Raw genomic sequence first — 717741 nt, forward strand, 5'->3', positions numbered from 1 at the left:
GCGCGACGGCTTCGCACCCGGCCAGCAGACCGTCGAGGTCGAGCGAGGCAAGCGGCTGGCTGATCTCGTCGAGCGCGCGGCGCCCCTGGTAGCCGACGACGAGCCGCGGCTCGCCCGGTCCGGCCACAACCTCGGTGCCGAGCACTTTCAAGCTGTACGAGACGTCGCTCGCGGGCATTGATCTCTCCGGAATCGCCTGGACGAAATCGCCATCCGATCTTTCCGGATCATACAACATCCTGTCTTGGCGGCAATGCGGCAGCGACGCACGCCGGACTTCGAAGCGCGCGGGAGCCAAGCTGACGCCGATGTTTCGGGCGGCATCAAGACGATGGCCGACCGGGTACGGGATCGGGCGCTGAGCGAGATCGGAGCGGCAGGCCCGGACGGGTACAGGATGCGATCATCGCACGTGCTTCATGCCTGATGCCGTAGCCAATGACGGTCGAACACGCCGACAATCGAGCGAAAACTGGCTTCCGAAACCTGGCACGGCCCGGCGCTTCCGTCCTCGTCGAGGAACTGCCACAGTTCGCGATCGAGCGACCGGCCGTCGCCATCCAGCCCGATGCCCAGCGCTCTCAGGTCTTCGACGAGCGATTCCGAGGGTTGGAAATAACCTCCCCATCCGTCCGGCGGCGTTGCCGAACTGGGCAACCGGATCAAAATGATGCGCGCGGCCGAGGGAAGCGGCTCCGGGCCGATGATCGTCGTGCCGCACATATAGCCGGCAAGCACGCTGCCCGGCGGCGATGGCAGGAAAAGGCTGAGGAAGAATTGCGCGTCGCCGCCGGCTTCCCGCAGGTGTATGTAGAGCCCGCGTTTCGCGAGCGTGACGGCTCCCGTCATGACGAAGGAGCCGGTCGGCAAAGCTTCGGTATAGGTGGCGCTCATGCCGTGCGTCCGCGTGTCCATTTTCATGGATACCGTGCTGCGGATGAGCTGGCCGCGATAATACGGGGACAGTGCCTTGGAGTAGCAGGCGTAGGACCCGGACAGTGTCGCATCCGTGCCCTGGTCGACAAGATGGGGCGACGAAATCTGCGCGCCCATCCGACGCTCCAGCTCCGACCGGTCGATGCCGTGGCGCTCGCAGATTGCCTCGGCAAACCCGTCCAGATCGCTTTGCGCGACCCACGCGCCGGGACGGTTCAGGTCGAGGACCCTCGCCCAGTCTTCGTAGACGCTGAGCTGGCGCGGCTGCGAACGGCCTTGCAGCCATTTGTCGGCACGCCCGAGATCGAACGAGGTTTCCGGGTTGGCCCGGCGAAATGCGGCGGCCAGATCCTTGCGCGAAACTGCGCCAAGCAGCGCTGCGGTTATCCGCAACTTCTCGGCAATATGCTGCGCCATTCGTCCCCCGAAGCCAGGCCCACACCAGGATATTTCCGCCAAAAATCCAAAGATTTCCAGGAAATTTCCGCCCGGAAAACCTGTCGGTGACGACCCTCTGATATTACGCTTCCCGACGAGGGGTAACAGCGGATTCGACCTCCGGCAAGTGCCTTGGAACTCGTTCCCGAACGCCAGACATCGGCTTCGGAGGCGCGAGGCATGTGCGAAATCGAGAATCCGAGCCGTGCGGAGGAAGTCGAAAAGCGCGACGCGCAGCAGGCCGCACGATGGAAGGAAAAGAAGATGTTGCGTACCGGACTTGTGCTCGCAATCCTCGTGTCCGCCTCGGCCGCGACCGCAGCGGAGGGCGTCTCGGTCAAGGAAGGACTGCGCATCGCCACGATCGGCGGCTGCCACGATTGCCACACCGAAGGTTTTGCCGAGAGCGGCGGCCAGGTCGACCCGGCAAAGGCGCTGATGGGCAGCCATGTCGGCTTCCAGGGGCCGTGGGGCACGACCTATCCCGCCAACATCCGCCTTGTCCTGTCCAGGATGAGTGAGGACGAATTCGTCAGCTACGGCCACGAGGTCAAGACGCGGCCGCCGATGCCGTGGTTCGGCCTGCATGCGATGACCGACAACGAGTTGCGGTCGATCTATCAATACGTCAAGTCGCTCGGGGCGCCGGGCGAGCCTGCGCCGGACTATGTGAAACCCGGCGAAGCGCCCAAGACCCCCTTCATCGTCTTCGCTCCGCCGCAGATGCCGGCGAACTAGGCGGCGGCCGCCTGTGTCAGCCGCAGCCATGCCATCGCCTGCCCTCCCGCCCCGAGTGGGAGGCAGGGGAAACCGGCGCCTTCGAGCGAAGCCAAAGGACAGGCGCAGGGTCTTCTGGCGTCTTCGGCCCGGCCGGGTTCTGTTCGCGGACAATGCCCCAGGCGTCGGCTTGACGATCGCGATCGACGGGTATTCAACCGCAATTCATCTCCCGCGGCGGCGGGAATCAGGGGCAGTGGGGTAATGCAGCAGTTTAACCAGTTGTGGGCGGCGCGCAGGCGCGCCCTTCTCTCCGGCTCGGCTTTCGCCGGCGTGTTGCTAGCCGGCGTCGCGGGCCAGCCGGCGCTAGCGGCCTGCACCTTTTCGGACGCCAATACGTTTTCCTGCGGCTCCACGGTGACAGGGCCAGCGGACGTCATGATCAATGCCACCAGCGAGGCGACCACGGGCACGATCGAAGCCGGCGCGACAATCAGCGGATTGGGGTTGGGTATCGTGGCAGGCCCGGGTGGTTCCCTCAATATTATCAATAACGGCGCAGTGACCGGATCCATCATAGGCCTGACTATTGGGTCTGTTGCAGGCAACATCACCTATTCGGGCAATGGTAGCGCCAGCGGTGGCCTTGCGGCCGCAGGCCTCAGCATTTTCGCCGGGCCCGGCACCATCGCGGTCGGCACGGCCGACACGCCCGTCATACCGAACTTTTCCGGATTTGCCGGTCTTGCGACCGTTTCGTCCACAGCGACGTCGATCTTCCTGAATGGCGGCAGCCTCTCCAGCCTTGGCGCCTATGGCTTGCAGATGCAGGGTGGAGACGTGTCGGCCACGCTGACGGGTGGTACGACCATCGCGAATGCCGGCACGGCAGGGACCGGCTATGGCATTTTTTCGTCGTCCGTCGCCGGTCCGACGAGCATCGCATCGGACGCGAATATCGGTGGTGCCGGAAGCTCTTTCGCTTACGGCATCATGTCTGAGGGAGACGACAGTATAGCTCTGTCGCAAACCGGCGGGACGATCCATGCGGCTACGGCAGGATTGGCTGCGATCAGCACAGGGGACGACGCTGTTTCGGTTGATACCGCAGCGGGCAGTTCGATTTCCATGGACGATTGGCACGTCGGCGCGGGTATCCGGGTCAGCACCCAGGCGGCCGCGGTCAATGTCAGGGCGGCCGGTACGATCAGCAACACGCAGGCCGGGATCATGGTCGACAGCGTTACCGGGGCGGTCAACGTCACGGCCGCCGGCACGATCAGCGGAACGCAGTTCGGGATTGGAGCTCAAAGCGCTGGCTTGGTTAACGTCGCGGTTCCCGGCGCAATCAGTGCATTGGGAGCAGGCGTCCTGGCGGTGGGCGATAATATCACAGTTGCGGTGGACGGGGAAATCACTGCCGGTGCTGTTGGTATCTTGGCCGGCGGCGGAGGTACCCACGATGCGCAGATCTCGGTGGGCAGCGGCGCGACGGTACAAGGCACGAGTTTGGCCGGCGTATGGGTTAGTGCTAACAACAGTCGCATCGACAACAGCGGCACGATCGTCGGTGGGATCATGTCCGGCGGCGGCAGCACAACGGTCAACAATGCCGGCAGCATCACTGGTACGAGCGGCATTGCGGTGTATCTTGTCGGCGGCGCCAACAACACCTTCGTCATGAGCGGGCCGAACGCGACGTTGACCGGCCAGGCCATAGGCAGCGGCACGGACACTTTCCGCTTCGCCGGCACTGGCAGCAACACCTTCGATGTCGGCCAGATCGATGCGGGCTGGACGCTTCTCGACAAGGTCGGCTCGTCCAACTGGTCGCTTACCGGCACGTCGACCTACGCGGGACCGGTTACCGTCAACGGCGGCACGCTGTCGGTGAACGGCGATCTCACCTCGGCTTCAAGCATCTCGGTCAATACGGGCGGCGCGCTCGGCGGCAACGGCACGGTCGGCAACACCGCGATCAGCGGCGGCACGCTGGCGCCCGGTAATTCGGTCGGCACGCTGACAGTCAACGGAAATCTGACATTCAACGGCAGCTCGAACTACCTGACCGAGGTGACGCGCGCCGGTGCAGACAAGACCATCGTCACCGGCACCGCCAATCTCGACGGCAAGGTCGTAGTGAAGCCGCTGGCGCATATCGGAAAGACGACGACCTATACGATCATGACGGCGGGTACCGAAAACGGCGCCTTCTCCGGCGTGGATTTCCTTACCGTGAACAATTTTGCAAGGAACCCACAACTGACCTATGCCGGCAACGATGTGCTGCTGACGCTCGATCCCGGCCTGTTATCGCCGGCGCTGGTGGGCAACGTCACGCCCAACCAGAAGGGCGTCGCGGCAGGGATCGACAGCGCGATCGTTGGCGGCGTTGTCTTGCCGGACAGCTTCGACGCGCTGTTCGCGCTGTCGGGTGGTCCTCTGCGCGCTGCGCTGTCGCAGCTCTCGGGCGAGATCCACGCCTCGGCCAGGACGGTGCTGGTCGAGGACAGCCGCTTCCTGCGCGATGCCGTCAACGAGCGCATCCGCGCTGCCTTCGCCGGCGTCGGCGCGGCGGCCTCGCCGGTGCTGGCCTATGGCGAGACGGGAACGGATGGTACTGCGACGGCGGCCTTCAGCCACGCGCTGGCGCCGGCCGATACGGCAAGCGTGGCGGCATGGGGCTCGGTCTTCGGCTCCTGGGGCTCGACCGACGGCGACGGCAATGCCGCCGGGCTCGACCGCTCCGCCGGCGGCTTCTTCACCGGCATCGACGGACTGGTGGCGGAGAACGTCCGCCTCGGCATCATGACCGGCTACAGCCATGCGAGCTTCGACGTCGACGGCCGCGCCTCTTCCGGCTCCAGCGACAGCTATCACCTCGGCCTCTATGGCGGCACTGAGATGGGCGCGCTCGGCCTGCGCTCGGGCCTCGCCTACAGCTGGCACGACATTTCGACGGCCCGCTCGGTCGCCTTCCCCGGCTTTGCCGACAGCCTGAGCACCGACTACGACGCCGGCACCTTCCAGGCCTTCGGCGAGGCGGGCTACCGCATCGACACGGCGAGCGCCTCGTTCGAGCCGTTCGCCAACCTTGCCTATGTCAGCCTGCACACCGACGGCTTTGCCGAGAAAGGCGGTGCGGCCGCCCTCACCGGCACCAGCCAGACCACCGGCACCACCTTCACCACACTGGGCGTCCGTGCCTCGACCGGCTTCCACCTCGGCGGCATGACGGCCACCGCGCGCGGCATGGTCGGCTGGCGGCATGCCTTCGGCGACACCACGCCGCTGGCCACACCAGCCTTCGCCTTTGCCGCTGCAAACAGCTTCGCCATCGCCGGCGCCCCGATCGCGAAGGATGCCGCGGTGCTCGAAGCCGGGCTCGACTTCGCCGTCTCCGAAAGGGCCACGCTCGGCCTCTCCTACACCGGACAGTTCGGCGCGCATGCTACCGACAATGGCGCGAAAGCCAATCTCAGCGTCAGGTTCTGAGGACTACACGGCCGGCTGGTGCGAGGCCGGCCGGCTGCTTAAACCCGGCCCCCTCTCCAGCAACGCTATCATCTGGCTTCGGGAGAACCGCATCCTGTAGCGGTACTGCGAGTTATCGTAGATACCGCTGGCGCAGAAAATCAACTCGACATCGTCGCCGTCGCCACGAACCTCCAGTTCATGCAGCGACTGTTCCAGGATCGTCTTTTCGCTGCCCTGCCGCTTCGCCGGGCCCACTTTCAGATACATCGCACCCTCCGTCGATACTTTTGCGATCGAGCGAAAGCGATGGTTGAAGTGGCTGGAGATATGGTCGCCCAAAGCCGTCATCCAAACGCAGTCGCATTGGATTCAGGCCCAGGCCGGATGAACTGCCTCGCCCCCACAGCGAGGCCCACGTACATCTGGGCAGCGAAAATTCTAGCATTGCGCGCCGAAGCGCGTCAACGCTACCCGCCCCGCCGAAAGCTTCCGTGCCGTGGGCCGGCACGTCCGGCACCGTTGCGGATACGGCAGGCCCGTCCCGCGTTGGCCCTCACCTGCCCGGCGCGATTAGCCTGGCGCTGCGGGCTGCCTTGACGAAGGCGCGGCGGCAGCGGCTACCCGATTGCCAGCCATCGAGCGCATCCCGGCATGTGCGAAGCGCCCTGCGATAGGCGCGGCCATGGGTCGAACGGTCGGGCCAGCCGTCCTGCATCGCTTCGATGGCTTCATAGGCACTGTCGACCTTGCGTTGCCCTGTGGGTCTCAGGTTGAGAACGACAGGGTGAGAGAACAATACGTCTTCCAACACGCCCTCCTCATCAAGAACCGGCGAGATGAAGACGACGGACTCGCGCCCGTCGCCTTCGCGCCGATCTCTACAATTTCGCCTCTTGAAGCCGGGCCGAGAGCTTTTGCCGGTCCTCGGCCGATTTCAACCGGATCGTCATCGCCTCGCTCTTGACCGGGACTTGCGGAGGCAGGCTGATCGGAACCTCCGGGGCGTGCTGCTCGGCCCACTGCTTGAAACGAGGCAACTTGTTCGGGCCGTTGATCGGGAAGGTGAAGCTGTATCTGAAGGTCATCGTGACAGTCCAAAGGCTTGGCGCGCGGAAACAGGCGCACGCAAACGGCGCCACGATCCTGGACACGCAGGGATTTCGAGTTGGGGGTATCGCTCCTGATCCTGGCGCCGCTCTTGCTCTCGCAGGTAGTGACGCCAGGCTATCAGCCTATCAGAAGGCAGCCTTTGAAGAATATGGAGCGCTGTTGCATGCCGCCTGTGTCGGCCAAAGCGCTTGAAAAGTCAAACCGGAGGCGACCGGCATCGCCCGTAGACGACGGCCGGCCGAGTCCGGCCGATTGCGGAGCGCGTCAGTTGTCATCGGAGTTCAGGGCGCCGAGCAGGCGCCGGATATCACCGAAGCGGGCGATGCTGCCGAAAACCAGCGCTGCCACCGCGACGAAAAAGACGGAAACCGAAGCCATGGTCGGCGTATAGCCATAACGCAGCGCGTTGAAGATCTTGATCGGCAGCGTCTCGGTGGTGAAGCCGATGGTCATGTAGGCGATGATGTATTCATTCAGCGACAGCACGAAGGCGAAGGCGTAGCCGGAGATCAGATAAGGCAGGATCAGCGGCAGGACGACGGTGCGCGCGACCGTGCGATCGTCGGCGCCCATGGTGGCGGCAGCCTCGACCAGCGATCGGTCGATGGAAGCAAAGCCCAGCGACAGCGTCACCAGCGGCAGCGTGACGAAGAAGATCGCGTGGCTGACGATGGCCGTGAAGAACTGGCCGAACAGGCCGAGCGTCGCCCAGAAGGACAGGAAGCCGAGCGCGGTGATGACCGGTGGCAGGATGAAGGGCGCCAGCCCCAGCACCTGGAAGACGTTTGCCCAGGGCGCGATGCGCCGCCACAGGAACCAGGCGAGCGGCAGCGCGATGAGCACGGCGAGCGCCGCCGAGAAGACGGCCAGCGTCAGCGAATGGACAAGTGCGGCCCGCCATTCCGGGTCGGTGAAGATCTGCGCGTACCAGGCGAGAGAAAAGCCGCGCGGCGGGAAGGTCAGGTCCTGCTTCTCGTTGACCGAGACGCCCGCGACGACGATCAGCGGCGCCGCAAGGAACAGCGCGACGGCGAGGAAATAGAGACGGCGCAGCGCGTTCATGCGGCGTTCTCCCGGCGACCGACGAGCAGGGTAAGGCCGACAAGCGACAGCGAGATCAGCACGAGGAACACCGCCATCGCCGCGGCGAAAGGCATGTTCGACTGGTAGATCGCCTGGTCGGTTATCAGCACCGACAGCGTCCAGTGCCGCGGCCGGCCGAGGATCTGCGGCAAAAGGTAGGAGCCGAGCGCGAAGACGAACACCATGATCAGCGTCGCCACGATGGTATTGCGCAAGGCCGGCACCACCACATTGAAGAAGGCGCGCACCGGCGAGGCGCCGAGCGTCCGCGCGGCCTCGGTCATCGTCGGGTCGAGCCGCACCAGCGCGGGATAGAGCACCAGGATCGTGTAGGGCAGCGCCTGGTAGACCATGCCGGTCAGCACAGCGCCGAAGGTCGGCAGCAGCGCCACGGGCTCGCTCATCAGGCCGACGGCGACGAAGAGGTTGGTGATGCCGGCGGTGCGCGAGAACAGCGTCGACCAGGCGAAGCCGATGATGACCTCCGACAGCGACAGCACCGAGAGCAGCCCGACCAGCCACAGGGTCTGCACCCTGCGCGGCCGTTTGGTCAGCAGGTAGGTGAACGGAAAGGCGACGACGATGCAGCACGCCGCCACCGTCACCGCCAGCATCAGCGAGAAGCCGAGCACCTCGCCGAAGAACGCGGAGAGGAAGCGGGCATAGTTGTCGAAGACGAAATCCGGTTTGTAGAAGCCGGCGGGGTCGCGCTTGAAGAACGACACCGCGATCATGATCGAGAACGGCACGACGAAGAAGACGGTGAGCATCAGCGCCGGGAAAGCCAGCGGCGCGTAGTCGGCCGCGCTTCTGGGCGGCTCGCGTCTCACGACTTCACCACCACGCAGCTTTCGGCCGGCAGGAGGACGCCGACCTTTTGCCCGACCTGCACGTCCGGCCGCTCGCGCGGCGTGGCCACCGCCGTGATGGTCGTGCCTGCGGCCTCGACGAAGGTCTCGATCGTGCCGCCGAGGTCGCGCACGAACGTCACCGTGCCGTCGAGCGTGCCCTTGCCGGGCGCCGTCAACCGCACGTCTTCCGGGCGGATCGAGATCGTCGCCTTCGTCATGCCCGACGGACAGGCCAGTTCGGGGACGGCCGCCCCCAGCACGGTCGAGCGGCCAGCGCCGTCCGCCTCGACCGGAAGCAGGTTGGTGATGCCGATGAAGTCGGCGACGAAGGCGTCGGCCGGCTTGCGATAGATCTCGATCGGCGGCGCCGCCTGCAGGATTTTTCCCTTCCCCATGACGACGACGAGGTCAGCCATGGTCATGGCCTCACGCTGGTCGTGGGTGACGACGATGGTTGTGATGCCGAGCCGCTGCTGCAGTTGCCGCAACTCCACCTGCATGGCCTCGCGCAGCTTGGCGTCGAGCGCCGACAGAGGTTCGTCCAGCAGGAACAGCTTCGGCGACAGCGCCAGCGCCCGGGCGATCGCCACGCGCTGCCGCTGGCCGCCGGAAAGCTTCGTCACCGGCCGGTCGGCGAAGCCGGACAGGTGGATCATGTAAAGCAGGTCCTCGACCCGCTTGCGCTGATCCTGCTTCGAGGCGCCGCGAATGCGCAGCGCATAGGCGATGTTGTCGCCGACGGTCAGATGCGGGAACAGCGCCAGCGACTGGAACACCATGCCGAGGTTGCGCTTGTGCGTCGGCAGAGTCGTGATGTCGTCGCCGTCGAGCACGATGGCGCCGGCGCTCGGTTCTTCCAGCCCGGCGATCATGCGAAGCAGCGTGGTCTTGCCGCAGCCGGATGGCCCGAGGAGGCACACGAACGTGCCGTGCGGGACGGCGAGCGTGACGTCGTCGACGGCCGCGAAGTCACCGAAGCGTTTCGTTATCGCATTGATGGACAGGCCGGACATGAAGGATCTTTCTCCGTATGCCGGTTCGTTGGGCGGGTGAAACTGCTTGCCCTCTCCTCGCGAACGGGAGAGATGCCCGGCAGGACAGTGAGGGGCGGCGCTTAGCTGTGAAAGTTTAGCTCTGCCCCTCATACGGCCCTTCGGGCCACCTTCTCCACGTGAACGGGGAGAAGGAAAAAGAGGCTCACCCGACGATCAGTTCGGTCCACTTCTGGTTAATCTCGTCGGCCTTCGAGGTGTAGAGGTCGTAGCGCGGGATGATCGGCTCGATATCCGACGAGACCGCCGCGAACTCCTTCTCGTTGAGGTCGAGCACCTCCTTTTTCAGCGTCGGCTGCGTACCGACCTTGCGCGACATCAGGCTTTGGATCGACGGCTGGCTCATATAGTCGATGAAGGCATGCGCTTCGTCGACCTTCTTCGAGGCGCGCGACAGGCACCAGTTGCCGGAATCCTGGATGCCGCCCTCCTTCGGGAAGGTCGAGCGGACATGGAAGCCATCGGCGATCGCGAGACCCGTCACGTCGTGATAATACTGGCCCATCGGGATTTCGCCCGACTTCAGCGCCTGTTCGAACTGCGCCTCGTCGCGATACCAGAGCCGGACGTTCGGCTTCACCTCGGCGAGCTTGGCGAAAGCCTTGTCCAACCCATCGGCGGTGCTGAGCGCGTCGGTGCCGCCGAAGAAGGTCTTGGCCGTCACTTCCAAAAGGAAGGAGTTGGAGGCGAGCGCCAGCAGGCCGAGCTTGTCCTTCTTGTCGTCTTCCCAAAGCGCTGCCCAGGACGTCGGCGCTTCCTTGAACACATCGGTGTTGGAAACCAGCGTGATCCACCACGCCACCGCCCCGATGCCGGCGACGCGACCGTCCGGATACTTGTTGATGAAACGCGGCAGCAGGTCGCCGTAGTGCTTGAATTTCGAAGTATCGAGCGGCGTCCACAATTCCGTCGCCTGGCCCTTCAGCGTCGTCGTCTGCGACATCATGGAGAGGTCGGCGGGCGCCTGCCCGGCCTTGGCGGCCTGCTCGAGCTGCACCAGCCAGGCTTCGCCGGTCGGCTCGGCCACCGACTCCACGGCGATGCCCGTCGCCTTTGTGAAGTCGGGGAAGATGTGGCTGTCGAACGATTTCTTGAAATAGCCGCCGTAGACGCCGACCTTGAGCGACTTGTCCTGCGCGCGCAGCACCGCCGGCATGGCGAGCGTGCCGGCTGCGGCGATGCCGGCGCCGAGCACGGTGCGCCGGCTGAGCGACGTTTCCATCAGTTTCTTCATCGGCGTTCTCCTTCCCTCTCCGGGCTTGGCCCGGGTTCCCGTTTGATCTTATGCTTTTTCGTTCACGCAGTCTTGCCCTTCAAGGCCGGGCTGAACACCATCAGGCTGAGAATCTCGAACAGCATCTGGGCGCCGGCATGGGCCGTGTTGGTCGTCGCATCGTATTGCGGCGCCACCTCCACCACGTCGCCGCCGACGAAGTTCAGCCCCTTGAGGCCGCGCAGGATTTCCAGCGCCTCGCGCGTCGTCAGTCCGCCGATCTCCGGCGTGCCGGTGCCGGGCGCGAAGGCCGGGTCCAGGCTGTCGATGTCGAAGGACAGGTAGGTCGGCCCGTCGCCGACGATCTTTTTCGCCTTCTCGATGACGGCCGGAATGCCGAGGCCGGAAATCTCCTCGGCATGGATGACCGTCATGCCGGACTCGTAGGAGAACTCCCACAGATATTCCGACGAGCCGCGAATGCCGATCTGGATGGTGCGGGTCGGATCGAGCACGCCGTCGAGCACCGCGTTGCGGAACGGCCCGCCGTGGTGGAACTTGGTGAGGTCGTAGGCGCCACCGGTGTCGCAATGCGCGTCGATGTGGATCATGCCCACGGCGCGCTTCTTGCCGACGGCCTTGAGGATCGGATGGGTGATCGAATGGTCGCCGCCGACTGACAAGGGTACCACGCCGGCATCAACCACCTGGTTCAGCCGCTTCTCGATATCCTCATGGCTGAGCTCCAGCCGGTAACGGCTGCGGAACGGCACGTCGCCGATGTCGGCGACCTTCAGTTCGTAGGTCGGCGCGCAGTCGAGCACATGGTTGTAGGGGCCGATGCGCTCGATGGCGCGGACGGCGCGCGGCCCGAAGCGGGAGCCGGTGCGGTTGGTGACGCCGAGGTCCATCGGCACGCCGATCATCGCCACCTGCAGATCGCCGAAATCCGGGTTCTCGGCCGCGATCTCGCGATAGGGCGCGGCAAGGAACGTCGGGATGCCGGAATAGGGCGCGACGCGCGTGCCACTCTTGGTGAAGATCTTGTCGGCGACGCGGCGGAACTTCGGATCGAACAACTCGCCACCGTGGCTCTCGCCATACTTGGCGCGCAAGGCATCCAGCTTCGACTGATTGAAACCCATCTCTGTTCCTCCGTGCGGGACTGCCGCCGCCGGATGCCGGTGCGCGCAAGGCTTCTGATGCCTGTAGTCCCGTCTTTATGCTTGTTGGCAGGGATTTTCGGCGCGCGGGAATAGAAAAGCAATTGATATTGTTATAGCTTCCCATGTGAGAAAACCTCACATATCAGCCAGGAACCGCCGATGACCAAGCGCCTGCCGCCGCTCAATCCGCTGCGTGCGTTCGAGGCGACCGCCCGGCATGGCTCGCTGAGCAAGGCGGCGGCTGAACTGAACGTCACGCACGGCGCCGTCAGCCACCAGATCAAGGCGCTCGAACAGTCGCTCGGGATCAAGCTGTTCGAGCGCGCCGGCCTGCGGCTGAAGACGACGCCGCATGGCGCCGAACTGCTGCCCGCCGTTTCGTCGGCCTTCGACGGCATCGCCGCCGCCACGCAGCGGCTGACCCGCCCGGCATCGAGCGGCGCGCTGTCGCTGTCCTGCGTGCCCGCGCTGCTGTCGCTGTGGCTGATCCCGCGGCTCGGCGACTTCATGGCGCAATATCCCGACATCCGCCTGCGGCTGACCGCGTCGAACGATCCGGCCAACATCCGCTCGCCGGAACTCGACCTGTGCCTGCTCTACGGCGACGGCAGCTGGAGCGACTGCTGGATGCGAAAGTGGTCCGGACTGGAACTGTTCCCCGTCGTCAGCCCGACCCTGGTCAACAACCAGCCGCTGCGCACCATCCGCGACCTTGCCGACCATGTGCTTCTGCATGGCGACGACGGCCGCGAATGGCACACCTGGCTGACCGCCGCCGACGCGCTCGACCTGGAACGGGGCCGGCGGCACCGCTTCGACGACGCGCACCTGTCGATCGGTGCGGCGCTCCACGGGCACGGCGTGGCGCTGGGCGACTCGGTGACGGCAAGCGACCTGCTGGCGCGCGGGCAACTGGTGGCGCCGTTCGGATTGTCCGTCCCGGCGGTCTACGATTTCTACATCGCCTGTCGCAACGAGATGCGGGCGGCCCCGATCGTGCAAGTCTTTACCGAATGGCTTTTCGCCGAAAAGGCCAAATCCTCAGGACGGCTGGCAAACCCCGTGACCTCACGCATCGGCACGCGGCGCAGGCGCCAGCCGGAAAGGGATGGCGCGACTGGGGGCTGATGCTCACCCCAGCTTCAGCGGTTTGCCGGCCGCAAAGAAACCTTTCCACGGATCGTCGCCCGCCAGGCGCTTCAGCGTCGTCTTGTCGCCGATCGGAAAGGCGTTGGGCGGCAGGCCGTCCTCGATTTCCGTCCATGTCACCGGCATGGAAACGGTCGCGCCCTTCTTAGCGCGCGAGGAATAGGGCGCGACCGTGGTCGAGCCACGGCCGTTGCGCAGGTAGTCGATGAAGATACGCCCCGTGCGCGCCTTCTTCGACAGCGTCGCCGTATAGCGGTCCGGCTCGGCCTGCTCCATGGCGCGGGCGAAATCATGGGCGAAACCCTTCACCGCATCCCATTTGGCCTTCGGCTTCAGCGGCACCATCACATGATAGCCCTTGCCGCCCGATGTCTTGACGAAGACCGGCAGCGACAGTTCCTTCAGCTTGTCCCGGATATCGAGCGCCGCCTGCCGCACCCTATCGACCGCAACGCCCTCGTCGGGATCGAGGTCGAAGACGATCTGGTCGGGCGTGTCGATCTTGTCCACGGTGCAGCCCCAGACATGGATTTCCACCACGCCCATCTGCACCAGCGCCGCGATGCCGTCGAAATCCTTCACATAGAGGATTTCCTCATTGTCTTCGGGGTCCTTCGACTTGAAGATTTTTTCGCTCATGCCGGCCGAGGCGTGCTTCTGGAAGAAGCGCGGGCCGCCGACGCCGTCTGGCGCGCGCACCAGCGCCAGCGGCCGGTTGACGACGAAAGGCTCCATGCGCGGCCAGACAAGGTCGTAGTGTTCAAGCAGGGCCTGCTTCGACACCTTCTCCTCGGGCCACAGGAGCTTGTCGGGGTGGGTAAGCTTTATCCCTGTCTTCACGACGGATTTCCCCTTCCCTCTCGGAGCCGCGTCCCTGGCGGTTGAAGCGCCCTGCCCGGCCTTATCCTTGCCGGAGACCGCCTTCGGCTCTTCCTGCACGACCTCTTCGGCCGGCTTGTCCTCGCGCAGTCCCTGGAACGAGGCGTGGCGGATGATACGATCGGCCGTCCAGGAACGGAACTCCACTTCCGCGACAAGCTCGGGTTCGACCCAGACCAGCCCCTTGCCGCCCGGCACCTTGGCGTCGAAGGGCGATTTTTTCGCCTTCAGCGCGTCGAGCTTCTTCTTGAGATCGTCGCCGGCCTTGGCCGAAAACCCGGTGCCGACGCGGCCGGCATAGCGCAGCCGGTCGCCCTCGTGATAGCCCACGAGCAGCGAGCGCAGGCCGCGCCCGGTCTTTTCGGAAGGCAGATAGCCGCCGATGACGAATTCCTGGCGTTGGGTGCATTTCGACTTGATCCAGACGCCGGTGCGACCGGAGCGGTACGGCGCGTCGGCGCGCTTGGAGACGACGCCTTCCAGCCCCATGCGGCAGGCATGCTTCAGCATGACCTTGCCCGGCTCGACGAAATGGTCGGAAAACCGCACCGGGCCGTCGTCGCCCAGCAGCTCCAGCAACTCACGCAAGCGCTCCTTGCGCTCGACCAGTGGCTCGTCGCGCAGGTCCTCGCCGTCCAGCCGCAAGAAGTCGAAGACGTAGTAGATCATGCGGTCCGTCCGGTCGGCCGACAGGTCGGCCTGCAACAGCGAAAACGACGAGACGCCATCACCGCCAAGAACGACGATCTCGCCGTCGATTATGGCGTCCGCGCATTTGAGACGGGCAAGAGCCGCAGGGATTTCACCGCCGAAGCGTTCGGTCCAGTCCAGTCCTTTACGTGTGAGCAGGCGGATTTCGGTGCCGGCGATTGCAGCCTGCATCCGATAGCCGTCGAACTTCACCTCGTGCAGCCATTCCTTGCCCGACGGGGCGTCGCGCTCCAGCGTCGCCAGCGCAGGCTCGACAAATTGCAGCCGCGATGCCGCTTCTCGCGCCGCCTTGCCCGCCGCCGGCTTGTTGGAATGCCAGACCTGCGGCTTCTTTCCCTTGGCTGCCCTGCCCTCGCCCACCTCCTCGACGGTAAGGCCGGACTTCACCGATTCCGGCCGCTCCTTCAGGATATCCTCGCCGGGCCGCGCCGCCGCGTCGTCGGACTTGATCAGCAGCCAGTTGTCCTTCTTCTCGCCCGCACGCGGCTTCAGGCGCACCAGATGCCACTTGCCGGAAAGCTTCTCGCCTTGCAGTTCGAAGTCGATATGGCCTTTCTTCATGCCGGCGGCCGGATCGTGCTCGGGCACCCAGGTGCCCTCGTCCCAGACGATCACCGAGCCGCCGCCATACTCGCCTTTCGAGATCGTGCCCTCGAAGGGCGCATAGTCGATCGGATGATCCTCGACATGGACCGCCAGCCGCTTCTCGTGCGGGTCGAGACTGGGGCCGCGCGTGACCGCCCAGCTCCACAGTACGCCGCCGTGCTCGAGGCGCAGGTCGTAATGCAGGCGCGTCGCGGCATGCTTGTGGATGACGAAGATGCCGCCCTCGCCCGCCTTTGCCTGGCGGCGCGGCGCCTTGCCGGCCGGTTCGGCGGTCTTCGAGAAATCGCGCTTGGCGCGATATTTTTCCAGGGCTTGCTCGGCCATGGCCCGCTCTCAAGCCGATTTCCGCTTCGGTTTCGCCTTCGGCTCCGGCGCCTTCTTGCTTGATGCCCTGGTCGCCTTGACCGGGGCCGCCTCGGCGTCGTTGTCGGCGGCGAGGCTCTTCTTCAGGGCATCGAACAGGTTGACCACGTTGGACGGTTTGCTTGCCGCCTTGGCCTTGGGCGCCTTGCGGCCGGCCTTCTTGGCGCGGATCAGTTCGATCAGCGCTTCCTCGTATTTGTCGTCGAACCCGGACGGATCGAATTTCGTCGCCTTCTTGTCGATGATATGCTGGGCAAGCTCGATCATCTCCTTGTCGATCTTGACCGCCTTGATCTCGTCGAACACCGTATCGGGCTGGCGCACCGTGCTGTCGTAGCGCAGCGTGGTCAGCACCATGCCCTTGCCGAGCGGCTCGATGACCACGGGGCGTTCACGGCGATAGAGCACGATGCGGGCAAGCCCCGCCTTCTTCTTCGCCGCCATCGCCTCGCGGATGACGGCGAAGGCATCCTCGGACACCTTGTCGGCCGGCGACAGATAATAGGGTGTGTCGAGATAAATCTGCTGGATCGAAGCCTTGTCGACGAAGCCGTCGAGGGCGAGCATGTTGGAGGATTCGACCTGCACGGCCTCGATCTCGTCGTCCTCGATGTGGACGTAGTCGCCGTTCTCGACCTCGTAGCCCTTGATCTCGTCCTCGTCCTCCACCGGCTTGCCGGTTTCGGCATCGACATAGATGCGCTTCACGCGGTTCCCGGTTCTGCGGTTGATGACGTGGAAGGAAACCTTCTCGGCATGGGTGACCACATTGGTCAGTTCCACCGCACAGGTAACCAGCGACAGTTTGAGATAACCCTTCCAGGCCGGGCGCGGGGCCATATCCGTCTCCTTGCAGCGGAATGGAGCGGAACGGACAAACGCCATTCCAGTTCCATCGCGCATCGAAGAGCGAACATCCGTCCGCCGCCGGAAGGCGGCGGAATTGCCCGGTCCCGTTTCGGAAGACGCCTGAACCTCGGTTCAGCCGAGCACGGCCTTCACCGCCTCGGCAGTCTTGGCAACGACCGTATCCGCTTCCTCGCGCGTCAGGCAGAGCGGCGGGGCGAAGCCGAGGATGTCGCCCTGCGGCATGGCGCGGCCGATAACGCCGCGTTCTGCCAAGGCCGCCGCCACCTGCGGGCCGATCTTCTTTGCGGCGTCGAAGAACTTGCGGTCGTCCTTGTCCTCGACGAACTCCACCGCCGCCAGCATGCCCTCGCCGCGCACGTCGCCGACATTTTTATGCCCTGCGACCGCGTCAGTCAGGCCCTTGCGGAAATAGGCGCCGGTTTCGCCGGCGTTCTTCACAAGGTCCAGCTCATCGATCAGTTCGAGATTGGCGACACCGGCCGCCGCACAGATCGGATGTGCCGAATAGGTCCAGCCATGGCCGATGGGGCCGAGCTTGTCGGAACCCTCGACCAGCACCTTCCACACCTTGTCGCCGACGATGACGCCCGACAGGGGCGCATAGGCAGAGGTCAGCCCCTTGGCGATGGTGATGAGGTCCGGCTGGATGCCGTAGTGGTCGGAGCCGAACATGGAGCCCAGCCGGCCGAATCCGGTCACCACCTCGTCGGCAACGAGCAGGATGTCGTATTTCTTCAGCACCGCCTGGATTTTCTGCCAGTAGCCCTTCGGCGGCGGCACGATGCCGCCGGTGCCCAGCACCGGCTCGCCGATGAAGGCGGCGATGGTTTCCGGCCCCTGCGCGACGATCAGCTTTTCGAGCTGGTCGGCGCAGAACAGCGCAAACTGCTCCTCCGACAGCGAGCGGTCCTCGCGGCGGTAGTAATAGGGCGCTTCCGTGTGCAGGATCGGCGCGCGCGGCAGGTCGAAGGCGTTGTGGAAGCCGGCCAGTCCGGTCAGCGAGCCGGTCATGACGCCGGAGCCGTGATAGCCGCGCCAGCGCGAGATGATCTTCTTCTTCTCGGGGCGGCCAAGCACGTTGTTGTAGTACCAGATCAGCTTGATGTTGGTCTCATTGGCGTCAGAGCCGGACAGGCCGTAATAGACCCTGGACATGCCCTTCGGCGCCCGGTCGATGATCATCTTCGACAACCGGATCGACGCTTCCGTGCCGTGGCCGACATAGGCGTGATAGTAGGCGAGGTTCCTGGCCTGTTCGGCAATGGCGTCGGCGATCTTCTGGCGACCGTAGCCGACATTGACGCAATAGAGGCCGGCGAAGGCGTCGAGGCTCTTCTTGCCGTTCGTGTCCCAGATGGTCGCGCCCTCGCCGCCTGCCATGACCCGGTTCGGCATCTCGCCGCGCGCATGCATGCCCATATGGGTCGAGGGGTGGAAGAAGTGGTCGCGATCCCAGGCGGCGAGTTCGTTGGATTGTTCGAGCATCGTTTTCTCCTTTTTTTCGCCGCCCGGCTCACGCCAGGTCGAGGCACACATATTTGAGGTCGGTGAAGGCCTCTAAGCCGTGGCGCGAGCCCTCGCGGCCGAGACCCGACTGCTTGACGCCGCCGAAGGGGATCGGCGCGCCGGTGATCTTCACCCGGTTGACGGCCACCATGCCGTATTCCAGCGCATTCGCCAAACGCCGCTGGCGCGCGCCGTTCCCGGTGACGACATAGGCGACCAGCCCGTATTCGGTATCGTTGGCGCGGGCAATGACCTCGTCCTCACTGTCGAAAGGCGCGACCGCGGCGACCGGCCCGAAGGTTTCCTCATGCATGATGAGCGCATCGTCCGGCACGTCGGCCAGCAGCGTGGGCAGGTAGAACAGCGAGCCGGGCGCCTGCCGCTTGCCACCGGCAAGCAGCCGCGCACCGCGCGCCTGCGCATCGGCGACCTGCTCCTCGACTTTTTTCACGGCGCGCTCGTGCATCAGCGGGCCGATCTCCGTGCCTTCCATCAAACCGTTACCGACCTTCAGCGCCTCGATGCGGGCGGCATAGGCGGCACAGAAAGCGGCATAGACACCGCGCTGCACATAGATGCGGTTGGCGGCGAGGCAATCCTGCCCTGAGGTCGCGAACTTGGCGTCGACGGCGATCCTAACCGCCCTGTCGAGATCGGCGTCGTCGAAGACGACCAGCGGCGCATGGCCACCCAGTTCCATGACGAGGCGCTTCATCGTCGGCGCGCATTTTTGCGCGATCATTCGGCCGATTTCGGTCGAGCCGGTAAAGCTCATGGCGCGCACGCGGGTGTCCTCGCATAGGCGCCCGACAATGGTGGCGGCGTCCCCGGTGACGATATTGAAGACGCCTGCCGGCAGCCCGGCCCGCTCGCCGAGTTCGGCCAGCGCCAGCGCCGAAAGCGGCGTCTCGGAAGAAGGATGCGCGACAATGGTGCAGCCGGCGGCAAGTGCTGCGGCCGCCTTGCGCGTCAGCATGGCCGACGGAAAATTCCACGGCGTGACGACGCCGACGACACCGAGCGGCTCGCGCCGCACGATCATTTCCGCGCCGGGCAGATGGCTGGTGACGCCCTCGGCGTTCACCCGCTTGGCCTCTTCCGCGTACCACTCGACGAAGGAGGCGGCGTAGTCGATCTCGCCACGCGATTCGGCGAGCGGTTTTCCCTGCTCCAGCGTCATCAGCAACGCGAGGTCTTCCTTTGCCGCGACGATGAGATCGAACCAGTTGCGCAGCATTTTCGAGCGTTCCTGTGGCCGCAGCGCCTTCCAGGCCGGAAAGGCTCGTGACCCCGCGTCGATTGCCTTGCCGGTCTGGCCGGCATCGAGCGAAGCGACGAAGGCGACGGTCGTGCCGGAGGCTGGATCGGTGACTTCGAAAGAGCCGGCGGAAGCACCTGCGGTCCAGTGCCCGTCGACATAGGCGAGTTCGCGATAAAGCCGGCGGTCGGCAAGCCGGTCGAGCGCGTCGTGGCGCAACGAGCGGGCGAAATGGGCGTGGGCGGACATGGCGTGGCTCCTGATCCGCCACAATCCTAGTCGCCGTAAATCGAGAAAGAGCCTATTCGAGCCTCCACCAATAGAGAGATTCTCTACAGGCGGGTCGAAGCCAGAACGATTTCTCCGTCGCGCCTCAAGGCCGATCGCCGACCAGTTCCGCCACCGGCAGCACCGCCTCCTCCTTCACCGTCTTGGTGACGATGTAGGTGAAGTAGCGGTCGATGCCGATCTCGCGCTCCAGCAACGAATCGACGAGCCGCTGGTAAGCGTCGATGTCGCGCGCCATCACCTTGAGCAGATAGTCGACACCCCCGCCGACCGACCAGCAGGCGACGATCTCGGGCGTCTCGCGCACCACCCGCTCGAAGCGGTCGAAATCCGCCTGCCGGTGGTTGGCCAGCGTCACCTCCATCAACACGGTCGCGACCGGCGCCAGCAGGCGCACCGCCACCTTGCCGTGATAGCCCGAGATGATGCCCGCCTTCTCCAGCCGGGCGAGCCGCATCCAGCATGGCGTCGGCGACAGCCCGACCGTCTCGGCAAGCTTCAGCTTGGTGATGCGGCCGTCGCGCTGGATGGCGTCGAGGATTTTGAGGTCGATGGCGTCGAGTTTCGGTGCGGTCATGGGCGTCGCTTTTCGGTGCGCCAGCACCATGAGGGCGCATGATTTCGATTGTCAATTGCACTGATTTCGATCTCTAATAAGTCATGACATTATGGCAGCCAGATCCGGCGCTCATCCGCCGTCCCGCCTACCTCTCGCTGGCCGACCAGTTCGCCCGCGCCATCCACGACGGCAGGCTGGCGAATGGTGCCCGGCTGCCGACGCACCGGGCGCTGGCGGATGCGCTGAAACTGTCGGTGCAGACGGTGTCGCGCGCCTATGAGGAACTGATCCGGCGCGGCCTGGTGTCGGGCGAGATCGGCCGCGGTTCCTTCGTGCAGACGCAGCGCCGCGAGCCGGAGCCGCCCTACCTGCCCGAACGGCCGGGCGAGGTGATCGACCTGTCGATCCTGAAGCCGGCCTGCGAGACGATGCACCACGAGCGGCTGAAACAGGCGCTGGCCTGGCTGGCGGAGGCGCTGCCGGCAAGCTCGGCGCTGTCCTTCCGGCCGAATATGGTGTTCCCGCGCCACCGCGCCGTGGCGACGGAATGGCTGGTGGCCTGCGGGCTGGAAGCCTCGCCGCAGAATGTCACGCTGACCAACGGCGCCACAGCCGGCATGACGGTGGCGCTGATGAGCGTGGCACCGCCTGGCTCCACAGTCGCCACCGAGGCCATCGGCCACCACACGCTGGTGCCGCTGGCGCGCTATCTCGGTTTCCACCTCGAAGGCCTGCCGATCGACGACGACGGGCTGATCCCGGAAGCACTGGACGAAGCCTGCCGGCTGGCCGACATCCGCGCGGTCTTCGTGCAGCCGTCGGTCATCAACCCGACGGCGACGCTGATGGGCTCGGTGCGGCGCGCGCAGCTGGCGGAAGTGGCGCGGCGGCACGACATCGCCATCATCGAGAACGACGTGCTCGGCCCACTGGTTGAGGATCGCGCGCCGCCGCTCGCCTATTTCGCGCCAGAACGCACGCTCTACGTCACCTCATTTTCCAAGATCACCGTGCCCGGCCTGCGCGTCGGCTATCTCGTCGCGCCCGACCGCTACGCCGCCGCGGTCGCCAACCGGCACCTGGTTTCCAACTGGATGGCGACGCCCATGGTGGCCGAGATCGCCACCAAATGGGTGACCGACGGCACGGCGATGGACCTGGTGCGCTGGCAGCGCGACGCCTTGCGCCGCAGGCATGAAATCGCCGGCGAAGCCTTGCAGGGCGTCGCCTATCGCACCTGCCGGGACGCCCTGCACATCTGGCTGCGACTGCCGGACGACCGCTCCGAGGAAGCCTTCGTCGCCCAGGCCCGGCTGCGCGGCGTGGCGATCGCCCCCGGCGCTTCATTCCGCATCGCCGAGACGCCCTGGAAGCCCGCAGTGCGCATCTCGCTCGGCTCGACGACGGAGGGCGAATTGCAGGCAGGTCTCGGCGTGGTGACGAAGCTCCTGCTCGGCGATCCGGAGCATCTTCTGCTCGCGATCTAGGCGCTTGCAGCCGCAAAATTGTGCGGAATCAGAAAAATTGTCATGATTTTATTTTCTCAATTGACATGATTTCTGACCTTCCCCATCGTTAGGGACAAAGCTTCTCCAGGACGGGGGAACGCATTGTCCGCGCCCATCATCAAGATCGATTCCATCGCCAAGAGTTTCGGCGCCTTCAAGGTGCTGGACGGCCTGTCGATGCAGGTCATGCCCGGCGAGAAGCTGGCGCTCATCGGCCCCTCCGGCTCGGGCAAGACGACGATCCTGCGCATCCTGATGACACTGGAGCGCATCGACGGCGGCCACATCCAGATCGACGGCGAGCACCTCTACCATATGGAGCGCAACGGCCAGCTCCTGCCGGCGGACGAGCGGCACCTGACGCGGATGCGGCAGAAGATCGGCATGGTCTTCCAGCTCTTCAACCTGTTTCCGCACAAATGCGTGCTCGACAACGTCACGCTGGCACCGATGCTGACCAAGGGCACGCCGCGCGCCGCCGCCGAGAAGCGGGCGATGGAACTGCTCGACATGGTGGGCATGGCGGACAAGGCGAAGAACATGCCGGCGCAGCTTTCCGGCGGGCAGAAGCAGCGCGTGGCGATCGCCCGCGCGCTGGCGCTGTCGCCCAAGATCATGCTGTTCGACGAGGTCACCTCCGCGCTCGACCCCGAACTGGTCGAGGAAGTGCTCAACGTCATGCGCAAGCTCGCCGCCGAGACGGACATGACCATGCTGCTGGTGACGCATGAGATGGGCTTCGCGCACGATTTCGCCGACCGGGTGCTGTTCTTCGATCGCGGCCGGATCGTCGAGGAAGGCAAACCCGACGAGATTTTCCGTCATCCCAAGCAGGAACGCACGCAGGCCTTCCTGAAGAAGATCATCGCGGCCGGACACCGGGTCTGACCGCTTTGCCGGGCGCATGTGCCGCCCAAACAAACCAAGAAGACCAATGGAGCTGGGAACGATGAAAAGATTTGCAACATGGGCCGGCGTCGCCGGCCTCGCCGTGGCAGCGACGCTCGCCGCCACCACGCCGGGATCGGCAGACGACAGCAAGCTGGAACAACTGAAGGAACAGGGTTTCGCGCGGCTCGCCATCGCCAACGAGCCGCCCTATACGGCCGTCGCCGCCGACGGCAAGGTGTCGGGCGCCGCGCCCGACGTCGCCCGTGAGGTTTTCAAGCGGCTCGGCGTCGCCGACGTCGTGGCGTCGATCTCCGAATACGGCGCGATGATCCCCGGCCTGCAGGCGGGCCGCTTCGACGTCGTCACCGCCGGCCTGTTCATGAAGCCGGAGCGCTGCGCGGCGGTCGCCTATTCGGAGCCGGTGCTGTGCGATGCCGAGGCCATGCTGGTCAAGAAGGGCAATCCGAAGGGCTTCAAGAGCTACGAGGACGTCGCCAAGGACACGTCGGCGACCATCGGCGCGCCCGGCGGCGGCACCGAGGAGAAGCTGGCGCTCAACGCCGGCGTGCCGCGCGACCGCGTCATCGTCGTGCCCGACGGCCAGAGCGGCCTGAAGATGGTGCAGGACGGACGCATCGACGCCTATTCGCTGCCGGTGCTCTCGATCAACGACCTGATGAAGAAGGCCAACGACCCGAACCTAGAGGTCATCGCGCCGGTGCAGGGCGCCCCCGTCTATTGCGACGGCGCCGCCTTCAACAAGAAGGACACGGCGCTGCGCGACGCCTTCAACGTCGAGCTGGCGAAGATGAAGGAATCCGGCGACTTCGCCAAGATCATCGAGCCCTATGGCTTCTCGGCGGCGGCGGCGATGTCGACGACCACCGAAAAGCTCTGCTCGGCGAAATAAGCGCCCTCTTCCTTCTCCCCTGTTTACGGGGGTGAGGAACGATCCACGAAGTGGACGAAAGTCCCTGAATGGGCTTTTCGAGCAACGAACGCCCGGAGCCGTAGCGAAGGGCTGGGCCGGCAGACAGATGGGGGGCGGCGCAAGCTTTCCGAAGTCGGCTCTGCCCCTCATCCGTCACTTCGTGACACCTTCTCCCCGTGAACGGGGAGAAGGAAGAATCCTCCACCGCAACCGGAAATCCCATGACCGACTGGTCCGGCTATCTCTACCTGATCCTGCAAGGCGCGCTCGTCACCGTGGAACTCACGCTGATGGGCTCGGTGCTGGCGCTGATCATGGCCTTCGTCGCCGGGCTGGGACGCCTGTCGCGTTTCTTCGCTGTGCGCGCGCTGGCAACGGCCTATATCGAATTCTTCCGCGGCACCTCGATCTTTGTCCAGCTTTTCTGGGTCTATTTCGTGCTGCCGCTGGCCGGCTTCGAGCTGACGCCGCTGCAGGCCGGCGTGCTCGGGCTGGGGCTTAACGTCGGCGCCTATGGTGCCGAAGTGGTGCGCGGCGCGGTGCAGTCGATCGGCAAGGAGCAATACGAAGCCTGCGTGGCGCTCAACCTCGGCCGCTGGCAGGGCATGCGCCACGTCATCCTGCCGCAAGCACTGTTGTTGATGCTGCCGACCTTCGGCAACAACGCCATCGAACTGCTCAAGGCGACCTCCGTCGTCTCGCTGATCTCGCTGGCCGACATGACCTTCCAGGCCAACATCGTGCGCTCGCAGACCGGCAACACCATGCTGCCCTTCGCCACCATCCTCATCCTCTACTTCGCGATGGCGTCGGCGATCTCGTGGGGCGTGCGCACGCTGGAGCGGCGCATGGCGCGCGGCCTCGACGGCGTCAGGACCTGAGGGGGCGGCGATGGAATGGGATTGGGACTTCGTCTGGCAGATCCTTCCGACCCTGATCCAGGGCGTCAAGATCACCATCCTCGCCACCTTGCTCGGCTCGGTGCTCGCCGCCGTCGTCGGCCTTGCGATCGCGCTGTTGCGCCGCTCGCCCAACCGGCTCGTCTCGGGGCCGGTGGGCTTTTTCGCCGAATTCATCCGCGGCACGCCACTGCTCGTGCAACTCTACTTCATCTTCTACGTCCTGCCCGACATCGGCATCCTTCTGCCGCCGCTGGTGGCCGGCGTCATAGGACTTGGCCTGCACTACGGCACCTACGCGGCAGAGGTCTATCGCGCCGGCATCGACAACGTGCCGCGCGGTCAGTGGGAGGCGGCCAAGGCCTGCAACCTCAGCGCCCGGCAGACCTGGACGCACATCATCCTGCCGCAGGCCATCCCGCCGATGATACCGGCGCTCGCCAACTATTTCGTCGCCATGTTCAAGGAAACGCCGCTGCTTTCGGCCATCACCGTGCTGGAACTGATGAACCAGGCGAAACTGGTCGCCAACTCCTACTACCGGTATGTCGAGCCGATGACGCTGGTCGGCGTCTTCTTCCTCATCATCAGCCTGTTCTCGGTCATCCTGCTGCGTTGGCTGGAACGCCGTTACGGAAGGATCGAGCGGTAAAGCAATGTCCGACATCCATCTCCACGCCGAGCGTCCACCGCTCGATCCGCGTCCGCTGAAAAAACGCGTCGGCCTCGTCATCCTGGCCACCGACCACACCAGCGAGGTGGACTTCCGCCGCATGGTCGCGAGCGAAACCATCGGGGTCTATGGCGCCCGCATCCCCTACGCTAATCCGACCACGCCGGAAAACCTGAGGAAAATGCAGCCGGCTCTGACGGCAGGAGCCGCGCTGATCCTGCCCGGCGAGCCGCTCGACGCGATCTGCTATTCCTGCACCTCGGCCTCGGTGGTAATCGGCGATGCCGAGATCGAAGCCGCGATCCAGGCGGCCAAGCCGGCTGTTCCGGTGGTGACGCCGCCGATGGCCGCGATACGCGGCCTGCGCGCCTTGGGGGCAAAGCGTATTTCCATCCTGACGCCCTACACGGTGGAAACCAGCCGGCCGATGGCAGCCTATTTCGCCGGCCACGGCTTCGACATCGCCTCCTTCACCTGCCTCGGCTTCGAGGATGACCGCGAGATGGCCCGCATCCGGCCGGCAGCACTTGTCGATCTCGCCCGCGAGGCGACCCATCCGGAGGCGGAAGCGCTGTTCATCTCCTGCACCGCGCTGCGTTCCACGCTTGTGGCAGCCGACATCGAACGCGTCATCGGCCGGCCGGTCGTCACCTCCAACCAGGCGAGCGCCTGGAATTGCCTCAGGCTGTGCGGCGACGACACCGCCCATCCCGAATGGGGCCGGCTGATGACGCTGCCGCTTGGGCTCGCGTGATCCCATGGGCACGGCATTCGTCACCCTTGCCGACATCGAGGCCGCGCGGGCGCGCATCGCCGCCGACATCGTCGTGACCCCGACGGTCGACTCGCCTTCGCTCAGCGAAAAATTCAGCGTGCCGGTCCGGCTCAAGCTGGAGCATCGGCAAACGACCGGCTCCTTCAAGCTGCGCGGCGCCTCGAACGCGGTCGCGCTGCTGTCGACCGGCACGCGCGGCGTCACCGCCGCCTCCACCGGCAATCACGGCAGGGCGCTGTCGCTGGCGGCCAAGCGGCGCGGCATTCCCGCCGTCATCTGCATGTCGAAACTGGTGCCGGAAAACAAGCTGGCGGAAATCCGCCGGCTGGGCGCCGAAGCGCGCATCGTGGGGGCGAGCCAGGACGAAGCACAGGTCGAGGCCGAGCGGCTTGTCGCGGAAGACGGGTTTTCGATGATCCCGCCCTTCGACCATCCCGCGACCGTCGCCGGACAGGGAACGCTGGGCGCCGAGATCGTCGAACAGACGCCGGACGTTGAAACCCTGCTGATCCAGGTTTCCGGCGGCGGGCTTGCTGCTGGCGTCGCCATGGCGGTGAAGACGCTGCGCCCGAATGTCCGCGTCATCGGTGTCTCGATGGCGCGGGGAGCTGCGATGAAGGCCAGTCTCGACGCCGGCCGGCCGATCGAGGTTGAGGAGAGGGAGACGTTGGCGGATTCGCTCGGCGGCGGCATCGGCCTCGACAATCGACTGACCTTCGCCATGTGCCGCGACCTGCTGGATGACCTCGTGCTTCTCAGCGAAGACGAGATCGCCGCCGGCGTCCGCCACGCTTACGAACAGGAGCAAGAAATCGCCGAGGGCGCCGGCGCGGTCGGGATCGCCGCGCTGCTGGCCGGCAAGGTCAGGCCGAAAGGCCCGACGGTGGCGGTGCTGTCGGGCCGCAACATCGCCATGGACCTGCATCGCGCCATCGTCTGCGGCACGTGGCGCGACGCACGGGAGCGCGCGGCATGACGCGCATGACCATCCTCACGGAAGCGGACCTGCGCAAGATCGTCAGGCTCGACCTCGACGCCGTCGCCTGCGTCGAAAACGCCTTCCGGGCGCTGGCGACCCTGCCGGTCGCCATGCCGCCGATCCTCAGGCTCGACATTCCCGAGCACAATGGCGAAGTGGATGTGAAGACGGCCTATGTGCCCGGCATCGACGGCTTCGCCATCAAGATCAGCCCCGGCTTCTTCGACAATCCCAAGATCGGCCTGCCCTCGACCAACGGCATGATGGTGCTGCTTTCGGCGAAAACCGGGCTGGTCGAGGCGCTACTGCTCGACAACGGCTACCTGACGGACGTGCGCACAGCAGCCGCCGGCGCGGTCGCCGCGAAACATCTAGCGCGGCCGGACGCGACAGTCGCGACGATCTTCGGCGCCGGCATGCAGGCGCGTCTTCAACTGGAGGCCCTGAAGCTGGTGCGGCCGATAGAAGGCGCGTGCATCTGGGCGCGCGATCGGCTCAAGGCCGAGCGGACGGCGGCGGAGCTGCGCGAAAAGCTGGGCATCGCGGTGCGCGCCGAGACCGACGCCGCCAGGGCCGTCACGGGCGCGGACATCATCGTGACGACCACGCCCTCGACCGAGCCGCTGATCCATGCCGGCTTCGTCACCGCCGGCCAGCACATCACCGCCATGGGCTCCGACGCCGAGCACAAGAACGAGATCGCGCCGGCGATCCTCAAGCTGGCCGACCTCTATGTCGCCGACAGCGCAAAACAGACACGGCGGCTCGGCGAACTGCACCACGCCATCGACGCAGGCCTGATCTCCGCCGATGCAGACGTCGCCGAACTCGGCGCCGTCATTGCCGGCAAGCGACACGGCCGGCGCGACGCCTCCGACATCACCGTCGCCGATCTCACCGGCACCGGCGTGCAGGACACCGCCATCGCCGCACTGGCGCGCGACCGCGCGAAGGCAGCCGGCGCGGGGGCTGTTTTCGAAAGCTGACAACGGGCGGGGAGCCCGGACAACGAGGAAAAGACTGCGACATGCAACCCAATCTGAAATTCACGCGCGAGGAATATGCGGAGCGCCTCGCCAAGACCCGGCGGGCCATGGAGGCCAAAGGCGTCGACGTGCTGGTCTGTTCCGATCCGTCGAACATGGCGTGGCTGACCGGCTATGATGGGTGGTCGTTCTACGTGCACCAGGCCGTCATCGTGCCGCCGGACGGCGAGCCGATCTGGTACGGGCGCGGGCAGGACGCCAACGGCGCCAAGCGCACCGCCTATCTCGCCCACGACAACATCGTCGGCTACGCAGACCACTACGTGCAGTCGACCGAGCGCCATCCGATGGATTTTCTCTCCACCGTGCTGACCGAGCGCGGGCTTGGCGACAAACGCATCGGCGTCGAGATGGACAATTACTGGTTCTCGGCCAAGGCGTTCGCGTCGCTGCAGCAGTACCTGCCCAACGCGCGCTTCGTCGACGCCACCGCGCTGGTCAACTGGCAGCGCGCGGTGAAGAGCCCGACCGAGATCGACTACATGCGCAAGGCCGCGCGCATCGTCGAGGCCATGCATGCCCGCATCGTCGACAAGATAGAGGTCGGCATGAGGAAGTGCGACCTCGTCGCCGAGATCTACGATGCCGGCACGCGCGGCGTCGACGGGATAGGCGGCGATTATCCGGCCATCGTGCCGCTGCTGCCGTCCGGGGTGGATGCCTCGGCGCCGCACCTGACTTGGGACGACAGGCCGATGAAGGCCGGCGAAGGCACCTTCTTCGAGATCGCCGGCTGCTACAATCGCTATCACTGCCCGCTGTCGCGCACGGTCTTCCTCGGCAAGCCGACGCAAGCGTTCCTCGATGCCGAGAAGGCGACGCTGGAGGGCATGGAGGCAGGGCTGGCCGCGGCCAAGCCCGGCAACACCTGCGAGGACATCGCCAACGCCTTCTTCGCGGTGCTGAAGAAGTACGGCATCGTCAAGGACAACCGCACCGGCTACCCGATCGGCATTTCCTATCCGCCGGACTGGGGCGAGCGCACCATGAGCCTGCGCCCCGGCGACCGCACCGAGCTGAAGCCCGGCATGACCTTCCATTTCATGACAGGCCTGTGGCTGGAGACGATGGGGCTGGAGATCACCGAGTCGATCCTCATCACCGAGACCGGCGTGGAATGCCTGGCCAACGTGCCGCGCAAGCTGGTGGTGAAGGACTAGCCTGCCATGCCGAGACCCTCTCCCATCTCCCCCACCGTCGATTTCGACCGCGACGGCGTGCAGCACGGCTTCCTGCGCCTGCCCTACAGCCGCGACGATTCCGCCTGGGGTTCGGTGATGATCCCGATCTGCGTCATCAAAAACGGCAAGGGGCAGACCGCCCTGCTGACCGGCGCCAACCACGGCGACGAGTACGAAGGGCCGCTGGCGCTCTACGAACTCGCCCGCACGCTGGAGCCAAAACATGTTTCCGGCACCGTCATCATCGTGCCGGCGATGAACTATCCGGCCTTCCGCGCCGGCACGCGCACCTCGCCGATCGACAAGGGCAACATGAACCGGGCCTTTCCGGGCCGGCCTGACGGCACGGTGACGGAGAAGATCGCCGACTATTTCCAGCGGGAGCTGCTGCCCCGCGCCGATATCGTATTCGACTTTCATTCGGGCGGCCGCACGCTCGATTTCGTGCCGTTCTGCGCGGCGCACATTCTCCCCGACAAGGATCAGGAGGCGAAAGCGTTCGCGGCGGTGGAGGCGTTCTCGGCGCCCTATTCGGTCAGGATGCTGGAGATCGACGCGGTCGGCATGTACGACACCGCCGCCGAGGAGATGGGCAAGGTCTTCGTCACCACCGAACTCGGCGGCGGCGGCACGTCTCGCGCCGAGACGGTGCGCATCGCCCGGCGCGGCATCCTGAATGTGCTGCGCCACGCCGGCATCGTAGATGGTGTGGATGAGAGGACTCGAACCTGCTGGCTCGACATGCCGGGCGGCGACTGCTTCTCCTTCGCCGAGGAGGACGGCATGATCGAGACCATGGTCGATCTCGGCGAACCGGTGAAGAAGGGCGCCGTCATCGCGCGCATCCACGGCACGGGCCGCACTGGTCTCGCGCCGCAAGATATCCGCTCGCGCATGGACGGGCTGCTGGCGGCGCGGCATTTTCCCGGTCTGGTCAAGGCCGGCGATTGCGTGGCCGTTGTCGCGATCGAGGTCGGCTGAAAATCCCTACAAGCGGCCGATCATGACACGCGGCACGGCGGCTCGTTTCGTCAGCGCACCGCGGCCCTGTTGGAGACCTTCGACAGGATGGCCAGCACGATCAGCGTTCCGACGCCGAGGATGGTGGCCATCGTCGCCGCGTCGAAGATCGCGCCGCGGTCGGAGAGCGCGAAGATGCGGACGGGCAGCGTCACCCAGCCCGGCGGGTAGATCATCACCGTTGCCCCGAGTTCACCCATCGAGAGCGCGAAGGACAGACTGAAGGCGGCGACCAGATAGGGCAGGAGCAGCGGCAGCGTCACCCGGCGCAGCCGGTAGAAGGGCCGTGCGCCGAGGCTCTCGGCCACCTGCTCGCAATCGATCGGAATCCGCGCCAGCCCGGCCGTGACGTTGCCGTAGGTGAAGGCCGAGATCAGCACGAAATGCGCGATCAGCACGATCCAGGTGGTGCCGTTGAGCAGGAAGGGCGGCTGGCTGAAAGCGACCAGCAGGGCAAGACCGACCGAGACCGACGGCACGGCGCTGGGAATGAAGAACAAAAGGTCGAGCACCCGCTTCGGCATGGCCTTGAAGTTGCGCAACGCAAGTGCTGCCCAGGTGCCGCACACCAGCGCCGCGCCGCTGGCGATCACGCCGGTCAAGAGGCTCGCCTTCAGCGCATCGAAGGAATCGGTGCGGAACGCCTTGGCGTAGTGGGTGAGCGTCATGTTGGAAGGCAGGATGTCGTTCCACTGGCCGCTGAAGGAGGCGAGCACGATCACGCCGATCGGCAACCCGTAGATAATCAGGAACAGCGGCACCGCGACCGCCCAGGTAGCGATGCGCCAGGGTTTAGACCAGACCAGCACGACGGCCTCCGAAATGTGCGATCGCCAGCCGGTAGAGCGAGTAGAGGCCGAGCGAGAGGACGACGTTGACCACGGCGATGACGCAGGCGGTCGTGTAATCGAATTCCTGGATCGCCTTGGAATAGATCAGCAGCGGCAAAGTGATGACGTCCTTGGCGCCGATGAACAGCACGATGCCGAATTCGTTGACGGTAAGCAGCAGGCACAGGCTCCCGCCCGCCACCAGCGCCGGCAGCGATGCCGGCAGGATGATCTGCCGCACGATGCGCAGCGGCCTGGCTCCCAGGCTCGAAGCCACCTCGATCTGCGCCTGGTCGATGGTCGAGAAGGTGGCCAGCAGCGGGCGCATGATGAAGGGTGTGTAGACGGTCATCTCCGCCAGGATCACGCCCCATTGCGAATAGAGGAAGTCGATCGGCGGCAGGTCGAGGCTGAAGACGTGCATCAGCGTTTCGTTGAGCAGGCCGGCCGAGCCGTAGATGAAGGTGAAGGCGAGCGTGACGAGGAATGTCGGCAGCGCGATCACCGTATCGATCAGCCGGCCAGCCATCTTGGCGCCGGGAAACGGCACGAAGGCGATGATCAGCGAAAGAATAAAACCCAGTACGAGGCAGCCCGCCGTCGCGCTGACGGCAATGACGATGGTGTGGTAGAGGCCGTCGAGGAACCGGCTCGACATCAGAACCTGCTCGAAGGTCGCGAGCGACGGCGCATCCTCGCCGAACGAGGCCCGCACGATCAGGCCGAGCGGGTAGAAGAACAGCACCGCCAGGATTAGCAGCGGCGGCGCGATCCAAAGGCTGTCCAGTCTGAGCCGCGGCGCGGGAGCGGCGGCGATCGCCGCCTCAGCCATGGCTCGCATCCTCCGGCACCAGCGTCACTTCGGCGGCATCGAAATGTACCGCGATCCTCTCGCCGATGCGCGGCGGATTGGCCATCGGCGCCGACGTCATACGAACCGTCTCACCACCGGCGTCGAAGGTGATGTTGTGCACGTCGCCCTGCCACTGCACGCTGAGCACGGTTCCCGAAATCGAATTCGGCTCCGATGCGCGCGAGAACCGGAAATCGTGCGGCCTGACGCAGACCAGGCAATCGCTTCCCCTGGCCAGCCCATGGTGGTTGCGCGCCGACAGCGTCACGTCGCCGAAGCGGACCTTCGCCATCTGCTCGTCGAGCGGCTGCACGTCGGTAACCGGAAGCAGGTTGGCCCGGCCGAGGAATTCCGCGGCGAAGCGGTTCGGCGGATGGCGGAACAGCGATTGCGATCCGCCGAAGGCCTTGAGCTTGCCGTCGCGCATGATGCCGATGTGGTTGGCCAGCGTCAGCGCCTCGCTCTGGTCATGGGTGACGTAGAGCACGGTCAGGTTCGGCAGGTCGCGATGCAGCTTGGCCAGCTCATCCAGCATCGAACGACGGATCTGCGCGTCGAGCGCCGACAGCGGCTCGTCGAGAAGCAGCACCTGCGGTTTCGGCGCCAGCGCCCTGGCAATCGCCACGCGCTGCTGCTGGCCGCCGGACAGTTCGCGCGGATAGCGCTTGGCATAGGTCGACATGCCGACCATGGCCAGGCATTCGGGCACCCGCTTCCTGATGACGTCTTCTGCAGCGCCATGGGCGCGCAGGCCGAAGGCGACGTTTTCCTCGACCCGCATGTGCGGGAACAGTGCGTAGTTCTGCACCACCATGCCGATCTTGCGGTCGTAGGGCGCCAGATGGGTGACATCGCGGTCGCCGATCAGGATGCGCCCGCCGGAGGGACGCACGAACCCTGCGACAGCGCGCAGGGCCGTGGTCTTGCCCGATCCGGAAGGGCCGATCAGGGCGACGATCTCGCCCGGATTGACGGTCAGGGTGAACGAATGAAGCACGGTCAGTGCGCCATAGGTGACCGAGACGTTCTCGAAGCCGATCCTGCTGCCGTCCGATGCAGCGGGAGCGGCGGACGCCACGAAAGGCTTCGCGATGTGCGGCGTCCGTTCCATGACCGTCACCTGGGACATCAGTTGCCCGAGATCGCCTGATTGTAGGCTGCCACGTCGTCCTTGAGGCTGTCCAGCACCTTGGCCCAGTCCGGCGACCATATTTCTACTCCCTCCAGCATGGCGTTCAGGTTCTTGAAATTGTCGTCGTCCGGCTTGACGTCGGTGCGGACGGGAAAGCCCTTGGCGACGGAGCTGATGTCCTTCTGCGCGTCGGCGGACAGCAGGAAATCGACCAGCTTCTTGCCGTTCTCGGTGTTCGGCCCGCCATTGACCAGGGCGATGTAGTAAGGCAGCGCGAACGCCGTCTTCTTGCCGTCAGGCCCGGCGGGGAAGAAAATCTTGATGTTCGGGTTGTCGGTCGACTGCGCCGTGTTCATCTGCATGTCGCCGTTGGCGACGTAGAGCTCGCCCTTGTTGACCAGCGCCGTCAGCTTGCCGGTCGAGGCCGACGGGCCGAGATTGTTAGCCTGCAACTTCTTCAGGAAGTCGAGGCCCTTTTCCTTCGAACCGAAGGCATGGAAGGCCTGCAGCATCATCGCAGTGCCGTCGCCGGCCTGGCCGGGCGTCGAATATTGCAGCTTCTGCTTGAACTTCGGGTCGAGAAGATCCTCGTAGGTGGCGGGAGCCTCCTTCAGCACCTCGGTGTTGTAGATGAAGTTCGGATAGTTGTTGACCATCGCGTAGTAGCGGCCGTCGGCATCCTTGTCGCGCGCGTCGATCTTGTCGGCGCCGTCGGGCGTATAGGCGGCCAGAAGACCGTCGGCGGCGGCCTTCTGCATGAAGGGCGGCAGCGTCACCAGCACGTCGGCCTGGGTGTTGGACTTTTCCTTCGCCAGCCGGTCGACGACGCCGCTGGAGCCGGCCTCTACGAACTGGATCTTGATGCCGGTTTTCTCGGTGAAGGCCGCGAACTGGTCCCCGTACCAGCTCGGGTCGCCGTCATGCAGGCCGTCGGCACTGTAGAGGGTGACGACCCCCTCGTCGGCAAGTGCCGGAAGGGCTGTAGCCGCCAGCAGGATTGCGGCCAAGGCGAATTTCGTTTTCATGATCTCTCCTTTGCTTGACGCTTTAAAGTGTTCCGAAGGCGGTTCTTATTGTTGTCAGCCGCACTGTTCGCGCGGCCGGTGGCCATCCTCGGCGGTTAATGTGTTGGGGTGGCATCGATAAGTAAAATCTATTTATTTTATGAAGGAGAAAGTTTTGCTTATGACGCCGCTCTTCAACGGATGACCGTATCCTCCGGCCGGCCAAAGGCCGTCCGCCTATCGATTTGTGCAGGCACGATGGCACCGGTCCATGGCACGCGCATGACAGATTGATGTTGGCGGATCATTCCGGGGCGGCGCTGTGAAAACGTCGGCTCAGCCGAAAACGACGCCTGCAGTCTGCGCCGTAAGGCGCGGGTCGCGCGAGCGCACCGTCACCGGGCGGCCGTCGAGGATCTCGAAACAGCGGGCCAGCGTGTCCTCCTCCAGCCGCTGCATCGCCTCGTGCGTGAAGAAGGTGAGGTGCGGAAACAGGATGACGTTGTCGCGGCCGAACAGCGCGCTCATCGGATGGCCGGATTTCTTCAGCGGCTCCACCGAATAGACATCCAGCCCGACGCCGCCGACGCGGCCGGCGACCACCGCCTCGACCAGCGCCGCCTCGTCGACGATGGCGCCGCGCGAGACGTTGACGAGGACGGCTGACGGCTTCAGGCAGGCGAGTTCGGCCTTGCCGATCAGGCCGCGCGTTTCGTCGTTGAGCACGCAATGGATCGAGATGAAATCGCTGGCGGCGAGCATCGCCTTGAGGTCGGACACCGGCTCCACGCCGATCGCCCGCAACTCATCGGGATCGCTGTGGGGGCTATAGGCCAGCACCCTCGCGCGGAACCCCTGCCCCGCCATGCGCGCCATCGAGCGGCCGATCTTGCCGCAGCCGACCAGCCCGATCGTCGAGCCCGCAATGTCGCGCCCCAGCCAGCACTGTTCCGGCCAGACCCAGCCGTCCCGCTCCATCGCCCGGCCGATTTCCGGCAGGCGTCTGGCAAGCGCGATCATCAGCGCGAAGGCGCCCTCCGCCACCGTCTCCTCGGCATATTCGGGCACGTTGACGACCGGAATGCCGCGCCGGATCGCCGCCGGAATGTCGATGGCGTCGATGCCGACGCCGTATTTGACGATCCCTTTCAGTTTCGGCGCCGCCGCGATCACCCTTTCGCTGACCGGCGTGTAGCACATGAGCAGAAGATCGGCGTCGGCGACCGCCCGGCAGAGCTCGGCTTCCGGGATACCGTCCGGCAGGGTGACGAGGTCGACGCCCCGCGCCCGCAGCCCGGCGTCAATACCGGGGCATTCCAGTTCGGCGTCGGTGCGGACGGCTTTCATGAGAGGCAACCGCCGACAGGCGTCTTGGCGAAATTCGGCGCGTTTGACCCCCCACCCCTAACCCCTCCCCGCAAGGGGGAGGGGAACTTGGGCCGCGGCAGCTTCCCCTCCCCCTTGAGGGGAGGGGTTAGGGGTGGGGGTAAACTCATCAAAGCCATTGCAAGCTCAATTCACCCCGCCAGCACCGCGTCCTCGACGATGGTCAGCGCCCGGTCGAGATCCTCGCGTGCAATCACCATTGGCGGCGATAGCGTCAGCACGCTGCCGGCGCTGATCTTGAACGACAGACCCTTCTCCAGGCAGCGGTAGTAGATGCGCTCGGCCAGCGCGTGGTTCGGCTTGAAGGTTTCCTTATCCTCGACGATCTCGACGCCGAACATCAGCCCCCTGCCCCGCACATCGCCGACGAAAGGCGAGCGCGCCATCAGGTCCCGCATCCGGTCCATTGCCCAGTTTCCCAACTCGGCGGCGCGCTCGGCCAGTCCCTCCTCGCGCACGATGGCGATGGTGGTCAGCGCGGCCCGCGTCGTCACCGGGTTCTTCTCATGCGTGTAGTGGCCGATGGCGTAGTCGCCCGCCACGTCGAGGTCGCGCCGCGCGACGACGGCCGCGATCGGCAATATGCCGCCGCCGAGCGCCTTGCCCATGACGATGATGTCGGGCGTCACGCCGTCATGCTCGGAAGCGAAGAACTTGCCGGTCTTGCCGAGCCCGGTCGGGATCTCGTCGAAGATCAACAGCGTGCCGTGGCGGTCGCAGGCCTCGCGCACCGCTTTCCAGAAGCCCGGTGCCGGCACCAGCGGCGTCGCCCGCATCGGCTCGGCAACGACGGCGGCGAAATCGCCCTCGCGGCCGAGCACGTAGGAAATCATATTCGCGCAGGCCCGCGCCGACTCTTCCAGCGAATTGGTACCGTAGGGGCAGTTGTGCGGCGCCCACGGCGCGACATGTTCGGTGCCGGACAGCAGCGGCCCGGCGATGCCGGAGCGGAACGTCGCCTCGCCGCCGACGCTCGACGCTCCGAACCCGGCGCCGTGGAAGGCATCCCAGAAGGACAGCGTCTTGAAGCGGCCGGTGGCGGCGCGCGCCACCTTCAGCGCCACCTCGATGGCGTCGGAGCCGCCGGTGGTGAACAACACTTTGCCGAGGTCGCCGGGCGCCAATTTTCCGAGCGTCTCGGCCAGTTCCACCGCCGGCTCGCAGGTGAAGCGGCGCGGCGAAAACGGCAGGTCGTCCATCTGCCGGCGGATCGCCTCTTTCAGGCGCGGATGGCCGTAGCCGATGTGGTGCACGCTGTTGCCATGGAAATCCATGTAGCGGCGGCCGGCCGTGTCTTCGATCCAGATGCCCTCGGCCTTGGTGATGGCGGTCACGCAGGGGCTGGAGAGGCTCTGGTGCAGGAAGGCGGCGGCATCGCGGTCGAGCAGCGCCCTTGTCGCCGCATCTGCCTGCTTCGCGTTCCAGACGCCGCGCGCGGCGGAACTGTTGGACTCGCCTTCGGTGTGGACGATGACCGGCTGCGGACGCGCCATGAAAACCTCCCGGAACCTCAAGTGAAAACGCAAACGAGGGAGCCGTGGCGGCTCCCTCGGGACATCGCGATGCGTATGGCTTTCAACTGACCCATGGCAGCGAGAATGTCTTGACGTTGGTGTAGGATTTCATCGCTTCGATGACGCCTTCCTTGTAGCCGTTGCCGCTGTCCTTGATGCCGCCGAACGGGCTCATCTCGATGCGGTAGCCGGGCACTTCCCAGATGTTGACGGTGCCCACTTTAAGGCCGGCGATGTATTTCTGCATGCGGCGGAAGTCGTTGGTGCAGACGCCCGAGGAAAGGCCGAAGGCGGTGGAGTTGGAGAGCTTAATCAGCGCGTCGTCGTCGTCGGGGGCGCGTACGATCGGCACGATCGGGCCGAAGGTCTCTTCCATCACCAGTTCGGATTGATGCGGCACGCGGTCGACCACGATGGGGGGCAGCAGCGCGCCCTGCCGGCCGGGATTGTAGAGGATGTCGGCGCCTTGCTCGGCCGCCATCAGGACGCGCTTCTCGAACAGTGCGGCCGCCTTCTCGTGCACGACGGTGCCGAGCTGGGTGGCCGGATCGCGCGGGTCGCCGAACTTGATCGCCTTCGCCCGCTCCAGCACCATGGGGACGAACCGGTCGGCGACCTTCTCCTGCACCAGGATGCGCTTGACCGCCGTGCAGCGCTGGCCGGAGTTCTTGGTAGCCCCCGCAACCGCGAGGTCGGCTGCTTTTGCCAGGTCGTCGTCGGAGAGGTCGTTCAAAATGATCAGCGGATCGTTGCCGCCGAGCTCCAGCACCTGGCGCCTGTAGCCGGCCTTCTGCGCGATCATCTTGCCGACCGGCACGCCGCCGGTGAAGGTGATGAGGTCGATATTCTCGTTGGTGATCATCTCGTCGCCGATGTCGCCCGGCCAGCCGGTGACAACCGACAGCATCTCCGGCGGCAGGCCGGCCTCATAGAGCACGTCGGCCAGCATCAGCGCCGTCATCGGCGTCAGTTCCGTCGGCTTCACCACCACGCAATTGTTGGTGGCGATGGCCGGCGCCACCTTGTGCGAGACCATGTTGAGCGGATGGTTGAACGGGGTGATCGCCGAGATCGCCTTCAGCGGCTCGCGGATGGTGAAGATCTTGCGCTGCTTGCCGTGCGGGGTCAGGTCGCAGGAAAAAATTTCGCCGTCGTCATGGATGACCATCTGGCCGGCCAGCGTGAAGACGTCGAAGGCGCGGCCCACCTCGTAGAGCGAATCCTGCTTGGAGATGCCGAGCTCCAGCGTGATCAGGTCCGACAGTTCCTCCTTGCGGCCATTGAGCAGTTCGGCGGTCTTGAGCAGGATGCGCTGCCGCTCGTAGCGGGTCAGCTTCGGCTGATAGTTCGCCGCGATCTCGAAAGCCTTGCGTGCGTGTCCGGCATTGCCCGCCGGCACGGTGCCGATCACCGTGTCGTTCCACGGATAGCGCACTTCCAACACCGTCTCGGCGTCCACCTTCTTGCCGGCGATGCGCATCGGCTCGTGGCGGACTTTGATCGAAGGGTCGAGTTTGGTCATGATCTTTGTTCCGTTCGTGCTGCCGTGCGTCCTTCGAGGCTCGCCCGCCCGGCTCTCTCTTTCTTACTTCAGCGCCTTGCGGGCTCGCACCTCAGGATGAGGACCGACGGCGCTCTTTGTTCCTATTCCTGACCGACAGAGCCGTGTGGCAGGGGCGCAAACCTTCCTCATCCGCGATGCTGGCCTCCGCCAGCGGCAAGGCGCCGACCTCCCTCATCCTGAGGTGCGAGCGAAGCGAGCCTCGAAGGACGCACATCCTCACCCCACCTGCGCCGCAGCCATCACCGCGTAGTGGAAGGCGTCGAAGTTCCTCAAGGCCGGCTCGTTCGGCAGGTCCTTCATCACCCGGTTGACGATGAACGGCACGGTCTGCTCGGTCAGCCCGCCATGCGAGCGCAGCGGCTCGTTGAGTGCGGCCAGGTTGTGCCGGTGCTCGGAAGTGCCGATCGTCTTGTTCTCGCCCGAGATCAGGATGATGTCGCCCATGCGGTCTTCCGGCAGTTCGAAGCGGGCGCAGCCTTCCTCGCGACCGAGCACCAGCGTGATGCCCTCCACCTGACGGAGCCTTGCCATCACCGCCTCGCGGTCGGCGCCTTTCGGCAGGTAGGCGGTGGCGAAGGAACCCAGCGCGCCGTGGTGGACGACATAGGGGTCGGTGATCGGCAGGATGACGCGGGCCGCGTCCTTGCCCAGCCACTCGTCCAGCAAGTCCTGCACATAGACGACATTGGGGGAACCGTCGGCATGGTGCTTCGGCTTCATGCCGTGGTCGGCCGTCACCACGATCGCCGCGCCCAGCGCGTCGAGCTGCGCGAGATACTTGTCGAACATCTCGTAGAAGGCGTTCGCTTGGCTTACGCCCGGCGCGTATTTGTGCTGCACGTAGTCGGTGGTGGTGAGGTACATCACGTCGGGCCGGAACTCCTTCAGCAATTGCACGCCGGCGGCGAAGACGAATTCCGAAAGCTCGGCCGAATAGACCTCCGGTACGGCCAAGCCGAAGTGCTCGGAAGCATTGTCGATGCCGTGCTCCTTCTTCGTCGTGGTGTCCGATTTCTCGGCCGAGAAGCACAGCGCCCGCCCGTCGTCGAACTTCAGCCCCTTACCGAGCAGCGCGCGCAGCTTGTCCTTGGCGGTGACGACCGCGACCTTGGCACCCGCATCGTAGAAGCCCTGGAAGACGGTCGGTGCGCGCAAAAACTTCGGATCGTTCATCATCACCTCCTCGCCCGTCGCCGGGTCGTAGAGGTAGTTGCCGCAGATGCCGTGCACCGCCGGCGGGCGCCCCGTCGCGATCGACAGGTTGTTGGGGTTGGTGAAGGACGGGATCACCGAATGGGCGAACCGCACCGTGCCCTTTTCCTTGATCTTCACCAAAGCCGGCATCAGCCCGGCCTTGATCGCCTCGTCCAGATAGGCCGGCTCGCAACCGTCAAGGCAGATCGCGATCGCCGGCACGCGCGGCCACGCATAGCTGCGGCCGTTCACCGACACGGATACGGGTGACATATGGTTCATGGGCGTCGGTCCTCGGATTGAAAAAGCCGCGTCAAGCGGCGAAGTTTGGCGGTGAAACTCAGGCGGCAAGCTTTGCGCGTTCGGCGATGGCAGTGGCGGGCGGGGCGGCGGTGTCGACGCCCATCTCGTCGAGCGACTGTCTCGCCGCCTCGACGACGCGGCGCATGACATGTTCGTCCATGCGGCCGATGCAGCCGACGCGGAAGGAATCCACCACCGTGAGCTTGCCCGGATAGATGATGAAACCCTTGTCCTTCATGAGTTCGTAGAAACGGTTGAAGACGAACTTCTCATGCGCGGGGCAAAAGAATGTGACGATGATCGGCGACAGCCAGCGGTCGGACAACAGCGTTTCGAAGCCGAGTTCGCGCATGCCCGCCACCATCACGTCGCGGTTCCTGGTATAGCGCGCGCCGCGACCGGCGACGCCGCCTTCCGCCTCATGCATCTTCAGCGCCTCGAGGAAAGCAGCGACGACATGCGTCGGCGGCGTGAAGCGCCACTGGCCGGTCTTCTCCATCGCCGCCCACTGCGCATGCACGTCGAGCGACAGCGAATGGCTGTTACCCTTGGCCGCCTCCAGCGCGCTTTTTTTGGCGATGACGAAGCCGAAGCCCGGCACGCCCTCGATGCACTTGTTGGCCGACGACACCATCGCCTCATAACCGATGTCGTTGACGTCGAGCGGCACGGCGCCGAAAGCGCTCATCGAATCGACCAGCAGCTTGCGACCCTTCGCCTTCACCACCTCGGCGATCTCGGGAACGGGGTTGAGGATGCCGGAGCTCGTCTCGCAATGGATGGCGAGAACATGGGTAATAGTGGGATCGGCGTCGAGCGCCGCTCCAACCTCGTCGCCGCGCGGCGGCAGGTAGTCGCCCTTGTCGATCAGCGTGTGCGCCCGGCCGAGATACTTCATCGTCTGCGCTGCGCGCAGGCCGTAGGCGCCGTTGGCCAGCACCAGCACCTTGCCGTCCTTCGGCACGAAGGAACCGAGCATCGCCTCGACGCAATAGGAGCCGGAGCCTTGCAGCGGCACGCAGTCGTATTCGCTTTTCCTGTCGCCTGTCAGCGCCAGCAGGCGGCGGCGCATGTCGGCGGTCATGGCACGGAAATCGCCGTCCCACGAACCCCAGTCCTTCAGCATCGCCTGCTTGACCGAATAGGCGGTCGTCAGCGGTCCGGGAGTGAGCAGATAAGGCTCGCCGAGTGCCGGAGGCTCGAAACCTTGTGCTGTTGCCGTGTCGGCCATGGCCGGAACGCCTCCCGTCGCTGCTTGTTGCTCGCAGCCTTATAGGCGCCGGACAATGTATTTGAAAAATCGTTATTTTGTATCTATCAATAAGCTGTATCTATCCAAGAGGATGCCGCGATGCGCTATGTCCAACTGCGCGCCTTTCACTACGTCGCCATTTCTGGCGGCTTCTCCCGCGCCGCGGAAGAGCTCTTCCTGACCCAGCCGGCCATCTCCGACCAGGTGCGCAAGCTGGAGGAGGAATACGACATCCTGCTTTTCAACCGGCAGCGCAAGCAGGTGACGCTGACGCCGGCCGGCGAGAAGCTGCTGGCGATCACCCGCCGCATGTTCGACACCGAGAGCCAGGCGCTGGAACTGCTTTCCGAATCGCGGGCGCTGCGCGCCGGCACGCTGCGCATCGTCGCCGACGCGGCGCATCACCTGCTGCATATCCTCGGCGAATTCCGCAAGAAATATCCCGGCGTCAAGGTGACCATGCGGGCCGGCAACACCGAGACGGTCATCACCAGCCTGTTCAGCTACGACGCCGACATCGGCGTGCTCGGCGAAATCCCGACCGGCCGCGAATTCGAGATCGTCCGGCTGAACTCCACGCCGATCGTCGCCTTCGCAGCGGCCGGCCATCCGGCGACGAAGCGCGACAGCCTGTCCTTCGCCGAACTCGCTGCCCTGCCGCTGGTCATGCGCGAGCGCGGCTCGCGCACCCGCAAGAAACTGGAGCAAGGGGCGGCGGCGGCCGGCGTCGAGCTGAAATTCGCCATCGAGGCGGAAGGCCGGGAGGCGGTGCGCGAGATCGTCGCCGCCGGCGCCGGCATCGGCTTCGTATCTGAGGCGGAATTCGGCAACGACACGCGGCTCGCCAAGATCCCTATCGACGGTCCGCCGATGCTGATGGACGAGGCGCTGGTGTGCCTGACCGAACGCAGCCAGGCCAAGACCATGCGCGCCTTCCTCGACATCGCGCGCGCGATGTCGGCGCAGCCCGCGTAAGAGGCCGGCAGTTCCTTCGGCTTACAGCTTTTTCGGCCAGGTATCGGCGAGCCGGTAGCCGGCAGGCCACGGGTCGCCGGGATCGAGCGTCACCTGATGCGTGCCGGTGATCCATGCGCGGCCGGAAATCTCCGGCACGATGGCGGGCTTTCCGGCCACGGTCGTTTCGCGCGCGATGCGGCACTCGAAGGTGGAGCCGATGATCGAATGGCCGTTGAAACGCTGGCCGGCCTTCATCAGCCCGCGCGCGTGCAGCACCGCCATGCGCGCCGAGCAGCCGGTTCCCGTCGGCGAACGATCCAGCTTGGCCGGCTGGATGACGACCGTGTTGCGGCCGTGCAGGACGCCGTCGCGCTCCTCCACCGGAAGCGTCAGCTGGCAGAAAGAGATGTGATCCCATTCGGGGTTGTCGGGATGCGAGAAGCCGAGCTGCTCGTTGGCGGCGCGGGTGATCCTGATGCCGGTCTCGGCCAGTTCGCGCGCCTCGTCCGGCACCACCGCAAAGCCGAGCGACCGGGCGTCGGCGAGAACGAAGCTGTCGCCGCCATAGGCGGTGTCGACGGTCAGCGTGCCGAGCCCCTCGACCTCCAGTTTCGCGTCCAGCCTGTCGGCGAAGGACGGCACGTTTGTGACGGTGATGCGCTCGGCCTTGCCGTTGCGGCATGAAGCGACGACCTCGACCAGCCCGCCCGGCGCTTCCAACACCATGCGGGTTTCAGGTTCCCGCATCGGCACGATGCCGCTATCGAGCAGCACGGTGGACACGCAGATGGAGTTGGAGCCGGACATCGGCGGCGTGTCTTCCGGCTCCATGATGATGAACCCCATGGCGGCGCGCGGGTCCTTCGGCGGAACAAGCAGGTTGATGTGGCGAAAGACGCCGCCGCGCGGCTCGTTCAGCACGAAGTCGCGCAGCGCCTTGTCCCTGGCGATGAAATTGCGCTGCTCCCACAGCGTTTCGCCCGGCGGCGGCGCGACGCCGCCGACGATGACGTCGCCGACTTCACCCTCGGCATGGCAGGATACGATGTGGATGACCTTGCTCGTACGCATGGGCTTTCCTCACGCCTTCCGGCAACTCGCGCCTTTCATTTCAAAGCAGTTCGCGGATCGACGACAGCAGCCTGTCGATCTGCTCCGGCGTATGTTCGGAGAACACCGCCAGCCGCATCGCCGGCACGTCGGGCGCGTCCGAATAGCTGGACGCGCCGGCGACCCTGACCACGATGTCGCGCTCGTTCAGCCCGACGCGGATGCGCTCGAGATCGACGTTACCCTGCACCGAAACGATGGGCACAGGTGTGTCCGGAATGGCGAAGCCCAGGTCGCGCAGGCCGGCGCGCATATGCCTGACGTTGCGCTTGAGGTTGGCGCGCATCGCCGGCGTCGTCTCCAGCAACCGCAGCGAGGCGACCGCGGCCCCGGCTGCGGCCGGCGGCGGTGGCGAGGCGCCGCGCATGATCATGGCCTTGTCCTCGATCTTCGCCGCCAGCGCCGCGCTTGCCGGCACGATGCCGCCCAGCGCGCCGAAGGCCTTGCTCAGCGTGCCGGCGAAATGGTTGCCGTCGGTGCCGTCGAGCCCGGCTTCCTGCATCGAACCGCGTCCGCTCGCGCCCAGCACGCCGACGCCGTGCGAATCGTCGACGGCGAGCAGCGCGCCCTCGTAAGGCGCCATGGCCTTCCGGTATTCGGCAAGCGGCGCCAGCGCGCCGGTCGACGGAAAGACGCCGTCGCTCACCACCACCGGGCGCTGCCCGGCCTTGACGTGGCGGGCCAGTTCCTCGGCCAGGCTGTTCGCATCGAGATGGTGGAAGGGATGCACGGGCTTGCCCAGTGTCGGGATCGCGTCGCGCGAACTGTAATGGGTGGCGGCGTCGATGAAGATCAGGTCGAAATCGTCCTGCATGCCCTGCAAGAGCACCATCGGCCCGGTATAGCCGGAGATCGTCAGCACCACGTCCTCGGTGCCGAACCAGCGGCAGAGGCTCTCCCGCAAGTCGTCGTAGACCTGCATGCGGGCGAGCGTGCCCGGCCCGAGCCCGAAAGCCTTCGTTGCCGCGCACGCCGCCTCGATCACCGCCGGATGCCCGTGCAGGCAGAAATAGCTGGTGCCGCAGAAGTAATCGACCTCGCGGCCGTCGATCCGCATGCGCGCGCCGAGCGGCGTTTCCATCGTGACCGGTGTGGCCATTCTCAAAAATCCTCCGATGGTCCGGGCAGGACCTACGCTTGTGCCCACGCAGGCAGCTCCGCCGCGCGATGGCAGCGCACCTGATGACCGCTTTCCCGCCACGGCGCCAGCGCCTGCGGCTTCTCGCAACCGGCCGCCTTGAAGGCGCAACGCTCACGGAAGAAGCAGCCCTCGGGCAAATTGACGTTGCTCGGCAGATCGACCGCAGCAGGCGCTGCGATCTCAGTGTCCGCGCTCAATTTCGGCACGGCGCCGATCAGCGTGCGGGTATAGGGATGGCGCGGATTGTCGAGCACTTCGGCCGCCGTTCCAAGCTCCACCACCTGCCCGAGATACATCACCGCCACGCGGTCGGCGATATGGCGCACGACGGCGACGTTGTGCGAGATGAACAGGTAGGTGAGCCCGAGGCTGGCCTGCAACTCCATCAGGATGTTGAGTACCTGCGCCTGCACGGAGACGTCGAGCGCCGAGGTCGGCTCGTCCAGCACCACCAGCTTCGGATGCAGCGCAAGCGCGCGGGCGATGGCGATGCGCTGGCGCTGGCCGCCGGAGAATTCATGCGGATAACGGCCGATCTGGTCAGCCCGCAATCCCACCTGCCGCATCAGTTCCTCGGCGCGCGCCTTGAGCTTGCGCGACGACCGCTCGCCGGCGACGTAGAGCGGCTCGGTGATGAGCCGCCACACCGGCATGCGCGGATCGAGCGAGGATTGCGGGTCCTGGAAGACGACCTGGAAATTGCGCCGCACCGTACGCAGCGCGGCCGTGTCGAGGGAAGCCAGATCGACGCCGTCGAAAGTGATGCGGCCGGCGCTGGGCTTTTGCAGCGCCATCACCACCTCGGCCAGCGTCGATTTCCCGCAGCCCGACTCGCCGACGATGCCGAGCGTCTCGCCGGCGCGGATCTCCAGATCGACGCCGTTGAGGGCATGCACCATCGCCTTTGGACGGCCGAGCCAGGAGCGGCCGAGCGGAAAACCGACCTCAACGCCCTCCAGCCGGACCAATGCCTCGCTCGTTGCCTCGCTTGTCGCGATCGAAGCCGAGGTCGAACGCGCCGGTGTCGGCGGCGCGATCTCTCCGGCGAACCAGCAGGCGGCGCGGTGCCCGGCCTCGCCCGGCGAAACGAAAGGCGGCGTCTCGGTGCAGCGTGCCACGGCATGGGCGCAGCGCCAGCGGAAGGCGCAGCCCTTGATCTCGGTGAGCAGTGCCGGCACCGTACCGGGAATCGCGGCCAGCGGCTGCTTCGGTTCGGCCAGTTCCGGCAGCGAGCGCAGCAGCGCCTGCGTGTAGGGATGCAGCGGATGCGCCAGCAAATCGGCTGTCCGCCCCTCTTCCACCATGCGCCCCGCATACATGACGTAGACGCGGTCGCAGAGCTGGCGCACCACGGCCAGATCGTGGGTGATGAACAGCACGGCCGTGCCGCGCGCCCGCGCCCGTTCGCGGATCAGCGCCAGCACCTGCGCCTGCACGGTCACGTCGAGCGCCGTCGTCGGCTCGTCGCAGATCAGCACCGAGGGGTTGCAGGAAAACGCCATGGCGATCAGCACGCGCTGGCGCATGCCGCCCGACAGTTCGAACGGGTAGTTGCGCATCACGCGCGCCGCGTCCGGAACCTGCATCTCGCCGAGCAGGGCTGCGGCGCGCTTTTTCGCCTCCGCTTCGCTGATCGCCTCGTGCTGGCGGATGACCTGAACGATCTGCTTGCCGATGCGGATGGTCGGGTTGAGGGCCGACATCGGCTCCTGGAAGATCATCGAGGCGTCCTTGCCGCGTATGTCCTCCAGCGCACGCTCGCCGATGGCCAGCATGTCGTGGCCGAGCAGCGAGAGGCTGCCGCCGGTGAAGCGCGCCATGCCGGGCGGCAGAAGCCGGATGACGGACATCGCCGTCACCGACTTGCCGGATCCGGATTCGCCCACCAGCCCGACGATCTCGCCGGGGCGCACGTCGAGCGTGACGCCCGACAGCGCCCGCACGTCGCCGTGGTAGGTCGGGAAGACGAGGCTCAGGTCGTCGACCGAGACGATGCTATCGGTGCCGGCCTGCATCAGCGTCCCCTCATCCTCGGGTCGAACATGTCGCGCAGGCCGTCGCCGAGCAGGTTGAAGCCGACGGCGGTGATCAGGATCGCCAGGCCGGGGAACGTCGGATACCACCACTGGTCGAGCAGGTAATCGCGTCCGGTGGCGACCATGGCGCCCCATTCGGCGGTCGGCTGCTGGGCGCCCAGCCCGATGAAGCTCAGCGCCGATGCCGTCAGGATCGCCAGACCGATGTCCAGCGTCGCCTGCACGATGATCGGCGCCATGGCGTTCGGCATGATGTGGCGGCGCATGATCTGCACGCGCGGCGCGCCGAAGCTCATCGCCGCCTTGACATAGGGTTTCGAGCGCAGGCTGAGCGCCTGCCCGCGCGCCAGCCGCACATAGAAGGGAATGCGCACGACCGCGATCGCCAGCATTGCGTTGATGAGGTTGGGACCCAGTGCTGCCGCCAGCGCCATCGCCATGACGAAGGACGGGAACGACAGCACCACGTCCATGAAGCGCATGATGAGCGTGTCGATGCGCCCGCCGACAAGGCCGGAAAAGGCGCCGATGACCGTTCCGAACACCATCGATATGGCGACGATCGCCAGGCCGACGGTGACGGAGGTGCGCGCGCCCCAGAGCACGCGCGAGAAGATGTCGCGTCCGACCTCGTCGGTGCCGAAGAAATGCGCCAGGCTGGGCGCCGCCAACCGGTGCAGGAGGTCGAGCTTGTCGGGATTGTAGGGCGCGATCCATGGCGCCGCGACCATGATGAACAGCACGACCACGATGATGCCGAGGCCGACCATCGTCAGCGGACTGCGGCGCAGCTGATACCAGAGATAGCCGACGCCGGAACTGGACCTCGCCGGCGCCGTGCCCTCGGCCTCCGCGCTTTCGAGACTCATCAGCTCACCTCCCGTATCTGCGGGTCGAGCCACATATAGACGAGGTCCACTGACAGGTTGAGCAGCACATAGGCGGTCGAGGCGACGACGGTGAAACCCATGATGGCGGGGAAATCGAGCGCGGTGATCGACTGGACGACGTAGTTGCCCATGCCGGGCCACGCGAACACCGTTTCGGTCAGCACCGCGCCGTAAAGCAGGTCGCCGAAGGCAAGGCCGATCATCGTCACCGACGGGATCAGCGCGTTGCGCAGCGCATGACCGAACAGCACCGTGCGGCGCGGCAGGCCGCTGGCGCGCGCCGTGCGCACATAGTCCTCCTGCAGTACTTCAAGCATGGCCGAGCGGATCTGCCTGGTGACGATGCCGAGATGGACGAAACCCAGCGTCAGCGCCGGCAGGATGAGATGAATCAGCGAGCTGCGCAGCGCCGGCCAATTGAATGTCAGCAGGGAATCGACGGTGTAGAAACCGGTAATCGTCGTCGGCGGCGCGATGCCACTGGCGAGCCGGCCGGAGCCCGGCAGGATTCCCAGCCTTCCGTAGAAGACGTAGATCAGCAGAAGCCCCAGCCAGAAGGCCGGCGTCGAGATACCGGTGACCGAGATCGTACGCGATATCTGGTCGATCCATCGGTCCTTCGCCACCGCCGAGAGCACGCCGAGCGGAATGCCCACCGCGACCGCGAAGATGAGGGCTGCCAGCGCCAGCTCGATGGTCGCCGGGAAGAAGCGCTTGATGTCGTCGATGACCGGGCGCTGGGTGCGGATGGAAATGCCGAAATCGCCCTGCGCCACCTGGCCGATATAGGTGACGTACTGCCGCCACAGCGGCTGGTCGAGGCCGAGCTGGCGGCGCATGTTCTCGACGATCTCGTTCGTCGCCCTGTCGCCCGCCATCATGCGCGCCGGATCGCCGGGGATCATGTGCGAGATGACGAAGGTGACGACCGTCACCCCGAACACGACGAAGACCAGAAAGATCAGGCGCCGCCTGATGATGCTGAGGAAGGACACCGGTTACTCACCCTGAACGATCGCTCTCCGCCGCTGCACGGCAGCGGCGGAGCGTGGCTGGTGGCCGAGACGCAAGCGCCTCGCCGTCCTTCACTGTCCCTTCGACATCGAATCGAAGTTGAAGATCTGCACCAGCATGGGGTTGTAGACGTAGCCCTTGACGTTGTCGCGCATGGCGAACTGGTAGTTGCGCTGGAACAGGAGGATGTAGGGCGCCTCCTCCACCGTGATCTTCTGTGCCTCCTGGTAAAGCGCCTCGCGCTCCTTCTGGTCGGTGCCGGCCGCCGCCTTGCGGATCAGCTCGTCGACCTTGGGATTGGAGTAGAAGGCGCGGTCGCCCGGCAGGCCCTTCAGTTTCGAATCGAACCAGAAGTTCATGAACATCGACGGATCGCCGTAGTCCGGCGACCAGTTGCCGGCGGCGATGTCGAAATCGCCGGTGTTCAGCTTGTCGCGCATGGTCGGATAGGCGAAATCCTGCAGCTTCACCTTGACGCCGATATCGGCGAGGTTCTGCTGCAGCACGAGGCCGATCTGCTCCCAGGCCGGGTCGGTCTTGGCGTAGAGGTAGTTGAACGACAGGTCGGAGACGCCGGCTTCCTTCAGCAGGTCCTTGGCCTTCTGCGGGTCGTAGGAATACTGCATGACCGTATCGTCATGCCCCCACAGGCCCTTCGGGATCGGCCCGCGCATCTGCTCGGCCTGGCCCAGCATGATGCCGTCGATGATGCCCTTGTAGTCGATGGCGTAGGACAGCGCCTGGCGCACCTTGACGTTGTCGAGCGGCGGCTTCTCGTTGTTCAGGTAGAGATAGGTCACGTAGAGGCTGGGCTCGTCGACGACCTTGATCCCTTCCTTGCCCTTCAGCGCCTGGAGCTGGTCGATCGGAATATCCTCGGCGATGTCGACATCGCCGTTCTCAAGCTGGAGCCGGCGCGCCGACGCTTCCTTGATGATCTTGATGTCGATTTCCTTGAACTTCAGCTCGCTGCCGCTCCACTTGGGATTGGGCTCCATGACGATGCGCTGGCCCTTTTCCCAGCTCTTCACCTGATAGGGACCGGAGCCCATCGTGTGGTCGGCGAGATAGCCCTGGCCGAGATCGTCGCCGGTCGCCTTGTCCATCACCGCCGGATTGACGATGGAGCCGCCGCTGGTCGCCAGCGTCGACAGGAATGGCGCGAACGGCTCCTTCAGGGTGAACTTCACTGTGTGCGGATCGACGGCTTCCACCGACTTGATCGCCTCGAACGAGCCCATCGGCCCCTTGCCGATCTTGATCACGCGGTCGAAGCTGAACTTCACCGCCTCGGCGTCCACCGGCTTGCCGTCGGCGAAGGTGTGGCCGTCGCCGAGCGTGAAGGTCCAGGTCAGCATGTCGGCGCTGGTCGTCCACGACTTGGCGACTTCCGGCGCGATGTCGGTCGAGCCGCCGTTGAAACGGACCAGCCGCTCATAGGCCGGATAGCTCGCGGTCCAGGAATTGTTGGTGACGGTGACGGCGGGGTCGATGTTGTCCGGATCGCCGGACTTGCCGATCGTCAGCACATCGTCTGCGGCCGAGGCCGGCATGGTAACCGCGAAAGCGGCGATCGCCGACAGAAGCAGGCCACCGCCCAACGATGTCGCCCAGTTTCGATGTTTTTTCATTATGTTACCCCTGTTCCCTGATTCTCTTTGTCAAGCGGCCCATGCCAAGGCTGCGCTATCCTTTCCGTCAACGGAATGGCTGTCAATGCAGCACTTGTCCCTCTCTCGGCAATTTCTTGCGCCAAGGCGACGGCGACGGACCGCAGCGTTCAGGCACCGACGAGGTGGTCGCCCAGGAAGAGCTGCGCGGCACTTCGCGCCTCGGCCTGGACGAATTCGGCCAGGGCGCGGATGCGCGGCGCCGCCGACAGGTCGCGGTGGCTGACGCACCAGTAGTCGCGTTCCAGAAGGATGTCGCGCGTCAGCACCGGCACCAGTTCGTCGAACCCCGCCGCCATGAAGTGCGGCAGCACGCACAGGCCGACGCCCTTCAGCGTGGCGCGAAGCTGCGCATGGATGGAGGAACTCTGGTAGCTGGCGCGCAGGCCCGGCAAAATCTCCCGGTGATAGTCGAGGCCGGGCGTGAAGATCATGTCCTCGATGTAGCCGATCATGCGATGCGCCAGCAGGTCCTCGCGCTTCTCGATCGGCGGGTGGCTGTCCAGATAGCTGCGCGTGCCGTAGACGAACAGGCGATACGTCGTGATCTTCTCGTAGTGGTAGAAGTCGGTGCGCGGCGAGGTCAGCGTGATCGACATATCCGCCTCGCGCCGCGACAGCGACACGATCTGCTGGATGGTGACGAGTTCGATCGACAGGTTGGCATGCGCTTCGGCGAAGCGCGGCAGCCGATCGGCGAGGAAATAGGAGCCGAACCCCTCCAGCGTCGACAGCCGCAGCACGCCCGTCACCTGCGAGGCGCCGCTGGCCGCCTCGTTGCGGAAATTGGCGGCTTCGCGTTCGATCTGCTCGGCCGACTGCACCAGCCGCTCGCCGACGGCGGTGAGCATGTAACCGCGCGGATTGCGTTCGAACAGTTTTGCCGACAGCGCCTGCTCCAGCCGGTCGATGCGGCGCGACACGGTGGCGTGGTTGGTGCGCAACTGGCGCGCGGCGCTCGCCAGCTGGCCGTTGCGCGCCACGGCCAGGAAGAATTGCAGGTCGTCCCAGGTGAAGCGGCGCATCAGGCGGCGCTCCCAGCATCGATGGACATGCCGTTTCCCTCCAAAGCCATCCGTGCATTTTTGTACGGAAGTTGTACAAAAATAACTGTTCTCGTGTCGGCGGGTCAATGTTACGCTTCGCCCGCGTGCACATTTCGGCGCGATCTTGATCGTGTGAATTTGCACCGGGGCCGCGGAGGAGCGGTCGGCAATGAAGAAAACGCGGACGGCCTTGTTGGAGCCGTCGCAGTCAGTCTCCGTTCGGCAAGGCTGACCACCAGGGAGGAATCGACAGTGAAGTTGTTGCATCTTGTTTCGGCGGCCCTTCTGGCCGCCACCGTGATCCCCGCAGCCGCCGCCGAAATCTCGGACGGCAAGGTCAAGATCGGCATCCTGAACGACCAGTCGGGCGTCTATGCCGACTTCGGCGGCAAGTGGTCGGTCGAGGCCGCCAAGATGGCGGTCGAGGATTTCGGCGGCAAGGTCCAGGGCGCTCCGATCGAGGTCATCGACGCCGACCACCAGAACAAGCCCGACATCGCCTCCAACATCGCCCGCCAGTGGTACGACACCGAACAGGTGGACGCCATCATGGAACTGACCACCTCGTCGGTGGCGCTGGCCGTGCAGGGCATCTCGAAGGAAAAGAAGAAGATCGACATCGTCACCGGCGCGGCGACCACCGACCTCACCGGCAAGTCCTGCTCGCCCTACGGCTTCCACTGGGCCTACGACACCCACAGCCAGGCCGTCGGCACCGGCGGCGCGCTGGTCGCCCAGGGCGGCGACAGCTGGTACTTCATCACCGTCGACTATGCCTTCGGCCATTCGCTGGAAGAGCAGACCGCCAACTTCGTCAAGGAAAAGGGCGGCAAGGTCCTGGGCTCCGTGCGCTATCCGCTCGGCGCCACCGACTATTCGTCCTTCCTTCTGCAGGCGCAGTCTTCCGGCGCCAAGATCGTCGGCCTCGCCAACGCCGGCCTCGACACGTCCAACTCGATCAAGCAGGCCGCCGATTTCGGCATCGTTTCGGGCGGACAGCGCCTCGCGGCCCTGCTGTTCACGCTGGCGGAAGTGCACGGGCTCGGCCTCCAGGCCGCGCAGGGCGTGGTGCTGACCGAGGGCTGGTACTGGGACCAGAACGACAAGAACCGCGAATTCGCCGAGCGCTTCTTCAAGCGCACCAACCGCATGCCGAACATGATCCAGGTCGGCACCTATTCGGCGGTGCTGCAATACCTGAAGGCGATCGACAAGGCCGGCACCGACGAGACGGAAGCCGTGGCCAAGCAGTTGCATGAGATGCCGGTGAACGACATCTTCACCGAGAACGGCAAGGTGCAGGCGGACGGCAACATGGTGCACGACATGTACCTGTTCCAGGTCAAGAAGCCGGAAGAGAGCAAGAAGGACTGGGATTACTACACCTATCTCGCCACCATTCCCGGCGACGAGGCCTTCCTGCCTGCCGACAAGAGCGGCTGCCCGCTCTCCGCCAAGTGAGTGCAGCGGCTGCCGTGACTGCGGCGCCTGAAAAGACCGATGCCGAGCCGCGAGTGGTGCTGTCCGCCCGCGGCCTGCGCAAGGAGTTCGCCGGCTTCGTCGCCGTCGGCGGCGTCGATCTGGACGTGCATCACGGCAAGATCCACGCCCTGATCGGCCCCAACGGAGCCGGCAAGACCACAGTCTTCAACCTTCTGACCAAGTTCCTCCCGCCTACCGGCGGCAGGATCGAACTGCTCGGCCAGGACATCACCCGCACGCCGCCTGCCAAGGTGGCGCGCATGGGGCTGGTGCGGTCGTTCCAGATCTCGGCGATCTTCCCGCACCTGTCGGTGCTCGACAATGTGCGCGTCGCCCTGCAACGGCCGAACGGGCTCGCCACCCAGTTCTGGCGGCCGGCCGGCGCGCTCGACGTGCTGACGCCCCGCGCTTTCGAATTGCTGGAAACCGTCGGGCTGGCCGAAGCCGCACACCGGCTGGCCGGCGACCTTTCCTATGGCCGCAAGCGCGTGCTGGAGATCGCCACCACGCTCGCGCTCGACCCCAAGGTGCTTCTGCTCGACGAGCCGATGGCCGGCATGGGCCATGAGGATGTCGCGGTGGTGGCCGGCCTCATCCGCTCGCTCGCCGCCGACCGCGCCATCCTGATGGTCGAACACAATCTCGACGTGGTGGCCGAACTCTGCGACTGGATCACGGTCCTGCAGGCCGGCAAAATCCTCGCCGCCGGCGACTACGCGACGGTCAGCACCGACGAACGCGTCCGGGTCGCCTATATGGGGACCGAAGATGAGTGAGCCGCTTCTGTCTGTGCGCGGCCTCAACGCCTGGTACGGCGAAGGCCATGCCCTGCACGGCGTCGACCTCGACGTCTTCCCCGGAGAAACCGTGACCCTGCTCGGCCGCAACGGCGTCGGCAAGACGACGACGCTGCGCGCCATCATGGGCCTGATCCGCAAGCGCACCGGCACGGCGACATTCGACGGCCGCGACCTGATGCGTATGCCGCTGCATCACGTGGCACGCGCCGGCATCGGCTTCGTGCCGGAGGAGCGCGGCATCTTCTCCACGCTCTCGGTCGAGGAAAACCTCAACCTGCCGCCCGTGGTCGCGCCCGGCGGCATGAGCCCGGACGAGATCTTCGAACTATTCCCCAACCTGAAGGCGCGGCGCAACAGCCAGGGAACGAAGCTTTCCGGCGGCGAACAGCAGATGCTGGCGATGGCGCGCATGCTGCGCACCGGCGTCAGGATGCTTTTGCTCGACGAGCCGACGGAAGGGTTGGCGCCCGTCATCGTGCAGCGCATCGGCGAGGTACTGGCCGAACTCAAGGCGCGCGGCATGACGATCCTGCTGGTGGAACAGAACTTCCGTTTCGCCCGCCGCATCGCCGACCGCTTCTACCTGATGGAGCACGGCAAGATTACCGCCGGCTTCCCGGTCGCCGAACTGGACGAGCGCATGGCGCTGCTGCATGACGTTCTGGGGGTCTAGATTATGACCATGATCTTCGGAATCCCGGTTCAGGCATTCCTCGGCCAGCTTCTGGTGGGGCTGATCAACGGCTCCTTCTACGCCATGCTGAGCCTTGGCCTCGCCGTTATCTTCGGCATGCTCAAGATCATCAACTTCGCGCATGGCGCGCAGTATATGTTCGGCGCCTTCGTCGGCTTCCTGCTTCTGCAATGGCTGAACATAGGCTATTGGCCGGCGCTCATCCTGGCGCCGCTGGTCGTCGGCGTCGTCGGCATGGCGATCGAGCGCACGATGCTGTCCAGGCTCTACAGCCTCGACCCGCTCTACGGGCTGTTGTTCACCTTCGGCCTCGCCCTCGTCATCGAGGGCGTCTTCCGCTACTACTACGGCGTTTCCGGCCAGCCGTATGCGGCGCCGCAAGCGCTTGCGGGCGGCACCAATCTCGGCTTCATGTTCCTGCCCAACTACCGCGGCTGGGTGGTGTTCTCGTCGCTGGTCATCTGCCTCGGCACCTGGCTCGCCATCGAGAAGACGAGGCTCGGCGCCTATCTGCGCGCCGCCACCGAGAACCCGAAGCTGGTGCAGGCCTTCGGCGTCAACGTACCGGTACTTTTGACCCTCACCTACGGCCTCGGTTCCGCGCTCGCCGGGCTGGCCGGCATCCTCGCGGCCCCGGTCTACCAGGTGAGCCCGCTGATGGGCTCCGACCTCATCATCGTCGTCTTTGCCGTGGTCGTCGTCGGCGGCATGGGCTCGATCCTCGGCGCCATCGTCACCGGCTATGTGCTCGGCCTCGCCGAAGGCCTGACCAAGGTCTTCTATCCGGAAGCCTCCAACATCGTCATCTTCGTCATCATGGCAGTGGTGCTGCTCATCCGCCCTGCGGGCCTGTTCGGAAGGGATGCCTGACATGGCCGAGCTCTCTACCCGACCGACCGAGGCGAAATCGACGGCTCGGCTGGAATGGCTGCTGGTGGCGCTCGGCATCGCAGGACTTCTGGCCGCACCCTTCTTCTTCTACCCGATCTTCCTGATGAAGATCATGTGCTTCGCGCTGTTCGCCTGCGCCTTCAACCTTCTGCTCGGCTACACAGGGCTGCTCTCCTTCGGCCATGCCGCCTTCTTCGGCGGCGCGGCCTATTTCTGCGCCCACACCGTCAAGGTCTGGGGCGTGACGCCGGAGGTCGGCATCCTGATCGGCACGGCGGGTGCGGCCGTGCTCGGCCTCGTCATGGGCTTCTTCGCCATCCGCCGCCAGGGCATCTATTTCGCCATGATCACGCTCGCGCTGGCGCAGATGTTCTTCTTCTTCTGCGTGCAGGCGCCCTTCACCAACGGCGAGGACGGTATCCAGAACGTGCCGCGCGGCTTCCTGCTCGGCCTGCTCGATCTCGGCCGACCGCTCAACATCTACTACACCGTGCTCGGTGTCTTCCTGATCGGCGTTTTCGCCATCTGGCGCATCGTCAATTCGCCCTTCGGCATGGTCCTGCGCTCGATCCGCGAGAACGAGAACCGCGCCACCTCGCTCGGCTACTCGGTCGCCAACTACAAGCTCGCCGCCTTCGTCATGTCGGCCGCCCTTGCCGGGCTCGCCGGCGCGACCAAGGCCATCGTCTTCCAGTTCGCCACGCTGACCGACGTCACCTGGCAGATGTCGGGCGAGGTGATCCTGATGACGCTGCTCGGAGGCATCGGCACCATGGTCGGCCCGATGGTCGGCGCCGGGCTGGTGGTGACCTTGCAGAACACGCTGGCGACGTCGGGCTTTCCCGTCACCATCGCCACCGGCGCCATCTTCATGATCTGCGTGCTTCTGTTCCGGCGCGGTATCGTCGGCGAAATCTACGCGAAGCTGCCGGGCATCAAGAAATAAGCCGCAAGGAACTGGGGCGCAAAGACCTGAAATGGACGAGTTCGACTATGTGATCGTCGGCGCCGGCACGGCCGGCTGCCTGCTGGCCAATCGCCTGTCGGCCGATGCGAACGCCACCGTGCTCCTGCTGGAGGCCGGCGGACGCGACAACTACCACTGGATCCACATTCCCGTCGGCTATCTCTACTGCATCTCCAACCCGCGCACCGACTGGTGCTTTTCGACCGAGAAGGAAGCCGGCCTGAACGACCGCGCCCTCGCCTATCCCCGCGGCAAAGTTCTGGGCGGCTGCTCGTCCATCAACGGCATGATCTACATGCGCGGCCAGGCGCGCGACTACGACCGCTGGCGGCAGATGGGCTGCACGGGATGGGGTTGGGACGACGTGCTGCCCTTCTTCCGCAAGTCGGAGGACTATTATGCCGGGGCCGACGAATTCCACGGCGCCGGCGGCGAATGGCGCGTCGAGGAAATGCGGCTGCACTGGGATATCCTCGATGCCTTCCGCGCCGCCGCCGAGGCGGCCGGCATTCCCCGCACCGCCGATTTCAACCGCGGCGACAACGAGGGCTCGTCCTACTTCAAGGTCAACCAGCGTCACGGCGTCCGGGTCAATTCCGCCAAGGCTTTTCTCCACCCGGTCGCGGCACGCAAAAACCTGAAGGTGGAAACCGGCGCGCAAGTCGCCCGCCTCATGCTGGAAGACGGCGAAGCGCGCGGCGTCGAATTCATGCAAGGCAACGCCCGGCGCACGGTCCGCGCCCGTCGCGAGGTGATCCTCGCCGCTGGCTCCGTCGGCTCGCCGCATGTGCTGGAACTGTCCGGCATCGGCTCAGGATCGGCGCTGCAGCAGGCCGGCATTCCCGTCGCCGTCGAGCGCAGCCAGGTCGGCGAGAACCTGCAGGATCACCTGCAGCTCAGGCTCGCCTACAAGGTCTCCGGCATCCGCACGCTGAACGAGCAGGCGAGCCGCCTGTTCGGCAAGATGGCGATCGGGCTGGAATATCTCCTGAAGCGCTCCGGGCCGATGGCGATGGCGCCGAGCCAGCTCGGCATCTTCACCCGCTCCGCACCCCATTTCGAGACCCCGAACCTGCAGTTCCACGTCCAGCCGCTCAGCCTCGACAAGTTCGGCGACGCGGTGCATCCCTTCCCCGCCTTCACCGCCTCGGTCTGCAACCTGCGCCCCGAAAGCCGCGGCTCCATCCACGCCACTTCGGCCGATTTCCGCCGCCAGCCGGCGATCCGGCCGAATTACCTCGCCGCCGAAGCCGACCGCATGGTCGCGGCCGACGCCATCCGGCTGACGCGCCGCATCGCGAGCCAAGCGCCGCTCCAGCCCTACAGGCCGCAGGAATTCAAGCCGGGGCCGGACTACCAGAGCGAGGAGGAGCTGGTGCGCGCGGCCGGCGAGATCGGCACCACCATCTTTCACCCGGTCGGCACCTGCCGCATGGGCGCCGACCCGGACTCCGTCGTCGACGAGAGGCTGCGTGTGCGCGGCGTCGGAAAACTGCGCATCGCCGACGCCTCGATCATGCCCACTATTACCTCCGGCAACACCAACACGCCGACCCTGATGATCGCGGAAAAGGCAGCCAGCCTGATCCTGTCGAACTAGGACAGCGCCTCCGGGGAAGGTTTCGCGCCGTATCCAGAACATCGACAATCGTTTGCGTAAAGCTGGCCCTCCCCTGCCGGGCCGAATCGTGATGCGTTGCGGCACGTTTGAAGAGAGAAAACCGCGTGAGCACCGACGACATTTCCGCATTCGCAACGGCAGCCGAACTGGGCCGCGCCCTGGCCTCCGGCGCCACCACCGCCGAGGCCGTCACGCGACGCGCGCTCGACCGCATCGCCGCCCATGACGGCGCCCTTCATTCCTTCGTCGTCACCCTCCCGGAAGCCGCGATCGAGGCGGCAAAGGAATCCGACGAGCGGCGCCGGCGGGGCAAGGCGAAAGGCCCGCTCGACGGCGTGCCCTTCGCCGCCAAGGATCTTTTCCACGTCGCCGGCCAGCCGACACGCGCCGGCTCCCTCGCCCTCGACGCAAAAGCGCAGACCGCAACCGCCAACGCCGTGACGCGGCTGGCCGACGCCGGCATGGTGCTGGTCGGCAAGGTGCACACCGTCGAGTTCGCCTTCGGTAGCTGGGGCACCAACCCGGTCGCCGGCACGCCGCTCAACCCGCGCGATCCGGCCGTGCCGCGCGCGCCGGGCGGCTCCTCCAGCGGCTCGGGCGTCGCGGTCGCAGCGGGGCTGGTGCCGGCGGCGCTCGGCACCGACACCGGCGGCTCGGTCCGCAATCCGGCCGGCATGTGCGGCGTCGTCGGCCTGAAAACCACGGTCGGCCGCGTCGGGCGCGGCGGCCTGCTGGCGCTGGCCACCTCCTTCGACAGCGTCGGCCCGCTCGTCCGCTCTGTGGAGGACGCCGCCCTGCTGTTCGAGGCGCTATCCGGCCGCGATCCGGACGATCCCGCGACCTTCGGCGTTCCGCCGGTCCGGCTCGACACGCTCGAACAGGGCGTCGCCGGCTTGCGCCTGCGCGTTCCGGCTGCAAGCGACCTCGCCAGTGTCCAGCCCGCAGTCATGGAGCGCTTCCGGGCAGCCCTTGCCGATCTCGAGGCGCTCGGCGCCGTCATCGAGGAGCGGCCGATGCCGCAAGCGCCGGAGGCCTATATGGCGCTCACCGGCGATCTGATGGCGGCGGAAGCCTGGCACAATCTCGGGCGCTATGTCGATGTCGAGAACAGCGTCGTCGATCCGGCCATCCGTGCGCGCGTGCTGAAGGGCCGCGCCATCGATGCCGCGCGTTATCAGCAACTTCTGGAGGATCGCCGCGCCGCGCAGGTCGCGTTCGCCCGCTATCTCGATGGCGCCGGCGCCATGCTGACGCCGACCTCGCCGATCCTGCCGCCGCCGGTCGCCGAGATCGACGAGGCGACGACGCCGCTCGGCACCTTCACCCGCTTCGTCAACCTGATGGACGCGGCGGCCCTCAGCGTCCCGGTCGGCCTGATGGGAGATGGCCTGCCGACGGCCTTGCAGATCGTCGTGCCGCGCTTCGAGGAGGCGATGGCGCTGCGCATCGGCCGGGCGCTGGAACGCAAGCGCGGCGGCCTGTTCCAGCCGCCTGCCGGCTACGACGCGCCCTGAGCCGTGTCTTCGTCCGCATCGCTCGCCCCGAACTGCGGCACTTCCGGATTGCGCTCGCTGCGGTCGCGGTAGAGCGCGGAGCGTCCGAGCATCATCAGCGTCACCGGCGTCGTCACCGTGACGAAGATGCCGATCAGGATTTCGTGCAGCACCAGCCGTTCCGATGCGGCGGTGAAGATGATCATCGAGGCCAGCACCATGCCGGCGGCGCCCCAGCTGGTGCCGAGCGTCGGCGCGTGGATGCGCTGATAGAAGGTCGGCAGCCGGACCAGCCCGATGGTGCCGAGCAGGGCCAAGCCAGCTCCCAGAACCAGGAAGAACGCAGCGAGGATCGCCGCCCACAGCGGCACGTCGGCGAGATGGACGCTCATTCGATCACCTCGCCGCGCATCAGGAACTTCGCCAGCGACACGGTGGCGACGAAGCCCAACATGCCGATGATCAACGCAGCCTCGAAATAGATGGTGCGCCCCGTGCGGATGCCGAAGGCGAGCAGTTGCAGCATGGCGCAGACATAGAGCGCGTCCAAGGAAAGGATACGGTCCTGCGCGCGCGGGCCGGCGATCATGCGCCAGGTGCACAGGCACATGGCCATCGCCAGCGCGATCTGGGCGAACCATACGGCGGCGAGGATGATGGTCTCGCTCATTCGAATATCTCCATCAGCAGCCGCTCGTAGCGTTCGGCGATCAGCTGGCGCCAATGCGCCTCGTCCACGAGATCGAATACATGGACCAGCACCTCGTTGCGGGCCGCGTCATAGTCGATCCAGGCGGTGCCCGGCGTGCTGGTGACGATGATGGACAGGATTGCCAGCGCCGACGGGCTGCGGGTGGTGAGCGGCACCGTGACGAAGCCGGCCTTTCGCGCGCTGCCCAATCCCAGCAGGATGCCCGCCACCGCGATGTTGGATCGCACGATGTCGTAGAGCACGATGCCGAAAAGCTCGGGGATAGCCAGCCAGCGGCGGATCGTCGGGCTCGTCTCACCAAGCGCGGCCAGCGCATGCGAAGCGCCCGTCGCGACGCCGGCGGCGAGCACCACCTGCCCCGGAGAGACGCCGGAAAGCAGCAGCCACATGAGAGCCAAGGCAAGCGTCAGAAGCGGATAGGGCAGCAGCCACCTCATGGATGCGCCTCCGCGAAAGGCGGAACGCGCTCGGCGCCCAGAACAGCGTCGAGATAGCGGACCTGATGATGCAGGTCGTCGGCCGTCGCCAGGAAGAGGTTCATCGCCGGCCCGGCCGCCAGCACCAGTGCGATGAGCAGCCCCAGCAGATAGAGGATCGGCGCCGTCTCGGTGACGGTGATGCGCGGCAGGAAGGGTTCAACCGGCGCCCAGAAGACGCGGATGCCGGCACGCGACAGCGCCACCAGCGACACCACCCCGGACGCGATCAGAAGCACGGCCAGCGTGCCGCGCATGAAGTTCGAGGCAGCCGGCACCGAAGCCTCCGGCCCCAGCAGCGCCGTCAGGATGGCGAACTTGGCGAGGAAGCCCGGCAGTGGCGGCAGGCCGATCAGCACCATGGCGAGCAGGCAGAAGCCGATGCCGAGGATCGCCACGGCGCCCGGCATGGTGCGGCCGACCTCGGCCTCTTCCTCCTCCATGTCCTCCTCGCCCTCGCCATAGGCTTCCATGGTGACGGCAAGCACGCTGGAGGCGGCGTCCTGTTCGCGCTCGATCAATTCGACGACGAGGAAGAAGGCGCCGACCGCCAGCGTCGAGCTCAGCATGTAGAACAGCGCGCCGGCCGTCACCGCGGATTGCGACATGCCGAAGGCGGCAAGCAGCGTGCCGGACGACATCAGCACGAAATAGCCGGCCGCCCGCTTCAGCGACTGCGAGGCGAGGATACCGATGGAAGCGAACACCAGCGTCGCCACCCCGCCGATGAAGATGACCAGCGAGCCAAAGGCGATACCCTCGTTGGGCACCAGCAGCGCCAGCCGCAGAAGCGCGTAGACGCCGACCTTGCTCAGGATGGCAAAGACCGCCGCGACCGGCCCGGCGGCGGCCGAATAGGCGGGCACCAGCCACAGGCCGAGCGGCCACATGCCGGCCTTGATGAGGAAGGCGAGCCCCAGCATCGCCAGGCCCACATGCAGCGCCGGCAGCGCAAAGCCCTGCATCGACTCGGCCCGAAGCGCGATCTCGGCCATGTTCAGGCTGCCGGCGGCGCTGAACACCATGGCGATGCCGATCAGGAAGATCAGCGAGGCGACGAGGTTGACGACGATGTAGTTGAGTCCGCCGCGCACGCGCAGCGCCCCGCCGCCGTGCAGCGCGAGGCCGTAGGACGCCGCCAGCATCACCTCGAAGAAGACGAACAGGTTGAACAGGTCGCCGGTCAGGAAGGCGCCGTTGAGGCCGACCAGCAGGAACTGGAACAGCGAGTGGAAATGCGGCCCGACCTTCTCCCAGCGCTGCGTCGCGAAGATCATCGCCGGCAGCGCCAGCAATGCCGTCAGCAGCAGCATGACCGCCGCCAGGCGGTCCGCCACCAGGGAGATGGCGATGGGAGCCGGCCAGTTGCCGACCAGATAGACGAGGCTGGCGGCGTGGCCGCCGCCGTGGACGGTGTTGAGCAGCGCGGTGGCGATGCTGATCAGCGCCAGGATGGAGACCAGCGACAGCGCCGTCTTCAGCCTGCGCTCCCGGTCCTCGAAGAAAAGCATCAGCGCGCCGGTGACCAGCGGGATGAGGATCGGCGCGACGACGAGATGGGCCGGCTCGACCATGTCAGCCCTCCCGCCCGTCGACGTGGTCGGTGCCGGTCATGCCGCGCGAGACGATCAGCACGACGAGGAACAGCGCCGTGGTGGCGAAGCTGATGACGATGGCCGTCAGCACCAGCGCCTGCGGCACCGGATCGATATAGGCCGTCACGTCGACCGGGGCGGAGCCGTCGAGCACGGGCGGCGCATTCACGCGCAGCCTCCCCATGCTGAAGATGAACAGGTTGACGGCGTAGGATAAGAGCGCCAGCCCGATGACCAGCTGGTACGTGCGCGGGCGCAGGATCAGCCAGACGCCCGAGGCCGAAAGGACGCCGATGGCGGCGGCGATGACCAGTTCCATCAGGCACCCTCCCCTTCGGCCGGCTTTCGGGGCCGCGCACGAATGCGTAGCGATTGGTGGGCGATGGCGATCAGCATCAGCACGGTCGCGCCGACGACGAGGCTGAAGACGCCGAGATCGAACAGCATCGCAGACGCCGTCGGCATCTTCCCGATGTAGGGGATCGGCGTGTACTGGAAATAGGACGTCAGGAAGGGATAACCGAAGGCCAGCGAACCGAGGCCGGTGGCCACCGAGGTCAGCAGGCCGACGCCGATCCAGCGCACCGGCAGGATGCGCAGCCGCTCCTCGACCCAGCGCGCGCCGCCGGCCAGGTATTGCAACAGGAAGCCGGTCGCCATGGCGATGCCCGCCGCGAAGCCGCCGCCCGGCTGGTCATGCCCGCGCAGCAGCAGGTAGACGGCCAGCACCACGATCACCGGGAACATCCAGCGCATGATGATCGACGGTACCAGAAGATAGTCCTTCAGCGTTTCGCCGACCTCGCGGTCGCGGCGCACCGAATCGAACTCGTCCTGCTCGCGCTGCTGGTAGGGCGCCTCGGCATTGTCCTCGGCCGGCCTGAAACGGCGAAGCAGCGCGAACACGGTGAGCGCGACGATCGCCAGCACGACGATCTCGAACATCGTGTCGAAGCCGCGGAAGTCGACCAGGATGACGTTGACGACGTTGGTGCCGCCGGCCTCGGCGTAGGAATGCTTCAGGTAGAAATCGCCGACCGAAGGCGGGCGCGGCGTCAGCATGGCGAAATAGGCGAGCGCGGCGATGCCGAAGCCCGCCACCAGCGCGATGGCGAAATCGCGGTGCCGCCTCAGCCGCGTCGCCGTGTCGATGGCCTCGGCCACCGCCTTGTCGCGCTTCGGCAGCCAGCGCAGGCCGAGCAGGATGAGCACCGTGGTGACGATCTCGACCAGCAGCTGCGTGACGGCGAGGTCGGGCGCCGACAGCCAGACGAAGGACAGGCAGGTGACCAGCCCGGTTCCGCTCATCAGGATGAGGGCCGCGAGCCGCTGGTACTTGGCCATGATCGCCGCCGAGACGGCGCAGACCCCGCCGATGGCCCACAGCGAGCCGAGCACAGGGTCCAGCCCATGCACGGTCAGGCGTGGCATCAGGTTGCCCTCGCCCCACATCGCCCAGAAGCCGGCAAGGATCGCCGCCACGACGATCAGCCGCACCTGCGGCTGCAAGCGTCTCGTCGCAACGACGGCCTCGATGGCGCGCGCCCAGCGCCAGCTCACCGTGACGAGGATGCGCTCGAAGATGCGCTGACCCTTGAAGCGGCGGAAGAACGGCGCCCCCTCCTCGCTGCTGGCGAGATAGCGGTGCAGCGCCGCATAGAGCGCCAGCCCGGCGACCAGCGCGATCATGCTCATGATGAGCGGCGTGGTGAAGCCGTGCCAGACGACGAGGCTGTAGGCCGGCGTGCGGTCACCGAGGACAGCGGTCACCGCCGTGTCGAGGAAGGGACCGATGCTCACCGCCGGGATGACGCCGACGACGACGCAGGCGATGACCAGGAGCGCGACCGGCAGGCGCATCAGCAGCGGCGGTTCGTGCGGCTCCTGCGGCAGGTCGACCGGCTTCGGGCCGAAGAACACAGTGTAGATGAAGCGGGCCGAATAGGTCACGGCGAAGGCGCCGGCGAGCGTCGCGATATAGGGCGCGGCGCTGTCGAGCAGCGAGGCCCGATGCTGTTCCAGCGCCTCGGCGAAGAACATCTCCTTGGACAGGAATCCGTTGAGCAGCGGCACGCCGCCCATCGCCGCGCTCGCCACCATGGCGAGCGTCGCGGTGATCGGCATGAAGGAGAACAGGCCGGAAAGCTTGCGCATGTCGCGCGTGCCCGCCTCGTGGTCGATGATGCCGGCGGCCATGAACAGCGACGCCTTGAAGGTGGCGTGGTTGGCCATGTGGAAGATCGCCGCCACCGCCGCCAGCGGGCTGCCGAAGGAGAGCAGCGAGGTAATCAGGCCGAGATGGCTGATGGTCGAATAGGCGAGCAGGCCTTTCAGGTCCTGCTGGAAGATGGCGAAATAGGCGCCGAGCAGGAGCGTCGCCAGCCCGGCGATCCCCACCAGGTTGAACCATTCCGGCGTGCCCGACAGCACCGGCCAGAAGCGCGTCAAGAGGAAGACGCCGGCCTTCACCATCGTCGCCGAATGCAGATAGGCCGAAACCGGCGTCGGCGCCGCCATCGCGTTGGGCAGCCAGAAATGGAAGGGAAACTGCGCGCTCTTGGTCAGCGCGCCGGCCAGCACCAGCAGCAGCACCGGAACATAGAGCGGGTTGGACCGGATCGCGTCGCCCGAGGCCAGCACGACGTCGAGGTCGTAGCTGCCGACGATGTGGCCGATGAGGATCAGGCCGACCAGCAGGCAGAGCCCGCCCGTGCCGGTAAGGGTAAGTGCCATGCGGGCGCCGTCGCGAGCGTTCTGGTTATGGTGCCAGTAGCCGATCAGCAGGAAGGAAAAGACGCTGGTCAGTTCCCAGAAGACGGCCAGCAGGATCAGGTTGCCGGCGATGACCAAGCCCTGCATGGCGCCCATGAAGGCAAGCAGGAAGGCATAGAAACGCGCCACCGGGTCCTTCGGCGACATGTAGTAGCGGGCGTAGACGACGACGAGCAGGCCGATGCCGGTGATCAGCATGGAGAACATCCAGGCGAAGCCGTCCATGCGCAGCGTGAAGGAAAGGCCGAGCGCCGGTATCCATTCGATCGTCTGCTTGACGACGCCGCCACCGGTGACATGCGGATAGAAGGAGGCGGCCACGACGAAGGCGGCAAGCGCGACCAGCCCCGAAAGCCAGGCTTCGGCGTTGCGCGCCATCGGCGTCATGAGCGCGGCCAGAAGGGAGCCGAGGAAGGGCAGGACGATCAGCACCGCCAACAGGTTGCCGTCCCGCATGCTCTATCCGCCCTCGCCTATTCGATGCGTCGTCTCGCCTCCGCAGCCGGCGCGCCCGAAGCAGGCATGCCGACAACACTCATCCTGGTTTCCTAACCGCAGCCCGCGCCCATGACAACAAGGCAAAGGTGCGAAAAGACGCCTCAGAGCCCGTTCGGGAATTCGCTCCGGCGAGCCATATGGCGGTGGTTTCGAGAACCGTAGCGCAGCGGACATTGGGTCCGTGAGCAACGGAAGCGCAGAAAACGCCGTCAGATGACCGCCGGAGTAGAATTTCCAAACGGCTCTCAGCGTTCTTCGCGGCGGAACGGCTTCAGCAACGCCGACGGCGCCACCGCGTTGCGCGACATGAAGGCCATGGCGACGATGGTGAGCACGAAGGGCAGCATCAGGAAGGCTTCATAGGGGATATGACCGAGCCCCGCCGCCTGCAAGCGAAGCTGCAGGGCGTCGACGAAGGCGAAAAGCAGCGCCGCTCCCGCCGAGCGCCACGGGTCCCAGCGGCCGAACACCACCAGTGCGATCGCCACCCAGCCGCGCCCGGAAACGACGCCGAAGGTGAAGGCGTTGAACTGCGCCATGACAAGGAAGGAACCGGCCAGCCCCATCAGCGCGCCGCCCAGCACGACGGCCTGGAACCGCGTCGCCATCACCGACACGCCGGCCGAATCGGCGGCGCGCGGGTTCTCGCCCACCATGCGCACCGAAAGTCCCCATGGCGTGCGGTAAAGGATGAAGGCGGCGAGCGGAATGGCGAGGATCGCCATGTAGACCAGCGTGAACTGGTTGAAGACCGCCGGCCCGAGCACCGGAATGTCGGACAGGATCGGGATCGGCACCGGCTGGAAGCCCTTGATGCTCGGCGGCACCGACTGCTGGCCGAAGACCAGCCGGTAGAGGAAATAAGCGAGGCCGGAGGAAAACAGCGTAACCCCGATGCCGCAGACATGCTGCGACAGGCCGAGCACGACGGTGAAAAGCGCATGCAGCGCGCCCATCAGCGCGCCGGCCGCGACCGCCGCCAGCACGCCGACCCACAGGCTGCCGGAGAAATAGGCGCCGGTGAAGCCGGCCATGGCGGCGAGCAGCATGATACCCTCGATGCCGAGGTTGAGCACGCCCGCGCGCTCAGAGAACATCTCGCCCAGCGTCGCGAAGGCGAGCGGCGTGGCGATGCGGATGATGGCGGCGAGGAAGCCGACCTGGAAGACCTGTTCCAGCACCGCGCTCATGCGCTCCTCCGGATGCGATAGGCGGTGAACAGCAGCGCCACCAGCATGGCGAGCAGCGCCGTGCCCTGGATGACGTCGCTGAGGAAGGCCGGCACGCCGGTGGCGCGCGACATCGCCTCCGCGCCGGTCATGACCGCGGCGAGGAAGATGGCGACCGGCACGACGCCGAGCGGGTTGAGTCTTGCCAGCATGGCGATGACGATGCCGGAATAGCCGTAGCCCGGCGAAATGTCGCTCATCACCTGGAAGTGCACGCCGCCGACCTCGCCGACGCCGGCCAGGCCCGCCAGCGCGCCGGACAGCAGCGCCGCGATAACGATGACACGCTGCACGTCGATGCCGCCGTAGCGCGCCGCCTCCGGGTTCTCGCCGGTGACGCGGATGCGGAAGCCGAGAACCGTGCGCGACATCAGTAGCCAGACCAGAGGTGCCGCCAGCACCGCCACCAGCACGCCGAGATGCAGCCGCGTGCCTTCGATCAGTACCGGCAGGCCGGCCGAATCCTCGATCGGCGGCGAGATCGGATAGCCGCTGAAGGGGTCTTTCCACGGCCCCTCGATCAGCGCCATCAGAATATAGAAGACGATCGAATTGAGCAGCAGCGAACTGACCACGTCGTCGACCTTCAGCCTGACGCGCAGCAGCGCCGGGATGAGCGCCACTGCGGCACCGGCCGCCGCGCCGGCAATCGCCATCAAAAGCATGGCGAGCGGGCCGGGCATCGGGATGGCGCCGACGAAGCAGCTTGCCATCGCGCCGGCAAGAAGCTGGCCCTCGGCGCCGATGTTCCAGAACTTGGCGCGAAAGGCCAGCGTCACCGCAAGGCCGGTGAAAATCATCGGGGCGGCGCGCACCAAGGTCTCGGTGATCGCGTAGCTGTCGCCGAGCGAAGCCTTGAACATCACCCCATAGGCGTCCGCCACGCCGGCACCCGCCAGCACGATCAGGCCGCTGCACAGGACGAGCGTGACCGCGATGGCGACCAGCGGCATGGTCAGGTTCAGCCATGCCGGCGTCCTTTGCCGGGCTTCCAGACGCAGCATCAGGCGCTCCCCCCTGCCCCGCTCATCAGCATGCCCAGCCGCGAAACACTGGCCTCGGCTGAATCGAGAACGCCGACGATGCGACCCTCATACATGACGGCGATGCGGTCGCTGAGCGCCAGCAGTTCCTCCAGGTCCTCGCTGACGACGACGATGCCGCAGCGCCTGGCCCTGAGCGTCAGGAATTTCTCGTGCACGAAGCGCGCCGCGCCGATGTCGAGGCCGCGCGTCGGCTGCGCGGCGATCAGCACCTTCGGGTCGAAGGCAAGCTCGCGCGCCAGCAGCGCCTTTTGCAGATTGCCGCCCGAAAGCGCGCCGGCGCGGACCATCGGCCCCGGACAGCGGATGTCGAAAGCCTCGATCTGCTCCTCGGCGAAGGCGACGATGGCGCCGGGTTTCAGCAGCCCCCTGGCTGAGAAGGCTTCCGTGCCGATGCGCGGCAACACCATGGAATCGGCGAGCGGCAGGTTGGTTACCAGCCCGGTGGTCATCCGGTCCTCGGGGATGCGGCCGAGGCCGAGCGCCTGCACCTCGCGCGGCGTAAAGGCCGCGACACGCTTTCCGGCGATCTCCATCGTGCCGGACTGCGGCTTCAGCATGCCGGAAACGACATCGGCGAGCGCCCGCTGGCCGTTGCCCGAAACGCCGGCGATGCCGACGATCTCGCCTTCGCGCACGGCAAGCGTGACGGCGCGCAGCGGCATGCCGCCATGGCCGGCTGTCGACACGGCATCGAGCGACAGCACGACTTCGCCCGGCACGGAAGGGCCACGTTCAGGCGGCACGATCTCGTGGCCGCACATCAATTGCGCCATCTCCAGCGCCGTCGTCTCGGCCGGCACGTCGACACGCCCGGCAACGCGACCGTGCCTGAGCACGACGCAGCGATGGGTGAGCGCGCGCACCTCGTTCAGCTTGTGCGAAATGAAGATGATGCCGAGCCCTTGTGCCGCCATCGCCCGCAGCGCGGAAAAAAGCCCGTCCACCTCGCTCGGCGCCAGCACCGCCGTCGGTTCGTCGAGGATCAGCAGCCGCGCGCGGCGAAACAGCGCCTTGATGATTTCCAGCCGCTGCTGTTCGCCGATGGAGAGCGCGGACACCGGCTGGTCGGGATCGAGGCGCAGGCCGTAACTGCGGGCGATCTCGTCCAGTCTTGCCAGCGCGCCGGCGCGGTCCAGCCGGCCGCCCTTGCCGGGAATGCCGATCAACAGGTTTTCCAGAACCGTGAGCCGCGAGGCGAGATGGAAATGCTGGTGCACCATGCCAATGCCGGCCGCCAGCGCATCGGCCGAATTGCGGATGCTCACCGGCTTGCCATTCACAAGGATTTCGCCAGCGTCCGGCTGGTAGGCGCCGAACAGTATGTTCATCAGCGTCGTCTTGCCGGCGCCGTTCTCGCCCAGCAGGCCGAGGATTTCACCCGGCGCGACGGCAAGGTCGACGCCCTCGTTGGCCTTCACCGGGCCGAAGCTCTTGGAGATGCCGCGCATCTCGATGAGGGGAATAGGTGTGGTCACGGGGAGTCCAAGTTGGAAGCCGAACGTTCGGGCAGCCCCCTTCTCCCCGTTTACGGGGAGAAGATGCCGGCAGGCAGATGAGGGGCGGTACAAGCGGTCCGAGGTTCGCGCCGCCCCTCATCCGGCCCTTCGGGCCACCTTCTCCCCGTGAACGGGGAGAAGGAGGAACGGTGCCTAATCCGAGGTCGGCGTATTTTCATCCACATCGACGCGGAACATGCCTTCCAGGATCTCGGCCTTCTTCTTCTCGACCATGTCCTTGACGTCCGCCGGCAGCTTCTCGTCGAACTTGTGATAGGGCGCCAGCGACGAGCCGCCCTTGGCCATGCGCGAAAAGTCGCCGTAGTCCTGTGCAGTAAAGACGCCGGCCTTGACCAGCTTCACCGCCTGCTCGACGGTCGGATACATGTCCCACACCGGCCCGGTGATGACGGTGTCCGGCGCCAGGCTCGACTGGTCGGACATGTTCGAAATGGCGAACACGCCCTTTTCCTGCGCCGCCTCGATGACGCCGAAGCGCTCTGCGTAGATGACGTCGACACCGGCGTCGATCTGCGCGATGGCCGCCTCCTTGGCCTTCGGCGGGTCGAAGAACGAGCCGATGAAGGTGACCTTGCGCTTGACGTCCTTGTTGACCTCCCGCGCGCCGGCAAAGAAGGCGTTGACCAGCCGGTTGACCTCGGGAATGCCCATCGCCGCGACCGCGCCGACCGTGCCCGACTTCGACATCTTGCCGGCGATCATGCCCGACAGGTAGGCCGGCTCATGGATCCAGTTGTCGAAGACGCCGAAATTCGGCTCGGCCGGCCCGGCGCCCGAACCGAACAGGAAGGCGGTCTTGGGAAACTGCTTGGCCGTGCGGCGCGATTCGCGCTCGGCCGCGAAGGCGTCGCCCATGATCAGCTGCGCCCCGCCCTGTGCATATTCGCGCATGACGCGGCCGAAATCGGCGGTCTGCACCTTCTCAGACCATTTGTATTCGATGCCGAGCTCCTTCTCGGCCTTCTGCAGCGCGACGTGGATCTGGTGGTCCCACGGCTCCTCGATCGGCGTGGCGAAGATCGCCGCCACCTTCACCTTCTCGTCGGCGGCAAACGCCCAGCGCGGCAGAACCAGCGCCGCCATGCCGGCGGCGCCCAGCCCCAGCACCTCGCGCCGCGACAATCCGGCCGGCAGCGCCTTGCCCCTCATCCTATTGTCCATCGTTCGACCCTCTTTTGGATTCGCGGCGCGTCCTTCTGCGGGGCCGCCGGGCGACTATGGATCGCGGCTAAAGTTTTGTCCACATGGTCAAAAACCATGCTTTGCGAGTCCAGTTTGGCCGGGTCCGGCGTCTAAGCTGCTTCGGTGCCGAGATAGAGCCGGTGCAGTTCGTCCGGCGTCCTGGCCAGCGCCTTGCACGCGCCGTCGTAGACGATGCGGCCGCGCCGCATGACATAGGCGCGGTCGCCGATCGACAGCGCAAGGGCCGCGAACTGCTCGACCAGCAGGACGGCCAGCCCCTCGTCGGCAAGCCGCCGCACCGCGTTCATCAGCCGCGTGACGATGACCGGCGCAAGCCCCGCCGACATCTCGTCGATGAGCAGCACCTTCGGCCGCGTCAGCAGGGCGCGCGCGATGACCAGCATCTGCTGCTCGCCGCCAGACAAAAGGCCAGCCCGCACCGCGCGGCGCTGCACCAGCTCGGGAAAAAGGTCGTAGGCCTGTGCCATTTCCGCCTCCCGGCTGAGGCCCACTTTAAGATTTTCCTCCGTCGTCAACTGGCGAAAGACCGTGCGCCCCTGCTCCACATGCGCCAGTCCCTCGCGCGAGCGCAGGCCCGGCCTTGCCTTCTGGATTTCCCGTCCGTTCAGCTCGATCCTGCCGCCGGCGACCGGGATGATCCCCGACAGCCCTTCCAGCAGCGTCGTCTTGCCGGCGCCGTTGGCACCCAGCAGCACGCTGATCGCCCCGCTTTCGGCGACCAGGCTCACCTGCGAAACCACCGGCAATTCGGCACGATTGACCGAAAGATCGGAAACGACGAGCCTGCTCATGCCGCCACGCTCTCTTCCTCGATGCCGAGATAGGCCTTCTTGACCACCGGCTCGCCGAGCACTTTCGACGGCGGGCCGGAGGCGATGACCTTGCCGAAGTCCAGCACCGTGATTTCGGAACAGACGGAGCGCACGAGGTCCATGTCGTGCTCGACCAGCAGCACGGCCGAGCCGAACAGTTTTGGAATCTCAGCGATCCGCTGGCCGAGCCGCACCGACTCCTCATGCGACTGCCCCGCTGCCGGCTCGTCCAGCAGCACCACCGCCGGTCGCGCGGCGACGACGCCGGCGACATCCAGCAGGCGCCGCGTGCCGGCATCGACCGTCGTCACCGGCACCTCCGGGTCGGGACAATCGAGCCAGTCGAGGACGGCCCTGATTTCGCTCTCCGTTAGTCCCTTCGCCGCGAGGTTCAGATAGCCGCCGACCGTCAGTTCCGGCGCGATGCGGTTGGTCTGCCAGGTGCGACGCACGCCGGCGCGGGCGCGCAGATGCGCCGGCCGGCCCTCCAGCGCCACGCCGGCCAGCTTCACACTACCCTCGTAGTGATGCAGGAAACCCGCCACCGCGTCGATAAAAGTGGATTTGCCGGCGCCGTTGGGGCCGATCAGCCCGGCCACGGTGCCGGCCGGAACCTTCAGGTTGACGTGGTCCAGCGCCACCACCGAGCCGTAGCGGACGCTAAGGTTGTCGATCTCCAGTGCCACCGATGCCGCATGGGCGGCCGGTGACGGCAGGCTGGCCCCGGTCGTTTCCACGGTCTTGGTCCGCCGCGCCGGCCTGAGCTTGCGGGCCAGCCGACGGAACGTCTCACTCATCGTCTCGCCGGTCGACAGCGCCTGGGTTGCGCCGATGGCGAACAGCACGTTGCCGATGTCCTGCGGCAGGTCGAAGCGGCGCAGGATTTCCGGAAACATCACCACCAGCAAGCCGCCGATGATGGCGCCTTCGGCGAAATGCGCGCCGGTCATCACCGCCACCGCATAGAGGCTGAGCGAGGCCATCATGGAAAAATTCTCCGCCACCAGCGTGCCGAGATAACCGGCGAGCAACCCGCCGGAAATGCCGGCGATAAAGGCCGAGATGGCGAAGGCCGACAGTTTCGAGGCGGCGATGCTCACGCCATGCGCGGCGGCCGCGCGTTCCGAATGCCGCACCGCCAGCCACGAGGCGCCGAGCCGCGAACGCGCGAGGAATTCCAGCGCCACCGCGATGACGGCATAGACGATCAGCACGAAGACGAAATAGCCGCCGTCGCTGTCGAACAGCGCCGGGCGCGGCACTTGCAGGAAGGTCGTCTGCCCCGGATAGGTGATGGTCGCGAGGATGGTATCGAAGGCGGTGGCGAAGGACAGCGTGACGATGGCGAGGTTGATGCCGCGCAGTCTCAGCGCGGGAAGACCGATGGCGACGCCGAACGGCACCGCCGCCAGCCCGCCGAGCAGGATCCACACAGTGAGCCCGCCCGGCGCTTCCGCCAGATTGAGATAGCCGACCGTCCAGGCGCCGACACCGGCGAACGACATCTGGCAGAGCGCGATCATGCCGGTGCGGCCGGCCACCAGCCCGAGGCTTTGCAGCGCCACACCGGTGATCAGCACCGAAGTGGCGAGGAACACCCAGTAGGACGGCAACAGGCCGACGACCGCCGCGCCGCCAACGGCAAGGGCGGCGACGAGCGCCAGCGAGGCTCTGAGGCTAGCGCGCGTCATCCCAGCGGGCCTCCCTCTGCGACCACAGCAGCACGGCGAGCACCACCAGGAAGGGGATGGCGCTGCGGTACTGGCTGATCGAATCCACCGTGCTCGCCATGCCTTCGATGACGCCGAGCAGGATGCCGCCGGCCAGCGTCAGCCAGAAGCTGCGGAACAGGCCGACAAGGGCGGCCGCCAGCGCCGGCACCACCAGCAGGCTGAGCGTCATGAAATTGGGTGAGCGCTGCGGCGCGATGATCATCAGCGCGAAGGTGGTGAAGGCGCCCGTCAGCCCCCACACCAGCAGCGACAGCAGTTGCACCTTGACGCCGAGCAGTTCGGCCGCCATCGGCCGGTCCGACAGCGCCCTGAGATGCAGGCCGACGTGCGTGCGGTTCAGGAACAGGTCGGACAGCACGGTGAACAGCACCGCCAGCCCGATCGTCAGCACCGAGGCGAAGGTCACTTCCACGCCGGCCATGCGGAAGGCCGAGCCGGGGAAAAGCTCCGGCATCACATGCGGGTGCTGCCCGCCGGTCAGCCGCAAGCCTACGGCGATCAGCCCGACCAGCAGCGCGACCGTGACGGCCGCCTTGGTCGAGGCGCTGGATTCGGCGAACCAGCGGGTCATGATAGTGCCGATGGCGACGCCGACGAAGGTGCCGACGAGAATACCGGCGAATACCGAGGGCCAGGTCGGATAGCCCGCCTCCGTCAGCGCGATCAGCGCGAAAGTCCCTGCCGTGCCGATCGCAGCACCGGTGAAATTGACCACCGAAACCAGCCGGTAGGTGAAGACGGCACAGACGCCGAGGAGAGCGTATGTGCCTCCTGCCGTCAGTCCCGCCACCGCGGATGTAAGCAATGCGTCCATGACCCGTCCTGTGAGAAAAAGCGGGCGGCGGACGCTGCCGCCACCCGAGGAGGAACCGGGGAACCTATTTGGCGTCGGGCAGATGCACCCAGTCCTTCGTCTCGACCGTCCACTTGCCCTTGTCGAGCTTCATCACCTTGGTCGCGCGCATCGGTGAATGCGTCTTGGCCTCGCCGAACACATAGGGCGAACCGGCGAGCGGATTGGAGATCGGCTGCATCTTCAGCAGAGCCGCGTTGACGCTGTCGCGCGTCACTTCGCCGTCGATGCCGCCGACGACCTTGAGAAACATCTGCGCGGCGAGATAACCGCCCTGCGAGAAGGCGGTGAGCGGCCGGTTCGCCTTCTTCATGTCGGCGATCCATTCGGCATTCGCCGCCGAGTCCGTCTCGGTGTAGGGCTCCCACTCGGTGCCGGCATAGATCGGCTGCGGCGAGTCGGCCAGCGCCTTCGCGACCTGCTCGGTGTAGCCGGGGGCGAGGAACAGCCAGTTGATGCCGGTGATCTTCTGCGCGTCGACCGTCTTGATGAGCTGCACCACCTGCGGCTCGACCTGGTTGGTCAGCACCGTGTCGCAACCGGCGTCGTGCGCCTTGATGACATAGGGCGTCAGATCGCCCTGGAACGGCAGGGTGAGATCGAGCAGATGGATCTTCTGGCCGGAGATATTCTCCCAGTCCTCGATGCCTTTCTTGTAGGCTTCCTGCGTGCCGCCGATGATGATGAAGAATGCGCAGAGCTTCTTGGCCTTGAGCACGTTGGTGGCGTAGTAGCCCATCGCCGTCGTCAGCGTGAACGGACCGACATTGACCGGCGCGATGTTGGGCGAGGAGAAGCAGGCGGCGTCCACGCCGAGGCCCTGGATGGAACGGATGTCCTTGCGGGCATAGGTGGCGGCGTTGACGGCGCAGTCGAGCAGGCTGGCCGAGCCGACCAGCGCCACCGCTTCCTTGTTGTCGATCAGGTCGCGCGCCGCCTGCGCCGCCACGGCCGGGTCCGCCTTGTCGTCGGCGATGGTGTAGTCGATCTTGCAGCCGTTGATGCCGCCGGCGGCATTGACCGCGTCGAAGGCGGCCTGCGTCGCCTTCGGCACCTCGCTGAAGTCGGCCGGACCGGTGATGGTCGAGACGGCGCCGACCTTGATGGCGCCGCCGCTGCAGATCGGGCCGGCGGCCGAGGCGGTCCCCGCCATCGCGCCGAGGCCAAGGGCGGCGAGCGACGCCGCAAGAAGGCTTGATTTCCATGTCATGTCGCACTCTCCCATTGCTTTTCTGCCCTCAAGCCGCCGACCGGGCCGGCGGATCGATGCTGCCGGCCCCGATGCCGGCGAATTTCACCAGCGTCGTCGCGATCATCTCGCGCGCGATGCCGCGCACGATGAACACCAGCCGCGTGCGGCGATCGGCGGACGGCCATGCATCCAGCCGCACCGGCGGATGGAACACATGCTGCACGCCATGCAGCACCATCGGCCGCGCCGGGTCGTCGGCGCGGCAGACCAGCCCCTTCATGCGCAGCATGTCCTCGCCCTTCAGCATGGCGACGTAGTCCAGCCAGCGCGCGAAGGATGCCCACTCCACCGGCTCGTCGATGACGAAGCTGTAGGAACAGATGCCGTGGTCGTGCGCGTGATGATGATGGTGGGAATGATCGTGGTCGCAGTCCGGCCCGCAATCATGGCCGGCATGGCCATGCTCATGCATCAGCCCATGCACCGGCAATACGGCCGCTTTTTCCAGCCAGGCTGCCAGCCGCTCCCGCTTACCGGTCTCATCCCCGGCCAGCGCGTCCAGCGCCTCGAAATCCGCCTCGCCGTTGCTGGCGATGCCGCGGCTGGCGGTCGGCGCCAGCACATCGAGTCGCCGTCCGAGCGCCTCCACCGTTTCCGGCGAAGCGAGGTCCGTCTTGGTGACGAGCAGATGGTCGACGACGGCGACCTGCTTTGCCGCTTCGGCATGACGCCCCAGCGTCGCGAGCCCATTCATCGCATCGACGGTGGTGACGACACCGCCAACGCGGAATCGCGCCGCAAGCTCCGGCTCGGCGATCAGCGTGTGCAGGATCGGCGCCGGATCGGCCAGCCCCGTCGTCTCGATGACGACACGGCGCAACGGCGGCGTCTCGCCTGCGCGGCTCCTGCGCTCCAGTTCCTTCAGCGTCTCGACCAGATCGCCGCGCACGGTGCAGCAGACGCAACCGTTGTCGAGCAGCGTGAACTGCTCTTCGCTCGCCTCGATCAGCAGGTGGTCGAGCCCGACTTCGCCGAACTCGTTGACGATCACCGCCGCCCCCGCCATGGCGGGGCGGCGCAGCAGCCGGTTGAGCAGGGTCGTCTTGCCGCTGCCGAGAAACCCGGTCAGCACCGTGACAGGGATTTTGACGGCATCAGCCTCGCTCATAGACCTGCCTCCCCTCGAACCATGTCGAAAGCACCTTGGTGTCGGCGATCTCGTCGGACAGCACCTCCAGCACGTTGCGCTCGAGCACGATGAAATCGGCCGACTTGCCGATCTCCAGCGAGCCGATGGTGCCGTCGAGGCCCATCACGCGAGCGGAATTGATGGTGAAGATTTCTAGCACCGTGGCGATATCCAGTGCTTGCTCCGGCCACAGCGATTCGCCGGCGAAATCGCCGGATGGGTTCTGCCGCGTCACCAGCCCTTCCATGCCGTTCCACGGGTCGGGATTGGGGATGACCGGCCAGTCGGAGCCACCGGCCATCAGCGTGCCGGCAGCGAGCAGGTCGCGGTTCGGCCAGAAGCGCGTCGCGCGCTCCACGCCCATCGTCTGCTTGTGGCCTTCGAGGAAGGCGGTCGGATACCAGATGAAGGGCGACAGGTCCGCCGCCACGCCGAGTTCGGCGAAACGCTTGATATCGCCCGGCGCGATGTAGCTGGCATGGGCGATGTGGTGGGTAAGCTTCGTCGGTCCGTTGAAGGAGCGCACCACGTCGATGGCGTCCAGCGCCTGCGTGACGGCCGCATCGCCGGCGCAGTGGATTTTCACCGACAGGCCGAGCTTTTCGCAGCGACCGACCCAGCGCACCAGTTCCGGCACACTGGCCAGCGTCGTGCCGCGGAAGCAGCAGCCGAACACCGGGTCCGGCGTATAGGGTTCGTGGAAGGCGGCGGTGCGGGCGCCCGGCACGCCGTCGAGGAACACCTTGGTGAAGTCCGGCCTGACATGGGCGCTGCGGAACGTCTCGCGCAGCGCGAAAAGCTCCTCGCCGGCGATGCCGAACATGAAGGAGGGTTCCGTCACCGGCATGGCCGCACTCGCCCAGGCGGTCAGTTCGCCGCGATCGTCCAGCCCCTTCAGCGCCGCCATCACCGGCTGCATGGCCGCCGCGTCGAGGAAGGCGGTGACGCCGTGCTCGTTCAGCGTGGCGATGGAATGCGCCATAGCCGCGCGGTCCATCTCGTCAGTGTAATGGCCGGACGAGACGATGGCGCGTTCGATCATGCCGGAAGCCGATTCGATCATCAGCCCGGTCAGCGCGCCGGTTTTCGGGTCACGACCGAAGCTGCCCTGTTCCGGGTCGGCATTGGCGGCGGTCACACCGGCGAGCCGCATCGCCGCCGTATTGACCCAGCGGTTGTGATAGGTGTCGTCGCGCAGCAGCACCGGCCGGCCGAGGCTCGCCTCGTCGAGCAGGCGAAGCGACTCCTCGGTGTTGATCGTGGCGATCAGGTCGCTGCCCCATTGCGCGCCGATCACCCACTTGCCTTCCGCCGTCTTCTCGGCCGCCGCGCGCACCTTCTGCAAAATGCTGTCGCGGCGCTCCATGTTGGAGATGCGCAGCTCGAACAGCGCCGCCTGCCCGCCCATCATCATGTGGGTGTGAACATCGACGATGCCCGGCATCGCCATGCGGCCCTCGAGGTCGAGCACGCGAGTTCCCTCGCCGACGAGCGGGCGCACCGCCGCCTCGTCGCCCACCGCGATGATGCGCCCGCCGCGCACGGCGAAGGCGTTCGCCCAGGAGCGCGCGCTGTCGACCGTATAGACACGGCCGTTCAGCACCACGAGATCGGCGGCGGCTGGCGTGCTGGACATGCTCGAACTCCTCCCTCGATCTTCCGGTTTGTGCGGCGCTCCTCCTGCGCCGTCACACCGCCCTGTTCTGTGTCGGCGGCCTGCCGCCGCCGTCCGCCACCAGCACCGCGCCGGTGACGAAGGATGCCTCGTCCGACGCCAGGAACAGGCAGCACGATGCGATTTCGGCCGGCTCGGCCACGCGCCTCAGCGCAATGCGCTTCGTCAGCGCGGCGAACTCGGCCTCGGGCGTCGAACCGTTGCGGGCTGCCGACTCGCGCATCTCCTGTTCGCTCATCGGCGTGCGCACCCAGCCCGGCGCCACCGCGTTGGCGCGGATGCCGTCCGGCCCGTGCGCGAAGGCGAGGCTGCGGGTGTAGGAGACGAGTGCGGCCTTGCTGGCCGAATAGGCGGCGTTCTGCGCGGCGGCATTGAAGGCGCCGACCGAGGCGATGTTGACGATCGCCCCGCCCTGCCGCTTGAGCAGAGGCAGAGCCGCGCGGCACACCTTCATCGCGCCGGTGACGTTGACGGCGAAGCTGCGCTCCCAGTCCTCGTCGGACACGCTTTCAGGCTCGTCCTCGATCATCAGCCCGGCGGCGTTGACGACGATATCCAGCCGCCCGCCGCAGGCTTCGACGGCGGCAGTGACGTCAACACCCTCGGAAACGTCGCCATGGGCGGCGATCCCGCCGCAAACCGCGGCCGCTTCGGCGAGCTTCGGACCGCCGTGGCCGAATAGCACGACCGCCGCGCCCTCGCGTGCGAACAGTTCTGCCGTTGCGCGCCCCATACCGGTCGCAGCCCCCGTCACCAGCGCCGTGCGCCCTGCAAGCCGGCCGCTCATGCCTGCCCCCACTGGTTTTCGACGGCAAAGCCCGTCTCGGGAAGCACCAGCCCGCCGTCCACGACGATGGTCTGGCCGGTGACGTACTTGGCCTGTTCGGAGGCGAGGTAGAGCATGGCGAAGGCGATATCGTCGGCCTCGCCGAAATGGCCGACGGGAATGAAGCGGCCGATCTTCGCCATCGTCTCCGGCCGGCTCATCGTGCCGCGCCCCGGCTTCTCGACAAAACCCGGCTCGACGCCGTTGACGGTGATGCCGTCGCGCGCGAGCTCGAAGGCGGCGCCCCGGATGAAGGCGTTGACGCCGGCCTTGGCCGCCGAATAGTGGACGCCGCCACCCATCGCCTGCCGCGAAGACACCGACGAAGTGACGAGGATGCGGCCGAAGCGGTTGGCGCGCATGACGGGCGCAGCCGCCTGCGCCAGCCAGAAGCAGGCCTTCAGGTTGAGCGCCAGTGCCTCCTCCAGCCTGTCCTCGTCCATCTCGTCGATGGTCGCCCACGGACAGCCGCCGGCATTGTGGACGACGATATCGAGTTTTTCTCTGTCACCCGCCACGTCCTTCACCAGCCGGGTGAGATCGCTTCGGCCAAGTCCGGGGAGCGGCACTGTCCGCGCCGACAGACCACGCGCGCGCAAGTCCTCGGCCAGAGCCTCGGCGACATCCAGCGTACGGTTGGCGATGACGACGGAAGCGCCTGCCTCGGCCAGCCGCGTGGCGATGGCGGCGCCGATGCCGCGTCCGCCACCGGTCACCAGCGCCGCCCTGCCGGAAAGATCGAAGGGCTTCGCCATCGCTCAGACCACGCCCGCTTCGCGCACCAGATCGATGAAGCGCGAGAACACTTGCGTGTGGCGGTCCACGTCTGCGGCCGACGTCGCCGGGCACATCAGGAACATGGTGTGGAACGGCGTCACCAATATGCCCTCGTTCATGTAGAAGGCGTGCAGCAGCGTCTCCAGATCGCCGCGCCGGCTGGCGATCACCTCGGCGCCGTTCTTCGGCGGCCGCGGCATGAACATGATTTCCGCGCGCGCGCCGGTCTGCGTGACGTGCCAGGGCAGTTGATGCGTCTCGATGACATGGCGCGCGGCGTCCGCCAGTCGCGAAGCGTTGGCGATCATCGTCTCGAAATTGGCCGGCGTCAGCACATGCTCCAGAACCGCGCGCATGGTCGCCACCGTCAGCGCGTTGCCGGCCAGCGTGCCGCCGATGCCAAGATGCGCCGATTGCCGGACGCGCGGATCGACCTTCGGCACGATTTTCCACAGCCGCTCGGCCACCGCCTGCGAGGTGCCGAAGATGCCGGCCGGAATGCCGCCGGCGATCGCCTTGCCGGCCACCAGCATGTCCGGCTCCAGCCCGTGCAGCGCCGTATAACCGCCGGGACCGCTGGAGATGGTGTGCGTCTCGTCGATGATCAGCAGCGTGCCGGTGCGCCGGGTGATTTCGCGCAGCGCCGCGTGAAAGCCGTCGGCAACCGGGATCATGCCGAAATTCGTCATCAGCGGCTCGGTCAGCACGCAGGCGACGTCCTCGTCCGCCAGCGCCCGCTCCAGCGCCTCGACGTCGTTGAACTCCACCACCTTGGAGACGGCGGCGTGGTTCACGCCGTTGGGGTGGATCATGTTGCGCAGGCCGACCTTGCCGTCGCGGATCTCGACATGCGCCTCCTCGACGCCGCCATGGTAGCAGCCGGAGAAGACCAGCACCTTCGGCCGGCCGGTGATCATGCGGGCGATGCGGATGGCGCCGCGGTTGGCGTCGGTCGCCGAGGTCGTCAGCGTCCAGTAAGGCAGGCCGAAGCGGCGCGAGAGCTCGGCCCCCACCCAGAGGCTGTCCTCGGTCGGCAGCATCATGGTGGTGCCGCGCCGAAGCTGCCGCACCGCCGCCTCGGTCACCGCCTCCGGCGCGTGGCCGCACATGCCTCCGGTGTCGCCCAGCGCGAAATCGACATAGGCGTTGCCGTCGACGTCGAGGATATGGGCGCCTTTCGCCTCGGCCGCATAGACGGGAAACCCGCCGGCCCAGCGCCGCATCCAGTGCGATGGCCCGCCGTAGAGGAAATGCGCCTGCCCTTTCCGCCAGTCCTCGAACGAGCGCGGATGGGTCCGCCGGAAGCGCTCCTGCTCGCGATCGATCAGCCAATCGATCGTCTCCGGCACGGACTGCTGCATGGCACTTGCCGTCAACGCTTCCTCCCACGGATGACGGAAACAGTCACAAATTAAAGGTTCACTATTTGAACCACTATTTTGTATAGTACATCAGACTGACGGCGACGAGGATCGCTGTCAAGTTAATTCACACGCGAACTATCTCGCGAAATCGAATGGAGGCGCTGGAGTGAGCACCGTCGGCAAGGCAGCCTCGCTGCTGGAACTGTTCACCATGGCCGAGCCGGAGATCGGCCTGTCGGAACTCGCACGCCGGGCCGGCCTCGACAAGGCGACGGCGCGGCGCCTGCTGGTGGCGCTGGCGGCGCATCGGCTGATCGAGCAGGAGCCGGCAAGCCGGCGCTATCGGCTGGGCGCCGGCCTGTCGCGGCTGGCCCGCATCCGCGACGCCAACTTCCCCTTCGCCCGCATCGCCGCACCCGTGATGAAGGACCTGGCAGCCGCGACCGGCGAGACCGCGCACCTCTCCGAATTCAGTGGCGGCGCGCTGCTGACCGTGCATGTCGAACTGTCGGCGAAGGCCAATCGCGTCAACGTCAACGCCGGCCAGATCCTGCCGCTGCACGGCACCGCGTCCGGCCTCGCCTTCCTCGCCTTCTCCCGTTCAGCCGTAACGGAAGCTTATCTCGACAAGCCGCTGGAAAGATTCACCACTCACACGCTGACGGATCGCGCCAACCTCGCCGATCAGGTCCGGCTGGCGGCTGAGCGCGGCTATTCGCGCAGCGCTCAAGGATACGAGGACGGCGTGCACAGCATCGCCGCCCCCATCCTCGGCGCCGACGGCCACGCCCTCGGCGCGCTGTCCATCGCCTCGCCGCTGTCGCGCGTCGACGACGCCACGGCGGCCGTGCAGGCAGGCGCGGTCATGGCCGCCGCGCGCGAGATCGCCGCCCGCCTCACCGGCGAACCGCTGCCGGCGCCCTGACGGTCTTTCAGCTTTCGAAGTCGCCGAACACGTCCTGCAGGCGGGTCAGCCGGTCGACGCGCTGGTTCACCTTGTCGCCGAGCTCGACGATGACGTGGGAGATCATCAGGTCCATCAGCGACACGGTGATGGCCGCCCCGTCCCACAGCGGCCCGCGCGCGCCCGGCATGACCAGCGCGACGTCGGAAACGTCCTGCGCCCACACGCAGGCGTCGTCGGTCAACAGGACGACCTTGACGCCCGCCGCGCGCGCCTCCTCCGCCAGCGGCCGGGCCTTGTTGGCGAAACGGCGCACGTCGAACAGGAACAGGCAGCGGTTCTCGACGCTGCCGTCCAGCACCTCGACATAGGTGCCGTTCAGCCCGTCGACGAACTCGACGCGCGGCCGCGCGTAGGAAAGCTGGCTGGCGAAATACTGCGCCACGCCGCGCACGTTCTGGTAGGCGGCGATGAAAACCTCCTCGGCGCCGATCAAAAGGTCGATCGCCTGGTTCCACTGCGGCGACATGGTGATCTCGTAGATATGGCCGAGATCGTCGATCTGCTGCTGGATGAGCGCCGCGATCAGCTTGCCCTCGCGCGCGTCCCGGCGCAGCCGCTCGAAATTGCCCTTGACCTGCCAGCCGGTGCGATGGGCGCTCTGGCGCATCTCGCGCTTCAGTTCGTCGAGGCCGCCATAGCCGAGGCGGCGCAGATAACGGCCGACCGTCATCTGGCTGACGCCGACGCTCTGGGCGATCGACTTCGCCGTCTCGAACGGCAGCTCGGCCAGGTTGCGCTCGATATAGTTGGCGATCAGCACGTCGGATTTGGTCTGCCGGGCGTCGGGAGACTTCAGTTTCGCCGCAATGTCTCTCGCCATCTGCCGTATCCTTCGGCGGCGCGGCCGGTTTCAAAGAGGCCCCGGCCGCGCCGTCAGGTTGAAGTTGTTATTGCGCCGTCTTGATCGTCGTCCACATGCGGTCATACTTGCGGATATCGGCGCCGAGATCGACGAAGATCTGCAGCCGCTTCATGACGTCCTGCGGCGGGTTGATCTCCTGCGAGTTCTTGATCTTCTCGGGCTCCAGCGCGCGCGCCGGCACGTTCGGCGTGCCGTTGGTCTGCTGGGCGATGTTGAGCGCCGCCACTTCCGGCCGCGTGTAGAACTCCAGGAATTTCTTGGCGTTTTCCTTGTTCGGCGCCGTCTTCAAAACGCAGATGTCCTCCTGGTACATCGTCGCGCCCTCTTCGGGAATGACATAGCCGAGCGTCTTCGGGTCCTGGAACACGTCGATCATCGCGCCGACGAAATAATGGGCGGCGGCGATGTCGCCCGCCCACACCATCGGCCGGCTCTCATAGGTGAAGGCCGCCACGTAGGGCTTCATGTCGATGATGGTCTGCGCGGCCTGCTTCAGGTCCTCCGGATCGGTGGAATTGACCGACTTGCCGTTGAGGATCAGGCCGACGCCCAGCACCTCACGCATGTCGTCGAGCAGGGCGAACTTCAGGTTCTTGGCCTTCACCGTCTCGATCAGGTCCTTCCAGCCGGTGATGTCCTTGCCGAGCACCTTGCGGTTGTAGCCGATGCCCACCGTGCCCCATGCATAGGGCAGGCAGTATTCGCCCTTGGGGTCGGTCTTGGCCCGCAGGAACTGCGGATCGATGTTCTTGAAGCCCTCGTACTGGTTGATGTCGGTCTTCTCCAGCAGGTCCAGGTTGGCCATGATGTCCTGCATGTAGACGGACGGGAAGACGATGTCGTAGCCGGTGTCGCCGGTGCGCACCTTGGCCAGCATCTCGTCGTTGGACGAATAGGTGTCCAGCTTGACCTTGATGCCCGTCTCGGTCTCGAACTTCTTCAGCACCTCGGGATTTATGTATTCGCCCCAGTTGTAGATGTTGAGCTGCCCCTCCGCGCTGGCCGGTGCCGTAAACAGCCCCACCGCCGCGGTCAGCGCCGTGGCGCAGACGATGCCCGTCAGCCGACGCACCACGGCCCGACGCGTCGGCCCCTCGCGCGCCGGTACCGTGAATCCGGTCCCGTAATCCTTTTTCATAGTCGCTCCTCCGCTAGGGTCGGGATCGCCGCAACGTCCTCCGCCGGCACCCCGCCCGTCGACGGGATGCACCCCGTCCATTGACATTCACATGTTAATGATATCAAGGTAACGAAAATAAACAACAGATATCAGAATAACATTCTGCAAGTGGGGATCGCATGGGAGCACACATCGTTCAGCTCGAACGGGCGACGAAGGCCTTTGCGCTGCCCGAAGGCGGAACCATCACGGCGCTGCACGGCATCGACCTCGACGTCGAGCGCAACGAGTTCCTCACCCTGCTCGGCCCCTCCGGCTGCGGCAAGACCACGCTGCTCCACGCCATCTCCGGTTTCGTCCAGCTCGACGCCGGCAAGGTGCGCATCGACGGCGACGACGTCAGCGACCGCCCGCCCCACCGGCGGCCCGTCAACACCGTGTTCCAGAACTACGCGCTGTTCCCGCACATGAACGTCGGCAACAATGTCGGCTATGCGCTGGACATAGCCGGCACCGAACGCAAGGAGCGCAACCAGCGTGTCGGCGCCGCACTTGAACTGGTCGGTCTGGCGGGGCTGGAGAACCGCCTGCCGCGCCAGATCTCCGGCGGTCAGCAGCAGCGCGTGGCGCTGGCGCGGGCCATCATAGCGCGCCCGAAGCTGCTCCTGCTCGACGAGCCGCTGTCCGCGCTGGACCGCAACCTGCGCCAGGCCATGCAGATCGAACTGAAGACCCTGCAGGCCGAACTCGGCATCTCCTTCATTTTCGTCACGCACGACCAGGAGGAAGCGCTGACCATGTCCGACCGGCTGGCGGTGCTCAACAAGGGCGTGATCCAGCAGATCGACACCCCGCGCACCGTCTACGACCGGCCGACCAACGCCTTCGTCGCAAGCTTCATCGGCGCCTCCAACCTGTTCGAGGGCACGGCGGCGCGCAGCGGTGGCAACACCCTGGTCGCGACCGCCGACGGGCTGCGGATCGAGGCGGCCTGCTCGGGCGGCTGGAAACCGGGCGACGGCGCGGCCGCCACGGCGCTGATCCGGCCCGAACAGTTTTCGCTGGTCGGCGCAGGCGCGAAAGGGCCGACGATCGGGATCGACATCGAGCAGGTCGTCTTCACCGGCCTCAACTTCCAGATCCACGGCCACACGCCGTCCGGCCGCAAGATCGTCGCCATCATCGCAGCCGTCCGCCAGGCGGACGTCGCATCGGCCGAGGCCGACGGCAAGGCGAGGCTCGGCTACGATCCGGCCGCCGTCCACCTCCTGCCCGCCGACGGCACGCCGGCAGCAGCGGAGTTGGCGGCATGAGCGCGTCCACCCTGCGCGGCCGCCGGCGCAGCCAACTCGGCATCCTGCTCGGCCCGGCGACGGCCTTCCTGGGCATCTTCTTCCTGTGCCCGCTCCTCATCATGCTGGTCTACTCCTTCCTGGAGCCCGGCCTCTACGGCGGCGCCGAATGGGCGTTCTATCCCGACAACTACGGCCGCATCCTCGGCTTCGCCAATCCCGACTTCGAGATCTACGACCCCGTCTACATCGCCATTTTCCTGCGCTCGCTGAAGATAGCGCTCATCACCGTCGCCGCCACGCTGCTGGTCTGCTACCCGGCCGCCTTCCAGATCAGCCGCCTGCCCGACCGCTGGAAGAATTTCGCGCTCTTCCTCATCACCCTGCCCTTCTTCGCCAGCCTGATCGTGCGGTTGTTCATCTGGGTGCTGATCCTGAAGAAGACCGGCTTCGCCAACATGGTGCTGACCGGCCTGCACATCGTCTCGCATCCACTGGAACTGATCTACACCGAAGGCGCCATCATCGTCGGCATGGTCTACGTCTTCATCCCCTTCATGTTCCTGCCGGTCTATGCCAGCGTCGAGAAGCTCGACTGGTCGCTGGTGCGCGCCTCGCAGGACCTCGGCGCCAACGGCTTCCAGACCTTCTGGCGGGTCATCTTCCCGCTGACGCTGCCCGGCGTCGTCGGCGGCTCGATCATCGTCTTCATCCCGGCGCTCGGCAATTTCATCGTGCCGGCCGTGCTCGGCGGCGCCAAGGTGATGATGCTCGGCAACCTGATCGAGCAGCAGTTCCTCGGCGCCCGCAACTGGCCGTTCGGCGCGGCGCTCGCCATGCTGGTCATGGCGGCGGTGCTGGCGATCCTGTTCTTCTACATCCGTTTCGAGGCGCGTCGCGGCGACGACGCGCCCGTGCTGCGCTGAGGTCCGCCCATGGGTTCGCTCCGCAATGTCGGCGTCGTCGGCCTGTTCGGCTACACGATCCTGTTCTTCACCTTCATCTACCTGCCGATCGTGCTGATCGTCGCCTATTCGTTCAATTCGGACCCGATCAACATGATGAACTGGTCCGGCTTCACCTTCGACTGGTACCGCCAGATCTTCGGGCTCAAGAACACGGTTTCGGAAAACGCCCTCTATATCGAATCGACCGAGCAGCTTCTCAACGCGCTGCGTAACAGCCTGACGGTGGCCGCCTTCACCACCACGATCGCCACGGTGCTCGGCACCGCCACCGCGCTCGGCCTCTACCGCTTCAACTTCCTCGGCAAGAAGTTCTACCGGGTGCTTTTGTTCGCGCCGATGCTGATGCCCGACATCGTGCTCGGCATCGCATTGCTGATCTTCTTCGTCGGCGCCGGCGTCTCATTGGGGCTGAAGACGATCATCATCGGCCAGTGCAGCTTCCTCGTCTCCTACGTCTTCATCGTCGTCTCGGCACGGCTCGCCGGCATGGACCGCTCGCTGGAGAACGCCTCGGCCGATCTCGGCGCCGACGAATGGACGACGTTCCGCCGCATCATCCTGCCGCAGGCGATGCCCGGCGTCATCGGCGGCGCGCTGCTCGCCTTCATCATCTCGATGGACGACCTCGTCATCACCTACTTCATCTCCGGCGTCGATACCCAGACGCTGCCGATCTTCATCTTCGGCATGCTCAGGCGTGGCATCAAGCCGGAGATCAACGCCATCGCCACGCTGATGCTTTTGTTTTCATTCGCCGTCGCCTCGCTCGGCCTCTATTTCCGCTCACGGCGCGGTTGAAAGGATCTTCATGACCGACCAGACGCAACCGATCCGTGCCCGCGACCTCGGGCTGGATTTTTCCGGCACGACCGGCGCCCTGAACGCCATCACCGACGTGCCCGGCGTCGCTGTCGGCCTGCGCACCATCATCGAGACCGAACCACGACCCGGCCGCGAAAAGCTCGTGCGCACCGGCGTCACCGCGATCCTGCCGCATGCCGACGCCCCTTCGCCCCGGCCCGTCTTTGCCGGCATCAACCGCTTCAACGGCAATGGCGAGATGACCGGCAGCCACTGGATCGAGGACGGCGGCTATTTCGTCGGCCCGGTGCTGATCACCAACACCCACGCCGTCGGCATGGCGCACCACGCCGCCGTCAAATGGATGCTCGGCCGCTATCCCGAAACCTATGGCGCCGACAAACCGCTGTGGCTGATGCCGGTGGTGGCCGAGACCTATGACGGCCTGCTCAACGACATCAACGCCCAGCCGGTCGGCGAGACAGACGTGCTGGCTGCCCTGGACAATGCGGCCGGCGGGCCGGTGGCCGAGGGCAACACCGGCGGCGGCACCGGCATGATCGCCTACGAGTTCAAAGGCGGCACAGGCACCGCCTCGCGACGGGTCGAGATCGACGGCCGCGCCGGCACCGTCGGCGTTCTCGTGCAGGCCAATTTCGGCATCCGCGACTGGCTGACCGTGCTCGGCGCGCCGGTCGGCCGGCACCTGCGCGAGAACCTCCTGTCCGGCAAGACGGGCGAGCGCGGCTCCATCATCGTCGTCATCGCCACCGACCTGCCGCTCCTGCCCCATCAGTTGAAGCGGTTGGCGCGGCGCGGCGGGCTTGGCATCGGACGCACCGGCACGATGGGCGGCAACGGCTCGGGCGACATCTTCCTCGCCTTCTCGGTCGCCAATGCACGGGACCTGCCGCATCAGGCGCCGGGTTTCGCCAATCTGGAAATGCTCAACGACGAGCGGATCGACCAGGTCTACGAGGCCGCCGTGCAGGCGGTCGAGGAAGCCGTGCTGAACGCCATGGTCGCCGCCAGGCCTATGGGCGGCAGCAAATGGGACCGGGCGCATGTCGCGGCCATCGATCATGCCGAACTTGTCGAGGTGCTCGGCCGCTACGGCAGACTGCGGACCGAATAAAGGGCCGCGGTCATTGCCGCGGCAATGATTAGCGTGTTAACTTCCCCTCCGGTACATTGCCTGTGTACCGCTATTGTCAGCCAGGCCCGCGTCAAGACGGACAGCCGATAGGAGGAGACCATGCAGGTTGCTGCCCGGCATGTGGACGTCGCCGACGGCGACGCTTTCCTGTCCGCATCGCGGATGCTGTTCGGCCCGATCACCCAGCGCTTCGCCCGGGGAACGGCGCCGTCGATCCCGGAGCTCGTGTCGGTACGGCTCGGCGTGTGCCGGCTGTCGGAAATCCGCGCCATGTCGCATCTGGTGGTGAACGACCGCGCCTTCCGGCGCAGCTTCGATCCCGATTCGATCAAGATCCTGATGCAGCGCTCCGGCCACAGCCGCTTCGAGCAGCAGTCGCATTCGGTCGATCTCCAGCCGCAATCGGCGATCATCTACGACCCGGTGCGCAACTATTCGCTACAGAACCTGTCGCGCGTCGACCAGCTCATCCTGCAGGTGCCGCGCTCCACCTTCGGCGACGACATATTGGCCCGCCTTGCCCGGCCGGTCCCGCTGCCGGCCGGCGACGACAGCCTCACCCACATCGTCTCCGGCCTCATGCAGATGGCCATCGGCGAAGCCCACCGCATGGACGAGGCAAGCTGCCAGCGCGTCGGCGAAAGCCTGATCCAGCTCGTCAACGGCCTGATCCGCGGCAAGCCGGCCACGCCCGAATTCCGCCCCTCGCCGCTCGAAGCCCTGCGCGAGCGCATCGTCGCCTATATCGACGCCAATCTTGGCCGCAGCACTCTGTCGGCCGAAGACATCGCCCGCCACATGGGCTGCTCGCGCCGCTACCTGCACCGCGCCTTCGAGGGCGAGGACATGACGCTGGAGCGGCTGATCTGGGACCGGCGGCTGGAGCGCAGTCGCGAGGACCTTTTGTCGGCCGCCAGAAGCAGCGCCTCGATCTCCGAGATCGCCTTCGCCTGCGGCTTCAATTCCAGCGCCCACTTCTCGCGCGCCTTCAAGAGCAAGTTCGGCACCGCCCCCCGCGCCCTGCGCGAAACGGTCAGGACGCCGCTGCACTGATCGGAACTATCCCCGCCGTACCAGCCCCGGCAGGCCGAAGCCGATGCGCGCCAGCCCCTTGGGCAGGAACAGCATCGCCAGGATGATCGCCAGCCCCGACACCACCGGGTGGTAGTCCGGCACGACGATGCGCGCGAGATCGAAGACCGCATACATGACGAAGGCGCCAAGAACTGGTCCCATCAGCGTGCCGGTGCCGCCCACCACCGTCATCATCAGCGGCAGGAGCATCCAGTCGAGGTCGAAGACGGAATCCGGCCCGACATGAAAGATGTAGTAGGTGTAGAGGCTGCCGGCGACGCCGGAAATGAAGGCGCTGCTGGCGAAGGCGGCGATCTTGACCTTCAGCGTGTCGATGCCGTTGGCCGAGGCAGCCATCTCGTCGTCGCGCACGGCGATCAGCGCCAGCCCGTAGCGCGAGCGCATCAGGAGACCGATGGCAATGGTGACGGCGACCACCAGGCCGAGTCCCGTCCAGTAGTGCGGCAGCAAGGTGTCGAAGGTGCTCGACGGCGCCACGATGCCGAAGGCGCCGCCGGTGAAGTCGCCGCCGTTGACGAACAGCACCTTGACGATCTCGCCGAAGCCGAGCGTGCCGAGCGCGAAATAATCACCACGCAATTTCGACAGCAACGGCCAGCCGACCAGCGCCGCGCCCACGGCCGCGACCAGCCCGGCGATGGCCATCGTCACCGGGTCGAAATAATAGATGCGCGGATGGCTCTCATAGAGCGATCCCCAAAGGTAGTTGCCGCTCCACAGGATCGCCGTCGCATAGGCGCCGAGGCCGAAGAAGGCGTGGTTGCCGAGGCTGATCTGGCCGCCGAAGCCGGCGATCAGGTTCCAGGCCTGCGACAGGATCGCATAGATGAAGACGAAGAACAGGAAGCTGAAGGCATAGCTGTCGATCGCCCCCGGCCAGAACGGCAGCAGCCCCAGCGCGGCGGCAATGACGGCCCATATCCACATGCTCGCGCGCATCGTCATGCCTTCTTGTAGGGCCGGCCGAACAGGCCTTCGGGCTTGAACATCAGGACAGCCAAAAAGACGCCGTAGGCGACCGCATTCGTCCAGCTGCCGCCGACGAAGAACTGCACGTAAGCTTCGATCAGGCCGAGGATGATGCCGCCGGCCAGCGCGCCGGCGACGCTGCCGATGCCGCCGAGTGCCAGCGCCACCAGCGCCTTCAGGCTGAAGATGAAGCCGGCGAACGGATTGAACGGGAAAGTGGTGGCGACCGCCACGCCCGCCGCCCCGGCAAGCGCAATGCCGACGGCGAAGGCGATGGCGTTGACCCGGTGCGGACTGATTCCCATCAGGCTCGCCGCCGTCATGTCTTCCGACGCCGCGCGCACCGCCTTGCCGACCAGCGTCTTGCGCAGGAACAGCATCACCAGCCCGGTGCCGGCCAATGCAATGAGGAAACCCATGGTGCGGGTGAACGAGGTGCGGATGCCGAGGATATGGATGCCGCTCGCCGTATAGCTGGTGACGACGCCGGCCGTGTTGCCGCCCCAGATCACCGTCATCAGATTCTCGGCCAGGAACATCAGGCCGACGGCGATCAGCAGCGAGATGTTGCGGTCTTCCTCGACCGCCGCCTTGCGGAACAGGCCCTGGTAGATCAGCCAGCCGGCGGCGAGCCCGACCGGCACGACGATGACCAGCGACAGGAACGGGTCGATGCCGAAGCTCTGGAACAGGGCGCGCACGAAATAGGCGGCGAGGATGATCATCGCCCCCTGCGCCAGAAAGATCAGCCGCATGGTGCCGAAGATGAGACTGAGGCCCACCGCCGCGACGCCGTACATGGCGCCGCCCAGCGCACCGTTGAGGGAGAGTTGCAGGAATATCTGTGGCGGCGGGAAGTCGAACATCGTCACAGCTCCAGCACGCCCATATAGGCTTTTTGGATTTCGGGATCGGCGATCAGCTCAGCACCCGTGCCCTGCATGGCGATCTCGCCGGTCTTCAGCACGAAGGCGTAATCGGCGATCTTCAGCGCCTGGTGGATGTTCTGCTCGACCAGAAGGATGGTCACGCCCTGCCCGTGCAGCGTCTCGATCAGGAAAAACATCTGCTGCACCACCAGCGGGCTCAGGCCGATGGACGGCTCGTCGAGGATCAGCAGCTTCGGGTCCGACATGGTGGCGCGCGCGATCGCCAGCATCTGCTGCTCGCCGCCCGACAGCGATCCCGCCTTCTGGCCGGCGCGCTCCTTCAGGCGCGGGAACAGCGCATAGGCCTTGTCCAGCGCCTGCCGCATGTTCGCCCGCGCCTTCGGCTGGAACGCGCCGAGTTCGAGGTTCTCCAGCACCGTCATTTGCCTGAACAGGCCGCGCCCTTCAGGCACATGGGCGATGCCCATGCAGGCGATCGCCTCCGGCGCCAGTCCCGCCAGCGAGATTCCGTCGAGCCGGATCGCGCCGCGCCGCATCGGCAACAGGCCGGAAATCGCGCGCAGCATCGTCGTCTTGCCGGCCCCGTTGGCGCCGACGAGGGCGACTACCGAACCCGCCTCGACATGGATCGACACGCCCCACAGGGCGCGCACGTCGCCATAGGCGACTTCGAGATCGGAAACCTCAAGCAGCCGGTTCGCCAAGATAGGCCTCTATGACTTTGCGGTTGGCGACGACTTCGGCGGGCGTTGCGTCGGCGATCTTGACGCCATGGTCGAGCACGACGACACGGTCGCAGACCTTCATGATGGCGTCGACCTTGTGCTCCACCCACAGGATGGCGATGCCGCGTTCCTGACGCGTGCGGCGGATGACGTCGACCATCTGCCGGATTTCCGTCGGGTTGAGGCCGGCCATCGGCTCGTCGAGCAGAAGCAGCGCCGGCTGCGAGGCCACCGCACGCGCGATCTCCAGCAATCGCCGGTCCGACAGCGTCATATGGCGGGCGGGCATGTCGCGCCTTGCCGAAAGCCCGACGAGATCCAGCGCTTCGTCGGCTGCCTGCGCCGCGTTCTGCGTCCGCCCGCCGGCGCCGTAGACGGCGCCGACCATGACGTTCTCGCGCGCCGTCGTCGTCAGGAAAGTGCGCACGAGCTGGAACGTGCGGGCGATGCCCAGCCGGCAGATCCTGTGCGGCGCGACGCCGGTGACGTCCTTGCCCAGAAAACGGACCTTGCCGCGCGTCGGCGCATAGATCGCCGTCATCACGTTGAACAGCGTCGACTTGCCGGCGCCGTTCGGGCCGATCAGGCCGACCAGTTCGGCCCGCGCCACGGCAAGGTCGATGCCATCGAGCACGACAAGGCCGCCGAAGCGCATCTGGATGGATTCGAGACTGAGGATCGTCTCGCTCTGCTGCATCGTCGCTTCCTGTCCCGAAATCCCGGCCTCTGCGCCACCCGTCCGGCTACGATGGCCTTTGCGGAAACGGCGCCTCTCCCCTCGTTGGAGAGGCGCCGCCCCTCCGATCAGCGCTTGTCCCAGGCCGGAGCCGGCTTGTAGGTCCAGTCGCCGTTCGGATAGATGAGTTGGTGGCGGCCCTGCCACCATTGCGTGGCGACCGAGGGAATGAGCGCGAAGCCGGTTTCGTCGAACTTCAGGTCGCCGACGACCGTGTCCTTGAACTCCTTGTTTAAGATCGCGTCGTGCACCTTGTCGGCGTCGGTCGAGCCGGCCCGCTCGATCGCCTGGAACAGAACCTGGGCGTTGGCATAGAAGGCGCCGACCGTGACGGAATCCTTCTTGAATTCCTTGTCGTAGCGTTCGCCAAGCTCCTTCGCGCCCTTGTAGGGGAAGCTCTCCGACCAGAAGCCATCCGTCAGCACATAGTCGGAATCCGCTCCCAGCGCGTCGTGGAACTCACCCGTCCAGGTGCCCTTCCAGCCGTGGAAATAGGGAACCGAGAAGCCCAGTTCCTTCATCTGCCGGATCAGCGTGATGGTGTCGGCCGGCGAGCCGAAGACCAGCATGGCATCGACATTCGCCGCCTGCAGCTTGGTGATGAGCGCCGAATCGTCGGTCGCGCCGATGGCCCACGGATCGTTGACGGCGAACTTGTAGCCGTACTTCTCCGCCGCCGCGACGAAACCGGCGCCGAAGCCCTTGCCGTCCGGCGAATCCTCCGTCACCAGCGCCGGGTTCTTCGGCCGCTGCTCCGGCGGCAGCTTCTGCCAGATCTCGAACGGCACTTCCGAACCCGGACCCGGATGGAAGAAGAACAGCGCCGAATATTTCAGCTTCAGCGGCTGCCACTCGAACGGAAAGCAGGTCGTGATCATGTAGAACTTCTTGTACTTCTCCGCCACGATCGCGCCGGCGATGTTCATCGGTCCCGAATGCGTCGACAGAAGGATGTCGACCTTCTGCACCTTGATCAGGTTTTCCAGCGCCGCGGCGACCTTGCTTTCCGAGCTTTCGTCGTCGGCCACCACCAGCTTGACCGGCAGCTTCTTGCCGTCGATCTCGATGCCGCCTGCCTTGTTGATGTCGGCGACCGCCTGCTGGTAGGCCCATTCCTGTTCCTTGCCGTCGCCGGCCAGCGGTCCCGTCAGCGAGATCGGCGCGCCGACGACGATTTCGCCGTCTCCCGCCACCGCAACCGTGATGCCGCCGAGCGTCAACGCACTCGACAGCGCCAGCCCGGCCAGAATTCCCTTCAGCGTAGTGTGCATGCCTTCCTCCCATTGATCGTCCCGGCCGGGACGGCACCGCCGCCACGCCGTTTATCGCCGCCTCAGCGCATCGCCTCGGCAACCAGTTTGGTGTCGGTGAACTGTTCGAAGCGCACGACCTTGCCGTCCTTGAGGTCCCAGACATGGACGACGCGCGCCGACATCGCCTTGCCGGTCTTGCGATAGGTGCCCGAATAGGTGCCGATGCCGACGACCGTGTCGCCGCCGTCGACCAGCCGCTCCAGCTTGAAGGTGTAGCCGTCCCAGTCCTCGCCGAGGCGCTTGAAGACGCCCTCGATGATTGCCGGCGCACCGACATAGGTGCCGGCGCAGGGAAACCCCACCATCTCGGTCCAGGCGGTGGCAGGCGTGATCGGCGCCATCATCGCCGCCATGTCGTGCGCGTCGGAGCCGGCGTAATGCGCCTTGATCGTCTCGTAGTTCTTGCCCATGCGCTTTGCCCACGCCGGTCAGACCGGCGCGGCCCCCTTGTCGTAGGTGGTGGTGGATTTCTTCTCGATGAAGGCGCCGGCCGGCTTGTTCTCGACGGTGCCGGTGCTGGTGACGCCGAGGAACTTCCCCGTCGAGCGCATCGTCTGCCAATTGTAGAAGAACAGCGAGGCGACCGGGATGATGAACTCGCGAAAACCGAACACGTACTGGCCTTCGTCGAACTTCCAGGTCGTGGCGAGGTCGACGTCGCCATGGCCGCGCTGCACGCCGACGAGGTTCTGCCAGGCATAGCGCTGCGACGACAGATAGATGTGCTCGTAGAGATGGTTCGGACTGTAGCGGTAATGCGCGGTGAGCCCGATCAGGTCGCGCGTCGGTCCCGGCTCGATGCCGCCAAGCACCGGCGCATCGCCCAGCACCCCCGCCGACCAGACCTGCGCGACGCGTGGCTCGCCCGGCTCCTCGGCGGCTTCGCGCACCCGCTCGCGCACCGACATGACACGCCCGGTGCGGGTGTTGACGACGAAGGCCTCGTCCTCGGTCAGACGTGCGGCGAAGGTCATGTTGATGAAGAAGGTGCCGGGCGCCACTTCCAGCGCCTCGTACCAGTCGGCGCCCGCGTCGGTCCCTTCGCTCCACGCCACCGTGTTTGCGGCGGTGAAGGCGAGGTCGACGGTGCGCCCGGTGTTGAGCGAAATCTTGAACGTCCGCCCGACGAGCGCCGCCGTGTTGGGCAGCCTGTTGGTGGCGATGCCTGCGGCGAAATCGTCGAAGTGCTTCCAGTCCTTCGGCCTGCTCTGATCGGTCATCGGGAACGCTCCTGCACGGGGATTAGTCGACAAAGGCCAGGGTGGGCAGGTCGACGACGGAGGCGCCGCCGTCGACGGTGAGGATCGAGCCGTTCATCATCGCCGCCTCGTCGGAGGCTGCGAAGCAGATGACGTTGGAAACCTCCTCTGGCGTCGCCGGGCGGCCGAGCGGCACGTCCTTCGTCACCAGTCGGTAAGCCTCCTCCACCGATGTCAGTTCATGCTTGGCGACGATCACGCCCATCTGTTCGTCGGCCATGGCGGTCGAAACCCAGCCTGGGCAGACGATGTTGGTGCGCACGCCCTGCCGGCCGTAGTCGCGCGCCAGCGATTTGCCGAGGCCGATGCAGGCGTGTTTCATCGTCACGTAGCCGGCCGCTTGCGGCCCGGCGAACAGGCCGGCGATCGAGGCGACGACGACGATCGAACCCTTGCGCGAAATCAGGTCCGGCAGGCATTCGCGCGCGGTGACGAAGGCGGTGTCGAGGTTGAGCCTTGTGGCCAGCGCCCAGGTCTCGTCGCTCATCGAGATGGTCGGCCCGACGCCGTGGCCGCCGGCATTGGCGAGCAGGATGTCGACCGGCCCGTAGCGGTCGTGCACCTTTTCCAGCGCCGCGCGGACCGAGACGGCGTCGGCGGCATCGCCCTCGACGATCAGCCCGCCGGTGTCTTTCGCCACCGCCTCCAGCGGCTCGCGCCGGCGACCCATCAGGACGACGTTCGCACCTTCCGAGGCCATGCGTCGCGCCACGGCAGCACCGATGCCGGTGCCACCGCCGGTGATGAAGGCCGTCTTACCGGAAAATCTCATGATTCCTCCAGATGCCGGGTCCGCCGACCTCATGGCGGCAATGTGCGCCGCCCCGTTCGTCCCGTCTTGTCCGAGCGGGAACTTTGTTTTGACTGAGCGCGCACTCGCCCCCGCCGACGGTTGAACCCTCCCGACCACGCTCCTAACGCTTTGAGACAAGCGGCAGCGAGCCGCCGAGGAGGTTTCCCATGAACGAAAGAGCCGTGCCGCCGATCAGCGCCGCCGCAGCCGCCTTCCTGTCGCGGCCGCATCGCCCCTTCGTCGGCGGCCGCTTCATCGATGGCAGCGGCGACGGCCTGCCGGTGGACGATTCCGCCACCGGCGAGATCGTGGCGCGGGTTCCCGAAAGCGGCGCGGCGATCGTCGACCGGGCGGTGAAGGCCGCGCGCGCCGCGCTCGAAGGGCCGTGGGGCCAGATGCACGGCGTCGAGCGCGAGCGGCTGATGCTCAAGCTTGCCGACGCCGTCGAGGCCGACATCGACCTGCTCGGCGAGATCGAGAGCATCGAGAACGGCAAGTCGATCGGCGTCGCGAAAATGCTGTCGGCCGGCGGCTCGGCCAACTGGCTGCGCTACTATGCCGGCTGGGCGACCAAGATCGAGGGCGCGACGATGGACGTGGCGATCCCGATGCCGCCCGGCGCCAAGCACCACGCCATGACCGTCATGGAGCCGGTCGGCGTCGTCGGCGCCATCGTGCCGTGGAACTTCCCGCTGATGATCGGCGTATGGAAGATCGCGCCTGCGCTCGCCGCCGGCTGCACCATCGTGCTCAAGCCGCCGCAGGAAACGCCGCTCGGCCTGCTGCGCCTTGCCGAATTGGTCGAGCAGGTCGGCTTTCCGCCGGGCGTCGTCAACATCGTGCCCGGCTCCGGCGCCGTCACCGGCGAGGCGCTGATCAACCACCCCGGCATCGACAAGCTGACCTTCACCGGCTCCACCGTGGTCGGCAAGCGCGTCGGCCACGCCGCCGTCGAGCGCGTCGCCCGCTTCACGCTGGAACTCGGCTCGAAGTCGCCGATGATCCTGTTGTCCGACATGGAGGACGGCATCGAGCCGCTGGTCGCGGGGCTCGGCATGTTCTTCAACCAGGGCCAGGTCTGCACCTCGGCCTCGCGCATCCTGATCGAGAAATCCATCTACGACCGCACGCTTTCGCGCCTTGCCGAGATCGCCGATTCCATGACGCTCGGCGCCGGCCGCGACGAGGCCGCCCAGATCAACCCCGTCGTCTCGGCCAGGCATCGGCAAAGCGTGCTGGGCTATCTCGACCGCGCGCTGGAAGCCGGCGGCGAGCGCGTCAGCGGCGCCCGCGCGGTGCCCGCAAAAGGCCACTACATCGCCCCCACCATCCTGCACAACGTCAGGCCCGATTCCGAGATCGTGCGCGAGGAGGTGTTCGGCCCGGTCGTCGCGGCGATGCCGGTGGCCGACCTCGACGAGGCGATCCGGCTCGCCAACGACACGCGCTACGGCCTCTCCGCCTCGGTGTGGACGCGCGACCTCGGCAAGGCGATGACCGCCGTCCATGGCCTGAAGGCCGGCACGGTCTGGGTCAATTCGCACAACACGCTCGACCCGGCCGCCCCCTTCGGCGGCTTCAAGCAGTCCGGCATCGGCCGCGAGCACGGCAAGGCGGCGCTCGACAGCTACCTGGAGACCAAGACCGTCATCATGAGATACGCCTGAGCCGATGGAGGACGCGCGTTACGACTACATCGTCGCCGGCGCCGGATCGGCCGGCTGCACCGTCGCCAACCGCCTCGTCAACGCCGGCAAGCGCGTGCTGCTGGTCGAGGCCGGCCCGCGCGACGACGACAGGTTCATCCACATGCCGGCGACTTTCGCCAGGGTCATCGGCACGAACCGCAGCTTCATCTACGAATCCGAACCCGAGGCCAGCGTCGGCGGGCGGCGCCTGCCGATCCCGCAGGGTCGCACGCTGGGCGGCGGCTCGTCGATCAACGCCATGCTCTACATTCGCGGCCAGCGCGAGGACTATGACGGCTGGCGCGACCTCGGCTGCCCCGGCTGGGGCTGGGACGAGGTGCTGCCCGTCTTCAGGCGACTGGAGCGCAACGAGAGGCTGGACGGCCCGCTGCACGGCACGACAGGCCCCCTTCCCGTCTCCGATCCGCGCCATCGCCACCCGCTGTCGCTCGCCTATGTCAAGGCGGCGCAACAGGCCGGCTACCGCTACAATGACGACTTCAACGGCGAGCGGCAGGAAGGCGTCGGCTTCTATCAGACGACGACGGCGAACGGCGTGCGCCAGTCGGCGGCGACCGTGTTCCTGAAACCGCTCATCGGCAATCCCAATCTCACCCTCGTCACCGACGCGCAGGTGGGCGCCGTCAGGCTGGAAAACGGCGCCGCGCGCGGCCTTTCCTACACCGCCGACGGCCGCACCGTGCAGGCCTCGGCGAAGGAAGAAGTGATCCTGGCGGCCGGCGCGCTGGCGACGCCGAAGATCATGATGCTGTCCGGCCTCGGTCCGGCGGCGCATCTGGCAGCGCTCGGCATCCCGGTCGTCCGCGACATGCCGGGCGTCGGCCGCGACCTGCAGGACCATGTCGCGACGCCCGTCTACGCGGCAACGAAGCTGCCGGTCTCGCTGCTCGGCCAGGACAAGGGCCTGAAGGCGCTGCGCCACGGCCTGCAATACATGCTGTTCGGCACCGGCCTTCTCACCTCCAACGTTGTCGAGAGCGGCGGCTTCTTCGACACCGACGGCGACGGTCGCCCCGATATCCAGTTTCATGTCCTGCCGGTGATGATCGAGAATGCCGTGCACGGCTCAGTCGAGCAACACGGCATGGAACTGAACCCCTGCGTTCTGCGGCCGAAGTCGCGCGGCAAGGTGGAACTGCGCTCGCGCGATCCGAACGAGCCGATCCGCTTCACCACCGGCTTCCTGTCGCAACCGGACGATCTCGAACGGCTCGTTGCGGGCGTGAAGGTCGCGCGAAAGATCCTGCGCCAGCCGGCTTTGCAAGCGGTAATCCGGCAGGAACTGAAACCGGGCGCGGCCGACGACCTGCCCGAACAGGCGATCGTCGACCACATCATGCAGACGGCCAAGACGGTCTACCACCCGGTTGGCACCTGCCGCATGGGCACGGACGAAGGGGCGGTGGTGGATCCGCACTTGCGCGTCCGCGGCGTGCCCCGCCTTCGCATCTGCGACGCGTCGATCATGCCCCGTCTGACCAGCGGCAACACCAACGCCCCGACGATCATGATCGCCGACCGTTGCGCGGAGTTTGTCCTCGGGCGGTAGCCATCCTTTGCCGTTGCAAGACGGCTTTCCGTTCCTTCGTCATCCCAAGGCGGGTGCGTGCGCTGCTGCATCTCCTTCGTCTTCCTATGGCGGAGCAGGCCGACCGTCGTGACCATAGGATCCATGCCTGAACGGCTTGGCCGCATGAGACGGTGGGGAAAGCGTATCGTTCTGCGCCGCCTCGCATAGCATCAATGTTCCGGCATGGATCCCCGGGTCGCGCCCTTCGCTACACTCGGGCTTGCCCGAGGATGACGATGCGGAGGGGCTTCGCAAAAAATCTCCCGAAACTTATCCACCTCTCCCGCACCCGCTCCATACTTGGCGGCAGCTTCCCGCGCGGGAACACCGGTCATGACGGTGATTGCGTGGCGGGGAGCCGGCGCCTCCGGTGGCTGCTCAACGTAAGCAACCGCCCGGGGAGGTTCCGTCCTAGGGTTCCCCTGGGGGTAATACGGCCCCCGCGCGCTGGACGAGCGCTTTAAACTTCGGCCGGTGGCGGCGCAAATGCCTTCATCGTGTGCCGTGGCGAAGCGGAACGGACGGGAACAGAAATCGCCGGACGGCGGTCTTCGGGTCGCAGTTAGTAAAAATTCGGCAGCGTTCCGACGACCGCCGTCTTCCCAACCTCAAGCCATCAAGGTCCGCTCTTTGACAATGGCCAGACGGAAGAGATTCCGGGCGTGGCGAGGACGAAGCGCGCCTCCCCTCACCCCAGCGAAATCCACGCCGTCTTCAAATCCGTGTACTTGTCGAACGCATGCAGCGACTTGTCTCTTCCGAAGCCGGACTGGCCGAAGCCGCCGAGCGGCACGGTCAGGTCGGCGCCGCCATAGGTGTTGACGTGGACGACGCCGGCACGGATCGCTCGCACCATGCGGTGCGCGGTGGCAAGGTTGGCGGTCCACACCGCCGAGGCCAGCCCGTAGACGGTTGCGTTGGCCAGTTGCACCGCTTCCGCCTCGTCCTCGAAGCGCGACACCGCCAGCACCGGGCCGAACACCTCTTCCCGCGCCAGCCGCATCGAAGGCGTCACGCCGTCGAAAATCGTCGGCTCCATATAGAAGCCGCCCGTCTCCTCCAGCACGCGCCGCCCGCCGGCGACGAGCCGCGCGCCCTCGCGTTCGGCATCCGCGACATGGCCGAGATCCTTGGAAAGCTGCTCGGCGCTGGTGACGGCGCCAGCATCGGTGCCGAGGTCGAGCGGATCGCCGACCTTCATCTTTTTCGTGACAGTGACGAGCTTGTCCATGAAGGCGTCGTAGACGGATGCCTGCACCAAGAGCCGTGAGCCGGCCACGCAGACCTGGCCGGAATTGCGAAAAATGCCGAAGGCCGAGACCTTCGCCGCCTTGTCGAGGTCCGGCGCGTCGGCGAAGACGATGTTGGGCGACTTGCCGCCGAGTTCGAGGTGCACGCGCTTGAGGTTCGAGCGGGCCGAATATTCGAGCAGCCGCCGGCCGACAGCACCCGAGCCGGTGAAGGCCAGCGCATCGACATCCATGTTGAGGCCGAGCGCTTCGCCGGTGACGGCACCGCGCCCGGTGACGATATTGAAGACGCCTTCCGGCACGCCGGCCTCGGCGGCGAGTTCACCGAGCCTGAGCAGCGTCAGCGACGCGGCCTCCGCCGGTTTCAGCACCACCGAATTGCCGGCGGCGAGCGCCGGCGCAACCTTCCAGGCGCCGATCATCATCGGAAAATTCCATGGCACGATTGCCCCCACCACGCCGAGCGGCTCGCGGTGGACGAGGCCGAGCACGTCCGGCGCGGTCGGCGCGATCTCGCCATATACCTTGTCGATGGCCTCGGCGTAGTAGCGGAAGGTTCCGGCGGCCGACAGCGGCTCGGCCTTGTAGGCCATGCCGATCTCGGTGCCGTTGTCGCGCACGCCGAGCACAGCGAGTTCCAGCGCGTTCTTCTCGATCAGGTCCGCCAGTTTCAGCAGCACCTTCTTGCGCTGCGCGGGCGCGGCGCACGACCACCCGCCTTTCTCGAACGCAGCGCGGGCGACGGCCACGGCACGGTCGACATCCTCGGCACCGGCATCGGCGATGCTGCCGATGACGCGGCCGTCGATCGGGCTGACGACATCGAGCGCCCCACCGTCGACCGCCTGCACGCGACGTCCGCCGATCCACAATTGCTGGTCGCCGACAGGCAGGGTGCGCAGGCGGTCGATAGCGGACTGGTCCAAGATGATCTCCGTCAGAATTGCTGGCTGCCGAGGCGGGCGAAGGCTGCGGCATCGCGCCCCTTCAGCGCAACCGCCAGAAGATAGCCGACGATCGCCGCGATCAGCACCAGCGACGGCAGGAACCAGCCGAGCACGCCGGACGCGCCCGACAGATTGCCGAAATTGGTGACGATCTGGAAGATGATGAACAGAAGCGCAAGCCCCGCCAGCGTCGGCAGCACCCTGGACTTCAGCGCGTTCGGCTCCAGCGACGGGTTGCGCGCGAAGAACGCCACCACCGAGGCCGAGGTAAGCGCCATCAGCACGATGATGCCCAGCGTGCCGACATTGGTGAGCCAGGAGAACAACGCCAGCACCGGGTCCTGCCCGGTGGCTGCGAACAGCGCGATCACCACGACGGCGATGGCGGTCTGCACCAGCGAGCCGACATGCGGGCTCTGGAAGCGCGGATGCGTGACGCCGAGCGCTTCCGGCAGCAGCTTCTCGCGGCCGGCGACGTAGAAGTAGCGGGCAACGCCGTTATGGAAAGCGGTGACACCGGCAAACAGCGAGGACACGAACAGGATGCTCATGAGCTGGGTGAGCAGCGGCCCGACATAGCGGTCAGAGAGGCCGAACAGGAAGGTCGTCGGGTCCTGCAGCCCCTGTAGCGTCGGCACCAGCTTGTCGATGCCGGCGCCGTTCGCCATCAGCCAACTGGTGAACATGTAGAACAGGCCAATGATGAGAACGGAAATGTAGGTTGCACGCGGCACCGTGCGCGCCGGCTCGCGTGCCTCTTCCGAATAGATGGTCGTCGCCTCGAAGCCGATGAAGGCGGCGAAGCAGAACAGCAGTCCGATGGCCGGCGAGCCGGACAGCATCTGCGTCGGCGTGAAGGGCGCCAGGCTGAGCCCCGCGTCGCCGCCCTTGAACAGGATCGCCGCGTCGACGACGAGCACCACCAGATATTCGAGCAGCACCAGCACCGTCAGGATCTTCGCCGACAGGTCGACACGGCGGTAGCCGAGCACCCCGACCAGCGCGATGCCGACGAAGCACCACACCCACCATGGCAGGTTGATGCCCCAGCCGGCGAACACGCCGGACGTCGCCGCGCCGAACAGGCCGAACACCCCGATCTGCATGCAGTTGTAGCTGAGGATGGCGATCAGCGCCGCGGCACCGCCGGGGTTCCCGCCCAGTCCCCGCGCCGTATAAGCGTAGAAGGCGCCGGCATTCGCCACATGCCGCGCCATTGCGACGTAGCCGACGGCGAAGACCAGCAGCAGGAGAGTGACGAGCAGGAACGTGCCGGGAATGCCGGCGCCGTTGCCCATCAGCATGGAAAGCGGCACACCGCCGGCCACCGCCGTCAGCGGCGCCGCCGCCGACACCACCAGGAACGTCACCGCGCCAACGCCAAGGCTGTTGCGGCGCAGCCGGTTCGCTTCGCCCGTCGCAGGCGCTGTCTTGTCCGTATCGATCGTCGTCATGTCTGCCTCCCTCCCGCCAGGCGCCTCGCGCCGGATCCGAGCATTCCCTGTGCCGCCACGCGGTTCTCGCGTCGTTTCATTATTTTCAACGGCATTTCGCATATAGACTTGCAAAGGAACGCCGAACCTGTCAAGTTAATTCGCGCGTTAAGTAGTTTGGGAGGAGCGCAGGGATGAGCACGGTGGGCAAAGCCGTGTCGCTGCTGGATGTGCTGGGCAGCGGCGGCGCCGAGATGGCGCTGGCCGACATCGCCCGCGCCGCCGACTTCGACAAGGCAACGACGCGCCGGCTGTTGGTCGCCCTCATCGACAACGGCCTGGTCGAACAGGACGGCGGCACCCGTCTCTATCGGCTGGGGGCCGGTATCGCGCGGCTGGCGCTGATGCGCGAGGCACATTTCCCCTTCCTGCGCACCGGCGCACCGGTGGTCGAACGGCTCGCCGCCGCGACCGGCGAGACGGCGCACCTGTCCGAGCATTCCAGGCGCGGCCTCGTCTCCGTCCATGTGGTGGAATCCGCCAGGGCCAACCGCATCTTCGTGCCGCTGGGCGAGCAGCTGCCGCTGCACGCCACCGCTTCCGGCATCGCCTTCCTCGCCTTTGCCGAGCCACGGGTGCGCGCAGCCGCGATGACCGGCGGCTTCGAGATCTACACGCCGCACACCATCGTCGATCCGGCCTCGCTGGCGAGCCACGTCGAAGACGCCCGCCGGCGCGGCTACTCCATCGGCTCGCAGGGCTTCGAGGAGGGTGTGGACAGCGCCGCCGCACCCATCCTCAACGCGGCCGGCCTGTCGATCGGCGCCATCGCGCTCGCCGCCCCGCGCTCGCGTGTCACCCGTGGCGACCTCGACCGCTACGGCATGCTGGTGGCTGCGGCCGGTCGCGAGATCGGCGAGCGGCTCTATGGCGGCGCCGCGACCCCGCAGCTCAAACAGGCATGACGACGGAGGCCAAGGGCTTGAAGAACGAACCCCGGATCCTGATGATCGGCACCGGCGACACCAAGGCCGACGAATTGCTGTTCATGCGCGAACGCATCGAAGCCGTCGGCGGTCGCGCCGTCATGATGGACGTTTCCGTGCTGGGCGATCCGCCCTATGTGCCCGACCATGACAGGCACGCCGTGGCCGCCTCGGCCGGAACCACGATCCAGGCGATCGCCGCCAGCGGCGACGAGAACACCGCCATGACGCTGATGGCGAAAGGCGCCGCGAACCTCGCACGCTCACTGCACGAACGCGGTGCAGTCGACGGCATGATCGCGCTCGGCGGCACCATGGGCACGGACCTTGCGCTGGACGTGGCGCTTGCGCTGCCGCTGGGCGTGCCGAAGTTCGTCGTCTCCACCATCGCCTATTCGCATCTGGTGCCGCCCGAGCGCATCGCCGGCGACCTGATGATGATCCTGTGGGCAGGCGGCCTCTACGGCCTGAACGGCGCCTGCAAGGCCGTGCTGTCGCAGGCTTGCGGCGCGGTCGTCGGCGCAGCAAAGGCCGCTGTCGTCCCGCCGGCCGACCGGCCGGTGATCGGCATGAGCTCGCTGGGCAAGAGCTGCCTCGCCTACATGGTGACGCTGAAGCCGGAACTGGAGCGGCGCGGCTACGAGGTCGTCGTCTTCCACACCACCGGCATGGGCGGCCGTGCGCTGGAAGCGATCGCCGCCCAGCGCGGCTTTGCCGCCGTCTTCGACCTGTCCTTGCAGGAACTCGCCAATCACCATGCAGGCTCGGTCGTCAGCTCCGGCGCCGACCGACTGGAGAACGCCGGCCGTGCCGGCATCCCGCAGATCGTCGCGCCCGGTGCCGTCGACATGGTGGATTTCCCGACCTGGCAGCCGGTGCCGCCGCGCTTCGCCGAGCGCCCCTACCACGCCCACAACCGCCTGCTCGCTTCCGTCACCTCCGACGGGCCGACGCGCCGTGAGATCGCCCGTGCCATCGGCGCCAAGCTGGCGGGGGCCACCGCGCCCACCGCCTTCATCCTGCCCGCCGGCGGCATCCAGCAATGGGACCAGCAGGGCGAACCGCTCCACGAACCCGATGCGCTCGCCGCCTTCGTCGAGGAGATGCGCGCCGCCGTGCCCGCTTCCGTCGAGATGCACGAGGTCGCTGGCCACATCAACGATCCCGCCTTTGCCGCAAAGGCGCTGGAGATCTTCGATCGTTGGGTCGCCGAAGGCATCGTTGCGCCGGGTGTTCGCAAGGGCGAGGCGGCTGCATGAGCGCGCATCCAAAGGCCCTCGTTCTCGACTTCGGCGGCGTGGTGACGAAGACGCTGTTCGAAACGCATGCCCTAACCGAACGGGCGCTCGGGCTGAGAGCCGGAACGCTTGCATGGCGTGGGCCGTTCGACCCCGCCAACGACCCGCTTTGGCGTTCCATGCAGGCCGACGAAATCAGCGAACGCGACTATTGGAAAACGCGCACGCGCGAAGTCGGCGCGCTGGTCGGCGAGGACTGGGCGGACATGTCCACCTTCGTGCGCCGGGCGCGCGGCGCCGAACCGGAAGCCGTGGTGCGGCCCGAAGCCGACCGCGCCATCCGCGCCGCTAACGCCGCCGGCGTCCGTCTCGCCATCCTGTCCAACGAGCTCGACCTGTTCTACGGCGCCGATTTCCGTGAGCGCCTGCCACTGCTGTCCCTCTTCGAGACGATTGTCGACGCCACCTATACCGGCGTCCTCAAGCCCGACGCCCGCGCCTACCAGTCGGTCGGCGACGCGCTCGGCCTGCCGATCGAGGATTGCGTCTTCGTCGACGACCAGAAACGTAACATCGACGGCGCACTGGCCGCCGGCATGCGCGCGGTATGGTTCGACGTGGCGCAACCCGCCAAATCCTATGCCGAGGCTCTCGGCCATTTCGGCATCGCCTTGCCTTGAGCTGTTGAGATGAGAGCCTCTAAAGAGTTTTTCCTTTTTGGACCCCCACCCCTAACCCCTCCCCGCAAGGGGGAGGGGGACCACGTCTGCGCTTTCTCGACTGACCTTTTGAAGGTGAGCATCGGAAGGCGCTGCCGCAGAGTCCCCCTCCCCCTTGAGGGGAGGGGCTAGGGGTGGGGGTTCTTCCCTCGCCAAAACTTCGGAGCACGTCCATGCGCGACACCAATTTCCTCGTCGAAAACAACGCCAAGCCGATCTGGCACCCGATGGCGCATCCGGCGGAGATGCGTGGCAATCCGCCGAAGGTCATCATGAAGGGCGAAGGCGCCGAGGTGACCGATATCGAAGGCCGTACCGTGCTCGACGCCGTCGGCGGGCTCTGGAACGTCAACCTCGGCTACAGCTGCGACCCGATCAAGAAAGCCATCGCCGACCAGCTGTCCGCCCTGCCCTATTATTCCGGCTTTCGCGGCACCTCGACCGGCCCCTCCATCGAACTCGCCTACGAGTTGACGCAATGGTTCGAACCGGAAGGCATGGTGCGCGCCTTCTTCACCTCGGGCGGCTCCGATTCGGTGGAAACCGCGCTCAGGCTCTCGCGCCAGTACTGGAAGATCCGCGGCCAGGCCGACCGGACGAAGTTCCTGGCTTTGAAGAAAGGCTACCACGGCACCCATTTCGGCGGCGCCTCCGTCAACGGCAACGCCAATTTCCGCCGTAACTACGAGCCGCTGCTGCCCGGCGTCTTCCACACGCCGGCGCCGTGGACTTACCGCAACCCGTTCGATGAATCCGATCCGGTCAGGCTGGCGCAGCTTTGCGCCCGTGCCATCGAGGAGGAGATCGCCTTCCAGGGCGCCGACACCATCGCCGCCTTCATCATGGAACCGGTGCTGGGCGCCGGCGGCGTCATCGTGCCGCCGGAAACCTTCATGCCGCTGGTGCGCGCCATCTGCGACCGCCACGACATCCTCCTGATCGCCGACGAGGTGGTGACCGCCTTCGGCCGCACCGGCGCCTGGTCGGGCTCCAGGCTTTGGGGCGTGAAGCCGGATTTCATGACCATCGCCAAGGCGATCACCTCCGGCTATTTCTCGCTGGGTGCGACGCTGATCTCTCAGAAGGTCGCCGACGTGTTCGAGGCCGACAAGACCAGCTTCGGCGCCATCGGCCACGGCTACACCTATTCCGGCCACCCGGTCGGCTGCGCGGCGGGCATCGCGGCACTGGCCGAGACGAAGCGGCTGAAACTCAACGAGAACGCCGCCGCGCGCGGCGCCGAACTGGCGAAGGCGCTGGAAGACCTGAAGGCGAGGCACCACCTTGTCGGCGACATGCGCAGCAAGGGCCTGATGGCGGGGATCGAGCTGGTGGCCGACCGCGCGACGAAGAAGCCGGCCGACAAGAAGACGATGGGCAAGGTCGCCGACGCCGCCTACGAAGCCGGCGTCATGCTGCGCGTGTCGGGCAACATGATCATCCTGTCGCCGCCGCTGGTCATCACGGCAAAGGACGTGGCCAGGATCGCTGAAGGGCTGGACGCGGGGTTGCGGGCGGCGGGGTAAACTGACGCTGCATCTCCGGACATTTCGAACTGGCGATGCCGCCCCCTCACCTGGCTGCCGCCATCCTCTCCCCGTAAACGGGGCGAGGAGCTCCATCATCACCGGTTTCGCCAACCTCCCCCCGTTGCACGTCGGGCAGTGAGGCAGAGGCAGTTCTCCTCTCCCCGTTCACGGGGAGAGGATGGCGGCAGCCAGGTGAGGGGCAGCGCCATCGTTGCTAATCGCGCGTCGGCAACGCCAGATTCTGCCGCCTCCATGCCGCTGGCGACGAGCCGGTCGCCTGCCGGAAGAAGCGCGAGAAATAGGCCGGATCGTTGAAGCCGCAATCGTAGGCGATGTCCTCCACCGCGCGCACGGTGAACAGCAGAAGCCGCTTGGCCTCGACCAGCCGGCGCTCGCCGACCGCCTGCCTGACGCCGACGCCCAGCACCTCGCGCGCGGCCTTGTCGACCAGATGGCGCGTACTGCCGAGTTCGGCGACGTAGCGCTCGACCGGCCAGTCGTCGCGGAAATGCCGGTCGATCAGCCGCCGCAGCCGTCCCGCCAGCGCCACCTGCACCGGCAGCGCGATCGTCTGCCGTTCCGAGGCGAGCCGCGCGATGCCCGACAGCGCCACCGCGATCATGGAGGGCAGGATTTTCTCCATGCCGGGCAGAGCATCGTGATACTCCGACTGGATCGCGCGCACCGCCTGTTCGAGCTTGCCCCACAGCATCGCCTCGCCATGGCCGGAAACGAAGACGGGTTGGTCCAGCGCAAGCAGCGACTGGCCGGAGATCGCCGCCAGCGCGTCCTCCGCCACCGAGACGACGATAGCGTCCGTTCCCGGTTCTATGGTGAAGCCGTGGACGATGCCGGCCGGCACAAAGCTCACCGTCGGCGCCGAAAAAGTCCATGTCTCGTCCTCAATGGCATAGACACCCGAACCGCCGGTCCAGAAGGTGATCTGCGCCATCTGGGGATGCCGATGCGCCGCCACCTGACCCCGGTGGATGCTTTCGCGCTGACGAACTGTCTCGACATGGACGAAGCCGACGGCAAACCGGCGCGCGGGCACGCCGTAGACGAAGAACTCGGGAATGACGTCGCGATCCATGGCGCCCGAAAAAATCCAAGCGGTTTTGTCCTTTCCTCCATAAACCAGCATGGCGTCAGGCGCTACTCTTCACTCCGTTCAGGGAGGAACACGATGCGATCGGAAGATTTTCGCGCCGACACTAGGCGCCCGTTCACCGGGGCCGAATATCTCGAAAGCCTGCGCGACGGCCGCGAGGTCTATATCAACGGCGAGCGCATCGCCGACGTCACCACCCATCCGGCCATGCGCAACGCCGTGCGCTCGCTGGCCCGCCTCTACGACGCGCTGCACGACCCCGCCCAGCAGGACGTGCTGACCGCGCCCACCGATACCGGCTCGGGCGGCTACACGCACAAATACTTCCGCGTCGCCCATTCGGTGGACGATCTCGTCGCCCAGCAGGGCGCGATCGGCCACTGGTCGCGCATGACCTATGGCTGGATGGGCCGAACCGCCGATTACAAGGCCGCCCTAATGAACACGCTCGGTGCCAACGCCGACTGGTACGGCCCGTTCAAGGACAACGCCCGCGCCTGGCACAAACGGGCGCAGGAAGCGGTCCTGTTCATGAACCACGCCATCGTCAACCCGCCGATCGACCGCCACAAGCCGGCCGAGCAGGTGAAGGACGTGTTCGTCCACATCACCAAGGAGAACGACGCCGGCATCTGGGTGTCCGGCGCTAAGGTAGTGGCGACGTCGTCGGCGCTCACCCACTACAATTTCCTGGCGCAAAGCTCGGCCACCGTGACGGAAGACCCGTCGCTGTCGGTGATGTTCATCGTGCCGATGAACGCGCCGGGCATAAAGATGTTCTGCCGCGTCTCCTACGAGCAAACCGCCAATACCGTCGGCCATCCGTTCGACTATCCGCTGTCGTCGCGCTTCGACGAGAACGACGCCATCCTCGTGCTCGACAACGTCTTCATTCCCTGGGAGGACGTACTGGTTCTGCGCGATGCGCAGAAGATCCTGTCGTTCCACCCGGCCTCGGGCTTCATGCACGGCTACTGCTTCCAGGGCTGCACGCGCTTTTCCGTGAAGCTGGATTTCCTCGCCGGTCTGCTCGCCAAGGCATTGCGCGCCACCGGCGGCGACGCTTTCCGCGGTAACCAGGCGGCACTGGGCGAGATCATCGCGCTGCGCCATATGTTCTGGAGTTTCTCCAACGCCATGGCGCGCAACCCGATCCCGTGGGCGAACGGCGCCGTGCTGCCGAACCTGGAATCGGCGCTCGCCTACCGCACCTTCATGTCGGAAGCCTATCCGCGTGTCATCGACACGGTGCGCAAGGTGGTCGCCTCAGGCCTGATCTACCTGCCCTCCTCGGCGAAGGATTTCTCCAATCCCGACATCGACCGCTATCTGGCGCAATATGTGCGCGGCTCCAACGACATGGGCCATGTCGAGCGCATCAAGATCATGAAGCTCCTGTGGGACGCCACCGGCACCGAGTTCGGCGGCCGTCACGCGCTCTACGAGCTGAACTATGCCGGCGCGCCGGAAGAGGTGCGCCTGCAGGTGCTGAAGGGCGCCGAGCGCGGCGGCCGCATGAAGGAGATGGAAGCGCTGGTCGACACCTGCATGGCCGACTACGACGAGCACGGCTGGACCGGCGACACCTGGCTGCCGCCGCTTGAGCAAGGCCAGCGCTGAGGGAGGCCGCCATGCAGGCGCAGGTTTCCAGGCTGGAATTCCGGGACGCCATGGCAAGGGTCTGTGCCCCGGTCAACATCGTCACCACGGACGGCCCGTCCGGGCGCGGCGGCTTCACGGCGACCGCCATGTGTTCCGTCTCGGACGATCCGCCGACGCTGCTTGTGTGCATGAACGAACGTTCGGCGCAGACCGGCCTGTTCCTCGCCAACCGCCGCTTCTGCGTCAACGTGCTGACGCAGGCGCACCAGCATCTGGCAGCGAAATTCGCCGGGGCGGTCAGGGACATGGGCGAGCGCTACGGCGCCGCCCGCTGGCAGGTGATGGCGTCCGGCCAGCCGGCGCTGTCCGACGCCATCGTCTCCTTCGACTGCGTTACCGAGGCGGTGAACCGGGTCGGCACGCACAATGTCCTGTTCGGCCGGGTGGTGGATATTCGCCATGGCTCGGAGGAAGCGGCGCTGCTTTATGTCGGCCGTAACTACATGCAACCAATCGCGCTGGGCTCATTCGGCGGGTGAGGAGCAGGTCGCATCGCAGGGACCGCAAAGGTGTATCGTTCGCGCCGCCCCTCATCCGGCTGCCGCCACCTTCTCCCCGTGGAAAACGGGGAGAAGGGATAAGCGGCGACGTTGGCGCCCCCCTCTCCCCGTCCTTGACGGGGAGAGGGTAAGGGTGAGGGGCAGCGTCGCCGTGACCGGGCGAAACTCAGTTCTCCCCATTCTGCGATTGGATCAGCCCGTCCAGCATGTCGAGCAGCTTTTCGTGCTGTTCCACCCCGAACCGCTGCTCGATGGCATCGTAGATGGCGATGCGCTCCGGGGCCAGTTCCTCGATCAGCGCCAGCCCGGCCGGGCTGATGGCGAGCCGTGTGCGGCGGCCGTCGTCCTTGACGCGGCTGCGGGTTATGAACTTGCGTTCCTCCATCGCCTTGATGATACGCGTCAGGCTGGGCGGCAGGATGGAAGCCTGGTTGGCGAGTTCGGTCGCCTCCAGCGGCCCGGCCTCCGCCAGCATGCGCAGGACCCGCCACTGCTGCTCGGTGATGTCGTGGCGCGCCAGCATCGGCCGGAAATGCGCCATGATGACCTCGCGGGCGCGAAGCAGCGCCATCGGCAGCGAACGACGTGTGCTGGGCGGTAGCAAGGTTCCCTCCGGGCAATGATGGTCCCCAAAAGGGAACCGAATACCGGACACGCTATATCCGACACGCGCCGCAAGCGGCAATCCTGCGCGCGCCATCCTCTTAACGAGAGAAGAACCTTGACAGTCGCGCGTCAAGATGTAATTCACACGTTAACTAAGAACGGCAGCGATGCCGCGAGGAGGAAGCCTTGCCGCATATGACGATCGAATATTCGGCCAATCTCGACGCCTCGGTCGACATGGGCGAATTGTGCACGCTCGTTTCCCGTACCATCCTCGACACCGGGCTGTTCGAGCCCGGCGCGGTGCGCGTGCGCGCCTTCCGCGCCGAAGCTTATGCGATCGCCGACCGCCTGCCTCAGAACGGCTTCATCGACATGAACTTCCGTATCGGCAAGGGCCGCAGCGCGGAGGAGAAGAAGCGCGCCGGCGAGGCGATCTTCGCAGCCGTCACCGACCATCTGGCGAACCTTTTCGCCACGCCGCATTTCGCGCTTTCGCTGGAGATCCGCGAGATCGACGCGGAGCTTTCCTGGAAGAAGAACGCCATCCACCCGCGCCTGCGGGACAAGTGACGGAGGCCATCGTGACCGCACTCGACGACAATCTGAAGAAGGCAGAAGCCTATCTCGAGCGCTTCCGTAGGGACGGCGTGCTCAACCAGATCGGCGGCGAAGCAGCGCCGGCATCCGACGGCACGACCTTCGAGACCATCTCGCCCATCGACCTGAAGCCGATCGCGAAAGTCGCGCACGGCAAGCCCAAGGACATCGACCGCGCCGCGCGAGCCGCCAAGGCAGCCTTCCGCGACTGGGCCGCGATGCCCGGCGACTCGCGCAAGAAACTGCTGCACAAAATCGCCGACGCCATCGTCGCCCGCGCCGAGGAGATCGCCTTCGTCGAGTGCATGGACACCGGCCAGGCGCTGAAGTTCATGGCCAAGGCAGCCCTTCGCGGCGCCGAGAACTTCCGCTTCTACGCCGACCGCGCGCCCTCAGCGCGCGACGGCCGCACCCTCTACGGACCGGGCCAGGTCAACATGACGACGCGCGCGCCCATCGGCCCGGTCGGCGTCATCACGCCGTGGAACACGCCCTTCATGCTGTCCACCTGGAAAATCGCGCCGGCGCTCGCCGCCGGCTGCACGGTCGTCCACAAGCCGGCTGAGTTCTCGCCGCTGACCGCGCGCCTGCTGGTCGAGATCGCCGAGGAGGCCGGCCTGCCCAAGGGCGTGTGGAACCTCGTCAACGGCATGGGCGAGGACGCCGGCAAGGCGCTGACCGAGCATCCCGACATCAAGGCGATCGGCTTCGTCGGCGAGAGCCGCACCGGCTCGATGATCATGAAGCAGGGCGCCGAAACACTGAAGCGCGTGCATTTCGAACTCGGCGGCAAGAACCCGGTGATCGTCTTCGCCGACGCCGACCTGGAACGCGCTGCCGACGCCGCCGTCTTCATGATCTATTCGCTGAACGGCGAGCGCTGCACCTCCTCCTCGCGCCTGCTGGTCGAGGCTTCCGTATACGACAAGTTCACCGCGCTGGTGGCCGAAAAGGCCAGGCGCATCAAGGTCGGCCACCCGCTCGACCCGGCCACTGTTGTCGGCCCGCTGATCCATCCGGTGCACGAGAAGAAGGTTCTCGAATACATTTCCATCGGCAAGGCCGAGGGCGCCACCGTCGCCGCCGGCGGCGAGAAGGTCCAGGGTCCGGGCGGCGGCTGCTATGTCGGGCCGACGCTGTTTACCGGCGCCAACAACGCCATGCGCATCGCCCGCGAGGAGATTTTTGGGCCGGTGCTGACCGCTATTCCCTTCAAGGACGAGGCCGAAGCGCTGGAGATCGCCAACGACACGACCTATGGCCTGACCGGCTATCTGTGGACCGCCGACGTGACGCGCGCGCTGCGCTTCACCGACGCGCTGGAAGCCGGCATGATCTGGGTCAACTCCGAGAACGTGCGCCACCTGCCGACGCCGTTCGGCGGGGTGAAGAATTCCGGCATCGGCCGCGACGGCGGCGACTGGTCCTTCGACTTCTACATGGAGACGAAGAACATCGCCTTCGCTACCGGGGCGCACGCCATCGCCAAGCTCGGCGGCTGACGCCGCACCTGAGTTGCTAGGGATTTCGAGGGAGGAACCATGCCGCTGCCGAAACACAATCTCTACCCGCCCTTCAACATCGTGCGGCTCTCCCATGTCGAACTGATCGTCACCGATCTCGCCAGGAGCCGCGCCTTCTACGTCGACACGCTGGGCCTTCAGGTGACCGACGAGACGAAGGACGCCATCTATCTGCGGGCGCTGGAGGAGCGCGGCCATCATTGCATCGTCCTGAAGAAGGGGGACAAGGCTGAAGCGCGCGACCTCGGCTTCAAGGTCTATTCGGAAGAAGACCTCGACCGAGCCGAAGCCTTCTTCAAGGCGAAGGACCTGCCGCTGGAATGGGTCGAACGGCCCTACCAGTCGCGCACCTTCCGCACGCGCGACCCGCACGGCATCCCGCTGGAATTCTATTCGAAGATGGACCGCCTGCCGCCGATCCACCAGAAATACGCGCTCTACCATGGCGTGAAGCCGCTGCGCATCGACCACTTCAACTGCTTCTCGCCCAATGTCGACGAGTCGGCGGCCTTCTACGCCGAGATCGGCTTCCGCGTGACGGAATACACCGAGGACGAGGCGACGAAGCGGCTGTGGGCGGCCTGGCTGCACCGCAAGGGCGGCGTGCACGACATGGCCTTCACCAACGGCAAGGGCCCGCGCCTGCACCATGTCGCCTTCTGGGTGCCGACACCGCTCAACATCATCGACCTGCTCGATCTGATGGCGACCACCGGCTACATTTCCAACATCGAGCGCGGTCCCGGCCGCCACGGCATCTCCAATGCCTTCTTCCTCTACATCCGCGATCCGGACGGCCACCGCATCGAGATCTACTGCTCGGACTACCAAACCGTCGATCCCGACCTCGAACCGATCCGCTGGGACCTGAAGGACCCGCAGCGCCAGACGCTGTGGGGTGCGCCGGCGCCGCGAAGCTGGTTCGAGGAAGGCAGTGTGTTTGCAGGCGTGGAACCACGCGCGTCCGACCTCGCCGCAACGCCGATCGTCGCGCCGTGAGCGGAGTGGCAGCATGACCCTACGCCTCGCCACCTTCACCGCCGTCGGCCGGACCCGCTACGGCGCCGTCACCGAAAAGGGCGTGGTCGACTTGTCGGCCCGTCACGGCGCGAAATGGCCAACGTTGCGCGAGGTGATCGAGGCTGGCGCGCTCGTTCGCCTCGGTGAGGAAGCCGCCGCCTTGTCTCCGGACTTCGCTGAGGCCGACATCGCCTACGAAATCCCGGTGCCGGCGCCGGAAAAGATCATCTGCGTCGGCGTCAACTTCCCCGACCGCAACGAGGAGTACAAGGACGGACAGTCAGCGCAATCCAATCCGTCGCTGTTCATCCGCTTCCCGCGCTCCTTCGTCGGCCATGGACAAAACCTCGTGCGCCCGCCGGAGTCGCCGCAACTGGACTATGAGGGCGAGATCGTCATCGTCATCGGCAAGCCCGGCCGGCGCATCGCCGAGAAGGATGCGCTCGGCCACATCGCAGCCCTTTCGCTGTGCAACGAAGGCACCATCCGCGACTGGGTCCGGCACGCCAAGTTCAACGTGACCCAGGGCAAGAACTTCGACCGAACCGGCGCAATAGGCCCCTGGCTGGTGCCGTTCGCCGACGAGACGCAGATCGCCGACATCAAGCTCACCACGCGCGTCAACGGCGAAGTCCGCCAGCAGGACCGCACCGGCCGCATGATCTTCTCCTTCCGCAAGATCATCGCCTACGTCTCCACCTTCACCACGCTGGTTCCGGGCGACGTCATCGTCACCGGCACGCCGACCGGCGCCGGCGCCCGGCTGGACCCGCCGGTCTGGCTGAAACCGGGCGACGTCGTCGAGGTCGAGGCCGACGGGATCGGCGTGTTGAGGAACGGCGTGATGGATGAGGCAACGGCATGAGCCCCGACCAGATCGAGGACGCTGCGCACCGCCTGTTCGAAGCCGAGCGCGAGCGCAAGCAGATCCGCCTGCTCAGCCTCGACTTCCCCGGCGCCACCATGGATGACGCCTATGCCGTCCAGGCCGCCCTCGTGAAGCGCAAGCAGGCGAGCGGGCTGAAGCGCATCGGCTGGAAGATCGGCCTGACCTCGAAGGCCATGCAATCTGCGCTCAACATCGACATCCCGGATTCCGGCATCCTGTTCGACGACATGGTGTTCGCCGACGGCGGCACGGTGCCCGCCGGTCGCTTCATCCAGCCGCGCGTCGAAGCCGAGATCGCTTTCGTCATGAAAGCGCCGCTGAAGGGGCCGGACGTGTCGATCGACGACGTGCTCGACGCCACCGACTACGTGACGCCTTCACTGGAAATCCTCGACACCCGCATCGAGCGGATGAACAGGGAAACCGGCAAGATCCGCACATTCTTCGACACCATTTCCGACAACGCCGCCAATGCTGGCCTTGTCACCGGCGGCCGCAGGCTCGGCGCGCGCGAGACCGACCTGCGCTGGATGGGCGCCATCGTCACCCGCAACGGCGAGGTCGAGGAGACCGGACTCGGCGCCGGCGTGCTCGACCACCCGGCGCGCGGCATCGTCTGGCTGGCGGAACGCCTGCACACCTACGGCATGGAGATCGGCGCCGGCGAAGTGGTGCTGTCCGGCTCCTTCGTGCGCCCCGTCGAAACGCGCCCCGGCGACCGCATCGCCGCCGATTTCGGCCCGCACGGCAAGGTCTCCATCAACTTCGCATAGCCTCGGTCTACTCCGCCGCCCGGCCCGACACCTGGTCGACGAGGATGCGGAAGAAGATGTGCGGCGAATGGTCGGAAACCGGCGGCAGGACCGGTTTCAGCGCGCCCGGCTCCCACCAGTCCGGATAGTGGCTGAGCAGCGACCAGGCGCGTTCGCGCTGCTGCTTGAAGCCGATCCGGTCCGGCAGTTCCTCGTAGCGCCCCTCGACCACGACGCTCTTCCACTGCCGGTTCGGGCCGTGCTCCTCGACCACCACCGAGACGAGCGGATTGGCGCGCATGAAGTCGATCTTCTGGCCCGGCATCGAAAAGGCGTAGAGATAGCCGTCGTCGCGGACGAAATAGAGCGGCACGACATAGGGCCGATCGTCCCTGGCGCAGGCGATCCGACACAGCCGATGCTCATCCAGCACCTTCGTGCACTCCAGCCTCGACATGGTCCTGATCTGCATGACACCCTCCTTGGCTTGTGGACAGTCATGATCCGGGCTTCGCGCGGGGATGCCCGGCGGCCTTCATTGCCGCCAGCACATCCGCGTCACTCAACTGCCCGAAATCGTGGTAGAAATCGCCCAGCGCGTGGAAATGCGCCGGGCTGGACAGGCATACGACCACATCGGCTTCCCGTCGCAGATCATCCACCGTGGCGGCGGGCGCCACCGGCAACGCGGCGACCACGGCGGCGACTGAGCGGCGTTTGAGCGCGCGGATCGCCACCTTCATGGAGGTTCCCGTCGCTGCGCCGTCATCGATCAGGATTGCGGTCTTGCCTGCGACCGGAACGGGCCGGCGGTTGCCGAGATAGACGGCGCGCCGACGCGCAAGCTCCGGTCGCTCGCGCGCCACCAGCGCGGCCAGACTGTCGTCGCTCAGCCGGCAGGCTTCGATCACCTCGCGGTTGAGCACGATATCGGGCGGCTCGCCATCGACGATCGCCGCGGCAGCCAGTTCCGCATTGCCGGGAACGCCGACCTTGCGCACGATCACCAGATCGAGCGGTGCCGCCAGCACTCCGGCGACCTCGGCCGCCACCGGCACACCGCCGCGCGGCAGCGCCAGCGCGACCGGATCGCGCAGGTTCAACTTCGCAAGCGCGGCGGCGAGTTTCCGGCCGGCCTCCCTGCGATCCTCGAACATGGCTCACTCCGTCGGCGCGCCGCCTGCAAAGCGACGAGGCAGATGCCGGCACGCCCTGCCTCTCAACGCGATGCGGGCCGGTCCGCTCCATCGCGCCGCAAAGTCTCCGCCTGCAACGGCACGCTTTCGTCCAAGATTATCGCACCCGGCCCTCCGCCAACTTGATGCGGATCAAGCTCCTGCGCGAGGCCCGATGCGCCGTTGTCGCACCCACCGTGGCGGAACGCCGCGCGACACAAGGGGCGCGCCAGGCGACTTGCCCAATATTCCGATAGCGCTATCTTCGTCGCCGACGTTTCGCCGTACGATCAGCATCGGGACCAAGCCATGGAACTCGATCCGCTTCTTCTGTCGCGTCTGCAATTCGCATGGGTGATCGCCTGGCATATATTGCTGCCGGCCTTCACCGTGGGGCTGGCCTCCTACATCGCCGTGCTGGAAGGGCTGAACTTCTTCACAGGGCGCGACATCTACCTGCGCATATCCTCCTTCTGGATCAAGATCTTCTCCGTGTCCTTCGGCATGGGCGTCGTCTCCGGCATCGTCATGCCCTTCCAGTTCGGCACCAACTGGAGCCGCTATTCCGACGCCACCGCCAATGTGCTTTCGCCGCTGTTCGCCTATGAGGGGCTGACCGCCTTCTTCCTCGAAGCGGCCTTCCTCGGCGTGCTCCTGTTCGGCCGCAAGCTGGTGCCGCGCTGGGCGCACTTCGTCGCCGCGCTGATGGTGGCCTTCGGCACGCTGCTCTCCTCCTTCTGGATCCTGTCGGCCAACAGCTGGATGCAGACGCCGGCCGGCTACGACCTGATCGACGGCCGTTTCTTCCCGCGGAACTGGATGGAGATTGTCTTCAATCCCTCCTTCCCTTACCGGCTCGGCCACACCGTCGTCGGCTTCTACGTCACCACCGCCTTCGTGGTCGTCGGCGTCGCCGCCTGGCTGATCCGCCGCGGCCGCTTCGTCGCCGAGGGCTCGCGCATGCTGTCGATGACGCTGTGGCTGCTCACCGTGCTGGTGCCGGCGCAGATCCTGCTCGGCGACCTGCACGGCCTCAACACGCTTCACTACCAGCCGGCCAAGCTCGCCGCCATCGAGGCGCACTGGGACACCGAAAGCCGCGCGCCGCTCAACCTCTTCGCCATCCCCGACGAAGAGAACGAGACGAACCGCTACGTCATCCAGGTGCCGCTGCTGGGCAGCCTCATCCTCGCGCACGACATCAACGGCGAGATCCGCGGGCTGAAGGACTTCCCGCGCGACCAGCGCCCGCCGGTGGCCATCCCCTTCTTCTCCTTCCGCATCATGGTCGGCATCGGCGTGCTGATGCTGGTGATGGTGGCGGCGAGCTGGTGGCTGCGCTGGAAGGGCACGCTGTTCACCACAGGCTGGTATCTGCGCGCCTGCCAGTGGATCGCGCCGCTGGGTTTCGTCGCAGTGCTCGCCGGCTGGACGACGACCGAAGTCGGCCGCCAGCCATGGACCGTCTACGGCCTGCTGAGGACCGCCGATTCCGTCTCGCCATCGCTGACCGGCACCGACGTGCTGATTTCGCTGGCCGGCTACATGGTCGCCTATCTGGTCATCTTTCCCGCCGGCCTCTTCATCATGGCGCGCTTCGTCAGGAAGGGACCGGACGAAGCGGACGACGAAATCGAAGAGATCGAGAGCGGCCGGCCAGGCCTGCCGGTCAGGGCGCTGCCGCGCGAAGAAGGAGCGAACCGGTCATGACCCCGCTGGCTCTCGACTTCGTGCCGCTGTGGACGCTCATCCTCGGCCTCGGCGTCTGCTTCTACGTCGTGCTCGACGGCTTCGACCTCGGCGTCGGCATCCTGTTCGGCTTCGCTCCGGACACGGATTCGCGCAACATGGTCATGAATTCCATCGCGCCGATCTGGGACGGCAACGAGACATGGCTCGTGCTGGGCGGACTGGCGCTGCTGGCGGCCTTCCCGCTCGCCTTCGCCATCATCATCCCGGCCGTCTATTTCCCGATCCTGGTCATGCTCCTGGCGCTGGTCTTCCGCGGCGTCGCCTTCGAGTTCCGCTTCCGCGACGCCGCCCACAAGACCTTCTGGGACCACGGCTTCGCCTGGGGCTCGACCATCGCCACCTTCGCGCAAGGGCTGGTGCTGGGCGCCTTCATCCAGGGCTTCGAGGTGGACGGACGCCATTTCGCCGGCTCGTCATGGGATTTCCTCACCCCCTTCTCCATCCTGACCGGGCTGGCGCTGATCGCCGGCTACGGCCTGCTCGGCGCCGGCTGGCTGATCCTCAAGACCGAAGGCGCGTTGCAGGACTGGGCAAGGCGGCTGGGCAAGTGGTGCTTCGTCGGCGTGCTGGCTGCCGTCGCCATCGTCAGCATCTGGACGCCGGTGATGGACGCCGACATCGCCGCGCGCTGGTTCACCTGGCCGAACATCCTTTATCTCGCGCCGGTCCCGATCGTGACGGCGCTGCTGGCGCTGGTGGAATGGCGCGCGCTGAACAGCAAGGCGGAGGCCCTCCCCTTCGTCGCCGCCATCGGCCTGTTCCTGCTCTCCTACCTCGGCATCGCCATCAGCCTGTGGCCGATGATCGTGCCGCACCGCTACACGCTGTGGGAAGCCGCCTCGGCCGACAACACGCAGGCCTTCCTGGCCGTCGGCACGCTGTTCCTGCTGCCCGTCATCCTCATGTATACGGGCTGGTCCTACTGGGTGTTCCGCGGCAAGGTGCGCGCCGACATCGGTTATCATTGAGGCTGGGGACCGAAGCCGTCTTCCTCGATGCCGGCGGCCACGCCGGCCTTGTCGCGGGCGAAGGCGAGCCATTGCCCCAGCAGGCCGCTATCCTCCTTCGAGAACGTCGCGCGATGTTTCAGCGCCTCGAACGTATCGTCCGGATGGCAGCGGTCGTAGGCCTCCCGCGCGATTGCCTCGATGTGGTTTTCGACAGGCTGGTGCGAGGTCATCGTCCCCATCTCCACGATTTGATCCGTTCACGCCGGGGCGCGGTTCGGCTGGCGGGCCTTCAGCTTCGGGCTGACCAGCATGCCGCCGTAAAGCGCAGCGTAGCCGAGGAACGCCGCCGCCCAAAGCCCTGCCGAGGCATGGATGAGCATGTCTCGTCCGGGATCGAAGGCGGCAAGGATGCGCAACAGCGCGGCAAGCACGACGCAGGCGTAGATAGCCACCGTGCCGCCGCTCGCCTTCAGGTCGCGGCCGGTATGGCCGAGCGTGGCGCGCGTCATCACCGCCAGCGTCATCGAACCGATGGCGCCGACACCGAAGGCATGGACGGCGGCCGCCTCCGGCACGCTGTCCGGCGCCAGCGCGGCGCAACCGGCAAGCAGCAGCCCGAGCGGCACGAAGGCATAAGCGACATGCAGCACCAGAACCAGCGGGTCGCGCGTGGTGCGGTATCCGGCCCAGCGGGCGAGCCGGGCGGCGTTGAACGTTGCTGCCGCCACCAGCACGACCCCGGTGCCGGTCCGCTCCGGCACGAAAGCCCACGCCGCCAGCGCCAGCGCCGAGATGGTGATCGCCACCGCATCGAAGCGGCCGAAGGGCGTGGGCAGCCGGCCCGGATTCTCGCGCGCCAGCCAGTTGCGCGTGAAGCTCGGGATGATGCGCCCGCCGATCACCATGATGAGCACGATGGCAGCGCCGATGCCGAGGCGGCGGGCGAGATCGGACGCACCGAGCGCATGCGCCTCGACATGAAAGACGACATTGGCGGCGAACAGCACGCTGACCGGCGCCAGCACCTTCAAGTTACGCCAGTTGCGCCCGGCGACGATCTCGATGGCGGCGGCTGCAGCCACAGCCAACAAGAAGGCGCAGTCGACGACGGCGGCCGGCAGCCAGCCCAAGGAGCCGGAGAAGAACACGGCCATCCGTCCGGCCAGCCACAACAGCACCAGCAAAAGCAGCGGCGTGCCCTGCACCGGCAGGCGGCCGGTCCAGTTGGGGATGGCAGTGAGCAGGAAGCCGGTGACGACCGCCGTCAGGTAGCCGAACAGCATCTCATGGATATGCCAGTCCACTGGCGCGAAGGCGCTTTGCGTATCGAGGTCGCCGTAGAACAGCGGCAGCCAGAACAGGATGGCGCCGCCCGCCTGCAACGAGGCCAGCAGGAAGAACGGCCTGAAACCATAGGAGAGAACCGCCGGATAATTGCCCGGCCGGGTGCGCGGGATAGCCATGTCACGGCGCCGCCTGTTCGAGGTGCTGCGGCGGCACGCGCGAACCGAAATCGCGCGGCATCAGCGCGATATCCGCCAGCGTGTAGCGGTCCAGCGTGGCGTGGAAGGAGGCCATGGCGTCGTTCAGCATGCGCGGCAGCTTGCAGCGCTGGGTAATCACGCACTGGTTGCCGGTGGCGAAACATTCGACCAGCGCGAAGTCCGGTTCCGTCAGACGGATGACGTCGCCGATGCAGATATCCTGCGGCGCCCGCCCGAGCGTCAGCCCGCCGGAGCGGCCGCGCACCGATTTCAGGAATCCGGCGCGCGTCAGCGTGTTCGCCACCTTGTTGAGATGCGTCTTCGACACGCCGAAGACGCGCGCCGCCTCCTCGATGGTGATGAGCCGGTCGCCCGCCGAGGCGGCGTACATCAGCATGCGCAGCGCATAGTCGGAAAAATTGGTCAGCCGCATCGAACCGGGCTCCGCTCTACAGGGACTCGGCCAGGATCGGCCGCACGTCCATCGTATCCTCGCCCCGATTGAAGGCGATGGCGAGCCGGAAACTGTGGGCGATGCGCAGCGCCCGCTCGAAGAACAGCGCCGCCACCGGCGGCGGACAAAGCTGTTCGACGGTCGCCTTGAACAGCGTCAGCCAGCGCCGGAAATGCTCCTCGCCGATGCCCGGCAGGGCAAGGTGCGGCGGCAGCGGCCGGCCCTGGTAGCGCGAGGTGCGCAAAAGCGTCGCCGACCAGAAGTCGCACATCTTGGCCAGATGATGCGGCCATTCCTCGTCAGCGATCGCACCGTTGAAGATCGGGCCGAGCAGTTCGTCGGCCCGGATCTTGTCATAGAAGCCGTACACGACGTCGCGGACCATCCGCTCGTCCAGCATGCTGGGAAGCGGCACGCCGTCAACGACGATCACCCGCTTGTCTACCACGTTCATAGTCTTCTCCTGCCGGTCAATCCGAGGTTGCGCCGCGCCTCGTCGTTCATCATGTCGGGCGTCCATTTCGGCTCATAGGTCATGAACACCTCGACGCGGCTGATGGCGGGAACGCCCCGCGCCGCCTCCCGCACCGCCTCCTCGAGGTAGCCGGACGCGGGACAGCCGCGCGTCGTCGTCGTCATCTGGATCAGCGCCACGCCGCCGTCGGCGATCGCGACGTCGTAGATCAGCCCGAGGTCGACGACGTTCTCGCCGAGTTCCGGGTCGATGACCATGCCGAGCGCCCGGCGGACAGCTTCCGCCAGCGCCCCTGTCGGCGTCGTCGCCGCCTGCCCGCTCATGACGGCGCCTGCCCGCCGCGGCGGATGACGATGCGATAATGCCCTTCCGGTTCCGTCGAGCCATGCCACGAATGGCCGCGTGCGCGCAATTCGTTGAACAGGAACAGCGGTTCGCGCGGCAGAAGTGCTGCAAGCGTCTGACCGGGCGCCAATGCCTCGATGCCCTCCAGCGTGCGCGTCATCGGTTCGGGCGGATCGAGGTCGCGGTTGTCGAGTTCCACGTCGGGCCGGGGCCAGCCGCGCGGATCGTCGGCGGTGGCGACGGCTTCCGGCTCAGGTGCCGCCGCGCCGACCGGCGTGAAGATAACCTCCCAGTCGCCGCCGCCGATCTCGCGCGCCGCCGCCTCGAAGCCGCGCGCGCCGAGCACCTGGAACAGCGGCAGCGGCTTGAAGGTCGCCAGCAGGCGCAGGCTCTGGCCAGGTGCCAGCGCGCCGACCGCTTCCATGATGGCGCTGAACGGTTCGCTGCCGTCACGCAGGATGGGGCGGACGTCGAGGTCCAGATAGGATGCGCTCATGTCGATCTCCTTGGTCGTCTCAGCGTTGCGCGGCGAAGAACAGATGCGGACGCACCGTGCCCTCCGGCAGGCGCTTCTCCCGCGCGACGTTGAACAGCCGGCGCGCCAGCACCAGTTCCAGGCCGATGGCCGCCGTCGCGGCCAGCATCGCCACCGCCGCCAGCCTGAACAGGTCTGGCCTGCCGGTCAGAAGAGCCGCCATGCCGCCCAGGACGGCGGCGAAGTAGAGGATGAACCACGGCCCGTCGCGGCGCTCGACGACGAGGTCCTGCACCCTGGGCGTCGGCTTGCGGCCCATCACCGGGCCGTAGCATTCCAGCCAGGTAAGGAACGGCACGATCTTGTAGAGCTGCGACAGGCCGAGCCCGCCCAGCCAACCGTAGGCGGCGAGGAAAACCAGCACGCCAAGATGGTGGACGGCCTCGCCCATGACGGTCATCGCGACGGCCAGGATGGCCATCAGGTAGAGGCAGGCGAAGGCACCGACCGCCGAGCGGCTGTTCAACTCGATCGCCCGCCGCTTGCGGCGGCGATAGAAGAAAAGGAGGTCGGCGCCGTAGCATGCCAGCGCAACGCAGCCGAGCAGTCCGGCGACTACGAGGGATGCATCCGAGCCGGATAAGGCGCGTTCGGCCGGAGCGACGAAGATCGCCAGGAAAAGGGCGACGCTGCCGCTCCACCAGGCAAGCCGCGTCGTCGCCCGCTCCGTCTCCGGCGCCAGCATGAACATCGGCAGCAGCCGGTAGCTGACGCCGACGGCGGTGAAGGTCAGCCAGCCGCCGAAACCGGCGACGGCGTGCGCCGGCAGGCCCCATCCCGCCACATCGGTCGTCGGCAGCAGGCCGGCGAAGGTCAGCGCGAAGACCGCGCCGAGCAGCACAGCCGCCGCGAGGCAGGCGAGGCCGACGGCGACGAAACGCGCCGGCATCGGCAGGCCGGTGCGCCGGGCGCTCCACAGCGTACGCGCGAGCGCCGTCGCCACCAGACCGAACCCGGCCGCGAGCAGCACCGCGGCGCAGCCGAGCACGGGAAAGCCGATCTCGACGACCCCCGACAGGGACAGGAAGCCGGCCAGCAGGCAGGCGAGCCCGGCAAGCAGGCAAAGCAACGCCGGGAGAACCAGGCACCGCCCCTGCAAGGGTTGGCCGACCAGCACAGGAACGAACTGGAACAGCGCTCCGCACATCAGAAGGCTGAGCCAGCCGATCGCCGTGACATGCACCAGCACCAGCGTCTCGGGCGCCTCGACCGCCACGGCGGGAAAGCCGTAGCCGCATGCCATCAGCGCCTCGGCGACGATCAGGAAGCCGAACGCGGCGGCGAAATACGCCATCGTCCAGCGCGAGAGCGCGGCGCCGTTCACGATCGCCTCCCCTGCTCTTGCATGACGTCCTTCATCGCGCGATCCATCCAATTCCGGATGGACCTTTTCAGCCAAAAGATATATTGTCAATCTATGTTTAAAGGCGCCTTGTCGCAACGTTGCGATGGATCAAAGAGCCCGATGATACTGGCATGTGACGAGCAGGGAGACTTCCTCCTCGACCCCGTTTTGCTCGGTGCGAAGCTGGCGCTGGACGAGCGGGAACTGCGCCGCCGCATGCGCCTCGGCCAGATCACCAGCCAGGTCGAGATCGGCATCGGCGACGACGAAGGACTGCGACGGCTGACAGTGCGCAACGGCCGCTCGGTCTGGCGCGCCATCGTCGATGCCGGGAACAACCTCGTCAGCGAGGAGCGCCTCGATCTCTGAGGTCAGGATCGGATTCCCGCCGCCCCTCGCCCTCCTCGTCGTCGATCAGGATACGTTCGGCCGCCCCGTCGAGATCCTCGTACTGGCCGCTTTTCAGCGACCACAGGAAGGCGCCGAGCGCCGCCGCCCCCAGAAGCAGCGCGATCGGGATCAGGAAGACGAGGCTGCTCATCTCACGCCGCGCAGGGCAAGGCGCGGCCTCGCAAGCAAGCCGCGCAGGGCAAGGCGCTCACTTAATCGCCTTGTAGCTGTGCCATGTCGCATGGCCGAGCAGTGGAAAGACGACGATCAGCCCGAGCAGACCGGTCACGACGCCGAGAAGGGAAAGCACCAGGACGATGACGCCCCAGGCGATCATCACCGGCAGGTTGCGGAACACCATCGAGATGGACGTGCCCATGGCCGTGAAGGCGTCGACATCCTGGTCGAGCAGCATCGGCACCGAGAAGGTGCTGATGGCGAAGGAGAAGGCCGCGAACAGCCCGCCGACGACCGAGCCGACCAGAAGCATCGCCCAGCCGGTCGGCGTGGTGAACAGCATCTGCGCCACATGGTCGAGCCCCGGGAAGGGCCGCAGGCCGAAGAACAGCGCATAGACGATGACGGCCGCACGCATCCACAACAACATCAGCAGCGTCAGGATGACGCCGATGAACAGCACCTGCCCGCCCGCTTTCGCTTTGACGAACAGCATGCTGGACAGGCTGAACGGCCTGCCCGCCTCGATGGCCTGGCTTTTCGCATAGAGGCCGATGGCGATCAGCGGCCCCATCACCATGAAGCCGGCGAGCGCGGGGAACAGGATGTAGTCCAGCCCGAACGCAAACAGCCCCCACACGATCACCAGAGAGACGAGGAAAACCGCGACCCCATAGGCCAGGCTCGGCCCCGGCCGGTCGAGCAGGTCGCGCCAGCCGGCGCCGAGCCAGTCGAACGCCGCCGTCCACGGCAGATGGCGCCGGCGCTGCTCGGCCAGCGGAACGATCCTCTCGCTTTGCTCGACATGCGTCATGACCGCCTCCCCTTCAACATGCCGAATCCGCCGCGCGCAAGGCGCCGCTTGCCATCCCCGCTGCCTTCGCATGCGGCACGCAATCCGGCTGCGAGGTGAAGGCGACATAGATGAAATGCGCGTTGGCGGCGACGAAGACCGCCATGACCGCCGCCGCGATGGAAATCGCGATCAGCCGCCAGTTGCGGCGGACGGGCGCAGCACCTCCTGCCAGACCGGCGCTCAATTTTCCGCTCCCTTGAGCGTATGGACGTAGAGCGTCAGGATCTTGATATCGAGCGGCGATAGCTTGGCGCCCCAGTTCGGCATGTGACCCTGCCGCCCGGAATAGACGGTAGAGAAGACGCTCTGCACGTCGCTGCCATAGAGCCAGTTGGCGTCGGTGAGGTCGGGCGCGCCGACGTCTTTGTTGCCCTTGGCGTCCTCGCCGTGGCAGGCGACGCAGTTGTCAGCGAACACTTGCCTGCCCTTGTCGAGGCGCGCCGCGTCGCCATCGGCCGGCTGGAGGCCGGACAGCGAGCGCACATAGGCGACCACGTCCGCGACCTCATCGGCCGGCAAGATGCCGTCGCGGCCGAAAGCCATCATCTGTGAGGTGCGGGTGTCGTCGTTGGTGGAATTGATGCCGACGCGGATCGTCTCCTCGATCGCTTCCGGCTCGCCGCCCCACAGCCACGCCTTGGCCGCGAGGTCGGGGAAGCCCGGCCCGCCGGTGGCGTTGACGCCATGACAGGCGGCGCACTTGTCAACGAACAGCGTGCGGCCGGTTTCCGTCACCAAGTGCATCAGCGCCGGATCGGCCTCGATGTCGGCATAGGACTTGTCCAGCACCTGCGCCGTCCAGACAGAACGCGCTTCCGTGGCCCGTTCGACCTGCTCGGTCACGGTCACGCGCTGGTCGATGCCGAGCAGGCCCTTGCTGTAGGTCCAGATCAGCGGCCAGGTCGGATAGAGGAACCAGCAGATGACGGAAACCAGGAAAGCCGCGCCGAGGAAGAAGAAAACGACCCTCGGAATCGGCGTCTCCAGTTCCTCGATGCCGTTCCATTCATGGCCGGTGGTCACGCGTCCGGTGACGGGGTCTTGCTTGCCGAGATTCATCGTCATGCCTCCGGCCCCAGTGACTTGCCCCCAAGGGGCCTGTCCCCAAGCGGCCTGTCATCATCGTCGAGCACGCTCATCTTGGCGTGGGTGAAAGCCTTGCGGTTGCCGGGCCAGTAGGCATAGGCGACCACGCACAGCGAAAAGCCGACGAGGTAGAACAGCCCCCAGCTCTTGGAAAAGGCGACGACGGCGTCGTGGGCGATCTCCATGGCGCTACTCCCCTGCCTCTGCCGCCGCCGACTGCTTGTAGGGCGCCTCGGTCAAACGGCCGAGGATCTGCAGGTAGGCGACCAGCGCATCCATCTCGGTGACGCGGGCGGGATCGCCGTCGAAGGCCCGGACCTGCGTTGCGGCGCCATAGCGCTCGCTGACGCCCGAAGCGGCATCGGTATCGGGCGTCGCCTGGCCGTAGGCGTCGCGCGTGGCGTTGTCGACCATCTCCTGCGTATAGGGCACGCCGACATCCTGCTGTGCTGTCAGATGCGCGCCGAGATCGTCTATGCGCAAGTCGTTGCGCGCCAGCCAGCCGTATTTGGGCATGACTGATTCCGGCACCACGTCGCGCGGGTTGATGAGATGGCGCACATGCCAGGCGTCGGAATACTTGTCGCCGATGCGGGCAAGGTCCGGCCCGGTGCGCTTCGAGCCCCACAGCATCGGGTGGTCGTATTTGGATTCGACCGCCAGCGAATACGGCCCGTAGCGCTCGACCTCGTCGCGCAGCGTGCGGATCATCTGCGAATGGCAGGCATAGCAGCCCTCGCGGATGTAGATGTTGCGGCCCGCCAGCTCCAGCGGCGTATAGACACGCATGTCGGGCGCCTCCTCGACCGTCTGGTGGATGGTGAACAGCGGCGCGATCTCGACCAGGCCGCCGATCGACGCCACGGCGACGATGGCGACGACGAAGCCGATGGCGTTACGCTCGATCTTGCGGTGGAAGAATTCCGGCATGATTATTCTCCCGCCTGCATGGCGCCACTGCCGGCCGCGATTGGCACGTCGGCACCCGTCTCGCCCGCCGCCGCCTCGGCATGGGCGGCGCGGATCGTCATCCACACATTGTAGGTTCCCACCACCGCACCCGACAGGAACAGCAGGCCGCCGAAGGCACGCGCGATGTAGTAGGGGTGCATCGCCACCATCGAGTCGATGAAGGAATAGGCGAGCGTGCCGCCGTCATTGTAGGTGCGCCACATCAGGCCCTGGATGATGCCCGAGTTCCACATGGCGAAGACGTAGACGATGGTGCCCGCCAGCGCCAACCAGAAGTGGACCTCGACCAGCCTCGACGAATACATCGCCTGGCGCTTCCACATCCACGGCACCAGCGCGTAGATCGAGCCGAAGGTGATCATCGCCACCCAGCCCAGCGCACCCGCATGGACGTGCCCGACGGTCCAGTCGGTATAGTGGGAGAGCGAGTTGACCGGCCGGATCGCCATGAACGAGCCCTCGAAGGTGGACAGGCCGTAGAACACCGCCGCCACCATCATGAAGCGCAGCGTGGCATCGTCGCGCACCTTGTGCCAGGCGCCGTTCAGCGTCGCCAGCGCGTTGCCCGCCGAAGCCCAGGACGGCACCAGGAGCATGATCGAGAAGGTCATGCCGAGCGTCTGCACCCATTGCGGCAGTGCCGTGTAGTGCAGGTGGTGCGAACCCGCCCACATGTAGAGGAAGGTGATGCCCCAGAACGAGATGATCGACAGCCGGTAGGAGAAGATCGGCCGCCCCGCCCGCTTCGGCAGGTAGTAGTACATCATGCCGAGGAAGCCGGAAGTGAGGAAGAAGGCGACCGCGTTATGGCCGTACCACCACTCCGTCATCGCGTCCTGCACGCCGGAGAACAGCGAATAGCTCTTGGCATGCGCGAAGGAGACCGGCACGGCCAGGTTGTTGACGATGTGGAGCACCGCCACGACCAGGATGAAGGCCATGTAGTACCAGTTGGCGACGTAGATATGCGGCTCCTTGCGGCGCGCCAGCGTGCGCAGGTAGAGCAGGAAATAGGCCACCCAAACGATGACCAGCCAGATATCGGCGTACCATTCCGGCTCGGCATATTCCTTCGACTGGGTGACGCCCATCAGGTAGCCGCTGGCCGCCACGATGCAGAACAGGTTGTAGCCGATCAGCACGAACCACGGCGTGAACTGGTCCGGCAGGCGCGCCCGAGACGTGCGCTGCAGGACGTGGAAGGAGGTGGCGATCAGCGCGTTGCCGCCGAAGCCGAAGATGACGCCGGACGTATGCACGGGCCTGAGCCGCCCGAAGCTCGCCCAGGCGGCATCGAAGGTCAGGTCCGGCCAGGCAAGCAGTGCCGCTACCCATACGCCGACGGCCATGCCGATGACCGCCCAGATCATGGTGAGTACGACGCCGACCTTGGTCGGGTCGTCGTAGTAGCGCGAGAGCCGGCTCTCGTCCGGCTCGGGCGCGTAATAGCCCGACATCACAGCGAAGCCGAGGCCGACGGAGAAAATCATGACGATGAAGCCCTGCGCGCCCATCGGGTCGCCACGCCCGGCCGCGGCCATCGCCAGGCCGATCAGCGAAAGGGCCAGCAGCACCACAAGGGCGACCTGCCGCTCCGTGACCGTCAATCCCGAAACAAATCTGACCATTGGCGTTCCCCTCGGTCCGTCAGGCAGCTTGCAGGCCGATGCCGGGCAGTGGCATCGACGCGGATTCAACGGAAACGATACCCGGCAGCGACTGTTTGTCCAGCCGCAGGCGGGCCGCGGACCCGGCGGCGCGGAGCGTTTCCGTTGCTAAAAGATACATTCTAAATACCATTTTCATCATATCTCATGTCAATCGCAGCGGCGCCGGACATTCGGCCGCATGCCGCACGGAAGCTGTGGCCGCACCCTTGCGAACGCCCGCCCGCCTCGTGTTCAGCCGCAGCGCATTGGCGATCACCAGCAGCGACGAACCGGACATGGCGGCAGCCGCGATGAGCGGCGTGACGTAGCCCAGTATGGCGATCGGCACGGCGATCAGGTTGTAGACGATGGCCAGCGCGATGTTCTGACGGATCAACTGGCCGGCGCGGCGCGCCACGCCGATAGCCAGCGGCACCGCTTCCAGGCTCTCGCGCAGGAAGACGAAATCGGCGGCGTTGCGGCCGATATCGGCGGCGGTCGCCGGCGCCATCGAGACATGCGCGGCCGCCAGCGCCGGAGCGTCGTTCAGCCCGTCGCCGACCATCAGCACCTTGTGCCCCTGTCCCGCCAGTTCGCCGATGCGGGCGACCTTGCCGGCCGGCAGCAGGCCGGCGCGGACATCGCCGATCCCGACACGCTCGGCGACGGGCCGGCAGTTGCGCGCGCTGTCGCCCGACAGGATCGCCAGCGCCTTGCCCGCCGCGCGCAGCATGGCCGCCGTCGCCGCAGCACCCGGCCGCAATTCGTCTTCCGTTTCGAAGACGGCCTTCAGCCTGCCGTCCAGCGCAAGCACCGTCCCCTCGCTGTCTCCGCCGCCGGCCAGCGCCCATTCGGCACGGCCCAGCCGCCAGATTTCGCCGCCGCGCCGGCCTTCCAGCCCGCAGCCGGGAATTTCGCGCACGTCGTCCAGAGTGGCCGTCCGCGACGACGCCGCGGCGATGGCTTGCGAGACGGGATGGCGCGAGCCGGCGGCGAGCCCGGCCGCGATCTCCAGCAGGTGGGGCGAAATCGCCGCCCGGTTGACGAGGCGCGGCCGGCCGAGCGTCAGCGTGCCGGTCTTGTCGAAGACGACCGTGTCGATCTCGTCCAGCCGCTCCATCGCGCCGCCGTCCTTGACCATGATGCCGTTCTCGAACAGCCGGCGCGCCGCCACCACCTGCACGATCGGCACGGCAAGGCCGAGCGCGCAGGGGCAGGTTATGATGAGAACGGCGATGGCAATGGTCATCGCCTTGCGCCAGTCGCCGTCCACCGCCATCCAGCCGAGGAAGGTCGCCAGCGCCGTCAGGTGGACGACCGGCGCGTAGAGCGACGACACGCGCTCGGCGATGCGCCGGTAGCGGGCGCGGCCGCCCTCGGCCGCCTCCATCAGGCGTGTCATCTCGGCGAGGAAGGAATCGCTGGCGGCCCTCAGCGCCACCAGCGTCAGCGGCCCGGTCAGGTTGAGCGTGCCGGCGCGCACCTCGTCGCCGTCGCCGACCGGTTGCGGCGCGCCCTCGCCGCTGACCAGCGAGTAGTCGAGGTCGGAGGTGCCGGCAACGACGGCCGAGTCCACCGGAATACGCTCGCCGGCGGCGACCAGCAGGCGGCTTCCCGGAACGATTTCGGCGACCGGCCGATAGCTGCGTGTGCCGTCGGCGTCGAGTACCACGGCGCCCTGCGGCGCCAGCCGCGACAGGCCGAGCACCGCCGCGCGCGCACGGTTGCGCATGACATGGTCGAGCGTGCGGCCGATCAGAAGGAAGAACAGCAGCGTCACGGACGCATCGAAATAGGCGTGCTCGCCGTGATTGATCGTCTCGTAGAGGCTCATCGCATAGGCGAGCGTCACGCCGATGGCGATCGGCACGTCCATGTTCATGCGGCCGTGGCGGAGCGCGTTCCAGGCCGAGCGGTAGTAGACGCGGCCGGAAAAGATCAGCGCCGGCAGGGCGATGAAGGCCGATATCCAGTGGAAGATGTCGCGCATGGAGGCATCGGCGCCCGACCACACCGACACCGACAACAGCATGATATTGGAGGCGGCGAAGCCCGCCACGGCCGTGGCGACGATGAGCGAGGACAAGGTGCCGTCCCTTTGCGCCGCCCCCTCATCGAACAGATGCGCCGGGTAGCCGATGTCGGCCAGCGCCTCGGCGATCGGCGGCGGCGTCTCGCCTCGCCAGCGCACGCTGACACGCTTGGTCGAGAGATTGACCCGCGCTGCCGTCACCCCGGCAAGCCCGGCCAGCCGCCGCTCGACGGTGCGGATGCAGGCGGCGCAATGGACGGTGGGGACCGAGAGTTCGACCTGATAGGCACCGTCGCCGAGGGCGCGCGCGCAAAGTGCGATCTCGCGCGCCGACGGTGACGTTCCCTCAATGTCGAGCGCCGCTTCGGTTCCCGGCGCGCAGCAGCTCATGGGCCACTCCGTTGCTGACGACGACGCCAGGCCTCTGCCTGCCGCGCCGCCTCCCTTTGCGATTCCCGTGAATCGAAGGTGGTTTCGTCCCCCTTTAGCCGCAGGCGGGCATCGCCTCTTTGATCCAGATCAAACTGGCGTCGCACAGAAAGGATACCCATGGACGGCATTGAGCGTGGAAGACCGCTCAGGCTCCGGCCAGGTCCACAAGCCTTCCCATGTCGAGCAATTCGACCCGGCGGCCCTTGACGCTGATGAGCCCATCCCGGTCGAGCCGGGTGAATTGGCGGCTCACCGTCTCGATCGTCAGGCCGAGGAAATCGCCGATATCGGCTCTCGTCAACGGCAGGTCGAACGCCCCGGCCGGCGCGCCTTCCCCGTCCAGTGTCGGATCGATGTTGCGAGCGATCAGGAGCAGGAAGCTGGCGACCTTCTCGGCCGCCGTCTTGCGGCCGACGGTCATCATCCACCCCCGCGCCTCGTCGAGTTCGCGCAAGGCCTGCATGAGCAGCCGGCGTTCGAGGCCGGGCGTGGCCTCGATCAGCCTTTGGATCGTGCGGCGGGGAAACGAGCAAAGCGATACCGGCGTCGCCGCCTCGACCCCGATGGCGCTCTCCTCGCTGAACGGCCGGCCGAGAAAGTCCGGCGCGAATTGCAGGCCGACGATCTGCTGGCGCCCGTCGGGTAGGCTCTTGGTCAGCTTGACGACGCCCGAAAGGATGTTCGCATAGTTGTCGATCGGTTCGGCGTCGCCGATCAGTTCGGCGCCTTCCTCCAGCACATGCTTGGTCGACGCCCTGGCCAGCTCGACAAGCTGGATCGGCTCCAGCGCGCCGCAGATGCCGCGATGGCGGGCCTCGCACGATACGCACAGCACCGGGATGCCGCTGGTATGGATGTCCTGACGCACCGGTCTCGTTTTCCACTTGTTCCGCCGCTGCCTATCACGACCGACAACCATGATCGCCGTGTCAGTTTGTCCAACACGCGCCTGTCAGGCAATCCCGTTCGCCTTCCGGCCGCGACCGAGGTCCCGCCGGACGCAGATTTCCGGGTTGCCGCCGGCACCTGCCTGCGGCGATGGCGCCGGTTGAAGGCAGCACGCACCGATCCTAGAAAGACGCGATCCGTGACCCATGGAGCGGCCATGCCCATCCTGACGCGACGCACCCTTCTCAAGGCCTCGGCCGCCGCTGCCGGCGGCTTCGGGCTCGGCGCGATGGGCAATATGGTGAGCGCGGCGCTGGCCGTGCCGGACCCCGAAATCCTCAGGACGACGAAGACAACGGCGCGGCTGACTGAGGCCGAACCGACCCGCGACGTCCTGACCTACGGCGAGGCCGGCATGCCGCCTGTCCTGCACATGACCAAGGGAAAACCCTTCGCGGCGCGGCTGGTCAACGGCCTCGACGAACCGACCACCATCCACTGGCACGGCATGCGCGTGCCCAACAAGATGGACGGCGTCCCCTTCATGGTGCAGCCCTATGTCTACACCGGCGATCATTTCGACTATGCCTTCACGCCGCCGGACGCCGGCACCTTCTGGTATCACCCGCACTGCAACACGCTGGAGCAGATGGGCCACGGCCTGACCGGCGTGATCGTGGTGGAGAACCCCGACGATCCGCGCTTCGACGCCGAGGTTGTGCTCAACCTGCGCGACTGGCGGCTCGGCGGCGACGGCCAGTTCATCGCCCAGTTCCGGCCGCGCGACGCCGCCCGTTCCGGCACCTACGGCACGGTGCGCACCGCCAACTGGCAGATGGAGCCGCAATACGACGCCCCGGCCGGCGGCCTGGTGCGGCTCAGAATCGCCGTCACCGACGTCACCCGTATCCATGCGCTCACGCTGGAGGGAGCGGCCGCCGACGTCATCGCCATCGACGGCAACCCGGTGCCGCAGCGTTTCGCGCTCGACATGGTGCGGATCGGGCCGGGCCAGCGGCTCGACCTTGCCGTGCGCATGCCGGACGAGGAAGGCGCCGTCGTCACGCTGAGGGATGTGCGGGGCACGAAGAAGGCTGCGCTGGCGACGCTGCGCGCCACCGGTTCCTCGCTGAAGCATGAACTGCGCGACCTCGCGGCGCTCGCGCCCAACCCGGTCCCCGCTCCCGATGTCGCAGCGGCTACCCATATCCCGCTTGCGCTCAGCGCCACGGCGGAGAATGTCGCGGCAAACAGCATCTGCGGCTCGCTGGGCTACAGCTTCTGGGCGATCAACAAGGTGCCGTGGCCGGGTGACACGTCGGACCCGACCGCACCCTTGGCCGAACTCAAGCTCGGCAAGAGCTATGTCTTCGACATGGAGAACCTGACGCCGCACGCCCATCCGATCCACCTGCACGGCATGAGCTTCACCGTGCTGTCGTCCTCGGCCGGGCCGGTGATGCCGCTGGTGTCGGACACCTACCTTCTCCAGCCGGACGAGAAGGTGCAGCTCGGCTTCGTCGCCGACAATCCGGGCGACTGGCTGCTGCACTGCCACATCATCGAGCACCAGAAGACGGGCATGACCAGCTACGTCCGCGTCGCCTGAGGCGACGCTATTTCACCGGGGCGTAAGCGACCGCCTCGATCTCGACCTTGATATCGAGCATCAGGCGCGATTCCACCGTGGTGCGGGCCGGCGGCTCCTTGGCGAAGAAGGAGCCATAGACCTTGTTCATGCCCGAAAAGTCGCGCGCATCCTCGATCCAGACCGTGGTCTTGACCACGTCGTCCATGGTCGCACCCGCCAGCGCCAGCGCCGCCTTGACGTTTTCCAGCACCTGCCGTGTCTGCGGCTCGATGCCGCCGTCGACGATGCCGCCGTCCGGCCTCACCGGTACCTGGCCGGAAACGTAGACCAAATCGCCGGCCCGGACGGCGGGCGACAGCGGCACATGGGAAGCCCCGAAAACCTGCTTGCGCGACATGACGAAATCTCCTGTTCTGATGATGCGAGGGGCCATAGCGCGACGAGCACCGGCGGTCCAGCGATTGCCGTCGTCCCCCTGGACCAAAAGTTCTTGAAACCTGCGCCGCATCGGATACGCCGCTAGCATGCTCAAACTCGCCGAGTCGCGACCGACCATCCGGGTGACCGAAATGACCGACAGACCGAAAACCATCGACGAGATCGACACACCCGCCGTGCTGATCGACCTCGACCGCGCCGAGAAGAACATCGCCCGCGCACAGGCCGCGGCCGACGCCGCCGGCGTGAAGCTCAGGCCGCACATCAAGACGCACAAATTGCCCTTCTTCGCGAAAAAGCAGGTCGAGGCGGGCGCGGCAGGCATCACCTGCCAGAAGATCGGCGAGGCCGAGGTGATGGCCGACGCCGGCCTGACCGACATCTTCCTCCCCTACAACATCCTCGGCCGGCAGAAGCTCGAACGGCTGAAGGCGCTGCATGGCCGCGTCACACTCTCCGTCACCGCCGACAGCGCGACCACGATCGAGGGGCTGGCCGGGACGTTCCGCGATGCCGCCCGTCCGCTCAAGGTGCTGATCGAATGCGATACTGGCGGCGGCCGCTGCGGCGTCCAGTCGAAGGAAGAGGCACTCGCGCTGGCGAGGCAGATCGACGCCGCGCCCGGCCTTTTCTTCGGCGGGCTGATGACCTTTCCCGCCCCCGGCAAGGCAGCGCAGGCCGAAGCCTGGCTCGCCGCCACGCGCGACCTGCTGGCCGCGAACGGCCTCGCCTGCGAGACGATCACCAGCGGCGGCACACCCGACATGTGGCGCAAGCCGGAAGGCCAGGTCGTCACCGAATACAGGCCGGGCACCTACATCTACATGGACCGCTACCAGATCGCGAAGGGCGCGGCGACACTGGACGATTGCGCCGCCACCGTGCTCGCCACCGTGGTCAGCCGGCCGACGGCCACCCGCGCCATCCTCGACGCCGGCTCCAAGGCGCTGACCAGCGACACGCTCGGCCTGCCGGACTATGCCGAACTGGTCGGCGAGGCGGGCGCCAGGGTAATCGGCTTGTCGGAGGAGCACGGCAAGGTGGAACTGCCGGCGGCAAGCGGGCTCAAGGTCGGCGACCGCGTGCGGGTGCTGCCCGACCATATCTGCCCGGTCATCAATCTTTACGATCAGGTCTACCTGATCTCGGGCGACCGGGTGGTCGACATCCTGCCCGTCGCCGCGCGCGGGAAACTCACCTGAAGCGAAACGTCATGACCGCGCAGAACCCCTTCCCGGACGATCCCGACCGCGCCTTCATCTGGGACATGTTGATGCCGCGCGATTTCGAAGCTTTCGCCGCGCAGGACTGGGGCATGGTGTCCGGCGATTTCGACGCGGACCGCTTCCTCGGCATCCACGCCCACAACTCGCCGAACCAGGACGACTGGGACGCCGCCTTCCCAACGCTCGACGCCTATCGTGACGAATGGCTGCGGCAGGCGGCGGATTCGGCGAAGATCGCCTATGGCGAACCCCTGGTCCCTGCCCTGCTCAGGGCGGTGTCGATGGACCGCATCGACATCAACGGCGACGTCGCCGTCGCGCACAAGAAGTTCGATGGCACGGTGAAACTCGCCGATGGCAGCAGTGACCGGCTCAACTGGCAGACGCTCTATTTCTGCCGCAAGAGCGACCGCTGGCGCATCACCGGCTTCATCGGCTACATGAAGCACCGCTGACGGGACCGGCCCGCCAGCGGCAGAAAAAAACAACGCCTTACGGCGCGACGGTGATTTTCCCCTTCATGTTGGGGTGGAAACGGCAGTAATAATCCACCGTGTCCTTGGCCGTCATGACGCGGCTCGCCGTCTTCTTCGGCGGGATCATCACTTCCCAGCCGCCCTTGACGGTGGCGGTGTGGGCAAGCGCATCCTTGTTCACCCACTCCACCGTGTCGCCGGCCTTGACGCTGATTTCGGCCGGCGAGAAGACCAGCTTGTCGATCGTCACCGTGATCGTCTCGGCGGAGGCCGAGGCCACGCCGGCGGCAAACAGGACAGCCGCCGCCGGCAAAAGCCATGCGAAGCGCATCGCCGCCTCCTACTTCAGCCCGGCCGCGACGTGCTCGGCATGCATCTCATGGCCCTGGAAGATCTTCAGGCCGGTTTCCAAGAGGCTTTTCAGCTCGGCGTTTTGGGCCGACGGGATCAGCAGCGTCTCCAGCGCGCCGTCGACCTGCTTGTGATAGGCGACCTCGTTGTCGATATAGGCCTTGTCGAAGGCGGCGCCCTTGAGCTTCTTCAGCTTGGCGCGCTCCGCCTTGGCCGCCTTGGTCAGCGCCTTGGAGGTGTCGTTGTCCTCGGGCGTGACTTTCAGCTTCTTGACCAGGTCGAGCGCCTGCTTGTTGACCGCTTCATGGTCGCGCAGCATGTCCTTGGCGAAGTCGACGACCGCCTTGGTCTTCGACTTGGAGACGGCGAGCTTGGCCGCCTCGATGTCGATGACGCCGGCGGTGTAGGCGATGTGGGCGATCTGCGGATCGGTCGGCTTGTCGGCGGCGTCGGCGAAGGTCGGCGCGGCGAGAACGCCCAGCATCGCTAGGGCGGCGAACGGACGAATGAACATGGAACCTCCTTGCCCGGACGCGGGGGCGCCGGGCCTGTTTGCTTGACATCGATTGGATGCGGCAGGCAGCCGAAGGTTCCCGAAAAATCAGCGCCTTCGATCAGCTTCCTGAATCAGCGCTTTCGAGGCCGAGGCGCTGCATGACGACATCCTTCAGGCGATCGCAACGGCGGCCGGCGAAGGGGAAGGCGTTCATCAGCACCGGGCCGATCTGTGCGTCCAGTTCCTTGCGCACCATCTGGCGGGCACGATAGAGCCGCGTCTTCACCGTCTCCGGCTTGATGCCGAGCAGTTCGGCCGTCTCCTCCATGCTCAAGCCCTCGATGACGCGGGCGACGAACACGGCCCGGAAGGTGGCGGGCAGATGGTCGGTGGCCTCTTCGACCAGGTGCAGGATCTGTCGTTGCGCCATGGTCCGCTCCGGATCGTCGCTGGCATTGCCGGGAAACTGGATGATTTCGGCCTGGGCCGCTTCGAGGTTCGTCACCTTGCCTTCGCGCTTTTGCTTGCGCAGCCGGCCGAGCGCCTCGTTTATGACGATGCGCGACAGCCAAGTCGAAAGGGCGGACTCGCCGCGAAAGCTGTCGAGGCTGCGGAAGGCGTGCACATAGGCCTCCTGCACGACGTCCTCCGCCTCGCTGGCACGGCCGACGATGCCGCGCGCCAGCCGGTAGAGCCGCTGATTGTAGCGCGTCATGATGGCGCGGAAGGCGTGCCCGTCCCGCGCCAATGCATGCGCGACGAGTTCCGCGTCGCTGGCGGCCTCAAGTGGGATCGGTCTGGTATTCAGCGCAGGCATCGCAGCCTCCTTGTCCGCCGCTTGGATGCCGGCGGCGAGGAAAGGTTCCCTGCGCCTACGTTACGCCTGGAAAATCCGCCGCGCGAGCCCGTTTGCGGGCCGGCACGGCGGAGGCTATGGCCGCCGTGTCAGTCGATGTCGAAGGACACGCCCTGCGCCAGCGGCAGCGCGGTGGAATAGTTCACCGTGTTGGTGGCGCGGCGCATATAGGCCTTCCAGGCGTCGGAGCCGGACTCGCGGCCGCCGCCGGTTTCCTTCTCGCCGCCGAAGGCGCCGCCGATCTCCGCACCCGAGGTGCCGATGTTGACGTTGGCGATGCCGCAGTCCGAGCCTTCCGCCGACAGGAAGCGTTCCGATTCCATGATATCGCGCGTGAAGATCGACGACGACAGGCCGGCGCCGACCGCGTTGTGCAGGTCAAGAGCCTCGTCGAAGTCCTTGTATTTCATCACGTAAAGGATGGGCGCGAAGGTCTCTTCCGTCACCGGCGAAACCTGCTTCGGCATCTCCACCAGTGCCGGATGGACGTAGAAGGCATCCGGGTGGCCGTTCTCGACGCGGGCGCCGCCGGTCACCTTGCCGCCATGCGCCTCAGCTTCCTTAAGCGCCTTCTGCATGCCGTCGAAGGCCACCTTGTCGATCAGCGGCCCGACCAGCGCCTTGCCTTCCAGCGGATTGCCGACCGACACGCTCTCATAAGCCTTCTTCAGGCGCGGCACGAGCTGGTCGTAAACACTCTCGTGGACGATCAGGCGGCGCAGCGTCGTGCAGCGCTGGCCGGCCGTGCCCATCGCGCCGAAGGCGATCGCGCGCAGCGCCATGTCAAGGTCGGCGGTCGGCGTGACGATGCCGGCATTGTTGCCGCCGAGTTCCAGCACCGCGCGGGCGAAGCGCTTGGCGAGCCGCGGGCCGACTTCCCTGCCCATGCGCGTCGAGCCGGTCGCCGACACCAGCGGCACTTTCTCATGGTCGACCAGCACCTCGCCGACGGCGCGGTCGCCAATCAGAACCTTGAGCAGGTCCTTCGGCGCATCGGCGCCGAAGCGCTTGACGGCGCGGGCGAAGATCGCCTCGCAGGCAAGCGCGGTCAGCGGCGTCTTTTCCGACGGCTTCCACACCACCGAGTCGCCGCACACCAGGGCCAGAGCCGAATTCCACGACCACACCGCGACGGGGAAGTTGAAAGCCGAAATCACGCCGATGACGCCGAGCGGATGCCAGGTTTCCATCATGCGGTGGCCGGGGCGCTCGGTGGCGATGGTCAGGCCGTACAACTGGCGCGACAGGCCGACGGCGAAATCGCAGATGTCGATCATCTCCTGCACTTCGCCGAGCCCCTCGGACGGGATCTTGCCGACCTCGATCGACACCAGCCGGCCGAGCTCAGTCTTGTGGGCGCGCAGTTCCTCGCCGAGCAGCCGCACCAGTTCGCCGCGCTTCGGGCCGGGCACCAGCCGCCAAGCCTTGAAGGCCTCGTGCGCGGCGTCGATCGCCTTGCCGGCTTCGGCCGCCGACATCTGCTTCAGCGAGGCGATCACCTCGCCCGTCACCGGGCTCCTGACCTTGAGATCGCCACCCGAAAGCACCGCCTTGTCGACGCCGAGCTTGCCAAGCAGGTCCGCCGTTTCGTTCGCAACCGTCATTGTCTCGTCCTCTTTGGATTAGGCTGGCGCGCGCAAGCGCCGTTGGGCGTGCCAATACAAGTTTCCGGTGCAGCGCGCCACCCCCGGCTTGTTGAGCCAGAGGGCGGCTGGCGCACGTCCTCCTCGCCACGCTGCCTTTCGGCCCTGGCCATTGAGTCGGGAGGCGGGGCGCGAAGCCGTGCCTTCCTGGAGTTATATACGTGGCGCGGTCATCGCGCCCCGCCCGGTGTGTTTGACGTCCAGTCGACCTTCATACACCCAGTCCGTCGTACCGCAATGCGGCTTCGGACGTGTGCGCGTCATTCTCCGCTCCCCCTTGGACTCGCGTTTCCGCCGGGGTCGGGCCTGTCGGACGCTCCCCGGCATCCGGGAACCGATCCCCGTCCGCCAAGGCCACCGCCGTCTCCGCCTGATACCCGGTGCGCACCAGGTCCCGCCAGAAACAGTGGAGCAAGTATGAGACGGGTCCGAAAGAGGTGGATAGATTTCGTGAAAGATTTTTCGCGAAGGTAACAACCGGCACTTCGTCATCCTATGGCGAAGGGGAGCAAAACTCCTCTTCTCCTTTTGCGGGAGAAGGGGGATCGACGCTCAGCGCAGAGACGGATGAGGTTGTTGCACGAAGCACCGTCGGCCCTTGTTCGAGAACCGCGCCTCGGCTTACCACGCTTCGCCCTCACCTGCCTGCTGGCATCTTCTCCCCGTTCTTCACGGAAAGAGGAGCGCGGCTTTTATCCCGACGCGCCGCTCTGCGCATCGCGGTCCGGGCATCTTCGTTCGCGGGTTTCTGCAGGGAACGGGCAATGCGGCCGCAATTGAGGAATTCCGGAAGCAGCCCATCGCCGCGCTCGGCGGCGTGGACGTGCAAGGCTCGAAGCAGCGACATCATCGTGATGACCTCCATGATCTGGAGATCGAAGTGTCCCGCCGGACGGGCGGCACCGCCACGCGTTTCCAGCCAACCATTACCGGCTCAATGCATGGCCGCGCTTGCTGGCTTGCCGCCGCTCGCACCGCTCAACCGGTCGAGATGCATGCGGATATGCGCGGCTTCCGCCGCAGTGTTGGCGAGCGCGATGGCGCGGTCGAAGGCTTCGCGCGCCTCGGCATTGCGGCCAAGTTGCATCAAGAGGCCGCCGCGCAGGCCGTGAAAGTGAAAATAGCCGGCCAGCCGCTCTTCGAGCGGCTCGACCATGGCAAGCGCCGCCTCAGGCCCCCTTACCTTTGAAACGGCAACGGCCCGGTTGAGGGTGATGACCGGCGACGGCTGCATCTGTTCCAGCAACCCGTAGAGCAGGTCGATCTCCTGCCAGTCGGTGTCCTCGGCCTTCGCCGCACGCGCATGCAACGCGGCAATCGCCGCCTGCACCTGGTAGGGACCGGGCTTGCCGTGCCGCAGCGCCTTGTCGACCAGCGCCAGACCTTCGGCGATCATCTTGGCGTGCCACAGCGAACGATCCTGATCCTCCAGAAGCACGATCTCGCCGTTGGCGTCGAAGCGTGCCGGCGTACGCGCATGCTGCAACAGCATCAGCGCCGTCAGCCCCATGATCTCCGGTTCGGTCTGGAACAGGCGCAGGAGCAGCCGCGCCAGTCGGATCGCCTCGTCGGCGAGCGGCGCGCGCGCCTCCACCTCGCCGCTGGCGGCCGAATAGCCCTCGTTGAAGACGAGGTAGATCATCGCCGCCACCGCCGCCAGGCGCTCCGACCGCTCGACCGGTCCCGGCGTCTCGAACGGCACGCCGGCCGCGGCGATGCGCGCCTTGGCGCGGGTGATGCGCTGCTCCATGGCGCTCTCGCCGACCAGGAAGGCGCGGGCGATCTGCTTCACCGAAAGGCCCGAGACGATGCGCAGCGCCAGCGCGATCTGCTGCGTCGCCGGCAGGTCCGGATGGCAGCAGGTGAACAGAAGCCTGAGGATGTCGTCGCGGTAATGCGCACCGTCCAGCCGCTCGGCCATGTCGGCCTCGGCGTCTTCGAGATCGGAGAGCTTGTCTTCTTCCGGCAGCGGCGCCTGCTTCGCCCGCTTGCGCACCTGGTCGATGCCGCTGTTGCGACCGACGAAGATCAGCCAGGCGGCCGGATCGCGCGGCGGTCCGTTCTTCGGCCAGTTCTTCAATGCCCTGAGGCAGGCGTCCTGGAAGGCTTCCTCGGCCGCGTCGAGGTCGCGAAAATAGCGCAGCAATGCGGCCACCGCCTGCGGGCGGGCGGCGCTGAGGGCGGAAGCGATCCAGTTCGGGTCGGTCATGCGACGATATTTGTCCGGTTGAAGCGGCCTACCGGCCTGATTTCGTAGGAACCGCCGGACGGATTGACCGCCGACAACTCCCTGGCGAACTCGATCGCCTCGTCGAGATGATCGCATTCGAGCGTGTAGAAGCCGAGGAACTGTTCCTTGGTCTCGGCGAAGGGACCGTCGATGACGACCTGCTCGCCCTTCGCTCGCTTGAGCGTCGTCGCCGCCGTGGTGGGTAACAGCCGTGCCACCGGGCCGAGCTTGCCGGCGCGCGCATATTTTTCCTGCACAACGGCGAGATCGGCCATGACTTTCTCGTCCTGCTCCTTGCTCCAGGCGCAGACGACGTCTTCGGAAGCGTAACAGAGGATGGCGTAAAGCATGGTTCGTCCTTGTCTCGTGTCAAAGGACGAAAAGGGTAGGCCGAAGCCGACAGCCCGTCGATAAAAAATCTTGGGCGACTTGGCGACCTTAGCCGCCGCGCGCTTTCAGCCAGCGCAGCACCAGCGCTTCCTCTTCGTCGAGGCCTTTGATACCGCGCTTGCCCCTGTTGGCCTGCGTCATGCCCTCGAGCAGGTCGCCTTCCAGCCAGGCCTCGGTGACGGCGGGGTGGATGTAGCATTGCCGGCAGATGGAGCGGGTGTTGCCCAGCCGCCCGGCGACCTTGTCAATGATGCCGTTCAACACCCGCTTCTGCGCGGTCTTGCTGTCGGGCCGCTCTGTCTGCGCCAGCAGCGAGGCGGCATGGATGGTGCCGCCCCATGTGCGGAAGTGCTTGGCGCTGAAGCCGTTGCCGGCCGCCTCGCGGATGTAGCGGTTGACGTCCTGCGAGCGCACCGGATGGCGGGCGCCGGCCTCGTCGAGATACTGGAACAGCTTCTGGCCGGGAATGTCCTGCGCGCCGCGCACGACGCGGGCGATGCGCCGGTCGACGAGCTTGAGCCTCCATTCCTTGCCCGACTTGCCCTTGAAGGCAAAGCGCAGGCTGGAGCCGGCGATGGTGACATGGCGATCGCGCAGGGTGGTGAGGCCGAAGCTCTTGTTGTCGCGCGCGTAGGCGACATTGCCGACCCGGATCATCGTGTTGTCGAGCAGCCAGACGACGGACGCCACCACCCGTTCGACGGGAAGACCGCGGCGGCTGAGATCGGCATCGATCCGGCCGCGCAGCCGGGGCAGCGCCTCGGCAAAGGCGGTCAGGCTGGAATATTTCTGGCCATCGCGCTCGGCCGCCCAGTCCGGATGATAGCGGTACTGCTTGCGGCCCTTGTCGTCCCGTCCCGTCGCCTGGATATGGCCGTTGGGATCAGGGGCGATCCAGACGTCGGTCCAGGCCGGCGGAATGGCGAGCGCGCGGATGCGCTGGACCGTCTTGCCTTCCTTCAGGGGATTGCCGTGCGGATCGACGTAATAAAAACGCTTCGGCGCGCCCTTGCGGCGAATGCCGGGCTCCCCGTCGCTGACATAGGTGAGCTGCGCACGCTCGGCGGCGGCGACGGGGTCATCCTCGCCGCTCTCGTTGGGTTTCGTCTTGTCCAGCATGCACGCTCCACGGTGTGGCCCGTGAATACGCGCTGGGTGGCGGAAGGGTTCCGCTTCTTTCTTCTCCCTGTTCACGGGGAGAAGATGTCACGAAGTGACAGATGAGGGGCAGCACGTGGCTGGCGACGTTCGCGCCGCCCCTCACCTGCCTGCCGGCATCCTGCCCTGCCGAGCGTTCGTCATTCGAAAAGCCAAGCAATTGGCTTTTCGTGGCCTACGGCCACCATTCCTCACCCCCGTAAACGGGGCGAGGAAACTTAGAAAAACGCCTGCAGTCCGGTCTGCGCGCGGCCGAGGATCAGCGCGTGCACGTCGTGTGCGCCCTCGTAGGTGTTGACCGTCTCCAGGTTCTGCGCGTGGCGCATGACGTGGTAGCCGATCTGGATGCCATTGCCGCCGTGCATGTCGCGCGCCTGGCGGGCGATGTCGAGCGCCTTGCCACAGTTGTTGCGCTTGACGATGGAGATCATTTCCGGCGCCATCTTGCCCTCGTCCATCAGTCGGCCGACGCGCAAGGAGCCCTGAAGGCCAAGCGCGATGTCGGTCTGCATGTCGGCGAGCTTCTTCTGGTAGAGCTGCGTGCCGGCGAGCGGCTTGCCGAACTGCTTGCGGTCGAGGCCATATTGCCGGGCGCGATGCCAGCAGTCCTCGGCCGCGCCCAGCGCGCCCCAGGAAATGCCGTAGCGGGCGCGGTTCAAACAGCCGAATGGACCGCCGAGACCCTTGACGTTGGGCAACAGCGCATCCTCGCCGACCTCGACGTTCTCCAGAACGATCTCGCCGGTGATCGACGCGCGGAGGCTCAACTTGCCCTCGATCTTCGGCGCGGAAAGCCCCTTCATGCCCTTCTCGAGCACGAAACCGCGGATGACGTCCTTGCCGTCATCGCCTTTCACCTTGGCCCACACGACGAAGACGTCGGCGATCGGGGCGTTGGAGATCCACATCTTCGAGCCGTTGAGGCGGTAGCCGGAAGCGGTCTTTTCGGCGCGCGTCTTCATGCCGCCCGGATCGGAACCGGCGTCCGGCTCGGTCAGGCCGAAGCAGCCGATCCATTCGCCAGAAGCCAGCTTCGGCAGGTATTTCTTGCGCTGCTCCTCTGAGCCGTAGGCGTGGATCGGATACATGACCAGCGAGGACTGCACGCTCATCATCGAGCGATAGCCGGAATCCACCCGCTCGACCTCGCGCGCGATCAGCCCGTAGGTGACGTAGTTGGAGCCCAGCCCGCCATACTCCTCCGGCACGGTGACGCCGAGCAGGCCAGCCTCGCCCATCTCGCGAAAAATCGCCGGATCGGTCTTTTCCTCCAGATAGGCCTGCTCGACGCGGGGGCTGAGCTTGTCGGCGGCAAAGGCTGCGGCAGCGTCGCGGATCATCCGCTCGTCTTCCGAAAGCTGGTCTTCCAGCAGGAAAGGATCGTCCCAAACGAACGCGTTCTTGTCGCCGGCCATGTCTCGTTTTTCTCCAGTCGATGACTTTGCCGGCCTTATCGGGCCGAAACCGGCAAAAATCAAACGAATTTGGCCGTGGACCAGCCTTTCTCCCACAGGCGGCATCGCCCGGCAGGCGCCGGCGGCCGACATGGCGCAGGCGCCTGAGTCGCCGCGCACGGACTCCGAAACGCAATTCTGTCAATTCCCGTTTGCCCCTGGATTCGTCTGCGGTTAGATTACAGCCGAATCAGCCGTTCCTCGGGGGCACGGCGAACCATCGAAAGTCTGATGTTCCGGAGCTCATCCGGTGCAAGGCGCGAACGGTTTCGCGTTGCCCCTCACGGATTCGGCGGGTCGGACGCTGTCTGGCGTCTTGTGCGTTTCTGCGAGAGTTCCTTCGCGACAGTGATGCGTTTTGGGTCTGATGCCGGTGTTCCGGTGCCGGGCATGAGGATCGATTCGGCCGCACGATAAAATGAAATGACCGCCACAGCCGCGCAGCCCTCCTTCGACGACGTTCCGATGCGCCTCTCGTCCCGAGGCGACCTCACCGCCTTTCTCACGCAGCTTGCCGCCGGGATCGGCGCCGATTCCTATATGCTGGTCGCCGTCGTCCACGACCAGGCCCGCTCCGATGCCCGCATCGTGGCCTCCAACTGGGTCTTCGATGCCATCGAGCTGATCGGCAAGCGCATCATCGCCACCCTGGCCCAGGGCCTGTTCACCGCCGCGCCGGGCATCCGGCCACAGCCGCTGGTCGCCGCCGGGGCTCCCGACACCGGCGGCCTGCTGAGCGGCGAGGAGGTCCGGTTGCTCGACGTGTTCGGCCATGTCGAGCTCTATTCGCTCAGGCTCGACGTCGGCCGCCAGCGGCTGTTCGCGCTTTTCTCCTCGGCTGAACCCGGCCACATCGACCGCAGCGCCCTGATGCGCGGGCAGATGCAGTGCTGCTATGCGCTGTCCCAGGTTCCGCAGCTTCTCGCCGCCGCCACCACGCAGGACCCGCTGTCGGACCGCGAGCGCGAATGCCTGTTCTGGGTCTCGGAAGGCAAGACCACGGACGAAGTGGCGCTGATCCTCGGCGTCTCGTCCAACACCGTCAACAGCTACATCACCCACGCCATCCAGAAGTTCTCCGCGTCCAACCGCGCGATGGCGATCGCAACCGCGATCAGGAGCGGCATCATTTGAAACGCATCGAGGCCAGAGCGGCCGCCGAGGCCCTGTTCGACCGAAGCCACAGCCCGTTCGGCGCCTTCAGCCTCGGGTCGGAGACGCACCACGCCGTCACCATGCCCGACGCCGTGCGCCGCTGCCGCTGGATCGCCGTCGACATCAACGCCACCGCCTTCGCGCTGTTCTTTTCCGGCCCTTCGGCTGAACGGGCCCGTCTGGTGCCCTGTTTCGACAGCGACTACCCATCGGTGGCGACGACCACCAAGCTGATATCGGGGGCCAACAGCGAAGACGTCGTGCGCCATGCCCGCGTCTCCACGGCCCCGCTATGGTGGGCCGACGACGCGGTGGCCGGCGCCGCCGCCAGGTTTGCCCACCTGCCATGGGTCGAGCGCATCGCGCCGCTGGCACCAGGCAGCGCCGGCATCGCCTTCCCGGTCCATGCCGAGCGCGGCCAATGTGGCCTCGTCGTCTTTCTCGGCACCGCCATGACCCTGCCGCAGCACGCGCTCTATGAAATCCACGCCCGCTGTTTCGCGCTGTTCGATGCGGTGGCACGCATGCGGCCGGGCGAGGCCGGACGGATCGGGTCGATCACCAAGCGCGAACTGGAATGCCTGAAGCTGACGGCCAACGGCTACACCAGCGAGGAGATCGCCCGGCTGCTGAAATTGTCGGTGCACACCGCCAACCAGTACCTCACCCAGTCGGCGCAGAAGCTCAACGCCGTCAGCCGAACGCAGGCGGTGGCCAAGGCGCTCAGGCTGGGTCTGATCGAGTGAATGGTGAATGGTGAATGTTCGGATGCCCGGATCAGCCCCGGGCACGAGCCGAACATTCCGCTCCATTCACCATTTTACCATTCACCATTCACCGATTCCCTCTTGCGAATGCGCGCATTCTCCAGCACCGCCGCCAGAAGCCGCGTGTTCTGCTCGGGGTCCTCGTCCGGGTCCTTGAAGGCGACGTAGTTCAGCACGACCGATGCGTCGTGCTCGGTCAGCGTCAGCTGGAAATAGACGGTGACGCCCGGCGGCCTCAGTTCCAGGTCGAGCACGATGCGCGGCGCGCCGCCCCAGTCGACATAGGCCTCGCCGCCATGGCCGAGCCTGAGCGTTCCGGGCATGAAGAAGAGTTCGGCGGCGGAATCGACGAGGTCCGACAGGCAGGCGAAATGTTCCAGCCGGATGAAGGCGATGTAGTCGGCAACGTCGATCAGCCTCAGCTCGCGAACCACCTGGTCGATGGCGTGGGCGACGACGATCTCGCGGGAACTGGCATGCGGCTGTCGGTTCATGAAATCCGTTTCGGCTCGGGTTTCTTCGCGTAGACGATCCGCACCAACTCGGCCACTGCCTGGTAGAATTGCGGTGGAATGACGCTATCAACCGAAACTTGCTTGTACATGGAGCGGGCGAGCGCGACGTCCTCGAAAACCGGAATGCCGTTCTCCTCGGCGATCTCGCGGATCTTCAGCGCGACGAGGTCCTGGCCCTTGGCGACCACCAGCGGCGCCGAGTTCTCCTCGCGCACATAGCGCAGCGCGATCGCGTAGTGCGTCGGATTGGCGATCACCAGCGTCGCCTTCGGAACCGCTGTCATCATGCGCCTGCGCGCCCGGTCGCGCGCCACCGAGCGGATGCGCGACTTCACGATCGGATCGCCTTCGGACTGCTTCAGCTCGTCCTTGACCTCCTGCTTGCTCATGCGCATGTCGCGCCGCCAGCTGAAGCGCGACCATACCAGGTCGGCGGCGGCGATCGCTGCCATCACCAGCACGACGGCGACAAGGATATCGACGGTGATCGAGCGGATGACCTTGGTGAACTCGAACGGATTGGTGATCATGCCCGAAAGCAGCCGGCGCGGGTCCTGCGCCACGGTGAAGGCGAGCACCGCCGAGACGAAGGCGAGCTTGGCCAGCGACTTCAGGAACTCGACCCAGCCCTGCACGCCGAACATGCGCTTCCAGCCCTGGGCGAGCGAGATGCGCGACAGTTGCGGCCGGATGCGCTCGCCGACGAACTGCGGCAGGTTCTGGAACACCGAGGCGCCGACGCCGGCGACGACCAGCAGCACCAGGAGGATCGCCAACGGCCGACCCACCTCGATCAGCACGACCTTGTAGAGCGCGATGACATCGGTTTCGGTGTCCATCGGCCAGGCTTCCGGCTTCTCCAGGAACATCGACAGGAACATGCCGAGATCGGCCACGGCCTCGCGGGCGTAGAAGACCGCGTAGATCAGGATGGCGACGAAGGAAGCGAGCAGCGCAGTTTCGCGCGAGTTGGGCAGTTTGCCCTGCTCGATCGTATCGCGGACCTTCTTCTCGGTCGCTTCCTCGGTTTTGGAGTCCTTGTCGGCCCCATCGGCCATGGCGCGCGCAGCCTTTCAGAGGGCGTCAGGCGGCGTCGGCGCTCGGCTGCGCCGACGGCAGCTCGAAGACACCTTCGCGTGCCAGGCGGATGGTGGTGGCGGCGACCAGCTTGCGCGCCCGCGCGATCTCGGCCGCCGGAATGCCGTCCGCCGGCTGTCCAAGCTCGGACTCGATCATCCGGCGCGAGCGTGCGCCGATCGCCGACAGAACGGCTTCGGCAAGGTCGGGCGCGGCCCCGCGCAGCGCCAGCGTCACCACTTCGCTCGACAGGCCGTCGAAGATCGACACGCGCGCCTTCTGCGTCAAAAGCGGAATGTCGTCGAAGGAGAAGATGCGCGCCTTGACCGCCTCGAGGTCCGGCGTGCCGGCTTCCTCCAGGTCCTTCATCATCTCGTCGAGCTGCGGCTTGTCGAGCTCGTTGAGCAGGCTGGCCACCCTCGCCTGCCCGGCCGAGGTGTCCTTGACCGAGGTCTCGGCAAGCACGCGTGCCCGCAACTGGTCGGTAACGAGTTTTTCGGCCGCTTCCGGCACGGTGGCCATCGTCACCATGCGCTTGATGATTTCCGAGCGCAGCGGCTTTTCAAGCGTCAGCAGCACGGCGGCGGACGCTTGCGGCGCCAGCTTCGACAGCACCATCGCCGAGGTCTGCGCATGCTCGCCGGCGAGGAAGGCACCGAGCCGCGCGGGGTCGAGCTTCTCCAGTTCCGGCCAGATCGGCGGCGGTCCGTCCGGCGAAGCCTCCGGCTGCTTGCCGTTCATGATGGCGCTGACTTCCTCGGGCGACAGCGATTCGTTGAGGATCGAATCCATCTTGTCGGCAGAATCGAGCAGGCCGGCGCCTTCGGTGAACTCCGCCTCGAATTCGGCGACGATGCGTTCCAGGTCTGCCTGCGGGATGGTGCGCAGGAGACGCGCGGCCTCGATCAGGCTTTTCAGTTCCTCCTGCTTGAAGAACTTCAGCAGCCGGCCCGCCGAAACCTTGCCCATCGCCACCAGGATGGCGGCTGCCTTCTGCGGACGGGTCAGCGTAAGCGGCTGCGTGGTCATGGCCTTGCCCCGCGATCTGCCCAGCGATCTGCTTTGTCACCGTCAACGGCGAACGGCATCCTCAGGCTCCCTTGGCCCCGGCGATGATCTCCGTCAGCCGGATGCCGAAGCGCGACGGATCGTTCTCCAGTACGGTGATCTCGCCGCGCGCGATCTTGCGGCCGTTCACCACCACGTCGACCGGCTCGCCGATGCGCCGGTCGAGCGCAACCGTGGAGCCCTTCTGCAGGGCCATCAGCTCCGACACCGGCATTTCGGTCGAGCCCAGCACGATCTGCACGTCGACGGGAATGTTCATGATGACGTTGGGATTGCCGCCGGCGGCAGGGCGGGAAGCGGCCTCGGGACGCTGCTGCTCCTCCTGAAGGACGCCGCGCAGTTCCTCGATGGCGCGGTTGAGCTGGTCGTCCGAAGCGTCGGCTTCCGGCTCGGCGGCGTTGCTGCTGGTGTTCATCCGTCTTCTCCCGCGGGGCTCAATCCGGCATGAGCCCATCGATGAAGTCCTGACCGGCATCGTAGGGATGCCTGATTCGGACCGTGTAATTCTGCCCGAGTTTGCCGAACTCGCATACGAACAGCGTCTTGTTGCGGGCCGTCAGCCGGGCGCTCGTCTGCGCCGTCTCGTCCAGTTCGATCACCTGTCCCGGTACGAGTGCGGCGATCTCGCCGAGCGTGAGGCGCGCCAGCGGCATCGTCGCTTCCAGGCTCACCGCTGAGCGCATGACCTCCTCGGAAAAGCGCTGGCGCCAGTCCGGCCCGGTGCCGTCCCCGGCAGGCATGCCGGCATCGCCGCGATGCTTGAGCAGCACACGCTGCGGCATCGTCAGCGCCACCGTGCCGCGCGAGGCGGCGGTGGCAAGCGAAAAGACGACGCGCACCGCCGGCCCGTCGCGCAGAAGGTGCCTGCTCATGTCCTGCCCGGTCATCGCCATCGGCACCGGCAGCTTGAACTCGAAGGCGCGCGGCCCCGAACCGTTGACCGCGCGCGCGATCTGCTCGAACACCGAGGTCGCCACCTCGATCTCCAGCGGCGACAGGTCGCGCGCGATGGGTGCCGCGGGGTCGCCGGCGTCGCCGCCGAACAGGAGGCTCACCACCACCGCCACGGCGTCGTTGTCGATGGTCAGCACCAGCGCGTCGGGCGAGGACGTGGAGGCGGCGATCGTCATGGCATGGTTTGTCACGCCCGGCCGCGCCTGCGCCATCCTGATCAGCGCCACGTCGGCCACCTCGACCGAGACCGGCACACCGAGGCTTTCGCCCAGGCCCGTGACGATGGCCGGCACGGCGCGCTCGGCAAGCGCGCGGGCGGCGGCGGCCACCTGGTCCGGTTCGCCGGTATCGCCGACGAGGCGCTCGACGATGAAGGCGCGCATCTCGGCCGGGCTTGCCGCGGCGCTCATGGCGTGTCTGGCCTTGCTGCCCCGGCCATCGCTCAGGCGGCCTTCCGCTCGGCGCCGCCGTTCATGGTGCTTTGCTCGACCGCGTCGATGGAAGGCCGGTCATAGGCCGAGATCGTCTTGCGGCCGAACTCGATGGCCACCTGCGGCAGCGCGCCGTTCATGTAGGCAAGCAGCGTCTGCTTGACGATGACGTAGAGGCGATTGCGCTTGTCGCGCACCGACTTGACCTTGGCGGCGATCGGGCCGACCACGCAGTACGACATGAAGATGCCGAGGAAGGTGCCGACCAGCGCCGCACCGATCAGGCCGCCAAGGATTTCCGGCGACTGATCCAGCGCCCCCATCGCCTTCACCACGCCGAGCACCGCCGCCACGATGCCGATGGCCGGGAAGCCGTCGCCCATGGCGACGAGCGCATGGTAGGACTTCATCTTGTCGTGCTTGATGGTGTGGATTTCCTCGTCCATCAGCGCCTCGATCTCATGCGGGCGCGCGTTGCCGATGATGATGATGCGGCAATAGTCGCAGATGAAGTACATCAGGTCGAGGTTGGCCATCACCGTCGGGAAGGCCTGGAAGATCGCCGATTCTTCCGGATTGTCGATATGGGCCTCGACCTCGCTGCGCGACTTCGACTTCAGTTCGCGCATCAGCGAATGCAGCACGCCCAGCGTTTCCAGATATTCCCGCTCCTTCGGCACCGATTGCTTGAAGGCCTCGATGACGGCCTTGCCGGTGTCCTTCACCGTCTTCATCGGGTTGGCGATCAGGAAGGCGCCGAAAGCCGCGCCGATGATGATGACGGCTTCCCACGGCTGCACCAGCACGTGGACATGCCCGCCCATCGCCATGAAGCCGCCGAGCACGCAGCCGAGCGTCACCACAAATCCGATCAGAATGCCCACGGCCGGTCCTTCCGCATCTCACACCGCAACAGGGATAGGCCGCGTGCCTTGTGTGAAGCTTGAATTGCGTGAGGCTTGAATCGTGTGCGGGCGCGATTCAGTTTCGCGCAAGGAACCCGGCTTATGATGGGCGACCGCTGCTGCCGGAGGCATCATGCTGAGCACGTATCTGAGCTATCGGCTCATTGCCCAGGACATTCCCAAGTCCATCGACCGCGTCGAGAAGCAGCCGGCCGTGGACCGCGAGACGAAATACTACCTGGACAACATCGGCAAGGTGACGTCGGTCGACGACTTCGTCAACGACTACCGCCTCTTCAACTACGCCATGAAGGCCTACGGCCTCAGCGACATGACCTACGCCAAGGCGTTCATGGTCAAGGCGCTGAAGGAAGGCGTCAGCGATCCCGACAGCTTCGCCAACAAGCTGACCGACAAGCGCTACGCCGAATTCGTCAAGGCGTTCAACTTCCAGAAGCTGGGCGGCACCGCCACCACATACAATCCGGCACAGCAGGGCGTCGCCCAGAACTACGCCCTGCAGGTGGAACTCAATTCGACCCAGCTCGATCTCGACCGGGCCCGCGCGGAAACGGCGAACTACGTCGCCCATATCGGCGACGTCAAATCGATCGACGACCTGATGGCCGACAAGCGCCTGCTAACCTACGCGATGGCTTCCTTCGGGCTCGACCCCGCCAAGGAACCGCCGGAGACGGTGCGCCAGATGCTCGAGGGCGGCGTCAGCGATCCCAACAGCCCGGCCAACAAGCTCGCCGACAAGCGCTACGCCAATTTCGTCGCCGCCTTCGATTTCGTCCAATACGGCGACCAGACGACCCAGCGCGCGGCGGTGCAGCAGGCGCCGAAAACCTATCTGCCGAACACCGGCGTCACCCCGCTCACCCAGAACACGTCCGCCATGCAGGCCGAGGTGGACTATTACAACGCCAACATCGGCAAGGTGAAATCCATCGTCGACCTGCTCGGCAACAAGCGCCTGCTGAATTTCGCGATGACCGCCTTCGGGCTCGATGCCAAGACGGAATCGCCTTCGAAAATCCGCGACATGCTGGCGGGCGGCGTCAGCGATCCGGCTAGCCCCGCCAACCAGCTTTCCGACAAGCGCTACGCCGCTTTCGTCGCCGCCTTCGACTTTTCCCAGTACGGTGCGGCCACCGCCACCCGCGACGCCGTCACGCAGACGACGCCGGCGTACTATCTCCAGAGCGCCGACCCCGAGAACGCCTATTTCCGCGCCAACATCGGCAACGTGAAGACGGCGAACGACCTGCTGCTCGACAAGCGCCTGCTGACCTACGCCATGGGCGCCTACGGCCTCGACGCCAGCAAGGAACCGGCGACCAGGGTTCGCGACATGCTGCTCGGCGGCGTCACCGATCCGAATAGCCCGGCCAATCAGTCGAGCGACAAGCGCTATGCGGCCTTCGTCGCGGCCTTCGACTTCGCGCAGTATGGAACCGCGACGACGTCGCGCCCGGAAGCGACCGAGCAGACCGAGCGCTATCATCTGGAGAACGCCAATCCGGAAACCGCCTATTTCCGGGCGAACATCGGCAAGGTGCGGTCGGCGAAGGACCTGATGTCCGATCCGCGGCTGCTCGCCTACGCCATGGCCGCCTATGGGCTGGATGCCTCGATCGAGGATCCGGAGACGGTGAAGCGGTTCCTGACCGGCGGAGCCGGCGATCCCGACAGCATCTCCAACCTCCTTCTCGGCGCGAAATACGAAGGCTACGCCGCCTTGGCCAAGGCCTTCGACTTTCACACCTACGGCACGCAGACGACCTCCCGCCCCGAAGTCCTCGACGCCACGCCGACGCACTACACGACGATGGACGGGTTCGGCCTGGTCAAGCCGGGAGCGGCCTATGTGCAGGGGGAAACGGACTACTATCTCGCCAACGTCACCAAGCTGAAGTCGATCGACGACCTGATGGCCGACAAGCGCCTGCTGAACTATGCGCTGTCGGCGTTCGGGCTGGACCCGCAGAAAGAGGACCCGGCGCGCATCCGCGCGCTGCTCGAAGGCGGCATCCGCGATCCAGAAAGCCCGGCCAACAAGCTCGACAACAAGGCCTACGCCGCCTTTGTCGCCGCCTTCAATTTCGAGCAGTATGGCGAGGATGCCACCACCTATGTCGCCGCCGGGCAGGTCACCGTCGACAAGTACATGCGCCAGACGCTGGAGGAGGATGCCGGCCAGACCAACGAAGGCGTGCGGCTGGCGCTGTATTTCCAGCGCAAGGCGCCCGGCCTGACCGATTGGTATCAGGTGCTGGCCGACAAGGCGCTGTCGCAGGTCGCGCGCATCGCCTTCGGCATGCCCGATTCCTTCGCCAGCGCCGATATCGACAAGCAGGTGAAGCTGTTCGAGCAGAAGTTCGACATCGCCGACTTCGCCGACGCCGGCAAGCTCGACAAGTTCATGACCCGCTTCACCACCATGTACGAGATCCAGAACCCGTCATCGACGGCGACCACCTCGGTCGGCGTGCTGTTTTCGCAACCGACCACGATCGGCGTCTCCACCGACCTGATGATGGCCATGCAGCAGATGAAGTATTGACCATGCAGGACAGCCTTTACGTCTCGCTTTCCTCCCAGATCGCCCTGCAGAAGCGGCTGGACACCATTGCCGACAACGTCGCCAACGCCTCCACCGTCGGCTTTCGCGCAACCGGCGTGAAGTTCCAGGACGTCGTCACCGGCGCCGGCCAGAAGTCGGTGGCCTTCACCTCGCCCGGCAACACCTACCTGTCGGGCGTCAACGGCGCGTTGAGCGAAACGGGCAACCCCTTCGATTTCGCCATTCAGGGCGACGCCTGGTTCGCGCTGCAGACGCCGGCCGGCACGGTGATGACGCGCGACGGCCGCTTCTCGATGGGCCAGAACGGCGAGTTGCTGTCTATCGAGGGTTATCCGGTGCTCGATGCAGGCGGCGCGCCGCTGCAACTCGATCCGCGCGGCGGCCCGCCGACCGTCGGCAAGGACGGTTCGCTGCGCCAGGGCGAGCAGCTTGCCGGCGCCATCGGCCTGTTCAACTTCCAGCCAGGCGAGAACTTCGTGCGCTTCGGCAATTCGGGCGTCGTGCCGCCGGGCGAGCCGGAACCGATCGTCGACAGGATCGATGTCGGCGTGGCGCAGGGCTTCGTCGAGCAATCCAACGTCAACCCGGTGCTGGAGATGACCCGTCTCATCCAGGTGCAGCGCGCCTTCGAGAACGTCGCGGCGCTTGTGCGCCAGACCGGCTCCACGACCGAGGACGCCATCCAGACGCTCGGTTCCAAGTAGCGCCGCCGCATGTCGCCGCCCGCGCCCCTCCCGATCCGCGCCGACGACCGGCCGCAGCAACAGGCGCCGGAAACGCGACTGGCGCTGCTGGAGCGGCTGTGGCACCGCTTCGAAAGCGACGACGCCGTGCTGCGCCGGGGCGGCCGCGTCAGCGAGGTTTCCGCCACCCACTATCATGTGCGCGGCCTGTCCGACATCGCCCGGCTGGGCGACGTGGTCGAGCAGCGCAGCCGCTTCGGCGCGCGGCTCGGCGAGATCGTTCGCATCGGCCGCGACGAAGTCGTCGTCGCTCCTTTCGAGAGGAGCGCCGACGCGGGCATCGGCGATGCCGTGTTCCGGCGCGGCCCGCTGGCGATCACCCCGCATCCTTCCTGGCGCGGCCGCGCCATCGACGCCCTGGCGCGCGCCATCGACGGCGGCCCGCCGCTGGTCAGGGGTGTTGATCGGGGCGGCCCCGCCCACGCGACGCCCGGCGCCATGGCCCGCCAGCGCGTCGGCACGCCGTTCATGACCGGCGTGCGCGCCATCGACATCTTCACGCCGCTCTGCTTCGGCCAGCGCATGGGCATCTTCGCCGGCTCCGGCGTCGGCAAGTCGACCTTGCTTGCCATGCTCGCCGGCGCCGACGCCTTCGATACCGTGGTCGTGGCGCTGGTCGGCGAGCGCGGCCGCGAGGTGCGCGAATTCCTCGAGGACACCATCGGCGAGCAGGCCATGGCCAAGACCGTCGCCGTGGTCGCCACCAGCGACGAGAGCGCCATGATGCGCCGCCGCGCGCCCGACACCGCGATGCGCGTTGCCGAGCATTTTCGCGACCAGGGCCACCGCGTGCTGCTGGTTCTGGATTCCATCACCCGCTTCGCCCACGCGCTGCGCGAGGTGGCGACCGGCACCGGCGAGCCGCCGGTGGCGCGCGGTTATCCGGCCTCCGTCTTCACCGACCTGCCGAAGCTGCTGGAGCGGGCGGGACCGGGGCTGGAAGGCGCAGGCTCCATCACCGCCATCATCTCGGTTCTGGTCGACGGCGACGACCATAACGATCCGGTCGCCGATTCGGTGCGCGGCATCCTCGACGGCCATGTGGTTCTGGACCGCGCCATCGCCGAACAGGGGCGCTATCCGCCGGTCAATCCGCTGTCCTCCATTTCGCGCCTCGCCGGCAAGGCATGGTCGCCGGACCAGCGCGCGCTGGTGGCGCGGCTGAAGGCGATGATCTCGCGCTTCGAGGACACCCGCGACATCCGCCTGCTCGGCGCCTATCAGGGCGGTGCCGACCCCGAGCTGGACATGGCCGTGCGCCAGGTGCCGCTGATCTACGAAGCGCTGATGCAGTCGCCCAAGGACCGCCCTTCGGCCGAGCCCTTCGCCGATCTCGCCCGCCACCTGAAGGTCAAGCAGAATGCAGACGCGCCAGACTGAGTTGGCGCACTTCGAGCTGATGCTGCGGGAGCAGTTGGCGCGCACCGAGGCGGCCGAGCGGCCACGGCGATCGCGGTTTTCGCCACTCGGCTCCCTTGCGGCATGGCTGCCCAACGCAAGAGACGTGTTCCTGCCCATATTTGCGCGGATGCGCCCGGCCGGCCGGCCTCGCCGCCCGGAGCCGGCCGAAGAGCAGGAGCGCGCATTGGCGGCGTTGTTTGCGCCGACCGGCGCTTCCGCCGCGCGCGCCGAACCGGCTTTCACACCACCGCGGGAAACCCGCCGTTTACCAAATCTAAGCGGGAGCGATGCTAGCAATCGTTCCATGAAAGAAGCTCCCGAGCGCAACTGGGGCACGCCGCCGGCAGTCCAGTTCCCCATGCCGGTCAAGAAGAAAGACCACCGCGGCGATCTCGTCATCGCCGGGCTCGGCGTGGCGCTGGGCCTCGTTTGCGCGCTGTTCCCCTGGTACATCTTCTTCAATCAGGATCAGTTCGGCGTGCAGGCCATCCGCTTCGGCGGCAGAGGCGGCAATGCCGGCCGCGCGACGGTCGAGGCCAGACAAGGCGCCGGCAGCACGCCGGTCGTCGATCAGGAAATCCCCGACAGCGCGCTCGACCTGTTCTCCACCGGCACGTTGCAGCCGAAGCCCGAGAGCGCCGACACTGCGCCCGACCTTGACCAGCAGCCCTTTCCCTCCGACGCGGCGAAGTTCCGCCTCGTCCACATCGCCAACGGCCGCGCCATGATCGAGGACGACGCCGGTCTGTGGGTCGTCCAGCAAGGCTCGGTCCTGCCCGATTCCAGCACCGTGAAGTCGATCGAGCAGCGCAAGGGCCGCTGGGTTCTGGTCACCAGCACCGACAGGGTGATCGAGATCTCGAAATAGCGAAGCCGGAGCGCAGCCCCCCGCGCAAGGCCCGCGCAAGACTGGCGCACTAATCTCCGGAAACCTGCCCGGAGTAGCGCATGGAGCCCGTCAACCTTTTCAACCTCGCATCGCGGCAAGCCGAGTGGCTGGCCGTGCGCCAGTCCGCTGTCGCCGGCAACATCGCCAACGCCAATACGCCCGGCTACACCGCCAACGACGTCGAGCCGTTCCAGAAGGTGCTCGACCACACGGCCGTGACGCTGAGCGCGACGCAGAGCGGCCACCTCGGCTTCGGCGCCAGCGAGGCCGCCTTCTCGGTCAAGCCGCAGGCCTATACCGGCGCGATCATGCCGTCCAAGAACACCGTCGTCATGGAGGAAGAGCTGATGAAGGCCGGCGAGGTGCGCCGCTCCTTCGAGCTCAACACGGCCATCGTCAAGGCCTTCCACACCATGATGATCATGGCGACGAAGGGCTGACGCGCGATGGACGCTTTGACGGCAGCCCTAAAGGTCGCGGCGTCGGGTCTCGGCGCCCAGTCTGAGCGCCTGCGCGTCGTCTCCGAAAACCTCGCCAACGCCCAGTCCACCGGCACCACGCCCGGCGCCGATCCCTATCGCCGCAAGACCATATCCTTCGCCGCCGAGCTGGACCGCGCTTCCGGCGGCAGCCTCGTCGAGGTCAATTCGATCGACCGCGACCCCTCGCCCTTCCCCGTCGAGTTCCAGCCCGGCAACGAGGCGGCCGACGACAAGGGCTACGTCAAGATGCCGAACGTCAACGTGCTGATCGAGATGGCCGACATGACCGAGGCCAACCGCTCCTACGAGGCCAACCTGCAGGTCATCAAGCAGGCGCGCGACCTGATCTCCATGACCATCGACCTGATGAGGAACCAGTGATGATCGGCGGCATCGGTGCCATCCACCTTCGGCCCCCGGTCGGCAACTCCGATGCCGACACCGGCCTCCTGTCCAATGCGGCCACGCCGGCCGCTGGCGCCGGCGCATCCTTCGCCGAAGCCCTGTCGCGGGCCGCCTCGAACACCGTCGACACGCTGAAAGGCGCCGAGCAGGTATCGATCCAGGCGCTCAAGGGCGATGCCGACACCCGCCAGGTCGCCGACGCCGTCATGAGCGCCCAGCAGGCTTTGCAGGCCGCGGTCGCCATCCGCGACAAGATCGTCTCCGCCTATCTCGACATCAGCCGCATGAGTATCTGAGGACGGCCCCATGAAAGCGCTCGCCATCGCCGCCACCGGCATGAACGCCCAGCAGACCAATCTGGAAGTCATCGCCAACAACATCGCCAACATCAACACGACCGGCTACAAGCGCGCCCGCGCCGAGTTCTCCGACCTGCTCTATCAGGTCGACCGCACGCAGGGCGTGCCCAACCGCGCCAACGGCTCGATCGTTCCCGAAGGCGTCTCCATCGGCCTCGGCGTCAAGACCAGCGCCGTGCGCAACGTCCATATCCAGGGCGAGCTGACCAGCACCGGCAACAACTACGACCTCGCGCTGACCGGCAAGGGCTGGTTCCAGATCGAGGGCGCCGACGGCAACCCGCTCTACACCCGCTCCGGCGCCTTCAACACCAATGCGACCGGCCAGCTGGTGACGGTCGACGGCGCCGCCGTCATCCCGGCCATCACCGTGCCGGCCGACGCCGTCGAGGTCATCGTCAACAAGACCGGCCAGGTCTTCGCCCGCATCGACGGCCAGAACGACCTGCAGGACCTCGGCCAGCTCACCCTCGCCACCTTCGCCAACGAGGCCGGCCTGGCGCCGCTCGGCGACAACTTGTTCCAGGAGACGGTGGCCTCGGGCGCGGCCAATGTCGGCGTGCCGGGCGATCCGGGCTATGCCACCGTCGAACAGGGCTACCTGGAGAATTCCAACGTCGATCCGGTCAAGGAGATCACCGAGCTGATTTCGGCGCAGCGCGCCTACGAGATGAATTCCAAGGTTATTCAGGCGGCCGACGAAATGGCCGCCGTCGTCTCCAAGAACATCAGGTGACGGTGATGGCGGCACGCATCCTCGTTCCGGTCCTGCGCTCGATGGCGCTCGCCCTGGCGCTTTGCGCCGGCGCGGCGCCGGCCGCAGCCGACGAGGTCGTGCTGATCCCCAGCCGCGTCATCTATCCGGGCGAGACGATCGGCCTTGCCGCGCTGAAGGAAGTGACGCTGGCGCCCGGACGCCACAAGCCGGACGCCGTCGCCACCACCGCGCCCGAACTCGACGGCAAGGTCGCCAAGCGCACGCTGTTGCCCGGCCGCTACATCCCCTTAAGCGCGCTGCGCGAGGCATGGCTGGTCGAGCAGGGCGCCTCCGTGCAGGTCTATTTCATCGCCGGGCCCCTCACCATCTCGACCACCGCCGTCACCTTGCAGCCGGGCGCCGCCGGCGACCTCGTCAAGGTCCGCAACGTCGACAGCGGCAAGGTGCTGTCCGGCACGGTGATGGCCGACGGCACCGTCCAGGTCGGCGCCTCATGAAGGGCATCCTCGCCATCGCCGTCGCGGCCTTGCTGGCGGTCCAGCCGTCGCTGGCCGACGGGCTGAACGCCAGGCAGAAGCGCGCGCTGGTCGCCAAGGAGGGACCGGGGGCGCTCGGGCAGGACTATGATCCGGCAACGGCGGCGCGCATGTTCAAGGTGTCGGCGACGCCCAGCCAGCTGCCGCCCGGGCAGGTCGCCGCGCGCATCAAGGACATCGCCCAGCTCCAGAGCGCGCGCGACAACCAGCTCGTCGGCTATGGTCTCGTCATCGGACTCTCGGGAACCGGCGACAGCCTGCGCAACTCGCCTTTCACCGAACAGTCAATCCGCGCCATGCTGCAGAACCTCGGCATCGCCACCGAAGGCGGCCAGGCGCGCGCGAAAAACGTCGCCGCCGTCATCGTCACCGCCAACATGCCGCCCTTCGTCCAGTCCGGTGCCCGCATCGACATCAACGTCTCCTCCATGGGCGACGCCACCTCGCTGCAGGGCGGTACGCTCATCATGACGCCGCTGAAAGCCGCCGACGGCCAGATCTATGCCGTCGGCCAGGGCTCCGTCATCGTCTCCGGCTTCACCGCGCAGGGCCAGGCCGAGCAGCTCACGCAAGGCGTGCCGACAGCCGGCCGCGTCCCCAACGGCGCCATCGTCGAGCGCGCGGTGGATGCCGAGTTCGACGACCAGACGGTGCTGACGCTGCAACTGCGCAACCCGGACTTTTCCACCGCCATCCGCATTGCCGACGCCATCAACGATTACACTGGCCAGCGCTTCGGAATGCGCGTCGCGGCCGAACGCGACGCCCGCACCGTCTCGGTGAAGAAGCCGAAGGGCGTTTCGGCGGCACGCTTCTATGCCGAGGTCGAGAACCTCGTGGTCGAGTCCGACACGCCGGCAAGGGTCGTCGTCGATTCGCGCACCGGCACCATCGTCATCGGCAACCAGGTCAGGATCTCACGCGTGGCGATCAGCCACGGCACGCTGACGGTGCGCATCACCGAGGCGCCGCGCGTCGTCCAGCCGGAGCCCTTCTCTCGGGGCGAGACGGCGGTCGAACCCAACACCGTCATCGAGGCCAATCAGCCCGACGCGCGTGTCGCCCTTCTCGACGGACCGGACCTGGAAACGCTGGTCTCCGGACTGAACCGCCTGGGCGTCAAGCCCGACGGCATCATCGCCATTCTGCAAGGCATCAAGTCGGCCGGCGCCCTGCAAGCCGACCTGATCCTCCAATAGGTCGCGCCGATGCTGCAACGTCTCCTCCCGCCTCTCCGTCGCTTCAACACTCTGCACGCCTTGTGCGGCATCGCCGTCGGCCTTGTATTGCTCGGCGCCCCGGCGTCGGCCACCGAGCCGGTGCGCCAGGTTCTGCCGGGCGCGCCCGCCGCCCCGGCGCCGCAGGCTCTCCAGCGCGAAACCGCCGCACCCGCGCCGGCGGCGGCCGGTTCGCTGGCGGCGAAGACCCCCGAGCAAAGCGACGTCGAGCGCTTCTGCTCCAACATCGCCGACGCCGCGCGCGACCGCCGCTACTCCCTCCAGGCGGCCGAGCTCAAGAAATTGCAGGACGATGTCGACGCCCGCATCAAGGCGCTGGAGGCGAAGCGCTCGGAATACGAGCTGTGGCTGAAGCGCCGCGAGGTCTTCCTCGCCCGCGCCGAGGAAGGCGTCGTCAAGATCTACGGCGACATGAAGCCGGACGCCGCCGCCGAGCGGCTGGCCGCCGTCAAGCCGGAACTGGCCGCCGCGATCCTGATGAAGCTGGATTCGCGCAAGGCCGGCGTCATTCTCAACGAAATGGAAACGAAGGCCGCCGCCACCCTCACCGGGGTGATGGCCAGCGCGGCCCGCAGGGTAGACCCGTCATGATGCGCAAATACGTCCTCCTGGCTGGCGCGATCCTGCTTTCCGGCTGCGCCTCCGATCTCAGGGAGGTCAACAAGGAGCCGGCGCTGTCGCCGGTCGGCGCCGGCATCGACGGCGGCACCGTGTCGACCTACCGCTATCCCGAAACGCCGTCGGCGCCGGTCAAGAAGTTCTCGCTGTGGGACGATCGCCAGAGCCGGCTGTTCACCGACCCGCGCGCGCTGCGCGCAGGCGACATCCTGACCGTCAAGATCAAGATCAACGACCGCGCCAAGTTCAAGAACCAGAACGACCGCAGCCGCACCGCCAACCGCTCGCTCGGCTTCGGCGTCGATCTCGGCTGGGATGGCTGGAGCACGTCCGGCAAGGGCAAGGGCAGCCTCGATTCCAAGACAGAGACCAATGCCGACGGCGCCATCGAGCGGTCGGAAAATCTCGAACTCAACGTCGCCGCCATCGTTACCGACGTGCTGCCCAACGGCAACCTGATGATCAAGGGCTCGCAGGAGGTGCGCGTCAACGCCGAGATGCGCGTGCTGACCATCGCCGGCATGGTGCGCCCGGCCGATATCGGCGCGGCCAACACGATCTCCTACGAGCGCATCGCCGAGGCGCGCATCTCCTATGGCGGCCGCGGCCGCATCACCGAGGTCCAGCAGCCGGCCTACGGCCAGCAGGTGCTGGACCAGGTGCTGCCCTTCTAGGCCGGTCCCCTATGGCGAACGCGGAACAGATAGAGGCGCCGAAGGGACCGTCCCTCATCGTCCAGCTCGCCATGCTGGCGGCGATGACCGTCGCCGCCCTCGGCGTCGGCTGGATGTCGGGCAGCTACCTGAAAAGCTCGGAAGCGCCGCCGAAACCCGCCAGGCTGGACCATAGCGCCAAGACCGAGGAAGCGCCGGCGGAAGAAAAGCCCGTTGCCGGCGCCCCGGTGCTGGTCCAGCTCCCGCAGATCACCACCAACCTCGCCGCCCCCGCCGACGTGTGGGTGCGCATGGACCTGTCGGTGGTCTACGACGCGCCGCAGCCGCCTCAGATGACGGAGGCGATCCACCAGGACCTGCTCGCCTATCTGCGCACCTTGAAGATGTACCAGGTCGAAGGCGCCAGCGGCTACCAGCATCTCAAGGCAGACTTGCAGGAACGCGCCGCCATCCGCAGCGACGGCCACGCCAAGGACGTCCTCATCAGGACGCTTCTGTTCGAATGAAAAAGCCGCTGTTCGCATTCCTGGCGCTGCTGGCGCTCACCGGCGCCGCCGCCGCCCAGCAGATCGATCTCGGCGGCATCGGTCAGGCCAACGGCGAGACCGTCGGCTACATCATCCAGATGTTCGGGCTCATCAGCGTGCTTTCGGTCGCGCCGGGCCTGCTCATCATGGTGACGAGCTTCACCCGCTTCGTCATCGCCTTTTCGATCCTGCGCGCCGGCATCGGCCTGCAATCGACGCCGGCCAACCTGATCTTGATCTCGCTGTCGCTGTTCATGACGTTCTACGTCATGGCGCCGACCTTCGACCAGGCATGGAACACCGGCGTCAGGCCGCTGATGGACAACCAGATCAGCCAGACAGAGGCGCTGGAGAAGATTTCCGACCCGTTCCGCACCTTCATGCTGCGCAACGTCCGCGACAAGGACTTCGACCTGTTCGCCGACCTTGCGCGCGAGCGCGGTCAGCAGGTGTCGCGCGAGACGGTCGACCTGCGCATCCTGGTCCCCGCCTTCATGATCTCCGAAATCCGCCGCGGCTTCGAGATCGGCTTCCTGATCGTGCTGCCCTTCCTCGTCATCGACCTGATCGTCGCCACCATCACCATGGCCATGGGCATGATGATGCTGCCGCCGACAGTGGTGTCGCTGCCCTTCAAGATCCTGTTCTTCGTGCTGATCGACGGCTGGAACCTTTTGATCGGCTCGCTGGTGCGGTCGTTCAACTAGGGCTATTGGCGGCCGGAAAAAGCGTCCGGCGTCGCCCGGACACGGCCAAGCGGATAGCTCTCAAGCCGCTCCCGGATAGGACAACAGTACGTGAGCACCGGAGCACAGTCGGACGCCGTTTGCAGCCCGGCCTCACGGAATTTTCAAAAAGGCTCTCAAGCCGCCCCCGGATAGGACAGCCGCCAGTCGGTCGGCCGCCCCGACGTGCTCGCCTTCTCTGCCCAGGTCGCGATGACGTTCCAGTCGAACAGGACGGATTTGGCGACGCCGATCGGATCGTCGGCATCCAGCGGCAGGAACCGGGTCGCCGGATGCCACGGCACGCCGTCGGTGCCGAGCTGGATCTGCGATCCGCTTTGCCCGAACAGGACGGTGGGGACGCCCAGGCCCGCCGCGAGCTCCAGCGTCGCGGTGCCGGCGGTCACGACAAGGTCGCAGGCTCCCGTCAGATAGGATGCCGACACGAGGTCGTTCATCTGGTCGATGGCCGGGAAATCGTAGATGGGCAGGCCCATTTCGCGCATCGCTGCGACTTCCTCGCGGCATTCGTCATATTGCAGGCAGACGAACTTCGTCGTGCCGAGCAGCTTCAGCGGCGCGAGGAACTCCGCCTTCACGTATTGCTGGTTGCGCTGCACGTTGCGGTTGGACGAGCGCCAGCACAGGCCGATGACCGGCTGATGCGGCGCGACGTTCATGTCGGCGCGCAGCCGTTGCTCGATCTCGCCGTCGCGCTTGAGCCACGGCCGGCTTTTCGCCTGCATCGCCGCTGCGGTCGGCCGGAAATGGCGGGCCAGCGAACCGATCGGAACCTCGAAGTCGAAGCCCGCATAGTCTTTCGGCTTGCGCGCGTCGGGTCCCAGGTCGGGCCGCACTTCGATGTCGGGGAAAGATATGCGGAAAAGCGCCGCGAGCTTCGGCGCGCATTCGAGGGTGATACGGGCGCCGGTGGCGATCAGGTCCGGCAGGATGCTGGCAAAACGGATTTCATCGCCGATGCCCTGTTCGCGCCACACCAGCACTCGCTTTCCGGCGAGGGCTTCCCCTTGCCAGCGCGGTATGGCGAAGGCCCGGCGCTCCGAGGGAAAATCCGGCCAGTCCCAGCGTACCTCGTAGTTGTCGAAGGCTTCGGGCAGTTCGCCCGCCTCCAGTTGCTGGATCGCGAGATTCCACCGCGCCAGGATGTGCGACGGCTCCTTCTCGAGAACCGATTTCTGGATGGCGATCGCCTTTTGGAGATTGCCGAGCCGGGCATGGATGACGCCCGTGGCGGACATGATGGAAGCCTGGTATCTGGTGCCCCGCGCCAGCAGCGCCTCGGCTTCCCGCAGCGCCTCATGCAGGAAACCCGCCGAGGTCAGGCAGTCGATCCAGGCACGATCGACCACCACCATCTCGTCCTCGGTGGAGACGAGGGCGCGGATGCGCTGGTAGTTGTTGACGACATATTCGTAGTTGGCCGCCTTGGACGCGGCGACCAGGCGATAGCACCACAAAAGCGACGGCGGATTGTCCAGCAGGGCGAGTCCCTCGTCGAAGAGCGCCTCGGAAGCCTTGAAGCGGCGCGCGTCCAGGGCCTCGACAGCCTGCTTGAGGAGACGCCCGGCCCTCTTGATCGCCTTGCGGTCCAGCGCGGAAGCAGCCTGATCGATCGATGGCATGGGCGCGGCCCCTGCCCCGCCAGCGGCCAGCGCCCGCACCAGCGCGTCCGCGCCGCGCACATTGTCCGCCGCGAAAGGGTGGGCACCTCCTGGCGGCTCGCTTTTGCGGGCGTTCGTTGCTGACGGCATCCACGTCTCCAATGCGCCTGTGCCCATCCGGCACCCGGACGCCATCGTAAGTCGCATGGGTTGCGCGAGGCTTTCGCCGGAAGGCGACGTTTCACCTTCCGTTAACCATAAAGCTTAGCTCTTTTTCAGGGAGTGCCTGCCATTGTCCCGGCAATGGCGGGTGGTCGCTGGATCGACCATAGGCATGATGCCGTACCGTCATACCGGTCGAGCCGGTATGCCAAAAAAATCCATATAGTAAGGTACGTGTACTCATGTCGAGCATCAACACGAACGCGTCTGCGCTCACCGCACTGCAGAGCCTGAACGCGACCAACAAGGCACTCGAGACCACGCAGTCGCGCATTTCGACCGGCTTCCGCGTTTCTTCGGCGTCCGACAACGCCGCCTACTGGTCGATCGCCACCACCATGCGCTCCGACAACAAGGCCAACTCCGTCCTCCAGGACGCTCTCGGCCTCGGCGCCGGTAAGATCGACACCGCCTATACGGCAATCAATTCGGCCATCGACGTGGTCGACCAGATCAAGGAAAAGGTCCTGCTGGCCAAGACTTCCAGCACCGACGACCGCGCCAAGATCCAGTCGGAAATCACCGCGCTGCAGGACCAGCTCAAGGACAATATCGGCGGCGCCAGCTATGCCGGCTCCAACCTGCTGAAGACGGATTCTTCGGTCGCCGGCACCAAGCTGACGGTCATGACGTCCTACAACCGCGACTCGACGGGCAAGGTCTCGACCGGCACCATCGATGTCACCAACGACAGCACCCGCCTGATCGACAGCCGCAGCACCGCGGCTTCCAGGACCGGCATCCTCGACAAGCAGTTCGCCGTCGGCGCGGCCACGGCGACCAAGTCGTCGATCCTTGACCTCAAGGTCACGGGCACCGGTTCCGCCGGTACGAGCACCGCCTTCGACAACATGCTGACCGGCATCGAAACGGCGCTCAAGGGCATGGCCACCGGTGCTGCGACCCTCGGTGCAGCCAAGGCCCGCATCGATCTCCAGAAGGACTTCGTCTCGAAGCTCTCCGACTCGATCGATCGCGGCGTCGGCCAGCTCGTCGATGCCGACATGAACAAGGAATCGACCCGCCTGCAGGCCCTCCAAGTGCAGCAGCAGCTCGGCATCCAGGCGCTGTCGATCGCCAACTCGAACACGCAGCAGATCCTGTCGCTGTTCCGCTAAGGCTGGCGCCGGCGACAGCCGGCAACATCAGGCCGAAAGGGCCGCGCTTCCCCGGGAAGCGCGGCCTTTTTCCTTTCCGCTATCGTCTCACATCCCTTTAATCGGCTGTTAACCATGACGGGCTAGTTATGGTTAACCGATCGTATCCGTCGCGCCCCGGCCCGGCGGAATGTCCGAGGAAAGGGTGGCCCGTGGCAAGCATCATGACGAACGCCTCTGCGATGACGGCATTGCAGAGCCTCAATGCGACCAACAAGCAGCTTGAGCAGACGCAGAGCCGTATCTCCACCGGCTTTCGCGTCTCGACCGCGTCCGACAACGCCGCCTACTGGTCGATCGCCACCACCATGCGCTCCGACAACAAGGCGAATTCGGTCGTGCAGGATGCGCTGGGCCTCGGCGCCGGCAAGGTCGATACCGCCTATACGGCGATGAATTCCGCCATCGACGTCATCGACGACATCAAGGCCAAGGTCCTGCTGGCCAAGACCTCGAGCGCCGAGGACCGTGCCAAGATCCAGAGCGAGATAAAGTCCTATCAGGACCAGCTCAGGGATTCGATCGGCGGCGCGACCTATGCAGGTGCCAACCTGCTGCAGACCGATTCGGCCTCCACCGATACGACGCTGCAGGTCATCTCCTCCTACAACCGCGACTCGACCGGCGCCGTCGTCACCGGCTCCATCGACATCGCCTACAAGAACATCCGCCTGATCGACGCCAACGCAACCGCCAGCACGGGTATCCTCGACAAGGCCGGCTCGGCGTCCAGCGTATCGTTGCTCGATATCAGCCTGTCGGCGACCGGCATGTCCGCCATCACCGGCACCGGCGACGTCGCCAAGTTCGACAACCTCCTGACCGACATCGAAAAGGTGCTGGGCAAGATGACGGCCGCGGCTTCCGAACTCGGCGCCGCCAAGTCGCGCATCGACATGCAGAAGGATTTCGTCTCCAAGCTGATGGACTCCATCGACCGAGGCGTGGGCCAGCTCGTCGACGCCGACATGAACAAGGAATCGACCAAGCTCCAGGCGCTTCAGGTGCAGCAACAGCTCGGCATCCAGGCGCTTTCCATCGCCAACACCAACTCGCAGAACATCCTCGCGCTGTTCAAGGGTTGACGCCGGCACCGACAAACTTTCGCAAGGGCCGCGGCTTTCGCGGCCCTTTTCCTTTGCGCGGTACCGTTCAAGCCGCGCGCCCGGCCCATAATTTTCGCACAAGCTTCGCGCCTTAGGCTGAAGGCAGGGCAATCATGCCGGGAGCAGAGCTGCCGTGCCGGAGCAGATCAAGACCATCATCGCCAACCTGCAAGGGTTCGGTACGAAACGGCTGGCCATCATGGGCGCCATCGCCGCGCTGGTGATCGCCGTCGTCGGCATCGCCTCGGTCTATCTGAACCGGCCCGCCTACGAGACGCTCTATGTCGGTCTCGACCGGGCCGATGTGAACCAGATCGGCATGGTGCTCGGCGAAGCCGGCATCGCCTTCGACGTCGGCTCCGACGGCACCAGCGTGCTGGTCGCCGCCGGCAACACCGCGCAGGCGCGCATGCTGCTTGCCGAAAAGGGCCTGCCGACCAGTGCCAACGCCGGCTACGAACTTTTCGACAATGTCGGCTCGCTCGGCCTCACCTCCTTCATGCAGCAGGTCACCCGCGTGCGCGCGCTGGAGGGCGAGATCGCCCGCACCATCCAGTCGCTGCAGGGCATCAAGGCGGCGCGCGTTCACATCGTCATGTCGGAGCGCGCCAATTTCCGCCGCGACGAGCAGCAGCCGTCCGCCTCCGTGGTCATCCGCTACGCCGGCACCGACGCCACCAAGACGGCCATGTCGATCCGCCACCTGGTCGCGGCCGCCGTGCCGGCGCTGTCGGCCGACAAGGTGACGGTGCTGGATTCGACCGGCAACCTCCTGGCCGCCGGCGACGACCCGTCCAACACGAGTGCGGCCCGCTCGCTCGGCGTCGAGCAGACCGTCGAGACACAGATCGAGGACAATATCCGCCGCGCCCTCAGCCCCTATCTCGGCCCCGACAATTTCCGCGCTTCGGTGAAGGCCGACGTCAACACCGACACGCGCCAGACCGAGGAGACGATCTACGATCCGAACTCGCGCGTCGAACGCTCCGTGCAGACGGTGAAGTCGAACGAGAACAGCAACCAGAAGCAGGCTTCCACCCCGACCACAGTCGAGCAGAACCTGCCCGAGACGCAGGCCGCCAGCACGGACGGCCCGCAGTCCAGCTCGCAGAACGACCGCAAGGAAGAGATCGCCAACTACGAGATCAGCTCCAAGAAGATCGCCACCGTCTCCAACGGCTACAGCGTCGACAAGATGTCGATCGCCGTGGTGGTCAACCAGCAGCGGCTGAAGGATATCCTCGGCAAGGACGCGACGCCCGAGCAGATCGCCCAGCGCGTCGCCGACATCCAGAAGATGGTCGCTTCCGCCACCGGCTTCGACGAAAAACGCGGCGACATCATTGACGTCTCGGCCGTCGAGTTCATCGACGGGCTCGACGGCGTGCCGCTCGAACAGCCGGGCATCATGGAGCGCATCGGCCACTACACCGGCACGCTCATCAACGCCGCCGCCTTCGTGGTCGTCGTCTTCCTGCTCGCCTTCTTCGGCCTGCGGCCAATGGCGGCGGCACTGACCGCCAGGCCCGCGGCGCTGGCCGGCCCGAGCTTCGAAGAGGTGCAGCGCTCGCTGCCGACGCCCGATCCGGCGGTCGCCGGCGCCATAGCCGGCCCGGAAACCGCAGGCGCGCGTCCCGCCGTGCAGACCCCGCTCGACGACCTGCGCCAGAAGCTCAGGCCCGCGCCGCAGGAGCGGCTGGCCCGCATGGTCGACCTGAATGAGGAACGCACGGCGCAGATCCTGCGCAAATGGGCCGCGCAAGAGGCGACGGCCTGATGCGCTCGGCCGCCCTGTTCGACCTTCTGCCCGACTTCGGCACGAGACCCGAACCCGCTGAAGCGGCGGCGAAACCCGTCGAGCAGCCAGCGCCCGAGGCCGTTCCCGAGCCGGACATGGGCACGATCATCGCCGAGGCGGTAGCACGGGCCGAGCAGGAAGCCGAGGCGCGGCTTGTTGCCGCCCATCAGGCGGAACTGACAGCGCAGCTGGAGGCCAAGCAGGCGGAAACCGACGCCTTCCTGCAAACGCTGGGCGGCGACATCGGCGCCGCCGTCGCCGCTCGCATCGACCTCATGCAGGCGGCTGTCACCGATCTCGTCGCCGATCAGGTCGCGCGCGTCGTCGGCGGCCTGCTGGGCGAGGATTTGCAGAAACGGTCGCTCGCCGCGCTCGCCAATGCCGTGCGAGAGGCGATCGGTGACGCGGATGCGGTGCGCATCCGCGTCAGCGGCCCCTCCTCGCTCTACGAGACGCTGAAGACCGCGCTCGGCGAGCGCGCGGCGAACCTCGACTTCACCGACGCTCCCGGCTTCGACCTCACCGTCGCCATCGACGACGCCGTCTTCGAGACGCGCATGGCCGAATGGTCCGCCGCATTGTCCGAGGTGCTGTCATGAGCATGGCCGGGGCGGCTGAGGAGAAGCACGAGATCATCATCGTGCGGCGCGGTCACGACGATGACGACGAGGGTCATCACGGCGGCGTCTGGAAGATCGCCTTCGCCGACTTCATGACGGCGATGATGTGCTTCTTCCTGGTCATGTGGCTGATCAACGCCGCCAACGAGCAGACCAAGGCCGCCGTCGCCTCCTATTTCAACCCGATCAAGCTGATCGACCGCAATTCCAGCCGCAAGGGACTGGAGGACCTGGGCAACGGCCCCTCCCCGGTCGGGATGACCGCGCGTAATCCCATCCCCGACGCCGACAAGAACGGCAAGAGTGGCAAGGACGGCACGGCTCCCCAGGACAATGACGAGGGGCAGAAGGAAGAAAGCAAGAAGTCCGACCAACAGCTGTTCGCCGATCCCTATGCGGTGCTGGCCGAAATCGCCTCCGACACCGGCATTATGCAGAACGTCAGCAAGAAGGGCGACGGCGGCGCGCAGGAGGCAGGCCCCGCCTCCGGCGCCGACGGTGGCCAGTCCTACCGCGATCCGTTCTCGCCCGACTTCTGGTCGCAGCAGGAAACGACACCCGCCGCCGAGGCGAGCGCCGCCCGTGCCAGGATCGACGGCGAACCGGCCAAACCCGGCGACAGGATAGCCGAAGTCGCCGTTCCCGAAATCAAAGCGGTGGCGCCCGCAGCCCAGCCTGAAAAGGCACCGGCGCAGCCTTCGCAGATGACTCAAGCCGGGAAAGCGCAACAGGTTGCGGCGAACGCACCGAAAGAGACCAGGCCGGCCGGCGCATCGGCAGACAGGATCGAGGCAGACAGCGGCCCCACCGCCGCCAAGCCGACCGAGAGCGGGCCGGCCAAAACCGAAGCGGCGAAACCGGACGGGATCGAGGTGCCGAAAGGTCCGTCCGCCGCCGCGCTGCGCGCAGCCGCCGAGGTCAGCCGGGAAATCGCCGATACCTTCAAGCTGAACGACAAGATGCTGAACGGCATTTCCGTCGAGGCCACCGACAAGGGCGTCGCCATCTCGATCACCGACCAGCTCGATTTCGGCATGTTCGAGATCGGTTCGGCCGTACCCAGCCGCGACCTTGTGCTGGCGATGGACAAGATCGGCCGCATCGTCAACGCGCAGAAAGGTTCGGTCTCCATCGAGGGGCATACCGACGCCCGCCCCTTCCATTCGGCCACCTACGACAACTGGCGCCTGTCGACCGCGCGCGCGCATGCTGCTTATTACATGTTGGTGCGCGGCGGCGTCGACGAAGGCCGCATCTCCGAAGTGGCCGGCTTCGCCGACCGCCGGCCGAAGGATAAGGCCGACCCTTATGCCGCCGTGAACCGCCGCATCGAGATCATCCTGGAGACGGCAGGATGAGACGGATCGCGGGGCTTTGCCGCGCCGCCGGCTTCCTGCTGACCATGGCCGCGGGCACCGGTGCCGGCCACGCCACGGAGACGCTGGCGCCCTACCAGATGGTGCGCTCGCTGCAACTGGTGCAGGATCGTATCGCGTCCGGCGACCAGGCGGCGCTGCCGATGCAGGCCAAGCTGCTCGAGCTGACCGACGCGCGCCTGCGCAAGCTGAGCGCCGAGGACCTGAAGGACCCGAAGAACCTGCGCGCGCTTCTGGTCTACGGCATGAGCGGCGGCAATCCCGCGACCGTCAAGGCGGCGACCGCGCATATCGAGATGGATGCCGGCATGCAGGCGATCTCCACCGGCATCCTCGCCTATCTCGGCGGCCGTCCCGCCGACGCCATCGAGGCGCTGAAGCCGGTCGACCCGATGACGCTGCCGAGCGATCTCGGCGCCTTCGTCGCCCTGGTGAAGGGCTCGCTGCTCGCCGGCGAGGACCCGGCACAAGCGCTCCCCCTCCTCGACAAAGCGAGGTTGCTCAGCCCCGGCACGCTGGTGGAGGAAGCGGCACTCCGGCGCACGATCGGCATCACGGTGGCGAACGGCGACGCCGCCCGCTTCGCCCATGCCTCCACCCAGTATGTCCAGGGTTACCTGCATTCGCCCTATGCCAGCCAGTTCGCCGACTCTTTCGTCTCCGGCGTCATTTCCATGGACCAAGCGCTCGGCCGCGACAGGCTCGCCGACATCACCTCCATGATGGACGCCGAGCGCGCTCGGGTGATCTATCTGCGCATCGCCCGCCGCGCCGCCATCGACGGCCTGAACGACCTGTCCGCCTTCGCCGCCGCCAAGGCCGAGCAGAAGCGCGGCAAGGACACGGGCAACGATCCGCGCGCGGCCCTCTATGCCAGCCTTTCGGCGGTGACGTCAGCGACGGTCGACGACCTGCGCGAGACGTTGAAGACGATCGACCGCAGCCGCCTCTCCGAAAGCGACCGAGCCCTGTTCGATGCCGCCGAGGCCGTCACCCGCGAGATCGTCACCCCGCCTCCCGCCGGTGCCGCGACGCCGGTGCCGCCTCTGGCCAAGGCCGTCCCTTCGACCGCCCAACCTGCCGCCACCGACTTGGCGGCTGCGAAAAGCCCCGCCACGCCGGAAGCGGCGGACGACCTGCCGCCCGTCGAGGGCGCGGTCTCCGAACGCCCGGCCGAGCAGGGCGCGTCCGAACCAGCGGCGTCGGAGCCGGCCGGCGAGCAGGCCGCCGCGCAGCGGCCGGTCGCCGACGCATCCCCACTGGCTACCGAACCTGCGCCCATGACATCGGATGCCTCCGCAAGCCAACCTGCCGATGCCGCGGACGCGACCATCGCCGATGCGCGACGAAAGCTCGATCAGATCGACCAGATGCTGGGAACCTCCCCCCAATGACCGTCACCATGACCACGACCCTTCCCGGCATGGCGACCGGCCCTTCGAGCCCCGCACCGGCACGCGAGCCGGCATCGGGCGAACCCGCCTTCCGCGACGTGCTCGACGGCAGGGATCGATCCACGGCGGATACGAAGACGACGCCGGAAAGCGCCGCCCGTACCCGCTCGGACGAAGACGGCCGGACAACCGGCTCCGCGCACGAAAAACATCGCCACGGCAAGCATCGTGATAACGTCGATACGGCGCAGGACACGCCGCCGCTGCGCGACAGGCTGCCGCTGCTGGTCAGCCTGAACCGTCTCGGCGCCGCCAAGGATGGACAGCCCGGCGCAGTGGACGACGGCAAGCGCAACGAAGCTGCCGACAAAAATGCGACCGTGGACGACGGCACGGCAATCGCCGCGTCGATGATGCTCGATGCGGCGGCCGGCAATTCCGCCAAGGCTGGCGAACGGAAGGCGGATGCCGCCTCGCCCGCCGAACGGATTGCCCAGCAGGACCCGCCTGCCGGAAAGACGGAACTCGAAGCGAAAACGCATCCCGCGACGGCGCAAGCCGCCGACGCGGCCACTCGCGCCGCAATCCATCTCCAGCCGGAACAGGCAGCGACGGGCAAGCGCCAGGCGCTGCCTGGAGCGGCCGTTGCCGGGACCTCGGAAACAGAGGGGGTCACCGACGCGCCCCTGACGGACGCCAGCGACGCCTCGAAAGACGCTCCCCCGCCACGCATCCGCGAAATCTCGCCGGAACGGAAAGGCGCGGACGACGATGCGTCGCAGCAGCGCGCCGGCGAACGCCATCGGGACGACACGCCGCGCACCGTCGCGGTCACTGCCAGCCAGTCCTTCGCAGCGCCCGCTTCCCACCCGATGAGCCAGACGACGGCGGCGCTTGTCGCCACCATTTCCGCCGACAACGGTTTTAGGCAGGCCGCCGCGATGCAGGCGGCCACCCCCTCTGTTGCCCTTCCGACACACGTCCTCAAGATCGAGCTCCGCCCCGCCGACCTCGGCTCCGTCACCGCCAGCCTGCGCATGACGGGACAGCAATTGACGGTTGAGCTGAAGCCCGAGACGCATGAGGCCTATCGCCGTCTGGAAGCGGACAAGGACGACATCGCCAAGTCGCTGAAACGCCTCGGGCTCGGCGTCGACAGCGTCACCGTCCTGCAACCGCAGATGGCAGCGACGCCTGCCGCGCGCGCCGATGCGGCATCGTCGGCGACCGCGGCACCCTACCGCGACCCCTCGTCCTTTCAGCCTGGCAACCCGAACGGCGACGGAGCGGCCGGGCGGCAGGCGGGCCACCAATCGGAAAGGAACGGCAATGACGGCAGGCAGGACGCCCCGCGCAGCGCGCAGGCTTCTCGCATCGGTGCTGGCGGCAATCTGTTTATCTAGCCTTGCGGCTGAGGCGGCAAACGCCGCCGCCAACCCGTGCGAGGCGGAAATCCTGCGCGCTGCCGGCCGCTACGGCATTCCGGCCGGCATCCTCTACGCGGTCGGTCTGACGGAAACCGGCAACAAGGGCAGCCTCCAGCCCAACGCCTTGAACATAGAAGGAAAAGCCGTCTTCCCGCGAAGCCGTTCGGAAGCGCTCGCCGACTTCGAGCGAGCGCGCAACAACGGCAAGACGCTGATCGATCTCGGCTGCATGCAGATCAACCATCACTACCACGCCTCGCAGTTCCGCAGCGTCGCCGACATGCTCGATCCGCATCGCAACGTCGACTATGCCGCCCGCTTCCTGGCCAGCCTTCATGCCCGTCACCAGACCTGGTCGATGGCGGTCGCCCATTACCATGCCGGCCCCGACAACGATCCCGCGCAGAAGGTCTATGTCTGCCGCGTCATCGCCAACATGGTCGCCGTCGGCTTCGGCAAATGGACGGCCAACGCCCGCACGTTCTGCAAACCGTAAGTTGCACGATCTGCCGCGCCGAATACAGCTGACGGAGTCTCGGACGACGAACGGCAGGCGCGATGCCGACGCTTACATATTTGTCGGATAATACAACCAGAGCGATTCCCGACTCCCAAGAAACTATCCGCAAGATTTGATGGTGGTCACGATTCCCGGCCGCGATTACCCATTGTTGCAACGGGGCATAAAAGTTGATTCGGAGGGCGGGCCGATGATCGTGATCGTTGACGAGCGCGAACTGGTGACGGAAGGGTATCATTCCCTTTTCGATCGCGAGGGCGTGGCGAGCGCCGGCTTCGCGCCGGGCGAATTCGGGGAATGGGTCGAGAGCGCGCCCGAAGACGACCTCAAATCGGTCAGCGCCTTCCTCATCGGCGATTGCCGCGAGGGCTCGGTCTCGCCGCGCCAGATCCGCGGCCGTACCGGCGCCCCGGTGATCGCGCTCAGCGAACAGAACTCGCTCGAAAACACGCTACGCCTGTTCGAATCCGGCGTCGACGACGTCGTGCGCAAGCCCGTCCACATCCGCGAAATCCTCGCCCGCATCGCCGCCATCAGCCGCCGCGCGCAGGACGAGGCCGCCTACACCGAAATCGGCGCCATGCGCATCTTCATGGACGGCCGCGACCCCGAGATCGACGGCGAGCCGCTGCCCCTGCCGCGCCGCGAGCGCCGCATCCTCGAATATCTCGCCGCCAACCGTGGCCGGCGCGTCACCAAGACCCAGGTCTTCAACGCCATCTACGGCATCTTCGACGAAGAGGTCGAGGAGAACGTGGTGGAAAGCCACATCAGCAAGCTGCGCAAGAAGCTGCGCGAGAAGCTTGGTCACGACCCCATCGATTCGAAGCGCTTCCTGGGCTACCGGCTGGTAGCCTGATGCGGCCGGCCCGTTCGCATCGTCCCGGCCGCGACAGCTTCGCGCAAGACAGGACGCGTATCCTGAAGGCCGCTCTTTCGCGGTACCAGGAGACGTTTCGATGAGCTTGTATGGAATGATGCGAACCGGCGTTTCCGGCATGAACGCCCAGGCCAACCGCCTGTCCACCGTCGCCGACAACATCGCCAATGCCGACACCACCGGCTATAAGCGTTCCTCCACCGAATTCTCCACCCTGGTCATGCCGACCACCGGCGGCGCCTACAATTCCGGCGGCGTCACCACCACGGTGCGCTCCTCGATTTCCTCGCAAGGCGTGCTGCAATACACGACTTCAGTGTCCGACCTCGCCGTCAACGGCGACGGCTTTTTCGTCGTCCAGGACGCCAGCGGCACGCCTTACCTCACGCGCGCCGGCGCCTTCGTGCCGGATGCCGAAGGCAGGCTCGTCAACGCGGCCGGCTTCCAGCTGATGGCCTACAGCTTCGAGAACGGCGTGCCGGCGGCGACCGTGAACGGCTTTGAGGGCCTTGTGCCGGTGGTCATTTCCGAGCAGGGCATGACGGCGACGCCCAGCACCGAGGGCAGCTTCGGCGCCAACCTGCCCGCCTCGGCGACGCCCGTCGCGGCGGGCGACCTGCCCTCCACCAACAGCGCGACGGCGCAATACACGGCCAAGTCCTCGCTGGTCGCTTACGACAATCTCGGCAACAAGGTGTTGCTCGACGTCTACTTCACCAACACCGGCGCCGGCAGTTGGCAGGTTTCGGTGTTCGACCAGTCGAAGGCGACGCCCGGCACCTCCTTTCCCTATACCGGCGGCGCGCTCGGCTCGGCCAACCTGAGCTTCGACACGACCACCGGCAAACTGACGGGCGCCACCGACAGCGTTTCCTTCACCGTGCCCAACGGCGCAGCCATGACGCTCGACCTGTCGACGCTGACCCAGCTGGGCGCCGCCTACACGCCGACCGAACCGACGGTGAACGGCAACGCTCCCGGCACCATCGACAAGGTCGAGATCAGCAAGGACGGCACCATCTACGCCCGCTACAAGGACGGCTCCTCCAAGGCGCTCTACAAGATCCCGCTGGCCGACGTCACCAGCCCGGACCAGCTCTCGGCGCTCGCCGGCAACGTCTACGCGCAGAGCTCGGAATCGGGTGCCGTCACGATCGGTTTCGCCAACCAGGGCAAGGCCGGGGCGATCATTTCGGGCGCGCTGGAGAACTCCGACGTCGACATTGCCGAGGAACTGACCTCGATGATCGCGGCGCAGCGCAGCTACACGGCCAATTCCAAGGTATTCCAGACCGGTTCCGACCTGATGGACGTCCTGGTCAACCTCAAGAGATGAGTGGCCGCGGCGGCGCGGCGATTGAAAGACGCTAAGAAGAATGTCCCTTTCATCCGCATTGAGCATCGCTCAGTCGTCGCTGCTGACCACCTCGCGCCAGACGTCGGTGGTCTCCCGCAACGTCGCGGATGCCGCCAATCCCGACTATTCGCGCCGCACGGCGCCCGTCGTCTCGACCGACCCCGGCGCACGCGCCGTCCAGATCCAGCGCGCCGCCAACGAGCAGCTTTTCCGCCAGAACCTTGCAGCACTATCGGCCTGGGCGGGCCAGAGCGCGCTTTCCGGCGGCCTCGACCAGCTCGAACTGGCCGTCAACGGCGTCGACAACGCCTCCTCGGCATCGACCGCCATCGGCAAGCTGCATGAGGCGCTGCAACTTTACGCCACCTCGCCGTCGAACCAGAACGCCGGCACCGCCGTCATCGACGCCGCGCGCCAGGTCGTGCGCTCGCTGAACGAGGGCACCGACGCCATCCAGAAGTTCCGCACCGACACCGATGCCCAGATCGCCACGGCGGTCGGCGACCTGAACTCGCTGCTCTCCCAGTTCCAGGACGTCAACACAGCCATCGTCTCGGGCAGCCGTTCGGGGGCCGATGTCTCCGACGCACTCGACCAGCGCGACGCGCTTTTGAAGAAGATCGGCGAATACGTTCCGATCTCGACCTTCACGCGCGGCGACAACGACATGATTATCACCACCGGCGACGGCACGACGCTGTTCGAGACGATCCCGCGCTCGGTGTCCTTCCAGCCGCTGGCCGGCTACGCGGCCGGCACCCAGGGCAACGCCGTCTACATCGACAACGTACCCCTCAAGGCCGGAACCGGCGGCGACACCGACGCCGGCGGCAAGCTGGCCGGGTTGATCCAGCTTCGCGACAACGTCACCGTCACCATGCAGGCCCAGCTCGACGAGATTGCGCGCGGACTGATCGGCGCTTTCGCTGAGACGGCGCCTCCCAATCCCGACGCGGCGGGCCTGTTCATGCAGGCGGGCACCTCGTCCATTCCCAGCACGTTGACCACCGGGCTGGCTGGCCAGATCAGGGTCAACGCCGCCATGGACCCCGCCGCCGGCGGCAACGTCACCCTGCTGCGCGACGGCGGCGCCAATGGCGCGGCCTATGTCGCCAACACCTCCGGCGGCGCGTCCTATGCCGACCTGCTCATCGGCTACGCCAACCGGCTCGACCAGCCGATGGCGTTCAGCCCGGCCGCCGGCATCAACACCACCGTCAGCGTCACGACCTACTCGGCCAGTTCCATCGGCTGGTTCGAGGGCATCCGCCAGCAGGCCTCGACCGCCGCCGACGCCAAGGAGGCGCTGGCGACCCGCACCGCCGAGGCGCTGTCCAACGACACCGGCGTCAATGTCGATACCGAAATGTCGCTGCTGCTCGATCTCGAGCACACCTACCAGGCGTCGGCGCGGATCCTCAGCACCGTCAACCAGATGCTGGATTCGCTGATGGAAGCGGTGAGGTAAGATCATGAAGGCGTCAGGCGTTTCCTCCGCCGCCATCTCCAACGCCATGCGCTACTCGCAAACGCGCATGCAGGTCGACCTCGTCAAGGCGCAGAAGGAGATGGATACCGGGCGGGTCGCCGATACCGGGCTGGCGCTCGGCACGCGCACGGCCCAGTCGGTAACCTTCGCGCGCGACCTCGACCGGCTGAACGGCATCGTCGATTCCAACGCGCTGGTGGCGTCGCGGCTGTCGTCCACCCAGGATGCGCTCGGCCAGCTCACAGATGTCGCGCAGGCGCTGCTCGGCGCCATGGCGACGGCCTCCTCCGGCGACATGACCGACGCCGTCGCCCACGATAGCGGCAACGCTGCGCTGCAGTCGATGACGGCAATCCTCAACACCTCCGTCAACGGCGAATACCTGTTTGCCGGCACCAACACCGACGTCAAGCCGATCGACGACTTCACCGCCGCGGGTTCGCCGGCGAAGGCCGCGCTCGATGCCGCCTTCTTCGCCCGTTTCGGCTTTACGCAGGACGACCCGGCCGCCGCCTCCGTCACCACCGCCCAGATGGACGACTTCATCACCAATGACGTCATGCCGCAGTTCTTCGGCACGGGCTGGCAGACGAACTGGTCGAGCGCCACCGACGAGCAGATCGTCAGCCGCATCGCCCTCAACGAGAAGACTGAGACCTCGATCAGCGCCAACAACGACGGCGTGAAAAAGCTCGCCATGGCCGCCGCCATTGTGTCCGACTTCTTCTCCTCTTCGACGCTGAGCGGCGAGGCGAAGAAGACGGTGGCCTCGCGCGCCCTGTCGCTGGCGGGCGAGGCGGTAAGCGATCTCGGCCAATCCCAGTCGCAGGCCGGCATCATCCAGAAGCGCGTCTCCGACGCCACCGACCGCATCAAGACGCAGGCGGACCTGTTCGAAAAGCACATCCTCGACCTCGAAGGCGTCGATCCCTACGAGGCGGCCAACCGCGTCAACGACCTGATGTCGCACATCCAGACCTCGTTCGCGCTTACCGCACGCATCCAGCAGCTGAGCCTGCTGAACTTCCTGACCTGAACCACGGACTTTGCCAGCGATGTATCAATTCTCATACGCCGACATCCAGACAGACTCCGTGGCCGACGCCAAGGAGCGCGAGCGACAGTTGCTCACCCGTTCCATCGAGATGCTGACGGCCGCCGCCGCCGCCGGCACACAGTCGATGGAGGCGATCGAAGCGCTGCATTTCACCAATCGCGTCTGGACCAGCTTCGTCGAGGACCTTGGTTCCGACGACAACGCGCTGCCCAAGGAACTGCGTGCCAACCTGATCTCGATCGGGCTCTGGCTGTTGCGCGAAACGGAAGACATCCGCCAGGGTCGCGCCGACAATTTCGAGGGATTGATCGAGGTGTCGCAGATCATCCGGGACGGGATCCAATGACCAACACGCTGAAGCTGTCGCTCAAGCCGAACGAGAAGATCTACATCAACGGCGCCGTCGTGCGCGTCGACCGCAAGGTCAGCATCGAGCTGATGAACGACGTGCAGTTCCTTTTGGAAAGCCACGTGCTTCAGCCCGAGGATGCCTCGACGCCGTTGAAGCAGCTCTATTTCATCGTTCAGGTGATGCTGATGAACCCGCAAGGGGCCGCCGACGCGCGCGACATGTTCCGCCGCTCGCTGCCGCTGCTGCTCGCCAGCTACCACAACGAGCAGATCCGCTCGACGCTCAAGCACGTCGACCAGCTTGTCGGCGAGGATCACGTTTTCGAGGCCCTGAAGGCGATTCGCTCGCTCTACGGACTGGAGCGCAAGCTGGTCGATCCGGACGCCGGGGACGGCGCAAGCGAGGATATGGCGGCACGGCCGCTGGCAGTCGGAGCACGATGACCATGAACGTCGATATGACCACCACGATACCGGCTGGCGCCAACCAGGCGACGCCCAAGTCCAAGGCATCGGTCGATTACCAGTCCTTCCTGAAGCTGCTCATCGCGCAGATGAAGAACCAGGACCCGACGCAGCCGATGGATTCCACGCAATATGTCGCCCAGCTCGCCACCTTCTCCCAGGTCGAGCAGTCGGTGCAGATGAACACCAAACTGGACAGCATCCTGCAATCCTCCGCGCTGTCGCAGGCCGACGCGCTGATCGGCCATTCGATCACCTCGGCCGACGGCAAGACGACCGGCACGGTCTCGGAGGTCCGGCTTTCTTCCTCGGGGCTGATCGCGGTGCTGGAGAACGGCACGGAAATGGCGGTCGGGCCGGGCGTGACGGTGGGACCGGCGGCGAGCTAGGATAGACTTCCGCAACAAGGCAAGCGCAGGCTGGCATCATGAACGAAGCCGATGCCCTCGACCTCGTCCAGTTCGCAGTGTGGACCGTGCTCACGGCCTCCGCGCCGGTGGTGCTCGTCGCCATGGTGGTCGGCATCGGCATCGCGCTGATCCAGGCGCTCACCCAGGTCCAGGAAATCACGCTGACCTTCGTGCCGAAAATCGTCGCCATCATGCTGGTGGTGGCGCTGACCGGCCCCTTCATCGGCGGCCAGATCTCGGCTTTCACCAACGTCATTTTCGAGCGCATCCAGACCGGTTTCTGACAGAGCGCGAAAAAATCGTGTCCGGCCGTCCGCTGGACCATGATCTTTCTCGCAAAGGCGTTCGCCTTTTTCCCCGTGTCGGCTAACGTCGTGTCGGCTAATTTCGGCCCCACGACCACCACCGGACGAATGCGACGGAGACGGCATGCCGCATCACGGCGAGGCAGTGATCGAAGACGAACCGGAGGCGGAACGCTCCGCCGCGCTGGCGCCGTTCCGCATCGGCATTTTCCGTGCCGTCTGGTCGGCCAACCTCGTCTCCAACTTCGGCGGCCTCGTCCAGGGCGTCGGCGCCGCATGGATGATGACCTCCATCGCCACATCGTCCTACCAGGTGGCGCTGGTGCAGGCTTCGACGACATTGCCGATCATGCTGTTCGCGCTGGTCGCCGGCGCCATCGCCGACGGCTTCGACCGGCGCAAGGTGATGCTGGTGGCGCAAGTCTTCATGCTGGTCGTGTCCGTGCTGCTCACCGTCTTCACCTGGCTCGACCTGATCACGCCGTGGACGCTGCTCGCCTTCACCTTCCTGATCGATTCGGGCACCGCGCTGAACAGCCCGTCCTGGCAAGCTTCCGTGGGCGACATGGTGCCGCGCGCCAAGGTGCCGGCGGCGGTGGCGCTAAACTCCATGGGCTTCAACATCACCCGCTCCGTCGGCCCCGCCATCGGCGGCATCATCGTGGCGGCTTTCGGCCCGGCGGCGGCCTTCGCCGCCAACGCGGCGAGCTATCTCGGCCTCATCACCGTCATGGCGCGCTGGAAGCGCGAGGAGCCGGTCTCGCCCCTGCCGCGTGAATCGCTCGGCGCGGCGATGGGCGCCGGCCTGCGCTACGTCGCCATGTCGCCCAACATCGGCAAGGTGCTGGCGCGGGGTGCCGCCTTCGGCGCCACCAGCGGCGCCGTGCTGGCGCTGCTGCCGCTGGTGGCGCGCGACGTCATCAAGGGCGACGCGCTGACCTATGGCATCATGCTCGGCGCCTTCGGCGTCGGCGCAGTCGGCGGCGCGCTGACCAGTGTCAGGCTGCGCCAGTTGCTCTCCAGCGAAACGATGGTGCGCGCCGCCTTCGCCGGCTTCGCCTTGTGTTCGCTCGTCTGTGCGTTGAGCACCCACGCCTGGGCGACGGCGCTCGGCCTCGTCGTCGGCGGCGCCTGCTGGGTGATCGCCCTGTCGCATTTCAACGTCACCGTGCAGATGTCGACGCCGCGCTGGGTCGTAGGGCGGGTGCTGTCCATCTACCAGATGGCGACTTTCGGCGGCATCGCGCTGGGAAGCTGGATCTGGGGCCTAGTGGCCGATCATCACGGCGCGCCGGTGGCGCTGATGGCGGCAGCGGTCGCCATGCTCGCCGGCGGCGCTCTCGGCCTTGTCCTGCCGCTGCCGCAGCATACGCCGCTCAACCTCGATCCGCTCAACCGCTTCCGCGAGCCGACGCTGGCGCTCGACCTGCAATCGCGCAGCGGGCCGATCGCCATCATGATCGAGTTCATCATCCGGGAGGACGACGTGCCCGAGTTCCTGGCCCTGATGACGGAACGCGGCCGCATCCGCCGCCGCGACGGCGCGCGCAACTGGGTGATCGCGCGCGATCTCGAACACCCGGACGTCTGGCTGGAAACCTACCATACGCCGACCTGGCTCGATTACATCCGCCACAACACCCGCATCACGCAGGCGGATGCGGCCATCACCGAACGCATCCGCGAACTGCATGCGGGCGAAGAGCGGCCGCGCGTACGCCGCTGGATCGAGCGGCCGACCAGCACGGTCACCGGCGTGGTCAAGAAGCGGGCGCAGGAATAGGGACGCCCCCTTCCGGTTTGCAACCAATCCTCGCCTTGATTATTTTGCCGTCATGAGATTGCTGCAAGCTCCGCCCGCCGCGGCGGCCGCCATGCTGGCGGTGCTGCTTACCGGTTGTGCGTCCGGATCGACCGGCGGTGCGAGCACACCCTGTGCCGACATCAACGTGAGCATCGGCGAGACATCGAAAGAATTGTCGTCCGCTGCCATCAGCCGCGGCAAGATCAGCAATTTCGACGTGCCGTTCTGGGTGCCGGGCGGCGTCAAGGCCCGCTCGGCGCTGGAGGATCGCCAGACCCGCAAGATCGAGGGACTGGAAACGGAGCTTGCGGCAAAACGGCAGGAGCGTGCCTCACGCTGCCAGCGGCCCTGAAGCTTATTCCTCACCGGACAGGTCGCGGCGTGCCTTGTCGAGTTCCTCGGCGTAGCGCCGCATCAGGTGCCCCTCGGTCAGCAGGCCGACCACCGCGCGGTCGGTGAAGTCCTTGACCACCGCGAGTTCCTCGGCGCCGGCGCGCTGGAAGGTTTCGGCCGCCGACTGCACGTTCATGGTCGGCACCAGCACCGAATCGCGGAACTTGGCGAGCGTCAGCACCGTGGAGCCCGGATTGCCCTGCTCGCTGTAGACCTCCGCCACGATCAGCACGCCGGCGTAGCGCCCGTCCGCGTCGACGGCCACGACCCGCTGCGCGGAGCCGAGCGGGATCGCCTTGCGGAATTCATCCAGCGTGGTGGACGAATCGATGATGCGCACGTCCTTGCGCATCATCGAACCGACAGTCAGGCTGCGCATCCAGCCGACGTCGTGGGCACTGCGGATCGTCTCGCCGCGCAGGTGGAAACGCCAGGTCGAGAAGGAGTAGCCGAACGTCTCGCGCACCAGCATCGCCGACATGATCGAGGCAGCCAGCACCACGCCGGAAAGCGTGATGTCGCGCGTCGATTCCAGCGCCATGAACGTCATCGTCAGCGGTCCGCCGACCACGCCGACGGCCAGCGACGTCATGCCGACGACGGCGGCGACGTCGGCGTCGAACCCGCTGGCCGGGAAAAAGAAGACCATGGTGCCGGCGAAGATCTTGCCCATCAGCGCGCCGAGGAACAGCGAGGCGAAGAACAGGCCGCCGCGAAAGCCCGACCCCAGCGAGATCGCCGAGGCGGCGAGCTTGAGCAGGAAGACGCTGGCGATCACCGCCAGCCCGTAGTTCATGGCGAACTCGCGGTGCAGCGCGCCATGACCGCTGGACAGCACCTGCGGCGTCACCAGGCCGAGCAGGCCGACGATGCAGCCGCCGAGGAACGGCCTGAGCGAAGCGTCGATCGAAAGCCGAGCGAACAGCCGCTCGACCGACGTGACGAAATACATGATGGCAATGGACACGCCGCCGCCGACCAGACCGAGCAGCAGGAACGGCACGTACAGGCTGGGCGTCAGTTCCGGCAGGCCGGAAAGCTCCATCGGGAACGGCACGCCGCCGAACACTTCCGCCGTCAGCGACGCGCAGATCGCGGCGGCCATGACCGGGGCGACATTGCCGACCGAATAGGTGCCGATCACCAGCTCGAAGCCGTAGAAGGCACCCGTCAGCGGTGCGTCGAAGGCAGCGGCGATGGCGCCCGCCGCACCGCAGCCGACGAGGATGCGCACGTCGTTGCGCCGCATCCTGAGGAACCGCGCCAGCCGCGAAGCGAGGCCGGAACCGACCTGGGTGTAGCCCGCCTCCAACCCGACGGATGCGCCGAAGCCTGAGGAGATCATCGTCTGGCCGGCGATGATGAAGGTGTCGGTGAGCGACATGCGCCCGCCATAGAGCGCGTTGGCCTCGATCGGGTCGACCGGCGTCCGGAACTTGCGCCTGCGCAGCCAGACCACGGTGAGGCCGAGCAGGATGCCGCCGACCGCCGGCACCAGCGCCTGCACCGGGCGCTGCAGGGAAAACATGCCGGACAGCCGGCCGCCCGGCTGGACCTCGAACAACAGCACATGCAGCCACTGCACCAGCGCGCTCATCGTCGTCACCAGCGTGCCGGCCATGACGCCGACCAGCCCGCCGAGCAGCACCACGACGATGCCGCGCGCTTCCAGCACCGGCAGCGATCGCACGACGAGCGCGCGAAGCCGGCGGGCGTGGACTGGCAACTGTGCGGCGGATAGCAAAGGGCGGCTCGCGGAAATCCCGGTGGAAGGAGCCTGATACTTCGGCCTCGCGCACATGACAACGCGTGGCGGCATCACGGTCAAGCGAGGCCGTGCCGTTTCCACCCACCTTCGCGCAAGCTTGGGCCGCTAGGCTCAAGGCTCGGGCTTTGCTGCCCGCGACGTGGCCGGCGGAGACGACAGTGGCGATCAGTGAAACCTTCTCGGCGCGCAACGCCGTCAAGAACGGCCGCGACGTCTTTTTCGCCGCCGGCATCGTCATCATCCTCGCCGTCCTGTTCCTGCCCATCCCCGCTTTCCTGATCGACATGGGGCTGGCCATCTCGATCGCGCTGTCGGTGCTGATCCTGATGGTGGCGCTGTGGATCCAGCGCCCGCTCGATTTCTCGTCGTTCCCGACGGTGCTGCTCATCGCCACCATGCTGCGCCTGTCGCTCAACATCGCCACCACCCGCATGATCCTGTCGCACGGCGACCAGGGCACGCACGCCGCCGGCTACGTCATCAGCGGCTTCTCCAACCTCGTCATGAGCGGCGATTTCGTCATCGGCCTGATTGTCTTCATGATCCTGATCGTGGTGAACTTCATCGTCATCACCAAGGGTGCCACGCGCATCGCCGAGGTGGGCGCCCGCTTCACCCTCGACGCCATCCCCGGCAAGCAGATGTCGATCGACGCCGACCTGTCGGCCGGCATGATCGACGACAAGACGGCGCAGCTGCGCCGGCGCGAACTGGAGGAAGAATCCTCCTTCTTCGGCTCCATGGACGGCGCCTCGAAATTCGTGCGCGGCGACGCCATCGCCGGCCTCATCATCACCGCCATCAACATCGTCGGCGGCATCGCTATCGGCTACCTGCGCCACGACATGAGCCTGGGCAAGGCGGCCGACATCTTCGTCAAGCTTTCGGTCGGCGACGGCCTGGTGACGCAGATACCGGCCCTGATCGTCTCGCTGGCCGCCGGTCTGCTGGTTTCCAAGGGCGGCACGCGCGGCTCGGCCGACAAGGCTGTCTTCGGCCAGCTCGGCGCCTATCCGCGCGCCCTCTACGTCGCAGCGGCACTGCTGGCCCTGCTCGGCCTGATGCCCGGCCTGCCGATGTTCCCTTTCGTGACGCTGGCCGGCGCCATGGCCGGGCTCGGCTACATCATCCCCCTCCAGCACAACCGCCGGATCGCGGAAGAGGAAGCCGGCAGGAAAAAGGAAGAAGCAGCCAAGGCCGAGGAGGAGAAGAACTCGGTCAAGGCTTCGCTGGCCACTGCCGAGATCGAGCTCCTGATCGGCAAGCAGCTTTCCACCCGCCTCATCAGCGCGCACCAGGAACTTGCCTTCCGCATGTCGAAGATGCGCAAGAAGTTCGCCACCCAGTACGGCTTCGTCGTACCGGAAGTGAAGCTGACCGACGATTTCGCCATCCCGCCCAAGAGCTACCAGATCAAGGTGCACGGCACCGTGGTCGCCGAACACCAGATGCGGGTGGGCGAACTGATGGTGCTGCTCGGCACACGCGACATCCCCGACATTCCGGGCGAGGAAGTGCGCGAGCCCGCTTTCGGCATGCGCGCCTATTCGGTGATGGAGACCTTCGCCGAGGACCTGAAGCGCGAGCAGTTCACCTATGCCGACAATATGTCGGTGCTGCTCACCCACCTCTCCGAGGTGATCCGCAATAACCTGCCGCAGCTTCTTTCCTACAAGGACATGAAGGCGCTGCTCGAGCGGCAGGACCCGGAATACCGCAAGCTGGCCGACGAGATCTGCTCGCAGCATATCTCCTATCCCGGCCTGCAGGCGGTGCTGAAACTGCTGCTCGCCGAGCGCGTCTCCATCCGCAACCTGCACCTCATCATCGAGGCCATCGCCGAGATCGCGCCGCATGTGCGCCGCACCGAGCAGATCGTCGAGCATGTGCGCGTGCGTATGGCGCAGCAGATCTGCGGCGACCTGACCGAAGGCGGCGTGCTCAAGGTGCTGCGCCTTGGCAATCGCTGGGACCTCGCCTTCCACCAGAGCCTCAAGCGCGACGCCAAGGGCGAGGTGCGCGAGTTCGACATCGACCCGCGTCAGTTGGAAGAATTCGGCCAGGAGGCGACCAAGGCGATCCGCAAGCATCTGGAGGCCGGCGAGCGATTCGTCCTCGTCACCGCGCCGGATGCCCGGCCCTACGTACGCATGATCATCGAGCGGATGTTTACGACCCTGCCGGTGCTTTCCCACGTCGAGATCGCCAAGGGCGTCGAGATCAGGGTGCTGGGAACGGTTTCGTGAGGACGACAGAAAACGGCGGACACCGCTGCGCGGACTCTCCGTGAACGCCCTCTCCACCCTCACCGAGACGACCATCCTGGCGGCGTTCCTCGCCTTCTGCCGTGTCGGCGCCTGCTTCATGGTGATGCCGGGCCTTTCAAGCGTGCGCGTGCCGCTGCATGTGCGCCTGTTCGCGGCCATCGCCGTCACCGTCGGCCTGCTCACCTTCCTGTGGGACCGCATCTATCCCTTCGTCGACCCGCATCCCGCGGTGCTGGTGCCGATGATCGCATCGGAACTGCTGGTGGGCGGCCTGATCGGCATCATGACGCGCCTCTATATGGAGGCGCTGCGCTTCATCGGCGCCGGGCTCGCCATGCTGATCGGCTTCAACTCGAATGGCGGAACGGCCGTCGAGGAGCCGGAGCCGCAAGCCCCGCTTGCGGCGCTGATCTCGCTTTCGGCGCTGTTGATGCTGTTCGTCTTCGACTTCCACCACGAGGTGATCCGGGCGCTGGTCGCCTCCTATCAGGTCGCCCCGCTCAACGTCTTCTTCAACCCGCAGGCCGCGCTGGTCGACGTCGCCGACACCATCTCGGACGCCTTCTTCCTCGTCATCCGCCTCGGCAGCCCCTTCGTCGCCTACGCCATCATCGTCAACCTGACAGTCGGATTCGTCAACAAGCTGACGCCGCAGATCCCGGTCTACTTCATCGCCCAGCCGATCATCATCGTCGGCGGCATCGTCATGTTCTATTTCGCCGCCGCCACCATGCTGTCGCTGTTCGCCGACGGCTTCATCGACCTGGCCCTGTCGAGATAGGCCGATGACCGATCGCAAGAACCGCCTGAAGAAGCTGGTCGAGGTGCAGGAGCAGCTGAAGGCCCTGCACGAGACGCGCCGCGCCGGCTTTCTGGCCGAGGCGAACGCCGCCGGACAGGAAGCCGAGGTGCTGGCCGACCGCTTCGACGCCGAGGGTTCGCTGGCCGGCCTGTTTCCGGAACTCTACCACAACCGCATCGCCGGCGCCCTGAGGCGGCAGGATGAAAGCCTGGAGAAGGCCCGCCTCGAGGCAGCGAAGGTGGCAACCGCCACGGCGCGCACCAACATGGTCGAGCGTGCCTACAAGGCGGCACGCCGCGACGACGAACGCCGGCGCGGCGACCGCGAGCGGCTGGAGATCATCGAGCAGAAGCGCGGCAGATAGCGCATCACCGCCGGCAAGCCTGCGGCAAGCTTGTTCGGCGATGATCGGTCGACGGAAACGGCAGAAGGCAGCTTCGGCTTGGCGATCTCTCCCCCCAGCGACATCGTGCTCGACGTCGCCCGCGCGGCCGAGCCTCAGGACATCGAGGCCGCGCGCGCGGCGCTGACGAAACGCGCCGGCGGCGCGGCCGCCACCTTCACCGTCGAAGCGGCAGGTGCTGCGCGCAAAGCGGACACCGAGCAGGCCGGCCCGGCCAGGAACTACCAGCGTTTCGAGGCGATGGTGCTGCAGACCTTCATCCAGAACATGCTGCCCAAGGATGCCGAGGGCGTCTACGGCAAGGGCCTTGCCGGCGACATGTGGAAATCGCAGCTCGCCGAGCACCTCGCCGACGTGATGGCGGATCGCGGCGGCATCGGCATCGCGCGCTCGATGCTGGCCGACTACTATCTCGAAGGCAAGCGCGTGGTGCCGGTGGGCGCCGTCTCCGGCGGGCCGGAACAGGCGGCGCGGGACGCCCAGTCCAGCCTTTCCAATTCGCTCGTGCAGGAAATCCAGCGCCGCATGGTCCGCTCCCTGAGCGACGACCCGGCAGCGGCGACCGCGGCAACGAAGATCTGACAGGGTCACCATGAACGAGTATTCCGAATTCGCCCCCAACCTGCCTGCCCGCACCGGCGTCGCGGACGCGGTGTCCGGCCCGGCCCGGCCCGGCAACCTCGCCGCCATCATCGGCCGCATCGAGGAAGCGGTGGAGGAGGAGACGGCCGGCATCCGCAGCGGCGTTTCGTTCGACCTCAAGGCCTCGAACGCCCGCAAGAGCCGCTACCTCTACGAGCTGAACCGCGCCATGAAGGGACCCGGCCAGGCCGAATTCCTCGCCGAGAACAGCGAGGGACTGACGCGGCTGCGCCAGAAGCTGGCACGCAACGAGGCGGCGATCCTCGCCCACCTCAACGCCGTCAACGAAGTCGCCAACCTGCTCAAGAGCGCCATCCAGAACGCGGAAGCCGACGGCACCTATTCGGCCGGGGAATTCGGCTGGGCGCGCCCGTGAGCCGCCGATGATCAAGTTCATCGTCGCCGCCGTCTGGATTTGCGCCGTCACCGCAGGCGCCGCGATCTATTCGTTCCAGAACGCCGGCGCCAAGGCCGACGACACGCCCAAGCCGCTGCTGGGCGGCCTCGACTACATCAACACCGACATGATCTCGGTGCCGATGGTGAAGGACGCGACCATCCAGGGCTACTTCCTGACCAAGCTCGTCTACACGGTCGATCCGGCCGAGATGGCCAAGCTGTCGGTCCCCGCCTCGGCGCTGATGACCGACCAGGTCTACTCCTACCTCTATTCCAATCCGCAGACCGATTTCACCAACACGGCCGACCTCGACCTCGACGCCTTCCGCAACAACATCCGCGAGACCATCAACAAGCGCATCGGCGCCGACATCGTCCACGACGTGCTGATCGACCAGGTCAACTTCTTGTCCAAGGACGAGATCCGCGACAACGCCGTCCGGCGCAAGGAAGCGCCGAAACCGGCGCCCAAGGAAACGGCCGAGGCCGCGAAGGGCCATTGAGGCCTAAAGCATGTCTCCCGAAAGTGGGACCCGGTTTCGGGACAAAGACATGCGTAAAATCAAGACTCTAAAGCGTGCGGAGCGAATCTGAAAGATCGCGTGACGCTTTAGCGTCGCCCTCAGGCGCCGCGTTCGTCCTCGATATGGGCGCGAATAATCTCGTCGAAACTCTGCTCGGCCGTAAAACCCAGTTCGCGCGCGCGTTTGGCCTCGAAGCGGGTCGGCCAGTTCTTCACGATCGCCCACACCGCCTCGTCCGGCTGCTCGCGGATCAGCGCCACAGCCTTCGCTCCCGCGATCCGCTCCAGTGCCTCGATCTGCTCGCCGACGCTGACGGCCACGCCCGGCATGGTGAGGTTGCGGCGCGGTCCAACCTTGTCGCCGTCGATTTCGGCCGCGTGGACGAGGAAATTCACCGCCGAGCGCGGGCTGGCGTGGGTATGCACGACCGAGCGCGGCACCGGTAGGATCGCCTCCAGCCCCGCAAGCGGCTCGCGGATGATGCCGGAAAAGAAACCGGAGGCGGCCTTGTTCGGCTTGCCGGGCCGGACGCAGATGGTCGGCAGGCGAATGCCGATGCCGTCGAAGAAGCCGCGCCGCGTGTAATCAGCCAGCAGCGCTTCGCCCATCAGCTTCTGCGTGCCGTAGGAGGTGAGCGGGGTGGGATGGAACTCGTCCGGGATCACGTCGGGAAACGGCGCGCCGAACACGGCGATCGATGACGTGTAGACGACGCGCGGCGCATTCTGCGCCAGCCGCAGCGCGTCGAACAGGGCACGCGTGCCGTCGAGGTTGACGCGGTAGCCGAGGTCGAAATTCGCCTCCGCCTCGCCCGAGACGACGCCGGCCAGATGAAACACCACGTCGGGCTTTTCGGCTGCCAGTTCTTCCGCCACGCCCTGCCGGGCAAGGTCGCTGGCATGGGCCGTCACCGCCACACCGTCGAAGACCGGCACCGGCGGCTCGACGATGTCGTACAAGGCGAGCGCGGTGATCTTCTGCCCGCGCAAAGTGCCGTCGCGCACCAGCCGCTCGGTCAGCTTGCGGCCGACCATGCCGGCAGCCCCGGTAATCAGGATGTGCATCAGCGGTTCTCCTTTCGGCGTTGCGCCCTGCCGCGCAGCCAAAGCACGATGAAAAGGGCGAGACCGAACAGCACCGCCGCGAGGGCCGCCAGCACGGTCGAGACGCCGCCGAGCGCCAGCATGATCGTCGGCAGCCAATAGGCAAGCACGCCGAAGCCGACGAGAATGATCAGCGCCGCAATGGCAGCGTTCCTGTTTTCGCGATCCATGGCTGTTCTCCGGCCCAAACCCGCGCGCACCTATATGGGGCTTGTACCAATCCGGCTAGTGGTAGTGGCGGCGGTCGGCGGGAGCGCCATGCAGCGCGCCGTGGGCATGACCATGGCCTTCGTCGTCATGGTCATGACCGCTGCCGCCGTGATGGTGGTCGTGATCGCCGTCCCCGTCGGCGCAGTGGCCGTATTCAGGTTCCACCGTGGCATGTTCGATGCCGTGCTCGGCCGCCAGTCGCGCCTTGATGGCGGTGACGGCGCCATGCGCGTCAATCCCCTCGTTCAGGCAAGCGTGCAGGGTCGCCATCGTGCGGCTGCCGTCCATCGACCAGACATGCATGTGGTGAATGTCCCGAACGCCCGGGACGCTCTCCACGAGGTCGCGCGCCATGCCGTCGCGGTCGAGATGCGGCGGCGTGCCTTCCAGAAGCACGTGCGCGGCATCGCGCATCAGCCGCCAGGCCGTCGTCAGGATCAACACCGCTACCAGTACGGAGAGGATCGGGTCGATCGGCGTCCAGCCGGTGGCGAGGATGACCAGCGCGGCGGCGATCGCCGCCACCGAACCGAGCAGGTCGCCAAGCACATGCAGGATGGCGCCGCGCATATTCAGGCTGTCGCGATCGCCGCCATGCAGGATGAGGAAGCCGGCGATGTTGACCACCAGCCCGAGCACGGCGACGACCAGCATCGGCCCGCCCAGGATCGGCGGCGGCGACTGGAAGCGCTGCCAGGCCTCGTAGCAGATCCACAATGCGACAACGAAGATGGCGATGCCGTTGGTGTAGGCCACCAGCGTCTTGACCCGGCCGAAGCCATAGGTCAGGCGGCTGTTGGCCGGCCGCTCGCCGAGGTGGAAGGCATACCAGGCAAGTCCCAGCGCCAGGCTGTCGGTCAGCATGTGACCGGCGTCGGCCAGCAGCGCCAGCGAGCCGGTCAGCCAGCCGCCGAGGGCCTCGGCGACCATGAAACCGCCGGTCAGGCAGGCGGCGAGCAGAACCCGGCGCTTGTCGGTCGAACCGTGGACATGGCCCGCGCCATGGTCATGCGAGTGTCCCTCGTGGGAATGACCTTGCGCCATGACGGAACCTTTCGCGTAACAAAATAACCTTACGCCTCAATCACTTACGGAAATCCTCGAGGCGTTTTTTCTGTACGCCTTCGCCGTCGAAGTTGCTAGGGGCGAGCCAGTCCTCATAGGCTTTTTTGAGTACCGGCCATTCCTTGTCGATGATCGAGAACCAGGCCGTGTCGCGGTTCTTGCCCTTGACGACCTTGTCTTGCCGGAAGATGCCCTCGAAGGTGAAGCCGAAACGTTCCGCCGCCCGCTTGGAGGGACGGTTGTCGTTGTCGCACTTCCATTCGTAGCGCCGGTAGCCGAGCTCGTCGAAGGCATAGCGGGTGAACAGGAACTGCGCTTCGGTCGCCGCCGGCGTGCGCGCCATTTGCGGCCCCCAATAGATGTTGCCGATCTCGATGACACCGTGCGCCGGCTCGATGCGCATCAGCGTCTGGCGACCGACCACCTTGCCGCTGGCCTTGTCGATGACGGCGAAGTGCAGCGGATCGGGACTGGCCTCCGCCTTCTCCAGCCACGGCTGGAATTCGGCGCGCGTCTTCGGCGGATAGTCCGGCAGCCAGCGGAACCGTTCCATCGCGTCGGGCACCGAGGAGACCGCGAACAGATCGTCCCCGTGCCTTGCCGCGCTCAGCGGCTCCAGCCGGACCAGCCGCCCTTCCATAACCTTGCGCTCGGGCCGCGGCCGCGGCTGCCAGTCTTTCAGATCTTCGGACATGGGAATGACTTTCTGGAGTTTGACAGATGCCGCGAAGCCTCCCAAAAATGCCGACCCGCCATTAGCGCCAATCTGGACCAACAAAATGCTCCACACGATCGCAGCCTTCGACCGTCTCGGCGAGGAAAACGCCTTCGCCGTGCTGGCGCGGGCGACCGCGCTCGCCCATGAGGGCCGCGACATCGTCAACCTCGGCATCGGCCAGCCGGATTTCCGCACGCCCGACCATATTGTCGAGGCGGCGATCAAGGCGTTGCGCGACGGCCACCATGGCTACACGCCGGCCAATGGCCTTTTGGCGACGCGCGAGGCGGTGGTGCGCCGCACGCTGGCGACGACCGGCATCGAGGTCTCGCCCGAGAGCGTCATGATCCTGCCCGGCGGCAAGCCGACCATGTTCGCCGCCATCCTGATGTTCGGCGAGCCGGGCGCGGAAATCCTCTATCCCGATCCCGGCTTTCCCATCTATCGCTCGATGATCGAGTTTACCGGGGCGAGGCCGGTGCCGGTGCCGATCCGCGAGGAAAACGGCTTCGCCTTCTCGGCGGAAGAAACGCTGTCGCTGATCACGCCGAGGACGCGGCTGCTGATCCTCAACTCGCCGGCCAACCCGACCGGCGGCGTCACCCCGCGTGCCGAGATCGAGAAGCTGGCGAAGGGGTTGGAGAAGCACCCGGACGTCGCCATCCTCTCCGACGAGATCTACGACGTCATGACTTATGACGGCGAGAAACACACCTCGCTGCTGCAATTCCCCGAAATCCGCGACCGGCTGATCGTGCTCAACGGCTGGTCGAAAACATGGGCGATGACCGGCTGGCGCATGGGCTGGTCGATCTGGCCGAACGGCGAGAAAGGCGCCCATCTCTACGACAAGGTGCGCAAGCTGGCGGTCAATTGCTGGTCCTGCGTCAACGCGCCCAGCCAATATGCCGGCATCGCTGCCATCGACGGGCCGCAGGACGAGGTGGAGAAGATGATGGCTGCCTTCGACCGCCGCCGCCGTATCGTGGTGGAAGGACTGAACGCCATTCCCGGCATCTCCTGCGTCACGCCGAAAGGCGCCTTCTACGCCTTCCCCAACGTCTCGGCCACCGGCCGCAAGGCGAAGGAACTGGCCTCGGCGCTGCTGGAGGAAGCCGGCGTCGCGCTGATCGGCGGTCCGGATTTCGGCGTGCTCGGCGAAGGCTACATGCGCCTGTCCTACGCCAATTCCGAGGAGAACATTTTACGCGCGCTGGAGCGCATCCAGGCGTTTCTGGACAAGAGTTAAGAGGCGTAAGGCCTACAGCCCCTTCTCGAACCAGTGGTCGGCGTAGGGGTTGTCGTTGTAGCGGCCGATCTCGCGATAGCCGCGCTTGAGATACATGGCCTTCGCCTCGGTCAGCGTCCGGTTCGTGTCGAGAAGCACGCGCCGGCAGCCGATCTCGCCGGCCAGCGCCTCCAGCCGGTCCATCAGCCGCCCGGCGACGCCCATGCCGCGCGCGGCGGGCGAAACCCACACCCGCTTGATCTCGCCGGTCGTCGCATCGAGCCGCTTCAGCGCGCCGCAAGCGATCGCCTCGCCGTCCAGCCGGGCCAGCAGAAGCCAGCCGACAGGCGGCGTCATGTCAGCCGTGCCGAAGGAGCCGCCCTCGAAGCCGCCTTCGAAACGCTCGGCCAGCTCGCCGATATAGGCGTCCAGGCACCGGCGAGCGTCGGCGCTGTCGGCGGCTTCGGACGCGACCGTCACGGAAGCTGCCCGCAAAAGCTGTTCGACCTCGCCCATCGCGGCGACGAGGCGCTGCCGCTGCGCATCGCCGAGCGGCGCCAGGAGATCGCGGGCGAAATCGTCGGACAGTGTGTCGTAGGCGGAAAATTCCTCCCTGCCCTTTGCCGTCAGCGCGACGTCGCGGGCGCGTCCGTCCTCCCGGCTTTTTCGCAATTCGACAACGCCCTGATTTTCGAGCGAGCGCAGCAGACGGCTGAGATAGCCGGAATCGAGGCCGAGCCGCTGGCGCAACGCCGCAAGATCGGTCGCACCCGAACTGCCGAGTTCGAAGATCAGCCGCGCCTCGCCGAGCGGCCGCCCGCGCGCCAGATAGCTGTCGCCCAGCGCGCCGATGCGCTGGGTGACGAGCCGGTTGAAGCGGCGGACTTGCTGGATGTCTTGCGATTGCATTACCTGACTTTAGTCAGATATTTTTCGCTGCGCAAGAGAGGGACCGCGTAAGATCGAGATCGGACGAAGCGGCGTCGGGCCTCAACCGCGCCCGACATAGGGCATTTTGGTCGCCATCACGGTCATGAACAGCACATTGGCGTCGAGCGGCAGGCCGGCCATGTGCAGCATGGCGTCGGCCACGTGCCGCACGTCCATCACCGCTTCGGCGGCGACCGTGCCGTTGGCCTGCGGCACGCCCACCGTCATCGGCACGGCCATGTCTGTCAACGCGTTGCCGATGTCGATCTGCCCGCAGGCGATATCGAAGGGCCGTCCGTCCAGCGCCAGCGTTTTCGTCAGGCCGGTGATGGCGTGCTTGGTGGCGGTGTAGGGCACCGAGCCGGGGCGTGGCGCGTAGGCCGACACCGAGCCGTTGTTGACGATGCGGCCGCCCTGCGGGCTCTGGCGCCGCATCTGGCGGAAGGCGGCGCGGGCGCACAGGAAGGAACCGGTGAGGTTCACGCCGACCACGTCGTTCCACACCTCCACCGGAATTTCGTCGATCGGCGTCGACTTGTAGCCCATGCCGGCATTGTTGAAGAGCAGGTCGACGCGGCCGAACGTCTCGACCGCCTTGGCAAACAACGCGTCCACTTCGTCGGCCTTGCTGATGTCGCAAGCAACCGCCAGCCCTTGCCCTTGCGTGGGACCTGCGGCGGCGATCGCCTCGTCCAACAGTGCCTTGCGGCGGCCGCAGAACACCGTATTCCACCCGGCGTTCAGCAACGCGCCGGCGACGGCCTTGCCGATGCCGGTGCCCGCGCCGGTGACGATGGCTGTCTTGCTTGCGCTCATGAGATCCTCCCGAAACGACCGTGGCATCGCAGATGCCGCCGCCGCTGGCAAGCCGCTCGCGGACCGCCGCACAAAAAGGGCGGTCATTGGCGACCGCCCTCTAATCTGAACCGGCTTGGGAGGAGGAAAACCGATCCGACTGGTGAAAATGATGCGCTTGTTCGGTTAACGAAAGATTAACGATGAAACCGCCCTACGCAGCCGGCACCTTGGCCGCCGACACCGTCGCCTCGATATGGTCGACCAGCGCGTCGGGCAGCCCGAGGCGGCCGGCGAGCAGGTCGAGATAGCCGCGCTCGGCGCGCGTATCCGGTTCGATGGCCAGCCGCGAAGCGGTATAGAGTTCGACCTTCTGCGCCTCCGTCCGCGCCGCCGCGACCAGCGCGCCGAGATCGAGCGGTGCTTCGAGTTCCTTGCGCATGAACGCCTCGGCCTCGCCGCCGATGCCCGACAGGCTGAGCTTGTCGCCGATCTTCTTGCGTTCCTCGTCGTCTATATGGCCGTCGGCCTTGGCCGCCGCGATCATGGCGCGCACCAGCGTCAGCGCGAACTCGTCCTCGCCCTGCGGCGCCGAGGCGGGGTGGAAATCCGTGCCGGCCGGCGGCGGCAAAAGCTCCGGCTGGCGCGCCGCCGGCGCATCGGCCGCAACCGGCTGGTCGCCGTTCTTGTAGTTTTGGTAAGCCTTGTAGGCGAGCCCGCCGATAGCGGCGATGCCGCCGAGCTTGATCGCCGTGCCAGTCAACTGCCGTCCGGCACCCGTGCCGAGCAGCACGGCCGCCAGCGCGCCGGCTGCAAGCGGATTATCCTTCGCCATCTGCACCGCCTGCCCGGCCTTGTCGCGCACGGTTCCTTCCGTGCCGGGGATTTTGGAGCCGAGCAGGTCGTCGAGCAGTTTCTTGGGATCGAACATCAAGTCCTCCGGGTCAGGCGCCGCCGGCGCGGCAGGGATCGATTGCCTGGCAGACATAGGTGGCCTGACGCCGACTTTCCACCGAAACGCGCGACAAGCCTGGCGTCGCGCCGGCCGGGTCAGCTTCCGATATGCGCCGCCGCGCCGCGCTTGCGGGCGAGTTCCACCTGTCGATGCCGCTCGGCATAGCGGTCGCGGTCGGCATCCGAGCGCTCGTCATGGCAATGGGGACAGGAGACGCCGGCGACGTAGTGCGGCGATTGCCGGTCCTGCGACGTCAGCGGGCGGCGGCAAGCGCGGCAAAGCTCCGCCTCGCCCTCTTCCAGCCCGTGCGACACCGAAACCCGCTCGTCGAAGACGAAGCATTCGCCCTGCCACAGGCTCTCGGCGTGCGGCACTTCCTCCAGATATTTCAGGATGCCGCCCTTGAGGTGGAAGACCTCATCGATGCCGAGCGCCTTCACATAGGCCGTCGCCTTCTCGCAACGTATGCCGCCGGTGCAGAACATGGCGACCTTCCTGCCCTCCAGGTTGGCGCGATGCTCGTCCACCCAGCCGGGGAACTGCCGGAAGCTGGCCGTTTGCGGATCGAGCGCGCCGCGAAAGCTGCCCAGCGAGACTTCGTAGGCGTTGCGGGTGTCGATGACGACCGTATCGGGATCGGAGATCAGCGCGTTCCACTCCGACGGTTCGACATAGGTGCCGGCGCTCATGGCCGGGTCGATGCCCTCGACGCCCATGGTGACGATCTCGCGCTTCAGCCTGACCTTCATGCGGTGGAACGGCATGTCGACCGCATGGCTGTACTTGACGTCGAGTCCGTCGAGGCCGGGCAGCGCTTGCAGATGGGCGACAAGCTCGCAAATCGCTTCCGCGGTCCCCGCGACAGTGCCGTTGATGCCCTCGGGCGCCAGCAGCAGCGTGCCCTTGATGCCCCGCGCGCAACAGAAGGCGGCGAGCGGCGCGCGCAGTTCCTCATGCCCGTCCAGGCGGGCAAAGCGATAAAGCGCGGCAACGCGAAACAGCGGCTTGGACGGGGATAAATCCATGACCGCTCCGTAACCGCTCGGTCGATCCGTTTCAAGCTGGACAGGCTTTCCACGCCGAATAGGGCATGGCGAAAACGTGCAAGATATTCACGCCTTTCCAAAACGGACGATACTTGGTCTTCAACCGAAGGGCCAAAAATGTTCAGCAAGGACGTCGTCAGCGAGATTACCGAAGCCGCCAAGGCGCTCGATCTCGAACCGGCTTCGCTGCTGGCGGTCGCCGAGGTCGAGAGCGGCGGCAAAGCCTTCGCACTCGTAGCCGGCCGCCGCGAACCGCTGATCCGCTTCGAGGGCCACTATTTCGACCGCCGGCTCGACGAGGATCGGCGCGCTCTGGCGCGCGAAAAAGGGCTGGCCTCGCCAGTGGCCGGGGCGATCGCCAATCCCGCCACGCAGGAAGCCCGCTGGCGCATGCTCAAGGAAGCGGCCGCGATCGACGCGAAGGCAGCCTACGAGTCGGTTTCGTGGGGCCTCGGGCAGGTGATGGGCGCGCATTGGAACTGGCTGGGATTTGCCAGCGTCGATGCCTTGGTGACGGAAGCTCGCTCCGGCATCGCCGGCCAGATCCGGCTGATGGCGCTCTATATCGAAAAGGCCGGGCTGGCCGGCGCGCTGCGCGACGGCGACTGGAACGCCTTCGCGCGCGGTTACAACGGCCCCGCCTACAAGCAATATGGCTATGACACCAAAATCGCCGCCGCCTATGCGCGCTATGGCGGAAAGAACGTCGGCAAAGACAGCGTCGCCACGGACGGCGGCATGGGCTCCGGTCCCGTCCTGCTCGGCCGCGGCGCGAAAGGCGAGGCCGTGACAGAATTGCAGCGCGACCTCCTCGCCCTAGGTTACGCGCTCGACGCCGATGGCGCCTTCGGCCCGGCAACGGCCGCAGCCGTCATGCGCTTCCAAGAGGACAATGGCCTCATGGCGGACGGCATCGCCGGGCCGGCGACGCAGGCGGCTCTTCGCGCCGCGCTGAGCAGGAACGGCCCCCTCGTCCGGCTCTGGAGCTGGCTCAGGCAACGGCTTTCCGGCCTGTTCGGAGGCGCCTGATGCAAGACGCCGCGTGGACTTCACCGGACCGGTCTGCTAGACGGACGCTAAATCGGTTGAAAGCTGTTTCGACCGAACTAGCCGCAGCATCGGAGGCTCGACATGGCGACCAAGGGAACCCAGAGCGGGGCGAGCAAGACCGAAAGGCTGCTGGCGCTGCTGGACGGCCAGCCTGTCATCCCGGTGCTGAAGATTACGGATGTGGCGCATGCCGTGCCGCTGGCGCGTGCGCTCGCCCGCGGCGGGCTGAAGGCGATCGAGATCACGCTGCGCACGCCGGACGCGCTGGAGTGCATCCGCCGCGTCGCGGCCGAGGTGCCGGAAGCGGTTGTCGGCGCCGGCACCATCCTGTCCGCCAGCCAGTTCGACGAGGCGGCCTCGGCGGGCTCGAAATTCATCGTCAGCCCCGGCATCACGCGCGAACTGCTGGTGGCTGCGGAGCCCAGCGAGGTGCCGCTGCTGCCGGGCGCCATCACGCCCGGCGAGATCATGGCCGCGCGCGAGGCGGGGCTCGACTTCCTGAAATTCTTCCCGGCGGAACAGGCCGGCGGCGCCGCTTTCCTCAAGGCGCTCGCCTCGCCGATCGCCGATGTCAGGTTCTGCCCGACGGGCGGCATCGGCCCGAAGAACGCGGCCGACTATCTCGGCCTGCCCAACGTTCTGTGCGTCGGCGGCTCATGGGTCGCGCCCGACGATCTGGTCAAGGCCGGCCGCTGGGACGAGATCGAGGCGCTGGCCAAGGCGGCGAGCGCGCTCGCCCGCTAGGCCCGACCGGGCAGGAAGACGCCAGGCCTAGGGCGGCCTTTTACCGGGTGTCCCGTACGCGGCCCCATCTTGCCGCCTTCCTTCGCGATCCTTCGGGCCGCGTCCTTCTTTTCTTTACCACATCGCAACGGCCGGCGGCGACGCCGAAGCCGATGCCGAGCGATCCCGGCCGCCCGAGCGGCGCGGGCCTGTCGATTCGTGCCTGAAATCCGGGCCGGTCGAAACCATCACCAGAAACGAAAATGGAGCCTTACATGAGAAGACAGGGATTCGGATTCTGCCTGGCTTTCTATCTATGCGCGACCGCGCTTGCCCTCGCCGGTCCGACAAGCGGCAATGTGATGAACTATGGCGCTGTCGGCGACGGCACGACCGACGACACCGCGGCCTTCAACCTCTGCCTCGCCCACAACACGGTCTGCTGGGTTGATCCGGCGAAGACCTATGCCGTCGGCGACGTCAGGATGAACGACGGAAACAGGCTCGCCGGCCTCGGCGTCGTCGAATACGGCACCGAAACGGCAAGCACCACCAATGCCCGCCCCGTCCTCGTCGCGGTGTCCGGGGCGACCCAGATTCTCGACGTCAGCGGCGTCACGGAAGGCGCCGCCGTCGAGGGTGTCTTCATCGACTGTAGGAATTCCGGCATCAACGGGATTTCGGGCGGCAGCTTTCAGTTGACCGTCGAGGATACGACCGTCGTCGGATGCGACGTCGGGTTCGGAGGCGGCGCGTACACCGGCGGCGCTCATGTCCTCAACAGCACGTTCGGCAACAATGTGACCGGGATAGAGAACCTGATCGATTCCTTCGTCGTCAATGCCGACCTCGCCAACAACACCGGCGACGGCATCTATCTCGGCACCGGGGCCAATGCCAACACGATCGTCAACAGCCGTTTCGAGTGGAACCAGGGGTTCGGCCTCGAAAGCTACGGTGGCACGAACAACAACAGCATTTCGAACTCGCTGTTCGACCGCAACTACAAGGCTGGCCTGCGCCTCGTCGGCGTCACCGGCATGACCGTCTCCAATTCGGTGTTCTCCCGCAACGGCCGCAACAATGTCGGCCCCGACGAGAATGCCCAGATCTACATCAGCGGCTCGAAGAACGTCAGCATAAGCGGCGGCCTGAGCGTCGTCGGCAGCGATGACGGCGGCACGGGACCGGTCACGCCGGCCTATGTGTTCTCCTACGATACGGGAACCTCGAGCTCCGACGTCACCGTCTCGGGCTTCGCCACCAGCGGGCTGTTCAACACCTCGACCAATCCGAACGGATCGTTCACCGTGGCGGTCGTCGAGGGCAGCGAGCCGACCGCCGGCTACAACGTGTCCGGCGTAAGCGACATTCCCGACACGGCACGGACAGCCACCGGCATCACGGCCTATGCCAGCGGCGGCCAGACCAACGCGACATTGCTGCAGGCCAGCGTCAACACGATCGCGACCGCTTCCGCCGCGAATGCCTCCGTCAAGCTCGCGGCCTGCGTGCCCGGTCGCCAGCAGACCGTCGCCAACCTGGGCGCGAACAGCGTCCAGGTTTTCGGCACCAGCCCCAACACCATCAACGGCGCCGCTACGGCAACCGGTGTGGCCCAGGCCGCCGGCAAGATCGCCACCTATATCTGCACCGGTTCGGGGAATTGGACGCGGCTGTTGAGCAACTGACGGCCAGCGGGCCGGTAACGAACCCATAAGACAAAGCCGCGCCGGAAATTCCGGCGCGGCCTTTTTATTACTGGATCGGTGGCAAGACGGATCCGGCTTGCGTCATTACTTCTGGCCGAAGCGGGCCACCGAGATGAACTTCACGGCCGAGCCGGTGAAGCGGTGCGCTTCGCCCATCTCGTCGGTGTTGGTGAACCCGGTGGTGTAGACCTCGACGGGCGCGGTGCGCACCAGATTGTAGGCCAGACGCGGCTGCGCATTCGTTTCGGTGGCGGCCGCTTCGTTGACGGCGTCCTCGCCGTCGAGCGCCCAGCGCGCCAGTTTTGGCGGAGCCGGCAGCACCACTGCCTTCGGGCCGGGCTTGGCGTCCCGGGCGTTGGCGCGCGCTTCCTTCGGCGTCGTCTTGACACTGCCGCCGACCGCCGCGACGGGATCGGAACCGGCCGGACGAGCCGCAACCGCCAACCGCGGCGATGCATCGACGCCGGACGGATCACTGAAGGCCGAACGCGGCGGCATCGCCGTCAGCGAGGCGACCTGGTAGTCGTCGGTCGAAACCTTCTCCAGCATGGCCTTGACCTCGTCGGGCCTTGCCACGTCGGGCCGCTCGGACGGCACGGTGGACAGGGCCTGCGCCGACAGCGCCTGGCTGGCGCCGTTGCCCTGCGCGGTGTCCGCCAGCGCCAGAAGCACGGCCTGCTGGTTGCCGATCTGCTGATCGGGGGCGGGCGAATGCTGGGGACGCCAAGTCGGCAAGGGCACGCCGGCAACGGTCGCCTGCTCGTCCTGCACGGAAGCCGTCGCATCGGCCTTGCCGAACGGCATGCTGTCTGGCGTCGGCGCGGCAGAAGCCACCTGCACCGGCTGGACATCCACGGTCGGACGCTGCGCGGATGTATCGGCCATGCCGAACGGAACCGTCTCGGGCGTCTCGGGCACATCGGCCCGGGCCATCGCCTCGACGCCGACATCGGCCTTAGGCCGCGGCGCAAAGGCCGGCAGCGGCACGTCGCGCGCCGGCAGCGCCGCGATGATGGTTTCCGGTGTCGCAGGCGCTTCCTGCTCGGCCGTCGGCGCCTCGTCGGCGGCGTCCTCGACCATCGGGATGTCGGCGCGCTGCGCCCTGTCGGGCGAAACGATGGCAATGCCGGGCTGGGTCTTGGCGGTCGGGGCCGCCTTGGCGACCTTGGCCCTCGGCGCCGGAGCGGCAGAGGCCACATCGGCCTCGTCTTCCGCCTCGTCGGCACCGCCGCCGAACAGTGCCGTCCACAGCGTGCCGGACTTCCCGGAGCCGCCGGCGCTGGCCAGTTCGATGTTGGGTGTGCCGCTCGACTTGCGCGCCTTGTATGCGGCCAGTGCCACCTCGTAGCCGGGCAGCGGCTTGCCGTCGGAGGGCACATGCAGGGTCTTGCCGTTCGGGAACACGCGCGCCAGTTCCTGGCGGCTGATGCCGGGCCAATGGCGCACATTGCCGACGTCCATGTGGACGAAGGGCGAGCCCGAGGTCGGATAATAGCCGACGCCGCCGCCTTGCATCTTCAGGCCGATGTTGCGCAGCGTCTTCAAGGGCACGCCGGGGATGTAGAAATCCAGCGCCTTGCCGAGCATATGCTGGCTCTTCTGCGCCACGCCCCTGGAACGGCTGCGCAGCATGGAATTGGTGGCCGGCGCACGGTAGCCGCAGATGACCTGGATGTAGCTGGTGGCGCCGCTCTCGCGATAGGCCTCCCAGACCAGGTCGAGCAGGCGCGGATCCATCTTGACCGGCTCGTTGCGGCGCCAGTCGCGCAGGATGTAGTTGATCTTCTTCAAGCCCTCCGGAACGTAGCGGCCGTTGCGCTTGTAGACGATCTCCGCCTTCTCATGCGTATGCAGATGATAGAACTTCAGCGAGCGTGTCTCGGCACTGGCCGTGACTGCCGTCGTCGAAAGGAAGCCAAGGGCGAGAGCCGCCGCTGCCAGCCATTTCGACCAGCCCGCGCTGAAGTGCCGCCCGTTTGTGAGTCGTTCGATTCTGTTCAAATCAAAAGGCCTTGCAGGCTGCCGTTTGTCCCCGGATTTGACCAAACGGACGTGAGTACGCCCGAATATCGATCCTATTGGTTAATCATCGCTTATTGAAGCAAATTGCGCCAACACCATGGCGGCAACGCGGCGAAAAAGCTACTCCGCCACACTTGGTAAACCGCTGGTTTAGATCACAATTCCCCGTTTTCGCGAACACGATCCGTTACCGGCTGCCACATTGCGTGAAAAGGCCTGTAACGGCACGCGACTTCGATATCCGGCGGGCAGGGAACCGACGGCAGCCGGCCGATTCGCTTAGGAGGCGAGCCGCTCGAGGCGCCCGGCCTCGGGATCGATGCCGTATTCCTTAAGCTTGCGGTAGAGCGTCGAGCGACCGATGCCGAGACGCCTGGCTACCTCGCTCATCTGGCCGTTGTAGCGGTCGATGGCGAGCTTGATCATTTCGAGTTCGACGGCGGCGAGCGAGCGCACATTGCCGCGCTCGTCGAGCGCGCGCAGCGAACCGAACGGCTCGGCAGGCGGCATCGGCGGCTCGCTGGCCGAAGCTTCGACCTCACGACGTTCCGGCGAAACCGCGACCGCCGCCATGTCGGCCTTCGCCGCTTGCGAATCCGCGTCGGCGCCGAGATCGACGACGCCCTCCACCTGAGCGCGGATCTGCGGAAATTCTTCCGGCGTCAGCATCGTGCCTTCGGCCAGCACCGAGGCACGGTAGACGGCGTTCTCGAGCTGGCGGATGTTGCCCGGCCAGTCGTAGGCGGCAAGCATAGCCAGTGTCTCGTCGGTGATGCCGTCGATGCGCCGGTGCGGGTCGGTCGCGCCGACCCGCTGCATGAAATGCCGGACCAGATGCGGAATGTCGTCGCGCCGCTCGCGCAGCGGCGGCACATGGATGGGATAGACGTTGAGGCGATAGAACAGGTCCTCGCGGAAGGCGCCGTCCCTGACCCGCTGCAACAGGTCGCGATGCGTCGCCGAGATCAGCCTGATGTCGACCTTGACGGTGGCCCTGCCACCGACCGGGTCGACCTCGCCCTCCTGCACGGCGCGCAGGAGCTTGACCTGCACGTCGAGCGGCAGGTCGCCGATCTCGTCGAGGAACAGCGTGCCGCCATGCGCCTCGACGAACTTGCCGGTGTGCTTTTCCGTCGCGCCGGTGAAGGAGCCCTTCTCGTGGCCGAACAGGATCGATTCCACCAGATTGTCCGGAATGGCGCCGCAATTGACGGTGACGAAGGCCTTCGAGCGGCGCTCGCCAGACCCCTGGATGGCGCGCGCCACTAGTTCCTTGCCGACGCCCGATTCGCCTTCGATGAGGATCGGGATGTTGGAGGCAGCCGCCTTCTGGCCGAGCCGGATCACGCGATCCATGGCGGGGCTCTGCGTAATCATGTCCTTGAAGGTGAGCGAGCCGCCGCTGCGGCGCGCGCCGCGCTTCACCTCGCCCTCGACCGCCTCCACCTTCAGCGCGTTGGCGATCGCGGTTTGCAGGCGGTCCGGCGAGGCCGGCTTGACGACGAAGTCGAAGGCGCCGTGGCGCATCGCCTGCACCACCGTCTCGATGCCGCCCTGCGCCGTCTGCACGATGACGGGCACATGGATGGCGCGCTCGCGCATAGCCTTCAGGACGCCGATGCCGTCCAGGCCCGGCATGGCGAGATCGAGGATCATCGCCGAGATGTCGCGGGCGCCGGGGCCGTCGAGCGCGCTCAAGCCGGCCTCCCCGCCCTCGGCTACGACGGTAGCATGGCCGAAACGGATCACCGCCGCCTCCAGCAGGCGCCGCTGCACCGGATCGTCATCGACTATGAGGATTGAACCTGTCATCGGTCGTTCGAATTCTCAGGCTGCACGGTTCTGCCCTATGGATCATCCTGGCACAGGGTTCTAAATAAGCTTTCAAAAAAGCCGGTGAACGAATTGCTTCGCATTTGACCGGCTTTCCGTCCCAACCCTCGTTGAAGGTACTGGCATGAACATCATCTCGCGCCGCCGGCTCGCCGCGGCTTCCACCGCTCAGGGCACGGCGGCGACTATGGGCGATCTGCCGGAATGGAACCTCGCCGATCTCTACAGCGGCATGGAGGCGCCGGAACTCAGACGCGATCTGGAAAAGGCGGCCGCCGACGCAATCGCCTTCGAAAGCCGCTGGAAAGGCACGCTGGCCGCCGAGGCCGGACGCGGCAGCGACGGCAAGCTCGGCGAGGCCCTGAAGCAATACGAGGCGCTGGAGGAGCTGATCGGCCGCATCGTCTCCTATGCCGGGTTGGTTTACTCCGGCAACACCGTCGATCCGCAGCGCGCCAAGCTCTACGGCGACGTGCAGGAGAAGATGACGGACGCCAGCGCGCATCTGCTGTTCTTCGCGCTGGAACTCAACCTGATCGAGGACGCGGCGATCGAAGCAGCCCTCGATGCCGATCCCGCCTTCGGCCACTACCGGCCGTGGGTGCTGGACCTCAGGATGGACAAGCCCTACCAGCTCGAAGACCGCATCGAGCAGCTTTTCCACGAGAAGTCGGTGACCGGCCGCGGTGCCTGGAACCGCCTGTTCGACGAGACGATGGCGGACCTGCGCTTTTCCATCGACGGCGAGGAACTGACCCTGGAGCCGACGCTGAACCGTTTGCAGGACGCCGACGGCGAGGTCCGGCGCAAGGCGTCCGAGGCGCTCGCCGCCACCTTCTCGAAGAACCTGCGCACCTTCACGCTGATCACCAACACGCTGGCCAAGGACAAAGAGATCTCCGACCGCTGGCGCGGCTTCAAGGACATCGCCGATTCCCGCCACCTCGCCAACCGGGTGGAGCGCGGCGTCGTGGATGCGCTGGCCGCCGCCGTTCGCGAAGCCTATCCGCGCCTGTCGCACCGCTACTATGCGATGAAGGCGCGCTGGCTCGGCATGGAGGCGATGAACCACTGGGACCGCAACGCGCCGCTGCCCGAAACGCCGAAGGCGACGATCGCATGGGACGACGCGAAGAATACGGTTCTTTCCGCCTATCACCGCTTCTCGCCGCAGATGGCCGATATCGCGCGCAGCTTCTTCGACCGCAACTGGATCGATGCGCCGGTGCGGCCCGGAAAATCCCCCGGCGCCTTCGCCCATCCCACTGTTCCGTCAGTCCATCCTTACGTTCTGCTCAACTATATGGGCAAGCCGCGCGACGTGATGACCCTGGCGCACGAGCTCGGCCACGGCGTGCATCAGGTTCTGGCCGGCGGCCAGGGCGCGCTGATGGCTTCCACGCCGCTGACGCTGGCCGAGACGGCCTCCGTCTTCGGCGAGATGCTGACCTTCCGCTCGCTGCTCGACGCCACCGCCGACAAGCGCGAGCGCAAGGCCATGCTCGCCCAGAAGGTGGAGGACATGATCAACACGGTGGTGCGCCAGATCGCCTTCTACGAATTCGAGCGCAAGGTGCATGCCGAGCGCCGCAACGGCGAGCTGACGTCCGACAAGCTCGGGCAATTCTGGCTGGAAGTGCAGGCCGAGAGCCTTGGCCCCGCGATAAAACTGCGCGAAGGCTACGAGACGTTCTGGACCTACATCCCGCATTTCATCCATTCGCCCTTCTACGTCTACGCCTATGCCTTCGGAGATTGTCTGGTGAACTCGCTCTATGCCGTCTACCGGGGCTCCGAGCGCGGCTTCCAGGAGAAGTATTTCGACATGCTGAAGGCCGGCGGCACCAAACACCATTCGGAACTGCTGAAGCCTTTCGGCCTCGACGCCACCGATCCCTCGTTCTGGCAGATCGGCCTCGGCGTCATTTCCGGCCTGATCGACGAGTTGGAAGCGCTGGATTGAGCTTGGCGAACAAGCGGACGGTTCTCGTCTCCATGGTGAGCGACGATGTCTTCACCTGACGCGCCATTCATCCTTTTCCGCGACGATTTCTCCGGCGAAGAAACGCTCTTCGACCGGCCCCGGAAAATCATCGTCGCGGAACGGACGGAGGACTTCTTTCCCGCGCTGGAGGAAGCGCAGCGCGCGCACGAGGCCGGCCGCTGGCTGGCAGGCTACTTTTCCTACGAGGCCGGCTACCTGCTGGAACCGAAGCTGGCGCCGATCATCCCCGAAAGGCGTGATACGCCGCTGCTCGTGCTCGGCGTCTTCGACGGCCCCTCCGACAACGCCCTGCCTGCCGACCGCCGTCCCGCCACCAACGGCCCGATCCATGGCGTGCGCGCGACATGGTCGTTCGAGGACTACCGCAAGCGCTTCGACACGCTGCACCGGCACCTCCGGCAGGGCGACTGCTACCAGGGCAACCTGACCTTTCCCGTCGAAGCCGGATGGAGCGGCGACCCGCTGTCGGGCTTCGACGCGCTGGTGCGACGCCAGAAGGTCAAATACGGCGCGCTGGTCGATCTCGGCGGACCGGTGATCCTGTCACGCTCGCCTGAACTGTTCTTCGAGGTGGACGCCGACGGCTGGATCGAGACGCATCCGATGAAGGGCACCTCGCCGCGCGGCGCCACTCCGCAAGAGGACGAACGGCTGAGGGAATTCCTGCGCAACGATCCGAAGAACCAAGCGGAAAACCGCATGATCGTCGACCTGTTGCGCAACGACATCTCCCTGATCTCGGAGGTCGGCAGCCTCGACGTGCCGGAACTGTTCCGCATCGAAAGCTTTGCCACCGTGCACCAGATGGTAAGCCGGGTGCGGGCGAAACTCCTGCCCGGCCTGACGATCCGGCGGATATTCGCCGCCCTTTTCCCTTGCGGCTCCATCACCGGCGCGCCGAAGATCCGCGCCATGGAAATCCTGCGCGAACTGGAAGGGACGCCGCGCAACGCTTATTGCGGCGCCATCGGCTGGATCGCGCCGGGCGGCCGCATGCGCTTCAACGTCGCCATCCGCACGATCACCCTCTTTCCCGGCGGCCGTGCCGTCTACAATGTCGGCGGCGGCGTCGTCTTCGATTCCACCGCTGAGGAGGAGTACGCCGAATGCCTCTTGAAGGCGCGCTACGCGACGGGACAGGCCCCGACAGCGGACAACCCGACTTCGAACTGATCGAGACGATGCGCTGGGAGCCGGACGCCGGCTTCCTGCGCCTGGATCGGCATCTGGCAAGGCTCTACGCCTCGGCGACCGAACTCGGCTTCGCCTGCGATCCGCGGCGCGTGGGCGAGGCCCTGGCGAACGCCACGGCGCGACAATCGGCGGCGCTGCGCACCCGCCTTGTGCTGTCGCGCAACGGCGACGTGACGGCCTCGGCGCAACCCTACGAGCCGCTGCCCGCGGACCGGGTATGGAAACTGGGACTCGCCCGTTCCCGGCTCGACTCGGCCGATCCGCTGCTGCGTCACAAGACCAGCCGGCGGCAGGCCTACACCCACGCACGCTCCGAATACCTCGTCACCCAGGCCGACGAGGTGCTGCTCGCCAACGAGCGCGGCGAACTGTGCGAAGGCACCATCACCACCCTCTTCGCCGATTTCGGCGGCGCGGCACTTGCCACGCCCCGCCTCGACTGCGGCCTGCTCGCAGGCGTGCTGCGCGCCGAAATGCTGGACCAGGGCAAGGCAGAGGAAGCGGTGTTCTCCTACGATGACCTCAAATCGGCCAAGGCGGTCCTCGTCGGCAATTCGCTGCGTGGACTGATCCCGGCACGGCTGGCCTAACCGCGCACCGTTGCGGCTTTTCGTCCGGCAAGTTATCGGCGGAACAGATAGCGAGGTTTTTGACGTGGCCGCCACTCCCGCCCATGCCCCATACGACGGTTCCTCGAAACCCTTCACCATCGGGCTCAAGCCGCTCGCCCTCGCCGACTGGATCGAGGTCGACGAGAACCTTTTCGCCCATCTCGCGGAAAAGCGCTGTCTCTATGCCGAGATGCCGGAAAAGGTCTTCGTCGAGGAGCCGGACACCCGCGCCGCCCAGCAGGAAGTGCTGGATATGCTGACGGCGCACCTGCCCGAGCGTTTCCCGCGCACCCATGCGGTAGTCGGCGACGGGGTCGCCGTGCGCAATTTGCCTCCCGCCCCGCCTCTCGCCCTCGACGCCCCGCTGGTGGCCGCCTCGCTTCTGGTGCAGGAGGACCTCATCCTCATGCGCCGCGGCGGCGACGGCTGGCGGCTGGCCGCCGGCTCGCTGTGCTTCCCCTCATCCTGGACGCTGACGGAAAAGTTCGGCAAGACGCTGCACACCATCCACATCCCGGTGCCGGGCTTCGGCCCCGGCTCGCGCCCGGACGAGCTGATCGCGCGCATGTTCGACGGCTTGCAGGGCCAGGCGATGGAGCGCTACAACTGGTCGATCCAGGCCGGCGATGCGCTCTACCATCCGTTGTCGAACGTCGAGCGCGACGACCGCGCCACCGGCCGCCCGTCCCGTTTCGCCGATACCGGCGACATCGACGCCAGCGCCTTCATCCGCGTCGAGCGGCAGACCTTGCGCAAGCTGCCCGTCTCACGCGACGTGCTGTTCACCATCCGTATCCACCTCGACCCGTTGGCCGTTCTGGCAAGGCATCCCGACAAGGCGAGGCTGGCCGCCTCCTTTGCCGGTCAGTTGATGGCGCTCGACACCGCCCAGCTCGACTACAAGGGCCTCACCGCCGACCGCGACCGGCTGGTCGACTGGTTGCAAGCAGCCGCTGACGCATAGAAGTCAGCCGGCGTAGATTCGCTTTAATCCGGGCGAGCGTGTATGGAGGCGCCTCCAGCCGGGCGCCCGCGCCCGGCTTTGCTGTAAATCCGCTTGTTCGAAAAGGAGTGCCCCGAAAAATGGCGAATGAAAAATGGCCCGTCTATGGTGAGATTACCGGCCCCGTCGTGATGATCGGCTTCGGCTCGATCGGTCGCGGAACGCTTCCTCTCATCGAACGCCATTTCAAGTTCGACAAGTCGCGCATGGTCATCATCGATCCCAGCGAGGAAAACCGCAAGCTGGCGGACGAACGCGGCATTAGCTTCGTCAAGGAGGCCGTCACCAAGGACAACTACAAGGATCTGCTCACGCCATACCTGACCAACGGCGACGGCCAGGCCTTCTGCGTCAACCTGTCGGTCGATACCGGCTCGGTTGACCTGATGCGGCTGACCCGCAAGCTCGGCGCGCTCTATGTCGATACCGTGGTCGAGCCGTGGCTGGGCTTCTACTTCGACGCCGACGCCGACAACGCCGCGCGCACCAACTACGCGCTGCGCGAGACGCTGCTGGCGGAAAAGCGCAAGCATCCCGGCGGCACGACGGCTGTCTCCACCTGCGGCGCCAATCCGGGCATGGTGTCCTGGTTCGTCAAGCAGGCGCTGCTCAACCTCGCCCACGACCTCGGCCTGAAATTCGCCGAACCGGCCACCGACGACCGCGAAGGCTGGGCGAAACTGATGAGACAAGCCGGCGTCAAGGGCATCCACATCGCCGAACGCGATACCCAGCGCGCCAAGAAGCCCAAGCCGATGAACGTGTTCTGGAACACCTGGTCGGTCGAGGGCTTCATCTCAGAGGGACTGCAGCCGTCGGAACTCGGCTGGGGCACGCATGAGAAATGGATGCCGAAGAACGCCCGCAAGCAGAAGCACGGCTCGCAGGCAGCGATCTTCCTGGAGCAGCCGGGCGCCAACACGCGCGTGCGCACCTGGGTGCCGTCCGCCGGGCCGCAATATGGCTTCCTCGTCACCCACAACGAGGCGATCTCGATCGCCGAATTCTTCACCGTCTACGGCAAGGACGGCAAGGTGAAGTACCGGCCGACCTGCAACTACGCCTACCACCCCTGCAACGACGCGGTGCTGTCGCTGCACGAAATGTTCGGCGCCGGCGGCAAGGCGCAGCCCGTCCTGCATGTGCTGGACGAGAACGAACTGGTCGACGGCATCGACGAACTCGGCGTGCTGCTCTACGGGCACGGGAAAAACGCCTACTGGTTCGGCTCGCATCTTTCGCTGGCGGACGCGCGGCGTCTTGCGCCCTACCAGAACGCCACCGGCCTGCAGGTGTCTTCCGCCGTGCTCGCCGGCATGGTGTGGGCGCTGGAGAATCCGAACGCCGGCATCGTCGAGGCCGACGAGACGGACTATCGCCGCTGCCTCGAAGTGCAGTCGCCCTATCTCGGCCCGGTCGAGGGCCACTACACCGACTGGACACCTCTGGAGGGCCGCCCCGGCCTGTTCGCAGAGGACCTGGACGAGAAGGACCCGTGGCAATTCCGCAACATCCTCGTCCGATAGACCAATCCCCACCCCCGAACCACGCCTTGCAATCGCCCGGAAATCGGGCGATTGAAGGATGCGGACCGAGGAGAGGATTCCACCTGATGACCATCGTGCGAAGAATGCTTGGCTTTGGCATGGCGGGCCTTGCCGTGGCTGCGCTCGCCGCCTGCACCACCGCCGGCCCCGGCGAGCCGCCGGCAAGCGCGGCCCCCAAGGGCGTCGAAGGTTCATGGATCGACGCGCAGGGCACCGGCCTGTCCACCCTGTCGGCCGGCCGCTTCCAGACGGTCGCGACCGACACCGGCCAGAAGCTCGCGGACGGCAGCTACAGGCTGACCGGCGCCACCTCGGTCGAGATCACCGGCACATCGCTGATCCGCCAGACAGGCATCAGCTTCAACTGCCTGCTCGTCTCGACCAGCCAGCTCAACTGCACCAGCGCGACCGGACAGAACTTCGTTCTGACCCGCCGGGGCTGAAAAATCGCATCGGCATGACAGAAGGCAGCGGGCTCCGGTCCGCTGCCTTTTTCGTGCGCGCTCCCTTTTTGCTTCCGACAGGGAAGCCGCCCGCGACTGGGAGCCGGCCGCGATTCCGCTTGCATCGAAAAAAGCGCGGTGTGAACATGCCGCGGGACGGGCTGTAGAATTCCAGTCAAACAAGGCTCTTAAAGTCTGTATCGACTTCATCCGGGAGAGGAAGAATGAAGAAGATCGCTGTCATCGCCGCGCTGTCGGCTTCGACGCTCGGGCTGTCGGCCGGCGCATCCTTTGCCGACTACACGCTCAACATCCTCCATTTCAACGACTGGCACAGCCGCATCGAGTCCAACAACAAGTACGAATCGACCTGTTCGGCGGAAGAGGAGACGAAGGGCGAATGCGTCGGCGGCGCCGCCCGCCTGATCACCGCCATCCGTCAGGAGCGCGACAAGCTCAAGGGCCAGAACGTGCTCCTGCTCAACGCCGGCGACAATTTCCAGGGCTCGCTGTTCTACACCACCTACAAGGGCGCGGCGGAGGAGGAATTCCTCAACCAGATGGGCCTCGACGCCGTCACCCTCGGCAACCACGAATTCGACGACGGCGAGACCGCGCTGGTGCCCTATCTCGACAAGGCGAAGTTCCCGGTCGTCAGCGCCAACGTCAATGCCAACGAGAAGTCGGGCGCCCACGGCAAGATCAAGCCGTCTATCGTCGTCGAGATCGGCGGCCAGAAGATCGGCATCGTCGGCGGCATCACCAACGATACGCCCGAGATCGCCTCGCCCGGCCCCAACATCGCCATCGCGGACGACGTGAAGTCGATGACGGCGGCGGTGGAAGCGCTCAAGGCCGAGGGCGTCAACAAGATCATCGCCGTCACCCATATCGGCTATCCGCGCGAGCGCGACGTCATCGCCAAGATTCCGGGCGTCGACGTGGTGGTCGGCGGCCACTCGCACTCGCTTCTGTCCAACACCGACCCGAAGGCGGAAGGCCCCTACCCGACGATGGTGGACAACCCCGACGGCTACAAGGTGCCGGTGGTGCAGGCGGCGTCCTATTCGAAATATCTCGGCGAGGTGAAGATCGTCTTCGACGACAACGGCGTCGTCAAGGAAGCAAGCGGCGATCCGATCCACCTCGACAAGTCGATCACGCCCGACCCGCAGGTGCTCGCCCGCATCAAGGAACTCGGCGCGCCGATCGAGGAACTGAAGGCCAAGGAGGTCGGCGAGACGACGGCGGCGATCGACGGCAGCCGCGAAACCTGCCGCGCGCGCGAATGCTCGATGGGCAACCTCGTCTCCGACGCCGTGCTGGACCGCGTCAAGGACCAGGGCGTCACCATCGTCTTCTCGAACGGCGGCGGCCTGCGCGCCTCCATCGACCAGGGCAAGGTGACGATGGGCGAAGTGCTCACCGTGCTGCCCTTCCAGAACACGGTCGCCACCTTCAAGCTCGCCGGCAAGGATGTCGTCGCCGCACTTGAGAACGGGACGAGCCAGTTGGAAGACGGCGCCGGCCGCTTCGCCCAGGTGGCGGGCCTGAAATATTCGTTCGACAAGTCCAAGGCCCCGGGCAGCCGCATCAGCGACGTGCTGGTGGCCGACGGCTCGAACTGGGTGCCGATCGACGAGAACAAGGATTATATCGTCGCCACCAACAACTACGTGCGCCAGGGCGGCGACGGCTACAAGATCTTCGCCGAGAAGGCCAAGGACGCCTACGACTACGGCCCCAGCCTGGAGCAGGTCGTGGCCGACTATCTGAGCGCCCACAACCCCTATACGCCGAAGGTCGAGGGCCGCATCACCGAGATCGCCGCCAATGCCGCAGCCGAACCCGCAAAGCCGGCGGAAGCGGCTCCGGCTGAACCCGCCAAGCCCGCGGAAGCCGCGCCCGCCGAACCGTCCATGCCGGCACTGCCGGCCGGCTCCAACGACATCGCCAACTCGCCGCCGAGCCTGCCGGCCGACGGTGCGGCACCTCCGGCCAAGCCTGCGGAAGCGGCCCCGTCCGAACCGGCAAAGCCGGCCGAGGCCGCACCCGGCGCCGAGACCAGCCATGTCATCGCCAGGGGCGACACCTATTGGGATCTGGCGGTGAAATATTACGGCGACGGCACCAGGTGGAAGGTCATCGCCGACGCCAATCCCGGCCACGAGCCGCGCCGCCTGCCGGTCGGCGCCACGCTGACGATCCCGGCGGCGAAGTAAGGCCCGGGGTCCAGTTCCGAACACCCGCCTCGGACCGGGGCGGGTGTTTGCCTGACGGAAGGTGCGGCCAGACGCGGCATTGCATCGCTGGCGGACATGGTTAGACCGTCTGCCAAGTCCAGCAGGCCGGAGAGCCGAAATGCCGTCAGCCAGAACCGCCGTCGCCGAAGCGCCCAAGAAAGCCGCATCCGATGCGCCCCTTGCATCCGCCAAGGACAAGGTCGGCATCATGCTGCTCAACCTCGGCACGCCGGACAGCACCGACTACTGGCCGATGTGGCGCTATCTCAGGGAATTCCTGTCCGACCCACGCATCATCGAACTCAACAAGGCGATCTGGTATCCGATCCTCTACGGGCTGGTGCTGACGACGCGGCCGCAGAAATCCGGCGCCAACTACGCGCGCATCTGGAACCGCGAGAAGAACGAATCGCCGCTGCACACCTTTACCCGCGCCCAGGCCGAGAAGCTTGCGCCGGCGCTGGCCGACCTGCCGAATGTCACGGTCGACTGGGCCATGCGCTACGGCAATCCCTCGACCGGCAGCGTTGCCGAGCGGCTGGTAGCGCAAGGCTGCGACCGCCTGCTCGCCTTCCCGCTCTATCCGCAATATTCGGCGACCACCACGGCGACCGCCAACGACCAACTCTTCCGCGCGCTGGCGAAAATGCGGCGCGCACCGGCGGTGCGCAGCGTGCCGCCATACTATGCCGAGCCCGTCTACATCGAAGCGCTGGCCGCCTCGATCGAAAAGCATCTCGCGACCCTCGACTTCGAGCCGGAGGTCGTCATCACCTCCTATCACGGCATCCCAAAACCCTATTCCGACAAGGGCGACCCCTATCACGCGCACTGCCTGGAAACGACGCGGCTGCTGCGCGAAAAACTCGGCTGGGACGAGAAAAAGATGATCGCCACCTTCCAGTCGCGCTTCGGCGCGCAGGAATGGTTGCAGCCTTACACCGACAAGACGGTGGAACGGCTGGCGAAGGAAGGCGTCAAGCGCATCGCCATCGTCAATCCGGGCTTCTCGGTCGATTGCATCGAGACGCTGGACGAGATCGGCCGCGAGGTGCGCGACGAATTCCTCCACGCCGGCGGCGAGAAGTTCTCGCATATCCCCTGTCTCAACGACAGCCCCGAAGGCATGACGGTGATCGAGACGCTGGTCAGGCGCGAACTCGCCGGCTGGGCCTGAGGGACGGCACCCCCCACCCTGTCCCCTCCCCACAAGGTTAGGGAGACGCTGACGCCGCCGTTTCATATAAAACCGCTGACATTGGTATGTGGCGCTGCCGCGGAATCCTCCTCCTCCTTGCGGGGAGGGGTTGGGGGTGGGGGTATCGCGCCAGAGGCGAAGGCTTCAACCGTCGCGATTGTAACGCCGTCAAATCCCCCTTAAGTGTCACCATAACCGGTCGGCGAGGATAGGCCTCGCTGCTGATTGCGAGGGGAGTGACGCATGGGTTTCACCGGCTTCGACGTGGTAATTCCGGTTCTTGTCGTTCTCGTCCTGCTGATCCTTTTTACCGGCATCAAGACCGTTCCGCAGGGCTACAACTACACGGTCGAGCGCTTCGGCCGCTACACCAAGACGCTGAGCCCCGGCCTCAACCTGATCATTCCCTTCATCGACCGCATCGGCGCCAAGATGAACATGATGGAACAGGTGCTGGACGTTCCCACCCAGGAGATCATCACCAAGGACAACGCCATCGTCGCGGTGGACGGCGTCGCCTTCTACCAGGTGCTGAACGCGCCGCAGGCCGCCTATCAGGTGGCCGGCCTTCAGAACGCTTTGCTCAACCTCACCATGACCAACATCCGCACCGTCATGGGTTCGATGGACCTCGACGAGTTGCTCTCCAACCGCGACGCCATCAACGAGCGGTTGCTGCGGGTCGTGGACGAGGCCGCGCATCCATGGGGCATCAAGGTCACCCGCGTCGAGATCAAGGACATCAACCCGCCGGCGAACCTGGTGGATTCGATGGCCCGCCAGATGATGGCCGAGCGCGACAAGCGCGCCCAGATCCTTGCCGCCGAGGGCCTGAAGCAGGCGCAGATCCTGGAGGCCGAGGGCCGCCGCGAGGCCGCCTTCCGCGATGCCGAGGCGCGCGAGCGCGCGGCCGAAGCCGAAGCCAAGGCGACTCAGGTCGTCTCCGAAGCCATCGCCAAGGGCGACACCCAGGCGCTCAACTACTTCGTCGCGCAGAAATACACCGAGGCGCTGACCCGGATCGGATCGGCGACCAATTCCAAGATCGTGCTGATGCCGCTGGAAGCCTCCTCGCTGATCGGCACGCTGGGCGGCATCGGCGAGATCGCCCGCGAGGTGTTCAAGAACGACGGCTCCTCGACCCCGCAGCGGCAGGCGGCGCGCCCGCCGCTGGTGCGCCCCGGCGAGACCTCGTAGGCGCGGAGGCCGGCCATGCTGGAACGCATCTTCGCCGAACTCGGGCCGTGGAACTGGATGGTGCTCGGCTTCATCCTGCTGGTGCTGGAGATCGCCGTTCCCGGCGTCTTCCTCCTGTGGATCGGCATCGCGGCGCTTATCATCGGCGCCGTCTCGCTGGCGCTGTGGGACGCCAGCTTCTGGATCTGGCAGGTGCAGGTGGTCGCCTTCCTGGCGCTGTCGCTGGTCTCGGCCTATGTCGGCAAGCAGATCGTCGGCCGGCGCGAGGGCGAGAGCGACCAGCCGCTGCTCAATCGTCGCGGCGAACAGATGATCGGCCGCACGGCGACACTTTCGGAGCCGATCCGCGAAGGCCGCGGCCGCATCCAACTCGGCGACACGCTATGGCGCGTCTCCGGTCCCGACCTGCCTGCCGGCACCCGCGTCAGGGTAACGGGCGCCACCGACACCGACCTTGAACTGAAGGTCGAGCCGGTTCCGTAGGGGGCAGTGGATCTTCGCGCCGTCAAGAGGCTTCAAAGGCAGGTCAGTTTCCGCCTCAAGCCGCACCGATGCGCAAGAGATCGTGGAAATGCACCAGGCCGATGGGACGCCCGCCCTCGACGACGACGAGCGCGCCGATCTTGTTCTCGTTGAGATAGGCGATCGCCGCCCCTGCCGACATGTCGGGGGAAACGGTCTTGGGCGTCCGCGTCATCACCTCCTCCACCGCCACGTCCTTGAGGTTGCGGTGCAGGTTGCGTGCCAGGTCGCCGTCGGTGATGATGCCGGCCAGCCGGCCTGCCTCGTCGACGATGACGACGCAGCCGACCTTCTTGTTGGACAGCGTCATCACCGCCTCCGGCATCTTGGTGCCGAGCGGCACCAGCGGCAGGTCGTCGCCGGTGCGCATCACCTTGGCCAGGTGCGTCAGCGTCGCGCCCAGCTTGCCGCCGGGGTGGTAGCCGAGGAAGTCCTCCGGCGTGAAGCCGCGCGCTTCCAGCAACGCCATCGCCAGCGCGTCGCCCACCGTCAGTTGCAACAGCGCCGAGGTCGTCGGCGCCAGCCCGTGCGGGCAGGCTTCGGGCGCATGCGGCAGCGCCAGCACGACATCGGCCTCGCGGGCCAGCGATGATTTCGCACCCGAGGTCAGCGCGATCAGCGGGATGCCGAAGCGGCGCGAATAGCCGACGATGCCGCGCAGTTCCGCGCTCTCGCCCGACCATGACATGGCAAGGATGGCGTCGTCCGGCGTGATCATGCCGAGGTCGCCGTGATTGGCCTCGACCGGATGGACGAAGAAGGCCGGCGTGCCGGTGGAGGCGAGCGTCGCGGCGATCTTGGAGCCGATATGGCCGCTTTTGCCGACGCCGGTGACGATGACGCGGCCACGGATGCCGGCGATCATCTCGACCGCGTCGGCGAAAGGCTCGGCCAGTCCGTCGGCCAGGGCCTGCGACAACATGGCAAGGCCGGCCTGCTCCGTGGCCACCGTTCGCAAGGCCGAGGCGATGGAGGCCTGCCGGTCGGGTTTCCTGTTCATCGACGCTCCCGCAAACATGACGACGCGCTTACTGCTTCGGCCCCGCTTTGTCCAATGCAATCGCCTCGGCCAGCCGCCTGAGAGACACCTCCTCAACGCTCCGTTAACCATCCCCATTTACGGTCCGGTAAGCATGGCGCGCGCGCGCCGCCGAGGTGACGATGTCGCATGCCCAGCCCCTACAAGGACCACGCAGAGGCCGAAAGGCCGCGCGTGCGCTGCTTCTGGCGGCTGGCACGGCCGTGCTCCTTTTTCCCCTTCCGCTTGCGGCACAACAGGCGGGCACGAATACCTCCGCGACCGATCCGACACTTCTGAACACCGGCGCCGCCAGGCGCCCGGCGGCAACGAACGGGGTTCGGCCTGCCACCGCGAACGCGCCGAGCCAGACCGCGACCGCGATGCCGACCTATCAGCCCGTCAGTCCGGGCGCCGTGCCGGAGGCAACCGATCCGGCCGGGAGCGACGATGCCGATGCCATCCCCGTCGACGACGGCACCGACACCGGTGCAGCGTCGCTTGTTCCAGCCGTTCCGGCCCCTCCGCCCCCGAACGGGACGGATGACCAGACGACGGCGACCACGCCGGCGAGGGCGCGCGCGGCGACGACCGATCCCGATGCGGTGCCCGAGCCGACCAACCGGCGGGCCCGCAGCGTCGACGCCGACGACCGCCAGCCGCTCGATCCGCGCGCCGAAAGGACCGGCTCGATCGAAGGCGGGCAGGTGAGGCCGGACGACGACCCCTTCGCGCCGATCGGCATCCCGTTCGGCAGTTTCGTGCTGAGGCCCTCGATCGAGCAGGGATTGACGGCCACCACCAATGCCAGCGGCGGCCCCGGCGGCAGCTCCGCCATCCTGTCGGAAACGACGCTGCGCCTCAACGCCACGTCGGACTGGGTGTCGAACTCGGCGACAATCGACGCCACCGGCACCTTCCGCGAAAGCCTTTCGGGCGAAAGCCTGGACGACGCGCGCGGCCGCATCGACGGGACGCTCAACCTCGATCTCGACCACGAATGGCGGGCCACCGCCAAGGCCGGTTATGAAATCGCGCCCGAATCGGCGTCTTCGCCCGTCGTCATCGGCGACGTCGCCTCGCAGCCGTCGCGCCAGTCGCTGGACGGCAGCCTGGCCATCGCCAAGGATATCGGCAAATTGCGCTTCGGCCTGACGGGCGCCGCTCAACGCGACACCTATGGGGACGCCGACCTGCTGGGCGGCGGCGTGCTTTCGCAGAAAGACCGCAACGAGACCCTCTACACGACCACACTGCGCGGCGGTTACGAAATATCCCCGGCGTTGACGCCGTTCGCGGAACTGGAGGTCGGGCGCCGGCTCTACGACCAGCGCATCGATGCCAGCGGCTACGCACGCTCGGCCGACCGGCTGGGCATCCGCGCCGGAACCGAACTCGACCTCGGCGAGAAGCTGAACGGCGAAGTCTCGGCCGGCTGGTTGAGCGAAGACCCCGACGATAACCGGCTGGCGGCGGTTTCCGGCGCCTCGATCAACGCCGACTTCAAATGGTCGCCCGAACGCGGCACCATCATCAGCCTGCTCGGCAACACCACGATCGAAGGCACGACCACGCCCGGCCAAACCGGCGATCTGCTCTATTCCGGTCAGCTGACGGGAGAACGTCGTATCCGCGAGGACCTGACCGCCAATGCGTCGCTCGGCGCCGCCTGGCGCGACTATGCCGGTTCCAGCGACCACGATCTGATTCTCAGCGCCGAGGCGGGGCTTACGTGGTGGCTCAACCGCTATGTCGGCCTGAGCACCAAGGCCCGCTACGAAAAGCAGACGTCGAGCCTGCCCGGCCGCGACTACGACGAGGCCAGCATCTTCGCCGGCATCAAAGTGCAGCGCTGACGCGGCTTTATTTCGGGCGCAACAGCCCATAGCCTGCCTGACACAGGCGAGCGATCACCCAGCGGCGCGGCGCAGCAGCGGCTCGAATTCGTCGAGCAGGCCGCGGATGACGCCGGCCATGCCCTGGTTGATGTCCTTGCGCCACAGCGCGAAGGCGACGTTGGCCTCGATGAAGCCTTCCGGCGAGCCGCAGTCGAACGTGCGTCCCTGATAATGGTAGCCGTAGAAGGATTGCTTCTGGCGCAGCTTCAGCATGGCGTCGGTGAGCTGGATCTCGTTGCCCGCGCCCTTCTCCTGGCTTTCCAGGATGGAGAAAATCTCCGGCTGCAGGATATAGCGCCCGTTGATGAAGAGATTGGACGGCGCCGTGCCCGGCTTCGGCTTCTCCACCATCTCGGTGATGCGGAAACCGGTATGGGCGGCCTCGCCGCGCCCGACGATGCCGTATTTATGCGCTTCCGCCGGATCGCACTCCTGCACGGCGATGATGTTGTCGCCCGTCTGCTCGTAGAGCTCGACCATGTCGCGCGTGCAGCTCTTTTCCGACTGCATGATCATGTCGGGCAGAAGCAGCGCGAAGGGCTCGTCGCCGACCAGTTCGCGCGCGCACCACACCGCATGGCCGAGGCCGAGCGGCACCTGTTGGCGGGTGAAGCTGGTCTGTCCCGGCGACGGCTGCAGGCGTTGCAGGCGGTCGAGCTGGTCGCCCTTCCCGCGCTGCGCCAGCGTGTCGTAGAGCTCGAACTGGACGTCGAAATGGTCTTCGATGACGGCCTTGTTGCGGCCGGTGACGAAGATGAAATGCTCGATGCCGGCTTCGCGAGCCTCGTCCACCACATACTGGATGACGGGCTTGTCGACGACCGTCAGCATCTCCTTCGGGATCGCCTTGGTGGCGGGAAGGAAGCGTGTGCCGAGGCCGGCGACCGGGAAGACTGCCTTGCGAACTTTTCTCATGATGCGACTTTCCATTGGATGGTGCGCAGCCACCCCATAGTGGGACATTTTGACGCCGGAATCGAGGTGTATCGAAATCCGGCGCGAGCGAAACCTACAAGCTTCAAGTTGCTTTTTCGTTCCCAGGGCGGCGCATGGTAAACCAATTCCTAACCGGGTTCGGCGATGAATGACCTTCCTGCGACGATGTAAGGAGGAAAAGATGACCGTTCGCACCGTCACCAGCCGCATGGCCGGGCTGTTTGCGGCCGCCGGCCTCTCGGTGGCGCTCTTGCTGCCCGCAAGCCCGGCCTTCGCCGACGCCGGCTTCCGCCACTGGGTCGCCAGCTTCCGTGCCACCGCCGTCTCCAGCGGCGTGTCCGGCGCCATCTACGACCGCGCTTTCCGCGGCATCAGCGACCCCGATCCGGAAGTGATCGAGAAGGCCCGCACGCAGCCCGAATTCAAGGCGCCGGCCTGGGACTATTTCGACAATCGCGTCCACGACGAGTCGATCGCTACCGGCCGCGCCATGGCGGCGAAGTGGAAGCCGTGGCTGGATCGCATCGAAAGCCGCTACGGCGTCGACCGCTACACGCTGCTGGCCATCTGGTCGATGGAATCCAACTATGGCGAGATCCTCAAGCGCGACGACGTCATGCGCTCGGTGGTGCGCTCGCTGGCGACGCTGGCCTATGCCGACAAGAAGCGCGCCAAATATGCCCGCACACAGCTCGTCGCCGCCTTGAAGATCCTGCAGACCGGCGACATCGACGAGAGCCACCTGCAAGGCTCGTGGGCGGGCGCCATGGGCCACACCCAGTTCATCCCCACCAGCTACCAGGCCTATGGCGTCGACATGGACGGCAACGGCAGGCGCGACATCTGGAATTCGATCCCCGACGCGCTCGCCACAGCCGCCAACCTCCTGCGCAGGAACGGCTGGCAGGCGGGGCGCACCTGGGGCTATGAAGTGACCTTGCCGGGAGGCGGGAAATTTCCCGCAGGCTCGATGTCGATCGCCAAATGGCAGCAGCTCGGCTTCACCCGCGCCAACGGCAAGCCGTTCAGGAACACGTCCGACAGGGCGGAACTGAAACTGCCCGGCGGCCGCGAGGGGCCGGCCTTCCTGGTCATCAAGAACTTCTCGGTCATCAAGCGCTACAACAACTCCGACAAGTATGCCCTGGCCGTCGGCCTTCTTGCCGACGAGATCGCCGGTTATGGCGGGCTGGTGCGCGACTGGAACCGGCCGTTCACCAAGCTCAGCTTCGAGGAAAAGCAGGAATTGCAGCAGCGGCTTTCCCAGCACGGTCTCTACGACGGCAAGTTCGACGGCAAGATCGGCAGCGGCTCGAAGGCCGCCATCATGTCCTTCCAGGCGCAGATGGGCTTGACCCAGACCGGTTACCCCAGCATGGAAGTGCTGAAATGGCTGCGCAAGAAGTAGCAGACAAGGATGGCCCGCCACACGAGGCAGGCCCGAGCCATGGAGCGGATGCTTGATCTCGGCAAGGCGCATCGGCGGGGTTCTGCGGCATGTGTCGCTCATGCTCGTCGCCGTCGCCGTGCTTGCGGCAGCCGTCCTTGCCGCCGCGCAGACACCGGTTCTGGCCCAGGATCAGGGCTGGTCGCTGCGCGATCTCCTGTTCCCGCGCCGGCGCGAGCGCATCGAACCGCCGGTCGAAATCCAGAAGCCGAAGAAGAAGACGCGATCCAAGCCGGTGACGCGCAAGGCCGAGCCTGAAATACCGGTCGTCGAGAAGGCGCCGAACGCCCGCACTGTCCTGGTGATCGGTGACTTCATGGCCAGCGGCCTCGCCGAAGGACTGGAGACGGTTTTCGCCGAGAACCCTTCCATCCGCATCGCCGATCGCGCCAAGGGCTCGTCCGGCCTGGTGCGCGACGACTTCTACGACTGGCCGGCCTCGATCAAGGACGTGCTGGAAACCGAGAAGCCCGTGGCGGTCGTCGTCATGCTCGGCTCCAACGACCGGCAGTCGATGCAGGTCGGCGACAACCGCGAGCAGCCGCGCAGCGATGCCTGGACCAAACAGTACGAACAGCGCGCCGAAGCCCTCGCCACGGGCGTCAAGGCCGGCAAGGTACCGTTCCTGTGGGTCGGCATGCCGTCCTTCAAGATCAGCAAGATGACGTCGGACATGCTGGCCTTCAACGACATCTACCGCTCCGTCGCCGAGAAGGCGGGCGGCGAATTCGTCGACATCTGGGACGGGTTCGTCGACGAGAACGGCGCCTTCGTTTCGACCGGTCCCGACATCAACGGCCAGCCGGTGCGCCTGCGCTCCGACGACGGCATCAACATGACGCGCGCCGGCAAGGCGAAGATCGCCTTCTACGCCGAAAAGCCGTTGCTCAAGATTCTCGGATTGGGCGACCCCTCGGGCACCGGCACGTTGTCCGCGCCGGCCGGCCAGCCGGCGGTCACCGGCCCGATGCCGCCGGCGGCCCCGGCCGCCGTGAACCGAACGCCGCCCATGCTCCTCAGCGATCCGGCGCTGGATGGAGGCGGTGAACTGCTCGGCGCCGCGCCGGCGGCCCCGCCAGCCACGCAGGCGCCCGGCGAGAAACTGCCCGGCGAAAAGCTGCTCGTCGAAGGCGTGGCGTCGGAGGCGTCGCCCGGCCGCGCCGACGATTTCTCCTGGCCTCCGAAGGCGCAACCGGCAACCGCCGCGACCGCCGGCGACAAGACGACGGCGATCACGCCGTAAGGCCCGGTCCGCCGATCTGGAGTCCGCTGTAAGCCGTCCAGTCGGGACAGGCGCTCAACGCGGCAGAAGGGTGGAGCCCATCAAGGCCTCGTCGATGGCCCGCGCCGCCTGACGGCCTTCGCGGATCGCCCAGACGACGAGCGACTGGCCGCGCCGCACGTCGCCGGCGGCCCACAGCCCGTCCACGCTGGTGCGATAGTCGCGGTCGTTCGCCGCCACGTTGCGCGACCGGCGTGCGTCGGTGGCGATATCCATCCTGCCATCCAGTTCCTTGACCAACCCGCCTTCCAGCGGGCCGGCGAAACCGATGGCGATGAAAGCGAGATCGGCGCGGATGACGAACTCGGTGCCGGGAACGGGCTTGCGCTTCTCGTCGACCTCGCAGCACTTCACGCCGGTCAACTGTCCCTCCTCGCCGATGAACTCCAGCGTCGCCACCTGGAACTCACGTTCCGCGCCCTCGGCCTGGCTGGAGGACGTGCGCATCTTGGTCGCCCAATAGGGCCAGACCGTCAGCTTGTCCTCCCTCTCGGGCGGCTGCGGGCGGATATCGAGCTGGGTCACGCGCACCGCACCCTGGCGGAAGGCGGTGCCGACGCAGTCGGAAGCGGTGTCGCCGCCGCCGACGACGACGACATGCTGGCCGCCGGCAAGGATGGGTGCTGCCGGCCATGCGACGGACGCAATGTCCTCGCCGCCGACGCGCTTGTTCTGCTGGACCAGATAGGGCATGGCATCGTGCACGCCTTCGAGATCGTCGCCGGGAATGCCGGCCGGGCGCGGCGTTTCGGAGCCGCCGCAATAAAGAACGGCGTCGTACTCAGCCAGAAGTTCGTCGACCTTCCTGTCGACGCCGACATTGACGCCGCAGAAGAAGGTGACGCCCTCGCCCTGCATCTGTTCGACGCGCCGGTCGATGTAGTGCTTCTCGATCTTGAAGTCGGGAATGCCGTAGCGCATCAGCCCGCCGGGCCGGCTCTCGCGCTCGTAGACATGCACCTCGTGGCCGGCGCGGCCGAGCTGCTGCGCCGCCGCCATGCCGGCCGGGCCGGAGCCGATAATGGCAACCCGCTTGCCGGTCTTCACCTGCGGCGGATAGGGGCGGATGTAGCCGGTCTCGTAGGCCTTGTCGGCCAGCGCCTGCTCCACCGTCTTGATGGCGACGGGGATGTCCTCGAGGTTCAGCGTGCAGGCTTCCTCGCACGGCGCGGGGCAGATGCGGCCGGTGAATTCGGGGAAATTGTTGGTCGAGTGCAGGTTGCGGATCGCCGCGTCCCAGTTGCCGTTGTAGACGAGGTCGTTCCAGTCCGGAATCTGGTTATGCACCGGGCAGCCGGTCGGCCCATGGCAATAAGGCACGCCGCAGTCCATGCAGCGCGCCGCCTGCTTTTCCACTTCCTTGTCCGACATCGGCAAGGTGAATTCGCGGAAATGACGGATGCGGTCTGAAGCCGGCTGGTACTTCGGCACCTGCCGGTCGATCTCGAGAAAACCTGTTACCTTGCCCATGTTCGTTCCAACCTGGTATTCGTTCAAGGCTGCGACCGCAGCCAGTTCTCGATCTTGAGGCCCGGGACGCGGGAAAACTCCCCGACATTCGCCGTAACGAGAGTGGCGTCCAAAGCCAATGCATGTGCTGCGATCAGCAGGTCGTTCGGTCCGATCGGACGGCCTCGTCGCTTGAGCTCTGCCCGTAAAGCCCCGTAGTGGCGATCCGCCGGGTACTCAAAGGGCAAGATCGGCAAGACCGAAAACACTTGCTCCATCTGAGCCCTGAGTCGCTTGCTTTGCTTCAACTCCAGCCCGAATTCGATCTCCCCGTTGACAATGATGCTGGTGGCAACGTTTTCTGGCCCGACCTTGCCGATATGCCGAGCAATCGGTCCGGCCGGCTCATCCGCCAGGTTCGACACTGCGTTCGTGTCCAACAGATAAAGCGTCACAGCTTCACGTCGTCCAACGGCAGCAGGTCGCTGTCATCGATTTCCGGGAATCGGTCTTCCGGCGCCAGAGGCTCCAGCGTCGCCAGCACTTCCAGCAGCGTCGGCTTCTTCCTGACCGGCTCAATCGTCAGCTTGCCCGTATCGTCGCGACTGATAAGAACCTCGTCTCCTTCAAATTCGAACTCCTTCGGTATTCTCACGGCCTGGCTACGCCCGTTGCGAAACAGGCTCGCCGTGCGAACGTCCTTGTCATGAGCATTCATGCGCGCCTCCATTTAGCATATGCCAGAACATATGCCAAACCTTCTCGCCGTTCAAGGAAGCCTACTCCGCCGCCACGCTCATGCGCGCGCGCTCCATCTCCTGTAGCGCCCGGCGATACTCGACCGGCATCACCTTGCGGAATTTCGGCCGGTAGATCGCCCAGTCGTCGAGGATCTCCTTGCCCCTGGTCGAGCCCGTGAAATGCACATGGTTGGAGATGAGTTGGTAGAGCCGCTCCTCGTCATGGCTGGTCATGTCGTCGGAGACGTCGACACGGCCCTTGTGGTCGATGTCGCCGCCGTGATGCAGAAGCTTCTCCATCAGGTCGTCTTCTTCCGGAACCGGCTCCAGTTCGACCATGGCCATGTTGCAGCGCTTGGCGAAGTCGCCCGCCTCGTCCAGCACATAGGCGACGCCGCCCGACATGCCGGCGGCGAAGTTGCGCCCGGTCTGGCCGATGACGACGACGATGCCGCCGGTCATGTATTCGCAGCCATGATCGCCGACGCCTTCTACCACCGCCACCGCACCGGAATTGCGCACTGCAAACCGTTCGCCGGCGACGCCGCGGAAATAGCACTCGCCCTCGATGGCGCCGTAAAGCACGGTGTTGCCGACGATGATGGAGTTCTCGGCGACGATCTTCGCTTCCTCCGGCGGCCTGATGACGATGCGCCCGCCCGACAGACCCTTGGCAACGTAGTCGTTGGCAGCCCCCACCAGATCGAAGGAGACGCCGCGCGTCAGGAAAGCGCCGAAGGATTGCCCGGCCGTGCCGGTCAGCTTCACCTTGATGGTATCTTCACGCAGGCCCTTGTGGCGGAAGCGCTTGGCGACCTCGCCGGCCAGCATCGCCCCGGTCGAACGGTCGACGTTGCGGATCGGCACCTCGATCTCGACGGGCTGGCGCGCTTCAAGCGCGGGCTTCGCCTGCTCGATCAGCGTGCGGTCGAGCACGTCGTCGATGGGGTGCTTCTGCCGCTCGGTCCAGTGCGTCGCCTGCGGCGGCGCGTCGGGCTTGTAGAATAGTTTGGAGAAGTCGAGGCCCTTGGCCTTCCAGTGCTCGATGACGGCGCGTTTTTCCAGGAGATCGGTGTTGCCGACGATCTGGTCGAGATGGGTGAAGCCCATCGCTGCCAAAAGCTCGCGCACCTCCTCCGCCACGTAGAAGAAGAAGTTGATGACGTGCTCGGGCTGACCCTTGAAGCGCTTGCGCAGCACCGGGTCCTGCGTCGCCACGCCCACCGGACAGGTATTCAGATGGCACTTGCGCATCATGATGCAGCCGGCCGCGATCAGCGGCGCGGTCGAGAAGCCGAACTCGTCGGCGCCGAGCAGCGCGCCGATCACCACGTCGCGGCCGGTGCGCAACCCGCCGTCCACCTGCAGGGCGACGCGCGACCGCAACCCGTTCAGCACCAGCGTCTGGTGCGTCTCGGCCAAGCCCATCTCCCACGGCGAGCCGGCGTGCTTGAGCGAGGTGAGCGGCGATGCGCCGGTGCCGCCATCGTAGCCGGAAATGGTGATGTGGTCGGCGCGCGCCTTGGCGACGCCGGCGGCAACCGTGCCGACGCCCACCTCCGACACCAGCTTGACCGACACGTCGCCTTCCGGGTTGACGTTCTTCAGGTCGTAGATGAGCTGCGCCAGGTCCTCGATCGAATAGATGTCGTGGTGCGGCGGCGGCGAGATCAGGCCCACGCCCGGCGTCGAATGCCGCGTCTTGGCGATGGTGGCGTCGACCTTGTGGCCGGGCAACTGGCCGCCCTCGCCGGGCTTCGCGCCCTGGGCCACCTTGATCTGCATCATGTCGGAATTGACGAGGTATTCCGCCGTCACGCCGAAGCGGCCCGACGCCACCTGCTTGATGGCCGAACGCTCCGGATTCGGCCCACCGCCCGGCAGCGGCAGGTAGCGGTCCGGCTCCTCGCCGCCCTCGCCGGTGTTGGACTTGCCGCCGATGGCGTTCATGGCGCGCGCCAGCGTCGTGTGCGCCTCGCGTGAAATCGATCCGAACGACATGGCGCCGGTGGAGAAGCGCCTGACGATCTCGGCCGCCGGCATGACCTTTTCGAGCGCGACCGGCTGGCGGCCGGTCTCCCCCGCCAGCTTGAGCTTGAACAGGCCGCGAATGGTCTGTGCGCGCGCCGTCTCGTCGTCGATCTGGGCGGAGTATTCCTTGAACGTCGCCCATGAGCCCTTGCGCACGGCATGCTGCAGGGTGGCGACCGCATCCGGCGACCACATATGCGCCTCGCCACGCATGCGGAACATATATTCGCCGCCGACATCGAGGCTGCCCGCCAGCACCGGGTCGTTGCCGAAGGCGCGGTGGTGGCGCTGCACCGTCTCAGTGGCAAGCTGCTCGAGCCCGACGCCTTCGATCAGCGTGGCGGTGCCGGTGAAATACTTGTCGACGAATTCCGACTTCAGCCCGACGGCATCGAAGATCTGCGCGCCGCAATAGGACTGGTAGGTCGAAATGCCCATCTTGGACATGACCTTGAGGATGCCCTTGCCGATCGACTTGATGTAGCGGGTCACCACTTCCGATGCGTCCACCTCGGGCGGGAAGTCGCCGCGCCGGTGCATGTCGATCAGCGTGTCGAAGGCGAGATAAGGATTGATCGCCTCCGCGCCATAGCCGGCGAGGCAGCAGAAATGATGCACCTCGCGCGGCTCGCCCGATTCCACCACAAGCCCGACTGCCGTGCGCAATCCCTTGCGGATCAGGTGATGATGCACGGCCGCCGTCGCCAGCAGCGTCGGGATGTCGATGCGGTCCGGCCCGATCTGGCGGTCGGACAGGATGATGATGTTGTAGCCGCCGGCCACCGCAGCCTCGGCCCGCTCGCACAGCCGCTCGATCGCCGCAGGCATGCCTTCCGCGCCCTCGGTCGCGGCATAGGTGATGTCGATGGTCTTGGTGTCGAAGCGTTCCTCGGTGTGGCCGATAGAACGGATCTTCTCGAGATCGGCATTGGTGAGGATCGGCTGGCGCACCTCCAGCCGCTTGCGGCGCGAGGAGCCGACGAGGTCGAAGATGTTCGGCCGCGGCCCGATGAAGGAGACCAGGCTCATCACCAGTTCCTCGCGGATCGGGTCGATCGGCGGGTTGGTCACCTGCGCGAAGTTCTGCTTGAAATAGGTATAGAGCAGCTTCGTCTGGTCCGACATCGCCGAGATCGGCGTGTCGGTGCCCATCGAGCCGACCGCCTCCTGGCCGGTGGTCGCCATGGGCGACATCAAGAGCTTCAGGTCTTCCTGCGTGTAGCCGAAGGCCTGCTGACGGTCGAGCAGCGTCACGTCCTTGCGCAGCGCGCGCGCCTCCACGGGGTTCAGGTCCTCCAGGATAAGCTGGGTGTTGGCGAGCCACTTCCTGTAGGGGTGCTTGCCGGCGATCTCGGCCTTGATCTCCTCGTCGGAGATGATGCGGCCCTTGCCGAGGTCGATGAGCAGCATCTTGCCCGGCTGCAGGCGCCACTTGGCGACGATGTGCTTTTCCTCGACCGGCAGCGCGCCGGCCTCGGAGGCGAGGATGACGCGGTCGTCGTCGGTGACGATGTAGCGCGCTGGGCGCAGGCCGTTGCGGTCGAGGGTGGCGCCGATCTGGCGGCCGTCGGTGAAGCACACCGCCGCCGGCCCGTCCCACGGCTCCATCAGTGCTGCATGGTATTCGTAGAAGGCCTTGCGATCCTCGTCCATGAGCTTGTTGCCGGCCCACGCTTCCGGGATCAGCATCATCATGGCGTGGGCCAACGTGTAGCCGCCCTGGAACAGGAATTCGAGCGCGTTGTCGAAGCAGGCCGTGTCGGACTGCCCCTCGTAGGAGATCGGCCACAGCTTGGAGATGTTGTTGCCGAACAGTTCCGAATCGACCGAGGCCTGGCGCGCCGCCATCCAGTTGTTGTTGCCGCGCACCGTGTTGATCTCGCCGTTATGGGCGACCATGCGGTAGGGATGCGCCAGCTTCCACGACGGAAAGGTGTTGGTGGAAAAGCGCTGGTGGACCAGCACCAGCGCCGTCTCGAAGCGCGGATCGGCGAGGTCCTTGTAGTAGGCGCCGACCTGATAGGCGAGGAACATGCCCTTGTAGACGATGGTGCGCGCCGACAGCGACACGCAATAGGCGCCGACGTCCTTGTTGTCGTTCTCGGCATAGATGCGGCCGGAAATGACCTTGCGCAGCAGGTAGAGCCGGGCTTCGTACTCTTCGTCGTCGTCAATGTCGGCGGTGCGGCCGATGAACACCTGCCGGTGGAACGGCTCGGCGGCGGCGATATCCGGCGCCTTCGACAACGAGGAATTGTCGACCGGCACGTCGCGGAAGCCGATCAGCGGCAGGCCCTCCGAAGCGGCCGATTCGCGGATGATCTCGTCGATATGGGCACGCAACGCCGCATCCTGCGGCATGAACCAGTGGCCGACGCCGTATTGGCCGGGCGGCGGCAATTCGATGCCCTGCTTTGCCATCTCCTCGCGGAAGAAGCGGTCGGGAACCTGCACCAGAAGGCCGGCGCCGTCGCCCATCAGCGGATCGGCGCCGACGGCGCCGCGATGCGTCAGGTTCTCCAGCATTGCCAGACCGTCTTCGACTATTCTATGCGACTTCACGCCCTTCATCTGAGCGATGAAGCCGACGCCGCAGGCGTCGTGTTCGTTGCGCGGGTCGTAGAGGCCCTGGGCTGCCGGCAGGCCGGGCAGCGCACCGCCGCTGGCGGTCGTTTTGACGGTCGCCGCTCGCTTCTGCGCGGCGGGGCCGTCTGTCGCAGGGAGCGTGAACGCCGTCATATTCTTCATCCTCGTTTGGCCGGCCGCCAACTGCGCCAGGAAGGTTCTCTTCCCCCAAAGTCGCAGCGCGACACCTGCTCAGGTTACTGACCACGGTCCTTCGAGCGGACCACCGAACATCCCGCTGGCCTTCGGCCGGGAGAAGAGTGCGATCCGCACGTCGCGCCACACCCCGCACCGCGATGATAGCTCATCTTGGCCGGCTGGGCGCGATTAAATAAGACAGCATTACTGTCCTATATCGATATTGCAGAAATCGCAGGGCCACACAAGACCGATTCATCAAAAAACGCGACCGCGCGCGAAATAAAATTGCTCGCATCGCCGGTATGGCGAAATCTTGCCCGATGGCAGGCATCTGGCGGTGTCGCAATTTTCGCCCCGTCTGGCCCTTGCGGTTTGTGCAGGAAGCGCCATGGTCCGGCGTCCCTTCACCAACGCAATCACGGATCCCGCATGTTCTTCGCATCCGACAACTGGGCCGGCGCCCATCCCGCCATCGCCGCCGGCCTTTCCGCCAACGCCGGCGGCTATTCGGCCGCCTATAGCGACGGTGCGCTCGACAAGGCCGTCACCACTCGGTTTTCTGAAATCTTCGAGCGCGAGGTGGCCGTATTCTTTGTTTCCACGGGAACGGCGGCCAACGCGCTGTCGCTGACCGCCTACAACAAATCCGGCGGCATCGCGCTCACCCATCGCGAGGCGCATCTGATCGCTGACGAATGCGGGGCATTCGAATATCTTTCCGGCGGCGGGCGGCTGCATGGCGTCGACGGCGCTTCGGGCCGCATCGATCCGGCGGAACTGGAAAGGGCGCTCGACCGCCTCGCTCCGGAAGTCGTCCACACCGGACGCCCGATCGCGGTGTCGATCACCCAGTCGACGGAGGTCGGCACCATCTACGGCCTCGACCAGATCGCCGCGATCTCGGCCCTGGCCAAGCGCCACAAGCTGCCGCTGCATATGGACGGCGCCCGCTTCGCCAACGCCTTGGTGGCGCTGGATGCCTCGCCGGCCGAGATGACCTGGAAGCGCGGCGTCGACGTGCTTTCCTTCGGCGGCACCAAGAACGGCTGCTGGTGCGCCGAGGCGGTCGTCCTGTTCGATCTCGACCGCGCCCGGGAACTGTCCTTCCTGCGAAAGCGCGCCGCCCAGCTCTTTTCCAAGTCGCGCTTCATCGCCGCCCAGTTCGACGCCTATTTCCGCGACGGCTTGTGGCTGGAGACGGCCCGTCATTCCAACGCGATGGCCGCCAGGCTGGCCGCGGCGGTCGAGCAATCGAAAACGGCACGGCTGGCATGGCGGCCGGAAGCCAACGAGGTTTTCGTTATCCTGAAGAAGACGAACGCCAAACGGCTCGAGGAAGCCGGCGCGGTCTTCTACGATTGGGCCGTACCGCAGGGCCTGACCGTCGAAGCGGACGAGATGCTCTATCGCTTCGTTACCTCCTTCGCCACCACGGCCGAAGACATCGAGCGCTTCGCCGGCTTCGTCGCATAGGCCGCGACAAAAAAGGCGGCGCGGGTTGCCCCACGCCGCCTTCGTCTCACGGGAGGATGAGACGCGTCAGTTCGCGGCCTTGGCCTCGATCTGCTTGGTTTTCGCCGGAGCCGCCGAAATCGCGATCTTGCGCGGCTTCAGTTCCTCGGGAATGTTGCGCTTGAGGTCGACGAACAGAAGGCCGTTCTTCAGCGCGGCGCCCTCGACATCGACATGGTCGGCGAGCTGGAAACGGCGCTCGAAGGCGCGCGCGGCGATGCCGCGGTAAAGCAGCTCCTTGCCGTCCTCGTCGCTCTCTTCCTTGCGCTCACCCTTGATGGTCAGCACGTTGCGATGGGCTTCGATCGAGATCTCGTCGTCCGAGAAGCCGGCCACCGCGACCGAGATGCGATAGGCGTTCTCGCCGGTCTTCTCGATGTTGTAGGGCGGATAGGTCTGGCCGCCCTCGGGCTGGGCCAGCGAATCCAGCATCGTGAACAGCCGGTCGAAACCGACGGTCGAGCGGTAGAGAGGGGAAAAATCGACATGACGCATGATGTGTTCTCCTTTGAGCAACATGGTTTGCGTGATGGCCCTGATGAAACCCTTGGGCGACAACCCTGATGGCGTTCCGGACGGACCAGCGGCCCCGCTATCGGCGGCCGCACTGGTTAGGTGGGAGTGTTTTTTCGGCATTTCAAGACTGTTTTTGCGCCCGCGGCACGCCCCTGCTTGATGAACGCCGGATGAACCGAACCTTCGGATCACGTTCAGGTGACCGTCGCTAGGATCAGCTCAACAGTTCAGCGGCCGAAATGGGTCGCGACGAGATCGAGCCGGGTGTAACGTCCCTTCCTCCCGGATCGACGAAGGCCGGGAGTCCGCTTTGGCGGCTCCCGGCCGTTATCTTGCGGCTGCGTCAGGAGACTTGTCGTCTTTGCATTCTGGCGCATTTGCTTCTATCACCGTGTGACCCTCCCGCAGGCAACCTCACATCAGCCGAAGCGCCGCCTCTCGAAACGCCGCCCCCAAAACGCCGAATGACGGACGATCTGTTCCACGACATCCCCGGCAATCCCCGGCCCGAGAATGCCGAGGGCGGCTTCTTTACCGCCCGCGACGGGCGCCGCGTTCGCTACGCCCGCTTCGCCGCTACCGGTCGGCCTATGAAAGGCACGGTCGTCATTCTTACCGGCCGCAACGAGTGCATCGAGAAATATTTCGAGACGATCCGCGACCTTGCCGGCCACGGCCTCGGCAGTGCCGTCCTAGACTGGCGCGGACAGGGCGGCTCCGACCGGCTGCTCTCCAACCCGCAGCGTGGCTACGTCAAGAGCTTTTCCGCCTATACGGCCGACCTCGAGCAATTCTTCGCGGAAGTCGTGCTGCCCGATTGCCGCGGCCCCTATTATATCCTTGCCCATTCGGCCGGCGCCACGGTGGCGCTGCTCGCCGCCCCCTTCATGACCAACCGCGTCCGCCGCATGGTGCTGATCGCGCCCTTTCTTGCCCTGCCCGGCCAGAAGGTGTCGATGCGCTGGGTGCGGCGCGTCACCACCTTGCTGACCTTTCTCGGCTTCGGCCGCATGTATGCCGCGTGGGGGCCACGGCCGAAGGAATCCACGCCTTTCGCCGTCAACAAGCTGACCACCGATCCCGTCCGCTACCGGCGCAACACCCTGCTTTACGAGACATATCCCGAACTCGCGCTGGGCGGCCCGACCGTGCGCTGGCTGCGGGCGGCGGCGATCGCCGCCGAAGCCGTCAGCGCGCAAGACTTTATGGGCCGCTTCCAGGTACCGACGCTGATCGTTGGCGCCGGCGCCGACGAGGTGGTGTCCACCCGGGCGGTGGAAGCCTACGCCCGGTACCTGCGGCTGGGTTCGTTCCTGATGATCGACGGCGCCCGCCACGAGATCCTGCAGGAAGCCGACCTCTACCGCGAACAGTTCCTCGCCGCCTTCGACGCCTTCATTCCCGGCACCGAGGATGGTGCCCAGCAAGCCTCGACGTCCGACGCGGAAGGCTGAGACACTATCCCCTCAGCGCAGCCATCGCCGCTTCGTGCAGTTCCGGCGTGGCGGCGGCGACGATGTCGCCGCCGTTCTCGGCCGGGCCGCCATCGAAGGTGGTGACGATGCCGCCCGCCTTCTCGATGATCGGGATGAGCGCCACGATGTCGTAGGGTTTCAAGCCGGGCTCGGTGACGATATCGACGCTGCCGGCCGCCAGCATGGCAAAGGCGTAGCAATCGGTGCCGTAGCGCGCCAGCCGCACCGTCTGCTCGAAACGGTTGTAGCGGCCGCGCGCCTCGTCCTTGAACAGGGCCGGCGTGGTGGTGAACAGCGTCGCTTCCTCGATGCGGGTCGTCTTGCGCGTCTGCAACCGGCGCGGTCCGCCGGGGCCTTCATAGTGCGCGCCGGACCCGTTGGCGTAGAACAGCTCGCCGGTGAAGGGCTGCGCCATCATGCCCGCCACCGCCTCGCCGTCGGTGGTGAGCCCGACCAGCGTGCCCCATGTCGGCAGGCCGGAGATGAAGGCGCGCGTGCCGTCGATCGGATCGATCACCCAGACATGCCGGCTGGCGAGGTTCTGGCTGCCGTGCTCCTCGCCGAGGATGCCGTGGTCGGGGAACTCCGCCGCAATCAGCGCCCGGATCGCCAGTTCGGTCTGCTGGTCCGCCTCGGTGACCGGGTCGAAGCCGGCCGCTTCCTTGTTTGCGACCGCGCCCTGCCTGCGGAACCGCGGCAGGGTCTCAGCGGCGGCGGCAGCAGCGATGCGCCGCAAGAAATCGGTCGAGATGTCCAAGACGCCCTCCTCCGCCCGCGCGATCCGGCGCGGCCATCGCTGCATAGCAAAAGCGCGATAGGAATGTCACGCGCCGCAGTGCCGCGCGCAAACTATTCGGCCGCCAGCGGCAGATCGAGGAAATGATGGTCCGGCATCGCCATGAGGTCAGCCGAAAAGCGCGCCAGATCCTCGGCCAGCGCGGGGAAGCCGATCGTCTTCTGCAGCGTGCGTTCGTTCATATAGAGCCCGCGATTGACCTCGACCTGCAGGGCATGCAGCCGCCGCGCCGGCCGGCCGTAGTGCTCGGTGATGAAGCCGCCGGCATAGGGCTTGTTGTGCGCCACGGTGTAGCCCATGGCCGACAGCAGCGAGATCGCCCGCTCCGTCAGCGCCGCGGACGCCGCCGTGCCGAAGCGGTCGCCGACGATGAAATCCGGCCTGAAGCCGCTGTCGCCGACGCGCACGCTGGCCGGCATGGAATGACAGTCGATCAGCACCGCATAGCCGAAGCCGGCATGGGTGCGCGCGATCAGCCGCTTCAGCGTCTCGTGATAGGGCTTGTAGACCGTCTCGATGCGCGCCACGGCTTCCGCCAGCGGCAGCCGCCCGGCATAGATGTCGAGCCCCTCGCCGACCAGCCGCGGCACCGTGCCCAGCCCGCCGGCGACCCTGGCGGAGCGGATGTTGCAATAGGACGGCACCGGTTCGGCGAACATGCGCGGGTCGAGTTCCCACGGCTCGCGGTTGACGTCGAGATAGGCGCGCGGAAAATTCGCCGCCAGCAACGGCGCGCCGAGGGCCACGACCGCGCCGAAAAGCTCGTCCACGTAGCAATCCTCGGACCGGCGGATGGCGGTGCTGTCGAGCCTTGCCATGGCCAGGAAACGCTCGGGATAGAAACGACCGCTGTGGGGCGAGGAGAAGACGAAGGGAACGCGCTGTTCGGCGCCCATGCGGACCTCGAAGGGCGCGACGCCCGAAAAATCCTCGGCGACCGTCGTCAATTCCAACCTGCTGGCAAGCACCGCAACATCATCGGCAAAGCCTGCCACCTCGGCGCCCACCTGTCCAGCTTTTCAACGGCTTGCGGCGCTTTGTACGAAGGTTCAGCGGCGGCATCATTCACTTGATGTTTACCCTCGCCACCTCATATACAGGATGGTTAACGGGATCGCGTTCCAGGATCCCGCTGAGTGATTCGGACGGCAATCGACATGGCACGCATCCTTCTGGCGGAAGACGACGATGATATGCGCCGCTTCCTGGTCAAGGCGCTTGAGCGCGCCGGCTACCAGGTCAGCGATTTCGACAATGGCGCCAGCGCCTACGAGCGCCTGCGCGAAGAACCCTTCTCGCTGCTCTTGACCGACATCGTCATGCCCGAGATGGACGGCATCGAACTGGCCCGCCGCGCCACCGAGATCGATCCCGACCTGAAGGTGATGTTCATCACCGGCTTTGCCGCCGTCGCCCTCAACCCCGATTCGAAGGCACCGAAGGACGCCAAGGTGCTGTCGAAGCCGTTCCACCTGCGCGACCTCGTCAACGAGGTCGAGAAGATGCTGCAGGCAGCCTGAGACGGGACCGCGGCCGGGGCATACCTGCCCTTGTCCGCCGTATCGCGGGGCCAGCGATTCCGGCCCTGCGAATAGCCCGATCTTTTCGCCATGCCGCTATTGACGCGCCGGGGCAAAAGTGGTGTATGCGCGGCCTTGGATGGGCGTATAGCTCAGCGGGAGAGCACTACGTTGACATCGTAGGGGTCCCAAGTTCGATCCTTGGTACGCCCACCATCCAACCCTCTGAAATCGTTGCGACGGTCCGTTCATTTCGAGCGGAATCCGGAGGTCTCGGCAGGTTCATCGAACCTGGTACGGCCGAGGCCTTGCGGTTTATGCCTGCACTGCCGGGTGGAAGAGGTGCCGCAACGACTGGCGCAGCACCGCGAACTCGTCCGGTTCGATGCGATAGCCCTGCACCGAAATCGCCACCACGCGCTTGTCCGACCCGTCCAGTCGCTCGACGGCGACAAGGGCGTCCTCGACATCCCGGCAGGGCATGTCGATCTCGTCCCCCGATCGTGCGGCAAGATAGAGGTGGACGGGCGATATCTCGTCGGCGCGCGCCGTGCGGTGTCTCATCGGATTTTCCAGGTGGATCGGGGTTTGCCCGCCGCTTCGGATCAATCACCCGGCGGTAAACAATCTCTAAACTTTTAGCCGAATCCCACAGATGATTCGCACCTCACAAGGAATCGGCGCACACTCCGCTCCGACCGCTGGACAGGACCTTTCGACGGGCAAGGCCGGGGCGGGTTCGAATCGATGGCCAGACGGCGGCGGTCCGCGAAACGACGATCGAAGCCGCTTTCACGCATTGACGTTTGAAACGATTGAAAAGACATTGCACATCGCTGGCGACAAGCCCTATGGTTCGTCGCAGGGGTATGGAACCGGAACACCCGCATGGCGCATCCGTGGCCGGTGCGGGCGAATAGATAGTCCGGAATGCCCTTCGGGGGAACGGTCCGGACAATAGCGGGCCCGGCAGGCGGTCAGGGACGACGCGGAGGGAAGGACGATCCGGTTTCATCACGGCTGGCACGCCGCTTGGGCAGGCCGGTTGAGTTGGGAGTAGCCGACGGATACCGTCGGCCATAGGAATGCAACAAGGGAGGAGTTCATGTTGCGCAAATTGCTCATTGGAACCATGCTGGCATCCAGCCTCGTCGGCGGCTATGCCGCCACGAGCTTCGCGGCCGGCGGTTCGGTCGAAGTGCTGCACTGGTGGACGTCCGGCGGCGAAGCCGCCGCGCTCGACGTGCTCAAGAAGAAGCTCGAGAGCCAGGGCATCACCTGGAAGGACATGCCGGTTGCCGGCGGCGGCGGCGAGCAGGCGATGACGGCGTTGCGCGCCCGCGTCACCGCCGGCGATCCGCCGACGGCCGTGCAGGCGCTCGGCTTCGACATCACCGATTGGGCCAAGCAGGGCGTCGTCGGCGACCTCGGCGAAGTGGCCGACAAGGAAGGCTGGGACAAGGTGATCCCGACCGCGCTCCAGAACTTCGCCAAGTACGACGGCAAATGGATCGCAGCCCCCGTCAACGTCCACTCCACCAACTGGGTGTGGATCTCCAAGAAGGCGCTCGACGCGGCCGGCGGCAAGGAGCCGACCAACTGGGACGAATTCGTCGCCATGCTGGACAAGATGAAGGCCAACGGCATCACGCCGCTCGCCCATGGCGGCCAGGCCTGGCAGGACGCCACCCTCTTCGACGCCGTCGTCCTGGGGCTAGGCACCGACTTCTACAAGGCCGCCTTCATCGACCTCGACCCGGCCGCGCTCGGCGGCGACAAGATGGTCGAGGCCTTCGACCGCATGAAGAAGCTGCGTTCCTATGTCGACGACGACTTCTCCGGCCGCGACTGGAACCTCGCTTCGGCGATGGTCATCCAGGGCAAGGCCGGAGCGCAGATGATGGGCGACTGGGCCAAGGGCGAGTTCCTCAAGGCTGGCCAGAAGCCGGGCACCGACTTCGTCTGCATCCGCTTCCCCGGCACCCAGGGCGCCGTCACCTTCAACTCCGACATGTTCATGATGTTCAAGGTCGGCGACGACAAGAAGGCGGCCCAGCTCCAGATGGCGTCCGACATCGAGAGCCCCGACTTCCAGTCGTCCTTCAACGTGGTCAAGGGCTCGGTGCCGGCGCGCACCGACGTTCCCGACACCGCCTTCGACGATTGCGGCAAGAAGGGCATCAAGGACCTGGCCGAGGCCAACTCCAGCGGCAAGCTCTTCGGCTCGATGGCCCACGGCTACGCGGTGCCCGCCGCGATCAAGAACGCCATCTACGACGTGGTGACGCGCCACTTCAACGGCGACGTCGACTCCAAGGAAGCCGCCAAGGAGCTGGTCGACGCGGTGGCCGCGGCCAAGGGGTGAGCCACCAGTTTGCGCAGCAAGTCCATCGTGCCGACGGCACGATGGAAGGCGGCGAACGCCGGAGAGTTGCGAAGCAGCGGGGCCTCGGCAGATCACGCCGGCACTGCCCCTCACCCTTACCCTCTCCCCGTGAACGGGGAGAGGGGGATTACCAGTGTTGCCGCTTGTCTCTTCTCCCGTTCACGGGGAGGTGAGGAGCGGTCTGCGAAGTGGACGAAAAGCCAACTGCTTGGCTTTTCAAGAGACGAACGCCAGTAGGCGGATGAGGGCAGCGCTGCCTTTCGTCAGGTTTCAGGAACCCGGGCCATGACCCAGACACAAGCCGAGATCGCGCCGGTCCTTGCAAGGACCCGCCGCGCGCCGCGGGAGACGCTGCAGGAACTCCTGCCGAAAATCGTGCTGGCGCCGAGCTTCGCGCTGATCCTCGTCTTCGTCTACGGCTTCATCGTCTTCACCGGCTTCCTCTCCTTCTCGGGCTCGAAGCTGCTGCCCGACTTCTCCACCTGGGTGGGCTTCGACAACTATGTGCGCCTGTTCAGGCACCCGAACTGGATCGTCTCACTCAAGAACCTCGCCATCTTCTCGGTTCTCTACATCGTCATCTGCTCGGTGATCGGACTGGCGCTGGCGATCTTCCTCGACCAGAAAATCCGCGGCGAAGGGCTTCTGCGGCCGATCTACCTCTATCCGATGGCGCTCTCTTTCATCGTCACCGGCGTCGCCTGGAAATGGTTCCTCGATCCTGGCATCGGGCTGGAACATGCCATGCACGAGCTCGGCTGGGAGAGCTTTTCCTTCCGCTGGATCAAGCAGGGCGACATGGCCATCTACACCATCGTCATCGCCGCCATCTGGCAATCGTCCGGCTTCGTCATGGCGATGTTCCTCGCCGGCCTGCGCGGCGTCGACAACGAGATCATCAAGGCGGCCCAGATCGACGGCGCCTCGACGCTCACCATCTATCGCCGCATCATCATACCGCTGATGCGGCCGGTGTTTCTGTCCGCCTTCGTCGTGCTCGCCCACCTTGCCATCAAGTCCTACGACCTCGTGGTCGCCATGACCGACGGCGGCCCCGGCACCGCCACATGGACCCCTGCCCTGTTCATGACCAAGTTCACCTTCGGCCGCAACGAGATGGGCATGGGCGCAGCCTCGGCCATCATCATGCTGATGATGATCTTCGCCATCATCGTCCCCTATCTCTATTCGGAACTGGGACAGAAGAAATGAGCGCCGCTTCCCAGGACGTCGCCACCCGCAACGGCGTTTTCGCCCGCGCCGCGATCTACGCGATCCTCATCCTTTTCGCGGTCTATTATCTTCTGCCGCTCTACGTCATGCTGGCGAACTCGCTGAAGCCGCTGGACGAGATCCGCCAGGGCAACATGCTGGCGCTGCCGCATCAGTGGACCATCGCGCCCTGGCTGTCGGCGTGGTCGACGGCACAGATCGGCGTCTCGCCGACCGGCCTCAAACCCTATTTCCTCAATTCGGTGATGATGGTGGTGCCGGCAGTGGCGATCTCCACCATCCTCGGCGCGCTGAACGGCTACGTGCTGACCAAATGGCGCTTCCGCGGCGACACCATCGTCTTCGGCATGATGCTGCTCGCCTGTTTCATCCCCTTCCAGATCGTGCTGATCCCGTCCGCCCGTATCCTCGGCCTGTTGCATCTGGCCGGCACGGTGCCCGGCCTGATCCTGATCCATGCCATCTACGGGCTCGGCTTCACCACCCTGTTCTTCCGCAACTACTACGAGGCGTTCCCGACCGAGCTGGTCCGCGCCGCCCAGATCGACGGCGCCTCCTTCTTCCAGATATTCCGGCGCATCCTGTTGCCGTCCTCGGGGCCGATCATCGTCGTCACCGTCATCTGGCAGTTTACCAACATCTGGAACGACTTCCTGTTCGGCTCCTCCTTCTCCAGCGTCGATTCCATCCCGCTGACGGTGGCGCTGAACAATCTGGTGAACTCGTCCACCGGCGTGAAGGAATACAACGTCCATTTCGCCGGCGCGATCCTCGCCGCTCTTCCGACCCTCATCGTCTACATCGTCTCCGGACGCTATTTCGTGCGTGGCCTGATGGCCGGCGCGGTGAAAGGCTGAGCCCATGCCCTTCCTCGAAATCGACAATCTCCAAAAATCCTACGGGACGGCGAAGATCCTGAAAAACGTCTCGCTGGAAATCGAGGAAGGCGGCTTCCTCGTGCTGGTCGGGCCTTCCGGCTGCGGCAAGTCCACGCTTCTCAACACCATTGCAGGGCTGGAGCCGATCACCGGCGGGGAAATCCGCATCAACGGCCAGCGCGTCAACGAACTGCACCCGTCGAAGCGCGACATCGCCATGGTGTTCCAGTCCTACGCGCTCTACCCCAACATGACGGTGGCCGAGAACATCGGTTTCGGCATGGAAATCCGCGGTGTGCCGAAGCCGGAGCGAGACAAGGCCATCGCCGAAGTGGCGCAGCTTCTCCAGATCGGCCACCTGCTCGACCGCAAGCCGAGCCAGCTTTCCGGCGGCCAGCGCCAGCGCGTCGCCATGGGCCGGGCGCTGGTGCGCAAGCCGCAGGTCTTCCTGTTCGACGAACCGCTGTCCAATCTCGACGCCAAATTGCGCATCGACATGCGCACCGAGATCAAGCGGCTGCACCAGCGCATGGGAACCACCATCGTCTACGTCACCCACGACCAGATCGAGGCGATGACGCTGGCGACCAAGATCGCCGTTCTGAAGGACGGCATCCTCCAGCAGTTCGGCAGCCCGGCCGAAATCTACAACAACCCGGCCAACATGTTCGTCGCCGACTTCATGGGCTCGCCCGCCATGAACCTGATCCCGGCGACCGTCGCCATGAACGGCAAGGGCCTGCAGGTCGTCATGGAGCGGGAGGCGCGCGAGCCGATCAAGCTGCCGATCGCCCATGCGCCGGCCGGTCTCGGCGCCTTCCAGGGCAAGAAGGTGATGTTCGGCGTACGCCCCGAGGCCTTGACCGATCCGGAAGGCGCCGACCGCGACGCCAAGGCGGTGGCGACGGCGGACTGCCACATCGAGGTGGTGGAACCTGCCGGCTCCGACACCTTCGCCGTCACCAACCTCGGCGGCAAGGCGGTGGTCGCTCGCCTGCGCGCCGACGCCCATATCCAGCCCGGCTCGAATGCGCCGCTGGCCTTCAATCTGTCCAAGGCCGTGTTCTTCGACCCGGCGACGGAGGACCGTATCGTCTGAAGCGGCGCAGCCGGACGGAGGCTCTATCCCATCCGAAGCGCGATGACGCCGGCGACGATCGACAGCGCCGCCGCCCCCCGCCAGCCGGTCATCTTCTCGCCGAGCGCGAGGACCGAAATCAGCATGGCGAACAGGATCGAGGTTTCGCGCAGCGAGGCGACCGAGGCGATCGGCGCCCTGGTCATCGCCCACATGGCGATGGCGTAGGCCGCCGCGCTCAGGAAGCCGGCGACGATGCCGCTGCCCCACTCGGCGGCGGTGGCGGCGAGCAATTTGCGGCCGCGATAGAAGACACCGATCGCGATGGCGCATAAGCCGTCGCAGACGAACAGCCACGCCGCATAGCTTGCCGCAGTTGCGGCGAGACGCACGCCGCTGCCGTCGACCAGCGTATAGCCGGCGATGCACAAGGAGGTGGTGAGCGCATAGCCGACCGCCGCGCGGTTAAGCGTCGCCAGATGGCCGCCGCCACGCAGCGACATCAGCAATGTTCCAAGCGACAGCAGCAGGATGCCGACCACCGCCAGGCCGCTCGGCACTTCCGACAGCAGGAAGACGCCGCCGATGGCCGTGATCAGCGGCGCGGTGCCGCGCGCCAGCGGATAGGTCTGGGCGAGATCGCCATGGTCGTAGGCGCGGATGAGGAACAGGCGGTAGCCGATGTGGATGATGACCGAGGCGACGATCCACGGCCAGACATTGGCCGTCGGCACGTCGACGAAAGGCAGGACCGGCGCCGCCGACAGCGTCATGCCGAGCGACGTCAGCGTGATCGAGGCGAAGCGGTCGCTGCGTACCTTAACCAGAGCGTTCCAGGTGGCGTGCATGGCAGCGGCGGCGAGCACGGCGAGGAAGACGAAGGGCGTCAAGGTGCGACGCCCTGCCAGACCGGCGACGCACCGCCGGAGCCGTTCGGGATTTGACCGCTGGTGCGCTTCATCTGCTTAACCGGCTCATTTTCCAGTGCCGGCGTAGCCGTTCATCCAGACGGTTGCAATGTGCGCGGCGGGCGGCTGGCTTGGACCACGGGGATGCCGATATGCGGCGTCGAGCCTGCCCCTACGCCGCCAGGCTGGCCGACAGAAGCGTCAGGCCGAACAGGAAGACGAGCGCCGCGCCGCCGATTTCTATGATCGCATGCACCCGGTTGCCGAGGCGACCGTCGCCGGCGAACCACACCGCCCAGTCCTTCGCCGTTACCGCCAGCGTGGCGAGGATCGCCACGGTGATCGCGGTGCCGACAGACATGGCGAGCACCGAAAGGATACCGCCCGTCCACAGGCCGTTGAGGAAGGCGAAGGACAGCACGATCAGCGCGCCCGAGCAGGGCCGGATGCCGACCGCGACCACCGCGGAGCAGGCGGTGCGCCAGTCGAAGCGGTCGCCCGAAAGCATCGCCGGGTCCGGCGCGTGGCTGTGGCCGCAATCGGCGCAGACGGTGCCCAGCGCATGATCCTGCCCGCAGTCGAATGCCAAGGCCGGGCTGGCGTCCGGATGATTCAGCCGCGCGCGGACCATGCCGCGCCCGGCAGTCGTCCCGCCGGCAAGCGCCGGCCCGGCCTGGGCCGCCGACAGGCTGTAGGCCGGCGCCGTCCCGAACAGCCGTACCACCAGCGGGCGAAGCTTTCGCCACAAAAGCCAGGCGCCGAAGGCGGTAACGAAGACGTAGCTGGCGATCTCCAGGAACCATGCCGCATCCGTCATCGAGACCGCCGTGCCGCGCAGCGCGAAGAACGCCAGCAGCATCACCGCGATCGCCGTGATCGCCTGCAGGAAGGCGGAGATGAAGGAGAGCAGGATGCCACGCCTCAGCGCCACCTCGTTGGCCACCATGTAGGAGGAAATGACCGCCTTGCCGTGGCCGGGGCCGGCGGCGTGGAAGATGCCGTAGAGGAAGGACAGGCCGATCAGCACCCACAGCTTCGAGCCGTCCTGCCGCATCGCTTTCATGGCGCCGGCAAGCGCCCGGTAGAATTCCTGCTGCTTCAGGTTGATCCAGGCAAGCTGGTGGGCGAACAGGCCGGTGGTGGCCGGCATGGCGTCGTTGGTGCCGATGCCGAGCGAGCTTTGCGCATGGGCGACGCCCGCCAGATGCAGAGCCAAGGCAGCCGCAGCCAGCGCCACCCCGGCATGCACTATTCCCCGCCTCATCGGCCTTGCCCTCTTGGCTTGCCCCTCATGGCTTGCAGGTCAGCTCCAGCTTCGTTGCAAAAATCTTCGACATGTCGGTGCCGGTCGGATCGTTGAAGAAGGCCTCGGTCAGCGTCTTCTGGTTCTGCGCGATGGCCGTGTCGGGATCGGGGCGGATCACCTTGCGCGTGCAGGTCGACGGCAGGCCCTCGACAGCCATGTTGGCGTCCTCGGTGAAGTCGATGGCCGTATAGAAGGTCGGGTCGTAGACGCCGAAATCGATGGTGCCGGCAAGCTTGATCGGCGTCGCCGGCTCGGATTCGAACAGCACGATCAACTGGTCGTTGTCGAAATTGGTCATCACCTGCGACGGCGCGTTCATATGCACATCCTTGCCGTCGACGGTGACGAGCTGGAAATAGTCGTATTCGGCCAGTGAGGAAAAGATGGTGTCGGCGACATCCTTCAGTTCCGCATCGTCTAGCTTCAGGTCGGAATTCTTGTCGAACTGCATCAGCACCGTACTCGAAAACAGTTCGTCGAACCGCCAAAGGTGGCGCAACGCTTTCACGCTTTGGTGATCGGCGCTGAGCACGACGTCGAGACGCGCCTCGGCGAAGACGTGCGGATGCGCACTCGCCGAACCAACTGCCGCAAGCAGCGCGGCCAGCGCGCCGATCATGCGCTGAAGGGACGTGGTTGCGATCATTCCTGCTCCCGGGTGGACTGCGCCGAAAGTCGTGACAAAACGGGCGAAATTGGGACCGCGACGAGACGGCGCGGCGTCATGCCGCCTCGCGCGCCTTGAACCACTGGGCGAGGAAATCGACGAAGACGCGCACCTTGGCCGGCAGGTAGCGGCGATGCGGATAGACGGCGAAGATACCGCCGCCCTGCAGGATGCGGTCGTCCAGCACCGGCACCAGCCGGCCGCTCATGATCTCGGGCTGGGCGATGAAATCGGGCAGCACCGAAAAGCCGAGCCCGGCGACGGCCGCGGCGCGCGCCGCCATCGGACTGTTGACCTCGATCGGCCCGGAAACGGCGACGCTGGTGGTGTCGTTGTCATCGCCACGGAACGGCCAGTTGGCCAACCAGCGGCCATTGGTGTCGATGATGCAGGGCGCACGAGCCAGATCACGCGGATGCGCCGGCATGCCGTGCCTGGCGATCAGTTCCGGCGCACCGCAGATGCGCACCGAGAACGGCGCCAGCCGCCGCGCGATCAGCGACGAATTCTCCAGCCGCGAGATGCGCACGGCGAGGTCGAAGCCCTCCTCGACCAGGTCGACGAAACGGTCGTCGAGATGGATTTCCAGCACGATGTCGGGATACTGCTTGGCGAAATCGACCAGCGACTGGCCAACCGGCGCGTCGGCGAAGGTGCGCGGCGCCGAAAGCTTGATCCGGCCGCGCACGTCGCCCGACGATTCGCGCACCGCGTCGGCGAGGCTGTCCACCTCGCGCACGATCTCCGAGGCGCGGCGATAGTAGGTGTGGCCGGCTTCCGTCAGCGAGAACTGGCGCGTCGTGCGGTTGAGCAGCAGCGCGCCGAGTTCGTCCTCCAGTTCGCGCACATATTTCGACAGCAACGCCTTGGAACGGCCGATCTTGCGCGCGGCGGCGGAAAAGCCTTCCGCCTCGACCACGTCGATGAAGGCGCGCATGCGGGTGAGCGTGTCCATGCGAATCAGATCCTTGCTGCAACGAAGTGATGACGCGACCGCGCAGTAATCGACGAGCCGGCGGTCCCCGCAACCGCCCAAAACCCCTCGGATCGAGAAATCACCAAGGAAATCAAATGCGTGTCTCTATTCCGGCGAAACCGCAAGCTGGTTTTTCGCCGCGTTTCCGTTCGCCATTCGAATACAATCGCCGCAAGATTGTTCGCTATCGCGATTTTTTCAACCCGTCGGGAGATTTTAATTGATTGTGAAGGGCGATCTCCCTATATCGCCGCTTGCCCAAAGTCGCACGTGCCTGTGGGCGTCCCCCGACCCTCGAAATGGCGAGGCAATCGGGACGGTACCCGGGAAGTAACGAGCCCGGTCGGATGAGCGGCCAACCGCATATCCGAGGACGCCTTGAAGCAACGACGGTGCGGGCCTTTCTGGTGTTCTGCCGGTCGTCCATAGACCGGGGTTACTGAAGAGGCACACCTTCATTGCCGGCAGTGCGGTTGGGATTTCCCATCCAAGCCAAGGCAGACAAAGCGGATCGTGGCCGGGCGGCCAAGGTCCATCGCCGCGGGACGGCGAAGCGCGGATCCGGCGTCTCCACCGGCCGGTCCCGCGAGAAACCATCCCGCCTTTGTTTGACCCGCGTGTCGCGAGGGCTGCGTGCCCGCGCACGCAGCTTGATGACGCGCCGGCAGGCGCGACGGGAGTGACCGATGGCAACCCAGCGTATCCTCGATTTCCTCGCCACCCGACGTCCCAGCGGCCCGTGCCTCGTGGTCGACCTCGACGTCGTGCGCGACAATTTCCATGCTTTCCGCAAGGCCCTGCCGGAATCGAAGATCTACTACGCGGTGAAGGCCAATCCCGCGCCGGAGATCCTGCGCCTGCTCGCCTCGCTCGGCTCGTCCTTCGACACCGCTTCGGTCGCCGAGATCGAGATGGCGCTGGACGCCGGCGCGCCGGCCGAGCGCATCAGCTACGGCAACACCATCAAGAAGGAGCGCGACGTCGCCCGCGCCTACGAGCTCGGCATCCGCCTGTTCGCGGTCGATTGCGTGGAAGAGGTCGAGAAGGTGGCGCGCGCCGCCCCCGGCAGCCGTGTCTTCTGCCGCGTGCTGACTGACGGCGAAGGCGCCGAATGGCCGCTGTCGCGCAAGTTCGGCTGCGTGCCGGCGATGGCCGTGGACGTGCTGCGCCATGCCGCCAGCCTCGGGCTGGACGCCTACGGCGTGTCCTTCCACGTCGGCTCGCAACAGACGGACCTCGACGCCTGGGACCGTGCGCTGGCCGACGCCAGGCAGGTCTTCTCGACACTCGCCGACGAAGGCATCGTGCTTCGCATGGTCAACATGGGCGGCGGTTTCCCGACCCGCTACCTGAAGGACGTGCCGGCAGCTCAGGCTTACGGCGAGGCGATCTTCGGCGCGCTGTCGAAGCATTTCGGCAACCGCATTCCCGAGACGATCATCGAGCCGGGCCGCGGCATGGTCGGCAATGCCGGCGTCATCAAGTCGGAAGTCGTGCTGATCTCGAAGAAGGCAGACAACGACAACGTGCGCTGGGTCTATCTCGACATCGGCAAGTTCGGCGGCCTCGCCGAGACGATGGACGAGGCGATCCGCTACCCGATCGTCACCGGCCGCGACGCCGACGCCAAGGCGCCTTGCGTGCTTGCCGGCCCGACCTGCGATTCGGCCGACGTGATGTACGAGAAGACGCCCTACCCGCTGCCTCTGTCGCTCACCATCGGCGACGAGGTGCTGATCGAGGGCACCGGCGCCTACACCACCACCTATTCGGCGGTGGCCTTCAACGGCTTCGAGCCGCTCCGATCCTACGTGATCTGAAGACTCACGTCTTCAGATCACCCGGCAGGGCGACGTCTTTGGTCGCGCATGATCTTACCTCGGCCTTTGGCCTCGGATACATGCGCCGGCCGCCGCCCTCCGGTTCGCTTGTGGAAGAAAACCTCCGCTCGTGAAGGATCACGGACATGGAATTTGCAGAAATCCTATCGGCCGCCCAACCGGCCTTCATCATCACCGCCGAGACCGCCGCCGACATTGCGGCGCGCGAGGCGCTGCTCGATCGCGCCATGGGACCGGGGCGGAAGAAGAAGTCGTCGGAAAAGCTGCGGCGCGGCCGCCGGCCGTCCGAAGGGTTCGCCTTCGTCGCGCGCGATGCGGCCGGCGCGATCGTCGGCACGGTCAGGCTGTGGGATGTCAGGCTTGGCGAAAGTGGACCAAAGGCCCTTCTCCTCGGCCCGCTTGCCGTCGAGCCGTCGTTGAAGAGCGCCGGCATCGGCTCGGCGCTGATGCGCCATGCCATCACGGAGGCGGCGCGGCTCGGCCACAAGGCCATCCTGCTGGTGGGTGATGCCCCCTACTACGGCCGTTTCGGTTTCTCGGCCGACAGGACCGGCAGCCTGGCCATGCCCGGCCCCTATGAGCGCCATCGGCTGCTGGCGCTGGAACTGTCGCCCGGCGCGCTGGACGGTGCACATGGCACCATCCGCGCTGCCGGGAGGAAAACGGCGAAGACGGCCCGCATCCAACTGGCCGCTTGAGATCGACGCATCCCAAACAAAAAGGCGCAGCGGTCCGGCCGCTGCGCCTTTTTGAATCGAACAGGCGTGCGGTTCAGCCGATCAGCTGGCTGAGCGCCATGGCGACCGACATGTCGCCCTCGATCTTCAGCTTGCCGGTCATGAACGCCATGGTCGGGTTGAGGTCCCCTGCGATCAGCGATTCCAGGTCGTCCAGCGAAAGCTTGATGGTGCAGTCGGCCGGGCCGTCGGTGGTGGAGACGGTCGCGCCTTCGATGACGATGACGCCGTCGGCGCCGGTATCGAACTTCACCGACCGGTCGAAGCCGGCGCTGGCGACCTGCGCCTTGAGTCTGTCTGCAATATCCTGAACGCCCATGCTGGGACTCCTCGTCTCTTGCGCTGTCATGCGCGTTGCGGTTCGCCGGACTTTGCCGATCCGGCCGGACATGGCAATCCCTTTTGCCGCGTCGTTGGTCACTTCTCGTATAGATCAAAATTGACGTTAACGTCAACGTAATTGAGGGACGACGAAGTGGAAGAAAGCCCGGCTGCCGCCCGATCTTGCAAGCGCGGCAGCCCAACCGGCCGCTGCGCCGGGCGCCAAAACTTCTGCTATAAGGCGCCGATGCCTCTCACCCCGCATCGCGTCGATCCGTCGGGCTTCATTGTCGCGAACCTTCCGCTGGCGGCGGTGCCGTTCGTCCCGGAAATCCGCCTGCATATGGCGACGCCGGCAAGCGGCCTGCGCCGCATGCTGGAGGCCACGGGTGCGCCGGGCTCGCCCTATTGGGCCTATCCGTGGGCCGGCGGTGCCGTGCTTGCCCGCTTCACCATCGACCGGCCGCAAACCGTCGCCGGCCGGCGCGTAATCGATCTCGGCACCGGCTCCGGCCTTGTCGCCATCGCCGCGGCCAAGGCCGGCGCCGCAAGCGTCATCGCAGCCGATACCGATCCGAACGCCCTCGCCGCCCTTTGCCTCAACGCCGCGGCGAACGGCGTCAAGGTGGAGAGGTGGGCGCACGACGTCATCGACGGCCCTGCGCCGGACGTGGACATGGTGCTGGCCGGTGACGTCTTCTACGAAACAGGACTCGCCGCGCGCGCCACCACCTTCCTCGACCGCTGTCTGGATGCGGGCGCTACGGCGTTGGTGGGCGATCCCGGCCGCGCTCCCCTGCCCCGCCACAGGCTGCGCCTGCTCGCCGAATACGCGGTGGCCGATTTCGGCGCTGCCGCGCAAGGCGGGGAGAAGCCTGCCTTCGTCTTCGCCTTCCAGGCCGACACACCGAGCAGCCGGGAAGCATAACATGGCTTCCCATCGATCTGGCGGCCAAGCCCTCAGTGCAGGACCAGCACGTCTCCGGACGAAAAGCTGATCTCGGTCTTGTCGCCGACGACAGGCGGTGGGGTCGAGGAGTTGTTGAAGGTGTCGAGCGAAATCTGCTTGCCGCCGACGCCGACGCGCACCCGGATGACGGAGCCGAGGAAATGCACGTCGGCGATCTCGCCGGTGAGTTTGCTGTCGTGGCCGGGGCGTGCGCCCAGTGCAATCGCCTCGGGCCGGAGCGCCAACGACAGCGTGTCGCCGGTCCTGGAGCCGTCGAGCTTGCCCTTCAGCGCCACGTCCTGGCTGGCGACACGCACCGTGCCGGCGGAGGCGTCGGTAACGGTCCCTTCCAGTACGTTCAGCGTGCCGACGAAATTGGCGACGAACTTGGTCGCCGGCCGGTTGTAGATCTCGAACGGCGCACCGACCTGCTCGGCCTTGCCGCCATACATGACGGCGATGCGGTCGGAGATCGACAGCGCCTCCTCCTGGTCGTGCGTGACGAAGATGGTGGTGATGCCGAGCTCTTTCTGGATGGAGCGGATTTCCTCGCGCAGCGACACGCGCACCTTGGCGTCGAGCGCCGACAGCGGCTCGTCGAGCAGCAGCAGTTTCGGCTTCGGCGCCAGGGCACGCGCCAGCGCGATGCGTTGCTGCTGGCCCCCGGAGAGCTGGTAGGGATAGCGGTCGGCCATCTGCGGCAGGCTGATGAGGGCCAGCATCTCGGCCACGCGCTTGTCGATATCGGCCCTTGAGGCACCGGCGACCCTGAGGCCGAAACCGATGTTCTGGGCAACCGTCAGGTTCGGGAACAGCGCGTAGGCCTGGAACACCATGCCGATGTTGCGCTGGTTGGGGCGCAGCCGGGTGATGTCCTTGCCGCCGACGAGGATATGCCCGGCGCTCGGCTCCTCGAAGCCGGCCACCATCCTCAGCACCGTGGTCTTGCCGCAGCCGGACGGCCCGAGGAAAGAGACAAATTCGCCCGCTTCGACATCCAGATTGAAGTCGTGCACGACCTTGGTCGCCCCGAAGGATTTCTCGACATGCTGGATCGAAAGAAACGGATCGGCCATCGAACTCTCTCTCAACTCAGTGCAACTGTTCGGGCGGCTTCGGCGCGAAGCGCGACACCACCTGGATCAGCGCCATGCAGCCCCAGGTGATGAGGAAGGCGATGACGGCGAGCGCCGCCGGCTCGTAAGCCCGGTTGGCACCGAGCAACTGCATGTAGGGGCCGAAGGCGGGGCGGCTCAAAAGTGCCGCCATGACGAATTCACCGATGACGATGGCGAAGGTCAGGAAAGCGCCCGACAGCACCGCCACAGCGACATTGGGCAGGATGACGCGCGCAAGGATGGTCACCCATCCCGCGCCCAGGCTCTGCGCGGCCTCCGTCAGCGTGGCGACGTCGATGGCCCTGAGGCCCGTATCGACGGCGCGATACATATAGGGCAGCGCCAGCACCACGTAGCCGAACATCAGAAGCACGTTGGTTCCCATCGCCGAACCGGTCAGCGGCAGCCACGACGACGTGTTGTAGAGCCGGATGTAGCCGAAGACGATGACGATCGGCGGGATGACCAGCGGCAGCAGCGTCATGAATTCCATGAACGGCCGCCAGTGCGGCAGCTTCAACCGGACCCAGTAGGCGGTCGGCACCACAAGCAACACGCCGACGGCAATGGTGGCCAGCGCCATCAGCACCGAATACATGAACGTCTGCTGGAAGCGCGGGTCGCTGAGCACGACGGCATAGGCGTCGAGGCTGTAGGCGGCGCGCCGCATCTTCAGGGAAAACTCGAACGTACCGATGAGCGGCAGGGCGAAATAGGCAATCGCCAGCGCGACGAACAGCCAAGACCAGATGCGGTTGGTCCTCATTTGATCCACCGTTCGCTGCGCGCCCTCAGCCAGATATAGATGCCGTTGGCGATGCCGGTGACGACGATCATGCCGAACGCCAGCGCATAGCCCAGATGCGGGTCCTGCAGCACGTCGCCACGGATCTGTGCGAACAGAAGGATGGGCACGATCGACAGCGAGCTTCCCGTCAGCGCATAGGCGGTGGCGACCGCGCCGAAGGAATTGGCAAACAGCAGCGCGAAGGTGCCAAGCAGGCTCGGCCACAGGATCGGAAAGGCCACGATACGCCAGTACTGGAAGCCGGAAGCGCCCAGTATGGCGGCCGCCTCACGCCATTCGCGGCGCATGCCGTCGAGCGCCGGCGTGATGATGAGGATGGCGAGCGGTATCTGGAAGAAAAGGTAGGTCAGCGTCAGGCCACCGAAACTGAGCAGGTTGAAGCCGAGGCCATAGATGTTGATGCCGAACCAGTCGCGCAGGATCAACGTCACCAGCCCAAGCCTTCCGAAGGTGGCCAGGAAGGCGAAGGCCAGCGGCACGCCGGCGAAATTGGAGGCGACTCCGGAAAACGTCAGCAGGGGCGAACGGATCCAGCCGGGCAGGCCGCCGAGGACGAACGCCCAGGCGACGAGAAAGCCGAAGCCGCAGCCGAGCAGCGCGGAAGCGAGGCTGATGCGGATCGATATCCAGTAGGCCGAAAGGATCGACGGCTGGAACAGGTTCGCGATGTTGGCGAGGGTGAACCCGCCGTCATTGGTCTGGAAGCTGCCGACGACGATCTTCATCGTCGGCAGGATCAGGAACAGCAGCGCGAACAGGAGAAACGGCATGACGCCGAGCCATGCGAACGACATCCGCCGTCCGCTGCCCGACGCGTATGCGACCGGGGCCGGGCTTGTCGTTTCGCTCGTCGATGAAGTCATCCGCCGCCGTTTCATTCACACGGATGCGGCACCGCGCCGGCGCCGCACCCGTTTCTTGCCGGATTACTGGACGTTGGCGCCCACGACGCTGTCCCAGCCACCGGTGACCGCGTTCTTGTTGGCGTCCTGCTCCTCGAGCGAGGGGAAGATCGCCTGCTTGTAGAGGTCGGCCGCCGGCAGCTTGTCGAGGATTTCCTGCGGCACCTTGCCGTCCGCGACCAGCTTGTTGAAGCGCGCCGGGTGGCAGTAGCCCTTCAGGAAGCCGAGTTGGCCTTCGTCGGAGTAGATGTATTCCATCCATAGCTTGGCGGCGTTCGGGTGTGGCGCATAGGCGCTGATCGCCTGCGCATAGACGCCGGCCAGGACGCCGGACTTCGGCACCACAACCTCGACCGGCGGGTTGCCGTTCAGCGTGTCGCGGTCGGCCAGCGCGTTGTAGTCCCAGCGAATGACGATCGGCGTCGTGCCCTGCGCCAACGACGCGGCCTTGCCGATGACGGGCACGAAATTGCCGGCGTCGTTGAGCTTCTTGAAGAAGTCCAGGCCGGCCTGTGGCGCCTTGGCGGCATCGCCGCCGGAAGTGGCCAGGCCAGCCGCATAGACCGACAGGATCGCCTGGTTGGCGGCGCGCGGGTCACCCGCCAGGGCGACGCTGTTGGCGTATTCGGGCTTCAGGAGGTCCGCCCAGTCCTGCGGCACGTTCTTGACGATGTCCTTGTTCACCTCGAAGGACAGCACGCCATAATAGCCGCCGTACCAGTGGCCTTCCGGGTCCTTGTTCTCGATCTCGTCGAAGGTCTCGACCTTGTAGGGCAGGAAGAGACCTTCCTTGGTCGCCGCCGGGCCGAACGCCAGGCCGACGTCGACCATGTCGGGAGCCTGTGGGCCCTTGTTGTCCTTGTTGGCCTTGATCGCCTCGATCTCGTCGGCAGAGCCGGCGTCGGGGTTGAGTTCGTTGAGCTTGATTTCCGGATACTTGGCCTTGAAGCCGTTCAGGATTCCTTCCCATCCGCACCAGTCGTGCGGCAGGGCGATCGGCGAAAACATGCCTTCGGCCTTGGCCGCGGCGATGAGTTCTGCCGACGGTTCGGCGTAGGAAATGGCGGTGGTCGCCAGGAAAGCGACGGCTGAAAGGGAAAGGATCTTCCCTGTTACTCTCGACATTGTATTCCCTCCATTGAACTGGCGCTGTTGGACGCCTGCGATCCGGTATTGCCGTTGCATGACAGTCCGATGAAGAAGGGACCGCCCCGCGCCCAGAAAGACGAAAAGTTAACTACTTTTGCCAGGCGCCTGCAATCGGCGCCCCTTTCATTTCCCGGCTAATCTTTTCCTCCTTCCCCTCGTGGCTTTTCAGGGCTGCGGCCGCCGAAACCGACGGGCGCAGAAACCCGGCGGCGCCCGGCCTATCCGTTCAGGGCGCTCTCCAGCAGCGACAGCGCCGCCTTCTTGGTCAGCTTGACCGGATTGCCGCCGGCGGTCGGATCGACCACCGCCATGTCGGCGATCAGCGTCTTGCGCTTCTTGTCCATCTCCAGCCCCTTGATGAGGCCGGGCAGCGCCTGCGGCACCTTGAGTTCCTTGCGCAGCTTCATCACCGCCTTGGCGAAACCGTCGAAGCCGCCCTTGATGCCGCAATAGGCGGCGAGCCGGTCGATCTTGCTCTCCACCGCATCGCGGTTGAAGGCCAGAACATAAGGCATGAAGACTGCGTTGGTCATGCCGTGATGGGTGTCGTAGAGCGCGCCTATCGGATGCGACAGCGAGTGGATGGCGCCGAGCCCCTTCTGGAAGGCGGTGGCGCCCATCGCGGCGGCCGACATCATGTGGGCGCGAGCGACGAGGTCCTTGCCGTTGGCGAAGGCCTTCGGCAGGTTCTCGAACACCAGGCGGATGCCTTCCACGGCGATGCCGTCGGCCATTGGATGATAGCCCGGCGCGCAATAGGCTTCGAGGCAATGCGCCAGCGCGTCCATGCCGGTGCCGGCGGTGATGAAGGCCGGCATGCCGACCGACAGTTCCGGGTCGGCGATGACGATCTCGGGCAGCATCTTCGGATGGAAGATCACCTTCTTGGTGTGGCTAGCCTCATGCGTAATGACACCGGCGCGGCCGACTTCCGAGCCGGTTCCGGCGGTGGTCGGCACGGCGACGATCGGCACGATCTTCGTCGCGTCGGCACGCGTCCACCAGTCGCCGATATCCTCGAAGTCCCACACCGGCCGCGTCTGCCCGGCCTGGAAGGCGATCAGCTTGCCGAGGTCGAGCGCCGAGCCGCCGCCGAAGGCGATGACGCCGTCATGCTTGCCTTTCCTGAACACCTCGATGCCGGCGGTGAGGTTGGATTCCACCGGGTTCGGCTTGACGTCGGAAAAGACGCCGTAGGGGATTTTCGCGTCGTCGAGGATCTTCAGCGTCGAAGCCACGACCGGCAGTTTCGCCAGTCCCGGATCGGTTACGAACAGCGGCCGCTTGATGCCGGTGGCGGCCAGCGCGTCGGGCAATTCCTTGATGCGGCCGGCGCCAAAGCGGACGGTGGTCGGGTAGTTCCATTTGGAGACGAGGGTGGTCATTTCTTTTGCTTTCGGAAGATCAGATGGTTTCGCGCAGGTGATAGCTCTTCGGCCGGGTCAGGTTGTCGTAGCCGATCTGGCTGAGCCCCGCGCCCTTGCCGGTGTCTTTCACGCCGGTCCAGACCAGCGCCGGGTCGAGATAGTCGCAGCGGTTCATGAACACGGTGCCGGTCTCGACGCGGTCGCCGATGGCGACGGCATGATCGGTGTCGCGCGTCCAGATCGAGGCCGTCAGGCCATAGGGAGAATCGTTCATCAGCGCGATGGCCTCCTCGTCGTTGCGCACCTTCATGATGCCGACGATCGGGCCGAAACTCTCCTCGCGCATCACCGACATCTGGTGGTCGACATTGGTCAGCACTTCCGGCGCGATATAGGGCGAGCCGGCGACGTCGTTGTCGATCTTCATGTTGATATGCGCGGCTGCCCCCTTGCGCAGGGCTTCGGCCTTCTGCTCACGGATCAGGTCGGCGAACCGCGCCTGCGCCATCGGCCCCATGGTGGTCGCCTGGTCCAGCGGGTTGCCGACGACATAGTTCTTCGTCTCGGCGATGAAGCCGTGGACGAAATCGTCATAGACCTTCTCGTGCACGTAGACGCGCTCGATGCCGCAGCAGCACTGGCCGGAGTTGAAGAAGGCGCCGTCGACGAGGTTGGCGATGGCGTGGTCGAGCTTGGCATCGGGCAGGACGTAGGCCGGGTCCTTGCCGCCGAGTTCCAGCCCGAGCGTCATGAAGGTGCCAGCCGCCGCCTTTTCGATGGCGCGCCCGCCGGCGACCGAGCCGGTGAAGTTGACGTGGTCGATTTTTCCGCTGCCGAGCAGCTTCTCCGTCTGCGCGTGGTTGAGCACCACGTTCTGGAACACACCCTTGGGCAGGCCGGCTTTCTCGAACGCCTGGGCGAAGCGCTCGCCGACCAGCAGCGTCTGCGCGGCGTGTTTCAGGATCACGGTGGAGCCCGCCATCAGCGCCGGCACGATGGTGTTGACGGCCGTGAGATACGGATAGTTCCACGGCGCGATGACCATGACGACGCCGAGCGGGTCCTTCTTCACATAGCGGCGGAAGCCGTCCTTCGGGTTCGATGCAGGCACCGGCGCCAGCGCCTTCTCGGCGATCTCGACCATATACTGGGTGCGTTCCTTGACGCCGCCGAACTCGCCACCGTAGCGCACCGGCCGGCCCATCTGCCAGGCGATCTCCGGCACGATCTCGTCGGTCATGGCAACCAGCGCCTCCAGCATGGCGAGCATGTACTGGCCGCGCTTGGCGATCGGCACCTGCGCCCAGTCGGCCTGCGCGGCTCGCGCCTTTTCCACGGCGGCATTGACCTGCTGGTCTGTCGCGACCGGTCGTTCGGCATAGATCGAACCGTCGACGGGGGATTTGAGTTTGATGGTTTCCAAGATAACCGACTCCAGTTCAAGATTCCGTTCGTCCGTAGTGCGTCCTTCGAGGCTCGCTTCGCTCGCACCTCAGGATGAGGACCGTTTGTGCGGGGCCTGCGAAAGTGAAGTCGGGCAAACCACCTCCCTCATCCTGAGGTGCGAGCGAAGCGAGCCTCGAAGGACGCACCACATTCGTCAATACCGCTCGAAGCCGCGATGCAGTTCCCAGTCGGTGATGCGGCGGTCGTATTCCATCTGCTCCCAGCGCGCATTGTGGACATAATGCTCGACCACGTCTTCGCCGAGTGCCGCCTTCATCATCTTCGATTTGGCGAAGGCCTCGGTGGCGTCGCGCAGCGTCTTGGGGATTTCCGGCAGCCTTGCGGCCTGGTAGGCGTCGCCGACGAACGGCTTCTGCAGTTCCAGCTTCTCGTCGATGCCGGCCAGCCCCGCCGCGATCAGCGCCGCGAAAGCCAGATAGGGGTTCAAATCCGCGCCGCCGATGCGGCACTCCATGCGGATGCCCTTGGTGCCCTCGCCGCAGAGCCGGAAACCGGCGGTGCGGTTGTCTTCGCTCCACATGATCTTGGTCGGTGCGAAGGTGCCGGACTGGAAGCGCTTGTAGGAGTTGATGTAAGGCGCCAGAAGCAGCGTGAATTCCTTGGCATACTTCAGTTGCCCGGCGCTCCACTGCTGCCCGAGCTTCGACAGTGTCCAGGGCTGGCTCTTGTCGAAGAACAGCGGCGTCTTGCCATCCTTGCTCCACAGCGAGTTATGGATGTGGCTGGAATTGCCGGCCAGCCCGTAATTGTACTTGGCCATGAAGGAGACGGCCTTGCCCTCGGCGTCGGCGATCTCCTTGGCGCCGTTCTTGAGGACGGTGTGGCGATCCGCCATGTCGAGCGCTTCGGCATAGCGCACGTTGATCTCTTCCTGCCCCGGCCCCCATTCGCCCTTCGAGTTCTCGATGGGAATGCCGGCCGCCTGCATGTCGTTGCGCAGGCGGCGCATATAGCCTTCTTCCTTGGTGGTGATGCCGATCAGGTAGTCGCCGATATAGGGCGAGGCGGTTTCAAGGTTCTGCCAGTGCTTGGCGCGCGCTGACTGATAGGTTTCCGAGAACAGGTAGAATTCCAGCTCGGACGCGAAATAGCCCATGTAGCCGCGCTCGGTCAGCCGAGCGATCTGCTTCTTGAGGATGGCGCGCGGCGAATGCGGCAGGTCGCCATGGGTGTGGTGGTCGAGAAGATCGCACAGCACCATCGCCGTCTTTTCCAGCCACGGCACCGACCTCAGCGTGGCGAGGTCCGGCTTGACGACGAAATCGCCGTAACCTTTCTGCCAGGAGGCAGCCTTGTAGCCGGGCACCGGCTCCATATCGATGTCGTTGGCGAGCAGGTAGTTGCAGCCATGCGTCTCGTCATGGGCGGAATCGACGAAATACTGCGCCAGGAAGCGCTTGCCGATGAGTCGTCCCTGCATGTCGACGGCACAGGCCAGAACCGTGTCGATCTCTCCCGCCGACACTGCCTTCTTCAACTGATCGAACGAGAGATTTCCGGCCATTCTTTTCGCACTCCGCCCCTTTGGGCCTGAATTTCAAACGATGCCCGGCCGCCGGAATGGCGGCCGGACGGGTAATCAATATCCCGCTCTCACGCGTAGCGGTAGGGCGGTCCGGCTTTGACCATCGACTGGTTGTACTTCTTGATGATCTCGACGACCTTGGCCGAACGCGGGCTCTGGCCGGCCACTTCGTCCCAGAACTTCGAGGCTTCGTCCTCGACCTGCTTCCAGTCGGATTCGGGGATCGAGGTGAGTTCCAGCTTGCCCTCGTTGCGGTACTTGGCCTCACCCGCCCAGTACCAGTGCTGGCGATAGTAGTGCGAGGTGTCGATGGACATCATGAAGAGCTGCTGGAGATGCTCCGGCACCGCCTTCCACTTCTCGGTGTTGACGAAGTAGGAGCCGGCCCAGGCGCCCGACAGCGGGTTGGTCAGGAAGTACTTCAGCACGTCGGCCCAGCCGACGGTGTGCATCTCGGTGATGCCGCACCAGCAAACGCCGTCCAGCTCGCCCGTCTGGATCGCCGGCTCGACGTCCTCGTAAGGTAGCGACACCGGCACGACGCCGAATTTCGACAGGAACTGGCCGCCGGTCGGGAAGGTGTAGACACGCAGGCCTTTCAGGTCCGCCACAGACTTGATCGGCTTGGTGGTGCCGAAGTTGCACGGATCCCACGCGCCGGTCGACAGCCAGGTGACGCCGGGGATTTCGGCATAGGCCTCCTCCCAGACTTCCTTCAGCCCGTGCCAGTGCCACAGCGCCGGCACGTCGAGCGAATAGCGCGAGGCGAGCGGGAAGTACGCGCCGAACACCTTGACGTCCACCGGGGCCGCGGCCGAGTCGTCGTCGCTCTGCGCGGCGTCGATGGTGCCCGACTGCACGGCGCGGAACAGTTCGCCCTGCGGCACCAGCTGGTCGGCCGTGTACATCTCGATTTCCATCTCGCCATGCGCGGCCTTGTTGAAGGCGTCGACGCCGACCTTGCACACATGCTCGGCCAGTGCCGGGCCTGCATAGGTCTGCAGGCGCCATTTGATCGGAGCCTGCGCCTTCACGTAGGGCGTCGCCAGCGCGGTCGCGCCGACAGCGCCGGCGCCCGTCAGGATGGATTTGCGCAGGAAATCGCGTTTGTTGATCGTGCTTTTCTCGGTCATCTCACAAGTCTCCCATCAGTCGATATTGGATTTCGAATGGAGGCGGGATGCCCGCCCCCCGGCACGTCTGTCTGTTCTCCATCGTCCCCCTTCTTATGATTTTTCACCGTGTCTGCGTTCGTTCCCTACCGCCCCGAAAAGTATTCGGGCAGCCACATCGCGATCTGCGGAAAGATCATGATCAGGATCAGCGACAGCACCATCAGGAAGAAGAACGGCACGATGGACCTGTAGATGTCCATCAGCGAAACCTCGGGCGGCGCCATCGCCCGCATCAGGAACAGGTTGTAGCCGAAGGGCGGCGTTATGTACGCGATCTGGCAGGTGATGGTGTAGAGGATGCCGAACCAGACCGGGTTGAAGCCGAGGCTTTTCACCAGCGGGATGTAGAGCGGGGCGACGATGACCAGCATGGCGGTATCATCGAGGAACATGCCCATGACGATGAAGGACAGCAGCATCAGGCTGAGAACCGTCCACGGCGAGAATTCCCAGGTGTCGATGAGCAGCGTCTTGACCGCCTTGACCGCACCGAGCCCGTCATAGACCGACGAGAAGCAAAGCGCGCCGAGGATAATCCACATGAACATGCACGAGATGCCCAGCGTGTTGCGCGTCGAATCCTCGAACACTTTCCTGTTCAGGTTGCCGGCCCACCACGCAGCGGCCGTGGCGAGCAGCGCGCCCACCGCCGAGCTTTCGACGAGGCTGGTCGTGCCCGACATGAACAGGCCCATCATGATGAAGAAGATGGCGAGCGGCAGGATGCCCTGCCTGAGCAACTGGAACTTCTCCGCGCGCGTGATCTGCGCGCGCTCCTCCGCCGGCAGCGCCGGACCGATGTCGGGCTGCACCAAACAGCGGATATAGACATAGGCACCGAAGATCACCGCCATCAGAAAGCCTGGCCCGACGCCCGCCAGCCACAGGTCGAGCACAGGCTGGCGCGCGATCATGGCGTAGAGCACCAGAACCACGCTCGGCGGAATGAGGATGCCGAGCGACGATCCGGCCTGGATGACGCCGGTCACCATCACCTTGTCGTAGCCGTGGCGCAGAAGCTGCGGCAGCGCGATGGTGGCGCCGATCGCCATGCCTGCCACCGACAGCCCGTTCAGCGCCGCGATCAGCACCATCAGCCCGATGGTGCCCAGCGCCAGGCCGCCACGCACCGGTCCGAACCAGACATGGAACATGCGGTAGAGGCCGGTGGCTATGCCGGATTCCGACAGCATGTAACCCATGAAGATGAAGAACGGCACGGTGATCAGCGGATACCAGTTCAGCACCTGGAAGGAGGCGTTGAACGGCATCTCGAAAGCGCCCTCGCCCCACAGCCAAAGGGCAGCCGCCGAACCGACGAAGCCGATCACGCCGAAGACGCGCTGCCCGGTGAACAAAAGCACCATCATGGTGCCGAACATGAAGAGCGTGATGAATTCCGAACTCATGCGATCGGCTTCCCGCGTGCGATGGCGACGTCTTTGATGAAGGTTGAGATGAGCTGAAGCAGCATCAGGAAAATGCCGGCGGTCATGATGACCTTGATCGGCCACAGCGGCGGCGCCCAGGCGGTATAGTTCTTCTGACCGTAGACGATCGCGTAGTTTGTGCTCGAAATGCCGCCCCCGAGCAGTACGCACAGATAGAAGATGACGAACAGGATGGTGACGGCATCGAGGATGGCCCGCTTGCGTGCCGCGAGCTGGCCGTAGAACAGATCCATGCGCACATGCTGGTCGAGTTGCAGAGCGTAGGCGCCGCCGAGAAGGTAATAGGCCGACAGGATGAACTGCGACATCTCCAGCGCCCAGTTTATCGGAACGCCGAGCACCAGACGCGAGGCCGTGGAGGCGAGCAGGATCGCGCCCATGGCGAAGAACAGATACATGGCGACGCGGCCGACGCGGTAGTTCAATGCGTCGACATTTCGGACAAAGAGAACGGCGGCTTTCGGCACGGTCTTTCCTGTCTATCGATGGCTGACGGTTTCGTTGGCGGCTTGCCCGCCGGCGAGACGGATCGGAGCAAGGGCCTGCGCCAGCAGGCCCGCCCACTTCGCCTGCTCCGCTCCCGTGGCGATCTCGTCGTTGCGGATCTCGATCATCGCGCACGGCAGAGCGCGCGGACGCGCATGCGCCTCGAGCGTGAAATAGACCCGGTCGGCCGGCGAATAGGGCTGGTTGACGCCGACCGTCAGGCCGCCCTGCCCTTGCAGGGCAGCGATCAGCGGCGCGGCGAGGCGCGTGTCGTCGTCATGGATGATGCCGATCTGCCAGGGGCGCTGCACCCCCTTGTAGATTGGCGTGAAGGAATGCACCGAAATCAGCCAGGCCTCGCGTCCGCGCGCCAGCCTGTCTTCCACCACCGCCTCGACGGCATCGTGGAAAGGACGCCAGCAGCGCGCCACGCGCGCCTCGCGCTCCGCCTCCGACAGCTTCGCATTGCCGGGGATCGCGGTCGTCTCGCTGACCGGCGGTATCAGGTCCGGCGCGTCGAGCGGCCGGTTGCAGTCGAGCACCAGACGCGAAATGCAGGTCTCCACCAGCGTCGCGTCCAGCGCTTCGGCGAGAAGGCGGGCTACGGGCAGCGCGCCGGGGTCCCAGGCGATGTGGCGCGATAACTCCGCCTCGGCCAGGCCCAGCGTGCCGAATTCCGGCGGCAGGAAGTTGGAAGCATGGTCGCAGGTGAAGACGAAGCGCCCGGCACCGTGGGGGTTCGTCACCCGCACGGACTGCGACATCGCAAGATCGTCCAGCCGCCCTGTCCTGCCCATGTCCCTCCCCTCGACGGCGCGTATCTAATGATACGTTTTTTCTATGATTGCGCAGTCACGGATGATTTCATACAGTTTGTCCGGCTTTGTCAAACGGCTTTTGCGACTTCCTTTCGGGCGGGGAACGGGTGAGGACATGACAGCAGGCGTTGCCGAATTGATCGCCGACCGGATCGGCGTCATGCCGGCCGGCGAGCGCCGCGCGGCGCAGACGCTGGTCGCCAATTATCCGGTCGTCGGCCTCAAGACGGTTGCCGAGTTTTCGCAGGCGGCGGGCGTCTCCTCGCCCACCATCCTGCGCTTCGTCGCCCGGCTCGGCTTTCACAACTACGCCGAATTCCAGTCGGCCCTGCAGGATGAACTCGCCGCGCAGTTGCAGTCGCCGGCGGCGCGCCCGCCCGGCCCGGCTCTCGACAGTCCCGTCCGGCCGATGATGGAAGCGGCGATCGACAATCTGCGCGAGACCTTCCGCCATTTCTCGCAGGAACAGATGGCCGACATCGTCGAGCGGCTGGCCGATAGCCGCGGCCACATGTTCCTTGTCGGCGGCCGCTTCACCGACCCGCTCGCCCGCTACATGGCCGCCCATCTCACCATCATCCGGCCGAACGTGTTCCATCTCGCCGGCCAGGAAAGCATGTGGCGCGACCGGCTCATCGACATGGGCAAACGCGACGTGCTCTTGATCTTCGACATCCGCCGCTACCAGGACAGCCTCTTGCGCTTCGCCGAGAAGGCGCACCAGCGCGGCGTGCAGATCGTGCTGTTCACCGACCAGTGGCTGTCGCCCATCGCGCGCTTCGCCCGCCATGTCGTCGCAGGGCGTACCGCCGTGCCCTCCCCTTGGGACTCCTCCGCCTCGCTTTTCGTCGTCGCCGAGACGTTGCTCGCCTCGGTGACACGCCAACTGGAAGCCGAAAGCACCCGCCGACTGGGCGAGATGGAAAAATTGCGCTGACCGCCGCCTCTAGCCTGACGATTTCGCGGATGGCCAACCTTACGCAGATTTAATGTGCGCAAACGTTGGAGAATTGCCATAAAGGCATAGTATTACGCTGCTCCGTGCCGGGCATGGCGCGTCGTGTCGTCGTCCGGGCGGGAGGAGCCGGTGGACGTTGGTCATATCGTCAGCCGGAGTGCCGATGGCTACCTGGAAACAGATCGTCCTTTCTCTGGTGATCCTCGTCGCCGCGGCGTTCGGCTGGGTGCTGTTCTTTCCCGGCGCGCCGCAGGTGCTCGACCGCCTGGGCATTGAGTGGGCGCATGCCTCGACCCCGAAACCGGGCAGCAACGCCGGCAGTAAGGCGCCTGGCAAGGCGGCTGAAGCTGGCCGGGTGCCGACCATGGTGGTTGCAGCGGCCGCGACGACCGAAACGATCAACGATCGCCTGCAAGCCATCGGCACCGGCCGCGCCAAGGCGACGGTCACCGTCAATCCCTATTCGTCCGGCCGCATGACCGAGCTTCTCGTCGAATCCGGCGCGCATGTCGAAGCCGGCCAGGTCATCGCCAGGCTCGATTCCGACGTCGAGCAGATCGCCCTCGACAAGGCGGTCGCCGGACGCGACGACGCCAAGGCGAAAGTGGATCGCTTGCGCGCGCTGCGCGCCTCCAACGCGGCAACGGCCGTGCAACTCAGCGATGCCGAACTCGAACTGCGCAACGACGAACTGTCCGTGCATGATGCGCAGGTCTCCCTCGACCGCCGCTCGGTCGTCTCGCCGATCGCCGGCACCGTCGGCATCCTGCCGATCGCCGCCGGCAACTATGTGACCAGCACGTCCGCCATCGCCACGGTGCATGACCGCTCCTCCATCCTGGTCGATTTCTGGGTGCCGGAACGTTTCGCCGCCGCTGTCCGGATCGGTGCCGAACTGACGGCAACCTCGCTTGCCAGCCCCAAGGACGTGTTCAAGGGCACGGTGAGCGCCATCGACAACCACATCGACGAGAAAAGCCGCACGCTGTGGGTGCAGGCGACCATCGCCAATCCTGCCGATTCGCTGCGCGCCGGCATGGCCTTCCAGGTCGGCATGAAATTCCCCGGCAACACCTATCCGGCCGTCAGTCCACTGGCCATCCAATGGGGCGCCGACGGCGCCTTCATCTGGGTCGTCAAGGACGGCAAGGCTCAAAGCGTGCCGGTGCGCATCATCCAGCGAAATAGCCAGACGGTACTGGTCGACGCGCCCGTGGCCGTCGGCGAGATGGTGGTGACGGAAGGCGTGCAGAGCGTGCGCCAGGGCGGCGCGGTGCGCATCGCCGACGAAGACGGCGCCGAACAGGCCACCGTAGCGGCCGGCTCGTGACCCGGCGCGTGACAAGGATCGGCCGATGAGCGAAGCCGCCCCCAGGAGCAGCGAGACGGGCTTTACCGCGCTGTTCATCCGTCGGCCGGTGCTGGCCTTCGTCCTCAACACGCTGATCGCGGTGGCGGGCCTCGCCGCCTTCTACGGCGTCGAGATCCGCGAACTGCCGGACGTCGACCGCGCCGTCGTCACCGTCAACACGACATTCACCGGCGCTGCGGCCGAAACCGTCGATCGGGAGTTGACCAAGACCATCGAGGGCGCGGTGGCCCGTGTCTCCGGCGTCAAGTCGATCTCCTCCACCTCATCCTTCGGCTCCAGCCGCGTCACCATCGAATTCAACGACGGCGTCGACCTGAACGTCGCCGCCTCCGACGTACGCGATGCCGTCGGCCGCGTCGCCAACCAGATTCCGGAGGAAGCCGACCCGCCCCGCATCATCAAGGCGGACGCCAATTCCGACGCCGTGATGCGGCTTGCCGTGACCTCCGACAAATTGTCCGTCGAGGACATGACCGTCATCGTCGAGGACCGCGTCGAGGACGCGCTGGCCGCCGTGCCCGGCGTCGCCGACGTGCAGGTCTACGGCGACCGTGACAAGATCTTCCGCATCGACGTCAACCAGGCGAAACTCGCCGCCCTCGGCTACACGGTGGCCGACCTGCGCAAGGCGCTGGCCTCCGTCGCCTTCGACACGCCGGCAGGTTCCATCACCACCACCGACCAGAATCTCGTCGTGCGCACCACCGCCGACGTCACCACGCCCGAGCAGTTCGCCGCCATCGTCATCGGCGGCACGACCCACATCGGCGACGTCGCCACCGTCACCATGGGTCCCGATATCGGCCAGTCGACGCTGCGCTCCGACGGCAAGACGGGCATCGGCATCGGCATCGTGCGCGCCGCCGAGTCCAACACGCTCGACATTTCCGACGGCGTGAAGGCGGCGGTCGCCAAGATCCAGGAGAACCTGCCCAAGGGCATGACGATCAAGGTGACGTCCGACGACGCGGTCTTCGTCAACGGCGCCGTGCACGAGGTTGAGATCGCCCTTGGCCTGTCTGTGTCTATCGTGCTGATCGTCATCTTCGTCTTCCTGCTCGACTGGCGCGCCACGCTGATCCCGGCCTTTTCCATGCCGGTCGCCATGATCGGCACCATCGCGGCGATCTATCTCGCCGGCTTCTCCATCAACATCCTCACCCTTCTGGCCCTGGTGCTGGCGACCGGCCTCGTCGTCGACGACGCCATCGTCGTGCTGGAAAACATCGTGCGCCGCCGCAACGAGGGCATGGGACCCCGCGCCGCCGCCGTGCTCGGCGCCGAGGAAGTGTTCTTCGCCGTCATCGCCACCACCGCCACGCTTGTCGCCGTCTTCGTGCCGATCTCCTTCCTGCCCGGCCAGACCGGCGGCCTGTTCCGCGAGTTCGGCTTCGTGCTCGCTATGGCGGTGCTACTGTCCTGCGTCGTGGCGCTGACGCTGTGTCCGATGCTCGCCTCACGCATGCTGACGGAAGCCTCGCTGCATCACGAGGGAAATAACGGCATCGGCGGCCGCATCGGTGGCGCCCTCATGACCGTCTATCGCCGCTGCCTGCACGTCTGCCTCGACGCGCCGGTCATCGTGCTTCTGGTGGCCGTGTTGTTCGCCGGCGCCGCCTTCGCCATGTTCGGCACCATCCGCCAGGAACTGACGCCGACCGAGGACCGCTCCGCCGTGCTGCTGCGCTTCAGCGCGCCGCAGGGCGTCAGTCTCGACTTCACCACCTCCCAGATGCGCAAGCTGGAGGAACTGATCCAGCCGCTGCGCGATTCCGGCGAGATCGTCTCCACCTTCGAGAGCGCCGGTTACAACAACCAGTACAATTCGGGTTTCATGGTGATGACGCTGGCGCCGTGGGACGAGCGTACCCGCAGCCAGCAGCAGATCATGGCCGAGATCACCGAACTGGCCAAGCAGGTGCCGGCAGCCCGCATCTTCCCTGTCCAGCCGAACAGCCTCGGCATCCGCGGCGCCGGCAACGGCCTGCAGTTCGCGCTGGTCGGCAACGATCGCAAGGCTTTGTCCGAAGCGGCAGGCAAGATCATCGACACCATGCAGGCCGATCCGCGCTTCCAGCAGCCGCGCCTGTCGATCGACCCGACCCAGCCGCAACTCGCCGTGGCGATCGACCGCGCGCGCGCCTCCGATCTCGGCATCGATATCACCGGCCTCGCCGACACCATGCAGGCGATGCTCGACGGCAACGACATCGGCGACGTCTACATCGCCGACCGCAGCTACGGCGTGAAACTCGTCTCCACCACCAATCCGATCAACGACCCGACCGACCTGGAGAACATCTTCCTCAAGACGGCCGACGGCCGTTACGTGCCGATGTCGACCATCGCAACGCTGGAAGAGCGCGCCGTGCCGCCCTCGCTGACGCGCGAGCAGCAGCAGCCATCCGTCGCCATCACCTCCAATCTGCGCAGCGACTTCGCCCTCGGCGACGCGCTGAAGGCGGCCGAAAGCATCGCCACGCCGCTGCTGCCGCCGGGTTCCCGCATCGTGCCGCTGGCCGAGGCGGCGACGCTCGGCGAAACCAATTCCGGCATGGTCACTATCTTCGGCTTCGCGCTGGTCATCATCCTCCTGGTGCTGGCGGCCCAGTTCGAAAGTTTCGTCTCGGCCGTCATCATCATGGCGACGGTGCCGCTCGGGCTCGCCTGCGCCATCTTCGCGCTGATCCTCACCGGCACCAGCCTCAATGCCTATTCGCAGATCGGCCTGGTGCTCCTGGTCGGCGTCATGGCCAAGAACGGCATCCTGATCGTCGAGTTCGCCAACCAGTTGCGCGACCGCGGCCTCGGCGTGCGCGAGGCCATCGAACAGGCCGCCAACATCCGCCTTCGCCCGGTGATGATGACGATGATCTGTACCGTGCTCGGCGGCGTGCCGCTGGTGCTGGCAAGCGGCGCCGGCGCCGAAGCGCGCGTGGCGCTCGGCTGGGTCATCGTCGGGGGCCTCGGTCTCGCCACGGTCTCGACGCTGTTCCTGACCCCGGTCGCCTACCTGCTGCTCGGCCGCTTCGTCACGCCGAAGAGCCACGAACAGGCCCGCCTCAAACGCGAACTCGAGGAAGCCGCCTACACCAACGTGGAGCCGGCCGAATAACCCCGACGCCTACCCTCCCGTCGATGGGGAACGCCATTCGCGGATGACATTGCCCGCCCCACGCTCTATCTGTGCGCCCGAGCCGGCGTCGCTGCCGCTCACCCAACCGGAGGCCGCATGTCCGCAACCACCATTCCGCTCGAAACCCTGCTCGCCAATGCCGGCAAGGAAGTCGGCCTGTCGCCGTGGCGTGTCGTCACCCAGACGATGATCGACCAGTTCGCCGACGCCACCGACGACCATCAGTTCATCCATTGCGACCCGGCGCGCGCCGCCACCGAGACCCCCTATGGCGGTACCATCGCGCACGGCTTCCTCACCCTGTCGCTGTTGTCGGCCATGACCTTCGAGACGCTGCCGCAGCTCGAAAAATCGAAGATGGGCGTCAACCACGGCTTCGACGAGATCCGCTTCCTTGCCCCGGTCAAGACCGGCGCGCGCATCCGCGCCCGCTTTGTGCTGGCCGACGTCAAGGCCCGCCCTTCCGGTTGGGTGCAGATGACGCACGATGTGACGATCGAGATCGAGGGTTCGAAGAAGCCGGCGCTGACGGCCCGCTGGCTGACGCTGGCCTTCGTGGAGCCGGAACCGGACGGCGCCTGACCGCAAAAGCCTTCCCCTCGCCGGCTGCCACCTGCCGCTGCGTGATCTTGCCGCATGCCGTACGGCGTATATAGTCGCCGGGACGAACCCGAGAAAGGCAGGCAGGATCGTGTCCCTGACGGTGCAGAAGCGCCGCGAAAAGCACAAGGCGGAGCAGCGCGCCGAACTGGTGGCGGCTGCGCGCGAACTGGTTCAGCAGGAAGGCTATGAGGGCCTGACCATCCGCAAGCTGGCAAAGCGCGTCGGCTACGCGCCGATGTCGGTCTATTCCTATTTCGCCGACAAGCAGGACATCCTGCTCGCTCTTGCGGAGGACGCGTTCGCCACGCTGGCCCGGCGCATCGAGGAGCAGCCGGCGGACGATCCGCTGGACGCGCTGCGTGTCGTCATGACCGAATACGCGGCTTTCGGCCTCGGCAATCCCAACGAATACCGCACCGTCTTCATGACCGAGAAGACGAGGGCCCCCGAAGGCAAGACCTTCGCCGAGATGGAGGCCGACAACCCCGCCATGAAGGCATTGATCGGCCGCGTCGAGGCCTGCATCGCCGCCGGCAAGCTCAAGGGCGACGCCGAGGCCATCGCCAACATGCTGTGGGCGGTTGGACACGGGACCATCTCGCTGCTGATCACCTTCCCCTTCCACCCGTTCGGCGACCCGCAGGCCTTCGTGAAGCGCATGTGCGACTTCGCCCTCGCCGACCTCTCCACGCAGGACGTGGCGCCGCTGGGCGGCGAACGGACAAGCTGCCGCACCGTTTCGGAAAAGTAGCCGCGATCTTTTTCATCCGAGCTTGGGCTTCTTCGGGTGCTGGGCGCACAGGCAGCCTCGACATGCGCTTCGCCCGGATGCGCAGGGCCGGAACGAGGACGTTCGCATCCGGTCGCTCGCATCTTAAATTTTTTCGTACACGTACGAAATCTTGCTTGAAACCCGCACCGGCTGAGCGTACATGTTTTCAATCTCGTACATGTACGAAGAAATTCAACCCGGAGACAGATCATGAAAAAGACCGCACTTGCTCTCGCCGCGCTGATCGCCCTGCCGGGCGCCGCCTTCGCCGGCAACAATGCCGTCAGGACCCAAGCTCCAGTGCCCGCCGCCTGCGCGACGGCTACCGTGCGCGCCAATCTCGATTGCAGCGCCACCGGCTCCGTCGAAAAGGCGCGCCCGGCTTCCGACAACACCGCCACCGGCGGCAAGAAGCTCGGCATCGACCTCAACCCGTGGAGCATCTCCAACGGCATGTGAGCCGACATCAGCCGGAAATCTTCCCCACCTCGGGAACAAGCAAGAGCGGCTGGCAAAAACCGGCTGCTCTTTTTTATGAAACAGGTAAAACGTCCGGCGTTTCGTCAGCCGCTATGCTCGAATCTGTCCCAAACGTCAGCGCCAGAACGACAGGGCCGGTGACGATTTTCATCTGCTGGCCGATATCGGCGGCTCTTCTGGACAAGCCTGGAGATGGCGCGGAAGCGGTCCTACCGCCGCGGCTTCTTGCCCGCGACCTTCTTCGGCTTACCGGGCTTCAGCGGCGCGCCGGCGATGATCGAGTCGGTGATCGAGATCGGATCGCTGGCCGGGAAAGTGTCCTCCAACCCTTCGTCCAGCTCGCTTTCCGTGTCCGGATGGCGGCGTTCTTCCTCCAGCGACTTCACGGCCGCGCTTTTCTTGTCCTTGCCGGTTTTCGACGCAATGGCCATGACCTGTCCTCGGCTTGCTCACGTTAAACGGAGAGGCCTAGGCCGGCGCCTCCTATGCGGCGGCGTCGCGGGCGGCCTCGCTGAGGAAAGTAAAGACATAGTCCGAGAAGGAACGCCAGCACTCGACGCGGAAAGCGTCTTCGGCCGGGCGGTAGAGGATGATCTCGGCCTTGCCGAGCACCGTACGCGAGCAGGCGCCGACCGGGAATGCCGCCAGCGACAGGTCCTGCGGGCAGCCGGCGTTGACGCAGGCCTCAGCCGCTGGACCACTGACGGAAATCGCCACGTTGCGGTGCGAGATGCCGACGGCCGAGTGCAGCTGCTTCGCCTTGGTGCAGTCACCAAGCAGGTCCTTGCCCTCTTCTTCGAACACCAGCCATTCGTCCGGCCCGAGCCACAGCGCGATACGGCTGCCCTTGGCGGCGGAAGTCTTCGGCTTCTGCGGCAGCGTGACGCCCAACGCCCGCGACAGCGAGGCGATCGACTCGGCCGGCGCACGCAGCGAAACGCGCTCGGCCGGCGGCAGCGGCTCGACCTTGACGCCGGCGCCCGTAGCTTCGCGACCGGCAAGCGCGGAACGGCGGTCGACTGACGGCGATGCAGGCGCGGTCTTTGCAGCAACCTTAGCCATTGAGGCGTTCCCCCTTCTCGTCGAAGAACACGGCGCCCGACACTTCCACTTCGATGACGCGATCCGGCATCGGCACGTAGAGCGTCTGGCCCATCTTCTCGCGTCCACCGGCGACCAGCGCCAGCGCGATGGAACGGCCGCAGTTTTCCGACCAGTAGCTCGAGGTGACGTGGCCGATCATTTTCATCGGGATCGGCTGGTTGGGATCGGCGACAATCTGCGCGCCCTCCTCCAGCACGACGTTGGGGTCCTTCGTCTTCAGGCCGACGAGCTGCTTGCGCCCCGGCGCCACGAGGTCAGGCCGCATCATGCCGCGCATGCCGACGAAATCGGCCTTCTTCTTGCCGACCGCCCAGTCGATCCCGGCATCGTTCACGGTGACGGTGCCGTCCGTGTCCTGGCCGACGATGATGTAGCCCTTCTCGGCGCGCAGCACGTGCATGGTCTCGGTGCCGTAGGCGCAGGCGCCGTGCTTCTGGCCCTCGGCCCACAGCGCTTCCCACACCGCCTCGCCGTAGTCGGCCGGCACGTTGACCTCGAAGCCGCGCTCGCCCGAGAACGACATGCGGAACAGCCTGGTCGGCACGCCGCAAATCTTGCCCTCGCGCACCGACATGTGTGGGAAGGCTTCGTCCGACAGGTCGATGCCCTCGACCAGCGGCTCGATGATCTTGCGCGAGTTCGGACCCTGCACCGCGACCACCGCCCATTGCTCGGAGATCGAGGTGAGCCACACCTTCAGCTGCGGGAACTCGGTCTGGAGATAGTCCTCCATCTGGTTCATGACACGCGCCGCACCGCCGGTCGTCGTCGTCACATGGAAGCGGTCTTCCGCCAGCCGCCCGACCACGCCGTCGTCATAGATGAAGCCATCCTCGCGCAGCATCAGCCCGTAGCGGCAGCGGCCGGGCGCCAGCTTCTGCCAGGGGTTGGTGTACATCAGTTCCATGAAGGTCGCGGCGTCCGGCCCGACCACCTCGATCTTGCCCAGCGTCGAGGCGTCGAACAGGCCGGCCGTCTTGCGCACCGTCACACATTCGCGGTTGACGGCGGCGTGCATGTCCTCGTCCGCCTTGGGGAAATACCAGGCGCGCTTCCACTGGCCGACGTCCTCGAACACGGCGCCGTTCTTCTCTGCCCAGCCATGCGTCGTGGTACGCCGCGTCGGGTCGAACAGCGCGCCGCGCGCATGATTGGCGATGGAACCGAAGGTCACCGGCGTATAGGGCGCCCGGAAGGTGGTCAGTCCGACCTGCGGTATCGGCTTGCCGAGTTCCTCGGCGGCGATCGCCAGCCCGTGCATGTTGGAAGTCTTGCCCTGGTCGGTCGCCATGCCGTTGGTGGTGAAGCGCTTGACGTGCTCGATCGAGCGCATTCCCTCGTGCACGGCCTGGCGGATGTCCTTCGCGGTCACGTCGTTCTGGAAATCGACGAAGGCCTTGACCGTCGTGCCGGGACCCGCGCCGGGCGCCGCCCCCAGCATGCCACGCGACCAGCCTTCGCTGGCCTCCACCTTCGGCTTGGCGGATTTCGCCGCCTTGCCGCCCGCTTCCTTGGCAGCCTTGGCGCCAGCCGCATAGGCCTCGTCCACCGAAGCCGCCAGCCCGTCCGTGCCGTTGCAGGCGCCGACCGACACGCAATCCTGCGCATAGGTGCCGGGCAGGAAGCGCTTGACCTCGTCGTTAAAGGCGACCTTGCCACGCGACTGCGAGAACAGGTGCACCGACGGCGTCCAGCCAGCCGACATCAGAAGCGCGTCGATGGGCAGGGTCCGCTCGCCGCCGCCCGTGCGCTTCTGCACGGTCATGGAATTGACGCGCAGCTTGCCGCCGACCCGCACCACGGCGCGGCCGTCATGGATCTCGATATTGGCCGCGCGCGCCTGGTCGACCAGCTCGCCCGACGGATTGTCGCGCAGGTCGACGATGGCCGCCACGTTGACGCCGGCCTTCTTCAGGTCGAGCGCCGCCGCATAGGCCGAATCGTTGGCCGTGTAGATGCCGACATTGCGTCCGACCGCCACGCCATAGTGGTTCAGATAGGTGCGCGCGGCGGAAGCGAGCATGATGCCCGGCCGGTCGTTGTCGGCGAACACCATGTGCCGTTCGATGGCGCCGGTGGCGAGCACCACCTTCTTCGCCCGAATTTGCCACAGCCGCTCGCGCGGCAGGTCGCGGCCCGGAGCTGCGAGATGGTCGGAAACGCGCTCGACCAGGCCGATGAAATTCTGCGCGTAGTAACCGAACGCGGTCGTGCGGTTGAGCACGCGCACATTGTCCATCGCCTTCAGCCTGGCGACAACGCCCTGCGCCCAGGTCCATCCGTCCTGCCCGTCGATCCGCGCGCCGGCTTCGAAGCGCAAGGCGCCGCCGAAATCAGCCTGCTCGTCGACGACGATGACGCGCACGCCGGTTTCCGCCGCCGCCAAAGCCGCCGCAAGGCCCGCCGCGCCGCCGCCAAGCACAAGCACCTCGCAATGGGCGAAGCGCGCTGCATAGTGGTCCGGATCGGGTTGGTCCGGCGCCACGCCGAGGCCGGCGGCAGCCCTGATCTTCGGCTCGTAGAGCGATTTCCACGCCGTCTTCGGCCACATGAAGGTCTTGTAGTAGAAACCGGCCGAGAACAGCGGCGAAAAAGCGTCGTTGACCGCACCGACGTCGAAGGACAGCGACGGCCAGCGGTTCTGCGAACTGGCTTCCAACCCGTCATAGAGTTCCTGCACGGTGGCGCGCACGTTCGGCGTGCGGCGCGCAGCATCGCGGCGGATCTCCACCAGCGCGTTCGGCTCTTCGGCGCCGGCCGAAAGGATGCCGCGCGGGCGGTGATACTTGAACGAACGACCGGCAAGGTGGACGCCGTTGGCGAGCAGCGCCGAGGCCAGCGTGTCGCCTTCGATGCCCGCATACCGCTTGCCGTCGAAGCTGAACTTGGCGACCTTGGCATGGCTGAAGCGGCCGGCGCCGGAAATGCGATAAGAGGCGGCCATTATTTTGCAACTCCCGGCAGCTTCTTCGGCTTCGGCTCGCCGGCTTTATAGGTCATGACGAACTTGTCGGTGACGGTGTCGCGCACCGCGTTGAAGAAACGCGCGCAGCCATGGATATGGCGCCAGCGCTCGTAGATGACGCCTTTCGGGTTCGAGCGGATGAAGAAGTATTTCTCGAAATCCTCGTCGCTTGTCGCGGCCATGTTGGCCGAGCGCACGACATGCGCCTCGCCGGCGTTGCGGAATTCGAGCTCCGGCCGTTCTTCCTCGCAATAGGGGCAGCGGATCAAAAGCATTTCGTCCCCCTCGCCTTTCTCAGTGCGCCACGGCGGCCGCGGCCGCCTCGTCGATGAGCCGGCCGGTGCGGAAGCGTTCCAGCGTGAACGGCGCGTTGATCGGGTGCGGCTCGTCGCGGGCGATGGTGTGGGCGAAGACGTTGGCCGAGCCCGGCGTCGCCTTGAAGCCGCCGGTGCCCCAGCCGCAATTGACGTAGAGCCCCTTCACCGGCGTCTTGGCCAGGATCGGCGAGCGGTCCGGCGTCACGTCAACGATGCCGCCCCATGAGCGCAGCATCTTCATGCGCGTGAACATCGGGAACATCTCGCAGATGGCGTCCAGCGTGTGTTCGAGGATATGGAGTCCACCCGTTTGTGAATAGGAAATATACTGGTCGGTGCCGGCGCCAATCACCAGTTCGCCCTTGTCGGACTGGGAGATGTAGGCGTGCACGGTATTCGACATCACCACGCAGGGCACCACCGGCTTCACCGGCTCCGACACCAGCGCTTGCAAGGGGTAGCTTTCCAGCGGCATCCTGACGCCCGCCATGTCCATGATGACGGAGGTGTTACCGGCCGCCACCACGCCGACCTTCTTGGCGCCGATGAAGCCCTTGGTCGTCTCGACGCCCGTTACCGCGCCGTTGGCGTCGCGCCGGACGGCGGTGACCTCGCAGTTCTGGATGATGTCGACGCCGCGCGCATTGGCCGCGCGCGCATAACCCCAGGCCACCGCGTCGTGACGGGCCGTGCCGCCGCGCCGCTGCAGGGCCGCGCCCATCACAGGATAGCGCGCGTTCTTCGAGATGTTCAGCGGCGGGCAGAATTCCTTCGCCTGTTCCGGCGTCAGCCACTCGTTGTCGACGCCGTTCAGCCGGTTGGCGTGGATATGGCGCTTGAACACCTGCACGTCATGCACGTTGTGCGCCAGCATCATGACGCCGCGCGGCGAATACATGACGTTGTAGTTGAGGTCCTGGCTGAGCCCGTCCCACAGCTTCACCGCGTGGTCGTAGATGCCGGCTGATTCGTCATAGAGGTAGTTGGAACGGATGATGGTGGTGTTGCGGCCGGTGTTGCCACCGCCGAGCCAGCCCTTCTCCACCACCGCGACGTTGGTGATGCCGTGCTCCTTAGCCAGATAGTAGGCCGTCCCCAGCCCATGTCCGCCGGCGCCGACGATGACGACGTCGTATTCCTTCTTCGGCTCGGGCGAGCGCCATTGCTCCTCCCAGCCCTTGTGGCCGCGCATGGCCTCGCGGGCGATGGCGAATACCGAATATTTCTTCACGTTGTGGCCTCGAATGACTACCGGCGCGAGGTGTATCACTATCGAAACGGCTTCTCCATCCTTGCGCTGTTTGCGACGGCGATTGCCGCTTTGCGCGGGCGGCGTCGCGGGGACCGTCTATTCGCTTCGCAAGTATCGGGTGGAGAGGAGAGGGCTCGATCTGCCACCTGTGGGTCACGCTGGAAACAGCACCTCCCACAAGAAGGAAGCACGATGTTCGCTCTCATCAACAAGGTTGCAATCGTCACAGGCGCGAGTTCCGGCATCGGCCGCGCCACGGCCAGGCTGTTCGCCGAACAGGGCGCAAAGGTCGTCGTTGCCGCAAGGCGACAAGCCGAACTCGATGAATTGGTGGACGAAATCGCCTCCACCGGAGGCGAAGCCGCCGCTCTGGCCGGCGACGTGAAGGACGAGGCCTATGCAAAGGCGCTGACGGACATGGCGACCGGCAGGTTCGGCGGGCTGGACATCGCCTTCAACAATGCCGGCATCGTCGGCGCGATGGGGCCGATCTCCGACCTGACACAGGAAGCATGGCACGAGGTTATCGATACCAACCTGACGAGCGCCTTTCTTGCATCCAAATACCAGATCCCCACCATGCTGGAACGCGGCGGCGGTTCGCTGATCTTCACCTCGAGCTTTGTCGGCCACACCGTCGGCATGCCTGGAATGGCACCTTACGCCGCCAGCAAAGCTGGCCTGATCGGGCTGACGCAGGCATTGGCTGCCGAGTTCGGCCCGAAGGGTATCCGGGTCAACGCGCTGCTGCCGGGTGGCACGGACACACCCGCCGCAACTTTCAAGACACCGGAAGCCCGCACCTTCGTCGAAAGCCTGCACGCGCTGAAACGCGTGGCGCGGCCTGACGAAATTGCCCGCTCGGCGCTGTTTCTGGCTTCCGAGGCGTCGAGTTTCACCACCGGCACGGCCTTGTTCGCCGATGGCGGTGTTTCCATCAATCGGACCTGAGCCTTCAAAATCACGCCTGTGGGTATTGCGTGCGGGCGGTTCGCATCCGACGGACACGATGTTAGAGCGTGTGCCAAGGTGATGCGATGAAAGTGGACATTGACATGGGCTCGGCCGGCCCCGGCAAGCCGGCCGCGCTCGATCTTGAGGAATTGCTGGCGACCCGGTTGCTCGTGCAGGGCAATTCGGGTTCCGGCAAGTCCCACCTCCTGCGCCGCCTGCTGGAGCAGAGCGCGCCTTGGGTGCAGCAATGCGTGATCGATCCGGAAGGCGACTTCGTCACGCTGGCCGATAAATTCGGCCATGTCGTCGTCGACGCGCAGCGCACCGAGGCGGAACTCACGCGCATCGCCGGCCGCATCCGCCAGCACCGCGTTTCCGTCGTGCTCAACCTCGAAGGGTTGGACGTCGAACAGCAGATGCGCGCGGCCGCGGCTTTTCTGGGCGGGCTTTTCGACGCCGAGCGCGACCACTGGTATCCGATGCTGGTGGTGGTGGACGAGGCCCAGCTTTTCGCCCCCGCCGCCGCCGGCGAAGTGGCCGACGAGGCGCGCAAAGTGTCGCTCGGCGCCATGACCAACCTGATGTGCCGCGGCCGCAAGCGCGGACTGGCCGGCGTCATCGCCACCCAGCGTCTCGCCAAACTCGCCAAGAACGTCGCGGCGGAAGCCTCGAACTTCCTCATGGGCCGCACCTTCCTCGACATCGACATGGCGCGCGCCGCCGATCTTCTGGGCATGGACCGCCGGCAGGCCGAAATGTTCCGCGACCTCGCGCGCGGCCATTTCGTCGCCCTTGGCCCTGCCCTGTCGCGCCGGCCGCTGCCGCTCACCATCGGCCCTGTGGAAACGGCGGCGCGTTCCTCCAGCCCGAAGCTGACGCCGCTGCCGGAAGCGCCGGAGGATGCCCGCGACCTGATCTTCACACCCGGTCCGGACGAGGAAATGCTGCGCCCGCCGCGCCGCGTGGCACCGCCCCCGCCGATGCCGACGGCGGAGCTTCTGGCGCAGCTTGCCAAACCGAAGCTCAACCTAGAGCCGGCGCCTGAGCCGGTCTTCCCGCTGATCGACAAAGCCGAGCGCGAGGCCGGCATCGATGCGGTGCTCGGCGAAATCCTCGAAGACCCGGACGCCGGCTTTCGCACCGATGCCGTGCTTTACCAGGATTTCCTCGTCCGCTGCCGCATCCGCCGCGTGCCGGGGGAGCCTCTGCACCTGTCGGCCTTCCGCCGCCGGCTGGCGGTGGCGCGCGCGGGCATCGACGCCCGCGCCGCCGGCGGCGATGCCTGGGCGAAGGCGCTGGAATTGTCCGAAACCCTGCCGGACGACCTGCAAGGCATCTTCCTGCTGGTCGCCCGCGCCGCCGTCACGCAAGGCCCCTCGCCTTCCAACGCAGCCCTTGCCCGTGCCTACGGCACCCATTCGGAGCGGCGGGCACAGCGCCTGCTCGACTATTTCGAGGAGCGCGGTCTGCTTGTGGTGCGCACCGACTTTCAAGGCAAGCGAATCCTCGCCTTCCCCGATCTCGGCTGCGAGACGGCCCCCGGCGATCCCAACGCGCCGGAGCCGGCCACCCTCGGCCACGCGGCGGAATAGGGATCGCTTCGCTTTCCTGCAATTGGCCGTGGACAACGCGCCTTGATTCTGCTAAAGCGCGCCACAATTCGCGGTGGAGTCTGCCGCGGAGGCAGATGGGTGTGGCCGTTTGCCTTGTGAATCCGAACCCGAAAGACAGGATCGCCCGTGCAGGTACTCGTCCGCGACAACAATGTTGACCAAGCGCTCCGCGCGCTCAAGAAGAAGATGCAGCGCGAAGGTATCTTCCGCGAGATGAAGATGCGCGGGCACTACGAGAAGCCGTCGGAAAAGCGCGCCCGCGAGAAGGCTGAGGCCGTCCGCCGCGCCCGCAAGCTGGCTCGTAAGCGCGCCCAGCGCGAAGGCCTGCTGCCGTCGACGCCGCGCCCGACTCCGGCCGCCGGCGCTCCTGCCCGCGCGCCGCGCTGATAGCGCCTATTTTTCGTCCCTTTCCGGGGATAATCGAGGTGGCGCGATGCGCAATCGCCGCCACCTTTTTTATTTGGTCGATCAGCTATTGTTTGGTGAAATGACCGTGGCCGGTGAGGGGTCGGCAGGGTCAAGGTAAGTGAGGACAGAGCAGCCATGATTGTTTCGACCGCAGAACGCCGCACGGCCATGCGCGGCTTCGCGCTGACGGCTGCCCTCCTCTCCGGTCTTGCGCTCGCCGCTTGCCAGACCACGCCGGTCGGCCAGCTCGCCAACATCGACAAGGCGCAGGGGTCGAGCGAGAACATTTCCTCGCTCAGTTCCGTCATCAACAGCAATCCGCGCGATCCCGAAGCCTACAACGTGCGCGGCTCGGCCTACGGCCGCAGCGGCCAGTACCAGGCGGCGCTGAAGGACTTCAACACCGCCATCCAGCTCAAGCCGGATTTCTACCAGGCCTATTCCAACCGCGCGCTGATCTATCGCTTTCTCGGCGACCAGCAGACGGCACTGGCCGACTACAACCGCGCCGTCCAGATCAATCCCAGCTATGACGCCGCCTATATCGGCCGCGGCAACCTCTACCGGAAGGCCGGCCAGACGCAGCTCGCCTTCAACGATTTCCAGAAGGCCATCCAGCTCGACACCACCGATGCGCGCGCCTACAACAATCGCGGCCTGATCTACCAGCAGCAGGGCCAGCACAAGTTCGCCATCGAGGATTTCTCGACCGCCATCTCGCTGGCGCCGGACGCATCCGAGCCCTACAACGGCCGTGGCCTGTCCTATCTCGCCACCGGCGACGAGCAGAACGCCTTCTCCGACTTCAACATGGCCATCAAGCTGGACAAGAAGAACGCCGAAGCCTGGGCCAACCAGGCGCTGATCTACGAACGGCGCGGCGACAAGCAGCGGGCTGCGAAGTCCTATCGCGAGGCGATCCACCTCAACCCGAACTACCAGCCGGCCAAGGACGGCCTGGCCCGGGTAAGCTGACCTGGCATAAGCCTGCGTCCATTGCCAAAATATCGTGGCCGGCGATCGCCGTGCCACAGTCTTGCCGACAGCCGGCGATACCGGTTTTCGTAGCCGGCGCGTGCGCCGATACGGAACGGCCGGACGGGTTCGGCCGTTGTTCAGGTTCAGCAGAAGGATTTCCCATCATGAAAAAATTTGCTCTCGCCGCTGTCTCCGCCGGACCTTCCTCGGACTTGCCGGCTTCACCGCCCAGGCCGAGGCGGGACAGGTCAAGCTCGGCGTGCTGCGCTGCTCGGTCGAAGGCGGCGTCGGCTATGTCATCACCTCCAACAAGGGCCTCGACTGCACCTTCCGCTCCTCGCGCGACGGCAGCCGGGAGCGCTACACAGGTGTCGTCACCAAGCTCGGCCTCGATATCGGCGAAACCAGCCAGGGCGAAATGGTGTGGGCGGTCTTCGCTCCGTCCTACGACTACGAGGACGGCGCGCTGCAAGGCACCTATTACGGCGTCAACGCCGAGGCGAGTGTGGTGACCGGCGGCGGCCTCAATCTTCTCGTCGGCGGATGGCACAGGTCGATCAACCTCGAGCCGCTGAGCGCGCAGGCGCAGACCGGCCTCAATCTGGCCGTCGCCGTAGCATCCATCGACCTGATCCACTCGCTGAAATAACGCATCAGCCTATCGGCGCCTGTTGCCTCCCGCTCGTTTGCCGCTACCATCCTGGCGGTGCGGCAGGGGGAGGTATCATTGCGCAGGATCATTGCGGCGGCCGCTCTGGCCGCCACTTCAGTTGCCCTGATACCGGGCTCGATGACGGCCGTAGCACAGGACGGCGGCGTCGAACTCGGCGTGCTCGATTGTGCCATCGAGGGCGGAACCGGTTTCATCTTCGGTTCCACCAAGGACCTTTCCTGCACCTTCAACCCGGCGAGCGCCACCTTCGCGGCGGAAACCTACACCGGCAGCGTCAGCAAATACGGCCTCGATATCGGCATAACCGGCAAGACGGTCATGCAGTGGATCGTGCTGGCGCCGATGGCCAACATCTATGCACCCGGCGCGCTGGCCGGCGACTATGTCGGCGCCAGCGCCGAGGTGACGGCGGCCGTCGGTGCCGGCGCCAACCTGCTGGTCGGCGGCTCCGGCCACGCCTTCACCTTGCAGCCGCTCAGCCTGCAGGCGCAGACCGGCGTCAACATCGCCATCGGCGTCAGCCGCTTCCAGTTGCGCAGCACCGGCGACTGAATCGCCGGCTGGCCCATGCCGTAGCCTCACCGAGGCCCAAAAACCTGCTTGAGCTCAACCGCGCTTGAGGTTCTACCAAGCATTCCGCAGTCGCCGGCTGGCACAATGAGCATGGGAAGACGATGAGCGGCACTTCGCATCGACGCGCCAATACGGCGGCCAATACTGTGGATTGGGCTTTCCTCTGGGCAAGTGGCGACCTCGGTCGTTTCTGCTTCGTCAGCCTCGGCATCCTCCTGCACGCCACCAACGAGACGATGGTCGCCACCATCATGCCGGCCATGGTCGGCACGCTTTCGGGCGTGCAACTGGTCGGCTGGTCGCTTGCGATCTACGAACTCGGCGCCATCGTCGCCGGTGCGGCCGCAGGGCGGCTGGTCAGCTACCTGCCGCTGCGCACCAACATGACGGTGGCGGCCCTGCTCTATGGACTGGGCGCGCTGATCTGCGCCGCTTCGCCCTCCATGCCCGTCTTCCTCGCCGGCCGTCTTGTGGAGGGGCTGGGAGGTGGCGCGCTCGTCTCGCTGGCCTTTGTGTCGGTACAGCGCCTGTTCGACCGCTCCATCTGGCCGCAGCTTTTCGGCATCCTGTCGGCGGTGTGGGGCGTCGCCGCCTTCGGCGGACCGATGCTGGGCGCCATCATGTCGGAATATCTCACCTGGCGCTGGGCCTTCGGCGTCTTCGTCGCCGGCGGTCTCGTCATGGCGCTGGCCAGCATGGCCGTGCTCGACACGCCGCAAGGCCGCGCCACCGACGCGCGCGACACCGCTTTGCCGCCCTTCCCGTTCGCGGCGCTGGCCTGTCTCGCAATTGGCGTCGTGCTGATCGCAGCCGCCGGCATCGACGTCAGGCTTGCGCGCTCCTCGCTGCTGCTCGTCCTCGGCCTCGTCGGGCTGGCGCTGTTCTTCCGGATCGACGCCATGCGGCCGCTGTCCCGGTTGTTTCCTTCGAACCTGTTTTCATGGCGCACGCCGGTCGGCACAGGCATCACAATGGTGGCCGCCTTTTCCATCGCGACCTGCTCGTTCGGCCTATACGGCCCGCTGATCCTGACCAGCCTGCACGGCATCCCGATCCTGACGACGGGCTACATCATCGCCGCCGAATCGATCTCATGGTCGGTCCTGTCGATCCTAGTGGCGGCGGTGACGCCGCAGCGCGAAAGGCTGGTCATCGTGGCAGGCGCCATCATGATCGCCGCCGGTTCAGCCGGCTTCGCCTGGACCGTACCGCAAGGCTCCATTCCGCTGATCCTGCTCTGCGCCCTGTTGCAGGGCGGCGGTTTCGGCGTCACCTGGCCGTTCCTGACGCGCATCATCGTCGGCGCAGCCCCGCCTGAGGAGCAGACAATCGCGTCGGCCGCCGTGCCGACCATGCAGCGTATCGGCTACGCCGTCGGCGCGGCCCTTGCCGGCATCATCGCCAATGCCAGCGGCTTCTCGTCCGGCCTGAACAGGGACGCCGCCGCCGGCGTCGCCCATTTCCTGTTCCTCGCCTTCATTCCGCTGGCACTGCTCGGCGTCGTCGCTGCCCTTTGGATCGCACACGAGCCGGCAAGAGTGCGGCAAACACCGGCTGTCGAACCGGCTACGCCTGATTGACCTCGCTCACGGCGATGTTGGTCAGCTTGTTGTTGGCCGCCTTCTCCTGGTCGAGGATTTCGCTGAGCAGCGTGTGCGCCTCCTGATGGCCAAGTTCCTTGGCCCATTCGCGCAGCGACCCGTAGCGCGCGATCTCATAGTGCTCGACCGCCTGGCAGGCCGCCAGCAGGCCGGCGTCGAGCGCGGTGCCGGAGCCTTCCTCCATCAACCCGTCGGCTTCCTTGATCAGCCCCTCGATGGCGTCGCATTTCTCGCCCTTGGCCTTCTTCCCGAGGCTGGAAAAGACCTTGTCGAGCTTGACGATCTGGCCCTTGGTTTCTTTCAGGTGACCTTCGAGCGCGTCTCTCAGCTTGGCGTCCTTGACCGCCCTGGCGACCTTCGGCAGCGCCTTGGTTATGGCGTTCTCGGCATAATAGACGTCCTGCAGCGTGTGCTCGAAAATGTCGGCCAATGTCTTCATCATCGTTCTCCTCGCCGGAATTGGCGGGGAGGAACGGATCGGCGGCCATCCGGTTCCGATCAGACGGCTATCGACTTCAGCTTCTCGGCGATCAGCGCCGCCAGCCGCGCCGCCACCTCGTCCTTGCCCATTTCGGGCCATTCCTCGACGCCGGATTTCGAGACGATGCGCACACGGTTGCGGTCGCCCCCCATGACGCCGGCTTCTCCGATGCCGCTGCCCTGCGAGACATCGTTAGCGACGATGAAGTCGGCCCCCTTCTTCTTCAGCTTGGCCTCGGCATTCTTCAAGATGGCCTGCGTTTCCGCCGCGAAGCCGACGACCAGCGCCGGCCGCTTCGCATGATGGCCGACGCCGGCGAGGATGTCCGGATTCTCCACCATCCGCAGCGCCGGAGGCCCCTCGCCCGCCACTTTCTTGATCTTCTCGCCCGACTCGGCGGCAGTGCGCCAGTCGGCGACGGCAGCCACGAAGACGGCCGCGTCGGCCGGCAGCAGGCCTTCCACCGCCGCCTGCATCTGCCTTGCCGTCTCCACATGCGTGGTCGCCACGCCGGCCGGATCGGCGATCGTCACCGGGCCGGAGACCAGCCGCACATCCGCCCCGAGCTTCGCAAGCGCCGCAGCGATGGCATGGCCCTGCTTGCCGGACGACCGGTTGGCAATGTAGCGCACCGGGTCGATGGGCTCATGCGTCGGCCCCGAGGTGACGATGATCCTGCGGCCGGAGAGCGGCTTGTCGCCACCGTCGAACAACGCCTCGACGGCGGCGACGATCTCCAGTGGCTCGGCCATGCGCCCTTCGCCGGCCTCGCCGCGCTCGGCCATCTCGCCCTTGCCCGGCCCGACGAAATGCACGCCGTCCTTCTCCAAGGTGGCGCGGTTGCGCCGCGTCGCCGGATGCGTCCACATGCGTGGATTCATCGCCGGCGCCATCAGCACCGGTTTGTCGGTGGCGAGCAACACCGCCGAGGCGAGATCATTGGCGTGACCATTGGCGAGCTTCGCCATCAGGTCGGCGGTGGCGGGTGCTGCGACGATCAGGTCGGTATCGCGCGCCAGCCTGATGTGGCCGACGTCCTGCTCATCCTGCCGGTCGAACAGGTCGGTGAAGACATGATCGGCCGTCAGCGCGCCGACCGAAAGCGGCGTGACGAATTGCTGTGCCGCCGCCGTCATCACCGCGCGCACGGACGCCCCGCGCTCGCGCAGCCGTCGGATCAGGTCGAGCGCCTTGTAAGCGGCGATGCCGCCGCCGACGATGAGCAGGATGCGCTTGGCCGTAAGAGTTTCGCCCATGATCGATGCGCCTGCTGTCAGACCGGCCCGAGCGCCGGCACGATGTCGGTATGGATGAAATCGTTGCCCTTGAAAAGCAGCGGCAGGTTCCGCGTCTTGGCAAGCGCATAGGAGAAACAATCACCCAGGTTGAGATTCGCCGGATGCCCGGAGCCTCGGCCAAAACGCACATGGGCCGATACGGCCACTTCGGCAAGGTGCTGATCGAAGGCGACAATCTCGAATTGCAGACCGGCCGCGAGAGCATGCAGGCGCCTTGCTCCATCAAGGCCGAGCTTGTTGCCGACGACAATACCCGCTTCAACCCAGGTCGGTGCGGAGACAAGAACCGGCTCGACCTGCATTCGACCCGCCAGCGCTTCAGCTTCAGGCTCGGCGGCAAGAAACGCGAACAGCGCGGAGGTATCGACGACGATCACCTCGGCTTGTCGCTTTTATAGAGATAGTCCCAAACCTCGTCCTGAGCCTGCTCGAAATCAAAAGGTCGATCAGGTTTGCGCGAAAGTCGCATGATCTCTTCCAGGGACGCTTTCGGCCGCCGGCCGGGACCGTTGCGAACGTCCCGCGCAAGGGCGTCCCTTATTTCCTGCTCCATGGACACGCCACGGCCGGCCGCACGCTCGCGGAGCGCCTGCTTGACGGATTCATCGAGATTTCTGACCGTGACGGTGCTCATGCCGACCAATATAGACGATGACAGCATTGCTTTCAATGACAGCATTGCCGTCAGAACTAGTCGGCACTCAGGCTACGCCAGCTTCCACGCGATCCACACCAGCGCTGCCGCGATCACCCACAGCGCCAGCCGGCCGGAGCGTGAATGACGGGCCTCGGCCTTGCCGATCGCCTCGGCGGTGGCGGCGTCGAAGCGCAGGCCGTGCTCGGCCATGGCGTCGACCTCGCGCGACAGCCGCTCGGCACGGGCGGCAAGCTCCGGCGCCTGGCGCGCCAGCGACACCAGCGCGTGCACGCCGTCACGCGCGTCGGTGAGCAGGCCCTTCGGTCCGAGATTGCCACGGATCCAGTCGCCTACCACCGGCTCGGAGGTCTTCCACATGTTGAAAGCCGGATCGAGCGTACGCGCCACGCCCTCCACCACCACCATGGTCTTTTGCAGCAGGATCAGTTCCGGCCGTGTCTGCATGTCGAACAGTTCGGTCACCTCGAACAGCAGCGTCAAAAGCCGCGCCATCGAGATCGTCTCGGCCGGCTGGCCGTGGATCGGCTCGCCGATGGCGCGGATCGCCTGTGCAAAGGCGGCGACGTCGTGCTTGGCCGGCACGTAGCCCGCCTCGAAATGCACCTCGGCGACGCGCAGGTAGTCGCGCGTAATAAAGCCGTAGAGGATTTCGGCGAGGAACCGGCGCTCCTTCTTGCCGAGCCGGCCGGCGATGCCGAGATCGACCGCGACGATGGTGCCGTCCGCCTCGACGAAAAGGTTGCCGGGATGCATGTCGGCATGGAAGAAGCCGTCGCGCAGCGTGTGGCGCAGGAAGGACTGGATGAGGTTAGCAGCGATGGCCTTGAGGTCGTGCCCGGACGCAGCAAGGGCGGCGACGTCGTTCATCTTGATGCCGTCGACCCATTCCAGCGTCAGCACATCGCGGCCTGTGCGCTCCCAGTCGACGGAGGGTACGCGAAAGCCCGGATCGTCTTTCGTATTCTCGCCGAGTTCGGAAAGAGCCGCTCCTTCCAAGCGCAGATCCATCTCCACCTTGGTGGTCTGGGCCAGCGTCTCGGTCACCTCTACCGGCCTCAACCGACGCGCCGACGGGATGTACTTTTCCTGCAGGCGTGCGGCGAGGAAGAAGCTCTCGAGGTCGTGCTGGAAGCGCCGCCGCACGCCGGGGCGGATAACCTTCACCGCCACCTTTTTCGGCATACCATCGTAGAGCACTTCGGCCGGGTGCACCTGCGCGATCGAGGCGGCCGCCACCGCTTCACCGAAGCTTGCGTAGAGATCGCTTACCGGCCGGCCGAGCGAAGCCTCCGCCTCGGCGGTCGCCTCCGCCTTGGGAAAGGTCGGCATCTTGTCCTGCAACATGGCAAGATCGACAGCGATGTCGTTGCCGACGACGTCCGGCCGGGTCGCCAGGAACTGGCCGAGCTTGACATAGGACGGGCCGAGCCGTGCCACGGCGCGCGCCAGCCGGTCGCCGCGCCCGTGCCGCAAGGCGCGGCGCCGCGCCAGCAGCCGGGCGACGCGCCAGCCGAATTTCGGCGCGCCGGAAAGCTCGTCACCCGGCAGGGCAGCAACGACGCCCTCGCGCACCAGCACCCAGCCGGCCCGGACGAGCCGGAAAGCAGCGCCGACGGAACTCATGCAGCTATTCCTGCCAGGACAAGATCCGTCAAAGCTTCCAGCCCGAATGAGCGGCCGCGATGCCGCCGGAATAGTTGCGGAAGGTGACGCGACCGAAGCCGGCGCGCTCGATCATGGCAGCGAAATTCTGCTGGTTCGGGAACTTGGCGATCGACTCGACCAGATAGGAATAAGGCTCGCCGTCGCCCGTCACCGCCTTGCCGATCTTCGGGATGGCGTTGAACGACCATGCCTCGTAGGCCTTGTCGAGCAGCGGCATCTCCACATCCGAGAATTCGAGGCACAGGAAACGCCCGCCGACCTTCAGAACGCGAAAGGCCTCCGCCAGCGCCACCTCGATGCGGGGCACGTTGCGGATACCGAAGGCGATGGTGTAGGCGTCGAACGTGCCGTCCTCGAAGGGCAGTTCCTCGGCATTCGCCTCGACGAAATCGACCTGCGCGGCAAGCCCGTTCTTCCCGGCCCTGTCACGCCCGACCGCCAGCATCGAGCCGTTGATATCGAGCACCGTCGCGTGCGCGTTGCGGCCGCTCGCCTTGACGATGCGGAAGGCGATGTCGCCGGTGCCGCCGGCGACGTCCAGCACCCGCCAGCCCGGACGCTTCGGCGGGTTGAGCCAGGCGACCATGGCGTCTTTCCACAGCCGGTGCATGCCGGCCGACATCAGGTCGTTCATCAGGTCGTAGCGGTCTGCGACCTTGTGGAACACCTCGTTCACCAGCGGCTGCTTCTCGCCCTGGCCGACAGTGCGAAAGCCGTAGGAGGTTTCCATGCCGCCTGCGGCGGTGGTGCGTTCGACTGACATAATTTCGATCCGTCACAAAATCGGCGGGACCATAGCCGATCGGAATACCGGGCGCTATTGTTTAAGGCGCGGCGCTCGGCCGCGCGACCACAGGATGCTTGCATGCCTCTGAAAGCCGAGTTGCACTGCCACATCGAAGGGGCGGCGCACCCCGATCTCGTCCTGCGTCAGGCACGCAAATACGATGCCGATCCAAGCCCCTTCATTCGCGACGGCGCTTTCGTCTGGCACGATTTCACCTCCTTCCTCGCCGCCTACGACTTTTCCGCCAGTCTGTTCCGCTCCGAGGAGGACTATGCGCTGCTGGCCGACTATTACCTGACCAGCCTGGCACGCGACGGCGCCATCTATTCGGAAATCTTCATCTCGCCCGACCACGCCGCCGGCGCCGGCCTGTCGGCCAAGGCCTATACCGACGCGCTCGGCGAAGGGATCGCCCGCGCCATGGCAAGAACCGGCATCGAGGGGCGCATGATCGTCGTCGGGCTGCGCCATGCCGGCGTCGAGGCGGTGGAGAAGGCGGCGCGCTTCGCGGCGAGATGCGGCAACGCGCTGGTGACCGGTTTCGGCATGGCCGGCGACGAACGCGTCGGCGACCTCGAGGACTACGTACGTGCCTTCGAGATCGCCCGCGAGGCGGGGCTGGGTATCACCGTGCATGCCGGCGAATTGGTGGGCTGGGAAAGCGTCGCCGCCGCCCTCGATCACATCCGCCCGGCGCGCATCGGCCACGGCGTGCGCGCCGTCGAGAACCCGAACCTCGTGCGCCGCATTGCCGAAAAAGGCGTTGTTCTGGAATGCTGTCCGGGTTCCAACATCGCGCTCGGCGTCTTCCCCGACTTCGCCGGCCATCCCCTTCCAGAGTTGAAGCGCGCCGGCTGCAAAGTAACGCTGAATTCCGATGACCCGCCCTATTTCCACACCTCGCTGAAGCGCGAATACGACATCGGCCGCGAGCATTTCAGCATGGACGACAAGGCGCTTACCGCCATCACCCGCACGGCGATCGAAGCGGCCTTCGTCGACCGGAAGACGAAAGCGGCGCTGCTGGTGCGGCTTGGCCGGTGAATGGTTAATGGTGAATGGTGGGATTGAGCGACTGACGCCTTGTCAATTGTGGACCCGGCGGCGCAGGGGCTCGACAAAGACTCGCCAAACCATTCACCATTCACTATTCACCATTCACCCTTTTTCGTTGCCGGAGCACATCATGCAGGGCGTCACCGTCGTCGATCACCCGCTTGTGCAGCACAAGCTTTCCATCATGCGCAACAAGGACACGTCGACGGCGGGGTTTCGCCGCCTGCTGCGCGAGATTTCCCTGCTGCTCGGCTACGAGGTCACCCGCAACCTCGAATTGACGACGACGAAGATCGAGACGCCGATGGAGGTGATGGACGCGCCGATCCTCGAGGGCAAGAAGCTGGTCTTCGCCTCGGTCCTGCGCGCCGGCAACGGCCTGCTTGAAGGCCTGCTCGACCTCGTGCCGGCCGCCCGCGTCGCCCATGTCGGCCTCTACCGCGACCACGAGACGCTGGAGGCGGTGGAATATTTCTTCAAGGCGCCGAGCGATCTCGCCGACCGCCTGGTCATCGTCGTCGACCCGATGCTGGCGACCGCCAATTCGGCCATCGCCGCCATCGACAAGCTGAAGGGCCGCGGCGCCACCAACATCCGCTTCCTGTGCCTGCTGGCCGCACCGGAGGGCATCGAGCGCTTCACCAAGGCGCATCCCGACGTGCCCGTCTTTACCGCTTCGATCGACCGGCAGCTGAACGAGAAGGGCTATATCTTGCCCGGTCTCGGCGACGCCGGCGACCGTATGTACGGCACGAAGTAGAACCGAAGGACCGTCGAAGGCAGGCGTTAAGTTGCGGTTTACCCAACGGTACATCGCCTGCTATCCGGCCGCCTTCATTAAACCGCCGCACACCAAGACCTGCGAGAATGGCGCTCTCACGGGGCTCGGCCATGCTGCGCAAGCTTCTCATTCTCGGCATATGCGCCGGCTCGTCGGCCTCTGTGCCGATGCTCTATCAGGCGCACCCGCAGGCCTTCGAGCGCCTGCTCGATCTCGCCATGAGCCGGCCCGCCGCCCGCGACGTTGCTCAACCAATACCAGCGAACGCCGTCCGCGAGGCCACGCCGCAGCAGCCGCTCGGCCGCAAGGTTCTTCTGCCAGCCGACGAGCGCGGCCATTTCCTCGCTTCCTTCAGGATCAACGGCAGAGCGGTGGAGGCGATGGTGGATACCGGCGCCACCGTGGTCGCGCTCAACCGCTCGACCGCCCGCAGGGCTGGCATCTCCTTGAGCCCCTCGGATTTCGACCGCGAGGTCGACACCGCCAACGGCAAGGTCAAGGCGGCGGCCGTCGAAATCGATACGTTGCAGATCGGCAGGATCGCCGTCGATCACGTTCCCGCCGTTGTGCTGGATGACAAGGCGCTCGCAACGACCCTGATCGGCATGAGCTTCCTGCAACGGCTCGACAAATTCCAGGTCGAGGACGGACAGCTGCTTCTGGCGCAGTAGCCGCACGCCATCGGCAGGCAAGGCCGCGTCTAAGCCGCGCCGTCCGCCTCTTCGCCGCGAAAACGGCTGGGCGGCGCGCCGATCACCCGCTTGAAGGCGCGGCTGAAGGCCGCTTCCGATTCATAGCCCAGCCGCGCGGCGACCACGGCGATGCGGGCGCGGTCGCGCATCAGCCACTGGCGAGCCTGGTGCATCCGCACTTCGGTGACGTATTTCAGCGGCGGCTTGCCGACGGTTGCCGCGAAGCGTTCAGCAAAGCCGGAGCGCGAAGCGCCCATGAGGTGAGCGAGCGCCTCCACCGTCCAGTCCCGCGCCGGGTCGAGGTGGATGGCGGCGAGCACGCGGCCGACGTCGCGGTCGCGCACCGCCGCCACCCAGCCGCTGGAATCGCCGCAGCCGCGCTCCACCCACGAACGGATGATGGTCGCGGCCAGCACGTCCGCCAGCCGCGCCAGGATTCCGCCGGAGCCGACGCGCTCCATCGTCACCTCGCGCGCCATCGAATCGAGCAGATGCGGAATGCCTGGCTCATAGGCTTCCAACCCGTGCGTGCGCATGAGCTCCGGCATCATGCCGAGCAGCGGATGCAGGCTGTCGATGTTGAAATACATGCTGCCGGAGAACAGCAGCGTCGGCTGCTGGCAGGCCGCGCCCTCATTGGTCAGGCAATAGACGTTCTTGCAGATTTCCGCGCTCCGGCAGTCGCCGACCGCCTTCGTGCGGCCATCCGGCTCGCTCGCCAGCGCATGCGCGCCGCCGCGCGGCAACAGCACCGCGTCGCCGGCTTGCAGTTCCACCCATTCGCCGTCGGGTTGCCGCAGCCAGCAGCCGCTCGAACCGACGAAGTGGAAGCGCGCCGCCGCCTGTGCGGGAAACTCCAATCCCCACGGCGCCCGCATCTCGCAGCGGGCATACTCGACGCCATCGAGCCGCAGTCCTCGCAATATGTCGGTCAGCGGATCGCCGGTGATGGGAAATTTGGACGAACGGTCAAGCATATTGGCTTTTCTAGCATGGAAACTCCAGAGCCCGCCACCCATTTTCCGTGTCCATCCTGACGGAGATTCACAAATGAGCCAGACAGCCATAGGCGTCGCCGACGCCACCCTGGACGACGCCGCATCGCCGGCGCCGTCGGTTCCGAAAGAGCGATCCGACCCGGCATGGGGCGCCGTTCTCTCGCTGACGCTCGGCGTGTTCGGCTTGGTGACGACGGAATTCCTGCCCGCCAGCCTGCTCACTCCGCTGGCCACCGATCTCGGCGTCAGCGAGGGTGCCGCCGGGCAGGCGGTGACGGCGACGGCGGTCGTTGCCGCCGTCACCGCGCCGACGCTCGCCATTCTCACGCGCACCATAGACCGCCGCCATGTCATGTGGGGGCTGACGGTGCTGCTGGTGGCCTCCAACCTGCTCGCCGCCTTGGCCACATCGCTGCCCATGCTTCTGCTCGCCCGCGTCGTTCTGGGCGTCGGCCTCGGCGGTTTCTGGGCGATGTCGGGCGCCATCGCGATGCGGCTGGTGCCGGCCGCGATGCTGCCGCGCGCCATGTCGATCATCCTCACCGGCGTATCGGTCGCCACCGTGTGTGCCGCCCCGATCGGCGCCTATCTCGGCGACCTGTGGGGATGGCGCGCCACTTTCCTGCTCGCCGCCGTCATCGGCGTGCTGACGCTTGCAGTCCAGCTTGCGACCATTCCGCGCCTGCCGCCGCTCGACGTGGCAAGCGTGCGCGCCCTGTTCGACGTCGGCCGCAACCGCATGATCCGCATCGGGCTCATCGCCATCCTGCTGGTGGCGTCGGGCAATTTCGCCGGTTTCACCTATGTACGCACCTTCCTCGAGCAAGTTCCCGTCCTCGACATCGAGACGATCTCGCTGGTCCTGCTCGCTTTCGGCGTCGCCGGCTTCTTCGGCAACCTCGCCGGCGGTTTCGTCGCCGGCCGCAGCCTCAGGCTGGCGCTCAGCCTGGCGCCGCTGATCATGGCCGTCGCAGCCCTCATCCTGGTTATAGCCGGTGCATCGCCGCTCTTCGCCGCGATCGGCATCGCCCTGTGGGGCTTCGGCTTCGGCGGCGTACCGGTCAGCGTGCAGACCTGGATGATCCGCGCCGCGCCCGAGCAGGCCGAGAGCGCTGGTGGCCTGATGGTGACGGCCTTCCAGGTGGCCATCGCCTCCGGCGCCGTCTTCGGCGGCGTCTTGGTGGACCATGTCGGCGTGCTCGGCCCGTTCGTCCTCTTCGGCCTCGCCGCACTGTCAGCCGCCATCGTAGTCGCCTTGTTGACACCACGGCATTGAATCGGCCCATTCTCTGCCACTGGCCGGGTGCGCGATCGCCCGGCCTTTTTCGTCAACGGGCGGCGATGCGCCGGATGATTACCTTCTCCGGCGGCGGCTTGGCCGGGCCGATCGCATAGGCATCGCGGACCGCCGCGATCGCCACCTCGGCTTGCGCCTCGCCGCGTGCATGGACCAGCGCCAGCGCATCGCCGGCGCGGACTTCCGCCCCGACCGGCAGCAATTCTGTCAGGCCGACGGCCGGATCGACCTTGTCGTCCGGACGCCTGCGTCCGCCGCCGAGTTCAACGACGGCAAGCCCGATCTCCCGCGTCTCGATGCCGGTGACGAAGCCGGTCCGCCGTGCCTCGACCTTACGGACGACAGGCGCTGCGGGCAGATAGGCGGCGGCCCGCTCGACGAAATCCGCCGGTCCGCCAAGGGCTGCCACCATGCGTCCGAACACGGCGGCGGCGCGGCCTCCCTCCAGCGCCTCGGCGGCGCGGCGCAGGCCGTCCTGGTTGGAGGCCGCCAGCCCTGTCGAATGCAGCATCTCGGCGGCAAGCGCCAACGTCACCTCACCCAGGCGCCGGTCGCGCCGGCGCCCGGTGAGGAAATCGACGGCGTTCATCACCTCGACCGCATTGCCGGCGCAGGATGCCAGCGGCTCGTTCATGCCGGTGATCAGCGCGGTCGCCGCAAGCTCGGCCCCGTTCGCCACTTCGACAAGGCTGGACGCCAGCTTCGCCGCCTCGCGCGGGCGTTCCATGAAGGCGCCATTGCCGACCTTGACGTCGAGCACGAGCGAACCGAGCCCCGCCGCCAGTTTCTTCGACAGGATGGAGGCGGTGATCAGCGGCACCGATTCCACCGTGCCGCTGACATCGCGGATGGCATAGAGCCGCTTGTCGGCCGGCGCTAGGTCGCCGGTCTGGCCGATGATGGCGCAGCCGGTCTCGCGTACGGCCTTGCGGAACAGGGCGATGTCCGGCTGGCTGGCATAGCCGGGAATGGCATCCATCTTGTCCAGCGTGCCGCCGGTATGGCCGAGACCTCTTCCCGAGATCATCGGCACGAAGGCACCGCAGGCCGCCACGATGGGCGCCAGCATCAGCGAGACGTTGTCGCCGACGCCGCCGGTGGAATGCTTGTCGGTGACAGGGCCGGGCAGGTCCGACCAGTCGAGCACGTCGCCGGAAGAGCGCATGGCCATCGTCAGCGCCACCGCCTCCTCGCGGCTCATGCCGCGCAACAGCACCGCCATGGCGAAGGCGCCCGCCTGCGCATCGGCGACCGAACCGTCCGTCAGTCCGGCGACGAAGGCGGCAATCTCCTCCGCCGACAGCTTCAGGCCGTCACGTTTCCTGCGGATGATTTCCTGGGGAAGCATGGCTTGCCTAACTACCCCTCCAGCATGCCATCCTCAAACACCTTCCTCAGCACCGAGGCGAGCCGCGCGCCGCCGAGCGGCGCCATGTCCTTGGTTTCCTGGTGCGACAGTTCCGCCCCCGTCATGCCGGCAGCCAGGTTGGTGATGACCGAGCAGGCCGCGACTTTCAGGCCATAGAATCGCGCCAGGATGACTTCGGGCACCGTCGACATGCCGACCGCGTCGGCGCCCATGATGCGCGCCATGCGGATTTCAGCCGGCGTCTCGAAGGAGGGGCCTGAGAACCACATGTAGACGCCCTTGTGGAGGTGGATGTCCACCGCCTCGGCCGCCCGCTCGATGGCCGAGCGCAGACCGGCGTCGTAGGCTTCCGTCAGGCCAACGAAGCGGCGGTCCGTCGGCTCGCCGAACAGCGGGTTGGAGCCGGAGAAATTGATGTGGTCGGTGACCAGCATAACCGAACCCGGCAGCATCTCGGGGTCCAGTGAGCCAGCGGCATTGGTGAGGATGAGCCGGGTCACGCCGATGCCGGCCAGCGTCTCGATGACCGGGCGCATGACGGCGGCGTCGCCGTGCTCGTAATAGTGGGCACGGCCGGCCAGCATCAGCACCGGCTTGCCGCCGAAGCGGCCGGCCACCACCTCGCCGGCATGCCCGGTGACGCCGCTTGCCGGAAATCCCTGCAGGTCGGAATAGGGAATGCGCACCGCGTCCTCGACCTCACCGGCGAGGACACCCAGACCGGAACCCAGCACCAGCGCCGCCTGCGGCACCAGCCCGTCCAGCCTTTCCACCAGAAGATCGATCGCTTCCTTCATGCCTTCTGCTTCATGTTGCCATCGCTCATGTCCATGTATCGCCACGGAAACCGTAAGGCAGCATATCACCCATCGTCACGGTTTCGGCCACGCCGGTTTCGTCGCACAGATAGAGCTTCGCCTCGGGGCCTGCGAACTCTGCCAGCCGCTGGCGGCAGCCGCCGCAGGGCGTGCATTTCGCCATCCGCTCGGCGATCACGGCGATCTCGACGATCCTGCCGCCGCCGCCCATGATGTAGTGGCCGAGCGCCGTGGTCTCGGCACACCAGCCTTCCGGGAAGGAAGCCACCTCGATGTTGGCGCCGGCGAAGACGCGGCCGTCCTCGGTGCGGATCGCCGCGCCGACGGGGAATTTGGAATAGGGCGCATAGGCTTTCGCCATGGCGGTCTTCGCGGCGAGGTAGAGATCGTGTGACATGAGCTTTTCCAAGCGAACAGCGAGTGGCGGACAGGAAGCAGAAGCGACGGGCGGTTTCCTATCCGCTACTCCCCGTTCTACCTTTCCTTGACATAGGGCACGCCGCCGGCTCTCGGCGGGATGGCCTTGCCGATGAAGCCGGCGAGCAGCACCACGGTCAGCACATAGGGCAGCGCCTGCATGAACTGCACCGGCACCTTGCCGATGACCGGCAGCGGCGAGCCTTGCAGGCGGATGGCGATCGCATCGAGGAAACCGAACAGAAGGCAGGCGAACATCGCGTTGACCGGCTTCCACTTGGCGAAGATCAGCGCGGCCAGCGCGATGAAGCCCTTGCCGGCGGTCATGTCCTTGACGAAGCCGGCGTTCTGCACCATCGCCAGATAAGCGCCGGCGATGCCCGTCAGGATGCCGGTGCAGATGACGGCGCGGTAGCGCAGCCATTCCACCGATATGCCGGCCGTGTCCACCGCAGCCGGATTCTCGCCGACGGCGCGCAGCCGCAATCCGAAGCGGGTGCGGAACAGCACCCACCAGGTGAACGGCACCGCCAGAAAGGCAATGTAGACCAGCAGCGAATGGCCCGAGATTAACTCGGAATAGATCGGTCCTATGATCGGCACATCCCTGATGGCGTCGGCGCCAGGAAAGACGATCGCCTCGAAGCGCTCCCCCGGCGCCAGCGCCGGGGTGCGGCCGCCCTGTTGGAACCAGGCCTGGCCGAGGATGATGGTGGAGCCGGCGGCGACGAAGTTGATCGCCACGCCCGAGACGATCTGGTTGCCGCGGTGGGTGATAGAGGCGAAGCCATGCACCAGCGCCAAGGCCACCGAAATCAGGATGCCCATGCCGAGCCCGATCCAGGCGGAATGGAACACCGATGCGGCGGCGGCGGACGCGAAGGCACCGGCCAGCATCTTGCCTTCCAACCCGATGTCGAAGATGCCCGACCGCTCGGAATAGAGCCCGGCGAGGCAGGCAAGCAGCAGCGGCACCGACAGGCGGATGGTGGAGTCCAGCGTCTGGACGGCGACGTTGAAGAAATCCATCTCAGGCCCCCTTGCCTGCTTCCGCCATGCCGACCGATTTCGGGCTGAGCGAGGCGAACAGGGCCTGAATAGCGGGGCGGAACATATGCTCCAGCGCACCCGCGAACAGGATGACGAGTCCCTGGATGATGACGATCATGTCGCGGCTGATGTTGGGCATCTCGAAGGAAAGCTCGGCGCCGCCCTGGTAGAGCATGCCGAACAGGATCGAGGCGAGCACGATGCCGACCGGATGCGAGCGTCCCATCAGCGCCACGGCGATACCGACGAAGCCTGCACCGGAGACGAAGTCCAGCGCCACGTTGTGCTGGTCGCCCATGGTCGGGTTGAGCGCCATCATGCCCGACAGGGCGCCCGAGATCATCATGGCGACGAGGATGATGCGCGTTTCCGAAATGCCGGCATAGCGCGCCGCCTTAGGCGAGAAGCCGTAGGTGCGCATCTCGTAGCCGAGCTTGGTGCGCCAGATCAGCAGCCACACCAGCCAGGCCATCACCAGCGCCAGGATGAAGGAGATGTTGAACGGCGCCGAGCGGATCTTCGCGAAACCGAACAGCTCGATCAGCCAGTTCAGCTTCGGCAATTGCGCGCCGTCGAGAAAATTGCGCGTCTGCGGCGCCATCGCGCCGACCGGCTTGATGACGTCCACCAGCATGTAGACCATGATCGAGGCGGCGATGAAGTTGAACATGATCGTCGTGATGACGATGTGCGAGCCGCGTTTGGCTTGCAACCATGCCGGGATCAGCGCCCACAACGCGCCGAACAGGGCCGCCGCCGCGATGGCGATGGGAAAGAGCAGATACCACGGCAGCACGCTGTCGAGGCTGAGGCATACGATGGCGATGCCGAGGCCGGCGATATAGCCCTGCCCCTCGCCGCCGATGTTGAACAGCCCACAATGGAAAGCCACCGCGACCGAGAGGCCGGAAAAGATGAAGGTGGTGGCATAGAACAGCGTATAGGCGATGCCCTGCCCGCGCCCGAACGCGCCCTCGACCAGGATGACGGCGGCGCGGAACGGGTTCTCGCCGACCAGAAGCACCACCAGCCCGGCGACGATGAAGGCGACGGCGAGGTTGACGAGGGGGATCAGTCCGTAATCGGCCCAGGCGGGCAGCTTGGCATAGGGCGTGCTCATTCGGCCGCTTCCTTCTGCTCGACGCCGGCCATCAACAGGCCGAGCTCGCCTTCACCGGCTTCCGGCCCGCGTTCGCCGACGATGCGGCCGGCGAACATCACCAGGATACGGTCGGACAGCGAGCGGATCTCGTCCAGTTCGACCGACACCAGAAGCACCGCCTTGCCGGCGTCGCGCATGGCGATCAGCCGCTTGTGGATGAACTCGATGGCGCCGACATCGACGCCGCGCGTCGGCTGGCCGACGATGAGGACGCCGGGATCCTGCTCGATTTCCCGCGCCAGCACGATCTTCTGCTGGTTGCCGCCGGAAAAATTGGCGGTCTTCAGCCGCGGATTGGACGGCCTTATGTCGTATTTCTCAATCTTGTCTTTGGCGTCGGCGACAATCGCGTCGATGTTGAGCAGCGGCCCCTTCAGGTAGCGCGGGTCGTCGTGATAGCCGAGAATGGAATTCTCATTCTCCTCGAAAGCCAGAACCAGCCCGACATGGTGACGGTCCTCAGGCACATGCGCCAGCCCTCGCTCGCGCAACTCGCCGGGATCGGCAGCGCCCGTCAGGTCGATCGGCTTGCCGTCCAACATCGCGCTGCCGGAAACCGCGTTGCGGATTCCCGAAATCGCCTCCAGAAGCTCCGACTGGCCGTTGCCGGCGACGCCGGCGATGCCGACGATCTCGCCGGCGCGCACGTCGAACGACACGTCGTCGACCATGGTGACGCCGCGCGAATCCCGGACGACGAGGTTCTTCACCGAGAGCTTGACGGCGCCGGGCTTCGCCTCGCCTTTGTCGACCCTCAGGAGCACGCGCCGCCCGACCATCAGTTCAGCCAGTTCCTCCACCGTGGTCTTGGCCGTTTCGCGGGTGGCGACCATCGTGCCCTGCCGCATGACCGAGACCGTGTCGGTGATCGCCATGATCTCACGCAGCTTGTGGGTGATGAGGACAACCGTCTTCCCCTGTTCCTTCAACTGCTTGAGGATGCGGAACAGGTGGTCGGCCTCGGCCGGCGTGAGCACGCCGGTCGGCTCATCGAGGATGAGGATTTCGGCGCCGCGATAGAGCGCCTTGAGGATTTCAACGCGCTGCTGCAAGCCGACGGGCAGTTCCTCGATCAGCGCGTCGGGATTGACCTGCAACCCGTATTCGCGCTCCAGCCTGACCAGTTCCGAGCGCGCCTTGGTGATCGACGAATTGAGCAGCGCGTTGCTTTCAGCGCCGAGGATGACGTTCTCCAGAACGGTGAAGTTGTCGACCAGCATGAAGTGCTGGTGCACCATGCCGATGCCGGCGGCGATGGCGTCGTTGGAGGTCTTGATCGAGGCCGGCTTGCCGTTGACTTTGATCTCCCCGCTGTCGGCCTGGTAAAATCCGTAAAGGATCGACATCAGCGTCGACTTGCCGGCACCGTTCTCGCCGACGATGCCGTGAATAGTGCCTCGCGCGACCTCTAGGTTGATGTCGCGGTTGGCATGTACCGGCCCAAAGCTTTTGTTGATGCCGATCAGCTCGATTGCGGCCTCAGCCATGCAGTCGTTCCCGTCGTGTTTTTATCGTTTGGTCAAAACGCCTAACACGTCGCCAGTTCCCTGCCAACGGCGCCGCTCCCGTTCCACTCTCGACAAATCGCGGCGCAATTGTCAATTTCCAAGGCAGTCACGATCGCCGTATTCGCAGCGATGATGTACGACGGATACGACAGGCGCAGGGAGGCGTCCATGGACAGCGCAGACGAACGGCTCACCGCGCTGGAAATCCGCGCCGCCGAGCAGGAACACACGATCGAGGAACTGTCCGGCCAGATCGCCGAGCAGTGGAAGGTCATGGACAGGATGCAGCGCAAACTGGATGCGCTGACGGAGCGTTTCCTGGCGCTGGAGGAGCAGGCGGCGCCGGACGTGCCGGTGACGAAGCCGCCGCACTGGTAGGAGGATCGCATGGCGGATCGCGCCACAAGCGGCGAGAGCGAGCAGCGCCGGCGCGCCGGCGACTATATCCTCGGCCGCATGAGCGAGAGCGAGCGCGAGCGGGCGGAACGCGACCTGGAGATTGATGCGGCCTTCCGCGACGCGGTTATCGCCCTTGCCAAGGACATGCACGTCTTCGGACGGACGGGAACGCCACCCTCCCCCGAACGCTGGCAGACGATCGTCGCCCGCATCGCCGACTTGCCGCAGATGCGGCAGGCGGACCTGTCGGGGATTGACCCCGAAAAGCCAGTCATCGGCACAGTGAAACGCACCGTCGGCATGGGCCTGCACGCGCTGCCGAACCGGCGCGCGATCGTCGTCGCGCTCGGCCTGATCGCGGCCTTCGCGCTGGGTTACCTGGCGGGCAGGTTATAGGGTAAGCGGCGGGACATCAGCATCATCGGCCCGTCGACCTCTTCGAATCTCTCGACGGAGCGCCAGCCGAGCGACGCATAGAACCGCCGTGCCTCCCAGGTGTAGAGATGCAGGGTTTCGACACCCTGCGCGCAGCCATGCGCCTCGACGGCCCTTACCAGCGCGGCGCCGATTCCGCGGCCGCGGAAGGCTGGCCCCACAACCAGCCCTGCCAGCCACGGCGTCACCTCGTGCGCGGCATCGAGTTCATCTCGAACGAGAAGAACCGTGCCCGCCAGCGCTCCATCGACACGCGCGACAAGCGAGACTTCGAGACCGTCGTCATTGGCCAGAAGCCCATGCAACCCTGCAATATCCTCATCGAGCGTACGATCGGAACCGTCGAAAAAGGCGGCCATGCGCAAGCGCGCCACCGGCTCGATGTCGTGCTCGGTCATCAATTCTATCACGGCATCCATGGCCCCCTCCAAAACAGAACCGCCGGGACGATGCCCGGCGGTTCGCATTCACAACGAGACTAACCGATCAGTACGGGCACTTGCTGTCCGTGGTGAAGTCATGCACCTCGATCTTGCCGTCGATGATGTCCTGCTTGGCCTTGTCGGCGGCAGCCTTCATCTCGGCGGTGACGAGATCCTTGTTGTTGTCGTCCATCGCGTAGTCGACGCCGCCTTCCTTCAGGCCGAGATGCTGTGCGCCGGCGGTGAACTTGCCGTCCTTGGCGTCCATCAGGCCGTTATAGACGGCGACGTCCACGCGCTTGACCATCGAGGTCAGCACATGGCCGGGCTGCAACCCGTTCTGGTTGGAATCGACGCCGATGCCGAGCTTGCCGGCATCCGCCGCCGCCTGCAGAACGCCGACGCCGGTACCGCCGGCCGCCGCGTAGATCACGTCGGCGCCCTGGTCCATCTGAGTCTTGGCGATCTCGCCGCCCTTGGCCGGATCGTTCCAGGCCGCCGGCGTGTCGCCGGTCATGTTGTAGACGACCTCGGTGGCGCCGGCCGCCTTGGCGCCGCCGACATAGCCGCAGCCGAACTTGCGGATGAGCGGAACGTCCATGCCGCCGATGAAGCCGACCTTGTGGCTCTTGGAGGCCATCGCCGCCAGCACGCCGACGACATAGGAACCTTCATTCTCCTTGAAGGTGACCGAACGCACGTTCGGCGCATCGACGGCGTCGTCGATGATCTCGAACTTGGTGTCGGGATAGTCCGCCGCCACCTTCGTCAGCGAATCGACGAAGGAGAAGCCGGTCATGATGATCGGGTTGCGGCCGTCTTCAGCGAAGCGGCGCAGTGCCTGCTCGCGCTGCGAGGCGTTGGAAATCTCGAAATCGACATAGTCGATGCCGGTTTCCTTCTTGAACTTTTCGGCGCCGTTATAGGCAGCCTCGTTGAACGACTTGTCGAACTTGCCGCCGAGATCATAGAGGAGCGCCGGCTTGATATCGTCGGCCAAGGCCGGAAAAGCCAGTGCGGTTGCGGCCAGCAGGCCGAGAACGATACGTTTCATGTGATCCACACCCTGTCGGTTTCATTGCTTGTGCGCCGTCCGCCACCGCCCCTCAGCGGCTGCCGGACAGCGTTCCGGCAGGAGTGTACGCCTCCCGCTTGCGCGCAATCTTGCACGCTCGCGAACAAAATTCACCTGGAATTTTGACCTTTTGGAAAACCATGGCGCGGGAGGCGGACGCCATGGCAAATCCGCCGCGACGGCGGCAAAGGCAGTCCGCGTCAGGCCGTGGCGGCCACTGGTGCCGCCGTTGGAATGGCGCAGGCGACGCCGGTCCCCTTCAGGCCGCAATAGCCGTTAGGGTTCTTGGCGAGATACTGCTGATGCTCTTCCTCGGCGAAATAGAAATTGCCGGCCGGCTCGATCTCGGTGGTGATCCTGTCGCGGCCCGCCCCCTTCAGCGACGCCTGATAGGCATCGCGCGAGGCGACGGCCTGCTGGTATTGCGCCTCGTTGAAGGTGTAGATCGCCGAGCGGTAGGTGGTGCCGACGTCGTTGCCCTGGCGCATGCCCTGCGTCGGATCGTGCGCTTCCCAGAAAATCTTGAGCAGCGTGGCGTAGGACACGACCTTCGGATCGAAGACGACAAGCACGGTTTCCGCATGGCCGGTCAGCCCGGTGCAGGTTTCCTGATAGGTCGGATTGGGCGTGAAGCCGCCGGAATAACCCGACGCCGTCACCCACACCCCTTCGACCTGCCAGAACAGGCGCTCCGCGCCCCAGAAGCAGCCGAGCGCGAACAGCGCCGTCTCCATGCCGTCCGGATAAGGTCCCTTGAGCGGATGCTTGAGCACATAGTGCTTTGCCGCCGTCGGGATCGGTTTGGCGCGGCCGGGCAGTGCCTCCTGCGGCTTCGGCAGGTTGAGCTTCTTGTTCAGCATATCGCTCAGGAAGAACATGGGGTCTTTTCCTTTCCGGCCGGCGCGGCGTCAGCCGGCGGCGAAGCGCGTGGCCTTTCGTTGCGGCTTGTAGCCGATCATATAGAGCAGCAGGGCAAGCACAGCGAACACCGCGAAGCCCGGCTGGCTGATGATCCAGTTGACCGCCGTATCCCAGACGAGCGGCTGCACCTTTTCCCGCACGAAGCTTTCGGCCGCGCCCAGCGTATCGGGCGAGACCGCGTTCCAGCTCGTCTTCAGCGGCGTCATCACCAGATGCGCCGCAGCGACCGTGCGAGTCGCGTCGAGCACCGCCATGATGACGGAAACAGCAAGCGCGACCATGGCGGCCAGGCGAAAGAGGAAGCGGATCATCGTCTATTCCGGCGTCTTTCCGGCGATAGATAAGACGCACCGGACAAGGACGCAATCGTGACACGCGAAAGTGAGGCCGCGTCAGGGCCTTTGGCATCTCGCCCGGCGCATCGGCGCCGGGCGAAGGGTCAGGCCGCGCCCAACTGGCCGGCTTCCCAGCCGAGGATGGCGCGCTTGCGGGTCAGGCCCCAATGATAGCCGGTCAGCGCGCCGGACTTGCCGATCGCCCTGTGGCAGGGCACGACGAAGGACAGCGGATTGGCGCCGACCGCCGCCCCGACCGCGCGGCTCGCCGTCGGCTGGCCGATCTGCCCGGCGATATCGGAATAGGTGCAGGCGCGGCCCATCGGCACGCGCAGCAGCGCTTCCCACACGCGGAGCTGGAAGTCGGTGCCAATCATGACGACCCTGAGCGGCCGGTCGGAACGCCATTGCGCCGGATCGAAGATGCGCGCCGCGTAAGGCGCGGTCGCCGCCATGTCCTCGACATAGGTGGCGTTCGGCCAGCGGCCGGTCATGTCGGCGAGTGCCGCGCGCTCCTCGCCGGCATCGGTGAAGGCCAGGCCCGCAAGGCCACGGTCGGTCACCATGATCAGCGCGATGCCGAAGGGCGAGATGTGATAGCCGTAGCGGATGGTCAGCCCCGCACCCCGGCTCTTGTAGTCGCCCGGCGACATCGCCTCATGAGTGACGAACAGGTCGTGCAGTCGGCCGGGACCGGACATGCCCAGTTCGAACGAGGTCTCCAGGAGCGGCATGCCGGAATCGAGCAGCCGCCGCGCATGGTCGAGCGTCACCGCCTGCAGGAAGGCCTTCGGCGACAGGCCGGCCCAGCGGGTGAACAGCTTCTGCAGGCCGTTCGGCGTCTCGCCGACCGCTTCGGCCAGCACCTCCAGCGAAGGCTGGTCGCGATAGTCGAGGCTGATCTTCTCGATGGCGCGGCGCACCACCTCGTAATCGCCGCCTTCCGGCGTGATGTCCCGTTCGAGCACGGGTTGCGGCTTCATCGTCGGCATGGATGCAGTCATAGACATATGAGCGTTCATGGCAATGTCTCCTTGGGTGTCGAATATCGGTTTTCCGCCGGTCTTCCTCCACCCGAAACTTGCCTTTCGCGCCATGGCATCCAGATTGCCAGCCTGCGCGAAGGAGAAAACGAATGGCCGCCGAAAAGGTCCGTCTCAGCAAGGAAAAGGAAACGCTGCTGATCACGCTCTACGGCAAGGCACTTGAAAGCCGCCGGCCGGATTCGCTGCTGCGGGACCGTTTCGCCGACGAGGCCGTCGGCAGGATCGACTACGATTTTTCCCGGCTGGGCGTCGACCGCAACCTGGCCGCCGGCCTGGCGGCGCGGGCGCGCATCATGGACGACTGGGTGCGTGATTTCCTCGCACGGAACGCGGACGCCGTGGTGCTGCATCTCGGCTGCGGACTGGATACCCGCGTCCAGCGCATCGATCCGCCGGCGGGCGTGGACTGGTTCGACGTCGACTATCCCGAAGTGATCGGCCTGCGGCGAAAACTCTATCCTGCGAAACCGAACCATCATCTCGTGCCGGCGTCGGTCGTCGAACTGGAATGGCTCGATGCCATCCCGAAGGATCGGCCCGCGATGGTCGTGGCGGAAGGGCTGACGCCGTACCTTCGGCCGGAAGCGGGCCGGCGGCTGTTTTCCGCGCTGGTCGAGCACCTGCCGTGCGGCGAAATCGTCTGTGAGGTCTACAGCGGACTCGGCCTGAAATTCGTCAGGAACAGCCCCGCCTGCAAGGCCACAGGTGCTGAATTGCACTGGGCGATCGACGATCCGCGCGAACTGGAGCAGGCCGCGCCCGGCCTGCGGCTGATCGAGGACCGGTCCGCCTACGACACGGAAGCGGCGGCGCGTATGACCCTGCCGGCGAGGATCTTCATTTTCTTCTGGGGCCTGATCCCGGCCCTGCGCCGGATCGGCCGCCTGCTGCGCTTCGGCTTCGGGCCGGCGTGAGGTTCAGCGCGCCTTGGCCCGCGCCAGCGCACGCGAAAAGGCCGCGGCGAAACTCTCGCGGTCGTCCGGGTTGAGGAAGGTGCCGATAGCGACGTCCTGGCCCTGCGCCTCCACGGCCATGCGGGTGATGCCGATCTCGGTGTGCCGCGCGACCGAGAACTTCGCCCAGAACGGATTGAAATGATGCGACTGGGCCTTGCCGGACGGCGCGACCTTCAGGATATCCAGCGCCGTGCGAGACACCGACACTTCCTCATGGGCGCGGGCGGCGCGGTAGTTGACGCGGAAGGCGAGATAGAGGCCGAGCACGTCCAGTCCGAAGAAGCTGAACACCGGCCAGGCGCCATGCGAGAGCATGAAGATGCCGGTCACCAGCCAACCGAACAGAAGCGCGCCCATGAGGATCATGAAGCCGGTACGGCCGAGAGACCGGTGCGGGGTCAGGAAGGCGTGGAAAAACGGCTCGTCGGCGGCGAAGCCGGCTGCCGCGGAGGCGGCGTTTGTATCGCTCATGATCAGCCATTATACGAGCTTGCATGAGCACCCCCAAGCCAAAAGATCGCCGCATCCCCAAAGCCTCTCCGAAGGGCGGCCGGCGCGACGGCCCCAACGCTGTCGTGCGGCCGCGCCCCGCCAAATCGTTCTGCCTGTACAGCCAGGCCGAGGTGCATGAGATATTCCGCCGCTTTTCGGTGCAGCGGCCGGAGCCGAAAGGCGAACTGGAATACGTCAACGCCTTCACGCTCCTGGTGGCGGTGGTGCTGTCGGCGCAGGCGACGGACGCCGGCGTCAACAAGGCGACGCGAGGGCTGTTCGAGGCAGCCGATACGCCGGAAAAGATGGCGGCGCTCGGCGAGGAAAAGATCGGCGCCTATATCCGCACCATCGGGTTGTGGCGCGCCAAGGCGAAGAACGTCGCCGCCCTTTCCGAAATGCTGGTCCGCGACCATGGCGGCAAGGTGCCGGAGACGCGCGACGAACTGGTCAAGCTGCCCGGCGTCGGCCGCAAGACCGCCAATGTCGTGCTCAACATCGCTTTCGGCCAGCACACGATGGCGGTGGACACTCACATCTTTCGCATCGGCAACCGCATCGGCCTAGCGCCCGGCAAGACACCCGAGGAAGTGGAGAAGCGGCTGATCGAGGTCATCCCGGACGAATACATGCGCCACGCCCATCACTGGCTGATCCTGCACGGGCGCTATGTCTGCAAGGCGCGCAAGCCCGACTGCCCGGCCTGCGTCATCGCCGACATCTGCAAATCGGCCGAGAAGACGACCAGCATTCCGGCCCCCCTGGTCGAGATCGGGCCGCTCGGCCCGGTGCCGGGGGAAACCGTCGCCTGAAGCATGTCTCCCGAAAGTGGGACCCGGTTCCGGGACAAAGACATGCGTAAAATCAAGAATCCGAAGCGTGCGGAGCGAATCCGAAAGATCGCGACACGCTTTAGAAGCCGTAGCCGCGCGCCATGGCCGCGGCAAAGACGGGAATGGCGAGGAAGACCGCAGCCTCGGCGCCGAGCGTGGAGCGCACCGAGGCGAGTTCCGCTTCGGGAACGCGCCAGCCCGCATCGGCCCTCGCCTGCCGGCTCCATGCCAGGAAACGCATCGTCGGCTTGATGGACAAGAGCCCGACGACGAGGAAGGCCGCCATCTTGGCCCAGAACACCCAGTTGTAGACTAGAACTCCCAACCCTTCAGGCCCCAGGTGACCCTCGCCGCGCCAACGACGATCACCAGCATGGCGACCATGCCGTAATGGCGGTCGATCCGTGCCAGCCGCCGCACCGTCGAGGCGGTCATGTCGTTGCGGACAAGCACGAATTCGGCCGCGATGATGCCGGCCAGCGAAAAAACCAGCAGGTGGTGCAGGATGGCGAGGACGAGGTCGGTAGCATCCATCTGTTTCTTCCTTCGATCGGCGGCGCAGCCTACCACCGCCCCGGCGATGATCGCAGCCGCCCGGTCGACGCCGTTGACGTCTCCTGACAATCGGCGAAGTGACGGTGTTGCCTCTCCGCAAGGGACATGCTGAACCTTGCCGTCGCCCTGCCAGGCCGGCATGTGGAGACGACCGAAAAGGAGACTGCATGGGGACGATCCATAAGAGCGCGCCGGTGCTGGAAACCGAGCGGACACTGTTGCGTCCGCACCGGCTGGAGGATTTCGTCGCCTATTGCGCCATGGGCGCCGATCCGGCCGTCTTCCGCTTCATCGGCGGCCGGGCGCGCACCCGCGAGGAGACGTGGCAGCGGCTGCTGCGCCATCCCGGCATGTGGTCGCTGATCGGCTTCGGCTTCTGGGCCATCGAGGATAGGGCAAGCGGCCGTTTCATCGGCGAGGCCGGCTTCCACGACCTCAAGCGCGCTATAGAGCCCTCAATCGAGGGCTTGCCCGAAGCCGGCTGGTCGCTCACCTCAGACATGCACGGCAAGGGGCTGGGCGGCGAGATCGTGCGGCGGATGCTGGAATGGGCGGACGGAGACTTGCGAGCGCCCCGCACCGTCTGCATCATCGATCCCGAAAACGCCGCGTCGCTCGGCGTCGCCCGCAAATGCGGCTATCGTGAATACGCCCGCACGACCTACCACGATGAGCCGACCATCCTGCTGGAGCGGGCAAACGACGCCTGAGCGATCCTTACGCGGTGTTTTCGTTGACAGCGCGGTTTCGATCTGCTCGATTTTTGCCGAAGCGCGTCCGCTGTCGGGTAGCGTTGAGAAAGGTGCCGAAGAAGGCACCGCAATCGGGAGGAGACACCATGCTGAACAGACGCGCATTTCTGGCGAGCACGGCCGCCATCGGCCTTGCCGCCTCGGTTGGCCCTGCATTCGCGGCGGACGCACCGCAACTCGAAATCTTCGTTCCGGCGGCGCCCGGTGGTGGCTGGGACCAGACGGCGCGCACCATGGATCAGGTGCTGCGCACGGATAAGCTGATTTCCGGATCGCAGATCACCAATGTCGGCGGCGCCGGCGGCACGGTCGGCCTGCCGCAGTTCGTCAGCCGCTACAAGGGCAAGGGCAACACCCTGATGGTCGGCGGCATGGTCATGGTCGGCGCGATCATCGCCAACAAGTCCGCCGTCAAGCTCGATCAGGTAACGCCGATCGCGCGGCTCACCGGCGAGTTCGAGGCACTGGTGGTACCGGCCGCCTCGCCGTTCAAGACCGTCGCCGACTTCATCGCCGCGCTGAAGGAAGACCCGACCAAGGTGCCGGTTGCCGGCGGTTCCGCCGGTGGCTCCGACCACATCCTGTTCGGCCTGATGGCCAAGACGGCGGGCGTCGACCCCACCAAGATCTCCTACGTGCCGTTCGCCGGCGGCGGCGAGGCGCTGGCAGCCCTCCTCGGCAACCAGGTGGCCGGCGGCATTTCCGGCTACGGCGAATTCTCCGAACAGGTCAAGGCCGGCACGCTGCGCGTGCTCGCCGTCTCGTCCGACAAGCGCCAGGAGGGCATCGACGCGCCGACGCTGAAAGAGTCGGGCATCGACGTCGAACTGTTCAACTGGCGCGGCGTCTTCGCCCCGCCGGACATCTCCGCCGATGACAAGGCGGCGATGGTCAAGATGATGGAGGACATGACCAAGAGCGCAGCCTGGGCCGAGGAATGCAAGAACCGTCAGTGGACGTCCATCCCGCTCACCGGCGAGGCCTACGAGACGTTCCTGAAGGAAGACATCGCCCGCATCGAAGGCATCCTCAAGGACCTCGGACTGGCCTGAAACTGACCGGAGGGGCGGCGCCAGCCGCCCCTTTACTCCCGCGCCGGTGAAGAGGGACGGCGGTGCGGACGCATGCGGTGGCGGTCTTGTGACCCCAGGGAGGACCTATGAGCGTTCATGACGAACCCGCCGCCCCGCGCGGCGTTGCCATGCCCGAACTCCTGATCGGCCTCGGCATGCTGGCCGCTGCCGGCGCCGTGCTGTGGCAGACGCTGGCGATCCCGGTGTCCCCGCTCTATTCCAAGGTCGGCCCGACCGTCTTTCCCTACATCACCACCGGCGGCATGCTGGTTCTGGCATTGCTGCTCATCAAAGCCGCCGTGCAGGGCGGCTGGCAGCCGGACGACGAGAAGGAAACGCCGACCGACTGGAAGTCGATGGGCTTCGTCGCCGCCGGCCTCGTCGCCAACATGCTGCTGATCGGCTCGCTCGGCTTCACCGCCGCCTCCGTCATCATGTTCGTGCTGGTCTGCTACGGCTTCGGCAGCCGTCACCCGCTGCGCGATCTCGGTATGGGCCTGGTCCTTTCGCTGGCGGCTTATTTCGGTTTCGCCAAGGCGCTGGGCGTCAACATCGGCGCCGGCTTCGTCGAGGATTTCGCCAACGGCGCGATCGCGACCGTGACTAGCTGGTTCGGAGCCTGACACGATGGACACGCTCGCCCAACTCGCCCATGGTTTCTCCGTCGCCTTTTCGCCGGTCAACCTGTTATGGTGCCTGCTCGGCACGACGCTCGGCACCGCCATCGGCGTGCTGCCCGGCCTCGGCCCGGCGCTGACCATCGCGCTGCTGCTGCCGATCACCTACCAGGTGGCGCCGGAAGCATCCTTCATCCTGTTCGCCGGCATCTACTACGGCGCCATGTATGGCGGCTCGACCACCTCCATCCTGCTCAACACGCCGGGCGAAAGCGCCACCATCGTCACCGCGCTGGAGGGCAACAAGATGGCGCGCTCGGGACGCGGGGGAGCCGCCCTCGCCACCTCGGCCATCGGCTCGTTCGTCGCCGGCACCATCGGCACGCTGGGCGTCGCCTTCCTGGCGCCGGTGGTGGTCAAGTTCGCCCTTTCCTTCGGCCCGGCCGAATATTTCTCGCTGATGGTGCTGGCCTTCATCACCGTCTCGGCGGTGCTCGGTTCCTCCGCCGTGCGCGGTCTTTCCAGCCTTTTCGTCGGCTTCGTCATCGGCATGATCGGCGTCGACCTGCAAACCGGGCAGCCGCGCTTCACCTTCGGCCTGACCGAACTGCTCGACGGCGTCGACGTCATCATCGCGGCGGTCGGCCTGTTCGCCGTCGGCGAGACGCTCTACGTCGCCTCGCGCCGCTATGCCGGCAAGGACGAGATCGTGCCGCTCAAGGGTTCCCTTTATATGACGGCGCAAGAATGGGCACGCTCATGGAAAGCCTGGATCCGCGGCGCCTTCATCGGCTTTCCCATCGGCGCCATGCCGGCCGGCGGCGCCGAGATCCCGACCTTCCTGTCCTACGCCGTCGAAAAGAAGCTGTCGAAGCACAAGGAGGAATTCGGCACGGTCGGCGCCATCGAGGGCGTCGCCGGACCGGAGGCGGCCAACAACGCCTCTGCCGCCGGCGTGCTGGTGCCGATGCTGACGCTGGGCCTGCCCACCTCGGCCACCGCCGCCATCATGCTGTCGGCCTTCCAGAGCTACGGCATCAATCCCGGCCCGCTGCTGTTCACCACCCAAGGCAACCTGGTCTGGGGCCTGATCGCCTCGCTGTTCATCGCCAACGTCATCCTGGTCATCCTCAACCTGCCGCTGATCGGCCTGTGGGTGAAACTCCTGAAAATCCCCGCCCCGCAGCTCTATGCCGGCATCCTGGTGTTCTCCACCGTCGGCACCTACGGCATCTCGCAATCGCCCATCGACCTCGTCGTGCTCTATCTGCTCGGTGCTGTTGGTTTCCTGATGCGGCGCTTCGATTTCCCGACCGCGCCGGTCATCATCGGCATGATCCTCGGACCGCTGGCGGAGGCGCAGTTCCGCCGTGCCATGACCATTTCCAACGGCGACTGGACGGTGTTCTTCACCCATCCGCTGTCGCTGACGCTGCTGATCCTCGCTTTCCTCGGCCTGCTCGGCCCGCACATCTGGGGCTATGTCGAACGTCGCCGGCTGAAGGGACAGGAGGCGGTGCCGGGCGATGCATGAGGATTTGAGGTGCGTCCTTCGAGGCTCGCTCCGCTCGCACCTCAGGATGAGGGAGATTTTGCGCCAGACGAGGGGTAACCTTGGCAGCGACCGTTCGTCCACAATCTTACGCCACTTCGCGAAAGGGCCGGTCTCCAACCTCCCTCGTCCTGAGGTGCGAGCGGAGCGAGCCTCGAAGGACGCACGACAATTGCAGACCCCGAACAGGCCAGATCCATGACGGGCCTGCTTGCCGGCATCCGCGTGCTGGACCTCACCAACGTTCTGGCAGGCCCCTACTGCGCCTACCAGCTTGCCCTGCTGGGTGCGGACGTCATCAAGGTGGAGCAGCCCGCCGGCGGCGATCTGGCGCGCCAGCTCGGCGCTTCGCCGGAGCTGAACAAGGCGCACATGGGCGCTTCCTTCCTGGCGCAGAACGCCGGCAAGCGTTCCGTCGCGCTCGACCTCAAGAACGAAACGGATCGCAGGCGCTTCCTCGACCTCGTCGCCACCGCCGATGCGCTGGTCGAGAATTTCCGCCCCGGCGTCATGAAGCGCCTGGGACTGGACTACGAGGCCTTGAAGGCGGTCCGACCGGGCCTCGTCTATTGCGCCATCTCCGGTTTCGGCCAGGACGGGCCGATGCGCGACAACCCGGCCTACGACCAGATCGTCCAGGGCCTGTCCGGCATCATGAGCATCACCGGCACGCCTGAGACGGCGCCGCTGCGAGTCGGCTACCCGGTCGCCGACACCCTGGGCGGGCTGACCGGTGCCTTTGCCATCGCCGCGGCATTGGTGCGCCAGAAAACGAGCGGCGAAGGCGCCTTCCTCGATGTGTCGATGCTGGAATGCACCCTTTCGGCGCTCGGCTGGCCGGTCTCCAACTACCTGACAGCCGGCGTCGAGCCCCAGCCGATGGGCAACGAGAACATGACGGCGGCGCCTTCCGGCGCTTTCGCCACCGCCGACGGCCTGATCAACATCGCCGCCAACAAGCAGGAGCAGTTCGTTACCCTGTGCGGCCTGATCGATCGGCCGGAACTCGCCACGGACCCGCGCTTCGCCGAGCGCGAGACGCGCAAGAAGAACCGTTTCGAACTGAAGGCGCTTATCGAAGCGGCACTCGCCTCAGCCACAGCTGCCGCGTGGGAAGAAAAGCTCAACCGCGCCGGCGTGCCCGCCGGACGAGTGCTGACCATTCCGCAGGCCTTGGCCGAGCCGCAGGTCAGCGGCCGCGGCATGACGGTGCAGTTTGAGGACGTGCCGGGCGCCGAACGCCCGGTTACGGTGGTGCGCGGCGGCTTCCTTGTCGACGGCGCAGCACCTGTCCCGACCCTGCCGCCCCCTGCCCTAGGCCAGCACGGACAGGAGGTGTTCGCCACTCTGCCACCGCGCAAGGGAACGACAGAATGAGCGGCAAGGAGAAGAAGCCGAGTGAGGAGACGACCGGCCGCGCGCGCGGCGAGGAATGGTGGCAGACTTCGATCATCGAGATGATGCCGGGCGTCATCCGCCTGCGTGGCTATGAGATCCAGGACCTGATCGGCCGCGTCTCCTTCCCGGCGATGATCTGGCTGATGCTGCGCGGCGAACTGCCCACGGACGAACAGGCCGACCTGCTTGGCATCGCGCTCGGTGCCGCCGTCGATCACGGCCCGCAGGCGCCGTCGATCGCCATCGCCCGCATGGCGGCCACCTGCGGCGTCGGCATCAACAGCGCCATGGCTTCCGCCATCAACGTGCTGGGAGACGTACATGGCGGCGCCGGCGAGCAGGCGCTTGCCTTCTACGGCGACATCGCCATCGCGATGGATGAAGGAGCGACACTCACCGATGCCGTTGCCGCGCGGCTAAATCGGTTCTTCGCGGAAGAAAGCGGCTACGTGCCGGGCTTCGGCCATCGTTTCCATCCGGTTGATCCGCGTGCGCCGCGCCTTTTGGAAGTGACACGGGACTTCGCCGCGCGCGGCGTTGTTGGCGGACGTTTCGCCACCATTGCCGAGGCAATCGAAGCGGAAATCACCCGCCGCAAACGGAAAAGAATCCCGCTCAACATCGACGGCGCCACCGCCGTCATCTACGGCGAACTCGGCTTCCCGCCGCCGCTGACGCGCGGCCTGTTCGTGCTGTCGCGCTCCGTCGGCATCCTGGCGCATGCCTGGGAGCAGACCGAACAGGGCGGCCGCAACAAGGGGCCGCTGCCGCGTGAGTGGCTGTGGGCCTATGCCGGCACGCCGAAGCGGAAGTTGCCGGACGACGGCGGATAGTCCGCTCAGGCTGCCGGACTATCCGCCGGCTCGGCTTCCTCGACCGGCGGCTTGAGTTCCTTCAGCAGCGTGGCCAACTCGGGCTCGTCGATGAGCATGGCCGCGTCCGCAGTCGTCAGCCATGCGCGGCGGCGGCTCTTTTTCTCCCGCCACGCGGTCAGTTCCTCGCTGACGGCAAGCAGGTAGACCGTCACGTCCACCCGCACGAATTGCCGCTCGAGCCGCTTCCAGTAGCTGTAGCTGCCGGCCGGCTGCTTCAGCACCTTGCCGACGACGCCCGCTTCCTGCTCGGCCTCGATGCCCGCGACCTTGCGGCCGCTCTTGCCCTTCATCGGCCACCCCTTGGGAACGATGAAGCGGCGCGTTTCGCGCGATGTCACCAGAAGCACTTCCAGTTCGCCGCCGGACCCGAACCGGAACGGTATGGCGGCGACCTGCCGGATGCGTTCGCCCTTCCTGGCCTTGCGGACCGCGTTCTTCTTGGTGACCGTCATGATCCTTCCGGTTGGCAGCGTGATTCGCGCTCGACAGCCTCACCATGTACCGGTTCGGCGGCGCATTTCCACCCCGTTTCCCGTAGTCGGCTAAGAAAAGGCCGCCTGTTTTCAGCGACAATCGGCCATCAGCGGCAATCGGCCCTCACCGGCAATCGGCAAGCGTGCCGTAGACCTGGCCCTGACAGCCCGGCTTCATGCGCGGCACCTGCCGTCGCGGCGGAGGCAGGATGATGACCGCGTCGCGATCGTCCTGCCGCAATCTCTGCTGCTCGTTCTGGAACTGCTGGCGCGACAGGCGGTTTTGCAGCGCCTGGAGGTCGCCGGCACTGGCGCCGGGCATCACGACGACGGGTGCAGGCACGATATCGACGGCTCGCGCGGCCGTCGCCGACAGGCCGCAGGCAAGTAGCCCGATGAACAGGCTTGCGAAGGCTGCGCGGGCGCAGCTGGCATCGTATCTCATGACCTTCCCAATATAGGGCGGGTGCGGCGCATTTTCACGAGGGCCGGACGACGGTATTATGTTTATACGGTGCAAACGAAAGGGGCCGCCCGAAGGCGGCCCCAATCTGCACACCGGAAACGGTGCTTACACCTGCGTCCGATATCAAGGTGTGGTGACGTCGAGTGCAGTTGAGACATCCGTAAACCGGGCGATGAGGTTGGTGCCGACCAACCTGGCGGATGCGATGATGGCGATGGCGATCAGCGTGGCGATCAGGCCGTATTCGATGGCCGTGGCGCCGGATTCGTCCTTGTAGAAACGCGAGAGAAGCTTGGTCATTTGGTGTTCCTTTGCCCAGTTGTGACGTTCGTAAACCGGTCTCTTGTCGAACCGTGGCCCATATTGCGAGGCATCGATTTCGGTTGCGTTAAGCCAAATGGTAAACGAAAGGTGCATCGCGCCTTGCTTAACGAACCGCCAATCGCAGGCCTCGAATTGTCATGTTTCGACGACGACAAGGCCATGTCTTTGCCCGCTCACAACGCGGCGCCGACCGGCGGGCCACGCCCGGCTGCTCGCGGGTTCGGTTTTCGATTCATGCCGCCCGAAAGCCGCTTGCAGCCTGTGCGTTCGCTTTCCGCCACCGAATCCGCGAAGCGGGAGGAACCGTACCGCTCCGCAAGGCAGCGGCGAACAGGCATTGCCGGCGACTTGATCATATGACACGTCGATATGGCTTGGCATTCCGCTCCGGATCGACTAGATGAGCCCCGCACCCGTCATAACGGCGGGCGCAGCGGAAGGGCGATGCCGGTCGGGCGCGTCCGGGGCGGGCTCGCAGAGCCGGTTTCCGCCGAAGCGCGAGCCCGACCCCGCGGTTCAACCAGCCGCAGGCGCGCACCGACGGAGAGGTGGCCGAGTGGTTGAAGGCGCACGCCTGGAAAGTGTGTTTACGGGAAACCGTAACGCGGGTTCGAATCCCGCTCTCTCCGCCAGCGGTTTTCCACTCTCCGCCAATTTCCCCGCAAACAGCTGATTTCCCAGGACAAAAGCCATCTCGGGAACGCCCGACAAGGGTGTTCGGAGATGAAAGTATCGTCCAAAGTGTCGCTCGGGGTATCGCGTGAAGTATCGCCCGTGGAAAGCACGGAACAGCCCCGGCTTCACGGAAAGGCGCCACCGCAAGGCGCTCGGGCCGGGCGCTATCTCGTCCGGTCAGGCTCCGTCTGCATCTTCCAGATTAGGCTGCCGAAGATCTGTGCGGCAACGGGCTGTGCCCTGTCCGCGTCAGCCTGGGCGCGCTGACCGCGCGACGGGCACGAGTCCGTGCGGATCTGATGGCGGCGCATTCCCGCCATTGCTCGAGAAGATGAGGACAAGGCGCTTGGCCGACGAGCGGAGCCGAGACGGGGGAGACAGCCAGGGCTCGCCGCGGTTCTCGGGCGACACGCAGGAAGAGGCACTGGCGGGGTCCGCGGCTACCTGAAGCTGTCGCGTCCTTCGGGCCGCCGGAGCCGCCGCCCACCCCGCCGCATCAGGAAGCCGCGTTCGAAGGCGTGCGCGGACTGGTCTGTATAGCGCGAGAGTTGGCGAAGGGTCCCGATGGCAATCCGGTAGTCGTGGAAAATGCCGAGTTGCTCAAGGCACGCTACGTCGAGAAATTCTCTTCCGGAGGCGCCGCCAAGGCATCACCCCCAGGTCGAAATACCCTGCACGATTGCCGGAGCCACGAGACCCTCGGCTATATCCTTTCAGAACAGGCGGAGATCGGCGTAACGGTCCGCCCGGTCGATATGCTGGAACATCCGCAGCTTTTATCATGTGGTCGAGCGCAACAATCCGCTGATGCTGTGCTGCGCAAGGACAATCCGCTCGCCCGCCGCCTGGACGCGACATGGGACGATATTCGTACCTCTCGCATCCTGTTGCTGCCCCAATCCAGCGCCGCGTCTCGGCTGGTCGCTTCGGTGGTTTCGGCGCAAGCCGTCCGCTTCGACAGGGTCTTCGAAGTCTCGCTCATCGACACCGCGCTTGGCATGGCGGCGGCCGGTTATGGCGTGGTTGTCCTGCCGAGCTACGTGAAGTCGCGCCACCGTGCCGACAGCGTTGTCTATCGCCCCATCCAGGGAGCCTCCGCCCAGTTCCATTTCAGCCTGCAATACCTGCGGGGCGTTCGCTTTCGGGAACAGCGAGGAGCTTTGCCGACCACTTGCGCTCGCACGTTCAAAAGTGGTGAACGACGGGCAAAAACGATGAACAAGGGGGGCGAGAGAGGCGACCCATCCGGCGATCAACGCGAAGTGACAAAAAGCTGGCGCGGAAAATTGGTAAGGCGCTCATGACCGTCCGCGGTTACGCGGATGGTTTCGGACATTCCAAATCCGCGCGCCAGGACGTAGGTGTGGAAAACCATGTTCTCCTCGAACCTCCAATTCGCACCGGGATGGGCTTCCAGCGGTTCGCCCCCGTTGGGCTGAAGCAGCAGGCCCACGGAATAGAAGGTCTTGTTTGTATAGGTTTCGCGCAGGCCCGCCGACAGAACGCCGTCCCGATACACCGCATCGGGCACGGTCGCAGCGACGCCCGCGCGCACCTGCGCCAGAGCGGCGTCCTGAATGCGAATCAACTGTTCCGCCAGCCGATGGTCGGCGTCGGAAGCCTCGGCCACGCGGATCGGCCGCATGAACCGGGCATGATAGTGCTTCACATTCGGCGTCGTCTCGATCTGGACGATATCGCCGTGTTGCAGGATCCGGTCGGAATAGCCGCCGTGCAGGTGATAGGCCCGCTCGCCCGACGACATGACCCCCGGCCCCGGAAGATCGGAGCCTGCCTGGATCATGGCAGCGCAAACCTCGGCCGCCATCTCCCGCTCGGAGGCACCAACCCGTGCGCTGGCGATCGCCGCCTGCATGCCCGCCTCGGCCGCCTTGGCGGCCTGGCGCTGATACGCGATCTCCGCCGGCGATTTGATAAAACGCATCGTCGGAACCATCAGGCTCTGATCCTCGATCCGCATCGCCGGCAGGACTTCCCGGATCGCATCCCATCGTTGCGCGTTGAGGACCCATGCGCCCAGTTCGACACCGATGGCCTGCGCGCCTTTCAAACGGCCGGCGATGGTCAGGGCGGCCAGTTGATTGCGATCGTCCTCGTCGGTCCACATGACCCGGTCGGGGAAGACGCAAGTGGCGTCGAGATAATATTCCTCGACGTCGCGGCAAAAAAGCGTGGGCTCGCCATCGGCCGGTATGATGGCAAATTGGAATGTCCCGTAGCCGCGGGTGAAATAGCCGGTGACCCAGGTAACCGTCTCGGGCTGGAATGCAAGAAGCGCATCAAGTCCGCGCTCCTTCAGTCCTGCCTGCACGCGCGCCAGGCGAGCCCGGTATTCGGCGACGTCGAACCAGTAGGAAGTCTGTACCAAGATCGTTCTTCCCGGATTCAGCTGCGTGAAATCATCTCGGCGAAGCGGGTCAGCGCAGTCTTGGCTTCCATCGCTTCGTCCGCCCTGGCGATCAGGTCGTCGACGTCCCCGCCGTCCGCCGTCATCCGTTCGCGGTTCTCCTCGAACCAGATCGACGCCTGTGCGCGGGTGACTTCCGGATGACCCTGAATGCCCCAAGCGGGAGCGGTGCGATGGCGCCAGACCTGGTTGGGGCAGACATCCGAGGAAGCCAGGACCACCATATCCGGATGCCCGTGGCGCACCTCGTCGTTGTGCCAGACGAACATACGGACGGTCTCGCCCCAGTCGCGTGCCAGCGGGTCGTCGACGGCGGTCGCCTTTACCTCGAGGTCCTTGTAGTCGATCTCGCACCATTCGCGGCGAAACACCTGGTCCTTGCCGCAAAGCGCGGATGCCAGGATCTGGCTGCCGAAACAGATTCCCAGCATGGGAATTCCGCGATCCGCCGCCTCGCGGATAAGGTCGTGTTCGCGGTGAATGAAGGGAACGTCCTCATACGCCCCGTGCGGACTGCCCGAAAGGAAAATCCCATGATAGCCGTCGAGAGTGGCAGGAAACTCATTGTTCCATGCCCAATACCGGTCGACCGACAGGCCCCAGCCCTCGAACCGGTCGTCGAGTCTCGCCACGGACTGAAGCTTGCGTCCGTTCCCCAGGTAGAGCAGTCGTGTCACGTCGATTTCCGGCTTTCGAAGAATGGTCGATGATTGGTATACCACTGGCGTCCCAATTGACAACCGGTATTGTATGAACAAGGAGATGTGAGATGCAGGTCGATCTGAACGCTGATCTCGGCGAGGGCTTCGGCCCGTGGAAAATGGGCGACGATGCCGCGCTGATGGACATCATCACCACGGCGAACGTGGCTTGCGGTTTCCACGCCGGCGACCCGGCGATCATGCGCCGCACCGTGATCGATGCGCGGGCGCGCGGCGTCGCCGTCGGAGCGCATCCAGGCTATGCCGATCTCGCCGGTTTTGGCCGCCGTGCCATGCCCGGCATCACGGCGCACGAGATCGAAGAACTGGTGGCGGTGCAGGTCGGCGCTCTGGGCGCGATCTGCGCGCTTGAAAATTACCCCATGACGCATGTGAAGACCCATGGCGCGCTTGGCAACGCCTGTGCCGACGATGACGCGCTGGCCGCGGCCGTCGCGCGCGCCATCAAGGCCGTCGATCCGGATCTTTGCTTCATCGTAATGCCCGGCACGGCGACCGAACGGGCAGCGGAACGGCTCGGCCTGCGGGCTATCCGCGAAGTCTACGCCGACCGTACCTATGCGGACAGTTTTAACCTGACCCCGCGCAGCCAGCCTGACGCCATGATCCACGACCCGTCCGAGGCCTTGGCGCGTGTGCTCGACATGGTCGAAAACAGTCGGATCGTCTCGACCTCGGGAAAGATACTCAAGGCCGGGATCGATTCCATCTGCGTCCATGGAGACGGCGCGCAGGCCGTTGCCATGGCACTCGCGCTGCGGCGAGGCCTCGAAGCGGCCAATGTGGCGGTCCGCTCTCCGGTCCGGCCCTGACGCCGCAGCATTCAAAGACTGCGGATCATGCCTCCGTCCACCCGAACCATCGAGCCGGTCACATAACTGGCCTGCTCGGAACACAGGAAAGCGACGACGGCCGCGAACTCCTCGGGACGGCCATAACGGCCCGTCGGTATGGTCGCGCGGGACGCTGCCTCGACCGCGCTTACGTCCTCTCCCACGGCCCTTGCCTTGATCCTGTCGAGTTCAGCCACACGGCCGGTCGCGATTCGCCCCGGCAGGACCATGTTCACGGTGACGCCGCGCGACGCGACCTCGCCGGCAAGCGTCTTGGACCAGCCAGCCATGACACCGCGCACGCCATTGGAGAGCGCAAGGCCGGGTATGGGCGCCTCGATTCCCGACGAACCGATCGTGACGATCCGACCCCAGCCACCTGCAATCATGCCTTCCAGCGCGGCATCGGTGATCGCGAATACGGGCGTCGCCATGGCGTCGAAAGCGGCACGCCATTTCTCGGCCGGTTGCCCCCTTGCCTGTCCGGCCGGCGGGCCTCCACAATTGTTGACTAGGACCTGCACCGGATCGGCGCGCAATTCCTCGCACAGGGCAGCGACGGCCGTCATGTCGGTCAGGTCGAGGGCACGCGCGCGGATGCGGCCGACCGCCTGCCCTTCGAGGTTCTTGGGAATCTCGCCTGAGCGCGAGAGGGCAACCACCTCCGTCCCTTCCGCGGCAAGAGCTATGGTACATGCCGCGCCCAGCCCTTTGCTGCCACCAAGGACGAGTGCGCGTTTCCCGGAAAGACCGAAATCCATCAGCCAAGCTCCTTCAGACGACGTTCCTGCCGGGCGATCAACCGATCGACCTCGGCCTCGGCCTCGGGAGAAAGCGCGCTGCCCGGGTTTCGCTGTGCGGTGTGGGCGATGGCTCCGCGCCGCGCAAGAACATGCTTGCGGACCGCCAATCCGACGCCCGGCTGTTGCTCGTAGCGCACCAACGGAAGATAGGCGTCGAAAATGTCCTGCGCGCGATCGTGATTGCCGGCCGTGGCAAGGTCGACAACTTGCGACAGCATCTCCGGATAGCCGAAGCCGGTCATCGCGCCATCGGCTCCCCGCGCCATCTCCTCGGGCAGGAAAACGCCACCATTGCCGCACAGGATGGAGATGCGCCGGCGCCCCTTGGCTTCAGCCGTGCGCAGCGCCGTGATCTTGGCAAGCCCCGGCCAGTCTTCATGCTTGAGCATCACGACCTGCGGCACGTCGTCGACGATACGTCCGATCACAGCAGGGTCGATGTGCACGCCGGTGGCCAGCGGAAAGTCCTGCAGGACGACGGGCACATCCTTGCCTGCGGCCGCGGCGGCCTGCTTGAAATAGCCGTGGATCTGCGCGTCCGTCCGAAGATTGGCAGGCGGCGCGATCATCACGCCCGCCGCCCCTATATCCATCACCGAAGCCGAAAGTTCCGTAATGGCCGCAAGGCCGGGAGCCGAGACGCCGACAACAACGGGCACATCGCCGGCGCGGGCGATGACGCGGGCCGCGACCTGGCGCGCCTCGTTCTGCGTCAGTTTCGGCGCCTCGCCCATCATGCCCAGGATTGTCAGGCCCGAAGCCCCCTTTTCCAGGTAGAAATCCGTCACTCGGTCCAGACTGTCGAGATCGAGCTGTCCGTCCGGCAGGAAAGGCGTGACGGAGATGACGAAAACGCCTCTGGCGGCTTCGGTCAGGCGTGGCATGGTTTCTCCTTTGACAACAGCGCGGGCGAACAAGCGCCCGCCAGAACACTCAGACCTTCCAGAGCTGCAAGGGCAGAGCGCTGAAGGTTTCGACCCCGCTGCCCGCCTCGCCGATGGCGAAGGTCTGGCCGACTCCCGCCACCAGTCCGGTCGTGGCATCGGGGATCATGATATGGACGAAGAAGACCATGCCCGCCTCCAGCACCAGGGGATTGCCGCTGTAGATCATCGGCGGCACGTCCATCCAGGTCGGCTTGAAGGTACAGCCCAGGGCATAACCGCAGGCGGCGTAGCGGGCATGGGCGAAACCGGCGCGATCCAATACCCCGCGATGGATGTCATCCAGCGTGCCGAGCAGCTCGCCCGGCCGGGCGGCCGCCTTGATGCGCTCCAGCGCCTCGATGGCGACGGCCATCTGGCGTTCCTGGCGCGGATCGGCGGAGCCGACCGCGACGGTATGCTCGACCACCACATGATAGCGGCAGGCGGACCCCGCGAGCTCGATCAGCACCTGGTCCTGCGTCTCGATTTTTCGAGCGCCGCCGATGCCGCGGCCGTAGAGGGCGCGCGGACCGACATTGACCAGCGGGCCGCCGGAAGGCATGTCGGCTCCCGCCGCCAGCATCGCGGTCACGGCGGCACCGGAAAGGGCTGTGTCGTAAACCCCCGGCCTGGCGGCCCGGATCGCCGCCATGGTCGCGGCATCGGCGAGATTCCCGGCGGCGCGGACGAGTTCCAGTTCGGCAGCCGATTTGACCAGACGCTGGGAACGTACGAGGTCGGAAGCGTCTTCCAGCACGCAGAACCCAGCCATTGCGGATTCGACCAGACGCCAGTTGGCGGCCGTCAAGCCATGGTTCGCCAGTTCCACGCCGATGCGGGCGCCCTTCAGGCCACGCGCCTCGACGATCGCCCTGAGGTCCTGGGCCGGATCGGCGCCTTCGGCATTAAGCCATATGTGCACCTCGTCGTAGAGCGAGGCGACCTCGGCCTGGCGCCTGTCCGGGGTGCGGGTCAGCAGAGCGGTGTTTCCGTCGTCGGCGGTGATGAGGCCCGCCTGGAAAAAGACATAGCCGGCCGTGTCGTAACCGGTCAGGTAGTAGTGGCTTTCCTGCGCAAAGATCAGGATTGCATCCAGGCCGCGCTCGACCAGCAATTTACGTGTGCGCGCCAGCCGGCCCCGATGCTCCGTCTCGGGAAAACGCAGTACCACCTCGCGGCCGGTAAGCGTGCGTGCGGGAAATTCGCGGGCGAGATCGATCATGTCAGCTCGCAGATGTCGCAGATGGTCAGCAGATAGATGCGGATCATGTCGAGATAGTCGGGAATATCCACCCGTTCGTCGGGCATGGTGTTGTAGCGCCCGCCCGGACCGCAGACGACGCCTTCCATTCCGCCGGCGGCATAGAGATGGCCGGCGTCGGTGCCATAGAAGCCGGTCGGCGTCAGCGGACCGGTCGGCTGCGCTTCGCCCCGGATCGCCTCGTAGGCTCCGTTGAGCGCGGTGACGATGCGGCTGTCGCGGGCAACCTCGAAAGCCGGCATGATCGGCCGGCCGGCGGATTTCCGCGTCTCGACCGTGGCCTTGAGCCCCGGCCATCGTTGCATGAGGCCGCCGAGCACGCGGCGAATGTCGGCCAGCGCGTTGTCTTCCGTCTGGCCGGGGCCATACCGGCCGGAGCCGGTCAGCCGCACGAAGTCGGCGACCTGGGGCGGACGCCATTCGTGCAAATCGCGGCCGAGCGCACCGTGGATGGTGCCGACATGCACCCGGTTGATCGAACGATGTGCGTCGCTGGGCGCGTCGGAAAAAGTAAGCATCGTCAGTTCGGGGATAAGGTCGCAGGCGGCGCGTATGGCATCCACCGCCTCTTCGCGCTTCGACAGATGCCGGGTGATGCCTTCCAGCTCGATGACGAAGGTAAAGGCCTCGGCATGCATCGTGATGGCGGCTAGGTCGGAAGGCTCGGAATTGATGAAATAATCGGCCTTCAGTCCCGATTCCACGGCGCGCAGCGTGCCGATTCCGCCCTGCAGTTCGCCGATCACGTAAGTGAGGATCACGTCGCCCTTCAACCGCACGCCGTTCTCGATCAGCGTTCGCACCGCGCAAAGGGACGAGGCGTCGCCGGCCTTCATGTTCGACACGCCGATGCCGTAGATGAAGCGGTCGTCCACCAGGCCGCCCCAGGGATCGACCGTCCAGCCCTCGGTCACCGGATTGGTGTCCAGGTGTCCGTTGAAGAGAAGGCTCTTACCCCCGCCGGTGCCGCGCCAGATGCCGATGGCGTTCACCCGGCCGCCTTCGACCGGCATGAGATAAGCCTCGAGGCCCAGCGCCGACATGACCCCCACCATGTGCTCGGCCAACGCCCGTTCTCCGGGCGTTTCCGTGTAGCTCTTGTGGCGTACCATCTCGGCCAGTGTATCGAGGCTGGCGCGTTCGTCGACCTTGCGGGCAAGCTCCACGGCTTTGGTCATTCGCCTTGCACTCCCTGGAATTCGGCGGGCAGGGGCACGGCCTCGAGCAACGCCCGCGTATAGGCGTCGCGGTCGGGCTCCTCCGCCTGCGCGACGTCGAACGTGTCGACCAGCCTCCCGCGTTGCATCACGGCGATGCGGTGAGCGAGTTGGCGGATCAGATTCAGGTCATGCGTGATGAACAGGCAGGCGGCGCCCGTCTTGCGCTGCAGATCGGTCAGCAACCGCGCGACCGCCGCCTGCACCGAAACGTCGAGCGCCGCGGTGATTTCGTCGCAGATGACCAGTTTCGGCTCGGCGGCGAAGGCACGCGCGATGGCGACGCGCTGCTTCTGACCGCCGGACAATTCGTGCGGATAGCGCGAGGCGAATTCGGCGGGCAGCAGCACCATCTCCAGCAGTTCGCGAATCCGGTCTGCGACCTTGGAGCGCGGCACAAGTCCGTAAAGGCGGAGCGGCCGCGACAGGATGCTGCCGATGGTCTGGGACGGGTTGAGGCTCGCATCGGGGTGTTGGAAAACGATCTGCACCTCGCGCCGGTAAGCGCGGTCGAAAGCCTGGCGCCGATCGAAGCGGCGACCATTGAAATGCACCTCGCCCTGGAAATCGCGCAGTCCCGAAATGACCTGGGCCATCGTCGACTTACCCGAGCCGCTCGCCCCGACAAGGCCGAGCAATTCCCCCGGACGTATGTCGAAGCCGACATTTTGGGCCCCGAAGAACGACTCCGCTTCGCGCCCCAGCATGCGGCGCAGCCAGCTGTCGGTATCGTAACGGACGGTAATGCCGCGCACCGACAGCAGCGGTTCCGTCTTGATCGGCTCGGCCACGGCGATGCGGTCGTCCGGCTTGGGCACGGCGGCCATCAGCTTGCGGGTGTAATCATCCTTCGGCGCACGGAAAACGTCATGAGCCTGCCCGCTTTCAACGATCTTGCCGCGATGAATCACCGACACCCGATCCGCGATGCGCGAAACCAGGCCAAGATCGTGCGAGATGTAAAGCGCGGCCACGCCGGTCTCGGCGCGCAGGCGCAGGAAGAGGTCGAGAATCTGCTGCGCCGTCAGGATGTCGAGCGCGGTCGTCGGCTCGTCGAAGATGATGAGTTCGGGATTGCAGGCGAAGGCGGAGGCAATGACGACGCGCTGCTTTTCACCGCCCGACGCCTGGTGCGGGTAACGCCGCATGATCTCGGCCGGGCGCGCGATTCCGGTACGGGTCAGCGCCGCTTCGCCTTCTGTCCATGCCGCCTCCTGGCTCAGGCCCTGATGGCGAACCAGCACTTCCGCAATCTGGTCGCCCATTCGCATGGTCGGGTTGAGCGACGAGCTGGGGTCCTGGAAGACCATCGCGACACGACGCCCGCGGAGCGACTCCATCTGCCCCTGGGTCTTGGTCAACAAATCCTCGCCGGAAAGCATGATCCGGCCGGACAGGGAATGCGCATTACGCGGCAGGTAGCGCATGATCGCCCAGGCGAGGGTCGATTTGCCCGAGCCGCTTTCGCCGACGAGCGCGTGGGTCTCTCCCGGTCGGACGTCGAGATTGACGGCGTTGAGCGCGGTTATGGTGTCCTGCGGGGCGTCATAGGCCAGCGTGTAGTCGCGGACCTCCAGCACGGGCCGTTCCGTCGCTCCGCTCATGCGCGAACCCTTTTCGGATCGAGGGCGTCTCGCAAGGCATCGCCGAACAGATTGAAGCCCATGGCCGTGACGGCAATGGCCACGCCCGGCACCGCCACGCACCATGGATTGCGGAACATGAACTGGCGCGCCTCGGCGACCATCAGGCCCCATTCCGTCGAAGGCGGTTGTGCGCCGAGGCCGAGGAAGCCGAGCGTCGCTCCGATCATGATCGCGAAGCTGACCCTGATGGTGGCCTCCACGATGATCGGGCCGAGCGCATTGGGCAGCACTTCCCGCCAGACGATCCACAGCCGGGATTCACCCCGCGCGATCGCAGCCAGAACGTATTCGCGGGTGCGGACCGACAGGACCGAGCTGCGCGCGATTCGCGCCATGCCCGGAGCAAAAGTCACCGCCACGGCAAGCATCGCCTGGGTCGTGCCGCCGCCGAGGAAGGTCACGATCAGCAAGGTGAACAGAAGTTCCGGCATCGCCAACAGGCCGTCGAGGACACGCATAATGATGCTGTCGACCCTGCCTCCCGCGACGCCGGCGATGACGCCGATGATCGACCCGACGCCAACGCCGAGCGCGGTGGCGCCGAGGCCAAAGAAGACCGTCGAGGGCGCGCCGTTGAGAAGCCGTGACAGAATATCCCGGCCATACTGATCCGTGCCGAGGAGGAACTGCCAGCTCGGCCCCTGCAAGCGGGAGGCTGCGTGGAACTGTTGCGGGTCGTAAGGCGTGATCATCGGCCCGAACAGCGCGGCGCACAGCACGATCGCCAACAGAGCCCCGCCGACGAGCCCCGCAGGATTTCTTATGAAATCACGCATGGCGCACCCTCGGGTCGAGCCAGGCGATGACGATGTCCGACAGGAGGTTCGACATGGCGTAGACGACAGCCAGCAGGAGGGTGATCGCCTGGATCACCGGCAGGTCGCGGTTCTGCAGTGCATAGATCAGCGTCCTGCCAAGTCCGGGCCAGGCGAAAATCTCCTCGACGACGATAATGCCGCCGAGCAGATAACCAATGTCGAGCGAAATCACCGCGACTGCCGGGGCTAGTGCGTTCGGAAGCGCATGGCGCCAGATGACACGGCGCCGCGATATGCCTTTCAGATGCGCAGCACGAACGTATTCCGACGAAAGAACCTCCGACATTTCCGAGCGCACCTGGCGGGAGATGTGCGCCATCAGGATCAGCCCCAGCGTGGCCGCGGGCAGGATGGCGTGGCGCAGGAAGCCGAGAAAATCCTGGCTCGGCGCGACAAACCCGCCTGCCGGCAGGACCGGCCATTCCGGCGAGGCGAACAGAACCAGCAGCAGCGTCGCCGTCACGAACTCGGGCATGGCGGTGCCGATATAGGAGAACAGGCCGATCAACAGGTCCCAGATCGTGCCGCGCCGCAGGGCCGCCACCGCACCGAGCGGGATCGCGATCGCCGTCACTGTGACCAGCGCCAAGAGTGCCAGCCAGGCTGAATTTCGGAACGCCTCGCCGACCACCTGCGAAACCGGCAGCGACAGCCGCAGCGAGGTTCCGAAGTCGCCGTGCAGTACGCCGCCGATCCAGCGCAGATATTGTTCGGCCAACGGCTGGTCGAGTCCGAGCTGGTGTTCGAGAGCTGCCAGAGATTCCGGCGTGGCGTGCTCGCCAAGGATCATGACCGCGGCGTTGCCGGGCAAGACCATGGTGATGCCGAAGACGGCCAGGGTCACGATCGCCAGAACGAAGACGATCGCGCCCAGGCGGCGGAGGATGTAAGCGAGGCTCAAGCGCGCAATCTCAGCTTTTGTCGAGCCAGACGTCTTCGACGAAGAAATAGCGTGAGATCGGCGCCACCTGCCACTGCTCCGTAGTGTCGCGGTTGGCGGTCAGCACATCCTCGAAGAACGGCACGATATAGGGAACCTGTTCCTCTTCAAGTTTCTGCGCACGGGCATAGATATCGGCGCGTTGCGCGTGTTCGATCGTGGAACTGCCTTCCGCGATCAGGGCGTCGAAATCCTTGTTCTTCCATTCCGTGTCCTGATAGGAGGCATCGGAGGTCAAGAGCAGGCGATAGGTCGAATCAACCGTGGGCTGCATGCCCCAGTAGCCGATATAGAAGGCGCCCTTCATCCAGACATTCGCCAGATAGGTGTCATGCGGCATGGTCTCGATGGTCAGGTCGAATCCGCCGCCCGCCGCCGATTGCTTCAGCGCGATGGCGGTCTGGACCCGGATGGCCGGCCGATCGGAGGCGACCAGCGTCGTCTTGATCCCGTCTGGGTAGCCGGCCTCGGCGAGCAGCTTGCGCGCACCTTCGGGATCGTAGGGCACCGGGTTCCGCGCGACCGCGAACTCCAGTTCCGGCGCCACGAGCGTGTCGGCGGCGGGACGGCCGAGCCCTTCGAGAATGACCTCGACCAGCAAGTCGCGATCGGTCGCCATCGCCAGCGCCCGGCGCACGCGCACGTCGTCCCAGGGTTTGGTATCCTGGCGCATGGTCACGCAGACGAAGCGACCCGACGGCACGCGCTTGGCCTCGACGCCGGCCTCCGCGGCAATGCGGGCGTACTCGGCCTGCTGCACCGTCAGCATGACATCGGTCGTGCCGGAGAGGAAATTCGCGGTCTCGGCGGCGAGATCGGGGAACAGCAACATCTCGACTGCATCAAGATAGGGCTTGCCGGACTGGTAATAGTTCTCGTTCTTCACCAGCCGCACCATGCGGGCGCTGTCATAGGTTTCGAGCTTGAACGGCCCGGTGCCGTTGGCCTTGGTGTCCAGCTCGCTCAGCGGCGCTTCAAGCGCTGCCTTCGACACGATCCGGGCGTTGGCATGAGCCGCCGACACCGGCAGGTCGGCGAATGGCGAGCTGAGCGTAAACTTCACAGTGACCGGATCGACCGCCTCGACCTTCTTGACCATGCTCAGCACCGAGCGGGCGGCGGCCGGCACGTCGGGGTTGAGAATGGTCGTATAGGTCGCCACCACGTCGTCCGCTGTCAGCGGCGTTCCATCGTGGAATGTCACGCCCTTGCGAAGGTGAAAGGTGAATTCCGTCGCGTCTGGAGAACCTTCCCAGCTTTCGGCCAGATCCGGCTGCACCTTGCTGTCGATGCCGATGCGGGTCAAACCCGAGTAAAGCATGTCCGCCACCGGATATTCGGCCGGACCGGACAGGTTGAGAACATTGAGCGTTGCGATGCGGGTGGAATGGCTGATGCGCAGCGTACCGCCCGTCTTGGGCGCAGCCGTCTGGGCGAGACTGCCGGAAGGCAGCCCCAGACCGGTGGCCAGGCCGGTGGCGGCAAGGCCCATCAGGACATGACGTCGCTTCAAGGTCAGCAAAGCCATTGCTTTTCTCCGTGTCAGTGGTTTGGTCGCCGTGTTTTCGTCATGCAACGACGGTCAGATCGTCGGGCAGCCAGGTCAGCACCTCGGGCGCACCGTCGGTGACCAGCAGCGTATGGCCGACGCCCATGGCGTAGCCGCTGTCGGCGTCGCCGCTCATCACATGATAAAAGAGCGTCATGCCCGGCTCGCATACGGTGGCGTTGCCCGAATAGATCATCGGCGGCACGTCCATCGAAGTAGGCGCGTAGGAGACGCCGACCGAATACCCCGTCGCGCCGTAGCGCGCAGCGCGATATCCGCCGGCATCGAGCCCGGCGGCATAACAGTCGAAGATTTCGCCGAGCGTCGTGCCCGGCCGGGCAAGGTCGGTCATCCGCACCAGGGTTTCGCGAGCGACCTCATACATGTGGCGCTGGCGGTCGGCGACCTTGCCGAACAGGATCATCCATTCGGTCTTCACGTTGTAGTGGCGGTAGGCGACCGGATATTCGACCAGGATCTGGTCCTGCGCCTCCAGCCTGCGGGGATTGGTGACGCCGCGGCCGTAGATCGCCCGTTCGCCTGAATTGAACAGTGGAGCATTGGGCGGCATGTCCGCCCCGTCACCGAGGATCGAGGCGAGATAGACAGCCTTCAGCTCACTATCGAGAATGCCCGGACGAGCCGCCGCGATCACCCGCTCCAAGGAGCGGTCGCAGATCTTGCCGGCCTTGCGCATCACCTCGATTTCAGCTGGCGATTTCACCACGCGCAGCTTGCGGATCAGGTGCTGGTCGTCCTCGAGCCTGCACCAGTCGCCGAACGTCGTCTGGCAGCGATAAAGGTTCCAGCCGGTAAGCCCATGCGTATTGAGTTCTATGGCCACGCGAGCGCCCTTGAGGCCCAGTTCCTTGAGGATCGCCTGAAGGTCCTGCGCCGGATTGGCGTCGTCGGCATCCCACCAGACCCGGATGTCTTCGATGGTCGATGTCATTCGCGCCTGAAACAGGTCGGGGCGACGCGTAAGAAGAACTATAGGACGCTCATCCGCCGTCACCACCGCGCACTGGAAAAACACGAAGCCGCCGCTGTCGTAGCCGGTCAGCCAGAACAGGCTTTCCTGCGAGAAGACCAGCATGGCATCCACGCCGCGCTCCCGCAGCGTGGCGCGCAGACGCGCCTGGCGCGCGAGATGCTCTTCCCTTGAGAACGGCAACATCGAGCCCGGCGCCAGTGGCATGCGCAAGTCCTTTCGATCAGGCACGCCGGGCTGTCGCAACCGTGCGGCGATGAGAGAGTTGCAGCCACGGTAGAATTTGGTATACCAATAGTCAACCACTGGAATATGATTTGTATGTCGATTTCGCGAAACCTTGAACTTGTGGCCGCCGGCAGTGAGGTATAGCGCTATGCAACCCTTTGAAGCGGCTGACATGTCGAGGAACCCGTATGCTGAATGCGCCTAACAAGCGTCTCGCTCATCAGGCTTACGAGCAGCTCCTCGATTTGATCCTGACCGGCAACCTCAAGCCGGGCGAACTGGTCAACGAACGGCGGCTAGCCACGGCGCTCAACATGTCGCGCACCCCGGTGCGTGACGCGTTGCTGATGCTTGAAGGCGAAGGGCTGCTCCTGCGGCAGGGCAACCGCGGCCTGCAGGTCAAGCAGATGCGGATCGACGACTATATGGATGCTCTTCAAGTGCGTTTGCTGCTGGAACCCGCCGTCGCGCGAATGGCGGCAGGCAACATTCCGGCCGACCGTATAGCGCCGCTGCGCAAGCAGCTGGAGGAACTGGTTGCGCTGGATGGCGCACACCCTGCCGACAGAGGCGTCGTGCGAAACGTCGACGAGGACCTTCACGGGATGATCTCGGAAGCCGCCGAAAACCAGCAGCTCGCCTCGATCATCCTGATGCTGCGCCGTCAGACCCGCATGTTCGACCTGCGTTCCATGCCCGAACGGCTGACCGACACCTGCAGGGAGCACCTTGCCATTCTCGACGCCCTCGAGAAGGGCGAAGGCGACCGCGCCGCAGAGGCCATGACCACCCATTTAAGTCGTGTGCGAGAAAGCATTATCAGCCGGTTGACCCGTATATGACTGTGCTGCCGTCTTCCCCGAGTTCCGAGCCTCATTCGCCCGGAGCCCCCGAACCGGATATCGCTCTTGCCGAACGGCTGTTCGAGGAATTGCGGCGGCGTACGGGCACGTCTCGCGGCATCACGCGGATTTCGTATGGCCTGGGCGAGCAGATTGCCCACGACATCGTGGGCCGCGAGGCCAGGCGAATGGGCATGCGGACGGCAATGGACGCCGGCGGCAACCTTTACCTGACGCTGCCCGGCCGCGCGTCGAACCCTTCCGTCGTCATAGGTTCACATCTGGACTCGGTCCCATTCGGCGGCAATTTCGACGGGGCAGCCGGAGTGCTGGCGGGACTGGCCGTGGCGGCGGGATATCGCCGTGCCGGAATCGTCCCGCCGCAGGATCTGGTCGTGATGGCGGTCCGCGCCGAGGAAAGCACCTGGTTCGGCGCTTCCTACGTGGGCAGTCGCTCGGCCTTCGGACAACTCACCGTTGCCGAGCTGGACACGGTTCGCCGGGCCGGCGACGAAGTCTCCCTGGGCACGGCCATTGATGCAGCGGGCGGAGATACCCGGCAGTTGCGCGAGGGACTGGCGTTCCTCGACCGTGCAAAGGTCGGGTGTTTCATCGAGCCACATATCGAGCAAGGCCCGGTCCTGCTGGCCAAGGGATGCCCCGTCGGCGTCGTCACCGGCATCCGCGGCAGTTTCCGCTACCGTTCCGCCACCTGCACGGGAACGTATTCCCACTCCGGCGCGACCCCGCGCGCCTATCGCAACGACGCAGTGCTCGCCTGCGCCAGGCTCGTCGCGCAACTGGACGATCGCTGGCAATCCCTGCTGGCCGAAGACCATGAATTGACGGTCACTTTCGGCCAACTTTCGACGGATCCGCATGAAGCAGCCTTTTCCAAGGTTGCGGGCCGCGTGGATTTCTCGCTCGACGTTCGCAGCCAGAGCCGGGCCACGCTCAACCTCATGCACGACGCGTTGGCGCGATCGGTGGATGCGCTTTCCAAGGAACTGGGTGTACGCTTCGATCTTGGCCCGATGACCAATTCGGAACCGGCGCTTATGGATCGCAAAGTCATCGAAGCCCTTGCGGATCTCGCGACAGAACAGGATGTCACGGCTGAAATCATGCCTTGCGGCGCAGGCCACGACGCAGCGGTTTTCGCCTCGATGGGCATTCCGACCGGCATGCTGTTCATCCGCAACGAAAACGGCAGCCACAATCCCGACGAGGCGATGAACATCGCCGATTTTGCCGTCGCGGCCCGCATCCTCTCCGCGTTCTGCCTGCGCCCCCTGTCACGCCTGTCATGATCGACAGGAAGCCGCACTGTGTGGTGATCCAGCCCATCGACGCCACGGGCCTCGATATTTTGCGGGCGGGCGGCATCGCGGTGGATCAGGCACGCTCGACGGATCGTCATGACCTCTATCCGCTTCTGGCGGAGGCGGATGCCGTCATAACCCGGAATTTCGGCCTGCCGAGCGAAGCGATGGCACAGGCCCGGCGGCTGCGCGTTATCGGCGTCCACGGAACGGGAATGGACAGGGTCGACCTTGCCACAGCCCGCGAACGTGGAATCCGTGTCGTCAATACGCCCGGCTCCAATGCTCAGTCCGTCGCCGAGCATGCCCTCGCCCTGATGCTGGCGGCGGCCCGTCACCTGCCCGACGCGGACCGCGAGTTGCGCGCCGGCAACTTCAACTGGCGGCTGACCTCCCGCGCATACGGGATCGAGCTTTCCGGCCGCACCCTCGGGCTTTGGGGATTCGGCCACATCGCGCGAAGACTGGCCCGTATGGCGCAAGGCATCGGCATGCAGGTTATCGTGCTTTCGGCCCATGCCGAACCCGCGGAACTTGCGGCCCAGGGATTGACCCCCGCCAGAGGTGCCGACGACCTCCTGGCACGTGCCGACATCCTGTCGCTGCATGGACTGCCTAGCCCTCGGCCTGTGGTCGGAACCCGTGAACTGGCGCTCATGCGACGTGGCGCGATCCTGGTGAACACGGCGCGCGGCGCGCTTGTGGACGAGACCGCGCTGATCGCTGCCCTTGAGAATGGACAGCTTCGGTCTGCCGCCTTGGATGTCTTCGTCCCGGAGCCGCTGCCCGCAGGCAGCCCATTGACGACCTGCCCAAACCTGATTCTGACGCCCCATATCGGTGGCACGACGCTGCAAGCCATGCGAACCACCGCGCAGGACGTGGCGAGAGCCGTGCTGGCTGCTCTCGCGCATCGGCCATGACCGCGCCGCGTCTTCTCCACTGTGGAGACACCGCAATCAGCGTCGATTTCGGCAACGTCATCGACCTGGACGTGAATGCCGGTGTCCAGGCCCTGGATGCCGCGCTTGCCGCCAATCCCTTTCCCGGGGTCATCGAGACCGTGCCGACCTATCGCGCACTGATGGTGCATTTCGATCCGGCGACCTGCAGGATCGAGGCGCTTTCCGCCCATCTGCTGAAACTGCGGGCAGGGCTCGACATTTCGCAACGCACTCCCCGGCGCTGGCGGGTCCCAGTCGCCTATGGCGGCGAGCATGGCGAAGACCTTACGGACATGGCGGTCTTCTGCGGCCTTTCCATCGCTCAAATTGTCGAGACCCATGCCGCCCCCGTCTATACCGTGATGATGATCGGCTTCCTGCCCGGCTTCTCCTATCTCGGCGGGCTCGATGCGCGCCTTGCCCGTCCACGCCGCGACGTTCCGCGTGCCCGCATTCCAGCATCATCCATAAGCATCGGCGGCGCACAGACCGCGATCGGCAGTGTCGAAGGGCCAAGCGGTTGGCACCTGATCGGTCGCACGCCCGCGCTGCCTTTCCTGCCACGCCGCGACCCGGTCTTTCTTTTCGATGCTGGCGACGAGATTTGCTTCCATCCGATCTCGGACAGGGAATGGCACGACCTTGCGGGTCGATCCGCCGATGGAGCGGCTGTCGTAGAGCGCCTTGCATGACCGGCTTGATCGTCGAGCGGATCGGTACAGGCGCGAGCCTCCAGGATGGCGGGCGGATCGGCTGGCGACGCTTCGGAATCTCGTCTTCCGGGGCGATGGACGGAATGTCGCTGGCCGTTGCGAATATCCTCGTCGGCAACGAACCTGGCGCGGCTGCGATCGAAACCGTCTATGCCGGAGCCCGCTTTCGCGCGGAAGGCGGCCCGGTGATGGTGGCGGCCGCGGGTCCGGGCATCGGCTTGTCGGTGGCGGGCCGGGCCGTCATGCCGGGCTATTCCGCTCTGGCGGAGCCCGGCGAGGACATCGAGCTGTCGCCGCTCAAAGGCGGGATATACGGCTATCTGGCCGTGGCCGGCGGCTTTGACCTTCAACCCGACATGGGCAGCCTGTCGACGCATCTGCGCTCAGGCCTGGGGCCTGCGCTTCTAACGGCAGGCAACCGTCTGTCCGTGAGGGGAGGCCGGATGACCCCGCTCACTCTCCCGGTGTTGCCGGCACACGATCGCGGTCCGATCCGCGTCATCCCGGGGCCGCAGGACGACTGGTTCGATGACGAGGTCCAGGCCCTTCTGTACGGGGCGGACTGGCAATTCGACAATCGTTCGGACCGGATGGCCCGCTTCCTGGTCGGGCCCGCCCTGGCTGCGCGGGCAGGTTCCATGGTTTCGGACGGAACCGTGCCGGGCTCCATCCAGGTTACACCTATGGGCCAACCCGTCCTGCTGATGCGAGACGGTCAGACCACCGGCGGCTATCCCAAGATCGCAACCGTCATTTCGACTGATCTCCATCGTCTGTCGCAGATTCCCGTAGGTGCTCGCTTCCGCTTCGTCCCGGTGTCGATAGAACAGGCGCAGGCCATCGCCAAAGCTTTTGCACGCACGGTCGCCGGGCTGAAGCCCGTTCCCGCTGGCGGCATCGATACGGGTCGTCTCTGGAACGAAAACCTCATCAGCGGCGTCTGGAGCACACCGGCAGAGGATTGATGCGACAGGTTTGCCAGGATTCCAAACGCCCCATCAATGCTATGTTACTGACGCAATATGCTCCTGCGATATCGCCAGCCAGCAGCTTTTCCTTGCTGAGCAAGCCTGTATCCTCGAGCGCCTCCAAGTCCGGCAGATCACGCAACGTGTCGAGGCCGAACTCGAGCAGAAACCCCTTTGTTGTGATATAGGTGTACGGTGCGCCCGGCGTCGGGCTGCGCGGGCCGGACGCGACCAGCCCTGCGCCGCGCAGATGGCCGATCAAGTCGGGGCTGATCTCCTTGCCGATTATTCGATCAGCAGTTTGAGGTTGGCCGACGTGCGAACTCAACCGCATCCCGAAACGAGCGATTGTCACCTGACGAGCCGGCGGTGTGCGCGTACTTGCAATACAACAATGCACTTCAACAGGCCCACGAGGAAGCGAAGAGCTGTCTGTGGGAAAGCTGTCGGCGCAGTACAGCGGGACAATTCCCTCTCAACGACATGCCCTTAGACACTCGCTTTGCCGGTCTAGGCTGATAATGCTGACTTTCTTCACGGGTGCTCTCCCCCGCCCCGCTCGATCGATTGCAGCAGCGCATCAGTGACCGACTGCGTTCGCGACTGCGACGAGTGCGTCCAGTGCCCGAACGACAAGAATCCGATTTCCTTTATGGGGCAAAGCCTTCAACCGGTGCAGAGGATCAAAACTATAGCGGTGACCGCGGCGGGACAACGGGCGGTTTCTTGCGATTGGCTGGATACGGGCGGCGTGCTGCCTCCGCTCAATCCACCACTCCGACAGCCGCCCTAAGGCGATCCAGGAACGCGTTTTGCAACCGGCTCGGCAGCCAGTTCTCGCGCACGGTGAAGCCGATGGTCCGGCTTCCCATGGAGTTCTGGACATCGCGCGCCAAAGGCAGGCAGTACACCAGCTTCGTCTCCTCCTCGACCGCGATCTGCCTGCGCGACAACATGGACAGTCTGTCGCTTTCCAGGATGAGCGCGCGGGTGAGCACCAGTGAACTCGTCTCCACGCTCGCTTTCGGGTTCGCGACCCTGCCCTTGAACAGCGCATCGAAAGCGGCCCGGATCGGCGTTCCCGGCCGCTGCGCCACCCATTCCATGGCGGCAAAATCGGAAAACTCCACCGGCCGCCCGAGCTCAAGCAGCGGATGGCCGGCGCGGCAGACGATGGCGTAGGGATCCTCGAACAGCGCTTCGGCGCGCAGGTCCTGGAGGTTCCTGCCCGAGCGCAGCGCGCCGATCAGGATGTCGCAACCTCCCGACCGCAGCAGGCGCGAAAGCGCGTCGTAGGGGCCGTCGACGATCTCGATCCGGGCGTTCGGGTGGTCCGCAAGGAGCGGATTGAGCGCCCGGCCCAGCAGCCGGGTGCGGGCCAGCGGCAGGCTGGCGACCTTCACCCGCCCCTCGACACGCCCTTCCAGTTCCTTCAGTTCGTCATGCGCCTGCTCGAGCTCCGTGAGCGCCACCTGCCAACCCAGCGCCAGCCGCTGTCCTGCCGCGTTGACCGCCATGCCGACGGGACCCCGGCCGAACACCGCCCGGCCGATGTGCCCCTGCAGGTCATGCAGCAGCCTGTGCAGGGTCGCCGGGGCGCTGTCCTGCCGTCGTGCCGCCTGCACGATCGAGCCGGAATCGGACAGCGCGATCAGGGCGAGGATCTGCCGCATCGTGATGCGCTCCATCGCCTGCGCCACCGCGCCCGGATCCCGGCGCGCGACGGCGCCCAGCGCCTGACCTGTCGCCGCCGCGATCTGGCCGTCCATGCGGCGCAGCCGGTTGAGCAGCACCCGCCCCGCCGGGGTCGGCAGGCTGCCTGATGGATGCCTCGACAGCAGCACCGAAGCGAACCGTGCCTCGAGCTTCGCCATCGCGACCGAGATGGCGGGCTGCGACACGTTCGACATGTCCGCCACGCGGTTCACGCTGCCCGTCTCGCAAATCTGCGCGAACAACCGCAGATGACGGAGGTTGAGATCGGTCAGGTTCATCATGGCCAGAATGTGATTCGAGAAAATCTATAACGACGCGCGGCTTTCATATTAGCGGCTTCCGCCGTTTCGTGCCACTTCATCGCCCGGAAAATGGAGGAGCATATCCATGCCTCGGAAAACCGCGCTCGTGGTGAGCGCCCATTCTGCCGACTTCGTCTGGCGCGCCGGCGGCGCCATCGCCGCGCATGCCGCGCAAGGCTATGCCGTGACCGTCGTGTGCCTGTCCTTCGGCGAGCGCGGCGAATCGGCCAAGCTGTGGCGTAAGCCGGGAATGACGCTGGAGACCGTCAAGAGCGACCGTCGCCGCGAGGCCGAGAACGCGGCGAAAGCCCTGGACGTGCATGACATTCGTTTCTACGACCTCGGCGACTATCCGATGCGCGTCACGCCCGAGGCGTTCGACGCACTGGTCGATCTCTATCGCGAAATCCGGCCCGAATTCATGCTGACGCATTCGCGCCAGGACCCCTACAATTTCGACCATCCCATGGCGACCGAGTTCGCCCAGCATGCGCGGGTGATCGCCCAGGCGCATGGCCACAAGCCCGGTGAGCCCGTCCTCGGCGCGCCGCCGGTCTATCTCTTCGAGCCGCACCAGCCCGAGCAGTGCAGCTGGAAGCCGAACGTGCTGCTCGACATCACGCCGGTGTGGGAGAAGAAGCTGGCCGCCATCAAATGCATGGAAGGGCAGGAACATCTCTGGGAATATTATACCCGTGTCGCGTTGCAGCGCGGCGTCCAGGCGTCCCGCAACTCCGACTACAAGATCAGATACGGCGAAGGCTACGAAGCCGTCTTCCCGCATGTCACCGGCACGCTCGGGCATGGTCCGCTGGCGACGGGGGCCGCGTCGTGAACGTCGTCCGGCGCAGCATAGGGCGGACGGACCTGGCGACGGTCGACGCGCTGGGCGAATGCGGCGCGGCCACCGTGCACGAGGCGATGGGCCGCGTCGGCCTGATGCGGCCCTACATGCGGCCGGCCTGGCGCGGCAAGCGTATCGCCGGTAACGCAGTCACCGTCTCCGTCGCGCCGGCGGACAACTGGATGATCCATGTCGCGGTGGAACAATGCCGCGAGGGGGACGTCCTCGTCGTCTCGCCCACGTCCGAGTGTGACGCCGGATATTTCGGCGAATTGCTCGCCACCTCGCTTCAGGTGCGCGGCGTCAGGGGGCTCGTCATCGAGGCCGGCGTGCGCGACGTGCGGGAGCTCGAGGAGATGAGCTTCCCGGTGTGGTCGCGCTTCATCTCGGCGCAGGGCACGGTCAAGGCCACGTTGGGTTCGGTGAACGTGCCGATCGTCTGCGCCGGCGCGCGGGTGGAACCCGGCGACGTCATCGTCGCCGACGACGACGGGGTGATGGTTGTGCCACGCGACAGGGCCGGCGAGGCGCTTGCCGCGTCCAGGGCACGCCTCGAGAAGGAAGCGAAGACGAGAGAGCGGCTGGCGGCCGGCGAACTCGGCCTCGACATCTACGGCATGCGCGAGACGCTCGCCGCCAAAGGCCTGAAATATATCGACTAGCATCTTGGCCGGTTCGGTTGGGGAGCCGGACCGGGACGGGAGGAAGCATGACCCAGATAGCGTTCATCGGATTCGGCGAGGCGGCGCAGTCGATCGCCGGCGGCCTCAACGGCCAGACGGGACTGCGGCTTTCCGCCTTCGACCTGCGCTTCGCCGACGCCGCAGCGGCTCCGGCGCTCGAACGCGCGGCCGCCGAGCGCAACGTCGAGCCGCTGCGTGACATTTCAGGCATCGCCGGTGCCGATTTCGTGTTTTCCCTCGTGGTCGGATCGGCCACGCGCTCCGTCGCCGCGGCCGCCTCGCCGCATATGGGCGAAGGCGCCATCTATCTCGACCTCAATTCGGTCGGACCGGAGACGAAGGCGCTCGCGGCGCGCGAGATCGCGGCCGGCGCCGGCCGCTTCGTCGAGGGCGCGGTGATGGCGCGGGTGCCACCCTATGCCGAGAGGGTGCCGATCCTGGTTGCGGGGGAGCAGGCCGCCGAAGCAGCCGAGCGCCTGAACCGGTTCGGCATGAATCTCGAGGCCGTAGGGACGAAACCCGGCCAGGCCTCGGCTCTGAAGATGATCCGGTCGGTGATGATCAAGGGCGTCGAGGCGCTGCTGATCGAGGCCCTGTCGGCGGCCGAGCGGGCGGGAGTCACCGAGCGCATCCTGGATTCGGTCGGCGAGACCTTCCCCGGCCTCGACTGGCGCCAGCAGGCCGACTACTACCTGTCGCGCACCTTCGAGCACGGCGCGCGCCGCGTCACCGAGATGACGGAAGCGGCGGACACGATCGAGTCGCTCGGGCTCGAGCCGAACATGTCGCGCGCTGCCTGCCGCACCATCGGCGCGGCGCATGCCGCCATGAAGGACAAGGGCCTGTCGGCGGCGGACGGCTATCGGGGCTTCGTGCCCGTCCTTGCCCGCGACCTCAAGCGGGAGGCGTGAGATGGACGGCATCCTCCAGTCGCTCGAAGTCATCTTCAGCCTGTCCGGCCTGGCGATGCTCGTCGTCGGCGCGCTGCTGGGCATCGTCATCGGCGCGCTGCCCGGCCTCGGCCCGTCCATCGGCCTCAGCCTGCTCATTCCGTTCACCTACAATCTGGGTCCGGAACTCTCGATGCTCCTGATGATCTCGCTCTACACCTCGGCGGAATATGGCGGGTCGATCAGCGCGATCCTCCTGTCGACGCCGGGAACGGCCGCCGCCGCCGCGACCGTCATCGACGGCTACGCCATGGCGCGCAAGGGCCGCGCCAACGAGGCAATCTCCATTTCGCTGACCGCCTCCACCACCGGCGGCATCATCGGCGGGCTGGCGCTTTTGCTGCTCGCCATGCCGCTCGCCAGGGTCGCGCTTCAGTTCGGGCCGGCGGGCTATTTCGCCGTGAGTCTTTTCGGCCTCTGCTCGGTTGCCGCGCTGTCCAGCGATTCCTTGCTGAAAGGCCTGATCTGCGCCGCCTTCGGCCTTGCGCTCGCGACGGTCGGGATCGATCCGATCGCCGGGACGCCGCGCTTCACGCTCGGCATGTACGAACTCTACGAGGGCGTGCCATTCCTGGTGGCGCTGATCGGCCTGTTCGCCGTCTCGGAGGCGATGGTGATGGTGGAGAGCCGGGTCATCGCCGCGCCGATGATCAAGGAAAAGGTCGGCCACGTCTTCATGTCGGCCGCGCTGTGGAAGGAAACCTGGCGCAGCCAGATCTCCGGCTCCATCATCGGCACCCTGCTCGGCATCCTGCCCGGCGTCGGCGGCAACATCGCCTGCTGGATCGCGCGCGACTACGCCCGCGCCCGCGATCCGCACCCCGAAGAATACGGCAAGGGCGCGGCCAACGGCATCGCCGCGCCTGAGGCGGCGAACAACGCCACGGTCGGCGGCGCGCTGGTGCCGTTGCTGGCGCTCGGCATTCCGGGTTCCCCGACCACGGCGATCATGGTCGGCGCGCTCATCATGCATGGCCTGCAGCCGGGGCCGCAGCTCTTCACCGAGGCGCCCACGCTGGTCTACGCCATCCTGTTCGGCGTCATCATCGCATCGATCGTGCAGTATATAGCCGGCTCGCTGTTCCTGCCGCTCGTCGCCCGCACGGTGCTGCTGCCCGACGCCGTCATCGCCGTCGGCATCATGGCCTTTGCCGTGCTCGGCGCCTTCGCCATCCGCAACCTGATGTTCGACGTCTACCTGATGCTCGGCTTCGGCGTGCTCGGCTACCTGATGAAGAAGTTCAGGTTCCCCGTGCCGCCGGTCATCCTGGCGATGGTGCTGGGCTATCTGATCGAATCCAACTACCGCACCGCGCTGGTCTCGTCGCAGGGCGATTACTCGATCTTCGTGACCGACCCGATCAGCCTGCTGTTCCTGCTGCTCAGCCTCGTCAGCCTGGCGACGCCCTTCTGGCGGGCGGTGCAGGCGCGCAAGGCGCGGCGCCAGGCGCCGCAGTCGGCGGGCGGCGCGAATCTCACGACCACAATTCAATCGGAGGAGTAGGACTATGGAAATCAACAGAAGACAGTTCGGCACGCGGCTCGTCGGCGCGGCGGCTGGCGCGGCCCTGGCCGCCACGACAGTGATGGCGCCGGTGGTGTCCAGCGCCGCGGACTTTCCCGACAAGCCGGTGACGCTGGTCGTCTGGTCTGGCGCCGGCGGCGCGCTCGACACCTACGGGCGCAAGCTTGCCGAGCTGTTTGAGAAGGAGAGCGGCTGGACCGTGCGCGTCGACAACCGCCCCGGCGGCAGCGGCGCGGTCGGCGTGTCGCAGATCATGAACCAGCCGGCCGACGGCTACAACATACTGGTTCTGACCGGAACGCTCACCTTCGGCATCGCGCAGGGCCTGATCCCGTTCCAGTTGAAGGATCTGCGCCTGCTTCGGGCGATGCAGTCGGAGCCATCGTCGCTGGCCGTGCTGGCCGACAGCCAGTTCAAGACCGCCGGCGATTTCGTCAGCTACATGAAGGAGCACCCGAACGGGCTCAAGGTCGGCGGCCACGCGCCGGGCGGCTTCCACCAGTATATGCTCTACCAGTTCATGAAGGCCGGCGGCTTCGAAAGCGGCTGGATACCGCACGACGCGTCGGGCAAGGTGGCGCTCGGCCTTCTCGGCAAGCACCTGGACGCGGCCATGATGACGCCTTCGACCGGCCTTGCGCAGGTCAAGAGCGGCGAGATCAAGCTGCTCGGCATCTCCATGGACAAGCGCAGCGAGTTCCTGCCCGACGTGCCGACCTTCAAGGAGCAGGGCTACGACATCGACGGCGCGGTATGGCGCGGCATCGCCGTCAAGGCCGGCACGCCCGACGACGTCGTGACCAACATCCAGGCGGCGATCGACAAGGTGACCGCATCCGCCGACTGGAAGAAGTTCCAGGCCGACCAGTTCCAGGACAGCCCTGACTGGAAAGAAGAGGAGTTCACCAGGCGTGCCCAGACCGACCTCGACCAGCAGACCGAGTTCCTGAAAGCCGCCGGATACATCAAATGACCAGCTCCGCCTCGACGGAACCCGTGGTCGAGCCCCTCCCGCAGGGAGGGGCAAGGCCGCGTCTGTGGAAGAACGTCGCCGCCGCCCTTGTCTGCGTGGCGTGGAATGCGGCCTTCCTGCTGCTCAGCCTCGAACTGCCGGCGGGGCATTCGCGCGGCGACGTCGGCCCCGGCATGGTGCCGATGCAGATTGCCGTGCTGGGCCTGGTGGTGTCGGGCATCTATCTGGTCCAGGTGCTGCGCGGGATCGGTCTGGAAGGTTCCGGCGGCGCCATCGACGTGCCGCGTGTCGCGGGCCTCGTCGCCCTGTTCGCCGCGGCCGGCGCGAGTGCCGCCTGGATCGGCCTGGCGGTGTCGCTCGGACTCGCGGCCGGCGCGGCCACCCTGCTGTTCCACGGCGAGAGGCTGATCCTGCGCGCCTTGGCGACCGGCGTCGGCTTCTGGGCGATCGCCTATTTCGTCTTCGCCAGGCTGCTGCAACTGCCGCTGCCCTGAATTCCGTGCGGTCCGCCGCGACCGCGCGTCCCCTCATCGAGAAGGTACCAGCCATGAACTCCGACGGCATTCCCTGCATGATGATGAGGGGCGGCACCTCCAAGGGCGCCTATTTCCTCGCCGAGGACCTCCCGGCGGACAGTGCCGAGCGCGACGCGCTGCTTCTGCGCATCATGGGCTCGCCCGATCCGCGCCAGATCGACGGCATCGGCGGCGCCGACCCGCTGACGAGCAAGGTGGCGGTGGTGAAGAGATCGGCGCACGAGGGATGCGATGTCGACTACCTGTTCCTGCAAGTGTTCGTCGACCAGGCCATAGTCTCGGACAGCCAGAACTGCGGCAACATCCTGGCCGGTATCGGCGCCTTCGCCATCGAGCGCGGCCTGGTGGCGGCGCTGGAAGGAGAGACGCCGGTGCGCATCCACATGGAAAACACCGGCCAGACGGCGACGGCGCGCATCCGCACCGCAGGCGGCCGGCCGGTCTACAGCGGCGATGCCGTGATCGACGGCGTGCCGAATCCGGCCGCCCCCGTCTACCTTGCCTTCACCGACGCCGCCGGGTCGAGTTGCGGCGCGCTGTTGCCGACCGGCTCGGCGCTGACCGAGATCGACGGCGTCGCCTGCACGCTGATCGACAACGGCATGCCGGTCGTCGTCATGCGCGCCTCCGATTTCGGGCTGACCGGCTATGAGAGCCGCGAGGAACTCGAGGCGGCTGACGCGGTGAAGGCGCGCGTCGAGGCGATCCGCCTTGCCGCCGGGCCGCTGATGAACCTCGGTGATGTTTCCAAAAAATCGGTTCCGAAGATGACGCTGGTGGCGCCGCCCGTAAACGGCGGTGCGATCATGACGCGCAGCTTCATCCCGCACCGCGTCCATGCCTCGATCGGCGTCTTCGGCGCGCTCAGCGTGGCGACCGCCTGCCTGTTCGAGGAAGGCCCCGCCGCCGGCGTCGCCAGTCTGCCGCAGGGCGACGAGAAAACTGTCGCCGTCGAGCACCCGAGCGGCAAGATGGATGTCCTGATCCGGCTCGACGCGAGCAAGCCCGACGGCCTCGGCGGCGCTTCCTTCCTGCGCACCGCACGCAAGCTCTTCGACGGCCTTGTGTTCGGATGACTGGTGGGGGAAGAGCCGGTGACTTTCTCCAATTCCCGTTGGGGAAGCCATGAATTCAACGAGGCGATGAGAGGCGTGGATGACCCACCAAATTGGGTTCTGTCGCAAATTTTCCAGGTGACGCCGGACGGCATTTTGCCTGACGGATTTCAGGTGGCGATTGCCTCGAAATGCTCCTTGATCGTGGGGGCTGGATTGAAGGCGAAGCGCCCTTGTCGCTGGCGCATCATGTGACGCATCTCGATGCCGGCCAACGTGGCGTTGGCCGAACCGCTTCGTCGCCCTGAAGCGCGTGGCGTTTTGCACGGCCGTGCAGCGTCTCTCCCGAAAGACGTCGACTAAATGCAATGCTGTGTGTAGATTTCCTGCGATGGTCTTTATTCGAAAATCTCGTCAGGACTGGTTAATTCCTCAAGCGTCTGTTCACCCCTAGGGGCACACTTGAGCCGATGGCGTCCCCGACGCTACCGACCTACGGCGAATCTGGCAGAGCGATGGCGTCCTCGACGGCGAAGCGGGCGATGACACGCTGGCCAATCTCCAAGCGCACGCGCGGCGACGGAGTGGCGACGAGGCTGACCGATGGCGCCGTTATCTCGTAGCGGCGCATGTTTCCGGCGAAGGTCGCGTTGGCGACCTCGGCCTCGACGCAATTGACCTTGCCGGTCGGGACGGGTTCCCCGGTAACGAGGTTGACCGCCTCCGGCCGCACCGAGATCGAGATCGTATCGCCCGCGGCGACCCGTCCCTCGCGCGGAGCCCGGCATTCCACCGCCTGGCCGCCGGCCAGCCTGACGCTCAGCGTGCCCCCGGCGCTCCCCGCCCCTTCGACCGTTCCCTTGAGCAGGTTGGTGTTGCCGACGAAAGCGGCGACGAAGCTGTTCCGCGGGCGGAAATAGATCGTCTCGGGATCACCGACCTGGACCACCTCGCCCTTGTTGATGACTGCAATCCGGTCTGACATCTCGAAAGCCTCGGCCTGGTCGTGCGTGACGTAGACGGTGGTGACGCCGATCTGCCGCTGCAGTCGCTTCAGTTCATGGCGCATGGATTCGCGCAGCGCCGCGTCGAGGTTCGACAGCGGCTCGTCGAGCAGCAGCAGCTTCGGCTCGCGCACGATGGCGCGGGCCAGCGCCACCCGTTGCTGCTGGCCACCCGAGAGACGCGTCGCCGGGCGGTCGGCGAACTGGTCGAGGCCGACAGTGGCGAGCGCCTTCTGCGACAGGGTGCGGATCTCCTCGCGCGAATAGGTCCTGTCGCGCGCCACCCTGAGCGGAAACGAGACGTTCTCGAACACGCTCATATGCGGCCAGATGGCGTAGGACTGGAACACCATGCCGAAGCCGCGCCGGTTGAGCGGGACGGAGATTCCGCGCGCCGCGTCGTGGAAGACCTCGCCGCCTACCTCGATGCGTCCCGCATCCGGCTGCTCAAGCCCGGCGATGCAGCGCAGCGTCGTGGTCTTGCCGCAACCCGACGGGCCGAGAAGCGTAAAGAACGTTCCCTGAGGCAGGTCGAAGTCGGCTGCGTGGATGCCACCCGCCGCCTGGTCGCTGTTGAAGTAGATCTTGCGGAGATTTTCGACCTTGAGACCGTTGTGCATGTTCCTACCCGAATGTTTTCCTGGTGTTGCGCCGCTCCGCGAACTGGAAGAGGCCGGCCACCACAACCATCAGCAGCGTCCACAACAGGCCAAGCGCGCTGAGTTCGCCGGCCTGCCCGTTCTGCCACAGGTCCAGCATGGCGACCGCGATGACCTGTGAGCCCGGCCCCGACAGTAGGACCGCGATGGACAGTTCGCGCGAAGCAATGAGGAAGATGAAGAGCCAGCCCGCCAAAAGCGCGGGCGACATCAGCGGTGCGACGATGCGCGTGAAGGTCTGGGCCGGCCCGGCGCCAGAGACCGCCGACGCCTCCTCCAGTTCCCGATGGAGTTGTAGCACGCCGGAATAGGAATAGCGCATGCCATAGGGCATGTAGCGCACGAGATAGGTGATGCCGATCAGCCAGATCGTGCCGTAGAGCGGAAAGGGAAGCCTGAGCGACAGGTCGATCGCCGCGACGCCGAGCACGGTGCCGGGAAAGATCAGCGGGACAGTGGCGAGTTGGTCGATCAGTCCGCCGCCGGGCTTGCGCCGGGCCGCGAACCATCCGGCAACCCCGGTCACCAACATGGCCGTCGTGGCTGCGAAGGTGGAGACGATCAGCGTGTTGGCGACGAGATCCAGATAGTTCGGCGCGGTCAGCACGGCGCGGAAATTGTCGAGGGTGAGATGCGCCAGCGCCCCCGGCGTAACCGGCCCGATGAACGGCGTGGCGGCCATCCACAGCAGGGCGAGAAGCGGCAGCGCCAGCACCAGCACGAAGATCGCCGCAATGGCCGCGCCGGCTGCCGGACGACCCCGGCCGAGATCGAACGGGCGCGGCCGGTAGCCCTTGCCGGTGATGCTGGCATAGCGGTCGGCCTGCCGCGCGACGCGGCCGTAAAGCCAGATCAGCAGCGCGATCAGAAAAAGCATGATGACTGAGAACGAGGCGGCGTGACCGAGATCGGGCGGAAACTCCTTGACCGCCAGATAGATGTCGGTGGTCAGCACACGCACGTCGCCCGGAATGCCGACCAGCGCCGGCACCTCAAAAGATTCCACGTTGCGGATGAAGACGAAGATAGCGAGTGCCAGGATCGCTGGTCGGGCGAGAGGCAGCGAGACAAGCCGGATCGTGTCCGGCACGGTCGCGCCGTTCATGCGCGCCGCCTCCTCCATTTCGGCGTTGGCCATACGGAACGTCGCCGCCATCAGAAGATAGACCAGGGGCGACCACAGGAAGCCCTCGACGACGATCATGCCCGGTAGCGTGTAGGGATCGACCAGCACGTCCGGCGATCCGGTCAGCGCGCGCCATGCCTGATTGATCGGGCCGGAGCGGCCGAGCAGGTAGAGCCATGCCATGACATAGAGCACGTAGGGCGTGCCGAGCGAGACGATGGCCGTGAGCGTGGCAAGCCGCTTCAGCGGGGTGTTGGTGCGCTCGACCAGCCAGGCGAGCGCACCGCCGATGACCAGCGAGATCAGGGTGGCCGCGCCCGCAAAGGCGGCGGTGTTGAAAAGAACGGTAAGGAAACCGGCTTCGCCGACGAGTTCGCGGTAGTGATCAAGGGTGTAGCCGGCAAATCCGCCGCGGGGGCCGGTCTGCAAAAAACTCATCTGGACCAGAGACAGGATCGGCGGAATGACGAGCAGGCCGATCAGCACTGCGAGCGCCGCCGCGAAGGCGTGTACGCGGCGCGCCCGAGCCCGCCACTGGCGTGGGGCGGCCGCAGCTGCCTCAGTTGTGCTGGACATAGCGACGGGCGACGGCTGGCTCGTCATGCTATTCGAACAAGTCTTTGTAGATCCTGGTCCATTTCGGCAGGCCGGCGAGCGCCTCCTCGTTGGTGATGACGGTCGCCTTGAAATGCCCGCCCTCGGGCTTCAGCTCCACATTCGCGGCCGGCACGTTCGGATGAGCCGGCAGGTAGTTAGCTTTCTGGAACACTTCCTGCCCTTCCATCGAAAGGATGTAGTCTATGAACAGCTTGCCGGCGTTGGGGTGCGGGCTGTTCTTCAACAGGCCGACATAGTTGCCGGTGCTGACCAGCGGCTCGATCCTGAGCCAGGCAACAGGCGCGCCCTTAGCAGCGCTGATGACGGCGTGATGATCGAAGGTCATCAGACCCAGCATGTGCTCCCCGGCGATCACCTGGTCGAGTACTACGCGCTGGCTGGCCGGTACCTTGACGATGTCCTGCGCGGCCAGCTTGCCAAGGTAGTCCATGCCCTTGTCTTCGCCGTAGACTTTGAGGATGTTGCCGATAAAGCCCGGCGGGCCGTTCGGCGTGAGGTCCGTGGTCCAGGCCATCTTGCCCTGCCATTTCGGGTCCAGCAGGTCATCATAGGTTTTGGGCCATTCGGCCTCCGGCACCAGGCTGGTGTTGACCGAGGTGGTGAGCACGGCGACGTTGATCGCGTGATAGCGGCCGCCGGCGTCTTTCAGCTCTGCCGGATAGTCCGCCGCCGGCGGCGGCGAATACGCGACGAGATTGTCGAGCGGCATGGCCTGGAAGAAGGCAGAATTGCCGTCGAACACATCGGCCTGCAAACTGTCAGCCTTGATCTCGTTGACGAGCTTCAGCGCCATCTCGCCGGCGGGCGTGCGCGAATAATGTACCTTGATGCCGTACTTGGCTTCGAATGCCTCGGCGAAGGGCCGCACGAGTTGATTGACGATGAGCGAGGAATACCAGACGACCTCACCTTCCTTCTTGGCGGCGTCGATCAGCGTCTGGTCTGCCGCCATGGCGCCGCCGCCCGAAACCGCAGCGGCCAGACCAGCGGCGATGAGCGTGCGTCGCGTCACGCTCGTGTTGAAACCGAATTTCATCCCTTGCTCCTCCCATTGATTTCAAGGTCGATCGGATCGGTCTTCGGTTCGCGGCGGAAACGGCGGTGAGAAGTGCGCCACCCGCATGATGCGTGATTCCTGCATGACGAAGGAACCGATGTTCATGTCGCGGAACTTCATCCAGTCAGGATCGCGTTCCAACTGCGCGCGGCGTGCCTCGCGGTCGGCCAGACTTTCATAGGCCCAGAGGAAGACGACCTGGTTGAGCGGGCCGATCTCGGAAATGAAGAAGCCGTAGAGCTTGCCAAGGTAGCGCTCCTGTACCGGCAGCCCGTATCTCTCGTAGCGCTCGACATATTCGTTGGTGCGGCCATGCGGCAGCGTGTAGGTGCGGTGCTCGACGAGCATGGGCGTGGCCTCTGGGTTCTCAGTTTTCTGGTGCGGCCGGCGCCCTGGGGCGGGCCGCGAGTTCCGCGATAGGACGGCCTTCGGCGATCATCTCCTGGCGCTGCCGTTCATTGGTCGCGATGCCGGCCGCATGCGCGAGCACGGCGTTTGCCGCGTGAAACGGCACGAAGCACAATCCGCTGTCGTCGGCGACGACGATATCGCCAGCATGGACCGGGACGCCGCAAATGACGACCAGCACGTTTACGCCGATGGTCTCGATCCGCCATTTGCCGGTGGCGGGCGTGACGCCGCGTGCATAGAGAGGCAGGCCGATCTCGCGACTGGTCTCGATGTCGCGTACAGCGCCGTCGACGACGATCGCCGCCTCGCCCTGGCGCCTGGCTATAGCCATGGCGATGCCGCCCAGGCTGGATGCGTTCTCGACGCCCTGGACCACCACGACGTCTCCTGGTTCGGCGAGGTTGTGCGCCTCAATGTCGGCCAGCCGGTTGTCGCGGGCGGCGACGGCAGCAGAAGGCGTGTCGGCGCGGGCGCGGTTCCTGACGGTGACGGCCCGGCCCACGACCCGGCTGCCCGGCAGGCTAGGCTTCAACAGCGAGCCCGGCACGGTCTGGTCCGGCAACCCGGCGAGGTCGAGCGCGTCGGAAACCATGCCGGTGAGATCGGGCAACGCGAGAAAACCGGCGACAATCTGCGCCGGGATCGCCGGCAGCGTCAATGTGCCGAAGGCATCGGCGGCAAGCCGCCCAAGCGTTTGACGAGGCGCGGTTGTCATTGCGCGGTCAGCCCGCCATCGACGACGAGGCTGGAGCCGGTAATGAAGCCAGCATCGTCGGAGGCAAGGAAAACGATGGCGTTGGCGACGTCCTCGACCGTACCGAAGCGGCCGATCGGATGGTTGGCAAGCGCGATCGAGCGTGCCTCGCCAGCGTCTCCCGAGGCGAGCTTCCTTGCCCGCGCGGCGAAGGTCTGGCGGCCCTGCGCCGTCTCGACCACGCCGGGATGGACGGCGTTGACGCGGATGCGATAGCCGCTACGGCCGAAACCGACCGCGGTCGCCTTGGTGAACAGGGCGATGCCGCCCTTGGTCATGGAATAGAGCGGGTCGATGGGCGATCCGACAAGACCGGACACGGAGGAGAGATTGACGATCGACGAGCCTTGCGGGCTGGTCAGCGCGTTCTTCTTCAGCAGCGGCAAGGCGTGCTTGGTGCCGAGGAACGTGCCGGCCTGGTTGACGGCCTGCATCGTTTGCCAGTCTTCCAGGCTGGCTTCCTCGACATTGCGCCCGAAAAGGATGCCGGCATTGTTGACCAGAATGTCGAGGCCGCCGAACTCCTTCTGCGCAAGTGTAACGGCCTTCGCCCAGTCGGCCTCGCTCGATACGTCGAGATGGATGAAATGAGCCACGCCGCCGGCGGCGGCAATGCGGGCCGCTACCGCGCGGCCTTCCTCGTCGCTTATATCGCCGAGGATCACCCGCGCCCCGGCCTCGGCCAGCATGCCCGCCGTGCCAGCGCCGATACCGGTCGCTGCGCCGGAAATGAGAGCGCTCTTGCCGTCAAGACGGTTCATGCCGGATTGCTCCTCGATGCCGCGATCTGCCGGTCGCCGCGTGCGGACCGGTCTTCGTTCAACGATCTAGAGGCGTTTGCCGCCATAATTCAAAGACAATAATTCGATAGTTTCCATGCCATCCTGGTATGGCATCCGGGAACGGCACAATCCCGTTTCCCTAGCCATTATGCGAGGCAGAAATGTATTGAACAGCGACCGTGCGACGCGCAATCCGGGGAGCGTCCCGGCCAAGGTATGCCGGGTTGGTATAAAGACTATCGAATTATTGTCTTTGAACTATCGCCGAAAACCCACCTAGAACGGAGGCTGCGAACACAGGGATGCGATGACGGCGCAGGGAGGTGCGGTCGCGGACAGGGCCTGCGCTCGCGTCAACCGTATCTCCGGGAGGAACGTCAGATGAAGCACGACAATCTGGGGCGCTGGCTCGGCCGCGGACTGGCCGCCTTCGCCATGCTCGCGGCGTCGGCGGGTATCGCCGCGGCGCAGAGTGAAGCCGATCTCTACGCTGCCGCCAAGAAGGAAGGCGCCGTCAACTGGTACACCGGCCTCGTCCAGCAGCAGGTGGTGCGGCCGATCGTGGCCGGCTTCGAAGCGAAATATCCGGGCATCACCGTCAACATCACCGGCGGGCGCGACAACGATTTCCTGACCAAGATCCTGTCGGAAGCCAAGGCCGGCAAGCTCGAGGCCGACATGACCGACGGGCCTTCCGTCTTCGGCCCGCTCAAGAAGGCCGGGCTCGCCGCCTCCTACAAGGCTCAGAACGCCGCCGGCGTGCCCGACCAGTACAAGGACGCGGCCGGCGAATGGACGGCGCTCATCGTCTATTTCCTGGTGCCGGCGATCAACACCGAGCTGGTCGGGCCGGAGGACGAGCCGAAGTCGCTGGACGACCTGCTCGATCCCAAGTGGAAGGGCAAGATCGCCTGGTCCGGCGAGATGACAGTCGGCGGGCCTCCCGGCTTCATCGGCGCGATCCTGGCCACGATGGGCGACGAAAAGGGCATGGCCTACTTGAAGAAGCTGTCGGCGCAGGAGATCGCGACCATACCCGCCAACCCGCGCGTCGTGCTCGACCAGGTGATAGCCGGGCAGTACGCCATCGGCCTCGTCACCTACAACCACCATTCGGTCATCAGCGCCTCCAAAGGCGCACCGGTAAAATGGCTGCCGATCAGCCCGGCCGTCGGCGCCATGGCCCGCTCGGTGCTGATTGCCGGCGGCCCGCATCCCAACGCCGCCAAGCTGCTGCTCAACTACCTGCTTTCGCCCGAAGGCGGCAAGGTGATCAGCGACGCCAACTATATCCCGTCCAACCCGGCCGTACCGCCGAAAGAGCCGAAGCTGCTGCCGCAGAACTCGAACTTCACCGCCTACGCGCCAACGCCGGAGGACGAGGCAAAGAACCTCGACAAGTGGATTTCGATCTACAAGGAGCTGTTCTAGCCGGCGCGATTTTCAACCGGCACAACCGATCGAGCACGAGCAGGCACATGCGGCCACCTTTTGACCAGCCGAGGGAGATGGCATGACGCAGGCCGCCAGCATGGCCGCAAGGCCCGGCCGTCTCCTGTCCGCCTGGACTGGGCGGCGGCTTTTTGCGGCCGCCATCATACTCGTTTTGGCACTGATCGCGCTGCCGCCGATCGGCGTCCTGGTGGCGACGAGCCTGACCGATACCGGGACTGGCGGCTATACGCTCGCCCATTTCGCCACGCTTTTCTCCGACGCCCGCTTCTATGCGAGCGCTTGGAACTCGGTGCTGTTTTCGACGCTGTCCACGGCCTTCTCCGTGGCGTTCGGCGGCATCCTCGCCTGGGTGGTGGTGCGCACCGACGCGCCGCTGCGCTGGCTCGCCTATGTCACCGCCGTCGTCTCGCTGGGCACGCCCTACCTGCTGCACGTAACGGCGTGGCTATTCTTCCTCGGGCGCTCCGGTCCGATCAACGAGGCGTACCGGGCGCTGGGCGGCGCCGGCATGCTGGTCGACGTCAATTCCATGTGGGGCATGGTGCTGATCCAGGGCGTCCTGTGGACGCCGCTGGTGTTCCTGCTGCTGTCGGCGACCTTCCAGCGCTCGAACGCGGAAATGGAGGAGGCTGCACGCATGTGCGGCGCCTCGGTGGCGCGCACGTTCTGGGCCATCTCGGTGCGTCTGGCCTGGCCGGCTGTCACGGGCATGGCGCTCTTCGTGTTCATCCGCAATCTCGAATCCTTCGACGTCCCGGTTCTGGTCGGCAGTCCAGGACGGGTCTATCTGCTCACCACCGACATCTACCTGTCGATGACCGAGATGCCGCCGAAGATGGGCGAAGCGAGCGCTTTCTCGTTGTTCCTCATCGCCATCCTGTCGGTGTTGCTTTTCTTCTACAACCGCTTTTCCGCCAATGCCGACCGCTACGCCAGCGTCACCAGCAAGGGCTACCGGCCGCGGCCGTTCGATCTCGGCCGCTTCCGCTGGCTGGGCAGCACGGTGGTACTGGCGAATTTCGTACTCGTGTTGGCGCTGCCATTGCTGGTGTCTCTGTGGATCGCGCTATCGCCTTTCCTGCAGCCGATCCGGCCTTCGCGCATCGGCACGCTGACCCTCGCCAATTTCGCCGTGGTGCTTTCCGACCCGCACTATATCGAGCTGGGCGTGAACACCGTGCTGGTCGCCTCCGGCGCAGCCACGGCCGCCGTCGGCATCGCCCTGCTCGCGGCCTGGCTGGTGGTGCGCCGCTGGCCGGGCGGCAGAGTGATCGAACAGCTCGCGGCGATCCCGATCGTGTTTCCCGGCATCGTCGTCGGCGTGGCGCTAATCGTTCTGGCGCTCAGCCTGCCGGTCCCGCTCTACGGCACGCTGGCGCTGGTCGCGCTCGCCTTCCTCATCCGCTTCCTGCCCTACGGCATGCGCTACACCCATACCGGAATCTTGCAAATCCACCACGAACTCGAAGAGGCCGCCGCCGCCTCGGGCGCCAGCCAGGGGCGGGTGCTGACAAGCGTGGTACTGCCGCTGCTCGCGCCGGCGCTAGCCTCCGGCTGGGTTTTCATCTTCCTGCTCGGCGCCAACGAACTGTCGATGTCAGTACTGCTGGCCGGCGCCAATTCGCAGGTGATGGCGGTGGCGATGTTCGAGCGCTGGTCGGCCGGGCAGGCGACGGAAGTGTTCGCGCTCGGCCTCGTCTGGGCGATGGTCATGACCGTGTTCATGGCGCTGGTCTATGGAGTCGGCCGGCGCTTCATGTCGCTTGGGGGGTCGCAACTCAAATGAGCCCTCCAGGCCGCGCAAAAACCCGATCCGGCCGCTATGATGGCGGCATGGGAAACCGGACGGGGGCGCGCGCGCCATGAAATCCTACGCGCATTTCGACATCACCGGACTGCACTATTTCTCAGCCGTCGCCGAGGAGCGCTCCTTCTCGCGCGCCTCGGCGCGGCTCAGGATCGCGCAGCCCGCTATCAGCCGCAAGATCAAGGCGCTGGAACAGGACCTCGGCGTCCAGCTCTTCACCCGCCATACCCGCGGCGTCGATCTGACCGAGCCCGGCGAGAACCTGCTGAGAAACGCCTACGCGCTGTTTCGCCAGATCGAGAGCCTGCGCGACCATGCCGTCACCTCAGGCGACACGCCGCGCGGCGTCGTCACCATCGGCGTCTTGCCGACACCGGGTGAATACATCGTGCCGAGGCTGGTCGAGCAGTCGCGCAAGCTCTATCCGGAGATCAAGTTCCGAATTGTCGAGGGCTATAGCGGCGACCTGCACTCGATGCTGATCAACCAGGAGATCAACATCGCCGTAATGCACGCACCGATGCCGCATCCCGACATCATCGTGCACGACCTGCTGGTCGACTATCTATGCCTCGTCGGCAAGGCCGGCACGCTGGCCAAGCCTTCCTACACCTTCGCCGAGGCGGCCGGCTTCCCCCTGATCCTGCCCGATGGGCCGAACCTGCTCAGGCTGCACATCGACCAGATCGCGCAGAGCCGCAACATCCGCCTTAACATCAGCCACCTGTGCAACGGCTTCTGGCTGACCAAGGCGATGATCCGCGGCGGCGCCGGCCACACCATCGTCACCTTCGGCTCGGTCGTCACCGACCTCGAGCGCGGCGACTTCGACGTCGCCCTGATTGGTGAGCCGAACGTGCCGTGGTCACTGGCGGTGGCGATGCGGGTCGACCAGCACCGGCGGCTGTCGCTGGTCGTCATCAAGGGGCTGATCGAGACCATCGTGGCCGAGCTGAGGTCGAAGCGGATCTGGCAGCAGATTCCGCAGGCCACACGACTTAACGGAGAAACACAAGCATGAAAGCCGACGTCGCCGTGGCGGCCGAAAACATCCTGGGCGAATGCCCGATCTGGTGCGGACGCACCCAAACGCTCTACTGGGTGGACGGGCGCGCGCCGGCGCTCCATGCGCTCGATCCAGCAGGCGGGGGCACGACGCGCTTCGCCATGCCGGAGACGATCGGCTCGATCTGCCTGACCGAAAAGGGTGATCTCCTCGCCGCCATGACGACGGGCGTCTTCCGCCTGTCGCGCGGCGGCGTGCTGGGCGCGATGGTTTTCGCACGCGAAGCCGACCAGCCCGACAACCGCTTCAACGACGGCCGCTGCGACCGGCGCGGCCGCTTCTGGGTCGGCACCATGAACGACAAGGCGCGGATCGCGACCGGCAATTTGTGGCGGATCGGCCCCGACCTCGCCGCGACACGCATGGCCGGGGACATCATTGTGCCGAACTCGCTCGCCTTCTCGCCCGACGACCGGACCATGTATCTCTCCGACACCTACCGGCACGAAATCCACGCCTACGATTTCGACATCGACGACGGCACGCTCTCCAATAGGCGGCTTTTCGCCGATCTGCACGACCGGCCGGGCCGGCCGGACGGCTCGGCGATCGACGCGGAAGGCTGCCTTTGGAACGCCGAGTATGCCGGCGGCCGCGTCGTGCGCTACCGGCCGGACGGGCGGATCGACCGAGCGATCGAACTGCCGGTCTCGCAGCCTTCCTGCTGCTGTTTCGGCGGCCCGGCACTCGACGAACTCTATATCACCTCCGCTCGCCAGCGGCTTTCGCCGCAGGAGCTTGCCGCGCAGCCGCTCGCCGGCGCGCTGTTCGTCGTCAGGCCAGGCGTTCGCGGCCTGCCCGAAGCACGCTTCGCCGGCTGAGGGAAAGCGTCGTGCGGCCCGAAATCCTTCTCACCGGCGCGGTTGAGCCGCGGCTGATGGCCGACCTCGATGCAGCCTATCGCGTCCACCGGCTCTGGCAGGCCGCCGATAGGGATGCCCTGCTCGCCGCTGTCGCCGACTCCGTTACCGGCGTCGTCACGCGCAGCGTCATCGGCGCGGACGCCGCGCTGATGACGGCGCTACCGAAGCTGGAGGTCGTCGCCGTGTTCGGCGTCGGCACCGACGCGGTCGATCTCGCCGCCGCGCGCCGCCAGGGCGTCCGCGTCGCCAACACGCCGGGCGTGCTGACGGAGGACACCGCCGACTACGGCATGGCGCTGCTTTTGGCGCTGGCGCGCCGCATCGTCGAGGGCGACCGCCATGTGCGCCAGGGCCGCTGGCCGCGCGGGCTGCTGCCCAATTCGACCCGCGTGAACGGCAAGAAGCTCGGCGTCGTCGGGCTGGGCCGCATCGGCGCGGGCGTGGCGCGGCGGGCGGAAGCCTTCGCTATGCAGGTCTTCTATACCGGCCCGAAGGCGAAATCCGACGTTCCGTGGACCTATGTCGACACGACGCAGGCGCTGGCGCGCGAGGTGGATTTCCTGGTGCTGACCTGCCCCGGAGGTCCGGCCACGGCGGGGCTCGTCGACGAGCGCGTGCTTGAAGCACTCGGCCCGCACGGCATGCTCGTCAACATCGCCCGCGCCTCCGTCGTGGATGAGCAGGCGCTGGTCTCGGCGCTGAAAAAGGGAAAGATCAAGGCCGCCGCACTCGACGTCTTCCCCGACGAGCCGAACGTCTCGTCGGATTTCCTCGCCATGGAAAACGTCATCCTCGAGCCGCACATCGCCTCGACCACTGTCGAGACGCGCATGGCGATATGCGACATGGTGCTGGAGAACCTAGCCGCCCACTATGCCGGGCGGGTGCCGCCGGGCATAGTGGGATAGCTCGCTGCGGCCTTAAGATATCCCGTACGTCGAGGTCGGGGCGCAGCCTCCGCTTCCGCCGGCACGGGGTTGACAACCTCGAAGGCGGGAGTCATTCAACGGAAGCTAGGAGATTTCCTGGCGCTCCGCACAAAAATGCGTGAGCGCATTCGAAGGACTTCAGACCGGCGGATACCTTGGCGCAAGCCACGGCATCCGCCGGTTTTTCATTTTGGAGGATTGGTCGGTGGACGACACGCAGACTCGGCACTCTCGACTGCCCGGCTTTCCCGACATGCCGGCGACTATCTGCGAGGCGCTGGAACGGGCCGCAGCGATGAGGCCCGAAACCGAGGCGCTGGTCGGCAATGGCGAGCGCATCAGCTTCAAGCGACTATACGAGAAAAGCTTCGGCGTCGCGCGGGCGCTGGCGGCCGCCGGCATCGAGCGCGGCGATCATGTCGCGATCTGCGCCGGCAACAGCGTCGAATGGGCGATCCTGTTCCACGGCATCGTGCGCGTCGGCGCGGTCTGCGTGCCGGTCAACACGAGGCTGACGCCGGACGAAATCCGCATGCAGCTCGAGCGGGCCGACGCCCGCCTGCTGATCACCGTCGAAAGCCTGCTGAGAATCGACTTCGTCGCCGTGTTGCGCGAGGTCTGCCCCACCGTCGACACCGTTCTGCCCTCGCCGGAGCTGCCTCGCCTGACCGATGTCGTGGTCATCGGCGAAGAGGCTCCCGCCGCCTGCAGGACCTTCGCCGACTTCCTAGCGGCGGGGGAGCGGACGGAACTGCCGCCGCGACCTGCTTCCGACGACGTGGCGCTAATCCAATTCACCTCCGGCTCGACCTCCTTCCCGAAAGCCGTGCTGCTGACCCATGCCAACATGACGACCGACGCCTATTTCCTCGGCAAGCGCATGGGCGTGCGCGAGGGCGACCGCTATCTCTCCGCCCGTCCGTTCTTTCATGTCGCCGGATCGACGCTCGCGGTGGTGCTGTCGGCTGTCCATGCCGTCACGCTCGTCACCATGTACCGCTTTACCGGCGAAGAGGCCCTGAAGCTGATCCGCGAGGAACACTGCACCCTCACCTCCGGCAACGACACCATGTACCTGATGATGCTGGGCAGCCCCGATTTCCAGCCGCTTTCCTACACGCTGCGCGGCGGCTGGGCGGCGATCAGCCCGGCGATCATGCGCCGCACCGTGGAAGAGTTCGGCGCGGCGCAGACCGTCACCGGCTACGGGCTCTCCGAAGCATCGCCCAACATCATGGCCTCCGATCACGGCGACCCCGTCGAGGACCGTATCGGCGGCTGGATGCGGCCGCATCCGGGGCTCGACGTGCGCATCTGCGATCCGGCGACCGGCGCCGAAGTGGCGCGGGGCCAGAAAGGCGAAATCCGAGTGCGCGGCTGGTGCGTGATGAAGGGCTACTACCGCGACGAGGCGGCGACGCGCGAGACGATGACAGCCGACGGCTTCCTTAAGACCGGCGACATGGGCGTGATGCGCGAGGACGGCCGCGTCGCCTTTGTCGGGCGGCTGAAGGAGATCATTCGCGTCGGCGGCGAGAACGTCGCGCCGGCGGACGTCGAGGACGTGCTGATCGGCCATCCCAAGATCCGCCAGGCGCAGGTTTTCGCCCTGCCCGACCCGCGGTTGATCGAAGTACCGGGCGCCTATGTCGTGCCGCGCGAGGGGGAGACGGTGACGGCCGACGAGGTGCTGGCCTGGGCAAAACCCCGGCTCGCCGGCTTCAAGCTGCCGAAATACCTCGCCGTCATCGACAGTTTCGACATTGTCGGACTGACGGCCTCCTCGAAGGTGCCGAAGCGCCTGCTCATCACGCACGCCATGCGCCACTTCGGACTCGGGGAAAAGGAGACGACATCGTGACGACGCGCTTCACAAAGGCCTTCGGCGTCGCCCACCCGATCGTGCAGGCCGGCATGAGCTGGGCGTCCTCCAATCCGGCGCTGCCGGCCGCCGTCTCCAATACTGGCGGGCTCGGCGTCCTCGCAGCCGGTCCGATGTATCCAGAGGATTTCCGCGCCGCGCTGCGCGCGCTCAAAACGGCGACCAACAAGCCCTTTGCCGTCAACGTGCCGCTCTACCGGCAACAGGCGGACGAAATCCTCGACATCGCCATCGAGGAGAAGGCGCCGATCCTCATCGCCTCGCAGGGCGGGCCGAAGAAATATCTCGGCCGCTTCAAGGCGGCGGGCATCCGCTGCATCCATGTCGTCGCCTCCGAGACCCATGCGCTGAAGGCGTTGGAGACCGGCGTCGACGCCATCATCGCCGTCGGCGGCGAGGCCGGCGGTCATCCGCCGCCGGACCAGGTCTCGACGCTGGTGCTAGTGCGCGCCATCGCAAAGGCCGCTCCGGAAGCCATCCTGATCGCCGGCGGCGGCGTCGCCGACGGCGCCGGCATCGTCGCCATGCTGGCGCTCGGCGCCGACGCGGCCCAGCTCGGCACGCGCTATCTGGCGACGAAGGAAGCGAGCGTGCATGAAGCCTACAAGCACAAGGTTCTGGAAATCGGCATTTCCGGCACGGCGCTGGTCGGGCGCGGCATGAGTCCGATCCGCATGATCGCCAACGATTTTTCCGCTCGTTTTCTCGAGGCGGAAGCCGCAGGCGCCGACATCGAGGCGCGGCGCGCCATCTTTTCCGGCAGTTCGCTGAAACTCGCCGCCCTCGACGGCGACGTCGCTAACGGCAAGATCGAGGCCGGCCAGAGCGCCGGGCTGGTCGACGACCTGCCGGGCGCAGGCGAGCTCACGCTGCGGCTGATCACCGAATACCGCTCAGCCCTTGCCCGCCTGTCTGGCCTCAACATAGCGCTGGAAAGCAGCCTGGGTCGCAGTCTGCAAGGAGTTCTTTGACGGCGTATGGATACGGTTATCGATCAGCGCGAGCAAGCCTTCGAGCCCGTCGGTCAGGCAATAGCCCGTCACCGTGCGGCGGAAGAAATCGCGCGCAAGTTCAGTCACGAACGTGGCGTCGGCGGCAACGATCGCATGGGTCTTGAGATCGATCTCCAGCACCACGCCGAGCCAGGTCATGGTTTCCGACATGCCGGTGCCGCGCGGCGCCTGCGCATAGCCGCTCACCAGCACGGTCCGGTTCTCGTTCATCTCGTCTCGCCTGGTTCTTCGGGACGGGCCGGCGCCCGGTCATGCCCAGCTCACTTGGCAGGCCGGCGCACCGGTTTCAACCCACCCGATCCGCAAATCCTGATCGTATCGTGCATTTCAAGGAGGACAAGATGATCACCTATTTTCATCCCGCCGAGCTTGGCCACCACGTCCGCACCCGGCTCTACGGCGGCAGCCTGATCGAAGCCGTGGAGATTCCGGACCGGCTCAAAGCCCTTCACGACGCGGCCAAGCTATGCACCGACGAGTTCGTGCAGCCCGCGCCCGCCGACATGGGTGTCATCGCCGAGGTCCACGACGCCGGCTACCTCGATTTCCTCAAGACCGGCTATGCCGCGTGGAAGGAGCGCTTCCCGGATTCGCTCGAACTCAGGCCCAGCCTGCATCCGAACGCCTATATGCGACGCCTGCCGGACGACCTTCTCGGCCGGGCCGGCTACTTCATCGCCGACGGCGCCAGCGTGCTTCTGGAGGATACGTGGGAAGCGACGATCGCCAGCGCTGCCAGCGCGCTGGCGGCAACGCAAAAGGTGCTGGACGGCGAGGTCGCGGCCTACGCGCTGTGCCGCCCGCCCGGCCATCATGCCTATCGCGACATGGCCTGCGGCTACTGCTTCCTGAACAACGGCGCGCTCGCCGCAACGCTCGCCCGCCGCGCCGCCGGCCGCGTCACCATCCTCGATGTCGACGTCCACCACGGCAACGGCACGCAGACCCTGTTCTACGACCGCGCCGACGTGCAGACGATCTCCGTCCACGCCGATCCGCGAACCACCTATCCTTTCTATGCCGGCTACGCCGACGAGCGCGGCGAAGGCGCCGGCGAGGGCTGCAACCTCAACCTCCCGGTCGATGTGGGGTCGGGCGACGCCGTCTATCTGGCCGCCGTCAAGGCCGGCATCGACGCGGCCGAAAAATTCTCGCCCGACGTCGTCGTGCTGGCGCTGGGCCTCGACGCCTCGGAGGCCGATCCTTTTGCTTGCACGAAAGTGACGAGCGAGGGATTTGCGCACATGGGCGAGATGCTGGGCGCTATGAAGAAGCCGACGGCGATCATCCAGGAAGGCGGCTATCCGTCGCCGATCCTCGGCGACAACCTAATCCGTTTTATGAACGGCTTCCGCGCCGCATCGGGAGCCTGAGGCGTGAGCGCAAAGAGGACAGAAGCAAGCTTCGAGGCGGCGGACGCGGACGGCATCCTCACCGCCCGCGTGCCGCGGCTGACGACAGGCGAACTCGAGGCGCTGCTCGACGAAGCTTACGGCCTTCGCGGCACGCTCAGGCCGCTGTCCGGAGAGCGCGACCAGAACCTGATGGTCAGCGCCTCCAACGGCCGCGCCTACGTGCTCAAGATCGCCAACGCTGCCGAGCCGTCCAAAGTGCTGGCGTTCCAGACCGCGGCGCTCGACCACATCGCCAGGGTCGATCCGGGACTGCCGGTTCCGCGCACCGTCGCCGCCCGTGACGGCAGCGCGATCGTATCGGTCTTGCATGACGGCGTTTCCTTCTCGGCGCGGCTGGTCACGCACCTGCCCGGCCAGCCGGCGCTGGAGTTCCGCACCACGCCGGCCTTCCGGCGCGCGACCGGCGGCCTCGTCGGCCGCCTCGACCGGGCGCTGAGCGGCTTTCGCCACGGAGGCGGTCCGAGCCGCATGATCTGGGACCTGCACCATGCGGCCGACCTCGCCGACCGCATCCGCCTGATCGCCGACCCGGCGCGCCGCGCGCTGGCCGAACGGGCGATGGCGGATTTTTGCGAGCACACGCTGCCCGCCCTGTCGTCGCTGCGGCGGCAGGTCGTTCACAACGACGCCCACCAGAACAACATCATGCGCGATCCGCGCTCGGGCGCGATCACCGGCCTCATCGACTTCGGCGACATGGTGGAAACCCAGATCATCAACGAGGTGGCGATCGCCGTCGCCCACCAGCTCTACGGCGAGCCGGACCTGCTCGGCATCGTCGGGCAGTTCCTGTCCGCCTATTGTGCCGAAATGCCGTTGGAGCGAGAGGAAATCGCCGTCCTGTTCGGCCTCGTCAAGACGCGCCTCGCCATGCGCGAGATCATCGTCGCATGGCGCACCGCGCTGGCCGGCGGTGTCTCGCCCTACCGCACCGATATTTCCGAACTCGGCTGGCAGGCGCTTTCCCGCGCCTTCGCCATCGACCCCGATCAAGCCACCGCCACACTGGAGAAAGCCATGAACGCTCCCGCCGCTTCCCGTCCCGCCTCGACCGACAAGACCTATGAGGATCTACTGGCACGACGCCGCAGCGCGATGGGGCCGATCTACAAGGAGTTCTACCAGCAGCCCTTCATGCCGGTGAAGGGCGAGGGCGTGTGGGTGACGGACGCCCACGGCAAGCGCTATCTCGACGCCTACAACAACGTGCCGCATGTCGGCCATTGCCACCCGCACGTGGCCGACACGATGGCGAAGCAGGCGGGTACCTTCAACTCCAACACCCGCTATCCGAGCGAGATCGTCGTGGCCTATGCCGAGCGGCTGCTCGCCACCATGCCGGATCATCTCGACACGGCTATATTTGTCTGCTCCGGCACCGAGGCGAACGAGCTTGCCTGGCGCATCGCCATCGCCAACAGCGGCGGCAGCGGCGCACTGGTCACGACCTCGGCCTTCCACGGCAATTCCACGATCATCGGCGCGCTGGACACCTCGACCATTCCAGCCGAACAGCTCCAGCCTTGGGTCGGCGCGGTTCCGGCTCCTGCCATCGCCGGCGCGGCCGGCGACAACGGCAAGGCCCTGTCGCCGACAGCCTATGCCGGAAAATACAGCGAGGCGATCAAGGGGCTGGAACAGCGCGGCCATCGGCCCGCCGCCCTCTTCGTGTGTCCGGTCTTCGCCTCGGACGGCCTCTACCCGGTTCCGGAAGCTTATCTCGACCTGGCCGTCGCCGAGGTCCGCCGTGCCGGCGGCCTTATCGTCGCTGATGAGGTACAGACGGCGCTCGGCCGCACCGGCACGCATTTCTGGGGATTCCAGCACGCCGGCATCGTTCCCGACATCGTCACCATGGGCAAGCCGATGGGCAACGGCATGCCACTCGGCGTCGTCGTCGCCTGCCGCGCGCTGGTGGAGGGCTTCCTGCAAACGCAGCGCTATTTCAACACGTTCGGCGGCAACCAGGTGGCGGCTGCCGCCGGCCATGCGGTGCTCGACGTGCTGGAAAGCGAGAACCTCCAGGAGAACGCGCTCCAGGTCGGCGCCTACTTGCGCGCCGGTCTTGCCGGGTTGATGAGCCGTCACGCGGCGATCGGCGACGTGCGTGGCACCGGCCTGTTCGCCGGCGTCGAGATCGTCGAGGACGGTGCGGCAGCGCCTGCCAAGGCGCGCGCCGTCATCGAGGACCTGCTTAAGCGCGGCGTGCTGGTCGGTGTCACCGGTGCCGGCCGCAATCTCCTGAAGATCCGCCCGCCGATGGTCTTCTCACGCGAAAACGCCGACCTTCTGGTCGATGCGCTCGACAAGGCGCTGGCTGCGGCAGGATGATGCCTGGACCGAAAAATCCCGCTGATCGGCGGGATTTTTCTTTCAGATGGTATAGGCCGCTCAGGCCGGCGCGGCGTAGACTTCCCGGCCTTCGAAGACCGTGCTGAGCACCTTCGTCCTGGCGATCTGTTCCGGTGCGACGGCGTAAAGATCGCGGTCGAGCACGATGAAGTCGGCGGAGAGGCCGGGCGCCAGCCGCCCCGTCCGGTCGCCGAGCCCCATGCCGGCGGCGCCGTTGCGCGTCATCAGCGGCAGCGCCTGGTCTAGCGTGATCGCCTCGTGCAGCCCATGCACGCCTTCGAGTTTTCCAGATGGATCGCGCCGCATCAGCAGGCCGGCAAGGGCCTGCCACGGATCGAGTTCGGGAAAGATCGTCATCCAGTCGGAACCGAGCGCCATGGTGACGCCTGCCTCCAGCATGGTGCGGATCGGCCAGACCGTCGCATAGCGCTCCCTGCCGACCACGCGCTCATGCGCCAGGCTGGCTTGGTTGACGAACCACATGGGCGGATTGAGGTCGGCGATGACCCGAAGCCGCTTCATGCGGGAGATATCCTTATGCGGGATATACTGGCCGTGGGCGATGTGGTGCCACGGCCCGCCGTCGCCGTTCTCAGCCCGCACCCGTTCCACCGCGTCCAGCACGCGCACTACAGCGGCATCGCCCACCGCATGGACCTTCACGCCGACGCCCTGCCGGTCGAAGGCCGCCATTTCCGCGAGCAACTCGTCAGACGAAAGGTACATTTCGCCGTGCCCGCCGGTGTCCGGATAAGGATCGAGCATCGCCGCCGTGCGCAGCGACGGCACGCCGTCGAGGAATATCTTGGCGTTTTCGGCCACCATATGCGGCCCGCAGACCTGGCCGCGGCGCGCGAGCAAGGCTTCCGCCTCCGGCGACCACGACGAACAGGTGCGGCTCGCCGAAAGCGTGAAGCCGGCCCAGGTCGAAAGATCGTCCGCATCGTCCAATGCCCGGAAAGCGGCGATCATTTCCGGCGTCGACATGGCGTCGACGAAACCGGTGACGCCGACCGAATTGAAATAGCGCACCGCCGCCCGCGCGACGTCGACAATCTCGCCGTCGCCGAGGACAGGGATGGCGCCATCGACCATCCACATCGCATTCTCTTCGAGCAGCCCTGTGGCCTCGCCGCCGATGCGCACGATACGCCCGCCCGCAGGGTCCGGCGTCGCCGCATCGATGCCGGCGCGCGCCAGCGCCGCCTCGTTGGCGAAGGCGCCGTGCAGGCTGCCGTGGATCAGCAGCACCGGCCGGCCGCCGCTCGCCTCGTCCAACTGCCGCTTGGCGTCGAGGCCCAGGCCTTCAATATCGACCAGCGCGCGGGCGCCATAGGCGCTGCCGGTCAGCCAATCGCCCTCGCGCTTGCCGGCGGCAGCCGCCCTGACATGATCGAGGATGGCGGCGAAATCGTCGCCGGCATCGATGGCGAAGGAGCGCAGGCGCGTCGTCATGCCGGAGATCACATGCAAATGGAAATCGAACACGCCGGGCATGACGAACCGTCCGCTGAGATCGACCGTCTTGGTGTTCGCGCCGGCGAGCGGTTTCAATTCGGCGACGGAACCGACCGCCATAATGCGACCCGCCGCATCGACAGCGAGCGCTTCGGCGCGTGGGCGCTCCGGGTCCATCGTGTGGATCGCGCCGTTGGTGAAGAGCGTGCTGGCTTGCATGATGGCCGCGCCCGCTCAGGCCGCCGCTTTGGCGCGGGCATAGTCCGCCGTCTGGTCGAGCGCGACGCGGAAAGTGTTCACGATGAAGTCGATCTCCTCGCGGGTGACGACGAGCGGCGGCGAGAACGACATGGTCTGGCCGAGATCGCGCGTGATCAACCCGCGCTCCAGCGCGAAACGCGAGCAGGCGGCGGCCGCACCCAGCGAAGCGTCGAACGGCGCTTTCGTCGCCTTGTCGCCGACCAGTTCGACGCCGGCCATCAGGCCGATGCCGCGCACCTCGCCGACGATCGGATGATCCTTCAGTTCCGCCAGCCGCTTCTGGAAATAGGCGCCGACCTCGCGGGCGTTGCTGGTGGTGTCCAGTTCCTCGTAGCGCTTCAGCGTAGCGAGTGCTGCCGCCGCGCAGACCGGGTGCCCGCCATAGGTATAACCGTGGCCGAAGACGCCGACCTTGTCGGACTGTTCGCGCATCGCGTCGAGGATCTTTTGCGAAACGAGGACGGCCGAGATCGGCAGGTAGGCCGAAGACAGCGCCTTGGCGCAGGTGATCATGTCCGGCTTGTAGCCGACCGCCTCGGCGCCCCAGTATGTGCCGGCACGACCGAAGCCGCAGATCACCTCGTCGGAGACGTTGAGCACGTCGTATTTCTTCAGCACCGCCTGGATCGCCTCGAAATAGCCCTCAGGCGGCACGACGACGCCGCCGGTGCCCATCACCGGCTCGGCGAAGAAGCCGCCGACCGTGTCCGGCCCTTCGGCAAGGATGAGCCGTTCCAGTTCGTCGGCCAGCCGCTTGACGAAATCGGCCTCGCTCTCGCCCGGCAGGCCCTCGCGATAGTAGTGCGGGCAGGTCACGTGCAGGAAGCGGTCGAGCGGCAGGTCGAACTCGCGATGGATGTTGGGCAGGAAGGTCAGGCTTCCCGAGGCGACGCCGGTGCCGTGATAGGCGCGCTTGCGGGCGATGATCTTCTTTTTCTCGGGCTTGCCGAGCGCGTTCCAGTAGTACCAGACGAGCTTGACCGCAGTGTCGTTCGCCTCCGAGCCAGAGCACTGGAAAATGACGCGAGCCATGCCCGGCGAATTCCGGATCAGCTTTTCGGCGAGGTCGATAGAGGGATCGTTGGAGCGGTGGGCGAAGAGGTGGAAATAGGGCAGGTCGTCGATCTGCGCCTTGACGGCGTCCTTGACCGCCGTGTCGGAATAGCCGAGCGCCACGCACCAGAGCCCCGACATGGCGTCGAGATAGCGGTTGCCGCTGTCGTCGTAGATGTAGGCGCCCTCGCCACGCGTGACGATCAGCGGCCCGTCCTTCTCGTGCTGGCGGATGTTGGTCTGCGAATGCACCTGGTAGAGAATGTCGCGGGCGGCGGCTGAATTGGCGAGCATGGTCATGGCGTTCTCCTTTGTCCGGATACGATCCTGAAAAGCGCCCTCGCGCTTCGCGAAGGCCGCATCCAAGTTTTCAAACCGTGCGGGCCTCGCCCGCTTCGCTGCCGTTCGTGCCGACCGACTGGAGGAAGCGGTCGATGCCGCTCTTCCAGCCATTGTCGGCGAGCACGCGCTCGATCGCCGCGAGTTCGACGCGGATGCCGGACTCGAGGTCCGTGCGCGAGCCGAGATCAATGGACTGCTTCGTCAGCGCCATGGAAAGCGGCGGCGCCTCGGCGATCCGGAGCGCCAGCGCCATTCCCTCCTCTTTCAGCCGCGACGGCTCGACCAGACGGGCCACCATACCCAGCGCATAGGCTTCCCCGGCCAGCATCTCGCGCGCGGTGAACAGCAGTTCCTTGGCGCGCGACACGCCGATGACGCGTTGCAAGCGTTGCGTGGCGCCCACCGTTCCCCAGTGCGCTTCCGGAAAGCGGAAGCTGGCATCGCTGGCGGCGACGATGAAATCGCAACTCATGGCGATCTCGCCGCCGGAGCCCACCGTCGGCCCCTGCACCAGCGCGATCACCGGCCGGGTGCAGCGCTCGATCGCCGCATAAGCGGCAAAAGACGCGAGGCGGCGTTGCCGAATCCAGGCGGCGTCATGACCCTTGCGCTCCTTGAGGTCGGCCCCCGCGCAGAACACCGGCCCCTCCCCTTCGACGAGGACGGCGCGGATGTCGGCGTCCCGGTCAATCCCGGCGAAGGCTTCGGCAAGCCCGTGGCACATCGGTAAATTGAGCGCATTGCGGGCTTGCGGCCGCGAGAGAACAACGCGGGTGATCGCCCCTTCGCGCCTGACCTCGACCGGTTTCTTCTCCGCCATCAAATCGCTCCTTCGCCACGCAATTGGTCGATCTCCGCAGCCGGGATGCCGAGCATGCCGGCAAGCACGGTCGCGGTGTCGGCCCCCAGGACCGGGGGCACGCCCGGCGAAATCTCGTCGTAGCCCGACAACCTGACCGGCATTTTCAACGCGCCGACCCTGCCGGCTTTCGGATGCTCGAAGCCGGCGACCATGCCGCGCGCCGCCACATGCGGATCGGCAAGAATCTCGGCAACGCTGTTGACCTCGCCGGCCGGAACGTTGGCCGCGCGCAGCGCCTCGGCCAGCTCGTCACGCCCGCGCCGCGCCGTCGCCGCCATCATCGCAGCCATCACCCGCTCGCGCTGCACGACGCGCTCCGAATTGCGATCGAGCGCGCGGTCGGCGGCCAGCGCGTCAAGGCCGAGCACCGAGCAGGTCGCCGCCCAATGCTGATCGGAACCGGAAATGTGCAGCCAGCGGCCATCGGCACATTCGAAGGCGGCGGACGGCACGCGTCCCGGATGCTCCGTGCCGGTGCGCTTCGGGTCTTCGCCGAGCAGGAACCAGCGCGCCGCCGCGATGGTCAGCATCGACACCTGCACGTCAAGCATCGACAAGTCGATGTGGGTGCCACTGCCCGTTTGCTTGCGCCCGGCAAGGCCGGTCAGCACCGAGATCGCGATCCACAGGCCGGACGTGAGGTCGGCGAACGGCACACCAACCTTGGCGGGCGGACCGTCCGGATGGCCGGTCAGCGCCATCACACCCGACAGCGCCTGGAAGATCGTGTCGTAGCCGTTGCGGTCGCTATAGGGGCCGGTCTGGCCGAAGCCGGTGCAGGAGACATAGACAAGCTCGGGGTTTTCGGCGCTCAGTGCCTCATAGCCGAGCCCGAAGGCCACCATTTCGCCGGGCAGGAAATTTTCCACCACGACGTCGGCATGCCGGGCGAGCTGGCGCGCAATTTGCTGCCCGCGCGGCGATTTCAGGTTGAGCGTGACGGATTTCTTGCCGCGGTTGAAGGCGAAGAAATAGCCGCTGTCGCCGCTTTCCACGCGCGGCTCGAAGGAGCGCGTCTCGTCGCCGGCGCCAGGCCGCTCGATCTTTATGACCTCGGCGCCGAGTTCCGCCAGGATCTGCGTTGCCATCGGCCCGGCGAGCACGCGGCTGAAATCAAGGATGCGGATGCCGTCGAGCGGTTTCACTTGGCCGGCCCCCGGAAGCCGCGCATCAGCGCGTTGACGTCGCGGCCGGCAGCCATGGCGGCGTCGAAAGGCAGGTCGGCGACGCGGTAGAATAGCGATTTTGCCGCCGCCATCGCCATCGGATTGGCCTTCGCCCACTGGCCGGCGATCTCGAGCGCGGCATCGATGACGACATCCGCCGCGACCACGCGGTTGGCGAGGCCGAGCGCCTGCGCTTCCTCCGCGCCGACCAGCCGGCCGAGGCTGATCATCTCGAAGGCGGCCTTGCGGCCGAGTTGGCGCTGCAACCCCGTCATGACCAGCGCCGGCACGATGTCGTGCTTCAGTTCCGGGTAGCCGAATTTGAGATCGGCGCCGGCCACCATCATGTCGCAGGAAATCGCCAGTCCCGCGCCCCCGCCGACGGCCACGCCCTGCACCGCCGAGACGACCGGCTTCCTCATCTCCTGGAGCTTCGATTGCAGCCGGCAGGTCAGGTCGGCGCGCGCCAGCACGCGGTGCTGATGTTCCGGCGTCAGATCCTTGAATTCGGCAAGGTCGGCGCCGGCGCAGAAGCCCCTGCCCTCGCCGGCGAGCACGACGGCGTGCACGGCCTCGTCCGCATCGGCGGCGACGAGCGCGTCGAGCAGGCCCTGCGTCAATTCGGTGTTGAGCGCATTCAGCTTGTCGGGCCGGTTCATGCGGACGATCCGCACCGCTTCCCGGTTCTCGACGACGACGCAGTCGGGCATGTCCGTCCTTTCACGCATTCTCGTGGCGCGCGGCGGCGAAGCCTGCGCGCGCGACCTTGCTGTCCAACTGGCGGCCGAGCACGCTTTCGCAGAGCCGCGAGGCCTCCATCACCCTGTCGAGGTCGAGTCCGGTGGCAATCACTTCCATCTCGAACAGGTTGACCAGGTCCTCGGTAGCGACGTTGCCGGCGCGGCCGGAGCCGTAGCGGATATTCGTCGGATGACCGCCGACGCCGCCGAAAGAGGAATCGAAATAGCAGCAGCCCGCTTCGTAGGCCGCCATGCAGTTGGCAATGCCGGCGCCACGCGTGTCGTGGAAATGCGCCACCGCGATCACGTCCGGCACTGCTTCGGCAAGCATCCGGAACAGTCGCCTGACCTTGGCCGGCGTGCCGAGGCCGGTCGTATCGCCGATGGTGACGATCTTCACGCCGTACCGCGCGAAACGCAGCACGTCCTCGACCACGCGCTCGGGCGGGACCTCGCCTTCGAAGGGACAGCCGAGCGCTACCGAGATGACGCCCACCAGCCTGAAACGATCGCCGGCGACGGCGACCATCTCCTCGATGCGTCGCCATTGGCCTTCCCGCGAGGTGCCGAGGTTGCGTTCGGTGTGGGATTCAGTCGCCGAGGCGAGCAGGCTGACCTCGTTGGCGCCGTGGCCGGCGGCAAGGTCGGCGACGGCGCGCTCGACGCCGATGCGGTTCGGCGTCGTCGCCTTGTACCAGACACCCGGCCGCCGCGTGATACCGGTCAGCACCGCGTCAGCGTCACCGAAAGCCGGCACCTTGACGGGATGCGAATAGCTCGTCGCTTCGATGCGGGGGAAGCCGGCGGCGGTGAAAGCGTCGATCAACGCGATCTTGTCGGCGGTGGAGACGATCGCCGGTTCGTGCTGCAATCCGTCGCGGGCGAAGCATTCGCAGATGACGACGCGGCCGCTCATTTGCGTACTCCCTTGCGGAGCAGGAGCTGCGAGCCGACCAGCAGCAGGATCGACAGGCCGATCAGCAGCGAGGAGATCGCCGCCACCGTCGGATCGATCTGGTCGCGGATGTTGGCGAACATCAGCCTGGTCAGCGTCGCGTTCTGGCCGCCGGTGATGAACAGGGCGATCACCACCTCGTCGAAGGAGGTGACGAAGGCGAAGAGCGCGCCGGACAGCACCGAAAGGCGGATCTGCGGCAGGGTGACGGTAAGAAAGGCCCAGGGACGCGAGGCGCCGAGGCTCTGGGCGACGCGCTCCTGGTTCATGTCGTAGCTCGCCAGGCCGGACAGCACCGCGATGACGACGAAGGGCAACGCCAGCATGGTGTGCGCCAGGACAAGACCCGTCGTCGTGCCGTTCAGGCCGATCTTGGCGTAGACGAAGAAGCAGCCGATAGCGAGCAGGATGAGCGGCACCAGCATGGGCAGCATGAAGACGCCGCGCGCCAGCGACGACACCGCGCCGTGCACGCGGGCGATGCCGTAGGCGGCGATGGTTCCGAGCGTGGTGGCGAAGAGCGTGGTCAGCAGCGCCGCCCGCAGCGACACGAAGGTCGCGGCGCGCCATTCCGGCGAGCCAAGATAGGCCTCGTACCACTGGAGGCTCCAAGTACGCGGCGGGAATTCCAGATATTTGCTGCCCGAGAAGGACATCGGGATGACGATCAGGCAAGGCACGATCAGGAAGAAGAACACCAGTCCCACCAGCACGTAGAGCCAAAGCCTTTGCAGATGGGTGATCTGGGTCTGGGTCGCCGGACGGGAGAGCATCAGTGCGTCCCTCCGAAATTCTCCGTCCTGAACAGCCGCTTGAAGGCGTAGAGGATGATGCCGGTGACGATCAGCAGCACGACGCCGAGCGAGCTTGCGGCGCCCCAGTTGCCATAGACGGATATGTTGTCGGCGATCTGCATGGCCCACATCGACACGCGGCCGCCGCCGAGCAGCGCCGGCGTGACGTAGAAACCCAGGCACAACACGAAGACGAGGCCGACGCCGGCGGCAAGGCCAGGCAGCGACAGCGGCAGGAAGACCTGGCGGAAGGCCTGCGCCGGGGTAGCGCCGCAATTGGCGGCGGCGCGCATGTAGACGGGATCGATCGCCCGCATCGAGGCGTAGAGCGGCAGGATGAGGAACGGCAGCATGACATGCACCATGCCGATGACCACGCCGAGCATGTTGTGGACGAGCGGCAGCGGCTCCGAAATCAGCCCCGCATCGACCAGCCACGTGTTGATGATACCGGTGCGCTGAAGGAGCACCAGCCAGGCATAGGTGCGTACCAGAACCGAGGTCCAGAACGGCAGGATGACGAAGATCATCAACAGGCCGGCCAGCCGCTCCGGCAGTTGCGCCAGCAGGTAGGCGACGGGATAGCCGAGCAGCACGCAGGCGAGCGTCACCAGGCCGGAAACCTCGAAAGTAGTGACGAAGGTGCGCACATAGACAGGCTTGAGCATGCGCGCGTAATTTTCCAGCGTCGGCTGGCCGGCGGCACCGAAGAACGACTGCCAGAACAGCCAGCCGATCGGCAGGATCAGCACGACGAAGATCAGGGCGGCACCCGGCAGGGTCAGCGAGGCCAGCGCGCGGCGCTCGCGCGCGCCTTGCCGCTGCAATGCGTCGGCGTTGGGCGCGACGGCAGGCAATGTGCCGGGACGGTCGAGGGTCAGCGTCATGGCTTGTCCGACACCAGTATGGTGTGCTCCCGGTCGAGCCACAGATGGACCGGCTGGCCTCGCTGCAGCAGTTCCTTGCCGGCGATGTCGGGACCGCGGCGCAGATCGATCTCGACGCCATCCGGCATGCGCACCGTCACCAGATAGCTATCGCCCTGGTAGATGATGCCGGTCGCCTCGGCATCGATACGATTGGCCGCGTCGGCTTCCTCGCCGTACCAGCGCAGCCGCTCGGGCCGGACCACCAGCCAGGGCGTGTCGCCATCGAAGCTCTTCCATTCGTCGCGTGCCTTGAGCGGACGGCCGTACAGCGAAAGGCCGGACGCGCCGTGCTCAACGGGCAGGAAGCGCGTCTCGCCGATGAAGTCGGCGACGAACTTGTTCCTCGGCCGATCGTAGATCTCGTCGGGCGTGCCGAGCTGCGCGATCCGGCCACCGTTGACGACCGCGATGCGGTCCGACAGCGTCAGCGCCTCGCGCTGGTCGTGGGTGACGTAGACGGTGGTGGTGCCCAGCCGGTTGTGCAGCCGCTTCAGTTCGAGCTGCATATGTTCGCGCAGCTTCTTGTCGAGCGCCGACAGCGGCTCGTCCATGAGCAGGATCGACGGCTCGAAGACGATGGCGCGGGCGAGCGCCACGCGCTGGCGCTGGCCGCCGGACAGCGCATCGACGCTGCGGTCGGCCAGATGCGCCATCTGCACCAGATCGAGCGCGTCGCGCACGCGCCGCTCGATCTCGGTGGCGGGAACGCCGCGCAGGCGCAGCGGATAGCCGACATTCCGGCCCACGCTCATATGCGGGAACAGGGCGTAGTTCTGGAACACCATGCCGAGATTGCGTTTGTGCGGCGGAAGCGTAAGAAATTCGGTGCCGTCGATGGTGATCGAGCCAGAATCCGGCCGCACGAACCCGGCCAGCACGTTGAGAAGCGTCGTCTTGCCCGATCCGGACGGACCGAGCAGCGTCAGGAATTCACCCGGCGCGATGTCGAGCGACACGTCATTCAAGGCAACGAAGCTGCCATAGCTCTTCCTGATGTTCCGGATTTCGACTTTGCCCGGCATGGCGGCTTCTCCTCAGGCCTGGACGTCATGCGCCCGGCGCGCGGACATGACGAAAAGCCCATTGTGCCGCAGCGGCCGGCGGGCGTCGAACGCCTCGGAGGCAACGCGGTCGAACATGGTTTTCTCGCGCGATATCGCAGGCAGCATCATCGTCGATCACTCAAAAAGCATGGGTGCGCACGGGCGCCGGCGCGGAGATGTTCCGGTTGCGGGAAGGGACGCGAAGTCCCTCCCCGGCTTTTGCAGGCGAAAACCTACTGGGTGATCAGGTTCTTGAAGTCTTCCTGCACGTCTTGCATGTGCTCGGCCCACCAGGTCGGCTGCATGATGACCTGCTTGGCCGCGTTCTCGGGCGACTGGTTGGACTGGGCGAGTACCTCGGGCGGGAACTTGCCGACCTCGAAGGCCTTCTGGTTCGCCGGGCCGTAGTAGCCCATCATCGTCGGGATGCGGGCCTGGATCTCCGGCGAGACGATGTTGGCCACCAGCTTCTGCGCCTCGGCCAGATGCTTGGTGCCCTTCAGGATCGCCACGCAGCCGAAGCCGATGACGCCGTCCTGGTAGGTGAACTTGACCGGCGCACCGTCGGCGATGACGCCGGCGATGCGGCTGCCCCAGATCGCCTCCATGTCAACCTCACCGTCCTTGAGCAGTTGCGCCGACTGGGCGCCGGACGACCACCACACCGAGATATTCGGCTTGATCTTGGCGATGGCGGCAAGCGAACGCTTGGTGTCGAGCGGATAGACTTGATCGCGCGGAACACCGTCACCGAGCAGGGAAATCTCCATCATTTCCTGCGGATAGACGCTCATCGCCCGGCGGCCGGGGAATTTCTCGACGTTCCAGAAATCCTTCCAGTCCTTCGGCGGATTGTCGCCGTATTTGTCGGTGCGCCAGGCGAGCACCACCGAATAGGTGTTGGTGCCGACCCAGTCCTTGCCGCGGGCCCGCTCAGGAATGCCGTCGGCATTGACGACGGAATAGTCGATCGGCTCGAACAGGCCCTCAGCGGCGCCGATCGCGCAATCCTCGGCGCCGAGATGGGCGACGTCCCAACCCGGCGCACCGGATTGCACCTGTACGCGTACGGCAGCAAGGCCGTCGTGCGATTCACCGCGCAGTTCGACGCCGACCTTTTCCGCCGCCGGCTTGAACAGCGTGTTGGTCAAGTCTTCCTGCACCTTGCCGCCAAGGCCGGCGAGGGTCAGCGTATCGGCGGCCATCGCCGTGGTGGACAGGCCGACCGCCGCTATCGCCGCGATGATGCCCTGTTTCATGGATTTGCGCATGCTCGTCTCTCTCCCATTGATGACACGCATTTGACGTTGCCGGCAGCCCTCCCGGCCGCCGCCACTCAGGCCGCCGCGTCCTTGAGTCCCAGTTCGCTGATGAATTTGGTTTGCAGGAAAGCGTCCAGTCCTTCGACGCCGCCCTCGCTGCCGAAGCCGCTTTCCTTGATGCCGCCGAACGGCGTCTCGGGCGCGGCGATGCCGAAATGATTGATCGAGATCATGCCCGATTCCAGTCGATCACCAAGCAGCGTCGAGGTGCGCTCGGAATTGGTGAAAGCGAAGGCGGCAAGGCCGTAAGGCAGGCTGTTGGAGCGAGCGATGGCGTCGTCAAGGCTGGCGAAGGAGGCGATCGGCGCCAGCGGGCCGAACGGCTCGTCCACCATCAGCCTTGCGTCCTCCGGCGTGTCGACCAGCACGGTCGGAGCGAAGAAGTTGCCCTGATTGCCAATGCGCTTGCCGCCGGTCAGCACTTTGGCACCGCGGCTCTCGGCGTCGGCGACGAAGGCCTGCATCGCATCGAGTCGGCGGGAATTGGCAAGCGGCCCCATCTGCACGCCGGGCTCGGTGCCGGGACCGACCTTGAGCGCTTCGGAGCCGGCGACGAAGGCATCGACGAAACGCTTGTAATGGCGCTCATGGACGAAGTAGCGCGACGGCGCGGCGCAGACCTGCCCCGCATTGCGGTACTTCAGCAGCAGACCGAGCTTGACGGCCGCTTCCGGGTCGGCGTCCTCGCAGACGATGAAGGGCGAATGGCCGCCGAGTTCAAGCGTGGCGCGCTTGACGTGGGCGGCCGCGAGCTGGCCGAGAAGCTTGCCGACCGGAATGGAGCCTGTGAAGGAGATCTTGCGGATCTGCTGCGCCGGAATGAGGTATTCGGAGATTTCGGCCGGAACGCCGAAGACGAGATTGACGGCACCGGCCGGGATGCCGGCATCGGCGAAACAGCGCACCAGCTCAATGGCCGAGAACGGCGTTTCTTCCGGGCACTTGATGATGATGGTGCAGCCGGCGGCGAGAGCGCCGGCGATCTTGCGCACCGCCTGGCTGACCGGGAAATTCCACGGCGAAAAGCCGGCGACCGGGCCGACCGGCTCCCTGATGACGATCTGGCGCACGCCCGGCGCGCGGGCCGGGATGAGGCGGCCGTAGGCGCGGCGCCCCTCTTCCGCATACCAGTCGATGTGGTCGGCCGAGCCGACCGTCTCGCCGAGCGATTCGGCGAGCGGCTTGCCCTGCTCCCGCGTCATCAGCGCGGCAATTGTCTCGGCGCGCTGGCGCAACAGATCGGCGGCCTTGCGCAGCAGCTTGGAGCGTTCATAGGGCGAGACGAGTCGCCATTCGAGGAAGGCGCGCTGCGCGGCGGCGAGCGCGCAGTCGAGATCGGCTGGCCCGGCATGGGTTACCAAAGCGAAGACCTCACCGGTGGCCGGATCGACTACCGCGCCCGACCGGCCGGCGCTTCCCTCGCGCCATTCGCCGTCGATGAACAGCTTTGCCATCTCCATAAGGGCACGTCTCCATCGTAATTTGGTTGACTTCGTAAACTATATTGTTCACATCGTCAACTATCTTGCGTGCAAAATCCACACCCGTTCCGACCGACCCGCCCGCAAACGATCAAATGGCTGATTTTGTTCGGATCAACGCGCTGCCCGGATCGGACGACGCGCTCACCCTGCGCGCGGCTGCGCTATTCGTCGTCGCCGAGGTCGCCGCCGGCGGCCGCCACTTCGCGGCGGAGCCGGTCGTAATAGGCGATCGAGCTCTTGAACACCGCCCTGAAGGAATCTTGCAGGTGCTGGCGGTCCTGCGGCGAGAGGCTGGAGAGCATCATCTCGTTGCGATGCTCCGAATCGGCGAGGATCTTTGCCACCGTTTCGCGGCCGTCACCAGTCAGGCGCAGCAGGATGCTGCGCCCATCCTCGGGATTTTCGGAGCGGCTGATGAGGCCCCGCTCGATCAGGCCGGACACGACGCGGCTCATCTGGCTTTTCAGCAGACCGCTGTGATTGGCCAGAAGCTGAAGCGGCGCCTCCTTCAGATAATCGAGCACGGCAAGCGCGCGCCATTCCCGTACCGTCAGCCGATAACGCGGGCCGATGGAGAGGAAGGCGATGCGGCTCGACAGCGCGGCCAGGCGCTGCAACTGAAACGAGAAAAGATCGCGCGCGTCATGCGCGGCGATCATCTGCGCCGAATCCTCGGCGTCCTCGGTCATCGTGCCCTGCCTGTTCACGCGCTCGTCCTTTGCCTGTGTCGGCCCAGATTCGTCAAAAACGAGAACTTCGCTCTCACCTCAACCCGAACCATCGTCGAAAATCCACTCCTTTGTGGAGCAGCCATGCCGTCAACTGGTTGACAATGTCAACCAATTAGTTCATTTCGACAACCAACATAACGTTTCTGGATATTTCAGCCACGCCGCATGGCCGCGAAACGGCGGACCCCGCGGATTTCAACGGGAGAACGAAATGGCCAACAAGCTGCACAATCCGCCGACCATCGCACCGCCGGCGCGCAACCTCTACGCCCACGGCGTCGAGGCTCCGAAGGACAGCCGGCATCTCTACGTCGCCGGACAAGTCGGCGTGCGCCCCGACGGCACTGTGCCTGAAAGCCTCGAGGAGCAGACCGAGCAGATGATGAAAAACATCCGCGCCATCCTCGCCTCCGCCGGCATGGGCTTCGCCGACATCGTCAAGTTCAACGCCTATTGCATGTCGGCCGAGGACATCATCACCTATGCCGGCATCCGCAACCGCCACTTCGCCGGCGTGCAGACGGCGACAACGGCCGTCGTCGTCTCGGGACTGGCCAACCCGGCCTGGAAGGTCGAGGCCGACGTCATCGCCGCGCGGCAGGACTGACAGCGGTGTTTTACCGTCCGTCCGACGGGCACGGCCTGCCCCACGATCCGTTCAAGGCGATCGTGGCGCCGCGCCCGATCGGCTGGATCTCGACGCGCGGCAAATCCGGCGCGATCAATCTCGCGCCTTTCTCCTTCTTCAACGCGCTGTCGGTCGAACCCTATCTCGTCTGGTTCTCCGCCGATGCGGAGAAGGACAGCGTCGTCTTCGCTCGCGAGACGGGCGAGTTCGCCGTCAATCTGGTGGGAGAAAAATTCGCCCGCCAGATGAACGCCACGTCGGTGGATGCACCACGCGGCGCCAGCGAGTTCGCCTATGCCGGGATCGAGGCGGCCCCTTGCCGGCTGATCGGCGCGCCGCATGTCGCCGGCACGCCGGCGGTGCTCGAATGCCGGCTGACAGAGATCCTCGAACCGAAAGGCCTCGACGGCCGCTGGGCTGGCGTTTACGTCGTCTCCGGCGAGGTGGTCGGCATCCATATCGACGACACCATGCTGAGCGACGGGCTGTTCGATCAGAAGAAGGCCGGCAACCTCGCCCGGCTGGGCTACATGGACTATCTTGCGATCGGCGAAACCTTTCAGATGCGCCGCCCGCGCTGGGCGGATGACGATGCGGGCGCCCCGTAAGCATACCCCATCGGAGGTACGTCCGTCCCGCGCTCGGGCGGCATCGCCTATCCCAGCAACTTGCACGTCGAGCGTCGCGATCCGCTGAGGATCGCGGTGGTTCCTGCTCACAAGGGGCGGCGCGATCCGCCGCTCACACTTTCTCCAGCGAGATCGCAATGCCTTGGCCGACGCCACGCACACGGTGGTGAGCGCCAGTCTGCCGCGACGCTCCAGCGCTGCGCTGCCGGCGATACGCGCGCCCGACATGCCGAGCGGATGGCCGAGTGGGATGGCGCCGCCATTCGGGTTCACATGCGCCGCGTCTTCCGCGATGCCGAGCTCGCGCAACACGGCTATGCTCTGGCTGGCGAAGGCTTCGTTCAGCTCGATCACGTCGAAGTCGGCAGGCGCGATCCCGAGCCGGGCAAAGCTTCTGCGTCGCCTACGCCGTGCCGATGCCCTGCGTTGTGGCACGCCGACGGCCGCGCCGCCGACAATGCGCGCGATCGGCATGAGGCCATGTAGTTTGGGCCAGAACAAGAGCTGTTCAAAATCGATGGATGGAAGGCTCCCGCGTTGAGGTGAATTTGGTTTGGCCATGCAGCGCATCTCGATACAGTCGTTTATCCGGCCTTTGATGCGGCCATTCTTGTCGGCCGCTGGCCTTGAAGGATTCCACCAGGATCATGCCCCAATCGATTAGACGGACTTGACGTCTGCTACGCTAAACGGGTTCGGCAGATCCCTCGGGATCGAGTTGCCGTCTTCACTTACCTCTTTCGCCTCGACGGCTCAGCCGATTGGGCTGGCCGCTCTCAGTTCGTTGATTTCCTCATACTCGCCGTCCCCCCTCATGATCGCCCATGCGATGCGAGCCATCTTGTTGGCAAGAGCGACAGCGACAACCTTTGGCGGCCGGCGTCGCAACAGACCACCTAGCCAGATCGACCCGCCCTCTCCGTCACGGCGGACGTATCGCAGCACTGATGTTGCGCCGAGGATGAACAGTTGCCGGATGTATCGATTTCCTTGTTTGCTGATGCGCCCGAGGCGCGTCTTGCCGCCCGATGAATTTTGTCGCGACACCAAGCCGAACCAGGCAGCGAAATGCCGCCTTGATCTGAAAACCTCCGGTCAGGGACGATGGAAGCAAGTGCTGAGGCCATGACAAAGCCGACACCAGGAATGGTCTCCAGCCGATTGGACAGGTTGTTTCGATAATGCCAGGAGATCAGCTTCTTTTCGATCGTTTGAAGTCTCTGTGTGAGATCGCAGATCAAGTCTCATGCGCAGCCCAGCCTTTTTCTCCTTGCGGTGCCGCTTTTTCTACCTCGTCGCTATCAGGGATGGGTTCGGCCGCAAGGTACTGGCTCGGCGGCCGTCGAACACCACAGATGCTTACTCCGGCGCCACAGCTCGGACGAGTCGCTCCAGACTTTCCCTCGCCTCCCGGTTCGCAGGCGTATGCAGCGACAGGGTGAAGACGGCATCTTCCCCGCTCGGGCGGAGCGATGCGAAGGTGAAGTTCAGCGATCCGGAGAGCGAATGGCGCAACATCTTTTGCCAGAACGGCGTGTCCTCAACATCCGTCATGAGCCAATACGCCTTGAATTGCTCGCTCACATCGCACAATTGATCGATGTCCCCGAACAGGCGGCGGGCCTCCTCGTTGCAGGCTTTCACCTGCCAGTATTTGTCGAGCACGTAGGCCGGATTCGGATCGAGGCCGTTCATCAATGCCAGGAGTTGCGCGCTTGGCGCGATATCGCCACCGATGCGCTCCTTCCAGTCCAGGTCCGGCCTCCCCAGTTCCAGAAGATAGGTCTGCTCGGCACGGGCGTTCGATCTCGGCGCCATGACCGCCGATAACGACCAGGCCGAGCGGGTCGCCAATGCCCTCGAGGCCGGAATCATTTGGATCAACTGTTCCCAGCCGACATTTGCCGAAGCGCCCTGGACGGCGTGAAGAAAAGCGGGATCGGGCGCGAACTCGGCCGGTGGGGCCTTCCAATTACCTCGAACCGAAGCAGATAACGCGCTACGTTTCGAAGGACTCGTGGAACTGGTATCCAGTTCGGTCAGGCTGAAGGCCCCTCATGAGACGATTATCCCGTGAAGCACCGGCCATCTCGACTTCGCCGAGGCGTTGCTGCGCCGGCACCTGACCTACGCGGGGCGGTCTGGGAGGAATCCAAGGTATGACGATGGCCGGTCGGCGTCTGGAACATTCGAAGAATCGGGCCACGCCTACGCTATCCTGGCAGCCGGAATTCGGAGGCCTGTTTTAGATGTCGGCGCAAAAGGTCTTCCGCCCAGTGCATCTCTCCTGCCTCCACGGCATCGAGAATGGCAATGTGCTCGCGACACGATTGCTCGACACGTTCGACGGGGAGATCCACAAAGGCCGACGATTCTTGCATGCGCCGCAGGTTGTTTTGCTGGCGCACGGCCTCTGCAAGGAAGCGGTTTCCTGAACAGGCGGCAAGCCCTTCATGGAAGGATGCATTGACGCTGAACCAGTCGTCACCGTCGAAAGCGGTCGCAGCGGCGGCGTTGCGGATGCGTTCATGCGCGCGCCTGATCTGGGCGAACCGGTCCAGATCGGCCTTGAACGTCGGCGAGCGGAGCGCGGCGCACTCGATCACCATGCGAAATTCGTAGCTTTCATTGTAAGCTTGCTGGCCCACCAGAGTGTCGACGAAGCGCCAGCCGTTGCCGGGCAGCCTGTGGGCCAGTCCTTCGGCAGCGAACCGCATCAGGAGTTTGCGGATGACGCCACGCGGTACTCCATAGCGCGCCAGCAATTCCGCCTCGGAAACTTCCTGCGCGAGCTCGCCGGCCGAACGCTCGCGCATCATCCGGCGATGAAGCTCCTCCAGGGGCGACTGCGGCAATACCGCCCTGAAATCAAGATCGGTGAGTCGCCTGGCCACCTGTAAGCCGCGCGTGCTGGTCGGCTCGACGATACCCTGCGCCGCAAGCAAAGCCAGCGCAGCGGCGACCGGAGAGCGCGACACCCCGAAACCGCGCGCCATTTCCGGCACCGATATGCGGGTGCCGGCATCCCAGCCGAGATCGCGCATGCGCTCAAGAATGCGACGGGCAAGATCGAGTTGGAGGGCACTCTTGGCCTCCAAATCCACGCTCTTCATCCAGTCGCTCCCAGTTCGCGTCCTTGCTGGATAGCGCAGGCTCCGGGTTTGGGAAATCGGAAAGCTGCAAGCATCCGAAATTTCTGCTTTTCATTTAAACAAAGTGCATCTATCATATATCTTTTCCGAAGATTGTTTCCAGGCCTCGCATGACGATTACCCCATTTCCACTGATTGAAGTGCACGGTTCGTCCCGCAGTCGCGGCGAACTCTACGGTGAGCAGGCGCGCGACCGCATCCGGCACTCTTTCGGACACTATGAGGAGCAGCTCGGCCGCCTCGGCTTCGCGGCGGACGGCGTCGAGCGCCTGGTCGGCGTCTTCCTCCCTAGAATCCGCGAATGGGCCTCGGATCTGGTCGAGGAGATGGAAGGTATAGCCGCCGGCGCCGACGTAAGCCTGGCCTCGATCGTCCTGGTCAATGCGCGCACGGAAGTGCTGCAGCTTGCGCACCGAGAAAAGGGCTTGGCGGAAGATGACGATCCGGACGGTTGCACCGGTGCGGCGATCATGCCTGCGGCAACCAAGGCGGGACGATTGATTCATGGCCAGAACTGGGACTGGAAAGCCGAGTGCGCTGAGACCTCCGTCGTGCTGCGCATTCGCCGCGATGACGCACCGGATGTGCTGACATTCACCGAAGCTGGCGCGCTAGCGCGGAGCGGCTACAATTCGGCCGGCATCGCGATCACCGCGAACTATCTGGAATCGGATCGCGATTACAAGAACCTCGGCATCCCCCTGCCCTTCATCCGGCGTCGCGCCCTCGAAGCGGCCCATTTCGCCCACGCGCTGCGCGTCGTCGCCACTACCCCGAAATCCGGGTCGAACAACATGATGGTGAGCACCGCGGAAGGCTTCGCAGTCAACCTGGAATGCGCGCCCGACGAAGCGTTCCTTATCTACCCGCAGGACGGGACGATCGTGCATTCCAATCACTGGTTGAGCCCTGTCGCGCTGAGCAAATTGAAAGAAACCGGCCTGGCCAGCGTGCCGGACAGCCTCTATCGCGACTGGCGGGTGCGTCAGCATCTTATGGCAAGGACGGGGGACATCGTCACCGAAGATTTGAAGGACGCGCTCTTCGATGATTTCGCCTCACCTTTCGCCGTATGCCGGCCGCCAGTCAGGAAGGAAGGCGGCAATCTCTCGGCCACGGTGGCGATGGTCATCTGCGAACCCGCCGCAGGTTACATGGAGCTTGCACCGCTGCCGGCCCTCAATCGTACGTTCACGCGCTACGAACTCGCCCTCGACGACAGCGTCCTGGAAAGAATCGACAAGGCATCCACTCAACCCGTCAGCGACAGGAAGAGCCGATGGGCCGCTTCATCCTGATCAGGCTTGCATCGGCCGTTCCCACGCTTCTCATCGTCTCGGTGACGGTCTTCCTGTTGATGCGGATGGTCCCTGGCGACCCGGCGATGCTCATGCTGGGCGACCTCGCCCAGCCCGGCCAGGTCGAGGAGTTGCGGCGGCAGATGGGGCTCGATCAGCCGCTGGTGGTGCAGTACTTCTACTGGATAGGCGACGTGTTGACGGGCGATTTCGGCCATTCGATCGTCTCCAAGGAAGCGGTTCTGCCTCTTATCCTCGATCGCTTCTCGGTCTCCGCGACGATCGTGCTCACGGCCGTCTTCTTGGCTACGCTGATCGCGGTTCCGTCCGGCATGCTCGCGGCTTGGCGCCAGGACAAAATCGCGGACATAACCGTGGTCGCGACCTCGACGATATTCCTGTCCATACCGAGTTTCTGGCTCGGCCTGATGCTACTGCTGATCTTCGGCTTGTGGCTCGGCTGGGTGCCCGTGATCGGATACGTGCCTTTCAGCACGGACTTCACCGGTGCGCTCGTCTATATCATCCTGCCCGTAGTGACGCTCGTGCTGGTCGAGACCGGGCCGATCGCCCGCATGGCGCGCGCCAGCACTATCGAGGTCGCCCGGCTGGACTACATCACGCATGCCCGCGCAAAGGGATTGTCGGAGCGGGCCGTCATGTGGCGCCACGCCTTCAAGAACGCCTTCGCCCCGACCTGGACGCTGATCGGCCTCGTCCTGGGAAGCCTGCTGGCGAACATCGCCGTCATCGAAACGGTCTTCACGATCCCGGGACTCGGCCGGCTGCTGATCGATTCGATCTATGCGCGCGACTATCCCGTCGTGCAGGGCTGCATGCTGTTTATCGCCTTCATATATGTCGTGGTCAACCTGCTGGTCGATCTCGTCTACCCGTTCCTGGACCCGAGAGTGACGGCATGATCGTACATGCGCTTGGCATTCCCAAACTGCGCTTCAACGCGCTCCTTGGCGGTGTCATCGTCCTGTTCTTGTGTGCAGTCGCGGTCGTCGGGCCATGGCTTGTCTTTTACGATCCGCTGAAGCTCGATCTCGTTTCTCGGCTGCAAGGGCCTTCGGCAACCCATTATCTCGGCGCGGATGAATTCGGCCGGGATGTCCTTTCCCGGCTTATTTACGGCGCCCGCACCAGCGCCTGGATCGCCTTCTCCACCGTCGTCTTCGCGATCGTGCTTGGAACCGTCCTCGGCGTCGCCGCCGGCTTCCTGCGCGGCTGGACGGACCGCATCATCATGGTCTTCAACGACGCGCTGCTCGCTTTTCCCGGCCTGCTCCTGGCGCTCGGCTTCATGGCTGTGTTCGGCGCCAGCCGGAACGGCATCATCGTCGCCCTGGGGCTGGCCTACGCTCCTGTGGTCGCCCGCGTGGTGCGCGGAGCCGTGCTCTCGATCAGGGAGCGCGAGTTCGTGGAAGCGTCGCGCGCCATAGGTAACAGCGAGATCGTCACAATGGCCAGGCATGTGCTGCCCAATTGCGTCGCGCCGATCATCGTTCTCGCCACAACCATGTTCGGCTGGATCATCCTGGCCGAGAGCGCGCTGAGCTTCCTCGGCCTCGGCGTACCACCGCCCTCGCCGAGTTGGGGCAACATGCTGTCCACCGCCCGGCCCTATATCGGCCAGGCGCCGCATCTGATCGTCCTGCCCGGCCTTTGCATCGCGGTCACGCTGCTCGGCGTGAATATGCTGGGCGACGCGGTGCGCGACTGGCTGGATCCGAAGATGCAGGTGTCGTCGTGACGGGGCTTCGAGCCGGCGACGCGCCGCTGCTTGCGGTCGAGAACCTGTCCGTCAAGATCGGACCGGCCGGTACCAAGGTCGTCGATGGCTTGAGCTTCGATCTGTCGAAGGGCGGCATGCTGGCGCTGGTCGGCGAATCCGGTTCCGGCAAGACCATGGCAGCGCGCGCCATACTGGGCCTGCTGCCTCCCGCGCTGAGCATCGCGCCGGGCAGCAGCATTAGGCTCGACGGAAGCGAACTCACATCGCTCTCTCCGCAGGCGATGCAGAAAGTCCGCGGCCTACGCATCGGCATGGTCTTCCAGGAGCCGATGGTCTCGCTCAATCCGTCGATGACCGTCGGTGACCAAATGGCGGAAGGGCTGCTGCTGCATCACCGCAATCTCGGTCGCAACGAAATCCGCGACCACTGCGTCGCGATGCTGAAGCGCATCCGGATCGACGATCCCGAGCGCTGCCTCGCGGCCTATCCTCATGAATTCTCCGGCGGCATGCGCCAGCGCATCATGTTGGCGTCGGTCATGCTCCTGAAGCCGCAGCTTCTGATCGCCGACGAACCGACCACCGCACTGGACACGCTCATCCAGCGCGACGTTCTCGACCTGATGGCCGAACTCACGCGGGAAAACGGCACCGGCGTCGTGCTCATCAGTCATGATCTCGGCATGGTGTCGCACTACGTTCGGGACGTCATCGTCATGTACAAGGGCAAGGCAGTCGAAACCGGCCTCGCCCGTGAAGTCCTCCATGCACCGAAGCACGACTATACGAAACGCCTTGTTGATGCGCTGCCGCGCCGTAAGGACGGCGCCAGTCAAAAGGCGGTTGTGCGCACGCCATTGCTTGAGCTCAAAGACATCGTCGTCGACTATCCCGGACATCAGCGGCTGTTCGGCACCAGTCCCGGCAAGCGCGCCGTTTCAGGCGTCGCTCTGAGCGTCAGCCAAGGCGAAATCCTGGCTTTGGTCGGTGCATCCGGCTCGGGCAAGACGACGCTCGGCCGCACCATCATCGGTCTGGTCAAGCCGAGCGGCGGTACGATCCGCTTTCATGGCAAGGAACTGGCGGGTTCGATCAACGCGGCGACGCGCACCCAAAGCCGCGACATGCAGATCATCTTCCAGGATCCCTATTCCTCGCTCGATCCACGCCAGCGCGTTGGAAGCATTGTTGGCGAACCGCTGAAACTCGACGCCTCGACCGACCGGAAGACACGCAACGAGCGCGTCGCCGAAGTCTTTACGCAGGTTGGCTTGCCGCTCGAGTTCATACAGCGCTATCCGCACCAGCTTTCGGGCGGGCAGCGCCAGCGCGTCGCCATCGCCCGCGCGATCGTTTCCCGACCGGCCTTTGTCGTCGCCGACGAGCCGGTCTCCGCGCTCGACATGACGGTGCAGAAGCAGATTCTGGAACTGCTCCGCGGCCTGCAGGAGCGCTACGGCTTTGCCTGCCTTTTCGTCTCGCACGACCTCGGCGCGGTCGAGCAGGTCGCCGACCGGGTCGCGGTGATGGAAAACGGCCGCATCGTCGAGCAAGGCTCGCGCGACGACATCTTCGACCGCCCGCAGCATCCCTATACCAAGCGGCTCTTGGCGGCGGCCATGCTGCTCGACCGCACGTTCGCCGGCAGCGAATAGACGGCACCGATATGACCTGGGCACCGAAGCAACTTATCGAAGGCGGTATGCCGCAAAAGCTCGGCTTCTACGACAGGGGCGCGACACCCTATTTCGCCAGCCGGATGGACCCGCGCCTGTCCTACTGCCTCTATGTTCCAAAGGGCTATGACGAAACCGGTTCCGATACGTACGCCCTCGCCATCGTCGTGCATGGGACGGCGCGCTGGGCCGAGGCCTATCGCAACGATTTCGCAGCCTTCGCCGAAGACACCCGCACGATCATCCTCGCCCCGCTCTTCGCCGCCGGTATGACCGAGCCGAAAGAGTTGTCCAGCTACAAGTTCATGCGGCGCGGCGGCATCTCCTACGATCTGGTGCTGCTCGACATGGTCGACGAAGTGGCGGAGCGCTACCGGCTTCGGTCCAACCGTTTCTTGCTGCACGGCTTTTCCGGCGGCGGCCATTTCGCGCATCGGTTCCTCTACCTGCACCCGGAACGCCTGCTCGGCGTCTCGATCGGTGCGCCCGGCATCGTCACGCTGCTGGACTTCGAGCATGACTATTGGGTCGGCGTGCGCAATTTCAACGCCGTGTTCCAGAAAAACATCGATCTCGACGTCATGCGCCGCGTCCACGTCCACATGGTCGTCGGCGCGCAGGACACCGAGACCTGGGAAATCCGGCTGCAGCCGGGCGATGCACTCTGGATGGACGGCGCCGAGCGCCTTGCAGAGACAAACCGGATTCAGCGCATAGCCGCGCTGCGGGAGAGCTTCGAGGCGCATGGCATAGCCGCGCTGCGGGAGAGCTTCGAGGCGCATGGCATCGCCGTACATCAGGACATCGTGCCGGCTGCCGCGCATGACGGCAGGCTGATGCTCGATCCTGTAAGAACGTGGTTTCGCCAGGTGATGAGCACGGAAAGGGCAAGCGCATGACACTTGGCCGCGTCGCGGAACTGTGACACCACCCGGTCAGTTCCGTCGGCGATGAGCGGTTCGCCAAGGCGCATCTGGAAAGCGGTGGCGTCCAGGGTGACCGTCTCTGGGATGTCGTCGCGGATGATGGCGACGAGATCGCCGCACGGGAAAAAATCAACGTTGGTGACCGCTGCCGAACGTGGCCGCGTGCTACCATGGCAGTGCGCCGCAGATCCGCGTGGGTGACGGCGCCTGGCTGCCGGCTGCGATCGGCCGTTTCATGGAATTCCTGATTTCGCTCAGGCCACATGTGCCGTTCGGCAAAGAAAGCCCGGAAGGCGTCGCGCACGCTGTCAGCGCGCCAACATCCATCTACTGACGGCCGCATCAATACGCACGCTGGCCGGGGGTGTCCCCGATGCGAGCCAGATCGTGCCGCGCCACTTCCGGCCCGACCTCGTGATCGAAATCAAGCCGAGTGTCGAGGATTTGGCGGAAAGCAACGGATCGAACGCAGGCGCGCAGGGGCAGGACTGTCATTCGATCACCGAGGCCTGTGCCGGGTGTGCTTTCGCCGCCCTCGCACAGGGCTGAACTCCGGTTCGAGCCTGCCGTCCTGCAGAATATCGCCAGACACGGCGGTGGTTGCCTCGGGGTTCTGTGCGCGATCGGGCGGATAACGCTGATCACAATCGGCGACCGCATCGAGTTGCCCGAAGCCCGATCATCCAATGAAAAGGGCGAGCGATCAACTCGCCCGCCTTTTCGGTTGGAAGCGGAGGCGCCCTATTTATCCTTGTGCACACCCCAGGCGCGGGTCTTGTCGCCGGCCCAGACATTGTAGCCGGTCACGTCCGGCGTCACCGCGTCGATCACAGGCTCATAATAGAGGCCGAGGATCGGAACGTCCTCTGCCATCAGCGCATGGATCTGCTTGAACAGGTCCTTGCGCTTGGCCGGATCGGTGACCTTGGTCGATTGCCGCACGAAATCGAGCGCCTTGTCGTTCTCCCACTGGACCGTCGGGACCTCATCCTTGTCGCCGAGCAGGATGCCGTAAAGCAGCGACGGATCGAGGCGGGCAGAATAACCGAACGACTGCATCTGGAATTTGCCGGCCAGATAGTTGTCGAGCTGCGTCGCCCAATCGAGCGTTTCAAGTTTCGCGTTGATGCCGGCGGCGGCTAGCATAGCCTGGACCATCACGCTGTTGTCGTACATTCCCTGATAGCGCGAATTGGTCTGGATGGTGATCGGCTCCCCCTTGTAACCGGCCTCGGCCAGCAGCTTCTTCGTCGCTTCGGGATCGTATTTCGGCCAGGTGAGGAAGCTGTCGTCGAAATAAGCGCTGGCCTGCGCCACACCGGACGGATTGAAGAGCGAGAGCCCGTTCGTGCGCACCTGCGCGATCTGCGAAAAATCGATCGCGTGCGCGATCGCCTGCCGCATCTTCACGTTTTTCAGGAGCAGGTCCCTGGTCTGGATGAGCAGCGGCGTCCACGACAGGCCCGGTGTGGACAGAACTGTCATACCGCGCTGCTTGGCCTCGTCGACACGACTCGCCTCGAAGCCCGGCAAGACATCGATCTGCTTCGCGTAAAGCGCCGTTTCCGCCGCCGAAGTATCGGGAATAACGACGAATTTCACTTCATCGACATAAGCGCTACGGTCGCCCGCATAGCCGCTCATCTTCTCGCTGAGAGGTTTGTAGTCAGCATAGCGCTCGAGCGTGATCGATTGTCCCTTGGTCCAGTCCCTCAGCTTGAACGGCCCGGTGCCGATCGCGAGATCGGGGTTCCACTTGCCGTCCTTGTCAACGTTCTTAGGACTGGCGATCCAGCCGTTGCATTGGATGTTGGCGAGTTGCGCCAGGAACAGAGCGTTCGGCTCGTTGATCTTGAAGACGACCGTCTGGTCGTCCGGCGTGTCGACGGATTCGACCTTGAGTCCTTGCGAGCCATCGAAATATGGGTTGCAGAACCAGTCCTTGCCGGCCTTCACCCGGCGATCCCAGTTCCACTTGACGTCGGCGGAGGTAACCTTGTCGCCATTGTGGAAGGTGGCGTCGTCGCGCAGCTTGAACGTATAGGTCCTGCCATCGTCCGAGACGGTCCAGGACTGGGCCAGCAACGGTCCGATGCTGAGATCGTCGCGATAGGCGACAAGGGTCTCGAAGATCGTGTGCAGGACCGTATCGGTGTTGGCGTCGCGGTTGAGGCCATCCGTGCCGCGGATGTCGGCATTGATGCGGATCGTCAGCGTACCACCAGGCGTTTGCGCCGCGGCGGGATACGTCGAGGCAAGTCCAAGCCACAGCGCGGTCAGGGCCAGAATGCACTTCCACTTCATGAACGTCTCCCGGGTTCGTCCGTCGGTCCGAAAATCAAGCTGGCGTGCGGACCGTTGCCAGCGTTTCCGCGAAAAATTCCTTGACCTTTGCAATCAGCAGGCGGTCGTCGTGGGCAATGCCCTCGACCATATCCAGCCTTGCTGCAATTCCGTTCCTCTCGAGACTTTTCTTGAGCGACCTTATGCGGTCGTTGCGGTTGGCGCCGGCGAGATCAGCGCCTGGCATCCACCACGCGTCGTTAGGCGTGATGGTGATTTCCCATGTCTCCTTGTCGTCGCCGCCGATGACCATCTGGACCGCGACCTTGCGCATGGCGTCGAGATCGATCGCCTTGCCGAAGACGGCTTCGAAGTCGCGCACGCCGACCCAGAAATCCTGATCGAAGTCGAGGAGCGTCACGACGCCCGGTGCACCGATCGACGCGGCGAGCAGCCGTTCGGGATGCAGGTAGAGAAAGCGGTGGGTGAAATGGCCGCCGCCGGAGAAGCCGTACATCAGCACGCGGTCGTCGCGTATGCGGTAGCGCTCGCGCATCTCCTCGACCATGTCGAGCAGTACGGCATCGTAGTGGAGGTCGCCGGCGCGCAGCATCTTGTAGGACGACAGGTCGCCTGGAAAGCAGATGTTGGCAGGGAACAGCGGGCACAGCACGATCGTGTCGTTTGCCTCGCCGAAATCGGCGAACGCATCGCGGTAGGCGAGCATGCCGCGCTCGGTGCCGTGCACGATCACCGCGAGGTTGTAGGCCTTGTCGTCATCCTCGCTGTAGTCCGACGGCACGTATGCGCAATAGGGGAAGCGCTGGTCGAAACGGGATGCGTAAACGGTCGTGTGACCGAAGTCGTAATAGGAAAGATTTCTGCCATGACCGGCCGTCTTGCGCATGCGATCTACCCTGTCTGCACGCACTGTTTCATGATTTTGTGCGCATGAAAAGCATTTTGTGAATCCGCATTGAGGCGGAGGGCAATAGATGGACATATAGCTTGTCGACTACAGGATCCGCTTCAAACTGCAATTTTTGCGATTTGAAGGCTCTCTCGGGTCGCGTGGGAGACCGACATCGCGGCGGCGGATCGCTTGATAAGCCGTGTGGCGGATGACGTTATCGCCGAAGCCCAGCACCAATTCCCCCAGGTTTCCGAATCCGTCGGCCAGAAGCGTATATCGGCTCTCCATGAGGGACGCCGGGACAAGCTGGTGTGGCTCCGAACCTCTGGGCTGGGCTTGGCCTGATGCGCGGCGGCGCAGGCACGGCCCTCGTCGGCAGCGCCGAGAATTTAGCCGCCCGCATCCGCGAGCATCAGGAGAGCGGCGTCGAAACCTTCATCACCTCGGCCTACCCGCATCTGGAAAAAATCTTCAGCGTCTCCGAACTGCTGTTCCGACATGCAGTTTCTAATTTCAGATCGCGACTAGCAGACGTCGGATTGCGCCGGCGTACGCAGAGTGGCTGTCGCCTTGAGCTTGTGCATCCCTGACCTGTCGTTTGGCCACCCTGATAGATCAACGATCCGGAATCCTGGCGGACCCAATTAAAAGCTGGTCGATGCAATCAAAATTGCGGTGCCCTTGACATCAGAATTAATTTATAAAGATTATAAAGTAATAGGAGGGGAAATGGGTATTCATCACGGTGCCATCCTGCGCATCCTGCGTGACGACGGCCCGCAATCGCGGGCCGAGCTGGCGCGACGCACCGCGCTATCGCCCACCGCGCTGACCCATCTGACGGCCCAGCTCCTGAAGGACGGCTCGGTGACCGAGCTGAGCCAGAATGTCGGCGCCGGAGCGGCGGTCGGGCGGCCCGCCATCAGCGTCGCGCTGGTGCCGGAATCGCAGTTCGTCGTCGGCGTGCATCTCGGCGCCGGCACCATCCACGCCACCATCACAGACCTGAAGGCCGCGCCGAAGACGATGGCGTCGCTGCATTTCGATACGGACAGCACCGAGCCGAAGGTGGTGATCGGAAGGGTTGTCAAGACGGTCCAGGGACTGATCGGCAAGACCGGCATTGCACGTTCCCGCCTGCTCGGCCTCGGGCTCGGCGTACCGGGGCCGGTCGATACCGAACGGCGACGCAATCTCCAGTCGATCAATTACGACTGGAAAGACGTGCCGTTCGCGGACGAATTGGAGGCCGCGCTCGGCATGCCGGTCGTGGTCGAGCACAATGTCAGCGCCATGGCGCTGGCGGAATCGCGCTACGGTATCGGCCGCGACGCTGATGCCTTGCTCTACATCTATCTGCGCACCGGGCTGGGCGCCGGCCTGGTGGTCCACGGCATGCCGTTCCGTCCTGGCGGGCACGGCGCTGTCGAACTCGGCCATATCCAGGTGGTGGAACACGGCGAACGCTGCACCTGCGGCAGCATCGGCTGCCTGGAGACGTTCCTGTCCGAGCGGGCGCTGTCGCGCGCCGCGCATATCGACAAGCCGCATCCGAAGAACCTGCTCGCGGCGGTCGAGCATTATCCGGAAGTCTGGGACGCGGCAGTGCGCCACCTGACGACGGCGATCGCCAGCGCGACCAACCTGCTAAATCCCGACCTGATCGTCTTCGGCGGCCATCTCGCAGAGGCGCCGGACAGTTTTGTCGACGCCATTCGCCGCAACGTCCCGCCGCGCGTGCTGCCGCCGATGCGCGATGCCTTGCGCTTCGAGCGATCGAGCCTTGAGGCGGGTGCCGGCGCCATCGGCGGCGCTGCGGCAGCGCTCGACCATCTCTTCTATTCGGGAGTTCCCAGATGAGCGCTTCGGCAAGGGCAGCGAAGCCGCTCGGGGAAGACGGTAAGGGTCAGAGCGCCGACTTTTCCAGCCTCGCGCTCAATCTCGTCGGCCTTGTCGCCGGCGTGGCCGGCTGGTGGGTACTGACAGCCAGCGGCGTGGTCGGCCTGCCGCCGCCCCCCGACGTAGCGCGCAAGTTCATCGACCTGATCGCCAGCGGACAGCTCGCCACCGACATTCTGTCTTCGCTGGCGCGCGTGCTGACGGGTTTTCTACTCGGCGTCATCCTCGCCGTGCCGATCGGCTTCGTCATGGGCTGGTACAAGGTCGCCCGCGCGCTGATCGAACCCTATTTGCAGTTCTTCCGAATGATCCCGCCGCTCGCCATCATTCCACTGGCGATCGTGACGATGGGCATCGACGAGACACCGAAGATCTTCGTCATCTTCCTCGCCTCCTTCCTAGCCAGCGTGGTGGCGACCTACCAGGGCGTCATCAGCGTCGACAAGACCATGATCAACGCCGCCCGCGTGCTCGGCGCCAAGGACCTGACCATCTTCCTGCGCGTCATCATCCCCGCCTCCACGCCCTTCATCCTGGTCGGCGTGCGCATCGGCCTCGGCTCCGCCTGGGCGACACTGGTGGCGGCCGAACTGATCGCGGCGCAGACGGGGCTGGGCTACCGCATGCAGCAGGCGCAGCTCTACTACGACCTCGCCACCATCTTCGTCAGCCTCATCACCATCGGCGTGCTCGGCCTCGGCATGGACCGGCTGCTTCTCGCCATCGAGCGCCGGCTGACCGTCTGGCAGGAGCGCGTGTGATGCTGCCGAAGATCGTATTCAGGAACGTCACACGCCGCTTCGACCTCGGACACAATTCCTTCGTCGCGCTGGACCGCTTCTCGCTCGACGTCGCCGATGGCGAATTCGTCACCGTGGTCGGACCGTCCGGCTGTGGCAAGTCCACCGCGCTCAACATCGCCGCCGGCCTGCTGGCGCCGAGCGAGGGCGAGGTACGGGTGGGCGGCAAGGCGGTTGAAGGCCCCGGCCCCGAGCGTGGCATGATCTTCCAGCAGTATGCTCTGTTTCCCTGGCTGACGGTGCGCCAGAACGTCGAGTTCGGCCTGCGCATCAAGGGCATTCCGGCGCCCGAGCGGCGCGAGAAGGCGGGCTACTTCATCAACCTGGTCGGGCTTGGCGATTTCGCCGATGCGCTGCCGAAGACATTGTCGGGCGGCATGAAGCAGCGCTGCGCCATCGCCCGCGCCTATGCCGTCGACCCGTCGGTGCTCCTGATGGACGAGCCGTTCGGCGCGCTTGACGCGCTGACGCGCGTGCAGCTCCAGGACCAGTTGCTGGACACCTGGCGGCGCGAGCGCCGCACAGTGATGTTCATCACGCATGACGTCGACGAAGCAGTCTATCTCGCCAACCGTGTGGTCGTCATGGCCGCCCGGCCCGGGCGGCTGAAGGAGATCATTCCGGTCGACCTGCCCTATCCGAGAACCGAGGATATCCGGCTGTCGTCGGAATTCACGGCCATCCGCAACCGCGTCTGGCACGCGGTCTACCACCAGCAGGGAACGCAAAGAGAGGAGAACTGACATGAGAATGACACGCAGGGGCTTCCTTGCCTCGTCGGCCGTCGCGGCCGCTTTCGCCGCGGGAGGTATGTCGGCAAAGGCGGAAGGCATTCCGGCCCGCATCGGCTACAACGGCGATTTCTGGGGCGCGAGCATCGCCGCGGTCGCCAGTGAACAGGGCTTCTACGCCAAGCATGGCGTCGACGCCGACATCAAAGTCTTCACCAACGGCCCGATCCAGGTGCAGGCGCTCGGCGCCAACAGCCTCGACTTCGGCTATATCGGGCCGGGCGCGCTTTGGCTGCCTGCGACCGGCAAGGCCAAGATCATCGCAGTCAACGACGTCGGCTTCTCCGACCGGGTGATCGCGCAGGCCGGCATCAACTCCATCGCCGACTTGAAGGGCAAGAAGGTCGCGATACCCGCCGGAACCTCGGGCGACATGCTGCTCAGGCTCGCGCTGCAGAAGGCCGGCATGGCCATGACCGACCTGAACATCGTCGAGATGGACCCGAGCACCGTCGTGGCCGCATTCTCGTCGAAGCAGGTCGACGCCGCCGGCATATGGTATCCCTTCGTCGGCATCATCCAGAAGAACGTTCCGGACCTGGTCGAGTTGGCGAAGAACAAAGATTTCTATCCGCAGAACACCTTCCCCAGCGCCTTCATCGCCCGCAACGAATTGGTCGAGAGCAATCCGGACCTGGTGAAGAAGGTGATCGGTGCCATCAAGGAAGCCGCGGACTACCGGGCCGCCAACCAGGACAAGGCGATCGAGACCACCTCGAAGCTGCTTGGCATACCCGCGGACCAGCTCAAGACCGAAGCCGGCTACGGCAATTTCATGACTTCGGCCGAGCTGGTGAAACTCACCAAGGACGGCACCGTGAACGGCTGGTTCTCCACCATGAACGAGCTGTTCAAGACCTTCGGCAAGTTCGATACGGCGCTCGATCCGAAGGACTACTATCTCGGCGACATGTACGTCGAAGCCTGACCTTCATTGCGGCATCGGAGGCCCGGCGATACCGGGCCTCCGGACAACTATTTTCCAGCGGCGAGTAAAACATGAACGTTCTCTACATAGACATCGACAGCCTGCGGCGCGACCATCTCGGCTGCTATGGATACCATCGCAACACCTCGCCGGTGATCGACGGCCTGGCCAGCGACGGCATACGTTTCGAGAACGTCTATGTCTCCGACGTGCCCTGCCATCCTTCGCGCACAGCGCTGTGGAGCGGACGGCACGGTATGCGCACCGGCGTCGTCGGCCATGGCGGCACCGCCTGCGAGCCGTTCCGCGAGGGCGCGGAGCGCGCCTGGGCCGGCACCTTCTACGAGGAAGGCTGGATGCGCGCGCTGCGCGACCTCGGCTATCACACCACGACGATTTCCAGCTTCGGCGAACGGCACGGCTGCTGGCACTGGTATGCCGGCTTCAGCGAGATCATCAATCCCGGCAAGGCCGGCATGGAGAACGCCGACGAGGTGACGGGGCTGGCGCTCGACTGGCTGAAGCGCAACGGCAGCCGCGAAAAGTGGTTCCTGCACGTCAACGTCTGGGACCCGCACACGCCCTACCGCGCGCCGGAAAGTTTTGGCGATCCGTTCGCCAACGACCCGTTGCCCAAATGGATGACGGAAGCAGTGTTCAAGCACAGTCACGCCGGCTACGGCCCGCATTCTCCGCAGGAACCGTCCGGTTTCGACGTCGCGCCGGGCGGCTCGGGCTATCGCCGCATGCCCTCTCCGATCAGCGACATGGCGCGCGTGAAAGCCTGGTTCGACGGCTACGACACCGGTGTACTCTATGCCGACCATCATGTCGGCCTCATTGTCGAGGAATTGAAGCGGCAGAGCCTGTTCGACAACACCATTATCGTTATCGGCGCCGATCACGGCGAGAATCTCGGCGAGTTGAACGTCTGGGGCGACCATCAGACCGCCGACGAATACACTTGCAACGTGCCTTTGATAATCCGCTGGCCGGGCGCGGCGGACATGCGTGGCGTCAACAACGGCCTGCACTACCATTTCGACTGGGCAGCGACGCTGATCGACCGACTCGGCGGGACCGTGCCCGCCGTATGGGACGGACAATCCTTCGCGCCCGCGCTTAAGCAGGGCAAGGATGGTGGCCGTGACTTCCTGGTGCTTAGCCAAGGCGCCTGGGCGGTGCAGCGCAGCGTGCGCTTCCGCCTCGATGGCGCCGACTGGCTGATGCTGCGCACCTATCACGACGGCTACAAGGATTTCGGCCCGGTCAGCCTCTTCAACCTGAGCGAGGATCCGCACGAGCAGAACGATCTTTCGGCCTCGCGTCCGGACGTGGTCAACCATGCCAGTCGCCTGCTGGAAGACTGGCGCACCGAAATGGCCTTGAAGAGCGACGGCGATGTCGATCCGCTGGTGACGGTGATGCGCGAGGGTGGGCCGTTCCACTGCCGCGGCGAACTGGCAGCCTATCTGGAACGGCTGCGCGCAACCGGCCGCTCGGAAGCGGCGGCGACGCTAGAAGCGCACCATCCCGCGCCGCCGCCGCGCCGCCAGTCGCTAAATTGAGAAACCCCTGGTGGCTTCGTCATTGCCACCTCTGCACAAAAGCAATGTCCGTTCGGGAGGCGTCCAAGCACCACTAAACGACTGATATGAGGGCGCGAGGCCATCATTCCACGAAAACTGTCGTTCATATGGAGCCCCACGGACCGGGCAAGACTTGCTCAAAGTTCCCCTCAGCTTAGCGCGCGACCATACGGGCTGCAGATTGAGCCTTGACGTCCTGCTCATATCCGGACTCTGAAGTGATGCACAAATTGTATCGAGGTACATCGGCAGGCCGAAATGGCGCGACCGCGCTGATGGCGTAACATCTGCACAAGATGGAGGCCCGCCTCAATCTTGACACTCCACGGCCGGAACAGGATCTGCAAGTTGCCTTCATGTCGATCGAGGACGGGCCGCCGCGGCAACCCAGATCCGGGCGCGCCTCGTCATCCTGCTGGCAGAACCCGCAAGCTGGCGACATTGGCGCGAAAGATTCGCCTGGACAACGGCCTTTCGCGATGTCGCGCAGGCCAACGGAAATTCAGCGTCAATTTGATCCTGTTCCAAAACGGCGCCGAGGAAAGGCGACGCATCGCTCCCTCTCAAATCAGTTTGTAATATTTATCGTTATCGCACCCAGACCGGCGATCGACCCGACAAGCTTGTTTCCGGGAACAACCGGCCCGACGCCGCTCGGCGTGCCTGTCATGATGATATCCCCGGCTTCGAGAGAGAAATACTTCGAGAGGTTGGCGATGATTTCTGGAGTGCGCCAGATCATCAGACCGAGATCGGAATCCTGTCGGATATCGCCATCCACCACCAGTTGAATGGCGCCGGTATCGATATGGCCAACGTCTTCGACCGTATGGATGGGGCCGCAGGGGCAGGATTGATCGAACGACTTTTTCAGCTCCCAGGGAAGGTTGGGGCGGGCAGGAGCGTCGATGACGGTACGGCGCGTCATGTCAAGGCCGATGCCATAACCAAAGACGTGATTGAGGGCTTCGGACTCGGGGATGTCGTAGCCTCCGGATTTCATCGCTACCACCAGCTCCAATTCGTAGTGGAAGTCATCCGTCATCTTCGGATAGGGCACATCGCTTCCGTCAGGCATGATCGTATCCGCCGGCTTTTGAAAAATGATCGGTGGATCTCGCGCTTCGTCCCCCCCCATCTCGCGGACATGCGCGACATAGTTGCGGCCGATGCAATAGATGCGCCGAACCGGAAAGAGTCCCGTGTCGCCCACAACCGGTAATGTTGCGAGCTTCGGAGCTGCGACGACAAAGCGCTGATCGGACATGATATTCTCCTGGAGCCGCCCGACGTTCATGATCGAGCGAGTTTGACGATGATGACGATCGGAAGAGCAACGCGATGATGATCGCGCCTACCGCTCGGGACGGGACGATTACTTTTGCTGTCCGCGCTCCGACGGAAAAGTCTCCGGTGATGGCGCCCAGAACAGCAATCGGTTGCGCAACAGGACGACCAGCCGCTGCAGCCCGATACCCATCAGGGCAAGGATAACCAGCGCCGCGATCGCCCCGGCGATATCGAGCGCCGCGTTTCGGTTCAAAATGAGAACGCCGAGGCCGCTTGTACCACCTACGAATTCGCCCACTACAGCACCCAAAACCGAGTACGCCGCCGCCATTTCAAGACCGGCGAATATGTAAGGCAGCGCGCTGGGCAGCTTTACGAGACGAAATGTCTTCCACGGCGAAGCCCTCAGGCTTTGCAATAGCTCGAGACGCTCGCGCTCGACACCCGCCAGACCAGCGGCGGTGTTGATCATCAGGGGGAAGAAAGTCAACAGGACGCCGAGCACCACCTTTGACGACATGCCGAGGCCGAACCAGACGACGAACAGAGGCGCCAAAGCAACCTTGGGCACGCTCTGCAGGCCGATGAAATAAGGCAGCAGGTGCCGTTTCAGGAATGGAAACTGGATGATCAACGCGCCAACGGCGATACCAAGCCCACTCCCGATGAAGAAGGCGGCAAGCGCTTCCGTCGCGGTCGTGGCAATATGGATATAGTAGGACGAACGGGCGAAGACCGGGGCCCAGAAACCGGCAACCAGCGCCGAGAGCACTTCGCTTGGACGCGGGAAGATGTAGCTCGGAACCTCGAAGAACCAGGTCCAGATTTCGATCAATGCGAGAAGTCCGAGGAAGCTCGCCAGGCCGGTCAGCTTGCCGCTCGCCCGGCTGATCCAGCTCTGCGCTGGCTCAATTTCTTGCCGTGTCATGTTGCTCTCAATCGACATAGGGGCGGTCACCAGCTTCCAGTCCAAGCAGTTCTCTGATCCGGCGCACGGCGGCTCCGAACTCCGGCGTCGTGGTGCTTCTCAAGCCTCGCGGCCGCGGCAGCTCAGGGCGAATTTCATCGACGACCCTTCCAGGCCTCGGGCTCATGACGAAGATGCGATCGGCAAGGAACACGGCTTCAGGAATCGAATGCGTGATCAGGAAGATTGTCTTGCCGCTTTCGGCCCAGATGCGCTGCAGTTCGAGGTTCATCGTATCACGCGTCATGGCATCGAGCGCTCCGAACGGCTCGTCCATCAAGAGAAGCGAGGGATCATGCAGCAGGGCGCGCGTGATTGCGCAGCGCTGTTGCATGCCGCCGCTGAGTTCACCCGGATAGGACGTCTCGAAGCCGTTCAACCCGACCATCCTCAGCAAGTCCGAAGCCCGTTCGCGGGCGTGCCCCAAATCCATCTCCAGCACTTCCGCGGGCAGCATGGTGTTTTCGATCACCGTGCGCCAAGGCAGCAGCACCGGGGCCTGGAACACCAGACCGACATCGCAGTTGATCTTTTTCCGGGCGTCGTGATGGATCTGAAAGTCTCCGCCGGACTGTGGAATGATCCCCGCCAAAATCTTCAGCAGGGTCGATTTTCCGCAACCGGACGGGCCGACGAGACAGATGAATTCTCCCCGTTTGACCGTAAAGTCCGTCGGTGCGAGAGCCTCGACGAGGCCCTCCCGTTTAGACTTGTAGATCTTGCTCAGCCCACGCGCAGTGATGACTGTGTCCCGCATGGTTCGATCCCGAACCAGCAATTCCTCGCTCATGGTCACTATCCCGGTCAGAGTGGCGGCTTCTGCACTGCAAGCCAGCTCTTGATGGCAACCTCGCCTTCCGGAACCTGGAGCTCCCGCGCCCATTTGCGTAGCTCGGGCTCGTTGATATCGTTCACAGCCGCAATCAGTTCGTCAGTGTAGAAGTCTCGGGGGTCCACCTTTCCGTCGATGCCGAGCATCTTGGCGAAAGATTCCCAGCCTTGGTCGGGAAAGTCGCACCACCGATTGCTTCCGCCGACCTCGCGCTCGATCGCCGGAGCTCGGATATTGATCGTCTCGACGGCATCGGCGACCGCCTTGTCGAAGCTTATCCCCGACGGGATGGCCTCTGGGTGCATGAAATAGCTGATCCGCACGGCGGCCTCAGGGTTTTCCAGCATAACGACGATTGCCCGGATCATGCCTTTCAACAGTTCCGCAGCCTGGTCCTTGTGGCCTTCGAACCAGGGTTTTGAGAAGGCAAAGACGTAGGCGCTCGCAACGCCTTGCAAGGATTCCGGCGGCTCGACGACGCGCAGGGGAACGCCCAGCTTCTGGATTCGGGCAACATCGACATCCGCATTGACCAGCGCATCGACCTCGCCAGAGGCGAGCGCGGCTGCGGCCTGCTGACCGTCGCCTACAGCAACCAGCTGAAAATCATCGACGGACAAGCCGACATGATGAGTGGCAAAATTCAGATAGCCGACGCCGCCATAGGCCAAAGTCGGCACGCCGATGCGCTTGCCCTTGAGATCGGCGTAGGACCTGATCTCGCTGTCGGGAGCGACGGACACGCGGTGAATAAGGCCACGCAGGTAGACGCATGGCATAACGACCGGCAGCCGCCGCCCTTCCGCCGCAGCATTGAGAATCACGTCCTGCGTGCCTGTGCTCATGGTGACCTGGCCGGACAGCATGAGCTGAAGATTTTCGGCGGCCCCCTGGGTACCGACAGCGGACGGCGCGATCTTGTCGCCGTAGAGCCCGAGTGGAATACCGATCCACATATTGGAAAAGCCGGGATTGAAACTCCGGGAGCTCACGCCGATGACGACGGGGTTCTCCTGGGCGAAGGTCGGCGATGCCAGACAAGAGGCCGCAACCAACGTGACAAGCGTTCTGCGGAAGAACCCGGCAATACGAGGCACAGGCCGATTTCCCGGCGATGTCCGCGAGTGGACTATTTTAGGCATTCAGGCTCCTCCCTGGTCCTTAAATCTTTCTTGGCGTTCCGTTCGAAAACGGGTTGAAGCATCTACTTCACGGTCGAAAACGATGCCGGAATGTGGAATTCAAGGAAGCTTGCGGCCTCCACCCCTTCGGCGCAGCAAAGCGCATGCCGATCGTTGGAAGCGAAGAATGCTGCCTGCCCAGGGTTCAGAACGACATCGTCGCCATCGATCGAAAATCGGATGCTGCCGGAGAGCATGATGAAGATGCTTTCCGCATTCGGATGATGATGCATCGGCGTAATGGTCTGCTTTTCATAACCGACCACCATCACGTGCGCCCGCTCAGATCGGGCCGCTTCCTTGGAAACGAAATAGGTCCGGTTCTTTTTCTGATCGGCAACGTAAACGCTTGGGGCACTTGCCAGGGGAGTGATCGCGACGCCTCCCAACCCTTGAAGGACGCCGCCTCGCGCGTCTTCCTGCGTATGAAGGTAGAGCAACCCGGCTTTGGCTCCAAATCTGTTCGCCAGGGAGATCTCGGTCCCCTCGGGCAGCCCCACGAATGTATGGAGCCCGCAAACACTTGATTCATCTGCACAGGTGAGCTCGATTTCGCCCGCCAACACGAACAAGTATCCATCCGACCGGGACGGAACTGCGAGCTTCAGGGTCGCAGCCTCGCCGAGTTCAATGTGCTCGGCCGTAAATTCCTTGACGCTGTCGTCCGTAATCGGCCTCAGCACCGCCTCGTCGGGCCGGCCCTGCCCGGAGTTGGAGGTCAGCGTTACATATCGGCCCATGCAAATTCTCCCGTCGACGCCACTTGACCGTGGCAGGTTGGCCTGACATTACAGATTGTATCTTGTGTGTCAAACGTTCGTTTCAATCATATGTTTGGAAATGTGATGCACCCAAACGAAGCAGGGCCGGATGCCCAGGATCGCCTCCTCGATGCGGCGGAAAGATTGTTTGCCGAGCATGGATTTCACGGCGTGTCGCTCCGGACCATCACGACCGAGGCGGGCGTGAACCTTGCGGCCGCGAACTACTACTTCAGGTCGAAGGAAGGGCTGTTCCGCGCCGTGTTCGAGCGGCGGGTCGGTCCGGTCAACGCGGACCGGGAGGCCTTGTTGCAAGAGTTGATGGCGCGCTCGGCCGGCCGGCCGGCCGTCGGCGAGGTCCTGCGGGCATTCCTGGAACCTGCCTTCCGCGCCAGCACCTCGCCCGGCGCGGAGATGTTCCGGAAGCTGTCCGGCAGGTCCTCCGTGGACCCGTCTCCGGAAGTTCGGCGCATCGTCTACGAACTGTACGATCCGGTTTCGAGCCGGTTCGTCGATGCCTTCAAACGTGCCTGTCCCGACCTGTCGCGTGAGGACTTGTTTTGGCGACTTGCCTGCGTTTTCGGAGCGATGATGTATGTCCGCGCCGACAGCGGTCGGCTCCAGCGGCTGCTGGGCGACGATCTCAACATGTCCGATCCGGAAGCCGCGATCGCGCACCTCATTCCGTTCCTGACGGCAGGCATGGAAGTACCGCCGATCACGACCAGAGACGAAAACGAGGGGGAGAGCACCTGATGGCGAGGGATTTTCTGAAAGGGCGGTCTGCCGCATACGGCACCAATGCGATGATCGCGACGTCGCACCCGGACGCTTCGCTGACCGGTATCGAGGTGCTGCGGCGGGGCGGCAACGCGATCGACGCGGCCATTGCCGCGAGCGCGATGCTGTGCGTTGTCGAGCCCGCGATGACGGGCATCGGCGGCGACTGTTTCGCGATCGTCGCACGGCCGGGCGAGGAACCGATCGCAATCAACGGATCGGGATACTCCGCTGCCGGCGCATCCCTGGAAGCCGCCGGCAGGCGCTCGCTGACCGCGATCGCCGACAACGACCCGCTGGCGGTTACCATCCCTGGCGCGGTCGACGCCTGGTGCCGATTGCATGAAAGGTTCGGCAAGCTCGGGCTTGACGCGCTTATGGAGCCGGCCGCGAACCGAGCGCAGGACGGCTATGCCGTCGCCCCTCGCGTCGCGCATGATTGGGCGCAGCACGCCGGCAGGCTGGCGCGCAATGCGGTCACAAGCGCCCGGTTCCTTCCGGGCGGGAAACCGCCGCGCTGCGGGGATACCCATCGGCAGCCCGAACTGGCGGACACGCTTCGGGAGATCGGCCGCAGGGGTAGGGCCGGCTTCTACGACGGCGCCGTCGCGGACGACATCGTCGCTACGCTCACGGCGCTGGGAGGCCCGCAGAACCAAGACGATCTGGCCGCCCAGGCTGCCGATTTCGTGACACCGTTGTCAGGTCGGTTTGCCGGCTACGATCTCCTGGAATGTCCTCCCAACGGCCAGGGCGCCACCGCACTTCTCATCCTCGCGGCTCTCGGGGACTGGGCTCCGTGGAAAGACGCAAAAGATCCGAAGCTGCGCGCGCATCTGTATATCCAGGCGACGAAACAGGCTTACCATCTGCGCAACCTGGGCATTACCGACCCCGAGGCGATGCGTATCAGCATCGGAGAATTTCTCTCCGAAGGGTCGGTCAGGGCCGTGCGTGACTATTGCCAGGCGCCCGCTCCGCAAGCGCTCGCGCAGATCGCGCCCTGGGAGACAGACACAATCTGCCTGTCCGTCGTCGATAAGGACGGGCTTGCGGTCTCGTTCATCAACTCGCTTTTCGTCCCCTTCGGCTCGACGATTCTGGCCCCTAAGAGCGGCGTGATGCTTCAATGCCGAGGCACCAGCTTCAATCTTGACAGCATGCATGTGAACTGCCTGGCGCCCCGCAAAAGGCCGATGCATACGATCATCCCCGGCATGCTGATGCAAAACAAGAAAGTGGTGATGCCATTCGGCGTCATGGGCGGACAATATCAGGCTGCGGGGCATGCAGCCTTGCTGATCGGCCTTCTTGAAGAAGGGTTGGACCTTCAGGCGGCAATCGATGCACCGCGAATGTTTGGCTATGGCGATCTGGTTCAAGTGGAGGCGAATGTCCCTCCCGAAGTCGTCAGCTACTTGACCGAGGCCGGGCACAAGGTCGAGACGGCCACGACCCCTCTGGGCGGCGCCCAGGCTGTCTGGATCGACCATCAACGCGGCGTCCTGATCGGTGGCTCCGACCAGAGAAAAGACGGGCTGGCATTGGGTTACTGAATATTGTTCCCCTATGCCAGAATGAGGCCCTTGGCGATCGGCTCTTCACCAGAATGGCAATAGATGCTGATCAAGCCGGCATGACCCTGCGGTTGCGGCCGCCGCCATGGACGAAATCCGTCGCGTCATAGGCGACTACGTCTCGACATTGCGGAGAACCTTTATGGTGCTAGTCATGCGTCGTCCTGAAATGGCGTTCGAGGAAGCGGCTGTAGGCGCCCATCAGCGCGCTGAAGACGAAATAGACGGCGGCCGCGAAGAGGTAACCTTCGAGCACGGCGATGCCTTGCCAGGCCGGATCGCGCATGGCCGAGCGCACCGTGTCGAGGAAATCGACGAGGCCGATGATCGTCACCAGCGTCGTGTCCTGGAAGAAGCCGATGAACAACGCGACCAGCGGCGGGATGACCTTCTTGATCGCCTGCGGCAGCACGATCTTGCGCATCACCAGCCAGTAGCCGAGGCCGAGCGCCGAGCCGGCCTCGGCCTGGCCTTTCGGCACGTCCTGCAAGCCGCCGCGCACGATCTCGGCGATATAGGCGGCGGCGAAAATGATGATGGCGACCTGCGCGCGCAGCAGTTTGCCGATGGTGACGCCGTCCGGCATGAACAGCGGCAACATCACTGTCGCCATGAACAGGATGCTGATGAGCGGCACGCCGCGTACGATCTCGATGAAGCCGATCGCCAGGACGCGGATCGCCGGCATGGCGGAAATGCGCGATAGCGCGAGTCCGATGCCGAGCGGCAGGGCGATGGCGAGCCCGATGAAGGCCAGCATGAAGGAAAGCGGCAGGCCGCCCCATTGCGTCGTCGGCACGTAGGCGAGGCCGAACACGCCGCCGACCATCAGGACGGCGAGCGCCGGCACCAGCACCAACGCCCAGGCGGCGAGCAGCGCCCTGCCCCACAGGCTCGGCGCCATAGACGCCAGCGCGCCGCCGAAAAACAGGAGAAGCGCCACCAGCGGCCGCCACTGTTCCTCGTAGGGATAGAAGCCGAACAGCATGTAGCGCAGCTTCGCCGTCAGGAACGGCCAGCAGGCGCCCGACACCGCCTTACACGTCTCCGGCGTGCCCTCGAAGGTGGCATGCAGGAAAAGCCAGCCGATCGCCTCTTTGGCGAGAAACAGAAGCGCCGCGCCGCAGATCAGCGTTATCGCGCTGTTGAGCGGCGTGCCGAACCAGGTGCGGGTCCAGCCGGACCGGCGCAGCGGCGGCGATTGCCGATCCATCGAGAGGGGAAGATCGGTCACGGTCAACGCTCCTTCAGCGCGACGCGCTGGTTGTACCAATTCATGACGAGCGAAATGGCGACCGACAGGCCGAGATAGACGGCCATGAAAATGGCGATGGTTTCCATCGCCTGTCCGGTCTGGTTCATCACCGTATTGGACACCATCACGAGGTCCGGATAGCCGATGGCGATGGCGAGCGAACTGTTCTTGAAGACGGTGAGATAGGTGTTGGTCAAAGGCGGCACCATCAGCCGCATGGCCTGCGGCAGCACGACGAGGCGCATGGTGCGGCGGCGCGGCAGGCCGAGCGCGCTGGCCGCCTCCCACTGGCCCTTGCCGACCGCCTGGACGCCGGCGCGCACGATCTCGGCGACGGTGGCCGAGACGCTGAGCGCCAGCCCGAACAGCAGCGCGACGAATTCCGGCCGCACCTGCGCGCCGCCGGTGATACGGAAACGGCCGGCCTCGGGAATGTCCCAGCTGACGGCGAGCCCCCCCGCCAGCCAGACGGCGGCGAGCGGCAGGACGGCGACGGCCAGCGCGATCCACCCGCCGGCATTGACCCGGCCGGTGGCGAGGCGCCGCCTGAGCGAGGCGCGCCTCACCACGAACGCCATGGCGAGCCCGACGACGAGCGCCGCCAGCGGCATCGCCCAGCCGCCGTCGAGCGAGAAAGCCGGCAGCGCCAGCCCGCTGTTGGAAAGATAGACGTGCGGCCCGATCGTCAGCGCCGAGCGCACCGGCGGCAGCACGTTGATGATGAGCGCGTACCAGAACAGCAGGTAGAGCAGCAGCGGCACGTTACGCAGCAATTCGATGTAGGACAACATCAGCCGCTGGAGCAGCGGATTGCGCGACATGCGCCCGATGCCGACGGCGAAGCCGACGACCGTTCCGAACAGCGCCGCCAGCAGCGACACTTTGACGGTGTTGGCGATGCCGACCAGCAGCGCGCGGCCGACGCTGTCGGTCGGCTTGTAGTCTATGGCCGCTTCGCTGATGACGAAGCCGGCCTGCCTGGACAGATAGCCGAAGCCGGTGGCGATATCCTGCTTTGCGAGATTGGCGCTGGCGGTCGCGAACATCGACCAGGCGAGCGCGGCAACCGCCGCGATCGCCAGCACCTGATAGAAAACCGCGCGATAGCGCGCGTCATTGATCCATGCCATCGCGACACCGCCGCCGGAAGGATTTGACGAGGGCGGCCTGCGCGCGCGAGGCGGGCGCAAGCCGGCGTCTTCAGCGGAACGGCGGAGCGTAGAGCAGGCCGCCCTTGTTCCACTGCGTGTTGGGGCCGCGCGTCATGCCGAGCTTGGTCTTTTCGCCCAGGTTGCGCTCGAACACCTCGCCGTAGTTGCCGACGGCCTTGACGACGTTGTAGCCCCAGGCCTTGTCGAGCTTGAGCATCGGGCCAAGGTCGTCGGTGACGCCCAGCATGCGCTGCACCTCGGCGTCGTCGCTCTTCAGCTTCTCGTCGACATTGGCCTGGGTGATGCCCTTTTCCTCGGCCGCCATCAGCATCCATGCCGTCCAGGAAACGATGTCGCGCCAGTTGGAATCGTTCTGCCGGACGGCCGGCGCCAGCGGCTCCTTCGAGATCGTCTCCGGCAGCACCACGTAATCGTCGGGATTGTTGGCGACGGCGCGGATCGAGGCTAGGTCGGAACGGTCGGATGAGATCGCCTGGCAGCGGCCGCTGTAGAAGGCGGCGCGGTTCTCGTCGGGGCTCTCGAACACCACCATCTCGAACTTCGCGCCCTGCGCGCCGAAGAAATCGGTGAGGTTCTGCGCCGTCGTGGTGCCGGGCAACGTGCAGATCGCCGCGTCCTTCAGTTCCTTGGCGCTGGACACGCCGAGGTCCTTCGGCACCATCAGGCCCTGGCCGTCGTAGAAGACGGCGGGGCCGAAATCGAGGCCGAGCGAGGCGTCGCGCGAGAAGGTCTGCGTCGTCTGCCTGGACAGCACGTCGATCTCGCCCGATTGCAGGGCCTGGAAGCGGGTGTTGATGTTGGTGGGCACGAAATCCACCTTGTCGCCGTCACCGAAGACGGCGGCCGCGACGGCGCGGCAGATGTCGGCGTCGAAGCCGCCCATGCGGCCTTTGTCGTCGGGCGCGGCGAAGCCCGGCGTGGCCAGCGAAACGCCGCAAATCAGCTTGCCGCGCTGCTTGACCGTGTCCAGCGTATCGGCGTGGGAAACGGCCGGCGCCAGCGCGCCGAGCAGGCCCAGTGCGCACGCAGCGCTTGCCGACAATAGGCTCTTGTTCATGAAGTTCCTCCCGTTTGAACCGTTGCGTGCGCCCTTCGTTCGCATTCTTTGGCTGTCACGAATGCACACATCTATTGTGTACAATAATGGCGTGCAGCCGGCAACACCGCCTTTTGAAAATTGTCTGCTATTGTGATTTCGAATGGGTGGCCAAGCCGATTCTCCAGTCCCGTGGCCAAGCAGCCGGAGCCGATGCCGTGGAGCCGAAACAGAGCCGCGCCGATCTCGTCTACAGCGCCCTGCGCGAAGCGATTCTCGAACAGGCGCTCCGGCCCGGAACCAAGCTTTCGGAAGACGTGATCGCCGAACAGTTCGCCGTCAGCCGCACCAGCGTGCGCGCAGCACTTCAGCAATTGCGCGGCGACGGCCTGATCGAATTGCAGGCCAACAAGGGCGCGTCCGTATCGGAGCCGACGGCGGAGGATGCGCGCGACATCTTCGCGCTCAGGCGCATGCTCGAAGCGGAGGTCGTGCACCGGCTGGCAGGCCAACTCAGCGAGCGGGATTGCGGCCGGCTTCGCGCCCATGTGGAGCAGGAAAAGCAGGCGCAGTCCGTCGGCGGGCCGGCGTCGATCCGGCTGGCTGGCGAGTTCCACATCCTGCTTGCGGAACTGACTGGCTCGCCGTCACTGACGCGCTTCGTGCGCGAAATCGTCTCGCGCGGCTCGCTGATCCTCGCCCGCTTCGCCCGCGACCATTCCTCCGAATGCGCCGTGGACGAGCACGAGCGCATCATCGCGGCCTTGCAGGCCGGCGACACCAGCGCGGCGGAGGAACTGATGCTGCGACACCTGGAAGCCGTTGCCGTAAGGGCCGACCTGCAAGCGCCGCCGACGCGCGGCGACACCGCCGATATCCTCAAGCGGTATGCCGAGCGGCGCGGACTGCTGGCGAGCACCGGGCGCTGACCCGACGCGCCAGCCGTCCGTTAAGCCGAATCGCGCACCATGTCCTTGTGGAGCGCGACCGGCGTCTTGACGGTTGGGAAATCATAGCCGCCGACCTTGGAGGTCGCGTAACCGGCGCCGACCAATGCCTCGGCGAACTTCACCGCCGCCGTCACGCCGTCGATGACCAGAATGCCGGTCGCCAGCGTCAGCCGCTCGCACAGCGCCGACATGCCGGCACAGCCGAGCACGATGGCTTCGGCGCGGTCTTCCTTCTTCGCCTTGGCGATCTCGGCCACCAGCAGGCGTTCCGAGCGCTCGGGGTCTTCCTCCAGGCCGAGGACCGGCAGGTCGATGGCGCGCACATTGCGGCAATGGCGCTCGGCACCGTAGGCGCTCACCAGTTCCTCGATGATGGGAATGGAGCGCGGCAAGGTGGTGACGACCGAAAACCGCCGGCTAACGGTCATGGCGACCTGGATGCCGGCCTGGCAGATCCCGATCACCGGTCCGCGCGCGATTTCGCGCGCCGCGTGCAGGCCCGGATCGTCGAAGCAGGCGATCACATAGGCATCGACGCCGTCGCGCTCGCCCTTGCGGATTTCGGCCAGCATGCCGGGAACCGACAGCGCCTCGTCGGCGGCGCCTTCGATGCTGACGGGCGTCCCCTGCGGGTTGACCGCGCTGACGCGCGTCGTCGGCTGCACCACGCGCAGCGCGCTTTCGTGCGCCAGCGAGGTCATGGATGCGGTGGAATTGGGATTGATGAGAAGAATATGCACGGGCAAATCTTTCAACGCCGCCGGCTGGCGGGGGGATTGGCGAAATCGCTGATCGGCGGAGCCTTCAGGACGAGCTGGCGGTCGGAGGTGATGTAGTTGTCGGCGTGCAGGCGGGCGATCGGCTGGTAGACGTCGGGATTGACGTAGCGGCCCTCGGCGTCGAGGCAGTCGCGCCGGACGTGCATATTGACCACTTCGCCGAGCACCAGCACGCGGCGCGGATAGTCGATCAACCGCTCCACCCGGCACTCCATCGAGCAGGGCGCGTCGGCGACATAGCTGACGCCGATCTTGCTGCACGCCCCGGCTCGCAGCCCGGCCATCTTCAACTCGTCGATCTCGCTGCCGAAACCGAGCCCGCAAATGAGCATCTGCTGCGACAGTGCCATGTCCACCATGTTGACGACGAATTCGCCAGTGCGTCGGATATTGGCGACGGTGTCCTTCTCGTCGCCGTTCAGGCGCGGCTGGATGCCCAGCACCACGATCGGCGGATCGTGCGAGAAAACGTTGAAGAAGCTCATCGGCGCCGCATTGTCGTGGCCGGCGGCCGAGCGCGTCGTCACCAGCGCGATCGGGCGCGGGCCGACGAAGTTCGTCAGCAGCCGATACCGGCCTTCCGGCTCCAGCGCCGTGAAATCGAACTCCATGTGGCGGCTCCCGATACGATTTGATTTTATGTACAATAAACCTATATTATTGTCTACAATAATGCTCTCAAAATTGCGAGCGCTGCCGATTGACATTTATTTTCCCATGACGCTTGTCTGCATCACGGCGGAGACGGAAATGACCGAGCGAATCGAAATATCGACACAGCAGATCGTTGAGCGCGTCTGGCTCTCCATCGCCGAGCGGCGCCTGCGCCCCGGCGTCCAGCTCAAGGAAGAGCAGCTTGCCTCCATCTTCGACGTCAGCCGCGCGCGCGTGCGCCAGGCGTTGGTCGCCCTCGAGCGCGACGGGCTGGTGACGATCATCCCCAACCGCGGCGCCTTTGTCTGCCAGCCGTCGGTCGACGATGCCAAGGACGTCTTCCACGTGCGCCGCTGCGTCGAGCGCCGCGTCGTCGAGCGGCTTTGCGAGGCCAACACCAAGGCCGACCTCACCCGGCTGCGCAACCATGTCGCCAAGGAGAGGCTCGCCAACGAGAAGGACATGACGACCGATATCATCAAGCTGTCGGGCGGCTTCCACCTGCTGCTCGCCGAAATCGTCGGCTCCGACTTCCTGTTCGGCACCATGCGCGACCTGATCGCGCGCACCTCGCTCATCACCGCCGTCTACCGCAACAACAACCGCTTCAACTGCGGGCCGGACGAGCACGCCGAGATCGTCGAAGCGATCGCCAAAGGCGACGCCGAAAAGGCGATCCGGCTGATGGAGCATCATTTGGAGCATGTGGAGTCCGAACTCGACCTCAACGAGATTCGCCGCCCCTCCAACGACCTCAGGGCAGCCCTGGCTTTCTCCGCCTGAGGATCAGGCCGGCACCGGCACGTCTTCCACCAGGTGACAGGCGACACGCGTGTTGCTGGAAAGCGTGCGCACCGCCGGAACCTCGGCCGAGCAGCGCGCCGTCGCCAGCGGGCAGCGCGGATGGAAGGTGCAGCCGGATGGCGGCTTGAGCGGGCTCGGCACTTCGCCCGGCACGACGACGCGGTCGCGGTTCGGCTCCTCGATGTTGGGGATCGTCTGCAACAGCAGCTGCGTATAGGGATGGCGCGGATCGGCGAAGATCGTCTCGGTGTCACCTTCCTCGACGATGCGGCCGAGATACATGACCGCGATGCGGTCGGACATGTGGCGCACCACGCTCATGTCGTGGCTGATGAACAGGTAGGTGAGGCCGAATTCGTCCTGGAGCCGGCGCATCAGGTTCAGCACCTGCGCCTGCACGGAGACGTCGAGCGCCGATGTCGGCTCGTCGCAGACGAGGAATTCCGGCTCGCTGGCGAGCGCCCGCGCGATGGAAATGCGTTGGCGCTGGCCACCGGAAAACTCGTGCGGGAATTTTTCCCCGTCGGACGGCGACAGGCCGACCGTCAGGAGCAGTTCCTCCACCCGGTCGCCGATTTCGGCGGCGGTCTTGCGCAGTTTCAGTTCGCGCAACGGCTCGGCGATGATGTTCTTCACCCGCCAGCGCGGATTGAGCGAGGCATAAGGGTCCTGGAAAATCATCTGGGCGGACAGCGGCGCGCCGCTCCGGCCCGGTGCGAAGCGGATCTCGCCGCTGTCGGATTTATGCAGCCCGGTCACCAGCCGTGCCACCGTCGACTTGCCGCAGCCGCTCTCGCCGACAAGGCTGAGGCAGCCGCCGGCCGGAACGGCGAAGCTGATGTCGTTGACCGCTTGCAGGAGCTGGCGCGGCTTGCCTTCCATCACCCGGTTGAGCCAGGGCGCCGAGACGTCGAACGTCTTGACGAGATGCTCGACGGTCAGCGCCGGTTTCGTTTTGGTCGTGGTCATCAGGCGATCCCTCCCGCGTTCAGCCAGCACGCACTCATGCCGTGGCCGACCGGCGCGAGTTCGGGCCGTTCGCGCGTGCAGCGCGGCCCGGCCGACGTGCAGCGCGGGTTGAAGGCGCAGCCAGCTGGAATGGCGTCCAGCCGCGGCATCGAGCCGTCGATCTGGTTGAGGCGTTCGACACGCGCGCCGAGCGTCGGGATCGAGGCCATCAGCCCGCGCGTATAGGGATGGGCGGGTGCGCGCAGCACCTGCTCGACCGGGCCGATCTCGATCAGCCGGCCGGCATACATCACCGCCACGCGGTCGGCCGCCTCGGCGATGACGCCCATGTCGTGCGTCACCAGCATGACGGCGGTCTGCTTTTCCTTGCACAGCTTGCGCAGCAGCGAAATGATCTGCGCCTGGATCGACACGTCCAGCGCCGTCGTCGGCTCGTCGGCGATGATGAGCTTGGGCGACGCGGCCAGCGCCAGCGCGATCACCACGCGCTGCCGCATGCCGCCGGAGAACTGGTGCGGATACTGGTCGACGCGCTCGCGCGGCGAGGGAATGCCGACATCCTGCAACAAGGCGACCGCCCGCTCCCTCGCCTCCGCCTTGCCGAGTCCGAGATGCTGGCGGATCGTTTCCTCCAGCTGCGCGCCGACCGTGAACAGCGGATTCAGCGAGGTCAGCGGATCCTGGAAGATGGCGCCGATCTCGCGGCCGCGGATCTTTTCCAGCGCGCGGTCGTCGAGATTGTCGATGCGCCGCCCGCCGAGACGGATTTCGCCTTCGGCGATGCGCCCCGGATATTCGAGCAGGCCCTGGATCGCCAGCCCGGTCATCGACTTGCCCGCGCCCGATTCGCCGACGACGCCGAGGATCTCGCCCGGCCGGATATCCAGCGCGACGTCCGACAGCGCCGTCACCACGCCGCGCCGTCCGGGAAACTCGACTTTGAGGTTGCGGACCTGAAGGATCGGCTCGCTGGCTGTCTCACCCATGTGCGTCGTCCTCTATCGGATAGCTCGGCGGGAAGATTTCGGCCACCGGGGGATTGCCCCAGCTTCGCTCGGGATACTTGGCGATCAGGCGGTCGTACTGCGCCTGCGCCTGCCTGCGCGCGGCGGCCATGTCGATGCCGGCGACCTTGCCGGACAGCATGGCGACGCGGCCATCGACGAAGGTGGCGCGCGTGACCTTGCCCGAACCGCCGACAACCAGCGTGGTGATCGGGTCGATGGAGGGCGCCATCGCCACGTCGTCCAGCCCGAACACGGCGATGTCGGCGCGGGCACCGGGCGCAAGCCGGCCGAGGTCGTCGCGGCCGAGCGCCCTCGCCCCGCCGAGCGTCGCGGCGTCGAACAGGTCGGCGCAGCGTATCCTGTCAGGCGCCCGGTCGTTGACGCGGCAGGCGATCAGCCCGACCAGCAGGTTCATCAGCATGTCGGGCGGCGTGGTGTCCGTGCCCATGGCGATGTTGATGCCGCGCTTGCGGCAGGCGGAGAAGGAATTGAGCGTGCTGCCCCCACGCGCCGAAACCAGCGGGCAATGGACGATGGAGACGCCGTGCTCGGCATAGAGCCCGAGGTCTTCTTCGGTGGCGTTGGTGGCGTGCGGCGCGATCAGCCGGTCGCTCAGCAGCCCGGCGCGCGCCAGCCATACGGGTGCCGTGGAGCCATGCAGCTTGCGCACCGTATCGACTTCCATGCCGCCCTGCGCCATATGCAGGCGAATCTTGCAGCCGAGGTCGCGAGCGGCGGCGTCCGTGCGCTCAAGCAGGCCGAGCGTCGAGGTTTCCACCCGGTCGGGAACGAGCATGCCCCGCACCAGCCCGCCATGGCGGCCGTCCTGCCGTTCGATGAAGGCGATGGCGTCTGCGAGCCCGGCAAGGCCGCGCGCCTCGTCGAACACCGGCTCCATGCGGCCGGGCTCCTCCAGCACCATGCCGCCGGAGCGGTAGGCGGGGCTGAGGTAGACTCGGAGGCCGAGTTCGCCGGCCGCGTCGGCGGCGGCGTCGAATTCGGCGACCGTCTCGCCCCACTCGCGGTAGAACAGCGAGGCAATGGGCGCTGCCGTTGTGATGCCGTTGAGCAGAAGCTGGCCGAAGGCGAACCGCTTCTGGAACGCCAGTTCGTCGGGCGAATACATTTCATACGGCCCGCGCTCGATATAGGAGCGCGGCCACACGCGGCCCTTGGCCCAGCCGGGATGATGGTCGATGCCGAGGATGGTGGTGTCGAGGTCCGACAGCGCGTCGAGGTCGATCAGGCCGGGGCTGACGAGCGCCTCGCCGAAGTCGACGCGGCGCGCCACCTCGCCTGAAAAGCCGTGGCCGACGAACAGGATTTCGCCGTTCTCGAATACCACCTCGCCGTTGCGCAACAGCCGATGGGCGCCGTCCTTGTGGCCGAGCACCCAGCTCGCCGTCAAAAGCGTGCGCCCTTCGGGCCGGCGGCCCAGCGGCAGGGTATCGGGGCCGGTCGCGCTCATGGCATGTCCACCACGGCCTTGCCCTGTCGGGCGACGACGCGGCCGCCCTTGACCACCAGCGGGCGCGGCGCCACGTCGACGACGGCATGGGCCAGCGTCTCGCCGGTCAGAAGGGTGAAGTCGGCGTTGCAGCCTTCGGCGATGCCGTAGCCTTCGATGCGCATGACGTCGGCGCCGCCCTGCGAGACGACCGACAGCAGATGCGCCAGGTCGTTGTCGCTGCGCAGGCCGTTCTTCATGCCGATCACCTTGGCGCGGTCGAGCATGTCGGGCTGGCCCCACGGCCCCCAGGTGTCGCGGATACCGTCGCAGCCGCCTCCGACGCGGATGCCGGCTTCCTTGAGCCGCATGATCGACGGCACCGTGGCCGATGGCGCGCCGGTGGTGAGGATGGCGACGTCGAGGGCGGCCAGTTCCTCGATCAGCTGGCCGACGCGCAGATAGTCGTTCATGCCGAGCGCGAAGGCGTGGCTGATGGCGACCTTACCCTGCATGCCGTTGGCGCGGATGCGCTCGAACATCAGTTCCATGGTGAAGGCGCCGAGGTCGCCGACCTCGTGCAGATGGATATCGATCGGCCGGCCGTGCTTCACCGCCAGCGCAAAGAGTGCGTCGAGCTGGCCCTTCGGGTCCCGGTCGATGCCGCAGGGGTCGATGCCGCCCAGCACCTCGCAGCCCTGCCGCAGCGCTTCATCGAGCAGTTCGACGGTACCCGGCATGACCATGACGCCCGACTGCGGGAAGGCGACGATCTCGATGTCGATGATGCCGGCGAGCTTTTCGCGCGTCTTCCACACGCCTTCGACGATGGACAGGCCGTGCGTGGTGTCGATGTCGACATGGCTGCGGATATGGCTGGCGCCGTGCGCCGCCAGGCCGATGGCGTGGCGCATGGACTGACGGTGCGGATCGATACCGATCTCGGTGCGATGCTCGCGCTCGAAATCGATGCGCCCGCGCAACACCGCCGCCCGGTTGTTGACGTGCCAGGGCATGCCCCATGTCGTCTTGTCGAGATGGGTGTGCGCGTCGATCAGGCCGGGGATGGCGATGGCGCCGCTGCCGTCCTCCACCGCCATGCCGGGCTCCGGCTCGAAGCGGCCGAGGCCGGCGATCTTGCCGTTCTTGACGAGGATGTCGCAGTTCGCGCCGGCCATCGGCCGGACGTTGCGGAGCAAAAGGCTGGTCACGCTTATTCTACCTCAGTTTCGGATTCAGGGCGTCGCGCAGCCAGTCGCCGAGCATGTTGACCGCGACGACGAGCAGGCAGAGCTGGATGACCGGGAACAGCACGATCCACCACGAACCGGAGAACAGGAACTGGTTGCCGATGCGGATCAGCGTTCCGAGCGAAGGCTGGCTGGGCGGCATGCCGATGCCCAGGAAGGAGAGCGTCGCTTCCGTCAGGATGGCCATGCCGAAATTGAGCGTGGCGGCGACGAGGATCGGCGTCAGCGTATTGGGCAGGATATGCTTGCCCATGATGCGGCGCGCCGGCACATGGATCAGCCTTGCCGCCTGCACATAGTCCTTGCCGGCCTCGACGATGGTCTGGGCGCGCACGATGCGCGCATATTGCACCCAGGCCGACAGGGCGATGGCCAGCACCAGCACCGCCGAAGCGCCGACCTCGCGCAAGTCCGGCGGCAGCATCTGCCGCACCACGGTGGAAACGAGGATGGCGACGAGGATAGTCGGGATCGACAGGGTGACGTCGCCGATGCGCATCAGCAGGTTGTCGATGAAGCCGCCGAAATAGCCCGACACCAGGCCGGCGCTCATGCCGATGACCAGCGACAGCGCGACGGAGGCGATGCCGATGACAATGGAGATGCGCGTGCCGTAGAGGATGGCCGACAGCATGTCGCGCCCTTGCGTGTCCGTGCCGAGCAGGAACGGCCATTCGCCGTCGGCCTGCCACAGCGGCGGCAGTTCGGCCTTCCACATATCGAGCTGCGCCCCGTCATAGGGGTTCTGCGGGGCGATCAGCGGCGCCAGCGCCGCCGTCAGGATCAACAGCGCCAGCAGCAGGGTGCTGACCATCGCCGTCTTGCTGTGCGTGAACGACCACCACAGGTCGCTGGCGCTGATACGCCTGAACAGGGACGGACGCGCGGGGCGGATTTTCTGCGGGGTTTCGGAGACTTCGGCGGTCATGGGCCAACCATCCTGTTAAGCGGTGCGCAGCCTGGGATCGATCACCGCATAGGCGATGTCGACCAGCATGTTCAGCACGACGAACATGAAGGAGATGATGCACAGATACGCCGCCATCACCGGGATATCGATGAAGGTGACGGCCTGGATGAACAGCATGCCCATGCCCGGCCACTGGAACACCGTCTCGGTGATGATGGCGAAAGCGATCAGCGCGCCGACGTTCATGGCCGTCATCGTCACCACCGGCATCAGGCAGTTGCGCAGCGCATGGCGGAAGTAGATGCGTGCGCGGGTGATGCCCCTCGCCCGCGCGAACTTCACGTAGTCGGAGCGCAGCACTTCCAGCATCTCGGCCCGTACCAGCCGCATGATGAGCGTGATCTGGTAGAGCGACAGCGAGACGGCGGGCAGGATCAGCGCCTGCCGGCCGGACGGTGTCAAAAGGCCCGTCGACCACCAGCCGATCTTGACCACGTCGCCGCGCCCGAAGGCCGGCAGCCAGCCGAAGATGACCGAAAACACCAGGATGAGCAGGATGCCGACGACGAAACTCGGCAATGAGACGCCGACGATGGACACGAACTGCAACCCCTCGGCATACCATCGCCCGCGCTGGATCGCCGTCAGCACGCCGAGCGGGATACCCACGACAAGCGAAATCAGCGTCGCCACCATGACCAGTTCGAACGTGGCCGGGAAACGCTGCCCGATCAGGTGCAGCACGTCCTGGCCGTTGCGGTAGGAGATACCGAAATCACCCTTGGCGGCGTTGACGACGAAACGCACATATTGTGTCGGCAGACTGTCATTGAGGCCGAGACGCTCGCGCATCGCGGCACGATCGGCCTGCGACGTCTGCTCGTTCGCCATCATCTCGACGGGGTCGCCCGCCATCTGAAAGATCAGGAAGGCCAGCATCGCGACGGCGAGCATCACGAAGACCGAGTTGATCAGGCGCCTGACGATGAAGACCAGCATGGGATGCTCCCAATTTCCGGCTGGTCCGGGCACCGTGGCCCGGACCGCCGTCGTTGCTACTCGGAAATATGCGTCAGCCAGCTACGAACCTTATTGTCCGGCAGTTGCGCGATCTTGTCGATCTTGTCCGACATCACCCAGGCCATCGGCTGCTGGTGCAGCGGCAGCATGATGATCTGGTCCTTGACCATGCCGAGCGCCTTGGTTTCGAGCGCCAGCCGCTTCGTCCGGTCCATCTCGGTCGAGGCCGCGACGATCAACTTGTCGATGTCGGGATAGCTCCAACCGCCCCAGTTGAAGACGCCGGCATTGGCCGACCGCGTCTCGATCATCTGCACCAGGATGGAATAGGCGTCGAGCATCGGCTCGGTCGCCCAGCCGATCAGGTAGACGTCGGCCTTGCCGCCGGTGCGCTTGGGCGCCTGCAGGGCGACCGGCGCGATGTCGAGCTGTGGCTTGAAGCCGGCGCGGGTCAGCATGTTGACGATGCCCTGGCACAATTCCTCTTCGTTCACGTAGGCGTCGGTCGTGCACACCATGGTGAACGGCATGTCGGTGGCGCCGGCTTCCGCCAGAAGCTTCTTCGACAGGTCCGGATCGTAGGGGAGCGGCGTGTCGAGATCGGCCGAATATCCGGGAATCTCGGGCGCCACGATCTCGCCGGCGGTGCGCGACTTGCCACGCATGATGCGTTGCTGGATCAGCTTGTGGTCGAGTGCATGGGCGAAGGCCTGGCGCACGCGCAGGTCGTTGAACTTGTTGTCGTCGCCGTTGTTGAGCTTCGGCTTGCGGTTGAAGCCGATCATGATGGTGCGCAGGTCGGTGCGCTCCATCACCTTGAGGCCGGGCTGCGCCGCCAGCCGCGGCAGATCCTGCGAGGGCGCGTTGTCGGTGAAGTTGACCTCGCCCGACAGCAGCGCCGAGACGCGGGTTGCAGCCGAAACGATGGGCGTGAACTCGATGCGGTCGATGTTGGACTGCGACTTGTCCCACCAGTTCGGGTTCTTCACCAGCACGGTCTTGGAGTCGGGAACGCGGCTTTCGAGCATGAACGGACCGGTGCCGTTGGTGTGGTATGTCGCATAGCCCTCGATCTTGGCGCCGACGTCGGTCGGCTTTTCGCTGTCGTTGTCCTTCAGCCAGGTCGCGTCGAAGATGTGAATGTTGGTGAGGTCGTTGAGCAGCAGCGGATAGGGACCGGTCAGCTCGATATCGACCGTATAGTCGTCGACCTTGGTGGAGGATTTGTAGGCGGGCAGGTTGCCGCGCAGCGGCGAAACCGGGTCGCTCACCCGCTTCAGCGAGGCGAGCACGTCATCGGCGTTGAAGTCGGCGCCGTTGTGGAACTTGACGTCCTTGCGCAGATGGAAACGCCACACCGTGTCCGACACCGTCTCCCACGACGTCGCCAGCGCCGGCTCGATCTGCAATTTGTCGTCGTAGCGGACCAGCCCTTCATAGACATGGTTCAGGAAAGCGAGCGTGAAACTGTCCCCGTAGGAATAGGGGTCGAGCGAGAAAATGTCGTGCGAGGCGCCCCATTTGAGGGTCGCCGCATGGCCGGGAAGAACCAGGCTCAATGCCAGTGTGGCCGCCAGGCCGAGTTGTTTCAGCATTCGGTTAGCTCCGCTTCTGGAAGGTTCGCCTCCTTGCATGGAGGTCTCTTTCGGTTTGCCTGCATGGAATAGACGACCGGCGGCAGCTTTCCGCTGCCGCGATCGCAACTCTCCTCGGGCCGAGGCGCAATCATCTGCCTGGTTCAAAGCGCTCTCGGTTCTCCTCCGGGAAAGCGCCGTTCGTGGACCAATGCCTCCGTCCAACTGCACCGATGATAGGCGCGGTCAAAATCGATGTCAACTAAATCGTAGACAATTTTTCCTGTATTTTGGCGGCAAAATCGGACTGCCGTGTCAAACAGCGGGCTGGACGGGTGGCACCACTTTCTCGCTGAAGGTCCGGTACAGCTGCCCCCAGCCCGGATCGTGCATGTGCGCCTGCAAGCCGGCCCGTTCGGCCAGCGCCAGGGCCTCGGCCTGCCCGAATTCCAGCGCCTCGCCCATGTCGGCGGTCAGCACAGTGCCCGCCTCCATGAGGACGCGCCCGTCGACGATGACAGTGTCCACGTCGCTGCCCAGAACCTGATGGACAAGCCGGTGCACCGGCATCCAGTTCGGCATGAGGTGCGGCTTGCGCATGTCGACGATGGCGATGTCGGCTTTCTTGCCGACCTCCAGCGAGCCGATCTCGTGGTCCATGCCGATGGCGCGGGCGGCGTCGATGGTGATCATCTCGAACACCTTGCCGGGCGGCAGGTGGTAGCGGTCGTGGTTGTGCAGCAGGTGCTGCGTCGCCTGCGCGGTCCTGGCGATCTGGAACATGTCGAAATGGCGGCTGGGTGCGGCGCCGTCCGAGGTGATGGCGACCGGCACGCCCCTCGCCATCATCTGCAGGATCGGCGTCGAGCGGCCGGGCGGCGCGTGAGTGACGTAGGTGCCCGTCTCGGCCAGTATGTCGATCTCCTCATGCGAGATGCCCCAGCAATGCTGGAGGTGCACGTCCGGGCCGAGCAGCGCGTTTTCCTTGTCCTGGAAAGCCATGCGGATCTGGCCGGCAAAGGCGTCGGAGTGGATGCGAACGCCCCATTTGCGCGCCGTTTCGCGCACGCGGCGGGCCTGCATGCGATCGTCCGCCGTCAGGTTGACGGCACAGTCCGGCGTCGAGGCGTTGGACGGCTCGACCGACGGCACGATGGTAAACGGCGTCAGGAACACCTTGATGCGCCCGTCCGCATTGCCGTTCACCGTCTCGATCACCGCCTCGGCGCCCTCAATCATCTCTTCGAAGGAAACCGAATGCCGCTCGGGACGGCCACTGTCCCAACGCGTCACCGACTGCGGCCAGGGAAGGCCGGCCGGACCGACGCAGACGATTTCGCGCAAGCCGAGTTCCGCGTAGGCGCGAGCGTGGTTGATGGCGAAGACCGGATCGTCGCTGCGCGGCATGGAAGTGATGATGGAGGCCGCCGTCGTCACCCCGGCGCGCAGCCGCTCCAGGCCGGAGACGAGGCCGTCCGCATACCAGAATTCACGCGTCACATAGTGGTAGTACATCGGCGTGACGATGCGCATCCACAGCGCGTTGGTGTCGGCGGCGATACTGCGGATCAGCGAATGGCCGGCATGGCCGTGCGCGTCGATCAGGCCGGGAATGATGAGCTTGCCGCGGCAATCGACGACCTTCTTGCCGGCGTGACGGGGTGCCAGCTCGGCCGCCGTGCCGATGTCGACGATCCGGTCGCCGGCCGTCGCCAGCGCACCGTCCTCGATGATGCGACGCGTCCCGTCGACGGTGACGATCGTTCCGTGAAGCAGGAGAAGTCCATCCATGGCTGATACCCTCGGTTGTGCAGCGGCAGGCGAATTCAATGTCGATGTTCGGCACCTTAAATGTCGACAATGTCGTTGACAATAGAAATGGCGGCTCCCATAATCCCGCCGGAAAATGCACATCGGTCGCGCAGCGACATACGACATGAGGGAGAGAGCATGTCCCGCCTGAAGAAATTCATCACCTCGGCGCTGCTGGCTGCGGCCATCACGGCCCCCGCTTTCGGCTCGGCCAACGCGGCCACTTTGAAGTGGGGCAGCCGCGCCGACATTTATTCGCTCGACCCGGACTCGGTGGCGTCGACGTCGAACCTCGCCTTCCTCAATCACATCTACGAAGCGCTCGTGCGCTACGACAAGGATTTCAAGATCGAGCCCGCTTTGGCGACCAAGTGGGAGCTGATCGACGGCAAGCGCTGGCGCTTCACGCTGCGCAAGGGCGTCAAGTTCCATGACGGCAGCGACTTCACCGCCGACGACGTGGTCGCCTCGATGAAGCGCGTCACCGACCCGACCTCGCCACTGCGCGGCAACATCCCCCTCTTCGTCGACTGCCAGAAGGTCGACGACTACACGGTCGACATCGGCGTTTCGGCGCCGACCGCGCTGTTCCTCAACGACATGACCAACATCTTCATGTTCAGCGGCAAGTGGCTGAAGGACCACGACAGCGAGAAGCCGACCGACGTCGCCACCAAGGTCGAAGGCTATGCCACCCTCCACACCAACGGCACCGGCCCGTTCAAGCTGGAAAGCCGCGTGCCGGACAGCAAGACCGTGCTGGTCGTCAACGACCAGTGGTGGGACACCAAGAAACACAATCTCGACCGCATCGAATTCCTGCCGATCACCTCGGCTGCGACGCGCGTCGCAGCCCTTTTGTCGGGTGAAATCGACCTGATCGATTCCGCACCGATCCAGAATCTTCCGCGCCTGCAATCTTCGCCCGGCATCGTCGTCAAGAACCGCACCGAGCTGCGCACCGTCTTCATCGGCTTCAACCGCCGCGAGAAGCTGGAGGACGGACGTCCCAGCCCGTTCAATGACATCCGCGTACGCCAGGCCTTCCGGGACACGATCGACCGCGACCTCATCAACAAGAAGGTGATGCGCGGGCTGGCGCGGCCCTCCGGCTCGCTGATCGCACCTGAAATCTCGGGCTACGCCAAGGACCTCGACACCTACGACAAGCCCAATCCGGAAGAGGCCAAGAAGCTGCTCGCCGAGGCCGGCCAGGAAAACCTCGCCTTCACCTACCTGTGCATGAACGACGAGAGCATCAACGAGGAAGACATCTGCTCGGGCATCGCCAACATGCTTAAGCGCGGCGGCTTCCAGCCGACCATCGACATCGGCCCGCGCGCCGTGCAGCAGCCGAAGCGCACCACCGGCAAGGCCGACGTCTTCAATCTCAGCTGGGCCAACGAGCCGACGCTCGACGCCTATTCTCTGCTGTCGCAGGTGCTGTCGACCCGCAACGGCGCCATGGGCGTCTCCAACTACGGCGGCTGGTCGGAGCCTGAACTCGACAAGCTGGTCCAGCAGGCGGCGCAGGAACCCGACACCGAAAAGCGCCTGGCGCTGGAAGCGGCGGCCCTGAAGATCGCCAAGGACAAGGTCATGCTCGTGCCGCTGCACCAGCAGCCGATCGCCTGGGCGATGCTCGACAAGATCAAGAGCGTCGACTTCCGCGCCGACAACAAGCCGCGTCACTGGTTGACGCAGATGGCCGAATAGCTTCGACGTTCCTCCCGAGCCTGGCGAAAGAGCGTTTCAGCGACCCTTGAAACGCTCTTTTGTCATTCGCCGGCCGATGCCGATACCCATGGCGGCGTCGGCCGGCTCTCTTTTTCCCGTTCGGATGCGCCATGACCTCTGATCCTTCCCGCCACCTCGTCCTGGGAGAACGACCGAAAGGGCCGACCCTGCTCACCGCCGCATGGCTGCTCGCCCACCGCGACGGCACGCACCATCTGGTGCCGAACGGCGAACTGGTCATCGACGGCGGCGCGGTCGTCTACGCCGGCCCGCGCTTCGAAGGCAAGGTGGCGCGGCGCATCGACTTCGGCACGGCGCTCATCAGCCCCGGTCTTATCGACCTCGACGCGCTGTCCGATCTCGACACCTATCTTCTGGTGACGGACAACCAGCCGGGCTGGGCCAAAGGCCGCATCTGGCCGCGTTCCTATGTCGAGCGCGGGCCGTACGAAATGTACTCGCCGGACGAACTGGCCTTCCAGAAGCGTTTCGCCTTCGGCCTGCTGCTGCTCAACGGCATCACCACGGCAGCCCCCATCGCCTCGCTTTACTACCGCCAATGGGCCGAGACGGTCGCCGAATTCGACGCCGCCGCCGACGCGGCCGGCGATCTCGGCCTGCGCGTTTTCCTGAGCCCCGCCTACCGCTCCGGCGGCATGGTGCTGGAAGGGCCGGGCCGCATGGAGCCGGTGTTCGACGAGGAGAAGGGCCTCAGCGGCCTCGCCGACGCCATCGCCTTCATCGAGCGCCGGCACGGAAACCATGGCGGCCTCGTCAACGGCATGCTGGCGCCCGACCGCGTCGAGACCTGCACGCTGACACTGCTCCAGAGAACCATGGCCGCCGCCCGCGACCTCAACTGCCGGGCACGGCTGCACATGGCGCAGGGTGCGATGGAACTGGACGTCATGCGCAAGCTGCACGGCGCGACCGGCCCGCGCTGGATGGCCGACCATGGTCTGCTGGGCGAAAGGCTGATCGCGCCGCACGGCACCTATGCGACGGCCGAGGACTTGCGGCTCTACGCCGACAACGGCGTGTCGCTGGCGCATTCGCCGCTCGTCTCGGCACGCATGGGCAGCGTGCTCAACTCCTTCGCCTCCTATCGTAAACTCGGCATCAATATCGGCATGGCGACCGACACCGCCCCACCCGACATGCTGATGAACCTGCTGGCGGGGCTGATCGCCTGCCGCATAGCGGAGAAGAAGTCGGACGCGGTGCGCTCGGCCGAGCTTTTCGATGCCGCCACGCTCGGCGGTGCCAAGGCGCTCGGCCGGACCGACCTCGGCCGGCTCGCCGCCGGCGCCCGCGCCGACATCGCTGTCTTCCGCCTCGACGACCCCTACCTGACGCCGAGCGTCGATCCCGTCACGACGCTGGTGGTGGGCGGCTCGGGCAAGGTTACGCAGGCGACCTTCGTCGACGGGCGACTCTCCATGCTGGACGGCAAGCTCGCCGGCCTCGATATCGTCAAGGCGCGCGAACAGGCGCAGGCCCAGTTCGAAGGCCTTGTGGCGAAATACCCGGACCGCAGCTGGCAACATCCACCGGTCGCCGAGCTTTTTTCGCCGAGCTACCCGCTCTGGAAATAGGCGGCCGATCTTCGGCGCGCAGGATCGCGGAAGTGATCCGATGATCCGTCAAGCGTGCTCGGCGATGACGAAGAGGAAGGCCGGGCGTAGCGGATGAGCCTGGCTTCTCCGACGCCAGGCACGCCCCAAGAGCGAGGTTCGAACGGCAGCGGTTCAGCGGAAGCTCAGTGGGATCGCGAAAGCGTGGCGCGAGCCGCCAAGGCCGGCGGGCGGGGCCGGGACGCGCGCCGAACGGACCATGCGCAATGCCGCCTGATCCAGCCGCGCATCGCCGGACGAGCCGCTGACGCTGGCCGAGACGATCGCGCCTGACGAACTGACCACGAAGCTCACCCGGACGGTTCCGCGCATGCCGCGTACGGCACCCGCCCGTCGCGCGATGGCGGCACGCACCGCGCTGTTCCAGCGGGACGGATCGATAGTCGGTGCCCGCGATGCCGCGGAAGCCTGTGATGCGGGTGGCGTCGCCTTCCGCTTCGGCAGCTCGGCCTCCTTCGCCTTTTTGTCTGCGGTCTCGGCCTTCCTGCGCACGGGCTTCTTCTTCGACGGTTCGGCCTTCTCCTCGACCGGTCGTTCGGGGCGCGGTTGCGGCAAGGGTATGGCGACTTCCGGGGTCACCGCAGCAACGGTTTCCTCTTCCACCAACTCCGGCTCCTCAGGTTCGGCGTTGGTGGTTTCCACAGGCTCGGGCTCGGCTTCATCGGTAACCGGCTGCACGGTTTCCGGCTGGGCCCGCTGCGCCGTTTCCGCCGGCGTCTCCACCGCCTGTTCCGGCTCCGGCTGGACGGCCTCGGCCGCTTCCATCGGCTCGATCGTTTCCGGCGGCTGTTCCTGCGCAAGCGCCTCGGACTGGACGGCCTCAGGCACCGAGACGGGAAGCGGCGCCAAGTCGATCTCCATCGCCTGCTCGAGCGCAGCGTGCTCCGGCACGGGGTCGAAGTCGCGCAGCAGGTAGGCGGAGGCCGCATGCGCGAAGAGAACGACCGCGCCCGCGCCCAGCCACAGGCCGGCGTCCTTGAAAAGGGAGCGCTTCGCCAGCGCGATCTCGGCAGGGTCAGCCGTCATGGGTTTACGGCATCTTCCGGCGGCAGGCTCTCGATGCCGACCAGCGCGACCTTGAGATAGCCGGCCCCGCGCAGCAGGTTCATGACCTCCATCAATTCCCCATACTGGACGGCCTTGTCGGCGCGCAGGAAGATGCGCGTTTCCTTGTCGGTGCCGGTGATCCTGTCGAGCGCCTGGGCAAAGCCCTGCCGCGGCAGGGTCTCGTTGCCGAGCGAAAGCGTGAGGTCGCTCTTCAAGGTCAGGAAGGCCGGCTTGTCGGGGCGCGGCGTGGCGGCCGCGGTCGAGGCCGGCAGGTCGACGTTGACATCGACGGTCGCCAGCGGCGCCGCCACCATGAAGATGATAAGAAGTACGAGCATGACGTCGATGAAGGGCGTCACGTTGATCTCGTGCGTCTCCTCCAGGTCGTCGCCGACGCTTTCGCGAATCCGTGCGGCCATTCCGGTTCTCCCTATTCGGCGGCCATGGAACGGGCCGGCACGGCGCGATAATCGAGATCGCGGCTGACCAGCCGCTCGACGCCGGCGGCGGCGTCGGCCAGCACCTGGCGGTAGCCGGCGATGGCGCGGGCGAAGACGTTATAGATGACAACGGCCGGGATCGCCGCCACCAGCCCCAGCGCCGTCGCCAGCAGCGCCTCGGCGATGCCGGGCGCAACCACCGCCAGGTTCGTCGTCTGGGCTTCGGAAATGCCGATGAAGGCGTTCATGATGCCCCAGACGGTGCCGAACAGGCCGACGAACGGCGCCGTTGATCCGATCGTCGCCAGAAGGCCGGTGCCACGCGTCATACGCCGCGTCGCCTGCGCCTCGATGCGCGAAAGCCGCGAGGCGACGCGCTCCTTCAGGCCGTCTCCGCCGGCGTGGTCGAGCACCGGCGCGGTCAGGTCGACTTCCTGCCGCGCGGCCTGGACGAACAGGCTTGCCGCACCGCCTCCCATCGCCAGCGCCGCGCCCGCATCCTGCAGCGTCCGGGCGTGGACGATGCGGCTCACGGCGCGCTGCGTTCGCAACCGGGCGAAGAACAGTTCCAGCGTCTTGGCCAGCCACACCGTCCAGGTGACCAGGGAGGCGAAGGCGAGGCCGATCATCACCGCCTTGACGACGATGTCGGCGTTCATGAACATACCCCAGGGTGAAAGGTTGTGCGGCAGGAGCGCCGTGGGAACACTGTCCGCGCCGTCCCTGCCTGCCTGCCGCACGGTTTCGCGCCGGGTCGTTGTGGCTTGAGCCTGCGACACGGATGGGACCGCCGGCTCGACGACGGCGGGCGGATTCGGCGAAACCTCCTGTGCCGTCGCGATCACGGTCGTCAGAGCCAGAAAGGCCCATGCAAGGATGGCGGTAGATCTCATCGGCAACGTCCGTTCGCAAAATTTGTGGACAGATACACTCAACTAATACGCCCGTTCAATGGCGTATTTTTCAGGAAACGGCGCCCGACCGTGGCAAGCGGGTTCATGGTCTCGCCTCGCCGAGCACCTGCTTCGGCGTCGCCCCGAACTGCCGGCGAAACGCCGTGGCGAAGTTGGCCGCACTGGAATAGCCGGAGAGCGAGGCGGCTTCCTGGATGGTGCATTGACCAGCGCCGAGCATGTCCCTGGCGCGTTCCAACCGTGCGAGACGCATGTATTCGAAGACGCTCAGGCCGTGCGCCGAACGGAACAGGCGCTGCAGGCCGCTGGCGCTGACGCCAGCTTGCCGGGCCACGGCTTCGACGCTCGGCCATTCGCCTTCATGCGCCGCGATGAAGTCGCACGCCCGTGACAGGCGGACCCGCTCGCGCGGCGCCAGCGTAGCGCTTTTCCTCGGGAGGCCCTCGCCGCTCGAGGCAGCAAGGACTTCGGCGACGATCTCCACGACCGCGCTTTCGGCATAAAGCTCGCCGATGCGTGATGAACGCGGACCCGGCAGAAAAAGCCTGTTGACGAGTTCAGCCGCGCGCGACGTAACCCGCCACGCATGGCTGGCAAGGTGATCGCTGGCGAAACTGACGGCAAGGCGCGGATCGTCGGCTCCCTCGAGACCGTCGCTTTCCAGCCATTCGGGCGTCACCGACACGACGAGATGCTTGATCCTCTGCCGACCGGGGGAACGGCGGCGAAAGCTTTCCGCCCGGACACTGGGTATGACGAGGGCGTCATGCAGCGCTCCGCTGCCTCGAAAGCGAAGATCGCGATCGCCGATGCGCACTTCGACATCGCCTTCCAGGAAGAAGACACAGGATAAGCCCGCCTGCTGTGATGAAAGCGCGGTGAAGCCTTCGTCCTCGACGACATCGCTGCCATGAACGAAAAGACCATGACGCAGTTCCTTGTTCCAGAAGGCGCCGCGAAAAAGCGTTGCGTCCCCATGCAGGGAAGGTCCATCGACGCTCACGCCCGGCCGGCTCGCGAGATCTCCGACACGCATGATCCGTTCCGGCTGTTGTTCCGTCATCACATTTTTCCCTTAACCGCCGGGGAAGCCAACGATCTGCTTCGCTCGCAAATCACTTTGACGCTTCTGCAAAGGCGAAGCCGTTGCCCGGTGGCCTATCGTCCGTTACGACCCCACTTAACATGACTTTAAATATCATGTTTAGTGGGGCGATATGAATTTTTCCCGTCTGAATGCCTGTCTCGCAGCGTCCGCCGCCAGTGCCGTTCTGTTGACCGCGGGCAGCCTGCACGCGCAGCAGCCATCGGAAACCGAGCTGCAACAGGTCGTAGTCGAATCGGCGAACGGAACCGATGCGGGCAAAGGCACCGGTACAGTCAAGGGCATCGTCGCCAAGAAGAGCAAATCCGCCTCGAAGACGGCGACGCCGCTGATCGAGACGCCGCAGGCGGTGAATGTGGTGACGCGTGACCAGATGGACGCGCAGGGAGCGAACTCCGTCGCCGAGGCGCTGCGCTATACGCCGGGCTTGCAGGCGGACCCCAACGGCGCCGACATCCGCTATGACTGGCTCTACGTTCGCGGCTTCAATCTGTATTCGACGAACTGGCTGGACGGCCTCACCCTGCCGGGCGATCCCAGCAACTATGCGACGCCGTCGGTCAACAGCTATGCGCTCGATCGTGTCGAAGTCATCAAGGGGCCTGCTTCGGTTCTTTACGGGCGCTCGCTGCCCGGCGGTCTCGTCAACCTCGTCAGCAAGCGTCCGCAGGAAGAAACCCACCGCGAAGTTTCCCTGCAGACAAGCGCCTTCGGCGGCATCCAGGGTGCGGTCGACATGACCGGCAAGCTGACCGAGGATGGGCAATTCCTCTACCGCTTCATCGGACTGGGCAAGAACCTCGACACGCAAATCGACCATGAGGTCGACCGGCAGATCATGCTGGCGCCGTCGATAAGCTGGGTGCCGACGGACGACACCACCTTCACTGTCTACGGCTACTATCAGCACGACAATCCGGTCTTCAGCCCGCGCTTCTATCCGGCGCGCGGCACGCTTTTGCCCAACCCCTACGGCCAGATCCCGCGCGACGTATTCTTGGGCGATCCGGACTGGGGTTCGTCCGTGCGCGATTTCTACGCGCTCGGCTACGAGTTCGAGCATCGGTTCGACGAAACCTGGACCGTACGCCAGAACCTGCGCTACGCGGCGGCCGACCAGCACATGGACCTTGTTCTCGTCAATCCGGCCTTCGCCTATCCATTCCCTGGAACGCCAACCGGATCGCGTCTCGATCGCGTCACGGCCATCTCCGACGACGAGTTGACGGCCTTTACGGTCGACACCCAGGCCGAAGCCCATTTCGACACCGGAGACCTCAGCCACACGCTGCTGATGGGCATCGACTACGTGCGCGCGACTTCGGGCACCGAGTTCGGCAATACCGGACCGGGAACCTACGTCCCGCCCATCGACTACCTGAACCCCAGCTACGGGTTCGACTATCCGACGGCACCGGTCACGCGCTCCGGCCTGCAACACCAGCAACAGGTCGGCGTCTATGCGCAGGACCAGGTCCGCTACGGCAACTGGATCGGCACCTTCGGCCTGCGCTACGACCGGTCCGAAATCGACAGCCTGAACCGGCTGACCGATACGACGGTCAATACGGACGACGGCAAGCTGACCGGCCGCGCCGGCATCACATATCTGTTCGATAACGGACTGGCGCCCTACGTCAGCTATTCCACCGCATTCCTGCCGCTGCTCGGCTCGGATCGCCTGGGCAACCCGTTCGTGGCGCAGACCGCCGAACAGTTCGAGGTCGGCGTCAAATACGAACCTGTGCAAGGGCGCGGTATGATCGGCGTATCGCTGTTTTCCATGGATATCGCCAATGCGCTCACACCTGACCCCGCCGACAGCAAGTTCTCCGTCCAGACCGGCAAGCAGCGAGTGCAGGGATTCGAGATCGAAGGCAAATACGAACTGATCCCTTCGATCGATATTCTGGCCTCCTATGCGTATACGCATTCCGAGGTTCTGGAGTCGAACAACAAGGCCGAGCTCGGCCGCGAGATGCTGCGCCTGCCGGAGCATCAGGGTTCGCTGTGGGTCACCTACCGGCCCGATTTCGTGCCCGGTCTGTCGCTGGGCGCCGGTGTCAGGGCGCAGTCGTCCTACCAGACCGACAGTACCTACAAACCAGAACTGCGCATCCCTGCCCGCGCGCTCGTCGACATCGGCGCCGAATATGATTTCGGGGCGCTCGACAAGGACATGGAGGGAACCAAGCTGCGCGTCAACGTGACCAACCTGTTCGACGAGAAATACGTCTCGCACTGCCTCAACCTGACCGGCGGAAGCTGCAATTACGGCGCCGGCCGCGCGATCACGGCCAACCTGAAATACACATGGTGACTTGCGTTCGCAGTATAACGTCTCGGAGGCCCGGCGGTTTTCCGCCAGGCCTGCGGCTTTGCAGCATGACCATACTTGTCGTGCTGGCCTTGCTTTCTCTCACGCTGACAACGCAGGCGACACCGGTGGAAATCACCGACGTCATGAGCCGCAAGGTGACGCTCGATGCGCCGGCCCGGCGCATCGTCATGGGCGCGGGCCGACAGTTGCCGGTGCTGGGGCTTCTTCACCCGAAACCCGCCTCGCTGCTCGTCGCATGGCGCGGCGATTTCAAGCTCGATCCCGTCCAATACGGCGACTGGGCAAAGGCATTTCCGGAGATCGATGCTGTTCCCATCATCGGTGGCAACGCGGCCGACGGCCTGCCCGTCGAAACCATTGTGACGCTGAAGCCGGACCTCGTGGTGCTCAGCCTCTACGACGCCGAGGCCGCGCCGACCAGGCGCTCGATGGCCCTGCTGGAAGAACTTCATATTCCGGTGATCGTGGTGGATTTCTTTTCCCATCCGCTCGAAAATTCGCTGCCAAGCCTGAAGATACTCGGCCGGGCGATCGGCGCCGAGGCGCGTGCCGACGCCTTCGCTGCCTTTTACCAGAGTCATCTCGATCTGGTCCGCGACCGTCTGGCGAAGGCCAAGCCGAAGCCGCCGCGCGTCTTCATGCACGTCCATGCCGGCGGCATACCCTGCTGCCCGACGCCGGGCCACGGCGTCTTCAACGACATGATCGAGCTGGCGAGAGCCAGGAACGTCGCGCTCGAGCATGTGCCCGGCCTCTATGGCGACGTCAGCCTGGAACAGCTGATCGCCGACGACCCGGATGTCTACGTCGCCACCGGCGGCGCGCACCTTGCCGCGCGCGGCGGGCTGGTGCTCGGTCCCGATGTGTCGCCGGAAGCCGCGAAAGCCTCGTTCGACAAGCTGCTCGCCAATCCGGGCCTGTCGCAGTTGACGGCGGTCCGGCAGGGGCGCGCCCTCGCCCTGTGGCATATGTTCAACGACACCCCCGCCCACATCGCCATGATCGAATTCCTGGCCAAGGCGTTCCACCCGGATCTTTTCGCCGACCTAGACCCGCAGGCGACGATCGACGCCATCAACCGCGACTTCCTGCCGGTGCCGATGACGGGCACCTATTGGGTCGAGCGGTGAGCGCGACCGTGCAATCCCTCGATCCCTCGGCGGCGGCTCTCCAGGCCTATGCGCGTCTGAAACGGCGCCGGCTGCTGTGGATCGCGCTCCTGGCACTGGCCACGGCCGCCTGCTTTCTCGTCGATCTCGGTTCCGGCCCGGCCGCCATACCGCCTCTCGACGCGCTGGGGTCCATGCTCGGTCTCAAGCAACTGACCGCCGCGCAGGAAGTGATCCTGTGGCAGCTGCGCCTGCCCGTCGCCCTTATCGCCGTTCTGGTCGGCGCGGCCCTCTCGCTGGCCGGCGCGGAGATGCAGACGGTGCTCGCCAACCCGCTCGCCGAGCCCTTCACGCTCGGTGTGTCGACGTCAGCCGCGCTCGGCGCTGCGCTGGCGATCGCCACAGGCCTCGGCTCCTCCTGGCTGCCGGGGTCGTGGCTCGTCGCCGGCAACGCCTTCGTCTTCGCCATGGGTTCGCTGCTGCTGGTGCAGCTTCTGGCGCGCTTCAGCGACGCAGGCGCCGAGACGATGGTACTGCTCGGCATCGCGCTGGGCTTCACCGCCAGCGCGCTTCTATGGCTGGTGCAGTTCGTCGCCTCCGCAGACGCGCTCCAGCAGATCGTCTTCTGGACCATGGGCTCGCTTGCCCGCGCCGACTGGACAGTGGTGCCGATCATGGCGGTCGTCCTGATCGGCCTGGCGCCGTTTTCCCTGGCGTCCTCCTGGCGTTTGACCGCGCTGCGGCTGGGCGAGGAGCGGGCCGTCAGCCTCGGCCTCGACCTGCGTCGCCTGCGTCTCCTGGCGCTGCTTCGCGCCAGCCTGCTGGCGGCCGCCAGCGTCGCGTTCGTCGGCGTGATCGGCTTCGTTGGACTGGTCGCGCCGCACGTCGCCCGCATGATCGTCGGCGAGGATCATCGCTTCTTCCTGCCCGCCAGCCTGCTGACGGGCGCCCTGATGGTCTCGGCAGCCTCCATCGCCTCGAAGCTTGCGATACCCGGCATCACGCTGCCGATCGGCATCGTCACGGCATTGATCGGATTGCCGGGCTTCGTCTGGCTCGTCCTTCGCCGCCACAGGCGAACGCCATGAGCGGGGGCGTGGCTCTTCATGTCGACGGCTTGGCCGTCGCCTACGGCACACGGCCGGTGGTGCGCGCCCTCACCCTGCCGCCGATATCGGCCGGAACCGTGACCGTGCTCGTCGGCCCCAACGGTGCCGGCAAGTCCACGGTTCTGAAGGCCCTCGCCCGGATCGTGCCGTCATCTGGAACGGTGAAATTCGGCGACGACGACTTGCGGCCGTTGTCGTCGAGAGACCGTGCGCGCACCATCGGCTTCATGCCGCAGACGGTTCCGCCGGCCGCCGAGCTGACCGTGATCGAAAGCGTCATCGTCTCCCTGCAGGCGGGACATGACAGCGCTGACGCGGAAAAGCGCGCCATCGCGGTCCTGCGTCGGGTCGGTATAGCCGAACTTGCGTTGCGACCGCTCGACCGCCTGTCCGGCGGCGAGCGGCAGCTCGTCAGCCTTGCCCAGACAATCGCACTGTCGCCGCCACTGCTCTTTCTCGACGAACCCACCAGCGCGCTGGATCTGGCCCGGCAATACGACGTGATGCAGCTTGTCCGGTCCTTCGCCGCGGAAGGCGCGGCCGTGGTCCTGGTCATGCACGACCTGACGCTTGCCGCGCACTGGGCCGACAGCGTCATCGTCCTCAACAACGGTCGGCTCCACAGCGCCGGCGTGCCGTCCGAGGCGATCACGGCCTCCATGCTGAAAGAGGTCTACGGCGCCTCGGCTTCCGTCGAGACGATCAGTGGCCGTCTCTTCGTCGTGCCGTCCGACCCAGGCGCTTCAGCCAATACAGATGAGAGAAAGAGGCAGCCATGATATCGGCGCAGGCAAAGATCAGGCTTGGCAATCCTTCGGCCGTCCTGACGGCTCTCCGCGATCATATGGTCGAGCACGACATCGATATCCATGATGTCGAAGACGTGGTCGTCGCACATATCCGCGCCGGCGAGGCAAGGCTGCACGCGGGCGACATCGAACTGTCCCTCGAAGCAAGGGCGCCGAGCCAGTCGCAGCTCGAGAACCTCGCGAGCTTCCTCGCCTCGCATGTCCTCGAATTCGCTCATCCGGAAAAGCCCGGCATCGAATGGTCGGGCCTCCAGGCCGGCGCGCGGTTCTCCGACTTTCGCGAAATGGTGGTGACCCGCGTTGAAGACCTGACGCCGCAAATGCGCCGGATATCGCTGAAAGGCGAGGATCTCGACCGCTTCGACACGGGCGAAGACCTGCATGTACGGCTGTTCTTCCCGCCGCCGGGCCAGGAACCGCTTTGGCCGGTGCGCGGCGCCGACGGGCTGGTGCAGCCGGCGCCGGAGGAGCGAAAACCGGCGGTGCGCAAATACACGATCCGCCGCATCAACACCGACGCCGGAACCCTCGACATAGACTTCGTGATTCACGAGGCGGCCGGGCCGGGCAGCGATTGGGCGAAGGGAGCCGCGCCCGGCATGCGCATCGGCATGGCTGGCCCCGGCGGCCGCAGCGCCAAGCAAGCCGACTGGATGCTGCTGGCAGGCGACGAAACCGCGCTGCCGGCGATAGCCCGTATCCTGGAAGGCCTGCCGGTGACGGCTGCAGGCATCGTCGTTCTGGTCGCCGACAAGACCGCCGACGCGATCGCGCTGCGCCATCCGCCCGGCTTCCGGGTCGAACGGCTGGACCGCCGGTCCGGCTCGGCCGATTTTACCTCCACCGTCCTGGCAATCGACATTCCCCGTGACCGCACGCGGTTCTGCTGGGCAGGCGCCGAATTCGATGAAATCCAGGCCATCCGCCGCCATTGGCGTGACACGGTCGGTCTTTCGTCCGGCGAGCAGCTGGCCGTTGCCTATTGGCGTGAAGGAAAGGCAGACAGCTGAAGCGTGTCGCGATCTTTCAGGTTCGCTCTGAAAGATCGAGGGGGAGCACGATCATGCGGCCCTCGACTTCGCCGAAATAGGCCCTGACGCGATAAACCGACTGGAGGTTGTCGGCGGTCACGACAGCCTCCGGCGTCCCGTCTGCCACCACGCGCCCGCGGTCGAGGAGGATCAAGCGCGTGCAGCTTCGCGCCGCGAGGGCGAGGTCGTGCGTCGAGACGACGACGCTGCGCCCCTGCTCCGCAAGTGACCGGAATGCCCGCATGAGGCCGATCTGGTGCGCCGGATCGAGGCCTGCGGCAGGCTCGTCGGCCAGCAGAAGCGGCGTTTCCTGCGCCAGCGCACGGGCGGCCAGCACGCGCGCCAGTTCGCCGCCCGAAAGCGCCGTCGCCTGGCGCTCACGATAAGCCTCGACGTCCATCATGCGCATGGCGGTATCGACGGCGGCGCGGTCGGCCGCCCGCAACGGCGACAGGCGCGGCAGGTGCGGCAGCCGGCCGAGCGCCACCAGCGCTTCAACCGACATCGCCCAGGCGACGTCGCGGTTCTGCGCCACGAAGGCTACTTTCAAGGCACGCCGGGCTGCCGTCAGCACGCGCCCGTCCTCGCCGTCGAGAACGATGCCGCCGGTGGCCGGCGTCAGCCCCATGACGGCGCGCAGCAGCGTCGACTTACCCGCCCCGTTGGGCCCGATGAGGCCGACCAGTTCGCCCGGCCCGACGGCGAACGAGATGTCGTGCAGGACGGGCCTGCCGCCGAGCGCGGCCGAAAGATGCGCAACAGAGAGCAGCGTCATGCCACCTTCCTCCGCTCGCGCCAGACCAGCCAGAGGAAGAACGGTGCGCCGACGATGGCCGTCAGCACGCCGAGCTTCAGGTCGCGCTCCGGCGCGACGACGCGCACCAATATATCGGCGGCCAGAACCACCGAGGCGCCGCCCAGCGCGCTGGCCGGCAAAAGGCGCGACGGTCGCCCGCCTGTCAGCGGCCGCAAAAGATGCGGCACGACCAGTCCGACGAAGCCGATGGCGCCGCTGACCGCCGTCGCCGCTCCGACCGAGGCGGCGGTGCCGAACACGGCGAGGAACTGTACGCGGCGCATGTCGATGCCGAGGCTGGCGGCGGTATCGCCGCCCAGCGTCAGGGCGTCCAGAGCGCGACCGAGCGTCAGCAGCGCCGCCCAGCCCGCCAGCATGAAGGGCAGCGCCAGCCACACATGCGTCATCGAACGGTCGGTCAGCGAGCCGAGCATCCAGAACATGATCTCCAGCGCGGCGAAGGGATTGGGCGACAGGTTGAGCGCCAGCGAGGTCATGGCGCCGGCGAAGCTGGAGACGGCGACGCCGGCGAGGATCAGGGTCAGCACGCTGCCGCGCCCCCCGGCCATCGCCTGCACGACGACGACGGCTACCACGGACGCGGCCAGTGCCGCCAGCGGCAGCGCCAGCGGAAAAACCGTGCTCAGCCCCGTATAGATGGCAAGCACGGCGCCCAGCGAAGCCGAAGCGCTGACGCCGATCAGCGCGGGCTCGGCCAACGGGTTGCGCAGATAGCCTTGCAGCACAGCGCCCGACAGGCCGAGCGTCGCGCCGACCATCAGACCGAGCAGCGCGCGCGGCAGGCGGATTTCCCGCATGATGAGCGCGATGGCGTCGCGCCGCTCCGAAAACAGCGCCGACAGGCTGTCGAAAAAGCCGATGCCGGCCGGCCCGACCAGAAGCGACAGGCAAAACAGGATGAGCGTCGCCGCGTACAGAAGGCCCAGCGCCATATGGTAGCGGCGGGTGTCGCTCATTTCGGAGACGCCTTGCGGGCATCAGCGCCCTGCGACAACAGCCGCACCGCCTCGACGGTGAACGGCGCGCCGCAGATCGTGTAGCGCGAGGCGATATCGACCGCGCCGCTCAGCGCCGCCTGCGCCCGGAAAGCCGGATGCTCGAACCCCTGTTGCGCCAGCGCCGGCGCCGAATAATTCCGGTCGGCGGTGACAAGAAGATCCGGATCGGACAGCACCAGCAGTTCCAGCGGCAGGCGTTCCATGCCGGCAAAACCGAACTTCGTCGCGATGTTGACCAACCCCGCCTTCGTCATCACGTCGTCGATCAGCGTGCCGCTACCGGACGTATAATTGTTGGCGTAGTAGATCGCGGCGGTCATGCCGGCGTGGTCGCCGACCTTCACCGCCGCCAGCCGCCCATCGAGGTCGGCGATCAATTGCTCGGCGCGCTGCGGCTGGCCGAGCACGTCGCCCATGCGCCTGAGGCTGGCGCGGATATCGTCGAAGGAATTTTCGGGGGCGAACTGCTCGACCCGGATTCCCAGCCGGCGCAGCAAGTCGACGGTCGCGCCGGCCGTATAGGTCCCCGCCAGCACCAGATCGGGTTGCATGAGGAAGATCTCCTCTGCCTGTCCGTGATTGACCGCATAGCGGCCGGCCTGCGGCGCCATCACCGAGGAGACGGGATCAGCGGCCAGGAAGGACACGGAATGCAACTGGCCGGGCTCCGCGACCAGCATCGCCATCTGGTCGGTGCACAGGTTCATCGAAACGACACGCCGCGGCATGGACGCCGCAGCCGCAGGAAACGCAGGGTGGGCGATTGCCAGCATCGCCGCCAGCGGGGCGAACAGCGCTCGACCTTTCCTTGTTTCCGGCATCATCATCCTTTCAAGGCCGCGCCCAACAGCGCGGCCCCGTTCATGGAGCGTCAGAACGTCCTCGTAAAGCTCAAGTCGAAAGTCCGTCCCGGCGCGCGATAGCCGAGATTGGTCTGGTATTGCTCGTCGAAGATGTTCTCGACGGCGAATTTCAGCCTCGAACTGGCATCGATGGTGTAGAGCGCGGTGAAGTCGGCGGTGACGTAGTCCGGCAGCCTTTCATGCGTGAAATCGTAGATGTAGCGGCTGGCGCCATAGAGCACCTTGGCCGTCAGGTCCAACCGCTCGGCCGGACTGTAGGTGACTTCCGCCGTCGCCTTGAAGCGGTCGCTGTTGACCAGATATTTGCCCGTGTCGCGGTCGATCGGCCGGCGCAAATCGAGCGATACCCTGCCGCTCCATTCGTCGGAGAAACGGTGCGAAAGCTCGGTCTCAAAGCCGGTGATCCGGGCACGGCCCACATTGACGGGCGTGAAGTTCTGGTCGAGCGTGATCGCGTCGGTCAGCATCGTCTGGTAGAAGGCGACGTCCACCGTCGTGTCGGCTCCCATCCGCCAGTTGAGGCCGGCTTCCCAGGAGCGCGACTTCTCCGGCTTCAGGTTCGGGTTCGACGCCGGCGGAAAGCCTGGGAACGACGGATAATAGAGGTCGTTGAAGGTCGGCGCCCTGTAGCCCGTCGCATAGGAGGATCGCAGGGTCAGGTCGGGCGTGATTTCATAGCTGGCGCCGATATTGTAGGTGGTCACGCCGCCGAACTGGCTGTTGTCGTCGTAGCGGATGCCGCTGTCGATGCGCAGCGCCTCGTATTCAGCTGAATACTGGCCGAACACCGACGAGACGGTGCGAGCGTTGACGTCGTAGTCGACGGTGGAATCCACCTTTTCTCGATAGGATTCGACGCCGCCGGTGACGACGTTCTTCACGCCGCCGGTGTCGAAACTCTTTTCGGTCGAGGCGAAGACGCCGTAGCGGCTCGTATCGAAGCGGCTGTCGCCCGGCTGATCCTTGCGGAAGTTCCTCTGATTGTCGATGCCGGAATAGAGCTCGACCGTCGAGGACCAGTCCTCGGAATGGTCGATGCGGGTGCCGATCTTGCCGGTGAAGGTGGTGGTATACTGCTGGTTGTCGAGGGGAAAGGCGTTGTCGTAGCGGGTTCTGCCGCGCGCCACCAGGGCATCGCCATAGATGCGGCCCCAGTCGAAATCCCTGGCGATCGACATGTTCGCCGAACCTTGCAGAAAGCCGTTGTCGCCGGATTCGTGGATACCCCATGGCGCGTCCGGCGTGGTGAAATCGTAGCCTTGCGTGCCGATGATGCTGGCGCCGGCCGAATAGGTCAGGCCGTCAGCCTCGCCCCGCACGTTGCCGGACGTGTAGCCACCCCACGGGTTCATGACACCAACCGTCGCGCTGCCGCAGACTTTGCGGTCGTCCCCACAGGAGCCGCCCTGTCTGGTGATGATGTTGACGACGCCGCCGATGGCGTCGGAGCCGTATTGCGCCGAGTGTGCGCCCTTGGCGATCTCGATGCGCTCCACCGAATCCAGCGGGATGTTGAAGATGGATGCGCCACCCGACGTAGCGGACGCAATGCGCACGCCGTTGACCAGGATCAGCGTCTGGCTCGTCTTGGTTCCCCGCACCGAAACGCTGGCAATCGAACCCATGCCGCCATTGGTGCTCACCGAAACGCCCGGATATGACCGGAGCAGGCTCGGCAAGTCCGGTGCGGCCGACTTCTTGATCTCGGCTTCATCGATGACCGTCACCGACGAAGTCGAACGCACCAGCGGACTCTCGCGCCGGAGCGGCGTGCTGATGTAGATGGGCTCGAGCAGTGTCGGCCCGGAGGTCGGGGCGTCCTGCGCCAGCGATTGCGTGGAAATGGCCGAAGACAGCGCCCCAGCCGCAATAAGAAATCTTCTCAAATCTGCCCCCCAAACGGCTCAAAGGCACGACGGCATCATGCCGGTTTCAAAAACCGCAAGTGGACCGGGATCAGGGACGTTACAGGACAACGCTCCGCCCGCCCGCATGCGGCAACACCAGACTGTGTCACCGCAACGGACGGCCGCGCCTGCCCACCCCTCGTGGTCAAGCATGGGTGACTGGAACAGGCAGGTCTCCTGACTTCCGTGTCGTCGCCCCCGTCCGCCTTCCCGGTCAGCGAGGCTGACCAGTGGCATGTGGGTTGGAGGCTCTACGGTTACAGTTGCGGGGGCAGTCGCGGATTTGGCTGTCGCCAGCCTCACCGTGTTCCCTTTTCATCCGTCTCGCGACGGAACCGGCTCCAGGGGAACCCTTACCGATCGATGGAAGGCGCTGTCAACGGCGAACTCCCGCCATGTCACGAACGCCCCTTTCCCGTCCGCTTCTGTTCCGGCGGCAAAGGACAGACGTAGTCGGTCCCGAGTCTTGTCCGCGGAATCTCAACATGTGAGAGATGCCCGATGAAAGCCTTCTCGATCCGGTGCGACAGCCCAATCCTTGTAGCCGAGTTCACGCGGCCTCACGCAATGCTGAGCTGGTCGCTCACCCGGCCGGGCTTCACCTCAGCCAACAGCGTCGCGTGGCTGCACGTCAGAGACGACGACCTGCCGCTCGGCCTCGACCCGGTCCAGTTCCTGAGGGACCGGATGTCGGCTGCGGGATTGGATGACGCGGTGCATCTCATGACCTCGCGCGATATCCGCAAACATCATGTCGCGGAAGCATCGGTCGGGCTCGCCGCCGCCACCTGCCTTGCCACGGTGGGGCTTGGCAATGCGGCGCGCGTCGGCTCGGCACCGGCGCTCCACGATCGCGCGGGAACGATCAACCTGCTCGTCCATGTCGACCGGCCGTTGTCGCAGGCGGCGTTCGTGGAAACGGTTTCGATCGCGGCGCAGGCTCGCACAGTCGCGCTCGTTGAGCTGGAATGGAAACCACATGGCGAAGTCGTGACCGGCACCGGCACCGACTGCATCGTTGTCGCCGCACCTGCCGGGAATCCGGAAGAACAATTCGCAGGTTTGCACACCGACATTGGATCTGCTGTCGGGCGCGCCACTTACGATGCTATCACGTTCGGCGCAAAGGCGTGGATTGCCGAGCAGCCTCCTCTTGGTCTTGCCGAGAGATAAATCGTTGCATCCCTGACACCGGATCACCAGACGAACGGGATCAGCATTTTGGTGCGTGCCGCATAAACCGTGTATTGCTTGCCGTAGTGGTCAGCGAGGTGTCGATCGAGCGCCGGCGCATTGAAAAAGCCAAAGAAACAAAGCGTGTAGATCGGAATGAGGGCGGCCCAGACGGTGTGAGCGACAATTGCGTAAGCGCTGACCCAAAGGATATCGCCGAAAAAGTTGACGTGGCGCGACAGCGAGAAGAGCCCATTCACGTAGAGTTTTCCCTTGTTTTCGGGGTCCTTCTCGAATCTGTCGCGTGCGAATCCCGATCCGGTGTTGAGATAGCAGCCCGCGGCAGGCGACGAATGGCGTCCTCAGATGATCGACGATGGCGTCGCCATCGCGATTGCCATCGGGTCGAGAACTAGGCCACAGAGCCAAAAGCGCATTCACGACAGCGATAGCTCCCCGACAGGATCGACACGAGGCCAGCACCCCGACGACGGTCACGCAACCCGCCGGTGAACCATGCGCCGAAACTATAGCCGGTTATGACGGGACCGTATTGGCCAGTACCGTCGATGCGGCGTCCAGGCCGCCCTTGCGATACGGAACCTGGCAAAGCGAAAGCCCCATCTCGACACCGGCCAGCGCGGCCATCAACGTCAGGTCGTTGGCCTCTCCGAGATGCCCGATGCGGAAAACCCGGCCCGCGACCTTCCCCAGGCCTGCTCCCAGAGACATATTGCAACTGTCGAGAACCGCCTTCCGGAACCGGTCCGCATCGTGCCCCTCGGGCATGACGACGGCGGTTAGGACAGGCGAATGCTCCCGCTCGTCCTGGCATTGTATGTCGAACCCCCAGTTGTGCACGGCCGCGCGGGCGGCCGCCGCCAGGCGCTTGTGGCGGGCGAAGACGGCTTGCAGTCCCTCTTCCTGCAGCATGGCCAAGGCTTCGCGCAAGCCGCATGTTGGTGGCGGGCGTATAGGGAAAGAAGCCGGTGTTGTTGGGCCCGAGCATATCGTTCCAATCCCAGTAGGAACGAGGCAAGCGGCTTTCCCGCGATGCGGCGATCGCTTTCTGTGACACTGCGTTGAAGCCGAGCCCCGGCGGCAGCATGAGCCCCTTCTGCGAACAGCTCACGGTGACGTCGATCCCCCATTCATCATGGCGCAGGTCCGCCGATCCGAGACCGGATATGGAATCGACCAGGAAGAGAGCCGGATGGCTGGCCGCATCCATGGCCTTGCGAATATCCGCTATCCGGCTGGTGGCGCCCGTCGAGGTCTCGTTGTGCACGACCATGACGGCCTTGATCGCGTGCACCCGGTCCTCCGCCAGCACGGCCTCGATGCGTTCCGGCTCCGCGCCGCGGCGCCAGTCCCCGGGCAGGAATTCGACCTCTATTCCCCAGCGGCGCGCCATTTTGCACCATAGCGATGCGAAATGCCCCGTCTCGGCCATCAGCACCCGGTCGCCGGGCGAAAGCGTGTTGACGATCGCGGCTTCCCAGGCTCCGGTTCCGGAGCCTGGATAGGTGATGACAGGCCCGGATGTCTGGAACACGGCTTTGCATCCCTCCAGAACCTCGTGGCCCAGTTTGCCGAAGTCCGGCCCGCGATGGTCCAGAACGGGCATGCCGATAGCCCGCAAGATGCGATCCGGAACCGGACTGGGTCCTGGAATCTGGAGGAAATGCCGTCCCTGGGCCATACGCTGACCTCCTGTCATCGATTGTGAGAAATACGTTCGAAGCCGTGCCGGCAAAGATCATGGAAGTGCTCCGGAGAGCCTGACACGATGTCGTCCAGCAAATCGTTGGCAGATGCCATGTCCTCGCCGTACAGGGCCGAGAATACGGCAACGCCGGCCTCGTGGAGCGGCAGCCGAACGCCGGCGAGACGCCCGAGGTGGCGTAGCACCAGCCGTCGTTGGGGTAGAGGATGACTGGACGCTCGCCATAAGCTTCGGGATCGATATCCGGCTCAAGCCGCCGCAACTCCTGCGCCGGCAGCATCTCGGCCGGATAGCCCCAGGCCTGGAGTTGCCGGAACTTCTTCTCGGAACTGGTGCGGTCGGTTCCGCCGGCCTCAGCTTCCGCATCCTGCCACTGGACGATGCCAGGCCGCGGATAACCGCGCCTTCAATTCTCTCTGCAAGCAGCGTCTTCAAATCGGCGAACGCGGCTCTCAGATCCAGGCCGTCGACGGTTGTCCTAAAGCATGATGCCGAAAAGTTGCAGACTTTTCGGAAAACATCATGCTTCAAAAACAAATGGTTAGAGCGAAATACCGATACAGGGAAACGGCATTTCGCTCTAACCGTTCAATTGCTCCCAGACCCGAAGGTCGCGCTCGGCGGTCCAGATGCGCGGCGTGTCGATCCCTAGGGCTTCGTCGTAAGCCCGAGCGACGTTGAAGGGTAGGCAGTGCTCGTAGATCGCATAGGTCGAGAATTTGGGATCGCACTCGGCCCGGCAGGCGTCCCAGGCCTCCTTCAGCGAGCCGCCGCCGCGCGCAACCCGCGCGATCGGCTCGAAAGTCGAGCGAATGAAATCCTTGGTGTTATCGAGCGCCTCGCCGACCATGCGCGAACCTACCAGCGCATCGCCGCGACCGGGTACGATTGCATCCGGGTCGAAGGCTCCGATGGCATCGATGGTCCCGGCCCAGTCGGAGAAATGGCCGTCGCCGCAATAGCAGGCGGAATGGTATTCGACGATGTCTCCGGTGAACATGACGTTCTGGTCGGGCACATGGGCGACGATATCGCCCGCCGTATGGGCGCGACCGAGGTGCATCAGGTCGACGCGCCTCTTGCCGAGATAGATGCTCATCCGGCCCCCGAACGTCATCGTCGGCCATGTCAGGCCGGGAATGCTCTCATGGCCGCGGAAAAGGCGGGGGAAGCGCTGGAATTCCGAATCCCAGTCCTCCTGGCCACGTTCCACGACCATCGACCGCGCGGTATCGGACATCACCACATGATCGGCCCGGTAAGCGGAAGCGCCCAAAACGCGCACGGCATGATAATGCGACAGCACCACGTAGCGGATGGGCTTGTCGGTAACGCCGCGGATCTTCTCGATAACCTTGCCGGCCAGCTGCGGCGTCGCCTGCGCATCGACGATCATCACCGCGTCGTCGCCGATGATGACGCCGGTATTGGGATCGCCCTCGGCGGTGAAAGCCCAAAGGCCCTTCCCGACCTCGCTGAAGGAAATCGCCTTGTCCGTGGAATCGTTTTGCGAGGCAAATGCCTTTGACATTTCGTCCTGTTCTCCGTTCAACGCGTCTGGTGCCGCTTCGGTTGCGACTGCATCGCTTCTGCGAGTGGGGATGCAGTCAGAAGTGTTCACCAATCGGCGACTATTGCAAAATAGCAAAAACATCTGTTATTAACGAATCCTGTACCGATCGACAAGAGTGCATTCGCTTGTGGTTCCGGTCGCTTGTGGTCCTGGGGAGGAGAACCATGTCAACGCTAATGGCGCTCAGCCGTGCCATCGACACTTTGCTCGAGCGGCTTGGCCGCATCGGATCGCTCGCGCTTCTCGGGCTGATTGGCGTGGTCATCTTCGACGTGGTGACGCGGCGCTTCATGAACATCGGGTCGACCCAGTTGCAGGAGGGCGAGTGGCACCTGCACACCGTCCTCATCATGCTCTATCTCGGCCTCGCCTACGTGAAGAACGTCCACGTCCGCATCGACCTGGTGCGCGAGCGGCTGTCCGAACGCAAGCAGGCCTGGATCGAGCTTCTCGGCTGCCTGTTGCTCTTGATGCCGTTCTGCATCGTAGTCGGCTATCACGCCACCCACTTCGCCTGGACGTCCTATATCCGCCACGAAGTCTCGCAGTCCGTCGACGGCCTGCCCTACCGCTTCGCCATCAAGGCGATGCTGCCTCTCGGCATCTACCTGCTCGCCCTCGCAGGCATCAGCAGGATCATCGTGAGCTTGAACACCATCCTGTCTTCTGCCGGCAGCGATACCACCGCGAACGCAGGAGCGCGCTGATGGCCTTGTCCCTGGAATACCTGCCGCTGTTCATGTTTCTGGCGATGGCGATCCTGCTGTTTTCTGGCTTCCCGGTCGCCTTCGTTCTTGGCGGCGTCGGCATCGCCTTCGCCTTCACCGGTATCCTGACCGGAGTGCTGATCCCCATCCAGCTCTACACAATCACCACGCGCATGTGGGCGGGTGCTGCGGAAAACCTCGTCCTGACGACGATACCGCTGTTCGTTTTCATGGGCATCATGCTGGAGCGTAGCGGCGTCGCCAAAGACATGCTGAACAGCCTGCAACTGGTGCTGGGTCGCGTGCCCGGCGGCCTGGCGCTGGCGGTGACGCTGCTCGGCATCATCCTCGCGGCGGCCACCGGCATCGTTGGCGCCTCGGTCGTCATGATGAGTATGCTGGCATTGCCCGTCATGCTCGACCAACGCTATTCGGTCCGCCTGGCGACAGGCACCATCGCCTCGTCGGGAACGCTCGGCATCCTCATCCCGCCCTCCATCATGCTCATTGTCATTGCCGACCTCTTGTCGCGGTCGGTCGGGGTCATGTTCATGACCGCCTTCGTGCCCGGCCTGCTGCTCGGCGGCCTCTATCTCGCCTATATCCTGCTCATCTGCTTGTTCCGGCCGGACATGGCGCCACCTCCCAAACGTCTGCCGGGCACGGTCTCATGGAGCGGGCTTGCCGTCACGCTCGCGGTCGGGCTCGTTCCCGCCTTCGTGCTCATCTTCCTGGTGCTCGGCTCGATCATCTTCGGCTGGGCCACGCCCACCGAATCCGCCGGCGTCGGCGCCGCCGGCGCGATGTTACTGGCCTTCGTCATCAGGCCGCTGATCTACGCCGGCCTGAGCTTCACCCGCTTTGCCATTCCGAACTCCGCCGCGACAGAGACACGGGGCGGCTTGATGGCGCGGCTGGTAGCTGAAACGCGCGGCTGGTGGCCGACGCTGAAGGACGTGCTGCACCAGTCGGCGCTGACCACCGGCATGATCTTCATGATCATCCTGTGCGCCACCGTCTTCGCGCTGACATTCCGTCTGCTCGGCGGCGAGCACCTGGTCACCGACTACATCAAGCATCTCGGCCTTTCGCCCTGGCACCTTCTGATCATCGTCATGGGGCTGGTTTTCTTCCTCGGCTTCTTCTTCGAGTGGATCGAGATCACCCTGATCGTGCTGCCTGTCTTTGCACCGATCCTGCTTTCGCTCGATTTCGGCGATCACGTCGCCAAGGCAGATGTCGCCTACTGGTTCGCCATCCTGCTGGCGGTCAACCTGCAAACGTCGTTCCTGACGCCGCCCATGGGACCGTCCCTCTTTTACATGAAGGCGGTTTCCCCGCCGGGCGTGCGCATGCAGGACATCTACTGGGGCATCATTCCCTTCGTCCTGCTGCAGATCATCGGCCTCGGCCTGGTCATGGCCTTCCCGCAGATCGCGCTGTGGATGCCGCACATGCTTCTCGACAAGTAAGCGCAAGACGCAGGGAGGATCGACAATGCTGGCCGACAGAATAGCCGTCGTAACGGGCGCCGGACAGGGAAACGGCGCCGCCATCGCCAAGGGGCTGGCCGCGGCAGGCGCCGGCGTGGTGGCGGTGGACGTCAACGCCGAGCCGGCATCGGCGACGGCCGAAGCGATCAGGCAGGCCGGGGGTCAGGCGTGGTGGTTCCAGCTCGACGTCACCGACGAGGCCGGCTGCCATGCCGTCGCCGGCGAAGTGGCGCGCGAGATCGGCGACGTGTCGATCGTCGTCAACAATGCCGGGATATGTCCCCGTCACTCGATCGACGACCCCGGGTTGCGGGCGATGTGGAACGCGGCCCTCGACGTGAACCTGACCGGCACGCTCAACGTCTCGCTGGCTTTCCTGCCCCAGTTGCGCAAGACGCGTGGCACGATCGTCAACATCGCCTCGATAGCCTCCTTCCTGTCCACCTCGACCTCGGTCGGCTACACGGCGTCGAAGGCGGGCGTGCGGATGCTTACCCTCAACCTGGCGCAGGAACTCGCCAAGGATGGCATCCGCGTCAACGCCATCGCTCCGGGGGCCATGGCGACACCGATGACGGAAGCGACCCGCAACGATCCGGCGCGCTTGAAATCGTTTCTCGGACGCATCCCGCTCGGCCGCATGGGCGAGCCGGAGGAACTCGTAGGGCCGGCGGTCTTCCTCGCTTCGCCGATGTCGAGCTACGTGACCGGCACCGTATTGGTGGTCGACGGCGGCTACATGGCGCTGTGAGGCCCTGACGCCAAGCTTGAGGCAGGACGCCGCGTCGTCTATAGCGGGGCGGGAAAGTGGGCGGTGCGGCCGTATACGGCGCGTGCTCTATCAGCGGGTGCGGCACGCAATGACAATCAAGGGACGTGGCGTTCAATCAATCGAGGTCGGCGGCCGCATCCTGACCGCGCTGGCCGCCGAAGGCCACCCCATGATGCTGCGCGACCTCGCCCAGAAATCGGACCTGACGCCGGCCCAGGCGCACGCCTACCTGCTGTCGTTCCGCCGCCTCGGCCTGGTGGAACAGGACGATGCCGGCCGCTATCGGATCGGCCCCTTCGCGCTCAACCTCGGCATCGTGCGCATGTACAGTTTCGATCCGCTGAAGATCGCCACGCAGCACCTGTCGCAGCTCTCCGAAGAAACCGGCATGATGGCGATGATCGTCGTTCTTGGCACGCGCGGCCCGACGGTGATCTATGTGGAGGAAGGTGCGAGCCAGTTGCATGTCAACGTCCGCGCCGGCACGCATTATTCGATGATGGGAACGGCAAGCGGTCGAGTCTTCGCTGCCTATCTGCCGCAGAAGATGGTGCGCGACTATGTCGATTCCGAACTGAAGGAAGGCCCGTCCCAGTTCATGGTGGGAGCGCCGACGTCGATCCGACAGATCGAGGCGTCGAACGAAAATGTACGGGCAACGGGCTTCGCGACGACTGAAGGCGTTCCGGTTCCCGGCATTCACGCGGTATCGGCGCCGGTGTTCGACCACACCGGCCAGATCCAGCTCGTCATCACCCTTATCGGCCCGGCCGGCCGGCTTACCACGGCGACCGACGGCCCGTATGTCACCGCCACCCTCGCCTTCTGCGCCCGGATTTCGAGCAGCCTCGGCTACGACCCGAATGCCGAACGGCCCGGCACGCCGGGCGCCTCGACCGGTCCCGGCCGGCAGCGCAGGCAAGCCAGAACCGCGCAGCGTCCGACGACAGCCTAGAGCATTTTGCAACCAGACGGAATCGCTGGCGTCGCACAAATGCGGCTAAACAAAGAGACAGATCGTTTCACCGTTTCTGGGAAACCGTGAAACGATCTAGAACCGGTCTGCCGCCCGTGACGGCAGGAACCAGACCTGAAGGTCCGGCCCCTGCCGACAGGCCTGGGAGGATTCTGGCGGCCGTTTTGGCCGGACGTTTCAGGACGCCGCGCGGGCAGCCTTTTCAATGCCGTTGCGGATCCAGTTGGTATACATGGTCTTCAGTTCCGGGGTGGCTGGCTCCAGCTTCATCACCGCGCCGATCATTTCGCTGGCAAACATGAAAGCGATCCACGCAGTCAGTTCGACGATCTCCTCGTCGCTGAAATGCGCCTGGAGCGCCTGCCAGTCATCTTCGCTCACCGCCGTCGGATCGGTCGCCACGGCCTTGCCGAACGCCACGGCCGCGGCCCAGCGCGGATCGTCGTAGCTGTCCTGCGGCGCGCCGAGCGAAGCGCAGAACAGGCAACCGGAATGACGCGCCACCATGCGGCGCACCTCTTCCTTGAGCCCGGCATCGAGAACGCCGGTGAAGCGCATGGCTTCATCGAGGGCGTTCCACGGCTTGGCGATCTCGGGGCGCAGCGCGATGATCTGCCGGAAGGCGCTGCCGGGTACATTTGGCTTTCCCTGTATGCGGGGCATTGCTGTCACTCCTTTGATGGCGTTGGTCACATTGCGAGGAAGCCGCCGTCGACGGGGATCATGATCCCGTTGACATAGCTGGCCAGAGTATCGGAAGCGAGGAAGAGCGCCGCGCCGACGAGTTCGTCGGGCGCGCCCACGCGCCCCATCGGTATACGCTTGACCAGCATGTCCATCTTGGCCTGGTCCTTGCCGATCCACGGGTTCATCGGCGTGGTCATGGTGCCGGGGGCGATACCGTTGACGCGAATGCCGAAGGGCGCGAACTCTACGGCCATCTCCTTGGTCAGCAGAAGCACGCCGCCCTTGCTCGAAGCATAGGCCGCGCCTTTGGTGGCGAGGCCTACGAAAGATTGCAGCGAGCCGATGTTGATGACGGCGCCCCGCGTTCGCTTCAACTGCTCGAGGAAGGCAACCGTCGCGTAGTAGGTGCCCGAAAGATTGATTTCGAGGATCCTGGGCCAGGCCTTGAGCGCGGCCTCGCTATCGCTGTCGCCGCGGAAGATGACGCCGGCATTGTTGATCAGGATCGCCGCATCGCCCATTGCCGCCGCGCTTTCGGCGGCCACACGTCGACCTTGATCGAGGTCCGAGACATCCCAGGCGACGGCATGCGCACGCCGTCCCTCGGCGCGCACCAGTTCCGCCGTCTCCTCGGCATTGGCGCGGTCTATGTCCGCTGCGACCACGTCGGCCCCCCATTTCGCCAGGCCCACGGCCAGCGACCGGCCGTTGCCCTGCCCTGCTCCGGTTATGACGCAGAGCTTACCTTCCAGAAGCGGATACATGACGATCTCCGATGCGATGCGCGGTCAGGCTGCGGTATCGACGCCGGCGAGGCGGCGGCCGACGACGTAGCCGAAGGTGAGTGCGGGGCCGAGCGTGATGCCGCCTCCCGGATAGTTGCCACCCATGATGCTGGCGGCGTCGTTTCCGGCAGCGAACAGACCTGGAATAGGCCGGCCGCCGGCGTCGATGACCTGGTTGTCGGCATTGGTGCGGAGTCCGGCGAAGGTGCCGAGATCGCCTGGAACGACCTTGATGGCATAGAACGGTCCGGTCGTGATCGGACCGACGCACGGATTGGGCTTGTGGTCGGGATCGCCGAGATAGCGGTTGTAGGCATTGCCGCCACGGTTGAACTGCGGATCGTTTCCGGCGGCGGCATGGCTGTTGTATTCGCGCACCGTCGTCTCGAAGCTGGCGATGTCGATGCCCGCCTTCTGCGCCAGTTCCCCTAGCGTGCGGCCTCTCAGCAGGTAGCCCGAGCGCAGGTTCGGTCCGATCGGCACCGGAAACGGCTTGACGAAGCCGAGGCCATAGCGCCGCAGCGTCGGATGATCGACGATCAGGAACGCGCAGCGCTCCGCCTCGCCCGCGGTCGCGCGCAGCATCGCCTGGACGAAGTCGTGATAGGAATTGGCCTCGTTGGTGAAGCGGGTGCCCTTGCGCGTCACGGCGATAACCCCGGGCTTGCCGCGATCGATGAAATGCGGGAACGGGCCCTTGCTGCCGTCACGGCGCGGTACCAGTGAAACCGGCACCCAGGCGGCCGGGTTCGGATAACCCTCGATCAGGCTGCCGCCGGCACTTTCGCCGAGCCGCAGCCCGTCGCCGGTGTTGGTTTCGGGCGCCGGCGACCAGTGTTCCTTGCCGGTCGGCGCGTGACCGAAAAGCGCCTTGCGGCGGGCGACGTCCTGCGGAAAGCCGCCGCTTGCCAGCACCACGCCGCGCCGCGCTTCGACGCGGACCGGCTCGCCGTCCCTGACCACCACGGCACCCACGACCCCGCCGTCACTCTCCACCAGTTCCCGCGCCGGCGCCGAAGTCCAGATCGGAACGCCGAGATCGAATGCCGACTTGGCCAGCCGGCCGATCAGCGCGTTGCCGTTGGTCAGGCGCATCGCGCGGCCATGCAGTGCAAGATCGCGCAGGTATTTCGTGAACAGGACGCCGACATAGGCAGCCGACTTCACCGACCGCGTGACGTTGAAGAAATGCAAGAGTTCCTTACCAGAGCCGATCATCATCCCGAGGAAGGTTATCTCCTGCAGCGGCGGCCGCAGGCGGGCGATCTCCTTGCCGAGTTGCCTCCCGTCGAACGGTTCGGCGACGATAGGCCGACCGCCCGGCATCCCGCCCGGTGCATCGGGGTGATAGTCGGAGAAGGCGGGGCCGAGGACGAACTTCAGCGTGGTATTTTGCTCGAAGAAATCGACCATCCTGGGACCGTTCTCCAGGAAGGCGTCGATGCGCGCGGCATCGAAATGGTTGCCGGTCTCATGCTGGAGATAGGTGCGCGCCTTGTCGAGGCTGTCGCTCACGCCTTCGCGCATGGCAAGCGGATTGCAGGGGATCCACGACCAGCCGCCCGAGCGCGCCGTGGTGCCGCCGAATACGTCCGCCTTCTCCACCACCAGGACGTCGAGCCCGTGATAACGAGCCGTCACCGCGGTCGCCAGCCCGCCGGCGCCCGAACCGATAACCAGCACATCGCAGACATGGGTACGCATCGTGCTCACCAGTCTCTCCCCCGCCTTCGATCACTCATTGCATATAATTCGTTATCTGCGAATTAATTCGTTATTTGATAGAGGCTAAACGCTCAGAGCGCAACCTGAATCTTGCCGCCAGCCGCCGTCAGCTTCGGCGGGCGTATTGTCCGCGGCCGAACACACGGTCGACCTCGTCGGTCGTGGCAGTTGCCAGCGTCGAGGGATGCCGGTCGATCACCTCCAGCGCCTTCTCTACCGCCGGTCGGGTCGCGATCTCATGGAACCAACGCCAGAGGTTAGGGGACTCGGCACTGCCGACGCCCATGAACGGATGCGTCTGGCCGAACAGGCGCGCCTCGGTCCGGAACCACGGAAAAGTCGCCATGTCGGCGATGGAATAGGCCTCGCCGCCAAGATAGCGCGACCGACCCAACCGATCGTCGACGAGCCTGTAGAGGCGGGCAGCCTCGGTCGTGTAGCGCGAGACGGCATAGGCATTGTCGGAGGCGAAACGGCAGAAGTGGTTGAACTGGCCGAGCATCGGCCCGAGCCCGGTGAGCTGGACCATCAGCCATTGCAGCGTGTCGTGGCGGGCGATCCCCTCAGGGGGCAGGAACCGGCCGGTCTTTTCAGCGAGGTAAATGAGGATCGCCCCGGATTCGAAGACCGTGTAGGGCCGCCCCTCAGGACCGTCGCCATCGACGATGACCGGCACCTTGGCGTTGGGGTTCAGGGCCAGGAATTCCGGCCTGAACTGTTCCCCTTTCCAGATATTGACCTGATGCGGGGTATAGGCCAGCCCCGTCTCCTCGAGCATCAGGTAGATCTTCTGCACGTTGGGACTGACCATGGCATAGAGGTCGATCATGATGTCCTCTCGGGCGTGGTCGTGGAGGCTCCACGCTCAGGCGATCTGCACGGTTTCGACGAAATAGGTGGTGATCTCTGCGATGAAGGAGTGGGCGTGTTCCTGCGTCCTGGCCACCAGGTCCGACTTGAACAGCGCCGCCACATCGTCCTTCGAGCGGAACCAGAATTCGACGATGCCGTCGACCGGCACGGCTTCATACGCGGCCGTCTCGGCCATCGCCGAATAGCGGTCGATCACGAGGTTCTGGGTATAGCCAAGCACGTTGGGCCAATGCCTGACGAACTCGGCGTGCCGTTCCTGCCACTCGCGCCGGAAGTCGGCGGGGGAGACATGCGGATGCCGCCTCAGGATCGACATGCGCTTGACGAAGGGACCGTCGCCGAGCGCCAGCGGGACGACGACGTTCTTCTCGCACACGACGAGGCGGATTTCGCCGAGGAACTTCGCGACGTCCTCGACGGTGGGGGCGAACTCCGGCGAGGCGATAGCCGCCTTCATCGCCCCGACGCTGTCGAACTGGAGCTCGGAGAACCCGTCGAGGTCCCAGCCGCCGCGTGGATGGTCGACGCCGAACTGGCGCGCGTCCTCGATACGATGCTGGTAATAGCTGCGCAGGCCCGGAAGTCTGGCCGCCAGCGGCCCGTGCGTGCCGCGCCAATGCGACAGGAATGCCTCGTCGTCGAGACCCGTCTTGCGCTTCACCAATCCGAAACGGCTTATCACTCCATCCTCCTCCCTATTGCCAATCCGCCTCGTCCGGCGAGGCTTACCAAAGGTGCACGTTAGACAGACAAAAACTTGGAATCAACGAATCGTTTCGTTTATAACATAAAATATTGCAAACCGGCGGCCATACGGGACATGCTGTCCTCCAACACCGCCGCCGCTTCGGAGGCTTCGGCATGACCATGCAGGCAAGAGGGTTTGTCGCCTTGTGGCACAACGTGCCGCCCGGCATCGACGAGGAATACAATCTCGTCCACACGCGCGAGCATGTGCCCGACTATGTCGCCAATGCCGCCGGGCGCGGCGGGATCGACTCCGGCCGCCGCTACAGCGAGGGAAAGGGCCAATTGCCGGCCTACTTCATGTTCTATCCGGCGCGCGACATGTCCGCATTCGCGAGGCTGGCGCAAAAACCCTGGCCGGAACATCCCGGCGGCTCGTCCATATGGTTCAACGCCATCATCGACCAATATCGCGATTCCTGGCGCAACAACTGCCGCTTGCTTGCGCAACGCGGCGGCGGAACCGGCGGCGCGGCGTCCAGCCTGATCATGCCGCTGAGCGAGGAAGTCGTAGCCGGCGCTCCGATTGTCGATGACGTCCTTGCCTGGCTGATCGGCCTGCCGCCCGTCGTCGCCGTGCATCTCGGCGTCACCGATCCCGACATTGCGCCGAACCGGCCCCCGCTAACCCGGCACGACACAGCCGTCGGCGTGATGGTCATCGAAGGCTTCAGCCGCCTCTTGCTCGCGCAACTGCTGCCCGAGATCCTGTCGCGGCTCGAGCAGTCAGGCATCGCGACGGAGAAGCCGCGCTACGGACTCTATCAACTTGCCTACGAATTGAGGGCAGAAGAACTGGACCAGGTGGAGCCGTTTCCCGGCCGCCCCAGGCGCTGGTGAAAAGACGGCGGCAGCGAATAGACAGGCCGCGAAGGCATGAGCCCGGCAGATACTTGCCGGGCTCAGGGCTGCTTGCGGATTACTTGACGTAGCCCAGTTCGCCCCAGAGCTTGTAGTCCTCGCGAAACTTGTTCAGCGAATCCATCGTCTCCTTGAACACCGGATTGGCGGCGCCCTCCTCCTCGGCTACCACTTTCCACTGTTCGCGCAGGGCATCCAGCACTTCCGGCGGCCAGGTCTTGAACTCGGTTCCCGCTTCCTTCATGCGCTTCAGCGCCGGCCCCTGCGCTGCCGATCCTTCGGCCAGCGTCTTGACCGTGGCTTCGCCGCATGTCGTCTCGATGGCGAACTGCTGTTCTGCCGTCATCTTCTTCCACGTATCGAGATTGATGTAGACGGCATTGATCGACGTCTGCTGATGCCAGCCCGGGAAGTAGGCGATCTTGGCGACCTGATAGAAGCCCATGGTTTCGTCTGCGGACGGGTTGGAGAATTCCGCGCCGTCGACGACTCCGCGTTCCAGCGCCGAATAGACGTCGCCGCCCGGAATAAGCTGTACGGAGGCGCCGAGTTTCGACAGGACCTTGCCGCCGAGGCCGAAATAGCGCAGCTTCATGCCGTTCAGGTCTGCGACGCTGTTGATCTCCTTGCGGAACCAGCCCGCTGTTTCAGGCGGGTTCAGTGTGCACACGAAGCCCTTCATGTTGATACCGGCCAGGATGCGGTCGAAGATTTCGTAGCCGCCGCCATAACGCATCCAGGTGAGCATTTCCGTCTCGCCCGGCCCGAAGGGAACCGAGGTAAAGGCGCTGAGCGCCGGTTCGAGGCCGGCGCCATAGCCCGGCGTGCCATAGGCCATGTCGATCGCGCCCTGCGAGACGGCGTCGAAGAATTCCGTTCCCGGCACCAGCGCGCCCGGCTCGAAGACCTCGATGTCGAGAGTGCCGTTGGAGAGCTTCTCGATGCGCTCGGCGATCCACGGCACGATCGTTCCGATGACCGGGGTCTGTGTGGCGTGCGCGGCATGCATGCGCAACTTCATGACCTCCTGGGCCGCGGCCGAGCCAACGAAGGCGAGCGTCGCGACAACCGCCGAGAGCGCGGTGGATTTCAGCAATCTGTCCAGTTTCATGTCTTCTCCTCCTGATGTGTGTGCGTGGCGGATGGACCTCCGCCGGTTCCTCCTCCCGTCGAGCCTTCTGTCGGCTCAGCGGGCAGCCTTGAATTGTTCCAGTTGTCCTTCGTCCCGGATCTTGCGCATGATCGGCTCGCGCTTGGCCAGCCAGGCGGCATGGCGGAAGGACCAGGTGGAATGGTCTTCGGCATGGCCGAGCGCCAGCGCCGCCTCGTTCGCCCAATAGGGATTGCGCAACGCCTCGCGGCCGATGGCGATCAGGTCCGCCTTTCCCTCGGCCAGGATCTGTTCGGCCTGGCGCGGATCGACGATCAGGCCGACGGCCTGGGTAGGAATACCGGCCTCGCGGCGCACCCGTTCGGCGAACGGCACCTGGAAGCCGAGCCCGCGCGGAATGGTCAGCGAGCGGGTTTCCTCCGTGAGACCACCCGACGAACAATCGATCACGTCGACGCCGACTTGCTTGAGGGCCGAAGCCAGCACGACGGTGTCCTCAAGCCCCCAGCTTCCTTCCGCCCCGTCCAGGCACGAAAGCCGGATGAACAGCGGCTTGTCCTGCGGCCATGCCTGCCGAACCGCCTCGGCCGCCTCTATGACGAAGCGCATCCGGTTTTCGCGGCTGCCGCCGTAGGCGTCGGTGCGGCGGTTGGCGAGCGGCGACAGGAAACTCGCCGCCAGGTAGCCATGGCCGAAATGCAGTTCCACGACGTCGAAACCGGCCGTCGCGGCGCGGCGCGTCGCCGCCGCGAAGGCTTCGATTTCGGCGGCGATGTCGGCGAGCGTCATCTCCTCGGGAACCGACCATTGCTCGCCCGCCGCCAGCGCGCTCGGCCCCATGCGACGCCATGCGATGCCGGATTTGTCGAGTGTGTCGGCGGTGAGCGCCCGCCCGCCTTCCCATAGCGGTTCGGAAAACGCCTTCCGGCCAGGATGCGCCAGCTGGACGCCCATCATCGCGCCATTGGCATGGACGAAATCGACGATCGCTTTCAGGCCGGCAATGTGGTCGTCATGCCAGAGGCCGAGGTCGGCGAACCCCACGCGGGCGTTGGACGAGACGGCCGTGCTTTCCGTAAAGACCAGCCCCGCCCCGCCGAGGGCGAACTTGCCGTAATGCACCATATGCCAGGGCTGGGCGAAGCCATCCCTGGCGGCGTGCTGACACATCGGCGAAATGACGACGCGGTTCTTCAGCGTGACGGAGCGCAAGGTGAGCGGCTGGAACAGTTTGGGGGCGGACGAAATGGTCATGTCGGGCAGACGGGTCCTTGCGAATGGGAATGCCGGGCCTACGAACGGAAGCCGGCCTGTTTCAGTTTGGCGAGATCGCCGCGAAGGCGCGGCGTCGGGTCTTCGCCGTCCATCAGTTCGTAGACGAGATCGCCGTCGTAACCGATCGCGTCGAGCGCCGCCGCGAAAGCAGGGAAATCGATGTCGCCGCGGCCGATCGAGGTATGCGCCCAGCGATCGCGCCAGCTATCGCTGATATGGACGAGCAGAAGCCTGTCCCTGACCGCCGCCACGCCGGCGGCCGGGTCCTCGAAGCCCAGCGTGTTGGTGCAATCGTAGCAGATGCCGAGATTGGGATGACCGATGCGTTCGACGATGTCGAGCACGGCCTTGCCGGTGCTGAGCAGGTCGAACGGCAGCGTTTCGAGCGCCACCTTGATGCCGACGCGCTGGCCATGATCGGCGAGCGCGGAAACTTCCGCGCACAGATAGTCGAGGGTCGTGTCGGCCGGCGCCGGCATCAGCGAATGGCGGCGGCCGAACGGCAGGACTAAGCAAGGGGCGCCGAGATCGGCTCCGATTTCCATGGCGCGCTTGAACTCGGCCATGGCGAGCCGGTGCAGCCCGGCATGAAGCGCCATCAGGTTCAGCTCCATCGTGAAGTTGACCGACGCGCAGCGCAGGCCGAGATCGCGCATCATTCGTTTGACGCGGCTGCGCTCATAGCTGCCGAACGACGCGGGATCGAGGTGCGGCGGATAAGGGAAAAACTCCACCGCCTCGATGCCGCAAGCAGCCAGTTGGGCGAGCGCCTCGTCAAGCGAAGCGATATGCCAATAGCCTGCGGTCGAAACGGCGATGGCCATGTCCGTGCGTCCTCCCCGGCCTGTCCTTCAAGTCAGGGGCGATAGCCACCCTGACAAGGATTCTTAATTAACGAACAAGTTCATCATGAACAAAAAATAGCAGCATGGCAAGCGAGGTTTTCCTCGCCCTGGATTTTGCGAGGGAAAGGCTTCCACGGTCAGGCGAAAAGGAGGCCCTTGAGCCCGTCCCAACCGAGGCTCAGCCCTACCAGTCCGAGCAGGACATAGGCGATGAGATAGAAGCGCTCGGTATCCGTGCGCCGCACCAGCCGGATGCCCAGCCACGTCGAGAACAGCGCCAGCGGCGCCAACAGAAACGACAGCTTCAGCGTCTCGGCGGAGAACTGGCCGAGCAGGGTGTAAGGCAGGACCTTCATCCAGTTGACGACGGCGAAGAACACCACGCTGGTGCCCACGAAAAGATCGCGTTCCAGCCTTTGCGGCATGACGTAGATCTGGAATGGCGGCGTTCCCGCATGGGCGATCATGCTGGTGAAGCCCGACAGCGCGCCCCAGAACATTCCGGGCGCGACCCTGGCGGATCGCTTCGAGCGGGCGACTGTCCGGCCGCGCAGGCCGAGCAGGGCGAAGCCGACGGAAATGACGCCGATGGCAAGCGCCACGGCGGCTTGCGGCAAATACGAGGCGAGGCTGTAGCCGAGTGCGATGCCCAGCACCGCACCGGGCAACAGGATGGCAAGATTGCGCCGGTCGACAGTGCGCCGATAGGAGACGACGCTGTAGGCATCCTGGATCAGCAGGATCGGCAGCATCACGGAAGCAGCCTGTACAGGTGGCATGACCAGCGCAAGGATCGGTGTCGAAACCATGCCCACACCGGCGAAGCCGCCCTTCGAGAGCCCGGCAAAGAGCGTGGCCGCGACGACGGCGAAAAAGAAGAAAAAACTGTCCGTCATCCTGGCATCAATCGAGATTGGGCGATCGAAGGACGCATTCCCCCGCGACACCGCACCCCGGCAGCCATAGGGAGTCGTATCGGCACCGTCAACGCCACGTCCTCCCCGCTGGCTGTTCAGGCCGCGAACAGCCGGGAACCTGACAGCGCCTCGACACGCGGGATGAAGCCGTCGGCGCAGATGCCTATCGGCGGAGCCGGCTCTATCCGACGGCACCCCATCAGACACTCTCGGGCAGATAGACGCCGAACGGCACGAAGGTCTGTCCCTGCGCGCTCGTCGCGCCGTTTTCCAGCGCGTGCGCCATCAGGTCCACCAGTTCCGCGCAGAGCGGCCGAAGCGGCGTGTCGATCACCATGGTCAAAAGCCCTTCGGCAAGGGCGACGCGCCGGTCCGCGGTGATTTCGTTGCAGACCATCACCGGCTTGCGCGCCGGCCGCACCTCGCGCAGCGCCGAAATCCCGCCCTCCGCGCCGCCGCCGGCGATGTAGCAGCCGGCGAGGTCGCCGTCCTGACGCAAAAGCTGGACCAGCGCGTCGTGGGTGAGCCGATGCGATTCCTGATTGACCAGCGTCTCCATGACGGTGAAATCCGGCGCATGCTCACGGAAGAAGGCGCGGAAGCCGATCTCGCGCAATTCGTGGCCATGGAAGCGGTGGCTGCCAACGAACAGCGCCACCTTGCCCGGCCGCTTCGCGCCGGTGGCGATCATCCACGCGGCGGTGCGCCCGACCTTGAGGTTGTCGACGCCGACATAGCCTTCGCGCACGCCGGCGGCGAAGTCCGACAGCAGCGCGAAAACCGGGATACCCTTGCGCTTCAGTTCCTCCACCGCCCTGGTCAAGGTCGGATGGTCGGGGCTGACGACGGCGACCGCGCGCGACTTTGCCGCCAGTCGGCGCAGCCGCTCGACGATCTCGTCCAGCGAAAGCGTTTCCGTGAAGTCGATCGCCGCCGTGCCACGAAAGCGCTGCGAGCGCGAAACGGCCTCCTCCAGTTCGGTAGCGAAGGCCCGGTAGAACGGATCGTCCGGCCGGAGCAGCAGGAAGCCCAGCCGCAATTCCGGCAGGTTCCGGTGCAGGCGTCGGCCGATCAGGTCGGCGGCGTGGAAACCGATTTCCGTCGCCGCCTGGTAGACGCGCCGGGTGGTGTCTTCGCGCACCGGCAGCCGACCGTTGAGGACGCGATCGACAGTGGCGACGCTGACGCCGGCAGCGCGGGCGAGATCGGCAATGGTCGGACGCTTCACCATAGGAACGGGTCTGCCGGTTTGTCGCAATTATGATAGATAATGATAGAATTCATTGCAATATGAATGATGGATATTGAGCAATTTGACGTCGCTTGCTACCTTAAGGGAAGCAATTCCATGCGGCCCGGCCATATGGCTCCAGCAGGGCGCTGCAAGGGAGATAAAGATGGGCATAGCCGTCACCGATGCCTCCGCGCGGCCAACCAGGCGCGACTACAGCCTGATCGGCCGCGACTCCCGGCTTGCCGTCGAGAACGGCCTGGCGGCGGCCGAGTGGTATCATACCGACGTGCCGCGCAAGCAGATGAAGGAGCTGATGAAGCGCTCCGACGGCCCGGCCATTCGCGACACCGTCATCTGGATCGCCGCCTTCGTCGTGAGCGCCGCCGGCGGCATCTGGTTCTGGGGCACATGGTGGTGCGTCCCGTTCTTCTTCGTCTACGGCGTGCTCTACGGCTCATCGTCGGACTCGCGCTGGCATGAATGCGGCCACGGCACCGCCTTCCGCACGCAGTGGATGAACGACGCCATCTACCAGGTCGCCTGCTTCATGATCATGCGCAACCCGGTGACCTGGCGCTGGAGCCACACCCGCCACCACACCGACACCATCATCGTCGGCCGCGATCCCGAGATCGCCGTCATGCGCCCGCCCGACCTCGTGCGGCTGGTGCTGAATTTCGTCGGCATTCTCGACGCATGGCAGGCGACGGTCGACATGGTGCGCAACGCGGCCGGCGTCATCGGCGCCGAGGAAGCCTCCTTCATCCCCGAATCCGAGCGGCCGAAGGCGATCCGCGTCGCCCGCGTCTGGATGGCCATCTACATCGCGACCGCAGCCCTCGCGCTCGCCCTGCACTCATGGCTGCCGCTGATGCTGATCGGCCTGCCGCGCCTCTACGGCGCCTGGCACATGGTGATGACCGGCCTGCTGCAACACGGCGGGTTGGCCGACAACGTCACCGACCACCGGCTGAACTGCCGCACGGTCTACATGAACCCGGTCAGCCGCTTCATCTACCTCAACATGAACTACCATGTGGAGCACCATATGTTCCCGATGGTGCCCTATCACGCGCTGCCGAAGCTGCACGAACTCATCAAGCACGACTTGCCGGCCCCCTGCCCTTCCATATGGGCCGGCTACAGGGAGATGATCCCCGCTTTCCTGCGCCAGCTTCGCTACGAGGACTACTACCTGCGGCGCGAGCTGCCGCCGACCGCGAAGCCCTACCGCGAGGAGCTTCACCAGGACGACCGCATGCCTGCAGCGGCGGAATAGGTTCTTCAGGACCGATAATAAAGGCGGCGCCTCCGCCACAATCCAAAGATATCACCCAGGGAGATGAGCAAGTGAGTGAATGGATCGAGGCCTGCGGCGCGGACGACATCGACGAGGAGGACGTCATCCGCTTCGACCATGCGGGACATACCTTCGCCATCTACCGGTCGCCGGACGACGAATATTTCGCCACCGACGGCCTGTGCACGCATGAACAGGTCCATCTCTCCGGCGGGCTGGTGATGGACGACATCATCGAATGCCCGAAGCACAACGGCCGCTTCAACTACAAGACCGGCGAGGCCAAGGGCGCGCCCGTCTGCGTCAACCTGAAGACCTATCCGGTGAAGGTCGAGGGCGGCAAGGTGCTGATCCAGGTCGGATAGGAGCAATTCCAGGAAAAGTGGGAACCGGTTTTCCGTCCGGAATTGCGAGACAGGATAGATCCATGAACGGGGGGATGGTCATCATCGGCGCCGGGGAGTGCGGCGGGCGCGCGGCGCTGGCGCTGCGCGACCTCGGCTATGCCGGGCTGGTGACGCTGATCGGCGACGAGCCTCATCTGCCCTACGAACGCCCGCCGCTGTCGAAGGACGCGATGGTGGCGGATGCCCCGGCGGTCAAGGCGATCGCCGGCGAGGCCGACCTCGCGGATAAAGCCATCACCCACCTGCGCCCGGTTACGGTCGCGTCGGTGGACAGGGCAGCCAAGCTGGTGAAACTGGCCGATGGCAGCGAGCTTGCCTACGAGAAACTTCTGTTCGCGACCGGCTCCACGCCGCGCAAGCTGCCGATGCCGGGGCTCGGCAGGCGCTGCGTCTATCTCAGGACGTTCGACGACGCGCTGGCGATCCGCCGGCACCTCAGGCCGGAAAGCCGCATCGCCGTTGTCGGCGGCGGCTTCATCGGGCTGGAATTGGCCGCCTCGGCACGGCGGCTGGGCGCCGACGTCGCCGTTATCGAGGCGCAGCCGCGTATCCTCATGCGCGGCGTGCCGGCCGAGATCGCAGCGGTGGTCCATGCGGCGCATGAAGCGCACGGCGCGAAGATTCTGTGCGGCGCCGGTATCGCGGCGATCGACGACGACGGCCAAAAGGTGCAGCTGACCTTGTCTGACGGCCGCGTGATCGACGCCGATCTCGCCGTTATCGGCATCGGTGCGGTGCCCAACACCAGGCTGGCCGAGGCGGCGGGGCTGAGGATCGAGAACGGCATCGCTGTCGACGCCATGCTGCGCACCTCCGATCCAGCGATCTTCGCTGCTGGCGACTGCTGTTCCTTTCCTCTCGCCGTCTATGGCGGGCGGCGTGTGCGACTGGAAGCCTGGCGCAACGCACAGGAGCAAGGCGCACTTGCCGCCAGGAACATGCTCGGCCACGAGGAGCCGGTTTCCGCCGTGCCGTGGTTCTGGTCGGATCAGTACGAGTTGACCATGCAGATCGCAGGACTTTCCGACGAGGCGAACAGCAGTACCCGGCGCGACATTGGCGAAAACGCCTTCATCCTGTTCCACCTCGCCGGGGACGGGCGCCTCGTCGCGGCAAGCGGCATCGGGCCCGACACCGCCGTGGCGCGCGACATCCGGCTCTCTGAAATGCTGATCGCCAAGGGCGCGCGGCCCGACCCAGGCGCCCTCGCCGCGCCCGACGTCAAGCTGAAGAGGCTGCTCGCCGGTTGAGCGTTGCCGGTCCGCCGCCGGGCTATGGCATATGGCGTAGTCCCCCACTCCGTCGCGCTTCGCGCGCCACCTCTCCCCCCACATTCGTGGGGTAGAGGAAGGGCGCCACGCCTTGCAGCCGCAGTTCCTCTCCCCCGTCGAACGGGGGAGAGGTGGTTTGCGAAGCAAATCGGAGTGGGGGTTGAGCTCCCTATGCGATAGCGTCGGAGCGGACGGCGTCAGCGATCCTCGGTGATGCGCAGGTAGACGGCGGTGACGAGCAGGATGATGGCGCCGAACAGGACGCGGCGCGCGCCCTCCGGCATTTGCAAAATCGTCAGCAGGGTGGTGAGCACCGTCAGGATCAACGCGCCGACGATGGTGCCGGTATAGCCGCCGCGCCCGCCGAAGATCGACGTGCCGCCGACGACGGCGGCCGCCACCGAAGGCAGAAGCAGCGGCTCGGCCAGCGACAGCGACGAGGGCGCCCGAATCAGGCCGACATAGAGCAGGCCGGCGACGCCCGCCAGCAGCGACGAGAAGACGTAGAGCGCCAGGATGACCTGCCAGTAATGCGCGCCGGACAGCCGGGCAGCCTTCTCGTTGTCGCCGAGAGCATAGAGCAGTCTGCCGAAGCCGGTGCGCTTCTGGATGAACAGGATCAGCGCCGCGACAGGGATGAACAGCGCCAGCGCATTGGGGATGCCCCATGTCACGCCCGTTCCCAGCCAGGTGAACAGGTCGGGGATGCGCGTGCCGGTGGCGATGACGGTGCGCTGGTAGACCTGCAGGCAGCCGGCGCCGATCAGGCTGGTGCCGAGCGTCATGATCAGGGGATGGACGCGGAAGACACCGGCGCCGATGCCGTTGGCGATGCCGATCAGCAAGGCCGGCAGCAGCGCCAGCAGCACCGCCACGGGCGCGCCGTGCGCCGCCGCCTGCGAGGCCATGATGAAGGCGGCCATGGTGGCCACGGTGCTGACCGACAGGTCGATGCCGCCCGTCAGCATCGTCATGGTCTGCGAGCCTGCAAGCAGCGCCAGAGGAATGGAGAACTTGACCGTATTGGCCAGCCAGCGCTCGTTGACGATGCCCGGCCGCAGGATTTGCAGCACGATCACCAGCGCGATCAGGAGGATGATGAGCGGCACCAGCGGCTGGTCGCTCATGAAGCGCTTGACGCGGCGCCCGAGCGACACCTGCGGCGTGGGTGAAGTGACGCTGCTCATGGCCGGCGCTCCCGCATGGCGAGGAAGGCGCCGAGCATGACGACGGCCACCATGACGGTTCCTTCCACGATCGATGTCACATTGGGGTCGATGGCGAGCAGGGTGAGATCCGTGCGCATGAGCCTGAGGATGAACACCGCCACGATCGGCCCGACGAGCCCGCCCTTGCCGCCCCCGAGGGTAACGCCGCCCAGCACCACCGCCGCCACACTGGCCAGCAGGTAGGGGCCGGGGATGGGGGCGCCGATGCCGGTACTCATGGTCAGCGACAGCCCGCCCATGGCGCCGAAAAGGCCGCCGATGGCATAGGCGGCGATACGGGTGCGCGCCACCGACACGCCGCTGCGGAAGGCAGCCAGTTCGCTCGAGCCGATGGCGTAGATCGACAGGCCGAGCGCCGAGCGCTTCAACGGAATCCAGACGAGACCGAGGCACACGAGCAACACGACCAGCGCCTTCGGTATCCAGGCGGTGACGCTTTCGGGAATGCCGGGGATAGCGACGGTGCCGACGATGGACGCTTTCAGCCATTCGGCCGCCGCACCGCCCGGCGCCTCGAGCACCATCAGCGCCGCCCCTTGCAGGATGAACAGCGTCGCCAGCGTCACCACGATGTCGGGCACGCGCGTCACCACGATCAGTAGCCCGTTCAGCGCGCCGACCAGGAAGCCGACCGCCAGTACGAAGGGCACCACGAACAGCGCATATTCCTCGCTGGCGCCGTTCATCATCGACGCGGCGATGACGCTGGTCAGCGCCATCAGCGAGGCGACCGACAGGTCGATGCCGCCGGCTATGACGACGACGGTCTGCGCCGCGACGGCGAAGGCGTAGGGCAGCGCCGCACGGGCGAGAGAGCCGAAGTCACCCGAGCCGTAGCCGGGCTGGATGATCCTGGTCAGGATAAAAAGGACGACGAGCAGGGCGAAGAGACCGCTGACCCAGCTTTGACGGCGGATAAAGGAAGTCACGGCGCACCCGCCCCTTTCTGCGCGGCGTCGGCGAGAATGCCGACATCCGCCGCCGCCCCGCGCGGCAGACCGTAGGATGCCCGCGTCAACGCCGCTTCGTCGGCGATCTCCACGGGCAATATATCGACCACCCGGCCGCTGAAGATGACGATCGCCCGGTCGCAGACACGCCGCACCTCCTCCAGTTCCGACGTGTAGAAGAGGATCGACTTGCCCTGCCCGGCGAGTTCCCTCAGCAGCTTGTAGATTTCCTGCTTGGTGCCGACGTCGATGCCCCGCGTCGGATCGAAGCACAGGATGGTGCGGGCGTCCGCCGCGACCCAGCGCGCGATCGTCACCTTCTGCTGGTTGCCGCCGGATAGCCGCTGCACCTCGCCCTGGGCGCGCGTGTCGATCTGCAACCGTTCGATGGCTTTGGAGACGGCGCCACGCTCGCGTTGCGAGCCGATCGGCCCCCAGTTGCGCAGCCGCGCGCTGAACGGCAGGGCGATGTTCTCACGCACCGAACGCTGCATCAGGAGCGCCTCGGCGCGGTCGCCGGGCACGTAGGCGATGCCGGCTTGAATCGCGTCGGCCGGATGGCCGAACCGGACCGCCCGGCCATCCACTTCGATGGTTCCGCCGGCGGGCCGGATCGACCCGGCAAGGGCGCCGAACAATTCGTCCTGCCCCTGCCCTTCCAGCGCCACGACGCCCGCGACCTCGCCGTTGGAGAGGTCGAAGGAAACGTCGTTGAGCTTGGTGCCGATGCTGAGGTTGCGCACGCTGAGGCGCGGCTTTTCTCCCGGCTGACGGGCTGCGACTTGCGACGCCGGGACCGGGCGGCTCCTGTCGACGCGGGCGCCCAGCATCAGCTCGACGATCTTCTCCTCGACGCCCGGTTCGATGTCGACGACGCCGACCGTCTCGCCGTCGCGCAGCACGGTGGCGCGGTCGCACAGGGCGGAAATCTCGACGAAACGGTGCGAGATGAAGATGACCGAACGGCCGGCTGCGGCCTGGCGGCGCACCACGTCGAGCACCCTTTCGGCGAGGTTGGCCGGCAGCGCCGCCGTCATTTCGTCGAGCAAAAGCACATCGGGTTGCACCGCCAGCGCCCGGGCAAGATCCAGCACGCGCAGGATCGCCAGCGGAACGTCGCGCGCCAAGTCATCAAGGTCCAGGTCGGGCACACCGAGTTCGCGCACCCAGTTGCGGAACGGCTCGACAGGCGTGCGCGTCAGCCTGAGATTGGAGACGATATCGAGATCGGGGATGAGCGCCGGTTCCTGATAGACCGGCACCAGACCGGCGCGACGCGCCTGCGCGGGAGAGCGCACGTCGAGCGGCTTGCCGCGTATGAGGATATCGCCCGCGCTCGGACGAACCGCGCCGGTGAGGATCTTCACCAGCGTCGATTTTCCCGCGCCGTTGGCCCCCATAAGCGCATGGACTTCGCCCGGCAAGACGGAGAGGGAAGCGTTGCGCAAGGCGGCAACGGCTCCATAATTCTTGGCGACACCGGTGGCATCGAGGACGGGCTGGGTGCTCACGATCTGCTCAGCCATTGTTATGATGGATGCGGGGTGACGGGAAACCCGTCACCCCGCCCGCTTCCCGGATGGATAAGACGATCAGTCGGCAGGCCCCTTGCAGGCCACGATCTGTTCCTTGGTGTAGGTGGTCCAGTCCGGGATCGAGATCGAGACCGGCCATTCCGGATTGAGCGACGGATCGGCGGCGGCCTTCAGCTTGGCCTTGCCCTCGTCGGTGGTGTTGTCCCAGATCTGCGGCTCGACGAGAACGGTCTGGTCGGTCGGCTTCTTGCCGTCGAGGATCTGCAGCGCCAGCGTCACGCCGGCGCCGCCGATCGAACCGGGGTTGGTGACGGCCGCGCCCTGCAGGCCCTCGACCGAGGAAAGCTGGCCGACGAAGCCGGCATTGTCGGCGCCGACGACCGGCACCAGCGGCGTCTGCGATTCCTGCAAGGCGTCGACGATGACGTTGTCGATGCCCGACGTCCAGATGCCGTTGAACGGCGTGCCGGTGGCAATGAAGTCGAGGATCTGCTGCTTGGCCTGGTCCTGCTGCCAGCCGGTGTAGACCTCGTGCACGACCTTCACGTCCGGGAACTCGGCCAGCGCCTTCTTGAAGCCCTTGTCGCGGTCGCTGTCGGCGGAAGCGCCGGCGGCGCCGCGCATGTAGACGACGTCGCCCTTGCCGCCCATCTGCTTGAACAGCCACTTGGCGCCGAGATAGCCGTATTCCTCCTGGTTGTTGGAGATGACGTAGGCCGAAGGCTCGGTCACGCCCTGGTCGACGGCGACGACGACGATGCCCTTGTCGGTCGCCTCCTTCAGCGCGGCATTGACGCCGGACGGATCGGACGGATTGACGACGATGGCGTCGACGCCGGCGCTGATGAGGTTGCGGATGTCTTCCAGCTGCCCGGCCGCGTCGGTGTTGCGGTGGGCGATGTTGAGCTTGGTGACCTTGCCGGAGGCCAGCGCCTCGGCCTTCATCGCGCACACCATCTCCTCGCGCCAGCCGTTGCCCTGCACGGTGTTGGAGATGCCGATCGTGTAGCTGTCCTTCGCCATCGACCCGGCAGCCGACGCCATCAGCGCCGTGCCGGCCAGCAGCGACAGCCAGCCCAAGGATTTCACAATACGCATTTTATGTCCTTTCCTCCGCTTGGATATCTGTTGGATTGTCGTTGTTACCGTCACTTGACGAAGGGCCGCAGCACGTCGCGGGCGAGAAGGAACCCGCGCTTGACCGCCTCGTCGCTTCCCTCGAACCGCCTGTCCTCATGCTCGATGACGACGGGGCCGTCATAGCCTGCGCGATACAAGCCCGAGAAGATCGTGTTCCAGTTCACGTCGCCCAGGCCCGGCATGCGCGGCACCTGCCAGCCCATGCCGGCCGACATGATGCCGCGTTCATAGAGGCCGTCGCGGTCGATCATCAGGTCCTTGGCGTGGACGTGCAGCATATGCACGCCGAACTCGGCGATGAAGCGCGCCTGGTCGATCATCTGCCAGACCAGGTGCGAGGGATCGAAGTTCATGCCGACGGCGCCGTCCCATGTCTCGATGATGCGGCGCCAGATGTAGGGCGAATAGGCGATGTTGTGGCCGCCCGGCCATTCGTCGTGGCTAAAGATCATCGGGCAGTTCTCGAAGGCGAGCCGCACGCCATGGTCGCGTGCATGGGCGATGATGGCGGGCCAGACCTTCAGCGCTTCCTGCCAGTTGTCGTCGACGGTCTTTTGCGCATCGCCGCCGCAGAAGGTGTTGACGACGCCGACGCCCATCAGGCCGGCCGCCTCGATCACCTTCTTCAGGTGCGCGATCACCGTGGCGCGATGGTCGGCGTCCGGATGCAGCGGGTTCGGATAGTAGCCGAGCGCCGACACCGCCTGCCGCTTTTCGCCGAGCGCAGCGACGATCTCGCCCGCCTCGGCCTTCGACAGCGCCGCGACGTCGATGTGGCTGGTGCCGGCATAGCGGCGGCTCGGACCGGCCGACTTCGGCCAGCAGGCGATCTCCAGCGCCTCGAAGCCGACCGAACCCGCCCACGCCGCGACCTCGGCCAGCGGCGTATCCGGAAACGGCGCGGTCAGTATCCCAAGCTTCATGTCCTTCTCCCGGTTCCTACGATAGTGGCTTTCGCGACGATTTTGAAAGGCTTGAATCGCCTTCGGCCAGCCGCCGCAGGCAGCCGAGCGGGTCTGTCCCCAGAAACCCTTGCAGGAGGGCCGCTACTTTCGCCCGGAAAGCATGATCCGCCGCCAATGCGGGGTCAAAAATCGTGTCGGTGCACAGGATTTCGCCAGCAAGGGCAGCTCCATCGTCGCCGATGCGGTCGGCGATCGCCGCGATGCGGCCGGCATAAGGATCCGCCACCGGCCACTGGCGGCCGAATCGCGCCGACGCCCGCGCCAGATAGGCCATCCAGGCGGCGACGGGAACGGCGAGCAAGGTGACGTCCTGCCCGCGGCCAAGCCGCTCGCGGATGGGATTGAGCACGCGCTGGACGATCTTCTGCGAACCGTCGGTGGCGATCTGGTGGTTGCGGTGACGGATCGCGGTGTTGCGCAGCCGCGCCAAGCTCTGCTCGACATAGGCCGCCGCGTCGATGCCCGGCACCGGCCGCAGGGTCGGCAAGATTTCCTCCATCAGCATGCGCCGTACGAAACCGACCAGCAGCGGATCGGCCATGTCGTCGCATGTATGCTCGTAGCCGGCGAGCACCCCGAGATAGGAAAGCGCCGACTGGGCACCGTTGAGCACCCGCATCTTCAGATGCTCGAACGGCTCGACATCACTGACGAGTGTCGCGCCGGCGAGGTCCCATTGCGGCATCGGCCCGGCAAAGCGGTTTTCGATGACCCATTGGCGGAACGGCTCGCCGACGGCGACGGCTTCGTCGCGATAGCCGAACTCGCGCTCGACCTGGTCGCGGTCGGCGTCGGTGACGGCTGGCGCGATGCGGTCGACCATGGCGGAGGGAAAAGCGGCGTTGGCGTCGATCCATTTGAGCAGCGCATGGCCGCGGCGCTCGGCCAGCGTGCGCACCACCGTGCCGAGAAGGACGCCGTTGGCGGGAATGTTGTCGCAGGAGAGCAGCGTCAGCGACCGCCCGTGCGAGGCCATGCGTAGCTCCAGCGCCCGCACCAGCAGGCCCGGCAGGCTGCGCGGGCTTTGCGGATGCGCGAGATCGTGCGCGATATCGGGATGGCCGAGGTCGAGCGCGCCGGTGGACGGGCGGTGGCAATAGCCTTTTTCCGTCACCGTCATCGTGACGGCATGGATGTCGGGACGCGCCAGCACGGCGAGCGCCGGCGCGCTGTCCTGAACGCTGTCGACCACAGCACAGATACTGCCGACGACGCGCGCCTCCATCCGGTCGCCCTCGCGGATCAGGCGCGTGTAGAGGCCGCCCTGACGGCCGAGCGTTTCGGCAAGCGCCGGCGGTCGGACGTTGACGCCGATCGAGCCCCACGGCCCGAACCGCGCCTCCAGCAGGTCCTCGGTATATTCGGCCTGATGGCCGCGGTGAAACGCGCCGACGCCGATATGCGCCATGCCGGGCTTCAGCTTCGAGCGGTCGTAGGCGGGACGGCGGACCACCGGCGGCAGCCGGTCGAGCAGAGATGGACCAAGCCTGCCGGCCTGTTCGGGGGGCATGGCGCTCATCGGCCCGACCCCGCCACCCATTGCTCCTGATCGACGATCGAGCCGGTCATCGGCCCACCGGCATCGCTGGCGAGGAAGACGGCGAGGTTAGCGACGTCCTGCACCGACAGCAGCCGCCCGAAGGGCTGCGCCGCATTGGCTTTCTCCAGCCAGCCCTCGCCCTGCCCCAGCGTCTCGGCCTGCATGGCCCGTTCGCCCGGCGTGTCTGTCCAGCCGACATTGATGCCGTTGACGCGGATGCGGTCGAAGCGGTGAGCATTGGCGGCATTGCGCGTGAGCAGGGCTAGTGCTGCCTTGGTGGCGGAATAGACGGCGAGGTCCGGCGCCCCGCAATGGGTGTTGACCGACAGGATGTTGACGATCGCGCCGCCCTGCCCTCGCTCGCGCATCGCCCGGATGGCGCCCTGCATCAGGAAGAACGGAGCCCGCGCGTTGACGCTGAACAGCCGGTCCCACAAGGCGGGGTCCGCGTCGAGGAAGGACGCCCGGTCGGTGAGCGCGGCGACATTGACCAGCACATCGATGCGGTCAAAGCTCTCCAGACACTTTTCGACGAGCAGCGGCGGCAAAGCGGGATCGGCGAGATCGCCGGCGACGAAACGGGCCGGCGTGCCGAGGGAGCCTATTTCGGCGGCCACGGCTTCGCCGCGCGCAGCGTCGCGTCCGGTCAAAAGCAGGCCGGAAGAGCCCGAGCGCGCCAGCGTTTCGGCGATGGCACGGCCGATGCCCTGCGTCGCGCCGGTAACCAGCGCCACCTTGCCGTCGACCCGCGCTTCCACCGTCCCTCCCGGAACTGGGTTTCTATTTTTTTCAATATGGAACGACATTTCCCGACCGTCAATCGACGGCTTCGGATTCGCTGTGCCTGTAGGCGGCGACGCCATGGACCAGCGCCATACCGACGGCGAGCGTGGCGGCCAGCGAGCGGAAGCCGGCGAAATCGGATTCGACGACCTCGATCCACACGTCCGAAAGGGTCACCAGCGGACTGAAGGTGCTGTCGGTGATGGAGGCGATGCGGGCGTCGCGCTCGCGCGCCGAGGCGACGAGGTCGGGCGTTATCGAATTGTACGGGCTGAAGCTGACGGCGAGCACGGCATCCGTCGGCTGCGCGCAATTGATCTGGTCGAAAGCGGTCGACCCGACATTGTCGACCAGCACGTTGCGTATGCCCTGCTGTGACAAAGCGAGCGAGACATAAGCGGTGACGGGAAAGGCGCGCTTGCTGCCGACGACATAGATGAGGTCCGCCCCGGCGAGGAGTTCGATCATCCGCCGGAATCCGGCGGCGTCGAAACCTTCGCCGACGCGACCGAGCGAGGCCTGCGAGGCCGCGACGAGGCCGTTGACGAAATGCAGGTTTTCGTCGCCGTCCGCCGGTCCCTCGCCATGCAGTCGGTCCCTCGGCCAAGAGCCCTTCATGTGCTGCTTGAACAGGTCCTGGAAATCGGAAAAGCCGGCATAGCCGAAGATCTGGGCGAAGCGCACGAGCGTCGAGGGCTGCACGCCGGCCTGTTCCGCCACCTGGCTGATCGTGCCCAGCGCGACGTTGCCCGGATGCTGCCACAGGAAGATCGCCACCTGACGCAGTCGCTTGGGAAAATGGATGGTACCGGAGGATAGCACCGCGCGCAGGTCCTCATAGGTTTTCGGCTTGGTGTAGCCGAGTGCGGTGCGGTTCGGCTTGCCGCCGCTCTTGCCACCAGCCGTTCGCGCCGGCCGGATGTCGGAAGTCGCGGGCTTGCGCGGCGGCATCGGCATCAGCCCCCTTGCCGCGCGGTGTCGAAGGCGAATGCCGGCATGATCTTCCTCCCCGTAGGCCGCGCCTGCAGGCCTCCGTCTGCGACCGATGTCGGTGCCGATGATAGGGCCATTTCATAATTTGAAAAATAGAAATTCACTTCGAAAACCGCCGTCGCCCGTGTATTCCTTCCTGAAACGCAAGGAGAGACGCGATGGTCTACGCGACGGCTGACGGAACGGGCAACGAGCGGCTGAGGGTCGGCATGGTCGGCGGCGGCCAGGGGGCTTTCATCGGCGCCGTTCACCGCTACGCCATGCGGCTTGACGATCGCATCGCGCTGGTGGCCGGCGCGCTCTCCTCCGACCCGGCCAATGCGGCGGCCTCGGCCGCCGAACTCGGCATCGCGCCGGACCGCGCCTATGCCGATTATCGTGAGATGGCGCGCGTCGAGGCGGCACGGCCCGACGGCATCGAGGCCGTCGTCATCGTCACGCCCAACCACCTGCACGCGCCGGTCGCCACCACCTTCCTCGAAGCCGGCATCGACGTCATCTGCGACAAGCCGCTCTCGACCACTGTAGCGGACGCCGAGGCACTGGTGGCGTTGACGGCGCGGCTGAAGCGCAAGTTCGTCGTCACGCTCAACAACACCGGCTATGCAATGGTACGGCAGGCGCGCGAGATGGTCGCCGCCGGCGCGCTCGGGCGGCTGGTGTCGATCCATGGCTCCTACATCCAGGACTGGCTGACGAAACCGATCGACGCGGAGGGCCAGAAGCAGGCCGAATGGCGCACCGATCCGGCGCGCGCCGGCCAGTCCGCCGTTCTGGCCGATATCGGCGTGCATGCCTTCAACCTCGCCTGCTTCATCTCCGGCCGCGACGCCGAGGCGGTGGCGGCCGATCTCTTCACCGCCGTTCCCGGCCGCCGACTCGACGACAACGCCCATGTGCTGGTGCGCTGGAGCGGCGGCGCGCGCGGCACGATCCTCGCCAGCCAGACCTCGCCCGGCCACGACAACGACCTGTCGGTGCGCGTCTACGGCGACAAGGCCGGACTGGAATGGTGCGGGACGAGGCCGGAGGAATTGCGCTTCACGCCCTATGGCGAGGAGCCGCGCACCATCACGCGCGGCGGCGCCGGTTCCTTCGATGAAAGCCGGCGCGTCTCGCGCATGCCGGCGGCGCACCCGGAAGGCTACATCGAGGCCTTCGCCAACCTTTACCGCGACGCCGCTGCCCTCATCGGCGCCCATCGCCGTGGACAGGAAATCGACGCCGCCCACGCCGCCCTGGTGCCGAACGTCGATGACGGCGCGCGCGGCGTCAGGTTCGTGGCCGCCGCCGTCGGCTCGCAAGCGAAGGACGGGGCCTGGACCGATCTATAAGGGTCAGGAACCGAGCCGGTCGAGGAAGGCTTTCAGCTCGTCCGGCGGCATGCGCACGATGTGCTTTTCTTCCGGATAGGCCCGGCTCTCGACGTCGGCGACATATTCCCTGAAAGCCGCGATGCGCTCCTGCTGCAGCCGGTCGTATTCTGCGGCGAAGTTGCGGTAGACCTTCGAATGGCGCGGCATGTGGCCGCGATTGGCGCCGAGGATATCCTCGGCGAACAGATATTGCGCGTCGCAGCCGGTCCCCGCCCCCATGGAAAGAAGGAACAGCGACGTGCGCTTGGAGATCGCCTCGGCGACCTCGATGGGAACCACCTCGATTTCCGCCCCGAAGGCGCCTGCGGCTTCGAGCTGCCTGACCGCCTCGAAGATTTCCATGGCGCTGTCGGCGGTCTTGCCGACCGCCCTGAAGCCGCCGGTCCAGGTCCGCCGCGACGGGATCAGCCCGACATGGCCGATCACCGGGATCGCCTCGTCGGCCATGCGCTTGATGGTGGCGTAGCTGGCGCTGCAATAGACGGCGTCGGCGCTGGCCTTCACCATTTTGAACGACCAGCGCACGAAATCGTCGGCCGTGCCGATCTCGTAAAAATTCTCGCCGGGCATGGAAAACAGGCTGGGCGCGACCTCGCGATAAGCGGGATTGAGGATGAGTTCAGGCGTGATCGACACGATGTCGATGCCGGCCTTCTCGGCCGCCTCGGCTTCCTCCATCGTGGTGACGCGCAGCATGGTGAGCTGCCGCTTGCCCTTGATGGCACGCAAATCGGCGATGGTCGGTCTCTTCCGGCTCATGGATATCCCCTTTTTCGCGTGGTAAGCCGGCCTATTCGGCGGCGGCCGGGATCGTCATGTTGTGGAACTCGTCCCGATAGGGCTTGGCCGTCGGCGGCAGCTCGCGCTTGAGGTAATAGTCCTCGTATTTCAGCTGTCGCAAAAGCACCGGCCACACTTCCCGATAGGCATGCCACATGGACGGGTTCGGCTGCGGCAGGTCGTGCTTGATCAGCTCGTGCAGCTTCGGCAGCGCGTAATAGGGCACCATCGGGAACATGTGGTGTTCGACGTGGTAGTTCATGTTCCAGTAGATCCAGCGGCTGACCGGGTTCATGTAGACGGTGCGCGTGTTCAGCCGGTGGTCGGTGACGTTGTCGGCCAGCCCGACATGCTGCAACAGGCCGGTCAGGATCATGTGCCAGGAACCGTAGAGGCGCGGCCCGCCGATCAGCATCAGCGGCAGGAAGGACCGCATGGCGAGCGCCAGCGCGATCGTGGCGAGGTAGATCGCCACGTGCCAGCGCGCCGCGACGACCGCCTTGCGGAATTCCATCTCCGGCACGTAGCTCTTCTCCTCGGCGTTCAGCCCGACGAAGGCCTGGCGGAAAAGCGCCGGCAGCGAATAGCGCAGATCGAGCAGGCCGGTGAACATCAGCGCGGCCTTCAACAGGTCAGGCGGGCGCATCACGGCGATCTCGGCGTCGCGGCCGACGATGGTGGTGTCGGTGTGGTGGCGGGCGTGACTCCAGCGCCATTGCACCGGATTGCGCATCAGCATGAAGGAGGCGATCTGGTAGACGACGTCGTTCATCCAGCGCGTGCGGAAGGCGGTGCCGTGGCCACATTCGTGCCAGCGGGAATCGCTGGAGGAGGCGTAGAGCACGCCGTAGACGAAGAAGAACGGCACGCACCACCAGGTGCCCCAGAAATAGATTGCTCCGGCGGCCGAGCCGAGGATCAGCGCGATCCACAGGACCGTGTCGCGGATCGCCGGCCCATCGGAACGCTGCATCAGTTCCTTCATCAACTTGCGGGGCACGTCGGTGTGATACCATTCGGCCGAGGCCAGCCCCGTCTCTATGGCGCGTCTGGTGCTTTCGCCGACAAGGCTGTAGTCGCGTTTCGTCTTCTGGAACGTCGCCGTCGTCATCGCTGACCTCCAAGGCTCGTGAACCTGCCGGACGGGGCCGGGTAGTCTTCGTCGGGCTGTTCGGCTATCGCCTTGATCCGGCGCTCCGCCGCCGCGATTTCCTCCGCGCCGTCGAGCACCCGGAAAGTCGTGTCGTAGGTGCGGCTGTCGCCGTGCTCCAGCCAGATCATTTCGCCGCGTTCGCGTGCGACGGCGTCCCCAAGGACGTGGTGGGTCGAGGGCTCGATGCCAAGCGCGTAGGAGCCGGCCTGGAAGTTCTGCCATTCGTAGAGGCAGGGAAGCTGGTCCTTGCGCGTCTCGACCTCGAAGCCGAGGCCGAGACGATCGTTGACCAGCGCCACCGGCACGAGGCCCGCCCCGTCTGCCTCCGTCTCATGCTCCCATACCTGCTCACGGAAACCCAGCCGCGGACCAGGCATGGTGCGGTAGCCGACGCCCTGCCGGCGATAGGTCTCGGCATGGGCCGCCCACACGACGTCGCGGATCGGCGCCAGATAGCGCGAGCCCTCGTCCAGCACCGGATGGCCGATGTTGACGTGGTAGAAGAACATATGCGGCGTTTTCAGGAAGCCGTGGTTGACCACCCTGTCCGACAGGCGGATCTCGTTGGAGCCGACATCGGCCTCGATGCGCCGCATCAGGTGCAGGTCCTCGCCGAAGACGGCGGCCTGCTGCACGACACCTTCCGCCCATAGCACGCAGCGGTCGCCCTCCCAGCGCTCGCCGTAGCCCGTCAGGCGCGCGGGAATGGTGCTGACGCGGCCATGCAGGCCGTGTCGCACCGTCGCCTTGCCGGGATAGTTGTAAGTCTCGGCCGACACTTCGGCAGGACCAAGTGTGTGGTCGAGGCCGCAGGTCAGGAGCAGGCCGGAAAAGGAGCGCGCCCAGCCAAGCCCCTGCTCGCCCTCGACGTCGTGCAGGCCGGGATGGCGGAAGCCGCTCGGCGAATGCCAGCCGATCGCCCGGCCCTTGTAGTCGCAGTCGGCGATGTCGAGCGCGCGGTCGACCAGCGCGGTGAAGCGCAGGCCAGTGCCGGTGCGGAACTCCAGCATGCGGATGCCGCGCTCCACGCCGTCGCCGAGCGTCATCAGCCGCACGCCGGCGAATTGCGAGAGCGAGCCGGTGCGCTCGGCGAGTTGCCGGCGCGAGAGCGTCTGTCCGTAGAGGTCCACCATGATCGCTGGCTTGCTTCGATTGCCTTCGCGGCCCTTCCCGGAGGCCTAATGCGCCACCGCGCTCCTGAGTTCGCTTTCCGACATGCCGGTGATGACTTCCTCGACATGCCGCACGGTGGTCTTCTTCGGATCGATGTCGTCGGCCACCACCTTGCCCTGCCGCATGACCACGATGCGGTCGACCACTTCGAAGACGTGATGAATGTTGTGGGCGATGAAGATGCAGGAATGGCCGGTGTCGCGCGCGTTGCGCACGAAGCGCAGCACGCCTTGCGTCTCCGCCACGCCCAGATTGTTCGTCGGTTCGTCGAGGATGATAAGGTCGCTGTGGAAGTGCATGGCGCGCGCGATGGCGACGGCCTGCCGCTCGCCGCCGGAAAGCGAGCCGATCGGCGTCGTCACCGGGATGTTCTTGGAGATGCCGACGCGTTTCAGCAGCGCGGTCGCCACTTCCTCCATCTTGGCCTGGTCCATCCTGTTGAAGAAGCCCGGCCCCTTGATTGGCTCGCGGCCGAGGAACAGGTTGCGGGCGATGGAAAGCTGGGTGACCAGTGCCGAGTCCTGGTAGATCGTCTCGATGCCGTTGGCGATGGCGTCGGCCGTGCTGCGCATGTCGACCTTTTTGCCCTTGATATAGATATCGCCGCCGGTGGAGCGCACGGCCCCCGACAGCACCTTGATGAGCGTCGACTTGCCGGCGCCATTGTCGCCGAGCAGGCCGACGATCTCGTTCTTGAAGACGCGGAAGGTGACGCCGTCGAGGGCGCGGACGCGGCCGTAATACTTGCTGACATTGTCCATCAGGACGAGTTCTTCGGGCATCGCTCTAATTCCCTGACTGGTGCCGGCGCTCGAGGCCCGAATGCAACGCCATCATGCCGAGGATGATCGCGCCGATGAAGATGTTGTAGGCGAGGCCCGGCACGCCGACCATGACGATGCCGTTGCGCATGATGCGCAGGATGAAGATGCCGATCACCGTGCCGATGATGGTGCCGCGCCCGCCGGTCAACGCCGTGCCGCCGATCACCACCATGGCGATGACTTCGAGCTCGTAGCCGGTGCCGCTGTTGGGGTTGGCGGCCGACGTGCGGATCGAGCTGATGATGCCGGCGAAGGCCGAGAGCACCGCCGACAGCACGAACAGGATGATCTTGGTGCGGCCGACATTGACGCCGCGCGCCTGCGCCGCGCCGGGGTTGCCGCCGGAGGCCTGGACCCAGTTGCCGAACTTCGTCTGCGTCAGCACGTAGCCGAGGATGACGGCGGCGAGGATGAACCAGAACAGCGACATGTAGATGCGGAACGGCCCGACATAGAAATCGCCGACGAGGACTTCCGCCAGCCATTGCCCGCTGGCGTCCCAGGTGCGCTGCGGGAAGCCGTCTGTGATGAACAGCGCCGTGCCGCGCGCGATCAGAAGCATGCCGAGCGTCACCAGGAAGGACGGGATTTTCAGGCGAATGACGAACCAGCCGTTGACGAAGCCGATCAGCGCCGCGATCAGCAGTCCGGCGACGAAGGCGGCCTCCAGCGGCAACGCACCGCTGTTGAACAGCGACCACATGATCACCGGCGACAGGCCGAAGACCGAGCCGACCGACAGGTCGAATTCGCCCGACGTCATCAAGAGCGTCATGCCCAGTGCGACAAGGCCGAGCTCGACCGAGAAGGCCAGCGTGTTGGAGATGTTGAGCACCGACAGGAACTGCGAATTGATCGACTGGAAGACGACCAGTTCGACGATGAGCAGGACGAGCGGCCCGAATTCGGGTCTGGAGAACAAACGTTGCATGTCCGACTTTCAGGGCTGCGTTGCGGGTGCCGCGACGTGCGGCCGGTTGCCTGTGGAGCCGTCTTCGCGGCGCGCATGACGCCGCAAAGACGAGGATGCGAGCGCTTACTTGGCCGACATGACCTTGGCGTAGACGTCCGCCGTTTCCTTGTCGTAGAGTGCGCCGGTGGTGATGTTGAAGGCTGGCGGCACGCCGTCGGTGGCCATCATGGCAAGCGTGAGCGCCAGATAGCTGGTCGCCTGCGGATCCTGCCACTGGGCGGCGTTGACGTAGCCCTCGGTGACCTCGCTGGTGGTGTCCAGCGAATTGCCCCAGCCGACGACCGGGATTTCGCCCGCCTTGACGCCGACCTGGTCGAACACGCGCTTGATCGAGCCGGTGGCCAGATCGCCGAGGCCGATGATGGCCTTGATCTTGGCCTTGTTGGCGTTGAGATAGTCGCTCATGCGGGTGATGATCTCGGCCTGGTCGAGCGTGGTTTCGGTGACCTCGTAGGTGATGCCGAGCGGATCGAAGACCTCCTTGATGCCCTTGGTTTCCTCGACGCCGTAGCTGGCGCCGGGCACCTCGACGGGCATCCAGACGAAGTCGCCCTTCTTCACGAAGTTATGGTCGACGAGATACTGCGCCCAGCCCTTGCCGACGACGACCAGATCGGTGCCGACATAGGCCTGGAAGTGCGCCGACGGGTCGGGCGTGTTGAAATTGATGAGCGGGATGCCCGCCTGCTTCGCTTCCTTGACGATGTCGACCAGGCTGCCCGGATCGGGGCTGGTGGTGACGATGCCGTCGGCCTTGGCGGCGATGGCCGCGCGCAGCGCTTCCTGCTGGGCGGGAACGTCGCCGTTGTGGAACGAGGTCTTGACCGTCTGGCCGGTCGATTTCGCCCACATCTCCGCGCCTTGCAGGAAGTAGGTCCAGACCGGGTCGGCCGGGCTGCCGTGCGAAATCCAGTAGAACGTCTTGGCCTGCGCCGCGAGCGGCAGGACCATCGCAAGGACCATGCCGTAGATGAGCAGTCTCAGTTTACTCAACATCGATTACCTCCCATTTTGAAAACGAACTTCTTCTCCCGCCCGGTAATCCGGCCGCTCAAAGGCCGTTGGCGCGGAACTTGCCGTCCAGGAACTTCTTGGCGCGCGGAATGTCGTCTTCCGCCAGATGCTCGATGATGACTGGGATGTTGGAGTGCTTGCGCGCCAGCAATTGCAGATAGAGGTCGTAGTCCAGCTCGCCGAGGCCGGGCGCCGGCAGCTCGATCTCGCCGACGCCGCGGAAGGTGTGGCTCTCCATCGCGTCGGCGTCGCCGATGTCGGCGTGCTTCTCAGACTTGTCGGTGCCCGAGCGCTTCACGTCCTTGGCGTGGGCGATCTTGATCTTGTCCTGCAAGGTGTCGAACACCTGATGCAGGATCGCGCCCATGCGGTCGATATTGTGGCTCTCGAAATAGTTCGTCGGGTCCATCAAGAGGCCGAGGCCGGGATGGTCGACCTGGGCGAACATCTTCACCGTCTCCTCGACCGAGCCGACGACATTGTTGACGTAGGTTTCGAGGCAGAACACCGCGCCGTGGTCGTAGGCGAGCTGGGCAAGCTCGGCGATCACCTTGCGGCATTCCTCGAAACCTTCCTCGGTCTTGTTCTTGGGATGATGCACCCAGTCGGACTCGGTGTTGAAGGTGCCGGTCTCCGAGATAACATAGGCCGAGCCGAAGTCGCGCGCGTGGCGGATGATCTCCTTGAGATAGCCGACGCGCTTCGCCCGCTCGGCCTTGTCCGGATGAATGATGTTGGTGTAGCCGGAAACGCAGCAGATCGGCAGGTTGTGGTCACGAAAGACGTCGCGAACTTTCCTGGCCTTGTCCTTGGTGATCTGGCCGGCCGACAGGTCGATGTCCTTGAAATGCAGGTCGAGCTGCACGGTGTTGAAGTCGAGCGCGCGAATCTTCTTCGCGGTCTCCTCGAGGCCATACGGGAAGTAGCCCGTGAAAATGCCAGCTTGCATCATGATAGAAAACTTCTCCCTGTACGGACTCCAGTAGGCTTGACGACCGGCCGGCCGCGAATGGCGGTTCAGCCGGAGAAAACCTCCGACAGCCTGACGGTTCGTTTCTCCTCGATCGAGCGGTAGCCGGCCTCGACCAGCGCCATGGTGCGCACGTTGTCGGCGACCGACAGCGCCGGCGGCGTGCCGGTCTTCACGGCATGCTGGAGCTGTTCCATGACGCCGATGAAGGCATGCGGGAACCACATCGTTTTCCAGGTCGGCGTCACCCATTCGCCGCCGGTCGTTTTCGTCGAGGCGTAGGTCAGCGTGGAGGCAACTCCCATCGGCCAGCCGATCGTGCCCTTGGCGACGCCCTCGGTGCCGTCGACGCGCCAGGCGATATGCTGGTCGTCCTTGTATCCCTCAGTGCGCGGTCCGGACCACACGTCCTCCAGCGACACCGCCAGCACGCCGGACGGAAAGCGCAATGTCGAGACGGTGATGCCGTCCGAATGCGGGAAGGTGGTGCGCGGGTCCTTGCGGGTCAGCGTGGTGATCTCGTCTGGGTCGCCGAACAGGAAGCGCAGCACGTCGAGATGATGCACGGCCATGTTGGACAGCGTCAGCCGGTCGTAGTCGCGCAGAAAGCCCTGCCAGTGCGGAATGGCGTGCATGTCGATCTCGGCGAAGACGATGTCGCCCAGCGCGCCCGAATCCATGATCTGCTTGAGCACGCGCATCGACTGGTCGTAGCGCATGTTCTGGTTGACCGACAGAATCTTGCCGGAGGCCGCCGCCTCGTCGCGCAGCCGGATCGCCTCCTCCAGCGACAGCGCCAGCGGCTTCTGGGCGAGGATCGCCTTGACGTGCTTCTGCTTCAGCGCGTGGCGGATCAGCTGCGGCTGTTGGTCCGGCGGAAAAGCGAGGTCGACGATCTCGACCTCGGGGTCCTCGATCAGCGCCAGCGGCGTGTCGTGCACCTTTGGAATGCCCCAGCGGGCGGCAACCTTTTCGGCATTTGCCTTCGTGCGTGAGGCGATAGCCGCCACCGGAAAGCCGGCTTCATGGTAGGCGGCCAGATGGCACTCGGCCATGATCATGCCGGCGCCGATGCAGCCGATCCGGTAGTCCCTGGCGCGGATTTTGGCGTCCGGCTCGAATCCCCTGGCGTCTGCCACGCTCGTCAATTCCCCTCGCTCGACACGGCAGCGCACACTGCGCACCGGTCGGACCGAAATTTCGATGCTCGGGGCTCCTCCCCCTTCGGACGCTGTCAGCAATCCGCAAGAGGGATATTGACGAGGCGAACCATCATAGTCAACATCAACACAGATCAAAAACCATCATTTCAACGCATAAAGGGATGGACTTCGGCGCCAGGGGTCAACCAATGCTGTACAGGCTCGTTTCCGGGGCAAAATCGGCAGGACCTGCGCTCACCGGCATATGGCGGCCGGCACGCCTCGGCTTGTGTCGGATCGGGTCCCGCATCATTATCGCCGGCCGGAATCAATTCGGGTTCCGGCTTCCCGTCCCACGCCGCGCCGCGGCTGCAACCGGCATTGAAAGGCAGGCCAGCCGTGCGCTTCACGCTCACTGACGTCGCCCGCGAAGCCGGGGTTTCGCCTGCGACGGCCGACCGCGTGCTGAACAACCGTTCGGGCGTGCGCCCGCGCACCCGCGAGATCGTGATGGAGGCTGCCCGGCGTCTCGGCTACATCGCCGATGCGGGCGGGCGCCTTGCCGCCGCGCACGAGACGGAGGTCGTGCGCCTCGATTTCATCCTGCCGGAAGGCACGAACACCTTCATCAAGATGCTGCATCGGCAAATCGAGGCGCAGGCGCAGGCGCGTCCCGACCTCGACGTCCATATCACGGCGATAGAAGGCTTCAGTCCCGACCGGCTGGCCAGAAGCCTGTCCGAACTGCCCCCCGCCGCGCGCGGCGTTGGCGTCATTGCGCTCGACCATCCGACGGTACGTGAGGCGCTGCGCTCGCTGGCGGCGAACGACGTCAAGGTGGTGACGATCGCCTCCGACATCCTGCATGTGCCGCGCGTCGCCTATATCGGCATCGACAACCGGGCAGCCGGGCGGCTCGCCGGCTATGTCATGAGCCGCTTCATGGGTGCAGGCCGGGCCGGCAAGGTGGCGCTGTTCGCCGGCTCCCTGTCTTATCGCGGCCATGAAGAGCGCGAGATGGGCTTTCGCCACTTGCTGGCCGAGGAGCATTCGCAGATCGAGATCGTCGAACTGCGCGAGATGCTCGACGATCGCGAGCGCGCCTATTCGGAGGCGGCGGCCCTGCTCGACCGTCATCCCGACCTCGCCGGCATCTACAATATCGGCGCCGGCAATCCGGGTATCGCCCGCGCGCTGAAGGAGCGCGGCCGCGAGAGCACGGTGGTGTTCGTCGGCCATGAGGTGACGGAGGGCACCAAGTCGCTGCTGCTCGACGGCACGATGGACGCCGTCATCGACCAGAACCCGCGCGTCGAGGCGCGCGAGGCGCTGAACGTGCTGTCGAACGCCGTACGCGGACAGGCCGGCGACTATCACCCGCCGAGGCTGCAGGTCGTCTTCAAGGAAAACATCCCCGAAATCTGACCGGTCGCGCAGTCTGTCACGATTTCGCTACCGGCCGGCTGCGCATCATCGCCACCGTCTCGCGTTCGGCGCGCCGACAGACCTGCGGCGGCAGGCCGCGCAGGATCAGGTCGCTGTCATCGACGACCAGCCGGCCGATCTCCAGGAAAGCGTCGCGCGTGCCGCCGCTGCGGTGGCTGGAGAGGATGACGCCGTCGAGGCTCCGCAGCGCAGAATCCGCAGGCAACGGCTCGACCGGGAAGACGTCGATGCCAGCACGCACATGGCCGCTGCGCACAGCTTCCTCCAGCGCCGCGAAATCGACGATGCCGGCGCGGCTCATGAGCAGCAGCACCGAGCCGCGCCGCATCAACTGCAATTCGCGCCGGCCGATGAACCCCTGGTTCTCGCTGGTCGAACTGGCGAACAGGAAGACGACGCGCGACAGCCGGAAGACATCGTCGAGGCCGGCGGGAACGCAGCCCTGCTCGCGGATGCGCCGCTCCGACAGCCACGGATCGAACGCCAGAACCTCGCAATGGAATGGCGTGAGCATCTTGCGCAAGGTGCTGCCGAGATCGCCGAGACCGACGATGCCTACTGTCGCGCCGCTGAGCAGGAAGCTTTCGGCATTGCTTTCGAGGCCCCACGCCTCCGATTTCGACCGGAAGTTCTCATGCGTCGCGGTGATGCCGCGGCACAGGTCCAGCGCCATGCCGAGTGCCGTCTCGGCGACCGAGGTGGCGAAGACCGGGCTGATGTTGAGAACGTGAATGCCGTACCGGAAGCACCAGTCATAGTCGACATTGGGCAGGAAATTGCCCTCTATGTTGAAGATCGCCCTGAGCCTGCCCATGCGCGAAAGCCGCTCGGTCGGCAGGTCGATCTGGCCGATGACGATTACCGCCTGCGCCAGCGCGGCGTCCAGATCATGATCGGAAAGGCGTTGTCCGTCGGCATGGACGCGCAAGGTGCCGAGCGCCCTCAGTCGGGCCATCGCCTCCGGCTCGAAGATCAGGTCCAGCGTCCGCGGCTCAGGATCGGCAATGAGGATCAGGGGTTTATCCGGCGCGGTCGACATCGATCTTCAATCCCCCATTTTGCCGCCGCACCGAAACGGCGGCGACCGCCACGAAACCGACGCGGCCGGTCCAGTATAGGCATCGCCTCAGGTATCGGTAGAGGCATCGGTAGGGTCACGGACCGGAACCGCTGCATTGCGTCACCGATTTTGCTGTGAATTCAATCGGAAACCTATTGCTGATTGCAATGAATGGCGCAACCTCCCGATATGGTGGCAGAACAGGTCGAGTTGGCGTTGCTGGAGGACACGTTCGTCCCCACCGACGGTTTGCAGCCGCCGTTTTCCAGCCGGATGTCGAGCATAGCGCAAAGAACGGGCGGCACGCTTCTGTTCGATGTCAGGGTTTTCGACGATGCAGACGTGGAGCGGCTGGCCGCCATCGGCTACGACGGAATCGGAACCGCCATTGTCACCCTGGCGAAGTCCGGCGCGGTCGACTGCGCGACTTCCATCGGTTCCTCGATGACTGAACACGTCGGTGCACTCACGGACTGGGCTCGATTGCCGTTGCCGCAGCAAGCCGCCACGGACCATACGCACACCGCGACGCTGCTGATGGCGGCGCTGCGGAATGGGTGAGACCGTTGAATCGGGAACTCCAACGCCACCTGAGCCCCGACGCACGAACGCGCGTGCTGTTTTATCAGCGGCCTGACGGCGCTTTCGGGTATTCGGTGGAGCAGTTTCAAATCGACGACTGGCCGGAAGACAACTACCACGACGAATACTGGGAAACCCGGACGGACAGAAACGCGATCTTCCACAGCCTGGAAGCGGCGATCAAGGAGGCCGCCGTCGAGTTTCCGTGGTTGCGGAATCGTACGCGATCCTGAAATCCATGCCCCGTCTCGCAAGGCCGCGATCAGGTCAGACGTTCGGCCGACCTTCCGCAAACGCGAGCGAGTGAATGGAGCGTGGCGTGGCCGCCCCTATCCGGCTCCGGTCTCGTCCAGCCGGTCGCACAGCATGCTCCACGGCAAAAGCGCGTTGGGCGCGTGCCTGAGAAGGCCGTGCAGGGGAATCGCGCGCGGGGCGGCATAGGGGATCGGCAGCGCTTCGGGATCGGCGCCGGCGGCCCAGTCGGCGACTGCCGCGCCCATCGCCGTGGTCATCGCGATGCCGCGACCGTTGCAGGCGAAGCCGGCGATCATGCCGGGGCCAAGGTCGACGAGATGCGGCAGGAAATCCGGCGCGACCGCGGCCAAGCCCGACCACGCATGTTCGATCGGCGGAATATCCGGCAGGTCGAGCTTTTCCGCCAACCGCCTATGGATGGCCCTCGGCACGCGCTCGGCGGCGCCGGGGCTGAAGATGTGCATGCCGCCGCTGATCAGGCGGTTGTCGGCATCGAAGCGGAAGGTGAAGAGATTGCGCCGCGTATCCGAAACGCACTGGTTGCCGGGCAGAAGCCGCAGCCGCGCCGCCATAGGTAAGGGCCGCGTCGCGATCTGGAAGACGCGCAGCGGGAAATAGCTGCGCGCAAGCTGCGGAAAAAGCGGCCCGCCATAGGCGTTGGTCGCCACGAACACTTTTGCGGCGCGCACTTCGCCTTTCGCCGTCGCCAGCCGGTAGCCGCCGGCGTCCCGGCGGATCGCCGTCACACGGGTCCGCTCGAAAATGCGGGCGCCGGCCGCTTCGACGGCGTCGGCTAGCCCCAGCGCATAGGCGACGGGATCGAGCACGCCGCCGGAGCGGTCGATCCAGCCGCCGGCATAGCCCCCGGCGCCAGTCAACGCCTCCACCTGCTGTGCGTCCAGCACCTCGACCGGACGTCCCCGCTTCGCCCATTGCGCGGCGCGCGCCTTCACTTTGGCGAAAGCGGCCTCGGTGTGCGCCGGCTGGACCCAGCCGCTGCGGTCGGCGGCGCAGGCGATGGCGTGGCGTCGGATCAGCTCGAAGACAAGATCGCCGCTGGCGGCGGCGAAATCCACCAGCCGCTCGCCGCGCTCGCGGCCGAGTTCGGCCACGATGTCGTCGGGGTCGCGCTTGGCGAAGTTGGGCACGACAAAGCCGGCATTGCGGCCGCTCGCCCCCCAGGCGACGGTTTCCGCTTCCAGCACAACGACCGACAGGCCTTTCGCCGCCGCATGCAGCGCGCTCGACAGGCCGGAAAAGCCGCCGCCGACGATCGCCAGGTCGGCATTAGCCGATTCATCCAGCGCGGGCCGGTCGCGGCGGCCCCGCGCCACCGCCTGCCAGAGCGAAATCCCGGTCATGAAGGCTTGCGCGCCTTCAGGCCGAAACGGCGGCGGTAAGTCAAATTGCCGAACAGGCCGTTCGGCCGGAACAGCAGGATGACGCACAGCATCACGCCGATGGCGACGATTTGCAGCGAGGCTGCGCGCGCCTGCTGCTCGGGCGGGAACAGCGTCGCCGTCAGCGCGCCGGAGCCGGCCCAGATCGCCCAAACAAGCACCGAGCCGACGACGGCGCCCAGATTGCTGCCCGACCCGCCGACGATCAGCATCACCCAGACCTGGAACGTCAGCATTGGCGCATAGTTGTCGGGCGCGATGAAGCCGGTGAAATGCGCCTGCACAGCGCCGGCCAGCCCCATCAGCGCGCCACCGACGGCGAAGGCCTGTACCCGGTAGAAGCGCGCGCTCTTGCCGAGCGAGATCGCCGCGCGCTCGTCCTCGCGCAGCGCCTTCAGCACCCGGCCCCACGGGCTGCGGGACAGATGTTCGAGCGCCAGGTAGGCGAGCAGCGTCACCACCGCGACGATGGCGAGGTTGGAGAGATTGAACAGCAGCGGCGTTTCGGCAAGGCCGGCAAAGGGGCGCGGAATGAAGCCGACGCCGAAGGCGCCGCCGGTCAGCTTCTGCGCGTTCAGCGCGACGAGCTGGACGACGACCGAAACGCCGAAAGTGGTGATGGCGAGATAATCCGACCTGAGCCTGAGCGTGGCGAAGCCGGTGATGGCCGCAGCGATGCCGGAAACCGCCATGGCGCCGGCCCAGCCGATCAGGATCGGCAGGCCGAAGCCACCGAGGCGCGTCGGATCGTCGGGCGTGGTCATCAGCGCCGACGTATAGGCGCCGATCGCCACGAAGCCGGCGACGCCGACGTTGAACAGGCCGGTCAGCCCCCATTGCAGGTTGAGCCCGAGGCTGATGATGGCGAAGATCAGCGCCGTGGTGAGGAAGAAGGCGCCGTAGCCGATCAGGTCCATCATCGTTCCTTCACCCCGAAAAGGCCGATGGGCCGCACGAACAGTACCGCCATGAGGATGACGAAGGAGACGGCAGCGCGCCATTCGGCGCCGACGAACTGCACGGCGGCGGCCTCCGCCAGCCCGATGATGAGCCCGCCCAGCACCGCGCCCGGCACGGAGCCGATGCCGCCGAGGATCGCCGCCGCGAACATCGGCAACAGCATGTCGAAACCCATCAGCGGCCTGATCTGGACGAGGATGCCGACCATGGTGCCGGCGACGCAAGCGAGCGCCGCGCCGAGCAGCCAGGTGGCGCGCACCACCCTGGCGACGTCGATGCCGACGACGCGCGCCAGCGCCGGGTTCTGGCTAACCGCCTGCATGGAGCGGCCGGTCTGGGTGCGTGTCATCAACAGATGCGTCGCCGCCACCAGCACCGCCGTCAACACCAGAAGCGCGACCTGGTCCGGCGTGATGCGAATGCCGAAACCGACCGGCATGGCGATCTGGATCGCCCGCGAGAAATAGGTCGGGCGCGAGGTGAAGATGAACTCCAGCAGGCTGCGCAGCGCCATCGAGGCGCCGAAGGATGCCATCACCACGATGATCGACTGCCCCCTTGCCCTCAGCCGCGAAAACAGCATGGCGTCGAGCGCCAGCGCCAGCAGCCCGGTCAGCGCACAGCCGACGGCGAGAGCGACCAGCAGCGGCCAGCCGAAGGAAAACGGGCCGATCGGCGCGACCTTGCCGACCATGGCGCCGATGGCGCCGACAACGGCCAGCGTCGCGTAGGTGCCCCAGGCCATGAAGTCGCCATGGGCGAAATTGGAGAAGCGCAGGATCGAATAGGTCAGTGTCACGCCGATGGCGCCGAGCCCGATCATCGAACCCGTCAGCAGGCCGTCGACAACGAACTGCAGGTTCATGCCTCGTCTCCCCTCGACGGCTGCGCGCGCTGGCCGAGATAGAGTTCGGCGACGACCGGATCGTTCCACAGTTCGGACGCCACGCCTTCGTGCGCCTCCCTGCCCTCGACCAGCACATAGGCGCGGTCGCCGATGGCGAGCGCCGCCTTGGCGTTCTGCTCGACCAGCAAAATGGTGACGCCGGCCTTACGGATGTCGGCCAGCATGGAGAACACCATGGCGACGAGCTTCGGCGAAAGCCCCGCAGAAGGCTCATCCAGCACCAGCAGCTTCGGCTCGACGATCAGCGCCCGCGCCACCGCCAGCATTTGCCGCTGGCCGCCCGACAGGTTGCCGGCGGCGGTGCGGCGGAACGTCCTCAGGTCGGGAAAGGTGTCGTACATCCGCGCGATGCGCTCCACCGCCTCTTTTGCCTTGAGGATGCCGCCGGCGGTCTTCAAATTGTCGTCCACGCTCATCAGCGGAAAGATGTTTTCCGTCTGCGGCACGAAGGCCAGGCCCATGCGCACCATGCGGTGTGCCGGCACGGCGGTGATGTCGGTCCCGTCGAGCAGCACCTTGCCCGCCGACACCGGCACCAACCCGGCGATGGCCTTGATGAAGCTCGACTTGCCGGCGCCGTTCGGGCCGAGCACGACGACGATCTCGCCGCGCTCGACGCGGATCGAGGCGCCGCGCACGATCGGCACGCCCGGCTCGTAGCCGGCGACGAGGCCGTCGACCTGGAGCACCGGGCCGCTCATGCCGCCTCTCCGGGTTGGGCCGCGCCGCCGAGATAAGCTTCGATGACGCGCGGGTCGCGCGCCACTTCCGCCGCGGTGCCCTCGCAGATGAGCTGCCCGGCGGCCATGACCAGCACGCGATGGCAAAGCCGGCTCACCATGTCGATGTTGTGCTCGATGAGCAGGAAGGTGACGCCGCGCTGGTTGATCTCGCGGATGCGATCGATGATGACCTCCAGCAGCGTGGCGTTGACGCCGGCCGCCGGCTCGTCGAGCAGGATGATCGTCGGATCGGCCATCATCACCCGCGCCAGTTCCAGCAGCTTGCGCTGCCCGCCCGAAAGCACCCGCGCCGGCTCATGCGCCAGCCGCGACAGGGAAACCAGGTCGAGCAGATCCATCGCCTTTTGCTCGGCGGCACGCTCCTGCGCGGCGACGCGGAACGGTTGCAGGAAATTGGCGAGCAGCCGCTCGCCCGCCTGCCCCTGCTCCGCCAGCATGACGTTTTCGACCAGGCTGAGATTGGCCAGCGGCCGCGGAATCTGGAAAGTCCGGCCAAGTCCGCGGCCGATGCGGCGATGCGCCGGCTCGCCCGACACCGTGACGCCGTTCAGCAAGATCTCGCCGCGGCTCGGCGCGATGCTGCCGGCCAAAAGGTCGAACATGGTCGTCTTGCCGGCGCCGTTCGGCCCGATCAGCCCGAGGATTTCGCCCTGCCGGACGTCGAACGATACGTCGTTGACGGCATAGAGGCCGCCGAAATGCCGAACGACATTGCGCGCGCCGAGTACGGTACTTCCCTGTGCCGGCCTGTCGGTCGAAGCCACGTTCGCCATTCCTCCCAAGAAGGCGCCCCTCTCGTTTCGCAATTTTGATCTGTGATCACACTTGCTATGATCAAAATATTAGGCTTAAAATATTTCGCAAGCGGAAAATGGGATGGAACATGCTGAAGAGCGCCGCTGAGAGGAACGACATCTTCGCCGCTCAGCTTGCGCCGGTGGGGCGCGAGACGGTGCAGGATCGCGTCTACGCGGAGCTGCGCCGTGCGCTGATCGGCGGCCTGTTCGCGCCCAGCCAGGTGCTGACCATCCGCAGCCTCGCCAGCGCGCTGTCCACCAGCACCATGCCGGTGCGCGAATCGATCAGTCGGCTCATTACCGAAAAGGCGCTGGAGGCACTGCCCAACCGCTCCGTGCGCGTGCCGCCGGTCACCATCGAGCGCATGGACGACCTGTTGCGCACCCGCATCCTGATCGAGGGCGAGGCCATCGCGCTCGCCGCGCCGCGCATGACGCCGCACGCCATCGCCTCCGTCGAGGCGCTGCTGGCCGAGTGGGACGACATGCGCGCGCCGGCGCAGGAAAAGGACGTCGACAAGGAAGTCACGCTGAACCAGCGCTTCCATTTCGAGATTTACCGCGCCTGCGGCTCGGCCGTGCTGATGCCGATGATCGAGAGCCTGTGGCTGCAATCCGGCCCCTGCATCCGCGTGGCGATCTACGCCTTCTCCGAGGCCGGCGAGGTCGATACGGCGCGCTACCACCGCGCCATCGTCGCAGCGCTCGCCGCACAGGACGCCGAGGCGGCGCGCGAGGCGCTGGTGGCCGACATCAGCCGGCCCTTCGCCTATCTGCGCAACAAACTGGAATCCGACGCCGAGAACCGGGAAGGCTCACAATGACGAACCGCGCCATCGCCATCACCGAGCCGAAATCCGGCCTCTCCGTCTTAGCCCCGCTGCTGGCCGACAAGGCGCCGGCCAACGCCGCCTTCCTGTGGGAATACCTCAGCGAACCACGTGTAGTCGGCGGCATCCATGCCATGTGGACCGGGCCGGAAATCTCCTGCCCGATCCCGGCCTCCCATCTTGAGGGCGTGTCCTATGCCGCCGCCCTGCCGGCGGAAAACGCGACGCTCACCCCCCAGCCGGGCGATATCGTGCTCTCCTACGTGCCGCCGCGCATGTGGGGCGGCAGCCCCAGCGCGATCTTCGACATCGGCCTGTTCTACGGGCCGGGTGCCCGCCTTTTGTTCCCGATCGGCTGGCTGCCCGGCAGCGTCGTCGCCCAGGTCCGGCCGCAGGAGCGGGAGGCGCTGGCGGCCGGCTGCGCGGCCATCCGCAGGACCGGCGCCTGCGAGGTGACGTTTAGCCGAGCGGAGGCCTGACCATGTCTGGGGAACGAGACGACGGCTTCGAGCTTTACGACCTGCGCGTCGAGGCGGTCATCCCGGAAGGCAAGTCGGTCTATTGCGGCGCCAAGGCGGGCGACCATTTCGAATTGCGCGGCGAGATGCTTTCCCTGCCGCCCGGCCAGGGCTTTTCCATCTATTCCATCGCCGCCGTGCTGCCGCTGCTCGCCGCCAAGCAGCGCCAGACGCATCCGAACGACTGGATGACCTCGGACGCCGAGATCGCCTGTCCCGATCCGAACTGCGGCAGCCGGCTGAGGATCGTCCGCCTCGGCAAGCGCCGTTTCAGCCATGCCGAGACGACGGCGGTGCCGCTGCCGCAGGAGAACGACTGACATGACCACGACCTTCGAACTCGCACCCGGCTATGTCATCCCGCGTGTCATCCGCGGCGGCTGGCAGCTTGCCGGCGGCCACGGCGCTATCGACCGCGAGCAGGCGGTGAACGACCTCGTCGCCGCCTTCGACGCCGGCATCACCACCTACGACTGCGCCGACATCTATACCGGCGTGGAGGAACTCATCGGCGCCGCACGGCTGAAGCTGGCCTCCGAGCGTGGGTTGGACGTCGCCGCGCGCATGAAGGTGCACACCAAGCTGGTGCCGGACCTCGAAGCGCTGTCGCGCATCAGCCGTCCCTACATTCGCGGCATCGTCGACACCTCGCTGAAGCGCCTGAAGACCGAGCGGCTGGACCTCGTGCAGTTCCACTGGTGGGACTATGCGCTCCCCGGCTATGTCGAGGCGATGGGCTGGCTGGACGAGATGCGGGCCGAAGGCAAGATCCGCAACCTCGGCACCACCAATTTCGACGTACCGCACCTTGCCGAGATCGTCGACAGCGGCATTCGTCTGGTCAGCCAGCAGTTGCAGTACTCCGTGCTCGACCAGCGGCCGCTCAACGGCTTTGCCGACTTCGCCCGCGAAAACGGCATCAGGTTCCTGTGCTACGGCACGGTGGCGGGCGGCTTCCTCAGCGAGAAATGGCTGGGCGCGCCGGAACCGGATATGCAGTTGGAGAACCGCTCGCTGGTGAAATACAAGCTCATCATCGACGATTTCGGCGGCTGGGCGCTGTTCCAGGAATTGCTCAGCGCCTTGAAGGCAGTCGGCGAACGCCATGGCGTCGACATCGCCAGCGTCGCCAGCGCCTGGGTGCTGCGCCAGCCGCTCGTCGCCGCCGTCATCGTCGGCGCTCGCAACCGGGACCATGCGCTCGCCAATGCCGGCATCATGGACGTCGTCCTGAGCGACGCCGACCTCGCCGCCATCCAGGCCGTCATCGATAGGAGCAGCGGCCCCGAGGGCGACGTCTACACGCTGGAGCGCGACCGCACCGGCCGGCACGGCTCGATCATGCACTACAACCTGAACGCGGGGAAGAAATGAGCCTCCCGGCCACCCTGTTCGAACGCGCCGGCGCAGAGGTCATCGCGCTGCACCGATTCTTCGTCCAATGGTACAACCGCGCCACGGCGGATGCGGCCGACTTTTCCCTGTTCGAGCGCGCCATGGGACCGGGCATGCAGATGATCCCGCCCTCCGGCGCCGCCCTCGACCGCGATCAGGTCATCGGCCATGTCCATGCCAATCGCGGCGCCTTCGACAACGATTTCGCCATCGAGATCGCCGACATCCGCCCGGCCTGGCAGGCCGGCAATGCGATCGTCGTCACCTATGTCGAGAAACAGCGTCGCGCCGGCGAGGCGACGGCGCGACGGGCTTCCGCCCTTTTCACCGAGAATCCGTCGGCGCCGAACGGCGTCGAATGGCGCCACCTGCATGAAACCTGGATGCAGGCGGCAAACGGCTGACAGGACAAGACAACCGCAACGATCAACCACCAACTGGGGAACTGCAATGAAGAAAACAATGCTTCAACTCACCGCCGCCCTGCTGCTCGCCGGCACGGCCGGCAGCGCCCATGCCGCCGACTGCAAGGTCACGGTCGGCGTCGTCATGGAACTGACCGGCCCCGCCGGCGAATACGGCCAGGCCGGCGCCAAGTCGGTCGAGATGGCTTTCAGGGACATCAACGACGCCGGCGGCGTCAACGGCTGCGACCTCGTCACCGACACGCGCGACAGCCAGAGCACCGGCAACGTCGCAGTCGATGCCGCGACCCAGCTCGTGCAGGTCAAGAAGGTGCCGGCCATCATCGGCGGCATCATCTCCTCGGTGACGATCCCGATCCTGACCTCGGTCACCGCGCCGGCCAAGATCGTCCAGGTCTCGCCCGCCGCCTCCTCGCCGACGCTGACCCAGCTCGGCCGCGACGGCAAGACCAACGGCATCTTCTTCCGCACCATCACCTCGGACGCGCTGCAGGGCGTGGCCGCCGCCAAATACGCCATCGACAGCGGCTACAAGAAGCTCGCCGTCATCAATGTCAACAACGACTTCGGCGTCAACATGGAGGCCGAGTTCGCCAAGGCCTACAAGGCGCTCGGCGGCACCATCGTCTCGCAGACGCCCTACAACGAAAAGCAGTCCAGCTATGCCTCGGAAGTCACCGCCGCAATGGCCGGCGAGCCGGACGCGCTCTATCTCATCAGCACGCCCGTCGACGGCGCCACCATCGCCCGCACCTGGATCTCGCAGGGCGGCGTGCAGAAGTTCCTGCTCAACGACGGCATGAACAGCCCAGACTTCATCGATTCCGTCGGCGCCGAATATCTGAACGAGGCGCGCGGCACCTCGTCGGGCACCAGCCCGACCAAATCGACAGACTATTTCACGAAGAATTACAAGGCCTTCTCCGGCGGCATCGAACCGACCAACCCGGCCGCCGACCGCGCCTACGACGCCGGCGCCATCGTCGGGCTGGCGATCGCCGAGGCGGGCGGACCGGACCCGGCCAAGATCCGCGACGCCATCTACAAGGTGGTCGATCCCAAGGGCGAACCGATCTTCGCCGGCAAGGACGAATTCGCCAAGGCGCTCAAGCTGATCAAGGAAGGCAAGCCGATCCGCTACGAAGGCGTCATCGGCCCGGTCAACTTCGACCAGTACGGCGACATCACCGGCCCCTTCCGTCTGTGGCAGATCAAGGACGGCAAGGTTGAGACCACAGGCGAACTGAGCGCCGACGACGTCGCCGCACTCAAGGACAAGATCAAGTAGCACCGCGACAGGGGATCGCGGCGGGCACGTCCCGCCGCGATCCACGACCAAGACCGTAGCCTTCCAGACCGGACGTTCCCATGACCTATCTCGCGCAACGCATCACCAAGGGCAGCAAGAAGTCCTACGGCATGTACGCAAAGGCGGCTGCGCTGGCGGCCTCGGGCCGCGACCTCATCCATATGGAACTGGGCAGCCCGCACGCCGACACGCCCCTGCCGGTAAAGCAGGCGGCCGCCAACGCGCTGATGGCCGGCAACGTCCATTATTCGCATTTCCAGGGCCTGCCGAAGCTGCGCGCCGCCCTCGCGGAAAAACTGCGCGCGAAAAACGGCCTTGCTGTCGATGCTTCGGGCATCGTCGTCACCAACGGCCTCACCCACGCCTCCTTCGCCGCCATCATGGCGCTGGTCGATCCCGGCGACGAGGTCATCCTGCTCGAACCCTACTATCCGCAGCATCTCGGCAAGATCGAGCTGGCCGGCGGCAAGCCGGTCTTCGCCGAGCTCGACGCGGCCAACCGCTTCGCCATCGACGCCGAACGCATCGAGGCGAAGATCACCCCCGCCACCAAGATGATCTGCCTGGTCAACCCGTGCAATCCGACCGGCCGCGTCTACAGCCGCGCCGAGCTGGAGGCGCTGGCCGCCATCGCCATCCGCCACGATCTCGTCGTCATCTCCGACGAAGTCTACGAGGAAATCCTCTTCGACGGCGCGAAGCACATCTCCATCGCCTCGCTGCCCGGCATGGCCGAGCGCACCGTCTCCATGTTCGCCTTCACCAAGAGCTTCGCCATGGACGGCTGGCGCATCGGCTATCTCGCCGCGCCCGCCGCTATGATCGAGGGGATTCTCAAGATCACCACCAGCGACGTCACCCACGTCAACACCTTCATCCAGGAAGGCGCCTATGCGGCGGTGACCGGTCCGGCCGAAATCCTCGCCGAGCTGGTGCAGGAAGACCGCGCCAAGCGCGACATCGTCGTCTCGCGGCTCAACCAGATGCCGGGCGTCATCTGCGACTGGCCCGAGGGCACCATCTACGCCTTCCCCGACATTTCGCAGATCGGGCTCCCCGCCCAGCAACTGGCCGAACTGATCCTCGAAAAAGCCGATGTCGTGGTCGAGGCCGGCTCCTTCTACGGCCCCGCCGGCGAAGGCCATCTGAGGGTCTGCTTCGGCTCGCAGTCGACCGAGCGTGTCACCGAGGCGATGGACCGCCTGCAACGGTTCTTCGGCTCGCTCTGACCGGGCAAGGAAACTTCAGTCGTCGGCTCGGACCGGCTCCACAGACGATCGCACTGCGGCTCCCAAGGCAAAAATCAATCCCGCTCGAAATCCTTGTCGAGCGGCCAAAGCGGGCGCGGCGCGCGGACATAGGGACGCCGTTCCGCTCGCGGCGTCGCCAGCGCACCGGCGTCGCAGACGATGACCTTGCCGGCGATCGGCTCGAAGGCGGCGCGGAAATGCTGCATCGACTTCAGCGTGAGCACCCGGCGGGCTGTGGGCTCGATGCCGAAGGCGCGCAGTTGCTGCAGATCCACCATCTGTTGCGCTTCCGAAACGACCAGCACCTCGATGCCGTCGACGTCGATCACGGCGGTCGGCCCGAAACTGTGGGCGAGCCCGCCCTGGATCGGCCCGTCGCCGACATAGGCGCCGTCCGAGAGTTTTCGTATCGCGCCCGTCACCGCCAGCGGCCCGCCGCCGAAGTCCGGCGCGCCCTTGCCGCCGATCGTCACCGTGACGGTTTCACCTTCCTTGCGGCGATGCAGTTCCGCAGCCGCCTCGGCATCGACCATCGGCGAAAGCACAGCGCCCTTCACGCCGGCGTCAAGCAGGCCCTTCAGCAGCGCCGTCGAATCGCCGTAGGAGCCGGCTCCGGGATTGTCGGCATAGTCAGCAATGACCAGCGGCTTGTCGCCCGTCCAGGCGAGCGCCTCGGCGGCGGCCTCCTCGACTTCGATGAAGACGTTGCGCTTTCTCGTGCGCCCCTGCCAGATCGCGTCGGCAAGGTCCTTGGTGATACGCCGGGCGGCGGCTTCAGCCTGAGGATCGCGGCTGTCATAGGTGGCGAGCACCGTCGGCCCGACGCAGGAGACGTCCGCCCCGGTAAAGCCGGCGTTGACGGAAACCGCGAGCAATCCTGCCGCCTCCGCCTCGCGGGCACGGTCGTAGAGCGCCAGCGTCTCGGGGATGTCGGTGCGGCCGGCATTCGCCTCGTCCAGCATCGGCACATGCGCTCTCACGGTGCGCGGCGCGATCTCGCCCTTCATCGCGCGATCGAGGATGCGGGCGGCATGAGCGCCGATCTCGCGCATGTCGACATGCGGATAGGTCTTGTAGGACACGAAGACCTGCGCGTGCCGGACCATGGTCTCCGAAACCATCGCATGCAGGTCGAGCGTCACAGCGATGGGGATTTCTTCGCCCAGTTCGGCCCGCAGGAGGCCGAGCAGGTAGCCTTCCCCGTCGTCGCAGAAATCGGGCACCATCGAGCCGTGCAGGCCGAGCAGAACGCCGTCGAGCCGGTCCCTGTTCGTCCGCGCCGCATCCAGGATCACGCGGGCGATATGGTCGTAGGCAGCTTTTGTTACCCGCCCGCCCGGCACGGCGTGCGCCGAAACCGCGTGGACGACGGTCCAGCCGGCGGGTTCGGCCACGTCCATGAAGCCAGCCAGTTCGGTGTTGGCGTCGCGCCGGACGCGGATCGCCTCGTCGCCGTAGAACAGCTGGTCAATCGCGAACTGCGGCAGGTCGGTGCGGTAGCGCGAGAAGGTGTTGGACTCGTGCATGAACTCGGCGGTGAGGACGGTGAAGGGCATCGGCGGTCTCTGTGGTGAAGGCTATTGCGCGAGGCGCACGCTGTGGCTCTCGCCGATCGACACGAGCGCGCTCGGCTCCGGTTCCTCGTCGGGATCCGGACGGCGCGAAATGTCGGGCGAGAAGCGCGCCGCGTCGGGGACGGGGGCGGCGTCCGGTACGCCGCGGGCGCCGGCGAGGATCGCATCGGGATCGGGAACCGAGCCGATGAGGCGGCGCGTATAGGGATGCGTCGGACGGCTGAAGATCGAATGCCAGTCACCCTCCTCGACGACGCGGCCGAAATACATCACCGCCACGCGGTCGCTGACATGCTCGACGACGCTGAGATCGTGCGAGATCATGATGTAGCTGAGGCCGAGTGTCTCTTGCAAATCCATCAACAGGTTGATGATCTGCGCCTGGATCGAGACGTCCAGCGCCGATACCGGCTCGTCCAATACGAGGATCTTGGGGTCGAGCATCAGGGCCCGCGCGATGCCGATGCGCTGGCGCTGCCCGCCGGAGAACTCGTGCGGATAGCGGTCGGCGTGGTCCGGCATCAGGCCGACGCGCTTCAGCATGGCGGCTACGCGATCGTCGGCCTCCCGCCCCCTGGCGATGCCGTGCAGCGCGAGTTGCGACGAAAGCATGCGGCCGATGGTCTGGCGCGGATTGAGCGAGGCATAAGGGTCCTGGAACACCATCTGGGCGATGCGCGCGCGCTCCTTGCGGGAGGGCGCGCCGGCCCCCGTCAGCGGCTTGCCCTGAAACAGGATTTCGCCCGAGGTCGGTTCCTGCAAGCCCATGACGGTGAGCGCCGTCGTGGACTTGCCGCAACCGGATTCGCCGACGATGGACAGGCACTCCCCCTCGTTCAAAGTGAGGTTCACGCCCTGCACGGCGCGCAGCGTCCGCTTTCGACCGAGCGGCGATTGCCGCGGCAGCGGGAAATGGACGGTGAGGTCGCGGATTTCCAGCAGCGGCCGGCTCATGCGGTCGCCTCCAGCCGCAAGCCGCGCGGCGTGGTCAGCGTCGGCGCATCGCGGCCGCGTTCCTCGTCGGCGACGACCTCGTCGAGTTCGGTCAGGCGGCCACGCCCGGCAACCGGTCGCGAACCCAGGCGCGGACGCGCAGCCAGAAGGCCCCGCGTATAGGGATGCAGCGGGTTCTCGAACAGCGCCTTCGTGTCCTGCTCCTCGACCAGCCGGCCGCGATCCATGACGCCGACACGCCGGCACATATTGGCGATGACACCGAGGTCGTGGCTGACCAGAAGCACCGCCGTTCCCTCGGCCTTGCAAAGCTCGGCGATCAGCTCCAGCACGCCCGCCTGCACGGTGACGTCGAGCGCCGTGGTCGGCTCGTCCGCGATCAAAAGGTCGGGCCGGCAGGCCAGCGCGATGGCGATCATGACGCGCTGGCGCATGCCGCCGGAAAGCTGGTGCGGATAGGAACGCGCACGCTCCTCGGGCGACGGCACGCGAACGCTTTCCAGCGCTTCGACGGCCTTCCTGCGCGCCTCGGGCCAGCCCATGCCGCGATGCACGACGAACATCTCGGCGATCTGCCGGCCGATCGTTGCCAAGGGATTCAGCGCCGTCATCGGCTCCTGGAAGATCATCGCCATGCGGTCGCCGCGCAGCTTGCGCCGGGCGCGGCGGCCGAGCTTCAGCACATCCTCGCCCTGAAAGAGAATCGAACCGCCGGTCACGCCCAGCGGCCGCTTGAGCAGCCCCATCACCGACAGGCCGGTGATGCTTTTGCCCGAACCGGATTCGCCGACGAGGCCGTAGGTTTCGCCGGGCAGAATGTCGAAGGAGACGCCGTGCAGGAGTTCGGCGCTGCGGCCGACGCCGATGGTGAGGTCGCGGACCGACAGGACGGGGCTGGGCGGGACGGGAGACGCGCCGTTCATGTCCTGCGCGTCCTCATATGCGGGTCGAGCATGTCGCGCAGCCCGTCGCCCAGAAGGTTGAAGCCCAGCACCGTGGCGAAGATGGCGAGGCCGGGGAAGACAGACGCCCAGGGCGCGGTGCGGATCAGTTCGCGCGCGTCGGTCAGCATGTTGCCCCAGCTCGGCTGTGGCGGACGGATGCCGACGCCGAGGAAGGACAACGCCGCCTCCGCCAGCACAGCACCGCCGATGCCGAGGGTGGCGATGACCAGCACAGGACCGAGGATATTCGGCAAGATCTGCGTGCGCATGATGTTGGTGTCGCCGAAGCCCGCCGTCTTGGCGGCCTGCACGAAGCCCTGGCTCTTGAGCGAAAGGGTGGAACTGCGTGCGATGCGGCAGGTCCACGACCAGTTGGTCAGGCCGAGCGCGATAAGCAGGCTGGGCAGGCCCGGCCCCAGCACCGCCATGATGGCGAGCGCGAACACCAGCGACGGGATCGCCAGCATGACGTTGGTCAGCCCGTTCACCAGATCGTCCCACCAGCCGCCGAAATAGCCGGCCGAAACGCCGAGCGCCGTGCCGATGCAGGAATTTATCAGCTGCGAGACGAGGCCGACGGTGAGCGACACCCGCGCGCCGTAGAGGACCCGCGAGAAGACGTCGCGGCCCTGCCCGTCCGTGCCCAGCCAGTGCTCCCAGCTAGGCGGCATCTCCGAGTTCATCAGGTCGGCGTCCATGACCGGATCGTAGGGCGCCAGCCAGCCGGCGCTGATCGCGGCGACGATGACGAGTAGCGCCAGCAGCAGGCCAAGGGTGAAATTGAAGCGCAGCCGCATCACTCAGGTCACCTTGATGCGCGGATCGATGGCCGCATAGGCGACGTCGACCAGCATGTTGATGACGAGGAACCACAGCACGATCACGATGACGGTTCCCTGCACCACCGGAATGTCGCGCGTCGCCACGCTGTCGACCAGCAGCGAGCCGATGCCCGGCCACGAAAACAGCTTCTCGATGACGATCGCCTGCCCCATCAGCGAACCGATCTGGAGGCCGAGCGTGGTCAGCACCAGCACCAGCACGTTGCGGGTGACATGGGCGCGCACCAGACGCGGCTCCGACAGCCCCTTGGCACGCGCGGTGCGGACGAAATCGGCGTTCATCACGTCCAGCACGCCGGCGCGGGTGGTCCGCGCCAGCAACGCCATCGGCGACACGCCGAGCGCGATGGCGGGCAGGATGATGTGGCGGATGCTGCCGGGCTGATAGCCGAAGCTGGGCAGCAGGCCGAGCTGCAACGCGAAGACGTACATCAGAAGCAGGCCGAGCCAGAATTCGGGAACCGACAGGCCCGAAACCGCCAGCATCATGGTGCCGGTGTCGAACACGCTACCGGGCTTGAGCGCGGCAAGGAAGCCGAGGGGGATGCCAACCGCCGCGGCGAAGGCCATCGCCGTCAGCGCCAGCTTGATCGACGGCCATAGCCGCGGCTCGATGACGTTCCACACCGGTTCGCGCGTGCGGTAGGAGATTCCAAGGTCGAAATGCGCCAGGCCCCACAGATAGTCCCACAGGCGCACCGGCAGCGGCTTGTCCAGCCCGAACTGCTCGTTCAGATGCGCCAGCACCTCCGCGTTCATGACATTGCGTCCTTCCGCCATCAGGCTCGATATGAAGGAGCCGGGAACGACGCTGAAGATCACGAAGATGATGAGGACGACCGCCAGAAGGGTCGGGATCATCTGGAGCGAACGGCGAATGATGAAGCGCAGCATGAACGGTTTTGCCTCGCAAGGGGTGGGCGCCGCGCGGCGGGCGGGAGTGCGCCCGTCCGCCGCCGGCATGTCACCGCGCTACTTGCGCGAGGCGGGCGCGCTGTCGTCGATCCAGATATCCTCGTAGTCCTGGATCGCCAGTTCCATGGCGTTCGGCTTCAGCCCGTGTACCCAGGGCTGGTAGGCCATCACCGCCTTGTTGTAGTTGAAGAACCAGACCGGCGCCTCTTCTTCCAGCAGATTGTTGGCCTGCCGCAGGATGTCGTTCTGCTTGGCCGGATCCGTCTCGTTGCCCGCCTGGTCGATCAGCTTGTCGAAGTCGGCGTTGTTGAACTTGACGTAGTTGCAGGCGTTCTGCGGCGTCTTGGAATAGAAGCAGGTCAGGTATTTCAGCGGGTCGGGACCCGACGAGTTGGACCAGATGAAGCTCTCGAAATTGTCGGACAGGATCTTGTCGGACAGGACCGAGTTCTCCACCGGGTCGGTCGTCACCGTGACGCCGACCTTGGCGAGCATCGGGATGATCGCCTCGACGATCGGCAGGCCCCAGCTTTCGTTCGAGGTCGCGGTGACCGAGAACTTCAGGCCGGTCTCGAAGCCGGCTTCCTTGAGCAGTTCCTTGGCCTTCTCGGGGTCGTAGGCGTAGGGCTTGGCATTCTTGTCGAAGGCCGGCGAGGAGATCGGCAGCCAGGAGACCGCCGGATAGGCCTTGTTCTTCAGAAGCTTCTCGACGATCAGGTCCTTGTTGATGGCGTAGTTGATCGCCTGGCGGACGCGCTTGTCCTTGAACGCCTCGATCTTCGGGTTGAAGCCGATGTTGCGCGTATAGACCTCGGCCACTTCGAGGATGTGATCCTTCAGCGCCGCGTCCTGGGTATAGGCTTCATACTGCACCGGGCCCAGCACGTTGGCGTCGATCTCGCCGTTGCGGAAGGCGACGTCGCGGGCCGGTGCCTCGCCCATCAGCATGATGTCGAGCTTGTCGAGATGCGGCTTGCCCTTCTCGAAAAAGTTGTCGAACTTCACCAGCTCGACCTTCGAGCCGGGAACGTAGTTGGCCAGCTTGAACGGCCCGAGGCCGTTCGGCTTGGAGGCGAGCTGGTCTTCCGGATAATCCTTGGAGTAGATCGGCGCATAGTTTGACATCAGGTTCCAGCCGGGATTGGCCAGGTTGATGACGGTGATCTCAACGGTTCGATCGTCGATCTTCTTCAGGCCTGAAATGTGGTCGGCCTTGCCTGCCTGGTATTCGGCGACGCCGGCGATCTGCAGCATCTGCTCGGCGCCCGGCAGCGCCTTCTTGGGGTCGGCCAGCCGGTTGTAGGACCAGATCACGTCATCGGCATCGAGCTTGTCGCCGTTGTGGAAGGTCGCATCCTTGAGCTTGTAGGTATAGGTCTTGCCGTCGTCCGACACGGTGACGGATTCCGCCAGGTCGAGCTCCGGCTTGCCGCTTTCAGGGTTCCATTTGTAGAGCGAGCGATTGATCGCCTTGCCGACGATCTCGTCCTGCGTATGCGGCGTCGCGGTAATATCGAGCGAGGTGATGGCGTTGCCGTAGGGCGCCACGAAGACGAATTTCCCTCCGTCCTTCGGGGTGGCGTCCTGCGCCCATGCGGCGGTTGCCGTTCCGAGCGCCAGCGCCGCTATCAGGCCAAGTCTGGTCAACATCTGAAGTCCTCCCTTGTGGTTGTCGCTTGTTTCTGTCGGAGCCGGGCGCACCCGGCCTCCCCCTCATCCTCTGTCATGGACAATGCGCCCATCCAGAATTGTCATATCGCAGCGCGTACCGTGCAGAATGGCCTCGGGCGCTGCGGTCAGCAAGTCGCCGGAGAACACGGCGATGTCGGCCAGCATGCCCGGCTCCAGCCGGCCCTTCACCGCCTCCGCGCCCTGTGAATAGGCGCCGTGCTCGGTATAGGCGCGCAGAGCCTGTTCGGGCGTCAGGATCTCGGAAGCCTCCATCACCGTGCCCTTGTGCGTCTTGCGCGTCATCATGGCGTAGAGGTCGGGGAAGGGATTGGGCGAGCAGACCGGCGAATCGCTGCCGGTCGACGGCTTCATCCCCAACCGGTCCCAGGTGGCGATGGGGTAGGAATGCAAGCCGCGCTCCGGCCCGAGAACGGTGACATAGGCGTCGCCGAAATCGTAGATGAAGGCCTGCTGCGGCGCCGGCAGGATGCCTGCCTTCAGCATGCGCTGGTTAAGCGCGTCGTCGACATAGCCGCAATGCTCGATGCGGTGGCGGTGCTTGTGGCCGGGATCGGCGGCGCGCACGCGCTCATAGGCGCGTATGAGCTGGTCGATCGCGGCATCGCCGATGCCGTGGCAGACCATGGTGTAGCCCATCGCCGTATAGCGGTCGACCAGTTCGAAGAGCTGCGCGTCGGGCAGCATCTGGACGCCGAAATTGTCGGGCTGGCCGACATAGGGCCGGCGCATCCAGGCCGTGCGGCCGCCGGCAGAGCCGTCGGTGAAGACCTTGACGCCGCCGATGCGAAACATGTCGCTGCCCGTACCAGTGACGAGGCCCTCTGCATGGCAGGGCTCGACGATGGAGGAACCCGGATCGCCCAGCAGCGTCGCCCAGACACGGACCGGCAGCCGGCCGCTCTGTTCGGCCTGCCGGTAGGCCTCGATCTCGGTCATGCCGTCGATCTGGCCGACAGCGGCGTCCATGCAGGAGGTGATGCCGAACTGCAAGAGGTGTCGGCCGCCCGCCTCGATGGCGTCGACGATCTGGGCCAGCGAGGGCGTCGGCTGGATATCGTAGACGAGGTTCTGGGCGTTCTCGGCCAGCATGCCGGTGAGCGCGCCGTTCTCGCGCCCGATCAAGCCACCGTCCGGATCTGGCGTATCGATATCAATGCCAGCAAGCGCCAGCGCGCGCGAATTGACGACGGTAACGTGGCCGCAGGCACGCGTCACCGAAACCGGATGGTCCGGCAGAGCCGCGTCCAGTTCCTGCGCGGTGGGCATCAGCCCGTCGGGATAGCGGGTCTGGTCGAAGCCGCGCGCCATCACCCAGGCACCTTTCGGCGTCCCGGCGGCGCGCGCCTGCAAGGCGGCGATCAGCGCGGCGCGGGTCGGTGCGGCATCGGCCGTGGCGTCGACCTTGCCGCGCAGCAGTCCCGTCGAGATCAGATGCAGATGCGCATCGTTGAGGCCCGGCATGACGAAGCGCCCGGCGAGGTCCACGACCTTCGTGTCCAGTCCGGTCAGCGCTTCGATATCGGCGTTCGAGCCGCTGGCCAACACCTTGTTGCCGACGACGGCGACCGCCTCGGCAATCGGATTGCCATACCCGGTCCAGACCTTGCCGCCATGCAGGACGAGATCGGCCTTGCTTACGGAATTCATATTGCTTTCATTCTCCCTTGGCGTCGCCGAGGCGCGCGGCGATAACGGTAAATCCGCTCCGCCGCCTCGCCGGGCCGCGCCATTTCGCTGCGATGGCATGAAACGCCGCCGGACCGACGGCGAAATCCCGATTGTCCCCTTCCTGGACGCCGGCTCGAACCGCCGGCTTGTTCGTTGCACCTAGGTTGTGGCGTTTGCGACCACATGGCCAATTCGGTTTTCGCAACCAATCATGTAAAATTTGCATAAGTCCGCCATTATGCCGGAATGACGACCGGACCGGCGGCCAGTCGCATGGAAGCATCGCATGGAAATCAAATGGCTGGAGGATTTCGTGACGCTGGCGGAAACGTCGAGTTTCTCGCGCGCGGCCGAAATCCGCAACGTCACCCAGCCCGCCTTCAGCCGGCGCATCAAGCAACTCGAGACGTGGGTGGGAGCGCCGCTCATCAGCCGCGCCACCATGCCGGCGGAGCTGACGCCGGCCGGACGGAATTTTCTCCTGACGGCACAGGACGCCATCAGGATGTTTTATGCAGTGCGCGAATCGCTGCGCCCACCGACAGAGCAGGGGCTTGTCCGCTTCGCCGCCCTCCACACCTTGACCATCACCTTCTTCCCGACCTGGCTACAGGAACTGCAATGCGACACCCCCAGGTTCGGGACCTCCTTCATCGCCGACAGAGGCGGCATCGAGGCCAACCTCGCCGCACTGACGGACGGTGAGGCCGACTTCTTCCTGACCTACGCGCACAAGGAAGTGCCCTTTCATCTCGAGCGCGACAAATTCGCCTTTCTGACGATCGGATCGGATCGGCTCATCCCCGTCGCGGCGCCGCGATTGCGCCTCGATGCGTCGACCAGACCGGCAGCCGGCATTCTGGACGAAGCCGGGACAGCGACGCGTGCCCTGCCCTATCTGGATTACGGCTTCAGTTCCTTCTTCGGCGTCGCCCTCGGGCGGCTGTTTTCGAAGCGCGTTCCGTTCCGGCGCCAGACGGTGCACGAAAACAGCATCAGCGCCGGTCTCAAGGAACTGGCGCTGACGGGTGCCGGCATCTGCTGGCTGCCGGAGAGTCTCGTCGCGAAGGAAATTGCCAGCGGTGCCCTCGTCGCTTGTTCAAGCGATCCCGCCTGGACCCTCGATCTCGAGATCCGGCTGTATCGCAGCCTGGAAAAGACAAGCGACACGATGGTGGAAGCGATCTGGAAATCCTCCGGGGCGTTACGGTCGAGGCCTGTCGATCCGGTCGAAAAGGCGTGAAACCAGCCGACCGGTCGTTAGGGTGCACGCGCCGTGCAACGCGCGGATGGCTAGGACGCGTTCCCCACTGCCGGGGTCCAGCTTGCCGCCTCGTGGCGCACGCGCCCGAGGCTGACGGCGGCGGCGAGGGCTGCGGCAGCCGCGGCCAGGACAAGCGCCACCTCCGGCGCCGAAGCCAGCGGGACGACGCCGAAGACGACTGCCATGGCGATGGCGCCGAGGGTCTGGCCGGTCAGCCGCGCGGTGCCCTGCATGGCGCCGGCGCCGCCGCTGCGCGCCTTGGGCGCCGACAGAAGCAGGATGCGGTTGTTCGGTGTCTGGAACAGGCCGAAGCCGAGGCCGGCGATCACCGTGCCGACGATGAAGATCGTTCTGTCTGCCTCGACTGGCGACAGGCCGACGCTTGCAAGTCCGACCGCCAGCAGGGCACCGCCCGCGGCGCAGAGCCAGGCCGTCTTCACCCGGTTGGCCAACCGCCCCGAAATCGGCGCGATCACCGCCACCGCCGCCGGCCAGGGCATCATATAGAGGCCTGCCTCGGTCGCCGTCATGCCGAGCCTGTGCTGTAGATAGAAGGGCAAGGCGATCAGCCCGAGCATCTGAGCAGTGAAGCAGCAGACCGAGGCGATGACGGCGACCCGGAACGCCGGCGTGGCCAAAAGGTCGATCGGCACGAGCGGCGCAGCACTCAGGCGCTCGATCCGCAGCAGCGTAAACAGGCAGACGGCCGCCCCGGCGATCATCAGGCCGCCCAAGACCGGGTTCTGCGCGATACGGTCGGCGCCGAGGAAGAACAGGACGAACATCAACGTGTTGGCGGCCAAAGCCCTGCCGTCGAGCCGGCGCGGCACGCCCTCAGTACGGGCAAGAGCTGCGCCCGACGCCAGCACGACGATGCCGAGCGGGACGTTGACGGCGAAGAGCCAGGGCCAGGGCGCCACAGCGAGGATCGCACCGGCAATGCCCGGTCCGGCGGCTGAAGAGATGGCGATCGTCATCGCGTTGATGCCGATGATCGTGCCGAGCAGGCGCTGCGGCACCGAGAAGCGCAGGTTCATGATGCCCAGCGCCATGATCGCGCCGCCCCCCAAGCCCTGCACGAACCGCGCGGCCACCAGCATGGAGAGCGTGCCGGAGAAGGCACAGGCCGCCGAGGCCAGCGTGAAGAGTGCGACGCCGGCGAGGAAGACCCGCCTGGCACCCATCATCTCGCCGATGACGCCGCAGGGCAGCAACGCCACCAGGACCGCAAGCTGGTAGCTCGAAACCACCCAGACCGTATCGCCCGGACTGGCGTGCAGCGAGGCGGCGATGGAGGGCAGGGCGATGTTGGCGATGGCGATGTCGAGGACGACCAGCACCAGCGTCAGGAGGAGGACGGCCACGGCGAGATAGCGGCGCGGCGCCGGCAAGCCGTCGGCGTGGGGTTCAAGAGCAGGCTGGGACATGGGAGCTTTCCTTTGTGGCTCCGTCCTGATATGGCGCTGCCGGAAATTGCACCAGACGCAACGAACTCAATTGACCTTTGCATGAAACGCCATGCGTGACGTCGACCTGAATCTTCTCACCGCCCTCGACGTCCTGCTGCAGGAGCGCAGCGTGACACGGGCCGCGGGAAAGCTCGGGCTCAGCACCTCGGCGATGAGCCGCACCCTGTCGCGGCTCAGGGAGGCGCTCGACGATCCGGTGTTGGTGCCGGCCGGCCGCGCGATGGTGCTCACGCCCCACGCCGAGGCCATCGCGGAGGAGGTCCACGCGTTGTCGGCGAGCGCGCAAGCGGTGTTGCGGCCGCCGCAACCCGTCGATCCCAGGCACATGGAGCGCGAGTTCACCATCCGCGCCAACGAGGCCTTTACCCAGCTCTATGCCGCGAAGCTGAGCGCAGCGGTGTCCGCCGTCGCCCCGGGCGTGCGGCTGCGCTTCGTGCCGAAGCCCGACAAGGACATCGGGCCACTGCGCGACGGGACGGTCGATCTCGAGATCGGGGTGATCTCCGAGGATGCCGGCGAGCTTCGCGCCCAGACCCTCTATCGCGACAGCTATGTCGGTGTCGCTCGGACGGGCCATCCCCTGCTCGACGGGCTCGTGACGCCGGAGCGCCTGTGCGCATGGGGCCATGTTGTTTTCGCGCGGCGGCGTGGCCGGTCGAGCCCGGCGGACGAAGCGCTGGCCGCCCTCGGGCTCGCGCGCAGGGTAACGGTGGTCGTTCCGGGCTTTCCCGCGGTGATCGCGGTGGTCTCGGCTTCAGATCTCCTGGGGCTCGTCCCGCGCTCGGCCTGCCTGACGCTGCCCGGTTACGACATCGCGCTGTTCGAACTGCCCGTCGCGATGCCCGAACTCGTCATATCGCAGATATGGCATCCGCGCATGGACGCCGACGCCGGCCACCGCTGGCTGCGCGCGATGGTGTTCGAGGCCTTCCGCAAGGGGCCTTGACCGCGCAACGCCGATCCTCAATTCGAAGAATGTGACCACGTAAGAAAGTTGCCGGCAGTATAGCGGCATGGAACCTTCACCTGTCGGGCCGGAACGTCAGACCCCACCGGCCACAATAAGCCGCGCCCGCGTCTATTCGACCCGCCAGGTCACCGTCTCGACCCGGATCGGTTCGGCCGGCCCGCACCGCACAGCCGCGACGACCTCTCCCGCGCTACAGGGCACGCGCAGCTCGAAGCGGCCGTAGCCGCCGGCGACGGCACCGCTGTCCGTGGCGACGACGCGCGCCCCGGCCGCCTCCAGCGCTCCCGCCTTTCCCCGCAGCGAATCGAGCTCCCGCGCGCGCTCCGCATAGGGGACGTCGAGAGCGACGTTCTCCTGGAAGATCGCGTCCGCTGTCTGTTCGTCCCAGCCTTGCGACAGCAGCCGCAGCAGCCCATCGGCCAGCCGCTTGACGGCGGCGGGCGCCGCAGGCGCCGGCGCGGTCACGGTTGCCGCGGCGTCGAGGATCAGGCCAAGCGCCTCGGACGCGGGATCCCAGGCGCCGGAATAGGTGGCGTTCTCCATCGCCACCACGCCGAGCCCGGTGGTTGGGTTCCATCGCATGTGCGAACTGAAACCGGGATAGCCGCCCGAATGGCTGACGACGAGGCCGAAGCGCGCATGATGCTCGACGAGCAGGCCATAACCGTAGCCCTCGAGGCGCAGGTCGTCCGCCTGCTCCGGTACAATGGCGCACTGGATGCGCTGCATCTCGCGCCGGCTGGCGGCGCTGAGAGGTCCGGCCTCTCCCGAAGCCGGAGAAAAGGCCGAGCACAGCCAGCCAGCCCAGCGCGCCAGATCAGACGCGGTGGTGACGATGCCGCCAATGGAAGAGAAGGCGCCGGGGCCGCTGAACGGCAGCGCCACCCAGCTTTCGCCGGCCTTGCGGTATCCGGTCGCCAGAGAACCTTCCGGCACGGCGGCAAAGTCGAAGCCGGTCTCGTCGAGGCCGAGCGGCTTCAACAGGGTCTCGGTCACGTAGACGGGATAAGGCCTGCCGCCGACCGCCTCGATCACCTGCCCGAGCAGGGCATAGCCCAGGTTGGAATATTCGTAGCGGGTTCCCGGCGCGGTGGCGAAGCGGACGCCGGCGCGCAACACGGCGCGAAAGGCTTCGTTGGAAAGCGATTCCTGCCGATCGGCCCAGGGGTCGTCGGTCGGAAAGCCGCCGGCCATCGACAGGAGCAGCCGCAATGTCGGCGCCTCCGGCTGGCCGGCCGGCAGCGTCGGCTTAAGTTCGGGCACGTAGTCCGTCACCGGTGCGTCGAGCGACAGCAGTCCGCCGTCGCGCAGGCACAGGATCGCGGCGGCGGTGAAACTCTTGGTGCAGGAAGCCACGCGAAAGCGGCCATGCGATGCCGGCGGCGTCCCTGCCGCCCCGGCGGTGCCGAAACTGCCGTCGAACGCCGGGCCCGAAGCGTCGAAAACCATGAACCGCGCACCCGGCGCCGCCTGACTGGCGACCCGCCGCGAAAAGACCTCCGTCACGGCAGCAACGAGCGTCCGGCGCTCCGGCAGGTCGTTCAGAAGAAGCATGGGGGATTTTCCTTTCAGGGCAGATCCGGGGCGACGGCCGCCAGCAGGGGACGGTGTGTCATGCTGCAGCGTCCCGAAGATGGCGTCAGTCGCCGCCATCTCGACCCTGCCGCGCGGCAGCGTCCCGAAGATGGCGTCAGTCGCCGCCATCTCGACCCTGCCGCGCGGCAGCGTCCCGAAGCACGCGACCGGACGCATCTATTTCCACGGACGGTATCGGCGCAACCGGGTTCTTCTTCGGCGGGCATCGTTATCCGTTGGCTGACGGCCCGTCATATCGTCGGGAAGTGGCAGGCGACTTTCCGGCCGGCTTTGTGCTCCACAAGGGCCGGGCGTTCGCGGGCGCAGCGTTCCTGTGCGACGGGGCAGCGCGGGTGGAACCGGCAGCCGGTGGGCGGGTTGAGCGGGCTCGGCACGTCGCCCGACAGAATGATGCGCCTGCGGCGCCCGCCGGGCGTCGTCTCCACCACCGGAACGGCCGAGATCAGCGCCTGGCTGTAGGGATGCGCCGGCGCGGAAAAAACCGCCTCGGACGGCCCCTCCTCGACGATCGAGCCGAGATACATCACCGCGATGCGGTTCGAGACCTGGCGCACCACCGACAGGTCGTGGGCGATGAAGACGTAGGTCAGCTTCAGTTTTTCCTGAAGATCGGCAAGCAGGTTGACGATCTGCGCCTGCACCGACACGTCGAGCGCCGAGACGGGCTCGTCCAGCACGACGAGATCGGGATTGAGCGCGATGGCGCGCGCAATGCCGACGCGCTGGCGCTGGCCGCCGGAAAACTCGTGCGGATAGCGCACCACATGATCCGGCAGCAGCCCGACCAGATCGAACAATTCGACGACGCGCTCGCGGATGGCCTTGGCGCCGAGCTTGCCATGCACCCTGAGCGGCTCGGCCACCAGGTCGCCGACGCGGCGGCGCGGGTTGAGCGATGCGGACGGGTCCTGGAAAACCATCTGCAGGCGGCGGCGGAACGGCCTCAGCCCGGCCAGCGATTTTCCGGTGATGTCCTCGCCTTCGAACAGGAGCTGGCCTTCGGTGATGTCGTAGAGCCTGACCAGGCAGCGCGCCAGGGTCGACTTGCCGCAGCCCGATTCCCCCACCAGCCCGAGCGTCTCTCCGCGTTGCACGGTGAGCGACACATCGTCGACGGCATGCACCACCCGGCGGCCCTCGGAGGAAAAGCGGGTGCCGATGGAAAAGCGCTTGCCGAGCGCGCGCGTCTCGAGGATGGGCTGGTCCGTACCTTGCATGCGCGCGCTCATGGTTGCGCCGTCCGGAAACAGGCGGCCGCGTGGTTGCCGTCGCCGAGGGCCGGCTTGCCGAGATCGCAGGGTTCGTAGCGCACCGGGCAGCGCGGCGCGAAGGCGCATCCCTTCGGCAGCCTCAGCAGCGACGGCGGCGAGCCGGGAATGGCCGGCAGGCGGTGGGGCTTGTCGCCGGTCAGCGGTGGGATGGAGCCGAGCAGCGCCCGCGTATAGGGATGCAGGGAATCGGCGAAAAGATCCTGGCGGCTGCCGCGCTCGACGATGCGTCCGGCATACATGACCATCACCCTGTCGGCGAGTTCGGACACCACGCCCATATCGTGGGTGATGAAGACGACCGCCGAATTGTGGGTCGCCCTGAGCTTGCGCACAAGGTCCAGGATACCGGCCTGCACGGTCACGTCGAGGGCGGTGGTGGGTTCATCCGCGACCAGCAGCGCCGGGTTGCAGGACAGCGCCATGGCGATCACCGCACGCTGGCGCATGCCGCCCGAAAGCTGGTGCGGATAGCGCGACATCGCCTCGTGCGGATTGGGGAAGTTGACCTCCGCCAGCAACTCCTCGACGCGCTTCATGGCCGCGGCCTTGCCGATGCGCTGATGCGCGCGGATCTGCTCGGCGATCTGCCAGCCGATCGTGTAGACCGGCGTCAGCGCTGTCATCGGGTCCTGGAAGATCATGGCGATCTCGTTGCCACGCAGCAGGCGAAGCTCGCTGGCCGGCAGGCCGACCAGCTCCCTGCCCTTGTAGCGGATCGAGCCCTCGATCACCGCGTTGGGATCGGTGATGAGCCCCATCACCGCCAGCAGCGACACGGTCTTGCCCGAGCCGGATTCGCCGACCACGCCGAGGATCTCGCCCTCGGCAAGATCGAAGGAGACGCCGTCGATGGCGCGCACCACGCCGTCGTCGGTGCGGAAGGAGACTTTCAGGTCGCGCACGGAGAGGATCATGACGTCTTCACGCGCGGATCGAGGAGGATATAGACGAAATCGACCACCGCGTTGGCGATGACGACGAACATCGAAGCGTACATGACTGTCGCCATGATCATCGGCAGGTCGAGGCTCTGCAGCGCGTCATAGGTCAGCTTGCCGATGCCCTGCAGGCCGAAGACGACCTCGGTCAAAAGGGCGGAGCCGCCTACCAGCGCGCCGAAGTCCAGTCCGAACAGGGTGACGAAGGCGATCAGAGACGTGCGCAGCGCGTGGCGCAGCAGGATACGGGTTTCCGACAGGCCCTTGGCGCGGGCGGTGCGGATATAGTCCTCCTGCATGGATTCGATGATCGCCGCCCTGAGCACGCGCCCGTATATGCCGATATAGAGGATGGACAACGTAATCCAGGGAATGACCAGCGCGAGGAACCAGCCTTTGGGGTCGTCGGAGAAATTGACGTAGCCGAGCGACGGCACCCAGGAGAACAGCCATGTGTCGTGATAGCGGCTCTGGCTGAACAGGTTCATCACCTCGCCCACCCAGTAGACCGGCATGGAAATGCCGAGCAGGCCGAGCGCCATCAGGAGCTTGTCCAGCCAGCTGTCGCGGGTGGCGGCCGCGACGACGCCGATGAGGATCGAAAACACCACCCACAGCACGGCCGCGCCGAACACCAGCGACAGCGTGACGGGAATGGAGTCCAGCACCGCCGGAACCACCTTCCAGCCGCGATTGACGAAGGAGGTCAGGTCGCCGGTGACGAAGATCTTCTGCATCATCAGCGCATACTGCACGTAGAGCGGCCGGTCGAAGCCGAAGGAATGGCGCACCGCCTCCAGCACCTCGGGCGAAGCGTTACGGCCGGCGATGCGCGCGGCCGGGTCGGCGCCGGGCGTGGCGAAGAAGATCAGGAAGACGATCACCGAAATGCCGAACATCACGAACAGCATCTGGGCGAGACGGCGCAGGATCGGATAGATCATCAGTCCCGCCCCAGCTCGATCTTGGAGCGCGGGTCGAGCGCGTCGCGCAGGCCGTCGCCGAAGACGTTGAGCGCCATGACCGAGACGGCGATGGCGATGCCGGGCGCCAGCGCCACCAGCGGACGCGTGTAGAGCAGCGCCTGCCCGTCCTGGATGATGGTGCCCCAGCTCGCGTCGGGTGGCTGCACGCCGATCGACAGGAACGAAAGCGCCGACTCCGTCAGCATGTTCAGCGCCATCATCAGCGGCACGAAGACGATGAGCGTGGTCGTCACGTTCGGCAGGATGTCGCGCCACAGGATACGCGGTCCAGGCACGCCCAGATTGATGGCCGCAAGCACGAATTCGCTGTTGCGCAGCGACAGCACCTGCCCGCGTATGGGTCGCGCCACATAGGGAACGTAGACGATACCGATGATGATGATGGGCAACCACAGGCTGCCGGACTCGATCGTTATAGGCCCGATGGAAATGCCCTGCGCGATGGTGACGATGGAAAGCGAGATCGCCAGAAGGTAGATCGGGAAGGCCCACAATATGTCGAGCAGCCGCGACAGTACCGTATCGGTGAGGCCGCCGAAGTAGCCGGCGACCAGCCCAGTCGCCGTGCCGAGGAGAAGCGTCAGCACGGTCGCGACGGCGGAGATGAGGAGCGAGTTGAGCCCGCCGTAAAGCAGGCGGGCCATGACGTCGCGGCCCTGGTTGTCGGCGCCGAGGAAGTAGTTGCCGAGCCGCCACGTCGGACCGAGCGGCGTGTAGCCAAGCCCCAGCCCCTCGGTGGACTGCTCCATGACGGGCACGTCCTGCCCGTCGATGGTGATGATCCTGTCGAGCGTCGACACGAACGGATCGACGCCGGCCCAGCGCGCATAGAGCGGCGCGCTGAGGCAAGCGATGACGATCAGGACGAAGACGGCCAGGGCCGCCATGGCGGCCCTGTTTCCCGTCAGCTTCGCAAAAGCGAGGGCCCATGGCCCCCGCGTCTTGCGCGGCACGGCTACGACGTCGCTCGACACCTGGTCCCCCGTCGGCGCAACGTCACTGCACCCAGGCCTGGGTAAAGATCCAGTAGAACTGGGCGTTGAACTTGAAGTTGCCGAGCCGCTTGCTGACGAAGTCGACATGCTTGGGCGTGAACAGCGCCACGGCCGCCGCCTTATCGGTGACTTCCTTGTCGACTTCCGCCCACAGCTTGTTGGCGGCCTCCTGGTCCGTCACGCCGAGGTCCATCGCCTGCTTCATCTTGGCGTCGATAGCCTTGTCGCAGAAGCCGGAAATGTTGACCGAGGCGTCCGAACCCTCGCGGAAGCTATCGCAGCCGAACAGGATGTTGAGGAAGTTCGAGGCGGCCGGATAGTCCTGATACCACTGGCTGACCGACATCTGCACCTTGTTGTTGGTGTTCTGGATGTAGGTGAACTGGATATTGGGGGAGATCGGCTTCACGTCGGCCTGGTAGCCGATGCTGCTGAGCACGCTTTGCAGGTAGACGCCGATCGAACGCGACACGGCGTTGTCCTCGACGATGACGGTGACCTTCTGGCCCTTGGTGCCGGACTCCTCGACCAGTTGCTTGGCCTTGTCGAGGTCGGGTGCGGACCATTTCGCGCCGGGGTCCTTGGTGAACGGACAATAGTCCACATGGCCGGGGAAGTCCGGCGGCAACACCTGGCAGACCGGCGAGGCCAGCACCTTGCCACCGAAGAGGTTGACCAGCGTATTGCGGTCGACCGCGTAGGCGACGGCCTGCCGCGCCTTCTCGTTGTCGAACGGCGCCAGCCGCGTGTTCAGCGGTGCGTACCACCACGCCGTCAGCGGCGAGATATGAACCTGGTCCATATATTTGGTGCCCAGTTCCACCAGCCGGTCGGTCGGCGGCTGGTCGTACATCCAGTCGGCCTCGCCCTTCTGGATCGCCGTCACCGCGGCCTCCTCGGTCAGGCCGAAATCATACTGCACCACGTCGGGATAGCCGTCGGCTGGGCCTCTTCGCTCCATTCGTGGAAGTGCGGGTTGCGCACCATGGTCATGCCCTTGTTCGGGTCGTAGGCCGAGATCGTGTAGGCGCCGGTGCCCGGAATGGGGTTGGAGCCGACGTCCTCCGTCGGCGTGTCGGCCGGCAGGATCACGGCATGCGGCATGGCCAGCTTGTCGATGAACTCGGCATCGGGCTTGACGATGTTGATGGTAATCGTGCCGGCGGCCTCGTCGCCGACCACGCCGCCTTCCAGGGTGCAGCTCTTGGTGTCGGCAAGGCATTTGTCGGCTCCGACGATGCCGGCGTAGAAGGTTCCGGAGGTAGGGCCGGAAACCTTGAAGATGCGCTGGAACGAAGCCACCACGTCCTTGACCGTCACGTCCTGGCCGTTGGAGAACTTGATGCCCTTGCGCAGCTTGAAGGTGAAGGTCTTGCCGTCGTCGCTCACCGCCGGCATGTCCTCGGCGAGGTCCGCGACGATCTTGAAGCCGTCCTTGCCGTCCGCCTTGCGGAAGGCGACGAGGCCGTCATAGAGCGGCTGGAAGATCTGCCAGTACTGCAGCGTGTAGTTGATGTGCGGGTCGAGCGTGCCGGCCGCCGAACGCGCCAGCAGCCGCATCGTGCCGCCCCGGTGTTCCTTCAGATATTCCGCGCTTGCGGGCGCCTGCCATGTGCAAGTCAACAAGGCCGCGGCTGCGGCCGCCAAAAGAAGTTTCTTCATCTCGTTCCCCTTTTCAACGATCGTTCCGGTCGAGGAAGGCACCCACGACCTGCATGCACTTTTCCTTTTCCTCCACATGCGGCATGTGGCTGGAGCTCTCGAAGATTTCCCATTGCGACCCCTTGATGCCGTCCTTGTAGGGCTGCACCGTCGCCGGCGTCGCCTCGTCATGACGGCCGGAGATGATGAGGGTCGGCACATCGACCGCCGGCAGGCGGTCGATGATGCTCCAGCTCTTCAACGTGCCGATGACGAAGAATTCGTTCGGCCCGTTCATGGTGTTGTAGACGGTGGGGTTGCGTGCGACCTGGGCGAAGCTTTCCTCCACCTCGGGCGGGAAAGGCACGACGCGGCAGACATGCCGCTCGTAGAAGGCCATCGTCGCCTGCTGGTATTCGGGGCTGTCGGTGGTGCCGGCCTGCTCGTGCCGGGTAAGCGTTTCCTGGACGTCCGCGGGCAGGCCGGCGCGCAGCCTGTTGGCTTCCTCCACCCACAGCTTCATCGAGGCCGGCGAATTGGCGATGGTCAGCGATCGCAGGCCTTTCGGGTGCGTCACCGCATATTCGGCGCCCAGCATGCCGCCCCAGCTCTGCCCGAGCACATGGAACGCCGGCCGGATGCCGAGATGGTCGACGAGGTTCTCCAGTTCGTCGATGAAAAGCTGCGGCGTCCAGAAATCGGCGCCCCTGTCCGGCAGCAGCGTGGAGTTGCCGCAACCCAGCTGGTCATAGTGGATGACGGCACGGCCCTGCTTTGCCAGCAGCTTGTAGGAATCGACATAGTTATGGGCGACGCCGGGGCCGCCGTGCAGGATGACGATCGGCGTCTTGCCCGTGCCGAGGTCGCCGGAAACCCGGTACCACGTCTCGTAGGCGCCGAACCGGGCGCGCCCCTCCCTACTCGCGATCGAAGTCACCGTTTCCCCTCCCGAACATGCACGCTATACACCCCCGCCCCAAGCGGCAATCATCTGCCTGCCTGACCGCCCGCGCGAACCCACTGTTCCAGCATCTGCACCCCGAAGCCGACACCGCCCTGCCGCGCCAGCGGGCCGTCCGCGGCCGCCAGTTCCTTGCCGGCTATGTCGAGATGCACCCAGGGCCGGTTGTCCGTGAAATGCCGGAGGAATGCAGCCGCATAGGGCGCGTCGCCGTCCTCGAGGTCGCGCGCGTGCTGGCGCAGGTCCGCCAGCGGCGACTGCAATCCCTCGTCATAGGCATGGTCGAGCGGCATGCGCCAGAAGCGCTCGCCGACGGCCTCGCCCGCGGCGATCATGCCGGATGCCATGGCGTCGTCGGTGGCAAACAGGCCGGCGAAAACGCTGCCCAGCCCGCGCATGACCGAATAGGTCAGCGTCGCCAGGTCGACCATGGCGGAAGGCTTGAAGCGCGTGGCCGTGTAGTAAAGCGTATCGGCGAGCAGCATGCGGCCTTCGCAGTCGGTGTCGAACACTTCCACGGTCTGCCCCGACAGGCTGGTGATGACGTCACCGGGCTTGTAGGCCTTGCCGGAAGGCAGGTTCTCGGCGATGCCGAGCACGCCCACGGCATCGACCGCGCTGCCCTGCCTCGCCAGCGCCAGCAGCAGCCCGGCGACGGCGGCAGCACCCGCCATGTCGGCCTTCATCTCGAACATCTGCGGCCCGGTCTTGGTGCAAAGACCGCCGGAATCGAAACAGACGCCCTTGCCGACGAACGCCAGCGGCGCGTCCGCGCCTTTCTTGCCGTTGTAGCGCAGGACGACGATGCGCGGCGGATGCTGGGAAGCGGACCCGACCGCCAGAAGGGCGTTCATGCCCAGCCGTTTCAGCTCCGCCGCGTCGAGCGCCTCGATCTCGATCCCCGCCTCCCGCAGCGGCTCCAGATGATCGACGAAGCTGTCGGGATGCAGGATATTGGAGGGCAGGTTGACCAGCGTGCGGGCGAATTCGACACCGTCGGCGACGGCGTTCATGCGCGCCAGATGCGCGTCGGCGTCCATGTCCCGCGGGCCAACGAAATGAATGGTCCAGCCGGTTTCGGCCGCAGCGCCGGGCCGCTTGTTGCGCAGGTCGAAACGGTATCGCCGCAGGCGCATGCCGAGCGCCAGGCGACCGGCAAGCTCCGTTCCCGCAACGGCCGCACCCTCGATGGCATCGAGGACGACCGCCGCTGCGTCCTCGCCCTTCCTTTCCAGGAAGGCGGCCAGCTCCGCGCCGGCGCGGGTCAGCGACAGCGGCGTCATGGCCTCGGCATCGCCGAGCCCGAGAACGACGACCCGCCGCGCGGCAAGGCCGCCGGGAGACAGGATATCCAGGCATTCGCCGCTCTTGCCGGAGAAGCCCGGCGCCTCGCAGGCGCGCGTCAGCGTTCCGCCCGCCCTGGAATCCAGCGCCTCCGCCTGTCGGCCGAAACCCCGGCGGCCCGCCTTCAGGATCACGACGACAGGCGCGCCGTCGGGAACCTCGGCCACGGTCTGGAAGGCGATCGCCGGAGATTGGGGCATGAAAGGCTTCACCCTGTTCGCTGCTTGAGAATCCGGACCGGATGGCCTGCCGAAGCCACCCAGTCGGCTTTCGATATTCAGAAAAGCGACACGGGTGTTCAAACGTCAATTTCACGTCTTTCAGTTGACAAAAAATCAATCGAAAGATCATGATCCGCCCATGGTTCTGCCTTCACTCAACGGGATGCGGGCCTTTGAAGCTGCCGCCCGCCTCGGCAGCGTCAAGGACGCCGCTGAAGAGCTGCGGCTGACGCCGTCGGCGGTCAGCCGGCATATCAGGTTCCTCGAACGCAGCCTCGGGCAGGACCTGTTCGAACGCAGCTTCCGCCAGATCACCCTGACGGCCACCGGCTCCTATTACGCACACAGCCTCTCGGAAGCCTTCGAGGCGATCAGGCGCGCCACCGAAGACGTCAGTCTGGTGAACGGCGCCGGCAAAAGGCACAAGCGCATCCGCTTCATGTGCGAGCCGACATTCCTGAACCTGTGGCTCGTCGACCGCCTGCCAAGCTTCCGGCGCCTGCATCCGTCGATCGACCTGGAGATTTCCACGTCCGGCAAGCGGTCCGACTTCGATCTGGCCGTGGTCGACGAATTCAACGAGAAGACCAGCCCGGCGCTAAAGCTGATCCTTCCCTTGATGCTGACGCCGGTCTGTTCGCCGGCCCTGCTGAACGGGCCGGAGCCGCTGCGCACGCCGCAGGACCTGCTGCACCATTGCCTGATCCACGAGCGCGAAAGCAGGCGGTGGGAGCGGTGGTTGGGACAGGAAGGGGTCGTCGGCGAGGCCAGCGGAGCCGCCACCGTGCTGCACGACTGCACGCTGATCATGCGCGAGGTGGCGAACGGCACGGGCATCGCGCTCGCCGACACGATCATGGCGCAGGATCTGTTGCAGGAGGGCAGACTGGTCGCGCCGTTCAATGTCTACCACGACTATCCGGCCGGCTATTATCTTCATCAGCGGCCGGGTGTCGGCAGCAAACCGGAGATAACCCAGTTCCTGGACTGGCTTTTCGCGGAAATCGAGCAGCACAAGAAGTCCGTCGCGCCCGCGTTCGGTTGACGATGGCGAACGTTCTCCAGCGGATCGGTTGAAAGAACCGGTCGCCGCCATGCATTCCGGTGCGTGATCTGTTACGGGAAAGGGCACTCCTTTCGCCGAACATGATCCATGAACCGTCGTATCGTCATCACCGCGCTGGGCATAGCGCAGATCCTTTCCTGGGGATGTTCGTATTACCTGCCCGCCGTGCTGGCCAGGCCGATCGCCGCCGATACCGGCTGGCCGTTCACCTGGGTCGTGGCGGGGCTCTCGGCAGGGCTGTTGTGCTCGGGACTGGCCTCGGCGTTCACCGGCAGCCTCATCCAGCGTAACGGCGGCCGGCCGGTGCTGGTCGCGGGTGCGATCCTGCTCGCGTCCGGCCTCGTCGTCATGGGGCTTGCCCCGAACCTGCCCGTCTACTTCCTCGCCTGGATGCTGATGGGCGTAGGCATGTCGGCGAGCCTGTACGACGCCGGCTTCGGAACGCTTGGCCGCCTGTACGGCAAGGACGCCCGTGGCGCGATCACCTCACTCACGCTGTTCGGCGGCTTCGCCAGCACCGTGTGCTGGCCGCTGAGCGCCTTCCTGGTCGAGCATTTCGGCTGGCGCGCCACCTGCTTCACCTATGCCGGCATCCAGCTCGTGATCAGCCTGCCCGCCTTCCTGATGCTCGTGCCGGCCGCTCCGGGCATCGCCGGTTCAGGAATTGCCGGGCCGCCGCCGCCGGGCGACGGGTCGTCGGTGCACCGGCCGACCTTCGTGCTGCTCGCCTGCATAACCGCGCTGGCGGCGATGATCGCCTCGATGCTGTCGGTGCACCTGCTCACCGTCCTGCAGCTTCGCGGCATCGACCTGGCGGTCGCGGTCGGCCTTGGCACGCTGATCGGTCCTTCGCAAGTCGGCGCGCGGGTCGTCGAGATGGTGATCGGCAAGTATCACCATCCGCTATGGACCATGCTCGCATCGGTGCTGCTGTTGGCGGCCGGAACCGGGCTCCTGCTCACCGGCTGGCCGGTCACCGCGCTCGCCCTGATCCTCTATGGCGCGGGAAACGGCGTCCATACGATCGCTCGCGGCGCGCTGCCGCTGGTCCTGTTCGACCCGTACCGCTACGCCTCGATCATGGGGCGGCTCGCCGTGCCGAGCCTGATCATGCAGGCCGTCGCGCCGGCGGTCGGCGCGCTCCTGCTCGACCACGGTGGCAGTTCGACAATGCTCGGCGTGCTGTTCGCCGCCGCCCTGACGGCCCTTCTGCTGGTGCTCTGCCTCGCAAGGGTCCGCTCGCGCGTCGGTGTCAGCCAATAGACTAAGGGTCGGCCCGGTTCCCGAGAACCGCAGGACGGAAGGCCTGGTCACCACCAGCGACGGGTTGCGAACCCTGCCGTCCGCCTTCTCCGGCGCCACTTCGATGCAAAGCTCGATCGGCTCGGCGGGTGAAGGGACAGGTCAGATCACCGCTTCCTCCAGGAACGGCTCTTTGCGCCGGATGCGCTCGTAGCTGAAGGGCGACAGGTCGAGCGTCTGGAAGGAGCCGTGGACGACCAGTTCCGACACGGCGCGCCCCACGGCCGGCGATTGCTGCAGGCCATGCCCCGAAAAGCCGTTGGCGAACATGAAGTTGGTCACCTGCGGGTGGAAGCCGACGATGCCGTTGTGGTCGAGCATGTTGTATTCATAGTGGCCCGTCCAGCAGGTCTGCACCTTCAGCGCGTCGAAGGCCGGGATGCGATGCCACAGCGCCGGCCAGATGTAATCGTCGAACTCCTCGTGGTGCATCTCGAAGTCGTCGTAGTCCGCCGGCCCGTCGCCCTGCGGCGTGTTGCCGGTAAGGAAAAGCTCGCCCTCCGGCCGCACGAAGGTGCCGGAAAGGTCGATGACGTTCGGCATGCGGCCGGGAATGGGCGTGGCGCTGGAAAAGACGAAGCTGTAGCGCTTGTAGGGCGCGACCGGGATCGACAGGCCGGCCATGGCCGCGACCTGCTGCGCCCGCGGTCCGGCGGCGTTCACCAGCGTGCCGCACGAGATCGTCTCGCCGGTCGCCAGCCGCGCCGCCGCGACCCGCCCGTCGGCCATGTCGAGGCCGACCACGGCGTTGTCGATATACTCGACGCCCGAGCCGCGCGCGGCGCGGCGGAAGCCGTTGAGCATGCCCATGGAATCGAACCAGCCCTCCTCGCGCGATCCCCACGAGCCGCCGCCGAGATCGTCCACGTTGAGCCAGGGGAAGCGCTCCTTCAGCGCGCCCGGCTCGAGAAAGACGGTGTGTGCGCCGAGGCTGCGCTGCAACTCGATGCGCGCCTTCGCCGCCTCAACGCCCTCGGGCGAGCAACAATAGAGATAGCCGTGCTCGCGGAAGCCGAGATCGGGCGCCGGCTCGTTCGGGAAGAACGGCGCCATCAGTTCGGGAAAGCGGCGGATCATCTCGATGCCGAACTGGCTGATCTTGACGTTGATCGGGTTGGAATACTGCTGGCGGATGGCGCTGGTCGACAGCGCGGTGGAGGAGAATTCGTAGCTCGAATCGCGCTCGACCACTAGGATCGAGGCGCTGCCGCCGAGCGCCTGGCTGAGCCAGTAGGCGCTCGAGGAGCCGACGACGGCGCCGCCGACGATGACGATGTCATAGGCCGTGCGGGCGGGTGCCTTATAGGGAGGGATGGCCATCAGGATGTTCCCGAGTGAAGCGTTGACGAGTCAGGGCTTGAAGGAAGCGACCAGCGCGTCGGAGCCGCGCGCCAGAAGGCCGAGGTCCGAGCCGACCGCGACCATGGTGAACCCGTCGGCCAGATAACGGTCGGCATCCGCCTTCACCGGGGCGAGGATGCCGCTTGCCTTGCCGGCGGCAGCGGCCGCCTTGCGCACCGAGCAGATAGCTTCCTGCACAGGCGCGGCATTGGGATTGCCCATGGCGTTCATATTGGTCGACAGGTCGCCCGGCCCGACAAACAGCACGTCGACGCCCTCCACCGCGGCGATGTCGGCCGCATTGGCGACGCCGGTCTCGTCCTCGATCTGCACGGCGAGAAGCTGCTGGGCACGCGCATTGGCATGATAGCCGGCGATGCGGCCGAAGGCGTTGGCGCGGTGCCCGACCGAAAAGCCCCGGAATCCGCCCGGCGCATAGGTCATCGCCGCGACGATCGCGCGCGCCTGGCCGGCGGTGCGGACATTCGGGATCATCAGGCTGCGCGCGCCGATGTCCATCGCCTGCTTGATCAGGTTGGGATCGTCGGACGGCAGGCGCACAACCGCTTCGCAGGGAAAGGCCGCCGCCACCTGCAATTGCGCCATGATGCTGCGCAGGTCGTTGGGGCTGTGCTCGCCGTCGATCAGCAGCCAGCCGGCGCCGGACCCCGCGACGATCTCGGTCGTCAGCGCCGAGGCCAGCGAACACCACACACCGATATGCGGGCGCCCGGCCATTACCGCGGCCTTCAGCGGATTGGCGCGTTCCTGCATCGGGTGACCTCCGAAAGAAGATGGATTGAAATTTGTATGATGTCCTATATCATACAAGATTGCGTGACCGCAACGGGATATCGTCGGCGGCACGGCGATATCGGCATTCGACGCCGGGCCGTCTCATGGTGCGGCCGGCGATGAAGGCTCAAGGGAAGGATTTGAAGCGATGCGCGGAAGCGGCAAGGCGGATGTGTTCGTGATGCTGGCTCACCCTGTCGGCCACGCCAAGAGCCCCGGCATGTTCAACGAGCTGTTCGAGCAGAAGGGGCTGGACAGCCTGATGGTGCCGATGAGCTGCAAGCCGGAGGATTTCGACACCTTCTGGACCGGGTTGACGGCTGCGGAGAACGTCCGCGGCGTCATCATCTCGGTGCCCTACAAGGTCGCGGTCTACCACAAATGCGCGGGCGGACATGACCGCGCGGTCCGCGTGCAGAGCGCCAACTCCGTCCGCCGGCTGCCGGACGGCAGGTGGTACGCCGACAATTTCGACGGCGTCGGCTTCATCGATGCGCTCAGGGCCACCGGCTACAGCTTCGAAGGCCGCAAGGCGCTGCAGGTCGGCGCGGGCGGCGCCGGCGCCTCCATCGCCTATTGCCTGGCGGAGGCGGGCGTGGCCGAGATCCGGCTGAACGACGTGGATCGCTCGCGCGCCGAGAACCTTGCCGCGCTTGTCGGCAAGGCGTTTCCGGCCTGCCGCATCGCGGCCGGCGAAGCCGATCCTTCCGGTATGGACATGGCCGTCAACGCCACGCCGGTCGGCATGCATGCGGGCGACCCCTATCCCCTCGACGTGAGCAAGCTGACGCCGGACATGATGGTCGTCGACATTATCATGGAGCCGGCCGAGACGGCGCTGCTCAAGAAAGCGAAGGAGATCGGCTGCCGCGTCCAGCCCGGCCGGCCGATGATGGATTTCCAGATGCGCGGCATGGCCGAATTCTTCGATGTCGAGCGCAAGGATCGCGCCAATGGCTGAGTCCCGCACGGTCGTGGTCATGGGCGGCACGTCCGGCATCGGGCGGGCGATCGCCGAGCGCTTCGCCGCCGATGGCGCCACCGTCGTCGTCGCCGGGCGCGACGGCAGGCGCGGCGAAGCGACCGCGCAGGCCTGCCTGAAGGCCGGCGCGCCGGCAGCCCGCTTCATCGAGACGGACGTCGGCGATGCCGGCTCCGTCCAGGCGCTGGGCAAGGCGGTGGATCAGGATTTCGGCCAGCCGCATGTGGCGGTCAACTCGGCCGGCATCCTGCAAAGCGGCACGCGCGTCCTCGACCAGGCGCTCGACGAGGATGAACGCCTGTGGCGCGTAAACTATCGAGGCACCCTGCTCGGCTGCCAGGTGTTCGGCCGGCTGATGGCGGCGGCTGGACGCGGCGCCATCCTCAATGTCGGCTCGCTCGCTTCTTTCGCGCCGCTGTCGCTGCCCGCCTACACGCCGGGCAAGCACGCGGTTCTGGCGCTGACGCAGATGCTTGCAGCCGAACTCGGCCCGCAGGGCGTGCGGGTCAACGCGGTGGCACCCGGCTACACGCTGTCCGACGGTTTGAAGGCGCGCATAGCCAGGGGCGAGCGCAATCCCGAAGCGATCAAGGCCACCACCGCGCTGCGCCGCTTCGTCGAGCCGCGCGACGTCGCCGAGGCGGCCTTGTTCCTATGTTCGGAAAAAGCCGGCTCGATCACCGGCGTGACCCTGCCGGTCGATGCCGGCTGGCTCGTGCAGGCGCCCTATGCCCACTACCTGCAAGGCAATCCGATCCGCCCGGCGGCCCTGGCCGAGCATCGATAGTGGTTTGAAAGTTCGCGCCGGCCGGGGCATTGTCCGCGCTCCGGCCGAACCGGGTGAAGGGAGACCGATGACGAAGCGAAAACCGCTGTCCACCGTCGTGGCGGAAGGCCTGTCGCAGAAGATCCGCTCGGGCGCGCTTCAGCCCGGCGCCCAGCTGCCGACCGAGGCCGAGCTTTGCGTCGAATACGACGTCAGCCGCACCGTCGTCCGCGAGGCCGTGGCCCGGCTGCGCTCGGAAGGGCTGGTGGTGCCGCAGCAGGGGCGCGGCATGTTCGTCAGCGAGACGCCCGCCGCGCGCAACTTCTCGATACCGGACGAGGCGCTCAAGACCCTGCCGGAAACCATCGCGCTGCTCGAACTCCGACTGAGCGTCGAGGTCGAGGCAGCCGGCCTTTGCGCTGAGCGCCGGACGGACGCGGAAGCCGCAGATATCCGCGCCCTGATGGAGCAGTTCGACGCCAGGCACGAGGACCCGGCCGCGATCGAGATCCACTACGACTACGATTTCCACCTGGCGATCGCCATGGCGACCCGCAACGAATTCATCCACGGCTTCCTCGCCTATCTGCGGCCGATGATCGTGCCGCGCTACCAGCTCGGCTACGTCGTCGCGCCGTCCGGCAAGGAGGCCTACTACGCGCGCATCCACAAGGAGCACCGGGCCATCGTCGACGCCATCGAGAAGCGCGACGGCGACGCCGCGCGCCGCGCCATGCGCCGGCACCTCCACAACAGCCTGGAGCGCGTGCGCTCGCTGGCGGCGGCGTCGGGAATCGCGGCGACGGACGCCGAACAGAAAGCGGCGGCGGCCGCGCTCTTCACGGAGCTGAAACACGCGCCGCCTGCCGGCAGGCCCTGATCCCGGCTCGCCGAAAGCCAAGCCGGGCGACACGAATGCGAAAGCCTTGGTTTTGACGCCCCTGGTCACCGCTTGAGAACAGGCGGCGCCGACAGCACACCGAATTCAGCCTCAAGTCCATGGTTTTCATGACTTCGCGGCCTACGCGGCTCAAGGAGATTTTCCAGCGTCATGTCGGATTGGAAAGTTTATCTTTCCTTTTTGCGGGTTTTCTTGGTTTTGCGCAATCGGTGGAGGCCGCACATTGCCTTCCCGCAGCATCGGGGGAACGACCGTGACGACAGCCCTCATAACAGGCGCCACCAGCGGCATCGGCCGCGCCATGGCGGTCGCGTTGAGCGAGGCGGGCTACGACGTCTACGCCATGGGACGCAACGAGGCCGCGCTGAAACGGCTGCAGGGCGAACATCCGCGCATCGTCCCCGTCGCCATGGACGTCACCGACCGCGACGGGCTGGAAGCCCTGCTGGCCGACCTCGCCGTCGACGTCCTCATCAACAATGCTGGCATGATGCCGCCGCTCGGCAATTTCGCCGACATGAAGATCGCGGACATCGACACCACGCTGGAAGTCAATCTCAGCGCCGCCATCCTGCTCACCCGGCTGGTCGTTCCCAGGATGCGCGAGCGCCGCTCCGGCCACATCGTCTTCACCGGCTCCTCGGCCGCCCACGCCGCGTTCCCGAACGTCGCGGTCTATTCCGCGACCAAGGCGGCCATCGCAGGCTTCGCCGCCGCGCTGCGGGCAGACCTGTCGCCATACGGCATCCGCGTCACCGAACTTGTTCCCGGCCGCGTCGAGACGCAGCTCTACAGCACCATTCTCGATACCGAGGCGCGGGCCGCCATGTACGCCGGCAACGTCGCCGTGCAACCTGAGGACGTGGCCAAAATGGTGGTCGCCCTTCTTGCCCTGCCGGCTTCCGCCGACGTCACCCGTCTCGACATCATGCCGACCCGCCCGACCGCTCAAAGCGGCAGCAAATAGGAGAACACCGCAGTGAAGGACCTTTGCGTATTGATCGTCGGCGGCGGTTCCGGTCTGGGAGCGCTGCTCGCCCGCATGGCCGTGGACGAGGGCGCGGCCGCGATCGGCATCATCGACATCAACCAGGAAGCCGCCGAGGCGGCGCTGGCGCCCGCCAGGGCCAAGGGCCTGCCGACTGCATCGGCCACCGCCGACATACAATTCGGTCCGCAGTGCCACGCCGCATTCGAGAAGATCGCAGCAAAGATCGGCCGCATCGATACGCTGATCAACTGCGCCGCGATCTATCCGCGCAAGCCGACGCTGGAAATCAGCGATGCGGATTGGGATGCGTCCAACGGCATCAACATCAAGGGTACCTATCACATGATGGTGGCCGCCATTAAGCACATGCAGGCGCAGGAACCCAAGGGCGCTGTGCGCGGCCGCATCGTCAACCTCAGTTCCGTCGACGCCTTCAAGGCGCACCCGCAGAACATGCACTACGCGGCGACCAAGGCGGCCGTCGTGAGCCTCACGCGGTCGCTCGCCCACCATGTCGCGAAGGACGGTATCCTGATCAACTCGGTCGCCCCAGCGGGCATGGCGACGGACAAGGCCAAGGCGCTCGGCTTCCTGGAGGAACTGGCCAAGGCGAGCCCGCTCGGCCGCGGCGCCGAGCCGACCGAGATCGCCCAGTGGGTGCTGATGACCGGCGGACCGAAGAACACCTACATGACCGGCGAACAGGTCATCGTCTCCGGCGGCTACATCTACGCCTGACGCAACCGACCGGCGCCTTCCGAGGATCAACCAGGCGGGAAAGGAGCGGACCTGACGATGACCGGCAAGCTGCGCCTTCCGCCGCTGAACGCGCTCAGGGTCTTTCACGCCGTCGCGCAGCACAAGAGCTTCCGTCAGGCGGCGGACGAGCTTCTCGTCACGCCGCAGGCGGTCGGCCAGCAGATCAAGCTCCTGGAAGACACGCTCCAGGTGACGCTGTTCGAACGCAAGGGACGCTCCATCGAGCTGACCGAGCAGGCGATCCTTCTGTCCCACTACGTCAAGGCCGGGTTCGACGAATTCGCCGAAGGCGTGCGCCGCGTCACCAAGTCGGCCTACAGGGACCGTATCAACCTCAACGCCAGTCCCTATTTCGCCACCCACTACCTGTTGCCGCGCTTGTCGCTGTTCCGCGAGATCATGCCCGCCGTCGACCTCAGGCTGACGACGATGGTCGACCTGCCCGACTTCGGCCGCGACGACATCGATATGACCGTGCAGTGGGGCTACGGCGTCTGGCAGGACTACGAGGCGACGCTGCTGGTACCAGATCCGAAGATCATCTGCTGCACGCCGCCGATCGGCGAGAAGATCAGGTCGGCTCAGGACCTGACGCAATTCACGCTGCTGGACACGGTCAAGTCGAAGCGGCTGTGGCCGGACATCCTTCGCCACCTAGCCGTCGAAAAGACCGACAGCGACCGCAGCATCGGCTTCGACGACGCCGCCACCATGCGCCGCGCCACGTTGCAGGGCATCGGCGTCGGCCTGGTCTCCGTCATCGACGCGGAAGAAGACCTGCGCTCCGGCGCGCTGGTGGCGCCGCTCGGGCGCGACGCCATAGCGAACATGAAGCCGGAGGAAGTCCCCGGCTTCTATCTCGTCGTGCCCAAGGGCTATCTGCGGGTGAAGGCCGTTTCGGCCCTGCACCGATGGCTGACGCAGCAGGATTGGCAGGGCGACCTGGAAGCCTCGCCGCTGCCGAAGCCGATCCCTCTCGGCGACTGAAACCGGTTTTGCGATCCGGGCCGCAAAGGCCCCAACAAGAAGAAGACTGAACAACCTCAACAGCGGAGAAAGACAATGACCATGATGAAATGGGAGAACATGACGAAATGGGGTGCCGCAGCGCTGGCGCTGGGCCTCATGCAGTTCTCGACCCCGGCCGAAGCCGCCGGCGGAAAGACGCTCGAAACCGTCAAGCAGCGCGGCGTGCTCAACTGCACCGGCCACGACGGCTCCTATCTCGGCTTCGCCGAGGTGAACGACAAGGGCGAATGGAAGGGCATGGACATCGATCTGTGCCGCGCCGTGGCGACGGCCGTTCTCGGCGATCCGGCCAAGCTGAAGATCGTTCCCATCAGCTGGGCGCAGCGCTGGCCGTCGCTGCAGTCGGGCGACGTCGACATCGTCATCAAGGCCTCCGGCGGCACGCTGTCGCGCGATACCGAGCTCGGCCTGCAATTCTCCATGTCCTACTACCTCGGCACCACCAAGGTGATGGCGCACAAGGAGCTCAACCTGACCTCGCTGAAGGATGCCGACGGCGGCTCCATCTGCATTCCGGCCGGCACCACGCAGGAACAGCAGGTCGCCGCCTATGCGCAGAAGCTCGGCATCAAGCTGGAGCCCGTAGTCATCGAAAAGACCGAGGAACTGGAACAGGCCTATTTCTCCGGCCGCTGCGACCTCTACGCGCAATGGGGCCCGGTGCTGGCCATCGCTCGCATCGCCAAGGGCAAGGTCGAGGACCATGTCATCCTGCCCGACGTCCTGGCGGTCGAGCCTGAAGTGATGATCGTGCGCCAGGGCGACGACAACTGGGTCGACGTCGCCAACTGGACGCTTTCGGCGCTGCTGTTCGCCGAGCAGGAGGGCATCACCTCCAAGAATGTCGACGAGATGAAGGCCAAGCCGACCTCCCCGCAGGTGGCCAAGTTCCTCGGCGCGACGCCCGGCATGGGCAAGGGCCTCGGGCTCTCCGACGACTGGGCCTACAATGTCATCAAGAAGGTCGGCAACTACGCCGAGATCTTCGACCGCGATCTCGGCAAGGATTCGCCCTACAAGATGGACCGCGAGCTGACGAACCTGTGGAACAACGGCGGCGTGCTGTTCCCGCTGGTGGTCGACTGAAAACCACGGGCGCCGCCGGACGACAGGCGGCGCCAGTGCCCTCCCTGCGAAAGGCCGAACGATGGGCAGCCTGCTGAGAAATCAGAAGGTCCGCAACGCGTTGCTGCAGATTTTCTACGTTGGCGCGCTCGGCGCCATGGTGCTGGCCGGCATCCTGATCGCCCGCCGCAACCTCGCGGCCCAGGGCATCACCTCCGGCTTCGACTTCCTATTCAAGTCGACCGGCTGGGACATGAACTTCTCGCTGTTGCCGGCGACGGCGATGGACCCCTATTGGTGGTTTTTCCTCAACGGCATCATCAACACCCTGTTTCTCGGAACCTTCGGCCTCGTGCTGGCGACGGTCGTGGGCACCATCGTCGGCCTTGCGCGCACCTCGTCCAATGACCTCGCCCGGCTGCTCGGGCGCACCTATGTCGACATCTTCCGCAACATCCCGCTGATCCTGCAGGTGTTCTTCTGGTACGCCGTCATCACCCACCTGCCCTCGCCGCGGGCCGCTGAGGAAAGCTGGGGCACCTTCCTGACGAGCCGCGGGCTCTACGTTCCGGTCCCGAATGTCGGCGCCTGGACGCTTGCCGCAGCAGGCGTCGCCGTGCTCGCCGCCGCCGTCCTGCCGCTGTGGCTTGGCCGGACACACCGGATCGACCGGCCGCTGGGACAGCGGCTCCCCCTCCAACTGGCGGCCGCAACCGCTGCGCTTGCCTGCGCGATGCTCATCCTGCTCGCCGGCCGGCTGCCCGACGCGCCGTTCCTCGACGTTCCCGAGCTCAAGGGGCTCAACCTGCGCGGCGGCTTGCGCATCCCGCCGGAGTTCGCCACGCTGGTCGTCGCCATCGCGATCTATGGCGGCTCCTACATCGCCGAAATCGTGCGCGGCGGCTTCAAGGCCGTCGGCAAGGGTCAGATGGAGGCGGCCAATTCGCTCGGCCTCACCTCCTGGCAGGTCTTCACGCTGGTACGCCTGCCGCTCGCCCTGCGCGCCATGCTGCCGATCCTCGCCAACCAGTATGTGTGGCTGATGAAGGCTACCACCATGGGCATCGCCGTCGGCTTCACCGACTTCTTCATGATCGTAGCACTGACGATCAACCATTCCGGCCAGACGCTGGAAGCCATCGGCATCCTGATGGGCGGCTTCCTTGTCATCAACCTGACGCTGGCGGCCGTCTTCAACCGCATCAACAAGGCCATTGCCCTCAAGGGCAATCAGTTGAGGGGCTAGCGCCATGGACGGACTGGAAATGACCGTCGCCGCCCCGCCGCCTCCGACGATTGTCGAGGACCTCAAGCGCCGCTATTTCGCCTCGCCGTTGCAGGCGCTCGTGTCGCTGTTGTCGCTCGCCGTGATCGCCTTCGTCGTCTGGAAGGTGCTCAACTGGGCGTTTCTTTCGGCCGTCTTCACGGCAAGCGGCGGTCCCGAAGCCTGCCACGCCGCGGCAGGCGCCTGCTGGTCGGTCATCACCGAGCGCTGGCGCATCATCCTGTTCGGTCTCTACCCCTTCGAGGAGCAGTGGCGCTCGGCGCTCGCCTGCGTGGCCGTGGTGGCCATGACCGTACTGAGCTGCATTCCGGCCTTCTGGACCGGCAGGCGTCTCGCGGTCGTCTGGGTGGCCGGCACGGCGCTTTTCTATGTCCTAATGAAAGGCGGCATCCTCGGGCTTCCCTATGTCGGGGAGGAATCATGGGGCGGGCTGGCGCTCACCCTGTTCATCTTCGTCACCACCTGCCTGATCGGCTTCCCGCTGTCGATCTGCCTTGCCCTGATGCGCCGCTCGGAATTGCCGTGGATATCCCGGACGACGGGCCTCATCATCGATTCCGTCCGCTCGCTGCCGCTGATCACGATCCTGTTCACCTTCGCCATCGTGCTGCCCTTCGCCCTGCCGCAATGGCTGCAGGGCGACAAGCTCTACCGGGTCATCCTCGGCTCGGCGCTGTTCTTCTCCGCCTATCAGGCCGAGATCGTCCGCGGCGGCATGCAGGGCGTTCCTAAAGGTCAGGAAGAAGCGGCACGGGCGCTCGGCCTCGGCTACTGGCGCAGCGTCAGCCTCGTCCTCCTGCCGCAGGCGATGCGCAACGCCCTGCCGGCGACGATCAACCAGTTCGTCATCTCGTTCAAGGAAACGTCGCTGGTGGTCATCATCGGCTTCTTCGAGATCCTGGCGTCCGGCAACGCCGCCTACGGCACCGGCGAATGGCGTTTCGCCTATGTCGAGGTTTACGTCTTCATCGCGCTGATCTACTTCGTCTTCGTCTTCAGCCTGTCCCGCTACGGCGCCTATCTGGAACGGCGCATGGCCGTGGGCGAGCGGTAGCACACGGACTGGAGAGCTTTGCGATGACCGATACCGCTGCGGCGCTGTCCGCCGTTCTCGGCGCCAAAGGGTGGCTTTCGCCCCCCGACACGGCCCCCTACGCCCGCGACTGGCTGGACCGCTACGGCATCGAGCCGCTCGGCGTCGCAAGGCCGGAAGGAACGCAAGAGGTCGCCGAGGTCGTGCGCATCTGCCAGCGGGCGGGCGTCGCCATCGTCCCTCAAGGCGGCAATACCGGCCTGTGCGGCGGCGCCGTCGCCGTGATGCCGGACACGGTCATCCTGTCTCTGTCGCGCATGGCGGCGATCGGCGAGCCTGACCCCGACAGCGGCTCGATCCTCGTCGAGGCAGGCGCGGTGCTGGCCTCGCTGCACGAGGCACTGGAGCCTCACGGGCTCATCTTTCCCCTACACCTCGGCGCCGAAGGCAGCGCCCGCATCGGCGGCCTGATTGGCACCAACGCCGGCGGCAGCCACGCCTTCCGCTATGGCATGATGCAGGACCTCGTGCTCGGCCTGGAAGTCGTGCTGCCCGACGGCACGATATGGAACGGCCTGCGCGCCGTGCAGAAGGACAATGCCGGCTACCAGTTGCGGAAACTGTTCTGCGGCGCCGAAGGCACCTTGGGCATCGTGACGCGCGCGGTACTGAAACTCCATCCGGCGCCGAGGCAGCGGGCGACCGCGCTTCTGGTGCTGCCGGATTTCGCCGCCGCCGTCGCCTTCGGCACCGTGCTGCGCCGCGAGGCGGGCGAATTCCTGTCCGGCCTCGAATTCTTCTGCGATGCGGGACTGGAGCTTGCCCTGAAACACCTGCCCGACCTTGCCTTTCCGCTCGGCGCGCGCGGCCCGGTCTACCTGCTGGTCGAACTGGCATCGGGCTCGCCGCGCATACCGCTGGACGACATCCTCGCCGCCGCGCTCGAAACCGGCATGGAACAGGAACTGGTGGCGGACGGCGCACTGGCGATGTCGGATGCGCAGCGCGCCCATTTCTGGCGACTGCGCGAGGAACAGCCGGAAGGACAGCGGCTGGAAGGCGAACAGCTGAAGCACGACATTTCCGTCCCGCCGGACAAGCTCGCCGCGTTCATCGCAGCGGGCCGCGAGGCCTGCCACGGGATCCTGCCGGACGTCCGCATCAACCCGTTCGGCCATCTCGGCGACGGCAACATCCATTACAACCTGTCGCCGCCCGAGGGACAGGCAGGCTTCGACGGCAAGGCGGGCGAGATCGGCCGGGCGCTGGCGGCGCTGGCAACCGGGATGGGCGGCAGCTTCGCCGCGGAGCACGGCCTGGGGCGCAGCAAGATCGCGCTCGCCGATGAATTGAGGAGCACCGTCGAAAGGGATTTGATGGCACGGCTGAAAGACGCGCTCGACCCATCGGGGCTGATGAACCCCGGCGTTCTCTTGCGGGTAAAAGAAGAAAGAAAAACTTTCGAATAGCCGGTATTTCTTCGTTTCGTCGCGGCACGGCACAGTGCACGGTCGCAACGGGCGACAAAACCGGCAAGGCTGGGATTCGTGTTCGGCCCGAGGCCGGATTCAGGTGCGAAGACAGGTTCGACCATGAGCTACAGGAAAGAGGACGTTCGCCTCGGCGCAGACATCGGCGGGACGTTCACCGACATCGCGCTGGACCTCGGCGGCCGGATTTTCTCGACCAAGGTGCTGACCAACTATGCGGCGCCCGAGCAGGCGATCCTCGACGGCATCGCGGTCGTCACGCGTGAGGCCGGCATCCCGGCATCCGACATCGGCATCGTCATCCACGGCACGACGCTCGCCACCAACGCGCTGATCGAGCGGCGCGGCGCCAGGACGGCGCTGGTCACGACCGAAGGTTTTCGCGACGTGATCGAGATGCGGACGGAAAACCGCTTCGAGCAGTATGACCTGAACCTCAAACTGCCGACGCCGCTGATCCCGCGCGAACACCGCTTCACCGTCAAGGGCCGCATCGGCGCCGAGGGACAGGAATTGCAGCCGCTGGACGAGGCGCGGCTGGAGGAACTCGCCGACGAGATCGCCGCCGGCGGCTTCGGCGCCGTCGCCATCGGCTTCATCCATGCCTACGCCAACCCGGCGCATGAGCGCCGCGCCCGCGAAATCCTCGCGGCGAAGATCGACGTTCCGATGTCGATCAGCGCGGAAGTCTCGCCGCAGATGCGCGAGTTCGAGCGCTTCAACACCGTCTGCGCCAACGCCTACGTCCGCCCGCAGATGGCAACCTATCTCGCGCGCCTGCAGGTGCGGCTGAAGGAGATGGGCGCCGACTGCCCTGTCTTCATGATCCATTCCGGCGGCGGCCTGATCTCGGTCGAGACGGCCTCTGAATTTCCCGTTCGGCTGGTGGAATCCGGCCCCGCCGGCGGCGCCATCTTCGCCGCCGACATCGCCCGGCGCTTCGGGCTGGAGAAAGTCGTCTCCTACGACATGGGCGGCACGACCGCGAAAATCTGCCTGATCGAAGACTTCGCGCCGCGCACCGCCCGCACCTTCGAGGTGGCGCGCACCTACCGCTTCTCCAAGGGCTCAGGCATGCCGATCTCGATCCCTGTCATCGAGATGATCGAGATCGGCGCCGGCGGCGGCTCCATCGCCTGGGTCGACGCCATGGGCCGCATCCAGACCGGCCCGGAAAGCGCCGGCTCCGAGCCCGGCCCCGCCTGCTACGGCCGCGGCGGCGAGCGCCCGGCGATCACCGACGCCGACCTCGTGCTCGGCAAGCTCGATCCCGACAATTTCGCCGGCGGCGCCATCAGGCTCGACACCGACGCCTCGCAACGCGCGATCCTGCGCGACGTCGGCGAACGGCTCTCCCTCGACGCAACCTCGGCGGCCTTCGGCATCTGCGAGGTCGTCGACGAGAACATGGCCAACGCCGCGCGCGTCCATGCCATCGAGAACGGCAAGAACATCTCCGACAACCTGATGATCGCCTTCGGCGGTGCTGCCCCCCTGCACGCGGCACGGCTGTGCGAGAAGCTCGGCATCGACCGGTGCCTGGTGCCGCAGGGCGCCGGAGTCGGCTCGGCCATCGGCTTTTTGAAGGCGCCCTTCGGCTACGAGGCGCTGGCCTCGCGGCTGACCCGCCTGTCGCAATTCGACAGCGCCGAAATCAACGTCCTGCTCGCCGACCTCAAGGCTTCGGCCGAAAGCTTCGTGCGCGCCGGCACCGACGGCCGCATCGGCTGCGAGATCACCGCCTTCATGCGCTATGCCGGACAAGGCTGGGAGATCCCCGTCTCTCTCCCCGACAGGCCGTTCAGCGCGGACGCCGCCGGCGAGATCGAGGCTCTGTTCCGCACCAATTACGAGCGCTTCTTCGGCCGCGCCATCGACGGGCTCGACGGACTGGAGATCGAGATCGTCACCTGGTCGGTGAAGGCGACGGACGAGAGGCCGCCTGTCGAACGTCACCGACTGGCCACCGGTGAACGCGCCGTGCAGCCGGCCGTCACGCGCGCCGTGTTCGATCCCGCCGCAGGCGCCGTCCGGACCTATTCAATCGTCGAGCGCGACACGCTGGCGGCCGGCGACCGCATCGCCGGCCCGGCGGTCATCGTCGAGCGCGAGACCTCCACAGTCGTCACCACGCCCTTCGACGCCGTCATCCAGAGCGACGGCTCCATCCTTCTCATTCGCAAAGGCGGCCAGGCATGAGCGATCAAAGCGTGGGCGATACGGCCAGGAACAGCATCGCCGAAATCCGCATGCAGGTGATGTGGAACCGGCTGATCTCCGTCGTCGAGGAGCAGGCGCTGACCTTGCTGCGCACCGCCTTCTCCACCTCGGTGCGCGAATCCGGCGACCTGTCCGCCGGTGTCTTCGACCCACGCGGCCAGATGCTGGCGCAGGCCGTCACCGGCACGCCGGGCCATGTCAACACCATGGCCGAGGCCGTGCTGCACTTCATGAACGAAATCCCGCGCGAGGCAATGTTCGAAGGCGACACCTACGTCACCAACGATCCGTGGAAGGGCACCGGCCACCTGCACGACATCACCATGGTGTCGCCCTCCTTCCTGAACGGCGAACTGGTCGCCTTCTTCGCCTGCACGGCGCATGTGGTGGACGTTGGCGGTCGCGGCTTCGGGGCGGACGCCAAGTCGGTCTACGAGGAAGGCATCCAGATCCCGATCATGAAGTTCGCGGAAAAGGGCAAGGTCAACATGGACCTTGTCCGCCTCCTGCGCGCCAATGTACGCGAGCCGAACCAGGTCGTCGGCGACTTCTATTCGCTGGCCGCCTGCAACGAGGTCGGCCATCGCCGGCTGGTCGACATGATGAGGGAGATCGGCCTTGCCTCGCTCGACGATCTCGGCGCCTTCATCTTCTCGCGCACCCGCGAGGCCATGCTGGAGCGAATCGCGGCACTGCCGAAGGGAAGCTGGTCGAACGACCTCACCACCGACGGCTACGACGATCCGGTCAGGCTGGCGGCGACCGTCTCGATCCGCGACGATCATGTCGAGGTCGATTTCACCGGCACCGACCCTATGAGCCGCTGGGGCATCAACTGCCCAATCATCTATTCGAAGGCCTATGCCTGCTACGCGCTGAAATGCGTGGTGGCGCCGGACATCCCGAACAATTCCGCTTCGCTCGCCTTCTTCACCGTGTCGTCACCCGTCAACATCCTGAACGCGGTCCGGCCGGCGCCGGTGGCGCTGCGCCACATCTTCGGCCACATGGTGCCCGACCTCGTGCTCGGCGCGCTGGCCAAGGCGCTGCCGGGAAAAATCCAGGCCGAGGGCGCCGGCGCGCTATGGAACATCCACATCTCGGTCCGGCCGACCGTGCTCGGCGAAGGCCGGCGCGCCGAGGTTCTGATGTTCAACTCCGGCGGCATGGGCGCCCGTCCCGGCCTCGACGGGCTCTCGGCAACCGCCTTCCCCTCCGGCGTCCACACGATGCCGATCGAGGCGACCGAGCACACCGGGCCTATCGTCATCTGGCGCAAGGAACTGCGGCCCGGCTCCGGCGGCGACGGCGAGTTCCGCGGCGGGCTGGGGCAGATCATCGAGATCGCCCCGCTGGAAGGCCACGAATTCGACTTCTCGGCCATGTTCGACCGCGTCAACCATGCCGCCAGGGGCCGCAACGGCGGCCAAGACGGCGTCGCCGGCGTCGTCAAGCTTGACGACGGCACCAGGATGCGCCCCAAGGGCTGGCAGCATGTGCCGGCCGGACGCCGGCTGATCATGGAGCTGCCCGGCGGCGGCGGCTATGGCGATCCGGCGCGGCGCAGCGCCGACAGCCGGGCTGAGGACGAGACCCGCGGATACCTGATGGAGAATGACCGATGAGCTATGTCGCCTCACGCCTGTCGGCGGTGAAACCGTCCGCCTCGATGGCGGCTTCGATGGCCGCCAAGGCCTTGCGCGCCACTGGGGTGGACGTGATCGACCTCGGCCTCGGCGAGCCCGATTTCCCCACACCCGCCCATGTCATCGAGGCGACCTACAAGGCGGCCCTTGCCGGCGAGACGCTCTACACCGCCGCCGCCGGCACGCCGGCACTGCGCAAGGCCGTGGCCGAAAAATTCGCCCGCGAGAACGACCTTACCTACGGACCGGAAGACATCGTAGTGGCCAACGGCGCCAAGCAGGTCATCTTCAACGCGCTGATGGCGACGCTGGACGCGGGCGACGAGGCGATCCTGCCGGCGCCCTATTTCGTCTCCTATCCGGAGATGGTGAAGCTGCTCGGCGGCGTGCCGGTGATCGTTGAATGCCCGGCCAATACCGGTTTCCGCCTGACGCCGCAGGCCTTGGAGGCGACGATCACCCCGCGCACCAAATGGCTGTTCCTGAATATGCCCGGCAACCCGTCCGGCGCGGTCTACTCCGAAGCCGACCTGAAGGCGCTCGGCGCCGTGCTGGCCAAGCATCCGAACGTGCTCGTGCTCTCCGACGAGATCTACGAGCACATCATCTTCGACAACCGCAAGTTCGTCTCTTTCGGCAAGGCCTGCCCGGACCTGAAGGACCGCACCCTGATCGTCAACGGCGTCGCCAAGGCCTATGCCATGACCGGCTGGCGCGTCGGCTATGCCGCCGGCCCCGCCCCGCTCGTCAAGGCGATGAACACCGTGCAGAGCCAGTCCTGCACCTCGGTCGCCGCGCCCATGCAGGCGGCCGCCCTTGCCGCGCTGACCGGACCGCAGGACTGCGTCGGCGAATTCCGCGCCGCCTTCGAGCGCCGCCGCGATCTCGTCGTCGCCGGCATTTCCAAAATAGAAGGCCTGACCCTGCCGCCGCCGGAGGGCGCGTTCTACGCCTATATCGGCTGCGCGGCCCTCATCGGCCGCCGGACGCCGAAGGGCACCGTGCTCGCCGACGACGTGGCGGTGGCGGACTATCTGCTCGCCGAAGGCCACGTCAGTTCCGTTCCCGGCACGGCCTACGGTCTGTCGCCCTTCTTCCGCATCTCGACGGCGACGTCCGACGCGATCCTGACCGAGGCCATCGCCCGCATCGGACGCGCGGTGGCTGCTCTCCAGCCTGCCGAGGCCGCCGCATGAGCCCGCGTTTCGATACCCTTCTACTGACCGGCGCCGCCGGCCGGCTGGGAACCCATCTGCGCCGTGGGCTGGCTCCGTTGACGCGCCGGCTGCGCGTCTCCGACCGTACGGAGATCGCCGATCTCCAGCCGAACGAGGAAGCCGCGATCTGCGACCTCGCCGACGCCGACGCAGTGCTGGAGATGGCGCGCGGCGTCGACGCCATCGTGCATTTCGGCGGCGCGCCGCTGGAGACGAGCTGGCAAACGATCCTCGACGCCAACATCCGCGGCAGCTACAACATCTACGAAGGCGCGCGGAAGAACGGCGTCAGGCGCGTCGTCTACGCCTCCTCGGTCCACGCCATCGGCTACCACAAGGTCGAGGACCATATCGATACCAACGCTTCCCACCGGCCGGACAGCCTCTACGGCGTGTCGAAATGCTTCGTGGAGGATCTGAGCCGCCTCTACTGGGACAAGTTCGGCATCGAAACCGTCTGCTGTCGCATCTTTTCGTCCTTCGACCAGTACACCGACCGGCGCATGCTGTGGTCGATGCTCACCTTCGACGACTGCGTGCGACTGGTCGAAGCCAGTCTGACGGCGCCGCGCGTGGCGCATTCGATCATCTACGGCACCTCGAACAACCGGCACAAGATGGTGGACAACAGCCTCGCTGGCCATATCGGCTTCGAGCCGCGGGACAGCACCGAGCCGCACCGCGCCGAGGTCGAGGCGCGCCTGCCCCCGGCCGATCCCGATGCACCGGCGGCGCGCCATCTCGGCGGCTGGTTCGTCAATCTCGGCCACCCCGACGACGAACAGAAGACGTGACATCGCTTGCCTGAAAGTCTTCAGGGCGCCGCGGCGGACCGGTCGCGCGCCATGGTCTTCATTCTCGCGACATTTGGTCCATGGCATTCGCCGAACGCGCCTGTAAGGCTGTCCTCCGACGGACGGCCTTGCAGGGAACGATGATGAGCCAGGAATTTCTCGACGCACTGACGGCGGCGCTACCGGACGCCGTCTTTCTGGGAGACGACATCCCCGCGCGCTTCCGCGCCGACTGGAGCGGCCTTTCACCCGTCATGCCGCTGGCGCTGGTACGGCCGCGTGATACCGCAGGCGTGTCGCGCGCCTTGAGCCTGTGCAACGAGCACCGGGTTTCGGTCGTCCCGCAGGGCGGCATGACCGGGCTTGCCGGCGGGGCGCGGCCGATCGCCGGCGGCGTGGCGCTGTCGCTCGACCGCATGACCGGTATCGAGGAAATCGACCCGGTGATGGCGACGATGACAGTCCAGGCCGGCACCCCGCTCGCCGTGGTGCAGGTCGCCGCCGCCGAGGCGGGCCTGTTCTTCGGCGTCGATCTCGGCGCGCGCGATTCCTGCTCGATCGGCGGCAACATCGCCACCAACGCCGGCGGCAACCGGGTCATCCGCTACGGCATGACGCGCGAAAGCGTACTCGGCCTCGAGGCGGTGCTGGCCGACGGCACCGTGGTGAGTTCCCTCAACAAGATGCTCAAGAACAACGCCGGCTACGACCTCAAGCAACTGTTCATCGGCTCCGAAGGCACGCTCGGCGTCATCACGCGGGCTGTGCTGAGGCTGCAGGCCCGGCCCGCCGCCATCGACAGCGCCTTTTGCGCCTCCCCGGACTTCGAGGCGGTGCTGAAGCTTCTGCAACAGGCGCGCCGGCGCCTCGGCGCCTCGCTCACCTCCTTCGAGGTGATGTGGCCGAGCTTCTACGACTTCATGACCGGAAAGCTCCCGCAGCTCCGCCGTCCCTTCGACAGGAACCATGGCGGCTATGTGCTGATCGAGGCGAGCGGCGCCGACGCCACGCAGAACGGCGCGCTGCTCAGCGAGCTTCTGGCCGCGGGCATCGAGGAAGGATGGGTGGCCGACGCCGTCCTGCCGGCCTCGGAGCGCGACGCGCGCGATCTTTGGGCGGTGCGCGAAAGCGTTTCGGAATACGGCCGCGTGATGGGGCCGCTGACCGCCTTCGACGTCGGCCTGCCGACCGTCGGCACCGACGGCGTCGTCACCGAGGTCGAAGGCGAATGCCGCCGGCGCTGGCCGGACGCCATCGTGCTCGCCTACGGCCATATCGGCGACAGCAACCTGCATCTGGTCATCAACGTCCCGGCAAGCGACGACGACCAGCCGCACGACGAAATCGCCGCCCTCGTCTACGGCCTGGTGGGACAGGCCGGCGGCACCATCTCGGCCGAGCACGGCATCGGGGTGATGAAGAAGCCATATCTGGCGCTGTCGCGCTCGCCACAGGAACTCGCCCTCATGGCGCGCGTCAAGAAGGCGCTCGACCCCAACGATATCCTCAACACCGGCAAGGTTGCCGCCTTCGCGGAGCTTTGCCCGTGAGCCGGCGGTTTCATGGCGGAGCGGATATCCGCCGCGCCCTCTCCATCGCCGAACTGCGCCACATGGCGGAGCGCCGGCTGCCGGGCTTCGTCTTCGAATATCTCGAAGGAGGCGCGGAGGAGGAGGTGACGCTGCGACGCAACCGCGCCGTATTCGACCGGCTGGAATTCGTGCCGCGCACGCTGGTCGCGGGCAAAACCGTCGATACGGCGACGGCGTTCTTCGGCAGTCCCGCCGCCCTGCCGCTGGCGATCGCGCCGACCGGTTTCTGCGGCCTGTTCGCGCGCGACGGCGATCTGGCTCTGGCGCGCGCGGCGGCCGCCGCAGGCATCCCCTTCATCCAGAGCACGGTGTCCAACGCGCCGCTGGAAAAAGTCGCGGCCACCGCCGGCCTCAGCCACTGGATGCAGATCTACGTGTTCCGTTCGCAGTCGTTCATGGAAAGCCTGATCGCCCGGGCGCGCGCGGCCAACTGCGACGCCCTCGTCGTCACCTCCGACGCCACGGTGTTCGGCAACCGCGAATGGGATCGTCGCAACTACCGCGCCGGCACCGACCCGACCTTCATGAACAAGCTCGAGACGCTTTGCCATCCGCGCTGGCTGCTCGACGTGCTGTCGCGCGGGATTCCGACCTTCGGCAACCTCGTCGAGGCCCTGCCGCCGGACCGCCGCGACCTCGCCGCGGCCGCCACCTGGTCGCGCGACGAGATCGATGCCGACCTCGACTGGGAAAAGCTCGCCCGCATCCGCGCGCTGTGGCCGGGCAAGCTTCTGTTGAAGGGCGTGCTCTCGGCCGACGACGCCGAACGCGCCCAGGCGGAAGGCATGGACGGCATCGTCGTTTCCAATCATGGCGGCCGCCAGCTCGACGGCTCGGTGTCGCCGATGAGCGTGCTACCCGAGATCGTGAGCCGGCTCGGCGGCAGGACGACGATCCTGGTCGACAGCGGCTTCCGCCGCGGCACCGATATCGTCAAGGCGCTGGCGCTGGGCGCCGACGGCGTGCTGGTCGGCCGCGCCACGCTCTACGGCCTGGCCGCCGGCGGCGAGGCCGGCGCCGCCCGCGCGCTCGCCATCCTGGCCGAAGAGATCCGCCGCACGCTGTCACTGCTCGGCCGCCCGCGCCTCGGCGCGCTCGACCCGTCCTGCCTGCACGAAGAAGGATCGCTCTGAACGCTTTTCCGGCCTCAGAGGCCGAGATAGGCCTTGCGCACGGCCGGGTCGTCGATCAGCGCCTTGGCGTCGCCGCTGTGGACGATCGAGCCCGTCTCCATGACATAGCCGCGGTCGGCGCCTGATAGCGCGAGGTGGATATCCTGCTCGACCAGAAGCACGGTAACGCCCTCGCCGCGGATCGTCGCCAGCACCTCCATCAACTGCTCGACCACCACCGGCGCGAGGCCGAGGCTCATCTCGTCGATCATCAAAAGCTGCGGCCGCGCCATCAGGCCGCGCGCCATGGCGCACATCTGCTGTTCGCCGCCCGACATCGAGCCGGCAAGCTGCCGCCGCCGCTCGCCGAGGCGTGGGAACAGGCCGTACATGCGCTCCAGATCGCCGGCGATCGCCGCCTTGTCGGTGCGCCGGTAGGCGCCCATGAGAAGATTATCCTCGACCGTCATCCGGTCGAAGAGCTGGCGGCCTTCCGGCACCTGCACGAGCCCGGCACCGAACGCCTCGTCCGGCGTCAACGGCACGAGGTCACGGCCGAGAAAAGAGGCCTTGCCGGTGCAGGCGATGACGCGAGACAAAGCGCGCAGCAGCGTCGTCTTGCCGGCGCCGTTGGAGCCGACGAGTGCGACGATCTCGGCGCGGCGGATTTCCAGCGACACGCCTTTCAGCACCGGCATTTCGCCGTAGCCGGCACCGAGCCCGTCGACGACCAGCAGCGGCTCGACCGCCGCAGGATTTTCCGCCGCGCTCATGCCCGCCTCCGTCCGAGATAGGCTTCCACCACCCGCGCGTCGGACAGCACCGTATCGGGGTCGCCGTCGGCGATCTTCTCGCCGTGATGCAGCACCAGAAGGCGGTCGGACAGGCTCTTGATCGCCTTGATGACGTGCTCGATGACGAGGATGGAAATGCCGCGCTCGCGCACGCGCTTCAGCACCTCGATCACCTCGTCGATCTCGACGAGGTTGAGGCCCGCCATCACCTCGTCGCACAGCAGAACCTTCGGCTGCATGGCGAGCGCCTTGGCGAGTTCGAGGCGCTTGCGGCTGGGGCCGCCAAGTTCATCGGCGCGCTGGTCGGCGAATTTCGCGAGGCCGACGAAATCGAGCTGCGCGCGCGCCAGTTCGCGCGCCTTGTCGAGATCGGACTCGCCGCCGCCATGGCCGAACAGGGCGCCCACCGCGACATTGTCGAGCACCGACAGGCCGGGGAACGGCCGCATGATCTGGAAGGTGCGACCGATGCCGAGCCTCGCGCGCTGGTAGGCGGGAAGCTTCGTGATCGGTCGGCTTTCGAAGGCGATGTCGCCGGCGCTCGGCGCCAGCGTGCCCGAAATCAGGCTGACCAGCGTCGTCTTGCCGGCGCCGTTCGGCCCGATGACGCCGAGGATCTCGCCCTTGTTCAGCGTGAAGGAGACGTCATTGACGGCGATCAGGCCGGCGAAGCGGCGCGTCACATTTGTAATTTCAAGAACGGCGCTCATATGCGGTGCGCCTTCAGGTTCTCGACGAAATAGCGCCAGCCCGTCGTGCGGAAGCGGCGCATCAGGTCGGCGACGCCGCGCGGCATGAAGATCACCGCCACCACCACGACGAGGCCGAAGAACAGGCCGGCGACGCTGGTGATCTCGCTGGAGAGCAGTTCCGACACGGTGGAGAGCACGAAGGCGCCGAGCACCGGCCCCAGCACCGTGCCCGGCCCGCCGAACACCGCCATGATGATCATCTTGACGTTGAGGCTGATGTCGAAGGCGCTGGCCGGGTCGAGGAAGGTGATCCAGTAGGCGTGGATGCCGCCGGCAAGGGCGGAAAACACGCCGGAGAGCGCGAAGGCCAAGACCTTGTAGAGCGTGGTGTTGACGCCCATGACGGCCGCGCCTTCCTCGTTCTCGCGGATGGCGATGAGGCCGAAGCCGAAACGGCTGCGCGTCAGCCAGAATACCGTCGCGGTCGCCGCCACCAGCAAGATCAGCGACAGTTCGTAGAACAGCCGATCGTCGTTGAGCGGCGGCAGCACCAGGCCGATGTTCTGCCCGGCGATGGAGAGGTTGGAGACGATGGCGATCATCACCTGCGCCAGCGCCAGTGTGGCGATGGCGAAATAGTGGCCCCTCAGCCTGAGCACCGGCAGGCCGAGCAGGAAGGCGAAGGCGACGGCGAGCACCACGCCGAAGACCATGCCGACGGCGAAGGGCAGTTTCCACTGTACCATGGCGATGGCGACGCCGTAGCTGCCCAGCCCGTAGAAGACCGAATTGCCGAAGGAGGCGTAGCCGGTGTAGCCGCCGATGATGTTCCAGCCCTGCGCCAGCACGGCCAGAAGCAGCGCATTGATGCCGAACTGCACCAGAACGTCCGAGCCGAACCATGGCACGGCGGCGAGCACGGCAAGTGCTGCGACGAGAAGGATCCAGCGCAGCCCCTTCATGCCGTTTTCCCCAAGAGGCCGCTCGGTCGGAAAATCAGCACCAGCACCAGCACGCCGAAGCTCGCCACGTCACCGAAGGTGGCACCGACATAGAGCACGGTGAGCGATTCGATGATGCCCAGCACAAGCCCGCCGACCAGCACGCCGAGCGGATTGTCGAGGCCGCCGATGATGGCGATGGCGAAGGATTTCGCCGTCAGCGTCGCGCCGATATAGGGATCGATCTGCGAAACGGTGCCGTAGAGACCGCCGGCGGCACCGGCGAGCCCGATGCCGATGCCGAAGGTCATGGCGTAGAGATGGCGCGGCTCGACGCCGTAGAGGCGCGCGGCGACGAGGTTCTGCGCGGTAGCGCGGATGGCGCGGCCGAGCCGGCTGTGCAGCAGGAACAGCCACATGCCGATGGTCAACGCGACGGCGACGCCGAAGGCCATCAGCCGCGCCACCGGCACCACCACCGGGCCGAGCGCGATGCTGGAGCCGGCGTAGGAAGGGTTGATGGTGCGGAAGTCCGCCGAAAAGGCGAGCTGTGCCAGGTAGGTCAGCACCACTTCAAGCCCGAAGGTGATGAGCAGCGTGTTGAACATCGGCGCCCTGACGACGAGGTTGAGCACACCGCGCTGCAGCGCGTAGCCGAGGCAGAACATCACCACGGCCGTGATCGGCAGGCCGAGGAAGGGGTCGATGCCGAGATAGATGTAGAGATGCCAGGAGAGATACCCGCCCAGCATGATGAAGGCGCCATGCGCCAGGTTGACGATGTTGAGCACGCCCCACACGAGCGCCAGCCCCAGCGCCATGACGGCATAGAGCCCGCCCAAGAGCACGCCGTTGATCAGGATTTGCGCCAGCAGATCCACGCGTCGATCCCCTCTCCGTTCAAGTCATAGACGAGGCGGCTGTAAACGAAAACCCGCAGGCGCCGCCTCGATCGCTTCGGCGCCGCCCGACCCAGCGGGCGGCGCCGTCGTCGTTTCCCCGGTCAGCGCGCGTTCCACGCTGGCATCGGATATTTCGGCTTTTCGAGGAATCCCTTGGCGCCGTAGACGGCGGCAACCTTGCCGTCCTGCACCTGGATCACCGTCTGCGCGAGGTCGATCTGGCCGTTCTCGGCGAAGGCGATCTTGCCGTAGAGGCTGTCGAAGTTGAGCTTGGCGATGGCGTCGCGCACCGCCTTGGGATCGAGCGTGCCGGCCGCCTCGACCGCCTGCACCAGCGCCTCGACGTCGGCCGCGCCGGAAGCGGCGTGATAGTCGGGCTCATAGCCGAACTTCGCCTTGTAGGCTTCCGCGAAGGCGGCGGCATCGCCGAAATACTTGTCCTTGAGGTCCGCCGAAGGAAGCCAGGCGCTCATGCCGAAAGCATAATCGGCGTCCTTGCCGAGCGCCTTGCGGAAGTCCTCGCTCGGCACGCCCACGGTGAAGGAATAGAGTTTTGGGGCCACCGCCAGGCTCTTCGCCTGCCGCACGAAATTGAGGATTTCCGTCTCGTGGCCGGCGACCAGCACGGCGTCGACATTGGCGCTCTTGATCTGCGACAGCAGCGAGTTGAAGTCACTGGCATTCGAGGTGTAGCGCTCGTCGAGTGCTACCGTGATGCCGGCGTCCTTCAGCAGCGGGCGCGTGCCGTCAGCAACGGAGACGTCGAAGGCATCGTCGGCATAGAGCAGCGCCACGGACTTCGGCGCGGGATCGAGTTCCTTCATCATGGCGATGGTCGAACCGAAATAGTTGCTCGCCGGCGCCAGCGTGCCGAAGATGTATTTGAACTTGCGCGAGAAGATCTGGTCGGAGGCGCCGCCGCCCTGCACCATCGGCACCTGGTATTTTTCCGATACGGCCGAATCGGCGAGCGCGAAATTGGAGGCGAACGGCCCGAGCAGCAGGTTCACTTTGTCTTGCGAAATGAGCTGCGTGTACTGGCGCACCGACAGGTTCACGTCCGACTGGTTGTCGTAGAGCTTGAGCGCCAGCTTGTACTGCTTGTCGCCGACCTTCACGCCGCCCGCCTCGTTGATCTTGTCGATGGTGAACTCGTAGGCGTCCTTGTAGTAGCGGCCGGTGTTGGCGACCGGGCCGGTCAACTGCACCGACGCGCCCAGGACGAGATCCTCGGCCATGGCGGGCATGGCGGAAAGGGCGACGGCTCCGAAAAGCGCGCCGGCGAGCCGCATGGTGATGTTCGACATCCTATTCTCCCTGATTACCCAGATTTCGACCCTATGCAGCTGAAAGCGCCCGAGGCCGGAGTCGGATAACGGAGCCGTGACCCGACGGCAGAGAATAGGGGCCGCGCGAGCGGTTTGTCGATATTTATATCGCCTCCCGAGATGATCGCGACCGCGCGCGATCGCGGAAATTCTTTCCGCCGGCAAACACGCGGCGAACGAGGCGGTTCAATTCCTCGCCGGCATGCCGAAGAATTCACGCCGGGCGCCGTCGTCGACCAGCCGCAGGCGGGCGAGGTGCCTGAGCAGGCGCCTCGGCCTTCTCATCGCTTCGCGGCTGAGGAAGTACTTCTTCACGAGGCTGGGCGCCTTGCTGTGCGAGCCGCCATGCGCGACGCGGTAGACGGCGCCGCGAAACGGCAGCGGGTTGAGCGGCGTGCCGCGCTCGGCCAGGATGTCGGCGATCCGCACATGGCTGCCCAGCATCGTCTTGATCCAGTCGAGCGAGGCGTCCTCGAAGCGTTCCGGCAAGCCGTAGAGGTCGGCGCGCACGATCAGCGAGGTGCCGCACAGATGGTTGAATTCATCGTAGCCGAGCAGCAATCGGCCGCCGTCGTCCCAGATATAGCCGCGCTCGACGGTCCAGCCGTTGGCGTCGGGGTTTTCGGCCGCATGGCCGGCGATGCGGGCGCTGACGAAATCGTCGTCGTCGACGATCATGAAGAAGCGGCTGTCGCGGGCGGCCAGCATGCCGGCCAGAACGCGCCGGCCCTTGTCGGCGCGGAAGGCGTCGTAGACGGCCTCCAGGTCCGCCTCACCCATCTCGTGCAGGTTGTTGGGCGGGAAGGTGACGCGCACGACGTCGAAGCCGACGGGCAATGCCGGCAGGTCGGCGCCCTCGTTGGCGACCACCAGCGCGCGCCAGCCCGGATGCACCTGGCTGGCGATGGAGGCGGCGGTCTGCGCAAGGTTCGCCTTGAGCAGGCTCCAGTCGCGGGCATTGTCCTGATGGCGGACGGGAATGATGAAGGTCAGCATGGGTTAGTCCCCTGTCGTCAGGCCGCGGCTTTTCCGGCGGCGCCCTCGGCAGCCTGCTGTGCCCAGGCGATGCCGTCGTCCAGCGATGCCGCCCGGTAGGAAAGATCGGTCCCGCCGGAGAAGGCGGCCATGAAGCGGCGCACTTTGCCGTAACTGTTGTCGAGCACGGCATGCGGGCGGCCGATCAGCAGCGAGCAGATGTGGACATGTAGCCGGTCGGTGACGATGGCCCGGCCGCGCGATATCTGCCGGATGCCGCGCCGGAAGCGGTTGTGGGCGGCGGCGTCGAGCTTGGCGAGCCTGAGTTCCGCCGGCTTCAGCGACAGCAGCGCCGAGGCGGCGCCGAACGCCTTGGAGGCCTGCACGCTGCGCGGCGATTCCGAGATCCAGTCCTCGACCGGCAGGCCGGGCCAGGCCGCGGGTTCGGCGTTTCCTGCCTTTTCCCGGTCCGCCCGCAGCATGGCCAGCACCGGGAAGATGGCCGGCGCCGACTCCACCGGGCCAATGGCGAAAGCCATGTCGGGGCACAGCGTGACCGCGCAGTCGAAATGCTTTTCGGCGAAAGCCCGCGATTCCTCGTCGCGCACCAGAAGCGTGAAGTTCCGGTGCCGGCCGATCGCCCGCGCGCTCTGTTCGATGCGCTCGGGCGACTGGTAGTGGATTGACTGCGGGAACTGGATGACCGGCCGATCCGGGAACAGCTCCAGCACGCGCTCGCGGAAATCCTGATGCGCACCCCAGATGTCGCCGAAATTGCCGCCGCCATGGATGAAGATCGGCCCGTCCGGTGCGGCGCGCCGGAGCTGTTCGGCCGAGAAATCGTCCATGCGCGAGACATAGGCCGGCCGCTTGCCGTGACGGTTCGCGAGATAGGCCATCTCGCCCAGCCAGATCGCGGAATCGCCGCAGTTGCGGATATCCGGGAAGTCGAGGATGGCGACCGGTTCGTCCTCGCGGACATGCGCCTTGAGGCAAGCATGGATTGCGGCTTCGAGCTCGGCGATCAGCGCCAGCCGGGGTTCCGTCACCATCGTCTTTTCTCCGTTCGATTGCGGCTCAAGCCTGCCTCCTCGCCGGACGCAGCTTTGCCAGCAGCTTGCCCAAAATGGTTTGCACTTCCCGCTCCGGTCCCTGCGGGCGGCCCATCGCCTCCCACAGCAGGAAGGTCGCGGCGCAGTAGAGGAAGCCGCCCAGCGCCACCAGCGTCGCCAGGTGCAGCGCCAGCATCGGCCTGTCGCCCGTATGGGGAAGCTGGCCGGCGGCAAACGCGACGCCCGCCGCCATCACCGCGACGCTGACCAGCGCACGCAAATTCGCCTGCAATTGCCGCATCACCGGCAGGTCGATCAGGCGTCGCACCAGCACCATGTTGACGACGGCGCTGCAAAGGCCGGTAAATACCCGGCCGACGACGACGCCGGGAAGGCCGGCGAGCAGAAGCCCGGCGACCATGATCGGCACGCGCACGAGAAGCATCTGCGTATCGCGCACGAACAGCATCCGCGTCTCGCCCTTCGCCATGCCGAGCGGCTGCACCAGCGAGCCCAGCGTCTGAAGGGCGAACACCGAGGCAAGCGCCTGGATGATGAAGATGACCGGCGCCCATTTCTCGCCGAGCGCCAGCCGCACAAGCGGGTCGGCGATGACGGCGACGCCGATGCCGGCCGGCAGCGCCACCGCCGTCAGCAGCGCCTGCGCTCGCTGGTAGGCAGCGGCCAGCCGCGCCGGATCGTTCTGGATGCTGGCGAAGCCCGGATAGATGGTCTGCGTCAGCGGCATCGTCGCCTCGCGCGTCGGCATCATGGCGAGGTTCGAGCCGACCGAGTAATAGCCCAGCGCCGTGTTGCCGAGCATCTTGCCGACCAGCAGGTAATCGAAGCGCCAGTTCAGCGTGTTGACGATCTGGCCGGCGCTCAGCCATGCCGAGAAGGAGAAGAACTCCCGCATGTGGCGGAAGGTGATGCGCGGCCTGAACGGCAGCACGAGATAGGAAACCGCGACGTTGGTCGCCTGGGTGACGAGCGTGCCGATCACCAGCGCCCAGTAGCTGTGATAGATGATGGCGATCGCCACCGCGGCGATGAAGCCGGTGAGCTTCTGCGATACGGCAAGCACGAATTCCTGCCAGAAGATCAGGTCGCGCTGATACATGATGCGGCGCGGGTTGGTGAGGCCGCTCAGGAAAACGCTGAGGCCCAGCGCCAGCATGACTCCGGTCAGACGCGGTTCCTCGAACAGCAGCGCGGCGGGTTTCGCGGCGGCGGCGAAGAACAGCGCCAGCACCAGCCCGCGCAGGGCGTTCAGGGTCCATGCGGCGCTGAAATGCGACTCGCCGGGCGCCTCGTGGCGGATCAGCGCCTCGGCCAGCGAAAGCTCCGTCACCGTCGAGACGATCATCAGGATCGTCATGCCGAGCGCGACGACGCCGAAGTCGGACGGCGCCAGGTTCCAGGCCAGGATGAAGGTGCTGAGCGCCGCCAGCCCGTTGACGATGGCGCGCGCCAGCGAAAGCCAGAGGCTCCCCTTGATCAGGCGTGTGGTGACGTTGGCCATGCGCTACCCCGCTCGCGACCGAGCGGCCCGCGCGTCGCGCCCGGCGACCTTGCGCAGGGGCTCCACGCCGTGGCCGGCATTGAACAGGACAAGTAGCGGCCGCGACCCGTTGATAGCCTGCAGGCCGATCACCGCGCCGATCACCGCCAGGCAGGGCAGCGCGAAGAAGGTGATCGCGAACAGGTCGCTGCCGTAGTTGCCGAAGACGCGCCGCAACGGAATGGCGGCGAAGTGGAACAGGATCGCATGGCTGCAGAACAGGAAGAAGGCGTAGGGCTCGAACCAGAGGAAACCGCCGGCGAAGCGCGAGCGGCGGATCGCCTCGGTCAGCAGCCAGAAGCCCGCCGCCATGGTGATGCGCAGCGCCGTGTCCAGCGTCAGCCTGAGTTCGTCCGTCATGTCGCCGAACAGCACGTTCTCGATCCTGAGGATCATATAGAGCACAACCATGACGACGAGGCCCGGAAGCAGCCAGCGCGCCATGCGGTCGATGACGGGCTCGGCCGTCTTCGACAGGCGCAGCCACATGCCAAGGGCGAAGAACAGCATCAGTTGCGGCCGTTGCAGCAGGTAAAGGTCCTCGCCGAACAGCGTATAAGCGATCAGCAACAGGATCGTGGCGACGGGAACGCGCTTGAGCGCAACATAGAGAAGCGGCGAAAACAGGCAGCAGACGAAAAGGTCGCGAAGAAACCACAAAGGCACGTCAAGCGGCCATCCGGTAAGGGCGAACAGCGCGTCGGCCATGCCGAGCGCGGTGAAGTCCGGCAAGTCCTGCCATTTGCCGCGCATCAGCCCGTAGAGCGCGAGAAGCGCCAGCATGAGGAGGTTCCAGGCCACCAGTGGCACGACCAGCGTCTTCACTTTCGACACGAAAAGGCGATGTGTCCCGACCTTGGCCAGGCTGGAGACGATGAAATAGCCGGAGACGACGCTGAGCAGCGAAACCGAACTCAGCCCCACCATGCGCGAGAGAGCGAAATAGACGAGATCGAAGACCCCGGCGTCGCGGGCGTAGACGTTACCCCCGATGCCCGGCGGCACGTGAACGAAGGTCATGAAGACGATGCAAAGGCCGCGCGCGATCCTGATACGATCCGACATGGACCTGCGGACCGGGTCCAGCGATCCGGCCGGCACCTCGAAAACGTTGCGGAAGGTCACGATCGTCTCCTCGATCGGTTTCATTCCGGACCGCAGCACGGGGCGGGCCGCTCGACCATGGCGATGAAGAAAAGGGCCTCCCGTTGAAGGCTTGGAGCAATCTGCTGGGCGTCGCCCGGCGCGGCGCGGCGGAAAAGCGCCTCCGCCTGCGCCTCGACCTGAAGGACACCGCCATCTATGCGATCGGCGACGTGCATGGCTGTCTCGACGAGCTTCTGGCGCTTGAAAGCGTCATCCAGCGCGACGCCGCCGAGTTGCCCGGCGAAAAGCTCATCGTCATGATCGGCGACTACGTCGACCGCGGCCCGGCCTCGGCCCAGGTGCTCGATCACCTGGCGGCGCTGCCGCCGCCCGGCTTCCGGCGCATCTGCCTGACCGGCAACCATGAGATGGTCATGCTCGACTATCTGGAGGGACGCACCGGCCTGATGGGCTGGCTGACGATGGGCGCCGAGCAGACCCTGCTCTCCTACGGCATCGACCACGAGCGCCTGCGCACCGTCTACCGCACCGAGCGCCAGATCGACGATGTCATCCGCGAAGCGATCCCTGCCCAGCACGTCGCCTTCCTGCGCTCGCTGCCGATCATGGTGGAAACGCCGGGCTTCCTGTTCGTTCATGCCGGCATCCGTCCGGACGTGCCACTGGAGCGGCAGTCGGATCGCGACCTGGTCTTCATCCGCGAGGACTTTTTCAAGGCCGCGCACCGCCTGACCCGCTATGTCGTCCACGGCCACACGCCGGTTGCCGAAGCCCGCCGCGACGGCATGCGCGTCGACATCGACACCGGCGCCTTCTTCACCGGCCGTCTGACAGCGCTGCGCATCTGGCAGAACAAGGGCCGGTATTTCACCACCTGACCGTTGGGCAAGCGGGCGCGCCATCAAGCCGGCTCCATCCGGTTGGCCGGCTTGTCGGCCGCCGAGCCGGCCATATGGGCCTGCTCGACATAGTAGGAGGAATAGCGGTCGAGATACTGTTCGGCGCTGCCGAACAGGCCGTAGCGCGACAGTTGCTTGATGTCGGTCTTGTTCAGGACGAGGCCGAGCACCTTGGCTGCGATCTGCGGCTCGGCCTGCAAGGCCGAGCGCACCAGCGCGCGCGGTGTGGCGCCCCATTCCGCCACCAGCACGAAGCCGTCGGCCATCGGCGCGAACGCCTTGGCGTCGACCACCGGCCCAAAGGGCGGCAGGTCGACGACGATGTAGTCGAAGGATTGCCGTGCCGATTCGATCAGTTCGCGCATGCCCGGTCCCGAGATCAACTCGCCGGTGTGCGGAAGCCGGCCGCGGATCACCGTCGGCAGGATGGCGAGCCGCGTCTTGCGGTCGACCAGAAGCGTGTTCTGCCAGCGCTGCTCGCCGCCGACGACGGCCTCTACCAGCCCTTTCTCCGGAATGATCGGCAGGCTGCGGCTGAGGCCGGGGTTTCGCAGATCGCCGTCGATCAGCAGCGTCTTGGCGCCGTTGGCCGCCAGCAGGCCGGCAAAATTGGCGGCCACGGTCGTCTTGCCCTCGTGCGGCAGCACCGAAACGAAGCCGATGACCTTGCAGGGATTGCGCTGCAGCACCACGTCGCTGGCGAGCTTCACGTTGCGCAGCGTCTCGGCGAAGGAAGAGGCCGGGGCGTTGATGGCGACGCGCAGGATGCGCGGGATGGTGGTTTCGCGCGGCGTCTGCGCCTGCTCCGCCCCGTTGCCGCCGTTCGTCGCCGCCTTGCTGCGGAAGGCGGACCCGACGATCGGCAGATAGCCAAGGAACTTGACGTCGAGCGAATTCTGCACGTCCTCGGCGGTGCGGAAGAAGCGCTCGCGGAATTCGCGCAGCGCGCCCATTCCCGCCCCCGCGAACAGGCCGAGCACCAGCGAAAGGGCGAGCGTCATCGTCTTGCGCGGGCTGGACGCCGCCACCGGATTGCCCGCCTGCGAGATGACGCGCGCCTGCGCGATCGGGAATGAGCGCTGCTGCGAGGCTTCCGCGTAGCGTCCCAGGAAGGACTGGTAGAGCGTCGCCAGCGCCTGCGCCTTCTGTTCCAGGGCGCGCAGCTCCACGCCCGACTGGCCGGACTTGGAGCTCTGGTCCGACAGTTCACCGACATTGATGCGCAGCGACGCCTCGCGCGACTTCGCCACCTCGTATTCGTTGCGATAGCTTTCGGTGAGCCGCGTGAGTTCGCCGAATATCTGCTTCGCCACGTCGGCCTCTTCGCGCCGCAGCGCCACCGCCTGCGGGTGGTCCTCGCCGAAACGGGCGGAAATATCCTGCTCGCGCTTGGCCATGGCGAGGTAGCGGGTCCTGAGGTCCGTCAGCAGCGCCGTGTTGGTGCCGCTGCTGCCCTTCTCGATCGGCACGGTGGCGTTCTTGACGGCGTTTTCCGGCCCGCTGTCGACGATCGACTTGAACTGGTTGTAGCGCGCCAGCGCGTTGGCGGTGTCGGCCTGCGCCAGGATCAGCTGCTTGGTGAGGTCGGACAACTGCTGGTCCGACACCAGTTCACCGCTCGCGGCCGTCAGACCATGGGCCGCGCGATACGTCTCGACCTCCCGCGACGCCTCCTGCGAACGCTCACGCAGGTCGTCCAGCCGCCCTTGCAGCCACACGGTAGCCCGCTGGGTGGCGTCGAAATTGGCGTTGAGATGATCCGCCAGGTAGGCATCGGCATAGGCCCGCGTGATGGCGCCGGCCAGCTTCGGGTCGTTGGCCGAGTAGGATAGCGAGATGACGTAGCTGCGGCCGACCCGTTCGGCATCGAGGTTCTGCTGCAGGATCGCCATCGCCTTGCCGACCTTGGCGTCCTCCACCGAACCCGTGGAAGGCGGCGGGCTGGAAAAGACCTTGAGCACGCTTTTGACCGTCGACTTCGCCCAGGCGATGGGAGAAACGGGCGGGTTGAGGAAAGCCTCGTTGTCCTGGAGATGCTGCGCCTCGACCACGGCGCGCGCGAGCTGTGCCGATTTCAGGATCTCGACTTCGCTCAGCACCATCGATTCCGCCTGCGCCGCCGGCTGCGGCGTCGGCTTGTCCTCGGCGAACTTCGTCAGGCTGTCGTCGAGCAGGATATTGGTCGAGGCGGTGTAGACCGAGGGCGTGAACAACAGATAGACGACGCCCAGCGCCAGCCCCGCCACGCCGAACAGCGCCACCACCCTGATCTGCCGCTTTGCCGCGGACAGAAGCCGGTCGAGGTCGATGAAGCCATCCGTCTCGTCCGAAGGCATGGGAACTGGCTTGCTCAAGAAAAAACGTCCATGGTTCATGACTTGCCGATCTGCTTGCTCGTCGGTCGAAAATCACGGCCACGGCCACCGTCGGGGATTGCCCCAGGGCCGTGGCCATAGCTATGTCCAGCGCGATCAGGCCGCTTCGCTGCGCCGTGTCTGCTGGGCGATGATCGTCTCGATCGGCTCCAGCACCAGGTCCCTGATGTCGGCGCGGGCCAGCGCGAAGGCGACGTTGGCCTGGATGAAGCCGTCCTTCGAGCCGCAGTCGAACATCCGGCCCTCGAACGGGCTGGCGAAGAAATCCTGCGCGGCGGACAGGCGCAGCATCGCGTCCGTGAGCTGGATTTCGCCGCCGGCGCCGCGCTCCTGGTTGTCGAGCAGCCCGAAGATTTCCGGCTGCAGCACGTAGCGGCCGTTGATGTAGAAATTGGAGGGCGCCGCCGAAGGCTCCGGCTTCTCGACCATGCCTGTGATGGCAAAGCCCTTCTCCACGCCCGGCCCCTTGCCGACGATGCCGTAGCTGCCGGTGTCGAGCGGATCGCACTGCTCCACTGCCACGACGTTGCCGCCGGTGCGCTCGTAAAGCTCCATGACGCCGGCCAGGCAGCCGCGCTCGCCGAACGAGACCATGTCGGGCAGAAGCAGCGCGAACGGCTCGTCGCCGATCACGTCGTGGGCGCACCAGACGGCGTGGCCGAGGCCGTGCGGCGCCTGCTGGCGGGTGAACGAGATGGCGCCCGGCTGCGGCTGCATGCGGTTGAGCGTCGAAAGCTGGTCCGTCTTGCCCGAGCGGGTGAGCGTGTCGAGCAATTCCGGCTGGATGTCGAAATAGTCTTCGATGATGTGCTTGTTGCGGCCGGTGACGAAGACGATGTGCTCGATGCCCGCCTCCAGCGCCTCGTCGACGGCATATTGCACGACGGGACGGTCGACGATGGTCAGCATCTCCTTCGGCATCGCCTTTGTGGCAGGCAGGAAGCGCGTTCCGAGGCCGGCGACAGGTATCACTGCTTTTCTGACTTTTTTCATCACATCCCTGTTTCGGTTGGCACCCCCGCCAAACTCGAAAATTTTCAGCCGGCTTCCGCCGCCCTCGATGATACCGGAGCCGACAGCCGCCGCAGCCGCGCCGCGATCGGCATGCCGAGGTGGCGCAGCGCTGCCGGATCGCGCAGCGCGACGCCGGCCGCCTTCAGCGGCGCCCGCCGCTTGAGGTGATCGACGAGCGAGAGGAATGACGCACCCCGACGCAGGCTCCTGGTGCGGCGCGCCTGCGCCGCCAGCGCCGGCGCGTCGAGGTCATGGTCGCGCAGGAACGCCGCGTCGGCGGCGAGCATCGCCTCGATATGGTGCGGTTCCAGCACGCGCGAGATCGAGCCGGCACGGACGTGGTAGCGGTAGCCGGCGCCCGACTCGACCACGCAGCGCCCGCCGCGCGCCAGCGCCGAGGCAAGGAAGATATAGTCCTCGCCGATGCGCAGCGTCTCGTCGTAGCGCAGGCCGGCCTGTTCGAGAAAACGGCGCTCGAACACCGGCTTCATGTAGCCATAGGAGAAGGTGCTTTCGAACAGCAGGCTGGTGCCGATCAGCTCGGCCAACGACAGATGCGGCAAGCCCTGAAGCTGCTCCGGCGAAAACATCGGCTCACTGCCGCCGGCGTCCTCGCGCACGACCTCGAGATTGTCGACGGCGACCTGGGCGCCCTCCGTCTCGGCGCGGCGGACCATGTGCGCCAGCCGCTCGGGATGGATCGTGTCGTCGGCATCGAGCACCGCCACCCAACGGCCTGAAGCGATGGCGAGCCCGGCATTGCGGGCGCCGCCCGGTCCACGGTTTTTCTCCAGTTCGACGACGCGCACCAGATGTTCCGAAAAACCGCGCGCGATCTCCACGCTGCGGTCGGTCGAGCAATCGTCGGCGACGACGACCTCCACCGAGACGCCGCGCTGCGCCAGCGCGCTGTCGATGGCGCGGCCGATCGTGTCCCCGGCGTTGAAGGCGGCGATGAGAACCGTGACGTCAGGCTGCATGGCGCTTGCCCTCCATTCGGCCTCCGATCGGATCTTCGATTGCAGCTTCCGGCGGAACGTCCCCGCCATATTGCTGGATTTCATCGACACCCAGCAGACCGACGACCACGCCGGCATGCAGAACGCCGCGCAGGGCATGATGGTTGCGCTGGGCGGCGGAAAAAGCGCTGAGGCCCGCCGCGCCGAGGCAATAGCCGGCCTTGGCCGTGGCAGTCAGGCACTCGCGCGCGATTGCCATGCGCGACAGGCCTTCGCCGGCCAGCCGCCCATGCGTCTGGCCGCTGCGGAAGCGGCGCTTCGCCAGCCAGGTGAAGCTGGCGCGAGCAGCCGGCACCGGCTCGCGTGCTGCGGCATCGGGCGCATAGGCGATGCGCCCGCCCGCCCGGTGAAGCCGGGTGAAGTAATCGGTGTCCTCGCCGCCGCTGCGGCCGAGCGGCAGGCTGAAGCGCCGCCCCGCGACCACGGCCGAAGACAGGCGCAGCAGCGTGTTGCCGGAATAGCCGGTGCGGATCTTGCCGTCGACACGCACAGGGCGGGTCGAATGGAAGTCGCCCTCGCGCATCCAGCGCGGCGCGTCCTCGCCATAGACGGCAAGCACTGGCCCGAGCACGACGTCGGCGCGCGTGGCGTTGGCGACCGACAGGAACTCCGTCAGCCAGTCGCCAGACACGATCTCCTGGTCGTCGTCCATGAAGATCAGGAAATCGCCGCCGGCCGCCTCCAGGCAGGCATTGCGGGCGAGCGAGATGTTGGAGGCCGGGCAATGGACGTAGACGATCTCGAAGGGCAGGCCGACAGCCAGCCCATAGACCAGCGCGCGCGCGCTCGGCGCCGAATCGTTGTCGGCGACGATGACGCGCAGCGCTACCCCGGCCGGAACGTGCAGGCCGGCCAGCGAGCGCAGCGTCTGTTCGAGTTGCGGGCGGCGGAACGTGCAGATGCCGACGTCGATGCGGATGGGATCGGTCATCGCGCTGCCACCCTCCGCGTCCAGGAAAGAGTCAGTTGCAACCAGAAGCCGGCCGACCATGCGAGATGCATGACCATCGCCGAGACGCCGGCGAGCGGGCCGTAGGGATTGCGCTCGGCCAGCGCCAGCCAGATTCCGTAGCCGAGGCATGCCGCAACCCACAGCCCCATCGGGATCAGCGCCGAAAGGTTGATGACGGCGAGCAGCGCGCCGGCCACAACCGGCAGCACCATCAACGGCACCATCTGCCTGAGCTTCGGCATGGCGCGGTGTTTGAGGATGTTTTTCGCCCGGCCGCGCCCGTAGCCCAGATATTGCCGGAACAGGCCGGCGACCGAAGCGCGCGGATAATAGGTCATGACGGTTTTGTCGGTCATCCAGATGCGATAGCCCGCGGCAGCGAGCCGGAAGTCGAGCTCGGCGTCCTCGTTGTGGCTGAAGCTTTCGTCGTAGCCGCCGACGGCGCGGAACGCTGCCACGCTCATCAGCGCATGGTGGCCGTGATCGGTCCAATGGCCCTTGGCGCCCTCGCGATGCGGCGAGCCACCATTGCCGAGCTTCGAATTCTGCGCCGTTGCGGTTGCCCGCTGGAAGGGACCGATCCCCTGCGTGAGCATGGAGACGACCACCGAATCGGCGCCTGTGGCGTCCGCCTCCTCGATCAGCTTTTCGCAATAGTCGTCGGGATAGCCGCCATGCGCGTCGATGCGGATGAAGCGCGCGAACGCCTCGCCGTATCTGATGACGGCGAGATTGACGGCGGCGGCCTGCACCTTACGGGGATTGTCGAGCAGGACGACGCGCGGTTCGAGCGCGGCGATTTCCTCCACGATGCGCCGGGTGCCGTCCGTGCTGCCGCCGTCGGCGACGACGATCAGCATGTCCAGCCGATCCGCCGGGCCGATCAGTTGCGCGATGAGGTCGCCGATATGGGCGACCTCGTTCAGGCACGGGATGATCACCATGCAGCGTCCGGCCGGCGCGGCACGCGAGGTTTCAGCGTGCAAAGGTTCGGCGTCGGTTTGGCTGGTCATGCCGCGGCCTCCAGCAGGATATCGCCGCCGACCCGCGAGCCGGCCAACGCTTGCAGGCGCTCGACCAGCGCGCGGCAGTCGCCGATGCCCGCGGCCCATTCGGCTTTGTCGTGCCCGACGACCCGACGGCGCAGGGCCTCGTAGTTTTCCCGGTCCATCGCGGACAACGCCGTTTGCAGCGCGTCCACGGAAGCGTCCTCGAGCAGCACGCCGATCCCCCGTTCGGAAAGGAAGCGCGCCGTTTCCGTGCCTTGCATCGCGATCGGAACAACACCATGGCGGCAGCCTTCGTAAAGGCGGTTGGGCAGCAGCCAGGCGGAGTTCAGTCCCTCCTCGAAGAAGTCGATCGCCCAGCAGAAATGCACCGCGCCGTAGATGGCGGCGAGGTCGTCCGGATTGCGGTAGGGGCCGGCAAAGCGGATATGCGGCTCGGCCGCGACGAAGCCGTCGAAATCGGCGAATTCGCGATAGGCAGGACGACCGCGCAGCACGACCTCGAAGCGCCCGCCTGCCTGCCGGGTGAAGGCGGCCAGCAGGTCCAGCGACCTGGCGCAGCGCAGCGCACCGAACCAGCCGATCCACCACGGCTCGCCGGCTTCCGGCAATGCTGCCTGCTGGCCGGGAACCGGCAAAGCATCCAGTTCCAGCACCTTGTTCGGCAGCAAGGCGACCGGCGCGGCAGACTGCCCGAAGCGGACGAAATAATCGCGCACGAAGGCCGGCGAGCTGGTGATCAGCAGTGCCGCGTCGCGGCCGAACAGCCGCTCGGCGCCGCGCATCGCCTTGCCGACCGGGCCGGCGTCGAGCAGCAGGCGGTGGATGTCGAGGCATTCGTAGACGAGCGGGATGTCGCCGCCGAACGCCGCCCGCGCCCGCCTGGCGAGCGCCAGCATTTCCAGGTTTCGGCCGATGATGACGTCGGGCCGCGGAACATGCCTGAGCTTGCCCGCCAGCGAGACGGCGGCCGACGCCACCGAAGCCAACCGCTGCGTGAACCGGCCGTCCTCGGTGCGGCCGAGCTCGACAGGCGCCTCGCCCTCATTGCGCTCCGGCACGGCGCCCCGGCGGAAACCGGCCAGCGTCACCGTGGCACCGCCCGCTTCCAGCATCCTCACGCGGCGCTGCACGGCAGGATCGGCCAGGTTATGCACGAGATAGAGGATGCGCAGCATCGGCCGTCCTCTCACTGCGACTGCGTCTTGCAGACGATGGAGTCCGGGAACTGGCACTTGTCGCCCTCGGCGGTGAAGGAGACGCGCTCCACTTCCGCCGCGATCGGCTGGCCGGGATCGGCGAAGGCGCCCATCCACGACGTCAGCGTGTCGCTGCCCCAGATGCTCAGATAAATCTTGGCCGGATGGCTGGGCAGCTTGTCGGGATCGGTGACCTCGCCGACGAGCTTGCCGTCGACATACCAGGCGATGCGGTCCTTCTGCCAGACGAAGGCGTAGTCGTGGAAATCCTTGTCGGCGTCGCCTGGCACGTCCACCAGCTTGGCCGGGCCGAGGCTCTTGCCATCGACGAAGCGGTTGATCTGGACCTTCGACGGCTCCTTGCCGAGCACCTCGAAATCGATCTCGTCATGCGGCTGTTTGTGGACCGGGCCGATGAAGGAGAAGAAACCGGTGTTGAGGCCGGAGCCCGCCACCGCCTTCATGCGCGCCTCGAAGGTACCGTAGCCGAATCGCTTGAAGGTCTGGACCTCGCCGCAGGCGTAATCGCGGTCCTTGGTCTTCTCTTTGACGAAGCCGAGCTTCAGCCGCCCGTCCTCGACGCTGGCCTGCTTCTTCGACCATGTGCAGTTCTGATGGTCGCCGTTCGCCCAGCCGTCGGAAATGTACCATCGGCTCGGATCGAGCCTGTCGAAATCGTCCACGAAGGATTTGCCGTTGGCTGTGGATTTGCCGGCGGACGCCGCCTGAGCGGCCAAGGGAGCGCCGATCGCCGCTACCGCGAGTCCCGCTGCCAGTCCTTTGGCGAACCACGCGAGACCACGATTCGGATGCCTCGTATATACAGTCATTCCACCGCCTTTCGGTGCGGCGCCGCCCTCCCCCGGCGCTCCGTTCGAACCAACGTTGCGCTGCACATAAGGCTGTCGAGGGATGAGAATGTGACGCGCCGCCGCTTTCACGGGGCGTGGCGCGGTAACTTTTTATGATCGGCGTTAAGCGCCCGGCCGGACCGGATCGGCGGCGCCGGCGCCTACCTCTTCCGTTTGCTGGGGAAACAGCGCGGCCCGCTCGCGCAACTCGTTCACGAAAACGGCCTGCGCCTCGAGCGCGGCGAGCCGCCTCGTATAATCAATCATGGTCTGGGTGAGTTGGTCGATGGACGAAGCCGTTTTGGGGCCGGCCTCGTCCTGCTCCAGCGCCTGCTGCGAGAAGGCGGCGCGCGCCGTCACGCTCTCGTAGCGCCCGCGCAGGCCGTCGCGCTCATGTTTGATCTCGCCGTGCAATTCGTCCAGGAAAGCGCGCAAACGCCCGGCGCGCGCGGCATCCGTGTCGCGGTCGCGTTGCGGATTCCGGGTCCGGAAAAAGGTCGCGGCGCGCGTACCGAACAGAGCCATCTGGACGACCTCCTTGCTCTTAGCCGGTGAGTTCATATGCGGCAAAGATGGCAGAAAGGCCAGCGGCAGGAAACCCGTCCGCGCGACGCGCGCGGAAGCGGCGGGGCCGGCGGGCGACAAATTTCAGCCCGAAACGGCTGGTCTTGAAAGACGCGCCGAGGCCCGGCCTACTGGGGCGGGTCACGATCCCGGCATCGCGAAGACCGAAAGGACGACGATGAAGTGCAGCGTGATCATCCCGTATTACCAGCGCGAGCCGGGCGTCCTGCAACGCGCGCTGGCCTCCGTCTTCAGCCAGTCGCACCAGGATTTCGACGTCATCGTCGTCGATGATTCCTCCCCGCTGCCGGTCGAGGCCGAGGTCGGCATCCTGCCGCCCGCCGAGCGGGCGCGCATCGCCGTCATCAAGCAGGCCAATGCCGGTCCCGGCGGCGCGCGCAACACCGGTCTCGACCATGTGCCGGCCGACAGCGCCTGCGTCGCCTTCCTCGATTCCGACGACGAATGGGCGCCCGATCATCTCAAGACCGCGACGGAAGCGCTCGCCCGCTTCGACGCCGACTGCTACTTCGCCTCCATCCAGGGCGGCGAGGAATTCTATTATCACTACGGCGTCGCCGAGCTTGCCGGCAGCACCGCCGTCACCCGGCTGTCCGACGATCCGCCGCTGGTCGAAATCCCCGATCTCGCCGGCGTCATGCTCAAGGACTGGAGCTTCCTGCATCTCTCCTGCATGGTCATCGGCGAAAGCCTGTTCCGCACCGCCCGCTTCGAAGCGGCGCTCAGGCTGGCGGCGGAAGACGTGCTGTTCTTCTATGACTGCATCCGTGGCGCGCGCCGCACCGTGCTGGGCGAGGATGTCGGCGCCATGCGCGGCGAGGGTCTCAACATCTTCCACGGCGTCGCCAGCGATTCGCCGCAGTTCCTGCAACAACAGTTCAACACCTGGGTGGCGCTCGACCGGCTGGAAAGCCGCTCCGCCCATCGCCCGGAAGACCGCGCCTCGATCCGCTCCTACAAGCAGACCGCCCGGCAGCAGGCGCTGTGGGGCCAGGCAAGGCTGGTGCGCGGCCGCAAGGCGCCGCAATTCGGCCTTCTGGCGCAATGGGCCTGGCGCGACCCGCAGATCCTGCGCAGCGCCGTCGAGCTCGCCGTCGCCAAGATCGCCAGATAGGGCCACGCCATGCAGCCTTTCCATTGGGAGTCGAAACACGGCAATTTCGGCGACGACCTGAACCTGTGGCTATGGGACTTCCTGTTGCCCGGCTTCAGGGACGTCCATCCCGACATGCTGCTGGTCGGCGTCGGCACCGTGTTGAACAAGGACCTGCTGCCGCTAGGCCGCAAGAAGCTCGTCGTCGGCAGCGGCTTCGGCTATGGCGTAGCACCCGACCTTTCCGACCGGGCGGAATGGGACGTCCGCAGCGTGCGCGGGCCGCTGACGGCCGGCAAGATCGGGCTGGACGCCGCGCTCGGCATCGTCGACCCGGCGGTGATGGTGGCCGACATGCCCGAATTCCAGGCGGTGTCGAAACGTCACGACGCGATCTTCGTGCCGCATTGGGAATCAACCGTCGGCGGCATCTGGCCAACCGTCTGCGAGGCCGCGGGCCTGACCTATGTCGACCCGTGCGGCGAGGCGAAAGCGGTGATCGGGGAGATTGCCGGCGCGCGGCTGGTGGTGGCCGAATCCATGCACGCCGCCATCCTCGCCGACGCGCTGCGCGTGCCGTGGGTCGCCGTCACCACGTCGCGCAACGTCAACAGCTTCAAATGGCAGGACTGGGCCGCCTCGCTCGGCCTGGCCTACCGCCCGCGCCGCGTCCCGCTTTCCTCGCGCGCAGAAGCCATTACCAAGGGCGCCCGCTTCTGGGGCATGGATTTCGAGCGCAGGGCGGCGGGCGGCGACGAACGGCCGGAACGGCAGGACCCAGGCGAAACGCCGGTGCTGACGCGCGCCGAACCGCCCCGCTCGGGGCTGCGCGACGTGGTCAAGAACGCGCTTGCCGCACCTGCCGTGCTCGCACTGCGGCAGGCTCGCAAAGCGGAACCGCAACTCAGTACCGATGCCGCGCTGGCCGAACGCAAGGACCGGTTCCATAGCGTTCTGGCCGGCATCCGCCGCGACTATTTCTGAACGGCGCGGGCGGCGAGAAGATAACGCGGCAGCACGGGCTGCGCGCTGGTCGGGCTGAGTCTCGCCCTGAATGCGTCAAGCTTGTCGGCCGCGACACCGCCGACGATCGCCGGCAGCGCGGCGGGACGGGCGAGCGCGCCGAGCCCCGCCCGAGCCAATCCTTGTTCAGCCTTGACGTCGAGGAAGCGGCGCAGTTCGTAGCGGGCGCGCATGTGCCGCTCGTGGCGCCGTAGCGCCACCTCCGCCCGGTCGCCGGCGCCCGACAGCGCCAGGATGGCGCGGTCGGCTTCGTAGAGGCGTTTCAAGTCGGCGGTGCGATGCCGGCCGCTCAGCGAATCCGCCCGCACAACGGCTCCATAGCCGCAGCCGTGCACCACCTTGTAGCGGGCGCCGTTCAGCAGAGCCCGCGCGTAGAGGTCGTAATCCTCGCCGAGCCTGAGCTTCTCGTCATAGGCAAGTCCGTGCACCTCGATGAAGGAACGCCGCATCACCGGCTTGAGGAAGCCGATCTCGCCGCGCGCAGCACCCCGCCGCGAAATATTGCCCTCGACGAAGCTTACCAGGTCGAGAAAGCGCGGTTCGGCTGCGAAGTCCGGCACGACGGGCTCCGCATGGCCCGCGCTCCGCGCATCGACGAAGACGATGTTGTCGGCGACGAAGTCCCAGTCGTCGCCGACAAGCAGCCTGTCGAACCGGCCTTCGAGGAAGAAGTCGTCGGCGTCGAGAATGGCGATCAGCGGCGCGCTCGAATGCGCGATCGCATGGTTGCGGGCGAAGGACGGCCCGCGATTGGCGTCGAGCCGCAGGATCAAAAGCCGGCCGCTGCCGTCGTCCGCCGCGAGCGCCGCCTCGGCCGTCCGGTCGGCCGATCCGTCGTCGACCACCACGACTTCCGCGACGTGCTTCTCGCGCAGGGCGGAACCGACGGCCCGGCCGATGGTCGGCGCCGCATCCTTGGCCGCGATGATGACGCAGACTGTGGCGGTTGATGGCATTCGCACCTCTCGATTTCCCTCGGCCCGCCCGCATGGCGGAGCGGTCGCAGAAGCGAAAGGCGATTTGATGACGGCCACAATTGGCTGCCGTGCAGCGCCGCCTAGCGAACGACCTGCCGGTCCTTCTTGGCGGCGGCGGGCGCAGGTTCCTTGCGCGCCGGCTCGGAGGCCTTGCCACGCGCGGGCGCCCACCAGATCATCGCCAGCACCGCCAGGAAATAACCGGCCTGGATGATGACCGCGCAGATGATCGTGTCGATCAGCGTGGTCCACAGCGATTGCGTGACGACGTAGGTGACGACGGCGAACGCCACCAGGGCACCGATGAAGCCGCGCAGGAACAGGACGAACGGCATCTCAGCCGGACCGGCCGCGACGGCGTCGTATGCGACGAAATTTCACCCGCAAGATTACCTCCCGCCGAAGCAGCAACCGTTGCTGCGCATCCGGTGTATTAGGCGTCGGTGATTTGCTGAACCGGAGGCGCGAATTCAATCGCGGCTGTATAGCGAAGCATATAAAACGTCTGGACGACAGGCAACACACATCCGAAGGCTTGTCCCGGCCCATCGGCGATCCTCACTCCGATTCTCCATCGCCGTTGCAGGATGGCGACATCTTTGCCAAGGGGCCTATTCCCAAGAAAAATATGGATCATATACTGATAACACGAGATTTATTCGTGATATATAAATTAGAAAAATACACTATCTTTAATATGATCGATATTTTTTAGAGAAATATGTAATATTAATTTTACATATCAAATTGTGTTTCACAATGCGTCGGAGATTTTACGATCATCGTCAGGGTTTGTGACTGCATGTCACAAATTATGATCTGAGATGGATTTGCCCGACCTATTTTTATCGCACCCACGTCATATCTCCCGCCCTATCAACAAGCATGTTGCAACGCAGCATTTGCATCTGACGATCAACATCGCGGAGCGGCAAGGATGTCACAGACTGAACTGGCGGAAAGATCTTCCGACTCATATTCCGACAGGGAGGGCACGCCGCCGATAGGCGGCGCCTTCAAGCGCGCTTTCGACGTATCGGCCGCCGTTGCCGGTCTCGTCGTCTTCAGCCCGCTTTTCCTCATGCTGGTCGCCCTGGTGAAGTTTTCCGACGGCGGCAGGGTGTTTTACGGGCACCCGCGAATCGGCCGCAACGGCAAGGTCTTCCGCTGCCTCAAGTTCCGCACCATGGTCGAGGACGGAGACGCCGTGCTGGCCGCGCATTTCGCCACCAACCCTCAGGACCGCGAGGAATGGAACGCCACGCGCAAACTGCAGGACGATCCCCGTGTCACGCGGATCGGCGCGGTGCTGCGCAAGCTCAGCCTCGACGAACTGCCGCAGATCTTCAACATCCTGCGCGGCGAGATGAGCTTCGTCGGCCCGCGCCCGGTCGTCGACGACGAACTCGCGCTTTATGGCACGTCCGCCAGCTTCTACCTGCAATCGCGCCCCGGCCTGACCGGGCTCTGGCAGGTGAGCGGCCGCAACGACGTCTCCTACGGCACCCGCGTCGCCTTCGACAGGCACTATGTCGAGAACTGGTCGTTCGTCTTCGACCTGAAGATCCTGATCTGGACCGTGCCGGCGGTGTTCTCCTCGCGCGGCAGCTACTGAGCCTGGCCGCACCGCTTCCCCACGTCCCTGTCTGCGGTGAAAAAGCATCCGCAGTGAAGAAAGCAAAGGATTTGACCCTGATACCGCAAAGAGCCCGCATCCTTTTCGCCGTCGCCGTCCTGCTGGCGGCGGCACCGCTGCAAGCGCTGTCCGCCACGACGGACGAATACCGGCTGGGCACGATGGACAAGCTGCGCGTCAGGGTCGCCGAATGGCAGAGTGCCGAAGGTGCCTTCCGCGACTGGTCGGCCGTCAGCGGCGACTACAGCGTCGGGCCGGCCGGCACCATATCGGTCCCCTTCGTCGGCGAACTGCCGGTGACGGGCAAGACCACGGCCGAGGTCGCGACCGCCATCGGCGACGGCCTGCAGCAGAAGCTGGGCCTTCCCGACCGGCCGGAGGCCTCCGTGGAACTGGCGGAATTCCGCCCGATCTTCGTGTCGGGCGACGTGCAGACACCCGGCCGCTATCCCTACGATCCGCAACTGACCGTGCTGAAGGCGCTCAGCATCGCCGGCGGCCTTCGCCGCTCGGAGAACGGCCAGGGCGGCGCGCGCGATTTCATCACCGCGCAAGGCAATTACGACGTGATGGCGGCCCAGCGCGACGGCCTTCTGGCGAGGAAGGCAAGGCTGGAAGCCGAGGCCGCCAACAAGCCGCAGATCGACTTCCCGCCGGAACTCGGCAAGACGGCGGCCGGAAAGAAGCTGATGGCCGACGAAACCAGCCTGATGCAGGCACGGCAGAAGCGGCTGCGCCTGCAACTCGAAAGCCTCGACAACCTCAAGGCCCTGCTGCAGAGCGAGATCGAGTCGCTTGAAAAGAAAATAACCACGCAGACCCGCCAGACCGATCTGGCGCGCGAGGAACTGAAGGGCATCGACAACCTTGCCGGCAAGGGGCTGGTGGTCAACCAGCGCGTGCTGACCCTCGAACAGACCATCGCGGAGCTCGAAAGCAAGCTGCTCGACATGGACACCGCCATATTGCGGGCCAAGCAGGACATCGCCAAGGCGACGCAGGACGCGATCAGCCTGCAGAACGACCGCGACACCGAGATCGCCCAGGACCGCCAGCAGACGGAAGCCGACCTCGACACCATGAACCTGAAGATGGGCATGTATTCCGGCCTGATGGTGGAAGCCCTGGAGCGGGCGCCGGACGCCGCGCGCAACGCCGGCGGCCGCAATCCGCCGCAGATGAGCTTTTCCATCGTGCGCACCGCCGGCGACGGCAAGGCGGGCGTGATCGCGGCCGACGAGAACACGCCGGTCCTGCCGGGAGACGTCGTCAAGGTGGAGATCGCCCAGCCGGCCGCGAATTCCAATTGAACGAGGTCAGAACGACGCCCCGGAACAGCCGCAACTGCGGACATAGCCAATGAAGATCGCCAAGGCACGCCTTGTGAATCCCGACCATAATTTCTGGTACGGGCTGGTCGCGGTCGCGATCTCGATCTTCGTGTTCGCCTACTCCATCCGCTTCGGCCAGGTCTCGATCCTCGCCTACTACGCCCTTTGGCTGCCGCTGGTGCTGGTCGACTACCGCAAGGCGCTCGGCACCTCGACCGATCTCGCATGGATCGCGCCTTTCGCCGCGCTCGCCTGCCTGTCGACGTTCTGGTCGGCGGCGCCCGGCGTCACCGCGCGCGCCTCCGTGCAGTTCGCCTCCCACGTCGTCTGCGCGCTGATCGCCGCCCGCACCGTCAGCGTCAGGACCCTGACCCTCGGCGCGATCCTCGGCACCCTGCTTGTCCTATTCTTTTCGCTGGTTCACGGCCAGTACCACCTCGACCCGCTCGACGGCAGCTACAGCTTCGTCGGCGCCTTCCCCTCGAAGAACCAGCTCGGCCTGTTTTCTTCGCTCGGCGTTTACTTCGCCTTCGCCGCGCTCGTCGTGCTCGGCGAACGCGGCCTCTGGCGGATCGTCGCCCTTGCCTGCGGCGGCCTCTCCGCCGTGCTGCTGGCGAGATCGCAGTCGGCGACCTCGGTCATCACGCTCGCTCTGGTGCTGGCCGTCCAGGTCTGGCTGAGGCTGGCGTTGCTGTTTTCGCCGCGCGTCAGGAAAGTAAGCATGGCGGCAGGCATCGTGCTCGCCATTTGCGTCGTCTTTACCGGGCTGAACTTCGGCGGTCTCGACCTGCTGCTCGCCGCCTTCGGCAAGGATTCCACGCTGACAGGCCGCACCTATCTGTGGTCGCAGGGCTGGGCCGCGGCCACGCAGGCGCCGTTCTTCGGCGTCGGCTATCAGGCCTACTGGGTGCAGGGCTTCTCCGAGGCCGAGCGGCTGTGGGAGGAATTCTACATCGGCTCGCGCAGCGGCTTCCATTTCCACAACACCTTCATCGAAGTGGGGGTGGAATTGGGCCTCGCCGGCGTCGCGCTCATCACCACGGTGTTGCTGCGCACCTTCGCCGGACACCTCGGCCGGGTCCTCGGCGACGCCCGCAACGAGGCATCCTTCGTCCTGTTCGGCCTCGTCGCCATGTTCCTGGTGCGCGCTTTCGTCGAGGTCGACGTCATCAATCCCTATGTCGTCGGCTCGTTCCTGCTCTTCTACGCGGCGGGCCGCCTGGCGGCGCCGCGCGCCATGCCCCGCTACGCCCTCCTCCGCAGGTCGTCGCGACCCGGTCACGCGGCATGAAACGGCTCCACGGAATCCAGTACCTGCGCGCCGTGGCGGCGCTCGGCGTCGTCGTCTTCCACGCGGCTGAACGCTCGGGCACGCACTTCGCCATCGGCGCTGCCGGCGTCGACGTCTTCTTCGTCATCAGCGGCTTCATCATGTGGGTCATCGCCAGCGAGCGATCGCCCTCGCCCGCCGCCTTCCTGCGCGACCGCATCGAGCGCATCGCGCCGCTCTACTGGATCGCGACCGGCGTCATGGTGGCGGGGGCGCTTGCCGGCCTGTTCCCGAACCTGCGCCTGAGCGCATGGTACGTTCTGTCCTCGCTTGCCTTCCTCGCCAGCCGCTCGCCGAGCACCGGCGACATCTGGCCGGTTCTCGTGCAGGGCTGGACGCTGAACTACGAGATGTTCTTCTACGCGCTATTCGCGGCCGCCCTGTTCCTGCCGGCACGGCGGCGGCTCGCCGCGCTGGCGGGCCTGTTCCTCGCGCTCGCGGCAGCGGGATGGCTGTTCGCCCCTGAAACCCCGATCCTCAAGACCTGGACCGATCCGCTGCTGCTGGAATTCCTCGTCGGCATCGCCATCGGCGAGGCCTGGCTGAGGGGCGCGGTCCCCTCGCCGGCGAGCGGCATCGTGCTGATCGCCGTCGCCCTGGTCGGCTTCGCCTTCGTCGGCGTCACCTATGCCGGCTTCACGCCCTTCGTGCTCGGCCCGCTGGCGGCAGCGCTCGTGCTGGGTGTCCTTGCCTTCGAAAGGCACGCGGCGGTGCCCCGCCTGCCACTCGCCGCCTATCTCGGCGACAGTTCCTATTCCACCTACCTCTGGCACACGATGGCGATATCGGTGGTGGCCAAGGCCGGTTCCCTGCTTTCCCTGCCGGGACCGGTCGTCTTGATCGCCGCGATCGTCGCCGGCGTCGCCATCGGCGTGGCCGTCCACGAAATCCTCGAAAAACCGATCGCCGCGTTCCTGAAAAACCGGCGGCGCCGGCGAAGCGGCGCGCATTCCATGGCGTGAGCGCTTCAGGCGGGTTGCGCCTCGTCGGTGTGACGCGCGCTCCAGTGCCGCAGCAGGACGGGAATGACCAGCACAACGCCGAGCAGCGACGAATAGAGCTCGGGCGCCACCAGAAGGAAGGCGGCGAGCACCAGAAGCACGTTCTCCCATGGTCGTGTGCGCACCAGAAGGTAGCGCGACAGGGCGGCGCCCAGGCAGGTGATGCCGAGCACACAGCCGACAAAGGCGAGGAAGAAGTTCGGCCAGGTGAAGTCCTTCGTCACCAACAGAAGCGACGGCGAGAAGACGAAGACGAACGGCACCAGCGCCTTGCCGAGACCGAGCCGGAAGGCGGTGTTGCCGGTCTTGAACGGATCGGAGCCCGCCATGCCGGCCGCCGCATAGGCGGCCAGCGCCACCGGTGGCGTGATGTCCGCAAGCAGCCCGTAATAGAAGACGAAGAAGTGCGCGACGATCGGCTCGGTGCCGAGCATCACCAGCGCCGGTGCGGCGATCGTCACCATGATGATGTAGTTCGCCGTCGTCGGGATGCCGCAGCCCATCAGGATGCAGACGACGCCGGTCATGATCAGCGTGAACAGCAAGGTCAGCCCTTGCGCCGAGAAGATCGCCTCGGGAATGAAGGTGCCGAACAGCAGCGACAGGTGCCCCGCCGTCGAGGTGACGATGTAGGAGAGCTTGAAGCCGACACCCGTCAGGGTAACCACGCCGACGACGATGCCGACGGTGGCGGCAGCCGCACCCACGGCCAGCGCATATTTGGCGCCGTCGCGCAGGCACACCACGATGTCGGCGACCGACATGCGCCGGCGCGGATTGAGCAGGCCGACGGCGATGCACAGAGTGATGCCCCAGAAGGCGGCCATATAGGGCGTGTAGCCGGAAAGCAGCACGCCGATGAGCACGACGAGCGGGATGATCGTCGGCCAGTCGCGTTTCAGCGCCTCGACCACATCAGGCATCTCATCCGGCCGCAAGCCCCTGAGGCCCGTGCGCTTGGCCTCGAAATGCACCTGCATGAAGACGCCGAAGAAATGCATGAAGGCCGGCACGATCGCCGCCAGGATGATCGTCGTATAGGGCAGTTCGAGGAATTCGATCATCAGGAAGGCGGCGGCGCCCATGATCGGCGGCGTCACCTGCCCACCGGTGGAGGACGCTGCCTCGACCGCGGCGGCGAAGTGCTTCTTATAGCCCAGGCGTATCATCGCCGGGATGGTCAAGGAGCCGACGGTGACGGTGTTGGCGACCGACGAGCCGGAGATCATGCCGAACAGCGCCGAGCCGAAGATCGACACCTTGGCGGGGCCGCCGGCATAGCGTCCGGCGACCCATGCCGCGCAATCGAGGAAAAGCTGGCCGAGGCCGATGCGGGTGGCGAAGACGCCGAACAGCACGAAGTGGAAGACATAGGTGGCGACGACGCCGAGCGCGATGCCGTAGATGCCCTGCGTTGTCAGGTAGAGGTGGTCAACGAGCTGCGAGACCGACGCGCCCGGATGCACCAGGATGCTCGGCATGTATGGCCCGAACAGCGCATAGGCCATGAAGACGACCGCGATGATCGGCAGCGGGATGCCGACGGAGCGCCGCGTCGCTTCGAGCAAGAGCAGGATGAGCGTGACGCCGAGCACGACGTCCGTCGTCGTCGGGTTGCCGACGCGGAAGGCGAGGTCGTCGAGCGGGATCATCGGCACATGCAGGACCGCGACGACGGCGGCGAGCGCCAAAAGCCAGTCGAAGACCGGTATGCCGAGCGGCCTGAGCAGGCTCGATTGCGCCGGCTGATCGTAGCCCGTCTTCACCAGCGGGAAGACGAGGAAGACCAGCGCCAGCACCATCGACAGGTGGATGCCCCGGTGCAGCATCTCCTGCAGCAGGCCGAAGCCGGCGGTGTAGTAGTGGAACAGCGACAGCGCCACCAGCAGGAAGCCGACCAGCCAGCCGGCGGCCGGCATCAGCGACCGGAAGCGGATTTCGGAATCGAACTTCTCCTCCAGTTCGCGAGCCTTGTCCTCGTCGAACTCCATGGCGGAAAGCCTGATCTTGTCGTCGTCGTCGCTCATTGCCGGTTCCGTATCGGGGATTTTCGGACAAAAGAGGCGGAAAGCACGCCTTCCGCCTCGTCGTTGTCAGCCGGTTCGAGTGGCTCCTATTTCAGGGCGCCGACTTCCTTGTAGAACTTCTCCGCGCCGGGATGGAACGGAATGCCGGCGCTGGTCACCGCGTTGGCGAGCGTGATCAGCTTGCCCTTGGCGTGGCCGGCCTGCAGCGCCTTCTGCGTCTCGTCGCTGTAGAGCGACTTGACGATTTTGTAGATGAGATCGTCGGTCTGCTTGGCGCTGGTCACCCACTGGGCGGCGACCGAGATGGTCTTGGTCTCGCCGACGTTCTTGTAGGTGCCTTCCGGCACGGTGTCGGTGGAGAAGAACTTCTGCTCCGACAAGAGCTTGTCGGCTTCCGGACCGGAGATCGGCACCAAGGTGATGTTGTTGGTGCTGGCGAGCTCGACGATAGCGCCGGTCGGGTAGCCGCCGACGAAGAAATAGGCGTCCATGGCGCCGTCCTGCAACCGCTCGCCGGCGGGGCCGGGCTTCAGGTATTCGGCCTTCACGTCCTTCTCCGTCAGGCCGTAGGCCCCGAGCACGAGGCGCGCGTCGACGATGGTGCCGGAACCCGGCTCGTCGAGGGAGACGCGCTTGCCTTTAAGGTCGGCCACCGATTTGATGCCGGCGTCGGCGCGCGCCACCAGATGGATCGTCTCGGGATAGAGCGTCGCGATGAGGCGCAGGTCCTCCACCTTCGGCTTGCCGTCATAGAGGCCGGTGCCCGAATGCGCCCAGTAGGCGACGTCGGACTGCGTGAAGCCCGATTCGGAGGCGCCCGACGAAATGGCGCTGATGTTGGCGACCGAGCCGTTGGAAGAGGTGGCGGTGGCGACAAGGCCCTCGACACCGGCCGGTCCGGTCGCCGAGATCGCGTTGGCGATCAGGCCGCCCACCGGATAGTAGGTGCCGGACGTACCGCCGGTGCCGATGCGGAAAAAGGCCTGCTGCGCGCGTGCCGGCGAAAGCCCAGCGGCGGCCAGCGCCAAGGCGCCCGCGCCGATGGAAAAGCTGCGTCGGTTGATCGAAATGGTCATACTACCTCCCAGTCAAAGATTCGCACCATGTTCAGCAGCCCAGGCATTGTCAACCTTCGGGCGGCAATACACTGCGGCGGCTACGTCAGCGAAGCGTCCGCCAACGCGTTCAGCGCCCGCCTCAACAGCGGGCCGATGTCCGGGTCGGCGGCGATGCCGGCAGCATCAAGATTGCGCCCCAGCAGCGGCAGGGTGACCGAGGCCTCGTCGACGAGTTTGGCGGACATGGTTTCCAGCGTCAGCCGCAGCGCCGCGTCCGCATGGGTCGCGCGCTGCGAGGCGTTGACGACCGCGACGGGTTTGCCCGGAAATTCGAAGCTGCCGACGAGCCAGTCGAGGGCGTTCTTCGTCACCCCGGCGACGCCGCGCGCATATTCGGGGCTGCAGATGAGCAACGCGTCCGCCTGCCCGACCGCGTTGCGGAACGAACGGACCGGCGCCCGCGGATCGTCGCCGTCGAGATCGGGATTGAAATAGGGAAGCGCCGGCAGGCCGTCGAAAATCGTGATCCGCATCCGCTCCGGGGCCAGCAGCGAGGCCGCCTGCAGCGCCGCCAGATTGGACGACTGCCGGCGCAGGCTGCCGCAGATGGCGAGCACGGCCGTCGGCCTGCCTGAAAGCATGTTCATGTCGGATACTCGCTGTCGTTGGTTTCTTGGCAACCGAAACGCGGCCGAACCGAAAAGATAGAACGATTCGACCTACGCCGTGAAACCGGAACCCGTCGAAGGACCGGCAAGCGTTCTTTCGACGGGTTGGCACTATCAGCGGCTGTCTAGCTGCGGGCGTGCAGGCCGGGCAGTTTGCCGCTCGCCAGCAGGATGCCGAAGATGGCGACGGCGACGCCGGCGACCTGCATCGCATCAGGGGTCCGGCCGAAGATGGCGGCGACGACCAGCGCCGAAACCGGCACGAGGTTGAACATCACCGACGTCGCGCCGGGGCCGCGCCGGGCGATCCCCACCTGCCAGAAGATGTAGGCGAGGACCGAACCGACCAGCGCCATCCACACGACGGATGCCCAGACGACGGCCGGTGCATGTGCGAAGGTGGCGATCGGCGTTTCCAGCCGCAGGGCGGCAAGGGCGAGCGCCAGCGTGCCGACGAGCATCGTCCATGCCGAGGTTTCGAGCGGCGTCGCGTCCCTGACCCAGCGGCGGCAGCCGATCGTGTAGAGCGCCCATGCGATGCTGCCGAGCAGGATCAGTATGTCGCCGGAAGCGAAATGCGCGCCGGAAAAGGCGCCCACCGTCAGCGCGACGCCGAACAGGCTGATGACCATGCCCACGACGGCGAGCAGCGACGGCAGCCGCCGCAGCAGGATCGAATCGAGCAGGTTGGTGGTGAGCGGGCTGGTTCCCATGATGAGCGCCGCCGTCACCGGGCTCGAGGTTTCCATGCCGAGGAACAGGGCGGCGTTGAAGCCGGCGACGCCGATCACGCCCAAGGCCGCATAGGCGAAAAGATTGCGCCGCAGCACGCGCCACGAAATGCCTTTGGTGAGAGCCAGCCACAGCATGATCGCGGCGGCGGCGAGAACGAAGCGACCGGCGGCGGCCGTCCACGGCGGCAGGTCGATGAGGGCGAGGCGCGTCGCCTCGAAATTGGTTCCCCAGAACACGGCGGCCAGGGCGCTCAGGACGAGCGCTCCGCCATCGCCGCGGGCGGCGGGAACAGGCGCAGAAATATGGGCAGGGGCGTGAGTCGGATTCGAAAGAGACATGGCATCCTCTCTGGACGATTGAAGTCCGCCGCAGATAGCCTTATCGGAATTGTAAGGTATATGGATAATGACGGCAATTCGATTTCCAAAAATGGAAAGGTCCATGAGCGCGCTGAACTGGGACGATTGCCGTATCTTCCTCGCCCTGGCGCGGGAAGGAACGCTGTCGGGCGCCGCCAGGCACCTCAAGACCGGCGTGGCGACGGTCTCGCGCCGGATCGAGCGGATGGAGCACGGGCTCGGCCTGCCGCTCTTCCTGCGCACCCAGAACGGCTATGTGCTGACCGACCAGGGCGCGACCATGCTGCCGCGCGCCGAGGCGGTCGAACTGGCGATGGCTGAGATGCGGCAGGAAGCGCGCGACCACGCGCAAATCCGTGGCGTGGTACGGCTGACCAGCATAGAAAGCCTCGTCGTGCCGTTCATCGTGCCCGCCCTTGCACCGCTGCTGAGTGCCAATCCGGGACTGGACGTGGAGATCCAGTTTTCGACGGCGACGATCAACATGCACCGTCACGATGCCGATCTGGCGCTGCGCATGGTCCGGCCGGAACGGGGCCACCTGCGCGTGCGCCAATTGGGGACGATGGGATTCGGCCTCTACGGCCCGCCGGACGGCCCCATCCCGCGGCGCGTCGTCGCCTGGCCCGATGCCATGAGCCTCGGAACGCTGCTGCAATGGACCGAGGCGTTCGCCGGGCCGCAGGCGCCGAGACTGGCGGTGAACACCTTGCCGGGCCAGATCGAGGCTGTCCGGCTGGGCATCGGCGTCGCCGTGCTGCCGCACTTTCTGGCCCGCGAGGCAGGGCTGCGCCTTCTCGAGAACCGCCTGCCGGCCGGCGGCCCGATGCAGCGGCCGATCCTGATCGTCACCCATGCCGATCTCGCCGCCTCGCGCCGGGTGGTGAGCGTGGCCGACGCCGTGAGCGAGGAGATCCTGCGGCAGCGCCACAGCCTTGCGGAACCTTGATCGAACGGCAGTCAGGCTCGCATGGGCACTGCCGCTGCCGCGAAACGCGCGCAAGGGAAAACAGGATTTCGCGACGATCACTCCGGATCGAGTTCGAAGATGGTGTAGCCGTTGCCGCGCTCCCGCTTGCGGAAGCCCAGGATGCGGAACCATTTGGCGACCTCGGGCCGGTCGGACCAGCTGTAGGAATCGATCGGGAGGTTGCCGCACAGGGCCTGGATGCGCCTGATGTGCTGCTTGCAGAACCGCACCGTCAGCCGCGAAAAGAAGCTGTCATGGGCCGCGAACGCGGTCTGCGCCGCATGCCCGACCTCCCGCCACGCGATGATGGCGACAGGCTTGCCGTCCTGCACCAGCGTGTGCGCCCGGCCTTCCTTCAGGCTCATCAGGAATTCGTCCTTGGCCTCCTCGATGTTGAGCCCGGCGGCCGAATACTGGTCGGCCATGCGCAGGGACAGGTCCCGGAAGATCGCGGCGAGGTCGAGTGATGTCGCTGTTCGGTAATCCATGATCCGCTCCCAAACGTCGAGACACAGGCGCTACCGGCGTGCCGGCCTTCGATGGTGTCAAACGCCAGCACTCGGCCGGCCGATCCCGGAATCATTCCGGGAACGCGCGAGCCGGCGTCCGAAACCATCGGACTGAAGGAAAGAACCTGGATGGTTCCGTGCGATTGCGGCCGGCGTCGGGCGCAAGGTCGATATGGCGGCGAGAACAAGCGTCAATGCCCGCTTCCTCGTTTCGGCGCCCCGCCGGTCAGGTAAACACACATGACGCCGGGCGGCAAGGCACGCCGCCGCAAGCCCGGAACGCAACAGTTCGGTTGCCGGCCGCGCCAGATCGTTTCACGGTTTCACGGAAACGGCGAAACGACCTGTCTCTTCGTTTAGCCGCATTTGTGCGACGCCAGACGATTCCGTCCGGCTGCAAGATGCTCTATTGCAACTGCGGGCGCTTGAGGAAATCGTTGCGATCCGCCGACCGGATGCGCAGCCAGGCCTCGCGGCCGTCGCGCACCACCCGCATCGGGATCTCGGTGCCGGCCGCGCCGCTGTCCCACACCTTGCGGTAGAAATCGGCGAGCCCCTCGACCTCCTCGTTGCGGATATCGGAAATGACGTCGCCGCGCCTGAGGCCGGCCTTTTCGGCCGGGCTGCCGTCGGCGACGCTCATCACCACGACCGCACCGTTGCTTTCGGCCGAAAAGGCGCCCAGCCACGGCCGCGGCGGCCGGTCGGCGCGCCCGCGTGTGAGCAGATCGTCGAGGATGGGCACCAGAAGATCGATGGGCACGACCATGTTGATGTCGGCCACTTCACCACCCTTCGCCATCTGCAGGCGCAGCGAGCCGATGCCCACCAGCCTGCCCTCGGCGTCGATCAGCGCGGCCCCGCCCCACGACGGATGCGCCGGCGCGGTGAAGATCGCGTCGTCCAGCAGGTATTCCCAGTAGCCCGCGAATTCCTGCCTGGCCACGATCGCCGCCTGCACCGCATGCCCCTGCCCGTCCGCCAGCGTCACGGCGTCGCCTACCCCCGCGGCGGCGGCATCGCCGAGCGGCAGGGCGGGCAGACTAAGGTCGCCCAGCGCCTGCACCAGGCCAAAGCCGGTTTCCTGGTCGTAGGCCAGCGCATGCGCCGGCACCACGCGCCCGGCATGATCGGTCAGCCAGATTTCCTCCGCCTCGGTGATGAGATAGCCGATGGTGAGCACCAGCCCGTCGTCGCGGATGACGACGCCGCTGCCTTCCCGCATCGTGCCGAGAGCCTCCGCGGTGAAGGCATCCTCGGGCACCGAACTGCGGACGGCGACGATGGAACGAAGAAACGGAGCGGCGGTCATGCGGTCATCCCGATAGTGTCAGGGTGGATTACCCCTCTACCTATGACGCGCCGTACCGGATGCAAGACCGCCGGCGGATTTCCCGGCCCCTCACGCCGGCCGATAGACCCTTTCGGCCGTGTGCCGGAACAGGTCCGCCTGCTGGGCGGCGCTGTATTTCGCCGCCGCCGCCCGGTGCGCGGCGATGAGGTCGGCATGCGTCGTCCACAATTTCTCGATCGGGAAGTTCGAGCCGAACATCAGCCGGTCGCTGCCGAGGATTTCAATCGCCACATCGTAGATCAGAGAAACCAGCGCCGGGTCGTTGCGATGGACGAAGGTGCCGAGCCCCGAGAGCTTCGCATAGAGGTTCGGCGCCTGCGCAAGCGTTCGCAGCCCTTCCTTCCAGGCCTCGACCGTGGCCGGGTCCGTTCCCGTCAGCATGCCGCAATGGGTGAGGATGAAGTTCGTTTGCGGATTCTCCGAGACGAGTTCCAGCCCGTCGCCCATCTGCGCCGGGAAAAGCTGCAGGTCGAAGGACAGGCCGTAGTCCTTCAGCCGCGCCACGTTCGCCTTCACCAACGGGTGGATCACCTGCCTGGCGTCCGGTGCAAAGCGGAACTCCGGCACCTCATGCCAGTGAAGCTGCATGCGCACGCCGCGCAGCAGCTTGTATTTCATCAGCCGGTCGATCTGCGGCCGCACGTCGTCCACCGTCATGTCGGCATAGCCGACGATGGCGTGCGGCCAGCCGGTCTCGTCGGCCGTCTTCTGCAGGAAGGCCACTTCCTTCTCGAAATCCGCCTTCGCCCAGTTGGTCTGCACGTAGACGCCCTTTTCGACGCTGGAACCGGCTTGATCCTGAAGGAACTCGCCGATCGGATAGTCGCGCCGGATCGGCTCGTAGGGACCGAAGATGCGCGGCACCATCGGCCCCACCAGCCACGGCTGATCCTTTTGCCGCCAGATATGGAAATGCGAATCGATGATTTTCTGCATCACGCTATTCTCCGCCAGACGGTTGCCGCCGCCGGCGCAGGCCGTGCGAGCGACAGGATGAAGGGAGCGAGCGCTTCGACCGACGAGCCGTCGACCAGATCGTCGAGCAGCGGCAGGATCGCCTGCAACGCCGCCGTTCGCGGCGCAAAGCGCAGATCACCGGCGAGCGGCGTCGCCAGCGACAGCCGGAAGGAGCGCGCGGCAAGCCGCCGCATCGCCAGTTCCATCTCGGCATGGCCGCCGCGCTCCAGCCCGTCGGACAACACGATCACCGCAGCACCCCGCGCGAAGGCGGCAAACCGAGGGATCGCCAGCAGCGCCAGTAGAGCCGGGCCGATGCGCGTGCCGCCGTCCCAGTCGTCGACAAGGGCGGCCGCCCGCGCCAATGCCTGCTCCGCGTCGTGGATGCGCAGCGCCGCCGTGACGCGCGTCAACCGCGTGCCGAAGGTGAAGATTTCCGCGCGGGAACAGGCCTGGACGACGGTATGGGCGAGCTTGAGGTAGCCCTGTGTATGCTCCTTCATCGAGCCGGACACGTCGATGAGCAGAAGCAGCGGCCGCGCCACCGTCTGCCGCCGACGTAGCATCGGCGCCGGCACGTCGCCGTCGGCGGCGACCGCAGCGCGCAAGGAGCGCCGCAGGTCGAGCCGGCCGCCCGCATGGGTGCGCACATGCCGGAACGAGCGCCGTTGCGGCAATGCCGCCGGCAAGGCCCGGCGGAAGGCGTCGAGCCGCGCGGCGGCGGAAACGAAGGCGCGCGTTCCAAGCTGCTCAAGCGCCGAAGCGGCGGCACCGCTCTCTTCGTCGCGCAGCACCGGTATTTCCTCCTCGCGGACGTCGGCGTCGTCCTTCACCACCGTTTCCTCGTCCTCCTCGCCGCCCTCGACCGTGATCTTGTCCTCGCCGTGGAAGAAGGCGCGGAACAGCGCCTCGAACGCCTCGCGGCGGTCCGGCGGCGGCGCCAGCGCTGCCAGCCCCGCTTCGCGGATATCGTCCATCGAACGCGGCCCGAGCAGCGTTACCCCGGCCATTAAGGCGCTCACCTGCTCCGGCGCGACGACAAAGCCGTCGGCCCGCAGCAGACGCGCGAAATGGAGGAAGGGCGCGGCCGCGCGGGGCAACTCCTCTCCCGACAAACGACATGGCGTTTGCATAGGTCGCCCGACCCCCACCCCTAACCCCTCCCCGCAAGGGGGAGGGGGACTCTGTGGCAGCGCCTCGGTCCGCCGTCGCCGGAAACCTCACGATAGACAGCGATATCGGAATCCCCCTCCCCCTTGAGGGGAGGGGTTAGGGGTGGGGGTTCTGCATGGCAAATCCTCACCCCAGCGCCTCCCCGACGATCTTCGGCAATTCTGGCTTGAGGTAACTTAGATCCTCCTCGTCCTTGATGAGCACGCCGATGGCGCGGCGGAAGGCTTCCGGCCACGGGCTGCCGCCCTTTTCCAGCACGGTGGCCGCATTGGCCCATTCCACCGCCTCGGCGATGCCGGGCGGTTTGGCCAGCGGCCGGGCGCGGATCTCGCGCACCGCCTTCGCCACAGCCTCGGCCGTCTTCTCAGCCACCTCGCCGGCGCGCAGCATGATGACGGCGGCCTCGCGCGCGGCGTCCGGATAGCCGATCCAGTGGTAGACGCAGCGCCGCCTGAGCGCCTCGGCGAGCTCGCGCGTGCGGTTGGAGGTCAGCACCACGACCGGCCGGCTGGAGGCGGCGAGCGTGCCGCGCTCGGGAATGCTGATCTGGAAATCGGACAGGAATTCCAGCAGCAGCGCCTCGAATTCATGGTCCGACCGGTCGATCTCGTCGACCAACAGCAGCCGCCTTTCCGGTGCCCTGAGCACCTGCATCAGCGGCCGGTCGATCAGGAAGCGGTCGCCGTAGATATCGACCTCGTGCTCGGCGCTCTGGCGGATGGCGAGCAATTGCCGCTGGTAGTTCCATTCGTAGAGCGCGTGCGCGGCGTCGATGCCTTCGTAGCATTGCAGCCGCACCAGTTCGCGGCCGAGCGCGGCGGCCACTGCCTTGGCGGCTTCCGTCTTGCCGACGCCCGGCGCCCCTTCGATCAGCAGCGGCTTGCCGAGCCGGATGGCGAGGAAGATCGCGGTGGCAAGGCTGTCGTCGGCAAGGTAGCGGCTCCGTGCCAGCGCCGCTGCAACGGCTTCGGGGGATGCGAGTGTTTCGGAGTGAGCGATCATGGCGACGGCCTTGCGCTTCCAGAAATGGCGCATCCCCCCTCTCCGTCTCGGCTTCGCCGAGCCACCTCTCCCCCCGTTCCGGGTGGAGAGGATGGGAGCCAAGCTTGACGCCTATCCTCTCCCTCACGAAGTGGGGGAGAGGTGGCGCCGCGGAGCGGCGACGGAGAGGGGGAATGCGCCATTTGAAATTACGCCGCCCTCTGTTCCTTCAGCGCCCTCAAGATGCGCTCCGGCGTGATCGGCAGATGGTCGATGCGCACGCCGACGGCGTCGAAAATGGCGTTGGCGAGCGCCGGGATCTGCGGGTTGGCGCACATCTCGCCCGGCCCCTTGGCGCCGTACGGGCCGTCGGCGGAGGGCCGCTCCAAAACGATGATCTCGGTGTCGGCGAGGTCGCCCGGTCCCGGCATCAGGTATTCGTTGAAGTCCGAGCCGCCGTGCTCGCGCGCCGGATAGTAGGGCTCCGTCGTTTCGTAGAGCGTGTGCGAAATGCCCATCCACGACCCGCCGACAAGCTGCTGCTCGACCATCTTCGGGTTCAGTGCGCGGCCGATCTCGAAGACGTTCTTGACGGTCAGCACCGTCACCTCGCCCGTCTCGTCGTCCACTTCCACCTCGGCCACCGTGCAGGCATGCGCGTAGCAGGTGGAAGGCTTCATCGCGCCGGTCTCGGTTTCGGGGAAGGAGCGCGGCACCAGGAACATGCCGCGTCCGGAAATCGAGCGGCCGCGCTTGAAATGCGCCGAAAGTGCCGTGTCGAAGATCGAGATCGCCTTCTGCGGCGCGCCCTTGACGTGGATGTTGCCCGCCCCGTCCGTTTCGAGGTCGGAGGCGTTGACCTCCAGTTCCTCGGCCGCCACCTCCAGCATCACCTGCCGCGCCTCCTTCGCCGCCTGGATGACGGCGTTGCCGATGCGGTGCGTGCCGCGCGAGGCGAAGGTGCCCATGCAGTGCGGCCCGGTGTCGGTGTCGGCGGTGTCGACCACCACCCGGTCGGTCGGCACGCCGATCGTCTCGGCGCAGATCTGCGAGATCACCTGCTTCAGCCCCTGGCCGAGGTCGACCGAGGACAGCGTCACCATGAAATTGCCGGTCGGGGTGGAATGCACCAGCGCCTGGCTGGGATCGCCGCCGAGGTTCATGCCGGTCGGATAATTGATGGCGGCGACGCCGCGCCCGCGCCTGACGGCCATGCTCAGCCCTCCCTCGGATGCGACGACAGCGCGAAATATTTCTCCGCCACCGGCCAGTTGGCGGCGCGCGCGGCCTCCTGCATGCACTCGATCAGCGCCGCGCCCTCTGTTGTCTGCCGATGCGCCTTCATGTCGCCGTCGCGATAGGCGTTGATGAAGCGGAACTCCAGCGGGTCCATGCCGATCAGCCGCGCCAGCTTGTCCATCTGCACCTCCAGCGCGAAATCGGCGATGGTGACGCCGAAGCCGCGCATGGCCGAGGACGGCGTGCGGTTGGTGTAGACGCAGTAAGTGTCGGCCCAGACATTGGGGATCGTGTACGGCCCCGGATAGTGCGCCGCGCCCTTCTGCGCGCCGTAGGGCGAGTGGCGCGAATAGGCGCCGGCGTCGGTGTAGCCTTTCACGTAGCGCGCGACGATGCGCCCGTCGTTCATCACGCCGTCCTTGATGGTGATCGTCTCGGCCGCGCGCGGCGAGGAAATCTGCATCTCCTCGTGCCGGCTGTAGATGAAGGACACCGGCCGGCCGGTCAGCTTCGCCGCCAGGATGGCGATCGGCTCCACCGTGACGTCGACCTTGCCGCCGAAGCCGCCGCCCGACGTCCCGCCGACCAGATGCAGTTGCGAGCCCGGCATCTGCAAGATGATGGAGGTGTTGTCGAGGGTGAAGAACATCGCCTGCGTGTTGGTGTAGCAGGTGAAGCGGTCGTTGCCCTCGGGCACCGCGATGCAGCCGGTCGTCTCCATCGGCGCCTGCTCGATGGGCGAGGACGAATAGGTCTGCTCGAGGATATGATCGGCCTCGGCGAAACCCTTCTCGACGTCGCCGAAGCGCACCTTGCGGCAGGCGCCGCTGTCGTACATGTAGTAGTTCTGGCCGTGGTGCTCGTTGACCAGCGGCGCACCGGGCTTCAAGGCCGCTTCCATGTCGAGCACGGCCGGCAGCACCTCGTAGTCCACCTTGACCTTGGCGGCCGCTTCCTGCGCGGCGCGCTCGGTCTCGGCCAGCACCGCCACCACCGCCTCGCCCTTCCAGCGCACCTTGTCCTGCGCCAACACATGTTCGTCTTCCGGGCCGATCTGGATGAGGATCAGGATGGTGTAGGTGTTGTGCGGCACGTCCTTGGCGGTCAGCACGCGCACGACTCCCGGATGCTTCTCGGCCTCCGACGTGTCGATCGACCTGATGCGCGCATGGTGATGCGGGCTGCGCACCATCTTCAGGTGCAGCATGCCCGGAAAGTTGCGGTCGGCGAAATAGGCCGTCTTGCCGGTGACGTGGCCCGGCACGTCGGCGCGCGGCCGCCCCTGGCCGATCTCGTTGAGGTCGTCCTGGCGCTCGTCGGCGAAATAGTTTTTCGCAAGCCGCATGATCGTCCTCCTATGCCGCGTTGTGCGAATTGGCGCGGGCGGCCGCAAGGATCGCCTGGATGATCGGCTCGTAGCCGGTGCAGCGGCAGACGTTACCGGAGATCGCCTCGACCACGTCCTCGCGCGTCGGGTTGGGCGTGCGGTCGAGCAGTGCCTTGGCGGCCATGAGCATGCCCGGCGTGCAGAAGCCGCATTGCGCCGCGAAACCGTCCATGAAAGCGCGCTGCAAGGGATGCAGCACGCCGGCCTCCGCCAGCCCCGCCGTGGTGGTGATCGCCGCACCCTCGCAGGTTTCGGCGAGCGTCAGGCAGGAGAGCCTGAGTTCGCCGTCGATGATGACCGAACAGGCGCCGCAGGTGCCCTGATGGCAGCCGCCCTTGGGCGAGGTGTCGCCCGCCTTGCCGCGCAGTACGGCGAGCAGTGTGGCGCCGCTATCGACGAATTCAGCCTTCTCGCTGCCGTTGAGCGAAAATTGCACAGGAACCTTGGCCATCTTTCCTCCCGGACCGCAGCCGTGACGCCGCTTTATCGAGCAAGAAGCAGTCGTTTCAGATGCACCGGCAGCACCTCGGCGCGGTACCAGGCGCTGGCCACAGAATCGGTCGGCGGCGCCGTGCCCTCGCCTGCGACGGCGAGTGCGGCGGCGATCCCGTCCGCCGTCAGCCTGTTGCCGACCAGCGCCTTTTCTGCCGCCTTGGCCCTGATCGGCCGGTCCGCCATGCAGCCAAGGCCGATGCGCGCGGCGGTGACGCGGCCGTCGCCGTCCTTCTCGACGACTGCGGCGATGCTGAGGACTGAAACGCCCTTCGGCTTGACGCGCGACACCTTGAGGAAACGGAAGGCGCCGTCGCGCGGCATAGCGAAGCTAACGGCGGTGACGATGCCGGTGAAGCCGTCGCGCCTGGCGAGAAACTCTTCCACAGGTATAGCGCCTCCGCCGGCATGAACGGCAGCATCCAGCGCCAGCAGCGCGACCGTGAAATCGCCATAGGGCGAGGCGGCGAACAGGTTGCCGCCGACGGTGGCCTGGTTGCGGACCACCGGCCCGCCGACGGCGCGCGCCGCCCTGGCGATCGCGGAAAGGGCTGGATGGGCGGCGACCGCCGCCATCGTCACGCCGGCGCCGATGGTGGCGCGAGCGCCCTCGACCACGATAGCCGACAGCGCCGGATCGGTCGCCCGGACCAGCGTCGAGAACGACAGGTCGCCCTCGTTGGCGGCGCGCACGGCGAGCGTCCCGCCGCCGAGATAGCGCGTGCCCGACGCCTTCAGCGCGGCGCCGGCATCGGCAATGGTGGAAAAAGTCTGGAGCGTCAGCGGCATCGTGTCCTCCCGCTTGCCACTGCCCGATGTCAGGACTTGCCCGAGATCAGGCCTTTCCCGAGAAATGATCCTTCAGCGCGTTGAAGCCGCCCTGGAAGACATTGGCGCCCATGCCGCTGGCCACCGCGTCGGCCTGGTCGGCCGGCGCGTCGAAATCGGCGCTCCACTCGGCATAGGTGCGCTCGCCGTCGGTGACGCGCCGCAACTGCAGCGTCGCCGTGTGGTTGGAGATCGGCTGCGGCGTCTCGATGATCGAATAGGAGACGCGGAAATCGGCGTCGGAGAAGTCCAGCAGCTTTTCGCGGATGGTGGCGCCGCTCGCCACCTTGAAGTTGCGCACGCAGCCGATGGCCTCGGCGGCCTTGCCGTCCTCGATATGGCTTTCCACCATGCGCGGATGCCAGGACGGCAGGCCGTTGAAATCGCGGATACGCGCCCAGACCTTCTCGACCGGCGCATCGATGACGCTGGAGACGGTGACTGACGCCATGGCTGGGTGCTCCTCGCTGACCAATGGCGAAAGAATAGAGCCGGGCAAAAGCCGCCGCTTATCAAGGCGTCTTGGCGCCTTATCGAAGCGTCTGAAAAATTCAGTCTGCCAGCCGGGCCGCCTCGCGATAAAGCGTCGGCGGCACGCCGGCATGGTCGCGGAAGAAGCGGGTGAAATTGCCCTGCGTGGTGAAGCCGAGATTGCAGGCCACCGCCGTCAGCGGCTCCTCGCAGCATTGCAACTGGCGCAGCGCCTCCTCCATGCGCAGCGTGTTCCAGTAGACGTTGGGCGTCAGGTTCGTCTGCGCCTTGAACAGGGTGAAGAAATGCGGCCTCGACAGACCGACGCTGCGCGCCACCTCGTCGAGGCTCATGCGCTCGCATATATTGGCTTTCATCAGGTCGATGGCCTTGCGCACCCGGAAGTCGTGGCCCTGCCCGCCGTGCGTCGGCACCCGCGCCGCGCCGGCCTCGGCGGCATCCATCAGGCTGTCGATCAGCCGCTCGATTTCGTAGGCGATCAGGTCGTCGGCATCCGGCGTGTCCGTCAGCCGCGCGAACAGCCCGGCGGCGGCTTCGCCCAGCCAGTCGTCGAGCGCGATGGCCGCGTTGCGGAACAGCCGCGCGCCGGCAGGCAGGCCGCGACGGCGCAAGGCCCATTCCGGCCGGATGTAGAAGCACAGGAACAGGCCGGGCAGGCTGCCTTCGGCGAAACTGTGGCTGTGCGGCTCGAAGGAATTGACGCCGGCGGCGACCTGCGGGCCGAGCGCGACGTGGCACTCGCCGACCTGCATGGTGCCCGGCGTGCCGTCCAGCCAGACGATGAGATGGGCTTCGGCATGCGCATGCGTGACCAGATCCTTGGCCGCATTCAGCACCGACACATGCCCGAACTCGCCCCTGAAGAGCTTGATCGAGGACATTTCTCCTCCTCGACGCTTCTGCGTGCGTCTTGATGGCGCCAATTCTGGTCCGACCAGATGGCGGCGTCAAGCGGCAGGTCGCCGGCCCCCGCGGCAGCGCGGGCGGGAGCCTGTCTCGTGGCCCATTTTCAATCCCGTCCGCACAGGCTAGCTTCCCCGAATATTTCGGAGTCCCGTCCTTCATGATCATCGTCATCGGCTCGATCAACCTCGACCTGATCGCCACCGTCGAGCGGCTGCCGGCGCCGGGCGAGACCGTTCCCGGAAATGGTTTTTCCACCGCGCCCGGTGGCAAGGGCGCCAACCAGGCGCTGGCCGCCGCGCGCGCCGGGGCCAAGGTGCGCATGGTCGGCGCCGTCGGCAAGGACCCCTTCGCCGTGCAGGCGCTGGACTTGCTGAAGGCTGGCGCGGTCGACCTGTCCGGCGTCGCCGAGATGCACGCCTCGACCGGCACCGCGCTCATCCTCGTCGGCGGCGCGGGCGAGAACATGATCGCCGTGGTTCCCGGCGCCAACGCCTCGGTCGTGCCGGGCGACCTCGCCAAGGCGCTTCTCGCGAAGGGCGACGTGGTCCTGCTGCAGCACGAAATCCCGCTGGAGACGGTGGAAGCCGCACTCGACGCCGCGCGAGACGCCGGCGCCGTCACCGTGCTCAACGCCGCCCCCTTCCACAGCGGGGTGACGGCCTGGCTCGCCAAGGCGGACCATGTCGTCGCTAACGAGACCGAATTCGACCTCTATGCGGACGCGCTGGCGCTGCCGGCAGGCGACAGGCCCACCCGCATGCGCGCCTTCGCGGAGAAGACCGGCCGCGTCGTCATCGTGACGCTCGGCGGCGACGGCGTTCTGGCGGCGTCGCCTGGCGGTTTCCATCAGGTGCCGGCGCTGAAGATCGAGCCGGTCGACACCGTCGGCGCCGGCGACACCTTCTGCGGCTATCTTGCCGCCGGCCTGTCCTCAGGTCTGCCGCTCGAGGATGCGCTGGCGCGCGCCGCGGCGGCCGGTTCGCTCGCCTGCCTGAAACCCGGCGCGCAGCCGTCGATTCCCCTCAAGGCGGACGTCGATGCCGCGCTCGCCGCCGCCCTGCCCGACGAAGGACGCTGATATGGACGCCACCCGCCCCCGAAGCCGCCTTGCCGCTCCGCCGGCCGGCGACATATGCCGCCTTTCCGCCGTCGAACTTGCCCGCCGCATCCGCGAGCGCCGGCTCTCGGCGCGCGAGGTGGCCACCGCCTTCCTCGACCGCATCGAGGCCGTCAATCCGCTCGTCAACGCCGTCGTGTCGCTGCGCGAGCGCGCCGACATCCTCAGCGAAGCCGGCGACGCCGACGCCCGTCTCGCGGCCGGCGCCGAGCCGGGAGCGCTGTTCGGCCTGCCCATCGCCATCAAGGACCTCGCCCTGACAAAGGGGCTCAGGACGACCTTCGGCTCGGCGATCTTCGCCGACCTCATCCCGCAGGAGGACGACCTGTTCGTCAGCCGTATGAAAGAGGCCGGCGCCATCGTCATCGGCAAGACCAATGCACCGGAATTCGGCCTCGGCTCCAACACCTACAACCCGGTGTTCGGCGCCACCTTGAACGCCCTCGACCCGGCGCTCACGGCCGGCGGATCGAGCGGCGGCGCCGCCGTGGCGCTGGCGCTCGACATGGTGCCGCTGGCCGACGGCAGCGATTTCGGCGGCTCGCTACGCAATCCGGCCGCCTATAACAACGTCTACGGCTTCCGCCCCTCGCAAGGGTTGGTGCCGGGCCTCGGCATGGAGGTCTTCCACGCCCAGATGGGCGTAGAGGGACCGATGGCCCGCACCGTCCGCGACCTTGCCCTGCTGCTCGACGTGCAGGCCGGCTACCACCCGGCGGCTCCCCTTTCCTATGATGGGTCCAGGTCGTTCCTGGCCGGGCTCGACCGGCCGGCGACGGCGGGCCGCATCGGCTGGCTCGGCGATTTCGGCGGTGTCCTGCCGATGGAAAGCGGCATTCTCGACCTGTGCGAAGAAGCGCTCGGCCGCTTCGGCGATCTCGGATTCTCGGTCGAGCCCCTGCTGCCCGATTTCGACGCCGAGGCGCTCTGGCAGGCTTTCTGCGTGCTCAGGCAAGCGACCAGCGGCTGCGCGCTGAAGGCACTGCTCGACGATCCGGCCAATCGCGGCAAGCTGAAGCCCGAGGCGGTGTGGGAGGCCGAGGGCGCCGGCCGTCTCACCGCTCCGCAAATCCATGCCGCATCGACGGTCCGCACCGCCTGGCACCGGGCGCTGCTTTCCCTGTTCGAGCGCTTCGACCTTCTGGCGCTGCCCACCGCGCAGGTCTTCCCCTTCCCCATCGAAACCCACTGGCCGCGCGAGGTCGCGGGCCGGCCGATGGACACCTACCACCGCTGGATGCAGGTTTGCGCTTTCGCCACCATGGGCGGCTGCCCGGCGCTCAACGTGCCGGTCGGCTTCGACGCGCGCGGCCGGCCGATGGGCATGCAACTGATCGGCCGCCCGCGCGGCGACCTCGACGTGCTGCGCGCCGGCGCCGCCTACGAGACGGCGCTGCCCTGGGTCGCCGGCGCGCAAACCGCCCCGGACGGTTCCACGCGTTAACCGGAGGACTGAACCGATGTCGCCTTCCGTCTATGCCGCCTTTCTCGCCGCCTGCGTCGTCATCATCCTGGTGCCGGGCCCGACGGTGACGCTGATCGTCGCCAATTCGATCCGCCACGGCACGCGCGCGGGGCTGGCCAACGTCGCCGGCGGACAGCTTGGGATGGCCATCGTCTTCGCCGTCGTCGGCATCGGTCTTGCTTCGGTGATCGAGGGCATGGGCCACTGGTTCGAGCTGGTGCGGCTGGCCGGAGCCGCCTACCTGGTCTGGATGGGCGTGCAGATGTTGCGCTCGAAAGGCCATCTCAACCCCGACGGCACGGTCCGGCACCCGCGCGGCGGCTTCTTCCTGCAGGGCCTGCTGGTCGCGCTGAGCAATCCCAAGGTGCTGATCTTCTTCGGCGCCTTCCTGCCGCAATTCCTCGATCCGGCCGGCAACGCGGCGCTGCAACTGGCGCTGATGGGCGTCACAGCGCTGATCCTCGGCGCGCTGTCGGACGCCGCCTATGCGCTCGCCGCCGGCCGCGCCGGCCACATGCTGTCGGCCCGCCGCATCAAGCTCCTGTCGAAGACAAGCGGCGGCTTCCTCGTCGGCGGCGGGGTCTGGCTGGCCCTGTCGAGGAGGTGACGGCTTCCCTTTCCTCGCCCCGTTTACGGGGAGAGGGTGGCCGCGAAGCGGCCGGGTGAGGGGCAGCGCCGACTCGCGAAAGTTGGCTCCGCCCCCGCCTGCCGGCACCTTCTCCCCGTGAGCGGGGAGAAGGAAAGCGTTCCCTAAAGCCGTCCCAGCCGCTCCGTCAGCAGGGCGAAAAACCCGTCGGCGTCGATGTCGCGCATCACCAGGGCGTTCTTCGGCCGGTCGGTGACGCCCCACCAGTCGACCACCGTCATGCCCATGGTCAGCTCCGAAGTCGTCTCGATCTCGACGTTGCAATGGCGGCCCGTGAACAGCTCCGGCCTGAGCAGCCAGGCGATGACACAGGGATCGTGCAGCGGCCCGCCGTCGGTGCCGTATTTCTCCTCGTCGAAGCGCTCGAAGAAGTCGAGCAAGGCGGCTACCGCGTCGCCGACCTTGCTGCCCAGCTTGCGCATCGCCTCGATTCGCTTATGCGTCGTCAGCGCCTTGTGGGTGACGTCGAGCGGCATGACGACGATCGGCGCGCCCGAGCGGAACACCACCTCGGCGGCGTGCGGATCGACATAGATGTTGAATTCCGCCGTCGGCGTGATGTTGCCGCCCTCGAAGAAGCCGCCGCCCATCAGCACGATCTCCCTGATGCGCGGCGCGATGCGCGGCTCGCGGATCAGCGCCAGCGCGATGTTGGTGAGCGGCCCCAGCGCGCATAGCGTGACGGTGCCCGCCTCCTCCCTCATCAGCGTCTCGACGATGAAGTCGACGGCATACTGGTCCTGCAGCTTCATGGCCGGTTCTGGCAGCGCCGGGCCGTCGAGCCCGGTCTTGCCGTGGACGTGCTCGGCGGTGACCAGCGGCCTGACCAGCGGCCGGATGGCGCCCGAATAGACCTTGATGTCGGGCCGTCCGGCGAGCTCGCAGATCTTGCGGGCGTTTATCTCGGTCAGCTTCAGCGGCACGTTGCCGGCGACGGCGGTGATGCCGACGATATCGAGCTCGGCGCTGCCGAGCGCCAGCAGGATGGCGACGGCATCGTCCTGGCCGGGGTCCGTGTCGATGATGATCTTGCGCGCGGCAAGCCGTGAGGCGGTCATGGCATTTCCTTGATCTGAAAAGTCTTTTTGGGCGGGTGCGGGTTGACGGTGAATCGGCTTGAACTTGGCCCCGGGGCGGACCATATCAAGGCCATCGGGAAAAATGCCAGTCGGGTTTTTCCGGTTTATGTCGCTCCAAGGAGGACGCTGTAACATGACGCGAATGACGCCCTTTTCCAGTCCGTTGCTGCTCGGCTTCGACACGATGGAAAAGACGCTCGAACGCTTGGCCAAGTCCGGCGACGGCTATCCGCCCTACAACATCGAACGCCTGCGTGGAACCGAAGGCAGCGCCGAACGGTTGAGGATCACGCTGGCGGTGGCCGGCTTCGCCGAAAACGACCTCGACGTCACCACCGAGGAGAACCAGTTGGTGGTGCGGGGCCGCCAAAGCGACGACACCGAGCGCGAATACCTGCATCGCGGCATCGCCGCCCGCCAGTTCCAGCGCTGCTTCGTGCTGGCCGATGGCATGCGGGTGATCGGGGCGGAGTTGAAGAACGGCCTCTTGTCGATCGACCTCGACCGGCCGGAAGCCGAAAGGCTGGTACGGAAAATAAACATATCGGTGAAAGACTGACCTTTGCCGATGGCTCTCACGCGGGACGGCCGGGACCGGCGCTCCGCTGAAAGGAGGCTGAAATGACCAGACTAGACGTAACGCCTATGACCACTGGCGAATTCGCCCATCTCGGCGAAGGCCATGTCGCCTATCTGCGCAAGGTCTCCAGCGACGACCTGCGCGGCCGTTTCCCGGCGCTGAGCGAAATCGCCCCCGGCCTTGAGCTGTGGGCGCTGTTCGGCGCCAACGGTCAGCCGATCCTGCTGTCGGATGCGCGCGACCGCGCGCTCGCCGGCGCGATCGAGAACGAATTGACCACCGTCGCCCTGCACTGAGCATTTTGCAGCCAGGCTGTTCCGCCTGGCGTCGCACAAATGCGGCGAAACAATCTTAGGCGCGTCGGGGTTCACCGAAACGAAAGGGCCGCCTGGACGGCGGCCCCGCAAGCTTTATTCCAAAAATCCGAAGCGAACTGAACTACGCCGCGTGCGAGGCCGGCGTCTGCGACAGCAGCGCCTGGATCGCCGCCGCGTCGCGCGTGCCCCTGATCTTGGCCAGCGTATCGGCATCGCGCAGCACGCGCGCGATGCGCGACAGGGCCTTGAGATGGTCCGCGCCGGCCCCCTCGGGCGCCAGCAGCAGGAAGACGATGTCGACCGGCTGGTCGTCCAGCGCCTCGAAGTCGACCGGCGTCTCCAGCCGCGCGAACACGCCGGTGATGCGCTTCACCCCGGCCAGCTTGCCGTGCGGAATGGCGATGCCGTTGCCGACGCCGGTGGAGCCGAGCCGCTCGCGCTGCAGGATGGTGTCGAACACCTCGCGCTCCGGAATCCCCGAAATGGCCGCCGCCCGCTCGGCCAGAAGCTGCAAAAGCTGCTTCTTGGAGTTAGCCTTCAACGCCGGCATGATAGCCGGAACGTCGATCAGATCACTGAGATCCATGTGAAAATCCTTCGTTTCGCCCGCCGCGACCGGTCCCCACGCCCGTCGCGGCCGGTCGTTATCCCTGCGCGACCTTGGCGGTCGAGGGGTCGATCCAGCCGATGTTGCCGTCCGGCCGGCGATAGACGATGTTGAGATGGTCGTTCCCGGCGTTGCGGAAAACGAAGACGGGACTGTCCTTGGTGTCCAGTTCGATGACGGCGGACGCGACCGACATGGTCCTCAGCGTCACCGTCGATTCGGCGACGACGGCCGGAGCGAAATTCTCCGGTATCTCCTCGTCGTCGTCCGCCAAAGGCTCCATGATCGCATAGGCGACGTCGGTGTCCTTGCCGTTGGCGGCGCCGTAGGTGTGCGACTTCAGCCGCCGATTGTAGCGCCTCAGCCGCGTCTCCAGCCGCTCGGCCGCGGCGTCGAAGGCCATTGCCGGATCCTGCGCCTCGCCGGTCGCCTGCAACGATGCGCCCGAATCCAGCCGCACCATGCAGTCGGCGCTGTAGCGCGACCCTTTCTTGACCACCGTCACATGGCCCGAGAATCCGCGATCGAAATACTTGCCGATCGCCTCGCCGATGCGGTCGGTGATGCGCGTGCGAAACGCATCGCCGATGTCCATGTGCTTTCCCGATATGCGCAGCGTCATTTCGAAGATCGACCTTCCCTGCTCAGGTTTCACACTGTTCGGGAGTTTATACCCGTGGCCCGTGCGCACAAGCTTTGCGGCGCCCTTTGCGCCGATTTTACATCCGAACCTGCGGCTGATCACAAGCTGCCCGCCGGTCGCTTTTTGGCAACCGTTTCCAGGTGGCACGCCGACGGACCATCCGCACCGGGCCTTGCCCGTCCTCTTGCGGGCGGGCTTCTAGCCACTTCCCCATGGCTTGTCAACGAAGCCACGAAACTGTGGAAATCTTGGGAGAGAAGGCCGGCTCCTAACGCCCAGCCACGGCGAGCGCCCGCTTTTCCCGGCGCCGCTGCACCGAGGACGGGATGTTCATGCCCTCGCGATACTTGGCGACGGTGCGCCGGGCGATGTCGACGCCGTCCGCTTTCAGGCGGTCGACGATGGCGTCGTCGGAAAGCACCGCGTCGGCCGCTTCCGCCTCGATCATGTGGCGCACGCGGTCGCGCACGGCCTCCGAGGAATGCGCCTCGCCGCCCTCGGCCGAGGCGATCGCTGCGGTGAAGAAATAGCGCAGTTCGAACACGCCGCGCGGGGTGAGCATGTATTTGTTCGACGTCACCCGGCTGACCGTCGATTCGTGCATGCCGATGGCCTCGGCCACCGTCCTGAGGTTGAGCGGCTTCAGGTGGCGCACGCCATGGACGAGGAAGGCATCCTGCCGGCGCACGATCTCCGACGCCACTTTGAGGATGGTGCGGGCGCGCTGGTCGAGGCTGCGGGTCAGCCAGTTGGCGTTCTGCAGGCATTCGGAGAGGAAGTCCTTCTCCGCCTGGTCCCGCGCCTTTGCCGACACCCGGTTGAAATAGACCTGGTCGACCAGCACGCGCGGCAGCGCGTCGGCGTTGAGTTCGACCGCCCAGCTTCCGTCGCTGGCCGCGCGCACCTCGACGTCGGCGACGATGGCGTCGCTGGCGCCGCCCGAAAAGGCCATGCCGGGGCGCGGATCGAGCGCACGGATCTCGGCCATCATGTCGAGCAGGTCTTCCTCATCGACGCCGCACAGGCGCCTGAGCGCCTGGAAGTCGCGGCGGGCGAGCAGTTCCAGGTTGGCGAGAAGCGCGCGCATGGCGGGGTCGAGCCGGTCGCGCTGGGCAAGCTGCAAGGACAGGCATTCGGCGAGGTCGCGGGCGAAGATACCGGCAGGCTCGAACGCCTGGCATTCCACCAGCACCGCCGCCACCGTCGAAGCGTCAGCGCCCAGCCGGCCGGCGATTTCGGCAAGGTCGACGCTCAGATAGCCCGTCTCGTCCAGCCCGTCGGCCAGTTCGCCGGCAATCAGCCGCGAGGCCGGATCGGCAAAGGTCAGCGCGATCTGTTCGCCGACATGGTCGCGCAGGCTGACGCGTGCGGCCGTCAGGTCCTCCAGGTCGACGCCTTCGCCGCTGCCGCCCCCGGCGCCGACCGACTTCCACTGAGCGGCAAGGTCGGGCGCCAGCCGTTCGGTCGTGCCCGGATCGTCGGGAAAGACGTTTTCCAGTGAGGAATCGAGCTTTTCCGACATCGCCTCGGCGCTCCAGGCCGACTCGCTTTCGTCGAACCAGTCGCCCTCGGCGGCATCGGTCCGTTCCGCAGCCGGCGGCTCGGGCTCGCCCGGCTCGTCCTGCGGTTCGGCCCGCTCCAACAGCGGATTGCGCTCCATCTCCTCCTCGATGAAGCGCTCGAGCTCGACATGGGTGAGCTGCAGCAGCCGGATCGACTGCATGAGTTGCGGCGTCATCACCAGCGACTGGGATTGTCTGAGCTGTAGTTTGGCCGCCAGCGCCATGATCGGATACGGTTGCCTTCGTCTGCAAAGCCGGCCGGATCAAACTGGCCCGGCTTTTGCTTGTCAAGGCAACAGCTAGCAGAACGGCCTTACCGGAACGTTATGGGCGGATCTTTGGAAAGCTGCCGGCGCGGCACCCCCATCCCTGTCCCCTCCCCACAAGGGGGAGGGAGACGCCGACACCGCTGTTTTGTCTAAAACCAGCAAGGTTGGCGGGTTGTAGCAACACCGCAAAGTCCCCCTCCCCCTTGCGGGGGTCCGAAGGACGGGCGAGACCCGTGGCTCGCCCCGGCAGGGTTAGGGGTGGGGGTCTGTGCCATATGCGATAGCCTGCGAACTAAAGCGTAAACGCCTCGCCGAGGTAAAGCCGGCGCACGTCCGGGTTGGCGACGATCTCTTCGGCGCGGCCGTGGGTCAGCACCTGACCGGCGTGGATGATATAGGCGCGGTCGATCAGACCCAGCGTCTCGCGCACATTGTGGTCGGTGATCAGCACGCCGATGCCGCGTGCCGTCAGGTGCCGCACCAGTTGCTGGATGTCGGCGACGGCGATCGGGTCGATGCCGGCGAACGGCTCGTCGAGCAGCATGTAGGCCGGCTTGGTGGCGAGCGCCCGCGCGATCTCCAGGCGCCGCCGTTCGCCGCCCGACAGCGACATCGACGGCGCCTTGCGCAGGTGGCTGATGTGGAATTCCTCGAGCAGTTCGTCCAGCGACCTGTCGCGCTCCTTGCGGCTCTTTTCCACCACCTCCAGCACGGCGCGGATGTTGTTCTCGACCGAAAGCCCCCGGAAGATCGAGGCTTCCTGCGGCAGGTAGCCGATGCCCAGCCGCGCCCGCCGGTACATCGGCATGGAGGTGACGTCGAAGCCGTCGATCTCGATGGTGCCCTGGTCGACCGGGACAAGGCCGGTGACCATGTAGAAGCAGGTGGTCTTGCCGGCGCCGTTGGGACCGAGCAGGCCGACCGCCTCGCCGGCGCGCACGCCCAGCGAAACGCCGTTGACCACGGTGCGGCCCTTGTAGGCCTTGGTCAGGCCGCGCGCGATCAGCGTGCCCTTGAGCCTGGCGGTCCTGTCGGCGGACGACAGCGCCGGCGTCGCCGGTTTGCCGGCCTCTCGTCTCGACAACAACGCCATGGAGATCAGGGCTTCTGCGAATCGGGCGTGATCGACATCATCACCCGCCCGCCGGACCCGCCGCCGCTGCCGCAGCCGTCCACCTGGGCGAGCCCGGTGTTCATCTGCACGGTGAGCTTGCAGCCGACCAGCACGTTGGAGCCTTCCGACAACACCACCTTCTGGCCCGACAGGGTGAAGACCTGGCTTTTCATGTCGAAGGTGCCGCGGTCGCCGGTGGCGACCTGCGTCTCGGTCTTGATGTAGACCTTGCCGTCGACCTCCAGGTGGTCGATGTTGGCCGAGCCGGTGGTCGCCGAGCCGCCGCCCTTGACGTAATAGACCGTCATCTTGCCGGCCTTCATCAGCGTGGCGCCCTGCACCACGTTGACGTTGCCGGTGAAGATCGCCAGATTCTGCTCCTGCTGGACCTCCAGCTTGTCGCTCTCGATCTGGATCGGCTGGTCGTTGGAAAGCTTCAGCCCGGTCATCTTGGCGTCGGACTGCGCCAGCGCCGGGCCGGCCGCGAGCAGCGCCAGCACCGCCGCCAGCTTCATCACCTCATTGCGCCGCATTGGCCTCTCCGCTCCCCTCTTTCGTCTTCGCGGCGGCGGGATCGATGTCGACGCGCACGCGCTTTTCGAAAACCAGTGTCTTGCCGCCGTTGCTCGCCGACATCGTATCCGACCGGATGTGCGAGCCTTCGCGCGTGATGTCGACCGGATCACCGGTCTTCATAGTGCCTTTCCCCATGTCGAGGAAGACAGATTGCAGTTTCATGACCATGCCGTCGCTGGTCGTCACCAGGATGTCCTTGCTGAGCTGCAGCGTGTTGGCGGTGCGGTCGTAGGTGCCGTTCGCCGCCTTCACGGTCGCCGAGGTCGCAGCGTCGACGGGCAGCGTGGCGTCGATGCCCTCCAGCCCGATGACGCTTTCGTTGGCGACGTCCTGGACGGCGCGCGCCGCGCTCATCGAATAGGGCAGGTTCTCGCTGGTCTGGCCCGAGAGCTTGGGGTTGGACATCACCAGCTTGCCGTCCGAGAAGGCGGTGTCGTCGGCCTTCACCTCGACGGCGGGCGGCGTCACCAGATAGGAATAGACCGGAAAGGCCAGCGCGATGATGCCGGCCGTGAACGGCAGCACGAATTTGAGGGCGCGCACGCGCTGCGAATGCCGCTGCGCCCGTCCGAACGCCGCCGCGCGCGCCGCCAGCGGCTCCTGCCGCTCGGCGGCGGGGTCGCTCTCGCTGCCGGTTTCTGTCGTCCGCGCCAACATGCTCGTTCCCGAATTCTTTGCCCGCCGCAGGCTGTCGAAAGGCTATAGGTTGGTTCGGCCGACCGCTCAAGCAAGCAAAAGCGAAGGAAAACCGCAAAAATGTGACGTCTTGCCGCCGCGTCGTCGCAAAGATAGCCGAAGCCGGACGCCGACCAAACCTTGGAACACCGCGGCCGGGTCGGCATTTTACGATCGCGCTACTGCTCCGCGCCACGAAGCGCCGTATAACATAGGCGTTCGCGCCGATCTTGCCAATCGCGGCCGCTTTCGGCGGCGACGCCCGCCCGCCGCCGCGCCCGAAAGCGGTAGCCCTCGCCCGGCGCTTGCTCTAAAAGCCCGGCTGGGGCCGCACGCAGACCGACCCCAATGAAGGGCTGGCCCGAACGAAGGACTGATCATGACGCTCAGAGCCGACGACCTCATCGACCGCCGCCGCCTGCGGCGCAAGCTCACCTTCTGGCGTGTCGTCGCCTTCGCCGTCGCCGCGCTCGGCATCGCGGCGCTGGCGGCATGGTTCTGGGGCGACGAGGCGGGCACGGCGGCCGATCATATCGCCCGGGTCAAGATCGACGGCACCATCACCGAGGACGAGGATCTCATCGAACGGCTTGAGAAGATCCGCAAGTCGGAGCGCGTCAAGGGCGTCATACTGTCGATCAATTCTCCCGGCGGCACCACGGCCGGCGGCGAATCCATCTACGACGAGGTGCGCAAGCTCGCCGCCGACAAGCCGGTCGTCGCCCAGGTCGGCACGCTGGCGGCGTCGGCCGGCTACATGATCGCGTCCGCCGCCGATCATATCGTGGCCCGAAAATCCTCCATCGTCGGCTCGATCGGCGTGCTCATCCAGTTCCCGGACGTCACCGGCCTGATGGACAAGATCGGCGTCAAGCTGGAGGAAGTGAAATCCTCGCCGCTGAAGGCCGAGCCCTCGCCCTTCAACGCCACCACCGAGGAAGAGCGCGCCATGGTGCGCAAGCTCATCATGGACAGCTACGACTGGTTCGTCGGCATTGTCTCCGAGCGCCGCCATATGTCCAGGGACCAGGTGCTGGCGCTGGCCGACGGCTCGATCTTCACCGGCCGGCAGGCGCTCGCCAACAAGCTGATCGACGAGGTCGGCGGCGAGGACGAGGCGGTCGCCTGGCTGGGCACCAAGGGCGTCGACGCCAAGCTCAAGGTGATCGAATGGAAGGACGGCGGCAGCGGCGGCTGGCTGTTCTCCAAGGCGCTGACGCGCACCGTGGCGCGCGCGCTCGGCCTGCCGCAAGAGAGCGGCGCGGTGCTGGAAGAGATCGGCGCCGACCGCTTGTTCCTTGACGGCCTCGTTTCGGTCTGGCACCCTTGAGCGCTTGCCAAATCCTCGAAAAAGCAAATAAAATCATCCGCATAATTTCGCCAGCATTGCCATCAGGGGACATCGCATGATCAAGTCCGAACTTGTGCAGGTCATCGCCGCGCGCAATCCGCATCTGTTCTTGCGCGACGTCGAGAACATCGTCGGCGCCGTGTTCGACGAGATCACCGACGCGCTGGCCGACGGCAACCGGGTGGAATTGCGCGGCTTCGGCGCCTTCTCGGTGAAGAACCGCCCGGCCCGCACCGGCCGCAACCCGCGCACCGGCGAATCGGTCGAGGTCGAGGAGAAGTGGGTGCCGTTCTTCAAGACCGGCAAGGAACTGCGTGAAAGGCTGAACGGCGGCAGCTGAGCGGCGCCGACCCTGCGACGGGAAAGCCCCACGGGAAAATAATGGTCAACCGCTTCCTTCTCATCGTGGTCTTCGTGCCCCTGGCGATCGTGCTGATCGCGCTGGCGGTCGCCAACCGCGAACTGGTCGCCTTCACCCTCGATCCGTTCAATCCCGGCAATCCGGGCCTTACCGTCACGCTGCCCTTGTTCATCTTCCTGTTCGCCGCGCTGGCACTGGGCATGATCGTCGGCAGCCTGGCGACCTGGATACGGCAGGGCCGCTACCGCAAGCTCGCCCGGCAACGCGGCGTCGAGGCGGAGAACCTGCGCCAGGCGGTCGCCCGCACACCAGCTCCCACGGCGCCTCCGGCCGGGCCGGCCCTGCCGACGCCGTCGAACTGACCCGGATCGTTTCCACGCAATCCCACAGGAAAAGCCGTTTCGCGCTTTTCTCGGGCATGAATTAAAGGCGTCGCGCCGAAAAGCGGAGGCCGGTTTTCGGCAGGAAGCGATGCGAAAACAAAAGCTACAACAAGCCGCCCGTTTCCGGTATCGGGCGGTCTGCTGTAGCCGCACATCTGCCGGAGGGTCCCCATGCTTCATATTTCAGCCGCCGACGTCGACCACGCCCTGACCTTCCCCGGTCTGGTCAAGGTCCTGCGCGACGCCTTCCGCGACGGTGCCGTGCAGCCGGTCCGCCACCATCATGCGGTGGAGCGTCCCGGCAGCGCCGGCTCGACGCTGCTGCTGATGCCGGCTTGGACGGATTTCAAGGCGGCGGACGGCAAGGATGGCCATATCGGCGTCAAGATCGTCACCGTCTCGCCCGACAACAACGCCATCGGCAAGCCCGCGGTGATGGGCCTCTATCTGCTGCTCGACGGCGCCACGGGCGAGCCCGAGGCGCTGATCGACGGCCAGCGGCTGACCCAGTGGCGCACGGCCTCGGCCTCGGCGCTCGCCGCGAGCTTTCTGGCGCGCGAGGACGCGTCGCGGCTGCTGGTGATCGGCGCCGGCGCCCTGTCCTCCTTCCTCGCCAAGGCCCATTCGGCGGTGCGGCCGATCAAGGAAATCCGCATCTGGAACCGCACGCCGGCCAACGCCGAGAAGGTCGCCGCCGCCTTGCGCGCCGAAGGTTTCGCCGCCGAGGCGGCGTCCGACCTCGAAGCCGAACTCGGCCAGGCCGATATCGTCTCCTCGGCCACCATTTCGCAGACGCCGCTGGTCAAGGGCGCGCGGCTGAAAGCGGGAGCCCATGTCGATCTCGTCGGCGGCTTCACGCCGGACATGCGCGAGGCCGACGACGATGCGATTTCGCGCGCCCGCGTCTTCGTCGACACCCGCGCCGGCGCCACGAAGGAAGCCGGCGACATCGTCAAGCCGCTGGCCTCCGGCGTGTTGAAGGAAGCCGATATCGTCGCCGAACTGGCCGAACTGGCGCGCGGCCAGAAAAAGGGCCGCGAAAGCGCGGAGGAAATCACCCTGTTCAAGTCGGTCGGGGCCGCGCTGGAGGACCTCGCCGCCGGCATCGCCGTCTACCGTGCTCTGAAACGTTGAGCCTAACAGTCCGGAATGTAACGACAAAGTGACTTCGCCGACTTTGACGGCTAATGCTGTCGGCATTAAGTTGTTGTTGTTTCTACAGCATTTTGCAGCCAGACGGAATCGTCTGGCGTCGTAGAAATGCGGCTGAGATAAAAAGGTGGAGCGGCAGCCCGGATTTGTCCGGGCTTCCCCGCTCCAAGTTTACCGGACGTGGGACAATGTCTGAAGGCTGGTTTACGAAACCTGTGGCGATTGCCGTTGGCATCGTCGGCGACATCCACAATGTCTTGAGCGCCAAGCAGGCGCTGGATGCCCTGAACGGCCGATGGCCGGACGCCGGCGCGCCGAAATTCAGCGAGGCGCGGCGGCTGTGCCAGCGTGTCCTCAACGGCGGCACGACGAGCGAACAGGCACGCGAGGCCTTCGTCGCGGCCGCGCGGGAAGCGCGCATCCTGGTGGAATAGCGCGCCCGGATCCGTTTCAGGCCGCAATTGCCTTGCCCGCCTCCATCGCCTCGGCGATCAAAGCGAAGTCATGCTTGCTGACCTTCAGCACGCCGAAGCGGAGCTGGTAGCCCCAATGCGGCCGGCCGGCGGTGAGGTCGAGCTGGTCGAGCAGCGGCGCGATGGGCGCCTCGACGGCCACCGCCCAGTCCACGTCGCGCCGGAACGGCGTGGACCCGTCGCCCATGACGCCCGCATAGGGCTCGCCTTCCCTGACCCGGCCGATCGCGGTGAAGGATTGAAGCCCGTCCTTCTGCCGATAGACGGTGGTAGGGGAATAGTAGACCACGCCGTCGCCGGGGCTGATGCGCCGCAAAGGCGCGGCCTTGCCGTGATTGACCTGCATGAAACCTTCGGCCCGGCCGCGCCGCACATGCTCAGCCGATGCGACCGCCAGCCAGTACGCGCTCATGGCTGCGCTCCGGCTTCGTCGCTCAGCCAGTAGACGCGCAGGCGATGCCCGTCCGGGTCGAGCGCGACGAAGGTGCGGCCGAAATCCATGTCGCTCGGCGCCTGCGCAATGGCCAGTCCGCGCGCCGCCCAGTCGGCATGGGTGGCGTCGACCGTGGCGGGCGTATCCACGGCGATGACCACTTCCGCGCCGCCGCCGGCCGCCCGCGCCGCCGGCTCGACCGTATGGCGCGACCACAGGCCGAGCTTGAAGCCGTTGTCGAAGACGAACAGAACGAAGGTCGGCGAGGCCTCGACCGGCTGGCGGCCGAGCAGCGCGGCATAGAAGGCGCCACTCCTTTCAGGGTTGTCGACATAGAGGATGACGAAGTTGGGGGCGGGCATGGGCGTTCTCCTTGGTTTCGATGCGGAGAATCTAAGGCCGACCACTGTCAATTTCTGGCAGCAGCCTTTTGTCCGATGCCCTGACTTTCGCGCCATTCCTTCAGAAGCGCCTGGCGGCGGCGCGGATAGCGATCCTCCGTAACGTCCAGTTCCTCGATGCGGTCGACGCGGAAATGACGGAAATCCTGCCGCGTCTCGCACCATGCGACCAGCACGCGCACCTTGTCGAAGAAGCCGAGCGCGAACGGCCAGACCGTGCGCGCCGAACGCGCACCGCCGGCATCCCGATAGGAAAAGCCGAGCTTGCGCTCGCGGCGGATCGCCTGCCGCACCGCGCCGAGGTCGATCCCCTCCGCCGCCTCGGCGCGCGGGCCCACCATCAGCGCGGTGGCGTCCAGCGTCTCGCGCAGGTCCGGCGGCAACACGGCCGCAACCTTGGCCAGAAGATCGCTCGCGGCCTCGGCCAGCCGCGCGTCCGGCTGCTTCGCCACCCAGCGCGCGCCCAGCACCAGCGCCTCGATCTGCTCGTCGTCGAGCATCAGCGGCGGCAGGAAGAAGCCCGGCTTCAGCACGTAGCCCAGTCCCGCCTCGCCCTCGATCGGCGCGCCCTGCCCCTGCAAGGTGGCGATGTCGCGGTAGAGCGTGCGGATCGAGACGCCGAGTTCGGCGGCCAGCGCGCGCCCGCTCACCGGCCGGCGGTGGCGGCGCAGCGTCTGGACCAGATCGAGCAGGCGTTCGGAGCGTGACATGGAGCCTCCTCTTCGCAGGATAGGTCGCTGCATGCTCCCTGCAAAGTTCCGGCCTGCACTCCGGGTTTTGTTGCGCCGGGCAAGGCGCTATGGCAGAAGCGGCCGACCAGTCCGGAGAACGGCACGCCTTGAAATCCCACCGCGACAGGCGGCGCGACGACCGCCAGCCTTCCCCCCGGCAAGATCGGCCCCGGCAGGCCCGGCAGCATGCGGCTGAGGACCGCCCGGCCCGCCAGCAGGAACCAGCGCCGAAGTCTGCCGCCTCGCAGGAACGGCCGGCGGCGACCCCGCGTCTGCTTTCCCGCCGCGAAGGCGCCCTGCCGGCGGAAAAGCTGCCGCTCATCCTCGAAGTGCAGCCTAACGCCGACTATGCTCTGCTCGACTCGGGCGCCGGCCGCAAGCTGGAGCAATACGGCCCCTACAGGATCGTACGGCCCGAGGGCCAGGCGATCTGGCAGCCGGCATGGCCTGAAAAAGAATGGAACAAGGCCGACGCGATCTTCACCGGCGACACCGACGAGGAAGGCATGGGCCGCTGGCGCTTCCCGAAGGCGCCGCTCGGCGAAACCTGGCCGATGAAGCACGGCGGCATAGACTATCTCGGCCGTTTCACCTCGTTTCGCCATGTCGGCGTCTTTCCCGAGCAGGCCTCGCACTGGGACCATATGGCAGGCCTGATCCGTGACGCGAAACGACCGGTGAAGGTGCTCAACCTGTTCGGCTATACGGGCCTCGCCTCGCTGGTGGCGGCAAAAGCCGGCGCCGAGGTCACCCATGTCGACGCCTCGAAGAAGGCGATCGGCTGGGCGCGCGAGAACCAGGAGGTGGCGCGTCTCACGGACAAGCCGATCCGCTGGATCGTCGAGGACGCCATGAAATTCGCCGAGCGCGAGGAACGGCGCGGTTCGCGCTACGACATCGTACTGTTCGATCCGCCCGCCTACGGCCGCGGTCCCAAGGGAGAGGTCTGGCAACTGTTCGAGCACCTGCCTGCGCTGGCCGACCTCTGCCGGTCGATCCTCACGCCGAAACCGCTCGCCGTGGTGCTGACCGCCTATTCCATCCGCGCCTCCTTCTTCGCCACCCATGCGCTGATGCGCGACACCTTCGCCGGCATGGGCGGCAGGATGGAATCGGGCGAACTCGTCATCCGCGAGACCTCGGCCGGCCGGGCGCTGTCGACCTCTCTCTTCTCGCGGTGGGTGGCGTCATGAGCGCTTCCCTGACCAACTTCGGCGCCGCCCCTCACCCTTACCCTCTCCCCGTAAACGGGGAGAGGGAGATTGCCGACGGCGCAACTGCCCTCCTCTCCCCGTTTACGGGGAGAGGATGCCGGCAGGCAGGTGAGGGGCAGCACTGCCCATATGGGGAAACCACCGCATGAGCGAGCACGAACACCGCCGCGCCGTCGGCCAGGTCAAGGAAGTCACCAGCCTCGCCAACCCGCTGGTCAAGGACATCAAGGCGCTAGCGCTCAAGAAATTCCGCGACCAGCAGCACGCCTTCATGGCCGAAGGGCTGAAGCTTGTCATCGACGCGCTCGATCTCGGCTGGCAGGTCAGGACGCTGGTCTTCGCCAAGGCCGGCCGCGGCAATCCGGCGGTGGAAAAGGCCGCCGCCCGCACCGTCGCGGCCGGCGGCACGGTGCTGGAAGTCTCCGAAAAGGTGCTGTCGGCCATCACCCGCCGCGACAATCCGCAGATGGTCGTCGGCGTCTTTTCCCAGCGATTCGCCGCCTTGAAGGATATCCGCCCGAAGCCCGGTGACGTCTGGGTGGCGCTCGACCGCGTGCGCGATCCCGGCAACCTCGGCACCGTTCTGCGCACCGTCGATGCGGTCGGCGCCAAGGGCGTCATCCTGGTCGGCGACACAACGGACCCTTTCGCCGTCGAGGCGGTGCGCGCCACCATGGGCTCGATCTTCGCCGTGCCTGTGGCGAAGGCGACGCAAGGTGAGTTCCTCGCCTGGCGCAAGGGCTTCTCCGGCCTCGTCGCCGGCACGCATCTCAAAGGCGCCGTCGATTACCGCACCGTCGATTTCTCCGGCAGACCGGTGCTGCTCCTGATGGGCAACGAGCAGCAGGGCCTGCCGGACGAGTTGGCCGCAAGCTGCGACCGGCTGGTGCGCATCCCGCAGGCGGGCCGAGCCGATTCGCTCAACCTCGCCGTCGCCACCGGCGTCATGCTCTACGAGATCCGCCGCGACGCGCTGACGCTGGAGGCTCGCCCTTCGTGAAATCCCTCATTCCTTACGGCCTGCTCTCGGTCGTCGCCATCGCGCTCGACCAGGGAATCAAGGTCCTCGTCGAGGCCGACCTGCCTTGGCAGCAGCCCGTGGACCTTTTGCCGTTCCTGGCGCTCTTCCGCACCTACAACACCGGCATCGCCTTCTCGATGCTGTCGTCCCTCGGCGACACCGGTCTCATCGTCATCGCGGCGGCGGTCGCCGCCTTCGTCGTCTGGCTGGCCGCTCGCACCGAACCCGGCCAGATCGCCGCCCGCATCGGCTTTGCCCTCATCGTCGGCGGCGCGCTCGGCAACCTCATCGACCGCGCCGTCTACGGCCATGTCATCGACTACGTGCTGTTCCACACGCCCGTCTGGTCCTTCGCCGTCTTCAACCTCGCCGACGCCTTCATCACCGTCGGCGCGGCGCTCGTCATCCTCGAGGAATTCCTCGGCTGGCGCAGCCAACCGCGACCTTCGGACGATTGACCCGACACGCGGGGAGCCGCAAACTTCGCCGACACGCGCGAGGAGAAAAAATGCCTGACACCTTCAAAGCCATCCTGGTTTCCCGCGACGAGGACAAGAAGCAGTCGGTGGCGGTGAAAGATCTGACCGAGGCCGACCTGATGGAGGGCGACGTCACCGTCGCCGTCGAGGCGACCACGGTCAACTACAAGGATGGGCTGGCCATCACCGGCAAGGCGCCGGTCATCCGCCGCTGGCCGCTCGTTCCCGGCATCGACTTCGCCGGCACGGTCACGGCCTCCGATCATCCCGACTGGCGGCGCGGCGATAAGGTCATCCTCAACGGCTGGGGCGTCGGCGAAACGCATTACGGCGCCTATGCGGCGCGCGCCCGCGTCAAGGGCGACTGGCTGGTGCCGCTGCCGGAAGGTATCAGCGCGCATGACGCCATGGCGGTCGGCACCGCCGGCTACACGGCGATGCTGTGCGTCATGGCGCTGGAGCGCCACGGCATTGCGCCCGACCGCGGCCCGGTGGTGGTGACGGGTGCGGCCGGCGGCGTCGGCTCGGTCGCCGTCGCCATCCTGTCGAAGCTCGGCTACCACGTCGTCGCCTCGACGGGACGGGAGGCCGAAAAGGCGTACCTCGCCGATCTCGGCGCGGCGGAAGTGATCGCGCGCGACGAACTGACCGGCCCGGTCAAGCCGCTCGCCAAGGAGCGCTGGGCCGGCGGCGTCGACGCGGTCGGCTCCACCACGCTCGCCAACGTGCTGTCCATGACCGCCTATGGCGGCGCCGTCGCCGCCTGCGGCCTGGCCGGCGGCATGGACCTGCCGTCTTCCGTCGCGCCCTTCATCCTGCGCGGCGTTTCCCTGCTCGGCATCGATTCGGTGATGGCGCCGAAGGAGGTGCGCCTGGAAGCCTGGCGGCGCATCGCCACCGACCTCGACGTCGCCAAACTGAAGGCGCTGTCGACGACCATCGGCTTCGACGGCATCCTCGACGCCGCCCGCGCCATCGTCGATGGCAAAATCCGCGGCCGCGTCGTGGTGGATATGGAATAGTCCGTCAGCGTCGCACTCCGTCCAGCACCCCTCATCCGTCTCGGCGCTGCGCGCCGATCCACCTTCTCCCACAGGGGGAGAAGGGAGGGCTTGCGCCTACGTCTCTGCAAATCTCCAACATTGACGATTGGTCGCAAGGGCAGCGCCACCTCACCTTCTCCCCTTGTGGGAGAAGGTGGCCGAGCCGAGCGAAGCGAGAGCGAGGTCGGATGAGGGGTGCCGGACGGAGTGCGGTTCCGAAAGATTTTCTCCCAGAATCTATCCCCGTCCTTTCCGCCCGCTCTATACTGCCCGTCATCTCCTGTGCGGGAACGCGGGTCGCGAACCGGGCGCTTGTGGCAGGAGACGGTGCCGGGCTGGTCGTCTACGGTAGGCGGCTGGGCGATGAACCCCCAAGTCCGGGCCTCGACCGAGCCAGCGGGCCGAAAGGCAGCGCCCCTCGGGGAGGCAAGACACCGGCGGGCGCGGGATGCCGCGCCATACCTTAACTTAGCAGGCACGGCCCCCGCGCCCGCTTCCCGACCTCAAACGAGGTCAGTTCTTTGACAATGGCCAGGGCCGGAAGGCAGCGTGGCGATAAAGAAACTTGTGTGGGCGAACCCTCTCCGTCTCGGCTTCGCCGAGCCACCTCTCCCCAAAGGGGCGAGGAACCGAGCTCGCGACCGTCGCGCTCTTTGGATGCCCAAGTTCCGCAACAGTTTTCCTATGGTGTCGGCCTCGCAGGACTTGGGTTCCTCGCCCCTCTGGGGAGAGGTGGCTTGGCGAAGCCAAGACGGAGAGGGGTCGTTGGCCGTAGAGCGAGGGCTTCATAACGTCGGAGCGGTGGAAATGACCCCTCCCGACCGGACTTCGAGGGGGCACCCGCGCCACGGCCCTTCGCTGTCGCTCCGGGTGTTCGTCGCTCGAAAAGCCAAGCAATTGGCTTTTCGTCCGCTGCGCGGACCGCTTCTCACCCCCCAAAACCGCTAAAATGCAAGCGATCCGTCAAAACCTTCCCTAATCGCTTTGTGGCAACGATGGTCGCATGAGCGCGCAGCCCGATCTTGCAGCAGCCGAAACACACGACGAGCCCGGCGAAACCGTGTCGCCCGCGCCGAGGCGCATGCGCATCCAGGCGCCGCCGCTGCAGCCGGATCTGCCGCCTGTCACGCGCGGGAACGGCCTCACCTTCCTGGTGTTCGCGGCAACGATCGCGCTCGCGGCCTTCTCCTGGCTGACCGGCGCCGCGCCCTTCATCCCCGCCTGCCTGGTGGTCATCGGCGTGGCCGGGCTTCTGGTGCATCTGCGCAGCGGCCGGGCGGCCAGGCGCGCGGCCTTCGCCTTCGATGACAGCGCCGCCCGCACGCGCGCCGAGATCGAGACGCTCGCCGACCGCATGTGGGAGATGCAGGAAAGCGAGGAGCGCGCGCAAGGACTGATCGACGCGCTGGGCGACCTCGTCGTTCACCGCGACCGCAGCGGGCGCATCGTCTACGCCAACAAGGTGTTCGCCGATCTCGTCCGCATGGACCCGCGCGAACTGGACGGCCGCACGCTGGCCGAGATCGGCATCGACGTCGGCCTGATGCCGGACGCCGCCTTCGCCGAACGCGACTGCCTCAGTTCCACCGACGTGATGATTTCGACGCCGGACGGCCAGCGCTGGTTCTCCTGGATCGAACTGTCGGTGCGCGAGAAGGACAGCGGCGCCGTCTCGCACCGGGCGATCGCCCGCGACATCACCGCCCGCAAGCGCGCCGAAACCTCGCTCATCGGCGCGCGCGAGCGTGCCGAATACGCCAACCAGGCCAAGTCGCGCTTCCTCGCCACCGTCAGCCACGAGATCCGCACGCCGATGAACGGCATCATGGGCATGGCCAAGCTGCTCGCCGACACCCAGCTGACGCCCGAGCAGCGCACCTATGTCGGCGCCGTCTCCACCTCTGCCAGCGCGCTTTTGGCGTTGATCGAGGACTTGCTCGACTATTCCAAGATCGAGGCCGGCCGCTTCGATCCCGAGCCGCAGCCGATGGCGCCGCGCGAGATCGCCGACAACGTGGTCGAACTGCTCGCCGCCCGTGCCTTCGGCAAGGGCATCGGCCTCGGCTGCCACGTCGCGCCGGACGTGCCGCAGCGCATCAGTGCCGATCCGGGGCGCGTGCGCCAGGTGCTGCTGAACCTGATCGGCAACGCCATCAAGTTCACCGGCGAAGGCGGCGTCCTGGTCTCGATTTCGCAGGTGCGCGACGAGGCGGGCGACCGCATCCGCTTCAGCGTCGCCGATACCGGCCCGGGCCTGGACGAGAAGGACAGGGACCGCATCTTCGAGGAATTCGAACAGGCCGACGGCACCTCGACGCGCGCCTTCGGCGGCGCAGGCCTTGGCCTCGCCATATCGAAGCGGCTGGCCGCTGCCATGGGCGGCAGCCTCTCGGTGACGAGCCGGCTCGGCGAAGGCTCCGAATTCGCCTTCGAGATTCCGGCCGTCGAGGCGAGCGGACCGCCGCCGGGCCGCGAAGGCATCCTGACGGGCCGCCATGTCGCCATCGTCTCCAGGAACCGGGTGGAAGCCGAAGCCATCGCGGCGACCATCCGCGACCACGGCGGCAGCGCCGTCATTGCTTCCAGCGCCGCCGTCGCGGCGCCGCTCGACGGCCATTGCGACATGCTCCTGGTGGACGCAGCGCTGGAAAAGAGCGACGGCCGCCTGCTCCAGCATTTGCGCGAGGCCGGCCTGACCAATTGCGAGGCCGCCATCTTCATCGAGCCGGCCGATCGCGGCATGCTGGGCGAATTCCGCGCCAGCGGCTACGCGACGTTCCTGGCGAGGCCGGTGCGCGGGGAAACGCTGCTGCGCGTGCTTCTGGCGAGCCAGGCCGCCGCCACGGCGCCGGACGCCCCTGCCGCCGAAACGCAGGGGCCGGCGAACCTTTCGCGCAAGGGCCACCGGGCCTCGGGCCTGTCGGTGCTGATCGCCGAGGACAACGACATCAACGCCATGCTCGCCCGCGCCACGCTGCAGAAGGCGGGGCACCGGGTGGAAGTGGTGGGCAACGGCAAGGCGGCGGTGGAAGCCGTCATCGAGGCGGGGCACCGCCACCGCTACGATGTCGTGCTGATGGACCTGCACATGCCGGTCATGGACGGGCTGGACGCCATCGCCGCCATCCGCCGCCATGAGGAGGAAGCCGGCGTCGCGCCGCTGCCGATCATGGTCCTGTCGGCCGACAGCCAGGAAAAGACCCGGCACACGCTGCTTGCCCACGGCGCCAACGGCTTCGTGACCAAGCCGCTCGACCCGGAAGCGCTTGTGCTGGCCGTGCAGGAACACACCGCCGCCTGAACCGAAGCCAGTCTTGGACCGGCGGTTTTCCCGCTTCGAGTCGGCGCTCCTTTCACCGCGCCATTGCCCATCGGAAGCGAACACGGTACTGTCACAATCCTGTTGCACCCCCATCGTATCCCCGCGCCAAGAGGGATGGCTCGAAGGAGACTCGCTCGTGCACACAGCGATGCCGCAAGGTGATTCGCAACCCAATTCCGGCACCGCCAGGCTTGCCGAGCTGAAGATGGAGGGCATCGCTTCGGGCGCCCTGCTCGGCCGTATCGGCAATCTCGAAGTGCGCCTTGCGCGCAACGAGGCCGAGGTGGCCGCCGCCCAGGAAGTGCGCTACCGCGTCTTCTATGACGAGATGGGCGCTCACAAGGGCGCCTTGCAGGCGCTGGACCGTCGCGACGCCGACCGCTTCGATCCCGTCTGCGACCACCTGCTCGTGCTCGATTCCAGCATTTCCGGCCCCGAACATCGCCGTATCGTCGGCACCTACCGGCTGCTGCGGCAGGAAGCGGCGGTCGCCGCCGGCGGTTTCTATTCGCAGGACGAGTTCGACCTGCCCGGCCTCGTCACGCGCCATCCCGGCGAGCGGTTCCTGGAACTTGGCCGCTCCTGCGTACTGCCCGAATATCGCTCCAAACGCACCATCGAAGTGCTGTGGCAGGGCATCTGGGCCTACACCAACCATCACCGCATCGGCGTCATGACCGGCTGCGCCTCCTTCCCCGGCGTCGACCCGGCCGCGCACGCCGAATCGCTGAGCTATCTCGCCCACCATTGCCGCGCCGGCGCCGATTGGGACATCCGCGCCGTTCCCGGCCGCTATCAGGCGATGGACCTGATGCCGGCCGAGACCATCAACGCCAAGAGTGCCATCGCCGGCATGCCGCCGCTGGTGAAAGGCTATCTCAGGCTCGGCGCCCGCATCGGCGACGGCTGCGTCATCGACCACGACTTCCGCACCGTCGACGTCTTCATCATCCTGCCGGTCAGCGAGATCTCCTCGCGCTACGTCAATTACTACGGCGCGGAAGCCCAGCGCTTCTCCACCTGACCGGTGAGCGGCGGCGACGACCTGTCCCAAACGTTCGAGCGGCTGAAACGGGCCGCCGAGGGTCTTCCGGGCGTCGTCGAAGGCACGTCCTATGGCACGCCGGCGCTCAAGGTCGGCAAGAAGATGCTGGCCCGTGTCAAGGATGCCGACACCGTCGCCATCCCCTGCCCGCTCGACGAGAAGGAAATGCTGCTTTCAGCAGCGGACAACATCTATTTCGAGACCGACCACTACAAGGGCTGGCCCACTGTGCTGATCCGCATGGCCGCCGTTTCCGATGACGAGTTGCGCCATCGGGTCGAACGGTGCTGGCTGGCGCAGGCGCCGAAGGCTCTCGTCAACGCCAGGCAGGCCCGCTCCATGTAAAAGTGAACGCTTACGGAATGTCCTCGGGCTTACGCCCCGGTCGGCTCTTGTAGGCCGGAAACGACCAGCCGAAACGGAGTGCCCCGCCGCGCACGAGGAAGGCGGCGGCGAAGCCGATCAGCGCCGAAACCGGCGCCGGCAGGCCCGCCAGGTCGCCGAGCGTATAAAGCGCCGCCCCGGCGAGGGCTGCCGAGACGTAGATTTCGGGCTTCAGCAACACCGACGGCTCGCCGGCCAGCATGTCGCGCAATATGCCGCCGAAGGTGGCCGTCAACATGCCCATCACCACGGCGATGATGGGTGAGCCGGTGATGGCGAGCCCCTTGGCCGCGCCCATCACCGAAAAGGCGGCGATGCCCACCGCATCCAGCCACAGGAGCAGCTTGTAGCGGGATTCCACCCGGTGCGCGCCGAAGAAGACCACCACCGCGACGACCGCGCAGATCGGCAGATAGGCCCGGTTGGATACCCAGAACACCGGCACGCCGAGGATCACGTCGCGCAGCGTGCCGCCGCCGATTCCGGTGACGGCGGCCAGGAACAGGAAGCCGATGATGTCGAGTTGCTTGCGCGAGGCGGCAAGGGCGCCCGTGGCCGCGAAAACGGCGACGCCGGCATAGTCGAGGAGAGTGACGAGGGGCATCGGACCTCGGCCAGGCAGTAGGGCAGTAGGGCAGTAGGGCAGTAGGGCAGTAGGGCAGTAGGGCAGTAGGGCAGTAGGGCAGTAGGGCAGTAGAAACTGATGCCAGCGCACAGGCTCGTCAAGACACAATGGCCTTCAGAGAAGGCAATGGCGTCAGAAGCGACAGCCCTTACTGCCTTACTGCCTTACTGCCTTACTGCCTTACTGCCCTATTCCCCTACTCCCTCACGCGTCCTTCTCGGCCTGTTCGTTGACCGGGCCGGGCTCGGCCGGCGCTTCGCTCGGAGCCTGCTTCGGACCGCCCTTGGAAACCCCGACCATGGCGGGCCTCAGCACCCGTTCGCCGATCGAGTAGCCGGACTGCACCACCTGCACGACCGTATTGGCCGGCACGTCGGCATTAGGCACCTCGAACATCGCCTGGTGGAAATGGGGATCGAACTTCTCACCCAGCGGCTCGAGCTTCTTCACCCCGTGCCGCTCCAGCGCCGACAGCATGCCGCGCTCGGTGATCTCGACGCCGTCCACCAGCGCCTTGAAGCCGGCGTCGGCAGCCGCCTTGGCCTCGGCGGGGATGGCATCGATGGCGCGGCGCAGATTGTCCGACACGCCCAGCATGTCGCGCGCGAAATTGGCGATCGCATAGGCGCGCGCGTCCTGCACGTCGCGTGCCGTGCGGCGGCGCAGGTTCTCCATCTCCGCCGCTGCCCTCAGCGCGCGGTCCTTCAATTCCTCGTTCTCCTTCAGCAGCCGCACCAGCGCTTCGTAGTCGCCCTCGACGCTGCCTTCCGCGCGCTCGGCCGCAGCCTCGGCGGTCTCGTTTTCCTCGGGCGCGTGTTCGTCTTTTGCCTGGTCGCTCATCGCGTTTTCCATCATCTCAACGGTTTGGAAGTTGCGCCCGATATCGAGGTTCGGGCACCAAAAATCAAGAGGCGCGGGACAGTTGCCCCGGCTCATGGCCGCCCGAGCGCCTTCCTATGAATCGCTCGAAATTAAGTCAAATTTTACCGTAACGGCCAATCGGGCTTGCGGCCATGGTGCAATGCGGGAACCATCACCGGTGCGGAGGAGTTTCGGAGCCGACCAAGGGAATACAGATGATGGCCCGCAATACCGCAAACCGGCAGGACAAGCTCGCAGCCGACATCCGCCGCCAGATCGGCGACCGGTCGCTGACCCGCTTTCTCGGCGCCATGCCCGCCTACAAAGTGGTGAACGACATTCCCCGCCACATGCAGGACCTGCTCGAGCAGCTCGAAGCCAGCGAACGCCGGCAGGCAGGCCGTTCCGGATCCTGAGGGCGGGGCCAGTCGAACGACAGGTCCGGAAAGGGACGGCGACGTTACAGCGCCGCGTCCGTCGGCGACGTTACAGCGCCGCGTCCGTCAGCGACGCTTCCAGCCCCGAAAGGTGGATCCCGCATTCGGTCTTGGCTTGCCCTGCCCAGCGGCCGGCACGCGCGTCCTCGCCCGGCTGCACCGGTCGGGTGCAGGGAAAGCAGCCGATGGACAGATAGCCGTAGGCGACCAGCGGATTTTCCCGCAGCGCGTGCGTGCGCATGTAGTCGGCCTGATCGGCGGTCGTCCAGTGCGCCAGCGGGTTGATGCGGATGCGCCGTCCCACCGCTTCGAACACCGGCAGCGCTGCCCGCGTCGAGGCCTGGAAGCGCTTGCGACCGGTGAACCAGGCTCCAAAGGGCTCGACGCCGCGCGCCATCGGCTCCACCTTGCGCACCGCGCAGCAGGCGTCGGTGTCCGTCTCGTGCAGCTTGCCGGTCGGGTCGATGCGGGCAAGTGCCGCCGCGTCGGGCGCAACCACGCGCACATCGGTCAGGCCGAAATCGGCAACCAGCGCGTCGCGATAGGCGAGCGTCTCCTCGAAATGCTTGCCGGTGTCGAGGAAGACGATGGGCAGGTGCCGGTCGACGCCGGCGATCAGGTGAAGCAGGACGGCCGAATCCGCACCGAAGGACGACACCGCCGCGATCGTGCCGGTAAACAGGTCCGTCGCCGCGCGCTCGATGACGGCCTGCGCCGGAAGATGGCCGTACAGCGCATCCAGACCGGCGGCGTGGGCGGCGAGGTCGCTGCCCTCCCCCGTCGCCGCCTCAAGCGGCCTTGGCTTCGTCAACATGGAACGGCTCCCTGGAAGGCTGCGGGATGGATCGGCTGAGGGTGTCGGCCGGGTTGGCTTTTGCTAGACCGATTGCCGCCAGGGCGGCATGCACTGCCGTGAGAGCAGCCGGTGCCAGATTCGGCAGGATCAGCGTCTGCCCGTAGCCGGCCCGCACTTCGCCCGAGCCGTAACGTTCGGCAAGATCCGCCACCGCCTCAAGTTGCCCGGCCGAGATAGCGCCCGGCATGCCGCCGGCTGCAACGAGCGAAATCGTCACCGCCCCGCTATCGTCGAGATGTCGAGCGGAACCATCGCCGGAAGGACCGTCGTCCGAAACTTCCACCGCCTGCATCCGAACGGTCGCGAGATCGGTCAGGATGGCGGGAATATCGATCAGCGACGGCCAGTGGAACTCGACGAATCCATGCGTGGTGAAGTGGCAATAGCCCTTGTCGTATCGGCGCGCGACATGGGCGAGCATGCGAAGCTGGCTGGCATCGAGTGCGCCTTCCGGCACGCCTATGCGCAGCCTGTAGGAATGCAGTTCCAGCGAAACGCCGTTCGCCCGCCGAAGCGGCCGGAACTGTTCCTCGGTGATCTCGCCTGCCAGCCGCCGCTCCACCTGGCCGGCGAACCGGGCGATACTGGCCTGGACCCGATCGCGGTCGAATGTCTCATGACGATCCATCGGTTCACCCTCCTCAGGGTCTCGGCTCGACGCGAACGGCTTCGGACAGCCAGCCCGCCGGGACGTTTCCGCGCCGCGCCGCCAGCGGCTCGGAGCGCTCGAAACGACCACCGGCGACGGCATCGCCGATGACGGTCATGACCGGGCCGGTCAGGTCGGTTCGTCCTTCGAGCGAAGGCAGGTCGGCCAGCGTGCCGTGGAAACGGCGGCAGTGCGGCAGGCCGGCGTTCTCGGCCACGGCGACAGCCGTGTCCGGCGAAAGCCCGGCCGCGATCAGCCGGCCGGCGACGTCGGCCGCCACCGAGCGCCCCATATAGACGGCGACGGTAGCACCCGAGATAGCTAGCTTCGCCCAGTCCGGCAGGGCGCTACCCTTGAGGTCGTGGCCGGTGGTAAAAACCATCGACGAGGTGACGCCGCGCAGCGTCAGCGGCAGTTCGAAATCGGCGGCGGCGGCGAAGGCGGCGGTGACGCCCGGCACCACCTCGTAGGCGATGCCGGCTTCGCGCAGTGCCGCCATCTCCTCGCCGGCGCGGCCGAACACCAGCGGGTCGCCGCTCTTCAGCCGCACGACGCGCTTGCCTTCGCGGCCGAGTGAGACCAGCAGGGCGTTGATCTCTCCTTGCGTCTTCGAATGGCAGCCCTTGCGCTTACCCACCGACAGGCGCTCAGCATCGCGCCGGCCCGTAGCGGCGACCGCCTCCGGCACCAGCGCGTCGTAGAGGATGACGTCGGCTTCCATCAAAAGACGCTGGGCGCGCAGGGTGAGCAGATCCTCCGCGCCCGGTCCGGCGCCAACCAGCGCGACATGGCCGGCGGCGGACGCATCGGCGCCGAGCAGACCGGTCGCGGCATCGCGTGCGCCGGCCATGTCGCCGGCAGCGGCGGCGCGCGCCGGCGCACCGGCGAAGAATTCGGCCCAGAAGCGGCGGCGACGATTGCCCCGCGGCAGCAGCCGCTCGGCCGTCTCGCGCATGGACGCCGCGAGCGCCGCCAGCGGCCCGAGCGACGGCGAAAGCATGCGGTCGATGCGGGCGCGGATCATCTGGGCGAGCACCGGGCCTGCCCCTTCCGTGCCGATGGCCACGGCGACCGGCGCGCGGTTGACCAGCGCTGGCGTGAAGAAGTCGCACAGTTCCGGCCGATCCACCGCGTTGACGGCAATACCCAGCCGGCGTGCATCGGCCGAGACGCGAGCGTCCAGCGTTGCCTCGCCACTGGCGGCGAACACCATGACCGCGCCGACGAGATGGTCCGGCGCATAGGCGGCGGCAACATGCTCCAGCCCGTGGTCAGCGACGAAGGCAGCCAGCGCCGGCTCCATTTCAGCCGCAACGATGCGCAACGCGGCGCTCGACTGCGCCAGCAGCCGCACCTTGGCCAGTGCTTCCTCGCCACCGCCGACGATAACGACGAGACGACCTTCCATCCGCATGAAGACCGGGAAGGTGTTCAGTCTGCCGGATCGAGGATGCCCAGCTTGGCCGAGGTCGAGTTGATGGTGCATTGCAAAATTCCGCATGGAACGGAATTTCTACCGGCGGGAGCCTGCTTTCAGAAGCAACGCACTCGCGCGGACCGGCATCCAGCACAATCGCTTTTCCGATTGCGGGAAAGGCGGAAGAAAAAATTTCCGTGTTCTTGCGCGAGCCTCGATAATGGCTTGCCGCTCGGCAAGAAGACAGGCCGCCGGTTCTAATTTCTACTAGATTAGTAGAAATAAACCGCCCTGCTCATCGCCGCGCATCGATGGCCGGAACCGTGGCCATGTCCGCACGTTTGGCCAATAGCCGTTCACGGCTTGGACAATCCCGATGCGGAAGGAAAAAACATGAACAATGTCATTCTCAAGCGCGGTTTGTGGGTGGTCGTCGCCGACGGTGAAAAGGCATTGTTCCTGAAGAACGAGGGCGACGCGAAATTCCCGGATTTCCAGCTCGTGCAGGAAATGGTGCAGGACAATCCGGCCACGCGCGAACAGGGCGCGGAGCGTCCCGGCCGCTACAGCAACGGCCCCTCCCCGCACAACAGCGCCTTCGCCGAAACAGACTGGCACCGGCTGAGCAAGGAGCGCTTCGCCGACGATATCGCCGAACGGCTCTACAAGCTCGCGCATGAAGGAAAGTTCGACGCCCTGATACTGGTCGCCCCGCCGCGGGTGCTGGGCGAAATGCGCAAGAAGCTGCACAAGGAAGTGCTGGACCGGCTCAGCGCCGAAATCCCGAAGACGCTGACCAACCAGCCGGTGTGGGACATCGAGGCGATACTGAAGGCGGCCTGACGAACGCGGCCGTGACGTACCTTCAGCCGCCGCTCAGGATGTCGAGGATGGAGGTGCTCTTTTTCTTCAGCGGACCGCCGACGTCGCCCGGCGGCACCGGCCGCCTGATCGAGGCGGTCGGAGCCGTATCTTCGCCCGGCATTCCGAAGCCGCCGGCATCGACCGTCTCGGTTGCCGGTTGCGGCGGTTGTCTCGACGCCGTCGGAACCGCTTGCCGGGCCTGTCCGGTACCCACCGCGGCGGACGGCACCGGTGCTGGGCCGTCGTCCTGGACGATGGCGTCGGCGGGCGCCCGCTTCCAGCCACCGGGCAGCGGCCTGACCGGCACGCCCTCATGCGCGGCCAGCATGAATTCATGCCAGGCCTGCGCCGGCAGCGTGCCGCCGGTCACCTTCTTCATCGGCGAACCGTTGTCGTTGCCGAACCACACGCCGGTGGTGAGGTTTGCGGTGTAGCCGACGAACCAGGCATCGCGCGAATTCTGGCTGGTGCCGGTCTTGCCGGCGGATGGCCAGCCGAAGGCCGCCTTCTTCGCCGTGCCGCCGACCTGGACCGTGCCCGCCATCATCGAGTCCATCATGCCGACGATCTCGGGTTTGACGACGCGCGGCGTGTTGCCGCCGTCATTGGCATAGAGAAGCTTGCCGTCGGCGGTGGTGATGCGGCGGATGAAACGGATCTCGGGCCGGTAACCGCCGTTGGCGAAAGGCACGTAGGCGGCCGTCAGTTCCAGCGGCGTGACTTCCGACGTGCCGAGCGCGATCGAGGTGTTGGCGGTCAGGTCGGACTGGATTCCCATACGGTGCGCCGCCTCGACGACCGCATTCGGGCCAACCTCCATGGTAAGCTGGGCGGCGACCGAGTTGAGCGACTTCGCCAGCGCCGTCGCCAGCGTCACCTTGCCATAATACTTGCCGCCGAAATTGGTCGGCGTCCATTTGCCGATCCTGATCGGCGCGTCGTTGCGAACGCTGTCGGGCGTGCGCCCGGCTTCGAGTGCGGCCATGTAGACGAAGGGCTTGAAGGCCGAGCCCGGCTGGCGCTTCGCCTCCGAGGCGCGGTCGAACTGGCTGGTCGAATAATCGTAGCCGCCGACCATGGCGCGCACCGCGCCGGAACTGTCGATGGAAACCAGCGCGCCCTGGCTGACATTGAGCTTCTTGCCGTTCTGGTCGATCAGCTCGCGGATCGATTTCTCGGCGATCTTCTGCAAGGTGAGGTCCACCGTCGTGTCGACGACGATGTCGCCCTGCACCTCGCCGATCAGGTCGGGCAGTTCCTCCATTACCGTGTCGGCGACGTAGTTCTCCGATCCGGTCCAGTAGGAGGGGGCGCGCGTCGCCGGCGCGCTCATGGCCGTCGCCACCTGCTTGGCCGAGACCATGCCCTCGTCCTGCATGGCGGCGAGCACCAGTTGCGCGCGTTCCTCCGCCGCCTTCGGGTCACGCGCCGGCGACAGCCGGGACGGCGCCTTGAGCAGGCCGGCGAGCAATGCCGCTTCCGACAGGGTGACGTCGCGCGCGCTCTTGCCGAAATAGCGCCGCGAGGCGGCTTCCACGCCATAGGCGCCCGAACCGAAATAGACCCGGTTCAAATACATCTGCAGGATCTGGTCCTTGCTGTGCTTGTGCTCCAGCCACAGCGCGAGCAGAACCTCCTGCACCTTGCGCTCCAGCGTCCGGTCGGGCTTGAGGAACAGGTTCTTGGCGAGCTGCTGCGTCAGCGTCGAACCGCCCTGGCTGAAGCGGCCGCCGAGCACGTTGGTGACCATGGCGCGGGTGAGCCCGATCGGATCGATGCCGAAATGCGAATAGAAGCGGCGATCCTCGATGGCGACGACCGCCTCGGGAATGTAGGGCGACATTTCCTTCAGGGTGAGCGCCTCGCCGCCGCTCATGCCGCGGTTGGCGATCAGCTTGCCGTCGACCGAGACGATCTTGATGTTGGGGGCGCGGTCGGGGATTTCCCAGGTCGTCGCGGCCGGCATCTTGGCGCCGTAGTAGACGACGATGCCGGCGGCGGCGATGCCGCCCCAGATGGCGAGCACGAAACACCAGTAGACCAGCCGACCGAAGACGCCGAGCAGACCGCGCCCGGAACGGCCACGGCGGCGCTGGCCCTTCGCCTTGGAGGATTTGCGCTTGGGCGCGGCTTTGCGGCGGCTCGGCACGACGCGGTCCTCCTCGCGCACCGAGAACCCGTCCTCCGGCGCCGTACGCGACGGCTCGCCGAAACTCGGCTCGATGCGTCTGTCCCTGCGGCCCGCCATGCGCTGCCCTTTCGTCCCCGTGCCGATGGCGTCCCGGTTGAAGGGTAGATGCGGCGGTTTAAGGGCGGGTTAAGGCAACGGTTTACCAGCACTTTGAAATCCTTGACGAATTCTTAAATTCACGATGGCTCTCGCGACTCCAGGCATCGGCCCCGACAGGCTCCGCGCAAGCTTATCGAGGCCCGCGTCGTCATCCAGCCGAGCTTTCTCGCGGAGCCTTAAAGCAGGAACTAAAAAAGGAAGACCTCGTTTACCCGCCGAGGGATCAACAGGAGACGACGTCATGAAAACACTTCTGCTAGCTTCGGCCCTCGGGCTTTCCATGACCTCTTTTGCGCTCGCCGACACTGCTGTGGTCGCGACGACCGATCTCAATCTGCGCGCAGGCCCCGGATCCCAGTACCCGGTCGTCGGCGTCATCGGCGCGGGCCAGTCCACCATGGTCAAGGGCTGCATCAACCAGGGCAAATGGTGCAACGTCAGCACCGGCTCGGAAGACGCCTGGGCCTATTCGGACTATCTCGCCATGGATTCCAACGGAACGCAGGTCGTCCTTACCGACCGCTCCCCCGATGCGGGGATCGCCGTGGTTGAAGCGCCCGCCCGCATAAGCAACGGCGATGCCGGTGCAATGGCCGGTGGCGTGACCGGCGCCATCATCGGCGCGGTGGCCGGCGGCCCGGTTGGCGCCGCAATCGGCGGTGCCGCGGGTACGGTGGCCGGTGGCGCCGCCGGCACGATCACGCCCCCGCCCCAAACGGTCCGCACCTATGTCACGGCGCACCGCACGGAACCCGTCTATCTTGACGGTGAGGTCGTTGTCGGCGCCGGGTTGCCCGACACGGTATCGCTGGCCGAAATCCCTGACTACGACTACCGCTATGCCTATATCAACGGCCAGCCGGTGCTCGTGGACGCGCATTCGCGCAGGATCGTCTACGTTGTCAGATAACCGGCGTTTTCAGGAAAGACCGCCCGCCAGCCGGGCGGTCTTTTTTGTGTCAGCAATTTCCATGGATGACAAAAATTCGCCGTCAATGACGCGCAAGGAACTCCGCCATTGATGCGACGAAATTTATCGATGCGAGGGGAACCGGATTTATTCCAGCGCGTTGTCGGAGCATTAGCGGACAATCTGCGGTCGTCTTTTCGCAGCTTCTGGGAGGAAGTCGATGAATCGCCTGCAATTCTTTTCTCCGGTGCGGCTATCGCGCGGGCATGGACATCCGGTCGAGGAGATCGACAGCGTGGCGGATGCGATGGTGTTCCTGCGCGAATGGCCGAAGGGACGGCGCGGGCCGGTCTATCGTTGCGCCCTGAATTGCTGCACGGCCGCGATGGCATCCCAGATGAGCGCTGAAGAAGCCCGCAAGTCCTTTGCCGGCTTTGCCCGCATCACCGGCCTTCTGGTCGATGGCGGCCCTTCGCCGGTGGTAGCGGAACGGCGCGGGACAATGCGGCACGCCAGCTAACGGGCGTCAGGGTGCAAAGAGCGGGCTCAGCCGCGCGCCGCCTTTGCTGCCGCTTTGGAAAATCAATTCTTCTGAATCGATATGCCGTTGTCGTCGATCTTGAGTTCGACACCTTCGGGCTTGCTTTCCTGGCGCCAGATATAGGCGCCAAGCACGATGACCACGACGACGAGCGCGCCGATGAGGAGGTAAAGCATATTCCGGCTCACGGCGCGCTCCCTCGTTCGCAGGCCGGCGTCAGGCGGATTTCACCAGCCGGATCAGCACCAGCAGGATGATGGCGCCGATCGCGGCATGAATGATCGCCGCCACGATACCCGAGCCCAGACTGATATTGAGCGCCGGAAACAGCCATCCGGCGATCAGCGCGCCGACGATGCCGACGACGATGTTGCCGAGCAGCCCGAAGCCGTAGCCCTTGACGATGAGGCCGGCGAGCCAGCCGGCGATGGCACCGATGATGAGAAAGACGATGAGGCTTTCAACGCCCATGGTATTCCCTCCTTGTGCGGAGCGGCGGCGGCGCTTGAAGCACCGAATCGCTCTCCGGTTGCAACGATGCCGAACCTATTGAAAAACGTGCCGGCGCGCCAGCGGCCCTCTTACGCGTCGTCGTCGGAAGCCGGCCGCCAGCTCGACGGCTCGATCCGTTTCTTGGTGTCGCTGTCGATATAGGTCCACCAGCCGCCGTCCTCCCAGCGCGCCAGCGACTCGCTGGTCACCCCGTCCCCGTCCGTCCACGAGACGGTGACCTGCGAGCCGTCCTTCGGCGCGCTGGCGATCGGTTTGCGCTCGGTCATGGCAATCCCCTCAAATTCATCCGCGCGACACAACGCGGATGCCGCATCCGGGTTCCGTCAGCTATGGGCGAAGATATCTTCCTCAGCCCAGCCCATAAGGTCGAGTTTCGCCCGCGTCGGCAGGAAACGGAAACACGCCTCCGCTTCCTTGGCGCGTCCGTCGCGGGCAAGCCGGCCCGCCAGCACGTCGCGCAGTCGGTGCAGGTAGAGCACGTCCGAGGCGGCGTATTCTAGCTGTTCGGGCGAAAGCGTGTCCGCCGCCCAGTCGGATGACTGCTGCTGCTTCGACAGGCTGACGCCGAGAAGCTCGTTGCAGATATCCTTCAGTCCGTGCCGGTCGGTGTAGGTGCGCGTCAGCCTCGACGCGATCTTGGTGCAGAACACCGGCTCGGCCATGACGCCGAGGGCGTGGTAGAGCACGGCGATGTCGAAACGGCCGTAGTGGAACAGCTTGGTGATCCGGCGGTTGCGCAGCAATGCGGCGAGGTTCGGCGCCCGCCGCTGGCCGGCCGCGATCTGCACCACGTCGGCGCTGCCGTCACCGGGCGAAAGTTGCACCACGCACAGCCGGTCGCGATGCGGGTTCAGCCCCAGCGTCTCGGTGTCGATGGCGACCGCCTCGACATCGTAGTGCGAAAGATCGGGCAGATCGCCCTTGTGGAAGCGGATGGTGCTCGTCATCGCCCGGCCCTCAGCGTGTCAGCGCCTCAAGGATGCGCGCCCAGGAACGCTGACCCTTGTGGAAGGAATTGAGGTCGTACTTCTCGTTGGGCGAGTGGATGCGATCATCCGAAAGCGCGAAGCCGACCAGCAGCGATTCCATGCCGAGATAGGTCTGGAAATCGCCGACCACCGGGATCGAACCGCCGCTGCCCACCGTCACCGCCGGCTTCGACCACTCCTCGGTCAGCGCATTGCGCGCCTTGGTCAGGAACGGCGAATCGTAGGCAAGCTGGATCGCCGGCGATCCGCCATGCTGGTGGAACTCGATACGGCAGTCGGCCGGCAGGCGCTCGGAAGCGAACTGCCGGAAGGCGGTCCGGATTTTCTTCGGGTCCTGGCTGTGGACCAGCCGGAACGACACTTTCGCAGATGCTTGTGCTGCGATCACCGTCTTGAAGCCCTTGCCCTCGTAACCGCCGGAAATGCCGTTGAACTCGGCCGTCGGCCGCGCCCACACCATTTCCAGAACCGAGCGGCCCTTCTCGCCGGCCGGGATGGACAGGCCGATCGGCTCGAGGAAGCTTTTCGCGGTCTCGCCGAGCGACTCCCACGCCTTAAGCACTTGCGAGGGCGTTTCCTCCACCCCGTCGTAGAAGCCGGGGATGGTGATGCGGCCGGTCTCGTCGTGGATGTCGGCGAGGATCTTCGAAAGGATGCGGATCGGGTTGGCCGCCGGGCCACCATACATGCCCGAATGAAGGTCGCGATTGGCCGCCTTGACGACGACCTCCTCGCCCACCAGCCCGCGCAGCGAGGTGCAGATGGAGGGCGTCTCGCGGTTCCACATGTCGGTGTCGCAGACCAGCGCGAAATCGGCCTTCAGTTCCTCGGCATTGGCCTCAAGGAACGGCTTCAGCGACGGCGAACCGCTCTCCTCCTCGCCCTCGAACAGCAGCGTGATGCGGCACGGCAGCGAGCCATGCACCGCCTTCCAGGCGCGGCAGGCTTCGACGAACAGCATGAGCTGCCCCTTGTCGTCGGACGAACCGCGCCCGGTGATGACCTTGCGGCCCGGCTCCATCTCCTTGACCTTCGGATCGAACGGATCGTCCTCCCACAGCTCCAGCGGGTCGACCGGCTGCACGTCGTAATGACCGTAGAACAGGATATGCGGGCTGCCGGCCGGACCGTCGTGATGCGCCACCACCATCGGATGGCCGGGCGTGGTCCTGACCGAGGCGTCGAAGCCGATCGTCTTCAGATCCGCAACCAGCCATTCGGCAGCACTTCGGCAGTCCGCTGCGAAAGCCGGATCGGTGGAGATCGATTTGATCCTGAGCAGCTTGAAAAGCCGGTCGAGGCTCTGGTCGAGATTTTTATCGAGACGGTCGAGGACGGGGGAAACTGCGGACATGAGTAAAGGGCCTTTCAGATTTGCGGCGCAACCCTAATGGGCTTGATCGCAAACGAAAAGCCCGGTGCGATTGGGCCATGCCGGAAAAGCAGAGGCGAGGTCTTTCGAGGCAAAAAAAGACCGCCGTGGCGGAGGGGGAAACCACGGCGGTCCTACTCGAAACGTTGCGGCAGCCCGGAGAGGGGGATAGGCTGCCGCAGGTGTCCGGTATAGGCGGGGGACGGGCCTTGCTCCGGACTTCGGCGAAAACTGCCGATGCCTGCTATCTGTGTCTGGGAACGTGGCGATTCAAGGGCACGAAGATTACATCTTTGTAATATGCCCGTGAGGTCCTGACGACTCCTGTCAGGACGTTGCCGTAACCGTGCCTCGTCGGGCCGTTTGCCATGGACCGCGCCGCCCGGCCGCGCTATCGGTGACGCCATGAAAAAAGGCGATCACCTCTTCCTCGTCGACGGCTCCGGCTACATCTTCCGCGCCTATCACGCGCTGCCGCCGCTGTCGCGCAAGTCGGACGGCCTGCCGGTCGGCGCCGTCTCCGGCTTCTGCAACATGCTCTGGAAGCTGCTGCGCGAAGCGCGCAACACCGACGTCGGCGTCACGCCGACCCATTTCGCCGTCATCTTCGACTATTCCTCCAAGACCTTCCGCAACGAACTCTATCCCGAATACAAGGCCAACCGCTCGGCCCCGCCGGAAGACCTGATCCCGCAGTTCGGCCTGATCCGCGAGGCCACCCGCGCCTTCGGCCTGCCCTGCGTCGAGATGGAGGGCTTCGAGGCCGACGACCTCATCGCCACCTATTGCCGGCTCGCCTGCGAAGCCGGCGGCGACACCACCATCGTCTCTTCCGACAAAGACCTGATGCAGCTGGTCGGCCCGACCGTCGGCATGTACGACCCGATGAAGGACCGCCAGATCGGCATTCCCGAGGTCATCGAGAAGTGGGGCGTGCCGCCGGAAAAGATGATCGACCTGCAGGCACTGACCGGCGATTCGGTCGACAACGTGCCTGGCGTGCCGGGCATCGGCCCGAAGACCGCCGCGCAACTCTTGGAACAGTTCGGCAATCTCGACACGTTGCTGGAGCGCGCCGGCGAGATCAAGCAGGACAAGCGCCGCCAGTCGATCATCGACAACGCCGACAAGGCGCGCATCTCGCGCGAACTGGTGACGCTGAAGACCGATGTTCCGACCGCGGCCGGCGAAGGCCTGGACGACTTTGTTCTCGATCCCGCCGACGGGCCGAAGCTGATCGCCTTCCTGAAAGCGATGGAATTCACCTCGCTGACGCGGCGGGTCGCCGAAGCGACCGGCACCGAGATCGGCGAGGTCGAGGCCGCGTCGATCTCGGTCGAACGCGCCGACACCGCGCATGGGCCCGATGTGGGTGCCGGTGCCGAGGTCCCGGCAGCGGCCTCGCAAGGCAATGGCGATGCGGCGGCGATGAGCCCGGCCGCTAAGGAAGAAGGCGACACCCCTTCCCTGCTGTCGGCCCTGCGCGCCGAAGCCGCCACCGCCGACAAGATCGACGTCAACGCCTATCATTGCGTCCGCGATCTGCCGACCTTGCAGCGCTGGGTCGAGGAAGCGCGCGAGGCAGGCATCGTCGCCTTCGACACCGAAACCACCTCGCTCGACCCCATGCAGGCGGAACTCTGCGGCTTCTCGCTCGCCATCCGACCCGGCCACGCTTGCTATGTGCCGGTCGGCCACAAGAACGGCCAGGACGATCTTCTCGGCGGCGGGCTGGTCGACGGCCAGATTCCGATTCGCGAGGCGCTTGCCGCGATCAAGCCGCTGATGGAGGACAGGTCGGTCCTCAAGATCGCGCAGAACCTGAAATACGACCTCGTCATCATGCAGCGTCACGGCGTCGACGTCGTGGCCTACGACGACACGATGCTGATCTCCTACGTGCTCGACGCAGGCGTCACAGGCGGTCACGGCATGGATTTCCTGGCCGACAAATGGCTCGGCCACAAGACGATCCCCTTCAAGGACGTCGCCGGCTCCGGCAAGAGCTTCATCGGCTTCCATCAGGTGCCGCTCGACAGGGCGACCTGCTACGCCGCCGAGGACGCCGACGTGACGCTCAGGCTCTGGATGGTGCTGAAGCCGCGCCTCGCCGCCAAGGGCCTCGTTTCGGTCTACGAGCGGCTGGAGCGGCCGCTGGTGCCGGTGCTGGCGCGCATGGAACAGCGCGGCATCTCCGTCGACCGGCAGATTCTCTCCCGCCTCTCGGGTGACCTCGCCCAGGGCGCCGCCCGGCTGGAAGAGGACATCTATCAACTGATCGGCGAACGCATCAACATCGGCTCGCCCAAGCAGCTCGGCGACATTCTGTTCGGTCGCATGGGCCTGCCGGGCGGCTCCAAGACCAAGTCCGGACAATGGTCCACTTCGGCGCAGCTTCTGGAAGACCTCGCCGCCGAAGGCCACGAACTGCCGCGCAGGATCGTCGACTGGCGCCAGCTCACCAAGCTGAAATCGACCTACACCGACGCCCTGCCGGGCTTCATCAATCCAGAAACGAAACGCGTCCATACGTCTTATGCACTGGCCGCGACGACGACCGGACGGCTGTCGTCTTCCGATCCGAACCTTCAGAACATTCCGGTGCGCACCGCCGAAGGCCGCAAGATCCGTACCGCCTTCATCGCCGAGCCAGGCCACAAGCTGATCTCGGCCGACTACAGTCAGATCGAGCTTCGCGTGCTGGCGCATGTCGCCGATATCCCGCAGTTGAAGCAGGCTTTCGCGGACGGCGCCGACATCCACGCCATCACCGCTTCCGAGATGTTCGGCGTTCCGGTCGAAGGCATGCCGTCGGAAGTCCGCCGTCGCGCCAAGGCGATCAACTTCGGCATCATCTACGGCATTTCCGCCTTCGGCCTGGCCAACCAGCTCTCCATCCCGCGCGAGGAAGCCGGCGCCTACATCAAGAAATACTTCGAGCGCTTCCCCGGCATCCGCGACTACATGGACGAGACGAAGGCCTTCGCTCGCGAGAACGGCTATGTCGAGACCGTGTTCGGCCGCCGCATCCACTATCCCGAAATCCGCGCGGCCAACCCATCGCTGCGCGCCTTCAACGAACGCGCCTCGATCAATGCCCGCCTGCAGGGCACCGCAGCCGACATCATCCGCCGTGCCATGATCCGCATGGACGACGCTCTGCTGAAGGCCAATCTCGGCGCCCGCATGCTCTTGCAAGTGCATGACGAACTGATCTTTGAGACGGTCGAAGCTGAGGTCGACGCGACCATCCCGGTGGTGAAGGCCGTCATGGAGAATGCGGCGATGCCGGCGGTATCGCTGTCGGTGCCGCTTCAGGTCGACGCACGCGCTGCCGACAACTGGGACGAGGCGCATTGAGCATTTTGGAGCCGGGCGGTCACGTCCGGCGTCGTACAAATGCGACTAAGAGGATCAAGTGCCGTCAGGCGGCCTCGGCCCGGCATTTTCCGCAGGTGCCGCGGAATTCGATCACCGCCTTCTTCGGCACGAAGCCGCCGGCCCGCACCCAGTCGTCAAGCTGGTGGCCGATGGTGTCGTCGGAAAACTCCTGCACTTGCCCGCATGTGTCGCAGATGGCAAAGGCGGTCATGGAATGGCCGTGATCGTGCGGTTCCGAGCAGGCGACGAAGGCATTCAGGCTTTCCAGCCGATGCACGAAACCTTCCTTGATGAGCGCATCCAGCGCCCGGTAGACCTGCAAGGGGGCGCGAAAACCGCGCTCGCGCAACTGGTCGAGCAGCGTGTAGGCACTGAGCGGCGCGCTCGCCGCCTCCAGCTTTTCCAGCACGTTGAGCTGGTTCTTGGTGAGTGTCGCCCTTGCCGTCATGGTCCAGTTCTCGCTCCGTCGCCGTCAGGATGAGCGACACCGCGTCCCTGACATAGCGATGATCGGGCGATTTTACCACCGCCGTGCCGATCCGCACGCCAGGCGGGTAAGCTCTTTGCCGCTTGCCGAGTGTGAAAACTTCCCAAATACTGCCAAAATCCTTGTCCAAGCTCGAATTGCTTGGGAAGATTGATGGGTTTCGGGGGAAACGATCATGATTGAACTGACGCGGCGTACGCTGCTCGCCGGTTCGGCGGCGGCGGCAATGGCGGGCATGGTGTCATTCCGGGCGCGCGCTGCCGCGCGCACCTACCACGCACTGCTTGTTGCCTGTACCGACTACGACAACCTGCCGAAGAAGGCGTGGCTGATCGGGCCGAAGCACGACGCCGGCCTCGTGCGCGATTATCTTATCAACAACGCTCCGGCGCCGGTGAAATTCGAGGCGGACAACATCACGCTGCTGGCCAAGGACGTCGAGGGCGCCAGCGGCCCGCCCACTCATGCGGCGATCACCGCGGCCTTCACCGATCTCGCCGCCAAGGTGCAGCGCGACGATTTCGTCTATCTCCACCTTTCGGGCCACGGCGCCCAGCAGCCGGAGCGCCAGGCCGGCGACGAGACGGACGGCCTCGACGAGATCTTCCTGCCGGTCGATATCCAGAAATGGGCCGACCGCGCGAGCGGCGTGCCGAACGCACTGGTCGACGACGAAATCCGCGACGCGCTTGATGCCATCCGCGCCAAGGGCGCCTTCGTCTGGGTCGTCTTCGACTGCTGCCATTCCGGCACCGCGACCCGCGCCGTCCTCGTCGACGACGAGATGGAGCGCAAGGTGGAATTCCCCGACCTGGTCGGCGGCGATGAAGCGGCGCGCGCCGCGGCGCAGACGGTCTACGACGAGGCAAGCGCTGCGGCATCGCGCGCACTCGAAGCGGATGGTGGCCGTCAGGTCGGCTTCAACCTGACGCCGACGGGTGCGGAGCCGAGTACCAAGGGCAAGATGGTGGCCTTCTACGCCGCGCAGACGGTGGAGACGACGCCCGAAATGCCGCTGCCCAAGGGCGCCGAGGGCGCCACGCGCTTCGGTCTGTTCACCTTCACAATCATGGCGAAGCTGGCCGAAAACCCGAACATCACCTATCGCCAGCTCGGTCAGGCCGTGCTGCAGCAATACGCCGCCGACGGACGCACCCGCCCGACGCCGTTGTTCGAGGGTGAACTGGACGCGCCGGTCTTCGGCACCGAAAAGACCGATGCCGCCCATCAATGGCCGATCGTGGTCAAGGGCGATGCAGCCACCATCAAGGGCGGCCTGCTGCATCACCTCAACCCCGGCAGCAAACTCGCGATCCTCCCCTCGGCGCTGTCGCCCATCGCCGATGCGGTCGGCTATCTCGAGGTCACATCGGCCCGGAACCTGGAAAGCAAGATCAAGCCGATCGAGTTCGACGGCAAGCCGGCACTGAAGATCGCCGACATTCCCAACGGCGCTTATGCGCGTGTGGCCGAACTGGCGGTGGACTACACGCTGGCGGTGGCACGGCCGTCGTCGAGCGACGGACTGGACACCGAGACGGCTCTGGTCAATTCCATGCTCGACGAACTGGCGGCGAAGAAGGACAGCGGCTTCAACATCAAGCTGGTAGAGGCTGGCAAGGCCGCCGAGCTGCGGCTGGCGGTGCTGCGCGAGAACGCTATTGCCGGCACCGCGACCGACGCCACCGACAAGCCGGCGCTGTGGTTCCTGCCGGCATCGGGCGACGTGACGACCAGCAACGGTGCCCGGCCGCCGCTCATCATCATCCATGCCGACGAGCGCCAGAAATTGCTGGAGACGACGGCCAAGAACCTCACCACCATCTTCCGCGCCACAGGCCTGTCGCGGCTTGCCGCAGCCAATGACTACCGTCCTGAAGAAGTCGAGGTCCAGTTCCTGATCAAGCGGGAAGGCGCCGACACGCCGGAGCAGCTGGAAGCGTCCGTCGTGCCGCGCGTCTCGCCCGGCGACGAGATGCACGTGAAGGTCGTCAACAAATCCAACGACCTGATCGATCTCAACGTGCTTTACGTCGGTTCCGACTATTCCATCGCCCATATCGTGTCCGAGCGGCTGGCTTCCGAAGCGAAATGGGAGGAAGGCCTGTTCGCGTTCACCGACACCAGCTTCGGCATGGAGCGCATGATCGCCGTGCTGACCGCGGCCCCATCGCAGAAGGAGAAGGAGGATCTTTCCTTCCTGGCGCAGGACGGCGTGCCGGCAGCCACGCGCGGCGCCGGCCCGGCCGGCTTCTCCGAAATGCTGGCCGACATCGGCATGGCGCCGGCAACCCGTTCTGTCATGAAGATGTCGGACAACAAGGGCTCCAAGGGCGCGGTGATGATCTTCCCGGTGGAGACGATGCCCCGCTCCTGACGCTTTCTGTACCGGCCGGTCGCCGGTTGCCAAGACCATCGACATCGATATGGGGCCGTTTGCTGGCGCATGCGGCCCCTGACAGTGAAACGAGAGGTGCCTTGTGAAAGCCATGCTCCTATCCCGTGTGCGCAACGCCGGCCTCGGCCTCGCCATGGCGGCCTTTATTCTGACAGGCGTCAACGCCGACGAGGCCTGTGGCCTGTGCGCCCAGTCGATCGTCACCAATTCCAGCTTGGCCGACTGCTTCCTGGAACAGTACGACCAGTTGGAAAAGGGTGATGGAGCGGCCGTCGCCGTTGATCTCTCGCAATGCGGATCGCGCGGCATCGTCGAAGCCCTGCCGACGCCCGAGAGCGGAGCGGTCGAGCCCGATACGCAGTTCATGATCTCGCGTGCGCAGCTCGGCTGCCTCAAGAAGAAACTCGAGGAGCCCGGCCTGGTGCTCGACCCCTCGGCCAGGATCGAACTGGGCAGTTGCCAATGAGCGGATCGGGAACGAAGGAAGCAAGGCGGGATGCGGGCAAGCCGTCGAGCGCGTTGGCGCTGACCATGTCCAAGGAGGCAACCGCCAAGCCGGAAGAGCAGCCCGGCGACGTCGCCGCGGAAAAGTCGGCGCATTCAGCGAAGAAGGAGACACCGTTCAACGACAGCGACTGGCGCATCCGGGTCGACGCCTGGGCCGGCCTGTTCGTGCGCATCGGCCTTGTCGTGGGCGCGATCTTCTCCGTCTACCAGTACCTTGCCCAGCGTGAGGAACAGCGCGTGGCGCAGACCATGCGCATGGTCGAACTGTGGGATCAGGGCGACTATCAGAAGGCGCAGCAGGCCGTCAGGGCGCGGCTTACCGGATTGAACGAGAAATACGCCAACCTGCTCGGCCAGTCGCCCAGCCCGACCGAGCAGTCGATCTATCGCCAGCGCATCGGCATCCAGGCGATGACGGCGGACGGCGGCACCCAGCCGCTGGCGGATTTCGCCGCCGACTTCGACCGCATCGTCTATTTCCTCAACCGGCTGTCCTTCTGCGTCGACGGCGGCCTGTGCTCGCGCAAGATGGCGGACGCCTATTTCCGCGACTACGCCGTCTCGTTCTGGAGCTACTTCTCTGGTTATGTCGGCAAGCAGCGGAAGACAGGGGCCGCCACCTATGCCCTGCCGATCGAGAAATATGTCAACGAGGAAGAGCCTTCCTCGTTATTCGGGCTCTGAGGACCGCGCCGTGGGAAGCTGGCTAAGACGTATCCCAACCATATGTCTTCTACTGGCAGCCTCGATCCTGCTCGTCGCCGCGCCTGCCCGCGCCGAGGATGGTGCCGATTTCCGTCTCGACCTCGATGCCGGCGGCCACACAGCGCGCATCACCGATCTCGCCTTCACGCCCGGCGGCGACGAGCTCGTCTCGGCATCCGACGACAAAACCATCCGCATATGGGACTGGCAGAGCGGCGTGACGCTGCGTACCATCCGCGGCTATATGGGCCCTGGACCGGACGGCAAGGTCTACGCGGTCGCCGTCTCGCCCGATGGCAGAACCGTCGCCGCCGGGGGCTATTTCGGCGCCGGGATCGGCGACAAGCCGCCCTATGGCGACGTGCGCCTGTTCGATTTCTCGACCGGGCGCATGGCTGCGGTCCTGAAAGGTCCGCAATACGAGATTTACGATCTCGCCTTCTCCCCTGACGGCCAGAGGCTGGCGGCCGGCGGTGCCGACGGCATGGTCTATCTATGGCGGCGCGACGACACAGCCGCAAGCGGGTGGGCCGAGGACAGGACGCTCGACGCCGATTCCTGGCATCTCGACAAGCTGGCCTTCGCCGCCGGCGGAACGCGGCTGGCAGCGTCAACGACCGACAACGGCATCCGCCTGTGGAGACTCGAGGACGGCGAGGAAATCGCCCTTGCCGACGAGGCCGAACCGTTGCGCGACACGCCGGTGATGGCGCTCGCCGTCTCGCAGGACGGCGCGCAGTTCGCCACCGGTTCGGCCGACGGCACGGTGCAGGTCTGGCGCGCGGCGGACGGCACGCTTGTCCGCGCCATGCCGAAGCAGAATTTCTTCATCGGCTCACTGACGTTCGCCGCCAGGGGAACGCGGCTCGTCGCCTCCTGCGGCTACCGCTGCGCCGACAGGAACCGCTCCGTCGTCTGGAACGTGGAGAGTGGCGAACAGGTGCTGACCTATGCCGGCCATGACGGCACCGTCTTCGCCAGCACCGCCAATGCCGACGGCTCGCTGGTGGCCACCGCCGGCGGCACCCGCCATTCGATTCAGATCTGGGACCCGGCGACAGGCGAGCAGAAGGCGGTGCTGCAAGGCAAGGGACAGCCGGTGACGGCGGTCGGCATCGACGCGGCGGGCGGCACCGTGGCATGGGGCAACGCTAATCCTTGCCCCGACAAGGTCGCCTGCCCTGCCGAACTCGGCACTCTGACTGCGGCCCTGGCGCTGCCGAATGCCGATCGCTTCTTCGACAGCCCCATGCCGGTGGAGCGGCAGGACGGCTTCCTGCGCGCGCAAATGACCGTCGGCCAGTGGTCGCTGAAGGCGAAGCCCGGCGGCAAGGAAGGACTGGAAAACGCGGTGCTGGAGATCGGCAACGGCGGCAAGCCGGCGCATGCGATCGAGAACACACCGCAGAACGGCTATGCACATGTCGCCTTCACGCTGATCCGCGACGGCCTCGGCCTGATCACCGGCGGCACGGACGGCACGCTGCTTGAATACCGCACGGAGACGGCACGCGTATCGGGCGAGTTCACCGGCCATACCGGCGAAATCCATGCCATGGCTGCGGCGGAGAAGGCCGGCCTGCTGGTCACCGGCAGCGCCGACCAGACGCTGCGGCTGTGGAACCTCAAGACCCGCAAGCTGATCGTCTCGATGTTCTTCGCCGGTTCCGAATGGATCGCCTGGACCCCGCAGGGCTACTATTATTCCTCGCCGGACGGCGACAGGCTGATCGGCTGGCAGGTCAACCAGGGACGCGACCGCGAAGGCCGCTACATTCGCTGCGACCAGCTCAAGCGCTATCTGTGGAGCCCGGAGATCGTGCGCCGCGCCATCATCCTGCGCAGCGCCGAGGACGCCATCAAGGAACTGAGGCCCGGCGTAGACCGCGAGCTGCAGAAGCTCCTGGAACGCAAGCCGCCCGAGTTCCAGGCGCGTGTCGCCGCTGATCAGTCCGGCGTTCGCGACGGCTTCGTCGCCGTCGAGATCACCGGCACCAGGGAAGGCGGCGCCGACGTCGCCGATTTCTCCATCCTGTCCAACAGCCGCAACATCGGCGCCTTCACCGCACGCTCAGCCGACGGCGGCGCCACGACCGTCGTCGAAGTGCCGGTCGAGGACGGCGAGAACACCATCCGCATCACCGGCACCAACGAATTCGGCTATCTCACCGAGCGTTCGGTCACCGCGCTAGCCCGCAAGAAGGAAAAGGCGGCCAACAAGGGCAAGCTTTACCTCGCCGTCATCGGCGTCGACAAATATCCGTTCCTCACCGACGCCTGCGGCGGCCGCCCATGCGACCTGCGCTACCCGGTGGACGACGCAACCGGCTTCCTCAAGGTGGTGATGGAAAAGAGCGCGCCGCTCTTTTCCTCGATGGAATCGCTGGTTCTGGTCAACAAGGTCGCGACCATCGACAGCGCCGCGCTCGCCGGCAGCGGCGAGGTGCTGGAGCCGGATTCTGACACGATCGACGACCAGCTCGCCGATTTCCTCGACAAGCCCGGCGAGAACGACACGAGCATCGTCTTCGTCGCCGGCCACGGCATCAACATCGACGACGACTATTATTTCATCCCCACCGACGGCCGCAAGCAGGACGCCGAACGCTGGAAGCGCTCCTCGCTGGTGGACTGGTCGGATATCCAGAAATCGGTCGAGCGCGCCAAGGGCATGCGCTTCATGCTGCTCGACACATGCCATGCCGCCAATGCCTTCAACCCGCGGCTGGAAAAGGACGCACAGGACGCCCGCATCGTCGTCTTCTCGGCCACCGCCGCCAACAACACCGCCGCCGAGCTGCCGGAACTCGGCCACGGCGTCTTCACCTATTCCGTGCTGGAAGGCCTGCGCGGCAAGGCCAGGACCTCCGACAGCGGCGTCACGCTATTTGGGCTGGCGGACTACATCTCCAAGGAAGTCGTGCGCCTCACCCAGTCGCAGCAGAAGCCGTTCTACTATGTCGGCGGGGTGGAGAACATCGTGCTGGCAGAGCCGTGAGTCGTCCCAAGCCCGGCAAACCACGCATGACCGAAAACCGGCTGAACGCAGCCGGGCTGATCGTCCTCTTCCTTGCCCTGCTGTTTCCCTTGCTCGCACGCGCTGCCCCCGTCTGCCCGCCCGCAGCAGGCAATTTCGGCCCTTTCTACGATGACGCAGGCCAATTCCAGCGGGCCGTCGCTGCTGTCGCCGATACGCAGACGTCGAACAGGCGGCTCACCGGCATCACCGTGCCGCACCATCTGCTGGCGGCCGACCTCATGGCGCTCGGCATCCATGCCGCCTCCGGCTTTTCCTACAAGCGCATCGTGCTTCTCGCACCCGACCACTTTCACCGTTCCAAAAAGCCGTTCGCCACCACGCAACATGGTTTCGACACCGTCCTTGGCCCGGTGAAGACAGATCGCGACGCCGTCGCCCTGCTGACGCGACATGCCGATATGGTGCAAGTTTCCTGCCTGTTTTCCGAGGAACATGGCGTGCTCGCCCTGCTGCCTTTCCTGAGGCACTATTTTCCAGAAGCCGAGGTCGTGCCAGTCGCCATGTCGGCCAAGGCGAAGCGCGCCGACTGGGACAGGTTGGCCGAGACGCTGAAGCCCATCGTCGACGGTGATACGCTTGTCGTCGAATCCACCGACTTCTCCCATTTCCTGCCGCAGCACGAGGCCCGCCGCTTCGACCAGCAGACGCTCAACTTGCTTGCCGCCGGCGCGTTCGACGGCATCGCGACACTCAACCAGCCAAGCCATGCCGATTCCGTCGGCGCCCTGTATGTCCAGACCAGGTTGCAGGCAGAACTGTTCGGCGCCCGCCCCCTCGTCGTCGCCAACGAGAATTCGCAGGAGCGTTCACCAGCTCATGAGCAACGCACCACCAGCTACATGGTCGTGCTGTTCGGCGCGTTCGGCGCCGGTTTCAACAATCCGACGCGGCCACAGGACAGGCTGACCTACTTCGCCGGCGACGTGAATTTCGGCCGCGCCATGAAGAAGGTCCTGCTGCGCGACGGCGTCGCCGACGCTATTATCGACAGCGTTCTGTCCATCACCGGCGGACGGCCGCTGGTGGTCAATCTCGAAGGCGTCGTTCTGCCCAACGTGCCGGAGGCGATCGACGGCATGACACTCGCCATGCCGCAGGAATTGACCATCGATTTTCTGAAGCGTCTGAACGTCGTCGGGGTCGGCCTGGCCAACAACCACGCCTTCGACATTGGGCCATCCGGCTATGGCGAAACCGTCGGCGCGCTCGATGCCGCCGGCATCGCGCATTTCGGCCAGGGCGAGGTGCTTGCCCTTGCCGATCTCGATGTCATCGGCCTGACCGACATCGACACCAACGGCTCCACCTTCAAGGAACTCGTCACCCCTGCCCTGCTCGACCGGCTGGTGCGGCCGGACGCCTCACGCCCGACCGTCGCCTTCGTGCACTGGGGCCGGGAATACGTTACCGGGCCCTCCGCCCGCGAGGTCGCACTGGCCGATGCGATGCGGCTGCGCGGCGTCTCCATCGTCGCCGGCGGCCATCCGCATGTGTCGAGCGGCCGGCTCATATCGCTCGGCGGCGGCGATACGGTGGAAGTCTATTCGCTCGGCAACTTCCTGTTCGACCAGGGCGCCGACCGCGCGTCTGGCGCCATGCTGGAGGTGCGCGTCTTCGCCCAGGGCACGATCTTTTGCCGGCTCATTCCCTTGCCGAACTATTTCGACTTAGGCCGAAACTGACACAGGACAATTATGCCTTTTGTCAGCCGCAGCCGCCGATGACGCGGGGCAGATAACAGGCGTCCGGCTCCGCCTTGCTCTCGAAACGGCTTTCCTTCGGACGGAAGTAGAACAGCGTCACCGGCTTGCTTTCGCGCACCGAACCGTCGGCGAATCCGGCGGCAATGGAAAAGCGGTGAATCGACGACATCGACGACCACATCTTCAGCCGCGCCGTATAGGAACTGATGTTGCGGTTGCCCCTCACCGGCATCGGTATGACATAGTCGTGCTTGTCGATGGGAAACTCGACGTCCTGGTAGCGCGTCGCTTCCGGCGCGCCGCCGAAACCGTCGCCGCATTCGGCCACCTCTTCCGGCGTCTCCAGAAAGGCCAGCATGAGCCGCAACTGGAACGGCTCGCTTTGCCGCGTGGTATTGCCGTAGTCGTCCGCCCAGGAATAGTCGAGCGTGCCGGCGCCGGCCAACTCGATGAAGTTCCCTCCACCTCCCACATAGTCGGCAAGCTCGCCGAAATCGATCTTGTTGAGAACCTGGCGCCGGCAAACGTTGAACGCGTCCTGAGAGGGGCATGGGAAACGCTCTTTCTCCAGCGCCGCCGTATCGACCCCCGCCTGTAGCAGCACGCTCTTGATCGAGACATCCGCGCCGTCGCCGACAGTCCCGACGTCGACCGTATAGGTCGGGCTCGGGTCGCCGACGAACTCCATGGTTTCCGCGTCTGATTGTCTGAAGCGGATCGACACCTTCATATCCTTGGCTTCACCCCAACCGTTGTTCACAATGGAGAAGTCGGGCCGGAAACCCACGCAGCCGCTGTGCTCGCTCAGCGACAGCATCGGCTTGCGATAGGCCTCGCTGGAAGCGACCCGCATTTCGAGGTTCTTGAGCTTCACACGACCATTGCCGGCAGTGTCGAGACTGACCTCGGCGAAGGCCCGCTCGTTCTCCCAGTCCGGGCCTTCATAATAGTCCGTGCCGACCTGAACCTCGCCGCCGTTCCACACGTCTTTGTAATATTGCGGATAGATGGCGATATCCTCGTCACGGACGAGCCCCTCATAAGTGATATTCGACTGCTGGTTCATGCGCTCGTCGACGACGACGCCGATCTCGACCTTGCCAGCGTCGCCACCGCCCGCCTGCGCCTTGATGAGGCCGCCCACGCGCGCGTCGGCCAGCACGTCGGGGCGGTTGGCGCCGATCTCGCGTCCCATCGCCCATTGCGATTCATAGACGGTGCCGCCCGCAAGCCGCGTCCGGCCCTTGCCGTCCTTGCGGCCATTGACGAACGTCCCCTCGAAAATCTCGCCCGTGCGCGACAGCAACCGACCCTTGCCGTTCGGCAGGCCTGCGACGAACCCGCCTTCGTAGCGATTGCCGGCGGTATCGACATGGAGACCCTGGCCGTCGAGCACGCCGGCGGCCCACTGACCCTCGAACACCTCGCCGGTGCGGATTTCCAGCCGGCCCTGCCCGTTGGGCCGGCCGTCCTTCATCTCGCCGGAATAGCTCGAATAGACCGTCGCCGGATCGTAGCTGGCCGAGCCGCGCACGCGCCACACCAGCTTGCCCTTGCCGGCGACGGTCCCGTCCGCCGCGACCGTCGCACCGGGCGATGGGCCGGCTGCCGGCTCCCAGACGAAATCGAGGTTCAACTGCGGCTGGAAATCCCACACCCGCACCAGCCTGCGCGCCACCGAGCGCGTTTCGGCGTCGTAGAGAATCTGCACCCTCTCGGCCCACGCGCCTGCGATGCTCGTTCCTTGTTCTTCGGCGCCCGTCGCCGGCATGGCCACGCAAAGCAGACAAGCCGTTGCCGCAAGTGCCGACCGGAGCCGCATTGCTACCCGTTTCATCCGTCCCCCCGAATGGATGCCCCAAGAATAACCGACCGTAGTCGGCGCTTCCGTGCCGCGCAAGAGCGGCTTTCGATGGAGGTGTCGCCCGCCCTTCAACCCGCTGCCGATGGGTACGGGGACGGCGGCGGATCGCCCCGCCGCCGTCCTGAAAAGATGGATGGATCGCCTGTTCCGGCGGCCATCCGGCCTACTTCCAGAGGCTGTTGATCCACTCGATATTGACGGCATTCAGCCGGATGGCGGTATTGGCATCCGGGCTTTCGGCGATGTTCACGCCGGCGATGATGCGCTGCTTGGACTTGTTGTCGTAGGCATAGACCGAACTGCCCGAGGAACCCGGATAGGTATCGCAATCGTAGGCGAAATTCTCCGGTCCGATGTTCTCGGCCATCACGTCGCAGGTGGCGCGCCACATCGTGCCCATCGGCTTATCGCCCGGATAGCCGACAATGTTGGCGGTGAAGTCGCCGAGATCGTCGAAATTGGAATAGCCGAGCCAACCCAAGCTGTTGCCGACGTCCTGCTTCAGCGTGACGATGCCGAGATCCCAAGGCACGACCGAGCCGTAATAGCCCTGATAGTTGTCGATGAAGCCCTGCAGGATATAGGCGCTGTCATAGGTGAAGGAGCCGAACGGCGCGTCGTCGGCGGTGCTGCCGTTGAGCGCCGGCACGAACAGGAACTCGTCCAGCCAGTCCTTGTCCTCGTGGCTGTAAAGGCAGTGCGCGGCGGTGAGAACCGTGCGCGGACCGATCAGCGTCGCCGAGCAGCTGCCGTAGCTGCCCGTCTTGGGCGACTTGGCTTCCAGATAACCGATGGCGCTGAACGGATAGACCTTGGTGTTCTTGATCTGGACGCGATCGTCATCGCCGAACACCTGGCGGTTCGCCTCGTCGCCCTCGTTCAGTGCCGGATCTTCGGTCTTCTGCGGCCCGGATGCCGCATCGTCGCCGGATTGCCCCCCGTCGGCCGGTGCGTTCATCTCCTCGATCACGAGGTTGCGGATCGCCTCGCTCGGCGCTTCCCTGATGGCCTTGCCGTCGGACGACTTGCCAACGACGCCGTAGGACTTCACCGCCGTCTCCTCGTCGGTCAGCGGCGCGGCGCGGCTGGCTTCGTCCTCGCTCAGCTTCGGCGGCGCGATCGGTTTGGCCCGGCCCGGCTTGAAGTCGTCCGAGCCGACGTCACGCATGCTTTCGCTGTTGCCGGCATTGGCGCTGCCGGCCTGCTGCGCCGAGGCAGGCAACGCCCACATGGCCGTCGACACAAGCGCGGACGCAATGATGGTCTTTGTCAGTTTTGTCACGTTGAGACTCTCCCAAAAGTCAGCAAGGGCTGGATCAGAACAGAACAATGTTGTCGAGATCGTGGTGGCATTCGAAGATGCCGGCGCCCTCGCGATCCCCCTTATCGCGGCCGTATCTTCACCCCCGGCGCGCCTTCGCAGTCTGCCCAAAATATTCCCATTTTGGAAACGACAAATCGCTTCCACGTAGCCCGCGGGGGGCTATAGGGTCCGCAACGGGCAGGGCACGGACATCCATGGATTCCAGCGACGAGGCGCGCCGCAGCGAACGGCACGCCGCCTGCCTTGGGGGAACAACCGTCTCAGGAGGACACAGGTGACTTTCATTAATCGGATGGGCATCAATCGAGTGGGCATCGACCGGGCTTCATCACTCGCCGCCGCGTCGCTGCTGGCGCTCGCAGCCACGGCAGCGGTCGGTGGCGCCGCATATGCCGACGCCGCCAAACCGGAAGCGGCGGTATCGCCGATGAAGCGCGTCGCCGAGGCGCGCGACAAGGCAAAGGCCGAAAATCCCGACGGCGCCGATCGCGTCTTCGGCGGCAAGGAGGCCGAGAAAGGGCAGTACCCGTTCCAGGTCGCGCTGCTGACCAGCGAGCGGCTGGATGAGAGCGCCGACTCGCAACCCAACGCCCAGTTCTGCGGCGGCAGCCTGATCGCCCCGCAATGGGTGCTGACGGCGGCGCACTGCCTGTCCGACAACGGCGAGGCGATCGATCCGGCTTCGGTGACCATCCTGATCGGCGCCACCCATCTCGCCGAAGGCAAACGGGCCAAGGTCAGCGAGGTCGTCGTCCACGAGGGCTATTCGACCGAGACGCTCGACAACGACCTCGGCCTGTTGCGGCTCGCTGAACCCGTCGACGCGCCGATCATCAGGATCAGCGCCACCGCCGCGCCCGATAGCGGCAAGACCACCGTGACCGGCTGGGGCATGATGGAGGACGGCACCTTCCCCAACGACCTGATGGTCGCCGACCTCGACCTGGAGCCGAACGCGGCCTGCAACAGCGGCATCAAGCAGATCTACGCCAGCGACCTCAGGATGGCGCTCGGCCAGCTCGCCGGCCGCATGCGCTATTCGGAAAAAGGCATCGAGGCGGGCGCTGAGGCCATCGCTTCCGACATGCGCGATCCGCTGACGGCCAACATGATCTGCGCCGGCACGGCCAGCGGCCAGCGCGACGCCTGCAACGGCGACAGCGGCGGCCCGCTGTTCGTCGACGGCAAGGATGGGCCGGAGCAGATCGGCGTCGTCTCCTGGGGCGAAGGCCCGGCCGACGGCACCGCCGCCTGCGGCCACAAGAACGCCTACGGCGTCTACACTCGCCTCGGTAACTACGTGTCCTGGGTCGAGGCCAGGATGCAGATGCCGGCCCCTGCGCCGGAAAAGGCACCGGGCAACGGCACCGCGCAGAAGCCGAAGACGTAGGGCTTTTTTAGAACAGGTTTCGGGCGGCGGGAGAAATCTCGCCGCTTCCGTCTTGATTGCCTAGAGCATTTTGCAGCCAGACGGAATCGTTTGGCGTCGCACAAATGCGGCCAAAACAAAGAGATAGATCGTTTCACCGTTTCCGCGAAACGATCTATTTCCGCGGTGGCCCCTTGCGCTCGGCCGACGCGGCCCAAAGATTGATGTCGGCCTCGCGTGCATAACGGTCGATCTCTGCCAGTTCCGCCTCGCTGAAATCGAGATTTTTCAACGCGCCGACGCAGTCTTCGACCTGACTTGGCCGGCTGGCGCCGATCAGTGCCGAGGTGACGCGCCCGCCGCGCAGCACCCAGGCCAGCGCCATCTGCGCCAGGCTCTGCCCACGTTTGCCGGCGATGGCGTTCAGCGCCTTGATGTTGGCGACGGTCCGCTCGTTGATGAAGGCGGTCCTGAGCGACTTGCCCTGGCTGGCCCGGCTGCCTTCGGGGATGCCGCCGAGATACTTGTCCGTCAGCATGCCCTGCGCCAGCGGCGAAAACACGATCGAGCCGACGCCGAGCCCCTCCAGCGTATCGAGCAGCCCGTCCTCTTCCACCCAGCGGTTGAGCATCGAATAGCTCGGCTGGTGGATCAGGCAGGGTGTGCCCAGCCGGTGCAGGATGTCGGCCGCCTCGCGCGTGCGCTGCGAATTGTAGGAGGAGATGCCGGCGTAGAGTGCCTTGCCCGAGCGCACCGCATGATCGAGCGCCCCACAAGTTTCCTCCAGCGGCGTGTCGGGATCGAAACGGTGGGAATAGAAGATGTCGACATAGTCGAGTCCCATGCGCTTCAGGCTCTGGTCGAGGCTGGCAAGCAGGTATTTGCGGTTGCCCCATTCGCCATAAGGGCCGGCCCACATCTCGTAGCCGGCCTTGGTCGAGATGATCAGCTCGTCGCGGTAACCGGCGAGATCGGTGCGCAGGATCTCGCCGAAGGCGCGCTCGGCCGAACCGGGCGGCGGGCCGTAATTGTTGGCGAGGTCGAAATGGGTGATGCCGAGGTCGAAGGCCTTGCGCACGATCGCCTGCTTGGTGCGATGCGGCGTGTCGTCGCCGAAATTGTGCCATAGGCCGAGCGAGATCGCCGGTAGTTTCAGGCCCGAGCGCCCGCAGCGATTGTAGAGCATGGAAGAATAGCGGTTCTCGGCAGGGGTATAGGGCATGAGATACTTCCAGTTGAAAAATTACGGGTGCGTCCTTCGAGGTTCGCTCCGCTCACACCTCAGGATGAGGGAGGTCGTGAGCAAACGCTGACCACGGAGGTCGCACCAAACGGTCCTCATCCTGAGGTGCGAACGGAGCGAGCCTCGAAGGACGCACCTGCAATTCAACCTGTTCGAGATAAAACGGCAAGGCTACTTCTTCGCCAAGAGTCCCTTTGCTTCCTTCACCCCAAGCGCCGCCGGCCGTTCGCAAGTGGTCTGCATGGCAACGAACTTACCCGTTTCGCCGGACTTGAGGATGCCCGTCATAACGTCCACCGCGTGCAGCGCCAGTTCCATCGAGCAGCGATGCGGCCGGCCCTCCAAGATCGCCAGCGCCATGTCGGCAAGGCCGGCGGTGCGGTAATTGGCCATCATGCCGTGCGGATGCTTCTCGTTGGCAACGGCGAAGGGATGGTCCCATTTCGGCAGCGCCTTCACCGCCGATTCGCCCTTGGTGTAGCTGACCGTGCCGCCGAAGAAATTCGGGTCGGGCACGAAGACGGTGCCGGCCTCGCCGTAGAGCTCCATCGGCGCGTGGCCATGGCTCCAGACGTCCCAGCTCGTGTTCAGCGTCACCACGGCGCCGCTCTCGAACTGGAGAATCGCATGGATGGTCGTCGGCGTGTTGACGGGGATTTTTTCGCCCCTGCGCGGCTTCGACAGGATCGTACGTTCTTCCGCCGGCGTCGTGGCGACCGCGGCGACCTGTTTTACCGGTCCCATCAGCTGGATCAGATTGGTGACGTAGTAGGGGCCGATATCCAGCACCGGCCCTGCCCCCGGCTGGAAGAAGAAATCCGGGTTGGGATGCCAGTGTTCCATGCCGTGGCTCATCACGTAGCAGGTGCCGCTGGTGATTTTTCCGACCTTACCGGTGTCGATCAGGTTTCGCACCAGCTGATGTGCGCCGCCCAGGAAAGTGTCCGGCGCCGAGCCGATGCGCAGGCCGTTTTTCCCGGCCCGCTTCTTCAGGTCGAGCCCTTCCTTGACCGAAAGGACGAAGGGCTTTTCCGAATAGACGTGCTTGCCGGCGTCGAGCACACGCTTCGACACCTCGTAGTGCACCGCCGGAATGGTGAGGTTGACGACGATGTCGATGTCCTTCGCCGAGAGCAGATCGTCCACCGTCTCGGCGCGCAGTTTGAACTCCTTCGCCCGCGCCTTCGCCGCCTCCATATTGATATCCGCGCAAGCCCGCATCTCGATGCCGCGAAACAGCGACGCCAGACGGAAATAGGCGGCCGAGATGTTGCCGCAGCCGATGACGCCGATCCCGAGTCTTTTCGCCATGGTCCCCTCCGCTCACCAGGCCTTGGCCGATGCGATCGACCGACGTACGAAACGGCCGATATCGTTCGGGTTGTCCTGCTCCATGACGTAATATTCGGCAGCGGTCTTCGAACGCAGCGCCTTGAACAGGCCGGGCCAGTCGAGCGTGCCGTGGCCAACGTCCGACCAGCCGTCCTCGTCCAGCCCCTCGCCTGCCCTGGCGATGTCCTTCACATGCACGGCGGCAATCCGCTTGCCGTGCCGCTCGATCCACGGCAGGGGATCGGTGCCGTTCCGCACCACCCAGGCGACATCCATCTCCCAACCGATGCCGGGTGCGGCCGACAGGATATGGTCCATCGGCACCGACCCGCCGGGCAGCGCCTGGAATTCGAAATCGTGGTTGTGCCAGGTAAAGCCGTAGCCGGCCGCCTTCGCCTTCTCGCCCGCCTTCGCCAGCCGCTCGGCGAAACCGCGCCAGCCGGCGGCATCGGTCGGCCGTGCTTCGGCGACGAGATAGGGGCAGATCAACAGCTTCATGCCGAGCACCTCGGCGATCCGGCGCACGCCGTCGAAATCATTATCCAGCGCCTCGATGGAAAAATGCCCGGTCGGCATAGTGAGGCCGTTCCTGTCCAGTTCGGCGCGCAAGGCCTTCGGGTCGTCGTAGACACCGCCGAAGCCCTCAACCTGGGTATAGCCCGCCTCGCCGAGCATTTTCAGCACGGCGTCCCACGGCTGGAAGTTGCGGGCGCTGTAGAGTTGGAATGACCAGTTCATCGTTCTGTCCGTTTGCTGGGAGGAAAATTCTCAAATCCGCTTGCCGGCCTCGCCGCCGAACAGCGAGGCGCGCATCGGGTCGAAGCCGATCGTCACCGTCTCGCCGAGCGCCGGGGCGCGCTCGGCACCGACGCGCACGCTGAACTTCTGCCCGGCAACGAGCAGCCAGACCAATGTGTCCGAGCCCATCGGCTCGACCACCTCGACCGTTGCCGTCATCGAGAACGGCCAGTCCTCGCCGCTGTTCAGCGCAACATGCTCCGGCCGGATGCCGAAGGCCGCCGGCCCGGCTGCGGGCCTGCGCTCGAAGCCGTAGGTGGACAGCGGGATCGAGATACCATCGGCCGCGAAATGCCAGCCGCCTTTCCCGTCTTCCAGCCGGCCTTCCAGGAAATTCATGCCGGGCGAACCGAGGAAGCCGGCGACGAAGCGGTTGACCGGCCGGTTGTAGATGACCGGCGGCGCATCGAACTGCTGGATGACGCCGCCGCGCATCACCGCGATGCGGTCGGCCAGCGTCATCGCCTCGATCTGGTCGTGGGTGACGTAGATCATCGTGTTCTTCAGCTTCCGGTGCAGGAGCTTGATTTCGACGCGCAGTTCCGAGCGCAGCTTGGCGTCGAGATTCGACAGCGGCTCGTCGAACAAAAAGACGTCGACGTCCCGCACCAGCGCCCGACCGATGGCGACACGCTGGCGCTGGCCGCCGGAAAGCGCCGCCGGCTTGCGCTGCAAGAGCGGTTCGATCTGTAAAATTTCCGCCGCCCGCGCGATACGGCGGGCGATCTCGTCCTTCGGCGTGCCCGCGACGCGAAGGCCGAAGGACAGGTTCTTTTCCACCGTCATCTGCGGATAGAGGGCATAGGACTGGAACACCATGCCGATGCCGCGCTCGGCCGGTTCCTGCCATGTGACGTTCCTGCCCTTGATGAAGATGCGGCCATCGGAAATGTCGAGCAGGCCGGCGATGCAGTTGAGCAGCGTGGACTTGCCGCAGCCGGAGGGGCCGAGCAGCACAACGAACTCACCCTCGGCAATGTCGAGGTTGAGCGCTTTCAGCACCGATACGGCGCCGAAATCGAGCGACAGGTCCTGCACGGACACGCTGGCGCTGGAGGGGACGGTCAGGTTCATGCGCTCACCCCTTCACCGCGCCGGCGGCGATGCCGCGCACGAACAGTTTTCCCGAAACGAAGTAGACCAGCAGCGGCACCAGGCCGGTCAGCAGCGTCGCCGCCATGTTGACGTTGTATTCCTTCACGCCTTGCACGGAGTTGACGATGTTGTTGAGCTGCACCGTCATCGGATAGAGGTCGGGCTTGGTGTAGACGACGCCGAACAGGAAATCGTTCCAGATGCCGGTGATCTGGATGATGACGGCGACGACGAAGATCGGCAGCGACATCGGCAGCATGATGCGCAGATAGATGCCCCAGAAGCCGGCGCCGTCGACGCGCGCGGCCTTGAACAATTCCTCCGGCAGCGAAGCGAAATAGTTCCGGAACAGAAGCGTCAGGATCGGCATGCCGAAGATCGAGTGCACCAGCACCAGCCCCGTCAGCGTGCCGTAGAGGCCTATCTCGCGAAGGATGATGACGATTGGATAGAGCATCACCTGGTAGGGAATGAAGGCGCCGACGATGAGGATGGTGAAGAACACCTCCGCGCCCTTGAAACGCCAGTTGGCCAGCGCATAGCCGTTCACCGAGGCGATCGCGATCGACAGGATCACCGACGGCACGGTGATGCGCACAGAATTCCAGAAGCCACGCGAGAGACCGTCGCAATTGAGACCCGTGCACGCCTCGGCCCACGCCTTTACCCACGGCTGGAAGGTGATTTCCACCGGCGGCGCGAAGATGTGGCCGAGCCGGATTTCCGGCATGCCCTTCAAGGAGGTTACGACCATCACGTAGAGCGGCAACAGATAATAGACTGCGACGACGAACAGCGTGCCGTAGAGGATGATGTTGCGGCGCGACAGCGCCCGTCGCGGCTTGCGGCCACGCGGCCCCGCGAGGTCGGAAGCTGCCGCATCGGCGCCGGCAACGGGCATCGCAAGCGTGGCGCGCTCGCTCATCGCCGCCCTCGCTGTCCGAATTCCAGATAGGCCCACGGCACGATGACGATGACCACCGAAAGCAGCATCATCGTCGAGGCAGCAAAGCCCTGGCCGAGATTCTGGCCGAGGAACATGTAGTCGTAGACATACTTTGCCGGCACTTCCGACGCATGGCCGGGCCCACCACCGGTCTGCGCGACCACCAGGTCGTAGACCTTGACGATGGCCGAAGCGATGATGACCAGCGTGGTGACGAAAACGGGCCGCAGCATCGGGATGACGATGAACAGATAGGTCTTCCATACCGGGATGCCGTCCACCCGCGCTGCCTTCCAGATGTCCTCGTCGATGCTGCGCAACCCGGCCAGCATCAGGCACATGATGAGCCCCGTGCCCTGCCAGAGCGCTGCGATCAGGATGCCGTAGATGACGAGCTGGCGGTCGTAGAGCGGGTTGAAGGTGAAGCTCTCCCAGCCCAGCGAGCGCACCACGTGCTGCACGCCGAAATCGGGATTGAGCAGCCATTGCCAGACCAGCCCTGTGACGATGAAGGACAGCGCGAACGGATAGAGGAAAATGGTGCGGAACGTATCCTCGAAGCGGATCTTGCGGTCGAGCATCGCCGCCAGAAGGAAGCCGATGACGAAGGAAAAGACCAGCGACAGCACGCCGTAGATGAACAGATTCTCGATCGAGACCAGCCAGCGTGGCGTCGACCACAGCCGCTCGTACTGGTCGAGGCCGACGAACTTCCAGCGCGGCAGAAGCTTGGAATTGGTGAAGGAATAGAGGACCGTCCAGGCCGTGCCGCCGACGAACACGACGAGTGCCGTCAGCACCATCGGGATCGAGGCGATCTTCGCGTTGAGATTGCGAAAGAGGGGGTTGGGGCGTTCGCTCTGGCTGCGCATCGCTGTCTTCGCTGCGTAACAGGGATGGCCCGGTCCCGCTGGGCGGAACCGGGCGGGTTTCCTGGCGCCGTCCTAGTCGGCCGAGCCGATGATGTCGGCGAAGCGCTTCTGCGCGTCCTCAACGCTCATGTCCTGCTTGGCGAAGAATTCCGCCATCAGGTCGTTGAACTGCGTGTTGGTGTCGGGGCTGATCAACTCGTCCGTGCTCTTGATGACGTTGCCGGCCTTCAGCACCTCGAGGCCCTTCTTCATGCAGTCGTTGGCGGTGGTGAGGTCGACGTCGCCGCGCACCGGCATCGACCCCTTCTTGAGGTTGAAGGCCACCTGCGTCTTCGGAGACAGCATGACTGAAGCCAGTTCTTCCTGCGCCTTGGATTTTTCCTCATCGGCCAGCTTGGGGAAATAGAAGCTGTCGCCGCCAGTGGTGATGAAGGCGTTCGGCATGCCGAGCCCGACCAGACAGCTGTAGTCCTTGCCGGCCACCTGCCCCGCCACCTGGAACTCGCCCTGCGCCCAGTCGCCCATCGACTGGCCGCCGGCCTTGCCGGTGATGACCAGGTTGGTGGCCTGGTTCCAGTCCTGGACATTCGAATTCTTGGCCATCTTGCGGGCGTCGTCAGCGGCCTTGAAGACCTTCGCCATCTCAGGCCCGCCGGCGGCTTCGGCGTCCTTGTCCTGATAGACCTTCAGGTAAAGGTCCTTCCCGCCGATCGCGAGAAGGAGGTTGTTGAACAGGCCGCGCTCCTGCCAGCCCTGCTTGCCGATGGCGAGCGGCGTGATGCCGGCCTTCTCAAGCGCGGGTGCGGCGGCGACGAACTCGTCCCAGTTGGTCGGAACCGCCACGCCGGCATCGGCGAAGGCCTTGTTGGACAGCCACAGCCACTGCCAGGCATGGATGTTGACCGGCACGCAATAGACATGGCCGTCGAGCATGCAGCCTTCGAGCAACGAAGGTGGGTTGATGACGCCCTTCCAGTTCTCCTTCGCCGCGACGGCGTCGAGGTTGCGCATCAGCCCGGCCTCGACCAGCTCCTCAGCCTGGCGGCCATGGTTGAACTGCGTCGCCCCCATCGGATCGCCGCCGGTGATGCGGCTCACCATGATCGGCCGCGCCGTATCGCCGGAGCCCGCGATGGCGCCGTCCACCCAGTGGTTGCCGGTGGCGTCGAAGGCCTTGGCGAGTTCAGCGACGGCAGCCGCCTCACCACCGGAGGTCCACCAGTGGGTCACCTCCAGGTCCGTCGCGCCCGCAGTGCCGGCGAAGGCAAGGGCGGCGGCGCTCGCCGCCAGCAGGGCGGTGACGCTTCTGTATCGCATTTCGCTTTCCTCCCAGAAATCTGAAACGTTACAGATTTTGGATACGGCAAAACGCCACTCGGCGCAACCCTTCTGTCGGAATGGTCGAGCCATACTAGTCAAAACCGCTAGCAAACCATTGTTTTTCTTTACTTCTAGAGAAATCCAAAGCGAAGTGATTGCATACCTGCAACGTTTCAGAATAAACATGGCTATTCATCGCCGCGACAATTGCGGAGCGGCGGTGCGGCTGCTATGCGCCTTGCAGGGCGGAAGCGATGGATCGGGACGACCACACGAACGATGCGGACGAGGCGGAGCCGGCCGGACGGCCGACGCTGAAGACGCTCGCCTTCATGACCGGGCTCGGCGTCACAACCGTCTCGCGCGCGCTGAAGGACGCGCCGGAGATCGGCGCCGAGACCCGCAAGCGTGTGCAACTCGTCGCCCGCCAGATCGGCTACCGGCCGAACCGCGCCGGCGTGCGGCTGCGCACTGGCAAGACCAACGTCATCTCGCTGGTGCTCGATACAGAGGAGCAGATCGGCGGCTTCGTCTCCGACATGATCTACGGCATTTCGGAAGCACTGGCGCCGACGCCCTACCATCTCATCGTCACGCCCTATTCGCGCAACAACGACCCGCTGGAGCCGGTGCGCTACGTGGTCGAGACGGCGTCCGCCGACGGCATCATCATCTCGCGCACCGAGCCGGACGACAAGCGTGTGCGCTACATGACCGAGCGCGGCTTTCCCTTCGCCACGCACGGCCGCACCGCCATGGGCATCGAGCACCCCTATCACGACTTCGACAACACGGCTTTCGCTGTACAGGCGGTGGCACGGCTGGCCGCGCTCGGCCGCCGCAGGCTGGCGCTTCTGGCGCCGCCCGTCAACCTCAGCTACTTCCACCACATGCGCGACGGCTTCGCCGAGGCGCTGGCCGAGCACGGCCTGATGGAGGTGCCGCTGACCGGCGTCACCGTCGACCATTCGATCGAGGCGATCCGCGCCCGCACGGCCGAGCTGATGCGCCGCAAGGTGCGGCCGGACGGCATCGTCAGCGGCGCGGGTGCGGCCACCTTCGCGCTGGTCGCCGGCATCGAGGACGCCGGCTTTCGCCTCGGCAGCGATATCGACATCGTCTCCAAGCAGGCCTCGCGCCTGCTCCACCTGCTGCGCCCGCAGATCCACGTCGTCAACGAGGATGTGCGGCTGGCCGGCTCGGAACTCGCGCGCGCCGTGATGGCGCGCATCGATGGCAAGCCGGTGGCTGCGCTGCAAAGCCTGAGCCGGCCGGATGCGGTTGAAGCCTTCGGAGAGGGCGGATAAGTCCTCCGGATCGATGGGCCAGCTAGGTCAACGAGGATGGCACGCCCCGGCAGCCCTGCTATAGAGGTGGCTGGAATCCGGAGTGCTGCCTTGTCGTCGTCCCGCGACCGTCTCGAAGAAATCCTTAACCGCCTGCAAGCCCGAGCAGGCGACGAGCGCGTCTTCACGAGACTTTATATCGAAGCCGCCCGCGCGGCGGCCGACGCCGCCGACGCGCGCCGCAAGACCGGTATCTCGTTGGGACCGCTGGACGGCGTGATCGTCTCGATCAAGGACCTGTTTGACGTCGCCGGCGAACCGACGCTGGCCGGTTCCGTGCTGCGACGCACTGCACCGCCGGCGGAAGCCGACGCGGCAATCGTCATGCGGTTGCGAAGGGCCGGCGCCGTCATCATCGGTAAGACAGCGATGACGGAATTCGCCTTCACCGCTATCGGCGACAATCCGCACACCGGCACACCCGGCAACGCGGCCGACGCCAGCCTCATTCCCGGCGGATCGTCGTCCGGCGCCGGCGTTTCGGCCGCCGAAGGCACCAGCGACATCGCCATCGGCTCCGATACCGGCGGTTCAGTGCGCATTCCGGCGGCCTTGAACGGTGTCGTCGGTTTCAAGCCAACGGCGCGGCGCGTGCCGCTTTCCGGCGCCTTCCCACTATCGCCGACGCTGGATTCGATCGGTCCGCTGGCTCACAGCGTGGCCGATTGCGCAGCCGCGGACGCCGTCATGGCCAGCGAGGAATGGACGCCCCTGCCCGCCCTGTCCCTCTCCGGCCTGCGCATCGGCATCCCGCGCGGAACGCTTTTCGACGGCACCGAGGACGAAATCGCTGCCGCCTTTGAAGATATAATGAGTAAGCTTGGACTTACAGGATCGCACATCCTCGATTTCGGCATCGACGACCTGCTGGCCGAGATGAAGGCGGCGCGCAAGCATGGCTCGCTCGCGGCGCTGGAAGGAGCGGAAATCCATGCCGACTGGCTGGCGGCGAGCGCTAGCGTACCGGTCGATCCGCATATGGCGGAACCGCTGGCGCGAGCCGCCGCCGTGCCGACGCCTTTCTACATCCGCGCCCTGCGCCGGCGCGCCGAACTGGCGGCGGCCATGGACGAGCGCCTTGCCGGCCTCGACGCGCTCATGCTGCCGACCGTGCCGCTTTTCGCAGCGCCGATCGCCGCCATGGCGGCCGACGAGCGGCTGCGCGACCATACCGAGGGCCTTTTGCTGAGAAACACGCAGGTCGCCAACCAGTTCGACCTCTGCGCCGTCACGCTACCAATGCCCGGAACTCGCTTGCCGGCAGGGTTGATGCTGGTGGCGCGGAAAGACCACGACCGGCGGCTGCTGGCAATCGCCGCCGCCGTGGAAAGGCGGCTCGCAGCCTAGCGCGCCTTGCAGCGCGCGCTTTCGCCCATCGTCGCCTTTCGCTCGATGGCCGTGACGACGAGATAGGGCAGCTCATGCGCCTTGCCCGTATAGGTCACGGTCCGCCGCTCGATGGAGCCGCGCAGCACCAGCTTTCCGGCATAGAGCAGATCGGCCGCCCGGTCCTTTTCAGGCAGGCGCTTCGTATCGATCGACACCCCCTTGATGATTGCACCGGTCTTGAGATCGAGCGCGTTGTTCGACCGGCACGGCGCTTTCACGCAGCGCAACCCGTTGTCGCAGTAGACGTAGAGGCCGGGAACCGCATAGGCCGAACCGGCGGCAAGGAAAAGAGGCACAGCGGCCAGGAGCTTGAAAGTCACCATGACGCAACCCTGGCTTGCGATTGCGGCGAAAACCGGCCGTCAGTCGGCGGCCGGGAACCGCTGCCGATAGCGCTCGACGACTTCGGGGTTGCGCAGGTTGACCGGAAGCTCGCCGGCGAGCACGCGCAGCGCCTCGCCCGCCGCTCCCGTTCCCATCCGCATCATCGATTCTTCGGTGATGCCGGCCATGTGCGGAGTGACGATGACGTTGTCGAACGAGAAATAGGGATGGTCCGGCGGCAGCGGCTGGGTGGAAAAGACGTCCAGAGCTGCGCCGCCGATGCGGCCCTCCTGAAGGGCTGCGACAAGGGCCGCATCGTCCACTACCGGGCCTCGCGATACGTTGATCAGCAGCGCGCCGCGCTTCATGCGTGCGATGCGCGCAGCATTCATCAGGCCGCGCGTTTCCGGCGTCAGTGGGCAGCAGAGCACCAAGACATCGCTTTCGGCGACCAGTTCGTCGATCGGCACGAAGCGCACGCCCTCGGGTGCGGCACGCGTGCTGCGCGTCGTCGCCAGCACGCTCAGGCCGAAGCCATGCGCGGCGATGCGGCCGACCTCCTGCCCGACCGCGCCGAGGCCGACGATCCCGATGGTGCGGCCCGCCAGCTCATGGTTGAGGTCCGCATGCGCGCGGCCCGCCAGCCAGCCGTCCCGGCGCAGGTCGCGGTCCATCATGCGGAAGCGCCGTAGAAGCGCCAATGCTGTGAAGATGACATGCTCGGCGACGGAGCGCGCATTGACGGCCGGCACGTTCGCCACCAGCACGCCGGCGGCGGTCGCCGCCTCCATCGGGATCATGTCGAGCCCGGCTCCGTGGCGGATCGCGGCCTTGAGCCGCCCGGCACCGGCAAACAGTGTTTCCGGCAGCAGCGCCCGCACGATGACGATGTCGGCGTCGACAGCTTCGTGGGCCAATGTGGCGCCGTCGAGCGCCGAGGCAATCGCCAGTTCGCCCGCACCGGCCAGCATCTCGGTGGCGCGCGGATGCAGCGGGTGGGTGGAATAGATTTTCGGCATCGGAGGCTATGCCCGTTCCAGCGCCGGTTCGCCGGGCACACCCGCGCCGCCGATCAGCCCCTTCCAGTAGCTTTCCGCGCCTTGCAGATGCGCGCTCATCAGCGCCTGCGCCAGATTGCCGTCGCGCCTCAGCAGCGCCTCGTAGATCTGGATATGCTCGGCATGCGATTTGCGGCCGCGTTCCGGGTCGTTGAAATAGACCGGCAGGCGCTTCTCGCCCATGACGTAATAGACCGAGCAGACGCGATGGAAGACGCTGTTCTTGGTCGCGCGCACGATCTCCAGATGGAAATCGCGGTCCTGCTTCGCCAGTCCGCGGCCGGCGTCCAGCTGCTCCTCGGATTCCTTCAGGATCTCGCGCAGCCGCTCGAAATTCTCCTCCGTCGCGCGCACGCAGGCGAGTTCGGCCGCCTTGATCTCGTGGATCTTCCTCAGTTCCACCGTTTCGTAGATCTGCACCGGATCGAGTGGCAGGCCGGCGCGCGCGAACAGCGCCATGGCCTCGACGCTGGCCTGCTTTGTGTCGATATAGATGCCGGACTTGGCGCGGCGCTCGACGATGCGCATCGCTTCCAGGATGGCCAGCGCCTCGCGGATCTGGCCGCGACTCACCGAAAAGTGCTCGGCCAGTTCCCGTTCGGAGGGCGTGCGGCCGCTCTCGCTGTCGCAATGGGCGAAAAGGTAGGCCGCCAGTTCGGCAAGAAGGTTTTTCTCTTTCATCTCAACAGCGTTGCGCGTGCGCCTCCAGAAAACGCTCGGAGACGGTGAAGCCAAGCCCCGGCGATTCCGGGATCGCTATCATACCGTCCTTCGCTTCGACAGTCTCTTCGACAAGATCGTGGATCATCGGATTGGCGCCCAGCGAATATTCCACGATGAAAGCGGAAGGCGAGGCCGCGCAGACATGCAGGCCGGCGAAGAAGCAAGGCGCACCGGCCCACAGGTGCGGCGCAAAGCGCAGGTTGAAGGCGCTGGCCAATGTGCCGATGCGCATGGCCTCCGTGATGCCGCCGCAGAAGCCCGGATCCGGCTGGAAGATATCGGCGGCCTTCATCACGGCAAGGTCGCGGAAGGCGTAGCGCGTCGCCTCGCTCTCGCCGGTCGCGATCGGCACCGGACTGCCGGCGCGCAATTCGGCCAGCCCCGGCTTGTCATCGGCGATCACCGGTTCCTCGAACCAGGCGAGGTCCTGGTCGGCGACGAGATGGATGAACCGCTTGGCCTCGGCCACCGTATAGGTGCCGTGCGCATCGACCATCAGGTCGACGGCAGGGCCGAGCGCCTGTCGCGCCGCCTTGACGCGCGCTGCCGAGATATGCGCGGCACCGTCCATGGCGCCGACCCGCATCTTCACCGCCCTGAAGCCGCCCTTGTCGATATAGGAGACAAGCTGTTCGCCCACCCCTGCTGCGTCGGCCCAGCCGCCGGAGGCATAGGCCGGCAGCCGGTCGGCCTTGCGCCCGCCGAGAAGTCGCCAGACAGGCTGGCCGAGCGATTTGCCCAGAATATCCCACAGCGCGATGTCGACGGCGCTGATGGCGGCGACGCTCAGGCCTCGCCGCGCCAGTTGCGGCATGGCATGGCCTTGCGCCGCCGCCATCTGGTGGCGCGAACCGTTGTAGAGCATCTCCCAGATGACGGCGATGTCGGCCGGATCGCGGCCGATCAGCTGCGGCCCGACCTCGTGGTTGAGCATGTGGACGAGCGCGCCGTAGCTGCCGGCGCTGCCGGCCGCGTTCTTGCCCTCGCCCCAGCCGACCAGCCCGTCATCGGTCTCGATGCGCAGGATGGCGGCGTCGAAGGTCGTCACCTGGCCGAAGTCGCTGCGGTGCTGCCGCGGGGCCTCGATCGGGATGCGGACCCACCAGGCTTGGACCGTCTTGATGCGCATGATCGTCGTCTCGAACCTTCGGCGGAGTGGAGCCAGGGATGGGACGGCGGGCCTTGTCAGGCCGGCATCGTCTTGCCGATCAGCGGCAGGATCGTCTCCGCCGTGATGCGCATCTGGTCGGTGTAGAATTTCTCCGTCAGCAGACTGGAGCCATGGTCCTGGATGAACTTCAGCTGTTCGGGCGAGATGTCGACCGGATTGCGCTCGACCATTTCCGGATAGCGGGCTGCCGGCGTGCGGTCGACCGGGGCGACGAACTCGTTGGTCAGCGCGCCGTCGTAGCCGATCTCCTTCAGCGTGCCGACAATCTTCTTCCAGTCGATGGTGCCGATGCCGGCGGCGAAGCGGTTGTTGTCGGCAACGTGGAAGTCGAACAGCCGCTTGCCGGCCTTGCGGATGGCCTCGGTAACGTCGAACTCCTCCATGTGGATGTGGTAGGCGTCGAGGCAAATGCCGCATTCCGGTGAGACGGCATCGGCCAGCGCCATCGCCTGCTCGCCGCGGTTGAACAGATAGGTCTCGAACCGGTTGAGCGGTTCGACGGCGATCCTGACGCCGACCTTCTTGGCGTGGGTGAAGCATTCGCGCGTGGCGTCGACCACCCACTTCCACTCCTCCTCCTCGGTGCCGTCCGGCACCACCTTGCCGACGGTCGCCGGCACCAGCGTGATGATCTCGCCGTCGAGTTCGCTGATCATGGTGAGCACGTCCTTGACGTACTGGACCGAGCGTTCGCGCTGGCCCTGGTCCCGGGCGGCGAGGTTACGCTCGCCCAGCATCAGCGTCACCGCGCCCCAGCAGCGGATGCCGTATTCCTTCAGAAGCGCACGCGTCTCCCTGGTCTTGTACTGCTCGGGCTCACCGGAAATCTCGATCGATTCGTAGCCGAACTTCTTGATGCGCTTGAGCGTGACCTCTAGCGGCTCTGCCCGCATCCAGTTGTGCGTCGAAAGATGCATGATCGGTTCCTTCCCGGATTTGCCTGTAACTGTCCGTTCAGTCGGCCATGCGCGAACGCACGGTCGGCTCCTCCCCCACCGGTCTCAGTTTTTCAAACTGGTTAGACCAATTGAGCTTTCGATGACCTCTACAGCAATTTCTACGGCACGGCAAGGAGTGGGTATCAATAGAGCATTTCGAGATACAAAATATTGATTTTCAACATATAATATCGATTTATGTCACTCCGCAGAGACGGCGAAACCACGGCGCCGCCTTGACCTCATCGATATATTTGGTCATACCAGAATAAAGGGTTGAGAAAACGCCCCGACCGTTTCGAAGCAAGTAGCCGGACTTCGCGAAAACGCTATGCTGCGCCGGCACACGGGAGGACACGATGCCGACGACGATGAAGGGGCCCGCCATTTTCCTGGCGCAGTTCGCGGGCGACGCAGCGCCCTTCAATTCGCTGCCGTCGATCGCCAAATGGGCAGCGGGCCTGGGCTACAAGGGCATCCAGATCCCGACCTGGGACGGACGCCTGATCGATCTGGAGAAGGCGGCGTCCTCCAAGGCCTATTGCGACGAGATCAAGGGCATCTGCAAGGACGCGGGCGTCGAGATCACCGAACTGTCGACGCATCTTCAAGGGCAGCTGATCGCGGTCCACCCAGCCTATGACGCGCAGATGGACGGCTTCGCCCCGGCCAAGGTGCACAACAATCCGAAGGCCCGGCAGAAATGGGCGGTCGAGCAACTCAAGGCCGGCGCCAAGGCCTCGCGTAACCTCGGGCTGGACGTCACCGTCTCCTTCACCGGCTCGCTCGCCTTTCCCTATCTCTACCCCTTCCCGCAGCGCCCTTCCGGCCTGATCGAAGAGGCCTTCAAGGAACTCGCCAAGCGCTGGAAGCCGATCCTCGACGTCTACGAGGATCACGGCGTCGATATCGGCTACGAAATCCATCCGAGCGAGGACGTGTTCGACGGCGCCACCTTCGAGATGTTCCTCGATGCGCTCGGCGGCCACAAGCGCTGCGCCATCAACTACGATCCGTCGCACTTCCTGCTGCAGCAGATGGATTATCTGGCCTTCATCGACATCTACCACGAGCGGATAAAAGCCTTCCACGTCAAGGATGCCGAGTTCAATCCCGACGGCCGCCAGGGCGTCTATTCCGGCTACCAGAGCTGGCTGAACCGCGCCGGCCGCTTCCGTTCGCTGGGCGACGGACAGGTCGACTTCGGCGGTATCTTCTCCAAGCTCGCGCAGTACAATTACGATTCCTGGGCCGTTCTGGAATGGGAATGCTGCCTCAAGCATCCCGAGGACGGCGCCGCCGAGGGCGCGCCCTTCATCCAGCATCACATCATCCGCGTGACGGAAAAGGCCTTCGACGACTTCGCCGCCGGCAAGGAAGACAAGAAGCTGCTCAAAGCGATGATGGGCATCTAGACTAGGGCAGTAGGGCGGCAAGGCAGTAGGGCACTAGGGACCGCCGATCGCCTGTTTTTCCCTTTCACTGCCCTATTGCCATACAGCCTTATTGCCTGTGGCCGCGGATGGCGGCGAGATGTGGAGGAGAAAAACATGGTCGGCGCATCGAAGGCGGAAACAGGAGGCGGCCCGATCCGTCTCGGCATGGTGGGCGGCGGACAGGGCGCCTTCATCGGCGCGGTGCACCGCATCGCCGCACGCATGGACGGCGAATTCCAGCTGGTGGCCGGCGCCCTGTCTTCGGACGCCGAGCGCGCCATGGCATCCGCCGCCGAACTCGGCCTCGATCCGGCGCGCAGCTACAGTTCCTTCGCCGAAATGGCCAAGGCAGAGGCCAAGCGTCCGGACGGCATCGAGGCGGTGGCCATCGTCACGCCCAACAACGTCCACTACCCGGCGGCGAAAGCCTTCCTCGAAGCCGGCATCCACGTCATCTGCGACAAGCCGTTGACCTCCAATCTGGCCGACGCGAAGAAGCTGGCGGCGCTGGTCGCCAGGACCGGCAAGGTCTTCGTGCTCACCCACAACTACACCGGCTACCCGATGGTGCGGCAGGCGCGCGAGATGATCGCCAAGGGCCAGCTGGGCGATATCCGCGTCGTGCAGGCCGAATATCCGCAGGACTGGCTGACCGAGGCCGTCGAGGCCACCGGCCAGAAGCAGGCGTCGTGGCGAGTCGATCCCAAGCAGTCCGGCGTCGGCGGCGCGCTCGGCGACATCGGCACCCACGCCTACAACCTCGCCCGTTTCGTCTCCGGGCTGGAACTGGATCAGCTTGCGGCCGACATCGACGCCTTCGTCCCCGGCCGCGTGCTGGACGACAACGCCAACGTCATGCTGCGCTTCAAGGCGAAGGGAAAGGCACCGGGCGCCAGGGGCATGATCTGGGCGAGCCAGGTGGCGCCGGGCAACGAGAACGGCCTGAAGCTGCGCATCTACGGCACCAAGGGTGGGCTGGAGTGGACGCAGGCCGACCCGAACTACCTGTGGTACACGCCCTTCGGCCAGCCCAAGCAGTTGCTCACCCGCGCCGGTGCTGGCGCGATGCCCGTGGCCGGCCGCGTCAGCCGCGTGCCGTCCGGCCATCCGGAGGGGTACCTGGAAGGTTTCGCCAACATCTATCAGGAAGCGGCCCGTGCCATCCGGGCCGCACGCCGCAAGGGCGGCAAGCCGGCCAAGGACGTGGTCTACCCGACGGTGCAAGACGGCGTCGAAGGCGTCGCCTTCGTCGAGGCCTGCGTGAAGTCGTCGAAGAAGAACGGCGCCTGGACGAAGCTGTAGGTCCAGCGAAGAGAAGAACAGGATCAGGGGACGCCAATGAAAATCGGCATGTGTATGTTCCTGTGGACCACCAATGTCACGAAGAAGCACGAGCCGCTTCTGCGGGACATCAAGGCGGCCGGCTTCGACGGTGTCGAGATCCCGATCTTCGAGGGCACGCCGGACGACTATGCGCGGCTGGGCGAAATACTCGACCGCATCGGGCTGCAGCGCACCGCCGTCTCGGCCATGGGCGACCCGGCGATGAACCTGATTTCCCCGGATGCGGCCACGCGCAAGGCCGGCATCGCCTTCGTGAAGAACGCCATCGATTGCGCGGCGGCTCTCGGGGCGCATACGCTCTCCGGCCCGCTGCATTCGACGCTCGGCGCCTTTTCCGGTGCCGGCCCGACGGCAGCGGAATTCAAGCGCTCGCTCTCCTCTCAGCGCGCCATCGGCGACCACGCCGGCAAGAAGGGCGTCACCATCGGGCTGGAGGCGCTGAACCGCTTCGAATGCTACCTGTTCAATACCATGGATGCGCTTTGCGCGCATATCGACGAGGTCGACCGGCCGCATATCCGCGCCATGTACGACACCTTCCACGCCAATATCGAGGAAGCCGACCCGATCGGCGCCTATACGCGCAACAGGAAGAACATCGTCCACGTCCATATTTCCGAGAACGACCGCGGCGTCCCCGGCCGCGGCAACATTCCCTGGAAGGAGACCTTCGCGGCGATCCGCAAGAGCGGCTACGACGACTGGCTGACCATCGAGGCCTTCGGGCGCGGCCTGAAGGACCTTGCCGCCGCCACGAAGGTCTGGCGCGATTTCTCCGAAGGACCGGAAGCCGTCTACCGCGACGGCTGCAAGCACATCAGGAACGGCTGGAAGAAAGCTGCCTGAACCGGCCGGCTGGCCGTCGCCACCTCAAAGCGTGGCGCCGAGATGCCACGGCACGAATTCGTTGTCGCCATAGCCGAACAATTCGCTCTTGGTTTTCCTACCCGAGGCCGTCTCGACGATCAGTTCGAAGATTTCCCGGCCCATCTCGGCAATGCTCTTGTCGCCCGAGGCGATGACGCCGCAATTGACGTCCATGTCCTCCTCCATGGCGTTGTAGAGCGTCGTGTTGGTCGCGACCTTGATCGACGGCGTCGGCCGGCAACCGAAGCACGAGCCCCGCCCGGTGGTGAAGACGATGACGTTTGCGCCGCCCGCCACCTGGCCGGTGGCCGAGACGGGGTCGTAGCCGGGCGTGTCCATGAACACCAGTCCATGGCCGGTGACCTTCTCGGCATAGTTGAAGACGCCGTTGAGCGGCGTCTGCCCGCCCTTGGCGACCGCCCCCAGCGACTTTTCCAGAATGGTCGTCAGCCCGCCGCGCTTGTTGCCGGGCGAGGGATTGTTGTCGATGGAAGCGCCGTGCCTTGCGGTGTGGTCCTCCCACCACTTGATCAACCCGTCGAGCTTGCCGGCGATCTCCGGTGTCGCCGCACGGGCACCAAGCAGGTGCTCGGCACCGTAAATCTCTGTGGTCTCCGACAGGATGCCGACGCCGCCAACGTCGGCAAGGATGTCTACGGCGACGCCGAGCGCCGGATTTGCGGTTATGCCCGACATGCCGTCGGAGCCGCCGCATTGCAGGCCGACGACGATCTCCGAAACCGGGATCGGCTCACGCTTCAGGCCGCCCACCTCCTCGGCGATCTCGGCCAGCACGCCCATCGCCTTTTCGACCGATTTGCGCGATCCGCCGGCCTCCTGGATGTTGAAGTGCCGCTTGCCGGCGGCGACCCCCTTCTGGCCGTAGAGGGTCAGCTGATTGACCTCGCAGCCAAGGCCAACCATCAGCACGCCGCCGAAATTGGGATGGCGGGCATAGCCGGCCAGCGTTCGGTGCAGCACCATCATGCCGTCGCCGGTCGCGCTCATGCCGCAGCCCTGACCATGGACGATGGGCACGAACCCGTCGATGCCGGGATAGTTCGGCAGGAGCCGGCGATTGGCCTCGTCGGCGATGGCGTGGCAGACGGTGGCCGAACAGTTCACGCTGGCGATGATACCGATGAAGTTGCGCGTGCCGGCGCGCCCGTCGGCGCGGCGATAGCCCATGAAGGTGCGGGCCTTGTCGGTCTCGGTGGCATGCGCGGCCTCGCCGGGTGGCACCACCGGAAGGCGGCCGGATTCGAAGGCCAGGTTATGCGAATGCACATGCTCGCCGGCCGCGATGTCGCGGGTCGCGCGGCCGATCGCCTGCGCATACTTGACGACAGCCTCACCCGCCGCGATAGGCTTGATCGCCACCTTGTGGCCGGGCTCGATCGGCTGGCTCGCCGCAGCGCCGCCCGGCAGGACGGCGCCCGCCTCCACCTTGCCGTTGGCGACGGCGACATTGTCCGCGGGAGACAAAAGGATGGTGCTGGCGGCTGGCAAGGCGGTGATCCTGAAGGGTTCGGGATGATGATCCTGAAAGCGGCCGGTTGACTGCGACCGTCTTACGATTATTGTCTTTTATCTGGAAAAAACAATTTTGCGTCAACTCATTTCTTGGGTCATTCGATCGATGGCAGGGCTGCAGTTCCGGAGGCGCTAGGGATGGCCAAGGGCAACAACGTCTACAAGGACGCCTACAACCGCTGCCTCGGCCTGCTCGAAGCCGCCGGCAGCCTTCCTTCCGAACCCGAACTGGGCGCGACGCTGGGCGTCAGCCGTACCACGGTCCGCTCGGTGCTGGCACGCATGGCCGAAACCGGGCTGATCGCCTGGAACAAGCGCGACAAGAAGGCGCTGCGCAAGCCCTGCCCGGACGACTTCTTTCCGGTGGCGGAGACCGACTCGCCTTCCGAGATCATCGAACGCTCCTTCGTGCGCCGCCTGCTCGGCGCCGGCGCCGAGGCCGGAACGCAGATCAACGAACTGGAACTGGCGCGCGAGATCGGCGTCGGCACCACCAGCGTGCGCGAATTTCTGATCCGCTTCAGCCGCTTCGGACTGATCGAGAAGCGCCGGAACAGCCACTGGGTGCTCAAGGGTTTCACCCGCGACTTCGCGCTGGAGCTGACGGAAATCCGCGAGATGTTCGAACTGCGTTCGGCCGCCGCCTTCGCCGCCTTGCCGCAGGACGATCCGGCATGGGCCGAACTCGACAGGCTGGAAAGCGAACACCACGCGCTTGCCCGCGCCATCGCCACCCGCTTCAACGAATTCTCCGAGCTGGACGAGCGCTTCCACCGGCTCATCCACCGCGCTTCGCTGAACCGCTTCATCGTCGACTTCTACGACGTCATCGCCATGATCTTTCACTACCACTACCAATGGAACAAGGCCGACGAGCGCCAGCGCAACGAGACCGCCTTGCAGGAACATCTCGCCTACATCGCGGCCCTCAGGTCTCGCGACCCGGCCAAGGTCGACGCTGCCTGCCGCCGGCACCTGAATTCGGCGCGCCAGACGCTGCTGATCTCCATGCCCGAGACGGCCGGCGATGCGGAAATTCCCGCAGAATAATACGGTTTGCATGCGCTGGAACAAACTTCCGGCAACCGGGATCGTGTAGACAGGATCCGGACAGTGCCCGCGCAGGATGCCGCAGCCGCCTTTTGGCGATTTCGCGGCACGCATCGGCGTGATAGGTCTTGGACAAGGAAGCGGGAGACGAACGTGACCGCGATGAGGCGCAGACGATTGAGCATGACGGTGGCGTTCGTCGCTGCCTATGTGCTCATCCTGCAATCGCTGCTCGCAACCTTCGCGCTTGGCGCCGACAGCGCCGCCGCACAGCTCGATGCCTTCGGCAACATCATCTGCACCCATGCCGGCGCGGCCGAACAGCCTTCGGGCGATCCGCAGAATCACCAGCCGTCCTGCTGCACGCTCGGCTGCGCCCTGTCGTCGCTGGGTTTCGGCGCGCCGCCCGACACCACGGTCGCGCTGGAAACGGCTTTTGCCGAAACGGCCGTCGTTGCTCCGGCGACAGCGGAGCGGCCCCTTTTCAGTCGCCACCGCTGGCAGGCCAATCCCCGCGCGCCACCGCTTCTCGCCTGAGCGCGCATCCGCGCCGGAACATCTTCCCGCCAATCTCATCCAAATCACCAGTCGCCGCGGCCGCAGGCCCGGTACGGCATCGACCCCATGGAGACCCCATGTCGAACTTCCATATCTTCCGGCCGACCGGCCGAACCGCAGCAGCTGCCCTGGCCGCGGCCCTCCTCGTCTGCGGCCCTGCCCTGGCGCACGAATTCAAGCTCGGCGATCTCGAGATCGGCCATCCCTGGTCGCGCGCAACACCGCCCGGCGCCAAGGTGGCCGGCGGTTATTTCACCGTGACCAATCACGGCGGCGCAGCCGACCGGCTGGTGTCCGTCACCTCCGACATCTCGGCCAAGGCCGAGGTGCATGAAATGGCCGTCAAGGACGGCGTCATGACCATGCGCCCGGTCGAGGGCGGGGTGGAGATCCCCGCCGGCGGCAAGCTCGAGCTGAAGCCCAACGGCTATCACCTGATGCTGATGGGCCTGAAGCGCCCGGCCAAGGAAGGCGAAAGCTTTCCCGCCACGCTGACGTTCGAGAAGGCCGGCAGCGTCACGGTTGAGTTCCAGGTCGAAGGCATGAATGGCAGCGGGATGGAGATGGACCATGACTAAGCATCACATCCTCACCTGCGCCACGGCACTGTTCCTCACCACCGGAACAGCGCTCGCCCATGTCACGCTGGAAACCGGGGAAGCGGCCGTCGGTACCACCTACAAGGCGGTGTTGCGCGTGCCGCACGGCTGCGAGGGCAAGGCCACGACCGCCGTGCGCGTGAAACTGCCGGAAGGCTTCATCGCCGCCAAGCCGATGCCCAAAGCCGGCTGGGAGCTGAAGACGGTGAAGGGCAAATACGCCAAGAGCTATGAGCTGTGGGGCGAGAAGGTCACCGAGGGCGTGCAGGAAGTCGACTGGAGCGGCGGCAACCTGCCGGACGCCTACTATGACGAGTTCGTCCTGCGCGGTACCTTCGCGGTCGATCTCGCCGCCGGCGAGACAGCCTACTTCCCGGTGGTGCAGGAATGCGAAGGCGGCGCGGTCGAACGCTGGATCCAGATTCCGCAGGCAGGCCAGAGCGAGGACGACCTCGAAACGCCTGCGCCGGGCGTCAAGCTGCTGCCGAAGAAGTGAGTGCATGCCGATGACGAAGCATCGGCATGCCGGTGGGGCTGGCGGCGTTTTCGCCAGCCTCCTCCTCGCCTTCCTGCTGTGGCTCGCCCTGCCGGCCATTGCCTTTGCCCATGCGGCGTTGATTTCCGCCGAGCCGGCCGACAACGCGATCCTCGCCGAAAGTCCGGCGCGTTTCACGCTCACCTTCAACGAGCCGGTTTCACCGCTCAAGCTGGCGCTGGTCCGCCCCGACGGCACCCCGGTCGGGCTTTCGGATTTCCATGTCGACGGCGGGACCGTCGCCATCGATGCGCCAGGCAAGCTCGGACAAGGCACGCATGTGCTGAGTTGGCGCGTCGTATCCGCGGACGGCCATCCCGTCGCCGGCTCGCTGCTTTTCTCCGTCGGCGCGCCGAGCGCGGCACCTGCCGCTGCCGAACCGATCGACTGGCCGCTCGATATCGCCATCTGGATTGGCAAGGTCACCCTCTATGCCGGGCTGTTCCTCGGCATCGGCGGCGCCGTCGCGCTGGCCTGGCTGGCGCGCGGCCGCGACGGCTTCCGCGCCACCGCTCTGTTCCTCGTTGCCGGCCTTGCCGCGGCGCCACTGTCGCTCGGCCTGCAAGGGCTCGACGCGCTGGGCGCACCGCTGGTCCGCTTCGCCGATCCGGCCGTCTGGCAGGCAGCGCAGTCAACCAGCTTCGCCTGGACCGTCCTGGCCGCCATCGCCGCACTCGGCCTCGGCCTCCTGTCGCTCGTCCTGCCCGGCCGCCGGCTCCTCTCGCTTGCCGCCCTGGCCGGCACCGGGATCGCCCTTGCGGCCAGCGGCCATGCAAGTGCCGCCGAACCGCAATGGCTCACGCGGCCGCTGGTTTTCCTGCACGGCGCCGCCATCGCCTTCTGGGCCGGCGCGCTGCCGCCGCTGGGCCTCGCGCTGAAACGGCGCAAAGCCGATGCACCGGCTTTCCTCGCCCGCTTCTCGCGCACAATCCTGCCCGTCGTCGCCGTCCTGGTTCTCTCCGGCACCGTGCTGGCCATCGTCCAGGTGCAGGAGCCGGGCGCCCTGCTGTCGACCGCCTACGGCCGCCTGCTGACGGCGAAGCTTGCGCTGCTCGTCGTCCTGTTCGGCCTCGCCGCGCTCAATCGCTGGCGGCTGACCGCCCCGGCCGAAGCCGGCGAACGGTGCGCGTCCGCGCGGCTCGCCCGCTCCATCGCGATCGAAATCACCCTCGTCGTCGCCATCTTCGGCATCGCCGCCGGCTGGCGCTTCACGCCGCCGCCACGCGCCCTGGCGATTGCCGCCACAGAGCCCGCCGCGATGCACATCCACACCGAAAAGGCGATGACCGACCTGTCCATAACACCCGGCCATACCGGCCCCGTCTCCGCATCCATCACCATCATGACCGGCGATTTCGGCCCGCTCGACGCCAAGGCGGTGACGCTGGTCCTGTCCAAGCCCGATTCCGGCATCGAGCCGCTGAAGCGCGAGGCGACGAAGCCGGGCGACGGAACGTGGCGCGTCGACGGTCTCGTCATACCCGTCGCCGGGCGCTGGACCGCCCGCCTCGATATCCTCATTTCCGACTTCGATATGGTGCAGATCGAGGCGCCGATCGACATCCGGCCGCAATGACTGGCTCCAAGTCGATTGAAGTGCTAGCTGCGCACATGCCATCATCATGGCCTCCGAGCATTCGCCGTAGTTGAAGGACGCACCAATGGAAAAAGCCGAAATCGGCCTGATCGGCCTTGGCACGATGGGCTCCAACCTGGCGCTCAACATCGCCGAGAAGGGCCACCGCATCGCCGTCTTCAACCGCACCGTCGCGCGCGTCGACGAGTTCAAGGCCAATGCCGGGGAATTGGCCGACCGCATCGTGCCCTGCCACAGCTTGGCCGAACTCGCCGCCGCCATCCGGCCGCCGCGCCCGGTCATCATCATGGTGCTGGCCGGCAAGCCGGTGGACGAGCAGATCGCGGCGCTGCGCGGCGAATTGGAAGCCAACGACATCCTCATCGACGCCGGCAACGCCAACTTCCACGACACGGTGCGCCGCTTCCGCGAACTGGAAGGCTCCGGCCTCACCTTCATCGGCATGGGCGTGTCCGGCGGCGAGGAAGGCGCGCGCCACGGCCCTTCCATCATGGTCGGCGGCACCGAGGAAAGCTGGAAGCGCGTGGAAGGCGTGCTCACCGCCATTTCCGCCAAGTTCAAGGGCGAGCCCTGCGCCGCATGGCTGGGGCCGGACGGCGCCGGCCATTTCGTGAAAACCATCCACAACGGCATCGAATATGCCGACATGCAGATGATCGCCGAGATCTACGGCATATTGCGCGACGGGCTCGGCATGGGCGCGAAGGAGATCGCGCCGGTGTTCGAGACCTGGAACAAGGGCCGGCTGAACTCCTACCTGATCGAGATCACCGCCAAGGTGCTGGCCGCCGACGATCCGAAGACCGGCAAGCCGGTGGTCGACGTCATCCTCGACCGCGCCGGCCAGAAGGGCACCGGCAAATGGTCGGTCATCGAGGCGCAGCAGCTCGGCATCCCCGCCACGGCCATCGAGGCGGCGGTGGCTGCGCGCGTGCTGTCGTCGCTGAAGGACGAGCGACAGGTCGCCGAGAAGGCCTACGGCGCGCTCGACGTGGAGAAAATCGATGCGCCGAGGGACGCGCTGCTGAAGGACCTCGAACTCGCCCTGTTCGCCAGCAAGATCGCCGCCTATGCGCAGGGCTTCGCGGTGATGGCAGGCGCCTCGAAGGAATTCGGCTGGAAACTGCCGATGCCGACGATCGCGAAAATCTGGCGTGCCGGCTGCATCATTCGCTCGGAAATGCTCGATACGATGGCCGAGGCCTTTTCCAGCGGCGGCGCGGAGAAGAACCTGCTGATGGCGCCGGCCTTTGTCGCGCTGATGAGGCAAGCACACCCATCGCTGCGCCGCATCGTCGCCCGCGCGGCGGAGGCCGGCCTGCCGGTTCCGGCGCTGTCTTCCGCGCTTGGCTACTTCGACGCCTACCGGCAGGGCCGCGGCACCTCCAACCTCATCCAGGGCCAGCGCGACTTCTTCGGCGCCCACGGCTTCGAACGGATCGGCGAGCAAGGCGCGTTCCACGGGCCGTGGAACAGCGCCGACTGATCCCTCCCCCTTGAGGGGAGGGTGGCCGGGCGAAGCCCGGTCGGGGGGTCACCTACACCGCTCCGACGCTATCGCTATGAAGCCCTCGTTCTACGGCCAGCGGCCCCTCCCGGCCGCTACGCGGCCACCCTCCCCTCAAGGGGGAGGGGAATGCCGGCGCACCTCCTCGCTGCCACGCTGCCTTTCGGCCCTGGCCATTGTCAAAGAGTGGACCTCTTATGCTTGAGGTCGGGAAGCGGGCGCGGGGGCCGTGCCTGCTAAGTTAAGTAATGGCGCGGCATCCCGCGCCCGCCGGTGTCTTGCCTCCCCGAGGGTCGTTGCCGCCTTTCGGGCGGCCCGCTGGCTCGGTCGAGGCCCGGACTTGGGGGTTCATCGCCCAGCCGCCTACCGCAGACGACCAGCCCGGCACCGTCTCCCGCCACAAGCGCCCGGTTCGCGACCCGCGTTCCCGCACAGGAGATGGCAGGCAGTATGAGGCGGATGAAAAGGACGGGGATAGATTTCGGGAAGATTTTTCAGAATCGCACTCCGTCCAGCACCCCTCATCCGACCTCGCTGTCGCTCGGCCACCTTCTCCCACAAGGGGAGAAGGGAGGAGTTTGCGCCTCCGCTGCGGCAAATCTCCAGCGTTGACGATTGGCCGTGAGGGTGACGCGGCCTTGCCTTCTCCCCTTGTGGGGTGAGAATCCGGTTTGCCGAAGGCAAATCGAAAGCTCCGGTGGAGCTTTCGAAGAATCGAACGCCCGAAGCCATGGCGAAGGGCCGGTGACGGCGCGTAGCGCCGAGACGGATGAGGGGTGTTGGACGGAGTGCGGGTGGCGCCCTATTCCCCGTGCCTGAGGCTCACCCCGTTGCCCTTGTCGAACAGCACGACCTTGTCGGGGTTCCAGGCAAGGCGCACCGTCTGCTCGGCGGCGACGCTGGTTTGCGCCGGCACGGTGGCGCGCAGGTGGATGTCGCCGACCCTGAGCGTAACGATCTTTTCCACGCCGTGGTTTTCCACGTCGTGCACCAGCGCCTCGACCGGCGCGCCGCTTTCCAGATGCACGTCCTCGGGGCGGATGCCGAAGACGAGCGGGCGACCATCGGTCGTCCCGCCCGTCCTCCCGCCCCCCTCGGGCAAAGGCAATTCAAACGTCATCGGCGCCATCACCGCCCGGCCGTCGACCAGCCGTCCGTCCATCAGGTTCATCGGCGGCGAACCGACGAAGCTCGCCACATAGGTGTCGCGCGGATTGTTGTAGATTTCCTGCGGCGTGCCGGTCTGGACGATGCGGCCGTGGTTCAGCACGCCCACCTTGTCGCCCATCGACATCGCCTCGATCTGGTCGTGGGTGACGAACAGGAAGGTGGCGCCGAGTTGTATCTGCAGGTTCTTCAACTCCGTGCGCAGCGCCTCGCGCAGCTTGGCGTCGAGCGCCGACAGCGGCTCGTCCATCAGGAACACGCGTGGCTTGCGCACGATGGCGCGGCCGATGGAGACGCGCTGCATCTCGCCGCCCGAGAGCCTGTCTACCTTGCGGTCCAGCAGATGCTCGATGCGCAGTGTCCTGGCCGCGCGCGCGACGCGCTCCTTGATTTCGGCATCGGGCACGCGCCGGATCTTCGGCTTCAGCGGGAATTCCAGGTTCTCGCGTACCGTCAGCCGCGGATAGAGCGAATACTGCTGCAGCACCAGCGCCACGTCGCGCTCGGCCGCACCCCAGTCGGCGACGTCGACACCGTCGATGAAGACCTGGCCCTCGGTCGGCTTCTCCAGTCCGGCGATCAGCCTGAGCGTCGTCGTCTTGCCGGCGCCGGTCTCACCCAGCAGCACGAAGAACTCGCCGTCGGCGATATCGATATCGAGGTTCGACAGCGCCTTGTGGCTGCCGAACGTCTTGGTGATGTTCTTGAGCTGGATATGGGCCATCACAGAGCCACCCCGAGCGACTTGCCGCTTGCCGTGTCGAAGAAATGCGCCTGGGCCGGGTCGACGCGGGCGAAGACCTTTTCGCCTGCTCTCGCGACGAAGCCGCTCTTGGTGCGGGCGCGCAGCACCTCGCCGCCGACCTTGAGGTCGACAATGTCGAAAGAGCCGAGTGGTTCGATGATCTGCGCCTCGACGGGCAGGAAGCCGTCCGTCGCCTCGCGGGCGACCAGCACGCCCTCGGGGCGGATGCCGAGCTTCAGACCGCCGCCGGCATGGCCGTTGAGCCTGGCCAGCAGTTCGCCCGGAAAGGCGAAACCCTTCTCGGCGCCGCCGACGGCGACGGAAGCCTGCCCGGCCTGCTCGCTGACCGTGGTGTCGGCGACGTTCATCACCGGGCTGCCGACGAACTGCGCGACGAACAGGTTGGCCGGCTGGCGGTAGACCTCCTCCGGCGTGCCGACCTGCTGCAGCACGCCCTCGTGCATGATGACGATGCGGTCGGCCAGGCTCATCGCCTCGATCTGGTCGTGCGTGACGTAGATGGTGGTGGAACCCTGCTTGACGTGCAGCCGCTTGATCTCGGCGCGCATCTCCTCGCGCAGCTTGGCGTCGAGCGCGCCGATCGGCTCGTCCATCAGCATGGCCTTGGGCCGGCGCACCAGCGCCCGGCCGATCGCCACGCGCTGCATGTCGCCACCCGACAGCGCCGACGGCTTCTTGGCCAGCAGGTCGGTGATGCGCAGCACCCGTGCGATCTCGCGCACCGCCGCGTCCACCTCGGCCTTGCTGATGCGCGTGGCGCGCAGCGGGAAGGCGATGTTCTCGTAGACGCTCATATGCGGATAGAGCGAAAAAGACTGGAACACCATGGCGATGTCGCGGTCCGACGCCTTGAGATGCTGCACCGGCTTGCCGTCGATGAGGATGTCGCCCTCGTCGATCGTTTCCAGCCCGGCGACGGCGCGCAGCGTCGTCGTCTTGCCGCAGCCCGACTGGCCGAGCAGCACGATGAACTCGTTGTCGGCGATGGTCAGGTTGAGGTCCTTGATGACCTGGACGGCGCCGAACCACTTCTGCACGCCGCGAAGCTCGATCTGCGTCATGCCCGGCCCTCGTTGTGATCGGAGACGTCGAACACGCCGTCGGTGTCCTCGGGCGTGACGCCGGGCTTGCCGAACCAGTTGGTGAACATGAAGGTGACCAGCCCCACGATGACGATGGTCACGCCGTAGCGGTGCAGGAACAGGCTCCACGGCTGGCACAGCGCCACGATGCCGAGCACCATGACGATCTCGGCCGTGCGTTGCAGGGTCGAACTGCGCATCATTTGCGGATCGCTCCGAAGGACATGCCGCGCAACAGGTGGTTGCGGAGCAGGAAGGTGAAGATCGCCACTGGCAAAAGGAACAGGAAGGTGCCGGCCGCGATCACCGTCCAGTCGGGCAGGCCGGAGCCGACCTGGCTGGGGATGAAGGGCGGCGCCGTCTGCGCGCGGCGGTTGGTCATGATCAGCGCGAAGGCGTATTCGTTCCAGGCGGTGATGAAGCAGAACACGGCGGTGGCCGCGATGCCGGTCGCCGCCTCCGGCAGCACGATCTTGAAGAAGGCCTGCATGCGGGTATAGCCGTCGACCAGGGCTGCTTCCTCGTATTCCTTCGGAATCTCGTCGATGAAGCCCTTCATCAGCCACACCGAGAACGACAGGTTGAAGGCGGTGTAGAGGATGATGAGGCCGATATGCGTGTCGGTCAGGCCGACGATGCGGTACATCAGGAACATCGGGATCGCCACCACCACCGGCGGCAGCATGCGCGTCGACAGGATGAAGAACAGAAGGTCCCCCTCCCCCTTCACCTTGAAGCGGGAGAAGCCGTAGGCGGTGAAGGTGCCCATGCCGACCGCCAACACCGTCGAGGTGACGGCGATTATGAGCGAGTTCAGGAAGCGGCTCGGATAAGCTGACCACTGCACCTGGTCCTTGCCGTCGCGCACGACCTTCTCGCCGCCGTCGAAGACCATCCGTTCCCACCAGGGAGCGGCGGCGTATTCCTCCGGCGTCGGCTGCTCGCGCAGTTGCGAACGTTTGGTCATCAATTTGACGAAGGGCGAAATCTCGGGCGTGAACACCACCGTCGGCGGGATGGTGGTGGCGAGGTTGCGCGGCTTGAAGGAGGTCGCCACGATCCAGTAGATCGGCGCCAGGAAGATCATGGTGATGACGAGGACGGCGACGATGGCGAGCCTGTTCAGCGCCCGCTCGCCGGAGGTCTGGACGGCGGCCATCCTACCGCTCCTTCACTTTGTTGAGGTACTTCACGTAGATGTTGGTGATGGCCAGCACCATGATGAGCACGATGTAGGCGAGCGCGCAGGAACGGCCCGTCTGCCATTCCTGGAACGCCATCTTGTAGAGGCGGATGGAGATGACCTCCGTGCTCGGCTGCGTCGACAGCACGTAGGCGAGGTCGAAGGTCTTGAAGGCCTCCATGGTGCGGAAGATGATGGCGATCATCAGGATCGGCGCCACCAAGGGCAGCGTGATGCGGAAGAAGGTGTAGAGCGGTCCGGCGCGGTCGATCGCCGCCGCCTCGTAGAGGTGCTTCGGCACCGCCGACAGGCCGGCCAGCGACAAAAGCATGACGAAGGGCGCCCACATCCAGATGTCGGTGATGGCGACGGCGTAGAGCGCCATGTCGGGATCGCCCAGCCACTGGAACTTGCCGAGGCCGAGCGCCCAGTTGATGACGCCCCAGGACGGGTCGTAGAGCAGCTTCCAGAACAGGCCGACGACGGCCATGGACAGCATCATCGGCAGAAGCAGCAGCGTCGTGATCAGCCCCTTGAAGGGGATGTCGCGGTTGAGCAGCATCGCCGTGCCGAAGCCGACGATCACCTGCCCCACCACCGAGACGATGACGTACTTCGCCGTCACCACGAAATTGTTCCAGATGTAGGGATCGTTGAGCAGTTCGCGATAGTTCTGCAGGCCGACGAAATTCGCCGGCGCGTTGGTCGAGGCGCGGAAGTCGGTGAAGGAATAGCCGAGCGAATAGAGCAGCGGGAAGATGTTGAAGACGATCAGGAACAGGATCGTCGGGATGATGAACAGATTGCGGATCGCGATGTCGCTCATGCCGCGGGCGGCGGCGCGGGATTTCGGATCCAGCGTGGAGATCACGGCTGTCGCCACGGATCGGCCTTTCCTGCTTCCATGAAAAAGACAGCGGAGGGAGCGCGAGCCCCCTCCGCCAATCTGCGGTGGTCTACTTCACCCGCCCGTATTTCTTGAACGTGCCGTCCCAGTCGCCGGCGAGCGCGTCCAGCACTTCCTTGGCCGAGCCCTGCCCGTTCACGACATAGGGATAGACGCGCTGGTTGAGCTGCTGCAGAAGTTCCGCATATTCGGGAACCGCCCAGAAGTCCTTCACCTTGAACATCGTCTCGTAGAAGGCCTTGTTGTAGGGCGTGGCGCTCTGGAAGGCTTCCGATTCCAGCACGGCCTTGTTGCAGGTGTAGCCGCCGAGGTCGGCCCACTTCTTCTGCGTGTCGTCCTGGATGAACCACTTCAGGAACTTCATCGCCTCCTCCTTGTTGTTGGAATAGGAGACGACGGAGATGCCCTGGCCGCCGAGCGCGGCGTACTGGTCGCCGCCGGGACCCGCCGGGTTGGCGAAGAAGCCGGTGTTCTTGGCGTAGGGGTTGGTGGATTCGTTGAGCAGCGAGGGCAGGAACGCGAAGTAGTTCATGCTCATCGCCGCAAGGCCTTCGGTGATGGCCTGGTTGTTCTCGACGAAGAAGGCGTTGGTCCAGCCCGGAGGCGTGAAGCCGAACAGCTTGCGGTAGTTCTCCAGCGCTGCCACCGCCTTGTCGGAATTGACGATGCCGTCGACCTTGTAGGTGCCGTAGTCGCCCAGTTCCGCCCCGTAGGAGAACAGCGCGTTCTCGACGCCCATCGCCAGGCCGTCATACTGGTTCTGCGTGTAGATGGCGATGCCGTAGCGGTTCTGGTCCGGCCGGTTGAAGAACTCGGCGATGTCGGTGAGTTCCTTGAAGGTCTTCGGTGGCGCAAGGTCGTAGCCGTACTTCGCCTTGAAGGCCTCCATCTCCTTGGGGTCTTCGAACCAGTCCTTGCGATAGGCCCAGCCGACCGCGTCGCCCTCTGCCGGGATCGACCAGTATTTGCCGCTGCCGCCGGGGTATTCCGCATAGTATTTGACCGTCGCCTCGGCCATCTTCTCGTTGACCTTGTTCTCCTTCACGAAGTCGGTCAGGTCGACGTAGTGGCCGCCCTCGGAGGCCGCGCCCAGCCACTGCGAGTCGCCGACGACGAGGTCGTAGGCACTGCCCTTGGCGTTGAACTCGGTGAAGGCCTTGGTCTGGAAGTCGGCCCACGGCGTGGTCTCCACCACCACCTTGACGCCGGTTTCCTTCTCGTACTCGTTGCCGAGTTCCTGCAGGTAGTTGGCCGGATCCCATTCGGCCCAGAAGATGGTGAGCTGCTTGTCCTGTGCGTGCACGGACGTGCTGCACGCGAGTGCCATACCGATACCAGCGAGTACGCTGGCCACTGACTTGCGCATAGTTTCCTCCCTTGTGCGCATTCTTTCCGGCAATGCCGGCCGGTGCGCCACCGGCCTGGTCGTTTCCTCTCCGTACCGCTTTTCCAGCAGGCCCTGCGGCCTGTTCCGGAACGCGCCGCAGCCTCCTCCGCGACCGTTCTTCTTGTTTCAATCTGGTATGACCAATTTTTATCTGCCGTCAAGGCCTTTCTTGATACCGTTCAGCGATTCCGGAATAGTGAGATTATCATAAGTAATTGTTTTATATGATATTATTAGAGGCAAGCGAAAACTATCCAACGGATAGGGAAGAACTCGATTCGCAATGGGCAGCGTGATACATAAAATCTGGTCTAACCAGTTATCAATCAGTCTGCTCCCCGTTGACTACACGTCCGGCGGTGTTCCCCCTGCCTCGGCCAGCGCCGCGCGCACCAGGGCGCGCGCCGTCCATTGCGCCACCGACAGCGTCTCGGCACCGTCCAGTCCCCACATATCCTTGAGCACGACGATCGCCTCGACGCCGAAGACCAGCGACAGTGCCTGCGTCAATCTCCGGAAGGCGCGCGGCGGCAAAACGTCCTTCAGGGGCAGGACCGCCTCGGCAAGCAGGTCCTTGCGATGGCCGCGCGCCAGCTTCGGCTCGGCGCCCAGCGTTCCGGCCTGGCCGCGCGCCCAATGGTCGAGCGACAGTTTCAGCGCCGCCTTGAACGTCGCCTCGAAAGCCTCGATGCGCGGCATGGCGGTGTCGAACAGCGCGGCGACCCGCCGCTCGGCATCCTTCGATTTCGACCGCCACGACAGGATCGGCCCGAGCGCCTCGTCCACCACCGCCTGCACCAGCGCCGCCTGGCTGGGAAAATAACGGTAGGCCGTCGCCCGCGACACCTCTGCGGCCTCCGCCACTTCGCTGACGGAGGGCGTGGCGCCCGCCTGCATCAGCCGCGACGCCGTCTCCAGCATCAGCCGGCGGGTGCGGGCGCGCGGCCCCTTCTCGCTCTTGCCGTTCTCGTCCCTGTCCGGAACAGTCGGTTGACGTGAGACATCCATGTCAATACGATACGGCCGTCTCAAAAATTTCGCAATGCCCGCACGCTGGAATTGCACGTCGCGACGGGCCGCCCGGACAGGCCTTGGGGAGGGAGACGTGGTCAAGCGCATCTACGTCGTCGGCACCGCCGACACCAAGGGCGAGGAACTGGCCTATCTCGCCGACATCATCGCGGCTTCGGGCGCAGCCGTGGCGCGCGTCGATGTCGGCACCCGCGGCGCCCTGGTGCCGGTCGACGTCGCCGCCCGCGACGTCGCCGCCTGGCATCCGGACGGCACTTCGGCGGCGCTGGTCTCCAACGACCGCGGCACCGCGGTCGCAGCGATGGGCGAAGCCTTCGCCCGCTTCGCCGCCTCCCGGCACGACATCGCCGGCATCATCGGCATCGGCGGCGGCGGCGGCACCTCGATCGTCACCGCCGGCATGCGCGCCCTGCCGCTCGGCTTGCCGAAGATCATGGTGTCGACGCTGGCTTCCGGCGACACCGCCCCTTACGTCGACGTCTCCGACATCGTCATGATGCCGTCGGTCACCGACATGGCAGGCCTGAACCGGCTGTCGCGTGCCGTCCTGCACAACGCCGCCCAAGCGATCGTCGGCATGGCCGCCCATCCGGCCCCTGCCGTCGAAGGCAAGCCGGCCCTCGGGCTCACCATGTTCGGCGTCACCACGCCCTGCGTGACCGCAATGGTGGAGAAGCTGCGCGTCGATCACGACTGCATGGTCTTCCACGCCACCGGCACCGGCGGCCGCACCATGGAGAAGCTCGCCGACAGCGGACTGCTTTCCGGCGTGCTCGACATCACCACGACGGAGGTCTGCGATCTCCTGTTCGGCGGCGTGCTGCCGGCGACTCCTGACCGCTTCGGTGCCATCGCGCGCACGAAGCTGCCCTATGTCGGCTCGGTCGGCGCGCTCGACATGGTCAATTTCTGGGCGCCCTCGACCGTGCCGGAGAAATACCGGGACCGGCTGTTCTATCCGCACAATCCCAACGTCACCCTGATGCGCACGACAGCCGAGGAATGCCGGCAGATCGGCGAATGGATCGGCGAGCGGCTGTCACGCTGCGAGGGACCGGTGCGTTTCCTCATCCCCGAAAAGGGCGTCTCGGCGCTCGATAGCGAAGGCGGCGCCTTCTTCGACGCGGAGGCCGATGCCGCCCTGTTCGAAGCCATCGAACGGACCATCCGGCCGACCGCCGACCGGCGCGTCGAACGCCTGCCGCTGCATATCAACGATCCCGCTTTCGCCGAAGCCGCCGTCGCGGCTTTCAGAGAAATCGCCAGCCATTGAAAGAGAGACGATGCCCGCCATCCCGCGCAAGGACATCCTTCAAAAATTCCGCGCCATGATCGACGCAGGCCGCCCCATCGTCGGCGGCGGCGCCGGCACCGGCCTGTCGGCCAAGGCCGAGGAAGCCGGCGGCATCGACCTCATCATCATCTACAATTCCGGCCGCTACCGCATGGCCGGGCGCGGCTCGGCCGCCGGCTTGCTCGCCTATGGCAACGCCAACGCAATCGTCAAGGAGATGGCCTACGAGGTGTTGCCGGTGGTGAAGAAGACGCCGGTGCTGGCCGGCGTCAACGGCACCGATCCCTTCGTCATCATGCCGCTGCTGCTCGCCGAGTTGAAGACGATGGGCTTCTCCGGCGTGCAGAATTTCCCCACCATCGGCCTGTTCGACGGTGCCATGCGCACCAGCTTCGAGGAAACCGGCATGGGCTACGGCCTCGAAGTCGACATGATCGCCGAGGCAAACCAGCTCGACCTGTTGACGACACCTTATGTCTTCAATCCGGACGAAGCGAAGGCGATGACCAGCGCCGGCGCCGACATCATCGTCGCCCATATGGGCGTCACGACCGGCGGTTCCATCGGCGCGACCTCGGCCAAGTCGCTTGACGATTGCGTGGGCGAGATCGACGCCATCGCCGATGCCGCACGCTCGGTGCGCAAGGACGTCATCCTGCTCTGCCACGGCGGGCCGATCTCGATGCCGGACGACGCGCGCTATATCCTCGACCGCTGCAAGGGCCTGCACGGCTTCTACGGCGCGTCCTCGATGGAACGGCTGCCGACCGAAAAGGCCATCGCCGACCAGACCGCCGACTTCAAGGCCGCCACGGGCGGCAAGCGATAGGGCATTCCAGCAGAAAGCGTGGCGCGGTTTGCGTCCGGAAATGCGACCAAGGCAAAGAGACAGGAAGGAATAAGCAATGAGCGATCCGGGCAAGGTTTTCGTCTATCCGAGCGACGTCGACGGCTTCGGCTTCGACTGGGGCAAGCTGTCGCTGACGGTCGGGCCGGAGGTGAACGGCGCGAAGCACTTTTCCGGCGGCGTCGTCGACCTGCCGCCCGGACAGGGCCATTCGCGCCACAACCATCCGGGCGCGGAAGAAATCATCTTCGTCATCTCCGGCAACGGCGAGCAGATGATCGAGGACGAGCACGGCAACCCGCATGTGCGCCAGGTCGGCCCCGGCTGCACCTGCTTCATCCCCGAAAGCCGCTTCCACTCGACGCTCAACACCAGCAGCGCGCCGATGCAGCTTTTCGTCGTCTATTCGCCCGCCGGACCGGAACTGGGCCTGCGCGAGTTACCGGATTTCAGGATCATTCCGGCTGGGAATTGAGGCAGGGCCAATCGCTTGTGGGGCGCGCGAGGTTCGCCCCCTCTCCGTCTTGCTTCGCAAGCCACCTCTCCCCCGTTCCGAGGGAGAGGATGGGAGCCAAGCTAGACGCCTATCCTCTCCCTCACGAAGTGGGGGAGAGGTGGCGCCGCGAAGCGGCGACGGAGAGGGGGCAACGCGCCAGAGACAAATACACGCTCTTCCCTACCGCCCCTGAAGCACCCGCACGATGGTCGGCGTGACCTGTCCGCGCGCCGCGGCGTTGATGTCGGAACGCGACAGCCGGCCGTTGGCGATACCGCGGGTCAGCCGCGAGCAATAGAGGCGCGGCGTGGAAGAAACCGACGCGTTCATCAGCTTGGCGATGTTGCGGCGTGTCGCATAAGGCTTGCGGGAAATGTTGCGCGTGCAGGTGCGCACGAAATCGTTGCGCAGGGACGGACTGCCGCGCAGAGCTTCGCGGCTGGCATCATAATTCGTCTGGGAAATGCCGCAGCCCGCCAAGGCGAGCAGCGAAAGCGCGAGAACGACGTGACGACAAGCCAATGGGGTGGCCTCCTCTCCTATCCGCCCCCGGTTGCATAGTGCGTCTCACGGTTGAAACGTCAACCCTGCCGGCCCGTTTCGGTCACGCCGTCTTTGCGCCGGGATTTAGGCGGTCCCGCCCCGGTTCCAGCCCCGGCCACGGTCGCCGAACATCGTGTAGCCGTCCACTGTTACCGCCACCGTGTCCTCCAGCTTGATGAAGCCGCGCGCCGGATGCAGCATGGTGGTCTCGACCGACAGCACAATGCCCGCTTCCAGCGGCTTTTCGGCATCGGTGCCCTCATAGGCGACCGGATGGTTGGTCATCAGGAACGGCGCCTCGTGCGAGATCAGCCCCATGCCGTGCGCGAAGAAGTCGGTGTAGGGCGCCACCTTCGATGCCTTCAGCACGCCTTCGGCGTGCGAAATCATCTCGGCGCCGGCAACGCCGGCGCGAATCTTCGAGAAGGCGGCCTGCTGCACCGCCTCGACCTCGCCGAGCAGGTCTTCCAGCTCGGCATCCGGCTCTCCCAGCACGCCCATGCGGCAGAGATCGCCGATATAGCCGTGATAGTTGCCGCCGGAATCGATCGACAGCACCTCGCCCTTCTGCCACGCCTGCGCCGAGGCGGCACGGTTGTGGCTGGAGCCCAGCGTCAAAAGGCAGTATTCGAAATGCGCGCCGCGATTGGTCTCCTCGCGCCGCAGCCGCTCGATGATCTCGCCCTTGGTCGAGCCTTCGCGCGCGGCACCGATCGTCGCCAGCATGGCATCGGTGATGAGTTCGGAGGCGACGCGCAGCTTCTCCAGCTCCGCCGGTGTTTTCACCGCCCTCAGCCTCTCCAGCGTGCCGGTGGCGTCGACCAGCTTGGCATCGGGCAGCGCGTTGCGCAGCAGCGTATAGGCATCCGACGGCAGGAAGGGCGGCTCGATGCCGATGCGCGCGCCGGCCTTGCCGATCTTTCGGATATGCTCGACGGCGAGGTTGGCCGCATCCAGCGTGCCCCAGCAGGCGGTGTGCACCGAAGGCGTCCAGAACGGATGGTTCTGGTGCTCGCCGCCTTCCATGCGGTTCCCGACATAGGCGGCGTGGTCGGGGCTGGCACGTTCATAGACGACGACCGGCAGGTAGCGGCTATGGCCGATGGCGTCCATGGCCGCAAAGAAGATGAACTTGTAGCCGCCGAGCAGGTACTGCGTGTTGTGCTTGGAGGTGGCGACGAGCACGTCGATGCCCGCTTCGTCCATGAGGCGATCGAGGCGGGCGCTGTCGAAAGGAACCGAACCGACGGTGGCGCCGGGCGCGACGTTCATAGCCTTCTCCCTGGATTGGCCCTCTGCGGGGCACCACGGCGCGATGCGCCTTTTGTCGGGCAAATCTGCACCATTTTGCCGTCACTGGTCCAGCCAGAAAACAAGCGAGATTGAAAATCCACCCGGACGGCCGCCTCTTTTTCGATAAGAAGCCTCCATCTGGTCATACCAGATAGAGGAAAAAGCCGTTGCGGACGGTACTGGGCCAGCGGATGAAATTTTCAAAGCCAAGCCCCGCCGCGCCAATTCCTTCTCTGGCGCAAGCCTTCGCGAGGGCCATAATCGCGGCCGAAGCCAGACAGGATGCCGCGCGCCATATGGCCGGCAAGCGGCGAAGGACGGAGTGCTCCCGATGCTCGATTTTTCCCTTTCCAGACGCAGCCTTCTTGCAAGCTCGGCGGCGCTGATGGCCTCGACCGCCCTGCCCCGCTTCGCGTGGGCCGAGACGCCGAAGGCGGGTGGCCGGCTGGTGGTGGCCGCCGATTCCGAGCCGCGCAACCTCAACCCGGCCATCGTGGCCTCCAACGGCGTCTTTTTCGTCTCCAGCAAGGTTGTGGAGACACTGGCCGAGGCCGACTACACCGCCAAGGACGGGCTTGCCCCGCGTCTGGCGACAAGCTGGGAAGGCGCCGCGGACGGGCTCTCCGTCACCTTCAAGCTACGCGAGGGCGTGACGTGGCACGACGGCAAGCCCTTCACTTCGGCCGATGTCGCCTTCTCGGCGCTCGAAGTGTGGAAGCCGCTGCAGAATCTCGGCCGCACCGTCTTCAAGGACCTCGAAGCCGTCGAGACGCCGGACGACCACACCGCCGTCTTCAAGTTTTCCAAGCCGACGCCCTTCCAGCTTATCCGCAACGCCCTGCCGGCGCTTTCCAGCGTCGTGCCGAAGCATCTCTACGAAGGCACCAAGATCGAGGAGAACCCGGCCAACAACGCCCCGGTCGGCACCGGCCCGTTCAAGTTCGCCGAATACAAGGCCGGTCAGTACTACAGGCTGGAGAAGAACGCCGCCTATTGGGAAAAGGACCAGCCTTACCTGGACGAGATCATCTATCAGGTCCTGCCCGACCGCACCTCGGCGGCCAACGCGCTGGAAGCAGGCGAAATCCAGCTCGCCGCCTTCTCCGCCGTGCCGCTGGCCGACCTCGAGCGCATCTCCAAGGTGCCGGGCCTCACCGTCGTCACCAAGGGCTACGAAGGCCTGACCTACCAGCTCGTCGTCGAGATCAACCACCGCCGCAAGGAGCTGGCGGACCTGAAGGTGCGGCAGGCCATCGCGCACGCCATCGACAAGGATTTCGTCGTCAAGACCGTCTTCCTCGGCTACGCCCACGCCGCCACCGGCCCGGTGCCGGCCAACGACCCGCAATTCTACACGCCGGACGTGCCGTCCTACCCCTTCGACGTCACCAAGGCCAATGCGCTGCTGGACGAGGCCGGCTACAAGCGCGCCGACAACGGCACGCGCTTTGCGCTGAAGCTGTTGCCGGCGCCCTATTTCAACGAGACCAAGCAGTTCGGCGACTACCTGCGCCAGGCGCTCGCCGCCGTCGGCATCGACGCCCAGCTGGTCAACAACGACTCGGCCGCCCACATCAAGGCCGTCTACACCGACCACGCTTTCGACCTCGCCGTCGGCCCGCCGGTTTTCCGCGGCGACCCGGCCATCTCCACCACCATCCTGGTGGAGAGCGGCATTCCCGATGGCGTGCCCTTCTCCAACCAGGGCGGCTACAAGAACGCCGAGATCGACGCCATCATCGAGAAGGCTTCCGAGGAACTGGACGCGGAAAAGCGCACCGAGCTCTACCGCGAATTCCAGAAGAAGGTCGCCGCCGACCTGCCGCTGATCAACGTCGCCGAATGGAGCTTTACGTCGGTCGCCAGCGACAAGGTGCGCAACATCGCGAACAATCCGCGCTGGGCGGTGTCCAACTGGGCCGACACGTGGCTGGCGGAATAGGCGTGCGGGATTGAGCCGAACGCCGGCTTGCCGGTAAGGTCCGGCCATGGATTTCGTGCGCGATAGTCTCCGGCGGCCTGCTGACCTCCCCTTGAATCGTCTTAGGGGGATGACAATTGCATATGGCGTTATACCCCCACCCCTAACCCCTCCCCTCAAGGGGGAGGGGGACTTGGCGCGCGGCAGCTCCCCCTCCCCCTTGAGGGGAGGGGTTAGGGGTGGGGGTATCCCAGCCGATACCGCGATCCCGACACCTGGATCGCCCCCATGACCCGCACCCTTCGCCTCGTCCGCCGCCGGCTGGTCGGCTCCGTCTTCGTGCTGCTGATCGTCGTCGTCGGCTCCTTCCTGATGTTGCAGGCCGCGCCCGGCGACGCGGTGGACGCCTATGTCGTCTCCATGGGTGGAGACGCCGGGCTGGTCGAGGCGCTACGCCATTCATGGGGGCTCGACCAGTCGGCCTGGACGCGCCTTGCCAACTATCTGTGGGCGCTTGTCCATCTCGACCTCGGCTGGTCGGTGACCTTTTCGCGCCCGATCCGCGACGTCGTGCTGGAACGCCTGCCCAGCACGCTGCTCCTGATGGGCAGCGCCACGGCGCTCTCCTTCTTCCTCGGCTCGGCCCTCGGCATCGTCGCCGGCGCGCGGCCGGGTTCCCTGCGCGACCGGCTGCTCTCCACCGGCTCGCTGGCGCTCTATGCCGTGCCGAGCTTCTGGCTGGCGCTGGTGCTGGTCATCGTCTTTGCCGTCGACCTGCGCTGGCTGCCGATCGCCGGCATCGAAACGATCGCGTCCAGCAAGACCGGCCTCGCCCGCGCCGCCGACATCGCCTGGCATCTGGTGCTGCCGGTCTCCGCACTCGGCTTCATCTATCTGGCGCTTTACCTGCGCATGATGCGCGCCGGCATGGCCGAGGTCTGGCGGCAGGATTTTATTCTCGCCGCCCGCGCGCGCGGCCTGCCGCGCCGCCGCATCGTGTTCGCCCACGTGGCGCGCAACGCGCTTTTGCCGCTCGTCACCATGCTCGGCCTGCAGTCGGCGCAGATGCTGGGCGGCTCGGTCGTCATCGAAAGCGTGTTTTCCGTGCCGGGGCTCGGCCGGTTGGCACAGGAGGCGGTGGCCGGGCGCGACACGCCGCTGCTGCTCGGCATCATCCTCGTCAGCGCCGTCACTGTGGTCCTCATCAACCTCGCGGTCGACATCGCCTATGCGCTGCTGGACCCGCGCGTCGGCGCCGGCGAGGCCGCATGAGAGGCCGTTTCCTGCAAACGCCCGAGGCGGTGGCCGGCACAGCCATCCTCGTCCTGCTGGCAATCATGGCGCTGGCAGCACCCTTGCTCTTTCACGGCGATCCGCTGCGCATTGCCGGCCAGGCGCTGGTGCCACCCTTCCAGGACTGGTCGCTGCCGCTCGGCACCGACAGGCTCGGCCGCGACGTGCTGGCCGAGCTGTTCCACGGCGCCCGCACCTCGCTCGTCGTCGGGCTGGCGGCGGCGGCGGCCTCGCTTGCCGTCGGAGCCGTCGTCGGCACGCTGGCCGGCTTTGCCGGCGGGCTGGCGGACGAGGCGCTGATGCGGCTGACCGACGCCTTCCAGACCGTGCCCGGCTTCCTTCTGGCGCTCGCCTTCGTCAGTATCGTCGGCCCCTCGCTGTCCGTCGTGGTGATAGCGATCGCACTGTCGGCCTGGACCGGCCCGGCCCGCATCGCCCGCGCCGAAGTGCTGTCGATCCGCGAACGCGATTTCGTCGCCGGCGCGCGCGTCGTCGGCATGCACCCGCTGGAAATCGCTTTCCGCGAGGTGCTGCCCAACGCGCTGCCGCCGGTGCTGGCGCTGTCCTCCATCATCGTCGCCCAGGCGATCCTGATCGAAGCCGCCCTTTCCTTCCTCGGCCTCGGCGACCCCAACCGCGTCACCTGGGGCGGCATGGTGGCGGAAGGCCGCACGGTGCTGCGCACCGCGCCCTTCCTCTCCATCGTTCCCGGCATCGCGCTGGTGGTGACGGTGCTCGGCGTCTACCTCGCCGGCGAAGGCGCGATCGAGAGTGCCGCGGTCAGGAAGGGCCTGTCGTGAGCGCCGCGCCGCAAGCCCCGCTGGTCGCCCTGCACGGCCTGACCGTCGCCTATGGCGGCGATGTCCCGGCGCTCAGCACCATCGACCTCGACATTTTTGCCGGCGAGCGGCTGGCGCTGATCGGCGAGAGCGGCTCGGGAAAATCGACGCTGGCGCTCGCCGTCGCCGGCCTGCTGCCGGCCTCGGCGAAAACCGCCGGCACCATCGAATGGGAAGGCACTTCGCCGCTCGGCGGGCGCGATATCGGTTTCGTCTTCCAGAACCCCGCCGGCAGCCTCGACCCTGTGATGGCGGTTGGCCGGCAGGTGGCGGAGGTGGCACGCACGCATCTCGGCCTGTCGTGGCCGGATGCACTGGCCCGCGCGTGCGACCTGTTCGGCCGCGTCGGCCTGCCCGACCCCGATACGCTCGTGCACGCCTTTCCGCACCAGCTTTCCGGCGGCCAGAAGCAGCGCGTGGCGCTCGCGGCAGCCATTGCCGCGCGGCCGAAACTTTTGATCGCCGACGAGGCGACCAGCGCGCTCGACACGATCGTCCAGGCCGAGATCGTGGCCCTGATCCGCCGGCTGGCCGCCGAGGACGGGATGACGCTGCTGTTCGTCAGCCACGACATCGCGCTCGCCGCCGAACTCGCCGATCGTATCGCCGTACTGCGCGGCGGCAGACTGATGGAACTCGGGCCGACCCGGCAGGTGATCGGCCGCCCGCAAAATTCCTACACGCGCAGCCTGATCGCCGCTCATATCGGCCTCGACAGCCCGCCCCTCTTCGCGGCTGCCAACATGAGTGCCCCGCCAATGGGTAAGCATCTGCTGACGGTTGAGAGCCTTTCCAAGCGATTCCATAGCGGCGGCAGGGCTGTAGCCGCAGCCGACGCCCTGTCCTTCCATATCGATGCCGCCGAAACGCTGGCACTGGCCGGCCCGTCGGGCTCGGGCAAGTCCACCGTTGCGCGTCTTCTGCTGCGACTGATCGAGCCGGACGCCGGCAGCATCGCCTTCGAGGGTGACGACTGGCTGGCGCTGCAAGGCAACGCCCTTCGCGCCCGCCGCGCCCGCATGCAGATGGTGTTCCAGGACCCGCTCGCCGCCTTCAACCCGCGCGCCACCGTGGCGCGCGTGCTGGACGATCCCTTGCGCATCCACCGCATCGCCCCGCGCGCCGAGCGGCCCGCCCGCATCGCCGAACTGCTGGAGCGCGTCGGCCTTTCCCCTAATCTTGCCGGCCGCACCGTCCACGAAGTGTCCGGCGGCCAGCGCCAGCGCGTCGCCATCGCCCGCGCGATCGCGACAAAACCGTCGCTGATCGTGCTGGACGAGGCCGTCTCGGCGCTCGACGTCTCGGTGCGTAGGAAGATCCTCGAACTGCTCGCCGACCTGCAACGCACCGACGGCATCGCCTACCTGTTCATTTCGCACGATCTCGGACTGGTGTGCGCCTTCGCCCATCGCGTCGCCATCCTCGACGGCGGCCGGCTGACCGAAGAAGGCGATGCCCGCGCCGTCATCGACGCGCCGCGCTCGGCGGTCGGCAAGGCGCTGGTGGCGGCGACGCCGAGACTGCATCGATTGACAGGACAGGACGCGTCATGACCGAGACAAACGCCCATGCCCCCGCCGAAACGCTCGCCGCCGAACTGGAAGCCGCTTTCCGCAACCGCGCCGACCTCTACCGGCTGATGCTGGACGAACTGACCGCCGATCTTGGTGCCGAACGGGCCGAGGCGCTGATGATCCGCATCATCGAAAAGCGCGGCCGCGAGGTCGCGGCGGCGGCCTTCGCGAAATTCGGGCCGAACGACGCGCGCGCCATCGGCGAAGCTTTTCTGGCCGTCAGCCCGGACGGCGGGCGCATGTACCCGACCGATGTCGAGCGCGGCGACCACCGCATCGCCTTCAAAGTCAAACGCTGTCCGTTGAAAGACGCGTGGACGGACGCCGGCGTCGGCGAAGAAAAACTCGCCACGCTGTGCCGCATCGCCGGCGCCTTCGACCGCGGCCTGTTCGAGGCGACCGGCGTGAGGTTCGACAACGTCACCTGGGTGCCCGGCCACGGCTCCGGCTGCTGCCACATCGCGTTGACAGATCGCGATACGGGAGCGCCGATCAATACGTAAGATAAAACTTATTTATCTTTCGACGCCGCGCGCAGTTCGACGCGTCGGATCTTTCCCGAAATTGTCTTCGGCAGCGCCTCGACGAACTCGATCTCGCGCGGATATTTGTAGGGCGCCGTCTCCCTGCGGCAGAAATCCTGGATATCCTTCACCAGTTCGTCCGAAGGCGTGAATCCCTTGGCGAGCACGACATAGGCCTTGACGATCTCGCCGCGCGTAGCGTCCGGCTTGCCGATCACGGCGCTTTCAGCCACCGCGTCGTGCACCAGCAGCGCGCTTTCCACCTCGAAGGGGCTGATGCGGTAGCCGGCCGAGGAGATCAGGTCGTCCGAGCGGCCGACGAACCACAGATAGCCGTCCCTGTCGCGCCGCGCCGTGTCGCCGGTATAGTACCAGCCGTTGCGGAAGGGTTTCGTGTCGAGCCTGCCGCCGGCCTCGTAATAGCCGTGGAACAGGCCGGGCGGCCACGGATCGGTGACCCTGACGCCGATATGGCCGACCTCCTCGTCGGGCATCCGCTTGCCGTCGTCGTCGACCACGTCGACGTCGAAGCCCGGAACCGGCTTGCCCATCGAGCCGGGGCGCACCTCCTCGCCGGGAAAATTGGCGACGATGTTGATCGTCTCGGTCTGGCCGTAGCCGTCGGCGATCACCGTGCCGGTCGCCTTCTTCCAGATGCGCATGACTTCCGGGTTGAGCGGCTCGCCGGCGCCGAGCGAGCGCCGCAGCGAGGAAAGATCATATTGCGAAAGATCCTGCTGCGCGAACAGGCGGTAGACCGTCGGCGGCGCGCAGAAAGTCGTAACCTTCAGCTTACCGATAAGATTGAGGTGCATTTCGGCGTTGAAGGCTGTCGGGCCGTCATAGAGCACGCAGGGCGTGCCGAGCACCATCTGCGGGAACAATATGCCCCAGGCGGCCTTGGCCCAGCCGGTATCGGTGAGCGACCAGTGCACGTCGGAGGGCCGCAGGTCCTGCCAGAACAGGCCCGTCGCCGCATGCGCCAGCGCATAGCCATGGTCGCGCGGCACCATCTTCGGCATCGAAGTGGTGCCGGAAGTGAAATAGGCCATCATCATGTCGCTGGCATGCGTTGTGGGAAGCGCCGCGCGGTCGAGGACGGGCGAGGCGTCCGCCAGCAACGCCTCCAGCGACAGCCAGCCGTCGCGCTCGCCGCCGACGACGATGAAATGCTTCAGCGTCGGGCAGGCGGCGCGGATGGCGTCGACCTTCTCGCAATGCTCGGGCGCGACGATCGCCAGCGTCGCCCTAGCGTGGTTGGCCCGGTATTCGATGTCGTGGGCGGTCAACAGGTTGGTGCCCGGCATCGACACCACGCCAGCCTTCATGCAGCCGAACAGCACCGTGTACCATTCGGGCACGCGGCCGGCGATGACCACGGCGAAATCGCCCGGCCTGGCGCCCAGCGACCGCAAGGCGTTGGCGAAGCGGTTCGACTGCTCGGCAAACCACGAGAACGGCAGGTGCCGCACCGTCTCGCCGTCGCGCGACACGGCGATGATCGCCGTGCGGTCGTCGCGCGCGGCCCAGTCGTCGATGACGTCGAAGGCGAAATTGAACCCTTCCGGAACGACAGGGTGAAAGTTCCGGCGCGCATCGGCATAGGTCCGGTCGACCGACGAAAAATCCATGGCATTGTCCTCCCAGCGACACCGGCAACCTTTTAGCGCAGCGGACTTTATGCAGCCATGGAACCAAAGGCTAGTGCGGGGACACGGGGCCTTCCGAAGAAGGATCATTGTTCGGCCAAGAGCCAAGCACGTTGTACTTCGTCAGACCCCGCTCACTGTGAATCAGATGGAAACGATCGGCTCGGAAGCGGATCGGCTCGATATCCACAGGGCGAATGGCGCGAGCACTGTAAAATAGCGTCATATGCGGCGTCACCAATTCCCCCACCTTCAACCCCTCCTGACGCAGGCGTCCGAAAAGCATGTTGCCAAGTTCTCGAAGCTCCTTGCTTTCAGCAAGCAAAACCGTCGGTCGCCGATCTGGCCGGAAACCGGGAAAAGTCACGGCACGGTAAAGGACAACCTCGAACGATGGCAGGTCAATACGCTCGGCCGCGCGCGTGACCGCAAAGGACACATAACTCGGAATGCGGATATAGTTTCCTATGCCACACAGGGAGATGTGGAATCTTTTTATCGGAATTCCTTTCGCGAAAATCCCGTTGTCGCGCTTGATCCATTCCCGGCATTGAGCGATCTCCGGTCCGGCCCCGCCATCACCGATGCAGGTAAAGACGTACTCAGGTCGCTTTGGACGGCGAGGGTCCAGAGGCTCGATAAAATCGAAGGCGGATTGATCAGAATCAGACATCGTCGTGCTTCCTTGCGAAAACCGACCCTGTCCCGGTGGTGAATTTAGAACAAACAAGGAACAAAAGTAAAGAGAAAAGCCGATGCCGGCTTCCAACCGCAGAGGGCGCGCACCCTGCCCCCTTGCGGGGAGGGGTTAGGGGTGGGGGTATCGAATGCGGATACCTATCAGAATTGTCGCCCCTGACGCGTGACCAGCGGCGCTACCGTTCCCCTCAATCGTTGAAGAACCGGCCTTCCTTCACTTCTGCTACGTGGCCGGCGCGGATGGCGAAGTCGCCGAAGCGTTCGCCCGGCTTCCGGTTGTGCGCGAAATCGCCGATCACCTTGCTCAGGTGATCGAGGATCGCCGGCTCGGCGACGTTCTCCAGCACCATCTTGTTGAGCCGCTGGCCGTGGAAGCCGCCGCCGAGATAGAGGTTGTACTTGCCCGGCGCGCGCCCCGTCAGCGCGATCTCGGCGATGTAGGGCCGCGCGCAGCCGTTCGGGCAGCCGGTCATGCGGATGGTGATCGGCTCTTGCGAAAGCCCGTGCTCAGCCAGGATCGTGTCGATCTTGGTAACCAGCGAGGGCAGGTAGCGCTCGCTCTCGGCCATGGCGAGCCCGCAGGTCGGAAACGCCACGCAGGCCATGGAATTGAGGCGAAGCCCGCTGGCATTGTTCAGCGTGTCGAGCCTGTATTGTTTCAGCAGCGCCTCGATCGCCGGCCGGTCGCCCGGCTCGATATCGGCGATGATGAGGTTCTGGTTCGGCGTGACGCGGAACATGCCCTTGTGCACTTGCGCAATCGCCCGCAGCCCGTCGAACAGCGCGAGATCAGGAAAATTGCTGACGCGGCCGTTCTGGATGAACAGCGTATAGTGCTCGCGCCCGTCCTCGCCGCGCTGCCAGCCGATCGGATCGCCGTTGGAGGTGAAATTGTAGGGTTTCGCCGGCTCCAGCGCAAAACCCAGCCGGGCTTCGATCTCGCTCTTGATGAAATCGAGGCCCTTGTCGTCCACCGTATATTTGAAGCGAGCGCGGCTGCGCTCGACGCGGTCGCCATAGTCGCGCTGCACCGTCATAACGGCGTCGCAGGTCTCGATAACCTTGTCCTTCGCAATGTAGCCGATGACGCTGGCGAGCCTGGGATAGGTCTTCGGCGCGTTGTCCGTGCGGCCCATGCCGCCGCCGATGGCGACGTTGAAGCCTTTCAGTTCCTTGCCTTCGGTGACGGCGATGAAGCCGAGATCCTGCGCATAGACGTCGATGTCGTTGATCGGCGGGATGACGAAGCCGATCTTGAATTTTCGCGGCATGTAGGTCTTGCCGTAGAGCGGCTCTTCCGGCTCGCCGGTCGATGCCGCGCGCTCCTCGCCGTACCAGATCTCGCGATAGGCGCCGGTCTTGGGGATGGCGTGGTCGCTTGCCGCCTTGGCCAGCGCGTAGACCTCGGCGTGCAGGGCCGACAGTTGCGGGTTGATCGAGGCCATGACGCCACGCGCATCGTCGCCGCAGGCCGCCTTGGTGTCGAGCAGCACGTCGTGCAGGCCCTGCATGAGAGCACGCAGGTTCTTCTTGTGCACGTAGTGGAACTGGAAGGTCTGGCGGGTCGTCAGCCGCAACGTGTTGTTGGCGTAGGCGCGGCCGAGCGCGTCGAGCTTCAGCCACTGGCTGGACGACAACACGCCGCCCGGCAGGCGCACGCGCGCCATGAAGCGATAGGCCGGCTCCAGCTTCTGGCGGCGGCGCTCGTCGCGAATGTCGCGGTCGTCCTGCTGGTAGACGCCGTGGAACTTCATCAGCTTGATGTCGTCGCCCGGCACGGCCGCCGTCAGTTCCACTTCCAGCCCGGCGGCGATGGTGCCGCGCAGCTGGTCGCTGTTGGCCTTCATCGTCTCGTCGGGGCTGAGCTTCTCCAGCGGCTGCGAGATGTCGCGGCTGCGGTCGACTTCAATCGTGGTCACGGGCTTTGTCTCAATAAACGTCGATCTGGTAGCGGTGGGAGGCTTGCAGCGCGCCGATGTATTCTGCGGCCGCCTCCCGGCTTTTCGCGCCCTGCTCGGCGACAACGGCGACGAGCGCCTTCTGCACGTCCGGCGCCAGCTTGGCACCGTCGCCGCAGACATAGATGTGCGCGCCGTCCTCAAGCCAGGCATAGACCTCGCGCGCCTCGGCGGCGATGCGGTGCTGGACGTAGACCTTTTCAGCGCCGTCGCGCGAGAAGGCGACGTTCATGCGCGTCAGCACCTCGTCCTTGAGGAAGCCCTGCCATTCGGTCTGGTAGAGGAAATCGCTGTCGAAGTTGCGCTCGCCGAAGAACAGCCAGGATTTGCCGGCGGCACCGCGCGCCTCGCGCTCCTGCAGGAAGGCGCGGTAGGGCGCGACGCCGGTGCCGGCGCCGATCATGATGATCGGCACGTCGTCGCCCGGCAGGCGGAAATGCGGATTGGCCTGCACATAGACCGGCAGCTCGGCGTCGAGGTCGCAACGGTCGGCGAGATGGCCCGAGGCGACGCCGCTGCGCGCCATGCCGTTCAAGTCATAGCGCACGGTGCTGACCGTCAGGTGCACTTCGTCCGGCGCGAGACCCTGGCTGGAGGCGATGGAATAGAGGCGCGGCTGCAATGGCCTGAGGCCGGCGGTGAAGCTTGCCGCGTCGACGCCCGGCACGGGGAAGCGCCTGACGATGTCGATGACGTGATTGCCTTCGAGGAAGGCCCGGCGCGCTTCGGCGGCGGCCTCGCCGCGCAGCGCCTGGAGCTCGCCGGCGCCGGAGAGTTCGGCCCACTGGTCGAGGAAGCGCGGCGTCGCGGCGGTGATCTCAAACGTTGCGCCCAGCGCCTCGCCCAAGGACACCGAACGGTCCTTGACCGCAATGATAGCGGTTGCATCAAGGCCGAGCGTGCCGAGCAGGGAGTCCACCAGCACGGGATCGTTGCGCGGCACGATGCCCAGCGCGTCGCCCGGCTCGAAGGACAGGCCCGAACCCTCGATCGACAGTTCGACGTGGCGCGTCTCCTTGCTGGAGCCGCGACCGGTGAGCAGAAGGTTCTCCGTCACCGTCGCGGTGAACGGATTGCGCTTGTCGAAAGCGGAAACGGCGGCGGTCGAGGATTGCGGGGCCGCGACCGTGGCCGGCACGGCGCTTGCCTTGGCAGGCGCAAGATCGTCCGCGATTGCCGCGATCCAGCCGGCGGACGGCTCATCGTAATCGACGTCGCAATCGACGCGCTCGCGGATGCGGGTTGCGCCGAGCTCGGCCAGCCGCTCATCCAGCCGCTTGCCGGCACCGCAGAAGAACTCGTAGGTGGAATCGCCCAGCGCCAGCACGGAATAACGCACGCCCTCCAGGCGCGGCGCCTTGCGGCCCTCGACGAACTCAAAGAAGCCGGCGGCCGAGCGCGGCGGCTCGCCCTCGCCATGGGTGGAGGCGAGGATCAGAAGGTCCTGCTCCTCCTTCAGCCGGCGCGGCTTGTAGTCGGCCATGTCGGCGACGGTCGGCTCGATGCCCTTGGCGCGGGCGGCGGCGGCGAGCGCCTTCGCCAAGGCTGCGCTGTTGCCCGTCTCGGAACCGTAGAGGATGGTCAGCGTGCGCGTGACAACCGCAGCAGGCGCGGCAACCGCCCTGACGCCGCCGTCCTGAAGGAGCGCGGGGGCCTCGGCGCCGAAACCGCGCGCGGCATGATCGAGGCCGGCGAAGTAGCCGCTCAGCCACAGCGCCTGGCCGGGCCTGAGCGAGGTGGCAAGCGCGCCGATCTGGTTCCACTGATCGACATTCAGTCCCGGTCCCGGAAACTCCAAAGCTGTCATGGCGACGACTTCCAACGTCTCGTTTGCAAGCTGCGTAATGCCTGTCCCGAAGTGCGGAAAACGGCCTTTTCGGGATGCTGACAGGGCACGTTTGCCGCGTGCGAAGGGACGCTGACAAATGAATGATATTGCTAGATAGATGCAATAAAATTGCTGGAAAGCCGATCCTAGACGATCATTCCAAGGACCCGCAAAACGGCGACGGCTTTGTTCTTTCAGCAAAAAGACAGGCAACAGGAATGTTGCGGCAAAAAAATTTCGTGCACAGCCCGGTTTCGCGGCGAAACTGGCCGTTTTCGGTCGCTCTTGCGCTCGTCCGGTGAAAAAAGAGAGCGTAATCCCTCAGACGCAAGCGAGATGGAATGGCCATGGTAAGACGCAGATCGGGAACCGGCAGAGCGGCCGATGGCGACGGCACAGAGGGCAGCAGGCAGGCACCGGCCGCACCGGCCACCGCGATCGGGTGGAGCGACCTTTCGGCCGATGAGCAGACCGCCCTGAAGCGCCTCAACCGCGGCCCCTATCAGGGTCTCGACGCCGCCACTGCCGAACGGCTGCTGGCGCTGGGTCTCGTGGCCAGGCGCCCCGCCGGCATCGGCATCAGCCGCGCCGGGCGGGAACTGGTGATCTCCACCCTGCTCGCCGCGCGTGAAGGTGGTTCCGGCGACGGCGGCTGACGTCGACGGCCTGATTTCGGCTGACGGCACCACCCCTCATCCTCAGACAGATACCCCTTCCCACCAACGGCGGGGTGATCACGAATGACGCAAAGCCCCCCTCTCCGTCTCGGCTTCGCCGAGCCACCTCTCCCCCACTTCGTGAGGGGAGAGGATGGGTGCCAAGCCTTGCGGCCGGCCTATCCTCTCCACCCGGAACGGGGGGAGAGGTGGCTCGGCGAAGCCGAGACGGAGAGGGGGGCGAACTGCGCGATGGCTCAGCCACAAACGAAGAAAAGAAAGCTCTCGCCGAACGTCGCTAATTAGGACAGCCGTGTTAGCCGTGGCCAATCCCTTCCGGCAGGGCAACGAAGTGCTGCGCCATCAACGGTCGCGGCCATTCAGCCCGCTACGTCATCACCTCGGCCAGCCCCCGCAGCGACTCCCTGATATCCTCCCGCTCCTGCGCCGTTTCGGCATAGACCGCATAGACCGGATAGGTGAAGTCGGGCGCGCCTTCGACCAGTTCGAGTTCGCCGGCGGCGATGTGAGGGGCGGCCATGCCCTTGCGGAAATAGCCCATGCCACCGACGCGCAGGATGTAGTTCAGCCCCAGCGGCCCGAGCCCCACCATCAGGCCCGGCTCGCCGAAGCCGCGCACGCCCTCCTCGTGCCGGGCGGCGAACTGCGGCCCCCAGTCGACCTGGACATAGGCCTCCTCATCGTCGATCGGCCTGGAGGTGCTTCTGACCAGCACGAGCTGCTCTTCCTGCAGCAGCTTGACGGTGAAGCCCGGCAGGAGTTTCGGGGCGTAGAGCACGGCAATGTCGAGGATGCCGGTGCGCAACTGTTCCAGAAGCTGGTCGGGAACGCCGACCTGCGCCTGGATCGCGACATGCGGCAGGGCCTTGCGCATCCACACCAGCCAGTCAAGCAGCAGCGGGTTCCACAGGCTGAGCTCGCCGCCCAGCGCCACGATACTGGATCGGCCGGCCGGAATAGCGAGTTGGTGCCTGGCCCGCTCCCAGAGCTGGACCATGGATTGCGCATAGGGCTGGAACTCGCGCCCGGCCGCAGTCAGTTGCGCGCCGTTGCGGTTGCGCACGAACAGCTTTCGCCCCAGCTCGTCCTCGAGCGTGCGGATGCGGGCGCTCACCGTCGTCTGCGTCACATGCAGCCGCTCAGCAGCGTTCAGGAAGCTGCCGGAATGGATGATCTCCAGGAACGTCCGGGCTCGCTCGACATCCATGAAGCGCCTCTTTTCAATGCAACAATTTTGCAGTCATACAGCATTTAATTCCGTTTGCCTTCCGTTTTGAGCGGCTGCACGGTCGTCCGTGAAAAAGCGTGTGAAGGAACGAGAAACGGGCATGTCTCAACAAGGCCGGCTATCGGGCGGAGGCGGCGAGACGATCGCCGCCCCGGTTCCGGTCCACGATGCCGGTTCCGCATCCGTGGCCGAACCGCCGGAGCGCTGGGCAGACGTCTCGCGCTGGCGCAACGGCGAACGGCGGCGGTTGCTGGCGCAGCGCCTTGCCCTCGATGTCGAGGATCGCAAATACCGGGCGCAACGCATCGCCAGCCTGCTCGACCTGACGATCAGCCGCTTCAGCGGCCGTGTCGTCGGCGCCTACTGGCCGTTTCGCGGCGAACCGGACCTGCGCGACTGGACGATCAGGGTCATCGAGCGCGGCGGCCGCATCGCCTGCCCGTCGTCATCCAGAAGGGATGGCCGCTGGAATACCGCATCTGGTCGCCGGGCGACCCGCTCGAGCACGGCGCCGCCAACATCCTGTCGCCGGCGCGCGGCCCGGCCGTCCGGCCCGACATCGTCATCGCCCCCGTCGTCGGCTTCGACACGGCCCATTACCGCCTCGGCTATGGCGGCGGCTTCTTCGACCGCACGCTGGCCACCATGCCGCGCAAGCCGGTCGTCATCGGCGTCGGCTACCGCGAGGCCGAGATGGCGACCATCCACCCGCAACCGCACGACATACCCATGGACGTCGTCTTGACGGACTGAAAACAAAAAAGCAGGCCGGTTCCGCCTGACGACTTAGCGCCGCCCGACATCGAACCGCGACCTGCCAGACAAAGGACAGGTGCCACGATGCCCGACGCAACCGCCACCCACGACACGCCTCACGACCACAAGCCGTCCTTCTTCGCGCGCTGGTTCTATTCGACCAACCACAAGGACATCGGCACGCTCTACCTGATCTTCTCGATGATGGCGGGCATCCTGGGCACCGGCCTATCGGTGGCGCTCAGGGCCGAGCTTCAGGAACCCGGCCTGCAGATATTCATGGATCCTTCGTCCTACAACGTCGTGGTCAGCGCGCACGGCCTGGTGATGATCTTCTTCGTGCTGATGCCGGCCCTGATCGGCGGCTTCGGCAACTGGTTCGTGCCGATCATGATCGGCGCGCCGGACATGGCCTTCCCGCGCATGAACAACATCTCGTTCTGGCTGCTGGTGGCCTCCTTCATCCTGTTCCTGACGTCTCTCTTCGTGCCGGGCGCGGCCGGCAGCTTGGGCCACAGCGGCGGCTGGACGCTCTATCCGCCCTATTCGACGACGGGCCAGCCGGGGCCGGCCGTGGACCTCGTCATCCTGTCGATCCACCTGTCGGGCGCCTCCTCCATCCTCGGTGCCATCAACTTCATCACCACCATCCTGAACATGCGCGCGCCGGGCATGACCATCCACAAGATGCCGCTGTTCGCCTGGGCGCTGCTGGTCACTGCCTTCATGCTTCTGTTCTCGCTGCCGGTGCTTGCCGGCGCCATCACCATGCTGTTGACCGACCGCAACTTCGGCACGTCCTTCTTCACGCCCGAGTTCGGCGGCGACCCGGTGCTCTACCAGCACCTGTTCTGGTTCTTCGGCCACCCCGAGGTGTACATCATGATCCTGCCGGGCTTCGGCATCGTCAGCCATGTCATCTCGACCTTCTCGAAGAAGCCGATCTTCGGCTACCTCGGCATGGCCTACGCCATGGTGGCGATCTGCGTTATCGGCTTCGTCGTGTGGGCGCACCACATGTTCACCGTCGGCCTTTCGGTCGACACCCAGCGCTACTTCGCCTTCGCCTCGATGGTGATCGCGGTGCCGACCGGCGTGAAGGTGTTCTCGTGGATCGCCACCATGTGGGGCGGCTCCATCACCTTCAAGACGCCGATGCTGTGGGCGGTCGGCTTCGTGCTGCTGTTCACCATCGGCGGCGTCACCGGCGTGCAGCTCGCCAACCCCGGCCTCGACCGCTCGATGCAGGACACCTATTATGTCGTCGCCCACTTCCATTACGTGCTGTCGCTGGGCGCCGCCTTCGCCATCTTCGCCGGCTTCTACTACTGGTTCCCGAAGATGACCGGCTACATGTACAACGAGACGCTGGGCAGGCTGCATTTCTGGATCACGTTCATCGGCGTCAACCTGGTGTTCTTCCCGCAGCATTTCCTCGGTCTCGCCGGCATGCCGCGCCGCTACGCCGACTATCCCGACGCCTTCGCGGGCTGGAACTTCATCTCCTCGATCGGCTCCTACATTTCCGCCGCCGGCCTGGTGCTGTTCTTCGTCATGATCGCGGAAGCCTTCGCCCGCAAGCGCATCGCGCTCGCCAATCCCTGGGGCGAAGGGGCGACGACGCTGGAATGGACCCTTTCGTCACCGCCGCCTTACCATCAGTTCGAGAAGCTGCCTCGCATCGGCTGAGCCGTCAGCGAAGCAGACCTGCCTTCCCTCAGACTGGGCGGGTGCCGCAGCGCACCCGCTCTTTTTTGTCCGCACCGGCCTCCAGATGCAACCCAACCCGCCCGGCTCCTCGCCCTGGAAGCAACCTTCGCTCCCTCCCGCGAAAAATTGCCAGACCGGCATCCTTGTCGTAACCATGGCCGCAGGTCATTTCACGAGGCTTCGACATGGATCGTTTCACCGGCGGCTGCCTGTGCGGCAACGTCCGATTTGTGGCAACGGGGCGGCCGTATCGGGTCGGCCTCTGCCATTGTCTCGACTGCCGCAAGCATCACGGCGCGCTTTTCCACGCATCCGCGATCTTTCCGCAGGAGGCGGTGACGATCGAGGGTGAGACGGGCAGCTATGCCGGCCGGTCCTTCTGCCCTCGCTGCGGCTCGCCGGTCTTCGGACGAAGCGGCGACGAGGTGGAAGTGAACCTCGGCTCCCTGGACGCCACCGACCAGTTCAAACCGACCTACGAGCTCTGGACCATCCGCCGCGAGTCCTGGCTGCCGCCCTTCCCGCTCAAGAGGCGCTATGAGCGCGACCGCGATGAATCGAGGCGCTCCGAGGATTGAGGAACGGTCGAGGCGATCGAGGCGGCGGAGATATAGGCTTCACAAAAGCTGAACCGGCCGGCTGGCGGTCGCGTGCCGCCGTAGCCCTGACTTCTTTGCGCTTTCCGCAAACAATACGCCCGCTCCGGTTCGCCGGGGCGGGCTTTTATCGCTTAAGTGCTTCCGGTACGAGGCGCCTGTTCACAATCACAATGGCAGGCCGAGGCTAAAGCCTTAATATCCACCACCTGCGCCACCCATGCCACCGTTCCCGCCGTTTGTCGTTTGTACCGAGGGCTGCTTCGCTCCGTCGTTCATGGTGTTGCAACCGGCAACTCCCATAAGGATGAAGAACAAGACCGCAACTGTCATATGTCCGCGCATCGGGTAGTCTCCGTCGTTGGAAGCCTCCCGTCGGACAATAACAACGCAGCACCTTGTTTTATTCCATCACGAAGCCAGCCGTGCCAAAAAAGATGCGGTAGGCATGCAGCTCAATAAGCATTCCTGCTTGATGCGACGGCGAGCATCGTTGCCAGTATCCCCGCAGAAGCGAGGAACGCGATGGGAAGCAGTACCGGCACAAAGCCGAAGGTAGCTATCGCCGCGACGAATGCCGCCAGCACCACCACAATCGCGATTGCTTTTCCCATTCCATCCTCTCTTCGTTCTTACTTATCGCAGCGCCAAAGACCCTACCGCCTCGCCAATCACGAAGGCCAGCCAAATATGCGAACTTTGTTGAGCGTGAGCGATTATACCGCATCCATGCGAACGACGGCATACAATACGGATACGGACAAGACGCAAAAAAGGCCGGCGCGCCACCCCTGACCCTCGCCGACCTTCGCATTCCGTTTTTCGCGGCACGCATGAATGCAGTGCTCCCGGCGCAGGGGAATAGCAAGTGCGGCTGATTGGGTCGTCAATCAATAAAAGGGAGTGTTGCCGGCGCGCTACAGCGCCTTCAGAGGGAACGGGCGCCGTTCCCAACGAACAGCGTTGCCTGAGATTTCCGCCCGCCGCTCGCCCGAAGCGTAGGTGCATGGTTGACATGCCACGCAAGGTAGATTCCGGCCAGCCAAAGAATGCCACGAATGGTTGCAACGGCCAAGAAAACGCCCGCACAGAGGCGGGCGAGGTAGTTGGAGGTCGTTCACGGACTATTCTACATGGAAACAATCCGTGCACAAGCCGAAAGGTTTGCGGGCACCAAACGTTGACTTGGCTCCCTGCACGGCCGCATCATCGGGACGGTGCCGACGAGGGGGCGACAGCCATCAACCCGCAGAAGATCAATAGCCTCTCCAGGCAATTGAGGTAAGCGCGCGCAAGACGCTGCATGAATGACGAAAAGCCGGCGTCGTCAGGCTTGCGCCCGCAATCATAGGGCCACCACGCAATTCTTCGGTTGGTTGCATCAGGGTTGACAAATCCATAACTGCAAAGTTATTGGATAAACCAATCACCAACGGGTTATGAATTTGATGCCCACAAGTCCCGATATGCTGTTTGCGACGCTTGCCGATTCGATCAGACGCGGCCTCTTCGAACGCCTGTCGGGAAGGGCGAGAGCCCCACTATAGCGCTCGCCCTGCCGTACTGGCACGGTTGGATTAACGTTGCAGGTGATTGTCAGATGAAATTCCGGGCACAAGTCATTCCTTCCGGCAATGCGACAGGCGTCGAGGTGCCTGACGACGTTATGCAGGCGCTCGGGCCTGCGGGCCGCCCACCCGTGACGATCACGATCAACGGGCACACCTGGCGCAGCAGGGTGGCGGCAATGCGCGGGCAGCGGCTTATAGGGATCAGTGCCGCCAATCGCGCCGCCGCCAGGATCAGTGAAGGCGATATCGTCGAAATCGATGTCGAACCGGACGAGGCGCCGCGGGAAGTTGCCGAGCCCGCCGACCTCGCGGACGCGCTCAATGATTGTCCGCAAGCCAGGGCGTCTTTCGACCGTCTGCCGTTCGGGCTTCGGCAAAAACACGTCAGAACGATTGAGGAAGCCAAAAGCGCGGAAGTTCGGGAACGGCGCATCGGCAAACTGATTGCCGCTCTCAAAGACGCGCCTTCACGCAAAGTCTGATGGTCTACGGCACGGATTTGCTTTGTGGTGCCTCACCGACAATCCGGAGTTCGCCATCCGACATCGATACGGCCACGGCGCCGCATAAACTCAACGAGCAAACAGTCAATCAATGAACCGATGACCCGCCGCAGTGAGCAGGTCACGCGCCCTGCGGCTCTCAGCCGCCGGGACGAGGAGATGCTCTCCGTCGAATGTGCAGAGAACGAAAATCCCGATGCCATGACTGGAAAGCGGAGAAATCAGCGACTGCACAACTCCAGTGGTCTGAAAATCGAACGGCCCGATGGTGCGCAAGCATATCCAATCTCGCTCGGCCTCCACCTCCGTTGGAACGCGCTCCTGATCGCATACGATCGTAAGTTCATCATCCGCCCGGATCATGGCTGACAAACCTGGCCCGGAGGCCCATCCGGGGAGTGCGGCATCGGCAGGCATGCGAGCCACGGCATATTGACCTGGGACAAGCCGAAGCTTCAGGGATAGTCGATTATTTGCCAAGGCGCTCTTCTTCCTGTTGGTCAAGGTTTTCGCAATTGCATTCCGAAAGACAGTCCCCCCGTGCGGTTCTTCACTTCCGTGCCAGGTACGCGCCAAAAGCCGACGCGCTCATAGAGCCGAATAGCGGGGTTCGAATCCCGGACATTAAGGCACAGGCCAACCCCGCGGCGTTCGGCTTCAAGAATAAGCTCTCCCAACAGCGCTTCGCCGATACCTTTGCCGCGCATGGTCAAGCCAACGCCTATGGATACCTCAGGAGTTCGATCATCGACAAAGAAGGCTGGCTCTTCGTGCAACGCAAACTGGCGCGCCCATGCCGCTCCGGCCGGCCGCCCATTCATTTCCGCAATATAGCCGAAATCGCATTCCCGCTTCCAATCGGCAAGATGGACTGCAACGGCTGGAATGCCCCTCGCTGTAGCCGCATCAGGCTCGTATGCCGCCACGGCAAGGAACGCCCATAGGTCGTCAAGATCTTCCGTTCGTGCAGGTCGAAGTAAAATCAATGGCATCATCCTGTGTGCGGATTTCTTTCCTCGGTCAGGTTCGGGGAAACCGTCTCGATGGCATCGCGCGTATTATCAGCAGTCGGCCTTGATGAACATTCGACGTTGCGAACGATCGCATCCAACGCGGGCTCGGTAACCGGTGACGGTAGTCGAGGATCGGCTCCTCCTGGATGCCATGATGCTTGACGGCCCTGACACGGCCTGATGCTCAACCGACCATTTACCATTCCGGCATTCGGGCAAGATCGGTAACGCAAGATTTCAGCCGACGCCTTATGCTCGGCTGGATCTGCGGGGCGAGTTGCATGTGCGGATTTGTCGGGTATTTCGGCCCAGTGCGGGATGCGGAGCCGTTGCTTGAAAGCATGACGGCGGCGATCGCGCATCGCGGCCCTGACGCGCGCGGCCTTTTCGTCTCGCCGGAAGCGGGGCTCGGCCATGCGCGGCTCTCGATCGTCGGGCTCGACGACGGCCACCAGCCCATGACGGACGAGACGGGCGGCCTGACGCTCGCCTTCAACGGCGAGATCTTCAACTATGTCGAACTGCGCGAGGATTTGCGCGCAAGAGGCCGCCGCTTCCGCACGGCGAGCGACACCGAGGTCATCCTGCATCTCTACGACGAGATGGGCGAGGACTGCCTTTCCCTTCTCAACGGCGATTTCGCCTTCGCGCTGTGGGACGGGCGGCGCCGGCGCATGCTGCTGGCGCGCGACCGCATGGGCGTGCGCCCGCTGTTTCACGCCAGCAGCGGCGGGACGCTTTATTTCGCCTCCGAAATCAAGGCGCTGCTCCAAGTCCCCGGCATTTCCGCCCGGATCGACCCGATCTCACTCGACCAGATCTTCACTCTATGGGCGCCGCTGGCGCCGCGCACTGCCTTCGCCGACATCCAGGAACTGGAGCCAGGCTGTTTCATGAGCCTGGAACGGGGGCGCACCGCGACGAGGCGCTACTGGAGCCTCGACTTCCCGCCGTGCGACGCGCCGGCGCCGGGCGCGGACGAGACGGAGGCGGCCGCTGAGATCGGAGCGCTGCTCGCCGATGCCGTGAGGCTGCGCCTGCGCGCCGACGTGCTGGTCGGCGCCTATCTCTCCGGCGGCCTCGATTCCTCGCTCGTCTCGGCGCTCGCGGCCGGCATGGCACCACGGAAACTCGACACGTTCTCGGTCACCTTCGACAGCGCCGAGCACGACGAAAGCGCATTCCAGGCGCAGATGGCCGCCGCCCTCGGCACTCGTCACCACACCGTCGCCTGCGGGCCGGGCGACATCGCCCGCGACTTCCCCGAGGTGATCCGCTTCGCCGAGCGGCCGATCCTGCGCACCGCCCCCGCGCCTCTGTTCCGCCTGTCCGGCCTTGTCAGGGAAGCGGGCCTGAAGGTGGTGCTGACGGGCGAAGGCGCCGACGAGGTGTTCGCCGGCTACGACATCTTCAAGGAAGCGCGGGTGCGCCGCTTCTGCGCCCGCCAGCCGGGCTCGAACATCCGCGCCCATCTGTTCCGCAAACTCTATCCCTACCTGCCGGGCCTGAAGAAGCAGTCCGCGCAATATCTCGCCGCCTTCTTCGGCGCCGGCGACACGGCGCCCGACGATCCGCTCTATTCGCACCGTCCGCGCTTCAGGACGACCGCGGCAGCCAAGCTGTTCTTCTCCGACGATCTGCGATCCGCGCTGAAGGGCTACGACGCGGCCGAGGAAATGGCCGCTCGCCTGCCGCCGGCCTTCGCTGCATGGCATCCGCTGCATCAGGCGCAATATCTGGAAAGCCGCTTCCTGCTGCCGGGCTACATCCTTTCCAGCCAGGGCGACCGCATGGCGATGGCGCACGGCGTCGAGGGCCGCTTCCCGTTCCTCGACCACCGGCTGATCGAGCTTGCCGCGCGCCTGCCGCCCGAGACCAAGCTGAAGGGCCTGAGGGAAAAGCACATCTTGCGCGAGGCGGCCGCCGGCCTTTTGCCGCCGGCCATCGGCCAGCGCCCCAAGCAGCCCTACCGGGCACCCGAAAGCCGGTCGTTCACCGGATCGGGCGAGCACGAATACGTTCGCGAGTGCCTGAGCGAGCGCAGCATCGCCGAGGGCGGTCTTTTCAACCCGGCTTCCGTCGCCCGCCTGCACGCGAAATGCCGTGCGCAGCCGGTGACCGGATATCGCGACAACACGGCATTCGTCGGCATCCTGTCGACGCAATTGTGGCAGCGGACGTTCGCACGGCAGGGCCGGTCGATCGACCGGGCGGCCTGATCTTAGAAAGGAGCGGTGGAATGCAGGACATCAAGGACAGGGTGCGCAGCTTCGTGATCGAGAACTTCCTGTTCGGCGACACGTCGTACCCGCTGGCGGACGACGCCTCGCTGATCGAAAACGACATCGTCGATTCGACCGCCGTGCTCGAACTGGTCGCCTTCATCGAGGACAGTTTCGGAATCGTGCTGGCCGACGCCGACATCGTGCCGGCCAATCTCGATTCGCTGTCCCGCATCGCGGCCTTCGTCGGTGCCCGCGTCGGCGCGCAAGCCGCCTGACGCGTTCGGGGAGGCCGCCCGCTTGCGCATCGAACGCTATCTTGGCCTGAGCGCCGCCGCCCGGCCGGACAAGACCGCGCTTGTCGCCGACCGCCGCCGGCTGGATTATCGCGAACTCGACGATCTCACGGACCGTCTGGCAGCGACACTCGCGACGAACGGCGTGAAGCGCGGCGACCGCGTCCTGGTCTTCATGGACAATTGCCGGGAGGCGGCGGTCTCGATCTTCGCCGTCCTCAAGGCCGGCGCCGTGTTCTGTCTCGTCAACCCGTCGACCAAGGCCGACAAGCTGGCCTATATCGTCGCCGACTGCGAGCCGGCCGCCGTGCTGACCCTTGCCCGGCTGATGCCGGTGGTTTCCGAGGCGCTGGCCGGCTGCGACGGCGTCTTCGTGGCATCCACGCATGGAGCGGACGACGCCGTGCCGGCCGGCGCCGTCTCCCTGACTGCGTGCCTCGCCGCCGAGGCCCGACCGCTGGCCCATGGTGGCACGGATTCCGACCTCGCCATGCTGGTCTACACGTCAGGCTCCACCGGCCGCCCCAAGGGCGTGATGATGAGCCACGGCAACTGCGATGCCGCCGCCGGTTCCATCACCACATACCTGCAGAACACGCCGGATGACATCATCCTCAACGTGTTGCCGCTCGCCTTCGACTACGGCCTCTACCAGTTGCTGATGGCGGTGAGGCTGGGCGCCACGCTGGTGCTGGAGAAATCCTTCGCCTTCCCGCAGGCGATCTTCGAGCGCATCCGCGAGGAGCGCGTCACCGGCCTGCCGCTGGTGCCGACGATGGCTGCGATGATCTTGCGCATGCGCGGCCTCGAACCCGGCTTCCTGCCGAGCCTGCGCTACATCACCAACACCGCCGCCGCCCTGCCGCCGGCCCATATCGAGCGGCTGCGGGACCTGTTTCCCGGCGTCAGGCTCTATTCCATGTACGGGCTGACGGAATGCAAGCGCTGCACATACCTGCCCCCGGATCAGCTCGACCGGCGGCCGGGGTCGGTCGGCATCGCCATCCCCGGCACCAAGGTCATGGTCCTCGACGACGCGGGCCGGCCGGTGCCGCCAGGCGTCGCAGGAGAGCTCGTGGTGCGCGGCCCGCATGTCATGCAGGGCTACTGGCGCGACGCCGAAGCGACCGCGCGCGTGCTGCGCCCGGGTCCAGATCCGGGCGAGAAGGTGCTCCATACGGGGGATCTGTTCACCCGCGACGCCGACGGCTACCTCTATTTCGTCGGGCGCCGGGACGACATCATCAAGACGCGCGGCGAGAAGGTGGCGCCGAAGGAGGTGGAGGCCGTGCTGCACCGGCACCCTGCAATCGCGGAAGCGGTGGTGGTGGGCGTGCCGGACCCCATCCTGGGGCAGGCCGTCTGCGCCGTCGTCGTGTCCGCCGATCCGGCGCTGGCCGAACGGGACGTCATTCGCCATTGCGCGCGCCATCTGGAGGATTTCATGGTGCCGAAGCTGGTCGAGTTCCGCCCGGCGCTGCCGAAGACCGATACCGGCAAGGTCAGCCGCCGCCTCGCCGCCGAAACAGTGCAGGCGGCGCCATGACCGCGATGCCCAGTCGAGACGCCGATCTGTCGGGTCGTCTCGCCATCGACTGCGCGGTCGAAACGGACCGCATCGCCGCCGCGTTGCGCGCGCAATTGCGCGGCATGCGCCGCCGCGGCCTCGTGCTCGGCCTGTCGGGCGGCATCGACTCCAGCGTCTCGGCCGCGCTCGCCGTGCGCGCCGTCGGCGCGGGCAACGTGCTCGGCCTTTTGATGCCGGAGGCCGATTCCGATCCGGACAGCTTGCGGCTCGGCCGGCTCGTCGCCGACACGCTGGGCATCGAAACCGTGGTGGAGGACATCGGTCCGGCGCTCGGCGCCATGGGCTGCTACGAGCGCCGCGACACCTTCATCCGCGAATGCGTGCCTGACTACGGGCCGGGCTGGGCCTCCAAGATCGTCATCGCCAACCGGCTCGAAGGCGAGGGCTACAACATCTCCTCGCTCGTCGTGCAGGACCCGCAGGGAAGGCAGACACGGCTCAGGATGCCGCCGGCGGTCTATCTCGGCATCGTCGCGGCCACCAGCATGAAGCAGCGCACGCGCAAGCAGTTCGAGTATTTCCACGCTGACCGCCTCAATTTCGCGGTGCTCGGCACGCCGAACCGGCTCGAATACGACCAGGGCTTCTTCGTCAAGAACGGCGACGGCGCGGCCGACGTCAAGCCGATCGCCCATCTCTACAAGACGCAGGTCTACACACTCGCCGCCCATCTCGGCATTCCGGCGGAGATCCGGCAGCGCCCGCCGACGACCGACACCTATTCGCTCGCCCAGACGCAGGAGGAGTTCTACTTCTCACTGCCCTATGACAGGATGGATCTGTGCCTGTGCGGCCTCAACGAAAGTTTCGCCGCCGAAACGGTTGCCGAAGCGGCCGGGCTGACCTGCGAGCAGGTGGAGCGCGTGTGGGCCGACATCGCCGCCAAGCGCAAGGCGACGCGCTACCTGCACATGCCGCCGCTGCTCGTTGCCGAAGTGGACGAAATCCGCGCCTGATCGCGGATCAATCGAAGCGGCCTCCGATCAGCCGGCTCCAGTTCTCGCCGGCGAGGCCGTTGAGAAAGGCTTGCTGCGTCTTCAAGGCATGCAGGATTCCGGCGTCGCGCGCGTGAACCACCGACGAGGCGACGGGAACGAAGGCGAGCTTTCGCGTCAGCATCGCCTCAAGCAGCGCCGGCTGCGTGCGGCCACGCAGGCCGCACAGGCCGCGCCGGGCGGCATCGTCCACAAGACTGTCCAGGACCGCGCCGGCCTGCCCCGGTCGCGCCAGCACCTGCAGCACCCTTCCGATTCTGCCGGCGCGCGCATGGTAGGCGAAGGCGCCGATCACAGCACCGTTCGGTGTCTCCACGCGGGAAAAGACAAGGGCGCCGAGATCGGGCCTTGCGGCGGCATCGGCAAGCATCCTTTCCAGCGGCATGTCGCGCCATGCCGGCCGCAGCGCGAACTGCGCCGACAGCGGCTCCAGAAGGGAAGCGAAACCGGCGCCGTCGATCTCCGAGGCGTGCGCCGCCTTCGCAGGTTCACTCTCCCGCGCCACCGCCCAGCGCCTGTCGCCCGGCTTCAGGGAGCGGCGCAGCAACCCGTCGAAGGCGGCTGCGGCCGGCTTCAGCAGACGCAGCGGGCCGGCGCGGCCGGCCGCCAGTTCGATGGCGAATCCGGCCGGGCGGATGACGCGCACCCAGTCGAGGCTGTATTGCGGCAGGACCACGCCGCGCAGCCGGGTCCACAAGCGCGTCGAGACCGCATTCGCCGTCTCGCTGAAGGACAGGTCCTGCGGGCCGTCGACGAACGCCTTCAGGAGCCGCGCACCGGCCATCGGGTCCCTGTCGCGCCCGTCCGCCATCAGCGAGCCGCAGACCGCCGCCCGCAGCGGCCGTCCGTCGAGGATCATCAGCAGCGCGTGCACGCCAACGAAGCCGGAAATGCGCCCGGTATCGTCGACGTGGACCAGCGATGCGATGCCGTCGCCGCGTTCCGGCGTCTCCAGGTAGAAGTCGCGTATATAGGCGGTCAGCGCCGCCGGCGCCGGCGCGCGGAGCTTGCGCAGCATCCGCTGGAACAAGCTGGCCACGGCCTCGGCGTCGGCCGCCTCGAAGGGTCTGACCAGGCTCACGCGCCTGCCCCGCTTTCCGCACACAGCCTGGCGATCATGACGCGCGGCTTGCCGTCGATGGTGGCGAAGGACGGCTCCTCGTAGGCCTTAGTGCGCGCGACCAGCGCCGCCACCTGCCGCTCCTGGCCCTCGCCGAACTCGCACAGCAGCCAACCGCCCGGCCTGACAAAGCCGACCGCCTCGCGTACGAGGCGTTGCAGGATGGAAATGCCGTAGGGACCGCCGTCGAAGGCTTCGCGCGGCTCCTGCGCCAGCAGGTGCGCGCTCTTGCCGTCGAGCCGTGCGGAGGAGATGTAGGGCGGGTTGCAGACCACCATGTCGACCGTGCCGGCAAGCGCGTCGCCGGCGAAGGCGTCGAACAGGTCGCCCTGCCGCACCGCGACCCTGCCGGCCAGCGAAAGCCGTTCCGCATTGTCCCGCGCCAGCGCCACGGTTTCGTCGGTCAGGTCGGCGGCCCACAGCCGCGCGTTCGGGCAATGATGCGCGATGGCCAGCGCTAGGTTGCCGGAACCGCAGCACATGTCGACGACGACCGGTTCGCCCGCCATCGTGCCGAGGATCTCGATGGCGCTGGTGCCGAGCAGCTCGGTCTCCCCGCGCGGCACCAGCACGCCGGGCGCCAGCGCCAGCTCCACGCCAAGGAACCGGCACGACGACGCGCCGGACATCTTCACTTTTTCGCTGGGCCAACTTGCCTGGTGTTGCGGCACCGCCGACGCTCCGAAACGAAACCTGTCCGCGTTCTCCCTATCAGGCCCGGGTAAACGAAGACTGATGCGCTGCGGCGGAGGCATTCCGCGCCGCTGCTCCCGACGCATAGGGTCAACAGCCGAAAGCCGCCGTGAGGCTTTCCATGTGGTGAAGGGCCGGCTCCGCATCGAATATGAAGATGGCGCCGTTCAGCTCGATGCGGGCGATTTTCACGTCGTCCCGAAGGGCACGATGCACAATCCGGTGGCGGAGGGAGAATGCTGGATCGTGTTGATCGAGCCTGTCAGAACAGGCATACGGGCGACAAGGTGGTGGCCGGGATGCGCAGCATCAAGGAACAGCTAGGTGAGGCGCAGGCCGCTTGCGCGGATGCTGTTGGTGAGGTGCCCAGATGAAATTGTTCTCGATTGTCGCGCATCCGAGGGACAACAGCTTCTGCCACGCCATTTCCGCCCGGGTGCGGACAACGATGATAGAGGCCGGCCACGATGTCGTGCACCATGATCTTTACGCAGAATCGTTCGCTCCGTGCCTGACGGCGGAAGAGGCCTACACTACCGGCGACACGCTCGAGGTCGCGCTGTCGCGGGTTGCCGATCCCGTCGTGCGGCAACATCGCGAACAGGTCGCGCAGGCAGACGGCCTGCTCGTCGTCCATCCCAATTGGTGGGGAAAGCCACCGGCGATCTTGGCGGGATGGCTCGACCGGGTGCTCGTACCGGGTGTCGCCTACAGGCTGGCGGCCGCCGACGGGTTGCCGGAGGGCCTGCTGAGAATGGAAAAAGCGCTGATCCTCAACACGTCGGACACGCCTGAAGAAAGGGAAAAGGAAGTGCTGGGCGATCCCCTCGAACTGATCTGGGGGCGCTGCGTCCTGCCGTTCTGCGGCGTGCAGGATTACGCACGTCATGTTTTCCGCACAGTCACCGACAGCAGCGAGAGCGAACGCCATGGCTGGCTGGCGCAGGCGGAGACTATGGCGAAGAGCATGTTCGCGCGGGCTCAGATAGGGTCGGCATGACCGTTCCGACCGCAGTGCCGCTGGCACATGGCAACTCCATGCTGTCACATTGCAGGAAGCCCATAACCTGGATATAAAATAGCCAGATTATGGAGTGCGAGCGTCATGAAGATGAGCGAGGGCGTCGAGTGGGGGCTTCATTGCTGCCTTGCCCTTGCCTGGCTGGGGGACGACACGGCCGTCCCGACGGCAACGCTGGCTGCCGCTTTCGATGTCCCGCCGCACTATCTCAACAAGTTCCTGCAGGCTCTGGTCCGGGCCGACATCCTGGCTTCGAGCGCCGGCGTCAAAGGTGGGTTCCGCCTGGCGAAGCGGCCCGAGAAGATCACGCTGCTCGATGTCGTCACGGCGATCGAGGGTCCTGAAGCCTCCTTCCGCTGCACTGAGATCCGAAGGCGCGGCGCCGGCGTTACCGCGCGTCCCTCGGAATTTGCCATGCCCTGCGGGATCGCCATTGCCATGGGGCGTGCCGACGCCGCGTGGCGGCGCGAGCTCGCCGCGCAGACGGTAGCGGACCTGGTGAAGGCCGCCCCACCGGCAGGTGCCGAACGCATGCGCTGCTGGTACGCCCCCCGCGCCCGATAAGAGACATCAAAAGCTTTCGCGATTGCACAGGAGTTTAATCTAGATGAATAATATCCAAGTTAATGCGACCACGTCGAACGCGTCGAGCGGGCAAGCGGCTACGTTCGGATTGAGATCGACCCTGGTCCTGGCGCTGGGCACATTCGCGGTTGGCACAGACGCCTTCATCGTATCGGCCTTCCTGCCGGCGATGGCAGACGGGCTGTCTGTCACGCCGGCGCTCGCCGGCTACTCGGTCACAGCCTTCGCGCTTGCCTACGCGCTGCTGGCTCCGGTCATCGCTGCCGTCACCTCCGCAGTTGCGCGCCGAAGGCTGCTCGTGGCGGCGCTGGTCATCCTTGGCCTTGCAAACATTGCATCGGCTCTGTCGCCAACACTTGGGATTCTCATCCTGACCCGGATCGTGGCCGCGGCAGCAGCTGCCGCCTATACACCCAATGCCGGCGCCGTGGCCGCCGCCATCGTGCGTCCTGAATTGCGGGCCCGCGCCCTCGCCATCGTCATCGGAGGCCTTACCGCGGCGACGGCTCTCGGCGTGCCGCTCGGCCGTATCGCCAGCACGACCATGAGCTGGCGTGCATCGCTCATCCTTGTCGGAATCGTGTCTCTCGCAGCGGCTTTCGGTGTTCTCGCTGTAATGCCGCGGCTACCCGGCAATGCGCCGGTGACGTTGTACCAGCGGCTCGCGATCCTCACGCGCCCGGGCGTCATGGTTGTGCTGCCGCTGACCGTGCTCGGCATGGCGGCATGTTACACGCCCTATGCCTTCACCATCCAGGTTCTCGATTCCCTTCTCGTTCCCGCAACGTCGGTTACGGCGATGCTGCTTGCCTACGGAGCGGGCGCGGTCGTCGGCAATTATGCCTCGGGCTGGGCCACCGACAGGATCGGGCCGAATGCCGTACTGACGTCGGCCTATGCCCTGATGGTCGTCGCCATGGGCGGCCTGGCATGGGTCGCCAGCGCACCCTCGCCAGCCATGATCGGCGTGGTCGCATTGCTGATGGCGTGCTGGGGCACAAGCAGCTGGGCGCAAACGCCACCGCAACAGCACAGGCTGATCGCCGGCGCTCCGCAGGAAGCGCCGCTCGTCGTCGCCTTGAATTCATCGGGCATCTATTTCGGCATCTCTATCGGGACGGCGATCGGCAGCCACGCGTTGAGCGATGGGGCGCAGGCCACCTTGTGGTACGGCAGCACGATCGCGATCGTCGCCCTGGTCTATGTGATGTTGACGGCCATGCGTCACAATTCCCGCGGATAGCCGTGCTCAAGTTGGACCCGCCTCTCGGAGGATAGAACCATCCCTCCCCTCATGGATCGCGGTGACGATCGCGCCGCCGGGACGGTATTTGATCGCCTTACGGGCCCAGGCGCCACGAATGCCTTTCATAACATCGATTGCAATAAACCTTGCAGACTTTTCACTTTCGACAAAAAAACTTGACTGAATTCAAATTGCAAGAAAATATGCGTCTGCAAGATAGTTTGCAGGACGCCGATGACCATTCTGGAACGGATAAAATCGAACTCGGCAAAGCTGACGGATTCCGATCAGAAGCTGCTTTCCGCCCTGCTCGAGAACCGCATGGAGGCTGCCTACCTGTCGGGGTCGCAGATCGCCGAGCGGGCGCAGGTGCATGAGGCGTCGGCGACGCGGCTGGCGCAGAAGCTCGGCTACAAGGGTTATCCTGAATTGCGGGCCCAGCTCCAGCGGGAGGTGCTGGAGGGGCAGGACGCCGCCAACCGCATGCGCCGTTCGGTTGCGAAAGTGGAACACGGCGATTTCCTGGCGGACCTCGTCGCCGCGGAAGTGACGGCACTGGAGAGCCTGTCACGCTGCATTTCCCAAAGCGAGATCGACGAGGCGGCCGATCGCATCTTCCAGGCCAGGCGAATCTTCATCTTCGGCCAGGGGCACGCCCAGTCGGTGGCGAGCTTCCTGCAGCGGCGGCTCGACCGCTTCGGCATGACCACGATCGCCCTGACCGGGCGCGGGCGCGACATCGCCGAGCGCGTGGTCGGAATGGAGCGCGGCGATCTGGTGCTTGCACTGGCCTTCCGCAAGCAGCCGAAAAGCTACCCGCCGTTGCTCAGGCACGCGGCGAGCGCCGGCGCCGGCAGCATTCTCATTTCCGATCTCGCCGGCCCGATGATGGAGCCGAGGGCAGACCTGTTGCTGGCGGCGCCGCGCGGCCGGTCGGGCAGCGAATTCCAGACCCCGACGATCCCCTTCGCCATCGTCAACGCGATCCTGATGACGATAGCCGGACGGCATGAGGAGCCGATCATCGGCAGGCTGGAAAAACTGTCGGACCTTTTTGCCGACTTCGAATAAACGGGAGGAAGAACTGTGAAAACAAAAGTAGGAACATGGCTTCGGGCATCCGTGCTCGCCGCCGCGATCGCATTGCCGGGCGCGGCCTTGGCGCAGGACCTCGACGCGCTGTCGGCGAAGGAATTGCTGCCGCTGGCGATGAAGGAGGGCAGTGTCACGGTCTTCTCGCTGTCGAGCCGCATCGCCCGCATCGAGAAGGCGTTCGAGGCCGCCTATCCCGGCATCGACCTGATCGGCCTCGACATGAGCTCGGTCAAGCAGATCGCTCGCGTCGAGGCGGAACAGCAGGCCGGCGTCCACGCCGTCGACGTGCTCTACATCGCTGACACGCCGGTGGTCTACAAGAAGCTGCTGGATGCCAAGCGTATCACGAACTACGTGCCGCCGCGCGTCGCCGGAGAGCTGGACGATCGCTACAAGGCACCGCTGCTCGTCCATCGGCTTTCCACCAAGGTGCTGATGTACAACGAGGCCGCCTATCCGAACGGTTCGCCCATCACCAATCTGTGGCAGCTCACCACACCGGACTGGAAGGGCAAGGTCCTCATGGTCGATCCCGCCCTTCGCGGCGAGTTGCTCGACCTGCTGACCGAGATCGCGCTGCATCCTGACGAGATGGCAGCCGCCTACAAGGCCCAGTTCGGCAAGGACATCGAGGTCGATTCCGATCTTCAGGGCGCCGGCGAGCAATTCGTGCGCGCACTGTTCCAGAACGATCTGATCCTGGTCGCCAACAGCGACGTGGTGAACAAGGCCGTCGGCGACAAGACGGTCAAGGATCCGCCGGTCGGCTTCGCCACCTATTCGGATCGTCGCGACAACGAGAAGGAAGGCTGGGCGCTGCAGGTCGCCAACAATGTGCAGCCGGCGAACGGCATCCTGTTTCCCACGGTGCTGACCATCGCCGACAAGGCGCCGCATCCGGCGGCGGCGCGCCTGCTGATCGACTTCATGTTCGGCGACGATTCGCCGACCGGCGGTCCCGGCTTCGAACCCTTCAACGTCCCGGGCGACTACGCGACACGCAAGACGATTTCGGACGATCCGGATTCGGTGCCGCTCGAAAAGCTGAACGCCTGGAGCATCGATCCCGCCAAGGTTGCGGCGACCCGCGGCCGCATCGCCGATCTCATCATCACCCTGCAGTAGTCCGCGCACGAGGCCGGCCCGCCCTCGGCGCGCCGGCCCGGCCCGAGGTTCCATCATGACATTGTCCACGTCGTTCCCATCGGGCGGCAGGTTCGTCCGGTCGCGCCATGCCATGCCCACGATCCTCCTTGCCGTCGTCGCGCTCCTGGTCGTCGCGCCGCTGCTGAGGATTCTCTGGGCGACGCTGACGCCCGAAGGGCTGGATGCGTGGGTGGCGGTGCTCGCCAGCCCGCTTTCGCAAAACCTGTGGTGGCGGCCGCTGATCGACACCCTGCTGCTCGGCCTCGGCGTCTGCCTCGGCTGCCTCCTGCTCGGCGGCTTTCTGGCCTGGCTGGTGGTGTTGACGGATCTGCCGGGGCGCAACCTCATCGGCATGCTATCCTCGCTGCCCTTCATGATCCCGAGTTTCGCCGGCGCGCTGGCCTGGGGCACGCTGTTCCGCAACGACCGGCTTGGTGGCGCGCCCGGCTATTTCCAGGCGCAGGGCATCTCCATCCCGGACTGGCTCGCCTGGGGTCTGGTGCCGACGCTGATCGTGCTCGTGGCCCACTATTTCTCTCTGGCCTACACCATCATCGCCGCTGCGCTGAGTTCGGTCGGGGCCGACCTGGTCGAGGCCGGGCAGATGGCCGGGGCGCGGCGGTCGCGCATCCTGTTCGGCATCGTCCTGCCGGTGGTGACGCCGGCGCTGGTGGCCGGCGCCTCGCTGACCTTCGCAGGTGCCGTCTCCAATTTCGCCGCACCTGCCCTGCTTGGCCTGCCGGTGCGCATGCACACGCTGTCCACCCGCCTTTTCGGCATGATCGACACCGGCCAGACGGAGCGCGGCTTCGTGCTGGCGCTGCTCCTGATCGGCGTTTCCGCCACGCTTCTGTTCTTCAGCGACCGGCTGGTGTCCGGCCGCAAGGCCTTCACCACCGTCACCGGCAAGGGCGGGCGCACCAAGCGCTTTCCGCTCGGCATCTGGCGCTGGCCGCTGTTCACGCTGGCCGCCGCCATCGGCGTCATGACCTCGATCGTGCCGGTGCTGGTGCTCGCCGCCTCCAGCCTCGCGCCGCAAAGCGGTGCGCTGTTTTCCAACTGGACGCTGTATTTCTGGATTGGCGAGGGCGGCGGGGAGATCGCCCAGGGCCAGGCCGGCCTGTTCCGCAATCCGGTGCTGATCGACGCGCTGTGGACGACACTCCGTCTGGGCGTGGTCGTGGCGATGACGACGATGGTTCTGGGGCTGGCGCTTGCCTACACCATCGTGCGCAACAAGGGCACGCTGCTCGCCAACGCCTTGAGCCAGCTCGCCTTCCTGCCGCTGCTGGTTCCCAGCATCGCCTTCGCCGCCGCCTATATCGCGCTGTTCGGTGCGCCTATCGGGCCGCTGCCGTCGCTTTACGGCACGTTCGCGCTGCTGGTGCTGGCGGCGACCGCCCACAACCTGCCCTATGCGGTACAGGCAGGGCGTTCCGTGCTCGGCCAGATCTCCACCGACATCGAGGAAAGCGCGCGGCTCACCGGCGCCGGCTTCCTCAGGCGCATGGCGGTCATCATCGTCCCGCTTGCCATTCGCGGGCTTTTGGCGGGCGCCATACTGGTCTTCGTCAAGATGGTGCGGGATCTCTCGCTGGTGGTGCTTCTGTTCACCGCCACCTCGCCGGTGCTCTCAATGGTCGCCTACCGATACGCCTCGGAAGGCTTCATGCAGTTCGCCAACGCGATCACGCTGCTCATCCTCGCCATCTGCCTGGTGGCGTCGTTTCTCGCGCATGTCCTCCAGCACCGTGTCCAGAAGTGGAAGCAATCATGACAACCCAGGCCGCCGCGGCGCCGGACGCCATCCAGATCAGGCAACTCGTCAAGCGGTTCGGTGATTTCACCGCCGTCCGCAACGTCGATATTTCCGTGCCGGCGGGTTCGTTCCTAGTTCTGGTCGGGCCGTCGGGTTGCGGCAAGTCAACGCTGTTGCGCATGCTGGCAGGACTGGAGGCGCCAACCTCCGGTTCCATCGCCTTCGGCGGCCGTACGATCTCCAGCGGTGAAGGCGGCGTCATCGCCGATGCCGGCGCGCGCGATGCCGGGCTGGTGTTCCAGAGCTATGCACTGTGGCCGCACATGACCGTCGCCGGCAACATCGCCTGGCCGCTGAAGGTGGCCAGATGGCCGAAGGAAAAGCGCGAACAGCGCATCGACGAAGTGCTGGCCTTCCTCGGCATCGGCGCGCTGCGCGAGCGCTATCCGGCCGAGATTTCCGGCGGCCAGCAGCAGCGCGTCGCCATTGCACGCACGATCGCGCCGAAGCCCAGCATCCTCCTGTTCGACGAACCGCTGTCGAATCTCGATGCCAAGCTGCGCATCGAGATGCGCAGCGAACTCATGCGCATCCACCGCGCCACCGGCGCCACCTCCGTCTATGTCACCCACGACCAGGTCGAGGCGATGACCATGGCAACCCATGTGGCGGTGCTGAACAACGGGCGTGTCGAGCAGTTCGGCAGTCCGATCGATCTCCTGCGCCATCCGCGCACCACCTTTGTCGCTTCCTTCCTCGGTACGCCGCCGGCCAACCTTCTACCGGTGAAGCGCAACGCCGACATGCTCACCTTCCGCGACGTGCCGCTGGCGCCGGCCGGCATCGCCGGAGCACAAACCGAAGTGCAGCTTCTCTATCGCGCGCAGGACATTGCGGTCGGCGCCCTGAACGGCAAGCCGAAGCTGGTCGCGAAATTCGCCGAGGCGGCGCCCATCGCCGGCCAGACCATGGTCACCGCCATGGTCGGCGACCTGCGCATCACAGCCATGGCCGACGGCTATTTCACGGCATCGCCCGGCGAGCCCGTGGACCTCTCCTTCATCCGGACGCCCGATGCCGTCTTCACCGCCGCGGGCGAAAGGATCGATCAATGAGACTGATATTGTTGCGCCACGGCGAAACCAGGTGGAACGCCGAGCAGCGCCTGCAGGGTCAGGACAATTCCGAGCTGTCCGAACGCGGCGTCCGCCAGGCGCGCCAGTTCACGCCCTATGCCAGGGCACTGCTTCCCGCGCAGGTCGTCTCCTCGGACCTCGGCCGCACCCGCCAGACCGTTGAGCTCATCGGCTACCCGGATGCGCCGTCGGACCCGCGGCTGCGGGAACTCGACATGGGCGAATGGACCGGAAGGACCAAACACGATCTGATCTGCAAGCAGCCAGAGGACTATGCGGCCTGGCGCGCGGGGACCTTCACGCCGGCAAGGGGCGAAACGTGGCGGTCGTTCCGCGCGCGCGTGGCAGACGGCATCCGCGACTGGCTGCGCAGGACCGAGGGCGACCTGCTCGCCGTGGTGCACGGCGGCGTGGTGCGCGCCGCCTGCGACGAATTCCTCGGCCTGCCTCCGTCGCGCGTGGTTCCGGTCACGCCGGGCACGGCGACGATCCTCAGCTTCGCGTCTCCCGATGCGCCGGACGCGTTGCTCGAGGGATACAATATCGGATCTGTGGTACCGGATCTGGCCGTCGCGGACTGACACATCCGTTCCAAGCGCTTGATTGGCCGTTCGAGAGGTCGCGGCAAGGAACCGTCCCCTTGCCGATGTCCAGCGACAGGCAGTGCCTTCTGGCACCAGATAAGCGAACCCCACCCAAAGCAAACGATTTCGTCCAGACAATTGCCCCGACGCATTGGAGTTTCGGCCAGCTTTGCAGCCTTGTCGGTTCACCGGCCACTACATGCGCCAGCTTCCCGCGCCGCTGGCGAACTTGCGAAGTCCAATCGAGTGAAGGAGATTTCTCAGGAAACCAAGAACCGCATGATGCCACCCGACTTACCTTGGCCAGAAATGACTGCGACCGGGGAACCCGACAGGGGACAACAACATGCGGGGAAAAGGCGTAATCCGGGCCGAAATCATTGTAGGCCATCGGGACGTCAGGCCGCGCTCGGCTCGCCTGACGAGAAACAGAATGATTCAATCTGAGTGCATCCTGCTCTAGCCAGGGAAGGCAAATTGTCGCCTTCCTCCGCCTCAACCCGGTTCATCGGAACTGATGATCCACAACACCCGCGATTCCTGCTTGGACAGGTTGCGGAAGCGGTGTGGCACGCGACTGTCGAACTGGAAGCTGTCGCCTTCCTCCAGCCGGTAGGTCTGATCCCCTATGGTGAGATCGAAACGGCCGGCAAGCACAAGGCCGGCCTTCTCGCCGTTGCGGCTCCACGGCTCCGGACCGGATCCGCCTCCGGGCTCGATGGACAGCATCAGCACTTCCAGATCGGAATGGCCGGGAGGGGAGAGGAGTTCCTTGAGCAGGCCTATCTTGTCGAATTGAAGCTTTCGTCGGTGGTGGGCACGCACCACGCGACCGGCTTCTTCGGGAGGCGGAGAGTCGCGTTCGAACAATCTCGCCAGCGGCACCTCGAGCGCCAGGCGGAGGCGTTCCAGCGTCTTCAGCGACGGCGAGGTCTGGCCGCGCTCGATATGGCTAAGCATCCCCACCGATATCTGGCTTTTGAGCGACAGCGCGGCCAGCGTCAGCTTCTTCTCGGTGCGAAGCTCACGGATGCGCTGGCCAAGATTGTCGAGTTCAGGCGACTCTCCGTCGGTGACGGGCTGATCGGCCTCGCTACGCGCCGGTGAGCCTGAAGGATTTTTATCGTGGTTGAACTGCATTGGGAAAAAACTCAGATATCGTGACCGTTGACTTCAATAGCATGATAAATTATTATCATTTTCATTGCGGAATTTCAATCTCATTCTTGAGTATGATTCCGGATTATAAGGGGGAGCGATATGACGATCGAGCGATACGAGTCCGGCAAGCGCCTCAGCCAGGTCCTGGTGAACGCGGGCACGGTCTTCGTCAGCGGCCAGATTCCCGCCGACCTGACCCAGGACATAAGCGGCCAGACCCGGCAAGTGCTGGCGCAGGTGGATCGCCTGCTTGCATTGGCTGGCACTGACAAATCACGGATTCTGTTCGCCAACATCTGGTTGCGCCACGGCAGCGACTTCGATGCCATGAACGCCGTTTGGGAAGCGTGGGTGACGCCGGGCCATGCACCCTCGCGCGCCACTATCGGCTCGCCGCTTGTGGGTCCGGACTCCTTGCTGATCGAAATCGCACTGCAGGCCACCGCCTAGGCTCGATCAATCCCGGACGTCATCCATAAATACAATTGATGGAGGAACGCATGACGAAGTCCGCTTTTTTCAAGGTCGTGGTTGCCGTTTGTCTGGCAGCCGTGTTCGCAATGCCCGTTCAAGCCGCCGACAAAGTGAAAGTCGCCATCACGACCTTCGGCTGGTCCTATGTCCCGATCCTCACAGCCGCCCAGCTCGGCCTCTATGAGAAGGAGGGTCTCGATGTCGAGATCATCAACACCGGCGGCGGCGCCAAGGCAGCGGCGGCGCTGGCCGGTGGCAGCGTCGACATATTCGGCACCGATGCGGGTTTCATCCTGAAGGCACGCGAGCGTGGCGCCGACATGAAGCTTTTCGGTGCCAGCATGACCGAGTACGCTACCAATCTGGTCATTTCGAAGGCATGGGCCGAGAAGGCCGGCGTCAGCGACAAGAGTTCCTACGAGCAAAAGCTGCAGGCGCTGAAGGGCGTGACCATTGGCGTGCTGTCGCGCGGCAGCGGCCATGAGCAGTTGGTCCGGTTCCTCGCCAGGGAAGCGAAGATCGATGCCGACAAGGAAATGACCATCACGGCGATGGGGACGTCCGACGCGACGCTGGCAGCTTTCATGCAGGGCCGCATCGACGCCTTCGTGCATTCGGCGCCGATCGGCGAGCGGGCAGTCAAGGACTATGATGGGTTCATGCTGTTCAACATGAGCAAAGGCGAGGTCAAGCCGTTGAAAGGCTTCCTCTACACCGCCTATGTCTCGCGCGAGGAGTGGTTGAAGTCAAACCCCGACGTGGCGGTTCGCTTCCTGCGCGCCCAGCAGAGAGCGTTGAATGTGCTGCACGATCCCGAGCAGACGATCAAGGCGCGCGACGCAGTGCACGCGGCCTATTTCAGCAAGCTCGATCCGGCGCTCTGGACCTATGTCTGGGACAACAGCATCGGAGCCTTCCCCGCGACCGTGGAGGTGAATGCGGGTCAGATGAAGCAGGCGGCCGATCTGGTGAATGCCTTCCAGCCTGAACCGCTTCCATCGGCCGTGGTCGACGCAAGCTGGACCGACGATTTTGCGAAGCAGGCCGCCGGCCTGCGCGAGATGCAGTAGCACAGCGATGACCGCGCTTATTGAATTCGAGCAGGTGGCGAAGAGTTTCGCCACCGGCGGGCAGATGATCGCCGCGATAGAACGGGTGGATCTGACCGTAAAGCGGGGCGAGTTCGTCACTTTGGTGGGGCCGTCCGGCTGCGGCAAGTCGACTCTGCTCAACATGGCGGCCGGCCTGTTTGAGCCGACGCGAGGCGTCGTGCGCTACGATGGCCAGCGCGTGCCGCGCTTCAATCAGCGGACCGGCTACATGACGCAGAACGACCACCTGCTCCCTTGGCGCACCGTCGAGGACAATATCGCGATACCGCTCGAAATCGCCGGGTGGCCGCGCAAGCAGATGGGGGAGCGCATAGGGGAACTGATCCGAATGGTGGGTCTTGGCGGTTTCGAGAAGTCTTATCCTGTGCAGCTTTCGGGCGGAATGCGCAAGCGCTGCGCCCTGGCGCGGTTGCTCGCCTACGATCCGGAAACCCTGCTCCTCGACGAACCGTTCGCAGCGCTGGATGCGCAACTGCGGCTGCGGATGCAGATGGAGTTGCTGGAAATCTGTCATCGCCTGCACAAGACGGTGCTGTTTGTGACCCACGACCTGGATGAGGCCGCCGCCCTTGCGGATCGCGTCGTGGTCTTCAGCGGGCGCCCCGGCACGATCGTAAGCGACGTCGACTCGACCCTTCCGCGCGATCGCGACGTGATGAACCTGAGGCGCGACCCTGCCTATATCGAATTCACGGCCGGGCTATGGGACCTGCTCGCCCCGGCGGTGGAGCAGGCACAATGACCGCTGACAACGAAACAATTCGCGAAGAACTGACCGCAACCGACGCGCAGGCGTCGGCGCGTCGGCGCGTCTGGCGCATCCGGGCCGCGCGTGCCGTGATACTGGCGGCGATTCTGATCGGCTGGGAGCTTGCCTCCGGCAGGCTGGTATCGGTCTTCTTCGCCAGCAAACCCTCGCTCATCGCCAAGGCGCTATGGGTCTGGATCGCCGATGGGAGCCTGTTCTACCATATGGGCATCACCGCGTTTGAGGCGTTCCTCGGGTTTGTCGTCGGCGGGTTCCTGGGCATGTGCGTCGGCACCGCGCTGGGGCGCTCCCGGCTACTGTCGGATCTGCTCGATCCGTTCATCATGGCATTCTACAGTCTGCCGAAGGTCGCGCTGGCGCCGCTTTTCATTCTTTGGCTGGGTATCGGCCTGGAGATGAAGGTAGCGCTGACCGCGGCCATCGTCTTCTTCCTCGTCTTCCTCAATACCTATACCGGCGTACGCAACGTCAGCAAGGAACTGGAATCGATCCTGCGGCTGATGGGTGCCAACGAGCGGGCGGTACTGACGAAAGTGGTGCTGCCTTCGGCCATGACCTGGGTGTTCGCGGGGCTGCGAATCTCGGTTCCTTACGCGTTGATCGGCGCCATCGTCGGCGAACTGATGGCTTCCAACCAGGGACTTGGCTCCCTTCTGGTGCTGTCGCAGGGGCAACTCGATACGGCCGGCGTGTTCGCCTCGCTGGTCGCCATCATGCTGCTCGCCTTCCTGCTGAACCAGGCGGTCAAATATGCCGAGGCACGGTTGACGCCCTGGAAGGTGGCCGAAGGTCAGCGCGAACTGTCGATCTGAGATGCCAGGAGAACGGGCCATCGAAGAAACGTTGCGGCGAGGCTCCATCCGGGAGTTGCAGGGCCTGTTGGCGCACCGGCGACTTTCGGCGCGAGAGCTGGTGCAATGGACGCTCGGGCGCATCGCCAACGTCAGCCAGACGCAAGGCGGCATCAATGCCGTGCGCGAGGTCTCGGGGCAGGCACTCGACGAGGCGGCGCTGATCGACAGCCGTCTCGCGCGTGGCGAACCGCTCGGGGCGCTGGTCGGCGTGCCCGTCCTGCTGAAGGACAACATTCTGGTGGGTGATGGCCAGCGCACCAGCGCCGGTGCCGCCGCTCTGGCTGATTTCCGTGGCCGGCGCGACGCGACCATCGTGACGCGATTACGAGCGGCCGGCGCTATCATTGTCGGCAAGTGCAACATGACCGAGTTCGCGGACTACGTTTCAGACACGATGCCGGCCGGCTTCAGCGGCATCGGCGGCATGGTGGTCAATCCGCATACCGGAGAGCCCTACGGACGCGGGCAGGGCTCGAGCGTCGGTTCCGCCGCAGCCGTTGCTGCCGACCTGGTGCCGCTCGCGATCGGCACGGAGACGCAAAATTCGCTCCAGGCGCCCGCCTGCCATTCGTCTGTGGTGGCCGTCAAGCCGTCCGTTGGCCTGGTCAGCCGGGCCGGCGTGGTGCCGCTGGTGCCGAGCCAGGACAGTCCCGGGCCGATCGTCCGCAACGTTGCTGACGCGACCCTCGCGCTGCAATCCCTGGCAGGCCCCGATTGCCGCGACACCGCGACCCTGGCCATGCCTCGCGGCGTTGCCAGCGGCGAGATTGCTCTGTCGGCATTGAGGATCGGAGTGCCGAGGCGAGCGATCTCCGATCGCCCGGAAGTGGCCGAGGTCCTTGCTCAATTCGAGGTAGTTCTTTCGCTGCTGGCCCGAGGCGGCGCGCAAATTGTCGACCCTTGCGAAATTCCCAGCGCGGCAACCATCATGGACCTGCGCTCTTGCGTGTTTCGAACCGAATTCAAAGCGTCGCTCGACGCCTTCCTCGACGACCACGACGAACCCTGCGGCATCGGATCGCTCGCGGCACTGATCGCCTGGAACGATCGCCACCCCGATTGCGTGCCGTTCGGTCAGTCGCTGCTCGTCGCCGCCGCCACGACGGATGGGCTCGGTTCGGCCGAGTATCGCCAGGACCGGGCACAGGACATCGCGCTGAGCGGTCCTGAGGGCATCGACGCGGCGCTGAGCGAGCACCGCGCCGACATCCTGCTGGTGCCGATGGCTTGCGCGGCGAAGATTACCGGCAAGGCCGGGGCGCCGGTAGTGGCGCTGCCGGCAGGCGCGGACGCCAATGGGCGCCCGTTCGGCATCACCGCGATCGCCTCGCACGGCAACGACGCCAGGCTGCTCCAGGCCGCCGCGGCCATCGAGGGCGCCCTTGAACGCGGCCTCGGGCCGCGGATGCTACCCCAATTCCCTAACCCAACGTAAAGGATCATTTCATGTCCATCGGTATCTATATCGAGTTCGAGGCGCTGCCGGGTCGTTTTGACGGCCTGGTGCAGCGGCTGCGCAAGGAGTCGGAGCATTGCATGGAACATGACGTGGGTTGCCTGCGCATGGAAGTTGCGGTGCCTCAGGAATCCGACGGGCGCGTCATGCTGATCGAGTTGTGGCAGGACCAGGACGCCATTGAGCTTCATCAGAACCAGCCCGGCCACTCTCACGAATGGCAGAAGGATTTCATTGCCAAGAAGCGTGTCATCGTCTGCGACGTCGTCGCGTCGCCTCAGGCAACCCGCTAGTCCAATCCTTTGATCTCCATGGAGATTGGGGCTCGTTTTCCTGCAAGGTTCTGGAAATCGAGCCGAGCCGAACCCTGGCCTCTAGCTGGGCCGCCAGCGGCCTTGAAAGCGTGGGTTTCAGGGCGAATGCGATGGGCCGACCACGATCGTCGCTCAGCGCGTGGATGTTGGTCGTGCGCCCGCCGCGCGAGGTGCCAATGGCGTGATGACAAGCCCCCTTTTGCGCCGGCAGCAGAGCGATGAGCCTTGATGTGGGTGGAATCCACCGAATCGGTGAAGACGCCGCTCGCCCCGATCAGGGCGCGGAAGATCCGTTCCCAAACGCCCTGCCGGCTCTTTCGGTTCCAGCGATTGGAGATCTTGGGTAGGCCCGTAGACCACCGGGCAATCCTTCCAGCGGCCGCCCGAGCGCAGCATGTGCATGATGCCTGAGATCACTCGCCGATCGTCCACCGCCGCGCACCACGCCGGCCGCTAGGAAGATACGGCTGGATCGCCTCCCACTCCGCATCCGACAACCAATAAACTTCCCCCTTCCTTGCCATCCGAAAAACCTCCGGATCACAAGGAATCAGACACTTAATCCCACAGCACGCTCAATTGAGTTTCGAACCTAGATCAAAGGGGACGGATAGCCCGCTGCGTCGCCATTGGCGGCGAAAATCAGTACAGTCAGGCCAATTGCTTGCCGACAATTCCGCTTCCTCGTGCGCCTCACGTCGGCCGCTTCAATTGCAGCCATGCGCGCATCAGTTCGCGCGATTTCACTTCGTTCGAGTTGGCTGAAGATCTCCTTCTCTCAACCGGTTGAGGAACTGCCGGAAACTCGAAACCGCACGCAACGAGGTAGCCTGCGGGTCGGCGGACGCGGCAATCCAGGTCGCGGCGTGGCTGGCCGCTCCATTGATCAGCCGCGCGGCGGCCTCGGTGTCGAGTTCGATGAGCAGCCCATCAGCCTTGAGATCGTCCAGGCTTTTCTTGAGCGTCGTGACGCAGTTGTCGGTGCTCGCCCACTGTGAGACGTCGCCGAGAACCGCCGGCCCGTCGCGGAACATGATGCGCTGGATCTCGGGCTCCAGCGCCATTTCTATATAGGCCGTCCACTCATCAACCAGCCCTTGCCATCGCGTCGGCGCACGCCGCGATATCTGACTGAGCCGTTCGGCCATCTCGGTATCGATCTGTTCGACGACCGCCCGCAGCAGCCCCTGCTTGTCGCCGAAATGATGGTAGAGCGCGCCGCGCGTCAGACCAACCGCGGCCGTAAAGTCATCCATGGACGCGTCGGTATAGCCGACCGTGCCGAACGCCTTTCGCGCAGCCTGCAGAAGCCTGGACCGCGTCTCCGCCATCTTTTCCTTGCGCGTGCCGGCCATGACAATTCTCCTACATACGTATCGTATCTCAATTGACATACGCATCGTATGTCACTATCTCACTCACATACGCCGCGTATATATTGGATTCAGGTTCCAAATCAAGGACAGTTCCCATGGCAAACCCCTATGCAGAAATCTTCAAGGCGCGCGGCGCCAAAGGCTTTTCAAGTGCCGCGTTCGTTGCGCGGCTGCCCGTTGCGATGGCGCCGATTGGCATTGTCGCCATGCTCTCCCAAACGCATGGCGAATACTGGCTCGCAGGCGCCGTTTCGGCTACTTTCGCTCTCGCCAATGCGCTCGTCTCACCGCAAATCTCCCGGCTGGTGGACAGATACGGCCAGGCTCGCATCGCCATGCCGGCGGCTATCGTTTCAGCCGTCGCCTTTGTTCTTCTGATTGCCGCAGCCAACCAGAGATGGCCGGCATGGGTCCTGTTCGCCGCGGCCCTGGCCGCCGCGACGATGCCGAGCATCTCGGCCATGGTGCGGGCGCGCTGGAGCGAAGTGTTCCGCGACCGCCCCGAACTGAACACCGCGTTTGCATTCGAGTCGGCCGCCGACGAGTTGATATATATCGCAGGCGCGTCTCTGTCGGTCGGCCTGGCCGTCTCCTTCTTTCCTGAAGCGGGCATGCTGGCAAGCACTGCCCTGCTTGCCGTCGGGATGATGGCCTTCCTGCTGCAGCGGGCGAGCGAGCCCGCCGTCCGGCCGATCCATTCCGGCCAGCACAGGGGCTCTGCCGTCAGGCTTCCCGCCGTCAGGCTGGTCACGTTGGCGCTGGTGTTTGTCGGCGCCACTTTCGCCACGGCGGAAGTCGCCTCGGTGGCCATCACCGAACAGCTTGGACAGCCTGGCGCGGCCAGCCTGGTGATCGGCGTCTATGCCGTCGGCTCCTTTGCGGTTGGCCTCATTCTGGGTGCGCTCAACCCGAAAATGCCGCTGCACCGCCAGATGCTCATCGCCGTCAGCGTGCTGGCTCTTACCGCGTTGCCGCTTCTGTTCGCCGGCACGTCGGTCCCGCTTCTTGCGGCAGCCGTGTTCCTGAGCGGCGTGGCAATCTCGCCGACCTTCATCACCGCCTTCGGGGTGATCGAGCGCAAGGTCCCCGAATCCATGCTGACCGAAGGCGTGACTTGGGTCATGACCGGCATCGGAATCGGCATGGCTCTGGGCGCGTTCATCTCCGGCTGGGTCGTCGACAATTACGGCCCGCAGAATGGCTTCTGGGTGTCGGTCGCAGCCAGCGCCGCCGCCGTGCTTACCGTGGGTGTTGGCCAAGGCAGTTTGTCCGACAGCAAACTTCACACAACCGGCAGGACAGAACTCCAGCCGGCGGAATAGTTCGACCACCCCAGGCGTGGCATGGCCCCTCTGCGCATGCCATGCCACCGTTGGATTAGCGGAAAACGGCAGATATCCGAGACGCAACGGAGAGTGAAAAAGCTCCTCCCCCTTGCAGGCAAAATCGGCCAGTGCCGAAATTCTGCAATATCCAGCGCAGCATAAAGATCACCCGGTTCAGCCTCGCTGCTTAAATGATCTGAACCCCGACAGCTGACTGTTATGAGTTGGAGTTTCCACGGCAAGATCCCCTGGCTGGAAGAGGCGGTCTGGCCTGCTGCCGGTCTTTCGGACATCAGCTTAAGCTAAATAGCTTTCTCCTCGAACTCGACGGGGCTCATATAGCCCAGTGTCGAGTGCCGTCGCCGGGGATTGTAGAGGCGCTCGATGTAATCGAACACGTCGGCCCTGGCGTCATCGCTCGTCCTGTAGACCAAGCGGGCTGTCCGTTCAGTTTTCAGTGACGAGCAGGTGATGCCGTGATCGGCCATCAGGCGCTGGAACTGCTCGCTCGTACATTGGCTGCCCTGGTCGCTGTGGTGCAACGGGCTGTCCGGTTTGCCTCGGCGCTATCGCCGTGATGAGGCCGTCGGTGACGAGCTGCTCGATATCGAGTTGCTCCGGCTTCATCTGGCCGTGGCCGGGAAAGGCGTGCTGCGGATCGGCCGACAGGCCGCGCACCCATTCGCGCAGCACATTCTCGTGGACATCAAGGTCGCGGCCGCCTGCGCAACCGCAACGCCTCGATCCTTCACCAGCCTCACCACCTCAAGCTTGAACTCTGCGATGAAGGAACGCAGCGATAAGCTCGATGCGCGGAAAAGAAGTTGATGCGCTTCCTCCAGGATGCCGAAGAGCCGCCTCCTCTCCTCCATCCGTACATGGCGCACCGCTACCACGCCGGGTCGACGAGCTTTACGTCGCACTTCAGGAAGATTCGGAGGAAACGCGCATGACGGCGGCCAAGCTGGTCCGTTCCCGCTTCAAGGAAATCATCCTCACGCCCGAAGAAACCGGGATGCAGATCGACGTGGGCGTCGATCTAGCCGGAATCCCGAGCATTTCCCTTAACAGCAAAAGGCCCGCCGGAGGGGCGGGCCAATTGCGAATTGAGGTGGTTGCGGGAGTAGGATTTGAACCTACGACCTTCAGGTTATGAGCCTGACGAGCTACCGGGCTGCTCCATCCCGCGTCAACCAGTATAAGATAAGCTTGCACTTACCCAATTTCCAGTCCGCCAAATGAAAAGGCCGCTTGCGCGGCCCGTCATTCCCGTTTGGCGGGCCAATCGTAAGGAGAAGATTTCAACGTGCGTTTTGTAGACCTGGCAGCGACCTACTCTCCCGCGTCTTGAGACGAAGTACCATCAGCGCTGGGGCGTTTCACGGCCGTGTTCGGAATGGGAACGGGTGCAGCCACCCCGCCATAACCACCAGGTCGGCAAAGCGCACGTTTTCGAGAAGCTGTTTTCTGTGCCGTCATCTTTCAGATGGGCATAAAGAATGAGAACGATCAAGCCGATCGAACTATTAGTACCGGTAAGCTTCAAGCGTTGCCGCTCTTCCACACCCGGCCTATCAACGTGGTCGTCTTCCACGGTTCTCAGGGAATACTCGTTTCAAGGTGGGTTTCCCGCTTAGATGCCTTCAGCGGTTATCCCGTCCGGATATAGCTACCCTGCAATGCGGCTGGCGCCACAACAGGTCCACCAGAGATCCGTCCATCCCGGTCCTCTCGTACTAGGGACAGATCCTTTCAATATTCCTACACCCACGGCAGATAGGGACCGAACTGTCTCACGACGTTCTGAACCCAACTCACGTACCGCTTTAAATGGCGAACAGCCATACCCTTGGGACCTGCTCCAGCCCCAGGATGCGATGAGTCGACATCGAGGTGCCAAACAACCCCGTCGATATGGACTCTTGGGGGTCATCAGCCTGTTATCCCCGGCGTACCTTTTATCCGTTGAGCGATGGCCCTTCCACGCGGGACCACCGGATCACTATGACCGACTTTCGTCTCTGCTCGACTTGTCAGTCTCGCAGTCAGGCAGGCTTATGCCATTGCACTCAGCGAACGATTTCCGACCGTTCTGAGCCCACCATCGCGCGCCTCCGTTACTCTTTAGGAGGCGACCGCCCCAGTCAAACTACCCACCATACATTGTCCCGGACCCGGATAACGGGCCGCGGTTAGACATCCATAGTAATAAGGGTGGTATTTCAAGGGTGGCTCCACCAAGGCTGGCGCCCTGGCTTCAAAGCCTACCACCTATCCTACACATGCCACTACGAATGCCAATGTAAAGCTATAGTAAAGGTGCACGGGGTCTTTCCGTCTAACCGCAGGAACCCCGCATCTTCACGGGGAATTCAATTTCACTGAGCAGATGCTGGAGACAGCGGGGAAGTCGTTACGCCATTCGTGCAGGTCGGAACTTACCCGACAAGGAATTTCGCTACCTTAGGACCGTTATAGTTACGGCCGCCGTTTACTGGGGCTTCGATTCAGAGCTTGCACCCCTCCTCTTAACCTTCCAGCACCGGGCAGGCGTCAGACCCTATACGTCGCCTTGCGGCTTCGCAGAGCCCTGTGTTTTTGATAAACAGTCGCTACCCCCTGGT

General features: G+C 65.8%; 678 protein-coding genes, 3 tRNA genes, 2 rRNA genes, 9 pseudogenes and 1 riboswitch (2 of these 693 running past the window's edge). Of the genes and pseudogenes, 313 read left to right on the forward strand and 379 right to left on the reverse strand.

Annotated elements, in window-relative coordinates:
• Both FGU64_RS08150 and FGU64_RS08155 read right to left on the reverse strand, forming a co-directional pair.
• Nucleotides 1-178, reverse strand: partial view of a hypothetical protein gene (locus FGU64_RS08150; RefSeq protein ID WP_136355979.1) — the start only. It extends 386 nt beyond the left edge of the window; 178 of the gene's 564 nt are visible here — the first part of the coding sequence; its start codon is at nucleotides 176-178; the stop codon falls past the left edge of the window.
• A 239-nt stretch (nucleotides 179-417) separates the two neighbouring features.
• Nucleotides 418-1395, reverse strand: a complete 978-nt coding sequence (locus FGU64_RS08155; RefSeq protein ID WP_246671265.1) for a hypothetical protein — start codon at nucleotides 1393-1395, stop codon at nucleotides 418-420.
• A 159-nt stretch (nucleotides 1396-1554) separates the two neighbouring features.
• Here FGU64_RS08155 and FGU64_RS08160 point away from each other — a divergent pair, with 159 nt between their 5' ends.
• Complete coding sequence (locus FGU64_RS08160) at nucleotides 1555-2112, forward strand: hypothetical protein (protein WP_210239060.1); 558 nt, start codon at nucleotides 1555-1557, stop codon at nucleotides 2110-2112.
• Between the two features lie 417 nt (nucleotides 2113-2529).
• Complete coding sequence (locus FGU64_RS08165) at nucleotides 2530-5586, forward strand: autotransporter domain-containing protein (RefSeq protein WP_180375657.1); 3057 nt, start codon at nucleotides 2530-2532, stop codon at nucleotides 5584-5586.
• Nucleotides 5587-5589: 3 nt separating this feature from the next.
• On the opposite strand, the gene FGU64_RS08170 is transcribed toward FGU64_RS08165, so the two are convergent.
• The 8 genes from FGU64_RS08170 to speB form a co-directional block, all read right to left on the reverse strand.
• Nucleotides 5590-5907 carry a hypothetical protein gene (locus FGU64_RS08170; protein WP_139952193.1) on the reverse strand — a complete coding sequence of 106 codons (318 nt, stop codon included), beginning with the start codon at nucleotides 5905-5907 and terminating at the stop codon, nucleotides 5590-5592.
• A gap of 214 nt (nucleotides 5908-6121) precedes the next feature.
• The gene (locus tag FGU64_RS08175; protein WP_139952196.1) at nucleotides 6122-6376 is read right to left on the reverse strand and encodes a DUF982 domain-containing protein; all 255 of its coding nucleotides are present in this window, start codon (nucleotides 6374-6376) and stop codon (nucleotides 6122-6124) included.
• A 70-nt stretch (nucleotides 6377-6446) separates the two neighbouring features.
• A complete protein-coding gene (locus FGU64_RS08180; protein WP_230978699.1) occupies nucleotides 6447-6719 on the reverse strand; it encodes a hypothetical protein in 273 nt (90 codons plus the stop codon).
• A gap of 223 nt (nucleotides 6720-6942) precedes the next feature.
• Entirely contained in the window at nucleotides 6943-7740 is a 798-nt protein-coding gene (locus FGU64_RS08185) for an ABC transporter permease (protein ID WP_139952199.1), read from the reverse strand.
• Nucleotides 7737-8591, reverse strand: a complete 855-nt coding sequence (locus tag FGU64_RS08190; protein ID WP_139952202.1) for an ABC transporter permease — start codon at nucleotides 8589-8591, stop codon at nucleotides 7737-7739. The genes FGU64_RS08185 and FGU64_RS08190 overlap by 4 nt, the downstream gene beginning before the upstream one ends.
• Nucleotides 8588-9625: an ABC transporter ATP-binding protein gene (locus FGU64_RS08195; RefSeq protein ID WP_139952206.1), complete on the reverse strand. Its 1038-nt coding sequence runs from the start codon at nucleotides 9623-9625 to the stop codon at nucleotides 8588-8590. The genes FGU64_RS08190 and FGU64_RS08195 overlap by 4 nt, the downstream gene beginning before the upstream one ends.
• 184 nt (nucleotides 9626-9809) lie before the next feature.
• Nucleotides 9810-10889, reverse strand: coding sequence for an extracellular solute-binding protein (locus FGU64_RS08200; protein ID WP_139955308.1), 1080 nt, complete (start codon nucleotides 10887-10889; stop codon nucleotides 9810-9812).
• A 71-nt stretch (nucleotides 10890-10960) separates the two neighbouring features.
• Complete coding sequence (gene speB / locus FGU64_RS08205) at nucleotides 10961-12022, reverse strand: agmatinase (protein WP_136355997.1); 1062 nt, start codon at nucleotides 12020-12022, stop codon at nucleotides 10961-10963.
• 180 nt (nucleotides 12023-12202) lie between these two features.
• Between speB and gcvA the strand changes: the two genes are divergently transcribed.
• A complete protein-coding gene (gcvA, locus tag FGU64_RS08210) occupies nucleotides 12203-13171 on the forward strand; it encodes a transcriptional regulator GcvA (protein WP_139952209.1) in 969 nt (322 codons plus the stop codon).
• A gap of 3 nt (nucleotides 13172-13174) precedes the next feature.
• Here gcvA and ligD read toward each other — a convergent pair whose 3' ends face one another.
• The 5 genes from ligD to FGU64_RS08235 all read right to left on the reverse strand — a co-directional run bounded on the left by ligD (nucleotide 13175) and on the right by FGU64_RS08235 (nucleotide 20250).
• Complete coding sequence (gene ligD, locus FGU64_RS08215) at nucleotides 13175-15712, reverse strand: DNA ligase D (protein WP_139952212.1); 2538 nt, start codon at nucleotides 15710-15712, stop codon at nucleotides 13175-13177.
• A gap of 9 nt (nucleotides 15713-15721) precedes the next feature.
• Nucleotides 15722-16591 carry a Ku protein gene (locus FGU64_RS08220; protein WP_139952216.1) on the reverse strand — a complete coding sequence of 290 codons (870 nt, stop codon included), beginning with the start codon at nucleotides 16589-16591 and terminating at the stop codon, nucleotides 15722-15724.
• A 141-nt stretch (nucleotides 16592-16732) separates the two neighbouring features.
• Nucleotides 16733-18106 carry an aspartate aminotransferase family protein gene (locus FGU64_RS08225; RefSeq protein WP_139952219.1) on the reverse strand — a complete coding sequence of 458 codons (1374 nt, stop codon included), beginning with the start codon at nucleotides 18104-18106 and terminating at the stop codon, nucleotides 16733-16735.
• A 28-nt stretch (nucleotides 18107-18134) separates the two neighbouring features.
• Nucleotides 18135-19634: an NAD-dependent succinate-semialdehyde dehydrogenase gene (locus FGU64_RS08230; protein WP_139952222.1), complete on the reverse strand. Its 1500-nt coding sequence runs from the start codon at nucleotides 19632-19634 to the stop codon at nucleotides 18135-18137.
• A 124-nt stretch (nucleotides 19635-19758) separates the two neighbouring features.
• Nucleotides 19759-20250 carry an Lrp/AsnC family transcriptional regulator gene (locus tag FGU64_RS08235; RefSeq protein WP_139952225.1) on the reverse strand — a complete coding sequence of 164 codons (492 nt, stop codon included), beginning with the start codon at nucleotides 20248-20250 and terminating at the stop codon, nucleotides 19759-19761.
• An 83-nt stretch (nucleotides 20251-20333) separates the two neighbouring features.
• On the opposite strand from FGU64_RS08235, the gene FGU64_RS08240 reads away from it, so the two are divergent.
• The 10 genes from FGU64_RS08240 to doeB all read left to right on the forward strand — a co-directional run bounded on the left by FGU64_RS08240 (nucleotide 20334) and on the right by doeB (nucleotide 30096).
• The gene (locus FGU64_RS08240; RefSeq protein ID WP_139952228.1) at nucleotides 20334-21719 is read left to right on the forward strand and encodes a PLP-dependent aminotransferase family protein; all 1386 of its coding nucleotides are present in this window, start codon (nucleotides 20334-20336) and stop codon (nucleotides 21717-21719) included.
• A 123-nt stretch (nucleotides 21720-21842) separates the two neighbouring features.
• The gene (ehuA, locus tag FGU64_RS08245) at nucleotides 21843-22628 is read left to right on the forward strand and encodes an ectoine/hydroxyectoine ABC transporter ATP-binding protein EhuA (protein ID WP_136356014.1); all 786 of its coding nucleotides are present in this window, start codon (nucleotides 21843-21845) and stop codon (nucleotides 22626-22628) included.
• Nucleotides 22629-22689: 61 nt separating this feature from the next.
• The gene (ehuB, locus tag FGU64_RS08250) at nucleotides 22690-23541 is read left to right on the forward strand and encodes an ectoine/hydroxyectoine ABC transporter substrate-binding protein EhuB (protein ID WP_139952231.1); all 852 of its coding nucleotides are present in this window, start codon (nucleotides 22690-22692) and stop codon (nucleotides 23539-23541) included.
• Between the two features lie 242 nt (nucleotides 23542-23783).
• Nucleotides 23784-24443, forward strand: coding sequence for an ectoine/hydroxyectoine ABC transporter permease subunit EhuC (gene ehuC / locus FGU64_RS08255; RefSeq protein ID WP_136356018.1), 660 nt, complete (start codon nucleotides 23784-23786; stop codon nucleotides 24441-24443).
• 10 nt (nucleotides 24444-24453) lie between these two features.
• On the forward strand, nucleotides 24454-25113 hold the full coding sequence (gene ehuD, locus FGU64_RS08260; RefSeq protein ID WP_139952234.1) for an ectoine/hydroxyectoine ABC transporter permease subunit EhuD: 660 nt from the start codon (nucleotides 24454-24456) through the stop codon (nucleotides 25111-25113).
• A gap of 4 nt (nucleotides 25114-25117) precedes the next feature.
• On the forward strand, nucleotides 25118-25888 hold the full coding sequence (gene eutA / locus FGU64_RS08265; protein WP_139952237.1) for an ectoine utilization protein EutA: 771 nt from the start codon (nucleotides 25118-25120) through the stop codon (nucleotides 25886-25888).
• 4 nt (nucleotides 25889-25892) lie between these two features.
• Nucleotides 25893-26885 carry a hydroxyectoine utilization dehydratase EutB gene (gene eutB / locus FGU64_RS08270; protein WP_139952240.1) on the forward strand — a complete coding sequence of 331 codons (993 nt, stop codon included), beginning with the start codon at nucleotides 25893-25895 and terminating at the stop codon, nucleotides 26883-26885.
• Nucleotides 26882-27874 (forward strand): ectoine utilization protein EutC, encoded by a 993-nt coding sequence (gene eutC, locus FGU64_RS08275; protein ID WP_139952243.1) that lies wholly within the window; start codon nucleotides 26882-26884, stop codon nucleotides 27872-27874. The genes eutB and eutC overlap by 4 nt, the downstream gene beginning before the upstream one ends.
• Nucleotides 27875-27915: 41 nt before the next feature.
• On the forward strand, nucleotides 27916-29094 hold the full coding sequence (doeA, locus tag FGU64_RS08280) for an ectoine hydrolase DoeA (protein ID WP_139952246.1): 1179 nt from the start codon (nucleotides 27916-27918) through the stop codon (nucleotides 29092-29094).
• 6 nt (nucleotides 29095-29100) lie between these two features.
• Nucleotides 29101-30096 carry a N(2)-acetyl-L-2,4-diaminobutanoate deacetylase DoeB gene (gene doeB, locus FGU64_RS08285; protein ID WP_139952249.1) on the forward strand — a complete coding sequence of 332 codons (996 nt, stop codon included), beginning with the start codon at nucleotides 29101-29103 and terminating at the stop codon, nucleotides 30094-30096.
• Nucleotides 30097-30146: 50 nt separating this feature from the next.
• Here doeB and FGU64_RS08290 read toward each other — a convergent pair whose 3' ends face one another.
• The 9 genes from FGU64_RS08290 to FGU64_RS08330 all read right to left on the reverse strand — a co-directional run bounded on the left by FGU64_RS08290 (nucleotide 30147) and on the right by FGU64_RS08330 (nucleotide 41146).
• Nucleotides 30147-30944, reverse strand: a complete 798-nt coding sequence (locus FGU64_RS08290; protein WP_139952252.1) for an ABC transporter permease subunit — start codon at nucleotides 30942-30944, stop codon at nucleotides 30147-30149.
• Nucleotides 30928-31797, reverse strand: a complete 870-nt coding sequence (locus tag FGU64_RS08295; RefSeq protein WP_139952255.1) for a 2-aminoethylphosphonate ABC transporter permease subunit — start codon at nucleotides 31795-31797, stop codon at nucleotides 30928-30930. The genes FGU64_RS08290 and FGU64_RS08295 overlap by 17 nt, the downstream gene beginning before the upstream one ends.
• On the reverse strand, nucleotides 31790-32929 hold the full coding sequence (locus tag FGU64_RS08300; RefSeq protein WP_139952258.1) for an ABC transporter ATP-binding protein: 1140 nt from the start codon (nucleotides 32927-32929) through the stop codon (nucleotides 31790-31792). Before FGU64_RS08300 ends, FGU64_RS08295 begins: the two co-directional genes overlap by 8 nt.
• 17 nt (nucleotides 32930-32946) lie before the next feature.
• The gene (locus FGU64_RS08305) at nucleotides 32947-33975 is read right to left on the reverse strand and encodes a 2-aminoethylphosphonate ABC transporter substrate-binding protein (RefSeq protein ID WP_136356037.1); all 1029 of its coding nucleotides are present in this window, start codon (nucleotides 33973-33975) and stop codon (nucleotides 32947-32949) included.
• 315 nt (nucleotides 33976-34290) lie between these two features.
• The gene (locus FGU64_RS08310) at nucleotides 34291-35301 is read right to left on the reverse strand and encodes an NAD(P)-dependent oxidoreductase (RefSeq protein WP_139952260.1); all 1011 of its coding nucleotides are present in this window, start codon (nucleotides 35299-35301) and stop codon (nucleotides 34291-34293) included.
• Nucleotides 35302-35471: 170 nt separating this feature from the next.
• Complete coding sequence (locus FGU64_RS08315) at nucleotides 35472-36833, reverse strand: aspartate aminotransferase family protein (protein WP_139952263.1); 1362 nt, start codon at nucleotides 36831-36833, stop codon at nucleotides 35472-35474.
• A gap of 82 nt (nucleotides 36834-36915) precedes the next feature.
• Nucleotides 36916-38376, reverse strand: a complete 1461-nt coding sequence (gene phnY, locus FGU64_RS08320; protein ID WP_139952266.1) for a phosphonoacetaldehyde dehydrogenase — start codon at nucleotides 38374-38376, stop codon at nucleotides 36916-36918.
• A 258-nt stretch (nucleotides 38377-38634) separates the two neighbouring features.
• Entirely contained in the window at nucleotides 38635-39894 is a 1260-nt protein-coding gene (phnA, locus tag FGU64_RS08325) for a phosphonoacetate hydrolase (protein WP_139952269.1), read from the reverse strand.
• Between the two features lie 58 nt (nucleotides 39895-39952).
• Nucleotides 39953-41146, reverse strand: a complete 1194-nt coding sequence (locus FGU64_RS08330) for a 2-aminoethylphosphonate--pyruvate transaminase (protein ID WP_139952272.1) — start codon at nucleotides 41144-41146, stop codon at nucleotides 39953-39955.
• Between the two features lie 120 nt (nucleotides 41147-41266).
• Here FGU64_RS08330 and FGU64_RS08335 point away from each other — a divergent pair, with 120 nt between their 5' ends.
• Complete coding sequence (locus FGU64_RS08335; protein ID WP_136356049.1) at nucleotides 41267-42142, forward strand: LysR substrate-binding domain-containing protein; 876 nt, start codon at nucleotides 41267-41269, stop codon at nucleotides 42140-42142.
• A gap of 21 nt (nucleotides 42143-42163) precedes the next feature.
• On the opposite strand, the gene FGU64_RS08340 is transcribed toward FGU64_RS08335, so the two are convergent.
• From FGU64_RS08340 to FGU64_RS08370, 7 genes are all read right to left on the reverse strand, one after another.
• Nucleotides 42164-43195, reverse strand: coding sequence for a proline racemase family protein (locus FGU64_RS08340; RefSeq protein WP_139952276.1), 1032 nt, complete (start codon nucleotides 43193-43195; stop codon nucleotides 42164-42166).
• Between the two features lie 40 nt (nucleotides 43196-43235).
• Entirely contained in the window at nucleotides 43236-44333 is a 1098-nt protein-coding gene (locus FGU64_RS08345) for a pyridoxal phosphate-dependent aminotransferase family protein (RefSeq protein WP_139952279.1), read from the reverse strand.
• Nucleotides 44334-44365: 32 nt separating this feature from the next.
• Complete coding sequence (locus FGU64_RS08350) at nucleotides 44366-46390, reverse strand: ABC transporter ATP-binding protein (protein WP_139952282.1); 2025 nt, start codon at nucleotides 46388-46390, stop codon at nucleotides 44366-44368.
• The gene (gene ddpC, locus FGU64_RS08355; protein ID WP_139952285.1) at nucleotides 46390-47280 is read right to left on the reverse strand and encodes a D,D-dipeptide ABC transporter permease; all 891 of its coding nucleotides are present in this window, start codon (nucleotides 47278-47280) and stop codon (nucleotides 46390-46392) included. The genes FGU64_RS08350 and ddpC overlap by 1 nt, the downstream gene beginning before the upstream one ends.
• On the reverse strand, nucleotides 47280-48296 hold the full coding sequence (locus FGU64_RS08360) for an ABC transporter permease (RefSeq protein WP_139952288.1): 1017 nt from the start codon (nucleotides 48294-48296) through the stop codon (nucleotides 47280-47282). Before FGU64_RS08360 ends, ddpC begins: the two co-directional genes overlap by 1 nt.
• A gap of 90 nt (nucleotides 48297-48386) precedes the next feature.
• Entirely contained in the window at nucleotides 48387-49946 is a 1560-nt protein-coding gene (locus FGU64_RS08365; protein WP_210239061.1) for an ABC transporter substrate-binding protein, read from the reverse strand.
• 149 nt (nucleotides 49947-50095) lie between these two features.
• Nucleotides 50096-51010, reverse strand: coding sequence for a LysR family transcriptional regulator (locus FGU64_RS08370; protein ID WP_136356061.1), 915 nt, complete (start codon nucleotides 51008-51010; stop codon nucleotides 50096-50098).
• A gap of 273 nt (nucleotides 51011-51283) precedes the next feature.
• Between FGU64_RS08370 and FGU64_RS08375 the strand changes: the two genes are divergently transcribed.
• From FGU64_RS08375 to FGU64_RS08405, 7 genes are all read left to right on the forward strand, one after another.
• Entirely contained in the window at nucleotides 51284-52492 is a 1209-nt protein-coding gene (locus FGU64_RS08375; RefSeq protein ID WP_136356063.1) for an ABC transporter substrate-binding protein, read from the forward strand.
• Nucleotides 52489-53289, forward strand: coding sequence for an ABC transporter ATP-binding protein (locus FGU64_RS08380; protein ID WP_180375658.1), 801 nt, complete (start codon nucleotides 52489-52491; stop codon nucleotides 53287-53289). The genes FGU64_RS08375 and FGU64_RS08380 overlap by 4 nt, the downstream gene beginning before the upstream one ends.
• On the forward strand, nucleotides 53282-53986 hold the full coding sequence (locus FGU64_RS08385; protein WP_139952295.1) for an ABC transporter ATP-binding protein: 705 nt from the start codon (nucleotides 53282-53284) through the stop codon (nucleotides 53984-53986). The genes FGU64_RS08380 and FGU64_RS08385 overlap by 8 nt, the downstream gene beginning before the upstream one ends.
• 3 nt (nucleotides 53987-53989) lie before the next feature.
• The gene (locus tag FGU64_RS08390) at nucleotides 53990-54877 is read left to right on the forward strand and encodes a branched-chain amino acid ABC transporter permease (protein WP_136356069.1); all 888 of its coding nucleotides are present in this window, start codon (nucleotides 53990-53992) and stop codon (nucleotides 54875-54877) included.
• Between the two features lies 1 nt (nucleotide 54878).
• Entirely contained in the window at nucleotides 54879-55844 is a 966-nt protein-coding gene (locus FGU64_RS08395) for a branched-chain amino acid ABC transporter permease (protein ID WP_139952298.1), read from the forward strand.
• A 31-nt stretch (nucleotides 55845-55875) separates the two neighbouring features.
• The gene (locus FGU64_RS08400) at nucleotides 55876-57465 is read left to right on the forward strand and encodes a GMC family oxidoreductase N-terminal domain-containing protein (RefSeq protein WP_139952301.1); all 1590 of its coding nucleotides are present in this window, start codon (nucleotides 55876-55878) and stop codon (nucleotides 57463-57465) included.
• Between the two features lie 125 nt (nucleotides 57466-57590).
• A complete protein-coding gene (locus tag FGU64_RS08405) occupies nucleotides 57591-59000 on the forward strand; it encodes an amidase (RefSeq protein WP_180375659.1) in 1410 nt (469 codons plus the stop codon).
• Here FGU64_RS08405 and mnhG read toward each other — a convergent pair.
• From mnhG to FGU64_RS08500, 19 genes are all read right to left on the reverse strand, one after another.
• Nucleotides 58985-59371, reverse strand: a complete 387-nt coding sequence (mnhG, locus tag FGU64_RS08410; RefSeq protein WP_139952306.1) for a monovalent cation/H(+) antiporter subunit G — start codon at nucleotides 59369-59371, stop codon at nucleotides 58985-58987. The two genes, FGU64_RS08405 and mnhG, sit on opposite strands and share 16 nt — an antisense overlap.
• Complete coding sequence (locus tag FGU64_RS08415) at nucleotides 59368-59649, reverse strand: K+/H+ antiporter subunit F (RefSeq protein WP_139952309.1); 282 nt, start codon at nucleotides 59647-59649, stop codon at nucleotides 59368-59370. Before FGU64_RS08415 ends, mnhG begins: the two co-directional genes overlap by 4 nt.
• Nucleotides 59646-60128 (reverse strand): Na+/H+ antiporter subunit E, encoded by a 483-nt coding sequence (locus FGU64_RS08420; protein WP_139952312.1) that lies wholly within the window; start codon nucleotides 60126-60128, stop codon nucleotides 59646-59648. Before FGU64_RS08420 ends, FGU64_RS08415 begins: the two co-directional genes overlap by 4 nt.
• On the reverse strand, nucleotides 60125-61741 hold the full coding sequence (locus tag FGU64_RS08425; protein WP_139952317.1) for a monovalent cation/H+ antiporter subunit D: 1617 nt from the start codon (nucleotides 61739-61741) through the stop codon (nucleotides 60125-60127). The genes FGU64_RS08420 and FGU64_RS08425 overlap by 4 nt, the downstream gene beginning before the upstream one ends.
• A 1-nt stretch (nucleotide 61742) precedes the next feature.
• On the reverse strand, nucleotides 61743-62081 hold the full coding sequence (locus FGU64_RS08430; protein ID WP_136356086.1) for a Na+/H+ antiporter subunit C: 339 nt from the start codon (nucleotides 62079-62081) through the stop codon (nucleotides 61743-61745).
• Complete coding sequence (locus tag FGU64_RS08435; protein WP_139952320.1) at nucleotides 62081-64990, reverse strand: monovalent cation/H+ antiporter subunit A; 2910 nt, start codon at nucleotides 64988-64990, stop codon at nucleotides 62081-62083. Before FGU64_RS08435 ends, FGU64_RS08430 begins: the two co-directional genes overlap by 1 nt.
• Nucleotides 64991-65277: 287 nt before the next feature.
• Complete coding sequence (locus FGU64_RS08440) at nucleotides 65278-66222, reverse strand: ABC transporter permease (RefSeq protein ID WP_139952323.1); 945 nt, start codon at nucleotides 66220-66222, stop codon at nucleotides 65278-65280.
• The gene (locus FGU64_RS08445; RefSeq protein ID WP_139952326.1) at nucleotides 66219-67265 is read right to left on the reverse strand and encodes an ABC transporter permease; all 1047 of its coding nucleotides are present in this window, start codon (nucleotides 67263-67265) and stop codon (nucleotides 66219-66221) included. The genes FGU64_RS08440 and FGU64_RS08445 overlap by 4 nt, the downstream gene beginning before the upstream one ends.
• Nucleotides 67265-68755, reverse strand: a complete 1491-nt coding sequence (locus tag FGU64_RS08450; protein ID WP_139955310.1) for an ABC transporter ATP-binding protein — start codon at nucleotides 68753-68755, stop codon at nucleotides 67265-67267. The genes FGU64_RS08445 and FGU64_RS08450 overlap by 1 nt, the downstream gene beginning before the upstream one ends.
• Before the next feature lie 201 nt (nucleotides 68756-68956).
• Complete coding sequence (locus FGU64_RS08455) at nucleotides 68957-69985, reverse strand: BMP family protein (RefSeq protein ID WP_139952329.1); 1029 nt, start codon at nucleotides 69983-69985, stop codon at nucleotides 68957-68959.
• 131 nt (nucleotides 69986-70116) lie between these two features.
• Nucleotides 70117-70818, reverse strand: coding sequence for an ABC transporter ATP-binding protein (locus FGU64_RS08460; RefSeq protein ID WP_139952332.1), 702 nt, complete (start codon nucleotides 70816-70818; stop codon nucleotides 70117-70119).
• Nucleotides 70815-72530 (reverse strand): ATP-binding cassette domain-containing protein, encoded by a 1716-nt coding sequence (locus tag FGU64_RS08465; RefSeq protein ID WP_139952335.1) that lies wholly within the window; start codon nucleotides 72528-72530, stop codon nucleotides 70815-70817. The genes FGU64_RS08460 and FGU64_RS08465 overlap by 4 nt, the downstream gene beginning before the upstream one ends.
• Nucleotides 72517-73386, reverse strand: a complete 870-nt coding sequence (locus FGU64_RS08470; RefSeq protein WP_139952338.1) for a branched-chain amino acid ABC transporter permease — start codon at nucleotides 73384-73386, stop codon at nucleotides 72517-72519. The genes FGU64_RS08465 and FGU64_RS08470 overlap by 14 nt, the downstream gene beginning before the upstream one ends.
• 64 nt (nucleotides 73387-73450) lie before the next feature.
• Nucleotides 73451-74635, reverse strand: coding sequence for an ABC transporter substrate-binding protein (locus FGU64_RS08475; RefSeq protein ID WP_139952341.1), 1185 nt, complete (start codon nucleotides 74633-74635; stop codon nucleotides 73451-73453).
• A gap of 28 nt (nucleotides 74636-74663) precedes the next feature.
• The gene (locus tag FGU64_RS08480; protein ID WP_139952344.1) at nucleotides 74664-75785 is read right to left on the reverse strand and encodes a GTP-binding protein; all 1122 of its coding nucleotides are present in this window, start codon (nucleotides 75783-75785) and stop codon (nucleotides 74664-74666) included.
• A complete protein-coding gene (locus FGU64_RS08485; RefSeq protein WP_139952347.1) occupies nucleotides 75772-77442 on the reverse strand; it encodes an amidohydrolase in 1671 nt (556 codons plus the stop codon). The genes FGU64_RS08480 and FGU64_RS08485 overlap by 14 nt, the downstream gene beginning before the upstream one ends.
• Nucleotides 77443-77494: 52 nt before the next feature.
• Complete coding sequence (locus tag FGU64_RS08490; protein WP_139952351.1) at nucleotides 77495-78268, reverse strand: SDR family oxidoreductase; 774 nt, start codon at nucleotides 78266-78268, stop codon at nucleotides 77495-77497.
• Nucleotides 78265-79062 (reverse strand): SDR family oxidoreductase, encoded by a 798-nt coding sequence (locus FGU64_RS08495; RefSeq protein ID WP_139952354.1) that lies wholly within the window; start codon nucleotides 79060-79062, stop codon nucleotides 78265-78267. The genes FGU64_RS08490 and FGU64_RS08495 overlap by 4 nt, the downstream gene beginning before the upstream one ends.
• Before the next feature lie 3 nt (nucleotides 79063-79065).
• Nucleotides 79066-80460: a transaminase gene (locus FGU64_RS08500; RefSeq protein WP_246671266.1), complete on the reverse strand. Its 1395-nt coding sequence runs from the start codon at nucleotides 80458-80460 to the stop codon at nucleotides 79066-79068.
• Nucleotides 80461-80614: 154 nt separating this feature from the next.
• Here FGU64_RS08500 and FGU64_RS08505 point away from each other — a divergent pair, with 154 nt between their 5' ends.
• Nucleotides 80615-81373 carry an IclR family transcriptional regulator gene (locus tag FGU64_RS08505; protein WP_139952357.1) on the forward strand — a complete coding sequence of 253 codons (759 nt, stop codon included), beginning with the start codon at nucleotides 80615-80617 and terminating at the stop codon, nucleotides 81371-81373.
• Between the two features lie 7 nt (nucleotides 81374-81380).
• On the opposite strand, the gene FGU64_RS08510 is transcribed toward FGU64_RS08505, so the two are convergent.
• Both FGU64_RS08510 and FGU64_RS08515 read right to left on the reverse strand, forming a co-directional pair.
• Entirely contained in the window at nucleotides 81381-82235 is an 855-nt protein-coding gene (locus tag FGU64_RS08510; protein WP_139952360.1) for a MurR/RpiR family transcriptional regulator, read from the reverse strand.
• Nucleotides 82236-82302: 67 nt separating this feature from the next.
• Entirely contained in the window at nucleotides 82303-83415 is a 1113-nt protein-coding gene (locus FGU64_RS08515) for a spermidine/putrescine ABC transporter substrate-binding protein (protein ID WP_139952363.1), read from the reverse strand.
• A gap of 161 nt (nucleotides 83416-83576) precedes the next feature.
• On the opposite strand from FGU64_RS08515, the gene FGU64_RS08520 reads away from it, so the two are divergent.
• The 5 genes from FGU64_RS08520 (at nucleotide 83577) to FGU64_RS08540 (ending at nucleotide 88667) form a co-directional block, all read left to right on the forward strand.
• Entirely contained in the window at nucleotides 83577-84710 is a 1134-nt protein-coding gene (locus FGU64_RS08520) for an ABC transporter ATP-binding protein (protein WP_139952366.1), read from the forward strand.
• Entirely contained in the window at nucleotides 84707-85615 is a 909-nt protein-coding gene (locus FGU64_RS08525; RefSeq protein ID WP_139952369.1) for an ABC transporter permease, read from the forward strand. The genes FGU64_RS08520 and FGU64_RS08525 overlap by 4 nt, the downstream gene beginning before the upstream one ends.
• Before the next feature lie 9 nt (nucleotides 85616-85624).
• Nucleotides 85625-86455, forward strand: a complete 831-nt coding sequence (locus FGU64_RS08530; protein ID WP_139952372.1) for an ABC transporter permease — start codon at nucleotides 85625-85627, stop codon at nucleotides 86453-86455.
• A 10-nt stretch (nucleotides 86456-86465) separates the two neighbouring features.
• Complete coding sequence (locus FGU64_RS08535) at nucleotides 86466-87593, forward strand: P1 family peptidase (protein WP_139952375.1); 1128 nt, start codon at nucleotides 86466-86468, stop codon at nucleotides 87591-87593.
• A 120-nt stretch (nucleotides 87594-87713) separates the two neighbouring features.
• Nucleotides 87714-88667 carry a helix-turn-helix domain-containing protein gene (locus FGU64_RS08540; protein WP_139952378.1) on the forward strand — a complete coding sequence of 318 codons (954 nt, stop codon included), beginning with the start codon at nucleotides 87714-87716 and terminating at the stop codon, nucleotides 88665-88667.
• A gap of 6 nt (nucleotides 88668-88673) precedes the next feature.
• Here FGU64_RS08540 and FGU64_RS08545 read toward each other — a convergent pair whose 3' ends face one another.
• The 8 genes from FGU64_RS08545 to FGU64_RS08580 form a co-directional block, all read right to left on the reverse strand.
• Complete coding sequence (locus tag FGU64_RS08545; RefSeq protein ID WP_180375660.1) at nucleotides 88674-89648, reverse strand: branched-chain amino acid ABC transporter permease; 975 nt, start codon at nucleotides 89646-89648, stop codon at nucleotides 88674-88676.
• A 2-nt stretch (nucleotides 89649-89650) separates the two neighbouring features.
• A complete protein-coding gene (locus FGU64_RS08550; RefSeq protein WP_139952383.1) occupies nucleotides 89651-90544 on the reverse strand; it encodes a branched-chain amino acid ABC transporter permease in 894 nt (297 codons plus the stop codon).
• 2 nt (nucleotides 90545-90546) lie between these two features.
• The gene (locus FGU64_RS08555; protein WP_210239071.1) at nucleotides 90547-91260 is read right to left on the reverse strand and encodes an ABC transporter ATP-binding protein; all 714 of its coding nucleotides are present in this window, start codon (nucleotides 91258-91260) and stop codon (nucleotides 90547-90549) included.
• The gene (locus tag FGU64_RS08560; protein ID WP_139952389.1) at nucleotides 91253-91990 is read right to left on the reverse strand and encodes an ABC transporter ATP-binding protein; all 738 of its coding nucleotides are present in this window, start codon (nucleotides 91988-91990) and stop codon (nucleotides 91253-91255) included. Before FGU64_RS08560 ends, FGU64_RS08555 begins: the two co-directional genes overlap by 8 nt.
• A gap of 107 nt (nucleotides 91991-92097) precedes the next feature.
• Nucleotides 92098-93300, reverse strand: coding sequence for an amino acid ABC transporter substrate-binding protein (locus FGU64_RS08565; RefSeq protein WP_139952393.1), 1203 nt, complete (start codon nucleotides 93298-93300; stop codon nucleotides 92098-92100).
• Between the two features lie 62 nt (nucleotides 93301-93362).
• Nucleotides 93363-93752 carry a nuclear transport factor 2 family protein gene (locus tag FGU64_RS08570; RefSeq protein ID WP_139952396.1) on the reverse strand — a complete coding sequence of 130 codons (390 nt, stop codon included), beginning with the start codon at nucleotides 93750-93752 and terminating at the stop codon, nucleotides 93363-93365.
• Nucleotides 93753-93770: 18 nt separating this feature from the next.
• Complete coding sequence (locus FGU64_RS08575) at nucleotides 93771-94562, reverse strand: MoaF C-terminal domain-containing protein (protein ID WP_139952399.1); 792 nt, start codon at nucleotides 94560-94562, stop codon at nucleotides 93771-93773.
• Between the two features lie 22 nt (nucleotides 94563-94584).
• Nucleotides 94585-95373, reverse strand: coding sequence for an SDR family oxidoreductase (locus FGU64_RS08580; RefSeq protein ID WP_139952401.1), 789 nt, complete (start codon nucleotides 95371-95373; stop codon nucleotides 94585-94587).
• Nucleotides 95374-95561: 188 nt separating this feature from the next.
• On the opposite strand from FGU64_RS08580, the gene FGU64_RS08585 reads away from it, so the two are divergent.
• Together FGU64_RS08585 and FGU64_RS08590 are read left to right on the forward strand one after the other, a co-directional pair.
• On the forward strand, nucleotides 95562-97061 hold the full coding sequence (locus FGU64_RS08585; protein ID WP_139952405.1) for an aldehyde dehydrogenase family protein: 1500 nt from the start codon (nucleotides 95562-95564) through the stop codon (nucleotides 97059-97061).
• A gap of 4 nt (nucleotides 97062-97065) precedes the next feature.
• On the forward strand, nucleotides 97066-98652 hold the full coding sequence (locus FGU64_RS08590; protein WP_139952408.1) for a GMC family oxidoreductase N-terminal domain-containing protein: 1587 nt from the start codon (nucleotides 97066-97068) through the stop codon (nucleotides 98650-98652).
• A 709-nt stretch (nucleotides 98653-99361) separates the two neighbouring features.
• Here FGU64_RS08590 and FGU64_RS08595 read toward each other — a convergent pair.
• On the reverse strand, nucleotides 99362-100852 hold the full coding sequence (locus FGU64_RS08595; protein WP_139952411.1) for an aldehyde dehydrogenase: 1491 nt from the start codon (nucleotides 100850-100852) through the stop codon (nucleotides 99362-99364).
• 8 nt (nucleotides 100853-100860) lie between these two features.
• A complete protein-coding gene (locus FGU64_RS08600) occupies nucleotides 100861-102324 on the reverse strand; it encodes an APC family permease (RefSeq protein ID WP_139952415.1) in 1464 nt (487 codons plus the stop codon).
• A gap of 173 nt (nucleotides 102325-102497) precedes the next feature.
• Between FGU64_RS08600 and FGU64_RS08605 the strand changes: the two genes are divergently transcribed.
• The 4 genes from FGU64_RS08605 (at nucleotide 102498) to FGU64_RS08620 (ending at nucleotide 106772) form a co-directional block, all read left to right on the forward strand.
• On the forward strand, nucleotides 102498-103268 hold the full coding sequence (locus tag FGU64_RS08605) for an IclR family transcriptional regulator (RefSeq protein ID WP_139952418.1): 771 nt from the start codon (nucleotides 102498-102500) through the stop codon (nucleotides 103266-103268).
• Nucleotides 103269-103309: 41 nt separating this feature from the next.
• Nucleotides 103310-104548, forward strand: coding sequence for a Tm-1-like ATP-binding domain-containing protein (locus tag FGU64_RS08610; RefSeq protein WP_246671332.1), 1239 nt, complete (start codon nucleotides 103310-103312; stop codon nucleotides 104546-104548).
• Complete coding sequence (locus FGU64_RS08615) at nucleotides 104545-105207, forward strand: HAD-IA family hydrolase (RefSeq protein ID WP_139952424.1); 663 nt, start codon at nucleotides 104545-104547, stop codon at nucleotides 105205-105207. The genes FGU64_RS08610 and FGU64_RS08615 overlap by 4 nt, the downstream gene beginning before the upstream one ends.
• Before the next feature lie 212 nt (nucleotides 105208-105419).
• Nucleotides 105420-106772 (forward strand): aspartate aminotransferase family protein, encoded by a 1353-nt coding sequence (locus tag FGU64_RS08620; protein ID WP_139952427.1) that lies wholly within the window; start codon nucleotides 105420-105422, stop codon nucleotides 106770-106772.
• Between the two features lie 217 nt (nucleotides 106773-106989).
• On the opposite strand, the gene FGU64_RS08625 is transcribed toward FGU64_RS08620, so the two are convergent.
• Complete coding sequence (locus FGU64_RS08625; protein ID WP_139952430.1) at nucleotides 106990-107868, reverse strand: helix-turn-helix domain-containing protein; 879 nt, start codon at nucleotides 107866-107868, stop codon at nucleotides 106990-106992.
• Nucleotides 107869-107961: 93 nt separating this feature from the next.
• On the opposite strand from FGU64_RS08625, the gene FGU64_RS08630 reads away from it, so the two are divergent.
• A complete protein-coding gene (locus FGU64_RS08630) occupies nucleotides 107962-109506 on the forward strand; it encodes a 4-hydroxyphenylacetate 3-hydroxylase N-terminal domain-containing protein (protein ID WP_139952433.1) in 1545 nt (514 codons plus the stop codon).
• 11 nt (nucleotides 109507-109517) lie between these two features.
• Entirely contained in the window at nucleotides 109518-110027 is a 510-nt protein-coding gene (locus FGU64_RS08635) for a flavin reductase (RefSeq protein ID WP_139952436.1), read from the forward strand.
• A 187-nt stretch (nucleotides 110028-110214) separates the two neighbouring features.
• Here FGU64_RS08635 and hpaR read toward each other — a convergent pair whose 3' ends face one another.
• Nucleotides 110215-110619: a homoprotocatechuate degradation operon regulator HpaR gene (hpaR, locus tag FGU64_RS08640; RefSeq protein ID WP_246671333.1), complete on the reverse strand. Its 405-nt coding sequence runs from the start codon at nucleotides 110617-110619 to the stop codon at nucleotides 110215-110217.
• Nucleotides 110620-110840: 221 nt separating this feature from the next.
• Here hpaR and FGU64_RS08645 point away from each other — a divergent pair, with 221 nt between their 5' ends.
• The 5 genes from FGU64_RS08645 to hpaH are packed head-to-tail and all read left to right on the forward strand — an operon-like array spanning nucleotide 110841 to nucleotide 115459.
• Nucleotides 110841-111227, forward strand: a complete 387-nt coding sequence (locus FGU64_RS08645; protein WP_139952442.1) for a 5-carboxymethyl-2-hydroxymuconate Delta-isomerase — start codon at nucleotides 110841-110843, stop codon at nucleotides 111225-111227.
• A gap of 11 nt (nucleotides 111228-111238) precedes the next feature.
• The gene (hpaE, locus tag FGU64_RS08650) at nucleotides 111239-112756 is read left to right on the forward strand and encodes a 5-carboxymethyl-2-hydroxymuconate semialdehyde dehydrogenase (protein WP_139952446.1); all 1518 of its coding nucleotides are present in this window, start codon (nucleotides 111239-111241) and stop codon (nucleotides 112754-112756) included.
• 39 nt (nucleotides 112757-112795) lie between these two features.
• The gene (gene hpaD / locus FGU64_RS08655) at nucleotides 112796-113776 is read left to right on the forward strand and encodes a 3,4-dihydroxyphenylacetate 2,3-dioxygenase (protein WP_139952449.1); all 981 of its coding nucleotides are present in this window, start codon (nucleotides 112796-112798) and stop codon (nucleotides 113774-113776) included.
• A 13-nt stretch (nucleotides 113777-113789) separates the two neighbouring features.
• The gene (locus tag FGU64_RS08660) at nucleotides 113790-114662 is read left to right on the forward strand and encodes a fumarylacetoacetate hydrolase family protein (RefSeq protein WP_139952452.1); all 873 of its coding nucleotides are present in this window, start codon (nucleotides 113790-113792) and stop codon (nucleotides 114660-114662) included.
• Nucleotides 114659-115459: a 2-oxo-hept-4-ene-1,7-dioate hydratase gene (hpaH, locus tag FGU64_RS08665; RefSeq protein WP_139952454.1), complete on the forward strand. Its 801-nt coding sequence runs from the start codon at nucleotides 114659-114661 to the stop codon at nucleotides 115457-115459. Before FGU64_RS08660 ends, hpaH begins: the two co-directional genes overlap by 4 nt.
• Nucleotides 115460-115466: 7 nt before the next feature.
• Here hpaH and FGU64_RS08670 read toward each other — a convergent pair whose 3' ends face one another.
• On the reverse strand, nucleotides 115467-115910 hold the full coding sequence (locus tag FGU64_RS08670; RefSeq protein WP_139952457.1) for a pyridoxamine 5'-phosphate oxidase family protein: 444 nt from the start codon (nucleotides 115908-115910) through the stop codon (nucleotides 115467-115469).
• Between the two features lie 25 nt (nucleotides 115911-115935).
• Nucleotides 115936-116595, reverse strand: a complete 660-nt coding sequence (locus FGU64_RS08675) for a phosphoribosyltransferase family protein (RefSeq protein ID WP_139952460.1) — start codon at nucleotides 116593-116595, stop codon at nucleotides 115936-115938.
• A 327-nt stretch (nucleotides 116596-116922) separates the two neighbouring features.
• Here FGU64_RS08675 and FGU64_RS08680 point away from each other — a divergent pair, with 327 nt between their 5' ends.
• A complete protein-coding gene (locus FGU64_RS08680; protein ID WP_139952463.1) occupies nucleotides 116923-118323 on the forward strand; it encodes a cytochrome ubiquinol oxidase subunit I in 1401 nt (466 codons plus the stop codon).
• Complete coding sequence (gene cydB, locus FGU64_RS08685; RefSeq protein WP_139952466.1) at nucleotides 118320-119333, forward strand: cytochrome d ubiquinol oxidase subunit II; 1014 nt, start codon at nucleotides 118320-118322, stop codon at nucleotides 119331-119333. The genes FGU64_RS08680 and cydB overlap by 4 nt, the downstream gene beginning before the upstream one ends.
• On the opposite strand, the gene FGU64_RS08690 is transcribed toward cydB, so the two are convergent.
• The 7 genes from FGU64_RS08690 to FGU64_RS08720 are packed head-to-tail and all read right to left on the reverse strand — an operon-like array spanning nucleotide 119327 to nucleotide 123932.
• Entirely contained in the window at nucleotides 119327-119545 is a 219-nt protein-coding gene (locus FGU64_RS08690; RefSeq protein ID WP_139952469.1) for a hypothetical protein, read from the reverse strand. The two genes, cydB and FGU64_RS08690, sit on opposite strands and share 7 nt — an antisense overlap.
• 27 nt (nucleotides 119546-119572) lie before the next feature.
• Entirely contained in the window at nucleotides 119573-120778 is a 1206-nt protein-coding gene (locus FGU64_RS08695; protein ID WP_139952472.1) for an NnrS family protein, read from the reverse strand.
• Nucleotide 120779: 1 nt separating this feature from the next.
• Nucleotides 120780-121232, reverse strand: coding sequence for an Rrf2 family transcriptional regulator (locus tag FGU64_RS08700; RefSeq protein ID WP_136356184.1), 453 nt, complete (start codon nucleotides 121230-121232; stop codon nucleotides 120780-120782).
• A gap of 16 nt (nucleotides 121233-121248) precedes the next feature.
• Nucleotides 121249-121707, reverse strand: coding sequence for a group III truncated hemoglobin (locus FGU64_RS08705; RefSeq protein WP_139952475.1), 459 nt, complete (start codon nucleotides 121705-121707; stop codon nucleotides 121249-121251).
• Nucleotides 121704-122051: a metal-sulfur cluster assembly factor gene (locus FGU64_RS08710; protein WP_139952478.1), complete on the reverse strand. Its 348-nt coding sequence runs from the start codon at nucleotides 122049-122051 to the stop codon at nucleotides 121704-121706. Before FGU64_RS08710 ends, FGU64_RS08705 begins: the two co-directional genes overlap by 4 nt.
• Nucleotides 122048-122569 (reverse strand): DUF2249 domain-containing protein, encoded by a 522-nt coding sequence (locus FGU64_RS08715; protein WP_139952481.1) that lies wholly within the window; start codon nucleotides 122567-122569, stop codon nucleotides 122048-122050. Before FGU64_RS08715 ends, FGU64_RS08710 begins: the two co-directional genes overlap by 4 nt.
• A gap of 19 nt (nucleotides 122570-122588) precedes the next feature.
• Complete coding sequence (locus tag FGU64_RS08720; RefSeq protein WP_139952484.1) at nucleotides 122589-123932, reverse strand: hypothetical protein; 1344 nt, start codon at nucleotides 123930-123932, stop codon at nucleotides 122589-122591.
• Between the two features lie 141 nt (nucleotides 123933-124073).
• On the opposite strand from FGU64_RS08720, the gene FGU64_RS08725 reads away from it, so the two are divergent.
• Complete coding sequence (locus FGU64_RS08725) at nucleotides 124074-124322, forward strand: DUF6522 family protein (RefSeq protein ID WP_139952486.1); 249 nt, start codon at nucleotides 124074-124076, stop codon at nucleotides 124320-124322.
• Here FGU64_RS08725 and ccoS read toward each other — a convergent pair.
• From ccoS to FGU64_RS08770, 9 genes are all read right to left on the reverse strand, one after another.
• The gene (gene ccoS / locus FGU64_RS08730; protein ID WP_139952489.1) at nucleotides 124297-124494 is read right to left on the reverse strand and encodes a cbb3-type cytochrome oxidase assembly protein CcoS; all 198 of its coding nucleotides are present in this window, start codon (nucleotides 124492-124494) and stop codon (nucleotides 124297-124299) included. The two genes, FGU64_RS08725 and ccoS, sit on opposite strands and share 26 nt — an antisense overlap.
• Before the next feature lie 57 nt (nucleotides 124495-124551).
• Nucleotides 124552-125334: a DUF2189 domain-containing protein gene (locus FGU64_RS08735; RefSeq protein ID WP_139952492.1), complete on the reverse strand. Its 783-nt coding sequence runs from the start codon at nucleotides 125332-125334 to the stop codon at nucleotides 124552-124554.
• A 13-nt stretch (nucleotides 125335-125347) separates the two neighbouring features.
• Nucleotides 125348-125560: a hypothetical protein gene (locus FGU64_RS08740; protein ID WP_139952496.1), complete on the reverse strand. Its 213-nt coding sequence runs from the start codon at nucleotides 125558-125560 to the stop codon at nucleotides 125348-125350.
• Entirely contained in the window at nucleotides 125557-126435 is an 879-nt protein-coding gene (ccoP, locus tag FGU64_RS08745; RefSeq protein ID WP_139952500.1) for a cytochrome-c oxidase, cbb3-type subunit III, read from the reverse strand. Before ccoP ends, FGU64_RS08740 begins: the two co-directional genes overlap by 4 nt.
• 2 nt (nucleotides 126436-126437) lie before the next feature.
• Nucleotides 126438-126647, reverse strand: a complete 210-nt coding sequence (locus FGU64_RS08750; protein WP_139952504.1) for a cbb3-type cytochrome c oxidase subunit 3 — start codon at nucleotides 126645-126647, stop codon at nucleotides 126438-126440.
• 4 nt (nucleotides 126648-126651) lie between these two features.
• Nucleotides 126652-127392 (reverse strand): cytochrome-c oxidase, cbb3-type subunit II, encoded by a 741-nt coding sequence (gene ccoO, locus FGU64_RS08755; protein ID WP_139952507.1) that lies wholly within the window; start codon nucleotides 127390-127392, stop codon nucleotides 126652-126654.
• A gap of 2 nt (nucleotides 127393-127394) precedes the next feature.
• Nucleotides 127395-129062: a cytochrome-c oxidase, cbb3-type subunit I gene (ccoN, locus tag FGU64_RS08760; protein ID WP_139952510.1), complete on the reverse strand. Its 1668-nt coding sequence runs from the start codon at nucleotides 129060-129062 to the stop codon at nucleotides 127395-127397.
• Between the two features lie 184 nt (nucleotides 129063-129246).
• Nucleotides 129247-131505 carry a cation-translocating P-type ATPase gene (locus tag FGU64_RS08765; protein WP_139952513.1) on the reverse strand — a complete coding sequence of 753 codons (2259 nt, stop codon included), beginning with the start codon at nucleotides 131503-131505 and terminating at the stop codon, nucleotides 129247-129249.
• Between the two features lie 187 nt (nucleotides 131506-131692).
• The gene (locus FGU64_RS08770) at nucleotides 131693-132415 is read right to left on the reverse strand and encodes a Crp/Fnr family transcriptional regulator (protein WP_246671267.1); all 723 of its coding nucleotides are present in this window, start codon (nucleotides 132413-132415) and stop codon (nucleotides 131693-131695) included.
• A gap of 237 nt (nucleotides 132416-132652) precedes the next feature.
• On the opposite strand from FGU64_RS08770, the gene FGU64_RS08775 reads away from it, so the two are divergent.
• Entirely contained in the window at nucleotides 132653-134044 is a 1392-nt protein-coding gene (locus FGU64_RS08775; RefSeq protein ID WP_139952519.1) for a multicopper oxidase family protein, read from the forward strand.
• A gap of 7 nt (nucleotides 134045-134051) precedes the next feature.
• On the opposite strand, the gene FGU64_RS08780 is transcribed toward FGU64_RS08775, so the two are convergent.
• Nucleotides 134052-134423 carry a RidA family protein gene (locus FGU64_RS08780; RefSeq protein ID WP_136356214.1) on the reverse strand — a complete coding sequence of 124 codons (372 nt, stop codon included), beginning with the start codon at nucleotides 134421-134423 and terminating at the stop codon, nucleotides 134052-134054.
• 172 nt (nucleotides 134424-134595) lie between these two features.
• Between FGU64_RS08780 and FGU64_RS08785 the strand changes: the two genes are divergently transcribed.
• Together FGU64_RS08785 and FGU64_RS08790 are read left to right on the forward strand one after the other, a co-directional pair.
• Nucleotides 134596-135666, forward strand: a complete 1071-nt coding sequence (locus tag FGU64_RS08785) for a D-TA family PLP-dependent enzyme (protein WP_139952522.1) — start codon at nucleotides 134596-134598, stop codon at nucleotides 135664-135666.
• A gap of 11 nt (nucleotides 135667-135677) precedes the next feature.
• A complete protein-coding gene (locus FGU64_RS08790) occupies nucleotides 135678-136145 on the forward strand; it encodes a hypothetical protein (RefSeq protein WP_139952525.1) in 468 nt (155 codons plus the stop codon).
• Between the two features lie 37 nt (nucleotides 136146-136182).
• Here the strand turns inward: FGU64_RS08790 and FGU64_RS08795 are convergent, their stop codons facing one another.
• The 9 genes from FGU64_RS08795 to FGU64_RS08835 all read right to left on the reverse strand — a co-directional run bounded on the left by FGU64_RS08795 (nucleotide 136183) and on the right by FGU64_RS08835 (nucleotide 144705).
• Nucleotides 136183-136497 carry a cupredoxin family copper-binding protein gene (locus tag FGU64_RS08795; RefSeq protein ID WP_139952528.1) on the reverse strand — a complete coding sequence of 105 codons (315 nt, stop codon included), beginning with the start codon at nucleotides 136495-136497 and terminating at the stop codon, nucleotides 136183-136185.
• A gap of 9 nt (nucleotides 136498-136506) precedes the next feature.
• Entirely contained in the window at nucleotides 136507-137001 is a 495-nt protein-coding gene (locus tag FGU64_RS08800; RefSeq protein ID WP_230978712.1) for a DUF4142 domain-containing protein, read from the reverse strand.
• A 130-nt stretch (nucleotides 137002-137131) separates the two neighbouring features.
• Nucleotides 137132-137830, reverse strand: a complete 699-nt coding sequence (locus FGU64_RS08805; RefSeq protein WP_139952531.1) for an RNA polymerase sigma factor — start codon at nucleotides 137828-137830, stop codon at nucleotides 137132-137134.
• A 128-nt stretch (nucleotides 137831-137958) separates the two neighbouring features.
• Nucleotides 137959-139473: an aldehyde dehydrogenase family protein gene (locus FGU64_RS08810; RefSeq protein ID WP_139952535.1), complete on the reverse strand. Its 1515-nt coding sequence runs from the start codon at nucleotides 139471-139473 to the stop codon at nucleotides 137959-137961.
• Between the two features lie 676 nt (nucleotides 139474-140149).
• Nucleotides 140150-140377 carry a hypothetical protein gene (locus FGU64_RS08815; protein WP_139952538.1) on the reverse strand — a complete coding sequence of 76 codons (228 nt, stop codon included), beginning with the start codon at nucleotides 140375-140377 and terminating at the stop codon, nucleotides 140150-140152.
• Nucleotides 140378-140446: 69 nt separating this feature from the next.
• Nucleotides 140447-141721: an RNA polymerase sigma factor gene (locus tag FGU64_RS08820; RefSeq protein WP_136356230.1), complete on the reverse strand. Its 1275-nt coding sequence runs from the start codon at nucleotides 141719-141721 to the stop codon at nucleotides 140447-140449.
• The gene (locus tag FGU64_RS08825; RefSeq protein WP_136356232.1) at nucleotides 141718-142092 is read right to left on the reverse strand and encodes a YciI family protein; all 375 of its coding nucleotides are present in this window, start codon (nucleotides 142090-142092) and stop codon (nucleotides 141718-141720) included. The genes FGU64_RS08820 and FGU64_RS08825 overlap by 4 nt, the downstream gene beginning before the upstream one ends.
• 88 nt (nucleotides 142093-142180) lie before the next feature.
• Complete coding sequence (locus FGU64_RS08830; RefSeq protein WP_139952541.1) at nucleotides 142181-143251, reverse strand: DNA topoisomerase IB; 1071 nt, start codon at nucleotides 143249-143251, stop codon at nucleotides 142181-142183.
• Between the two features lie 257 nt (nucleotides 143252-143508).
• Entirely contained in the window at nucleotides 143509-144705 is a 1197-nt protein-coding gene (locus tag FGU64_RS08835; RefSeq protein ID WP_139952544.1) for an acyl-CoA dehydrogenase, read from the reverse strand.
• Nucleotides 144706-145167: 462 nt separating this feature from the next.
• On the opposite strand from FGU64_RS08835, the gene FGU64_RS08840 reads away from it, so the two are divergent.
• Nucleotides 145168-145878 carry a helix-turn-helix transcriptional regulator gene (locus FGU64_RS08840; protein ID WP_139952547.1) on the forward strand — a complete coding sequence of 237 codons (711 nt, stop codon included), beginning with the start codon at nucleotides 145168-145170 and terminating at the stop codon, nucleotides 145876-145878.
• On the forward strand, nucleotides 145875-146645 hold the full coding sequence (locus FGU64_RS08845; RefSeq protein WP_246671268.1) for a helix-turn-helix transcriptional regulator: 771 nt from the start codon (nucleotides 145875-145877) through the stop codon (nucleotides 146643-146645). The genes FGU64_RS08840 and FGU64_RS08845 overlap by 4 nt, the downstream gene beginning before the upstream one ends.
• Before the next feature lie 74 nt (nucleotides 146646-146719).
• Here the strand turns inward: FGU64_RS08845 and FGU64_RS08850 are convergent, their stop codons facing one another.
• The 6 genes from FGU64_RS08850 to motA form a co-directional block, all read right to left on the reverse strand.
• Nucleotides 146720-147160 carry a hypothetical protein gene (locus tag FGU64_RS08850; RefSeq protein ID WP_139952550.1) on the reverse strand — a complete coding sequence of 147 codons (441 nt, stop codon included), beginning with the start codon at nucleotides 147158-147160 and terminating at the stop codon, nucleotides 146720-146722.
• A complete protein-coding gene (gene flhB, locus FGU64_RS08855) occupies nucleotides 147157-148239 on the reverse strand; it encodes a flagellar biosynthesis protein FlhB (protein WP_139952553.1) in 1083 nt (360 codons plus the stop codon). Before flhB ends, FGU64_RS08850 begins: the two co-directional genes overlap by 4 nt.
• A gap of 25 nt (nucleotides 148240-148264) precedes the next feature.
• Complete coding sequence (locus FGU64_RS08860; RefSeq protein WP_139952556.1) at nucleotides 148265-149287, reverse strand: flagellar motor switch protein FliG; 1023 nt, start codon at nucleotides 149285-149287, stop codon at nucleotides 148265-148267.
• A 61-nt stretch (nucleotides 149288-149348) separates the two neighbouring features.
• Nucleotides 149349-149741 (reverse strand): flagellar motor switch protein FliN, encoded by a 393-nt coding sequence (gene fliN, locus FGU64_RS08865; protein WP_139952559.1) that lies wholly within the window; start codon nucleotides 149739-149741, stop codon nucleotides 149349-149351.
• 19 nt (nucleotides 149742-149760) lie between these two features.
• Nucleotides 149761-150690, reverse strand: coding sequence for a FliM/FliN family flagellar motor switch protein (locus tag FGU64_RS08870; RefSeq protein WP_139952562.1), 930 nt, complete (start codon nucleotides 150688-150690; stop codon nucleotides 149761-149763).
• A 32-nt stretch (nucleotides 150691-150722) separates the two neighbouring features.
• Nucleotides 150723-151595 (reverse strand): flagellar motor stator protein MotA, encoded by an 873-nt coding sequence (gene motA / locus FGU64_RS08875; RefSeq protein ID WP_139952565.1) that lies wholly within the window; start codon nucleotides 151593-151595, stop codon nucleotides 150723-150725.
• 154 nt (nucleotides 151596-151749) lie between these two features.
• On the opposite strand from motA, the gene FGU64_RS08880 reads away from it, so the two are divergent.
• The 14 genes from FGU64_RS08880 (at nucleotide 151750) to fliP (ending at nucleotide 163503) form a co-directional block, all read left to right on the forward strand.
• Nucleotides 151750-154185 carry a DUF1217 domain-containing protein gene (locus FGU64_RS08880; protein WP_139952568.1) on the forward strand — a complete coding sequence of 812 codons (2436 nt, stop codon included), beginning with the start codon at nucleotides 151750-151752 and terminating at the stop codon, nucleotides 154183-154185.
• Nucleotides 154186-154187: 2 nt separating this feature from the next.
• On the forward strand, nucleotides 154188-154910 hold the full coding sequence (flgF, locus tag FGU64_RS08885; protein ID WP_139952571.1) for a flagellar basal-body rod protein FlgF: 723 nt from the start codon (nucleotides 154188-154190) through the stop codon (nucleotides 154908-154910).
• A gap of 9 nt (nucleotides 154911-154919) precedes the next feature.
• Nucleotides 154920-156329 carry a flagellar protein export ATPase FliI gene (gene fliI / locus FGU64_RS08890; protein WP_139952575.1) on the forward strand — a complete coding sequence of 470 codons (1410 nt, stop codon included), beginning with the start codon at nucleotides 154920-154922 and terminating at the stop codon, nucleotides 156327-156329.
• Nucleotides 156310-157218, forward strand: coding sequence for a hypothetical protein (locus FGU64_RS08895; RefSeq protein ID WP_139952578.1), 909 nt, complete (start codon nucleotides 156310-156312; stop codon nucleotides 157216-157218). Before fliI ends, FGU64_RS08895 begins: the two co-directional genes overlap by 20 nt.
• A gap of 80 nt (nucleotides 157219-157298) precedes the next feature.
• Nucleotides 157299-157679: a flagellar basal body rod protein FlgB gene (gene flgB, locus FGU64_RS08900; RefSeq protein WP_139952581.1), complete on the forward strand. Its 381-nt coding sequence runs from the start codon at nucleotides 157299-157301 to the stop codon at nucleotides 157677-157679.
• 6 nt (nucleotides 157680-157685) lie between these two features.
• Complete coding sequence (flgC, locus tag FGU64_RS08905; RefSeq protein ID WP_139952583.1) at nucleotides 157686-158102, forward strand: flagellar basal body rod protein FlgC; 417 nt, start codon at nucleotides 157686-157688, stop codon at nucleotides 158100-158102.
• The gene (locus FGU64_RS08910) at nucleotides 158099-158422 is read left to right on the forward strand and encodes a flagellar hook-basal body complex protein FliE (protein ID WP_246671269.1); all 324 of its coding nucleotides are present in this window, start codon (nucleotides 158099-158101) and stop codon (nucleotides 158420-158422) included. The genes flgC and FGU64_RS08910 overlap by 4 nt, the downstream gene beginning before the upstream one ends.
• A gap of 10 nt (nucleotides 158423-158432) precedes the next feature.
• A complete protein-coding gene (gene flgG, locus FGU64_RS08915; protein ID WP_136356270.1) occupies nucleotides 158433-159221 on the forward strand; it encodes a flagellar basal-body rod protein FlgG in 789 nt (262 codons plus the stop codon).
• A gap of 41 nt (nucleotides 159222-159262) precedes the next feature.
• Nucleotides 159263-159700 (forward strand): flagellar basal body P-ring formation chaperone FlgA, encoded by a 438-nt coding sequence (gene flgA / locus FGU64_RS08920; protein ID WP_246671334.1) that lies wholly within the window; start codon nucleotides 159263-159265, stop codon nucleotides 159698-159700.
• The gene (locus FGU64_RS08925) at nucleotides 159697-160938 is read left to right on the forward strand and encodes a flagellar basal body P-ring protein FlgI (RefSeq protein ID WP_139952589.1); all 1242 of its coding nucleotides are present in this window, start codon (nucleotides 159697-159699) and stop codon (nucleotides 160936-160938) included. The genes flgA and FGU64_RS08925 overlap by 4 nt, the downstream gene beginning before the upstream one ends.
• A 9-nt stretch (nucleotides 160939-160947) precedes the next feature.
• Nucleotides 160948-161568: a MotE family protein gene (locus FGU64_RS08930; protein WP_139952590.1), complete on the forward strand. Its 621-nt coding sequence runs from the start codon at nucleotides 160948-160950 to the stop codon at nucleotides 161566-161568.
• Entirely contained in the window at nucleotides 161565-162269 is a 705-nt protein-coding gene (flgH, locus tag FGU64_RS08935; protein WP_139952592.1) for a flagellar basal body L-ring protein FlgH, read from the forward strand. Before FGU64_RS08930 ends, flgH begins: the two co-directional genes overlap by 4 nt.
• 11 nt (nucleotides 162270-162280) lie before the next feature.
• Nucleotides 162281-162775: a flagellar basal body-associated FliL family protein gene (locus FGU64_RS08940; RefSeq protein ID WP_136356280.1), complete on the forward strand. Its 495-nt coding sequence runs from the start codon at nucleotides 162281-162283 to the stop codon at nucleotides 162773-162775.
• Nucleotides 162772-163503 (forward strand): flagellar type III secretion system pore protein FliP, encoded by a 732-nt coding sequence (fliP, locus tag FGU64_RS08945; RefSeq protein WP_139952595.1) that lies wholly within the window; start codon nucleotides 162772-162774, stop codon nucleotides 163501-163503. The genes FGU64_RS08940 and fliP overlap by 4 nt, the downstream gene beginning before the upstream one ends.
• A gap of 155 nt (nucleotides 163504-163658) precedes the next feature.
• Here the strand turns inward: fliP and FGU64_RS08950 are convergent, their stop codons facing one another.
• A complete protein-coding gene (locus tag FGU64_RS08950) occupies nucleotides 163659-165293 on the reverse strand; it encodes a tetratricopeptide repeat-containing glycosyltransferase family protein (protein ID WP_139952597.1) in 1635 nt (544 codons plus the stop codon).
• 254 nt (nucleotides 165294-165547) lie between these two features.
• Here FGU64_RS08950 and FGU64_RS08955 point away from each other — a divergent pair, with 254 nt between their 5' ends.
• From FGU64_RS08955 to FGU64_RS09040, 18 genes are all read left to right on the forward strand, one after another.
• Entirely contained in the window at nucleotides 165548-166483 is a 936-nt protein-coding gene (locus FGU64_RS08955; RefSeq protein WP_136356287.1) for a flagellin, read from the forward strand.
• Between the two features lie 203 nt (nucleotides 166484-166686).
• Entirely contained in the window at nucleotides 166687-167607 is a 921-nt protein-coding gene (locus FGU64_RS08960; protein ID WP_330998593.1) for a flagellin, read from the forward strand.
• Nucleotides 167608-167761: 154 nt separating this feature from the next.
• Nucleotides 167762-169405: a flagellar basal-body MS-ring/collar protein FliF gene (gene fliF, locus FGU64_RS08965; protein WP_139952600.1), complete on the forward strand. Its 1644-nt coding sequence runs from the start codon at nucleotides 167762-167764 to the stop codon at nucleotides 169403-169405.
• Nucleotides 169378-170025, forward strand: coding sequence for a hypothetical protein (locus FGU64_RS08970; RefSeq protein WP_246671270.1), 648 nt, complete (start codon nucleotides 169378-169380; stop codon nucleotides 170023-170025). Before fliF ends, FGU64_RS08970 begins: the two co-directional genes overlap by 28 nt.
• Nucleotides 170022-171404 carry a MotB family protein gene (locus FGU64_RS08975; RefSeq protein ID WP_139952603.1) on the forward strand — a complete coding sequence of 461 codons (1383 nt, stop codon included), beginning with the start codon at nucleotides 170022-170024 and terminating at the stop codon, nucleotides 171402-171404. The genes FGU64_RS08970 and FGU64_RS08975 overlap by 4 nt, the downstream gene beginning before the upstream one ends.
• Nucleotides 171401-172816, forward strand: coding sequence for a chemotaxis protein MotC (locus FGU64_RS08980; protein ID WP_139952606.1), 1416 nt, complete (start codon nucleotides 171401-171403; stop codon nucleotides 172814-172816). The genes FGU64_RS08975 and FGU64_RS08980 overlap by 4 nt, the downstream gene beginning before the upstream one ends.
• Nucleotides 172813-174219 (forward strand): flagellar hook-length control protein FliK, encoded by a 1407-nt coding sequence (locus FGU64_RS08985; protein ID WP_139952610.1) that lies wholly within the window; start codon nucleotides 172813-172815, stop codon nucleotides 174217-174219. Before FGU64_RS08980 ends, FGU64_RS08985 begins: the two co-directional genes overlap by 4 nt.
• The gene (locus tag FGU64_RS08990) at nucleotides 174146-174739 is read left to right on the forward strand and encodes a transglycosylase SLT domain-containing protein (protein ID WP_139952613.1); all 594 of its coding nucleotides are present in this window, start codon (nucleotides 174146-174148) and stop codon (nucleotides 174737-174739) included. Before FGU64_RS08985 ends, FGU64_RS08990 begins: the two co-directional genes overlap by 74 nt.
• A 214-nt stretch (nucleotides 174740-174953) precedes the next feature.
• Complete coding sequence (locus tag FGU64_RS08995) at nucleotides 174954-175622, forward strand: response regulator transcription factor (protein ID WP_136356301.1); 669 nt, start codon at nucleotides 174954-174956, stop codon at nucleotides 175620-175622.
• A 100-nt stretch (nucleotides 175623-175722) separates the two neighbouring features.
• Complete coding sequence (locus tag FGU64_RS09000) at nucleotides 175723-176979, forward strand: flagellar hook protein FlgE (RefSeq protein WP_139952615.1); 1257 nt, start codon at nucleotides 175723-175725, stop codon at nucleotides 176977-176979.
• A 40-nt stretch (nucleotides 176980-177019) separates the two neighbouring features.
• Nucleotides 177020-178468, forward strand: coding sequence for a flagellar hook-associated protein FlgK (flgK, locus tag FGU64_RS09005; protein WP_139952618.1), 1449 nt, complete (start codon nucleotides 177020-177022; stop codon nucleotides 178466-178468).
• A gap of 4 nt (nucleotides 178469-178472) precedes the next feature.
• Complete coding sequence (locus FGU64_RS09010; protein WP_139952621.1) at nucleotides 178473-179525, forward strand: flagellar hook-associated family protein; 1053 nt, start codon at nucleotides 178473-178475, stop codon at nucleotides 179523-179525.
• Nucleotides 179526-179544: 19 nt separating this feature from the next.
• Nucleotides 179545-179892: a flagellar biosynthesis regulator FlaF gene (gene flaF, locus FGU64_RS09015; protein WP_136356309.1), complete on the forward strand. Its 348-nt coding sequence runs from the start codon at nucleotides 179545-179547 to the stop codon at nucleotides 179890-179892.
• On the forward strand, nucleotides 179889-180341 hold the full coding sequence (gene flbT / locus FGU64_RS09020; protein WP_139952625.1) for a flagellar biosynthesis repressor FlbT: 453 nt from the start codon (nucleotides 179889-179891) through the stop codon (nucleotides 180339-180341). The genes flaF and flbT overlap by 4 nt, the downstream gene beginning before the upstream one ends.
• Nucleotides 180342-180343: 2 nt before the next feature.
• Complete coding sequence (flgD, locus tag FGU64_RS09025; RefSeq protein ID WP_139952628.1) at nucleotides 180344-180751, forward strand: flagellar hook assembly protein FlgD; 408 nt, start codon at nucleotides 180344-180346, stop codon at nucleotides 180749-180751.
• Between the two features lie 38 nt (nucleotides 180752-180789).
• Nucleotides 180790-181056: a flagellar biosynthesis protein FliQ gene (gene fliQ, locus FGU64_RS09030; RefSeq protein ID WP_136356315.1), complete on the forward strand. Its 267-nt coding sequence runs from the start codon at nucleotides 180790-180792 to the stop codon at nucleotides 181054-181056.
• 145 nt (nucleotides 181057-181201) lie between these two features.
• Entirely contained in the window at nucleotides 181202-182860 is a 1659-nt protein-coding gene (locus tag FGU64_RS09035; RefSeq protein WP_246671271.1) for an MFS transporter, read from the forward strand.
• A 91-nt stretch (nucleotides 182861-182951) separates the two neighbouring features.
• Complete coding sequence (locus FGU64_RS09040) at nucleotides 182952-183233, forward strand: hypothetical protein (protein ID WP_139952631.1); 282 nt, start codon at nucleotides 182952-182954, stop codon at nucleotides 183231-183233.
• Between the two features lie 3 nt (nucleotides 183234-183236).
• Here the strand turns inward: FGU64_RS09040 and FGU64_RS09045 are convergent, their stop codons facing one another.
• The gene (locus FGU64_RS09045) at nucleotides 183237-185018 is read right to left on the reverse strand and encodes a chloride channel protein (protein ID WP_180375662.1); all 1782 of its coding nucleotides are present in this window, start codon (nucleotides 185016-185018) and stop codon (nucleotides 183237-183239) included.
• Nucleotides 185019-185206: 188 nt separating this feature from the next.
• Here FGU64_RS09045 and flhA point away from each other — a divergent pair, with 188 nt between their 5' ends.
• The 6 genes from flhA (at nucleotide 185207) to FGU64_RS09075 (ending at nucleotide 190058) form a co-directional block, all read left to right on the forward strand.
• A complete protein-coding gene (gene flhA, locus FGU64_RS09050; RefSeq protein WP_246671335.1) occupies nucleotides 185207-187288 on the forward strand; it encodes a flagellar biosynthesis protein FlhA in 2082 nt (693 codons plus the stop codon).
• Nucleotides 187289-187328: 40 nt separating this feature from the next.
• Nucleotides 187329-188090, forward strand: coding sequence for a flagellar biosynthetic protein FliR (gene fliR, locus FGU64_RS09055; RefSeq protein WP_139952640.1), 762 nt, complete (start codon nucleotides 187329-187331; stop codon nucleotides 188088-188090).
• A 4-nt stretch (nucleotides 188091-188094) separates the two neighbouring features.
• Complete coding sequence (locus FGU64_RS09060; protein WP_139952643.1) at nucleotides 188095-188475, forward strand: hypothetical protein; 381 nt, start codon at nucleotides 188095-188097, stop codon at nucleotides 188473-188475.
• Between the two features lie 78 nt (nucleotides 188476-188553).
• Entirely contained in the window at nucleotides 188554-189096 is a 543-nt protein-coding gene (locus FGU64_RS09065; protein WP_139952646.1) for a rod-binding protein, read from the forward strand.
• 10 nt (nucleotides 189097-189106) lie between these two features.
• Complete coding sequence (locus tag FGU64_RS09070; RefSeq protein ID WP_139952648.1) at nucleotides 189107-189532, forward strand: hypothetical protein; 426 nt, start codon at nucleotides 189107-189109, stop codon at nucleotides 189530-189532.
• A gap of 7 nt (nucleotides 189533-189539) precedes the next feature.
• Nucleotides 189540-190058, forward strand: coding sequence for a hypothetical protein (locus tag FGU64_RS09075; RefSeq protein ID WP_139952651.1), 519 nt, complete (start codon nucleotides 189540-189542; stop codon nucleotides 190056-190058).
• A gap of 119 nt (nucleotides 190059-190177) precedes the next feature.
• Here FGU64_RS09075 and denD read toward each other — a convergent pair whose 3' ends face one another.
• Genes denD through FGU64_RS09095 form a run of 4 tightly spaced genes read right to left on the reverse strand, consistent with a single transcriptional unit; the run spans nucleotide 190178 to nucleotide 193151 of the window.
• Nucleotides 190178-191143 (reverse strand): D-erythronate dehydrogenase, encoded by a 966-nt coding sequence (gene denD, locus FGU64_RS09080; protein ID WP_139952654.1) that lies wholly within the window; start codon nucleotides 191141-191143, stop codon nucleotides 190178-190180.
• Nucleotides 191143-191352, reverse strand: coding sequence for a hypothetical protein (locus FGU64_RS09085; protein WP_139952657.1), 210 nt, complete (start codon nucleotides 191350-191352; stop codon nucleotides 191143-191145). The genes denD and FGU64_RS09085 overlap by 1 nt, the downstream gene beginning before the upstream one ends.
• A 55-nt stretch (nucleotides 191353-191407) precedes the next feature.
• Complete coding sequence (locus FGU64_RS09090; RefSeq protein ID WP_139952660.1) at nucleotides 191408-192436, reverse strand: cation diffusion facilitator family transporter; 1029 nt, start codon at nucleotides 192434-192436, stop codon at nucleotides 191408-191410.
• 40 nt (nucleotides 192437-192476) lie between these two features.
• Nucleotides 192477-193151 carry a GNAT family protein gene (locus FGU64_RS09095; protein WP_139952663.1) on the reverse strand — a complete coding sequence of 225 codons (675 nt, stop codon included), beginning with the start codon at nucleotides 193149-193151 and terminating at the stop codon, nucleotides 192477-192479.
• A gap of 85 nt (nucleotides 193152-193236) precedes the next feature.
• On the opposite strand from FGU64_RS09095, the gene FGU64_RS09100 reads away from it, so the two are divergent.
• Nucleotides 193237-194424: a pyridoxal phosphate-dependent aminotransferase gene (locus FGU64_RS09100; RefSeq protein ID WP_139952666.1), complete on the forward strand. Its 1188-nt coding sequence runs from the start codon at nucleotides 193237-193239 to the stop codon at nucleotides 194422-194424.
• 12 nt (nucleotides 194425-194436) lie between these two features.
• On the opposite strand, the gene FGU64_RS09105 is transcribed toward FGU64_RS09100, so the two are convergent.
• From FGU64_RS09105 to FGU64_RS09120, 4 genes are all read right to left on the reverse strand, one after another.
• Nucleotides 194437-195312, reverse strand: a complete 876-nt coding sequence (locus FGU64_RS09105; RefSeq protein WP_139952669.1) for a helix-turn-helix domain-containing GNAT family N-acetyltransferase — start codon at nucleotides 195310-195312, stop codon at nucleotides 194437-194439.
• Between the two features lie 81 nt (nucleotides 195313-195393).
• Nucleotides 195394-196149 carry an SDR family oxidoreductase gene (locus tag FGU64_RS09110; protein WP_139952673.1) on the reverse strand — a complete coding sequence of 252 codons (756 nt, stop codon included), beginning with the start codon at nucleotides 196147-196149 and terminating at the stop codon, nucleotides 195394-195396.
• Between the two features lie 193 nt (nucleotides 196150-196342).
• Complete coding sequence (locus tag FGU64_RS09115; protein WP_139952676.1) at nucleotides 196343-197059, reverse strand: tellurite resistance TerB family protein; 717 nt, start codon at nucleotides 197057-197059, stop codon at nucleotides 196343-196345.
• A gap of 119 nt (nucleotides 197060-197178) precedes the next feature.
• Nucleotides 197179-198108: a rhodanese-related sulfurtransferase gene (locus FGU64_RS09120; RefSeq protein WP_139952679.1), complete on the reverse strand. Its 930-nt coding sequence runs from the start codon at nucleotides 198106-198108 to the stop codon at nucleotides 197179-197181.
• 138 nt (nucleotides 198109-198246) lie between these two features.
• On the opposite strand from FGU64_RS09120, the gene FGU64_RS09125 reads away from it, so the two are divergent.
• The 3 genes from FGU64_RS09125 (at nucleotide 198247) to FGU64_RS09135 (ending at nucleotide 201593) form a co-directional block, all read left to right on the forward strand.
• Entirely contained in the window at nucleotides 198247-199158 is a 912-nt protein-coding gene (locus tag FGU64_RS09125; protein ID WP_139952682.1) for an N-acetylmuramidase domain-containing protein, read from the forward strand.
• A 102-nt stretch (nucleotides 199159-199260) separates the two neighbouring features.
• Nucleotides 199261-199923, forward strand: a complete 663-nt coding sequence (locus FGU64_RS09130) for a 2-dehydro-3-deoxy-phosphogluconate aldolase (RefSeq protein WP_139952685.1) — start codon at nucleotides 199261-199263, stop codon at nucleotides 199921-199923.
• A gap of 254 nt (nucleotides 199924-200177) precedes the next feature.
• Nucleotides 200178-201593: a right-handed parallel beta-helix repeat-containing protein gene (locus tag FGU64_RS09135; protein ID WP_180375663.1), complete on the forward strand. Its 1416-nt coding sequence runs from the start codon at nucleotides 200178-200180 to the stop codon at nucleotides 201591-201593.
• A 105-nt stretch (nucleotides 201594-201698) separates the two neighbouring features.
• Here the strand turns inward: FGU64_RS09135 and FGU64_RS09140 are convergent, their stop codons facing one another.
• A complete protein-coding gene (locus FGU64_RS09140; protein ID WP_246671272.1) occupies nucleotides 201699-203615 on the reverse strand; it encodes a DUF882 domain-containing protein in 1917 nt (638 codons plus the stop codon).
• Nucleotides 203616-203915: 300 nt separating this feature from the next.
• Nucleotides 203916-205448: a sigma-54 dependent transcriptional regulator gene (locus tag FGU64_RS09145; protein ID WP_139952690.1), complete on the reverse strand. Its 1533-nt coding sequence runs from the start codon at nucleotides 205446-205448 to the stop codon at nucleotides 203916-203918.
• A gap of 145 nt (nucleotides 205449-205593) precedes the next feature.
• Between FGU64_RS09145 and FGU64_RS09150 the strand changes: the two genes are divergently transcribed.
• The 10 genes from FGU64_RS09150 to FGU64_RS09195 all read left to right on the forward strand — a co-directional run bounded on the left by FGU64_RS09150 (nucleotide 205594) and on the right by FGU64_RS09195 (nucleotide 217393).
• Nucleotides 205594-207432 carry a M3 family oligoendopeptidase gene (locus FGU64_RS09150; RefSeq protein ID WP_180375664.1) on the forward strand — a complete coding sequence of 613 codons (1839 nt, stop codon included), beginning with the start codon at nucleotides 205594-205596 and terminating at the stop codon, nucleotides 207430-207432.
• 45 nt (nucleotides 207433-207477) lie between these two features.
• Entirely contained in the window at nucleotides 207478-208647 is a 1170-nt protein-coding gene (locus FGU64_RS09155) for an aminodeoxychorismate synthase component I (RefSeq protein WP_139952694.1), read from the forward strand.
• Complete coding sequence (locus FGU64_RS09160; RefSeq protein ID WP_139952697.1) at nucleotides 208581-209258, forward strand: aminotransferase class IV family protein; 678 nt, start codon at nucleotides 208581-208583, stop codon at nucleotides 209256-209258. Before FGU64_RS09155 ends, FGU64_RS09160 begins: the two co-directional genes overlap by 67 nt.
• A 64-nt stretch (nucleotides 209259-209322) precedes the next feature.
• A complete protein-coding gene (locus tag FGU64_RS09165) occupies nucleotides 209323-210243 on the forward strand; it encodes a DUF3445 domain-containing protein (protein WP_139952699.1) in 921 nt (306 codons plus the stop codon).
• Nucleotides 210244-210362: 119 nt separating this feature from the next.
• A complete protein-coding gene (locus FGU64_RS09170) occupies nucleotides 210363-211808 on the forward strand; it encodes a homospermidine synthase (RefSeq protein WP_139952702.1) in 1446 nt (481 codons plus the stop codon).
• An 86-nt stretch (nucleotides 211809-211894) separates the two neighbouring features.
• Nucleotides 211895-212272 (forward strand): hypothetical protein, encoded by a 378-nt coding sequence (locus FGU64_RS09175; RefSeq protein ID WP_136356363.1) that lies wholly within the window; start codon nucleotides 211895-211897, stop codon nucleotides 212270-212272.
• A 224-nt stretch (nucleotides 212273-212496) separates the two neighbouring features.
• Nucleotides 212497-214494 carry a bifunctional metallophosphatase/5'-nucleotidase gene (locus tag FGU64_RS09180; RefSeq protein WP_139952705.1) on the forward strand — a complete coding sequence of 666 codons (1998 nt, stop codon included), beginning with the start codon at nucleotides 212497-212499 and terminating at the stop codon, nucleotides 214492-214494.
• Nucleotides 214495-214633: 139 nt separating this feature from the next.
• Nucleotides 214634-215692, forward strand: a complete 1059-nt coding sequence (hemH, locus tag FGU64_RS09185) for a ferrochelatase (protein ID WP_139952708.1) — start codon at nucleotides 214634-214636, stop codon at nucleotides 215690-215692.
• Between the two features lie 264 nt (nucleotides 215693-215956).
• Nucleotides 215957-216910: an SPFH domain-containing protein gene (locus FGU64_RS09190; protein WP_136356369.1), complete on the forward strand. Its 954-nt coding sequence runs from the start codon at nucleotides 215957-215959 to the stop codon at nucleotides 216908-216910.
• 15 nt (nucleotides 216911-216925) lie between these two features.
• The gene (locus tag FGU64_RS09195; protein WP_139952711.1) at nucleotides 216926-217393 is read left to right on the forward strand and encodes an NfeD family protein; all 468 of its coding nucleotides are present in this window, start codon (nucleotides 216926-216928) and stop codon (nucleotides 217391-217393) included.
• A 55-nt stretch (nucleotides 217394-217448) separates the two neighbouring features.
• Here FGU64_RS09195 and FGU64_RS09200 read toward each other — a convergent pair whose 3' ends face one another.
• Nucleotides 217449-218432, reverse strand: a complete 984-nt coding sequence (locus FGU64_RS09200; RefSeq protein ID WP_246671273.1) for a KpsF/GutQ family sugar-phosphate isomerase — start codon at nucleotides 218430-218432, stop codon at nucleotides 217449-217451.
• Between the two features lie 401 nt (nucleotides 218433-218833).
• Between FGU64_RS09200 and FGU64_RS09205 the strand changes: the two genes are divergently transcribed.
• On the forward strand, nucleotides 218834-220306 hold the full coding sequence (locus FGU64_RS09205) for an outer membrane beta-barrel protein (protein WP_348639789.1): 1473 nt from the start codon (nucleotides 218834-218836) through the stop codon (nucleotides 220304-220306).
• Between the two features lie 54 nt (nucleotides 220307-220360).
• Here FGU64_RS09205 and galU read toward each other — a convergent pair whose 3' ends face one another.
• Nucleotides 220361-221263, reverse strand: a complete 903-nt coding sequence (gene galU, locus FGU64_RS09210; protein WP_139952721.1) for a UTP--glucose-1-phosphate uridylyltransferase GalU — start codon at nucleotides 221261-221263, stop codon at nucleotides 220361-220363.
• 202 nt (nucleotides 221264-221465) lie between these two features.
• On the opposite strand from galU, the gene FGU64_RS09215 reads away from it, so the two are divergent.
• Complete coding sequence (locus tag FGU64_RS09215) at nucleotides 221466-222692, forward strand: lytic murein transglycosylase (protein ID WP_139952724.1); 1227 nt, start codon at nucleotides 221466-221468, stop codon at nucleotides 222690-222692.
• Nucleotides 222693-222744: 52 nt separating this feature from the next.
• A complete protein-coding gene (locus tag FGU64_RS09220; RefSeq protein WP_139952727.1) occupies nucleotides 222745-223974 on the forward strand; it encodes a DUF459 domain-containing protein in 1230 nt (409 codons plus the stop codon).
• 54 nt (nucleotides 223975-224028) lie between these two features.
• Here the strand turns inward: FGU64_RS09220 and FGU64_RS09225 are convergent, their stop codons facing one another.
• Genes FGU64_RS09225 through gltB form a run of 4 tightly spaced genes read right to left on the reverse strand, consistent with a single transcriptional unit; the run spans nucleotide 224029 to nucleotide 230972 of the window.
• Nucleotides 224029-225483 carry a glutamate synthase subunit beta gene (locus FGU64_RS09225; protein ID WP_139952730.1) on the reverse strand — a complete coding sequence of 485 codons (1455 nt, stop codon included), beginning with the start codon at nucleotides 225481-225483 and terminating at the stop codon, nucleotides 224029-224031.
• Between the two features lie 23 nt (nucleotides 225484-225506).
• Complete coding sequence (locus FGU64_RS09230; protein ID WP_136356385.1) at nucleotides 225507-225917, reverse strand: PIN domain-containing protein; 411 nt, start codon at nucleotides 225915-225917, stop codon at nucleotides 225507-225509.
• Nucleotides 225914-226192, reverse strand: coding sequence for an AbrB/MazE/SpoVT family DNA-binding domain-containing protein (locus tag FGU64_RS09235; protein ID WP_136356387.1), 279 nt, complete (start codon nucleotides 226190-226192; stop codon nucleotides 225914-225916). Before FGU64_RS09235 ends, FGU64_RS09230 begins: the two co-directional genes overlap by 4 nt.
• Before the next feature lie 49 nt (nucleotides 226193-226241).
• On the reverse strand, nucleotides 226242-230972 hold the full coding sequence (gltB, locus tag FGU64_RS09240) for a glutamate synthase large subunit (protein ID WP_139952733.1): 4731 nt from the start codon (nucleotides 230970-230972) through the stop codon (nucleotides 226242-226244).
• Nucleotides 230973-231428: 456 nt separating this feature from the next.
• On the opposite strand from gltB, the gene FGU64_RS09245 reads away from it, so the two are divergent.
• Nucleotides 231429-232472: a low specificity L-threonine aldolase gene (locus tag FGU64_RS09245; protein WP_139952736.1), complete on the forward strand. Its 1044-nt coding sequence runs from the start codon at nucleotides 231429-231431 to the stop codon at nucleotides 232470-232472.
• 66 nt (nucleotides 232473-232538) lie between these two features.
• Here FGU64_RS09245 and FGU64_RS09250 read toward each other — a convergent pair whose 3' ends face one another.
• Nucleotides 232539-233006 carry an Hsp20 family protein gene (locus FGU64_RS09250; protein WP_136356392.1) on the reverse strand — a complete coding sequence of 156 codons (468 nt, stop codon included), beginning with the start codon at nucleotides 233004-233006 and terminating at the stop codon, nucleotides 232539-232541.
• A 485-nt stretch (nucleotides 233007-233491) separates the two neighbouring features.
• On the opposite strand from FGU64_RS09250, the gene FGU64_RS09255 reads away from it, so the two are divergent.
• Nucleotides 233492-234481, forward strand: a complete 990-nt coding sequence (locus tag FGU64_RS09255) for an alpha/beta hydrolase (protein ID WP_139952739.1) — start codon at nucleotides 233492-233494, stop codon at nucleotides 234479-234481.
• 4 nt (nucleotides 234482-234485) lie between these two features.
• On the opposite strand, the gene hisN is transcribed toward FGU64_RS09255, so the two are convergent.
• Nucleotides 234486-235259: a histidinol-phosphatase gene (gene hisN / locus FGU64_RS09260; protein ID WP_136356394.1), complete on the reverse strand. Its 774-nt coding sequence runs from the start codon at nucleotides 235257-235259 to the stop codon at nucleotides 234486-234488.
• 92 nt (nucleotides 235260-235351) lie between these two features.
• Nucleotides 235352-236293 carry an N-formylglutamate amidohydrolase gene (locus FGU64_RS09265; protein ID WP_180375665.1) on the reverse strand — a complete coding sequence of 314 codons (942 nt, stop codon included), beginning with the start codon at nucleotides 236291-236293 and terminating at the stop codon, nucleotides 235352-235354.
• A 162-nt stretch (nucleotides 236294-236455) separates the two neighbouring features.
• Between FGU64_RS09265 and FGU64_RS09270 the strand changes: the two genes are divergently transcribed.
• On the forward strand, nucleotides 236456-236818 hold the full coding sequence (locus tag FGU64_RS09270; protein ID WP_006199474.1) for a response regulator: 363 nt from the start codon (nucleotides 236456-236458) through the stop codon (nucleotides 236816-236818).
• 141 nt (nucleotides 236819-236959) lie between these two features.
• Nucleotides 236960-237034, forward strand: a tRNA-Val gene (locus FGU64_RS09275).
• Between the two features lie 99 nt (nucleotides 237035-237133).
• On the opposite strand, the gene FGU64_RS09280 is transcribed toward FGU64_RS09275, so the two are convergent.
• Nucleotides 237134-237382: a hypothetical protein gene (locus FGU64_RS09280; RefSeq protein ID WP_139952741.1), complete on the reverse strand. Its 249-nt coding sequence runs from the start codon at nucleotides 237380-237382 to the stop codon at nucleotides 237134-237136.
• 625 nt (nucleotides 237383-238007) lie between these two features.
• Between FGU64_RS09280 and FGU64_RS09285 the strand changes: the two are divergent.
• The 4 genes and pseudogenes from FGU64_RS09285 to FGU64_RS09300 form a co-directional block, all read left to right on the forward strand.
• A pseudogene (locus FGU64_RS09285) lies at nucleotides 238008-239183 on the forward strand (ABC transporter substrate-binding protein); the annotation flags it as partial.
• 306 nt (nucleotides 239184-239489) lie between these two features.
• A complete protein-coding gene (locus FGU64_RS09290) occupies nucleotides 239490-240416 on the forward strand; it encodes a sugar ABC transporter permease (protein ID WP_246671274.1) in 927 nt (308 codons plus the stop codon).
• Nucleotides 240413-241294 carry a carbohydrate ABC transporter permease gene (locus tag FGU64_RS09295; protein ID WP_139952744.1) on the forward strand — a complete coding sequence of 294 codons (882 nt, stop codon included), beginning with the start codon at nucleotides 240413-240415 and terminating at the stop codon, nucleotides 241292-241294. The genes FGU64_RS09290 and FGU64_RS09295 overlap by 4 nt, the downstream gene beginning before the upstream one ends.
• A 4-nt stretch (nucleotides 241295-241298) precedes the next feature.
• On the forward strand, nucleotides 241299-242414 hold the full coding sequence (locus tag FGU64_RS09300; RefSeq protein ID WP_136356397.1) for an ABC transporter ATP-binding protein: 1116 nt from the start codon (nucleotides 241299-241301) through the stop codon (nucleotides 242412-242414).
• A 23-nt stretch (nucleotides 242415-242437) separates the two neighbouring features.
• Here the strand turns inward: FGU64_RS09300 and FGU64_RS09305 are convergent, their stop codons facing one another.
• The 4 genes from FGU64_RS09305 to FGU64_RS09320 all read right to left on the reverse strand — a co-directional run bounded on the left by FGU64_RS09305 (nucleotide 242438) and on the right by FGU64_RS09320 (nucleotide 246229).
• Nucleotides 242438-243283 carry an EamA family transporter gene (locus FGU64_RS09305; protein WP_139952747.1) on the reverse strand — a complete coding sequence of 282 codons (846 nt, stop codon included), beginning with the start codon at nucleotides 243281-243283 and terminating at the stop codon, nucleotides 242438-242440.
• A gap of 190 nt (nucleotides 243284-243473) precedes the next feature.
• Nucleotides 243474-244565, reverse strand: coding sequence for a nickel/cobalt transporter (locus FGU64_RS09310; RefSeq protein WP_139952749.1), 1092 nt, complete (start codon nucleotides 244563-244565; stop codon nucleotides 243474-243476).
• A gap of 25 nt (nucleotides 244566-244590) precedes the next feature.
• Nucleotides 244591-245226 (reverse strand): DUF1007 family protein, encoded by a 636-nt coding sequence (locus FGU64_RS09315; protein WP_246671337.1) that lies wholly within the window; start codon nucleotides 245224-245226, stop codon nucleotides 244591-244593.
• A 103-nt stretch (nucleotides 245227-245329) separates the two neighbouring features.
• The gene (locus FGU64_RS09320) at nucleotides 245330-246229 is read right to left on the reverse strand and encodes a LysR family transcriptional regulator (RefSeq protein ID WP_136356405.1); all 900 of its coding nucleotides are present in this window, start codon (nucleotides 246227-246229) and stop codon (nucleotides 245330-245332) included.
• Nucleotides 246230-246345: 116 nt separating this feature from the next.
• Here FGU64_RS09320 and FGU64_RS23725 point away from each other — a divergent pair, with 116 nt between their 5' ends.
• The 3 genes from FGU64_RS23725 (at nucleotide 246346) to FGU64_RS09330 (ending at nucleotide 248789) form a co-directional block, all read left to right on the forward strand.
• Nucleotides 246346-246474: a hypothetical protein gene (locus FGU64_RS23725; RefSeq protein WP_281405295.1), complete on the forward strand. Its 129-nt coding sequence runs from the start codon at nucleotides 246346-246348 to the stop codon at nucleotides 246472-246474.
• A gap of 462 nt (nucleotides 246475-246936) precedes the next feature.
• Entirely contained in the window at nucleotides 246937-248070 is a 1134-nt protein-coding gene (gene odc2 / locus FGU64_RS09325) for an ornithine/lysine decarboxylase (RefSeq protein ID WP_139952755.1), read from the forward strand.
• 146 nt (nucleotides 248071-248216) lie between these two features.
• Nucleotides 248217-248789 (forward strand): N-acetyltransferase, encoded by a 573-nt coding sequence (locus tag FGU64_RS09330; protein ID WP_139952757.1) that lies wholly within the window; start codon nucleotides 248217-248219, stop codon nucleotides 248787-248789.
• 73 nt (nucleotides 248790-248862) lie between these two features.
• Here the strand turns inward: FGU64_RS09330 and FGU64_RS09335 are convergent, their stop codons facing one another.
• Nucleotides 248863-249147 (reverse strand): SCP2 sterol-binding domain-containing protein, encoded by a 285-nt coding sequence (locus tag FGU64_RS09335; RefSeq protein ID WP_139952761.1) that lies wholly within the window; start codon nucleotides 249145-249147, stop codon nucleotides 248863-248865.
• A gap of 249 nt (nucleotides 249148-249396) precedes the next feature.
• Between FGU64_RS09335 and FGU64_RS09340 the strand changes: the two genes are divergently transcribed.
• A complete protein-coding gene (locus tag FGU64_RS09340) occupies nucleotides 249397-250077 on the forward strand; it encodes a 50S ribosomal protein L11 methyltransferase (RefSeq protein ID WP_139952764.1) in 681 nt (226 codons plus the stop codon).
• A 32-nt stretch (nucleotides 250078-250109) separates the two neighbouring features.
• Here FGU64_RS09340 and FGU64_RS09345 read toward each other — a convergent pair whose 3' ends face one another.
• The 11 genes from FGU64_RS09345 to FGU64_RS09395 all read right to left on the reverse strand — a co-directional run bounded on the left by FGU64_RS09345 (nucleotide 250110) and on the right by FGU64_RS09395 (nucleotide 262310).
• Nucleotides 250110-251174 carry an ABC transporter ATP-binding protein gene (locus FGU64_RS09345; RefSeq protein WP_139952767.1) on the reverse strand — a complete coding sequence of 355 codons (1065 nt, stop codon included), beginning with the start codon at nucleotides 251172-251174 and terminating at the stop codon, nucleotides 250110-250112.
• 16 nt (nucleotides 251175-251190) lie between these two features.
• Complete coding sequence (locus FGU64_RS09350; RefSeq protein ID WP_139952770.1) at nucleotides 251191-251982, reverse strand: ABC transporter permease; 792 nt, start codon at nucleotides 251980-251982, stop codon at nucleotides 251191-251193.
• On the reverse strand, nucleotides 251979-252887 hold the full coding sequence (locus FGU64_RS09355) for an ABC transporter permease subunit (protein WP_139952773.1): 909 nt from the start codon (nucleotides 252885-252887) through the stop codon (nucleotides 251979-251981). Before FGU64_RS09355 ends, FGU64_RS09350 begins: the two co-directional genes overlap by 4 nt.
• Before the next feature lie 63 nt (nucleotides 252888-252950).
• Nucleotides 252951-254051: an ABC transporter substrate-binding protein gene (locus tag FGU64_RS09360; protein ID WP_139952775.1), complete on the reverse strand. Its 1101-nt coding sequence runs from the start codon at nucleotides 254049-254051 to the stop codon at nucleotides 252951-252953.
• Between the two features lie 242 nt (nucleotides 254052-254293).
• Nucleotides 254294-255460 (reverse strand): iron-containing alcohol dehydrogenase, encoded by a 1167-nt coding sequence (locus FGU64_RS09365; RefSeq protein WP_139952778.1) that lies wholly within the window; start codon nucleotides 255458-255460, stop codon nucleotides 254294-254296.
• 19 nt (nucleotides 255461-255479) lie between these two features.
• Nucleotides 255480-256868: an aldehyde dehydrogenase family protein gene (locus FGU64_RS09370; RefSeq protein ID WP_139952781.1), complete on the reverse strand. Its 1389-nt coding sequence runs from the start codon at nucleotides 256866-256868 to the stop codon at nucleotides 255480-255482.
• Between the two features lie 174 nt (nucleotides 256869-257042).
• Nucleotides 257043-258413, reverse strand: a complete 1371-nt coding sequence (locus FGU64_RS09375) for a glutamine synthetase family protein (protein WP_139952784.1) — start codon at nucleotides 258411-258413, stop codon at nucleotides 257043-257045.
• A gap of 89 nt (nucleotides 258414-258502) precedes the next feature.
• Complete coding sequence (locus FGU64_RS09380) at nucleotides 258503-259567, reverse strand: TRAP transporter substrate-binding protein (protein WP_139952787.1); 1065 nt, start codon at nucleotides 259565-259567, stop codon at nucleotides 258503-258505.
• A 125-nt stretch (nucleotides 259568-259692) separates the two neighbouring features.
• Nucleotides 259693-261018, reverse strand: coding sequence for a TRAP transporter large permease subunit (locus FGU64_RS09385; RefSeq protein WP_139952790.1), 1326 nt, complete (start codon nucleotides 261016-261018; stop codon nucleotides 259693-259695).
• On the reverse strand, nucleotides 261015-261527 hold the full coding sequence (locus FGU64_RS09390; RefSeq protein ID WP_136356432.1) for a TRAP transporter small permease subunit: 513 nt from the start codon (nucleotides 261525-261527) through the stop codon (nucleotides 261015-261017). Before FGU64_RS09390 ends, FGU64_RS09385 begins: the two co-directional genes overlap by 4 nt.
• A gap of 12 nt (nucleotides 261528-261539) precedes the next feature.
• Nucleotides 261540-262310 carry an N-formylglutamate amidohydrolase gene (locus FGU64_RS09395; protein ID WP_246671338.1) on the reverse strand — a complete coding sequence of 257 codons (771 nt, stop codon included), beginning with the start codon at nucleotides 262308-262310 and terminating at the stop codon, nucleotides 261540-261542.
• A gap of 169 nt (nucleotides 262311-262479) precedes the next feature.
• Here FGU64_RS09395 and FGU64_RS09400 point away from each other — a divergent pair, with 169 nt between their 5' ends.
• From FGU64_RS09400 to FGU64_RS09425, 6 genes are all read left to right on the forward strand, one after another.
• Nucleotides 262480-263301 carry a MurR/RpiR family transcriptional regulator gene (locus tag FGU64_RS09400; protein ID WP_136356436.1) on the forward strand — a complete coding sequence of 274 codons (822 nt, stop codon included), beginning with the start codon at nucleotides 262480-262482 and terminating at the stop codon, nucleotides 263299-263301.
• A 184-nt stretch (nucleotides 263302-263485) separates the two neighbouring features.
• A complete protein-coding gene (locus tag FGU64_RS09405; RefSeq protein WP_139952797.1) occupies nucleotides 263486-264652 on the forward strand; it encodes an efflux RND transporter periplasmic adaptor subunit in 1167 nt (388 codons plus the stop codon).
• A gap of 25 nt (nucleotides 264653-264677) precedes the next feature.
• Complete coding sequence (locus tag FGU64_RS09410) at nucleotides 264678-267809, forward strand: efflux RND transporter permease subunit (protein WP_139952800.1); 3132 nt, start codon at nucleotides 264678-264680, stop codon at nucleotides 267807-267809.
• A gap of 117 nt (nucleotides 267810-267926) precedes the next feature.
• On the forward strand, nucleotides 267927-268412 hold the full coding sequence (locus tag FGU64_RS09415; RefSeq protein ID WP_139952803.1) for a MaoC family dehydratase: 486 nt from the start codon (nucleotides 267927-267929) through the stop codon (nucleotides 268410-268412).
• Between the two features lie 109 nt (nucleotides 268413-268521).
• Nucleotides 268522-269184, forward strand: coding sequence for a TetR/AcrR family transcriptional regulator (locus FGU64_RS09420; RefSeq protein WP_139952806.1), 663 nt, complete (start codon nucleotides 268522-268524; stop codon nucleotides 269182-269184).
• A gap of 231 nt (nucleotides 269185-269415) precedes the next feature.
• Entirely contained in the window at nucleotides 269416-269664 is a 249-nt protein-coding gene (locus tag FGU64_RS09425) for a DUF680 domain-containing protein (RefSeq protein ID WP_139952809.1), read from the forward strand.
• A gap of 230 nt (nucleotides 269665-269894) precedes the next feature.
• Here FGU64_RS09425 and FGU64_RS09430 read toward each other — a convergent pair whose 3' ends face one another.
• Genes FGU64_RS09430 through FGU64_RS09450 form a run of 5 tightly spaced genes read right to left on the reverse strand, consistent with a single transcriptional unit; the run spans nucleotide 269895 to nucleotide 275302 of the window.
• Nucleotides 269895-270116, reverse strand: a complete 222-nt coding sequence (locus tag FGU64_RS09430; protein ID WP_139952812.1) for a hypothetical protein — start codon at nucleotides 270114-270116, stop codon at nucleotides 269895-269897.
• Between the two features lie 52 nt (nucleotides 270117-270168).
• A complete protein-coding gene (locus tag FGU64_RS09435; RefSeq protein WP_139952815.1) occupies nucleotides 270169-270747 on the reverse strand; it encodes a sarcosine oxidase subunit gamma in 579 nt (192 codons plus the stop codon).
• A complete protein-coding gene (locus FGU64_RS09440; RefSeq protein ID WP_139952818.1) occupies nucleotides 270740-273733 on the reverse strand; it encodes a sarcosine oxidase subunit alpha in 2994 nt (997 codons plus the stop codon). Before FGU64_RS09440 ends, FGU64_RS09435 begins: the two co-directional genes overlap by 8 nt.
• A complete protein-coding gene (locus FGU64_RS09445; protein ID WP_136356454.1) occupies nucleotides 273733-274029 on the reverse strand; it encodes a sarcosine oxidase subunit delta in 297 nt (98 codons plus the stop codon). Before FGU64_RS09445 ends, FGU64_RS09440 begins: the two co-directional genes overlap by 1 nt.
• A gap of 19 nt (nucleotides 274030-274048) precedes the next feature.
• Nucleotides 274049-275302 carry a sarcosine oxidase subunit beta gene (locus FGU64_RS09450; RefSeq protein ID WP_139952821.1) on the reverse strand — a complete coding sequence of 418 codons (1254 nt, stop codon included), beginning with the start codon at nucleotides 275300-275302 and terminating at the stop codon, nucleotides 274049-274051.
• 213 nt (nucleotides 275303-275515) lie between these two features.
• Between FGU64_RS09450 and FGU64_RS09455 the strand changes: the two genes are divergently transcribed.
• The 7 genes from FGU64_RS09455 (at nucleotide 275516) to FGU64_RS09485 (ending at nucleotide 282102) form a co-directional block, all read left to right on the forward strand.
• A complete protein-coding gene (locus FGU64_RS09455; protein ID WP_139955320.1) occupies nucleotides 275516-276274 on the forward strand; it encodes an SDR family oxidoreductase in 759 nt (252 codons plus the stop codon).
• Nucleotides 276275-276360: 86 nt separating this feature from the next.
• Nucleotides 276361-277869: an ATP-binding protein gene (locus FGU64_RS09460; RefSeq protein ID WP_139952824.1), complete on the forward strand. Its 1509-nt coding sequence runs from the start codon at nucleotides 276361-276363 to the stop codon at nucleotides 277867-277869.
• Between the two features lie 147 nt (nucleotides 277870-278016).
• Entirely contained in the window at nucleotides 278017-278277 is a 261-nt protein-coding gene (gene rpsU / locus FGU64_RS09465; protein WP_136356460.1) for a 30S ribosomal protein S21, read from the forward strand.
• A 156-nt stretch (nucleotides 278278-278433) separates the two neighbouring features.
• Complete coding sequence (locus FGU64_RS09470; protein WP_139952827.1) at nucleotides 278434-279273, forward strand: tetratricopeptide repeat protein; 840 nt, start codon at nucleotides 278434-278436, stop codon at nucleotides 279271-279273.
• A gap of 136 nt (nucleotides 279274-279409) precedes the next feature.
• Entirely contained in the window at nucleotides 279410-279925 is a 516-nt protein-coding gene (locus FGU64_RS09475; RefSeq protein WP_246671275.1) for a DUF992 domain-containing protein, read from the forward strand.
• 78 nt (nucleotides 279926-280003) lie between these two features.
• Nucleotides 280004-280501, forward strand: coding sequence for a DUF992 domain-containing protein (locus FGU64_RS09480; protein WP_246671276.1), 498 nt, complete (start codon nucleotides 280004-280006; stop codon nucleotides 280499-280501).
• A 122-nt stretch (nucleotides 280502-280623) separates the two neighbouring features.
• Entirely contained in the window at nucleotides 280624-282102 is a 1479-nt protein-coding gene (locus tag FGU64_RS09485) for an MFS transporter (protein ID WP_139952829.1), read from the forward strand.
• On the opposite strand, the gene FGU64_RS09490 is transcribed toward FGU64_RS09485, so the two are convergent.
• The 6 genes from FGU64_RS09490 to ubiE all read right to left on the reverse strand — a co-directional run bounded on the left by FGU64_RS09490 (nucleotide 282089) and on the right by ubiE (nucleotide 286988).
• Nucleotides 282089-282562 carry a ferritin-like domain-containing protein gene (locus tag FGU64_RS09490; RefSeq protein ID WP_139955323.1) on the reverse strand — a complete coding sequence of 158 codons (474 nt, stop codon included), beginning with the start codon at nucleotides 282560-282562 and terminating at the stop codon, nucleotides 282089-282091. The two genes, FGU64_RS09485 and FGU64_RS09490, sit on opposite strands and share 14 nt — an antisense overlap.
• A 59-nt stretch (nucleotides 282563-282621) precedes the next feature.
• The gene (gene coaBC / locus FGU64_RS09495) at nucleotides 282622-283860 is read right to left on the reverse strand and encodes a bifunctional phosphopantothenoylcysteine decarboxylase/phosphopantothenate--cysteine ligase CoaBC (protein WP_139952831.1); all 1239 of its coding nucleotides are present in this window, start codon (nucleotides 283858-283860) and stop codon (nucleotides 282622-282624) included.
• Between the two features lie 17 nt (nucleotides 283861-283877).
• Nucleotides 283878-284279 (reverse strand): type II toxin-antitoxin system VapC family toxin, encoded by a 402-nt coding sequence (locus FGU64_RS09500; RefSeq protein WP_210239062.1) that lies wholly within the window; start codon nucleotides 284277-284279, stop codon nucleotides 283878-283880.
• Nucleotides 284276-284536, reverse strand: coding sequence for a hypothetical protein (locus FGU64_RS09505; protein ID WP_139952835.1), 261 nt, complete (start codon nucleotides 284534-284536; stop codon nucleotides 284276-284278). The genes FGU64_RS09500 and FGU64_RS09505 overlap by 4 nt, the downstream gene beginning before the upstream one ends.
• A 72-nt stretch (nucleotides 284537-284608) precedes the next feature.
• The gene (gene ubiB / locus FGU64_RS09510) at nucleotides 284609-286183 is read right to left on the reverse strand and encodes a 2-polyprenylphenol 6-hydroxylase (RefSeq protein ID WP_139952838.1); all 1575 of its coding nucleotides are present in this window, start codon (nucleotides 286181-286183) and stop codon (nucleotides 284609-284611) included.
• 28 nt (nucleotides 286184-286211) lie between these two features.
• Complete coding sequence (ubiE, locus tag FGU64_RS09515; protein WP_139952841.1) at nucleotides 286212-286988, reverse strand: bifunctional demethylmenaquinone methyltransferase/2-methoxy-6-polyprenyl-1,4-benzoquinol methylase UbiE; 777 nt, start codon at nucleotides 286986-286988, stop codon at nucleotides 286212-286214.
• A gap of 102 nt (nucleotides 286989-287090) precedes the next feature.
• On the opposite strand from ubiE, the gene FGU64_RS09520 reads away from it, so the two are divergent.
• The 3 genes from FGU64_RS09520 to FGU64_RS09530 all read left to right on the forward strand — a co-directional run bounded on the left by FGU64_RS09520 (nucleotide 287091) and on the right by FGU64_RS09530 (nucleotide 289520).
• Complete coding sequence (locus FGU64_RS09520; protein WP_139952845.1) at nucleotides 287091-288056, forward strand: adenosine deaminase; 966 nt, start codon at nucleotides 287091-287093, stop codon at nucleotides 288054-288056.
• Between the two features lie 142 nt (nucleotides 288057-288198).
• Nucleotides 288199-288828, forward strand: a complete 630-nt coding sequence (upp, locus tag FGU64_RS09525) for a uracil phosphoribosyltransferase (protein WP_136356478.1) — start codon at nucleotides 288199-288201, stop codon at nucleotides 288826-288828.
• 131 nt (nucleotides 288829-288959) lie between these two features.
• Complete coding sequence (locus tag FGU64_RS09530) at nucleotides 288960-289520, forward strand: TIGR02281 family clan AA aspartic protease (protein ID WP_139955325.1); 561 nt, start codon at nucleotides 288960-288962, stop codon at nucleotides 289518-289520.
• Nucleotides 289521-289549: 29 nt separating this feature from the next.
• Here the strand turns inward: FGU64_RS09530 and FGU64_RS09535 are convergent, their stop codons facing one another.
• Nucleotides 289550-290518, reverse strand: a complete 969-nt coding sequence (locus FGU64_RS09535) for an AraC family transcriptional regulator (protein ID WP_139952848.1) — start codon at nucleotides 290516-290518, stop codon at nucleotides 289550-289552.
• 73 nt (nucleotides 290519-290591) lie between these two features.
• Between FGU64_RS09535 and FGU64_RS09540 the strand changes: the two genes are divergently transcribed.
• Nucleotides 290592-291815, forward strand: a complete 1224-nt coding sequence (locus tag FGU64_RS09540; protein ID WP_139952851.1) for an MFS transporter — start codon at nucleotides 290592-290594, stop codon at nucleotides 291813-291815.
• Nucleotides 291816-291867: 52 nt separating this feature from the next.
• On the opposite strand, the gene deoA is transcribed toward FGU64_RS09540, so the two are convergent.
• The 6 genes from deoA to FGU64_RS09570 all read right to left on the reverse strand — a co-directional run bounded on the left by deoA (nucleotide 291868) and on the right by FGU64_RS09570 (nucleotide 298139).
• Nucleotides 291868-293184: a thymidine phosphorylase gene (gene deoA, locus FGU64_RS09545; protein ID WP_139952854.1), complete on the reverse strand. Its 1317-nt coding sequence runs from the start codon at nucleotides 293182-293184 to the stop codon at nucleotides 291868-291870.
• An 11-nt stretch (nucleotides 293185-293195) separates the two neighbouring features.
• Nucleotides 293196-294002, reverse strand: coding sequence for a purine-nucleoside phosphorylase (locus FGU64_RS09550; protein ID WP_139952858.1), 807 nt, complete (start codon nucleotides 294000-294002; stop codon nucleotides 293196-293198).
• Between the two features lie 25 nt (nucleotides 294003-294027).
• Nucleotides 294028-294420, reverse strand: coding sequence for a cytidine deaminase (cdd, locus tag FGU64_RS09555; RefSeq protein ID WP_139952862.1), 393 nt, complete (start codon nucleotides 294418-294420; stop codon nucleotides 294028-294030).
• 77 nt (nucleotides 294421-294497) lie between these two features.
• Nucleotides 294498-295469 carry an ABC transporter permease gene (locus tag FGU64_RS09560; RefSeq protein WP_136356493.1) on the reverse strand — a complete coding sequence of 324 codons (972 nt, stop codon included), beginning with the start codon at nucleotides 295467-295469 and terminating at the stop codon, nucleotides 294498-294500.
• A 1-nt stretch (nucleotide 295470) separates the two neighbouring features.
• Complete coding sequence (locus tag FGU64_RS09565; RefSeq protein ID WP_139952865.1) at nucleotides 295471-296610, reverse strand: ABC transporter permease; 1140 nt, start codon at nucleotides 296608-296610, stop codon at nucleotides 295471-295473.
• The gene (locus FGU64_RS09570; RefSeq protein ID WP_139952868.1) at nucleotides 296607-298139 is read right to left on the reverse strand and encodes an ABC transporter ATP-binding protein; all 1533 of its coding nucleotides are present in this window, start codon (nucleotides 298137-298139) and stop codon (nucleotides 296607-296609) included. Before FGU64_RS09570 ends, FGU64_RS09565 begins: the two co-directional genes overlap by 4 nt.
• Nucleotides 298140-298328: 189 nt before the next feature.
• Between FGU64_RS09570 and FGU64_RS09575 the strand changes: the two genes are divergently transcribed.
• Together FGU64_RS09575 and FGU64_RS09580 are read left to right on the forward strand one after the other, a co-directional pair.
• Nucleotides 298329-298538: a SlyX family protein gene (locus tag FGU64_RS09575; protein ID WP_139952871.1), complete on the forward strand. Its 210-nt coding sequence runs from the start codon at nucleotides 298329-298331 to the stop codon at nucleotides 298536-298538.
• 9 nt (nucleotides 298539-298547) lie between these two features.
• Nucleotides 298548-298955: a hypothetical protein gene (locus FGU64_RS09580; RefSeq protein WP_139952874.1), complete on the forward strand. Its 408-nt coding sequence runs from the start codon at nucleotides 298548-298550 to the stop codon at nucleotides 298953-298955.
• Here FGU64_RS09580 and FGU64_RS09585 read toward each other — a convergent pair.
• From FGU64_RS09585 to FGU64_RS09605, 5 genes are all read right to left on the reverse strand, one after another.
• Nucleotides 298934-299392 (reverse strand): GNAT family N-acetyltransferase, encoded by a 459-nt coding sequence (locus FGU64_RS09585; protein WP_246671277.1) that lies wholly within the window; start codon nucleotides 299390-299392, stop codon nucleotides 298934-298936. The two genes, FGU64_RS09580 and FGU64_RS09585, sit on opposite strands and share 22 nt — an antisense overlap.
• 88 nt (nucleotides 299393-299480) lie before the next feature.
• The gene (locus tag FGU64_RS09590) at nucleotides 299481-300470 is read right to left on the reverse strand and encodes a BMP family ABC transporter substrate-binding protein (protein ID WP_139952898.1); all 990 of its coding nucleotides are present in this window, start codon (nucleotides 300468-300470) and stop codon (nucleotides 299481-299483) included.
• Nucleotides 300471-300691: 221 nt separating this feature from the next.
• Nucleotides 300692-301369: a peptide-methionine (S)-S-oxide reductase MsrA gene (gene msrA / locus FGU64_RS09595; protein ID WP_139952902.1), complete on the reverse strand. Its 678-nt coding sequence runs from the start codon at nucleotides 301367-301369 to the stop codon at nucleotides 300692-300694.
• 30 nt (nucleotides 301370-301399) lie between these two features.
• The gene (locus tag FGU64_RS09600) at nucleotides 301400-301723 is read right to left on the reverse strand and encodes a hypothetical protein (RefSeq protein WP_139952905.1); all 324 of its coding nucleotides are present in this window, start codon (nucleotides 301721-301723) and stop codon (nucleotides 301400-301402) included.
• Nucleotides 301724-301851: 128 nt separating this feature from the next.
• A complete protein-coding gene (locus tag FGU64_RS09605) occupies nucleotides 301852-302751 on the reverse strand; it encodes a methylated-DNA--[protein]-cysteine S-methyltransferase (RefSeq protein WP_139955326.1) in 900 nt (299 codons plus the stop codon).
• 131 nt (nucleotides 302752-302882) lie between these two features.
• On the opposite strand from FGU64_RS09605, the gene FGU64_RS09610 reads away from it, so the two are divergent.
• Complete coding sequence (locus FGU64_RS09610) at nucleotides 302883-303707, forward strand: class I SAM-dependent methyltransferase (protein ID WP_139952909.1); 825 nt, start codon at nucleotides 302883-302885, stop codon at nucleotides 303705-303707.
• Between the two features lie 3 nt (nucleotides 303708-303710).
• Here the strand turns inward: FGU64_RS09610 and FGU64_RS09615 are convergent, their stop codons facing one another.
• Complete coding sequence (locus tag FGU64_RS09615; RefSeq protein ID WP_139952913.1) at nucleotides 303711-304220, reverse strand: DUF2244 domain-containing protein; 510 nt, start codon at nucleotides 304218-304220, stop codon at nucleotides 303711-303713.
• Nucleotides 304221-304243: 23 nt separating this feature from the next.
• Here FGU64_RS09615 and nth point away from each other — a divergent pair, with 23 nt between their 5' ends.
• Nucleotides 304244-305053 (forward strand): endonuclease III, encoded by an 810-nt coding sequence (nth, locus tag FGU64_RS09620; protein WP_139952916.1) that lies wholly within the window; start codon nucleotides 304244-304246, stop codon nucleotides 305051-305053.
• Between the two features lie 100 nt (nucleotides 305054-305153).
• Here the strand turns inward: nth and FGU64_RS23510 are convergent, their stop codons facing one another.
• Entirely contained in the window at nucleotides 305154-305399 is a 246-nt protein-coding gene (locus FGU64_RS23510) for a DUF2214 family protein (RefSeq protein ID WP_246671278.1), read from the reverse strand.
• Nucleotides 305387-305608 (reverse strand): DUF2214 family protein, encoded by a 222-nt coding sequence (locus tag FGU64_RS23515; protein ID WP_246671279.1) that lies wholly within the window; start codon nucleotides 305606-305608, stop codon nucleotides 305387-305389. The genes FGU64_RS23510 and FGU64_RS23515 overlap by 13 nt, the downstream gene beginning before the upstream one ends.
• A 188-nt stretch (nucleotides 305609-305796) precedes the next feature.
• Here FGU64_RS23515 and FGU64_RS09630 point away from each other — a divergent pair, with 188 nt between their 5' ends.
• The 6 genes from FGU64_RS09630 (at nucleotide 305797) to FGU64_RS09655 (ending at nucleotide 311854) form a co-directional block, all read left to right on the forward strand.
• Nucleotides 305797-306339, forward strand: coding sequence for a GNAT family N-acetyltransferase (locus FGU64_RS09630; protein WP_139952919.1), 543 nt, complete (start codon nucleotides 305797-305799; stop codon nucleotides 306337-306339).
• 128 nt (nucleotides 306340-306467) lie between these two features.
• Entirely contained in the window at nucleotides 306468-307433 is a 966-nt protein-coding gene (locus tag FGU64_RS09635) for a tripartite tricarboxylate transporter substrate-binding protein (protein ID WP_139952922.1), read from the forward strand.
• 107 nt (nucleotides 307434-307540) lie between these two features.
• Complete coding sequence (locus FGU64_RS09640) at nucleotides 307541-308077, forward strand: tripartite tricarboxylate transporter TctB family protein (protein ID WP_139952924.1); 537 nt, start codon at nucleotides 307541-307543, stop codon at nucleotides 308075-308077.
• Nucleotides 308078-308081: 4 nt separating this feature from the next.
• Complete coding sequence (locus FGU64_RS09645) at nucleotides 308082-309605, forward strand: tripartite tricarboxylate transporter permease (protein WP_139952927.1); 1524 nt, start codon at nucleotides 308082-308084, stop codon at nucleotides 309603-309605.
• Between the two features lie 216 nt (nucleotides 309606-309821).
• Nucleotides 309822-311000, forward strand: coding sequence for a CoA transferase (locus FGU64_RS09650; protein WP_139952930.1), 1179 nt, complete (start codon nucleotides 309822-309824; stop codon nucleotides 310998-311000).
• Complete coding sequence (locus FGU64_RS09655; protein ID WP_139952933.1) at nucleotides 310997-311854, forward strand: citryl-CoA lyase; 858 nt, start codon at nucleotides 310997-310999, stop codon at nucleotides 311852-311854. Before FGU64_RS09650 ends, FGU64_RS09655 begins: the two co-directional genes overlap by 4 nt.
• Nucleotides 311855-311859: 5 nt before the next feature.
• Here the strand turns inward: FGU64_RS09655 and FGU64_RS09660 are convergent, their stop codons facing one another.
• The 3 genes from FGU64_RS09660 to FGU64_RS09670 all read right to left on the reverse strand — a co-directional run bounded on the left by FGU64_RS09660 (nucleotide 311860) and on the right by FGU64_RS09670 (nucleotide 313135).
• Entirely contained in the window at nucleotides 311860-312348 is a 489-nt protein-coding gene (locus FGU64_RS09660) for an NUDIX hydrolase (RefSeq protein ID WP_139952936.1), read from the reverse strand.
• A gap of 145 nt (nucleotides 312349-312493) precedes the next feature.
• A complete protein-coding gene (locus tag FGU64_RS09665; RefSeq protein ID WP_139952939.1) occupies nucleotides 312494-312814 on the reverse strand; it encodes a hypothetical protein in 321 nt (106 codons plus the stop codon).
• Between the two features lie 144 nt (nucleotides 312815-312958).
• Nucleotides 312959-313135 carry a Flp family type IVb pilin gene (locus FGU64_RS09670; protein WP_136356536.1) on the reverse strand — a complete coding sequence of 59 codons (177 nt, stop codon included), beginning with the start codon at nucleotides 313133-313135 and terminating at the stop codon, nucleotides 312959-312961.
• A gap of 566 nt (nucleotides 313136-313701) precedes the next feature.
• Between FGU64_RS09670 and FGU64_RS09675 the strand changes: the two genes are divergently transcribed.
• Nucleotides 313702-313791 (forward strand) — tRNA-Ser (locus tag FGU64_RS09675).
• Between the two features lie 591 nt (nucleotides 313792-314382).
• Nucleotides 314383-315138 (forward strand): LysR substrate-binding domain-containing protein, encoded by a 756-nt coding sequence (locus FGU64_RS09680; RefSeq protein ID WP_180375666.1) that lies wholly within the window; start codon nucleotides 314383-314385, stop codon nucleotides 315136-315138.
• On the opposite strand, the gene FGU64_RS09685 is transcribed toward FGU64_RS09680, so the two are convergent.
• Together FGU64_RS09685 and FGU64_RS09690 are read right to left on the reverse strand one after the other, a co-directional pair.
• The gene (locus FGU64_RS09685) at nucleotides 315087-316223 is read right to left on the reverse strand and encodes a Xaa-Pro peptidase family protein (RefSeq protein ID WP_139952946.1); all 1137 of its coding nucleotides are present in this window, start codon (nucleotides 316221-316223) and stop codon (nucleotides 315087-315089) included. The genes FGU64_RS09680 and FGU64_RS09685 overlap by 52 nt on opposite strands.
• Before the next feature lie 17 nt (nucleotides 316224-316240).
• Nucleotides 316241-316939 carry a type 1 glutamine amidotransferase gene (locus FGU64_RS09690; protein ID WP_210239063.1) on the reverse strand — a complete coding sequence of 233 codons (699 nt, stop codon included), beginning with the start codon at nucleotides 316937-316939 and terminating at the stop codon, nucleotides 316241-316243.
• Nucleotides 316940-317031: 92 nt separating this feature from the next.
• Between FGU64_RS09690 and FGU64_RS09695 the strand changes: the two genes are divergently transcribed.
• Nucleotides 317032-317796 carry a 5-oxoprolinase subunit PxpA gene (locus tag FGU64_RS09695; protein ID WP_139952950.1) on the forward strand — a complete coding sequence of 255 codons (765 nt, stop codon included), beginning with the start codon at nucleotides 317032-317034 and terminating at the stop codon, nucleotides 317794-317796.
• A gap of 11 nt (nucleotides 317797-317807) precedes the next feature.
• Here FGU64_RS09695 and FGU64_RS09700 read toward each other — a convergent pair whose 3' ends face one another.
• From FGU64_RS09700 to FGU64_RS09740, 9 genes are read right to left on the reverse strand one after another with little or no spacing between them, the layout of a single operon-like run.
• Nucleotides 317808-318578: an SDR family oxidoreductase gene (locus tag FGU64_RS09700; protein WP_139952953.1), complete on the reverse strand. Its 771-nt coding sequence runs from the start codon at nucleotides 318576-318578 to the stop codon at nucleotides 317808-317810.
• Nucleotides 318578-319504: a dihydrodipicolinate synthase family protein gene (locus FGU64_RS09705; RefSeq protein WP_139955328.1), complete on the reverse strand. Its 927-nt coding sequence runs from the start codon at nucleotides 319502-319504 to the stop codon at nucleotides 318578-318580. The genes FGU64_RS09700 and FGU64_RS09705 overlap by 1 nt, the downstream gene beginning before the upstream one ends.
• A 49-nt stretch (nucleotides 319505-319553) precedes the next feature.
• The gene (locus FGU64_RS09710; protein ID WP_139952956.1) at nucleotides 319554-320768 is read right to left on the reverse strand and encodes a Xaa-Pro peptidase family protein; all 1215 of its coding nucleotides are present in this window, start codon (nucleotides 320766-320768) and stop codon (nucleotides 319554-319556) included.
• Entirely contained in the window at nucleotides 320765-321985 is a 1221-nt protein-coding gene (locus tag FGU64_RS09715) for a M20/M25/M40 family metallo-hydrolase (RefSeq protein ID WP_139952959.1), read from the reverse strand. The genes FGU64_RS09710 and FGU64_RS09715 overlap by 4 nt, the downstream gene beginning before the upstream one ends.
• Complete coding sequence (locus FGU64_RS09720; RefSeq protein WP_246671280.1) at nucleotides 321982-323604, reverse strand: ABC transporter ATP-binding protein; 1623 nt, start codon at nucleotides 323602-323604, stop codon at nucleotides 321982-321984. The genes FGU64_RS09715 and FGU64_RS09720 overlap by 4 nt, the downstream gene beginning before the upstream one ends.
• A 20-nt stretch (nucleotides 323605-323624) precedes the next feature.
• Nucleotides 323625-324389 carry an ABC transporter permease gene (locus FGU64_RS09725; RefSeq protein WP_348639796.1) on the reverse strand — a complete coding sequence of 255 codons (765 nt, stop codon included), beginning with the start codon at nucleotides 324387-324389 and terminating at the stop codon, nucleotides 323625-323627.
• Between the two features lie 49 nt (nucleotides 324390-324438).
• Nucleotides 324439-325389 carry an ABC transporter permease gene (locus tag FGU64_RS09730; protein ID WP_139952965.1) on the reverse strand — a complete coding sequence of 317 codons (951 nt, stop codon included), beginning with the start codon at nucleotides 325387-325389 and terminating at the stop codon, nucleotides 324439-324441.
• A gap of 10 nt (nucleotides 325390-325399) precedes the next feature.
• Entirely contained in the window at nucleotides 325400-326956 is a 1557-nt protein-coding gene (locus FGU64_RS09735; RefSeq protein WP_139952967.1) for an ABC transporter substrate-binding protein, read from the reverse strand.
• 40 nt (nucleotides 326957-326996) lie between these two features.
• Nucleotides 326997-328175, reverse strand: coding sequence for a Xaa-Pro peptidase family protein (locus FGU64_RS09740; protein WP_180375667.1), 1179 nt, complete (start codon nucleotides 328173-328175; stop codon nucleotides 326997-326999).
• A gap of 209 nt (nucleotides 328176-328384) precedes the next feature.
• Here FGU64_RS09740 and FGU64_RS09745 point away from each other — a divergent pair, with 209 nt between their 5' ends.
• From FGU64_RS09745 to FGU64_RS09765, 5 genes are read left to right on the forward strand one after another with little or no spacing between them, the layout of a single operon-like run.
• Complete coding sequence (locus FGU64_RS09745) at nucleotides 328385-329038, forward strand: GntR family transcriptional regulator (protein WP_139952973.1); 654 nt, start codon at nucleotides 328385-328387, stop codon at nucleotides 329036-329038.
• Complete coding sequence (locus FGU64_RS09750) at nucleotides 329035-330348, forward strand: Zn-dependent hydrolase (RefSeq protein WP_139952976.1); 1314 nt, start codon at nucleotides 329035-329037, stop codon at nucleotides 330346-330348. Before FGU64_RS09745 ends, FGU64_RS09750 begins: the two co-directional genes overlap by 4 nt.
• Nucleotides 330345-331283, forward strand: a complete 939-nt coding sequence (locus FGU64_RS09755) for an NAD(P)-dependent oxidoreductase (protein WP_139952979.1) — start codon at nucleotides 330345-330347, stop codon at nucleotides 331281-331283. The genes FGU64_RS09750 and FGU64_RS09755 overlap by 4 nt, the downstream gene beginning before the upstream one ends.
• Nucleotides 331280-331996: a 5-oxoprolinase subunit PxpB gene (pxpB, locus tag FGU64_RS09760; protein WP_139952981.1), complete on the forward strand. Its 717-nt coding sequence runs from the start codon at nucleotides 331280-331282 to the stop codon at nucleotides 331994-331996. The genes FGU64_RS09755 and pxpB overlap by 4 nt, the downstream gene beginning before the upstream one ends.
• On the forward strand, nucleotides 331993-332982 hold the full coding sequence (locus tag FGU64_RS09765) for a biotin-dependent carboxyltransferase family protein (RefSeq protein ID WP_180375668.1): 990 nt from the start codon (nucleotides 331993-331995) through the stop codon (nucleotides 332980-332982). The genes pxpB and FGU64_RS09765 overlap by 4 nt, the downstream gene beginning before the upstream one ends.
• Here the strand turns inward: FGU64_RS09765 and FGU64_RS09770 are convergent.
• Both FGU64_RS09770 and FGU64_RS09775 read right to left on the reverse strand, forming a co-directional pair.
• Nucleotides 332948-333268, reverse strand: a pseudogene (locus FGU64_RS09770) (SMC-Scp complex subunit ScpB); the annotation flags it as partial. The gene FGU64_RS09765 and the pseudogene FGU64_RS09770 overlap by 35 nt on opposite strands.
• A gap of 481 nt (nucleotides 333269-333749) precedes the next feature.
• The gene (locus FGU64_RS09775; RefSeq protein ID WP_246671281.1) at nucleotides 333750-334982 is read right to left on the reverse strand and encodes a LysR family transcriptional regulator; all 1233 of its coding nucleotides are present in this window, start codon (nucleotides 334980-334982) and stop codon (nucleotides 333750-333752) included.
• Nucleotides 334983-335088: 106 nt separating this feature from the next.
• Here FGU64_RS09775 and FGU64_RS09780 point away from each other — a divergent pair, with 106 nt between their 5' ends.
• The 7 genes from FGU64_RS09780 to FGU64_RS09810 are packed head-to-tail and all read left to right on the forward strand — an operon-like array spanning nucleotide 335089 to nucleotide 341590.
• Entirely contained in the window at nucleotides 335089-335838 is a 750-nt protein-coding gene (locus tag FGU64_RS09780; protein WP_139952987.1) for a PIG-L deacetylase family protein, read from the forward strand.
• Nucleotides 335835-336509: a 4-carboxy-4-hydroxy-2-oxoadipate aldolase/oxaloacetate decarboxylase gene (locus tag FGU64_RS09785; RefSeq protein ID WP_139952989.1), complete on the forward strand. Its 675-nt coding sequence runs from the start codon at nucleotides 335835-335837 to the stop codon at nucleotides 336507-336509. The genes FGU64_RS09780 and FGU64_RS09785 overlap by 4 nt, the downstream gene beginning before the upstream one ends.
• Before the next feature lie 47 nt (nucleotides 336510-336556).
• Entirely contained in the window at nucleotides 336557-337441 is an 885-nt protein-coding gene (locus tag FGU64_RS09790; RefSeq protein WP_139952992.1) for a DUF1932 domain-containing protein, read from the forward strand.
• A 1-nt stretch (nucleotide 337442) separates the two neighbouring features.
• Nucleotides 337443-338984, forward strand: a complete 1542-nt coding sequence (locus FGU64_RS09795) for a tripartite tricarboxylate transporter permease (RefSeq protein WP_139952995.1) — start codon at nucleotides 337443-337445, stop codon at nucleotides 338982-338984.
• Between the two features lie 4 nt (nucleotides 338985-338988).
• Entirely contained in the window at nucleotides 338989-339978 is a 990-nt protein-coding gene (locus FGU64_RS09800; protein WP_139952998.1) for a tripartite tricarboxylate transporter substrate binding protein, read from the forward strand.
• Nucleotides 339975-340472, forward strand: coding sequence for a tripartite tricarboxylate transporter TctB family protein (locus tag FGU64_RS09805; RefSeq protein WP_139953002.1), 498 nt, complete (start codon nucleotides 339975-339977; stop codon nucleotides 340470-340472). The genes FGU64_RS09800 and FGU64_RS09805 overlap by 4 nt, the downstream gene beginning before the upstream one ends.
• A 53-nt stretch (nucleotides 340473-340525) precedes the next feature.
• Complete coding sequence (locus FGU64_RS09810; protein ID WP_139953005.1) at nucleotides 340526-341590, forward strand: 4-oxalomesaconate tautomerase; 1065 nt, start codon at nucleotides 340526-340528, stop codon at nucleotides 341588-341590.
• A 149-nt stretch (nucleotides 341591-341739) separates the two neighbouring features.
• On the opposite strand, the pseudogene FGU64_RS23520 reads toward FGU64_RS09810, so the two are convergent.
• From FGU64_RS23520 to FGU64_RS09845, 7 genes and pseudogenes are all read right to left on the reverse strand, one after another.
• Nucleotides 341740-341874, reverse strand: a pseudogene (locus FGU64_RS23520) (IS6 family transposase); the annotation flags it as partial.
• A gap of 188 nt (nucleotides 341875-342062) precedes the next feature.
• A complete protein-coding gene (locus FGU64_RS09820; RefSeq protein WP_139953013.1) occupies nucleotides 342063-343193 on the reverse strand; it encodes an ABC transporter ATP-binding protein in 1131 nt (376 codons plus the stop codon).
• A 4-nt stretch (nucleotides 343194-343197) separates the two neighbouring features.
• Nucleotides 343198-344961 (reverse strand): iron ABC transporter permease, encoded by a 1764-nt coding sequence (locus FGU64_RS09825; protein ID WP_246671282.1) that lies wholly within the window; start codon nucleotides 344959-344961, stop codon nucleotides 343198-343200.
• A 1-nt stretch (nucleotide 344962) separates the two neighbouring features.
• Entirely contained in the window at nucleotides 344963-346012 is a 1050-nt protein-coding gene (locus FGU64_RS09830) for an extracellular solute-binding protein (protein ID WP_139953016.1), read from the reverse strand.
• A gap of 21 nt (nucleotides 346013-346033) precedes the next feature.
• On the reverse strand, nucleotides 346034-346381 hold the full coding sequence (locus FGU64_RS09835) for an NIPSNAP family protein (RefSeq protein WP_139953019.1): 348 nt from the start codon (nucleotides 346379-346381) through the stop codon (nucleotides 346034-346036).
• Between the two features lie 19 nt (nucleotides 346382-346400).
• The gene (locus FGU64_RS09840) at nucleotides 346401-347102 is read right to left on the reverse strand and encodes an RraA family protein (RefSeq protein WP_180375669.1); all 702 of its coding nucleotides are present in this window, start codon (nucleotides 347100-347102) and stop codon (nucleotides 346401-346403) included.
• A gap of 53 nt (nucleotides 347103-347155) precedes the next feature.
• Nucleotides 347156-347959, reverse strand: coding sequence for a glucose 1-dehydrogenase (locus tag FGU64_RS09845; RefSeq protein ID WP_139953024.1), 804 nt, complete (start codon nucleotides 347957-347959; stop codon nucleotides 347156-347158).
• Between the two features lie 402 nt (nucleotides 347960-348361).
• Here FGU64_RS09845 and FGU64_RS09850 point away from each other — a divergent pair, with 402 nt between their 5' ends.
• The 7 genes from FGU64_RS09850 to FGU64_RS09880 all read left to right on the forward strand — a co-directional run bounded on the left by FGU64_RS09850 (nucleotide 348362) and on the right by FGU64_RS09880 (nucleotide 356953).
• Nucleotides 348362-349411 carry an extracellular solute-binding protein gene (locus tag FGU64_RS09850; protein ID WP_180375670.1) on the forward strand — a complete coding sequence of 350 codons (1050 nt, stop codon included), beginning with the start codon at nucleotides 348362-348364 and terminating at the stop codon, nucleotides 349409-349411.
• A gap of 82 nt (nucleotides 349412-349493) precedes the next feature.
• Entirely contained in the window at nucleotides 349494-351221 is a 1728-nt protein-coding gene (locus FGU64_RS09855) for an iron ABC transporter permease (protein ID WP_139953030.1), read from the forward strand.
• Between the two features lie 76 nt (nucleotides 351222-351297).
• Nucleotides 351298-352263, forward strand: a complete 966-nt coding sequence (locus FGU64_RS09860; RefSeq protein WP_139953032.1) for a LysR family transcriptional regulator — start codon at nucleotides 351298-351300, stop codon at nucleotides 352261-352263.
• A complete protein-coding gene (locus FGU64_RS09865; RefSeq protein ID WP_139953035.1) occupies nucleotides 352260-353129 on the forward strand; it encodes an SMP-30/gluconolactonase/LRE family protein in 870 nt (289 codons plus the stop codon). Before FGU64_RS09860 ends, FGU64_RS09865 begins: the two co-directional genes overlap by 4 nt.
• A 56-nt stretch (nucleotides 353130-353185) precedes the next feature.
• Complete coding sequence (locus tag FGU64_RS09870; RefSeq protein ID WP_246671339.1) at nucleotides 353186-354079, forward strand: 2-hydroxyacid dehydrogenase; 894 nt, start codon at nucleotides 353186-353188, stop codon at nucleotides 354077-354079.
• A 226-nt stretch (nucleotides 354080-354305) separates the two neighbouring features.
• Nucleotides 354306-355961, forward strand: a complete 1656-nt coding sequence (locus tag FGU64_RS09875; protein WP_210239064.1) for an AMP-binding protein — start codon at nucleotides 354306-354308, stop codon at nucleotides 355959-355961.
• Complete coding sequence (locus tag FGU64_RS09880; protein ID WP_210239065.1) at nucleotides 355958-356953, forward strand: nitronate monooxygenase; 996 nt, start codon at nucleotides 355958-355960, stop codon at nucleotides 356951-356953. Before FGU64_RS09875 ends, FGU64_RS09880 begins: the two co-directional genes overlap by 4 nt.
• On the opposite strand, the gene FGU64_RS09885 is transcribed toward FGU64_RS09880, so the two are convergent.
• Nucleotides 356876-357205 carry a DUF3870 domain-containing protein gene (locus FGU64_RS09885; RefSeq protein WP_139953043.1) on the reverse strand — a complete coding sequence of 110 codons (330 nt, stop codon included), beginning with the start codon at nucleotides 357203-357205 and terminating at the stop codon, nucleotides 356876-356878. The two genes, FGU64_RS09880 and FGU64_RS09885, sit on opposite strands and share 78 nt — an antisense overlap.
• Before the next feature lie 131 nt (nucleotides 357206-357336).
• Between FGU64_RS09885 and FGU64_RS09890 the strand changes: the two genes are divergently transcribed.
• Complete coding sequence (locus FGU64_RS09890; protein ID WP_180375671.1) at nucleotides 357337-358368, forward strand: histone deacetylase family protein; 1032 nt, start codon at nucleotides 357337-357339, stop codon at nucleotides 358366-358368.
• 3 nt (nucleotides 358369-358371) lie between these two features.
• On the forward strand, nucleotides 358372-360741 hold the full coding sequence (locus FGU64_RS09895) for an aminotransferase class III-fold pyridoxal phosphate-dependent enzyme (RefSeq protein ID WP_139953051.1): 2370 nt from the start codon (nucleotides 358372-358374) through the stop codon (nucleotides 360739-360741).
• Nucleotides 360742-360801: 60 nt separating this feature from the next.
• Here FGU64_RS09895 and FGU64_RS09900 read toward each other — a convergent pair whose 3' ends face one another.
• The 12 genes from FGU64_RS09900 to FGU64_RS09955 all read right to left on the reverse strand — a co-directional run bounded on the left by FGU64_RS09900 (nucleotide 360802) and on the right by FGU64_RS09955 (nucleotide 373878).
• Nucleotides 360802-362439, reverse strand: coding sequence for an amidohydrolase (locus FGU64_RS09900; RefSeq protein WP_139953054.1), 1638 nt, complete (start codon nucleotides 362437-362439; stop codon nucleotides 360802-360804).
• Nucleotides 362440-362454: 15 nt separating this feature from the next.
• Nucleotides 362455-363834: an aminotransferase gene (locus FGU64_RS09905; RefSeq protein ID WP_180375672.1), complete on the reverse strand. Its 1380-nt coding sequence runs from the start codon at nucleotides 363832-363834 to the stop codon at nucleotides 362455-362457.
• A 70-nt stretch (nucleotides 363835-363904) separates the two neighbouring features.
• Nucleotides 363905-364696 carry an enoyl-CoA hydratase/isomerase family protein gene (locus FGU64_RS09910; RefSeq protein WP_139955334.1) on the reverse strand — a complete coding sequence of 264 codons (792 nt, stop codon included), beginning with the start codon at nucleotides 364694-364696 and terminating at the stop codon, nucleotides 363905-363907.
• A complete protein-coding gene (locus FGU64_RS09915) occupies nucleotides 364696-365883 on the reverse strand; it encodes a CoA transferase (protein WP_139953059.1) in 1188 nt (395 codons plus the stop codon). Before FGU64_RS09915 ends, FGU64_RS09910 begins: the two co-directional genes overlap by 1 nt.
• Nucleotides 365880-366632, reverse strand: a complete 753-nt coding sequence (locus tag FGU64_RS09920) for an enoyl-CoA hydratase/isomerase family protein (protein ID WP_246671283.1) — start codon at nucleotides 366630-366632, stop codon at nucleotides 365880-365882. The genes FGU64_RS09915 and FGU64_RS09920 overlap by 4 nt, the downstream gene beginning before the upstream one ends.
• The gene (locus tag FGU64_RS09925; protein ID WP_139953063.1) at nucleotides 366625-367560 is read right to left on the reverse strand and encodes a hydroxymethylglutaryl-CoA lyase; all 936 of its coding nucleotides are present in this window, start codon (nucleotides 367558-367560) and stop codon (nucleotides 366625-366627) included. The genes FGU64_RS09920 and FGU64_RS09925 overlap by 8 nt, the downstream gene beginning before the upstream one ends.
• Entirely contained in the window at nucleotides 367557-368372 is an 816-nt protein-coding gene (locus FGU64_RS09930; RefSeq protein WP_139953066.1) for an ABC transporter permease, read from the reverse strand. Before FGU64_RS09930 ends, FGU64_RS09925 begins: the two co-directional genes overlap by 4 nt.
• Nucleotides 368372-369280 (reverse strand): ABC transporter permease, encoded by a 909-nt coding sequence (locus FGU64_RS09935; protein WP_139953069.1) that lies wholly within the window; start codon nucleotides 369278-369280, stop codon nucleotides 368372-368374. Before FGU64_RS09935 ends, FGU64_RS09930 begins: the two co-directional genes overlap by 1 nt.
• Nucleotides 369277-370344 (reverse strand): ABC transporter ATP-binding protein, encoded by a 1068-nt coding sequence (locus FGU64_RS09940; protein WP_139953071.1) that lies wholly within the window; start codon nucleotides 370342-370344, stop codon nucleotides 369277-369279. Before FGU64_RS09940 ends, FGU64_RS09935 begins: the two co-directional genes overlap by 4 nt.
• Before the next feature lie 254 nt (nucleotides 370345-370598).
• Nucleotides 370599-371636: an ABC transporter substrate-binding protein gene (locus tag FGU64_RS09945; protein WP_180375673.1), complete on the reverse strand. Its 1038-nt coding sequence runs from the start codon at nucleotides 371634-371636 to the stop codon at nucleotides 370599-370601.
• A gap of 65 nt (nucleotides 371637-371701) precedes the next feature.
• Complete coding sequence (locus tag FGU64_RS09950; RefSeq protein ID WP_139953075.1) at nucleotides 371702-373147, reverse strand: NAD-dependent succinate-semialdehyde dehydrogenase; 1446 nt, start codon at nucleotides 373145-373147, stop codon at nucleotides 371702-371704.
• 185 nt (nucleotides 373148-373332) lie between these two features.
• On the reverse strand, nucleotides 373333-373878 hold the full coding sequence (locus FGU64_RS09955; protein WP_139953077.1) for a MarR family winged helix-turn-helix transcriptional regulator: 546 nt from the start codon (nucleotides 373876-373878) through the stop codon (nucleotides 373333-373335).
• A 235-nt stretch (nucleotides 373879-374113) separates the two neighbouring features.
• Between FGU64_RS09955 and FGU64_RS09960 the strand changes: the two genes are divergently transcribed.
• On the forward strand, nucleotides 374114-374509 hold the full coding sequence (locus FGU64_RS09960; protein WP_139953079.1) for a RidA family protein: 396 nt from the start codon (nucleotides 374114-374116) through the stop codon (nucleotides 374507-374509).
• A 5-nt stretch (nucleotides 374510-374514) separates the two neighbouring features.
• On the forward strand, nucleotides 374515-375138 hold the full coding sequence (locus FGU64_RS09965) for a flavin reductase family protein (RefSeq protein WP_139953081.1): 624 nt from the start codon (nucleotides 374515-374517) through the stop codon (nucleotides 375136-375138).
• 133 nt (nucleotides 375139-375271) lie between these two features.
• Here the strand turns inward: FGU64_RS09965 and FGU64_RS23730 are convergent.
• Both FGU64_RS23730 and FGU64_RS09980 read right to left on the reverse strand, forming a co-directional pair.
• A pseudogene (locus tag FGU64_RS23730) lies at nucleotides 375272-375720 on the reverse strand (hypothetical protein); the annotation flags it as partial.
• Nucleotides 375721-376518: 798 nt separating this feature from the next.
• Entirely contained in the window at nucleotides 376519-377034 is a 516-nt protein-coding gene (locus FGU64_RS09980) for a hypothetical protein (protein WP_348639790.1), read from the reverse strand.
• On the opposite strand from FGU64_RS09980, the pseudogene FGU64_RS09985 reads away from it, so the two are divergent.
• Nucleotides 376976-377207, forward strand: a pseudogene (locus tag FGU64_RS09985) (aldehyde dehydrogenase family protein); the annotation flags it as partial. The gene FGU64_RS09980 and the pseudogene FGU64_RS09985 overlap by 59 nt on opposite strands.
• Nucleotides 377208-377372: 165 nt before the next feature.
• Here FGU64_RS09985 and FGU64_RS09990 read toward each other — a convergent pair.
• Nucleotides 377373-378272: a GntR family transcriptional regulator gene (locus tag FGU64_RS09990; protein ID WP_139953087.1), complete on the reverse strand. Its 900-nt coding sequence runs from the start codon at nucleotides 378270-378272 to the stop codon at nucleotides 377373-377375.
• A 149-nt stretch (nucleotides 378273-378421) separates the two neighbouring features.
• On the opposite strand from FGU64_RS09990, the gene FGU64_RS09995 reads away from it, so the two are divergent.
• The 7 genes from FGU64_RS09995 (at nucleotide 378422) to FGU64_RS23270 (ending at nucleotide 384501) form a co-directional block, all read left to right on the forward strand.
• Nucleotides 378422-379609: a C45 family peptidase gene (locus tag FGU64_RS09995; RefSeq protein WP_139953089.1), complete on the forward strand. Its 1188-nt coding sequence runs from the start codon at nucleotides 378422-378424 to the stop codon at nucleotides 379607-379609.
• The gene (locus FGU64_RS10000; protein ID WP_139953091.1) at nucleotides 379591-380532 is read left to right on the forward strand and encodes an ABC transporter permease; all 942 of its coding nucleotides are present in this window, start codon (nucleotides 379591-379593) and stop codon (nucleotides 380530-380532) included. Before FGU64_RS09995 ends, FGU64_RS10000 begins: the two co-directional genes overlap by 19 nt.
• A gap of 17 nt (nucleotides 380533-380549) precedes the next feature.
• Nucleotides 380550-381368, forward strand: coding sequence for an ABC transporter permease (locus FGU64_RS10005; RefSeq protein WP_210239072.1), 819 nt, complete (start codon nucleotides 380550-380552; stop codon nucleotides 381366-381368).
• The gene (locus FGU64_RS10010; RefSeq protein ID WP_139953095.1) at nucleotides 381365-383005 is read left to right on the forward strand and encodes an ABC transporter ATP-binding protein; all 1641 of its coding nucleotides are present in this window, start codon (nucleotides 381365-381367) and stop codon (nucleotides 383003-383005) included. Before FGU64_RS10005 ends, FGU64_RS10010 begins: the two co-directional genes overlap by 4 nt.
• A gap of 11 nt (nucleotides 383006-383016) precedes the next feature.
• Nucleotides 383017-383925, forward strand: coding sequence for an alpha/beta hydrolase (locus tag FGU64_RS10015; RefSeq protein WP_139953097.1), 909 nt, complete (start codon nucleotides 383017-383019; stop codon nucleotides 383923-383925).
• Between the two features lie 220 nt (nucleotides 383926-384145).
• Entirely contained in the window at nucleotides 384146-384286 is a 141-nt protein-coding gene (locus FGU64_RS23265; protein ID WP_180375675.1) for a hypothetical protein, read from the forward strand.
• Between the two features lie 53 nt (nucleotides 384287-384339).
• On the forward strand, nucleotides 384340-384501 hold the full coding sequence (locus tag FGU64_RS23270) for a hypothetical protein (protein ID WP_180375676.1): 162 nt from the start codon (nucleotides 384340-384342) through the stop codon (nucleotides 384499-384501).
• A gap of 192 nt (nucleotides 384502-384693) precedes the next feature.
• Here FGU64_RS23270 and FGU64_RS10025 read toward each other — a convergent pair whose 3' ends face one another.
• Nucleotides 384694-386256, reverse strand: a complete 1563-nt coding sequence (locus tag FGU64_RS10025) for an ABC transporter substrate-binding protein (RefSeq protein ID WP_139953099.1) — start codon at nucleotides 386254-386256, stop codon at nucleotides 384694-384696.
• 34 nt (nucleotides 386257-386290) lie between these two features.
• Nucleotides 386291-387142: an alpha/beta hydrolase gene (locus FGU64_RS10030; protein WP_139953101.1), complete on the reverse strand. Its 852-nt coding sequence runs from the start codon at nucleotides 387140-387142 to the stop codon at nucleotides 386291-386293.
• Between the two features lie 180 nt (nucleotides 387143-387322).
• On the opposite strand from FGU64_RS10030, the pseudogene FGU64_RS23275 reads away from it, so the two are divergent.
• From FGU64_RS23275 to FGU64_RS10060, 6 genes and pseudogenes are all read left to right on the forward strand, one after another.
• Nucleotides 387323-387738 (forward strand): annotated as a pseudogene (locus FGU64_RS23275) (hypothetical protein); the annotation flags it as partial.
• A 139-nt stretch (nucleotides 387739-387877) separates the two neighbouring features.
• Nucleotides 387878-389008 carry an ROK family transcriptional regulator gene (locus tag FGU64_RS10040; protein ID WP_139953103.1) on the forward strand — a complete coding sequence of 377 codons (1131 nt, stop codon included), beginning with the start codon at nucleotides 387878-387880 and terminating at the stop codon, nucleotides 389006-389008.
• Nucleotides 389005-389808, forward strand: a complete 804-nt coding sequence (locus tag FGU64_RS10045; RefSeq protein WP_139953105.1) for an ABC transporter permease — start codon at nucleotides 389005-389007, stop codon at nucleotides 389806-389808. Before FGU64_RS10040 ends, FGU64_RS10045 begins: the two co-directional genes overlap by 4 nt.
• A complete protein-coding gene (locus tag FGU64_RS10050; RefSeq protein ID WP_139953107.1) occupies nucleotides 389808-390590 on the forward strand; it encodes an ABC transporter ATP-binding protein in 783 nt (260 codons plus the stop codon). Before FGU64_RS10045 ends, FGU64_RS10050 begins: the two co-directional genes overlap by 1 nt.
• Nucleotides 390591-390597: 7 nt before the next feature.
• Complete coding sequence (locus FGU64_RS10055) at nucleotides 390598-391566, forward strand: aliphatic sulfonate ABC transporter substrate-binding protein (protein WP_180375709.1); 969 nt, start codon at nucleotides 390598-390600, stop codon at nucleotides 391564-391566.
• Nucleotides 391567-391637: 71 nt separating this feature from the next.
• Nucleotides 391638-393134, forward strand: coding sequence for a sulfatase (locus FGU64_RS10060; protein WP_139953113.1), 1497 nt, complete (start codon nucleotides 391638-391640; stop codon nucleotides 393132-393134).
• Between the two features lie 589 nt (nucleotides 393135-393723).
• On the opposite strand, the gene FGU64_RS10065 is transcribed toward FGU64_RS10060, so the two are convergent.
• The 5 genes from FGU64_RS10065 to FGU64_RS10085 form a co-directional block, all read right to left on the reverse strand.
• Nucleotides 393724-394422 (reverse strand): fumarylacetoacetate hydrolase family protein, encoded by a 699-nt coding sequence (locus FGU64_RS10065; protein ID WP_139953117.1) that lies wholly within the window; start codon nucleotides 394420-394422, stop codon nucleotides 393724-393726.
• A gap of 108 nt (nucleotides 394423-394530) precedes the next feature.
• Nucleotides 394531-395418 (reverse strand): ABC transporter permease, encoded by an 888-nt coding sequence (locus FGU64_RS10070; RefSeq protein ID WP_139953121.1) that lies wholly within the window; start codon nucleotides 395416-395418, stop codon nucleotides 394531-394533.
• Nucleotides 395381-396202: an ABC transporter ATP-binding protein gene (locus FGU64_RS10075; protein ID WP_210239066.1), complete on the reverse strand. Its 822-nt coding sequence runs from the start codon at nucleotides 396200-396202 to the stop codon at nucleotides 395381-395383. The genes FGU64_RS10070 and FGU64_RS10075 overlap by 38 nt, the downstream gene beginning before the upstream one ends.
• A 14-nt stretch (nucleotides 396203-396216) precedes the next feature.
• Entirely contained in the window at nucleotides 396217-397341 is a 1125-nt protein-coding gene (locus FGU64_RS10080) for an ABC transporter substrate-binding protein (protein WP_180375678.1), read from the reverse strand.
• 107 nt (nucleotides 397342-397448) lie between these two features.
• A complete protein-coding gene (locus tag FGU64_RS10085; RefSeq protein WP_139953126.1) occupies nucleotides 397449-398165 on the reverse strand; it encodes a cupin domain-containing protein in 717 nt (238 codons plus the stop codon).
• 105 nt (nucleotides 398166-398270) lie between these two features.
• On the opposite strand from FGU64_RS10085, the gene FGU64_RS10090 reads away from it, so the two are divergent.
• Nucleotides 398271-398942 (forward strand): TetR/AcrR family transcriptional regulator, encoded by a 672-nt coding sequence (locus FGU64_RS10090; protein WP_168734582.1) that lies wholly within the window; start codon nucleotides 398271-398273, stop codon nucleotides 398940-398942.
• Nucleotides 398942-400522, forward strand: coding sequence for a gamma-glutamyltransferase family protein (locus FGU64_RS10095; protein WP_139953129.1), 1581 nt, complete (start codon nucleotides 398942-398944; stop codon nucleotides 400520-400522). Before FGU64_RS10090 ends, FGU64_RS10095 begins: the two co-directional genes overlap by 1 nt.
• Nucleotides 400523-400691: 169 nt before the next feature.
• Here the strand turns inward: FGU64_RS10095 and FGU64_RS10100 are convergent, their stop codons facing one another.
• The 3 genes from FGU64_RS10100 to FGU64_RS10110 form a co-directional block, all read right to left on the reverse strand.
• Nucleotides 400692-401777, reverse strand: coding sequence for an ABC transporter permease subunit (locus FGU64_RS10100; RefSeq protein ID WP_246671284.1), 1086 nt, complete (start codon nucleotides 401775-401777; stop codon nucleotides 400692-400694).
• Between the two features lie 2 nt (nucleotides 401778-401779).
• Nucleotides 401780-402928, reverse strand: a complete 1149-nt coding sequence (locus FGU64_RS10105) for an ABC transporter permease subunit (protein WP_139953131.1) — start codon at nucleotides 402926-402928, stop codon at nucleotides 401780-401782.
• Between the two features lie 70 nt (nucleotides 402929-402998).
• The gene (locus FGU64_RS10110; RefSeq protein ID WP_136359759.1) at nucleotides 402999-404027 is read right to left on the reverse strand and encodes an amino acid ABC transporter substrate-binding protein; all 1029 of its coding nucleotides are present in this window, start codon (nucleotides 404025-404027) and stop codon (nucleotides 402999-403001) included.
• Between the two features lie 197 nt (nucleotides 404028-404224).
• Between FGU64_RS10110 and FGU64_RS10115 the strand changes: the two genes are divergently transcribed.
• Nucleotides 404225-404935, forward strand: a complete 711-nt coding sequence (locus FGU64_RS10115; protein ID WP_246671285.1) for a GntR family transcriptional regulator — start codon at nucleotides 404225-404227, stop codon at nucleotides 404933-404935.
• Nucleotides 404936-404955: 20 nt separating this feature from the next.
• Here FGU64_RS10115 and FGU64_RS10120 read toward each other — a convergent pair whose 3' ends face one another.
• Nucleotides 404956-405696, reverse strand: a complete 741-nt coding sequence (locus FGU64_RS10120; protein ID WP_139953133.1) for an aspartate/glutamate racemase family protein — start codon at nucleotides 405694-405696, stop codon at nucleotides 404956-404958.
• Between the two features lie 11 nt (nucleotides 405697-405707).
• Nucleotides 405708-406346: a flavin reductase family protein gene (locus FGU64_RS10125; protein WP_136359756.1), complete on the reverse strand. Its 639-nt coding sequence runs from the start codon at nucleotides 406344-406346 to the stop codon at nucleotides 405708-405710.
• A 139-nt stretch (nucleotides 406347-406485) separates the two neighbouring features.
• Here FGU64_RS10125 and FGU64_RS10130 point away from each other — a divergent pair, with 139 nt between their 5' ends.
• Nucleotides 406486-407172 (forward strand): GntR family transcriptional regulator, encoded by a 687-nt coding sequence (locus FGU64_RS10130; protein WP_139953135.1) that lies wholly within the window; start codon nucleotides 406486-406488, stop codon nucleotides 407170-407172.
• Nucleotides 407173-407175: 3 nt separating this feature from the next.
• Here the strand turns inward: FGU64_RS10130 and FGU64_RS10135 are convergent, their stop codons facing one another.
• From FGU64_RS10135 to FGU64_RS10170, 8 genes are all read right to left on the reverse strand, one after another.
• Entirely contained in the window at nucleotides 407176-408162 is a 987-nt protein-coding gene (locus FGU64_RS10135; RefSeq protein ID WP_136359754.1) for an oligopeptide/dipeptide ABC transporter ATP-binding protein, read from the reverse strand.
• Nucleotides 408162-409148 (reverse strand): ABC transporter ATP-binding protein, encoded by a 987-nt coding sequence (locus FGU64_RS10140; protein WP_139953138.1) that lies wholly within the window; start codon nucleotides 409146-409148, stop codon nucleotides 408162-408164. The genes FGU64_RS10135 and FGU64_RS10140 overlap by 1 nt, the downstream gene beginning before the upstream one ends.
• Nucleotides 409141-410637 (reverse strand): amidohydrolase family protein, encoded by a 1497-nt coding sequence (locus FGU64_RS10145; protein WP_139953140.1) that lies wholly within the window; start codon nucleotides 410635-410637, stop codon nucleotides 409141-409143. The genes FGU64_RS10140 and FGU64_RS10145 overlap by 8 nt, the downstream gene beginning before the upstream one ends.
• Entirely contained in the window at nucleotides 410634-411827 is a 1194-nt protein-coding gene (locus tag FGU64_RS10150; protein ID WP_139953142.1) for an amidohydrolase family protein, read from the reverse strand. Before FGU64_RS10150 ends, FGU64_RS10145 begins: the two co-directional genes overlap by 4 nt.
• Before the next feature lie 7 nt (nucleotides 411828-411834).
• Complete coding sequence (locus FGU64_RS10155) at nucleotides 411835-412794, reverse strand: ABC transporter permease (RefSeq protein ID WP_139953144.1); 960 nt, start codon at nucleotides 412792-412794, stop codon at nucleotides 411835-411837.
• 15 nt (nucleotides 412795-412809) lie between these two features.
• On the reverse strand, nucleotides 412810-413775 hold the full coding sequence (locus tag FGU64_RS10160) for an ABC transporter permease (RefSeq protein ID WP_136359749.1): 966 nt from the start codon (nucleotides 413773-413775) through the stop codon (nucleotides 412810-412812).
• Between the two features lie 56 nt (nucleotides 413776-413831).
• The gene (locus tag FGU64_RS10165; protein ID WP_136359748.1) at nucleotides 413832-415391 is read right to left on the reverse strand and encodes an ABC transporter substrate-binding protein; all 1560 of its coding nucleotides are present in this window, start codon (nucleotides 415389-415391) and stop codon (nucleotides 413832-413834) included.
• 294 nt (nucleotides 415392-415685) lie between these two features.
• Nucleotides 415686-417161, reverse strand: a complete 1476-nt coding sequence (locus FGU64_RS10170; RefSeq protein WP_139953146.1) for an amidohydrolase family protein — start codon at nucleotides 417159-417161, stop codon at nucleotides 415686-415688.
• A gap of 159 nt (nucleotides 417162-417320) precedes the next feature.
• Between FGU64_RS10170 and FGU64_RS10175 the strand changes: the two genes are divergently transcribed.
• Nucleotides 417321-418898 (forward strand): ABC transporter substrate-binding protein, encoded by a 1578-nt coding sequence (locus FGU64_RS10175; RefSeq protein WP_139953148.1) that lies wholly within the window; start codon nucleotides 417321-417323, stop codon nucleotides 418896-418898.
• A 131-nt stretch (nucleotides 418899-419029) separates the two neighbouring features.
• Nucleotides 419030-420514 (forward strand): amidohydrolase family protein, encoded by a 1485-nt coding sequence (locus tag FGU64_RS10180; RefSeq protein WP_139953149.1) that lies wholly within the window; start codon nucleotides 419030-419032, stop codon nucleotides 420512-420514.
• A gap of 153 nt (nucleotides 420515-420667) precedes the next feature.
• Here FGU64_RS10180 and FGU64_RS10185 read toward each other — a convergent pair whose 3' ends face one another.
• The 4 genes from FGU64_RS10185 to FGU64_RS10200 form a co-directional block, all read right to left on the reverse strand.
• On the reverse strand, nucleotides 420668-421579 hold the full coding sequence (locus FGU64_RS10185) for a TonB family protein (protein WP_139953151.1): 912 nt from the start codon (nucleotides 421577-421579) through the stop codon (nucleotides 420668-420670).
• Nucleotides 421576-422019, reverse strand: a complete 444-nt coding sequence (gene exbD, locus FGU64_RS10190) for a TonB system transport protein ExbD (protein WP_139953153.1) — start codon at nucleotides 422017-422019, stop codon at nucleotides 421576-421578. The genes FGU64_RS10185 and exbD overlap by 4 nt, the downstream gene beginning before the upstream one ends.
• 11 nt (nucleotides 422020-422030) lie before the next feature.
• Nucleotides 422031-422933: a tonB-system energizer ExbB gene (gene exbB / locus FGU64_RS10195; protein ID WP_139953155.1), complete on the reverse strand. Its 903-nt coding sequence runs from the start codon at nucleotides 422931-422933 to the stop codon at nucleotides 422031-422033.
• A gap of 103 nt (nucleotides 422934-423036) precedes the next feature.
• Nucleotides 423037-424017, reverse strand: a complete 981-nt coding sequence (locus tag FGU64_RS10200; RefSeq protein WP_139953157.1) for an AraC family transcriptional regulator — start codon at nucleotides 424015-424017, stop codon at nucleotides 423037-423039.
• 211 nt (nucleotides 424018-424228) lie between these two features.
• On the opposite strand from FGU64_RS10200, the gene FGU64_RS10205 reads away from it, so the two are divergent.
• The 5 genes from FGU64_RS10205 (at nucleotide 424229) to FGU64_RS10220 (ending at nucleotide 430437) form a co-directional block, all read left to right on the forward strand.
• Nucleotides 424229-426379 (forward strand): TonB-dependent siderophore receptor, encoded by a 2151-nt coding sequence (locus tag FGU64_RS10205; RefSeq protein ID WP_246671286.1) that lies wholly within the window; start codon nucleotides 424229-424231, stop codon nucleotides 426377-426379.
• A 65-nt stretch (nucleotides 426380-426444) separates the two neighbouring features.
• Nucleotides 426445-427530: an ABC transporter substrate-binding protein gene (locus FGU64_RS23420; protein ID WP_210239067.1), complete on the forward strand. Its 1086-nt coding sequence runs from the start codon at nucleotides 426445-426447 to the stop codon at nucleotides 427528-427530.
• Nucleotides 427527-428597, forward strand: a complete 1071-nt coding sequence (locus FGU64_RS23425) for an iron ABC transporter permease (RefSeq protein WP_246671287.1) — start codon at nucleotides 427527-427529, stop codon at nucleotides 428595-428597. Before FGU64_RS23420 ends, FGU64_RS23425 begins: the two co-directional genes overlap by 4 nt.
• Nucleotides 428594-429397 carry an ABC transporter ATP-binding protein gene (locus tag FGU64_RS10215; protein ID WP_139953162.1) on the forward strand — a complete coding sequence of 268 codons (804 nt, stop codon included), beginning with the start codon at nucleotides 428594-428596 and terminating at the stop codon, nucleotides 429395-429397. Before FGU64_RS23425 ends, FGU64_RS10215 begins: the two co-directional genes overlap by 4 nt.
• Nucleotides 429394-430437 carry a siderophore-interacting protein gene (locus tag FGU64_RS10220; protein ID WP_139953164.1) on the forward strand — a complete coding sequence of 348 codons (1044 nt, stop codon included), beginning with the start codon at nucleotides 429394-429396 and terminating at the stop codon, nucleotides 430435-430437. Before FGU64_RS10215 ends, FGU64_RS10220 begins: the two co-directional genes overlap by 4 nt.
• Nucleotides 430438-430453: 16 nt before the next feature.
• Here FGU64_RS10220 and FGU64_RS10225 read toward each other — a convergent pair whose 3' ends face one another.
• From FGU64_RS10225 to FGU64_RS10240, 4 genes are read right to left on the reverse strand one after another with little or no spacing between them, the layout of a single operon-like run.
• A complete protein-coding gene (locus FGU64_RS10225) occupies nucleotides 430454-431233 on the reverse strand; it encodes an ABC transporter ATP-binding protein (protein WP_139953166.1) in 780 nt (259 codons plus the stop codon).
• Nucleotides 431230-432231, reverse strand: coding sequence for an iron ABC transporter permease (locus tag FGU64_RS10230; RefSeq protein ID WP_139953168.1), 1002 nt, complete (start codon nucleotides 432229-432231; stop codon nucleotides 431230-431232). Before FGU64_RS10230 ends, FGU64_RS10225 begins: the two co-directional genes overlap by 4 nt.
• Entirely contained in the window at nucleotides 432228-433097 is an 870-nt protein-coding gene (locus FGU64_RS10235; RefSeq protein WP_246671288.1) for an ABC transporter substrate-binding protein, read from the reverse strand. The genes FGU64_RS10230 and FGU64_RS10235 overlap by 4 nt, the downstream gene beginning before the upstream one ends.
• Before the next feature lie 47 nt (nucleotides 433098-433144).
• A complete protein-coding gene (locus FGU64_RS10240) occupies nucleotides 433145-435022 on the reverse strand; it encodes a TonB-dependent receptor (RefSeq protein ID WP_246671289.1) in 1878 nt (625 codons plus the stop codon).
• A gap of 170 nt (nucleotides 435023-435192) precedes the next feature.
• Nucleotides 435193-435398: riboswitch (cobalamin riboswitch) on the reverse strand.
• Nucleotides 435399-435544: 146 nt separating this feature from the next.
• Here FGU64_RS10240 and FGU64_RS10245 point away from each other — a divergent pair.
• The gene (locus tag FGU64_RS10245) at nucleotides 435545-436216 is read left to right on the forward strand and encodes an adenosylcobinamide amidohydrolase (protein ID WP_136359734.1); all 672 of its coding nucleotides are present in this window, start codon (nucleotides 435545-435547) and stop codon (nucleotides 436214-436216) included.
• 23 nt (nucleotides 436217-436239) lie between these two features.
• Here the strand turns inward: FGU64_RS10245 and FGU64_RS10250 are convergent, their stop codons facing one another.
• The 3 genes and pseudogenes from FGU64_RS10250 to FGU64_RS10260 all read right to left on the reverse strand — a co-directional run bounded on the left by FGU64_RS10250 (nucleotide 436240) and on the right by FGU64_RS10260 (nucleotide 439473).
• A complete protein-coding gene (locus tag FGU64_RS10250) occupies nucleotides 436240-436476 on the reverse strand; it encodes a DUF1295 domain-containing protein (protein WP_139953170.1) in 237 nt (78 codons plus the stop codon).
• A gap of 277 nt (nucleotides 436477-436753) precedes the next feature.
• Nucleotides 436754-437918: pseudogene (locus FGU64_RS10255) on the reverse strand (aminotransferase class V-fold PLP-dependent enzyme).
• A 604-nt stretch (nucleotides 437919-438522) separates the two neighbouring features.
• On the reverse strand, nucleotides 438523-439473 hold the full coding sequence (locus tag FGU64_RS10260) for an MBL fold metallo-hydrolase (RefSeq protein WP_139953172.1): 951 nt from the start codon (nucleotides 439471-439473) through the stop codon (nucleotides 438523-438525).
• 206 nt (nucleotides 439474-439679) lie between these two features.
• On the opposite strand from FGU64_RS10260, the gene FGU64_RS10265 reads away from it, so the two are divergent.
• From FGU64_RS10265 to FGU64_RS10280, 4 genes are all read left to right on the forward strand, one after another.
• The gene (locus FGU64_RS10265; protein WP_136359730.1) at nucleotides 439680-440222 is read left to right on the forward strand and encodes a TRAP transporter small permease subunit; all 543 of its coding nucleotides are present in this window, start codon (nucleotides 439680-439682) and stop codon (nucleotides 440220-440222) included.
• The gene (locus tag FGU64_RS10270; protein WP_136359729.1) at nucleotides 440222-441694 is read left to right on the forward strand and encodes a TRAP transporter large permease subunit; all 1473 of its coding nucleotides are present in this window, start codon (nucleotides 440222-440224) and stop codon (nucleotides 441692-441694) included. Before FGU64_RS10265 ends, FGU64_RS10270 begins: the two co-directional genes overlap by 1 nt.
• 25 nt (nucleotides 441695-441719) lie before the next feature.
• Nucleotides 441720-442466: an SDR family oxidoreductase gene (locus tag FGU64_RS10275; RefSeq protein WP_139953176.1), complete on the forward strand. Its 747-nt coding sequence runs from the start codon at nucleotides 441720-441722 to the stop codon at nucleotides 442464-442466.
• A 109-nt stretch (nucleotides 442467-442575) separates the two neighbouring features.
• A complete protein-coding gene (locus tag FGU64_RS10280; RefSeq protein ID WP_136359727.1) occupies nucleotides 442576-443442 on the forward strand; it encodes an IclR family transcriptional regulator in 867 nt (288 codons plus the stop codon).
• 198 nt (nucleotides 443443-443640) lie between these two features.
• On the opposite strand, the gene FGU64_RS10285 is transcribed toward FGU64_RS10280, so the two are convergent.
• The 5 genes from FGU64_RS10285 to FGU64_RS10305 all read right to left on the reverse strand — a co-directional run bounded on the left by FGU64_RS10285 (nucleotide 443641) and on the right by FGU64_RS10305 (nucleotide 448215).
• Nucleotides 443641-444156: a hypothetical protein gene (locus tag FGU64_RS10285; RefSeq protein WP_139953178.1), complete on the reverse strand. Its 516-nt coding sequence runs from the start codon at nucleotides 444154-444156 to the stop codon at nucleotides 443641-443643.
• Nucleotides 444153-444914: an SDR family oxidoreductase gene (locus FGU64_RS10290; protein WP_139953180.1), complete on the reverse strand. Its 762-nt coding sequence runs from the start codon at nucleotides 444912-444914 to the stop codon at nucleotides 444153-444155. Before FGU64_RS10290 ends, FGU64_RS10285 begins: the two co-directional genes overlap by 4 nt.
• Nucleotides 444915-444938: 24 nt before the next feature.
• The gene (locus tag FGU64_RS10295) at nucleotides 444939-446639 is read right to left on the reverse strand and encodes an FAD-dependent oxidoreductase (protein WP_139955342.1); all 1701 of its coding nucleotides are present in this window, start codon (nucleotides 446637-446639) and stop codon (nucleotides 444939-444941) included.
• 127 nt (nucleotides 446640-446766) lie between these two features.
• Entirely contained in the window at nucleotides 446767-447489 is a 723-nt protein-coding gene (locus FGU64_RS10300) for a glutathione S-transferase N-terminal domain-containing protein (RefSeq protein ID WP_139953183.1), read from the reverse strand.
• A gap of 36 nt (nucleotides 447490-447525) precedes the next feature.
• Entirely contained in the window at nucleotides 447526-448215 is a 690-nt protein-coding gene (locus FGU64_RS10305; protein ID WP_139953185.1) for an EthD family reductase, read from the reverse strand.
• Between the two features lie 179 nt (nucleotides 448216-448394).
• Between FGU64_RS10305 and FGU64_RS10310 the strand changes: the two genes are divergently transcribed.
• Nucleotides 448395-449120 carry a hypothetical protein gene (locus FGU64_RS10310; RefSeq protein ID WP_139953187.1) on the forward strand — a complete coding sequence of 242 codons (726 nt, stop codon included), beginning with the start codon at nucleotides 448395-448397 and terminating at the stop codon, nucleotides 449118-449120.
• 79 nt (nucleotides 449121-449199) lie between these two features.
• Here FGU64_RS10310 and FGU64_RS10315 read toward each other — a convergent pair whose 3' ends face one another.
• From FGU64_RS10315 to FGU64_RS10335, 5 genes are all read right to left on the reverse strand, one after another.
• On the reverse strand, nucleotides 449200-450252 hold the full coding sequence (locus FGU64_RS10315; protein ID WP_139953189.1) for a TRAP transporter substrate-binding protein: 1053 nt from the start codon (nucleotides 450250-450252) through the stop codon (nucleotides 449200-449202).
• 75 nt (nucleotides 450253-450327) lie between these two features.
• Nucleotides 450328-451506 carry an NADH:flavin oxidoreductase/NADH oxidase gene (locus FGU64_RS10320; RefSeq protein ID WP_139953191.1) on the reverse strand — a complete coding sequence of 393 codons (1179 nt, stop codon included), beginning with the start codon at nucleotides 451504-451506 and terminating at the stop codon, nucleotides 450328-450330.
• A gap of 38 nt (nucleotides 451507-451544) precedes the next feature.
• Nucleotides 451545-452351, reverse strand: a complete 807-nt coding sequence (locus tag FGU64_RS10325; protein WP_139953193.1) for a sugar phosphate isomerase/epimerase family protein — start codon at nucleotides 452349-452351, stop codon at nucleotides 451545-451547.
• Nucleotides 452352-452509: 158 nt separating this feature from the next.
• Nucleotides 452510-453268 (reverse strand): sulfite exporter TauE/SafE family protein, encoded by a 759-nt coding sequence (locus FGU64_RS10330; RefSeq protein ID WP_139953196.1) that lies wholly within the window; start codon nucleotides 453266-453268, stop codon nucleotides 452510-452512.
• 220 nt (nucleotides 453269-453488) lie between these two features.
• The gene (locus tag FGU64_RS10335; RefSeq protein ID WP_139953198.1) at nucleotides 453489-454520 is read right to left on the reverse strand and encodes a LacI family DNA-binding transcriptional regulator; all 1032 of its coding nucleotides are present in this window, start codon (nucleotides 454518-454520) and stop codon (nucleotides 453489-453491) included.
• Between the two features lie 166 nt (nucleotides 454521-454686).
• Between FGU64_RS10335 and FGU64_RS10340 the strand changes: the two genes are divergently transcribed.
• The 3 genes from FGU64_RS10340 to FGU64_RS10350 all read left to right on the forward strand — a co-directional run bounded on the left by FGU64_RS10340 (nucleotide 454687) and on the right by FGU64_RS10350 (nucleotide 457480).
• The gene (locus FGU64_RS10340) at nucleotides 454687-455802 is read left to right on the forward strand and encodes a fatty acid desaturase family protein (protein ID WP_139953200.1); all 1116 of its coding nucleotides are present in this window, start codon (nucleotides 454687-454689) and stop codon (nucleotides 455800-455802) included.
• Between the two features lie 71 nt (nucleotides 455803-455873).
• Nucleotides 455874-456188, forward strand: coding sequence for a MocE family 2Fe-2S type ferredoxin (locus FGU64_RS10345; RefSeq protein ID WP_139953202.1), 315 nt, complete (start codon nucleotides 455874-455876; stop codon nucleotides 456186-456188).
• 62 nt (nucleotides 456189-456250) lie between these two features.
• Entirely contained in the window at nucleotides 456251-457480 is a 1230-nt protein-coding gene (locus FGU64_RS10350) for an FAD-dependent oxidoreductase (protein WP_139953204.1), read from the forward strand.
• A gap of 218 nt (nucleotides 457481-457698) precedes the next feature.
• Here FGU64_RS10350 and FGU64_RS10355 read toward each other — a convergent pair whose 3' ends face one another.
• The 8 genes from FGU64_RS10355 to FGU64_RS10390 all read right to left on the reverse strand — a co-directional run bounded on the left by FGU64_RS10355 (nucleotide 457699) and on the right by FGU64_RS10390 (nucleotide 466594).
• Nucleotides 457699-458688, reverse strand: coding sequence for an ABC transporter permease (locus FGU64_RS10355; protein ID WP_230978861.1), 990 nt, complete (start codon nucleotides 458686-458688; stop codon nucleotides 457699-457701).
• Entirely contained in the window at nucleotides 458685-459659 is a 975-nt protein-coding gene (locus tag FGU64_RS10360; protein WP_139953206.1) for an ABC transporter permease, read from the reverse strand. Before FGU64_RS10360 ends, FGU64_RS10355 begins: the two co-directional genes overlap by 4 nt.
• On the reverse strand, nucleotides 459656-461191 hold the full coding sequence (locus tag FGU64_RS10365) for a sugar ABC transporter ATP-binding protein (RefSeq protein WP_139953208.1): 1536 nt from the start codon (nucleotides 461189-461191) through the stop codon (nucleotides 459656-459658). Before FGU64_RS10365 ends, FGU64_RS10360 begins: the two co-directional genes overlap by 4 nt.
• A gap of 81 nt (nucleotides 461192-461272) precedes the next feature.
• Nucleotides 461273-462313: an ABC transporter substrate-binding protein gene (locus tag FGU64_RS10370; protein ID WP_139953210.1), complete on the reverse strand. Its 1041-nt coding sequence runs from the start codon at nucleotides 462311-462313 to the stop codon at nucleotides 461273-461275.
• Nucleotides 462314-462363: 50 nt separating this feature from the next.
• Complete coding sequence (locus FGU64_RS10375) at nucleotides 462364-463278, reverse strand: sugar phosphate isomerase/epimerase (RefSeq protein ID WP_139953212.1); 915 nt, start codon at nucleotides 463276-463278, stop codon at nucleotides 462364-462366.
• Nucleotides 463279-463294: 16 nt separating this feature from the next.
• Entirely contained in the window at nucleotides 463295-464839 is a 1545-nt protein-coding gene (locus FGU64_RS10380) for a mannitol dehydrogenase family protein (protein WP_139953214.1), read from the reverse strand.
• Nucleotides 464836-465618: an SDR family oxidoreductase gene (locus FGU64_RS10385; protein ID WP_139953216.1), complete on the reverse strand. Its 783-nt coding sequence runs from the start codon at nucleotides 465616-465618 to the stop codon at nucleotides 464836-464838. The genes FGU64_RS10380 and FGU64_RS10385 overlap by 4 nt, the downstream gene beginning before the upstream one ends.
• 58 nt (nucleotides 465619-465676) lie before the next feature.
• On the reverse strand, nucleotides 465677-466594 hold the full coding sequence (locus FGU64_RS10390; protein ID WP_139953218.1) for a MurR/RpiR family transcriptional regulator: 918 nt from the start codon (nucleotides 466592-466594) through the stop codon (nucleotides 465677-465679).
• A gap of 200 nt (nucleotides 466595-466794) precedes the next feature.
• On the opposite strand from FGU64_RS10390, the gene FGU64_RS10395 reads away from it, so the two are divergent.
• Nucleotides 466795-467970, forward strand: a complete 1176-nt coding sequence (locus FGU64_RS10395) for a Gfo/Idh/MocA family oxidoreductase (RefSeq protein ID WP_139953220.1) — start codon at nucleotides 466795-466797, stop codon at nucleotides 467968-467970.
• 3 nt (nucleotides 467971-467973) lie between these two features.
• Here the strand turns inward: FGU64_RS10395 and FGU64_RS10400 are convergent, their stop codons facing one another.
• The 8 genes from FGU64_RS10400 to FGU64_RS10435 all read right to left on the reverse strand — a co-directional run bounded on the left by FGU64_RS10400 (nucleotide 467974) and on the right by FGU64_RS10435 (nucleotide 476038).
• Complete coding sequence (locus tag FGU64_RS10400; protein ID WP_139953222.1) at nucleotides 467974-468771, reverse strand: 3-methyl-2-oxobutanoate hydroxymethyltransferase; 798 nt, start codon at nucleotides 468769-468771, stop codon at nucleotides 467974-467976.
• Nucleotides 468772-468802: 31 nt separating this feature from the next.
• Complete coding sequence (locus tag FGU64_RS10405; RefSeq protein ID WP_139953224.1) at nucleotides 468803-469903, reverse strand: fatty acid desaturase family protein; 1101 nt, start codon at nucleotides 469901-469903, stop codon at nucleotides 468803-468805.
• Nucleotides 469900-471078 (reverse strand): aldose 1-epimerase family protein, encoded by a 1179-nt coding sequence (locus FGU64_RS10410; RefSeq protein ID WP_139953226.1) that lies wholly within the window; start codon nucleotides 471076-471078, stop codon nucleotides 469900-469902. Before FGU64_RS10410 ends, FGU64_RS10405 begins: the two co-directional genes overlap by 4 nt.
• A gap of 45 nt (nucleotides 471079-471123) precedes the next feature.
• Nucleotides 471124-471900, reverse strand: a complete 777-nt coding sequence (locus tag FGU64_RS10415; protein WP_139953227.1) for an ATP-binding cassette domain-containing protein — start codon at nucleotides 471898-471900, stop codon at nucleotides 471124-471126.
• A gap of 4 nt (nucleotides 471901-471904) precedes the next feature.
• Nucleotides 471905-472873, reverse strand: coding sequence for an ABC transporter permease (locus tag FGU64_RS10420; protein ID WP_136359702.1), 969 nt, complete (start codon nucleotides 472871-472873; stop codon nucleotides 471905-471907).
• Between the two features lie 105 nt (nucleotides 472874-472978).
• Nucleotides 472979-473911 (reverse strand): substrate-binding domain-containing protein, encoded by a 933-nt coding sequence (locus tag FGU64_RS10425; RefSeq protein ID WP_139953229.1) that lies wholly within the window; start codon nucleotides 473909-473911, stop codon nucleotides 472979-472981.
• Nucleotides 473912-473966: 55 nt separating this feature from the next.
• The gene (locus tag FGU64_RS10430) at nucleotides 473967-474881 is read right to left on the reverse strand and encodes a sugar phosphate isomerase/epimerase (protein ID WP_139953231.1); all 915 of its coding nucleotides are present in this window, start codon (nucleotides 474879-474881) and stop codon (nucleotides 473967-473969) included.
• Nucleotides 474882-474946: 65 nt separating this feature from the next.
• Nucleotides 474947-476038, reverse strand: coding sequence for a Gfo/Idh/MocA family oxidoreductase (locus tag FGU64_RS10435; protein ID WP_139953233.1), 1092 nt, complete (start codon nucleotides 476036-476038; stop codon nucleotides 474947-474949).
• Nucleotides 476039-476440: 402 nt separating this feature from the next.
• Here FGU64_RS10435 and FGU64_RS10440 point away from each other — a divergent pair, with 402 nt between their 5' ends.
• Nucleotides 476441-477466, forward strand: coding sequence for a LacI family DNA-binding transcriptional regulator (locus FGU64_RS10440; RefSeq protein ID WP_139953236.1), 1026 nt, complete (start codon nucleotides 476441-476443; stop codon nucleotides 477464-477466).
• 16 nt (nucleotides 477467-477482) lie between these two features.
• On the opposite strand, the gene FGU64_RS10445 is transcribed toward FGU64_RS10440, so the two are convergent.
• Nucleotides 477483-478526 (reverse strand): hydroxyacid dehydrogenase, encoded by a 1044-nt coding sequence (locus tag FGU64_RS10445; RefSeq protein ID WP_139953238.1) that lies wholly within the window; start codon nucleotides 478524-478526, stop codon nucleotides 477483-477485.
• 192 nt (nucleotides 478527-478718) lie between these two features.
• Here FGU64_RS10445 and FGU64_RS10450 point away from each other — a divergent pair, with 192 nt between their 5' ends.
• On the forward strand, nucleotides 478719-479108 hold the full coding sequence (locus tag FGU64_RS10450; protein WP_136359697.1) for a hypothetical protein: 390 nt from the start codon (nucleotides 478719-478721) through the stop codon (nucleotides 479106-479108).
• A 5-nt stretch (nucleotides 479109-479113) separates the two neighbouring features.
• The gene (locus tag FGU64_RS10455; RefSeq protein WP_136359696.1) at nucleotides 479114-479362 is read left to right on the forward strand and encodes a hypothetical protein; all 249 of its coding nucleotides are present in this window, start codon (nucleotides 479114-479116) and stop codon (nucleotides 479360-479362) included.
• Between the two features lie 96 nt (nucleotides 479363-479458).
• On the opposite strand, the gene FGU64_RS10460 is transcribed toward FGU64_RS10455, so the two are convergent.
• The 5 genes from FGU64_RS10460 to FGU64_RS10480 are packed head-to-tail and all read right to left on the reverse strand — an operon-like array spanning nucleotide 479459 to nucleotide 484158.
• Entirely contained in the window at nucleotides 479459-480745 is a 1287-nt protein-coding gene (locus FGU64_RS10460; protein WP_139953240.1) for an FAD-dependent oxidoreductase, read from the reverse strand.
• Nucleotides 480742-481704 (reverse strand): branched-chain amino acid ABC transporter permease, encoded by a 963-nt coding sequence (locus FGU64_RS10465; RefSeq protein ID WP_168734581.1) that lies wholly within the window; start codon nucleotides 481702-481704, stop codon nucleotides 480742-480744. The genes FGU64_RS10460 and FGU64_RS10465 overlap by 4 nt, the downstream gene beginning before the upstream one ends.
• Entirely contained in the window at nucleotides 481701-482609 is a 909-nt protein-coding gene (locus tag FGU64_RS10470; RefSeq protein WP_139953242.1) for a branched-chain amino acid ABC transporter permease, read from the reverse strand. Before FGU64_RS10470 ends, FGU64_RS10465 begins: the two co-directional genes overlap by 4 nt.
• Nucleotides 482606-483352 carry an ABC transporter ATP-binding protein gene (locus FGU64_RS10475; RefSeq protein ID WP_139953244.1) on the reverse strand — a complete coding sequence of 249 codons (747 nt, stop codon included), beginning with the start codon at nucleotides 483350-483352 and terminating at the stop codon, nucleotides 482606-482608. The genes FGU64_RS10470 and FGU64_RS10475 overlap by 4 nt, the downstream gene beginning before the upstream one ends.
• Nucleotides 483349-484158: an ABC transporter ATP-binding protein gene (locus FGU64_RS10480; protein WP_246671290.1), complete on the reverse strand. Its 810-nt coding sequence runs from the start codon at nucleotides 484156-484158 to the stop codon at nucleotides 483349-483351. The genes FGU64_RS10475 and FGU64_RS10480 overlap by 4 nt, the downstream gene beginning before the upstream one ends.
• Before the next feature lie 119 nt (nucleotides 484159-484277).
• On the opposite strand from FGU64_RS10480, the gene FGU64_RS10485 reads away from it, so the two are divergent.
• The 7 genes from FGU64_RS10485 (at nucleotide 484278) to FGU64_RS10515 (ending at nucleotide 489897) form a co-directional block, all read left to right on the forward strand.
• Nucleotides 484278-485015 (forward strand): GntR family transcriptional regulator, encoded by a 738-nt coding sequence (locus tag FGU64_RS10485; protein WP_136359691.1) that lies wholly within the window; start codon nucleotides 484278-484280, stop codon nucleotides 485013-485015.
• The gene (locus tag FGU64_RS10490) at nucleotides 485012-485500 is read left to right on the forward strand and encodes a DUF3830 family protein (protein WP_136359690.1); all 489 of its coding nucleotides are present in this window, start codon (nucleotides 485012-485014) and stop codon (nucleotides 485498-485500) included. The genes FGU64_RS10485 and FGU64_RS10490 overlap by 4 nt, the downstream gene beginning before the upstream one ends.
• A gap of 2 nt (nucleotides 485501-485502) precedes the next feature.
• On the forward strand, nucleotides 485503-485859 hold the full coding sequence (locus FGU64_RS10495) for a TIGR04076 family protein (RefSeq protein ID WP_139953248.1): 357 nt from the start codon (nucleotides 485503-485505) through the stop codon (nucleotides 485857-485859).
• A 1-nt stretch (nucleotide 485860) separates the two neighbouring features.
• Entirely contained in the window at nucleotides 485861-486913 is a 1053-nt protein-coding gene (locus tag FGU64_RS10500) for an aldo/keto reductase (RefSeq protein WP_139953249.1), read from the forward strand.
• Nucleotides 486910-487338 carry a DUF4440 domain-containing protein gene (locus tag FGU64_RS10505; RefSeq protein ID WP_139953251.1) on the forward strand — a complete coding sequence of 143 codons (429 nt, stop codon included), beginning with the start codon at nucleotides 486910-486912 and terminating at the stop codon, nucleotides 487336-487338. Before FGU64_RS10500 ends, FGU64_RS10505 begins: the two co-directional genes overlap by 4 nt.
• Before the next feature lie 46 nt (nucleotides 487339-487384).
• The gene (locus tag FGU64_RS10510; RefSeq protein ID WP_139953252.1) at nucleotides 487385-488647 is read left to right on the forward strand and encodes an ABC transporter substrate-binding protein; all 1263 of its coding nucleotides are present in this window, start codon (nucleotides 487385-487387) and stop codon (nucleotides 488645-488647) included.
• A gap of 80 nt (nucleotides 488648-488727) precedes the next feature.
• Nucleotides 488728-489897 (forward strand): aminotransferase class I/II-fold pyridoxal phosphate-dependent enzyme, encoded by a 1170-nt coding sequence (locus tag FGU64_RS10515; RefSeq protein WP_139953253.1) that lies wholly within the window; start codon nucleotides 488728-488730, stop codon nucleotides 489895-489897.
• Nucleotides 489898-489971: 74 nt separating this feature from the next.
• Here the strand turns inward: FGU64_RS10515 and FGU64_RS10520 are convergent, their stop codons facing one another.
• The 7 genes from FGU64_RS10520 to FGU64_RS10550 form a co-directional block, all read right to left on the reverse strand.
• A complete protein-coding gene (locus FGU64_RS10520; RefSeq protein WP_139953254.1) occupies nucleotides 489972-491474 on the reverse strand; it encodes a M81 family metallopeptidase in 1503 nt (500 codons plus the stop codon).
• Between the two features lie 21 nt (nucleotides 491475-491495).
• Nucleotides 491496-492446, reverse strand: coding sequence for an ATP-binding cassette domain-containing protein (locus tag FGU64_RS10525; protein ID WP_139953255.1), 951 nt, complete (start codon nucleotides 492444-492446; stop codon nucleotides 491496-491498).
• Entirely contained in the window at nucleotides 492443-493369 is a 927-nt protein-coding gene (locus tag FGU64_RS10530) for an ABC transporter ATP-binding protein (protein WP_139953256.1), read from the reverse strand. Before FGU64_RS10530 ends, FGU64_RS10525 begins: the two co-directional genes overlap by 4 nt.
• Nucleotides 493366-494187, reverse strand: a complete 822-nt coding sequence (locus FGU64_RS10535; RefSeq protein ID WP_139953257.1) for an ABC transporter permease — start codon at nucleotides 494185-494187, stop codon at nucleotides 493366-493368. The genes FGU64_RS10530 and FGU64_RS10535 overlap by 4 nt, the downstream gene beginning before the upstream one ends.
• 3 nt (nucleotides 494188-494190) lie before the next feature.
• On the reverse strand, nucleotides 494191-495126 hold the full coding sequence (locus FGU64_RS10540) for an ABC transporter permease (protein ID WP_136359680.1): 936 nt from the start codon (nucleotides 495124-495126) through the stop codon (nucleotides 494191-494193).
• A gap of 78 nt (nucleotides 495127-495204) precedes the next feature.
• Nucleotides 495205-496797, reverse strand: coding sequence for an ABC transporter substrate-binding protein (locus tag FGU64_RS10545; RefSeq protein ID WP_136359679.1), 1593 nt, complete (start codon nucleotides 496795-496797; stop codon nucleotides 495205-495207).
• Nucleotides 496798-496860: 63 nt separating this feature from the next.
• Nucleotides 496861-498486: an amidohydrolase gene (locus FGU64_RS10550; RefSeq protein WP_139953258.1), complete on the reverse strand. Its 1626-nt coding sequence runs from the start codon at nucleotides 498484-498486 to the stop codon at nucleotides 496861-496863.
• A 307-nt stretch (nucleotides 498487-498793) separates the two neighbouring features.
• Between FGU64_RS10550 and FGU64_RS10555 the strand changes: the two genes are divergently transcribed.
• Complete coding sequence (locus tag FGU64_RS10555; RefSeq protein WP_139953259.1) at nucleotides 498794-499750, forward strand: LysR family transcriptional regulator; 957 nt, start codon at nucleotides 498794-498796, stop codon at nucleotides 499748-499750.
• Nucleotides 499751-499800: 50 nt separating this feature from the next.
• Here FGU64_RS10555 and FGU64_RS10560 read toward each other — a convergent pair whose 3' ends face one another.
• Nucleotides 499801-501198 (reverse strand): MFS transporter, encoded by a 1398-nt coding sequence (locus tag FGU64_RS10560; protein ID WP_139953260.1) that lies wholly within the window; start codon nucleotides 501196-501198, stop codon nucleotides 499801-499803.
• 91 nt (nucleotides 501199-501289) lie between these two features.
• Between FGU64_RS10560 and FGU64_RS10565 the strand changes: the two genes are divergently transcribed.
• Nucleotides 501290-502186 (forward strand): LysR family transcriptional regulator, encoded by an 897-nt coding sequence (locus FGU64_RS10565; protein WP_139953261.1) that lies wholly within the window; start codon nucleotides 501290-501292, stop codon nucleotides 502184-502186.
• Nucleotides 502187-502318: 132 nt separating this feature from the next.
• Here the strand turns inward: FGU64_RS10565 and FGU64_RS10570 are convergent, their stop codons facing one another.
• The 9 genes from FGU64_RS10570 to FGU64_RS10605 form a co-directional block, all read right to left on the reverse strand.
• Nucleotides 502319-503764, reverse strand: a complete 1446-nt coding sequence (locus FGU64_RS10570; RefSeq protein WP_180375679.1) for a serine hydrolase domain-containing protein — start codon at nucleotides 503762-503764, stop codon at nucleotides 502319-502321.
• 272 nt (nucleotides 503765-504036) lie between these two features.
• Nucleotides 504037-505023 (reverse strand): dipeptide ABC transporter ATP-binding protein, encoded by a 987-nt coding sequence (locus tag FGU64_RS10575; protein WP_139955343.1) that lies wholly within the window; start codon nucleotides 505021-505023, stop codon nucleotides 504037-504039.
• A gap of 8 nt (nucleotides 505024-505031) precedes the next feature.
• On the reverse strand, nucleotides 505032-505991 hold the full coding sequence (locus tag FGU64_RS10580; protein WP_139953263.1) for an ABC transporter ATP-binding protein: 960 nt from the start codon (nucleotides 505989-505991) through the stop codon (nucleotides 505032-505034).
• Nucleotides 505988-506959: an ABC transporter permease gene (locus tag FGU64_RS10585; protein ID WP_139953264.1), complete on the reverse strand. Its 972-nt coding sequence runs from the start codon at nucleotides 506957-506959 to the stop codon at nucleotides 505988-505990. Before FGU64_RS10585 ends, FGU64_RS10580 begins: the two co-directional genes overlap by 4 nt.
• On the reverse strand, nucleotides 506959-507975 hold the full coding sequence (locus FGU64_RS10590) for an ABC transporter permease (RefSeq protein WP_136359671.1): 1017 nt from the start codon (nucleotides 507973-507975) through the stop codon (nucleotides 506959-506961). The genes FGU64_RS10585 and FGU64_RS10590 overlap by 1 nt, the downstream gene beginning before the upstream one ends.
• A gap of 22 nt (nucleotides 507976-507997) precedes the next feature.
• Nucleotides 507998-508957 carry an ABC transporter substrate-binding protein gene (locus FGU64_RS23530; RefSeq protein WP_246671291.1) on the reverse strand — a complete coding sequence of 320 codons (960 nt, stop codon included), beginning with the start codon at nucleotides 508955-508957 and terminating at the stop codon, nucleotides 507998-508000.
• A complete protein-coding gene (locus FGU64_RS23535) occupies nucleotides 508897-509658 on the reverse strand; it encodes an ABC transporter substrate-binding protein (RefSeq protein WP_246671292.1) in 762 nt (253 codons plus the stop codon). Before FGU64_RS23535 ends, FGU64_RS23530 begins: the two co-directional genes overlap by 61 nt.
• A gap of 13 nt (nucleotides 509659-509671) precedes the next feature.
• A complete protein-coding gene (locus FGU64_RS10600) occupies nucleotides 509672-510574 on the reverse strand; it encodes a proline iminopeptidase-family hydrolase (protein WP_139953265.1) in 903 nt (300 codons plus the stop codon).
• Between the two features lie 50 nt (nucleotides 510575-510624).
• Nucleotides 510625-512142 (reverse strand): leucyl aminopeptidase, encoded by a 1518-nt coding sequence (locus FGU64_RS10605; RefSeq protein ID WP_139953266.1) that lies wholly within the window; start codon nucleotides 512140-512142, stop codon nucleotides 510625-510627.
• Nucleotides 512143-512236: 94 nt separating this feature from the next.
• Between FGU64_RS10605 and FGU64_RS10610 the strand changes: the two genes are divergently transcribed.
• Together FGU64_RS10610 and FGU64_RS10615 are read left to right on the forward strand one after the other, a co-directional pair.
• Nucleotides 512237-513208: a LysR substrate-binding domain-containing protein gene (locus tag FGU64_RS10610; RefSeq protein ID WP_246671293.1), complete on the forward strand. Its 972-nt coding sequence runs from the start codon at nucleotides 512237-512239 to the stop codon at nucleotides 513206-513208.
• A gap of 108 nt (nucleotides 513209-513316) precedes the next feature.
• Nucleotides 513317-514492 (forward strand): MFS transporter, encoded by a 1176-nt coding sequence (locus FGU64_RS10615; RefSeq protein ID WP_139953267.1) that lies wholly within the window; start codon nucleotides 513317-513319, stop codon nucleotides 514490-514492.
• Nucleotides 514493-514633: 141 nt separating this feature from the next.
• On the opposite strand, the gene FGU64_RS10620 is transcribed toward FGU64_RS10615, so the two are convergent.
• A complete protein-coding gene (locus FGU64_RS10620) occupies nucleotides 514634-515851 on the reverse strand; it encodes an FAD-dependent oxidoreductase (RefSeq protein ID WP_139953268.1) in 1218 nt (405 codons plus the stop codon).
• A gap of 30 nt (nucleotides 515852-515881) precedes the next feature.
• Nucleotides 515882-516646: an aldolase/citrate lyase family protein gene (locus tag FGU64_RS10625; protein WP_139953269.1), complete on the reverse strand. Its 765-nt coding sequence runs from the start codon at nucleotides 516644-516646 to the stop codon at nucleotides 515882-515884.
• A 169-nt stretch (nucleotides 516647-516815) separates the two neighbouring features.
• On the opposite strand from FGU64_RS10625, the gene FGU64_RS10630 reads away from it, so the two are divergent.
• The 16 genes from FGU64_RS10630 (at nucleotide 516816) to FGU64_RS10705 (ending at nucleotide 535570) form a co-directional block, all read left to right on the forward strand.
• Nucleotides 516816-517628, forward strand: a complete 813-nt coding sequence (locus FGU64_RS10630) for a shikimate dehydrogenase (protein WP_139953270.1) — start codon at nucleotides 516816-516818, stop codon at nucleotides 517626-517628.
• The gene (locus FGU64_RS10635) at nucleotides 517621-518436 is read left to right on the forward strand and encodes an SDR family oxidoreductase (protein WP_139953271.1); all 816 of its coding nucleotides are present in this window, start codon (nucleotides 517621-517623) and stop codon (nucleotides 518434-518436) included. The genes FGU64_RS10630 and FGU64_RS10635 overlap by 8 nt, the downstream gene beginning before the upstream one ends.
• Nucleotides 518437-518503: 67 nt before the next feature.
• A complete protein-coding gene (locus FGU64_RS10640) occupies nucleotides 518504-519295 on the forward strand; it encodes a FadR/GntR family transcriptional regulator (RefSeq protein WP_139953272.1) in 792 nt (263 codons plus the stop codon).
• Nucleotides 519296-519569: 274 nt separating this feature from the next.
• Nucleotides 519570-520283 carry an SDR family oxidoreductase gene (locus tag FGU64_RS10645; protein ID WP_139953273.1) on the forward strand — a complete coding sequence of 238 codons (714 nt, stop codon included), beginning with the start codon at nucleotides 519570-519572 and terminating at the stop codon, nucleotides 520281-520283.
• Nucleotides 520284-520295: 12 nt separating this feature from the next.
• On the forward strand, nucleotides 520296-521045 hold the full coding sequence (locus tag FGU64_RS10650; RefSeq protein WP_139953274.1) for an SDR family oxidoreductase: 750 nt from the start codon (nucleotides 520296-520298) through the stop codon (nucleotides 521043-521045).
• A 57-nt stretch (nucleotides 521046-521102) separates the two neighbouring features.
• Nucleotides 521103-522053, forward strand: coding sequence for a LysR substrate-binding domain-containing protein (locus FGU64_RS10655; RefSeq protein ID WP_139953275.1), 951 nt, complete (start codon nucleotides 521103-521105; stop codon nucleotides 522051-522053).
• 75 nt (nucleotides 522054-522128) lie between these two features.
• The gene (locus FGU64_RS10660; RefSeq protein WP_246671294.1) at nucleotides 522129-523181 is read left to right on the forward strand and encodes an amino acid ABC transporter substrate-binding protein; all 1053 of its coding nucleotides are present in this window, start codon (nucleotides 522129-522131) and stop codon (nucleotides 523179-523181) included.
• Nucleotides 523182-523242: 61 nt separating this feature from the next.
• Nucleotides 523243-524406 (forward strand): ABC transporter permease subunit, encoded by a 1164-nt coding sequence (locus FGU64_RS10665; protein ID WP_139953276.1) that lies wholly within the window; start codon nucleotides 523243-523245, stop codon nucleotides 524404-524406.
• A 4-nt stretch (nucleotides 524407-524410) separates the two neighbouring features.
• Nucleotides 524411-525499 carry an amino acid ABC transporter permease gene (locus FGU64_RS10670; RefSeq protein WP_246671295.1) on the forward strand — a complete coding sequence of 363 codons (1089 nt, stop codon included), beginning with the start codon at nucleotides 524411-524413 and terminating at the stop codon, nucleotides 525497-525499.
• A gap of 23 nt (nucleotides 525500-525522) precedes the next feature.
• Nucleotides 525523-526947 carry an FAD-binding oxidoreductase gene (locus FGU64_RS10675; protein WP_139953277.1) on the forward strand — a complete coding sequence of 475 codons (1425 nt, stop codon included), beginning with the start codon at nucleotides 525523-525525 and terminating at the stop codon, nucleotides 526945-526947.
• A gap of 123 nt (nucleotides 526948-527070) precedes the next feature.
• The gene (locus FGU64_RS10680) at nucleotides 527071-529167 is read left to right on the forward strand and encodes a hydantoinase/oxoprolinase family protein (protein WP_139953278.1); all 2097 of its coding nucleotides are present in this window, start codon (nucleotides 527071-527073) and stop codon (nucleotides 529165-529167) included.
• The gene (locus FGU64_RS10685) at nucleotides 529164-530813 is read left to right on the forward strand and encodes a hydantoinase B/oxoprolinase family protein (RefSeq protein ID WP_139953279.1); all 1650 of its coding nucleotides are present in this window, start codon (nucleotides 529164-529166) and stop codon (nucleotides 530811-530813) included. Before FGU64_RS10680 ends, FGU64_RS10685 begins: the two co-directional genes overlap by 4 nt.
• Nucleotides 530810-532030 (forward strand): pyridoxal phosphate-dependent aminotransferase, encoded by a 1221-nt coding sequence (locus FGU64_RS10690; RefSeq protein ID WP_139953280.1) that lies wholly within the window; start codon nucleotides 530810-530812, stop codon nucleotides 532028-532030. Before FGU64_RS10685 ends, FGU64_RS10690 begins: the two co-directional genes overlap by 4 nt.
• Nucleotides 532027-532845, forward strand: coding sequence for an NAD(P)-dependent oxidoreductase (locus FGU64_RS10695; RefSeq protein WP_139953281.1), 819 nt, complete (start codon nucleotides 532027-532029; stop codon nucleotides 532843-532845). The genes FGU64_RS10690 and FGU64_RS10695 overlap by 4 nt, the downstream gene beginning before the upstream one ends.
• Nucleotides 532846-532988: 143 nt before the next feature.
• Entirely contained in the window at nucleotides 532989-534395 is a 1407-nt protein-coding gene (locus FGU64_RS10700; RefSeq protein WP_139953282.1) for an FAD-binding oxidoreductase, read from the forward strand.
• A complete protein-coding gene (locus FGU64_RS10705; protein ID WP_139953283.1) occupies nucleotides 534392-535570 on the forward strand; it encodes an alpha-hydroxy acid oxidase in 1179 nt (392 codons plus the stop codon). The genes FGU64_RS10700 and FGU64_RS10705 overlap by 4 nt, the downstream gene beginning before the upstream one ends.
• A 14-nt stretch (nucleotides 535571-535584) precedes the next feature.
• Here the strand turns inward: FGU64_RS10705 and FGU64_RS10710 are convergent, their stop codons facing one another.
• From FGU64_RS10710 to FGU64_RS10750, 9 genes are all read right to left on the reverse strand, one after another.
• Nucleotides 535585-536322, reverse strand: coding sequence for an ABC transporter ATP-binding protein (locus tag FGU64_RS10710; protein ID WP_139953284.1), 738 nt, complete (start codon nucleotides 536320-536322; stop codon nucleotides 535585-535587).
• The gene (locus FGU64_RS10715; RefSeq protein ID WP_139953285.1) at nucleotides 536319-537053 is read right to left on the reverse strand and encodes an ABC transporter ATP-binding protein; all 735 of its coding nucleotides are present in this window, start codon (nucleotides 537051-537053) and stop codon (nucleotides 536319-536321) included. Before FGU64_RS10715 ends, FGU64_RS10710 begins: the two co-directional genes overlap by 4 nt.
• Nucleotides 537050-537997 (reverse strand): branched-chain amino acid ABC transporter permease, encoded by a 948-nt coding sequence (locus FGU64_RS10720; protein WP_139953286.1) that lies wholly within the window; start codon nucleotides 537995-537997, stop codon nucleotides 537050-537052. Before FGU64_RS10720 ends, FGU64_RS10715 begins: the two co-directional genes overlap by 4 nt.
• Nucleotides 537994-538857: a branched-chain amino acid ABC transporter permease gene (locus FGU64_RS10725; protein WP_139953287.1), complete on the reverse strand. Its 864-nt coding sequence runs from the start codon at nucleotides 538855-538857 to the stop codon at nucleotides 537994-537996. The genes FGU64_RS10720 and FGU64_RS10725 overlap by 4 nt, the downstream gene beginning before the upstream one ends.
• Before the next feature lie 122 nt (nucleotides 538858-538979).
• Nucleotides 538980-540185, reverse strand: coding sequence for an amino acid ABC transporter substrate-binding protein (locus FGU64_RS10730; protein WP_136359647.1), 1206 nt, complete (start codon nucleotides 540183-540185; stop codon nucleotides 538980-538982).
• Between the two features lie 207 nt (nucleotides 540186-540392).
• Nucleotides 540393-541202, reverse strand: coding sequence for a galactosyl transferase (locus tag FGU64_RS10735; RefSeq protein WP_139953288.1), 810 nt, complete (start codon nucleotides 541200-541202; stop codon nucleotides 540393-540395).
• A 17-nt stretch (nucleotides 541203-541219) separates the two neighbouring features.
• Entirely contained in the window at nucleotides 541220-542233 is a 1014-nt protein-coding gene (locus FGU64_RS10740; protein WP_136359645.1) for a polysaccharide pyruvyl transferase family protein, read from the reverse strand.
• 25 nt (nucleotides 542234-542258) lie between these two features.
• Nucleotides 542259-543755 carry a lipopolysaccharide biosynthesis protein gene (locus tag FGU64_RS10745; RefSeq protein WP_136359644.1) on the reverse strand — a complete coding sequence of 499 codons (1497 nt, stop codon included), beginning with the start codon at nucleotides 543753-543755 and terminating at the stop codon, nucleotides 542259-542261.
• Between the two features lie 3 nt (nucleotides 543756-543758).
• Nucleotides 543759-544919 (reverse strand): acyltransferase family protein, encoded by a 1161-nt coding sequence (locus tag FGU64_RS10750; protein WP_246671296.1) that lies wholly within the window; start codon nucleotides 544917-544919, stop codon nucleotides 543759-543761.
• Nucleotides 544920-545002: 83 nt separating this feature from the next.
• Here FGU64_RS10750 and FGU64_RS10755 point away from each other — a divergent pair, with 83 nt between their 5' ends.
• Nucleotides 545003-545779 carry a metallophosphoesterase gene (locus FGU64_RS10755; protein WP_139953290.1) on the forward strand — a complete coding sequence of 259 codons (777 nt, stop codon included), beginning with the start codon at nucleotides 545003-545005 and terminating at the stop codon, nucleotides 545777-545779.
• Nucleotides 545780-545802: 23 nt separating this feature from the next.
• On the opposite strand, the gene FGU64_RS10760 is transcribed toward FGU64_RS10755, so the two are convergent.
• From FGU64_RS10760 to FGU64_RS10795, 8 genes are all read right to left on the reverse strand, one after another.
• Nucleotides 545803-548154 carry a polysaccharide biosynthesis tyrosine autokinase gene (locus FGU64_RS10760; protein ID WP_348639791.1) on the reverse strand — a complete coding sequence of 784 codons (2352 nt, stop codon included), beginning with the start codon at nucleotides 548152-548154 and terminating at the stop codon, nucleotides 545803-545805.
• Between the two features lie 117 nt (nucleotides 548155-548271).
• On the reverse strand, nucleotides 548272-549168 hold the full coding sequence (locus FGU64_RS10765) for a UTP--glucose-1-phosphate uridylyltransferase (RefSeq protein ID WP_139953291.1): 897 nt from the start codon (nucleotides 549166-549168) through the stop codon (nucleotides 548272-548274).
• A gap of 44 nt (nucleotides 549169-549212) precedes the next feature.
• A complete protein-coding gene (locus FGU64_RS10770) occupies nucleotides 549213-550169 on the reverse strand; it encodes a glycosyltransferase family 2 protein (protein WP_139953292.1) in 957 nt (318 codons plus the stop codon).
• Nucleotides 550159-551139, reverse strand: a complete 981-nt coding sequence (locus FGU64_RS10775) for a glycosyltransferase family 2 protein (protein ID WP_139953293.1) — start codon at nucleotides 551137-551139, stop codon at nucleotides 550159-550161. The genes FGU64_RS10770 and FGU64_RS10775 overlap by 11 nt, the downstream gene beginning before the upstream one ends.
• Nucleotides 551136-552104 (reverse strand): glycosyltransferase family 2 protein, encoded by a 969-nt coding sequence (locus FGU64_RS10780; RefSeq protein WP_180375711.1) that lies wholly within the window; start codon nucleotides 552102-552104, stop codon nucleotides 551136-551138. Before FGU64_RS10780 ends, FGU64_RS10775 begins: the two co-directional genes overlap by 4 nt.
• A 65-nt stretch (nucleotides 552105-552169) precedes the next feature.
• Nucleotides 552170-553345, reverse strand: coding sequence for a glycosyltransferase (locus FGU64_RS10785; protein WP_139953295.1), 1176 nt, complete (start codon nucleotides 553343-553345; stop codon nucleotides 552170-552172).
• A gap of 11 nt (nucleotides 553346-553356) precedes the next feature.
• Nucleotides 553357-554196: a glycoside hydrolase family 16 protein gene (locus FGU64_RS10790; protein ID WP_139953296.1), complete on the reverse strand. Its 840-nt coding sequence runs from the start codon at nucleotides 554194-554196 to the stop codon at nucleotides 553357-553359.
• Nucleotides 554197-554340: 144 nt separating this feature from the next.
• Complete coding sequence (locus tag FGU64_RS10795; RefSeq protein WP_139953297.1) at nucleotides 554341-554862, reverse strand: hypothetical protein; 522 nt, start codon at nucleotides 554860-554862, stop codon at nucleotides 554341-554343.
• A gap of 97 nt (nucleotides 554863-554959) precedes the next feature.
• Here FGU64_RS10795 and FGU64_RS10800 point away from each other — a divergent pair, with 97 nt between their 5' ends.
• Both FGU64_RS10800 and FGU64_RS10805 read left to right on the forward strand, forming a co-directional pair.
• Nucleotides 554960-555916, forward strand: a complete 957-nt coding sequence (locus FGU64_RS10800; protein WP_139953298.1) for a glycosyltransferase — start codon at nucleotides 554960-554962, stop codon at nucleotides 555914-555916.
• 9 nt (nucleotides 555917-555925) lie between these two features.
• A complete protein-coding gene (locus tag FGU64_RS10805) occupies nucleotides 555926-556879 on the forward strand; it encodes a polysaccharide pyruvyl transferase family protein (protein WP_139953299.1) in 954 nt (317 codons plus the stop codon).
• Here the strand turns inward: FGU64_RS10805 and FGU64_RS10810 are convergent.
• Both FGU64_RS10810 and FGU64_RS10815 read right to left on the reverse strand, forming a co-directional pair.
• Nucleotides 556870-557874, reverse strand: coding sequence for a glycosyltransferase family 2 protein (locus FGU64_RS10810; protein WP_139953300.1), 1005 nt, complete (start codon nucleotides 557872-557874; stop codon nucleotides 556870-556872). The two genes, FGU64_RS10805 and FGU64_RS10810, sit on opposite strands and share 10 nt — an antisense overlap.
• 101 nt (nucleotides 557875-557975) lie before the next feature.
• Nucleotides 557976-558230, reverse strand: coding sequence for an exopolysaccharide production repressor protein (locus FGU64_RS10815; protein ID WP_139953301.1), 255 nt, complete (start codon nucleotides 558228-558230; stop codon nucleotides 557976-557978).
• Nucleotides 558231-558832: 602 nt separating this feature from the next.
• On the opposite strand from FGU64_RS10815, the gene FGU64_RS10820 reads away from it, so the two are divergent.
• From FGU64_RS10820 to FGU64_RS10835, 4 genes are all read left to right on the forward strand, one after another.
• Complete coding sequence (locus tag FGU64_RS10820; RefSeq protein ID WP_136359630.1) at nucleotides 558833-559510, forward strand: sugar transferase; 678 nt, start codon at nucleotides 558833-558835, stop codon at nucleotides 559508-559510.
• Between the two features lie 71 nt (nucleotides 559511-559581).
• The gene (locus tag FGU64_RS10825) at nucleotides 559582-560841 is read left to right on the forward strand and encodes a polysaccharide biosynthesis/export family protein (protein WP_246671297.1); all 1260 of its coding nucleotides are present in this window, start codon (nucleotides 559582-559584) and stop codon (nucleotides 560839-560841) included.
• A 49-nt stretch (nucleotides 560842-560890) separates the two neighbouring features.
• Nucleotides 560891-562153, forward strand: a complete 1263-nt coding sequence (locus FGU64_RS10830; protein WP_139953302.1) for an O-antigen ligase — start codon at nucleotides 560891-560893, stop codon at nucleotides 562151-562153.
• The gene (locus FGU64_RS10835; protein WP_139953303.1) at nucleotides 562150-563154 is read left to right on the forward strand and encodes an acyltransferase; all 1005 of its coding nucleotides are present in this window, start codon (nucleotides 562150-562152) and stop codon (nucleotides 563152-563154) included. The genes FGU64_RS10830 and FGU64_RS10835 overlap by 4 nt, the downstream gene beginning before the upstream one ends.
• Before the next feature lie 5 nt (nucleotides 563155-563159).
• Here FGU64_RS10835 and FGU64_RS10840 read toward each other — a convergent pair whose 3' ends face one another.
• The 4 genes from FGU64_RS10840 to FGU64_RS10855 form a co-directional block, all read right to left on the reverse strand.
• Entirely contained in the window at nucleotides 563160-565220 is a 2061-nt protein-coding gene (locus FGU64_RS10840) for a TRAP transporter permease (RefSeq protein ID WP_139953304.1), read from the reverse strand.
• Between the two features lie 86 nt (nucleotides 565221-565306).
• Nucleotides 565307-566296 (reverse strand): TAXI family TRAP transporter solute-binding subunit, encoded by a 990-nt coding sequence (locus tag FGU64_RS10845; RefSeq protein ID WP_139953305.1) that lies wholly within the window; start codon nucleotides 566294-566296, stop codon nucleotides 565307-565309.
• 80 nt (nucleotides 566297-566376) lie between these two features.
• Complete coding sequence (locus FGU64_RS10850; protein ID WP_246671298.1) at nucleotides 566377-566895, reverse strand: NADPH-dependent FMN reductase; 519 nt, start codon at nucleotides 566893-566895, stop codon at nucleotides 566377-566379.
• Between the two features lie 176 nt (nucleotides 566896-567071).
• Nucleotides 567072-568019 (reverse strand): DMT family transporter, encoded by a 948-nt coding sequence (locus FGU64_RS10855; protein ID WP_139953307.1) that lies wholly within the window; start codon nucleotides 568017-568019, stop codon nucleotides 567072-567074.
• A 103-nt stretch (nucleotides 568020-568122) separates the two neighbouring features.
• Here FGU64_RS10855 and FGU64_RS10860 point away from each other — a divergent pair, with 103 nt between their 5' ends.
• Nucleotides 568123-568989: a LysR family transcriptional regulator gene (locus FGU64_RS10860; protein WP_139953308.1), complete on the forward strand. Its 867-nt coding sequence runs from the start codon at nucleotides 568123-568125 to the stop codon at nucleotides 568987-568989.
• Nucleotides 568990-569066: 77 nt separating this feature from the next.
• Here the strand turns inward: FGU64_RS10860 and FGU64_RS10865 are convergent, their stop codons facing one another.
• The 11 genes from FGU64_RS10865 to FGU64_RS10915 all read right to left on the reverse strand — a co-directional run bounded on the left by FGU64_RS10865 (nucleotide 569067) and on the right by FGU64_RS10915 (nucleotide 579303).
• Nucleotides 569067-569498: a hypothetical protein gene (locus tag FGU64_RS10865; RefSeq protein WP_139953309.1), complete on the reverse strand. Its 432-nt coding sequence runs from the start codon at nucleotides 569496-569498 to the stop codon at nucleotides 569067-569069.
• Nucleotides 569499-569925: 427 nt separating this feature from the next.
• Complete coding sequence (locus FGU64_RS10870) at nucleotides 569926-570831, reverse strand: S1C family serine protease (protein WP_139953310.1); 906 nt, start codon at nucleotides 570829-570831, stop codon at nucleotides 569926-569928.
• Between the two features lie 90 nt (nucleotides 570832-570921).
• Nucleotides 570922-571809, reverse strand: coding sequence for an amidohydrolase (locus tag FGU64_RS10875; protein WP_180375712.1), 888 nt, complete (start codon nucleotides 571807-571809; stop codon nucleotides 570922-570924).
• Complete coding sequence (locus FGU64_RS10880; protein WP_139953312.1) at nucleotides 571809-572963, reverse strand: VWA domain-containing protein; 1155 nt, start codon at nucleotides 572961-572963, stop codon at nucleotides 571809-571811. The genes FGU64_RS10875 and FGU64_RS10880 overlap by 1 nt, the downstream gene beginning before the upstream one ends.
• Nucleotides 572964-573129: 166 nt before the next feature.
• Nucleotides 573130-574038, reverse strand: a complete 909-nt coding sequence (locus FGU64_RS10885) for a MoxR family ATPase (RefSeq protein WP_246671299.1) — start codon at nucleotides 574036-574038, stop codon at nucleotides 573130-573132.
• 155 nt (nucleotides 574039-574193) lie between these two features.
• Nucleotides 574194-575198: a molybdopterin cofactor-binding domain-containing protein gene (locus FGU64_RS23735; RefSeq protein WP_139953313.1), complete on the reverse strand. Its 1005-nt coding sequence runs from the start codon at nucleotides 575196-575198 to the stop codon at nucleotides 574194-574196.
• A gap of 2 nt (nucleotides 575199-575200) precedes the next feature.
• Nucleotides 575201-576568 (reverse strand): xanthine dehydrogenase family protein molybdopterin-binding subunit, encoded by a 1368-nt coding sequence (locus tag FGU64_RS23740; protein WP_139953314.1) that lies wholly within the window; start codon nucleotides 576566-576568, stop codon nucleotides 575201-575203.
• A 10-nt stretch (nucleotides 576569-576578) separates the two neighbouring features.
• On the reverse strand, nucleotides 576579-577061 hold the full coding sequence (locus FGU64_RS10900) for a (2Fe-2S)-binding protein (RefSeq protein ID WP_139953315.1): 483 nt from the start codon (nucleotides 577059-577061) through the stop codon (nucleotides 576579-576581).
• A gap of 32 nt (nucleotides 577062-577093) precedes the next feature.
• On the reverse strand, nucleotides 577094-577891 hold the full coding sequence (locus FGU64_RS10905; RefSeq protein WP_139953316.1) for an FAD binding domain-containing protein: 798 nt from the start codon (nucleotides 577889-577891) through the stop codon (nucleotides 577094-577096).
• 46 nt (nucleotides 577892-577937) lie between these two features.
• Nucleotides 577938-578381 carry an SRPBCC family protein gene (locus FGU64_RS10910; protein ID WP_139953317.1) on the reverse strand — a complete coding sequence of 148 codons (444 nt, stop codon included), beginning with the start codon at nucleotides 578379-578381 and terminating at the stop codon, nucleotides 577938-577940.
• A gap of 100 nt (nucleotides 578382-578481) precedes the next feature.
• On the reverse strand, nucleotides 578482-579303 hold the full coding sequence (locus FGU64_RS10915) for an AraC family transcriptional regulator (protein WP_139953318.1): 822 nt from the start codon (nucleotides 579301-579303) through the stop codon (nucleotides 578482-578484).
• 182 nt (nucleotides 579304-579485) lie between these two features.
• Between FGU64_RS10915 and FGU64_RS10920 the strand changes: the two genes are divergently transcribed.
• From FGU64_RS10920 to FGU64_RS10930, 3 genes are read left to right on the forward strand one after another with little or no spacing between them, the layout of a single operon-like run.
• Nucleotides 579486-580406, forward strand: coding sequence for a ribokinase (locus FGU64_RS10920; RefSeq protein WP_139953319.1), 921 nt, complete (start codon nucleotides 579486-579488; stop codon nucleotides 580404-580406).
• Between the two features lies 1 nt (nucleotide 580407).
• The gene (locus tag FGU64_RS10925) at nucleotides 580408-581889 is read left to right on the forward strand and encodes an amidase (protein WP_139953320.1); all 1482 of its coding nucleotides are present in this window, start codon (nucleotides 580408-580410) and stop codon (nucleotides 581887-581889) included.
• A 16-nt stretch (nucleotides 581890-581905) separates the two neighbouring features.
• Nucleotides 581906-582517 carry a LysE family translocator gene (locus FGU64_RS10930; RefSeq protein ID WP_139953321.1) on the forward strand — a complete coding sequence of 204 codons (612 nt, stop codon included), beginning with the start codon at nucleotides 581906-581908 and terminating at the stop codon, nucleotides 582515-582517.
• A 143-nt stretch (nucleotides 582518-582660) separates the two neighbouring features.
• On the opposite strand, the gene FGU64_RS10935 is transcribed toward FGU64_RS10930, so the two are convergent.
• On the reverse strand, nucleotides 582661-583614 hold the full coding sequence (locus FGU64_RS10935) for a nucleoside hydrolase (RefSeq protein ID WP_139953322.1): 954 nt from the start codon (nucleotides 583612-583614) through the stop codon (nucleotides 582661-582663).
• Between the two features lie 154 nt (nucleotides 583615-583768).
• Here FGU64_RS10935 and FGU64_RS10940 point away from each other — a divergent pair, with 154 nt between their 5' ends.
• Together FGU64_RS10940 and FGU64_RS10945 are read left to right on the forward strand one after the other, a co-directional pair.
• Nucleotides 583769-584194 (forward strand): Hsp20 family protein, encoded by a 426-nt coding sequence (locus FGU64_RS10940; protein ID WP_139953323.1) that lies wholly within the window; start codon nucleotides 583769-583771, stop codon nucleotides 584192-584194.
• 62 nt (nucleotides 584195-584256) lie between these two features.
• Nucleotides 584257-584511 carry a DUF1150 family protein gene (locus tag FGU64_RS10945; RefSeq protein WP_136359921.1) on the forward strand — a complete coding sequence of 85 codons (255 nt, stop codon included), beginning with the start codon at nucleotides 584257-584259 and terminating at the stop codon, nucleotides 584509-584511.
• A gap of 142 nt (nucleotides 584512-584653) precedes the next feature.
• On the opposite strand, the gene ptsN is transcribed toward FGU64_RS10945, so the two are convergent.
• The 6 genes from ptsN to lptC all read right to left on the reverse strand — a co-directional run bounded on the left by ptsN (nucleotide 584654) and on the right by lptC (nucleotide 589960).
• Complete coding sequence (gene ptsN / locus FGU64_RS10950; RefSeq protein ID WP_136359922.1) at nucleotides 584654-585118, reverse strand: PTS IIA-like nitrogen regulatory protein PtsN; 465 nt, start codon at nucleotides 585116-585118, stop codon at nucleotides 584654-584656.
• A gap of 58 nt (nucleotides 585119-585176) precedes the next feature.
• On the reverse strand, nucleotides 585177-585761 hold the full coding sequence (raiA, locus tag FGU64_RS10955) for a ribosome-associated translation inhibitor RaiA (RefSeq protein WP_136359923.1): 585 nt from the start codon (nucleotides 585759-585761) through the stop codon (nucleotides 585177-585179).
• 289 nt (nucleotides 585762-586050) lie between these two features.
• Nucleotides 586051-587568 carry an RNA polymerase factor sigma-54 gene (rpoN, locus tag FGU64_RS10960; protein ID WP_139953324.1) on the reverse strand — a complete coding sequence of 506 codons (1518 nt, stop codon included), beginning with the start codon at nucleotides 587566-587568 and terminating at the stop codon, nucleotides 586051-586053.
• A gap of 337 nt (nucleotides 587569-587905) precedes the next feature.
• Nucleotides 587906-588706 (reverse strand): LPS export ABC transporter ATP-binding protein, encoded by an 801-nt coding sequence (gene lptB / locus FGU64_RS10965; protein ID WP_139953325.1) that lies wholly within the window; start codon nucleotides 588704-588706, stop codon nucleotides 587906-587908.
• 5 nt (nucleotides 588707-588711) lie between these two features.
• The gene (locus FGU64_RS10970) at nucleotides 588712-589260 is read right to left on the reverse strand and encodes an LptA/OstA family protein (protein WP_136359926.1); all 549 of its coding nucleotides are present in this window, start codon (nucleotides 589258-589260) and stop codon (nucleotides 588712-588714) included.
• Nucleotides 589247-589960: an LPS export ABC transporter periplasmic protein LptC gene (lptC, locus tag FGU64_RS10975; protein WP_139953326.1), complete on the reverse strand. Its 714-nt coding sequence runs from the start codon at nucleotides 589958-589960 to the stop codon at nucleotides 589247-589249. Before lptC ends, FGU64_RS10970 begins: the two co-directional genes overlap by 14 nt.
• A 397-nt stretch (nucleotides 589961-590357) precedes the next feature.
• Between lptC and sppA the strand changes: the two genes are divergently transcribed.
• The 5 genes from sppA (at nucleotide 590358) to FGU64_RS23280 (ending at nucleotide 593659) form a co-directional block, all read left to right on the forward strand.
• Nucleotides 590358-591308 carry a signal peptide peptidase SppA gene (gene sppA / locus FGU64_RS10980; protein WP_139953327.1) on the forward strand — a complete coding sequence of 317 codons (951 nt, stop codon included), beginning with the start codon at nucleotides 590358-590360 and terminating at the stop codon, nucleotides 591306-591308.
• Nucleotides 591309-591384: 76 nt separating this feature from the next.
• On the forward strand, nucleotides 591385-591669 hold the full coding sequence (locus tag FGU64_RS10985) for an integration host factor subunit beta (RefSeq protein WP_136359929.1): 285 nt from the start codon (nucleotides 591385-591387) through the stop codon (nucleotides 591667-591669).
• A gap of 41 nt (nucleotides 591670-591710) precedes the next feature.
• A complete protein-coding gene (locus tag FGU64_RS10990) occupies nucleotides 591711-592052 on the forward strand; it encodes a DUF1049 domain-containing protein (protein ID WP_139953328.1) in 342 nt (113 codons plus the stop codon).
• A gap of 192 nt (nucleotides 592053-592244) precedes the next feature.
• Nucleotides 592245-593207, forward strand: a complete 963-nt coding sequence (locus FGU64_RS10995) for an ornithine cyclodeaminase family protein (RefSeq protein WP_139953329.1) — start codon at nucleotides 592245-592247, stop codon at nucleotides 593205-593207.
• A gap of 206 nt (nucleotides 593208-593413) precedes the next feature.
• Entirely contained in the window at nucleotides 593414-593659 is a 246-nt protein-coding gene (locus tag FGU64_RS23280; protein WP_180375682.1) for a DUF982 domain-containing protein, read from the forward strand.
• 16 nt (nucleotides 593660-593675) lie between these two features.
• Here FGU64_RS23280 and FGU64_RS11005 read toward each other — a convergent pair whose 3' ends face one another.
• The 3 genes from FGU64_RS11005 to FGU64_RS11015 are packed head-to-tail and all read right to left on the reverse strand — an operon-like array spanning nucleotide 593676 to nucleotide 595242.
• Nucleotides 593676-594110: an EVE domain-containing protein gene (locus FGU64_RS11005; RefSeq protein WP_139953330.1), complete on the reverse strand. Its 435-nt coding sequence runs from the start codon at nucleotides 594108-594110 to the stop codon at nucleotides 593676-593678.
• Nucleotides 594107-594493, reverse strand: coding sequence for a VOC family protein (locus tag FGU64_RS11010; protein ID WP_139953331.1), 387 nt, complete (start codon nucleotides 594491-594493; stop codon nucleotides 594107-594109). The genes FGU64_RS11005 and FGU64_RS11010 overlap by 4 nt, the downstream gene beginning before the upstream one ends.
• Before the next feature lie 47 nt (nucleotides 594494-594540).
• Nucleotides 594541-595242: a YafY family protein gene (locus FGU64_RS11015; RefSeq protein WP_136359935.1), complete on the reverse strand. Its 702-nt coding sequence runs from the start codon at nucleotides 595240-595242 to the stop codon at nucleotides 594541-594543.
• A 128-nt stretch (nucleotides 595243-595370) separates the two neighbouring features.
• Between FGU64_RS11015 and FGU64_RS11020 the strand changes: the two genes are divergently transcribed.
• The 7 genes from FGU64_RS11020 to FGU64_RS11050 all read left to right on the forward strand — a co-directional run bounded on the left by FGU64_RS11020 (nucleotide 595371) and on the right by FGU64_RS11050 (nucleotide 603732).
• On the forward strand, nucleotides 595371-596456 hold the full coding sequence (locus FGU64_RS11020) for a class I SAM-dependent rRNA methyltransferase (RefSeq protein ID WP_139955350.1): 1086 nt from the start codon (nucleotides 595371-595373) through the stop codon (nucleotides 596454-596456).
• A 166-nt stretch (nucleotides 596457-596622) separates the two neighbouring features.
• Nucleotides 596623-597477: an RNA methyltransferase gene (locus tag FGU64_RS11025; RefSeq protein ID WP_139953332.1), complete on the forward strand. Its 855-nt coding sequence runs from the start codon at nucleotides 596623-596625 to the stop codon at nucleotides 597475-597477.
• Nucleotides 597474-597956 (forward strand): signal peptidase II, encoded by a 483-nt coding sequence (lspA, locus tag FGU64_RS11030; protein ID WP_139953333.1) that lies wholly within the window; start codon nucleotides 597474-597476, stop codon nucleotides 597954-597956. Before FGU64_RS11025 ends, lspA begins: the two co-directional genes overlap by 4 nt.
• A 50-nt stretch (nucleotides 597957-598006) precedes the next feature.
• Nucleotides 598007-598999 (forward strand): MDR family oxidoreductase, encoded by a 993-nt coding sequence (locus FGU64_RS11035; RefSeq protein ID WP_139953334.1) that lies wholly within the window; start codon nucleotides 598007-598009, stop codon nucleotides 598997-598999.
• 1102 nt (nucleotides 599000-600101) lie between these two features.
• Nucleotides 600102-602321: a PAS domain-containing hybrid sensor histidine kinase/response regulator gene (locus FGU64_RS11040; RefSeq protein WP_246671341.1), complete on the forward strand. Its 2220-nt coding sequence runs from the start codon at nucleotides 600102-600104 to the stop codon at nucleotides 602319-602321.
• Between the two features lie 157 nt (nucleotides 602322-602478).
• Entirely contained in the window at nucleotides 602479-603366 is an 888-nt protein-coding gene (locus tag FGU64_RS11045; RefSeq protein WP_246671300.1) for a GNAT family N-acetyltransferase, read from the forward strand.
• Between the two features lie 3 nt (nucleotides 603367-603369).
• Entirely contained in the window at nucleotides 603370-603732 is a 363-nt protein-coding gene (locus FGU64_RS11050; RefSeq protein ID WP_139953336.1) for an MmcQ/YjbR family DNA-binding protein, read from the forward strand.
• A gap of 10 nt (nucleotides 603733-603742) precedes the next feature.
• Here the strand turns inward: FGU64_RS11050 and FGU64_RS11055 are convergent, their stop codons facing one another.
• Both FGU64_RS11055 and grpE read right to left on the reverse strand, forming a co-directional pair.
• Nucleotides 603743-604375, reverse strand: coding sequence for a trimeric intracellular cation channel family protein (locus FGU64_RS11055; protein WP_139953337.1), 633 nt, complete (start codon nucleotides 604373-604375; stop codon nucleotides 603743-603745).
• A 225-nt stretch (nucleotides 604376-604600) separates the two neighbouring features.
• Nucleotides 604601-605248 carry a nucleotide exchange factor GrpE gene (grpE, locus tag FGU64_RS11060; protein ID WP_136359987.1) on the reverse strand — a complete coding sequence of 216 codons (648 nt, stop codon included), beginning with the start codon at nucleotides 605246-605248 and terminating at the stop codon, nucleotides 604601-604603.
• Nucleotides 605249-605472: 224 nt separating this feature from the next.
• Between grpE and FGU64_RS11065 the strand changes: the two genes are divergently transcribed.
• Nucleotides 605473-605673, forward strand: coding sequence for a hypothetical protein (locus FGU64_RS11065; protein WP_139953338.1), 201 nt, complete (start codon nucleotides 605473-605475; stop codon nucleotides 605671-605673).
• 70 nt (nucleotides 605674-605743) lie between these two features.
• Here the strand turns inward: FGU64_RS11065 and FGU64_RS11070 are convergent, their stop codons facing one another.
• Genes FGU64_RS11070 through cysG form a run of 3 tightly spaced genes read right to left on the reverse strand, consistent with a single transcriptional unit; the run spans nucleotide 605744 to nucleotide 608685 of the window.
• Entirely contained in the window at nucleotides 605744-606508 is a 765-nt protein-coding gene (locus FGU64_RS11070) for a phosphoadenylyl-sulfate reductase (protein ID WP_139953339.1), read from the reverse strand.
• Nucleotides 606483-607178, reverse strand: coding sequence for a hypothetical protein (locus FGU64_RS11075; protein ID WP_139953340.1), 696 nt, complete (start codon nucleotides 607176-607178; stop codon nucleotides 606483-606485). Before FGU64_RS11075 ends, FGU64_RS11070 begins: the two co-directional genes overlap by 26 nt.
• Nucleotides 607179-607191: 13 nt before the next feature.
• Nucleotides 607192-608685, reverse strand: a complete 1494-nt coding sequence (gene cysG / locus FGU64_RS11080; protein WP_139953341.1) for a siroheme synthase CysG — start codon at nucleotides 608683-608685, stop codon at nucleotides 607192-607194.
• Nucleotides 608686-609009: 324 nt separating this feature from the next.
• Here cysG and FGU64_RS11085 point away from each other — a divergent pair, with 324 nt between their 5' ends.
• On the forward strand, nucleotides 609010-609459 hold the full coding sequence (locus tag FGU64_RS11085; RefSeq protein ID WP_139953342.1) for a host attachment family protein: 450 nt from the start codon (nucleotides 609010-609012) through the stop codon (nucleotides 609457-609459).
• A gap of 22 nt (nucleotides 609460-609481) precedes the next feature.
• On the opposite strand, the gene FGU64_RS11090 is transcribed toward FGU64_RS11085, so the two are convergent.
• Nucleotides 609482-611728, reverse strand: a complete 2247-nt coding sequence (locus FGU64_RS11090; protein ID WP_139953343.1) for a transglycosylase domain-containing protein — start codon at nucleotides 611726-611728, stop codon at nucleotides 609482-609484.
• Nucleotides 611729-612011: 283 nt separating this feature from the next.
• Between FGU64_RS11090 and FGU64_RS11095 the strand changes: the two genes are divergently transcribed.
• The gene (locus tag FGU64_RS11095; protein WP_136359949.1) at nucleotides 612012-612680 is read left to right on the forward strand and encodes a DUF1236 domain-containing protein; all 669 of its coding nucleotides are present in this window, start codon (nucleotides 612012-612014) and stop codon (nucleotides 612678-612680) included.
• A 220-nt stretch (nucleotides 612681-612900) separates the two neighbouring features.
• A complete protein-coding gene (locus FGU64_RS11100; RefSeq protein WP_136359950.1) occupies nucleotides 612901-613200 on the forward strand; it encodes a DUF982 domain-containing protein in 300 nt (99 codons plus the stop codon).
• 62 nt (nucleotides 613201-613262) lie between these two features.
• Here FGU64_RS11100 and FGU64_RS23285 read toward each other — a convergent pair whose 3' ends face one another.
• From FGU64_RS23285 to FGU64_RS11120, 5 genes are all read right to left on the reverse strand, one after another.
• Entirely contained in the window at nucleotides 613263-613409 is a 147-nt protein-coding gene (locus tag FGU64_RS23285) for a hypothetical protein (protein WP_168734593.1), read from the reverse strand.
• Nucleotides 613410-613437: 28 nt separating this feature from the next.
• On the reverse strand, nucleotides 613438-613692 hold the full coding sequence (locus FGU64_RS11105) for a GlsB/YeaQ/YmgE family stress response membrane protein (protein ID WP_139953344.1): 255 nt from the start codon (nucleotides 613690-613692) through the stop codon (nucleotides 613438-613440).
• Between the two features lie 110 nt (nucleotides 613693-613802).
• Nucleotides 613803-614000, reverse strand: coding sequence for a hypothetical protein (locus FGU64_RS11110; RefSeq protein WP_136359952.1), 198 nt, complete (start codon nucleotides 613998-614000; stop codon nucleotides 613803-613805).
• 57 nt (nucleotides 614001-614057) lie between these two features.
• On the reverse strand, nucleotides 614058-614681 hold the full coding sequence (locus FGU64_RS11115) for a ribonuclease D (RefSeq protein WP_139953345.1): 624 nt from the start codon (nucleotides 614679-614681) through the stop codon (nucleotides 614058-614060).
• Between the two features lie 10 nt (nucleotides 614682-614691).
• Nucleotides 614692-616077 (reverse strand): M20/M25/M40 family metallo-hydrolase, encoded by a 1386-nt coding sequence (locus FGU64_RS11120; protein WP_139953346.1) that lies wholly within the window; start codon nucleotides 616075-616077, stop codon nucleotides 614692-614694.
• A gap of 423 nt (nucleotides 616078-616500) precedes the next feature.
• Between FGU64_RS11120 and polA the strand changes: the two genes are divergently transcribed.
• Nucleotides 616501-619455: a DNA polymerase I gene (gene polA, locus FGU64_RS11125; RefSeq protein ID WP_139953347.1), complete on the forward strand. Its 2955-nt coding sequence runs from the start codon at nucleotides 616501-616503 to the stop codon at nucleotides 619453-619455.
• A gap of 64 nt (nucleotides 619456-619519) precedes the next feature.
• Here polA and FGU64_RS11130 read toward each other — a convergent pair whose 3' ends face one another.
• Nucleotides 619520-619924 (reverse strand): Fur family transcriptional regulator, encoded by a 405-nt coding sequence (locus FGU64_RS11130; protein ID WP_136359956.1) that lies wholly within the window; start codon nucleotides 619922-619924, stop codon nucleotides 619520-619522.
• Nucleotides 619925-620138: 214 nt separating this feature from the next.
• Here FGU64_RS11130 and FGU64_RS11135 point away from each other — a divergent pair, with 214 nt between their 5' ends.
• The 5 genes from FGU64_RS11135 (at nucleotide 620139) to amrB (ending at nucleotide 628295) form a co-directional block, all read left to right on the forward strand.
• On the forward strand, nucleotides 620139-622340 hold the full coding sequence (locus tag FGU64_RS11135; RefSeq protein WP_139953348.1) for a caspase family protein: 2202 nt from the start codon (nucleotides 620139-620141) through the stop codon (nucleotides 622338-622340).
• Nucleotides 622341-622452: 112 nt separating this feature from the next.
• Entirely contained in the window at nucleotides 622453-622827 is a 375-nt protein-coding gene (locus FGU64_RS11140) for a hypothetical protein (protein WP_139953349.1), read from the forward strand.
• A complete protein-coding gene (locus FGU64_RS11145; RefSeq protein ID WP_139953350.1) occupies nucleotides 622824-623552 on the forward strand; it encodes a hypothetical protein in 729 nt (242 codons plus the stop codon). Before FGU64_RS11140 ends, FGU64_RS11145 begins: the two co-directional genes overlap by 4 nt.
• A 10-nt stretch (nucleotides 623553-623562) precedes the next feature.
• On the forward strand, nucleotides 623563-626571 hold the full coding sequence (locus tag FGU64_RS11150; protein ID WP_246671301.1) for a caspase family protein: 3009 nt from the start codon (nucleotides 623563-623565) through the stop codon (nucleotides 626569-626571).
• Nucleotides 626572-626597: 26 nt separating this feature from the next.
• The gene (gene amrB, locus FGU64_RS11155) at nucleotides 626598-628295 is read left to right on the forward strand and encodes an AmmeMemoRadiSam system protein B (RefSeq protein WP_139953352.1); all 1698 of its coding nucleotides are present in this window, start codon (nucleotides 626598-626600) and stop codon (nucleotides 628293-628295) included.
• Between the two features lie 22 nt (nucleotides 628296-628317).
• Here amrB and FGU64_RS11160 read toward each other — a convergent pair whose 3' ends face one another.
• Both FGU64_RS11160 and FGU64_RS11165 read right to left on the reverse strand, forming a co-directional pair.
• Entirely contained in the window at nucleotides 628318-630027 is a 1710-nt protein-coding gene (locus tag FGU64_RS11160) for a hypothetical protein (protein ID WP_246671302.1), read from the reverse strand.
• Between the two features lie 316 nt (nucleotides 630028-630343).
• Nucleotides 630344-631462 carry a serine protease gene (locus FGU64_RS11165; protein ID WP_139953353.1) on the reverse strand — a complete coding sequence of 373 codons (1119 nt, stop codon included), beginning with the start codon at nucleotides 631460-631462 and terminating at the stop codon, nucleotides 630344-630346.
• A 316-nt stretch (nucleotides 631463-631778) separates the two neighbouring features.
• Here FGU64_RS11165 and FGU64_RS11170 point away from each other — a divergent pair, with 316 nt between their 5' ends.
• Nucleotides 631779-632894 carry a trypsin-like serine protease gene (locus FGU64_RS11170; protein ID WP_246671303.1) on the forward strand — a complete coding sequence of 372 codons (1116 nt, stop codon included), beginning with the start codon at nucleotides 631779-631781 and terminating at the stop codon, nucleotides 632892-632894.
• Between the two features lie 154 nt (nucleotides 632895-633048).
• Here FGU64_RS11170 and mgrA read toward each other — a convergent pair whose 3' ends face one another.
• From mgrA to FGU64_RS11205, 7 genes are all read right to left on the reverse strand, one after another.
• Nucleotides 633049-634095, reverse strand: coding sequence for an L-glyceraldehyde 3-phosphate reductase (gene mgrA / locus FGU64_RS11175; protein ID WP_139953354.1), 1047 nt, complete (start codon nucleotides 634093-634095; stop codon nucleotides 633049-633051).
• Between the two features lie 192 nt (nucleotides 634096-634287).
• On the reverse strand, nucleotides 634288-635427 hold the full coding sequence (locus FGU64_RS11180) for a Gfo/Idh/MocA family oxidoreductase (protein ID WP_139953355.1): 1140 nt from the start codon (nucleotides 635425-635427) through the stop codon (nucleotides 634288-634290).
• A 12-nt stretch (nucleotides 635428-635439) separates the two neighbouring features.
• Nucleotides 635440-636186: a sugar phosphate isomerase/epimerase gene (locus tag FGU64_RS11185; RefSeq protein ID WP_139953356.1), complete on the reverse strand. Its 747-nt coding sequence runs from the start codon at nucleotides 636184-636186 to the stop codon at nucleotides 635440-635442.
• A 30-nt stretch (nucleotides 636187-636216) separates the two neighbouring features.
• Nucleotides 636217-637320, reverse strand: a complete 1104-nt coding sequence (locus tag FGU64_RS11190; RefSeq protein WP_139953357.1) for an ABC transporter ATP-binding protein — start codon at nucleotides 637318-637320, stop codon at nucleotides 636217-636219.
• 4 nt (nucleotides 637321-637324) lie between these two features.
• A complete protein-coding gene (locus FGU64_RS11195; protein ID WP_139953358.1) occupies nucleotides 637325-638266 on the reverse strand; it encodes a carbohydrate ABC transporter permease in 942 nt (313 codons plus the stop codon).
• Nucleotides 638263-639159 carry a sugar ABC transporter permease gene (locus FGU64_RS11200; protein WP_139953359.1) on the reverse strand — a complete coding sequence of 299 codons (897 nt, stop codon included), beginning with the start codon at nucleotides 639157-639159 and terminating at the stop codon, nucleotides 638263-638265. The genes FGU64_RS11195 and FGU64_RS11200 overlap by 4 nt, the downstream gene beginning before the upstream one ends.
• A gap of 72 nt (nucleotides 639160-639231) precedes the next feature.
• Nucleotides 639232-640476 carry an ABC transporter substrate-binding protein gene (locus FGU64_RS11205; protein WP_139953360.1) on the reverse strand — a complete coding sequence of 415 codons (1245 nt, stop codon included), beginning with the start codon at nucleotides 640474-640476 and terminating at the stop codon, nucleotides 639232-639234.
• Nucleotides 640477-640733: 257 nt separating this feature from the next.
• Here FGU64_RS11205 and FGU64_RS11210 point away from each other — a divergent pair, with 257 nt between their 5' ends.
• The gene (locus FGU64_RS11210; protein WP_139953361.1) at nucleotides 640734-641786 is read left to right on the forward strand and encodes a LacI family transcriptional regulator; all 1053 of its coding nucleotides are present in this window, start codon (nucleotides 640734-640736) and stop codon (nucleotides 641784-641786) included.
• Between the two features lie 90 nt (nucleotides 641787-641876).
• Nucleotides 641877-643172: an amidase gene (locus FGU64_RS11215; protein ID WP_139953362.1), complete on the forward strand. Its 1296-nt coding sequence runs from the start codon at nucleotides 641877-641879 to the stop codon at nucleotides 643170-643172.
• Here FGU64_RS11215 and FGU64_RS11220 read toward each other — a convergent pair.
• From FGU64_RS11220 to FGU64_RS11240, 5 genes are read right to left on the reverse strand one after another with little or no spacing between them, the layout of a single operon-like run.
• A complete protein-coding gene (locus FGU64_RS11220; protein ID WP_139953363.1) occupies nucleotides 643169-643537 on the reverse strand; it encodes a hypothetical protein in 369 nt (122 codons plus the stop codon). The two genes, FGU64_RS11215 and FGU64_RS11220, sit on opposite strands and share 4 nt — an antisense overlap.
• Before the next feature lie 39 nt (nucleotides 643538-643576).
• On the reverse strand, nucleotides 643577-644557 hold the full coding sequence (locus FGU64_RS11225; RefSeq protein ID WP_139953364.1) for a hydroxyacid dehydrogenase: 981 nt from the start codon (nucleotides 644555-644557) through the stop codon (nucleotides 643577-643579).
• A 6-nt stretch (nucleotides 644558-644563) separates the two neighbouring features.
• Nucleotides 644564-645277 carry a FadR/GntR family transcriptional regulator gene (locus FGU64_RS11230; protein WP_139953365.1) on the reverse strand — a complete coding sequence of 238 codons (714 nt, stop codon included), beginning with the start codon at nucleotides 645275-645277 and terminating at the stop codon, nucleotides 644564-644566.
• A gap of 1 nt (nucleotide 645278) precedes the next feature.
• A complete protein-coding gene (locus FGU64_RS11235) occupies nucleotides 645279-646448 on the reverse strand; it encodes a mandelate racemase/muconate lactonizing enzyme family protein (RefSeq protein WP_139953366.1) in 1170 nt (389 codons plus the stop codon).
• A 56-nt stretch (nucleotides 646449-646504) separates the two neighbouring features.
• Complete coding sequence (locus FGU64_RS11240; protein WP_139953367.1) at nucleotides 646505-647407, reverse strand: sugar phosphate isomerase/epimerase; 903 nt, start codon at nucleotides 647405-647407, stop codon at nucleotides 646505-646507.
• Nucleotides 647408-647787: 380 nt separating this feature from the next.
• Here FGU64_RS11240 and FGU64_RS11245 point away from each other — a divergent pair, with 380 nt between their 5' ends.
• The 3 genes from FGU64_RS11245 to FGU64_RS11255 all read left to right on the forward strand — a co-directional run bounded on the left by FGU64_RS11245 (nucleotide 647788) and on the right by FGU64_RS11255 (nucleotide 651054).
• Nucleotides 647788-648843: a sugar phosphate isomerase/epimerase gene (locus FGU64_RS11245; RefSeq protein ID WP_139953368.1), complete on the forward strand. Its 1056-nt coding sequence runs from the start codon at nucleotides 647788-647790 to the stop codon at nucleotides 648841-648843.
• Nucleotides 648844-648978: 135 nt separating this feature from the next.
• The gene (locus FGU64_RS11250; protein WP_139953369.1) at nucleotides 648979-650166 is read left to right on the forward strand and encodes a Gfo/Idh/MocA family oxidoreductase; all 1188 of its coding nucleotides are present in this window, start codon (nucleotides 648979-648981) and stop codon (nucleotides 650164-650166) included.
• A gap of 36 nt (nucleotides 650167-650202) precedes the next feature.
• On the forward strand, nucleotides 650203-651054 hold the full coding sequence (locus FGU64_RS11255; protein WP_139953370.1) for a sugar phosphate isomerase/epimerase: 852 nt from the start codon (nucleotides 650203-650205) through the stop codon (nucleotides 651052-651054).
• Nucleotides 651055-651078: 24 nt separating this feature from the next.
• Here FGU64_RS11255 and FGU64_RS11260 read toward each other — a convergent pair whose 3' ends face one another.
• A complete protein-coding gene (locus FGU64_RS11260) occupies nucleotides 651079-652584 on the reverse strand; it encodes an altronate dehydratase family protein (protein ID WP_139953371.1) in 1506 nt (501 codons plus the stop codon).
• 162 nt (nucleotides 652585-652746) lie between these two features.
• On the opposite strand from FGU64_RS11260, the gene FGU64_RS11265 reads away from it, so the two are divergent.
• The 6 genes from FGU64_RS11265 (at nucleotide 652747) to gndA (ending at nucleotide 658433) form a co-directional block, all read left to right on the forward strand.
• Entirely contained in the window at nucleotides 652747-653658 is a 912-nt protein-coding gene (locus FGU64_RS11265; protein ID WP_139953372.1) for a GntR family transcriptional regulator, read from the forward strand.
• 162 nt (nucleotides 653659-653820) lie between these two features.
• The gene (locus FGU64_RS11270; protein ID WP_246671342.1) at nucleotides 653821-654195 is read left to right on the forward strand and encodes a DUF2946 family protein; all 375 of its coding nucleotides are present in this window, start codon (nucleotides 653821-653823) and stop codon (nucleotides 654193-654195) included.
• A 98-nt stretch (nucleotides 654196-654293) separates the two neighbouring features.
• Entirely contained in the window at nucleotides 654294-654794 is a 501-nt protein-coding gene (locus FGU64_RS11275) for a copper chaperone PCu(A)C (RefSeq protein ID WP_139953373.1), read from the forward strand.
• A complete protein-coding gene (locus FGU64_RS11280; RefSeq protein ID WP_139953374.1) occupies nucleotides 654787-655311 on the forward strand; it encodes a YcnI family protein in 525 nt (174 codons plus the stop codon). Before FGU64_RS11275 ends, FGU64_RS11280 begins: the two co-directional genes overlap by 8 nt.
• 4 nt (nucleotides 655312-655315) lie before the next feature.
• Entirely contained in the window at nucleotides 655316-656926 is a 1611-nt protein-coding gene (locus FGU64_RS11285) for a CopD family protein (protein ID WP_139953375.1), read from the forward strand.
• Nucleotides 656927-657011: 85 nt separating this feature from the next.
• Entirely contained in the window at nucleotides 657012-658433 is a 1422-nt protein-coding gene (gndA, locus tag FGU64_RS11290; protein WP_139953376.1) for an NADP-dependent phosphogluconate dehydrogenase, read from the forward strand.
• A gap of 823 nt (nucleotides 658434-659256) precedes the next feature.
• On the opposite strand, the gene FGU64_RS11295 is transcribed toward gndA, so the two are convergent.
• The 7 genes from FGU64_RS11295 to FGU64_RS11325 form a co-directional block, all read right to left on the reverse strand.
• Complete coding sequence (locus FGU64_RS11295) at nucleotides 659257-660345, reverse strand: ABC transporter ATP-binding protein (RefSeq protein ID WP_139953377.1); 1089 nt, start codon at nucleotides 660343-660345, stop codon at nucleotides 659257-659259.
• Nucleotides 660345-661448: an ABC transporter ATP-binding protein gene (locus FGU64_RS11300; RefSeq protein WP_139953378.1), complete on the reverse strand. Its 1104-nt coding sequence runs from the start codon at nucleotides 661446-661448 to the stop codon at nucleotides 660345-660347. Before FGU64_RS11300 ends, FGU64_RS11295 begins: the two co-directional genes overlap by 1 nt.
• Nucleotides 661445-661672 carry a hypothetical protein gene (locus tag FGU64_RS11305; RefSeq protein WP_136359891.1) on the reverse strand — a complete coding sequence of 76 codons (228 nt, stop codon included), beginning with the start codon at nucleotides 661670-661672 and terminating at the stop codon, nucleotides 661445-661447. Before FGU64_RS11305 ends, FGU64_RS11300 begins: the two co-directional genes overlap by 4 nt.
• Nucleotides 661669-662628 carry a carbohydrate ABC transporter permease gene (locus tag FGU64_RS11310; RefSeq protein WP_139953379.1) on the reverse strand — a complete coding sequence of 320 codons (960 nt, stop codon included), beginning with the start codon at nucleotides 662626-662628 and terminating at the stop codon, nucleotides 661669-661671. The genes FGU64_RS11305 and FGU64_RS11310 overlap by 4 nt, the downstream gene beginning before the upstream one ends.
• Nucleotide 662629: 1 nt before the next feature.
• Nucleotides 662630-663535, reverse strand: a complete 906-nt coding sequence (locus FGU64_RS11315) for a sugar ABC transporter permease (RefSeq protein ID WP_139953380.1) — start codon at nucleotides 663533-663535, stop codon at nucleotides 662630-662632.
• 73 nt (nucleotides 663536-663608) lie between these two features.
• Nucleotides 663609-664925 carry an extracellular solute-binding protein gene (locus tag FGU64_RS11320; protein WP_139953381.1) on the reverse strand — a complete coding sequence of 439 codons (1317 nt, stop codon included), beginning with the start codon at nucleotides 664923-664925 and terminating at the stop codon, nucleotides 663609-663611.
• Between the two features lie 366 nt (nucleotides 664926-665291).
• Nucleotides 665292-665954: a TetR/AcrR family transcriptional regulator gene (locus FGU64_RS11325; RefSeq protein WP_136359887.1), complete on the reverse strand. Its 663-nt coding sequence runs from the start codon at nucleotides 665952-665954 to the stop codon at nucleotides 665292-665294.
• Between the two features lie 97 nt (nucleotides 665955-666051).
• Here FGU64_RS11325 and FGU64_RS11330 point away from each other — a divergent pair, with 97 nt between their 5' ends.
• The 3 genes from FGU64_RS11330 to FGU64_RS11340 all read left to right on the forward strand — a co-directional run bounded on the left by FGU64_RS11330 (nucleotide 666052) and on the right by FGU64_RS11340 (nucleotide 668594).
• The gene (locus FGU64_RS11330) at nucleotides 666052-667251 is read left to right on the forward strand and encodes a Tm-1-like ATP-binding domain-containing protein (protein WP_246671304.1); all 1200 of its coding nucleotides are present in this window, start codon (nucleotides 666052-666054) and stop codon (nucleotides 667249-667251) included.
• Nucleotides 667252-667261: 10 nt separating this feature from the next.
• Nucleotides 667262-668101: a phosphoenolpyruvate hydrolase family protein gene (locus tag FGU64_RS11335; protein ID WP_139953383.1), complete on the forward strand. Its 840-nt coding sequence runs from the start codon at nucleotides 667262-667264 to the stop codon at nucleotides 668099-668101.
• Between the two features lie 76 nt (nucleotides 668102-668177).
• Nucleotides 668178-668594: a cupin domain-containing protein gene (locus FGU64_RS11340; RefSeq protein WP_139953384.1), complete on the forward strand. Its 417-nt coding sequence runs from the start codon at nucleotides 668178-668180 to the stop codon at nucleotides 668592-668594.
• Between the two features lie 201 nt (nucleotides 668595-668795).
• Here the strand turns inward: FGU64_RS11340 and FGU64_RS11345 are convergent, their stop codons facing one another.
• Together FGU64_RS11345 and FGU64_RS11350 are read right to left on the reverse strand one after the other, a co-directional pair.
• Complete coding sequence (locus FGU64_RS11345) at nucleotides 668796-669137, reverse strand: hypothetical protein (RefSeq protein ID WP_136359883.1); 342 nt, start codon at nucleotides 669135-669137, stop codon at nucleotides 668796-668798.
• Between the two features lie 105 nt (nucleotides 669138-669242).
• A complete protein-coding gene (locus FGU64_RS11350; RefSeq protein ID WP_139953385.1) occupies nucleotides 669243-670430 on the reverse strand; it encodes a Xaa-Pro peptidase family protein in 1188 nt (395 codons plus the stop codon).
• 352 nt (nucleotides 670431-670782) lie between these two features.
• On the opposite strand from FGU64_RS11350, the gene FGU64_RS11355 reads away from it, so the two are divergent.
• From FGU64_RS11355 to FGU64_RS11375, 5 genes are all read left to right on the forward strand, one after another.
• Nucleotides 670783-672393, forward strand: coding sequence for an ABC transporter substrate-binding protein (locus tag FGU64_RS11355; protein ID WP_139953386.1), 1611 nt, complete (start codon nucleotides 670783-670785; stop codon nucleotides 672391-672393).
• Between the two features lie 267 nt (nucleotides 672394-672660).
• Nucleotides 672661-673644, forward strand: a complete 984-nt coding sequence (locus FGU64_RS11360) for an ABC transporter permease (protein ID WP_139953387.1) — start codon at nucleotides 672661-672663, stop codon at nucleotides 673642-673644.
• Entirely contained in the window at nucleotides 673641-674465 is an 825-nt protein-coding gene (locus FGU64_RS11365) for an ABC transporter permease (RefSeq protein WP_139953388.1), read from the forward strand. The genes FGU64_RS11360 and FGU64_RS11365 overlap by 4 nt, the downstream gene beginning before the upstream one ends.
• Nucleotides 674462-676057, forward strand: a complete 1596-nt coding sequence (locus tag FGU64_RS11370) for an ABC transporter ATP-binding protein (RefSeq protein ID WP_139953389.1) — start codon at nucleotides 674462-674464, stop codon at nucleotides 676055-676057. The genes FGU64_RS11365 and FGU64_RS11370 overlap by 4 nt, the downstream gene beginning before the upstream one ends.
• A complete protein-coding gene (locus FGU64_RS11375) occupies nucleotides 676054-676581 on the forward strand; it encodes an L-2-amino-thiazoline-4-carboxylic acid hydrolase (RefSeq protein WP_139953390.1) in 528 nt (175 codons plus the stop codon). The genes FGU64_RS11370 and FGU64_RS11375 overlap by 4 nt, the downstream gene beginning before the upstream one ends.
• Before the next feature lie 8 nt (nucleotides 676582-676589).
• Here the strand turns inward: FGU64_RS11375 and FGU64_RS11380 are convergent, their stop codons facing one another.
• The 4 genes from FGU64_RS11380 to FGU64_RS11395 form a co-directional block, all read right to left on the reverse strand.
• A complete protein-coding gene (locus tag FGU64_RS11380; RefSeq protein WP_139953391.1) occupies nucleotides 676590-678233 on the reverse strand; it encodes an AMP-binding protein in 1644 nt (547 codons plus the stop codon).
• A 70-nt stretch (nucleotides 678234-678303) separates the two neighbouring features.
• Nucleotides 678304-678924: a 2'-5' RNA ligase family protein gene (locus FGU64_RS11385; protein WP_139953392.1), complete on the reverse strand. Its 621-nt coding sequence runs from the start codon at nucleotides 678922-678924 to the stop codon at nucleotides 678304-678306.
• 214 nt (nucleotides 678925-679138) lie between these two features.
• Nucleotides 679139-680869 carry an NADPH-dependent assimilatory sulfite reductase hemoprotein subunit gene (locus FGU64_RS11390; protein WP_246671305.1) on the reverse strand — a complete coding sequence of 577 codons (1731 nt, stop codon included), beginning with the start codon at nucleotides 680867-680869 and terminating at the stop codon, nucleotides 679139-679141.
• Nucleotides 680870-680879: 10 nt separating this feature from the next.
• Nucleotides 680880-682715 (reverse strand): assimilatory sulfite reductase (NADPH) flavoprotein subunit, encoded by a 1836-nt coding sequence (locus FGU64_RS11395; protein WP_139953393.1) that lies wholly within the window; start codon nucleotides 682713-682715, stop codon nucleotides 680880-680882.
• A gap of 368 nt (nucleotides 682716-683083) precedes the next feature.
• Here FGU64_RS11395 and FGU64_RS11400 point away from each other — a divergent pair, with 368 nt between their 5' ends.
• Nucleotides 683084-683392 carry a hypothetical protein gene (locus FGU64_RS11400; protein WP_139953394.1) on the forward strand — a complete coding sequence of 103 codons (309 nt, stop codon included), beginning with the start codon at nucleotides 683084-683086 and terminating at the stop codon, nucleotides 683390-683392.
• 388 nt (nucleotides 683393-683780) lie between these two features.
• Here FGU64_RS11400 and FGU64_RS11405 read toward each other — a convergent pair whose 3' ends face one another.
• Nucleotides 683781-684620, reverse strand: coding sequence for a LysR family transcriptional regulator (locus FGU64_RS11405; protein WP_139953395.1), 840 nt, complete (start codon nucleotides 684618-684620; stop codon nucleotides 683781-683783).
• Nucleotides 684621-684686: 66 nt separating this feature from the next.
• Here FGU64_RS11405 and FGU64_RS11410 point away from each other — a divergent pair, with 66 nt between their 5' ends.
• From FGU64_RS11410 to FGU64_RS11420, 3 genes are all read left to right on the forward strand, one after another.
• On the forward strand, nucleotides 684687-685394 hold the full coding sequence (locus tag FGU64_RS11410) for a 5-formyltetrahydrofolate cyclo-ligase (RefSeq protein WP_246671306.1): 708 nt from the start codon (nucleotides 684687-684689) through the stop codon (nucleotides 685392-685394).
• Between the two features lie 87 nt (nucleotides 685395-685481).
• Entirely contained in the window at nucleotides 685482-687086 is a 1605-nt protein-coding gene (ctaD, locus tag FGU64_RS11415; RefSeq protein ID WP_139953396.1) for a cytochrome c oxidase subunit I, read from the forward strand.
• A gap of 206 nt (nucleotides 687087-687292) precedes the next feature.
• Nucleotides 687293-687685, forward strand: coding sequence for a GFA family protein (locus FGU64_RS11420; RefSeq protein ID WP_139953397.1), 393 nt, complete (start codon nucleotides 687293-687295; stop codon nucleotides 687683-687685).
• A 473-nt stretch (nucleotides 687686-688158) separates the two neighbouring features.
• Here FGU64_RS11420 and FGU64_RS23290 read toward each other — a convergent pair whose 3' ends face one another.
• Complete coding sequence (locus FGU64_RS23290) at nucleotides 688159-688317, reverse strand: hypothetical protein (protein ID WP_180375683.1); 159 nt, start codon at nucleotides 688315-688317, stop codon at nucleotides 688159-688161.
• A 986-nt stretch (nucleotides 688318-689303) separates the two neighbouring features.
• Here FGU64_RS23290 and FGU64_RS11425 point away from each other — a divergent pair.
• On the forward strand, nucleotides 689304-689756 hold the full coding sequence (locus tag FGU64_RS11425; protein ID WP_139953398.1) for a YdeI/OmpD-associated family protein: 453 nt from the start codon (nucleotides 689304-689306) through the stop codon (nucleotides 689754-689756).
• Between the two features lie 105 nt (nucleotides 689757-689861).
• Here FGU64_RS11425 and FGU64_RS11430 read toward each other — a convergent pair whose 3' ends face one another.
• Both FGU64_RS11430 and FGU64_RS11435 read right to left on the reverse strand, forming a co-directional pair.
• Nucleotides 689862-690281, reverse strand: coding sequence for an ACT domain-containing protein (locus tag FGU64_RS11430; RefSeq protein ID WP_246671307.1), 420 nt, complete (start codon nucleotides 690279-690281; stop codon nucleotides 689862-689864).
• A complete protein-coding gene (locus FGU64_RS11435; RefSeq protein WP_139953399.1) occupies nucleotides 690278-690772 on the reverse strand; it encodes a GNAT family N-acetyltransferase in 495 nt (164 codons plus the stop codon). The genes FGU64_RS11430 and FGU64_RS11435 overlap by 4 nt, the downstream gene beginning before the upstream one ends.
• A 299-nt stretch (nucleotides 690773-691071) precedes the next feature.
• Here FGU64_RS11435 and asnB point away from each other — a divergent pair, with 299 nt between their 5' ends.
• From asnB to nadE, 4 genes are read left to right on the forward strand one after another with little or no spacing between them, the layout of a single operon-like run.
• Nucleotides 691072-693009, forward strand: coding sequence for an asparagine synthase (glutamine-hydrolyzing) (asnB, locus tag FGU64_RS11440; RefSeq protein WP_139953400.1), 1938 nt, complete (start codon nucleotides 691072-691074; stop codon nucleotides 693007-693009).
• 20 nt (nucleotides 693010-693029) lie between these two features.
• Nucleotides 693030-693290 carry an acyl carrier protein gene (locus tag FGU64_RS11445; protein WP_136359864.1) on the forward strand — a complete coding sequence of 87 codons (261 nt, stop codon included), beginning with the start codon at nucleotides 693030-693032 and terminating at the stop codon, nucleotides 693288-693290.
• Nucleotides 693291-693312: 22 nt separating this feature from the next.
• Nucleotides 693313-694854: a class I adenylate-forming enzyme family protein gene (locus FGU64_RS11450; RefSeq protein ID WP_139953401.1), complete on the forward strand. Its 1542-nt coding sequence runs from the start codon at nucleotides 693313-693315 to the stop codon at nucleotides 694852-694854.
• On the forward strand, nucleotides 694851-695852 hold the full coding sequence (nadE, locus tag FGU64_RS11455) for an NAD(+) synthase (RefSeq protein WP_139953402.1): 1002 nt from the start codon (nucleotides 694851-694853) through the stop codon (nucleotides 695850-695852). The genes FGU64_RS11450 and nadE overlap by 4 nt, the downstream gene beginning before the upstream one ends.
• A 7-nt stretch (nucleotides 695853-695859) precedes the next feature.
• Here the strand turns inward: nadE and FGU64_RS11460 are convergent, their stop codons facing one another.
• Together FGU64_RS11460 and FGU64_RS11465 are read right to left on the reverse strand one after the other, a co-directional pair.
• The gene (locus FGU64_RS11460; RefSeq protein WP_139953403.1) at nucleotides 695860-696972 is read right to left on the reverse strand and encodes a hypothetical protein; all 1113 of its coding nucleotides are present in this window, start codon (nucleotides 696970-696972) and stop codon (nucleotides 695860-695862) included.
• Nucleotides 696969-697640: a HemK/PrmC family methyltransferase gene (locus FGU64_RS11465; RefSeq protein ID WP_246671308.1), complete on the reverse strand. Its 672-nt coding sequence runs from the start codon at nucleotides 697638-697640 to the stop codon at nucleotides 696969-696971. The genes FGU64_RS11460 and FGU64_RS11465 overlap by 4 nt, the downstream gene beginning before the upstream one ends.
• 175 nt (nucleotides 697641-697815) lie before the next feature.
• On the opposite strand from FGU64_RS11465, the pseudogene FGU64_RS11470 reads away from it, so the two are divergent.
• The 9 genes and pseudogenes from FGU64_RS11470 to FGU64_RS11510 all read left to right on the forward strand — a co-directional run.
• Nucleotides 697816-698078 (forward strand): annotated as a pseudogene (locus FGU64_RS11470) (cupin domain-containing protein); the annotation flags it as partial.
• Nucleotides 698075-698704 (forward strand): NAD(P)H-dependent oxidoreductase, encoded by a 630-nt coding sequence (locus FGU64_RS11475; protein WP_139953405.1) that lies wholly within the window; start codon nucleotides 698075-698077, stop codon nucleotides 698702-698704. The pseudogene FGU64_RS11470 and the gene FGU64_RS11475, both read left to right, overlap by 4 nt.
• Before the next feature lie 105 nt (nucleotides 698705-698809).
• Nucleotides 698810-699289, forward strand: a complete 480-nt coding sequence (locus tag FGU64_RS11480; RefSeq protein ID WP_139953406.1) for an Rrf2 family transcriptional regulator — start codon at nucleotides 698810-698812, stop codon at nucleotides 699287-699289.
• 43 nt (nucleotides 699290-699332) lie between these two features.
• Nucleotides 699333-700553 carry an MFS transporter gene (locus FGU64_RS11485; RefSeq protein ID WP_139953407.1) on the forward strand — a complete coding sequence of 407 codons (1221 nt, stop codon included), beginning with the start codon at nucleotides 699333-699335 and terminating at the stop codon, nucleotides 700551-700553.
• 237 nt (nucleotides 700554-700790) lie between these two features.
• On the forward strand, nucleotides 700791-701627 hold the full coding sequence (locus tag FGU64_RS11490; RefSeq protein ID WP_139953408.1) for a MurR/RpiR family transcriptional regulator: 837 nt from the start codon (nucleotides 700791-700793) through the stop codon (nucleotides 701625-701627).
• A gap of 15 nt (nucleotides 701628-701642) precedes the next feature.
• Nucleotides 701643-702776, forward strand: a complete 1134-nt coding sequence (locus tag FGU64_RS11495; RefSeq protein ID WP_246671310.1) for an ABC transporter substrate-binding protein — start codon at nucleotides 701643-701645, stop codon at nucleotides 702774-702776.
• A 112-nt stretch (nucleotides 702777-702888) separates the two neighbouring features.
• Entirely contained in the window at nucleotides 702889-704574 is a 1686-nt protein-coding gene (locus FGU64_RS11500) for an iron ABC transporter permease (RefSeq protein WP_139953409.1), read from the forward strand.
• Nucleotides 704571-705671, forward strand: coding sequence for an ABC transporter ATP-binding protein (locus FGU64_RS11505; RefSeq protein WP_139953410.1), 1101 nt, complete (start codon nucleotides 704571-704573; stop codon nucleotides 705669-705671). Before FGU64_RS11500 ends, FGU64_RS11505 begins: the two co-directional genes overlap by 4 nt.
• Nucleotides 705668-706273, forward strand: a complete 606-nt coding sequence (locus tag FGU64_RS11510; RefSeq protein ID WP_139953411.1) for a histidine phosphatase family protein — start codon at nucleotides 705668-705670, stop codon at nucleotides 706271-706273. Before FGU64_RS11505 ends, FGU64_RS11510 begins: the two co-directional genes overlap by 4 nt.
• Nucleotides 706274-706771: 498 nt before the next feature.
• Here the strand turns inward: FGU64_RS11510 and FGU64_RS11515 are convergent, their stop codons facing one another.
• Complete coding sequence (locus tag FGU64_RS11515; RefSeq protein ID WP_139953412.1) at nucleotides 706772-707416, reverse strand: XRE family transcriptional regulator; 645 nt, start codon at nucleotides 707414-707416, stop codon at nucleotides 706772-706774.
• Nucleotides 707417-707536: 120 nt separating this feature from the next.
• Here FGU64_RS11515 and FGU64_RS11525 point away from each other — a divergent pair, with 120 nt between their 5' ends.
• The 6 genes from FGU64_RS11525 to FGU64_RS11550 all read left to right on the forward strand — a co-directional run bounded on the left by FGU64_RS11525 (nucleotide 707537) and on the right by FGU64_RS11550 (nucleotide 712395).
• Nucleotides 707537-707887 (forward strand): RidA family protein, encoded by a 351-nt coding sequence (locus FGU64_RS11525; protein ID WP_139953413.1) that lies wholly within the window; start codon nucleotides 707537-707539, stop codon nucleotides 707885-707887.
• A 50-nt stretch (nucleotides 707888-707937) separates the two neighbouring features.
• Entirely contained in the window at nucleotides 707938-708981 is a 1044-nt protein-coding gene (locus tag FGU64_RS11530) for an ABC transporter substrate-binding protein (RefSeq protein WP_180375684.1), read from the forward strand.
• 7 nt (nucleotides 708982-708988) lie between these two features.
• Nucleotides 708989-709765 carry an ABC transporter ATP-binding protein gene (locus tag FGU64_RS11535; RefSeq protein ID WP_139953415.1) on the forward strand — a complete coding sequence of 259 codons (777 nt, stop codon included), beginning with the start codon at nucleotides 708989-708991 and terminating at the stop codon, nucleotides 709763-709765.
• Nucleotides 709762-710604, forward strand: coding sequence for an ABC transporter permease (locus FGU64_RS11540; protein WP_139953416.1), 843 nt, complete (start codon nucleotides 709762-709764; stop codon nucleotides 710602-710604). Before FGU64_RS11535 ends, FGU64_RS11540 begins: the two co-directional genes overlap by 4 nt.
• Before the next feature lie 100 nt (nucleotides 710605-710704).
• A complete protein-coding gene (locus FGU64_RS11545; protein ID WP_180375685.1) occupies nucleotides 710705-712081 on the forward strand; it encodes an amidase family protein in 1377 nt (458 codons plus the stop codon).
• 11 nt (nucleotides 712082-712092) lie between these two features.
• Nucleotides 712093-712395 (forward strand): antibiotic biosynthesis monooxygenase, encoded by a 303-nt coding sequence (locus FGU64_RS11550; protein WP_139953418.1) that lies wholly within the window; start codon nucleotides 712093-712095, stop codon nucleotides 712393-712395.
• Nucleotides 712396-713159: 764 nt separating this feature from the next.
• On the opposite strand, the gene FGU64_RS11565 is transcribed toward FGU64_RS11550, so the two are convergent.
• Complete coding sequence (locus FGU64_RS11565; protein WP_139953421.1) at nucleotides 713160-713771, reverse strand: TetR/AcrR family transcriptional regulator; 612 nt, start codon at nucleotides 713769-713771, stop codon at nucleotides 713160-713162.
• A 116-nt stretch (nucleotides 713772-713887) separates the two neighbouring features.
• On the opposite strand from FGU64_RS11565, the gene FGU64_RS11570 reads away from it, so the two are divergent.
• Nucleotides 713888-715114: an MFS transporter gene (locus FGU64_RS11570; protein WP_139955359.1), complete on the forward strand. Its 1227-nt coding sequence runs from the start codon at nucleotides 713888-713890 to the stop codon at nucleotides 715112-715114.
• A 305-nt stretch (nucleotides 715115-715419) separates the two neighbouring features.
• Here FGU64_RS11570 and FGU64_RS11575 read toward each other — a convergent pair.
• The 4 genes and pseudogenes from FGU64_RS11575 to FGU64_RS11590 all read right to left on the reverse strand — a co-directional run.
• Nucleotides 715420-715914: pseudogene (locus FGU64_RS11575) on the reverse strand (IS3 family transposase).
• A 315-nt stretch (nucleotides 715915-716229) separates the two neighbouring features.
• A tRNA-Met gene (locus tag FGU64_RS11580) sits at nucleotides 716230-716306 on the reverse strand.
• A gap of 130 nt (nucleotides 716307-716436) precedes the next feature.
• Nucleotides 716437-716551: ribosomal RNA gene (gene rrf, locus FGU64_RS11585) — 5S ribosomal RNA — on the reverse strand.
• 71 nt (nucleotides 716552-716622) lie between these two features.
• Nucleotides 716623-717741: ribosomal RNA gene (locus FGU64_RS11590) — 23S ribosomal RNA — on the reverse strand (it continues 1679 nt past the right edge of the window).

The sequence above is a fragment of the Mesorhizobium sp. 8 genome (assembly GCF_006351905.1).
GTDB lineage: Bacteria > Pseudomonadota > Alphaproteobacteria > Rhizobiales > Rhizobiaceae > Mesorhizobium > Mesorhizobium composti.

Excerpts from the sequence above, each read along its gene's own strand:
- FGU64_RS08160 (WP_210239060.1), top strand. The coding sequence starts at position 1,555 with ATGTGCGAAATCGAGAATCCGAGCCGTGCGGAGGAAGTCGAAAAGCGC.
- FGU64_RS08165 (WP_180375657.1), top strand. The coding sequence starts at position 2,530 with ATGATCAATGCCACCAGCGAGGCGACCACGGGCACGATCGAAGCCGGC.
- FGU64_RS08185 (WP_139952199.1), bottom strand. The coding sequence starts at position 7,740 with ATGAACGCGCTGCGCCGTCTCTATTTCCTCGCCGTCGCGCTGTTCCTT.
- FGU64_RS08195 (WP_139952206.1), bottom strand. The coding sequence starts at position 9,625 with ATGTCCGGCCTGTCCATCAATGCGATAACGAAACGCTTCGGTGACTTC.
- speB (WP_136355997.1), bottom strand. The coding sequence starts at position 12,022 with ATGGGTTTCAATCAGTCGAAGCTGGATGCCTTGCGCGCCAAGTATGGC.
- gcvA (WP_139952209.1), top strand. The coding sequence starts at position 12,203 with ATGACCAAGCGCCTGCCGCCGCTCAATCCGCTGCGTGCGTTCGAGGCG.
- ligD (WP_139952212.1), bottom strand. The coding sequence starts at position 15,712 with ATGGCCGAGCAAGCCCTGGAAAAATATCGCGCCAAGCGCGATTTCTCG.
- FGU64_RS08220 (WP_139952216.1), bottom strand. The coding sequence starts at position 16,591 with ATGGCCCCGCGCCCGGCCTGGAAGGGTTATCTCAAACTGTCGCTGGTT.
- FGU64_RS08225 (WP_139952219.1), bottom strand. The coding sequence starts at position 18,106 with ATGCTCGAACAATCCAACGAACTCGCCGCCTGGGATCGCGACCACTTC.
- FGU64_RS08230 (WP_139952222.1), bottom strand. The coding sequence starts at position 19,634 with ATGTCCGCCCACGCCCATTTCGCCCGCTCGTTGCGCCACGACGCGCTC.
- FGU64_RS08235 (WP_139952225.1), bottom strand. The coding sequence starts at position 20,250 with ATGACCGCACCGAAACTCGACGCCATCGACCTCAAAATCCTCGACGCC.
- FGU64_RS08240 (WP_139952228.1), top strand. The coding sequence starts at position 20,334 with ATGACATTATGGCAGCCAGATCCGGCGCTCATCCGCCGTCCCGCCTAC.
- ehuB (WP_139952231.1), top strand. The coding sequence starts at position 22,690 with ATGAAAAGATTTGCAACATGGGCCGGCGTCGCCGGCCTCGCCGTGGCA.
- ehuC (WP_136356018.1), top strand. The coding sequence starts at position 23,784 with ATGACCGACTGGTCCGGCTATCTCTACCTGATCCTGCAAGGCGCGCTC.
- ehuD (WP_139952234.1), top strand. The coding sequence starts at position 24,454 with ATGGAATGGGATTGGGACTTCGTCTGGCAGATCCTTCCGACCCTGATC.
- eutA (WP_139952237.1), top strand. The coding sequence starts at position 25,118 with ATGTCCGACATCCATCTCCACGCCGAGCGTCCACCGCTCGATCCGCGT.
- eutB (WP_139952240.1), top strand. The coding sequence starts at position 25,893 with ATGGGCACGGCATTCGTCACCCTTGCCGACATCGAGGCCGCGCGGGCG.
- eutC (WP_139952243.1), top strand. The coding sequence starts at position 26,882 with ATGACGCGCATGACCATCCTCACGGAAGCGGACCTGCGCAAGATCGTC.
- doeA (WP_139952246.1), top strand. The coding sequence starts at position 27,916 with ATGCAACCCAATCTGAAATTCACGCGCGAGGAATATGCGGAGCGCCTC.
- doeB (WP_139952249.1), top strand. The coding sequence starts at position 29,101 with ATGCCGAGACCCTCTCCCATCTCCCCCACCGTCGATTTCGACCGCGAC.
- FGU64_RS08295 (WP_139952255.1), bottom strand. The coding sequence starts at position 31,797 with ATGGCTGAGGCGGCGATCGCCGCCGCTCCCGCGCCGCGGCTCAGACTG.
- FGU64_RS08300 (WP_139952258.1), bottom strand. The coding sequence starts at position 32,929 with ATGGAACGGACGCCGCACATCGCGAAGCCTTTCGTGGCGTCCGCCGCT.
- FGU64_RS08305 (WP_136356037.1), bottom strand. The coding sequence starts at position 33,975 with ATGAAAACGAAATTCGCCTTGGCCGCAATCCTGCTGGCGGCTACAGCC.
- FGU64_RS08310 (WP_139952260.1), bottom strand. The coding sequence starts at position 35,301 with ATGAAAGCCGTCCGCACCGACGCCGAACTGGAATGCCCCGGTATTGAC.
- FGU64_RS08315 (WP_139952263.1), bottom strand. The coding sequence starts at position 36,833 with ATGGCGCGTCCGCAGCCGGTCATCGTCCACACCGAAGGCGAGTCCAAC.
- phnY (WP_139952266.1), bottom strand. The coding sequence starts at position 38,376 with ATGACCAAACTCGACCCTTCGATCAAAGTCCGCCACGAGCCGATGCGC.
- phnA (WP_139952269.1), bottom strand. The coding sequence starts at position 39,894 with ATGAACCATATGTCACCCGTATCCGTGTCGGTGAACGGCCGCAGCTAT.
- FGU64_RS08330 (WP_139952272.1), bottom strand. The coding sequence starts at position 41,146 with ATGGCCGACACGGCAACAGCACAAGGTTTCGAGCCTCCGGCACTCGGC.
- FGU64_RS08335 (WP_136356049.1), top strand. The coding sequence starts at position 41,267 with ATGCGCTATGTCCAACTGCGCGCCTTTCACTACGTCGCCATTTCTGGC.
- FGU64_RS08340 (WP_139952276.1), bottom strand. The coding sequence starts at position 43,195 with ATGCGTACGAGCAAGGTCATCCACATCGTATCCTGCCATGCCGAGGGT.
- FGU64_RS08345 (WP_139952279.1), bottom strand. The coding sequence starts at position 44,333 with ATGGCCACACCGGTCACGATGGAAACGCCGCTCGGCGCGCGCATGCGG.
- FGU64_RS08350 (WP_139952282.1), bottom strand. The coding sequence starts at position 46,390 with ATGCAGGCCGGCACCGATAGCATCGTCTCGGTCGACGACCTGAGCCTC.
- ddpC (WP_139952285.1), bottom strand. The coding sequence starts at position 47,280 with ATGAGTCTCGAAAGCGCGGAGGCCGAGGGCACGGCGCCGGCGAGGTCC.
- FGU64_RS08365 (WP_210239061.1), bottom strand. The coding sequence starts at position 49,946 with ATGAAAAAACATCGAAACTGGGCGACATCGTTGGGCGGTGGCCTGCTT.
- FGU64_RS08370 (WP_136356061.1), bottom strand. The coding sequence starts at position 51,010 with ATGCGCCGCTTCACCTGGGACGACCTGCAATTCTTCCTGGCCGTGGCG.
- FGU64_RS08385 (WP_139952295.1), top strand. The coding sequence starts at position 53,282 with ATGAGTGAGCCGCTTCTGTCTGTGCGCGGCCTCAACGCCTGGTACGGC.
- FGU64_RS08390 (WP_136356069.1), top strand. The coding sequence starts at position 53,990 with ATGACCATGATCTTCGGAATCCCGGTTCAGGCATTCCTCGGCCAGCTT.
- FGU64_RS08395 (WP_139952298.1), top strand. The coding sequence starts at position 54,879 with ATGGCCGAGCTCTCTACCCGACCGACCGAGGCGAAATCGACGGCTCGG.
- FGU64_RS08400 (WP_139952301.1), top strand. The coding sequence starts at position 55,876 with ATGGACGAGTTCGACTATGTGATCGTCGGCGCCGGCACGGCCGGCTGC.
- mnhG (WP_139952306.1), bottom strand. The coding sequence starts at position 59,371 with ATGAGCGTCCATCTCGCCGACGTGCCGCTGTGGGCGGCGATCCTCGCT.
- FGU64_RS08415 (WP_139952309.1), bottom strand. The coding sequence starts at position 59,649 with ATGAGCGAGACCATCATCCTCGCCGCCGTATGGTTCGCCCAGATCGCG.
- FGU64_RS08420 (WP_139952312.1), bottom strand. The coding sequence starts at position 60,128 with ATGAGGTGGCTGCTGCCCTATCCGCTTCTGACGCTTGCCTTGGCTCTC.
- FGU64_RS08425 (WP_139952317.1), bottom strand. The coding sequence starts at position 61,741 with ATGGTCGAGCCGGCCCATCTCGTCGTCGCGCCGATCCTCATCCCGCTG.
- FGU64_RS08430 (WP_136356086.1), bottom strand. The coding sequence starts at position 62,081 with ATGGAACTGGTCATCGCCGCCGCCATCGGCGTCCTTTCGGCCTCGGGC.
- FGU64_RS08435 (WP_139952320.1), bottom strand. The coding sequence starts at position 64,990 with ATGCGGGACGGCAACCTGTTGGCGGTGCTGATCGTCCTGCCCTTCCTC.
- FGU64_RS08440 (WP_139952323.1), bottom strand. The coding sequence starts at position 66,222 with ATGAGCGCGGTGCTGGAACAGGTCTTCCAGGTCGGCTTCCTCGCCGCC.
- FGU64_RS08445 (WP_139952326.1), bottom strand. The coding sequence starts at position 67,265 with ATGCTGCGTCTGGAAGCCCGGCAAAGGACGCCGGCATGGCTGAACCTG.
- FGU64_RS08450 (WP_139955310.1), bottom strand. The coding sequence starts at position 68,755 with ATGCGCGGCATCTCCAAGAGCTTCGGCCCGGTGAAGGCCAACGAGGGC.
- FGU64_RS08455 (WP_139952329.1), bottom strand. The coding sequence starts at position 69,985 with ATGGACAATAGGATGAGGGGCAAGGCGCTGCCGGCCGGATTGTCGCGG.
- FGU64_RS08460 (WP_139952332.1), bottom strand. The coding sequence starts at position 70,818 with ATGAGCAGGCTCGTCGTTTCCGATCTTTCGGTCAATCGTGCCGAATTG.
- FGU64_RS08465 (WP_139952335.1), bottom strand. The coding sequence starts at position 72,530 with ATGACGCGCGCTAGCCTCAGAGCCTCGCTGGCGCTCGTCGCCGCCCTT.
- FGU64_RS08470 (WP_139952338.1), bottom strand. The coding sequence starts at position 73,386 with ATGGACGCATTGCTTACATCCGCGGTGGCGGGACTGACGGCAGGAGGC.
- FGU64_RS08475 (WP_139952341.1), bottom strand. The coding sequence starts at position 74,635 with ATGACATGGAAATCAAGCCTTCTTGCGGCGTCGCTCGCCGCCCTTGGC.
- FGU64_RS08480 (WP_139952344.1), bottom strand. The coding sequence starts at position 75,785 with ATGAGCGAGGCTGATGCCGTCAAAATCCCTGTCACGGTGCTGACCGGG.
- FGU64_RS08485 (WP_139952347.1), bottom strand. The coding sequence starts at position 77,442 with ATGTCCAGCACGCCAGCCGCCGCCGATCTCGTGGTGCTGAACGGCCGT.
- FGU64_RS08490 (WP_139952351.1), bottom strand. The coding sequence starts at position 78,268 with ATGAGCGGCCGGCTTGCAGGGCGCACGGCGCTGGTGACGGGGGCTGCG.
- FGU64_RS08495 (WP_139952354.1), bottom strand. The coding sequence starts at position 79,062 with ATGGCGAAGCCCTTCGATCTTTCCGGCAGGGCGGCGCTGGTGACCGGT.
- FGU64_RS08510 (WP_139952360.1), bottom strand. The coding sequence starts at position 82,235 with ATGGCGAGAGACATTGCGGCGAAACTGAAGTCTCCCGACGCCCGGCAG.
- FGU64_RS08515 (WP_139952363.1), bottom strand. The coding sequence starts at position 83,415 with ATGAAAAAGGATTACGGGACCGGATTCACGGTACCGGCGCGCGAGGGG.
- FGU64_RS08520 (WP_139952366.1), top strand. The coding sequence starts at position 83,577 with ATGGGAGCACACATCGTTCAGCTCGAACGGGCGACGAAGGCCTTTGCG.
- FGU64_RS08525 (WP_139952369.1), top strand. The coding sequence starts at position 84,707 with ATGAGCGCGTCCACCCTGCGCGGCCGCCGGCGCAGCCAACTCGGCATC.
- FGU64_RS08530 (WP_139952372.1), top strand. The coding sequence starts at position 85,625 with ATGGGTTCGCTCCGCAATGTCGGCGTCGTCGGCCTGTTCGGCTACACG.
- FGU64_RS08535 (WP_139952375.1), top strand. The coding sequence starts at position 86,466 with ATGACCGACCAGACGCAACCGATCCGTGCCCGCGACCTCGGGCTGGAT.
- FGU64_RS08540 (WP_139952378.1), top strand. The coding sequence starts at position 87,714 with ATGCAGGTTGCTGCCCGGCATGTGGACGTCGCCGACGGCGACGCTTTC.
- FGU64_RS08545 (WP_180375660.1), bottom strand. The coding sequence starts at position 89,648 with ATGCGCGCGAGCATGTGGATATGGGCCGTCATTGCCGCCGCGCTGGGG.
- FGU64_RS08550 (WP_139952383.1), bottom strand. The coding sequence starts at position 90,544 with ATGTTCGACTTCCCGCCGCCACAGATATTCCTGCAACTCTCCCTCAAC.
- FGU64_RS08560 (WP_139952389.1), bottom strand. The coding sequence starts at position 91,990 with ATGCAGCAGAGCGAGACGATCCTCAGTCTCGAATCCATCCAGATGCGC.
- FGU64_RS08565 (WP_139952393.1), bottom strand. The coding sequence starts at position 93,300 with ATGCACACTACGCTGAAGGGAATTCTGGCCGGGCTGGCGCTGTCGAGT.
- FGU64_RS08570 (WP_139952396.1), bottom strand. The coding sequence starts at position 93,752 with ATGGGCAAGAACTACGAGACGATCAAGGCGCATTACGCCGGCTCCGAC.
- FGU64_RS08575 (WP_139952399.1), bottom strand. The coding sequence starts at position 94,562 with ATGACCGATCAGAGCAGGCCGAAGGACTGGAAGCACTTCGACGATTTC.
- FGU64_RS08580 (WP_139952401.1), bottom strand. The coding sequence starts at position 95,373 with ATGAGATTTTCCGGTAAGACGGCCTTCATCACCGGCGGTGGCACCGGC.
- FGU64_RS08585 (WP_139952405.1), top strand. The coding sequence starts at position 95,562 with ATGAACGAAAGAGCCGTGCCGCCGATCAGCGCCGCCGCAGCCGCCTTC.
- FGU64_RS08590 (WP_139952408.1), top strand. The coding sequence starts at position 97,066 with ATGGAGGACGCGCGTTACGACTACATCGTCGCCGGCGCCGGATCGGCC.
- FGU64_RS08600 (WP_139952415.1), bottom strand. The coding sequence starts at position 102,324 with ATGACGACGATCGATACGGACAAGACAGCGCCTGCGACGGGCGAAGCG.
- FGU64_RS08605 (WP_139952418.1), top strand. The coding sequence starts at position 102,498 with ATGAGCACGGTGGGCAAAGCCGTGTCGCTGCTGGATGTGCTGGGCAGC.
- FGU64_RS08610 (WP_246671332.1), top strand. The coding sequence starts at position 103,310 with ATGATCGGCACCGGCGACACCAAGGCCGACGAATTGCTGTTCATGCGC.
- FGU64_RS08615 (WP_139952424.1), top strand. The coding sequence starts at position 104,545 with ATGAGCGCGCATCCAAAGGCCCTCGTTCTCGACTTCGGCGGCGTGGTG.
- FGU64_RS08620 (WP_139952427.1), top strand. The coding sequence starts at position 105,420 with ATGCGCGACACCAATTTCCTCGTCGAAAACAACGCCAAGCCGATCTGG.
- FGU64_RS08625 (WP_139952430.1), bottom strand. The coding sequence starts at position 107,868 with ATGGATCGCGACGTCATTCCCGAGTTCTTCGTCTACGGCGTGCCCGCG.
- FGU64_RS08630 (WP_139952433.1), top strand. The coding sequence starts at position 107,962 with ATGCGATCGGAAGATTTTCGCGCCGACACTAGGCGCCCGTTCACCGGG.
- FGU64_RS08635 (WP_139952436.1), top strand. The coding sequence starts at position 109,518 with ATGCAGGCGCAGGTTTCCAGGCTGGAATTCCGGGACGCCATGGCAAGG.
- hpaR (WP_246671333.1), bottom strand. The coding sequence starts at position 110,619 with ATGGCGCTGCTTCGCGCCCGCGAGGTCATCATGGCGCATTTCCGGCCG.
- hpaD (WP_139952449.1), top strand. The coding sequence starts at position 112,796 with ATGCCGCTGCCGAAACACAATCTCTACCCGCCCTTCAACATCGTGCGG.
- FGU64_RS08660 (WP_139952452.1), top strand. The coding sequence starts at position 113,790 with ATGACCCTACGCCTCGCCACCTTCACCGCCGTCGGCCGGACCCGCTAC.
- hpaH (WP_139952454.1), top strand. The coding sequence starts at position 114,659 with ATGAGCCCCGACCAGATCGAGGACGCTGCGCACCGCCTGTTCGAAGCC.
- FGU64_RS08670 (WP_139952457.1), bottom strand. The coding sequence starts at position 115,910 with ATGCAGATCAGGACCATGTCGAGGCTGGAGTGCACGAAGGTGCTGGAT.
- FGU64_RS08675 (WP_139952460.1), bottom strand. The coding sequence starts at position 116,595 with ATGTTCGAGGATCGCAGGGAGGCCGGCCGGAAACTCGCCGCCGCGCTT.
- FGU64_RS08680 (WP_139952463.1), top strand. The coding sequence starts at position 116,923 with ATGGAACTCGATCCGCTTCTTCTGTCGCGTCTGCAATTCGCATGGGTG.
- cydB (WP_139952466.1), top strand. The coding sequence starts at position 118,320 with ATGACCCCGCTGGCTCTCGACTTCGTGCCGCTGTGGACGCTCATCCTC.
- FGU64_RS08690 (WP_139952469.1), bottom strand. The coding sequence starts at position 119,545 with ATGACCTCGCACCAGCCTGTCGAAAACCACATCGAGGCAATCGCGCGG.
- FGU64_RS08695 (WP_139952472.1), bottom strand. The coding sequence starts at position 120,778 with ATGGCTATCCCGCGCACCCGGCCGGGCAATTATCCGGCGGTTCTCTCC.
- FGU64_RS08700 (WP_136356184.1), bottom strand. The coding sequence starts at position 121,232 with ATGCGGCTGACCAATTTTTCCGACTATGCGCTGCGCATGCTGATGTAC.
- FGU64_RS08705 (WP_139952475.1), bottom strand. The coding sequence starts at position 121,707 with ATGAACGTGGTAGACAAGCGGGTGATCGTCGTTGACGGCGTGCCGCTT.
- FGU64_RS08710 (WP_139952478.1), bottom strand. The coding sequence starts at position 122,051 with ATGAGCGGGCAGGCGGCGACGACGCCGACAGGGGCGCTGGCGGAAGCT.
- FGU64_RS08715 (WP_139952481.1), bottom strand. The coding sequence starts at position 122,569 with ATGAGCGCATCCTATCTGGACCTCGACGTCCGCCCCATCCTGCGTGAC.
- FGU64_RS08725 (WP_139952486.1), top strand. The coding sequence starts at position 124,074 with ATGATACTGGCATGTGACGAGCAGGGAGACTTCCTCCTCGACCCCGTT.
- ccoS (WP_139952489.1), bottom strand. The coding sequence starts at position 124,494 with ATGAGCAGCCTCGTCTTCCTGATCCCGATCGCGCTGCTTCTGGGGGCG.
- FGU64_RS08735 (WP_139952492.1), bottom strand. The coding sequence starts at position 125,334 with ATGACGCATGTCGAGCAAAGCGAGAGGATCGTTCCGCTGGCCGAGCAG.
- ccoP (WP_139952500.1), bottom strand. The coding sequence starts at position 126,435 with ATGAATCTCGGCAAGCAAGACCCCGTCACCGGACGCGTGACCACCGGC.
- FGU64_RS08750 (WP_139952504.1), bottom strand. The coding sequence starts at position 126,647 with ATGGAGATCGCCCACGACGCCGTCGTCGCCTTTTCCAAGAGCTGGGGG.
- ccoO (WP_139952507.1), bottom strand. The coding sequence starts at position 127,392 with ATGCCGGAATTCTTCCACCGCAAGATCGAGCGTAACGCCATCGGCTTC.
- ccoN (WP_139952510.1), bottom strand. The coding sequence starts at position 129,062 with ATGGTCAGATTTGTTTCGGGATTGACGGTCACGGAGCGGCAGGTCGCC.
- FGU64_RS08765 (WP_139952513.1), bottom strand. The coding sequence starts at position 131,505 with ATGAGCTGCTGCGCGCCGGGAACCGAAGCGGCGCTCGACATTGAGGGA.
- FGU64_RS08775 (WP_139952519.1), top strand. The coding sequence starts at position 132,653 with ATGCCCATCCTGACGCGACGCACCCTTCTCAAGGCCTCGGCCGCCGCT.
- FGU64_RS08780 (WP_136356214.1), bottom strand. The coding sequence starts at position 134,423 with ATGTCGCGCAAGCAGGTTTTCGGGGCTTCCCATGTGCCGCTGTCGCCC.
- FGU64_RS08785 (WP_139952522.1), top strand. The coding sequence starts at position 134,596 with ATGACCGACAGACCGAAAACCATCGACGAGATCGACACACCCGCCGTG.
- FGU64_RS08790 (WP_139952525.1), top strand. The coding sequence starts at position 135,678 with ATGACCGCGCAGAACCCCTTCCCGGACGATCCCGACCGCGCCTTCATC.
- FGU64_RS08795 (WP_139952528.1), bottom strand. The coding sequence starts at position 136,497 with ATGCGCTTCGCATGGCTTTTGCCGGCGGCGGCTGTCCTGTTTGCCGCC.
- FGU64_RS08800 (WP_230978712.1), bottom strand. The coding sequence starts at position 137,001 with ATGCTGGGCGTTCTCGCCGCGCCGACCTTCGCCGACGCCGCCGACAAG.
- FGU64_RS08805 (WP_139952531.1), bottom strand. The coding sequence starts at position 137,830 with ATGCCTGCGCTGAATACCAGACCGATCCCACTTGAGGCCGCCAGCGAC.
- FGU64_RS08810 (WP_139952535.1), bottom strand. The coding sequence starts at position 139,473 with ATGACGGTTGCGAACGAAACGGCGGACCTGCTTGGCAAGCTCGGCGTC.
- FGU64_RS08815 (WP_139952538.1), bottom strand. The coding sequence starts at position 140,377 with ATGGAGGTCATCACGATGATGTCGCTGCTTCGAGCCTTGCACGTCCAC.
- FGU64_RS08820 (WP_136356230.1), bottom strand. The coding sequence starts at position 141,721 with ATGACCGACCCGAACTGGATCGCTTCCGCCCTCAGCGCCGCCCGCCCG.
- FGU64_RS08825 (WP_136356232.1), bottom strand. The coding sequence starts at position 142,092 with ATGCTTTACGCCATCCTCTGTTACGCTTCCGAAGACGTCGTCTGCGCC.
- FGU64_RS08830 (WP_139952541.1), bottom strand. The coding sequence starts at position 143,251 with ATGCTGGACAAGACGAAACCCAACGAGAGCGGCGAGGATGACCCCGTC.
- FGU64_RS08835 (WP_139952544.1), bottom strand. The coding sequence starts at position 144,705 with ATGGCCGGCGACAAGAACGCGTTCGTTTGGGACGATCCTTTCCTGCTG.
- FGU64_RS08840 (WP_139952547.1), top strand. The coding sequence starts at position 145,168 with ATGACCGCCACAGCCGCGCAGCCCTCCTTCGACGACGTTCCGATGCGC.
- FGU64_RS08850 (WP_139952550.1), bottom strand. The coding sequence starts at position 147,160 with ATGAACCGACAGCCGCATGCCAGTTCCCGCGAGATCGTCGTCGCCCAC.
- flhB (WP_139952553.1), bottom strand. The coding sequence starts at position 148,239 with ATGGCCGATGGGGCCGACAAGGACTCCAAAACCGAGGAAGCGACCGAG.
- FGU64_RS08860 (WP_139952556.1), bottom strand. The coding sequence starts at position 149,287 with ATGACCACGCAGCCGCTTACGCTGACCCGTCCGCAGAAGGCAGCCGCC.
- fliN (WP_139952559.1), bottom strand. The coding sequence starts at position 149,741 with ATGAACACCAGCAGCAACGCCGCCGAGCCGGAAGCCGACGCTTCGGAC.
- FGU64_RS08870 (WP_139952562.1), bottom strand. The coding sequence starts at position 150,690 with ATGAGCGCCGCGGCAAGCCCGGCCGAGATGCGCGCCTTCATCGTCGAG.
- FGU64_RS08880 (WP_139952568.1), top strand. The coding sequence starts at position 151,750 with ATGCTGAGCACGTATCTGAGCTATCGGCTCATTGCCCAGGACATTCCC.
- flgF (WP_139952571.1), top strand. The coding sequence starts at position 154,188 with ATGCAGGACAGCCTTTACGTCTCGCTTTCCTCCCAGATCGCCCTGCAG.
- fliI (WP_139952575.1), top strand. The coding sequence starts at position 154,920 with ATGTCGCCGCCCGCGCCCCTCCCGATCCGCGCCGACGACCGGCCGCAG.
- FGU64_RS08895 (WP_139952578.1), top strand. The coding sequence starts at position 156,310 with ATGCAGACGCGCCAGACTGAGTTGGCGCACTTCGAGCTGATGCTGCGG.
- flgB (WP_139952581.1), top strand. The coding sequence starts at position 157,299 with ATGGAGCCCGTCAACCTTTTCAACCTCGCATCGCGGCAAGCCGAGTGG.
- flgC (WP_139952583.1), top strand. The coding sequence starts at position 157,686 with ATGGACGCTTTGACGGCAGCCCTAAAGGTCGCGGCGTCGGGTCTCGGC.
- flgG (WP_136356270.1), top strand. The coding sequence starts at position 158,433 with ATGAAAGCGCTCGCCATCGCCGCCACCGGCATGAACGCCCAGCAGACC.
- flgA (WP_246671334.1), top strand. The coding sequence starts at position 159,263 with ATGGCGCTCGCCCTGGCGCTTTGCGCCGGCGCGGCGCCGGCCGCAGCC.
- FGU64_RS08925 (WP_139952589.1), top strand. The coding sequence starts at position 159,697 with ATGAAGGGCATCCTCGCCATCGCCGTCGCGGCCTTGCTGGCGGTCCAG.
- FGU64_RS08930 (WP_139952590.1), top strand. The coding sequence starts at position 160,948 with ATGCTGCAACGTCTCCTCCCGCCTCTCCGTCGCTTCAACACTCTGCAC.
- flgH (WP_139952592.1), top strand. The coding sequence starts at position 161,565 with ATGATGCGCAAATACGTCCTCCTGGCTGGCGCGATCCTGCTTTCCGGC.
- FGU64_RS08940 (WP_136356280.1), top strand. The coding sequence starts at position 162,281 with ATGGCGAACGCGGAACAGATAGAGGCGCCGAAGGGACCGTCCCTCATC.
- fliP (WP_139952595.1), top strand. The coding sequence starts at position 162,772 with ATGAAAAAGCCGCTGTTCGCATTCCTGGCGCTGCTGGCGCTCACCGGC.
- FGU64_RS08950 (WP_139952597.1), bottom strand. The coding sequence starts at position 165,293 with ATGCCGTCAGCAACGAACGCCCGCAAAAGCGAGCCGCCAGGAGGTGCC.
- FGU64_RS08955 (WP_136356287.1), top strand. The coding sequence starts at position 165,548 with ATGTCGAGCATCAACACGAACGCGTCTGCGCTCACCGCACTGCAGAGC.
- FGU64_RS08960 (WP_330998593.1), top strand. The coding sequence starts at position 166,687 with ATGACGAACGCCTCTGCGATGACGGCATTGCAGAGCCTCAATGCGACC.
- FGU64_RS08970 (WP_246671270.1), top strand. The coding sequence starts at position 169,378 with ATGGGCCGCGCAAGAGGCGACGGCCTGATGCGCTCGGCCGCCCTGTTC.
- FGU64_RS08975 (WP_139952603.1), top strand. The coding sequence starts at position 170,022 with ATGAGCATGGCCGGGGCGGCTGAGGAGAAGCACGAGATCATCATCGTG.
- FGU64_RS08980 (WP_139952606.1), top strand. The coding sequence starts at position 171,401 with ATGAGACGGATCGCGGGGCTTTGCCGCGCCGCCGGCTTCCTGCTGACC.
- FGU64_RS08985 (WP_139952610.1), top strand. The coding sequence starts at position 172,813 with ATGACCGTCACCATGACCACGACCCTTCCCGGCATGGCGACCGGCCCT.
- FGU64_RS08990 (WP_139952613.1), top strand. The coding sequence starts at position 174,146 with ATGACGGCAGGCAGGACGCCCCGCGCAGCGCGCAGGCTTCTCGCATCG.
- FGU64_RS08995 (WP_136356301.1), top strand. The coding sequence starts at position 174,954 with ATGATCGTGATCGTTGACGAGCGCGAACTGGTGACGGAAGGGTATCAT.
- FGU64_RS09000 (WP_139952615.1), top strand. The coding sequence starts at position 175,723 with ATGAGCTTGTATGGAATGATGCGAACCGGCGTTTCCGGCATGAACGCC.
- flgK (WP_139952618.1), top strand. The coding sequence starts at position 177,020 with ATGTCCCTTTCATCCGCATTGAGCATCGCTCAGTCGTCGCTGCTGACC.
- FGU64_RS09010 (WP_139952621.1), top strand. The coding sequence starts at position 178,473 with ATGAAGGCGTCAGGCGTTTCCTCCGCCGCCATCTCCAACGCCATGCGC.
- flaF (WP_136356309.1), top strand. The coding sequence starts at position 179,545 with ATGTATCAATTCTCATACGCCGACATCCAGACAGACTCCGTGGCCGAC.
- flbT (WP_139952625.1), top strand. The coding sequence starts at position 179,889 with ATGACCAACACGCTGAAGCTGTCGCTCAAGCCGAACGAGAAGATCTAC.
- flgD (WP_139952628.1), top strand. The coding sequence starts at position 180,344 with ATGAACGTCGATATGACCACCACGATACCGGCTGGCGCCAACCAGGCG.
- fliQ (WP_136356315.1), top strand. The coding sequence starts at position 180,790 with ATGAACGAAGCCGATGCCCTCGACCTCGTCCAGTTCGCAGTGTGGACC.
- FGU64_RS09035 (WP_246671271.1), top strand. The coding sequence starts at position 181,202 with ATGCCGCATCACGGCGAGGCAGTGATCGAAGACGAACCGGAGGCGGAA.
- FGU64_RS09040 (WP_139952631.1), top strand. The coding sequence starts at position 182,952 with ATGCTGGCGGTGCTGCTTACCGGTTGTGCGTCCGGATCGACCGGCGGT.
- FGU64_RS09060 (WP_139952643.1), top strand. The coding sequence starts at position 188,095 with ATGACCGATCGCAAGAACCGCCTGAAGAAGCTGGTCGAGGTGCAGGAG.
- FGU64_RS09070 (WP_139952648.1), top strand. The coding sequence starts at position 189,107 with ATGAACGAGTATTCCGAATTCGCCCCCAACCTGCCTGCCCGCACCGGC.
- FGU64_RS09075 (WP_139952651.1), top strand. The coding sequence starts at position 189,540 with ATGATCAAGTTCATCGTCGCCGCCGTCTGGATTTGCGCCGTCACCGCA.
- denD (WP_139952654.1), bottom strand. The coding sequence starts at position 191,143 with ATGCACATCCTGATTACCGGGGCTGCCGGCATGGTCGGCCGCAAGCTG.
- FGU64_RS09085 (WP_139952657.1), bottom strand. The coding sequence starts at position 191,352 with ATGGATCGCGAAAACAGGAACGCTGCCATTGCGGCGCTGATCATTCTC.
- FGU64_RS09090 (WP_139952660.1), bottom strand. The coding sequence starts at position 192,436 with ATGGCGCAAGGTCATTCCCACGAGGGACACTCGCATGACCATGGCGCG.
- FGU64_RS09095 (WP_139952663.1), bottom strand. The coding sequence starts at position 193,151 with ATGTCCGAAGATCTGAAAGACTGGCAGCCGCGGCCGCGGCCCGAGCGC.
- FGU64_RS09100 (WP_139952666.1), top strand. The coding sequence starts at position 193,237 with ATGCTCCACACGATCGCAGCCTTCGACCGTCTCGGCGAGGAAAACGCC.
- FGU64_RS09105 (WP_139952669.1), bottom strand. The coding sequence starts at position 195,312 with ATGCAATCGCAAGACATCCAGCAAGTCCGCCGCTTCAACCGGCTCGTC.
- FGU64_RS09110 (WP_139952673.1), bottom strand. The coding sequence starts at position 196,149 with ATGAGCGCAAGCAAGACAGCCATCGTCACCGGCGCGGGCACCGGCATC.
- FGU64_RS09115 (WP_139952676.1), bottom strand. The coding sequence starts at position 197,059 with ATGTTCGATCCCAAGAAACTGCTCGACGACCTGCTCGGCTCCAAAATC.
- FGU64_RS09120 (WP_139952679.1), bottom strand. The coding sequence starts at position 198,108 with ATGGATTTATCCCCGTCCAAGCCGCTGTTTCGCGTTGCCGCGCTTTAT.
- FGU64_RS09125 (WP_139952682.1), top strand. The coding sequence starts at position 198,247 with ATGTTCAGCAAGGACGTCGTCAGCGAGATTACCGAAGCCGCCAAGGCG.
- FGU64_RS09130 (WP_139952685.1), top strand. The coding sequence starts at position 199,261 with ATGGCGACCAAGGGAACCCAGAGCGGGGCGAGCAAGACCGAAAGGCTG.
- FGU64_RS09135 (WP_180375663.1), top strand. The coding sequence starts at position 200,178 with ATGAGAAGACAGGGATTCGGATTCTGCCTGGCTTTCTATCTATGCGCG.
- FGU64_RS09145 (WP_139952690.1), bottom strand. The coding sequence starts at position 205,448 with ATGACAGGTTCAATCCTCATAGTCGATGACGATCCGGTGCAGCGGCGC.
- FGU64_RS09150 (WP_180375664.1), top strand. The coding sequence starts at position 205,594 with ATGAACATCATCTCGCGCCGCCGGCTCGCCGCGGCTTCCACCGCTCAG.
- FGU64_RS09155 (WP_139952694.1), top strand. The coding sequence starts at position 207,478 with ATGTCTTCACCTGACGCGCCATTCATCCTTTTCCGCGACGATTTCTCC.
- FGU64_RS09160 (WP_139952697.1), top strand. The coding sequence starts at position 208,581 with ATGCCTCTTGAAGGCGCGCTACGCGACGGGACAGGCCCCGACAGCGGA.
- FGU64_RS09170 (WP_139952702.1), top strand. The coding sequence starts at position 210,363 with ATGGCGAATGAAAAATGGCCCGTCTATGGTGAGATTACCGGCCCCGTC.
- FGU64_RS09175 (WP_136356363.1), top strand. The coding sequence starts at position 211,895 with ATGACCATCGTGCGAAGAATGCTTGGCTTTGGCATGGCGGGCCTTGCC.
- FGU64_RS09180 (WP_139952705.1), top strand. The coding sequence starts at position 212,497 with ATGAAGAAGATCGCTGTCATCGCCGCGCTGTCGGCTTCGACGCTCGGG.
- hemH (WP_139952708.1), top strand. The coding sequence starts at position 214,634 with ATGCCGTCAGCCAGAACCGCCGTCGCCGAAGCGCCCAAGAAAGCCGCA.
- FGU64_RS09190 (WP_136356369.1), top strand. The coding sequence starts at position 215,957 with ATGGGTTTCACCGGCTTCGACGTGGTAATTCCGGTTCTTGTCGTTCTC.
- FGU64_RS09195 (WP_139952711.1), top strand. The coding sequence starts at position 216,926 with ATGCTGGAACGCATCTTCGCCGAACTCGGGCCGTGGAACTGGATGGTG.
- FGU64_RS09200 (WP_246671273.1), bottom strand. The coding sequence starts at position 218,432 with ATGAACAGGAAACCCGACCGGCAGGCCTCCATCGCCTCGGCCTTGCGA.
- FGU64_RS09205 (WP_348639789.1), top strand. The coding sequence starts at position 218,834 with ATGCCGACCTATCAGCCCGTCAGTCCGGGCGCCGTGCCGGAGGCAACC.
- galU (WP_139952721.1), bottom strand. The coding sequence starts at position 221,263 with ATGAGAAAAGTTCGCAAGGCAGTCTTCCCGGTCGCCGGCCTCGGCACA.
- FGU64_RS09215 (WP_139952724.1), top strand. The coding sequence starts at position 221,466 with ATGACCGTTCGCACCGTCACCAGCCGCATGGCCGGGCTGTTTGCGGCC.
- FGU64_RS09225 (WP_139952730.1), bottom strand. The coding sequence starts at position 225,483 with ATGGGCAAGGTAACAGGTTTTCTCGAGATCGACCGGCAGGTGCCGAAG.
- FGU64_RS09235 (WP_136356387.1), bottom strand. The coding sequence starts at position 226,192 with ATGGAGGCGCGCATGAATGCTCATGACAAGGACGTTCGCACGGCGAGC.
- gltB (WP_139952733.1), bottom strand. The coding sequence starts at position 230,972 with ATGACGGCGTTCACGCTCCCTGCGACAGACGGCCCCGCCGCGCAGAAG.
- FGU64_RS09245 (WP_139952736.1), top strand. The coding sequence starts at position 231,429 with ATGTTCTTCGCATCCGACAACTGGGCCGGCGCCCATCCCGCCATCGCC.
- FGU64_RS09250 (WP_136356392.1), bottom strand. The coding sequence starts at position 233,006 with ATGCGTCATGTCGATTTTTCCCCTCTCTACCGCTCGACCGTCGGTTTC.
- FGU64_RS09255 (WP_139952739.1), top strand. The coding sequence starts at position 233,492 with ATGACGGACGATCTGTTCCACGACATCCCCGGCAATCCCCGGCCCGAG.
- FGU64_RS09270 (WP_006199474.1), top strand. The coding sequence starts at position 236,456 with ATGGCACGCATCCTTCTGGCGGAAGACGACGATGATATGCGCCGCTTC.
- FGU64_RS09280 (WP_139952741.1), bottom strand. The coding sequence starts at position 237,382 with ATGAGACACCGCACGGCGCGCGCCGACGAGATATCGCCCGTCCACCTC.
- FGU64_RS09290 (WP_246671274.1), top strand. The coding sequence starts at position 239,490 with ATGACCCAGACACAAGCCGAGATCGCGCCGGTCCTTGCAAGGACCCGC.
- FGU64_RS09295 (WP_139952744.1), top strand. The coding sequence starts at position 240,413 with ATGAGCGCCGCTTCCCAGGACGTCGCCACCCGCAACGGCGTTTTCGCC.
- FGU64_RS09300 (WP_136356397.1), top strand. The coding sequence starts at position 241,299 with ATGCCCTTCCTCGAAATCGACAATCTCCAAAAATCCTACGGGACGGCG.
- FGU64_RS09310 (WP_139952749.1), bottom strand. The coding sequence starts at position 244,565 with ATGAGGCGGGGAATAGTGCATGCCGGGGTGGCGCTGGCTGCGGCTGCC.
- FGU64_RS09315 (WP_246671337.1), bottom strand. The coding sequence starts at position 245,226 with ATGATCGGCGCGCTGGCCGCGCTGCTTGCGGCAGTTGGTTCGGCGAGT.
- FGU64_RS09320 (WP_136356405.1), bottom strand. The coding sequence starts at position 246,229 with ATGGACACGCTCACCCGCATGCGCGCCTTCATCGACGTGGTCGAGGCG.
- FGU64_RS23725 (WP_281405295.1), top strand. The coding sequence starts at position 246,346 with ATGCGTGTCTCTATTCCGGCGAAACCGCAAGCTGGTTTTTCGCCGCGT.
- odc2 (WP_139952755.1), top strand. The coding sequence starts at position 246,937 with ATGGCAACCCAGCGTATCCTCGATTTCCTCGCCACCCGACGTCCCAGC.
- FGU64_RS09330 (WP_139952757.1), top strand. The coding sequence starts at position 248,217 with ATGGAATTTGCAGAAATCCTATCGGCCGCCCAACCGGCCTTCATCATC.
- FGU64_RS09335 (WP_139952761.1), bottom strand. The coding sequence starts at position 249,147 with ATGGGCGTTCAGGATATTGCAGACAGACTCAAGGCGCAGGTCGCCAGC.
- FGU64_RS09340 (WP_139952764.1), top strand. The coding sequence starts at position 249,397 with ATGCCTCTCACCCCGCATCGCGTCGATCCGTCGGGCTTCATTGTCGCG.
- FGU64_RS09345 (WP_139952767.1), bottom strand. The coding sequence starts at position 251,174 with ATGGCCGATCCGTTTCTTTCGATCCAGCATGTCGAGAAATCCTTCGGG.
- FGU64_RS09350 (WP_139952770.1), bottom strand. The coding sequence starts at position 251,982 with ATGAGGACCAACCGCATCTGGTCTTGGCTGTTCGTCGCGCTGGCGATT.
- FGU64_RS09355 (WP_139952773.1), bottom strand. The coding sequence starts at position 252,887 with ATGACTTCATCGACGAGCGAAACGACAAGCCCGGCCCCGGTCGCATAC.
- FGU64_RS09360 (WP_139952775.1), bottom strand. The coding sequence starts at position 254,051 with ATGTCGAGAGTAACAGGGAAGATCCTTTCCCTTTCAGCCGTCGCTTTC.
- FGU64_RS09365 (WP_139952778.1), bottom strand. The coding sequence starts at position 255,460 with ATGACCACCCTCGTCTCCAAATGGAACTACCCGACCACCGTCCGCTTT.
- FGU64_RS09375 (WP_139952784.1), bottom strand. The coding sequence starts at position 258,413 with ATGGCCGGAAATCTCTCGTTCGATCAGTTGAAGAAGGCAGTGTCGGCG.
- FGU64_RS09380 (WP_139952787.1), bottom strand. The coding sequence starts at position 259,567 with ATGACCGAGAAAAGCACGATCAACAAACGCGATTTCCTGCGCAAATCC.
- FGU64_RS09385 (WP_139952790.1), bottom strand. The coding sequence starts at position 261,018 with ATGAGTTCGGAATTCATCACGCTCTTCATGTTCGGCACCATGATGGTG.
- FGU64_RS09395 (WP_246671338.1), bottom strand. The coding sequence starts at position 262,310 with ATGTCGCAGTCCGTGCGGGTGACGAACCCCCACGGTGCCGGGCGCTTC.
- FGU64_RS09400 (WP_136356436.1), top strand. The coding sequence starts at position 262,480 with ATGACAGCAGGCGTTGCCGAATTGATCGCCGACCGGATCGGCGTCATG.
- FGU64_RS09405 (WP_139952797.1), top strand. The coding sequence starts at position 263,486 with ATGGCTACCTGGAAACAGATCGTCCTTTCTCTGGTGATCCTCGTCGCC.
- FGU64_RS09410 (WP_139952800.1), top strand. The coding sequence starts at position 264,678 with ATGAGCGAAGCCGCCCCCAGGAGCAGCGAGACGGGCTTTACCGCGCTG.
- FGU64_RS09415 (WP_139952803.1), top strand. The coding sequence starts at position 267,927 with ATGTCCGCAACCACCATTCCGCTCGAAACCCTGCTCGCCAATGCCGGC.
- FGU64_RS09425 (WP_139952809.1), top strand. The coding sequence starts at position 269,416 with ATGAAAAAGACCGCACTTGCTCTCGCCGCGCTGATCGCCCTGCCGGGC.
- FGU64_RS09430 (WP_139952812.1), bottom strand. The coding sequence starts at position 270,116 with ATGGCCATTGCGTCGAAAACCGGCAAGGACAAGAAAAGCGCGGCCGTG.
- FGU64_RS09435 (WP_139952815.1), bottom strand. The coding sequence starts at position 270,747 with ATGGCTAAGGTTGCTGCAAAGACCGCGCCTGCATCGCCGTCAGTCGAC.
- FGU64_RS09440 (WP_139952818.1), bottom strand. The coding sequence starts at position 273,733 with ATGGCCGCCTCTTATCGCATTTCCGGCGCCGGCCGCTTCAGCCATGCC.
- FGU64_RS09445 (WP_136356454.1), bottom strand. The coding sequence starts at position 274,029 with ATGCTTTTGATCCGCTGCCCCTATTGCGAGGAAGAACGGCCGGAGCTC.
- FGU64_RS09455 (WP_139955320.1), top strand. The coding sequence starts at position 275,516 with ATGTTCGCTCTCATCAACAAGGTTGCAATCGTCACAGGCGCGAGTTCC.
- FGU64_RS09460 (WP_139952824.1), top strand. The coding sequence starts at position 276,361 with ATGAAAGTGGACATTGACATGGGCTCGGCCGGCCCCGGCAAGCCGGCC.
- FGU64_RS09470 (WP_139952827.1), top strand. The coding sequence starts at position 278,434 with ATGATTGTTTCGACCGCAGAACGCCGCACGGCCATGCGCGGCTTCGCG.
- FGU64_RS09485 (WP_139952829.1), top strand. The coding sequence starts at position 280,624 with ATGAGCGGCACTTCGCATCGACGCGCCAATACGGCGGCCAATACTGTG.
- FGU64_RS09490 (WP_139955323.1), bottom strand. The coding sequence starts at position 282,562 with ATGAAGACATTGGCCGACATTTTCGAGCACACGCTGCAGGACGTCTAT.
- coaBC (WP_139952831.1), bottom strand. The coding sequence starts at position 283,860 with ATGGGCGAAACTCTTACGGCCAAGCGCATCCTGCTCATCGTCGGCGGC.
- FGU64_RS09505 (WP_139952835.1), bottom strand. The coding sequence starts at position 284,536 with ATGAGCACCGTCACGGTCAGAAATCTCGATGAATCCGTCAAGCAGGCG.
- ubiB (WP_139952838.1), bottom strand. The coding sequence starts at position 286,183 with ATGAGTTCCGTCGGCGCTGCTTTCCGGCTCGTCCGGGCCGGCTGGGTG.
- ubiE (WP_139952841.1), bottom strand. The coding sequence starts at position 286,988 with ATGTCAGTCGAACGCACCACCGCCGCAGGCGGCATGGAAACCTCCTAC.
- FGU64_RS09520 (WP_139952845.1), top strand. The coding sequence starts at position 287,091 with ATGCCTCTGAAAGCCGAGTTGCACTGCCACATCGAAGGGGCGGCGCAC.
- upp (WP_136356478.1), top strand. The coding sequence starts at position 288,199 with ATGCAGGGCGTCACCGTCGTCGATCACCCGCTTGTGCAGCACAAGCTT.
- FGU64_RS09530 (WP_139955325.1), top strand. The coding sequence starts at position 288,960 with ATGCTGCGCAAGCTTCTCATTCTCGGCATATGCGCCGGCTCGTCGGCC.
- FGU64_RS09535 (WP_139952848.1), bottom strand. The coding sequence starts at position 290,518 with ATGCTTGACCGTTCGTCCAAATTTCCCATCACCGGCGATCCGCTGACC.
- FGU64_RS09540 (WP_139952851.1), top strand. The coding sequence starts at position 290,592 with ATGAGCCAGACAGCCATAGGCGTCGCCGACGCCACCCTGGACGACGCC.
- deoA (WP_139952854.1), bottom strand. The coding sequence starts at position 293,184 with ATGCTTCCCCAGGAAATCATCCGCAGGAAACGTGACGGCCTGAAGCTG.
- FGU64_RS09550 (WP_139952858.1), bottom strand. The coding sequence starts at position 294,002 with ATGAAGGAAGCGATCGATCTTCTGGTGGAAAGGCTGGACGGGCTGGTG.
- cdd (WP_139952862.1), bottom strand. The coding sequence starts at position 294,420 with ATGTCACACGATCTCTACCTCGCCGCGAAGACCGCCATGGCGAAAGCC.
- FGU64_RS09560 (WP_136356493.1), bottom strand. The coding sequence starts at position 295,469 with ATGGATTTCTTCAACGTCGCCGTCCAGACGCTGGACTCCACCATCCGC.
- FGU64_RS09565 (WP_139952865.1), bottom strand. The coding sequence starts at position 296,610 with ATGAGCACGCCCTATGCCAAGCTGCCCGCCTGGGCCGATTACGGACTG.
- FGU64_RS09570 (WP_139952868.1), bottom strand. The coding sequence starts at position 298,139 with ATGGCTGAGGCCGCAATCGAGCTGATCGGCATCAACAAAAGCTTTGGG.
- FGU64_RS09575 (WP_139952871.1), top strand. The coding sequence starts at position 298,329 with ATGGACAGCGCAGACGAACGGCTCACCGCGCTGGAAATCCGCGCCGCC.
- FGU64_RS09580 (WP_139952874.1), top strand. The coding sequence starts at position 298,548 with ATGGCGGATCGCGCCACAAGCGGCGAGAGCGAGCAGCGCCGGCGCGCC.
- FGU64_RS09585 (WP_246671277.1), bottom strand. The coding sequence starts at position 299,392 with ATGACCGAGCACGACATCGAGCCGGTGGCGCGCTTGCGCATGGCCGCC.
- FGU64_RS09590 (WP_139952898.1), bottom strand. The coding sequence starts at position 300,470 with ATGAAACGTATCGTTCTCGGCCTGCTGGCCGCAACCGCACTGGCTTTT.
- msrA (WP_139952902.1), bottom strand. The coding sequence starts at position 301,369 with ATGTTCTTCCTGAGCGATATGCTGAACAAGAAGCTCAACCTGCCGAAG.
- FGU64_RS09600 (WP_139952905.1), bottom strand. The coding sequence starts at position 301,723 with ATGATCCGCTTCCTCTTTCGCCTGGCCGCCATGGTCGCGCTTGCTGTT.
- FGU64_RS09605 (WP_139955326.1), bottom strand. The coding sequence starts at position 302,751 with ATGACTGCATCCATGCCGACGATGAAGCCGCAACCCGTGCTCGAACGG.
- FGU64_RS09610 (WP_139952909.1), top strand. The coding sequence starts at position 302,883 with ATGGCCGCCGAAAAGGTCCGTCTCAGCAAGGAAAAGGAAACGCTGCTG.
- FGU64_RS09615 (WP_139952913.1), bottom strand. The coding sequence starts at position 304,220 with ATGAGCGATACAAACGCCGCCTCCGCGGCAGCCGGCTTCGCCGCCGAC.
- nth (WP_139952916.1), top strand. The coding sequence starts at position 304,244 with ATGAGCACCCCCAAGCCAAAAGATCGCCGCATCCCCAAAGCCTCTCCG.
- FGU64_RS23515 (WP_246671279.1), bottom strand. The coding sequence starts at position 305,608 with ATGGATGCTACCGACCTCGTCCTCGCCATCCTGCACCACCTGCTGGTT.
- FGU64_RS09630 (WP_139952919.1), top strand. The coding sequence starts at position 305,797 with ATGGGGACGATCCATAAGAGCGCGCCGGTGCTGGAAACCGAGCGGACA.
- FGU64_RS09635 (WP_139952922.1), top strand. The coding sequence starts at position 306,468 with ATGCTGAACAGACGCGCATTTCTGGCGAGCACGGCCGCCATCGGCCTT.
- FGU64_RS09640 (WP_139952924.1), top strand. The coding sequence starts at position 307,541 with ATGAGCGTTCATGACGAACCCGCCGCCCCGCGCGGCGTTGCCATGCCC.
- FGU64_RS09645 (WP_139952927.1), top strand. The coding sequence starts at position 308,082 with ATGGACACGCTCGCCCAACTCGCCCATGGTTTCTCCGTCGCCTTTTCG.
- FGU64_RS09650 (WP_139952930.1), top strand. The coding sequence starts at position 309,822 with ATGACGGGCCTGCTTGCCGGCATCCGCGTGCTGGACCTCACCAACGTT.
- FGU64_RS09655 (WP_139952933.1), top strand. The coding sequence starts at position 310,997 with ATGAGCGGCAAGGAGAAGAAGCCGAGTGAGGAGACGACCGGCCGCGCG.
- FGU64_RS09660 (WP_139952936.1), bottom strand. The coding sequence starts at position 312,348 with ATGACGGTCACCAAGAAGAACGCGGTCCGCAAGGCCAGGAAGGGCGAA.
- FGU64_RS09665 (WP_139952939.1), bottom strand. The coding sequence starts at position 312,814 with ATGAGATACGATGCCAGCTGCGCCCGCGCAGCCTTCGCAAGCCTGTTC.
- FGU64_RS09670 (WP_136356536.1), bottom strand. The coding sequence starts at position 313,135 with ATGACCAAGCTTCTCTCGCGTTTCTACAAGGACGAATCCGGCGCCACG.
- FGU64_RS09695 (WP_139952950.1), top strand. The coding sequence starts at position 317,032 with ATGCAGGTCGATCTGAACGCTGATCTCGGCGAGGGCTTCGGCCCGTGG.
- FGU64_RS09700 (WP_139952953.1), bottom strand. The coding sequence starts at position 318,578 with ATGGATTTCGGTCTTTCCGGGAAACGCGCACTCGTCCTTGGTGGCAGC.
- FGU64_RS09705 (WP_139955328.1), bottom strand. The coding sequence starts at position 319,504 with ATGCCACGCCTGACCGAAGCCGCCAGAGGCGTTTTCGTCATCTCCGTC.
- FGU64_RS09710 (WP_139952956.1), bottom strand. The coding sequence starts at position 320,768 with ATGATCGATCTCGCCCGCGAATTTCCCGCACGCACGCTTACCGGCCGC.
- FGU64_RS09715 (WP_139952959.1), bottom strand. The coding sequence starts at position 321,985 with ATGACCAAAGCCGTGGAGCTTGCCCGCAAGGTCGACGAACGCGCCAGC.
- FGU64_RS09735 (WP_139952967.1), bottom strand. The coding sequence starts at position 326,956 with ATGGCTTTGCTGACCTTGAAGCGACGTCATGTCCTGATGGGCCTTGCC.
- FGU64_RS09740 (WP_180375667.1), bottom strand. The coding sequence starts at position 328,175 with ATGCCACTGGCGCCGGGCTCGATGTTGCCGTTCTCAAGGGAAGAGCAT.
- FGU64_RS09745 (WP_139952973.1), top strand. The coding sequence starts at position 328,385 with ATGCTGAATGCGCCTAACAAGCGTCTCGCTCATCAGGCTTACGAGCAG.
- FGU64_RS09750 (WP_139952976.1), top strand. The coding sequence starts at position 329,035 with ATGACTGTGCTGCCGTCTTCCCCGAGTTCCGAGCCTCATTCGCCCGGA.
- FGU64_RS09755 (WP_139952979.1), top strand. The coding sequence starts at position 330,345 with ATGATCGACAGGAAGCCGCACTGTGTGGTGATCCAGCCCATCGACGCC.
- pxpB (WP_139952981.1), top strand. The coding sequence starts at position 331,280 with ATGACCGCGCCGCGTCTTCTCCACTGTGGAGACACCGCAATCAGCGTC.
- FGU64_RS09765 (WP_180375668.1), top strand. The coding sequence starts at position 331,993 with ATGACCGGCTTGATCGTCGAGCGGATCGGTACAGGCGCGAGCCTCCAG.
- FGU64_RS09775 (WP_246671281.1), bottom strand. The coding sequence starts at position 334,982 with ATGATGAACCTGACCGATCTCAACCTCCGTCATCTGCGGTTGTTCGCG.
- FGU64_RS09780 (WP_139952987.1), top strand. The coding sequence starts at position 335,089 with ATGCCTCGGAAAACCGCGCTCGTGGTGAGCGCCCATTCTGCCGACTTC.
- FGU64_RS09790 (WP_139952992.1), top strand. The coding sequence starts at position 336,557 with ATGACCCAGATAGCGTTCATCGGATTCGGCGAGGCGGCGCAGTCGATC.
- FGU64_RS09795 (WP_139952995.1), top strand. The coding sequence starts at position 337,443 with ATGGACGGCATCCTCCAGTCGCTCGAAGTCATCTTCAGCCTGTCCGGC.
- FGU64_RS09800 (WP_139952998.1), top strand. The coding sequence starts at position 338,989 with ATGGAAATCAACAGAAGACAGTTCGGCACGCGGCTCGTCGGCGCGGCG.
- FGU64_RS09805 (WP_139953002.1), top strand. The coding sequence starts at position 339,975 with ATGACCAGCTCCGCCTCGACGGAACCCGTGGTCGAGCCCCTCCCGCAG.
- FGU64_RS09810 (WP_139953005.1), top strand. The coding sequence starts at position 340,526 with ATGAACTCCGACGGCATTCCCTGCATGATGATGAGGGGCGGCACCTCC.
- FGU64_RS09820 (WP_139953013.1), bottom strand. The coding sequence starts at position 343,193 with ATGCACAACGGTCTCAAGGTCGAAAATCTCCGCAAGATCTACTTCAAC.
- FGU64_RS09825 (WP_246671282.1), bottom strand. The coding sequence starts at position 344,961 with ATGACGAGCCAGCCGTCGCCCGTCGCTATGTCCAGCACAACTGAGGCA.
- FGU64_RS09830 (WP_139953016.1), bottom strand. The coding sequence starts at position 346,012 with ATGAAATTCGGTTTCAACACGAGCGTGACGCGACGCACGCTCATCGCC.
- FGU64_RS09835 (WP_139953019.1), bottom strand. The coding sequence starts at position 346,381 with ATGCTCGTCGAGCACCGCACCTACACGCTGCCGCATGGCCGCACCAAC.
- FGU64_RS09845 (WP_139953024.1), bottom strand. The coding sequence starts at position 347,959 with ATGAACCGTCTTGACGGCAAGAGCGCTCTCATTTCCGGCGCAGCGACC.
- FGU64_RS09850 (WP_180375670.1), top strand. The coding sequence starts at position 348,362 with ATGAAGCACGACAATCTGGGGCGCTGGCTCGGCCGCGGACTGGCCGCC.
- FGU64_RS09855 (WP_139953030.1), top strand. The coding sequence starts at position 349,494 with ATGACGCAGGCCGCCAGCATGGCCGCAAGGCCCGGCCGTCTCCTGTCC.
- FGU64_RS09860 (WP_139953032.1), top strand. The coding sequence starts at position 351,298 with ATGAAATCCTACGCGCATTTCGACATCACCGGACTGCACTATTTCTCA.
- FGU64_RS09865 (WP_139953035.1), top strand. The coding sequence starts at position 352,260 with ATGAAAGCCGACGTCGCCGTGGCGGCCGAAAACATCCTGGGCGAATGC.
- FGU64_RS09870 (WP_246671339.1), top strand. The coding sequence starts at position 353,186 with ATGGCCGACCTCGATGCAGCCTATCGCGTCCACCGGCTCTGGCAGGCC.
- FGU64_RS09885 (WP_139953043.1), bottom strand. The coding sequence starts at position 357,205 with ATGAACGAGAACCGGACCGTGCTGGTGAGCGGCTATGCGCAGGCGCCG.
- FGU64_RS09890 (WP_180375671.1), top strand. The coding sequence starts at position 357,337 with ATGATCACCTATTTTCATCCCGCCGAGCTTGGCCACCACGTCCGCACC.
- FGU64_RS09900 (WP_139953054.1), bottom strand. The coding sequence starts at position 362,439 with ATGCAAGCCAGCACGCTCTTCACCAACGGCGCGATCCACACGATGGAC.
- FGU64_RS09905 (WP_180375672.1), bottom strand. The coding sequence starts at position 363,834 with ATGACCATGCTCGCCAATTCAGCCGCCGCCCGCGACATTCTCTACCAG.
- FGU64_RS09910 (WP_139955334.1), bottom strand. The coding sequence starts at position 364,696 with ATGGCGGAGAAGAAACCGGTCGAGGTCAGGCGCGAAGGGGCGATCACC.
- FGU64_RS09920 (WP_246671283.1), bottom strand. The coding sequence starts at position 366,632 with ATGCGTGAAAGGACGGACATGCCCGACTGCGTCGTCGTCGAGAACCGG.
- FGU64_RS09925 (WP_139953063.1), bottom strand. The coding sequence starts at position 367,560 with ATGAGCGGCCGCGTCGTCATCTGCGAATGCTTCGCCCGCGACGGATTG.
- FGU64_RS09930 (WP_139953066.1), bottom strand. The coding sequence starts at position 368,372 with ATGCTCTCCCGTCCGGCGACCCAGACCCAGATCACCCATCTGCAAAGG.
- FGU64_RS09935 (WP_139953069.1), bottom strand. The coding sequence starts at position 369,280 with ATGACGCTGACCCTCGACCGTCCCGGCACATTGCCTGCCGTCGCGCCC.
- FGU64_RS09940 (WP_139953071.1), bottom strand. The coding sequence starts at position 370,344 with ATGCCGGGCAAAGTCGAAATCCGGAACATCAGGAAGAGCTATGGCAGC.
- FGU64_RS09945 (WP_180375673.1), bottom strand. The coding sequence starts at position 371,636 with ATGCGCAAATCCATGAAACAGGGCATCATCGCGGCGATAGCGGCGGTC.
- FGU64_RS09950 (WP_139953075.1), bottom strand. The coding sequence starts at position 373,147 with ATGGAGATGGCAAAGCTGTTCATCGACGGCGAATGGCGCGAGGGAAGC.
- FGU64_RS09960 (WP_139953079.1), top strand. The coding sequence starts at position 374,114 with ATGGCCAACAAGCTGCACAATCCGCCGACCATCGCACCGCCGGCGCGC.
- FGU64_RS09980 (WP_348639790.1), bottom strand. The coding sequence starts at position 377,034 with ATGATTCCGGCCTCGAGGGCATTGGCGACCCGCTCGGCCTGGTCGTTA.
- FGU64_RS09990 (WP_139953087.1), bottom strand. The coding sequence starts at position 378,272 with ATGAAGAGCGTGGATTTGGAGGCCAAGAGTGCCCTCCAACTCGATCTT.
- FGU64_RS09995 (WP_139953089.1), top strand. The coding sequence starts at position 378,422 with ATGACGATTACCCCATTTCCACTGATTGAAGTGCACGGTTCGTCCCGC.
- FGU64_RS10000 (WP_139953091.1), top strand. The coding sequence starts at position 379,591 with ATGGGCCGCTTCATCCTGATCAGGCTTGCATCGGCCGTTCCCACGCTT.
- FGU64_RS10015 (WP_139953097.1), top strand. The coding sequence starts at position 383,017 with ATGACCTGGGCACCGAAGCAACTTATCGAAGGCGGTATGCCGCAAAAG.
- FGU64_RS10025 (WP_139953099.1), bottom strand. The coding sequence starts at position 386,256 with ATGAAGTGGAAGTGCATTCTGGCCCTGACCGCGCTGTGGCTTGGACTT.
- FGU64_RS10030 (WP_139953101.1), bottom strand. The coding sequence starts at position 387,142 with ATGCGCAAGACGGCCGGTCATGGCAGAAATCTTTCCTATTACGACTTC.
- FGU64_RS10040 (WP_139953103.1), top strand. The coding sequence starts at position 387,878 with ATGGGTATTCATCACGGTGCCATCCTGCGCATCCTGCGTGACGACGGC.
- FGU64_RS10045 (WP_139953105.1), top strand. The coding sequence starts at position 389,005 with ATGAGCGCTTCGGCAAGGGCAGCGAAGCCGCTCGGGGAAGACGGTAAG.
- FGU64_RS10050 (WP_139953107.1), top strand. The coding sequence starts at position 389,808 with ATGCTGCCGAAGATCGTATTCAGGAACGTCACACGCCGCTTCGACCTC.
- FGU64_RS10055 (WP_180375709.1), top strand. The coding sequence starts at position 390,598 with ATGACACGCAGGGGCTTCCTTGCCTCGTCGGCCGTCGCGGCCGCTTTC.
- FGU64_RS10060 (WP_139953113.1), top strand. The coding sequence starts at position 391,638 with ATGAACGTTCTCTACATAGACATCGACAGCCTGCGGCGCGACCATCTC.
- FGU64_RS10065 (WP_139953117.1), bottom strand. The coding sequence starts at position 394,422 with ATGTCCGATCAGCGCTTTGTCGTCGCAGCTCCGAAGCTCGCAACATTA.
- FGU64_RS10075 (WP_210239066.1), bottom strand. The coding sequence starts at position 396,202 with ATGAGCGAGGAATTGCTGGTTCGGGATCGAACCATGCGGGACACAGTC.
- FGU64_RS10085 (WP_139953126.1), bottom strand. The coding sequence starts at position 398,165 with ATGGGCCGATATGTAACGCTGACCTCCAACTCCGGGCAGGGCCGGCCC.
- FGU64_RS10090 (WP_168734582.1), top strand. The coding sequence starts at position 398,271 with ATGCACCCAAACGAAGCAGGGCCGGATGCCCAGGATCGCCTCCTCGAT.
- FGU64_RS10095 (WP_139953129.1), top strand. The coding sequence starts at position 398,942 with ATGGCGAGGGATTTTCTGAAAGGGCGGTCTGCCGCATACGGCACCAAT.
- FGU64_RS10105 (WP_139953131.1), bottom strand. The coding sequence starts at position 402,928 with ATGGCATGGATCAATGACGCGCGCTATCGCGCGGTTTTCTATCAGGTG.
- FGU64_RS10110 (WP_136359759.1), bottom strand. The coding sequence starts at position 404,027 with ATGAACAAGAGCCTATTGTCGGCAAGCGCTGCGTGCGCACTGGGCCTG.
- FGU64_RS10125 (WP_136359756.1), bottom strand. The coding sequence starts at position 406,346 with ATGGAGTTCGATTTCACGGCGCTGGAGCCGGAAGGCCGGTATCGGCTG.
- FGU64_RS10130 (WP_139953135.1), top strand. The coding sequence starts at position 406,486 with ATGACCGAGCGAATCGAAATATCGACACAGCAGATCGTTGAGCGCGTC.
- FGU64_RS10135 (WP_136359754.1), bottom strand. The coding sequence starts at position 408,162 with ATGACCACGACCAAAACGAAACCGGCGCTGACCGTCGAGCATCTCGTC.
- FGU64_RS10140 (WP_139953138.1), bottom strand. The coding sequence starts at position 409,148 with ATGGGTGAGACAGCCAGCGAGCCGATCCTTCAGGTCCGCAACCTCAAA.
- FGU64_RS10145 (WP_139953140.1), bottom strand. The coding sequence starts at position 410,637 with ATGAGCGCGACCGGCCCCGATACCCTGCCGCTGGGCCGCCGGCCCGAA.
- FGU64_RS10155 (WP_139953144.1), bottom strand. The coding sequence starts at position 412,794 with ATGACCGCCGAAGTCTCCGAAACCCCGCAGAAAATCCGCCCCGCGCGT.
- FGU64_RS10160 (WP_136359749.1), bottom strand. The coding sequence starts at position 413,775 with ATGCTGGTCTTCATCGTCAGGCGCCTGATCAACTCGGTCTTCGTGATG.
- FGU64_RS10165 (WP_136359748.1), bottom strand. The coding sequence starts at position 415,391 with ATGCTGAAACAACTCGGCCTGGCGGCCACACTGGCATTGAGCCTGGTT.
- FGU64_RS10170 (WP_139953146.1), bottom strand. The coding sequence starts at position 417,161 with ATGGATGGACTTCTCCTGCTTCACGGAACGATCGTCACCGTCGACGGG.
- FGU64_RS10175 (WP_139953148.1), top strand. The coding sequence starts at position 417,321 with ATGTCCCGCCTGAAGAAATTCATCACCTCGGCGCTGCTGGCTGCGGCC.
- FGU64_RS10180 (WP_139953149.1), top strand. The coding sequence starts at position 419,030 with ATGACCTCTGATCCTTCCCGCCACCTCGTCCTGGGAGAACGACCGAAA.
- FGU64_RS10185 (WP_139953151.1), bottom strand. The coding sequence starts at position 421,579 with ATGACGGCTGACCCTGCCGAGATCGCGCTGGCGAAGCGCTCCCTTTTC.
- exbD (WP_139953153.1), bottom strand. The coding sequence starts at position 422,019 with ATGGCCGCACGGATTCGCGAAAGCGTCGGCGACGACCTGGAGGAGACG.
- exbB (WP_139953155.1), bottom strand. The coding sequence starts at position 422,933 with ATGAGATCTACCGCCATCCTTGCATGGGCCTTTCTGGCTCTGACGACC.
- FGU64_RS10200 (WP_139953157.1), bottom strand. The coding sequence starts at position 424,017 with ATGACGGAACAACAGCCGGAACGGATCATGCGTGTCGGAGATCTCGCG.
- FGU64_RS23420 (WP_210239067.1), top strand. The coding sequence starts at position 426,445 with ATGACCATACTTGTCGTGCTGGCCTTGCTTTCTCTCACGCTGACAACG.
- FGU64_RS10215 (WP_139953162.1), top strand. The coding sequence starts at position 428,594 with ATGAGCGGGGGCGTGGCTCTTCATGTCGACGGCTTGGCCGTCGCCTAC.
- FGU64_RS10220 (WP_139953164.1), top strand. The coding sequence starts at position 429,394 with ATGATATCGGCGCAGGCAAAGATCAGGCTTGGCAATCCTTCGGCCGTC.
- FGU64_RS10225 (WP_139953166.1), bottom strand. The coding sequence starts at position 431,233 with ATGACGCTGCTCTCTGTTGCGCATCTTTCGGCCGCGCTCGGCGGCAGG.
- FGU64_RS10230 (WP_139953168.1), bottom strand. The coding sequence starts at position 432,231 with ATGAGCGACACCCGCCGCTACCATATGGCGCTGGGCCTTCTGTACGCG.
- FGU64_RS10235 (WP_246671288.1), bottom strand. The coding sequence starts at position 433,097 with ATGATGCCGGAAACAAGGAAAGGTCGAGCGCTGTTCGCCCCGCTGGCG.
- FGU64_RS10245 (WP_136359734.1), top strand. The coding sequence starts at position 435,545 with ATGAAAGCCTTCTCGATCCGGTGCGACAGCCCAATCCTTGTAGCCGAG.
- FGU64_RS10260 (WP_139953172.1), bottom strand. The coding sequence starts at position 439,473 with ATGTCAAAGGCATTTGCCTCGCAAAACGATTCCACGGACAAGGCGATT.
- FGU64_RS10265 (WP_136359730.1), top strand. The coding sequence starts at position 439,680 with ATGTCAACGCTAATGGCGCTCAGCCGTGCCATCGACACTTTGCTCGAG.
- FGU64_RS10270 (WP_136359729.1), top strand. The coding sequence starts at position 440,222 with ATGGCCTTGTCCCTGGAATACCTGCCGCTGTTCATGTTTCTGGCGATG.
- FGU64_RS10275 (WP_139953176.1), top strand. The coding sequence starts at position 441,720 with ATGCTGGCCGACAGAATAGCCGTCGTAACGGGCGCCGGACAGGGAAAC.
- FGU64_RS10280 (WP_136359727.1), top strand. The coding sequence starts at position 442,576 with ATGACAATCAAGGGACGTGGCGTTCAATCAATCGAGGTCGGCGGCCGC.
- FGU64_RS10290 (WP_139953180.1), bottom strand. The coding sequence starts at position 444,914 with ATGTATCCGCTTCTGGAAGGTAAGCTCTGCGTCATAACCGGAGCAGGG.
- FGU64_RS10295 (WP_139955342.1), bottom strand. The coding sequence starts at position 446,639 with ATGCGTACCCATGTCTGCGATGTGCTGGTTATCGGTTCGGGCGCCGGC.
- FGU64_RS10300 (WP_139953183.1), bottom strand. The coding sequence starts at position 447,489 with ATGATCGACCTCTATGCCATGGTCAGTCCCAACGTGCAGAAGATCTAC.
- FGU64_RS10310 (WP_139953187.1), top strand. The coding sequence starts at position 448,395 with ATGACCATGCAGGCAAGAGGGTTTGTCGCCTTGTGGCACAACGTGCCG.
- FGU64_RS10315 (WP_139953189.1), bottom strand. The coding sequence starts at position 450,252 with ATGAAACTGGACAGATTGCTGAAATCCACCGCGCTCTCGGCGGTTGTC.
- FGU64_RS10320 (WP_139953191.1), bottom strand. The coding sequence starts at position 451,506 with ATGACCATTTCGTCCGCCCCCAAACTGTTCCAGCCGCTCACCTTGCGC.
- FGU64_RS10325 (WP_139953193.1), bottom strand. The coding sequence starts at position 452,351 with ATGGCCATCGCCGTTTCGACCGCAGGCTATTGGCATATCGCTTCGCTT.
- FGU64_RS10330 (WP_139953196.1), bottom strand. The coding sequence starts at position 453,268 with ATGACGGACAGTTTTTTCTTCTTTTTCGCCGTCGTCGCGGCCACGCTC.
- FGU64_RS10335 (WP_139953198.1), bottom strand. The coding sequence starts at position 454,520 with ATGGTGAAGCGTCCGACCATTGCCGATCTCGCCCGCGCTGCCGGCGTC.
- FGU64_RS10340 (WP_139953200.1), top strand. The coding sequence starts at position 454,687 with ATGGGCATAGCCGTCACCGATGCCTCCGCGCGGCCAACCAGGCGCGAC.
- FGU64_RS10350 (WP_139953204.1), top strand. The coding sequence starts at position 456,251 with ATGAACGGGGGGATGGTCATCATCGGCGCCGGGGAGTGCGGCGGGCGC.
- FGU64_RS10355 (WP_230978861.1), bottom strand. The coding sequence starts at position 458,688 with ATGAGCAGCGTCACTTCACCCACGCCGCAGGTGTCGCTCGGGCGCCGC.
- FGU64_RS10370 (WP_139953210.1), bottom strand. The coding sequence starts at position 462,313 with ATGCGTATTGTGAAATCCTTGGGCTGGCTGTCGCTGCTGGCCGGCACG.
- FGU64_RS10375 (WP_139953212.1), bottom strand. The coding sequence starts at position 463,278 with ATGAAGCTTGGGATACTGACCGCGCCGTTTCCGGATACGCCGCTGGCC.
- FGU64_RS10380 (WP_139953214.1), bottom strand. The coding sequence starts at position 464,839 with ATGAGCGCCATGCCCCCCGAACAGGCCGGCAGGCTTGGTCCATCTCTG.
- FGU64_RS10390 (WP_139953218.1), bottom strand. The coding sequence starts at position 466,594 with ATGCCGCCGCGCAAGCCCGCGACTTCCGACATCCGGCCGGCGCGAACG.
- FGU64_RS10395 (WP_139953220.1), top strand. The coding sequence starts at position 466,795 with ATGGTCTACGCGACGGCTGACGGAACGGGCAACGAGCGGCTGAGGGTC.
- FGU64_RS10400 (WP_139953222.1), bottom strand. The coding sequence starts at position 468,771 with ATGAGCCGGAAGAGACCGACCATCGCCGATTTGCGTGCCATCAAGGGC.
- FGU64_RS10405 (WP_139953224.1), bottom strand. The coding sequence starts at position 469,903 with ATGACGACGGCGACGTTCCAGAAGACGAAACGCGACTACAGCCTTGTC.
- FGU64_RS10410 (WP_139953226.1), bottom strand. The coding sequence starts at position 471,078 with ATGGTGGACCTCTACGGACAGACGCTCTCGCGCCGGCAACTCGCCGAG.
- FGU64_RS10415 (WP_139953227.1), bottom strand. The coding sequence starts at position 471,900 with ATGCCCGAAGAACTCGTCCTGATGGACAATGTCAGCAAGTATTACGGC.
- FGU64_RS10420 (WP_136359702.1), bottom strand. The coding sequence starts at position 472,873 with ATGCAACGTTTGTTCTCCAGACCCGAATTCGGGCCGCTCGTCCTGCTC.
- FGU64_RS10425 (WP_139953229.1), bottom strand. The coding sequence starts at position 473,911 with ATGTTGAGTAAACTGAGACTGCTCATCTACGGCATGGTCCTTGCGATG.
- FGU64_RS10430 (WP_139953231.1), bottom strand. The coding sequence starts at position 474,881 with ATGATGCAAGCTGGCATTTTCACGGGCTACTTCCCGTATGGCCTCGAG.
- FGU64_RS10445 (WP_139953238.1), bottom strand. The coding sequence starts at position 478,526 with ATGTCGACCGCGCCGGATAAACCCCTGATCCTCATTGCCGATCCTGAG.
- FGU64_RS10450 (WP_136359697.1), top strand. The coding sequence starts at position 478,719 with ATGGCGCAACCTCCCGATATGGTGGCAGAACAGGTCGAGTTGGCGTTG.
- FGU64_RS10460 (WP_139953240.1), bottom strand. The coding sequence starts at position 480,745 with ATGACCGGGATTTCGCTCTGGCAGGCGGTGGCGCGGGGCCGCCGCGAC.
- FGU64_RS10465 (WP_168734581.1), bottom strand. The coding sequence starts at position 481,704 with ATGATGGACCTGATCGGCTACGGCGCCTTCTTCCTCACCACGGCGCTG.
- FGU64_RS10470 (WP_139953242.1), bottom strand. The coding sequence starts at position 482,609 with ATGAACCTGCAGTTCGTTGTCGACGGCCTGCTGACGGGTTCGATGATC.
- FGU64_RS10475 (WP_139953244.1), bottom strand. The coding sequence starts at position 483,352 with ATGAGCGGCCCGGTGCTCCAGGTCGACGGCCTCGTCGCCGGCTACGAG.
- FGU64_RS10485 (WP_136359691.1), top strand. The coding sequence starts at position 484,278 with ATGCTGAAGAGCGCCGCTGAGAGGAACGACATCTTCGCCGCTCAGCTT.
- FGU64_RS10490 (WP_136359690.1), top strand. The coding sequence starts at position 485,012 with ATGACGAACCGCGCCATCGCCATCACCGAGCCGAAATCCGGCCTCTCC.
- FGU64_RS10495 (WP_139953248.1), top strand. The coding sequence starts at position 485,503 with ATGTCTGGGGAACGAGACGACGGCTTCGAGCTTTACGACCTGCGCGTC.
- FGU64_RS10500 (WP_139953249.1), top strand. The coding sequence starts at position 485,861 with ATGACCACGACCTTCGAACTCGCACCCGGCTATGTCATCCCGCGTGTC.
- FGU64_RS10505 (WP_139953251.1), top strand. The coding sequence starts at position 486,910 with ATGAGCCTCCCGGCCACCCTGTTCGAACGCGCCGGCGCAGAGGTCATC.
- FGU64_RS10510 (WP_139953252.1), top strand. The coding sequence starts at position 487,385 with ATGAAGAAAACAATGCTTCAACTCACCGCCGCCCTGCTGCTCGCCGGC.
- FGU64_RS10515 (WP_139953253.1), top strand. The coding sequence starts at position 488,728 with ATGACCTATCTCGCGCAACGCATCACCAAGGGCAGCAAGAAGTCCTAC.
- FGU64_RS10520 (WP_139953254.1), bottom strand. The coding sequence starts at position 491,474 with ATGCCCTTCACCGTCCTCACCGCCGAGTTCATGCACGAGTCCAACACC.
- FGU64_RS10525 (WP_139953255.1), bottom strand. The coding sequence starts at position 492,446 with ATGAGCCGGCCGCTGCTGGAAATCCGCGACCTCACCGTCCATTTCCCG.
- FGU64_RS10530 (WP_139953256.1), bottom strand. The coding sequence starts at position 493,369 with ATGAACGGCGCGTCTCCCGTCCCGCCCAGCCCCGTCCTGTCGGTCCGC.
- FGU64_RS10535 (WP_139953257.1), bottom strand. The coding sequence starts at position 494,187 with ATGCGGCTGCGCTTCAATTTCACCCTTGGCCTGCTGCTGGCGCTACTC.
- FGU64_RS10540 (WP_136359680.1), bottom strand. The coding sequence starts at position 495,126 with ATGCTGCGCTTCATCATTCGCCGTTCGCTCCAGATGATCCCGACCCTT.
- FGU64_RS10545 (WP_136359679.1), bottom strand. The coding sequence starts at position 496,797 with ATGTTGACCAGACTTGGCCTGATAGCGGCGCTGGCGCTCGGAACGGCA.
- FGU64_RS10550 (WP_139953258.1), bottom strand. The coding sequence starts at position 498,486 with ATGAATTCCGTAAGCAAGGCCGATCTCGTCCTGCATGGCGGCAAGGTC.
- FGU64_RS10555 (WP_139953259.1), top strand. The coding sequence starts at position 498,794 with ATGGAAATCAAATGGCTGGAGGATTTCGTGACGCTGGCGGAAACGTCG.
- FGU64_RS10560 (WP_139953260.1), bottom strand. The coding sequence starts at position 501,198 with ATGTCCCAGCCTGCTCTTGAACCCCACGCCGACGGCTTGCCGGCGCCG.
- FGU64_RS10565 (WP_139953261.1), top strand. The coding sequence starts at position 501,290 with ATGCGTGACGTCGACCTGAATCTTCTCACCGCCCTCGACGTCCTGCTG.
- FGU64_RS10570 (WP_180375679.1), bottom strand. The coding sequence starts at position 503,764 with ATGCTTCTTCTGAACGACCTGCCGGAGCGCCGGACGCTCGTTGCTGCC.
- FGU64_RS10575 (WP_139955343.1), bottom strand. The coding sequence starts at position 505,023 with ATGCAAGGTACGGACCAGCCCATCCTCGAGACGCGCGCGCTCGGCAAG.
- FGU64_RS10580 (WP_139953263.1), bottom strand. The coding sequence starts at position 505,991 with ATGATCCTCTCCGTGCGCGACCTGAAAGTCTCCTTCCGCACCGACGAC.
- FGU64_RS10585 (WP_139953264.1), bottom strand. The coding sequence starts at position 506,959 with ATGATCTATCCGATCCTGCGCCGTCTCGCCCAGATGCTGTTCGTGATG.
- FGU64_RS23530 (WP_246671291.1), bottom strand. The coding sequence starts at position 508,957 with ATGGAGCGAAGAGGCCCAGCCGACGGCTATCCCGACGTGGTGCAGTAT.
- FGU64_RS23535 (WP_246671292.1), bottom strand. The coding sequence starts at position 509,658 with ATGAAGAAACTTCTTTTGGCGGCCGCAGCCGCGGCCTTGTTGACTTGC.
- FGU64_RS10605 (WP_139953266.1), bottom strand. The coding sequence starts at position 512,142 with ATGCCCCAATCTCCGGCGATCGCCTTCCAGACCGTGGCCGAGGTTCCC.
- FGU64_RS10615 (WP_139953267.1), top strand. The coding sequence starts at position 513,317 with ATGAACCGTCGTATCGTCATCACCGCGCTGGGCATAGCGCAGATCCTT.
- FGU64_RS10620 (WP_139953268.1), bottom strand. The coding sequence starts at position 515,851 with ATGGCCATCCCTCCCTATAAGGCACCCGCCCGCACGGCCTATGACATC.
- FGU64_RS10625 (WP_139953269.1), bottom strand. The coding sequence starts at position 516,646 with ATGCAGGAACGCGCCAATCCGCTGAAGGCCGCGGTAATGGCCGGGCGC.
- FGU64_RS10630 (WP_139953270.1), top strand. The coding sequence starts at position 516,816 with ATGCGCGGAAGCGGCAAGGCGGATGTGTTCGTGATGCTGGCTCACCCT.
- FGU64_RS10635 (WP_139953271.1), top strand. The coding sequence starts at position 517,621 with ATGGCTGAGTCCCGCACGGTCGTGGTCATGGGCGGCACGTCCGGCATC.
- FGU64_RS10640 (WP_139953272.1), top strand. The coding sequence starts at position 518,504 with ATGACGAAGCGAAAACCGCTGTCCACCGTCGTGGCGGAAGGCCTGTCG.
- FGU64_RS10655 (WP_139953275.1), top strand. The coding sequence starts at position 521,103 with ATGACCGGCAAGCTGCGCCTTCCGCCGCTGAACGCGCTCAGGGTCTTT.
- FGU64_RS10660 (WP_246671294.1), top strand. The coding sequence starts at position 522,129 with ATGACCATGATGAAATGGGAGAACATGACGAAATGGGGTGCCGCAGCG.
- FGU64_RS10665 (WP_139953276.1), top strand. The coding sequence starts at position 523,243 with ATGGGCAGCCTGCTGAGAAATCAGAAGGTCCGCAACGCGTTGCTGCAG.
- FGU64_RS10670 (WP_246671295.1), top strand. The coding sequence starts at position 524,411 with ATGGACGGACTGGAAATGACCGTCGCCGCCCCGCCGCCTCCGACGATT.
- FGU64_RS10675 (WP_139953277.1), top strand. The coding sequence starts at position 525,523 with ATGACCGATACCGCTGCGGCGCTGTCCGCCGTTCTCGGCGCCAAAGGG.
- FGU64_RS10680 (WP_139953278.1), top strand. The coding sequence starts at position 527,071 with ATGAGCTACAGGAAAGAGGACGTTCGCCTCGGCGCAGACATCGGCGGG.
- FGU64_RS10685 (WP_139953279.1), top strand. The coding sequence starts at position 529,164 with ATGAGCGATCAAAGCGTGGGCGATACGGCCAGGAACAGCATCGCCGAA.
- FGU64_RS10690 (WP_139953280.1), top strand. The coding sequence starts at position 530,810 with ATGAGCTATGTCGCCTCACGCCTGTCGGCGGTGAAACCGTCCGCCTCG.
- FGU64_RS10695 (WP_139953281.1), top strand. The coding sequence starts at position 532,027 with ATGAGCCCGCGTTTCGATACCCTTCTACTGACCGGCGCCGCCGGCCGG.
- FGU64_RS10700 (WP_139953282.1), top strand. The coding sequence starts at position 532,989 with ATGAGCCAGGAATTTCTCGACGCACTGACGGCGGCGCTACCGGACGCC.
- FGU64_RS10710 (WP_139953284.1), bottom strand. The coding sequence starts at position 536,322 with ATGAGCGCGGCGGAAAATCCTGCGGCGGTCGAGCCGCTGCTGGTCGTC.
- FGU64_RS10715 (WP_139953285.1), bottom strand. The coding sequence starts at position 537,053 with ATGAGCGCCGTTCTTGAAATTACAAATGTGACGCGCCGCTTCGCCGGC.
- FGU64_RS10720 (WP_139953286.1), bottom strand. The coding sequence starts at position 537,997 with ATGAAGGGGCTGCGCTGGATCCTTCTCGTCGCAGCACTTGCCGTGCTC.
- FGU64_RS10730 (WP_136359647.1), bottom strand. The coding sequence starts at position 540,185 with ATGTCGAACATCACCATGCGGCTCGCCGGCGCGCTTTTCGGAGCCGTC.
- FGU64_RS10735 (WP_139953288.1), bottom strand. The coding sequence starts at position 541,202 with ATGCTGACCTTCATCATTCCCGTCCGCCATCAGGACAATGCCCGCGAC.
- FGU64_RS10740 (WP_136359645.1), bottom strand. The coding sequence starts at position 542,233 with ATGGTGACGGAACCCCGGCTGGCGCTGATCGCCGAGCTCGAAGCCGCA.
- FGU64_RS10745 (WP_136359644.1), bottom strand. The coding sequence starts at position 543,755 with ATGGCCAACGTCACCACACGCCTGATCAAGGGGAGCCTCTGGCTTTCG.
- FGU64_RS10765 (WP_139953291.1), bottom strand. The coding sequence starts at position 549,168 with ATGAAAAAAGTCAGAAAAGCAGTGATACCTGTCGCCGGCCTCGGAACG.
- FGU64_RS10770 (WP_139953292.1), bottom strand. The coding sequence starts at position 550,169 with ATGCAGCCTGACGTCACGGTTCTCATCGCCGCCTTCAACGCCGGGGAC.
- FGU64_RS10775 (WP_139953293.1), bottom strand. The coding sequence starts at position 551,139 with ATGACCGATCCCATCCGCATCGACGTCGGCATCTGCACGTTCCGCCGC.
- FGU64_RS10780 (WP_180375711.1), bottom strand. The coding sequence starts at position 552,104 with ATGGTGATCATCCCGTGCCTGAACGAGGTCGCCCATATCGGCGACCTC.
- FGU64_RS10785 (WP_139953295.1), bottom strand. The coding sequence starts at position 553,345 with ATGCTGCGCATCCTCTATCTCGTGCATAACCTGGCCGATCCTGCCGTG.
- FGU64_RS10790 (WP_139953296.1), bottom strand. The coding sequence starts at position 554,196 with ATGACTGTATATACGAGGCATCCGAATCGTGGTCTCGCGTGGTTCGCC.
- FGU64_RS10800 (WP_139953298.1), top strand. The coding sequence starts at position 554,960 with ATGAAGTGCAGCGTGATCATCCCGTATTACCAGCGCGAGCCGGGCGTC.
- FGU64_RS10805 (WP_139953299.1), top strand. The coding sequence starts at position 555,926 with ATGCAGCCTTTCCATTGGGAGTCGAAACACGGCAATTTCGGCGACGAC.
- FGU64_RS10810 (WP_139953300.1), bottom strand. The coding sequence starts at position 557,874 with ATGCCATCAACCGCCACAGTCTGCGTCATCATCGCGGCCAAGGATGCG.
- FGU64_RS10815 (WP_139953301.1), bottom strand. The coding sequence starts at position 558,230 with ATGCCGTTCGTCCTGTTCCTGCGCGGCTTCATCGGTGCCCTGGTGGCG.
- FGU64_RS10820 (WP_136359630.1), top strand. The coding sequence starts at position 558,833 with ATGTCACAGACTGAACTGGCGGAAAGATCTTCCGACTCATATTCCGAC.
- FGU64_RS10830 (WP_139953302.1), top strand. The coding sequence starts at position 560,891 with ATGAAGATCGCCAAGGCACGCCTTGTGAATCCCGACCATAATTTCTGG.
- FGU64_RS10835 (WP_139953303.1), top strand. The coding sequence starts at position 562,150 with ATGAAACGGCTCCACGGAATCCAGTACCTGCGCGCCGTGGCGGCGCTC.
- FGU64_RS10840 (WP_139953304.1), bottom strand. The coding sequence starts at position 565,220 with ATGAGCGACGACGACGACAAGATCAGGCTTTCCGCCATGGAGTTCGAC.
- FGU64_RS10845 (WP_139953305.1), bottom strand. The coding sequence starts at position 566,296 with ATGACCATTTCGATCAACCGACGCAGCTTTTCCATCGGCGCGGGCGCC.
- FGU64_RS10855 (WP_139953307.1), bottom strand. The coding sequence starts at position 568,019 with ATGTCTCTTTCGAATCCGACTCACGCCCCTGCCCATATTTCTGCGCCT.
- FGU64_RS10860 (WP_139953308.1), top strand. The coding sequence starts at position 568,123 with ATGAGCGCGCTGAACTGGGACGATTGCCGTATCTTCCTCGCCCTGGCG.
- FGU64_RS10865 (WP_139953309.1), bottom strand. The coding sequence starts at position 569,498 with ATGGATTACCGAACAGCGACATCACTCGACCTCGCCGCGATCTTCCGG.
- FGU64_RS10870 (WP_139953310.1), bottom strand. The coding sequence starts at position 570,831 with ATGACCGCCGCTCCGTTTCTTCGTTCCATCGTCGCCGTCCGCAGTTCG.
- FGU64_RS10875 (WP_180375712.1), bottom strand. The coding sequence starts at position 571,809 with ATGCAGAAAATCATCGATTCGCATTTCCATATCTGGCGGCAAAAGGAT.
- FGU64_RS10880 (WP_139953312.1), bottom strand. The coding sequence starts at position 572,963 with ATGCAAACGCCATGTCGTTTGTCGGGAGAGGAGTTGCCCCGCGCGGCC.
- FGU64_RS10885 (WP_246671299.1), bottom strand. The coding sequence starts at position 574,038 with ATGCGCCATTTCTGGAAGCGCAAGGCCGTCGCCATGATCGCTCACTCC.
- FGU64_RS23735 (WP_139953313.1), bottom strand. The coding sequence starts at position 575,198 with ATGGCCGTCAGGCGCGGGCGCGGCGTCGCCGCCATCAATTATCCGACC.
- FGU64_RS23740 (WP_139953314.1), bottom strand. The coding sequence starts at position 576,568 with ATGCGGCTTGCGAAAAACTATTTCGCCGACGAGCGCCAGGACGACCTC.
- FGU64_RS10900 (WP_139953315.1), bottom strand. The coding sequence starts at position 577,061 with ATGGCCAAGGTTCCTGTGCAATTTTCGCTCAACGGCAGCGAGAAGGCT.
- FGU64_RS10905 (WP_139953316.1), bottom strand. The coding sequence starts at position 577,891 with ATGCCGCTGACGCTCCAGACTTTTTCCACCATTGCCGATGCCGGCGCC.
- FGU64_RS10910 (WP_139953317.1), bottom strand. The coding sequence starts at position 578,381 with ATGGCGTCAGTCACCGTCTCCAGCGTCATCGATGCGCCGGTCGAGAAG.
- FGU64_RS10915 (WP_139953318.1), bottom strand. The coding sequence starts at position 579,303 with ATGTCCTCGATCAAGCTCTTCAGGGGCGAGTTCGGGCATGTGTCGGTG.
- FGU64_RS10920 (WP_139953319.1), top strand. The coding sequence starts at position 579,486 with ATGATCATCGTCATCGGCTCGATCAACCTCGACCTGATCGCCACCGTC.
- FGU64_RS10925 (WP_139953320.1), top strand. The coding sequence starts at position 580,408 with ATGGACGCCACCCGCCCCCGAAGCCGCCTTGCCGCTCCGCCGGCCGGC.
- FGU64_RS10930 (WP_139953321.1), top strand. The coding sequence starts at position 581,906 with ATGTCGCCTTCCGTCTATGCCGCCTTTCTCGCCGCCTGCGTCGTCATC.
- FGU64_RS10935 (WP_139953322.1), bottom strand. The coding sequence starts at position 583,614 with ATGACCGCCTCACGGCTTGCCGCGCGCAAGATCATCATCGACACGGAC.
- FGU64_RS10940 (WP_139953323.1), top strand. The coding sequence starts at position 583,769 with ATGACGCGAATGACGCCCTTTTCCAGTCCGTTGCTGCTCGGCTTCGAC.
- FGU64_RS10945 (WP_136359921.1), top strand. The coding sequence starts at position 584,257 with ATGACCAGACTAGACGTAACGCCTATGACCACTGGCGAATTCGCCCAT.
- ptsN (WP_136359922.1), bottom strand. The coding sequence starts at position 585,118 with ATGGATCTCAGTGATCTGATCGACGTTCCGGCTATCATGCCGGCGTTG.
- raiA (WP_136359923.1), bottom strand. The coding sequence starts at position 585,761 with ATGACGCTGCGCATATCGGGAAAGCACATGGACATCGGCGATGCGTTT.
- rpoN (WP_139953324.1), bottom strand. The coding sequence starts at position 587,568 with ATGGCGCTGGCGGCCAAACTACAGCTCAGACAATCCCAGTCGCTGGTG.
- lptB (WP_139953325.1), bottom strand. The coding sequence starts at position 588,706 with ATGGCGTTGTTGTCGAGACGAGAGGCCGGCAAACCGGCGACGCCGGCG.
- FGU64_RS10970 (WP_136359926.1), bottom strand. The coding sequence starts at position 589,260 with ATGCGGCGCAATGAGGTGATGAAGCTGGCGGCGGTGCTGGCGCTGCTC.
- lptC (WP_139953326.1), bottom strand. The coding sequence starts at position 589,960 with ATGTTGGCGCGGACGACAGAAACCGGCAGCGAGAGCGACCCCGCCGCC.
- sppA (WP_139953327.1), top strand. The coding sequence starts at position 590,358 with ATGACGCTCAGAGCCGACGACCTCATCGACCGCCGCCGCCTGCGGCGC.
- FGU64_RS10985 (WP_136359929.1), top strand. The coding sequence starts at position 591,385 with ATGATCAAGTCCGAACTTGTGCAGGTCATCGCCGCGCGCAATCCGCAT.
- FGU64_RS10990 (WP_139953328.1), top strand. The coding sequence starts at position 591,711 with ATGGTCAACCGCTTCCTTCTCATCGTGGTCTTCGTGCCCCTGGCGATC.
- FGU64_RS10995 (WP_139953329.1), top strand. The coding sequence starts at position 592,245 with ATGCTTCATATTTCAGCCGCCGACGTCGACCACGCCCTGACCTTCCCC.
- FGU64_RS23280 (WP_180375682.1), top strand. The coding sequence starts at position 593,414 with ATGTCTGAAGGCTGGTTTACGAAACCTGTGGCGATTGCCGTTGGCATC.
- FGU64_RS11005 (WP_139953330.1), bottom strand. The coding sequence starts at position 594,110 with ATGAGCGCGTACTGGCTGGCGGTCGCATCGGCTGAGCATGTGCGGCGC.
- FGU64_RS11010 (WP_139953331.1), bottom strand. The coding sequence starts at position 594,493 with ATGCCCGCCCCCAACTTCGTCATCCTCTATGTCGACAACCCTGAAAGG.
- FGU64_RS11015 (WP_136359935.1), bottom strand. The coding sequence starts at position 595,242 with ATGTCACGCTCCGAACGCCTGCTCGATCTGGTCCAGACGCTGCGCCGC.
- FGU64_RS11025 (WP_139953332.1), top strand. The coding sequence starts at position 596,623 with ATGAGCGAGCACGAACACCGCCGCGCCGTCGGCCAGGTCAAGGAAGTC.
- FGU64_RS11035 (WP_139953334.1), top strand. The coding sequence starts at position 598,007 with ATGCCTGACACCTTCAAAGCCATCCTGGTTTCCCGCGACGAGGACAAG.
- FGU64_RS11040 (WP_246671341.1), top strand. The coding sequence starts at position 600,102 with ATGCGCATCCAGGCGCCGCCGCTGCAGCCGGATCTGCCGCCTGTCACG.
- FGU64_RS11055 (WP_139953337.1), bottom strand. The coding sequence starts at position 604,375 with ATGCCCCTCGTCACTCTCCTCGACTATGCCGGCGTCGCCGTTTTCGCG.
- grpE (WP_136359987.1), bottom strand. The coding sequence starts at position 605,248 with ATGGAAAACGCGATGAGCGACCAGGCAAAAGACGAACACGCGCCCGAG.
- FGU64_RS11065 (WP_139953338.1), top strand. The coding sequence starts at position 605,473 with ATGATGGCCCGCAATACCGCAAACCGGCAGGACAAGCTCGCAGCCGAC.
- FGU64_RS11070 (WP_139953339.1), bottom strand. The coding sequence starts at position 606,508 with ATGTTGACGAAGCCAAGGCCGCTTGAGGCGGCGACGGGGGAGGGCAGC.
- FGU64_RS11075 (WP_139953340.1), bottom strand. The coding sequence starts at position 607,178 with ATGGATCGTCATGAGACATTCGACCGCGATCGGGTCCAGGCCAGTATC.
- cysG (WP_139953341.1), bottom strand. The coding sequence starts at position 608,685 with ATGCACCATCAACTCGACCTCGGCCAAGCTGGGCATCCTCGATCCGGC.
- FGU64_RS11085 (WP_139953342.1), top strand. The coding sequence starts at position 609,010 with ATGAACAATGTCATTCTCAAGCGCGGTTTGTGGGTGGTCGTCGCCGAC.
- FGU64_RS11090 (WP_139953343.1), bottom strand. The coding sequence starts at position 611,728 with ATGGCGGGCCGCAGGGACAGACGCATCGAGCCGAGTTTCGGCGAGCCG.
- FGU64_RS11095 (WP_136359949.1), top strand. The coding sequence starts at position 612,012 with ATGAAAACACTTCTGCTAGCTTCGGCCCTCGGGCTTTCCATGACCTCT.
- FGU64_RS11100 (WP_136359950.1), top strand. The coding sequence starts at position 612,901 with ATGAATCGCCTGCAATTCTTTTCTCCGGTGCGGCTATCGCGCGGGCAT.
- FGU64_RS11105 (WP_139953344.1), bottom strand. The coding sequence starts at position 613,692 with ATGGGCGTTGAAAGCCTCATCGTCTTTCTCATCATCGGTGCCATCGCC.
- FGU64_RS11110 (WP_136359952.1), bottom strand. The coding sequence starts at position 614,000 with ATGACCGAGCGCAAACCGATCGCCAGCGCGCCGAAGGACGGCTCGCAG.
- FGU64_RS11115 (WP_139953345.1), bottom strand. The coding sequence starts at position 614,681 with ATGACGAGCACCATCCGCTTCCACAAGGGCGATCTGCCCGATCTTTCG.
- FGU64_RS11120 (WP_139953346.1), bottom strand. The coding sequence starts at position 616,077 with ATGTCCGCAGTTTCCCCCGTCCTCGACCGTCTCGATAAAAATCTCGAC.
- polA (WP_139953347.1), top strand. The coding sequence starts at position 616,501 with ATGAAAAAAGGCGATCACCTCTTCCTCGTCGACGGCTCCGGCTACATC.
- FGU64_RS11130 (WP_136359956.1), bottom strand. The coding sequence starts at position 619,924 with ATGACGGCAAGGGCGACACTCACCAAGAACCAGCTCAACGTGCTGGAA.
- FGU64_RS11135 (WP_139953348.1), top strand. The coding sequence starts at position 620,139 with ATGATTGAACTGACGCGGCGTACGCTGCTCGCCGGTTCGGCGGCGGCG.
- FGU64_RS11140 (WP_139953349.1), top strand. The coding sequence starts at position 622,453 with ATGCTCCTATCCCGTGTGCGCAACGCCGGCCTCGGCCTCGCCATGGCG.
- FGU64_RS11145 (WP_139953350.1), top strand. The coding sequence starts at position 622,824 with ATGAGCGGATCGGGAACGAAGGAAGCAAGGCGGGATGCGGGCAAGCCG.
- amrB (WP_139953352.1), top strand. The coding sequence starts at position 626,598 with ATGACCGAAAACCGGCTGAACGCAGCCGGGCTGATCGTCCTCTTCCTT.
- mgrA (WP_139953354.1), bottom strand. The coding sequence starts at position 634,095 with ATGCCCTATACCCCTGCCGAGAACCGCTATTCTTCCATGCTCTACAAT.
- FGU64_RS11180 (WP_139953355.1), bottom strand. The coding sequence starts at position 635,427 with ATGGCGAAAAGACTCGGGATCGGCGTCATCGGCTGCGGCAACATCTCG.
- FGU64_RS11185 (WP_139953356.1), bottom strand. The coding sequence starts at position 636,186 with ATGAACTGGTCATTCCAACTCTACAGCGCCCGCAACTTCCAGCCGTGG.
- FGU64_RS11190 (WP_139953357.1), bottom strand. The coding sequence starts at position 637,320 with ATGAACCTGACCGTCCCCTCCAGCGCCAGCGTGTCCGTGCAGGACCTG.
- FGU64_RS11195 (WP_139953358.1), bottom strand. The coding sequence starts at position 638,266 with ATGAGCGAGCGCGCCACGCTTGCGATGCCCGTTGCCGGCGCCGATGCG.
- FGU64_RS11200 (WP_139953359.1), bottom strand. The coding sequence starts at position 639,159 with ATGCGCAGCCAGAGCGAACGCCCCAACCCCCTCTTTCGCAATCTCAAC.
- FGU64_RS11205 (WP_139953360.1), bottom strand. The coding sequence starts at position 640,476 with ATGCGATACAGAAGCGTCACCGCCCTGCTGGCGGCGAGCGCCGCCGCC.
- FGU64_RS11210 (WP_139953361.1), top strand. The coding sequence starts at position 640,734 with ATGGATCGGGACGACCACACGAACGATGCGGACGAGGCGGAGCCGGCC.
- FGU64_RS11220 (WP_139953363.1), bottom strand. The coding sequence starts at position 643,537 with ATGGTGACTTTCAAGCTCCTGGCCGCTGTGCCTCTTTTCCTTGCCGCC.
- FGU64_RS11225 (WP_139953364.1), bottom strand. The coding sequence starts at position 644,557 with ATGCCGAAAATCTATTCCACCCACCCGCTGCATCCGCGCGCCACCGAG.
- FGU64_RS11230 (WP_139953365.1), bottom strand. The coding sequence starts at position 645,277 with ATGAAAGAGAAAAACCTTCTTGCCGAACTGGCGGCCTACCTTTTCGCC.
- FGU64_RS11235 (WP_139953366.1), bottom strand. The coding sequence starts at position 646,448 with ATGCGCATCAAGACGGTCCAAGCCTGGTGGGTCCGCATCCCGATCGAG.
- FGU64_RS11240 (WP_139953367.1), bottom strand. The coding sequence starts at position 647,407 with ATGCATCTTTCGACGCACAACTGGATGCGGGCAGAGCCGCTAGAGGTC.
- FGU64_RS11245 (WP_139953368.1), top strand. The coding sequence starts at position 647,788 with ATGCCGACGACGATGAAGGGGCCCGCCATTTTCCTGGCGCAGTTCGCG.
- FGU64_RS11250 (WP_139953369.1), top strand. The coding sequence starts at position 648,979 with ATGGTCGGCGCATCGAAGGCGGAAACAGGAGGCGGCCCGATCCGTCTC.
- FGU64_RS11255 (WP_139953370.1), top strand. The coding sequence starts at position 650,203 with ATGAAAATCGGCATGTGTATGTTCCTGTGGACCACCAATGTCACGAAG.
- FGU64_RS11265 (WP_139953372.1), top strand. The coding sequence starts at position 652,747 with ATGGCCAAGGGCAACAACGTCTACAAGGACGCCTACAACCGCTGCCTC.
- FGU64_RS11270 (WP_246671342.1), top strand. The coding sequence starts at position 653,821 with ATGAGGCGCAGACGATTGAGCATGACGGTGGCGTTCGTCGCTGCCTAT.
- FGU64_RS11275 (WP_139953373.1), top strand. The coding sequence starts at position 654,294 with ATGTCGAACTTCCATATCTTCCGGCCGACCGGCCGAACCGCAGCAGCT.
- FGU64_RS11280 (WP_139953374.1), top strand. The coding sequence starts at position 654,787 with ATGACTAAGCATCACATCCTCACCTGCGCCACGGCACTGTTCCTCACC.
- FGU64_RS11285 (WP_139953375.1), top strand. The coding sequence starts at position 655,316 with ATGCCGATGACGAAGCATCGGCATGCCGGTGGGGCTGGCGGCGTTTTC.
- gndA (WP_139953376.1), top strand. The coding sequence starts at position 657,012 with ATGGAAAAAGCCGAAATCGGCCTGATCGGCCTTGGCACGATGGGCTCC.
- FGU64_RS11295 (WP_139953377.1), bottom strand. The coding sequence starts at position 660,345 with ATGGCCCATATCCAGCTCAAGAACATCACCAAGACGTTCGGCAGCCAC.
- FGU64_RS11300 (WP_139953378.1), bottom strand. The coding sequence starts at position 661,448 with ATGACGCAGATCGAGCTTCGCGGCGTGCAGAAGTGGTTCGGCGCCGTC.
- FGU64_RS11305 (WP_136359891.1), bottom strand. The coding sequence starts at position 661,672 with ATGATGCGCAGTTCGACCCTGCAACGCACGGCCGAGATCGTCATGGTG.
- FGU64_RS11310 (WP_139953379.1), bottom strand. The coding sequence starts at position 662,628 with ATGGCCGCCGTCCAGACCTCCGGCGAGCGGGCGCTGAACAGGCTCGCC.
- FGU64_RS11320 (WP_139953381.1), bottom strand. The coding sequence starts at position 664,925 with ATGCGCAAGTCAGTGGCCAGCGTACTCGCTGGTATCGGTATGGCACTC.
- FGU64_RS11325 (WP_136359887.1), bottom strand. The coding sequence starts at position 665,954 with ATGGATGTCTCACGTCAACCGACTGTTCCGGACAGGGACGAGAACGGC.
- FGU64_RS11335 (WP_139953383.1), top strand. The coding sequence starts at position 667,262 with ATGCCCGCCATCCCGCGCAAGGACATCCTTCAAAAATTCCGCGCCATG.
- FGU64_RS11340 (WP_139953384.1), top strand. The coding sequence starts at position 668,178 with ATGAGCGATCCGGGCAAGGTTTTCGTCTATCCGAGCGACGTCGACGGC.
- FGU64_RS11350 (WP_139953385.1), bottom strand. The coding sequence starts at position 670,430 with ATGAACGTCGCGCCCGGCGCCACCGTCGGTTCGGTTCCTTTCGACAGC.
- FGU64_RS11355 (WP_139953386.1), top strand. The coding sequence starts at position 670,783 with ATGCTCGATTTTTCCCTTTCCAGACGCAGCCTTCTTGCAAGCTCGGCG.
- FGU64_RS11360 (WP_139953387.1), top strand. The coding sequence starts at position 672,661 with ATGACCCGCACCCTTCGCCTCGTCCGCCGCCGGCTGGTCGGCTCCGTC.
- FGU64_RS11365 (WP_139953388.1), top strand. The coding sequence starts at position 673,641 with ATGAGAGGCCGTTTCCTGCAAACGCCCGAGGCGGTGGCCGGCACAGCC.
- FGU64_RS11375 (WP_139953390.1), top strand. The coding sequence starts at position 676,054 with ATGACCGAGACAAACGCCCATGCCCCCGCCGAAACGCTCGCCGCCGAA.
- FGU64_RS11380 (WP_139953391.1), bottom strand. The coding sequence starts at position 678,233 with ATGGATTTTTCGTCGGTCGACCGGACCTATGCCGATGCGCGCCGGAAC.
- FGU64_RS11385 (WP_139953392.1), bottom strand. The coding sequence starts at position 678,924 with ATGTCTGATTCTGATCAATCCGCCTTCGATTTTATCGAGCCTCTGGAC.
- FGU64_RS11395 (WP_139953393.1), bottom strand. The coding sequence starts at position 682,715 with ATGACAGCTTTGGAGTTTCCGGGACCGGGACTGAATGTCGATCAGTGG.
- FGU64_RS11400 (WP_139953394.1), top strand. The coding sequence starts at position 683,084 with ATGGTAAGACGCAGATCGGGAACCGGCAGAGCGGCCGATGGCGACGGC.
- FGU64_RS11405 (WP_139953395.1), bottom strand. The coding sequence starts at position 684,620 with ATGGATGTCGAGCGAGCCCGGACGTTCCTGGAGATCATCCATTCCGGC.
- ctaD (WP_139953396.1), top strand. The coding sequence starts at position 685,482 with ATGCCCGACGCAACCGCCACCCACGACACGCCTCACGACCACAAGCCG.
- FGU64_RS11420 (WP_139953397.1), top strand. The coding sequence starts at position 687,293 with ATGGATCGTTTCACCGGCGGCTGCCTGTGCGGCAACGTCCGATTTGTG.
- FGU64_RS23290 (WP_180375683.1), bottom strand. The coding sequence starts at position 688,317 with ATGGGAAAAGCAATCGCGATTGTGGTGGTGCTGGCGGCATTCGTCGCG.
- FGU64_RS11425 (WP_139953398.1), top strand. The coding sequence starts at position 689,304 with ATGAAATTCCGGGCACAAGTCATTCCTTCCGGCAATGCGACAGGCGTC.
- FGU64_RS11435 (WP_139953399.1), bottom strand. The coding sequence starts at position 690,772 with ATGATGCCATTGATTTTACTTCGACCTGCACGAACGGAAGATCTTGAC.
- asnB (WP_139953400.1), top strand. The coding sequence starts at position 691,072 with ATGTGCGGATTTGTCGGGTATTTCGGCCCAGTGCGGGATGCGGAGCCG.
- FGU64_RS11445 (WP_136359864.1), top strand. The coding sequence starts at position 693,030 with ATGCAGGACATCAAGGACAGGGTGCGCAGCTTCGTGATCGAGAACTTC.
- nadE (WP_139953402.1), top strand. The coding sequence starts at position 694,851 with ATGACCGCGATGCCCAGTCGAGACGCCGATCTGTCGGGTCGTCTCGCC.
- FGU64_RS11465 (WP_246671308.1), bottom strand. The coding sequence starts at position 697,640 with ATGTCCGGCGCGTCGTCGTGCCGGTTCCTTGGCGTGGAGCTGGCGCTG.
- FGU64_RS11475 (WP_139953405.1), top strand. The coding sequence starts at position 698,075 with ATGAAATTGTTCTCGATTGTCGCGCATCCGAGGGACAACAGCTTCTGC.
- FGU64_RS11480 (WP_139953406.1), top strand. The coding sequence starts at position 698,810 with ATGAAGATGAGCGAGGGCGTCGAGTGGGGGCTTCATTGCTGCCTTGCC.
- FGU64_RS11485 (WP_139953407.1), top strand. The coding sequence starts at position 699,333 with ATGAATAATATCCAAGTTAATGCGACCACGTCGAACGCGTCGAGCGGG.
- FGU64_RS11490 (WP_139953408.1), top strand. The coding sequence starts at position 700,791 with ATGACCATTCTGGAACGGATAAAATCGAACTCGGCAAAGCTGACGGAT.
- FGU64_RS11500 (WP_139953409.1), top strand. The coding sequence starts at position 702,889 with ATGCCCACGATCCTCCTTGCCGTCGTCGCGCTCCTGGTCGTCGCGCCG.
- FGU64_RS11505 (WP_139953410.1), top strand. The coding sequence starts at position 704,571 with ATGACAACCCAGGCCGCCGCGGCGCCGGACGCCATCCAGATCAGGCAA.
- FGU64_RS11510 (WP_139953411.1), top strand. The coding sequence starts at position 705,668 with ATGAGACTGATATTGTTGCGCCACGGCGAAACCAGGTGGAACGCCGAG.
- FGU64_RS11515 (WP_139953412.1), bottom strand. The coding sequence starts at position 707,416 with ATGCAGTTCAACCACGATAAAAATCCTTCAGGCTCACCGGCGCGTAGC.
- FGU64_RS11525 (WP_139953413.1), top strand. The coding sequence starts at position 707,537 with ATGACGATCGAGCGATACGAGTCCGGCAAGCGCCTCAGCCAGGTCCTG.
- FGU64_RS11530 (WP_180375684.1), top strand. The coding sequence starts at position 707,938 with ATGACGAAGTCCGCTTTTTTCAAGGTCGTGGTTGCCGTTTGTCTGGCA.
- FGU64_RS11535 (WP_139953415.1), top strand. The coding sequence starts at position 708,989 with ATGACCGCGCTTATTGAATTCGAGCAGGTGGCGAAGAGTTTCGCCACC.
- FGU64_RS11540 (WP_139953416.1), top strand. The coding sequence starts at position 709,762 with ATGACCGCTGACAACGAAACAATTCGCGAAGAACTGACCGCAACCGAC.
- FGU64_RS11550 (WP_139953418.1), top strand. The coding sequence starts at position 712,093 with ATGTCCATCGGTATCTATATCGAGTTCGAGGCGCTGCCGGGTCGTTTT.
- FGU64_RS11565 (WP_139953421.1), bottom strand. The coding sequence starts at position 713,771 with ATGGCCGGCACGCGCAAGGAAAAGATGGCGGAGACGCGGTCCAGGCTT.
- FGU64_RS11570 (WP_139955359.1), top strand. The coding sequence starts at position 713,888 with ATGGCAAACCCCTATGCAGAAATCTTCAAGGCGCGCGGCGCCAAAGGC.